This is a genomic window from Nitratireductor thuwali, from assembly GCF_036621415.1.
Taxonomy (GTDB): Bacteria; Pseudomonadota; Alphaproteobacteria; order Rhizobiales; family Rhizobiaceae; genus Chelativorans; species Chelativorans thuwali.
Genome location: NZ_CP030941.1, coordinates 3125235 through 4022885 on the forward strand (window position 1 = coordinate 3125235; position 897651 = coordinate 4022885).

General features: G+C 64.3%; 847 protein-coding genes, 20 tRNA genes and 9 pseudogenes (1 of these 876 cut by a window edge). 529 read left to right on the top strand and 347 right to left on the bottom strand.

The annotated features are described in order from the left end of the window. Together NTH_RS15145 and NTH_RS15150 are read left to right on the top strand one after the other, a co-directional pair. Positions 1 to 2472 carry the 3' portion of a TRAP transporter permease gene (locus NTH_RS15145; RefSeq protein ID WP_338530789.1) on the top strand. It extends 210 nt beyond the left edge of the window, so 2472 of the gene's 2682 nt are visible here — the last part of the coding sequence; the start codon falls outside the window, past its left edge; it ends in the stop codon at positions 2470 to 2472. 11 nt (positions 2473 to 2483) lie between these two features. After that, the gene (locus NTH_RS15150; RefSeq protein ID WP_338530790.1) at positions 2484 to 2909 is read left to right on the top strand and encodes a universal stress protein; all 426 of its coding nucleotides are present in this window, start codon (positions 2484 to 2486) and stop codon (positions 2907 to 2909) included. Positions 2910 to 2941: 32 nt separating this feature from the next. Here the strand turns inward: NTH_RS15150 and NTH_RS15155 are convergent, their stop codons facing one another. Further along, positions 2942 to 3817 (bottom strand): MurR/RpiR family transcriptional regulator, encoded by an 876-nt coding sequence (locus tag NTH_RS15155; RefSeq protein WP_338530791.1) that lies wholly within the window; start codon positions 3815 to 3817, stop codon positions 2942 to 2944. A 164-nt stretch (positions 3818 to 3981) separates the two neighbouring features. Between NTH_RS15155 and NTH_RS15160 the strand changes: the two genes are divergently transcribed. The 7 genes from NTH_RS15160 to NTH_RS15190 all read left to right on the top strand — a co-directional run bounded on the left by NTH_RS15160 (position 3982) and on the right by NTH_RS15190 (position 11770). Further along, positions 3982 to 4773, top strand: coding sequence for an N-formylglutamate amidohydrolase (locus NTH_RS15160; RefSeq protein ID WP_338530792.1), 792 nt, complete (start codon positions 3982 to 3984; stop codon positions 4771 to 4773). Positions 4774 to 4812: 39 nt separating this feature from the next. Then, positions 4813 to 5319, top strand: coding sequence for a TRAP transporter small permease subunit (locus NTH_RS15165; protein WP_338530793.1), 507 nt, complete (start codon positions 4813 to 4815; stop codon positions 5317 to 5319). A gap of 2 nt (positions 5320 to 5321) precedes the next feature. Further along, complete coding sequence (locus NTH_RS15170; RefSeq protein WP_338530794.1) at positions 5322 to 6653, top strand: TRAP transporter large permease; 1332 nt, start codon at positions 5322 to 5324, stop codon at positions 6651 to 6653. Between the two features lie 41 nt (positions 6654 to 6694). Further along, positions 6695 to 7735 carry a TRAP transporter substrate-binding protein gene (locus tag NTH_RS15175; RefSeq protein WP_338530795.1) on the top strand — a complete coding sequence of 347 codons (1041 nt, stop codon included), beginning with the start codon at positions 6695 to 6697 and terminating at the stop codon, positions 7733 to 7735. 135 nt (positions 7736 to 7870) lie between these two features. After that, a complete protein-coding gene (locus NTH_RS15180; protein ID WP_338530796.1) occupies positions 7871 to 9238 on the top strand; it encodes a glutamine synthetase family protein in 1368 nt (455 codons plus the stop codon). Position 9239: 1 nt separating this feature from the next. Next, on the top strand, positions 9240 to 10628 hold the full coding sequence (locus NTH_RS15185; RefSeq protein ID WP_338530797.1) for an aldehyde dehydrogenase family protein: 1389 nt from the start codon (positions 9240 to 9242) through the stop codon (positions 10626 to 10628). Further along, on the top strand, positions 10625 to 11770 hold the full coding sequence (locus tag NTH_RS15190; RefSeq protein ID WP_338530798.1) for an iron-containing alcohol dehydrogenase: 1146 nt from the start codon (positions 10625 to 10627) through the stop codon (positions 11768 to 11770). Before NTH_RS15185 ends, NTH_RS15190 begins: the two co-directional genes overlap by 4 nt. A 75-nt stretch (positions 11771 to 11845) precedes the next feature. Here the strand turns inward: NTH_RS15190 and NTH_RS15195 are convergent, their stop codons facing one another. Continuing rightward, positions 11846 to 12874, bottom strand: coding sequence for a LacI family DNA-binding transcriptional regulator (locus tag NTH_RS15195; protein ID WP_338530799.1), 1029 nt, complete (start codon positions 12872 to 12874; stop codon positions 11846 to 11848). Between the two features lie 197 nt (positions 12875 to 13071). On the opposite strand from NTH_RS15195, the gene NTH_RS15200 reads away from it, so the two are divergent. The 11 genes from NTH_RS15200 (at position 13072) to NTH_RS15250 (ending at position 25711) form a co-directional block, all read left to right on the top strand. After that, positions 13072 to 14307 (top strand): ABC transporter substrate-binding protein, encoded by a 1236-nt coding sequence (locus NTH_RS15200; protein ID WP_338530800.1) that lies wholly within the window; start codon positions 13072 to 13074, stop codon positions 14305 to 14307. Between the two features lie 83 nt (positions 14308 to 14390). Beyond that, complete coding sequence (locus tag NTH_RS15205) at positions 14391 to 15287, top strand: carbohydrate ABC transporter permease (RefSeq protein ID WP_338530801.1); 897 nt, start codon at positions 14391 to 14393, stop codon at positions 15285 to 15287. Continuing rightward, complete coding sequence (locus tag NTH_RS15210; protein ID WP_338530802.1) at positions 15280 to 16221, top strand: carbohydrate ABC transporter permease; 942 nt, start codon at positions 15280 to 15282, stop codon at positions 16219 to 16221. The genes NTH_RS15205 and NTH_RS15210 overlap by 8 nt, the downstream gene beginning before the upstream one ends. A gap of 3 nt (positions 16222 to 16224) precedes the next feature. Beyond that, a complete protein-coding gene (locus tag NTH_RS15215) occupies positions 16225 to 17313 on the top strand; it encodes an ABC transporter ATP-binding protein (protein ID WP_338530803.1) in 1089 nt (362 codons plus the stop codon). A gap of 98 nt (positions 17314 to 17411) precedes the next feature. Then, complete coding sequence (locus tag NTH_RS15220) at positions 17412 to 18161, top strand: sugar phosphate isomerase/epimerase family protein (protein WP_338530804.1); 750 nt, start codon at positions 17412 to 17414, stop codon at positions 18159 to 18161. A gap of 225 nt (positions 18162 to 18386) precedes the next feature. Then, on the top strand, positions 18387 to 19541 hold the full coding sequence (locus NTH_RS15225; RefSeq protein ID WP_338530805.1) for a Gfo/Idh/MocA family protein: 1155 nt from the start codon (positions 18387 to 18389) through the stop codon (positions 19539 to 19541). Further along, a complete protein-coding gene (mgrA, locus tag NTH_RS15230) occupies positions 19538 to 20584 on the top strand; it encodes an L-glyceraldehyde 3-phosphate reductase (RefSeq protein WP_338530806.1) in 1047 nt (348 codons plus the stop codon). The genes NTH_RS15225 and mgrA overlap by 4 nt, the downstream gene beginning before the upstream one ends. Beyond that, a complete protein-coding gene (locus NTH_RS15235) occupies positions 20581 to 22203 on the top strand; it encodes a glycoside hydrolase family 43 protein (RefSeq protein ID WP_338530807.1) in 1623 nt (540 codons plus the stop codon). The genes mgrA and NTH_RS15235 overlap by 4 nt, the downstream gene beginning before the upstream one ends. A 67-nt stretch (positions 22204 to 22270) precedes the next feature. Next, positions 22271 to 23329: a sugar phosphate isomerase/epimerase family protein gene (locus tag NTH_RS15240; protein ID WP_338530808.1), complete on the top strand. Its 1059-nt coding sequence runs from the start codon at positions 22271 to 22273 to the stop codon at positions 23327 to 23329. A gap of 119 nt (positions 23330 to 23448) precedes the next feature. Next, positions 23449 to 24627, top strand: coding sequence for a Gfo/Idh/MocA family protein (locus tag NTH_RS15245; protein ID WP_338530809.1), 1179 nt, complete (start codon positions 23449 to 23451; stop codon positions 24625 to 24627). A 73-nt stretch (positions 24628 to 24700) separates the two neighbouring features. Continuing rightward, positions 24701 to 25711, top strand: a complete 1011-nt coding sequence (locus tag NTH_RS15250) for an aldose epimerase family protein (protein ID WP_338530810.1) — start codon at positions 24701 to 24703, stop codon at positions 25709 to 25711. Positions 25712 to 25764: 53 nt separating this feature from the next. On the opposite strand, the gene purU is transcribed toward NTH_RS15250, so the two are convergent. From purU to NTH_RS15275, 5 genes are read right to left on the bottom strand one after another with little or no spacing between them, the layout of a single operon-like run. Further along, the gene (gene purU / locus NTH_RS15255) at positions 25765 to 26625 is read right to left on the bottom strand and encodes a formyltetrahydrofolate deformylase (protein ID WP_338530811.1); all 861 of its coding nucleotides are present in this window, start codon (positions 26623 to 26625) and stop codon (positions 25765 to 25767) included. 59 nt (positions 26626 to 26684) lie between these two features. After that, on the bottom strand, positions 26685 to 27488 hold the full coding sequence (locus NTH_RS15260; protein ID WP_338530812.1) for a 3-methyl-2-oxobutanoate hydroxymethyltransferase: 804 nt from the start codon (positions 27486 to 27488) through the stop codon (positions 26685 to 26687). A 3-nt stretch (positions 27489 to 27491) separates the two neighbouring features. Further along, entirely contained in the window at positions 27492 to 28676 is a 1185-nt protein-coding gene (locus NTH_RS15265) for an NAD(P)/FAD-dependent oxidoreductase (protein ID WP_338530813.1), read from the bottom strand. 2 nt (positions 28677 to 28678) lie between these two features. Beyond that, positions 28679 to 28993 carry a MocE family 2Fe-2S type ferredoxin gene (locus NTH_RS15270; RefSeq protein ID WP_338530814.1) on the bottom strand — a complete coding sequence of 105 codons (315 nt, stop codon included), beginning with the start codon at positions 28991 to 28993 and terminating at the stop codon, positions 28679 to 28681. A 20-nt stretch (positions 28994 to 29013) separates the two neighbouring features. Beyond that, positions 29014 to 30102 carry a fatty acid desaturase family protein gene (locus NTH_RS15275; RefSeq protein ID WP_338530815.1) on the bottom strand — a complete coding sequence of 363 codons (1089 nt, stop codon included), beginning with the start codon at positions 30100 to 30102 and terminating at the stop codon, positions 29014 to 29016. Positions 30103 to 30253: 151 nt separating this feature from the next. Between NTH_RS15275 and NTH_RS15280 the strand changes: the two genes are divergently transcribed. From NTH_RS15280 to NTH_RS23150, 9 genes are all read left to right on the top strand, one after another. After that, on the top strand, positions 30254 to 31288 hold the full coding sequence (locus NTH_RS15280) for a LacI family DNA-binding transcriptional regulator (protein WP_338530816.1): 1035 nt from the start codon (positions 30254 to 30256) through the stop codon (positions 31286 to 31288). 140 nt (positions 31289 to 31428) lie between these two features. Further along, positions 31429 to 32265, top strand: coding sequence for a TIM barrel protein (locus tag NTH_RS15285; RefSeq protein ID WP_338530817.1), 837 nt, complete (start codon positions 31429 to 31431; stop codon positions 32263 to 32265). Positions 32266 to 32504: 239 nt separating this feature from the next. Beyond that, positions 32505 to 33449 (top strand): sugar ABC transporter substrate-binding protein, encoded by a 945-nt coding sequence (locus tag NTH_RS15290; protein ID WP_338530818.1) that lies wholly within the window; start codon positions 32505 to 32507, stop codon positions 33447 to 33449. A 270-nt stretch (positions 33450 to 33719) separates the two neighbouring features. Then, on the top strand, positions 33720 to 34748 hold the full coding sequence (locus NTH_RS15295) for an ABC transporter permease (protein ID WP_338530819.1): 1029 nt from the start codon (positions 33720 to 33722) through the stop codon (positions 34746 to 34748). Positions 34749 to 34778: 30 nt separating this feature from the next. After that, a complete protein-coding gene (locus NTH_RS15300) occupies positions 34779 to 35561 on the top strand; it encodes an ATP-binding cassette domain-containing protein (protein ID WP_338530820.1) in 783 nt (260 codons plus the stop codon). Positions 35562 to 35652: 91 nt separating this feature from the next. Next, a complete protein-coding gene (locus NTH_RS15305; protein ID WP_338530821.1) occupies positions 35653 to 36432 on the top strand; it encodes an SDR family oxidoreductase in 780 nt (259 codons plus the stop codon). Positions 36433 to 36484: 52 nt separating this feature from the next. Continuing rightward, on the top strand, positions 36485 to 37489 hold the full coding sequence (gene iolG / locus NTH_RS15310; protein WP_338530822.1) for an inositol 2-dehydrogenase: 1005 nt from the start codon (positions 36485 to 36487) through the stop codon (positions 37487 to 37489). Between the two features lie 77 nt (positions 37490 to 37566). Then, positions 37567 to 37767 carry a hypothetical protein gene (locus NTH_RS15315; RefSeq protein WP_338530823.1) on the top strand — a complete coding sequence of 67 codons (201 nt, stop codon included), beginning with the start codon at positions 37567 to 37569 and terminating at the stop codon, positions 37765 to 37767. A gap of 127 nt (positions 37768 to 37894) precedes the next feature. After that, positions 37895 to 38017, top strand: coding sequence for a hypothetical protein (locus tag NTH_RS23150; protein WP_422392441.1), 123 nt, complete (start codon positions 37895 to 37897; stop codon positions 38015 to 38017). Positions 38018 to 38023: 6 nt separating this feature from the next. Here NTH_RS23150 and NTH_RS15320 read toward each other — a convergent pair whose 3' ends face one another. Beyond that, entirely contained in the window at positions 38024 to 39142 is a 1119-nt protein-coding gene (locus NTH_RS15320; protein WP_338530824.1) for a Gfo/Idh/MocA family protein, read from the bottom strand. 103 nt (positions 39143 to 39245) lie between these two features. Here NTH_RS15320 and NTH_RS15325 point away from each other — a divergent pair, with 103 nt between their 5' ends. From NTH_RS15325 to NTH_RS15355, 7 genes are all read left to right on the top strand, one after another. After that, positions 39246 to 40061, top strand: coding sequence for a MurR/RpiR family transcriptional regulator (locus tag NTH_RS15325; protein WP_338530825.1), 816 nt, complete (start codon positions 39246 to 39248; stop codon positions 40059 to 40061). A gap of 188 nt (positions 40062 to 40249) precedes the next feature. Continuing rightward, positions 40250 to 42217, top strand: coding sequence for a bifunctional 5-dehydro-2-deoxygluconokinase/5-dehydro-2-deoxyphosphogluconate aldolase (locus tag NTH_RS15330; RefSeq protein WP_338530826.1), 1968 nt, complete (start codon positions 40250 to 40252; stop codon positions 42215 to 42217). 69 nt (positions 42218 to 42286) lie between these two features. After that, positions 42287 to 44113: a 3D-(3,5/4)-trihydroxycyclohexane-1,2-dione acylhydrolase (decyclizing) gene (gene iolD, locus NTH_RS15335; RefSeq protein ID WP_338530827.1), complete on the top strand. Its 1827-nt coding sequence runs from the start codon at positions 42287 to 42289 to the stop codon at positions 44111 to 44113. Beyond that, a complete protein-coding gene (gene iolE / locus NTH_RS15340) occupies positions 44114 to 45022 on the top strand; it encodes a myo-inosose-2 dehydratase (protein WP_338530828.1) in 909 nt (302 codons plus the stop codon). It abuts the gene before it with no gap. Continuing rightward, complete coding sequence (locus tag NTH_RS15345; RefSeq protein ID WP_338530829.1) at positions 45019 to 45219, top strand: DUF3329 domain-containing protein; 201 nt, start codon at positions 45019 to 45021, stop codon at positions 45217 to 45219. The genes iolE and NTH_RS15345 overlap by 4 nt, the downstream gene beginning before the upstream one ends. A 10-nt stretch (positions 45220 to 45229) precedes the next feature. Continuing rightward, entirely contained in the window at positions 45230 to 46039 is an 810-nt protein-coding gene (gene iolB, locus NTH_RS15350; RefSeq protein ID WP_338530830.1) for a 5-deoxy-glucuronate isomerase, read from the top strand. 175 nt (positions 46040 to 46214) lie between these two features. Continuing rightward, positions 46215 to 46847 carry a LysE family translocator gene (locus NTH_RS15355; RefSeq protein WP_338530831.1) on the top strand — a complete coding sequence of 211 codons (633 nt, stop codon included), beginning with the start codon at positions 46215 to 46217 and terminating at the stop codon, positions 46845 to 46847. A gap of 40 nt (positions 46848 to 46887) precedes the next feature. Here the strand turns inward: NTH_RS15355 and NTH_RS15360 are convergent, their stop codons facing one another. The 5 genes from NTH_RS15360 to NTH_RS15380 are packed head-to-tail and all read right to left on the bottom strand — an operon-like array spanning position 46888 to position 52202. After that, on the bottom strand, positions 46888 to 47799 hold the full coding sequence (locus NTH_RS15360; RefSeq protein WP_338530832.1) for an SMP-30/gluconolactonase/LRE family protein: 912 nt from the start codon (positions 47797 to 47799) through the stop codon (positions 46888 to 46890). Further along, positions 47796 to 48743, bottom strand: coding sequence for an ABC transporter permease (locus NTH_RS15365; protein ID WP_422392442.1), 948 nt, complete (start codon positions 48741 to 48743; stop codon positions 47796 to 47798). The genes NTH_RS15360 and NTH_RS15365 overlap by 4 nt, the downstream gene beginning before the upstream one ends. Positions 48744 to 48763: 20 nt before the next feature. Next, positions 48764 to 49693, bottom strand: coding sequence for an ABC transporter permease (locus NTH_RS15370; protein WP_338530834.1), 930 nt, complete (start codon positions 49691 to 49693; stop codon positions 48764 to 48766). Next, positions 49690 to 51168: a sugar ABC transporter ATP-binding protein gene (locus NTH_RS15375; protein ID WP_338530835.1), complete on the bottom strand. Its 1479-nt coding sequence runs from the start codon at positions 51166 to 51168 to the stop codon at positions 49690 to 49692. The genes NTH_RS15370 and NTH_RS15375 overlap by 4 nt, the downstream gene beginning before the upstream one ends. A gap of 14 nt (positions 51169 to 51182) precedes the next feature. Further along, on the bottom strand, positions 51183 to 52202 hold the full coding sequence (locus NTH_RS15380) for an ABC transporter substrate-binding protein (RefSeq protein ID WP_338530836.1): 1020 nt from the start codon (positions 52200 to 52202) through the stop codon (positions 51183 to 51185). 240 nt (positions 52203 to 52442) lie between these two features. Between NTH_RS15380 and NTH_RS15385 the strand changes: the two genes are divergently transcribed. Further along, the gene (locus NTH_RS15385; protein WP_338530837.1) at positions 52443 to 53687 is read left to right on the top strand and encodes a GAF domain-containing sensor histidine kinase; all 1245 of its coding nucleotides are present in this window, start codon (positions 52443 to 52445) and stop codon (positions 53685 to 53687) included. 4 nt (positions 53688 to 53691) lie between these two features. Next, on the top strand, positions 53692 to 54420 hold the full coding sequence (locus tag NTH_RS15390) for a response regulator transcription factor (RefSeq protein WP_338530838.1): 729 nt from the start codon (positions 53692 to 53694) through the stop codon (positions 54418 to 54420). A 22-nt stretch (positions 54421 to 54442) separates the two neighbouring features. Here NTH_RS15390 and NTH_RS15395 read toward each other — a convergent pair whose 3' ends face one another. The 3 genes from NTH_RS15395 to NTH_RS15405 all read right to left on the bottom strand — a co-directional run bounded on the left by NTH_RS15395 (position 54443) and on the right by NTH_RS15405 (position 57862). Next, positions 54443 to 55546, bottom strand: coding sequence for a M24 family metallopeptidase (locus NTH_RS15395; protein ID WP_338530839.1), 1104 nt, complete (start codon positions 55544 to 55546; stop codon positions 54443 to 54445). Positions 55547 to 55608: 62 nt separating this feature from the next. Next, complete coding sequence (locus tag NTH_RS15400; RefSeq protein ID WP_338530840.1) at positions 55609 to 57195, bottom strand: ABC transporter substrate-binding protein; 1587 nt, start codon at positions 57193 to 57195, stop codon at positions 55609 to 55611. A 19-nt stretch (positions 57196 to 57214) separates the two neighbouring features. Then, the gene (locus tag NTH_RS15405) at positions 57215 to 57862 is read right to left on the bottom strand and encodes a helix-turn-helix domain-containing protein (RefSeq protein WP_338530841.1); all 648 of its coding nucleotides are present in this window, start codon (positions 57860 to 57862) and stop codon (positions 57215 to 57217) included. A gap of 167 nt (positions 57863 to 58029) precedes the next feature. On the opposite strand from NTH_RS15405, the gene NTH_RS15410 reads away from it, so the two are divergent. The 11 genes from NTH_RS15410 to NTH_RS15460 all read left to right on the top strand — a co-directional run bounded on the left by NTH_RS15410 (position 58030) and on the right by NTH_RS15460 (position 69009). Next, a complete protein-coding gene (locus NTH_RS15410; RefSeq protein ID WP_422392402.1) occupies positions 58030 to 59070 on the top strand; it encodes an ABC transporter permease in 1041 nt (346 codons plus the stop codon). Continuing rightward, entirely contained in the window at positions 59070 to 59978 is a 909-nt protein-coding gene (locus tag NTH_RS15415; RefSeq protein ID WP_338530842.1) for an ABC transporter permease, read from the top strand. The genes NTH_RS15410 and NTH_RS15415 overlap by 1 nt, the downstream gene beginning before the upstream one ends. Next, positions 59975 to 60820: an ABC transporter ATP-binding protein gene (locus NTH_RS15420; RefSeq protein WP_338530843.1), complete on the top strand. Its 846-nt coding sequence runs from the start codon at positions 59975 to 59977 to the stop codon at positions 60818 to 60820. Before NTH_RS15415 ends, NTH_RS15420 begins: the two co-directional genes overlap by 4 nt. After that, complete coding sequence (locus tag NTH_RS15425; protein WP_338530844.1) at positions 60817 to 61566, top strand: ABC transporter ATP-binding protein; 750 nt, start codon at positions 60817 to 60819, stop codon at positions 61564 to 61566. Before NTH_RS15420 ends, NTH_RS15425 begins: the two co-directional genes overlap by 4 nt. A 20-nt stretch (positions 61567 to 61586) precedes the next feature. Beyond that, entirely contained in the window at positions 61587 to 62087 is a 501-nt protein-coding gene (locus NTH_RS15430; RefSeq protein WP_338530845.1) for a GAF domain-containing protein, read from the top strand. A gap of 151 nt (positions 62088 to 62238) precedes the next feature. Further along, on the top strand, positions 62239 to 63039 hold the full coding sequence (locus NTH_RS15435; RefSeq protein WP_338530846.1) for a DeoR/GlpR family DNA-binding transcription regulator: 801 nt from the start codon (positions 62239 to 62241) through the stop codon (positions 63037 to 63039). Then, positions 63036 to 64613, top strand: a complete 1578-nt coding sequence (locus NTH_RS15440) for a sugar ABC transporter ATP-binding protein (RefSeq protein WP_338530847.1) — start codon at positions 63036 to 63038, stop codon at positions 64611 to 64613. Before NTH_RS15435 ends, NTH_RS15440 begins: the two co-directional genes overlap by 4 nt. After that, on the top strand, positions 64610 to 65593 hold the full coding sequence (locus tag NTH_RS15445; RefSeq protein ID WP_422392403.1) for an ABC transporter permease subunit: 984 nt from the start codon (positions 64610 to 64612) through the stop codon (positions 65591 to 65593). Before NTH_RS15440 ends, NTH_RS15445 begins: the two co-directional genes overlap by 4 nt. A gap of 49 nt (positions 65594 to 65642) precedes the next feature. Continuing rightward, complete coding sequence (locus NTH_RS15450; protein ID WP_338530848.1) at positions 65643 to 66584, top strand: ABC transporter substrate-binding protein; 942 nt, start codon at positions 65643 to 65645, stop codon at positions 66582 to 66584. 73 nt (positions 66585 to 66657) lie between these two features. After that, positions 66658 to 67347 (top strand): L-ribulose-5-phosphate 4-epimerase AraD, encoded by a 690-nt coding sequence (gene araD / locus NTH_RS15455; RefSeq protein WP_338530849.1) that lies wholly within the window; start codon positions 66658 to 66660, stop codon positions 67345 to 67347. 81 nt (positions 67348 to 67428) lie between these two features. Then, positions 67429 to 69009 carry a ribulokinase gene (locus NTH_RS15460; RefSeq protein WP_338530850.1) on the top strand — a complete coding sequence of 527 codons (1581 nt, stop codon included), beginning with the start codon at positions 67429 to 67431 and terminating at the stop codon, positions 69007 to 69009. Between the two features lie 66 nt (positions 69010 to 69075). Here NTH_RS15460 and NTH_RS15465 read toward each other — a convergent pair whose 3' ends face one another. Further along, on the bottom strand, positions 69076 to 70143 hold the full coding sequence (locus NTH_RS15465) for a serine hydrolase domain-containing protein (RefSeq protein WP_338530851.1): 1068 nt from the start codon (positions 70141 to 70143) through the stop codon (positions 69076 to 69078). A 125-nt stretch (positions 70144 to 70268) separates the two neighbouring features. On the opposite strand from NTH_RS15465, the gene NTH_RS15470 reads away from it, so the two are divergent. After that, the gene (locus NTH_RS15470) at positions 70269 to 72485 is read left to right on the top strand and encodes a putative bifunctional diguanylate cyclase/phosphodiesterase (RefSeq protein ID WP_338530852.1); all 2217 of its coding nucleotides are present in this window, start codon (positions 70269 to 70271) and stop codon (positions 72483 to 72485) included. A 343-nt stretch (positions 72486 to 72828) separates the two neighbouring features. Here the strand turns inward: NTH_RS15470 and NTH_RS15475 are convergent, their stop codons facing one another. Then, entirely contained in the window at positions 72829 to 74727 is a 1899-nt protein-coding gene (locus NTH_RS15475) for a DNA/RNA non-specific endonuclease (protein ID WP_338530853.1), read from the bottom strand. Between the two features lie 365 nt (positions 74728 to 75092). On the opposite strand from NTH_RS15475, the gene NTH_RS15480 reads away from it, so the two are divergent. Further along, positions 75093 to 75323, top strand: coding sequence for a hypothetical protein (locus tag NTH_RS15480; protein WP_338530854.1), 231 nt, complete (start codon positions 75093 to 75095; stop codon positions 75321 to 75323). A 148-nt stretch (positions 75324 to 75471) separates the two neighbouring features. Here the strand turns inward: NTH_RS15480 and NTH_RS15485 are convergent, their stop codons facing one another. The 6 genes from NTH_RS15485 to NTH_RS15510 form a co-directional block, all read right to left on the bottom strand. After that, positions 75472 to 75594 carry a hypothetical protein gene (locus tag NTH_RS15485; protein WP_338530855.1) on the bottom strand — a complete coding sequence of 41 codons (123 nt, stop codon included), beginning with the start codon at positions 75592 to 75594 and terminating at the stop codon, positions 75472 to 75474. A 10-nt stretch (positions 75595 to 75604) separates the two neighbouring features. Beyond that, positions 75605 to 76045 carry a DUF411 domain-containing protein gene (locus NTH_RS15490; RefSeq protein ID WP_338530856.1) on the bottom strand — a complete coding sequence of 147 codons (441 nt, stop codon included), beginning with the start codon at positions 76043 to 76045 and terminating at the stop codon, positions 75605 to 75607. Between the two features lie 28 nt (positions 76046 to 76073). Beyond that, the gene (locus NTH_RS15495) at positions 76074 to 77546 is read right to left on the bottom strand and encodes a multicopper oxidase family protein (RefSeq protein ID WP_338530857.1); all 1473 of its coding nucleotides are present in this window, start codon (positions 77544 to 77546) and stop codon (positions 76074 to 76076) included. Positions 77547 to 77676: 130 nt separating this feature from the next. Next, positions 77677 to 78018, bottom strand: coding sequence for a hypothetical protein (locus NTH_RS15500; RefSeq protein WP_338530858.1), 342 nt, complete (start codon positions 78016 to 78018; stop codon positions 77677 to 77679). Positions 78019 to 78336: 318 nt separating this feature from the next. Then, positions 78337 to 79479 (bottom strand): aminotransferase class V-fold PLP-dependent enzyme, encoded by a 1143-nt coding sequence (locus NTH_RS15505; protein ID WP_338530859.1) that lies wholly within the window; start codon positions 79477 to 79479, stop codon positions 78337 to 78339. 16 nt (positions 79480 to 79495) lie between these two features. After that, on the bottom strand, positions 79496 to 80539 hold the full coding sequence (locus tag NTH_RS15510) for an NAD-dependent epimerase/dehydratase family protein (protein WP_338530860.1): 1044 nt from the start codon (positions 80537 to 80539) through the stop codon (positions 79496 to 79498). A gap of 253 nt (positions 80540 to 80792) precedes the next feature. Here NTH_RS15510 and NTH_RS15515 point away from each other — a divergent pair, with 253 nt between their 5' ends. Both NTH_RS15515 and NTH_RS15520 read left to right on the top strand, forming a co-directional pair. Then, a complete protein-coding gene (locus NTH_RS15515; RefSeq protein ID WP_338530861.1) occupies positions 80793 to 81170 on the top strand; it encodes a transposase in 378 nt (125 codons plus the stop codon). After that, positions 81091 to 81939, top strand: a complete 849-nt coding sequence (locus NTH_RS15520) for an IS3 family transposase (RefSeq protein ID WP_338531847.1) — start codon at positions 81091 to 81093, stop codon at positions 81937 to 81939. Before NTH_RS15515 ends, NTH_RS15520 begins: the two co-directional genes overlap by 80 nt. A gap of 222 nt (positions 81940 to 82161) precedes the next feature. Here NTH_RS15520 and NTH_RS15525 read toward each other — a convergent pair. Further along, positions 82162 to 82235 (bottom strand) — tRNA-Gln (locus tag NTH_RS15525). Positions 82236 to 82486: 251 nt separating this feature from the next. Here NTH_RS15525 and NTH_RS15530 point away from each other — a divergent pair. The 3 genes from NTH_RS15530 (at position 82487) to NTH_RS15540 (ending at position 85661) form a co-directional block, all read left to right on the top strand. Then, the gene (locus NTH_RS15530) at positions 82487 to 83839 is read left to right on the top strand and encodes a Ppx/GppA phosphatase family protein (RefSeq protein ID WP_422392404.1); all 1353 of its coding nucleotides are present in this window, start codon (positions 82487 to 82489) and stop codon (positions 83837 to 83839) included. Beyond that, on the top strand, positions 83836 to 84570 hold the full coding sequence (locus NTH_RS15535) for an RlmE family RNA methyltransferase (RefSeq protein WP_338530862.1): 735 nt from the start codon (positions 83836 to 83838) through the stop codon (positions 84568 to 84570). The genes NTH_RS15530 and NTH_RS15535 overlap by 4 nt, the downstream gene beginning before the upstream one ends. 116 nt (positions 84571 to 84686) lie before the next feature. Then, positions 84687 to 85661: a glycosyl transferase family 90 gene (locus tag NTH_RS15540; protein ID WP_338530863.1), complete on the top strand. Its 975-nt coding sequence runs from the start codon at positions 84687 to 84689 to the stop codon at positions 85659 to 85661. Positions 85662 to 85678: 17 nt separating this feature from the next. On the opposite strand, the gene NTH_RS15545 is transcribed toward NTH_RS15540, so the two are convergent. Then, complete coding sequence (locus NTH_RS15545) at positions 85679 to 87097, bottom strand: MFS transporter (RefSeq protein ID WP_338530864.1); 1419 nt, start codon at positions 87095 to 87097, stop codon at positions 85679 to 85681. 249 nt (positions 87098 to 87346) lie between these two features. On the opposite strand from NTH_RS15545, the gene guaB reads away from it, so the two are divergent. Both guaB and NTH_RS15555 read left to right on the top strand, forming a co-directional pair. Continuing rightward, a complete protein-coding gene (gene guaB, locus NTH_RS15550) occupies positions 87347 to 88849 on the top strand; it encodes an IMP dehydrogenase (protein WP_338530865.1) in 1503 nt (500 codons plus the stop codon). A gap of 160 nt (positions 88850 to 89009) precedes the next feature. After that, positions 89010 to 89420, top strand: a complete 411-nt coding sequence (locus NTH_RS15555; protein WP_338531933.1) for an MAPEG family protein — start codon at positions 89010 to 89012, stop codon at positions 89418 to 89420. Positions 89421 to 89434: 14 nt separating this feature from the next. On the opposite strand, the gene NTH_RS15560 is transcribed toward NTH_RS15555, so the two are convergent. After that, a complete protein-coding gene (locus NTH_RS15560) occupies positions 89435 to 90337 on the bottom strand; it encodes a hydrogen peroxide-inducible genes activator (protein WP_338530866.1) in 903 nt (300 codons plus the stop codon). A gap of 131 nt (positions 90338 to 90468) precedes the next feature. Between NTH_RS15560 and NTH_RS15565 the strand changes: the two genes are divergently transcribed. From NTH_RS15565 to NTH_RS15575, 3 genes are all read left to right on the top strand, one after another. Then, positions 90469 to 91755: an RsmB/NOP family class I SAM-dependent RNA methyltransferase gene (locus NTH_RS15565; protein WP_338530867.1), complete on the top strand. Its 1287-nt coding sequence runs from the start codon at positions 90469 to 90471 to the stop codon at positions 91753 to 91755. Between the two features lie 124 nt (positions 91756 to 91879). Then, complete coding sequence (locus tag NTH_RS15570) at positions 91880 to 92338, top strand: PaaI family thioesterase (RefSeq protein ID WP_265520006.1); 459 nt, start codon at positions 91880 to 91882, stop codon at positions 92336 to 92338. Beyond that, the gene (locus NTH_RS15575) at positions 92335 to 92973 is read left to right on the top strand and encodes a 5'-methylthioadenosine/S-adenosylhomocysteine nucleosidase (protein ID WP_338530868.1); all 639 of its coding nucleotides are present in this window, start codon (positions 92335 to 92337) and stop codon (positions 92971 to 92973) included. The genes NTH_RS15570 and NTH_RS15575 overlap by 4 nt, the downstream gene beginning before the upstream one ends. A gap of 12 nt (positions 92974 to 92985) precedes the next feature. On the opposite strand, the gene NTH_RS15580 is transcribed toward NTH_RS15575, so the two are convergent. Further along, positions 92986 to 93315, bottom strand: coding sequence for a hypothetical protein (locus tag NTH_RS15580; RefSeq protein ID WP_338530869.1), 330 nt, complete (start codon positions 93313 to 93315; stop codon positions 92986 to 92988). 71 nt (positions 93316 to 93386) lie between these two features. On the opposite strand from NTH_RS15580, the gene NTH_RS15585 reads away from it, so the two are divergent. Together NTH_RS15585 and guaA are read left to right on the top strand one after the other, a co-directional pair. Next, positions 93387 to 93857 (top strand): MarR family winged helix-turn-helix transcriptional regulator, encoded by a 471-nt coding sequence (locus NTH_RS15585; protein WP_338530870.1) that lies wholly within the window; start codon positions 93387 to 93389, stop codon positions 93855 to 93857. A gap of 39 nt (positions 93858 to 93896) precedes the next feature. Then, positions 93897 to 95471, top strand: coding sequence for a glutamine-hydrolyzing GMP synthase (guaA, locus tag NTH_RS15590; RefSeq protein WP_338530871.1), 1575 nt, complete (start codon positions 93897 to 93899; stop codon positions 95469 to 95471). A 362-nt stretch (positions 95472 to 95833) separates the two neighbouring features. Here guaA and NTH_RS15595 read toward each other — a convergent pair whose 3' ends face one another. The 24 genes from NTH_RS15595 to NTH_RS15710 all read right to left on the bottom strand — a co-directional run bounded on the left by NTH_RS15595 (position 95834) and on the right by NTH_RS15710 (position 123134). Further along, positions 95834 to 96838: an SIS domain-containing protein gene (locus NTH_RS15595; RefSeq protein WP_338530872.1), complete on the bottom strand. Its 1005-nt coding sequence runs from the start codon at positions 96836 to 96838 to the stop codon at positions 95834 to 95836. Positions 96839 to 96854: 16 nt separating this feature from the next. Continuing rightward, the gene (locus NTH_RS15600) at positions 96855 to 97808 is read right to left on the bottom strand and encodes an N-acetylglucosamine kinase (RefSeq protein ID WP_338530873.1); all 954 of its coding nucleotides are present in this window, start codon (positions 97806 to 97808) and stop codon (positions 96855 to 96857) included. Beyond that, entirely contained in the window at positions 97805 to 98923 is a 1119-nt protein-coding gene (locus tag NTH_RS15605) for an ABC transporter ATP-binding protein (RefSeq protein WP_338530874.1), read from the bottom strand. Before NTH_RS15605 ends, NTH_RS15600 begins: the two co-directional genes overlap by 4 nt. Positions 98924 to 98944: 21 nt before the next feature. Further along, entirely contained in the window at positions 98945 to 99826 is an 882-nt protein-coding gene (locus NTH_RS15610) for a carbohydrate ABC transporter permease (protein WP_338530875.1), read from the bottom strand. Beyond that, positions 99823 to 100710 (bottom strand): carbohydrate ABC transporter permease, encoded by an 888-nt coding sequence (locus tag NTH_RS15615; RefSeq protein WP_338530876.1) that lies wholly within the window; start codon positions 100708 to 100710, stop codon positions 99823 to 99825. Before NTH_RS15615 ends, NTH_RS15610 begins: the two co-directional genes overlap by 4 nt. A gap of 53 nt (positions 100711 to 100763) precedes the next feature. Continuing rightward, on the bottom strand, positions 100764 to 102032 hold the full coding sequence (locus tag NTH_RS15620) for an ABC transporter substrate-binding protein (protein ID WP_338530877.1): 1269 nt from the start codon (positions 102030 to 102032) through the stop codon (positions 100764 to 100766). A 111-nt stretch (positions 102033 to 102143) separates the two neighbouring features. Beyond that, entirely contained in the window at positions 102144 to 103310 is a 1167-nt protein-coding gene (locus NTH_RS15625; protein ID WP_338530878.1) for an ROK family transcriptional regulator, read from the bottom strand. Between the two features lie 277 nt (positions 103311 to 103587). After that, on the bottom strand, positions 103588 to 105387 hold the full coding sequence (locus NTH_RS15630; protein WP_338530879.1) for an ABC transporter ATP-binding protein: 1800 nt from the start codon (positions 105385 to 105387) through the stop codon (positions 103588 to 103590). Positions 105388 to 105415: 28 nt separating this feature from the next. Then, the gene (locus tag NTH_RS15635) at positions 105416 to 106360 is read right to left on the bottom strand and encodes an acetamidase/formamidase family protein (RefSeq protein WP_338530880.1); all 945 of its coding nucleotides are present in this window, start codon (positions 106358 to 106360) and stop codon (positions 105416 to 105418) included. Then, the gene (locus NTH_RS15640) at positions 106350 to 107978 is read right to left on the bottom strand and encodes an ABC transporter substrate-binding protein (RefSeq protein ID WP_338530881.1); all 1629 of its coding nucleotides are present in this window, start codon (positions 107976 to 107978) and stop codon (positions 106350 to 106352) included. Before NTH_RS15640 ends, NTH_RS15635 begins: the two co-directional genes overlap by 11 nt. A gap of 46 nt (positions 107979 to 108024) precedes the next feature. Then, positions 108025 to 108945: an ABC transporter permease gene (locus NTH_RS15645; protein ID WP_338530882.1), complete on the bottom strand. Its 921-nt coding sequence runs from the start codon at positions 108943 to 108945 to the stop codon at positions 108025 to 108027. Continuing rightward, positions 108945 to 109835 carry an ABC transporter permease gene (locus NTH_RS15650; RefSeq protein WP_422392405.1) on the bottom strand — a complete coding sequence of 297 codons (891 nt, stop codon included), beginning with the start codon at positions 109833 to 109835 and terminating at the stop codon, positions 108945 to 108947. Before NTH_RS15650 ends, NTH_RS15645 begins: the two co-directional genes overlap by 1 nt. Then, positions 109816 to 110433 carry an ANTAR domain-containing response regulator gene (locus NTH_RS15655; protein ID WP_338530883.1) on the bottom strand — a complete coding sequence of 206 codons (618 nt, stop codon included), beginning with the start codon at positions 110431 to 110433 and terminating at the stop codon, positions 109816 to 109818. Before NTH_RS15655 ends, NTH_RS15650 begins: the two co-directional genes overlap by 20 nt. Next, a complete protein-coding gene (locus NTH_RS15660; protein ID WP_338530884.1) occupies positions 110433 to 111587 on the bottom strand; it encodes a transporter substrate-binding domain-containing protein in 1155 nt (384 codons plus the stop codon). Before NTH_RS15660 ends, NTH_RS15655 begins: the two co-directional genes overlap by 1 nt. A 487-nt stretch (positions 111588 to 112074) precedes the next feature. Then, positions 112075 to 113268 (bottom strand): hypothetical protein, encoded by a 1194-nt coding sequence (locus tag NTH_RS15665; RefSeq protein WP_338530885.1) that lies wholly within the window; start codon positions 113266 to 113268, stop codon positions 112075 to 112077. Positions 113269 to 113324: 56 nt separating this feature from the next. Continuing rightward, entirely contained in the window at positions 113325 to 114920 is a 1596-nt protein-coding gene (locus tag NTH_RS15670; RefSeq protein ID WP_338530886.1) for an N-acyl-D-amino-acid deacylase family protein, read from the bottom strand. Between the two features lie 10 nt (positions 114921 to 114930). Continuing rightward, the gene (locus NTH_RS15675) at positions 114931 to 115944 is read right to left on the bottom strand and encodes a succinylglutamate desuccinylase/aspartoacylase domain-containing protein (protein WP_338530887.1); all 1014 of its coding nucleotides are present in this window, start codon (positions 115942 to 115944) and stop codon (positions 114931 to 114933) included. A gap of 53 nt (positions 115945 to 115997) precedes the next feature. Further along, positions 115998 to 116342, bottom strand: a complete 345-nt coding sequence (locus NTH_RS15680; RefSeq protein ID WP_338531935.1) for a RidA family protein — start codon at positions 116340 to 116342, stop codon at positions 115998 to 116000. A gap of 43 nt (positions 116343 to 116385) precedes the next feature. Beyond that, entirely contained in the window at positions 116386 to 117699 is a 1314-nt protein-coding gene (locus NTH_RS15685; RefSeq protein WP_338530888.1) for an alanine racemase, read from the bottom strand. Continuing rightward, positions 117692 to 118648, bottom strand: a complete 957-nt coding sequence (locus NTH_RS15690; RefSeq protein WP_338530889.1) for an amidohydrolase family protein — start codon at positions 118646 to 118648, stop codon at positions 117692 to 117694. Before NTH_RS15690 ends, NTH_RS15685 begins: the two co-directional genes overlap by 8 nt. Then, positions 118645 to 119586, bottom strand: a complete 942-nt coding sequence (locus tag NTH_RS15695) for an ABC transporter permease (protein WP_338530890.1) — start codon at positions 119584 to 119586, stop codon at positions 118645 to 118647. Before NTH_RS15695 ends, NTH_RS15690 begins: the two co-directional genes overlap by 4 nt. Further along, complete coding sequence (locus NTH_RS15700; RefSeq protein ID WP_338530891.1) at positions 119583 to 120548, bottom strand: ABC transporter permease; 966 nt, start codon at positions 120546 to 120548, stop codon at positions 119583 to 119585. Before NTH_RS15700 ends, NTH_RS15695 begins: the two co-directional genes overlap by 4 nt. Further along, entirely contained in the window at positions 120545 to 122053 is a 1509-nt protein-coding gene (locus NTH_RS15705; RefSeq protein WP_338530892.1) for a sugar ABC transporter ATP-binding protein, read from the bottom strand. Before NTH_RS15705 ends, NTH_RS15700 begins: the two co-directional genes overlap by 4 nt. 19 nt (positions 122054 to 122072) lie before the next feature. Further along, the gene (locus tag NTH_RS15710; RefSeq protein ID WP_338530893.1) at positions 122073 to 123134 is read right to left on the bottom strand and encodes an ABC transporter substrate-binding protein; all 1062 of its coding nucleotides are present in this window, start codon (positions 123132 to 123134) and stop codon (positions 122073 to 122075) included. 231 nt (positions 123135 to 123365) lie between these two features. On the opposite strand from NTH_RS15710, the gene NTH_RS15715 reads away from it, so the two are divergent. Both NTH_RS15715 and NTH_RS15720 read left to right on the top strand, forming a co-directional pair. Beyond that, positions 123366 to 124139 (top strand): IclR family transcriptional regulator, encoded by a 774-nt coding sequence (locus tag NTH_RS15715; RefSeq protein ID WP_338530894.1) that lies wholly within the window; start codon positions 123366 to 123368, stop codon positions 124137 to 124139. A gap of 363 nt (positions 124140 to 124502) precedes the next feature. Further along, positions 124503 to 125447: a LysR substrate-binding domain-containing protein gene (locus tag NTH_RS15720; RefSeq protein ID WP_338530895.1), complete on the top strand. Its 945-nt coding sequence runs from the start codon at positions 124503 to 124505 to the stop codon at positions 125445 to 125447. Between the two features lie 48 nt (positions 125448 to 125495). Here NTH_RS15720 and NTH_RS15725 read toward each other — a convergent pair whose 3' ends face one another. Both NTH_RS15725 and NTH_RS15730 read right to left on the bottom strand, forming a co-directional pair. Then, the gene (locus tag NTH_RS15725) at positions 125496 to 126698 is read right to left on the bottom strand and encodes an MFS transporter (RefSeq protein WP_338530896.1); all 1203 of its coding nucleotides are present in this window, start codon (positions 126696 to 126698) and stop codon (positions 125496 to 125498) included. Positions 126699 to 126826: 128 nt separating this feature from the next. Continuing rightward, positions 126827 to 127486 carry a hypothetical protein gene (locus tag NTH_RS15730; RefSeq protein WP_338530897.1) on the bottom strand — a complete coding sequence of 220 codons (660 nt, stop codon included), beginning with the start codon at positions 127484 to 127486 and terminating at the stop codon, positions 126827 to 126829. 373 nt (positions 127487 to 127859) lie between these two features. Here NTH_RS15730 and NTH_RS15735 point away from each other — a divergent pair, with 373 nt between their 5' ends. The 6 genes and pseudogenes from NTH_RS15735 (at position 127860) to hpaI (ending at position 133388) form a co-directional block, all read left to right on the top strand. Further along, entirely contained in the window at positions 127860 to 128243 is a 384-nt protein-coding gene (locus NTH_RS15735; protein WP_338530898.1) for a 5-carboxymethyl-2-hydroxymuconate isomerase, read from the top strand. Further along, complete coding sequence (hpaE, locus tag NTH_RS15740; protein WP_338530899.1) at positions 128244 to 129752, top strand: 5-carboxymethyl-2-hydroxymuconate semialdehyde dehydrogenase; 1509 nt, start codon at positions 128244 to 128246, stop codon at positions 129750 to 129752. A gap of 123 nt (positions 129753 to 129875) precedes the next feature. Beyond that, positions 129876 to 130859 (top strand): 3,4-dihydroxyphenylacetate 2,3-dioxygenase, encoded by a 984-nt coding sequence (gene hpaD, locus NTH_RS15745; protein ID WP_338530900.1) that lies wholly within the window; start codon positions 129876 to 129878, stop codon positions 130857 to 130859. Positions 130860 to 130937: 78 nt separating this feature from the next. Next, positions 130938 to 131792, top strand: coding sequence for a fumarylacetoacetate hydrolase family protein (locus NTH_RS15750; RefSeq protein WP_338530901.1), 855 nt, complete (start codon positions 130938 to 130940; stop codon positions 131790 to 131792). After that, on the top strand, positions 131789 to 132589 hold the full coding sequence (hpaH, locus tag NTH_RS15755; protein ID WP_338530902.1) for a 2-oxo-hept-4-ene-1,7-dioate hydratase: 801 nt from the start codon (positions 131789 to 131791) through the stop codon (positions 132587 to 132589). The genes NTH_RS15750 and hpaH overlap by 4 nt, the downstream gene beginning before the upstream one ends. A gap of 8 nt (positions 132590 to 132597) precedes the next feature. After that, positions 132598 to 133388 (top strand): annotated as a pseudogene (gene hpaI / locus NTH_RS15760) (4-hydroxy-2-oxoheptanedioate aldolase). A 3-nt stretch (positions 133389 to 133391) separates the two neighbouring features. Here the strand turns inward: hpaI and NTH_RS15765 are convergent. From NTH_RS15765 to NTH_RS15775, 3 genes are all read right to left on the bottom strand, one after another. Continuing rightward, entirely contained in the window at positions 133392 to 134069 is a 678-nt protein-coding gene (locus tag NTH_RS15765) for a VOC family protein (protein ID WP_338530903.1), read from the bottom strand. Between the two features lie 150 nt (positions 134070 to 134219). Beyond that, on the bottom strand, positions 134220 to 135473 hold the full coding sequence (locus NTH_RS15770; RefSeq protein ID WP_338530904.1) for a serine hydrolase domain-containing protein: 1254 nt from the start codon (positions 135471 to 135473) through the stop codon (positions 134220 to 134222). A gap of 37 nt (positions 135474 to 135510) precedes the next feature. Then, entirely contained in the window at positions 135511 to 136578 is a 1068-nt protein-coding gene (locus NTH_RS15775; protein ID WP_338530905.1) for a class I SAM-dependent methyltransferase, read from the bottom strand. 149 nt (positions 136579 to 136727) lie between these two features. Between NTH_RS15775 and NTH_RS15780 the strand changes: the two genes are divergently transcribed. Genes NTH_RS15780 through NTH_RS15790 form a run of 3 tightly spaced genes read left to right on the top strand, consistent with a single transcriptional unit; the run spans position 136728 to position 139130 of the window. Beyond that, complete coding sequence (locus NTH_RS15780) at positions 136728 to 137792, top strand: GlxA family transcriptional regulator (RefSeq protein ID WP_338530906.1); 1065 nt, start codon at positions 136728 to 136730, stop codon at positions 137790 to 137792. Between the two features lie 40 nt (positions 137793 to 137832). Beyond that, positions 137833 to 138813: a sodium-dependent bicarbonate transport family permease gene (locus tag NTH_RS15785; protein WP_338530907.1), complete on the top strand. Its 981-nt coding sequence runs from the start codon at positions 137833 to 137835 to the stop codon at positions 138811 to 138813. 5 nt (positions 138814 to 138818) lie between these two features. Beyond that, positions 138819 to 139130: a P-II family nitrogen regulator gene (locus NTH_RS15790; RefSeq protein ID WP_338530908.1), complete on the top strand. Its 312-nt coding sequence runs from the start codon at positions 138819 to 138821 to the stop codon at positions 139128 to 139130. A 30-nt stretch (positions 139131 to 139160) separates the two neighbouring features. On the opposite strand, the gene NTH_RS15795 is transcribed toward NTH_RS15790, so the two are convergent. The 3 genes from NTH_RS15795 to NTH_RS15805 form a co-directional block, all read right to left on the bottom strand. Continuing rightward, positions 139161 to 139451, bottom strand: a complete 291-nt coding sequence (locus NTH_RS15795) for a hypothetical protein (protein ID WP_338530909.1) — start codon at positions 139449 to 139451, stop codon at positions 139161 to 139163. Positions 139452 to 139454: 3 nt separating this feature from the next. Further along, on the bottom strand, positions 139455 to 140462 hold the full coding sequence (locus NTH_RS15800; RefSeq protein ID WP_338530910.1) for a TerC family protein: 1008 nt from the start codon (positions 140460 to 140462) through the stop codon (positions 139455 to 139457). 94 nt (positions 140463 to 140556) lie between these two features. Next, on the bottom strand, positions 140557 to 140820 hold the full coding sequence (locus tag NTH_RS15805; protein ID WP_338530911.1) for a zf-TFIIB domain-containing protein: 264 nt from the start codon (positions 140818 to 140820) through the stop codon (positions 140557 to 140559). A 376-nt stretch (positions 140821 to 141196) separates the two neighbouring features. Here NTH_RS15805 and NTH_RS15810 point away from each other — a divergent pair, with 376 nt between their 5' ends. From NTH_RS15810 to NTH_RS15825, 4 genes are read left to right on the top strand one after another with little or no spacing between them, the layout of a single operon-like run. Next, the gene (locus tag NTH_RS15810; protein ID WP_338530912.1) at positions 141197 to 141880 is read left to right on the top strand and encodes a TetR/AcrR family transcriptional regulator; all 684 of its coding nucleotides are present in this window, start codon (positions 141197 to 141199) and stop codon (positions 141878 to 141880) included. A gap of 18 nt (positions 141881 to 141898) precedes the next feature. Next, positions 141899 to 142831, top strand: coding sequence for a TAXI family TRAP transporter solute-binding subunit (locus NTH_RS15815; protein WP_338530913.1), 933 nt, complete (start codon positions 141899 to 141901; stop codon positions 142829 to 142831). 32 nt (positions 142832 to 142863) lie between these two features. Beyond that, positions 142864 to 144801 carry a TRAP transporter fused permease subunit gene (locus NTH_RS15820; protein WP_338530914.1) on the top strand — a complete coding sequence of 646 codons (1938 nt, stop codon included), beginning with the start codon at positions 142864 to 142866 and terminating at the stop codon, positions 144799 to 144801. Then, positions 144801 to 145685 carry an amidohydrolase family protein gene (locus tag NTH_RS15825; RefSeq protein ID WP_338530915.1) on the top strand — a complete coding sequence of 295 codons (885 nt, stop codon included), beginning with the start codon at positions 144801 to 144803 and terminating at the stop codon, positions 145683 to 145685. The genes NTH_RS15820 and NTH_RS15825 overlap by 1 nt, the downstream gene beginning before the upstream one ends. An 83-nt stretch (positions 145686 to 145768) precedes the next feature. On the opposite strand, the gene NTH_RS15830 is transcribed toward NTH_RS15825, so the two are convergent. Continuing rightward, a complete protein-coding gene (locus NTH_RS15830; RefSeq protein ID WP_338530916.1) occupies positions 145769 to 145993 on the bottom strand; it encodes a hypothetical protein in 225 nt (74 codons plus the stop codon). 323 nt (positions 145994 to 146316) lie between these two features. On the opposite strand from NTH_RS15830, the gene NTH_RS15835 reads away from it, so the two are divergent. Continuing rightward, on the top strand, positions 146317 to 146895 hold the full coding sequence (locus tag NTH_RS15835; RefSeq protein ID WP_338530917.1) for an HPF/RaiA family ribosome-associated protein: 579 nt from the start codon (positions 146317 to 146319) through the stop codon (positions 146893 to 146895). 77 nt (positions 146896 to 146972) lie between these two features. Continuing rightward, a complete protein-coding gene (locus tag NTH_RS15840; RefSeq protein WP_338530918.1) occupies positions 146973 to 147938 on the top strand; it encodes a CAP domain-containing protein in 966 nt (321 codons plus the stop codon). Between the two features lie 7 nt (positions 147939 to 147945). On the opposite strand, the gene NTH_RS15845 is transcribed toward NTH_RS15840, so the two are convergent. From NTH_RS15845 to NTH_RS15860, 4 genes are read right to left on the bottom strand one after another with little or no spacing between them, the layout of a single operon-like run. Beyond that, positions 147946 to 148419, bottom strand: a complete 474-nt coding sequence (locus tag NTH_RS15845; RefSeq protein ID WP_338530919.1) for a DUF2269 family protein — start codon at positions 148417 to 148419, stop codon at positions 147946 to 147948. Continuing rightward, positions 148419 to 149708: an SDR family oxidoreductase gene (locus NTH_RS15850; RefSeq protein WP_338530920.1), complete on the bottom strand. Its 1290-nt coding sequence runs from the start codon at positions 149706 to 149708 to the stop codon at positions 148419 to 148421. The genes NTH_RS15845 and NTH_RS15850 overlap by 1 nt, the downstream gene beginning before the upstream one ends. Next, entirely contained in the window at positions 149705 to 151231 is a 1527-nt protein-coding gene (locus NTH_RS15855; protein WP_338530921.1) for an FAD-dependent oxidoreductase, read from the bottom strand. Before NTH_RS15855 ends, NTH_RS15850 begins: the two co-directional genes overlap by 4 nt. Beyond that, positions 151224 to 151712, bottom strand: coding sequence for a hypothetical protein (locus NTH_RS15860; protein ID WP_338530922.1), 489 nt, complete (start codon positions 151710 to 151712; stop codon positions 151224 to 151226). Before NTH_RS15860 ends, NTH_RS15855 begins: the two co-directional genes overlap by 8 nt. 244 nt (positions 151713 to 151956) lie before the next feature. Between NTH_RS15860 and NTH_RS15865 the strand changes: the two genes are divergently transcribed. From NTH_RS15865 to NTH_RS15890, 6 genes are all read left to right on the top strand, one after another. Then, positions 151957 to 152886 (top strand): ArsR/SmtB family transcription factor, encoded by a 930-nt coding sequence (locus NTH_RS15865; protein WP_338530923.1) that lies wholly within the window; start codon positions 151957 to 151959, stop codon positions 152884 to 152886. Between the two features lie 273 nt (positions 152887 to 153159). After that, positions 153160 to 154671, top strand: coding sequence for an alpha-N-arabinofuranosidase (locus NTH_RS15870; RefSeq protein WP_338530924.1), 1512 nt, complete (start codon positions 153160 to 153162; stop codon positions 154669 to 154671). 2 nt (positions 154672 to 154673) lie between these two features. Beyond that, positions 154674 to 155753 carry an ABC transporter ATP-binding protein gene (locus NTH_RS15875; RefSeq protein ID WP_338530925.1) on the top strand — a complete coding sequence of 360 codons (1080 nt, stop codon included), beginning with the start codon at positions 154674 to 154676 and terminating at the stop codon, positions 155751 to 155753. Positions 155754 to 155828: 75 nt separating this feature from the next. Further along, positions 155829 to 157097, top strand: coding sequence for an extracellular solute-binding protein (locus NTH_RS15880; RefSeq protein ID WP_338530926.1), 1269 nt, complete (start codon positions 155829 to 155831; stop codon positions 157095 to 157097). A 74-nt stretch (positions 157098 to 157171) separates the two neighbouring features. Further along, positions 157172 to 158050 (top strand): carbohydrate ABC transporter permease, encoded by an 879-nt coding sequence (locus NTH_RS15885; protein WP_338531936.1) that lies wholly within the window; start codon positions 157172 to 157174, stop codon positions 158048 to 158050. Further along, the gene (locus NTH_RS15890) at positions 158047 to 158877 is read left to right on the top strand and encodes a carbohydrate ABC transporter permease (RefSeq protein ID WP_338530927.1); all 831 of its coding nucleotides are present in this window, start codon (positions 158047 to 158049) and stop codon (positions 158875 to 158877) included. Before NTH_RS15885 ends, NTH_RS15890 begins: the two co-directional genes overlap by 4 nt. A gap of 32 nt (positions 158878 to 158909) precedes the next feature. Here NTH_RS15890 and NTH_RS15895 read toward each other — a convergent pair whose 3' ends face one another. Then, positions 158910 to 159389, bottom strand: coding sequence for a hypothetical protein (locus NTH_RS15895; protein ID WP_338530928.1), 480 nt, complete (start codon positions 159387 to 159389; stop codon positions 158910 to 158912). Positions 159390 to 159685: 296 nt separating this feature from the next. Between NTH_RS15895 and NTH_RS15900 the strand changes: the two genes are divergently transcribed. Next, the gene (locus NTH_RS15900; RefSeq protein WP_338530929.1) at positions 159686 to 160999 is read left to right on the top strand and encodes an aminotransferase class V-fold PLP-dependent enzyme; all 1314 of its coding nucleotides are present in this window, start codon (positions 159686 to 159688) and stop codon (positions 160997 to 160999) included. A 135-nt stretch (positions 161000 to 161134) separates the two neighbouring features. On the opposite strand, the gene mtnA is transcribed toward NTH_RS15900, so the two are convergent. After that, complete coding sequence (gene mtnA, locus NTH_RS15905; RefSeq protein ID WP_338530930.1) at positions 161135 to 162241, bottom strand: S-methyl-5-thioribose-1-phosphate isomerase; 1107 nt, start codon at positions 162239 to 162241, stop codon at positions 161135 to 161137. Next, positions 162238 to 163527 (bottom strand): S-methyl-5-thioribose kinase, encoded by a 1290-nt coding sequence (gene mtnK, locus NTH_RS15910; RefSeq protein WP_338530931.1) that lies wholly within the window; start codon positions 163525 to 163527, stop codon positions 162238 to 162240. Before mtnK ends, mtnA begins: the two co-directional genes overlap by 4 nt. Before the next feature lie 126 nt (positions 163528 to 163653). On the opposite strand from mtnK, the gene NTH_RS15915 reads away from it, so the two are divergent. Genes NTH_RS15915 through NTH_RS15925 form a run of 3 tightly spaced genes read left to right on the top strand, consistent with a single transcriptional unit; the run spans position 163654 to position 167338 of the window. Further along, on the top strand, positions 163654 to 165171 hold the full coding sequence (locus tag NTH_RS15915) for a sugar ABC transporter ATP-binding protein (RefSeq protein ID WP_338530932.1): 1518 nt from the start codon (positions 163654 to 163656) through the stop codon (positions 165169 to 165171). Between the two features lie 17 nt (positions 165172 to 165188). Further along, positions 165189 to 166247, top strand: coding sequence for an ABC transporter permease (locus NTH_RS15920; protein WP_422392406.1), 1059 nt, complete (start codon positions 165189 to 165191; stop codon positions 166245 to 166247). A gap of 35 nt (positions 166248 to 166282) precedes the next feature. Next, positions 166283 to 167338, top strand: coding sequence for a substrate-binding domain-containing protein (locus NTH_RS15925; protein ID WP_338530933.1), 1056 nt, complete (start codon positions 166283 to 166285; stop codon positions 167336 to 167338). Positions 167339 to 167455: 117 nt separating this feature from the next. Here NTH_RS15925 and NTH_RS15930 read toward each other — a convergent pair whose 3' ends face one another. The 3 genes from NTH_RS15930 to NTH_RS15940 form a co-directional block, all read right to left on the bottom strand. Beyond that, positions 167456 to 169510, bottom strand: a complete 2055-nt coding sequence (locus NTH_RS15930) for a bifunctional aldolase/short-chain dehydrogenase (protein ID WP_338530934.1) — start codon at positions 169508 to 169510, stop codon at positions 167456 to 167458. 97 nt (positions 169511 to 169607) lie between these two features. Next, positions 169608 to 170591, bottom strand: coding sequence for a sugar-binding transcriptional regulator (locus NTH_RS15935; protein ID WP_338530935.1), 984 nt, complete (start codon positions 170589 to 170591; stop codon positions 169608 to 169610). 228 nt (positions 170592 to 170819) lie between these two features. Further along, positions 170820 to 171086 carry a YMGG-like glycine zipper-containing protein gene (locus NTH_RS15940; protein ID WP_338530936.1) on the bottom strand — a complete coding sequence of 89 codons (267 nt, stop codon included), beginning with the start codon at positions 171084 to 171086 and terminating at the stop codon, positions 170820 to 170822. A 352-nt stretch (positions 171087 to 171438) separates the two neighbouring features. Between NTH_RS15940 and NTH_RS15945 the strand changes: the two genes are divergently transcribed. Together NTH_RS15945 and sbmA are read left to right on the top strand one after the other, a co-directional pair. After that, positions 171439 to 173019: a BCCT family transporter gene (locus tag NTH_RS15945; protein WP_338530937.1), complete on the top strand. Its 1581-nt coding sequence runs from the start codon at positions 171439 to 171441 to the stop codon at positions 173017 to 173019. Positions 173020 to 173269: 250 nt separating this feature from the next. Continuing rightward, positions 173270 to 174583, top strand: coding sequence for a peptide antibiotic transporter SbmA (gene sbmA / locus NTH_RS15950; RefSeq protein ID WP_338530938.1), 1314 nt, complete (start codon positions 173270 to 173272; stop codon positions 174581 to 174583). Positions 174584 to 174621: 38 nt separating this feature from the next. On the opposite strand, the pseudogene NTH_RS15955 reads toward sbmA, so the two are convergent. Next, a pseudogene (locus NTH_RS15955) lies at positions 174622 to 175604 on the bottom strand (polysaccharide deacetylase). Between the two features lie 275 nt (positions 175605 to 175879). Here NTH_RS15955 and NTH_RS15960 point away from each other — a divergent pair. Both NTH_RS15960 and der read left to right on the top strand, forming a co-directional pair. Next, positions 175880 to 176548, top strand: a complete 669-nt coding sequence (locus tag NTH_RS15960) for a tetratricopeptide repeat protein (RefSeq protein ID WP_338530939.1) — start codon at positions 175880 to 175882, stop codon at positions 176546 to 176548. Between the two features lie 2 nt (positions 176549 to 176550). Next, entirely contained in the window at positions 176551 to 177978 is a 1428-nt protein-coding gene (gene der / locus NTH_RS15965) for a ribosome biogenesis GTPase Der (RefSeq protein WP_338530940.1), read from the top strand. A gap of 79 nt (positions 177979 to 178057) precedes the next feature. Here der and moaB read toward each other — a convergent pair whose 3' ends face one another. The 6 genes from moaB to NTH_RS15995 all read right to left on the bottom strand — a co-directional run bounded on the left by moaB (position 178058) and on the right by NTH_RS15995 (position 181706). After that, positions 178058 to 178594: a molybdenum cofactor biosynthesis protein B gene (gene moaB / locus NTH_RS15970; protein ID WP_338530941.1), complete on the bottom strand. Its 537-nt coding sequence runs from the start codon at positions 178592 to 178594 to the stop codon at positions 178058 to 178060. Beyond that, positions 178587 to 179465 carry a 4-(cytidine 5'-diphospho)-2-C-methyl-D-erythritol kinase gene (locus NTH_RS15975; RefSeq protein WP_338530942.1) on the bottom strand — a complete coding sequence of 293 codons (879 nt, stop codon included), beginning with the start codon at positions 179463 to 179465 and terminating at the stop codon, positions 178587 to 178589. Before NTH_RS15975 ends, moaB begins: the two co-directional genes overlap by 8 nt. 39 nt (positions 179466 to 179504) lie before the next feature. Continuing rightward, a complete protein-coding gene (locus tag NTH_RS15980; protein WP_338530943.1) occupies positions 179505 to 179690 on the bottom strand; it encodes a hypothetical protein in 186 nt (61 codons plus the stop codon). Between the two features lie 71 nt (positions 179691 to 179761). Further along, positions 179762 to 180622 (bottom strand): S49 family peptidase, encoded by an 861-nt coding sequence (locus NTH_RS15985; RefSeq protein ID WP_338530944.1) that lies wholly within the window; start codon positions 180620 to 180622, stop codon positions 179762 to 179764. A gap of 89 nt (positions 180623 to 180711) precedes the next feature. Further along, positions 180712 to 181485, bottom strand: coding sequence for a tRNA1(Val) (adenine(37)-N6)-methyltransferase (locus NTH_RS15990; RefSeq protein WP_338530945.1), 774 nt, complete (start codon positions 181483 to 181485; stop codon positions 180712 to 180714). A gap of 5 nt (positions 181486 to 181490) precedes the next feature. Next, complete coding sequence (locus tag NTH_RS15995; protein WP_338531938.1) at positions 181491 to 181706, bottom strand: DUF2007 domain-containing protein; 216 nt, start codon at positions 181704 to 181706, stop codon at positions 181491 to 181493. Positions 181707 to 181874: 168 nt separating this feature from the next. Between NTH_RS15995 and NTH_RS16000 the strand changes: the two genes are divergently transcribed. From NTH_RS16000 to NTH_RS16010, 3 genes are all read left to right on the top strand, one after another. After that, positions 181875 to 182891 (top strand): polyprenyl synthetase family protein, encoded by a 1017-nt coding sequence (locus NTH_RS16000; protein WP_338530946.1) that lies wholly within the window; start codon positions 181875 to 181877, stop codon positions 182889 to 182891. A gap of 136 nt (positions 182892 to 183027) precedes the next feature. Further along, a complete protein-coding gene (locus NTH_RS16005; RefSeq protein WP_338530947.1) occupies positions 183028 to 185070 on the top strand; it encodes a tetratricopeptide repeat protein in 2043 nt (680 codons plus the stop codon). A gap of 89 nt (positions 185071 to 185159) precedes the next feature. Then, on the top strand, positions 185160 to 186107 hold the full coding sequence (locus NTH_RS16010; RefSeq protein WP_338530948.1) for a glycine--tRNA ligase subunit alpha: 948 nt from the start codon (positions 185160 to 185162) through the stop codon (positions 186105 to 186107). A gap of 218 nt (positions 186108 to 186325) precedes the next feature. Here NTH_RS16010 and NTH_RS16015 read toward each other — a convergent pair whose 3' ends face one another. Then, entirely contained in the window at positions 186326 to 186526 is a 201-nt protein-coding gene (locus NTH_RS16015) for a hypothetical protein (RefSeq protein WP_338530949.1), read from the bottom strand. A gap of 350 nt (positions 186527 to 186876) precedes the next feature. On the opposite strand from NTH_RS16015, the gene glyS reads away from it, so the two are divergent. The 7 genes from glyS (at position 186877) to NTH_RS16050 (ending at position 193670) form a co-directional block, all read left to right on the top strand. Beyond that, the gene (glyS, locus tag NTH_RS16020) at positions 186877 to 189201 is read left to right on the top strand and encodes a glycine--tRNA ligase subunit beta (protein WP_338530950.1); all 2325 of its coding nucleotides are present in this window, start codon (positions 186877 to 186879) and stop codon (positions 189199 to 189201) included. A 389-nt stretch (positions 189202 to 189590) separates the two neighbouring features. Further along, positions 189591 to 190745: a cell wall hydrolase gene (locus tag NTH_RS16025; protein WP_338530951.1), complete on the top strand. Its 1155-nt coding sequence runs from the start codon at positions 189591 to 189593 to the stop codon at positions 190743 to 190745. 245 nt (positions 190746 to 190990) lie between these two features. After that, positions 190991 to 191347, top strand: coding sequence for an AtpZ/AtpI family protein (locus NTH_RS16030; protein ID WP_338530952.1), 357 nt, complete (start codon positions 190991 to 190993; stop codon positions 191345 to 191347). A 37-nt stretch (positions 191348 to 191384) separates the two neighbouring features. Then, positions 191385 to 192134, top strand: coding sequence for a F0F1 ATP synthase subunit A (locus NTH_RS16035; RefSeq protein WP_338530953.1), 750 nt, complete (start codon positions 191385 to 191387; stop codon positions 192132 to 192134). A gap of 84 nt (positions 192135 to 192218) precedes the next feature. Then, positions 192219 to 192443, top strand: a complete 225-nt coding sequence (locus NTH_RS16040) for a F0F1 ATP synthase subunit C (RefSeq protein WP_008595464.1) — start codon at positions 192219 to 192221, stop codon at positions 192441 to 192443. Between the two features lie 159 nt (positions 192444 to 192602). Further along, a complete protein-coding gene (locus NTH_RS16045; protein WP_338530954.1) occupies positions 192603 to 193181 on the top strand; it encodes a F0F1 ATP synthase subunit B in 579 nt (192 codons plus the stop codon). A 9-nt stretch (positions 193182 to 193190) separates the two neighbouring features. After that, positions 193191 to 193670 (top strand): F0F1 ATP synthase subunit B, encoded by a 480-nt coding sequence (locus tag NTH_RS16050; RefSeq protein WP_338530955.1) that lies wholly within the window; start codon positions 193191 to 193193, stop codon positions 193668 to 193670. A gap of 136 nt (positions 193671 to 193806) precedes the next feature. Here NTH_RS16050 and NTH_RS16055 read toward each other — a convergent pair whose 3' ends face one another. From NTH_RS16055 to NTH_RS16070, 4 genes are all read right to left on the bottom strand, one after another. Beyond that, positions 193807 to 194496 carry a ribonuclease HII gene (locus NTH_RS16055; protein ID WP_338530956.1) on the bottom strand — a complete coding sequence of 230 codons (690 nt, stop codon included), beginning with the start codon at positions 194494 to 194496 and terminating at the stop codon, positions 193807 to 193809. Between the two features lie 136 nt (positions 194497 to 194632). Then, positions 194633 to 195787: a PA0069 family radical SAM protein gene (locus tag NTH_RS16060; protein ID WP_338530957.1), complete on the bottom strand. Its 1155-nt coding sequence runs from the start codon at positions 195785 to 195787 to the stop codon at positions 194633 to 194635. A gap of 148 nt (positions 195788 to 195935) precedes the next feature. Beyond that, a complete protein-coding gene (locus tag NTH_RS16065; protein WP_338530958.1) occupies positions 195936 to 196349 on the bottom strand; it encodes a hypothetical protein in 414 nt (137 codons plus the stop codon). 62 nt (positions 196350 to 196411) lie between these two features. Then, on the bottom strand, positions 196412 to 196900 hold the full coding sequence (locus NTH_RS16070) for a hypothetical protein (protein WP_338530959.1): 489 nt from the start codon (positions 196898 to 196900) through the stop codon (positions 196412 to 196414). Between the two features lie 160 nt (positions 196901 to 197060). On the opposite strand from NTH_RS16070, the gene NTH_RS16075 reads away from it, so the two are divergent. The 4 genes from NTH_RS16075 (at position 197061) to NTH_RS16090 (ending at position 200992) form a co-directional block, all read left to right on the top strand. Beyond that, positions 197061 to 198035, top strand: coding sequence for an L-threonylcarbamoyladenylate synthase (locus NTH_RS16075; protein WP_338531939.1), 975 nt, complete (start codon positions 197061 to 197063; stop codon positions 198033 to 198035). Beyond that, on the top strand, positions 198032 to 199459 hold the full coding sequence (locus NTH_RS16080; RefSeq protein WP_338530960.1) for an FAD-binding oxidoreductase: 1428 nt from the start codon (positions 198032 to 198034) through the stop codon (positions 199457 to 199459). Before NTH_RS16075 ends, NTH_RS16080 begins: the two co-directional genes overlap by 4 nt. 9 nt (positions 199460 to 199468) lie before the next feature. Further along, on the top strand, positions 199469 to 200215 hold the full coding sequence (locus NTH_RS16085) for a maleate cis-trans isomerase family protein (RefSeq protein WP_338530961.1): 747 nt from the start codon (positions 199469 to 199471) through the stop codon (positions 200213 to 200215). 213 nt (positions 200216 to 200428) lie between these two features. After that, a complete protein-coding gene (locus tag NTH_RS16090; protein ID WP_338530962.1) occupies positions 200429 to 200992 on the top strand; it encodes a DUF6101 family protein in 564 nt (187 codons plus the stop codon). 21 nt (positions 200993 to 201013) lie between these two features. Here the strand turns inward: NTH_RS16090 and ubiA are convergent, their stop codons facing one another. Then, the gene (gene ubiA / locus NTH_RS16095) at positions 201014 to 201997 is read right to left on the bottom strand and encodes a 4-hydroxybenzoate octaprenyltransferase (RefSeq protein ID WP_338530963.1); all 984 of its coding nucleotides are present in this window, start codon (positions 201995 to 201997) and stop codon (positions 201014 to 201016) included. 126 nt (positions 201998 to 202123) lie between these two features. Between ubiA and NTH_RS16100 the strand changes: the two genes are divergently transcribed. The 7 genes from NTH_RS16100 to NTH_RS16130 all read left to right on the top strand — a co-directional run bounded on the left by NTH_RS16100 (position 202124) and on the right by NTH_RS16130 (position 208073). Further along, a complete protein-coding gene (locus tag NTH_RS16100; protein ID WP_338530964.1) occupies positions 202124 to 202438 on the top strand; it encodes an ArsR/SmtB family transcription factor in 315 nt (104 codons plus the stop codon). Between the two features lie 2 nt (positions 202439 to 202440). After that, positions 202441 to 202905: an SRPBCC family protein gene (locus NTH_RS16105; protein ID WP_338530965.1), complete on the top strand. Its 465-nt coding sequence runs from the start codon at positions 202441 to 202443 to the stop codon at positions 202903 to 202905. A 78-nt stretch (positions 202906 to 202983) separates the two neighbouring features. Then, the gene (locus NTH_RS16110; protein ID WP_338530966.1) at positions 202984 to 203424 is read left to right on the top strand and encodes an SRPBCC family protein; all 441 of its coding nucleotides are present in this window, start codon (positions 202984 to 202986) and stop codon (positions 203422 to 203424) included. A gap of 21 nt (positions 203425 to 203445) precedes the next feature. Next, complete coding sequence (locus NTH_RS16115; RefSeq protein ID WP_338530967.1) at positions 203446 to 203862, top strand: GFA family protein; 417 nt, start codon at positions 203446 to 203448, stop codon at positions 203860 to 203862. 155 nt (positions 203863 to 204017) lie between these two features. After that, complete coding sequence (gene purD / locus NTH_RS16120; RefSeq protein ID WP_338530968.1) at positions 204018 to 205304, top strand: phosphoribosylamine--glycine ligase; 1287 nt, start codon at positions 204018 to 204020, stop codon at positions 205302 to 205304. Between the two features lie 224 nt (positions 205305 to 205528). Further along, positions 205529 to 207313, top strand: coding sequence for an acyl-CoA dehydrogenase (locus NTH_RS16125; RefSeq protein ID WP_338530969.1), 1785 nt, complete (start codon positions 205529 to 205531; stop codon positions 207311 to 207313). Positions 207314 to 207317: 4 nt separating this feature from the next. After that, complete coding sequence (locus NTH_RS16130; RefSeq protein WP_338530970.1) at positions 207318 to 208073, top strand: crotonase/enoyl-CoA hydratase family protein; 756 nt, start codon at positions 207318 to 207320, stop codon at positions 208071 to 208073. A gap of 12 nt (positions 208074 to 208085) precedes the next feature. Here the strand turns inward: NTH_RS16130 and pdxH are convergent, their stop codons facing one another. After that, positions 208086 to 208700 carry a pyridoxamine 5'-phosphate oxidase gene (gene pdxH, locus NTH_RS16135; protein WP_338531940.1) on the bottom strand — a complete coding sequence of 205 codons (615 nt, stop codon included), beginning with the start codon at positions 208698 to 208700 and terminating at the stop codon, positions 208086 to 208088. A gap of 77 nt (positions 208701 to 208777) precedes the next feature. Here pdxH and NTH_RS16140 point away from each other — a divergent pair, with 77 nt between their 5' ends. The 4 genes from NTH_RS16140 to NTH_RS16155 all read left to right on the top strand — a co-directional run bounded on the left by NTH_RS16140 (position 208778) and on the right by NTH_RS16155 (position 211934). Next, complete coding sequence (locus NTH_RS16140) at positions 208778 to 209158, top strand: RT0821/Lpp0805 family surface protein (RefSeq protein WP_338530971.1); 381 nt, start codon at positions 208778 to 208780, stop codon at positions 209156 to 209158. Between the two features lie 165 nt (positions 209159 to 209323). Continuing rightward, positions 209324 to 210268 (top strand): DnaJ C-terminal domain-containing protein, encoded by a 945-nt coding sequence (locus NTH_RS16145; protein WP_338530972.1) that lies wholly within the window; start codon positions 209324 to 209326, stop codon positions 210266 to 210268. Positions 210269 to 210426: 158 nt separating this feature from the next. Next, on the top strand, positions 210427 to 211245 hold the full coding sequence (gene fabI, locus NTH_RS16150; RefSeq protein WP_338530973.1) for an enoyl-ACP reductase FabI: 819 nt from the start codon (positions 210427 to 210429) through the stop codon (positions 211243 to 211245). A gap of 101 nt (positions 211246 to 211346) precedes the next feature. Continuing rightward, positions 211347 to 211934 (top strand): histidine phosphatase family protein, encoded by a 588-nt coding sequence (locus tag NTH_RS16155; protein WP_338530974.1) that lies wholly within the window; start codon positions 211347 to 211349, stop codon positions 211932 to 211934. Positions 211935 to 212516: 582 nt separating this feature from the next. On the opposite strand, the gene NTH_RS16160 is transcribed toward NTH_RS16155, so the two are convergent. Then, positions 212517 to 212771 (bottom strand): DUF1344 domain-containing protein, encoded by a 255-nt coding sequence (locus tag NTH_RS16160; protein ID WP_338530975.1) that lies wholly within the window; start codon positions 212769 to 212771, stop codon positions 212517 to 212519. A 223-nt stretch (positions 212772 to 212994) separates the two neighbouring features. Between NTH_RS16160 and aroC the strand changes: the two genes are divergently transcribed. Both aroC and ribB read left to right on the top strand, forming a co-directional pair. After that, positions 212995 to 214095 carry a chorismate synthase gene (aroC, locus tag NTH_RS16165; protein WP_338530976.1) on the top strand — a complete coding sequence of 367 codons (1101 nt, stop codon included), beginning with the start codon at positions 212995 to 212997 and terminating at the stop codon, positions 214093 to 214095. Between the two features lie 117 nt (positions 214096 to 214212). Beyond that, a complete protein-coding gene (gene ribB, locus NTH_RS16170; RefSeq protein ID WP_338530977.1) occupies positions 214213 to 215313 on the top strand; it encodes a 3,4-dihydroxy-2-butanone-4-phosphate synthase in 1101 nt (366 codons plus the stop codon). A 73-nt stretch (positions 215314 to 215386) separates the two neighbouring features. Here the strand turns inward: ribB and NTH_RS16175 are convergent, their stop codons facing one another. Beyond that, positions 215387 to 216607 (bottom strand): MFS transporter, encoded by a 1221-nt coding sequence (locus tag NTH_RS16175; RefSeq protein WP_338530978.1) that lies wholly within the window; start codon positions 216605 to 216607, stop codon positions 215387 to 215389. A gap of 120 nt (positions 216608 to 216727) precedes the next feature. Between NTH_RS16175 and NTH_RS16180 the strand changes: the two genes are divergently transcribed. From NTH_RS16180 to NTH_RS16220, 9 genes are all read left to right on the top strand, one after another. Further along, positions 216728 to 217339, top strand: coding sequence for a TetR/AcrR family transcriptional regulator (locus NTH_RS16180; protein WP_338530979.1), 612 nt, complete (start codon positions 216728 to 216730; stop codon positions 217337 to 217339). 191 nt (positions 217340 to 217530) lie between these two features. After that, positions 217531 to 218457 (top strand): histone deacetylase family protein, encoded by a 927-nt coding sequence (locus NTH_RS16185; protein ID WP_338530980.1) that lies wholly within the window; start codon positions 217531 to 217533, stop codon positions 218455 to 218457. Positions 218458 to 218460: 3 nt separating this feature from the next. Then, positions 218461 to 218742 carry an exodeoxyribonuclease VII small subunit gene (locus NTH_RS16190; protein WP_338530981.1) on the top strand — a complete coding sequence of 94 codons (282 nt, stop codon included), beginning with the start codon at positions 218461 to 218463 and terminating at the stop codon, positions 218740 to 218742. A 93-nt stretch (positions 218743 to 218835) separates the two neighbouring features. Next, entirely contained in the window at positions 218836 to 220749 is a 1914-nt protein-coding gene (gene dxs, locus NTH_RS16195) for a 1-deoxy-D-xylulose-5-phosphate synthase (protein ID WP_338530982.1), read from the top strand. 302 nt (positions 220750 to 221051) lie between these two features. Then, positions 221052 to 221813: a TlyA family RNA methyltransferase gene (locus NTH_RS16200; RefSeq protein ID WP_338530983.1), complete on the top strand. Its 762-nt coding sequence runs from the start codon at positions 221052 to 221054 to the stop codon at positions 221811 to 221813. Next, on the top strand, positions 221810 to 223042 hold the full coding sequence (locus NTH_RS16205) for a class I SAM-dependent RNA methyltransferase (protein WP_338530984.1): 1233 nt from the start codon (positions 221810 to 221812) through the stop codon (positions 223040 to 223042). Before NTH_RS16200 ends, NTH_RS16205 begins: the two co-directional genes overlap by 4 nt. 79 nt (positions 223043 to 223121) lie before the next feature. Further along, positions 223122 to 223583, top strand: coding sequence for an NUDIX hydrolase (locus NTH_RS16210; RefSeq protein ID WP_338530985.1), 462 nt, complete (start codon positions 223122 to 223124; stop codon positions 223581 to 223583). 357 nt (positions 223584 to 223940) lie between these two features. After that, entirely contained in the window at positions 223941 to 224312 is a 372-nt protein-coding gene (locus NTH_RS16215) for an antitoxin Xre/MbcA/ParS toxin-binding domain-containing protein (protein WP_265515809.1), read from the top strand. Continuing rightward, positions 224305 to 224826, top strand: coding sequence for an RES family NAD+ phosphorylase (locus NTH_RS16220; protein ID WP_338530986.1), 522 nt, complete (start codon positions 224305 to 224307; stop codon positions 224824 to 224826). Before NTH_RS16215 ends, NTH_RS16220 begins: the two co-directional genes overlap by 8 nt. Positions 224827 to 224896: 70 nt before the next feature. Here the strand turns inward: NTH_RS16220 and tldD are convergent, their stop codons facing one another. Both tldD and NTH_RS16230 read right to left on the bottom strand, forming a co-directional pair. Continuing rightward, positions 224897 to 226312, bottom strand: a complete 1416-nt coding sequence (gene tldD, locus NTH_RS16225) for a metalloprotease TldD (protein WP_338530987.1) — start codon at positions 226310 to 226312, stop codon at positions 224897 to 224899. Between the two features lie 82 nt (positions 226313 to 226394). Further along, positions 226395 to 226853: an invasion associated locus B family protein gene (locus NTH_RS16230; protein WP_338531941.1), complete on the bottom strand. Its 459-nt coding sequence runs from the start codon at positions 226851 to 226853 to the stop codon at positions 226395 to 226397. Positions 226854 to 227434: 581 nt separating this feature from the next. Here NTH_RS16230 and coxB point away from each other — a divergent pair. From coxB to NTH_RS16290, 12 genes are all read left to right on the top strand, one after another. Then, complete coding sequence (gene coxB / locus NTH_RS16235; RefSeq protein WP_338530988.1) at positions 227435 to 228316, top strand: cytochrome c oxidase subunit II; 882 nt, start codon at positions 227435 to 227437, stop codon at positions 228314 to 228316. Between the two features lie 37 nt (positions 228317 to 228353). Next, complete coding sequence (gene ctaD / locus NTH_RS16240) at positions 228354 to 230006, top strand: cytochrome c oxidase subunit I (protein WP_338530989.1); 1653 nt, start codon at positions 228354 to 228356, stop codon at positions 230004 to 230006. Positions 230007 to 230065: 59 nt separating this feature from the next. After that, the gene (locus tag NTH_RS16245) at positions 230066 to 230998 is read left to right on the top strand and encodes a heme o synthase (protein WP_338530990.1); all 933 of its coding nucleotides are present in this window, start codon (positions 230066 to 230068) and stop codon (positions 230996 to 230998) included. Positions 230999 to 231001: 3 nt separating this feature from the next. Beyond that, entirely contained in the window at positions 231002 to 231163 is a 162-nt protein-coding gene (locus NTH_RS16250; protein WP_338530991.1) for a hypothetical protein, read from the top strand. Between the two features lies 1 nt (position 231164). Further along, positions 231165 to 231770: a cytochrome c oxidase assembly protein gene (locus NTH_RS16255; protein WP_338530992.1), complete on the top strand. Its 606-nt coding sequence runs from the start codon at positions 231165 to 231167 to the stop codon at positions 231768 to 231770. Between the two features lies 1 nt (position 231771). Next, the gene (locus NTH_RS16260) at positions 231772 to 232653 is read left to right on the top strand and encodes a cytochrome c oxidase subunit 3 (RefSeq protein ID WP_338530993.1); all 882 of its coding nucleotides are present in this window, start codon (positions 231772 to 231774) and stop codon (positions 232651 to 232653) included. Between the two features lie 118 nt (positions 232654 to 232771). Continuing rightward, positions 232772 to 233161: a DUF983 domain-containing protein gene (locus NTH_RS16265; RefSeq protein WP_338530994.1), complete on the top strand. Its 390-nt coding sequence runs from the start codon at positions 232772 to 232774 to the stop codon at positions 233159 to 233161. After that, a complete protein-coding gene (locus tag NTH_RS16270) occupies positions 233158 to 233907 on the top strand; it encodes an SURF1 family protein (protein WP_338530995.1) in 750 nt (249 codons plus the stop codon). Before NTH_RS16265 ends, NTH_RS16270 begins: the two co-directional genes overlap by 4 nt. Before the next feature lie 120 nt (positions 233908 to 234027). Further along, complete coding sequence (gene ispH / locus NTH_RS16275) at positions 234028 to 235035, top strand: 4-hydroxy-3-methylbut-2-enyl diphosphate reductase (protein ID WP_338530996.1); 1008 nt, start codon at positions 234028 to 234030, stop codon at positions 235033 to 235035. Position 235036: 1 nt separating this feature from the next. Continuing rightward, positions 235037 to 236005: a homoserine kinase gene (locus tag NTH_RS16280; RefSeq protein ID WP_338530997.1), complete on the top strand. Its 969-nt coding sequence runs from the start codon at positions 235037 to 235039 to the stop codon at positions 236003 to 236005. Beyond that, complete coding sequence (rnhA, locus tag NTH_RS16285; RefSeq protein WP_338530998.1) at positions 236002 to 236466, top strand: ribonuclease HI; 465 nt, start codon at positions 236002 to 236004, stop codon at positions 236464 to 236466. The genes NTH_RS16280 and rnhA overlap by 4 nt, the downstream gene beginning before the upstream one ends. A gap of 105 nt (positions 236467 to 236571) precedes the next feature. Beyond that, positions 236572 to 237786, top strand: coding sequence for a hypothetical protein (locus NTH_RS16290; RefSeq protein ID WP_338530999.1), 1215 nt, complete (start codon positions 236572 to 236574; stop codon positions 237784 to 237786). Between the two features lie 103 nt (positions 237787 to 237889). Here NTH_RS16290 and NTH_RS16295 read toward each other — a convergent pair whose 3' ends face one another. The 3 genes from NTH_RS16295 to NTH_RS16305 all read right to left on the bottom strand — a co-directional run bounded on the left by NTH_RS16295 (position 237890) and on the right by NTH_RS16305 (position 239936). Next, a complete protein-coding gene (locus NTH_RS16295; RefSeq protein WP_338531000.1) occupies positions 237890 to 238237 on the bottom strand; it encodes a YxeA family protein in 348 nt (115 codons plus the stop codon). Positions 238238 to 238470: 233 nt separating this feature from the next. Next, complete coding sequence (locus NTH_RS16300) at positions 238471 to 238956, bottom strand: peroxiredoxin (RefSeq protein WP_265515794.1); 486 nt, start codon at positions 238954 to 238956, stop codon at positions 238471 to 238473. A 119-nt stretch (positions 238957 to 239075) separates the two neighbouring features. Beyond that, entirely contained in the window at positions 239076 to 239936 is an 861-nt protein-coding gene (locus tag NTH_RS16305; protein ID WP_338531001.1) for a protein-disulfide reductase DsbD domain-containing protein, read from the bottom strand. Between the two features lie 216 nt (positions 239937 to 240152). Here NTH_RS16305 and NTH_RS16310 point away from each other — a divergent pair, with 216 nt between their 5' ends. Beyond that, positions 240153 to 240737, top strand: coding sequence for a YqgE/AlgH family protein (locus tag NTH_RS16310; RefSeq protein ID WP_338531002.1), 585 nt, complete (start codon positions 240153 to 240155; stop codon positions 240735 to 240737). Positions 240738 to 240970: 233 nt separating this feature from the next. Here the strand turns inward: NTH_RS16310 and NTH_RS16315 are convergent, their stop codons facing one another. After that, complete coding sequence (locus NTH_RS16315) at positions 240971 to 241420, bottom strand: hypothetical protein (RefSeq protein WP_338531003.1); 450 nt, start codon at positions 241418 to 241420, stop codon at positions 240971 to 240973. A 55-nt stretch (positions 241421 to 241475) separates the two neighbouring features. On the opposite strand from NTH_RS16315, the gene NTH_RS16320 reads away from it, so the two are divergent. After that, positions 241476 to 242665, top strand: a protein-coding gene (locus NTH_RS16320) for an IS3 family transposase (protein WP_338531004.1) whose coding sequence is annotated in 2 segments (ribosomal slippage) — positions 241476 to 241728 and positions 241728 to 242665 — 1191 coding nt in all. Because the reading frame shifts where the segments join, the coding sequence is not laid out codon by codon here. A 15-nt stretch (positions 242666 to 242680) separates the two neighbouring features. Here NTH_RS16320 and NTH_RS16325 read toward each other — a convergent pair. From NTH_RS16325 to thrC, 5 genes are all read right to left on the bottom strand, one after another. Then, complete coding sequence (locus tag NTH_RS16325) at positions 242681 to 244000, bottom strand: AIPR family protein (RefSeq protein WP_338531005.1); 1320 nt, start codon at positions 243998 to 244000, stop codon at positions 242681 to 242683. A gap of 285 nt (positions 244001 to 244285) precedes the next feature. After that, positions 244286 to 247126 carry an EAL domain-containing protein gene (locus NTH_RS16330; protein WP_338531006.1) on the bottom strand — a complete coding sequence of 947 codons (2841 nt, stop codon included), beginning with the start codon at positions 247124 to 247126 and terminating at the stop codon, positions 244286 to 244288. Between the two features lie 87 nt (positions 247127 to 247213). Further along, positions 247214 to 247786, bottom strand: a complete 573-nt coding sequence (locus tag NTH_RS16335) for a GNAT family N-acetyltransferase (RefSeq protein ID WP_338531007.1) — start codon at positions 247784 to 247786, stop codon at positions 247214 to 247216. Between the two features lie 13 nt (positions 247787 to 247799). Further along, positions 247800 to 249092 carry a M16 family metallopeptidase gene (locus tag NTH_RS16340; protein WP_338531008.1) on the bottom strand — a complete coding sequence of 431 codons (1293 nt, stop codon included), beginning with the start codon at positions 249090 to 249092 and terminating at the stop codon, positions 247800 to 247802. A 170-nt stretch (positions 249093 to 249262) separates the two neighbouring features. Then, complete coding sequence (thrC, locus tag NTH_RS16345; RefSeq protein WP_338531942.1) at positions 249263 to 250654, bottom strand: threonine synthase; 1392 nt, start codon at positions 250652 to 250654, stop codon at positions 249263 to 249265. 286 nt (positions 250655 to 250940) lie between these two features. On the opposite strand from thrC, the gene NTH_RS16350 reads away from it, so the two are divergent. Next, complete coding sequence (locus NTH_RS16350) at positions 250941 to 251516, top strand: hypothetical protein (RefSeq protein ID WP_338531009.1); 576 nt, start codon at positions 250941 to 250943, stop codon at positions 251514 to 251516. 62 nt (positions 251517 to 251578) lie between these two features. Here NTH_RS16350 and NTH_RS16355 read toward each other — a convergent pair whose 3' ends face one another. Further along, positions 251579 to 252268 carry an HAD family hydrolase gene (locus NTH_RS16355; RefSeq protein ID WP_338531010.1) on the bottom strand — a complete coding sequence of 230 codons (690 nt, stop codon included), beginning with the start codon at positions 252266 to 252268 and terminating at the stop codon, positions 251579 to 251581. 98 nt (positions 252269 to 252366) lie between these two features. After that, the gene (locus tag NTH_RS16360) at positions 252367 to 254004 is read right to left on the bottom strand and encodes a vWA domain-containing protein (RefSeq protein WP_338531011.1); all 1638 of its coding nucleotides are present in this window, start codon (positions 254002 to 254004) and stop codon (positions 252367 to 252369) included. A gap of 156 nt (positions 254005 to 254160) precedes the next feature. Here NTH_RS16360 and NTH_RS16365 point away from each other — a divergent pair, with 156 nt between their 5' ends. After that, positions 254161 to 255294, top strand: a complete 1134-nt coding sequence (locus tag NTH_RS16365) for a site-specific DNA-methyltransferase (protein WP_338531012.1) — start codon at positions 254161 to 254163, stop codon at positions 255292 to 255294. On the opposite strand, the gene NTH_RS16370 is transcribed toward NTH_RS16365, so the two are convergent. Together NTH_RS16370 and mutY are read right to left on the bottom strand one after the other, a co-directional pair. Further along, positions 255276 to 255902, bottom strand: coding sequence for an HAD family hydrolase (locus NTH_RS16370; RefSeq protein ID WP_338531013.1), 627 nt, complete (start codon positions 255900 to 255902; stop codon positions 255276 to 255278). The genes NTH_RS16365 and NTH_RS16370 overlap by 19 nt on opposite strands. A gap of 8 nt (positions 255903 to 255910) precedes the next feature. Further along, positions 255911 to 257041 (bottom strand): A/G-specific adenine glycosylase, encoded by a 1131-nt coding sequence (gene mutY / locus NTH_RS16375; protein WP_422392407.1) that lies wholly within the window; start codon positions 257039 to 257041, stop codon positions 255911 to 255913. Between the two features lie 68 nt (positions 257042 to 257109). On the opposite strand from mutY, the gene NTH_RS16380 reads away from it, so the two are divergent. The 3 genes from NTH_RS16380 (at position 257110) to smc (ending at position 261956) form a co-directional block, all read left to right on the top strand. Then, a complete protein-coding gene (locus tag NTH_RS16380; RefSeq protein ID WP_338531014.1) occupies positions 257110 to 257601 on the top strand; it encodes a DUF721 domain-containing protein in 492 nt (163 codons plus the stop codon). Between the two features lie 143 nt (positions 257602 to 257744). Next, on the top strand, positions 257745 to 258446 hold the full coding sequence (locus NTH_RS16385; protein ID WP_338531015.1) for a DsbA family protein: 702 nt from the start codon (positions 257745 to 257747) through the stop codon (positions 258444 to 258446). 51 nt (positions 258447 to 258497) lie between these two features. Continuing rightward, entirely contained in the window at positions 258498 to 261956 is a 3459-nt protein-coding gene (gene smc / locus NTH_RS16390; protein ID WP_338531016.1) for a chromosome segregation protein SMC, read from the top strand. Positions 261957 to 262269: 313 nt separating this feature from the next. Here smc and NTH_RS16395 read toward each other — a convergent pair whose 3' ends face one another. Then, on the bottom strand, positions 262270 to 262617 hold the full coding sequence (locus NTH_RS16395; protein ID WP_338531017.1) for a VOC family protein: 348 nt from the start codon (positions 262615 to 262617) through the stop codon (positions 262270 to 262272). Positions 262618 to 262893: 276 nt separating this feature from the next. Between NTH_RS16395 and ppdK the strand changes: the two genes are divergently transcribed. Further along, positions 262894 to 265557: a pyruvate, phosphate dikinase gene (gene ppdK, locus NTH_RS16400; protein ID WP_338531018.1), complete on the top strand. Its 2664-nt coding sequence runs from the start codon at positions 262894 to 262896 to the stop codon at positions 265555 to 265557. Positions 265558 to 265741: 184 nt separating this feature from the next. Here ppdK and NTH_RS16405 read toward each other — a convergent pair whose 3' ends face one another. Further along, positions 265742 to 266134 carry a DUF427 domain-containing protein gene (locus NTH_RS16405; RefSeq protein WP_338531019.1) on the bottom strand — a complete coding sequence of 131 codons (393 nt, stop codon included), beginning with the start codon at positions 266132 to 266134 and terminating at the stop codon, positions 265742 to 265744. A 101-nt stretch (positions 266135 to 266235) separates the two neighbouring features. Next, the gene (locus NTH_RS16410) at positions 266236 to 266601 is read right to left on the bottom strand and encodes a hypothetical protein (protein ID WP_338531020.1); all 366 of its coding nucleotides are present in this window, start codon (positions 266599 to 266601) and stop codon (positions 266236 to 266238) included. A gap of 270 nt (positions 266602 to 266871) precedes the next feature. On the opposite strand from NTH_RS16410, the gene NTH_RS16415 reads away from it, so the two are divergent. Next, positions 266872 to 268524, top strand: coding sequence for a long-chain-fatty-acid--CoA ligase (locus tag NTH_RS16415; protein WP_338531021.1), 1653 nt, complete (start codon positions 266872 to 266874; stop codon positions 268522 to 268524). 47 nt (positions 268525 to 268571) lie between these two features. Then, positions 268572 to 269357 (top strand): DUF1499 domain-containing protein, encoded by a 786-nt coding sequence (locus tag NTH_RS16420; protein ID WP_338531022.1) that lies wholly within the window; start codon positions 268572 to 268574, stop codon positions 269355 to 269357. An 83-nt stretch (positions 269358 to 269440) separates the two neighbouring features. Here NTH_RS16420 and NTH_RS16425 read toward each other — a convergent pair whose 3' ends face one another. Beyond that, a complete protein-coding gene (locus tag NTH_RS16425) occupies positions 269441 to 270340 on the bottom strand; it encodes an MBL fold metallo-hydrolase (protein ID WP_338531023.1) in 900 nt (299 codons plus the stop codon). 109 nt (positions 270341 to 270449) lie between these two features. Between NTH_RS16425 and NTH_RS16430 the strand changes: the two genes are divergently transcribed. Beyond that, positions 270450 to 271052 (top strand): biotin transporter BioY, encoded by a 603-nt coding sequence (locus tag NTH_RS16430; RefSeq protein ID WP_338531024.1) that lies wholly within the window; start codon positions 270450 to 270452, stop codon positions 271050 to 271052. 96 nt (positions 271053 to 271148) lie between these two features. Beyond that, the gene (gene galE, locus NTH_RS16435; RefSeq protein WP_338531025.1) at positions 271149 to 272138 is read left to right on the top strand and encodes a UDP-glucose 4-epimerase GalE; all 990 of its coding nucleotides are present in this window, start codon (positions 271149 to 271151) and stop codon (positions 272136 to 272138) included. A gap of 25 nt (positions 272139 to 272163) precedes the next feature. Here the strand turns inward: galE and NTH_RS16440 are convergent, their stop codons facing one another. Together NTH_RS16440 and NTH_RS16445 are read right to left on the bottom strand one after the other, a co-directional pair. Then, positions 272164 to 272763 (bottom strand): sugar transferase, encoded by a 600-nt coding sequence (locus NTH_RS16440; RefSeq protein WP_338531026.1) that lies wholly within the window; start codon positions 272761 to 272763, stop codon positions 272164 to 272166. An 18-nt stretch (positions 272764 to 272781) separates the two neighbouring features. After that, entirely contained in the window at positions 272782 to 274731 is a 1950-nt protein-coding gene (locus tag NTH_RS16445) for a nucleoside-diphosphate sugar epimerase/dehydratase (RefSeq protein WP_338531027.1), read from the bottom strand. 276 nt (positions 274732 to 275007) lie between these two features. Between NTH_RS16445 and NTH_RS16450 the strand changes: the two genes are divergently transcribed. The 3 genes from NTH_RS16450 to NTH_RS16460 all read left to right on the top strand — a co-directional run bounded on the left by NTH_RS16450 (position 275008) and on the right by NTH_RS16460 (position 276228). Beyond that, a tRNA-Gln gene (locus NTH_RS16450) sits at positions 275008 to 275082 on the top strand. A gap of 542 nt (positions 275083 to 275624) precedes the next feature. Further along, on the top strand, positions 275625 to 275894 hold the full coding sequence (locus NTH_RS16455; protein ID WP_338531028.1) for a type II toxin-antitoxin system ParD family antitoxin: 270 nt from the start codon (positions 275625 to 275627) through the stop codon (positions 275892 to 275894). Further along, positions 275884 to 276228, top strand: a complete 345-nt coding sequence (locus NTH_RS16460; protein ID WP_338531029.1) for a type II toxin-antitoxin system RelE/ParE family toxin — start codon at positions 275884 to 275886, stop codon at positions 276226 to 276228. Before NTH_RS16455 ends, NTH_RS16460 begins: the two co-directional genes overlap by 11 nt. A gap of 186 nt (positions 276229 to 276414) precedes the next feature. Here NTH_RS16460 and NTH_RS16465 read toward each other — a convergent pair whose 3' ends face one another. Beyond that, positions 276415 to 277773 carry a phosphomannomutase gene (locus tag NTH_RS16465; protein WP_338531030.1) on the bottom strand — a complete coding sequence of 453 codons (1359 nt, stop codon included), beginning with the start codon at positions 277771 to 277773 and terminating at the stop codon, positions 276415 to 276417. A gap of 241 nt (positions 277774 to 278014) precedes the next feature. Here NTH_RS16465 and NTH_RS16470 point away from each other — a divergent pair, with 241 nt between their 5' ends. From NTH_RS16470 to cysQ, 4 genes are all read left to right on the top strand, one after another. After that, positions 278015 to 279142, top strand: coding sequence for a DegT/DnrJ/EryC1/StrS family aminotransferase (locus NTH_RS16470; RefSeq protein ID WP_338531031.1), 1128 nt, complete (start codon positions 278015 to 278017; stop codon positions 279140 to 279142). A gap of 181 nt (positions 279143 to 279323) precedes the next feature. Further along, on the top strand, positions 279324 to 280229 hold the full coding sequence (gene cysD / locus NTH_RS16475) for a sulfate adenylyltransferase subunit CysD (RefSeq protein WP_422392408.1): 906 nt from the start codon (positions 279324 to 279326) through the stop codon (positions 280227 to 280229). A gap of 1 nt (position 280230) precedes the next feature. Next, complete coding sequence (cysN, locus tag NTH_RS16480; protein ID WP_338531033.1) at positions 280231 to 282144, top strand: sulfate adenylyltransferase subunit CysN; 1914 nt, start codon at positions 280231 to 280233, stop codon at positions 282142 to 282144. A gap of 2 nt (positions 282145 to 282146) precedes the next feature. Beyond that, positions 282147 to 282971 carry a 3'(2'),5'-bisphosphate nucleotidase CysQ gene (cysQ, locus tag NTH_RS16485; RefSeq protein WP_338531944.1) on the top strand — a complete coding sequence of 275 codons (825 nt, stop codon included), beginning with the start codon at positions 282147 to 282149 and terminating at the stop codon, positions 282969 to 282971. Between the two features lie 35 nt (positions 282972 to 283006). On the opposite strand, the gene NTH_RS16490 is transcribed toward cysQ, so the two are convergent. The 4 genes and pseudogenes from NTH_RS16490 to NTH_RS16505 all read right to left on the bottom strand — a co-directional run bounded on the left by NTH_RS16490 (position 283007) and on the right by NTH_RS16505 (position 285832). After that, entirely contained in the window at positions 283007 to 283366 is a 360-nt protein-coding gene (locus NTH_RS16490; protein WP_338531034.1) for a transcriptional regulator, read from the bottom strand. Continuing rightward, positions 283363 to 283645 (bottom strand): annotated as a pseudogene (locus NTH_RS16495) (toxin-antitoxin system TumE family protein). Before NTH_RS16495 ends, NTH_RS16490 begins: the two are co-directional and overlap by 4 nt. Positions 283646 to 283722: 77 nt before the next feature. Beyond that, positions 283723 to 284652: a carbohydrate kinase family protein gene (locus tag NTH_RS16500; RefSeq protein ID WP_338531035.1), complete on the bottom strand. Its 930-nt coding sequence runs from the start codon at positions 284650 to 284652 to the stop codon at positions 283723 to 283725. Positions 284653 to 284680: 28 nt separating this feature from the next. Continuing rightward, on the bottom strand, positions 284681 to 285832 hold the full coding sequence (locus NTH_RS16505; protein WP_338531036.1) for an ROK family transcriptional regulator: 1152 nt from the start codon (positions 285830 to 285832) through the stop codon (positions 284681 to 284683). Positions 285833 to 286234: 402 nt separating this feature from the next. Between NTH_RS16505 and NTH_RS16510 the strand changes: the two genes are divergently transcribed. The 3 genes from NTH_RS16510 (at position 286235) to NTH_RS16520 (ending at position 289361) form a co-directional block, all read left to right on the top strand. Then, positions 286235 to 287269, top strand: a complete 1035-nt coding sequence (locus NTH_RS16510; protein WP_422392443.1) for a sugar ABC transporter substrate-binding protein — start codon at positions 286235 to 286237, stop codon at positions 287267 to 287269. Between the two features lie 218 nt (positions 287270 to 287487). Further along, positions 287488 to 288567 carry an ABC transporter permease gene (locus NTH_RS16515; protein WP_338531037.1) on the top strand — a complete coding sequence of 360 codons (1080 nt, stop codon included), beginning with the start codon at positions 287488 to 287490 and terminating at the stop codon, positions 288565 to 288567. Next, complete coding sequence (locus NTH_RS16520; protein ID WP_338531038.1) at positions 288543 to 289361, top strand: ATP-binding cassette domain-containing protein; 819 nt, start codon at positions 288543 to 288545, stop codon at positions 289359 to 289361. The genes NTH_RS16515 and NTH_RS16520 overlap by 25 nt, the downstream gene beginning before the upstream one ends. Positions 289362 to 289408: 47 nt before the next feature. Here the strand turns inward: NTH_RS16520 and NTH_RS16525 are convergent, their stop codons facing one another. Further along, on the bottom strand, positions 289409 to 290353 hold the full coding sequence (locus tag NTH_RS16525; protein ID WP_338531039.1) for a LysR family transcriptional regulator: 945 nt from the start codon (positions 290351 to 290353) through the stop codon (positions 289409 to 289411). A gap of 165 nt (positions 290354 to 290518) precedes the next feature. Here NTH_RS16525 and chvE point away from each other — a divergent pair, with 165 nt between their 5' ends. From chvE to NTH_RS16570, 9 genes are all read left to right on the top strand, one after another. After that, positions 290519 to 291586 (top strand): multiple monosaccharide ABC transporter substrate-binding protein, encoded by a 1068-nt coding sequence (gene chvE / locus NTH_RS16530; RefSeq protein ID WP_338531040.1) that lies wholly within the window; start codon positions 290519 to 290521, stop codon positions 291584 to 291586. A gap of 213 nt (positions 291587 to 291799) precedes the next feature. Beyond that, positions 291800 to 293320 (top strand): multiple monosaccharide ABC transporter ATP-binding protein, encoded by a 1521-nt coding sequence (gene mmsA / locus NTH_RS16535; protein ID WP_338531041.1) that lies wholly within the window; start codon positions 291800 to 291802, stop codon positions 293318 to 293320. A gap of 166 nt (positions 293321 to 293486) precedes the next feature. Further along, positions 293487 to 294662: a multiple monosaccharide ABC transporter permease gene (gene mmsB / locus NTH_RS16540; RefSeq protein ID WP_338531042.1), complete on the top strand. Its 1176-nt coding sequence runs from the start codon at positions 293487 to 293489 to the stop codon at positions 294660 to 294662. Positions 294663 to 294673: 11 nt separating this feature from the next. After that, positions 294674 to 295639 carry an AraD1 family protein gene (araD1, locus tag NTH_RS16545; protein WP_338531043.1) on the top strand — a complete coding sequence of 322 codons (966 nt, stop codon included), beginning with the start codon at positions 294674 to 294676 and terminating at the stop codon, positions 295637 to 295639. A gap of 158 nt (positions 295640 to 295797) precedes the next feature. After that, positions 295798 to 297543, top strand: a complete 1746-nt coding sequence (gene araD, locus NTH_RS16550; protein WP_338531044.1) for an L-arabinonate dehydratase — start codon at positions 295798 to 295800, stop codon at positions 297541 to 297543. Between the two features lie 110 nt (positions 297544 to 297653). After that, on the top strand, positions 297654 to 298580 hold the full coding sequence (locus tag NTH_RS16555; RefSeq protein ID WP_338531045.1) for a Gfo/Idh/MocA family protein: 927 nt from the start codon (positions 297654 to 297656) through the stop codon (positions 298578 to 298580). A gap of 58 nt (positions 298581 to 298638) precedes the next feature. Then, the gene (locus NTH_RS16560; RefSeq protein ID WP_338531046.1) at positions 298639 to 300165 is read left to right on the top strand and encodes an aldehyde dehydrogenase (NADP(+)); all 1527 of its coding nucleotides are present in this window, start codon (positions 298639 to 298641) and stop codon (positions 300163 to 300165) included. Between the two features lie 5 nt (positions 300166 to 300170). Continuing rightward, entirely contained in the window at positions 300171 to 301100 is a 930-nt protein-coding gene (locus NTH_RS16565; RefSeq protein WP_338531047.1) for a 2-dehydro-3-deoxygalactonokinase, read from the top strand. Continuing rightward, the gene (locus NTH_RS16570; protein WP_338531048.1) at positions 301097 to 301735 is read left to right on the top strand and encodes a 2-dehydro-3-deoxy-6-phosphogalactonate aldolase; all 639 of its coding nucleotides are present in this window, start codon (positions 301097 to 301099) and stop codon (positions 301733 to 301735) included. The genes NTH_RS16565 and NTH_RS16570 overlap by 4 nt, the downstream gene beginning before the upstream one ends. A 33-nt stretch (positions 301736 to 301768) precedes the next feature. Here NTH_RS16570 and NTH_RS16575 read toward each other — a convergent pair whose 3' ends face one another. The 3 genes from NTH_RS16575 to NTH_RS16585 are packed head-to-tail and all read right to left on the bottom strand — an operon-like array spanning position 301769 to position 304712. After that, the gene (locus tag NTH_RS16575) at positions 301769 to 302182 is read right to left on the bottom strand and encodes a VOC family protein (protein ID WP_338531049.1); all 414 of its coding nucleotides are present in this window, start codon (positions 302180 to 302182) and stop codon (positions 301769 to 301771) included. A gap of 45 nt (positions 302183 to 302227) precedes the next feature. Then, positions 302228 to 304222, bottom strand: coding sequence for a putative bifunctional diguanylate cyclase/phosphodiesterase (locus NTH_RS16580; RefSeq protein WP_338531050.1), 1995 nt, complete (start codon positions 304220 to 304222; stop codon positions 302228 to 302230). Positions 304223 to 304229: 7 nt separating this feature from the next. After that, a complete protein-coding gene (locus NTH_RS16585) occupies positions 304230 to 304712 on the bottom strand; it encodes a molybdopterin-dependent oxidoreductase (RefSeq protein ID WP_338531051.1) in 483 nt (160 codons plus the stop codon). Positions 304713 to 304898: 186 nt separating this feature from the next. Between NTH_RS16585 and NTH_RS16590 the strand changes: the two genes are divergently transcribed. From NTH_RS16590 to NTH_RS16610, 5 genes are all read left to right on the top strand, one after another. After that, positions 304899 to 305228 (top strand): hypothetical protein, encoded by a 330-nt coding sequence (locus tag NTH_RS16590; RefSeq protein WP_338531052.1) that lies wholly within the window; start codon positions 304899 to 304901, stop codon positions 305226 to 305228. Positions 305229 to 305380: 152 nt separating this feature from the next. Further along, positions 305381 to 306388, top strand: a complete 1008-nt coding sequence (locus tag NTH_RS16595; protein ID WP_338531053.1) for an aminoglycoside phosphotransferase family protein — start codon at positions 305381 to 305383, stop codon at positions 306386 to 306388. A gap of 211 nt (positions 306389 to 306599) precedes the next feature. Further along, positions 306600 to 307073, top strand: coding sequence for a hypothetical protein (locus NTH_RS16600; RefSeq protein ID WP_338531054.1), 474 nt, complete (start codon positions 306600 to 306602; stop codon positions 307071 to 307073). Continuing rightward, complete coding sequence (locus NTH_RS16605; protein WP_338531055.1) at positions 307070 to 307471, top strand: phage holin family protein; 402 nt, start codon at positions 307070 to 307072, stop codon at positions 307469 to 307471. The genes NTH_RS16600 and NTH_RS16605 overlap by 4 nt, the downstream gene beginning before the upstream one ends. Beyond that, entirely contained in the window at positions 307461 to 308279 is an 819-nt protein-coding gene (locus NTH_RS16610) for a DUF3618 domain-containing protein (RefSeq protein WP_338531056.1), read from the top strand. Before NTH_RS16605 ends, NTH_RS16610 begins: the two co-directional genes overlap by 11 nt. Positions 308280 to 308538: 259 nt before the next feature. Here the strand turns inward: NTH_RS16610 and NTH_RS16615 are convergent, their stop codons facing one another. Both NTH_RS16615 and NTH_RS16620 read right to left on the bottom strand, forming a co-directional pair. After that, on the bottom strand, positions 308539 to 309624 hold the full coding sequence (locus NTH_RS16615; RefSeq protein ID WP_338531057.1) for an AI-2E family transporter: 1086 nt from the start codon (positions 309622 to 309624) through the stop codon (positions 308539 to 308541). A gap of 572 nt (positions 309625 to 310196) precedes the next feature. Continuing rightward, entirely contained in the window at positions 310197 to 310994 is a 798-nt protein-coding gene (locus tag NTH_RS16620; RefSeq protein ID WP_338531058.1) for an alpha/beta fold hydrolase, read from the bottom strand. Positions 310995 to 311224: 230 nt separating this feature from the next. On the opposite strand from NTH_RS16620, the pseudogene NTH_RS23155 reads away from it, so the two are divergent. Further along, positions 311225 to 311385 (top strand): annotated as a pseudogene (locus NTH_RS23155) (transposase); the annotation flags it as partial. A 38-nt stretch (positions 311386 to 311423) separates the two neighbouring features. Here NTH_RS23155 and NTH_RS16625 read toward each other — a convergent pair. The 4 genes from NTH_RS16625 to betI form a co-directional block, all read right to left on the bottom strand. Continuing rightward, a tRNA-Pro gene (locus tag NTH_RS16625) sits at positions 311424 to 311500 on the bottom strand. A gap of 59 nt (positions 311501 to 311559) precedes the next feature. After that, the gene (gene betB, locus NTH_RS16630; RefSeq protein WP_338531059.1) at positions 311560 to 313026 is read right to left on the bottom strand and encodes a betaine-aldehyde dehydrogenase; all 1467 of its coding nucleotides are present in this window, start codon (positions 313024 to 313026) and stop codon (positions 311560 to 311562) included. Positions 313027 to 313046: 20 nt separating this feature from the next. Continuing rightward, positions 313047 to 314750, bottom strand: a complete 1704-nt coding sequence (betA, locus tag NTH_RS16635; protein WP_338531946.1) for a choline dehydrogenase — start codon at positions 314748 to 314750, stop codon at positions 313047 to 313049. A gap of 2 nt (positions 314751 to 314752) precedes the next feature. Next, positions 314753 to 315340 carry a transcriptional regulator BetI gene (gene betI / locus NTH_RS16640; protein WP_338531060.1) on the bottom strand — a complete coding sequence of 196 codons (588 nt, stop codon included), beginning with the start codon at positions 315338 to 315340 and terminating at the stop codon, positions 314753 to 314755. Between the two features lie 296 nt (positions 315341 to 315636). Between betI and NTH_RS16645 the strand changes: the two genes are divergently transcribed. Further along, positions 315637 to 316803: an acetyl-CoA acetyltransferase gene (locus NTH_RS16645; protein ID WP_338531061.1), complete on the top strand. Its 1167-nt coding sequence runs from the start codon at positions 315637 to 315639 to the stop codon at positions 316801 to 316803. Between the two features lie 99 nt (positions 316804 to 316902). On the opposite strand, the gene NTH_RS16650 is transcribed toward NTH_RS16645, so the two are convergent. Further along, a complete protein-coding gene (locus tag NTH_RS16650) occupies positions 316903 to 317673 on the bottom strand; it encodes a DUF3750 domain-containing protein (RefSeq protein ID WP_338531062.1) in 771 nt (256 codons plus the stop codon). A gap of 65 nt (positions 317674 to 317738) precedes the next feature. Here NTH_RS16650 and NTH_RS16655 point away from each other — a divergent pair, with 65 nt between their 5' ends. Then, entirely contained in the window at positions 317739 to 318773 is a 1035-nt protein-coding gene (locus NTH_RS16655; RefSeq protein ID WP_338531063.1) for an asparaginase, read from the top strand. 27 nt (positions 318774 to 318800) lie between these two features. Here NTH_RS16655 and NTH_RS16660 read toward each other — a convergent pair whose 3' ends face one another. From NTH_RS16660 to NTH_RS16680, 5 genes are read right to left on the bottom strand one after another with little or no spacing between them, the layout of a single operon-like run. Then, entirely contained in the window at positions 318801 to 320180 is a 1380-nt protein-coding gene (locus tag NTH_RS16660; protein ID WP_422392409.1) for a TIGR03808 family TAT-translocated repetitive protein, read from the bottom strand. 60 nt (positions 320181 to 320240) lie between these two features. After that, positions 320241 to 320621, bottom strand: a complete 381-nt coding sequence (locus tag NTH_RS16665) for a type II toxin-antitoxin system death-on-curing family toxin (protein WP_338531065.1) — start codon at positions 320619 to 320621, stop codon at positions 320241 to 320243. Further along, the gene (locus NTH_RS16670; RefSeq protein WP_338531066.1) at positions 320618 to 320848 is read right to left on the bottom strand and encodes an AbrB/MazE/SpoVT family DNA-binding domain-containing protein; all 231 of its coding nucleotides are present in this window, start codon (positions 320846 to 320848) and stop codon (positions 320618 to 320620) included. Before NTH_RS16670 ends, NTH_RS16665 begins: the two co-directional genes overlap by 4 nt. Positions 320849 to 320908: 60 nt before the next feature. Then, positions 320909 to 323053 carry a methylmalonyl-CoA mutase gene (scpA, locus tag NTH_RS16675; RefSeq protein WP_338531067.1) on the bottom strand — a complete coding sequence of 715 codons (2145 nt, stop codon included), beginning with the start codon at positions 323051 to 323053 and terminating at the stop codon, positions 320909 to 320911. A 22-nt stretch (positions 323054 to 323075) separates the two neighbouring features. After that, positions 323076 to 324518 carry a methylmalonyl-CoA mutase family protein gene (locus NTH_RS16680; protein ID WP_338531068.1) on the bottom strand — a complete coding sequence of 481 codons (1443 nt, stop codon included), beginning with the start codon at positions 324516 to 324518 and terminating at the stop codon, positions 323076 to 323078. Between the two features lie 315 nt (positions 324519 to 324833). Between NTH_RS16680 and NTH_RS16685 the strand changes: the two genes are divergently transcribed. Further along, positions 324834 to 326381: a helicase HerA-like C-terminal domain-containing protein gene (locus NTH_RS16685; RefSeq protein ID WP_338531069.1), complete on the top strand. Its 1548-nt coding sequence runs from the start codon at positions 324834 to 324836 to the stop codon at positions 326379 to 326381. A gap of 42 nt (positions 326382 to 326423) precedes the next feature. Here the strand turns inward: NTH_RS16685 and NTH_RS16690 are convergent, their stop codons facing one another. Further along, entirely contained in the window at positions 326424 to 327170 is a 747-nt protein-coding gene (locus tag NTH_RS16690; RefSeq protein ID WP_338531070.1) for a L,D-transpeptidase, read from the bottom strand. Between the two features lie 213 nt (positions 327171 to 327383). Further along, the gene (locus NTH_RS16695; protein WP_338531071.1) at positions 327384 to 328046 is read right to left on the bottom strand and encodes a haloacid dehalogenase type II; all 663 of its coding nucleotides are present in this window, start codon (positions 328044 to 328046) and stop codon (positions 327384 to 327386) included. Positions 328047 to 328334: 288 nt separating this feature from the next. Between NTH_RS16695 and NTH_RS16700 the strand changes: the two genes are divergently transcribed. The 4 genes from NTH_RS16700 (at position 328335) to NTH_RS16715 (ending at position 331462) form a co-directional block, all read left to right on the top strand. Beyond that, positions 328335 to 329213 (top strand): branched-chain amino acid aminotransferase, encoded by an 879-nt coding sequence (locus NTH_RS16700; RefSeq protein ID WP_338531072.1) that lies wholly within the window; start codon positions 328335 to 328337, stop codon positions 329211 to 329213. 99 nt (positions 329214 to 329312) lie between these two features. After that, entirely contained in the window at positions 329313 to 329915 is a 603-nt protein-coding gene (locus tag NTH_RS16705) for a superoxide dismutase (protein WP_338531073.1), read from the top strand. 163 nt (positions 329916 to 330078) lie between these two features. Beyond that, positions 330079 to 330528, top strand: a complete 450-nt coding sequence (locus NTH_RS16710; RefSeq protein WP_338531074.1) for a c-type cytochrome — start codon at positions 330079 to 330081, stop codon at positions 330526 to 330528. Between the two features lie 4 nt (positions 330529 to 330532). Next, the gene (locus tag NTH_RS16715) at positions 330533 to 331462 is read left to right on the top strand and encodes a cytochrome c (protein ID WP_338531075.1); all 930 of its coding nucleotides are present in this window, start codon (positions 330533 to 330535) and stop codon (positions 331460 to 331462) included. Here NTH_RS16715 and NTH_RS16720 read toward each other — a convergent pair. Beyond that, complete coding sequence (locus NTH_RS16720; protein WP_338531076.1) at positions 331416 to 333563, bottom strand: S9 family peptidase; 2148 nt, start codon at positions 333561 to 333563, stop codon at positions 331416 to 331418. The two genes, NTH_RS16715 and NTH_RS16720, sit on opposite strands and share 47 nt — an antisense overlap. A 130-nt stretch (positions 333564 to 333693) precedes the next feature. On the opposite strand from NTH_RS16720, the gene NTH_RS16725 reads away from it, so the two are divergent. Further along, positions 333694 to 334050 carry an SH3 domain-containing protein gene (locus NTH_RS16725; RefSeq protein WP_338531077.1) on the top strand — a complete coding sequence of 119 codons (357 nt, stop codon included), beginning with the start codon at positions 333694 to 333696 and terminating at the stop codon, positions 334048 to 334050. 23 nt (positions 334051 to 334073) lie between these two features. Here the strand turns inward: NTH_RS16725 and msrB are convergent, their stop codons facing one another. Continuing rightward, on the bottom strand, positions 334074 to 334481 hold the full coding sequence (gene msrB, locus NTH_RS16730; RefSeq protein WP_338531078.1) for a peptide-methionine (R)-S-oxide reductase MsrB: 408 nt from the start codon (positions 334479 to 334481) through the stop codon (positions 334074 to 334076). A gap of 217 nt (positions 334482 to 334698) precedes the next feature. Here msrB and NTH_RS16735 point away from each other — a divergent pair, with 217 nt between their 5' ends. From NTH_RS16735 to NTH_RS16770, 8 genes are all read left to right on the top strand, one after another. Then, on the top strand, positions 334699 to 337044 hold the full coding sequence (locus NTH_RS16735; RefSeq protein WP_338531079.1) for a putative monovalent cation/H+ antiporter subunit A: 2346 nt from the start codon (positions 334699 to 334701) through the stop codon (positions 337042 to 337044). A gap of 1 nt (position 337045) precedes the next feature. Next, the gene (locus tag NTH_RS16740) at positions 337046 to 337465 is read left to right on the top strand and encodes a Na+/H+ antiporter subunit B (protein WP_338531080.1); all 420 of its coding nucleotides are present in this window, start codon (positions 337046 to 337048) and stop codon (positions 337463 to 337465) included. Next, positions 337465 to 337842, top strand: coding sequence for a Na+/H+ antiporter subunit C (locus NTH_RS16745; protein WP_338531081.1), 378 nt, complete (start codon positions 337465 to 337467; stop codon positions 337840 to 337842). The genes NTH_RS16740 and NTH_RS16745 overlap by 1 nt, the downstream gene beginning before the upstream one ends. Before the next feature lie 5 nt (positions 337843 to 337847). After that, positions 337848 to 339407, top strand: a complete 1560-nt coding sequence (locus tag NTH_RS16750) for a Na+/H+ antiporter subunit D (RefSeq protein ID WP_338531082.1) — start codon at positions 337848 to 337850, stop codon at positions 339405 to 339407. Beyond that, complete coding sequence (locus tag NTH_RS16755) at positions 339404 to 339877, top strand: Na+/H+ antiporter subunit E (protein ID WP_338531083.1); 474 nt, start codon at positions 339404 to 339406, stop codon at positions 339875 to 339877. The genes NTH_RS16750 and NTH_RS16755 overlap by 4 nt, the downstream gene beginning before the upstream one ends. After that, positions 339874 to 340215: a cation:proton antiporter gene (locus NTH_RS16760; RefSeq protein WP_338531084.1), complete on the top strand. Its 342-nt coding sequence runs from the start codon at positions 339874 to 339876 to the stop codon at positions 340213 to 340215. Before NTH_RS16755 ends, NTH_RS16760 begins: the two co-directional genes overlap by 4 nt. Continuing rightward, positions 340208 to 340561 carry a monovalent cation/H(+) antiporter subunit G gene (gene mnhG / locus NTH_RS16765; RefSeq protein WP_338531085.1) on the top strand — a complete coding sequence of 118 codons (354 nt, stop codon included), beginning with the start codon at positions 340208 to 340210 and terminating at the stop codon, positions 340559 to 340561. The genes NTH_RS16760 and mnhG overlap by 8 nt, the downstream gene beginning before the upstream one ends. Before the next feature lie 445 nt (positions 340562 to 341006). Beyond that, positions 341007 to 341426: a MucR family transcriptional regulator gene (locus NTH_RS16770; protein WP_422392444.1), complete on the top strand. Its 420-nt coding sequence runs from the start codon at positions 341007 to 341009 to the stop codon at positions 341424 to 341426. A 236-nt stretch (positions 341427 to 341662) separates the two neighbouring features. Here the strand turns inward: NTH_RS16770 and NTH_RS16775 are convergent. Continuing rightward, a pseudogene (locus NTH_RS16775) lies at positions 341663 to 341911 on the bottom strand (cytoplasmic protein); the annotation flags it as partial. A gap of 207 nt (positions 341912 to 342118) precedes the next feature. On the opposite strand from NTH_RS16775, the gene NTH_RS16780 reads away from it, so the two are divergent. Together NTH_RS16780 and NTH_RS16785 are read left to right on the top strand one after the other, a co-directional pair. After that, positions 342119 to 342538 (top strand): helix-turn-helix domain-containing protein, encoded by a 420-nt coding sequence (locus tag NTH_RS16780; protein WP_338531087.1) that lies wholly within the window; start codon positions 342119 to 342121, stop codon positions 342536 to 342538. A 1-nt stretch (position 342539) separates the two neighbouring features. Further along, positions 342540 to 343361, top strand: coding sequence for a DUF6456 domain-containing protein (locus tag NTH_RS16785; protein WP_338531088.1), 822 nt, complete (start codon positions 342540 to 342542; stop codon positions 343359 to 343361). A gap of 16 nt (positions 343362 to 343377) precedes the next feature. Here the strand turns inward: NTH_RS16785 and NTH_RS16790 are convergent, their stop codons facing one another. Both NTH_RS16790 and NTH_RS16795 read right to left on the bottom strand, forming a co-directional pair. Continuing rightward, a complete protein-coding gene (locus tag NTH_RS16790) occupies positions 343378 to 343803 on the bottom strand; it encodes a SufE family protein (RefSeq protein ID WP_338531089.1) in 426 nt (141 codons plus the stop codon). 31 nt (positions 343804 to 343834) lie between these two features. Next, positions 343835 to 344206, bottom strand: a complete 372-nt coding sequence (locus NTH_RS16795; RefSeq protein WP_338531090.1) for a DUF5330 domain-containing protein — start codon at positions 344204 to 344206, stop codon at positions 343835 to 343837. Between the two features lie 495 nt (positions 344207 to 344701). On the opposite strand from NTH_RS16795, the gene NTH_RS16800 reads away from it, so the two are divergent. From NTH_RS16800 to NTH_RS16810, 3 genes are read left to right on the top strand one after another with little or no spacing between them, the layout of a single operon-like run. Beyond that, entirely contained in the window at positions 344702 to 346447 is a 1746-nt protein-coding gene (locus NTH_RS16800) for a sensor histidine kinase (RefSeq protein WP_338531091.1), read from the top strand. Beyond that, positions 346422 to 347297: a peptidoglycan-binding domain-containing protein gene (locus NTH_RS16805; protein WP_338531092.1), complete on the top strand. Its 876-nt coding sequence runs from the start codon at positions 346422 to 346424 to the stop codon at positions 347295 to 347297. The genes NTH_RS16800 and NTH_RS16805 overlap by 26 nt, the downstream gene beginning before the upstream one ends. 35 nt (positions 347298 to 347332) lie before the next feature. Next, positions 347333 to 347677 (top strand): DUF1491 family protein, encoded by a 345-nt coding sequence (locus NTH_RS16810; protein ID WP_338531093.1) that lies wholly within the window; start codon positions 347333 to 347335, stop codon positions 347675 to 347677. Here NTH_RS16810 and NTH_RS16815 read toward each other — a convergent pair. The 4 genes from NTH_RS16815 to NTH_RS16830 form a co-directional block, all read right to left on the bottom strand. After that, positions 347653 to 348462, bottom strand: a complete 810-nt coding sequence (locus NTH_RS16815; protein ID WP_338531094.1) for a hypothetical protein — start codon at positions 348460 to 348462, stop codon at positions 347653 to 347655. The genes NTH_RS16810 and NTH_RS16815 overlap by 25 nt on opposite strands. Before the next feature lie 719 nt (positions 348463 to 349181). After that, positions 349182 to 349727: a DUF1254 domain-containing protein gene (locus NTH_RS16820; RefSeq protein ID WP_338531095.1), complete on the bottom strand. Its 546-nt coding sequence runs from the start codon at positions 349725 to 349727 to the stop codon at positions 349182 to 349184. Positions 349728 to 349921: 194 nt separating this feature from the next. Further along, positions 349922 to 350503 (bottom strand): DUF1214 domain-containing protein, encoded by a 582-nt coding sequence (locus tag NTH_RS16825; protein ID WP_338531096.1) that lies wholly within the window; start codon positions 350501 to 350503, stop codon positions 349922 to 349924. A gap of 13 nt (positions 350504 to 350516) precedes the next feature. Next, positions 350517 to 352664 carry a transglycosylase domain-containing protein gene (locus NTH_RS16830; protein WP_338531097.1) on the bottom strand — a complete coding sequence of 716 codons (2148 nt, stop codon included), beginning with the start codon at positions 352662 to 352664 and terminating at the stop codon, positions 350517 to 350519. A 450-nt stretch (positions 352665 to 353114) separates the two neighbouring features. Here NTH_RS16830 and NTH_RS16835 point away from each other — a divergent pair, with 450 nt between their 5' ends. The 6 genes from NTH_RS16835 to NTH_RS16860 all read left to right on the top strand — a co-directional run bounded on the left by NTH_RS16835 (position 353115) and on the right by NTH_RS16860 (position 357532). Further along, entirely contained in the window at positions 353115 to 353597 is a 483-nt protein-coding gene (locus NTH_RS16835) for a hypothetical protein (RefSeq protein WP_338531098.1), read from the top strand. A 10-nt stretch (positions 353598 to 353607) separates the two neighbouring features. Continuing rightward, positions 353608 to 354819, top strand: a complete 1212-nt coding sequence (locus tag NTH_RS16840) for a DNA-packaging protein (RefSeq protein ID WP_338531947.1) — start codon at positions 353608 to 353610, stop codon at positions 354817 to 354819. A gap of 78 nt (positions 354820 to 354897) precedes the next feature. After that, positions 354898 to 356067, top strand: a complete 1170-nt coding sequence (locus NTH_RS16845) for a phage portal protein (protein ID WP_422392445.1) — start codon at positions 354898 to 354900, stop codon at positions 356065 to 356067. A 21-nt stretch (positions 356068 to 356088) separates the two neighbouring features. Beyond that, entirely contained in the window at positions 356089 to 356715 is a 627-nt protein-coding gene (locus tag NTH_RS16850; protein ID WP_338531100.1) for an RNase A-like domain-containing protein, read from the top strand. Positions 356716 to 356741: 26 nt separating this feature from the next. Then, positions 356742 to 357023, top strand: a complete 282-nt coding sequence (locus NTH_RS16855; RefSeq protein ID WP_338531101.1) for a hypothetical protein — start codon at positions 356742 to 356744, stop codon at positions 357021 to 357023. Positions 357024 to 357235: 212 nt separating this feature from the next. Continuing rightward, positions 357236 to 357532 (top strand): hypothetical protein, encoded by a 297-nt coding sequence (locus tag NTH_RS16860; protein WP_338531102.1) that lies wholly within the window; start codon positions 357236 to 357238, stop codon positions 357530 to 357532. A 57-nt stretch (positions 357533 to 357589) separates the two neighbouring features. On the opposite strand, the gene NTH_RS16865 is transcribed toward NTH_RS16860, so the two are convergent. Then, positions 357590 to 357928, bottom strand: coding sequence for a hypothetical protein (locus NTH_RS16865; protein WP_338531103.1), 339 nt, complete (start codon positions 357926 to 357928; stop codon positions 357590 to 357592). Positions 357929 to 358060: 132 nt separating this feature from the next. Between NTH_RS16865 and NTH_RS16870 the strand changes: the two genes are divergently transcribed. The 29 genes from NTH_RS16870 to NTH_RS17010 all read left to right on the top strand — a co-directional run bounded on the left by NTH_RS16870 (position 358061) and on the right by NTH_RS17010 (position 385035). Beyond that, positions 358061 to 358429, top strand: a complete 369-nt coding sequence (locus NTH_RS16870) for a DUF6107 family protein (protein ID WP_338531104.1) — start codon at positions 358061 to 358063, stop codon at positions 358427 to 358429. After that, positions 358429 to 359112 (top strand): HK97 family phage prohead protease, encoded by a 684-nt coding sequence (locus NTH_RS16875; RefSeq protein WP_338531948.1) that lies wholly within the window; start codon positions 358429 to 358431, stop codon positions 359110 to 359112. Before NTH_RS16870 ends, NTH_RS16875 begins: the two co-directional genes overlap by 1 nt. Before the next feature lies 1 nt (position 359113). Beyond that, a complete protein-coding gene (locus NTH_RS16880) occupies positions 359114 to 360370 on the top strand; it encodes a phage major capsid protein (RefSeq protein ID WP_338531105.1) in 1257 nt (418 codons plus the stop codon). 87 nt (positions 360371 to 360457) lie between these two features. Then, positions 360458 to 361030, top strand: a complete 573-nt coding sequence (locus tag NTH_RS16885) for a head-tail connector protein (RefSeq protein WP_338531106.1) — start codon at positions 360458 to 360460, stop codon at positions 361028 to 361030. Next, positions 361027 to 361362: a phage head closure protein gene (locus NTH_RS16890; RefSeq protein ID WP_338531107.1), complete on the top strand. Its 336-nt coding sequence runs from the start codon at positions 361027 to 361029 to the stop codon at positions 361360 to 361362. The genes NTH_RS16885 and NTH_RS16890 overlap by 4 nt, the downstream gene beginning before the upstream one ends. Beyond that, a complete protein-coding gene (locus NTH_RS16895; RefSeq protein ID WP_338531108.1) occupies positions 361359 to 361541 on the top strand; it encodes a hypothetical protein in 183 nt (60 codons plus the stop codon). The genes NTH_RS16890 and NTH_RS16895 overlap by 4 nt, the downstream gene beginning before the upstream one ends. Continuing rightward, positions 361525 to 361932: a DUF3168 domain-containing protein gene (locus NTH_RS16900; RefSeq protein WP_338531109.1), complete on the top strand. Its 408-nt coding sequence runs from the start codon at positions 361525 to 361527 to the stop codon at positions 361930 to 361932. Before NTH_RS16895 ends, NTH_RS16900 begins: the two co-directional genes overlap by 17 nt. A gap of 39 nt (positions 361933 to 361971) precedes the next feature. Continuing rightward, positions 361972 to 362388 (top strand): phage major tail protein, TP901-1 family, encoded by a 417-nt coding sequence (locus NTH_RS16905; RefSeq protein ID WP_338531110.1) that lies wholly within the window; start codon positions 361972 to 361974, stop codon positions 362386 to 362388. Continuing rightward, positions 362385 to 362732, top strand: coding sequence for a gene transfer agent family protein (locus NTH_RS16910; protein ID WP_338531111.1), 348 nt, complete (start codon positions 362385 to 362387; stop codon positions 362730 to 362732). The genes NTH_RS16905 and NTH_RS16910 overlap by 4 nt, the downstream gene beginning before the upstream one ends. Next, positions 362729 to 362977 (top strand): rcc01693 family protein, encoded by a 249-nt coding sequence (locus NTH_RS16915; RefSeq protein ID WP_338531112.1) that lies wholly within the window; start codon positions 362729 to 362731, stop codon positions 362975 to 362977. The genes NTH_RS16910 and NTH_RS16915 overlap by 4 nt, the downstream gene beginning before the upstream one ends. A gap of 5 nt (positions 362978 to 362982) precedes the next feature. Next, the gene (locus NTH_RS16920) at positions 362983 to 363549 is read left to right on the top strand and encodes a phage tail tape measure protein (RefSeq protein WP_338531949.1); all 567 of its coding nucleotides are present in this window, start codon (positions 362983 to 362985) and stop codon (positions 363547 to 363549) included. A 9-nt stretch (positions 363550 to 363558) separates the two neighbouring features. Then, a complete protein-coding gene (locus tag NTH_RS16925) occupies positions 363559 to 364200 on the top strand; it encodes a DUF2460 domain-containing protein (RefSeq protein WP_338531113.1) in 642 nt (213 codons plus the stop codon). After that, positions 364197 to 365084 carry a DUF2163 domain-containing protein gene (locus NTH_RS16930; protein ID WP_338531114.1) on the top strand — a complete coding sequence of 296 codons (888 nt, stop codon included), beginning with the start codon at positions 364197 to 364199 and terminating at the stop codon, positions 365082 to 365084. The genes NTH_RS16925 and NTH_RS16930 overlap by 4 nt, the downstream gene beginning before the upstream one ends. Beyond that, positions 365081 to 365527, top strand: coding sequence for an NlpC/P60 family protein (locus NTH_RS16935; protein WP_338531115.1), 447 nt, complete (start codon positions 365081 to 365083; stop codon positions 365525 to 365527). Before NTH_RS16930 ends, NTH_RS16935 begins: the two co-directional genes overlap by 4 nt. 6 nt (positions 365528 to 365533) lie before the next feature. After that, a complete protein-coding gene (locus NTH_RS16940; RefSeq protein ID WP_338531116.1) occupies positions 365534 to 369418 on the top strand; it encodes a baseplate multidomain protein megatron in 3885 nt (1294 codons plus the stop codon). Between the two features lie 31 nt (positions 369419 to 369449). Beyond that, complete coding sequence (locus NTH_RS16945) at positions 369450 to 369656, top strand: hypothetical protein (protein WP_338531117.1); 207 nt, start codon at positions 369450 to 369452, stop codon at positions 369654 to 369656. 89 nt (positions 369657 to 369745) lie between these two features. After that, positions 369746 to 370030: a hypothetical protein gene (locus NTH_RS16950; protein ID WP_338531118.1), complete on the top strand. Its 285-nt coding sequence runs from the start codon at positions 369746 to 369748 to the stop codon at positions 370028 to 370030. A 37-nt stretch (positions 370031 to 370067) separates the two neighbouring features. Further along, complete coding sequence (locus NTH_RS16955) at positions 370068 to 370733, top strand: response regulator transcription factor (RefSeq protein WP_338531119.1); 666 nt, start codon at positions 370068 to 370070, stop codon at positions 370731 to 370733. Then, positions 370726 to 372153: an ATP-binding protein gene (locus NTH_RS16960; protein ID WP_422392410.1), complete on the top strand. Its 1428-nt coding sequence runs from the start codon at positions 370726 to 370728 to the stop codon at positions 372151 to 372153. The genes NTH_RS16955 and NTH_RS16960 overlap by 8 nt, the downstream gene beginning before the upstream one ends. Before the next feature lie 117 nt (positions 372154 to 372270). Then, positions 372271 to 372699: an RT0821/Lpp0805 family surface protein gene (locus NTH_RS16965; RefSeq protein ID WP_338531120.1), complete on the top strand. Its 429-nt coding sequence runs from the start codon at positions 372271 to 372273 to the stop codon at positions 372697 to 372699. A gap of 92 nt (positions 372700 to 372791) precedes the next feature. After that, on the top strand, positions 372792 to 373910 hold the full coding sequence (gene ccmI, locus NTH_RS16970; RefSeq protein WP_338531121.1) for a c-type cytochrome biogenesis protein CcmI: 1119 nt from the start codon (positions 372792 to 372794) through the stop codon (positions 373908 to 373910). Positions 373911 to 373917: 7 nt separating this feature from the next. Further along, positions 373918 to 374352: a cytochrome c maturation protein CcmE gene (gene ccmE / locus NTH_RS16975; protein WP_338531122.1), complete on the top strand. Its 435-nt coding sequence runs from the start codon at positions 373918 to 373920 to the stop codon at positions 374350 to 374352. A gap of 16 nt (positions 374353 to 374368) precedes the next feature. Next, a complete protein-coding gene (locus NTH_RS16980) occupies positions 374369 to 376357 on the top strand; it encodes a heme lyase CcmF/NrfE family subunit (protein WP_338531123.1) in 1989 nt (662 codons plus the stop codon). Continuing rightward, complete coding sequence (locus NTH_RS16985) at positions 376354 to 376827, top strand: cytochrome c-type biogenesis protein (protein WP_338531124.1); 474 nt, start codon at positions 376354 to 376356, stop codon at positions 376825 to 376827. The genes NTH_RS16980 and NTH_RS16985 overlap by 4 nt, the downstream gene beginning before the upstream one ends. 123 nt (positions 376828 to 376950) lie before the next feature. Beyond that, positions 376951 to 378186 carry a bifunctional alpha/beta hydrolase/OsmC family protein gene (locus NTH_RS16990; protein ID WP_338531125.1) on the top strand — a complete coding sequence of 412 codons (1236 nt, stop codon included), beginning with the start codon at positions 376951 to 376953 and terminating at the stop codon, positions 378184 to 378186. Positions 378187 to 378336: 150 nt separating this feature from the next. Beyond that, complete coding sequence (locus NTH_RS16995; protein ID WP_338531126.1) at positions 378337 to 379851, top strand: Do family serine endopeptidase; 1515 nt, start codon at positions 378337 to 378339, stop codon at positions 379849 to 379851. A gap of 133 nt (positions 379852 to 379984) precedes the next feature. Then, positions 379985 to 380659: a response regulator transcription factor gene (locus tag NTH_RS17000; RefSeq protein ID WP_338531127.1), complete on the top strand. Its 675-nt coding sequence runs from the start codon at positions 379985 to 379987 to the stop codon at positions 380657 to 380659. A gap of 8 nt (positions 380660 to 380667) precedes the next feature. After that, complete coding sequence (locus NTH_RS17005) at positions 380668 to 382077, top strand: HAMP domain-containing sensor histidine kinase (RefSeq protein WP_338531951.1); 1410 nt, start codon at positions 380668 to 380670, stop codon at positions 382075 to 382077. Then, positions 382078 to 385035, top strand: a complete 2958-nt coding sequence (locus tag NTH_RS17010) for a bifunctional [glutamine synthetase] adenylyltransferase/[glutamine synthetase]-adenylyl-L-tyrosine phosphorylase (RefSeq protein ID WP_338531128.1) — start codon at positions 382078 to 382080, stop codon at positions 385033 to 385035. 12 nt (positions 385036 to 385047) lie between these two features. On the opposite strand, the gene NTH_RS17015 is transcribed toward NTH_RS17010, so the two are convergent. The 4 genes from NTH_RS17015 to pepN all read right to left on the bottom strand — a co-directional run bounded on the left by NTH_RS17015 (position 385048) and on the right by pepN (position 391412). Continuing rightward, on the bottom strand, positions 385048 to 385299 hold the full coding sequence (locus NTH_RS17015; protein ID WP_338531129.1) for a hypothetical protein: 252 nt from the start codon (positions 385297 to 385299) through the stop codon (positions 385048 to 385050). Between the two features lie 27 nt (positions 385300 to 385326). Next, positions 385327 to 386220, bottom strand: coding sequence for a serine hydrolase (locus NTH_RS17020; RefSeq protein ID WP_338531130.1), 894 nt, complete (start codon positions 386218 to 386220; stop codon positions 385327 to 385329). 82 nt (positions 386221 to 386302) lie between these two features. After that, entirely contained in the window at positions 386303 to 388636 is a 2334-nt protein-coding gene (locus tag NTH_RS17025) for a PAS domain-containing sensor histidine kinase (RefSeq protein ID WP_338531131.1), read from the bottom strand. A 130-nt stretch (positions 388637 to 388766) separates the two neighbouring features. After that, complete coding sequence (gene pepN / locus NTH_RS17030; RefSeq protein ID WP_338531132.1) at positions 388767 to 391412, bottom strand: aminopeptidase N; 2646 nt, start codon at positions 391410 to 391412, stop codon at positions 388767 to 388769. A gap of 146 nt (positions 391413 to 391558) precedes the next feature. Between pepN and NTH_RS17035 the strand changes: the two genes are divergently transcribed. Together NTH_RS17035 and NTH_RS17040 are read left to right on the top strand one after the other, a co-directional pair. Next, complete coding sequence (locus tag NTH_RS17035) at positions 391559 to 393871, top strand: xanthine dehydrogenase family protein molybdopterin-binding subunit (protein WP_338531133.1); 2313 nt, start codon at positions 391559 to 391561, stop codon at positions 393869 to 393871. Between the two features lie 94 nt (positions 393872 to 393965). Continuing rightward, a complete protein-coding gene (locus NTH_RS17040) occupies positions 393966 to 394919 on the top strand; it encodes a DMT family transporter (RefSeq protein WP_338531134.1) in 954 nt (317 codons plus the stop codon). 22 nt (positions 394920 to 394941) lie between these two features. Here the strand turns inward: NTH_RS17040 and NTH_RS17045 are convergent, their stop codons facing one another. Together NTH_RS17045 and NTH_RS17050 are read right to left on the bottom strand one after the other, a co-directional pair. Beyond that, entirely contained in the window at positions 394942 to 395706 is a 765-nt protein-coding gene (locus tag NTH_RS17045; protein ID WP_338531135.1) for a hypothetical protein, read from the bottom strand. A gap of 281 nt (positions 395707 to 395987) precedes the next feature. After that, positions 395988 to 396788, bottom strand: coding sequence for a helix-turn-helix domain-containing protein (locus NTH_RS17050; RefSeq protein WP_338531136.1), 801 nt, complete (start codon positions 396786 to 396788; stop codon positions 395988 to 395990). Between the two features lie 139 nt (positions 396789 to 396927). Between NTH_RS17050 and NTH_RS17055 the strand changes: the two genes are divergently transcribed. Beyond that, positions 396928 to 397323: a hypothetical protein gene (locus NTH_RS17055; RefSeq protein ID WP_338531137.1), complete on the top strand. Its 396-nt coding sequence runs from the start codon at positions 396928 to 396930 to the stop codon at positions 397321 to 397323. On the opposite strand, the gene NTH_RS17060 is transcribed toward NTH_RS17055, so the two are convergent. Further along, a complete protein-coding gene (locus NTH_RS17060; RefSeq protein ID WP_338531138.1) occupies positions 397320 to 398186 on the bottom strand; it encodes a uracil-DNA glycosylase in 867 nt (288 codons plus the stop codon). The genes NTH_RS17055 and NTH_RS17060 overlap by 4 nt on opposite strands. Positions 398187 to 398223: 37 nt before the next feature. Next, positions 398224 to 398868 carry a hypothetical protein gene (locus NTH_RS17065; RefSeq protein WP_338531139.1) on the bottom strand — a complete coding sequence of 215 codons (645 nt, stop codon included), beginning with the start codon at positions 398866 to 398868 and terminating at the stop codon, positions 398224 to 398226. Between the two features lie 191 nt (positions 398869 to 399059). On the opposite strand from NTH_RS17065, the gene NTH_RS17070 reads away from it, so the two are divergent. Beyond that, positions 399060 to 400772: an electron transfer flavoprotein-ubiquinone oxidoreductase gene (locus NTH_RS17070; RefSeq protein ID WP_338531140.1), complete on the top strand. Its 1713-nt coding sequence runs from the start codon at positions 399060 to 399062 to the stop codon at positions 400770 to 400772. On the opposite strand, the gene NTH_RS17075 is transcribed toward NTH_RS17070, so the two are convergent. From NTH_RS17075 to NTH_RS17090, 4 genes are all read right to left on the bottom strand, one after another. Further along, positions 400757 to 401812, bottom strand: coding sequence for an endonuclease/exonuclease/phosphatase family protein (locus tag NTH_RS17075; protein ID WP_338531141.1), 1056 nt, complete (start codon positions 401810 to 401812; stop codon positions 400757 to 400759). The two genes, NTH_RS17070 and NTH_RS17075, sit on opposite strands and share 16 nt — an antisense overlap. 10 nt (positions 401813 to 401822) lie before the next feature. Further along, entirely contained in the window at positions 401823 to 403322 is a 1500-nt protein-coding gene (locus NTH_RS17080; RefSeq protein ID WP_338531142.1) for an AMP nucleosidase, read from the bottom strand. Between the two features lie 71 nt (positions 403323 to 403393). Next, a complete protein-coding gene (locus NTH_RS17085) occupies positions 403394 to 403588 on the bottom strand; it encodes a hypothetical protein (protein ID WP_338531143.1) in 195 nt (64 codons plus the stop codon). A 43-nt stretch (positions 403589 to 403631) separates the two neighbouring features. Beyond that, entirely contained in the window at positions 403632 to 403799 is a 168-nt protein-coding gene (locus tag NTH_RS17090; protein WP_338531144.1) for a hypothetical protein, read from the bottom strand. Positions 403800 to 404018: 219 nt separating this feature from the next. Between NTH_RS17090 and NTH_RS17095 the strand changes: the two genes are divergently transcribed. After that, positions 404019 to 404720, top strand: coding sequence for a glutathione S-transferase family protein (locus NTH_RS17095; protein WP_338531145.1), 702 nt, complete (start codon positions 404019 to 404021; stop codon positions 404718 to 404720). Between the two features lie 60 nt (positions 404721 to 404780). On the opposite strand, the gene NTH_RS17100 is transcribed toward NTH_RS17095, so the two are convergent. Beyond that, positions 404781 to 405122: a DUF2147 domain-containing protein gene (locus NTH_RS17100; RefSeq protein ID WP_338531146.1), complete on the bottom strand. Its 342-nt coding sequence runs from the start codon at positions 405120 to 405122 to the stop codon at positions 404781 to 404783. Positions 405123 to 405511: 389 nt separating this feature from the next. Here NTH_RS17100 and NTH_RS17105 point away from each other — a divergent pair, with 389 nt between their 5' ends. Next, entirely contained in the window at positions 405512 to 405778 is a 267-nt protein-coding gene (locus NTH_RS17105) for a sel1 repeat family protein (RefSeq protein WP_265515635.1), read from the top strand. Between the two features lie 156 nt (positions 405779 to 405934). Here NTH_RS17105 and NTH_RS17110 read toward each other — a convergent pair whose 3' ends face one another. Further along, the gene (locus tag NTH_RS17110; protein WP_338531147.1) at positions 405935 to 407896 is read right to left on the bottom strand and encodes an acetyl-CoA carboxylase biotin carboxylase subunit; all 1962 of its coding nucleotides are present in this window, start codon (positions 407894 to 407896) and stop codon (positions 405935 to 405937) included. A gap of 1063 nt (positions 407897 to 408959) precedes the next feature. Here NTH_RS17110 and NTH_RS17115 point away from each other — a divergent pair. Then, positions 408960 to 413120: a DUF7507 domain-containing protein gene (locus tag NTH_RS17115; protein ID WP_338531148.1), complete on the top strand. Its 4161-nt coding sequence runs from the start codon at positions 408960 to 408962 to the stop codon at positions 413118 to 413120. 59 nt (positions 413121 to 413179) lie between these two features. Next, a complete protein-coding gene (locus NTH_RS17120; protein WP_338531149.1) occupies positions 413180 to 417025 on the top strand; it encodes a TonB-dependent receptor in 3846 nt (1281 codons plus the stop codon). Between the two features lie 60 nt (positions 417026 to 417085). Here the strand turns inward: NTH_RS17120 and NTH_RS17125 are convergent, their stop codons facing one another. Then, the gene (locus NTH_RS17125; RefSeq protein ID WP_338531150.1) at positions 417086 to 417991 is read right to left on the bottom strand and encodes an ABC transporter substrate-binding protein; all 906 of its coding nucleotides are present in this window, start codon (positions 417989 to 417991) and stop codon (positions 417086 to 417088) included. A gap of 116 nt (positions 417992 to 418107) precedes the next feature. On the opposite strand from NTH_RS17125, the gene NTH_RS17130 reads away from it, so the two are divergent. The 7 genes from NTH_RS17130 to NTH_RS17160 all read left to right on the top strand — a co-directional run bounded on the left by NTH_RS17130 (position 418108) and on the right by NTH_RS17160 (position 424169). Next, entirely contained in the window at positions 418108 to 419094 is a 987-nt protein-coding gene (locus NTH_RS17130; RefSeq protein WP_338531151.1) for a FecCD family ABC transporter permease, read from the top strand. Further along, the gene (locus NTH_RS17135; RefSeq protein WP_338531152.1) at positions 419091 to 420143 is read left to right on the top strand and encodes a FecCD family ABC transporter permease; all 1053 of its coding nucleotides are present in this window, start codon (positions 419091 to 419093) and stop codon (positions 420141 to 420143) included. The genes NTH_RS17130 and NTH_RS17135 overlap by 4 nt, the downstream gene beginning before the upstream one ends. After that, positions 420136 to 420954, top strand: a complete 819-nt coding sequence (locus NTH_RS17140) for an ABC transporter ATP-binding protein (RefSeq protein ID WP_338531153.1) — start codon at positions 420136 to 420138, stop codon at positions 420952 to 420954. Before NTH_RS17135 ends, NTH_RS17140 begins: the two co-directional genes overlap by 8 nt. Before the next feature lie 125 nt (positions 420955 to 421079). After that, positions 421080 to 421850 carry an MBL fold metallo-hydrolase gene (locus NTH_RS17145; protein ID WP_338531154.1) on the top strand — a complete coding sequence of 257 codons (771 nt, stop codon included), beginning with the start codon at positions 421080 to 421082 and terminating at the stop codon, positions 421848 to 421850. Positions 421851 to 422529: 679 nt separating this feature from the next. After that, the gene (locus NTH_RS17150) at positions 422530 to 423123 is read left to right on the top strand and encodes a DUF922 domain-containing Zn-dependent protease (RefSeq protein ID WP_338531155.1); all 594 of its coding nucleotides are present in this window, start codon (positions 422530 to 422532) and stop codon (positions 423121 to 423123) included. 64 nt (positions 423124 to 423187) lie between these two features. Continuing rightward, positions 423188 to 423673 (top strand): DUF2314 domain-containing protein, encoded by a 486-nt coding sequence (locus NTH_RS17155; protein ID WP_338531156.1) that lies wholly within the window; start codon positions 423188 to 423190, stop codon positions 423671 to 423673. Between the two features lie 166 nt (positions 423674 to 423839). After that, positions 423840 to 424169 carry a helix-turn-helix transcriptional regulator gene (locus NTH_RS17160; RefSeq protein WP_338531157.1) on the top strand — a complete coding sequence of 110 codons (330 nt, stop codon included), beginning with the start codon at positions 423840 to 423842 and terminating at the stop codon, positions 424167 to 424169. A gap of 114 nt (positions 424170 to 424283) precedes the next feature. On the opposite strand, the gene NTH_RS17165 is transcribed toward NTH_RS17160, so the two are convergent. Beyond that, the gene (locus NTH_RS17165) at positions 424284 to 425735 is read right to left on the bottom strand and encodes an NCS1 family nucleobase:cation symporter-1 (protein WP_338531158.1); all 1452 of its coding nucleotides are present in this window, start codon (positions 425733 to 425735) and stop codon (positions 424284 to 424286) included. Positions 425736 to 425869: 134 nt separating this feature from the next. Between NTH_RS17165 and NTH_RS17170 the strand changes: the two genes are divergently transcribed. Continuing rightward, the gene (locus NTH_RS17170; protein ID WP_338531159.1) at positions 425870 to 426583 is read left to right on the top strand and encodes a GntR family transcriptional regulator; all 714 of its coding nucleotides are present in this window, start codon (positions 425870 to 425872) and stop codon (positions 426581 to 426583) included. A gap of 701 nt (positions 426584 to 427284) precedes the next feature. On the opposite strand, the gene NTH_RS17175 is transcribed toward NTH_RS17170, so the two are convergent. The 3 genes from NTH_RS17175 to NTH_RS17185 form a co-directional block, all read right to left on the bottom strand. Continuing rightward, positions 427285 to 428892, bottom strand: coding sequence for a carboxyl transferase domain-containing protein (locus tag NTH_RS17175; RefSeq protein ID WP_338531160.1), 1608 nt, complete (start codon positions 428890 to 428892; stop codon positions 427285 to 427287). An 84-nt stretch (positions 428893 to 428976) separates the two neighbouring features. Further along, positions 428977 to 430137, bottom strand: coding sequence for an isovaleryl-CoA dehydrogenase (locus NTH_RS17180; protein WP_338531161.1), 1161 nt, complete (start codon positions 430135 to 430137; stop codon positions 428977 to 428979). A gap of 48 nt (positions 430138 to 430185) precedes the next feature. Next, complete coding sequence (locus tag NTH_RS17185) at positions 430186 to 430779, bottom strand: TetR/AcrR family transcriptional regulator (RefSeq protein WP_338531162.1); 594 nt, start codon at positions 430777 to 430779, stop codon at positions 430186 to 430188. Between the two features lie 149 nt (positions 430780 to 430928). Here NTH_RS17185 and NTH_RS17190 point away from each other — a divergent pair, with 149 nt between their 5' ends. Next, positions 430929 to 431168 carry a hypothetical protein gene (locus tag NTH_RS17190; RefSeq protein WP_338531163.1) on the top strand — a complete coding sequence of 80 codons (240 nt, stop codon included), beginning with the start codon at positions 430929 to 430931 and terminating at the stop codon, positions 431166 to 431168. Between the two features lie 243 nt (positions 431169 to 431411). Here the strand turns inward: NTH_RS17190 and NTH_RS17195 are convergent, their stop codons facing one another. The 5 genes from NTH_RS17195 to NTH_RS17215 form a co-directional block, all read right to left on the bottom strand. Further along, positions 431412 to 432518 carry a pyridoxal phosphate-dependent aminotransferase gene (locus tag NTH_RS17195; protein WP_338531164.1) on the bottom strand — a complete coding sequence of 369 codons (1107 nt, stop codon included), beginning with the start codon at positions 432516 to 432518 and terminating at the stop codon, positions 431412 to 431414. Between the two features lie 97 nt (positions 432519 to 432615). Beyond that, positions 432616 to 433785, bottom strand: coding sequence for a serine hydrolase domain-containing protein (locus tag NTH_RS17200; RefSeq protein ID WP_338531165.1), 1170 nt, complete (start codon positions 433783 to 433785; stop codon positions 432616 to 432618). A 264-nt stretch (positions 433786 to 434049) separates the two neighbouring features. Then, positions 434050 to 434979, bottom strand: coding sequence for a tyrosine-type recombinase/integrase (locus tag NTH_RS17205; RefSeq protein WP_338531166.1), 930 nt, complete (start codon positions 434977 to 434979; stop codon positions 434050 to 434052). Between the two features lie 260 nt (positions 434980 to 435239). After that, positions 435240 to 436349, bottom strand: coding sequence for a porin (locus NTH_RS17210; RefSeq protein ID WP_338531167.1), 1110 nt, complete (start codon positions 436347 to 436349; stop codon positions 435240 to 435242). A gap of 112 nt (positions 436350 to 436461) precedes the next feature. Continuing rightward, positions 436462 to 436551 (bottom strand) — tRNA-Ser (locus NTH_RS17215). 566 nt (positions 436552 to 437117) lie between these two features. Here NTH_RS17215 and NTH_RS17220 point away from each other — a divergent pair. After that, the gene (locus NTH_RS17220; RefSeq protein ID WP_338531168.1) at positions 437118 to 438176 is read left to right on the top strand and encodes a porin; all 1059 of its coding nucleotides are present in this window, start codon (positions 437118 to 437120) and stop codon (positions 438174 to 438176) included. 6 nt (positions 438177 to 438182) lie between these two features. Here the strand turns inward: NTH_RS17220 and NTH_RS17225 are convergent, their stop codons facing one another. The 3 genes from NTH_RS17225 to NTH_RS17235 form a co-directional block, all read right to left on the bottom strand. Then, the gene (locus tag NTH_RS17225) at positions 438183 to 438380 is read right to left on the bottom strand and encodes a hypothetical protein (protein ID WP_338531169.1); all 198 of its coding nucleotides are present in this window, start codon (positions 438378 to 438380) and stop codon (positions 438183 to 438185) included. A gap of 16 nt (positions 438381 to 438396) precedes the next feature. Further along, positions 438397 to 439299: an alpha/beta fold hydrolase gene (locus NTH_RS17230; RefSeq protein ID WP_338531170.1), complete on the bottom strand. Its 903-nt coding sequence runs from the start codon at positions 439297 to 439299 to the stop codon at positions 438397 to 438399. A 156-nt stretch (positions 439300 to 439455) separates the two neighbouring features. Next, the gene (locus NTH_RS17235) at positions 439456 to 441537 is read right to left on the bottom strand and encodes a lytic transglycosylase domain-containing protein (RefSeq protein ID WP_338531171.1); all 2082 of its coding nucleotides are present in this window, start codon (positions 441535 to 441537) and stop codon (positions 439456 to 439458) included. A gap of 423 nt (positions 441538 to 441960) precedes the next feature. Between NTH_RS17235 and dapA the strand changes: the two genes are divergently transcribed. Then, positions 441961 to 442842 (top strand): 4-hydroxy-tetrahydrodipicolinate synthase, encoded by an 882-nt coding sequence (gene dapA / locus NTH_RS17240; RefSeq protein ID WP_338531172.1) that lies wholly within the window; start codon positions 441961 to 441963, stop codon positions 442840 to 442842. Between the two features lie 58 nt (positions 442843 to 442900). Further along, positions 442901 to 443374, top strand: coding sequence for an SsrA-binding protein SmpB (gene smpB, locus NTH_RS17245; protein WP_338531173.1), 474 nt, complete (start codon positions 442901 to 442903; stop codon positions 443372 to 443374). Positions 443375 to 443430: 56 nt separating this feature from the next. Here the strand turns inward: smpB and NTH_RS17250 are convergent, their stop codons facing one another. Then, complete coding sequence (locus NTH_RS17250; RefSeq protein WP_338531174.1) at positions 443431 to 444099, bottom strand: uracil-DNA glycosylase; 669 nt, start codon at positions 444097 to 444099, stop codon at positions 443431 to 443433. Next, positions 444096 to 444680 (bottom strand): NYN domain-containing protein, encoded by a 585-nt coding sequence (locus NTH_RS17255; protein ID WP_338531175.1) that lies wholly within the window; start codon positions 444678 to 444680, stop codon positions 444096 to 444098. Before NTH_RS17255 ends, NTH_RS17250 begins: the two co-directional genes overlap by 4 nt. Positions 444681 to 445011: 331 nt before the next feature. Between NTH_RS17255 and rpoZ the strand changes: the two genes are divergently transcribed. The 8 genes from rpoZ (at position 445012) to recO (ending at position 452266) form a co-directional block, all read left to right on the top strand. Further along, positions 445012 to 445410, top strand: a complete 399-nt coding sequence (rpoZ, locus tag NTH_RS17260) for a DNA-directed RNA polymerase subunit omega (protein WP_338531176.1) — start codon at positions 445012 to 445014, stop codon at positions 445408 to 445410. 117 nt (positions 445411 to 445527) lie between these two features. Beyond that, on the top strand, positions 445528 to 447774 hold the full coding sequence (locus NTH_RS17265) for a RelA/SpoT family protein (RefSeq protein ID WP_338531177.1): 2247 nt from the start codon (positions 445528 to 445530) through the stop codon (positions 447772 to 447774). Positions 447775 to 447980: 206 nt separating this feature from the next. Further along, complete coding sequence (locus NTH_RS17270) at positions 447981 to 448574, top strand: DUF2062 domain-containing protein (protein WP_422392446.1); 594 nt, start codon at positions 447981 to 447983, stop codon at positions 448572 to 448574. Further along, positions 448574 to 448975 (top strand): holo-ACP synthase, encoded by a 402-nt coding sequence (gene acpS / locus NTH_RS17275; protein ID WP_338531179.1) that lies wholly within the window; start codon positions 448574 to 448576, stop codon positions 448973 to 448975. Before NTH_RS17270 ends, acpS begins: the two co-directional genes overlap by 1 nt. A 137-nt stretch (positions 448976 to 449112) precedes the next feature. Next, positions 449113 to 449862 carry a signal peptidase I gene (lepB, locus tag NTH_RS17280; protein WP_338531180.1) on the top strand — a complete coding sequence of 250 codons (750 nt, stop codon included), beginning with the start codon at positions 449113 to 449115 and terminating at the stop codon, positions 449860 to 449862. After that, on the top strand, positions 449862 to 450581 hold the full coding sequence (gene rnc, locus NTH_RS17285; protein WP_338531181.1) for a ribonuclease III: 720 nt from the start codon (positions 449862 to 449864) through the stop codon (positions 450579 to 450581). The genes lepB and rnc overlap by 1 nt, the downstream gene beginning before the upstream one ends. Next, the gene (gene era / locus NTH_RS17290) at positions 450578 to 451501 is read left to right on the top strand and encodes a GTPase Era (RefSeq protein WP_338531182.1); all 924 of its coding nucleotides are present in this window, start codon (positions 450578 to 450580) and stop codon (positions 451499 to 451501) included. Before rnc ends, era begins: the two co-directional genes overlap by 4 nt. A gap of 18 nt (positions 451502 to 451519) precedes the next feature. Further along, positions 451520 to 452266, top strand: coding sequence for a DNA repair protein RecO (gene recO, locus NTH_RS17295; RefSeq protein WP_338531183.1), 747 nt, complete (start codon positions 451520 to 451522; stop codon positions 452264 to 452266). Between the two features lie 3 nt (positions 452267 to 452269). Here the strand turns inward: recO and NTH_RS17300 are convergent, their stop codons facing one another. From NTH_RS17300 to NTH_RS17310, 3 genes are all read right to left on the bottom strand, one after another. Beyond that, positions 452270 to 454237: a PhoX family protein gene (locus tag NTH_RS17300; protein ID WP_338531184.1), complete on the bottom strand. Its 1968-nt coding sequence runs from the start codon at positions 454235 to 454237 to the stop codon at positions 452270 to 452272. A 90-nt stretch (positions 454238 to 454327) separates the two neighbouring features. Then, entirely contained in the window at positions 454328 to 455569 is a 1242-nt protein-coding gene (locus NTH_RS17305; protein ID WP_338531185.1) for an MFS transporter, read from the bottom strand. Positions 455570 to 455818: 249 nt separating this feature from the next. After that, positions 455819 to 456700, bottom strand: a complete 882-nt coding sequence (locus tag NTH_RS17310) for a mechanosensitive ion channel family protein (RefSeq protein WP_338531186.1) — start codon at positions 456698 to 456700, stop codon at positions 455819 to 455821. 239 nt (positions 456701 to 456939) lie between these two features. On the opposite strand from NTH_RS17310, the gene NTH_RS17315 reads away from it, so the two are divergent. Next, complete coding sequence (locus NTH_RS17315; RefSeq protein WP_338531187.1) at positions 456940 to 458046, top strand: GNAT family N-acetyltransferase/peptidase C39 family protein; 1107 nt, start codon at positions 456940 to 456942, stop codon at positions 458044 to 458046. Continuing rightward, complete coding sequence (locus NTH_RS17320; protein ID WP_338531188.1) at positions 458043 to 459503, top strand: RimK family protein; 1461 nt, start codon at positions 458043 to 458045, stop codon at positions 459501 to 459503. Before NTH_RS17315 ends, NTH_RS17320 begins: the two co-directional genes overlap by 4 nt. A 15-nt stretch (positions 459504 to 459518) precedes the next feature. Here NTH_RS17320 and NTH_RS17325 read toward each other — a convergent pair whose 3' ends face one another. The 7 genes from NTH_RS17325 to NTH_RS17355 all read right to left on the bottom strand — a co-directional run bounded on the left by NTH_RS17325 (position 459519) and on the right by NTH_RS17355 (position 463629). Beyond that, positions 459519 to 460136, bottom strand: coding sequence for an HD family hydrolase (locus NTH_RS17325; RefSeq protein WP_338531189.1), 618 nt, complete (start codon positions 460134 to 460136; stop codon positions 459519 to 459521). Continuing rightward, the gene (locus NTH_RS17330) at positions 460136 to 460972 is read right to left on the bottom strand and encodes a YgfZ/GcvT domain-containing protein (RefSeq protein ID WP_338531190.1); all 837 of its coding nucleotides are present in this window, start codon (positions 460970 to 460972) and stop codon (positions 460136 to 460138) included. Before NTH_RS17330 ends, NTH_RS17325 begins: the two co-directional genes overlap by 1 nt. A gap of 44 nt (positions 460973 to 461016) precedes the next feature. Continuing rightward, on the bottom strand, positions 461017 to 461430 hold the full coding sequence (locus tag NTH_RS17335; protein WP_338531191.1) for a hypothetical protein: 414 nt from the start codon (positions 461428 to 461430) through the stop codon (positions 461017 to 461019). Positions 461431 to 461496: 66 nt separating this feature from the next. Beyond that, a complete protein-coding gene (locus NTH_RS17340; protein ID WP_338531192.1) occupies positions 461497 to 462060 on the bottom strand; it encodes a cytoplasmic protein in 564 nt (187 codons plus the stop codon). A 263-nt stretch (positions 462061 to 462323) separates the two neighbouring features. Continuing rightward, complete coding sequence (locus tag NTH_RS17345; RefSeq protein WP_338531193.1) at positions 462324 to 462575, bottom strand: hypothetical protein; 252 nt, start codon at positions 462573 to 462575, stop codon at positions 462324 to 462326. Between the two features lie 164 nt (positions 462576 to 462739). Further along, on the bottom strand, positions 462740 to 463120 hold the full coding sequence (locus NTH_RS17350) for a TIGR02301 family protein (protein ID WP_338531194.1): 381 nt from the start codon (positions 463118 to 463120) through the stop codon (positions 462740 to 462742). A 50-nt stretch (positions 463121 to 463170) separates the two neighbouring features. Continuing rightward, complete coding sequence (locus NTH_RS17355) at positions 463171 to 463629, bottom strand: NUDIX hydrolase (RefSeq protein ID WP_338531195.1); 459 nt, start codon at positions 463627 to 463629, stop codon at positions 463171 to 463173. 35 nt (positions 463630 to 463664) lie between these two features. Between NTH_RS17355 and NTH_RS17360 the strand changes: the two genes are divergently transcribed. Both NTH_RS17360 and NTH_RS17365 read left to right on the top strand, forming a co-directional pair. After that, on the top strand, positions 463665 to 464414 hold the full coding sequence (locus NTH_RS17360) for an SOS response-associated peptidase (protein WP_338531196.1): 750 nt from the start codon (positions 463665 to 463667) through the stop codon (positions 464412 to 464414). A gap of 66 nt (positions 464415 to 464480) precedes the next feature. Beyond that, positions 464481 to 465101: a LysE/ArgO family amino acid transporter gene (locus NTH_RS17365; protein ID WP_338531197.1), complete on the top strand. Its 621-nt coding sequence runs from the start codon at positions 464481 to 464483 to the stop codon at positions 465099 to 465101. Here NTH_RS17365 and NTH_RS17370 read toward each other — a convergent pair. After that, complete coding sequence (locus tag NTH_RS17370; RefSeq protein WP_338531198.1) at positions 465081 to 465239, bottom strand: hypothetical protein; 159 nt, start codon at positions 465237 to 465239, stop codon at positions 465081 to 465083. The genes NTH_RS17365 and NTH_RS17370 overlap by 21 nt on opposite strands. Positions 465240 to 465599: 360 nt before the next feature. Here NTH_RS17370 and cysS point away from each other — a divergent pair, with 360 nt between their 5' ends. From cysS to rarD, 6 genes are read left to right on the top strand one after another with little or no spacing between them, the layout of a single operon-like run. Beyond that, positions 465600 to 467114: a cysteine--tRNA ligase gene (cysS, locus tag NTH_RS17375; protein WP_338531199.1), complete on the top strand. Its 1515-nt coding sequence runs from the start codon at positions 465600 to 465602 to the stop codon at positions 467112 to 467114. Positions 467115 to 467154: 40 nt separating this feature from the next. Beyond that, on the top strand, positions 467155 to 467544 hold the full coding sequence (locus NTH_RS17380; protein WP_338531200.1) for a VOC family protein: 390 nt from the start codon (positions 467155 to 467157) through the stop codon (positions 467542 to 467544). Between the two features lie 2 nt (positions 467545 to 467546). After that, positions 467547 to 468050, top strand: a complete 504-nt coding sequence (locus NTH_RS17385; protein ID WP_338531201.1) for a GFA family protein — start codon at positions 467547 to 467549, stop codon at positions 468048 to 468050. Further along, positions 468047 to 468517: a GFA family protein gene (locus NTH_RS17390; protein WP_338531202.1), complete on the top strand. Its 471-nt coding sequence runs from the start codon at positions 468047 to 468049 to the stop codon at positions 468515 to 468517. The genes NTH_RS17385 and NTH_RS17390 overlap by 4 nt, the downstream gene beginning before the upstream one ends. Then, on the top strand, positions 468514 to 470127 hold the full coding sequence (gene cimA / locus NTH_RS17395; protein WP_338531203.1) for a citramalate synthase: 1614 nt from the start codon (positions 468514 to 468516) through the stop codon (positions 470125 to 470127). The genes NTH_RS17390 and cimA overlap by 4 nt, the downstream gene beginning before the upstream one ends. 3 nt (positions 470128 to 470130) lie before the next feature. After that, positions 470131 to 471072: an EamA family transporter RarD gene (rarD, locus tag NTH_RS17400; protein WP_338531204.1), complete on the top strand. Its 942-nt coding sequence runs from the start codon at positions 470131 to 470133 to the stop codon at positions 471070 to 471072. Between the two features lie 70 nt (positions 471073 to 471142). Here the strand turns inward: rarD and NTH_RS17405 are convergent, their stop codons facing one another. Together NTH_RS17405 and NTH_RS17410 are read right to left on the bottom strand one after the other, a co-directional pair. Next, complete coding sequence (locus NTH_RS17405) at positions 471143 to 472369, bottom strand: glycerophosphodiester phosphodiesterase family protein (RefSeq protein ID WP_338531205.1); 1227 nt, start codon at positions 472367 to 472369, stop codon at positions 471143 to 471145. A 212-nt stretch (positions 472370 to 472581) separates the two neighbouring features. Further along, positions 472582 to 473193, bottom strand: coding sequence for a TIGR00730 family Rossman fold protein (locus NTH_RS17410; protein ID WP_338531206.1), 612 nt, complete (start codon positions 473191 to 473193; stop codon positions 472582 to 472584). Positions 473194 to 473525: 332 nt separating this feature from the next. Between NTH_RS17410 and NTH_RS17415 the strand changes: the two genes are divergently transcribed. The 5 genes from NTH_RS17415 to pssA all read left to right on the top strand — a co-directional run bounded on the left by NTH_RS17415 (position 473526) and on the right by pssA (position 479405). After that, complete coding sequence (locus NTH_RS17415; protein ID WP_338531207.1) at positions 473526 to 475421, top strand: LysM peptidoglycan-binding domain-containing protein; 1896 nt, start codon at positions 473526 to 473528, stop codon at positions 475419 to 475421. A gap of 127 nt (positions 475422 to 475548) precedes the next feature. Continuing rightward, entirely contained in the window at positions 475549 to 475902 is a 354-nt protein-coding gene (locus tag NTH_RS17420; protein ID WP_338531208.1) for an ArsR/SmtB family transcription factor, read from the top strand. 15 nt (positions 475903 to 475917) lie between these two features. Beyond that, a complete protein-coding gene (locus NTH_RS17425; RefSeq protein ID WP_338531209.1) occupies positions 475918 to 477798 on the top strand; it encodes an ABCB family ABC transporter ATP-binding protein/permease in 1881 nt (626 codons plus the stop codon). An 81-nt stretch (positions 477799 to 477879) separates the two neighbouring features. Next, on the top strand, positions 477880 to 478578 hold the full coding sequence (locus NTH_RS17430; RefSeq protein ID WP_338531210.1) for a phosphatidylserine decarboxylase: 699 nt from the start codon (positions 477880 to 477882) through the stop codon (positions 478576 to 478578). 8 nt (positions 478579 to 478586) lie between these two features. Beyond that, the gene (gene pssA, locus NTH_RS17435; protein ID WP_338531211.1) at positions 478587 to 479405 is read left to right on the top strand and encodes a CDP-diacylglycerol--serine O-phosphatidyltransferase; all 819 of its coding nucleotides are present in this window, start codon (positions 478587 to 478589) and stop codon (positions 479403 to 479405) included. 35 nt (positions 479406 to 479440) lie between these two features. Here the strand turns inward: pssA and NTH_RS17440 are convergent, their stop codons facing one another. From NTH_RS17440 to NTH_RS17505, 14 genes are all read right to left on the bottom strand, one after another. After that, on the bottom strand, positions 479441 to 480163 hold the full coding sequence (locus NTH_RS17440) for a 2-acyl-glycerophospho-ethanolamine acyltransferase (RefSeq protein WP_338531212.1): 723 nt from the start codon (positions 480161 to 480163) through the stop codon (positions 479441 to 479443). A 161-nt stretch (positions 480164 to 480324) separates the two neighbouring features. Next, on the bottom strand, positions 480325 to 481071 hold the full coding sequence (locus NTH_RS17445) for an SDR family NAD(P)-dependent oxidoreductase (RefSeq protein ID WP_338531213.1): 747 nt from the start codon (positions 481069 to 481071) through the stop codon (positions 480325 to 480327). Between the two features lie 39 nt (positions 481072 to 481110). Then, the gene (gene purF, locus NTH_RS17450) at positions 481111 to 482583 is read right to left on the bottom strand and encodes an amidophosphoribosyltransferase (protein WP_338531214.1); all 1473 of its coding nucleotides are present in this window, start codon (positions 482581 to 482583) and stop codon (positions 481111 to 481113) included. A gap of 47 nt (positions 482584 to 482630) precedes the next feature. Beyond that, positions 482631 to 483170, bottom strand: coding sequence for a CvpA family protein (locus NTH_RS17455; protein WP_338531215.1), 540 nt, complete (start codon positions 483168 to 483170; stop codon positions 482631 to 482633). 60 nt (positions 483171 to 483230) lie between these two features. Then, positions 483231 to 484637, bottom strand: coding sequence for a DNA repair protein RadA (gene radA, locus NTH_RS17460; protein WP_338531216.1), 1407 nt, complete (start codon positions 484635 to 484637; stop codon positions 483231 to 483233). 46 nt (positions 484638 to 484683) lie between these two features. Beyond that, the gene (alr, locus tag NTH_RS17465) at positions 484684 to 485850 is read right to left on the bottom strand and encodes an alanine racemase (RefSeq protein ID WP_338531217.1); all 1167 of its coding nucleotides are present in this window, start codon (positions 485848 to 485850) and stop codon (positions 484684 to 484686) included. Positions 485851 to 485852: 2 nt separating this feature from the next. Then, complete coding sequence (locus tag NTH_RS17470) at positions 485853 to 487343, bottom strand: replicative DNA helicase (protein ID WP_338531218.1); 1491 nt, start codon at positions 487341 to 487343, stop codon at positions 485853 to 485855. Positions 487344 to 487556: 213 nt separating this feature from the next. Continuing rightward, entirely contained in the window at positions 487557 to 488810 is a 1254-nt protein-coding gene (locus NTH_RS17475; protein WP_338531219.1) for an SAM-dependent methyltransferase, read from the bottom strand. A 311-nt stretch (positions 488811 to 489121) separates the two neighbouring features. Further along, positions 489122 to 489748, bottom strand: coding sequence for a 50S ribosomal protein L9 (gene rplI, locus NTH_RS17480; protein WP_338531220.1), 627 nt, complete (start codon positions 489746 to 489748; stop codon positions 489122 to 489124). A gap of 272 nt (positions 489749 to 490020) precedes the next feature. After that, positions 490021 to 490269, bottom strand: a complete 249-nt coding sequence (rpsR, locus tag NTH_RS17485) for a 30S ribosomal protein S18 (protein ID WP_002963610.1) — start codon at positions 490267 to 490269, stop codon at positions 490021 to 490023. Continuing rightward, on the bottom strand, positions 490269 to 490739 hold the full coding sequence (rpsF, locus tag NTH_RS17490; RefSeq protein ID WP_338531221.1) for a 30S ribosomal protein S6: 471 nt from the start codon (positions 490737 to 490739) through the stop codon (positions 490269 to 490271). The genes rpsR and rpsF overlap by 1 nt, the downstream gene beginning before the upstream one ends. Before the next feature lie 297 nt (positions 490740 to 491036). Next, a complete protein-coding gene (locus NTH_RS17495; protein ID WP_338531222.1) occupies positions 491037 to 491798 on the bottom strand; it encodes an ABC transporter permease in 762 nt (253 codons plus the stop codon). Then, the gene (locus tag NTH_RS17500) at positions 491795 to 492721 is read right to left on the bottom strand and encodes an ABC transporter ATP-binding protein (protein WP_338531223.1); all 927 of its coding nucleotides are present in this window, start codon (positions 492719 to 492721) and stop codon (positions 491795 to 491797) included. Before NTH_RS17500 ends, NTH_RS17495 begins: the two co-directional genes overlap by 4 nt. 160 nt (positions 492722 to 492881) lie before the next feature. After that, positions 492882 to 493163, bottom strand: coding sequence for a hypothetical protein (locus NTH_RS17505; RefSeq protein ID WP_338531224.1), 282 nt, complete (start codon positions 493161 to 493163; stop codon positions 492882 to 492884). Between the two features lie 187 nt (positions 493164 to 493350). Here NTH_RS17505 and fabD point away from each other — a divergent pair, with 187 nt between their 5' ends. From fabD to gmk, 7 genes are all read left to right on the top strand, one after another. After that, positions 493351 to 494286 carry an ACP S-malonyltransferase gene (gene fabD, locus NTH_RS17510; protein WP_338531225.1) on the top strand — a complete coding sequence of 312 codons (936 nt, stop codon included), beginning with the start codon at positions 493351 to 493353 and terminating at the stop codon, positions 494284 to 494286. 36 nt (positions 494287 to 494322) lie between these two features. Next, entirely contained in the window at positions 494323 to 495060 is a 738-nt protein-coding gene (gene fabG, locus NTH_RS17515; protein WP_338531226.1) for a 3-oxoacyl-[acyl-carrier-protein] reductase, read from the top strand. Between the two features lie 293 nt (positions 495061 to 495353). Continuing rightward, positions 495354 to 495590 carry an acyl carrier protein gene (locus tag NTH_RS17520; RefSeq protein WP_338531227.1) on the top strand — a complete coding sequence of 79 codons (237 nt, stop codon included), beginning with the start codon at positions 495354 to 495356 and terminating at the stop codon, positions 495588 to 495590. A gap of 49 nt (positions 495591 to 495639) precedes the next feature. After that, on the top strand, positions 495640 to 496896 hold the full coding sequence (gene fabF, locus NTH_RS17525; protein WP_338531228.1) for a beta-ketoacyl-ACP synthase II: 1257 nt from the start codon (positions 495640 to 495642) through the stop codon (positions 496894 to 496896). A gap of 147 nt (positions 496897 to 497043) precedes the next feature. Next, positions 497044 to 498234, top strand: a complete 1191-nt coding sequence (mltG, locus tag NTH_RS17530) for an endolytic transglycosylase MltG (protein ID WP_338531229.1) — start codon at positions 497044 to 497046, stop codon at positions 498232 to 498234. A gap of 37 nt (positions 498235 to 498271) precedes the next feature. After that, entirely contained in the window at positions 498272 to 499159 is an 888-nt protein-coding gene (locus NTH_RS17535) for a YicC/YloC family endoribonuclease (protein WP_338531230.1), read from the top strand. Positions 499160 to 499162: 3 nt separating this feature from the next. Then, positions 499163 to 499819 carry a guanylate kinase gene (gene gmk / locus NTH_RS17540; protein WP_338531231.1) on the top strand — a complete coding sequence of 219 codons (657 nt, stop codon included), beginning with the start codon at positions 499163 to 499165 and terminating at the stop codon, positions 499817 to 499819. Between the two features lie 15 nt (positions 499820 to 499834). On the opposite strand, the gene rsmA is transcribed toward gmk, so the two are convergent. The 6 genes from rsmA to lptF all read right to left on the bottom strand — a co-directional run bounded on the left by rsmA (position 499835) and on the right by lptF (position 507374). After that, positions 499835 to 500662: a 16S rRNA (adenine(1518)-N(6)/adenine(1519)-N(6))-dimethyltransferase RsmA gene (gene rsmA, locus NTH_RS17545; protein WP_338531232.1), complete on the bottom strand. Its 828-nt coding sequence runs from the start codon at positions 500660 to 500662 to the stop codon at positions 499835 to 499837. Further along, positions 500659 to 501687: a 4-hydroxythreonine-4-phosphate dehydrogenase PdxA gene (pdxA, locus tag NTH_RS17550; protein WP_338531233.1), complete on the bottom strand. Its 1029-nt coding sequence runs from the start codon at positions 501685 to 501687 to the stop codon at positions 500659 to 500661. Before pdxA ends, rsmA begins: the two co-directional genes overlap by 4 nt. Positions 501688 to 501698: 11 nt before the next feature. Then, entirely contained in the window at positions 501699 to 502649 is a 951-nt protein-coding gene (locus tag NTH_RS17555) for a peptidylprolyl isomerase (protein ID WP_422392447.1), read from the bottom strand. A 77-nt stretch (positions 502650 to 502726) separates the two neighbouring features. After that, on the bottom strand, positions 502727 to 505090 hold the full coding sequence (locus NTH_RS17560) for an LPS-assembly protein LptD (protein ID WP_422392411.1): 2364 nt from the start codon (positions 505088 to 505090) through the stop codon (positions 502727 to 502729). Further along, on the bottom strand, positions 505090 to 506175 hold the full coding sequence (gene lptG, locus NTH_RS17565) for an LPS export ABC transporter permease LptG (RefSeq protein ID WP_338531235.1): 1086 nt from the start codon (positions 506173 to 506175) through the stop codon (positions 505090 to 505092). Before lptG ends, NTH_RS17560 begins: the two co-directional genes overlap by 1 nt. Then, entirely contained in the window at positions 506172 to 507374 is a 1203-nt protein-coding gene (gene lptF, locus NTH_RS17570; RefSeq protein ID WP_338531236.1) for an LPS export ABC transporter permease LptF, read from the bottom strand. Before lptF ends, lptG begins: the two co-directional genes overlap by 4 nt. Positions 507375 to 507656: 282 nt before the next feature. On the opposite strand from lptF, the gene NTH_RS17575 reads away from it, so the two are divergent. Then, a complete protein-coding gene (locus NTH_RS17575; RefSeq protein ID WP_338531237.1) occupies positions 507657 to 509147 on the top strand; it encodes a leucyl aminopeptidase in 1491 nt (496 codons plus the stop codon). Beyond that, complete coding sequence (locus NTH_RS17580; RefSeq protein ID WP_338531238.1) at positions 509098 to 509595, top strand: DNA polymerase III subunit chi; 498 nt, start codon at positions 509098 to 509100, stop codon at positions 509593 to 509595. Before NTH_RS17575 ends, NTH_RS17580 begins: the two co-directional genes overlap by 50 nt. 157 nt (positions 509596 to 509752) lie before the next feature. On the opposite strand, the gene NTH_RS17585 is transcribed toward NTH_RS17580, so the two are convergent. The 3 genes from NTH_RS17585 to NTH_RS17595 form a co-directional block, all read right to left on the bottom strand. Further along, positions 509753 to 511630, bottom strand: a complete 1878-nt coding sequence (locus NTH_RS17585; RefSeq protein ID WP_338531239.1) for an ABC-F family ATP-binding cassette domain-containing protein — start codon at positions 511628 to 511630, stop codon at positions 509753 to 509755. A 105-nt stretch (positions 511631 to 511735) separates the two neighbouring features. Further along, entirely contained in the window at positions 511736 to 512509 is a 774-nt protein-coding gene (locus NTH_RS17590; protein ID WP_338531240.1) for a hypothetical protein, read from the bottom strand. A 274-nt stretch (positions 512510 to 512783) separates the two neighbouring features. Beyond that, entirely contained in the window at positions 512784 to 513296 is a 513-nt protein-coding gene (locus NTH_RS17595) for a DinB family protein (protein ID WP_338531241.1), read from the bottom strand. A 167-nt stretch (positions 513297 to 513463) separates the two neighbouring features. On the opposite strand from NTH_RS17595, the gene NTH_RS17600 reads away from it, so the two are divergent. Together NTH_RS17600 and ndk are read left to right on the top strand one after the other, a co-directional pair. Next, positions 513464 to 514156, top strand: a complete 693-nt coding sequence (locus NTH_RS17600) for a glutathione S-transferase family protein (RefSeq protein WP_338531242.1) — start codon at positions 513464 to 513466, stop codon at positions 514154 to 514156. A 76-nt stretch (positions 514157 to 514232) separates the two neighbouring features. Next, positions 514233 to 514655, top strand: coding sequence for a nucleoside-diphosphate kinase (gene ndk / locus NTH_RS17605; protein WP_338531243.1), 423 nt, complete (start codon positions 514233 to 514235; stop codon positions 514653 to 514655). A gap of 84 nt (positions 514656 to 514739) precedes the next feature. On the opposite strand, the gene NTH_RS17610 is transcribed toward ndk, so the two are convergent. The 5 genes from NTH_RS17610 to NTH_RS17630 form a co-directional block, all read right to left on the bottom strand. Continuing rightward, positions 514740 to 515207, bottom strand: coding sequence for a molybdenum cofactor biosynthesis protein MoaE (locus NTH_RS17610; RefSeq protein WP_338531244.1), 468 nt, complete (start codon positions 515205 to 515207; stop codon positions 514740 to 514742). Position 515208: 1 nt separating this feature from the next. Beyond that, on the bottom strand, positions 515209 to 515460 hold the full coding sequence (gene moaD / locus NTH_RS17615) for a molybdopterin converting factor subunit 1 (RefSeq protein ID WP_338531245.1): 252 nt from the start codon (positions 515458 to 515460) through the stop codon (positions 515209 to 515211). A gap of 4 nt (positions 515461 to 515464) precedes the next feature. Then, positions 515465 to 516055: a CDP-diacylglycerol--glycerol-3-phosphate 3-phosphatidyltransferase gene (gene pgsA / locus NTH_RS17620; protein WP_338531246.1), complete on the bottom strand. Its 591-nt coding sequence runs from the start codon at positions 516053 to 516055 to the stop codon at positions 515465 to 515467. A gap of 107 nt (positions 516056 to 516162) precedes the next feature. Further along, positions 516163 to 518109, bottom strand: a complete 1947-nt coding sequence (uvrC, locus tag NTH_RS17625; RefSeq protein ID WP_338531953.1) for an excinuclease ABC subunit UvrC — start codon at positions 518107 to 518109, stop codon at positions 516163 to 516165. A 2-nt stretch (positions 518110 to 518111) separates the two neighbouring features. Continuing rightward, positions 518112 to 518876: an SDR family oxidoreductase gene (locus tag NTH_RS17630; RefSeq protein ID WP_338531247.1), complete on the bottom strand. Its 765-nt coding sequence runs from the start codon at positions 518874 to 518876 to the stop codon at positions 518112 to 518114. A 441-nt stretch (positions 518877 to 519317) separates the two neighbouring features. On the opposite strand from NTH_RS17630, the gene NTH_RS17635 reads away from it, so the two are divergent. Next, positions 519318 to 519986: an outer membrane protein gene (locus tag NTH_RS17635; RefSeq protein WP_338531248.1), complete on the top strand. Its 669-nt coding sequence runs from the start codon at positions 519318 to 519320 to the stop codon at positions 519984 to 519986. Between the two features lie 250 nt (positions 519987 to 520236). After that, positions 520237 to 520905: an outer membrane protein gene (locus NTH_RS17640; protein ID WP_338531249.1), complete on the top strand. Its 669-nt coding sequence runs from the start codon at positions 520237 to 520239 to the stop codon at positions 520903 to 520905. Between the two features lie 157 nt (positions 520906 to 521062). Here NTH_RS17640 and NTH_RS17645 read toward each other — a convergent pair whose 3' ends face one another. The 3 genes from NTH_RS17645 to NTH_RS17655 form a co-directional block, all read right to left on the bottom strand. After that, positions 521063 to 521776, bottom strand: a complete 714-nt coding sequence (locus NTH_RS17645) for a ribonuclease T2 (RefSeq protein ID WP_338531250.1) — start codon at positions 521774 to 521776, stop codon at positions 521063 to 521065. Further along, positions 521748 to 522182 carry a hypothetical protein gene (locus NTH_RS17650; protein WP_338531251.1) on the bottom strand — a complete coding sequence of 145 codons (435 nt, stop codon included), beginning with the start codon at positions 522180 to 522182 and terminating at the stop codon, positions 521748 to 521750. The genes NTH_RS17645 and NTH_RS17650 overlap by 29 nt, the downstream gene beginning before the upstream one ends. A 100-nt stretch (positions 522183 to 522282) precedes the next feature. Next, positions 522283 to 523137, bottom strand: coding sequence for a 23S rRNA (adenine(2030)-N(6))-methyltransferase RlmJ (locus NTH_RS17655; RefSeq protein ID WP_338531252.1), 855 nt, complete (start codon positions 523135 to 523137; stop codon positions 522283 to 522285). Between the two features lie 130 nt (positions 523138 to 523267). Here NTH_RS17655 and NTH_RS17660 point away from each other — a divergent pair, with 130 nt between their 5' ends. Continuing rightward, a complete protein-coding gene (locus NTH_RS17660; protein ID WP_338531253.1) occupies positions 523268 to 525370 on the top strand; it encodes a molybdopterin-containing oxidoreductase family protein in 2103 nt (700 codons plus the stop codon). Between the two features lie 3 nt (positions 525371 to 525373). On the opposite strand, the gene NTH_RS17665 is transcribed toward NTH_RS17660, so the two are convergent. From NTH_RS17665 to NTH_RS17690, 6 genes are all read right to left on the bottom strand, one after another. After that, positions 525374 to 525450: transfer RNA gene (locus NTH_RS17665), tRNA-Arg, on the bottom strand. A gap of 18 nt (positions 525451 to 525468) precedes the next feature. Further along, entirely contained in the window at positions 525469 to 525774 is a 306-nt protein-coding gene (locus tag NTH_RS17670; protein WP_338531254.1) for an ETC complex I subunit, read from the bottom strand. A gap of 178 nt (positions 525775 to 525952) precedes the next feature. Next, positions 525953 to 526029, bottom strand: a tRNA-Pro gene (locus NTH_RS17675). A gap of 109 nt (positions 526030 to 526138) precedes the next feature. Continuing rightward, the gene (gene hdaA, locus NTH_RS17680; RefSeq protein WP_338531255.1) at positions 526139 to 526831 is read right to left on the bottom strand and encodes a DnaA regulatory inactivator HdaA; all 693 of its coding nucleotides are present in this window, start codon (positions 526829 to 526831) and stop codon (positions 526139 to 526141) included. Then, the gene (locus tag NTH_RS17685; RefSeq protein WP_338531256.1) at positions 526828 to 527973 is read right to left on the bottom strand and encodes an AI-2E family transporter; all 1146 of its coding nucleotides are present in this window, start codon (positions 527971 to 527973) and stop codon (positions 526828 to 526830) included. The genes hdaA and NTH_RS17685 overlap by 4 nt, the downstream gene beginning before the upstream one ends. Then, positions 527954 to 528502: a CDP-alcohol phosphatidyltransferase family protein gene (locus NTH_RS17690; protein ID WP_338531257.1), complete on the bottom strand. Its 549-nt coding sequence runs from the start codon at positions 528500 to 528502 to the stop codon at positions 527954 to 527956. The genes NTH_RS17685 and NTH_RS17690 overlap by 20 nt, the downstream gene beginning before the upstream one ends. A 216-nt stretch (positions 528503 to 528718) precedes the next feature. On the opposite strand from NTH_RS17690, the gene purM reads away from it, so the two are divergent. The 3 genes from purM to NTH_RS17705 all read left to right on the top strand — a co-directional run bounded on the left by purM (position 528719) and on the right by NTH_RS17705 (position 530807). After that, positions 528719 to 529783, top strand: coding sequence for a phosphoribosylformylglycinamidine cyclo-ligase (gene purM, locus NTH_RS17695; protein WP_338531258.1), 1065 nt, complete (start codon positions 528719 to 528721; stop codon positions 529781 to 529783). Then, positions 529780 to 530487, top strand: coding sequence for a phosphoribosylglycinamide formyltransferase (gene purN, locus NTH_RS17700; RefSeq protein WP_338531259.1), 708 nt, complete (start codon positions 529780 to 529782; stop codon positions 530485 to 530487). Before purM ends, purN begins: the two co-directional genes overlap by 4 nt. A gap of 116 nt (positions 530488 to 530603) precedes the next feature. Next, entirely contained in the window at positions 530604 to 530807 is a 204-nt protein-coding gene (locus NTH_RS17705) for a dodecin family protein (protein ID WP_338531260.1), read from the top strand. A 217-nt stretch (positions 530808 to 531024) separates the two neighbouring features. Here NTH_RS17705 and xseA read toward each other — a convergent pair whose 3' ends face one another. Together xseA and NTH_RS17715 are read right to left on the bottom strand one after the other, a co-directional pair. Continuing rightward, on the bottom strand, positions 531025 to 532584 hold the full coding sequence (gene xseA / locus NTH_RS17710; RefSeq protein WP_338531261.1) for an exodeoxyribonuclease VII large subunit: 1560 nt from the start codon (positions 532582 to 532584) through the stop codon (positions 531025 to 531027). A gap of 51 nt (positions 532585 to 532635) precedes the next feature. After that, entirely contained in the window at positions 532636 to 533586 is a 951-nt protein-coding gene (locus NTH_RS17715) for a LysR substrate-binding domain-containing protein (RefSeq protein ID WP_338531262.1), read from the bottom strand. Positions 533587 to 533833: 247 nt separating this feature from the next. On the opposite strand from NTH_RS17715, the gene NTH_RS17720 reads away from it, so the two are divergent. Then, positions 533834 to 534121 carry a DUF1127 domain-containing protein gene (locus tag NTH_RS17720; protein ID WP_338531263.1) on the top strand — a complete coding sequence of 96 codons (288 nt, stop codon included), beginning with the start codon at positions 533834 to 533836 and terminating at the stop codon, positions 534119 to 534121. A 460-nt stretch (positions 534122 to 534581) separates the two neighbouring features. Here the strand turns inward: NTH_RS17720 and yacG are convergent, their stop codons facing one another. The 9 genes from yacG to NTH_RS17765 form a co-directional block, all read right to left on the bottom strand. After that, positions 534582 to 534776: a DNA gyrase inhibitor YacG gene (gene yacG, locus NTH_RS17725; RefSeq protein ID WP_338531264.1), complete on the bottom strand. Its 195-nt coding sequence runs from the start codon at positions 534774 to 534776 to the stop codon at positions 534582 to 534584. Between the two features lie 3 nt (positions 534777 to 534779). Next, positions 534780 to 535409 carry a Maf-like protein gene (locus NTH_RS17730; RefSeq protein WP_338531265.1) on the bottom strand — a complete coding sequence of 210 codons (630 nt, stop codon included), beginning with the start codon at positions 535407 to 535409 and terminating at the stop codon, positions 534780 to 534782. Between the two features lie 86 nt (positions 535410 to 535495). Further along, complete coding sequence (infA, locus tag NTH_RS17735; protein ID WP_338531266.1) at positions 535496 to 535714, bottom strand: translation initiation factor IF-1; 219 nt, start codon at positions 535712 to 535714, stop codon at positions 535496 to 535498. A 116-nt stretch (positions 535715 to 535830) separates the two neighbouring features. Further along, positions 535831 to 536292 (bottom strand): low molecular weight phosphatase family protein, encoded by a 462-nt coding sequence (locus NTH_RS17740; protein ID WP_338531267.1) that lies wholly within the window; start codon positions 536290 to 536292, stop codon positions 535831 to 535833. Positions 536293 to 536392: 100 nt separating this feature from the next. Beyond that, a complete protein-coding gene (locus tag NTH_RS17745; protein ID WP_338531268.1) occupies positions 536393 to 536878 on the bottom strand; it encodes a UPF0262 family protein in 486 nt (161 codons plus the stop codon). Between the two features lie 15 nt (positions 536879 to 536893). Further along, entirely contained in the window at positions 536894 to 538186 is a 1293-nt protein-coding gene (gene hisD / locus NTH_RS17750) for a histidinol dehydrogenase (protein WP_338531269.1), read from the bottom strand. Positions 538187 to 538196: 10 nt separating this feature from the next. Further along, complete coding sequence (locus tag NTH_RS17755) at positions 538197 to 538634, bottom strand: DUF2948 family protein (protein WP_338531270.1); 438 nt, start codon at positions 538632 to 538634, stop codon at positions 538197 to 538199. A gap of 88 nt (positions 538635 to 538722) precedes the next feature. Then, complete coding sequence (murA, locus tag NTH_RS17760) at positions 538723 to 540012, bottom strand: UDP-N-acetylglucosamine 1-carboxyvinyltransferase (protein WP_338531271.1); 1290 nt, start codon at positions 540010 to 540012, stop codon at positions 538723 to 538725. A 101-nt stretch (positions 540013 to 540113) separates the two neighbouring features. Further along, a complete protein-coding gene (locus NTH_RS17765) occupies positions 540114 to 540311 on the bottom strand; it encodes a hypothetical protein (protein ID WP_338531272.1) in 198 nt (65 codons plus the stop codon). A 161-nt stretch (positions 540312 to 540472) separates the two neighbouring features. Between NTH_RS17765 and NTH_RS17770 the strand changes: the two genes are divergently transcribed. Continuing rightward, positions 540473 to 540547: transfer RNA gene (locus tag NTH_RS17770), tRNA-Thr, on the top strand. 96 nt (positions 540548 to 540643) lie between these two features. Then, the gene (locus NTH_RS17775; RefSeq protein WP_338531273.1) at positions 540644 to 541630 is read left to right on the top strand and encodes a site-specific integrase; all 987 of its coding nucleotides are present in this window, start codon (positions 540644 to 540646) and stop codon (positions 541628 to 541630) included. A gap of 635 nt (positions 541631 to 542265) precedes the next feature. Here the strand turns inward: NTH_RS17775 and NTH_RS17780 are convergent. Beyond that, complete coding sequence (locus NTH_RS17780) at positions 542266 to 543243, bottom strand: hypothetical protein (protein WP_338531274.1); 978 nt, start codon at positions 543241 to 543243, stop codon at positions 542266 to 542268. A gap of 914 nt (positions 543244 to 544157) precedes the next feature. On the opposite strand from NTH_RS17780, the gene NTH_RS17785 reads away from it, so the two are divergent. Further along, positions 544158 to 545573: a serine protease gene (locus tag NTH_RS17785; protein ID WP_338531275.1), complete on the top strand. Its 1416-nt coding sequence runs from the start codon at positions 544158 to 544160 to the stop codon at positions 545571 to 545573. 173 nt (positions 545574 to 545746) lie between these two features. Here the strand turns inward: NTH_RS17785 and NTH_RS23160 are convergent. Further along, positions 545747 to 545824 (bottom strand): annotated as a pseudogene (locus NTH_RS23160) (transposase domain-containing protein); the annotation flags it as partial. After that, on the bottom strand, positions 545802 to 545972 hold the full coding sequence (locus NTH_RS23165; RefSeq protein WP_422392412.1) for a transposase: 171 nt from the start codon (positions 545970 to 545972) through the stop codon (positions 545802 to 545804). The gene NTH_RS23165 and the pseudogene NTH_RS23160, both read right to left, overlap by 23 nt. 446 nt (positions 545973 to 546418) lie before the next feature. Between NTH_RS23165 and NTH_RS17790 the strand changes: the two genes are divergently transcribed. From NTH_RS17790 to NTH_RS17815, 6 genes are all read left to right on the top strand, one after another. Beyond that, positions 546419 to 547006, top strand: coding sequence for a recombinase family protein (locus NTH_RS17790; protein WP_338531276.1), 588 nt, complete (start codon positions 546419 to 546421; stop codon positions 547004 to 547006). Positions 547007 to 547092: 86 nt separating this feature from the next. Next, positions 547093 to 547908: a DNA adenine methylase gene (locus NTH_RS17795; protein ID WP_338531277.1), complete on the top strand. Its 816-nt coding sequence runs from the start codon at positions 547093 to 547095 to the stop codon at positions 547906 to 547908. Then, complete coding sequence (locus NTH_RS17800) at positions 547908 to 549122, top strand: metallophosphoesterase family protein (protein WP_338531278.1); 1215 nt, start codon at positions 547908 to 547910, stop codon at positions 549120 to 549122. The genes NTH_RS17795 and NTH_RS17800 overlap by 1 nt, the downstream gene beginning before the upstream one ends. Beyond that, entirely contained in the window at positions 549106 to 551025 is a 1920-nt protein-coding gene (locus NTH_RS17805; RefSeq protein WP_338531279.1) for a hypothetical protein, read from the top strand. Before NTH_RS17800 ends, NTH_RS17805 begins: the two co-directional genes overlap by 17 nt. 55 nt (positions 551026 to 551080) lie before the next feature. After that, complete coding sequence (locus NTH_RS17810) at positions 551081 to 551992, top strand: hypothetical protein (protein ID WP_338531280.1); 912 nt, start codon at positions 551081 to 551083, stop codon at positions 551990 to 551992. A 747-nt stretch (positions 551993 to 552739) separates the two neighbouring features. Next, the gene (locus NTH_RS17815) at positions 552740 to 553729 is read left to right on the top strand and encodes a hypothetical protein (RefSeq protein WP_338531281.1); all 990 of its coding nucleotides are present in this window, start codon (positions 552740 to 552742) and stop codon (positions 553727 to 553729) included. A gap of 63 nt (positions 553730 to 553792) precedes the next feature. Here the strand turns inward: NTH_RS17815 and NTH_RS17820 are convergent, their stop codons facing one another. Continuing rightward, complete coding sequence (locus NTH_RS17820) at positions 553793 to 554002, bottom strand: hypothetical protein (protein WP_338531282.1); 210 nt, start codon at positions 554000 to 554002, stop codon at positions 553793 to 553795. Between the two features lie 516 nt (positions 554003 to 554518). On the opposite strand from NTH_RS17820, the gene NTH_RS17825 reads away from it, so the two are divergent. After that, positions 554519 to 555280, top strand: a complete 762-nt coding sequence (locus NTH_RS17825) for a GGDEF domain-containing protein (protein ID WP_338531283.1) — start codon at positions 554519 to 554521, stop codon at positions 555278 to 555280. 120 nt (positions 555281 to 555400) lie between these two features. Here NTH_RS17825 and NTH_RS17830 read toward each other — a convergent pair whose 3' ends face one another. Then, on the bottom strand, positions 555401 to 556567 hold the full coding sequence (locus tag NTH_RS17830; protein WP_338531284.1) for a cystathionine beta-lyase: 1167 nt from the start codon (positions 556565 to 556567) through the stop codon (positions 555401 to 555403). A gap of 288 nt (positions 556568 to 556855) precedes the next feature. On the opposite strand from NTH_RS17830, the gene NTH_RS17835 reads away from it, so the two are divergent. The 4 genes from NTH_RS17835 (at position 556856) to NTH_RS17850 (ending at position 561137) form a co-directional block, all read left to right on the top strand. Beyond that, positions 556856 to 557881, top strand: a complete 1026-nt coding sequence (locus NTH_RS17835; RefSeq protein WP_338531285.1) for an amino acid ABC transporter substrate-binding protein — start codon at positions 556856 to 556858, stop codon at positions 557879 to 557881. Positions 557882 to 557952: 71 nt separating this feature from the next. Further along, positions 557953 to 559146 (top strand): amino acid ABC transporter permease, encoded by a 1194-nt coding sequence (locus tag NTH_RS17840; protein ID WP_338531286.1) that lies wholly within the window; start codon positions 557953 to 557955, stop codon positions 559144 to 559146. Positions 559147 to 559155: 9 nt separating this feature from the next. Then, positions 559156 to 560313 carry an amino acid ABC transporter permease gene (locus NTH_RS17845; protein ID WP_338531287.1) on the top strand — a complete coding sequence of 386 codons (1158 nt, stop codon included), beginning with the start codon at positions 559156 to 559158 and terminating at the stop codon, positions 560311 to 560313. Between the two features lie 29 nt (positions 560314 to 560342). After that, the gene (locus tag NTH_RS17850; protein WP_338531288.1) at positions 560343 to 561137 is read left to right on the top strand and encodes an amino acid ABC transporter ATP-binding protein; all 795 of its coding nucleotides are present in this window, start codon (positions 560343 to 560345) and stop codon (positions 561135 to 561137) included. 12 nt (positions 561138 to 561149) lie between these two features. Here the strand turns inward: NTH_RS17850 and NTH_RS17855 are convergent, their stop codons facing one another. Both NTH_RS17855 and NTH_RS17860 read right to left on the bottom strand, forming a co-directional pair. Next, the gene (locus NTH_RS17855) at positions 561150 to 562343 is read right to left on the bottom strand and encodes an FAD-dependent monooxygenase (protein WP_338531289.1); all 1194 of its coding nucleotides are present in this window, start codon (positions 562341 to 562343) and stop codon (positions 561150 to 561152) included. An 18-nt stretch (positions 562344 to 562361) separates the two neighbouring features. Then, complete coding sequence (locus NTH_RS17860; protein WP_338531290.1) at positions 562362 to 562604, bottom strand: zinc-finger domain-containing protein; 243 nt, start codon at positions 562602 to 562604, stop codon at positions 562362 to 562364. Positions 562605 to 562824: 220 nt separating this feature from the next. Between NTH_RS17860 and NTH_RS17865 the strand changes: the two genes are divergently transcribed. Next, positions 562825 to 565023, top strand: coding sequence for an RNA degradosome polyphosphate kinase (locus tag NTH_RS17865; protein ID WP_338531291.1), 2199 nt, complete (start codon positions 562825 to 562827; stop codon positions 565021 to 565023). Positions 565024 to 565029: 6 nt separating this feature from the next. Then, positions 565030 to 566550: an exopolyphosphatase gene (gene ppx / locus NTH_RS17870; protein ID WP_338531292.1), complete on the top strand. Its 1521-nt coding sequence runs from the start codon at positions 565030 to 565032 to the stop codon at positions 566548 to 566550. Positions 566551 to 566585: 35 nt separating this feature from the next. Here ppx and rnd read toward each other — a convergent pair whose 3' ends face one another. Beyond that, positions 566586 to 567764, bottom strand: coding sequence for a ribonuclease D (gene rnd, locus NTH_RS17875; RefSeq protein ID WP_338531293.1), 1179 nt, complete (start codon positions 567762 to 567764; stop codon positions 566586 to 566588). A gap of 210 nt (positions 567765 to 567974) precedes the next feature. Between rnd and aspS the strand changes: the two genes are divergently transcribed. Both aspS and NTH_RS17885 read left to right on the top strand, forming a co-directional pair. Beyond that, a complete protein-coding gene (gene aspS / locus NTH_RS17880; RefSeq protein WP_338531294.1) occupies positions 567975 to 569762 on the top strand; it encodes an aspartate--tRNA ligase in 1788 nt (595 codons plus the stop codon). 4 nt (positions 569763 to 569766) lie between these two features. Continuing rightward, complete coding sequence (locus NTH_RS17885) at positions 569767 to 570429, top strand: pyroglutamyl-peptidase I (protein WP_338531295.1); 663 nt, start codon at positions 569767 to 569769, stop codon at positions 570427 to 570429. 77 nt (positions 570430 to 570506) lie between these two features. Here the strand turns inward: NTH_RS17885 and NTH_RS17890 are convergent, their stop codons facing one another. Next, positions 570507 to 571697: a hypothetical protein gene (locus NTH_RS17890; RefSeq protein ID WP_338531296.1), complete on the bottom strand. Its 1191-nt coding sequence runs from the start codon at positions 571695 to 571697 to the stop codon at positions 570507 to 570509. Between the two features lie 145 nt (positions 571698 to 571842). Here NTH_RS17890 and NTH_RS17895 point away from each other — a divergent pair, with 145 nt between their 5' ends. Together NTH_RS17895 and parC are read left to right on the top strand one after the other, a co-directional pair. Next, positions 571843 to 572724 carry an alpha/beta hydrolase gene (locus tag NTH_RS17895; protein WP_338531297.1) on the top strand — a complete coding sequence of 294 codons (882 nt, stop codon included), beginning with the start codon at positions 571843 to 571845 and terminating at the stop codon, positions 572722 to 572724. Between the two features lie 119 nt (positions 572725 to 572843). After that, on the top strand, positions 572844 to 575099 hold the full coding sequence (parC, locus tag NTH_RS17900) for a DNA topoisomerase IV subunit A (protein WP_338531298.1): 2256 nt from the start codon (positions 572844 to 572846) through the stop codon (positions 575097 to 575099). Positions 575100 to 575274: 175 nt separating this feature from the next. On the opposite strand, the gene NTH_RS17905 is transcribed toward parC, so the two are convergent. From NTH_RS17905 to hemB, 7 genes are all read right to left on the bottom strand, one after another. Further along, on the bottom strand, positions 575275 to 576471 hold the full coding sequence (locus NTH_RS17905; RefSeq protein WP_338531299.1) for a transporter substrate-binding domain-containing protein: 1197 nt from the start codon (positions 576469 to 576471) through the stop codon (positions 575275 to 575277). A 111-nt stretch (positions 576472 to 576582) separates the two neighbouring features. After that, the gene (locus NTH_RS17910; protein WP_338531300.1) at positions 576583 to 577593 is read right to left on the bottom strand and encodes an alpha/beta fold hydrolase; all 1011 of its coding nucleotides are present in this window, start codon (positions 577591 to 577593) and stop codon (positions 576583 to 576585) included. A gap of 161 nt (positions 577594 to 577754) precedes the next feature. Continuing rightward, entirely contained in the window at positions 577755 to 578669 is a 915-nt protein-coding gene (locus NTH_RS17915; protein WP_338531301.1) for a DMT family transporter, read from the bottom strand. Between the two features lie 88 nt (positions 578670 to 578757). Continuing rightward, positions 578758 to 579504: an arginyltransferase gene (locus NTH_RS17920; RefSeq protein ID WP_338531302.1), complete on the bottom strand. Its 747-nt coding sequence runs from the start codon at positions 579502 to 579504 to the stop codon at positions 578758 to 578760. Positions 579505 to 579567: 63 nt separating this feature from the next. After that, positions 579568 to 581370: an SLC13 family permease gene (locus tag NTH_RS17925; RefSeq protein WP_338531303.1), complete on the bottom strand. Its 1803-nt coding sequence runs from the start codon at positions 581368 to 581370 to the stop codon at positions 579568 to 579570. A gap of 203 nt (positions 581371 to 581573) precedes the next feature. Further along, entirely contained in the window at positions 581574 to 582041 is a 468-nt protein-coding gene (locus NTH_RS17930; protein WP_338531304.1) for an RDD family protein, read from the bottom strand. Positions 582042 to 582100: 59 nt separating this feature from the next. Further along, positions 582101 to 583141: a porphobilinogen synthase gene (hemB, locus tag NTH_RS17935; RefSeq protein ID WP_338531305.1), complete on the bottom strand. Its 1041-nt coding sequence runs from the start codon at positions 583139 to 583141 to the stop codon at positions 582101 to 582103. A gap of 177 nt (positions 583142 to 583318) precedes the next feature. On the opposite strand from hemB, the gene NTH_RS17940 reads away from it, so the two are divergent. The 12 genes from NTH_RS17940 (at position 583319) to NTH_RS17995 (ending at position 595315) form a co-directional block, all read left to right on the top strand. After that, positions 583319 to 584371, top strand: a complete 1053-nt coding sequence (locus tag NTH_RS17940) for an enoyl-CoA hydratase/isomerase family protein (protein ID WP_338531306.1) — start codon at positions 583319 to 583321, stop codon at positions 584369 to 584371. Further along, entirely contained in the window at positions 584368 to 584787 is a 420-nt protein-coding gene (locus tag NTH_RS17945) for a DUF6163 family protein (RefSeq protein ID WP_338531307.1), read from the top strand. Before NTH_RS17940 ends, NTH_RS17945 begins: the two co-directional genes overlap by 4 nt. Before the next feature lie 156 nt (positions 584788 to 584943). After that, entirely contained in the window at positions 584944 to 585459 is a 516-nt protein-coding gene (ldtR, locus tag NTH_RS17950; RefSeq protein ID WP_338531308.1) for a transcriptional regulator LdtR, read from the top strand. Between the two features lie 316 nt (positions 585460 to 585775). Next, entirely contained in the window at positions 585776 to 587032 is a 1257-nt protein-coding gene (locus NTH_RS17955) for a L,D-transpeptidase family protein (RefSeq protein ID WP_338531954.1), read from the top strand. Between the two features lie 184 nt (positions 587033 to 587216). Further along, positions 587217 to 588530 (top strand): serine hydroxymethyltransferase, encoded by a 1314-nt coding sequence (gene glyA, locus NTH_RS17960; protein WP_338531309.1) that lies wholly within the window; start codon positions 587217 to 587219, stop codon positions 588528 to 588530. A gap of 64 nt (positions 588531 to 588594) precedes the next feature. Beyond that, positions 588595 to 589059: a transcriptional regulator NrdR gene (gene nrdR / locus NTH_RS17965; protein WP_338531310.1), complete on the top strand. Its 465-nt coding sequence runs from the start codon at positions 588595 to 588597 to the stop codon at positions 589057 to 589059. Beyond that, positions 589059 to 590168, top strand: a complete 1110-nt coding sequence (gene ribD / locus NTH_RS17970; RefSeq protein WP_338531311.1) for a bifunctional diaminohydroxyphosphoribosylaminopyrimidine deaminase/5-amino-6-(5-phosphoribosylamino)uracil reductase RibD — start codon at positions 589059 to 589061, stop codon at positions 590166 to 590168. Before nrdR ends, ribD begins: the two co-directional genes overlap by 1 nt. After that, entirely contained in the window at positions 590168 to 590782 is a 615-nt protein-coding gene (locus NTH_RS17975) for a riboflavin synthase (protein ID WP_338531312.1), read from the top strand. The genes ribD and NTH_RS17975 overlap by 1 nt, the downstream gene beginning before the upstream one ends. A 77-nt stretch (positions 590783 to 590859) precedes the next feature. Beyond that, the gene (gene ribH / locus NTH_RS17980; RefSeq protein ID WP_338531313.1) at positions 590860 to 591330 is read left to right on the top strand and encodes a 6,7-dimethyl-8-ribityllumazine synthase; all 471 of its coding nucleotides are present in this window, start codon (positions 590860 to 590862) and stop codon (positions 591328 to 591330) included. Positions 591331 to 591337: 7 nt separating this feature from the next. Further along, on the top strand, positions 591338 to 591829 hold the full coding sequence (gene nusB / locus NTH_RS17985; RefSeq protein WP_338531314.1) for a transcription antitermination factor NusB: 492 nt from the start codon (positions 591338 to 591340) through the stop codon (positions 591827 to 591829). Further along, positions 591826 to 593031 (top strand): MFS transporter, encoded by a 1206-nt coding sequence (locus tag NTH_RS17990; protein ID WP_338531315.1) that lies wholly within the window; start codon positions 591826 to 591828, stop codon positions 593029 to 593031. Before nusB ends, NTH_RS17990 begins: the two co-directional genes overlap by 4 nt. Before the next feature lie 151 nt (positions 593032 to 593182). Next, complete coding sequence (locus tag NTH_RS17995) at positions 593183 to 595315, top strand: sodium-translocating pyrophosphatase (protein ID WP_338531316.1); 2133 nt, start codon at positions 593183 to 593185, stop codon at positions 595313 to 595315. Between the two features lie 73 nt (positions 595316 to 595388). Here the strand turns inward: NTH_RS17995 and NTH_RS18000 are convergent, their stop codons facing one another. Further along, a complete protein-coding gene (locus NTH_RS18000) occupies positions 595389 to 595901 on the bottom strand; it encodes an outer membrane protein assembly factor BamE (RefSeq protein ID WP_338531317.1) in 513 nt (170 codons plus the stop codon). A gap of 164 nt (positions 595902 to 596065) precedes the next feature. Between NTH_RS18000 and NTH_RS18005 the strand changes: the two genes are divergently transcribed. The 8 genes from NTH_RS18005 (at position 596066) to NTH_RS18040 (ending at position 601432) form a co-directional block, all read left to right on the top strand. Continuing rightward, entirely contained in the window at positions 596066 to 596620 is a 555-nt protein-coding gene (locus tag NTH_RS18005; RefSeq protein WP_338531318.1) for a ubiquinol-cytochrome C chaperone family protein, read from the top strand. Continuing rightward, positions 596607 to 597161 (top strand): DUF177 domain-containing protein, encoded by a 555-nt coding sequence (locus NTH_RS18010; protein ID WP_338531319.1) that lies wholly within the window; start codon positions 596607 to 596609, stop codon positions 597159 to 597161. The genes NTH_RS18005 and NTH_RS18010 overlap by 14 nt, the downstream gene beginning before the upstream one ends. 103 nt (positions 597162 to 597264) lie before the next feature. Continuing rightward, positions 597265 to 598320 (top strand): phosphate acyltransferase PlsX, encoded by a 1056-nt coding sequence (plsX, locus tag NTH_RS18015; protein WP_338531320.1) that lies wholly within the window; start codon positions 597265 to 597267, stop codon positions 598318 to 598320. Between the two features lie 9 nt (positions 598321 to 598329). Beyond that, positions 598330 to 599301 carry a beta-ketoacyl-ACP synthase III gene (locus tag NTH_RS18020; protein WP_338531321.1) on the top strand — a complete coding sequence of 324 codons (972 nt, stop codon included), beginning with the start codon at positions 598330 to 598332 and terminating at the stop codon, positions 599299 to 599301. A 121-nt stretch (positions 599302 to 599422) separates the two neighbouring features. After that, positions 599423 to 599749 carry an integration host factor subunit alpha gene (locus NTH_RS18025; protein ID WP_338531322.1) on the top strand — a complete coding sequence of 109 codons (327 nt, stop codon included), beginning with the start codon at positions 599423 to 599425 and terminating at the stop codon, positions 599747 to 599749. A gap of 91 nt (positions 599750 to 599840) precedes the next feature. Next, on the top strand, positions 599841 to 600371 hold the full coding sequence (locus tag NTH_RS18030) for a MerR family transcriptional regulator (protein WP_338531323.1): 531 nt from the start codon (positions 599841 to 599843) through the stop codon (positions 600369 to 600371). A gap of 95 nt (positions 600372 to 600466) precedes the next feature. Continuing rightward, a complete protein-coding gene (locus tag NTH_RS18035) occupies positions 600467 to 600838 on the top strand; it encodes a hypothetical protein (protein ID WP_338531324.1) in 372 nt (123 codons plus the stop codon). Between the two features lie 517 nt (positions 600839 to 601355). Next, positions 601356 to 601432: transfer RNA gene (locus NTH_RS18040), tRNA-Pro, on the top strand. On the opposite strand, the gene NTH_RS18045 is transcribed toward NTH_RS18040, so the two are convergent. From NTH_RS18045 to NTH_RS18060, 4 genes are all read right to left on the bottom strand, one after another. After that, positions 601395 to 602687 carry an O-antigen ligase family protein gene (locus NTH_RS18045; protein ID WP_338531325.1) on the bottom strand — a complete coding sequence of 431 codons (1293 nt, stop codon included), beginning with the start codon at positions 602685 to 602687 and terminating at the stop codon, positions 601395 to 601397. The genes NTH_RS18040 and NTH_RS18045 overlap by 38 nt on opposite strands. Further along, the gene (locus NTH_RS18050) at positions 602684 to 604225 is read right to left on the bottom strand and encodes an undecaprenyl-phosphate glucose phosphotransferase (RefSeq protein WP_338531326.1); all 1542 of its coding nucleotides are present in this window, start codon (positions 604223 to 604225) and stop codon (positions 602684 to 602686) included. Before NTH_RS18050 ends, NTH_RS18045 begins: the two co-directional genes overlap by 4 nt. 65 nt (positions 604226 to 604290) lie before the next feature. Continuing rightward, positions 604291 to 605472, bottom strand: coding sequence for a glycosyltransferase family 4 protein (locus NTH_RS18055; protein WP_338531327.1), 1182 nt, complete (start codon positions 605470 to 605472; stop codon positions 604291 to 604293). Further along, positions 605450 to 606013: a polysaccharide biosynthesis/export family protein gene (locus NTH_RS18060; RefSeq protein WP_422392448.1), complete on the bottom strand. Its 564-nt coding sequence runs from the start codon at positions 606011 to 606013 to the stop codon at positions 605450 to 605452. Before NTH_RS18060 ends, NTH_RS18055 begins: the two co-directional genes overlap by 23 nt. Positions 606014 to 606232: 219 nt before the next feature. Here NTH_RS18060 and NTH_RS18065 point away from each other — a divergent pair, with 219 nt between their 5' ends. Beyond that, a complete protein-coding gene (locus tag NTH_RS18065) occupies positions 606233 to 608395 on the top strand; it encodes a GumC family protein (protein ID WP_338531329.1) in 2163 nt (720 codons plus the stop codon). Positions 608396 to 608423: 28 nt separating this feature from the next. Here NTH_RS18065 and NTH_RS18070 read toward each other — a convergent pair whose 3' ends face one another. Both NTH_RS18070 and NTH_RS18075 read right to left on the bottom strand, forming a co-directional pair. After that, on the bottom strand, positions 608424 to 609536 hold the full coding sequence (locus tag NTH_RS18070) for a GNAT family N-acetyltransferase (RefSeq protein ID WP_338531330.1): 1113 nt from the start codon (positions 609534 to 609536) through the stop codon (positions 608424 to 608426). 142 nt (positions 609537 to 609678) lie between these two features. Then, positions 609679 to 609894 carry a DUF2842 domain-containing protein gene (locus tag NTH_RS18075; protein ID WP_338531331.1) on the bottom strand — a complete coding sequence of 72 codons (216 nt, stop codon included), beginning with the start codon at positions 609892 to 609894 and terminating at the stop codon, positions 609679 to 609681. Positions 609895 to 610130: 236 nt separating this feature from the next. On the opposite strand from NTH_RS18075, the gene NTH_RS18080 reads away from it, so the two are divergent. The 6 genes from NTH_RS18080 (at position 610131) to NTH_RS18105 (ending at position 616872) form a co-directional block, all read left to right on the top strand. Beyond that, positions 610131 to 611225: a COX15/CtaA family protein gene (locus tag NTH_RS18080; protein ID WP_338531332.1), complete on the top strand. Its 1095-nt coding sequence runs from the start codon at positions 610131 to 610133 to the stop codon at positions 611223 to 611225. A gap of 114 nt (positions 611226 to 611339) precedes the next feature. Beyond that, positions 611340 to 612302 (top strand): galactofuranose ABC transporter, galactofuranose-binding protein YtfQ, encoded by a 963-nt coding sequence (gene ytfQ / locus NTH_RS18085; protein ID WP_338531333.1) that lies wholly within the window; start codon positions 611340 to 611342, stop codon positions 612300 to 612302. 295 nt (positions 612303 to 612597) lie between these two features. After that, positions 612598 to 614115, top strand: a complete 1518-nt coding sequence (ytfR, locus tag NTH_RS18090; protein WP_338531334.1) for a galactofuranose ABC transporter, ATP-binding protein YtfR — start codon at positions 612598 to 612600, stop codon at positions 614113 to 614115. Continuing rightward, complete coding sequence (locus NTH_RS18095; RefSeq protein ID WP_338531335.1) at positions 614112 to 615137, top strand: ABC transporter permease; 1026 nt, start codon at positions 614112 to 614114, stop codon at positions 615135 to 615137. The genes ytfR and NTH_RS18095 overlap by 4 nt, the downstream gene beginning before the upstream one ends. Continuing rightward, entirely contained in the window at positions 615134 to 616120 is a 987-nt protein-coding gene (gene yjfF / locus NTH_RS18100) for a galactofuranose ABC transporter, permease protein YjfF (RefSeq protein WP_338531336.1), read from the top strand. Before NTH_RS18095 ends, yjfF begins: the two co-directional genes overlap by 4 nt. Further along, positions 616117 to 616872, top strand: a complete 756-nt coding sequence (locus tag NTH_RS18105) for a FadR/GntR family transcriptional regulator (protein ID WP_338531955.1) — start codon at positions 616117 to 616119, stop codon at positions 616870 to 616872. The genes yjfF and NTH_RS18105 overlap by 4 nt, the downstream gene beginning before the upstream one ends. Here NTH_RS18105 and argC read toward each other — a convergent pair. The 5 genes from argC to NTH_RS18130 form a co-directional block, all read right to left on the bottom strand. Beyond that, a complete protein-coding gene (gene argC / locus NTH_RS18110; RefSeq protein WP_338531337.1) occupies positions 616869 to 617804 on the bottom strand; it encodes an N-acetyl-gamma-glutamyl-phosphate reductase in 936 nt (311 codons plus the stop codon). The two genes, NTH_RS18105 and argC, sit on opposite strands and share 4 nt — an antisense overlap. 91 nt (positions 617805 to 617895) lie before the next feature. Next, a complete protein-coding gene (gene speB / locus NTH_RS18115; protein WP_338531338.1) occupies positions 617896 to 618840 on the bottom strand; it encodes an agmatinase in 945 nt (314 codons plus the stop codon). A gap of 199 nt (positions 618841 to 619039) precedes the next feature. Next, positions 619040 to 619522, bottom strand: a complete 483-nt coding sequence (gene rpsI, locus NTH_RS18120; protein ID WP_338531339.1) for a 30S ribosomal protein S9 — start codon at positions 619520 to 619522, stop codon at positions 619040 to 619042. Beyond that, a complete protein-coding gene (gene rplM, locus NTH_RS18125) occupies positions 619515 to 619988 on the bottom strand; it encodes a 50S ribosomal protein L13 (protein WP_338531340.1) in 474 nt (157 codons plus the stop codon). The genes rpsI and rplM overlap by 8 nt, the downstream gene beginning before the upstream one ends. Positions 619989 to 620202: 214 nt before the next feature. Continuing rightward, positions 620203 to 620673 carry a PaaI family thioesterase gene (locus NTH_RS18130; RefSeq protein ID WP_338531341.1) on the bottom strand — a complete coding sequence of 157 codons (471 nt, stop codon included), beginning with the start codon at positions 620671 to 620673 and terminating at the stop codon, positions 620203 to 620205. 127 nt (positions 620674 to 620800) lie between these two features. On the opposite strand from NTH_RS18130, the gene NTH_RS18135 reads away from it, so the two are divergent. The 4 genes from NTH_RS18135 to NTH_RS18150 all read left to right on the top strand — a co-directional run bounded on the left by NTH_RS18135 (position 620801) and on the right by NTH_RS18150 (position 624015). Continuing rightward, positions 620801 to 621628, top strand: a complete 828-nt coding sequence (locus tag NTH_RS18135; RefSeq protein ID WP_338531342.1) for an enoyl-CoA hydratase — start codon at positions 620801 to 620803, stop codon at positions 621626 to 621628. Then, on the top strand, positions 621625 to 622080 hold the full coding sequence (locus NTH_RS18140; RefSeq protein WP_338531343.1) for a VOC family protein: 456 nt from the start codon (positions 621625 to 621627) through the stop codon (positions 622078 to 622080). The genes NTH_RS18135 and NTH_RS18140 overlap by 4 nt, the downstream gene beginning before the upstream one ends. Then, positions 622077 to 622598: a CoA-binding protein gene (locus tag NTH_RS18145; RefSeq protein ID WP_338531344.1), complete on the top strand. Its 522-nt coding sequence runs from the start codon at positions 622077 to 622079 to the stop codon at positions 622596 to 622598. Before NTH_RS18140 ends, NTH_RS18145 begins: the two co-directional genes overlap by 4 nt. Before the next feature lie 130 nt (positions 622599 to 622728). Further along, positions 622729 to 624015, top strand: a complete 1287-nt coding sequence (locus tag NTH_RS18150) for an O-acetylhomoserine aminocarboxypropyltransferase (RefSeq protein ID WP_338531345.1) — start codon at positions 622729 to 622731, stop codon at positions 624013 to 624015. A gap of 19 nt (positions 624016 to 624034) precedes the next feature. On the opposite strand, the gene NTH_RS18155 is transcribed toward NTH_RS18150, so the two are convergent. Continuing rightward, positions 624035 to 624505, bottom strand: a complete 471-nt coding sequence (locus NTH_RS18155; protein ID WP_338531346.1) for an Lrp/AsnC family transcriptional regulator — start codon at positions 624503 to 624505, stop codon at positions 624035 to 624037. 124 nt (positions 624506 to 624629) lie between these two features. On the opposite strand from NTH_RS18155, the gene NTH_RS18160 reads away from it, so the two are divergent. From NTH_RS18160 to NTH_RS18190, 7 genes are all read left to right on the top strand, one after another. Further along, positions 624630 to 625250, top strand: coding sequence for a LysE family translocator (locus tag NTH_RS18160; protein ID WP_338531347.1), 621 nt, complete (start codon positions 624630 to 624632; stop codon positions 625248 to 625250). Between the two features lie 119 nt (positions 625251 to 625369). Beyond that, a complete protein-coding gene (locus NTH_RS18165) occupies positions 625370 to 626002 on the top strand; it encodes an ATP-dependent Clp protease proteolytic subunit (RefSeq protein ID WP_338531348.1) in 633 nt (210 codons plus the stop codon). Positions 626003 to 626299: 297 nt separating this feature from the next. Beyond that, the gene (gene clpX / locus NTH_RS18170; RefSeq protein WP_338531349.1) at positions 626300 to 627574 is read left to right on the top strand and encodes an ATP-dependent Clp protease ATP-binding subunit ClpX; all 1275 of its coding nucleotides are present in this window, start codon (positions 626300 to 626302) and stop codon (positions 627572 to 627574) included. Between the two features lie 261 nt (positions 627575 to 627835). Continuing rightward, positions 627836 to 630250, top strand: a complete 2415-nt coding sequence (lon, locus tag NTH_RS18175; protein ID WP_338531956.1) for an endopeptidase La — start codon at positions 627836 to 627838, stop codon at positions 630248 to 630250. A gap of 43 nt (positions 630251 to 630293) precedes the next feature. Then, positions 630294 to 630494, top strand: coding sequence for a hypothetical protein (locus NTH_RS18180; protein WP_338531350.1), 201 nt, complete (start codon positions 630294 to 630296; stop codon positions 630492 to 630494). Between the two features lie 18 nt (positions 630495 to 630512). Further along, complete coding sequence (hupB, locus tag NTH_RS18185; protein ID WP_338531351.1) at positions 630513 to 630785, top strand: DNA-binding protein HupB; 273 nt, start codon at positions 630513 to 630515, stop codon at positions 630783 to 630785. A gap of 167 nt (positions 630786 to 630952) precedes the next feature. Beyond that, positions 630953 to 631960 (top strand): sensor histidine kinase, encoded by a 1008-nt coding sequence (locus NTH_RS18190; RefSeq protein ID WP_338531352.1) that lies wholly within the window; start codon positions 630953 to 630955, stop codon positions 631958 to 631960. 86 nt (positions 631961 to 632046) lie between these two features. Here NTH_RS18190 and NTH_RS18195 read toward each other — a convergent pair. Beyond that, positions 632047 to 632122, bottom strand: a tRNA-Val gene (locus tag NTH_RS18195). Positions 632123 to 632337: 215 nt separating this feature from the next. Between NTH_RS18195 and NTH_RS18200 the strand changes: the two genes are divergently transcribed. Continuing rightward, positions 632338 to 632414: transfer RNA gene (locus NTH_RS18200), tRNA-Asp, on the top strand. Between the two features lie 409 nt (positions 632415 to 632823). Here NTH_RS18200 and NTH_RS18205 read toward each other — a convergent pair. The 3 genes from NTH_RS18205 to NTH_RS18215 form a co-directional block, all read right to left on the bottom strand. Next, positions 632824 to 632900, bottom strand: a tRNA-Asn gene (locus NTH_RS18205). A 188-nt stretch (positions 632901 to 633088) separates the two neighbouring features. Beyond that, entirely contained in the window at positions 633089 to 633739 is a 651-nt protein-coding gene (locus tag NTH_RS18210; RefSeq protein ID WP_338531353.1) for a hypothetical protein, read from the bottom strand. Between the two features lie 196 nt (positions 633740 to 633935). Beyond that, on the bottom strand, positions 633936 to 635144 hold the full coding sequence (locus tag NTH_RS18215; protein WP_338531354.1) for a winged helix-turn-helix domain-containing protein: 1209 nt from the start codon (positions 635142 to 635144) through the stop codon (positions 633936 to 633938). Positions 635145 to 635556: 412 nt separating this feature from the next. Between NTH_RS18215 and NTH_RS18220 the strand changes: the two genes are divergently transcribed. The 22 genes from NTH_RS18220 to NTH_RS18325 all read left to right on the top strand — a co-directional run bounded on the left by NTH_RS18220 (position 635557) and on the right by NTH_RS18325 (position 658238). Continuing rightward, positions 635557 to 635922, top strand: coding sequence for an NADH-quinone oxidoreductase subunit A (locus NTH_RS18220; protein ID WP_265519503.1), 366 nt, complete (start codon positions 635557 to 635559; stop codon positions 635920 to 635922). Beyond that, the gene (locus NTH_RS18225) at positions 635913 to 636488 is read left to right on the top strand and encodes a NuoB/complex I 20 kDa subunit family protein (RefSeq protein ID WP_338531355.1); all 576 of its coding nucleotides are present in this window, start codon (positions 635913 to 635915) and stop codon (positions 636486 to 636488) included. The genes NTH_RS18220 and NTH_RS18225 overlap by 10 nt, the downstream gene beginning before the upstream one ends. A gap of 9 nt (positions 636489 to 636497) precedes the next feature. Beyond that, entirely contained in the window at positions 636498 to 637100 is a 603-nt protein-coding gene (locus NTH_RS18230) for an NADH-quinone oxidoreductase subunit C (RefSeq protein ID WP_338531356.1), read from the top strand. Positions 637101 to 637117: 17 nt separating this feature from the next. Further along, positions 637118 to 638308: an NADH-quinone oxidoreductase subunit D gene (locus tag NTH_RS18235; protein ID WP_338531357.1), complete on the top strand. Its 1191-nt coding sequence runs from the start codon at positions 637118 to 637120 to the stop codon at positions 638306 to 638308. Continuing rightward, positions 638308 to 639585 carry an NADH-quinone oxidoreductase subunit E gene (locus NTH_RS18240; protein WP_338531358.1) on the top strand — a complete coding sequence of 426 codons (1278 nt, stop codon included), beginning with the start codon at positions 638308 to 638310 and terminating at the stop codon, positions 639583 to 639585. The genes NTH_RS18235 and NTH_RS18240 overlap by 1 nt, the downstream gene beginning before the upstream one ends. Before the next feature lie 10 nt (positions 639586 to 639595). Beyond that, on the top strand, positions 639596 to 640900 hold the full coding sequence (gene nuoF / locus NTH_RS18245; RefSeq protein ID WP_338531359.1) for an NADH-quinone oxidoreductase subunit NuoF: 1305 nt from the start codon (positions 639596 to 639598) through the stop codon (positions 640898 to 640900). 4 nt (positions 640901 to 640904) lie between these two features. After that, complete coding sequence (locus NTH_RS18250; protein WP_338531360.1) at positions 640905 to 641246, top strand: pentapeptide repeat-containing protein; 342 nt, start codon at positions 640905 to 640907, stop codon at positions 641244 to 641246. Continuing rightward, the gene (gene nuoG / locus NTH_RS18255; RefSeq protein WP_338531361.1) at positions 641239 to 643320 is read left to right on the top strand and encodes an NADH-quinone oxidoreductase subunit NuoG; all 2082 of its coding nucleotides are present in this window, start codon (positions 641239 to 641241) and stop codon (positions 643318 to 643320) included. The genes NTH_RS18250 and nuoG overlap by 8 nt, the downstream gene beginning before the upstream one ends. 10 nt (positions 643321 to 643330) lie before the next feature. Next, positions 643331 to 644374: an NADH-quinone oxidoreductase subunit NuoH gene (gene nuoH / locus NTH_RS18260; protein ID WP_338531362.1), complete on the top strand. Its 1044-nt coding sequence runs from the start codon at positions 643331 to 643333 to the stop codon at positions 644372 to 644374. Positions 644375 to 644414: 40 nt separating this feature from the next. Further along, positions 644415 to 644906 carry an NADH-quinone oxidoreductase subunit NuoI gene (gene nuoI, locus NTH_RS18265; protein ID WP_338531363.1) on the top strand — a complete coding sequence of 164 codons (492 nt, stop codon included), beginning with the start codon at positions 644415 to 644417 and terminating at the stop codon, positions 644904 to 644906. Positions 644907 to 645025: 119 nt separating this feature from the next. Next, positions 645026 to 645646, top strand: a complete 621-nt coding sequence (locus NTH_RS18270; RefSeq protein ID WP_338531364.1) for an NADH-quinone oxidoreductase subunit J — start codon at positions 645026 to 645028, stop codon at positions 645644 to 645646. Between the two features lie 2 nt (positions 645647 to 645648). Then, a complete protein-coding gene (gene nuoK, locus NTH_RS18275; protein ID WP_338531365.1) occupies positions 645649 to 645957 on the top strand; it encodes an NADH-quinone oxidoreductase subunit NuoK in 309 nt (102 codons plus the stop codon). Between the two features lie 11 nt (positions 645958 to 645968). Further along, positions 645969 to 647966: an NADH-quinone oxidoreductase subunit L gene (nuoL, locus tag NTH_RS18280; protein WP_338531366.1), complete on the top strand. Its 1998-nt coding sequence runs from the start codon at positions 645969 to 645971 to the stop codon at positions 647964 to 647966. Between the two features lie 3 nt (positions 647967 to 647969). After that, positions 647970 to 649475, top strand: a complete 1506-nt coding sequence (locus tag NTH_RS18285; RefSeq protein WP_338531367.1) for an NADH-quinone oxidoreductase subunit M — start codon at positions 647970 to 647972, stop codon at positions 649473 to 649475. 16 nt (positions 649476 to 649491) lie between these two features. Continuing rightward, positions 649492 to 650928 (top strand): NADH-quinone oxidoreductase subunit NuoN, encoded by a 1437-nt coding sequence (nuoN, locus tag NTH_RS18290; RefSeq protein WP_338531368.1) that lies wholly within the window; start codon positions 649492 to 649494, stop codon positions 650926 to 650928. Between the two features lie 5 nt (positions 650929 to 650933). Beyond that, positions 650934 to 651758 (top strand): biotin--[acetyl-CoA-carboxylase] ligase, encoded by an 825-nt coding sequence (locus NTH_RS18295; RefSeq protein ID WP_338531369.1) that lies wholly within the window; start codon positions 650934 to 650936, stop codon positions 651756 to 651758. Positions 651759 to 651938: 180 nt separating this feature from the next. Further along, the gene (locus NTH_RS18300; RefSeq protein WP_338531957.1) at positions 651939 to 653546 is read left to right on the top strand and encodes a ribonuclease J; all 1608 of its coding nucleotides are present in this window, start codon (positions 651939 to 651941) and stop codon (positions 653544 to 653546) included. Positions 653547 to 653557: 11 nt separating this feature from the next. Then, the gene (gene mce, locus NTH_RS18305; RefSeq protein WP_338531370.1) at positions 653558 to 653962 is read left to right on the top strand and encodes a methylmalonyl-CoA epimerase; all 405 of its coding nucleotides are present in this window, start codon (positions 653558 to 653560) and stop codon (positions 653960 to 653962) included. Positions 653963 to 654266: 304 nt separating this feature from the next. Beyond that, positions 654267 to 654536 (top strand): DUF1467 family protein, encoded by a 270-nt coding sequence (locus tag NTH_RS18310; RefSeq protein ID WP_338531371.1) that lies wholly within the window; start codon positions 654267 to 654269, stop codon positions 654534 to 654536. Positions 654537 to 654934: 398 nt separating this feature from the next. Continuing rightward, entirely contained in the window at positions 654935 to 656263 is a 1329-nt protein-coding gene (gene proS / locus NTH_RS18315) for a proline--tRNA ligase (RefSeq protein ID WP_338531372.1), read from the top strand. Continuing rightward, positions 656260 to 657555, top strand: coding sequence for a lipoprotein-releasing ABC transporter permease subunit (locus NTH_RS18320; protein ID WP_338531373.1), 1296 nt, complete (start codon positions 656260 to 656262; stop codon positions 657553 to 657555). Before proS ends, NTH_RS18320 begins: the two co-directional genes overlap by 4 nt. Beyond that, on the top strand, positions 657555 to 658238 hold the full coding sequence (locus NTH_RS18325) for an ABC transporter ATP-binding protein (protein WP_338531958.1): 684 nt from the start codon (positions 657555 to 657557) through the stop codon (positions 658236 to 658238). Before NTH_RS18320 ends, NTH_RS18325 begins: the two co-directional genes overlap by 1 nt. A gap of 454 nt (positions 658239 to 658692) precedes the next feature. On the opposite strand, the gene ggt is transcribed toward NTH_RS18325, so the two are convergent. Together ggt and lipB are read right to left on the bottom strand one after the other, a co-directional pair. Then, complete coding sequence (gene ggt, locus NTH_RS18330; RefSeq protein WP_338531374.1) at positions 658693 to 660465, bottom strand: gamma-glutamyltransferase; 1773 nt, start codon at positions 660463 to 660465, stop codon at positions 658693 to 658695. A 33-nt stretch (positions 660466 to 660498) separates the two neighbouring features. Next, complete coding sequence (gene lipB, locus NTH_RS18335; protein WP_338531375.1) at positions 660499 to 661242, bottom strand: lipoyl(octanoyl) transferase LipB; 744 nt, start codon at positions 661240 to 661242, stop codon at positions 660499 to 660501. A 185-nt stretch (positions 661243 to 661427) separates the two neighbouring features. Here lipB and NTH_RS18340 point away from each other — a divergent pair. Continuing rightward, positions 661428 to 661512, top strand: a tRNA-Leu gene (locus NTH_RS18340). Between the two features lie 262 nt (positions 661513 to 661774). Here NTH_RS18340 and NTH_RS18345 read toward each other — a convergent pair. From NTH_RS18345 to NTH_RS18365, 5 genes are all read right to left on the bottom strand, one after another. Beyond that, on the bottom strand, positions 661775 to 662821 hold the full coding sequence (locus tag NTH_RS18345) for an L-idonate 5-dehydrogenase (RefSeq protein WP_338531376.1): 1047 nt from the start codon (positions 662819 to 662821) through the stop codon (positions 661775 to 661777). 10 nt (positions 662822 to 662831) lie between these two features. Beyond that, entirely contained in the window at positions 662832 to 664109 is a 1278-nt protein-coding gene (locus NTH_RS18350) for a TRAP transporter large permease (RefSeq protein ID WP_265519381.1), read from the bottom strand. Continuing rightward, complete coding sequence (locus tag NTH_RS18355; protein WP_338531377.1) at positions 664106 to 664612, bottom strand: TRAP transporter small permease; 507 nt, start codon at positions 664610 to 664612, stop codon at positions 664106 to 664108. Before NTH_RS18355 ends, NTH_RS18350 begins: the two co-directional genes overlap by 4 nt. 80 nt (positions 664613 to 664692) lie before the next feature. Further along, on the bottom strand, positions 664693 to 665661 hold the full coding sequence (locus NTH_RS18360; RefSeq protein WP_338531378.1) for a TRAP transporter substrate-binding protein: 969 nt from the start codon (positions 665659 to 665661) through the stop codon (positions 664693 to 664695). A gap of 38 nt (positions 665662 to 665699) precedes the next feature. Beyond that, entirely contained in the window at positions 665700 to 666395 is a 696-nt protein-coding gene (locus NTH_RS18365; protein ID WP_338531379.1) for a GntR family transcriptional regulator, read from the bottom strand. Positions 666396 to 666575: 180 nt separating this feature from the next. Between NTH_RS18365 and uxuA the strand changes: the two genes are divergently transcribed. Together uxuA and mgtE are read left to right on the top strand one after the other, a co-directional pair. Continuing rightward, positions 666576 to 667790: a mannonate dehydratase gene (uxuA, locus tag NTH_RS18370; protein ID WP_338531380.1), complete on the top strand. Its 1215-nt coding sequence runs from the start codon at positions 666576 to 666578 to the stop codon at positions 667788 to 667790. Positions 667791 to 668144: 354 nt separating this feature from the next. Then, entirely contained in the window at positions 668145 to 669563 is a 1419-nt protein-coding gene (gene mgtE, locus NTH_RS18375; RefSeq protein ID WP_338531381.1) for a magnesium transporter, read from the top strand. Positions 669564 to 669567: 4 nt separating this feature from the next. Here mgtE and NTH_RS18380 read toward each other — a convergent pair whose 3' ends face one another. Continuing rightward, positions 669568 to 670812, bottom strand: a complete 1245-nt coding sequence (locus NTH_RS18380; RefSeq protein WP_338531382.1) for an MFS transporter — start codon at positions 670810 to 670812, stop codon at positions 669568 to 669570. A gap of 344 nt (positions 670813 to 671156) precedes the next feature. On the opposite strand from NTH_RS18380, the gene NTH_RS18385 reads away from it, so the two are divergent. Then, positions 671157 to 671543: a MerR family transcriptional regulator gene (locus NTH_RS18385; RefSeq protein ID WP_265519526.1), complete on the top strand. Its 387-nt coding sequence runs from the start codon at positions 671157 to 671159 to the stop codon at positions 671541 to 671543. A gap of 161 nt (positions 671544 to 671704) precedes the next feature. Here the strand turns inward: NTH_RS18385 and NTH_RS18390 are convergent, their stop codons facing one another. Both NTH_RS18390 and NTH_RS18395 read right to left on the bottom strand, forming a co-directional pair. After that, positions 671705 to 672184, bottom strand: coding sequence for a methyltransferase family protein (locus NTH_RS18390; protein ID WP_338531383.1), 480 nt, complete (start codon positions 672182 to 672184; stop codon positions 671705 to 671707). A 64-nt stretch (positions 672185 to 672248) separates the two neighbouring features. Then, positions 672249 to 673211: a heparan-alpha-glucosaminide N-acetyltransferase gene (locus NTH_RS18395; RefSeq protein ID WP_338531384.1), complete on the bottom strand. Its 963-nt coding sequence runs from the start codon at positions 673209 to 673211 to the stop codon at positions 672249 to 672251. Positions 673212 to 673329: 118 nt separating this feature from the next. Between NTH_RS18395 and NTH_RS18400 the strand changes: the two genes are divergently transcribed. The 3 genes from NTH_RS18400 to NTH_RS18410 all read left to right on the top strand — a co-directional run bounded on the left by NTH_RS18400 (position 673330) and on the right by NTH_RS18410 (position 676295). Then, positions 673330 to 674160, top strand: a complete 831-nt coding sequence (locus NTH_RS18400) for an aldo/keto reductase (RefSeq protein WP_338531385.1) — start codon at positions 673330 to 673332, stop codon at positions 674158 to 674160. Between the two features lie 203 nt (positions 674161 to 674363). Then, positions 674364 to 675437, top strand: a complete 1074-nt coding sequence (locus tag NTH_RS18405; RefSeq protein WP_338531386.1) for a GGDEF domain-containing protein — start codon at positions 674364 to 674366, stop codon at positions 675435 to 675437. Between the two features lie 195 nt (positions 675438 to 675632). Then, positions 675633 to 676295: an OmpA family protein gene (locus NTH_RS18410; protein WP_338531387.1), complete on the top strand. Its 663-nt coding sequence runs from the start codon at positions 675633 to 675635 to the stop codon at positions 676293 to 676295. A gap of 38 nt (positions 676296 to 676333) precedes the next feature. Here NTH_RS18410 and NTH_RS18415 read toward each other — a convergent pair whose 3' ends face one another. After that, positions 676334 to 677245, bottom strand: coding sequence for a pseudouridine-5'-phosphate glycosidase (locus NTH_RS18415; protein WP_338531388.1), 912 nt, complete (start codon positions 677243 to 677245; stop codon positions 676334 to 676336). A 17-nt stretch (positions 677246 to 677262) separates the two neighbouring features. Then, a complete protein-coding gene (locus NTH_RS18420) occupies positions 677263 to 678204 on the bottom strand; it encodes a PfkB family carbohydrate kinase (protein ID WP_338531389.1) in 942 nt (313 codons plus the stop codon). Positions 678205 to 678448: 244 nt separating this feature from the next. Between NTH_RS18420 and recA the strand changes: the two genes are divergently transcribed. Beyond that, positions 678449 to 679549 (top strand): recombinase RecA, encoded by a 1101-nt coding sequence (gene recA, locus NTH_RS18425; RefSeq protein WP_338531390.1) that lies wholly within the window; start codon positions 678449 to 678451, stop codon positions 679547 to 679549. A 209-nt stretch (positions 679550 to 679758) separates the two neighbouring features. Continuing rightward, positions 679759 to 682419 carry an alanine--tRNA ligase gene (alaS, locus tag NTH_RS18430; RefSeq protein ID WP_338531391.1) on the top strand — a complete coding sequence of 887 codons (2661 nt, stop codon included), beginning with the start codon at positions 679759 to 679761 and terminating at the stop codon, positions 682417 to 682419. 180 nt (positions 682420 to 682599) lie between these two features. On the opposite strand, the gene NTH_RS18435 is transcribed toward alaS, so the two are convergent. Together NTH_RS18435 and NTH_RS18440 are read right to left on the bottom strand one after the other, a co-directional pair. Then, the gene (locus NTH_RS18435; RefSeq protein ID WP_338531392.1) at positions 682600 to 683811 is read right to left on the bottom strand and encodes an NADP-dependent isocitrate dehydrogenase; all 1212 of its coding nucleotides are present in this window, start codon (positions 683809 to 683811) and stop codon (positions 682600 to 682602) included. 234 nt (positions 683812 to 684045) lie between these two features. Then, positions 684046 to 684609, bottom strand: coding sequence for a putative glycolipid-binding domain-containing protein (locus NTH_RS18440; protein WP_338531393.1), 564 nt, complete (start codon positions 684607 to 684609; stop codon positions 684046 to 684048). A 165-nt stretch (positions 684610 to 684774) separates the two neighbouring features. On the opposite strand from NTH_RS18440, the gene NTH_RS18445 reads away from it, so the two are divergent. Genes NTH_RS18445 through murI form a run of 3 tightly spaced genes read left to right on the top strand, consistent with a single transcriptional unit; the run spans position 684775 to position 688549 of the window. Then, positions 684775 to 686898 (top strand): DUF294 nucleotidyltransferase-like domain-containing protein, encoded by a 2124-nt coding sequence (locus NTH_RS18445; protein WP_338531394.1) that lies wholly within the window; start codon positions 684775 to 684777, stop codon positions 686896 to 686898. Positions 686899 to 686948: 50 nt separating this feature from the next. Then, on the top strand, positions 686949 to 687761 hold the full coding sequence (locus tag NTH_RS18450) for an RNA methyltransferase (RefSeq protein WP_338531395.1): 813 nt from the start codon (positions 686949 to 686951) through the stop codon (positions 687759 to 687761). Further along, positions 687758 to 688549 (top strand): glutamate racemase, encoded by a 792-nt coding sequence (murI, locus tag NTH_RS18455; RefSeq protein WP_338531396.1) that lies wholly within the window; start codon positions 687758 to 687760, stop codon positions 688547 to 688549. Before NTH_RS18450 ends, murI begins: the two co-directional genes overlap by 4 nt. A 12-nt stretch (positions 688550 to 688561) precedes the next feature. On the opposite strand, the gene NTH_RS18460 is transcribed toward murI, so the two are convergent. Both NTH_RS18460 and NTH_RS18465 read right to left on the bottom strand, forming a co-directional pair. After that, the gene (locus NTH_RS18460; protein ID WP_338531397.1) at positions 688562 to 689470 is read right to left on the bottom strand and encodes a LysR substrate-binding domain-containing protein; all 909 of its coding nucleotides are present in this window, start codon (positions 689468 to 689470) and stop codon (positions 688562 to 688564) included. Positions 689471 to 689816: 346 nt separating this feature from the next. Continuing rightward, complete coding sequence (locus NTH_RS18465; RefSeq protein ID WP_338531398.1) at positions 689817 to 690380, bottom strand: cysteine hydrolase family protein; 564 nt, start codon at positions 690378 to 690380, stop codon at positions 689817 to 689819. A gap of 279 nt (positions 690381 to 690659) precedes the next feature. Between NTH_RS18465 and rpsD the strand changes: the two genes are divergently transcribed. Continuing rightward, positions 690660 to 691277 carry a 30S ribosomal protein S4 gene (rpsD, locus tag NTH_RS18470; protein ID WP_338531399.1) on the top strand — a complete coding sequence of 206 codons (618 nt, stop codon included), beginning with the start codon at positions 690660 to 690662 and terminating at the stop codon, positions 691275 to 691277. A 136-nt stretch (positions 691278 to 691413) separates the two neighbouring features. After that, positions 691414 to 692283 (top strand): tRNA 2-thiocytidine(32) synthetase TtcA, encoded by an 870-nt coding sequence (ttcA, locus tag NTH_RS18475; RefSeq protein ID WP_338531400.1) that lies wholly within the window; start codon positions 691414 to 691416, stop codon positions 692281 to 692283. Here ttcA and NTH_RS18480 read toward each other — a convergent pair. Together NTH_RS18480 and grxD are read right to left on the bottom strand one after the other, a co-directional pair. Beyond that, positions 692267 to 693466 carry a multidrug effflux MFS transporter gene (locus NTH_RS18480; RefSeq protein WP_338531959.1) on the bottom strand — a complete coding sequence of 400 codons (1200 nt, stop codon included), beginning with the start codon at positions 693464 to 693466 and terminating at the stop codon, positions 692267 to 692269. The two genes, ttcA and NTH_RS18480, sit on opposite strands and share 17 nt — an antisense overlap. A 227-nt stretch (positions 693467 to 693693) precedes the next feature. Continuing rightward, positions 693694 to 694029 carry a Grx4 family monothiol glutaredoxin gene (gene grxD / locus NTH_RS18485; protein WP_338531401.1) on the bottom strand — a complete coding sequence of 112 codons (336 nt, stop codon included), beginning with the start codon at positions 694027 to 694029 and terminating at the stop codon, positions 693694 to 693696. Between the two features lie 137 nt (positions 694030 to 694166). On the opposite strand from grxD, the gene NTH_RS18490 reads away from it, so the two are divergent. Further along, the gene (locus NTH_RS18490) at positions 694167 to 695063 is read left to right on the top strand and encodes a protein-L-isoaspartate O-methyltransferase family protein (RefSeq protein ID WP_338531402.1); all 897 of its coding nucleotides are present in this window, start codon (positions 694167 to 694169) and stop codon (positions 695061 to 695063) included. Positions 695064 to 695105: 42 nt separating this feature from the next. On the opposite strand, the gene NTH_RS18495 is transcribed toward NTH_RS18490, so the two are convergent. From NTH_RS18495 to NTH_RS18505, 3 genes are read right to left on the bottom strand one after another with little or no spacing between them, the layout of a single operon-like run. Next, complete coding sequence (locus NTH_RS18495; RefSeq protein ID WP_338531403.1) at positions 695106 to 695387, bottom strand: alpha/beta hydrolase; 282 nt, start codon at positions 695385 to 695387, stop codon at positions 695106 to 695108. Beyond that, positions 695336 to 695977, bottom strand: a complete 642-nt coding sequence (locus NTH_RS18500) for an alpha/beta fold hydrolase (RefSeq protein WP_338531404.1) — start codon at positions 695975 to 695977, stop codon at positions 695336 to 695338. Before NTH_RS18500 ends, NTH_RS18495 begins: the two co-directional genes overlap by 52 nt. Next, the gene (locus tag NTH_RS18505) at positions 695974 to 696396 is read right to left on the bottom strand and encodes a helix-turn-helix domain-containing protein (RefSeq protein ID WP_338531405.1); all 423 of its coding nucleotides are present in this window, start codon (positions 696394 to 696396) and stop codon (positions 695974 to 695976) included. Before NTH_RS18505 ends, NTH_RS18500 begins: the two co-directional genes overlap by 4 nt. Positions 696397 to 696514: 118 nt before the next feature. Here NTH_RS18505 and NTH_RS18510 point away from each other — a divergent pair, with 118 nt between their 5' ends. Then, on the top strand, positions 696515 to 696850 hold the full coding sequence (locus NTH_RS18510; RefSeq protein WP_338531406.1) for a hypothetical protein: 336 nt from the start codon (positions 696515 to 696517) through the stop codon (positions 696848 to 696850). Between the two features lie 95 nt (positions 696851 to 696945). Here NTH_RS18510 and NTH_RS18515 read toward each other — a convergent pair whose 3' ends face one another. Then, on the bottom strand, positions 696946 to 697179 hold the full coding sequence (locus NTH_RS18515; protein WP_338531407.1) for a BolA family protein: 234 nt from the start codon (positions 697177 to 697179) through the stop codon (positions 696946 to 696948). Positions 697180 to 697296: 117 nt separating this feature from the next. After that, positions 697297 to 697896 (bottom strand): TetR/AcrR family transcriptional regulator, encoded by a 600-nt coding sequence (locus tag NTH_RS18520; RefSeq protein ID WP_338531408.1) that lies wholly within the window; start codon positions 697894 to 697896, stop codon positions 697297 to 697299. A gap of 88 nt (positions 697897 to 697984) precedes the next feature. On the opposite strand from NTH_RS18520, the gene NTH_RS18525 reads away from it, so the two are divergent. After that, on the top strand, positions 697985 to 698497 hold the full coding sequence (locus NTH_RS18525) for a DUF1772 domain-containing protein (protein ID WP_338531409.1): 513 nt from the start codon (positions 697985 to 697987) through the stop codon (positions 698495 to 698497). A gap of 40 nt (positions 698498 to 698537) precedes the next feature. Here NTH_RS18525 and purL read toward each other — a convergent pair whose 3' ends face one another. Continuing rightward, positions 698538 to 700742 carry a phosphoribosylformylglycinamidine synthase subunit PurL gene (gene purL / locus NTH_RS18530; RefSeq protein WP_338531410.1) on the bottom strand — a complete coding sequence of 735 codons (2205 nt, stop codon included), beginning with the start codon at positions 700740 to 700742 and terminating at the stop codon, positions 698538 to 698540. A 128-nt stretch (positions 700743 to 700870) separates the two neighbouring features. Continuing rightward, on the bottom strand, positions 700871 to 702292 hold the full coding sequence (locus NTH_RS18535) for a PLP-dependent aminotransferase family protein (protein ID WP_338531411.1): 1422 nt from the start codon (positions 702290 to 702292) through the stop codon (positions 700871 to 700873). Positions 702293 to 702392: 100 nt separating this feature from the next. Here NTH_RS18535 and NTH_RS18540 point away from each other — a divergent pair, with 100 nt between their 5' ends. After that, the gene (locus NTH_RS18540) at positions 702393 to 702605 is read left to right on the top strand and encodes a DUF1127 domain-containing protein (protein ID WP_338531960.1); all 213 of its coding nucleotides are present in this window, start codon (positions 702393 to 702395) and stop codon (positions 702603 to 702605) included. A 61-nt stretch (positions 702606 to 702666) separates the two neighbouring features. Here NTH_RS18540 and NTH_RS18545 read toward each other — a convergent pair whose 3' ends face one another. The 5 genes from NTH_RS18545 to purC all read right to left on the bottom strand — a co-directional run bounded on the left by NTH_RS18545 (position 702667) and on the right by purC (position 705543). Next, positions 702667 to 703305, bottom strand: coding sequence for a Pr6Pr family membrane protein (locus NTH_RS18545; RefSeq protein WP_422392413.1), 639 nt, complete (start codon positions 703303 to 703305; stop codon positions 702667 to 702669). Between the two features lies 1 nt (position 703306). Further along, positions 703307 to 703753 (bottom strand): hypothetical protein, encoded by a 447-nt coding sequence (locus NTH_RS18550; RefSeq protein WP_338531412.1) that lies wholly within the window; start codon positions 703751 to 703753, stop codon positions 703307 to 703309. Continuing rightward, positions 703750 to 704418, bottom strand: coding sequence for a phosphoribosylformylglycinamidine synthase subunit PurQ (gene purQ / locus NTH_RS18555; RefSeq protein WP_338531413.1), 669 nt, complete (start codon positions 704416 to 704418; stop codon positions 703750 to 703752). The genes NTH_RS18550 and purQ overlap by 4 nt, the downstream gene beginning before the upstream one ends. A gap of 61 nt (positions 704419 to 704479) precedes the next feature. Continuing rightward, positions 704480 to 704722: a phosphoribosylformylglycinamidine synthase subunit PurS gene (purS, locus tag NTH_RS18560; RefSeq protein ID WP_338531414.1), complete on the bottom strand. Its 243-nt coding sequence runs from the start codon at positions 704720 to 704722 to the stop codon at positions 704480 to 704482. Between the two features lie 29 nt (positions 704723 to 704751). Then, entirely contained in the window at positions 704752 to 705543 is a 792-nt protein-coding gene (gene purC, locus NTH_RS18565) for a phosphoribosylaminoimidazolesuccinocarboxamide synthase (protein ID WP_338531415.1), read from the bottom strand. 261 nt (positions 705544 to 705804) lie between these two features. On the opposite strand from purC, the gene NTH_RS18570 reads away from it, so the two are divergent. Continuing rightward, positions 705805 to 706125 (top strand): DUF1476 domain-containing protein, encoded by a 321-nt coding sequence (locus tag NTH_RS18570; RefSeq protein WP_338531416.1) that lies wholly within the window; start codon positions 705805 to 705807, stop codon positions 706123 to 706125. 35 nt (positions 706126 to 706160) lie between these two features. After that, positions 706161 to 706925, top strand: a complete 765-nt coding sequence (locus NTH_RS18575; protein WP_338531962.1) for an HpcH/HpaI aldolase family protein — start codon at positions 706161 to 706163, stop codon at positions 706923 to 706925. On the opposite strand, the gene NTH_RS18580 is transcribed toward NTH_RS18575, so the two are convergent. Then, positions 706922 to 707473 carry an RBBP9/YdeN family alpha/beta hydrolase gene (locus tag NTH_RS18580; protein ID WP_338531417.1) on the bottom strand — a complete coding sequence of 184 codons (552 nt, stop codon included), beginning with the start codon at positions 707471 to 707473 and terminating at the stop codon, positions 706922 to 706924. The genes NTH_RS18575 and NTH_RS18580 overlap by 4 nt on opposite strands. Before the next feature lie 240 nt (positions 707474 to 707713). Between NTH_RS18580 and NTH_RS18585 the strand changes: the two genes are divergently transcribed. After that, a complete protein-coding gene (locus tag NTH_RS18585; RefSeq protein ID WP_338531418.1) occupies positions 707714 to 708520 on the top strand; it encodes a VOC family protein in 807 nt (268 codons plus the stop codon). Positions 708521 to 708544: 24 nt separating this feature from the next. On the opposite strand, the gene purB is transcribed toward NTH_RS18585, so the two are convergent. The 5 genes from purB to NTH_RS18610 all read right to left on the bottom strand — a co-directional run bounded on the left by purB (position 708545) and on the right by NTH_RS18610 (position 713317). Beyond that, positions 708545 to 709846: an adenylosuccinate lyase gene (gene purB / locus NTH_RS18590; protein WP_338531419.1), complete on the bottom strand. Its 1302-nt coding sequence runs from the start codon at positions 709844 to 709846 to the stop codon at positions 708545 to 708547. Between the two features lie 106 nt (positions 709847 to 709952). Then, positions 709953 to 710462 carry a hypothetical protein gene (locus tag NTH_RS18595; RefSeq protein WP_338531420.1) on the bottom strand — a complete coding sequence of 170 codons (510 nt, stop codon included), beginning with the start codon at positions 710460 to 710462 and terminating at the stop codon, positions 709953 to 709955. A gap of 28 nt (positions 710463 to 710490) precedes the next feature. Beyond that, positions 710491 to 711219: a DUF2259 domain-containing protein gene (locus tag NTH_RS18600; protein ID WP_338531421.1), complete on the bottom strand. Its 729-nt coding sequence runs from the start codon at positions 711217 to 711219 to the stop codon at positions 710491 to 710493. A 2-nt stretch (positions 711220 to 711221) separates the two neighbouring features. Continuing rightward, the gene (locus NTH_RS18605) at positions 711222 to 712250 is read right to left on the bottom strand and encodes a P1 family peptidase (protein ID WP_338531422.1); all 1029 of its coding nucleotides are present in this window, start codon (positions 712248 to 712250) and stop codon (positions 711222 to 711224) included. Next, on the bottom strand, positions 712247 to 713317 hold the full coding sequence (locus NTH_RS18610) for a branched-chain amino acid ABC transporter substrate-binding protein (RefSeq protein ID WP_338531423.1): 1071 nt from the start codon (positions 713315 to 713317) through the stop codon (positions 712247 to 712249). The genes NTH_RS18605 and NTH_RS18610 overlap by 4 nt, the downstream gene beginning before the upstream one ends. Before the next feature lie 191 nt (positions 713318 to 713508). On the opposite strand from NTH_RS18610, the gene NTH_RS18615 reads away from it, so the two are divergent. The 7 genes from NTH_RS18615 (at position 713509) to NTH_RS18645 (ending at position 719897) form a co-directional block, all read left to right on the top strand. Further along, positions 713509 to 714003 (top strand): flavin reductase, encoded by a 495-nt coding sequence (locus NTH_RS18615; protein ID WP_338531424.1) that lies wholly within the window; start codon positions 713509 to 713511, stop codon positions 714001 to 714003. A gap of 22 nt (positions 714004 to 714025) precedes the next feature. Continuing rightward, the gene (locus NTH_RS18620) at positions 714026 to 714955 is read left to right on the top strand and encodes an AAA family ATPase (protein ID WP_338531425.1); all 930 of its coding nucleotides are present in this window, start codon (positions 714026 to 714028) and stop codon (positions 714953 to 714955) included. A gap of 128 nt (positions 714956 to 715083) precedes the next feature. Further along, positions 715084 to 716349 (top strand): VWA domain-containing protein, encoded by a 1266-nt coding sequence (locus tag NTH_RS18625; protein ID WP_338531426.1) that lies wholly within the window; start codon positions 715084 to 715086, stop codon positions 716347 to 716349. A gap of 22 nt (positions 716350 to 716371) precedes the next feature. Next, positions 716372 to 716698 (top strand): XdhC family protein, encoded by a 327-nt coding sequence (locus tag NTH_RS18630; protein ID WP_338531427.1) that lies wholly within the window; start codon positions 716372 to 716374, stop codon positions 716696 to 716698. 3 nt (positions 716699 to 716701) lie between these two features. After that, positions 716702 to 717409, top strand: a complete 708-nt coding sequence (locus NTH_RS18635; protein ID WP_338531428.1) for an XdhC family protein — start codon at positions 716702 to 716704, stop codon at positions 717407 to 717409. After that, positions 717406 to 719025: a molybdopterin-binding/glycosyltransferase family 2 protein gene (locus tag NTH_RS18640; protein ID WP_338531429.1), complete on the top strand. Its 1620-nt coding sequence runs from the start codon at positions 717406 to 717408 to the stop codon at positions 719023 to 719025. The genes NTH_RS18635 and NTH_RS18640 overlap by 4 nt, the downstream gene beginning before the upstream one ends. Beyond that, positions 719025 to 719897, top strand: coding sequence for an alpha/beta hydrolase (locus tag NTH_RS18645; protein WP_338531430.1), 873 nt, complete (start codon positions 719025 to 719027; stop codon positions 719895 to 719897). The genes NTH_RS18640 and NTH_RS18645 overlap by 1 nt, the downstream gene beginning before the upstream one ends. A gap of 6 nt (positions 719898 to 719903) precedes the next feature. On the opposite strand, the gene NTH_RS18650 is transcribed toward NTH_RS18645, so the two are convergent. Then, on the bottom strand, positions 719904 to 720935 hold the full coding sequence (locus NTH_RS18650; RefSeq protein WP_338531431.1) for a DUF1176 domain-containing protein: 1032 nt from the start codon (positions 720933 to 720935) through the stop codon (positions 719904 to 719906). A 286-nt stretch (positions 720936 to 721221) separates the two neighbouring features. Here NTH_RS18650 and NTH_RS18655 point away from each other — a divergent pair, with 286 nt between their 5' ends. Then, positions 721222 to 721665: a hypothetical protein gene (locus tag NTH_RS18655; protein ID WP_338531432.1), complete on the top strand. Its 444-nt coding sequence runs from the start codon at positions 721222 to 721224 to the stop codon at positions 721663 to 721665. Here NTH_RS18655 and NTH_RS18660 read toward each other — a convergent pair. After that, positions 721646 to 723043 (bottom strand): MATE family efflux transporter, encoded by a 1398-nt coding sequence (locus NTH_RS18660; protein WP_338531433.1) that lies wholly within the window; start codon positions 723041 to 723043, stop codon positions 721646 to 721648. The genes NTH_RS18655 and NTH_RS18660 overlap by 20 nt on opposite strands. 295 nt (positions 723044 to 723338) lie before the next feature. On the opposite strand from NTH_RS18660, the gene NTH_RS18665 reads away from it, so the two are divergent. Then, the gene (locus NTH_RS18665; protein ID WP_338531434.1) at positions 723339 to 724388 is read left to right on the top strand and encodes an aldo/keto reductase; all 1050 of its coding nucleotides are present in this window, start codon (positions 723339 to 723341) and stop codon (positions 724386 to 724388) included. A 102-nt stretch (positions 724389 to 724490) separates the two neighbouring features. Further along, positions 724491 to 725444 carry an alpha/beta fold hydrolase gene (locus tag NTH_RS18670; RefSeq protein ID WP_338531435.1) on the top strand — a complete coding sequence of 318 codons (954 nt, stop codon included), beginning with the start codon at positions 724491 to 724493 and terminating at the stop codon, positions 725442 to 725444. 12 nt (positions 725445 to 725456) lie between these two features. Here NTH_RS18670 and NTH_RS18675 read toward each other — a convergent pair whose 3' ends face one another. Continuing rightward, a complete protein-coding gene (locus NTH_RS18675; protein ID WP_338531436.1) occupies positions 725457 to 726587 on the bottom strand; it encodes a helix-turn-helix transcriptional regulator in 1131 nt (376 codons plus the stop codon). Between the two features lie 107 nt (positions 726588 to 726694). Further along, positions 726695 to 727255 (bottom strand): type 1 glutamine amidotransferase domain-containing protein, encoded by a 561-nt coding sequence (locus tag NTH_RS18680; RefSeq protein WP_338531437.1) that lies wholly within the window; start codon positions 727253 to 727255, stop codon positions 726695 to 726697. 236 nt (positions 727256 to 727491) lie between these two features. Here NTH_RS18680 and NTH_RS18685 point away from each other — a divergent pair, with 236 nt between their 5' ends. After that, entirely contained in the window at positions 727492 to 728487 is a 996-nt protein-coding gene (locus NTH_RS18685) for a GH25 family lysozyme (RefSeq protein WP_338531438.1), read from the top strand. A 595-nt stretch (positions 728488 to 729082) separates the two neighbouring features. Beyond that, positions 729083 to 729370 (top strand): GIY-YIG nuclease family protein, encoded by a 288-nt coding sequence (locus tag NTH_RS18690; RefSeq protein ID WP_338531439.1) that lies wholly within the window; start codon positions 729083 to 729085, stop codon positions 729368 to 729370. Positions 729371 to 730438: 1068 nt separating this feature from the next. On the opposite strand, the gene NTH_RS18695 is transcribed toward NTH_RS18690, so the two are convergent. The 6 genes from NTH_RS18695 to NTH_RS18720 form a co-directional block, all read right to left on the bottom strand. Then, entirely contained in the window at positions 730439 to 734212 is a 3774-nt protein-coding gene (locus NTH_RS18695; protein WP_338531440.1) for a vitamin B12-dependent ribonucleotide reductase, read from the bottom strand. A gap of 631 nt (positions 734213 to 734843) precedes the next feature. Continuing rightward, positions 734844 to 736412: an inorganic phosphate transporter gene (locus NTH_RS18700; RefSeq protein WP_338531441.1), complete on the bottom strand. Its 1569-nt coding sequence runs from the start codon at positions 736410 to 736412 to the stop codon at positions 734844 to 734846. 83 nt (positions 736413 to 736495) lie between these two features. Continuing rightward, on the bottom strand, positions 736496 to 736987 hold the full coding sequence (locus tag NTH_RS18705; protein ID WP_338531442.1) for an NUDIX hydrolase: 492 nt from the start codon (positions 736985 to 736987) through the stop codon (positions 736496 to 736498). A gap of 197 nt (positions 736988 to 737184) precedes the next feature. Next, the gene (gene gpt / locus NTH_RS18710; RefSeq protein WP_338531443.1) at positions 737185 to 737682 is read right to left on the bottom strand and encodes a xanthine phosphoribosyltransferase; all 498 of its coding nucleotides are present in this window, start codon (positions 737680 to 737682) and stop codon (positions 737185 to 737187) included. A 101-nt stretch (positions 737683 to 737783) separates the two neighbouring features. After that, positions 737784 to 738626: a universal stress protein gene (locus NTH_RS18715; protein WP_338531444.1), complete on the bottom strand. Its 843-nt coding sequence runs from the start codon at positions 738624 to 738626 to the stop codon at positions 737784 to 737786. 94 nt (positions 738627 to 738720) lie between these two features. Beyond that, entirely contained in the window at positions 738721 to 739449 is a 729-nt protein-coding gene (locus tag NTH_RS18720) for a competence/damage-inducible protein A (protein ID WP_338531445.1), read from the bottom strand. A 177-nt stretch (positions 739450 to 739626) separates the two neighbouring features. On the opposite strand from NTH_RS18720, the gene wrbA reads away from it, so the two are divergent. Beyond that, on the top strand, positions 739627 to 740226 hold the full coding sequence (gene wrbA, locus NTH_RS18725) for an NAD(P)H:quinone oxidoreductase (protein WP_338531446.1): 600 nt from the start codon (positions 739627 to 739629) through the stop codon (positions 740224 to 740226). 251 nt (positions 740227 to 740477) lie between these two features. Beyond that, positions 740478 to 740563: transfer RNA gene (locus NTH_RS18730), tRNA-Leu, on the top strand. Positions 740564 to 740631: 68 nt separating this feature from the next. Here the strand turns inward: NTH_RS18730 and recQ are convergent. Next, positions 740632 to 742449: a DNA helicase RecQ gene (recQ, locus tag NTH_RS18735; protein WP_338531447.1), complete on the bottom strand. Its 1818-nt coding sequence runs from the start codon at positions 742447 to 742449 to the stop codon at positions 740632 to 740634. A 222-nt stretch (positions 742450 to 742671) separates the two neighbouring features. Beyond that, positions 742672 to 743412: an SDR family NAD(P)-dependent oxidoreductase gene (locus tag NTH_RS18740; RefSeq protein ID WP_338531448.1), complete on the bottom strand. Its 741-nt coding sequence runs from the start codon at positions 743410 to 743412 to the stop codon at positions 742672 to 742674. A gap of 99 nt (positions 743413 to 743511) precedes the next feature. On the opposite strand from NTH_RS18740, the gene NTH_RS18745 reads away from it, so the two are divergent. Continuing rightward, positions 743512 to 744123, top strand: coding sequence for a TetR/AcrR family transcriptional regulator (locus NTH_RS18745; RefSeq protein WP_338531449.1), 612 nt, complete (start codon positions 743512 to 743514; stop codon positions 744121 to 744123). A 68-nt stretch (positions 744124 to 744191) separates the two neighbouring features. After that, on the top strand, positions 744192 to 746003 hold the full coding sequence (ade, locus tag NTH_RS18750; RefSeq protein WP_338531450.1) for an adenine deaminase: 1812 nt from the start codon (positions 744192 to 744194) through the stop codon (positions 746001 to 746003). Positions 746004 to 746018: 15 nt separating this feature from the next. Here the strand turns inward: ade and NTH_RS18755 are convergent, their stop codons facing one another. Together NTH_RS18755 and NTH_RS18760 are read right to left on the bottom strand one after the other, a co-directional pair. Continuing rightward, positions 746019 to 747188, bottom strand: a complete 1170-nt coding sequence (locus tag NTH_RS18755) for an alpha/beta hydrolase (protein ID WP_338531451.1) — start codon at positions 747186 to 747188, stop codon at positions 746019 to 746021. Between the two features lie 81 nt (positions 747189 to 747269). After that, positions 747270 to 748727, bottom strand: coding sequence for a TrkH family potassium uptake protein (locus NTH_RS18760; protein WP_338531452.1), 1458 nt, complete (start codon positions 748725 to 748727; stop codon positions 747270 to 747272). Between the two features lie 147 nt (positions 748728 to 748874). On the opposite strand from NTH_RS18760, the gene ilvA reads away from it, so the two are divergent. The 11 genes and pseudogenes from ilvA to NTH_RS18815 all read left to right on the top strand — a co-directional run bounded on the left by ilvA (position 748875) and on the right by NTH_RS18815 (position 759718). Beyond that, positions 748875 to 750131: a threonine ammonia-lyase IlvA gene (gene ilvA / locus NTH_RS18765; protein ID WP_338531453.1), complete on the top strand. Its 1257-nt coding sequence runs from the start codon at positions 748875 to 748877 to the stop codon at positions 750129 to 750131. After that, positions 750128 to 750670, top strand: a complete 543-nt coding sequence (locus NTH_RS18770; RefSeq protein ID WP_338531454.1) for a DUF1697 domain-containing protein — start codon at positions 750128 to 750130, stop codon at positions 750668 to 750670. The genes ilvA and NTH_RS18770 overlap by 4 nt, the downstream gene beginning before the upstream one ends. A gap of 327 nt (positions 750671 to 750997) precedes the next feature. Next, positions 750998 to 752344, top strand: a complete 1347-nt coding sequence (locus NTH_RS18775) for a DEAD/DEAH box helicase (RefSeq protein ID WP_338531455.1) — start codon at positions 750998 to 751000, stop codon at positions 752342 to 752344. Between the two features lie 493 nt (positions 752345 to 752837). Further along, positions 752838 to 754064, top strand: a complete 1227-nt coding sequence (locus NTH_RS18780; RefSeq protein ID WP_338531456.1) for an MFS transporter — start codon at positions 752838 to 752840, stop codon at positions 754062 to 754064. A gap of 301 nt (positions 754065 to 754365) precedes the next feature. Next, positions 754366 to 755400 (top strand): cysteine synthase A, encoded by a 1035-nt coding sequence (locus NTH_RS18785; protein ID WP_338531457.1) that lies wholly within the window; start codon positions 754366 to 754368, stop codon positions 755398 to 755400. Further along, positions 755400 to 756134, top strand: a complete 735-nt coding sequence (locus NTH_RS18790; RefSeq protein WP_338531458.1) for an alanyl-tRNA editing protein — start codon at positions 755400 to 755402, stop codon at positions 756132 to 756134. The genes NTH_RS18785 and NTH_RS18790 overlap by 1 nt, the downstream gene beginning before the upstream one ends. A 78-nt stretch (positions 756135 to 756212) precedes the next feature. Beyond that, entirely contained in the window at positions 756213 to 757064 is an 852-nt protein-coding gene (gene sseA / locus NTH_RS18795) for a 3-mercaptopyruvate sulfurtransferase (protein WP_338531459.1), read from the top strand. Next, on the top strand, positions 757061 to 757630 hold the full coding sequence (locus NTH_RS18800) for a GNAT family N-acetyltransferase (RefSeq protein ID WP_338531460.1): 570 nt from the start codon (positions 757061 to 757063) through the stop codon (positions 757628 to 757630). Before sseA ends, NTH_RS18800 begins: the two co-directional genes overlap by 4 nt. A 168-nt stretch (positions 757631 to 757798) precedes the next feature. Further along, complete coding sequence (locus NTH_RS18805) at positions 757799 to 758356, top strand: OmpA family protein (protein ID WP_338531461.1); 558 nt, start codon at positions 757799 to 757801, stop codon at positions 758354 to 758356. A 326-nt stretch (positions 758357 to 758682) separates the two neighbouring features. After that, a pseudogene (locus tag NTH_RS18810) lies at positions 758683 to 759279 on the top strand (PD-(D/E)XK nuclease superfamily protein); the annotation flags it as partial. Further along, the gene (locus NTH_RS18815) at positions 759245 to 759718 is read left to right on the top strand and encodes a DUF1203 domain-containing protein (RefSeq protein WP_338531462.1); all 474 of its coding nucleotides are present in this window, start codon (positions 759245 to 759247) and stop codon (positions 759716 to 759718) included. The pseudogene NTH_RS18810 and the gene NTH_RS18815, both read left to right, overlap by 35 nt. Positions 759719 to 759819: 101 nt before the next feature. Here the strand turns inward: NTH_RS18815 and ald are convergent, their stop codons facing one another. After that, positions 759820 to 760935, bottom strand: a complete 1116-nt coding sequence (gene ald, locus NTH_RS18820) for an alanine dehydrogenase (RefSeq protein ID WP_338531463.1) — start codon at positions 760933 to 760935, stop codon at positions 759820 to 759822. Between the two features lie 136 nt (positions 760936 to 761071). On the opposite strand from ald, the gene NTH_RS18825 reads away from it, so the two are divergent. The 3 genes from NTH_RS18825 to NTH_RS18835 all read left to right on the top strand — a co-directional run bounded on the left by NTH_RS18825 (position 761072) and on the right by NTH_RS18835 (position 764306). Next, on the top strand, positions 761072 to 761554 hold the full coding sequence (locus NTH_RS18825; RefSeq protein ID WP_338531464.1) for an Lrp/AsnC family transcriptional regulator: 483 nt from the start codon (positions 761072 to 761074) through the stop codon (positions 761552 to 761554). A gap of 289 nt (positions 761555 to 761843) precedes the next feature. Then, positions 761844 to 763820: a bifunctional 2',3'-cyclic-nucleotide 2'-phosphodiesterase/3'-nucleotidase gene (locus NTH_RS18830; RefSeq protein WP_338531465.1), complete on the top strand. Its 1977-nt coding sequence runs from the start codon at positions 761844 to 761846 to the stop codon at positions 763818 to 763820. 192 nt (positions 763821 to 764012) lie between these two features. After that, on the top strand, positions 764013 to 764306 hold the full coding sequence (locus tag NTH_RS18835) for a Dabb family protein (protein WP_338531466.1): 294 nt from the start codon (positions 764013 to 764015) through the stop codon (positions 764304 to 764306). Between the two features lie 18 nt (positions 764307 to 764324). On the opposite strand, the gene NTH_RS18840 is transcribed toward NTH_RS18835, so the two are convergent. Then, on the bottom strand, positions 764325 to 764588 hold the full coding sequence (locus tag NTH_RS18840) for a hypothetical protein (protein ID WP_338531467.1): 264 nt from the start codon (positions 764586 to 764588) through the stop codon (positions 764325 to 764327). 436 nt (positions 764589 to 765024) lie between these two features. Next, positions 765025 to 765099: transfer RNA gene (locus NTH_RS18845), tRNA-Asn, on the bottom strand. 174 nt (positions 765100 to 765273) lie between these two features. Here NTH_RS18845 and NTH_RS18850 point away from each other — a divergent pair. Beyond that, positions 765274 to 765570 carry a hypothetical protein gene (locus tag NTH_RS18850; RefSeq protein WP_338531468.1) on the top strand — a complete coding sequence of 99 codons (297 nt, stop codon included), beginning with the start codon at positions 765274 to 765276 and terminating at the stop codon, positions 765568 to 765570. Positions 765571 to 765708: 138 nt separating this feature from the next. After that, positions 765709 to 765782: transfer RNA gene (locus tag NTH_RS18855), tRNA-Cys, on the top strand. A 793-nt stretch (positions 765783 to 766575) separates the two neighbouring features. Here NTH_RS18855 and NTH_RS18860 read toward each other — a convergent pair. Next, the gene (locus NTH_RS18860; RefSeq protein ID WP_338531469.1) at positions 766576 to 766836 is read right to left on the bottom strand and encodes a hypothetical protein; all 261 of its coding nucleotides are present in this window, start codon (positions 766834 to 766836) and stop codon (positions 766576 to 766578) included. Between the two features lie 248 nt (positions 766837 to 767084). Next, entirely contained in the window at positions 767085 to 767417 is a 333-nt protein-coding gene (locus tag NTH_RS18865) for a hypothetical protein (RefSeq protein ID WP_338531470.1), read from the bottom strand. Positions 767418 to 767858: 441 nt separating this feature from the next. Here NTH_RS18865 and NTH_RS18870 point away from each other — a divergent pair, with 441 nt between their 5' ends. The 8 genes from NTH_RS18870 (at position 767859) to NTH_RS18905 (ending at position 779828) form a co-directional block, all read left to right on the top strand. Next, positions 767859 to 768533 carry a protein-L-isoaspartate O-methyltransferase family protein gene (locus NTH_RS18870; protein ID WP_338531471.1) on the top strand — a complete coding sequence of 225 codons (675 nt, stop codon included), beginning with the start codon at positions 767859 to 767861 and terminating at the stop codon, positions 768531 to 768533. 200 nt (positions 768534 to 768733) lie between these two features. Further along, the gene (locus tag NTH_RS18875) at positions 768734 to 770089 is read left to right on the top strand and encodes a TolC family outer membrane protein (RefSeq protein ID WP_338531472.1); all 1356 of its coding nucleotides are present in this window, start codon (positions 768734 to 768736) and stop codon (positions 770087 to 770089) included. Positions 770090 to 770444: 355 nt separating this feature from the next. Continuing rightward, the gene (locus NTH_RS18880) at positions 770445 to 771149 is read left to right on the top strand and encodes a PopZ family protein (RefSeq protein WP_338531473.1); all 705 of its coding nucleotides are present in this window, start codon (positions 770445 to 770447) and stop codon (positions 771147 to 771149) included. Positions 771150 to 771332: 183 nt separating this feature from the next. Continuing rightward, positions 771333 to 774182: a valine--tRNA ligase gene (locus tag NTH_RS18885; RefSeq protein ID WP_338531474.1), complete on the top strand. Its 2850-nt coding sequence runs from the start codon at positions 771333 to 771335 to the stop codon at positions 774180 to 774182. Between the two features lie 348 nt (positions 774183 to 774530). Further along, entirely contained in the window at positions 774531 to 775676 is a 1146-nt protein-coding gene (locus NTH_RS18890) for an OmpP1/FadL family transporter (RefSeq protein ID WP_338531475.1), read from the top strand. A gap of 258 nt (positions 775677 to 775934) precedes the next feature. Further along, positions 775935 to 776867 (top strand): TerC family protein, encoded by a 933-nt coding sequence (locus NTH_RS18895; RefSeq protein ID WP_338531476.1) that lies wholly within the window; start codon positions 775935 to 775937, stop codon positions 776865 to 776867. Between the two features lie 449 nt (positions 776868 to 777316). Further along, on the top strand, positions 777317 to 779041 hold the full coding sequence (ilvD, locus tag NTH_RS18900; protein WP_338531477.1) for a dihydroxy-acid dehydratase: 1725 nt from the start codon (positions 777317 to 777319) through the stop codon (positions 779039 to 779041). After that, positions 779028 to 779828 (top strand): tetratricopeptide repeat protein, encoded by an 801-nt coding sequence (locus NTH_RS18905; protein ID WP_422392415.1) that lies wholly within the window; start codon positions 779028 to 779030, stop codon positions 779826 to 779828. The genes ilvD and NTH_RS18905 overlap by 14 nt, the downstream gene beginning before the upstream one ends. A 34-nt stretch (positions 779829 to 779862) precedes the next feature. Here NTH_RS18905 and NTH_RS18910 read toward each other — a convergent pair whose 3' ends face one another. The 4 genes from NTH_RS18910 to erpA all read right to left on the bottom strand — a co-directional run bounded on the left by NTH_RS18910 (position 779863) and on the right by erpA (position 782750). Continuing rightward, on the bottom strand, positions 779863 to 780093 hold the full coding sequence (locus tag NTH_RS18910) for a hypothetical protein (RefSeq protein ID WP_338531478.1): 231 nt from the start codon (positions 780091 to 780093) through the stop codon (positions 779863 to 779865). Between the two features lie 100 nt (positions 780094 to 780193). Continuing rightward, a complete protein-coding gene (xth, locus tag NTH_RS18915; protein ID WP_338531479.1) occupies positions 780194 to 780985 on the bottom strand; it encodes an exodeoxyribonuclease III in 792 nt (263 codons plus the stop codon). Between the two features lie 209 nt (positions 780986 to 781194). Next, positions 781195 to 782256, bottom strand: coding sequence for a polysaccharide deacetylase family protein (locus NTH_RS18920; protein WP_338531480.1), 1062 nt, complete (start codon positions 782254 to 782256; stop codon positions 781195 to 781197). Positions 782257 to 782399: 143 nt separating this feature from the next. Next, positions 782400 to 782750 carry an iron-sulfur cluster insertion protein ErpA gene (gene erpA, locus NTH_RS18925; protein WP_338531481.1) on the bottom strand — a complete coding sequence of 117 codons (351 nt, stop codon included), beginning with the start codon at positions 782748 to 782750 and terminating at the stop codon, positions 782400 to 782402. A 214-nt stretch (positions 782751 to 782964) separates the two neighbouring features. Between erpA and NTH_RS18930 the strand changes: the two genes are divergently transcribed. The 15 genes and pseudogenes from NTH_RS18930 to NTH_RS19000 all read left to right on the top strand — a co-directional run bounded on the left by NTH_RS18930 (position 782965) and on the right by NTH_RS19000 (position 798919). Beyond that, positions 782965 to 784197: a deoxyguanosinetriphosphate triphosphohydrolase gene (locus NTH_RS18930; RefSeq protein ID WP_338531482.1), complete on the top strand. Its 1233-nt coding sequence runs from the start codon at positions 782965 to 782967 to the stop codon at positions 784195 to 784197. A gap of 70 nt (positions 784198 to 784267) precedes the next feature. Then, the gene (gene argS / locus NTH_RS18935) at positions 784268 to 786025 is read left to right on the top strand and encodes an arginine--tRNA ligase (protein ID WP_338531483.1); all 1758 of its coding nucleotides are present in this window, start codon (positions 784268 to 784270) and stop codon (positions 786023 to 786025) included. A gap of 98 nt (positions 786026 to 786123) precedes the next feature. Then, positions 786124 to 788676 carry an SPOR domain-containing protein gene (locus tag NTH_RS18940; RefSeq protein ID WP_338531484.1) on the top strand — a complete coding sequence of 851 codons (2553 nt, stop codon included), beginning with the start codon at positions 786124 to 786126 and terminating at the stop codon, positions 788674 to 788676. 89 nt (positions 788677 to 788765) lie between these two features. Further along, on the top strand, positions 788766 to 789782 hold the full coding sequence (nagZ, locus tag NTH_RS18945; RefSeq protein WP_338531485.1) for a beta-N-acetylhexosaminidase: 1017 nt from the start codon (positions 788766 to 788768) through the stop codon (positions 789780 to 789782). 136 nt (positions 789783 to 789918) lie between these two features. Beyond that, positions 789919 to 790716: a segregation and condensation protein A gene (locus tag NTH_RS18950; protein WP_265519057.1), complete on the top strand. Its 798-nt coding sequence runs from the start codon at positions 789919 to 789921 to the stop codon at positions 790714 to 790716. Further along, positions 790713 to 791444 (top strand): SMC-Scp complex subunit ScpB, encoded by a 732-nt coding sequence (gene scpB, locus NTH_RS18955; RefSeq protein WP_338531486.1) that lies wholly within the window; start codon positions 790713 to 790715, stop codon positions 791442 to 791444. Before NTH_RS18950 ends, scpB begins: the two co-directional genes overlap by 4 nt. Positions 791445 to 791531: 87 nt before the next feature. Beyond that, positions 791532 to 792635 (top strand): ABC transporter ATP-binding protein, encoded by a 1104-nt coding sequence (locus NTH_RS18960; RefSeq protein ID WP_338531964.1) that lies wholly within the window; start codon positions 791532 to 791534, stop codon positions 792633 to 792635. Positions 792636 to 792769: 134 nt separating this feature from the next. Beyond that, complete coding sequence (locus NTH_RS18965; RefSeq protein WP_338531487.1) at positions 792770 to 793003, top strand: twin-arginine translocase TatA/TatE family subunit; 234 nt, start codon at positions 792770 to 792772, stop codon at positions 793001 to 793003. Positions 793004 to 793045: 42 nt separating this feature from the next. Continuing rightward, on the top strand, positions 793046 to 793603 hold the full coding sequence (gene tatB / locus NTH_RS18970) for a Sec-independent protein translocase protein TatB (protein WP_338531488.1): 558 nt from the start codon (positions 793046 to 793048) through the stop codon (positions 793601 to 793603). Between the two features lie 50 nt (positions 793604 to 793653). Next, positions 793654 to 794451, top strand: coding sequence for a twin-arginine translocase subunit TatC (gene tatC, locus NTH_RS18975; protein WP_422392449.1), 798 nt, complete (start codon positions 793654 to 793656; stop codon positions 794449 to 794451). Positions 794452 to 794612: 161 nt separating this feature from the next. After that, positions 794613 to 795296 (top strand): annotated as a pseudogene (locus NTH_RS18980) (serine--tRNA ligase); the annotation flags it as partial. Positions 795297 to 795440: 144 nt separating this feature from the next. Beyond that, positions 795441 to 796052, top strand: a pseudogene (gene serS, locus NTH_RS18985) (serine--tRNA ligase); the annotation flags it as partial. A gap of 44 nt (positions 796053 to 796096) precedes the next feature. Further along, positions 796097 to 796855 carry a 5'/3'-nucleotidase SurE gene (surE, locus tag NTH_RS18990; protein ID WP_338531490.1) on the top strand — a complete coding sequence of 253 codons (759 nt, stop codon included), beginning with the start codon at positions 796097 to 796099 and terminating at the stop codon, positions 796853 to 796855. Then, on the top strand, positions 796852 to 797502 hold the full coding sequence (locus tag NTH_RS18995) for a protein-L-isoaspartate(D-aspartate) O-methyltransferase (protein ID WP_422392417.1): 651 nt from the start codon (positions 796852 to 796854) through the stop codon (positions 797500 to 797502). The genes surE and NTH_RS18995 overlap by 4 nt, the downstream gene beginning before the upstream one ends. 133 nt (positions 797503 to 797635) lie before the next feature. Beyond that, positions 797636 to 798919 (top strand): peptidoglycan DD-metalloendopeptidase family protein, encoded by a 1284-nt coding sequence (locus NTH_RS19000; protein ID WP_338531491.1) that lies wholly within the window; start codon positions 797636 to 797638, stop codon positions 798917 to 798919. Between the two features lie 173 nt (positions 798920 to 799092). Here NTH_RS19000 and NTH_RS19005 read toward each other — a convergent pair whose 3' ends face one another. Next, positions 799093 to 799971, bottom strand: a complete 879-nt coding sequence (locus NTH_RS19005) for an ATP-binding protein (protein WP_338531492.1) — start codon at positions 799969 to 799971, stop codon at positions 799093 to 799095. A 229-nt stretch (positions 799972 to 800200) separates the two neighbouring features. Between NTH_RS19005 and yajC the strand changes: the two genes are divergently transcribed. The 5 genes from yajC (at position 800201) to NTH_RS19030 (ending at position 806304) form a co-directional block, all read left to right on the top strand. Next, positions 800201 to 800539, top strand: a complete 339-nt coding sequence (gene yajC / locus NTH_RS19010; RefSeq protein WP_338531493.1) for a preprotein translocase subunit YajC — start codon at positions 800201 to 800203, stop codon at positions 800537 to 800539. 79 nt (positions 800540 to 800618) lie between these two features. Next, positions 800619 to 803177, top strand: coding sequence for a protein translocase subunit SecDF (gene secDF / locus NTH_RS19015; RefSeq protein ID WP_338531494.1), 2559 nt, complete (start codon positions 800619 to 800621; stop codon positions 803175 to 803177). Further along, positions 803174 to 803563: an Mth938-like domain-containing protein gene (locus NTH_RS19020; protein WP_338531495.1), complete on the top strand. Its 390-nt coding sequence runs from the start codon at positions 803174 to 803176 to the stop codon at positions 803561 to 803563. Before secDF ends, NTH_RS19020 begins: the two co-directional genes overlap by 4 nt. Before the next feature lies 1 nt (position 803564). Beyond that, positions 803565 to 804395: a phytoene/squalene synthase family protein gene (locus NTH_RS19025; protein WP_338531496.1), complete on the top strand. Its 831-nt coding sequence runs from the start codon at positions 803565 to 803567 to the stop codon at positions 804393 to 804395. Positions 804396 to 804540: 145 nt separating this feature from the next. After that, the gene (locus NTH_RS19030) at positions 804541 to 806304 is read left to right on the top strand and encodes a DUF4153 domain-containing protein (RefSeq protein ID WP_338531497.1); all 1764 of its coding nucleotides are present in this window, start codon (positions 804541 to 804543) and stop codon (positions 806302 to 806304) included. Positions 806305 to 806322: 18 nt separating this feature from the next. Here the strand turns inward: NTH_RS19030 and trmFO are convergent, their stop codons facing one another. Beyond that, a complete protein-coding gene (gene trmFO / locus NTH_RS19035) occupies positions 806323 to 807729 on the bottom strand; it encodes a methylenetetrahydrofolate--tRNA-(uracil(54)-C(5))-methyltransferase (FADH(2)-oxidizing) TrmFO (protein ID WP_338531498.1) in 1407 nt (468 codons plus the stop codon). 169 nt (positions 807730 to 807898) lie between these two features. Between trmFO and NTH_RS19040 the strand changes: the two genes are divergently transcribed. Beyond that, positions 807899 to 808408 (top strand): hypothetical protein, encoded by a 510-nt coding sequence (locus NTH_RS19040; protein WP_338531499.1) that lies wholly within the window; start codon positions 807899 to 807901, stop codon positions 808406 to 808408. 197 nt (positions 808409 to 808605) lie between these two features. On the opposite strand, the gene NTH_RS19045 is transcribed toward NTH_RS19040, so the two are convergent. Beyond that, positions 808606 to 808746, bottom strand: coding sequence for a DUF1127 domain-containing protein (locus tag NTH_RS19045; RefSeq protein WP_265519030.1), 141 nt, complete (start codon positions 808744 to 808746; stop codon positions 808606 to 808608). A 427-nt stretch (positions 808747 to 809173) separates the two neighbouring features. Between NTH_RS19045 and NTH_RS19050 the strand changes: the two genes are divergently transcribed. From NTH_RS19050 to NTH_RS19060, 3 genes are all read left to right on the top strand, one after another. After that, positions 809174 to 809258: transfer RNA gene (locus NTH_RS19050), tRNA-Leu, on the top strand. An 86-nt stretch (positions 809259 to 809344) separates the two neighbouring features. Further along, positions 809345 to 810781, top strand: coding sequence for a trigger factor (tig, locus tag NTH_RS19055; RefSeq protein WP_338531500.1), 1437 nt, complete (start codon positions 809345 to 809347; stop codon positions 810779 to 810781). Between the two features lie 200 nt (positions 810782 to 810981). After that, positions 810982 to 811671 carry an MOSC domain-containing protein gene (locus tag NTH_RS19060; RefSeq protein WP_338531501.1) on the top strand — a complete coding sequence of 230 codons (690 nt, stop codon included), beginning with the start codon at positions 810982 to 810984 and terminating at the stop codon, positions 811669 to 811671. Positions 811672 to 811731: 60 nt separating this feature from the next. Here the strand turns inward: NTH_RS19060 and NTH_RS19065 are convergent, their stop codons facing one another. Beyond that, positions 811732 to 812649, bottom strand: coding sequence for a helix-turn-helix domain-containing protein (locus NTH_RS19065; RefSeq protein ID WP_338531502.1), 918 nt, complete (start codon positions 812647 to 812649; stop codon positions 811732 to 811734). Positions 812650 to 812856: 207 nt separating this feature from the next. On the opposite strand from NTH_RS19065, the gene NTH_RS19070 reads away from it, so the two are divergent. The 7 genes from NTH_RS19070 to NTH_RS19100 all read left to right on the top strand — a co-directional run bounded on the left by NTH_RS19070 (position 812857) and on the right by NTH_RS19100 (position 819270). Then, entirely contained in the window at positions 812857 to 813879 is a 1023-nt protein-coding gene (locus NTH_RS19070) for a TRAP transporter substrate-binding protein (RefSeq protein ID WP_338531503.1), read from the top strand. 99 nt (positions 813880 to 813978) lie between these two features. After that, positions 813979 to 814479 (top strand): TRAP transporter small permease, encoded by a 501-nt coding sequence (locus tag NTH_RS19075; protein WP_338531504.1) that lies wholly within the window; start codon positions 813979 to 813981, stop codon positions 814477 to 814479. Further along, positions 814476 to 815762: a TRAP transporter large permease gene (locus NTH_RS19080; protein ID WP_338531505.1), complete on the top strand. Its 1287-nt coding sequence runs from the start codon at positions 814476 to 814478 to the stop codon at positions 815760 to 815762. Before NTH_RS19075 ends, NTH_RS19080 begins: the two co-directional genes overlap by 4 nt. 14 nt (positions 815763 to 815776) lie before the next feature. Further along, complete coding sequence (locus NTH_RS19085) at positions 815777 to 816610, top strand: dihydroorotate dehydrogenase electron transfer subunit (protein WP_338531506.1); 834 nt, start codon at positions 815777 to 815779, stop codon at positions 816608 to 816610. Beyond that, positions 816604 to 817548 (top strand): dihydroorotate dehydrogenase, encoded by a 945-nt coding sequence (locus NTH_RS19090; RefSeq protein ID WP_338531507.1) that lies wholly within the window; start codon positions 816604 to 816606, stop codon positions 817546 to 817548. The genes NTH_RS19085 and NTH_RS19090 overlap by 7 nt, the downstream gene beginning before the upstream one ends. Next, positions 817545 to 818822, top strand: a complete 1278-nt coding sequence (locus NTH_RS19095) for a Zn-dependent hydrolase (protein WP_338531508.1) — start codon at positions 817545 to 817547, stop codon at positions 818820 to 818822. The genes NTH_RS19090 and NTH_RS19095 overlap by 4 nt, the downstream gene beginning before the upstream one ends. Before the next feature lie 127 nt (positions 818823 to 818949). Further along, complete coding sequence (locus NTH_RS19100) at positions 818950 to 819270, top strand: hypothetical protein (protein WP_338531509.1); 321 nt, start codon at positions 818950 to 818952, stop codon at positions 819268 to 819270. Between the two features lie 46 nt (positions 819271 to 819316). On the opposite strand, the gene NTH_RS19105 is transcribed toward NTH_RS19100, so the two are convergent. Next, positions 819317 to 820594: a M23 family metallopeptidase gene (locus NTH_RS19105; RefSeq protein WP_338531510.1), complete on the bottom strand. Its 1278-nt coding sequence runs from the start codon at positions 820592 to 820594 to the stop codon at positions 819317 to 819319. A 114-nt stretch (positions 820595 to 820708) separates the two neighbouring features. Continuing rightward, positions 820709 to 821176, bottom strand: coding sequence for a peroxiredoxin (locus tag NTH_RS19110; RefSeq protein ID WP_338531511.1), 468 nt, complete (start codon positions 821174 to 821176; stop codon positions 820709 to 820711). Between the two features lie 184 nt (positions 821177 to 821360). On the opposite strand from NTH_RS19110, the gene NTH_RS19115 reads away from it, so the two are divergent. Beyond that, the gene (locus NTH_RS19115) at positions 821361 to 824714 is read left to right on the top strand and encodes a DUF3971 domain-containing protein (protein WP_338531512.1); all 3354 of its coding nucleotides are present in this window, start codon (positions 821361 to 821363) and stop codon (positions 824712 to 824714) included. A gap of 11 nt (positions 824715 to 824725) precedes the next feature. On the opposite strand, the gene tyrS is transcribed toward NTH_RS19115, so the two are convergent. The 3 genes from tyrS to NTH_RS19130 all read right to left on the bottom strand — a co-directional run bounded on the left by tyrS (position 824726) and on the right by NTH_RS19130 (position 827406). Next, positions 824726 to 825979: a tyrosine--tRNA ligase gene (gene tyrS, locus NTH_RS19120; RefSeq protein WP_338531513.1), complete on the bottom strand. Its 1254-nt coding sequence runs from the start codon at positions 825977 to 825979 to the stop codon at positions 824726 to 824728. Positions 825980 to 826077: 98 nt separating this feature from the next. Further along, positions 826078 to 826719 (bottom strand): FMN-binding negative transcriptional regulator, encoded by a 642-nt coding sequence (locus NTH_RS19125; protein WP_338531514.1) that lies wholly within the window; start codon positions 826717 to 826719, stop codon positions 826078 to 826080. A gap of 12 nt (positions 826720 to 826731) precedes the next feature. Next, the gene (locus NTH_RS19130) at positions 826732 to 827406 is read right to left on the bottom strand and encodes an alpha/beta hydrolase (RefSeq protein ID WP_338531515.1); all 675 of its coding nucleotides are present in this window, start codon (positions 827404 to 827406) and stop codon (positions 826732 to 826734) included. 231 nt (positions 827407 to 827637) lie between these two features. On the opposite strand from NTH_RS19130, the gene NTH_RS19135 reads away from it, so the two are divergent. From NTH_RS19135 to sufA, 7 genes are all read left to right on the top strand, one after another. Continuing rightward, the gene (locus NTH_RS19135) at positions 827638 to 828813 is read left to right on the top strand and encodes a cysteine desulfurase family protein (RefSeq protein WP_338531516.1); all 1176 of its coding nucleotides are present in this window, start codon (positions 827638 to 827640) and stop codon (positions 828811 to 828813) included. A gap of 185 nt (positions 828814 to 828998) precedes the next feature. Next, positions 828999 to 830531, top strand: a complete 1533-nt coding sequence (sufB, locus tag NTH_RS19140) for a Fe-S cluster assembly protein SufB (RefSeq protein ID WP_338531517.1) — start codon at positions 828999 to 829001, stop codon at positions 830529 to 830531. 29 nt (positions 830532 to 830560) lie between these two features. Next, on the top strand, positions 830561 to 831316 hold the full coding sequence (sufC, locus tag NTH_RS19145; protein WP_338531518.1) for a Fe-S cluster assembly ATPase SufC: 756 nt from the start codon (positions 830561 to 830563) through the stop codon (positions 831314 to 831316). Positions 831317 to 831326: 10 nt separating this feature from the next. Further along, positions 831327 to 832592 (top strand): Fe-S cluster assembly protein SufD, encoded by a 1266-nt coding sequence (gene sufD, locus NTH_RS19150; RefSeq protein WP_338531519.1) that lies wholly within the window; start codon positions 831327 to 831329, stop codon positions 832590 to 832592. A gap of 184 nt (positions 832593 to 832776) precedes the next feature. After that, positions 832777 to 834018: a cysteine desulfurase gene (locus NTH_RS19155; protein WP_338531520.1), complete on the top strand. Its 1242-nt coding sequence runs from the start codon at positions 832777 to 832779 to the stop codon at positions 834016 to 834018. A gap of 55 nt (positions 834019 to 834073) precedes the next feature. Continuing rightward, positions 834074 to 834457: an SUF system Fe-S cluster assembly protein gene (locus NTH_RS19160; RefSeq protein ID WP_338531521.1), complete on the top strand. Its 384-nt coding sequence runs from the start codon at positions 834074 to 834076 to the stop codon at positions 834455 to 834457. 134 nt (positions 834458 to 834591) lie between these two features. Next, a complete protein-coding gene (gene sufA / locus NTH_RS19165) occupies positions 834592 to 834981 on the top strand; it encodes a Fe-S cluster assembly scaffold SufA (RefSeq protein WP_338531522.1) in 390 nt (129 codons plus the stop codon). On the opposite strand, the gene NTH_RS19170 is transcribed toward sufA, so the two are convergent. The 4 genes from NTH_RS19170 to NTH_RS19185 all read right to left on the bottom strand — a co-directional run bounded on the left by NTH_RS19170 (position 834978) and on the right by NTH_RS19185 (position 839495). Then, positions 834978 to 835475, bottom strand: a complete 498-nt coding sequence (locus NTH_RS19170; RefSeq protein WP_338531523.1) for a GFA family protein — start codon at positions 835473 to 835475, stop codon at positions 834978 to 834980. The genes sufA and NTH_RS19170 overlap by 4 nt on opposite strands. Positions 835476 to 835725: 250 nt before the next feature. Further along, a complete protein-coding gene (locus tag NTH_RS19175; RefSeq protein WP_338531524.1) occupies positions 835726 to 837270 on the bottom strand; it encodes a DEAD/DEAH box helicase in 1545 nt (514 codons plus the stop codon). A gap of 288 nt (positions 837271 to 837558) precedes the next feature. Further along, positions 837559 to 838332: an NAD kinase gene (locus tag NTH_RS19180; protein WP_338531525.1), complete on the bottom strand. Its 774-nt coding sequence runs from the start codon at positions 838330 to 838332 to the stop codon at positions 837559 to 837561. A gap of 272 nt (positions 838333 to 838604) precedes the next feature. Then, positions 838605 to 839495 carry a LysR family transcriptional regulator gene (locus NTH_RS19185; protein ID WP_338531526.1) on the bottom strand — a complete coding sequence of 297 codons (891 nt, stop codon included), beginning with the start codon at positions 839493 to 839495 and terminating at the stop codon, positions 838605 to 838607. Between the two features lie 112 nt (positions 839496 to 839607). Between NTH_RS19185 and NTH_RS19190 the strand changes: the two genes are divergently transcribed. Then, entirely contained in the window at positions 839608 to 840666 is a 1059-nt protein-coding gene (locus NTH_RS19190; protein WP_338531527.1) for an SDR family oxidoreductase, read from the top strand. Positions 840667 to 840779: 113 nt separating this feature from the next. Here the strand turns inward: NTH_RS19190 and NTH_RS19195 are convergent, their stop codons facing one another. From NTH_RS19195 to NTH_RS19205, 3 genes are all read right to left on the bottom strand, one after another. Further along, positions 840780 to 841244, bottom strand: a complete 465-nt coding sequence (locus NTH_RS19195) for a putative immunity protein (protein ID WP_338531528.1) — start codon at positions 841242 to 841244, stop codon at positions 840780 to 840782. 233 nt (positions 841245 to 841477) lie between these two features. Then, positions 841478 to 841553 (bottom strand) — tRNA-Thr (locus tag NTH_RS19200). 132 nt (positions 841554 to 841685) lie between these two features. Next, positions 841686 to 842522 (bottom strand): RNA methyltransferase, encoded by an 837-nt coding sequence (locus tag NTH_RS19205; RefSeq protein ID WP_338531966.1) that lies wholly within the window; start codon positions 842520 to 842522, stop codon positions 841686 to 841688. Positions 842523 to 842720: 198 nt separating this feature from the next. Here NTH_RS19205 and NTH_RS19210 point away from each other — a divergent pair. Together NTH_RS19210 and NTH_RS19215 are read left to right on the top strand one after the other, a co-directional pair. Continuing rightward, a tRNA-Tyr gene (locus tag NTH_RS19210) sits at positions 842721 to 842805 on the top strand. Between the two features lie 23 nt (positions 842806 to 842828). Then, a tRNA-Gly gene (locus NTH_RS19215) sits at positions 842829 to 842902 on the top strand. A 192-nt stretch (positions 842903 to 843094) separates the two neighbouring features. On the opposite strand, the gene NTH_RS19220 is transcribed toward NTH_RS19215, so the two are convergent. Next, positions 843095 to 843799: a glutathione S-transferase family protein gene (locus tag NTH_RS19220; RefSeq protein ID WP_338531529.1), complete on the bottom strand. Its 705-nt coding sequence runs from the start codon at positions 843797 to 843799 to the stop codon at positions 843095 to 843097. 113 nt (positions 843800 to 843912) lie between these two features. Between NTH_RS19220 and NTH_RS19225 the strand changes: the two genes are divergently transcribed. From NTH_RS19225 to rpoC, 11 genes are all read left to right on the top strand, one after another. After that, positions 843913 to 844263, top strand: a complete 351-nt coding sequence (locus NTH_RS19225; RefSeq protein ID WP_338531530.1) for a helix-turn-helix domain-containing protein — start codon at positions 843913 to 843915, stop codon at positions 844261 to 844263. 221 nt (positions 844264 to 844484) lie between these two features. Beyond that, entirely contained in the window at positions 844485 to 845660 is a 1176-nt protein-coding gene (gene tuf / locus NTH_RS19230) for an elongation factor Tu (protein ID WP_338531531.1), read from the top strand. 104 nt (positions 845661 to 845764) lie between these two features. Continuing rightward, positions 845765 to 845840: transfer RNA gene (locus tag NTH_RS19235), tRNA-Trp, on the top strand. A 332-nt stretch (positions 845841 to 846172) separates the two neighbouring features. Then, on the top strand, positions 846173 to 846376 hold the full coding sequence (secE, locus tag NTH_RS19240) for a preprotein translocase subunit SecE (RefSeq protein ID WP_265519990.1): 204 nt from the start codon (positions 846173 to 846175) through the stop codon (positions 846374 to 846376). A 35-nt stretch (positions 846377 to 846411) separates the two neighbouring features. Then, positions 846412 to 846939: a transcription termination/antitermination protein NusG gene (gene nusG / locus NTH_RS19245; protein ID WP_338531532.1), complete on the top strand. Its 528-nt coding sequence runs from the start codon at positions 846412 to 846414 to the stop codon at positions 846937 to 846939. A gap of 159 nt (positions 846940 to 847098) precedes the next feature. Beyond that, positions 847099 to 847527, top strand: coding sequence for a 50S ribosomal protein L11 (gene rplK / locus NTH_RS19250; protein ID WP_265519988.1), 429 nt, complete (start codon positions 847099 to 847101; stop codon positions 847525 to 847527). A 4-nt stretch (positions 847528 to 847531) separates the two neighbouring features. Beyond that, positions 847532 to 848233, top strand: coding sequence for a 50S ribosomal protein L1 (rplA, locus tag NTH_RS19255; RefSeq protein WP_338531533.1), 702 nt, complete (start codon positions 847532 to 847534; stop codon positions 848231 to 848233). 353 nt (positions 848234 to 848586) lie between these two features. After that, entirely contained in the window at positions 848587 to 849105 is a 519-nt protein-coding gene (gene rplJ, locus NTH_RS19260; RefSeq protein WP_338531534.1) for a 50S ribosomal protein L10, read from the top strand. Between the two features lie 51 nt (positions 849106 to 849156). Next, a complete protein-coding gene (gene rplL / locus NTH_RS19265) occupies positions 849157 to 849531 on the top strand; it encodes a 50S ribosomal protein L7/L12 (RefSeq protein WP_338531535.1) in 375 nt (124 codons plus the stop codon). 182 nt (positions 849532 to 849713) lie between these two features. After that, on the top strand, positions 849714 to 853853 hold the full coding sequence (gene rpoB / locus NTH_RS19270) for a DNA-directed RNA polymerase subunit beta (RefSeq protein ID WP_338531536.1): 4140 nt from the start codon (positions 849714 to 849716) through the stop codon (positions 853851 to 853853). 149 nt (positions 853854 to 854002) lie between these two features. After that, on the top strand, positions 854003 to 858208 hold the full coding sequence (gene rpoC / locus NTH_RS19275) for a DNA-directed RNA polymerase subunit beta' (RefSeq protein WP_338531537.1): 4206 nt from the start codon (positions 854003 to 854005) through the stop codon (positions 858206 to 858208). Positions 858209 to 858310: 102 nt separating this feature from the next. Here the strand turns inward: rpoC and NTH_RS19280 are convergent, their stop codons facing one another. From NTH_RS19280 to NTH_RS19295, 4 genes are all read right to left on the bottom strand, one after another. After that, on the bottom strand, positions 858311 to 858598 hold the full coding sequence (locus NTH_RS19280) for a PTS sugar transporter subunit IIB (protein WP_338531538.1): 288 nt from the start codon (positions 858596 to 858598) through the stop codon (positions 858311 to 858313). Beyond that, on the bottom strand, positions 858595 to 859098 hold the full coding sequence (locus tag NTH_RS19285; RefSeq protein ID WP_338531539.1) for a PTS sugar transporter subunit IIA: 504 nt from the start codon (positions 859096 to 859098) through the stop codon (positions 858595 to 858597). Before NTH_RS19285 ends, NTH_RS19280 begins: the two co-directional genes overlap by 4 nt. Further along, positions 859095 to 860525: a PTS galactitol transporter subunit IIC gene (locus tag NTH_RS19290; protein WP_338531540.1), complete on the bottom strand. Its 1431-nt coding sequence runs from the start codon at positions 860523 to 860525 to the stop codon at positions 859095 to 859097. The genes NTH_RS19285 and NTH_RS19290 overlap by 4 nt, the downstream gene beginning before the upstream one ends. A 236-nt stretch (positions 860526 to 860761) precedes the next feature. After that, the gene (locus NTH_RS19295; protein ID WP_338531541.1) at positions 860762 to 861043 is read right to left on the bottom strand and encodes a transcriptional regulator; all 282 of its coding nucleotides are present in this window, start codon (positions 861041 to 861043) and stop codon (positions 860762 to 860764) included. A 937-nt stretch (positions 861044 to 861980) separates the two neighbouring features. Here NTH_RS19295 and NTH_RS19300 point away from each other — a divergent pair. The 38 genes from NTH_RS19300 to NTH_RS19485 all read left to right on the top strand — a co-directional run bounded on the left by NTH_RS19300 (position 861981) and on the right by NTH_RS19485 (position 894841). Next, entirely contained in the window at positions 861981 to 865292 is a 3312-nt protein-coding gene (locus NTH_RS19300; RefSeq protein ID WP_338531542.1) for a DUF7507 domain-containing protein, read from the top strand. A 278-nt stretch (positions 865293 to 865570) separates the two neighbouring features. After that, entirely contained in the window at positions 865571 to 870010 is a 4440-nt protein-coding gene (locus NTH_RS19305; protein ID WP_338531543.1) for a DUF7507 domain-containing protein, read from the top strand. A gap of 557 nt (positions 870011 to 870567) precedes the next feature. Further along, positions 870568 to 870939: a 30S ribosomal protein S12 gene (gene rpsL / locus NTH_RS19310; protein WP_036480279.1), complete on the top strand. Its 372-nt coding sequence runs from the start codon at positions 870568 to 870570 to the stop codon at positions 870937 to 870939. Positions 870940 to 870999: 60 nt separating this feature from the next. Next, the gene (rpsG, locus tag NTH_RS19315; RefSeq protein WP_338531544.1) at positions 871000 to 871470 is read left to right on the top strand and encodes a 30S ribosomal protein S7; all 471 of its coding nucleotides are present in this window, start codon (positions 871000 to 871002) and stop codon (positions 871468 to 871470) included. 30 nt (positions 871471 to 871500) lie between these two features. Continuing rightward, on the top strand, positions 871501 to 873591 hold the full coding sequence (gene fusA / locus NTH_RS19320; protein WP_338531545.1) for an elongation factor G: 2091 nt from the start codon (positions 871501 to 871503) through the stop codon (positions 873589 to 873591). Between the two features lie 84 nt (positions 873592 to 873675). After that, complete coding sequence (tuf, locus tag NTH_RS19325; protein ID WP_338531531.1) at positions 873676 to 874851, top strand: elongation factor Tu; 1176 nt, start codon at positions 873676 to 873678, stop codon at positions 874849 to 874851. Positions 874852 to 874912: 61 nt separating this feature from the next. Further along, positions 874913 to 875221, top strand: a complete 309-nt coding sequence (gene rpsJ, locus NTH_RS19330; protein WP_007066362.1) for a 30S ribosomal protein S10 — start codon at positions 874913 to 874915, stop codon at positions 875219 to 875221. A 76-nt stretch (positions 875222 to 875297) separates the two neighbouring features. After that, positions 875298 to 876026, top strand: coding sequence for a 50S ribosomal protein L3 (rplC, locus tag NTH_RS19335; protein WP_265519892.1), 729 nt, complete (start codon positions 875298 to 875300; stop codon positions 876024 to 876026). Then, a complete protein-coding gene (gene rplD, locus NTH_RS19340; RefSeq protein WP_338531546.1) occupies positions 876026 to 876646 on the top strand; it encodes a 50S ribosomal protein L4 in 621 nt (206 codons plus the stop codon). The genes rplC and rplD overlap by 1 nt, the downstream gene beginning before the upstream one ends. Next, complete coding sequence (locus NTH_RS19345) at positions 876643 to 876936, top strand: 50S ribosomal protein L23 (RefSeq protein WP_338531547.1); 294 nt, start codon at positions 876643 to 876645, stop codon at positions 876934 to 876936. The genes rplD and NTH_RS19345 overlap by 4 nt, the downstream gene beginning before the upstream one ends. Positions 876937 to 876956: 20 nt before the next feature. Beyond that, positions 876957 to 877793, top strand: a complete 837-nt coding sequence (gene rplB, locus NTH_RS19350; RefSeq protein ID WP_338531548.1) for a 50S ribosomal protein L2 — start codon at positions 876957 to 876959, stop codon at positions 877791 to 877793. A 16-nt stretch (positions 877794 to 877809) separates the two neighbouring features. Then, positions 877810 to 878088: a 30S ribosomal protein S19 gene (gene rpsS, locus NTH_RS19355; protein ID WP_265519888.1), complete on the top strand. Its 279-nt coding sequence runs from the start codon at positions 877810 to 877812 to the stop codon at positions 878086 to 878088. A gap of 2 nt (positions 878089 to 878090) precedes the next feature. Continuing rightward, entirely contained in the window at positions 878091 to 878480 is a 390-nt protein-coding gene (gene rplV / locus NTH_RS19360) for a 50S ribosomal protein L22 (protein WP_265519887.1), read from the top strand. After that, a complete protein-coding gene (gene rpsC / locus NTH_RS19365) occupies positions 878480 to 879181 on the top strand; it encodes a 30S ribosomal protein S3 (protein WP_338531549.1) in 702 nt (233 codons plus the stop codon). Before rplV ends, rpsC begins: the two co-directional genes overlap by 1 nt. A 24-nt stretch (positions 879182 to 879205) precedes the next feature. Further along, positions 879206 to 879619, top strand: a complete 414-nt coding sequence (rplP, locus tag NTH_RS19370; protein WP_265519885.1) for a 50S ribosomal protein L16 — start codon at positions 879206 to 879208, stop codon at positions 879617 to 879619. Between the two features lie 14 nt (positions 879620 to 879633). Next, positions 879634 to 879834: a 50S ribosomal protein L29 gene (rpmC, locus tag NTH_RS19375; RefSeq protein ID WP_159590046.1), complete on the top strand. Its 201-nt coding sequence runs from the start codon at positions 879634 to 879636 to the stop codon at positions 879832 to 879834. An 11-nt stretch (positions 879835 to 879845) separates the two neighbouring features. Then, entirely contained in the window at positions 879846 to 880100 is a 255-nt protein-coding gene (rpsQ, locus tag NTH_RS19380) for a 30S ribosomal protein S17 (protein WP_338531550.1), read from the top strand. A 66-nt stretch (positions 880101 to 880166) separates the two neighbouring features. Further along, entirely contained in the window at positions 880167 to 880535 is a 369-nt protein-coding gene (gene rplN / locus NTH_RS19385; RefSeq protein WP_036480309.1) for a 50S ribosomal protein L14, read from the top strand. Between the two features lie 12 nt (positions 880536 to 880547). Continuing rightward, complete coding sequence (gene rplX / locus NTH_RS19390; RefSeq protein WP_338531551.1) at positions 880548 to 880859, top strand: 50S ribosomal protein L24; 312 nt, start codon at positions 880548 to 880550, stop codon at positions 880857 to 880859. Next, positions 880852 to 881409 carry a 50S ribosomal protein L5 gene (gene rplE / locus NTH_RS19395; RefSeq protein ID WP_338531552.1) on the top strand — a complete coding sequence of 186 codons (558 nt, stop codon included), beginning with the start codon at positions 880852 to 880854 and terminating at the stop codon, positions 881407 to 881409. The genes rplX and rplE overlap by 8 nt, the downstream gene beginning before the upstream one ends. Before the next feature lie 27 nt (positions 881410 to 881436). Beyond that, on the top strand, positions 881437 to 881742 hold the full coding sequence (gene rpsN, locus NTH_RS19400) for a 30S ribosomal protein S14 (protein WP_338531553.1): 306 nt from the start codon (positions 881437 to 881439) through the stop codon (positions 881740 to 881742). A 12-nt stretch (positions 881743 to 881754) separates the two neighbouring features. Then, on the top strand, positions 881755 to 882153 hold the full coding sequence (gene rpsH / locus NTH_RS19405; RefSeq protein WP_338531554.1) for a 30S ribosomal protein S8: 399 nt from the start codon (positions 881755 to 881757) through the stop codon (positions 882151 to 882153). A gap of 39 nt (positions 882154 to 882192) precedes the next feature. After that, positions 882193 to 882726, top strand: coding sequence for a 50S ribosomal protein L6 (gene rplF, locus NTH_RS19410; RefSeq protein ID WP_265519878.1), 534 nt, complete (start codon positions 882193 to 882195; stop codon positions 882724 to 882726). Between the two features lie 12 nt (positions 882727 to 882738). Next, a complete protein-coding gene (rplR, locus tag NTH_RS19415; protein ID WP_338531555.1) occupies positions 882739 to 883098 on the top strand; it encodes a 50S ribosomal protein L18 in 360 nt (119 codons plus the stop codon). Positions 883099 to 883184: 86 nt separating this feature from the next. After that, positions 883185 to 883742, top strand: a complete 558-nt coding sequence (gene rpsE / locus NTH_RS19420) for a 30S ribosomal protein S5 (protein ID WP_338531556.1) — start codon at positions 883185 to 883187, stop codon at positions 883740 to 883742. 58 nt (positions 883743 to 883800) lie between these two features. Next, positions 883801 to 884001: a 50S ribosomal protein L30 gene (rpmD, locus tag NTH_RS19425; RefSeq protein WP_265519875.1), complete on the top strand. Its 201-nt coding sequence runs from the start codon at positions 883801 to 883803 to the stop codon at positions 883999 to 884001. A 20-nt stretch (positions 884002 to 884021) separates the two neighbouring features. Further along, positions 884022 to 884492, top strand: a complete 471-nt coding sequence (gene rplO, locus NTH_RS19430; RefSeq protein ID WP_338531557.1) for a 50S ribosomal protein L15 — start codon at positions 884022 to 884024, stop codon at positions 884490 to 884492. Positions 884493 to 884742: 250 nt separating this feature from the next. Then, a complete protein-coding gene (secY, locus tag NTH_RS19435) occupies positions 884743 to 886083 on the top strand; it encodes a preprotein translocase subunit SecY (protein WP_338531558.1) in 1341 nt (446 codons plus the stop codon). Further along, positions 886080 to 886664: an adenylate kinase gene (locus tag NTH_RS19440; RefSeq protein WP_338531559.1), complete on the top strand. Its 585-nt coding sequence runs from the start codon at positions 886080 to 886082 to the stop codon at positions 886662 to 886664. Before secY ends, NTH_RS19440 begins: the two co-directional genes overlap by 4 nt. Positions 886665 to 886860: 196 nt before the next feature. Next, complete coding sequence (gene rpsM / locus NTH_RS19445) at positions 886861 to 887229, top strand: 30S ribosomal protein S13 (protein ID WP_338531560.1); 369 nt, start codon at positions 886861 to 886863, stop codon at positions 887227 to 887229. Positions 887230 to 887376: 147 nt separating this feature from the next. Further along, positions 887377 to 887766: a 30S ribosomal protein S11 gene (gene rpsK / locus NTH_RS19450; RefSeq protein WP_265519870.1), complete on the top strand. Its 390-nt coding sequence runs from the start codon at positions 887377 to 887379 to the stop codon at positions 887764 to 887766. A 105-nt stretch (positions 887767 to 887871) separates the two neighbouring features. Further along, complete coding sequence (locus tag NTH_RS19455; RefSeq protein WP_338531561.1) at positions 887872 to 888882, top strand: DNA-directed RNA polymerase subunit alpha; 1011 nt, start codon at positions 887872 to 887874, stop codon at positions 888880 to 888882. A gap of 51 nt (positions 888883 to 888933) precedes the next feature. Continuing rightward, positions 888934 to 889365, top strand: a complete 432-nt coding sequence (gene rplQ, locus NTH_RS19460) for a 50S ribosomal protein L17 (RefSeq protein WP_338531562.1) — start codon at positions 888934 to 888936, stop codon at positions 889363 to 889365. Positions 889366 to 889578: 213 nt separating this feature from the next. Then, complete coding sequence (locus NTH_RS19465) at positions 889579 to 891057, top strand: DegQ family serine endoprotease (RefSeq protein WP_338531563.1); 1479 nt, start codon at positions 889579 to 889581, stop codon at positions 891055 to 891057. A gap of 3 nt (positions 891058 to 891060) precedes the next feature. Beyond that, positions 891061 to 892380 (top strand): replication-associated recombination protein A, encoded by a 1320-nt coding sequence (locus tag NTH_RS19470; RefSeq protein ID WP_338531564.1) that lies wholly within the window; start codon positions 891061 to 891063, stop codon positions 892378 to 892380. Between the two features lie 186 nt (positions 892381 to 892566). Further along, positions 892567 to 892944, top strand: coding sequence for a fluoride efflux transporter CrcB (gene crcB / locus NTH_RS19475; protein ID WP_338531565.1), 378 nt, complete (start codon positions 892567 to 892569; stop codon positions 892942 to 892944). A gap of 66 nt (positions 892945 to 893010) precedes the next feature. After that, positions 893011 to 893997 (top strand): RluA family pseudouridine synthase, encoded by a 987-nt coding sequence (locus NTH_RS19480; RefSeq protein WP_338531566.1) that lies wholly within the window; start codon positions 893011 to 893013, stop codon positions 893995 to 893997. Positions 893998 to 894049: 52 nt separating this feature from the next. Beyond that, positions 894050 to 894841 (top strand): ATP12 family chaperone protein, encoded by a 792-nt coding sequence (locus NTH_RS19485; protein WP_338531567.1) that lies wholly within the window; start codon positions 894050 to 894052, stop codon positions 894839 to 894841. Positions 894842 to 894863: 22 nt separating this feature from the next. On the opposite strand, the gene NTH_RS19490 is transcribed toward NTH_RS19485, so the two are convergent. The 3 genes from NTH_RS19490 to NTH_RS19500 form a co-directional block, all read right to left on the bottom strand. After that, positions 894864 to 895220, bottom strand: coding sequence for a YggT family protein (locus NTH_RS19490; RefSeq protein WP_338531568.1), 357 nt, complete (start codon positions 895218 to 895220; stop codon positions 894864 to 894866). Positions 895221 to 895444: 224 nt separating this feature from the next. Next, positions 895445 to 897256 (bottom strand): sodium:solute symporter family protein, encoded by a 1812-nt coding sequence (locus tag NTH_RS19495; RefSeq protein WP_338531569.1) that lies wholly within the window; start codon positions 897254 to 897256, stop codon positions 895445 to 895447. 12 nt (positions 897257 to 897268) lie between these two features. After that, the gene (locus NTH_RS19500) at positions 897269 to 897535 is read right to left on the bottom strand and encodes a DUF4212 domain-containing protein (RefSeq protein ID WP_338531570.1); all 267 of its coding nucleotides are present in this window, start codon (positions 897533 to 897535) and stop codon (positions 897269 to 897271) included. Positions 897536 to 897651: the final 116 nt, after the last annotated feature.

Sequence of the window (897651 nt, forward strand, 5' to 3'; positions counted from 1 at the left end):
CTGGTCCTCAACGATGCGCAGACGCGCGCCATTCACCTCGCCTTCGGCCTGTTCCTCGCCTACATGGCCTTTCCGGCGCTCTCCAGCTCGCCGCGCGACCGCATTCCGCTGCTCGACTGGGTTCTCGGGATCATGGCCGCGGCCTGCGCGCTCTACGTTTTCGTCTTCTACCGGGACCTTGCGCAGCGGCCGGGCCTGCCGATCACGCAGGACCTCGTGGTGGCCGGCCTTGGCATGGTGCTGCTGCTCGAAGGCACGCGCCGCGCGCTCGGGCCGCCGCTGGTGATCGTGGCGCTGGTCTTCCTGGCCTATGTCTTTTTCGGCTCCTCGCCCCTGGTGCCCGACATCATCCGCTGGGGCGGCGCGTCGTTCAGCCGCGCCATGGACCAGATGTGGCTGTCGCCCAATGGCGTGTTCGGCGTGGCGCTCGGCGTGTCCTCGGCCTTCGTCTTCCTGTTCGTGCTGTTCGGCTCGATGCTGGACCGCGCCGGCGCGGGGAATTTCTTCATCAAGCTGGCCTTCGCGCTGCTCGGCCATCTGCGCGGCGGCCCGGCGAAGGCCGCCGTGCTGGCCTCGATGATGACGGGGCTGATCTCCGGCTCCTCCATCGCCAATGTGGTGACCACCGGCACCTTCACGATCCCGCTCATGAAGCGCGTCGGCTTTACGCCCGAGCGCGCCGGATCGGTCGAGGTGGCAAGCTCCGTCAACGGCCAGATCATGCCGCCGGTCATGGGCGCGGCCGCCTTCCTGATGGTCGAATATGTCGGCATTTCCTATCTGCAGGTCATCAAGCATGCCTTCCTGCCGGCCGTGATCTCCTACATCGCGCTGCTTTACCTCGTGCATCTGGAAGCCGTGAAGAACGACATGCCGATCCTGGAAAAGCGCCAGACGCATCCGGCGACGATCGCGCTGCTGCGCATCGGCATCACCGTCGCCTCGATCGTCATCCTGGCGGGCGCCATCTATTACGGCATCACGCTCGTGCGCTATGTTCTTCCCGATGTCTCCGCGCCGGTCCTGATCATCGGCATGCTGGCGATCTATGTCGGTCTGGTATGGTTCGCCGCACGCGAACCCGATCTGGAGCTGGACGATCCCGAGGCGCCGGTGGTCCAGCTGCCCATAGCCACGGAAGTGCTGAGGACGGGGCTTCACTACCTTCTGCCGCTCGTGGTTCTCGTCTGGTTCCTGATGATCGAGCGGTCCTCGCCCGGCCTCTCGGCCTTCTATGCCGTGCTGCTGCTGATCTTCATCATCCTCACCCAGAAACCGCTCAAGGCGGTCTTTCGCGGCCTCCAGTCCGATGAACAGCGGGCCGCCGCGGTCGAGGGGTTCCAGGATCTGATCGCCGGCCTCATCGCCGGCGCCCGCAACATGATCGGCATCGCCTGCGCGACGGCGGCGGCCGGCATCATCGTGGGCACCGTCACGCTCACCGGCATCGGCCAGGTGATGGCGGAGTTCGTGGAGTTCCTTTCGGGCGGCAACATCTTCCTGATCCTGGTCTTCACGGCCGCGATCTCGCTGGTGCTGGGCATGGGCCTGCCGACGACGGCGAACTACATCGTCGTCTCCTCGCTGATGGCTCCCGTCATCGTGCAGCTCGGCGCGGCCAACGGCGTGCTGATCCCGCTGATCGCAGCCCACATGTTCGTCTTCTATTTCGGCATCATGGCCGATGTGACGCCACCGGTGGGGCTGGCGTCCTTTGCCGCCGCCGCCGTATCCGGCGGCGATCCGCTGAAGACGGGCTTCACCGCGTTCTTCTACTCGCTGCGCACGGTGCTCCTGCCGTTCATCTTCGTCTTCAACACGGACCTGTTGCTGATCGACGTGGGGTGGCTCGGCGCGATCTGGGTGTTTGCGCTGGCGACCGCCGCCATGCTGATATTCGCCGCCGCGACCCAGGGATTCTTCATGGTGAAATCGCGGCTTTGGGAATCGGCGGCGCTGCTGCTCGTGACCTTCATGCTGCTGCGTCCGGGCTTTTTCCTCGATCTCGTGCAAAGCCCCTATGACCAGGTGGAGCCCCAGTACATATTCGAGGCCGTGGAAGCCGAGCCGAGCGGCGCGGACGTGCGTCTGGTCATTACCGGCCCGAGCTTCGACAACCCCGACCAGACGCTTACGCGCACCATGGCCTTCGGTCTCGGAGAGGCCGGCGCGCCGGGCGAGGAGCGCTTCGAGCGCTCGATCGGCCTTCCGGTGCGCATCGAGAACGGGACGGTGATCCTGGACGAGCCTTTGGATATGAACTCGCTTGCGGCCAGAACCTTGTCGAACCTCGACTTCTACGCGGAGGAGCCCGTGCAGATCACCGCCGTGGAGGTGAGCGCGGAACGGATGCCGCGCGAGGTATTCTACATTCCGGCGGCTCTTCTTCTGGCGCTGGTCATGTTTCTCCAGCGTCTGCGCGGGGGCACGTTGGCGGGCAATCCACGGCCTCGCCGGGCTGCGGCCGCATAAGGGGAACCATCATGTACAAGGATATCCTCGTCTCCATCGACCTCGGCGACGCCGACAGCGAGAAGAAGACGCTCGAGACGGCCATCGATTACGCCCGCACCTTCGGCAGCCGCCTGCACATCATGACCGTGGTGCCGGACTACGGCATGTCGATCGTCGGCGGCTTCTTCCCCAAGGGGCACGAGCAGGAGGCGATCGACCACACCAACAAGGCGCTGCACGCGTTCACGAAGAAGCTCGTGCCGGCCGAGATCAAGCATCGCCACATCGTCGGCCACGGCTCGATCTACCGCGAGATCCTGCACTATGCCAACGTGACCAAGGCCGATCTGGTGGTGCTTTCGGCCAAGCGGCCGGGACCGGAGGACTATCTCATCGGGCCCAACGCCGCCCGCGTGGTGCGCCACGCCACCATTTCGGTGCTGGTGGTGCGGTAGCTTCGGCGAGCGCCATATACGCGGGTGTCTTGTTATACGAATTTGCGGAACAGCCGGGTCTTGTCGAACAGCTCTTCCAGCTCGTTCATGCGCGCGCGGGTCGTCTCCCAGGTGCGGGTCTCGATGGCCGCGATCAGCGCCTCGGAGATGAAGAGGATGACGGCGGTGGAATCCCAGGCCGACGGCACCTCTATCCGCGCATGGAAACGATGGGCCGCATGGCGGGCGGCGGGCGAGCCCCACTGGTCGGTGAACAGCACGACGGTCACGTCGCGCGCCCGCGCCATTTCCGTCAGGCGCAGGATGTCGTGCTCATAGCGGCGGATGTCGAAGGCCACCAGGACGTCGCCCGCGCGCATGTTCAGCACGTAATGCGGCCAGCTGTTCGAGTTGGAGGCGATCTGCGTCACTCCCGGCCGGATCACCTGCATATGGGTGAAGAAGTGGTCGGCCATCGACCGGGTGATGCGCCCGCCCACCACATGGACGTTCCGCTCCGGGTCGGAAAGCAGGCCGGCAACCGCATCGAATGCCGCCTTGTCGATCTGGTGAAGCGTCTGGCGGATATTCTCCGTCACCGCATCCGCGAAGCGGCTGAGCAGATGGCCTTCCAATGCGCTTGCAGCCCACTGGTCGTGCTTGGCGATGGGGTTCGAGATGGTGGCCTGGAGTTCCGCCCGCAGGCTGGCCTGCATCTCCGGAAACCCGCCGAAGCCGAGCTTCTTGGCCATGCGCACCACCGTTGGCGTGGACACGCCCGCCGATTCGGCGACGGCGGTTATGCTCTCCAGCCCCAGCATGGGGTAATTGTCGAGCAGCGCATTGGCCAGCTGCCGCTCGGCTCGCGTCAGATCGTCGAAGGTCTGGCGCGCCCGCTCGGCGACGGTCTTCTGCTCTGCAATGCCCATCGGCCCCGCCTCCCTCGGTTTGTGTTCTTGCCTAAGATGTAATCCATCTTCTCAAGCCTGTAAAAAAAATTTCAGAATTAATCTTGACCGAAATGACGGTTGTGAAAAGATCGTTTCCGAATGCGGCGGGATGATCGCATGGGGAACAGTTTCAGGGGGCCGGCGTGAAGCCATTCGTGAAGCAGGACGAAGCCGAGGCATCAGCGACCGTCGTCGAGACGATCAACGCCGAAGGTTCGGGCGGCTTCGTGCTGGCCTGCGAGCACGCTGCCCGCGCCATCCCGCCGGAATATGCCGATCTGGGCCTGGACGAAGAGGCGCTCTCCAGCCACATCGCCTGGGATCCGGGCGCGCGCGCGGTCGCGGTCGAGCTGGCACGCCTGCTGGATGCGCCGTTGGTGGCGCAGCGCGTGTCGCGGCTCGTCTATGACTGCAACCGGCCGATGGAAGCGCCCGACGCCATGCCGATGCGCAGCGAGCTCTATATCGTGCCGGGCAATGCGAGCCTGACCGAGGAGGAGCGGGCCGCCCGCATCGCCCGGTTCTACCGGCCTTTCGAGAAGGCGCTTGCGGCCAGCCTCGACAGCCGGAGCGCGGGCGGGCGGTTGCCGGCGCTCGCCACCATCCATTCCTTCACGCCCGTCTATGGCGGCGTTCGCAGGCAGGTGGAAATCGGCATCCTCCACGACCGCGACAGCCGCCTGGCCGATGCGCTGCTGGCTTCCCTGACGACGGAATCCGGCTTCAAGGTGCGCCGCAACGAGCCCTATGGCCCGGAGCACGGCGTCATGCACACGCTCGTCACCCACGCCCTGCCGCGCGGCCTCCACAACGTCATGATCGAAATCCGCAGCGACCTCATCGCGGACGAAGGGCAGCAGGCGCGGATGGCCGGGCTGCTCGCCGAGCATCTGGCTCGGGCGAGGGCGTCGGTCGAGCGGAGCGTGGGGGCGTGATGGGATATCGAGCCCGAACAGGAACCGCGGAGGCTTCGGATGCCTGAACTGCTCCTGCGCTATGTCCGCGTCGTCGACCGGGTGAACCGCGCCATCGGCCGCTTCGCCATGTATCTGATCGTGGTCCTCGCGGGCATCCTGATGTGGTCGTCCGTGTCCAAGCAGGCGGGCTACCCGTCGCTGTGGACGCTCGAAATGGCCCAGTTCGTCATGGTCGGCTACTACGTCCTGGGCGGACCTTATTCCATGCAGCTCGGAGATCACGTGCGGATGGATCTCATCTACGGCGCGCTCTCCGACAGGCGCAAGGCCGCGCTCGACGCGGTGACCGTCCTTGCCCTGATCTTCTTCCTCGGCGTGCTGTTCTACGGCGGCATCTCCAGCACCACCTATGCGATCGAATATGGCGAACGCGCGCATTCGGTGTGGCGGCCCTATATGTGGCCGGTCAAGCTCGTCGCCACCTTCGGAATTTTCCTGATGTTGCTGCAGTCCATCGCGGAATTGATCCGCGATGTCGCCCGGCTTCGCGGCGTCGAGGCGTAGAAATGGACTACACAACCATCGCCCTTTTGATGTTCGTCTCGATGATGCTGATGCTCATCACCGGGCAGCGCGTCTTCGGCGCCATCGGCGCCGTAGCGGTGGCGGCGGCCCTTCTCCTTTGGGGGACGGGCGGCGTGGAGATCGCCTTCGCGCAATCGATCAAGCTGATGAAATGGTATCCGCTGCTGACGCTGCCGATGTTCATCTACATGGGCTACATGCTGTCGGAAAGCCGCATCGCGGACGACCTCTACGAGATGTTCCACGTCTGGTTCGGTCCGGTCCGCGGCGGCCTGGCCATCGGCACGATCGTGCTGATGGTGATCGTCTCGGCGATGAACGGTCTTTCGGTGGCGGGCATGGCGATCGGCGCCACCATCGCGCTGCCCGAGCTTTTGCGGCGGGGCTACGACAAGATCATGGTCACCGGCGTCATCCAGGCGGGCTCGTCGCTGGGCATCCTCATTCCGCCTTCGGTGGTGCTCGTGCTTTACGGCATGATCGCTCGGCAGCCGGTGAGCCAGCTCTGGCTGGCCGGCGCGCTTCCCGGATTGATGATGGCGACGCTGTTCGTCGTCTACATCGCCGTGCGCTGCCGCCTGCAGCCGCATCTCGGCCCGGTCCTGCCCGAGGAGGAGCGCAACATTCCGCTCGCCGAGAAGCTGCGGCTGCTGCGCGCCGGCATCCTGCCGCTCGCCATCTTCTTCATGATGACCGGCCTGTTCCTGATGGGCATCACCAGCCTCGTGGAGAGCTCCGCCGTCGGCGCCATCTCGGCGACGGTCGCCGCCGCCATCAAGGGGCGCCTGACGGCGCAGGTATGGGAGAACACGCTGCGCAAGTCGCTGGGCATCACCTGCATGTTCATGTGGATCATCCTGGCGGCGCTCGCCTTCGGCGCGATCTTCGACGGGCTGGGCGCCGTGCGGGCCATCGAGGGCTTCTTCCTGGAGGATCTGGGTCTGGGCCCCTGGGAGGTGCTGATCCTGATGCAGCTCTCCTTCCTGCTGATGGGCACCTTCCTGGACGATACGGCGATGCTGGTCATCATAGCGCCGCTGTACATTCCGCTCGTGCGGGCGCTCGGTTTCGACCTGATCTGGTATGGCGTGCTCTACACGATCACCTGCCAGATCGCCTATATGACCCCGCCCTTCGGCTATAATCTGTTCCTGATGCGCGCCATGGCACCCCCCGAAATCCGCCTGCGCGACATCTACGCTTCCGTCTTCCCGTTCGTATTGGTGATGATTCTGGCGCTCGCGCTGGTGATGCTCTTCCCTCAGATCGCCCTGTGGCTGCCATCGCAGTTCCAGGGGAAGCTGCAGGGTTGACGAGGAAACAAGAAACCGAAAACACAGAGGAGAACGCAATCATGACATCGAGACGCAATTTCCTGAGGACCGCGGGAATGGCCGGCGCAGCCAGCCTCGCCGCTCCCGCCGTCGTGCGCGCGCAGGCGCCGATCCGCTGGCGCATGCAGACCTATGCCGGCTCGACGCTGGGCGAGTTCGTGACGAAGCCTTTCGTCGATGCCGTCAACGAGGCGGCCAATGGCGAGATGGAGATCGAGCTGTTCTACGCCGACCAGATCGTGCCGACCGGCGAGCTTTTCCGCGCCCTCCAGGCCGGCACCATCGACGCCGTGCATTCGGACGACGATTCCATGGCCGCGCCGGTGGAAGTCTCCGTCTTCGGCGGCTACTTCCCCTTCGCCACGCGCTCCATCCTGGACGTGCCGGTGCTGTTCCAGCAATACGGCCTCGCCGATATCTGGCGCGACCAATATGCCAAGGCCGGCGGTGTGGTGTGGCTTTCGGCGGCCGGACAGGACCCCTGTCACTTCAACACCAAGAAGCCGATCCGCAGCCTGTCCGATCTCCAGGGCCTGCGCCTCTACACTTTCCCGACCGCTGGCCGCTTCCTGGCCCAGTTCGGCGTCGTGCCCGTGTCGATCCCCTATGAGGACGCCGAGGTGGCGGTGCAGACGGGCGAACTCGACGGCATGGCGTGGTCGGGCATCACCGAGGACTACACCGTGGGGTGGGCGGACGTGACCGACTACTTCACCACCAACAATATCTCCGGTGCCTGGATCGGTTCGTGGTTCGCGAACGAACGGAAATGGGCGGACCTGCCGGACCATCTCAAGGCGCTCTACATGTCCTGCATGGAAGCAAGCCACACCTTCCGCAACCAGTGGTACTGGGGCGGCGAGGCAAAGCTGCGCGCTTCCGGCGAGAAGCTGGAGCTGACGACGGTGCCGGCGGCCGAGTGGAACGAGGTCGAAGAAGCGGCAAAGAAATTCTGGGACGAGATCGCCGCGGAAAGCGAGACCAAGGCGAAAGTGGTCCAGATATTCAAGGACTATAACGCCGTCATCAACAAGTCCGGCTTCCCCTACAGCGCGTCCTGAGCGCGCTCCGAGACAGGCGCTCCCGCTAGACCGGGGGCGCCTCATTCATGACAGCCCATTGTTTGTCGCGGGATCTTTGCGAATAAGAACAGTGTCCACTTCTTCGTATCCCGCTCCAAGAAAGTCGAGAACGCCATGCCCGGAAAGCTGACTTTGGAAGAACTGAGGGCCGCCGCGGCGGCCGGCGAGATCGACACCGTCCTGGTGGCGCTGGTCGACATGCAGGGGCGGCTCATGGGCAAGCGCTTCCACGTCGATTTCTTCCTCGAAAGCGCTTTCGAGGAAACCCATAGCTGCAACTACCTGCTGGCGACGGACCTTGAAATGTACACGGTCGAGGGTTACCGCGCGACGAGCTGGGAAGCCGGCTATGGCGACTACACGATGAAGCCGGACCTCACCACCATGCGGCGCATTCCATGGCTGGAAGGCTCGGCGCTGGTGCTGTGCGACGTGCTCGACCACCACACCCATGCCGAGGTTCCGCATTCCCCGCGCGCGATGCTGAAGACGCAGATCGAAAGGCTGAAGGCGCTGGGCATGAAGCCCATGATGGCCTCGGAGCTGGAGTTCTTCCTGTTCCGCGATTCCTACGAGGAGGCCCACGCCAAGGGCTATCGCGGGCTGGAGCGCATCAGCGCCTACAACGAGGACTACCACATCTTCCAGACCACCAAGGAAGAGGGCGTGATGCGAGCGATCCGCAACGGCCTGAACGGTGCCGACGTGCCCGTCGAGAACTCCAAGGGCGAGGCCGATGCCGGGCAGGAGGAAATCAACGTCCGCTACGCCGACGCGCTGACCATGGCCGACCGCCACGCCATCGTGAAAAACGGCTGCAAGGAGATCGCCTGGAAGAACGGCCGCGCCGTCAGCTTCATGGCCAAATGGGACAATGCGGCCGCCGGCAATTCCTCGCACGTTCACCAGTCGCTGTGGTCGCTCGACGGCAAGCCGCTTTTCTTCGCCCCCGGCAAGGAACACGGCATGTCGGACCTGATGAGGAACTATATGGCGGGCCTGCTGGCGCATGCCGGCGAGATCACCTATTTCCTGGCGCCCTATATCAATTCCTACAAGCGCTTTGCCGCCGGCACGTTCGCGCCGACCAAGGCGATCTGGTCGATGGACAACCGCACCGCCGGCTACCGCGTCTGCGGTGCCGGCAGCAAGGCCGTGCGGGTGGAGTGCCGGGTGGGCGGGGCCGATCTCAACCCTTATCTTGCATTCGCGGCGTTGCTGGCGGCGGGGCTGGACGGTATCGAGAACGAGCTGGCGCTGGAGCCCGCCTTCGTCGGCGACGCCTATCACGGCCGCGACGTCCGCGAGATTCCACAGACCCTGCGCGAGGCGACCGCCGCGCTCGACGCTTCCCGCTTTATGCGGACGGCTTTCGGCGACGAGGTGATCGACCACTATGTGCACGCCGCGCGCTGGGAGCAGACCGAATATGACCGCCGCGTCACCGACTGGGAAGTCCGCCGCGGATTTGAGAGAGCCTAAGATGACAGACACATTGAAATGCATTTCGCCGATCGACGGCTCCGTCTATGCGGAGCGCCCGGTCATGCCGCCCGCGGAGGCCGCCAAGCGGGTCGAGCGCGCGGCCAAGGCGCAGAAGACATGGGCCGCCCGCCCGCTGGACGAGCGCATCGCCCTGGTCAGCGCCGGCATCGCCCGCCTCAACCAGATGGCGGACGAGGTGGTGCCGGAGCTTGCCTGGCAGATGGGAAGGCCCGTCCGCTACGGCGGAGAGTTCGGCGGCATGAACGAGCGCGCCGACTATATGGCCAAGATCGCCGCGCGGGCCCTGGCGCCCATCGAAATCGAGGATTCGGCCGCCTTCTCGCGCTTCATCCGGCGCGAGCCGCATGGCGTCGTGATGGTCATCGCGCCCTGGAACTACCCCTACATGACGGCGATCAACACCATCGTTCCGGCGCTGATCGCCGGCAATGCGGTGGTGCTGAAGCATGCCACGCAGACCCTGCTCGTTGGCGAGCGGATCGCCCGCGCCTTTCACGAAGCAGGCGTGCCGGAGGAGGTGTTCGTCAATCTCTTCCTCGACCACAGGGGCACCGAGGCGCTGGTCTCGGCCGGCCTTTTCGGCTTCGTCAATTTCACCGGATCGGTCGGCGGCGGCAAGGCCATCGAGCGCGCCGCCGCCGGCACCTTCACCGGGCTTGGGCTGGAGCTGGGCGGGAAGGACCCCGCCTATGTGATGGAGGATGCCGATCTCGACTGGGCGGTCGACGTGCTGATGGACGGCGCCATGTACAATGCCGGCCAGTGCTGCTGCGGCATCGAGCGGCTTTACGTGGCCGAGCCGCTGTTCGACGCCTTCGTGGAAAAATCCGTCGCCTGGGTGGAAAAGCTCAAGCTCGGCAATCCGCTCGATCAGGAGACGACCATCGGGCCCATGGCCAACAAGCGCTTCGCGGCCGAAGTGCGCAGCCAGACGGCCGATGCCGTGGCGCAGGGCGCGCGTGCCCTGATCGACGCAAAGCTGTTCCCGCAGGACGATGGCGGCGCCTATCTGATGCCGCAGATTCTCGTCGACGTGAACCATCAGATGCGTGTCATGCGCGACGAGAGCTTCGGCCCCGTCGTCGGCATCATGAAGGTCGAGGACGACGACGAAGCGCTGGAGCTGATGAATGACAGCCCCTATGGCCTCACCGCCTCGCTGTGGACGGCCGATGCCGAGCGCGCGGAGCGTATCGGCGGGCTCGTCGAGACCGGAACCGTCTTCCAGAACCGGGCGGACTACCTCGATCCGGCCCTGTGCTGGACCGGCTGCAAGGACACCGGCCGCGGCGGCGCGCTGTCGGAGATCGGCTTCCACAACCTCACCCGCCCGAAATCCTTCCATCTCAGGAAAAGAAAATCATGAGCCAGACTGCCAATTGGTCCTACCCCACCAGCATCCGTTTCGGGGCAGGGCGCGTGAAGGAACTGGCCGAGGCCTGCAAGGCCGCCGGCATGAGCCGGCCGCTTCTCGTCACCGACAAGGGCCTGGCGCCGCTGCCCATCACCGGCCAGGCGCTTGCCGTCCTCGGCGACGCCGGGCTGGGCGCGGCCATGTTCAGCGACGTCGATCCGAATCCGGACGAGAACAATCTTGCCGCCGGCATCAAGGTCTTCAACGAGGGCGGCCATGACGGCGTCGTCGCGTTTGGCGGCGGTTCGGGATTGGACCTCGGTAAGCTCGTCGCCTTCATGGCCGGGCAGACGCGGCCCGTGTGGGATTTCGAGGACATCGGCGACTGGTGGACCCGCGCCGACGCGGCAAAGATCGCGCCCATCGTCGCCGTGCCGACGACGGCAGGCACCGGCTCTGAAGTCGGCCGCGCCGGCGTGCTGACCAACTCCGTGACCCACGTTAAGAAGATCATCTTCCACCCGAAGATGCTCCCCGCCGTCACCATCTGCGATCCCGAGCTGACCGTCGGCATGCCCGCAACGATCACGGTCGGCACCGGCATGGATGCCTTCGCCCATTGCCTGGAAGCCTATTCCTCGCCCTTCTACCATCCCATGAGCCAGGGCATCGCGCTCGAGGGAATGCGGCTGGTGAAGGAGAATCTTCCAAAGGTCGTGGCCGACCCCGGCAATCTGGAGGCGCGCGGGCACATGATGAGCGCCGCCGCCATGGGCGCCGTCGCCTTTCAGAAAGGTCTCGGCGCCATCCACGCGCTCTCCCATCCCGTGGGTGCGATCTACAACACCCATCATGGCATGACCAACGCGGTGGTGATGCCCGCCGTTCTAAGGCTCAACCGCCCCGCCATCGAGGACCGCATCGCGGCCGCTGCCGCCTATCTCGGCATTTCCGGCGGGTTCGACGGCTTCTACGACTTCGTCATCGGCCTGCGCGCCGAACTCGGCGTGCCGGACCGGCTGGGCGAGCTCGGCGTCGGGACCGATCGCATCGACGACCTGGTCCAGATGGCGCTGGAGGATCCAACGGCCGGCGGCAATCCCGTCCGCCTCGACCCGGAGAATGCCCGCAAGCTGTTCGAGGAAGCGATCTGAAAGGACGGCGCCGACCGCAAAACGCAACGGCAGAGCGCCGTGCGTCCATCCGGACGCACAAAGGATGCCCTGAACCTACGCCAGCGGCGCCGTGCTTTTCCTGACCACCAGCTCGACGCCCAGCACCTGATGCACCGCCGAGGCGGCTTCGGTTTCATCGCCGCTGATCTGCTCGATGAGCAGCCTGGCGGCGGCGTTGCCGATGGCGTTTCGGGGCTGGTGTATCGTGGTCAGGGGCGGGATGAAGCGCCGGGCGATGTCGATGTCGTCGAAACCGACGATGGAGACGTCGCCGGGCACCGACAGCCCTTCCTGGCTGAGCTCGGATATGAAGCCGCAGGCCATCTGGTCGCTGGCGCAGAACAGCGCCGTGGGGCGCTCCTCCATGGCAAGCCATTGCCGCGCGGCATCCGCGCCCGACTGCAGGCTGAAATCGCCGTCGATGAACCACTCGTCGCGGATGTCGAGCCCTAGGGAAGCCAGCGCCTTGCGCGTGCCGGCGAGCCGCGTTTCGGTGAGGACGTTGCCAGAAGGCCCCGTCACATGCCCGATGTTCCGGTGCCCCAGCTCATGGAGGTGGCGCACCGCCATGGCCGCCCCGGCCTCGTTGTCGATGGCCACGTTGGGAAAGGAGCTGTCGGCGATCCACTCGCAGGCGAAGACGATCGGCGGCATGGCGCTGGATGCCTGCCCGTCGCCGAGCAGGGCGCGGGGCAAGGAGCCGTCGAGCGCGATCAGCCCGTCCGCCCGGGTATTGTGCAGATAGCTGACGAGCTGGGCCTGGTCCGCGTCGGGATGCTTGGTGTCCACGATCAGCACGGAGAGCCCTTCGGCCGCCGCCGTCTGCTCGATGCCGGAAAGGATGCGCGAGAAGAACGGATTGCCGAGATTGGGCACCAGCACGACGATGGCGCCGGTGCGCTTGCGCCGCAGGTTACGGGCCATGAGATTGATGTGGTAGCCGGTCGTGCGGATGGCTTCGAACACGGCCTCGCGCGTCACCTCCGACACGATCTCGGGATTGCTGATGGCCCGGCTCACCGTGGCTGTGGACACGCCGGCGACCCGCGCAACATCCTGAATCTTGGTCGCTTTCCTGTCCAATCCCGTTCCTACCCGTGCCCTCAATCCGCTCTTCCGGCAAAGCGACCCCATAAAAGGCTTGACACTTTTGCCGCGGCAAATCAAGCTACATGTAATCGATTACAAGCGCTGGCATCATAGCATGTAATCGATTTCATCGGTAGGAGGCCGTTTTTTGTTTTTGGTCCGCGAGCGGGCCACCGAATGGGAGGAATGAGATGAACACTTTTAAAGCCGCACTGGCAGCGTCCACCATGATGGGCGCCGTAACGGCCGCGTCGGCGGTCGAACTGGAAGTGACGCATTGGTGGACCTCGGGCGGTGAAGCCGCCGCGGTCGCGGAATTTGCCAAGGCATTCGAGGAAAAGACCGACCACACATGGGTCGACGGCGCCATCGCCGGTGGCGGCAACACCGCCCGTCCCGTCATGATCAGCCGCATCACCGGCGGCGATCCTATGGGCGCCACGCAGTTCAACCATGGCCGGCAGACGGAGGAACTGGTCGAGGCGGGCCTGATGCGTCCGCTTACCGGCCTTGCCGAAGAGGAAGGGTGGAAGGACATCGTGAGGCCTGCGAGCCTGCTCGACAGCTGCACGGTCGACGGCGAAATCTACTGCGTGCCGGTCAACATCCATTCCTGGGAGTGGCTGTGGCTTTCCAACAAGGCTTTCGAAGAGGCCGGCGTGCCGGTGCCGAGCAATTGGGACGAGTTCGTCGCGGCTGCTCCCGCGCTTGAGGAAGCCGGCAAGATCCCGCTCGCCATTGGCGGCCAGCCCTGGCAGATCGGCGGCGCCTTCCGCGTCCTCGTCGCTTCGCTCGGCGGCCCTGAGCTCTATCAGCAGGTCTATGGCGACAAGAATGCCGAGGTGGCCGGCGGCCCGGAGATGGCCAAGATATTCAAGGCCGCCGACGATGCGCGCAAGATGGCTGCGAAATCGACGGTCCAGGACTGGAACCAGGCGACCAACCTCGTGATCACCGACGAGGCCGGCGGCCAGATCATGGGCGACTGGGCGCAAGGTGAATTCCAGGTGGCCGGCGAGACAGCCGGCGAAGACTACACCTGTCTGCCCGGGCTCGGCGTGCACCAGGTCCTGTCGACCGGCGGCGACGCCTTCTACTTCCCGAAGGTGGAGGACGAAGAGATCGCCAAGGCGCAGGAAGAGCTCGCCTCGGTGATGCTCGATCCCGAGGTCCAGGTCGCCTTCAATCTGAAGAAGGGATCGGTGCCGGTGCGCGGCGACGTCGACCTCGCTGCGGCCAATGACTGCATGAAGAAGGGTCTTGCGATCCTGGAGAACGGCACCCTCGTTCCTTCCGGCGAGCAGCTCATGTCGCAGGACGCCCTCAACCAGATCAATGATCTGATGGCGCAGTTCTTCAGCACGCCGTCGATGACGGCGGAAGATGCGCAGAAGCGTTTCGTCGACATCGTCGGCAGCGCCACCTGACCGCCTGAACACGGAGCCGCCGGCCGGTCGCGCCGGCCGGTGGCTCCAAACCCTCCACAGTTCGCCGGCCGGGAGATCATGCGATGACGCAGCAAAGCCGTCCGAACCAGCTTTTCCGGAATCTTCACGCAAAGATCGCGGCCATACCGATGATCTTGACGGCCGTGGTGATTTTCGCTGGCGGAACGCTCTGGACGATTTTCTATTCCTTCACCGACTCAGGGCTGCTCCCCCGTCTGCAGTTCGTGGGGCTGGCGCAGTACGACCGTCTGTGGTCGACGCCGCGCTGGCTCATATCGATCGAAAATCTCTTCATATACGGCCTCGGCATGCTGGTCTTCTCGCTGGTGATCGGCTTCGTCCTGGCCGCCTTGCTTGACCAGAAGATCCGCTTCGAGAACACGTTCCGCACGATCTTCCTCTACCCGTTCGCTCTTTCGTTCATCGTCACGGGCCTCGTCTGGCAGTGGATCCTCAATCCCGAATTCGGCATCCAGAGGGTGATCCGCTCGCTTGGATGGGAGAGCTTCACCTTCGACCCGCTCTACAATCCCGACATCGTCATCTACGGCATTCTGATCGCCGCGCTCTGGCAGAGCACCGGCCTGATCATGTGCCTGATGCTGGCCGGGCTGCGCGGGATCGACGAGGACATCTGGAAAGCCTCGCGCATCGACGGCATTCCGATGTGGAAGACATATCTCCTCATCATCGTCCCGATGATGAAGCCGGTTTTCATCACCGCCCTCGTCATCATCGCGACGGGCATCGTGCGCGTCTACGACCTCGTCGTCGCGCAGACCAGCGGCGGGCCCGGGATCGCCTCGGAGGTTCCGGCAAAATACGTCTACGACATGATGTTCTCCTCGCAGAATCTCGGCCAGGGCTTTGCCGCCTCCACCATGATGCTGCTCTCGGTGCTGATCGTCGTCATCCCGTGGGCCTATCTCGAATTCGGAGGGAAGAAACGTCATGGCTAACACAGGCGCCCTCAACAGAGCCGGAGTCGCGGCCGGCACCATCCCAGAGGAACTGGCCGGCCCCCGCGGCGCACGGCCGAGGCGCATCGTCTCGCGCGGCAACATCATCCTTTACGGCACGCTGTTCGTCATGGCGGTCTACTATCTCCTGCCGCTTTACGTGATGGTGGTGACATCGCTGAAGGGCATGCCCGAGGTGCGCCTCGGCAACGTCTTCTCGCCGCCCATGGAGATCACCTTCGAGCCCTGGGTGAAGGCATGGGCAACCGCTTGCACGGGGCTCAATTGCGACGGGCTCTCGCGCGGCTTCTGGAACTCGGTGAGGATCACGGTCCCCTCGGTCGTCCTGTCCATCGCCATTGCCTCGCTGAACGGCTATGCGCTGTCCAACTGGCGCTTCAAAGGCGCGAACCTGTTCTTCACGATCCTGATCATCGGCGCGTTCATCCCCTATCAGGTGATGCTCTATCCGATCGTCATCATCCTGCGGGAAATGGGGCTTTACGGCGGCCTTACCGGGCTGGTGCTGGTGCACACGGTCTTCGGCATGCCCATCCTGACCCTGCTCTTCCGCAACTATTTCTCGTCCGTGCCGGAGGAACTGTTCAAGGCCGCGCGCGTGGACGGAGCCGGCTTCTGGGGCATCTATTTCAAGATCATGCTGCCGATGAGCCTGCCGATCTTCGTCGTCGCGATGATCATCCAGATCACCGGCATCTGGAACGACTTCCTATTCGGCGTCGTCTACACCAAGCCGGACCTCTATCCGATGACCGTGCAGCTCAACAACATCGTCAACTCCGTGCAGGGCGTGAAGGAATACAACGTCAACATGGCGGCCACGATCATCACCGGCCTCGTGCCGCTCGTCGTCTATTTTGCATCCGGAAAGCTCTTCGTCCGCGGCATCGCCGCAGGCGCGGTGAAAGGGTAGGGCATGTCCAGCGTACTCATCAAAGATCTTTCGCTCAGCTTCGGCGATGTGAGGGTTCTCCAGAATCTCGACCTTCAAATCGGAAAGGGCGAGTTCCTCGTCCTTCTGGGCTCCTCCGGCTGCGGCAAGTCCACGCTGCTCAACTGCATCGCCGGGCTGCTCGACATCACCGACGGGCAGATCTTCATCAGCGGCCGCAACGTCACCTGGGAGCAGCCCAAGGACCGCGGCATCGGCATGGTGTTCCAGTCCTATGCGCTCTACCCGCAGATGACGGTGGAGGGAAACCTGGCATTCGGCCTGAAAAACGCGCGCGTGCCGAAAGCCGAGATCGCCAGGCGCATAGCCCGGGCAGCGGAGATCCTGCACATCGAGCCGCTGTTGAAACGCAAGCCGGCGCAGCTTTCCGGCGGCCAGCGCCAGCGCGTCGCCATCGGCCGGGCCCTGGTGCGCGACGTCGACGTGTTCCTGTTCGACGAGCCGCTGTCCAACCTGGACGCCAAGCTGCGCGCCGAACTGCGGGTGGAGATCAAGCGGCTGCACCAGCAGCTCGAGAACACCACGATGATCTATGTCACCCATGACCAGATCGAGGCCATGACGCTGGCCGACCGCATCGCCATCATGCGCGACGGCGCCGTTCAGCAGCTTGCCGATCCGGCAACGATCTACAATCGCCCGGTCAACAAATATGTCGCCGGCTTCATCGGATCGCCGATCATCAATTTCGTGGATGGGCAGCTCGTCATGAACAGCGATCCCTTTCTGAAGGCCGGCGATCTGAAAGTCCCGCTGGCGCGATACGAATTCAGCGGCAACGGAGCGCGCGAAGGCAATGTCGTCTTCGGCATGCGGCCCGAGCACATTTTCATGGACAAGGCGGCCGAGGACCTGCCCTTCAGGGCCGAAGCCGTGGTAGAGGTGATCGAGCCGATGGGTGCCGACACGCTCGTGTGGTCCCGCCTGGCCGGCCACGAGTTCCGCTTCCGGGTGGACGGCCAGACCGCCATCAGGAAGGGAGACCGCATCGCCGTCGGCTTCGACCCGGCCCGCGCCTCGATTTTCGATGCGGAGACGGAGATGCGCTTATGACGTTCCAACGACCGGCGCCGAATTAGCAGGACCACCAGAATATTGCCCAGTTCACTGCCGTTACGAGGCGGGCGGACCTTCCAATAGTGGAGAAAGACATGACCGCATTTTCCTACCAGCTTTATTCATCCCGGGAATTCCCGCCCCTGGACAAGACCCTTTCGATGCTCAAGTCGCTCGGCTACGCGCAGGTCGAAGGCTATGGCGGCGTCTATGGCGATCCGGCGGGCTTGAAGGCGGCGCTCGACGGGGCCGGCCTTTCGATGACCTCCGGACATTTCGGGATCGATGCGCTGGAAAATGAGGCCGACAAAGTGCTGGAGATCGCCAGCACCGTCGGCATGAAGGCGGCGTACTGCCCGTTCCTGGTGCCCGACCAGCGGCCTGCGGATGCGGCCGGCTACGCCCGTTTCGGCGAGCGCCTGCAAAAGGCGGGAGAGAAGCTCGTCAGCGCCGGCCTGACCTTCGGCTGGCACAATCACGATTTCGAGTTCCGCGCCCTGCCGGGCGGTTCGATCCCCCAGGAGGAGATATTCCGCGGCGGGCCCGATCTTTCGTGGGAGGCCGACATTGCATGGATCGTCCGCGGCGGCGGCAACCCGATCGAGTGGATCGAAAAATACGGCAGCCGCATCACCGCCGTTCACATCAAGGACACCGCGCCCGAGGGCGAGTGCGCCGATGAGGACGGCTGGGCCGATGTCGGCACCGGCACGATGGACTGGAAGTCGATCATGGATGCGGTGCGGGCGCATACCAGCACGCGCTTCTTCGTGATGGAGCACGACAAGCCGAACGACCATGAGCGCTTCGCGCGCCGGTCGATCGAAAACGCACGCAGCTACTAGAACGGAATCGTCGAATGTATTTGAACCGTATGGTGGGTTGAGATGGTCAGGCATGGATCCTCGGGTCAAGCCCGAGGATGACGAGTAAGGAAGGACGGCCGATGCCAATCGCCGACGTCTGCGATTAGCCGGGACACCTCAACCGTCGTCATCCTCGGGCTTGACCCGAGGATCCATGCCTGAGCGTTGCCACCACCGCCAGCGGCCAAGATAAGAGGTATAAGCATGACCAAGAAACTGGGCGTCGGCATCATCGGCTGCGGCAACATATCCGCCGCCTATATGCGCCTTGCCCCACTTTTCCGCGGCATCGAGATACGCGCCTGCGCGGATGTGAACGAAGCGGCGGCGAAGGCGCGCGCCGAAGAATTCGGCGTCAGGCAGGAGACCGTGGCGGGCCTGCTTGCCGCCGGCGATATCGACATCGTCGTCAATCTGACGATCCCCGCGGCCCACTACGATGTCTCGCGCAAGGCGATCGAGGCGGGCAAGCACGTTTATTCGGAAAAGCCGTTCGTCCTGTCCGTGGAAGAGGGCCTTGCCCTGGCAAGGCTGGCCGAGGACAAGGGCGTCCGCGTCGGCTCGGCCCCCGACACGTTCCTGGGCGGCGCACACCAGCTTGCCCGCCATGTGATCGACACCGGCGCCATCGGCAAGGTCGTCAGCGGAACGTGCCATGTCATGAGCCACGGCATGGAGCATTGGCATCCGAACCCGGATTTCTTTTTCCTGCCCGGCGCCGGTCCGGTGCTCGATGTCGGCCCGTACTACGTCACCAACCTGATCCAGCTCATCGGGCCGGTCAGGCGCGTCGGGGCGCTCGCATCGATCCCGGCCAAGGAGCGCACCATCCTTTCGGAGGCGCGCCGGGGCGAGAAGATCCCGGTCGAGACGCCCACCACGATCCATGCCGTGATGGAGTTCGCCAACGGCGCCATCGTCACCCTCGGCGCGAGCTGGGACGTGTGGCATCACAAGCATTCCAACATGGAGCTTTATGGCGACAAGGGTTCGCTCCACCTGCCGGACCCGAATTTCTTCGGCGGCGATCTGATCGTGACCAATGAGCAGCAGGTCGTGGACGTGCTGCCGGACTGGCCGCATCCCTTCGCCGTTGCCAACCAGGATCTGGAGAACGGCCCCGGCCGCGCCAACTATCGCGCCGTCGGCCTTGCCGACATGGCCATGGCGATCGTCGAGGGGCGTCCCCACCGCTGCTCGCTGGAGATGTCGTTGCACGCGATTGACGTAATGACATCGATCCTGGAATCGGGCGAGAAAGGCAGCTTCATCGAGCTCCAGACCACATGCGAGCGCCCGCCGGCGCTGGATGTGGCCGGAGCGCACGCTTTGCTGGCTGAAGAGAAGGAACACGCATGACCTGGCAACCCGCCGAAAACCGCTACGAGACCATGCAATACCGCCGCTGCGGCCGCTCCGGCCTCAAGCTGCCGGCGATCTCGCTTGGCCTGTGGCACAATTTCGGCGAGGATTCGCGCCATGACAACAAGCGCGCGATCTGCCGCAAGGCCTTCGATCTGGGCATCACCCATTTCGATCTGGCCAACAATTACGGCCCGCCGTCCGGGTCGGCCGAAACGGCCTTCGGCGAAATCCTGCGGACCGATTTCGCGGGCTATCGCGATGAACTCATCGTCTCGTCGAAGGCCGGATACGGCATGTGGCCCGGCCCCTATGGCGAATGGGGCAGCCGCAAATATCTGGTCGCCAGCTGCGACCACAGCCTGAAGCGCCTGGGCCTCGACTATGTCGACATCTTCTATTCCCACCGCTTCGACCCCGAGACGCCGCTGGAAGAGACGATGATGGCGCTCGACCACATCGTCCGTTCCGGCCGGGCGCTTTATGTCGGCATCTCCTCCTACAACGCCCAGCGCACCCGCGAGGCAGCCGCGATCCTGAAGGAGCTCGGCACGCCCTGCCTGATCCACCAGCCGAGCTACTCGCTCATCAACCGCTGGGTGGAGGATGACGGGCTGCTCGACGCGCTCGACGATCTCGGCATCGGCTCCATCGTCTTCTCGCCGCTGGCGCAGGGCATGCTCACCGACAAATATCTGGGCGGCATTCCCGAGGAAAGCCGTGCGGCCCAGGGCAAGTCGCTGCGCAGCGAATTCCTGACCGAGCGCAACCTTGCCAATATCCGCGGCCTGAACGAGATTGCCGGGCGCCGGGGACAGACGCTGGCCCAGATGGCGCTCGCCTGGGTGCTGCGCGGCGGGCGCGTGACGACCGCGCTGATCGGCGCCAGCAAGCCGAGCCAGGTGGAGGACTGCGTGCGCTCCCTGGACAAACCGGATTTCACCGACGAGGAACTGGCCGAGATCGATGTCTTCGCGCGCGATGCCGACATCAACATCTGGGCCGCTTCGGCAGAGCGCAAGGGACCGGCCCGCAAATGATCGTCAACCCCATCCTGCCGGGCTTCAACCCCGACCCTTCGATCTGCAGGGTGGGCGAGGACTATTATATCGCCACCTCGACATTCGAATGGTTCCCCGGGGTCCAGATCCATCATTCGCGCGATCTGGTGAACTGGCGCCTGGTGAGGCGCCCGCTCGACCGGGCGAGCCAGCTCGACATGCGCGGCAATCCCGATTCCTGCGGCATCTGGGCGCCGTGCCTTTCCCACGCGGACGGGCTGTTCTGGCTGGTCTATACGGACGTCAAGCGCCTCGACGGGAACTTCAAGGACGCCCACAACTACATCGTCACGGCGCCGGCCATCGAGGGGCCGTGGTCCGATCCCGTCTATGTCAATTCGTCGGGCTTCGACCCGTCGCTGTTCCACGACGATGACGGGCGCAAATATTTTCTCAACATGGTCTGGAACCACCGCACCGATTCGGTGGGCGGCAAGCCGAAGCATCCGGCCTTTGCCGGCATACTCCTGCAGGAATATGACGCGGCGGCCGGAAAGCTGATCGGCGAGGCGAAGAACGTCTTCGCCGGCAGCCCGCATGGTCTGGTGGAAGGCCCGCACCTCTTCAAGCGCGGGGGATGGTACTACATGACCGTCGCGGAGGGCGGCACCGGCTATGGGCATGCGGTCACCATGGCCCGCGCGCGCAGCATCGACGGGCCGTATGAACTGCACCCGAAAATCCACCTGTTCACCGCGAAGGACGATCCCGACGCGCCGCTCCAGCGCGCCGGCCACGGCCAGGTGGTGGAAACGCCCCAGGGCGAGGTCTATCACACACATCTGTGTTCCCGCCCGTTGCCGGGCATGAGGCGCTCTCCGCTCGGCCGCGAAACCGCAATCCAGAAATGCGTCTGGCGCGAGGACGGCTGGCTTTATCCCGAAAGCGGCAGCCCGGTGCCGGAGGTGAAGGTGGCCGCGCCGGCCGGGACGGGAGACGGGGCGGGAGAGCGCAAGGCGCCCGCTTCGGCGCGCCACCGCTTTACCGATACCAGGCTGCCCGACGACTTCCAGTGGCTGCGCACTCCCGAACCCGGCCGCATCTTCACCCTCACCGGCTCGGCCCTCCGCCTGCACGCGCGCGAGTCCATCGGGAGCTGGTTCGAGCAGGCGCTGGTCGCCCGCAGGCAGGAGCATTTCTCGTTCCGTGCAGAAACAGGCGTCGACTTCGCGCCCCGGAACTATCAGCAGGCGGCGGGGCTGACGCACTACTATAACCGCCACAAGTTCCATTTCCTCGCCGTCACCTTCCACGAGGAACTGGGCCGGGTGCTGACCATAATGAGCTGCCCCGGCGACTGGCCCGACGGCAAATTGTCGTTTCCTCTTGAGGCGCCGGTGGAACTGCCGGGAGAGGGCCCGGTCGGGCTCGCGGCCGAGATCGACCACGACAGGCTGCAGTTCTTCTACAGCCTTGACGGTGCGCAATGGCGCAAGGCCGGCCCGGTGCTGGACGCCAGCGTCATCTCCGACGAAGGCGGGCGGGGCGAGCATGGTTCCTTTACGGGCGCCTTCATCGGCATGGCCGCGTTCGACACCAGCGGCAGCGCCATTCACGCGGATTTTTCCCGCTTTTCCTACGAACCCCGAGGCGCGTGATGAAATGGCTCCACGCACGCCCCGATGAAGGGACAAGCCCAATGACAAGAAAAGAAGGAGAACGACAATGGCTTCGACCATGAAGGGCGCGGGTATCTTCCTGGCCCAGTTCGCCGGCGATGAGGCCCCCTTCAACAGCTTGCCTTCCATCGCCCGATGGGCGGCCGGACATGGCTATGAGGGCATTCAGATCCCGGCCTGGGATGGGCGCCTGTTCGACCTGGCGAAAGCCGCCGCCTCGAAGGATTACTGCGACGAGGTGAAGGGAATATGCGCCGAGGCCGGGGTCGAGATCACCGAGCTTTCCACCCATCTCCTCGGCCAGCTCGTCGCCGTGCACCCGGCCTATGACATCGCGTTCGACGGGTTCGCGCCGGCAAGGCTGCACAACAACCCGAAAGCGCGGCAGGCCTGGGCCGTCGAGCAAGTGCTGCTGGCGGCGAAGGCGTCGCGCAATCTGGGCCTCGACGTCTCGGTCTCCTTCACCGGAAGCCTTGCCTTTCCGTATCTTTATCCCTGGCCGCAGCGGCCGGCCGGGCTGGTGGAAGAGGCTTTCGGCGAGCTTGCCCGCCGCTGGAAGCCGATTCTGGACGCCTATGACGATGTCGGCGTGGATGTCGGCTTCGAGCTGCATCCGGGCGAGGACGTCTTCGACGGCGCGACTTTCGAGATGTTCCTCGACAGGCTTGGCGGCCACAAGCGCTGCACCATCAATTACGACCCGTCCCACTTCCTGCTGCAGCAGCTCGACTACCTGGCCTTCATCGACATCTATCACGAGCGCATCTCCGCCTTTCACGTGAAGGATGCCGAGTTCAACCCGGACGGGCGGCAGGGCGTCTATTCGGGCTATCAGGGCTGGATCAACCGGGCCGCCCGTTTCCGCTCGCTGGGCGATGGGCATGTCGATTTCACCGGCATCTTCTCCAAGCTCGCCCAGTACGACTACAACGGGTGGGCGGTGCTGGAATGGGAGTGCTGCCTGAAGCACCCTGAAGACGGCGCGGCCGAGGGCGCTCCGTTCATCAAGAACCACATCATCCGTGTTACCGAGAAGGCGTTTGACGACTTCGCCGGCGGCGCTCCGGACAAGGCGCAACTGCGCTCCATGCTCGGCATCGGATAGGTCAGTTCACCGTTTCGCGGAAACGGTGAACTGACTGATTGCTTGATTTTACGCAATTCCGGACGGAAAACCGGTTCCCACTTTTCCTGGAATTGCTCTGGAAGACGAAAGGGAAGCTCATGGTTTCGGCCGCATCGACGATCGCAAACAACCAACCGGTCCGCCTCGGCATGGTCGGCGGCGGGCAGGGGGCCTTCATCGGCGCGGTGCACCGCATGGCCGCGCGCCTTGACGGCCACTATACACTGGTGGCCGGAGCGCTGTCCTCGGACCCCGAGCGGGCTCGGGCTTCGGCCGAGGAGCTGGGCCTTGCGCCCGATCGCTCCTATGGCAGCTACGAGGAGATGGCCGCGAAGGAGGCCGCCCGCGAGGACGGCATCGAGGCCGTCAGCATCGTCACGCCGAACCACGTCCACTATCCGGCCGCAAAGGTCTTCCTCGAAGCGGGCGTCCACGTCATCTGCGACAAGCCGCTGACCTCCAGCCTGAAGGACGCGAGGCAGCTTGCCGAAACGGTCGACAAAAGCGGCAGGCTGTTCGTCCTCACCCACAATTATTCCGGCTATCCGATGATCCGGCACGCCCGCCAGATGGTGGCCGAGGGCGCGCTGGGCGACATCATCCTGGTCCAGGCCGAGTATCCCCAGGACTGGCTGGCCGAGCCCATCGAACAAACCGGCCAGAAGCAGGCCTCCTGGCGCACCGACCCGGCACGCTCGGGCGCCGGCGGGGCGATCGGCGATATCGGCACCCATGCCTATCAGCTCGCCTCCTTCGTGACCGGCCTCAAGGCCGAGAGCCTTGCCGCCGATCTCCACAGCTTCGTCGACGGCCGGCAACTCGACGACAACGCGCATATCATGCTGCGTTTTGCCGGCGGGCGCGCCAAGGGCACGATCTGGGTCAGCCAGGTGGCGCCGGGCAACGAGAACGGGCTGAAGCTCAGGGTCTACGGCACCAAGGGCGGCATCGAATGGGTGCAGGCCGATCCGAACTATCTGTGGTTCACGCCGCTGGGCGAGCCGCGCCGCCTCATCACGCGCGGGGGCGCGGGGGCGGGCGACGCGGCAGCCCGGGTGACCCGCATTCCCGGCGGCCACCCCGAAGGCTATCTGGAAGCCTTCGCGACGCTCTACACAGAGGCCGCCGCGATGATCCGCGCCAGGCGGGACGGCTCGGCGCTGCCCGACCTGCCTCTGCCCACCGTTCATGACGGCGTGGACGGCATGCGCTTCATCGCCGCCTGCGTCGCATCGTCCCGCGCCGACAGCGCCTGGACCCGGCTCGACGCGGTTTGAACCCGGACAAGCCATTGACTGTGGCCGGGCTCTCCCGCAATTGTCGCGCGACAATTGGCAAACGGGGGAGAATATGGCGGGCAAGGTGAGGAAGACTGCCGAATGGCAGGGCGGGGACGTCGTCGAAGCCGTGCTCGAGAGCGAAGCCGGCGTCCGCCTGAACGTCATGAATTACGGCGGCGTAATCCGCGATTGGCAGGTTCCGGTAGGCGGGCAGATGCGGTCGGTCGTGCTGGGCTTCGACCGTTTCGAGGACTATCCGGCCCACAGCCCTTATTTCGGCGCGCTGGCGGGGCGGGTGGCGAACCGCATCGGCGGCAGCCGGTTCACGCTCGACGGCAAGGAATACGAGCTGACGCCGAATGAGGGCCCCAACCATCTCCATGGCGGCCCCGGCGGCATCTCGCGCAAGCTCTGGAAACTGGAGCCGCTGGAGGCAAACGCCCTGCGGTTGTCCCTGTCCAGCCCCGACGGCGACATGGGGTATCCGGGCAGCCTGGACATGGAGGTGATCTACCGCCTCGACGGCTATCGCCTGCATATCGATTTCGCCGCCGTGGCAAGCGCGCCGACGCCGGTCAATCTCGTGCAGCACAATTACTTCAACCTGATGGGCGGCGGCGAGGTGTTCGACCATCGTCTCGAGGTCGCCGCAAGCGCCTATACGGTCACCGACGACGCGCTCATCCCGACCGGGGAGATCAAGCCGGTTGCCGGCACCCGGTTCGATTTCAGGCATGGCCATCCCATGCGCGATGAAAGCGGCGCGCCGATCATTCTCGACCAGAATCTGGTGCTCGACACCCGGCGCGACCCCGCCGACCCGGTGGCCTCCCTCGTCGCGCCGGACGGCTCCTTGCGCCTCGAGCTGTTCACCGATCAGCCGGGTCTGCAAGTCTATAATGGCGGCCAGATGGACATAAAGGCGGAAGGGCTCGGAGGCCGCCGGTACCCGCGCTTCGGAGGCATGTGCCTGGAGGACCAGCACTTCCCCGACGCGGTCAACAACCCCCACTTCCCGAACACGATCGTGGCGCCGGAAGCGCCCTACCGGCACCGTTGCGCCATCGAGATCCGCCCTTGATTTGAGCTTGATGAGTTCAGGACGGGGCAAACGGCCTATCACCCCTTGTCGCGTCACCCCTTGGCGAACACCACGGTCTTGTGCCCGTTGAGCATGACGCGGCTTTCAAGATGCAGCTTGACCGCGCGGGCCAGCACCCGGCTTTCGATGTCGCGCCCGGCGGCCACGAAATCCTCCGCGCTCATGGCATGGCTCACGCGCTCGGTTTCCTGCTCGATGATCGGCCCCTCGTCGAGGTCGGGCGTCACGTAATGCGCGGTGGCGCCGATCAGCTTGACGCCGCGCTCATGGGCCTGGTGATAGGGCTTGGCGCCCTTGAAGCTGGGCAGGAACGAGTGGTGGATGTTGATCGCCTTGCCGAACAGACGGTTCGACAATTCGTTGGAAAGCACCTGCATGTAGCGGGCAAGGACGACGAGATCCGCGCCCGTCTCCTTGACCAGCGCGAGCAGCTTCTGCTCCTGCTCCGCCTTGTTGTCCCTGGTCACCTTCCAGTGGTGGTAGGGTATGTTCCCGGCCTCGGCCGTGCGGCGCGAATCCTCGTGATTGGAGACGATGGCGACGACCTCCGCATCCAGCCATCCGACGCGGATCTGGTAGAGAAGATGCAGCAGCGCGTGGTCGAATTTCGAGACCATGATGACGATCTTCCGCCGCCGCCCGCGGTCGGCCAGCGCCGTCTTCATGTCGAAGCGCGCGATCGCCGGTTCCAGCGCGCGCGTTATCTCCTCGCGGCTCACGCCTTCCGCCACCGTGAACGAAATGCGCATGAAGAAGCGGTTGGTCCGCTGATCCCAGAACTGGTTGGATTCGGCGATATTGGCGCCAAGCCCGGCAAGCTCGGTCGTCACCGCGGCAACGATGCCCGGCCTGTCCTCGCAGGAAAGGGTGATGTCGAATGTCTTGTGCGTCATGGATAAGGTCCGGTTGTCGTGCGGGGCGCGGGCGCCGGCTGGTGGTGGGGCCGATGTCTCTATACGCCATCGAGCCAGGATTGGAACGCGCTCAGCACCTCGTCCCTGGCGGCAACCTTGTGGCCCGGTTGCGGATAGGCGCCGGACTGGACGTCGGAGGCGAACTCCCGATAGGCGGCGACGCGCTCTTCCTGAAGCCGCGCAAACTCGGCGGCGAAATTGCGGTAGACCCTGGCGTGACGGGGAACGTGGCCCGTATTGGCTCCCAACACATCGTCGGAAAACAGATATTGCGCATCGCAGCCGGCGCCGGCGCCCATGGAGATCATGAAAAGCGAGCTTCTGCGTGAAATCTCGGCGGCGATCGCCTCCGGCACGACTTCGATTTCGGCGGCGAAAGCGCCGGCCTCTTCCAGCGCCTTCACCTGGTTCCAGACGAGCTTGGCCGTCTCCAAAGTCTTGCCCACCGCCGCAAAACCGCCGGTCCAGGTGGCCTTGGATGGGATCAGGCCGACATGGCCGCAAACGGGAATGCCCTCGGCGGCAAGCCGTGCGATGGTCTGCGTGCCGGCCGAGCAATAGACCGCGTCCGCGCCCGCCTTGTAGAGCGCGAAAGCCCAGCGGATGAAGTCGTCCGTCGTGCCGATCTCGTAGAAGTTCTCGCCGGGCACGGCGAAGATCGACGGCGCGGCGTCGCGGAAGGCGGGGTCGAGCATCATGTCCGTCGGCACCGACGCCATGTCGATCCCGGCGCGCTCGGCCGCCTCCGCCTCTTCCAGCGTCGTGACCCGCAGCATGGATAGCTGCCTTTTGCCGCGCAGGTCCCGCAGATCCTGCACCGTCTTTCGCTGTGCGCGCGTCATCCTCTATCCCTTCAGCAATTGTTTCAGTCTAGTGCCCGGATCGCAAAGCACCTCGGGCGCGACGACGATGCCGCGCTCGATCAGCTTTTCGGCAATCGAGATGTCGCGGGCGACCGCGTTTCCGGTGCCCACGCCGCTGGCCGACAGCACCCGGCCCTGACCGTCGAGCTGGAACAGGACGAAGGCGCCGTCGCCCACCTCCCGCCGCAGGAACGGGCGGTCGGCCAGCGCAAGACCGGCCACCTGCAGGCCGAGATCGTACTGATCCGACCAGAACCAGGGCACGCGCACGAAACTGTCGCCGCAGCCCAGCATGGCGCGGGCGGCGTGGGCGCCCTGATCCTGCGCGCAACGCCAGCTTTCCAGCCGCACGGGGGCTCCGCGATAGGGAAAACTGCAGCAGTCGCCGGCGGCGAAAATGCTGGAATCGGCCGTTCGCAGGCATCCATCGACGACGATCCCGTTGTCGACGGCGAGCCCGGCATCGGCCGCAAGGCCCGTGATCGGCTCGGCGCCTATGCCGGCCACCACGATGTCCGCTTCGATCCGCGACCCGTCCGCCAACACCACGGCATGTTCCTCCAATGCCTCGACCTTGGCCCCGAGCCGCAGGCGGACGCCTTCCTGCCGGTGGCGGTCCTCGAACATGGCCGCGATCTCCGCCGGAACGGCCCGCGCCATCAACCGGTCCGCGGCTTCAAGGACGGTCACTTCCGCGCCCAGCCCGCGCGCCGTGGCCGCCAGCTCCAGCCCGATAAAGCCGCCGCCGATGATGACGAGCTTCGTGCCGGCACCGATGGCCGACAGGATGGCGTCCGCATCGCCGACGCTGCGCAGGGTGCGCGCCTTTTCCATGCCGGCAAAGCGGCGCGCCCGCGCGCCCGTCGCGATCAGCAGCCTGTCGTAGTCGAGCGTCCGGCCGTCCGCGAGAACGAGGCGCCTGTTCTCCCGGTCGATGCGCTGGCCCCGTGTGCCGCGCAAAAGATCGATGGACAGGTCCCGGTAGCGCGTCTCCTCCGCGATGAGCTTGACGGCCGGCGGCGCATTCTTGGAAAGCGGCGGCCGCTCGTAGGGAAGATGCGGCTCCTCGCCGACCAGCGTGACGGTGCCCTCGTAGCCTTCCTCGCGCAGGGTGAATGCGGCGCGCACGCCGCACTCGCCCGCGCCGACGATGACCATGCCGCCCATCGTCAGGACAGGTCGATCAGGACGCGGCCGGCCTCGACCTTGACCGGATACGTCCTGAGATTGACGCAGACCGGCGCGCCCTTGGCCTCGCCGGTGCGATAGTCGAACCGGCCATTGTGCTTGGGGCATTCGATGATGTGATCCATCACCAGCCCGTCCGCCAGGTGCACATGTTCATGGGTGCACAGGCCGTCTGTGGCGTAGAATTCGTCGTCGGGACTGCGATAGATCGCGAAGGTGCGGCCGTCGTGATCGAAGCGGATGAGGTCTTCCTCTTCGACATCGTCGACGGCACAGGCTTCCACCCACTGGCTCATGCGTACCTCCCTAGTGTCTGCTATTGCGCCGGCGCCAGGTCCGGCTCGACTTCGTGAAACTCGGCCCGGTAGGGCTTGGCCGTCGCCGGCAGCGCGCGCACCACGTAGTGGTCCTCGTAGCGAAGCTGGCGCAGGAACGCCGGCACCATCTCGCGGTAGCCGTCGAGGATCGAACGGTTGGGCGCGGGCAGGTCGTGCTTGATCAGCTCGTGCAGTTGCGGCAGCGCGTGATAGGGGACCATGGGGAACATGTGGTGCTCCACATGATAGTTCATGTTCCAGTAGATGAAGCGGCTGATCGGGTTCATGTAGACCGTCCGGCTGTTCAGCCGGTGGTCCGTCACGTCGTCTGCCAAGCCGCCATGCTGCAGGAGGCCGGTCATGACATGGTGCCAGGCGCCGTAGAGACGCGGGCCGCCGATCAGCAGGAACGGCAGGATCGAGCCCGTTGCAATCGCCGCAAGACCGGTGGCGGCGTAGATCGCCACCCAGATGCGTGCAATGCGTATGGCCCTGGGCTGCTCCTGCTCGGGAATGAAGGTCGCCTCCTCGGGGCTCAGTCGCCCGGAGGCATTGCGCGCGAGATCGACCGCCGCATGCCAGACATCGATGATGCCGAAGAAATTGAGTGCCAGCCGCGCAAGGTCGGGCGGGCGCATGACGGCGATCTCGGGATCGCGGCCGACGATGATCGTGTCCGTGTGGTGGCGCGCGTGGCTCCACCGCCAGGTGACCGGATTGCGCATCATCATGAAGGAGGCGATCTGGTAGACGGCGTCGTTCATCCAGCGCGTCTTGAAGGCGGTGCCGTGCCCGCATTCGTGCCAGCGCGAATCGGCGGCCGAGCCATAGAGAACGCCGTAGGCGAGGAAGAACGGGACCGACCAGGCCGAAGGGAACAGGTAGACGGCGATGCCGGCCAGGACGATCATCGACCCGAGCCATAGGACCGTGTCGCGGATCGCCGGCCCGTCGCTGCGCTTCATCAGCGCCTTCATCTCCTTGCGCGGCACGTCCGTATGGTACCATTCGGCCGAGGCGAGGCCGGTCTCCACCGCGCGCTTCGCGTTGGGGCCGACAAGACTGTAGTCGCGTTCTGCCGCTGCCATGGTTCAGTGTTCCTCCCTGACTATCCGCCAGTTGATGCGCAGAGACTACGGAACGTGCGGCGATGCCTCAAGCAGAATGAAAGTTTTTCTTTCATTTCCTATCATGATATGCGTAAAAGCATGATGTGAATTCCTCAGCGGGGAGAACGACATGGCCCGCCGCCCCACCATTGCCGATCTTGCCCGCAAGGCAGGCGTGAGCGTGGCCACCGTCGACCGCGTCCTGAACGGCCGCCATCGGGTGCGCGAGGAGACGGCCCGCCGCGTCTATGAGGCGGCGAGCGAGATCGGCTACCACGCCGCCGCCCTCATTCACCAGCGCATCACCGCCGATCTGCCGAGAATGGATTTCGGCTTCGTCCTGCAAAAGGAGACGCAGCCCTTCTATCAGGCAATGGCCCGTGCGCTGGAAGAGGCGGTCGCCGCGCGCCGCGACATCCAGGGCAGGGCCCATATCGCTTTCGTGCGCAACCAGACGCCGGCGGAAGTCTGCGAGGCGATGCGGGCGCTGGCCGGTCGCTGCGACGCCATCGCGGCCACCAGCCTCGACCATCATCTGGTGACGCAGACCGTCGAGGCGCTTCGGGCGGAAGGAACGCCGGTCTTTTCGCTTCTGTCGGATTTCGCCCAGGGCGTGCGCGAGAGCTATGTCGGGCTGAACAACATGAAAGTCGGGCGCACCGCGGCGTGGTTCATCGCCCGCACCGCGCCGAGACCGGGCAAGGTGGCGATCTTCGTGGGCAGCCACCGCTGGCATGGCCACGAGTTGCGCGAGACCGGCTTCCGCAGCTTCTTTCGCGAATACGCGCCGCAGTTCGAGATACTCGAAACGCTCGTCAACCTGGAGACCCGCCAGGTCACCTACGAGGCGACGCTGAGCCTGCTTTCGCGTCATCCCGACCTTGCCGGATTCTACGTGGCCGGCGGCGGCATGGAAGGCGCCATAACCGCATTGCGGGAAACGGCCGCGCAAGCCCCGCGTCCGTCGGTGGTGGTCAACGAGCTCACCGCCGATTCCACCCTGGCGCTGCAGGAGGGGCTTTTGATCGCGGCCCTTTCGACGCGGCCCTCGGCCATGGCCCGGGCCTTGATCAGCCTGATGATCGGAGCGGCCAAATCCGGTCCCGCGGATCCGCCGGGCCAGCTTTTCCTGCCGATGGCGATCCATGTGGCCGAGAGCCTTTGACGCAACGCCCGCAAGGGCGTCCGGTATGCGATGAGAATCTATCATGAATGACAGGTTTCATCGCACATCCGCGTTGACCGTCCTGCTGCCTCTCTTCATGCTTCCGGTCATCGACTATCGAAAGGGTCAGGGAGGCCTGCATGTCAGCATTTACGTCCCGGTTCGCGCTCAACCACATGTGCGCGCCGAGCAGGTCGGCAACGGAATTTTTCGATCTCGCATCTTCTGTCGGCGTCCGGGGCGTGGAAATCCGCAACGACCTCGCCGGCAATGCGATCGTGGATGGCGCCCCCGCCGCGCAGATCAAGCGGGCCGCCGGGGAACGCGGCCTGCGCATCCTGTCGATCAACGCCCTGCAGCGCTTCAACGCGTGGACGCCCGAACGCGAGCGCGAGGCGCGTGAGCTTGCCGCCTATGCCCGCGATTGCGGTGCGCAGGCGCTGGTCCTCGTCCCCGGCAACGACGGAACGGGCCGTGCGAACGGCGAGCGCCAGGCCAATCTGCGCATCGCGCTCAAGGCGCTGCGCCCCATATTGGAGGACGCCGGCATTCGCGGGCTGGTCGAGCCGCTGGGTTTCGAGGTCTGCTCGCTGCGGCTGAAATCGGAGGCGCTGGAGGCCATCCGCGCGCTCCAGGCCGAAAGCGTTTTCAGCCTCGTTCACGACACTTTCCATCACTTCCTGGCCGGAGAGGAGGCGCTGTTTCCGCTCGACACCGGCCTCGTTCATATTTCGGGCGTGGGAGATCCTTCGGTCGCGGTGCCGGACATGCGCGACGGCCACCGCATCCTGGTCGACGAGCACGACCGGCTGGGCAACGCGGCGCAGATCCGCGCCCTCCTGGCGGGCGGATATGACGGGTTCTTCTCGTTCGAGCCGTTTTCCGAACTGGTCCACCGGGAGGCAGAGCTGGAAACCGCGCTTGCCGCCAGCATCAGCCTTATCGAGCGGGATGCGCTTGCGCCGGCGCGGGTTTGACGCTTCCGGGGCACGGCCGTTCCGGAAAATAGAATAGCGCTTGACGGCGGCGTAGAAAATGGAATAAAAATTACATATTGAGCGATTTATGGTGGCTGTGTTCCATTTTCGTTGAGAGTCGCACGACGCGAAAGCAGGTGCGGGATGGGCAAGCCACTGTAAACGCTCTGGAAAATCCCCTGGGAGGGAATCCGGTCTGGTTCGGGTGATGCCGGGCACCCAATGTGGAGGAGAAATCAATGAAGAAACTTTTGCTTGGTGCAGCCCTTTCGGCGCTGATGACGAGCTCGGCCATGGCCGAGAAGATCGGCGTCTCGATGGCTTTGTTCGACGACAACTTCCTGACGGTTCTGCGCAACGGCATGCAGGATTACGCTGGAGAGCTGGATGGCGTCGACCTGCAGATCGAGGATGCGCAGAACGACGTCGGAAAGCAGCTCAACCAGATCCAGAACTTCATCGCTTCGGGTGTGGACGCGGTGATCGTCAACCCGGTCGACACCGACGCCACCGTGGCCATGACCAAGGCCGCCGCGGATGCGGGCGTGCCGCTGGTCTATGTCAATCGCGAGCCCGTCAATGTCGACGACCTGCCCGACAACCAGGCTTTCGTCGCATCCGATGAGCGCGAGTCCGGCACCCTGGAGACGCAGGAAATCTGCCGTCTTCTCAAGGAGCAGGGCAAGGGCGACGGCGCCAAGATCGTCGTCATGATGGGCGAGCTTTCCAACCAGGCCGCCCGCATGCGCACCCAGGACGTGCACGACGTGATCGCCACGGAAGAGTGCTCTTTCATGGAGATCGTCGAGGAGCAGACGGCCAACTGGAACCGCACGGAGGCGGCCGACCTGATGACCAACTGGCTTTCCGCCGGGCTGGAGTTCGACGCGGTCGTCTCCAACAATGACGAGATGGCTCTCGGAGCGATCCAGGCCATGAAGGCCGCCGGCATTTCCATGGACGAAATGCTTGTCGGCGGCGTCGATGCGACCCAGGACGCGCTGGCCGCGATGGCGGCGGGCGACCTCGACGTCACTGTCTTCCAGGACGCGGCAGGCCAGGGCAAAGGCGCGGTCGATGCGGCTTTGAAGCTGGCGAGTGGCGAGGAAGTGGACCAGAAGGTGTACATTCCTTTCCAACTGGTCACGCCCGAAAACATGGATCAGTTCGCCACCAAGAACTGATCGGGCCGGGGCGCCGCTTGCGGGACAAAAATAGGTCCCGGCAACGACCGGCGCGTGGAAGAACGGGTATTCGCAGCGCCGCCGATGTCCGACAGGACGCACGGCGCTGCGAACTGCAAGGCATCCGCCGGACGCGCATTGTCTCCGGCCGGAGCCTCGCAATCTCTCCAACGGTCTCCGCGTCTTACGGCGCGGGACGGCAGCCGGCACGCAAGTGCTTGACCTGCTCGATGCAGGAACGTGGCCGGCGCTTCAGGATGGACAAAAGCGATGGCAAACCAGGCACAGGCGATAACGCCCGGAAAACCGGATGAAACCCACAAGCGGCCGCGTTCCCATGAACTCAACGCGCTGCTCGGTCTGGTGGGCATCGCCCTGATCTTCGAGATTCTCGGCTGGATGCTGCAGGGGCAGAGCTTTCTTTTCAACCCGCAGCGCCTCTCGATCATGATCCTGCAAGTGGCCGTCATCGGCATCATCGCCATCGGCGTCACCCAGGTCATCATCACCGGCGGCATCGATCTGTCATCGGGCTCGGTGGCGGGCGCGACCGCCATGGTCGCCATGAGCTTTGCCCAGGTGAGCACCTACCCCCGCGCCGTCTATCCCGAATGGACCGATCTGCCGGTCATCATCCCCCTGCTCATAGGCCTGAGCTGCGGCCTTATCGCCGGCCTGATCAACGGCTTGCTGATCGCGTTCACCAGAATACCGCCGTTTATCGCCACACTCGGCATGATGGTGACGGCGCGCGGCGTGGCCAAGTGGTATACGAAGGGCCAGCCCGTCTCCTTCCCGACCGACAGCTTTGCCTCGCTCGGCCAGGGCATGACGCCCGTCATCATATTCCTGGCGGTCGCGGCGCTGTTCCACATCGCACTGAAATACACAGTCTATGGCAAGCATACCTATGCGATCGGCTCCAACGAGCAGGCCGCGCGCATGTCCGGCATCAATGTCGAGCGCCATCTCGTGCTCGTCTACGCCATCGCCGGTCTTCTGGCCGCGCTGGCCGGCATCGTCGTCGCCGCGCGCGGGCTGACCGCCCAGGCCGGCATGGGCATCATGTACGAGCTCGACGCCATCGCCATGGCGGTCATCGGCGGCGTGTCGCTTTCCGGCGGGCGCGGCTCCATCGTCGGCACGCTCATCGGCGCCGTCATTTTCGGCGTCATCATCTCCGGATTCACCTTCCTGAGGCTGGATGCCTACTACCAGGAGATGATCAAGGGCGCGATCATCGTCGCCGCCGTGGTCGCAGACGTCTACCGGCAGCGCATGCGCGCAGCCTCGCGCTGAGCCAGGCTCCGGCGCAAAGGGAGGAAACAGATGAACACGGACCGCAAGATCATCCTCAAGACCGAGGGTCTCACCAAGCATTATGGCGGCGTGCATGCGCTGGAGGACGCGGATTTCGAGCTCTACGAAGGCGAGCACGTGGCCATCGTGGGCGACAACGGGGCGGGAAAGTCGACCTTCGTCCGCCAGATCACCGGCGTCGAGCAGCCGACCAGAGGGCGCATCCTGTTCGAGGGCAAGGAGGTGGAGTTCCACAATCCGGTCGCCGCGCGCGAGGTCGGCATCGAGGCGGTGTTCCAGAACCTGGCGCTGGCCGACGACCTCGACGTGCCGTCCAACATCTTTCTCGGCCGCGAGGAGGTCTATTTCAACCTCGGCCCCTTCAGCTTCCTCAACCAGCGCAAGATGTACCAGCGCTCGCGCGAGGCGCTGGAGAAGACCGGCGTGAAGATCCCCAACCTGCACAATTCGATCGCCAACATGTCGGGCGGCCAGCGCCAGTGCGTGGCCATCAGCCGCGCCGCCAGCTTCGCCTCCAAGCTCATCCTCATGGACGAGCCCACGGCCGCGCTCGGCGTGCAGGAGACGACGCAGGTGGAGAACATCATCCGCAATCTGAAGGAGCGCGGCATCCCGCTGATCCTGGTCAGCCACAATCTGCGCCAGGTGTTCAATCTGGTCGACAAGATCTGGGTCTTCCGCCGGGGCCGCATCGCCGGAATGCTGGAGGCCGATAAGACCGACGGAAACGAGGTCGTCTCCCTCATCACCGGCGTGCAGTCGGGCGTGCACGAAAACGCAAGCTACATCTGATCCTCCCACGGCGGCGCCTCCGGGCGTCGCCGGCCTTCATTCCTTCCCGGCCTCGGCCGCTGACATCGGCAGGCGCAACAGAGAGCGCATCATGCGAAACGCACACACACGCGCAGTCATCGTCGGGGGCACCCAGGGACTGGGTTTTGCCATTGCGCGGCAGTTGGTGGAGGAAGGCTGCCGGGCCATCGTCCTTAGCGGGCGCGACCGGGCAAAAGGCGCCGAGGCGGCCGCTGCTTTGGCCGTACTTGGCTGCGATGCCCATTTCGTTGCCGCCGATCTTGGCAATCTCGACGACTGCCATGGCGTGATCGAACAGTCCGGCGCGCTCATCGGTCCGCTCAACGCGCTGGTCAACGCCGCCGCGGCATGCGACCGCGGATCCTTGCTCGATACCACGCCGGAGGTCTGGGCCAGGCTGATGGACGTCAATGCGCGCGGACCCTTCTTCACCATGCAGGCTTTCGTCTGGCAGGCGCGCCATCACGGGATCGAGGCGTCGATCGTCAACATCGTGTCCATGGTGATCCATTGCGGCCAGTCCTATCTTGCGCCTTATTCCGCCTCCAAGGCGGCTCTTGCGAACATCACCAGGAATACGGCGCAGGCGCATCGCCGCGACCGCATCCGCTGCAACGCCATCGCCTGCGGGTGGATGGACACGCCGGGCGAGGACGCGACCCAGAAACGCCATCATGACGCGCCGGACAACTGGCTGGAACTGGCCGAGGCCGAACAGCCCTTCGGCCAGCTGGTCAAACCGGATCAGGTCGCGCCGCTTGCCACGTTCCTCCTGTCGCCGCAGTCCGGCGTCATGACCGGCGCGATCATCGACTGCGACCAGAACGTTGCGGGAGCCTATCCCGAATAGCGGCCCGCAGAGCCTGTTTTCGACCCCTCAAAGACGTTATAAAGAGAACCCCATGACCGTAAAATTTGCTCTTCTCGGCGCCGGCCGCATCGGCAAGGTCCACGCCAAGGCGATTGCCGGGAATGCCGACGCCAAGCTCGTTGCCGTGGCCGATGCCTTTGCCGAGGCCGCGCAAGGCATCGCCGGAACCTATGGCTGCGCCGTCCGCTCCATCGACGAGATCGAGGCGGCGGCCGATGTCGACGCCGTGGTGATCTGCACCCCGACCAACACCCATGCTGACCTCATCGAGCGCTTCGCCCGCGCCGGCAAGGCGGTGTTCTGCGAAAAGCCCATCGACCTTGACCTCGCCCGCGTGAAGCGCTGCCTTTCTGTCGTGGAGGAAACGGGCGCGGTGCTGATGGTCGGCTTCAATCGCCGCTTCGATCCGCATTTTTCGGCCGTGCGCGCGGCCATCGACGAAGGCAGGATCGGCCCGGTCGAGATGGTGCAGATCACCTCGCGCGATCCGGCCCCGCCGCCGGCGGATTATATCAAATCCTCGGGCGGCATCCTGCGCGACATGACGATCCACGATTTCGACATGGCGCGCTTTCTCCTGGGCGAGGAGCCGGAGACGGTGTTCGCGACCGCATCCGTGCTGGTCGATCCGGAAATCGGCAAGCTCGGCGATCATGACAGCGTCTCCCTCATCCTGACCACGGCATCCGGCAAGCAGTGCGCCATCTCCAACTCGCGCCGCGCCACCTATGGCTATGATCAGCGCATCGAGGTGCTGGGCTCCAAAGGTGCGATCGCGGCGGAAAACCAGCGCCCTGTTTCCATCGAGATCGCCAACGAGACGGGCTTCACCCGCCCGCCGCTGCACGATTTCTTCATGACCCGCTACACCGAAGCCTATGCGGCCGAGATAGCCGCGTTCATCGCGGCGATCTCAAGCGGTGCCGCGATCTCGCCGTCGGGGCGCGACGGGCTGATCGCGCTGGCGCTTGCCGATGCCGCGCTGCGCTCGGTGAGGGAAGGGCGCGCGGTGAAGGTTTCGGAGGTGATGGGATAGAGCATCTCCCGGTGCTTCGGTTGGAGCAAGAGCGCCTGCGCTCTTGCTCCTTGCCCGCTCCATGCTATCTTCCACATATGATGAAGCTTGAACAGATTGAACGGTCCGTCGCTTCCCTTTCGGATGAGGAACTGAAATCCTTCGCCGAGTGGTTCGATGAACTGCGTTGGGAACGCTGGGACCATCAGATGGAGGGCGGCGTGAAGGCAGGTCGGCTTGACAGGCTGGTCGCGGATGCCCGTGCGGAGATCGCGGCCGGTAAGACAAAACCGCTGTGAACAACCGGGCGACGGCTAGCTTCTGGCAAGCCTATGGCGCCCTGCCGCAAGACGTTCGTAAACAAGCGGCAAAGCCTTCGTGCTATTGAGAACAAACCCGCGCCACCGCTCCCTCAGATTGAAGAAGGTGGGAGAGCTGTGGTCTGCGCGCGTCAGCCGTAATCACCGCGCCTTGGCGATCGAAGATGACGACGGGCTGGTCTGGATTTGGATCGGTAGCCATGCGGACTACGACAAGCTGATTGGCTGAGTATAGTCAGACAACCAGCCGCCGCCCCTGCCGTGCCGAGGTGGCGATGGCGTGGATGATTTTCTCGAACTCCAGCGCGTCGGCGAAGTCGGGCCCGGACTTTTCGCCGCCGCCGATCCACCGCAGGAAAGCGCCTGCTTCCAGGACCTTGAGGTCGTTGATGCCGAGCTGGTGGCCGGGCGCGGGGCAGAAATGGCCGTAGGGCGGGTGCGCCGGACCGGTGAGGATGGTCTTGAAGCCTTGCTCGCCGGCGGGGCCTTCGTTCCGGTATATCTGCAGTTCGTTCATGCGCTCCTGGTCGAAGACGATCATGCCCGTGGTGCCGTGCACCTCGAAGCCGAGCCTGTTCTTGCGGCCCCATGCCGAGCGCGACGTCGACAGCGAGCCATGGGCGCCGCCGCGAAACCGCACCAGCGCGGTGGCGGTGTCCTCGTTCTCGACCTTGCCGTGCCCGGCGCCGCCTTCCAGCGGGCGGGTCTCGTGGATCGTCTGCATGTCGGCGACGAGGCTTTCCACCGGCCCCATCAGCCCATGGGCCATGGAGACCAGATGGCAGCCGAGATCGCCGAGCGCCCCAAGCCCGGCCTCGTCCAACCGGGCCCGCCAGGTCCACGGCAGGTCGGGGTCGGCCTGGTAGTCCTCGTCGACCCAGCCGCGAAAATGGACGGGCCTGCCGATCGCGCCGTCCCGCACCAGGCGCTGGGCGTGGAGGAAGGCCGGGTTCTTGATGTAATTGTAGCCGACCATGGTCTTCACGCCCGCCCGCCTTGCGGCCTCGGCCATCTCCTCGGCCTCGGCCAGGGTCAGCCCCATGGGCTTTTCGCAATGAACGTGCTTTCCCGCCCCGATCGCCGCCAGCGCCATCTCGCGGTGCATCCGGTTCGGCGTGGTGATCGACACGAGATCGACCTTCGCATCCTCCACCAGGCTGCGCCAATCGTCCGTGCACCGTGCGAAGCCGAACTGCCCGGCCATCTGCCGGGCGCGCTCCGCCGGGGTGTCGCACAGGAGTTCCAGCCGGGCCTCGGGAACGTCGCCGAGCACGGCCTTGGCCGCGCGATAGGCCAGCGCATGCGCCTTGCCCATGAAGCCGGTGCCGATCAGGCCCACGCCGATATCTGCCATGACAACCTTCCTCATATCCTTGGGGTGGCGACGCTTGGAATTTTTATTCCAAACGCGTAAGATCGTGATGGACCATTTGTCAAGCTGAATGAAAGACCCTCCGATGGACGCCTCCCCTGCACCGGCGACGGTGGAAGAACTGATGGACCGGATGCTCGACATCTCCGGCGACCTGCCGAAACGGCTGCGCCAATGCGCCGACTTCGTCGCCGCCAATCCCGACCGCATCGCCGTTTCCACCGTGGCGGAAATGGCCGAGGGCGCGGGCGTCAAGCCTTCGGCCTTCATGCGCTTCTGCCAGGTTCTGGGCTTTTCGGGCTATTCCCAGATGCAGCGCCTTTTCCGGGAGAACTATTCGCAGAACTGGCCGGATTATTCGACCCGCCTGGAAAAGCTGCGCGAAAGCGGGGCGGGCAGCCCGTCCGCGCTGCTGGCCGAGTTCATCGAGGCCGGACGTCACTCGCTGGAAAACCTGGTCAAGACGATCGATCCGCGCACGCTCGATGCGGCCATCAAGATGCTCGCCGAGGCGCAGATGGTGCATATCGTCGGCATGCGCCGTGCCTTCTCCGTCGCCGCCTATCTCGCCTATGCCTTCGAGAAGATGGACGTGCCGACGATGCTCCACGACAGCGTCGGCAAGCTCGACAGCCGGCATGCCATCCGCAGGGGCGACGCCGTCATTGCCATCACCTTTGCGCCCTATACGCACGAGACGGTCGAACTGGCCGATGTCGCGCGCCGGGCCGGCGCAGGGGTCGTCGCCATCACCGATTCGCTTGCGAGCCCCCTGCGGCCGGTGACGCCGCTGCTTCTGACAATCTCCGAAGCCGACTTCGGCGACTTCCGCTCCCTCTCGGCGACGCTGTCGCTGGCGATGGCGCTGGTGGTCTCCGTGGGGACTATCAGGCGCGCCTAAAATGGAATTTGATGATTGATTTTTTCCTAGAAATGGAACATATCTTCCATTATTGGCGCCGGCTGAGTGTGTCTTCGCCGGTCGGATGGTCCCGGGGCTGGAGGAGAGCCGCCTGACGTCCTTTCGCAACAGCCTTTGGCGCGGAACAGACGTGCCGGGCGTCCGCGTCGACAACGGAGGAGAACAGGATGAAGCCGCTCGACCTCATCACCATAGGCCGTTCCTCGGTTGACCTTTATGGCGCGCAGGTCGGCGGGCGGCTGGAGGACATGGGCTCCTTCAACAAATATATCGGCGGCTCGCCCACCAACATCGCCGCCGGCACCGCGCGGCTGGGCCTGAAATCGGCGCTGATCAGCCGTGTCGGCGACGAGCATATGGGCCGTTTCATTCGCGAGGAGCTGGCGCGTGAGGGCGTGGATGTGCGGGGCCTCGTCACCGATCCCGAGAGGCTGACGGCGCTGGTGCTGCTCGGCATCCGCGACCAGGAGCAGTTCCCGCTGATCTTCTATCGCGAGAACTGCGCCGACATGGCGCTGGACGAGAGCGATATCGATCCCGACTTCATCGCCGAGGCGCGCTGTGTCTGCGCCACCGGCACCCATCTTTCCCATCCGCGCACCGAGGCGGCCGTCCTCAAGGCCCTGAGGCTGGCGCGCGAGACGGGCGGCAAGACCGCGCTCGACATCGACTACCGTCCCAATCTCTGGGGGCTTGCCGGCCATGGCGCCGGCGAAAGCCGCTTTATCGCCTCCGAGCGCGTGACGGCGAAGCTGCAGGGCACGCTCGGCCTTTTCGATCTCATCGTCGGCACCGAGGAGGAGTTCCACATCGCCGGCGGCTCCACGGACACCATCGAGGCGCTGCGCGCGGTGCGCCGGCTGACGCCGGCGGTGCTGGTGTGCAAGCGGGGACCGATGGGGGCCGCGGCCTTTGCCGGGGCCATTCCCGATACGCTTGACGAAGGCGAGGCGGGCGAGGGGTTTCCCATCGAGGTGTTCAACGTGTTGGGCGCCGGAGACGGGTTCATGTCGGGCCTGCTCAAGGGCTGGCTCACCGGCGAGGACTGGCCGACGGCGCTCAAATACGCCAATGCCTGCGGCGCCTTTGCCGTATCGCGCCACGGCTGCGCGCCGGCATATCCCTCATGGGAGGAGTTGCAGTATTTCTTCCGCGCCATCACGCGCGACAAGGGCGTCCGCAACCGCGCCCTGCGCAAGGATGCCGCACTCGAGCAGGTGCATTGGGCCACCAACCGCAAGGGCGACTGGTCGCAGATGCGGGTGTTCGCCTTCGACCACCGCATGCAGCTCGAGGAGATCGCCGGGGAGGCGGGAGCCGATCCGGCGCGCATCGGCGCGTTCAAGGCGCTGTGCCTTGAAGCCGTGCGCCGCGTGGCAGGCGGCAAGCCGGGCTATGGCATCCTGTGCGACGGGCGGCATGGCCGCGACGCGCTCTACAAGGCCGCCGGCACCGGCTTGTGGATCGGCCGGCCCGTCGAATGGCCGGGCTCGCGCCCGCTGACCCTGGAGCCGGAGATCGGACCGGACTATGGCGGTCTGGTCGAATGGCCGCTGGAGCATGTGGTCAAGGTGCTGTGCTTCTACCACCCCGGCGACGATGCAGCGACCAAGGCGCAGCAGGAGGACGTGGTCAAGCGGCTCTTCACGGCGGCGCGGCGCAATCGCCTGGAAATGCTGCTGGAGATCATACCCTCGAAAGTCGCCGCCTGCGACGACGAGACGGCCGCCGCCGTCATCGACCGGTTCTACGAGATCGGCGTCTATCCCGATTGGTGGAAGCTCGAACCGATGAAATCGCGCGAGGCCTGGCGCAAGGCCTGCGAGGCCATCCATCGCAACGACCCCCACACCCGTGGTATCGTCGTCCTCGGCCTCGATGCGCCGGCGGAGGAACTGGAGGACAGTTTCGCGGTGGCCGCCGGCTTCGACCTGGTCAAGGGCTTCGCGGTCGGCCGCACCATTTTCGCCGATGCCGCCAGGAAATGGTTTTCGGGGAACATCGGCGATCAGGAAGCGGTTTCCGACATGGCCGAAAGATACGCCGCGCTTTGCGCCGTCTGGGACAGGGCGCGTGCGCGCGCCACAGCATCGGCCCGAAAATCGGAATCGATTTTCGGAAAGCACGATGCTTAGATTTATTGCTTTACAGCGTCCTTTGTGCGTCCAAAAGGACGCACGGCGCTTAAAAAAAGGGGAGGCAGCATGAAGACCGTCCGACTGACCGCCGCTCAGGCCGCTACCCGCTACATCGCCGCGCAGATGAACGAGGAAGGCGAACCCTTCATCGCCGGCATGTGGGCGATCTTCGGGCACGGCAATGTCGCCGGTCTTGGCGAGGCGCTGTATGCGGCGCGCGACATATTGCCGACCTGGCGGGGCCATAACGAGCAGGGCATGGCGCATGCCGCGATTGCCTATGCCAAGCAGCTTGGCCGCCGCCGTGCGATGGCGGTCACCTCGTCGATCGGTCCCGGCGCCACCAACATGGTGACGGCGGCGGCGCTCGCCCACGTCAACCGGCTGCCGGTCCTGTTCATGCCGGGCGATGTCTTCGCCAATCGGGGGCCCGATCCCGTGCTGCAGCAGGTAGAGGATTTCGGCGACGGCACGGTGAGCGTCACTGATTGCTTCCGCCCGGTCTCGCGCTATTTCGACCGGATCAGCCGGCCGGAGCATCTGTTGACGGCGCTGCCGCGCGCATTTCGCGTCATGACGGACCCGGCCGAATGCGGGCCGGTGACGCTGGCCTTCTGCCAGGACGTGCAGGCCGAGGCCTATGACTGGCCGGAAAGCTTTTTCGAGGAAAGGATATGGCGGCGGCGCAGGCCTCATCCCGACGAGGTGGAGCTTGCGGCGGCGGTCGAGGCGATCCGCGCCTCCAGCCGTCCCGTCATCGTCGCCGGCGGCGGCGTGCATTATGCGGGCGCCTGCGAGACGCTGAAGGCCTTTGCCGAAAAGCACGCGATCCCCATCGTCGAGACCCAGGCCGGAAAATCGGCGCTGCCCTGGGACCATCCGCTCAATCTCGGCCCGGTGGGCGTGACGGGTGCGGCAAGCGCCAACGCGGTCTGCGCCGAAGCCGATCTCGTCTTCGGCGTCGGCACGCGCTTCCAGGACTTCACCACCGGCTCCTGGGCGCTGTTCAAGAACCCGTCGCGCAAGCTCCTGGCCCTCAATGTCCAGCCCTATGACGGCTACAAGCACGATGCCCAGCCGCTGGTTGCCGACGCGCGCGTGGGGCTCGATCTCCTGTCGAAGGGGCTGGGCGGCTGGACGGCACAAGCGCCGGACCCGGCGTTCAAGGCGAACTGGTTTGCCGCCGCCGACGCGGTGACGCAGGCCCCTTCGGGTGACGGCAACGCCCTGCCCAGCGACATGCAGGTGATCGGCGCGGTGCAGCGCGCCGCCCGCGAGGACACCGTGGTGATGTGCGCCGCGGGAACCATGCCGGGCGAACTGCACAAGCTGTGGAAGGCCGGGCGGCCCGGCAGCTACCACATGGAATACGGCTACTCCTGCATGGGCTACGAGATCGCCGGCGGGATGGGCATCAAGATGGCCGAGCCGGCGCGCGACGTGATCGTCATGGTCGGCGACGGCTCCTACATGATGATGAACTCGGAGCTGGCCACCGCCGTGATGATGGGGATCAAGATAACCGTCGTCATCACCGACAATCGCGGCTATGGCTGCATCAACCGGCTGCAGATGAGCACCGGCGGCGCCGAGTTCAACAATCTGCTCGATCACGCGCAGCATGCGAACCCGTCGCGGATCGACTTCGTGGGCCATGCCGCCTCGATGGGGGCGACGGCGCGCAAGGCGGGCTCCGTCGCCGAATTGGAAGGAGCGCTGGCCGAGGCGCGCGAGGCCGACGGTCCGTTCGTCGTGGTCATCGACACCGATCCCTATCCTTCCACCGAGGCGGGCGGCCATTGGTGGGACGTCGCGGTGCCTGAAACCTCTGACCGCGAGGAAGTAAGGGCGGCGCGCAAAAGATATGAAGCCATGTTGAAAGAAAGAAACTGAATGATCCGCTACGGCACCAACCCCATTGCCTGGTCCAATGACGACGATCAGAGCATCGGCGCGCACATCCCGCTCGAGCAGTGCCTGCGCGAGGCGGCGGAAATAGGCTTCGACGGCATCGAGAAGGGCCACAAGATGCCGGCCGACGGCGCCGAGTTGAAAGCCGCTCTGGCGGCCCATGGACTGGTTTTCGTGTCCGGCTGGCACTCGCTCAACCTGCTGGTCAACGACATCGAGACCGAGAAGAAGGCGATCCAGCCGCATCTCGACATGCTCAAGGCCAATGGGTGCAAGGTCTGCATCGTGTGCGAGACCTCGAACGCCGTTCACGGCAACGACGCGGTCGCGCTGCGCGACCGGCCCGTGCTGCCCGAGGCCTCATGGCCGCAATTCTGCGCCGGCGTCGAGGCGCTTGCGCGATACTGCGCCGAACAGGGCATCGACCTCGTGTACCATCACCACATGGGCACCATCGTCGAGAACCGCGAGGAGATCGGCAAGCTGATGGCGGGCACGGGGCCGGCGACAAAGCTTCTCCTCGATACGGGCCATGCCTGGTTCGGCGGCTCCGATCCCGTGGAGCTGGCGGAGGCCTATGCCGGGCGCATCGGCCATTTCCACGCCAAGAATGTACGCCCCGCCATCCGCGCGCAGGTGGAGACGGAGGGGCTTTCCTTCCTCGAAGGCGTCAGGCGCGGCGTGTTCACCGTGCCGGGCGATGCGGAAGGCGGCATCGAATTCACGCCGGTGCTGAAGGTGCTGGCGCGCGGCGGTTATGAAGGCTGGCTGGTGATCGAGGCCGAACAGGACCCGCTCAAGGCCGACCCCGTGGCTTATCAGTCCATGGGCCTGAAGGCGTTGAGGCAGGCAGCAACGGATGCAGGGCTGGATCGGGCCGACGCGGCATGAGCTTTCTCGACGCAAGCCATCCCTTTTTCCGCCCGCTGTGGCGGCGCGTCCTCGTGGTCGCCATCTGCATCGGCTGGGGACTGTTCGAGTTCGTCTCCGGCGCGCCCTTCTGGGGCATTTTGTTCACCGGCGCCGGCGCCTATGCTGCCTGGGTGCTTCTGATCGCCAAGACGCCGGACGACGTGAAAAAAGAGTAAGGAGACCGCCATGCCCGACCTTCTGGTCAAGCCCGCAGGAACGAGCGGCAAGGTCCATAATATCACGCCGCGGTCGGCCGGCTGGAGCTATGTCGGCTTCGGGCTCTACCGCCTCGCGCCCGGCGAGACCGCCATGGAGGAGACCGGCGACAGCGAGGTGATCCTCGTGCTGGTGGAGGGCAAGGCGGAAATCTCCGGGGCGGGCAAGGATTTCGGCGAGTTGGGCGAGCGCATGGACGTGTTCGAGCGCCTGCCGCCGCACGCCGTCTATATCCCCAACGGCGCCGGCTGGACCGCCACCGCCACCACGGCATGCACGCTGGCCGTCTGCAGCGCCCCCGGCAAGGGCGGCCACGACGCCCAGGTGATTGGCCCCGCCGGCATAAGCCTGGAGGAGCGCGGCAAGGGCGCCAATACGCGCTTCATCCACAACATCGCGATGGAAAACCGCGACGTCGCCGACAGCCTGCTCGTCACCGAGGTCTATACGCCGGCCGGCAACTGGTCCTCCTACCCGCCCCACCGGCACGACGAGGACAATTATCCCGAGATGACCTATCTCGAGGAGACCTATTACCATCGCCTGAACCCCGAACAGGGCTTCGGCTTTCAGCGCGTCTTCACCGAGGACGGCAGCCTGGACGAGACCATGGCGGTCGCCAGCCACGACGTCGCCCTGGTCCCGCGCGGCCACCACCCCTGCGGCGCGCCCTATGGCTACGAGATGTACTATCTCAACGTGATGGCCGGCCCCTTGCGCAAATGGCGTTTCAAGAACCACCCGGACCACGACTGGATTTTCCAGCGCGACAAGGGGTAGGGGGCTGGATGGGGCTGGCGGCGCGTCGATGCCGCCAGCGGCCGCTTGTTCGCCCTTGCGGCTTCATCTGTTTGGACCTACCGTCGCCGCAACGAGCGCCGGTTTATCTGCCGTCGTCGGCCTGCCGATCCCGTCGGGCAGACGTCGATAGCGCGCAAAGAGGCTGAGGTGCCTTATGCCGGGTCTGGAATATTGGTTGGCGTTTCTGGCTGCAGCGGTCGTTCTGTCCGTCACGCCAGGACCCGGAATGCTGTATATAGCCGCCCAAACGATCGGGCGGGGCGGAAAAGCGGGCTGGTTTTCAGCAATCGGAACCCACCTGGCCAGCTATGTCCATATTTTTGCAGCGGCATTTGGCTTGAGCCTGGTTCTGGAAGCCGTTCCTGTCGCCTACCTTGTCGTTAAAATAGTCGGTGCCGCTTACCTGTTCTGGCTGGGCATCAAGTTTCTGATGCCCGACAAAATCGACACGCGCCAACGCCTGGCAGAGCATCCGCATTCACACGTTCGAGCGCTCAAGGAGAGCCTGATCGTGGAGCTGACAAACCCAAAATCGGCTCTTTTTTTCATCGCATTCCTGCCCCAGTTCTCGGACCAGAACGCGGCGCTTCCAATCTGGGTTCAGATCGTCGTCTTCGGTGTTGTCGCGAACTTCATTTTCACCGTCGCGGAAGTAGGCTGCGTCGTCTTTGCAGATAGGGTTGCGCTCTTCTTCAGGACATCTCAATCCGCAGGTCGTTGGGTCAGGAGATTTGCCGGATCGATCTTGATGGCTTTGGGCTTCAAGCTGCTGGTGTCAGAGCGCTGAGTGACATGCACGAACAAGAGTGCTCCTGAGCCCCTGCCTTTCAAACCGCCGACCGCACATTGAGCGCGACCGAATAGATGGAGGTCGTCGCGGTGATGAAGAGGCGGTTGCCGCGGGGACCGCCGAAGCAGAGATTGGCGACCACTTCGGGAACCAGGATCTTGCCCAGGAGCGTGCCTTCCGGGGAAAAGCAGTGGATGCCGTCGGCGGCCGAGCTCCACAGATTGCCCTGCGAATCCACGCGCATGCCGTCCGGCAGCCCCTTATCGATGGTGGCGAATGTCCAGTCCTTCTCGATCCTCCCGTCCTCCGAAAGCGCGAAGGCGCGGATGATGGAGGGCACGCCGTCATCGTGGCTTGAGCCGGACTCGGCCACATAGAGCGTCCGCTCGTCGGGCGACAACGCCAGCCCGTTGGGTTGGACGAAATCGGTGATCATCGCCTCCACCTCGCCGCAGCCGGGGTCGATGCGGAAGACGTTGTGATGCGCCTGTTCGGGCTCCGCCTCGTAGCCCTCATAATCGCTCAGGATGCCGTAGGTCGGATCGGTGAACCAGATCGCCCCGTTGGACTGTACGATGACGTCGTTGGGCGAATTGAGCGGCCGCCCCTGGTAGCTGTCGGCAAGGACGGTGCGCGTTCCGTCGGGCTCGGTGCATGTCACCGAGCGCGTGCCGTGCTCGCAGGTGACGAGCCTGCCCTGCCGGTCGCGCGTATTGCCGTTGCTGTAGCCCGACGGCGCGCGGAACACGCCGACCTGTCCGTCCATCGTCAGCCGCATCATGCGGTCGCTCGGGATATCGGAGAAGAGCAGGAGCTGGTGGTCGGCGAACCAGACCGGCCCCTCCGTCCATTCGAAGCCGGTGGCAAGCTGGCGCAGATGGGCGTTGGGCTGGATCAGCGGCCGGAAGCGCGGGTCGACGATCTGGTAGATTGGTGTCGCGCAGCTCATGCCGAGCTCTCCTTTCCGGCCGCCGCGGCCACGATGGCGATGATGATTGTGCCGGTCATGATCAGCCGCACGCCCGCGCCCAGGCCGTAGGAATTGAGCATCGACACGATGAGGAACATGAGCAGCGCCCCGCCCCAAATGCCTGGAACGTTGGAATAGCCGCCGGCGATGGATGAGCCGCCGATGACGACGACGGCGATGGAGATCAGCAGATATTCGGTGCCCATGTTGAGCGCGGCACCGCCCGAGAAGCTTGCCAGCAGATAGCCGGTGAGCGAGGCGAGCACGGCCGAGCCGATGAATGTCGCCGCGAACATGAGCTGCACGGGCACCCCGCTCAGCCGCGCCGCCCGCGCGTTCTGCCCGACGGCGGAAAGCCATCTCCCGTAGATGGAGCGTTCGAGGATGATCCAGGCGAGGACCGCGATGAGCAGCCCGACGATCGCGACATTGGGGACGCCCAGCGTCGCCCCGGTGGTGAAGTCGGCCAATATCGCCGGCGGCTTGATGCGCAAGCCCCGGTTCGACCAGATGGCCAGCGACTGGTAGAGGAAGGAGGCCGACAGCGTGGCGATGATCGGCGGAATGCGCAGGAAGCGGATCAAAAGGTAATTGGCCGTGCCGGCGCCCAGCCCCACTGCCAGCGCGACGCCGAGACCCGGCAGGACGAGCGCGGCCTCGCCCCCCATGAATTTGAGCGACAGCGTGCCGGCCAGCGTCATCGTCGCCGGTATGGACAGGTCCACATTGCCCGGCCCCAGCGTGATGACGAACATCTGCCCGATCCCGACAATGGCCGAGAAGGCGGCGAAGGTCAGCGCCGCCGAAAGCAGCTCGCCGCCGCCGCGGCCCTCCGTCAGAAGCAGCGTTGCCCCGAAGGCGGCGGCGCTGGCCACGAACGCCCAGAACCAGGGCCTGCGGTGGGTCTGCGAAAGCGTGGAAATCACCGTGTCCGTCATCGTTGCTATCCTTCCACGCGCGCGCTGCGGCGCGAAAACACCAGGCGGACGGCCAGAACGAGGATCAGGATCGCGCCCTGCGCGCCGATCTGCCAGTCGGGCGAAAGCCGCATGAACGACAGGAAGCTGCCGGCCAGCGCCAGCGTCAGCGCTCCGATCACCGCACCCACCGGCGAGATCCTGCCGCCGGTGAACTCGCCGCCCCCGAGGATCACGCCGGCGATGGAAAGCAGGGTGTAGCGCAGCGCGATATTGGCGTCGGCCGAGGTGGTGAGGCCGACTAGGCTCATCCCCGACAGGACGCCGAAGAACCCGGCCAGCGCATAGGCGCCCGCCTTGAGCCGCGTCACCGACCAGCCGGCCCGAAGCACGGCCCGCGTGTTGCCGCCGACGCCGCGCAGCAGCGTTCCGGTCGAGGACCGCATGATCAGGAGATGGGTGAGGGCGGCAATACCCACGCTGGCGACGATGGCCATCGGCACCAGCGGTGGCTTGACCGTCATCAGCGTGCGGATCCAGGCCGGCGCCGCGCCGCCGGGGGAGGGAAGGATGAGAACGGCCAGCCCGCCCCAGACGAAGGACATGCCGAGCGTGACCACGATGGCCGGGAGCTGGCGCGCGTGGATCAGCGCGCCCAGCGCCGCATAGGTGAGGATGGAAGCGGCCAGTATCGCGGCGCCGATCAATGGCGCCTCGTTGAGGAAGGTGGCCGTCACGCATGCGACGAAGCTCACGAACGTGCCCACCGAAAGGTCGATGTCGTTGACCATGATGATCATCATCTGGGCGATCGTCGCCAGCGCGATGGGCACCGCCAGATTGAACAGAAGGTTGAGCCCGAAATAGCTCATGGCCCGTGGCTGGAGATAGAAGACGGCGGCCATCAGCACCGCCAGCGAAAGCACCGGCAGCAATATGCGGTAGTTGCCGTTCATGCGGCGCTCTCCTGCATTTCGAAGGACGCCGCGAGGATGTTCTCCTCGTTGATCTCGTCGCCGGTCAGTTCGGCGGAAATCCTGCCGTTGCGGAACACGAAAACCCGGTCGCACTGGCAGATTTCCTCGGTCTCGGTCGAATACCACAGGAATGTCCGGCCGGAAGCGGCCTCAACCCGGATCATGTCGTAGGCCTCGCGCTTGGTCCCCACGTCGACGCCGCGCATCGGGTCGTCCATCACCACGATGGGCGCGCTGGAGGCGAGCGAGCGAGCGAACAGCACCTTCTGCTGGTTGCCGCCCGACAGCGACAGGATCGGATTGAGGATATCGTCGGTGCGGATGCCGATCCGCTTCTTCCACTCGGCGCCGAGCGCCTTCTCGGCGGCGCGGTCGACGATGCCGCGTCGCGACAGCGCGGGCAGATGCGTCAGCGTCAGATTGCGCAGGATCGACCAGAGCGGCATCACGCCGTCGCGGGTGCGGTCGCCGGCCACGAATACGACCTGCGGATCGGATGAATGGCGCGGGCCGCTCGAACGCGCCATGAAGAAGCGGGCGAGGGCTTCGGCCTGTCCGTGGCCGGCCAGTCCCGCAAGCCCGACGATCTCGCCGCGCCGCGCGCTCAGTCCCTCATCGGTGCGCAGCACCTCAGCGCCGATGCGCGTGGCCGCGTCCTGCCGGATCGCGCTCGCCGCCTCGGCGCTGGCCACATGGCCCATCGCGTCGATCAGCCCCTGCTGCGTGAACGCCGCCACGGGCCGGGACTGGGTGATCTTGCCGTCCTTCATGACATCGATGCGGGTGGCCACCTCGAAAACCTCGCCCAGCATGTGCGAGATGAAGATGACGGCGCCTCCCCGGGCGCAGAAGCCGCGCACATAGTCGAGCAACTGGCGGGCGATCGACGCGTCGAGCGACGATGTGGGCTCGTCGAGGATGACCAGCCGCGCCGGGTGGGTGGCCTCGGCGAAGCCGGTGGCGATCTCCACCATCTGGCGCTCGGCCAGCGTCAACCCGCCGACGGTCATGCCGGGCCTGATCCTGTGGCCGGGGAAAACCTCGTCGAGCGCCCTGGCGATGCGCTTTCGCGCCGTGCGCCGCCAGCCGGGCCCGGAAAGGTCGTGCTGGGGAATGCGCAGGTTCTCCTCGACCGTGAGGTTCGGGCAAAGCGAAAGTTCCTGGAACACGCTGCGGATGCCCGCCGCACGGGCGGCAACCGTCCCCGTTGCCCGCGTCCCGTCGGGCAGCGTGTATTCCACGGCTCCGCCGGTCGGCGTGAGTCCGCCGTTGATGACATTCACGGCGGTGGATTTGCCGGCTCCGTTGTGCCCGATCAGCCCGAGGCACTCGCCCGGGCTAATGGTCAGGCTCACTCCGTCGAGCGCGCGCACGGCACCGAAATGCATGCGCGCGTCGATGAGGGAAACCAGCGGGTTCTCGGGAGCAGGACCACCGGTCAAGGGCGGCTGCATCGCGCGGTGCTCCCCTACTGCTTGGCCTCTGCGATCACGGCCTTGGCGTCTTCGAGGCTGTATTCGACATTGGCGACCGAACCTTCGGGCGTGGAGGCAAGAGCATCGTCCAGCGTGTCCTGCGTGACCTTGAGGAACGGCACCGTCAGGTCCTTCGGCACTTCCGCGCCGTCGAGCACCTGCTGGGCCACCCAGAAGGCAAGCGTCGCAACGCCCGGCGCGATCGACAGGGAAAGCGTCTCATAGCCGTTGGCGTCGCGGGCTTCCGCCCACCACTGCATCTCGTCCTGGCGGTTGCCCATGACGATGATCGGCATGTCGCGGCCGGCCGCCTCGATCGCCTGGGCAGCGCCATAGCCGTCGCCGCCCTGGGTGACGACGCCGACGATCTCCGGCAGGCTCGGCAGGACGCCGGCAACGGCCTTCTGCGCGACATCCTGCGCCCAGTCGCCATGGACCGAGCCGACGATCTCGAACTGATCGAACTCCTCGACGCCGGCCTGGATGCCCGCATGGATTTCATCGTCGACGAAAACGCCGGCCAGGCCGCGGATTTCGAGCAGGTTGCCGCCGTCGGGCAGGCGCGAGGCCAGGTATTCGACCTGCTGGCGCCCCATCTCCTTGAAGTCGACCGCGATGCGCCAGGCACAGGGCTCCGTCACGATGCCGTCGAAGGAGACGACGACGATGCCGGCGGAGCAGGCTTCGGCGATGGCGCCGTTGAGCGCGGTCGGCGAGGCGGCGTTGACGACGATCGCGTCATAGCCCTGCAGGATCATGTTCTGGATCTGCGCGGCCTGCTCGGTGGCCTGGTTCTCCGAGGTGGTGAAGGCATCGGCCGCGGCGACGACACCCTCTTCCACCGCCTGGCTGGCCACTTTCTCCCAGCTTTCCAGCATGGCCTGCCGCCAGGAATTTCCGGCATAATTGTTGGAAAGCGCGATGCGCTTGTCCGAAGTATCGGCATGGGCCAAGGCGGGCACGCATACCGCCATGAGCGCGACGGCGCCCAGCAGCTTGTTCTTCGAATACATATATTCCTCCCTGGCGCGAGCGCGCCCGTGGTTCCGATATTGGTTCCTGTCGGGCGCATCCTTCTCCCGGCGCCCGCCCAGACACTATGTATACGTTGCGGGACCGTAAAGCCGGACTCATGCAGCCCGGTTGCGGGTTCCCGCAATTGACATGCACCTCGCCCCATGCCGGCGCCCTTGCCGCCGCCGGGCAAGTGCCGCACAGTGGCTGGCGATAGGCGGGAGGAGCTTGTCCGTACGATGCGACAGGAAAACAGGGCGGTTCAACCGGCGGAAGAAAACCCGCTGCTTTCGTTGCTGCGCATCTCCAGCCATCTCGCCGGCCAGGTCGAGATTCGCGCCGCCCTGCGCTCGGTCAAGGCCGAGATCGAGAACCTCCTGCCGCTCGACCATCTGGACGTCTGCCTGATCGATGACGACGCCGTGTGGAACACCAGCTACGAGGTCGGCATCCGCACCCGCTGGAGCCTTTCGCGCACGCTGGTCTCCCTCTCGCCGGTGCGCAGCATCCTGTATGGCGAGACCGACCACATGCTGACCGGCAATGCGATGGAGGACCCGCGCTACACCTATCCGGGCGCGATTTCGCAGCCCATTTTCCGGCACCAGCTGCGCAGCCGGGTGAACGTGGCCATGAAGGTGCTGGGGCGCACCATCGGCGCGCTGAACTGTTCCTCCCGCCGTCCCGACCAGTATGACGAGGCGACCGTCGAACGGGTGCGCCATGTCGCCGACGTGCTGGCCCCGTATTTCTACTCCTTGCGGGCGACCGAAAAGGCCAAGCAGGCGGCCATCGTCCATGCGGAGGCGCAAGCCCGCGAGGAAGGGCTGCGCCAGGGCGCGCTGGAACTGACCCGCACACTGGAGCAGGAGCGCCAGCGGATCGGCATGGACCTGCACGACCAGACGCTCGCCGACCTGACCCGCATCATGCGCGACATGGAGCGCGCCGATGACGCGGCCGACCGCGCGCGCATCGTCAACCGTCTGCAGGATTGCATCCAGGATCTGCGGCGCATCATCGATACCGCCGTGCCGACGCTGCTCGACCTGTTCGGCTTCGTTCACGCGCTGCGCATCCATCTGGAGCGGGCGGTGGGCGACGGGGCCGACGTCTCGATCTCGGTCGTCGACGACACCAATGGCCGCATCGACGAGCTCGACGCCACCACGCGCATCGCCCTGTTCCGCATCGCCCAGGAGGCCATCAACAATGCCGCCCGCCACTCCGGCGGCGACCGCATCTGCGTTACCGTGAGCCCGCACGAGGGCGGGCTGAAGCTCGCCATCGCCGATACGGGGCAGGGCATTCCCGAACCCACCTACAATTCCTCGTCGCAGAAGGTCACCGGCGGCGTGGCGCATATGCGCACCCGCGCCCGGCTGATCGCGGCGGATTTCCGGGTGACGACGGGTGGCGGCACACGCATAGAGGTGATCCTACCGAAGACCAAGACGCCGCCGCGCGCGGCGCCACAGGACTGATCCCATGAAAATTCTCCTGGTAGAAGACGACCAGTTTCATCTCAGCTATCTGCGCGAGGCGGTGCGGCAGGCCGTTCCCGAGGCGGATGAGATCCTGCATGCGGTCAACGGGATCGAGGGCGAGGAAAAGGCCCGCCGGCACGACGTGCCGGCGGTGGTCATGGACCTTCAGATGAAGGAGCGCAACGGCATCGACGCCGCCCGCACCATCTGGGCCGAACGGCCGAAGACGCGCATCCTGTTCTGGTCCAATTATTCGGACGAAGCCTATTTGCGCGGCATCGCGCGCATCGTGCCCGCCGAATCGTCCTACGGCTATGTGCTGAAGACGGCCACGCAGGAACGGCTCCATCTGGCGCTCCGCGCGGTGCTGGTCGAGGCGCAGATCGTGGTGGACCGCGAGATACATTCGGTGCAGCAGCGCCAGACCCGCACCCACGATACGCTGACCGACAGCGAGTATGCGGTGCTGATCGACATGTCGCTCGGCCTTTCGGACAAATGGATCGCCAAGCGGCAGGGCATGTCGCTGCGCACGGTGCAGAACCGGCTCCTGTCGCTCTACGACAAGCTGGGCGTCGACAGCCTGGAAGGGGCTCCCGACGACCTGCCCATCAACAAGCGGACCCGCGCCTTCACGCGGGCGCTCAATCTGCGGGCCATCAATGCGGAGAGCCTGGAAAGCGCCGAGCGCGACCTGCGCAAATGGCTCCAGCGGCAGCAGCGGCCCTAGGACCGCGGTTGCAACCGGAATGCTAGGCGGCCCGCACAACGACGGAGCGCGGCATGGACGACAGGATTTCGGGGCCGTCCGCCCGCAGGATGACGATCTCCTCCAGCCTGACGCCGAATTTCCCCGGCAGGTAGATGCCAGGTTCGATGGAAAAGACCATGCCTTCGCCCAGCACCGCATCCGAGGTGGCGGTGATGTAGGGCGGCTCGTGGATGTCGATGCCGAGCCCGTGGCCGGTGCGGTGGATGAAGTTGTCGCCATATCCGGCCTTCGCGATGGTATCGCGCGCGGCCTTGTCGACGTCGCCGGCGCGAACGCCGGGTTTGGCCGCGGCCAGCGCGGCGGCCACCGCCGCATCCACGATGGCATGGATTTCGGCGAAAGCATCCGACGGCTGGCCGAAGAAGCCCGTCCGCGTCATGTCCGAGGGGTATCCCGAGAGCCTTCCGCCGGTGTCGATCAGAACCGCGTCGCCGGGCTTCAACCGTGTCTCGCCCGTATGGTGATGGGGAAAGGCGCCGTTGCCGGCGAAGCAGACGCTGGTGAACTCGGGAACGGCTCCGCTCGCCTTGTAGACGTCGCGGATGATCGCGGCGATCTCCCTCTCGGTGACGCCTTCCCTGAGTGCGTCGAACCCGGCCTGCATCGCCTTGTCGTTGAGCAGGGCGCTGGCCTTGAGCAGGCGGTACTCATCCTCGTCCTTGCGCGCCCGCAGATGTCCCACGGTCTCCTCGGTGAAGCGGCGGCGGCCGACGGGCAGCCGGTCGAGCAGCATCAGCGCGAAGTCGGCGCGCATGGTCTCGTCGAGCGAAAGGGCGATCCCGCCTTGCGGCAGGTCGAGCGCCTGGATCAATGCGCCCAGCGCCTCGGCGGGGCCCTCGTCGTCCGACCAGCAATGCAGCGGCAGGCCGGTATGCCGGCGGGCGCTGTCGGCGTTGAGCGCCGGCATCAGGAAGCCGGCATAGTGCGCGCCGACCAGAAGCATGACGGGCCGTTCGTCCCCGTGCGGATCGAGCCCGGCCAGCCACATCATGTGGCTCGACGGACCCACGGCGACCAGATCGGTGCCGGTGTCGCGCATGCGCTCGCGCAGCGCGTTCAAGCGCGTTTCAAAGGTGCTCGGCATGAAATGCTCCTGATCGGGATGGGAATTGAGCCCCGCCGGCAGGTCCGGCGGGGCGTAGCGGCTCAGTCCTTGGAGACAAGCCTGTAGTAGACGAAATCGGACGTCGCGCCGTTCACATAGCCGTTCACGTCCTTGTCCATCGCCACCTGGTAGGCGGCCTGGAACATGATGACGATGGGCGACTTTTCCTGCACCTGCTTCTGGAGGTCGACATAGATCTCGTTGCGCTTTTCGGGATCCGATTCCGAAAGCGCCTGCATGGTCTTCTCGTTCAGTTCCTGCGGCACTGCCCAGGCATTCCGCCAGGTGGTGGTCGCCTGGTAGTTGTCGTCGGAATTGTCGCTGTTATAGGCAAAGGCCTTGGCGTTTGAATGCGGGTCCATGAAATCGGGCCCCCAGTAGAGCAGCATCGCTTCGTGGCTGCGCTCGCGATACTTCGTGATCACCTGCGAGCCCGTGCCGGGAATGATCTCGAAATTGATGCCGGCCTCGGCAAAGCTTGCCTGCAGCGACTGCGCCATGTCGGTGAACGGCGTCGAGTTGATCACGTCCAGAGTCACGTTGATCGGCGTTTCCACGCCGGCATCGGCCAGTATCTGCTTGGCCTTCTCGGGGTCGTAGCTGTAGGGCGTCTCGTCATAGGAGCCGGGGAAGCCCTTGGGCCAGAAGGCCTGGTGGATTTCCATCTGGCCCTTGAGGAAGCTGTTCACCATCCCCTCGTAATTCACCAGATAGCGCGCCGCCTCCCAGACGGCCTCGGGCTGCAGGGCTTCGACCTTCTGGTTGAAGGAGAGGAAGTGGACGGCAGCCTGCGGGTAGGTCTCGACCTTGATGTCCTCGGCCGTGATGCCGGAAATCTGGTCCGGCGTCAGGTTGCGCGCCATGTCGACGTCGCCGGACTGCAGGAGAAGCTGCTGGGTCGCCGCTTCCGCCACATGCCGGATGACCACGCCCTCGACCTTCGGCGCTCCCTTGAAATAGTTCGGGTTGGCCGCAAGGCGCACCATCTCGCCGGGGCGGTAGGCTGCCAGTTCGAACGGACCGGAGCCCGCGGAATTGGCGTTCAGCCAGTTGTTGCCCATGTCGCCGTCGGCCTCGTTTGCCATGACGGTCTTCTCGTCGACGATGGAGGCCGGGCGGGCGGCCAGCACATTGAGCACGAAGGCCGGCGAGAACTCGCCCTCATACCTGACGGTGACCTTGTTGCCCTCTGCGGTGACCATGTCGTCGACATTCTCGGCCGTCCAGCCGAGCTGGGCCAGGATGAAGGCCGGCGTCAGGTTCAGCTTGATGACGCGGGCGAACGAGAACACGACATCTTCGGCCCGCACCGGATTGCCGGAATGGAAGGTGGCATCCTCGCGCATGGTGAAGGTGATCGTCCTGGCTTCCGCGTCGGCCTGCCATTCGGCAGCCAGGCCCGGCGCCAGGACGGTGGGGTCTTCGGCATCGTACTGCACGAGCCGGTCATAGACATTGGTCACCAGTTCGCCGGACGAGAACTCGTAGGCCTGGGCCGGATCGATGGCGACGATGTCGTCGATGTTCTGGGCGACCACGAGAAGATTGTCGGGCGTCGCGGCGAACGACGCCGGCGCCGCGGGCAGGGCGAGCGCCGCCGCCAGTAGGGCTGTCTTGATGAGTTTCATTGTTCCGCCTCCGTTGCGTTCACTGTTCTGGTTGCTTGCCGGCAGCGCCGGCCTTCAGGTCGGACGAGACGAGCTCGATCCGGTTTGCCGCGTTGAAGATCGTCAGCGTGCCGGTCCACAGGATGCGGGCCGGCATGTCGTGGGGGTTCTCCCATGCATGCGGGGTGTTGCCGCGATAATGCAGGCTGTCGCCGGCCGCCATCGCCATGGGCTGGCCGTCCAGATACTGGGTGATGGACCCTTCGAGAATGTAGATGATCTCCTCGCCCTCATGGCTCACCGTTTCCGATGCGTAGCCGGGCGGCACGGTGAGAATGAAGGAGGAAAGCTGGCTGCCGGGAAACTCCGTCGCCAGCCGCTCATAGACGATCGAGGAGCCGTCTATGGAAAAGCGCTTTCGCTCGGCCGAGCGGGTGAGGGCGTCTTCGGCGCGCGGCGCCGAGATGAAAAAGTCGAGCGCCACGCCGAGCGCGCGGGCGATCTGCGCCAGGGTGGCAAGCGTCGGCGTCGCATGGTCGCGCTCCACCTGGCTCAGATAGCCGACCGACAGGCTGGCCGCGTCGCCCAGCGCCTGAAGAGTAAGCCCCAGCCTGCGCCTTCTTGCCCGAATGAGCGCGCCCACTTTCGGATGGTTCTCGCCGGTCGCTCGTATTGCCGGTTTGCTCAAAAAATTCTCCCCCATAAAAATTTTTTTGATGAAAGCAGAATTTTTTGTATGCTCCAAGAACTTTTTTGGGGAAGGCGGCAGCCGCGTCGGTGCGGGCCTGTCCGCTCTCGCATCTTTTGGGGGACGATTTGGCCTTTGAACCATCGCCGGCGGAAACCGCGGCGCATATGCGCATCAGCGCCGCCACGGGCCGCATTCTGGGCCGGCTCGGCGGCGCGATGCGTTTTGCCGCGGTCGTTGCCTTCACCTTTCTGGGCCTGCTTGCGATCACCTTCTTCATCGGAAGGGTGGTGCCCATCGATCCGGTTCTGGCGGTGGTGGGCGACCGCGCCACGAAGGAGGTCTACGATGCGGCCCGCCAGGCCATGGGTCTCGACCGCCCGCTCGTCGTGCAGTTCTTCGCCTATGTGTGGGATGTGCTGACGGGCGATCTGGGCCAGTCGATCTCGACCGGGCGCCCGGTGGCCGAGGACCTGGCGCGCGTCTTCCCCGCAACGCTCGAGATGGCGACGATCGGCATTCTGATCGGCGTGCTCCTGGGCGTTCCGATGGGCGTGACGGCGGCGACCCGGCAGGGAAGCCTCTCCGACCAGATCATCCGGGTTCTCGGCCTGCTCGGCTATTCGATGCCGGCCTTCTGGCTGGGGCTCGTCGGCCTCGCCGTCTTCTATGCCGGGCTCGGCTGGGTGGCCGGTCCCGGCCGCATCGACTTCTTCTACGACGGCATGGTGGACCCGGTGACGGGGCTTTATCTCGTGGACAGCCTGATCGCCGGCCAGACAGAGATCTTCTGGAACGCGGTCAGCCATCTCCTGCTGCCGTCCTTCATCCTTGGCTTCTTCAGCCTTGCCTATATCGCGCGGATGACGCGCTCCTTCATGCTCGACCAGCTCAGCCAGGAATATGTGACGACGGCGCGCGTCAAAGGCGTGCCGGAGTGGAAAGTGGTCTGGCGCCACGCCTTCTTTCCCATCCGCATCCAGCTCATCACGGTGATCGGCCTTTCCTACGCCAGCCTTCTGGAAGGCTCGGTGATGATCGAGACCGTGTTCTCCTGGCCAGGGATAGGCAATTATCTCACCACCGCGCTGCTCAACGCCGACATGAACGCCGTGCTCGGCGCGACGCTCGTCATCGGGGCGGTTTTCATCTTCATCAACAAGATTTCGGATGTGCTTTACCGCATCCTCGACCCGAGGGCCCGCTAATGGCCGTGACATATCGCGACTGGCTTCTGGACGATTCGCCTTCCTCGCGCCTGCAGGCCGGCCTCGGCCGCTCCTATCGCGTTTCCATGGCGCTGGCGCGCAATCCGCTGGCCGTGGCCGGCGCCCTCATCATCCTGACCCTCGTGCTCATGGCCGCCTTCGCGCCGTGGATCGCGCCCTATTCGGCGACGGGGCAGGACCTGACCAACCGCCTGATGCCGCCTTCCGCGCAGCACTGGATGGGGACGGACGAGCTCGGCCGGGACATATTCTCCCGCATCGTCCATGGCTCGCGCATCACCTTGATGATCGTCACCATGGTGGCGCTGATCTCGGCGCCGGTCGGCCTGATCGTGGGCGCGGTGTCCGGCTATTTCGGGGGCTGGACCGACCGCGTCATGATGGGTCTTACCGACATCTTCCTGTCGATGCCCAAGCTCATCCTGGCGCTGGCTTTCGTCGCGGCGCTCGGCCCCGGCATCGAGAACGCCATCATCGCCATCGCCATCACCGCCTGGCCCGTTTATGCGCGGATCGCCCGCGCCGAGACGATGACGTTTCGCGATGCCGAGTTCATCGCCGCGGTGCAGCTGCAGGGCGCTTCCTCGACTCGGATCATCCTGCGGCACGTGCTGCCGCTATGCGCCTCCTCCACCATCGTGCGGGTGACCCTCGACATGGCCGGGATCATCCTCACCGCCGCCGGCCTCGGCTTTCTGGGGCTCGGCGCCCAGCCGCCGCTTCCCGAATGGGGCGCGATGATCTCGCGCGGGCGCAACTTCATCCTCGACCAGTGGTGGGTCGCCACCATGCCGGGCTTCGCCATCATTCTGGTCAGCCTCGGCTTCTGCTTCCTGGGCGACGGGCTGCGCGACGTGCTCGATCCCAAGCAGGGAGACAAGCAATGACGGCCCCGCTGCTGGAGATCGAGAACCTCAGCGTCACCTTCCCCACCGCGCAGGGGCCGATCGAGGTCGTGCGGAACGTCTCCTTCACGCTCGGCCGCGAGCGGCTCGGCATTGTGGGCGAAAGCGGTTCCGGAAAATCGATGACGGGCCGCTCGATCCTCAAGCTGATCCGCCCGCCCGGCCGCGTGACCGCAGACCGGATGGTTTTCGACGGTATCGACCTGGCCGCTCAGAGCGAGCGCCGGATGCGGCACCTTCGCGGCGCGCGCATTTCCATGATCATGCAGGACCCGAAATTCTCGCTCAATCCGGTGATGACGGTGGGCGAGCAGATCGGCGAGGCGCTGCAGACCCATCGCCCGATGGCGCGCAGCGAGTTGCAGGCCCGCGTGCTCGCCATGCTGGAAGCGGTGCGCATCGACGGTCCCGAGCGCGTCGCCGGCCTCTATCCGCACGAGATTTCCGGCGGCATGGGCCAGCGGGTGATGATCGCCATGATGCTCATTCCCGAGCCGGACCTGCTGATTGCCGACGAGCCGACTTCCGCGCTCGACGTGTCGGTGCAGGCGCAGGTCCTGGACATCATAGAGGAACTGGTTTCCGGCAAGGGCATGGGCCTCATCCTCATCAGCCACGATCTCAACCTCGTGGCGCGCTATTGCGACCGCATCCTGGTGATGAATTCCGGCGAGGTCGTCGAGGAATGCGCGGCCGGCGAACTGGCGAACGCGACGCACCCCTATACGCGCGGCCTGCTGGCTGCGATGCCGCGGATGAACGAGGACCGCGAGGAACTGCCCGTGCTCGACCGTTCGAGCTGGGCAACGGGAGCAGGCACATGAAGCAACCGGCAATCCTGCTCGACAATCTCGACATATCCTACGGGCCGACCCGGATCGTCCACGGCGTCCATCTGGCGATCGAGGAGGGTGAAAGCTTCGCCCTCGTCGGCGAGAGCGGTTCGGGCAAGACCACAATCCTGAAGGCGATCGCCGGCCTTGCCCCCGACTGGACCGGCGCGATCAGCGTGTTGGGCAGGCCGCGCGGCCACCGCCCCGACCGCGCCTTCGCGCGCGACTGCCAGATGGTGTTCCAGGATCCCTATGGTTCCCTACACCCGCGCAAGACGGTGGACGACTGCCTGTCGGAGCCGCTTCTGGTGCACGGGCTCAAGGAACGCGACCGGCGCGTCAAGGACGCGCTCGCCGCCGTCGGCCTTGATCAGCGCTTCCGGTTCCGCTACCCGCATCAGCTCTCCGGCGGACAAAGGCAGCGCGTGGCGATCGCCCGCGCCCTGATGCTGGCGCCGAAAGTGATGCTGCTCGACGAACCCACCTCGGCGCTCGACGTGTCGGTGCAGGCGGAGATCCTGAACCTCCTGAAGAAATTGCGGCGCGAGCAGGGGCTGACCTATCTGATGGTCACCCACAACCTTCCCGTCGTCTCCTTCCTGTGCGACCGCCTGGCCGTGATGCGCCACGGGCGCATCGTCGAGGTGGCGGACGTCTCGGATCTCAAATCGGGCGCGCTGAAGCATGCCTATTCCCGCGAGCTTTTCATCGCCAGCGGCGGTGAACCTGCCTCCTGACAACCTCTCAAGGACCCAAAATGACCGATCTTGACGGCGCGCTCGCCGAATTCGACCATGCGCTTTCCCTCGCCCGAGACGTCGACGCGCCCTTCACGGCGCTGCTGGCGCTCGCCCGGGCGAGCGTGGGCGCAAAGCTCTTCACCTTCATGACGGTGGATATGCGAGCCGGGCTCGCCAGCCGCTCCTACACCAGCCATCCGGCCGAATACCCGGTCTCCGGCACCAAGCCGATCCGCTACGACGACTGGTTCGATCAGGTGCACAAGCGCCGCCGGTGCTTCGTGGCCAACACGCTTGCCGACATCGACAAGGTCTTCCCCGACGCCGAGCTGATCGGCCGCCTCGGCTGCGGCTCGGTGGTCAACCTGCCGGTCGTCCTGGCGGATGCGCTGGTGGGCACCGTCAACATGCTGCACGAGGAGCACCATTACACGCCCGAACGCGTCGAGCGGGCGCGAAGCCTGCTTTCTCTGCCCGCCAAGGCGGCCTATCTGGCGAGCGAACGGCTGCGGGACTGACGCAAAGGTTGCATGGGGGAACCCAAAATGGTGGAAAATGGTCATGCAACTCCCCGGAATTGAGCGTAAAGATTCACGCTTGTGATTATTTAGTTGCATCCCTGTCTTCAGAGTGACATAAAAAGATCACGCTGACGGCTGGGAGGAGAAGTTGAGCGATTTGCATCGCCACCAGGTGGTCCTGGATCTGCTGCATGAGCGGCCCTTCGTCACCGTGAAGGAACTGCAGGAGATCGTCGGCGTCTCGGCGGCCACCGTTCGGCGGGACATCGAGAAGCTCCACGATGCCGGCATGGCCCGGAAAGTTCATGGCGGGATCGCGGCTTCCGATGGTTTCGGGCCTGCGCGCCGCTCGACGGCGCTGCCTTTCGTGGAGAACCGGGACATCGCCGTCGAGGCGAAGAAGGCCATCGCGCGGACCGCGAGCACGCTGGTGCGCGACGGCAGCCTGATCATCATCCATGGCGGCTCGACGTGTTTTCACTTCGGCTGCGAGATGGCGCAGCGCAATGTGCGCGTTTTCACCAATTCCATGCCGGTGGCCGCCTATATGAGCGAGCACGGCACCTGCCAGCTCACCGTCGGCGGCGGCGATCTCCATCGCGAGCCGGGCATCCTTTATGACGCCGCCCGCGGCGGCTACACTTTCTATGCCTCGCAATTCTTCGTGGGCGCGCTTGGCGTCAGCCGCGAAGGCCTGCTCGAGCAGCACCCGTTGCTCGTGCGCTTCATCAACGACATGTGCGGGCTGGCCAACGAGATCGTGGTTCTGGTCGACAGCCGGAAATTCTCCATGCGGCCGCCCACCGTGACCCTGCCGCTGTCCCGCATATCGAAGCTGGTGACCGATGACGGCCTTTCCGACAACGACGCCAAGATGCTGGAGGACATGGGCGTGGACTTCATGGTCGCGCCGACGGAGGAGGGCAGGGCCGGGGAGGGCAGGCGATGAGCACGCCTCCTCCGCTCCTGGAAATGCGCTCGATCAGCAAGACGTTCGGCCCGGTCAAGGCGCTTGCCGATGTGTCCCTGACCGTGCGGGCCGGCGAACTGCATGCGCTGATGGGCGAGAACGGCGCCGGCAAATCCACCCTGATGAAGGTCCTGTCGGGTGCCTACCAGGCCGATCCCGGCGGTTCCGTGCTCATGGATGGCAAGCCGATCCAGCTTGGCGACCCGAAACATTCGAGGGCGATGGGCATCGCCGTCATCTATCAGGAATTGTCGCTGACGCCGAACCTGACGGTCGCGCAGAACATCTTTCTCGGCCGCGAGCCTTCCAGCGCCGGCATCGTCGACCGGGGCGCCATGGACCGGGCGACGGCTCCCATCCTCGAACGCCTTGCCGTGCGTTTTTCGCCTGGCACCCTCGTCGGCGACCTGTCCCTCGGCGAACGGCAACTGGTCGAGATTGCGCGCGCCATGTCGACCAGGGCCCGCGTCATCGTCATGGACGAGCCGACGACCTCGCTGTCGACCCGCGAGGCCGAACAGCTCTTCAAGGTGATCTCCGCGCTGAAGGCCGAGGGCGTGGCGATCATCTATATCAGCCACCGGATGGAGGAGGTCTATCGCCTTTCCGATCGCTGCTCGGTGCTCCGCGACGGCGCCTATGTGGGAACGCTCGACCGCGACGAGCTTTCCGCGCCCAAGCTGGTCGCCATGATGGTCGGGCGCGACCTCAGCACCTTCTACAAAAAGGAGCACAAGCAGCGCGACGATGACAGCGACGTCGTTCTGAAGGTGGAAGGACTTGGCGACGGCAAGCTGGTCGAGGACTGCTCGCTGGAGGTCCATCGGAGGGAAGTGCTGGGCATCGCCGGTCTGGTGGGTTCCGGCCGCACCGAACTGGCCAGGCTGATCTTCGGCGCCGATCCGGCGGTCTCCGGCACGATCCGCATCCACGGCGAGCCGGTGCACAGCCGCAGCCCGCGCGAGGCCCTGTCCCACGGCATCGCCTATCTGACCGAGGACCGCAAGACGCTCGGCCTGTTTCTCGACATGTCGGTCTCGGAGAATGTGAACATGGGCGTGCTGGAGCGCGACGCCCGCCGTTTCGGCATCCGCAATTTCCGCACCGCCGCACGCCGGGCAAAGGGCGCGATCGCGTCGCTGGGCATCAAGACCCCGCACAGCCGCATCAATGTCGGTGCGCTGTCCGGCGGCAATCAGCAAAAGGTGCTGCTGGCGCGGCTGCTGGAAACCGAGCCCAGGGTGATCATCCTCGACGAGCCGACCCGCGGCGTCGATGTCGGCGCGAAGTCGGAAATCTACCGCCTTATCGACGAACTCGCCTCGCGCGGGCTGGGGATCATCATGATCTCCAGCGAACTGCCGGAGATCATCGGCGTCGCCGACCGCGTGCTGGTCATGCGCGAGGGACGGATCGCCGGCGAGGTGAGGGCGACTGCAAGCCAGCCGATCGACCAGGAGCGCATCATGGCGCTGTCCACCGGCGCGGCCAACGACAACGTAACAAACGCCACGCCCGACGGCGCGGCGGCACAGCAGGTTCAGCACCAATGACCGACATCGTACATGGCGACGCGGCGCGCAGGCGCCTTGAAATGAAGGGCATCATCAGGGCGCTCGGCATGCTGCCGGTCCTGCTTCTGCTGGCCATCGGCTTCGAGCTTCTGAGCGGCAAGTTCATGTCGATCAACAATCTGTCCATCGTCATGCAGCAGGCCTCCATCAACATCGTGCTGGCGGCGGGCATGACATTCGTCATCCTGACCGGCGGCATCGATCTTTCTGTCGGCTCCATACTCGCCGCCTCGGCGATGCTGGCGGTGATCGTCTCGCTGATCCCCGAATACGGCATGCTGGGAATACCGGCGGCGATGGCGCTCGGCTTGGCTTTCGGGCTCGCCAATGGCGGCCTTATCGCCTTTCTGAGATTGCCGCCCTTTATCGTCACGCTGGGGTCGCTCACCGCCGTGCGCGGCGTTGCCCGGCTGATGGGCGGCGATACGACCGTCTTCAATCCTGATCTGCCTTTCGACTTCATCGGCAACGGTACGTTGTTCGGCATTCCCTGGCTGGCGCTGATCGCCATCGGCGTGATCCTGGTGTCGTGGTTCATCCTGCGCCGCACGGTTCTGGGCACCTGGATCTATGCCGTCGGCGGCAATCAGGAGGCGGCGCGGCTGACCGGCATCAAGGTCTCGCTGGTTCTCCTCTTCGTGTACGGCATGTCGGGTCTTCTTTCGGGGCTTGGCGGCGCGATGTCGGCCGCCCGCCTCTATGCCGCCAACGGCCTGCAACTCGGCATGGCCTATGAGCTCGACGCCATCGCCGCCGTCATTCTGGGCGGCACCAGTTTCGTCGGCGGCGTCGGCTCCATATGGGGCACGCTCGTCGGCGCGCTCATCATCGCCGTCCTGTCCAACGGCCTCATCCTCGCCGGGGTCTCCGACATCTGGCAGTTCATCATCAAGGGGCTCGTGATCATCGTCGCCGTGGCGCTCGATCGATACCGGCTCCAGGGCGCGGCCCGCACCTGATCGCACCCGCGATAATCGACCACCAAACGCATAACCATGGAGGAGTAACATGCGTAAGCTGAAGACACTTTTATGCACCGCCGCGGCGGTCGCCGCCCTCACCGGCGCGTCCGTTGCCAAGGACCTGGAAAGCATCGGCATTTCGGTCGGCCTGCTCGGCAACCCGTTCTTCGTGGCCACCATCAAGGGCATCGAGGACCGGGCGAGGGAGATCAATCCCGAGGTCCAGGTGACGTCCGTCTCGGCCGATTACGACCTCAACAAGCAGGTCTCGCAGATCGAAAATTTCATCGCCGCGGGCGTTGACATCATCATGCTCAACGCCGTCGATGCCAGCGCCATCGCCCCGGCGGTCAAGCGCGCCAAGGACGCCGGCATCGTGGTCGCCGCCTTCGACGTTTCGGCGCCCGGCGCCCATGTCACCGTCATGACCGACAACGTCGCCGCCGGCGCCAAGGCCTGCCAGTACATCGTCGACAACCTGGAAGGCGGCGAGGGCAACGTCATCATCATCAACGGCCCGCAATCCTCGTCGATCATCGACCGGGTCAAGGGCTGCAAGGACGTACTGTCCAAGCATGAAGGCATCACCATCCTGTCCGACGACCAGAACGGCCAGGCCTCGCGCGACGGCGGGCTGGCGGTCATGGAGGGTCTTTTGACCCGCTATGACGACATCGACGCGGTCTTCGCCATCAACGACCCGACCGCCATCGGCGCCTCGCTCGCGGCCAAGCAGCTTGGCCGCGACGACTTCTTCATCACCGCGGTCGACGGCGCGCCCGACATCGAGCAGGCCCTGTCCTCCGGCAACTCCATGATCAAGGCGTCCGCATCCCAGGACCCCTATGTCATGGCCGGCATGGCGCTCAAGATGGGCTACGACGTCTTCATGGGCAACACGCCCGAGGAGGACACCGTTCTTCTGGAGCCGGAACTGATCACGGCGGAGAATGTGGACAGCTACAAGGGCTGGACGGCCAAGCGCTGATCCAGGCAAAACGGATGCGCCCGGCCTTGCGGGCGCATCCGACACCGTTGATTTCATTCGGGAATAGCAGGGAATGTCGCTCTCGCAGCTCAGGCAGTCGGTTCTGGAAGCCAATCTCGCGACGGTGCGTCACGGCCTGGTGCTGGCGACCTTCGGCAATGCCAGCGGGATCGACCGTGAAAGCGGCAGGGTCGTCATCAAGCCGAGCGGCGTGGCCTATGAGGCGATGACCGCGGACCATATGGTGGTGACCGACATCGACGGCCGGCCGCTGGACAACAGGTACAAGCCTTCCTCGGACCTCGATACCCACACGACCCTTTACCGGGCTTTCACGGAAATCGGCGCCGTCATCCACACCCATTCCACCTATGCCACGATCATGGCGCAAAGCCTGATGCCGATAGCTCCGCTCGGCACCACCCATGCCGACTATTTCCGCGGCGAGATCCCGGTGACGCGGCATCTGACGCCGGAGGAGATCGAGGGCGGCTATGTGGCGGCGACGGGCGAGGTCATCGTCGAGACCTTCAAGGGCCGCGACCCGCTGGAGGTGCCGGCCGTGCTGGTCGCAGGCCATGGACCTTTCGTCTGGGGCCGGACGACGGACGAGGCGGTGCTGAACGCGCTGATCCTGGAAGAGGTCGCCAAGATGGCGTGGCATTCGCACGCCCTGAAACCGGGCCTGAAGCCCATTCCCGACAGCCTGCTCGACTATCACTACCGCAGGAAGCACGGCTCCGACGCCACTTACGGCCAATAGAGCGCCGTGCGTCGATTCGGACGCACAAAGGACGCTCTATCTGACTGCAAAATGCTATAGAAGCCAGAACGAGGCAGACCTATGACGATCATCGCCGGCGCCGATTTTGGCACTTTGAGCGTCCGGGTCACCATCATGGACACCCGGACCGGCGCGACGCTGGCCTCGGCTTCGGCCGAATATCCGCTCGAACGCTCGCAGACGAACCCCCTCCTGGCGCGTCAGTCCCATGCCGACCATATGGAAGCGCTCACCCGCGCCATGCGGGCGGCTGTCGCCGAGGCCGGCATCGACGGAACGCAGATCGCCGCCTTTGCCGCCGATACCACCGGATCGAGCGTGATCGTCGTCGATGAGAACCTCGAGCCGCTCGACGACTATTATCTGTGGTGCGATCACCGCGCCCATGCGGAAGCTGCCGAAATCACCGAACATGCCCGCCGGGAAGGGCTGGAGGCGCTCGACTGGTGCGGCGGCGTCTATTCCCACGAATGGGGCTACGCCAAGCTCCTGCACTTCCTGCGGCACAATCCCGGCAAGCGCGACCGGGTCGCCGCCGCGCTCGAGCATTGCGACATGCTGGCGGCCACCCTGTGCGGCATCAAATCCGTCGCCGACCTGCCGCGCAGCGTCTGCGCCATGGGGCATAAATGGATGTGGGGCGCCCGGTGGGGCGGGCCGCCGCCGCAGGACTTCCTCTCGCGCGTCGATCCCCTGTTCGATGGCGTCAACGCCAAGCTCGACGGCCGCTACGGCACTTCGCTGGAACTGGCAGGACACCTCGGCCTTGAGTGGGCTGAAAGGCTGGGCCTTGCGGCGGGTATCCCCATCCCCATCGGCGCCTTCGACGCGCACTGGGATGCGGTCGGCAGCGGCTGCCGCGAAGGCGACGTCGTCAATGTGATCGGCACGTCGACCTGCATCATCGCGCTCGGCGACGACGAAACGAAACCCGTCGCCGGCATTTGCGGCGCGGTGCCCGGAAGCGTGATCCCGGGGTTGGTCGGCATCGAGGCGGGCCAATCGGCCACCGGCGACATTTTCGAGGCCATCGCGCGGCGGGCCGGCAGCGACGTCGCCAGCCTCTGCGGCAAGCTCGACGGCTACGGCCCCGGATCGACCGGCCTTATGCGGCTGACCTGGGACAATGGCGACCGCACCGTTCTCGTGCGCTCCGACCTTGGCGGCGTCACGCTCGGATGGGATCTGTCGCATACGGCCGCCGACGAAATGCACGCCGCGATCGAAGGCATGGCCATGCATACGAGGATCATCATCGATCGCATGGGCGAGGGCGGGCTTTCCTTCCGGCGCGTCGTCAATGCCGGCGGCATTCCCCAGAAAAACGCGATCCTCAACCAGATCTACGCCGATGTCCTCGGCTGCGAGGTCCACGTCCCCTCGCGCTCCCCTGTCGGCGTCGGCGCATGCATATTCGCATCGCTTGCCGCCGGCGTTTTCGGCAGCATAACCGAGGCGCAGGCAGCCCTGAGCCCGCCTTCGAGGGTCTACCGCCCGAGGGCGGAAACCGCTGGGGCCTATCAGGAGCTCTACGGCCTCTTCAGATCCCTCTATTTCGGCTTCGGCGAAGGCCGTCCCCTGGCCCTGCACGAGGTCCTGCCAAAGCTCAGAGCCTTCCGCCTCGGTTCATCCGTTCATTGAGAGGGGTGGCGGGCAGTGCCAAAATGGCGAACGGCTGAGACGATAGTTCCTCGGACTGCCGCTGTTTCAGTCATTCGCCGACAGGATGTCGTGCATCTTGTACATGTCGAGAGGATCATCGGCATGGGACGGATAGACAAATTTCAGATAGCCCAGACGTGAATTGCCCGTATCCTGCCGGTTGACCAGAACATAAGGGCCGTTCCGGTCGATATGAAGATATTGCCCGCCCCAACCATCGCCGGCGATGACGTCGCGCTCGGAGTTGAGCCACCAGAGATAGCCGTACCCGTCATAGGCCCGTGTAGGCGCTTCCGATACAGGGCTTGTGGACAGTTCGATCCAGCTGACCGGCACGATCTGCACGCCGCCCCACACACCCTTCCGCTGAATGAGAAGCCCGATCCGCGCGAGATCCCGCGCGCTCATGTGAATGCGGTAGGTGCGGTAGCTGGTGGCCGTGCTGTCCCGGTCATAGATGACATGGGACGGATGGAAATCGTCCATGCCGAGCGGCCGTGCAAGCCATTGGTCGAGCGCTTCGCCGATAGACAGGCCCGTTTCCTGCTCGAAGATGGCTCCGAGGACATTGAAATCCCAGTTGTTGTAGTAATAGTGTTCTCCGGGCGCAAACTGGCCTCGGCCGGGGCGCCCGTCCTTCATTGCCTGGTGCTCCGCACCTGAGGCCAGATAGACCCCCGAGCGCGCTTGAAGCAGCATTTCGACTGTTGCCGACTTTTCGGTTTCGGTCAGGGGCGTTGCAGGTTCATCTATACCAAGCTCCGCCAACGACGCGCCGAGGTCGACCAAGCCCTTTTCCTGTGCGATCCCGAACAAGACGCTGAGAACGCTTTTGCGGACGGAATGGAGGTTGGTGGGAACGTCTGTCGGGCCGTATTCGAACACGATCCGGCCGTCCTTGAGGGCGATGAATGCATCGGTTCCTGCGGCTTCGTTTTCGATGAATTCGGCCAAGCGATCCCGCACCGCTGCAGGCAGCGCGGCTTCCGTGGCGGGCAGGGGAGCCGGAGTGGCACCTTTTGCAGCGCGGTCCACGAATGGCTGGGACGCCCACAAAAGGGAGCCAGCCACGGCAACCAGGACTACGGCAAGCAGGAATCTGGAGATTGTCATCGATCGCATCTTCTCCATGCAGGTGGCGGTCTGGCGCCGGCGCGCGATGCTCCGTACCTTTACAAGTTATGCTTCCTTAACCTATCGCTGTCAGCGTCGGTTCTGAATTGTTGTGAACCGGACATATGCATAGCCTTTTCAGCGAACCCAGTCGCCGTCTGTTTCTCCTGAGGACCGTCGTTCCCATTTTCCTGCTCGCCATCGCCGTGACGGCGCTGGCCGCGTCGCTCCTGTATTGGGCCACGCGCGAGGCGGATCATGCCTCGATCGACCGCCAGCACCGGCTTGTCCAGTTCGTCGTCTCGCAGTTGCAGTCCCGGATCGCGCATGACCAGGAAAGCGTCACGGTGTGGGATGATGCCGTCGTCGCGGTTCGCGGGGGAAACACGCCCGAATGGATCGACCTCAACCTCGGCTCGTGGATGAACACCTATTTCGGACACGACGGCGCCTATGTCCTGGATCCCCGCGACAGGGCGATCTTCGCCTTTTCGGAGGGGGTCACGGCCGAAGGAACCTCGGCCTATGAGCTTTTGAGGCCGACGACGGCTCCCCTCGTCGACGCCTTGCGCGAGCGCATGCTTGCCGGCGGTGACGAGGGATTGACGGACAAGATACTGTCGCCCGGCGTCGCCGATCTGGCTATCGTGTCGGGCCGGCCGGCCGTGGTCAGCGTCAAGCCCATCGTCTCCGACAGCGGAGACATCGAGCAGCAGCCGGGCGAAGAATACGTGCATGTGGCGGTCCGGTACCTCGATGAGGATTTCATCACCGAGCTCAAGCGCGACTACCTCCTGGACGGGCTCAGATTCGCGTGGCAGGACGATGCCGCCGCGAACGAGGCATCGGCGCCGCTCATATCCTCCCTTGGCGACACGATCGGCTATTTCATCTGGCAGCCTTACCGGCCGGGTGCCGCCGTCCTGTCCAAGGTCGCCCCTGCGGTCCTTGCGCTGTTCCTGATCACCATGGCCGCGCTCGGCGGCTTTGTCTCCCTGCTGCGCAAGAGGTCGCTGAAGCTCAGCCAGAGCGAGGCCACCGTACGCCATCTTGCCCACCACGACATGCTCACCGGATTGCCCAACCGCGCGCAGTTCGACGGGCGTCTCAAGCGTGCGCTGCAACCGGTCCGCGGGCCTGGCGAGAGCGTCGCCGTTCTTTACCTCGACCTCGACCGGTTCAAGGAAGTCAACGACACGTTCGGCCACCCCGCCGGCGATGAACTCCTGAGGGAGTTCGCCGACCGCCTGCGCCGCCTCACCCGCGAGACGGACACCGTTGCGCGCATCGGCGGCGACGAGTTTCTCATTCTCCTTCCCGGCGTGTCCTCGCCGGACGGGGTGGAGGAGTTCTGCCAGCGGCTCATCGAGACGGCGCGGCATCCCTTCGATCTGTCCAGCACCCAGGTATTCGTCGGAGTGAGCGTCGGCGTCGCGCTCGCGCCGCAGGACGGGCTCGACCCGGTCGAACTGATGCGGCGGGCGGACGTCGCCATGTACCACGCCAAGCGGCTGGGCAGGAGCGAGTTCGCGATCTACGCCGACGAGATGGACAGCGACATCAATGCCCGGCGGGACATCGAGCGGGATCTGCGCAAGGCGCTCGAGACGCCGGGCCAGTTGTCCGTCCATTACCAGCCGCTCTTTGCCGCCGGCGATTTTCGCATTGCCGGCGTCGAGGCCCTTGTGCGATGGCGGCATCCCGAGCGCGGATGGATACCGCCCAGCGTTTTCATTCCCGTGGCCGAAGAGTCGGGCCTGATCGAGAAGCTCGGCGAATGGGTTTTGCATGAGGCCTGCACGACCGCGCGCGACTGGCCGGTCGATACGGTCGCCGTCAACGTGTCGGCCTTCGAGCTCTACAACCCGGCCTTTGCGGTTCGCGTCGCCAACACGCTGCTCTCGACGGGCATGAACCCGAAGAAGCTGGAGCTCGAGGTCACCGAAAGCGCGCTCTCGGACAGCCACGGCGCCTGCGAGCGCAACATTGCGGCCGTGCGGGACCTCGGCGTCCGGTTCTCCCTGGATGATTTCGGCACCGGGTTTTCCTCGCTCAGCAGGCTTCACGATTTCACGGTCGATCGGATCAAGATCGACCGGAGTTTCGTCGCCGGCTTCGGCAAGGCCAATGGCGACGAGGCCATCGTCCAGGCGATCGTGGATCTGGCACGCGCCATCGGGCTGAAAACCACGGCCGAGGGTGTCGAGACCGGCCCGCAGAGCGATTTCCTGAGGAGCATCGGCTGCGACGAGCTCCAGGGCTTCCTGCTGTCCATGCCGCTGCCGGCCGGCGAAGTCGAGCGGCTCTGGACGCAAACCGAGGCAAAGCGCGCCGCCACCTGAGCCGGCCCGCTGCGGGACCGGCCCGAAAATCCGAACCAGGGTTCAGTGGCAGATGCCGTAATTCTTGTTGCGGCGTGAAGGGAATGGCTGGTGAACCTGGGCGCGATCCAGGGCTGACGAAGTCAAGGCTCCGCAAACTGCCGCTGATTCTAAAGCGCTTTCCGCCCGAATTGGAAGAATAGGCGGTATGCAGTATCAGACAGTTACGGATGCTTTTCCGAGCATTTCGGACGATTCCAAGACGATGCGGAGAAGCCATTGTCGCAAGAACGGCGGTACCGGTCGAGGGCGCGGGCGGTCAATGCTGCCATCCATTCAGGCGCCAAGGCATCGGGCGGGAGGCTCAGAACCGCAGATCCGCCGGCGAAAGGATCTCGGCAATCCGCAGGCGCGGATCACGCAGGGCTTCGGTCTCCGCCGGGCTCGTCGCCATTTCCGGATGCGCCATGACATCGGCAGGTTCCAGCGCGGAGAAATCCAGCATCGTGCGCGTGGAAAGATCCGACAGCGTGACCTGGAAGATGCGGAACGGGTCGAGTTCGAGCCTTTCGAGATCGTGCAGGAGGTCGGCCTGGGAGAGCACGAAGGCGGAAACGCGTAAGGCGCCGTCGCTGCTCCTGTAGGCGATGAGTTTCCAGAAGCTGCGCGGAAGGAGCGCGTCGCGATATCTGGTGTCGTCGTCGGCGAAGATGGGTCCGCCGAAGACAGAGATCCGGATGTCCAGCGCGTCCGCCTGCTCGAGCGCCAGGTTTTCCAATTCGCCCCAAAGTCCCCTTCTGCTCGACTGGTTAAAGCGTTCGTGCTGGGGTGCGATGTTGGTGAAGAAAGACGAGTCGCGGTTGGCCTGGTCGGCCTCGGCCACCGGCCCCCAGCACAGATCGGCCCGCCGGGCGATGTGGCCGCGGTCGAGCCTGTTTCCGGCGTAAAGCTCCTCACCGAGTTGGTGCGCCGGCTCGATGCGCGGATCGAGCTTGAAGGCGCGGCGGGGCAGGATGACCCGGCGCGCGCCGTCCACGTTCCACGCCACGAAGCGCGCCATCCGCCGGCGCGCGCTCAGACAGACCGAGAAGTGGGTGTAGGGGATGGTCTGCGCGCGGCCGAAATTTACCGCATCCCGCTTGAGCGACAGCGACAGGCCGGGCATGGGCACACGGAGTCCCAGGAAGTCCGGGTCGTAGCCGGCGCGCGGCACCGCCGTCTCGATCCGGTCGTCCGGCAGAAGCTGCTCGGGCGGCGGCTCCAGAACGAAATCGAGCTTCTTCTGCACCGACAGGGCGTAGCAGGCGAGCGCGTGCTCGTCCGCGCTCGATTCCACTTCGCCGGCAAAATGCAGCCCGGCGAAAAGGTCGGTCGCCGCGCCATCCCGAGAAATGAGCCAGGCGGCACCTGAATCCCCGCCCATGCTGATTTCGCCATCTTCCCGCATGCGCTCGGGGTCCACGCCGATCTCGAAGCAGCCGATCACCCGCACGCCCGCGGGTGGGCCGTAATTGAGCCTGGCCATCACGTCGACGCGGCGAACGATGCCGTATGTAATGCCCGTCGTCCTGCCGGATTTCACCACCCGATCACCGAGCGCGACCCGCGCAAGCCTCTTCGGCACCACGTTGAGTTCGAGGACGCTGCGGTCGTAGCCGCGTGTGCGAATGCGGGCGAGCGCGCAATCGCCGGCCGCACCCAGGTGGCTGCGCAGAAGCTCGCCGCAGAAATTGCCTGCGAGATTGTTGTCGTCGAACGGGCCGGGCTGGACGATCGGGTCGCCGATCGCGCCGCGGTTTCCGTGCAGCACGTGCCAGTTGGAAAGGATGGAGGGCGCGCCCGTCGCCCGGTCGAAGACGATGAGGCCGATCGTGCCCGCCGTCTCCTCCACATGGGCGGCACTGATGCCGGGACGCATGGGGTCTGCACGCATGCGCCGCTCGCCCAGCGTCTCGGGCTCGACCACCTCGAAGGAAGGCCGGTAGTCGCGCTCGATCACGTCGGTCGGCACCTGCCGCCCCTCCACCTCGATCGTATCGGGAATGCGCCAGCTCCCCAGGCTCTCGATAGCGAACTCGCCCTTCTCGGCCACGGTGAACTGTAGGCAGACGGGGCCGGTGCCATTTTTCAAGCCGATGCCCACGGAGGTGATGTTTGCGTCCTTCAGATAGTCGGCGCCCTTGGTCCGAACATGCCGGCGCAACGCTTCCTCCAGGCCCTTGTCCCGTCGTCCCGCGCCTTTTCCTCTTCGCTTCTCCGCCACGGCCGCCTCCGCGTCTGACACCCAGATCACCCGCCTCCCATATCATTTTTGCGCCAGGACGGCGAGTTGTGGTGCCGGCCCGACAATCGCGGCCGGAAGCTTTGCAGGAAATCCCAAGTGGCTTGGCTTGCGGGCCCTGAGGCCGGCTTCATGGCAGGAGCGATGCGTACGATTAATGGCGCGTTTGGCGCTTGATCGCCAAGACGCCCGGGTAGCCGAAGCGTGCACGCCTCGCGTTGCAGGCTTTAGTGGAGGACAGTTGCGGGCTTGCACTTCATCAAAACAGGCCGCGCTCTTTCCGCGCGGTAGGTCCAACCGCCAATTTATGGTAGCCGGTCAATTTAATAGGCGAAGGAGTGCAAACCTTGAGCGAGCCGACCGTGACCGAAGCAATCGACAACATTTACGCATCGCTGCAATCGGACAATGCCGACATCGACGAACATATAGCGACCCTCAAGCGAGCACTGGCCCGGGAGGGCGCCAAAGAAGCCGTCTTCGATCCGACCAGGCTGGCACAAAACAACCGTTCGGGACGCAAGATGATGCAGGCCTATTTTCGGCAGCGCGGTGTGAGCGTGAAGTTCTCAACCTAGAGAACCACCCGCAGTGTTTGAGCGTTTGCTGCGGATGCGGGCAGACCACTTCACTGCGCCCGCCCGGCATGCGCGCCAAGGCCATGTCAATGCCAATCCCAGGCCAGCCGCGGCGACGCCGAAAATCGACAAGAGAACAGCCTCCTTCTCATCTGCCGCTGAAGAACAAATATTTGATCAATGCGGCAGCCGCGAGGATGAGCACGATGACGACAAGCAGCCACGCCAGGCCCATGCCGAACATCATCATTCCGTTCATGCCCTCCATCATCGGACCGTTCCTATTCCGTGGCGTAGACGCCGCCGACACCGCCGGATCTGTTAATTTCCAGCACCTCGAACGGGCCTTCCTTCGCACCGCCCATGCCGGGCGAACCCATGGGCATGCCGGGCAGCGTCACGCCCTTGATGTCGGGGCGTTCGGTCAGAAGCCTGTTGACCGTTCCCACAGGCACGTGGCCGCTCACGACGTAACCGTCGATGAAGGAGAGATGGCAGCCCTGGACGTCGTCGGGAAGGCCGGCCTCGCGGCTCATGGCGGAGAGCTCGTGCGTCGGCTTCACCTCAACCGCAAAGCCGTTTTCCCTGAGGTAATCGGCATAGCCTTCGCAGCATCCGCATTGCGGGTTCTTGTAGAGTGTGACGTCCCTATCGCCCGCCAGTGCCGGACCGGCGCTCGAGAGCAGGGCCGCCAGGACAAGGGTCTTCAAGATATTGCGCATTTGGGTTTTCCTTTCGGATTTCGGCTGTTCACGCGACGCGAATGATGCCCATCATGCCGCCCGCCTGGTGTTCGAGAACGTGGCAGTGGAACATCCAGTCGCCGGGATTGTCGGCGACAAAGGCGATCTCGACCTTCTCGCGTGGCGAAACCAGCACCGTGTCCTGACATTCGCGGTGCGGAGTGGGTTGGCCGTTGCGGGAAATCACCCGGAACGAGTGGCCGTGCAGATGCATCGGGTGATGCCACGCCGTCGCATTCGTCATGGCGATGACATGGCTCTTGTCCCGTGCGAGCGTCAGCATAGGCTTCATCACGTGACTGCCTGCATCGGCGGCGACGCCATTGATGAACCAGGCGCTGCTAGAGCTCATCATCGAATGCATGCCGCCCATCATGCCTCCCGGCGCGCCTGGCCCTATTTTCGCGCCCATCTCGGCGGCGATCATTTCGCCCATCATGCCGCCATTGAAGACGACCTCGTTGCGGGACGCGTTTTCGAGCTCCGGCTCCGGCAGCGGATTGTCTGGAAGAGTTATCGGCCAGTCGGGCGCGCGCTCCCGGAGCGGTGCATTGGCATAGGCGAGATCGACAAGCCGGTATTCCAGCCCCTCATAGAACCGGTCGACGACCGAAGCCCGGCTTCCCGGCTCACCCGTCATGTCGACGATCAGGTCGGCGCGCATGGCCGGCCCCAGCACCACCTGTCCGCCGTCCGGCGCGTGCGGCGTGACCGGCTGGCCGTCCAGCGCGACGACGATCGGCTTGTGGCCTGCAAAGTCGAGGCCAAAGATGCGGGCATTGGCGGCGTTGACGAGCCGCAGGCGGATGCGTTCGCCCTTGCTGACGGCAAAGCTGTCCGGCGTGCGGCCATTGATGGTGACCGTATTGCCGACGCGGCCATTGTGATGAACGTCGTGCATGTTGCCGAAATCGTCGCTGATCTGCGCCGACTTGGTCAGCCGCCAGTCGTCGAGCACCCAAATCACGTCCCGATCGACGCGCACCGGTTCATGCTCCTCGATGATCAGCGGCCCATAAAGCCCACGCCCGACCTGCTCAAAGCTGCGCTGGTGCGGGTGATACCAGAACGTGCCGGCGTCGACCGCGTCGAACTCATAGACGAAGCGCTCGCCCACTCCGATCGGCGCCTGGGTCAGATGCGGCACGCCGTCCATTGCGTTCGGCACGCGCACGCCATGCCAATGCACGGTCGTTTCTTCTGCAAGGCCGTTCTCCACCTCCACCCGCAGACGATCGCCCTGGCGGACGCGTATTTCCGGGCCGGGAACAGCCCCGTTGTAGCACCACGCCGGCGTTACGCCATATGGTTCCGGCACAAGCGGCACCCTACCGGGCGCAGCCCTCAGCCGGACCTCGCGCACCGCCGCGGCATTGGCCCCAGGCTGTTGGAGCAAAGGCAACATTACACTCGCCGCCCCTGCGGCCGCCGATGCGACAAAGGCTCGACGCGTCAGCGCCGGCATAGGAAATCTGGACATGGATCAATCATCCTGAAAGTCAGCCGATATTCGCATGCGATGTCGAGAAGACGCCTCATGCGGAACTGCGGTCGCTGGCGCAAGACCGCCAACGATCGTCGAGGTCGGCAGCGGGCGGGCCCGGCGGCCGTCAGCTAGAGCTGACGGTTCGAGGCGGGAAGGGATCTGGCGGGCCGGTGTGGCCGGCCATCTTTTTTAGTGGGGCAGTCGCTGTTTCGGCCGCCACGATCGGAAGCTCAACGCCAACCGCAACCGGAAGTGCTGCGAAAGGCACCAGGCAAGGCTGGCTGCACAACGGCACCTTGCCGTCGCCTCCCGGCGGACAGCCATCGCAGTTGCCCATATCTCCGCCGGCCATCGCATCATGCGGCATTGCCACCGACATGCTCGTCGCGCTTGCCCCATACACGATTGTGCCGGCCGCGAACACCGCGAGCAGGCCGATAGCGAGTATGCGTGCGAGCATGTCCATGAATCTTCATGCTAGCCCTTTTATGTTTCATGTCCAGACCCAAGCTGTTGCGGCTTTTGCCTGACCGGGGACCCCGTATTACTGCAAGGGATCAGATTGGGCGCACCGAACTGCGAGGGCGCTAACTGATTGGATGGAGATCGACGCGAAAGGTTCCCGGCGGCGAAGAGTCCACAGCGCATCCGTTCATAGACCCGCTCTTGGACCGTTGTTCGCGAAAGGGGCCGACAGCGGACCAACACCGGGCCGGTCCCCGACAAGCGGCCATTCAGCTGACGACCAGATTCTCGGAGGGCCATAGTTCGGTCGGTTCACCTATCACCGCAAGGCAGTGTTCCACATCCTCCTCCCGCATGCCCGTGTGAACCGGCAGCCGCAGGAGACGCCGCCAGGCTTGTTCGGCACCGGGTAGCGTGCGTGGACCATAGCCCATCTCCCGCGCGCGGGGGACAGGTGCAACGGCACGTAGTGCTGGCGGCAGTCGATGCCGTTGCTCTGCAAATGCGCCATCAGGCTTGCCGCGGTGGCTTCGTTCCGCGCCAGCGCGGCAATGAAATGGAAGTTGGACCTTGTCGCCGCATCGGTCCGTAGGATGGCGAAGGGCAGGGCCATTCGTTCGAGACGCTCGATCATCCATGTTGCGATACGCCTCCTGTGGGCGAGGTTTTCCTCCAGGGCTTCGAACTCGGCCATCAGGATCGCCGCCTCGAACTCCCCCGGTTGGAAGCTCGACCCTGGGCTTGTCCACTCGTAGAATGCCTTCTCGCCAGACCTGACACGCGCATGATCGGTGCCGCGCTCCACGATCATTGCGACCCGCTCCAGCAGTGCCGGATCGCCGGCATTGACGATCAGCGCGCCGCCCTGGCCGCAGGAGACCACCTTGGTCTCGTGGAATGAGAATGCGCCGAAGGTGCTGAACGTGCCTGGTGCCCGTCCGCCGCGTGTCGATCCGAACGCCTGCGCCGCATCTTCGATGACATGAACGCCGTGCCTTCGTGCGATGGCGCATATTGCTTCCATATCCGCCGATGCGCCGCCGTAATGGACCGCCACGATCGCCCTGGTCCGGCGGGTGATGCGGCGTTCGAGATCTTCGGGATCGATCATCATCGTGGCCGGATCGATGTCGCAGAAAACGATCCGCGCGCCGGCCCGCTCGAATGCGGTGGCGGTGGCGCAGAAGGTGAATGTGGGAACGATCACCTCGTCGCCGGGGCCGAGCCCGAGCGCCAGGGCGGCCATCTCCATGGCCCCCGTGCAGGAATGGGTGAGGATGGCCTGTTCGGCGCCGGTGTGTTGCACCAGCCACGCTTCAGCCTCGCGGGAAAAGGCCCCGCCGGGGCGCAAGCTGCCGGAAGACAGCACGTGGCCGACATAAGCGGCCTGCCGGCTGGAGCGATGTGGGACATGGAAAGGCAGTCGGCGGCTTGCCGGAACAGCTTTGACAATCGCATTCATGAACGGCTCCAGTCTTTCAGGCGACGCGGGCGGTCGGCCTCAGCTCATATGCGGGCGACAGAGGCGGCACGTGGCCGAGCCGGAACCGTGCCATGGCGTTGGCTGTCTCCCGCACGGATTGGCGAAAGCCCTTGCGCGGCTGAAAGCCGAGCCCGGCCAGGCGTGCACCATCGAGCATATAGGCAAGGTCATTGGCTGGTCGGTCGGCGACATGGGTCAGGCTGCAAGGACTGCCTATGACATCCGCCACGATCTGCGCCACCTGCCTCACATCAAAACTCTCCGCGCCGGCGACATTGTAGGTGCCGTTGCGCGCGCCCCTTTCCAGCACCAGTCCGACCGCTGCCACCAGATCGGAAACGGCAAGGAAGGTCCGCTGCTGGCGCCCGTCGCCCTCCACCGGGAATGGCGCTCCTGCCATCGCCTTGGCGATGAAGCATGGCAGCAGCTTCTCGCGATGCTGGCGCGGGCCTATCACATTGCTGGGGCGCAAAATGGTGACATCGAGCCCCTGCCGGCGCATGGCCTCCGCTTCCCCCTCTGCCGCAACCTTGGAACGGGCATAGGGGCTGGAGGGCGCAAAGGGCGCTGCCTCGTCTGCGGCTGACAGGCGGCTGCCATAGACTTCGTCGGTGCTGAAGTGAATGACCCGGTCGACGCCCGCATGCAACGCTGCATCGAGCACATTGCGCGTGCCCTGGCGGTTGACGCGGTCGAAGAGGCCCGGATCGCGGAAGGACCGAGGCACATGGCTTTCCGCCGCCAGGTGAAAGACGAGCGCGCCGGGCTTCATCAGCCGGCCGAGCAGGCTGCGGTCTTCGACAGAACCTCTGACGATGGTCAGCCTTCCCGTCGATCCAGCTTGCGCCAGATGGAGCGGATCGGCGGCATAGGTGAAGGCGTCCAGAACGGTGACCGTGGAGCGAGGATGCCGGGAGAGCAGCGCATCGACCAGATGCGAGCCGATGAACCCGGCGCCGCCCGTCACCAGGATTGCCGGTGGCTCATTCCGGGGCAGATCTGCGCCTGAAGAGCGGCCGCGTGTGTCATTGTCGGGCACGATTTTCCCTGCCGATGTGATCAGACCATCTCAAAGAGGCGTCGGGGCAAAATCCATGCCATATGGCGGTTTTGGGAGTGTGCTAAATCCTACGCCAGATGTGGAACTTCAACAGGTTGTCCTAGGTCGAAAGAGCGAGTCGACCGATTGGCGGTTCTGACTTCAGGTTGCCCATGTGTGGAGTGCGCCCCTGAGGGTGGACAGATCGGACTGAAGGATTGACCAGCCTGTCGGGTTTTCGGAGAGAAGACCCATGGCAAGGCACCGCAATCACAGCATCCAGTTCAAGCGCCAAATCGTGCAGGAGTATTTCTCCGGCGAGTCACTTCACGGCCTGGCGAGGCGTTACGACATCGCGCGCAACCTGATCCGCATCTGGATCCGCAAGCATGAGGAAGGCGCCTTTGACGAGGATGTTGAGGCCGTAGATCTGATTCAGGAATACGAGGCCCGGATCGCGGCCCTTGAACGGCTCGTCGGCAAGCAGGCTCTCGAGCTGGAGTTCCTAAAGGGGGCTCTGAAAACGCACAGCGGCCGAAAAACGCGACTACATCCGTCATCACCGGCCCGGTGGCCTCTCCGTCGCCGAAGGATGCCGGCTGATGGGGATTGCGCGCTCGACTTACTATGACCACCCCCAGAAACAGGCCGACGACACTGCGATCGTGGAGGCGATGTTCGCGATCTGCGACGAGTTCGAATTCTACGGCTACCGTCGTGTCGGCGCCGCCCTGCGGCAACAGGGCCTTGTCGTGAACCACAAGAAAATCCGGCGCCTGATGCGCGAGCATGATCTGCAGCCCAAGCTCCGGCGGCGCTTCGTTGTCACTACCGATAGCGATCACGACGGCCCAATCTTCCCCAACCTGGCAAAGGACTTTGTGTCGACCGGCCCAAACCAGCTTTGGGTCTCCGACATAACCTATGTGGCTGTGCCGGGCCGCTTCACTTACGTCGCCATCATTCTCGACGCCTGGTCGCGTTTGATCGTCGGCTACGCCATCGGCCGCTCGATCGACGCGCGCCTCACGATCACAGCCCTGACTGCAGCTATCCAGCGCCGAAAGCCGATGTCGGGCTTGATCCATCATTCCGACCGCGGTGGGCAATATGCGGCCGCTCTCTACCGTGAGACGCTGAGCCGCAATGGCCTGATCGGCTCAATGGGGCGCCGGGGCAATCCCTATGACAACGCCAAGGCCGAAAGCTTCATGAAGACGTTGAAGATCGAGGCGGTCTATCCCATGGCCTTCGAAAACTTCGAGGAGGTCGCAGAATACCTTCCCCACTTCATTGAGGAGGTCTACAACAAGCGCAGGCTCCATTCGGCGCTGGGATATCTCAGCCCGCAGCAGTTCGAGGATCAACACATCCGGCAGACTGGCAAAACAGCAGCCTGATCAGTGTCCACCCTCAGGGGCGCACTCCACTGAGAGGGGAGGAAATTCAAGTTCTCTCACGGAGATTTGAATCTACGCTTCATCAAAAGCCGTGCCCCGGTAAGGGGCAGGGGCTTGTGGAACTCCGGCCGTTACTGTTCCACTTCCATGCGCCGGAAAACTGTTCCGGTTGCAATTTCCGCGGATCGCTTAAGTTATTGTGATTAATATTGAAACAGACGATGGCTGGGGAACCTGGATTCGAACCAGGACTAACGGAGTCAGAGTCCGTGGGTCTACCGTTAACCTATTCCCCAGCAGATCCGCATGCCGCAGCGGGGCTGCGGCGCGGGATGGCTTGGTATTTATCGATGCAGGCAAAATAGTCAACCCCGCCTTTGGCTTCAACCCCGTCGCCTTGACATTGCTGTGCGGACGGGAATGGGCGGGTATTTCTGCTCGCCGCTCTTGGTCATCGGGCCCGTCGCTGCTAATCTCGTCATAACGAGCGAGATGAAGTGTCGGCAGGTGCGCCTTTGGCGGCGCCCGCGACACGGAAGGAAAAGCGGTGGACGACCACGAGGAATGTGACGCGCCACCGGTCGCGGAGCTTGTCAATGATGGTGCTCCGGCCCCGATCGGCGCAGCGCCTCCAGACGGCGCCCGGCGGGGTGGAGCGGCAGACAGGGCGACGGGCGCGGCGATCGAAACGGCCGGCGGAAGCGGGGCAGACGCTGCAGATGCGGCTCCCCCGCGCAAGCGCAAACGCCGCAGAAAGCGCGGGCGGCGGTTTTTCGTGCGCGACGCGGCGGCACGCGAAGCAGCGGTCCCCGATGCGCCTCCGGCGATCCGGCAGCAGGACGAGGCGAGCAGCCGTCGCCGGCAAAACTACGCCGCCCGCCTGTCCGCCGACCGGGATGGCGAGGCGCTCTACGCGGCGCTCGACCTTGGCACCAACAATTGCCGGCTGCTGGTTGCCACGCCGGGCCGGCCGGGGCGGTTTCGCGTCGTCGACGCGTTTTCGCGCATCGTGCGGCTGGGCGAGGGGCTTTCGGGCTCCGGCCGCTTGTCGGATGCCGCCATGGACAGGGCCGTGGAGGCGCTTGGCGTCTGCGCCTCCAAGCTGGAAGGCCGGCAGCTCGACGGCCTGCGGATGATCGCGACGGAAGCGTGCCGCGCGGCCGAGAACGGCGAGTTCTTCATCGAGCGGGTCCGCCGCGAAACGGGCCTCGAGCTCGAGATCATCGACCGGAAAACGGAAGCGCGGCTGGCCGTTTCGGGCTGCAGCTCGCTGGTCACGCGCGAAACCGACGGCCTCGTGCTGTTCGATATCGGCGGCGGCTCGTCGGAGATCGCGCTCATAGATCTGTCGCGTCATCGCACGCCCCGTCTGGCCGACCATATCGTTTCCTGGACGTCGCTTCCGGTCGGCGTGGTCTCGCTGGCCGAGCGCTTCGGCGGCCGCCATGTCACGCCCGACAGCTTCGAGGCGATGATCGTCGCGGTGACCGAAATGCTGGAGCGCTTCGACGGGCGCGGGCAGCTCGCGCATCTGGCCGCGGGAAAGCGTTTCCACCTCCTGGGCACGTCCGGCACGGTGACCACGCTCGCCGGCGTTCATCTGGGGCTGGCCCGCTACGACCGCCGCCGGGTGGACGGGCTGTGGATGGAGCGCGAGCATGTCGACAGCATGATCGCGACGCTGCTTTCCTGGGATTTCGATCAGCGCAGGGCCAATCCCTGCATTGGCGAGGAGCGTGCGGACCTGGTGCTTGCCGGCTGCGCGATCCTGGAGGCGATCCGTCGCCATTGGCCCTCCGAGCGCCTGCGCGTGGCCGACCGCGGCCTGCGTGAAGGCATGCTCAACGAGATGATGGCGCGCGACGGCGTGTGGCGCCGCGGCAAGCGGCAGCAGTCATGAAGAAGGACGCCAGGCCCGGCTCGGGCGCCCGCGCGCTGAAGACCCGCGTGAAGAAGAAGCGCGGCCTGAAGAACTCCTCCCGCCGCTGGCTGGAGCGGCATCTCAACGACCCCTATGTGCACCGGGCCCAGGCCGAAGGCATGCGGTCGCGGGCGGCCTACAAGCTGTCGGAGATCGACGACAAGCATCATCTGCTGGCGCCCGGCATGAAAGTGATCGATCTGGGCGCCGCGCCCGGCGGCTGGTGCCAGGTCGCCGCCGAGCGCGTGAAGTCCGACCCCGCCCGGCCGAGCGTTGTCGGCATCGACTATCTGGAGATGGATCCGGTGCCGGGGGCGGCGGTTCTCCAGATGGATTTCCTCGACGACGAGGCGCCCGCCCGCCTGTTGGAGGTGCTGGGAGGCCCGCCGGACGTGGTCTTGTCCGACATGGCCGCGCCGACCACCGGCCACCGCCGGACCGATCACATCCGCACCATGCATCTTTGCGAGACCGCTGCGGACTTTGCCATCTCGGTTCTGAAGCCCGGCGGGCATTTCCTGGCGAAAGCCTTCCAGGGCGGCGCCGAGACCGCGCTTCTCGATCAGCTCAAGCGCTGCTTCAAATCGGTGCATCACGTCAAGCCGCCGGCCTCGCGCGGCGAATCGGTCGAACTCTACCTTCTGGCGAAAGGATTCAAGGGCAGGTCCGGAGACGGTGCCTCCGGCACGGGCGATGGGGAAGAAGCATGATCCTGAAGAGCAAACACCGGTTTTCCGTCCGGAGTTGCGTAACATCGGATCTTGGATCAGCCTGGCGCTTGTTTGAAACGGTGAGCTGATCCGGTGCTTCAGCGGAGAGTATGACGATGTGGCAGCGCCTGCAAAGCCCGGCGCGGCGGGTGGCCTATTACGCGGGTGCCCTGGGCCGCGAGATGCTGCCCCGCGCCTACTGGAGGGCGAGGCGGCACAGCCGTTTTGCGGAGCTGGCAAGCGGCGGGGCCGATACCGGCATCATCGAGCGGGTCAACTACTACAATAAGCTTTCGGGGGCGGTCTCCATCGCGGATGCGCCCAGTCTCAGCCGGATCTCGCGCAGAAAAAGCTACTACTACTTCGATCTGAGGCAGTTCACCCTCGCCTTCGACCAAGCGCTGCGCCTGGCCTATGAGTTCGGCGACGTCACGACGGTGCCGCCCGTTCCCGCCGTCGTGAAGAGCAGGCCCATCGCGGCTCCCAACGAAAACGCCGTTCTGATGAAGCTGGACAGGTTGCGCCATTTTCGCTGGCCGCGCGACACGCTTGCGTTCGGGCAAAAGGCGCCCCGGGCCGTGTGGCGCGGCGCCCTCAACAACGACGCGCGAAGACGGCTGGTAAGGCTCTATGCGGCGGACGGCCGGTTCGACATCGGCCATGTCGGCGAGCGCTTCGAGGACATCGGGCCGAAACAGCACCTGACCATCGCGCAGCAGCTTGAAAGCCGCTATGTCGTTTCCCTTGAAGGTCACGACGTTGCGACGAACCTCAAATGGATACTGGCGTCGAACGCGCTGTGCCTCATGCCGCGCCCCCGCTACGAGACATGGTTCATGGAAGGCGCGCTGATTGCCGGCCGCCATTATGTCGAACTGCGCGAGGATCTGAGCGACCTTGCGGAGAAGGTCGACCATTTCGAGCGTCATCCGGGGGAAGCGTTGGAAATCATCGCCAATGCCAATGCCCATGTGGCGCTTTTCGCCGATGCCGAACGTGAGGAACTGATCTCGCTGCTGGTGCTGCAAAAGTATTTCGAGCGCACGGGACAGTGTGAGCCCAGTCCGGTCTCGGACGTGGTCTTTCGCTGATATCAAGCCATGCCTTGCTATTCGGCCGCCTGCGCCTTGCCGGCCGGCGCCGCCAGTCCTGCCCGGCGGTGGCCTGAGACCGCGTTGCCGGTGTCCGGCGGCAGCGAGAAATAGGGAACCGCGGCCAGCAGCGTGATCAGCCCCACGACCACGAAGGCGTTGACGAAGGCGTCGGTCCCGAGCGCATCCCCGGAAAGATAGCTGCTGACCTCCAGCACGCCGCCGCCCACGGCAACGCCCATCGCGATGCTGATCTGCTGCATGGCGGCGGAGATTGTCGCGGCCTGGCTGGCCTCCCGGTCGCCGATCTCGGCGAAGACGAGGGCATTGGCCGATGTGAAGAAGAGCGAGCGCAGGAAGCCGGCGGCAACGAGAACCGCAATGATGACCAGGTGCGGCGTATCGGGCCTGAAGAGCGCGTTGACCGCGATCAGGCCGCCGCCCATCAGCGCCGAGACGATCAGCACCAGCCTGAACCCCACCGCCCGCAAGGTGGTGCTGGCGATGAATTTCATGGCGATCGCGCCCAGCGCCGAGGCGAAGGTCAGCAGGCCGGACTGAAAAGGCGTGAGCCCGAAGATGAGCTGGAACATCAGCGGAAGCAGGAAGGGGACGGCGCCCACGCCCACCCGGAAAAGCGAGGCGCCCACGATTGCCGCGCGGAAGGCATGGTTCGCGAACAGGCTGAGGTCGAGGATCGGTCGCGGGCAGACGCGTGCGTGCCGATGGTAGAGCCACGCGGAGACCAGACCGACGATGACCGTCATAACGCCCACCGCCGGCGGCAGGGCGGGCAGGCTGATGACCGAAAGCCCGAACACGATGCCCGAAGCCGCCAGGCCCGAAAGGGCAAAGCCCGTCCAGTCGAGCCTGGCGCGCTCCTCGCCCTCGAACTCCGGCAGGACGCGGCCCGACAGGGCGATGCCGGCAAGGCCGATCGGCACGTTGATCAGGAATATCCAGTGCCAGGAGAAATAGGTGGTGATGAAGCCGCCCAGCGGCGGCCCGGCGATGGGACCGATGAGCGCCGGCACCGTCAGCCAGGCCATGGCCGAGACCAGCTTGTCCTTGGGCGTGGCCCGCACCAATACGAGGCGGGCGACGGGCGTCATCATCGCTCCGCCCATGCCCTGCAGGAAGCGGGCGAGCACGAAGGCCAGAAGCGAGTTGGAGACCGCACAGGCGATGGAGCCCAGCACGAAGACGCCGATGGCGATGCGGAACACGCGCTTGGCGCCGAACCGGTCCGCCATCCAGCCGCTGACCGGTATGAAGATGGCGAGCGCGACCAGATAGGTGGTCAGCGCAAGCTTCAGCGTGACGGGATTGGTGCCGATGTCCCTGGCTATCGCCGGCAGGGACGTGGCTATGACCGTCGAATCCATCTGCTCCATGAAAAGGGCGACGGCCAGTATCAGCGGAAGGGTCCGGTTCAATGTCTCGTATTCTTTCGGTGGCGTCCGACGAATGCGCCGCTTGCTATCACGGTTGGATATGTGCGGGCGAGTGGCAGAGGCAAGAGTTCTTTGGTGCTGGCCCCGCCATGGAGGAAAGGCGAGGCTTTTCATTGCCCCGCCGACGTGGTACCAGCCAGCGCCAATCCTGAAAGGGAATCATTGCGAAGCAGGCCCGTTCCGCACATAGGGAAGGGGATGCTGCCTTCCACCATTTTTCAAGGGTCGGCCATGGCGAAGATCATACAATCCGCAACCGGCGCAGAAGCGCTTACCTTCGACGACGTCCTGCTGCAGCCGGGCCATTCGGAAGTGATGCCGGGTCAGGCCGATGTGCGAACCCGGATCGCCGGCGACATCGATCTCAACATTCCCATATTGTCGGCCGCCATGGATACGGTCACCGAGGCCCGGCTGGCGATTGCCATGGCCCAGGCCGGCGGCATCGGCGTTATCCACCGCAATCTTTCGCCCGCCGAGCAGGCCGAGGAGGTGCGCCAGGTCAAGAAATTCGAGTCCGGCATGGTGGTCAATCCGGTCACCATCGGCCCGGAAGCCACGCTCGCCGATGCCCATGCGCTGATGGATGGCCACCGCATATCGGGCATCCCGGTTGTCGAGAACGGCGGATCGGGCGGCCACACGACCGGCCGGCTCGTCGGCATCCTCACCAACCGTGATGTGCGGTTCGCGTCCGATCCCTCCCAGCCGGTCAGGGAGTTGATGACGCATCAAAACCTGATCACGGTGAAGGAAGGGGTGAGCCAGGACGAGGCGAAGCGGCTGCTGCATCAGAACCGCATCGAGAAACTGCTTGTCGTCGACGACGCAGGCAACTGTGTCGGCCTCATCACCGTCAAGGACATCGAGAAGTCGCAGCTCAATCCGCACGCCGCCAAGGACGCTCAAGGCAGGCTGCGCGTCGCCGCCGCCACCAGCGTCGGCGACGACGGCTTCGAGCGGGCCGAGCGCCTGATCGAGGCCGGCGTGGACCTTCTGGTGATCGACACCGCGCACGGCCACTCCCAGCGCGTGCTGGACGCGGTCGCCCGCGCCAAGAAGCTCTCCAACGCAGTGCGCATCATTGCCGGCAATGTGGCGACGGGCGATGGAACGAAGGCGCTCATCGATGCGGGCGCGGACGGCGTCAAGATCGGCATCGGGCCGGGCTCGATCTGCACCACGCGCGTGGTGGCGGGCGTCGGCGTGCCGCAGCTTGCCGCGATCATGGCGGCGGCGGAAGCCGCGCACAAGGAGGGCATTTCCGTCATCGCCGACGGCGGCATCAAATATTCGGGCGATCTTGCCAAGGCGCTGGCCGCCGGCGCAACCGCGGCCATGGTGGGCTCGCTGCTCGCCGGCACCGACGAAAGCCCAGGTGAAGTCTATCTCTACCAGGGCCGCTCGTTCAAAGCCTATCGCGGCATGGGCTCAGTGGGCGCCATGGCGCGCGGCTCCGCCGACCGCTATTTCCAGGCCGAGGTCCGCGACACGCTGAAACTGGTGCCGGAAGGCATCGAAGGCCAGGTTCCCTACAAGGGGCCGGCCTCCGGCGTCCTCCATCAGCTCACCGGCGGCCTCAAGGCGGCGATGGGCTATGTCGGCGCGGCGAGCCTTCCCGAGTTCCAGGAGAAGGCGACCTTCGTGCGCATCTCCGGCGCCGGCCTTCGCGAAAGCCACCCGCACGACGTGACGATCACCCGCGAAAGCCCGAATTACCCCGGCGGCGCCTGACATGGGTTGGTCATGTGCCGGAAAGCCCTTTTCGGTGCCGGCGGGAAAGGCGTCAGTCCTTCTTCAAATGCCGCCTGGGCGACCCGTCGCCGCCGGCCCCTGCGCTCCCATGCCGGAAAGACCAAGACGATTGGTGTGAGATGAGAGGATGATGACGCATATGAATCCGAGCGCGATCTTTTGGCCGATGATCTTTCACGTCATCCTGGTCTTCGGCATCTACATCCTGATGTTCGTGCGTCGCAAGCGGGCGGTCGCCGCCGGCAACGCCAGGGTTTCGCAATTCCGGGAAAACCAGGTCGAGCCGTCCGAGAGCCTTTTCGTGCGGAACAATCTCAACAACCAATTCGAGCTGCCGACCTTGTTTCACATCGGCTGCCTCGGGCTGTTTGCTACCGGCAATGTCGGGTTCCTCACCCTCGGGCTGGCCTGGATTTTCATCCTTTCGCGCTACGTCCACAGCTATATCCATGTGACGTCGAACCGTATCCGCTACCGCCAGCCCGCCTTCGGTCTCGGCTTTCTGGCGCTGGGCCTGATGTGGCTCGTCCTGGCCTTCGGGCTTCTATAAGACGTAGACGCCGCTCATGTGATCGCCTGGTTGGCTTCCTTCACGATGCCGCAAAGGGCGGCCAGGTCCGCCTGCCGGGGATTGCTTCTGCGCCAGGCGAGACAGATGGTTCGTGAAGGGCCGGGCGCGGCGAAAGGCAGGATGCGCAGCCCCGGAAGAAGGGCGGCCGTCTTGCGCGCCATCTCCGGAATGAGCGTCACGCCCATTCCGTGCGACACCATCTGCAGCAGCGTCGTGAGGCTGGTAGCGCCGAAGCTTTCCATCGTCACCGGCTTGACCATCCCGCAGACCGCCAAGGCCTGGCCGCGCATGCAGTGACCGTCTTCCAGCAGCATCAGCCGTTCGAGCGCCATGCTTTCCTGCGCAACGGGAGGCGCGATGCGCTCCGCCTCGGCCTCGGGAACCGCCAGATGGAAGGCATCCTCGAAAAGGCTCTGATATGCCAGCCGGGGCTCCACGATAGGGTCGGCGGCTATCATGCCGTCGAGCCGTCCATTGTCGGTTTCCTCGATCAGCGTGCCGGTGACCGCCTCTCTGACTTCGAGCTGCAGGCCGGGAAAGCCCTGTTTCAGGCGAGGCAGCAATTCCGGCAGCAGGTAAGGGGCGATGGTGGGAATGATCCCCAGCCGAAAACGCCCTTCCAGGACCTTGCGCTCGCGCCGGGCAAAGGATTCCAGATCCTGCACTTCGGCCAGAATGCGCTCTATGCGCGGCTTCAGCGTCAGCGCTTCCTCGGTCAGGCGCACCCTGCCGGCTCCACGCTCGAAAAGCGGAAAGCCGAGCTGGGACTCCATCTCCGCGATCTGCGCCGAAAGCGCCGGCTGGGTGACGCCCATCGCCGCCGCCGCGCGCCCGAAATGAAGCGCCTGGGCGAGCCCTTCGAAATATTGCATCTGCCTGATCGTCAGTCTCAGCATAAGAAAATTCTATCAGCATGGATGCACAGCGCAATTGAAACTTATGGGTCTGCTCCATCGGCGCTTGCCACGGCGCGCCTGCCGGTCTAGCTACCCGACAGGACGGGCATCCGAACACGACAGGTATTCACATGCGCCTCGGCGGACGGCTGGCAGCAGCCATCGAAATCATTCAGGACATCGAAACCAGACACAGGCCCGCGGCGGACGCCATGCGGGACTGGGGGCTGTCGCATCGGTTCGCCGGCGCCGGCGACCGCGCGGCGATCGGCAATTTCGTCTACGACGCGCTGCGGCGGCGGCGGTCGGCTGCCTGGCTGTTCGACGAGGATACGCCGCGCGCCATCGTCTTGGGCGCCGCAATGCTGGAGAACGCGCTGACGCCGGAAGCGCTCAACGCCGCGCTCGAAGGCGACAATTTCGCGCCGCCGCTGCTGGATGCCGACGAGTTGGAGGTTTCCGCCACCCGCCTTTCGCAGCCGATGCCGGCCGACATAGCGGCCAACGTGCCCGAATGGTGCCTGCCGATGGTGGAGGCCGCCTTCGGCGAGGCCTGGGCCGGCGAGTGCGCCGCGCTCGCCGCGCGGCCGCCGCTGGACATGCGGGTAAACCGCCTGAAGGCGGAGCGCGCCAAGGTGCTCAACGCGCTGCGCCGTGCCGGGGCAGAGCCTTCGCCCATCGCGCCCGACGGCATGCGCGTGCCGCCGATTGCAGGCAATGGCCGCCACCCCAATGTGCAGACCGAGCCGGCCTTCCAGAAGGGCTGGTTCGAGGTGCAGGACGAAGGCTCGCAGATCGTCGCCGAACTGGCCGGGGCACGGCCCGGCATGCAGGTGCTGGATTTTTGCGCGGGCGCGGGCGGCAAGACGCTGGCAATGGCGGCCGCGATGGAAAATCGCGGCCAGATCCACGCCTTCGATGCCGACCGCAAGCGGCTCAGCCCCATTTTCGACCGCCTCAAGCGCGCGGCCTGCCGCAATGTCCAGGTGGTTGCCGAAGAAGCAGCGCTAACGCCGCTGGAGGGCCAGATGGATCTGGTTCTTGTCGATGCCCCCTGCACCGGCTCGGGCACCTGGCGGCGCAGGCCCGATGCCAAATGGCGGCTCACCCCGCAGCAACTGGAGGCGAGGCTGGCCGAGCAGGTGGCGATCCTCGACGCGGCCGCCAAATTCGTCAAGCCGGGCGGAAGGCTGACCTATGTGACATGTTCGATCTTCCTTGAGGAGAACAGCCAACAGGCCGACGCGTTTGTCCGGCGGATGCCGGGCTTCAGGCCCGTGGACCACGAGGCCGTCTGGCGCGACCGCTTTCCCGAACATGCCGACAAGGCGCTTATCGCTGCCGAAAAAGGTATTGCGCTGACGCCGGCCACTTCCGGTACGGACGGGTTCTATTTCGCGGCATTCCGCCGGGAGTGAAATCCGGCGGAACGCCCGCGACGGGGGTCCTTTGCCCTTGCGCGAAATTGCCTGATTGCCCGGCAATCTGCGATTTGCCATAAGCAGGCAACACCGCGCCACAACCCGCCACCGGTACGATAGCATGGCAGCAAGACCCATTGCCGAACCCGACTTCGAGGCCCGCGTGCGGGCGAGCTTCGCACGCCAGAAGGCGATGTCCGCCCTTGGCGCGACCCTGACCCAGGTCACGCCCGGCGTCGTCGAGATCGAGATGCCCTATAACGAGACCTTCACCCAGCAGCACGGTTTCCTCCATGCCGGAGCCATCTCCATGGCGCTGGACTCGGCCTGCGGCTACGCCGCCTATTCCCTCATGCCGGCCGACGCCGGGGTGCTGACGATCGAGTTCAAGGTCAATCTGCTGGCCCCGGGCAGGGGCGAGCGCTTCCTGTTCCGCGGCACGGTGACCAAGCCCGGCCGCACGATCATCGTCGCCGACGGCCAGGCCTATGCCTATGACGGGGAGGGCGAAGCCAAGATGATCGCCACAATGACCGGCACCATGATGACCGTGGTCGGCCGCCAGGGCATCGAAGGATGAGCGGGAGCGTGCCGATCACGCCGCTCGGCGGCCGGGACTTCCTGTTTGTGATGGCCGCCGAGGCCGAATATGGCCCGCATCTGAAGCAGCGCTTCACGCCGCTGATGACCGGCGTCGGGCCGGTCGAGGCCGCCGTCGCCGTGGCTGCGGCGCTCGCCCGGCTCGAAGGGGAGGGCCGCTTGCCCGGCCTCGTCGTCTCGCTGGGCTCCGCCGGCAGCCGCACGCTCGAGCAGACCGAGGTCTATCAGGCCGTTTCCGTCTCGTATCGCGACATGGACGCCTCGCCGCTCGGCTTCGAAAAAGGGGCGACGCCGTTTCTCGACCTGCCGGCGACCGTGCCGCTGCCGCTGCGCGTTCCCGGCGTTCCGGAGGCAAGCCTGTCCACCGGCGCGAACATCGTCAGCGGTGCCGCCTATGACGCCATCGCCGCCGACATGGTGGACATGGAGACCTTCGCCGTGCTGCGCGCCTGCCAGCGTTTCGGTGTCCCGCTCGTCGCGCTGCGCGGCATCTCCGACGGGGCGGCGGAACTGCGGCACGTGGACGACTGGACGGAATATCTCGAAGTCGTCGACGAAAAGCTGTCTACCGCGGTCGACAGGCTCGCGAAGGCGGCCGTTGAAGGTGTGATCTGAGGCGCTGGAAGCTCAGCCCGGCCGGCGGGGCAGGCTCTCCGCATTGCCGAAGACGATGCGCACAAGCTCAGCGCGCCGTTCGCCCTTTTCGTCGACATAGCCGATCCTGCCCGTCGCGTAATTGTCGAGGAACCAGCGTGCGCTGGGCCCATTCTCCCAGTCGACGGAATAGCCGCCATCCTCCAAACGCCATGCGCCGCTGCGCGCCGTCCCGTCAGGCAGTAGCATGTGCGCAATGGTGCTGGTCTCGTAGTAGATCGCCGCTTCCTTGTCACCGAGCCTCAGAATATGGGTCGTCCCGGCCATGATCTTCGCCAGAACAGCATTTTCGAGCGCTGCCATTTTCATATCCCTCCGATTTTCCATGTTAGGGTATTTGGACAATGCCCTTGACTATATCGGGAGCCGGTAAATTGGTCAAGAATCTTGACGAAAACGAAAATCCCCCATTGCCGGACCATCTTGGCTGGCGTCTGTGGTCTCTCAGCCGCCTGTGGCAGCAGGACTTCGTGGCGGAGATGCAGCGGGCAGGCCATTCGTGGTTCACCGATGCGCGCGCCACGGCCATGGGGCATATCCCCAGATCGGGCCTGCGCCAGACCGACCTCATCGACCGGATGGGAACGTCCAAGCAGGCCGTTCAGCAGCTTGTCGACGGGCTGGAGAACGCCGGCGTGGTGGTGCGCGAGGCGGACCCTCGAGACCGGCGGGGGCGCATCATTCGCTATACGGACAAGGGCAAGGCGGCGCTCGCCGATGCCGACCGGATAAAGTCCCTCATCGAGGGCCGCTATCGCGCCGCGATGGGATCGGGGCACTATGCGCGTCTCGTGGAACTGCTTGAAGAGCTGCGGGTGCAGATTAGCGGCGAAACTTCCCGCTAGCCCGTTGCGCCGACTCGTTTCTTTCTCTAAAGCCTCGCCATGACGACGATTACCCACCCCGACACCGTTTTGATCATCGATTTCGGCAGCCAGGTCACGCAGCTCATTGCGCGGCGTGTGCGCGAGGCCGGAGTCTATTCCGAGATCGCGCCTTTCCAACTGGCCGAAGAGGCATTCCACCGCCTCAAGCCCAAGGCGGTGATCCTGTCCGGCAGCCCCGCCTCGACGGTCGATGTCGGCAGCCCGCGCGCACCCCAGGTCATATTCGACAGCGGCCTCCCGGTGCTCGGCATATGCTATGGCGAACAGACCATGTGCGCCCAGCTCGGCGGCAAGGTGGAGGGCAGCGACCACCGCGAATTCGGCCGCGCCTTTCTCGAGATCGCCAAGGACTGCGCGCTGTTCGACGGCGTCTGGGCCACCGGCACCCGCCATCAGGTGTGGATGAGCCATGGCGACCGCGTGACCGCGCTGCCGCCCGGCTTTGAGGTCGTGGGCACCTCCTCCGGCGCACCCTTCGCGGCAATCGCCGACGAGAAGCGCAGATATTACGGCCTGCAGTTCCACCCCGAGGTGGTGCACACGCCCGACGGCGCAAAGCTGCTTTCCAATTTCGTGCACAAGATCGCCGGGCTCAAGGGCGACTGGACCATGGCCGCCTATCGCGAGCAGGCGATCGACGCGATCCGCAGCCAGGTGGGCGGCGGCAAGGTCATCTGCGCGCTCTCCGGCGGCGTCGATTCCTCCGTTGCGGCCCTTTTGACGCACGAAGCTGTCGGCGAGCAGCTGACATGCATTCTCGTCGACCACGGCCTCATGCGCAAGAACGAGGCGGCCGAAGTGGTGGAGATGTTCCGCCAGCATTACAACGTGCCGCTGATCGTGGTCGATGCCTCGGACAAGTTCATCGATGCCCTTGAGGGCGAGCCGGACCCTGAGAAGAAGCGCAAGACCATTGGCCGCCTGTTCATCGAAGTCTTCGAGGAGGAAGCCAGAAAGCTGGCCAGGGACGGAGAAACGGCCGATTTCCTGGTGCAGGGCACGCTCTATCCCGACGTGATCGAGAGCGTCTCGTTCACCGGCGGCCCTTCCGTCACCATCAAGTCGCACCACAATGTGGGTGGCCTGCCCGAGCGCATGAATATGAGCCTGGTCGAGCCGCTGCGCGAGCTTTTCAAGGACGAGGTGCGCGTGCTTGGCAAGGAGTTGGGCCTGCCCGACCATTTCATCGGCCGGCACCCTTTTCCGGGCCCCGGTCTCGCCATACGCTGCCCCGGCGGCGTCACCCGCGAGAAGCTCGACATCCTGCGCGCCGCCGACGCGATCTATCTGGACGAGATCCGCAAGGCCGGCCTTTACGACGCCATCTGGCAGGCCTTCGCCGTGCTCCTTCCGGTGCAGACCGTGGGCGTGATGGGCGACGGCCGCACCTACGAATTCGTCTGCGCCCTGCGCGCCGTGACCTCCGTCGACGGAATGACCGCGGATTTCTACCACTACGACATGGAATTCCTCGGCCGCGCCGCAACCCGCATCATCAACGAAGTCCGCGGCATCAACCGCGTCGTCTACGACGTGACCTCGAAGCCGCCGGGGACGATTGAGTGGGAATGATTGAGGCCGTGCCGGGCGCATCCGGCGGCACGCCGGAATGCAAGATAACTGTTTGAGATAAAAGAATGGATAGCCGGTGCTCATCGCCGGCTTTCGCCGCAACAGCGAGTGGTCTGACAGCAGGCGTGACGGTATGGCCCAACGTTACGTCGCGCGTGAATCTCTTGTACCGTCAGAGTGCTGGAGGCCTTGCGCCCCGCAACATGAGAGGCTGCTGGTGAGGTCCGGCAACGGCTTCCATTGAAAGTACCACAGAAGCCTTTTCCGAACTCCGCCTCGAATGCCGACGTCACGTCGAAGCGACGCAAGCGGTTCAAAGCGCTGTTCTGCCTTCATCGCTTATTGCGACGACATCTCCCGCGTCAGGCGTTCACGGCGCTGGGAACCTTCGTGTCTGTTTGCCTGTAGCGGAATTTGGTGTCGGTCAGGCCGGCTGCGTCGGACAGGGTGGCGGCCAGCAGCTGCGGCGCGATGATATCGGCGATGCCTTGAGCAATTCGGTTTCTGCATGTCGGAACCCGGATAACGGTCATGACTTCGCTGTCCTCGACCGACGCATCTGACGTCACGAGCAATGTCGGGCAGCCAATGGCGCTCAGTTGCCTTGCCAACTCAATTTCTCGTCCGTTTCCGAAAATCACCACGCCGGTACTCCCATCCATCGCCTCCATGGGACCGTGCAGATAGTGCCGGGTATCGAAGGCCGCCGCGGGGATTCGGGCCGCCTCGCGTATCAGCAAGCTGGCACCGTCGGCTGTGCCGAGCGAAGAGCCGGCCCCCACGCAATCTATCGCGCGGCGATCCGCGAACAGCCGGCCGAGCCGATCCATCTTGGCCGCGGCTCCGGAGAGAATGGTCTCGGCGATGGACGGAATGGGTAACCAGTCCGCCGCTTCTTGTTCCTGCAGCGCGTCCCAAACCAAACCCGCCGCCGCCAGAGTCGCCGTATATCCGGTGCTCGACGGCGTGGCGTCCGAACCGTTGTTCATTTGCACATGCAGTTGGGCGACCTGGGCAAGCGGACTCGCTGAATCGTTGGTAATGGCCAGTCGCACCGCCGAACTTGACGAGCGCAGGGCATTCACCGTCTCGACGCTGCGGCCACGATGAGAGAGCCCGATCACGATATCCGCCAAGGCGCCTATTCTGGTCACGTCGTCCGACCGCACGGCGAACGCACGCCGGCCGCAGCGCTGCAGTTCCCCGGCCACCACGACAGCCGCAGCGTAGCTAGCGCCAATTCCAGTCACGACCACAACGCCATCGGACAGCGGCGACAGGTCCACACCCCCCAGTTCGGCCCCTACCGAGGAAATTGTGTCGGCGAGCGATTGCGGCTGACGGGCGACGGTCGAACGGTAGCTCACGAGATTTCCTTTCCTGTCATATACGGGTCGCACTGGCCTCGTTCCTGCTCCTATCGCTGGACGCGGCCAGTGTGGCGGCAAGGCGGCACGCGCCTTCAACGGGATTGCCTCCAAAAAGGTGCGGCGAGATGTGGCGGGCGTCGTCGGCAAGCGCCTCGACGAAGGCATGCCACAGCAGGGGTTGGGCCACGATCACACCACCGCCCGCTACGACTTCGCTTGCGCCCGCTCCTCGTGCGTCAAGCCGTTGTACCAGTGCGGCTAGGGCTTGGCCGCCATCGCGGATCACCCCTTGAGCGACGTGAGAGCCAAGGGTGGCGGCCTCGAACACCAGATGGGCGTACCCGCCTACGGCGGTGGCGCTGCCCAGACAGCTGATTGCTGATCCGATCCGCGCAGGCCTTGGAATCTCCAACGCCTCGAACAGCAGCGCCGCCAGCGGTTCGTCTTTGGAACCGCCTGTATCCATGTATAACGCAACGGCGCGTGCCGCCTCGCGGACAATGCTCGCAGCGCTGCCTTCATCGCCGATTATCCACCCCCAGCCACCAGCGACCAGCATCCCTCCCGAAGCCGTCCGGCAAACGGCGATGGAGCCGGTTCCCGCTACAAGCCCGATCTGGCCGTGTAAGCCCATGGCCAACGGCATCAGTTCGGCATCGTTCACCACCGCCGTCCGAACCGGGCTCCGCGCCGCGAAGGCAGCTTGAAAAGCGTCGCATTCCGATGCGTCATCACACCCGTGAGCGCCAATACCTATCGCATCGATCTCGGCGCCCTGAACCAGTTCCGATGCCATTGCCAGCAGTCGCGACGCATCCGCGTCCCAATCGCGTTCGCGCCAAACCGCGGTGGATAGGATCCGGTCCTGCCGAATGCCGCGTCCCTCAGCCCGCAAGTGCGTCTTGGTGCCGCCGATGTCGATCCCCAGAATCAGCGGCATGGTTTCTTGATCTGCAGCTAAACTCATGCGTCGGGTATTCCCCGTTCGCGGATACGCTGGCCTTGACCGTCGAACAGCAGGAACCGAGAAGCTTCCATCTGCGCGCGGCATGTCGATCCGCCACGGTAGCGGGATGCCGTGCTTCGGATTACGAGGCGCTCATGGTCCGGAAGCTCGACATGAATATACGTTACATCGCCCAGTTCCTCGACGAGAGCGACACGACCAGCGACCTCACAAACGTTCACGGACGTGCATGGAGCTGATTCTGCGAGGCTGACATGCTCGGGTCGCAATCCGATTTCCACCGCGCGGCACTCGGGATCGAACCCGCGAAAGGGCAGCGTGACCGTTCCCTCACCGCCGATACCAGCCAGCGTCACCGAGTTTTCATCCGACCTTGCCACCGTGGCTGACAGGAAATTCATCTTCGGCGACCCGATGAAACCGGCGACGAACCGGTTGTCGGGATCGTCATAAAGGTCAAGCGGCTTTCCCGCCTGCTGTATTCGGCCGCCGTTCATCACCACCATCTTGTCCGCCAGCGTCATCGCCTCCACCTGATCGTGGGTCACGTAGATCATCGTCGCGTTCAGCCGGCGATGCAGGTCGACCAGCTCGGCTCGCATTTGCACTCGCAACTCGGCATCGAGATTGGAAAGCGGCTCATCGAACAGGAAAACCTGCGGCTCCCGCACAATGGCCCGCCCGATGGCTACGCGCTGCTTCTGCCCACCGGAAAGATGCCCCGGCCTGCGGCCGAGCAGCCTGTCGAGCTGCAATATTCCGGCTGCCTGTTCCACCTTCTTGCGTATGATGGGTTTTGCCAGGCGTGCCATGCGCAGGCTGAACGAGACGTTATCGAAGACATTCATGTGCGGGTAGAGCGCATAGGACTGAAACACCATCGCCGCGCCGCGCCGCGCCGGTTCGATATTATTGACGACGGTTCCGTCGATGCTGATGGTTCCCGAACTGATTTCCTCCAACCCGGAGATCATCCGAAGGAGCGTGGATTTTCCGCATCCGGAGGGACCTACGAACACGACGAATTCGCCGGATGCTATCTGAAGGTTCACGCCGTCCAGCACACGGACTGAGCCATAATTTTTTGAAGCAGATGAGATGTCGAGTTGTGCCATTGAGCATTCCAATTCTCGTTGTCAGCCCTTCGACCCCGACATCGCGATGCCTTCGACGATCTGACGCTGGAAGATCAGGAAGAAGATGAGCGGCGGTACGGCCGCCAGAAGATTGGCCGTCATGACCACGTCGACGGTCTGATGCGAATAGGGTGAGTTGAAGAGCCCGACGACTTGGCCGACCGTATACATTTCCGGACTGGGTGCCACGATGAGCGGCCACATGAAATTGCCCCATGTCTGCATGAATGTAAGGATGGCCAGTGTCACCAGCGCGTTGCGAGACAGGGGCAAGGCGACATGCCAGTAGATCTGGAAATGTCCGGCTCCGTCCAAGCGTGCGGCCTCGACCATCTCCTTTGGTATCGTACGCATGAACTGGATAAGTAGGAACAGGCCGAAAGCGGAGGCCAGTCCGGGAACCACGAGGCCCTGCATCGTGTTGAGCCAGCCAAGTTGCGCGGTCAGAAGATAAGTCGGGATAATGGTCACGGCCGTCGGGACCATCAATGACAGTATGACGATTCCGAACAGCATCCGCTTGCCAGGAAACTCGAACAGAGCAAACTCGAAGGCCGCCATCGAGCCGATCAGGATCACGCCTGCGATCGTCAGCAGCGCATAGCTCACCGATACCAGATAGGCGTGCAGATATTCGGTCTCCAGCAGGATGATGCGAACTTTTTCGAAGCCGTGAAAGAGCGATGTGGGATAGAGCCGAGGGTTGACGGAAACCGGCGTGCCGGGATCGGCGAATACCACGTTGATCATCCACCAGATCGGCAAGACGGCGATGATCGTTACACCGATCGCGATGAGCCATTTGAGGATCACCCATCCCGACAACGAGCGGACGGAAGGAATACGCCTCTGCACCAGATGGTCTTCGGCAATGACGCTCATAGACGGGTCCTCCAGGCGCGCAGCGCAAACATAGCCGACGTCAAAACCACGATGACGGCGGTAAGGATGAAGCCGTAGGCGGCCGCCTCGCCGAACGCCACCGAACCAAACCCACGGCCCATCATGTCCATCACCGGAAACAGGAGCCCGTTCCGCCGGCCGCCATAGCTGGTGAAGGATGATCCGGTGAGCAGCCAGGGAACGTCGAAAACCTGAAGGGCGGAGATGAAACCGTATGTAACGACGAAGAACAGCACGGGACCAAGCATCGGGATTGTGATGTGGATCACTTGCTGAAGGCGGTTGGCACCGTCTAGACGCGCAGCCTCATAGAGGTCCGACGGAATGTTCTTAAGCCCTGCCAGGATGATCACCATGTTGAAGCCGGCGGAGACCCAGATGTCCACCGCGATTAGCGAATAGAGCATGGTATCGGTGTCATTGAGGAAGTTGACCGACTCAAAGCCGAACCAGCCCAAGGTCATGTTCAGCAGTCCGAAGTTCGGGGTATAGATCCAGCGCCAGATGGTCGCGGCCAGGAAGGCGGGAAGAACCACCGGCAGGAAAAAGACGCTACGGAAGAAGCTGGACCAGAAGCCCGTGAAGCTGTCGACCAGGAGCGCGAGGCAAAAGGCGATGAAGATGCCAAGCGGTACCGTCAGAACGATGTAGGTCACGAGGTTCGTTGCGGCCCGCTCGAAATCGCGAGACGATAGGATCTTCTGGTAGTTTTCGACGCCGACAAATTGCGCTGGTTGCGCAGCATTCCAATCATGGAAACTGTAAAAGAACCCGCTGATGATTGGATACAGAAAGAATGCCGCGAAAAGCAGGATGAATGGGGCGATCATCGCATAATGCGGAAGATGGCGTCGGACGAGCATACCCAGTCCCTCCGTGAAGGCGCGGCCGGAGAACCCGGCCGCTCTCCTTCATGCTACTCTGCGAGGCAGTCGTTGAGCTCAGCCACCATCTCCTCGGCGCCTTCCGATGGGGATATGTCTCCATCGGCGGTAGCGGAGGCGTATTCAATCACGATCGAACTGTAGCAATTGGGAACGGCTCCCACGAAATAGGGCGGCATCGTATTGATTGCGTATTTCACAGATTCAACCGATTTGGCGATCAATGGCAGGTCGGCGACCTCGGGATCGGCCATTGCCGCGGCGTTGGCATTGTAGCGCGACAGCAGCTTGGCCCAGCGCAGCATCTGGTTTTTCTCGGCCACATAGGCCGCGAACTTCCACGCAATCTCTTCGTTGTCACCCGGCGCCACACCGAGAATTTCGTAGCTCTTGATGCCGCCGTGCTCACCTTCTTCAATACCGGGAAGCAGAACGTAGTCGTATTTCAGGCCGCTCTCTGCCGCCGCCTGTCTGTAGGTCGGGTCGACCCAGGGCCCGACAGCATGAAAGGCAAGCTCGTTGGAGATGAAAAGATCCTTGGTTGCCTGATCATTGCGGCTCGTGCCGCTGTTGAGTGGCACCATGTCGACGAAGAGCTGCAGCACTCTGGCCATGACCTTTGGATCGATCTTCGTGGTGCGCGTCTGGAAATCGATGCCCCATTGATCTGCGTCACCGACAATGGCGTAGGTGGCGGCTACCGAGTTGAACACCAAGGTCTGGTCGGGGATGGCATATCTGCCGGCTTCCTTGACCTTTTGCATCTGGCCGTACCACTCGTCCCAGGTCTTGGGTGCGACGCTTGTGTCGATACCGGCTTCCTCAAGCACGGTTAAATTGCGAAATAGCAACGATCCGAAACCCGTGTAGGGCAGGCAATACAGCTCCTCCGGTGCCGGCATGCAGCTGGCGATCGCGTCCTCATCGAATTGGTCTCGATATTCCTGCGGCATGGCCATCCATCGGCCATAGAGGTTGGCGAGCGCGCCAACCTCCACGAGCTGGGCGCCAACGCCCATGCCATTCATGAAGACGTCGGGCAGGTTTCCGCTAGCGGCTCCCGCGATCTGGCCAGCGGTCAGATCATCATCGCCCTTGCCCGTGATATTGATTTTTACTCCCGGATGCTCGGCCGTAAATTCAGCAATGAATTCCTGCTGAAGAGCCAGAGCCTCTCCCTGGGCGAAGTCGGAGTAGACCCAGTACTCAAGCGCGATTTCCGATTGTGCGGCAGTCGGACCAGCCGTCAGCAAGGCGCTGATGCCGACGAGTCCGGCGGCAACGGTCAAGGTGCGTTTCATGGTGCCTCCAGAGATCTAGCTATTTGGCCGAACTCGCCATCACGGCCGTCCGCGCTTCTTGTTAATTGTTAGGCATCTTAACAAATAAATTCAGGAGATCAAGGAGGATTCTTATCCAGCCTCTTCTGCCAGCAGCACCTCCATGACCTTGTCAACCGCAAGCTTCTCAATACCGAGCACGGTGGCGTCCGGTCCAAGTATGCTCGTCTTCACCTCGACCGGATAACTCAGGCGATTGGCGACCTCCCGGACTTGCGGCAGCAGCATTTCGGCCGAACCCAGGCCTCCGCCCAGTACGACAAGCCCCGGATCAACAATACTGACGCAGGACGCAACGAGCGCACCTATATCGTCGGCATGTTGCATGACGTGGCGCAGGGCAGCCTCTTCGCCGCTCTCGGCGCGCTGCAGAAGCTCGCTAGTGTCGGCTGGCGGCCGCCCTGACGAAGGGGGCCAATCTGCGAGAGTGCGACCCATCAGCGCCTCGGCCCCCATGTAGCGCTCGATTTCCCCTGATACCGGCATCCTCCCAGGCGCAAAGGGAAAGGCCATGTGGCCGATCTCGCCCGCCGCGCCGTTGCGGCCTCGCACGAGCTTCCCGTCCAGCATCAGCCCCATGCCGATCTTCAGCCCAATCTGAATGTACGCAAAGGTAGGCTGCTGCTTCGCCGCGCCATACAGATGTTCCGCAACGGCCGCGCAGTTGACGTTGTTCTCAAGCACCAGCTGAACGTCATTCGGCGGCACGAACCGGCTGAACACCTCATCTTGTCCGGTGGCCGGCGTATCGCCATTCGCGTTCACCACACGTGAGGGAAGCGCTATTCCCAAAGCCCGCAGGTTCCCCCATTCGGGCTTGCTCATAGCGATCGCCTTGCGCACCTCGTTGGCTACAGCCTGGCTGATCTGTTCATTCAGAACGAACTGGCTGACCGGCAGGTGGTGCACGCTGCTGTGAAGCAAGCGGCGGTCGACGCTGGATACACGCAGCCGCACGTGCGTCGAGCCGGCATCGACCGCAATGACGTGTCCGGCTCCCCGTCCAGCGCGATAAACTGCGGCCTTGCGACCCAATGCGCCCTGCGCCGATCCCACCACCTCGACATAGCCCAGTTGCTCAAGTTCGGCCATCGCCGCGGACATTGTGGGCCGCGACAGGCCCAAGGCCACGCCAAGCTGAGGGCGGGTTGCCGGCCCTTCGTGCGCCAGCTTGCGGAAGACAGACCGGGCACTGGCCGTAAGCGACTGACTGAGGTCGGGAAGACGAAGAGTTTGCACGACGGCCCCGTTTCTGCTGTTGCGCGGATCGGGTCTATATGCACCGGGGAGCGTTGAAGGGCAATTTCGGCCAGGCGGTTGGACAGAACGTGCCTCTTGAGAGCGAGCCGGGCATTTCCTCCGGGTGATGTTCGCAGATGCGGTGCTGGCGAGCTGGGCCCGTCAAGTAGATGTATGCGTTCTCGACCATTCTGCCGTGCTCCTGCCGTTGGGAGCTCGCGCAGAAGCGTGACATTGTGCCAAGCTAACATCGCGGCTCACCACAGCTTTTAGTGGTTCAGCCGGAGGCTGGGGCCCATACCAGATGGCCGCCGCCGATATCGCGCACGTTCTGCCGGGGCGGCACATAATCAAGCGTGTGCGTCGAGCTCGGTAGATCCTCCGCCTTTTCCACGAAGGCGCGGCGCGGCAGCGAGGGATCGGCCACCGGTACCGCCTCCATCAGCTTCCGCGTGTATCGATGCTGCGGGTTCTCGAAGATCTGCGTACGGCTGCCCATCTCCACGAAGCGGCCCATATACATCACCGCCACCCGGTGGCTGATCTGCTCCACGACGGCCATATCGTGCGAGATAAAGAGGTAGGAGATGGCGGTCTCGTCCTGGATATCCTGCAGAAGATCGAGCACCTGTGCCTGGATTGACACGTCGAGGGCGGCGACCGATTCATCGGCGACGATCAGCTTCGGTGAGAGCGAAAGTGCACGGGCGATACAGATGCGCTGGCGCTGGCCGCCGGAGAACTCGTGCGGATATCGGCACATCTGGTCGGGCGAGAGGCCGACGCGGCGGAACAGATAGGCCACACGGTCGGTCAGTTCGCTGCCCTCCGCCAGCCCGTGGATCACCAGGGGTTCGGCCACCAGGTCGCCGACGCGCATGCGCGGATCGAGCGAGGCGTAGGGATCCTGGAAGATCATCTGCACGTCGCGCAGGATCGGCCGCATGGCTCTGGCGCGAAGGCCTTTTGTGGGGCGGCCGGTCACGCGAATCTCCCCCTGCCAGGGGATGAGGTTCAAAAGCGCCTTGCCCGTAGTGGATTTGCCGCAGCCGGATTCACCCACGAGCGACAGCGTTTCGCCGGGCTGGATGGCAAAGGAGATGCCCTCGACCGCGTGAACGCGCCGGACAGGCCGCTGCAGAATGCCGCCTTTAATGTCGAAGCGGACCGTGAGATCATTGACCTCGACCAGCGGCCCGTTGCCCTGCCGCGCCGGCCGATCCAATCTTTGCCGTTCCAAAATGCGCTTCGGTTGGCTCGTCCCCTTCATCTCACCGAGCCGGGGAACGGCGGCCAGAAGCCGCTTGGTGTAGTCATCGCGCGGGGTGGAGAAGATCACGCCCACGGGGCTGTGCTCCACCATGCGCCCGTGCTGCATGACCAGCACGTCGTCGGCCATCTCCGCCACCACGCCCATATCGTGCGTGATCAGCAGGACAGAGATGCCGCGGTCAACCTGCAGCTTGCGGATCAGCGCCAGGATCTGCGCCTGCACCGTCACGTCGAGGGCGGTGCTCGGCTCGTCGGCGATCAGGATTTCCGGGTTCTGCGCCAGCGCCATGGCGATCACCACACGCTGACGCATACCACCCGAAAGCTCATGCGGATATTGGCGCAGGCGCCGCTCGGGCTCGGGAATCTGCACTTGGTCGAGCAGTTCCACCGCTCGCCGCCGGACTGTCTGGACCGAGATCGCGCCATGGGCCGAGACGGCGCCGCCCAGTTGCCTGCCGATAGAGAGAATCGGGTTGAGCGAGGTCATCGGTTCCTGAAAGATCATGCCGATGTGCCGGCCGCGCACCTGCCGCATCTCCGCCTCCGGCAAGGCAAGGATATCGCGGCCGGCCAGACGTGCCGAGCCGCCGGCGAGCCGCGCCATCGGCTTCGGCAGGAGCTGCATCAGCGACAAGGCCGTCATGGATTTGCCCGAGCCGCTCTCGCCGGCAATGCACAGCGTCTTTCCGCGATCGAGCCGGAAGGAGAGGCCAGCCACCACGGTGCGTGCGCCGACAGGCGTGGCCACCTGCACGGTGAGACCATCCACTTCCAGAAGGCGGGAAGAGCTCTGTTGCATCATGCCGCCCAGACAGCTCCTATGCGCAGGCTCACGAGAAGACCACGCGCGGGAAGTAGAACGAGACCACCCAGTTCGGCTGGTCCACGATCTCGCTGATGCGCAGGTCCCCACACACCGAGCACAGCATGTAGGCCTCCTCGGGCGAGAGCCCGCGCGTGGCGCACAGAAGCTCTATCATGCCCGAGACGGCGGCTCTCGCGCCTTCCGTCAGGTCGGAGCCGATGCCGGTCGTCACTTCATAGCCCTCCGCATCCAGATGACGCGTCACCGGGCCCGGGGTGGTGAAGCGCGGCATGGACAGATTGGCTCCCTTCACCACGTCCAACCGCACCGCCACGTCCATGGCGCTTTCGATGGCAGTTCCACACACCTCGCCGTCGCCCTGGGCGGCATGGGTGTCGCCGATGGAAAACAGCGCTCCCTCCACCTCCACCGGCAGATAAAGCGTGGTGCCGGCGGCAAGATCGCGGATGTCGAGATTGCCGCCCACGCGGCGCGGCGGCACCACCGAGTGCAGCCCCGGCTCGGCGGGCGCCGCGCCGATCGTGCCGGCGAAGGGCTTCAAGGGCACTTTCGCTTGCTTGCCGTAAAGTGCCGGCGCGAGCTGCCCCGCGTCATAGGTCCACAGCGCCAGCGCCGGCTCCTTGAACTGGTCGGCGAGGAGCCCGAAGCCGGGAATGTTCGCTGTCCAGCCGAAGCCGGACGGCTTGAAGGACAGGATCTCCACCTTCAGCGCGTCGCCGGGCTGGGCCCCATCCACATGGATGGGGCCGGTGACGGGGTTAACCTTGGAGAAGTCCAGCGTCGCCACGTCGGCCACCGTGCTTTCGCGCGTGAAATGGCCGTTGCCCGAATCGAGGCAGTTGAACTCCAGCGTCGAGCCGGGCGCCACCTTCTCGGCGGGCGGGAACGAACGATCCCACCCGAAATGATGGTGGCGTCCGTGGATCGTATAGTCGCAGTTACTGCACATCTTCGGCGTAGACCTCGTCGTAGTGGACGGGGATGTGCACCGGGTCGACGAACAGCTTGTCGTCGCCGCCGATGCGCTCGGAGCGGATTGTGAAGCGCTCCTCGTTGAAGATCGGCGCCCAGGGGGCATCCTCCATGATCTTCAGGTAGATGTCGCGCCACATGGCCTCGCGCTCGCCGGCCATGGCCGGATCGACTATGGAATCGGCCTCGGCTGCCGCCGCGTCGAGCTCCTCGTTGCAATACCAGGCCCAGTTCCAGCCGCCCGGCACGGCCCCGTCGCAGCCCAGGATCGGGCCGTAGAAGTTGGACGGATCGGGGAAGTCGGCGATCCAGGCCATGCCGCCCGACCAGATCATCGGCGCCTGGTCCTCCTCGCCGCCGGCGGCGATCACGTTGGCCTGCGCCAGCGACTTGATGGAGGCCTCGATGCCGATCGCCTTCAGGTCCTGCTGGATGGCCTGGGCGATGCGCGGCTGCGGGTCGGTATTCATGACGAAGAGCTCGGTCTCGAAGCCGTCGCCGAGCCCGGCTTCGGCGAGCAGCGCCTTGGCGCCCTCGGGATCGTAGGGGTAACCCTGATAGTCCTCCGCATAGCCCGGCATGGTGGGCGGCAGGGGCTGGTTGGCGACCACGGCGCGGCCATTGATGATGCGCAGGATGCGATCCTTGTTGATGGCCATGTTGACGGCCTTGCGCACCTCTATCCTGTCGAAGGGCGGGATCTTCACGTTCATTGTCACATAGCCGGTGTGCAACTGTCCGCCCTGGATGATGAGATCCTTGAACTTTGGATCGTTCATCACCTCGATGAACTTGGCCGGCGGGATACCGTCGCCGGGCACGTCCACCTCGCCGTTCTGCAGGCGCAGCAGCGCCACCACCGGCTCCTGGCCGACTTCGAACACGATCTGGTCGAGCTTGGGCAGCCCCTCGTTCCAATAGTCCTGGAAGCGCTCGAAGACGAGGCGCTGGCCGAGTGTCCACTCGGCGAGCCTGAAGGCACCGGAGCCGACCGGGTGCTTGCCGAAATCGGCGCCGTGCTTCTCCACTTCTTCCTTCGGCACAACATGCGCGAAGTTGAGCGCCAGGACGTGCAGGAAGGTCGCGTCCGGACGCGAAAGCTCGAACCGGATGGTATAGGGATCGACCACGGTGACGCCGGACAGCCCCTCTGCGTTTCCGGCGGACGCTTCCTCGAAGCCCTTGATGGAGCCGAAGAAGCCGGCGCCGGGGCTCTGCGTCTTGGGATTGACCGTGCGCTCGATGGAGTATTTCACATCCTCGGCGGTCAGCTCGCGGCCGTTGTGGAACTTCACACCCTGGCGCAGCTTGAAGGTGAAGACCGTGCCATCCTCGGAGATCTCGTAGGATTCGGCAAGCTCCGGGCGCAACTCCGTGGTGCCGGGCTCGTAGTCCATCAGCCCGTCGAAGAGCGACTTGATCATCGACCAGTTCTGCCAGTCGTAGCCGATCGCCGGATCGAGGGTGGAGACGTCGTCCTTGTAGGTGACGGTCATGGAGCCGCCCTGCTTGATGTCCTGCGCAAAGGCAGGCGACAAGGCGGGGGAGGCGCAAAGGGCAGCGGCGGCAACGCCGGCCAGAAGCAGTCTTCTCATCTCAAACGTTCCCTTCTCTGGTTGCTGCGTGTTTCTTCTGCCCGCGTCATCGCAGCCTGATGCGCGGGTCGATCAAAGGTGTGATGAGATCGGCGATGAGGTTGCCGAGCACGATGGCGCAGGCCGAGACCAGCGTGACACCCATGATGATGGGAATGTCGACGCGCTGGATCGCCTGCCAGGCGAGCTGGCCGATGCCTGGCCAGCCGAAGACGCTCTCCACCACGACGATGCCCGACATGAACAGTCCGATGTCGATGCCGATCATGGCGATGATCGGCAGGATGGCGTTGGGGAGTGCATGGCCGAGCAGCACCCTGGCGCGCGCGATGCCGGCGGCGCGTGCGGTGCGCACATAGTCCTGGCGCAGAACCTCGATCAGCGAGGAGCGCATCATGCGCGAGTACCAGCCCGCGCCCAGGAATCCCAGCGTAAGCGACGGCAGCACGAGATGCGCGAAAGTGCCGTAGCCGCCGATCGGGAACCAGCCGAGCTGCACGGCGAAGATGTAGAGGAGCAGGATACCGATCACGAACTGCGGCGCCGAGACGCCGACGAAGGAGGCGACCATCAGCGTCTCGTCGATGCGCGAGCCGCGGTTCAGCGCGGCGACCACGCCCATAGTGAGCCCGAAGAGCAGCTCGCAGAAGATCGCGCCCGCCATGAGAAGCAGGCTCGCCGGCAGGCGCGAGGCGATCAGCGTCGAGACCTCCGTCTTCTGCAGGTAGGAGCGGCCGAGATCGCCGTTCAGCAGCCCGCCCAGATAGCGCAGATACTGCTCGTGGAAGGGCAGGTTGAGGCCGAGCTGCTGGCGGATGTTCTCCACCGTGGCCGCGGTGGCGCTGCGGCCGGCGATCTGGCGCGCCGGGTCGGCGGGCACGAGGTAGAGAAGCACAAAGGTGACGAAGCTGATGCCGATGAGGATCAGCATGGTCTGGATCAGCCGGCGGGCGACATAGGCGACCATCAGTGGCGCCCCTGCTGCGTGGGATCTAGGATGTCGCGCAGCGCGTCGCCCACCAGGTTGAAGGCAAGTGCCAGCGCCAGGATGGCTGCCCCCGGGATGAAGACAAGCCAGGGTGCGGAGGTGAAATAGGTCTGGTTCTCGAAGATGATGTTGCCCCAGGAGGGGATGGGCGGCTGCACGCCGATGCCGAGGAAGGAGAGTGTCGCCTCCAGAAGCACGGTGGTGGCGATGCCGAGCGTGGCCCAGACGATGATGGTGGAAAGCAGGTGCGGCAGGATGTGGCGGAAAAGGATGCGCCCGGCAGCGGCGCCCATGGCACGTTCGGCGACCACGAAATCGCGTTCGGCGACGGAACGCGTCTCGGTGTAGGTCACGCGGGCGATCTGCACCCAATTCACCATGGCAATTACCAGCGCCACAATCCACAGGCTGGGGCGGAAGATGGCGGCAAGCACGATGGCGAGCAGCAGGGCGGGGAAGGCCATCATCAGATCGGTGAAGCGCATAAGCACCGTGTCCACCCAGCCGCGGAAATAGCCTGCCGTGATGCCCACGAGCGAGCCGATCGCGACGGCTATGCCGTTGGCGACCACACCGATCACCAGCGACGTCCGCGCGCCGTAGATGAGGCGGCTGAAGAGATCGCGGCCGACGAGATCGGTGCCGAACCAGAACTGGGTGCTGGGCGGCAGCGGGGCGCCTTCGATGGTCAACCCCTCGAAGAACTGCTCATAGGGGCTGTAGGGCGCAAGCCAGGGTGCGAAGGCGGCCGCCAGCACCACGGCGGCAATGATGACCAACCCCGTCAGCGCCAGCGGACGGCGCAACAGGCGCGCCATGACAGATGGTGCGTTCACTGATGCGCCCGTCTCAACGACCGTTTGTGACATTCCTCCGCCCGTCCGTGTCGAAACCTTCTACGATACCCGCCGCGGCGTCCTCTATCGTGCGGCGCTCGGCCATGGCCGTCATGCGCAGCGTGTCGAAAGCGGTTCCGGCATCGCAGTTGTGCTTGAGCATCAAGATGGCCGTAGCCTCCGCCACCACCTGCCGTTTCGACAGGCGTTGCTTCAGCAGCGCGATCTCCTCCGCCTGTGTGCGGCGACGCGCGAAGCCCTGGCTTGCCACCACAAGCGCGCTGTAGAGACCGGCGCTGCCAATGGGCTTCAGAAGCTGGGCATCGGCCCCCTGGCCGATGGTCCAGGCGATGCGCCCGGGTGCTTCCGAGCCGATCAGTGCGATGACCGGCATTGGCGCGAGCCCCGGCGGCCAGGGAAACTGGCCGTCATGGCCCATGTCGGCGTCAATGAGCAGCACGCTAAAGGCACGCATCGCATCCGGGTCGTCGAGCGCCGGCCATGCCTGCTGGCCACTGATGCCGATGCGCGCGCATTGCGCGAGCAGCGCATCCACATTCTGGTGGGGCCGGTGCAGAATGAGGGCGCGCCAGCCGACGAAATTGGGGGTGTAGTGCGTCGCCGGACCCATCACACCACCCTCAGCTTCCGCGCGCCGGCAGCACGGTCGTAAATCCGCTGGAGTGGCGTCGCCGTCAGGAACGGGTCGGGTGCGATGGTGCTTTCACATTGGCGGACGACGTCGAAATCGCCGTCAGGTCGCGCCCGGCCGATATGTGCGCCGAGGCTGACATGGTTCGTCGCCCGGTCGACTTTTACCGGGCCGAGCGGGGTGACGATCTCGTGCGTGCGCACATCCTCCAGCACCGCTTGCGCTTCATCTGTCCCGGCACGCCCGATCGCCTCAGCAATCATGATCACGGCCGCATACGCCTGCACGAAGAATGCGTCGGCAACACGCCCGGGATTCCCTGCCTTCATGCGCTCGGCGAACAGGCTGTTTTCTTTGCTGGCGAGCGAGCGGAAATAGCTGGAGACGGTGTAGTGGCCGGCGGCTACCTCGCCCAAAAGGATGGTCTCGTTCTCGCACAGATTGCAGCTCACGACTGGGCAGCTTTCCGGCCGGAAGGCCTCGTCCTCCTCCCCCAGTGCGCGGTAGGCGGCAAGAAAGGCGTAAGACGAAGGTCCAATCAGATTGTTGAGAACGAAGTCGGGTCGCTTCTCACGGATCTCCTCGATCAGGTGACAAATATCCTCATCGCCGATCGGCACATAGCGTTCGCCCAGAACACTGCCGCCCGACCGGTGCAGGATATCGCGGGCGATCCTGTTGGTCTCCCAGCCCCAGATATAGTTGGAGCCAATCAGAAATGCGCGGGCACCGAAGCGCGGCACGATGTAGTCGAGCAGAGGCACCAGATGCTGGTTCGCACAGGCCGCCACGTAGACCAGATTGTCGGAGACCTCGAAGCCTTCATAGACGCACGGATACCACAAAAGCGCGTCGAGCTTCTCGACAACCGGGATCACCTCCTTCCGGCTCCATGAGGTGGTGCAGCCGACCACATGCTGCGCGCCGGTGCTGCGGATCAGGTCGCGGCAGAGCGCGGCATAGCGGTCGGCATTTCCTTCGGGATCGACGTGATACGCCGCCAGTTCGAAAGGGTAGGACGTGTCGGCATTGACGTCGGCAATTGCCGCCGCCGCACCGAAATAGCCTTGTTCGGCCGGCCGACTGTAGCCGCCGCTCCGTGAGAACAGAATTCCGACCGGATACGTAGCCACTTTCGTCCCTCAAAACGCAAAAGGCCCCGGCAGGAACAACAGTAGTCCTGACGGGGCCCAAATGCCAAAATCTTAAGAAACAACCGTAGCCAGCGAAACGAGACTGTCAAGACGGATCGTAACTTTTCGTGCAGGCGAGACCTTCGATAAGGCGTCCGAGAACGCCTGAAAGTCCACATCTGGACGCCGGGCACGGAATAGGCCCAACCGGTTCATCTCAATCTCAACCATGGCGTTCGCAGATCAATCGTTGGCGGCCATCGGCTGTGGAAGTTCCGGCGGATGTACTTTCAGTGTGGGAAGTCGATCAAGCAGATTTGCCGGACATTGCGGGCTTCCAGCAACTGTATCGATGTCTGCCAAGCGGTGTGCCCGCCAGCAGTTGTCCGGACTGGGTGAGCCGACATGTATCCTTGTGCGCTTGTGCCGCGGCGCATGACGAACCCCGGCGCTGAGCAGATCTGACAGGGCGTCTGCACAGAGCGATTCAGGCCAACTGAGCGAGTCGGCCCGTAGCGGTCTTCACCCAATCGAGACGTTTTTCGGGAATGAGGCCGTAGTTGTAGAAGTTCACCCCGTTGGCGCCGGCGGAGATGGCCGCTCGCGTCCGTATGGCAAGGGCATCACCGTTTTCCATCTCCGGGTAGAAGACGCGGAGCCCGACGCCGAGAAACTTTTCAGGACCGATGATGCCGCGTGCGTTGCGGAATATCCCGCTCACGGCTTCCGGCTCCATGCAATAGCAGCACAGGATCGCGCCATCGCAGGCACCTGCCGCCTCCTTGAGGTCCACACCGCCCAACCACCCGTCAGCAAGGTCGATGAGGACGACCCTGGTCTCAGGATGTGCAGCCGCGCGGATTTCCGTGATGAGTGACGTTACCGGTTTGCTGCGCCAGGCGAGGAAGGCGCGCAGATCTTCATGGGCATTGAAAGCATCGAGACCGGCTTCCGGGAAATCGGGAAACTGTTTTTCGGGAACTTCGCGCTCGCACATTGCGGCGATGAAGCGGTGGGCGGTTTTGCGCGCGCCTTCGGCATTGATTCCGGCTTTCTGTGCGCGCGCCATGCAATGTGCGCAGAAGCAGAGTGACAGGAGGAAATCATCCTCCGCATTGAGCCCGACACCGTCCTTCTCATGATGGTATTCATGGGCAAAACCCATGAAGTTCGGGCTCTCCAGCTCGATCATGTCCGGCCGGTAGCGTGTGCTGACATCCTGAACGAGCGTCGTCACATAGGCGCGGGCTGCTGGGCTCGACGGGCAGAGATTGTAATAATTCGGATTGCCGAAGGCATTGCGGGTCACGTGGTCAGGATGGAGCATGCCCAGCCGGGTGTTGTGCAGGCAGACCGTCCAGCAGGAGACCTTCATGCCGGTTTGCGCACGCGCATCGGTCAAAACTTTCAGCATGTCGCCGCGCTCTGCAACGTTGCGTGCCATAAGAGGTTTGATTTCCCGGTCCGCCCAAAGGGCCTCGTCAGGCTGGAAATAGACGGTTCCATCCTCGGGGAAATAGGCCTTCTGGTGCGGGCTGCGCGGTTGGAGAAAGCGGCCTGCATGGTAGGAGGTGGCAAGGCTTACGGTGTTGAGCCCGGCACGATCCCGCAGCTCGGCAACGGTTCCGGCAAGCCCCTGATCCTGCACATCCCAAGGATAGGTCCACATTGACAGATGCATAACGGGCATTCCTTAAATCCAACTTCAGTAGACCCCAGACGGGGCGGCGGAACGGGCTAGAGAACGCGGCCGAGACGCGTAGCTGTCTCGTTGTGGTCTTCAATGACCATGCCGCCATTGACGAACAGATGGCTGACACCGGACGGCAATTGCGATGGCTCATCGAAGGTGGCGCGATCCGTGATACTGTGCTCGAAGAGCACGACATCGCCCGCCATGCCGGGGCGCAGAAGCCCCCGGTCTGCAAGCGAAAAGCGCTGCGCGGCCATGGATGTCATGCGACGCACGGCCTCTTCCAGCGAGAACCAGGTTTTGTCGCGAACAAGCGGTCCGGCGAGGCGCGGGAAGGTTCCGAAGGCCCGCGGATGCGGCTTTGAGCCCGGGCGTGGAAGTCCGTCAGAACCGGCCATAAAAAGCCTGTTGCAGCAGGCCGCATGGAGGTCTTCTTCGGAAAGTTGGAACAGGATGATACCAGTCTGGCCGTCATCCTCCTCGATCAAGCGCAGCATGAGATCGAAGGGCTCGATTTCAAGTCTTGCCGCGGCTGCTTTCATATCGAGCCCTTCCAGATGCTTCAGGGACTCGAGCCGCACAGCAGACAGGCGAACATTCTCCCAACCGATGAGCGATACCTTGCTCTGGCCCGGAAATTCCGGTCCGCCCTGATTCACCCAGCGGCGCAGGACCATCCGTTGCGCGGGATCGGCAAGACGGCGGCGCAGCCCGGACAGCCCTCCCTCCATGGAGGCTGCGGGCAGAAGCTGGAGAATCCATGTGCTGCCGGCGGGGTAGGGGTACATGTCGAAGCTCACATCAATACCATCCCGGCGCATGGATTCCAGAAGCGAGATGGCATCGGGGATGCGGCCCCAATTGGGATGGCCGGCGGATTGCAGATGTGACAGGAGGCCTGCCGCACCCGATGCCCCCAGCACGCGCCCGAATTCCTCCGTGGCATCGAGCAGCCCTGCCTCATAGGAACGGATATGAGCGGCGAGCACCCGGCCATTACGTCCCACCGTCCGCCCGAGCGCGACCAGTTCGGCCTCATCGGCAAAGGCGCTCGGCGGGTAGACGAGCCCAAGTGACAGACCAGCAGCACCCTGCAGAAGCTGGGTTTCCAGAAGGCTGCACATGGCCTCTCTTTCCTCCGGCGTTGCAGGGCGGTCGTCATGTCCGATTATGGCGAGCCGCAGTGCCGCATGTCCCACAAGGGAGACGAGATTCACCGCGATGCCAGCGCCATCGGCCTCACAAAGCGCGTGGCGATAGCCATTGAGATCAGCAAAGATTTCGCTGTCTTTCGTTTCGCCCAAAAGACCGGAAAAGTGCTGGCGCAGATCCTCGCGGGATGTTGGCGTGGCGGGGTAGAGCGAGAAGGAGCAATTGCCCACGACGACGCTGGTGACGCCCTGAAAGGCCTTTTCGGGACGCCCGCGCTCACGCAGGCAGATCAGATCGTCATGGCAGTGGGCATCGATAAAGCCGGGTGCGGCATAGCGTTCGTCGGCATCCACCACGCGCGCACCGGACACCGGCAGGTCACGCCCGATGCGGGTGATGCGACCGCCAGACAACAGAATGTCGCCGCGATACCAGGGCGCGCCGGTGCCGTCGATGATGCGTGCTGCGCGAATGAGGGTATCGGTCATTCTATTCCTCTCAGGCCTCAATTGGTTCGGCCACCTGCATCAGGCAGTCGCCTGCCTGGCTGTCGCAGTGAAGCCGGTGGGAGATGACAATGCCGCCTTCGGCAAAATGCAATGCTTTCTCGGGTGCACCGATGCGTTCAAGGTCGTGGTACCAGCCGGCCAGGTCACCCGCCGCAACATGGTCACCAAGGCGGACTGCAGGCTCGAACCAGCCCCGCCGGCCTGCATAGATGCCCTGAGAGTGGCGGGACAGGGAAAGGAGTTGGAGCGGTGGGAGATCTTCTTCCAGGCTGGTGGAAAGCACCGGGCCGGAAACGATGCCGAGCGCGAGAAGCAGACGGTCGATGGCTCCGGCGGTAAAGGCCATGCTGTCGGGTGTCACTGTCCCGCCGCCACCAAATTCGCCGGAAAGGCCGATAGCGCCGGCTCTTCCCGCCGCGCCCATAGAGGTTGGTGCTGCCGGGCCGTTATCGGCGACCAAAGCGTAGCGAGCACCCATCTTTCGCATGAGGTTGAGGGTTTGCTCGAAGCGTGCAGGCTCTGCCTGCCGCTCGATCAGCGTGCAGGGCAGGTGCGCCATGGAGGTTCCGCCCGAGTGGAGATCGAAGAACACATCGTGGCGCGGGAAAAGCTCCTTTTCGAGGAAATGGGCTATCCGTTCGGTGGGCGTTCCGACGGGATCGCCCGGAAATGCACGGTTGAGGTTTCCACTATCGAAGGGGGAACAGCGGCGGGCTGCCATGACAGCAGGTTGATTGACAATCGGCAGAACGGTCACGGTTCCTTTGATATCGAGCGTCATCAGGCGACGCATGAGCCGGGCGAGCTGAAGCTCGCCCTCGTACTCATCGCCATGATTGCCTGCCATCAGGAGTAGGCTTGCGCCTTCTCCCTTCCGAACGCGCAGATAGGGAATACGGATCTGGTAGTAGGGCGACCGGTCCACCGAATAAGGAATTGCGAGGAAGCCTGAGTGGACGCCCTCGGCCTCGAGATCGATGGAATGAACAATGCCTGTGTGCATGGCGGGCCTCGATCACCGGAAATGAGCCGGCGCGCCGGGGCGCCGGCGAGGTATTAGACTGCGGCAACAGCCGTCATTTCGACACGCAAGTTCGGGTCGGCAAGGCGTGCCTCGACGCAGGCGCGAGCCGGCGGGTTCTCCGGATCGATCCAGACGTCGTAGACGCTATTCATCGCATCGAAATCCATGATTGCCGGCAGGAAAATGTTGACGGCCAGAAGCTTTGAGCGGTTCGTGCCGGCTTCAGCCAGAAGAGCGTCGATCTTGCGCAGAACATCTGCCGTCTGCTCCTCAACGCCCGCTTTGCGGTCATCGGAGACCTGTCCGGCAATATGGACGAGACCGCCATAAACAACAGCCTGGCTCATCCGGGAGCCCTTCCGGTAGCGCATGATCATTCTGTACAATTCCTTTTCCTGAAGAGGTGGAGTTGGGAGAGAATCAGCCGAAGCTGGTCGGATAGGCCGCGACAACCTGGTGATCATTGTCGAGGCCGTAGAGAATTGCGTGTCGGTCCAGGCAGGTGCAGGGATGCGAGATGCCTAGTTCCAATACGTCGCCGACACGCAGATTCACGCCGTGGCCAAGGGAGACAAAGGCATGCTGATCATTGAGTGCGGTGACGCGAACTGTCTCGGGCAAAGCCTTTGCCTCGCCATCGCGGTAGAATGTCAGCGGGCGAGGCAAGCCCTGGTCGTTAGCTACGTCGCGCAACCCCATGCCGCAGATCGCAAGCCCCGACTCTGGGCGTGAAAGAACTTCGGCCCATACGCGAAGCGCGGGTCGAAAGCTATTCGCTGCGGAAACCGCTTTCCCGCCGATCACGAAACCGGAACGCTTGTCGAGGCCGGTCAGCCCGCGCTCATAAACACCATGATCGTGGAAAAAGATCGCACCGCTGCGCAGGATCAGGACCGCGTTCGGATCGCCAGAAATCGCTGCTGCAAGCCCGCGAACCACCATGTCAAAATAGACCGAGCCGCCGGCGGTAACAATCATTGGGCGTTCGGTTCCGAGCCGTTCACGCAGGATAGAGAAAAGCTGGCGCGTATGTTCGACCAAGGCGGAAATGCGCCGCGCTGTCTCGGCCGCGTCGGACGTTGCCGCGGCCCCTTCATAGGCTGCGACGCCGGCAAGCCGGAAGTTTGCCGTTTCGCGTTCGAGAACGGCCAGAGCGAGTTGAAGGGCGGTGCCACTGGACCGGACCCCGGCGCGAGCGGCACCCAACTCGACCAGAAGCCCGAGCGGCGGAAGATCAGCTGAAGACGACCAAGCAGCGGCAAGCGCATCCAGCATGTCATGTGAGTCGACGAAGACCGAGGCATCTGCGTCGGGATAGGCGGAAAACAGACGTGCGAGCCGCCGGGCGGCTGCGGGCCCGCCGATTTCGTTTGCAAGAATAAGGCGGCGGAAGCCTGCCCTGAGCATGACCGACGCCTGCCGGATATCGGCGACGGTGACACCCCATGCCCCCGCCTGCACAAGGCGCCCGGCAATGGCTGGTGACATCGGTGTCTTCGCATGCGGCGCAATCTTCACTCCCTGCTCACGAACGTAAGTCATCATCAGCGTGATATTGCTGGCGAAAGCGGCCTCATCGAGCGAGATCAACGGCAGTGACATGTTGCCGTCGAAGGGCTTCCATCCCCTGTCGGCGATGGCGCTGAGAGGCAGGGGCGGGTGGCCCGAGGGAAACCCACGAATACGGTCGTCAATGACGGGATCGCCTGCTGTGGTGAGCGTGGCGTCAGACATGGGAAGAATCCTGTGATCTTTGCGAAGACGGCAGGCCGAGACGATAGATACGGCTTGCCGTTGAGAAGAACAGGGCTTCCTGCTCATCGCGCGAGTAGCTGGTGGCGATGGTTCTGAACCCATCGTAAAGCGCATTGAAATCTGCATGAATGCCAGCAACGGGAAGATCGCTGGCGAACATCGCACGTTCCGGACCGAAGCAGCCGATGCAGTGATCGATCACCATGCGCAGGCTGTCGATCGTCCAGTCGGGATCGTACGCTACGGGATTGGAAATCTTGATCGCAATATTGGGAGCGCTGGACAGCTCTGCCAGACCCTTGCGCCAGAGCGCCATGCCGTCCGTGCTGCGGTCTGCCGGGCTGCCGCAATGGTTGAGCACGAATTGGGTGTCGGGAAAACCGGCAGCAAGGCTGAGCGCCTCCCCCATCTGCCAGGGATAAAGCATCAGATCGAAACTGAGGCCGAGCGCGGTCGCATTGGAAAGGCCCTCGCGCCAGCGCGGGTCACTCATCATGTCCTCGCGGGGTACAAAGCTTTTTGCCGGGTCGGGGTGCCAGCTGACGATGTCGCGAATGCCGACAACAGCGGAGTTCGCAGCCTCCAGTTCAAGCAGCCGCGGCGTGTTTTTGCTTGAAAGGGGCACCCGCGCCACATAACGTGCTGCGACACCGGAACGCTTGTCGAGGCTGTCGAGCCAGCGTGTCTCCTCCAGCGGGAAATCATCCGACCAGCCGGCTTCGACGTGAACAGTAGCGACGATGTTCTGCCGGGAAGTGTCCCGCAGATATTCGCTCACGCCATAGTCGCGCCGGATCGAAGCGATGCTGCCATGCACCATCTCGTCCTGACCGGCTACCGGTGACGCAAGCCACGGATGCCGACCAAGCGAAAGATCCCAGAGATGGTGGTGCGGGTCGATGACCGGGCCCGTATAGGCAGGATTCATCGCCGCGCCTCCCGACCCGAGATCAGGAGCAGTGCCAGAATGAGCGAGCCGAACATGATCGAGCGCCAACCGGGCGAGGCATTGACGACGGTGATCAGCGCCGTGGTGGTGACGAGCAGAATGGCGCCGGGGATCGTGCCTGCATAAGTGCCACGCCCACCGAGAATAGAGGTGCCGCCGAGAACCACGGCGGCGATTGATGTGAGCAGGTAGGGATCGCCGATTCCGACATAGCCCTGACGGTTCATGCCGAGGATCAGGATGCCCGCAAGACCGGCGAAGAAACCCGAGAGCGTGAACAGAAACAGCGTGTCGCGCCTGACGCTTATGCCTGACAAACGGGCGGCGAGGGGGTTCGCGCCAAGTGCCAGGAAACGCGCTCCGGCCGGCATGCGATGGATGATGACGAGCATTGCAATGGAAACGAAGAGCCACAGAAGAACGCCTGCCGGGACACCGAACGGACGTGCCTGCCCAAGCCAGACGACGGAGGCGTTGGTCACCGAGACGGCACTGCCGCCTGCAATGATGACCAGCATGCCCTGGAGGAAGGTTGCCATTGCCAGTGTCATGATTATGGGTGGCACCTTGAGATAGGCAGCGCCGACGCCATTCAAAAGGCCGATGCCGGAGGCGATGCCTAGCGTTAGCACGATGCCGGCGAGCCCGCTGGGGTCGGAGTCTGGTGAAATGAGAGGAAGAAGAATTGCCGTGACCGTGATAACCGCCCCGACGGAAAGGTCGATACCTCCCATGAGGATCACCAGCGTCTGCCCGGCGGCGGCGATGCCAATGACTGCCGAAAGCTCGAGAAGATAGCGCAGATGACCATAGGCCCCGAAACCGCGCAGCGTGAGGCTGGCAACGATCCAGACCAGTATCACCAGGATCAGCGTCAGAAGTGGCGGATTGCGGAAGACTGCTTTGACGGTGTTCAAGGCCTTGTCCTCCACTGGCTGGTCAATTGCGGGATCGCAACGGCGCCGACGATGATGAGGCCTTGCGCCACATACTGGGCGACCGGAGGGAAGCCCAGGAAGAACATGACGTTGATCATGACCGAGAGCAGCAGGCTCCCGCAGATGACGCCGCGCATCGTGCCCTTGCCACCAAGGAACGCGACACCGCCAAGCACTGCGCCGGCGATGGAGTTGAGCGTGAACGGCGTTCCTATGACGGGATCGCCCGATCCGGTTTGTGCGGCCACAAAAAGGCCGGCAAGCATGGCAAGCAGCCCCGACAGCGCGAAGGCGAACACCTTGACCCGCTCGACGGGAACGCCCGAACGAAACGCGCCGACTGGATTGTTGCCGGCCGCGTAAATGCCAACGCCGAGCGGTGTTGCAAGATAGAGTTTCCACCCGATCAGAAGCAGGACCAGAAGGCCGAAGGCGACCGGCGTGTGGCCGGCGAGCAGATCGGAAAACCATTCAGGGACGTACCCGCCCGGACGTGGCAGAAGGATAAGAGCGACGCCGGTGATGATGAACGAGCCAGCCAGCGTGACGATGATGGCCGGCAGGCGCAGATAGGCGACGATGCCGCCGGTCACCGCGCCGATGAAAAGACCGGTGGCCGAGACCGCAAGCAGCCCACCCAGGGCGCCAAGCGTCCCACCCATGGTGACGGCAGCGATGACCGCGCCCAAGCTGACCAATGGTCCAATGGCGAGCGAGATGCCGCCATTCAGCATCATCAGGGCCTGCGCCATGGTGACGAGCGCAAGCGGAAACCAGTTCTGGGTGAACTTGGAGAAACCGCCAACGCTGAGAAGGCCAGGAAACAGGACAGCGTAGACCACAAGAAATGCGGCCACGACCAGATAGAGGCCCGCCAGGCCGCGATTACGCCGCTTCTGGACCGCGGCATAGAGGTTAGCCGGAACGGTGGTGGCATTCATGCCGCTGCTCCTTTTGCCAAGACGCCCATGGCGGCGCCGACAATCGCTTCTTCGGAGATCTCAGGGTGTGGCAGCGTGGCCACGACCCGCCCCTCGCGGAACACGGCAACACGATCGCAAAGATGGACGAGCTCGGGCGTGTCGGAACTGAGGAGAATGACCAGCTTCCCTTCGCGGGCGAAGGATTGCAGCATGAGATAGATCTCGCGCTTGGTCTCGATATCGACGCCTCGGGTCGGGTCGTTGAGCAGGAGCACGGAAGGATTGAGCGGCAGCCATTTCGCCAAGGCCACCTTTTGCTGGTTGCCGCCGGAGAGAGCCTGAACTGGGCGGTCCACATCGCCTTTGATCGTGAGCCTTTTAGCGAGATCGGCGACCAAGTCGCGCTCGGCGGTACGGTCGCGCAGACCGTGCTTCACCAGTTTGCCTAGCGAGGGCAGAAGCAGGTTGGATGCGATGGTATGAGGGAGAACGAGCCCCTCATGCTTGCGGTCGGCGGGCACATAGGCAAGGCCAGCCTCGTTGGCTGCCTCTACGCTTTTGAACGGGCGGTTGCTTCCGGAAATCTCCGCCCTTTCGGCGGAAGCAGGTATGGCACCGTAAAGGCCGAGCAGAAAATCCTCCTGCCCTTGTCCCACGAGACCGCCAATACCGACAATCTCGCCGGCGGAAGCCTGGAAGTCGACATCGAGGGCAGTGCCTGCGGAAAATCTCTTCACATGGATGAGTTCGGCACCTGTCAGACTGTCCTGCCGGGCGGGGAAAAGATCGCCTGCATCCCGGCCAACCATCAGGCGCACGAGACCTTCATTATCGACGCCGGCCAACGGCTGATCGGCGGTGACAACGCCATCTTTCAGCACCGTCACATGCGAACACAGCGCCTGGACCTCGTTGAGGCGGTGGGAAATATAGAGGAGTGCGATACCTTCATCGCGCAGTTTGCGGATGAGGCCCGCCAAAATACCCGCCTCATGCGCCGACAGGGACGAAGTCGGCTCATCCAGAATGAGCACGCGGGGCCTGCGGAAAAGCGCTTTGGCGATTTCCACCATCTGCCGACGGCCAAGCGAAAGATCGCCGACGGGCATATCGAGCGGCTCGGTCAGGCCGACCCGCTTGCAGACTTCCGCAGCGGAAGCGCAAAGCGCGTTATAGTCTATGATCCCAAAGCGCCGCGGCAGAGCGCCAAGACCGATATTCTCGGCGATGGAAAGCTCGGCGGCAAGGCTCAGCTCCTGTTGAACGACGGCTATACCCGCCTTGCGCGCAGCAGCAGGGCTGAAACGCGAGACGGGTTGGCCGTCAACGACGATATCGCCCGTGTCAGGCTGTAGAGCGCCCGAGAGCAGATTGATCAGCGTCGATTTTCCAGCGCCGTTTTCGCCAAGAAGAGCGTGAACGCGTCCAGGCTCAAGGGCGATGCTTACGCCCTTGAGCACCGGATTGCCGAAAAACCCCTTGAACACCTGCCTGGCTTCAAGCAGGGGGTTGGCCTTCGTCATCAACAACGACCTTCTCGTCTTACTGCGCCAGCAGCTTGTCAAAGAGGGCGCGGTCGTAGTCAGAGTAGATATAGCCGTCAGCCGGGAACTGGTCGGCACGCGCGAGATAACCGTCAATATTCTCGTCATTGATGACGGGCAGAGGCACCTTTACGAAAGCCGGTACGTCCTTGCCTTCAAGAGCCTGAACGGCGGCATAAACGGACAGAGCCCCCAGCCAGTTCGGCTGCATGGTCGCCCAGCCTTTCAGTCCTTTTTCTTTCCAGAGCTCCAGGAACTGACGCGCATTCTCGCCGGTGGTCGGCACCTGCTGACGGCCCTGGCGGTCGAAAGCAAGAACGGAACCGGCTGAAAGGGCGCCGCCAAGCGAAAGAACGCCGTCAATTTCCGGATTGGCAAACAGCAGGCTGGTCATTGCCTCCTGTGCCGGGGCGACATTGTATTCGGTGTTGGTTTCGGTCAGGATTTCGATGCCGGGATTGGCGTCCAATACCGGCTGCGCACCCTTGCGGCGATCATCGCTCACGGAGATACCGGCGGGGCCATTCATGATGATGATCTTGCCTTCGCCGCCCAGCTGATCGGCCATCCACTGGGCAGCTGCCGCGCCCCATTCGTTTGAATCGGTGTTGATCTTCGCTGTGACCTTGTCAGTGTTTACAAGGCTGTCAAAGTTTACCACGGCGATGCCTTTGTCGCAGGCGTCCGAAATCACCCGATCAAGCGCGTTGGATGAGCCGGCAATGACGACGATAGCGTCGACATCCGCATCAATCATCGACTGGATGTGCTGGATCTGCGTCTGAGCATTGCCTTGGGCGTCGGTGATCATCAGATCATCAACCAGCCCTTCTTTCTTAAGCCGTTCCACTTCGGCAGCAATGGTGCCTTCGGTCTGCTTCATCCATGTCGGAACGGAATAGATATTGGCCCAACCGATCGTGTAAGGCGCTTGCCGCTCTCCCGTCATGCAATTGGCAGCGGCAAAGGCTGATCCAGCCCCGGCGAACACTATCGATATGGCAGCCGCGCCCAGAAGCAGGTGGCGGCGCGCCGCATCCTTCAGATGCAATAGTTTCATGGTTCTCTCCCTTGGTGACAAGCACAGCGCTTTGGACGTCGCTGCTTGATGTGTCCATTATATTGTGCATATGATCTATATAATGGAAGATCATACTACCGCCTTTTGTCTTCTCTGCAAGTGGCTGCCGCCGACTCTGGGGACATGCCTTTCAAAGGGCAGAGGTTGAGAATTGACACGGGGCGGGAGTTCAGAAGAAGAACGAGGCCCGAAGCGAAGGAGACCGGACCCTTGGACGTTGTAGAAACGACTGCCACCGCAAAGCGTGCCCGCGGCCTCGATCGTGCCTTTGAGATTCTCGATTTTCTGCGCAACCACAAAGCACCGATGCGCCCCAATGAGATCGCCGTTCAGATCGGTGCTCCACGATCGTCGGTCTATGAGCTGGTGAACCTGCTCCTGCGCAACGAGATCCTGGAATTTGTCGGGGCCGACGGTCGGGTCTTTCTGGGCCGGAAACTCTATTTTCTCGGGGCGGCTTACGAGGCGCAGTTCGACTTCACGCGAGAGTGCGAGGTGGCACTGGAGACTGTTGCCAGGAAGACTCGTGAAACCGCGCAATTCTGTATGCTTGACGGTAACAAATACACGGTCGTGCGAATGAAAGAGGGCGCACGACCATTTCGCATCTCATCTGATACTGGACAGTCCGTACCGATTCCGTGGACCGCATCAGGGCGCCTGCTGGTTGGGCATATGAGCGATCAGGAAATCCTCGATTTCATCCCTGCTGAGGATTTTCAATTGCCAGATGGAGGCTGGCTCGATCCGGCGGATTTCCTGCAGCAGGTAAGAGATGCTACGGCCAGGGGGGACTTTACCTTCAACAGCATTGTGGACAGCTTCACCCACTGTTTTGCCGTTCCTGTAACCGACGCGGAACGCAAATGTGTTGCTACGCTATGTCTTGTTGCACCACGTGAGGATGGCGTGGCTAACAAGCAGACTTATCTGCAATATCTCAAGGAAGCCGCCCGCGTCTTGAGCTTTCCTGCGCTCCGGTGATCAAGGACGGCAGTACAAGCACATTTGGCGCGGCCGATGCTGGCCGCTGTTTATTCTCCTAACTCAGATTCGGTAACGCGGGCGCATTCAAGAACAACGCCATAGCTTTTCTGACGGACAGAGCGAGGCTCTAGCTGATTTTAAAGACGATCGAGTGGGAATGATCCGGCGTCCTTCGCGGGCATGGGCGGTCTATCGCTGGCAAGGGAAACACGGCCTGTTCGTCGTCGATGCTTCGCGAGGCCCGGCGCGGCGCGCGCCACATGGGCTGTGGCATGGCAGCATCGCTGCGACCCTGGACGACGTATGCGAAAGCAAGTAGAAATGCGGCTTGTCGTCCATGGCCTGGGACGATGAGGCAGCATGCTGAACCTGAACGATCTTTATTATTTCGTCCAAGTCGTTGACCATGACGGTTTCGCGTCAGCGGCACGGGCTCTCAATGTTCCCAAATCCACGCTCAGCCGGCGCGTCATCCTTCTCGAAAGCCAGCTCGGCGCGCGTCTCATCCAGCGCACTTCGCGGCAGTTCACGGTTACCGACGCCGGTAGGGAATTCTACCGCCATGCGCTTGCCGCCGTCATTGAAGCGGAAGCAGGTGAGCACGCGATCCGCCGCCGCCATACGGAGCCCATGGGCAAAGTGCGGTTTTCCTGCTCGACCGCAATCGCACAGTTCGCCTTGGCGACCCTGTTGCCGCGGTTTCTCGTGCAATTCCCCAAGGTTCATCTCGTTGAGTACGCAACCAACAGGCATGTCGATCTCGTGAACGAGAATATCGATGTCGCCATCCGCGCCCATGCCGGCGATCTGCCCGACTCCGGCCTGATTCAGCGTCGCTTGCTGTTCTCGCCGCGCTGGCTTGTGGCAAGTCCGGCGTACCTTGAGAGTGCGCCGCCGCTGGCCGCACCTGAGGACTTGAGATCTCACGCCGGCCTTGCCTTTGGCAGTGGCGACGCCGAGCCCATGTGGCGCCTCACCGATGGTTCGGAGGGGATGTCCGCCGTCTCCTTCAAGCCGGTCCTGCACACCGATGACCTCATGACCCTCCTTTCGGCCGCAAAGGCCGGTCTCGGCATCGCTTCGCTCCCCGCCTTCATATGCCGGCGAGATCTCACCGCCGGCGCGCTTGAGCGCGTGCTGCCGAATTGGACAGAATGCGGAGTCAACATCACACTGCTCATGCCCTCGCGGCGCGACCTGCTGCCATCCGTCCGCGTCTTCGTGGATTTCCTCGCGGCCGAACTCCCCAGTGCAATGTCTGGCAAGCCTCCGCAGGGTGAGGAGGCCGCCTGGGCCCGGCACTGAGCATGGTCAGCGGCCGCACGCCGGCGCGCGCCGCCGGTCCCTTGCGCTTCATGAGCGGCGCTTGACGTGGCGATAGCCGCTGGCGAGGAAGGGCAGCATAGCCGCAGTGGCTGCCATCAAGGCGCCCATTGCGCAAAGTGCCGCAAAGCCACCGGCAAGGACGACCGGCCCGGCGAGAGCTGCACCCGTGCCAGCGGCCAGTCCCATGGCGACCTCGCCGATGCCCTCGGCGGACGGGCGGACCGAAGAGGGAACCGAGGTCACCAGAAGTGCGCTGCCGCCGACGATGCCGAGATTCCATCCCACTCCGAGCAGGAACAGCATGGCCGACATGGCAAGAACATCGTCCATGTCGAGCAGGATGCCCGTCACCATGGCGGCGGTGATGGAAAGGGCGCCCGCCCTGGCAACGGCCCATGCGCCGATGCGGTCGGCAAGCCAGCCCGACAGCGGCGAGGGGAGAAACATGCCGGCAACGTGGATGGCGACGACAAGACCGACGGTGTTCAGATCCGTGCCATGACGATCGAGCTGGATCGGCGCGATCGCCATGACGGCGACCATCACGAGGTTGACGATGGCGAGCAGGAGGAGGCAGGTCCATGCCGATCCCTGGCCGAGGCCGGAGACGATCTGCCTCGACGAGACGGCCTGCGCAGTACGCTGACCAAGGAGTGCAGCGCCGGCTTGCCCATGGGAGCGCGGTCGCAGGGAGGCCACGGCCAAGAGCAGCCCGGCAGCGGAAAAGCACAAGATCGCGACCAGATAAAGCCCGGTCAATGCCGGCAGGTTCAGGACCGTTGCGAGTTGGCTGCTGGGCCCCAGAAGGTTGGGGCTGGCGATGGCGCCAATGGAGGCGGCAAAAAGCACGGCTCCGATCGCCTTTCCCCGCACGGCCTCGCCGCCGATCTCGGCCGCCGCATAGCGCGCGAGGAAAACGGCGCTGTTGCCGCCGCCCAGGAGCAAGGAGCCGACGAGGAGAACAAAAAGGCTGCCCGTGACGGCTGCCAGGGCGACAATGGCTGCGCCGGCAATCCCCAGCAGATAGCCGATGGCCAGGCTCCGGCCGCGTCCGCTCCGGTGCGTCAAGACCGCCATGAGGATCGCGGAAAGCGCCTGGCCGATGATGAGGGCTCCGATCGGAAGTCCCGCCACGGCCTGTGTGCCCGTGATCTCGACGGCGAGAAGCCCGCCCGCCGTTCCTCCGGCCGCAAGGCCGGCGCTGCCGAAGGCGGTTGCGAGCGCCAGCACTGTGAGAGTCCGGCGCCGTTGGCCGCCCGCATGCGCGGCAGGTTCCGGCGGTGCCGAGGCGGTGGGATGCGGAGCTGTCATTCCGTCCGCCGGATCTTCAAACCCGAGCCTTCGTTGCATCGGCGCCCTTACGGTTCCGCTGGCCGAAGAAGCGCCAGCCCGCCCCAGAATCGGAACAGGATCGACAGAAGAATTCCCCCCATCGCGAACAATCCGGCAGCGGGCATCAGGAAGGTGCCGAAGGCGAGTGGGGTGAGGACGCTCATGGCGCCCGCAAGGATCGCGACGACGCCCAGTCCCGCCGGCAGCAGGCGGTGGGTCCATGAGCCGATGCCCGCAGCGATCATGGAAAGCCCCATGAAGAAAAGGCCGGCCCCCTGCGCGACATCCAGAAGCATCTTGAATCCCTTCCAGAGGACGGCGGCATCCGGTCTGCCTGCAAGGTCCTGAAACAAGGGCACGCCGCTATAAAAGCCGATGGGCACGATGGAATGGGCCGCGACGCCGACCAGGCCGAGATAGAGAACGGCGCCGCCCAGCGCTGGCGCCTTGCGGTCGAAGCGCTCCGCAAGGCCGGCGAAGAAGAGCGCCAGGAGCGCAAGGTTGAAGATGCCGAAGACGACGGCAAGGCGCAGGAAGTGGCCGCCTTCGCGCAGGATGCCGATGGCGCCGTCGAAGGAGGAAAACGCCTCGGCGGACCAGCCGCTGAGCATAAAAAATGCAGCCTCCCCAGCCAGTCCGATGCCCGAAAGAATGCCTGCCCATGCGCCAAGGCGTTCCCTGTCCATGTCCTGAACTCCCCATTCCAGTCGTATCGCCCGGCTATTCTAGTTTCAGGATCGCGGGCAGAATACGCGGCGCCATGAGACGCACCGTCCAGCGAGCGGGACGAGGATGCCCCTGCGATGGTCGTGGCGGGCTGGCGGCCGTGACGTGGGCAAAAGTACCCCGAACGGCCTGTTCACCAGTGCAGGAAGAATCGAGGCGGATAGCCGTCGGTGAACGGCGATCGCATGACAGAAGGCAGTCTCGCGTTCACCCATTTCGCCAGCGGCGACAGTCAATGCGGTTCCTTGCGATGTTAAATTTCTTGCTTGACGGCGCAAGCCGAATTTGATTAACATCGCAACTAAATCCTGTGCCTCCGAGTTTGGAAGCGGTATGCCGCATATACAGATCGAATACTCCGCCAATCTGGAGCAGACTGTCGATATCAGCGGCTTGTGCGAGGAAATCCGTGCCACGGCGGTGGCGATAGACATCTTTGTCATGGCGGGGGTCCGGGTTCGTGCGATGCGGGCGGACCATTGCGCAATCGCTGATGGCGACCCGAAGCATGGCTTCGTGGACATTTCGATCCGGCTGCGTGGCGGGCGCCCCGCGGTGCAAAGGCAGGATGCGACACAGCGGATATTCGACGCGGCGCGCGCCTTTCTGGAGCCCGCGATGGCGCGGCATTCCATCGCCCTGTCACTTGAAATGCGAGACATCGACCCGGAGCTGTCTCCCAAAGCCGGCACGATCCGCGATCACCTGGAGGCTTGAATGAGCGAACTTTCCGATAACCTGGAAAAACTGGATGGCTATCTGGCGCGCTTCAGGGAGACCGGGATCAAGAACCGGATCGCGGGCGAGGATCGCGGCGGCGCGAAGGGCGTGTTCCAGTCGATCTCGCCGGTGGACCGATCCGCCATCTGCGATGTGGCCCATGGCGCGGCGGATGACATCGACGCGGCGGCCAGGGCCGCCTCGGAGGCGTTCCCGGCCTGGCGCGACATGCCCGCGCTCGAGCGAAAGAAGATCCTGATCGACGTTGCCGAGGCAATCGAGGCGCGGGCGGAGGAAATCGCCCTGTGCGAGTGCTGGGATACCGGGCAGACCTTGCGTTTCATGTCCAAGGCGGCGCTGCGCGGGGCCGAGAATTTCCGCTTCTTCGCGGAAAAGGTGGTGCAGGCCCGCGATGGGCAGCATCTGAGGTCGCCCACCTTGATGAATGTCACGACCCGTGTTCCCATCGGCCCGGTCGGCGTCATCACGCCGTGGAACACGCCGTTCATGCTGTCCACCTGGAAGATCGCGCCGGCCCTGGCCGCGGGCTGCACCGTGGTGCACAAGCCGGCGGAGGATTCTCCGCTGAGCGCCCGTCTGCTGGTGGAGATCGCCGAAGAGGCGGGGCTGCCCAAAGGCGTGCTGAATACGGTCAACGGCTTTGGCCCGGATGCCGGCAAGGCGCTGTGCGAACATCCGCTGATCAAGGCAATCGCCTTTGTCGGGGAAAGCCGTACCGGCAGCATGATCGTCAAGCAGGGCGCCGATACCCATAAGCGCAATCACCTGGAACTGGGTGGCAAGAACCCCGTCATCGTCTTTGAAGACGCCGATCTCGACCGGGCGCTCGATGCGGTGATCTTCATGATCTATTCGATCAATGGCGAGCGCTGCACCTCGTCCTCGCGTCTGCTCGTGCAGGACACGATCCGCGAGGAATTCGAGGCGAAGCTCGTCGAGCGCGTGAACAACATCAAGGTCGGTCACCCGCTGGACCCGGCGACCGAGATCGGCCCGCTGGTGACCGAAGATCACTACAACAAGGTGACCTCCTATTTCGACATCGCCAGGGAAGACGGCGCAACCGTCGCGGCCGGCGGTGTGAAGGCCGGCGACGAAGGCTATTTCGTCCGCCCGACGCTGTTCACAAACGCCAATAACGACATGCGGATTGCCCGCGAGGAAATCTTCGGGCCGGTGCTGACTTCGATTCCCTTCTCGACCGAGGAGGAGGCGCTGAAGATCGCCAATGATACGCAATACGGCCTGACCGGCTATGTCTGGACCAACGATCTGACCCGCGCCCTGCGCTTCACCGATCGGCTGGAGGCTGGCATGATCTGGGTGAACTCGGAGAACGTGCGGCACCTGCCCACCCCCTTCGGCGGGGTCAAGGCCAGCGGCATCGGCCGCGACGGAGGCGATTGGTCCTTCGAGTTCTACATGGAGCAAAAAAACATCGGCTTCGCCACCGGCGCGCACAAGATCATGCGCCTGGGCGCCTGAAGCACGGAACCAAGTAGGCGCGCCCGAACCAAACGCACCGCCGAACACGACGTCGCGACCGCTTATCCGCCGAGTTCGGGAGCCGGTCGGAGACGTCCGTTTCGCCGCTTAGAGGAGGAATTCATGCCCGTCCCCGCTCCGAATCTCCATCCCGCTTTCAATACGATCCGTCTCAGTCATGTCTGTCTGAACGTGAGCGATCTGGCGGCTTCGAAAAAGTTCTATGCCGAGATCCTGGGCTTTCAGATTACCGACGAAAGCGATAGCCACGTCTATCTGCGGGCGATGGAGGAGCGCGGGCATCACTGCGTCATCCTGCAAAAATCCGAGCAGCCCGGCACCGTCGAGGTGATGGGCTTCAAGACCTTCGGCGAGGAGGATCTCGACCGGGCCGAAGCCTATTTCCAGTCCAAAGGCCGCCCGACCTCCTGGGTGGAACGCCCCTATCAGGGCCGCACGCTGCTGACCTCCGACAATATGGGCATTCCGCTGGAATTCTATCACAAGATGGACCGGCTGGAGCCGATACACCAGAAATACGCACTTTATCGCGGGGTCAAGCCCCTGCGCATCGACCACTTCAACTGCTTCAGCCACGATGTGGACGCCTCGGTAGCCTTTTACAGCGATTTCGGCTTCCGCGTGACGGAATATACCGAAGAGGCGGAAAGCAAGAAGATCTGGGCGGCCTGGATGCACCGCAAAGGCGGTGTGCACGACATGGCCTTCACCAATGGGACCGGCCCGCGCATGCACCATGTCGCGTTCTGGGTGCCGACGCCGCTCAATATCATCGACCTGCTCGATCTGATGGCGACAACCGGTTACGTGAAGAACGTCGAACGCGGCCCCGGTCGGCACGGCATTTCCAATGCCTTCTTCCTTTATATCCTCGATCCCGACGGCCACCGCATCGAGATCTATTGCTCGGATTATCAGACGGTCGATCCCGATCTGGAGCCGATCAAATGGGACCTGAAGGACCCGCAGCGCCAGACCCTCTGGGGCGCGCCTGCGCCGGAAAGCTGGTTCAAGCACGGAACGCAATTCGTCGGCGTGGACACCAAGGCGTCCACCATCCAGGCCAGCCCCATCATCGCGCCGTAGGAAACCCCGTGCTTGCGCTCCAGAACTCATAGCTGTGGCGTGAATACCGGCCTGATCTCGACAGCGAGGAGTGACGCGATGCGTTTTGCAACCTACACCGCCAATGGCGAAAGTTTCTACGGCGCGGTCGCCGATGCTGGCATGATCGCCCTCAACAGCGCGTTCCCGCAGTGGCCGACGCTGCTCGACGCGATCCGCGATGGCGGCCTTGCGGCGCTTGGCAGAGCCGCCGAGGGCAGGGACGTGACGCATCGGGAGTTCGCCTATCAGATCCCGCTGCCCAACGCCGTCCGGCTGCTCTGCGTCGGCGTGAACTTTCCCGACCGCAACGCGGAATACAAGGATGGCAGCGAGCAGCCGAAACATATGTCGCTGTTCCCGCGGTTCCTCAGCGGCTTTGCCGGCCACGAGCAGAACCTGGTGCGCCCGCCGGAAAGCCACACGCTGGACTACGAAGGCGAGGTGGCCGTCATTATCGGCAAGGCGGGCCGCCGCATCGCGCAGGACGACGCCTATGATCACATCGCCGCGCTGACCTTGTGCAACGAAGGCACCATCCGCGACTGGGTGCGCCATGCCAAGTTCAACGTCACCCAGGGCAAGAACTGGGACAAATCCGGCTCGCTCGGCCCCTGGCTCGTGCCGTTCACCGATGCGGCGCAGCTGGATGAGGCGCGGATCCTCACGCGGGTGAACGGCGAGGTGCGCCAGGACGACTATCTCAGCCGGATGCTGTTCCCGATCCGCCGCCAGATCGAATATATCTCGACCTTCATGACCTTGCTGCCGGGCGACATCATCGTCACCGGCACGCCCACCGGCGCCGGCGCGCGGTACGACCCGCCCAGATACCTCAAGCCCGGTGATGTGGTCGAGGTGGAAGTCGCGGGGATCGGAGTGTTGCGCAACGGCATCGAGGACGAAGTGCTATGACGCCGGAAGATCACGCCCGCGCCGCCGGCGATCTGCTGGCTGCCGAGAAGAGCCGCAGCCAGATCGGCCTTCTGTCGCTGCGCCATCCCGAGATGGGCATGGACGATGCCTATCGGGTGCAGAAGGCCATCTATCGCGCCAAACTGGCCGAAGGCCGCAGGGTGATTGGCTGGAAGATCGGACTGACGTCGAAGGCGATGCAGTCTGCACTGAAAATCGACGTCCCCGACAGCGGCATCCTGTTTGACGACATGGCGTTCGACGATGGCGCCACGGTGCCGCGGGGGCGGTTCATCCAGCCCCGGATCGAGGTGGAAATCGCCTTTGTGATGAAGGCCGCCGTGGGAGGCGAAACGGTCACCCGAAAAGAGGTGATTGCCGCTACCGGCCACGTGTCGCCCGCGATCGAGATCCTCGACACGCGCATCCAGCGGGCCGACCCCGAAACCGGAAAGCCGCGCACCGTATTCGATACGATCAGCGACAACGCGGCCAATGCCGGCATCGTGCTGGGCCCGCAGAAACATGCGGTCGATGCCTTCGATCTGCGCTGGGTGGGGGCGCTGGCATTGCGCAATGGCCAGATCGAGGAAACCGGCCTGGGCGCCGGGGTGCTGAACGATCCGGTGGAAAGCGTGGTCTGGCTGGCCCGGCGCATGGCCCAATACGGCCAAAGCATCGAACCCGGCCAGGTGATCCTGTCGGGCAGCTTCATCCGCCCGGTCGAATGCCCCTCGGGCACGAGGATCGACGCCGATTTCGGGCTGTTCGGCGCGGTTTCCGTCAGCTTTGCTTGAGGTTTTGAATGCCGGCTCCAAAAAACGCTTTCAAACAGGCCCTGCGTGAGGGCAGGCCGCAGATCGGCTGCTGGGTCGGCCTGGCCGACGCCAGTACCGCCGAGATCATGACCACCGCCGGCTTCGACTGGCTGCTGATCGACGGCGAACACGCGCCCAACGACATCCGCAGCCTTCGCGACCAGCTGCAGGTGGTGGGGCCGTCGGAAAGTCATCCGGTGGTGCGGCTGCCGATTGGCGAGGCCTGGCTCATCAAGCAGGTGCTAGACGTCGGCGCGCAGACCTTGCTGATCCCGATGATTGACACCGCCGATCAGGCGCGCGAGATGGTGCGAGCCTGCCGGTACCCGCCCGAAGGCCTGCGCGGGGTCGGCTCGGCTCTGGCGCGGGCGTCGCGCTTTGCCGCAATCCCGGATTATCTGCACACGGCAAATCACGAGATCTGCCTGCTTCTGCAGGTCGAGACCGTCGAGGCCCTGGCCAATCTGGACGCAATCCTGGCGGTGGACCATGTAGACGGCGTTTTCGTCGGACCGTCCGATCTGGCGGCCAGCATGGGTCATATGGGCAATCCGGGGCACCCGGAGGTGCAGGAGGCTGTTCAGGATGCACTGGTCCGGATCGCCGCCGCGGGCAAGGCTCCGGGCATCCTTACGACCTGGCGCTGGCCCGGCGCTATCTGGAGCTTGGCGCGCTCTTCGTCGCGACGGGAATTGACGTCACCCTGTTGGCACAGACGGCCCGCAACCTCGCGACGAAGAGCAAAGCGCTGATCGGGCCATCAGCGGGGCCGGCGTGAGCGTCATCGCGATCTGGAGCGCAGATCCCGCATCGCTCGCATAAGCGTGTCGTACACGTAATCGGTGGCTTCGCTGTCGAACGACTCCATCTCCTGCTCCACGCGCGCGCTCTCCGCGGCCTGATCGACTTCCTCGGCACGCTGATGGACCCACCACAGGTTTCCCCAGGGGTCGAAAAACCGGGCGATCTTCTCGCCGAACATGAAGTCCGACAACTCCGTCACAACCTCGGCACCGGCATTGCGGGCGCGCGTGAGCACGGATTCGGCATCCTCTACATAGACTTGCAGAAAGGACGGCGTTTGGGGCCAATCCTCCTTGGAATCGAATATCATGATGACGCTGTCGCCGATTCTCACCTCGGAATGAATCAGCAGGCCGTCACGATCGGGAATGCGTGCCTCTTTCGTCTCGACAGCCGAGAAGACATGCTCAAGGAACTTTATCAGACCTGACGCCCCTTTCGGGATGATCCATGGGTTCACGGAATGATAGCCCTCGGGTACGGGAGGAGGTGTCTGGCCGGCCATCGGAAGTCCTCTAACGTTGTGATCTTCAATGCGCATTGCGGCGTGACGCTGCGGCACGTCACCGCCGGCCATCATGGCCGGCGGATGAGGCGCGACGGTGTCGACGCAACACCGCATCCGGACAAAACTGCCACTTCCTGCCAACCGCATCAGACGGTCCGAACCGGTGGAGAGGGTACACGCAGGGCTGGTCCCGCCCCGCCTGTAATGGCCGCTGGACCGCGCCCCGGGGCCGTGCGCGGTCCAGCTATTTCGAAGCCAAGGACGGGCGGCGGGGCAGATGAAGCGCCGCCTGCACGATCAGCCGCCCTTGCGCACTGCGTAGATCGCATCCCGAAGCTCGGCAGGGAACTCGCCGATCACGCCGGCGACAGAGGTGTTGGTCAGCACCACCACCGTGAGCTTGTCCGCGGGATCCACAAACCAGTGGCTGCCATACACGCCGCCCCATTGCCAGGTTCCCGCATTTTGCGGTGTGCGCGCGGCTTGCGGGTCAAGCAGCACCGCGGCGGCCAGGCTGAAGCCCCAGCCTTCGCCCTCCGTCCAGGCGCGCAGGTCGCCGATTGCATGCTGTGCGAACAACGCGGCCGATTCATCTGCAAGGATCGGCGCGCCGCCGGTGCGGAGCGCCTCCAGAAAGCGCAAATAATCCTCCGCAGTGCCGCTCATGCCGCCGCCGCCCGATGGATAGGCTGCCGGGTCGAGCGCGCGACCGGGCGATGCTGGCACGCCGAGCGGGAGTTCATCCTCCTCCTCGTTCATGCGCACGGCCCTGGACTCGCCATCGCGGTAGGCCGCCGCCAGCCGGGCCTTGTCGGCGACCAGGAAGCTGGTGCTCCTCATGCCGAGCGGGCCGGTCACGTAATGCGCCACCGCCTCCGGCAGCGACATGCCCGCCGCCTTTTCGACCACGGCGCCCAGGACGTCGGTGGAAAGCGAATAGCGCCACTCCGTGCCGGGAACGTAGAAAAGCGGCACCGAAGCGAGCCGGCGCAGGCTTTCCTCGAGCGTCATCCTGGCGCCGTCCAGCCCCTGCGGGATCCGTTCGCGCCGGTAGGCATTGCCTTCCGGTTCGAGGAAGGCATAGCTGAGCCCGGAGGTGTGCGTCATCAACTGGCGGATGGTGATGTCGGGCCGGCTGCCGTCGGCGAGCCGGGGCGTGAAATAAGGCAGCCATTCTTCGACCGTGTCGTCGAGCGACAGCTTGCCCCTTTCGACCAGCGCCAGCGCGGCCGCCGAGACGATCGCCTTGGTATTGGACGCATGGCGGAAGATCGTGTCTTCTTTGGTGGCGATTCCGGCTTCGCGGTCGGCATAGCCGGCGGCGCGGCGGTAGACGATCTCTCCATCCCGCGCGATCATCGCCACCACGCCGACGATTTTCTCCGCGCTCACCCAGCGGTCGATCACCGCGTCCACGCGTTGCGCAAGGTCGTCGGCAAGCGCCGGGGCACCGGAAAGCGCGGCGGCGATCAGGCCCGCGGCGAGCGGCCTTGCGAGCCCCGCTCCCTTGGTCTTCGGTCGTTCTGCGGAATGCACGCTTGCTTGCTTCATGGCTGTTTTCCTTTCCCTGTCGGACAGATCGGCTCGCTTACACGCGGGCGACAAACCAGACATTCATCGGGTCGTGCGGCAGGACATGGCGCTCGACCGAGCGGAAGCCGGCCGCATCGAGTATCGACTGCGCCGTCTCCCATCCCCACATCGTGCCGAGCCCGAGGCCGCCCTGGCCGAGGGAAACGGGCATGCAGTGGCAGAGCGAGACGGCATAGAGAAAGGGCGCGAAGGGGAAATCGAGGTTGTTTTCCAGCCGCGCCGAGCCGCCGATATCCTGCATCAGGTAGACGCCGCCCCCTCTGAGCGCGCCTTTGAGCCCGCGGGCCAGCGCCTGCGGATCCTTCTGGTCGTGTACGGCGTCGAAGCTGGTGATCAGATCGAACCGCGCCTTCTCGTCATATCCCGTGAGATCGCGCTGCTCGAAGCGGATATTGTCGAGCCCGGCCTTGCGCGCGGCCTCTTTGGCAAAGGCAATTGCATCGCCGCAAAGGTCATAGCCGGTGAAGCGGCTGGCCGGATAGCGCCGCGCCATCTCGATCAGCGCCGCTCCGCGCCCGCAGCCCGCATCGAGCACCTCGATGCCCGTCGCCAGCCGTTCCGCAGTCCCTTCGGCAAGCGGCAGGATGGTATCGAAGAGCCGCGCCACGACGGTCTGGCCGCTATCTTCCGCCATCATCTGATGAAAGCAGGGATAATCGCCATAGGCGAGGCCTTCGCCGGTCTCCATGCAGGCGATGAGCCGCTCCTGCATTTGTCCCATCATGGCGACGGCTTGGGCGTAGACGGCAAGGTTGCCGAGCTGCGCGCCGCGCGTCAGGCAGGCAGCATGTTCGGACGGCAGGTGATAGGTCTTCGTCTGGGGATGGTAGGCGACGATCCGGCCCGTCACCATCACCGCCAGCCATTCGCGCACATAGCGCTCCGAAAGCGCCGCCCGCTGGGCGATCGCCTCGCTGGTCGACGGCGGCAACGCCGCCATCAGGTCGAACAGGCCCAGGCGGTGGCCGATTGACATCATGACCGCGACCGCGCCGGCCTCAAGCATGGCGCCGGCCTTCTCCGCGAAGGCCGCCGCAGCAGTCTCGTCCAGGGTCTGGGGCATTTGTGCCTCCGACATCGCATCTTCTCCTTTCCGGTTGTGGGTCGGCGGCGAGTAGACGCGTTGGCGGCGCCGCAAAAGTGCGGAAGTGGACAAGAAAGAGGCATTTGTGCCAAAGAGGCGCCATGGAAGCGCAAACGGGAACCGGATCCGTGGCACGGATCCAATTGCTGGCCCTGCCCGAGACGACGCCGGCAACGCTTTACGGGCTGCACGAAGTCTTCGCCTCCGTCGGCGTCGCCTGGCAGCAGTTGACGCACGAGGCGACCGCGGCCGCGCGCCTCGATGCACGGATCGTGGCCCGCGCAAAGGCACCCTATCCTTCGCCTTTCGGGCCGCCCATCGCCCCCGAAGAGAGCCTTGACGGGGCGGGGCGCGCCGACATCGTCATCGTCACCGATCTGATGCTGAGGCCGGAGGAAGACCCGCGCGGCCGCTGGCCCGAAGAGACGGCCTGGCTGCGGCGTCAATTCGACCGGGGAGCGATCGTCTGCTCGGTCTGCACCGGTTCCGTCTTCCTCGCCGAGGCCGGGCTGCTCGATGGCGTCGATGCAACGACTCATTGGGGCGTCGCCGGCATCTTCGCCAGGTGTTACCCGCTCGTGCACCTGCGGGCGGAGCGGATCCTGTGCCCCGCCGGGCCGGAGCATCGCATCATCACCTCAGGCGGTGCAGCATCCTGGACCGATCTTGCCCTGTATCTCGTCACGCGCTTCCGCGGCCCTGCGGAGGCTGTGCGGATCGCCAAGGTTTTCCTGATCGGCGATCACAGCGAGGGCCAGCTCCCCTTCGCCGCGTTGGGTCGGCCGACCGCCCATCACGACGCCACGATCGCGCGCTGCCAGCAATGGCTTGCCGAGCACTACGCCGAGCCCAACCCGGTCGCCCGCGTGACGCAGCTTTCCGGCTTGCCCGTCCGCACCTTCAAGCGCCGCTTCCGGTCGGCGACCGGCTACACGCCTATCGATTACATACAGGCGCTGCGTATCGAGGAGGCGAAGCAGATGCTGGAGACGACGGCCGAGGCCACCGATGCCGTCGCCCATGCCGTGGGCTACGATGACCCGGCCTTCTTCCGGCGGCTGTTCAAGCGCCTGACCGGCGTCACCCCGGCGCGCTACCGGCAGCGGTTTCGTTTCGCCGGCTTGGCCCTGCAGCCGTGCGGCGGCATCGCAGTCGATTGTTCACAGCAGGACTTTCTGACTTCTCGCCCCTGATACTCTCGACTATAAACCCGCTGGCATTGAAGGAGTGGGCATGGACAGTATCCTGGCGCTGGCGGGGGCCAATCTGGTTTCGCCGATCATTCTCAGCTTCGTGCTCGGGCTCGTGGCGGCTCTGGCCCGCTCCGATCTCAGCTTTCCCGAAGCGATCGCCAAGGGGCTGTCGCTCTATCTCCTGTTCGCCATCGGCTTCAAGGGCGGCGCAGGCGTGGCGGCCCACGGCGTCGATGCGCGGCTGGTGGCGGCGCTGCTTGCGGGCGTGGCGCTTTCGCTTCTCCTGCCTTTCATCGCCTTCGCCCTGCTGCGTTTTCTGACGCGGGTGTCGGTCACCGACGCGGCTGCGGTGGCCGGACACTATGGATCGATCTCGATCGTGACATTCGTTGCCGCCAGCTCTCTTCTGGCCGGGCGCGGTATTCCGGCCGAAAGCTACATGGTCGCGGTGGCGGCGGCGATGGAGGCTCCGGCGATTCTGTCGGCGCTGTGGCTTGTGGCCAGGCGCGGAGGCGGAACCGAGCGCGTGGGCGCCGAACTCTGGCGCGAGATCCTGCTCAACGGCTCCATCGTCCTCCTGCTCGGCGCCTTCGCCATCGGCTGGATCACGGGGGAGGAGGGCCTTGCGGAGATCAGCAGCTTCATCGTCGAACCGTTCAAGGGGGTGTTGTGCCTGTTCCTGCTCGACATGGGGCTGGTGGCGGGCCGCGGGTTGCGCGGCAGCCGCGGCGTGCTCACCCCCGGGGTGGTCGCCTTCGGCATCTTGATGCCGCTCGTCGGCGCCGCGCTTGGCCTGGCCGCCGGCCTGGGGCTGGGGGTTTCCCTCGGCGGCGTGGTGCTGTTCATGGTCCTGGGGGCGTCCGCCTCCTATATCGCCGTGCCCGCGGCCATGCGCGTGGCGCTGCCCGAGGCAAACCCGGCCCTGTCGCTGACGCTGTCGCTGGGCATCACCTTTCCGTTCAACCTGACGCTCGGCATCCCGCTCTATATGATGCTGGCCGGCGCCGTGATGGGGAACTGAAGACAATGAAGATGCATGAGGCCAAGCGCGTGGAAATCATCATCGAGGCGGTGATGGAACGGCAGCTCACCAACGCGCTCACCGAGGCTGGCGTGACTGGCTACACGGTCCTGCCCGTCAGTGGCGGGTCCGGGCGCTCGGGCCAGTGGAGCCGCGAAGGCCAGGTGGGGCGGGCTGGCGGCATGGTCGCCGTCATCTGCCTGATCCGCCCTGAGCGGCTGGACATGCTGCTCGAAGCCGCCTTCGCCGTTGTCGAACGGCACATCGGCGTCGTGAGCGTGTCCGACACCCAGGTGCTGAGGGCCGAGCGCTTCTGACGGAACGCGATCGGCCTGCCGTCGGGACGGTCAGACCACGACCATGATCCCCGCCCACAGCACGACGGCGACCTCCGCCAGCCGCGCCCATATCGGCGGGCCGGTGTAGCGGGCCGCGCTGCGATAGACGCCCACGACCGCGACCAGCAGATAGGGCAGCGCAAGAAAATGGACCGCCAGCGCGGCTGCCGCCGGCACCCCGGCGCCAAAGAGCGCGAGAGCTGACCCCGTGGCCAGCAGGCTGGCCAGCGTGCCGTAGATGAGCGCGTATTCCCAGAACGCGCGCCCCAACGGAAGCTGGCCAGCCCACAATGCGCGCATCGGCTACTCCGCGTCGGCGGGCTTCTCGGCCGGCATGGCCGGGCTGCCCGGCACCCAGCCCGTGGGCAGCACCTGCGGCTCGGCGGGTGGCGCGCCGCGCGTGCGGATGAGCGAGAGGGCGATCGATCCGCCGATCAGCACCACCGTGATCAGCAGCGCAAGCTCCGTCGGCACGAACTTGCCGCCGTAGAAGTAGTTGGCGATCATCTTGGAGCCGATCACCACCAGCACCAACGACAGCCCGTATTTCAGGTAGATGAAGCGCGGCACGATGCCGGCCAGCGCGAAGTAGAGCGCGCGCAGGCCGAGGATGGCAAAGACGTTGGAGGTGTAGACGATGAACGGATCCGTGGTGATGGCGATGATCGCGGGGATGGAATCGACGGCGAAGACGAGATCCGTGAACTCGATCATCACGAGCACGAGAAACAGCGGCGTGGCATAGAGCAGGCCGTTCTCACGGACGAAGAAGTGCTTGCCGCGATAGGTCTCGGTGAGCCTGAACCGCCGTCGCACGGCTTTCAGCACGATATTGTTTTCCATATCGGGCTTCTGATCCGCCACGATCAGCATCTTGACGCCGGTGACGATGAGGAACCCGCCGAACAGGAGCGCCATCCAGGCGAACTGGTGGATGAGCTGCACGCCGGCGAAGATGAGGACGCCGCGCATGAAAAGCGCGCCCAGGATGCCCCAGAAGAGCACCCGGTGCTGGTACTGCGCCGGCACGGAGAAATAGGTGAAGATCAGGACGATGACAAAGATGTTGTCGACGCTGAGCGACTTTTCGATGAAATAGCCGGTCAGGAAGTCGATCCCGTCCTGCGTGCCCCGCAGCCAGAAGAGGCCGGCGCCGAACAGAAGGGCGAGAACAATGTAGAAAAGGCTCAGCCACAGGGCTTCGCCGACCTTGATTTCGCGTTCCTTGCGGTGGAGGACGCCGAGGTCGAAGGCCAGCAGCGCCAAGACGAACAGGTTGAACCCGACCCAGAGCCAGATGCTCGATTCCATGAGTTTTCTTCCGCTGATCCTCCCGCACCGGGAGAAAATGAAAATGGACGAAGAAAGGCCGACCCATGGGGCCGGCCTTCATCGGATAGTTAGGTTAAAAGTCGAACAGTTCGCCGAGCAGCGACTTGCGCTTCTTGTAGCGCGGCTGGTCGTATCCGGACTCGCGGTATTGCGGCCGGGCCTCCTCCTGCCGGTAGGGCCTCTCCGCGCGCGGCGCCTCGGCAGGGGCGGCCCGCTCGATCAGCTTGTCGAGCTCCCCGCGGTCGAGCCACACGCCGCGGCATTTCGGGCAGTAGTCGATCTCGATCCCCTGCCGCTCGGTCATTACCAGTTCCGTCTCGTCGATCGGGCACTTCATTTTCTTCTCCACGCTCTGGCCATGCCGCGGCCAATCGGGCTGCGGCTTGAGACCTTACTTGGAGGACGACGGAAGTTCGAAAAGGGGTCGGCCAACAAGCAAGATGCGCAAGCCGCAACTAACTCGAAGTCCGACATCGCAATGCTACCGCATTGCCAGAGGGGCCCGGACCGCTGGGAATTTGGGGACCTGCGCGACCGTTTTCAAGCTCCTGCGGCAAGAATTTCGCGGCGGCCAGAACTCATGGAAACTTTGGTGGGAACGACGCGCCTGCCTGATGTGCCGCGACGTGCTTTTAGACAGTTGTCTAAAAGCACTGGACAATCGTACAGCAAAGCATTATCGGTGCCATGGCAGAGGGAGGCAGCCGGCAAACATGGCGAAGACGTCGACATCCAGGGAAATCAGGCCAGCGATCCTCGACGAGGCCGAAAAGCTGTTTGCCCAGCGCGGCTTCGGGGCGGTGGCCCTGCGTGAGATCGCGCGCGCGGCGGGTGTGAATGTCGGCAGCATCACCTATCACTTCGGCGACAAGCTCGGCCTGCTGGAGGCGATCTACGCCCGCCACACCCGGCCGATGAATGCGCGCCGGCTGGAGCTGATCGGCGAGGCGCAACGGGTCGAGGACCTCGATCAGCGCCTGACGGCGATCCTGCGCGGTTATCTTCTGCCGACCTTCACCTCGTCGGACGACCTTGCCGGCGGCGGCGCGCGCTTCACCAGACTGCGCGCCATGCTTTCGGCCGAGGGCAATCCGCAGGCGCGCGAGATCATCGCCAGGTCCTTCGATGCGACCACGCGCGTTTTCATCGACGCGATCGCGGGCTGCCTTCCCGGCGCCCGGCGCCAGGACATCGTCTGGCGCAGCCAGTTCCTGCTCGGATCGCTCTACTACACGCTCATCAACCCCGAGCGTGTCGAACGCCTGTCGGATGGCGCAATCGACGCTGCGGATCAGGACGCGGCCATCGCGCAGATCGTCGACGCAAGCTTCGCAAGTTTCCGGGCGCTTTCCAGGCCCGGGGCGCATTCGGCGCCCAAACTGGAAAACACCGAATAATCCAGGGAGGAATTGAGAATGATGTTTCGCAAGATGATGGCCGGCGCCGCCCTGGCGGCGGCGTTGATCGGCTCGCCCGCCATGGCGCAAGAGCGCATTTCCATCGGCACCGGCGGCACGGGCGGACTGTTCTACGTCATAGGCGCGGGTATGGCGGATGTGCTGAACAAGCATATGGAGGAAGCTACCGCGCGCGCCGAGGTCACCGGCGCTTCGGTCGAGAATATTCGGCGCGTTGCCGCCGGGCAGATGACATTCGGCTTCTCGTCGTCTTCGACGCTCTATGAAGCGAAGGCAGGCGAGGGACCGTTCGCCAGCGACCCGCAGCCGGTCGCTGCCATGGCCTATCTCTATCCGGCCGTATTGCAGATCGCGACGGTGGCCGACACCGGCATCACCACGATGGAAGGCCTCGCCGGAAAGCGTATCAATCTGGGACCTCCCGGCAGCAACGCGGCGGTGCTCGGGCGGCGGCTGCTGGAAGCCCACGGCGTTTTCGACGAGGACAACGTCCAGTTCATCTCCTACACCGAAGGCACGAACGCCCTGATGAACGGCACCATTGATGCGACGGTCGTCCTGGCCGGCGCCCCGACGGCAGCGCTGATCGATCTCGATGCGCAGCGCGACATGGTTCTCCTGCCGATCGACCCCGAAAAGACCGCCAGCCTGTTCGAGGAGTACCCGTTCTATCAGAAGTTCGACATCCCGGCCGGCACATATCCGGACCAGGAGGAGGCCGTCGCCGCGGTCAACGATCCGGCGACGCTGTTCGTGAAGCAGGATGCCGATGAAGCGCTGGTCGAGACCATCACCAGGACCATCTTCGAACATCTGGACGAACTCGGCGAGGTGCACCCGCAGGCCAAGGCCATCGCGGTCGACACCGCAACGCAGACGCCGATCGATCTGCATCCGGGCGCCAAGAGCTACTTCGACAGCGTGAAATAGCGCTGGGCGCGGTGAAGGACCGGATGACGGCCATGTTGGATAAGCTGCGGCTCGACCGCCTGACGAAACGCGCCAAGGGAGAAGCGGTCACCGTTTCGCTTCTCTTCACCCTGCTGGCGGTCGCGATCACTTTGCTCGTCCTTTATGGCGCCTATTTCGGGCTCATCACCGCGCTCATCCTGCGCTCGCAGTTCTTCTCGCTCGTCTCCTGCGCGGGGCTGCTTTATATCGGCCTCAATGCACGGTCTGGCTCGGTGCGGCTGCTGTGCTACGCGCTGGCTCCCGTGGCGCTGGTGCCCGGCTATCATCTGTGGGCCTCCTATCTCGACATCATCATGCGCGGCGCCATGGCGACGCCGCCGGACCTTTTCATCTTCGTCGGGCTGATGGCGGTGGTGCTGGTCCTGGCGCGCCTCGCGGTCGGCTGGGCACTGGTGGTGCTGGTCGTCCTCGCGCTGGCTTATGCATGGTTCGGCGACCTCATCCCCGGCCGGTACGGCCATGGCGGCTACGACTTGCGCAGGCTGGCCTCGACGCTGATGCTTTCGACCGAAGGCGTCTATGGCCTGCCGATGGGCGTGGCCGTGGAATACATCTTTCTCTTCGCCCTGCTCGGCACCTTGCTGATGAAGGTCGGCACCGGCGAAGTGTTCGTGGACATCGCCCGCGGCCTGACCGGGCGCATGCAGGGCGGGCCGGGGCTTTCGGCCGCGCTGTCGAGCGCCATGCTCGGCACGATCAACGGCAGCGCCGTCGCCAATGTCGTGACGACCGGCACCTTCACGATCCCGCTGATGAAGCGGGTGGGCTATTCCGCCAACCTTGCCGGCGCCATTGAGGCGGCGGCCTCTTCGGCCGGGCAGATCCTGCCGCCGGTGATGGGCGCCGCGGCGTTTCTCATGGCCGAGATCATCGGCGTTCCCTACGCGCAGATCGCTCTTGCGGCTCTCGTTCCGGGTCTCCTTTACGTGCTGGCGCTGATGGTTGCCGTACGGCTGGAGGCCGGCCGGCTCGGCCTCGAGCGCGACACCGAGGCCGGCTGGGCCTTGCTGCGGCAGACGCTGCTGCGGCGCGGCTACCTGCTTCTGCCCCTGATCGGCCTGATCGGCTTCCTCATTGCCGGCTACACGCCGACGCGGGCGGCCGTGATGTCCATCCTCATGGCGCTTCTGATTTCGCCGTGGTCGAGGCAAACCCGCGTCGGGCCGGTGGATCTTGCCATCGTGTGCCGCGACACGCTCCTCTCCACCATGCCCATCGTCGCGGCCGTCGCCGCCGCCGGCGCGGTCATCGGCGTGCTCAATCTCACCGGCATGGGTCTCATGCTCTCCGGCCTGATCGTGAATATCGGCGGGCAGAACATGTGGGCGATCCTGCTTCTGACGGCACTGGTTTCCTTCGTGCTCGGCATGGGGCTGCCGACCTCGGCGGCCTATCTGCTGCTCGCCGTCCTCGTCGCGCCCGCCCTGACCCGGCTCGGCGTTCCGCCGATCGTTGCGCACATGTTCATCTTTTACTACGGGCTTGCCTCGGCGATCACGCCGCCTGTCGCGCTGGCGGCCTATGCCGCCGCCAGCATTTCCGGCGGCGATGCTAACAGGACGGCGGTCGAGGCGGTAAGGCTGGGCTTCGTAAAGCTCCTCGTGCCGTTCCTGTTTGCCACCATGCCCGGCCTGCTGATGCTCGGCACCGGCCTTGAGATCGCGTTCTCCATCGTCTTGGCGACGATCGGGACCGTCGGTTTGACGATCGCTTTCGCAGGGTGGCTGGGTAGGCCCATGACCCGTACCGAGCGCGCGGCGGTGGCGGTTGCATCCCTCTTGGTCGTCTGGCCGCAGGCGGTGACCGCCGTCGATCCGGTCACCATCGTTGCGCGGGCGGCCGGCCTGGCCGGAATGGCTCTCCTCCTTTACCGCGTCATGCTGGGGCAAGGTCCAGCCGCCGCGCCCTATGACAGCAAGGCCTCCTGATGCTTTCCGAAAATCGTCCCTTCCATCCCGCGCCCAGCAAGCCGAAGATCACGCTGCCTTCGGGGGCCTGTGACGCGCATTGTCATGTGTTCGGACCGGCCCATGCCTTCCCGTTCGCGCCCGAACGGACCTACACGCCGGCCGACGCACCGAAGGAGATGCTGTTCGCCCTGCACGACATGCTAGGCATAGAGCGCTCGGTTCTCGTCCAGGCGAGCTGCCACGGCACCGACAACAGCGCCATGCTCGATGCGATTGCCGCGAGCCAGGGCCGGTGTCGGGGCGTCGCCATGGTCGACCGCACCGTTTCGGACGAAGAGCTCGAAAGGCTGCACGAAGGCGGCGTGCGCGGCGTCCGGTTCAACTTCGTTTCGCATCTGGGCAAGGACGCCGACATCGGCGCGCTGCGCCTCATTGCCGCAAGGATCGCGCCGCTCGGCTGGCACGCCGTGGTTCACTTCGATGCCAACAGGCTCAAGGCGCTCGCCCCGGTCCTGAAGAGCCTCGACCTGACCATGGTGATCGACCATATGGGGCGTGTCGACGCCAGCCAGGGCCTTGAGCAGGCGGCTTTCGGCATGTTGCTCGACCTGATGGAAGACGAGCGCTTCTGGGTCAAGGTTTGCGGCGCCGAGCGCATATCGCGGGCGGGACCGCCTTTCCACGACGCAGTCCCCTTTGCGCGGGCTCTGACGCGCCGCTTTCCCGGCCGCGTGCTGTGGGGCACGGACTGGCCGCATCCCAATATCGGCAAGAACATGCCCGACGACGGGATGCTCGTCGATCTCCTCGCCGAGATAGCGCCTGATCCACCGGTCCTTCGCATGCTGCTCGTCGACAATCCGACGCGGCTCTATTGGCCGGAAACCACGGCGCCGGCCTAAGAGCAATTCCAGGAAAAGTGGAAGCCGGTCTTGCGTCCGCGATTGCGCAGAATCCACCGGTTGGATTCAGTTCAGCGTTTGCGTCAAACGGTCAACTGATCCAGGACCGGCCGTCTTGCCGAATCGGCGGCGGCCGCCGCATGCCGTGGTGGCTCGTCGTCCTCGTCCGGGTTGGGCACGGGCGTCTCGTCCGGCAGGCGGTCGGGATCGGGCTCGCGCACCGGCTCGGGTTCGGGCAGTCCGTCGGGCGGCGGAACCGGTGGCGGCGTCGGTTCGGGAATAGGTGTCGGCCGCGGGGGCGTGGGCATTGCCTCCTCCATTCCTGTCGCTGCGCGGGGGCCGCAGCGGGCTCATCGTCGGCGACCCCCGCGGATGCCGAAAACGAAGGTCGCGAACAAGGACGCAGAACTCCCTTCGTGAACGCTTCCTTCAGTTGGCGCCTCGGCGTTCTGGGCAATACGCTACCCTCACGCAGGGGTCGCCGCTCCCCGAGCGTGCTCCCCTCGTCCCTAAACGCATGCCGCTTCGGCAAGTTCCGGTGACCGCACCGCGGGAACATGTCTTCCTTGCGGCCGTTGGACGGCTGATCGGCGGGCTTTGCCGCCTATAGCCATTACGTATGAGGACAAGCATGGAAATTCCCCTGCAGATCGCTTTCCACAAGGCCGAAAAATCCGATTGGGCGGAGGCGGAGATCCGCGCGCGGGTTGAAAAGCTGCAAGAATATTACGGCCGCATCATTGGTTGCCGGGTGACCGTGGACCAGCGGGCGCAGAACGTCGAGGGCACGATGCCTCCGGTCGTGCGTATCGAGATAAGCCTGCCGGGCGCGCCGCCGCTCGTCGTGGCTTATGAGCCCGACCGCCTGCAAAAGCGGTTTCAGAACCCCGACCTCGGCAACGCGATCAACGATGCCTTCGAGATCGCAGAACGTCAGCTCGCGCGGGTGAAGGAGGCGCGCGAGGACCGTGACAAGGGCGAGCCTCACGATTCGCAGAAGCAGTTCCTGGGGCAGGTGGCGCAGATTTACCCGAACGAAGACCACGGCTTCCTCATAACCAAGGAAGGCGGCACCCTCTATTTCCACCGGAACGCCATGCTGCAGGGCGACTTCGACAAGCTCAGGGTTGGCGACGAAGTTCATTATGTGGAGGAGATCGGCGATACCGGTCCGTTGGCCACCAAGGTGCGCGTGGCCTCCGCGCGATAGAGCCATTCCAGGCAAAGTGGATGCCGACGCCAGCCGCAGGCTGCGCTGCCGGCGTCCACCCGAGGAAGGAGTACGGCATGCGCTTTGAAAAGGCCTCGGCCGCCCTGTCCATCCTGCTCTTGCTGCTGCATCTGACCGGCAGCCGGACAGCCGCCGCCCAATCCGCGGATGTGGAGACGGGGCCGCTGGACGCACTGCGGGAGCAGGCGCTTTCGCTGGTGAACGATGCGCGCGATAAACGAGGCCTGGAGCTGCTCGAACTGGCGGAGCCGCTCAACGAGGCCGCCCAGGCTCATGCGGAAGACATGCTCGCGCGCGATTACTACAGCCACGTCTCGCCCGAAGGCGAGGACGTCCAGGACCGCTATATCGAACATGGCGGAAGCCGCTGGCGCTTCGTTGCCGAGAACATCGCGACCTGCGGCGGGTGCCCCGTGCCGCCGACCGCCTCGCGGGTGGACAGCTTCCATGAAGGCTGGATGGACAGCCCGGAGCACCGCCAGAATATCCTCGCCCCTGGTCTCGATACGTTCGGCTTCGGAATAGCCGCCAGCGGGGAGCGCGCCTACGCCGTCCAGACCTTTGCCGGCCCCGGCACGTCGCCCGGCGGCCAGGCCGCAGGGGAACCGACGCCGCTCTCGCCCGAGGCCCAGCTGCGCGAGGCCCTGGATGCCGTCAACGGCAGGCGCGAGGAGGAGGGCTTGCCGCCGCTGGAGCCGAGCGACGCGCTGACGACGGTGGCAAGCAGGGCACTTGCCGGCGGCTCAGGCGATCGGTTGATCGACCCTTCGGCCGATCTTTTCAGCTTCCTGCCAGGGGACCGGGCGGATTGGCGCATGCTCAACGCCATGGCGGGCGCCTGCGGCGGCTGCGGGACCAAGCCGACCGCCGCCGATGTGGGGCATTTCACCGGCAACTGGCTCTCGAATGCGCAATACCGCCGGACCCTTCTGTCCGGGGATGTGACACATCTGGGCTTTGCCATGAATGCGAGCGGCGAGGGCCGCAAGACCGCCGTGGCGGTGGTCGGGACACGCCGCTGAGCCATGGCTACCAGATCTCGGGCGGCCGCAGGATCATGAGCCAGAAGATGGCGAGCACCGCGGCAAAGGCTGGAAAGCCGAACAGAAACCAGGTCTTGAACAGACGGTGATAGCGCGCCGGCAGCGGCGCGCCTTCTTCCACCGCCGCGATTGCCAGATCGCGCATCTCCATCTGCATCCGCACCACCGGAAGCCAGAATGCTCCGGTGAGGACGTAGAGCAGGGTCGAAAGCACGATCCAGTGCTGCGACAACGGATAGCCGAGATACAAGGCGAGTGCGACGCCGGTGATCGGCTGCGCCACGACCGCGGTCGCCGTGAACAGGAAATCCGCTGTGACCACGATCCGCGCAACCCCCGCTATGACGACGGGATTGCCTGTTCGATGGGCCAGCAGCATGAAAAAGGCGATGCCCGCGCCGGTCCCCAGCAGAACCGAGCCGCCTATGATGTGCAGGTATTTGAGCGTGAAATAGAGCATCAGCGCTCATCCAGGATGGCGAGTGCCACGAAGTGCGTGGCAAGGATCGGCCAGATCTTCAGCAGCGGGCCGAGCGGTTCGTTCCAGAGCTCCGGCAGGAGCAGCGTGCCGGCGACGATGTAAAAGCACGAAAGGCCGATCGCCGACCACAGACCGTACCACGCGGTCGGGCGCCAGGCGATGGCAAGGCCGACGAGTATGTCGGCGACAGCGCCGGCGACCACGCCCGGCGCTGCGAGAATGCCGGTGCGCGCCTTTACCATCAGCTCTACCCCACTGGGAAACCCGGTGGTGAGCGAGATGATGCCGGTTGCCAGCCAGAACGTGACCAGGATTACGAAGATGACCGGCTTGAGGAAATACAGCTTGGCGAACCAGCGCTCCTGTACGGTCACCGGTCGCATGGCGAGCGTGGCGGCCAGGCTCTTCGGCTTGATTCCCGTTATCTTGGACCATTGTGTCGGGTCGCCGACCGCACCATGCACGATTTCCCGCCGCGCCGTGCTGCGCATCGGGGGCCGCCAGCCGAGACCGCCGATGAAATCGCCGAGCCGGTAAAGCGCGGCGGCCGCCCAGCGGGGCAGTTGCAGGCGGCGTGCCGGCTTCCAGCCGAGCCATGCCCGGTGCTGCGCCACGACGTCGCTCATCGACAGCCGCTCGGGTCCGGCGAGTTCGAGCGCCACGCGGGCGGGCGCGTCGGGCTCTATGAAGAACGCCACGGTATCGACCACATCTTCGAGCGCCACCACCTGCAGCGGGCCCGTATCGCTCATCTGCGGCATGATGGGCAGCGCCGCCAATCCGCGAAATAGCGCGCTGGCGCCAAAAACCGGCCGCCCCAACACCACCGAAGGGCGCAGGATCACCCAGTCGAGCGGAAGCGCCGTCAGTGCCTCGTCGCCCTGCAGCTTGGTCGCCGAGAAGGCGGACGCCTGATGCCGGTCGACGCCTATCGCGGAGAAATGCACGACGCGGCGCGCCCCCGCCTCCACGCAAGCCTGAAACAGCGCCGAGGCGCCAAGGGCGTGTGCCGCCGAAGTATTCTCGCGCGGATTGTCCTGCAGAACGCCGACGCAGTTTACCACCGCGTCCACGCCGTGGAGGTGCGGCAGCCATTCGGCGGGCCCCGTGGCCTCGGCGAAATCCACCCTTATCCATCGCGCGACCGCGCCCCCCGCTACGGCCTGCGGGCCGCGCGACGTGCCGATCACCTTGTGGCCGTCGGCGGCAAGCCGCGCACAGACGGCCGATCCGATGAGACCGGTCGCGCCCGTGACCAGCACATTCATGGCGCGCGTTCTCCCTTCGGCCCGACGCGCCTCGGCTCCAGCGGCGAGGCCGCCGGTCCGGCAAGAACCCTGCCGTTTTCGTCAAAGCGCGATCCATGGCAGGGGCAGTCCCATGTCCGGTCGACGGCGTTCCAGTCGACGATGCAGCCCATATGCGTGCATTTGGCTGACAAGCCATGCGGCTGCCCGTCGGCCGTGCGGCGGAATGCCACCTGCTTCCCGTCGATGGACACGATGCCCGCGCCGCCGGGCGCAATGTCCTCGGGTTTCCCGCTCTTGGCGCCCATCAGCCTGTCGGAAACCATATGCGCGCCGGCCCTGGCGTTCTCGCTGAGGAAGGTGGAGCCGCCGACCAGCGGCTTGACGCGCCTTGCCTCGAACAGCGCCGCCGCTTCATGCTCCTGGCCGAGGATCCTTGCGGCAAGGATCTCACCCGCAACCGCTCCCTGCGTGATGCCCCAGGCCGCAAAACCCGTCGCGACGAGGAGATTAGGCTTGGAGGACGTCGCCGGTCCGATGAAGGCGGCGCCGTCCATCGATCGGAAATCCTCGTTTGTCCAAAGGTGGGTGGGCTGCTCGATGCGGAAGTGCTCGCGCAGGAACCGCAACAGGTCTTCGATCACTCCGGCCTGTTCGTCCGGATGCGCCGGCTTGTACTCGCCGCCGGCAGCGACGAGATAGACCTGATCATCACGCTGCGCCGTCCGAAACGAATGAGACGGGCTGCCGGCACTGATGAAGACGCCGTCGACCGGGATGCCCTCCGGCAGGGGCGCGGCCGCAACCGGATGCGCGAATGGAAAGGCCTTCGCGAAGAACATGCCGTCATTGACGATGGGCATCTGCGTGGCGACCACCACATGGCCGGCGGTAATCGTGTGCCCGTTGGACGCAAGCCGGTAAGGCTCGCCATCCTCGATGGAAGTGACACGGCTTTGCTCGAACAGCTTGACGTCGGGCGAAAGCAGACCGGCAAGCCCGCCGAGATAGGCGGCCGGGTCGAACTGCGCCTGATTTTTGAACTTGAGGAGGCTCGTCACCTGAAGCGGCAGGCCTGCCGCATGTTCCATGCTGGCGGGCAGGCCGAGCGAAGCCGCGGCTTCGGCCTCCTCCTGAAGCCTGTCGGCTTCGTCGTCGTTGCATGCGTAGACGAAAGCGTCGCGCCGCTGAAAACCGGCACCGCCGTCCAGCTCCGCGCAAAGCCGGGCTATGTTCTCGATCGCCTTCTGGTTGGCATCGGCATAGACCCGGGCGTATTCGTCCCCGAAATCCCGCTTCAACTGGCCGTAACGCAAACCGTGCTGGGAAGTCACCTTGGCGGTCGACCGGCCGGTTGCCTGCCGCCCGAAACGCCGCGCTTCGAAGACCGCCACGCGAAGGCCGCTCGCCCGCAGATTCAGCGCGCAGTGCAGCCCGACGATGCCGCCGCCCACGATCGCCACATCGACCCTCATGTCCTCGCCGACGGCCGCGAATGCGGGCACCGCCGCACCGTCCAGCCAGAATGGGGTTGCTTCAACCATCTTTCGCCTCCTGTGGTTCGGCATCGAGGGATCTGCCGGGTCCAAATCCGCCTTCGGCCGCTTTGTTCAATTCGTCCAGCGCCACCGAAAGGACTGTGCCCCAGACCACGTGAACGAGCAGCATGAGGGCGTTGCGCCGGCCCGGGTGGTCATCCGCCGGGGCGAGAATGCGGCCCGCCGGCACCCAGCCCAGATAGCTGACTGCCCACACCGCCGGCCCGTAGACGAATCCGGCCGGGCGTGGGCGCGGGAGGCAGCCATAGACCGCCCCCGCCAGCGCTCCGAAGCCGAAATGGGCGAGGATGGCGGCGGTGGTGGCAGACCTGGCGTCAGGCGCCGGCAGCGTCCGTGACGTGATCTCCCGTGGGGGCAGGGGATATCGCTGGTCGGCCGGAAGCGCCCTGTGGAGGCGCCGCATGGCTGCGGTCATCGCCATCGTTGCGCAGGTGCCGGCAAGTGCGCCGAAAAGCGCCCTACGCATTCGCACCGCCCCGGCCGCTCCCGCTGTCGGCAGCCCCGCCTGCGCTGCAACGGCACCTGCGCAAGCGGCAAGACGCCGGAAACCCAGATCGCATGATGGTTCTCCCTGATACTCATGGCGCCGAACCGCCTCGGGCAGCCGTTGTTCCGCAGCCGCCTGCCGCCCCGGATTTTTCGCGGCAGGGCTGTCAACATCAGAAAAGCTGATATAAAGGTCGGGCGAAACGAGTCGCGCCGGAGCCGTCATGAGCCAGAATTTCCTCGTCCTCGACCCGCAGCAGGACTACGACGTCGTCAGAGGCCTGGCTTCCGCGGCGCGGGTGAGCATCCTCAAGCTGCTCACCGACCGGGGCGGCATGAATGTCAACGAGATCGCGAAGGTTCTGGAGCTTCCCCAGTCCTCCGTGTCGTCGAACATACAGATCCTGGAGGATGCCGGCCTCATCCGCAGCGAGACGCAGCGCGCCAAGAAGGGCAGCCAGAAGATATGCTTCGCGCGCTACGACGAAATCCTGCTCATCTTCAAGAAGGAGCAGAAGACGCTCAACGCCAACGACATACAGGTTTCCATGCCGCTGGGGCTCTACACCAATTGTTCGGTGACGGCGCCTTGCGGGATCTGCTCGCCCGAGGGGATTATCGGATATCTGGATGTGCCGGACACGTTTCTCGATCCGGATCGGATGAAGGCCGCGCTTCTCTGGTTTACCAGCGGCTTCGTGGAGTACCAGTTCCCCAACAATGCGAAGCTCAACGGCTCCGAGATTGAGAGCGTGGAGTTTTCGATGGAGCTGAGCTCGGAAGTGCCGGGCACGCATGCCGATTGGCCCTCCGACATTACCCTTTCCGTCAACGGAACCGAGCTCGGCAGTTGGACCTCGCCGGGCGATTTCGGCGACAAACGCGGCGTCTACACGCCGGCCTGGTGGAAGTTGGCCGGCTCGCAATACGGCATGCTCAAGAGCTGGACCGTCAGCAATGAGGGCACCTTCGTCGATGGCGTCAAGATATCCAACGTCAATCTGAGCCAGCTGGAGCTCGAAGCGCACCGGTCCATCCGGCTCAGGATCGAGGTCAAGCCCGATGCCCGGTATCCCGGCGGGGTCAACATCTTCGGCCGCGGCTTCGGCAATTACAATCAGGACATCGTTCTGCGCTTGCGCACCAAGCGGTGAGGGCGCGCCGGACCGTTTGGGTATGCCGTTTTGCTGCCAGGCGGGACCGTCTGATCCTCCGTTAGAGCATGATCGCGAAAAGCGGATGCCGGTTTCCGCAAAAGATCATGCTCCGGCAGGGGGACAGGTCGCGATGACGATTCAGGCAAGCGTCTTCGTGAACATAATGCGGGAAAGGACGCACTGGGGCGGTTGACGCATTCGTTGGATTCGGCCATTGATACCATGAATACGGATTTGTATCGTAAAACATGATTTCAAAAGGACTGCGGAATGAAGGCTCGTGCTTCGCTACATCGCGATTTCCTGATCGGCGAGATCGACGACCGGCTCTACTCGGCCTTCATCGAGCATATGGGGCGCGCGATCTACAGCGGCATCTACGAGCCGGGTCACCCGGAGGCCGATGAGAACGGGTTCCGCCGGGACGTGCTCGCGCTGGTGCGGGATCTGAAGATACCGGCCATCCGCTATCCCGGCGGCAATTTCGTCTCCGCCTACAACTGGGAGGACGGCGTCGGCCCGAAGGACCAGCGGCCGGTCAGGCTCGACCTGGCCTGGCGCTCCAAGGAGACGAATCATGTCGGCATCAACGAGTTCGGAACCTGGGCAAAGGATGCGGGCATCGAGATGATGCTGGCCGTCAATCTCGGCTCCCGCGGCCTCGAGTCCGCCCGCAATTTCGTCGAATATGTCAACCATCCCTCGGGCAGCTACTGGTCCGACCTGCGCCGCAGCCACGGCGTCGAACAGCCCTATGGCGTGAAGATGTGGTGCCTCGGCAACGAGATGGACGGCCCCTGGCAGATCGGCCACAAGGAGGCCAAGGAATATGGCCGCCTCGCCGACGAGACGGCCAAGGCCCTGCGCGGCCTCACGCCGGATGCCGAACTCGTCGTCTGCGGCTCATCCAACGACACGATGCCGACCTACCCGGAATGGGAGCGCGTCGTCCTCGAAGAGTGCTACGAGAATGTCGACTACATCTCGCTGCACAAATATTTCGGCAACAAGAGCAAGGACACGCTCAACTATTTCGGCAAGATCGAGGAGACCGGGCGCTATATCCAGGCGATTGCCGGCGTCATCGATTATGTGAAGGCCAAGAAGCGGGCAAAGAACGACGTCTACATCTGCTTTGACGAGTGGAATGTCTGGTATCACCGCCGGGAGGAAGACAGCAAGCGCGTCAAGTCCTGGGACTGGCCCGAGGCGCCGCAGCTCCTGGAGGAAGACTACAATATCGAGGACGCGCTTTTCGTCGGCGGGCTGCTCAACGAATTCATCCGCCGCAGCGACCGCGTGCGCATCGCCTGCATCGCGCAGCTCGTCAACGTGATTGCGCCGATCCGTGCCGAGCGCGGCGGTCCGGCCTGGAAGCAGACCATCTACTACCCATACCAGTTCGCCTCCCTTTACGGGCGCGGCCGGGCGCTCCGCGTGAGCGTCGACGGGCCGACCTACGACTGCCGGGTCGCGGACGACGTGAACTATCTCGACGTGGCGGCCGTCCACGATGCTGCGGCGGAAACCGTCACGCTGTTCATCCTGAACCGGCATCTCGACGAGGCGCTCGACCTCGACATCGCGCTGACCGGCTTCAAGGAAGCGCGCCTGATCGACCATCAGGTGATCGAGGGGCATGGCCGTCTGCAGGAAACCAATGGCCCCGACGCCCCCGAGCGGGTCGTGCCGCGGCAGGGGGCCGGTCTCGGCGTCGAGGAGGGGGCGCTGCGCGGCTCTGCCGCCCCGCTTTCCTACCATGTGGTCAGGCTGCAGGTGTGAACATGCCGGGCGTCACCCTTACCAATGTGCGAAAATCGTTCGGTTCCATCGAGGTGATCAACAACGTCTCCCTGGAAATCGGCAAGGGTGAGTTCGGCGTCTTCGTCGGCCCCTCGGGCTGCGGCAAGTCCACGCTTCTGCGCATGATCGCCGGCCTCGAGGAGACGACCAGCGGGACGGTGGCGATCGAAGGCCGGGATGTCACGCGGGTGGAGCCGGCGCAGCGCGGCGTCGCCATGGTCTTCCAGTCCTACGCCCTTTACCCGCATCTCAGTGTTTTCGAAAACATGGCCTTCAGCCTCCGCCTGGCGCGCGCCTCCAGGGAAAAGACGCAGACCATGGTGGACGAGGCCGCGCGCGTCCTGCAATTGCAGGACCACCTCCACAAGAAGCCGGCGCAGCTATCGGGCGGGCAGCGACAGCGCGTGGCGATCGGCCGAGCCATCGTGCGCCAGCCCAAGGTGTTCCTCTTCGACGAGCCGCTGTCGAACCTCGACGCGGAACTGCGCGTCCAGATGAGGCTGGAGCTTGCCCGCCTGCACAAGCAGATCGGCGCGACGATGATCTATGTCACGCATGATCAGGTCGAGGCGATGACGCTGGCCGACAAGATCTTCGTTCTCAGGGATGGCGTCATCCAGCAGTCAGGGCGCCCGATGGAACTCTACGACGATCCCGACAACCGCTTCGTCGCGGGGTTCATCGGCTCTCCCGCCATGAATTTTCTCAACGGCTGCGTTGTCCGGCGCAGCGGCGACCGGCTGGTCGTGGCGCTTCGCCAGGCGGCGGACCAGACGATCGAAGCGCGCATGACCGATGAAATGCCGGCCGAGGGAGCCGACGTCGTGATCGGCATCCGCCCGGAGCATCTGAGGCTCGAGGCGGACGGAGTGACGGTCGTCGTCGAAATGGCCGAGGATCTCGGCGGCGTCTCCTATCTTCACACGCGCACCGGCGACGGCACGGAGGTCGTGGTCGAGCGCCGCGGAGCCAGGGAGAACTTGAACGATCGTTCGGTCCGGCTTGGTGCCGATCCCGAGAACGTCCTGGTCTTCGACACGGGAGGTCGCAGACTGCGGTAGGCCCGGGAACCAATACGGAACCGTCGTAGGAAGCCGGCAGCATTCGCCGCCGGCATAGAGCAAAGGGAGGATAAGATGAGACTACTGAAGACGATACTCGCGGCCTCGGTCGCAAGCTTTGTCGCGCTGCCGGCTTTCGCCCAGCAGCAGGTGACATGGTGGGACTTTCTGGCCGGCGGTGACGGCGTGCGGATGAAGGCGCTCATCGAGCGGTTCAACGAGGAGCATCCCGACATCCAGATCAGCGGCACCACGCTCGAATGGGGCGTGCCCTATTATACCAAGGTGCGCACGTCGGTCGCCGTAGGGCAGGGGCCGGACGTCATGACCTACCACCTGTCCAGAATGCCGCTGGGTCTTTCGGAAGACGTGCTGTCGGAGATAACGGACGAGGATCTTAAGGTCGCCGGCCTCTCGCGCGACGATTTCTTCACGCGCGCATTGGAAGCGGCATCCGGCGAGGACGGCAAGCTCTACGCCATCCCCTTCGATATCCACTCGATCATTCTCTACTACAACAAGAGCTATTTCGAAGGATCGGAGTTCCTCGACGAGGAGGGCAACCTGACCGGCATAGACAGCCTCGAAGCCTTCGAGCGCGCGCTGGCACATGCCAAGGATGAAGGGTCCACGGCGCCCGTTTCCTATGCCACCGGCGACGATGGCGGCGTCTACCGCGTGTTCTTCACCCTGCTGAAACAGCAGGGCGGCGACCTTATCAAGGACGGCGAGGTGCTTCCCGGCGACAGCCTGGACAAAGCCGCCAAGGCCATCGAGATCATGACCCGGTGGACGGAGAATGGCTGGCAGCCGGAGCAGGCCGAATACGAGGCTTCGGTCGCGCTCTTCACCTCCGGCAAGGCCGCTTTCCACATGAACGGCGTCTGGGAAGTGCCGACCATGGTGGATATGGCTGACAAGGGCACGCTCGGCTTCGAGTGGGGCGCCGTTCAGATTCCGAAGCTGATGGAGCAGCAGGCGACCTGGGCCGACAGCCATGCCTTCGCCATTCCCGCCCAGGACATGGCGCCCGAAAAGCGCGAGGCCGTGCTGAAGGTGATCGGCTGGATGGAGAAGAACGGCATCGAGTGGGCCGGCGCCGGGCACATCCCGGCCTACAAGCCCGTGGCCGAAAGCCCCGAGTTTGCCGAGATGGAGCCCAACGCCACCTACTCAAAACTGGCCGAAACGGCGGCCTACGATCCGCGCTCGCAGATCGCCGGCGTCGCATCGCCGGTCTACGACGCTGCCATAAATGTCATCTCTCCGGCCATTCACGGCTATCTTGAGCCCATGCAGGCCGCCGAGCAGATCAAGACCGAGCTGCAATCGAAACTGCGCTAGCGGTTTCCTCCCCGGCCGCCGCTCCGCGCAAGCGGGCGGCGGTTGTGCTTTCGGAAAGGTGGTCGTCCGTGGCAATGCTTCACAACCGGCGCAAGCACGTCGCCATCGCCATCAGCCTGGTGGCGCCCTTCGTGCTGACATTCTCGCTGGTCTTCCTGTGGCCGGCGATCCGCGTGGTCGAACTGAGCTTCACCAGCGGACCGCTCATCGGCGCGGGAGAATGGGTCGGCCTGGAAAATTACCGGCGGCTGCTGAGCGACAATCTGTTTTACACATCGCTCAAGAACAACGGATATTTCATACTGCTCACCGTCGTGCCGACGACGGCCCTGGCGCTCGCCATCGCGCTGATGATCAATCGGCTCTCCGGCCGGCTTCAGGCCGCCATGCTGGCGCTCTTCTTCCTGCCCTATATCCTGCCCGTCTCGGTCGTGACCATGATCTGGACCTGGATGCTCGACTTCCAGTTCGGCATCCTGCAGCCCGTCTTTACCTTCTTCACCGGCAAGCCGGTGCCGGTGTTCAAAAATCCCTATTGGGTGATGCCGATGATCGCCGTCGTCACCATCTGGTGGACCAACGGCTTCAACGTGCTTCTCTTCATCGCCGGCCTGAGAAACATACCGCAGGAGCTCTATGAGGCGGCCGCGCTGGACGGAGCGACAGGGCGGCAGCAGTTCCTCCGCCTCACCTGGCCGCTCCTGTGGCCGGTAACGGCGCTCGTGCTGACGCTGCAGCTCATCCTGCAGCTCAAGATCTTCGACCAGGTCTATCTGATGAGCGGCGGTGGGCCGTTCAATTCGTCCTATGTGCTTCTGCTGATGGTCTATCGCGAAGCGTTCCAGCTGAACCATGGAGGCTATGCATCGGCGGTTGCCCTGGTGCTTTTCGTCATCATCATGGCGGTCTCCGTCCTCCAGTTCCAGATACTCAAGATCGGAGGGCGGCGATGATCAGCACGCGCCGGATCGAAAACGGCATCCTGACGGCCACCACGATCGTCGGGGCGCTGCTCTGGATCTTCCCGCTCTACTGGGCGTTCGTCACGTCGATTCGCAGCGAGGAGAGGGTGGTGAGCGAGGAGGCAGGCCTGCTGCCGGACGAGTTCAACCTGTCTTCCTATATCGACGTCATTCTCAACACCCAGCTTCTCAACTGGTACCTGAACTCCATCGTCACGTCCGTCATCATCACCCTCGTGGTCATCGTTTCGGGCATGATGTGCGCCTACGCGATCTCGCAGATGCGCTTTCCCGGGCGCCGGCTTCTATACGGCGTGGTGCTGGCGAGCTTCATGATCCCGTCCCAGGCGCTCGTGGTCACCCAGTTCATCCTCATGAACAGCCTCGGCTTCATCAACACCTGGGCGGGCATCATTTTGCCCCAACTGATCATCCCGGTCGTCATCATCGTCTACAAGCAGTTCTTCGATGCCGTGCCCAAGGAGATGCGGGAAGCGGTGGTGCTGGACGGCGGCGGCGAATACACGCTGCTCTTCCGCATCTATCTCCCGCTCAATTGGGGCATCACCACCGCGCTCGCCATCATCACCTTCATCATGGCCTGGAACCAGTTCCTCTGGCCGTTCCTGGTGGTCACGACCGAAGACATGATGACCATCCCCGTCGGCATCACCCAGGTCAACGATGCTTTCGGCGTCTTCTACGCCAGGCTGATGTCCGTCGCCCTGCTGGGCGCCATGCCCGTCGCACTGGCCTACCTGATCTTCCAGAAGAAGGTGACCGAGGCCGTCATGATCTCGTCGGGCGTGAAGGGCTGATCCATGGCGATACAGGGAAGCCTCATCTTGACCTAATCGTTCTTGTGCTCCACGCGGCTGGAAAGCCACTGATAGATGCCGAGGGCGACCAGCGCGATCATCGCCGAGGTGAACAGCGCCGCCGGATAGATGACTGCCGAAATCTGCTCTCGGCTGGTCTTGAAGATCATCACCAGCGCCTCCAGGCTGGCGGCAATCACGATGATGGTGATGAACTTGGTGATCGAGCGGCGCGACTCCTGGGTGGAGCGCAATTCCCGTTTGCGGAAAAGCTCTTCCTCGGCGATGAAGGTTCCTGCCTCGACGACGGCGAAGCCGATGATCATGAGGCCCACGCCGTCCAATGTCCGGCGGACACGGTCGACGCCCGATATCTCGGTAGACATCATGCCGGTGGCCACTTCCCACACGGCAAAGCCCACCAGAAGAAAAGCCGAAATCAGGAGTGTCACGGTGGCGACCAGAAAATAGGTAAATGCCGCCGTTTCGTACAGTTTCTTCAAAATGGGCATTCAAATCCTCGACGGCTGCCTAAAGCTGGATGCGGAACCTGCGAGGCGCGCTGCGCGGCCGTGGCTGCCCACGGATCGGCCTCGCGGCCCTCGCCCATGCAATCGTGGGGCGATCCCGGAAGGTGAACGTTTTCCGCCGGCTGGCGTTCCCCGCTGGGCGTTGAATGTCATCCGCACAAGTGATCGCCATGCCGTGCTTCGGCTGGAACAAGCGGCCAGACGAGGTGTTGGAAGAAAAACGCCATTGGCGTTCACCGTCGGGCGCCCCGGCAGCGCCGCACGGCAGGAAGGGAAGCATGAGCCTTTCGCGAAGAAGCATGCTCAAGGTCTCTGGCGCCGCGGCTGTCGCCGCCGCCGGGGGGCCGCGGGTTCAGGAGGCGGCTGCCCAGGAAGCCGTGCGCGGCGAGCCGGGAAGCTGGGGCTGGGTGCGGAACCTTTTCGACCTCACGCCCGACAGCGTCCACATGAGCGCCATGCTGATCGCCTCTCATCCGCGGCCGGTCCGCCAGGCGATCGAGGAGCACCGCCGCGGCCTGGACCTTGACCCGGTGCGCTACCTGGAGCGCAACAACAACAGGCTGACCGCCGCCGCCCGGCAGGCGGCGGGCGATTATCTCGGCGTCCATTCGTCCCACGTCGCCCTCACCGACAGCACCACGATGGGCGTCGGCCTCATCTATTCCGGGCTCAGGCTGCGGCCGGGCGACGAGGTGCTGACGACCTTTGAAGACTACTATGTCACCCACGAATCCCTGCGCCTTGCAGCCGAAAGGACCGGCGCCAGCCTGCGCAGGATAGCGCTGTTCGACAGTGTGGAAGAGGCGACCGAAGATGAAATCGTCAGCCGCATAACGTCCGCCATCGGCCCGTCGACGCGCCTCGTGGCGCTCACATGGGTGCATTCGAGCACCGGTCTCAAGATCCCCGTTTCCTCCATTGCCGCCGCCATCGGCGAGGTGAATGCCGGGCGCGACGAAGAGGATCAGATCCTTCTCGGCCTCGATGCCGTCCATGGCTTCGGCGTCGAGGAGGAGACCTTCTTCGATCTCGGCTGCGACTTCTTCATGGCGGGCTGCCACAAGTGGCTGTTCGGCCCGCGCGGCACGGGGATCGTCGCCATAAGCGAGCGCGGTCTGGCGGCGGTCCGCCCAAGCATTCCGAGCTTCACAGACGATGCCGTTTTCACCGCCTGGCTCAAGGGCGCCGACGCGCCGCCGGGCGGCAACAGCGGTCCGCGGATGACCCCCGGCGGCTTCAAGCCTTTCGAACACATCTGGGCCTTGCCGGAGGCCTTCGCCCTCCACGGGCAGATCGGCCGCGCCCGCGTGGCCGCACGCACCCACGACCTTGCCGGACTGTTGAAGGAGGCGCTGGGCGAACTTTCCGGCATCGCCGTGCGCACGCCGCGCGATCCGGACCTTTCTGCCGGCATCGTCTCCTTCGACGTGGAAGGCACGCATCCGGACGCCATCGTCTCGCGCCTCAGGAGACGTGGGATCGTCGCCTCTGTCGCGCCCTATGCCGTGCCGCATGTGCGCCTCACGCCCAGCATGCGCAACAGCCAGGACGAGATAGAACAGGTGGCCGCGGCGCTGCGGGAGATCGCCTGAACAGCCGATCTGGCGATAGAAACGGCAGGGGAAGCGGCAGGCGGTTCAGAGCAATTCCGGGAGAAGCGGAAGCCGGTTGTCGGTCCGGAACTGCATGGAATAGTTGGGTCAGTTGAGCGATTCTGCTGAACTGACCTAGGCTGCGCTCTTGGCATGCTCGGGGAAGAGTTTCGCCAGCCCCTTCTCGGAAGCCTCGGCCACGCCGCGTTCCGTGATCAGCCCGGTGATCAGCCGGGCGGGCGTCACGTCGAAGGCGGGGTTGCCGGCGGGCGTCGCCTCGGGCGAGATGCGCACCTGCCGCGTTCTGCCGTCCTCGTCGCGGCCCCAGACCAGCGACACCTCGTCGCCCGACCGCTCCTCGATCGGGATCTCCTTCACCCCGTCGCGCACGGTCCAGTCGATGGTGGGCGAGGGCAGGGCCACGTAGAAGGGCACGCCATTGTCCTTGGCGGCAAGCGCCTTGAGATAGGTGCCGATCTTGTTGCACACGTCGCCGATGGATGTGGTGCGGTCGGTGCCGACGATCACCATGTCGACCATGCCGTGCTGCATCAGGTGCCCGCCCGCATTGTCGACGATCAGCGTGTGCGGCACCCCATGGCCCGCCATTTCCCAGGCGGTCAGATGCGCCCCCTGGTTCCGGGGCCTCGTTTCGTCGACATACACATGAACCGGAACGCCTTCCTCGCTCGCCAGATAGATCGGCGAGGTCGCCGTGCCGTAGTCGACCGTGGCCAGCCAGCCGGCATTGCAATGGGTGAGGATGTTCACCGGCTCGCCCGCCTTCTTGGTCCTGGCGATCTCCCTGATGATCGCCAGCCCGTGCCGGCCGATGCCGCGGTTCAGCTCCACGTCCTCGTCGGCGATCTCCGCCGCCCGCTTGTAAGCCGCAGAAGCCCGGGCGTTCTCGGGCAGTCCCCGCAGGAGCCCGCGCATCTCGTTGAGCGCCCAGCGCAGATTGATGGCGGTGGGGCGGGTTTCGTGCAGTTCTTCCCACACCGCGTCGAGCGCGGCGTCGGATGGGTCCTCGCGCATGCGCAGCGCCACGCCATAGGCGGCGGTGACGCCGATCAGCGGCGCCCCGCGCACCCACATGTCGCGAATGGCGGCGGCGATGCCTTCCACGCTGGTCACGTTTTCCACCCGCAATTCATGAGGCAGCCAGCGCTGGTCGATCAGGTCGACCGACCAGCCGTCTTCATTGACCCAGATGGTGCGATAATGTGTGCCTGCGACTTTCACGAGACTTCTCCCTCGTCGAGCAGACGGGCGAGCGTGGCGAGCTCGTCCATGGCTTGGATATGGTTGCGGTTCACGGCGATGTGCCGGCCGAATTTCAGCGCCGGCGTCTCGCACCGCGCCCGCAACGCCTCGTCCTCGATGGTCTCGAAATCGGCATTGTGGGCAAGGCCCAATATGCGCCGGTGCATCTCCACGCCGGCGAAGCCCAGCATGTCGGCCCATATGCCGTGAACGACGTGGTTGAGCGCTTGTTCCGAGGCGAGCGCGTCACCCTGATCTTCGTAGAGGCTGCGATGGTGCAGCATGCCCGTGCGTTCCGTGCGCCAGAGATTGGCGAACTCGGCGCGGAACACGTTCCACGTCTCCTCGATGACGCCGAGGAGATAGTCGCGCATCGACGCCCGCGACCCATCAGCCTCATGCCCGCGCTGCGAGAAATAAGACATCCAGAAATTGGCCAGCAGCATGCCCACATCGAAGGCGATGGGGCCATAAAAGGCGAATTCCGGGTCGATGATCCGGGTTTGGCTGTCGGTCACCATCACCGAGCCCGAATGCAGATCGCCATGCACCAGCGTTTCGGCACGCGAGGCAAAGATGTGCTTCATGGTCTGGGCCGCAACCTTCAGGTCGCGGTCCGCGCGCAACGCCCTGACCATGCCGTCAAGCCCCGGCGTGTGCCGGTTCATCGGCGCTTCGAAATAGGGGTCGGTGAAGACGAGGTTCTCGGTGATGTCGCACAGTTCGGTATTGTCGGCGAACAGCGCCAGGTCCGCCTTGCGCTCCCGGTGCTCCATGGAAAAGTCCGAGCCGCGGAACAGGGTGCGCGCGGTGAAAAGACCCAGATCCCTCGCGACGTTCGGCAGTTCGCGCCCGTCGATCAGCGCGCGGCGCAGGATCACATGCGGCGACAGGAACTCCATGACGATGAGCGCCTGCTCCTCGTCGAAATAATGCACCGCCGGTACCGATCCCGGATCGCGCTTTTCCTGGCGGATGAGCGCGTGATACTCGAAGAAGGAGCGCTTTAGCGGCAGCGGCCAGCTGTCGCCGACAAGCCGGACATAGGGTAGCGCCTGCTTAACGACCGCCGCCCCCTTGGCGCCCTCGACGATGAAGACCAGGTTGAGATTGCCGTCGCCGACCTCGCGCACTTTCCAGCTTCCCGGCGAGTTTTCGGCGGGCCCGCCCACGAGGCTCGCCACCGCGTCCACGGAGCCCAGCCGCGCCGGCAGCGTCTCCACGCTCAGCGCCTTGAACTCCATTTCCGGGGCCGTCTTCTGCATGCGTTCCTCCCGTCGTTCTGCCTCCCGCATGATGGAGGCATCGATGCTAGGCTAGCAAGGCTCTGTCATTTGTCAATGATATTGACAAATGCTTGTTACCTGCTAGCGTCACGATGGGAGGAAGTCATGGGCAGTGCCACATTCCGCGCCACATTCCGCATTGCGGGCTTGAGGAAGTCGTTCGGCCCCAACGAGGTGCTGCGCGGCGTCTCGCTCGAACTGCGGGCTGGCGAGGTGACCGTGCTCATGGGCGCCAACGGCGCCGGCAAGTCCACGCTCGTCAAGATCATGAGCGGCATCTATCGCGCCGACCGTGGCGTCATGATGCTGGGCGAAACGCCCTTTGCGCCTTCGAGCCCCGCCGAGGCGATGCGCGCCGGCGTGGTGACCGTCCATCAGAACATCGACGATGGCGTGGTGGGCGCGCTGGACGTGGCCTCCAATCTGGTTCTCGACCGGCTCAACGGGCCGGGCAGGGGCATTTTCTTCAACCCGCGCCGCACACGCCGCGAGGCGCGCGAGGTGGCCCAGCGCATGGGGCTTTCCATCGACCTCAAGGCGGATGTCACCGACCTGCCGCTCGCCGACCGCCAGATGGTGGCCATTGCCCGCGCCATGGCGCACGAGCCGCAGGTGATGGTGCTCGACGAGCCCACCTCCTCGCTCTCCAGCCACGAGGCCAACCGGCTTTTCTCGCTGATCGACCGCCTGCGCGAGCGCGGCGTCGCCATTCTCTATATCTCCCACCGCATGTCGGACATCCGCCGCGTCGCCGACCGCATCGTCAGCCTGCGCGACGGCGCGATCTCCGGCCTGTTCGAGGATAAGCCGCTCGACTATGAAGGCGCGGTCGATGCGATGCTGGGCCAGTCCCTCGGCCGCAGCGGCATTGCCGCCCGCGCGGCGACAAAACCGGTTTTCGAAGCGCGCGACCTGCAATTGAAGCCCGGCGCCACGCCGTTTTCGCTGGCCGTCGGCGCGGGCGAGATCGTCGCCGTCACGGGGCTCGTCGGCGTCGGCAAGACCCTGCTTGCCGAAACCATATTCGGCCTTCAGGCGCCGCTGGCCGGCGAGATGCGTCTCGATGGCACCTCCTACGCTCCTGCCACGCCGGCGGCAGCCATCGCCCGCGGCGTTTTCCTGGTCGCCAAGGATCGCGCCAAGACCGGCATCGTGCCGGACTTCAACGTCTATGAGAACATGAGCCTGCCCTTCCTGCCGCGCCTTTCCCGGCTGGGCGTGACGAGGCGCGGCACCGAACGCGCCGCCGCGCGCGCCCAGATCGCCGATCTGAAGATCGTCTGCCGCTCCGAGCGCGACGATCTGGCGACGCTGTCAGGCGGCAATCAGCAAAAGGTCACGGTGGCGCGGTGGCTGGCGCAGCCCTCACGACTTCTCGTCCTCGACGAGCCCTTTCAGGGCGTCGACATCTCCGCCCGCCACGACATAGCCGCCAAGCTCCGCGGCAGCGCCGGCGACCGCGCGACGCTCATTTTCCTGACCGAGCTCGACGAGGCGCTGGAAACGGCCGACCGCATATTGGTCATGTCCGAACACACGCTGGTGGGCGAGCACCGCAACGAGAACGTGGATATGGAAAGGCTCCTGGCGGACGTCGCCGGGGGACGGGCCGGCGCGGCCTGATGACGGAGAAACTTGGAATGGACAGTCAGTTGGCGGAAAAGACGAATGCGGATCGGCCGAAGCCGGCTGCGGGCGCCATCTTGCCTGTGCGCCATCTGGCGATCCGTTACGGCTTTCTGGCGTTGCTTTTCGGCCTCATCGTCTTCTTTTCGCTGGCCACGCGCGGCTTCACCTCGCCGCAGGCGGCAGTCTTTATCCTCCAATCGGTTTCGATCACCGGCATTCTCGCGCTGGGCGTGACGGCGACGCTGGTCGTCGGCGGTTTCGACCTGTCCATCGGCTCCATCGCGACCAGCTCGATGATGGCCGCCGCCTATGTCATGGTGGTGTTGGAGCAGAATGCCCTGGTCGCCGTGCTCGCGTGCCTGGCCATCGGCGCCCTTGTCGGCCTCATCAACGGGCTGATCATCTGCTACATGCGCGTGCCCGACCTGCTCGCCACGCTCGGCATGATGTTCCTGCTGATCGGCCTCCAGCGCATCCCGACCGAAGGCCGCTCGATCGCCGCCGGCATGACCATGCCCGACGGATCGACCGCCGAAGGAACTTTCAGCCCGGCGTTTCTGGCGCTGGGTCGGCACCGCTTCGACTTCTTCATCGACAATCTGGTGCCGGCTTCCGTTGTCGTGCTTCTGGTTCTGGCGGTCCTCATCTGGTTCTTCCTCGAATACACCCGCTTCGGCCGCATGATGTATGCCGTGGGCTCCAACGCCCGCGCGGCCGAGTTCGCCGGCGCCCCGGTCAAGGCCTACAAGATCTGGGCCTATGTGATTTCCGGCGTCTTCGCCTCCATCGGCGGCATTCTCCTGGCCGCGCGTCTTGGCCGGGGCGACATCGCGTCGGGCAACAACCTGCTTCTGGACGCGGTCGCCGCCGCGCTCATCGGCTTTGCCGTCCTGGGCGCGGCCAAGCCGAACGCGTTCGGCACCGCCATCGGCGCGCTGTTCGTCGGCGTGCTCCTGCAGGGGCTGACCATGATGAACGTGCCCTACTACACCCAGGATTTCGTCAAGGGCGCGGTGCTCGTCATCGCGCTTGTGTTCACTTTCGCGCTGCTTGGCCGAACTGCCAGATAGCCGACGGACGGAAATAGCAACCAGTGGAGGAAAGAATGAAAATTACCCGCAGAACCGCCGCCAAGATGGCGGCCGGCCTTCTCGGCGTCAGCATGCTGATGCCGGTGGGGGCAGGCGCGCAGGACATGCCCGCGCCCTTCGACAATCCCGGCGACGTCGAGATCGCGCTGGTGCGCTATCTGTCGACCGGCGATTTCTTCCAGGCCTATCTGTCGGGCGTGGAGGCGCAGGCCAAGGCCCTGGGCGTGAACCTGCGCGTGCTCGACAGCCGCCAGGACGCCGCCCTCCAGGCCGACATGGTCGACCAGGCGATCGCGCTCGGCGTCGACGGCATCATCATCCAGCACGGCCTGACCGAATCGATGAAGGAAGCGGCCCAGCGCGCCGTGGATGCCGGCATCAAGGTCGTGGCCTTCGACGTCAATGTCGAGAACGAGGCCATCCCGCAGATCGAGCAGTCGGACCGCGACCTCGCGCGCCTGGCGCTGGAGCAGGCCATCAAGGACAATGGCGAGGAGTGGAAGGCCGGCTATGTCTATGTCGCCGGCATCGCCCCGCTCGACCGCCGCGATGAAACCTGGCGCGAGTTCAAGGAGAAATATCCGGGCATCGAGGAAGTGGCCCAGTTCGGCACGCTGGACAACCCGATCGCCAATTCGGTCGCGAACCAGGCCCGTTCTGTCGTCACGGCCAACCCGGACATCCAGGTCATGTTCGCTCCCTATGACGAGTTCGCCAAGGGCGTGAAGATTGCCGTCGACGAGGCGGGCCTGAGCGACAGCATCAAGATCTACTCCGCCGACGTGTCGACCGCCGACATCTCCGCCATGCGCGAGCCGGGCAGCGCCTGGGTCGCCACCGCCGCTACCAATCCCGCGGTGGTCGGCGAGGTCTCCGTGCGCGCGCTCGCCATGCTTCTGGCCGGCGAGGATCCGGGCCGCAGCGTGATCGTGCCGCCGACCCTGATCACGCAGGACGTCCTCAACGAAGGCGACATCAAGAACATGGACGAACTGGCCGCCAAACTGCCCCAGTTCGCCCACGCCGACGTCGCCGTGCCGGACTGGATGCCGCTGCCGCCGCGCGATTGAGGCGAAGGAAACTGAACGAGAAAGGGCGGCTCCCGGGCCGCCCTTTTTGTCGATCGGGTCGAGGTTTGGCGCACGGCCCCACGAGGGTGATGGCACACGCCAACGGTCGTGACGGCGCTACCGCAGCGCCGCCGCGATATTCCCGCCATCCACCGTTGTAACGTCAGCCGTCGTGCGTTCGGCCAGCGCCTGGTGCAGGAAGGCCTGCGCGACGTCTTCCGCCCGCACCTCCAGCCCGAGCAGGTTGCCGCCCATATAATCCTTCTCCGAGACGCCGCGCGCTGCCGAGCGGCTGGCAATCATCTCGTCGGTGAGAAGGCCTGAGCGGATGCGGTCGGCATTGACGGCGCTGGAGCGAATGCCATGGGCGCCGTAGTCGAGGGCATATTGGCGCGACAGGAACAGCGTCGCCGCCTTGGGCAGCCCATAAGCGCCGAAATTCTTGCCGGGATTGACCGCCTGCTTGGATGCATTGAACAAAAGCACGCCGCCCGTCCCCTGCTTCAGGAACAGCCGCACCGCGTTTTGCGCCACGCACTGATGGGCGAAGAAGTTGAGCTCGAAGCTCTTGCGCAGCGTCTCGTCGCTCAGTTCCCCTATACGCCCTTCCCAGGCCGCGCCGGCGTTGGAAACCACGATGTCGACGCCGCCGAACACCGCCACCGCCCGATCGAACGCCGCGCGCACGGAGGCGGCGTCCGTCACGTCGCAAGCGAGCCCGATGGAAGCGTTGCCGGCCTGCGTCGCGGCAGCTTCCGCCTTGTCGCCGTCGAGATCAGCCACCACCACATGCGCGCCCTGGGCGGCGAACAGCTTCGCCGTCGCCGCGCCGATGGCGCCGGCACCCCCCGTCACCAGCAGCACCTGGCCCGAAAGCGCCTTGGGCTTGTTGGCGGCGAGCTTGGCCTGCTCCAGCGACCAGTATTCGAGCTCGAAAAGGTCCGACAGCGCCAGCGGATGGAACGAGCCGATGGCCTCGGCGCCGGTGACCGCCTCGACCAGCATCTCGCCCACATCGGCGGCGATCTTGGCCTCCTTCATGCTGCGGCCATGGCCGAACAGGCCGAGACCGCGCACCAGTGTAAGCCTGGGCATGGGGTCGAGCATGGTGCGCTCGACATCGTCGTTTGCGTTGTTGGTCTCGAAATACGCCTTGTAGCGCGCCGAGAATTCTCCAACCTTTTCTCTGATTACCTTGCCATATTGGTCCAGCTTCCCGGCCTCCGGCGCGGGCAGCACCATCGGCCCCGTCTTGATGCGGATGGAAAGATCGGGGGTCGAGACCCCGCGCAGGGCGAGCTCCTCCGCCGTTTCCGCGTTCACATAGTCGAGGATCTTTTCCGAGGTGCGGAAGTCGCTGACCATGCGCCCATAGCGCCCTTCGCCTTCATCGATGGCGATGGCCCCGCGCAGATAGGGGCCGATCTCCTCCGGCGTCGCCAGCTTGGCGGGCAGGACGACCGGCTTGAACGGGTTCCTCCCGTTCTTCGCCACATGCCCTTCGGCCATGGTTACGAATTCGATCATCAGGTCGTAGGCTTCCTTCGCGCCCTCGGCGAAGGTGAAGATGCCGTGCTTGTCGAGGATAAGGCCCTCGACGGCTGGGTTCTGCTCATAGATTTCCGCCGCGGCCTTGGCGAGGTCGAAGCCGGGCTTGATATAGGGCACAAAGCCCAGCCGGTTGCCATAGACGGCGCGGCATACTTCCTCGCTGTTTTCCTGGTCGATCAGCGCCAGGACGGCGGTCGAATGGGTGTGATCGACGAACTTATGCGGCAGGAAGGCATGCAGCAGCGTCTCGATCGACGGGTTGGGCGAACCCGGATCGATGAGGTTGGCGCGCTGCATGGCGACCATGTCCTCGTCGGACAGGCTGTCCAGCCCACGCGCCGCCAGCAGCGCCTCCATCTTCACCGCCGGCAGGCCCTGCGGCTCGATTACCGCCATGTCCCAGCCGCTGCCCTTGACGCACAGCACGTCCCATTCCCGGCCCAGAATGTCGGTCGCCTTGGATTTCAGCGATGTGTTCCCGCCGCCGTGCAGCACCAGGCGCGGCTCGCCGCCCAGAAGCCTGGTCGTGTAAACCCTGAGCGCAAGGTCGCGGCCGATGCCTTTTTGGCCATAGGCGTTGACAAGCTCGTCGGCTTCGCGGTCGTTCCAGAGATTCTGCATGACTGTCCTGTTTCGCTTCTCGATGGGTCGTTATGGCTGGAACATGATCCGGAAAAGGGCCCCTCCCTTCCGAAACAGGCTCCAGCAAGAAGGTCGATCAGGCCGGCGCGCCGGCCTCCACATTCGGGCGGGAGGCCGTGCCGAACGTCTTCAGTAGCCGCCTGGCCATCGGCGCGGTGATGATGAGATGGGTGAAGAACCCGCCCTTGATCGCCGCCCGCAGCGGCTCGAACTTCTCGTCTTCCTGCACCACCATCAGGCGGCGCGGGATCGCCCGGAAGGCGTCGAAATCCGCCGAGATCATGCGCTTGTTGTAATCGCAGTCGATGAGCCGGCCGTCCGCATCGATGAGTTGGCCCGCGATCACGCCCGTGGCGCCCAGCGCCTTCAGTTCCGCCAGTTCCTCAAGGCTCAGCGCGCCACATTTGATGACATGGCTGTCGGCGTCCAGCGCTCCCACGGTGAACAGCGCCAAGTCGCACTGGCTGACGAGGTCAAGCTGCTCGCGGATCACCGGTTCCTCGCGGAGCGCGGCCGCCAGCTCCTTCGAGCCCAGCACCAAAGGCGCATAGAAATTGAGCCCCCGCGCGTTCAGCCTGCGGGCGATCTCCATCGTGCACTGGTCGGGCCGGTAGGAATAGGGCGATCCGAGATTGCCGCACAGCTCCACCACGCTCACGCCTTCGCGGTCTGCATAGTTCATCGCGTCGGCAATGGCGTAGACGGTGCGTCCCCAGGCAACGCCGACGCGGTCGCCATTGCGCACCATCTCCACGAACACATTGGCAGCAAGGGTGGGGATTTCGTCGGCGGGGCTGGCCGTCAGGCCTTCCTCGCCGGCAAGCCACACCGTTTCGAGCCCCAACAGATCCTCGACCTGCCGGGCCATCATGTCGTTTCGGAACAGATGCGTGGAGGTGGAGATGTTGACGATACCCGCCTCGCGCGCGCGGCGCAGGTAAAGCGCCACCGAGGCGCGCGAGATGTTCAGCCGCTGCGCGACTTCGTCCTGGCGCAAACCGTGCGTGTAGTAAAGCCACGCCGCCTTGTGCACGATCTGGTCAGCCGGTCGATAAGCCATCGATCTCCTCCGCTAGACATTATTCACGCACATTGACAAAAGTCAATCGCGCAAGGCTGCAAGCGGAAAGAGCCGCGCCAGGTATGGCTCAAAGCAGCAAGGGCCGGAGCGTTTGCGCTCCGGCCCTGCCGGTGTAGCTATGTCTCCTGCGTTGGTCCGAGAACCGAATCAAACCCCTGCGGAGCGCGATGCCTGTTCAAGAGACCGGCATAGGGTCAATTGACGACGTCAGTAGCCGCGCGGGCACGCTGCTGTATAGCGGCGGCCATATTCGTCGCGGTAGACGCACTGGTTGGCACCTTCCGACGCCCTGCCAATCAACGCACCTGCGATCGTGCCGACGGCGCCGCCGACAATGGCGCCTTCCACCTTGTCGCCGGCAGCCAGCGCGCCAATCGCCGCGCCGCCTGCGCCGCCGACCGCTGCGCCTTGCTGTGTGGGCGTGCATGCGCCGAGGGCGAGCACGAACGGCACCAGAAGAATAAGCTTTTTCATGGTTCTCTCCAAAAATACATTGCGCCCGGGACAATTCGCCACGGGTCGATTTTGTTCCAGACGTTGCGCCGCGATGCTGTTCCGATGCCGGGCGTCCGTCAAGCCTCTCCGCGAATCGTGGCAAAAATGTTCTGGAAACGACCGGATCGGACGCCGGATTTTGGCGAAAGATGGTTTAAATTGCGGCCGTTTTGCCGGACTTTGGTCTTAATCCGCATGTTTGTGGTCGCAATGCGACTATCTCTGCTGCTCGATTTGCGACAGGGTCCATGTGTTGCGGAGGAAATGTTCCGGCGCTGCGTTCGTGGGGGACGCTGAAATCTCCGCGCCGGACTGCAAAATGGAGAGAAAAATGTCCGACACTTCCGTCCAGGACGAGCACGGCCTCGAACCGGGACAGGACAACGTCCGTTTCCTGGGGCTCGACGTACACAACCCGGTTTTTTTCGTTTCAGCCGTTGTGATCGTGGCGTTCGTTATCCTGTCCCTCATTTTCCGTGAGGTGGCTGGCGAGGCGCTGAACGGCCTGCGGGTCTGGCTGACCTCGACATTCGACTGGTTGTTCATGATCGCGGCCAACCTGTTCGTGATCTTCTGCCTGGTCGTGGCGGTCTCGCCCTATGGGAAGGTGCGCCTTGGCGGCAAGGATGCGGTCGCCGAATACTCCTACGCCGGCTGGTTCGCCATGCTGTTCGCCGCCGGCATGGGCATCGGCCTGATGTTCTTCGGCGTGCTGGAGCCGATGTACCACTTCAACAATCCGCCGCTGGGCGTGGCCGCGCCGCTGGCCGATGGCGAACTGGTCGAGGGCGCCGTTGCCCAGGCCCGCGAAATGGGCATGGCCGCGACCATCTTTCACTGGGGCCTTCATCCCTGGGCGATCTACGCTTTGGTGGCGCTCGCCCTTTCGCTGGCGAGCTACAACAAGGGTCTTCCGCTCTCCATCCGTTCCGCCTTCTATCCCGTCTTCGGCGAAAGCATACGCGGATGGGTCGGGCATGTGATCGACATCATGGCCGTCTTCGCCACGCTTTTCGGCCTCGCGACGTCGCTTGGCTTCGGCGCATCGCAGGCGCTTGCCGGCCTCAACGAGCTTTACGGCGTGCCCGACACCGACACGATGAAGGTCCTGCTCATTCTGGGCATCACCGCCATCGCGCTCGTTTCGGTCGTGGCCGGGCTCGAAGCCGGCGTCAAGCGGCTGTCGGAGATCAACATGGTTCTGGCAATCCTGCTTCTGTTGTTCGTCATCATTCTGGGACCGACCCTGGCCATCGTCACTGGCTTCTTCTCCAACACCTGGGCCTATGTGAAGAACCTGCCGGCGCTGTCTAACTGGATCGGGCGTGAAGATCCCGGCTTCATGCACGGCTGGACGACCTTCTACTGGGCCTGGTGGATTTCCTGGTCGCCTTTCGTGGGCATGTTCATCGCCCGCGTCTCCAAGGGGCGCACGGTGCGCGAATTCATCACCTGCGTGCTCATCATCCCGACGCTGGTCTCCATCCTGTGGATGACCACCTTCGGCGGCACGGCGCTGAACCAGTTCCTGACGGAGGGCTACACCGGCGTTCAGGAGACGGTGGTCGCCTATGTGCCGGAACTGTCGCTCTTCGCGATGCTGGCCGACCTGCCGCTGGCCGGCATCACCTCGCTGATCGGCATTATCCTGGTGATCATCTTCTTCGTCACCTCGTCGGACTCCGGCTCGCTGGTCATCGACACCATCACCGCCGGCGGCAAGATAGACGCTCCGGTGGCGCAGCGCGTGTTCTGGGCCATCTTCGAGGGTCTGGTAGCCATTGTGCTGCTGCTGGGCGGAGGGCTCTCCGCCCTTCAGGCCGGCTCCATCGCGACCGGTTTCCCGTTCGCCATCCTGCTGATGCTGATGGTCTACGCCACCTGGAAGGCGCTGGCGACGGAAGAACGGTAGAGCACGGTCCGAAAGGCGCACGCCGGGCCTCGGAAAAGGTCATCCCGGTCCAGGCCGAACCGCCTATGCCGCTACCCGAACCCCGCCGGAAACGGCGGGGTTCTTTTTGGCGCACCAACGATCACGCAAGGGGCAGTTATACGAAATCATTGTTATGCCGAAATCCCCTACCTATAAGGTGCGCTGAAAAAGGGCTCGCTGCGGCCGGAGATGTCTTCCGGCGCATCGTACAGCCGCTATCGGGGCAACCATGTTCGTATCCTTCTTTCCACGGCCGCGCCTGTTCTTCGCGAGTTTCGTCGTCTGGTCCTTGTTCTGCATCTTCCTATGGTACGGCTTCGCCAACGACCTCGGCCGGACGCTCGGGCTCGGCCAGTTCTTCGGCTATGGCTTTCCCGAGCTGCTTCAAGGCGATGCCGGCGAGGCGGCGCAAGCCGCCAATGCCGATGTCGAAGCGAATGCGGTCGGCTTCTGGTTTTATCAATACTTCATCACCGCCATCCTTATCTTCGTCGGATTCTGGATGTGGTTTTCTCCGCATCCGTGGGCGCGATGGTCGGTCGGCGGCTCAGCCCTCATCCTTTTCGTCAACTGGTTCCTCGTCCAGCTCGACGTGATGATCAACAGCTGGTTCGGCGTCTTCTACGACATGATACAGAGCGCGCTCGGCACGCCCGGCTCCGTGGAAGCCGGCGACTTCTACTGGCAGTTCATCGTCTTCCTGCGCATCGCGCTGCTCTACGTCTTCTTCGGCACGTTGTTCCGGTTCTTCGTCAGCCACTTCATCTTCCGTTGGCGCACCGCGATGAACAGCTACTACATGGCGCAATGGCAGAAGCTGCGTCACATCGAGGGCGCGGCCCAGCGCGTGCAGGAAGACACGATGCGATTTGCCTCCATCGCCGAGGGATTGGGCATCAGCCTGGTCGACTCGCTGATGACGCTGATCGCCTTCCTTCCGCTTCTGTGGGCCCTTTCCGCGCATATCGAGGAACTTCCGATCATCGGCGAAGTGAGCCAGGGGCTCGTCTTCGTGGCCATCATCTGGTCGATCATAGGCACGGCGCTGGTGGCGGTGGCGGGCATCCGCCTTCCGGGTCTGGAGTTCCGCAACCAGCGCGTTGAGGCGGCATACCGCAAGGAACTCGTCTATGGCGAAGACAGAGCCGACCGCGCCGCCCCGCCCACGGTGCGCGAACTGTTCGAAAATGTGCGCAGGAACTATTTCCGCCTCTATCTCAACTATATGTATTTCAACCTGGTGCGCATCTTCTATCTGCAGCTTGGCGTTCTGGTTCCCTATTTCGCGCTCGCACCCTCGATCCTTACCGGCGTGATCACGCTCGGCGTCATGCAGCAGATCACCCGCGCCTTCGGGCGCGTCGAAAGCTCCTTCCAGTACCTCGTCAATTCGTGGACGACCATTGTCGAACTGATGTCGATCTATAAGCGTCTGAAGGCCTTCGAGGCGACGATCAGGGGCGAACCGTTGCCGGAGATCGATCTCGAGTACATGCAGCGCGAGCGGGCCGGCACGACGCCGGAGGACCAGCCCGCCGCGTGATGCAGTCTGGGATCCGCTGGCGGCGGGTAGGCCCAAACCTACCCGCCGACGCGCACCAGCGGCTCCAGGTCCGTCTCGTCCAGATATTCGCGATAGCTCACGCAGCGCACGTCGTCCCTGACGCAAACCTCTTCGGCGAAGCGCTCCAGCGCCTTCCAATAGGCACCGCCATTCATCAGCGTGAAATGGAAGCCCACCTGTAGCGGCACGCGGCCGCCGCCATATTCGCGCTCGAAGGCGGCCATGAACGCCTGATAGGCGCGGTCGGTGAAGGCGCCTGCCTGATCGGGCGCCTCCTTGCCGCCGGAGTGGCGGACATAAAGGTTGTAGTCCATGGCAATCAGCCGACGCGCCGACGGCCCTCGGGGATCAGCGGCAGTGCGAAACGGGTGATCCCGCCGTCTTTGGCCGGCTGGGCCGGTCCGCGCGAAACCGTGCTGGCATCATAGTCGAAGCCGCCCGCCGCCAGCGCGTCGTAGAGCCCGGGGCCGACGGAAAGATAAGGCGCGCGAAAGCCCCTTATCTCGCCCGTGGCAAAGGCATCCCACTTTGCGGGCGCGCCTTTCAGGCCGTTGATCCGCCAGGCGTCCTTGAGGATCGTGGTGAACTGGCCGAACTCGGCCATCCAGTCCTTCCTGCTCCACGCCTTGCCGTCGAAATGCCCGCAGCCATGGCTGGCGATCTCATGCCCTTCCGCACGCGCCGCCCATATCTGGCCGAGCCTTGCGCGCACGTCTTCCGGCGAGGCCGCAAAGCCGACATTCGACCGGCCGGCCTTCACGCCCGGCCCCTTGTATGCCTGGCGCGTGTCCCGTGTCAGCAGATAGGCGCAGGACAGGAAATAGGTGAAGCGCGCGCCGGTCCTCCGGCCGAGCGCCCGGCTGCGCTCCCATTGCTCGACGAACGAGGCCCCGTCGAAGGAGAGGATGACGTATTGGGGATTTGTCGAAGGCGGGGCGGCGAGGGCGGGAAGAGGCAGGAAGGACAAGGCGCAAAGACCGGTACGCACATAAGCAAGCATCAAAAATCCCCGAACACATGAAACCCGTTGGCGATAGAGGGCAAATATGGCCTGCTCTTGTCCGTTCGGGCGCGAACGCAGCCGTCGCCTTAATTCCGCCAAGGAGCATGCCGAGGCAGGCGCTAAGGCGGTTGCGGACCAGGAAATGCGAATGGCGGGCTTTGAATCCGCCGCGCCAGCGTGTAGCCCCTTCCATATGCGCGTTTTTTCGCTAAAACGCGGGCACAACGAAAAGGCCGGACCCCGATCCGGCATCATCTCACTGGCGAGGCCCGATGTCCGACGACAGTTTCATTCGCGAAGTCAACGAAGAGCTTCGCCAGGATCAGTTCAAGGCCCTGTGGAAGCGCTTCGGCACGATCGCGATCATCGTCGCGGCCGTGGTCATCGCCGGCACCGCGGCCTTTGTCGGCTACGAATACTGGACGACCGCGCGCGCCAACGAATCCGGCGATGCCTTTGCCCGCGCGCTGACCCTTGCCGACGAGGGCAACACGGCCGAGGCGCTGGTCGCGCTCGAGACGCTGGAGACCGAGGGCTACGGCTCCTACCCGCTGCTGGCCCGCATGCGCTCGGCGGCGATCCTTGCCGACGAGGGCAGGGCGGACGAAGCGGTGGCCAAGCTCGATGCCGTCGCCGCCGACAGTTCCGCCCCGCAGGCCCTGCGCGACATCGCCCGCCTGCGCGCCGCCTACATCCTCGTCGACGCGGGCTCCTATGCCGACGTCGCCGCGCGCGCCGAGCCGCTGACGGCGGAGGGCAACGCCATGCGCCACAGCGCGCGGGAGGCCCTGGGACTGGCCGCATGGAAGGAAGGCAACCGTGAGAACGCGCTGGCGCTCTTCGGTGAGATCATGGATGACCCGCAGGCGCCCTCCGGCGTGAGGGATCGCGCGCGGCTCATGTCCGAACTGATAGCCGGCGCCGGCACGGCGGCCAACTAGCCATGGCATTCAAGGTCGCCATCGTCGGACGGCCCAATGTCGGCAAGTCGACCTTGTTCAACCGGCTGGTCGGCCGTCGCATCGCGCTCGTCGACGATACGCCCGGCGTCACCCGCGACCGGCGGGTTCATCCCGCGCGGCTGCAGGACCTGCGGTTCGACGTTATCGACACCGCCGGTTTCGAGGACGCCGCCGCCGCCACCCTTGAAGGCCGCATGCGCGCGCAGACCGAAAGCGCGATCGCCGAAGCCGACCTCGTCCTGTTCATGATCGACGGCCGCGCCGGGCTGATGCCCGACGATCGTCGGTTTGCCGAAGTCGTGCGCCGCACCTCAAAGCCGGTCGTGCTGGTCGTCAACAAGGCCGACGTGCGCAGCGCCGCAAACGGCGTGCTCGAAGCCTGGAACCTTGGAATAGGGGAGCCCATCGGCATTTCCGCCGAGCACGGCACCGGCTTGCCCGATTTGCGCGACGCCATAGCCGCCATCATGGAAGGGCACGGCACGGGCGAGGAAGAACCCGCCGCGCCGGAGCTTCTGCCCGAAGCGGCCATGCCCGGCGACGACATAGATCCGGATGCCGAAGACATCGGCTACGACCCGACCAAGCCGATACGCGTGGCCGTGGTCGGCAGGCCGAACGCCGGCAAGTCGACCCTCATCAACACCCTATTGGGCGAAGAGCGCATGTTGACAGGGCCCGAAGCCGGCATCACCCGCGATTCCATCTCGGTCGATTGGTCCTGGCGCGGCCGCGACATCAAGTTGTTCGACACGGCCGGCATGCGCCGCAAGGCAAAGGTGCAGGAAAAGCTGGAAAGGCTGTCGGTCGCGGACACGCTGCGCGCGATCCGTTTCGCCGAGATCGTCATTGTCGTGTTCGACGCGACCATGCCTTTCGAGAAGCAGGATCTGCAGATCGCCGATCTGATCATTCGCGAAGGCCGCGCCCCGGTCATCGCCTTCAACAAATGGGACCTGATCGAAAATCGTCAGGAGACGCTGGCCGAACTGCGCGAGAAGACGGAGCGCCTTCTGCCCCAGGCGCGCGGCCTGAAGGCCGTGCCCGTCTCGGCGGAGACGGGCAAAGGGCTCGACCGGCTGATGGACGCGGCCCTTGAAACCCACGAGGTCTGGAACCGCCGCATTCCCACCGGACCGCTCAACCGTTGGCTGGAGCGGGCCTCGGCCCAGCACCCGCCGCCGGCGGTGGCAGGGCGCCGCCTGAAGGTCAAATACATCTCCCAGATCAAGACGCGTCCGCCCGGCTTCGTGGTTTCCTGCTCGCGCCCCGAATCCATGCCGCAATCCTACGTGCGCTACCTGACGAACGGCCTCCGGGAGGCCTTCGACATCCACGGCGTGCCGATCCGCCTGGCCCTGCGCGCCTCCGAGAACCCCTATGCCGGGCGGGCCAAGAAAAAGAAGTAGCGGTTCCCGCCACGCTCCCTCGCGCCCGCGTTCTGCACGCCGGAAAAAGGTGCAGCGGGCACGCGTGCGACAGTCGAACCTATCCCTTCTTGCGCCGCATGTGCTCGTCCAGCCGTGGCATGATCTCGACGAAGTTGCACGGCATGTGCCGGTAGTCGAACTGGTCCTTCAATATGTGGTCCCAGGCATCGCGGCATGCGCCGGGCGAGCCGGGCAGGGCGAAGACGAATTTGTGCTCGATCAGGCCCGCGATCGCGCGCGACTGTATCGTGGACGTGCCGATATTTTCGAAGGAAATCCGGTGGAAGACATGGGAAAAGCCCTCCATCCGCTTTTCGAACAGCGGCTCCAGCGCCTCGGGCGTCACGTCGCGCCCGGTGAAGCCGGTGCCGCCGGTCACGATGACGGCGTCGACGTCTGTGTTTGCGCACATGGATGTGACGGTGCGGCGGATGGCGTGGACGACGTCCGGAACGATCTTGCGGTCGGTCAGGACATGGCCCGACTGCTCGATCCGCTCGGCGAGCGTCGCCCCCGATTTGTCGTCCTCCATGGTCCTGGTGTCCGAAACCGTAAGCACGGCGAAGCGCACCGGAATGAATTGGCGTTCAGGCATCGGCCATTGCCTCCTTTTCAGCCAGTGTCGCGGTGGCCCGCACGAACCATTCCGGGTGAACCGCCGCTATCGCCTCGCCCGCTTCCCGGGCGGCCTCGATATGGTCGAAAAGGCCGAAGCAGGTGGCGCCCGATCCCGACATCCGCGCCACGGATGCTCCATGCCCGTCAATCGCGTCGAGCACGGTGTTGATCTGCGGCAGCAGTTCGCGGGCGGGGCGTTCGAGGTCGTTGCGGGTGGCTTCCAGCCAGGCGGCAAGGTCGCCCGGCCCGTCGCGGAAGACGAGCTCCGGCAACGGCGCGTTGTCGCGCCTGGCAAGGGCCGAGAAGACTTGCGGCGTTGGCAGGGGAAGGTTCGGGTTGACGAGCAGCATCGCCAGGCGGGGCAGCGCCTGCACGGGCTCCAGAATCTCTCCGATGCCCCGCGCCACAAGCGGCTGTCCGGCCAGGCACATGGGCACGTCGGCGCCCAGCGCCAGCGCGATCTCGTTGAGTTCCTGCCGGTCGGGATCGATCTCCCAGAACCTGCAAAGCAGGTCCAGCGCCGCCGCTGCATTGGCCGAACCCCCGCCGATGCCCGCCGCCACCGGCAATTGCTTGTCCAGATGAAGCGCGACCGGCTTGCCGGCCGCCGCGCCGAACCGCTCCCGCATCAGGTCGCGGGCCTTCACCACGAGGTTTTCGCCGCTGATGGGCACACGAGCCGCTTGCGGGCCGGTGATCGACAGGCTGTCCTGCTCCGCGGCATCGGCTTCGAGCAGATCGCAGAATTCGGTGAATACGACGAGGCTTTCAAGAAGGTGATAGCCGTCCGCGCGCCGTCCCGTCACATGGAGCGCCAGATTGACCTTAGCGGGGGCGCGGCACTGCATCTTCTCGCGGACTCCGATTGCGGAAATGGCGGCTGTCGCTCAGTCCCTGGCGGGGCGGTACTCGCCGGTTTCCGGATCCTTGACGAGGGTGCCCATGCTGCCGGTCTCGGCCTCCCGGCGGATGCGCCGCGCCCGCTGGGTCACGCGCTCGGCTTCGCGCATCAGCGATCTATAGCCGATATAGGCCGCCACGCCGACTGCGGCAAAGAATATCAATTGCGGCATGGTTGGTCACCTCCATCGCAACATCCGCCATAATAGGCCCTTCGGGCCGTAACGGCAAAAGCGGGAAATCGTTACAGCCCGAACCGCCGCCAGAGCGCCTGCTCCTCGGCCGCGCTGAGCAGCCCCGCCGCTGCCGAGGCTGCCATCTCGCTGGCCTGATCCGCGCCGAACAGCGTCATCCTGCGGCCGAACAGGCTGCGCGGCTGGCTGACGAGTTTCAGGCTCGTCTTGTCGCCGTAGCGCTGCCTCAGGAAGCCGCGCATGTCGCCGATATCATCCACCAGCCCCAGCGCCCGGCCGCGTTCACCGGCCCAGAACGCGCCCGTGAACAATTCATCGTCGTCGGCCAGCTTCGCGCCGCGCCGCTCTTTCACCAGTTGGATGAAGGTCTCGTGCACGTCGAGCTGTATCGATTTCAGGCGCTCGATATCCTCCTTCTTCTCCGGCTGGAAGGGGTCGAGGATCGCCTTGTTCTGGCCGGCCGTGTGGATGCGCCGCTCGACGCCGATCTTCTTGATCATCTCCTGGAAGCCGAAACCGGCTGAAACGACGCCGATCGAGCCCACGATCGAAGAGGGATCGGCAATGATTTCGTCGCCCGCCAGAGCTATCAGATATCCGCCCGAGGCGGCCACGTCCTCGACGAAGACGAAAACCCGCTTCTTCTTCTCTTCCGCCAGATCGCGGATGCGCTTGTAGATGAGGCGGGACTGGACCGGCGAGCCGCCTGGCGAATTGATCGCAATCGCCACCGCCGGCGACTTCCGGTAGGAAAAAGCCTTTTCGAGGAGCCCGGCGCTCGAAGCCAGCGAAAGATGCTGCCGCAGCGGACTGCCCCCCGACATGATCGCGCCCTGCAGGCGGACGACGGGGATGATCGTGCCATCGGCACGCAGCGATTTCGGCAGAATGCGGGAAAGGGCGGTGCTCAATTGGCTTCTCCAGAATGACGGTACTCGTCGGTGTTGCATGTAGGCATTTGGGCGTCGGGCGCAATGGCTGCCATGCCCCTGCGGCTTCATCAGTCCCCAAACAGCGACGCCTGCCCATTGATGACCGCCTCCGCCGGCGCACGATAACCCGAATCCCCATGCAGGATGAGCCCCGGCAGGATGCGCGGCCCGCCGCGCGATCCCTTGACGGCGCGGACGACGATGCGGATCGCGGCCTCGCCCTCGCGCGGATGGATGGGAAGGATGGCGATGCTTCCGAACCGTCCGCCAAGCGCCCGCAGGATTTCCTCCAGCGATCCGGCGCGCGCGATGATGGCAAGGCCGGCCGACGGCCGGGCAATGGCGGCGGCGGTCTTGATCCACCGCTCGAACATTCCGTCCTCCATCACATGCGCCTCCCGCTTCAGCGCATGGGGCGTTGTCCGGTCCCGCGCATCGTTGAAGGGCGGGTTCATGATGACGAAGTCGTAGGCGCGGTCGGCAAGCCCCGCCGCCACGCGCGCCTTGCCCGACAGCGCCACGTCGGCTTCGATCACGCTTATGCGTCCGGCATAGGCGCTGTTCTGGGGGAGCGCGACGCTCCGCCGGGCATAACCAGCCATTTCGGCCGCACGTTCGACAAGCGTCACCCGGGCGGCGGGGCAGCGCGAGGCGACGGCGAAACCCGCCGCGCCGGCGCCCGCCCCAAGATCCGCCAGATCGCCGGAAAAGCCGTCCGGCACGGCGGCCGCCAGGAGCATTGCGTCGATGCCCGAGCGGTGGCCCTTGGCCGCCGGCTGGACGAGGTGGAAGCGCCCCCGGTGGAACGCGTCGAGTGTCGCCGTGTCCGTCTGGCTGTCCATGGCAGTTACCGGCCGATGCTCACTCCGGCGTCGGCAAGCAGTTGACGCGCCTGGTCCAGCGCGCCGTCCTCCACCAGCACCCGCCGGGGCAGCACGCCCAGCGACCCTTCCATGATGCTCATGTTCTGGTCGGCCACGAGAAAGCCGATGCCGGCGTCGCGCAGCAGGCTTTCGACGAAGGAGATCGTTACGGGATCGTTGGTGCGCAGGATTTCTTGCATCGGCATCCACACATGTTTCTGGACCCGGACGTTGGCAGTTCGCGCCTGCCTTGTAAATCGCCGCTGGTTGTTCTATCGCCCGATCCGCGCTAATTCGCCGCTTGCAGGAGCCGTCCGCACGGTCATAAGGTTCGGCACATCCTGGATGGCAACGCAGAGGAGACGGTCGTGGGCGTCGTATTGAATCTTGAAGACGGCAAACGCGGCGCCGGATCCATCGAGCCGCTGGTCGCCCTCACGCAAGACGACATGGCGCGCGTCAACGAGCTGATCCTGGCCAAGGCCGGTTCCGATGTCGAACTGATCCCCGAGCTTGCCCAGCACCTCATCTCCTCCGGCGGCAAGCGCCTGCGGCCCATGGTGACGCTCGCGGCCGCCCAGATGTTCGGCTACGAAGGCGAAGGTCACGTGAAGCTCGCCATGGCGGTCGAGTTCATGCACACGGCCACACTGTTGCACGACGATGTGGTGGACGAGAGCGACCTGCGCCGGGGCCGCAAGACGGCGCGCATGATCTGGGGCAACCAGGCGAGCGTGCTGGTGGGCGACTACCTGCTCGGCCAGGCGTTCCGGGTGATGGTCGATGTCGGCTCGCTCGAGGCGCTCGACATCCTCTCCGCCGCCGCCTCGGTGATTGCCGAGGGCGAGGTGATGCAACTCGGCGTGGCAAAGAACCTCGAGACCACCGAGGACGAATATCTGGCCGTCATCAAGGCCAAGACGGCGGCGCTGTTTTCGGCCGCCGCGGAGGTCGGACCCGTCGTCGCTCAGGCAAGCCGCAACGACCGCGCGGCGCTGCGCTCCTTCGGCACCAATCTGGGGCTCGCCTTCCAGCTGGTGGACGATGCGCTGGACTACGGCGGCAAGAGCAGCGATCTCGGCAAGAATGTCGGCGACGATTTCCGCGAGGGCAAGGTCACGCTCCCCGTCATCCTCGCCTACCGGCGCGGCTCGGAGGACGAGCGGGCGTTCTGGAAGAGATCGATCGAGGAAAACGAGTGCGACGACGCGGCGCTGCAAAAGGCGCTGGGGCTGATGAACAAGCATGGCGCCATCGGCGATACGATCGGCCGCGCCCGCCATTTCGGCGAGATCGCCCGCGACGCCCTGGCGCCCTTGAAGAACACGCCGCAAAAGGCGGCGCTTTTCGACGTCATCGACTTTTGCATCAGCCGGGTGACGTGAACCGGCCGAAAATCGTCAGCGCGCATTGAAGCCTCTCCGCAAAAAGGCCATTCTCTGGCAATAAGCCCGAACAGGTTTGGGCCATACAGGTCAGGTAAAGGCGGCCGCGGGCCTGGCCGCCGACGGAAGGAAGATGATGCGGCGTTTCAAGGCTACTCTCACCACCACCGCTGCCTTGGCGGTGCTCTTGGCTCTCACATCGGGCAATGTTCAGGCCAAGGAGGGCGACGGCGCCGAGGCCGTTTCCACCCATTCCTTCTCCGGCGCATTCCTGGCCGGCCGCGCGGCCGAGGCCGACAATGATTTCGACAGCGCCATCTCGTACTACAAGCGGGCCATCGCCTTCGATCCGGGCAATGTGCCGCTGCAAAGCAGCCTCCTGCAGGCGCTGCTTGCCGAAGGCCGCATCGACGACGCCATTCCCTATGCCGAAAAGCTGAAAAGCGTGCCCGAGGTCGAGCGTTTCTCGCGCCTGGTCCTGGCTGTCGATGCCTTTCGCGAGGCAGAATACAAGGCGGCCGAAAGCTGGCTGGAGCTGGTTCTGGAAACCGATATCGACGCGCTCATCACCGGCGTCATGACGAGCTGGGCCAAGGCCGGCCAGGGCGACCTGGATGCGGCGATCGCCAATCTTGACGCCATGGACGGCCCCGACTGGTATCCGCTGTTCACCACCTATCAGCGCGCTCTGATGCTCGCTCAGGGCCAGCGCCATCAGGAGGCTGTCGCGGCCTTCGACAAGGTGCTCAACGACATCGCCCCGCGATCGGTCGCCTCCTATACGATGGGCCGCATCGCCGAGGTCTACGCCTCGTACCTGTCGGCGCGCGGCGAAAGCGAAAAGGCGCTCGAGGTTCTGGACAAGGCGGAAGCCGGCGGCGGCGGCGTCGCCATGATCACCGTTCTGCGCGAGAGGATCGAGGCGGGCGAAACGCTCGAGCCGCTGATTCGCACGCCCGAAGACGGCGCGTCCGAAATCCTGCTCAACCTGGCCACCGAGCTGGCGAATGCGGGCGGCGATTCCATCGTCCGGCTTTACCTTCAGCTCGCGCTCGCCATGCGCCCGCAGGGCGACGCCATTCTCGTCCAGCTTGCCCATGTGGCCGAACGCCAGCAGGAATCGGAGAAGGCGATCGCCTTCTACGAGCAGATCGACGGCGGCTCGCCCTGGGCGCGCTTCGCATCGTTCCAGATCGGGCTGAACCTTGCCGACATGGACCGCGAGGAAGAGGCGATCGGCCATTTGAGCAAGGTCCTGGAGGCCGATCCTTCCGACATGCGCGCCTATCTCGCGCTGGGCAGCGTCTATGCCAGCCAGAAGGACTTCGCCTCCGCCGCCGCGCTCTACGACCGGGCTGTCGAAGAGATCGGCGGACAGCCGGGGCCGCAGCACTGGAGCATCTTCTATCAGCGCGGCATCGCCTATGAGCGGCTGAAGGAATGGGAGAAAGCCGAGCCCAATTTCAAGAAGGCGCTCGAACTTTCGCCCGACCATCCGCAGGTGCTGAACTATCTGGGCTATTCCTGGGTCGACATGAACATGAACCTGGAGGAGGGGCTGGACCTCATTCGCCGCGCGGTCGAGCTTCGTCCAAGCGACGGCTACATCGTCGATTCCCTCGGCTGGGCCTATTACCGGCTAGGGCGCTACGAGGAAGCGGTGGAGGAGCTGGAGCGCGCCGTCTCCCTGCGTCCCGACGATGCCGTCCTTAACGACCATCTGGGCGATGCCTATTGGCGCGTCGGCCGCAAGCTGGAGGCGCGCTACCAGTGGTCGCGGGTGCTCGTGCTGGAGCCCGAGGACGACATCGAGACCGAGGTGCGGCGCAAGCTGGAAGAGGGCCTGCCGGAGGTCAACCAGAAGAAGGTGGCCGACGCGGCCGGGACCGCCCGCAACGTGGCGACCGACGGACCCGCCGAACCCGGCCAGCCCCGGGCGCCGGATACGGCCCCCAGGGCACCGGTGACGGCCCCCGCCGAAGCCGGCGAGCCGGAAGCCTCGGCCGAACCTGCGCTCTACACCGTCAAGCCCGGCCAGACCCTCTGGTCGATTGCCGCCGAGGAGCTTGGCGACGGCGAGCGTTTCCGCGAGATCCTGGGGCTCAACCCCGTGCTGGGCGGCAATCCCGACCGCATTGAGGTCGGGCAGGAGATCAAGCTGCCCGCCGGCGGCCAGTAGCCGGGGCCCCGCGGAAAGGCGTCCTTGACGCCCGACCGGGCGGCGAATAGGACGTTGCCACCCACCGCATCGGCCGCCGGAGACGCGACGTGAACGCCACGACACTGCCCAACACGCACCCGACCCGCTCCTTTCAGGGGCTGATCCTGGCGCTCCACAACTACTGGGCGGAAAAGGGCTGCGTGATCCTGCAGCCCTACGACATGGAAGTGGGCGCGGGAACGTTCCACCCCGCCACCACGCTGCGCTCGCTGGGCCCGAAACCGTGGAACGCGGCCTATGTCCAGCCCTCCCGCCGCCCCAAGGACGGCCGCTACGGCGAAAACCCCAACCGCCTGCAGCACTATTACCAGTATCAGGTGATCCTCAAGCCCAACCCGTCGAACCTGCAGGAGCTCTATCTGGGATCGCTGGAGGCCATCGGCCTCGACATGGCCACCCACGACATACGCTTCGTCGAGGACGATTGGGAAAGCCCCACGCTCGGCGCCTGGGGGCTCGGCTGGGAGTGCTGGTGCGACGGCATGGAGGTCTCGCAGTTCACCTATTTCCAGCAGGTCTGCGGTATCGAATGCGCCCCCGTCTCCGGCGAGCTCACCTATGGGCTGGAGCGGCTGGCCATGTATGTGCAGGGCGTCGACAATGTCTACGACCTGAACTTCAACGGTCTGGAAGGCGACGCCAAGGTCACCTATGGCGATGTGTTCCTGCAGGCCGAGCAGGAATATTCGCGCTTCAATTTCGAATATGCCGATACCGACATCCTGTTTCAGCACTTCAAGGATGCCGAGGCCGAGTGCCGCGCGCTCCTGGCTGCCGGCGCCCCCGACGAGGCAGGCCGCCTGCACAAATGCGTGCTGCCCGCCTACGACCAGTGCATCAAGGCCAGCCATGTCTTCAACCTCCTGGACGCGCGCGGCGTCATTTCCGTCACCGAGCGCCAGAGCTACATCCTCAAGGTGCGGGACCTGGCCAAGGCCTGCGGCGAGGCGTTTCTGCTGACCGAAGCCGGCGGGGCAGCGTTCGAAGCGGCCTGAGCGCAGCGCCCTGCATCACCCCCCTCTGCCCTGCCGGGCATCTCCCCCTCAAGGGGGGAGATCGTCTCTTCATCGTCGTCTCGCCCGATTCTTCGGCGGTCGGAGATTGGCGAAACCGGTCACGACAGCCAATCTCCCCCCTTGAGGGGGAGATGCCCGGCAGGGCAGAGGGGGGTGCGAAGGGGCGCGGCAGTAAATCACAACAGTAGAATTGGCGCCTAATTCGCCGCCCCCTGAAGCACGCAACATTGCCCCGCAGGCTCTGTCGGCAGTTGCGCCGCCAGCGCGGAAACCGGCCGATCCATCGTCTGCAACGCCCGCCGTATGCCGGCCTGCTCTTCGCCGATGGCGGGTATGGCCTGCGTGACGAGGCAGGCGCTGAGCGCACATATCTGCAGAAGGGTCGATACCGTTGTCATAGCCGTTTTCCGGACAAGAATTGCCTATCTGAAGCGTTTGTCGCTTCAGCGCGCCTTTCGGTTCATTGGAGATTTCGCTTCAAGGACGGGGAAGCTCCGGACAGCCCGACAATGGCGGCGAAAATTGTCCTGACGCTGGAGAATGCACTCTCGGGTGACGGGAAAGAGTGACAGCGAAGGGCTGCTTTGCTATTGCCGCTCGCAACACAGACCTCGCTTCAGAGACCCCCCATGCCCGACCTCCTTCTTGAACTTCGCCCCGAAAAGATTCCCGCCCGCCCGCGCGCCCGCAGCGCCGCAGGCGCGAGGACGGGCCATGGCGAGGACGGCATGCGGATGGAGGCGCACTGATGCCCGACCTTCTTCTCGAACTTCGCTCCGAGGAAATCCCCGCCCGCATGCAGCGCAAGGCGGCGGGCGATCTGAAGAAGCTCGTCACCGACGCGCTGGTGGACGCCGGGCTCACCTATGAAGGCGCGCAGGAATACTGGACGCCGCGCCGGCTGACGCTCGATCTTCGCGGCCTGACGGCCCGTTCGAAGGATGTGCGCGAGGAGCGCAAGGGCCCGCGCATCGACGCGCCGGAAAAGGCCGTCGAAGGCTTTCTGCGCGGCGCCGGGCTTTCCTCGGTGGACGAGGCGGAAATCCGCACCGACCCGAAAAAGGGCGATTTCTACGTCGCCGTGATCGAGAAGAAGGGCAGGGCGGCGGAGGAGATCATCGCCGAGATCATGCCCGCCATCATCCGCGATTTCCCGTGGCCGAAATCCATGCGCTGGGGTGCGGCCTCGCGCAAGCCGGGCAGCCTGCGCTGGGTGCGTCCGCTACAATCGATCCTCTGCACCTTCGGGCCGGAGACGGAGGAGCCGGTGGTGGTCAATTTCGAGGTCGACGGCATCTGCTCCTCGAACGTCACCTACGGCCACCGCTTCCACGCGCCCGAGGCCATAAAGGTGCGCCGCTTCGAGGACTATGCCGAGAAGCTGGGCGCGGCAAAGGTCGTGCTCGACGCCGAGCGCCGCAAGCGCATGATCCTGGACGATGCCCGCAACCTGGCCTTCGCCAACGGGCTGGAGTTGGTCGAGGACGAGGGGCTTCTCGAAGAAGTCTCCGGCCTCGTCGAATGGCCGGTCGTGCTGATGGGCACCTTTGAGGAGGAATATCTGGAAATCCCGCCGGAAGTGATCCGGCTCACCATCCGCGCCAACCAGAAATGCTTCGTCTGCCGGCCCCAGGGCGAGCCGGACAAGCTGTCGAACCGCTTCGTCATCACCGCCAATATCGAGGCGAAGGACGGCGGCAAGGAAATAGCCCACGGCAACGGCAAGGTCGTGCGCGCCCGGCTTTCCGACGCGCTCTATTTCTGGAAGACCGACCAGGCCAACCTGCCCGACCTCGACAAGCTCGCGGCATCGGCCGAAAAATTCGGCCTCGATTTGAAGAAGCCGCTGGACCAGCGCATGGCCCGGCTCGACCATCTGGGCGTCACCTTCCATGCCAAGCTCGGCACCCAAGGCGAGCGCGTAGAGCGCATCCGCCGGCTGGCCCGCGAACTCGCCCCCGTCGTCGGCGCCGACCCGGCGCTCGCCGAACGCGCCGCCGTCCTCGCCAAGGCGGACCTCCAGACGGAAGTCGTCGGCGAGTTCCCCGAACTCCAGGGCGCCATCGGCCGCAAATATGCTGACCTGCAAGGCGAACACCCCTCCGTCGCCGCCGCCATCGAGGAGCACTACAAGCCCCTAGGCCCCACCGACATCGTCCCCACCGATCCGGTATCGGTCGCCGTCGCGCTCGCCGACAAGCTCGACATGCTGGTGGGCTTCTGGGCCATCGACGAAAAGCCGACGGGGAGCAAGGATCCCTACGCGCTGCGAAGGGCGGCGCTGGGGGTAATTCGCATTGTGGTAGAGAATGGGGTGCGGCTGGAATTGATCGCATACGGCCTAGCCAGTCTTCTTGCATGGCGAGTAGGGCCGCGCGCCCATACCGTGAGTGGCCGGATTCGATTTTGGCTGACGACGTTGGAGGAAACGGACTTTCTTGGACCGAAATTCCTCCGTTGGCTGGACGAGCACACGCATGTGCCGGTTCCGAAAAGTGATGATGGCATTTGGCCGAAAGCTGCTGCTCAAGTTTTCGATCTCCTCGCCTTCTTCCACGACCGCCTGAAGGTCTATCTCCGCGACCAGGGCGCCCGCTACGATCTCATCGATGCGGTGTTGGCCAGCGAGAGTGGGGACGCTTCCGCAAACAACAACGACCTCCTCCTCATCGTCCGCCGCGTGGAGGCCCTGTCGGAGCTCCTCGCCACCCCTGACGGCGAGAACCTCCTTGCCGGCACCAAGCGCGCCGCCAACATTCTCACCGCCGAGGAAAAGAAGGGCACCCGCATCGCCGATGCGGTAGACCCCGCGCTCCTGGCCGAGGCTTCCGAAAAGGCTCTCTTCGCCGCCGTGGACGGCGCCGAGAAGAAAGCCGCCGAAGCGATTCAAAACCAGGACTTTTCCGCCGCGATGAAAGCGCTTGCCGCACTGCGCGAGCCCGTTGATTCATTCTTCGAGCATGTGCTCGTAAACGACGAGAATGATTCAATTCGTGCCAACCGCCTCGCACTCCTCGCACGCATCCGCCGGGCAACCGGCCAGGTCGCCGATTTCTCGAAAATCGCCGGATAGCGCTCCGCGTTTCGGGGCCGACACGTTCAGCACCCACGATACCTGACACTGCCGATGTATTTTCACGGTTCAGGCATGGATCCTCGGGTCGGGGCCCGAGGATGACGAAGGTTGAGGGGCTGTTGTCAATCACCAAGGTCGGCGGTTAGCGGCATCTCACCATACAGTTCGTCATCCTCGGGCCCCGACCCGAGGATCCATGCCTGAACGGCCAATGCTTACGCGATCACCCCAACCGCCCTCATATCACCCTCCGTGCCTCCAGAATGACACCTTCACCCACCATCGCTCCCCGCGTTAACGGCTGATCAAGGTTAATCGATTACCGTCAAATTCGGTTGGTTTTTGCGTAATGCGTGTGTGAGGGTCGGGTGTTTGGTTCGGGTGTAATGCGGGCTCGGAAACGGGCGGATCGCGAAACCTCTCTTCTTTCTCCCATCTGTCTTGGGCTGGGTATCTGGATCGGTTTTCCGACCGCCGCCGCCTATCAGGACATGGCGAGCATGATTTCGGGTCAGGACGGCAAGGCCCGCTGGACGGCGGTGGTCGAGCGTTCGGTCGCCGGCTCCGTGCACCAGGCGGAAATGCCCTTTGCCGACGAGAGCCTGCGCGACGCGCGGCTTTCGGGCGCGGGGCTGAATGCGCCGGGCATCGGCGAAGTGGCGCTGCGCACCAAGGCCGGCGCCGTCGAAACGCCGGACGAAGAGCGCGTGAACCGCGCCGGCAAGCAGGGCCGCATCGTCCACGTCGCCCCCGTCTCTCCGCCGAAATTCTTCAATGCCGGTTCGGTGCTGGAGCGCACGGGTGCGCTGCTTTCCCCCGAAACGGGCTCGGACATCGTGATGGCTTTCGCCAAACCCGGCATCAAGGGCAAGGAAGTCCAGATCGCCCAGGCATTCCACCTGCGGCAGGACAGGCCGGCGGCCTCCGGCATGCCCAGCATGATCGCCGAGCTGGTCAACAACGATCAGCCGGACATCCTCGCCACGGCCTACGCGCCGCCCGAACCCGATTATGCCAAGGCTTCCCCCTTCGCCAGCATCCTCAACGAGGAAAAGGCCGGCCGCTTCATCCCGCCGGGCGCCGACAGCGATCACCCGTGGATGCGCCGGCCCTTGCCGGCGTCGGTGTTTTCGGACCGGGAGCAGCAGTGCCTGGCCGCCGGCATCTATTTCGAGGCGCGCGGCGAGCTGGTGAAGGGGCAGGCGGCCGTCGCTCAGGTCATCCTCAACCGGGTGCGCAACCCCGCCTATCCGGACACGATCTGCGGCGTCGTCTACCAGAACAAGGACTGGCGCAACCGCTGCCAGTTCTCCTTCGCCTGCGACGGCATTCGCGAGCGGGTGCAGAGTCCCCGCCACTACAAGACCGCCGAGGAAGTGGGCATGGCCGTCACCGCCGGCAAGATCTGGCTGGAGGAGGTCGGTTCCTCGACCCACTACCACGCCACCTATGTGCAGCCGCGCTGGGCGTCGGCGATGGAGCGCATGAAGAAGATCGGCCAGCACATCTTTTACCGCACCTATGGCGGCGGCTGGAACTGAGCCGCAGGCCGGACCCGCCCGGCGGCGCCGCGCGATTTGACGGCGCCGATGGCCGCGATTCTTCGCAGCCGCGGCACGCGATCCCGCATGGCGCATTGTCGCACCGCGGTAAACAACTGTTTTTTCATGTAAAAATGCCCTGCAGGCAGAGGCGTCAGGCGGCTTGACTGGCGCGGGAGCGGTCACTATGTTGCGCGCGACTTTGAAGCGGACAGCCGCTTGCCGATAACCGGACGGAGGTTGCGGTGGCCGATCGGGAGAAGCCGGACGATCTGGACGGACGGCGGCGTGACCTTGCGGCCGCGCTGGCAGCCAGAAGGCCGTCCGCATCGGAGGGGGATAAGGCCGCCGGGGCCGGCAGCATGGGCGGGTATGGGAATGCTCTCAAGCTTTCCAGCGAGTTCATTGCGGGCATCCTGGTCGGCGCGGGGCTGGGCTGGTTCATCGACAGGATGGCCGGCACGTCGCCCTGGGGGTTGATCATTTTCCTGCTCGTCGGTTTCGGGGCAGGGGTTCTTAATGTCCTGCGTTCTGCAGGGAAAGTTGCCGAATTCGGGGCGCGGACGCCGGACAAGGGCCGTTCCGACCGAGAGGCGAAATAGGCGGCAGCGGCCGCGATTTGAAAGCGAGGGGATCCCAGTGGCAACCGATCCGATCCACCAGTTCCAGATCTCGAAACTGATCCCCATCGAGATTGGGGGGCTGGATTTTTCCTTCACCAACTCGTCCGCCTTCATGCTGGCGACGGTGCTCGGGGCCGGCGCCTTTCTCTTCCTGACGACGTCGAGCCGCGGCCTCGTGCCGGGCCGCCTCCAGTCGGTCTCCGAGATGGCCTACGAGTTCATCGCATCGATGCTGCGAGACGCCGCCGGCTCGCAGGGAATGCGCTTTTTCCCGCTCGTCTTTTCGCTCTTCATGTTCGTGCTGGTCGCCAATCTTTTCGGCATGGTGCCGTATTTCTTCACGGTCACCAGCCACATCATCGTCACTTTTGCCCTTGCCATGCTGGTGATCGGCACCGTTCTCATTTACGGTTTCTGGAAGCACGGCTTCAAGTTCCTCAACCTGTTCGTGCCGGACGGCGTTCCCGCCGCGCTTATCCCGCTGGTCGTGCTGATTGAGGTCGTTTCGTTCCTGTCCCGTCCCGTCAGCCTGTCCGTGCGCCTGTTCGCCAACATGCTGGCCGGGCACATCACGCTCAAGGTTTTCGCCGGTTTCGTCACCTCGCTCAGCGCGTTCGGCGCCGTCGGCGTCGCCGGCGCGGTGCTGCCGCTGGCCATGACGGTGGCGCTTACCGGCCTTGAATTTCTGGTGGCCTTCCTGCAGGCCTACGTCTTCGCGGTCCTCACCTGCATGTACCTCAACGACGCTCTGCACCCCAGTCATTGATGGAATAGGCCACCAATGGAATCGGCGGGCTGAACCCGCTGCAACACGCAATCTGAAAAGCTACGATCCACAAGGAGTTGTAAGATGGAAGTAGAAGCAGCAAAGGCAATCGGCGCGGGCATCGCCTGCCTCGGCATGGGCGGCGCCGGCATCGGCCTCGGCCACATTTTCGGCAACTATCTGGCGGGCGCGCTGCGCAATCCGTCGGCCGCCGATGGCCAGTTCGGCCGTCTCATCTTCGGCTTCGCCGTGACCGAAGCGCTGGGCATCTTCTCGCTGCTCGTCGCGCTGCTCCTCCTCTTCACCTAAGCAGCGGCTTTTCCGTGCCGGTTCCGGTCGCGCCATGCGCGGCCGGAAGGTTTGGAAGCGGGTTCGGTTTCCGCCGAAGCCGCTGGAAGACAGAGACAGTGAACGAGGCACGTGGTTGCGGCAGCGCTCACGTGCCAGGCAACGCCCAAGGGGAAAGCCATGTTCGTGGCGCCTGCATATGCACAAACGCCGGCAACCGACGCCGAAACGCTCACCGAGACGGGTGTGGCCGATCATGGCGCCGGCGAGCCTGCGTTTCCGCCGTTTGAAACGGAGACCTACCCGTCCCAGCTTCTGTGGCTGGCGATTACTTTCGGGCTGTTCTACCTGTTCCTGAAAAAGGTCGCCCTGCCGCGCATCGGCAGTATTCTCGAGGTGCGCCGCGACCGTATCGCGCAGGATCTCGATCAGGCGGCCCGCATGAAGGAAGAGGCCGACGAGGCCGTCGCCGCTTACGAGCAGGAACTGGCCGACGCCCGCAAGAAGGCGGGCGCCATCGCCCAGGAAGCGCGCGACAATGCCAAGGCGGAAGCCGACGCCGAGCGCCGAAAGGTCGAGCAGGCTCTCGAAGCCAAGCTGGAAAAGGCGGAAGCGCGCATCGCCGAGATCAAGAGCACCGCGCTGAAGGATGTCGGCACGATTGCCGAGGAAACGGCCGGCACCATCGTGCAGGAGCTGATCGGCGGGACCGTCGACAAGAAGAGCTTGGCGGCAGCCGTCAAGGCCGTCGGGCGATAGGAGAGAGCCATGGACGCGACATTCTGGGCGCTCATTTCGCTCATCATCTTTCTGGCGATTTTGGCCTATCTGAAGGTTCCGGGCATGATCGGCAGGTCGCTGGACGACCGTGCCGACCGCATCCGCAACGAGCTGGAGGAGGCGCGCAAGCTGCGCGAGGATGCCCAGCAGCTGCTGGCCGAGTATCAGCGCAAACGGCAGGAAGCCGAGCAGGAGGCGAAGGACCTCGTCGCCGCCGCCAAGCGTGAGTCGAAGCAGATCCTTGCCGAAGCCAAGCAGAAGACCGAGGAATATGTCGCCCGCCGCACGGAACTGGCCGAGCAGAAGATCGCCCAGGCCGAGCGCGACGCGGTGAGCGAAGTGCGTGCGCTGGCGGTCGACGTCGCCGTGGCCGCCGCCGGCCGCATCCTGGCCGACAAGGTCGACGACAAGACGGGCGGCGATCTGTTCAAGTCCTCCGTGGCCCAGGTCAAGTCCAAGCTGAACTGAGCCTCCGGCGCCCACACTTGCTTTGAAGCCACAAACGCCGCCGGCACCGCCGGCGGCGTTTTTTCATGGTTGACTTGAGCATGATCTTCCGGGCCGAAGACGGCTTCCACTTTTCCTGGATCTGCTTAGTGTCGGCTTATGCCGGAACATCCGCCGCGCAGGCCTCGACTTCATCCCGCACGCGTAGCGGGGCAAAGCTCATCCGGTGCAGGCGCAGCCAGGGGCCATGCTCGGCAATTGCCGAGCGATGACGGGGCGTGGCATAGCCGACATGGCTTTCGAACCCGTAATGCGGTCTCACCCCGCCGGTGCGGACCATCATCCGGTCGCGGGTGACCTTGGCGACGATCGAGGCGGCGGCGATGGATTGCGAGCGCTGGTCGCCCTTGACGACCGCGCGGCACGGGCAGCACAGCCCCGGCGGAATGTCGCGCCCGTCGGCGAACGCATAGCGCGGCGTCACGCACAGACCGTGCAACGCCCTGCGCATCGCTTCCAGGCTGGCCTTGCGAATGTCCGTGGCATCGATGGCGGCAGCCGGGACCGAGGCCACGGAAACGGCAATGGCCGCATCGAAGATGGCTTGGGCTATCGTCTCGCGCTCTTCCGCCGACAGCCGCTTGGAATCGTCCAGGCCGTCGGGAATGCGCTCCGGATCGAGTATGACGGCCGCCGCGACCACCGGCCCCGCCAGCGGCCCCCGCCCGACCTCGTCCAGGCCCGCGACCGGCACATGCCCGTCGCGCATGATTCCCGCTTCGAGCGTGAAGTCGGGACGCACGGGCAGGTCGAAGAGGAGCGGAGAATCGGATTGCGATGAAGCCATTGTGCGGCAATGCTCGCATCGCATCCGATTCTCCGCAAGCCTTTCCCGGTGGCAGGGGCGGCGAAAACCGGGAAGGCGCCGTCGGCCCCGGGGCAGGGCGTGCGACGGAAGTTCTGCAGGGCCCCCGCGAGCCCCGTCACAGGAGCACGAGCTGCTCCCCTGCGCCGGCGGGCGCCGTGAAAAGGTCGGTCCGCAGGCTCAGCTTCTCACGGTTGAGACCGATGCGCCTTGCGGCAATCTCGAAGCGGCGGCCGATCTGCCAGGCATAGGGACCGGTGCCCTTCATCCGCTTACCCCATTCGGCATCGTAATCCTTGCCGCCGCGCATGGAGCGTATCAGCGACATCACATGCCGGTAGCGGTCCGGATAGTGGCGCAGCAGCCAGTCCTTGAAGATCGGGCTGACCTCGAGCGGCAGGCGCAGGATGATATAGCCTGCCTCGCGCGCGCCGGCCGCATGGGCCGATTCCAGAATGCGCTCGATCTCGCTGTCGGTCATGCCGGGGATCACCGGGCCGATCATGACGGAAGTGGGTATGCCGGCGTCGCTCAGCTTGCGGATCGTCTCCAGCCGCAACGGCGGCGTCGCCGCCCTCGGCTCCATCGTCCTGGCAAGCTTCCGGTCCAGCGTCGTGACCGACAGCGCAACCTTGGCAAGACCTTGTTCGGCCATGCGCGCCAATATGTCGATGTCGCGCGTGACAAGGGCCGACTTGGTGACGATGCCGACAGGATGCCTGTGTGCCTCCAGCACTTCGAGCACCTCGCGCATGATCCGCCACTTCCGTTCCACCGGCTGGTAGGGATCGGTGTTGGTGCCTATGGCGATCGTCCGCGGCTGGTAGCCCGGCTTGGAGAGTTCTTTTTCCAGAAGCCGCGCCGCATCCGGCTTGGCGAAAAGCCGCGCTTCGAAATCCAGGCCCGCCGAGAGCCCCATATAGCTGTGGGTCGGCCGCGCGAAGCAGTAGACGCAGCCATGCTCGCAGCCGCGGTACGGATTTATCGACCGGTCGAAGGAAATGTCCGGCGACGAATTTTTGGTGATGATCGTGCGGGGCTTTTCCACCTGCACTTCGGTCTTGAAGGGCGGCAGGTCTTCCAGCGTCTCCCACCCGTCGTCGAAGACATGCCGGGTCAGCGGTTCAAAACGTCCGGTCGGGTTGACCCCCGCCGCGCGTCCCCGGCGCCTGGTATCGGCAATACGAACGCCCGCTTCCTCGATTATCGCATTGGCCATCGAAACGCCTCCGCCTTTGGAGGCTGCAATGTCCGCTCGGGTAATCTGTTCCATCGTGGTTGCCTCCGCAGCCTGCGCCAGCCGTGCTTGCGATTCGCTTCATGAATCTATTCCTATTCGCAGAATGAGAACAAATCAAGAACAATCTGCCGGCTGCGGAACAACGACCGCGATGGGTGGAGGCGAGATCCGTTGAGTGAAACTAGCCGAACACCAGAACGGCAAGCGCCACGGCAAGATAGGCCGCGACGCCCGAAAGCGGGCCGAGCCGGCGCAGCAGGGCGGGCGGCGGCGAGCCCGGCGTCGCCCTCTGCATGGCGACGAAGCCGAAGATGCCGACGCCAAGGATGAAAGCGGCGACCACCAGCTTGAGAATGAAAGCCGGGCCGAGCAGCGCGCCGTCGTACACGGAAAGCCACATCCACAGTCCGGTGACCCAAAGAAGCAGGATGCCGATGAAGCCGGCCATCCCGAAACGCCTTCGAAGCGCGGCGAGCGCAGGCGGCGGCGGCCCGTCCAGCCGTCTGGCTTGCATCGCCAGGAACATGCTTCCCATACCGCCGCCAGCCCCCAGCATGAGACCGAAGAGGTGCAGCATCTTCATGAGTGTCAGCATGGTTCCCCCAAGACAGGTGCGTTGGCTGGAAGGTGCGCCCGTTTGAAGGACGAATCAACCGCCTATTCAGGCTTGGCCAAGCCGGAGGGAGGCGTCGCAGGCATGGGCGGCGAGGGTTGGGACGGCGCGTCGCCGGCATTGCCGGCGGGGCTGCCGCCGGATGGGCGGGGCGACGGTGTCGCCGGCGCGCCTGCCTGCGCCCGCAGATAGGGAGCCCCGCTGATCCCGCCGCGGATGACCAGGGCCTGCCGGCCGCGCGGCTGCTCCGTACTTTGCCCCTGGTCGGCGGTTCTTTTAGGGGGCTGCGCCGGCACGCCATAGGCGATGATCGAGGGGCTGATGGTCGCCGCCTTTTCGACAGTCTTTTCCGGCGAGGCCTGATGCACGACCGCCGGTTCGGCGCTTCCAAGCACGATCATCGACGGGCTGACGGTGGTTTCCAGCGCTTCGAGCACGACAATGGACGACGCGCGAGCGGAGCCCACGGCCATAGGCACGAGCAAAGCGATCGACCACAGGATGCGCATCGGATTCGGTCTTGACCCTTCCATGCCTGGCGCCAATTTCCCGGCGGCAGTCGACGGGACTTGCCGCGACGGTACCATCGCAGACCTTAACAAAACGGTGACGCGGGGGGCGACGCTGCGCCGGGGCCTTGTGGTCGGCGGCCTTGCGCGATACGCAGCACAAAAGCTGCGGGAGTGGAAAGAATTGGCCAGGATCGTTGCCGAAGAGGATGCGTTGGAAGAGGCATGCAGGCGCCTTGCCGCCGGCGAGCCCGTCGCCATTCCGACCGAGACGGTCTACGGCCTGGCGGCCGACGCCACCGATGGCACCGCGGTGGCCCGCATTTTCGAGATCAAGGGGCGGCCGCGATTCAACCCGCTGATCGCTCATGTGGCTGACATGGCAATGGCCGGCTCCATCGCCGTCTTCACGCCGCTGGCGTCGAGACTGGCCGGCGCATTCTGGCCCGGCCCGCTTACGCTGGTGCTCCCGGTGCGGGAAGGTTCGGGCATTCATCCGCTGGTGACGGCCGGCCTCGACACGGTCGCGCTGCGCAACCCGCGAGGCTTCGGCGCCAGGGTGATCGCCCGTCTGGGGCGGCCGCTCGCCGCCCCTAGCGCCAACACCTCGGGCCGGATCAGCGGCACCAGCGCCGGCGCGGTGAACGCGGACCTTGGAGATCGTATCGGAATGATCGTCGATGGCGGCCCGACGCGCGTCGGGCTGGAATCCACCATCGTCAAGGTCGAGGGCGACCGTCTTTTGCTGCTGCGTCCAGGCGGCATTGCGGCTGAGGAGATCGAGGCCGTGGCCGGCGTGAGGCTGGAGCGCGGCGCGTCCGGCGTGCAGGCGCCCGGCATGCTGGCCTCTCACTATGCGCCGGATGCGCCGGTCCGGCTTAACGCAGATAGGGTGCGTCCGGGCGAGGCCCTGCTCGCTTTCGGCCCGCGCCGCATCGCCAATGCCGATGCGGCCGTCAAGGTGCTCAACCTTTCGCAGCGCGGCGACCTGAAGGAGGCGGCGGCCAATCTGTTTGCCCATCTCCTGGCGCTGGATGCGGTGGGCGCAAAGGCCATTGCGGTCGAGCCCATTCCGGCCGCGGGTCTTGGTGAAGCCATCAACGATCGCCTGGCGCGCGCCGCCGCTCCGCGCCAAGACAGCGGGGAAAAAGGATCATGAGCGAACCGGAAGGGCTGGATGCCGGCCTGATCGACCGTTTTGCCGAAATCGTCGGCGACAAGCACGCCCTGCGATCGCCGCAGGACGTTGCGCCCCATCTGGTGGAGCCGCGCGGCCTGTTTGCCGGCAGGACGAGCTTGGTCCTGCGGCCGGCTTCCACCGAACAGGTGAGCCGCATTCTCGCCCTGGCGACGCAGACCGGCACGCCCGTCGTGCCCCAGGGCGGCAATACCGGCCTCGTCGGCGGCCAGATGCCGAATCGGGGCGGCGGCGAGATCGTCGTTTCGCTGTCCCGCCTCGACACGATACGCGAGATCGACCTGGAATCGAACACGGCGACGGTCGAGGCCGGCGTCATTCTGCAGACCTTGCAGGAAGCGGCGGAGATCAACGACCGGCTGTTCCCGCTCTCGCTTGCCTCCCAGGGCTCGTGCCAGATCGGCGGCAACCTTTCCGCCAATGCCGGCGGCATCGGCGCGCTGGCCTATGGCGTGGCGCGCGATCTTTGCCTTGGCGTCGAGGTGGTTCTACCCACGGGCGAGGTGCTCGACGATCTGCGCAAGCTGAAAAAGGACAATACCGGCTACGACCTCAAAGACCTCTTCATTGGCGCGGAAGGCACGCTGGGCATCATCACGGCGGCCGTGGTGAAGCTGTTCCCCAGGCCCAAGGGCCGGGAACTGGCCTGGGCGGGGCTTGCCTCGCCCAAGGCCGCCCTCGATTTTTTCGGCATAGCCGCAGGCATGGCCGGCGGTGCGCTGACGGCGTTCGAACTCATGGCGGCAACGCCGCTCGATTTCGTGCTGGCGCATGTGCCCGGCGTCAGGCCGCCGCTTGAGGCGGCCCATCCCTGGCATGTCCTGCTGGAGGTCTCGTCCGGCCGCTCCGCCGACGATGCGCGCGCGTTGATGGAAGAGATCCTGGCCGCTGCCTTCGAGGAAGGCGCGGTCGCCGATGCGGTGATCGCCCAGAGCCAGCAGCAGGCGGAAGCCCTGCGCCACCTGCGCGAGGCGATGTCGGAAGCCCAGAAGCCGGAGGGCGGCTCGATCAAACACGATATCGCCGTGCCCGTCGCCGCCATCCCCGAATTCATCGCCCGCGCCGACGCCGCTGTCACAAAGGTGGTAAAGGGCTGCCGCCCGGTCTGCTTCGGCCATATGGGCGACGGCAATCTCCACTATAACGTTTCCCAGCCCGTCGGCATGGACAAGGCGGCCTATCTGGAACATTACCGCGCCATGAACGACGCCGTGCATTCCATCGTGCGTGAGCTCGGCGGCTCGTTCTCGGCCGAGCACGGCATAGGACGGCTGAAACGCGACGAACTCATTGCGACCCAACCGGCCGTCGCGACCGATCTCATGCGGCGAGTGAAGAAGGCATTCGACCCCGCCGGCATCATGAATCCCGGCAAGGTCATCTGAAAGGCGATCATGGATCAGAAATTTTTCGACGCCGGCAGGCCGGTGATCGGCACGATTCTCCTGGCGACCGATCTTGTCACCGAGAACGACATCCGCGCCATCATGCCGCCAAAGGTAACGGTGTGCGCCACCCGCGTTCCCTTCGAGAACCCGACCTCGCCGGAGCAACTGCGCCGCACGCTGCCGCATCTGGGCGAGGCGGCGCGCTGGGTGGTGCCGGGCGTACCGCTTTCCGCGCTCTATTTCTCCTGCACGTCGGCCACCGTCGTGCTGGGCGAGGAGAAGGTTGCCGCCGCCATTGCCGAAGGCCGGCCCGGCATCGCGCCGATAACGCCCATAATGGCCGCCAAGCGGGCGTTCCGCGCGCTCGGCGCCCGCCGCATCGCGGTGATGACGCCCTATATCGCGGACACGGCGACCGCCATCGTCAACCATCTCGAAGGCCACGGCTTCGAAGTCGTCAACGCCCATGGCCTCGACATGGAGGACGACCGCGACATGGCGCGGCTCGATCCGCGGCTGATAATCGAGGCCGCCGAGGATGCGATGGTGGCGGGCGCCGAAGCGCTGTTCATCTCCTGCACGGCGCTGCCGGCGGCGACGCTCGCGCCCGAGATAGAGCGCCGCATCGGCTGCCCGGTCGTCACCTCAAACCTGGCCGGCCTGTGGATGGCCATGCGCCGGGCCGGCGTCGACGACAGCCTGCCGGAAAAGGGCCGGCTGCTTACCTGCCCGCTTCCGCCGGCGCTGGCATGAGATGCGGGTTTGCCGTCCGGTGACATTCGTTACGCAACTCTTGCGGCAGGTGTGAAACCGCTAACCAACTGTAAGGTCAGCAAAATTTAACCGAGTTTCTAAGCCCGCGGGTAACAACCCCGCGCTACAGTCCTTCCCATAACGAGGCCGGAAGAAATCTGGCCCGGAGAGACCGGAAAACCGGCTCTCAGGAGTAACAGGAAGGCATAAAGTATGGCGAGTGGTCTCAAGCCCGTCTGGGCGGGCCGCGCAATGCGGCTCGACCCTTTCCGCCTGCCCCAGGCGGTCAGCTATGCATCGCACGATGCATTCGGTGAAGTGGCGTTCACCATCGACAAGCGGGGCGTGCGCATGCGCCGCCATCTGAACATGAGCCAGCTCTCCGTCACCTTCGCCTTGCCGCCCAATGCCTTCGAAGGCGTGGCCGCGCGGGCCATCGAGGACGGCGAGGGCGATGTGACGGTGACGCTGGAACTCCTGCATAAGGACCCGATGCTGTCGGTTCCGCTGCTGGTCGCCGGCGATTTCGACGATGTGGCGGCGGATTGGCGGGCTTGGTCGGAAGCCTACGGCCTGCCGATGATGCTGGTCGAGGCCGACGGCATCGCCCGCACGCTGGAGGACTCGTTGGGGCAGATCAAGGCGGATCCGCCCAAGCAGCGGCGTCGCGGACGCCCCGTGCGCCAGCGCCGGCCGCGCTTCCTCGCCCGCCGCAAGCAGGGCTCGCTGGGTCTGCGGCTGGTCGTCGGCGGCGAAGAGATCATCGCCCGCGACTGATCGTCGGGGGATACTGGGCGCTTAAAAATACGGGCTGAGCGTCGCCCAGGCGCCGCCGCCCAGCAATCCCAGAAAGATGAGCGCGCCAACCACCGTGTTCGACTTGAACAGGGCCAGGCACTGGTCCGGGTCGTCGATGTCCAGCGTGCGGATCTGGCGCGCCATGTGCGCCCCCGCCGCCACAAGGCCGGCAAGCGCCGGCATGGGCACCGCGGCAAGTCCGAAAGCGACGGCGAAAAACAAAAGCGCCCCGGCATAGAGCGCTATCAGCCAGTAGCTCGTGTTCTCGGCGAACAGCCGCGCCGTGGAGCGCACGCCCACGATCGCGTCGTCTTCCTTGTCCTGATGCGCATAGATCGTGTCGTAGCCGATCACCCACAGGATCGAGCCGAAATAAAGGAGCAGCGGCGCCAGCGTCAGATTGCCGAAGGTGGCCGCCCAGCCCATCAGCGCGCCCCATGAAAAGGCCAGCCCCAGGAAAAGCTGCGGCCAGTCCGTGAAGCGCTTGGCGAATGGATAGACGGCGACGACGGCCAGCGACGCCAGCCCGAGCAGGATGGTGAAGCTGTTGAACTGCATCAGCACGACCAGCCCTGCCAATGCCTGCGCGCCGAGGAACATCCAGGCCTGCCGCCGCGAAACCTGGCCCGAGGGCAGGGGGCGCGAGCGCGTGCGCTCCACCGCCTCGTCGATGCGCTGGTCCACGAGATCGTTATAGGTGCATCCGGCGCCGCGCATCGCAATGGCGCCGATCACGAACAGGAGGACATAAAACGGCGAAGGCATCACGCTCCACAGTGGCGCACCCGGTTTGGCCCCCGCGCTGGCCGCCATGGCCAGCGACCACAGGCAGGGCCACAGCAGCAACTGCCAGCCGATCGGCCTGTCCCAACGGGCGAGCTGGGCATAGGGCCATGCCGCGCGCGGCAGCAGGCGGTAGACCCAATGGCCCGACGGCGCATCGGCGACACGGCCGCGCTCGGCTCTGGACTGGATCTTTTCCATGCTTCTTCCCGAAAATGCCCTGGCTGGGATGACTGAGTGGCAAGGCAGGCCGCTTCCGTCAAGGAGGAACTCTCTTGACATGCAGGTATTTACCTGCATATTGGTCATCAAATACGAGCGGGACCGATGGACGCTGACAAGGTTTTCAAAGCTCTGGGCGACCCGACACGCAGAAGGCTGCTTGACCTTCTTTGTGAAAAGAACGGGCAGACGCTGGGCCAGCTCTGCGAAAATCTGGACATGGCTCGTCAGTCCGCCACGCAGCACCTCGGCATACTCGAGGAGGCCAATCTGGTGAGCACGGTCCGGCGCGGCAGGGAAAAGCTGCATTTCATCAACCCCGTGCCGCTCCACGAGGTCTACGAACGGTGGGTGCGGAAATTCGAGCGTCAGCGGCTCAGCCTGCTGCACGATCTGAAGAAGGAACTCGAAGGAGAGTAGCAATGACCAAAGAGACGACCAGCTTCGTTTACGTGACCTACATTCTCTCGACGCCGGAAAAGGTGTTCGATGCCATTACGAAACCGGACGTCGCAAGGCGCTATTGGGCCCACGAAAACGTCTCCGACTGGAAGCCCGGGTCGAAGTGGGAACACATCCGCGCCAATGACGAACGCACCGTCGAACTCGTCGGCAAGGTCGTTGAGGTCTCGCCGCCGACCCGTCTCGTCATCACCTGGGCAAACGCTTCGCAGGCGTCCGATCCGGAAGCCTACAGCCGGGTGACGTTTGAGATCGAGGAATACGAAGACATGGTCCGCCTGACCGTCACCCATGACGAGCTCGAAGCTGGCAGCGGAATGGCGAAAGGCATCAGCAAAGGTTGGCCCGTCATCCTCTCCAGCCTGAAATCCTTCCTGGAAACCGGCCGCGGGCTCGACGTCTTCGCCAAGCCCAAGGCGGCCTGACTCTCTGCAATACAACGTCCGAAGCCTGCCAGCCGACGGACAGCGATGACAATGGCCCCAAGGCAAGGAGGATCGAGGATGCGGGTCGACGTCGCCGATGACAGGATTTCGATCGCAGTCGTCCTCTCCGCGCCACAGGAGGATGCCTGGCGGCTCTTGACCGAGACGGGCCATATCCGTGCTTGGTGGGGCGACCATGTGAGCCTCGACGCCCGGCCTGGCGGTGCGCTGCGCGAGGTCTGGTCGAACGGCCGGCGCGAAGTAGTCACCGCGGGCCTGGTGACGCGGCTCGAGCCGCCGCGACTTCTCGCCATGAGTTGGGCGGACGACGACTGGCCGGGTGAGACGGAGGTCTCCTTTGCGCTCGAAGAAAAGGACGGCGGAACACAATTGCTGCTCGTTCACTCCGGCTGGGGCATCCATCCGCCGGAACGGAGGTCTGGTCTCATGGAGGCACATGCACAGGGCTGGGGCGGGCATATCGAGCGGCTGGCTCGCCGCGCACAAGGGATACGCTAACGGTAAGGAGAAAGCACAGTCATGAGGAAGACCTACAAGGGCGGATGCGCGTGCGGCGCAATCCGATATGAAACGAGCAGTGAACCGATCTTCGAGAACCACTGCCAATGCACGGATTGCCAGAAACGAAGCGGCACCGGGCACGGATCCTATCTGACCTTCCCACGGCGGGCCGACGTGACAATCGCCGGCGAAGCGAAAACCTGGCGGGTCGCGGCCGACAGTGGGAACGAGAAGATCCACGCCTTCTGTGCGAACTGCGGAGCGCCGGTCTACCTGACGTTCGCCGCAATGCCGGAACTGATAGCGATCGCCGCGACCAGCCTTGACGACCCGGGCCAGTTCAATCCGCAGGTGGTCACATACAGCATCCGCGGCCATGCGTGGGATACGATCGACCCCTCGTTGCAGGCATTCGAGCGGATGCCGCCCGGATAATCGCGGCGGCTCCCCGTCCGCAAGAACGAGTGGTGGAGCCGATCGCTGATGCGATAGCCCGGCTCTTTTCCTTTGCGCAACCGCACGCCTTGCTTGACGCGCGGGCGTTTCGGCCATAGCCCGATGCCAACCGAAAACGGCACGAGGTGGCGACCATGAATATTCTTCTCATCGGCTCGGGCGGCCGCGAGCACGCGCTGGCCTGGAAGATCGCCGCCTCGCCCCTTCTGGAGAAGTTCTACGCCGCCCCCGGCAATCCCGGCATCGCGCAGGAAGCCGAATGCGTGCCGCTGAATGTCGACGACCACGACGCGGTCTGCCGTTTCTGCATCGACAAGAAGGTTGACTTCGTCGTGGTGGGGCCGGAAGCCCCTCTGGTGGCCGGGCTGGCCGATGCGCTCAAGGCCGGCGGCATGGCGGTGTTCGGGCCGTCCGCGGCCGCCGCGCGCCTGGAGGGCTCCAAGGGTTTCACCAAGGATCTGTGTTCCCGCTACGCGATCCCGACCGCCGGCTATGGCCGCTTCACCGACGCCGCCCAGGCCAAGGCTTATGTGCGGCAGGTGGGCGCGCCCATCGTGGTCAAGGCCGACGGCCTTGCCGCCGGCAAGGGCGTGACCATTGCCGCGACCGAGGATGCAGCCTGCGCGGCCATCGACGACTGCTTCTCCGGCATGTTCGGCGGTGCCGGCGCGGAGGTCGTCGTCGAGGAGTTCCTGGAAGGCGAGGAAGCAAGCTTCTTCTGCCTCTGCGACGGCAAGACGGCACTGCCCTTCGGCACGGCGCAGGACCACAAGCGCCTCAGTGAGGGCGATACCGGTCCCAATACGGGCGGCATGGGGGCCTATTCCCCCGCGCCTGTGATGACCGACGCGATGATAGAGCGCACCATGCGCGAGATCATCGAGCCCACCCTGACGGGCATGGCCGAGATGGGAACTCCCTTTACGGGCGTGCTCTATGCCGGCCTGATGATCACCGCCGATGGCCCGAGCCTGATCGAATACAATGTCCGCTTCGGCGATCCGGAGTGCCAGGTCCTGATGCCGCGCCTGAAGGACGATCTGCTGCTGCTTCTCAAGGGGGCGGCGGATGGGCAGCTGGCCCACATGTCGGCGCGCTGGCGCGACGAGGCCGCGCTTACGGTGGTGATGGCCGCCAGGGGCTATCCCGGAACGCCGGAAAAAGGCACGAGGATCGATGGCGTCGACGATGCCGCCGACCCGACCCTCGGCGTCAACATCTTCCACGCGGGCACGGCCTTGAAGGACGGCCAGCTCGTCGCCAATGGCGGCCGCGTCCTCAACGTCACGGCGCTGGGCCATTCCGTCGCGGAGGCCGGCACCGCCGCCTACGCCGCCGTCGACCGCATCGACTGGCCCGGCGGCTTCTGCCGCCGCGACATCGGCTGGCGCGCGATAGAGCGCGAGAAGGCTGGCCGGTAGCGGCGAACGGCCGTCATCAACACCGTTCTGCCAGCGCGCCTCTGGTTCTTGCATGAGGACGACACGACCTTTCGCATGAGGGGGTCGTTTGGTCCCCCACCTGCGTCACGTCACAATTGACGTTTACGTAAAAAGAAAATATCACGAAGCCATATGCGAAGACTGGCCGCCTACGCCGTCGAAGGCTAGCTTTCGCAAAGCCCGTGATTTTGGAGGAGGACTGCATGTATCGCGCACCGGTCAACGAGATCGCCCATACATTGAACCACGTCGCCGGGATGAAGAAGGCGCTGGAAGACGGTCTTTACGGCGACCTCTCCGAAGACCTCGTCGGCGCGATCCTGGAGGAGGCGGGGCGCTTTGCGGGCGAGGAGGTTGCGCCGCTTGCGCGCATCGGCGACGAGAAGGGCGCGGTGCTGGAGGATGGCGCAGTGACCATGCCGCCCGGCTGGCGCGAACTTTACAGGAACTGGTGCGAAGGTGGCTGGAACGCGCTGGCGGCCCCGCCGCAATGGGGCGGGCAGGGCCTGCCGATGACCCTGGCGGCGGCTGCCATGGAAATGTGGAACTCCGGCTCCATGGCGTTCGCCATCGGCCCCACGCTGACCATGGGCGCCATCGAGGCGCTGGAAAAGCATGCCTCCGAAGACCTCAAGAAGACTTATCTGGAAAAGCTCGTCTCCGGCGAATGGGCCGGCACGATGAACCTGACCGAACCGCAGGCCGGTTCCGATCTCCATGCGCTCAAGACGCGCGCCGAGCGCGAGCCGGACGGCACCTACCGCATCTTCGGCCAGAAGATATTCATCACCTATGGCGAGCACGACCTGACCGACAACATCGTGCATCTGGTTCTGGCCCGCCTGCCGGACGCGCCCGCCGGCACCAGGGGGATTTCGCTGTTCCTGGTGCCGAAATACCTGGTGAACGAGGACGGTTCCCCGGGCCCCCGCAACGACGTCTTCTGCGCCTCCATCGAACACAAGCTCGGCATCCACGCCTCGCCGACCTGCACGATGATCTATGGCGACGGGAAACATGGACGCCAGCCCGGCGCGGTCGGCTGGCTCATCGGCCAGGAGAACCGGGGCCTGGCCTGCATGTTCACCATGATGAACAATGCCAGGCTCGCAGTCGGCATGCAGGGCGTGGCCGTCGCCGAAGCCGCCTACCAGAAGGCGCTGGCCTACGCGAAGGAGCGCCGTCAGGGCCGCGCGCCCAACGATAAGGGCGCCGGCAAGAACGGCGGCATGAGTCCCATCGTGGCGCATCCCGATGTGCAGCGCACTCTCCTGACGATGAAGGCGATGACCCAGGCCGCCCGCGCCATAGCCTATTCCTGCGCCCATGCCATGGACATGGCCCGCCTCGGCGGCAGCGAAACGGCGGCGCACTGGCAGGAGCGCGCCAACCTCCTGACGCCGCTCGCCAAGGCCTTTTCCACCGATATCGGGGTCGAGGCGGCATCGCTCGGCCTGCAGGTCCATGGCGGCATGGGCTATATCGAGGAGACAGGCGCGGCGGCGCTCTACCGCGATGCGCGCATCGCGCCGATCTACGAAGGAACCAACGGCATCCAGGCCATCGACCTCGTCATGCGCAAGCTGCCCCAGTCGGGCGGCGATCACGTGCGCGGCTACATTGCCGAATTGCGGGAGACGGCGGAGCGCGTTCGCGGCGCCAACATGCCGGAACTGGGCGAGACCGCTTCGCGTCTTGCCGCCGGGATCGACGATCTGGAGGAGGCCACCGACCACCTCTTGTCGCTGGTCGCCGACGGCAAGGCCGAAAGCGCCTTGTGCGGCGCAACGCCGTATCTGCGCCTGTTCTCGCTGGCGGCCGGCGCGACGATGGCGGCGGGCGGAGCGGTTGCCGGCTCCAATGGCGATGCCGCGCGCGTGACGCGTTTCCTGGCCGAAAACCTCCTGCCTGAAACGGCCGCGTTGAAGCGCCAGGTGATAGCCGGCCAGGACAGTCTCCTTGCCGCCGCCGGCCTGCTGGACGGGTGATCGGATGAGCGAGCACATCCTCGTCGAGCGCCGTGGCGCGGTGCAGATCGTCCGCCTCAACCGGCCGGAGAAGAAGAACGCCATCACGCTGGCCATGTACCGCGCGATGGCCGAAGCGCTGAAATCGGCCGACGACGACCCGCAGGTGCGCTGCAACGTCATGCTCGGCCAGCCCGGCGCGTTCTCGGCGGGCAACGACCTATCCGATTTCCTCGCCGCCGCCGGCGGTAATGATTTCGGCGCCGAGGTCTTCGATTTCCTGTTCGCGCTGGCGCAAAGCCGCAAGCCGAACGTCTCCGGCGTCGACGGCATCGCCGTCGGCATCGGGACCACGATCCACCTGCATTGCGACCTGACCTTCGCCACGCGAGAGACCGTGTTCCGGACGCCTTTCGTCGATCTGGGGCTGGTTCCCGAAGCCGGGTCGAGCCTGCTTGCGCCGGCGGTTATGGGTCACCAGCGCGCCTTCGCGCTTCTGGCCCTCGGCGAGGGGCTGAGCGCCGAAGAGGCCTTGCGGGCCGGGCTTATCCACAAGGTTGTCGACGCATCGGAGCTTGAGAACGGCACCCTTGCCGCGGCGGAAGCGCTCGCGGCCAAGCCGCCGGAAGCCCTGGCCATTTCACGCGGCCTGATCAGGGCGTCGCGCGGCGACCTGATCGCCCGCATCAAGGAGGAAGGCGAGCATTTCCGCGCGCGGCTGAAGTCGGACGAAGCCCGCGCCGCCTTCCTCGCCTTCATGAGCCGCAAGAAGTCGGGGTAAGTTGGCCCTCGTTCAGGGATAAAGGCGTTCCGTTTCCCACCCGCTGTCCGAGCGCGAGAAGACCAATCGGTCGTGAAGCCGGAACGGTTTGTCCTGCCAAAATTCGATGCTGACCGGCCGGATGCGGAAGCCCGACCAGTAGGGTGGGCGGGGGATCTCTCCCACGGCGTATTTCGCCGTGTATTCGGCGACGGCCTTCTCCAGCGCGAACCGGCTTTCCAGCGGGCGCGACTGTTTCGAGGCCCATGCCCCGATCCGGCTGCCGCGCGGGCGCGAAGCGAAATAGGCGTCTGCCTCGGCATCGCTGACTTTTTCGACCGGTCCGCGAACGCGCACCTGCCGGCGCAGGCTTTTCCAGTGGAAGCACATGGCCGCCTTCATCGTCGCCAGGATCTCGCCGCCCTTGGTGCTGTCGAGATTGGTGTAGAAGACGAAGCCGTCCTCGTCGAAGCCCTTGAGCAGGACCATGCGCACATTCGGCATGCCGTCGGGATCGACGGTGGCGAGCGCCGTCGCATTGGGGTCGTTCGGCTCCGATTTCTCGGCCTCCGCCAGCCACTCGGCGAAGAGCCTGTAGGGCTCCGTGCTCTCGGTGAAATCGGTCTTAATTAACCCGTTCGTAACCATCATCCTGCTCACTGTTGCCTGAGTTGAGAGAATGCCGATTGCCTTCCGTGATGCAAGAGGCACGCAGGGGTGTTCGTTTGGTTCTGCCGCGGCTTTTTGTGCTGATTGCCGTTCTTCAAGGCTGCGCCGGCCCGCCGACGGAAGCGCTGTCTCCCGATGCCCTTACCACCGGCTCCGTCCCCGAGGCGCAGCCTGTCGTGTCCGATCGCCTGCTGGCGCAGGACGCGCCTTCGATCGTGTCCGCGCTGGCGCCGGGAAGCAGCGGAAAAGCCTGGCAAAACCGGGAGACCGGAGCCCATGGCGAGATCGTTTCGGCATTCGCGGCGAACGAGGCCGGCCGATCCTGCATCGCCTTCACGACGACGCGCGAGAGCTTCGACGGCGTCGGCCTTTACGATGGCAAGGCGTGCGAGGATGCCGCCGGCGCCTTGCGGCTCCTCCGGCTGGACATGCGTTGAAAGCAGCCCGAAATTTTCGGCTGAAAGGGCCAAATCTGCGGAAGTTTCAGCCGAGATACTGGAATTTTGAGCTGAAAACACGCATATATGGGTCGAATATCTGTGTAAAATCACTGCTTTGACGGTCCGGTCGAAGATCCGGGCCGTTCTTTGGGTAAGGTCGGAATGAGGAACCCTTATGAGGTGCTGGGCGTGCAGAAGAGCGCGTCCGCCAAGGACATAAAGTCGGCCTATCGGCGGCTCGCCAAGAAGTATCATCCGGACCAGCAGCCGGATGATCCGCGGGCCAAGGAACGCTTTGCCGAAATCGGCCAGGCCTACGAAATCCTCGGCGACGAGGAAAAGCGCCGGGCCTTCGACAATGGCGAGATCGACGCCAGCGGCAAGCCCCGTTTCGCCGGCTTCGAGGGCGGAGCCCATGGCGACCCGTTCGCCGGCTTCCGGCGCGCCGGTGGCGGCGGACCCCGCGGCGCCCGTTTCGAGTTCCGCTCCGGCGGCCCCGATGGTGCGGGCTTCGGCGGCGAGGACATATTCAGCGAAATCTTCGGCCATGCCTTTTCGGGCGGCGGCGCCGGCGGCGGACCGGGGCGCGGGCAGCGCCGCCCCGAGGGCCTTGGCGACATCCGCGCGACCCTCGACGTCAGCGTCGAGGACATCGCCACCGAAGCCAAGGTCGCGGCCATTTTCCCGGACGGCCGCCGGCTTGCCGTCAAGCTGCCGCGCTATGTCGAGGACGGCCAGACCATCCGGCTGAAGGGGCAGGGCGCCGAGACGCCCTTCGGCGAGCGCGGCGACGCGCTGGTGACGCTGCGCCTGAAGCCCGACCCGCGCTACCGCGTGGAGGGCCGGGACCTGCATGCCGACATTCCCGTCAGCCTGCGCGATGCCGTCCTTGGCGCCAAGGTCACGGTCGCCACCCCCACCGGCAAGGTTGCGGTCAAGGTGCCGCCCTGGTCGAGTTCGGACCGGACGTTACGGCTCAAGGGGCGCGGCCTGCCCCTGAAGACCGGCGGCAATGGCGACTTCTACGGACATGTGCGCATCATGCTGCCGGAAGGCGGCGATCCGGCGCTGGAGGCGTTGTTCCGCAAGGAAGGGGTGAAGGAGTAGGACAGCGGGAAAGAAAGGCGGCGGCGAGCGCCATTCCCTTGCTGTCCCTATTCCCCTATTTCCTGCTGCCCTGACCCTAATCCCTCACTGCCTTATTGCCTTCCCCATGGCCCCTGTGCGATAGGGCGTCCTCCGCAGTGAAGTTCGGAGAATCGGCAATGACAGCTGGGAATGGCCTTATGGCCGGTAAGCGCGGGCTTATCTTGGGCGTGGCCAACAATCGCTCGATTGCCTGGGGCATTGCCAAGGCATGCGCGAGCGAAGGGGCCGAGCTTGCGCTCACCTATCAGGGCGACGCCTTCCGCAAGCGCGTCGAGCCGCTGGCCGAGGAACTGGGCGCCATCGTCGTCGGCCATTGCGACGTCACCGATGCCGGCAGCCTCGACGCCGTCTTCTCCGAAGTCGAAAAGCGCTGGGGCAAGATCGATTTCCTCGTCCACGCCATCGCCTTCTCGGACAAGTCGGAGCTCGACGGCCGCTATATCGAGACGTCGCGCGAGAACTTCCTGCGCACCATGGACATCTCGGTCTATTCGCTGACCACGGTGGCCAAGCGCGCCGAGCCTTTGATGACCGACGGCGGCTCGATCCTGACCCTCACCTATTACGGCGCCGAAAAGGTGATGCCGCACTACAATGTGATGGGCGTCGCCAAGGCGGCGCTGGAAGCCAGCGTGCGCTATCTGGCGGTCGATCTGGGCGGCAGCAATATCCGCGTGAACGCGATCTCCGCCGGCCCGATCAAGACCCTGGCCGCGTCCGGCATCGGCGATTTCCGCTATATCCTGCGCTGGAACGAATACAATTCGCCGCTCAAGCGGGTCGTCACCGTGGAGGAGGTCGGGGATTCGGCCCTCTACCTGCTCTCGCGCCTTGCGCGCGGCGTGACCGGCGAGGTGCTGCATGTGGATTCGGGCTATCATGTCGTCGGCATGAAGGCGGTCGACGCGCCGGACATATCGGTCGTTACCGAGTAGAACGGAAGGGTGGGCCAGGCCCGCGCGCCATCTCCTTTTCTTCCGCATCATGCGGATGTCGGGCGAGGCCGCCCGATTGCCAAATGCTATAGGGGCAGATCGTGCCGCCGCTGATCTATTTCGTGCGCCATGGCCAGACCGACTGGAACCTTCAGTCGCGCCTGCAGGGGCAGGCGGATACCGAGATGAACGAGACCGGCCGCGCCCAGGCCGACCGCAACGGGGCGCGGCTGGCGGCGCTGGTGGAAGACCCGTCGGCCTTCGATTATGTGGCGAGCCCGCTGCGGCGTACCTGCGAGACCATGGAACGGGTGCGCGCGGCCCTCGGCCTGCCCCGTGAGGGCTATCGCACCGACCTCAGGCTGCGCGAGGTCCATTTCGGCGCATGGCAGGGCTTCACCTATGCCGAGCTGGAGGCCAGGGATCCCGGCTGCACGCAAGCCCGGATGCTCAGGAAATGGCACTTCCTGCCGCCGGGGGAGGATGCCGAGACCTATGAAACGCTGGCTGTGCGTGTCCGGGCCTGGCTGGACGAGGTGAGGGGGCCCACGGTCTGCGTCACCCATGGCGGCGTCATCAGGGCCGTCTTCCACTGGCTGGCGGACATGCCCGGCGATGAAGCCGCAATGCTGGACATTCCGCAGGACAGCATCCTGCGCCACGAGAACGGCCGGCTGGAGTGGCTTTAGAGCGCCGTGCGTCCTTTCGGACGCACAAAGGACGCTCTAAGCCATTGAATCTACGCATCGTGCTTCCCGAAAATCGATTCCGATTTTCGGGCCGATGCTGTAGTTGCAAGCTGATTATCGCTGATCCCCTTCGCATCCCCTCTGTCCATTCGACAGGTTCAGGGCAGAGGGCAGGGGAATCGCATATGTCGGCGCCTTTCCCCCACTCCGTCCCGCTTCGCGGTCCACCTCTCCCCCGCAACGGGGGAGAGGAAGCACCGGCCGTGATGCAGGGCACCCTTCCTCTCCCCACGTTTTGTGGGGGAGAGGTGGATCGGCCGAAGGCTGAGACGGAGTGGGGGAGCAACGCCGCTTCCATATGCGATAGGCCTGGGGCAGGGGGTGCGAAGGGGCGCGGCGGCAAATCGCAACTGCAACTAGGCGAGGCCCTTCGACAAGCTCAGAGGGGCCGCGCTCCATGCTGTTCTTCCAATAGGTCCCGGATAAGCCTTCGGCTTTCCGGGATGACGATGTGGTGAACTCTTGCCCTTCCAAGTGCGTCGACTGCTTCATCAGAGTTGTTTATGAGAACGCAGCCGAGCTCTACTCGGGCAGGAACATGTCCGTGATCTGCTTCTCGCCGTTCTCCTTCTCCAGATAGGCGATGACGACGTTGACGTCGGTGCTGATGCCGGACAGGTTCATGTCCTGGGGCAGCTTGTAGGTCACGCCGTCGCTGAGCGTGATCGACATCGTTTCCTCGTCGATCTTGGTGATCGTGCCCTCCGCGTCGGCGGCGAGGGCAAGGCCCGGCGAGAGGAGAAGGGCGAGGGAAAAAGCGGCAGCGGCGATGCGCATGATTGAACCTCTGTTTTGAAGGCTGTCCGATCAGAGTCTGTTTTGAAAGCCGTGATGGCGACCGGCCCTGACGGCTTTCAAAACAAACTCCCAGGCGGACCGTACCGTTGATGCAGCGGAGTGCATACCAGAAATATGTCAAAAGTGGTTCGCGACGGGGTGTTTGACCGCGCTTTCAAAGGCCAATAGAAGCTACCTCGAACCTAGTTTCGATCGGGCGACCATGTCTCACAACACCTTTGGCCATCTCTTCCGTGTCACCACCTGGGGCGAAAGCCATGGGCCGGCCATCGGCTGCGTCGTCGACGGCTGCCCGCCCGGCATCCGCTTCACGCAGGCGGAGATACAGGCCGACCTCGACAAGCGCCGCCCCGGCCAGTCGCGCTTCGTCACCCAGAGGCGGGAGCCCGACCAGGTGAAGATCCTGTCCGGCGTGATGACCGACGAGGACGGCGAGACGCTGATCACCACCGGCACCCCCGTTTCCATGTTGATCGAGAATGTCGACCAGAGATCGAAGGATTACAGCGATATCGCCAAGCGGTTCCGCCCCGGCCACGCCGATTACACCTATCAGGCAAAATACGGCCTCAGGGACTACCGCGGCGGGGGCCGGTCATCGGCGCGGGAAACGGCCACGCGCGTCGCCGCCGGCGCGCTGGCCCGCAAGGTCGTGCCGGGCATGGTCGTGCGCGGGGCGCTGGTCGCGATGGGCGAAAAGGCCATCGACCGCGCCAACTGGGACTGGGACTATGTCGGACATGCCGACAACCCGTTTTTCACGCCCGATCCGGCCTCCGTGGCGGTCTTCGCGGACTATCTCGACGGCGTCCGCAAGAAGGGGTCTTCGGTGGGCGCGGTGATCGAAGTGGTGGCCGAGGGCGTGCCGGCCGGCCTCGGCGCGCCGGTCTACGCCAAGCTGGACCAGGATATCTGCGCCAATCTGATGTCGATCAATGCGGTCAAGGGCGTGGAGATCGGCAACGGGTTCGAGGCGGCCCGCATCACCGGCGAGGAAAACGCCGACGAGATGCGCATGGGCGCCGACGGGAAGCCCGTCTTCCTGTCCAACAATTCAGGCGGCGTGCTGGGCGGCATCTCCACCGGCGAGCCCATCGTCGCCCGTTTCGCGGTCAAGCCGACCTCCTCCATCCTCACGCCGCGCAAATCCGTGGACAAGGACGGTGCGGAGGTCGACGTCATGACCAAGGGACGGCACGACCCCTGCGTGGGCATCCGCGCGGTGCCGATCGCCGAGGCGATGCTCGCCTGCACCATCGCCGATCATTATCTGCGCCATCGGGGGCAGACGGGGAAACAGTGAATGGTCAAACAATGAATAGCGAATAGGGAATTGGATTGGCGTCGGTGCTCGTTGTTCTGGACAAGCCCGTCGCCGCAGGCGACGATTCACCATTCACCAATTGGAACAATGCAATAGATGCCGTACGATCAGAAAAAAGTCGTCGAGGCGCTGCGCGCTTTCGAAGCTGGTGAAATCGTCGTCGTCATGGACGATGACGGGCGCGAGAACGAGGGCGATCTGATCGTCGCGGCGGTGCACTGCACGCCGGAGAAGATGGCCTTCATCGTGCGCCACACCTCCGGCATCGTCTGCGCGCCCATGCCGCGCGAGGAGGCCAAGCGCCTCAGCCTGGCGCCCATGGTCGCCGACAACGACGCGCCGCACCAGACCGCCTTCACCGTCAGCGTGGATTTCAAGCACGGCACGACCACCGGCATATCGGCCGAGGACCGCACCCTGACGGTGCGCAACCTTGCCAACCCCAATGTCGGCGCATCCGACTTCGTTCGGCCGGGCCACATCTTTCCGCTCGTGGCCCGCGAAGGCGGCGTGCTGATGCGCTCGGGCCATACGGAGGCCGCCGTCGATCTGTGCAAGCTGGCCGGCCTGCCGCCGATCGGCGTCATCTGCGAACTGGTCAATGACGACGGCACGGTCAAGCGCGGGCCGGACGTGCAGGCCTTCGCCGTGGAGCACGGGCTGAAACAGGTCTCCGTGGCCGATCTCATCGCCTACCGGCAGCGCCAGGAAACGCTTGTGGAGCGCGTCGGCACCTTTCCCATCGCGACGCGTTCCGGCCCCGCCACCGCCCACGCCTATACGCTGCCCTGGGAAGCCATGCAGCATCTGGCCATCGTGTTCGGCGATATCCGGGACGGCTACGAAATTCCGGTGCGGCTGCACACGGAAGACGTGGCCGAGGACGTGTTCGGCGCCGAGCAGCGCCTGCAGAAGACCGTGGAGCACATGGCGGCGCAGGGGCGCGGCGTGCTGGTCTATCTGCGCGAGGGCTCCATCGGCGTCGCCCACCAGCAGCGCCGCGCCCACGGCACGGCCGACAGCGAAGCGCATGCGGAAGCGCTCGAGCGCGAGAGCGAATGGCGCGAGATCGGGCTCGGGGCGCAGATCCTGCGCGACCTCGGCATCTCGTCCATCCGCCTCATCGCATCGCGCGAGCGCCACTATGTCGGGCTGGAAGGCTTCGGCATCGAGATCGCCTCCACCGAGATCCTGTAGCAAAAAGGCCCCGCCAAGGCCCCGCCTCGAGCGGGGCCTTCTCTTTCGAGCGTCCACTTTTCCTGGAATTGCCCTATTCGGCGGGTTGCGGCAGGGGCGATGCGGTGGGCGCGCGCCCTCCGTCGGCCAGCACACGCTGCCCGAGAAGAACCGTCAGAAGGGCCGCCATTGCCGACACGACGGACACCCAGAAGCCGTTATACGGGCCGAAAGTGTCGACCACCCAGCCGGCCGTGAACGCGCCCGCGGCCATGCCGATGCCGATGCCGGTCATCACCCAGGTGATGCCCTCGGTCAGCGCCGTTTCCGGCACGCGGCGCTCTATCAGCCCGAATGCGGTGATGAAGGTCGGCGAGATGGCAAGTCCGCTGACGAACACGGCCAGCGCCAGGAGCGCCACCGTGTCGGCGAAGAGCAGCGGGACGGTCGTCACCGCGATCACCGTGACGGCGATGGCAAGCTGGCGGTGCAGCGGCGTGGCGAGGTTGAGCGCCCCCAGCACGAGCCCCACGACGAACGACCCGACCGCATAGACGCCGATCACAAGGCTGGCCGCGCCGGGCTGCCCAAGTTCCTTGGTGATCGCGACCGCGCTCACTTCGGCGGTGGCGAAGATCGCGCCGATGAACACCAGCGCCAGCGTGAGGATCTGCACCGGCCTCAGCCTGATCGCCGAAACGCTGGCGACGTCCATCGTGGGCCGGAGGGGAGGTTCGGTCGAGCGCTGGAGCAGGAAAGCAACCGTTCCCACCGCCAGGAACAGCGTGCTGACCAGCATGCCCGCTTCCGGGAACAGGGAGACGCCCAGGCCCACCGAGAGCGACGCGCCGGCGATATACATCAGCTCGTCGGCCGCCGATTCGAAGGCGAAGGCGGTGTTCAGCTCGGGCCTGTTGCGGAAGATCCCCGTCCAGCGCGCGCGTATCATCGCCGGCATGCTGGGCATGGCTGCGGCCAGGAACGCCGAGACGAACAACGTCCAGGCGGGCCAGTCCTGGTTCGCGGCGGCGATCAGCGCCATGAACGCGACGACGGAGATGGCGGTGGTGGGGCCCACCACGGCCGTCTGGCCGAGCCTGTCGACCAGACGCGAGATTTGCGGGGCAAGGAAGGCATTGGTCAGCGCGAAGGTGGCGGAAACGGCCCCCGCCAGCCAGTATTCGCCCTGGGTCTGGGACAGCATGGCGACGATGCCGATCGGCACCATGGCGATCGGCAGCCGGGCGAGAAAGCCGGCGGCGGCGAAGCCTTTCGCTCCCGGCGCCTTGAAGATCTCGCTATAAGGGTTAGGCATCGATGTGATCCTTGATGAAGGGTGCAAAGGGGTTTACATACGCTGCGTATGTTGATCAGATAAATACATACGAAGCGTATGTCAAATGATATACGCGACGTATGTGAAGACGAGGGACGGATGGCGCACAAGCCGCGCAGCGAAATGATCGCAGAAACCCGTGCCAGGCTGGTCGCCGCCGCCAGGAAGGCCTTCGGCACCGTCGGCTATGCGGACGCCTCGATGGACGATTTCACCGCCGAGGCGGGGCTGACGCGCGGCGCGCTCTACCACCATTTCGGCGGCAAGAAGGGCCTGCTGGAAGCCGTGATCGCGGAAATCGACGCGGAGATGAGCGAACGCCTGCGCGAGATCACGGCGGGCGCCGAAACGCCGTGGCGCGGCTTCGTGGAGGAGTGCATCGGCTATGTGAGAATGGCGCTCGATCCGGAAATCCAGCGCATCATGCTGCGCGACGGCCCCGCCGTACTCGGCGATCCCACCACATGGCCGAACCAGAGCGCCTGCATCGCCTCGCTTTCGACGAACCTGCGCGGGCTGCGCGACGCCGGCACGATCGTCGATCTCGACCCGGACGCCATGGCCCATCTCATCAACGGCGCCTCGCTGAACGCCTCGCTGTGGATCGCCAACGCGCCCGATCCGGAGGAGACCTCGCGCAGGGCGGTCGATGCCTTCAGGACGCTACTCGAGGGGCTTCTGGCGGACAATGCGAAGGCAAACGGATGCTGACCGGCCTGGCGGGACGGGAGGATCAATAGCCGCCTGACCGGAGGTTGGGCGAAAGGGGCGTGGCCAAAGGGCTCGTTCCCGCTCAGAGCCAGATTCTGGCAGAATCAAAATCTGGCTCTAAGCCTTTGTTTGGTCGCAAGTCTTTTCGGAAAACCGGTTCCCACTTTTCCGGACTTGCTCTATATCGGGGCATGACCACGAGATTGTACAGCCACCCCGCCTGCCTCGAACACGTCACGCCGCCCGGTCATCCGGAGCGACCGGACAGGCTGCGCGCCATCGAGCGCGTGCTGCAGCACGAGATCTTCGACCCGCTCGACCGGGCCGAGGCGCCGCTGGCCGACGAGGCGGCGATCCTTCTCGCCCATCCCGAGAGCTACCGCGCGCGGGTGCGCGGCACGGTTCCGGAAACGGGGATGGCGCGCATCGACGCGGACACGTCCGTCAGTCCCGGAAGCTACGAGGCGGCGCTGCGCGCCGTCGGCGGCGCGATGGCGGCGGTCGACGACGTCTTTACCGGCAGGGCGGACAACGCCTTCGTGGCGACCCGCCCGCCGGGCCATCACGCCGAGAAGAACACGGCGATGGGCTTTTGCCTCTTCAACAACGCCGCGATCGCCGCGCGCCATGCCCAGAGGGCGCATGGCGCCGAGCGCGTGGTCATCGTCGACTGGGACGTGCACCACGGCAACGGCACGCAGGACATATTCTGGGACGACCCGACCGTCATGTACTGCTCCACGCACGAGATGCCGCTCTATCCGGGCACCGGCGCGGCCAGCGAGACGGGAGCGGGCAACATCGTCAACGTGCCGCTGGCCGCCGGCGACGGCGGCGACGCCCTGCGCGACGCCTTCGACGCGGTGATCCTGCCGCGCCTCGTCGAATTCCGGCCCGACCTGATCATCATTTCGGCCGGTTTCGATGCCCATTATCGCGATCCGCTGGCCGATCTGAACTTTCGCGAGGAGGATTTCGCGTGGGCGACCTCGATGCTTATGGAAAAGGCCGACCGTTTGTGCGGGAGCCGCATTGTCAGCCTGCTTGAAGGCGGCTACGACCTCGAGGGGCTGGCGCTTTCGGTCGCCGCCCATGTCGGACGCTTGATGAAAGGGTGAGGGATGATCCCCGAGACCAATATTGGCGAAACCACCACCGCCGAAGCCAACAAGGACATCAAGGCGATGAGCTTCGAGCAGGCGCTGGAGGCGCTGGAGAACATCGTCAACGACCTGGAGCGCGGCGACGTGCCGCTGGAGCAGTCGATCCGCATCTATGAGCGCGGCGAAGCCCTGAAGGCCCATTGCGACAAGCTGCTGAAGGCGGCCGAGGACAAGGTGGAAAAGATCCGCCTTTCGCGCGAAGGCCAGGCCGTCGGCGTCGAGCCCCTGGATCCGCAATAGCAATTCCAGGAAAGGCGGAACCCCGTTTTCCGTCCGCAGTTGCGTGAAGCGAACCGAGATCGCGAACCGCCACACTTTCCGAAAGTGAAGCCCGTGAAGTCGCCGCCCCAGACACCCCTGCTCGACACGATCCGTATTCCGGCCGACATGAAGCGGCTGACGGAGGCGGATCTTCCGAAGCTGGCCGAGGAACTGCGCGCCGAGACGATCGACGCCGTGTCGCGGACCGGCGGGCATCTGGGCGCGGGGCTGGGCGTCGTCGAACTCACCGTGGCGCTGCACTACGTCTTCGACACGCCCGGCGACCGGCTGATCTGGGATGTCGGGCACCAGGCCTATCCGCACAAGATCCTGACCGGACGCCGCGACCGCATCCGCACCCTGCGCCAGGAAGGCGGGCTCTCCGGCTTCACTCGGCGCGCGGAAAGCGAATACGACGCCTTCGGCGCGGCCCATTCGTCCACGTCGATCTCGGCCGGTCTCGGCATGGCGGTGGCCCGCGACCTCAAAGGCCGGCGCAACAACGTCATCTCGGTCATCGGCGACGGGGCCATGTCCGCGGGCATGGCCTATGAGGCGATGAACAATGCCGGCGCGCTGGATGCGCGCCTGATCGTCATCCTCAACGACAACGACATGTCGATCGCCCCGCCCCAGGGCGCGATGAGCGCCTATCTGGCGCGCCTCGCCTCCGGCCGCACCTATCAGGGCTTTCGCGACTTCGGCAAGAAGCTGACCTCCTATCTCGGCAAGAATGTCGACCGCGCCATCACCCGCGCCGTGGAGCATGCGCGCGGCTACGTCACCGGCGGCACGCTGTTCGAGGAGATGGGTTTCTTCCATATCGGCCCGATCGACGGACACAATCTGGAACATCTCATCCCGGTCCTGAAGAATGTGCGCGACCACGGCCAGGGCCCGGTGCTGATCCATGTCGTGACCCAGAAGGGCAAGGGCTATGCGCCGGCCGAGGCCGCAGCCGACAAATATCACGGCGTGTCGAAGTTCGACGTCATCACGGGCGCGCAGGCCAAGGCCCCTTCCAACGCGCCGTCCTACACCAAGGTCTTCGCGCAGAGCCTCATCGAGGAAGCGCGCGAGGACGACCGCATCGTGGCCGTTACCGCGGCCATGCCGTCGGGCACCGGGCTCGATCTGTTCGGCAAGGAATTTCCCGACCGGACTTTCGATGTCGGCATCGCCGAACAGCATGGCGTGACCTTCGCCGCCGGCATGGCGACCGAGGGCTACCGGCCTTTCGCCGCGATCTATTCCACCTTCCTGCAGCGCGCCTACGACCAGGTGGTGCATGACGTGGCGATCCAGAACCTGCCGGTGCGCTTTGCCATAGACCGCGCCGGCTTCGTCGGCGCCGACGGGGCGACCCATTGCGGCGCTTTCGACATAGCCTATCTGGCCAGCCTGCCGAACTTCGTGGTGATGGCGGCGGGCGACGAGGCGGAGCTGAAGCACATGGTGCGCACGGCGGCCGTCCACGACAGCGGGCCCATCGCCTTCCGCTATCCGCGCGGCAATGGCGTCGGCGTCGACATGCCGGAGCGCGGCGAGGTGCTGGAGATCGGCAAGGGCCGGATCATGCGCGAGGGCTCCAAGGTCGCCATCCTTTCCTACGGCGCGCGGCTGGCCGACTGCCTCAAGGCGGCGGACGAGCTGGATTCGGCGGGCCTTTCCACCACCGTGGCCGACGCCCGCTTCGCCAAACCGCTGGACGAGGCGCTGATACGCGCCCTTGCCGAAAACCACGAGGTTCTGGTGACCGTCGAGGAAGGCTCCGTCGGCGGCTTCAGCGCGCATGTCATGCATTTCCTGGCGCATGAGGGGCTGCTGGAAAGCGGCCTGAAGCTGCGCCCGCTGGTGATGCCGGATATCTTCATGGACCACGCCAAGCCGGAAAAGATGGTGGCGGATGCCGGGCTCGACGCGGCGGGCATCGTGAGCACCGTGTTTGCGGCGCTGGGCCAGGAGGAGCATGTGGCACGGGCCTGACTGAGCCGCGCCTTGCGATCAATTCTGCGTTGCGCTCCGCGCTTCCGGGATGGCGAAATTGGCACCGAGCTCGTCATCAACTCTGTTTTGCGAATTCGCCCCCTGATTCTTGCGTTGAGGATGACGACGATCTTTCGCATGAGGGCGGAGTTGGTTTCACGGTTACAATTTACCGCCGCGCTCCTGCGCACCCCCCTCTGCCCTGCCGGGCAGAGGGGGGTGTGCAGGGTGCCGCCGTGAATCGCAATTGTGCTGTTAGGCACCCACTTGCCAACCGGGGCCGCATCCTTCACTGAACAGCCATGAACGCCCCGACCGTGCAATCTCGCATCCGTCTCGACCAGCTTCTGGTCGAGCGCGGTCTTTTCGCCACGCGGGCGCGGGCTCGCGACGCGATCCAGCGGGGCACGGTGCGGGTGGCGGGGGCGGTGGCCGCCAAGCCGGGGCAGATGGTTTCCGGCAATGCGGAGGTGGCGGTGGACGATCCCGCGCGACGCTATGTCTCGCGCGCCGCGCTCAAGCTCGTTCACGGGCTGGACCATTTCGGCCTCGACCCGGCCGGGGCGCGGGCGCTGGATATCGGGGCGTCCACGGGCGGGTTCACCCAGGTGCTTCTGGAGCGCGGCGCGACCCGCGTGACCGCCATCGACGTGGGCACCGGCCAGATGGATCCGGAGATCGCCCGCGATCCGCGCGTGACCGGCATCGAAGGGATCAATGCGCGCGCCCTGACGCTGGACGACATCGGCGGCGTACCTCCCGATTTCCTCGTCTGCGACGTCAGCTTCATCTCGCTCAGGCTGGCGCTGCCGCCGGCCCTGGACATGGCCGCGCGGGGCGCGCACGGACTGTTTCTCGTCAAGCCGCAATTCGAGGCCGGGCGCGAGGCGATCGGCAAGGGAGGCCTGTTGCGCGATCCCTCGCGGGCGGATGCGATAGCCGACGACATGGCAGGGTGGCTTGGCCGGCAGGACGGGTGGCGGACGGTCGGCCTGACGCAATCTCCCATAGAAGGCGGCGACGGCAATCGCGAATTCCTGCTCGCCGCGCGGAAGGAATTATGAGCCAGACATTGACCATCGCCACCCTGGGGGCGCAGGGGGACGGCATCGCCGAGACGCCGCAAGGGCCGGTTTTCGTGCCCTTCGCGCTGCCGGGCGAAACCGTGCGCGCCGAGGTCGGCAAGGGCAAGGCTGTGCTGGAAGAGGTTCTGACGCCGGCGCCGGAACGCGCCGTGCCCGCCTGCCGCCATTTCACCGATTGCGGCGGCTGCGCCGTCCAGCATCTCGGCGCCGCTTCCTATGCCGACTGGAAGCGCGAAAAGCTGGTCAGGGCGCTCACCATGCGCGGGATAGAAGCCGAAGTTGCGCCGCTGATCGGCTGCCCTCCAGCTTCCAGGCGGAGGGTTACTTTCACCGCGCGGAAGCTGAAGGACAAGGTTCTTCTCGGCTACAACGCCGCCCAGTCCCACCGCATCATCGACATCGAGGAATGCCCGATCGCCCTGCCGTCCATCGTTGCCGCGAAGGAAGACATCCGACAATTGGCCGGCCTGCTCGCCGCGACGCCGAAGCCTTTCCGCATCACCGTGACGGCGACGGCGACCGGGCTCGACGTTTCGGTAGACGGCGCGGGCAGGCTGGGCGAGAAGCAGCGGCGCAAGGCGGTCGATCTGGCGCTGGGCGCCGGCTTTGCCCGGGTTGTCGCCGGCGGCGAGGCGCTGGTGGAAAGCGCGCGGCCGAAGGTGATCTTCGGCGGCATCGCCGTCTCGCTGCCGCCGGGCGGCTTCCTGCAGGCCGTGGAGACGGCCGAGGAAGCGATGGCCGGGCTCGTTCGCGACCATTTGGCGGGCTCGAATTTCACGGCCGATCTTTTTGCCGGCTCCGGCACCTTCGCGCTGCGGCTGGCAAGGCAAGGCAGGGTGCACGCGGTCGAAGGAGATGCGGCGGCGCTGGCGGCGCTCGACGAGGCCGCGCGCCTGTCGCCGCAGCTCAAGCCGGTGACCTCGGAAAGGCGCGACCTTTACAACCGGCCTCTGCTGGCCCGCGAGCTCGACCGTTTCGACGGCCTCGTCTTCGACCCGCCCCGCGCCGGCGCGGAGGACCAGTGCCGGCAGATCGCCAAGTCGAAGATCAGGCGCATCGCCGCCGTCTCGTGCAATCCCGGAACGCTCGCCCGCGACCTGGCGACCCTTCTCGAAGGCGGCTATCGCATCACGCGGGTGACGCCCATCGACCAGTTCCTCTGGTCGCCGCATGTGGAGGCGGTGGCGCTCCTGGAGCGGGGAAGGTGATGCTGCTGCCCCCTTGTCAGACGACCGCATGGGGCTTCGAGCCCTTTGCGAGCGCGCCGAAAGCGGGTAGTGAGTCGCGATGACAAAATGGCGTCCGAGATCCAGCATCAGGGTGATCGCAATTGGCCTGCATTGGCGGGACGGGCGCCTGCTGGCCGCCGAAATTTACGACGATAAGGGGCAGGTGAAGGGTGTGCGCCCACTCGGTGGCGAGGTGGAATTCGGAGAGCTTTGGTCGACAGCAATCGTCAGAGAATTTAAGGAAGAGTTGGGGATCGACGTCTCCGTCAAAGGCGATCCACTTGTCATGGAGAACATCTTTACCCATGAGGGTGTGGCCGGCCATGAAGTCGTTTTCATCGGCGAGGTTTTGTTCCCCGATTGCGCGTTCGCTGGGCAGGACAGGATCGCCTTGCAGGAGGACAACGGAGTGCCTTGCCTGGCGCGCTGGTTCGACCTCAGCGATCTCGACCTTGATAGCGGGCCGAGGCTCTATCCTTCGGGCCTGAAAGACCTACTGCTGAATACAATCGACGCGTAACGGCCGAGGCTTGGTCAAACTCCAGTCCAATTCAATCCGCGGCGGCGGGATTCAAGTTTTTATCGAAGAACTTGAAACCAGACGCCCGTGATTCAACCAAACTCCAACCCGTCACCTGCCCGTCACGCCTGCGTGCCGCCCACCGTCATCCTGTCCCATCCTGAGATGCGGCGCCGACGGGGACAACTTGCCCGCCTTGCCGCACATGCCGATGCCGACTTCATGTTATTGCCGAAAACAGAGACGCGGTGGATGGCGTCTACTGCATCGCCTTTCTGACCAAGTGCTGCGCTTGAATTGAGCGCCTATTGAGCTTACATTGGGCGTGAGATCATAAAATCATGTAAGGATTCTGGTATGACCGCCGCGGTATTCGATGTTTCCGCGTCCCATTTCAGGGAGGACAGCGCGCCCTTTCTGTCGGCACGCCGCGTGGCCGAAAGGCTGGGGGTGACTCTCACTGAACTGGCCGGGCTGATCGGCGTGGCCCGCAATACTCTGACCGCCAAGGCCGGCGCCCGCAAGGTCGATGCGGCGTTGAGCCCCGTCGTCCGCATCCTGGCGATGGCCGGCGAGATGGCCGGCGGCGAGGATCGTGCCGCGATCTGGTTCAAGCATCAGCCGATTCCCGGCTGGGCGGGAAAGACCGCCTACGATCTCGTGCGCGAGAAAAAGGCCGACAAGGTTCTTGCCTATCTCGAGGCCGTTCGCTCGGGCGTCTATGCCTGAAGATGAACGGCGGCGGCTCGCTCTTTGGCGTGCCTTCGTGCCGCGATGGGCACATCTGCCGTTGTCCGGCGAAGGTGCCGCCCGCTTCGGCGGACGCTGGAATCCGCCGGGCCAGCGGACGATCTATGCCGCATGCGAACTTTCGACGGCCTGGGCGGAATACAATCAGGGCTTCGTCCAGCATCCCGCGCTCATTGCGCAACTCGAACTGACCGGTGCGCGATTGGCCGACCTGACCGCGGCGGATATCCTCGATTCGCTAGGTGTCAGCGCACAGATCCACCGATGCGAATGGCGCGCGATGCTCGACAACGGCGTCGAGCCGGAAACGCACCAGCTACAGCGGCGCCTTTTACGGGATGGTTTCGACGGTGTGTTCTACCCGTCCTTCATGTCGCCGGGCGGCACCTGCGTCGCCCTTTGGCGCTGGAACGAGGAGGGATCGCCCCGGCTCAAGGTTGTCGACCCGGAGCATAGACTGCCGCGAACGCCGGCGTCCTGGGTGGAGCCGTAATACCAGAGGCTTGGCGATCGACCATCCAAGGCCACTTTGATCGCCGGCGCTTGCGCGGCCATAGCGCCGTTCACGCCTGCGTGCCGCCCACCGTCATCCTGTCCATCCTGAGGTGCGGCTGGCCGACGCCGACGGGGACGCCCTGGCCGGCTTTGCCGCACATGCCGATGCCGGTGTCGAGCTTCATGTCGTTGCCGACCATGGAGACGCGGTGCATGGCGTCGGGGCCGTTGCCGATGAGCATGGCGCCCTTGATGGGGTGGGTGACCTTGCCGTCCTCGATCATATAGGCCTCGGTGCAGCCGAACACGAACTTGCCGGAGGTGATGTCGACCTGGCCGCCGCCGAAGGACACGGCGTAGACGCCCTTCTTCACCGAGGCGATGATCTCCTCGGGCGTCTTGTCGCCGGCCGTCATGTAGGTGTTGGTCATCCGCGGCATGGGCTCGTGCGCGTAGGATTCGCGGCGTCCGTTGCCGGTGGGCTTCATGCCCATGAGGCGGGCGTTCTGCCGGTCCTGCATGTAGCCGACCAGCTTGCCGTCCTCGATCAGGATATTGCGGGCCGAGGGCGTGCCCTCGTCGTCGATGGTCAGCGAGCCGCGGCGCTCTGCCATCGTGCCGTCGTCGACGACGGTCACGCCTTTTGCAGCAACCTGCTGGCCCATGAGCCCGGCAAAGGCGGAGGTCTTCTTGCGGTTGAAATCGCCCTCCAGCCCGTGGCCGACGGCCTCGTGCAGCATGACGCCCGGCCAGCCGCTGGCCAGAACGATGTCGAAGGTGCCGGCCGGCGCCGGCCTGGCGTCGAGATTGACGAGCGCCTGGCGCAACGCCTCGCCGGCCGCGAACTGCCAGGAATCCTCGGCAAGAAAATCGCCGAAGCTCTTGCGCCCGCCCATGCCGTAGGAGCCCGATTCCTGCCGGTCGCCATCGCCCACCACCACCGAGACGTTGAACCGCACCAGCGGACGGATGTCGCGGGCAAGGTGCCCGTCGGCGCGCAGGATCTCCACATGCTGCCACGAGGCGGTCAGCGACGCCGTCACCTGGCGCACGCGCGGGTCCCGCGCGCGCAGCCATGCGTCGATCTCCTGCAGCAGCCTTGCCTTCGCCTCGAAGCCGGGCGCGGCAATGGGATTGTCGTCGCCGTAAAGGCGCCGGTTGGTGCCTTGCGGCGCCGCGGCGAGCTTGCCCGAATAGCCGTGCTTGACGGCGGCGACGGCTTCGGATGCACGCTTGAGCGAGGCTTCCGACAGGTCGCTGGAATGGGCATAGCCGGTGGCCTCGCCCGCGACCGCGCGCAGGCCGAAACCCTGATCGGTGTTGAAACTGGCGGTCTTCAGGCGGCCGTCGTCGAGCACCAGCGCCTCGCCCTCCCGGTATTCCAGGAAGAGCTCGCCGTCGTCGGCACCGCCAAGGGCGTTGGCGACGACCTTTTTCAGCCGGTCTTCGGAACAATCGAAACTGTCGAGGAGGGAGCGGGCCATGCGGAATTCCTTGGTTGCGGGGCTTCACCCCATTTAAGGAAGTCCGCGCCCACATTCCAGTACGGGGGCGTGCGGCCGCGGTTCAGGGCAGCGCGTCGAAGCCCTCGCCGAAGCCGGTGAGGTCCACGGGGATGCCGATGCCTTCCTCCGGCGTCTGGAACACGATGAAGGTGGCCGATTCGCCCGTCTTCAGCGTTTCGAGCAGCGGTTCCTCGAGGATGACCTCGGCATAGCATCCATCCTGGAAGCAGCGCACGAAATAGGCGCGGCCGATGTCGTTGCCGTCGACATTGAGCCCAAGCCCGTTGGGCAGGAGCACGCCGAGCGGGGCCAGAACCCGCAATATCTCGGCCTTGTCGTCGGCGGTGCGAAGGACGACCACCGACAGGCCCACTTCCGGCCGGTCTTCCGCCACCACGTTCTGCATCATGGCGCACTGCTCGGTCGATGCGCCGGCCGGTGTGTCGCATATGATCGACCACGCCCCGTGCGTGGAGCGGACCGTGCCGCCCGGCTGCTGCTGCGCGTGCGCGGCAGCCATGGCAAGCAACAAGGCGGACGCCCCCACGAGGGCGCGTGAAACAGAACGCATGGCTGAACCTCTCTCCCAGCGAATCACGGCATCTATCGTTCGGCGAGCTTGCTCGAAAGTGGAACAGGATGCGAGCATAACCGCTTCCCGTGCAAGACCGCCGCGCAGGCCGCCGTGAAAAAGCGGCGGGAATTGCGGAAATGCCCGCCAGACCTGCGCCGTCACCGCTTTGGGACACCGCGAATGGGGACTGAATATGACGAAAACCGGCAATAGCGCAAAAATGCCGCATCCTGTCGCCTACGCCTTTCTTGCGGTTCAAAGGAGAGTATGGTTTGAGAGCCCTGAGAGTCCGTTTTGAAAGTCGTGACGGCGGCCTGCAAATGGCGTTTTCCTCCGCTCCGGTGCCCGCGTGCCTGATGTACGCCGGCTCCGGTGCTCGAAAAGCACCATTTTCGGCTCGCCCTGACGGCTTTCAAAACGGACTCTCGAACAAAGCCAGATTTCACGATGCGGTTTCTCGCCCTGGCTTGGCGCTGCCATATATGGCCGAGGGCGGAAGCACATCGATCGGGGAGACGACGAGGGTGATGAAGAAATTTGTTGCAGGCCTTGGGCTTTCCGCGCTGCCGTTCTGCGCCGCAGGGACGGCCTTCGCGGCCCAGCCAGAGGAATGGCAGTGGCGCTTCCAGCCCGCCGCGACGGCGATCATGGAAGAAATCCGCTGGTTCGAAGCCTACACGCTGTGGTTCATCGTGCCGATCACGCTCCTGGTCATGGCTCTTCTGGCCTGGTGCATCATCCGCTTTCGCGCCAGCGCCAACCCGGTCCCCTCGCGCACCAGCCATAACACCTTCATCGAGGTGTTGTGGACGGTCGGCCCGGTGGTGATCCTCCTGCTTCTGGCGGTCCCGTCCTTCCAGCTCCTCACCGCGCAGTATACGCCGGCCGAGGAGCCGCAGATGACTATCAAGGCAACCGGCGTGCAGTGGTACTGGGACTACGAGTACCAGGGCGAGGAGGATTCGCTGACATTCACCTCGCTCATGCTGCAGGACGGCGAGCGCGCCGAGGCCGGCAAGGAAGACAGGACGGTTTATCCGCGCCTGCTGGCAGTCGATAACGAGGTGGTCGTCCCGGTCGGCACCACCGTGCGCGTGCTGGTGACGGCGAGCGACGTCATCCACGCCTTCGCGATGCCGGCCTTCGGCATCAAGGTCGATGCCGTCCCCGGCCGCATCAACGAGACCTGGTTCAAGGCCGAGCGCGAGGGCCTTTATTACGGCCAGTGCTCCGAGCTCTGCGGCAAGGACCACGCTTTCATGCCGATCGCCATCCGGGTGGTCAGCCAGGAACAATATGCCGACTGGTACGCCGCCGCCCAGGAAGATCTGGGCGGGGCCTACCGCGCCCTGATGGCTGCGGTGGAAAGCGGCAAGGACGAGAAGACGGTCGCTTCCGTGGCCGAATAGGCCCGAGCGATCCCGAGGACAACTGGAGCGACAGGACATGGCAGGCGCTGCGACACAGGGTTATCACGACGAGCATAAGCCGAAGGGCTGGGTGCGCTGGGTCTATTCGACCAACCACAAGGACATCGGCACGCTCTACCTGATCTTCGCCATCATCGCCGGCGTGATCGGCGGCGCGCTCTCGGTCGTGATGCGGTGGGAGCTTGCCGAGCCCGGCATCCAGATATTCCACGGCCTGGCCAGCATGGTCTACGGCTATGAAGGCGCGGCGGCCATCGACGCGGGCAAGGAACTCTACAACGTCTTCACCACCGCGCATGCCCTCATCATGATCTTCTTCATGGTGATGCCGGCGCTGATCGGCGGCTTCGCCAACTGGATGGTGCCGATCATGATCGGCGCGCCGGACATGGCCTTCCCGCGCATGAACAACATCTCCTTCTGGCTGCTGCCGCCGGCCTTCATCCTGATGCTGCTTTCCATGTTCGTGCCGGGCGCGCCGGGCGGCTACGGGGCAGGCACCGGCTGGACGATCTATCCGCCGCTTTCGACAGCCGGCCAGCCCGGCCCGGCCGTGGACCTGGCGATCCTGTCGCTGCACATTGCCGGCGCATCGTCCATTCTCGGCGCCATCAACTTCATCACCACCATCTTCAACATGCGCGCGCCGGGCATGACCCTGCACAAGATGCCGCTGTTCGCCTGGTCGGTGCTGATCACCGCCTTCCTGCTGCTCCTGGCGCTGCCGGTTCTGGCCGGGGGCATCACCATGCTCCTGACCGACCGCAATTTCGGCACGGCCTTCTTCGCTCCGCAGGGCGGCGGCGACCCGATCCTGTTCCAGCATCTGTTCTGGTTCTTCGGCCACCCGGAGGTCTACATCCTGATCCTGCCGGGCTTCGGCATCATCAGTCACATCGTGGCGACCTTCTCGCGCAAGCCGATCTTCGGCTATCTCGGCATGGCCTATGCCATGGTGGCCATCGGCGTGGTCGGCTTCGTCGTGTGGGCGCACCACATGTACACGGTGGGCCTGTCGCTCGACACGCAGCGCTATTTCGTCTTCGCCACCATGGTGATCGCGGTGCCGACGGGCGTGAAGATCTTCTCGTGGATCGCCACCATGTGGGGCGGCTCGATCTCCTTCCGGGTGCCGATGCTGTGGGCGATCGCCTTCATCTTCCTGTTCACGGTGGGCGGCGTGACCGGCGTGCAGCTTGCCAATGCCGGCCTCGACCGGGCCATGCACGACACCTATTACGTGGTGGCGCACTTCCACTACGTGCTGTCGATGGGTGCGGTCTTTGCCATCTTCGCGGCCTGGTACTACTGGTTCCCGAAGATGACCGGCTACATGTACAATTCCTTCGTGGCCCGGCTGCACTTCTGGATCACCTTCATCGGCGTCAACATCATCTTCTTCCCGCAGCATTTCCTCGGGCTGGCCGGCATGCCGCGCCGCTACATCGACTATCCCGACGCCTTTGCCGGGTGGAACATGGTGTCGTCCTACGGCTCCTATCTGGCGGCCATCGGCGTGCTCGTCTTCCTCTACGGCGTCGCCGAAGCCTTCATGAAGAAGCGGGTCGCCGGCGCCAACCCCTGGGGCGAAGGTGCGACGACGCTGGAGTGGCAGCTTTCCTCGCCGCCGCCCTATCACCAGTGGGAAGAACTGCCGAGGGTCAAGTAGGCACTTAACGGCCGCGTCCGGACACATTCCCCGGACGCGGCATTCAGGACCGGACAATCATGGCGCTAGTCGAGCAGAAATATCTGGAAGCGTCGGACGCCCGCCTCTCCGAGGCGACGCCCGGCGACTTCATCCAGCTTCTGAAGCCGCGCGTCATGTCGCTGGTGGTCTTCACGGCTTTCGTCGGCATGGCCGTTGCGCCGGGCAGCCTGAACCCGCTCATCGCGCTGATCTCGATCCTGGCGATCGCCGTCGGCGCCGGCGCCTCCGGCGCTCTCAACATGTGGTATGACGCCGACATCGACGCGGTCATGTCGCGCACCGCGCGCCGGCCCGTGCCCTCCGGCAAGGTGATGCCCGGCGAGGCGCTGGCCTTCGGCATGATCCTGTCGGTCTTCGCGGTCCTGACGCTCGGCCTGATGGCCAACTGGCTCGCCGGCGGTCTCCTGGCCTTCACCATCTTCTTCTACGCCGTCGTCTATACGATGTGGCTGAAGCGCTCGACGCCGCAGAACATCGTCATCGGCGGCGCCGCCGGCGCGCTGCCGCCCGTCATCGGCTGGGCGGCGGTCACCGGAACCGTGACGCCGGAGAGCATCGTGCTCTTCCTGATCATCTTCCTGTGGACCCCGCCGCATTTCTGGGCGCTGGCGCTGTTCAAGACCGGCGACTACGGCCGGGCGGGCATTCCGATGCTGCCCAACGTTGCGGGCGAGGCGCATACCAGGAAGCAGATATTCGTCTATGCGGTGCTTGTCGCCGCCGCCGGCGTGGCCCCGGCCGTGATGGGTTTTGCAAGCCTGTCCTACGGCGCCATCGCGCTGACGCTGGGCGCCGGCTTCGTCTGGTATTCGTTCGGCGTTCTGCGCATGGATCCGTCCGACCGCCAGATGCGGCCGGCGAAGGCGCTGTTCGGCTATTCGCTGGTCTATCTCTTCGCCATTTTCGCCGCGCTGCTGTGCGATGCGCTGCTTGCCGGGCTCGGGAGCTAGGACATGGCGCAGGGACCGGAATATCTGAAACCGACCGAAAAGCAGCTCAAGGCGCGCCGCAAACGCAACGTCGCGATCGCTCTGGCGCTGGTCGCCTTCGTTGTTCTGGTCTATGTCGGCAGCCTTGCCAAGCTCGGCGCGCAACTGTTTGACAGGGCGCTCTAGGATGAGTGAAGAGATCAAAACCCCGAACGGCCCCGGCAGGCGGAACGCCGCCGTCGCGCTGGTATGTCTCAGCGTCTTCGTCGGCATGGTCGGCCTGTCCTACGCCGCCGTGCCGCTCTACCGGCTCTTCTGCCAGGTGACCGGCTATGGCGGCACCACGCAGCGCGCCGAACAGTTTTCCGACACCATTCTCGACAAGACGATCACCGTGCGTTTCGACGCGAACACCAACAGTCTTCCCTGGGACTTCGAGCCCATGCAGAGGCAGGTGACGCTGAAGATCGGCGAGACGGTGCAGATCGCCTATCTGGCCAAGAACCTGGCGCGCACGGCGACCAGCGGGACCGCGACCTTCAACGTCTCGCCGCCGCTGGCGGGCGCCTATTTCAACAAGGTGGAATGCTTCTGCTTCACCGAGCAGAAGCTGGAGCCCGGCCAGTCCTACGAGATGCCGGTGCTTTTCTTCGTCGACCCGGCAATCGTCGACGTTCCGGAGTTGAAGAACCTCACCGCGATCACCCTTTCCTATACATTTTATCCGCTGAATCAGAGCACGGCCGAAGCGCCGAAGAACGATGAAGCAAAAAACCAGAAGCTCGGGGGATAACATGGCCGACGCCCACGCCAAGAAGCACGACTACCACATCATCGATCCCAGCCCCTGGCCGTTCATCGCCTCGGTTGGCGCGCTCATCACCGCGCTCGGCGCGATCGCCTGGATGAGGGCGTCCGCAGGGTCCGAGTTCACGCTCTTCGGCGTCAACCTTGCGGGAGCCAATTTCTGGATCTTCGCCGTCGGCATGATCATCATCCTCTACACCATGTTCGCGTGGTGGTCGGACACGATCAAGGAGGCGCACGAGGGCCATCATACGAAGGTCGTCTCGCTGCATCTGCGCTACGGCATGATCATGTTCATCGCCTCCGAGCTCATGTTCTTCGTGGCATGGTTCTGGGCCTTCTTCGACGCCAGCCTGTTCCCAGGAGATCCGGCACAGGTTGCCCGGGCCGAATATACGGGCGGTGTCTGGCCGCCGGAGGGCATAGAGGTTCTCGATCCCTTCCACCTGCCGCTCTACAACACGATCATCCTGCTTCTGTCCGGCACCACGGTCACCTGGGCCCACCATGCCCTTCTGGAGAACGACCGGAAGGGGCTCGTGGCGGGCCTGGCGCTCACCGTTGCGCTCGGCATCCTGTTCAGCTTCGTCCAGGCCTATGAGTATCTGCACGCGCCATTTGCCTTCAGGGACTCCATCTACGGCGCGACCTTCTTCATGGCGACCGGCTTCCATGGCTTCCACGTCATCGTGGGCACGATCTTCCTGGCGGTCTGCCTGTTGCGCGCCATGGCCGGCGACTTCACGCCGAAGCAGCATTTCGGCTTCGAGGCGGCTGCATGGTACTGGCACTTCGTCGATGTGGTCTGGCTGTTCCTCTTCACCTTCATCTATGTCTGGGCGTCGGCGGGGGCGACGATCGCCCATTGACCTTGGCCTGACGAATGAAGGGGCGGCCTCGCTTTGGAGGCGGCCCCTTTTTTGCTTTTGATATGATGCCGTTCAGGACGAGCAACTGCTCGGGAACGACCGCGGGAGAAAGCCTGGAATGAGCGATGACAAGGCCATATGGCCGCCCGTCGACCCGGTCAGCGCCGGGCTGAAGGGGCGGTGCCCGCGCTGCGGCGAGGGGCGGCTGTTTTCCGGCTTCCTGACGGTGGCGGGGGGCTGCCGCAACTGCAAGCTGGACTACAGCTTTGCCGACGCGGGCGACGGGCCGGCGGTCTTCGTCATCCTCATCATCGGCTTCATCGTGGTCGGCCTGGCGCTTTGGCTCGAAGTGGCGACCGGCGCGCCGCTGTGGCTTCACTTCGTCCTGTGGCTGCCTTTGACGCTGGTCCTTTCGCTGACATCATTGCGTCTTATCAAGGGGCTCCTGATCGCACTGCAATTTCGCAACAAGGCGGCTGAAGGCCGGCTGGACAACGGGCACCCATGACGAGCGACGTGACAAAATCCCCTTCGCGGCGCAGCAGCTGGCTCCTGCTGGCCCTGAGCCTGCCGACCCTGATCCTGCTTCTCATCCTCGGCACCTGGCAGGTGCAGCGGCTGCAATGGAAGGAGGCGCTGCTGGACCGGATCAACGAGCGGGTGGCGGCCGAGCCCGTCCCGCTCGAGGAGATCGCCAGCGCCCATGCGGCCGGGGCCGACATCGAGTACCGGCCGGTAACGGTTTCGGGGCGGCTGATGAACGACCGCGAGCGGCACTATCTGGCGACCTGGCAGGGGCAGTCGGGCTTTTTCGTGCACACGCCCCTGGCGCTGGAAGACGGGCGCAGCATCTTCGTCAATCGCGGCTTCGTGCCCTATGACCGCAAGGACCCCGAAACCCGCCCGGCCGGTCAGATGGAGGACATCGTCCAGATCGGCGGTCTGGCGCGGACGGCGCCCGAGGAGAAGCCTTCCTTCATCGTGCCGGACAACACGCCCGACAAGAACGTCTTCTACTGGAAGGACCTGGACGCGATGGCCGCGTCCGCGCAACTGGCGCCGGAAGATGTCTATCCGTTCTATGTGGACGCCGACGGCACGCCCAATCCCGGCGGGCTTCCCGTCGGCGGCGTCACCCGGATCGACCTTCCCAACAGCCATCTGCAATATGCCGTGACCTGGTACGGACTGGCCTTTGCGCTTGTCATCGTGCTTGCGTTCTGGTTTCTGCGGCGCAACGACCACGACGCTTGACGCGGGCAGGGGACCGAACCATTTTCCTGCTGACCCCGCGAAGAGCCTTCTTGTTCTCCGCACTTGTGCGGACGTCAGGTGATTCCACCTGACTGCAAAATGCTATAGGAGCCACCGGCGATGAACGACGCGCAGAAAGAAAAGCTGACGGTGCGCCTTTGCGGCCCGCGCGGCTTTTGCGCAGGTGTCGACCGGGCCATTCAGATCGTCGTGCTGGCGCTGAAGAAATACGGCGCTCCCGTCTATGTGCGCCACGAGATCGTGCACAATCGCTATGTCGTGGAGGGCCTGCAGGAGCGCGGCGCCGTCTTCATCGAGGAACTGCACGAAATCCCGCCCGACCACCGCCATTGCCCGGTGGTCTTCTCCGCCCATGGCGTGCCCAAATCGGTGCCCGCGGACGCCGAGGCGCGCAACCTGTTCTATCTCGACGCCACCTGCCCGCTGGTCTCCAAGGTCCACAAGCAGGCGATGCGGCATGAGCGCCTGGGGCGCCACGTTCTCCTGATCGGCCATGCCGGCCATCCGGAGGTGATCGGCACCATGGGCCAGTTGCCCGACGGGGTGGTGACGCTGGTCGAGACCGTCGAGGACGCGGCCCGGCTAAAGCCGCCGGAGGGGGTGGAACTGGGCTTCGTCACGCAGACCACGCTTTCGGTGGAGGACACCGCCGGCATCATCCGCGCGCTGCAGGAGCGTTTTCCCGGCATGAAGGCGCCCGCCGCCGAATCCATCTGCTACGCCACCACCAACCGCCAGGAAGCGGTAAAGGCGGCGGCGCCTGGCTCGGACCTGTTCCTCGTCGTGGGGGCGCCCAACTCCTCCAATTCGCGCCGCCTGGTCGAGGTGGCGGAAAGGGCAGGGGCGAAAAAGGCGCTGCTGGTGCAGCGCGCCAGCGAGATACCCTGGGACGAGGTCGGAAACATTGGCGTTCTGGGCCTGTCGGCGGGCGCTTCGGCGCCGGAGATCATCGTCAACGAGATCATCGACGCCTTCGCCGAGCGCTACGACGTCACCGTGGACCTGGCGACCACCGCCGAGGAACTGGAGAACTTCCCCGTGATGCGCACGCTGCGCGACGTGGAACTGACCAGGGCGGACATGGCCTTTGTGAACGGAACGGTCTGAGGTGGCGGTCTATACGGACATCTCCGAAGAGGAGCTCGGCGCCTTCCTGCGCGGCTATGACGTGGGCGAACTTCTTTCCTACAAGGGCATCGCGGAGGGAACGGAGAACTCCAACTACCTGCTGCACACCAGCACCGCCTCCTTCATCCTCACGCTCTACGAGCGCCGGGTGGAGCGCGAGGATCTGCCCTTCTTCCTCGGCCTCATGGAGCATCTGGCGGGCAAGGGCGTCTCCTGCCCCTTGCCGGTGCACCGCCGGGACGGCGCGATGATCGGCGAACTGGCCGGCCGGCCGGCCGCGCTCATCACCTTTCTGGAAGGCATGTGGATGCGCCGGCCCACGGCACAGCACTGCCGCGAGGTGGGCAAGGCGCTGGCCGAACTGCACAACGCCGCCGCCGATTTCCCGCTCACACGAAGGAACGCGCTCGCGCCGCGCGACTGGGCGACCCTGTGGGAAGCCTGCCGGGACCGCGCCGACGAGGTGGAGCCGGGGCTTGCCCGCGAGGTCGAGGCCGGTCTTGAGGAAGTTCTTGCCGGCTGGCCCTCTCATCTTCCTTTCGGGGTGATCCACGCCGATCTTTTCCCTGACAACGTCTTTTTCCTCGGCGGCAAGGTGTCGGGGCTGATCGACTTTTATTTCGCCTGCAACGACCTGCTGGCCTATGACGTGGCGACCTGCCTCAATGCCTGGTGCTTCGAAAAGGACATCTCCTACAATCTGACCAAGGGGACGGCTCTGCTTGCCGGATATCAGAGCGTGCGGCCGCTCGACCCCGCCGAGATCGAGTTCCTGCCGCTGCTGGCCCGCGGCTCGGCGCTGCGCTTCATGCTGACGCGCCTGCACGACTGGCTGCTCATCCCCGACGGGCCGATGATCGAGAAGCGCGATCCGATGGAATATATAAGGCGCGTGCGTTTTCACCGGCAGATCGCAGCACCCACCGAATATGGGATCGAACCGGCTTGAAACGCATCGAAATCTTCACCGACGGAGCCTGTTCGGGCAATCCGGGACCCGGCGGCTGGGGCGCCGTGCTGCGCTACAACGACAAGGAGAAGGAACTTTCCGGCGGCGAGGCCGACACGACCAACAACCGCATGGAGCTGAAGGCGGCGACGGAGGCGCTGAACGCGCTCAGGGAACCCTGCGAGGTCGATCTTTACACGGACAGCAACTATGTCCGCGACGGCATCTCCGGCTGGATCGACGGCTGGAAACGCAATGGCTGGAAGACGGCTGCCAAGAAGCCCGTCAAGAACGCCGAGCTGTGGCAGGCGCTCGACGAGGCCCGCCGCCGCCACAAGGTGCACTGGCACTGGGTGAAGGGGCATGCGGGCCATCCGGAGAACGAACGGGCCGACGCGCTGGCGCGCGCCGGAATGGCGCCCTTCAAGAACAATGGCCGCCGGGCGCCCGCGCCGTCTTAACCTCGTTTGAAAGCCGGCATTTGCGCGCCTGCGGGCAAGTGCTATTGACCGTTCGGGACATGCGGCAGGTCGCATTGCGGCAGGTCGCACTGCGGTGGGGACGTCATGGCTTTATCTGCATGGATCGAGGCGACGATCGCCTGGCTGTACCGGACCTGGAACGCCCACGCCGGGCTTTTGGGCGCGCTCCTCATGGTCGGCTATTTTGCCGCCGTCGCCGCCGTCGCCTGGGCCTACCCGCTGGCCAATTGGGACATCGTGGCCTATGTCGCCGCCGCCCTGAACGACGGCGTGCGGAGCGCCGCGGAAGTCCACGGCCTTGCCTGGCGGGCGGTCGAGGAACGGGTGAGCGCGGGCGATTTTCTGGTCCTGACGGCGGATCGGCCCTACCGGATCCGCCAATATGCCGATCCGCAGGCCTTTGCGACCATGCTGGGCTTCTACGAGACCAAGATCGCCTATGTCGCGGTGATCGGGTGGCTTTCCCACTGGATGCAGGCCGTCGATGCGGTCCGTCTCATCTCGGCGGCCTCGGCGGTGGCCTTCGGGACGACCGTCCTCTTCTGGGCCCGGTCGCGGGGACTGCTGGGCCATGCGCCGCTGATACTGGCCTTCCTCGCCGCCGCCGGGTTTTCGGAGATGGCCCGGTCGGGCATACCCGATCTCTTCGCGGCGCTGTTCATTCTTCTTGCCGTGTGGAGCTACCTGCGGGGACAGGATGTGCTGACCGCCGCCGCCCTGGTTGCGGCCGTTGCCGTTCGCCCGGACCATGTCGCCTTCGTCGGCGTGTTCGCCTGCGCGGCGCTGCTGAAGCGCCAGGGCGCCGTCGCGGCGCTGGCGGCCCTTGCCGCGTCGGCGGCGGCCTATCTCCTCATCATGCGGGGCTCGGAGCATCCCGGCTGGTGGGTGCAGATGTGGTTCACCCACATCGAATATGTGCCGACGCTGGAGGGATTTTCGCCCGAATTCTCGCTGGCCGCCTATGGGCTGATCGTGGTCAGGGCACTCGTGCGCGCGCTCGTCGAGGAGAACTGGCTGCTTCTCCTGCTTCTGCTGGCCGCCGGCTACGGCCGGCTTCTGGCCCGCGATGCCTTCATGGAAGAGCGGGAGCGGGCGGTTCTATTGGCCGGCTTCGGCACGATCCTGGCAAAGTTCGCGGCGTTTCCGCTGTTTGAATCGCGCTTTCACCTGGCCTATCTGACCGTCATCGGAATGACGCTGCTGGCCGTCGCCGTGCGGAATGCGGCGACGGTCCATCAGGCGGCGGCCCCGGATCATCCCGCCATAGCAAGGAAACGGCAAAACAAGCTGGCCGTTTGATTTTCACGTAATCCGGCTCGGACGGGCCCGAGCAATTATGGGCCGCCTGACGGCAAGATGCCGTGGATTGCGATGGCGCTTGCCCGGACCCGTCGCCGGACCTTCACCGCAAGGCCGGCCGCACGCTCGGCGGCACGATATCCGGCCCCACTTCTTCCCAGGCCGTCACCTCACCGCCTTTGACGTAGAGCCGCAACAGGGCGCCATCCCTGAGCTCTTTCGGTGCCAGAAAGGCAAGCTGGGTCTGCGCGCCGTTCTCGCTGTAGCAGGAAAGCCGGTACTGGAACCGCCAGTCGCCAAACTCGGCACGGTCGAGTTCGGCGAATTCGGAGCCGACACGAACGTAGCACTGGTCGGCAAACCACCGATTGCTGTTCGCCGCAAACAATCCGAGGAACACGCCCACGGCGAGCAGAAGCAAGGCTACAATGACGATGATTATATACTTCATAATATTATCCTAAACATACAGTGTTAGAATGTATAAACGTAAACACTATATAAACGAACCTGCCGCGCCCGGCAAGCCAGGAGGAGCCGAGCGCAGGTCCGCCTTCGGCGAGGATCAAGGGGCGTGGCCGCCCGGCGTCCAGATCCGTTTCGCAGAAACGCCGAACTGATCCAACTGTTTGGATATGCGCAATTGCGGACGTCAAGGCGGCTTCCGCTTTTCCTGGAGTTTCTCTAGAGCTGGTCGAGTATGCGCGCGGCGCCGCTCGTCACGGCCTTGCCCGGCACTTCCTCCAGGTTGAGCTTCTTCACGACGCCGTCTTCGACGATCATCGAAAAACGCCTCGAACGCTGGCCGAGGCCCCGGTCCGAAAGGTCGGCGTCGAGCCCCAGCGCCCTGGCGAAGGTGCCGTTGCCGTCGGCCAGGAAAACCAGCCTGTCCTCCGCTCCGGTGAAACGGGCCCAGGCGCCCATGACATGGGCATCGTTGACCGAGACCACCGCAATGGCGTCGATGCCGCGCGCCGTTATGGCGTCGAAATTTTCGACGAAGCCCGGCAGATGATCGTTGCTGCAGGTCGGCGTGAACGCGCCCGGCACGCCGAACAGGACGATCCTGCGGCCGGCGAAGAAGTCGGCGACGCCGATTTCTTCCGCGCCGTTGGGGGACGCCTTCTTGAGCTTGACGTCTGGAAGGCGGTCTCCAACGGAAATCGGCATGCGGTGGTCTCCGGTCTGTCGCTTGGGTGGTCGGGCGGGTTCGGACGGCGGGTGCTGCGGTGAATGCGGCAGGATCCCAGGGGGATTTAGGACGCTTTTTGGCCGACTTCCAGAGACCGCTATCGTATTTCTTGCGGCACCTGTATTTCACCGGTCACGGCCTCCGCCGCCTGGACGAGGGTGTAGGAGATTTCCTGTTCACGGCCTCCGCCCTGCGGCGTCCCGCCCATGAGCGGAACGGAGAAACGTCCGCCGCCCATGTGCCGGGGCACGCCCAATTGCAGGTCGTCTGCGCCCGCCAGGAAAAGCTGCGCGGCATCCGGGTCGCCCGCGATGTCGGCGCTGAGGATGATCTCGCCCGGCCTGCGCTCTGCCTTCACGATCCGCAGGCCTTCCCGCGGCTGGCCCGGCAGTGCCATGAACGCCCGCTGGACGAGGAGGGCATCCTGCGGATTGTCGGGATCGGCGCCCGAATCGAACGAGAATGCCGCCTGGAAGGGAATGCAGATCGTCTCGCATATGCCGAGCAGCACTTCGCCCTCGATAATGCCGCCGCTGTTTGCCGCTTCCATCTTGAATGTCAGCGGCAGGGCGACGCTGTGCTTGTAGCCGGACCATGTGGAATATTCGTCGGTGACCCAGGCCGGCGCGGGGTAATGGATCTCCACCGCCTGCGCCGCCGACGATGGCGAAAGCTCTATCTGCGGCGGGATGCCGGCCTCGCCGGGCGCGCGCCAATAGGTTTTCCAGCCGGGCTTCAGCCGGATTTCCAGGGCGCCCCTCGCCACGCCGCGCGCGTCGGACAGCCCGGTTGAGACGATGCGGACGGCTCCCCCTTCGCTCTCCATCCATTGGCTGGAGGAGGCAAGGGCCGGGCTACCGGAAGCCACGAGAAGGGCGGAAGCAAGAAGCAGCGTTTTCATGACGGCGAAGATGTGCCGGCCGGGCCGGAAGCGCAATGACAGGGAGGCGAACCGCAATCATTTTCTCGTGAAACAGGGCTCATCAAAATCAAACCGGCGGTCCCTTTCATGCGAGGGGGAAAAGCGGTAGGCTTGCCTCAGAGCCTGTCTTGAAAGTCGTGATGGCGGACGGCGAACCGCGTTTATGCGCGCCGGTGCTCGAAAGGCGCCGTTCCCGGCTCGCCCTGACGGTTTTCAAGGCAGTCTCTTGGAACAGGCGAAGACGGTGCAATCATGGTCTCGACGGAAGGAAATCTCCAGAACCACTTCCTGATCGCCATGCCCGGCATGCGCGACGAACGGTTTCTGCGCTCCGTCATCTATCTTTGCGCCCATGGCGAGGACGGAGCCATGGGCCTGATGATCAATCAGGCCCAGCAGCTTGGTTTTGCCGACGTGCTGGTCGAACTGGGCATCCTGGAGCGCAGCCAGTCGATCCGCCTGCCGTACAATGCGCGCAAGATGTCGGTGCTCAATGGCGGCCCGGTGGACCGCAGCCGGGGCTTCGTTCTCCACAGCGGCGACTACATGGTGGATTCGTCCATGGCCGTTTCCGAGCAGATCTGCCTGACCGCCACGGTCGACATCCTGCGGGCGATCTCGGCGGGCAGCGGCCCGCGCCAGGCCATCATGGCGCTCGGCTATTCCGGCTGGGCCTCCGGGCAGCTGGAACACGAGATCGCCGAGAATGGCTGGCTGGCGATCCCGGCCACGCCGGAGCTGCTGTTCGGCAGCGACGTCGACACCGCCTATGACCGCATCCTTGCATCGATGGGCATAGATCCGACGCATCTCAGCCAGACCGCCGGCCACGCCTGAGACCCCGGCGGCGCCCCTGCCGGATTTGCGCATCCGATCAGCGCAACGGTGGCGGAAGTGGATTGTGAAGGCGCGCGCCGCTCCCTTGTCGAATTCAGAAGAGAATTGGCGTGATTTGCTCGGGTCAAGAGTGGAGGTGAAGGATCCCAGCGCCGGGTACTTCCGGTTCCGACCGCATTTCGGCCGTTGTCCTTCTTAGGATCGTTGCTTGAAAGCGGACATAGAGGGTCGGCCTAGCCAGCCTCTGGAATGGGTGTGGCGAGTGCTGCCAAGCGTCGCGCGGTGGCAATACGCTTTACTTCCTCAACGAGCGGCCGAGATTTAGCGCTGTCGCGGGCGACCGGTAATCCGGATGCTGCAAGTGCCTGACGAACTATCATGACGGCTTCATCGAAGGCTTGCTTGGCTTTGGACGTGTCGGCCAATTGATCTTTAAGGGCATTGCTATAGGTTGCGATCTTCTTGCCGCCTGCGCCAGGGAACTCTTCCTCTTCAAAACGTGACCGAAACGCATAGAGTAGGAAGTACTTGAACGGGCGGATATCGCGCTCTTCGTTGGTCAGTTTGCGAATAGCGATTTCGAAGCGATATGCCGCCAAGGCAGCGACGAAATACGATTCCGGCTTGTGGGAGGACTGAAAGACGCGATCTTTCACGGTCTTCAATAGTGTTTGACCTGCCACGGGTAATTTCCTCCAGTTTTGATTAGAGTCCGGCCCTCGTTTGAAGGACGGACGGATGAAGCGAAAGCGATTTACGGAAGAGCAGATCATCGCGGTTTTGCGCGAGCAGGAAGCCGGTGCGAAGGTGGCGGACGTGTGCCGCAAGCACGGCATTTCCGATGCGACCTTTTACAATTGGAAAGCCAAATATGGCGGCATGGACGTCTCCGATGCCAAGCGGCTGAAGGCTCTCGAGGAGGAGAACGCCAGGCTGAAGAAGCTGCTTGCCGAGCAGATGCTGGATGCGGCGGCGCTGCGCGAGCTTCTGACAAAAAAATGGTAGGGCCCGCTGCAAAACGCGACGCCGTCGCGCATCTGAGGTCCGCCATGGGCCTGTCGGAGCGGCGGGCCTGCACGATCATCGGTGCCGATCGCAAGATGATCCGCTACAGCTCCTGCCGTCGGCCGGAGACGGAGTTGCGCGGCAGGCTGCGCGAACTCGCCAACGAACGCCGGCGCTTCGGTTATCGGCGGCTGTTCATCCTGCTTCGCCGCGAGGGGGAGGCATCGGGGATCAACCGCATCTACCGGCTCTACCGCGAGGAAGGACTGGCTGTGCGCAAGCGCCGGTCACGTCGGCGGGCTGTCGGCACGCGGGCCCCGATCCTGGTCGAGGCGCGGCCGAACGCGCGCTGGTCATTGGATTTCGTCCATGACCAGTTCGCCTGCGGGCGCAGGTTTCGCGTGCTCAACATCGTCGACGACGTGACACGCGAATGCCTGGCGGCGGTGCCCGACACCTCGATCTCCGGCCGACGTGTCGCGCGTGAACTGACCGATCTGATCGGCCGCCGCGGCAAGCCGGGCATGATCGTCTCCGATCACGGGACCGAGTTCACCTCGAACGCGATCCTCGCCTGGTCGAAGGATCATCGGGTGGAATGGCACTACATCGCTCCCGGCAAGCCCATGCAAAACGGCTATATCGAGTCCTTCAACGGCCGCATGCGCGACGAGCTCTTGAACGAAAGCCTGTTCTTCGGCCTCGATCATGCCCGCAGCGCCATCGCTGACTGGGTGAAGGATTTCAACACAGCGAGGCCGCACTCCTCGCTCGGCTATCAGACCCCGGCAGCCTATGCCGAGGTCCTCGCCGCAACCGGCTCCAGCACTGCGCAAATTGAAGGCTCCGCGCCTCCGCCGGTTGCTCAACCCGCGCCGCAAGGCGTAACAGAAACGGTCGAGGCTCTAATCGCGGCTGGATGAAAGTTCCGTGGCAGGTCATGTTCCCTGATAACGACTGGCCTGATTAGGGGAATCTAGGAACATGGAGGCGTAGCACTTCAACTGGTTCCCAATGGTGACTATGCGACTTTTTTCGATCCTCCCATCGCTGGCATACTGCTTGGCCCGCCGTTCGTAGAATAGCTTCGTGTCGCCTGCCACCCCTCGATAAAAATCTTCCAGGTCGCGTTGAAACTGTGTGAGCGCCAAGAGGTCGTTTTCCTCGACGTTGGTCTGCTTGTTCGTCGATTTGATGATGCTCTGCGCAACATCCTCACTGACAGTATGGATGAGTTTGATAGGGACGAAGAGGTCCCCGGTTATCAGATGCTGGTTTGCAAAGAGGACGTGACTGGTCTGGCAGCCGTTCACGATCTGATAGTCCTCGAGCACGTATTTGCTTGACGTTACCCTGATGTCTCGAGCGACCACGGTTATTCCATTGTTTCGAAGTACGAACTGGTCGAAAAGGCCGTCTGTGATGGTCTTGGCTATGTCGGCGTTAACAGGATTTTCACCTTGGAAGTCTCGCACGTTGTCAACGAACACCGACTTGATGATGTCGCCATCATCATCAGCAAGCAGCTTGAGAAATTCCGTGACCGGAAGTACGCCGAGATAGGAGGCGCTCACTCCGTCAATTGTCGGTAGAGTGATGAGCTTTTCAAACTTCACCTCACGCGAAATGCTCGTCTTCGTGGCGCGGTAAAGTGCTTGAATCTGCCGAGCGCCCAATGCCTCGAAAATTACATCGGAGAACAAATTAGTATCAAGGAGGTCTTGCCTTTTACGCTTGATTGCCTCCACTAGATACGGATCGTCCGTCCAGTTTCCGGTACAAACGTAGTATACACGACAGACAGGATTGTCCTTCAAGCGGGATGCATTTTGGAGAACGCGCTCTTTTATTTCAACAAGCTTCCTCACCTCGTCATTTACCGGGAGCTTCTGATTGTCGGAGAAAACTTCGTTAACGAGGTTATCCCCCAACGCAATAATTGCTGCGCCATCGAAGCTGGAGGAGGATTTTGCCTGAACGATAATGAACTCAGCGTCCAAATACCCGTTCAGTGCCAATACGTCATTGATGTAGTCTGCGTCATCGGCAAGGCGACCATTCACTTTTACCGCGAAAGCGTCGACATTTAGGTCCTGGCCGTCACCTACAACCAAGTCGGACGTCTCGAACTCCTCAGTATAGTGGGAGCTGATGACACTATACGCCGCAAAATGCTCAAATTGCTTGTCAGGAGGCAATCCCGTCAGAGCGTGGCTTTCAACGAAATCTCTTACTAGAGCTTGGGTAACCGAATCCATCGAGCGTTCTCACTAGCTGTCGGCTGTAAGCTATCGAACAACGCATGGTGATCAAGGAAAACTTGCAAAGGTACTTCCCATGCTTGGGGTATCGACTATCGACCAGGTCTGCCTTCCCTGATTGAGCTCATAAAAGCCGCCGTGCCGCTCCCCACCCCTTCTGCGACTCTGCGCGTGCCGAGACTTGAGTTTTCACATTTTCGCCCCCTACTCAAAGCAGGGGAGAAGCAAATTCGGTCTTGATCTCAGGCCCGCTTCCGGGAGCGATGGGTGAATGTCGCGCCGTCACGCCTGGGCCAGGGGGTACTGCTCCTGCAGCAGTTTCAGGGTCGATTCGGCATCCGCCGGCACGCCGAAATGGAAGCTTTGCGCATACTCGCAGCCGGTCTGGCGCAGCAATTGGGCGTCGGCTTCCTCGCTCACGCCCTCGGCGACGACCGACAGGCCGAGATCGTGCGCCATCGACACCATGGAGCGCAGCAAAACGTCGCCCTTAGAGCTCGGGTCGTCGAGGAAGCTCTTGTCGATCTTGATCGTGTCGAAGGGGAAGCGGGTGAGATAGGCGAGCGAGGAGTAGCCCGTGCCGAAATCGTCGAGCGACAGGCCGATCCCGAGTTCCTTGAGCTTCGCCAGCACATGGGCGGATTGCTCGGGATTGTCCATGACGAGCGATTCAGTGAGTTCGAGCCGGAAGCATCGCGGCTTGATGTTCGACCGCGCGATCACCGAGCGCACGTCGCCCACCAGGTCGCGGCGGATGAGCTGGCGGCTGGAAAGATTGACCGACATGAACAGGGGCACGTCGCCGAGCTGCTTCTGCCAGGCGTGGAGATCCTCGGCCGCCTGCTGCATGGCGAAGAGGCCGAGCTGGACGATGAGGCCCGAGCTCTCGGCGATGGGGATGAAATCGGCCGGGGGGATGGTGCCGCGGCGCGGGTGCTCCCAGCGCAGAAGCGCCTCGAAGCCGGCCACCGAATGGTCCTCCAGCCGCACGATGGGCTGGTAGGCCAGCCGCAGCTCGCGCCGCTCGACCGCGCGCCGCAGATCCGATTCGATCTGCAGCCTGTCGGTGCCGATGGAGCGGAAGGCGGGGCGGAAGGGCTCTATGCGGTCGCCGCCGAAACGTTTTGCCTGATACATGGCAAGCTCGGCGTCCTTGAGCATTTCTTCGGCCGCGCTTTGCGCCGAGGTCCACGATACCAGGCCGATCGACGGCGTCAGGACGATCTCGCGGCGCGCGAAGGTGACGGGCGTGCCGATCGCCTGGCGCACGGCCTCGGCCACCGAGGCGATGCGCGCCGGATCCTGCTCCGACAGCAGCATCATGGCGAACTGGTCGCCGGCGATGCGCGAGAGCGAATCGCCGGGGTTCAGCAGGCGGTGCAGCCGCCGCGCGATGGTCAGCAGGATGGTGTCGCCGGCCGAAATGCCGAGCTCGTCATTGACCTGCTTGAAGCGGTCTATGTCGATGACGAGGACGGTGGGGCGAATGTTGCGCTCGCTGCTCGCCATGGCGATGGTGGCATCGAGGCGGTTCAGGAAGAGCTCGCGGTTGGGCAGGCCGGTCAGATTGTCGTGGACGGCGTCGTGCAGAAGGCGCTCCTCGGCCTTCTTCTGCTCGGTCACGTCGACCATGGTGCCGACGCAGCGGATCACCTCGCCGTCCGAGCCGATGACGGGGCGCGCGCGGAGCGAAAACCAGTGATAGTGCCCGTCGGCCCCGCGCACGCGGAAGCTCTGCGAAATGCGCCCGCGGCGGTGTTCGAGGATGACGTCGAGCGTGGTGCGGAACGTGTCGCGGTCGTCGGCATGGAGCAGCGGCAGCCACGAGCGCGCCGGCCCGTGCAGGGTGTTGGCGGGCAGCCCCATCTGACGGCTGATGTCCGGCCGGGTGATCACCCGGTCGCGCAGCACGTCCCAGTCCCACACGACGTCGCCCGAGCCGGTGATGGCCAGCGCCTGGCGCTCCATGTCGCTGAACAGCCCCTGGAAAAGCGCGCTGCCGGAAAAGGCGTGCTGCATGACGGTGAAGCCGATCAGGAGCACGATGAGGATCAGGCCGCCGCCGATGGCCGGCTGCACGATGTCGTTGTCCAGCCTGCCGGTGACCGCCATCCAGGCGCCGACCAGCCAGACCAGAACCATTATCCAGCTCGGAACGAGCATGATGGCGCGGTCGTAGCCCTGATAGCCCAGATAGAGGATGAGGCCGAACCCGACCACCGCCGTCGCGGCGAAGGAAAGGCGGGCGATGCCGGCGGCCATCGCCGGGTCGATTACCGCCACCCCGGCCAGAAGCACCAGGCCGAGGATCCACGCCAGCACGCCATAGCTGAAATGGTCGTGCCATCGATTGAGGTTCAGATAGGCGAACAGGAAGATGACGAAGGTCGCGGCCAGCGCCACCTCCGTGCCGGCCCGCCACAATTGCTCGGTCCCCGGCGAAATCTCGACGATGCGGTTGAGAAAGCCGAAATCGATGGAGATATAGGCCAGGATCGCCCAGGCGAGCGCCGCCGTCGCCGGGAACATGGACGTGCCCTTGACCACGAAGAGAATGGTCAGGAACAGCGCCAGCAGGCCGGCGATGCCGATCACGATGCCGCGGAACAGCGTGTAGGAGTTGACCGTGTCCTTGTAGGCGGACGGGGCCCACAGATAGACCTGCGGCAGGTTGCGCGAGGACAGTTCGGCAACGAAGGTGACGACCGTATTGGGATTGAGCGTGACCAGGAACTCGTCCGCGTCGCTGCTTTTCTGGCGGTCGAGGGCAAAGCCCTCGCTGGGCGTGATGGAGGCGATGCGCCGCGAGCCGAGATCCGGCCAGATCAGGCCCGATCCGACCAGGCGGAAATGCGGCGCGACGATGAGCCGGTCAAGCTGCTCGTCGGTGGTGTTGGCCAGCGCGAAGACGGCCCAGTCGCCGGTCGACCCGGCGTCCTGGGCCTCCACCTCGATGCGCCGCACGATACCGTCCGCGCCGGGCGCGGTCGACACCTGGAAATTCTCCCCCTGTCCCCGGTAAATCTCCACCGCATCGGAAAGGTCCAGCGCTACGTCGTCGGGCGAAATCTTGATGGGTTCGACCGCGGCTCCGATGGCCACGAAACCGGAGAGCATGAGCATGGCCGTCGCCAGGATCAGGAACAAGCGATGTGCGACTGGCGGGATACGCTGCAACGTCAGCCTCTTCGAATTACGGACAGATACATCTTATGCCCCAGCGACAATCGCGTATAAAAAATGGTCGTGCCATGAGCCATTGATCCGGAGGTAGGACCTGGCAAGTCCTTCGCGCTGAAATCCGGCTTTTTCAAGCAATCGTATTGAACGCTTGTTCTCGGGAATACAGGCGGCCTCCAGGCGGTGCAACCTCATGCGCTCGAATGCGAAGGGGATAACGACCCCGAGCGCGTCGAGCATGAGGCCCTGGCCGGCGAACCGCTCGCCCATCCAGTAGCCGACGCTGGCCGCCTGCGCGACACCGCGCCGCACATTGGACAGCGAGATGCCCCCGGCAAGCTGCCCGCTTTCCTTCTCGAAAACGAAAAAGGATATGCCGGCCCCCCGGTCGTATTCGGAGCGGTAGCGCTTCAGCCGAAGACGGAAGGAGCGGCGGGTCAACTCGTCCGGAGCCCAGCTCGGCTCCCAGGGTTCAAGGAAGGCGCGGCTTTCCCCGCGCAGCGCCGCCCAGGGCTCGTAGTCCTCCGGACGCGGTGCGCGCAGCCGCACCCTTGCGCCCTCGAGCGCCGGCATGTCTCGGCGGAAGAAGGGCGGCAAGAGCATGACCGCCGAAGTCTCAGACGGCCAGTCTGCGGGGCATCTGACGCCGCGTCATCAGCGTGTCGCTGATCGCCTCATACGGGGCGAGCGAGCCGACGGGACCGACCGCGGTCACCGTCGGCTTGGAGGTGAACAGCCGCGCGGAAAGGTCGGCAAGCCGCTCGACGGTCAGACCCGAAAGCCGGTCGATCAGCTCTTCCATCTCGATGGGGCGGCCATAGAGCAGTAACTGCCGGGCGATCTGCGAGGCGCGGCTGGCGGAGCTTTCGCGCGACATCATGAGCCCGGCGCGGTACTGGGCGCGCGCCCTTTCGAGCTCGGTTTGATCGATCCTCTCGCCCGCCCTTTGCAGCTCATGAAGGATGACCGGAACCAGCTCCTCGATATCGCTGCGCCCGGTCGCCGCATGAATGCCGAATATGCCGGTATCGGAAAAGCCCCAGTGAAAGGCGTAGACGGCATAGCAGAGCCCGCGCTTCTCGCGCACTTCCTGGAACAGCCTCGATGACATGCCGCCGCCGAGGATCATGGAAAGGACCTGCGAGGCGTAGAAGTCGCGCACATGATAGGCGCGTCCCTCGAAGCCAAGAACGATCTGCGCGTCCATCAGGTCGCGATCCTCGCGATAGTCGCCGCCCACATAGTGGGCGTATTGCGGCACGGCGGTCTCGGCCTTGGCGCGGAAGGTGCCGAGGCGCGATTCGACCTCGCGGACGAAGTCGTCGTGCTTCACGCCGCCGGCGGCCACGACGACCATGCGGTCGGCGCCATATTGCCGCTCCAGGAAACCGTGAAGCTGCGCGGAGGTGAAGGATTCCACTGTTTCCGGCGTGCCGAGAATGGAGCGCCCGACCGCCTGATGGCGGAACGCGGTTTCGGTGAAGCGGTCGAACACCACATCGTCCGGCGTGTCGTGGGCGGCGCCGATCTCCTGCAGGATGACGTGCTGCTCGCGCTCCAGCTCGGCCGGTTCGAACTTCGAATCCGTCAGGATATCGGCAAGGATGTCGATGGCGAGCGGCAGATTGTCCTGCAGGACGCGCGCGTAGAACGCGGTCGTCTCCACGCTCGTCGCCGCGTTGATCTCGCCGCCGACATCCTCGATGTCCGTGGCGATCTGCAGCGCGCTGCGCTTGCCGGTGCCCTTGAAAGCCATGTGCTCGAGCAGGTGGGCCATGCCGTGCTCGTCTTCCCGCTCATTGCGCGAACCCGATTTCACCCATATGCCCAGCGAAACGGATTCCATGTGCGGAAGGGTTTCGGTTGCGACCGTCAAGCCGTTCGACAGACGGCTTACCTCTACACCCATGCGGAACTCACTCCCTACCAGTATTAATCCGCCCTTGATCAGGCCCGGTGATTTTCAGGTTCGTGCGGGCTGCAAATGGCGCTTTTCCGCGCTGCCGGTGCTCAAGTACCTTATGTACGTGCCGAGCCGGCTCTCAAAAAGCGCCATTTTCGCCTTGCCAAACCTCAATCTCAACGGACCTTCCGGCGGTTGATATGATCTTCCACCATTTTCAGGTCCGATGGAAGGACCGTATACTTTTCTTCTCTTTCCATGAGGTCGCCCAGCCACTCCGGCAAGGAGGGCGTCACGCCGCATGCCGCCGCGACGGCGGCCGGGAACTTCGCGGGATGGGCGGTGGAAAGCACCACCATCGTCTCCCCCTCGCGCCGCCGCGTTTCGGCCACGCGAAGCGCGGTGGCCGTGTGGGGATCGGCCAGATAATCGTTGTTCTTCAAAAGATCCCGGATCGTCGCGGACGCCTCGTCCGCTCCCGCCCGCCCGGCCTCGAAGCGTTCGCGTATGCGGGCCAGCGTTTCGCCGGTGAGGGTGAACCCGCCGGACTGCTTGAGGCTTTCCATGTTGCCGCGAACCTCGGCCGCATCCCGCGAGGAAGCCTCGAAAAGCAGGCGCTCGAAATTGGACGAGACCTGAATGTCCATCGAGGGCGAGGTGGTCGCGACCACCGAGCGGGTGGTGTAGGCGCCGCTGTCGAGGGTGCGGGCCAGGATGTCGTTCTCGTTGGTGGCGATCACCAGGCGGCCGACGGGAAGGCCCATCTGTGCGGCGGCATAGCCGGCGAAAATATCGCCGAAATTGCCGGTCGGGACGGTGAAGGAGACGGTGCGGTCGGGCGCGCCGAGGGTGACGGCCGAGGTGAAGTAATAGACGATCTGCGCCATGATGCGCGACCAGTTGATCGAGTTGACGCCGGCCAGTCCCACACCGTCGCGGAAGGCGTGATCGTTGAACATCGCCTTCACCAGCGCCTGGCAATCGTCGAAATTGCCTTCGATGGCCAGCGCCTCGACATTGGCCGCGCCGGACGTCGTCATCTGGCGCTGCTGAACGGGGGAGACCTTGCCGTGGGGAAAGAGGATGAAGACGTCGGCCCGGCTCATGCCGGCGAAGGCATGGATGGCCGCGCCGCCCGTATCGCCCGAGGTCGCCCCGGCAATGGTCACGCGCTCGCCGCGCTCGGCCAGCACATGATCCATGAGGCGGGCCAGAAGCTGCATGGCCACGTCCTTGAAGGCCAAAGTGGGGCCGTGGAACAGTTCGAGTATGAAGTCGGACGGCCCGCTCTGGACCAGCGGGCAGACCGCCCTGTGGCGGAAGGTCGCATAGGTTTCGCCGATGATGGATTTGAGCTTCGCGTCCGCGATCTCCCCGCCCACGAACGGCTTGAGGACGCGGAAAGCCACCTCTTCATAGGGCAGGCCGCGCAGGGCGCGGATGTCGGCGGCGGAAAATTGCGGCCATGTCCGCGGCACGTAGAGGCCGCCGTCGCGCGCCAGGCCCTGCAACAGCACGTCGGCAAATCCAAGGACTGGCGCTTGGCCGCGCGTGCTCACATATTCCATCGTCATCATGTCTTCCGGTTGTCGGGGCGATCAGGAGTGAGAGCCTGACCGAAAGCTCTGCCGGTCCGGTCCGGCGGGTCTTTCGTCCCCGAGAAGAAGGCTGGACTTGCCAATATTCCCCGATATTGCCTGCGTCCATCCCTCATCTCAGGACCCAAAATCCCTCGCCGGCCCCAGCCGCCGAATTCTCGTTCAGGCTCTGAACCAAAAACCCGAAATCTACAGGTCGAATTTTCGTCGCGCGGTTGGTATAGAGCATCAACCTCACCATAGGAAAGTGCAGTTCATGGGGCTTTTCGTGCAAAGCATTTCAAAAAGGCGCATCGCCGCCGCCGCCTTTCTCGCATCTTCCGCCATTCTCGCCGGCTGCCAGCAGGGCAGCGGGCCCAATCTCGGCATCGGCGCCCAGAACGCCGAACCCGCGGCGGAGGCGATACGCGAGAGCGAATTGCGCGCCTATTGCCCGCCGGTTTCGCTGCGCGAAGGCACCGCCTATTTCCGCACCTATGAAAGGGGCGCCGAAGGAGACGACAGCAAGATCATCTACCAGGCGTCGATCGACGACGTCACCCGCGCCTGCAAATACCAGGGGACGCCCTCGATCACGGTGGCCGTGGCCGGCAGGATCGTGCCTGGCCCCAGCGGCCGGGTCGGCACCATCACCATGCCTATCCGCATCGCGGCCATGCGCGGCGACGAGGTGATCTATTCCCAGCTCTTCAAGCATCAGGTGTCGATCAGCGACACGGCGGGCGCCACGCAGTTCCTGTTCACCGACCCCGACATCGCCATTCCCGGCGGCATAGACCGGGGCGTGCAGCTTTTCGTCGGCTACGACGAGGGCCCTTACGACACGCCGTAGGACGCTGCGCCTCGAACTGACCTCCGCCAACCCGGTCGAAGACCGCAGGGAGAGCCGGGACCTCAGATATCGGCCGAAAATTCCGACAGGGCGGCGATGACGCCGCCGAGGTCGTGCATGCGGCTGACGGTCGTTTCCGCGCCCGCCTCCATCAGCATGTCGGCGTGGCGGGGATGGCTGTGGGAGGCGCCGGTGAAGCCGATGACCCGCATGCCGGCCGCCCGCGCGCCGGTGATGCCGTGGACCGAATCCTCGACCACGAAGCAGGCGCCGGGCCGCGCGCCCATGCGCTCGGCCGCGTGGAGGAACACGTCCGGCGCGGGCTTGGGAAGCTTGCTCGGCGTTTCGAGCGACGAAAAGATGACGCCCTCGAACAGCGGGGCGAGCCTCGTGCGCTTAAGCATGGCGTCGATGCGCTGCGAACTCGAGTTCGAGCAGATGCATTTCTTGAGCGACAGTCCGGCGACCGCCTCGGCGACGCCAGGGATCGCCTTGACCTCCTTGCGCAGCCTGTCGTCCACCTTCGCTTCGGCGTGATCGATCAGCGACGCCTGGAACAGCATCTGCGCCTCCTGCTCGATGGACAACAGGATATCCCGGAAGGTCAGGCCGGAATAGCGCTCCGCGAGCTCCTCGGCCGAAATCTCATAGCCCGCCTCGCGCAGCATCTGCGCTTCGACGCGCGCGGCGACGATCTCCGAATCGACCAGAACGCCGTCGCAGTCGAAGATGATGAGTTCGGGGGAGGGCATGGCATATCCATTATCGGGGAAGAAAAAACGCACCCGCCAAATAGGCCGTGGCGGGTGCGATATCAATCGCCGGAACAGCTATCGAATGGCGCAAGCGGCTATTCGATGGCGATTTCCGTGCGTTCCCCGGCGGTCACGGTCACCTTGCGGCGCTCCTCCGCCCGGTCGCCCTGATAGGTGACGAGCACCTCATATTCGCCCGGATGGAACGTATCCTGCGCTTCCTCGCCGTAAGTGCCGGTGATCTTCTCCTGCCGGCCCTGGATGTTCTTCGTGGCTTCGAGGAAATCGATGCGGTAGGCGCCCGGCGCCGAGACGGCAAGCACCCCGGCATTCAGGTTGATCACAGTCTCCGTGCGCTCGCCGGCCTTGACGCTTACCGGCTGGCTTGCCTGCGCCTGGCCGAGCCTGGCGACGAGCAGATAGTCGCCGGGCGGCACGTCCATGCCGCCGCCCGGGCCGTACTGGCCGGTGATCTTCTTGCGGTTGCCGTTGATGTCGGCCTTGGCCGCTTCGACGTCGAAGCGCACGCTGGAGCCTTCCACTTCGGGACCGCCTTGCGCATAGACGGCGGCGGGGACCACGACGCCCGATCCTATGACCATTTCGACGGCGATGTCGGCGCCGGCGGCAAGCTCCATGCTCTCCTCGGCTGTGGCCTTGCCGATCTTGCCGGTGATGGTGATGGGACCGGCCGCCGCATAGACCGAGGTCTTGCCGTAGCCGCCGTCCTGGCCGCCCTCGAAAGCGACATCGACCCGCGCGTTCTTGTCGGCCTCGACATCTTCGGCCGACCGCTTCGGCGTGACCGTCACGCGGCCGGCATCGAGCACGGCGACGATTTCCTGCATCGTATCGGCCGACAGGTCGACTTCCTGCTCTTTGGTGATGCGGCCAATCCTGGTGCGGACCAGATAGCGGCCTTCGGGCAGGCTGGCTTCGAACACGCCGCCATAGCCGCCGGCCTCGCTGCTGGCCGACGGCCCGTCGGCGAGGATGGGATGGAAGTCCCAGCGCACCTCGTTGCTGTTTTCGAGCGCCGGACCGTCATCGGACAGCTTGGCCGTGGCCTTGACGTTGAACTCCAGGGACGCCGGCTCAGGTTCAGGCTCGGGCGTGGCGGCGACGGTGCTTTGCAGCGCCTCGGCCAATTGTCCGGCATCGTCTGCCTTGAAATACCGGCCGCCGGTGCTTTCGGCCAGGCACGCCACCTGCCGGCCTTCGTCGTCGGAAAGTCCGAAGCCGACGACATGGGCGGTGAAGTCGATGCCGGCCGCTTCGAGCTCGGCGGCGAGCGCGCAGGGGTCCGCCTCGCAGGTCTCGAGCCCGTCCGTGACGAGGATCACGGTGGCCGCGTCCTCCTGGTATTTCAGCGTTTCGGCGCCCATGCGCACGGCGTCGGTCAGCGGCGTCTTGCCCTTGGGGTTGAGCCGGTCGGCGAACTGCGTGATCGCCGCGGCCGTGCCGGGCGCGGGGGGAACGGCAAGCTCTATGTCCGAGCAGGAGCCTTTCTCGCGGTGCCCGTAGGCGATGAGGCCAAGTTGGCTTTCCTGCGGGACCGAGGCCAGGACCTCGCGCAAGGCCTCACGCGCGATCTCGATCTTGGTGACACCGGAAATCTGGCCCCACATGGAGCCTGATGCATCGAGGACGATGATGGTTTTGCCGGTCTGGGAAAAGGCTGGAACCACCCAGAACAGGGCGGCTAGGAAGGCAAGCAGGCGAACTGGTCGCATGAAAGTTCTCCATTCAGGAACGCATCGCATCCTTTCCCCGAGGCAACATTACACAGTCCGCCGGCGCCGGCAATTCGGCAGCCTCCTTGACGGAAAATTTACCCTCCTCGGTAACCATAACGGCCAGAATTAACAGTGTCAGTTTGAGGTTTGCGTATGTCTGCTGTGCGTCGCCTGGAGGAGCTTTCCTCCGCTCCGGCCAAATCGGAATGGCTGGACACGATCGTGAAGGGCGACTGCGTGGCCGCGCTTTCGCGCCTGCCGGAAAAATCGGCGGACGTGATCTTCGCCGATCCTCCCTACAATCTGCAGCTCGACGGCGATCTTCACCGTCCGGACCAGTCCAAGGTCGACGCGGTCGACGATGCCTGGGACCAGTTCGAGAGCTTCGCCGCCTATGACGCCTTCACGCGCGCGTGGCTGCTGGCGGCGCGCCGCGTCCTGAAGCCGAGCGGCACGATCTGGGTGATCGGCTCCTATCACAACATCTTCCGGGTGGGCGCCATCATGCAGGATCTGGGCTTCTGGATCCTCAACGACGTGGTCTGGCGCAAGACCAACCCCATGCCGAACTTTCGCGGACGCCGGTTCCAGAACGCCCATGAGACCATGATCTGGGCCTCGCGCGACCAGAACGCCAAGAGCTACACCTTCAACTACGACGCCATGAAGGCGGCCAATGACGACGTGCAGATGCGCTCCGACTGGCTTTTTCCGATCTGCACGGGGGGCGAAAGGCTGAAGGACGAGGAAGGCCGGAAGCTGCATCCGACCCAGAAGCCGGAAGCGCTGCTGGCCCGCGTGCTCCTGTCTTCGACGAAGACGGGCGACGTGGTGCTCGACCCCTTCTTCGGCTCGGGGACGACGGGCGCGGTGGCCAAGCGCCTCGGCCGTCATTTCATCGGCATCGAGCGCGACCAGACCTATATCGACGCGGCCCGCAGGCGCATCGATTCGGTGGAAAGGCTCGACAGCGCCAGCCTGGAAGTGGTGAGCGGCAAGCGGGCGGAGCCGCGCGTGGCCTTCGTCAGCCTGATCGATTCGGGCCTGATGCAGCCCGGCGCGCAGCTCTACGACGCCAAGAAGCGCTGGACCGCCAGCGTGCGCGCCGACGGCACCATCGCGGTCGGCCAGGAGGCCGGCTCCATCCATCGCCTGGGCGCCCGCGTCCAGGGGCTCGACGCCTGCAATGGCTGGACCTTCTGGCACTATGAGCAGGACGGCGAGCTGAAACCCATCGACGCGCTGCGTCAGGTGGCCCGCCAGAGCCTTCAGGCGGTGGGCGCGTAAACCGCGATCCCCGCCGCCTCGAGGTCGGCCTTGAGCTGGCCGGCGCCGGTGAACTGCACCGCCTGCCAGCCGGCCGCCCGCGCGCCCTCGACATTCTTGAGGCTGTCGTCGATGAAAAGGGTTGCGGCAGGATCGAGCCCGAACGCCTTGGCGTGATGGTCGTAGATTTCGCGGTCGGGCTTGATGAGCCCGATCTCGCCGGAGACCGTGACGCCGCGCGGCTTGCTGAGGAAATCGAACATCTCGCGCGCCTCCCCAAAAGTGTCGGCGGCGAAGTTGGTCAGCATGGTCACGTCATGGCCGTCCTCGATCAGGGCTTCGAGAATGGCGACCGAATCCGCGTAGTGAGGCACCACCATCTCGTGCCAGTTCAGCCTGAACGCGCGGATGAGGTCGGCCCGGTCCGGATGATCGGCGATGAGCAGCGCTTCGGCCTCGTGCCACGGACGGCCGCGATCCTGCTCCAGGTTCCACTCGTGGGTGCACACATTGGCGAAGAACCAGCGGCGCTCGTCTTCGTCCGGGATGAGGCGGGCATAGGGGAGTTCGGGATCGTAGTGGATCAGGACTTTGCCGATGTCGAAGACGATGTGGCGAACGCTGCTCATGGATCTTTTTACCCTTGCTGCTGTTTCTTCGTGGCGCCTTCTATAGCCGCTTCTATTGCTTTTTTCATGACGGTGGGAAGGGCCTCGCCGGCAAGTTCGGCCGGCATCGACCACCAGTGGCCGGGCGGCGCTTCCTTCTCCGGTATTTCGGCGCGATAGACGCTCAACGTAAGCCGGAAATGGGTGAAAGTGTGGGTGATGGCGCCGCATTTCTTCCAGTCGGCCGCGAACGGGGCCGATTCCAGCCCGGTCGAGCCGTCGATCCGCGCATTCCAGGCGCTTCCGGGAACCTCGCTCATGCCGCCGAGCAGCCCCTCCGCGCGGCGCTGCCTGAGCAGCACGGCGCCGTCCGCGCGCACGGCGACGAAGGCCGCGCCCCGCCTTTGCGGCTTGTCGGCCTTGTCCGGCTTGACGGGGAAGGCTTCCTGCGTGCCGGCGGCCAGCGCCTTGCAGTCGGGAGCCAGCGGACAGAGGATGCAGGCGGGGCGGCGCGGGGTGCAGATGGTGGCGCCGAGATCCATCGTGGCCTGGGCGAAATCGCCCGGCCTGTCGCGCGAAAGCACCTCCTCGACAAACGCCCTTATCGCCGGCTTGGCCGCCGGCAGCGGCGTTGCGATGGCGGCAAGCCGCGCGACGACCCGCTCCACATTGCCGTCGACCACCGCCACCGGCCGGTCGTGGGCGATGGCGGCGATGGCGGCGGCGGTGTAGTCGCCGATGCCGGGCAGTTCCTTGAGGCGGGCGACCGTGTCGGGGAAGATGCCGGCGTGGCGGCCGGCGACCGTTTCGGCGCATTTCTTGAGATTGCGCGCCCGCGAATAATAGCCGAGCCCGGCCCATGCCTTCATGACGTCGTCGACATGCGCCGCCGCCAGCGCGCCGATGTCGGGCCAGCGCCGCAGGAAGGTCTCGTAATAGGATTTGACGCTGGCCACGGTGGTCTGCTGCAGCATGATCTCCGACAGCCAAACGCGGTAGGGATCGGGCACGATGCCGGCGCGGCGGTCGCCGGGGCTGACGCGCCACGGCAGGTGCCGGTGGCTGCGGTCGTACCAGGCAAGAAGCCTGTCGGCGAGCGGCAGATCGCCGGTTCCGCATCCGGCCATATGGGCTGCGCGCCTGTCGATTTGCTGTGTCATGGAATGGTCGATTAGTCTAATATCGGGCCAAAGGAAATCATTATGGCGCATCGACTGGCGGTATCGGCATGACGGGCAAATGGCGTGGCGGCCATGCCGTGCCGGTGAGCGATCTGGCGAGCGCGCTGCTCGATCCGGTGCTGCGCCGGCGCGCCGGGCTTTCCATTGACCTCGTCCAGAGCTGGGCCGAGATCGTCGGCGACCGCCTGGCCTCGCGGACGCGCCCGGAGAAGATCGCCTGGCCGCGCCGGATGCACGAGGACGACCCCTTTCAGCCCGCGACGCTGATCATCGCCTGCGAGGGCCCTGCCGCCCTGCATGTGCAGCACGAGACGATGGAGATCATCGACCGGGCCAACGCCTTCCTCGGCTTCAACGCGATCGGCCGGGTCAGGATCGTGCAGAAAAAGGTGGAAACGGCAACGAGCCGGAAGCCGCCGCCGCCGAAACCGCTATCGGCCGATCAGAAGGAAAAGCTCGGCCGCATCACGAGCAAGATCGACGATGACGGCCTGCGCGAAAGCCTGGAAAGGCTGGGCGCCAGCGTGCTCGGCCGCTAGGCCCCGCGGCAACCGCTCGCGATTTCGTGAGCGGGCTGTGGCAATATGCGTTTGGCTTGGACCCGGCTTTGCCCTATTTCACGCGAACTATCGCTTTCCGCCGAGGGGCGGGTAGCATTCTCACAGGAACAAGGGTGATTCGCATGACCGGAACGATTTCGCGCAGGCGCGTTCTTACAACCATCGCCGCACTTCCGGCAGTCTCGCTCCTGGCGGCTTGCAGCGACAGCGCCGAGGCGCAACAAGGCAGCACCCCGTCCTCCGAAACAACGGCTTCCGTGGACGCGCCGGAACCGACCGGAACCGTCGACATGGAAAAGCTGCTGCAGCCGGGGCCGCTCGAAGACAAGGCGCTGGGCGCCGAGGATGCGCCCGTGACCGTGGTCGAATATGCGTCGATGACCTGCGGCCATTGCGCCAGCTTCCACAACAACACCTATCCCGCGCTCAAGGAAAAATACATCGACACCGGCAAGGTGCGCTTCATCATGCGCGAGTTTCCCTTCGATCCGCGCGCGGAGGCCGCCTTCATGCTGGCGCGCTGTTCGGACGACAAATATTTCCCGATGGTCAATGTGCTGTTCAAGCAGCAGGACAACTGGGCGCGGGCGCAGGATGCCAGCGGCGCATTGCTGCAAATCGCCAAACTGGGCGGTTTTACACAAGAGTCGTTCCAGGCATGCTTGACGGACCAGAAACTTCTGGACGATGTGAGAGGCGTGCGAAACCGTGCGGCCGAGGAATTCGGCGTGGACGCGACGCCCACCTTCTTCATCAACGGGAAGAAGTATTCGGGAGCAATGTCGATTGAGGAGATGTCGGCGATCATCGACCCCCTTCTCTAAAGGGGCAGGCCGCGCCGGCAGCACCATGCGCGCACGCGGGAGCATGCGCGCATGAAATTCAGCAAGCTCCGCCTGCTTGGCTTCAAATCCTTCGTGGAGCCCGGAGAGTTCGTCATCGAGCGCGGGCTGACCGGCGTCGTCGGGCCGAACGGCTGCGGCAAGTCCAACCTCGTCGAGGCGCTGCGCTGGGTGATGGGCGAAAGCTCATACAAGAACATGCGCGCCTCCGGCATGGACGACGTGATCTTCTCCGGCTCCGGCACGCGGCCCGCCCGCAACACGGCCGAGGTCACGCTTTTCCTCGACAATTCGGACCGCACGGCCCCCGCCAGCTTCAACGATGCCGACGAACTGCAGGTTTCGCGCCGCATCGAGCGCGAGGCGGGCTCGGTCTACCGCATCAACGGCAAGGAGGCGCGCGCCCGCGACGTGCAGCTGCTCTTTGCCGATCAGTCGACCGGCGCCCGCTCGCCTTCGATGGTGGGGCAGGGGCGCATCGGCGAATTGATCCAGGCCAAGCCCCAGGCCCGCCGGGCGCTTTTGGAGGAAGCGGCGGGCATTTCCGGCCTGCATTCGCGCCGGCACGAGGCCGAATTGCGGCTGCGCGCGGCCGAGCAGAACCTGGAACGGCTCGACGATGTGGTGGGCGAACTCGAAAGCCAGATCGAGAGCCTGAAGCGGCAGGCGCGCCAGGCTTCGCGCTTCAAGAACCTTTCGGCTGAAATCCGCAAGGCCGAGGCGGCGCTGCTGCACCTGCGCTGGAGCCAGGCGAAGGAGCAGGAGGCCGAGGCCAAGTCGGCGCTTTCCGCCGCCACCAGCCAGGTCGCCGAACGGGCCAGCGCCCAGATGGAAGCCGCCAAGCAGCAGGCGATCGCGGCCAAGCGCCTGCCGGAACTGCGCGAGGCCGAGGCCTCCGCCGCCGCCGCCCTGCAACGGCTGACCATCGCCCGCACGCAGATGGAGCAGGAGGCCGCCCGCATTCGCAACCGCGCCGCCGAGCTTGAAAAGCGCGTCGAGCAGATGAATGCCGACATGGCCCGCGAAGAGCAGATGGTGCGGGACAATGCCGACATATTGAAGCGGCTGGCCGAGGAGGAAGCGGGCCTGCGCGAGGCGGAAGCCGGTGCCGGCGGCCGCGAGGAGGAGGCGCGCCAGGCGCTGGCCGAAATCAGCACGGACCATGCCGGCAAGGAGGACGCGCTTTCGCAGCTGACGGCGAAGAAGGCCGAAGCCAGCGCCGTGCGCAGCCAGGCCGAGCGGGCCATCCGCGACACGACCGAACGGCGCGACCGGCTGGCGCGCCAGCTTGCCGATGCGGACCGCCAGCTGCAGGAGATCGCCGCGCGCATCGGCGCGCTTCCCGACCCTGCCGAAAAGCAGCGCGAGCTGGAGGCGGCGCTGGCCGGCCAGGAGCAGGCGGAACGGGATGCGATCGAGGCCGAACAGGCGGTGTTCGCCGCGCGCGCGGCCGAGAACGAAGCGCGCCAGCCGCTTTCGGAGGCCAGGACGCGGCTGCAGAGCATAGAGACGGAAGCGCGCACGCTGGAGCGCGTCCTGAATGCCGGCGACGACGCCAGGTTTCCCGCCGTTCTGGAACAGGTGCAGGTGGCGCGCGGCTTCGAGACGGCGCTGGGCGCAGCGCTCGGCGAGGATCTCGACGTGCCGCTCGACCCGGCCGCGCCCGCCCATTGGGGCGGAGCCGGGGCCATGGAGGACGATCCGGTATTGCCGGCGCCGGCCCGCGCGCTGTCCGAACTGGTGCAGGCCCCGGCCCAGCTTGCGCGCAGGCTGGCGCAGATCGGCATTGTCGAGCCCGAAGACGGGGCGCGGCTGCAAGCCCTGCTGCGGCCCGGCCAGCGGCTGGTCAGCCGGGATGGCGCGCTGTGGCGGTGGGACGGCTATCGCGCGAGCGCCGATGCGCCGACGGCCGCGGCCCAGCGGCTGGCCCAGAAAAATCGCCTTGCCGAGCTGGAAAGGGAGGCAGGGCAGGCGGCCGAGGCCGTCGCCGGCGCCGAGACGGCGCTGGCCGAAAAGGAGCAGGCGCTCCGCCAGGCCGTGGCGAACGAGCAGGCGGTCCGCGAGCGGCTCCGCTCGGCCCAGCGCGCGGTGGGCGCGGCCCGCGAGGCGCTGGCGCAGGCGGAGAAGGCTTCGGGCGAACTGGCAAGCCGGCGCAGCGCGCTGACGGAATCGCGTAACCGGCTGGCCGAGGACCATGGTGAGGCGGTGGACGCCGTCGACAAGGCCGAGGCGGCGCTGGCCTCCGCCCCGGATCTTTCCGAGCTCCAGGCGCGGCTCGACAGCGCATCGTCGCAGGTGACCGAGGCGCGCGGCAAGGCGGCCGAGGCACGCGCGGCCCATGAGGGCCTGAAACGGGAGGCCGAAGCGCGCCGGCAGCGGCTGGAAGCGATCGCCCGCGAGCGCCAGAACTGGACCGCCCGCGCCGAAAACGCGAACAAGCAGATCGCCGCGCTCGGCGAGCGGCGCGCCGAGGCAGCAGGCGAACTGGCGAAGCTGGCCGATGCGCCCGACGAGATCGAGGCGCAGGGCCGCCAGCTCCTGTCGCAGATCTCGGAGGCCGAAGCGCTGCGCAGGCAGGCGGCGGACCGCCTGCAGGAGGCCGAGACCCGGCAGGCCGAGCTGGACAAGCGCGCCGCCGCCGCCATCCAGGACCTTTCCAGCGCGCGCGAGGGCAGGGCGCGGGCCGAGGAGCGGGAGGCCGCCGCCGAGGAACGGCGCAAGGAGGCCGAAGCGCGCATCCAGGAGGCGCTGGGCGTGGCGCCGCATCTGGTCATCAGGCAGGCCGAACTCGACCCTGCCGGTCCCATGCCGGACATGGCCGAGCTGGAGCGCCGGCTGGAGCGGCTGAAGATCGAGCGCGAGCGGCTGGGCGCGGTCAATCTGCGCGCCGAGGAAGAGCAGCGCGAATTGAGCGAGCGGCTGGAGCACATCGTCTCCGAGCGCGAGGACGTGATCGAGGCCATCCGCAAGCTGCGCTCGGCCATCCAGAGCCTCAACCGCGAGGGGCGCGAAAGGCTGCTGGCCGCGTTCGACGTCGTCAACGAGCAGTTCAAGCGGCTTTTCACCCATCTTTTCGGCGGCGGCACCGCCGAGCTGCAACTGATCGAATCCGACGATCCGCTGGAGGCGGGGCTGGAAATCCTCGCCCGCCCGCCGGGCAAGCGCCCGCAGACCATGACGCTGCTTTCGGGCGGCGAGCAGGCGCTGACGGCCATGGCGCTGATCTTCGCCGTCTTCCTGACCAATCCCGCGCCCATCTGCGTGCTCGACGAGGTGGACGCGCCGCTCGACGATCACAATGTCGAGCGCTTCTGCAACCTGATGGACGAGATGGCGAGCTCCACGGAGACCCGCTTCGTCATCATCACCCACAACCCGATCACCATGGCCCGCATGAACCGCCTGTTCGGCGTCACCATGGCCGAACAGGGGGTGAGCCAGCTCGTCTCCGTGGATTTGCAGACGGCCGAGCAGATGCGCGAGGCGAGCTGACCGAAGAGTCCTTGCCGATGTGAGGACCGATGTGGTTGACGATCCCGAAAATGCCGCGCCTCCGATTGCGGCACCACCTTTCCACTTCGTCATCCTCGGGCTGTTCGACCCGAGGATCCATGCCGTGCCAGTCGCAAAGGCCGCGCCGCCCCCGGCATAGGGTTCCGGGTGCCGGAAGCGTTGGGCGTGGTCACAGAAGGAACGGCATGGATCCCAGGGTCTCCGCCTTCGGCTCCGCCCTGGGATGACGAAGGTTGAGGGGTTGCAGCCAATCACCGAGGCCGGCGACTTGCGGCATCCCGTGCGGCGAACCCTATTCCTCGCTCCACACGGCCAGTTCGTTGCCCGCCGGATCGGCAAAATGGAAGCGCCGGCCGCCCGGGAAGGAGAAGATGGGCCGGACGATCCTGCCGCCGGCATCCTTTACCGCGGCCAGGGTGGCCTCGAGGTCGTGCGAGTAAAGAACCGGCAACGGCTTTGCCGCGCCCTCGGCCGGGTTGCCGTCGAAACCGCCGTCGAGCCCTTCGGAAAAGGCGGAATATCCGGGCCCGTAGTCGGTGAAGCTCCATGAGAACGCCATGGCATAGAATGCCTTGACGCTGTCCAGCGTGCCGCCGCCCGCCGGCATTTCGATGTAATCGAGCTTGCCTGTCTCGCGCATGATGTCCTCCTGAATGTTCTTGATATGTTCTAATCGTTTTCGCCGCTTCGCGCAAGACGGGAATCGCCGGGTTCGACCGTTCGACAAGCTCGGGGCTGGGGGCGTGAAGACCGACGCTGCCGTTGCAGCCGCAGCAGAAGGAGCCGCAAGCCCCTTCAATCGATATAGATGCGGATGCGGCCAATGGCAGGCTTGCCTCCCGACGTGCCGCCGCCTATCGCTGCCGTACCGGCTGTTTTGCGCCGGCTCCGGCAACGCACCAGGGGGACAAGCGGCATGACCAAGTGGGTCTACAGCTTCGGCGACGGCAAGGCGGAAGGGCGCGCGTCGGACCGCGACCTTCTGGGCGGCAAGGGCGCGAACCTTGCCGAGATGTGCAGCCTCGGGCTGCCGGTGCCGCCGGGCTTTACCATCTCCGCCGAGGCCTGCGCCCACTATTACGCCAATGGCCGGACCTATGCCGCCGACCTGGAGGGCCAGGTCGATGCGGCGCTCGAAGAAGTCGGCCGCATCGCCGGGCGAAGGTTTGGCGACCCGCAACGCCCGCTGCTCGTTTCCGTCCGCTCCGGCTCGCGGGCTTCGATGCCCGGCATGATGGATACGGTGCTCAATCTGGGCCTCAACGACGAGACGGTGGAGGCGCTCGCCGCCGAGTCCGGCGACGCGCGCTTTGCCTATGACAGCTACCGCCGCTTCATCCAGATGTATAGCGATGTGGTGATGGGCCTCGATCACGACGTCTTCGAGGAGATCCTTGCGGAGGAAAAGGCGCGCCGGGGCTACGATGTCGACACCGAGTTTTCGGGCGACGAGTGGCGCGAGATCGTCGGGCTCTACAAGGCGCGCATCCGGGAGGAGCTTGGCGAGCCCTTTCCGCAGGATCCGAACGCCCAGCTCTGGGGCGCCATAGGCGCGGTCTTCTCAAGCTGGATGAACGCGCGCGCCGTCACCTATCGCAGGCTGCACGACATTCCCGAAAGCTGGGGCACGGCGGTCAATGTGCAGGCCATGGTGTTCGGCAATATGGGCGAGGACTCGGCCACCGGCGTCGCCTTCACGCGTAACCCCTCGACGGGCGAGAAGCGTCTTTACGGCGAATTCCTCGTCAACGCCCAGGGCGAGGACGTGGTGGCCGGCATCCGCACGCCCCAGAGCCTGACCGAGGCGGCAAGGCTGGAGACGGGCTCCGACAAGCCGTCGCTGGAAAAGGTGCTGCCGGAAGCCTTCGCCGCCTTCGTGAAGATCGCGGAAAAGCTCGAGGCTCACTATCGCGACATGCAGGATCTGGAATTCACGATCGAGCGCGGCAAGTTGTGGATGCTGCAGACCCGCACGGGCAAGCGCACCACCAAGGCGGCGCTGCGGATCGCCGTCGACATGGCCGATGAAGGGCTGATCACGCGCGAGGAGGCGGTCTGCCGCATAGAGCCGGCCTCACTCGACCAGCTTTTGCATCCGACCATCGATCCGGACGCCAAGCGCGACGTCATCGGCATGGGATTGCCGGCCTCGCCGGGGGCCGCCACCGGCGAGGTCGTGTTCTCGTCCGAAGAGGCCGAGGAGATGAAGGCGCATGGCGCGAGCGTCATTCTCGTCCGCGTGGAGACGAGCCCGGAGGACATCCACGGCATGCACGCGGCCGAAGGCATATTGACCACGCGCGGCGGGATGACCAGCCACGCCGCGGTCGTCGCGCGCGGCATGGGCAAGCCCTGCGTCTCCGGTGCCGGCACGCTCCGGGTCGACTACCGCGCCGGCACGATGACCAGCATGGGCCGCACCTTCAAGAAGGGCGATGTGATCACCATCGACGGCTCCACGGGCCAGGTGTTGGCCGGCGCCGTGCCGATGCTGCAGCCGGCGCTGTCGGGCGCCTTCTCGACGCTGATGGAATGGGCCGACGCGGCGCGCCGGATGAAGGTGCGGGCCAATGCCGAAACGCCGGCCGACGCGCGTACCGCGCGGTCCTTCGGGGCCGAAGGGATAGGCCTGTGCCGGACCGAGCACATGTTCTTCGACGACGACCGCATCCTGGTCATGCGCGAAATGGTCCTTGCCGACACGCTCGAGCAGCGCCAGGCGGCGCTCGCCAAGCTTTTGCCCATGCAGCGCGCCGACTTCATCGAGCTTTTCGAGATCATGTCGGGCATGCCCGTCACCATCCGCCTGCTCGATCCGCCGCTGCACGAGTTCCTGCCCAAGACGGAAGCGGAAATCGCCGAGGTGGCCGCCGCCATGGGGGTGGATGCAAACCGGTTGCGCGAGCGCACGGAAGAGCTCCACGAGGTCAACCCGATGCTCGGCCATCGCGGCTGCAGGCTGGCCATCTCCTATCCCGAGATCGCCGAAATGCAGGCGCGCGCCATCTTCGAGGCGGCGGCGGAAGCCGCGCGCAAGACCGGCGCGCCGGTCGTGCCGGAAATCATGGTCCCGCTGGTCGGCATGGCGGCGGAGCTGGACTTCGTGAAGGCGCGCATTGACGCGGTCGCCACGGAGGTTCTTTCAGCCGGCGGCGCGGAGATCGACTACATGGTCGGCACCATGATCGAACTGCCGCGCGCGGCGCTGCATGCCGGCGAGATTGCCGGTTCGGCCGAATTCTTCTCCTTCGGCACCAACGACCTGACCCAGACCACCTTCGGCATCTCGCGCGACGACGCGCCCAGCTTCCTTGAAACCTACCGGAAGAAGGGCATCATCGAGAAAGACCCCTTCGTCTCGATCGACGTCGACGGAGTGGGCACGCTCATCCGGCTGGCCGTGGAGAAGGGCAGGGCCGCACGAAACGGCATCAAGCTGGGCATTTGCGGCGAGCATGGCGGCGATCCCGACTCCATCCTCTTCTGCGAGGAGGTCGGGCTCGACTATGTGTCGTGCTCGCCCTTCCGCGTGCCGATCGCCCGGCTGGCGGCAGCCCAGGCGGCGTGCAGGAAGGCGTAGCTTTACAGATGCGTTTCGCCGTAGCGCGCCTGCGATGCTCCCTCTGTCCTCAGCTTGGCGAGGGGCGCGGGCATCTTCCTCAAGGGGGAGATTGGCTGGCATGGCCCGTTTCGCCATCGTGACCAATCCCCTTGCTGGAGCATGATCCTTTGCGAATACGGGCCTCCAGATTCGGGATCGTTGTCTAATCCTTTTTCGTCTCGATGGTCACCCGGTCTTCGTAGAAGGCGCCGTGGTCCTTGATCTCGGCCATCTCGTCATAGGGCGCTTCATAGGCCCACATCAGGTCTTCGCCCGGCTCTCCGGGCATGGCCAGCCGCCAATAGCTCGCATCGCCCTTGTAGGGGCAGTGCGTCTTGGTATCGGTTGGCTCAAGGTTGGCAAAGCCGATATCTTCGAAGGGAATGTAGAGGACCGGCGGATAGCCGTCCTCCTTCAGCAGCTTGGCCCTTATGGTTTCGGCGACGGCCACATCTGCGACCCTGACGGTCACCGATCCCGCAAAAGGCTCGACCGTGATCTTCTTGTCGGGATTGCGGGCGAAGCCGGGGGAGGGCCTGTCCGTTCGTTTGATCATGGAACTGTGCCTCATGGCGTTTCAACGGCATGGGTAGAACGCATGATGCGCCGGACGCGTTCCGGATGGAAGCGGAACAGGGCGCGTGAACCAGTCGCGATCTAGCGATCGTCGCCGTCCAACTGCTGCATGAGGTCGGCATAGGCCCGGGCGATCCTGGCGACGGGCAGTTCGCTCGTTTCCGCATCCTCGACGCGCAGCGGACCGCCGCCGGGGGACTGGGCGACGATGGCCACCTTGCGACCTTCATCCGAATAAAGCGCGACGGCGGCGACCCAGTCGCAATCGGCCACGCCATCCATGCGCATGTGAAAGAGCAGCTTTCCGCCAATGCGGTCGAGCGCCTGGCGCACCGCGCCTTCAAGGCCCTTTTCGAGGAGGTCCTCGTGCCGCAGCGCAAGCTCCAGCTCTACGATTTCCAGCGGAAGAACGGTCGGCTGGTCCATTTCGGCAGTTAACGTTTCCATGACACCTCACACTCCCCCGGCCCCGCAAGACGCCGGAGGCAACGTTCAGCCCCGCAATAAGTTCCCGCTAATGAACAGGTTACCGGAAGATTCGGGCGCAATTGCGCTACTGGACATTTCGGTTGTTCCCCACACAATGCAAAGTAGGCGGGGGCAAAGTAGACGGGGGCAAAGTAGACGGGGGCAAAGTAGACGGGGGCAAACTGGACGGCGGGCAAGTCGACGGGGGCAAGGCCGACGAGGGCAGGAGAAAAGAGGGAGGAGACATCGATGCACGGGCTGATGCAGGAATGGCCGCTATTGTGCCACAAGATCATCGACCACGCCGCAAGGCAGCATGGCGGGCGGGAAATCGTGACCCGCAGCGTGGAAGGGCCGATAACCCGCACCACCTACGCCGGCCTGCGCGACCGCGCACTGCGGGTGGCGGCCCGGCTGGAAATGGAGGGATACCGCCCGGGCGACCGCATCGCGACCATGGCCTGGAACAGCGCCCGCCATCTCGAGGTCTGGTACGGCGCGATGGGCATGGGCGGCGTCTATCACACGCTCAACCCGAGGCTGTTCCCCGACCAGATCGCCTGGATCATGAACCACGCCAGCGACCGGTGCCTGTTCGTCGACCTGACCTTCCTGCCGATTGTCGAAAAGATCGCCAAGGACATTCCCTCGCTCGAAAGGATCGTCGTGCTCACCGATGGGGAGCACCTGCCCGAGACGGCGCCGCAGGGGGCGGTCGCCTATGAGGACTGGCTGGCGGAGGCGCCCGACGGGTTCCAGTGGCGCAGCTTCGACGAAAGCGCGGCCGCCGGCATGTGCTATACCTCCGGCACGACCGGCGAGCCCAAGGGCGTTCTCTACAGCCACCGTTCGAACGTGCTCCACGCCATGATGGCGGTGATGCCCGACGCGATGGGGCTTTCCGCGCGCGATGTGGTGCTGCCCGTCGTGCCGATGTTCCACGCCAATGCATGGGGGCTGGCGCAGAGCGCCCCGATGGTGGGCGCCAAGCTGGTGATGCCCGGACCGCGCCTGGACGGCGAGGGGATATACGAACTGCTGGAGGCGGAGAAGGTGACGTTCACCGCCGCCGTTCCGACCGTGTGGCTGATGCTGCTGCAATATCTGGAGAAGACGGGAAGGAAACTGCCCCATCTCCAGCGGGTCGTCATCGGCGGCTCGGCCTGTCCGCGTTCCATGACGCGCAAATTCCAGGATCACTACGATGTCGAGGTCATCCACGCCTGGGGCATGACGGAAATGTCGCCGCTGGGCTCGTTGTGCACCTTCAAGCCCGAATATCAGGCGCTTGCCGGCGAGGAAAGGCTCGACGTGCAGGACAAGCAGGGCTTCGCGCCCTTTGGCGTCGAAATGCGCATCGTCGACGACGAGCGGCGGGAGCTGCCCTGGGACGGCCGGACCTTCGGCCGGCTTGAGGTGCGCGGCCCGGCGGTGGCGAGCGCATACTATGGCGGCGCCGGAAGCGAGCAGTTCGACGCCGAAGGGTGGTTCGACACGGGCGACGTCGCGCATATCGACCGGTACGGCTATCTCAAGATCACCGACCGGGCGAAGGACGTGATCAAGTCCGGCGGCGAGTGGATTTCCACCATCGAGCTCGAAAACCTGGCCGTCGGCCATCCGGACGTGATGGAGGCCGCCGTCGTCGGCATCCATCATCCCAAATGGGGTGAGCGTCCCCTTCTCATCGTCGTTCCGCGCGATGGCGCATCGCCGACGAAGGAAGCGATGCTCGACTACCTCCGCGGCAAGGTCGCCAATTGGTGGCTTCCCGACGACGTGGTGGTGGTCGAGGAACTGCCGCACACGGCGACCGGCAAGATCCAGAAGACCGCTTTGCGCAGGCAATTCGGCGACTACCGCCTTCCCGGCAGCGAAAGCATGGCCTCACCATTGCTTTGACCCGGCACGGCCGACCGGATAGAAGGCGGGCGGGCGAAGGCTGCGGGATGTCGATGGCTGGAATCATGGAAGAGCGCCGTGCAAGAGCGGCCGACTGGTCTCGCTCGGTGTCGACGTTCGCGCTCGTGCTTTTCATCGTATCGGCGCTCGCCCACCGCTTTGCGCTGCTGGAGACCGTCCCGTTTCTGTGGATCCTGGGCATTGTCGGCGCGTTGGCGCTGGCCGGACTGCTGCTCGCCCTTTTGGCTCTCGTGCAGATGTGGGAGCACGGGCTTTTGGGCCTGGGCGCGGCGGCGGCCGGCCTCATCGTGGCGCTTCTGGTGCTGACGCCTTACGCCATATCCGCCTATCGGCTCGCAACGCACCCGCAACTGGTCGATATCTCCACAGATCCGGTAGATCCGCCCGCCTTGCGCCGGGCACGGGATCTGCGATCCCCGCCGATGAACCCGGTCCAACCGCCGACGGCACGGGAAAGGGCAAGGCAGGAAAAGGCATATCCGGAACTGACGGGGCGGCGCTACGAATATGCGCCCGAAACCGTTGCCGCCGTCATACAAGGCCTCCTTGCCGATCGCGGCTGGACGGTCGTGAGCGGCCCGGAACCGGTTGCGGAGGGCAACGCGCTCTCGATAGAGGCGGTGGCCTGGTCCTACTTCCTCGGGTTTGCCTCGGACGTGGCGATCCGCGTGGAGGATCGCGCCAACGCCACCTATGTCGAGATGCGGTCGGCCTCGCGCTATGGCCGGCATGATCTCGGCGACAACGCCAAGCGCATAGAGCGCTTCCTGAACGACCTCGACACCCGCATGGAATCGCTCGAGGCTCTCTGAGATTCCAGTGCGGGACGCTGAACCAGCTCTTTGAGTCTACGCAGTCCGGCCGCAAGGCCGGCTTCCGCTTTTTCTCGAATGCCCTATGCGGGATGATAGATCCCGTCGATGGACGGTTCGCCTTCGGCTCGCGCGCGGCCGCGGGAAACCAGGTCCTCGAGATGAGCCAGAACGGACAGGCCGGCGGCGCCGTGCAGCCGGGGGTCCGTGTCGCGGTAGATCGCGCGAACGATCTCGCGGATCGTCCGGTCGCCGGACGACAGCCGCTCCAGAATGGCGCGTTCGCGCATTTTGCGGTGCGTCTTCAGCCCCCGAAGGAACGATCTGGGTCTTGCCACGGCGCCGCCATGGCCGGGCAGAAGCAGCCGGTCGTCGCGCTCGAGCATGCGGTCGAGCGAGGCCATGAAGTCCGACATGGCGCCGTCCGGCGGGGCGACGATGGTCGTCGACCATGCCATCACATGGTCGGCGGAGAAGACGATGCCGGTGCCTTCCAGCGCGAAGGCGCAGTGGTTGGCGGTGTGGCCGGGCGTGTGGATGGCGCGGATCGACCAGCCGTCTCCTTCGACAGTCTGCTCGTCCGCCAGAAACATGTCGGGCTTGAAATCCGTATCGGCGCTGGCGTCGAGCGGGTTCAACTCGCCTGTCCGCAGCGGCCTTGCCGCGCGGTGCGGTCCCTCGGCGCAGACCGTCGCGCCGGTGAGCGCGGCGAGCCGGCCCGCCAGCGGCGAGTGGTCGCGGTGGGTGTGGCTGACGAAGATGTGGCTGACGGGACGGTTGCCGATGGCGCCGAGCAGGGCTCGCAAATGGGCCTCGTCCTCGGGGCCGGGATCGACCACGGCCAGCGAGGATGCGCCGACGATGTAGCTGTTGGTGCCGTGAAAGGTGAACGGGCTCGGATTGTTGACGGTGAGGCGCCGGACGCCAGGCGCGACCTCGACCGGCTGGCCGTAGCGAGGGTCGAACTTGGTATCGAATTCCATTGCAAGCTTCTCTCGTGGGCAAGGCCGCGCGGCATGTTGCCGCTTACCATGGAAGCGAATATAGAGAAACGCGGCAATGCGCCCGCAAGATAAATCCCATGGAGGCCTCATGTCCCAGGCTATCGCTTCAAGACCGCTCGTTTCACTCGCGCTGCCCGAAAAGGGCATGTCCCGCCTGTTCGCGCAGGGCCTGATCGCCCTGACGGGAACGCTGCTGCTTACCCTGGCGGCCAAGAGCAAGGTGGTGCTCGGCCCGGTCGATCTTTCGCTGCAGAACCTGGCGATCCTGCTGATCGCCGCTTCCTTCGGCTTCCGGCTCGGCGTGGCCACGCTGCTTCTTTATCTCGCCGAGGGCGCCATGGGCCTTCCCGTCTTCCAGAGCACGCCTGAAAAGGGCATCGGCCTTGCCTATATGGTCGGCCCGACCGGCGGCTATCTCGTCGGCTTCGTCGTCATGGCCGCGATGGTGGGCTGGGCCGCCGACCGCGGCTGGGACCGCAACGTGCTCAAGCTCGGCGGCGTCATGTTCGCCGCGCAGGCGGTATTGCTGTTCCTCGGCTTTGCCTGGCTGGCAACGCTGATCGGCGCCGACAAGGCGTGGCAGTTCGGCGTCGCGCCCTTCATCCTGCCGGATCTCGTCAAGGCCGCGCTCGCCGCCTGCCTGGTCTCGGCCGGCTGGAGCGTGCTGAAGGCCTTCGGCATCGGCCGCTAGCCGGCTCCGGCATGCGATGAATACGGAAAGGGCCATGACCGGCCGGTCGGTGGCCCTTTTCACGTCAAACGCCAATCCTCTTGAAGGAGAGCCATCGTGGCGGTTCTGGTGACGGGCGGCGCCGGCTATATCGGCAGCCATATGGTCTGGGAACTGCTCGACCATGGCGAGGACGTCGTCGTCCTCGACCGGCTGTCGACCGGGTTCGACTGGGCCGTGGCCGAGCCCGCGCGCCTGGTGGTCGGCGATATCGCCGACCAGAAGCTGGTCGAGGAAACCATCGAGCGCTGTTCGATCGACGCCATCATCCACTTCGCCGGCTCGATCATCGTGCCCGAATCCGTCGCCGATCCGCTCGGCTACTATCTGAACAACACGGTGAAATCGCGGGCGCTGATCGAAAGCGCGGTGCGCACGGGCGTGCGCCATTTCATCTTCTCCTCGACGGCTGCCGTCTACGGCACGCCGCAAGCCAATCCGGTTTCCGAGGAAGAGCCGCTGAAGCCCGAATCTCCCTACGGCACGTCGAAGCTGATGACCGAGCTGATGCTGCGCGATACCGCCGCGGCCCATGACTTCGCCTATACGGCGCTGCGCTATTTCAATGTCTGCGGCGCCGACCCGAAGCTGCGCACCGGCCAGTCCACCAAGGGGGCCACGCACCTGATCAAGGTCGCCTGCGAGACCGCGACGGGCAAGCGCCCGCAGATGGAGGTCTTCGGCGACGACTATCCGACGCGGGACGGCACCTGCGTGCGCGATTACATCCACGTCTCGGATCTGGTGAACGCGCATTACCTGGCGCTTGAGCGCCTGCGCGCCGGCGGCGGGAGCCTGATGGCCAATTGCGGCTATGGCCGCGGCTATTCGGTTCTCGACGTGATCGACACCGTCAAGCGCGTCAGCGGCACGGATTTCGCCGTGAAGCGGAGCGCCAGACGCCCCGGAGACGCGGTGTCCATCGTGGCCAGCGCGGAGCGCTGCGTCTCGAAGCTCGGATGGAAGCCGCAGCATGACGATCTGGAAGAGATCGTCAGCCATGCCTTGCGCTGGGAGGAGAAGCTGGCGCGCCGCAATCGGCTGTAAGCGGGCCGGCTATAAGCGGGGCCGGCTATAGGCGGGAACGGCCAAAGGCGGGGATGGCGGTGCGTATGATGATCGCGACGTCGCCGGCCAGCGTCCAGTTCGCCAGATATTCCGCATCCGTTTGTGCGCACAGGGCCGGCCGCGACATGTCGATGCCGCGCAACTGGGCAAGGCCCGTGATGCCCGGACGGCTCGAGAAGACCCCCAGCCGCTCGCGATGCGCGATCAGTTCGTCCTGGGTGGTGAGGCAGGGGCGGGGACCGACGAGCGACATGTCGCCCTTCGCCACGTTCCACAGTTGCGGCAGCTCATCGAGCTTGGTGCGGCGCAAGAAGCGGCCGACGCCCGTGATGGCGGTCTTTTGCGCTTCATGGGTGGGCACCGACGGCGTGTCGGCGCGCATGGTGCGCAGCTTGTAGCAGCGGAACGGCCTGCCGCCCCGGCCGACGCGCATCTGGCTGTATATGGCCGGGCCCTTCGAAGTGAGCCTGATGAGCAGGCCCATCGCCGCAATGACGGGCGCCGCCACGGCAAGGCCCGGCAGGGACAGCGCCAGGTCGAAAGCACGCTTGATCCTGTGGGCGCCGCTCCCGGAAGACAGTCCGGACATTTCACCCGCGCTCATGAAACGCCGCTTCCCCTGTCAAGCGGGCCGGCCGTACTGCGCCACCGGCGCCTCGTCTCCAGCGTCGGAGGCCGAGGAGGCGACGATGGCGACATCGCCTCCCTTTTCGAGATGCCCGAACAGGACCTGCCGCACCGCATCCTCGTCGCCGGTTTCAAGGGCTTCCCTCATCTGTGCGATCATGGCCGGAATACGCACCGCCTTCCCGTTCTGGGGATTGGCGCGAAGGATCTTGGGATGGCGCGTGGCGGTGACACCGGTCGGATCGTAAAAGAGCTCCTCGCTCAATTTCTCGCCATTGCGCATGCCGATCGTCTTGATCTCGATATCCCCGTCCGGATTGTCGTCGTCGCGGACGGTCAGGCCGGCGAGCATGATCATGTCCCTGGCCAGGTCGCGGATCCTGACCGGCTCGCCCATGTCGAGGAGGAGGATGTCGCCACTGTTCGACAGCGCGCCCGCCTGGACGATCAGCTCGGCCGCCTCGCGAACCGACATGAAATAGCGCGTCATCTTCTCATCCGTCAGGGTGACGGGACCGCCGGCCGCTATCTGCTCCTTGAACAAGGGCACCACAGAGCCGCTGGACCCGATGACATTGCCGAACCTGACCGAGGAGAAGACGCCCTGTTTTCCGCCCCTATCCGTCCTGTTGCCGTAGTGGCGGACGATCAGCTCGGCCCAGCGCTTGGTCGCGCCCATGACGCTTTTCGGCCGCACCGCCTTGTCCGAGGAGATCAGGACGAAGTTTTCGACATCGGCCGCGCAGGACTCCTTCACGAGATTCAGCGTGCCCAGAATATTGTTGCGCACGCCCTCGATCACATTCTGCTCGACGAGCGATACATGCTTATAGGCGGCGCAGTGATAGACCGTCTCGACGGAATGCTCGCGCAGGGTTCGCTTCACCAGCGCCTCGTCGGTGACCGAGCCGAGGACGGGAACGATGGCAAAGTCGCCGTAGCGCCGCAGCTCCCGCTCGATCTGGTAGAGGCCGAGCTCGTTCATCTCCAACAGCACGAGCTTGGCGGGCTTGGCCTGCGCGACGGTGCGGCAGACCGCCGAGCCGATGGACCCCGCCGCGCCGGAGATCAAGATGGTGCGCCCGGCAACGGTGGACCGCATCAGCTCCGGATCGGCCGGAACCGGAGAGCGGCCAAGCAGGTCGTCGATGTCGATGTCGCGGATATAGCTGACGATATACTTGCCCGAGGCCAGATCGGCGATCGGCGGGAGCACACGGATCTTGACCGGAAAACGGCCCAGGCTCGCCACCAGCTCGCGGCGCCGCCGCGAACTGGCCTGGTTGGTGGCGATGATGACCTCCGTCACGCCGAGATTGGGGATGAGTTCCTCGAGCCGATCCGTGGCGAAAACGCGAATGCCAAGAATGTCCATGCCCCGCAGCCCGGGGTCGTCGGACAGGAAGCCGACCACCCGGCGGTCCGGCGAGGCGTTCAGCGCCTCGACGAGATGCACGGCCGGATCGCCCGCCCCGTAAACGAGCACTTTCTGCTTGTCCGCCGCGCGCGGGACGCCGCTCCGCAGCAGCCATTTGACGGCGAAGCGGGTGCCGGCAACGGCGGCGATGCTGCCGACCCAGTAGAGCACAGCAATCGTCCGGGGAATGCCGGAGGCGCCGTAGGACAGCGTGAGAAACACGAGGCTGACCCAGATCAGCGTCGAGACGGTGACGGCCTGGACGATCGTCCAGATCGCCCGCTCACGCAGATAGCGCAGGACGGCGCGGTAAAGCCCCATATAGGCGAAGATCGGGATGGCGATCAGCGGCCCGGCGACGATGAACATCGCCTGTTCCATGTTCGGCACGAAAATGCGGTCGAACCGGATGCAGAACGAGACCCAGATGATGAACATCAGGCCAAGAAAATCAGCGGCAACCAGCATCAGGCGCTTCGTCCGCCGCGGACGGGCCTGAAGCCATTCACGGGCTCTGATCAACGTCATGGGCGGTCAGCAATCATCGGGCAGTCAACACTTGTTCTGCGTTCCGGAGGAGGCCGGCCGGTGCCGGCCGGATCCCCTCGACGGTTCCCGGCTCTATTAGCAGCAAACATTATTGAGGTCGAATAGCAAATGGTACCCTGCCGTAACAGGAGCGGAGGCAGGACGCAAAACCGGCATTTCGCCCTCCTGGACCGGCTCGACGCCGTTGCACTTCACCCGCAGAATCTCTATAGGGGCTTCGTCCGGCATCCGGCCTTCCGGACCGCCGGACGGAGTTGGGGCGTCGCCAAGCGGTAAGGCAGCGGCTTTTGGTGCCGCCATTCGCAGGTTCGAATCCTGCCGCCCCAGCCAGCCTTCGCTGGCAACCTCGACGAGCTTCGGTCGGATAAGCCAGCTACGGCGTTTTGGGAGCAAAGCAGGCGAAGGCCGTAACTCGAAGCGAGGAGGCGGATCAGATCGCAGTTGAATTCCTTCCGGGTTGACAAGCTGGATCATCTAAGCAGACGGAATCGGCCACGCGATTCCCATTTCACGAGGTCCGTGTCCTTCGGCGGCTCAAGTGTATAGTAGCTATATTCCGAAGCCTGCTCGAACCACTTATATTGCGCCCGTGTAAATCGCAGAAGCAGCAGGTTCTCGTAAATTTCGGTGTGAATCTGCTTTATGTTCGCGTTGCGAGCGAACGCGACCGACACAAATTCGACCATTCGGTAGCCAGCCCCAATCGTCCTTGCGCTGCCATCGGCCTCCCAAAGCTGCTGGCGCATGGCCGGGCCGTATGCGTCCCGAAGCGTTGGTGGGCAGCCCGACAAAGAAAGCAACCGCTGCGCGCTGCTGCTTGTCTTGACAAAAGTGCTACTTGGTAGCACTTTGCGTGGGAAAGGAGTGTGCTCATGACCGTCAAATCCTCTATCTCGCTGACCGACCGCCAAGACGCCTTCGTTCGCAGCCTTGTCGAAGAGGGACGGTATCCGAGCGTCAGTGCCGTGCTTCAGCAAGGTCTCGAATTGCTGCGTCTCAGGATGGAAGGCGAGGAGATCCAAGTTGAAGCGCTCAGAAATCTATTAGACGCACGTCGGGAGGGCTCGTTCGTTTCAGGCACAACGATGAAAGGCAGGATCGCAGCGATAGCCGACAAGAAGCGCCGCGCCCGTGACATATAAGGTCACGTTCTCGTCGGACGCGGAGCGTGATTTCGGACTCATCTTCGAATTTCTTCTTGAGAGCTACATCGATTTCGGCGAGGCGCTCGCATCGGCAATCGATCGCGCGGAAGAGCGTGTTCAGGCAATCCGCGCCGATATCGAGGACCTTGCCAAAGCGCCGCATCGCGGGTCACTGCATGAAGAAATCCTGCCCGGCCTTCGCCATCTAACCCTTGGCCGGGCCGTCGTCTGGTTCGATATCGTCGAAAAGAAAAACGATGTCCGGGTTCTCGCGGTCTTTTTCGGTGGCCAGGACCATCTACGGCACATGCTGGCCAGGCTTCTCGCATAGCGGTGGATTGCAGTGACTCGAGATCGAGAATCTCCCACCTGCCCGCATCGGAGCCGACAGATATTTGAGCCAGGTTAGATGGCCGTGCGTCCACTCGGACGCACGAAAGACGCTCTATCTCCTTGTTTTTCCGCATTTATGCGGACGCTAGGTGATTCCACCTGACTGCAAAATGCTATAGCCAGCTCAGCCGCCTTCGATCAGCCCTCTCAGCTCGTCCACCTTCTCCGTGAGCAAGGCCTTGTCGCCGCGGGTTTCCACGTTGAGCCTCAGGAGCGGTTCGGTGTTGGATGCGCGCAGGTTGAAGCGCCAGTTGTCGAAGGCCATGCCGAGGCCGTCGAGCGTCTCGAGCTCGGGGTTCAGCCGCTGGTAGTGCTCGGCCACCTTCTCGAGCACGCCCTTGGCGTCGTTGACGGTGAAGTTGATCTCGCCGGAGCACGGGAATTTGGCGATCCTTTCTTCCAGGACGTCGGCCAGCCTGGCGCCTGAGGCCGACAGTTCCGAGACGACGGCAAGCCACGCCAGCATGCCCGAATCGCAGTAGCTGAAATCCCGGAAATAGTGGTGCGCGCTCATCTCGCCGCCATAGATGGCGTTCTCCTCGCGCATCATCTGCTTGAAATAGGCGTGGCCCGTGCGGCACGGCTTGGCGACGCCGCCGGCCGCCTCGACCACGTCGATCGTGTTCCAGGTCAGTCGCGGATCGTAGAGGATGATGCCGCCCGGCGCCTTTTCCAGCATGTGCTTGGCGATCATGCCGACGAGGTAATAGCCCTCCACGAAGCGGCCGAGGTGATCATAGAGGAAGCAGCGGTCGAAATCGCCGTCCCAGGCGATGGCAAGGTCCGCGCCATGCTCGACGACGGCGCGGCTGGCTTTCTCGCGCTTTTCCGGAAGAAGAGGGTTCGGTATGCCGTTGGGCAGACGGGGATCGGGCTCATGATCGACCTTTATGAAGGTGAAGGGCAGGTGCCGTTCCAGAAGGTCGATCACCGGGCCGGCGCAGCCATTGCCGGCGTGGCAGACGATCTTCAGCGGCTTGAGGTCTTGTCCGGCCACTTCCGCCAGAAGCCGCTCGATATAGGCCTCGCGGTCGCATGTTTCGTGAAGCACGCCGCGCTCGGCGTAGCTGCTGGCGGTTTCGAAAAGCCTGTCCGAGCGCAACAGCTTCTCGATGGCGTTGAAGGCGTTGTCGGGCGTTGCGGCGGCCGCGCCCTTCAGCACCATCTTGATGCCGTTGTAGTCGATCGGATTGTGGCTCGCCGTCACCATCAGGCCGGCATCCGCGCCGGAGCGTGCGGTATGGAAATAGACCTCTTCGGTGCCGCACTGGCCGACCGGGAGCACGTCCACGCCGCTGTCGAGAAAGCCCTGGGCCAGCGCCTGCGCCAGCGCCGGGCTGTCGAGGCGCATGTCGTGCCCCAGAACGACCGATTTGGTGCCGAGCGAGGCCTTCGTCGCCTGGGCAAAACGATAGGCGAAGGGAACGTTGAGTTCCTGTGGAATTTGGCCGCGAACGTCATACGCCTTGAAAGGAGCGCCCATGCCTGTCCTTCTCCTGAGTTGGAAATGCGGCCGATCGCGGCCGCCGGATGCCCTGTACTATCCCTTCTGTTAGATGTGAAATCATGGCAAAGCAAATCACGGCGCTTCTTCGCCGATCACCGGCTGTGACAATGCGGCCGACAGATTGAACGTTCCCCCATGTTGCGAAAATTCCCCGGCCCGCCTATTCAGCGGTCTGTGTTCGAAGGCCCCGGCAACGCGCCGCAAGGTAGGAAGCCAAATGCAGTTCATCGATCTCGGCGCGCAGCGTGAGCGCATCCAGGGCAGGCTGGAGAAGCGTCTGGCCAAGGTGCTGGCCGAAGGCCGCTATATATTGGGACCGGAAGTCGCCGAATTGGAGCAGCAGCTGGCCGAGCATATCGGCGTCCGGCACGCGGTGGCCTGCGCCAACGGCACCGACGCGCTGCTGATCCCCTTGAGGGCCATGGGCATCGGCCCCGGCGATGCCGTCTTCTGCCCCAGCTTCACCTTCGCCGCGACGGCGGAAGTGGTTGCCCTTGCGGGCGCTTCGCCGGTCTTCGTCGACATCGACCCCGACACCTACAACATCGATACGGAAAGCCTGGAAGCGGCCATCCGCCATGTGCGCGAGGAGACGGCGCTTACGCCGAGGGCGATCATCCCGGTCGACCTGTTCGGCCTTGCCGCGGATTATCAGACGATCTCGCGCATTGCGGCGCGGGAGGAGCTTTTCGTCATCGAGGACGCCGCGCAGGCGACGGGCGGTTCCTCCGGCAATACGATGTGCGGCGCGTTCGGCGACGTGGCGGGCACCAGCTTCTATCCCGCCAAGCCGCTGGGCTGCTACGGCGACGGCGGCGCGATGTTCACCAATGACGACGATCTTGCCGAGAAGCTGCGGTCCATCGCCTTTCACGGCAAGGGCAAGAGCCAGTACGACAATGTGCGCATCGGCCTGAATTCACGCCTGGATACGATCCAGGCCGCCATCCTGATCGAGAAGCTGGGCCTGCTGGCCGAGGAAATGGACCTGCGCCAGGCCGTGGCCGACCGCTACGCCGAGGGGCTTGGGGACCTGGTCAAGGTGCCGCGCATCGCCGCGGGCAACCGTTCGGCATGGGCGCAATACGCCATCGAGACGCCGGAGCGGGACGCCGTGCGGGCGCACCTTTCCGAGAAGGGGATTCCCTCGGTGGTCTATTACGAGCGGCCGCTGCATGTGCAGGAAGCCTACAGCGCCTATCCGCGGACGCCGACGGGCCTGCCCGTTTCGGAGGGCCTGCCGGAGCGCATTCTCTGCCTGCCCATGCACCCCTATCTGACGCATTCGGACCAGGACCGGGTCATCGAAGCGGTGCGCGAGGGCGTCAGGCGGGCAGCGGAGTAGCGGCGGACGGTGGAGCGCGGCGAAACAACTTTCCGCCGCCGCTCCAAAAGACGCAAATAACGCTTACCCAGCGGCCCAACCTTGGTTTCGGTCTCCTTGAGGGTGGTACGCCCTGAATGTACTTTCGCTCCGTATCAAAGCGCGGATGCTGGCGTCAGCGCGCGCACAGGTGGAGTATGAGATGCCGGCGACCCTATCGCACCTTCAGCGGCTCGAAGCCGAGGCGATCCACATCATGCGGGAGGTGGCGGCGACCTTTTCCAAGCCGGTGATGCTTTATTCGATCGGCAAGGATTCCTCGGTGCTGCTTCATCTGGCGATGAAGGCCTTCTATCCGGCCAAGCCGCCCTTTCCCATCCTGCACGTGGACACGACCTGGAAGTTCCGCGAGATGATCGACTTCCGCGACCGCATGGCGCGCGAGCTCGGCTTCGATCTTCTGGTTCACATCAACGAGGACGGCGTGCGCGAGGGCATCGGCCCCTTCAGCCACGGCTCCAATGTCCACACCCATGTGATGAAGACGGTGGCGCTGCGCCAGGCGCTGGACAAGCACGGCTTCGACGCGGCCTTTGGCGGCGCCCGCCGGGACGAGGAGAAGTCGCGCGCCAAGGAGCGCATCTTCTCCTTCCGCACCAAGACGCATGGCTGGGATCCCAAGAACCAGCGCCCGGAGATGTGGAAGACCTACAACACGCGCGTCGCGCAAGGGGAATCGATCCGCGTGTTTCCGCTGTCCAACTGGACCGAGCTCGACATCTGGCAGTACATCCTGCAGGAGGACATTCCGATCGTCCCGCTCTATTTCGCCAAGAAGCGCCCCGTGGTGGAGCGCGGCGGCATGACCATCATGGTAGACGATGACCGGATGGAGCTCTTGCCGGGCGAGAGGATCGAAGAGCGCATGGTGCGCTTTCGCACGCTCGGCTGTTATCCGCTGACCGGCGCGATCGAATCGTCCGCCGATACGCTCGAGGCCATTGTCGCCGAGATGCTGACGGCGCGCACTTCGGAGCGCCAGGGCAGGGCCATCGACAAGGACGAGGCGGGCTCCATGGAGAAGAAGAAGCGCGAGGGGTATTTCTGAGGTGCTGGACGTAACCGAAACCATTCCCCTCGAGGCCGATGCCGGGGGCATCCGCGATTATCTGGCGCTGCAGGAGAACAAGACGCTCCTACGGTTCCTGACCTGCGGTTCCGTCGACGACGGCAAATCGACCCTGATCGGGCGGCTGCTTTACGACACGAAGCTGATCTTCGAGGACCAGCTTGCCGCGCTTGAGAAGGATTCGAAAAAGCACGGCACCACCGGCGAGGATATCGACCTGGCGCTTCTGGTCGACGGGCTGGAGGCCGAGCGCGAGCAGGGCATCACCATCGATGTCGCCTACCGCTTCTTCGCCACGCCCAAGCGCAAATTCATCGTCGCCGACACGCCCGGCCATGAGCAGTACACGCGCAACATGGCCACGGGCGCCTCCACCGCGGATGTCGCCGTCGTGCTGGTCGACGCGCGCCAGGGCATCCTGCCGCAGACGCGCCGGCACTCGATCATTGCCTCGCTGCTCGGCATCCGGCACGTCGTGCTGGCCGTCAACAAGATCGACCTGGTGGATTTCGACGAGGCGGTGTTCGCCGGCATCGTGGCCGACTACCGGGCTTTCGCGAAGGATCTGGGCTTCGCCACCATCCAGCCCATCCCGATGTCGGCCCGCTATGGCGACAATGTCACCCGGGCTTCCGCCAACACGCCTTGGTATACCGGCCAGTCGCTGATCGGCTATCTGGAAACGCTGGACGTGGAGAGCGACCTTCGCGACAAGCCGTTCCGCTTTCCCGTGCAGTATGTGAACCGGCCGAACCTGAACTTCCGGGGCTTTGCCGGCACGGTCGCCTCGGGCGAGATCGGGGTGGGCGATGCGGTCGTCGTGGCCAAGTCCGGCAAGCCGTCGCGGGTCAAGCGCATCGCCACCTATGACGGCGACCGCGAGCGGGCGGGCGAGGGCGAAGCCGTCACCCTGGTGCTCGAGGACGAGATCGAGGTCTCGCGCGGCAACATGCTGGTGGCGCCCGACGCGCGGCCCCATGTCGCCGACCAGCTGGCGGCCAATGTGGTGTGGTTCGACGAGCATCCGCTGATGCCGGGGCGCATGTATATTCTGCGCACTGAGACGGACGAGGTCAGCGCCACGGTCAGCCATCTCAAGCACCGGGTGAACATCCACAATTTCGCCCATGAGGCGGCCAAGTGCCTCGACCTGAACGAGGTCGGCGTGTGCAATTTCTCGCTGCAGGCACCGATCGCCTTCGACACCTTCGCGGAAAACCGCACCACCGGCTCCTTCGTGCTGATCGACCGCCTGACCAATGCCACGGTCGGCGCCGGCATGATCCTGCACCCCTTGCGCCGGGCGGCCAATATCCACTGGCAGGCGCTGGACGTGACCAAGGCGTCGCGGGCCGAGCAGAAGCACCAGAAGCCGGCGGTCCTGTGGTTCACCGGGCTTTCGGGCTCCGGCAAGTCGACCATCGCCAACCTTCTGGAAAAGAAGCTGCACGCGAGCGGCCGGCACACCTACATCCTCGACGGCGACAATGTGCGCCATGGGCTGAACCGCGATCTCGGCTTCACCGAGGAGGATCGGGTGGAAAATATCCGCCGCGTCTCCGAGGTCGCCAGGCTGATGGCGGATGCGGGGCTGATCGTCCTTGTCTCCTTCATCTCTCCGTTCCGGGCCGAACGGCGCATGGCCCGCGACATGATGCCGGAGGGCGAGTTCGTCGAGGTGTTCGTCGACACGCCTTTCGAGGAATGTGCAAAGCGCGATCCAAAGGGGCTCTATGCAAGAGCGCTCAAGGGCGAGATCAAGAACTTCACGGGCGTCGATTCCCCCTATGAGGAACCGGAGCGGGCGGATATCCATCTGCGCACCGTCGGCCGGGAACCGGAAGAGCTCGCCGACGAACTGGAAGCCTGGCTGCGGGAGAAGGGCTATTGCTGACCATGCCGAAGGCGGCTGCCCCGGGTGACGAGACCGCCCTGCTGAGCCTGTTCGAGGAACTCGCCGTTGAGGCCGGCGCGGCGATCATGCGCCACTACGAGGCCGGCGTCGCGGTCGAGGAAAAGGCCGACGCATCGCCGGTGACCGAAGCGGACCGCGAGGCCGAGGCGATCATCCTCGCCGGGCTGGCGCGGCTGCCGGTCGGCACCCCTTGCGTCTCGGAGGAGGCGGCATCGGGCGGCGTGATACCGGTATGCGGCGATGGCGGCTTCCTGCTGGTCGACCCGCTGGACGGCACGCGCGAATTCATCAACCGCCGGCCGGACTTCACGGTGAACATCGCGCTCGTGCGCGCTGGCGCGCCGGTGCTCGGCGTGGTCTACGCGCCCGCGCAGGGGTTGCTTTATGCCGGCCATCCGGGCGCCGCGTTCGAAGCCCGCTGCCGTGACGGCAAGACGCTGACGGACCGCCGGCCGATCCGCACTGAGACCATGCGACAGCCGCCCCGTATCGTCGCCAGCCGCTCGCACCTGACGCCGGAAACCGGGGCGTTCATCGCCCGCCATCCGGGCGCCGAGACCGTCTCGGTCGGCTCGTCGCTCAAATTCTGCATCATCGCCCGTGGCGACGCCGACCTTTATCCGCGCTTCGGCCCCACCATGCAGTGGGATACGGCCGCGGGCGACGCCATCCTGCGCGCCGCCGGCGGCCGAACGCTCAACCTCGACGGCAGCCCGCTCACCTACGGGCCGAAGGGCGCCGACGGCATCGAAGCCTTTGCGAGTTCGTTCTTTGTCGCCGAGGGGGCGGGAAGCCGGCCCGACTGAAAGGGCCATCGCTGGAATCTGGCCTTTTCAGGTGATCAGGCGGCCGCGCTCACATCGAACTCGAAATGGATGGTGTCATAGGGGAATTCGACTCCCCTTTGGGTGCGGTCGATAACGCCTGTATTGACGAGCAAAGTCACATCCCGGTGCACGGCCTGCACATCGCGCTTGACCCGGCGCGCGACTTCCCGGATCGACAAGGGCCCCTGCCCAGCCAGCGTCTTGACTATCGCGAGGCGGGAGGGTGCCAAGACCTTGTGCATGTCCTCATAGCTGGCAAAATTCAGCGTGGAGGTGACCTCGGCGGCCTTGCCCGCGAGGGCGCGTTCTCCAGCCTCGACAAAACGAGCTTTGACATCGGCCATGGTACTCAGGCGCACGGTCAGCGTGTTCATTGGAGTATCCTTTCCATGTCGGCGTGGAAGGCGTCAAATAGGGCCTCCAAGCGAGGTAAATTCGATAGGTTCCTCGCAATTCCCCAGGTGCCGGTGATCGCCCTTGCCGCGCTCGTTGTCGTAGCGCAGGACACATTCGTTGTTGATCACCAGCGCCAGCCTGTATTTGAACGGATGTTCGCTACCGGGGGCCGGGGCGGGCAGGAGCCACAAGACGACCTCGAAGAAGGCTGTGTCATTGATCACGGTCCGCGATTTCTCAATCAGCTCAGCCTTCATGCTGTTATTACTAACAACACTCAGTCGGCGTTGTCAATGATAACAACGCTTGCTGGCACCTTGAAAGAAACGGACGCTCAGCGCCCGCCGAGTTCGTCGCGGCGCGGCGGGTTGGCGCCGGCGCGCGATACGGTGACGGCGGCGACGCGGGTCGCGAAGGACAGCGCCTCGCGCACGGCCCGCCCGTCGAGCGCGGCAAGGTGATCCTTGGTCAGCCTGCCGGCCTCGTCGAGCCAGGCGAGGATGGCGGCATTGAAGGAATCGCCGGCGCCGACCGTATCCACCACATCGACCTTCAAGGCAGGCTCGAACACCGAGCCGCCGTTCCAGAAGCCGTGCGCGCCTTCGCCGCCCCTTGTGACGATCACCAGCTTTGCGCCATGGGACAGATATGCCCGCGCGGCTGCTTCCGCCCCGTCGAACCCGCCCAGCCAGGTCAGATCCTCCTCGGAAATCTTGACGATGTCCGCCAGGCCCATCATGCGCCGCATCCGGCTCCGGTGGGCTTCCCCGTCGGCGATGAAGGCGGGGCGGATATTGGGGTCGAGCATCGTGACGCGGCTGGTGGCCGCCCGCTCCATCATCGTCTCATAGGTGCTCCCGCAAGGCTCGCTCACCAGGCTGATGCCGCCGAAGAGCAGGGCCGGCACGTCGTCGCCCAGCGCCGGCAGGTCGGCGGGCGTGAGCATGCGCCCGGCGGAGTTCTCGTCGTAGAAATGATAGCTTGCCTGCCCGCCGGACAGGCTGACGAAGGCGAGCGTGGTGGGCCGGTCGCTGATCCGTGCGGGGGAAATGTCGACCCCGCTCTCCTCAAGGCTCCGGCAGAGCTGCCGGCCGAACAGATCGCGCGAAAGGCCAGAGAAGAAGCCGGTGGGAACGCCGAGCCGGGCAAGGGCGATGGCGGTGTTGAAGACCGAGCCGCCGGGATAGGGCACGAAGCCGGTTTCGCCGCCCTCCGTCTTTCGCGGCAACATGTCGATCAGCGCTTCTCCGCAACACAGGATCATGCGGCTTCCTTTCAAAACAAGAGCGGTGTCAGAGCGAATGTGCGGGACTTGACGGCGCCCCCACCAGGAAGCGCTCGGCCAGAGGCAGGCTGGCGCCGCCCAGCGCGCGCGCATGCTTGCCGACCGTTCCCTCCCGCACATCGGGAAGGCTGAGCCCCTCGGAGTCCTTGGTCTGCAGGAACCGCCTCGTGCGGCGGACGATCTCCGAGCGCACGGAAAGAGGCATCCAGCCCTCGATGATGGATTCTTCGAAGTCGATTACCGCGGCCGCCGCGATGATCGCGTCGGCCAGCCCTTCGGCAGCGCCCTCGATCCAGCGTTCCAGGTCCTCGCCGAGATCGCCCCAATCGTCGGGCGCGGTCCACAGATGCTGGGCTTCGCGTCCGCGGGCGACCAGCGCCTTCTCGAGCACGCTTATCGAAGCGACGTCGATGAGCTGCCGGGTCCTGCCGCCGGGGCCGGGCACCGGCATCGACCCCAGCGCGCCGGCATTGCCGGTGCGGCCGCCGAACAGGCGTCCCCCGAGCGCGATCCCGCCGCCGACGAACGCGCCGATGTAGAAATAGATGAAGTCGCATTGCTTGAGCGGCGTGCCGAACACCAGCTCGGCGCCGCATGCCGAGGTCGCGTCGTTCTGCAGATAGACGGGGAAGGGGCATCGGGCGGAGAGTTCACGGCGCATGTCGATCTCGCGCCAGCCGTCCATGGCGCCTGCCGGAGCGCCCGCCGCATCGGCCCAGTTCCACAATTCGAAGGGCATCGCGACGCCGAGGCCTCCGATGCGGTCCCACACGGCGCGGTCCTCGGCCTGGCGAAGCTGCGCGATGTCGTCCATCACGAAAGCGATGGTCTCTTCGGGCGTCGGCCAGGCATAGGAGTGCTGGCGCATCCGCCGGATCGTGCCGCGAAAATCGATCAGCACGAGCTCGGAACTGCGCCGGCCGATCTTGAGGCCGAAGAAATAGGCGCCGTCGGGGTTAAGGCTCATCGGGATCGACGGCTGGCCGACCTTGCCGCGCTGCGGGCTGCCGCGAATCAGCAGCGCGTCGGCCTCCAGGCCGCGCATGATCACCGACACCGTCTGCGCCGACAGGCCGGTCATGCGGGCGATCTCGGTCTTGGCCATGCTTCCGTGCTGACGCAGCAGGGACATCACCAGGCGCTCGTTGAAGTCGCGCATGCCGCTCTGGTTCGTCCCCAGATTCTGCCGCCCCGGATTCTGCCGGGGGGAACCTGGACTATCGCCGTTCCGTGTCGAGCCGCCTTCCACGCCCTCATCTCCTCCAGAGCCTTTCCGATTCTGATCGATCAAAATCGCGGCTCAACTCGTTTATGGTCGGGTTTCCGAACCGTATGGGTCTGCCGGCTTGTCCTGGAAGCCCTCCCGTGCCGCCTCCCGCATGAAGAATGCCCTTTGCAAAAGGGGCCTGTCAATAAATAAATAAGAGTGATTTATCTATTGACAGGCGTTCCCGCTTTTTGTTTTGTTGAATGACGCTGACGGGCTGGCCGTATGGCGTGTTGGTGCGCCTGCGGGCGTCATCGAGATTTTTCGGGAGGATTTACCGTGAACAAACATTCGTTGCTCAAGACCACCGCACTCAAGACAGCCGCACTGGCGATCGCCGGCGCAGGCTTTCTCGGGCTGGCGCAGCCGGCATCCGCGCAGGAGGTCGGCGCATGCCTCATCACCAAGACCGACATCAATCCCTTCTTCGTCAAGATGAAGGAGGGCGCGCGCGCCAAGGCTGAAGAACTCGGCGTCAACCTGTCCACCTATGCGGGCAAGGTCGACGGCGACCACGAGACCCAGGTGCAGGCCATCGAAACCTGCATCGCCTCCGGCGCCAAGGGCATTCTGATAACGGCTTCCGACACCAAGGCCATCGTTCCCGTCGTCAAGAAGGCGCGGGATGCGGGGCTGCTGGTCATCGCGCTCGACACGCCGCTCGAGCCCATCGATGCCGCCGACGCGACCTTCGCCACGGACAATTTCAAGGCCGGCGAGCTGATCGGCGAGTGGGCGGCCAAGACGCTCGGCGAGGAAGCGGCCAACGCCAAGATCGCCATGCTCGACCTGACGCCGAGCCAGCCGTCGGTCGACGTGCTGCGCGACCAGGGCTTCATGACCGGCTTCGGCATCGACACGAAGGATCCGAACGTGATCGGCGACGAGGACGATCCGCGCATCGTCGGCCACGACATCACCAACGGCAACGAGGAGGGCGGCCGCAAGGCGATGGAGAACCTTCTCCAGCGCGATCCCGACATCAACGTCGTCTACACGATCAACGAACCCGCCGCCGCCGGCGCCTATGAAGCGCTTTCTTCATTCGGCAAGACCGAAGGCGTTCTGGTTGTTTCGATCGACGGCGGCTGCCCCGGCGTGCAGAACGTGAAGGAAGGCGTCATCGGCGCGACGGCGCAGCAATATCCGCTGCTGATGGCGTCGCTTGGGGTCGAGGCCATCGCCAAGTTCGCGGAAACCGGCGAGGTGCCGGAGCCGAGCCCGGGTCTCGACTTCTTCAACACCGGCGTGACGCTGGTCACCGACCAGCCGGTGGAAGGGCTGGAGTCGATCGGCACCGACGAGGGCCTCGAGCGCTGCTGGGGCTGAGGCAGGCCGACCTGTCATCGAAACGCTCGCGGGACGGCACCTTGTCGTCCCGCGGCCTTGCTCCCTGGGACCTGCTCCCTTGGGATCGGCGGCAGGCAAAATAGATTCGATCTCCGGCGGGATTCACGCGTAGAATTCGTTGTGGCACCGGTGGCGGCTTCCCGCCGCCCGGCTGACCCACCGGCGCGAGCGCCGGCGGAATGACGGGAGGAATGATGATGAGCGATGCGGATGCGGCGCGCCGCAAGCAGGACTTCGAGGACGGCCTGGGCGGCAGCGACGCGCAAGTGGCCGCCTTCGAGGGCCATGAGAGGAACTTCGTCGACCGCCTGCAGCATTTCCTGCACGCCAACCCGACGATGGTGCCGGTCATCGTGCTGGTGCTGAGCGTCGCCGCCTTCGGCGTGATTGCCGGCGGCAATTTCTTCAGCGCGTTCAACCTGTCGCTGATCATGCAGCAGGTGTCGATCATCGGCATTCTTGCCGCGGCCCAGAGCCTCGTCATCCTGACCGCCGGCATCGACCTTTCGGTCGGCGCGAACATGGTGCTGGTCTCGGTCATCATGGGCAATCTCGCGGTCAATATGGGCGTGCCAGCGCCCTTGGCGATAGGCATCGGCTTTTGCTGCGGGGCGCTGGCCGGCATGCTCAACGGCTTCTTCGTCACGCGCGTGAAGCTGCCGCCATTCATCGTGACGCTCGGCACCTGGAACATCTTCTTCGCCCTCAATCTGTGGCTTTCCGGCGCCCAGTCGATCCGCAGCCAGGACATCGACGCCGCCGCGCCGCTGCTCAAATTCTTCGGCGAAAGCATCCGCATCGGCGGTGCGCAGTTCACGTTCGGCTCCATCTTGATGGTGATGATCTTCGCCGTGCTCTGGTACGTGCTCAACCGCACGGCCTGGGGCAGGCATGTCTACGCGGTGGGCGACGACAAGGAAGCGGCCGAGCTTGCCGGCATCCGCACCGACCGCACGCTCGTGCAGGTCTATGCGGTGGCCGGCCTCGTCTGCGCCATCGGCGCCTGGGCGGCCATCGGCCGCGTCGGCTCGGTCTCCCCGCAAAGCTTCCAGGAAGCGAACCTGCAGTCCATCACCGCCGTGGTGATCGGCGGCATATCGCTGTTCGGCGGGCGCGGCTCGATCATCGGGCCGCTGGTCGGCGCGCTGATCGTCGGCGTGTTCAATTCGGGACTGCGGCTCGCCGGCGTCGACGTGCTCTGGCAGGTCTTCGCCATTGGCTGGCTGACGATCATCGCCGTTGCGATGGATCAATGGATCAGAAAGGTGTCGGCATGACCAACCTTCAACCCGTGGCCCAACCCGTGCTCACCGGCCGCGGCCTGGTCAAACGCTATGGCCGGGTCGTCGCCCTCGACAATGCCAATTTCGATCTTTATCCCGGCGAAGTGCTGGCGGTGATCGGCGACAACGGCGCCGGCAAGACCACCCTCATCAAGGCGATTTCGGGCGCGATCCGTCCCGACGAGGGCGAAATCAGGCTGGACGGCAAGCCGGTCAGCTTCCGCTCGCCGCTGGAGGCCCGCGAACACGGCATCGAGACCGTCTACCAGACGCTCGCCCTTTCGCCGGCTCTGTCCATCGCCGACAACATGTTCCTGGGCCGCGAACTGCGCAAGCCCGGATTCATGGGGCGCTGGTTCCGGGCGCTGGACCGCGAGGCGATGGAACGGCAGGCGCGCGAGAAGCTCAGCGATCTCGGCCTCATGACCATCCAGAATATCGGCCAGGCGGTGGAAACGCTGTCGGGCGGCCAGCGGCAGGGCGTGGCGGTGGCCCGCGCCGCCGCCTTCGGCTCTAAGGTCATCGTCATGGACGAGCCGACCGCGGCGCTCGGCGTGAAGGAATCGCGCCGCGTGCTGGAACTGATCCAGGACGTGAAGGCGCGCGGCATGCCGATCGTGCTCATCTCGCACAACATGCCCCATGTGTTCGAGGTGGCCGACCGCATCCATGTCCACAGGCTCGGCCGCAGGCTCTGCGTGATCGACCCGAAGGACTACACGATGTCGGACGCGGTGGCCTTCATGACGGGAGCCAAGGAGCCGCCTGCCGAGGCCATGGCGGCGTAATTCTGCAGTCGCGGTTTTCAGTCCGGGATCATCTGGATGGCCGCTCGTCAACTCTCCGCGCCGCCGCGCGCCAGCTCCGTCGTGACCAGCGCGTGAAGCCGGGCGGCGAGCGGCGACAGCGCCCGGCTCTTCAGCGACAGAAGATGGTACGGCGTGACGACGATCGGCGTGTCCACGGGCAGGCGCGCCAGCCCGAGGCCGCCATTGTTGCCGCCGAGCAGTTCGGCGACCTCGCGGGAGAGCGGGGCGATGGCGTCGGAGGTCACCAGCAGCGCGATCATCGCCAGGAGCGAGGTGGTGTTGATGATGTTCTGCGGCAGCGGCGCCGCAGCTTCCATGAAGGCCGTTTCGACGGCTGCCCGCAGGGGCGTGCCGAGCGTCTGCATCACCCATTCATAGTGGCTCAACGCATGGAGGGACAAGGACGGGACGGCCGCCAGCGGGTGGTCTTTGCGCACGAGCAGTTCGACGACCTCGCCGCGTCCGCGCGCGATGGTGAAATGGCGGGGATCGTAGGGGCGGGGAATGCGGCCGAGGACGAAATCGAAATTGCCCGCTGACAATTCCCGTATCAGCGCATCGCTGGGGGCGACGTCGATATGCACGTCGGCATGGGGCGAGCCCGCCTTGAGCTTCTGGATGGCCGGCATCACATAGCCGACCGCCGCGCCGGTGACGGCGCCGACCCTCACCCGGCCGCCCTTGCCGAGCTTGAACTCGTCGATCTCCTGCATGGTGTCGCGCACCTGGCTCAAGAGCGTGTCGGCGTGGCGCGCGATGAGCTGGCCGAGATCGGTCAGCTCCATTCCCTTTGCGTGCCGCTCGAAGAGCTTGGCGCCGACGATCGCCTCGATCTGGGTCATCATCCGCGACGCCGCCGGCTGCGTCATGCCAAGCATGGAAGCGGCGATGCTAAGCTGGCCGTGTTCGGCGACCGCCGCGATGAGGCGGAAATGGGTGAGCTTGAGCCTGGCGGTGGCGTCGATGAGCATCCGGGCTGATTATACCAATATTGGCATGCAGTTAAGCGAAAAATGAATTTGATTGGTATGCACCACCTCCCTAGTCTCAATGACGGATCGGGGAGATCCGTTCACTCAAGAGACTTTGCCTGACCGCGGCCGAAGAACCGTGCTGGAGGGCTTGGGAGGAAAGCAATGCGAAAACTTACAGCGATTTTCACGTCGCTTGCGCTGGGTGCTGCCATGTTTGCAGGCACCGCGCAGGCACAGGACAAGGGTTATGTCGGCATCGCCATGCCCACGAAGTCCTCCGCGCGCTGGATCTCGGACGGTGAGTCCATGGTCAAGCAGTTCAATGAGGCCGGCTACGAGACCGATCTGCAATATGCCGAGGACGACATCCCGAACCAGCTCGCGCAGATCGAGAACATGATCACCAAGGGCGTCGACGTGCTCGTCATCGCCGCCATCGACGGCACGACGCTTTCCAATGCGCTCGAGAACGCCAATGCGGCGGACATCAAGGTCATCGCCTACGACCGGCTCATCCGCGACAGCCCCCATGTCGACTACTACGCCACCTTCGACAATTTCCAGGTCGGCGTGCAGCAGGCGAGCTCGCTCGTCGAGGGCCTGAAGGAGCGCTTCCCCGACCAGAAGCCGTGGAACGTGGAACTGTTCGGCGGCTCGCCCGACGACAACAATGCCTACTTCTTCTACGATGGCGGCATGTCCGTGCTCCAGCCGCTGATCGATTCCGGCGACATCGAGATCGTTTCCGGTCAGCAGGGCATGGACACGGTCGGCACGCTGCGCTGGGACGGCGCGGTCGCCCAGTCGCGCATGGACAACCTCCTGTCCGCCTACTACACGGACAAGCAGGTGCACGGCGTTCTGTCGCCTTATGACGGCCTGTCCATCGGCATCCTTTCCTCCCTCAAGGGCGTGGGCTACGGCTCGGGCGATCTCAAGATGCCCATCGTCACCGGCCAGGACGCCGAGATTCCTTCTGTCAAGTCCATCCTCGCGGGCGAGCAGTACTCGACCATCTTCAAGGACACCCGCGAGCTGGCCGGAGTCACCGTCGGCATGGTCGATGCCCTCTTGCAGGGCGGCGAGCCGGAGATCAACGACACCGAGACCTATGACAACGGCGTCAAGGTCGTTCCGTCCTACCTGCTCGAGCCTGTGCTGGTCGATGCCGACAATTGGGAAGAAGTCCTGATCGGCAGCGGCTACTACGAGATGGACCAGATCAAGTAGCAACGAGGCCGGCAGAAAGGTTCGCCCTTCGGGCGGACCGGGCCGGGGCGGCGCGCCCACGGGGGCGGGCGCGCCAGCTAACCCGGCGATCGGGGATGCTCCGCCCGTCCACACCGTTCAGGTGGGCCGATGCGTAGATTCAGCAATTGGCAGCGGCCTTTGCGCGCCCCAGGGGACGCGCGGCGCTGTATGTGAAAAAGCGGAACGCTTTCGATGGAACCCATTCTGGAGATGCGCGGCATCACCAAGGTCTTCCCCGGCGTGAAGGCCCTGGACGATGTGAATCTCAGGGTCGCACCCGGCGAAATCCACGCGCTGGTGGGCGAAAACGGCGCCGGCAAATCGACGCTGATGAAGGTCCTGAGCGGCGTCTACCCGCACGGCACCTATGAGGGCGACATCGAGTTCGACGGCAAGCCCGTCTCCTTTTCCGGCATCTCCGACAGCGAAGAGGTCGGCATCATCATCATTCACCAGGAACTGGCCCTGGTGCCGCTGCTGTCGATCGCCGAGAACATCTTTCTCGGCAACGAGGTCGCGACCGCCGGCGTCATCGACTGGCCGGAGACGAATTCCCGCACCGACGAACTGTTGAGGAAAGTCGGACTTCGGGAACGGTCTTCCACGCTGGTCGACAAGCTGGGCGTCGGCAAGCAGCAGCTCGTCGAGATCGCCAAGGCGCTGTCGAAGAAGGTCAAGCTGCTCATTCTGGACGAGCCCACCGCTTCGCTCCAGGAAAACGACAGCCAGAAGCTTCTCGATCTGCTGCTGGAGTTCAAGGCGCAGGGCATCGCCTCGATCCTCATCTCGCACAAGCTCAACGAGGTGAGCCGCGTGGCCGATTCCATCACCGTCCTGCGCGACGGGCAGACGGTTTCGACGCTCGACTGCCACGCCGAGAAGATCAGCGAAGAGCGCATCATCCGCGACATGGTGGGCCGCGACATGGCGCACCGCTATCCCGACCGGACGCCGAACATCGGCGAGACCTTGCTGGAGGTCTCGGACTGGAACGTCACCCATCCCGATCATTCCGACCGGCAGGTGATCCGGAACGTCTCCTTCAAGGTGGCGGCCGGCGAGGTGGTCGGCATCGCGGGGCTCATGGGGTCGGGCCGCACGGAGCTTGCCATGAGCATCTTCGGCCGCTCCTACGGCAACAGTATCAGAGGTTCGGTAAAGCTGCGCGGCAAGGAGGTCGACGTTTCCACGGTCGGCCGCGCCATCGACAGCGGCTTGGCCTATGTGACCGAGGACCGCAAGGCGCTCGGCCTGATCCTCGAAGAGGACATCCTGCGCAACACGACGCTGGCTAATCTGGCGCGCGTCTCGAGCAACGGCGTCATCAACGACGCCGAGGAGCGCAAGGTCGCCGAGAGCTACCGCAAGGCGCTTGGCATTCGCACGCCCAGCGTCTTCCAGAAGGTGATGAACCTTTCGGGCGGCAACCAGCAGAAGGTCGTGCTGTCGAAATGGCTTTTCGCCGAACCGGAAGTGCTGATCCTCGACGAGCCGACGCGGGGCATCGATGTCGGCGCCAAGTTCGAAATCTACACGATCATCAACGAGCTGGCAGCACAGGGCAAGGGCGTCGTGATGATCTCGTCGGAGATGCCCGAACTGCTCGGCATGTGCGACCGCATCTATGTGATGAACGAAGGGCGGCTGGTCGGCGAGCTCAACGGGCGCGAGGCGACCCAGGAAAAGATCATGTCGATGATCGTGAGGTCGTGAGGATGGCCACGGAAGAAGAACAAGACGGAACGTCCCTTGTGCGTCCGGATGGACGCACCGGGCTTAACAACAGGACAGAGCGTCCTTTGCGCGTCCGGATGGACGCACGGCGCTCTGGAGCCGCGGCAAGGCAGAAAAGGCGGGTTCGAACCCGGGGGAGAAAAGAATGGAAGGCGCTGCAACCTCTATCGGCGGCTATCTGAAAAACCATCTGCGCGACTACGGCATGCTGGTCGCGCTCGTGGTGATCATGGGCTTCTTTCAGGTCGTGACCGATGGAACGCTGATGCGGCCGGTCAACCTGACCAATCTGATCCTGCAGAACAGCTACATCGTCATCATGGCGCTGGGCATGCTGCTGGTCATCGTCGCCGGTCATATCGACCTGTCGGTGGGCTCGGTCGTCGGCTTCATCGGCGGGCTGGCCGCCGTCATGATGGTCAATTGGGACCTGCCGAGCTTCGTCGTCATTCCGGCCTGTCTTGCGACCGGCATCCTGATCGGCGCGGCACAGGGCTACTGGATCGCCTATTGGCGCATTCCGTCCTTCATCGTCACCCTGGCCGGCATGCTCGTTTTTCGCGGCCTGACGCTGTGGCTGCTCGAGGGGCAGTCGGTCGGCCCGTTCCCGCGCGAGTTCCAGCTTTTGAGCACCGGTTTCGTCGTCGATATATTCGGTACGGCAAAGCCGAACATCACCGCGCTTCTCCTGGGCGCGCTGACGGCCGGCAGCATCGTCTATCTGGCCGTGCGCAGCCGCCGCCGCAACACCGAGTACGGCATCGAGGACGAGCCTTTCCCTTTCTTCCTGGCCAAGAACGGGCTGGTCGCCTTCGCGATCCTCTACCTGTCCTATCTGCTGTCGACCTATCGCGGCTTCCCGAACGTGCTCATCACCATGGCGGTGCTGACGGCGGCCTATACGTTCCTGACCAACTCGACCACGCTTGGCCGGCGCATCTATGCGCTGGGCGGCAACGAGAAGGCGGCGAAGCTGTCCGGCATCAAGACCGAGAGGCTGACCTTCCTCACCTTCGCCAATATGGGCATGCTGGCCGCCCTTGCCGGGCTGATCTTCGCCGCGCGCCTCAATACGGCGACGCCCAAGGCGGGCGTGGCCTTCGAACTGGACGTGATCGCCGCCGTCTTCATCGGCGGTGCGTCGATGTCGGGCGGCGTCGGCAAGATCGTCGGCGCGGTGGTGGGCGCCTTCATCATGGGCGTGATGAACAACGGCATGTCGATCGTCGGCATCGGCATCGACTATCAGCAGGTCATCAAGGGGCTGGTGCTGCTCGCGGCCGTTATCTTCGACGTCTACAACAAGAACAAATCCAGCTGACGAGGCAGGACATGCATCTTTCGCAACTGAAAAAGGGCGGCGTCATCTTCCGCCGGGGCAATGACGCCCGCCTGGTGAACGGCGCCGAGAGCACCTATGCGCTGGCGGTGGAGGCCATCGACAGGGGCATGTCGCTGGCCGCCGCAATAGAAGCACGCGGGCTGGGCGATGCCGTGGACCTTGCGGCGCTCGCCGAAGAAGGCGCGCTCGACTGCCCCGTCCGCCATCCCGATCCGGCCCATATGTTCCTGACCGGAACCGGGCTCACCCATCTCGGCTCGGCCTCCACCCGCGACGCCATGCACGCCGACGAAAAGGGCATGAGCGACTCCATGAAGATGTTCAAGATGGGCATCGAGGGCGGCAAGCCGGAAAAGGGGAAGGAAGGCGTCCAGCCCGAATGGTTCTACAAGGGCACCGGCACATGCGCCGTCGCTCCCGGCGACCCGCTCCATTCGCCCGATTGCGCGCTGGACGGAGGCGAGGAGCCGGAGATCGCCGGCTTCTACGTCGTGGGCGCCGACGGCCAGCCGTACCGGCTGGGCTTCTCGCTCGCCAACGAGTTCTCCGACCACGTGACCGAGCGCATCAACTATCTGTTTCTCGCCCATTCCAAGCTGCGGCCGGCCTCCTTCGGCCCCGAGCTTCTGGTCGGCGACCTGCCGCGCGACATCAGGGGCACCTCGCGCATCCTGCGGGAGGGCAAGGTGGTCTGGGAAAAGCCGTTCCTTTCGGGCGAGGACAACATGTCCCACTCGATCGCCAATCTTGAATACCACCATTTCAAATACGGCCTGTTCCGCCAGCCGGGCGACCTGCACGTGCACATGTTCGGCACCGCCACGCTCTCCTTCGCCGACGGAGTATCGTGCGGCGAGGGCGATGTGTGGGAGATCTCCGCGCCGGATTTCGGCCTGCCGCTGAGGAACCCGCATGGGCGCGAGAAGAAGGGTTTTGCGGCGGTGAAGGCGCTTTAGGGCGGGAGCGGGAACATGCCCGGAGACGCCAGCGCTTCTTTACCCCCCCTCTGCCCTGCCGGGCAGAGGGGGGTGCGAAGGGGCGCTATCCATTCCGTCCGTTGCAACACATTCACATGGCATTCCGGCCATTGGTTCCGGAAAGGAAGCAGAAACGCATGAGCGCATTCAACCCCAAGCCCTGGCCGCGAAAGCTGCGCTCGCAAGAGTGGTTCGGCGGCACGTCGCGCGATCACATTTACCACCGCTCCTGGATGAAGAACCAGGGCCTGCCAGCCGATCTTTTCGACGGGCGGCCGGTGATCGGCATCTGCAACACATGGTCCCAGCTGACCCCCTGCAACGCGCATCTGCGCGACCTTGCCGAGCGGGTGAAGCACGGCATCTACGAGGCGGGCGGACTGCCGCTGGAGTTTCCGGTTTTCTCGACCGGCGAGAGCGCGCTCAGACCCACCGCCATGATGTACCGCAATCTGGCAGCCATGGATGTGGAGGAGGCGCTGCGCGCCAACCCGCTCGACGGCGTGGTGCTTCTGGCCGGCTGCGACAAGACCACGCCCGCGCTCTTGATGGGCGCCGCCAGCACCGATCTGCCGGCCATCGTCATCTCGGGCGGCCCGATGCTGAACGGCTGGTTCCGCGGCGAGCGCGTCGGCTCCGGCACGGCGCTGTGGCAGATGTCGGAGGCGATCAAGGCCGGCACCATGAGCCAGGAGGATTTCCTCGAGGCCGAGCAGGCGATGAGCCGCTCGCCCGGCTCCTGCAACACGATGGGAACCGCCTCGACCATGGCCTCGATGGCCGAGGCGCTGGGCATGGCCCTGTCCGGCAATGCCGCGATCCCCGCCGTCGACAGCCGCCGCCGGGTGATGGCGCATCTGTCGGGCAGGCGCATCGTCGACATGGTGAAGGACGACCTGAAGCCCTCCGACATCCTGACGCGTGAGGCGTTCGAGAACGCCATCCGCGTCAACGGGACCATCGGAGGCTCGACCAATGCCGTCGTCCATCTGCTGGCGCTCGCCGGCCGGGCGGGCGTCGACCTGACGCTGGACGACTGGGACCGGCTGGGCCGCGATCTGCCGACCATCGTCAACCTCATGCCCTCCGGCAAATATCTCATGGAGGAGTTCTTCTATGCCGGCGGCCTGCCGGTCGTCATGAAGGTGCTGGCCGAGGGCGGCAAGCTGCACCGGGACGCGCTGACGGTATCGGGCGGCCCGGTCTGGGACGAGATCAAGGACGTCCGCAACTGGAACGAGGACGTCATCCGCCCGCTCGACAAGGCGCTGACCCAGCAGGGCGGCATCGCCGTCTTGAAGGGCAACCTCGCGCCGCGCGGCGCCGTGCTGAAACCTTCGGCGGCTTCGCCGGAGCTGCTGCAGCACCGGGGCAGGGCGGTCGTCTTCGAGGACATCGACGACTACAAGGCCAAGATCGGCGACGACGCGCTGGATGTCGACGAGACATGCATCCTGGTTCTGAAGAACTGCGGGCCGAAGGGCTATCCGGGCATGTCGGAGGTCGGCAATATGGGGCTTCCGCCGAAGGTGCTGAGGAAGGGCGTCACCGACATGGTGCGCATCTCCGACGCCCGCATGTCGGGCACAGCCTACGGCACCGTGGTGCTGCATACCTCGCCGGAGGCGGCGGTGGGCGGCCCGCTGGCGGTGGTCCGCAATGGCGACATGATCGAAATCAACGTGCCGGCGCGCCGCCTGCATCTCGATGTATCTGACGAGGAACTGCAACGCCGGCTCGAGGCCTGGACGCCGCGGGTCGAGCGGCCCAATGGCGGCTACGCGCAGCTCTTCCACGACCATGTGGAGGGCGCCGATACCGGCGCCGATTTCGACTTTCTGAAAGGATGCCGGGGCAATGCCGTGCCGCGCGATTCGCACTAGAGCGCCGTGCGTCCATTTGGACGCACAAGGGCGCTCGAACCTTTTGAATCCACGCATCGTGCTTTCCGAAGACCGATCCGGATTTTTGGACCGATGCTGCAGGAGCGACCATGAGTGAACCGACGAAGATCGGTCTTGTCGGCATAGGCAAGATCGCCCGCGACCAGCATATCCCCTCCATCGAGCGTTCGCCGTCCTTCGCCCTGGCGGCCGGCGTCAGCCGCAATGCGAAGGTGGACGGCGTCGAGAACTTCACGGATCTGGAAGCCTTCCTTTCGGCGCGCCCGGACGTTCTGGCCGTCTCCTTGTGCACGCCGCCTTCATCGCGTTTCGAGATGGCGGTTTCGGCCATCAAGGCGGGGCGCGACGTGATGCTGGAAAAGCCGCCCGGAGCCACGCTCGGGGAGGTCGAGGCGCTGGTGGCGCTGGCCGAGCACCATCAGGTCAGCCTCTTTGCGACCTGGCATTCGCGCTTTGCGCCGGCCGTGGAGCCGGCCCGCAAATGGCTGAAGGGCAAGACGATCCGTTCGGTCGAGATCGTCTGGAAGGAGGACGTGCGGCGCTGGCACCCCGGCCAGGACTGGATATGGGAGGCGGGCGGTTTCGGCGTGTTCGATCCCGGCATCAACGCCCTGTCGATCCTGACGGCGCTCGTGCCCTCCGTGTTCGTGACCGGAGCGATACTCGAAACGCCGGAAAACCGGGCAATGCCCATTGCCGCGAAACTGTCGATGAGGAATCTCGACGGCGTGGCCGTCGAAGCCGTTTTCGACTGGCGCCAGGAAGGGCCGCAGACCTGGGGCATCGCCATCCGCACCGACCAGGGCGAGCTCAGGCTTTCCCGCGGCGGCGCCAGCATGAGCGTCGACGGCCGCATGCGCAAGGAGGAGCCGGAGGCCGAGTATGACGGTCTTTATGCCCGCTTCGCCGAGCTTGTCGCCAGCAAGCAGGTCGACGTCGACCTCAGCCCGCTGAAGATCGTCGCCGATGCATTTCTTTGCGGCCGCAAGGTCGACGTGGAGCCCTTTCATGAATAGATAGGGCAATGCCCAAGGCATCATTCACCCCAAATCTCCCAAACCCAAGGATCCTACGATGTCCCAAAGCTTCGAGCCCCGTGGAAAACATTTGATTGCCGGCGAGTGGGTCGCGGGGGACAAGAGATTTGCTTCCGATCCCGTTACCGGGCCCAAGCATGAGTTCTTCGTCGGAACGGCGGCGGATGTGGACCGGGCCGCCAAGGCGGCCGAGGAAGCGTTCTGGACCTATGGCTATTCCAGCCGCACCGAGCGCGCCGCATTCCTGCGCGCCATCGCCGACGAGATCGAAGCGCGCGGCGCGGCCATTACCGAGATCGGCGTCCAGGAAACCGGCCTGCCGGAAGCCCGCCTCAACGGCGAGCGCGGACGCACCACCGGGCAGCTTCGGCTGTTCGCCGACCATATCGAGAAGGGCGACTATCTCGACCGCCGCCACGACCCGGCCAATCCCGACCGCCAGCCGCTGCCCAAGCCGGACCTGAAGCTGATGCAGCTTCCCATCGGGCCGGTGGGCGTTTTCGGCGCTTCGAACTTTCCGCTGGCCTTTTCCACCGCCGGCGGCGACACGGCGTCGGCGCTCGCGGCCGGCTGCCCGGTCATCGTGAAGGGCCATCCGGCGCATCCGGGCACCGGTGAGATCGTGGCCGAGGCCATTGCCGCGGCCATCGAGAAGACAGGACAGCACCCGGGCGTTTTCTCGCTGATCCAGAGCAACACCAACGAGGCAGGCGAGGCGATCGTCACGCATCCGCTGGTCAAGGCGATCGGGTTCACCGGGTCGCTGGGCGGTGGGCGTGCGCTGTTCAACCTCGCTCAGGGCCGCGACGAGCCCATCCCGTTTTTCGGCGAGCTCGGCTCCGTCAATCCGCAGTTCCTGCTGCCCGCCGCCCTCGGCGCGCGCGGCGGAAAGATCGCCGAAGGCTGGGCGGCGTCGCTGACCATGGGCGTGGGTCAGTTCTGCACCAACCCCGGCGTCGCCATCGCGCTAGCCGGAGACGATGTCGACGGCTTCGCGCAAACGGCCAAGGGCGTGCTGGAAAAGGTCCTTGCACAGCCCATGCTGACCAGCGGTATCGCCGATGCCTACCGGCGCGGGCGCGACAAGGTGGTGGGGCTCGGCTGCGCCAAGGCCACGCTCGCCTCCACCGGCGAGGGCCGCAACAGCGGCCCGGACCTGTTGGAGACGACGGGCGAGGACTGGCTTGCCAATCCCGACCTTCACAATGAGGTCTTCGGACCGCTGGGCCTTCTGGTGCGGGTCAAGGACGAAGAGGAGATGCGGGCGGTGGCGCACAGCCTGGAAGGTCAGCTGACCTGCACGCTGCACATGGACGACGCGGACCGGACGCTGGCCGCCTCGCTGATGCCCATCCTCCAGCGCAAGGCCGGACGTCTCATCGCCAACGGATTTCCGACCGGCGTGGAGGTCAGCGACGCGATGATGCATGGCGGCCCCTATCCGGCCAGCACCAATGTCTCGACCACTTCGGTCGGCACGCTGGCGATCCGCCGCTTCCTGCGCCCGATCGCCTTCCAGGACATGCCGCCGGCGCTGCTGCCGACCGATCTGGCGGAAGTCTGACGGAAGTGAGCGGGGCGGAGCCTCGGCCGTTCTGTGCCGCCATCGACTGGGGCACGACTAACATGCGGCTGTGGCTGCTGGGCCGCAAGGGCACCGTCATCGCCCGGCGCGCCAGCGGCGAGGGCATGCGCGCCTGCATGCCCGACCGCTTCGAGGCGGTGATGGAAGCGCATCTGACGGCTGCCGGCGCGCCGGACGACCTGCCGGTGATCGTGAGCGGCATGGCCGGCGCGCGCGGCGGCTGGGCGGAAGCGCCCTATCTCGATGCGCCCGCGGACCTGCGCGACCTCGGGCGGAACGCCTTGCGCGTTCCTTCGGCGCGGCGCGATGTGCGGATTCTGCCCGGCGTCTGCCAGCGCATGGCGGGGCGGGAGGACGTGATGCGCGGCGAGGAAACGCAGCTGGCAGGCGCAGTGGCTGCCGGCACGGTGGCTGGCCTTTTCTGCCTTCCCGGAACTCATTCGAAATGGGCGAGGCTGGAAGAGGGGCGGCTGACCGGCTTCACCACCTTCATGACCGGCGAGCTTTACGCGCTGATGCGCCAGCACTCGATCCTGCGGGACACGCTGGGCGAGGGCGATGCCGATCCGGGCCATCCGGCCTTCGGCAATGCCGTTGATGAGATGCTGTCAGAAGGCGCCGTCACGGCGGCGCTTTTCTCGCTGCGGGCGGCCGCTCTCTTGTCGGGGACCGGCGCCGAGGAACTGCGGGCGCGGCTTTCGGGCCTGCTGCTTGGAAGCGAGATCGCGGCGGCTGTTAGTCAGGAGAGGCCGGAAGAGGTTCAACTGGTTTCAGCCGGCGGCCAGGCCTGGCTTTACGAAACCGCCTTCGCCGCCGCCGGCATCGCCAGCCGGACGCTCGACGGCGCCGAACTGGTGCGCCGTGGATTGTTCGATGCGGCGTGTATTCTCTGGCCCGAAAGGATGGCCCCATGACCGGAACCCGTATCGCGTGGCCGAAGCTGCGCCGCGATCTCGTGGCGATCCTGCGCGGGCTGACGCCCGATGAAGCGCCCGGCGTCATCGATGCTCTCCTGGATGCGGGCTTCGAGGCGATCGAGGTGCCGCTGAATTCGCCGGACCCTTTCCGCACGATCGAGCAGGCCGCGCGCGCTGCGCCCGAGGGTGTGTTGATCGGCGCGGGCACCGTTCTGACTGTGGAGGACGTCAAGCGTCTTCATGATTCCGGCGGGCGGCTGATGGTCAGCCCCAATGTCGAGCCCGAGGTCATCCGTGCGGCGGCGTCCCATGGCATGGTGACGATGCCCGGCGTCTTCTCGCCCACCGAAGCGCTGGCTGGCGTCAAGGCCGGCGCATCCGGTCTGAAGTTCTTTCCGGCAAGCGTGCTGGGCCCGTCCGGCATCAAGGCCGTCAGCGCGATCCTGCCCGCCGATGTGCCGATCGGCGCGGTCGGCGGCGTCTCCGACGGGGATTTCGCCGCCTACAAGGCTGTCGGCATACGCACTTTCGGCCTGGGTTCGAGCCTCTACAAGCCCGGCGACGGCGCCATGGAGACGGCGCGGAAGGCGCGGGCGGCGGTGGCGGCTTACGACGCGGTGTTCGGCGGCTAGGGCAGCCCTGCCGCCACGTTCACGTGGCGTGTCTCAGCTTGCGTAGACAGTGCCGAGATCGGCAAAGCCCTTTATCTCGATGGGATTGCCGAAGGGATCGCGGAAGAACATCGTGTTCTGTTCGCCCGGCTCGCCCTTGAAGCGGGTGGTCGGGGCGATGATGAAGTCGACGCCGGCGTTCTCGAGGCGCGAGGCGAGCGCCTGCCAGTCGTCGCGCTGCAGGATGACGCCCAGATGCGGCATGGGCACCATGTGCTCGCCGACCTTGCCGGTCGCCGCCGTGGCGAAAGGCTCGCCCAGATGCAGCGATATCTGATGGCCGAAAAAGTCGAAGTCCACCCAGCTCGGCGCGCTGCGGCCCTCCTTGCATCCGAGCAGCCCGCCATAGAAGCGGCGCGCTTCGTCGAGGTCGGTCACGTTGTAGGCCAGGTGGAAGATGGATCGCATGCGGCGCACTCCTGAAAGGAATTGATACGGGCGCGGCGCTGGAGTTCAGCGCCGGTTGGCGACCTTTACATCGAAATCGGCCGGCGGAACATGCTCCAAGGATGCCGATGCATGGGCACGCAATATCGTCGCCGGCAGGTCTTCCGCCGAGACGGGCCGGCCGTACAGGAAGCCTTGGCCGATGTCGCAGTGCACGGCCTTCAGGATGCGCTCCTGCTCGACGGTTTCCACGCCCTCGACGATAACCTTCGCGCCGATTTCCTCGGCTAGCATGCGCACGGCGCGGATGATGATGAGGTCGAGCGGCTCGTCCAGAACCGAGCGCACGAAACTGCGGTCGATCTTCAATTCGTTCCACCGGAAATTGCGCAGATAGGCGAGCGACGAATATCCCGTGCCGAAATCGTCAAGGGCGATCGACACGCCGATGGATTGCAACTCCTGCAAAGCCACGACCACGCGCTCGGCATCGTGCATCAGGACCGATTCGGTGACTTCCAGCTTCAGACGACTGGCTGGCAGGCCTGTCTCGCCAAGGATCCTTGTCACCGTGCTGACGAGCTTGTCGTCCATCGTCTGCGCAATGGACAGGTTTACCGAAACGGGGATTTCATTCGGGAAAAGGAGAGCGTCGCGGCACGCCTGCCGCAGAATGGAATAGCCGAGTTCGACGATGTCGCCGGCGGACTCGGCGATCGGGATGAACTCCACGGGTGAGATATCGCCAAGGACGGGATGGCGCCAACGTGCCAGCGCTTCCGCTCCGCTGAGGCGGCCGGACGCAAGATCCACCTGGATCTGATAGTTGGCGAATATCTGGCCGTCCTTGATTGCCGTCGCCAGATCGCGCTCGATGTGGCGCTGCCGCTCGATTTCCTCGCGCAGCGCGCGATCGAAATGCACCACCCGCCCTTTGCCGCGCGACTTGGCGACGCTGAGAGCCAGGTCGGCGTCCAGTATGAGATTGCGGTCCGGATCGTCGGCAGCGTCGCTGACCGCGATGCCGACCGATGCCGCGACCGATGCCGGAACCTTTCCAAGTTGCACGGGCTCGCCGACCGCCTGGCGGATGCCTTCGGCGATCACCATGGGCGACGAGCCGTCGGGCAGGTTGACCAGGGCGACGAACTCGTCTCCGCCGAAACGCGAGACTATGTTGTTTTCGTCGAACATCCGCGCTGCCCGGACAAGGCGCTCCGCGATGACCTTCAGCAACTGGTCGCCGGCCGTGTGGCCGAGCGTATCGTTCACCATCTTGAACCCGTCCAGGTCGATGGCCAGGACGCCTATGCGGTCTTCCGGGCGCCGCGCCGCGCCGCGCATCTCCTTCAGCGCGCCGACGAAGGCGCGCCGGTTCGGCAGTTTCGTCAGAGCGTCGTGACGCGCCAGAAAGCCGTTGCGCTCGGCGATCGCGCGCGCGGTCTGGTGGGCGCGTTGCAGCGAGCGGTTCTGGAAGAATATCGCCGCCAGCAGCCCGCTGCCGACGGCAAGGACGAGGACGAAGATGAGGTTCTGGTTGCGCTGGTTGCGGCTGAGATCCTGATAGGCGCGCGAAGACTCGATGACGCCGGCGGTATGGGCATCGCCGCCGATGCCGTCGATGGCCTTGCGGGCCGCCTGGAGCTCCGCCAGAATATGCTGCTGGGCTGCAGGATTCTCCAGGTCGTCGAAATAGCCCGACAGTTCATCGAAGCGCTGCTTCAGTTGGACCAACTGGGCCTTCCTGTCCGGGCGGCTGTCCAGGAAATGCTTGAAGACGCCGCGATTCCACATGTCGAGCCGCCCCTGCAGAATCTGGTAGTAGAGGCGGGCAGCCTCGCGGTCTTCCGCCGCGCCATTGACCGCATAGCGGGCCACATGCTTTTCGAGCGTCGTCGCCTCCAGACGTCCGTGCATCCCGATCCAGGAAAGATCGAGCCGCAGCGAGCGCTCGGCCGCGTTCTTCGACACCGCCAGCGACCAGAAATGGCTTGCGGCGACAATGGTGAGGAAGATCAGCGTGCCGCCGGCAAGGTAGCGGAATCTCGTTATCCAGCCCATCACATGCTCAGGGCGTGACCGTGATCCGGCGCACCTGCCAGGCGGAACGGGCGTAGTGGAGCTCGGTCTTCAGCGACGGGCGATCGTCGAAGGGATAGATCACGAAGAGAGGGCCCTTGTCGGCGATGGGCATGTAGTCGCCGTTTCTCTTGAAGGCGAGTATCACGCCATAGTCGGTGAAATCGGCAAGCGGGATGTCGGTCCTGTAGTTGTTCAGCGCGACGACCCGCACCGCGGTTCCCTTGGCGCCGACAGCTTCCATGAGCGCCGCCATCGGCACGCCCTCGAACGATACGACGCCATCCTCCCACGGGGTGGAGGTGGCGATGGTCGCGGACGGCATCTGCTCGAGCTGTTCGATCGTATAGTCGATACTGCCGCCCTCGATCGCGCCGTCTATCGTCAGCACGACCGCGTCCTGTGCCGCAGCTTCCGGCGGTGCCGCCAAAACCAGGATCGAAACAAAGGCGGCGCAAAGCATCTTGATCATCGGAAATCTCCCCCAATGGCACGGATTGTACCCGCCAATCCTCTACAGCAGGTAAAGCCGCTTGCCGAACTGCCGCGCCGGTGACCGCGGCGCAAGCAGGCCCGTCAGCACGGCGCGGACGGGAACTCTCGGCGGTGTCGCGGATTGGGGCCCAAGAGACGGGCCACCTATGATCGAGAGACAACCATGGACGAATGGCAGGCGACATCCCCGGAAGAACTGCGCCGGCTGAGAAAGGAATCCGCCCGGACATTCGGCGACATGCTGGTTTGCGAGGCTGTCCGGGTGATCCTGGAGACCGGCGGCGAAGAGGCGATCGGCCAGTTGCGGCGGCGCCTGGAAGGCCGGATCACAGAGAGTCCCGACCATGCGCCCGGCGACGACCGCACGCATCGGCTCGCTTTCGAGGAACTCGAACGGGCTATCCAGATCGCCCGGCACGGCACGACGCAGCTTAGAGGCTGGACCGAGGACGCACCGCCGTCAATTGAGGAACGCAAGCCTGGCAGTTCCTAGCATTGCAATTGTGATTTGCCGCCGCGCCCCCCAGAACGGGCTACCGCCGGGCGCGGCGGCTACCGCCTTCGCGCCGCGCCTCGGGAAATCCAGCGGGTACGGTTGAACGGCGCTGCGATTTCGACCACCTTGGGCCCATGACGATCCACGCCATGACCAGTCAAGCGGTCGGTGAGATCATCGCCGCCCGCACGGGGACCCCGCCCGCGGACCTGCAACTTGAACGCAAGCGCTTCGGCGGGGCCGAAGCCACCGAAACGGCCGTCGTGACGGCGCGCTATCTGGATGGCCGCAACCGCCCCGCCATGCTGCGCGTGGTGGTCAAGCACCTTGAAGGCAGGCCGGCGCGCGAAGCGGCCGTCTATCGGAACCTGGTGGCCGAGCATGCCGCTGAAATGGCGCCGGAACTGCTCCATGTGAGGATGCTGGGCCCCGATTCGGCGCTCATGTTCCTGGAGGCGGTCCGCCGCATCAATGCGTGGCCGTGGCGCGACCCGGCCGCCGCCGACGGCATGCTCGCGCAGTTGGGCCGCTTCCACGCCGCCGTCGGGGAAAGCGACATCGCCCTTCCGGAGTGGAACTTCGAGAAGGAGATCGCCTCCATGGCCCATGGCGCGGAATGGATGCTCGACGAGCACCGGAAGAACCCCGAACTCGCCGAACTGACGCGTGACCTGCGCAAGGTCGGGCGGATCGCCGAGGCCATGCCGCGCCTGCGCCGGCAGCTTCTGGCCGAAAAGCCCTTCGGCTGCCGTCCGATCCATGGCGATGTTCATCCGGGCAACGCCCTGGTGCGCCGCAGGAGGGGCAGGCACGAGCCGGTCCTCATCGACTGGGGCCGCGCCCGCCTCGGCTCGCCTCTGGAGGATCTGAGCAACTGGCTGCAGTCGCTGCATTTCTGGGAGGCCGAGGCCCAGCGCCTGCACGATACCTATTTCAGCCGCTACCTGTCCGCCTTCGGCATGCCGCGCAGGCTGACGGCCGATATCCGCGCGGCCTACTGGATCGCCGGCGCTTCGAATGCCTTGGCCGGCGCCCTTCTGCATCACCTCGTCATCGTCGCGGACCCGCAACAAAGGAAGGCGGACCGCACGACCTCCTTTCAGGCGGCGCGGCACTGGCTGCGCGTCATCCGCCGCGCCAACGCCTGGACCATGTGACCGCCCGCCGGTTCGCCCGCGCGTTTCCCAGCCGACCATGGCTGCCATGCCCGCCCCGCACGCCCGCTGCGGCCGAGGGCGGAACATTTCAATTCCAGCACTGTTGGAGGTGAATCCAAGGAGGCAGCGATGTACAGCATCTTCTACATCATCGGCGTCGTGGTTGTGGTGCTCTTCGTTCTCAGTCTGCTCGGTTGAATGGGAGGAAACAATGACGAATTCCAAGAGCGATACGGCGGCCAGGGCCGCGGAAACCGTCAGGGAAACGGCTGCCGAGACCACGGAATCGGCCAAGGCGGAAGCGACGACGAGAGCCGAGGGAGCCAAGTCCTCCCTGGCGAACGAGGTGTCGAGCATCGCTTCGGCCCTGAAAGCAGCCTCGCGCGAGTTCAGCGACGGCTCCACCGAATCGAAGGCCTTCGACCAGGTCGCAGAAGGATTGTCGGGCGCGTCGGAGGCGATACAGAAGAAGAGCCTGAGCGAGATGGTGTCCGATCTGAATTCCTTCGCCCGCAGGAATCCGGCCGCCTTTCTCGGCGGGGCGGCGGTGCTCGGTTTCGCCGCGAGCCGGTTTGCCAAGGCTTCGGCAGAACCGGCGGCGAAGGAATCCCGCAGCGGGATGACGGCCGGCGGTGGTGTCCCGCAGGCGACCAGTGAACCTATCAGACCAGAGGCCAAGCCATGACCGATCAATCGACCAAAACCAGCTCGGGCACGCTGTTTTCCGACGTCCTCACGCATTTGAGCAATCTCGTGCGCGGCGAGGTGGACCTGGCCCGTGCAGAGGTCAGTGAGAGCGTCCAGAGCGCGGCAACGGCCATCGGCCTGCTCGTCGGGGGCGTGGTCATCGCGCTGACGGCGCTCAACGTGCTGGCGGCCGCCGTGGTTGCCGGGCTGACCGAAGCAGGCATTGCCGGCGGCTGGGCGGCGCTGATTGTGGGCGGCGTCCTTGCCGTAGTTGCCTTCGCCCTTTGCTACAAGGGCATGAACGACCTTCGGCCGGCGAGCCTGGCTCCGACCCGCACCGCAAGGAACCTGCGCCGAGATGCAGCCGTCGTCAGGGAGACCCGCCATGAGCACTGATGCCCGAACACCCGAAGAAATCGAGCGCGACATCCAGCAAGAGCGGGCGCAACTCGCCTCGTCGCTGGAAGCGCTGCAGGAGCGGTTCTCGATCGAGGGGATCACCCGGCAGGTCGCGGACCAGCTGAGGCGGCACGGCGGCGAATTCGGGCAGTCGGCCCTGGAGTCGGCAAAGAGCAACCCCGTAGCGCTGGCTCTCACCGGAATTGGACTGGCCTGGATGATGGCGAGCGACGCGCGAAGGAACGGAGGCGGCGACGGCGCAGCCTCGTTCGGCGGCACGGCGGCGGTCGCCAGGCGGCCCGACGGGTCGCAGCGCTGGGATCGCATGAGAGCCGAGGCGAGCCGGCAGGGCCATAAGGCGAGGGCCTCGGCGGAGGACCTGCGCAACCGGCTTCAGGAAGGCACGGAGAACTTGTCGGAGGCCGCAAGGAAGCGCGTGGTGGAAGCCCGCGAAGCCGCCTACCGGGCGCAGTCCCAGATCGAGCGCGCTGCCGGAGGCGGCAACAAGAAGCTCGCCGACTACTACAGCGAACAGCCGATTGTCGCGGGCGCCATGGCCTTTGCCGCCGGCGCAGCGCTTGGCGCGTTCCTCCCGCATACAAGGGCAGAGGACAGCGCGCTTGGCGAGAGCTCGGACGAAGTTTTCGAGGAAGCCGAGCGCATCTTCAGGGAAGAGACGGAAAAGGCGAAGGAGGCCGTGAAATCGGCGTCCTCCCAGCCGGCCGCAAAGGCCAGAAAAGCCCAGGCGCGCGCTAGTGGCGACGGGCCTGGCGGCCGTAAGAGCGGGCCAGCCCAACCAGGCTAGATCCGTTTCACGGAAGCGCCGAACTGATCCGACCGTTTGATTCTACGGAGTTCCGGACGGAAAACGGGCTTCCACTTTTCCTGGGATTGCTCTACGCGTGATCCCGAAACGGGAACGCCGGTGTTCGGAAAGGTCATGCCCCTGCAAGGGGATAGGTCACGGTGACGGTTCAAGGAAGCGTCATCGTGATCTGGAGGCCAGGCTGGAGGATGGCGTGGCAGCAGCCCGCGGAAGGCAGAGCGCGGGCTTGCGCGCTCGCTCACAGGTCCGATTCATTCTCCTTCGACGGCAGTTCCTCTCCGAGCGTGTCCTCGACGTAGAGGGTTCGGGTGAGAACGAACGCCACCACGGTGAGCGGGCCGGCCAGCACGACCCCGAGGACGCCGAAAAGCGCGCCCATGGCCACGACCGACAGCATGAACAAGGCCGGCGGCACTCTCACCGCCTCGCGCTGCACGATGGGCGTGATCAGGTTCGACTCGACCTGTTGGATGGCCAGATAGAGAAGCGCCGTCCACAGGAGCGTGCTCCAGCCTTCGCCGAGGGCGAGCAGCAGCCCCGGCACGGCTCCGACGAACGGACCGATCAGCGGAACGAATTCCGTCAGGAAGGCGAAAAGGGCCAGTGCGAGAGGTGAGGGCAGGCCGATGGCCCAGGCGCCCAGACCAACCAGCGCGCCCACCATCGTCATCGAAAGCAACTGGCCCACGAGCCAGAATTTGAGCGCCCTTCCGGTCCTGTCCAGGGCTTCCCCGGCGTGGCCGTGCTGCGCCGGCGGGAACAGGAGAAGGAAACCGTTCCGGTAGAGTCCCGGATTGACGGCAAGGAACGCGCCGGCGACGACGACGAGAATGAACCCGGTGATTGCCGTGGCCGCAGTCTGAACCATGCTTGCAAGGTCGCTGAGGATCCTGTTGAAGACACCGCCGGCGGCCTCGCCCGCCTGCTCCAGCGAGTTCGGCAGGGAAATGCCGGTGCGGCTTTCGATGCTGCGGGCCGCCTCGGGCAGTTGCTGAACGAGACCTGCGGTCTGGCTCTGGATGTTCGGCCATGCGAACCAGAGTATCGCGCCGATCGCCATGATGATGAGAAGAGCCGATACGGCCAGCGACCAGTGGTGACCCAACGGGGTACAGCGGCGCACCAGATCGCTCGCGGCCAGCAGAATGGTCGCCACCACGACTGCGGCGAAAGCCAGGATGATCGTGTGCCGCAGATGCCAGGCCAGAAAAAAGGCGGATACGATGATGCTGGCAATCAGCACCCGGCGTGCGAAATCAGGCAATTTCCCGGATTGGCCGCCGCTCCCGCCCGGCCCGGATGCGCCTCCGCTCTTGTGCGACATCTTTGCTTCCATCTGCTGAACGGCCGAGCCCAGCCTCGCGGCCGGCGGTCAGTTTTCGAGCCGGTCGAACTGGTCCGCTTGCGCTCCGTTTCCGTAGATCACCTTCAGCGGAACGGTGGGTTTGCGGCATTGTTCCATCGTGGAATGGTGGACCACCGGAACCGGAACCCTGCCGCTTGCCGCCGCGGCGGCTCCGACGGCGGTCCGCCGACGCTCATGACGCCAGGGCGTTCAGCCAGTTTCCGATGGTGTCCTGCGGCGCCTGCTCCTTGCCGACGGCGATGGTCTTGCCCCGTCTCATGTCCCTGATGTCGCTGGGCGCGCGGCCAATAGGCCGCGAAAGGCACGGCTGAAATGCGAGGCGCTGGCAAAGCCGGCGTCATAGGCAAGTTCGGAGACGGCCAGCCCTTCCGCGGCGTTTGCGCCGGTTTGGCATGATCCGACCCCGCACGGGGACACTCCAAGAACAACATTGAAGTCCGCCTGAGAGCCTGGAGCGCGCCCGTAACCTCATTCCTGCAGGCCCGCGAACAGGAGCCGCAGGACTGACGCTCGGTGTGGCATGTCAAGGCTTAGCCTGACGGCCAGTGCCTCTCGAGAAAATCGAGTAGAATACGGCTGGCGAAGCGTGGGTTGTCCTGATTCGAGCAGTGGCCGGCACGAGGAATGATCTCGAACCGCGCGTCCGGACATTGCCGGGCCCACTTCCGACTCAAGGAAAGCGTCGCTCCGACCTTGTCGTTGTCTCCTACGGCGATCATGAGCGGATGAGGGATTTTGTAGTCCGGCTCCCATCGGAGGCCTGTCTGGACCGCGTGCCAGATGTCGAGGATTGCACTCTTGGTCAGGTTGCCGCTGACCTCTCGGATATAGTCCCGAACCTCGGGGTCAAGGGCAGCGCGACGTGCAATGGCTTCCACCAGAAGCCGGTGCGGAAACGCCGCCATTGCCTTGCCTGAAGCGGCAAGCAGCAAACGCATCGCCGGCCCAAGCTTCGTATGGGTAAGCGAGGCTGCATCGAAGCAGACCAGAGCCGCGACCCTGTCGCGATGGGCATACGCTACTTGCTGGCTGATAAAGGCACCCATGGAAAGCCCGACAAGGGCCGCCCTTTCGATGCCGAGGTAATCCAAAAGCGCAATGAGATCAGCCGCGCCACGTTCGAAGGAGAAGCGTCCAGTCAACGGTTGCGAGAGCCCGTGTCCGCGCAGGTCCCAGGTTATCACACGGTACTTTTCCGCGAGCACGGCAACCTGTGGGTCCCAACTGCGATGATCGAGCGTCGCACCGTGGCTGAGGACGACAGGTTTCGACGATGGATCGCCGTGGCACCAAAAATGGAGCTTGGTTTCAGCTACTTCGATTTTCAAGGCCAACCTCCAACGTGCATCCCAGTGGAAGCGGTGTCCGCCGAAGTGCGGCCGATCACGCCTCCTTTAGGCGTTCTTCTCGAAGAATGGCGTCGACGAGGTTATGACTTTGACGGCAGCGGGCCGATCCATCCATGAGGGGCTGCCGGAGCTGGAAAACCCCCCAAGCAAAAATTCCTGTCCTCCGCATGCGAACGCATCCGCATCCGCATGAAGGCCATGTCTCATTCATGCTCGCAGGTCAAAGGCTCGGAATCAAGCAGGTGGGCGATGGCACTTGGCTGATCAGCTTCATGCACCATGATCTGGGATTATCGACCTGGAGCAGAGAACCTTGCAGACCATCGACAACCCGTTCGGCACGAGGTTGTCCACCATGTCTCCGGAATGAAATGTAACCCATGTGTCCGGGTCGTACATTTGAAGTCATGGTCGGAGTGGCAGGATTTGAACCTGCGACCCCCTCGTCCCGAACGAGGTGCGCTACCAGGCTGCGCTACACTCCGTGACCCGACGGCGGGCTTATAGCGGCGATGCCCTTTCTCCGCAAGCCGAAACCTGGCGGTCAGTAAGGGCTTTCGACATTTCCCGTCTCGACATAGACGGACTTGATCTGCGAATAATGGGCGAGCGCCGCCAGGGCGTTTTCGCGGCCTATGCCGGAGTTCTTCACGCCGCCGAACGGCAGTTCCAGCGGGGTCAGATTGTAGGTGTTGATCCAGCAGATGCCGGCCTGCAGGGCATCGGCCACGCGGTGGCCGCGCGCCAGATCGGCGGTGAAGACGCCGGCGGCCAGGCCGAACTCGGTGCCGTTGGCGCGGGCGACGGCTTCGTCCTCGTCGCGGAAGGTGAGGACGGACATCACGGGGCCGAAGATTTCCTCGCGGGCGATCCGCATGTGGTCCTCGACATTGGTGAAGATCGTCGGCTCCACGTAAAAGCCGTTCTCGAAGCCCTGCAGGCTTGGCGCTCCGCCGCCCAGATGGAGCGTCGCCCCTTCCTGTTTGCCGATCTCGATATAGTCGAGCACCCGCCGGCGCTGGTCCTGCGAGACGAGGGGACCGAGATGGGTGTCGGGATCGAGCGGGTCGCCGAGCCTGATCTTGCGCGTGCGTTCCGTCAGCTTCTCCATGAAGCGGTCGCGAATGCCTTCCTGCAGGAAGACGCGGGTTCCGTTGGAGCAGATCTGGCCGGTGGAATAGAAATTGCCGAGAATGGCGCCGCCGACGGCGTTTTCCACGTCGGCATCCTCGAAGACGACGATGGGCGACTTGCCGCCAAGCTCCATCGTGCCCTGCTTCATGTGGCTGCCGGCCAGCGCCATGACCTTCTTTCCGGTGGCAACCGACCCGGTGAGCGAGACCTTGGCGGTGGCCGGATGCGAGATCAGTGCTTCGCCCGCCTCGCGCGCGCCCTGAACCACGTTGAAGAGGCCGTCCGGCAAACCGGCCTCGGTGAGGATTTCGGCCAGCTTCAAGGCCGAGAGCGGTGTGTTCTCGGACGGCTTGAAGATCATGGCGTTGCCCATGGCGAGCGCCGGGGCGGCTTTCCAGGCGGATATCTGGATGGGATAGTTCCACGCGCCGATGCCCACGCAAACGCCGAGCGGCTCGCGCTTGGTATAGCCGAAGGCGCCGCCGCCGAGATCGACATGGTCGCCGCGCTCGGCGGCGATGACGCAGCCGTAGAATTCCAGCGCCTCGGCGGCCGAAGCGGCGTCGGCCACAAGCGTTTCCTGGAGCGCCTTGCCGGTGTCCAGCGTTTCCAGGCGCGAAAGCTCCTCATTGCGCTCGCGCAGGATCTGCGCCGCCCGCCGCAGCACCCGGCCGCGCTCGATCGGCTTCACCTTCGCCCAGGCGGCTTGCGCGGACCGCGCCGCCTCGACGGCCAGTTCGACGATATTGGGAGTGGCCAGGTGAAGGCGGGCAATCGTCTCGGCGGTCGCCGGATAAAGGACGTCGAGCGCCGGCCCCTGCGTGTCCTCCACATAGGCGCCGTTGATGTAGTGCGAGGCTGTCGGTTGGGCGCGCATGGCCGCTCCTGATGTTGACGTCAGTAGGTTACAGCGTCCTTCGAGCGTTCGATAGGACGCTCGGCGCCGTCGCGGTCCGAAACCCGCCAATGGGGATTGATCCACGGCTCCTGATTTGAAGGGGGAAGGGGCGTCTTGTCCAGGATGAGGTCCGCCGCCTTCTCGCCCACCATCATCGACGGCGCGTTGAGATTGCCGTTGGTGATGCGCGGGAAGATCGAGGAATCGGCCACCCGCAGGCCCTCGACGCCGATCACCCTCAAGGCGGTATCGACCACGCTCATCGGGTCGTCGGCGGCGCCCATACGGCAGGTGCCGCAGGGATGGTAGGCGCTCTCGACATGTTCGCGGATATGGTCGTCGAGGGCTTCGTCGGAAACGACGCCGTCGCCCGGCGAAAGCTCCCTGCCGGCATAGGGCTTGAAGGCTTCCTGCGAAAAGATTTCCCGGGTGAGGCGGATGCAGTGGCGGAAGTCGGCCCAGTCGTCCTCATGCGCCATGTAGTTGAAAAGGATCTTCGGGGCATCCTTCGGGTCGGGCGAGGCGAGGCTGACATGGCCGCGCGATTTCGAGCGCATCGGCCCGACATGGGCCTGGAAGCCGTGGGCCTTGGCCGCCGCCTTGCCATCGTACCGGATGGCGACCGGCAGGAAGTGGTACTGGATGTCGGGATATTCGACGCCGGCGCGCGAGCGCACGAAAGCCGCCGCCTCGAAATGGTTGGACGCGCCGTGGCCGTTCTTGAACAGGAGCCATTGCGCCCCGATGAGCGCCTTCGAGAACAGGTTCAGGCTCGAATAAAGGGTGATCGGCTGGCGGCATTCCTGCTGGACGTAGAGCTCCAGATGGTCCTGGAGGTTCTGGCCGACACCCGGCCTGTCGGCCACCACGTCAATGCCGAGACGCCGCAATTCGTCGGCCGGCCCGATGCCCGAATGCAGCAGAAGGGCGGGCGAGTTGATCGCGGAGGCGGCGACGATGACCTCGCGCTTTGCCTTAACAAGTTGAATCTTTTTGCCAGCTTCGATCTCGACGCCTGTCGCGCGTTGATTCTTTATGACAATCCTGCGGACGAAGCCCCTGACAAGATTCACGTTCCGCCGCTTCAGCGCCGGCTTCAGATAGGCGTTGGCGGCGGACCAGCGGCGGCCCTTGTGGATCGTCTGCTCCATGGCGCCGAAGCCTTCCTGACGGGAGCCATTATAGTCTTCCGTGGTCCCGAAACCGGCTTCGCGCCCGGCTTCGATGAAGGCCTTGTAGAGCGGATTGACGCGCCTGCCTTGCTGCACGTAAAGCGGTCCGTCGGTTCCCCGCCAGCCTTCCTCTCCGTGGCGCGCATTTTCCATGCGCTTGAAATAGGGCAGCACGTCGGCGAAGGACCAGCCATGCGCGCCGCTTGCCGCCCAATGGTCGAAGTCGCGTGCGTGGCCGCGCACATAGACCATGCCGTTGATCGAGGAAGAGCCGCCGACGACCTTGCCGCGCGGCGTGGCGAGACGGCGCCAGCCGAGATGCGGCTCGGGCTCGGTGCGGTAGCCCCAGTCGTAGCGGGCCATGTTCATGGGAAAGGAGAGGGCGGCCGGCATCTGGATGAAGGGACCGAAATCGCTGCCGCCGGCTTCGACGACGATCACCGAATGACGGCCGTCCTCCGACAGCCTGTAGGCGAGCGCGCAGCCGGCCGAGCCGGCCCCGACGATCACGTAATCGGCTTCGAGAGACATGTTCATGAGGACCTGTCCGCTCTTACCTGCAGTTCCAGATAATCCTGCACCAGGGCGCTCGCCGAGACCGCATCGGGAGGGCCGTCCTTGAGCGCGCGGCGGATGTAGAGCCCGTCGATCAGCGCGGCGATGCCCTCGGCGGCGCGCCGGGCCGCGGCATCCCTCATGATCGGCCGCAAAGCGTAAAGGAGGTTCGAGTGAAGCCGGCGCGCATAGATGCGAAGCAGCCGCCGCAGGGATGTGCTGTGCTGCGCCTCCACATAGAAGGCAAGCCAGGCCGAAACGATCTCCGGCTGAAACTGCTTGTGCGAGAAGTTGACGGCGATCACCGCCTCCACCCGCTCTATGCCTTGTTTGCCGGCCACGGCCCGGCGCAGGTCGCCGCCAAGCTCCGCCAGGATGTGACGCATGGCGGCGTGGAGCAGGTCTTCCTTGCCGCCGAAATAATGATGCGCAAGCGCAGTCGAGACGCCGGCGCGTCCGGCGATGTCCGACATGGTGACGTCGAGCGAACCGCGCTCGCCGATGGCGAGTATGGCGGCGTCGATGAGCGCGCGGCGGCGTATGGGTTCCATTCCGATCTTGGGCATCGGACGATCGTATCCTTGATTGACTGATCAATCAATGAAAAACATTTGGCGGCGATGTTGCATTGCGGTATAAAGTTCATGGTTGAACAATGCCTGCCGGGAGGCGTGATCCTGACGGATGGTGCTCCTGGTCGGGCAACCACCCCGCCGGATCACGAGAACAGGCGGCGTTTCATGCTGTCCGGCGGCCCGCGGTGCCTTGCGTTTCGGGCGCTGGACAGGGACGTTGTGGATATTGGATCTGCATCGTGCTGAATTGGGTTATCGCACCGATGCTGCGGCAGGAGGAGGAAGTCATGACGGCAAGCATAGTGGGCTGGGCGCACTCGAAGTTCGGAAAGCTGTCCGATGAGACGCTGGAAGGCCTGATCGTAAAGGTCGCCGCGGAGGCGATGGAGCATGCCGGCATCGGCCCCGAAGACGTCGACGAGATCGTGCTCGGCCATTTCAACGCCGGCTTTTCCGCCCAGGATTTCACCGCCAGCCTCGTGCTGCAGGCCGATGACCGGCTGCGCTTCAAGCCGGCGACGCGCGTCGAAAACGCCTGTGCCACCGGTTCGGCCGCTGTCCGCCAGGGGCTGCGGGCGATAGACGCCAACGCGGCGCGCATCGTGCTCGTGGTCGGCGCCGAACAGATGACGACCACGCCCGGCCCCGAGATCGGCCGCAACCTGCTCAAGGCGTCCTACCTGCCTGAGGAAGGGGACATTCCCGGCGGGTTCGCCGGTGTCTTCGGCCAGATCGCCGCCGCCTATTTCCAGCGCCATGGCGACCAGTCCGACGCCCTGGCGCGGATCGCCGCCAAGAACCACAAGAACGGCGCCAACAATCCGCTGGCCCAGATGCAGAAGGATCTGGGCTACGAGTTCTGCCGACACGAGAGCGAGCGCAATCCCTTTGTCGCCGGCCCCTTGAAACGCACGGACTGCTCGCTCGTGTCCGACGGCGCGGCGGCCATCGTTCTGGCCGATACGCAGACGTCTCTGTCCATGCGCCGGGCGATCGCCTTCCGCGCCAACGAGCATGTGCAGGACTTCCTGCCCATGTCGAAGCGCGACATACTGGCGTTCGAGGGCTGCGGTCAGGCCTGGAGCCGGGCGCTGAAGCGCGCCGGCATCACAATCGACGAGCTGTCCTTTGTCGAAACCCATGATTGCTTCACCATTGCCGAACTCATCGAATACGAGGCCATGGGGCTGGCCAGGCCCGGCGAAGGCGCGAAGGTGGCGCTCGAGGGCCAGACGGAGATGGGCGGGCGCCTGCCGGTGAACCCTTCCGGCGGCCTCAAGGCGAAGGGGCACCCCATCGGCGCGACCGGCGTTTCCATGCATGCGCTGAGCGCCATGCAGCTTGCCGGCGAGGCGGGCGGGATACAGGTGCCCGACGCCGCGCTGGCCGGCATCTTCAATATGGGCGGCGCGGCGGTGGCGAATTACGTGTCGATTTTGGAGCGGATCAAGTAGGCTGGTTTCCGGACGGGCGGCTGGGCCTGTCGCCCCGCCCGGCTCTACGGTTGTGACCTGCCGCCGCGACCCTGCGCCACCACCCCCCTCTGCCTTGCGCTAGCCTTTGTCCGGCGTGGCCGCCACGGCTGGCTGAGGCCAGAATGCGACGCGGCCGAAGCCGGGGAGAAGGAGGGCCGGGTCGTGAAAGTCGGCGCCCGCCACAAGGCCGAGCAGGTTGACCTCCACGCCCCATCGACTGGCCGCGAACCCCGCCAGGCCGCCCAGCGAAAAACGGATGCCGCCGCGCGCGCGGTCATAGGCGAAGAATGCCCAGCCGGGCTGATAATCGCGGCCGATGGCATTTGACGGCATGGTAACCCCCAGATCGGGCACGCTGCGCAGCACATGGGCGACGAAAGAGTTGGAGTTCGGTCCCGGCCAGATCGAGTAGTCGCCCCGCGCCGCGTAGGGATAGGCGGCGATGGCTTCCCGGACGAGCGGAATGAGCCTTTTCGCCTGGTCGCCCGAAATGGCTTTCACCACATAGGGCGGGTTGGAATACCAGCGGCCATCGGGCGGGTAGGCGTTGCGGCGGATCGGACTGCCCCAGCCGACCTTGTCGTAGCGCTCATAGGCGCCGCCTTCGTCCTTGAGCACGATCCACGTGTGGACCGAAAGCGCGCCCTTCAGGCCGCCGGTGCGGGCGGCAAGCACATAGATGACCGGACCGTCCGCCAATTCGGCCGGCGTAAGCAGGCCCGACGCGCTCCAATCGGCCGCGCGCCAGGAGGCGGGGCGCTCCTTCATGGTCCACCATGCGCCGAACAGCAGGACGGGCAGGATGAAGAGGCTGAAAATAATCGCGATCGTGAGCTTGATTTTCCGCACGGCGCCCGTTCTTTTCCACATCCGACAAGACGAAGCTGAACCCAGCGCAGCATAGTGGTGAGACAATGGCAAATTCTGTTCGGGCGGCAAATCCCGTTCTGGTGGAAGTGACGCGCGGTAAAATTGTCGAGAGCCGCCACTGCGGCGCCGTCGCCGTCTTCGACGCGGAAGGCAAGGCGGTGCTGGAGATAGGCGACACGCAGCGGCCGGTCTTTCCGCGCTCGGCGGTGAAGGCGATCCAGGCGCTGCCGTTCGTCGAAAGCGGTGCTGCCGATGCGTTCGGCTTCGGCGAACGCGAGATCGCGCTGGCCTGCGCCTCCCATTCGGGCGAGCCCGAACATGTCGCGCTGGCCCTTTCCATGCTCGAACGCGCCGGCCTCGGAGAGGAAGCCTATGAGTGCGGCGCGCACTGGCCGACGCGGCAGGAGGCAACGGTCAAGCTGGCGCAGGGCGGCGGGGCGCCCGGCGCGGCACATAATAATTGCTCGGGAAAACACGCCGGGTTTCTCTGCACCTGCCGGCACATGGGCATTGACCACAAGGGCTATGTCGCCCTTGGCCATCCGGTCCAGGAGGCGGTGCGGGAGGCGATGGAGGCGGTGACCGGCGCCGCCCATTCGACCGATCTATGCGGCACGGACGGCTGTTCCATCCCCACCTATGCGGTGCCGCTGCAAAGCCTGGCCAGGGGCTTTGCCCGGTTGGCCACCGGCAACGGGCTGGGCCGCGAACGCGCCCGCGCGGCCGGGCGGATCATCGCGGCCTGCATGGCGGAGCCGTTCTTCGTCGCCGGCACGAAGCGCGCCGACACCGTGATGATGCAGATGGGAAAGGGCCGGATCTTCACCAAGACCGGGGCAGAAGGCGTCTACTGCGCTGCCATTCCCGAACGCGGCCTGGGCATTGCGGTCAAATGCGATGACGGCGCCGGGCGCGGTGCGGAGGTCATGGTCGCGGCCGTGCTGGCCGGGCTGTTGGGCAAGGACGACCCGCTGGCCGCCGAACTGGACGGGCTGGCGCGCCCGACATTGAGGAACTGGCGCGGTATCGAAGTGGGCGGGATGCGCCCGGCGGTAGCGCTGACGGAGACCATGACGTAGGGTATCCGGGGCGTAGGACTCCGGGGCTTAGGATATCTGGTTGCCAGCCACCGTCAGATGCGCGAAGCCGCTGTCATTGCCGGTCGCCAACTCGCCCGTGGCGGCATCGGCCCAGCGGTAGCCGACGATGGCTCCGTGCTCGCTTTCCGAGATGACGTTATCGGAGATGACGGCCGAACCGGAGCCTTCGACGACGGATACGGCAATGCCGGTTCCCGATCTGCGGATGACGTTGCCGGTGGCCGCAACGTTGCGCAGGAAGGGTCCCCAGCCCAGGTGCATACCGTAGGTCGGCGCGTTCTCGACGACATTACCGGTGGCCGCGCAGTCGGCTTCCACCGCGATGCCAGTGCCGAAACCCGGCGCGCTGGCCTCGTACGGCCCCGACTTCGACAGGTTGCGGACGAGGTTTCCGGTGCAGGTGGCGAGCCGTCCGCCTTCGTTAAAGTTGACGATGGAGATGCCGTTCGCCGCGCCGTCGACGATGTTGTTGGCGATCACCGCGCCTTCGAAGGAGAATTCGCTGTAGATCGCGGTCTCGCCGGAATGCAGGCAGCGATTGCCGATCACCTGGAGATTGCTGCCGCCATTGGAGCGGATCGCCGAGAATGCGCAGGCGGATACGTGGTTTCCCGAAATCGAGACGTCGTTTGCGCGGTAGACATTTATGCCGTTGCCGAACTGGCCGGTGCCGCCCTGGTCGGCCCGAATGTGGGCGATGCGGTTGCCGGTGACGCGCGTGCCGTCGGCGCCATAAGCGCTGCGATGAACGAGAATGCCGCCATTGGCGCAGTGGCGCACGTCGTTTCCGGCGATGTCGAGGGCGCCGGCGTCGACGCTGAAGATGCCGATATCGGCGGCGTGCTCTATTCGTGTCCGCCGGATGCGGCCGGAGGCGCGTTCGAGCGCGATACCGCTCCTGCCGCTGTTGACGACGGCGCAGGAGGCGATGTCGAGCGCTGCTACGCCGCGCAGGTCGAGAAGCGCGTTGGCTCCGCCCGAAAACCAGCGATGCGCGCCGTCGAAGGTCAGTCCCGCCAGATGAAGGACGCCGATGTCATCGCCCCGGAAGATGGGGCCGTCGCCTGCGGGCACGAGCCGCGTGGCGCCCTCGATCCCCATGAGCCTCGTGCTGCGCGGCAGAAGGATGCCGGAAACCAGGTAGGTGCCGGGCGGCAGGAAGATGGGCTGGTCACTGGAGGAAGCCTGCTCCAGCATGGCGGAAAAGGCGCGGGACTGATCACCGGCTGCGTCCGGCCCGACGCCGAAGGTCGCGGCGCTTACGGCACCGGACATGGCCGCCGCGGCCGGGCTTTGGGCTGTGGCCCAGCCCGAGACACCGAATGCCGCACCGGCTGTAAGGAACCTGCGTCTGTTCAATTCCGGCACATCCTCTTGGCTGCGCATAAGGGTGATGCAAGGGCTGTGCCGGTGGTGAGGATTGTGCGCTCCTATGTGTTGCAGCCTTCAAACCGGGACGGTGAAGTCCCGAAAAAAGGCCGCGATACCTTCCTCATCGATCTCTCCCGAAGCGGTCATCAGTACGAGTTGTATGACTTCCTCCTGCTCCGCCTCCATGCTGAGCCCGTTGAAGAACAGGAAAAGATCGGCGGCCGCGAGCGCCGTCCGCTTGTTGCCGTCGACAAAGGGATGGTTCTTGGCAATGCCAAAGAGATAGGCTGCCGCTAGCGTACACAGGTCGGTGTCTTCATAGGCCTGCTTCTGCAAAGGGCGATGCAAGGCCGACTCCAGGGCACCCTCGTCGCGGATGCCGCTGGCGCCGCCGTGCAGACGCAGTTGTTCCAGATGAAGCGCCTCGACGAAATCGCGCGAGTGAAACTCGATCACTTGGCGAGAACGCGATAGGCTGTCTCGTATTTCTTCATGCGCTCGCGCGCTATCTTCATTTTGCGCTCGAGTTCCTGCGGGTCATCCGAGTGCGGCTTGAGCCGCAGTTCATGCCCATCCTCAAGCAAGTTCAGTGTATCACCGGCCCGCAGATTATGCCGCTCCAGCACCTCCTTGGGCAGGATGACGCCTTCGGAATTGCCGATCTTTCGGATGGTGACGTTCATGGCTGACTGCCTCGTTTCGGAGTATGTTATAACACAAGATATAACATGGAGGCGGATATTTCAAGACGCCGCGCGCTTTTCGCTGGCCAGCAACTCGCCGAGCAGGCGCTCCGCCGCCTCGGGGATGACCGTTCCGGGCGGGAAGATCTCCGTCGCGCCGGCCTTGCGGACGGCTCCATAATCGTCTGGCGGAATGACGCCGCCCGCTACGATCATGATGTCGCCCCGGCCGCGCCTGTCCAGCGCCTCCCGGAGCTCTGGGATAAGCGTCAGATGGCCCGCCGCGAGCGAGGACGCGCCGACGATGTGCACGTCCTTTTCGTCGGCAAGCGCGGCAACCTCGTCCGGCGTCTGGAACATGGCGCCGACGGTGACGTCGAATCCCAGGTCGCCGAAAGCGGTGGCGATAACCTTCTGCCCGCGGTCGTGACCGTCCTGGCCGATCTTTGCGATCAGGATGCGCGGCGGCGTGCCCGTCTTTCCCTTGAAGGTCTCGACGAGCCCCTGGACGCGGTCGACGGCGGCGTTCTCGCCGATCTCCTTGCGATAGACGCCGGAAATGGTGCGTATATCGGCGACATGCCGGCCGAACACCTTTTCGAGCGCCAGCGATATTTCGCCGACCGTGGCCTTGGCGCGGGCGGCGCGGATGGCGAATTCGAGGAGATTGCCGCCTTGCTCCGCCGCCTTGGCGAGCGCTGACAGCGCCGTCTCGACATCGCCGACATTGCGCGTGCCCTTGAGCTGCTGCAGCTTGGCAAGCTGGCGTGCGCGCACCTCGGCATTGTCGACCTTGAGCACGTCCACTTCCATATCCTGCGAGGGCCGGAACCGGTTGACCCCGACGACCACCTGCTGGCCCGAATCGATGCGCGCCTGGGAGCGCGCGGCGGCCTCCTCGATCCGCATCTTCGGCACGCCCTTTTCGATCGCCGCAGCCATGCCGCCTAGGCTTTCGATCTCCTCGATGTGAGCCAGCGCGCGGGCGGCGAGGTCGTGGGTCAGCCGCTCCACGAAAGCCGATCCGCCCCAGGGGTCGATGATCTGCATGGTGCCCGATTCGAGCTGGAGAACGAGCTGCGTGTTGCGGGCGATGCGGGCGGAATGGTCGGTCGGCAGCGCCAGCGCCTCGTCGAAGGAATTGGTGTGCAGCGACTGCGTGTGCCCCTGCGTCGCGGCCATGGCTTCAATCATGGTGCGCATGATGTTGTTGTGCGGATCCTGCGCCGTCAGCGACCAGCCGGATGTCTGGCAATGGGTGCGCAGGGACAGGGAGCGCTGGTCCCTTGGCGAAAAGTTCCGCTTGATGAGTGCCGCCCACAGCATGCGCGCCGCCCGCATCTTGGCCACTTCCATGAAGAAGTTCATGCCGATGCCCCAGAAGAAGGAAAGGCGCGGCGCGAAGCGGTCGATGTCGAGGCCGGCGGCAATGCCGGCGCGGGCATATTCGATGCCGTCGGCGATGGTGTAGGCGAGCTCCAGATCCGCCGTCGCGCCGGCTTCCTGCATGTGGTAGCCGGAAATCGAGATGGAATTGAATTTGGGCATGTGCTCCGCCGTGTAGGCGAAGATGTCCGAGATGATCCGCATCGACGGCTTGGGCGGGTAGATATAGGTGTTGCGGACCATGAACTCCTTCAGAATGTCGTTCTGAATGGTGCCCGCGAGTTGCTTCTGGTCGACGCCCTGTTCCTCCGCCGCGACGATGTAGAGCGCCATGATCGGCAACACGGCGCCGTTCATGGTCATCGACACCGTCATCTGGTCGAGCGGGATTCCGTTGAAGAGCTGGCGCATGTCGAGGATCGAATCGATGGCCACGCCGGCCATGCCGACGTCGCCGGCCACGCGCGGATGGTCGCTGTCATAGCCGCGATGGGTGGCAAGGTCGAAGGCGACGGAAAGACCTTTCTGGCCGGCGGCCAGATTGCGCCGGTAGAAGGCATTCGATTCCTCGGCCGTGGAGAAGCCCGCATATTGGCGGATCGTCCACGGATGGCGGACATACATGGTGGGGTAGGGGCCGCGGACGAAGGGGGCGAAGCCGGGAAAGCTGTTCAGGAACGGCAGGCCCTCAAGGTCGGCCTCGCCGTATCGACGCTGGACCGGGATGCCCTCCGGCGTCTCCCGGGTCTCGGAGGTCGCCGACTTCTCGGAAGCCGGCGAAGGCGGCGACCAATCGATCCGGGAAAAGTCGGGAATCATGCGGCCACCCCAGATATTTCCTCTAGTCGCCGGCCGGGACGAGCATTTCGTCTATCCTGATCGCCGATAGCTGCTCGCACGAAACCGCACCATCTTCGGGCATGGGTTGGCGGCCGGCCTTGAGGATGTTGATCGGGCGCTCGTTTTCGGCGCGATAGACCGTGGTGCCGACGATGGCGCGTGTCCCATCCGCGTATTTGGCGTGGCGCCGGATACGGGCTTCGGCGATGCGCTTCTGAATGCGGCCCGCTGCCAGGCTGCGCAGGACGCCGCCCTCGGCCTCGATGCGGCGGAACTCTTCCCAGGCCTTCTCGCACAGGCTGGCCGTGAGCGCTTCGATGGCACCGGATCCCGCGGCCGGATCGGCGACGAAATCGAGATGGCTTTCGCCCGAAAGCAGAAGCTGCGTGTTGCGGGCCAGCCTGCGGGCGAAGCCGTCCGGCAGGCCGTGGGCGATCGTATGCGGCAGGACGGCGATGGAATCGGCTCCCCCCGCGGCGGCAGCGAACGCGGCGATGGTCGAGCGCAGTATGTTCGTCTCCGGATCGAGACGCGCCATCATGCGATAGGACGTCTCGGCGTGGACGGTGACCGGAGAGGGGTCGATCGAACACGTCTCCAGCATGCGTGCCCAAAGCTTCCGCACGGCCCGTATCTTGGCCATGGACAGGAACTGGTTCTGGTCGACGCTGGTGGCAAAGCCGATATGCGGCGCCGCGTAAACGAGCGGCTGGCGGGCCTGCTCGAACATGCGCAGGTGCGAGACCGCCGAGGACAGCATGATACCCAGTTCCTGAGCCTCGGTCGCGCCGGCATTGTGAAAGACGCGGCCATCGGCCTCAAGCAGAACGCCCGGCAGGGCCATCGCGAAGAAACCTGCCAGCGACTGCGGCATGGAGGCTTCCAGCGCGTCTATCGACATGCGCAGCCTGCCGGTGCCGGCGAAAAGGGATGCCGGGTCCACGCCGAAGGAAAGCGAAAGCTTCTCTGGATCGGCGCGCCTTCCCTGGAGAAGCTGGGCCACCCAGTCGATGGAGGCGCGGCTTTGCGGATGGACGTCTATGCGCAGCCGCACATCGCGCAAGGCTATGTCGGCGAGCACCGCCTCAAGCGCCTGCGGCCCGGCTGGCAGGCCGTAGCCGAACGCATTGGGCGCGCCGGCGAAGATCAGCGACAGCCCCGTCGCGCCCTGCTCCAGGTCCTCGCGCGCCTGCGCGTTGGCCCGCGCCTCGTCGGGATCGTCGATGCGCTGGATGATCGTCCAGGGAACGGAAGGCCGGACGCGGGTGAGCGCCTGCGCGTCCTCCGCCCGGTCATAGAGCGGAGCCACGCTTATTCCGTCATCCGTCTCATGCGACAGCGCGGCCACGCCCGCCTCGCCGCCGAGGGATTTTGACACGAGCGAGAGCCATTGTTCCCTGTCGATCTCGGGAAAATCCGCCCTGGTCAGGACCGTGCGATCCATTCTGCCTCCTCAACACCCGACGGCGTGCTTTCAGAAAAGCACGATACGTGGCTTCATCAATTTACAGTGTCGTTTGCGCCTCCAAAAGGGCGCACGGCACCTTGATCAAGCCGCGAGTTTAGGATGCCCTTCCTCGCGCTGCAATGCACTAGCGGGAGACAATGTCTCAACGTGCTCAAGTGGTGAATCCGCGGCTACCTCAACCGGCGCATGCACGCGGACCGGGCGCAGGCAAGTATGGATTGTCGCAGCGGCCGGCACTGACTATAGGATTGGACCTTGCAGGAACGGGCGGGCAACAGGAGAGGCGAGGGCATGACGTCGGAAGACAGCATTTTTCTAGGAGCCAGCCGGCATAACGACGACACCTATCAGCGGGCGGAGCGCCTGCTGCTGAAATACGCCAACCGGCATGGGCTGGTGACGGGCGCGACCGGCACAGGCAAGACGGTGACGCTGCAGATATTGGCCGAAGGCTTCTCCAACGCCGGCGTCCCCGTTTTCTGCGCCGACGTCAAGGGCGACCTCTCCGGCATTGCTGCGATGGGCGAGGAAAAGGATGTCCTGGCCAAGCGGGCGGCAACGATCAAGCTGGACCCCTACGAGTTCCAGGAATTCCCCGTCATTTTCTGGGACCTTTTCGGCGAGAAGGGCCATCCCATCCGCACAACCGTTTCCGAGATGGGGCCGCTGCTTCTGTCGCGCCTGATGGACCTGTCGGAAGCGCAGGAAGGCGTGATGAACATCGCCTTCCGGATAGCCGACGAGGAAGGCCTGCTGCTGCTCGACATGAAGGACCTGCAGGCCCTTCTTTCGCACATGGCCGAGCGCTCCGACGAACTGAGCACCCGGTACGGGAACGTGTCGAAGCTCTCGGTCGGCGCGATCCAGCGTTCGCTTCTGGTACTGGAGCAGCAGGGCGGCACGCATTTCTTCGGCGAACCCGCTCTGAAGATCGCCGACATCATGCGCACCACGCGCGACGGGCGCGGCGCGATCAGCGTGCTCGCCGCCGACAAGCTGATGATGAACCCGCGTCTTTACGCGACATTTCTTCTCTGGCTGCTTTCCGAACTGTTCGAGGAACTGCCCGAGGTGGGCGACCCCGACAAGCCCCGGCTGGTGTTCTTCTTCGACGAGGCCCATCTCCTGTTCAGCGAAGCGCCCAAGATCCTCATCGACCGGGTCGAGCAGGTGGTGCGGCTGATCCGCTCCAAGGGCGTTGGCGTCTATTTCGTGACGCAGAACCCGCTGGACGTGCCGGAGACCGTGCTGTCGCAGCTCGGCAACCGCATCCAGCATGCATTGCGCGCCTATACGCCGCGCGAGCAGAAGGCCGTGAAAGTGGCCGCCGAGACTTTCCGCCCGAACCCCGATTTCGACTGTTTCGAGGCCATAACGCAACTGGGCGTCGGCGAGGCGCTGGTGTCGACGCTGGAGGCCAAGGGCGTGCCCTCCGTGGTCCAGCGCACCCTCATCCGCCCGCCATCTTCCCGGATGGGGCCGCTGAGCGAGGCGGAGCGGCAGAAGATCGTCCAGCAGAGCCCCGTTGCCGGACAGTATGACGAGGGCGTCGATCGGGAGTCGGCGTTCGAGATGCTGCAGGAGAAGGCGGCCGCAAAGGCCAAGGCCGAAGAGGAGATGCGCGAGCGCGAGGAGGCGGACGACCGCGAAGGCTCACGCTGGACGCTGCCGGATTTCAGCGGCGGCTCCTCCCGGGGCTCAAGCACGAGGCGCACAAGCTCCTACCGCAGGCAGACGGTAACCGAGGCGGCCGTCAAATCCGTGGTGCGATCCATCGGAACGACGCTCGGGCGTGAGCTTATCCGGGGCATCCTGGGGAGCTTGAAGCGGGGACGGTAGAGCGGTTCCGTGCGCCCGGATGGACGCACGGAAACATGGGGATCAGACCGTGCGAATGCCGCCGCCGGTCACCAGGATCGGCGATCCTTCGGGAACCCGGTCGTAAAGATCGATCACATCCTGGTTGATCATGCGCACGCAGCCGGACGAGACCGATTTGCCGATCGTCCACCATTCGGGCGATCCGTGGACGCGGTAGAGCGTGTCCTTGCCGTCCTGATAGATATAGAGGGCGCGCGCGCCGAGCGGGTTCTGGAGGCCGCCCTCCATGCCGCCGTTCCACGTTCCCGTTTTCTTGTCGAAGACGGCTGCATATTTTTCCAGCTCCGGCTGGCGCTCGATCATCTCGGCCGGCGGGAACCATTTGGGCCAATGCTGCTTGCGAGCGATCTCGGCGCGACCGGCCCACTCGAAGCCGGCACGGCCGAGGCCGACGCCGTAGCGCAGGGCACGCCCGCGCTCGCGCACGAGATAAAGGAAGTGCTGCGACGTGTCGACGACGATCGTGCCAGGCCGCTCGCCGGTCGGGTCGGCAACTTCCTGCCGGAGGTAGCGTGGGTCGATCTTGTCGATGGGGATGGCCGGGAGCTCAAAACCGCCGTCGACCATGGCGCCGTACATGGCCCGGTAATGCGCCGGTCCCGTAGGTTCGGGCCGTGCGGGGACGGGCGGTGCGTCCGAGGGAACGGTCACGCAGCCTGAAAGGGTCAGCGCAGCGGCCCCCGCGCCCGTGGCTGAAAGAAAGCGTCGGCGGGTGAGTGAAATGGATGACTTTTTATCGGATGGCATCGGGTCTCTTCGCTATTTCGGTCAAAAATATTCTCTATTCGTGAAATGCAAGACCGCCCGTCACAGTTGCGTTGCGGACCATCCCCATATCTCCGAGGAAAGCAAGCGGATATGTCCCCGTGATTCGGGCCAGACGGTGAAATTGCCGCCGCCGGCCGCAACTTCCCGAGGCATATTGCTTTTATGCAACGCTTCGGGCAATGCCGCGCTTCATCAACTCGTTGTGACAAGTCCTTCAAGAGAAGGCAAAATCAGCGCCGGGCTGAAGTTCTCGTACTCGTCCGGCTGCTGCGAGCGATTGACCCAGACGGTCCTGAAACCAAACTTGGTTGCGCCCGCGATGTCCCAGCGGTTGGAGGACTGGAACGAAACCGCGTCGGGATAAAGGCGCCATGCGGTGGTAACCATCTCATAGACGGAGGCATCCGTCTTGAAGCGCCGGACGGCGTCGGCCGACAGCACATCGTCGAGCACGGTGTCGAGGGCGGCCGAGCGGACCGCCGCGTCGAGCATTGCCGGCGAGCCGTTCGACAGGATCGCAAGCCGCGCCCCGCCGGCCTTGAGCTTTTTCAGGACGGAGGGCACCTCTGGATAGCAATCCAGATGCCAGTAAGCCTCCAGCAGCCTGTCCCGCAGCGACCGATCGGCGGAAGGGACCTTGCGGAAGGCGAAGTCGAGCGCCCGTTCGGTCAGCGCCCAAAAGTCGCTGTAGGACCCCATGAGCGTTTCGACCCAGGAATATTCGAGTTGCTTGGCGCGCCAGATTTCGGACAGGAGCTGGCCTTCCGGGCCGATTTCGCCCGCATGCCGGCGCACGGCCGCATGGACGTCGAACAAGGTGCCGTAGGCATCGAAAACAAAAGCGGTGTAGCGCATGGTCAAACCCTTGAAATATGCAGACAATTGAGCGCAAGGACGGCCTTGGGTCAAGAAGGCCGGTGTCCCGCCCAAGCGCCTTTCCCTCTTCCATCCCTCAACGCCGACCGCGCACATCCGCTCCCTCGGCTTGCGCGCGGACGGAAGGGCGCGGGAGACCGCCTCGGCCAAGGCCCGTTCTCCTCGCCCGAACGGCCTCTACCCCCCGGCCAGGCAAAGGGCGGTGTTTGACGCCGCGCGCGGACGCGCTATTGATCTGGCCGTGAAAGAATAAAGAGGAACTTCCCGATGAATGCCGTGCCCGCAGCGCAATCCACCACCTGGACATTTCTCGACGGCGACTGGCACGAGGGCAATGTCGCCATCGCCGGGCCGCGCACCCATGCCATGTGGCTGGGCTCCTCCGTATTCGACGGGGCGCGCTGGTTCGAGAACGTCGCCCCCGATCTCGACCGCCATGCCGCCCGCGTCAACGCCTCGGCCACGAATCTCGGGCTCTCGCCGACAAAATCCGTCGAGGAAATCGTGGGGCTGACCTGGGACGGGCTGAAGAAGTTCGACGGCCGGACCGCCGTCTATATCCGGCCGATGTACTGGGCCGAGCATGGCGGCTACATGAGCGTGCCCGCCGATCCGCAGTCCACCCGCTTTTGCCTTTGCCTCTACGAGGCGCCGATGATCGCGCCTTCCGGCTTTACCGTTGGCGTGTCGCGCTTCCGCCGGCCGACGATGGAAACGATGCCGACCAATGCCAAGGCCGGCTGCCTTTATCCGAACAACGGCCGGTCCATCCTTGATGCCAAGGCGCGCGGCTTCGACAATGCGCTGGTGCTCGACATGCTGGGCAATGTCGCCGAGACGGGCTCCTCCAACATCTTCATGGTCAAGGACGGCGAGGTCTTCACCCCGGCGCCGAACGGCACTTTCCTTTCCGGCATAACGCGTTTGCGCGTGATGACGCTGCTGGCCGGGGCAGGCTACAAGGTGACCGAAAAAACCCTGCGGGTTCAGGACTTTATGGAAGCCGACGAGATTTTCTCCAGCGGCAATCATTCGAAGGTCGTGCCGATTACAGGTATAGAAGATCGCAAATTGCAGCCCGGACCGGTGGCCAAACGCGCGCGCGAACTATATTGGGAATGGGCGCATGCCGACCTTGCCGCCTGAGTGAGATCGGGAGCGCTCGACCGGGGCAGGCGTTGTCAAAATGCCTTTCCGACCCCATTTGCCAGATGTAGATTTTCAACCATTACGAGGGAGACCGATATGGCCTTTGAACTGCCGGACCTGCCTTACGACTACGAGGCGCTTCAGCCCTACATGTCGAGGGAGACGCTGGAATATCATCACGACAAGCACCACAAGGCCTATGTCGACAACGGCAACAAGCTCGCTGCCGAGGCCGGAATGGACAATTTGTCCCTCGAAGAGGTGGTCAAGCAGTCCTTCGGCAAGAATCAGGGCCTCTTCAACAATGCCGGGCAGCACTACAACCACATCCATTTCTGGAAATGGATGAAGAAGGGCGGCGGCGGCAAAAGCCTTCCCGGCGCCCTCGAAAAGGCCATCCAGAGCGACCTTGGCGGCTACGACAAGTTCAAGGCCGACTTCACCAATGCCGGCGCCACGCAGTTCGGCTCGGGCTGGGCCTGGCTGGCCGTCAAGAACGGCAAGATCGAGGTCATGAAGACGCCGAACGGGGAGAACCCGCTGGTGCACGGCGCAACGCCCATCCTGGGCGTGGATGTGTGGGAGCATTCCTACTACATCGACTACCGCAATGCGCGGCCCAAATATCTCGAGGCTTTCGTCGATAACCTGATCAACTGGGACTATGTCCTGGAGTGCTACGAGAAGGCCACCGGCTGACACCGCGATCCGAGAATCCAGACTGACGAGAACCCGGCTCCGGCCGGGTTTTCCTTATCGGAGGATCACTCACGAAAGCGTGATCGAATATCGAGGATTGTTAAGTTTCTTCAGCGCGCCAGCCGCTAAGGTGCAGCCGGGTGAAAAAGACCGGAGAGCGCAAATGAAATCGATCCTCCTATCCATTTCGGCCTTGATGATCTCGGTTGCAGGCGTTGCCGCGGCTGACGATCCGGTTGCCGTCCGCAAGGCCTTGATGCAGGCCTCGGCAGCTTCCGCCGCCGCGTCCGGCGGCATGATGAAGGGCGAGATCGCCTACAACCCGGCTGTCGCCAAGGCGGCGATCGCGACGCTGAACGCGGTCTCGCATGCCTATGGCGATTTCTTTCCGGAAGGCACCGGCGGCGAGGATACGTCGGCGTCGCCGAAGATATGGGAAGACGGTGATGCCTGGCAGCAGGCGTTGAGCAAGTTCCAGACCGACACGCAGGCCGCCGTCGAGGCTGCAGGCAAGGACGGTCCTGCCGATCTGGCCGCTTTCCAGGCAGCAATCGGACCTGTTTTGTCCAACTGCAGGAGCTGCCACGAGACCTTCCGTCTGCAGACGAACTAGGCACATGCGGCGCAAGATGCTGGCGCTTCTTGCCGTATTGGCGGCAGCAGGTGCCGTTTTCTGGTTCCTGACCGGGGCGGACGGGCTCGATGCCCGTGCGCTGGCGGCCATCGAGCCTGGCGATGCGGCCCGCGGCGAGCGGGTTTTCTGGGCAGGCGGCTGCAGCTCGTGCCATGCCCGGCCCGATGCGCAGGGCGACGCCAAGCTGGAACTGGCCGGCGGCCTCGCCCTGGCCACCGGCTTCGGCACTTTCGTCGCCCCCAACATCTCGCCCGATCCGAACGACGGCATCGGTGCCTGGAGCGAGGAGGATTTCGCCAATGCCATGCTGCGCGGCGTCTCGCCCGAGGGCGCGCACTATTATCCGGCGTTTCCCTACACCTCCTACGCGCGCATGGCGCCGCAGGACGTCGCCGATCTCTTCGCCTTCATCAAGACGCTGCCGCCCGTTTCCGGCGAAGCGGGCGGACACCAGCTTTCTTTCCCGTTCAATGTCCGCCGGGGCCTGGGGCTTTGGAAGATGCTCTACCTCGACGATGAGCCGGTGCTGGCGATCGGCGAGGACGCACCGCAAGAGGTGCGGCGCGGGCAGTATCTGGTCGAAGGGCCGGGTCATTGCGGCGAGTGCCATACGCCGCGCTCGTTCACGGGCGCGCTGAAGAAGGCCGAGTGGCTGGCGGGCGCGCCCGCGGCGGAAGGCGACGGCATCGTGCCGAACATCACGCCGGGCGAAGGGGGAATCGGCTCCTGGTCGGCAAGCGATATCGCCTATTACCTGGAAAGCGGCTTCACGCCCGATTTCGATTCCGTCGGCGGGGCAATGGCCGCGGTCCAGGCCAACATGGCGAAGCTGCCGGCCGAAGACCGCGAGGCCATCGCCGCCTACCTCAAGTCGGTTCCGCCCCGGCCGAACGGCTATCCGGCTTCCCGGTGACCTTCATCATGCCCGTGACCTTGAGCATGAAAGCGTAGGCGAGCGCCACTTCCTCCAGCCGGGAAAAGCGGCCGGAGGCGCCGGCATGGCCGGCCTCCAGATTGGTGCGCAGGAGGATCGGCTGGTCGCCCGCATTGTGCTCCCGCAGCCTGGCCACCCATTTGGCCGGCTCCCAATAGGTCACCCGAGGGTCGGTCAGGCCGGCGAGGGCGAAGATCGCCGGATAAGCGCGCGGGGCGACGTTGTCATAGGGCGAGTAGCTGCGGATCAGCGCGAAATCCTCGGCGCTGGCCAGCGGATTGCCCCATTCGGGCCATTCCGGCGGGGTGAGCGGCAGGGTGTCGTCGAGCATCGTGTTGAGCACGTCGACGAACGGTACCTGCGCCACGATGGCGCGGAACGCCTCGGGCGCCATGTTGGCGACCGCTCCCATCAGCATGCCGCCGGCCGAGCCGCCCTCGGCCACCAGCCGGTCGTGGCTGGTGTAATTTTCGGCCACGAGATGGCGGGCGCAGGCGATGAAGTCGGTGAACGTGTTCATCTTGCTCGAGCGCTTGCCGTCCTCGTACCAGGAAAAGCCCTTGTCCTTGCCGCCGCGCACATGTGCGATCGCGTAGACGAACCCGCGGTCGACGAGCGACAGCGGCGTGGTGCGGAAGGAGGCGGGGATTGTGATGCCGTAGGAGCCGTAGCCGTAGAGGAGGCAGGGGGCCGAGCCGTCGAGCGCGGTGTCCTTGCGGTAGAGCAGCGAGATCGGCACCAGCGCGCCGTCCCCGGCGGGCGCCATGAGGCGGCGGGTCACATAGTCGGAGGGCTCGTGCCCGCTTGGCACTTCCTGCGTCTTGAGGAGCGTGCGCTCGCGCGTGCGCATATTGTAGTCGAACTCCTGCGCCGGAGTGGTCATCGAGGAATAGGTGAAGCGGATCGTCCCGGTATCGTATTCGGCGGCGCCAATGAGACCGAGCGAGTAGGCCTCCTCGTCGAAGGCGATGGCGTGTTCGGCGCCGCCCGCCCTTTCGCGGATGACGATGCGCGGGAGCCCGTCGACCCGCTCTATGCGCACAAGGTGATCCTTGAATGCCTCCATGCCGATGATGAGCCGGCCCGGCTGGTGCGGCACGACCTCGCTCCAGTTCGCGCGGGAAGGATCCGCAGCCGGCGCGCGCACGATCTTGAAATCCTTGGCGCCGTCGGCATTGGTGAGGATGAAGAACTCGTCCCCGGCCGCCGCGAGGTCGTATTGAACCCCGGTCTCGCGCGCGGCGACGAGTTTCGGTTCGGCATCCGGCGTGGCTGCGGACAGGATCCGGTATTCCGTCGTCTCGTGGTCGTGGATCGAGATCATGATCCAGTCATTGGCAAGGCTCGCCCCGACATTCATGAAGAAACCGGCGTCGGTCTCCTCATAGACGAGGCGATCGCTCGCCGCGTCCTGGCCGATGCGATGATAGAAGACCTTCGAGGGGCGGTGATTGTCGTCGACCAGCGTGTAGAAGAAGCCGGCCGACCCGGCGTCGAACGCGCCCGAGCCGGCTGTGTTTTCGATCCGGTCGGCAAGGTCGGAGCCCGTTTCGAGGTCGCGCAGATGCAGCGTGTAGAATTCGGAGCCCTTGTGATCGGCGCTCCATAGCAGGCGGCGATGGTCCGGCGCATGCTCGATCGAGCCGATGTTGAAATAAGCCTTGCCCTCGGCCTCGCGGTCGCCGTCCAGAAGGATTTCCTGCTCGCCGCCTTCGGCGGGCCTGCGGAAGAAGTACGGATGCTCGCCACCCTTGCGGAAGGCGCTGCCATAGGCATAGGGGCCGTCCTTCATCGGTATCGAGGAATCGTCCTCCTTGATCCGGCCCTTCATCTCCTCGAACAGGGCTTTGCGCAGATCCTCGGTATCGGCCAGCATCGCCTGCTGGTATGCGTTTTCCGCCTCCAGATGCGCCCTTATATCATCGGCAAGAAGGGAGGGATCCTTCAGCACCTCCTGCCAGTTGTCCGCCCTCAGCCATCCGTAGTCGTCGATCAGCTCGACGCCGTGCCGGATCTGGCTTCTGGGCCGCTTCTCGGCTTTTGGAGCCTCAAGAGCCGGAAAGACGGATTTTGTCGGCATGAAGTGAACCTTTCTGGAGGACATGGAGACCAAGGTCTGGAGGGCCGGGGGGAACCGGCCTTCAGCTCCCATTCAAGATGGGTTTGAGACGATCGGCCATCGGGATAGCCGATGGTGCAAGGAGGAAGCAATGCGCATTTTTCTATTGGCTGCCGCGCTCGGCCTGAGCATGATCGGCAGCGCCGCCGAGGCGACGGTCTTCGCCGCCTGGGAGGTGACGAACGTGCCCTGGGGCGACACGCTCAACGTGCGGAAATACCCCGCCAGCCATTCCCAAAAGCAGACGGCCTATCCCAACGGCACCGTGCTCCAGATGACCGGCCGCTGCACTGGCGGGCTCGATCTCCTGTCGATTGCCGGCGATCCGGAGTGGCACCAGAAACAGGCCGTGCGCTACCGCTGGTGCGAGGTCTGGCACGATCCCGCGCGCAATGGGGACTTCGTCACCGGCTGGGTTTACGGCAGATATATCCAGCCCGCCGATTGATGCGAGGGTGGCCGGAGCACCGGTCACTTCGGCTCGAAATCGAGGGCATGACCGTTCATGCAATAGCGCAGGCCGGTGGGCTGTGGACCGTCGGTGAAGACGTGGCCGAGATGAGCGTCGCAATCGGCGCAGCGGATTTCCGTACGGGTCGAAAACCACGACCTGTCCACATGCTCGGCGACGGCATTCTCCTCGACGGGCGCATAAAAACTCGGCCAGCCCGTGCCGGAATCAAACTTGGTCTCGGATGAGAACAGCGGCCTTCCGCAGCCTACACAGCGATAGAGGCCAGGCTCCTTGTTGTCCCAGTAGGGGCCGGTAAATGCGCGCTCCGTGCCTTGCTGGCGCGTGACGTTGTACTGCTCCGGCGTGAGTTGCTCGCGCCATTCCGCGTCCGTCTTCTGCACTTTGAGATGCGTGTTGTCCGACATGTTCGTGCTCCTGACAATCGTGGCCCCTATGTAGTGCCGGCAGACCGGAAATGTCAGTCCTTCACGGAAACTTCAATCGCGTAGCTGCCGTGTGAATAAAGGGGCCGATTGTCGCGCCCGCCTTGCCCCGGGGAAAATGAGCGTCTATGTCCATTCGGAGTTTAGAGGTGTTCTTTTTCACCCGGGCAGTCGATATTCTTTGGAGCGGGGGACCTTCATGGAGGCGGATGGGCATTGGCTGACATTTCTTGTTCTGATGCTGCCTTTCGCCGGCGCTGCCATCGCACCCGTTCTGGTCCGCTTCTCCGGCCATAACGCAGCCTGGCTGCTGGCCCTCATTCCCGCCTTCATGTTCTATCATTTCACCGGATTCCTCGGCCCTGTCGCCGACGGGGAGACGGTGGTCGCGGGATATTCCTGGATACCTTCGCTGGACGTCGATTTTTCGTGGTACATCGACGGGCTGTCCCTGACCTTCGCCCTGCTCATTTCCGGGATAGGCGCGCTGATCGTGCTTTACGCGGGCGGCTATCTGAAGGGGCATGCGCATCTGGGGCGCTTCTTCTCGTTCATCCTGATGTTCATGGGCGCCATGCAGGGGCTGGTGCTCGCCGATGGCTTTCTGACGCTGTTCGTCTTCTGGGAACTGACGTCGATCACCTCGTTCCTGCTGATCGGCTTCGATCATGCCCGCGAAGCCTCCCGGCGGGCCGCGCTCCAGGCGCTGATCGTGACCGGGCTGGGCGGCCTGTCGCTGCTGGCCGGGCTGCTGCTCATCTGGAACATGACCGGCCTCGGCTCCATGTCGGCGCTGCTGGAGGCCGAAAGCGCGCTGCGCGAGGCGCCGCTTTACCTTGCCGCCCTGCTGCTGGTTCTCGGCGGCGCCTTCACCAAGTCGGCGCAGTTTCCGTTCCATTTCTGGCTGCCCAACGCGATGGAAGCGCCGACGCCGGTCTCCGCCTATCTGCATTCGGCCACGATGGTGAAGGCCGGCGTCTATCTGGTGATGCGCCTCAACCCGGTGATGGGCGACACCGTCGCCTGGGAAACGATCCTGCCGATCTTCGGCGGCACGACCCTGATCGTCGGCACGCTGCTGGCCGTGCGGCAGACCGACCTCAAGCTTATGCTGGCCTATACGACGGTCGCCTCGCTGGGGCTTCTGGTCATGCTGACGGGCTTCGGCTCGGAGAAGGCCGCCGAAGCGGCGGTGCTCTATCTGGTCGCCCATTCCATGTTCAAAGGCGCGCTGTTCATGGTCGCCGGCGGCATCGACCACGAGGCCGGCACCCGCGACATCACAAGGCTGGGCGGCATAGGCCGCGCCATGCCGATCACCTTTGCCGCCGCTGTCCTGGCCGCGATCTCCATGGGCGGGCTGCCGCCCTTCTTCGGCTTTCTGGCCAAGGAGGAAATCTATGCCGGTCTCTGGCAGGGCGGCGGCTGGAGCGGGCTGATGACGCTGGTGGCCATCGTCGGCAATGCGCTGATGTTCGCGATCGGTTTCGCCGTTGCGCTGAAGCCCTTCACCGGCCCCGAGGTCGAAACGCCGAAGCACGCCCATGAGGGCCCGGTGCTGTTGTGGCTCGGGCCGCTGGTGCTCGGCGTCGCCGGCCTGCTGACGGCGCTCGCTTCGACCCTGAGCCACCGCTTCATCACCAATCCGATGGCGAGCGCGGTGGTGGGCGAGCCGGTCGAGGTCTACATCTCCGTCGTGCCGCATGTCGGGCTGCCGCTGGCCCTGTCGGTGATCACCATCGTGCTCGGCGTGCTGGCCTATCTGATGCTGGCGCGCGGGCGAGAGGCCATGGCGGCGACGCTGAAGGCGATAGGGTGGGGGCCGGACCAGGGCTTCGATCAGGCCGTCAGAGGGTCCGTCCGGTTCTCCTCGGTCGTGACCGGCATCGTCCAGAACGGGCGCCTCGACTATTACATGACGGCGACCTTCGTCGCACTGGCACTGGCGCTGTTCGTTCCGATGATCCTGTTCGGCGAACTGCCCGCGGTGCCCGCTTTCCCCGACCTTCGGTTCTATGAATGGATCGTTCTGGCCATCGCCTTCATCGGCCTCGGCGCCGTCCTTTATGCGCGCGACCGGTTGACCGCCATCGTCTCGCTGGGCATTCAGGGCTTCGCCGTGGCGCTGCTGTTCATGCTTCTTGGGGCGCCGGATCTTTCGTTCACCCAGTTCATGGTGGAGACGCTGTCGGTTGTCATTCTGGCGCTTGTGATGACACGCCTGAGGCTTTCGCAGGCGGACCACCGGCCGACAGGCGAGAAGGCCGTGGACATAACCATCGCCGCAGCCTGCGGTGCGGCGCTCGGCCTGATGCTCCTGCGCGTGACGCAAGTGCCTTTCGACGACACGCTGAGCGTTTTCTTCGCGGAATACTCGCGGGCGATCGCCCATGGCCGCAACATCGTCAACGTGATCATCGTCGACTTCCGCGGGCTGGACACGCTGGGTGAGATCGCCGTGGTGATGATCGCCGGCCTCGCCATCCTCGCGCTGGTGCGCATCCGCGCCGGCAAACCGATCGCTGCCCCGAAGGGAGAAGGGTGAGATGCGAACGCTGATCTTCCGCACAATCGCGCCGTATCTGACCAGCCTGATGGTGCTGTTCTCGATCTTCGTCCTGCTGCGCGGCCACAACGAGCCCGGCGGCGGGTTTATCGGGGGGCTGATCGCGGCTTCGGCCTTCGCCATATATGGCATCGCCTGCGGTGTCTCGCCGGTCCGCCGCTCGCTCTATTTCCATCCCATGGCCATCTCGGGATGCGGGTTGCTGGTGGCCGCGGTATCGGGCCTTGTCTCCATATTCATGGAAATGCCGTTCCTGACCGGCCAGTGGGGCGTCATCAACCTGCTCGGCATGCCGGTGGATATTTCGACGGTGCTCTTTTTCGACATCGGCGTCTATCTCGTCGTCGTCGGCTCGATCACCTCGATTGCGCTGGCGCTGGAAGAAAGGGAGCGCGCCTGATGGAGACCGCACTCCCCGTAACCGTCAGCATCTTCTTCGCCGTCGCGATCTATCTGATGCTGTCGAAGCACATTATCCGCATTCTCCTGGGCGTTGCCATTTTCGGCAACGCGGTGAACCTGTCCATTTTCACCGCCGGTCGCGTGACGCGCGAGGTTCCGCCGATCATTCCTGTGGAACTGATGACGCCCGATTTGCCGACGGCCAATCCGCTGCCCCAGGCGCTCATTCTCACGGCGATCGTGATTTCCTTCTCCTTCTTCGCTTTCCTGCTGGTCCTCGCCTTCCGCTCCTACCAGGAGCTGGGAAGCGACGATACGGACTCCATGCGGGTCGCCGAACCCGAGGGCGAAGACCTACCCCCGCTTGGATATTGAACGGCATGGCAGTTGATCCCGGAAAGACAGTGGACATGGCGCGCGCGATGGTGATGGAGCCGGTCGCCGCCGCCGATTGGCTGGTGGTGGCACCCGTCGTCATCCCGCTCGTCTTCGGTGCCGTGATCCTGATGCTGCGCCACGAGACCAAGCTGCATGCGTGGACTGCCATCGCCGCGCTCGCCGCCACCCTGGCGGCCAATATCGGGCTCCTGGCGCGTGTCGTCGAAAACGGCCCGCTGGTAATGACGATGGGGCGCTGGCTGCCGCCTTTCGGCATCTCGTTCGCGGCAGACGCGCTGGGCGCGTCGCTGGCGCTGGTGGCAACGCTGGTGGCGCTGGTCTGCGCGGTCTATTCGATCTCCGACATCGGCGCGATCGGACGGCGATACGGGTTCTATCCCTTCATGCTCCTGATGATGGCCGGCGTCGGCGGGGCGTTCCTCACGGGCGACGTCTTCAATCTCTACGTCTGGTTCGAGGTCTTCCTGATCTCGTCCTTCGGGCTGCTGGTGCTGGGGTCCGAGCACCGCCAACTGGACGGCGCGACGAAATACGCCATCCTGAACCTCGTCGCCACGACGCTCTTCCTGACGGCGACGGCCTTTTTGTACGGCATCTTCGGTACGCTGAACATGGCCGACATTGCCCGCAAGGTCGACGGTTTGCGCGATACCGCGCCGCTGATGACGCTCGGCGTGATGTATCTCCTGGCCTTCGGCATGAAGGCGGCCGCGTTTCCCGTCAATTTCTGGCTGCCGGCTTCCTACCACACGCCGCGTATCGTGACCGCTGCGCTGTTCGGCGGCATTCTGACCAAGGTCGGCGTATACGCGCTGCTGCGCACGCTGGTCATGCTTTTCCCGCCCGAGCTCGAATTGCTGTCGGGCCTGATTGCCTGGGTGGCGGGGCTGACGATGGTGATCGGCATCATGGGCGCGCTGGCGCAGACGGATCTGCGCCGTGCCCTCGGCTTCGTCGTCATATCGGGCGTGGGCGTGATGATGGCCGGCCTGGCACTCGGGACGGGCGAGGGGCTTTCCGGCACGATCTTCTACGCTTTCCACTCGATGATCGTCATGGCTGCGCTTTATCTCCTGGCCGGGGTGATGAACGGTGTCGGCGGAAGCTACTCGATGCGCACGCTGTCCGGCCTCTATAGCGCCCATCCCATGCTGGCCGCCTTTGCGCTGCTCCTGATGCTGGCCGCCGCCGGGCTGCCGCCGGCCTCCGGCCTGTGGCCGAAGGTGATGCTGGTCCGCGCTTCGCTCGATGCGGGCTATCCGTGGCTGGCTTTTGCGATCCTGGCGACAGGGCTGCTGACGACGCTGGCACTGGGGCGGATCTTCATCCTCACGATCTGGCGCCCGCGGGCGCAGGAGAGCCTGGCCGCCCCGGTTTCGCCGAGGCTCGGCTACGCGGTCCTTGGGGCGCTGTCGCTGCCGATCGTCCTCATGGGGCTTTATCCCGACCCCTTCATCCGCGTCGCCCAACTCGCCGCGGGCGGTCTTCTCGATGCAGCGCCCTATATCGGGGCCGTATATCCCGAGGGAGCCGGCCAATGACCCTCTACCTGATCAACATACTCCTGGCGCTTGCCTGGACGGCGGTGACGGGTTCGTTCTCGCTGGCCAATATCGTGCTCGGTTTCGTGCTTGGCGCGGGCGCGATCTACCTTATCCGGGAACAGGTGGGCTCGCTCGGCTATTTCGCCCGGCTCGTCCGGCTGACCGGGCTGGCGGCGCTTTTTCTCTACGAGCTGGTGCTGTCGGCATGGCGGGTGGCGGTGCTCGTGCTGACGCCGAACATGGACCTGAAGCCGGGCATCTTCGCCTACCCGCTGAAGGCCGACCGCGATTTCGAGATAACGCTCCTGGCCAATCTCATCACCCTGACGCCGGGAACGCTCGCCGTCGACGTCTCCGAAGACCGCAAGTATCTCTATGTGCACGCGATCGATTGCTCCGATGTGGAAGCGCTGAAGCGGGACATAGCGGAGGGCTTCGAGCGCAAGATAATGGAGGCGTTCCGATGACCGATGGCAGCTACTTCCGGGACCTGGCGGAGCTCATCGCGCTCGCCGTGCTGAGCGCCTCCTTCCTGGTCGCCGTGGTGCGCGTCGTGCTTGGCCCGAGCCTGCCGGACCGGGTGCTGAGCCTGGACATGCTGGTCTTCGTCGCAATCGGCTTTATCGTCGTTTTGAGCATCCGGACCGGATATACGCTCTACCTCGACATAGCGATCGCACTGGGCCTGGTCGGTTTCCTGGCAACGATCGCCTTCGCGCGCTTCATCCTCAGCAGGCGCTATGAGGAAGAGCCCACCGCCAAGGACGAGCCCGGCGGCGCATATGGGGAGAGCAACAATGATTGACCTGCTGCAGAACCTGCTGGTCGGAACGCTTCTCATGATCGGCGCGGCTTTTACGCTGGTCGCCACCATCGGGCTGCTCCGCCTGCCTGACGTCTATACGCGCATGCACGCGGCGTCGAAGGCCGGTACGCTCGGCGCCGGACTGGCGCTCGTGGCGCTTGCCATCTTTGCCGAAGACCATGCGACGGTGACACGCGCGCTGGCGGCGGTCGTTTTCCTCATGCTGACCGCGCCCATATCCGCGCATCTGCTGGCCAAGGCCTCCTATGAGGCCGGCTACCGCCTCTGGGACGGTTCGGTTCACGACGACATGGCCGACGCCGACAAAGCCAAGCCATCCGACTGAGCTTCCGGTCCTTTCGCGCGTCGAAATGCCTGCGTCCGCCGGCACGCCGTGTCCTTTGTCCTCCGCGGTCGTCATCCGCTTAGATGCGACCGCAGCACGGCTGGCCCGGCGGCAGGCATTTCGACGCGCGAAAGGACGCGGTAATTGTTTTGGCCGGGCGCCGACTTCTCCGCATCTTCAAATCCGACATTCGAGCCTATGCGGCAGTATTGCCGGCAGTATCGCTTTCGAAATGTTGCGCAAGAATTGAAATTAAGTATAACAGACATATATCATTTTGAGCCGTGAAGGAAATTGTGAGTTGACCGCATTCAACAAACCATGAATACGTGTTTATGTTTGCGGATGGGGACTCTCAAACGAAGCTTCTCAGAGAGATGAAAAATGAAACGTTTGGGTGGCGGCAAGCGTTCAAACGAAATGATGTTGGGGCAAGGTAATGGAAATGACAGAACAACAAACAACCAATGACGAAATGCTCATTGAGCTGACGGCAGACGTCGTCGCTGCTTATGTGAGCAACAACCCGGTCCCGGCTTCCGAGCTGCCGAACCTGATTGCCGACGTGCACAGCGCCCTGGGCCGGGTCAACCGCACCTCCGAGCAGCCGCCGGCCGAAAAGCAGAAGCCCGCGGTCAATCCGAAGCGCTCCGTTCACGACGACTTCATCATCTGTCTCGAGGACGGCAAGAAGTTCAAGTCGCTCAAGCGCCACCTGATGACCCATTACGGCCTGACGCCCGAGCAGTACCGCGAGAAATGGGGCCTTGACGCCAACTATCCCATGGTCGCTCCCAGCTATGCGGTGGCCCGTTCTCAGCTTGCGAAGAAAATGGGCTTGGGACGCAAGCGCAAGGCCCGTTAAGCCGAGGGCTGAATAATCCTTCATTGCTGCCACCGGCCCGGAAATCCCTAAGGTTTCCGGGCCGGCGCGTTTCTGGAGCCGGCGGTTCAAGCTGGCGGCCTGCCATCGCCCGCGGCCGGCGGGCGCCGGCGGCGCTGCCGTCTGATCGTGACCGCATCGAGCGATGAACGCCGGCGCTTCAAGATCGCCGCATCGCCCGCTTCCGTTCGGCTGCTCTCCATGCATAAGCGGGCGAAAGCGTTCTTCAGGGCGATGTGCCGGTTGAGATCATAGCTCCAGTGACCGCGAAGGCCCTTCAGCCTTTCGCGCTCGAGCAGGCGTGAGACGCGCCGCTGGACTGCCGTGCGGGCCTCGCCTGCCGAGCGCAGCGCTTCCTGCAAGTCGACCCCCGTCATGATGAAGAATGCCGCGTTCTGCCGCGCTTCCGCGACACGCTGCTGTCTGGCGCTGCGAAACGCCGCCATATCCGCCTTAAGAGAATGCATGCCTGACCTCCGTGTTCGCCGACCATTCTGCAGCAGGGCGGACAAGCGGGGATAAATCGGCGGCATATTTGGCGGGGTGGAAGATTAAAAGGCAATCGAAACAGTTAGTTATCGATTCTCCCTGTTGGTTTTTGTTCTTTATTTGTTCACGGTTACCGCGATAGGGGATATAAGGAATATATTCCTTTTAACCCTGGGGGAAATTCAGTGCCGACGATTCCAATACACGACCTTACCGCCCAGGCGAGCAATCAAGCGATGGCCGAGCCTTCCATCGGGCACTGGCGCCGGCTGAGCGCGGTGAACGATGAGCGGATCACCGATATCTGCGAAGGCATCATGGACCTGACCGCAGCGCTTTTCGATGTAAGCGGCAGGGAGCTGCGCAGCCCTGGCCGCAGTTCCACGAGCGTGGCGCGCGTTCGGCAGATCGGGATGTATGTCGCTCATGTGGTGCTGCGGCTGAACATGACCGAGATCGGGCGCGGCTTCGGCCGGGACAGGACCACGGTCATGCACGCCTGCCACATGATCGAGGATATGAGGGAGGATCCAGACTTCGACCAGATCATCATAACGGCGGAGCGGGTGACGGCCGCCGCCTTCCGGTACATGGAGGCGCGCTGACATGAAACGAGGCGATGCAGATACCACGCGCGCAGGGTGCGAGCGCACGCGGCTGATCCGATTTCTGGCAAAGGGGCCGGGCCGTCTGGAAAATGCGGCGCGCGCGGATCGCGTACTGGTGGACGGCGGCGACAGGGGAACGGTTTCGGCAAGCCCGGACGTGGTCGCGGAACTGACCCGGGCAGGCATCATCGAGCGCCGGGCCGACCGGATCGAACTCACCTCCGATGGCGTGGCGAGCAGCCGGCGGGCCGATGCGGCGGGCGATGCCTTCGCAACCCAGCACCGATCCCTCGACACGGTGCGCACCGAGATAGGCGGCCAGTGGACGGATATGACGATCAATCTCCGCGAATCGCCGCTCGCCCGGCTGGCAAGGCAGCGCGGACGGCACAAAGCAGCCTTTCTCGGCGAGCGGGAATTTCGCGCCGGAGAGCGCCTGCGCGCCGACTATACGCGTGGCCAGATCATGCCGCGTCTCGGCGCGAACTGGAGTGAAGCGGTGGCGAGCGGGCGGCGCGGGAGCCACGAAAACGGCATCGGCGAACTGACCGATGCGGCGCTTTCGGCACGCCAGCGCGTTGAGAAAGCCCTCGACGCGGTCGGCCCCGAGCTTTCGGGCGTTCTCGTCGACATATGCTGTTTTCTAAAGGGGCTGGAGCAGGTGGAGGCCGAGCGCGGCTGGCCGGTGCGCTCTGCCAAGATCGTGCTGAAGACGGCGCTCGGCGCACTCGCCCGGCACTATGAGCCGCGGCACGCGCGGCAGCGGCGGTCGGTCCTGCATTGGGGAGCGGCGGATTTTCGTCCCAGCATCAAACGGTGAGCGGCAGGTCGGGGGACTAAGCGGCGGCGACGGCGGCGTTTGCCTCGTCCTTGATGCGCTGGACCATGGCGCGCAGCCCGTTCGCGCGCTGTGGGGTGAGGTGTTCGTCGAGGCCCAGCTCGCGCATCGTCCCTTCGGCATCGATGGCGGTGATCTCGCTGGCGCGGCGGCCGGAAAAAAGCGCCATCATGATGGCAACGAGGCCGCGCACGATATGCGCATCCGAATCGCCTTTGAAATGGATGACCGGATCGGCGCCTTCGCCGGTTTCGGTGACGAGCCAGACCTGGCTGACGCAGCCGCGCACCTTGTGGCGGTCGTCCCGCGCCTCGTCGGGGAAGGGGCCAAGCTCGTTGCCGAGTTCGATGATGTAGCGGTAGCGCTCCTCCCAGTCGTCCAGGAAGGCGAAATCGTCTCGAATGGCGTCAATAGTGATGGTCATGCGCTGCATATAGTGGCTGCGCGGGCCGACGTCACGGTTTTTCGGCGTTCTTTTCGGAGGCTTCTATGCTGCCGGTGGTCAGGGCGGGGCCGTCGGGCCGAGGCGTTTGGACGGCCGTTTCAACGACTGCTTCGCCCGTTGGCTCCGTGTCCATCAGGCCGGAAGCGATGGAGACGGCCTGCCTGGCGCGGGCCGCGATCGTCGCCAGGGCGGCGCGGCCGGTTTCGCAGACCTCCGGTTTGCGCTCGCAGATGCCGACCATGTCGACAACCGCCTCCCGGGCGGCGAAGAACGCCTGGATGGGACCGACGGCGTCCGGGCCTTCGCCCTTGGAGCCGGTGTCGAGCGGGATGACGAGCAGCACCAGTGAAAGCCAGAAGGCGGATCGTATGATAAATCCCATTTGACAGTCCCCAGAATGCCGCCCCGGTTTCCGGGGCTTTCCTTCGAACAATCTCGCACAGGCAGGCCAAGGACAAATTGAGAAATTGGCTAAAATTGGAGGCAATTGAAATTCAAAGCGGCGAAGGATGGCTGTTGAATCGATCTTTCGACGAAGGCGCAAGTGCCGCTTAATCTTCCGTTTACCAGCGAAGCTTCTGAAAAGGCACGAAAAGCGCCGGCAGCGGCGGCTTTCGGCGTCTGCGCCCGAGGGTTTTTCAACGGGCGCAACCGGCCACGCTTTGTTAACCATGCCGGCATTCGGGCGCGCCGTGGGAGCGAAAAAGTGGTGGATATGGGCATTGAACGGGCTCCTGGCGCGCGCACTTATCCATTCCTTAAAAGGTGGGTGCGAGTTTCGCTTTCAGAACGAGAATTCGTCCAGATGCAGACCTGGCGGACACGAGTAGAGCGCGTCGAGTTGAGTACACGAGCCTCCATAGCAGCAGAATGGCCCATGGGCGCCGCACAAGCGTGCGCGCGGCTGTTGCATCCTTCCGTCGTGGAGGATGCGGAGCGTGCGCGGCAGAAGAGGCTTCTGGGCGTGCTGCTCGCCGGCCCCGTGCTGGCCGCAGCCGGCCTTCTGCTGGTGCTGCCCGGCCACATGGATGGTGCCGCTTCGGCGGCCTGGGCGGCGATGATGCTCGGCCTTGGCTTGCTGCTTCCCTTTGTGCTGATCGCCACGGCTCTGCGCCAGCTGGTGGAGCCGGCCGCCCTCGTCGCAGGCGTTGCTGCCGCCGGATCGCTGACCGCCCTTGCGGGCGGAGCGGCGGCGCCGATGGCCGGCCTCTGCGCTGCGCTTGCAATCGAGGCGGCATGGGTAGGGCGCTCGCGCCCGGCCGCGGCGGCGGGCATGGGTGCGGCAGGCATTGCCATGATAGCGGGCGCCCTGTTTCCATGGGAAGCGGCGGGCACCCTGTCGCCGGCCTGGGGCTGGCTCGTCATCAGTGTTTATGGCGCCACGCTGGCCGCCCGGATTCCGTTTTCCAAGGGGCAGGCCGCAACGGAAGAGGGTGGCGACGGGCCGCTGGAGATCGAGGAACTGACGGGCGCGGCCGTGTTCCAGATGACGCCGACCGGCGACATCGTGCAGGCATCGGACCGGACACGCCAATTGCTGGGCGTCGCGCCCGAAATAATGCTTGGCAGCGGTCTCTTCGACCGTCTGCTCGTCGCCGACCGGGTGGTCTATCTTTCGGCGCTGGCCGATCTGCGCGACGGCTGCGACCGGAAATCCCTGCGCGTGCGGCTTCGCCGGGCCGTTGGAGAAGCGGGCGAGGGCGCGTACCGGCCCTTCTTCCTTGAACTCGTGAGGCGCGGGGACGCAGAAGCGATCGCCGGCGTTCTATGCGAGGACCGGCTCGCCGCCGAGCTCGAGCAGGCCTTTGCCGAGGCGCGCGAGAACGCGCAGGCCGCGGCGCTGTCGAAGACGCAGTTCCTGGCGTCGGTGAGCCACGAATTGCGCACGCCGCTGAACGCCATCGTGGGCTTCTCCGACGTGCTGGCGAACGAGATGTTCGGACCGTTCGCCAACGAGAAGCAGCGCGAATATGTGGGCCATATCCGCGAAGCGGGCGATCACCTGCTTTCCGTCGTGAACGCGATCCTCGACGTTTCCAAGCTCCAGTCCGGCACCTATGCGCTCGGCTCGGAACCCTTCGAGTTCGATCAGGCGGTCCAGATGGCGATGCGCATGAACGCGCAGAAGGCGCAGGAGAAGGGCATATCCCTCGACGCAGACATCGCCGACGACGTGGGCGTGGTGGATTGCGACCGCCGGGCGGTGCAGCAGATCCTGATCAACCTCCTGTCCAACGCCGTCAAGTTCACGCCCGCCGGGCAGGTGGAGGTTTCCGCGCACCGTCTGGGCGACAGGCTCGACTTCACCGTGAGCGATACCGGCATCGGCATAGCGGCCGACGACCTGGAACGGCTGGGCACGCCGTTCATGCAGGTGCACAGCGACTATACGCGCCATGTCGAGGGGACAGGCCTCGGCCTGACCCTGGTGAAGGGCTTGGTCGGTCTTCTCAACGGGGGCATGAGCATCGACAGTACGCCCGGGAAGGGTACGAGCGTGACGGTGTCGCTGCCGGTGGGCCATCGGCACCGTGCGGAGGAAGACAGCGAGGAGCATGGCCCGACCTGCCGGGAAGTCTGGAATAGCGAGTGGAAAGATGACGCATTACGCAAGACAGCCTGAAGAGCGTGCCGGCCCGGCCGGGTGGATCGCCGCAGGTTTTGCGGGATTGGGCAGTGCCATGGCGCGCAACCCGATGGCCGTCGGTGGAACGACGGCATTCCTCATTTCGCTGGCCTTCGTCTCGGCCAACGCCATCTGGTACCAGCCGCAGCCGCATCCGAGCGCCTTCATACCGACGCGCGCTCCGGTGCGAACCTTTGCGCCGGCCCCCGATATCGTGTCCGACGTGCCGGCACCGCGCACCGCGCCGCGCGACGTGCTCGCTTCGAACCAACCGGCTGGCCGACCGGCTGACCAGCCGACCGAACCGGCCGCGTCCGATCAGATGAACGCCAACGGCGATCCCACCGTCGGCTCCGTGCAACGGGTGCTGAGCGATCTCGGCCTCTACCGGGGGCCCGTCGACGGCATGAACGGCCCGCAGACCCGCGCGGCGGTCGAGAATTATCGCCGCATCGTCGGCCTGAGCGGCGGCGGCGAGATCGACGACCCGCTGCTTCGCCAACTCGGCCTTGGCCAGGACGTGGCCGATCTTGCGCCGGTTCCTGCGCCCAAGCCGGCGCCTCGCCCGCAAGCCGCGAACCCGGCCGGAAACGCCCCCGGAAGCACCGCCGGAAACGCCAATGACGGCATGCACACCGCCTCGGTGGAACAGCCCGACGAGACCGTAAGGCGGGTGCAGGCGGGATTGAAGGCGTTCGGCAATGACGGCATCGAGATCGACGGAATGATGGGCGCGCGCACGCGCGAGGCCATCCGCGAGTTCCAATCGCTTTTCGGCCTGCCGGTGACGGGCGAGCCCGACGAGGCGCTGCAGGCGAAGATGCGCGAGATCGGCCTGACCAACTGAGGTCTGCCGAATTGACGCTTGGGCAAGGTGGCTTCATGCGTATCACCAGCGACCTTTGGGTTTCAGCTCTCGTCCGACGGGTGTTCGCCGATGGCGGGTTCGCAGCCATACGCAGGCGCGGCGCGCGCGAGGCGGGCGCCGTCATGGTGCTTTTCCGCAAGCCCTTTGGCGAGGTCGATCTGTTCACGCCCGCGCCGCAGACGAGCTATGACGCCGCACGCCCCCACGAGCGGCAGTTCATCGCCGCCAAGACGGCGTTGCAGGATGCGGACATAGACCAGATCATCGAGCGCGAGCTGCGCTTCGACAGCGACATCTGGGTGGTGGAGCTGGAGACGGGACGCGCGGCGGAGGACTATATAACGCTTGTCGAGCCTTGAACGGCATATCGGGCGAGGGCACCGGTCTCCTCGGCCGAACGCTTGCGCCACAGCGCCAGCTTTTCGCGCGCGGTCTCGGCGTCGAGCGCACGGTAGCGCTCCAGGAAAAGGCGGATGCCGGCCGGAAAGGCGACCTGCGAGGGATAGACGGCGGCGGTGATCAGGAATGCCTTTTCGGTGTCCAGCCCGAGAGCCCGCAGCGCCGGCATAAGCGCGGAATAGGTAACGCCGTCGCAGAGCCGGGCGGCGACAGCGGGGGAGATGGCAAGGAGCCGGGAAAGGGTTTCCGGCAATTTCGCCGGCCCTACGGCCAAAGCCGCCTCGCGCAGCGCGTCATAGGCTTCCCGGGTATCGGGCAGCGCCGGTTCCGCCGCCTCGGTGGCGGCTGTTCCGGCCGCCTCGCTCATGAGGCCGCGCAACTGTTCGCGCATCTCCTCGACCGCGGTTGCAGCCGAACGGGGCTCGGGTCCCGATGACGCTTTCTCGACGCGGGACAGGAGCGCGCGGACGAGCGCGGCGACCATGGGATGGAGATTTTCGCGGCGGGCGATGACGCGCGCATGGGCAAGGCCGTGACGCGCGATGAGGGCGATGAGATCGACATCGGTGAGTGCGGTCGAACGCACGAGAAGGGGCGCAGCGGTCTCGACCGGTTCGTCGCACAGGCGCTTTACCAGGCCGCCGGGCGCGGGATCGCATTCGCTGAGAGCGGCGGCGGCAAAGCGGCGGGCTTCCGTGGAAACGCGGTCGAAAAGGCCGAGCGCCAGATCGTCGAGCTGGACCACCTCCTCCCGGGTAGGCCGCGAAAGAGAGCAATAGGCTGTCACCGCGGCGCGGAACAAACGCTCGCAATTGCCCGGGCCCCCTCCAAACGCAATATGTCTGAAGTCCGCAGATGACACGCAGAAAACGCCTACCAACAGATACAACAATGGCCCGCCGCAACGCTATCCGGCGCGGCGGACCGGTACATTGGTCAAACTAGACGGAATGGATTAGCGATCCATTAACCCAGCCATTAAGGATTGCGTTCACCATTTGCCCAGCACACGGTTTCACAGAAGCGCCGCGACTCTCACTGTTTGGTTGAAAGCAATCCCGGAAACGAAAACCGGCCTCCGCTTTTTCCGGACAGATCGAGCAGGCAGCGATCCGGCGGGTAACCAATCGTTAACCATAAACGGCGCAGGTTCGCGTCAGGAGGCGTTGTGTAGCTGCTCCAACCCATAAGGGAACGCGAGACATGGCGACAATCCTGCCATTCAGGCGCCAGACCGCCGCGAGACCCGCCCGCCAGGCGGCCCCGCGCGATGCGCAAATCATCATCTTTCCAGGCGTTCGGTATGAGCGGCGCACGAGCGTCGATGCGGCCGCGAACAAGCGGCAGCCTGCCGGCCGCCCGCGCGCCAAACGGCGCGGAAAGGGCTGACGGCCGCCGCTGCTAGAGCATCGGCCCGAAAATCGGAATCGATTTGCGGGAAGCACGATGCGTAGATTCAATAGTTTAGAGCGGCTCGCAGCGCATATTCTCAAGGAAAGCGCCGGCGACCCCGGACCAGGTCTCGTCGGGCACGAACAGGCGAACCAGCGCCACGCCCTGCTCGACTTGCGATTCCACGAATACCGACTGGGCAAACGCGGCCGGCACCTCGCGACGCAGCGCCAGCATTTGCGCGGGGCTGGCAACGACCACGTCCAGATCCTCACCTGCCGCCGCACGGTCGCTGATGGACAACACATTGAGACCGTGGTCGTCATAGATGGCCATCGACCAGAAGGGCACGCGGCCGGTGGCGCGGATGTGGAGCAGACCTTCCGACAGGTCGAACCGGCAGGCGGCGGCTCTCAGGAAGGGGTTGCGCGGGGTCGGCACGCGCCCCTCGGCAACCGTTGGCGACAGGACCACCGTCTCATAGGCCTGCGCCGTCGTCGACAGGCGCGTCCACACATCGCGCACCGAATAGGCCGGCAGCATGAAAAGAATGACGACATGGACAATGCCGGCGCCGACCAGCCCCAGGACGAGTGCATAAAACAACCTAGCCCACATTTCTCACCCTCCCTGCGCCCTGCGTCGCTCTTGCGCCCGTAGGCGGCTCGCCGCAAGCGCGTCCCCGGCCGGTTGAGACAGGTGACAGCGTGCCTCGAACGGCTTGCCCGATGGTCCACATCGCGCCGCGCCGTTCTCTTACCCCGTCCCCTGTTCGAACGGGCGCAGGGCACGGGGAGTGTGGAAAATGCGGGCTAAGCACCGCAGCCGGTCCGCAGGATGCCGGGCATCGATATCTGCTCGATGCCGGCGCTGGTGGAGACCGGCGTGTCGAACAGGGTCAGCACCAATTGCATCGACCCCTCTCCGGAAAGAGCGAGCCAGTTGCCGGGGGCCGGATAGGGCGACGCGGTGATCTCGATCCCCTCGGGCGCCTGCAGGATCCTTTGCGAATGGAGCGCGGGCGCCCGGCGCCCGGTGGGGGGCAAGGGGACTCCCGTGGGGTCGGCTGCGTAGAGCGTCCAGAAGCGCGAGACGGGGAGTTCTCCCGACAGACGGTAGGCGCATTCGCGGCGGAGCGCCCGGCCGTCGGTGTCATGCGTGGCGGTGAAGGCGATGCCTTCCGCCTTGCCGAGCGGAATGCCGCCCTCGCGAACGAAGCGGGCGCGCGAATAGGGGTCGGCCTGCGGCGTGCCGGCGTTTGGAAAGGCGGTCCATGGGCCGACGCGCAGGGCGTCGATGGCCGGCGCTTCCTCGATCATCATCCAGACGCTGCCGGCCCCTGCGCCCAGCGCCACGGCGACCGCGACCAGCAATGGAAGAACCGTTTTCACCATGATGGAAAGGTGCTCAAAGCGCAGAAAGGGTTTCGGAGGGGGTTTTCGGCTTGAGCGGAACCGCGCGCCGGAACCGCTCGGCGATCTCCTTCAGCGCGTCTGTCGTGGCCGGCGGCATGGCGCGGGCCGGACGCAGGCCGCTGCCTTCCTCGCCATTGCCGCCATTTGCCGCGGCCACCGCCGCCGGATCGGGCTCGGGCAACGGATTTTCGATGCCGGGAATGGGCTTCAGCTCGATGTTCTGGTGGGCGTAGGCCATGAAACGCTGCCACACCATCGCCGGCAGCGAGCCGCCGGTCATGCGGCGGGTGGGGCGGTAATCGTCGTTGCCCAGCCAAACGGCGGCCGTGTAATTGCCGGTGTAGCCGACATACCAGCCGTCGCGATAGGACTGGGTGGTGCCGGTCTTGCCGGCCGAGCGCACCATGGGAAGGGCCGCGCGGCGGCCCGTGCCCCATTCGGGAACCTGGACGAGAATGCTGTTCATAGACGACACGGCCTGCTGCGAAAGGACCCGGCGGGGCGGCGGCGCATCGCGGGAAAAATCATAGATCACCTCGCCCGAATGGGTGAGCAATTGCAGGACGCCGTGACGCATGCCCGCATAGCCGCCATTGGCGAAAACGCTGTAGCCGGTGGCCTGGTCCATCACGGTCATGTCTGATGTGCCCAGCACCATGGTCTTGTGGCCGTTGAGCTCCGTCTCCACGCCCATGTCGCGGGTGAGTTCGACGATGCGGTCGATGCCCAGATGGTCGCGGGCAAGGCGCACGGGCACGGTGTTGTACGACTTTGCCAGCGCGGTCGTCAGGTCGACGCGGCCGGCATAGCCGCGCGTATAGTTCTGAGGCGTCCAGTTGCCCCAGGAGATCGGCGCGTCGGAAATGACGGAGCTGGGCGTGAAGCCGGCTTCCATGGCGGCGGCATAGACATAAGGCTTGAACGAGGAGCCGGGCTGGCGCTCCGCACGGGTGGCGCGGTTGAACTGGCTCTGGCCGTAATCGCGCCCGCCGACGATGGCCCTGACGGCGCCGTTCGTCTCCAGCACCACCACGGCGCCTTCCTCGACGTCGTAGTCCTTGCCGTGCTGGCGCAGATGAAACTCCAGCGACTCCTCCACGGCATGCTGCAAGTCGGGGTCGATGGTCGTGCGCGCGATGAGCGAATGGGTGGCGCCGCGGGGAACGATGCGCTTGACCTCTTCAAATGCCCAGTCGAGGAAATAGTCGGGGCTATCGCGGTGCCCGCGGTCGACCGGCGTGGCCGGGTTGCGGCGGGCGGTCAGCACCTGGCCCTCGGTCATGAATCCCGCCTGGACGAGATTGGTGAGGACCTCGTTGGCGCGGGCGCGGGCGGCGGGCAGGTTGATATGGGGCGCATAACGCGCCGGCGCCTTGAACAGGCCGGCGATCATCGCCGCCTCGGCGACCGTGAGGTCCTTTATCTGCTTGTCGAAATAAAAGTCCGCCGCCGCCGCGATGCCGAAGGTGCCGCCGCCCAGATAGGCGCGGTCGAGATAGAACTGGAGGATCTCCTTCTTGGTCAGGTTGGCCTCCAGCCAGATCGCCAGGAAGGCTTCCTTGACCTTGCGTTCGAGCGTTCGCTCATTGGTGAGGAACAGGTTCTTGGCAAGCTGCTGGGTGAGGGTGGAACCGCCTTGTACGATGTTGTTGGCGCGCACATTCTCGCTCACCGCGCGCAGAAGGCCGATGGCGTCTATGCCGAGATGCTCGAAGAACCGCCGGTCCTCGGTGGCTAGCACCGATTTGATGACGTGATCGGGCATCTCGTCGACGGGCACGGAATCGCGCTGGATGATGCCGCGCTGGCCGATCTCGTTGCCGTAACGATCGAGAAAGGTGACGGCGTAATCGTCCTGCGCGCGCCAGTCTCCGGCGGTCTCGTGGAAGGCCGGCATCGCCAGCGCCAGCATGACGACCGAGCCGACCGCCAGCAGCGTTAAGGTCTCGCTGAAGAACTCCGCCACGGCGCGGCGCGGACCGTAGAGGCGGAAGCGGCGGAAGAAGATGGTGAGGTTTTCCCACAGTTCAGACGCCTTGAAACCCGCCTCATAGAGCGTGGAATCGAGCCATGCATCGATCTCAAGCAGCCTCGTGGCCCGTGGAGCCTTGGCTTTATGGCGCTTGTGCTCTTCGTCCATGGTGGGCCGTCGGGCGCCTTCTTCCCTGTTGCCGAGCCCGGGCCGGTTCCCTCATGGGATCGCTCGGGCAAAGCCTGCATTTTTAAGCATATTTAGCACATTCTAACCCGTGGGAAGGGAAATTGTGCCGGTGCGGAGGGGGGTGACCTGGATTTACGGTAAATGCGGCGGGCGGGGGCAGACGGCGGCGCGGGGGACTTAACCAGTAAAGGAAAATATTCCTTGACTGCGTGACGGTCCGCTGATAGGGTTCAGGCATCGTCGGAAAAGTGGGTTCGAAGGTGGCCGGGGCGGCTGGTTGGTTGCGCCGGGGCTTGTCGCCATTTCAAAGTGTTACAGCGTCCTTTGCGCATCCAATTGGATGCGCGGCGCTGTGTCTTTTCCGGATTTGAGGTTTTGGAGCGCCGCGGTTTTGCCGGGGCGCTTTTTTATTGGCTGAAGGAGGTGGGTATGGCGACTGCGGCGGAGAGGCCGTTGCGGGCGGTGCGCGCGATCTTCGAGGGGGCGGAGCCCTCGCTGGAACTGCTGGCGGAGGCCACGCAGCGCTCGCTGGCATCGCTGCAGAGGCAGGCGGAGCGCGAGGGCTGGAACGGCGATGGCCCGGTGGATGCCGGGGCGCTGGAGGGGCGGCTCTTGCGGCTTTCCGACACGCTGGTGCGCGAGTTCGAGAAGTTGAGCCGCGCGGGAAAGGCGGCCGGCAGGTTCGACAAGGGGCGCATCGATGCGCTGAACTCGATGCTGAGGATGATCGAGAAGATCGGTGACATGACGCGCCTTCCCCAACGCGCGGCAGACAGGCAGATAAAAAGCGATGCAGAAATGGCCGCCGCCCTCAAAGCGATCGATCAGCGCATCCTCATGCTTGCCAGAGAGCTTGCCAGCTGTCTCGACGACGGCGAACTGGTCGCCGGAACTGACGGAAAAGATTCTTGACGAATGGGTGATGTCGGCGCGGCTGTCGCAATACCCGATACTGGGGCTCGCTCCCGTCTGGCTCGTGATGGGCGGGCGCGGGGCGGGCAAGACGCGGCTCGGCGCCGAATGGGTCAACGGGCTGGTGCGCGGTCTGACGGTGTTCGGCGGGGGGCGCTACGGCCGCATCGCATTGGTAGGCGAGACGCTGGGCGACGTGCGCGAGGTGATGATCGAGGGACCTTCCGGCATCCTCGCCGTCTCGCGCGGCGGCCTGCCCCGCTACGAGCCGAGCCGCCGGCGGCTGCTCTGGGACAATGGCGCGGTGGCGCAGGCCTTTTCGTCGGAAGACCCCGACAGCCTGCGCGGGCCGCAATTCGACGCGGCATGGTGCGATGAGCTGGCCAAGTGGAAGAACGCGGAGGCGTGCTACGACATGCTGCAGTTCGGGTTGCGGCTGGGCATGAGGCCGGTGCAGCTTGTGACGACGACGCCGCGGCCGGTGCCGCTGGTAAAGCGGCTGCTCGCGGGCAAGGACACGACGCTGACCGTCATGCGAACGGCGGAGAACGCGGACAACCTGGCGTCCGGTTTCCTCGCCGCCGTCGAGGACCGGTATGGCGGAACGCGGCTCGGACGGCAGGAACTCGACGGCGAACTGGTCGAGGATCGCGACGACGCCCTGTGGACGCGCCCGGCGCTGGAAGGAATGGCGGGCGCCATGCCCGCGGCCTTGCGCCGTATCGTCGTCGCCGTGGACCCGCCGGCCACCAGCCGCAAGACGTCCGATGCCTGCGGGCTGGTGGTGGCCGGGGTCGACGAGACGGGGACGGGCTGGGTGCTGCATGACGGAACGATGCGCGCCGCGCGCCCGGAAGCATGGGCCGGGCGTGCCGTGGCGCTCTACCGCCGCTTCGACGCCGATGCGATCGTCGCGGAGGTGAACCAGGGCGGCGAGATGGTGACCAGCGTGCTGCGCACGGTGGATGCCACCGTGCCGGTGAAGCCGGTGCGCGCGAGCCGGGGCAAGTGGACCCGCGCCGAGCCGGTGGCCGCGCTTTATGCGCAAGGGCGCGTGCGCCATGCCGCCCGCTTTCCCGAGCTCGAGGACGAGATGTGCGACTTCGGCATTGACGGCCTGTCGGACGGGCGGTCGCCGGACCGGGTGGACGCGCTCGTCTGGGCGCTGACGGAACTGATGCTGGGGCGGGAAGGACGGCCCCGCGTGCGGGGACTGGGCTGAGAGATCGCAACGGCTGCGAGGCGGCAGCCGCCGCATCCGCGACACCAACCAACTCATAATCGGGAAATCGACATGGCTTTGAATTGGCCCTGGACCTGGCGTCCGGGAGGGAACGGCGCGCCGGCGGAACGCAAGCAGGCCTCCATGGGAGGCTTCGTGGCGCTCCACCGGGAAGCCGAAGCGATATGGACGCGCAAGGATTACGCCTCGCTGGCGCGCGAAGGGTTCATGAAAAACCCCGCCGCCCATCGCGGCGTGCGCATGATCGCGGAAGCGGCCGCCGCCATTCCGTGGCTGGCCTATGAGGACGCGGCGGAACTGCGGTCGCATCCGCTTTTGGACCTGCTCGAGCGGCCCAACCAGCGGCAGGCGGGCGCGGGTTTCATGGAGACGCTCTACGGGCATCTGCTGCTTTCCGGCAACGCCTATGTGGAACTGGTGGAGGCGGGCGCGGGGGCGCGGGAGCTGCATCTTTTGAGGCCGGACCGGGTGACCGTGCTGGCCGATGCGGCCGGCTGGCCGGTGGCGCTGGAGCACCGGGCGGGGAATGCCAAGCGGCGGGTCTCGCTGGAGGAAGACGGCAACGGGCTGCACCTGGCGCTGTTCCATCCGCTCGACGACCATTACGGCTTCGCGCCGCTGGCCGCGGCGCTGATGGCGCTCGACATCCACAACGCGGCCGGCCGCTGGAACAAGGCGCTGCTCGACAATTCGGCCCGGCCTTCCGGCGCGCTCGTCTATGCGCCCAAGGAGGGCGGCAATCTTTCCGACGACCAGTTCGACCGGCTGAAGGTGGAACTGGAGCAGGGCTATTCCGGCGCGACCCGCGCCGGCCGGCCGCTGCTTCTGGAAGGCGGCCTCGACTGGAAGGCGATGAGCCTCAGCCCCAAGGACATGGACTTCATGCAGGCCAAGAACGGAGCCGCGCGCGACATCGCGCTGGCGCTCGGCGTGCCGCCCATGCTTCTGGGCATTCCCGGCGACAACACCTACGCCAACTACCAGGAGGCCAACCGGGCGTTCTACCGCCTGACCGTGCTGCCGCTGGTGGGTCGTATCGCCAAGGAACTGGGCGGGTTCCTGAGCCACCGTTTCGGCGAAGACCTGCGGCTGTGGTTCGACCTCGACCAGGTGGAGGGGCTGTCGGCCGAACGCGAGGCGCTGTGGAAGCGCGTGGGCGAGGCGGATTTCCTCACCGACGAGGAGAAGCGCGAGGCGGTGGGTTACGGCGTGCCGGGGCGGGGTTAGGTGATGGAAAGGCGGGGGTCGATGGCGATCGAGGCGCAGCTTGCCGAGCAGGTTGCCTGGTATCGCTTCCTCTTCGCCGCCCGGCGGCTGGAGCGGGCGCTCAAATACAATCCGAACTGGCAATCGCAGCCGCGCGTGCCGGCGGGTCGGCCGGATGGCGGGCGATGGACGGATGGGAGTGGCCGCGCGGAAAGCGGGACTGAGGGCGAGATTGTGCGACTCGTCCAAGCGGAGGCGGGTCAAGGCTACAGGATCGATCTTTTGGACGAGGAAGCGGCTGGCGGACACGCAATACGGAGCCATGTGGGCCGAAGCCCCGAATCGCTGCTTGCGCGTGTTCGCGGGGAGCACTACTTCGGGTTTATATTCGAGATACGCCGCAAGCGTGACGGGTCGTTCCCCACAGTGGCAGCAGCGAACAGGTTGGTCAACGCTACCCTCTCACGTAATCGCTCGGTAGTAGAGGCAGTTGCAGGTGGCGAACTTGGCAGAGCATTTGTCACGGCGGAATTCCGATCGAAGACCGGCATTGAAGCCTACGGATACGGGGAGCATGCTGCACCTCGCTTGCGCGATACCTATGGCGTCGGCGTGCTTATCGCTCACGATCCCAACACGCACCGCAGATTCCGCGTAGTTGCAGCCTAACCCGCGAAACGAATGAGGCAGTGACCATGAAAATTCCAAAGGAATTCCGGCACATGGCGCTCCTCATGCATCAGGATATTGATCTTGTTGCCCCAACCGAGGAGGAGCTTTTTCCTTATCTCGCAGGGGGCCTGACCGAGGATGAACGAGCAACCGTCATTCACTTTGTCGAAGAATTGCTCGCCGCAGACCTTAGCGGGAACCAACTGGCCGACATTTGGTCGGACGCTGGAGCCGATTGGATATTGCCAGATAAGCAGGCGCCTCTCTTTTTTTCGTATCTGCTGAGCGAGCTGCATAAACAATGACGATGTGATCAAGCACGACAGGTGGGCTTGACGGCGCGTTTGTCACCGCGGTTTTTCGCGCGAAAACGGGAATCGAGGCGGTTACAGACGGTTATGTGCAGCCCTATTTGCGCGATACTTTTGGCGTCGGCGTGTATGTCGTTCACGATCCGAGCCGGCGCCGAGGATTTCGGGTGCATACCGCTTATCCGAGAAACGAGTGAGAAGCACACATGAAGATTCCCGATGCGTTTCGCCGCATGGCTCGCCATATGCATGCCGACGTCGATCTCGTGGTCCGATCTGAAGACGAGTTGCCCGATTATCTTGCAGGAGCTTTGACGCCGCACGAACAAGCCATGGCGAGTCGTTTTGTTGAAGAACTGCTTGCTGCCGATCCGAGCGATGCTGAACTGGCAGAAATCTGGTCGAAGACCGGATCGGATTGCTACATTCATAACGGATATGCACGCCGTTTTTATACAGACCTGTTAGAAGCACTGCGCAGCCAACAGCGCAGTGGCGATTGAGGATGCTCCTGTCGCCGAAGCTTGGTGAAAGCCGGGGATGCCGCGGCGCGCCGCTGCCTAAAACTGCTCAACAGAGACGACTATCGAAAATGGGAGGATTAGATGCAGCTCCGCGGTCTCGATGATCTGCTTCTGTTCCTGAACTTTCTCAATAGTCGGAAAATCTGGTATCGCCTCGAGCACCTTCGCGATGATGCCGTCATGGTCTCGGTCCATATGGTTGGCACACGGCTCGAGGTAGAGTTCTTCAAGGACCGCATCGAGTACAGTAACTTCGAAGGCGATGAGAGCGTGTTCGACGATCAGGATCGGCTGTTTGCATTGATCGAAGATCGAGGAAGCTGCGTTCAGGGTTCTTGAAGAACGGGGGGTATCGCTGGTGGGATCGTGAGGCATGATCCTTCCGCGGCGTGATGCCTTTTCCTGCCAGAACAATGTTGAAGCCGCCTTCGGGGCGGCTTTTTTCTTTCCGCCGAATGGCGATGAGGCGCGCGGTGCGCCGCCGCTGCTGACAAGGGAAATTTCGACATGAACGGACTTTCGGAGGCGGCCGCGCTGTGGCTGGCCAAGGCCGTCGGCGCGGTCGCCGGCTCGGCGATTTCCATCGCCTATATCCTGCCCGACGGCAGGCGCGAGGCGGCGATACGCTTCGGCGTGGGTGTGGTCTGCGGCGTGGTGTTCGGCGGTGCGGCCGGGCTCAAGATCGCCGTCGAGCTGGGCATAGCCGACAGGCTGACGCCCGGCGAGGTGATGCTGATGGGTTCGGCCGCGGCCAGCCTGTGCGCCTGGGGCGGCATCGGCTTTGTCATGAGGCTCCTGTCCGGCGCGGCCGGGCGGCAGACGATCAATACTTCCGAACGACCCAGAACAGAGCAATCAAGGATAGAGCGGCGATGATGAACAAGGCTTCCGCAGGGCCCGGCGAGCGCAAGCTCGCCGGGCTGGACCTGGAGCATGTGAGGGCCGACGGCAGCTTTTCGGGCTATGCCAGCCTTTTCGGGCAGATGGATCTGGGGCGCGATATCGTGGAGCGGGGCGCTTTCGCCGCTTCCATTGCCAAACGCGGCGCGGCCGGCATCCGAATGCTGTTCCAGCACGACCCAAGCCAGCCCATCGGCACCTGGCGCGAGGTTCGCGAGGACGAGCGCGGACTGTTCGTGCGCGGCCAGCTCGCCACCGGCGTCGCCAAGGCGCGCGAGGTGCTGGAACTGATGCGAAGCGGCGGGCTGGACGGGCTGTCCATCGGCTTCAAGACCGTGAAGGCGGTGAACGACCAGAAGGGCAGGGTGCGCCGCATCCGGGAGGCCGATCTGTGGGAAATCTCCATCGTCACCTTTCCGATGCTCCCCGACGCCCGGGTCGAGCAGGTGAAGGGGCGGAGCGGGACAGGGCTGCCAAGCCCCCGGGAATTCGAGCGCTGGCTGACGCGGGATGCGGGGCTGACGCGAAGCGAAGCCAAGACGGTGATCGCCAAGGGCTTCGCACACCTGATGCGCGAGCGGGACGCCGCGCCGGGATCGCCAGAACGCCTGGTGGCGACCATCCGCCAGGCAACGAGACTCCTGACCGATAGGAACTGAAATGAACGCAATGAAGAACACCCACGGACTGGAAGTGAAATCGGCTGCCGACGACGACATGGCTGGCGCCTTCCAGGAATTCATGTCCACCTTCGAGATATTCAAGGAAAACAACGAGCGGCGCATCAAGGAGATCGAGACGCGCTCGGCGGCCGATCCGGTGACTTCGGAAAAGGTCGACCGCATCTCCCGTGCGCTCGACGAGCAGAAGCAGGTCATCGACAAGATCGCGCTGAAAAAGGCGCGGCCGGCGCTGGGGCGCGACGGCGTGAGCCTGGTCGCCCAGATGGAGCACAAGCAGGCCTTCGAAAGCTATGTGCGCTGTGGCGACGAGCGCGGCCTGCGCGCGCTGGAGGAAAAGTCCATGTCCTACGGCTCCGGCCAGGACGGCGGCTTTCTGGTGCCCGAGGAAACCGAGGCGGCGATCGGCAAGCGGCTGTCGAGCCTTTCGCCGATCCGCTCCATCGCCAGCGTGCGGCAGGTCTCGTCGGCCGTGCTGAAGAAGCCCTTCGCCATCGGCGGGCCGGCTGTCGGCTGGGTGGGTGAAACGGCGGCGCGGCCCGAAACCGCCTCTAGCACGCTGGACGAGCTGCAGTTTCCGACCGCCGAGCTCTATGCCATGCCGGCGGCGACGGCGGCGCTGCTGGAAGACAGCGTGGTCGACCTCGACGCCTGGATCGCAGGCGAGATCGAGACGGCCTTCGCCGAACAGGAAGGAGCTGCCTTCATCAACGGCGACGGGACCAACAAGCCGCGCGGCTTTCTCGACTATGCGCAGGTGGAGGACGGCTCGTGGAGCTGGGGCAATGTCGGATACCTGCCGACGGGCGTCGACGGCGCGCTGCCGGCTACGGGCGAATCCGACATCCTGATCGACACCGTCTATGCGCTGAAGGCCGGTTATCGCCAGAACGCCAATTGGGTGATGAACCGCCGGACCCAGGCCACGCTCCGCAAGCTGAAGGATGCCGACGGCAATTACATGTGGCAGCCGCCCGCCTCGCCGGGCAGCCGCGCCATGCTGATGGGTTTCCCCGTCGTGGAAGCCGAGGACATGCCGGATATCGCCAACGATGCCACCGCCATCGCGTTTGGCGATTTCGGCCGGGGTTATCTGGTGGTGGACCGCACCGGCGTGCGCGTGCTGCGCGACCCGTATTCGGCCAAGCCCTATGTGCTGTTCTACACCACCAAGCGCGTGGGCGGCGGCATCCAGGACTTCGAGGCGATCAAGCTTCTGAAGTTCGGCGAGAGCTGACCGCGAGCTGCACAATCCAAGCGGCTTCCATTGCGGCCCCGGCTATTCCCGCCGGGGCCGCTTCTTTTGATCACAGCGAGACTTGCCATGACCCTTTTTCGAACGGTCGCGCCGGCGGCCGAGCCGCTGACGCTTGCCGAGGCGAAGGCGCATATGCGCGTGGCCCATGCCGTCGAGGACGATCTTATCGCGGGGCTGATCCGGGCGGCGCGCGAAGAAGTGGAGCGCGCGACGGGGCTGGCCCTGATCAACCAGTCGTGGCGGCTGGTGCTGGACGGCTGGCCGAAGGGCGGGACGGTGCTTTTTCGGCGCGGACCGGTGCGCGAGGTGCTGTCGGTTACGGTATTCGGCGCCGATGGCGGCGCATCGCTGATCGCGGCGGAAACCTATCAGGCCGACACGATTTCCGACCCCGCCCGCCTGCATCTGGAGGACAGGCCGCCGCCCGGAACGGCCCTGAACGGGATCGAGATCGACTTCACCGCCGGCTATGGCGAGGCGGGAACGGACGTGCCGGATCTGTTGAAGCGGGCGCTCTTGATGCTCGTCGCCCATTGGTACGAGTTTCGCGGCATCTATGGCGCCGACAGCCAGCCCGTTTCGCTTCCCGAAAGCTATTTGCGGCTGATTGCCGCCCACAAGGGGCCGAGGCTGCGATGAGAGGCGCGTTCATCGACCCCGGTCGGCTGCGCCACGAGCTGTTGCTTCAGCAAGCGACGGTCGCGGATGACGGCGCGGGCGGACACAGCGAGACGTGGACGGAAGTCGCCCCGGTCTTCGCGCAGATAGAACCTTTCGGCGCGCGCAGCTTCTTCGGCGCCGGCCAGGACATGGAGGAAGCCACGCACCGGGTGATCATCCGCCATCGCGGCGATGTTCGCAGCGGCATGCGCTTCCTCAGAGCCGGACGTATCCTGCACATCGTCCGCATTCACGACATCGACGAGACGGGGCGCTATCTCGCCTGCCATGTGCGCGAGGAGGGACGATGAAGATCTGCATGCGGATGACCGCGGACGATCTGACGCGGACGTTGCGGGCGGTGATGCACGACGTGGCTGCGAGGGTGGAGGCGGGGGCGGCCGATGCGCGCGGCGGCGAATATCGGCGCGTCCGCAGGCGGGCCGAAAACGACGCCGAAGAAGGAGGCCGGAATGATCGCGAGCCTTGAATTGCAGAAGGCGGTCTATGCAGCGCTGAGCGCCGACCCCGATCTGCTGCAGGCGCTGGGGGCGGCGAAGCTGTTCGACATCACGCCGGCCAGCGTGGATTTTCCCTACATCACCTTCGGCCGCGCCAGCACCTATGACTGGAGCACGGGCACGGAGGAGGGCAGCGAGCACCTGTTCACGCTGAACATCTGGTCGAAACGGCGCGGCAGGAGCGAGGCACTGGAGCTGATGGAGCGGGTGCGCGCGCTGCTGCATGACGGCGCGCTGAATTTGACCGGCTATGCGCTGGTGAACCTCAGACTGGAGTTCTCCGACATGCGCTTCGACGAGGATCTGGCCGTCTATCACGGCCTGATGCGCTTCCGCGCGGTGCTGGAACCGGCGGCTTAGCCGTTCAACAACGAAATCTGTTCGCAATAGGAGGCCGGGATGGCTGCAAAGAAGGGCAAGGACCTGCTCCTCAAGCTCGACGAGGACGGGCTTGGCAATTTCATGACCGTGGCCGGGCTGAGAGCCAGGCGGCTGGCGTTCAACAGCGAGACGGTGGACGTGACCGACGCCGATTCCGTCGGGCGCTGGCGCGAGCTTCTGGCCGGCAGCGGCGTGCAGCGCGCCTCGATCAGCGGTTCGGGCATTTTCAAGGACGCGCAGTCGGACGCGGCGATCCGGGCGCGGTTCTTCGCCGGCGAAATCGTGGGCTGGCAGCTTAGCATTCCCGACTTCGGCACCGTGTCCGGCGATTTTCAGATCACCGCGCTCGAATACTCGGGCAATCACGATGGCGAGGTGACCTTCGAGATTGCGCTGGAATCGGCCGGCCCGGTCAGCTTCGCGGTGACCCCATGAGCGTGAACCGGCGGCGGGGCGAGGTGGCGGCAAGGCTCGACGGCCGCGAATACAGGCTGTGCCTGACGCTGGGCGCGCTGGCCGAGCTCGAGGCGGCCTTCGCTGTAGCCGACCTGAACGCGCTGGTTGCGCGGCTGGGAGAGGGTCGGATGGCGGCGGCCGACATCGTCGCGATCATTGGCGCGGGCCTGCGCGGCGGCGGTCATGAGTTGAGCGACGCGGACGTGCGCACCATGCGTTGCGAGGACGGTGCTGCGGGGTTTGCAAGGCTTGCCGGAGAGCTGTTGGCGGTGACGTTCGGAGCGTCGGAAGGGGCGCAGCAGGCCGACACGCCAAACCCTTGAACGCCGCAGCGGGCGTCGTTCGCCCGTTTCCCTGGCGGCAAGCCATGGAGGCGGGGTTCGGCCTGTTGCGGCTATCACCGGCGCATTTCTGGTCCATGACGCCGCGCGAACTGGCCGCGGCCTTGGCCGGGCTAGGGGCCGGGCTGGGACTTGGGGCGGGCCAGGCGCCGGGGCGCGGCGACCTCGACAAGCTCATGCAGGCATTTCCCGACAACCGCCAGACTTTTCCCGATAACAGACTGTGAGGGCCATCATGGCTGAACCCGTCGAAATCCCCATCACTGCCGATACGGAACCGTTCGAGACTTCCCTGAAGAATCTCGAAAAACTGTCCGGGAGCTTCGGGTCCCAGCTTACGGGCGCGCTGAAGAGCGCGGCGGTGAGCGGGAAATCACTCGATGACATCCTGCGCAAGATCGGGCTGAACCTGGCGGGCATGGCCCTCGACCGGGGGCTTCAGCCGCTGCAGAGGCTGGGCGGCTCGCTGTTCAGCAGCTTGCTCGGCGGGCTCGGCGCCGCGTTGCCCTTCGCCAAGGGAGGGGTGGTTCCCTTCGCCGACGGGGGCGTGGTTTCGAGCCCCACATATTTTCCGGCCGGCGGGCGGATGGGGTTGATGGGCGAGGCGGGGCCGGAGGCGATCCTGCCGCTGGCGCGCGGCGCCGATGGCCGGCTGGGCGTGGCCACGGGCGGCGGAGGCGGCAGCGTCAATGTCGTGTTCAACGTGTCGACGCCCGACGCCGCCTCCTTCCGCAAATCGGAGGGGCAGGTATCGAGCATGCTGGTGCGCGCGGTCTCGCGCGGCGCCCGCCGGGCGTAGGAGCACGAGATGGAAAGCTTCCACGACGTGCTGTTTCCGCTCGGCGTCTCCTTCGGGGCCACGGGCGGGCCCGAGCGGCGCAACGAGATCGTTCAACTGACATCTGGCCGTGAAAAGCGGAACGCGCGCACGGCGCTGTCGCGCCGGCACTACGATGCCGGGACGGGCGTGCGCTCCGTCGACAATCTTTATGCGGTCATCGCCTTTTTCGAGGCGCGGCGCGGGTCGCTCCACGCCTTCCGCTTCCGTGACCCTTTCGACATGAAGTCGTGCGCGCCGCGCAACATACCCAGCCCCTTCGACCAGACAATAGGCACGGGCGATGGAAGCACGGACCGGTTTGCGCTGGTGAAGACATATGGCGAGGGCGCCGATGCCTATCAGCGCCCGATCCCGAAGCCGGTGGGCGAAAGCGTGCTGGTCGCGGTCGACGGCACCGTCCGACAGATCACGGCGGACTATTCCATCGCATCCGAAACCGGCGAAGTGGTTTTCGAGCCGCACGCGGTGCCGCAGGCCGGCGAGACGGTGCAGGCCGGCTTTGTCTTCGACGTGCCCGCCCGTTTCGACACGGACCGCCTTGTGGCGAGCGTGACGGCGTTCGAGGCCGGGCAAATCCCATCCATTCCGCTCGTGGAGGTGCTGCGATGACGGCGCTGAATCCGGACCTGGCCCTGCATCTGGAACAGGATGTCACGACCATCTGCCATTGCTGGCGGCTGGTCCGCCGCGACGGAACGACGATGGGATTCACCGATCATGACCGGGCGCTGACCTGCGACGGCACCGCGTTCGCGCCCGATACGGGGCTGACGGCCAGCGAAGCGCGCAGCTCTCTTGGGCTCGGCATCGATACCGTCGATGTGGAAGGGGCGCTATCGGCATTCGACATCGACGAGGCCGACATCGTGGGGGGCAAGTTCGACGGGGCGCGGGTGGAGACCCTGCTGGTCAACTGGCGGAATCCGCTCCAGTTCACGGCGCTGCGCAGCGCCGTGATCGGCAAGATCACCCGCAGCGACGGCCGGTTCGTCGCCGAACTAGAAAGCCCGCAGGCCGCGCTCGACCAGATCAACGGGCGCACCTTGCGCCGGTTCTGCGATGCGGAACTGGGCGATGCCCGCTGCGGCTTCGACCTGACGACGCCCGGTTTTCGCGCCGAGGCGCAGCTTGTGTCGGTGGAGGGCAATAGGCTCCATGTGAGCGGGCTCGACGGGTATGAGCAGGGCTGGTTCGACGGGGGCGTGGTCACATGGGTTGCCGGACCGGAGGCCGGCCGGCGCGACCGCGTGGCCGCTCACAGGGCCGGCCAACAGGGCGCGAGCCTCACCCTGTGGCGCGAGACGGCGCCGGAGACAGTGGCGGGAACGGCAATCGTGGTGACCGCCGGTTGCGACAAGCGCTTTTCGACCTGCAAGGCCAAGTTTTCGAACAGCGTGAACTTTCAAGGTTTCCCTCATCTGCCGGGGGACGACGCGGCCTATGGCTACGTGACCGAAAGCCAGGTGCATGACGGCGGGCCGCTGGTCGAATGAAGCCGGCGCGAGGGAATATCGCCGAGGCGGTGGCGCGCGAAGCCGCAGGCTGGCTCGGTACGCCTTATAGGCACCAGGCGAGCCGCAAGGGCGTCGGGTGCGATTGCCTGGGGCTCGTGCGCGGCGTCTGGCGGGCGCTGTACGGGGAAGAGCCGGAGGCCCCGGGTCCGTACAGCATGGACTGGGCCGAGGCAGGTGGCAGCGACCGACTGCTCGAGGCGGCGTCGAGGCACTTCATTCCCGCGCGCATGCCGGGGCCGGGGCGGCTGATCCTGTTTCGGTGGCGCCCGCATCTGCCCGCAAAGCACGCCGCGATCTGCATCGGGGCCGAGCGGTTCATCCATGCCTATGAAGGGCACGGCGTCGTGGAAAGCGCGCTGGTGCCGCAATGGCGCAAGCGTATCGCCGGCGTCTTCGATTTCCCGGAAAACCCAGAGGACTAGAGATATATGGCCACGATCGTTCTCCAGGCCGCGGGCGCGTTTCTCGGTGGCGTGCTCGGGCCGGTCGGGTCGGCTATCGGCTCGGCCGCCGGCGCATTGGCAGGCTACGCCATCGACCGGGCCCTGATCGAGGGCACCAAGCGCTATGAAGGTCCACGGCTCGGAGCGGCGCGTCCCTTTTCGGCCGAAGACGGCGCGCCCCTTCCGCGCGTTTATGGAACGATGCGTATCGGGGGCACGCTGATCTGGGCAACCCGCTTCGAGGAAGCCAGCACGACCACCAGGCAGGGCGGCAAGGGCGGACCGAAGGTTACCACCTATAGCTATTTCGCCAATGCCGCCTTCGCGCTGTGCCAAGGCGAGATCGCGGGAGTGCGCCGAATCTGGGCAGACGGGCGCGAGATCGACCAGACGAAGGTGGAGATTCGCGTCTATCGGGGCGGGAGGAACCAGCCCGTCGATCCGCTGATCGAGGCCAAGCAGGGCGCCGGCAACGCGCCGGCCTATCGCGGGACGGCCTATGCGGTGATAGAGCGGCTGCCGATCGACGAATACGGCAATCGGCTTCCGCAGTTTCAGTTCGAGGTGGTCCGCACCGCCGGCCTTTTGAACGAGCGCGTGCGGTCGGTGGCGCTGATACCGGGCGCCACGGAATACGGCTTGTCGCCGACACTGGTGACGAAGGAGATCGCGCCGGGTGAGACCGAAGCCGTCAACCGCCATACGCTGGGCGGCGGTACCGATCTTGACGCCTCGCTCGACGAATTGCAGGCGCTGTGCCCCAATCTGAAGACGGTCTCGCTGGTGGTAACGTGGTTCGGCACCGACCTGCGGGCTGCGGCTTGCCGCATCGAGCCGATGGTGACGCAGGCCAGTCCCGGCGGCCTGTCGCAGTCCTGGTTCAGTTCGGGGATATCGCGGGCACAGGCGCGGGTCGTCTCCCAGGTGGACGGTCGCGCCGCGTTCGGCGGCACGCCCTCCGACCGTTCGGTGATGGATGCGATAAGCGCCATCAGGGGCCGCGGCCTAAAGGTGGCGCTCTACCCGTTCATCATGATGGATGTGCCGCCGGGAAACGGCCTGCCGGATCCCTACGGAGGCGCAGCGCAGGCCGTCTATCCCTGGCGGGGGCGCATCAGCTGCCATCCGGCGCCGGGGCAGCCGGGCACGGTCGACAAGACGCCGGCTGCGCGCGTGCAGATCGAGAACCTGGTGGGCAACGCCGAGCCGGGGCAGTTTTCCGCTGCTGGCGACACGATCCCGTTTGTCGGCAGTCCGGGTGAATGGAGCTATCGGCGCTTCATCCTGCATTACGCCCACCTTGCTGTCGCAGCCGGCGGTGTCGACGGCTTTCTCCTAGGCTCGGAACTGCGCGGGCTGACCGCGGTGCGGGAGAACCAGAACCGGTTTCCATTCGTCGAGGCGCTGGAGGCATTGGCCGGCGAGGTGCGCGCGCTGATCGGGGAAGGGCCGGTTCTCACCTATGGCGCCGACTGGACCGAATATTTCGGGCATCAGCCGGCGGACGGAAGCGGTGACGTGTTCTTCCATCTGGACAGCCTGTGGGCGCATCCGGCTATCAATTCGGTGGCCATCGACAATTACATGCCGCTGTCGGACTGGCGCGACGAGGATATCGGCGGCGGCAATCCGGACGGTTTCGCAAGCCCCTACGATATCGAAAGGATGCGGGCGGCGATCACATCCGGCGAGGGGTTCGACTGGTATTACGCCAGCGCTGCGGACCGCGCCGCGCGCCTGCGGACGCCCATTTCCGACGGGGCCTACGGTGAGCCATGGGTCTATCGGTACAAGGACTTGAAGAGCTGGTGGTCCAACCAGCATTTCAACCGGATCGGTGGCGTGCAGCAGCCATCGCCGACGGCGTGGCAGCCGAAATCCAAGCCCATCCACTTCACTGAACTCGGCTGCGCGGCGGTGGACAAGGGACCGAACCAGCCGAACGTCTTTCCCGATCCCAAATCGTCGGAGAACGCGCTGCCCTATTTTTCCTCGGGCGGGCGCTCGGACATGGCGCAGTATGCGCTGCTTTCGGCGCACTACGATCACTGGTTGGAGAGTGGCGAGGAAGCCAATCCTGTTTCTCCCGTCTATGGCGGGACGATGGTCGATACGGATGAAATCAGCATCTGGGCCTGGGATGCCCGGCCGTTCCCTTCCTTTCCCCTGTTCGCCGATACGTGGGGCGACGGCGCGAACTGGACGACCGGCCATTGGCTGAACGGACGGCTGAGCGGCGTCGCGCTTCGCGACCTCATCCAGGCTGTCCTGGCCGACCACGGGCTGCCGCCGGCAGATACGGACGGCGTGGACGGCATGGTGTCGGGCTATCTGGTTGCGCAGCCCGCGACGGCGCGCGCAGTTCTAGATCCCCTGGTCGGCCTCTTCCGGCTGTCCGTGCGGGAGACGGCCGAGGGGCTCGTGTTCGCGACCGAAGGCGCCAGTGCCGGCGAAGCCGCAATCGCGGGAGATCGGGTGCTTCCGGCGGATTCGGCGGTGGTGGAGCGGGTGCGCCGGCCCGACCACGAAATGCCGAAATACGTCCAGGTGGATTTTCGCGATGAGATGAACGAGCACCGCTCGGCCACGGCGGCGGCCGGGTATCTGGGGGCCGAGGGAAACGGCACGAGCTATGTAGGCTTCCCCGGCGTCCTGCCTCAGGAAGAGGCCGAGCGGCTGGCCGACGACTGGGTGCGGCGCCTGTGGGCGGGGCGGGAACAGGTGCGGTTCTCGCTGCCCCTCCAGCGGCAGGCGATCCATCCGGGAACGGTATTGAAGCTCGATGCCGAGGGGCCCGAATATGTGGTCGAGGAGGTGGAGGACGGTCTTGTACGCAGTGTGAGGGCGCGGCGGCTGGTGCGGATCGCGCCGTCGACGCCGGCCAAACCCTTGCCCGACCGGTCCCAGCCGCCTGTCTATGCCGACAGCCGGCCGCACGCCCTGATGCTCGACCTGCCGCTGCGCGGCGGCTCGGACAAGGTCGAGGACCAGCTTCGCATCGCCGCTCGCGCCAGGCCATGGAAAACGCAGGCTCTTCTGGCCTCGCCCGAGGATACGGGGTTCGAACTGCGCACGACGCTGCCGCAGCGCGCGACCATGGGGACGCTGGTCACAGCGTTGCCCATGGGCGCGGCCGCCGGACGGATCGACCGGTCGGCGGCCGTCGATGTGCGTCTCCTCGACGGCGAACTGGCGAGCGTTTCGCGCACGCAGTTGCTGAGCGGTGCGAACGCGGCGGCGATACGGTCGCATATCGGCATCTGGGAAATCGTCCAGTTCGAAGCTGCCGAGGAGGTATCCGCCGGGACATGGCATCTTACGGGCCTGTTGCGCGGGCAGCTCGGCACCGACGACGCCATGGCGGCGGGCGCGGAGGCCGGATCCCCGTTCGTGCTGCTTGACGATGCGGTGGCGCCCGCGGGGCTGCGGCCGAGCGAGATCGGCCTGGAGCTGAACTGGCGGGTGGGGCATGCCGGTGGCGACATCTCGGCGGACGCGTTCACGCAGGTGACAGCGGCTGGCGGCCTGCGCGCCTTGACGCCCCTGTCGCCGGTCCATCTCGCCGGCCGGGCCGGTCAGGACGGCCTTGCCGTCAACTGGATACGCCGTGGCCGCATCGACGGCGATAGCTGGCTGGGCGAGGACATTCCGCTTGGCGAGGCGCAGGAACTCTATCGGATCGACGTGGCGCCGCCGGGCGGCAGTCCTGTGCGCAGCGAGACGGTCGGGAACAGCCAATGGAACTACACGATCGAGATGGCGATCGACGATTTCGGCACGCTGCCGGAAACGGTCGAGATCACCGTCCGCCAGATCAGCGAGACAGTCGGCCCGGGCCTGCCGGCGCGCCGCGCCTTCGCCGTCGGCTGAGGTACTAAGAGAGCAAAAGGAGAAGGAAGAAATGACGATGACAAAACCCTGGTATCTGTCGAAGACGATCTGGGCCTCGCTGGTGACGATTGCCACCGCGCTCGCCGGCATGTTCGGGCTGCCAGTCGACGGGCTCGATGCGGCCGCGCTGTCGGAGACGCTGCTGCAGGCCATTGCCGCCATATCCGGACTGGTCGCCATACTGGGCCGTGTGGGCGCACGGAGCCTGATCGGCTGAAACCCTCCGCCCGCCCCGTGCGATGCGCGGGGCGGGCGCCTGGCGAGTTATTCATTCCCCATTCAGACAGATTGCGTTAAACGAGCGGTATGAAAAAGCACCACGCCGTCTCCGTAGTCACTGCCGCAATCGCATTTGTGGCCGCATGTGCAGGTGGCACATGGGCGCAGGAAGAAGCGCCGGAGCTGCTGGCCCAGAATGGGGCCGACTGCTATGCGATCGGCCAGCGCATCGCGGCGGAGAATCGCGGGGCACTGGCTAAAGCGACCGCTCAATCCCAGGGTGGCACCACGGTTTGCAGCATTGTGATACTGGTTCCCGGCAAGGACGGGGAACGCCCGAAGCGCGCCGAATTCACGGTGCCGGCCGGCTAGACCATAGATAGTTCGGTATATTCCTGAGAGGCATTTCATGCGAGTTCTCGTTGTCGAAGACGATCAGGATCTCAACCGGCAGATTTGTGACGCTCTCGGCGATGCGGGTTATGTAGTGGACCGAGCCTTCGATGGCGAGGAAGGCCACTTCCTCGGCGATACCGAACCCTATGATGCGGTGGTCCTCGACATCGGCCTTCCGCAGATGGACGGGATCAGCGTCCTGGAGCGCTGGCGGCAGGACGGCCGTGTCATGCCCGTACTCATCCTGACCGCGCGCGACCGCTGGAGCGACAAGGTTTCCGGGATCGACGCCGGTGCGGACGACTATGTGACGAAGCCGTTCCATATGGAAGAAGTGCTGGCGCGCCTGCGGGCGCTCATACGCCGGGCCGCCGGCCATGCGACATCGGAGCTGGTTTGCGGGCCGCTGCGCGTCGACACCAAATCCTCGCGGGCCGATATCGGCGGCGTCTCGCTGAAGCTTACCTCGCACGAATACAGGATGCTGGCCTATCTGATGCACCACAAGGGCTCCGTCGTCTCGCGCACGGAGCTTGTCGAGCATCTCTACGATCAGGACTTCGACCGTGATTCGAATACGATCGAGGTTTTCGTGGGCCGGCTCAGGAAGAAGCTCGGCGTCGACCTGATAGAAACGGTTCGGGGCATGGGATACCGCATGCGCGAGCCGGATGCCTAACGGCCGGCAGCCGAACGTCTTTTCGAATGGCACGCTTCGCGACCGGCTGAAGCGCGTGGTCGGCATGGTGACCTTTCGGGTGGTCGCGTTCTCCTCGGCATGGGCGATCATCGCGCTTGTCGTCATTGCAACCGTCAGTTCGGCACTCTTCCGGCAAGTCAGCCACCGCGGGTTCGACAGCGTGTTGTCGGCGCATCTTTTCAACCTGATCGCCTCGGTCAGCGCATCGGAAACCGGCCGCCTGTCAGGCACGCCCAATCTCGGCGATCTTCGCTTCTCCCAGCCACTTTCGGGCTGGTATTGGTCGGTCGAGCCCGCCTCGCAGGCTCTGCGCAACAGCCTGCATTCGCCTTCCCTTGCTGCGTCGGCCCCGCCGGACGTTCCGGACAACGTGCCGTTCGATGAAAATTTCCAGCGTGAATATGTGGTCACGGGCCCTGGCGGCGAACAGGTGGAGGTGCTGGAGGCCGAGGTCGTGCTCGGGGAGGACGAACGCATCGCCCGGTTCAGGGTCATGGGCAACCTGAGCGAGCTGGAAGAGGAAATCGCCGCCTTCGCCCGCAGGCTGTTCGGCTATCTGGCGATCTTCGGCCTGGGCATGATCCTGATCAATGTCGTGGCGATCCTTCTGGCTCTGCGACCGTTACGCGGCATCCGGCATGCGCTCGCGAACATCCGTGCCGGCAGCGCCGAGCGCCTTGCCGGCCCCTTCCCGACGGAGATCGCGCCCTTGGCCGAGGAAACCAACGCGCTGATCGAAAGCAATCGGCGGATCGTCGAGCGGTCGCGGAAGCAGGTGGGCAATCTGGCGCACTCGCTGAAGACGCCGCTCGCGGTGCTCATGAACGAGGGCGATGCGCTCGGCGGCGAGCGTGGCCGGCTGATCGCCGGGCAGGCCGCGGCAATGCAGACGCAGATCGACCATTACCTGCAGCGGGCCCGCGCGGCAGCCCAGCACGGCACGCTGTCGTTTCGCACGCCGGTGAACGCGACGCTGGAGCGCCTGGCGCGGGTGACGGCGAAGCTGAACAGCGACAGGCGGCTGGACCTGAAGCTGCCCGACGCGGAACTCGTCTTCGCGGGAGAGCGCGAGGATCTCGAGGAGATCGCCGGAAATCTGCTGGAAAATGCCATGAAGTGGTCTCGCTCCCGCGTCGTGCTGTCGCTGCATGCAGTTTCTGGCGAGGAAGGAAGCGAGGGCTGCTTCTCCATAGTGATCGAAGACGACGGGCCCGGAATCCCGCCGGAACAGGCCCGGCAGGCGCTGAAGCGCGGCCGGCGTCTCGATGAGAGCAAGCCTGGAACCGGCCTCGGCCTGGCGATCGTCGCCGACCTGGTGGAAGAATATAACGGCAAGCTTGCCTTGGAGCGTTCGCCTCTCGGCGGGCTGAAAGCGGTGGTAACGCTGCTGTGCGCCTGATACACGCCGGGGTTGGATGCCGGTGGACAAATTTCCGACAAACATGATCTATTAACCATGTTCTCGGTAGGCCCAGGGCGGCCGGCAAAAGGGTGGAATCGGGAATTGGCGAGCACCATGAAATCTGCGGCACTGGCTATGCTTTCCGCGATCGCGCTATCCGGCTGCGCCGCGGGCGTCCTCGGCGCCCCCCCGGAGCCCAATGCGCTGACGCAGCCCGACGCGGCCGGGCAGCAGCCCATCAGCGGCATCGTGGGGGCGGGACTGTTGATGAGCGGCCTCGGCGACGATCTCAGCCGAAGCGAAAAGATCGCCGCGCTCGCAGCGGAGTATAAGGCGCTGGAAACGGGCATGGCTGGCGAAGCGGTTACCTGGCGCGACGAGAAATCGGGGCGTGCGGGAACGGTCATCGCGGCGCAGCCTTACCGTGTCGGATCGCAGGATTGCCGGCCCTTCACGCATATGATCGAGGACAACGGGCAAAGCCGGTCCGTGCGTGGCACCGCCTGCCGTAACCAGGATGGCAGCTGGACGCTCTTAAACTGAGCCGGCTGCCGCTTGTCGCTTCCTTGAATGCCAAAAGGCCGCATCTACGTCAGGTTGGCACGGGGTCGAGCGACGGGGTATGGGTGGCTATGATGTTCTGGATCTTTGCCGCACTGCTCACATTTGCCGCTTCTCTGGCGGTGATGCGCCCCTTCCTGCGCAAGAATTCCGGGCCTGTGGAGGGCACCCAGCACGACATCGCCGTCTATCGCGACCAGCTTGCCGAGCTCGAGCGCGAACACGAGCGCGGACTGCTCGACCGACGCGAGGCCGAAGAGGCGCGGGCTGAAATCGGCCGGCGCATCCTGGCGCTCCAGAAGAGCGAGCCGTCTCGGCAACCGCCCGGCAGCTACCGGAGCATGCTCGTCAAGATCGTGGCGATCGCCGCCGTTCTTTCGGTGCCGGCGGTGAGCTGGGCAACGTATCAGCTCATCGGCCGGCCGGACATGCCGGCGCAGCCGCTCGCGGCGCGGCTCGAGAAGGATCCTGCCCAGGCTTCGCTGGAGGAACTGCTTAAACGCGCCGAAAACTATCTCGCCGAAAACCCGCAGGACGCGCGCGGCTGGGACACGCTGGGTCCCGTCTATCTCCGCCTAGGACGGTATCGGGACGCGGCCAACGCGTTTCAGAAGGCGATCGACACGGCCGGCAGCACCGCCGAACGCGAAGCCGCCCTTGGCGAAGCCCTCGTCGGCGTCGGGGAGGGCGTGGTGACCGGCGAGGCCGAGGCGGCGTTCACGCGGGCCCGCGAGCACGATCCGGAAAATCCCCGCGCCCGCTTCTATCTCGGCATGGCGGCTGCGCAGGAAGGCGACAATGCGCGCGCCGGCGAAATATGGCGCGCCATGGCGGAGGAACTCGACGATGCCTCCCCCTGGAGGGAAGCGGCCGCTTCCGCCCTTGCGAGCCTTCCGGGGGCCGAGACGCAGGCGGGCCCCTCCCGGAACGCCGCGGCGGCCGACGGCATGTCGGCGGTCGAGCGTCAGCGGATGATCGAGGGCATGGTGGCCAGCCTCGACGCGAAGCTCCGCGACAATCCGCGGGATGCGGAGGGTTGGCGCCGTCTGATAAGATCCTATGTCGTGCTCGACAGGCCATCGGACGCTGAAAACGCCCTTGAGCGCGCGCTGGCAGCTTTCGAAGCCGGCAGCGCGGAGGCGGATGCGCTGAGCGCCTTCGCGAAGGAACTGGGCGTTTCGTCAACGGAATAGGTAGATCGTGACCCGCAAGCAAAAACGTTTAGCCGTCATCGGCACGGGCATGGGCTTTCTGGCGCTTGCGGCGCTGCTCGTCTTCTATGCGCTGGGTCAGAAAACGTCCTACTTCTATATGCCCGCCGACCTGCTGACCCGGCCGGCCGCGGCCGGCGACCGCATCAGGCTTGGCGGTCTGGTGGAGGCCGGTTCCGTCGTGCGTGGCGAGGGGACGCAGGTGCGCTTTGCCATCAACGATGCCGACAACTCCGTGCAGGTCACCTATAACGGCATCCTGCCGGACCTCTTCCGGGAAGGGCAGGGCGTCGTGACGGAGGGCATGCTGGGCACCGACGGCGTCTTTGTCGCCGATACGGTGCTGGCCAAGCACGACGAGAACTATATGCCGCGAGAGATGGCGGAGAGCCTGAAGGAGCGGGGCGTTTGGCAGGAACAATGATCTTCCGGTGCCGCCGATGAGCGTCGAACTCGGCCATTTTGCGCTGATACTGGCTTTCGCCCTGTCTCTGGTGCAGGCCTCGGTGCCGCTGGTCGGCGCGCGCCTGGGCGATCGGCGCCTCATGCAGATCAGCGAGCCGGCAGCGATGACCGGCTTCGCCCTGATCTCCTTCGCCTTTGCGGCCCTGATGCTGGCTTACGTCCAGTCGGACTTCTCGGTGCTCAATGTGTGGGAAAACTCCCACTCGGCCAAGCCGCTCCTGTTCAAGCTGACCGGCACCTGGGGCAATCACGAAGGATCCATGCTTCTGTGGGTTCTCATCCTTGCACTATTCGGCGCGATGGTGGCCTTCTTCGGAAGCAATCTGCCGCCCTCGCTGCGTGCCAATGTGCTTGCGGTGCAGGGGATGATCGCATCGGCCTTCCTGCTGTTCATCCTTGCAACCTCCAATCCCTTCGCCCGGCTGCAGCCCGCGCCCATCGAGGGCCGCGACTTGAACCCGATCCTGCAGGATGTGGGGTTGGCTGTTCATCCGCCGCTGCTTTATCTCGGCTATGTCGGCTTTTCGATCTCCTTCTCCTTCGCCGTCGCGGCGCTGCTGGACGGGCGCATCGACGCCGCCTGGGCGCGCTGGGTGCGCCCCTGGACGCTCGCCGCATGGGCCTTCCTCACCGGCGGCATCGCCATGGGGTCCTACTGGGCCTATTACGAGCTCGGCTGGGGCGGTTTCTGGTTCTGGGACCCCGTCGAGAACGCATCCTTCCTGCCGTGGCTATCCGGAACGGCGCTGCTGCATTCGGCGCTCGTCATGGAAAAACGCGGCGCCCTCAAGATATGGACGGTCCTGCTTGCCATCCTGACATTCTCGCTCTCCCTGCTCGGCACCTTCCTGGTGCGCTCGGGCGTGCTTACTTCCGTCCACACATTCGCGAGCGATCCGGCCCGCGGCGTTTTCATCCTCGCGATCCTGATGCTTTTCATCGGCGGCGCACTGGCGCTGTTCGCCTGGCGCGCATCCGCGCTTGCTCCGGGCGGGCTGTTCCATCCGATATCGCGGGAAGGCGCGCTGGTTCTCAACAACCTGCTGCTCACCACGGCCGCCGCGACGGTGCTTGTCGGAACACTCTACCCGCTGCTCGTGGAGGCCGTGACGGGCGACAAGATCTCGGTCGGCGCCCCGTTCTTCAATCTTACCTTCGTGCCGCTCTTTCTTCCTCTGCTGCTGGCCATGCCTTTCGGTCCCGTGCTGGCCTGGAAGCGCGGCGACCTGGTTGCCGCGACGCAGCGCCTCCACCTTGCATTCGCGGTGGCGGCCATCGCCGGCTTCATGGTCTATTTCCTCGTCGACCGGGCGACGGCCTTCGCAGCCATTGGCGTTGGCATCGGTCTCTGGCTGGTCTGCGGGGCCATAGCCGATCTGGCCGTCAAGGCGGGGGCCGGCAAGGTCGGGCTGGGCGTCGGGCTGCGCCGCCTGTGGGGCCTGCCGCGCGCCATGAAGGGCACCGCGCTGGCCCATGCCGGCATGGGCCTGACGGTGCTCGGCATCGTCTGCGTGACCACGCTGGAAGCCGAGCGCATCGTAACGATGCAGCCCGGCGACAGGGTCGAGATCAGCGATTTCTCGTTGCGCTTCGAAGGCATGCGTCCTTTCACCGGCCCGAATTATTCGGAGGAGCAGGCCTTCTTCACGCTGTTCTCCAGCGGCGGTCGGGAGATCGGCGAAATCGTCTCGTCCAAGCGCTTCTACACGGCGCGCGGCATGCCCACGACCGAGGCCGGCATCGAGACGCTCCTCCTCAGCCAGCTCTATGTTTCTATCGGCGACGCGACGTCGGCCGGCGGCCTGGTGGTCAGGGTATGGTGGAAGCCGATGGTGACGCTCATCTGGCTCGGCGCCCTGGTGATGATGATCGGCGGCACCGTTTCGCTTCTCGACCGGCGGCTTCGCATCGGAGCGCCCAAGGCAAGCCCCAAGCGCCTCGCAACCGCGGGAGAAGGCAGATGACCATTCGGCGCTTCGTGCTGATCGCCATCGCCGCGCTGCTGCTGGCAGCAGGGGGGCGAGGGGCGGGCGCGGTACAGCCCGACGAGATACTTTCCGATCCGGTGCTGGAACAGCGGGCACGGGACCTGTCGGCCGGACTGCGCTGCATGGTCTGCCAGAACCAGTCCATCGACGATTCCGACGCCGAGCTGGCGCGGGATCTGCGCGTTCTGGTGCGCGAACGCCTTGCGGCGGGCGACAGCGATGCCGAGGTAATCGACTATGTCGTCTCGCGCTATGGCGAGTTCGTTCTGCTGCAGCCGCGCGTCAGCCCGCGCAATGCGCTGCTCTGGGCCACGCCCGCCTTGATCCTGCTTGCCGGCGGCCTCGTGCTTGCCGTTGGCGTGTTGCGGCGCAGGAAGAAGACCCCGGCGCCTCTGACGCCCGAGGAAGTGGCGGCACTAAAAGGCATCCTCAACGAGCGGGACTGAATTCTCGCGCTTGTGTTCGCCGGCGGCTCGTCAAGCCCATGCTATGCCCTTAAGCTCCCTCTGCGATGGGTGCCGTCCTTCCGATAACCGGTCTCGGCGGTGCCGCAGCTTTGAGGAGGCGACATGACTTCCAGCGTTCAAAGGCTTGAATTTTCAGGCCACTCCGGTGCGAAGTTGGCCGCGAGACTGGATCTTCCCAATGGGCCGGTTCGCGCCTATGCGGTCCTTGCCCACTGCTTTACCTGCTCCAAGGATCTGAGGCCGCTGCGCCGCATCGCCGCCGACCTGGCGCGCGAAGGCATAGCGGTCCTGCGCTTCGACTTTACCGGGTTGGGCTCCAGCGGTGGAGAATTCGCTTCCACCGACTTTTCCTCCAATGTCGCCGATCTGCGCGCTGCCGTGGATTATCTGCGCGAACACCATGAAGCGCCTGCCGTGCTCCTGGGGCATTCGCTTGGCGGAGCGGCGGTGCTGGCACTGGCCAAGGATGTGCCCGAGGCGCGCGCCGTGGTCACGATCGGTGCCCCGGCCGATGCTTCGCATGTGCTTGCCAGCTTCGGCGCAAGCCTGGAGGAGATCGAGCGGCAAGGCGAGGCAAACGTGACGCTGGAGGGCCGACGGTTCACCATCACGAAGGATTTCGTGGCCGACGTACGCGACCAGGCCATGGCCGAAGCCATCGGCGCCATGCGCAAGCCGCTGCTCGTTCTTCATGCGCCGCATGACGAGGTCGTCGGGATCGAGAACGCCGAGCGCATATTCACTGCCGCCAAGCATCCCAAAAGCTATGTCTCCCTCGACGACGCCGACCACCTTCTGAGCGATCCCGAAGATGCGGCCTATGCGGCGTCCGTCATCTCCGGCTGGCTCTCCCGCTATGTACCTGGAGACATGCCCCAGGGCGAGGAACCTGTCGAACATGTGCGGGTGCGCGAGACGGGAGGCGGACGCTTCCAAAATGCCGTGCAGGCGGGACGGCACCGCCTGTTCGCCGACGAGCCGGAGAAGGTGGGCGGCATGGATAGCGGGCCATCCCCCTATGACTACCTCTCCATTGCATTGGGGGCCTGCACGTCGATGACGCTGCGCCTTTATGCCGAGCACAAGAAGCTGGCGCTGGGGCGTATCAATGTCGAGGTCTCGCACAGCAAGATGCATATCGAGGACTGCGAAGAAGATGTGGAAGACGGCAAGGGCGGCCGCATCGACCGGTTCGAACGGATCATCTCGGTCGAGGGCGAGGTTCCGGCCGAACTGAAGGACAAGCTGGTGGAAATCGCCGGCAAGTGCCCGGTCCATCGCACGCTGGAGGGAGATGTGCGCGTCGTCACCTCGGTCAGGGAAGGCGTCCGGACCTAGGCAGGTCCAGAATGCAGGAACATTACCAAAGTTTCATACCGCGGAAATAGCGCGGTAAGGTGCCGTAACCTATCTGAAGGACAACGGAGCGGCGCTCCTGCCGCTCGGTCCCGTTAATTTCAGCATAATGGCAAAGGAGCCTCTATCGATATGAGTGCAAACAACTCGACTATATCGAAGACGCGCAAGAGACTGGTGGCAACCGCCGCCTCCGTGGCGATCGCCGGTGCGGTCGGTCTTGGCGCCGTCACCACGGGCGCGGTCCCCGTACTGGCCGAGCCGGTGAAGCTGGATGCGCCCGTACAGGCGCCGAGTTTTGCCGACGTCGTGGAGCTGGTTTCACCGGCGGTGGTCTCCGTCAGGGTCAATGGCAGCGTTCAGGAGGCGAGCGGTCCCGCGGCTCCCTTCTTCGATATGCCCGGTTTCGAGGATCTTCCCGACGACCATCCGATGAAGCGCTTCTTCGACCAGTTCAGGGAGCCGCCGCGCGGTGAGCGGCGTGATCGCGGGCCGCGTCCGCCCCGGCCTGTCTCGCAGGGCTCCGGCTTCTTCATCTCCGAGGATGGCTACCTGGTCACCAACAACCACGTGATCCAGGGTGGCGACCAGTACACCGTCGTCATGGATGACGGCACCGAGATCGATGCAGCCCTGGTGGGAACCGACCCCCGCACGGACCTGGCCGTCCTCAAGGTGGAGGAGAAGCGCAAGTTCACCTATGTCGATTTTGCCGATGACGACCGCGTCAGGGTCGGCGATTGGGTCGTGGCCGTGGGCAATCCCTTCGGTCTCGGCGGTACCGTGACGGCCGGCATCGTTTCGGCTCGCGGACGCGAGATCAGCGCCAATCCCTATGACGACTACATCCAGATCGACGCGGCCGTGAACCGCGGCAATTCGGGCGGTCCGGCCTTCAACCTGTCGGGCGAGGTCATCGGCGTGAACACGGCGATATTCTCGCCTTCCGGCGGCAATGTCGGCATCGCTTTCGCCATTCCGGCCTCGCTCGCCAAGAGCGTCACGCAGCAGCTCATCGAGAAAGGCGAGATCGAGCGTGGTTGGCTGGGCGTCGAAATCCGCCCCGTCACGGCCGAATTCGCCGAATCGCTTGGTCTCGATGAAGAAAAGGGCGCCTTCATCCAGGGCACGCAGGAAGGCCAGCCCGCCGCCAAGGCCGGTATTCGCGCCGGCGACGTCATTCTCGCCGTTAAGGGCGAGAGCATTGACTCTCCCCGCGAACTGGCCCGCAAGGTGGCCGAATTGCCGCCGGGTGAGAAGGTAGAGGTCTCCGTCTGGCGCAATGGCAAAGCCATAACGCTCGAGGTGGAACTGGGTGAAATGCCCACGGACCAGCAGGTTGCTTCCGCACCCTCGGAAGAGCCTGCACCGGAAGCCGATGCGGCTGCGGCCGGCTTCGGCCTCACGGTCACGCCGTCCGAGGATGGCGTTGGCCTGGTCGTCACCGACGTGGAGCCCGGCAGCGTCGCCGACGAAAACGGCATTCAGCCCGGCGACGTGCTTCGTTCGGTCAACACCCAGGATGTCAGTTCCGTCGAGGATCTGAAGGCTGCCGTCGAGGCGGCCGAGCAGGCAGGCCGCCAGGCGATCCTGCTGCAGGTGGTGCGCGACAGCGCCAACCGCTTCGTCACGCTGCCCGTCGGCTAAAGGGCGGCAGGAACCCACCGGCTTTCCCCCAAAAAAGGCCGGTGTCAGAGCGTGACCCGCTCGGGGCGCGGCGGTGGGTTTTCCCGCCGCCGCGTCTTTTCGATTGAAAGCCCGAAGGTGCTATAAGGCCAAGATGAAGATTCTGGTGATCGAAGACGACGGCGAAGCTGCCAGCTTTGTGAAGAAGGCCTTCGCCGAGGCCGGCCACACCGCCGATGTCGCGCCCGACGGGGAGACAGGTTTCTCGCTGGCGCAGACCGGCAGCTATGACGTGCTGGTGGTGGACCGCATGCTCCCGCGCCGGGACGGCCTTTCCGTCATTTCCGAATTGCGCGCCAGCGGCGACACCACGCCGGCGCTCGTTCTTTCCGCGCTTGGGGAGGTCGACGACCGGGTAACGGGACTGCGGGCAGGCGGCGACGATTACCTCACCAAGCCTTACGCCTTCTCAGAGCTGCTCGCCCGGGTGGAGGTGTTGAAACGCCGCGGGGGCGCCAAGGAGATCGAGACGGTCTACAGGGTCGGCGATCTGGAGCTCGACCGCCTTTCGCACTCGGTCAGGCGCGGAGGGCAGGATATCACGCTGCAGCCCCGCGAGTTCCGCCTGCTGGAATATCTCATGCGCCATGCGGGCCAGGTCGTGACGCGCACGATGCTGCTCGAGAACGTATGGGACTACCATTTCGATCCGCAGACCAACGTGATCGACGTTCATATTTCCCGCCTGCGCGGCAAGATCGAGCGCGGCTTCGAGACGCCTGTGCTCCACACGGTGCGCGGCGCCGGCTATATGCTGAAGGCCGGCTAGTGGCTTCCATGCCGGCGATCATGCGAACGACGGCGGCGCGGCTTTCCGCGCTGTACCTGATACTGTTCGCGATCTGCGCGGTCTTTCTCGTCATTTACATGACGTCGTTGTCGGTCCGCATGCTTACGGCCCAGACCCGCGAGGCCATCCATGAGGAAGTCGCCAGTCTGGACCAGGCATATCGCCGCGGCGGCCTGCCGCGGCTGGTGCGGGTGATGGAGATGCGGGCGCGTCAGCCCGGCGCCAATCTCTATCTCATTGCCGATGCCACCGGCTCGATCCTGGGCGGCAATGTCGAAAGTCTGGAACCGGGCGTGCTGGATACGACCGGCTGGACCGCCCGGCCATTCGCCTATCTGCGCTACGGCGAGACACGTTCGCAGCGTGACGGCACGGGCCCTTCGGGGTACCACAACGCCGTGGCCCAGATATTGCGCCTGCCGAACGGGATGATCTTGCTGGTGGGACGTGATCTCGGCGAGCCCGAGAAGTTCCGCAAGGTGGTGCGCCGCTCCCTCATGGCGGCTCTCGGCATGATGGGTTTCGGCGCGCTCCTTATCTGGTTCTTCGTCGGCCGCCGGGCGTTGAAGCGCATCGACAGCGTGTCCGAGGCAAGCAACGAGATCATGGGCGGCGATCTTACCCGCCGGCTGCCGGTGACGGGCACCGGCGACGAGTTCGATCGCCTGTCGGAAAACCTCAATTCCATGCTGGACCGCATCGCGGCCCTGAACGAGGGGCTGAAGCAGGTCTCCGACAACATCGCTCACGACCTGAAGACGCCGCTGACACGCCTGCGCAACAGGGCCGACGCGGCTTTGCGCAGCGGCGCCGACAGTGCCGCCTGCCGCGAGGCGTTGGAACAGACGATCGCCGAATCGGACCAGCTCATCCGCACCTTCAACGCCATTCTCATGATCTCCAGGCTGGAGGCCGGCTATTCGGCCGAAACCACCCAGCCGGTAGAACTCGACGCCATCCTTGCCGATGTGGTGGAGCTCTATGAGCCGCTTGCCGAGGAGCAGGGCGTAGCCCTCGTGGGCACCGTGGAGGAGAGCGTGCGAATTGACGGCAACCGCGAGCTGATAGGCCAGGCGCTCTCCAACATCGTCGACAATGCCATCAAATATTCGGCCGGCGCCGCCGAGGCGCCGCACGTCGCGGTATCGCTCGAGCGGTCGAAGCGCGAGGCGCGGCTTCTGGTCACCGACAACGGCCCGGGCATACCGGCCGGCGACAGGGAGCGTGCAACGGAGCGTTTCGTCCGTCTGGAAGCGAGCCGCAGTCAGCCCGGTTCGGGCCTCGGCCTCAGCCTTGCCAAGGCCGTCATGAAGTTCCACGGCGGCCGGCTGGAACTTTCAGGGGGCGAGCGGGGGCTTGCGGTTGCGATGGTCTTCCCGTTGGGCAAGACTGAGTGAATGGAAGGGACACGAAAAAGGCAAGCGCGACCAAGCGGCTGGTTCTCCACGCCGCCGCGGCCGCTGACCGCGCTCGATGAAGAGCACGCCCGCGAGGAAGCCAGAACGCTTGCCGAAAATGCCGGGGAGGAGGGTTGCCCCCGCCTTGCGCGACTGCTCGCGGAAGAGGGGCCGTCCGCCCGTTTCCTCGGCGCCGTCTTCGATCTTTCGCCCTATCTGCGCGACTGCGCGCGAAGGGACCCGCAGGCGCTGGAACATCTATTCGATCAGACCCTTGAACAACGGCTTTCGGCGCTGACGGCTGCGATCGACGCCGCGCCCTTCGCCGAGGAAAATTCCGAGAGCGCCATGATGGCGCTGCTGCGGCGCCTGAAACGCGAGGCGCATTTCCTCATCGGGCTGGGCGCCATGTCGGGCGAGGCCGGTGCGCAAAAGACCGTTGAGCGGCTGAGCGCGCTCGCCTGCGCCTGCGTTCGCGCCGCCGTCGACTTTCTGCTTCTCGACGCCCACCGCCAGGGAAAGCTGGCGCTGCCCGACCCCGCGCGCCCTTCGCGGGGCTGCGGATGGATCGTGCTGGCCATGGGCAAGCTCGGCGCCGGCGAACTCAACTTTTCGTCCGACATAGACCTGATCGTTCTGATCAATCCCAACGCTCCCGCCGTGACCGATCCGATCGATGCGCCGGAAATTTTCGTCCGCCTGACCCGCCGGCTGGTGCGCCTTCTGCAGGACCGCACCGAGGACGGCTATGTCTTCCGGACAGACCTGCGCCTGCGCCCGGACCCCGGCTCCACCCCGCTGGCCATTCCCGTCGAGGCGGCGCTCCACTACTACGAAAGCCGCGGCCAAAACTGGGAGCGGGCCGCGATGATCAAGGCGCGTGCCATCGCCGGCGACATCGCGGCGGGAGAGAACTTCCTGCGGGAGCTCCAGCCCTATGTCTGGCGCAAATATCTGGACTATGCGGCGATTGCCGACGTTCATTCCATCAAGCGCCAGATCCACGCCCACAAGGGTCATGGCGAAGTGACGGTGCGCGGTCACAACGTGAAGCTCGGGCGCGGCGGCATCCGCGAGATCGAATTCTTCGTGCAGACCCAGCAGCTTATCGCCGGCGGCCGCTTTCCCGAACTGCGCGGGCGCGGAACCGTGGAGATGCTCGGACAATTGTCGGAGCACGGCTGGATCGACGAGGAAGCGGCCGAAGGCCTCGCCGAGCAATACTGGTTCCTGCGCGATGTCGAACACGCCATCCAGATGGTGGACGACGAGCAGAGCCACATCCTGCCCGAGGACGACGAAGGCCTCGACCGCATCGGTCGCATGCTCGGGATGGCCGACGGCAAGGCTTTCGCCGAGGCTTTCAGGAAGGCGCTGCATCTGGTCGAAAGGCACTATGCTGCTCTGTTCGAAACCGCTCCGCAGCTCTCGCGCGGCCTCGGCAACCTCGTTTTCACCGGCGACGGCGACGATCCGGGAACTCTGGAAACCCTTTCCGGGCTCGGCTTCGAACGTCCGAGCGACATCGGGCGCATCATTCGCGGCTGGCATTTCGGCCGCTATCGCGCCACCCAGTCCGCCGAAGCCCGCGAAAGGCTGACCGAGCTCACGCCGGCGCTGCTGGAGGCCTTCGGCAGGACCCGGCGGGCCGACGAGGCGCTGCTGCGTTTCGACGAGTTTCTCTCAGGGCTGCCTGCTGGCATCCAGCTCTTTTCGCTGCTTCAGTCGAACCCGCGCCTTCTGGAACTGCTTGCCACCATCATGGGCGCGGCGCCGCGCCTTGCCGCCATCATCACGCGCCGCCCCCACGTCTTCGACGGGCTGCTCGACCCGCATCTTCTTTCCGAACTGCCGAACAAGGCATATCTTGCGGAACGGCTGGAGACCTTTCTGGCCGGTGGCCGTGCCTTCGAGGAAGTGCTCGACCGGCTGCGGATATTCGCCGCAGAGCAGAAGTTCCTCATCGGCATGCGCCTTCTCACCGGCGGCATCGATGCCGATCGCGCCGGAAAGGCGTTCTCCGACCTTGCGGATCTCACCATTGCCGCGGCCTTCGATGCCGTCCACGAGCAGTTCGCCCTCACGCACGGCAAGGTGCCGGGCGGGCGGGCGGCGATCCTCGGCATGGGCAAACTGGGCAGCCGCGAACTGACCGCCGGTTCGGACGTGGACCTCATCCTGCTCTACGATCACGCTGCCGACATCGACGAATCGGACGGCGCGAAGCCGCTGGCGCCCTCGCAATATTACGCACGGCTGACCCAGCGCCTCATCGCCGCCGTATCGGCGCCGACCGCCGAGGGCGTGCTTTACGAACTCGATCTGCGCCTGCGCCCGTCGGGCAATAAGGGGCCGGTCGCCACCCATATCGAGGCCTTCCGCAAATATCAGCGCTCCGACGCCTGGACATGGGAGCACATGGCGCTCACCCGCGCCCGCCCGATCGGCGGCGACGAAAGCCTGTGCGCGGAAGTGCGCGAAGAGGTCGAGCAGGTCGTCGGACTGCCACGCGACACGCGCACCATTCGCACGGATGCGGTAAAGATGCGGCGTCTGATCGAGGAAGAAAAGCCGCCGCGCGACATATGGGACCTCAAGCTCATACCGGGCGGCATCATCGATCTCGAATTCATCGCCCAAAGCGCCGTCTTGTCCGGAAAATGCACCGCGGAGCCCCGTCCGACCCGCACCGATGCGGTCCTGGCCAATCTTGCCCCCGATTTCGCCGATGCGCAGACGAGCGACGATCTCGTCGCCGCCCATCGCCTCTATATGTCGCTGACGCAGATCGTACGGCTTTGTCTCACCGGCCCGCTCGATCCCGACGACGTGCCGCCGGGGCTTGCCGACCTCATCCTGCGCACCGCCGATCTCCCCGAACTTTCAGTCCTGGAAGCCCATGTGAAGGAGACCGCGGCGAAGGTCCGGGCGCATTTCGAGCGGCTGCTGCGCCCGTAGCCGCCTGCCGGCTCAGTTATCCTCGCGCAGCGATCGCAGTATGGCGCGGTAGCTGCCCGCCAGCTTCTGTTCATCGAGCGCTGCCTCGTTATTCCAGGTGGCGACGACGCAATGGGTGTCTCCGTCGGCACCCTCGACCCAGGTGGTGAAGTTCAGCACGCCGGCCTCCGAGCCGCCCTTGTAGGCGACGCGCTGCCAGCGCTCGGGCTCGGCCAGGCCAGGATTGATGTGCAGCGGCGGCAGCGACGCCACGGCTTCCATCAAGTCGCAAAGCTCGCGGGCCGAGAAGAATCATTCTATGTCGACCGTGGGCTCCGTGGCCAGCTCTTCCGGCAAGGGCGATGACGCGATCTGTTCCAGAATGTCGCGCCGGCCCTCGGCGCTTGCCTCCGCCCAGGCATCCCGCAGTTCGGCGTTGCCGGCGCCCTTGAGGATGAAGAGCTCCCGCGTCGTGAGGAAGGGCACATTCCGCGCCGCCTCGGCCTCGACCGCCTGCCGGCCCACGAGCCGAATGAGCGCGTCGGTCGCCGTATTGTCGCTGATCGAGATCATCAGTTTGGCGAGCGTGGCGACAGTGAGCGGCGACCCGTCCGGCCAGTCCTGAAGGATGCCGGAGGGCAGCGACTTCCACTCTGGGTCGAGCGATACGACCGTTTGCGGGCCGAGCGAACCCTCCTCATAGGCCCCGGCGAGCGCCTTCAGGATGGCGAGCTTGGCGGCCGACCCCACTGCAAGCGGTTCGCCGGCATTGTGAGCAGCCCGCTCAGCGCCGTTGCTGACGACGAGCACCGCTGTTTGCCCCGGCAGATCGGCAATCGCTTCGACCTGCTCCGAAATCGTCCCCGCCGCCACCGGCTGGAACAGCAGGCCGGCGATGCGGCCCTCCGCGTCGAGCACGATCCGGGTGGGCACCTCTGCCCGTTCGAGCGTCACCGTATAGTTCTGCCCCTGGCCCTCCACCGACTGAAACGGCCCGTGCTGCTCCCGCAGCGCAGATACGATCTCGCTCACACGCTCCGCTGGCACCTGCGCCAGAAAATCCTGCGCGAACCATTCGGGCTCCGCTTCGCCCGTCTTGAACATGCGCTCCAGTAGCGACCGGGCGCTCGTGGCCTCGTCTGCCAAGGCCGACGGCGGGAACAGGATGATTGCCAGGGCGACGGCCACGCCGAAGATGAAGCGCATACGCTGTTCTCCTGCTTATTAGGGTACCGCAAGCATGCAGCAGAATGTGGCGATGTTTGCGCGCTGCCGGAGCATTGCTTTGCTACGCGGCCCTTGCCTGCTCGGCCACCGGTATCCTGACCGAAACGACCGTGCCGACCCCTTGGGTCGAGCGGATCTTGAGCGCGCCGCCATGCAACTCCGTCAGCGAGCGCGAGATCGCAAGGCCGAGGCCGGAGCCCGTGTGGTTCTTTGAGAACTGGTTCTGCACCTGCTCGAACGGGCGGCCCAGTTTCCTGAGCGCCTCGCGCGGAATGCCGCAGCCCGAATCCTCGATGGTCAGGACCACCGCCTTCGAGGTCCGCCGCGCCCGCAGCGTTATGTGCCCGCCTTCGCCGGTGAATTTGACTGCATTGGAAAGGAGGTTGATGACCACCTGCTTGATGGCGCGGCGATCGGCATAAAGCGAAATGGAATCGGGAATCCTCGTGCGGACCTCGATCTGCTTCTTGTCGGCCTGCAGCGCCACCACCCGCACGGTCTCGCGGATGAGCGGGCAAAGGTCGATGCGTTCCCTGTCGACGGAAAACTGGCCTGCTTCGATCTTCGACATGTCGAGGATGTCGTTGATGACGCCCAGCAGATAAGTGCCGCTCGAATAGATGTCGCCGACATATTCGTCGTAGCGATCCGAGCCCAGCGGGCCGAAAAGGCCCTGCTGCATCAGTTCCGAAAAGCCGATGATCGCGTTGAGCGGGGTGCGCAGCTCGTGGGACATGTTGGCGAGGAACTCGGACTTCGCCCTGTTCGCCGCCTCGGCGCGCTCGGTCTCGCGCATATATTTCCGGTTGAGTTCGACCAATTCGCGCGACCGCTCCTGCTCGGCCCGCCGCGCCACGCTCAGATCGTGGATCGTCGCCATCAGGCGCCGCTCGCTGTCGACCAGCTTTTCCTGGTGCTGCTTCAACTGGCTGATGTCCGTGCCGACGGACACCGTGCCGCCATCGCGGGTTTTCAGTTCCGTCACCTGCAGCCAGCGCCCGTTCGCAAGCTGGCGCTCGAAGGTCACGCCCGCGCGCGGATCGGCCGACCCGGCCAAGCGGCGCTCGGAGCGGATCGAGTTCATGCGCGCCTCGATGTCGGCGCGTCGCACGCCCGGCACGATCTCGGCCGGATCGAGCCCGGTATATTGCTGATACTTCGTGTTGCACATGACGAGCCGCTCAGCCGAATCCCAAAGCACGAAGGATTCGGTGATGTTCTCGATCGCAGTGCGCAGCCGCTGGTCCGCAGCTTCCGATTGCTGGACCAGCGTGCGCTGCTCCGTCACGTCGACGGCGATGCCGATGAGGTGGATTTCCTGCGAGTCGGGATCGACGACCTGTGCGCGGGCGCGCATCCACACCCAGTTTCCGCTGGCGTGCCGCATGCGGAAGACCTGGTCGATCTGGTCGGTCTCCCGCGCCACGATGCGGTTGGCCAGTTCGAAAAGATCGCCATCGTCGGGATGGATGATCGCCGCGACGTCGCCGAAGGACAGCATGACGTCCGCCGCCTCATAGCCCAGCATCTCGTACATGGATCGCGACCAGTACATCTTGCCGCGGCCCATGTCCCAGTCCCACAGGCCGCATTTGCCGCGCACCAGCGCCAGATCGATGCGCTGGTGCGCCTCCAGATATATGCGGTCCGCCGCCTGCGCCCGCGCGGCCTGGCTGAAATAGGCGTAGAGGATCGCCATCAGCACGCTGGCCGTCAGAACGAACAGGGTCGCGTTGAGCGACACCGATTTGCGCCACTTGCCGAAGACCGCATCGCGCGAGGCAAGCGCCACTGCCGCGCCGCCGCCTTCCATGACATTGATGGCAGCCAGCCAGTCGGCGCTGCCTATCCGCACGTCCAGCACGCCGGCGCGTTCGCCGAACATGAAGAGCGGCTGCCCTCCGGAGAAAACCGTCTCCAGGTTCCTTCCGTTCAGATCATGCCCGCGCTGCGAGGAGGCGATGACCTTGAACCGGTCGTCGGTCACCGCCAGCACCCAGCCACCGCCTGCCGCCAGGTGCCGGTTTGCGGCATCGATCAGCCGCACGGCCTCGCGCGGCTCCAGGGGGTCGGCGCCCGCGCTCTGCGTGAGCGACATGGACTGCGCCAGGTTCGCAGCGGTGATGGCCAACACGGTCTTGACGTCGCGCTCGATGTCGTCGCGCCAGCTCATCAGCGAGAAGGCCCGCGCCGCCGCGATGATCAGCAGAAAAATGACGATGAGTATGGGGATCGCGCGGCGCAGATAGGGCTCGATGGCAAGAAGCTGTTCGTAGGCCGGCGCGGCGATGATCTTGGCATTGCCGGCGACACCGATGCCGCCTCCCTGCCGCCTGCGCCAGCGCGCAAATATGCCCCCCGTGGGCATGGCCGCCCACGGCTCCGCCTTCGCCATCCGAAGGGCTCCCTCGTGTTGTTTCCCCGATGATTCGCCAAACCGCACCTGCGAATCATCCATAAGGAATCAGAGGTGATTCGCCTTGTCCAGAGCCCAGCGGAAAAGTTGATAAATACTTACCGGCAGGTCAGGCGAGCGTGCGTTCCACGATGTCGCGCAGATCGCGTGAAAGCTCCTTTGCCTGGGAGATGGTGGCGAGGGCCTCGCGCGCGTGCTCCTGGCGCTTTTTCTCCAGCGACCTCCACGACCTGAAGGCGATGGCCAGCCGCGCGGCCAGCTGGGGATTGTCCTTCTCGATCGCCAGCACCGTCTCGGCCAGGAACCGGTATCCCTCGCCGTCGGCGCGGTGGAAGCCGGTCTGGTTGGCGCTGGCGAAGGTGCCTATCAGCGCCCGCACACGATTGGGGTTGGCGAGCGAGAAGGCCTCGTGCGCCATCAGCCCGCGAACCCGCTCCACCGCGTCCGGGCCGGGCGTGGTGGCCTGCACCATGAACCATTTGTCGAGCACAAGCGGATTGCCGCGGTAGCGTTCCTCGAACTGCGCAAGGGCCTGCGCGGTCTGCGGGCTGTGCGGAAACTGGTGCGCGAGAACGGCGAGGGCGGCGGCCATCGCCGTCATGTTGTCGGCCGTCTCGAATTGCCGCGTGGCATGTTCAGGCGTGCCGGTGCCGGCGCTCAGATAGTCGAGAAGCACGTTGCGCAGCGCCCGCCGGCCGGCGCTCGCGGCATCGGGCGTGAACGTTTCGCCGCTGTCGAGCGCTTCATGGAGTTCTCCGAAAGTGCCGGCGCACTGACTGCCGATGGCCTCTCGCAGCCCGGAAATGGCGGCATGGATGGCGTCGGGATCGATACTGCTGCCGATCTCGCGCGCAATGTCGGCCTCCGCCGGCAGCGTCAGGGCCTGGGCGCGGTAGGCGGCCCCCAGCGTTTCGTCGGATGCGATCTCGGCCGGATAGGCAAGCAGCTCATCGGGAAATGCGGCCTCCTTGCCGCCTCTGATGCGCTGTGTCGCCTCGATCAACGCTTCCGTGAAGAGCGTGTTCAGCGCCTGCCAGCGCGAGAACAGGTCATTGTCGTGGCGGGCCAGGAACATGCGGTCCTCGGCGGAGGCTTCGAGCGAAAGCGTCACGGGCGCGGAAAACCCGCGATTGAGCGAGACGACCGGCCGCGCGCCGATGCCTTTGAAACGGATCACATGCTTGCGCTTGCGCACATGGATCACGCCGTCCTCGACAGTGGCGCCGTCGGCGCCGTCGAACGTCATATCCTCGCCGTTCGACCCGACCAGGCCGAAGGCCAGCGGGATGTGCATCAGGCGCTTGCGCGCCTCCGATGGGGTAGGGGGCACGCTCTGCTCGATCTCCAGCGTGAATTCCCGCGCGCGCCCGTTATAGCGGCCGCTGGCGGTTATGTTCGGGGTGCCGGCCTGGTGGTACCAGAGAGCGAACTGGGCGAGGTCGGCGCCGGAGACCTCCTCGAAACAGCGCACGAAGTCCTCGATCGTGACCGCCTGGCCGTCATGGCGCTCGAAGTAAAGGTCCATGCCCGCCCGGAACTTGTCCGCGCCCAGCAGCGTGCGGATCATGCGCACGACCTCGGAGCCTTTTTCGTAGACGGTGGCGGTGTAGAAATTGTTGATCTCGCGGTAGCGGCGGGGCCTTACCGGGTGGGCAAGCGGGCCTTGGTCTTCCGGGAACTGATGCGCCCGCAGCGTCCTGACCTCGGCAATGCGCTTGACTGCCCGCGAACGTTGGTCGGCGGAGAATTCGTGGTCGCGATAGACCGTCAGCCCTTCCTTCAGGCAGAGCTGGAACCAGTCGCGGCAAGTGATTCTGTTTCCAGTCCAATTATGGAAATATTCGTGGGCGATGATGGCTTCGATATTGGCGAAATCCATGTCCGTGGCCGTCTCCGGGTCGGCCAGCACGTATTTGTCGTTGAAGATGTTGAGGCCCTTGTTCTCCATCGCGCCCATGTTGAAATCGGAGACGGCGACGATGTTGAAGACATCAAGATCGTATTCCCTGCCGAAGCGCTCCTCGTCCCAGCGCATGGAGCGTTTGAGCGCGTCCATCGCATAGGTCGCGCGCGCCTCCTTGCCGTGCTCCACATAGATGGCAAGCGTCACATCGCGCCCGGATGCGGTGGTGAAGGTGTCATGCACCGCGCCGAGGTCGCCGGCCACCAATGCGAAGAGATAGGACGGCTTGGGGTGCGGGTCGTGCCAGACCGCGAAATGACGGCCGTGCTCGAGTTCTCCGCTGTCGGTCGGATTGCCGTTGGAAAGCAGCAGCGGTGCCGTTTTCCTGTCGGCCTCCAGACAAACCCGGTAGACGCTCAGGACGTCCGGCCGGTCAAGGAAATAGGTGATGCGGCGAAAGCCCTCGGCCTCGCATTGGGTGCAGAAAACGCCGTTCGAGACGTAGAGCCCCATCAGCGCCTTGTTGGCCGAAGGGTCGGTGCGCGTCACCAGCGTCAGCTCGAACCTTTTTGCCGGCGGCGTGCTGCGCAGGACGAGCCTGTCCGCTGTCGCCTCGTAGTCCGATTCGGCGACCGGCGCGCCATTGACCAGCAGGCTTTCGAGCGTCAGCCCGTCGCCGTCCAGAATCAGCGGCCTGTCGGCAGCCACGCCGTCCCGCCTTTCCACCGTAAGCCGCGCCTCGACCCTGGTATCGGCGGAATCGAGCTGGAACGTCAGGTCGGTCTCGGGGATGAGGTAGTCGCTCGGGCCGTAGTCCTCGAGACGGAACACCTGGCCGGTATCGGTGCGCATTCAACATACTCCGGAAGGGTCCAGGCTCGCCGCGATGCTGGACCAACAAAATCGACTGTGGCTCTTTACACGATGGAGCGGGTCGACAAAACTGGCATCATCTCTATGTCTTCATTGGTTTCCATTTCACGGGCAAGGAACTCGGTATGACGGTTCTCACACCGAAATTCGGCATGGGCGCATCCGTGCTGCGCAAGGAAGACCGGAACTTCCTCACCGGCAAGGGGCGCTACACGGACGACATCACACCGGCCGGCACGCTGCATGCCCATGTGTTGCGTTCGCCCATGGCGAAGGCCAGGTTCACCATCGGCTCCCTGGACGAGGCAAGGGCCGCGCCCGGCGTGCACCTGGTACTCACCGGCGCCGACACGGCCCATCTGGGGAACCTGAAATCCGGCGCGATGCAGAAGCAGCCCGACGGCACGTTTGCGCCCACCAAGGACATTCCGATCCTGTGCCGTGAACGCGTGCAATATGTGGGCGACGCCATCGCCTTCATCGTGGCCGACAGCCGCAGCCAGGCGCAGGACGCCGCCGAGCTGATAGAGATCGACTTCGAGGACGAGGACCCAATCGTCGATACGGCGGCCGCGCTGGACGATGGCGCACCGCTGGTCTGGCCGGACCTCGGGAGCAACCGGGCCTTTCGCTACCATGTCGGCGACAAGGCGAAGTCGGAAGCCGCGTTCGCCAAGGCCGACCGCGTGGTCGAGACCTCCTTCAAGAACAACCGCCTCGTTTCCAACTACATGGAGCCGCGCGCGGCGCTGGCCGAATGGGACGCGGCGAGCGAGCATTTCACGCTCACCACCGGCTCGCAGGGCGTGCACTCCATGCAGGAGATATTGGCGAAGCAGGTCTTCGGAATCGGCAAGGACAAGCTGCGGGTGATCACGCCGGACGTGGGCGGCGGCTTCGGTCCCAAGACCTTCGTCTATCGCGAATACGCTCTGGTGATGGAGGCGGCCAGGCGCCTCGGCAGGCCCGTCAAATGGACCGGCGACCGCACCGAGCATTTCATGACCGACGCGCAGGGCCGCGACAACGTGGTCAAGGCCCAGATGGCGCTCGATAAGGACGGCCGCTTCCTTGCGCTCCGCGTCAATCTCATCGCCAATATGGGCGCCTATATCTCGCAATACGGTCCCTTCATTCCCTTCGTCGGCGTGTCCATGTCGACGGGCGTCTACGACATCCGGGCGCTCGACGTGACCATCGACGGCGTCTACACCAACACCTGTCCGGTCGACGCCTATCGCGGGGCCGGGCGGCCGGAAGCGGCCTTTCTCCTCGAAAAGCTGGTCGATGAATGCGCCCGCCAGACGGGCCTTGGCCGCGACGAGATCCGGCGCCGCAATTTCATCCGGCCCGAGCAATTCCCCTACACCACGCAGACCGGCCGCAAATATGATGTGGGTGAGTTCGAGGGGCACATGAACTTGTGCATGGAGCGCGCCGGCTGGGCCGACTTCGACAAACGGGCGGAAGCGGCGGCCCGGCGCGGCAGGATCCGCGGCATCGGCATGGCGACCTATATCGAGGCATGCGCCTTCGCCGGCTCGGAGCCCGCCCACGTCACGCTCAACGGGGACGGCACGGTGACGCTGGCCATCGGCACCCAGTCGAACGGCCAGGGTCACGCCACGGCCTACGCGCAATTTGTCGCCGAAAAGCTCAATCTCGACATCGACAGGATCACCGTCCACCAGGGTGACACGAGCGTGCTGGCCAAGGGCGGCGGCACCGGCGGCTCGCGGTCCATTCCGCTGGGGGGCGTCTCGGCCTCCCGCGCCGGCGAGGACCTTGCCGAAAAGATCAGGAAGATCGCCGCCGACGAGCTGGAGGCCTCCGCCGCCGACATCGAGCTGGTGGACGGCACCGCCCGCATCGTGGGCACCGACCGCAGCCTTGATTTCTCGGCCATCGCCAAGGCCGCCAGGCAGCCGGACGACCTCAAGGGCTTCGGCGAATTCGTGCAGGACGAGGCGACCTATCCCAACGGCACCCATATCTGCGAGGTGGAGATCGATCCGGCCACCGGCGATACGCTTCTCGTCGGCTACTGGATCGTCGACGATTTCGGCGCGACGGTGAACCCGGTTCTCCTGGCCGGGCAGGTTCATGGCGGCGTTGCCCAGGGTGCCGGCCAGGCGCTGACCGAGGACACGGTCTATTCCGAAGACGGCCAGCTCGTCACCGCCACCTTCATGGATTACGGCATGCCGCGCGCGGACCTTCTTCCCGACATCCATTTCGAAACCCGCAACGTGCCCTCGACCACCAATGCCATGGGTATCAAGGGCGCGGGCGAAGCAGGCACCATCGGCGCGACGCCCGCCGTCCATAACGCGGTCGTCGATGCCCTGTGGCGTGCATACGGCATCAACCACATCGAGATGCCGTCAACGCCGTCGCGCCTGTGGAGCGCCATCCGGGAGGCTTCGGGAAAAGGGTGAACCCGGATTTGCCTAGCCCTGCATGGCGGAAAGCGGGGGCGCGCGCGCCGCTTTCCGCTCGTGCCGTCCCTTATGCTCCACGCGGGGCGCGCGCATGCCGGCCATAACCGATTTGGGCTCTTCGAGCCGACCGCTGATAGGCATTGCGCTGAAGGTCGTATCGGTGACGATCTTCGTCTGCATGTCCTCTCTGATCAAATATTCGGGCGACGTGCCGCCAGGGCAGATCGTCTTCTTCCGATCCTTCTTCGCCATCTTCCCGATCTTCGCCATGCTCGCCTGGCAGCGCGAGTTGGCTACCGCCTTCCACACCTCCAGGCCGTTCGGGCATATTGCGCGCGGACTTGTCGGCGTCGTGGCCATGGCCTTGGGCTTCTACGGCCTGACGAAGCTGCCGCTGCCCGACGCGATCACGCTGAACTATGCCCAGCCGCTCATCGTCGTCGTTTTCTCCGCCCTGTTCGCGGGCGAAACCGTGCGCATGTATCGCTGGAGCGCGGTCGTCGTGGGCTTTGTCGGCGTGGTGATCGTCGCCTGGCCCAAGCTGACCCTGTTGAGCGGCGAGGGGGGCATGGCGGCGGAGCAGGGGCTCGGCGTCATTGCCGTCCTGGCCGCCGCGGCCTGTTCGGCCGTCGCCATGCTGCTTGTGCGAAAGCTGGTGCAGACCGAAAGGACGGCGACCATCGTCCTGTGGTTTTCGGTCACCGCCACCGTCATGTCGCTCGTGTCGCTCCCCTTCGGCTGGATTGCGCTATCCAACGGCCAGATGCTGGCGCTCGTGGGTGCGGGCCTTTGCGGCGGCGTCGCGCAAATCCTGATGACGCAATGCTATCGCTATGCCGAACTGTCGACGATCGCGCCCTTCGAATACACGTCGATGGTCCTTGCCATCGTTATCGGCTATTTCGTCTTCAAGGACGTGCCGACGCTCTACACGCTCGTCGGCGGCCTCATCATCGTGGGCGCCGGCCTTTTCATCATCTGGCGCGAGCATCGCATCGGCCTCCAAAGAAGCGCGGCCCGGCGTTTCGTGCCGCCGGGCTCGTAGATGCCTGTGCTTTTGAAGGCGCCTACCACAAAGGTCCGTGGCGCTCCTCTTCCTTCAGGCTGCCGGAGCCGAAGTGAAAGCGCGCACCGGCCATAAGCGTGCCGGTCCTGACCTTGTCGGAGGTCGCATGGGTCTTCACCTTTGCGGTCTCATGGCGATATCCGGCAAAGACGCTGAAGGGGCGCTCGTCGAAACGGTAGTTGGCGAGCGCGGACAGTGATGTCACGTCATAGCGCGCCTCGTCCGACGAAAGGCGGTCTATCCCGCCTTCGAGGTCGAAGCGGATATTGTCGTTGTAGTAGTAGCGTATGCCGGCCTCCGCCAGGAGATGGTCCGCGTCCAGACCGGCAAGGGAGCTCTTGCCGAAACCGACTTTTCCGATGAGCGTCATGTTGTCCAGGAAGTAGGCGCCTTCCAGCCCGCCGACGGTGTCGGTAAGTTTTTGCTCCGCGCTCGGGGGAGCCAGGAGGGACGACAAACGAGCCTTCGCCTTGGAGCCCTGGAGAAAGGCCCCCAGCGCGTACCGGTCCGGGTGGCGCTGATAGGCGTGCAGCGTGCCCGAAAAGCTCGTTAGGCGCAGATCGTCGATCTTGCCCTCGTGGTAGGCGCCGTCCAGCTGGATATTCCATCCATCGGGAAGGCCGGTATGAACCGTGCCCCGCAAGGCCCATCCGGCTCCCTTGAGTTCGCCATTCTCGAGCTTGCTCTCGGACTTGTGCAGATGGCCCTCGACATAGCCGGTCGTTCCGCCGCCTATCGCGGCAAGGCCGGACTCCAGCTTGGCCAATCCTTCATGCTTGGACGCGCATCTGCATGGAGGCTGCGGAGACAGATCCGCAGCGTCCGCCATCGATCCCATGCTTCCTAGAAACAGCGCGCAGGCGATTGTAAGCCCCCCGAAAGACTCTTGAGCGGTCATGCCGGCCTCCGGGTTTAGTGACACGACAAGAATGAAAAATTCTAGTTAAGGTTGAGTTAATCGAAGAAAGTGTCTTAAAAATTGCATATGCAGGTCCGCCCGGTTCCTGCAGGGCGACGAACTTCTCGCCGTCCGCGCGCTCCCGGCGCCTATTTGCCGGGCCGCCCCTCGCGCTGCCGCAGAAAGCGCGCCGTGGCATCGTCGGCGGGAAAGAACGTCTCCAGCGCCAGCTCCGACAGGGTGACGTCGAGCGGCGTTCCGAACACAGTGGTGGTGGTGATGAAGGAGAGTTCTTCCTGCCCCGCCCGCAGGCGCAGCGGAACCGCGATCGTCTCGGCCTCCGCCGGACGTTTGCCCCTCTGCGCGGCTCCCGCCGGATAGGCCGCAAGTTCCTTTTCGAGCGCATAGAGCTGCGGATCGGCAAACTGCCCGTTAAGCTGCTTCAGCCGCTCCAGCACATGGTTTCGCCATTGCGCCAGATTGACGATGCGCGGCGCAATTCCCTTCGGATGCAGGCTGAGCCGCAGCACGTTCACCGGCGGCGAAAGCAGCGCCGTCTCTTCGACGCCCTCCAGAAAGGGCGCGATCGCCTCGTTGGAGGCAACCATGTTCCAGTGCCGGTCGATGGCGATGGCCGGGTTGGGGGCATGGCCGTCGAGGATCCGCTGCACCGCGTCCATCGCGGGCTTCAATGCCGGATCGTCCAGGCTGCGCTCGGGAAAGGAAGGCGCGAAGCCGGCGGCCAGCAGCATGCGGTTCTGTTCGCGCAGGGGCAGCGAAAGGCTGTGCGCCAGAAGCAGCACCATGTCCCGCGAAGGCCTGGCACGTCCGCTCTCCACGAAGCTCAGATGGCGCTGCGAGATGCCTGCCTCCAGCGCCAGGTCGAGCTGGCTCAGCCGCCTCCGCTTGCGCCAGTCCCGCAGCAGGTCGCCGGGGCTGTCATTTTCCATGCTTCTCGTGTCCATGGCCGCAAGCTACCTCGCCTGAAGCATCGATACCATTACCTCCCGCGTAATCGCCTTGAGCGCCGGAAACGGTCAATCTTTCGGCGTGAACCGGCGAGCGCCGGCCCAATCGAGGAGAAAGATCATGAGCCAACCCATCACCCCATATCTCCGCAAGGTCCTCCTGCTGGACGCGGCCGTCAGCGGCGCTGCGGGCGTTCTGATGATCGGCGGCGCCGGCGTCCTGTCCGGCCTGCTGGCGTTGCCATCCACGTTGCTGTTCTGGTCCGGCCTCGTGCTCGTGCCGTTCGTCGCGGTGCTGGTCGCCGTCGCCCGCCGGTCCAGCGCACCGCGCATCGTGCTCATCGACATTGTGGGCGTAAACGTGCTGTGGGTGATCGCCAGCTTTGCGATCATGGCCATTGGTATCGTCCAGCCGAACCTTCTGGGTGTGCTCTTCATCACCGCGCAGGCTCTGGCGGTGGCCCTGTTCGCCGCCCTTCAAGCGGCGGGGCTACGCGCGGCCGTGGTGCCCGGCTAAGGTTCCAGCCGCGCTTTCACCGCGAGGAAATCCCGCCATGCCAGCTTCTTGTGCGCCGGATTGCGCAGCAGATAGGCGGGGTGCAGCGAGGGCAGGGTGGCGATTTTCTCGCCGCCCGCCGTTTCGTGCTCGGCCCATTTGCCGCGCATCCGCATGATGCCGGTCGTGGTCCGCAGCAGCAGCTTGGTCGACGGATTGCCCAGTGTCACCAGCACTTTCGGTCTCACCAGTTCGATATGCCGCTCGATGAAGGGACGGCATATCTCGGTCTCGATGGGCGAGGGGTCGCGGTTGCCGGGCGGCCGCCAGGGGATGACGTTGGAGATGTAGGCGGATGTGCGGTCGCGTCCGATCGCCGCCAACATGCGGTCCAGCAGCTGCCCCGAGCGCCCGACGAAAGGCAGGCCCTGCAAATCCTCGTCGCGGCCCGGCGCCTCGCCCACCAGCATCAGGTCGGCTTGCGGATTGCCGTCCGCGAAGACGAGGTTCTTGGCGGTCAGCTTGAGATTGCAGCCGTCGAACCCTTCCAGAATCGACCGCAACTCGTCGAGCGTTGCCGCCTGCCGCGCCAGTTCGCGGGCCCTCGCCGCCTGAGCCTCGTCGGGTACGCTGGCCGCCGGCGCAATGGCAGGCGCGGCCGCGCGCTCGGATCGGGCGGCGGGGGCCGGGGCGGGCGCCGGAGGAGGGGACGGCGCGCCACGTGCGGCACTGCCGTGCGGCCCGGCCGGTCTCTCCCGTGCCGCAGGTCCCTCCGAAAAGCGGTCGACAGCCTCCTCGCACAATGCCTCCTCGACGCCGGCGTCGGCATAGAAGGCAAGCAATTCCCGCAGGCCGAAACTCGTGTCGGAGGCTTCTGTTTTCATGGCGCCAATCTTGTCTCTCGCGCGCCCCAATGCAAGCTCACGAAAGAGGAATGCGGGGGTCCTGCACCAGATAAAACGGCGAAACGGGTGTCAGGTCGGTGATCAGGATGGAGAAACTGGCTGTTTCATCCGGGTCGACCTTGCCCTCGCGGAAAAGCAGCCGGTCATGCGGCTCGAAATTGCGATCATGAAGCTCGAAACTGTCGGATCCCATTCCGCGCGGCTCGAACCGCCGCTGGTCGAACGACAGTCCGTCGCCATAGGTGCTGGGCTGGCCCGGTTCCTCCTGCAGTTCGAACTGAAACTCGATCCAGCCGAGCCCGCTCGCGTTGCGTGTGCGCAATGTCAGATAGAGCGCGGTGCCGGGCGACCCCGGTATGGTGCGCGGGCCGGCGTCCGGCCCGTATCCACGGATGACGAGCACGACCGGGCTCGCCGAGTAGAACTCCTGGGTCAGCACAACCGGATCCCGCCGCGTCCCCTCGCCATGGGCCTCCACGATGCGGAAGCCGCCCATCTCGTCGGAAAACCGATAGCCGCCAACCGGCCATTGCCCGTCGTCCGCAGGCCCTGCCGCGGGAGTGATGAAGGCGGCCGAAACGGCCACCAGAATTTGCGAGAGGCTCCACATGTCCTCACCTTCGGCCGGCGCGTGTTCGGCCATCGCGTGCCGCTGGCCCATTGTAGCGCATGCACGGCCCCCGGGGGAGAGGGGATCGGAGAGGCCTTGAATTACCTTTACGTAAAAGTATAAATTGCAGACGCGTTCCGGCCCGCGCCGGCCCTGTTCGGGCGAGCGAACATGCGCTATAGGCCGGGACGACGATAAGAGGCAGCCGGCGCATCGTTGGCGTGGCAACCGGGGAGACAGGAATGAGCGAGACCGAGCGCGAAAGCATGGAATTCGACGTCGTCATCGTCGGCGCGGGGCCCGCAGGGCTGGCCGCTTCCATCAAGCTGAAGCAGCTCAATCCGGAGCTTTCCGTGGTCGTTCTGGAAAAGGGCGGCGAGGTCGGCGCGCATATCCTTTCCGGCGCGGTTGTCGATCCCATCGGCATCGATCGCCTGCTGCCGGACTGGCGGGAGGACGAGAGCCACCCCTTCAAGACGCCGGTCGCGGACGACCGGTTTCTGGTCCTCGGTCCGGCAGGGTCGCTGCGCCTGCCCAATTTCATGATGCCGCCGCTGATGAACAATCACGGCAACTACATCGTTTCGCTCGGCAATGTGTGCCGCTGGCTGGCCGAGAGGGCGGAGGCGCTGGGGGTCGAGATATATCCGGGCTTCGCCGCCACCGAGGTGATCTACAACGACGAAGGGGCCGTCATCGGCGTGGCCACCGGCGACATGGGCGTGCTGCGCGACGGCAGCCGCGGCCCCGCCTATGCGCCCGGCATGGCGCTGATGGGAAAATACGTGCTGATCGGCGAAGGCGCCCGCGGTTCGCTCGCCAAGCAGCTGATCGCCAGGTTCAAGCTCGACGACGGCCGCCAGCCGCCCAAATTCGGCATCGGCCTCAAGGAGCTGTGGGAGGTGAAGCCGGAGAACCATCGGCCGGGCCTTGTGCAGCATTCCTTCGGCTGGCCGCTGGACATGAAGACCGGCGGCGGCTCCTTCCTCTATCATCTGGAGGATAACAAGGTTGCGGTCGGCTTCGTGCTACACCTCAACTACAAGAATCCCTATATCGCGCCCTTCGAGGAGTTCCAGCGTTTCAAGACGCATCCGGCGATCGCCCCGACTTTCGAGGGCGGCAAGCGCATCTCCTACGGCGCGCGGGCCATCACCGAGGGCGGCTTGCAGTCCGTGCCCAAGATGTCCTTTCCCGGCGGGCTGCTCATCGGCTGCTCGGCCGGTCTCGTAAACGTGCCGCGCATCAAGGGGTCGCACAATGCCGTGCTGTCCGGCATCATGGCCGCCGAACACGTCGCGGAGGCTCTTGCCGAAGGCCGGGAGAACGCCGACCTGACCGCTTTCGAGGAAGCCTGGCGCGCGTCCGACATCGGCAAGGATTTGAAGCGCGTCCGCAACGTCAAGCCGCTGTGGTCGCGCTTCGGCACGCTGGCGGGCGTCGCCCTGGGCGGCATCGACATGTGGACAAACCAACTCCTCGGCTTCTCCTTCTTCGGCACGCTGAAGCACGGAAAGTCCGATGCCGAGGCGCTGGAGCCGGCCGAAAAGCACAAGCCTATCGACTATCCCAAGCCGGACGGCGTGCTCACCTTCGACCGCCTGTCCTCGGTCTTCCTGTCCAACACCAACCACGAAGAGGACCAGCCGGTCCACCTGAAGGTCAAGGACATGGAACTCCAGAAGCGTTCGGAATTCGCCGTCTTCGCCGGCCCCTCGACCCGCTATTGCCCGGCAGGCGTCTACGAATGGGTCGATGCCGACGGCAACGCGCTGGCCGGCGGCCCGGGAGCCTCCAAGAAGGGTGGCGAGGCCAGGACCAGCCGCGAGGCCCGCTTCGTCATCAACGCGCAGAACTGCGTCCATTGCAAGACCTGCGACATTAAGGACCCCAACCAGAACATCGATTGGGTGCCTCCCCAGGGCGGCGAGGGGCCGGTCTATTCGGGGATGTAGCTCTGCTTCACAGAGGTCCTGGCCTGCATGATCGGCTGTTCCTCGCTGCCCGGCTCGATCTCGAACGACATCAGCACCGGCAGGTGGTCTGATCCCACGTCTTCCAGCCGCTCGATCGACAGCGTCCGCACGCGGCCCTTGGTCAGAATGTGGTCGATCGGCAGGCCGGCATAGCGGCGCAGGAAGTCCGGCAAGGGCCGCTTGAGCCATGTCGGTCCCACCCATCGAGGCGCCGTCAATCCGCCCGCGGCCTCGACCATCCGCGTCGTCACGCTCCACGGCGATGCGTTGAAGTCGCCGGCCAGAATGGCGGTGGGGCCGAGCGATGCCAGCGCCGGACGCACCCGGTTCACATGTTCATGCTGGTCGAATGGCCAGGGCCAGCCCAGATGCAGCGCCGCGACGGTGATGGTGTTGCCGCCCAGACTGATGCTGGCCGTCGCCATCGATCCGCGATCGAGACAGGCAGTTGCTGCCGGATGCCGGAAGGGTCGGCGCGACAGGATGGCGACGCCCCCGATATGGGCCCGAGCCCTGCAGACGATGCGATGGGGATAGGCCCCTTCGATGAAGGCGAGCTCGGCCCGCCACATGTCGGAAACCTCGGTGAGAACCACCACATCCGCGTTCGAGTGGCCGATCAGGGACAGTACCGCCTTGGGCGTTGCGTTGTCGTAACGCAGGTTGAGATGCAGGAGCCGGTAGCGCGCCGAAGGCTCTTGCGATACGGCCGCTACCGCCAGTCCGCCGCCACCATAGGTCAGCGTCGACCCGACAGCACCTGCGCTCAACACCAGCGCCATCAGTGCGATCTGGCGCCAGCCGCGGAAAAACAGAAGCGGCAGGGCCAGAAGAGCCACCAGCGCGGCCAGGTGAAAGCGGAAATGTACCAGCGCGTCGAACGCCGGATGCAGCGCGCCCCAGTAGCCGGCGACCAGCGGCAATGTGGCAGCCATGGCGGCGATGGCGAGCAACGGGCAGGCCCAACGGCGGTGGCCCCGCAATTCCGACGCGCCTCCTGCTTCCGCCGTCTCCGCCATCGTGCGCCTGCTACTGGAAGGCCGTTTCGGAGAAGCTTCTGAGCTTGCGCGAATGCAGCCTTTCCGGCGGCATCGCCGCCAGCTTTTCGACCGCACGTATGCCGATCTGCAAATGCTGGGCGACCTGCCGCTTGTAGAAATCGGTGGCCATGCCCGGCAGCTTCAGCTCGCCATGCAGCGGCTTGTCGGAAACGCACAGAAGCGTGCCGTAAGGCACGCGGAAGCGGAACCCGTTGGCGGCTATCGTGGCCGATTCCATGTCGAGCGCGATCGCCCGCGACTGCGAAAGCCGCTGCACCGGCCCCCGCTGGTCGCGCAGTTCCCAATTGCGGTTGTCGATGGTTGCCACCGTGCCTGTGCGCATGATCCGCTTGAGATCGTAGCCGGAAAGCCCGGTGATCTCCGCGACCGCTTCCTGCAACGCCACCTGCACCTCCGCCAGGGCCGGCAGCGGCACCCAGACCGGCAGGTCGTCGTCCAGCACATGGTCTTCGCGCACATAGGCATGGGCCAGGACGTAGTCGCCCAGCGCCTGCGTGTGGCGCAGGCCGGCACAATGGCCCAGCATCAGCCATGCATGCGGCCGCAGCACTGCGATGTGATCGGTGATCGTTTTCGCGTTGGACGGGCCGACGCCGATATTGACCATGGTGATTCCGCAATGGTCGGGACGGGTCAGGTGGTAGGCCGGCATTTGCGGCATGCGCTGCAGCGCCGTTTCCGGCGGCGTGGTTTCTCCGGCCTGCGTCACGATGTTGCCGGGCTCGACGAAGGTCTCGTAGCCTTCGCCTCCCCGCGCCATCGCCCCGCGCGCATAGGCGCAGAACTCGTCGATATAGAACTGGTAGTTGGTGAATAGCACGAAGTTCTGGAAATGGTCCGGTGCCGTCGCCGTATAGTGCGAAAGCCTGTGCAGCGAATAGTCGATGCGCTGCGCCGTGAACGGCGCCAGCGGCATCGGGTCGCCCGGCGACGGCTCGTGGGTGCCGTTGACGATGTGGTCGTCGGTGGAGTTCAGATTGGGCACGTCGAAAAGATCGCGCAGAGGCCGCTTGAGCCGGTCCGCGACCGAGCCTTCCACATAGGTGTCCCTCAGGAAGGCGAAGTGCAGCGGTATCGGCGTGTCCGATTCGCGGACGATGATCGGCACCCCGTGATTGCGGATGAGAAGCCCGAGTTGCTCGGTCAGATAGGGGTCGAAAAGATCCGGCCGGGTGATCGTGGTGCGGTAGGTGCCAGGCTCGGGCACATGCCCATAGGCGAGCCGCGTATCGATCTGCGCAAAGGATGAGGTCGCGAGGCTGACTTCCGGGTAGTAGGCGCGATATCGGCGCTCGCTCTCGCCCGTCTTGGCCACGTGGACGAAGGCATCCCGCAGGAACGCCGTGTTCCGGTCGTAGATGGCTTTCAGCGCATCGACCGCCGCGCGCGGATCGGAAAAAGCCTGCCGCGCGCTGGGCTCGGGGCTGGAGATGGTTTCAATCGGCTGAGGATAGATTCGCTTGTCCATGTCCCATTATAGGCACTCACGGTGACAGTTTCGAGGCCTTGTTGCTCACCGGCGGCAATGTGCGAAAAAGTCTACTGTGCCCGCTGCAGGCTCACCATGAGCACGAAGCCGGCCCCGCTGGACTTCTGGTAGGTGCCCTCGATGATATTTTCATTGCCCGCCCGCACCGTGCCGACAGCTGCCAGAGGAATGCTGACCATGCAGGCAAGGGCGATAAGCCCCGGGAGCATGCGCATGCCGTTCGTCATGAAATTTCTTGCCTTCATTTCTCACCTGCCCGCCCGCCCCGGGGCGACTTGCGAGCCGTGCTCAGATAGCGCACAGGCTCTTGACACTATGATCGAGGCAGGAGTCCACCGTCAGGTTGCCGCGCCAATAGCCGCCCGAACGACTGGCCTCGGCAACCATGACCGCGGCCACCATGCCGGCGATCGCCATCAGCACACAGATCGCCGTAAAGCCACGCGTTGCCAGCATGAGGTGTCTCCTTCATCGTTCCGGCAATATGCCCGGACGTGCCTGAACGGCGACTGAGAAGGCTGTTCATCGGCCGTTCAACTTCGTAAATGCGAATAAACTATCCGTTCCAGATATCGTAAACGGCCCCATATGTCGAGCGTTCCTCCCGGTCTTTTTGCCGTCATTGCGATGTGGCGGAAACGTGCCTATGTCTTGGAGGAAACAGGAGAGAGGCGAATGAGCGAGCAGCATCAACCGATAGAACTTCACTATTGGCCGACGCCCAATGGCTGGAAAGTCTCCATCATGCTGGAGGAACTGGGCGTTCCCTACGAAGTTCACTACGTGAACATCGGCAAGGGCGAGCAATTCCGGCCCGAGTTCCTGAAGATCGCGCCCAACAACCGCATGCCGGCCATCGTCGATCCGGAGGGTCCGGGCGGCGAACCCATCTCCATCTTCGAATCGGGAGCCATCCTCCAGTATCTGGGCCGCAAGTTCGGCAAGTTCTATCCGCAGGACGAGCGCCAGCGCGTGGAAGTGGAGCAATGGCTGTTCTGGCAGATGGGTGGTCTCGGCCCGATGGCGGGGCAGGCGCATCACTTCCGTCAATACGCCCCGGAAAAAGTTCCCTATGCGATCGAGCGCTACACCAACGAGGTCAACCGCCTCTACGGTGTGATGAACAAGCGCCTCGCCGACCGCGATTTCCTGGCCGGCGACTATTCCATCGCCGACATCGCGTCGGTCGGCTGGGTCAAGCCGCATGAACGCCAGGGCCAGGACCTGAACGACTTTCCCAATCTCAAACGCTGGTTCGAGACGATCATGGCCCGCCCGGCGGTCCAGCGCGGCCTTGCGGTCGGTAAGGAAAAGCGCGGCAACATCGCCGAGGACAAGGAAGCGCAGAAGGTTCTGTTCGGCCAGCGCGCGAGCTGACCTTCGACGCGCTGCAAAAGGGCCGTGCGTTTCGCGCGGCCCTTCTCTTTGCGCGGCGCGTTACATGCGCGACCAGGTTTCGTTGCGGCAGATCAGCCCGCCAAGCACGCAACCGCCCATCTTGAACGAGTTGCCGCTGAGGCTGCCTTTGCCGGAATAGGTCTTGTCGTTGGCCGGGTCCGTCACGGTTCCCGTATACTGCCCGTTGCTTTCCGGCTTGAACTTGCCGATCTGCTTGCCGGCGTGCTCGCCCGTCTTCAGCGTGATGCAGTACTGGCCGCCGCACGGCACGATCTCAGCCGTGTTGCCCGATTTCGTCTTCCAGCGGCCCTCGATGGGATCGGCGAGCGCCGCTCCGCCCGCCATCAGCAACGCGATACCCGTCAATAGCACTCTGCGCATGGTCCCGTTCCTCCCTGTTCGACCGCTCAATTGGCTTACGCAGACGTAAGAGTAATACAACGGCGCGGCAAGCGAAAGAGGATTTCACCTGCTTCCGCCAGCCGGTCCCCAGCCGCTCCCATGCGTGCCGAAACCCGTTTCGTGGTTAGGAAAGCGTTGCCCCCTCTCGTCCTCATTTTAACGAAGCAGCGTGCGAAAGCCCGGCAATCCCGACTTCCTATCCTTAACGGATCCTACCTGTTTACCGAATGTTTGAACTTTGTTTTCGCCTGATTAATCAAGCTGTTTAACGCCGATTTCAATCCTCTCCGCCATTCTTCGATCCATCGCAGCACCGCTCCAGGGGACAAGGAGGGCGGGCCGCTCTCAGGAAGACAGGGGACTTGAAAATGGCACGTTTTGACTTTCAGGAAGCAGGTTCAGGCGCCATCGGGGCAGGTGCGCAGGCCGATGTGATCTTTCAGCTCGGCATGATGTATGCGACCGGCCGCGATTGCGACGTCGACCTGGTCGCGGCGCATAAATGGTTCAACATCGCGGCCATCAAGGGTTCGGCCCGCGCTGCCGAGCTGCGCACCGAACTGGCGGCCAATATGTCCAAGATCGAGATCGCCCGCGCCCTGCGCGAGGCGCGCGAATGGATGACCATGCATTGAGCTTTACGGCATCGGCGGAAAAATGGAGGCCGATCAAGGGTAGTGCGGGGGCACCGGCTTACGAGCCGAAGAGCGCCGCGCCAGGCTGAAGAAGCCGGCGCGGCGCTGTTGTTTTGCCGGGTCCGGTTCTGCAAGTTGTGATTTACCGCCGCGCTCTCAGCCCGCCTCGTCGAACTGCACCAGCACCATCCCGTCGGTGACCTGCGTCCCCTCACTGGCAATCTCGGCGACGACACCGTCGTGAGGCGCGGTGATCGTGTGCTCCATCTTCATGGCTTCCAGCACAAGCAGGGCCTGCCCCTTGGCCACGGTATCGTTGGCCGCCACCCGCACCAGTTTCACCAGCCCCGGCATCGGCGCGCGCAGGCTGCCGCCGCCCGCTGCGGCTTCCTCGGCCAGGCTGAACGGATCGAAGCTCTGGAAGACATGGCATTCCGGCCCGTCGAATACCGCGACATGCCCCGGCCATTGCACGACCCGCGTTGCCTCGTCCGGGCCTAGCGTGACGGTCTCCTCGGCACCCTCGCTGTCGCGCAGCGTGATCGAGAACCGCCCGCCGCCGAGGGCTTCCAGGGCATAGGTCCACTCTCCCTGGGCTCCCGCCAGCCGCCCGCGATGTCCAAGCCGGCTGAAGTGCCCATAGCCTTCAAAGGCGTCGAAGGGGTCGTCACCGGCCGGTGTGCGCTTAGCACCGGAAGCTGCCAGCGCCGCCAGCGCAACGGCATGCGTTCCGGCGGTCCGGCCCTGCCGCAGCGTATCCATATGACGGCCTATCAGGCCTGTATCGATATCGCCTGACGCAAATTCCCCGTTGCGGGCGAGCCGCGCCAGGAACGGCACATTGGCCGTGCATCCGGCGATTTCCGTCTCGTCCAGCGCCTTGCCGAGCGCCTCCAGCGCCTTCGCCCGGTCGTCGGCACGCACGATCACCTTGGCGATCATCGGGTCGTAGAAGGGTGAGATTTCATCGCCCTGCCGCACCCCGGCATCCACGCGTACCGATCCGCCATCGAGCGCTTCGGGGAACTTCAGATGATGCAGCCGGCCCGTCGCCGGCAGGAAGTCGCGCGCCGGGTCTTCCGCATAGATGCGCGCCTCGACCGCGTGGCCGGAAAGCCTGATCTCCTCCTGCCGCAGCGGCAGCCTCTCGCCGGCCGCCACCCGCAGCTGCCATTCCACGAGGTCGACCCCCGTCACCATCTCCGTGACGGGGTGCTCCACCTGCAGCCGGGTGTTCATCTCCATGAACCAGAAGCGATCCGGCCGCAGCCCGCCCGACGCGTCGACGATGAACTCGATCGTGCCGGCGCCGCTGTAGCCTATCGCTTTGGCGGCGGTGACCGCCGCCTCGGTCATGGCGGTGCGCATGGCTTTAGTCATGCCGGGAGCAGGGGCCTCCTCGATCACCTTCTGGTGCCGCCGTTGGGCCGAGCAATCGCGCTCGTAAAGATGCACGGCACCGCCGTGATTGTCGCCGAACACCTGCACCTCGATATGGCGCGGCTTGTCGATCAGCTTTTCCACCAGCACCTGGGCATCGCCGAAGGCAGCCTTGGATTCGCGTTTGGCGGACGCCAGTGCTTCCGCGAAATCCTCCGGGCGGTCGACCCGGCGCATGCCCTTGCCGCCGCCGCCGGCCCGCGCCTTGATCAGCACCGGGTAGCCGATCTCGTTGGCCTTGGTGGCCAGCACCACATGTTCCTGCGCCTCGCCGTGATAGCCCGGCACCACGGGCACGCCGGCCTTTTCCATCAACCGTTTGGCCGCATCCTTCAGCCCCATAGCGCGGATAGCCTTGACTGACGGGCCGATGAAGGTGAGCCCCGCGGCCTCGACCGCCTCCACAAAGCCGGGGTTCTCCGACAGGAACCCATAGCCCGGATGAATGGCCTCGGCCCCCGTCTCGCGCGCGGCGGCGATGATTTTCGCGCCGTCAAGATAGCTTTCCGCTGCTGCGGCCGGGCCGATGGGCACCGCGCGGTCGGCCAGGGAAACGTGGAGGGCGTTGCGGTCGGCATCGGAATAAACCGCCACCGTCTTCACCCCCATGCGCTTTGCCGTGCGGATGACCCGGCAGGCGATCTCGCCCCGGTTGGCGATCAGGATCGTGCGAAACATTGAACCTCCCGAAAAAAGACGGACCACGATGGCGGCTTCACTCAGGTGAGATCACCCGACACCCGCACAAAGGCGGAAAAGTAAAAGACAGCCGATCTTATAGACCGTGGAACGGGTCCCCGGCCAGCACGCCGCGCGCCCTGGCCGCACATTCCCCTTTACGGTGGAGCGGGGCGTTCCCGCGGAACGGCGTCGATGACCGAGGCGGGCGCTTAGGGGCCCCACGTTAACCGTAACCATACCCTTTGGACACTGATCGGCATGCCCGCTGCCGCCTAATGGTGCTCACGAATCTGTATCCGGCCGTGAGTCGGTCCGTGGCTGTCCCCCTGCTAGCAGGCCTCCGCCACACCCGCGTCCTTCGACAGTACCCGCGTTGCCCGGCACCGGGCCTTCACCGTGACACCGCTCGCGCAATGGGGTTTCCATGTCCAATCTGCTTCAAGTCCTGCTTTCTTGTTTCGCCGCTCCTCACGGGAAGATGCATCCCGGTGCCATCGTCCGGCGTCATTCGCTGGTGTTCTCACTCTGCGGGCTCACGGCCCGCGCCGGACTTCTCGCGCTGTTCCTGGCCGGAATCCTCCTGACATCCGCGCCGCAGACGGCAAGCGCGCAGAACATTCCGCCGACGGCCCCATGTTTACCCACTGCGGGAGGAGTCACGCCGGCGGGATGGACAAATGCTGCCGGCTCCCCCGACTGCTCGACGCTGCAAATATGGGGATGGAACAGCGCGCCATGGATCAATGCTCCACTTCCGACGCCTCCAACAGGCGATACGACCTTTGCGAGTATGGTTCATGGCGAGGCCATTAGCACCCAGATGACGGGCCTCATAGCGGGGCGCGATTATCGAGTGACCTTCTTTGGCCTGGCGAGGGGAAATAATTCCGCCTACACCGAGCCATGTGCAGGAATGATCATTTCCACGACGGGTCATTCGGAATTCATCCCATTTCCTGACACCAGCAACTGGACTCAGCAGGTCTTTGAGTTCACGGCGACCGCCGCAACCCAACCGCTGACAGTTGCGGCGGACAGTGCAGGTGGCCCCACCGCCTGCTTGATCAGTTTTGTCCTCGGTGCCGACCTGATCGAGGTCGTCAAGACGGCTTCGAGCGGTGCGTCGATGGCGGGCGATACGGTTACCTTCACCATGGAGGTAGAGAACACGAGCGCCGAGCCGCTGACGGGCGTGGCGATCAGCGAGGATGTCTTGGAGCGCGCCGATGGCACGCCGCTTTCGCTGACCACCGGCCCGGACTTCGTCTCGAGCAGCGGCGGTTCGCCTGAAGGTACGCTTGCGGTGGGCGAGACCGCTACCTATGAAGCCACTTACACGCTGGTCCAGGAAGACATCGACGCGGGCGGGATTTCCAACCAGGCGACCGGCGTCGGAACCGCAAGCACGGGCGAATTCAGCGCCGTTTCACGCTCCTCCGCGGGTGGAAGCCAGCAGGCAACCGTCGTGACCATCGCGGCGTCTCCCTCCTACGATTTCATCAAGGAATCTGCCCACGACGACGCCGACGGCAATGGGCGTGTCGATGCCGGTGAGACGATCAACTACACCTTCACCATCGAGAATACCGGCAATGTGACCTTGACCGATGTGGTGGTTACGGATTCGCGCGCGGTCCTCTCGGGTAGCCCGATAGCCGGGCCGCTGGCGCCGGGGGCGGTGGATGCGACCAGCGTGACCGGCACATACACGGTGACGCAAGCCGATATCGAAGCCGGTGACCTCGACAATCTGGCCTCGGCCACGGCCAAGGACCCGGGCGGCAATGACGTGACGGTAACCTCGCGTCCACCCGGCGGGACGCCGGGCGATCCTACCGGCGTTCCGGGTTTCGCGCAGGTCGCCGATTACGATTTCATCAAGGAAGCGGCCCATGACGACGCCAACGGGAACGGACTGATCGATGCCGGCGAGGAACTTTCCTACACCTTCACGGTCGAGAACACCGGCAATGTATCGCTGACGAATGTGGCCGTCACCGACAGCCGCGCCACCGTCTCCGGCAGCCCGATTGCCGGGCCGCTGGCGCCGGGCGCGGTGGATACGACCAGCGTGACCGGCACCTATACGGTCACCCAGGCCGATATCGACGCGGGCAATCTCGACAATGTGGCCGACGCAACGGCCAAGGATCCGGGCGGCAACGACGTGAACAAGCAGTCGCGGCCGCCTTCGGGCAATCCGGGCGACCCGACCAGCCCTCCCGGTGGGGTCAACAAGGTCGCCGACTACGATTTCGTCAAGGACGTGACCCATGTCGACGCCGACGGCAACGGCCTGATCGACGCGGGCGAGCGGCTTGATTACACCTTCACGGTCGAGAACACCGGCAACGTGACGCTGACCGATGTGGCGGTGACGGACAGCCGGGCGACGGTGTCGGGCAGCCCGATCGCCACGCTGGCGCCGGGCGCGGTGGATGCCACCTCGGTCACCGGCACCTATACGGTCACCCAGGCCGACATCGATGCCGGCAATCTCGATAATCTGGCCGATGCGGTGGCCAAGGATCCGGACGGCAACGACGTGATCAGGCAGTCGCGGCCGCCTTCGGGCAATCCGGGCGACCCGACACGGCCGCCCGGCGGCGTCACCCAGGTCGCCGATTACGACTTCGTCAAGGAGGTGACCCACGACGACGCCGACGGCAATGGCCGGATCGATGTCGGAGAGAAGCTCGTTTACATCTTCACGGTCGCCAATACCGGCAATGTGACGCTGACGAATGTCACCGTCACCGACAGCCGGGCGACGGTGTCGGGCAGCCCGATCCCGTCGCTGGCGCCGGGGCAGGTGGATTCCACCTCGGTCACCGGCGTCTACTTCGTCACCCAGGACGACATCGACGCCGGCACCATCGCCAATGTGGCCGATGCCAATGCCAAGGACCCGAACGGCGGCGATGTGCCGAAGCGCTCGCGCCCTCCCGGCGGCAGTCCGGGCGACAGCACCGACCTGCCTGTCGATGCCGACGCCTCCGTCGACTTCGTCAAGGAAGCGACGCTGGAGGATGCGGATGGCGACGGGTTTGCGGATGCGGGGGAGCGGGTGGTCTATGCCTTCACGGTCACCAACACCGGCAATGTGACGGTGCATGACGTGACGGTGGAGGACGACCGGGCGGAGGTGACCGGCGGTCCGATCAGCCTTGCGCCCGGGCAGGTGGATGCGACGAGCTTCACCGGCCATTACGTGATCACGCAGGCCGACATCGATTCAGGCTCCTTCGCCAATGTCGCCACCGTGAACGGCAAGGCGCCGAATGGCGACGACGTGACGGCGGTGTCACGGCCGCCTGAGGGGGTGCCGGGGGATCAGACGGTGATCCCGTTCGCGCCCAACCCGGCCATCGAACTGGAGCTGACCGGTTCTGTGGTCGACGCCGACGGCGACGGTTTCCCCGATGCCGGCGAGGCCGTGGCCTACCGCTTCACGGTGAGGAACACCGGCAATGTGACGCTGTCGAACATCACCATTCCTTCGTTCGACGTGGAGCTCAAGGACGCCGCGCCCGCCTCGGCGGCGGCGATCCGGCCGCTGGCCCTGGTGCCGGTGGGCGGCACGCTGGCCAGCCTGGCGCCGGGGGCGGAGGATGCCGTCACCTTCGCCTCGTCCTATCCGCTGGCCCAGGCCGACATCGACGCCGGGCGCCTCGATGCGGTGGCGGTCGTTTCGGGGTCCGCCCCCAATGGCGATGCGGTGACGGACATGTCCGACGATCCGGCCGAGGCCGCCAATGCCGATCCCGAGGGCGACGGCGAACCGGACGATCCGACGGTGCTGCTTTTGCCGCAGAACGCGGTGCTGGCGCTGGAAAAGTCCGGCATCATCGACGATGCCGACGGCAACGGCTTCGCCGATCCGGGCGAGGGGATCCTTTATAGCTTCACCGTGGAGAACACCGGCAATGTGACCGTCGACGACGTCACCCCGTCCGATCCCGGCCCGCGCTTTGACGGCCATGCGCCGGCCGGCAGCCTGTCTTCCTTCGATCCGGGGCCGGTGCGCCTTGCGCCGGGGCAAGCCCAGGTCTTCACCGCGACCTACAGCCTGGCCGAGGCCGACCTCGACCATGTGCTGGGCGTCGAGGAAGGCGTGGTCAACGAGGCCGCCGCCACCGGCCGCGCGGCCCGCGACGGGGGTGAGGTAGTCTCGCCGCCGGCCTCGGCGGTTCTGACCCTGCCGGGCTTTGCCATCACCAAGACGGCACGGCAGAAACAGGTCATGCGCGGCGGGCGCGTGCCCTACACCATCACCGTGCGCTCGCTCACCGACGGGGCGGCGACCGGCACGGTGGTCGACCAGATGCCGTCCGGCTTCGCCTTCCTTGAAGGCTCGGCCAGCGTCGACGGGGTTGCCTTCGCGCCTGAGGTCGAGGGCCAGTTCCTCACCTTCAAGGACCTGACCATCGCCGCCGATGCGGACACGGTGATCGAACTGTCGCTGGTCGCGAGCGCCTCGGCCAAGCCCGGCAAATATGTCAACCGGGCGCGGGTGCTGGCCCCCAATGGCCGCCCGCTCACCCGCGACGCCACGGCGACCGTCGAGGTGGTGGTCGAGCCGGTGTTCGACTGCGGCGACGTCATCGGCAAGGTGTTCGACGATGCCAACCGCAACGGCTATCAGGACGACGGCGAGCGCGGCCTGCCGGGCGTCCGGGTGGCCACGGTCAGCGGGCTGCTGATCACCACCGACAGGCACGGCCGCTTCCACGTGGCCTGCGCCGACCTGCCCGACCAGCGCATCGGTTCGACCTTCATCATGAAGCTCGACCCGCGCACCCTGCCGACCGGCTACCGGATGGTGAGCGAGAACCCGCGCACGGTGCGGCTGACCGCCGGCAAGGCCTCGCGCCTCAACTTCGCGGCCGCCATCGGCCGCCTGGTGCGGCTCGACCTGACGGCCGAGGCCTTCGAGCCCGGCTCGACCGCGCTCAGGCCCGAATGGGAGCAGGGCCTCGGCCAGCTCATCGCGCTGCTGTCGGCCGAGCCCTCGACCCTGCGCCTTGCCTATATCGACCAGGGCACCGACCGCAGAACCGCCGCCAAACGCACCAAAGCCGTCCGCAAGCTCATCCAGCACCGCTGGAAGCAGTCCGCCCCCAAATACACCCTCCACATCGAAACCCGCGTCCAGACCGGCCAGTCACGCGCCAAAGGGGCCATCAAAGCACCGGTCTACCAACAGGAGAAAACAAGATGAGCCCCTCAACGAACGCGAGCCGAGCCGACATCATGAACAAGCAACTACGGTATCAGAACATGAGACATGCACGAGATGGATTGCTCTTCGCGACGAGCGCCTTGGTATCAGTCTTCCTCGCCACCTCGCCGGTTCGGGCTGCCGATCCAGCCTGGTTGTCGGTCGACGGCGCCAACGCAAGCGAGCTTGCCGACGGCATGACGCCGCCGCCCGCGCGCGCCGCCGGTGTCGCCGGCTGGCTGGTCGACAGCCCCGACGCCAGCCAGCTTACCGAAGGCATGGAGACGCAATGCGTCGGCCCGGCCTGCCACTCCTTCATCCGCGGCAAGATGATCGACAATGCCGGTACCCGCAGCCAACGCGTCGGCAGCAATGTCGAACAGGACACGATCTACGACCAGCCGGGCATACCCTTCATGATCTCCGTCGACGGGCAGATCGTGGATGAGTCCGGCAACATCACCGACAGCGGGGTCTTCGGCTCCGACCCCGGTGCGCGTAACGTCGACCGCCAGCGCAAGGCCGATGTCGATCTCAGCGCCGTGGACATCCAGGTCAAGTTCGACGGCCTCGACCAGACGCCCCTGCTCAACGTCTCGACCGTGCCCGTGCGCCGGACCTATGCTGCCGGGGAGCCGGTCAGCTTCCTGGCGACCACCAACTATCCGGCATTCATCGAGCGCGCGGAAATCCGCATCTTCCGGGAAGGAGACAATCCCTCGCGGCGCCCGGTCGATATCGTCCCGGCCATGCTGAACGGGGAGACGGGCTGGATCATGCCCGCCGGATATGGAAGCGACTATTCCTATACGCTGCGCGTCTATGACAGCAAGGGACGGTTCGACGAGACCATTCCGCTGTCGCTGGCGCGAACCGGGCAGGAGATCGCGGCGGAATCGCGAGGCGCGGTGGCGCCGGGCATGGCCGAGGATCGGACCGCGATCCGCAATATTCCCGTCCATGGCGGCGCCGTCACCGTATACGGGCGAAACGTCCCGGAAGGCTACAGCATCGCGGCCTTCAACGAGTTCATGCCGATCGATCCCAATGGCGCATTCGTCGCCCAGCGCATCCTGCCGCCCGGCGATCACGTCGTCGACGTCGCCATCGACGGCCCCATGAAGGCCGGCGCGCTCTATTTCTCGCGCGACATCAACATTCCCGCCAATGAGTGGTTCTATGTGGGCCTGGCCGACTACACCGTCGGCAAACGCACCGGTGACGAAGGCATAGAAGGGGTGCGCCCCGGCGAATATGACGAAGTCTACCAGAAGGGCCGGCTGGCCTTCTATCTGAGAGGCAAGATCAAGGGCCGGTTCCTTCTCACCGCCGCCGCCGACACCGGTGAGGACGACATCAAGAACCTGTTCCGCAACCTCGATGAGAAAGACGCCAAGAAGCTTCTGCGCAAGATCGACCCGGACAAATACTACCCCGTCTATGGCGATGATTCGACCTCGGTCGAGGATGCGCCAACGAAGGGCAAGTTCTACGTCCGGCTGGAGCGCGGCGACAGCCACGTCATGTGGGGCAACTACAAGACCCACGTCACGGGCACCCGGTTCCTGGCATCGAGCCGCGGCCTCTACGGCGCCAACGCCGTGCTGCGGTCGCAGAATACGACGTCCTTCGGCGAGCGCAAGGGCGAGGTGACGGCCTATGCCGCCTTGCCCGACACGCTGCCCCAGCGCGACGAGTTCCTGGCGACCGGAGGGTCGGCGTATTTCCTCAAGCGGCAGGACATCACCATCGGGTCCGAAACCGTCACCATCGAGACGCGCGACCATGTAACCGGCCGGCTGGTCGAGCGCCGTGCGCTCGTCCATGGCGAGGACTATACGATCGACTACCTGCAGGGCGTGATCATCCTGAAGCGTCCGCTTTCCTCCACCAGCGCGGGCATGGGACCGGTCCGCGACGGCGCGCTTGGCGAGAACAAGGTCTATCTCGTCACCCAATACGAATATGTGCCCGATGCCGGCGACATGGACGGCTATATCTATGGCGGCCGTGCGCAGCGCTGGATCGGCGACCGCGTGCGGGTCGGCGTGACGGGAATGAGCGAGGAGACGGGCGACGCCGACCAGCAGGCCCTGGGCGCCGACATCGTCGTGCGGCGGTCGGAGACGACCTATTTCGAGGCCGAGGTGGCCCGCTCCTCCGGCTCGGGCTTCGGAACCTCGCGCTCGGTCGATGGCGGCCTCACCATTACCGACGATCCCAAGGCCGGGATGGCGGACCGGTCGGCGATGGCCTGGATGGTGGGTGCCCAGATGGACCTGGCCGACTTCCAGCGTGTCGGCATTCCCGGCGTGATCGGCGGCTATTTCGAGCGCAAGGAGGCGGGCTTCACCTCCATCACCGAGCAGGTCCGCACCGACCAGCGGTCCTGGGGCCTGCACATGGACGTGCCGATGACCGGCGCGGTCGATCTGGAGGTTTCCTATGACGACTTCAAGGACGGCGACGGCAAAAAGAAGCGCGACGGCGAAGTGGCGCTGAGCTGGCAGTACGACGCCTACTGGAAAGTCGCCTTCGGCGTGTCCTATTCCGACCTTTATTCGCCCGGCGCCGTGAGCTCGGGCAAGAAGGGCTATAACGGCCGGCGCATGGATGCCGGCGTTCGGGTCGACTACCGCCAGGACGAGGATTACCTTTATTACGGCTTCGCCCAGACGACCTTCGACCGGAAAGGCGATATCGAGAAAAACGACAGGGTTGGCGTCGGCGCGGAGGTCCTGCTGACGGAAAAGGTCGGCGCCAAGGGCGAAGTGTCCTACGGCACCAGGGGGCTGGGTGGTCTTGCCGCCATCACCTATGACCCGACGGTGGAGGATCACTATTATATCGGCTACCGGCTGGACCCCGACCGCGCCTTCGATATCAGCCGCTCCGACGCGCTCTACGGTGTCGATCGGGGTGCCATCGTCGGGGGCCTCCGCCGCCGCCTCAACGAGGTGACCTCGGCCTATTCGGAGACCAATTACGACCTGTTCGGACGCAAGCGTTCGCTCGCCCAGACCTACGGCGTCGTCTATACGCCCGATCCGCTCTGGACCGTGGATGCGGGCTTCGAGGCCGGCCAGGTCAAGGACGATAGCATCGACAGCCTCACCGGCCTGGAAAGGACCGACTTCGATCGGTATTCCGGCTCGCTGGCGGTCGCCTACAAGGATGACGATCTGGGCCTCAGCGCCCGGATTCGCGGCGAAGCCCGCTTCGAGCGCTCCGAGGACGACAGCCGCAACCGCAATACCTATGTGCTTGCCACCGGCGGCACCTGGAGCCATGACGAAAGCGGCCGGGTGCTGGCCAATGTCGACGCCGTCCTTTCCGAATCGGACGAGGGAATCGTCAATGACGGCGACTATGTGGAAGCCTCCATGGGTTATGCCTACCGGCCGGCCTATCACGACCGCCTGAACGCGCTGCTGCGCTACACGTTCCTCTACGACCTGCCGGGCAACGACCAGATCAGCTCGATGACCGGGAGTTCCGGCGGGCCGCTGCAGCGCAGCCACATCGTTTCGGCCGACCTGACCTACGACCTCCTGCCGTGGCTTTCCGTCGGCGGCAAGTACGGCGCCCGTTTCGGCGAGGTGCGGTATCGCATGTCGGGCTCTGGAGGCGGTTTCGGCGAATGGGAGGATTCGGCGGCCCATCTGGGCATCGTGCGCGCCGACCTTCATATCGTGAAGAACTGGGATGCCCTCGTCGAAGGCAGGGCGTTCTACACGCCCACCATCAAGTCGGCGGACTACGGCTTCCTGGCCGCGCTCTACCGCCATGTCGGCAACAACTTCAAAGTCGGCGCGGGCTATAATTTCGGCCGGTTCTCCGATGACCTGCGCGACCTGACGCTGGACGACAAGGGACCGTTCCTCAACGTCGTCGGAAAGTTCTGACCTGCCGGAAGCTGCCTCCCCGCGCCGACGGCGCGGGGAGGCCCCAGACGATCTTCCCGACTACTCGGCGACGCCATAGATGCGGGCAATGTCCTTCAGCATCAGCCGCGCCGCCAGAATGCCGCCGCCCGTGTTCCATATGACGTCGTCGACCGCATGCACCTTGCCGGCCTTGACCACATCGAGGCTTTGCCAAAGCGGATCGTTCAGCACTTCCTCCGTGGCTTTCTCGCCTTCGCCGTCGCCCGTGTCATAGGTGAAGTAGATGAGGCGGTCGCCTTCCATGTCCGGAATGCTCTCCTTGCCCACCCGCAGCGCGAACTCATTGACATCCTGGTTCGGTGGACGATTGAAGCCGATCTGGTCGAGGATGAAGCCCGAGAAGCTGTCCTTCTGGTAGATACGTATCTGACCCGCCAGGATGCGGACTATGGAGACGCGCTCGTCGGTGCGCGCGCCGAGCTTTTCGCGCAATGCGGCAATCTCGGCATCGAACGCTGCCAGGATATCCTCTCCCTGCTTCGCCTGACCGACGGCCTCCGCGTAGAGCTTGAAATTGACCCGCCAGTCGCCGCGCAGCCGCTCTGAAAAGACCGTTGGCGCGATGGCCGAAAGCTGCGGATAGATGGCTTCCTGGCGCGTCTTGTTGCCCAGGATCAGGTCCGGCTGGAGCGCCGCGACGAGCTCCAGATTGACCGCGCTCTCCTTGCCGACCGGCGTGACCTCGGCCATCTGTTCGGCGATGTGCGGATACCAGGGGTCGCCCGTCCAGGAGTTGACCGCGCCGACCGGCGTGATCCCCAGCGCCAGCAGCGCCTCCGTGCCCTCATTGGTCAGGACGACGATCCTTTTCGGCGCGTCCGGCACGGTGGTAACCCCCATCGCATGGGCTATTTCGCCGGCGTGCGCCGAAAAGGCGCAAAGCGTAAACAGCGCTGCCGCCGCCAGTTTCGATAACAGTTTCATCGGGGTGCTCCTTTCAGGCGTTGAGGTGTCGACATGCCGAAATGTGATCGTCGGCGTCAAGTTGTAAGTTGACTTCCATGGTCATATTCAGCAAACGGCCCGGATTGGAGAAGGCCATGAAAGCCCTGACCGCCGTTCTGATTGCCATCCTTGTCCTGTTGGCCGCCGCCAGCCTGCATCTGGGCGTGCGCTTCACGCCGCCGGCCGAGGTCTGGCGCGCATTGACGGCGGGCGGCGGAGACCAGACGGCCCTGATCGTCAATACGCTGCGCCTGCCGCGCGCGATGATCGCCATGATCGTGGGCGCCGCGCTCGCCATTGCCGGCGTTCTCATGCAGACGGTGACGCGCAATCCGTTGGCCGAGCCCGGCCTGCTGGGCGTCAATGCCGGGGCGGCCTTCGCGGCGGTGCTGGTCGTCACGCTGACCGGGGAGGAAGCCCTGGCGCCCCTTATGGCGGCCGCATGCGCGGGCGCGCTGCTGACGGCCGCCGTCGTCTACGGCGTCGCGCTGAGCGGGGGAGGGCGCGCCGCGCCGCTGCATCTGCTTCTGGCCGGCATCGTGGTCGCCGCGCTGCTGGCCTCGCTGACGCAGATCCTGCTGATTTCGAACGAGCGTACCATGGAGGAGCTGCTCTTCTGGCTTTCCGGCTCTTTTGCCGACCGCAACCCGCTCTTCGTCCTGCCCGCCGCCGGCCTCGTCCTTGCCATCGGCGTCGGCTGCCTGGCTGCGGCGCCGCAGCTCGACATTCTGTCGGCCGACGAGACGACCGCTTCGGCGCTCGGCCTGTCGGTCGTCCGCATGCGTTTTGCCGCCATTGCGGGCGCCGCGCTTCTGTCGGGGTTCTCGGTGGCGCTTGCCGGTCCGGTGCCGTTCGTCGGGCTTGCCGCCCCGCATCTGGTGCGCCGGCTTGGCGTGCGGGGACACGCCCGGCTGCTGCCACTGGCAGCCATTGCCGGGGCGGCGCTGGCGATGGCCGCCGATATCGTCTCCCGGTTCATCATTTATCCCTCGCAGGCCCCGGTCGGCGCCGTCATGGCGATGCTCGGCGTTCCTGTACTCCTGATGCTGCTTCACCGGCGGGCGGCGGGGGTCGGCCTATGAGCGCCATCGTGCAGGGCGCAGCGGACCGGCCTGCAATGCCGCGACATGCCCCGGCTCCCATGCTGGGGCTGGTGGCAGCGGCGCTGCTGGCGGCAATGCTTGCCGGATTGAGCATGGGCAGCTCGCCCATGCCGCTCGACCGCCTGCTGCCGGCGCTGATCGGGCAGGGCTCGGCGACCGACATGCTGATCCTGTGGACCCTGCGGGCGCCGCGCGTGCTGCTGGCCGGTGTCGCCGGCGCCTCGCTGGGCCTGGCCGGCCTCGTCCTGCAGCGTGCCACCCGCAACGCACTTGCCGCGCCCTCCGTCCTGGGCGTTACCGACGGCGCGGCGCTGGGCGCGGTCGCGTTCCTTTTCCTGTTCACCGATCCGGCCAACATGCTGACCGTCAGCATCTATTGGCAGCCGGTCGCCACGGCCCTGGGGGCGGCTTTTTTCGCCATGCTCGTGGCGCTTTTGGCCGGGCGCGGCAATGTCGGGCCGGTAAGCCTGATATTGCATGGCTTCGCGCTCGGCGCGCTCGCCCGCGCCGGCGTGACGCTGTTTATCGTGGCAGGGCCCGTCTACCGCGCCAGCCAGGCCGCGATATGGCTGGCGGGCTCCGTGCACGAGGCGCGCTGGAGCGATGTCGCGGCCACCGGGCTGGTGCTGTCGATCTGCCTTCCGGCCGTGGTGCTGATGGCGCGGCGGATGGACCAGCTTCTGCTCGACGACACCAGCGCTATGGCGACAGGCGTCGCCGTGCGGCGCAGCCAGTTCATGCTGATGGGGCTGTCGGTGGTTCTGACGGCGGGCGCCGTCTCCTTCGTCGGCGCGATCGGCTTCGTCGGGCTGGTGGCGCCGCACGCGGCCCGCCTTCTCCTGGGCCTGCGCGCCCTGCCGCTCATCGCCGGCAGCGCCATGCTGGGCGCGCTCGCCGTCATCGCGGCCGACATCGTGGTGCGCTACGGCTTCGCCCCGCTCGAAGTGCCGACGGGCGCCGCGACCGCGCTTCTGGGGGCGCCGTACTTCCTTTTCATCCTGTTCCGCGCGAGGCAGAACCATGCTTGAACGAACCCTGACCGGCTTGCGGAACGGCCTCGAATTGCGCGGGGCCGCCGCCGGCTACGGTTCGCGGCTGGTATTCGAAGGGCTGGACCTTGCCATCGCCAGCGGCCGGGTGACGGCGCTTTGCGGCCCCAATGGCTGCGGCAAATCCACGATGCTGCGCGCCATGCGGGCGATGCTGCCTTTGAGCGCCGGCGCGGCGCTGGTCGACGGCGGCCCCGTCGACGCCCTTCCCGTGCGCGAGCGCGCGCGGCGCATTGCGATGCTCAGCCAGAACCCTTCGGCCCCCGACGAGATGACGGTCGAGGATCTGGTGCGGCTCGGCCGCTATGCGCACCGCAAGCGCTTCGCCCCCGCCGGCCCCGACGACCGGCAAGCCGCCGATGCCGCCATGGCCGCGGCCGGCGTGGCCGACATCGCCGCCCGGCCCATCGGACAGCTTTCGGGCGGGCAACTGCAGCGGGCCTGGATCGCCATGGTCATCGCCCAGGCAGCGCCCGTGATCCTGCTCGACGAGCCGACCAACCATCTCGACATCGCCCATGCGCTGGAAACGCTGGATCTGGTCGCGCGCCTGTGCCACCGCGAGGCCCGCACCGTGGCCGTGGTGCTGCACGACCTCAACCTGGCCGCCCGCCACGCCGACGACATCGTCTTTCTCAGACAGGGCCGCATCGTGGCGCAGGGGCCGGTGGCGCAGACCTTCACGCGCGACGTGATCTCCAGCGTTTTCGGCATCGAATGCCGGGTGCTGAGCGACGAGGAAACGGGGCGGCCCTTCTGCATCCCCGTCCGCGCCACCGGGCACGGCTGACGCTTCAATTTTGCGCGAGACCTCCATCGCCGGGCTCGTCAACGCGGGCGCGTGACCTATAATCGCGTGTCGGGCCGCTGCATTTCCAACGGGGCCGGCCTGCCCCCCAACTGGAGAACCCGACGATGATGACACGACGCGATGCGCTGAAGCTGGGTGCCGCCGGAGCGGCGGTGCTGGGCGCCACCACCGTTATGCCTTTCGTTGCACGAGCCCAGGAAGGCGGCGACACCTACGAGACCGAGACCGGTGAGATCACCATTCATCCGATCGATCATGCGTCCTTCGTCATGACCGTACCCGGCATGGTGATCTATGCCGATCCCGTGGGCGGGGCCGCGGCCTATGAGGGCCACCCCGAGCCCGATCTCATCCTGATCACCCACGAGCACGGAGACCACTACGACGCCGAGACGCTTGCCGCCCTTGCCGGCGAGGACACGCGGCTGATCACCAATCCCGCCGTCCACGACATGCTGCCCGAAGAGCTGAAGGCCAAGGCCACGGCGATGGCCAATGGCGAGACGATGACGGTCGGCGATATCGAGATCGAGGCCATCCCGGCCTACAACACCACCGAGGATCGCCTGCAATACCACCCGCAGGGCCGCGACAACGGCTATGTGCTGACCATCGACGGCCGCCGTGTCTATATCGCCGGCGATACCGAGGACATCCCCGAGATGCGCGCGCTCGAGGACATCTACATCGCCTTCGTGCCCATGAACCTGCCTTACACGATGGACATCGAGCAGGCGGCCTCGGCCGTGGCCGAATTCGCCCCCACCTATGTCTATCCCTACCACTATCGCGGCCAGGACCCGGAAGCTTTCGCCGCCAGGGTGGCGGAAGCGGACGTGGACACCGAGGTCGTGCAAGGTCCCTGGTACGACTGACCGGCCCCGGACGGAGGGCGCGCGGATATGGTCCCGCGCGCCCTTGCGCCGGGTTTCAAAGAACGTGGGAAGCGGGGCGCGTTGTCCGTGCCTCTCTGTGTAGTTTATGTGGCGCGATCAACGCGCCCCGCCGGCCGCTGTCCTGCATGACCGGTCAAGGAAGGTTCCCATTGCCCTTTTGGGGCGCCCAGGCTCGTCACTGAGACGCCTGGACCGAACCTCCCGCGGCTTCTCCGCGCCCTGCGTCCTTCGACACGCTCAGGACACAGGACTCCGGCCTGCTGCAGGCCCTCACATGCCTCCGGTACCGACCCGGAGGGGGAGGCTGCCGCCGCCCTCCCTGATCCCCGGTCCGGACCCGGTTCCCGTGAGGGCGATGGGGAGCATGATAAGGCAGGCCGGGCGGGTGGGGATAAACCAGCGGGAAGAAAATTGGAAAGGCGTGGCGGGACAAAGGCTTGGCCGGAACGGGGGGCGTTTTCCGTCCACGGGGCGGCGGGTTCACGGGGCCGCCGGTGGCCGCCGCTGCCGTTCAGGCATGGGTCCTCGGGTCAAGCCCGAGGATGACGAATGGCAGGAGGGATGGCGGCGAAAGGCTGGCGCCGTGCGGCTTGACACGCGGCGGATGGGGAGAAACATGCCGGGACCGATCCACGGGTCGACGGACGAAAGGTGCGTGATGCGGATTTTCATAATGCTGGCGATCCTGCCGATCCTGGCGATGGCCGGGACAGCGGCGGCGGGCGAGTGGCAGCCCGTCGAGAAGGTGGAGCCTTATCAGGTCTCCGGCGCGACGGGCATCGCGCTGTACGAATCCATCGGCGCGCGTGGGCCGAAGGTAGGCATCGGCCGGGCGATCGCCTACACGGATTTCAAGCTGACATGGACCCGCGACTACCAGCAGCAGGGCGGCGGCTGCGTGCTCGCCTCGGCAAAGCCCAAGCTGATCATCACCTACCGCCTGCCGCAGGCTTCCGGCCCGCTTCCCGCCGAGACGAAACGGCTCTGGGACCGCTTCATAGCCGGCGTTGAGGCGCATGAGCGCGTGCATGGCGAGATCATCGTCGACATGGTGAAAAAGATCGAGGCTGCCTCGATCGGCCTTGCCAGGCAAGCCGACCCCGACTGCAACAAGGTCCGCGCCGAACTCCAGAACCGCCTCCGCGCGCTCTCGCTGGAGCAAAGGCGGCGAAGCCGCGAGTTCGACCGCGTGGAGATGAGCAATGGCGGCAATGTGCACCAGTTGGTGCTGGCGCTGGTGAATGGGCAATAAAACCGCTTGTTCATGATGTTCTTCGCATAGCATGTCTGAAACGGCTCTGTGGGGGACCCGCCCGATGTCCAGGCTCATCAAGATCGTTCTCGCCATACTTGGCAGCTTCGCGGCAGGAGGGGGCGCGCATGCGGAAGGAGGAGCCCGTCCCTCCGGCGACAATCGGATGGAGTATCCGACCGGCGATGCCAGGCTCGCCGAGGCGATGCGCAAGGCGCGCGAGACCCTGCCGCGCTTCTTGCAACTCGCCGATACCGGCTTGCGCGGCGCCTATCTCCTCAAGATGCGTCTTGCCGGCGGCGGCAGGGCCGAGCACATCTGGGTGGAGGTGACCGGCATGCGGAACGGTGTCTTTCAGGGCCGGCTCGCGAACGATCCCGTCACTCCCGGCTACCGGGCCGGCGATCCGGTCGAACTTTCCTCCGACGAGATCGAGGACTGGATGATCAACACCGGCGAGGCGCGCTTCGGCGGCTACACGGTCCGGGCGATGCTGGGCGACATGCCCGCCGCGCAAGCGGAGGAACTGCGGCGGCAGTTCCGCGATTGAGAAGCTACGGCTGGGGGAGATGGCGTGCAAAATCGCATTCCGGTGCTGGCGCGGTGAACGGGGGAGGGGCGGTTGGCGACTGGCGTGTCATCATGCATGACGGCGAGGTTCTGGACATTCTGCACATCGGGCCGCGCGGCGGTGCCTACGACTGATGGAGAAGAGCATGGCCGATACGATCACGATCGCCCGCGAGGAATATGCAAGGCTGTGCGCGGCCGCCGAGGAACTGGCGGACATCGAAGCCTATGACCGCGCCATGGCCGACCCCGGCGAAGCGATCCCCGCCGAATATGTGCGCCGCATGGTGGACGGCGAAAGCCCGCTGCGCGTCTTCCGTGACCTGCGCGGTCTGACCCAGGCGGCGCTGGCCGAACGCTCCGGCGTCAACCGGGTGCAGATCGCCGATATCGAGGCCGGGAGGAAGACGGGATCGGTGCAGACGCTGCGGAAGCTGGCTGGGGCGCTTGGTGTGGCGGTTGACGATCTGGTGTGATTGGTATCCGCCGAAGGACGGCAGGGCAGCCGCGACTTCGGCGGTTCGTGGTGGCCTCGCGCAAGAAAAAAGGCCGGCGGGTGCCGGCCAATTCGCAGATCCATCTGCGGGGTGTCAGGCCGTCTTGGGGCTTGGCACCTTGTTGTTCATAAGGCCGGTATGCAGCGCCCCGCCGAGGATCGCGCCGATCACCCAGCCATAGCCGGACAGTTGCGACAGGGCCGGGACCCAGACCGTGGCCACCGAGAAGACGGCGGCAAGGACGAAGGCGATCAGCGCCTTCTGGTTCCAGCCATTGCCGTAGAAATAGGCCCCCTCCGGATCGGACGAGAACATGTCGTCGACCGACACTGCGCCGCGGCGGACGAAGTAGTAGTCGGCAACCAGAATGCCGTAGAGCGGTGCCAGGAAGGCGCCGAGCGTGTCGACGAAACCGGTGATGCCGATGTTGGAGATCACCGGCATCCAGAGCGCGCCGATGAAGAAGGCGATGACGGCGGTGATGACGCCGCCCATCCTGGCGGAAATCTTTTCCGGGTTGAGGTTGGCGATGTCGTAGGCCGGTGGAATGAAGTTGGCGACGAGGTTGATCCCGACGGTCGCGGCGAAGAAGGTGACGGCCGCGATCAGCGTGAGCAGCACATTGTCGACGCGCTCGACGATATCGGCCGGATTGACCAGCTTCTCGCCGAACAGCACCACGGTGCCGGCCGTCACGAAGAGGGCGATGAAGGAGAAGAAGGCCATCGAGACCGGCAGGCCCCAGAAATTGCCCGTCTTCATGGCCTTCTCGCTTTTCACGAAACGCGAAAAGTCGCCGAAATTGATGACCACGGCGGCGAAATAGGCGATCATCGTTCCCACGATCGCGAAGAATGCGGCGACGGATCCGCGCGGGTCGGTCGCTTCACTGCCTTCGAAGATGGTGCCCAGCGCGCTGAAGATGCCGTTTCCGGCCTTCCACCAGATGACGATGCACAACGCGATCATGACGACATAGACGAGGGGGCCCGCCCAGTTGAGGAACTTGCCCACCCAGTCGATGCCGCGCATGAAGAGGGCCACCTGGAAGACGCAGACGATGAGATAGGACAGCCAGCCGACGGCGGTCATGCCGAGGAATTCGCCCCCGCCCGTTATGCCGAAGGTGGTGTTCAGCAAGAGCGCCACCGCGGTCGAGGCGAAATAGGTCTGCACGCCGTACCAGAAGATCGCGACGATGCCGCGGACGAGAGCGGGAAAGCGCGCGCCGTAGACGCCCATGCTGACCCTGGCCATGACCGGATAGGGAACGCCGTGCTTGACCGACGGCTTGCCGGTGAGGTTGACCAGGAACATGACGAAGAAGCCGGCGACGACGATCGCCGCGAACACGGCCCAGCCGTTCAGCCCGTAGGTGATGAAGAGCGAGGCCGCCAGCGAATAGCCGAACAGGCTCTGGATATCGTTGTTCCACACGTTGAAAATTTCGAAGGCGCCCCATTTGCGCTTCTCCGCCGGGAGCGGAGCCAAATCGGCATTGTAAAGCGCGCCGTCATTGGCGTGCTTGCTGGGTGAGTTCGCCATATCGTTCTCCCATTGTTGGGCCTTCAGGAGGCCGTCAAAAAAACGCTTAGGTAAAAGCCGTTCCCCGGCATTTCTTGTGACATGTTTTGTAAAAGGTTACAGAGTATCTTTCAGCGGAAGTACGTGCCAAACCCATGAAACACCTTATCGAGAAACGCGAAAATGAAGGCCGTACCGGAAAGGCCGCCGCGCGCGGCGGGCAGGCGCCGGCCCTGCTGGCCCGGGGCGCCTATGACGCGCTCGTCGACATGCTGCGCGACGGCTCGCTTTCCAGCGGATCCTTCGCCACGGTGCCCGATCTCGTGGAGATGCTGGACTTTCCGCTTGCCGCCGTGCGCGAGGCTGTGAAGCGGGCCGACGCATGCGGCTTCCTGAACGTCATTCCCAAGCGCGGCGTCATGATCATGGATGCGGGGCCCGAGACCACGCGCGCCTGCCTCAGCCTGCGCGCGATGTTCGACGTGGAAGGCGCCAGGCGGCTCGTCAAAAAGGGCGCGGACATGCCGCTCGAGGCCCTGCGGGCGGCGCATGAGGACATGCTCGAAAGAGCACAGCGGGAGATGACGCCCGATCTGCCGCGCCAGGCGATCCGCACCGACCTGTCATTGCACGATGCCCTGTCGGCCGGGCTGGATACCCGGCTCGAAGCCCTGCTCTACGACGAGAACCGCACCCGCATCGCGATCATCCAGAACACGCGGGCCTTCGTGCCGAACCGCGTCGTCTCGGCAATGGAAGAGCATCTGGCCGTCATAAGCGCGCTGGAGACCCGCGACGCGGACGCGGCCGCCGACGCCATCCGCCTCCACCTCCAGAACACGCTTCAATGGTGGGGCGTTCCCGATTGACGGCGCCGGGGCGGCAGAGTGCCGTCTTCGTTGAGCGCCGAAATGCAGCAGAGTGGCGCCGCGCACCCTGCGTCATCGTCACGGCATGGATCCTTGGGTCAAGCCCAAGGATGACGAAGCGGCGGGGGTGGCGCGAACGACGAAGCGGGGGGGTGGGCGCGAACGCGCTTGCATCGTCGAGGGTGGGTGTTGGCGGCTCCTGCTGGCGGCTCCCGGTGGGCGCCGAGCGCTCGCGGTTCCATCATGCAAGCAGCGTCCCTTCCCCTTCGTCATCCCAGGGCGAAGGCGGGGACCTTGGATCCATGCCGTTGCTTCTGCGACCACGCCCGACGCTACCGGCACCGGGCGCCCCATGCCGGAAACGCCGCCCGCTTCACCGCCGGCACGGCATGGATCCTTGGGTCAAGCCCAAGGATGACGAAGCGGCGGGGGTGGCGCGAACGACGAAGCGGAGCGGTGGGCGCGAACGCGCTTGCATCGTCGAGGGTGGGCGTTGGCGGCTCCTGCTGGCGGCTCCCGGTGGGCGCCGAGCGCTCGCGGTTCCATCATGCAAGCAGCGTCCCTTCCCCTTCGTCATCCCAGGGCGAAGGCGGGGACCTTGGGGCCGTTCCCTTCCCGCCCGCGCCCAACGCTTCCGGCACCGCGCTCCTGCGGTCGATGATCAAAGCATGTAGGCTCGAAATCGTCGGGCGCTGCGGCCCTCACATCCTGAACACGCCGAACCGCGTCTCCTCGATGGGCGCGTTGAGCGCGGCGGAGAGGGACAGGCCCAGCACCTCGCGCGTCTTCGCCGGGTCGATGATGCCGTCGTCCCATAGGCGAGCGCTGGAATAGAGCGGGTGGCCCTCGCGTTCGTATTTCTCCAGGATCGGCTTCCTGAAGGCGGCTTCCTCCTCCTCGCTCCAGGTGCCGCCCTTGCGCTCTATGCCCTCGCGCTTGACGATGGAAAGCACGGTGGCGGCCTGTTCGCCGCCCATGACGGAGATGCGGGCATTGGGCCACATCCACAGGAAGCGGGGGGAGTAGGCTCTGCCGCACATGCCGTAATTGCCGGCGCCGAAGGAGCCGCCGATGATGATCGTGAACTTCGGCACGCGCGCCGTCGCCACCGCCGTCACCAGCTTGGCGCCGTCGCGGGCGATGCCGCCGGCTTCGTATTTGCGGCCGACCATGAAGCCGGTGATGTTCTGCAGGAAGACGAGCGGGATCTTGCGCTGACAGCACAGCTCGATGAAATGGGCGCCCTTGAGCGCGCTTTCGGAGAACAGAACGCCATTGTTGGCGATGACGCCCACCGGCATGCCGTGGAGATGGGCAAAGCCGGTGACGAGCGTGGTGCCGTAATTGGCCTTGAACTCGTCGAGCTCGGAGCCGTCGACGATGCGGGCGATCACCTCGCGCACGTCATAGGGCTGGCGCACGTCGGCGGGGATGATGCCGTAGATCTCATGAGGATCGTGAAGCGGCGGAATCGGTTTGCGAACCGCGAGCGTCAAGCCCTTCTTTCGATTGAGGTTCTTGACGATGCGGCGGACGATGGCCAGCGCGTGCTCGTCGTTGAGCGCGTAGTGATCGGCCACGCCCGATTCGCGCGTGTGCACCTCCGCGCCTCCAAGCTCCTCCGCCGTCACCACCTCGCCGGTGGCCGCCTTCACGAGGGGCGGGCCGCCGAGGAAGATGGTGGCGTTGCCCTTCACCATCACGGTCTCGTCGCTCATCGCCGGCACATAGGCCCCGCCCGCCGTGCACGAGCCCATGACGCAGGCGATCTGAGGAATGCCGCGCGCCGACATGTTGGCCTGGTTGTAGAAGATGCGGCCGAAATGATCGCGGTCGGGAAAGACCTCGTCCTGATTGGGCAGATTGGCGCCGCCCGAATCGACCAGGTAGATGCAGGGCAGGTTGTTTTCCAGCGCGATCTCCTGCGCGCGCAGGTGCTTCTTCACGGTGAGGGGATAGTAGGTGCCGCCCTTCACGGTGGCGTCGTTGACGACGATCATCACCTCCATGCCCTCGACGCGGCCCACCCCGGCGATCAGCCCCGCCGAGGCGATGTCGCCGCCATAGAGCCCGGAGGCGGCGAACTGGCCGATCTCCAGAAAGGGCGCGCCGGGGTCGAGCAGCTGCGCCAGCCGGTCGCGCGGCAGGAGCTTGCCGCGGCTGGTGTGGCGCTGGCGGGCCTCTTCGGTGCCGCCCTTCCCGATCACGGCCGCCTTTTCGGCCATTTCCGCCACCAGCGCCTCCATGCGCGCCCGGTTGGCCTTGAAGGTTTCGGAGGCGGGCGAGAGCTGCGAGGAAATGACGGTCATGCGCGGTGGGTCTCCTCAATGGCTTTCAGGGGCTTTGTGGAACGTGCGCGGAGATTAGGCCTGTGGCGAAGGCATGCAAGCCCCTCAGGCCTCTCCGGCGATTTCGCGGCCGATCAGCCAGCGGCGGATTTCGCTCGTGCCGGCGCCGATCTCGTAGAGCTTGGCATCGCGCAGCAGGCGACCGGTCGGGTACTCGTTGACATAGCCGTTGCCGCCCAGAAGCTGGATCGCGTCGAGCGCGGCCTGGGTCGCCTTTTCGGCCGCGTAGAGGATGCAGCCGGCCGCATCCTTGCGCGTCGTCTCGCCCCGGTCGCAGGCCGCCGCCACCGCATAGACATAGGCGCGGCAGGCGTTCATCGTCGTATACATGTCGGCCAGCTTGCCCTGTACGAGCTGGAAGGCGCCGATGGGCTGGCCGAACTGCTTGCGCTCGTTCACATAGGGCACCGCTACATCCATGCAGGCGGCCATGATGCCGAGCGGCCCGCCGGCCAGCACGACCCGCTCATAATCGAGCCCCGACATGAGGATGTTGACGCCCTGGCCTTCCTCGCCCAGCACATTGTCGAAGGGCACCTCGACGTCCTCGAACACGAGTTCGCCCGTGTTGGAGCCGCGCATGCCGAGCTTGTCCAGCTTCTGTGCGACCGAGAAACCCTTCATGTCGCGTTCGATGATGAAGGCGGTGATGCCGCGCGGGCCGGCCTGCGAATCGGTCTTGGCATAGACCACCAGCGTGCCGGCCTCCGGGCCGTTGGTGATCCACATCTTGGAGCCGTTGAGCACATAGCGGTCGTTGTGCTTTTCGGCCTTCAGCTTCATGGAAACGACGTCCGAGCCTGCGCCCGTCTCCGACATGGCGAGCGCGCCGACGGTCTCGCCCGAGCACAGGGCCGGGAGGTATTTGCGCTTCTGCGCCTCGCTGCCCCAGCGCCGGATCTGGTTGACGCAGAGATTGGAATGGGCGCCGTAGGAAAGCCCGACGGAGGCCGAGGCGCGGCTGATCTCCTCCATCGCCACCACATGGGCAAGATAGCCGAGGCCGGAACCGCCCAGTTCCGGCTCCACCGTCATGCCAAGCAGGCCGAGTTCGCCCATTTTCGGCCAGAGCTGGGCGGGAAAATCGTTTTCCCGGTCGATCTCGGCGGCCAGCGGCGCAATCTGCTCCTGCGCGAAGCGGTGCACCATCTCGCGCAGCGCCTCGATCTCCTCGCCGTGCCCGAAGCGCATGGTCTGGTCGAACATGGTCGTTCTCCTCCTACTATACCAAGGCCATTGTCCCTGGTCCCGGTATCAACCGGCGCCGACGAGGCGCATGGTCATGATGTGATAATTATGGGCCACCTCGCGCACGGAAAGGCGCTCGTCGGGCCGGAACCAGGCGATGACGCCGGTGATCATCTGGATGATGGCCATGGCGGTGAGCGTGACGTCCTCGATGCGGAAGCGGCCCTCTTCGGCGCCGTCGCGCAATATCTGGCGCAGCTCCTTCTCGTAGGCCGCGCGAAGCCGAAGGATATGGGTCAGCTTGTCCGGCGACAGGCTGCGCAGCTCCATGTTGTTGACATGGGTGGAGAGCCGGCGCTCGACGTGGAAATGAATGTGGTTGCGCACGAACGCGGCGAGCCGTTCGGAAGGGTCGGCGCTCTGCGGCTTCGCATCCTCCCACGATGCCAGGAGCCCGGTCATGTGCTCCTCCATCAGCGAGAAAAGCAGCGCTTCCTTGTTGGGGAAGTAGCGGTAGAGCGCGGCCGGCTGCACGCCGACCCGCTCGCCGAGCTGGCGCATGGACATGGCCTCGAAACCGTGGCGGGCAATGAGCGACAGCGCCGACTGGCGTATCGCCGCCAATGTTCTTTCGCCGTCCGAACCGGCCGTGCGCGCCATGGCTGCCTCCTGGAATCCCGGAATTAATAGAACGTACGTTTAATTAATTCAAGGGCCGCCTCTTTCCGCTGCAGGCAGAGGACTGGAACCCGGCCGGCCCCGTAACCATTTTAGAGGGCGAGATCGTCCGACAGCCAAGGGAGAACGGGATGGCGACACTGACCAGGCAAGCCGTCGAGGATATTCTGGGGCCCGTCGACAATACCCTTGTCGCCGAGATCGCCGCCACCGGCGCCACGCCTGCGGAACTGCAGGAGGCGCATGCATGGGTGATGAGCGACGATGCGCTGGTGAACGATTTCCGGCCCATGCCGAAGGGCAGGGTGGCCGAGCTCGTGGAGATACTCTACCGGCAGGAAGGCCCGGCCGGGGAAGAGGACATGGTGTGAGCGAGGCCGGCTGTTTCGCCCGAAAAAGCTGGGGCAGGATCGATGCGGGGCGGGCCGAACCCACCTGGCGTCATGGGTCATCGTCCGCGGGGTTCCCGATCCGGCGTTGCGTATGACGATGTGAGCGTCCACCTCGTCATCACCTCTGAGGGGTTCCCAGCCCGCGTCGGTGGCGGCGTGCACCCGGATTCCTCGTCGAAGCCTGCCCAAGGCCTTGCGGGATTACGGCGAATGCGTCCCGCGCTACCGCGCCGCCTTGAGCGCTTCGGGCAATTCGGCTTCGAACACGTCGATTTCCTCGGCCGGCCCCACGCTGACCCGGATGCAGCGGTCGAGCCCGGGGGCCATGGGCTTGCGCACGAAGACGTCGCGCTTGCCCAGTTCCTGAAGCACCTTCATGGCGTGTTGGCCGTCGCCGCCGCAATCCATGGTGACGAAATTGGTGGCGGAGAGGAGCGGCGTCAGTCCGTTTTTTCTTGCGATGCGGTAGAGGCGCTGCCGGCAGGCCTCCACCTCGCCGCACACCCATTGCAGATGCGCCTGATCCTCAAGGGCGGAAAGGGCCGCCTCCTGCGCCATCCGGGTCATGCCGAAATGGTTCCGCACCTTTTCGAAATTGCGGATCGTCTCCGCCTCGCCGACGGCATAGCCGCAACGCAGGCCCGCAAGGCCATAGACCTTGGAAAAGGTGCGCATGCGCAGCACGTTGGGCCGCGACACGTCGAGCGCGGGCAGGGCGCCAGGCGGTGCCGTCTCGCCATAGGCCTCGTCGAGCACGAACATCGTTGTCGGCGGCAGCGCCTCGACGAAATCCTCGACGGCATCGGCTTCCCACCAGGTGCCCATCGGATTGTCCGGGTTGGACAGATAGACCAGCGGCGCGTTCTGGAGCTTCACGGCGTTCAGAAGACCGTCGAGGTCCTCGCGGTCGTCGCGGTAAGGCACCGTCACCAGCCGACCGCCGAAGCCGGCGACATGGTAATTGAAGGTGGGATAGGCCCCGAGCGAGGTGACCACCGGCGCGCCCTGTTCCACATATTGCCGCACCACAAGGCCGAGCAGCCCATCGATGCCTTCGCCGATGACGATGTTTTCGGCGCCGACGCCAAGATGCCGCGCCAGCGCGTTGCGCAGATCGTGATTCTGGGCATCGCCATATTTCCACATCTGCGGCGCGGCCCCGGCCATCGCCCTGGCGACGGAGGGCGCGGGGCCGAAGCCGTTCTCATTGGCGCCCAGCCGCGCGCGAAACGGGCGGCCGCGCTCTCGCTCCTGCGTTTCCGGCCCGACAAAGGGCACCGTTGCAGGCAGGGAACGGACAAGTGCTGTTGGAGAAGGTCTTTCGGTCATGGCTCCGACGGCTGGCTGGTTGGCGTTGCCCGTTGGTAGAGCAATTCCACGAAAAGTGAAAACCGCTTTCCTGCCGGAGCGGCCCGGAATCAAGGCGTCAGAACATCCCGGCGATCTGTCTCAGCACCGAAATCTCAAGCTGCACCGCCGCATCCTCGCTGGGCTGGGGCCGCGATGACGTCTTGGCGACGACGATGCCGGTCAGCGGATCTGCCCAGACATACTGGCCGTGAATGCCTATCCCGCAGAACGAACCGTGGTCGTCGCGCGCCTGATACCAGCAGGAGCGGTAGGTCCCTTCCGGGAAGGTCTCGAAGAAATTGCCCTGCTCCCAGGCCTTGCGGTCGCCGGCCTCGCGCATGTCCGCGATCCAGTCGGCGGGGATAAGCTGCTCGCCTCCGCGGCTTCTTCCTCCGTCGAGGACGAGCTGGCCGAACAGCGCCAGATCGCGCGGCGACACGCAGATGCCGCCCGCCGCCCGCGCCGTGCCCTGGCGGTCCACGGTGACGATGGCCGCGTCCTTCGCGCCCATCGGCTTCCAGATGCGCTCGCCGAGATAGTGGTGGAGCCGCAGGCCGCTCGCCCGCTCGATCACCAGGCCCAGCATGTCGGTATTGGGCGAGGCGTAGTAGAAGCGCTCGCCATGCCGGCCGGCGCGGGTGCCGAGCCCGGCGAGAAACGCTTCCATCGTCTCGGGGTGGGTGTCTTCCCGTTCCGGGTTCCACAGCATGGCCCTGCGGTAGCGGTCGAAGGCGCCGCCATCGTCCAGATATTCCTCGTCGAAATCGAGGTCCACGGTCATATCGAGAAGATCGCGCACGCGCGCGCCCGCATAGGCGCTGCCTCCGGGAGTATCGACATAGGCTGCGACCGGCGCTTGCGGGTCGAGGACGCCGTCGCCCACGGCGACGCCGGCCAGCATTCCCGTCAGCGATTTCGAAACGGAGAAAATCACATGGGGGAGGGCTGGATCGGCATGCGCGGCATGCCATTCGCCGACCACAGCGCCCTCGCGCATGACCACCATGCTGTCGCCATGCGAGCGGGCCAGATGGTCGAAAAGGCCGACGCGGCCGCCACCGGGATAGTGCAGCATGAAATCCGGCAGGGCAGGACCTGCCGCATAGGCCCCGCCCGACGGGCCGCCGATGACCGCCGACGGCACGATCTCGCCCACATGCTGAAAACTCCATCGCGAGTAGGGCGCGGTGCGCCAGTTGCCGAGAGTCACCTCCCGTCTGTCCTGCCAATGAGCCTCGATGTTCATCACCCCTCCGCGTTCCTTGTTGCGGCGGTATATTCCGCCGCGCCATGGCTAACCCCTCTGCCCTGCCGGGCATCTCCCCCGCAAGGGGGAAACCGGCTGGCATAAGGGATTTCGCCAATCCCGAAGTACAAGCGAAACAGCCTTGATGAGGCAAGCTCGCTCCTTGCGGGGGCAGATGCCGGCAGGGCAGGAATATGCAGGGCGCGGCGGAGAAATGCCGTCGTGGTATTGAAACGGCGGGAATAGGCTTGCCTCGCCACTGCCTCAGCCCCGGGCGCCGCCGCGCTCCAGAACCACGACGCAGGAATCGAGGTCGCTTGTGGCCAGATGCGCATAGCGCATGGTCATCTGCAGGGTCTGATGGCCGAGCCACATCTGGACGCGGCGCATGTCTATGCCGCCCTGCACGAGGCGCGAGGCGCAGGTGTGGCGCAGCACGTGCGGCACCACCTGCTTGTCCGTCCCCAGGCCCACTTCCGCCTTGGCATCGTTCCAGATGGCGCGGAAGGGAGCCGGCCTCACCATCGCGAACGGCCCCTTGTGTCCCTGGCGCGGGATGCGCACCGCAGCTTGCGCCCTCTCCGTGAGCGGCACGGTGCGGCTGCGCGCGGACTTGGTTATCCAGAAGCTGGCGCGCCCGCCCCGCACGTCGTTCCAGTTGAGGCCGAGCGCTTCGCCGAGGCGGCAGCCCGTATCGACCAGGAAGACGCACAGCCGATAGGCGTCCTGGTCCCTGGTGGCGATCGCGGCGAAAAGCCGGCGCTCCTCTTCTTCATCGAGAAAGCGGATTCGCCCCGCCCGTTCCTTCTGGCGCCGAAACTCCGGTAGACTTAGTATGTCACCCATCTTATGGGCCTTCCGCAGGAGCTTGCTCAGTGCCGCCATCTTTCTGTTGATGGTGGCGTTGCCGTTTCCGCGGGCGCGCAGTTTGCCGATCAGATCATCGACCAAATCCTGACCGAAAGCGCTGAAGCGCCTTCCCAGGAGAATCTCGTCCAACTCGCCTATGAAGAAGGTGACATTATATTTGTGGCGTCCCGGTTCCCATAAAATGTCGCCATATTTGGCGAAGAGCTCCGAGAGAGAAAATTCCTCTACCAGCCTGATGTCGGAGTTGCTGTATTCTATCCTGTAGGGCGGCCATTCCTGGGAACGGACTGCACTACCATCAGAACGATAACGGCCCTGCGTCATCAAGAGGCTTTCACGGTCAATAAAACAAAATGCCAGCCTTCGGACCTGCCGACGGTGGCAAAACAACACGCAATCATTTGATGTGCGAGATAACCAAATTCAACTACGGGAATAGGCCCGGCGGCGAATCTTCCTCCTCCAGCTGACAAAACGATTGGGCCAGCAGCCCTGACGACCGCGGCGTTTTCAACCCGTATTTTCATGAGCGCCTGCGATGGTGACGGGCCCGGCAACCGGCCGGGCCCGCCGCTTTCATGGTCCTAGAAGTCGCGCTGCAGGCGGAGGAAACCACTCCACTGGTGCGGGTCCTCGATGCCGTCGACGATTCCGTCAAACTTGGTGTAGTTGACCGCCAGCTTGGCGTTGAAGTTCTGGACGATGGCATAATCGATCGTCGTGCCCACCTTCCAGGCGTCGACGTCGCTCAACACGACACCGTGGCCGACTTCGCTATAGTAGGAGCCGCCCAGCGAGGCCTTCAGCTTCGGCGTGAACTTGTAGCCGAGTTCAGCCGCGGCAGACCACTCAGCACCGGTGTGGAAGGACAGGCCGGTGGAGCCGATGTCGTCGAATGGATTGACCGAGTAGTAGCCGATGCCGCTTTCGTACTGGCCCAGCACGCCCAGCCACATGCGATCGGACAGGTTCGCCTTCACGATGCCCTTGACGGCGTATTCCTCACCCGTGGCGTCGTAGGCAGCATAGAGATCCGCGCTGCCCCAGCCCTGGGCTACGCCCACGCGGCCAACCACGTTCGGCGTGTAGTCGTAGTCGTCGTCGGCTTCTTCGAGAGAGACCGCGAACGATACGCCATTGGCGGCGTCGAAGGTGTAGTTGACGAAGTGGACCCGATCGTACGGGAAGAAGCCCACGTCCTGCTCGCCGGAAAGGCCGGTATCCCAGATCGAATCGGAGATGCCCAGGGAGAGCCCGCCCAGCGAGATGATCGCCTGCTGCAGGCGGAAGTAGCCGTCCACGCCCTGCGAGTGGGCGCCGCCTTCGTTGAGGCCCGGTGCGATGAGCGTGTCTTCACGGGTGGTGTGGCCGCGCAGCTTGATGAACGCGCCCAGCGTGCCGTACTCGGTTTCCGAACGGGCATCGATGTTGACTTCGGCGCGGGCGTATTTGCGCCAGCCGTCAGAGTCACCGAAGTCGCCGTTCGAAAAACCCATCTGGTAACGGACCATGCCGCCGATCTTCAGGCAGGTCTCGGTACCCGGGATGTAAAAGAAGCCAGCGCCGTAGACGTCACAGACGCGGACATATTCCATGGGCTCCGGCTCGGGAACCACAACCATGTCGGCTGCCTGAGCGGCGGATACGCCACCCATGATCGCCGCGGAGCCAATGAGAAGGCTCTTGATCTTCATTTTCTGACCTCCAGTCAGAATCGGAAGCCGGCAAGCGATCATCGCGGCCTGGAAAGCCGGTCACACGGGCGGTGAATGCAAGGAAGGGAAGGTCCGGCGCGATCGCGCAAAGTGGCGGAGAGGAAGGGATTCGAACCCTCGAGACGGTTGCCCGTCTACTCCCTTAGCAGGGGAGCGCCTTCGACCACTCGGCCACCTCTCCGTCCGCAAGGGTGGATAAAGAAAAGCGCGGGCACAATCAACACGCCTTTGCGGCGATTTCCAATTATTGGCGCATAACGGCACCGCCCGGCATCATGCCCGCCAGCCGGATCCCGCCGGCATGGGAATCGCGCGTCGCCGCTCCGGCGGCTGCCGCAGACGGTGATGTCAGGAGGAAGGTCGTTCGGCGACGGCGGAAGCAGCAGACGGGAGGCAAGGGGAAAGCCGGGCCTGTGCCGTCGATTCGCCGCGAAGAAGGAGATTCGCGGCGGCAGCGGCGCCTTTTCAAGAGGTGGGAGCGCCGATCCGGCCCCTGACGGTTAACAACTTCTTTCCGTGGCGGCCATTTCCGTGGCATTTGTGCAACAGGCAGTTCTGATAGCGATGATGATGCGGCATCAATGCGGCAATGCCTGTTGAACGCCGCCCAGCCATGAGTAATGTCGCTTTCGAAGGAGACGCGCCGGGGGCGTGCCTTTTTCGCGCATTGGGGATGGGGCAGGGAACGCTGTCCTTCAGCAAGAATACCCAGACCCTTATTTAAGAACTTTGACTGGAGGTCAGAAAATGAAGATCAAGAGCCTTCTCATTGGCTCCGCGGCGATCATGGGTGGCGTATCCGCCGCTCAGGCAGCCGACATGGTTGTGGTTCCCGAGCCGGAGCCCATGGAATATGTCCGCGTCTGTGACGTCTACGGCGCTGGCTTCTTTTACATCCCGGGTACCGAAACCTGCCTGAAGATCGGCGGCTATGTCCGTTACCAGATCGACTGGTCGGAAGACGACGACGGCTGGCGCAAGCTTGCTCGCGGCACGCTGACCATCGACGCCCGTTCGGAGACCGAATACGGCACGCTCGGCGGCTTCATCGAGTTCCGTGCGAATTCGTCTTCCAGCGCCCCGACTGCCGTGGGTGCCATCAATGAAGGCGGCTTCCTGTCCCATGGCGCCGGTGGCAGCGTTGGCCTTCAGCAGGCGATCCTGTCGCTCGGCGGTCTCTCGATGGGTCTGTCCGACACGCTGTACGATGCCGGCCTTTCCGGTGAGTTCGACTCCGGCGGCGGCGCGCGCGTCCACTTCATCCGCTACACCTTCGATGCCGCCAACGGCGTCTTCGTGTCGGTTGCGCTTGAAGAGGCTGACACCAACTACGACTACACGCCGAATGTCGTCGGTAACGTCGGTGTCGCTCAGGCTTGGGGCAGCCTGAACGTTTGGGGTGCCTACGACGCAACGGCTGAAGAGTGGGCCGCCAAGGCAATCGCCAAGATCAAGGCGACCCAGGCTCTCACGCTCGAGCTGCTCGCGACCTACGAGTCCGACCAGAGCTTCTACTCGGTCAACAACAACGTGCCGCTCCTCGCCACTGGCTTCAATGCCGGCTACGAGTGGTCTGCCGGTGGTTACCTGAAGTTTGCTGCTACGCCGAAGCTTTCGGTCGGCGTCGGCGGTCAGTACTTCAGCGAAGCTCACGACATTGGTGGCGACGACTACGCCATCGGCGGCGTGGTCGACTACGCGCTGGTTGAGAACTTCAACACCAAGCTGGCTGTCAACTACCGTGATGGCGACAACTACGCAGACGGCGTGTTCAGCGGCTTCGTTCGCTTCGACCGCAACTTCTAATCTCGGTTAGAAGAACGTCTTAGGAGACCCGGCGGGCTTGCCCGCCGGGTTTTCTTTTACGTCCGTGAAATTTGCATGGACGGCGTGGACGGCTGACGGGCAGAACGGCACGGGCGCCTGCAGCATCGGCCCGAGATCGGATCGATCTTCGGAAAGCGCGATGCGCAGGTTCAGGATGTTGGAGCGTTCCTGTGCAGCGTCCATCCGGACGCCCGGCGCTCTAGCGTCTTCCGGCGCGCTCGGCCTTCGTCAGGAAGGCGCCGATCCGGCGCGGCAGATCGCCGGTCTCCAGCAGCGGCGCATGGCCCTGCCCATCGACCGTCAACGCTTCAAGCGCAGGATGACGCCGCTCCATCTCGTCGAGCGTTTCCCGCGACAGGAGTTTCGAGTTCTCGCCGCGCAGCGCCAGCACAGGCACCGAACGCAGCCCTTCGAATTGCGGCCACAGGGCCGGCAGGGGATTGCTCAGGTCGACAAGCTTGAGCGTTTTCAGAAGCCTTGGGTCGAAATCGGCAATCGGCCGGCCGTTTGCGCCGATCGTGTAGAGCGCCCGCGTATGACGCTCCCAATCCTCCTGCGTCAGCGCGGAAAAGGCACCGCCGTGCACCGCGCGCTGCAGCCGCACCGCCTCTTCCATGCTCGCGGGCCTGGGCGCGTTCTCCAGATAGCTGCGGATATGGGCGAGCCCCGCGCCTTCGATCACCGGGCCGATGTCGTTCAGCACCGCCGCCTTGATGAGCGCCGGGCGGATCGCGGCAAGGGCCATCACGATGAGCCCGCCGCGCGAGGTGCCGATGAAACCGGCATGCTCGACATCGAGCGCCGTCAGCCCGGCGGCCACATCGTCGGCCTCCACCGGCACGGCGTAATTTTCCCAGTTCGGATCGCGACTGGACTGCCCGCGGCCGCGATAGTCGAAGGCGATCACCTGCCGCGGCCTCTTCTCGTCCGTCGAAAGGATGCGCGCCAGCGCCTCGAAATCCCGCGCATTGCGCGTCAGCCCCGGCAGGCAGACCGCCGGCCAGGTGCCGGGCGAGGGCGTGCCGTAGACGCGGGCATGCAGTTTCAGCCCATCCCTGGCGGTGTAGAAGAAGTCGTGTTGCCCCCGCGATGCAGCGCTCATGATGCCCCCGTTTTTGCCCGGCCGGATCTCAGACCCGGCCACGACAAGACTATGCCGCCGTCCTTGCGGCGATCAATGACAGTTGTTCAGGCGTGGATCCGGATCAAGGCCGGGGACGAGGAAGGTGGAGGCGGCGGGCCTGCGCTCGATCCGGTTTCATCTCCGCCCCTTCACCAGATCCTTCTCGGCGGCGAACCGTCCCGTCAGGCGCATCTTGTAGACCTGATAGTTCTCCATGACACGCTGAACATAGTTGCGCGTCTCGGTATAGGGAATGCGCTCGATCCAGTCGACCACCGCATCGACCGGCTTTCCGCGCGGGTCGCCATAGCGCTCCGCCCATTCCGATGCCCGGCTCGGGCCGGCATTGTAGCCGGCGAAAGTCAGCACGTAGGAGCCGTCGAACCGGCCAAGTTGCTCCGACAGGTAGGCCGCGCCGAGCGTGGCGTTGTAGCCGGCGTCGCTGGTCAGCTTGGAGGTGGAAAAGGGCAGGCCGTTCTTGCTGGCCACCGCCTTGGCCGTGGAAGGCAAGAGTTGCAGCAGGCCGCGCGCGCCGGCGCTGGAAACCGCGCCCGCGTTAAACTCGCTTTCCTGGCGCGCAATGGCATAGGCCAGGGCCTTGCCGGCGCCGGAGACCGAGGCGGTGGCCGGTATGGCGCCAATCGGATGGGCGAGCGTGCCGATGTCGAGACCGCGCGCTGCCGCGATCTTGCCGATGCGCAGCGCCAGATAGTGGTCACCCTGCCGCTCCGCCGCCGCCGCAAGCAGGGCCAGTTCGCCGGTGCTGTCCAGTTCCTGCGCCAGATCGCGATAAAGGATCTGGGCGCGCTGCGGGTGGCCGGCTCTCTCGAGCCGTTCGATCGCGCGCACGGCCTCGCGCGCCGAAAAGTTCCTGCGATCGGCCGTCGTGGTTTGCGGATAGGTTGCTTGAAGCGTGGCGCGGCCAAGCTTGGCTGCGGCGAGCTGCCCGTAGAATGCGGTGCCATAGGCAGCCGCCTTGCCATAGAAGCTCGGCGCATCGCCGCCGCCGCCGGCTTCGGCAGCGCGGCCGAGCCAATAAAAGGCCCGCGCGCGGGAGATCGGCCCGTCCGCCACCTCCGCGATGCGGGAGAAGTGGCCGGCCGCAAGCTGCGCGTCGTCAAGGAAGCGCAGTGCGTACCAGCCGGCGTGGAATTCCGCGTCGGCGATCGTGGCGGCACTGCCGCCGGCCTGCGCGTCGGCGATGCGGTAGGCGGTCCGGGGATCGCCGATATCCAGCAGTTCCCGCGACAGGGCGCGCCGCTCGAACCACCATTCGTCGGGGTCGATCGCCCGCGTTGCCTCGCGATCCACCGAAAGCACCACCTTCGCGGCATCCTTGAAGCGGCCGGTCCGCCGCAGATGGCGCGCCTTGGCGAAATGGTATCCGACAGTGCGCTGGTCCGCCGGCACCGCGTCCAACAGCTTGCCGGCGCTCTTTTCGTTGCGGATGACGGCCGCCCAGGCCTTTGTCAGGGCTTCGCCGCCCGCGCGCCCGGCCACGCGCTCGGCCGAGCGCACCCGGTCGTCATAGAGCATCCGCTCCATGCGGTAGCGGTGGTCGGATGCCGGAATGAGCTCGCCGAACGCGCGCAGGATGGCCGCTTCCTCCTTCGCGCCGAGCTTTTCGACCCGCCAGAAGGGCGAGAGCACGGCGCGCGCGGCGGCCTTGTCATCCAGCGCCACATGCGCCCGCGCGAGCGCGACCGTACCTTCATATGTGGTCGGCTGCGTGCCGGCGAAGGCCGCGACGACTTCCCGCGCTGGCGGGTTCTCGCGATAGAGCGCCCGTTCGCTGCTGGCGCGCAGCCGGCTCATGCCGGGCCAGCCGGCCAGTTCCCGCGACGTTTCAGCAATGTCGAGGCTGCCTACGCCTGCGCCGGCCGACAACGCGACGGCCCAGGCAAGGATCTTGCGGTCGAGCGAACCCGGGCTCATCCCGTCGCGGATGGTCCGCGCCGCGGCCGCATCGCCCTTCGACAACGCGTCGAGCCCCTGCTCGAGCATCGTCACGTCGTCCTGCTTCAGCAGGCCGGAAGTCACGAAGGGGATGGTCGCGGTCACCGCGGCGCGATCGAGCGGCGCATAGGGGCGTGGCTCGGGCACCGGGGCGTTCTGCGGCAGCTCGAAAGCCCCGGCGCCGCCCGCCAGCGACAGGAGGAGGGCGAATGCGCCGACCTTGGAGCGCAAAGGACGCTCCAGCTTCTTGAATCTAAGCATCGTGCTTTCCAAAAATGGCTTCCGTTTTCGGGCCGATGTTGCGGAAGACCGGTACTGCAAGCGTGTCATCCTCGAAACCATGGTGCTGCCGAACGAATTACGGTCCAGTTCGACGGGCTGCAAATGGCGCTTTTCCCTGCTTCCGGTCTCGCCTCGCCCGAACCCGAACATCGACGGGACCTCGATTTGCTTCGGCGGCGGTTTCCCCGACCCCAGGTCGGCTCCACTCTAGATCGGCCAGGGTGAAGAGCCGGTGAACGAAAGGTTAGCGCGGGCTGCCATCTTGTGCCAATAAGCACCCGCCTCGTTGTTCTTGCCGGCATTCGATGGCGAGACTATGGTGCCGCGCTTCGCAATGGGCTAGAAGCCCGGCAATATCGCGGCCGATGGGCCGTATCAGAGGAAGCCAAGGAGTTTCGGTCAATGTTCAGGGGGTCCATCACAGCGCTCGTGACGCCGTTCAAGCAAGACGGCAGCCTGGACAAAGACGCCTTCCGTTCTTTCGTCGAGTGGCAGATCGAGGAGGGCTCGGCCGGGCTCGTGCCGGTCGGCACGACGGGCGAGTCGCCGACGCTGACCCATGACGAGCACCGGGAGGTGGTCAAGCTGTGCGTGGAAACCGCCGCCGGGCGCGTTCCGGTGATCGCCGGCGCTGGATCGAACTCGACGCGCGAGGCGATCGGTTTCGTGGAGCATGCCGAGACAGTGGGCGCGGACGCCGTTCTGGTGGTCACGCCCTATTACAACAAGCCCAACCAGCGCGGCCTGTACGAGCATTTCGCGGCGGTGGCGCGCTCCACCAGCCTGCCGATCATCATCTACAACATACCGCCGCGCTCGGTCATCGACATGCTGCCGGAGACGATGGGCCGCCTTGCCGCCGACTTCTCCAACATCGTCGGCGTGAAGGATGCGACGGCCAAGGTCGAGCGGGTATCGGAGCAGCGGCTCGCCTGCGGCAAGGATTTCATTCAGCTCTCTGGCGAGGATGCCTCGGCGCTGGGCTTCAACGCGCATGGCGGCGTGGGAGCCATCTCGGTGACGGCCAATGTGGCGCCGCGCCTTTGCGCCGAGTTCCAGGAAGCCACGCTCAATGGCGACAAGGAGAAGGCGATCGACCTGCAGGACCGCCTGATGCCGCTGCACAAGGCGCTTTTCATCGAGCCTGGGCTTTGCGGCGCAAAATACGCGCTGTCGCGCCTCGGCAAGGTAGAGAACACCGTTCGCCTGCCGCTCGTGCCCGTGGAGGCTTCGACGGCGGAGCGCATCGACGCGGCGATGAAGCACGCCGGGTTGATGAACTAGAGCGATTCCAGGAAAAGCGGGGTGCTGAACGAACGCGCCCCGCGCGCATTGGGAATTCATGGCCAAGGAAAAGAACCCGAACATCAAGACGGTCGCGGAAAACCGCAAGGCGCGTTTCTCCTACGAGGTGGCCGACACGCTGGAGGCCGGCCTGGTGCTGACCGGCACCGAGGTGAAATCGCTGCGCGAGGGACACGCCAACATCCAGGAATCCTACGCCTCGGTCGAAGGCGGAGAGGTTTGGCTGATCAACGCGCATATCCCGGAATATTTCGCCGGCAACCGCTTCAATCACGAGCCGCGCCGCAAGCGAAAGCTGCTGGTCTCGAGAAAGGAGATCGCGCGGCTTTCCCAGGCCGTGGACCGTGACGGCATGACCATGGTGCCGCTGAAGATGTATTTCAACGAACGCGGCATCGCCAAGCTCCAGCTGGCGGTCGCCCGAGGCAAGAAGCTTCACGACAAGCGCGAGACCGCGAAGCAGCGCGACTGGAACAGGGAGAAGGCGCGGCTGTTGAAGGAGAAGGGGTGAATGGTATTGGTGCCGGCGATGTTCATCCGGGCAAGTCGAACCCAGAGGGGGACCATTCACCATTCACCCAAAAACTCCCTCACCCTCCCGAACACCTCCACGAACATCTCTTCCGTCAGCCGGCCCGTATTCGTGTTGTAGCGTGAGCAGTGGTAGGAGGCGAACAGGCGCAGCCGGCCGCAATCGTGCTCGCAGCCATGGCTGAAGGGATGGTCCTTCACGGCGAGCCCGAGCGCGCGGACCGTGGACTGATGCGCGATGGTTCCGAGCGAAACGATGGCTTCGATGTTGGGAAAGCGCTCGATCGTCGGCACGAAGAAGTGCTGCCGGCAGGTGCGGATCTCGCTGCCGACGGGCTTGTTCTCCGGCGGCACGCAGCGCACGGCGTTGGTGATGGCGGCGTCGACCAGTTCCAGCCCGTCGTCCGGCCGTGCCTCGAAGCGTCCGCGGGCAAAGCCGAACCGCTCCAGCGTGCCATAAAGCAGCGTTCCGGCGTAATCGCCGGTGAAGGGCCTGCCGGTGCGGTTGGCCCCGCGCAGGCCCGGCGCGAGCCCGACGATCAGAAGCCGCGCCTTTTCGTCGCCTTCGGCGGGCGCGAAAGTGGGCACCGGCGCATTGTGCCATCCGGGCTCGCGCGTGCGCCATTCGGCGATGAAGTCATGCAGGCGTGGACAAAGGGGGCAGTCTCTCGGCGGCTCGCTGCCGTCTTCGGACGAAATGCTCATTCAATATCATTGTTCTCGTAGTCATCGGCCTCGGGGCGACGCAGCGGCCGTTCCGCCGGATCGCGCCCGATTTCCGCCTGAAGCGATGCAAGGTCGATATAGTTGTCGGCCTGCCGGCGCAATTCGTCCGAGATCATCGGCGGCTGCGACTTTATGGTCGATACGATGCTGACCTTGCGGCCCTTGCGCTGCAGCGCTTCAACCAGCGTCCGGAAATCGCCGTCGCCGGAAAAGAGGACATAGTGATCGACGACATCGCAGAGCTCGAGCGCATCGATGGCCAGTTCAATGTCCATATTGCCCTTGATCTTGCGGCGGCCGGTGGAATCGGTGAATTCCTTGGCCGGCTTGGTCACCACCTTGTAGCCATTATAGTCGAGCCAATCGATCAGCGGCCGGATCGACGAGTATTCCTGATCCTCCACAAGGGCGGTGTAATAGTAGGCCCGCAGAAGATAGGCCTTCTGCTGGAAGCTGGAGAGAAGCTTCCGGTAGTCGATATCAAAGCCGAGCGATCTCGATGTGGCGTAAAGATTAGCCCCGTCGATGAACAGAGCGATCTTTTCGCGTGGGTCAAACATGTTCAAATATCCTTCGTGGCAATGGGCTGCGCAGACAAAACCGGCATGCTCCAAACTGCTGTCGGCGCATGTACCATCCATCATATCTGCTGACATAGTGCGGACTTGTTTTCATTCCAATGCCAATTAAATTGTAAACGTCAATCATGGTTGACGCGAATCTTGATCCTTACGGCAAAAAAACCGCGCGCGGCCATGATTGGTTCCATGGCCGGGCAAAGGCGAAAGCCGTCTTTGTCGGCGCTCAGGGCGAAATTCCTTGAATCGCGCGCGCCAAAAAGCTATGGGACCGCAAGATTTCCGGAAATTCGAAGCATGAAAGGGGCAAGCCATGGCCCGTGTTACCGTTGAGGACTGCATCGACAAGGTCGAAAACCGTTTCGACCTCGTTCTGCTTGCAAGCCACAGGGCGCGCCAGATATCCCAGGGCGAGGCGATCATGGTGGATCGCGACAACGACAAGAATCCTGTCGTTGCCCTGCGCGAGATCGCCGAGGAGACGCTGTCGCCGGGCGATCTGAAGGAAGCGCTGATCCACTCGCTGCAGAAGCATGTCGAGGTCGACGAGCCCGAGGCGGACCTGCCGGCGATCGGCGACCAGGCCGAGACCGTGACCGCCGAGGCCGACCGGCCCGAGGAGGAGCCCGTCTCCTTCGACCGCATGAGCGAGGAAGATCTGCTGGCCGGCATCGAGGGGCTTGTGCCGCCGGAAAAAAGCGACGACTTTTAGTCCGTCGGAGCGCCGCTCTTTCGTGGCGGCGTTTTCATGCCTATTTTCAGAAGATGCGCCGCGCGGCCGACGTGGCGCATTTTTTGCGTTTGAGGATCAAGCCGGGAGTCGTTGCCCATGATGCGTCAGTATGAGCTTGTCGAGCGCGTGCAGCGCTACAAGCCGGACGTGAATGAGGCGCTTCTCAACAAGGCCTACGTCTATGCCATGCAGAAGCATGGTCATCAGACGCGGGCCTCGGGCGATCCCTATTTCTCGCATCCGCTCGAAGTCGCGGCCATCCTCACCGACATGCACCTCGACGAGGCGACCATCGCGGTGGCGCTTCTGCACGACACGATCGAGGACACCAGCGCCACGCGCTCGGAGATCGACGAGCTTTTCGGCGACGATATCGGCAGCCTGGTCGAGGGCCTGACCAAGCTCAGGAAGCTCGACCTCGTCTCCAAGAAGGCGGCCCAGGCGGAAAACCTGCGCAAGCTCCTGCTGGCGATCTCGCAGGATGTGCGGGTGCTTCTGGTCAAGCTCGCCGACCGTCTCCACAATATGCGCACGCTCGACCATGTGCCGGTGCACAAGCGGCTGCGCATCGCCGAGGAGACGATGGAGATCTATGCGCCGCTGGCCGGCCGCATGGGCATGCAGGACATGCGCGAGGAACTGGAGGAACTGGCCTTCCGCTACATCAACCCGGAAGCCTTCCGTACCGTCACTGAACGGCTCGCCGATCTTTTCGAGCGCAATCGCGGCGTCATCGGCGAGATCGAGAGCTCCCTTGCCGAGCTGTTCGAGAAGAACGCGATCAAGGCAACCGTCAAGAGCCGCCAGAAGAAGCCCTGGTCCGTCTTCAAGAAGATGGAAACCAAGGCGCTCTCCTTCGAGCAGCTTTCGGACATCTTCGGCTTTCGCGTCGTCGTGGACACGGTCGAGGACTGCTACCGCGCGCTGGGGGCCATCCATTCCACCTGGTCGATGGTGCCCGGCCGCTTCAAGGACTACATCTCCACGCCCAAGCAGAACGACTACCGCTCCATCCACACGACGATCGTCGGGCCGTCCCGCCAGCGCGTGGAACTGCAGATACGCACCCACGAGATGGAAACGGTGGCCGAGTACGGCGTGGCGGCCCACACGCTCTACAAGGATTTCGGCTCCAAGACGAAGGATGGCGGCCACAAGATATCCAAGGACACCAACGCCTATGCCTGGCTGCGCCGAACGATCGAGGCGCTTTCGGAAGGCGACAATCCGGAGGAGTTCCTCGAGAACACCAAGCTGGAGCTGTTCCAGGACCAGGTCTTCTGCTTCACGCCGAAAGGGCGGCTGATCGCGCTGCCGCGCGGGGCAACGCCCATCGATTTCGCCTATGCGGTCCACACGGATGTCGGCGATACCTGCGTCGGCGCGAAGGTCAACGGCCGCATCATGCCCCTGATGACGGAGCTGAAGAACGGCGACGAGGTCGACATCATCCGCTCGAAGGCGCAGGTGCCGCCGGCGGCCTGGGAATCCGTCGTCGTCACCGGCAAGGCACGCTCGGCCATCCGGCGCGCCACGCGCAACGCCGTGCGAAAGCAATATTCGGGCCTGGGCGCGCGCATTCTCGAACGCGCCTTCGAGCGCGCCGGCAAGCCGTGGAACAAGGAGTCCCTGAAACCCGTCCTGCATCGTCTGGCGCGCAAGGATGTCGACGATGTGCTTGCCGCCGTGGGCCGGGGCGAGCTGACCTCGCAGGATGTCGTCCACGCCGTCTTTCCCGACTACAAGGACGAGCGCGTCACCCAGAACCCCAAGGCGCGGGAGGAGGGATGGTTCAACCTGCGCAACGCCGCCGGCATGCTGTTTCAGATACCGGGCCGTTCCTCGCGCAGGAAATCCCGTCAGAGCAAGGAGACGGTGCCAGCCGGCGAGAACGGGGCGCTGCCCATCCGTGGCGTCAGCGGCGATCTGCCGGTGCGCTTTGCCCCGGAAGGCGCGGTGCCGGGCGACCGCATCGTGGGCATATTGCAGCCGGGCTCCGGCATAACGATCTATCCCATCCAGTCGCCATCGCTGACCGCCTTCGACGATCAGCCCGAGCGCTGGATCGATGTGCGCTGGGACATCGACGAGCACATGAAGGAGCGCTTTCCCGCGCGCCTTTCGGTGACCGCGATCAACGAGCCGGGCTCGCTTGCCGAAATCGCCCAGATGATCGCCTCCAACGACGCCAACATCCACATGCTGTCCATGGCGCGCACCGCGCCCGATTTCACCGAAATGATCTTCGACCTGGAGGTCTGGGACCTGAAGCATCTGAACCGGCTGATCTCGCAGCTGAAGGAGGCGCCCTGCGTGTCCGAGGTGCGCCGCGTCAATGGCTGAGCGGCGTCACCTGGAACAATGGGCGCCGCATTCTCCTTGCGTGTAAAAGACGCACTGCGTCCTAATGTCATCGATCCGCCTTGCTCATGCGGCATGGCCGTCTCTATATCGAGGGGGGCTCTTGGCATTGCCACGGGAACGCAGTGTTAACGGCCAGGATTTACAGTATCGGGGCGGGGCGCTCCGGTGGGTGGTATATGACGGCAATGTTGTTTCGACGCAGGAAAAGCGCTGATTTTTGGGAACGTTTGAGGACGATGGTCTGGCCGCGCCGGTCGTTCCTTCGGTCCGCGCAATATTTCACCAAACGCGCGCTTCGCCTGCGCGCCACGCCTCATGCCATTGCCGCGGGCATCGCCGCCGGCGTCTTCGCCTCGTTCACGCCTTTTCTCGGCTTTCATTTCCTCCTGGCCGCTGCGCTGGCCTGGGTGCTGGGCGGCAATGTCGTGGCCTCGGCGATCGGCACCGCGGTCGGCAATCCGCTGACCTTTCCGTTCATCTGGGGTGCGACGCTGCAACTGGGCAAAGCGATACTTCACGGCGCCCATCCCGGTCCGCACATGCCGGTGGACCTTGGCCGCGCGCTGCGGCACCTGGAATTCTCCCAGCTATGGGAGCCCTTGATAAAACCCATGGCCGTCGGCGCCTTGCCGCTCGGACTGGCCGTCGGGCTGATCTTCTATTTCCTGACGCGATGGACGGTCATCGCCTTCCGCGAGCAGCGGCGCAAGCGGCTGGCCGAAAGAGCCCGGAGGCGCGCTGAAATGCAATCGCGAACCGCAACGGCGACGGCAGGCTGATGATTATCGGGCTGGGAAGCGATCTGATCGATATCAGGCGCGTGGCCAAGACGCTGGAGCGCCACGAGCACCGCTTCACCCGGCGGGTTTTCACCGATATCGAGCGCGCGAAATCCGACCGCAGGCGGGAGAGGGCGGCATCCTACGCCAAGCGCTTCGCCGCCAAGGAGGCCTGCTCGAAGGCGCTCGGCACGGGGATTTCGCGCGGCGTCTACTGGCGCGACATGGGCGTGGTCAACCTGCCGGGCGGCAAGCCGACCATGATGCTCACCGGCGGCGCGGCCGAACGCCTGCGTGAGATGATGCCCGACAGGCACCATCCGCTTGTCCATCTGACCATCACGGACGATTATCCGCTGGCCCAGGCCTTCGTCATAATCGAGGCGGTGCCCGATTATTGACACACCGCCATGCTGCGGCCTGTCCCCAGGCCCCAACGGGCGCCTTCCCACATTGCCCCGCCTGGCGTCAGCCGGTAAGAGGGACACCAGACAGAGGCCGCGAGCACGCGATTCCGTGGCCGGAAACCGAGGACGACATGAGCGTGGCTGAAAAATCCAAGAAGAAGGCCGGTGGACTGGGCGAGACCGTCAGCGTGATTGTGCAGGCGCTGCTCCTGGCGCTGGTTATCCGCACATTCCTGTTTCAGCCTTTTTCCATTCCTTCCGGCTCCATGCGCCCGACGCTCCTGGAGGGGGACTATCTGTTCGTGACGAAGTGGGCCTATGGCTATTCGCGCCATTCGCTGCCCTTTTCGCCGCCCATCTTCTCAGGCCGCATCTTCGGTTCGGCGCCGGAACGCGGCGACGTGGCCGTGTTCAAGCTGCCGACGAACACCTCCATCGACTACATCAAGCGGGTCATCGGCCTGCCGGGTGACCGCATCCAGATGCGCGAGGGCGTTCTGCACATCAATGGCGAGCCGGTGGAGCGGGAAAAGCTCGGCGTTATCGACGATCCCGACATCACCGAAATGACGCGCCCGGTGGACGTTTACCGCGAAACGCTGCCGAACGGCGTTTCCTACGAAACGCTCGATCTTTCGCCCAATTCCATCGGCGACGATACGCGCGAATTCGTCGTGCCCGAAGGCCATTATTTCATGATGGGCGACAACCGCGACAACTCCACCGACAGCCGCTTCTCGGTCGGCTTCGTGCCGGCGGAGAACCTGGTTGGCCGCGCCAATGTCATCTTCTTCTCCATCGCCGGCGGCGCAAGCCCGCTCGAGCTTTGGAAATGGCCCACGGAGATGCGGCCCGGGCGCATTCTCAACTGGGTAGACTGATGACCGGCAAGCGCCTCACCGGCGAGGAACTCGCCGAGGCCGTCGAAAGGCGCACCGGCATTGCCTTTCACCAGAAGGGGCTTTTGCTGGAAGCGCTGACGCATGCCAGCGCGCGCGGCGCCAAGGGCTCGGACTATCAGCGTCTCGAATTTCTGGGCGACCGGGTTCTCGGCCTCGTGGTCGCCGAAATGCTCTATCACGCGTTCCCCGACGCGCCGGAAGGCGAGCTGTCGGTGCGGCTCAACGCGCTGGTCAACGCCGAGACGCTGGCCGAGGTCACCGACGACCTGGGCCTCGACGAACTCATCCATATCGGCAGCGACCTGAAGGCCCTGGCAGCGCGCAAGCAGGTGAACCTGCGCTCGGACGTGATGGAAGCCTTGATCGCGGTGATCTATCTGCAGGACGGGCTTGAGGCCGCGCGGCGCTTTATCCACGCCAACTGGGAAAATCGCTCACGCAGGCCGCTGGCGGCGCGACAGGACCCCAAGACCGCGCTCCAGGAATGGGCCCATCAGGTATCGGGCGCGGCGCCCGAATATGTGGTTGAAAGCCGCGAAGGACCGGATCATGATCCCGTGTTCACCGTTGCCGTGAACATCAAGGGCTACGGGGGCGGGCGCGGCAGGGGCCGGTCCAAGCGCGAGGCCGAGCAGGTGGCGGCGACCGAAATCCTCATACGCGAAGGCGTCTGGCAGAAGGCGGAAGGCGCGTCATGACCGACGAGAAGCCCGTCGAGACCCCGGCGGACACGCGCTCCGGCTTCGTCGCGCTGATCGGCGCGACCAATGCCGGCAAGTCGACGCTGCTCAACCAGCTGGTCGGCGCCAAGGTCTCCATCGTCACCCACAAGGTGCAGACGACGCGCGCACTGGTGCGCGGCATCGCCACAAGGGACAGGACGCAGATCGTTTTCATCGACACGCCCGGTATTTTCCGGCCGCGCCGCCGGCTGGACAAGGCGATGGTCAACACCGCCTGGGGCGGCGCGCGCGATGCCGACATCATCGCGCTTCTGGTCGATGCCGAACGCGGCATCCGCGGCGATGCGGACGCGATCCTCGACAGCCTGGCCGAGGTGCGCCAGCCGAAGATCCTGATCCTCAACAAGATCGACCGCGTCAAGCGCGAGGCGCTTCTGGCACTGGCGGCGAAGGCCAATGAACGCGTCGCCTTCGACCGCACCTTCATGGTTTCGGCACTGACGGGATCGGGCTGCGGCGACCTTCTCGACTATTTCGCCGAGAGCCTGCCGCAGGGCCCGTGGTACTATCCGGAAGACCAGATCTCGGACCTGCCGATGCGGCAGCTCGCCGCCGAGATCACGCGGGAGAAGCTGTTCCTGCGCCTCCACCAGGAACTTCCCTACGCCACCCATGTGGAAACGGAAAAGTGGGAGGAGCGGAAGGACGGCTCCGTGCGCATCGAGCAGGTGATCTATGTCGAGCGCGACAGCCAGAAGAAGATCGTCCTCGGACACAAGGGCACAGCCATCCGCGCCATCGGCCAGGCCGCGCGCGAGGAGATCGCCGAGATCCTCGAGCAGAAGGTGCACCTGTTCCTGTTCGTCAAGGTGCGCGAGAACTGGAGCAATGATCCCGAGCGCTATCGCGAAATGGGGCTTGAATTCCCGCATTGAGGGGCTGATACCGGGACCATGGAATGGCGTGACGACGGCATGATACTCGGGTGCCGCAGGCACGGCGAGACCAGCACGATCCTGGAGGTGATGACGGCCGCCCATGGCCGGCACCTGGGGCTGGTGCGCGGCGGCCGCTCGCGAAGGATGCAGCCCCTGCTGCAGCCTGGAAACCGGGTCGAGCTGGTCTGGCGCGCCCGGCTGGACGAGCATCTGGGCCTGTTCCAGGTCGAGCCGCTGGAGCTTCATGCCGCCCGTCTGATGGCCTCGGCCGCCGCCGTCCACGGCATCCAGCTGTTGGCCGCGCATCTGCGGCTTCTGCCCGAGCGCGACCCGCATCCCGCCCTTTATGAAACGATGTGCGTGGTGACGCGCCATCTGGACGAGCCGCGCATCGCGGGGTCGCTGATGGCCAGGTTCGAACTTGCGGTGCTGGAAGAACTCGGCTTCGGCCTGGACCTTTCCCGTTGCGCCCTGACCGGCGCGCGCGAGGGGCTGGCATTCGTGTCGCCGAAGACGGGCAGGGCGGTGACGAGGGAGGCAGGCCAGCCATGGGCCGACAAGCTGCTGCCGTTGCCTGAACTCCTCGGTTCCGGGTCTCGGGCCGAAGGCGATGCCGGCGGGCTCGCCGACGCCTTCGGCCTGACCGGGCATTTTCTCAATCGCAACGTCTACGAGCCGCGCGGGATCGAAGCGCCCGATTCCCGCGCGGGCTTCCTGTCCGCCCTGGCCCGCGCTCTGGCCAAGGGCGAGAACGCGGCCTGAGCGTCAGGCGATCTTACCGCCGCCCTGCTTGGTGACGACGAGCAAGGACGGGCGCACCGGCAGCTTCTCGTCGAAATCCGGCCAGCGGGTCGCCGGGTTCTCGAAAGTGGCTAACCCCTCGTCGCCCGGATGCTGCACGGCGAGGAACAGCGTCTCGCCGCTCGGCGTGAAGTAGGGACCGCACATTTCCGCGCCCACGGGAACGCGGAAGAAGAGCTTGGACGTGCCCCGCGCCTCGCCGTCCGTGTCGACGGCCCACAACCCGTCGGCACGTCCGGTTTTGCTCTGGCTGTTGCCGTCGGTGGAGACCCACAGCCTGCCGTCCGCGTCGATGGCGCAGTTGTCGGGCATGCCGAACCAGCCGTTCTCGCTGGTGGCAGGGGAGAATGTCGCGCCCACCTCGGCAATGGACGGATCGCCGCATTTGAGCAGGATTTCCCATGTCGACCTGGTCGAAGCGAAATCGCCGTCCGTTTCGGTGATCTCGATGATATGGCCGAAGGCATTGTCCGGGCGCGGGTTGGCCGCGTTGACTTCGTCGGCCTTGCGCCGCGTGTTGTTGGTCAGCATGCAGTAGACCTTGCCGGTCGCGGCGTTCGGCTGCACGTCTTCCGGGCGGTCCATCTTGGTGGCGCCCAGAAGGTCGGCCGCCCGCCGCGTCTCGATCAGAACGTCCGCCTGGCTTTCGAACCCGTTCTGCGCCGTCAGCGGGCCCTCGCCATGGACCAGCGGCAGCCACTCCATCGTGCCGTCCTCGTCGAAGCGCGCGACATAGAGCGTGCCTTCGTCGAGAAGGTCGAGATTGGCGCTGCGGTCGTCCGGGTTGAAGGTGCCGGCCGTGACGAACTTATAGACATAGTCGAAACGCTCGTCGTCGCCCGAATAGCAGACCACGCGGCCATCGCCATTGACGACGGTTTCGCAGCCTTCGTGCTTGAAACGGCCGAGCGCGGTGCGCTTTTTCGGCGTCGAATTGGGGTCCATGACGTCCACCTCGACGATCCAGCCGAAACGGTTCGGCTCGTTCGGTTCCTTCGACACGTCGAAGCGGTCGTGGAAGGAGGCCCAATTGTACCAGCCGCCCGGCGCGCCGACGCGCTTGTAGTTCTCCTCTTCCCGGTGGCCGGCCGGCAGTTCGCCGCCGAAATAGCCGTGGAAGTTTTCCTCCGCCATCAGGTAGGTGCCCCAGGGGGTGACGCCGCCGGCGCAATTGTTCAGCGTGCCGAAGACCTTCGTGCCGGACGGGTCGGCATTCGTCTTCACCCGGTCATGGCCGGCTACCGGGCCTGAAAGCGCCATTTCCGTGTTGACGGTGATGCGGCGGTTGTGGGGGCTGTCGAGCACCGGCTGCCATTTGCCGTTTTCGCCCTTGCGGATCTCGATGACCGTGCCGCCATGGGCGGCCATCTCGATATCGACCAGCTCCCTGGTGTAGTCGCCCATCTCCACCTTGTCGTCGACCACTTTGGCAAGGCCGGGGAACATCAATTCGCCATTGGTGTATTCGTGGTTGACCGCAAGGATGCCGCGATCCTCCGCCCCGTCGAGCGGGATGAAGCCGACATAGTCGTTGTTGTAGCCGAACTGCTTGGCCTGGGCGTCGGCGCTCTGGTTCATCGGATCGAAATCAGGGGCGTCAGGCAGTACCTTGTCGCCCCAGCGCAGCAGAATGTCGGCGTCGTAGCCATCGGCGATATGGTGCGTTTCATCGACGCCGGCGGTCGCCTCGGTGAAGTCGAATGCCGAGGCGGCGGCGGCTTGCGCCTTGCCGGCGAGCAGCGCCATCGGGCTGACGGTCGCGCCGATGGCGGCCACGGCAAGCGAGCCGCCGAGGAAACCGCGGCGCGAATAGCGGCGGTTGATGATATCGCCCATTGTCGGGTTGGACGTGTCGTTGCGGCCGATATCCTCGGACTCCTCGCGGATGTCGGTCGGCGTCTTGATTTCGGTTGGGTCGACGTGCTCGTTCATGTCTGCCTCTCCTCGATGGGGAATATCCACGGAGACGCAATAGGGCGCGTCTATTGCAGCCGCATGACAGCCATGCGGTCCGTGAACAGCCTATTCCGCCGGTGCCAGAACGGGCCTGTCCACAGGCTGCTCCTTGATCGGCCAGTGGACGGCCGCGGCGAACAGGCCCAGCGCCACGCCGAGCCACCAGACGGGATCATAGGAGCCGAACTTATCGTAAAGATAGCCGCCCAGCCAGACCCCCAGGAACGAGCCGATCTGGTGGGAGAAGAACACCAGCCCGCCCAGCATGCCGAGATAGCGCGTGCCGAACATGACCGCGACCAGCGCATTGGTCGGCGGCACGGTGGAGAGCCACAAAAGCCCCATCACGATGGCGAAGATGACGACGGTGGTCGGCGTCTGCGGGAACAAGAGGAACGCGGTGACGGCGACGGAGCGCGCGATATAGATCCAGGCCAGGAAAATGGGCTTGGAATAGCGCTGGCCGATGAAGCCGGAGGCGAGCGAACCGATGATGTTGAAGAAGCCGATCAGCGCCAGCGCGATCACCGCATAGCGCGCATCGATGCCGAGATCGCCGATATAGGCGGGAAAATGGGCGGTGATGAAGGCGACCTGGAAACCGCAGACGAAAAAACCCGAGACCAGGAGAACGAAGCTGCGATGCGCAAAGGCCTCACGCAGGGCGGCGCCGAAGGTCTGCTCCATCTCGACGGCCCTGGGCACGCGCCCGCTGGACGAATTGCCGACCAGTGGAATGGCAAGCAGCGGCACCACCAGCATCGCGATGCCCATATAGACCAGCGTGTCGGACCAGCCGAAAGTGTCGATCAGCGCCTGGCTGATCGGCGCGAAGATGAACATGCCGGCGGAGCCGGCTGCGGTGCCGATGCCGAACACCAGGCTGCGGTTCTCGGCCGTCACGTTGCGGGCAAAGGCGGCAAGCACGATGCTGAAGGAGCCCGACGCGATGCCGAGCCCCACCAGCACGCCGCCGCTGATATGCAGCATCGTCTCGCTCGTCGCCGTGGCCATGAGGATGAGGCCGGCGGCATACAGAAGGCCTGACATGGCCATCACCCGCCAAGTGCCGAACCGATCGGCTATCGCGCCGAAAATGGGCTGCCCCACACCCCAGAGGAGGTTCTGTATGGCCATCGCCAGCCCGAAAGTCGTGCGGTCCCATCCGCGATCCTCCAGCATGGGAAGCTGGAAAAAGCCCATCGCCGAGCGCGGCCCGAAAGTCATCGCGGCGATGATGCAGCCGCAGATCACGATGAGCCACGGAAAGCCGACGGCGGCGGGGCGGGCGGTTGCAGCTTGCGACATGAAGAAGTTCCTCACCTACGGCGCGGCCTTGCGACCGCTGGATGGCGGCACGACCGGATTCATCTCCGACGCCGGCGCAGACGTGCCGCCCCCGAAGCGTCGACAGACGCTATACTAGCCGGGCCGAAAATCCACACAATTGAAATGAATGACGCTCTGGGTTCAACGAAATTGATGCATGGCTTCAACGTTTCGGACCCTTGCCGGATGCGCCATGCACAGGCCGCAAGCGCATCCGGAGGAGCGCTTTCAGCTTTTTCGTGCTGAGATGCGCTTGGGTTGGGGGGCTTCCGCCGGCACGAAGTGCACGTCGCGCTGCGGGAAGGGGATGGTGATGCCCTTGGCGTCGAAGGCTTCCTTCGCGGCCTTGGTGAGATCGAACTGGACCGGCCAGAAATTGCTCGCCGCCGTCCAGTAACGCAGCGTCACCACCACGGCGCTGTCGCCGAGATCCTTGACAAGCACCTCCGGCTCGGGGACCCCCATCACGCGATCATCGCTGCGCGCAAGCTCCATCAGCGTGTCGTGCGCGAGATTGATGTCGTCGCTGTAGCTTATGCCGATATCGAGATCGAAGCGGCGTGTGGGGTTGCGCGAATAGTTGGTGACGGCCTTGTTCCACAGCTCGCTGTTGGGGGCGAGCACATAGAGCCCGTCGAACGTCGTCAGCTCGGTTGCGAACAGGCCGATCTCCTCGATGGTGCCCGCTATGCCGCTGGCATCGACATATTCGCCGACCCGGAACGGCCGCAGGACAAGGAGCATGATGCCGGCGGCGACATTCTGCAGGGTACCCTGGAGAGCAAGCCCGATCGCAAGACCGGCCGCGCCGAGCGCGGCGAGTATGCTGGCGGTCTGGACGCCGAACTGCGCCAGAACCGTGACGCCGACCATGATGAGAACAGCGTATCGAACGACCTTCGAGAGAAAGCGGCAAAGGGTCTGGTCGAAGGTGTGCATCCGCGAAAGCGCACGACCGACCGCGCGCTCCAGATAGCCGGCGACGATGAAGCCGGCGAAGATAAGAATGATGGCGCCTATGACCGAGAAGGCATATTCGACTGCGAATGCGCTGGCTTGTGCCAGCGCGGCTTCGCCCGCGGTCAGCATGGCGGCGGTATCGATTTCCATGTACAAGTCTCCGTTCAACCTTATGGGTTAGGCCAGTCGTTGTCCGCCCGCCTGAGGCCGCAGCCGTTCCCGCGTCATTTCCGCTTCGACGCCGGACTGCTGCAATTCGGCCCTGATGGCGTTTTACGCCAAAGTGGCAAATAAAGCATTGCCACGACGCCCGTCCGACAAATTCTCTGTTCTCCGCCGGCGGCGGCAATGCTAAGAGGGGGCAAATCTATGGGGCCAACCGCCAGCAAATGAGTGCCGACATTCGTCCGGCCCGCGCGTCCGACATCGACGCGCTCGTCACCATCGAGAACACCGTTTTCGATACGGATCGCATTTCGCGGCGTTCCTTCCGTCAGCATGTCGAGAGCGATTCGGCCACACTTCTGGTGGCCGAGGAGGATGCCTCGCTGGCCGGCTATTGCCTGGTGCTCTATCGCAAGGGCAGCGGTGTCGCCCGGCTTTATTCCATCGCCGTTTCCCCGCAAAGCGCCGGCTCGGGCGTCGGGCGCCTGCTGCTCGAGGCTGCCGAACATGCGGCCTATGCGCATGAGCGCCTGGTCCTGCGGCTGGAGGTGCGTGAGGACAACAGCCGCGCCATAGGCCTTTACGAGAAGGCCGGCTACCGCCGCATAGGCAGGGAAGAGGACTATTACGAGGACGGCGCGGCGGCGCTGCGCTACGAAAAGCTACTGCGCGGCCAGGTATCGCCCCATGCCGGCGTGCCCTATTACGAGCAGACGGCGGATTTTACCTGCGGCCCGGCCTGCCTGATGATGGCCAAGGCCCGGTTCGACCCCGCGTTCAAGCCGAGCCCCATCCTCGAGGTAAGGCTGTGGCGGCAGGCCACCACCGTTTTCATGATGTCGGGGCCGGGCGGCTGCGAGCCCTTCGGCCTTGCCGTGGCGGCGGTCGATCTCGGCCTTGCCGCCCGCATCATGGTATCGCGCAAGGGGCCCTTGTTCCTGGATTCGGTGCGCGACGAGGAAAAGCGCCGGGTAATGCGGCTGGCGCAACTCGACTTCCGCAACCGGGCCCGTGCGCTCGCCATACCGGTTTCGGACCGCGCGTTCACGCTGGACGACATCCGCGATGCGCTGCAGCGTGGCGCGCTCGTGGCCGTCCTGATCAGCGGCTATCTGATGTTCGGCAAGAAAGTGCCGCACTGGGTCCTGGCGATCGGCGACGACGGCGGCCATATATTCGTGCATGATCCCTGGGTGGAGGACGAGCGTGGCGAGACCGCCGCCGACGCCGCGAACATTCCGATCCCCCACGCTTCTTTCATGCGCATGGCGCAGTTCGGACGGCGCGGCCTGCGTGCGGCCGTCGTATTGGGAGACATGAAGACACGATGACCTGGGTCATACTTACCGGCCGTCCCGGCGACCTCGACCAGGTGGCCACGCCCCACAAGATCATCACCACCAGGGACTATCTGGCCCACCCGTCGCTGTTTCGCGGCCAGCGCCCGAAAGTCATCAATCTTTCCAACAGCTATGCCTATCAGAGCCGCGGCTACTACGCCTCGCTGCTGGCCAGCTCGCGCGGACACAAGATCATTCCTTCCGTGGAGACGCTGATCGACCTGTCGGCGCGCAAGCTCTACGAGAATTCGTTGCCGGAGCTGGAACAGGCGCTCAACAGGTGCCGGCGCGATGTTGGCGGGACATTTCCTTCATCTGTCTCGATCTTCTTCGGCATCGGCCCCTCGCGCGCCTGGGACCGGTTTGCCCGGCTTCTGTTCGACTGGTTCCGGGCTCCGGCGCTGGAGGTGGCCATCGAGGACGGCGAGTGGGCGACCATCCGCAAGATCGGCTTTCTGCCGCTGGCGCGCATGAAGGCCGATGAAAAGGCGCGCTTCCTTTCCAATCTGGAGACCTATACCAGCCGGCAGTGGCGCGATACGAGGACCCGGACGCCGGCGCGGTACAGCTTTGCCACGCTGATCGACCCTCAGGAGGCCCTGCCGCCTTCCTCGGTCAATTCGCTCAAATACTGGTCGCGCATCGCCGGCAAGATGGGGGTCGAGGTGGAGCCGATCACCCGCAAGGATCTGCCGCGGCTCGCCAATTACGACGCGCTGTTCATCCGCGAGACCACGTCGATCTCCAACCACACCTATCGCTTTGCCCGCCGGGCCCAGCAGGAAGGCATGCCAGTCATCGACGATCCGATGTCGATGATCCGCTGCACGAACAAGGTCTACCTGAACGAGTTGATGACCACGCACCGGGTCCCGGTGCCGCCGACCATGATGATTTCCGGTCCCGCCGACCTGCAGGCGGCAGCCGACACGCTGGGTTTCCCCATCGTCCTGAAGATCCCGGACGGGGCGTTTTCGCGGGGCGTGAAGAAGGCTGCGAACATGGAGGAGCTGAAGCGCCTTGCGGCCACATGGCTCGAGGACTCCGATCTTCTGATCGCCCAGAAGTTCCTTCCGACCGAGTTCGACTGGCGCATCGGCGTTCTTGGCGGCGAGCCGCTGTTTTCGGTCCAGTACCTGATGGCCAAGAAGCATTGGCAGATCGTCAATCACGAAAGGCGCGGCAAGCCGGACGAGGGCGGCTTCCGCAGCTTCACCATCAAGGAAACGCCGCCCGAGGTGATCGACATAGCAGTGCGCGCCGCCCGCTGCATCGGCAACGGCCTTTATGGCGTCGACCTGAAGGAAACGAGCGAAGGCGTTTATGTCATCGAGGTCAATGACAATCCGAATCTCGACCATGGCTGCGAGGATGCGGGCGAGAAGGATGCGGTCTGGGTCAAGCTGACCCAATGGTTCATCGACCGTCTGGATCGACAGGCGCGATAATGAGCGCGCGCTTGCCTATCGTGGCTTGTTCCGCAATTTCTCTATCAGCATGAACCGCGCGAGAAACGCCTTCTGCGCGCGCCGCGCCGGCTGCGGCTTCAGCTCGAGCCTGTCGGCGGAAAAGCCGCGCGGGCGGCCGAAGAAGCGGGCGGCCTCCGCTTCGGCGAATTCGGCCAGGCGCGTTGCCTCGAAGAAGGCGGCGATGCGGTCGGCGCGCTTGATTTCCTGGGCCAACTTGGCCGGCATGTCGGGCGGCAGCGCGAAGCGGAGGTGGATGGCGCGCTGGAGCCGTTTCTCCACCGACTTGTAGTCTTCGCCCAATGTCGCCTTGAACGGCGATATCATGTCGCCGATCACATATTCCGGTGCGTCGTGCAGCAGCGCAGCCAACGCCCAATCGGCCGAGGCGGCCGGGTTGTTGATGCGGAAGATCTCTTCCACCAGCAGCGAATGCTGGGCGACGGAAAAGGCGTGGTCGCCCTTCGTCTGCCCGTTCCAGCGGGCCACCCGGGCCAGGCCATGGGCGATGTCGGCGACTTCGATGTCGAGCGGCGAGGGGTCGAGCAGGTCCAGCCGCCGGCCGGAGAGCATGCGCTGCCAGGCGCGCGGCTTTCCGCTCACCCGTTGCGCCATCAGGCGGTCTCGCCGTTCAAGGAGAAGCCGGCATAGGCCGGCACGCTGAGCGAAACGGGTACATCCCCGGCGGTGATGGGCGCCGCCCGCGCATTGGCTTCGGCCACCCGGTCGACGCGCACGATGGCAAGCCCATCCTGCCCCTCGACGGTTCCCAGCGACCCGGCGGCACGCCCATCGGCCGAAACCGCGGTGCCGGGCGGGGGCAGGGGGCTATCGGCACGCACGATCACCAGCCGGCGCCTTGCCGTGCCCCGGTGCTGCATGCGCGAGACGACTTCCTGGCCGACATAGCAGCCCTTCTTCAGGCCGACGCCGGCATTCTGGTCGAACAGGACGTCGTGAGGAAATGCGTCGCCCAACGCATAGTCCGTGCCGCTTTCGGCCACGCCGTGGACGATCCGCAAACGCTCCCAAAGGCTTCGCTCGTCGCTTGCGGCAGGCGGCGGACCGTAGAGACGGCGGACATTCAGGCTCTGCGGGAAACGTTCGTCGGCGACCCCGTCGCCTGCTGAATCATTTTCCCAGGAAACGGTCACGTGTTCCTGATCCTCAACGGAAATCTGCGCCTTGGCCCTCAGCCGGTAGAGCATAAGGCGCTTGACCAGGTCGTCCGTCACGTCCTTGCGGAAATCGATCCGGAAGCTGTCTTCCCCCGCGCGTGAAACGATGAAGTCGAAGAGGATCTTGCCCTGCGGCGTCAGCAGCGCGCCGGGGCGCGCCTTGCCGGGCGCCAGCGACGACAGGTCGGTGGTGATGATGTTCTGCAGGAAGCTTTCGGCTTCCGGCCCCGCCACGGAAATGACGGCGCGATCTGAAAGATGAATCGTCGGCATGGGGATTTTTTCTCAATCTTGCGGGCAAACTGCAAGGGGGGCGGTCAGCGGCCGCGGCGGGCCCGCAGTTGCGCGGCGATCGCCGCCAGCCTTTCTGCCCCCTTGGCGCTGATTCCGCCGGCCGCATAGTCGCGTCGGACCGCTTCCTCGATGTCTCCGGCGACCCGGTCCAGCGTGCCGGCTTCCTCGTCATGCGTGTCGAAAAGGTTGATCCACCGATCGGTGTCGCGGCCGAATCCCATCAGCCGGTCGAAGGCGTGTTCGGGATCGCGGGAGGAGAATATGCCGATGGCACCGGCCGCGATCGAAAGCGGGCTCATCACGACATCGCGGAAACCGTCGGCCAGAAGCTTCACCTGGAAGAGGACGATGCGGCGTATCAGCCGGATGCGGCCGCCGCGGCGGCTGCGCGAGGGCGCCAGATCGGCGGTCTGCGAAAGGCTCGGCGAATGAGGCATGATGGTCCCCTTCCTCAAGGATATGGGCGCTCGGGCGGCCGATGCAAGGCCGGGGCCTGGCGGATCTCAGTCTCCGGCGATGAAGAACTGCCACTGCCCGTCGGGGGTGATGGCGGAGCGGTAGAAGATATAGGCGCCGAAGCTCTTCATGTCTTCATAGTCGCCAGCCGTCACCAGCGTGAAAAGCTCGACCCGCTGCCTGTCCGTCAGCTCATCGAGCGGAATGGCAAAGAAGTAGGGCCAGACATAGAGCTCATGATCCGTGCCGGGATCGAGATGGACGAAACCGGCCTCCATGACCTCCAGCAGAATGGCCAGGATCTCGTGGCCAAGCTCGTCTCCCGAAACGTCGCGCAGATAGGCCACCGGGTCCTCGACCGGACCGCCGAAGGAAAGCTGGGTGGCCTGGGCTCCCGAGCCCAGCAAGGGGCGCAGCTTCTCGATATCGCCGCTGCGGCAGGCCTCGATGATCAGCCGGCGCATGCGGCGCACCGGCTCCGGCAGCCGCTCGACATCGTAGATGATTTCGGGAAGCTCCTTGCCGAGGCTGGTGTCGGGCCGCGTAAGGTTGCCGGGAGGCTCGTCCCCCTCGGCCGGCGCCGCACCCTCGGGGTTGCCGGGGATGCTCATGGCATCCGGCAGGGGAATGCGGGGGACGGCGGGCTCTTCCTGCGGGCCGGCTTCATATCGCGGAAGCGCATCGCTCAGGGCTGAGGCCGGGGCCGCGCAGCCGCACAGCAGGATCGCTGCCAGGGCGCCGCGCAGGCTCAACCGCCGCCAGGGGGCCGGCCGATGAAAACCTCCGGTGGATGGAGCACGAAACCCTTTGCGCATCGCCGCCGCCCTTCGCGCTGGTGAACCGTCCCCCGTGATACCCAAACCGGGCGGCGATCTCAATGGCAGGTTCGGTCGGTGTAGAAATCGCCCTTGAGCACCCGGTCGCGCATGTGCTCCAGCAACAGAACCAGATTGTCCTCGCCGCCGTTGCGCGCAAGCTCGCTGAGGGCGGTCTGCATGGCGGCTTCGGCGATTATCTCCGGCTCGATGCCCGCCCACAGGCCCTCGGCCCACGCGGCGCTGTGGCTGGCGGCGCAGGTCGTGCGCTTTTCTTCCTCGATCTTGGCTTCGATGTCTTGAATCGTCATATGCATAGGCACTCCACCCGTGGCCCTGGCGCGGCAATGTCCCGTTGCCGCCGGGGCGTCCCAAATGTCCCCCTGCAAAAAGAGATAACATGGCTGGCAGGCAGACGCGGCGATACGCGCCGGACGTGGTAAACGCCGGGTAAATTTCGATGTGCCGGTTCGATTCAATTGCCGTAATGCAGCACGATGTCGCTGGCCAGCTCTTCGCCTTCGGCCATGTAGCGCTCGATGGCGGCAACGGCGTGCTCGGTGCACTGGGTATAGATGTTGGCGAAGGAACGGTAGCCGTGATTGAAGCTGGCGACGAGCTGGGCCCGCCGCTCGTCCGTCGGCGCTTCCGCTTCCAGCAGCGCCTCCATCTGCCCGCGCCAGGCTTCGCCTTCTTCGCCGCAAAGGCGGCGCAGGAAGTGCACCGAGCCCAGAATCTCCGCCAGGCGCATCAACTGCTTGTCGTAGGGCGCTTGTGTCGCGCCGGCCGTAGGCGGCGCAAGCGACAGGAGTGAGGCCGTGCAACAGACAGCGATGGCTCGGGCAAGACGGTTCATGACCGGCATAATTGCCGCTAAGCCGTTCGGGCGCAACATTGTCGAGGCCCTTACGGAAGAGATTCAGTGCTTCCGCCCGAAAGCAGATCCTCGGCGAGCATCAGGGTGGTCCGGGTGATGGGCAGCCGCCGCATGTCCTCGACGACGTACCAGCCGGCGTCCGCCGCATCGTCGCCGGGCCTGGGCTCGCCGCCGCGATATTCGGCGCTGTGGGCGTGCAGGATGAAACGCGGCCCGTCGCCCTCGGGCTCTATCACGAACTCCCGCAGGTGGCGGATTTCGCCTGCCTCCAGCCCTGTTTCCTCCAGCAATTCGCGGCGGACCGCCTCCTCCATCGTCTCGCCTTCCTTCACGCGACCGCCGGGAAAGGCAAGCAGCCCCTTGGCGGGCGCGCGCCCGCGCAGGACCAGGAGGAAGCGACCTTCCTTGCGCATGACCGCCGAAACGGCGTGAATGTCGTGAATGACCATGCTCAGCGTCTTGCCCGCGCCGCCTCCAGCCGTCAACATCGCCGCGACAAACAGTGCATGGAGCCTCAGCGAATATGTGCGGACGATTTCAGCTCGCCGCCACACGGGCGCAGGTGGAGGACGCGATCAAGGTGTTCGACCTCGACGATTTCCCGTTCCGCTACAACATCGCGCCGACCCAGCCCGTTCAGATGGTCGTCGCCGCCGGGCCGCGCGCGCCGGGATCGAATCTTCCCGACCGGCGAGGAATGCTTGTGCGGTGGGGCTTCATTCCCGGCTGGGCGAAAGACGTCAAGGACTTCCCGCTGCTCATCAACGCCCGATCGGAGACCGCTGCCGAGAAGAGCACCTTCCGTGCCGCCATGCGCCACCGCCGGACCCTGGTGCCGGCCACCGGGTTCTATGAATGGAGGCGGGACGGCGCCAAGCGTCCGCAAGCTTTCTGGCTGCGCCCCCGCAATGGCGGCATCGTCGCCTTCGCGGGCCTGATGGAGACCTATAGCGAGCCCGGCGGCAGCGAGATCGACACCGGCGCCATCCTCACAACCGCCGCCAGCGGCGACCTGGAGCACATCCACCACCGCATGCCCGTCGTCGTCAGGCCGGAGCACTTCACGCGGTGGCTCGATTGCGTCGGCAACGAGCCGCGCGATGTGGGCGACCTGTTGCGGCCCGCGGAGCCCGGCTTCTTCGAGGCCGTTCCCATTTCCGACAAGGTCAACAAGGTCGCCAATACCGGTCCCGATATTCTGGAGCGCGTCGAGGAGAGGCCTTCGCACGAGGCGGTCCCGCGCGAGCCGGACGCCCAGCTCACACTTTTCTGAACTGGCCCAGCGGCTTTGGCGTACTGCCGGTTGCAAAACCGCGGACGCTCGGCCAATGACGGCAGCATGAACCCATCCCTTCTTTCCCCCTTCATCTCCGGTCTGCTTCTTGGAGGATCGCTCATCATAGCGATCGGCGCGCAGAATGCCTTCATTCTGCGTCAGGGACTGCTGCGCCGGCACGTCTTCCTGCTCTGCCTGATCTGTGCGCTGTCCGACGCGCTGCTGATTGCGGCGGGGGTGGCGGGACTGGGCACGCTCGTTGCCCGCTCGCCCGTGCTGATCACGGGAGTAACGATCGGCGGCGCGGCTTTTCTGTTCGGCTACGCAGCGCTGGCGTTTCGCCGCGCGATGCACCCGGATGCGCTGAAGGCCGCGCGCCAGGGGGAGACAAGCCTCAGGGCGGCGGTGGCCACCTGCCTCGCCTTCACCTTCCTCAACCCGCATGTCTATCTCGACACCGTGGTCCTGGTCGGCTCGCTCTCCGGCGCCTATGAAGGCAGCGCGCGCACGAGCTTTGCCGCCGGCGCGATAGCGGCGTCCTTCCTGTGGTTCTACGCGCTTGGTTATGGCGCCAGGCTGCTTCAGCCGCTGTTCGCGAAGCCGCAGGCCTGGCGGGTGCTCGACATCCTGATCGGCATCGTGATGTCGGCGCTGGCGCTCAGCCTATTGACGCGGCTTGTCTGACCGCGCCTTCTGCGGCTTGGCCTTCGAGCAGCACTGGAGCGCCGCATTGATGGCTGCCGGTCCGACCTTGCGGTACTCATCGACCAGGTGAGCCTGATCGGCGCGCTTGTCTTCGGATTTGGTCGCTTGCTGTGCCATTTTTCATTGCCTGGCGTTCGCGTTTCACTGACCGCGCAGATGCTGCGCGATTCCGACGAAATCATGTCTTAAACGCCCAGCGCCGACGTAGGTTCATAGAATTGCGCCAATAAGCTTAACAGTATCTTCACGCTGCGTGGCCGCCCGGCAACAGGCGCCGGGAAGAACGAGGCCAATCCGCGCTTGACGCCGGGCGGCGCGAAGGCGATAAGTCGGGCTATGAAAACGCGGTTGGCCATTATCGGCATTTGCATTATCGGCTAGCGCCGCTCGCTGGTCCGGTCGTTTTCGCTCAATTTCCCCGCACGAAAAACGCCCAGCCAGCGGCCGGCGCATGATTTCGATTGGGATTGGGAATTGATGAGCGAAGCATTCAAGGGACTGCGCATCACCAACACGCTGACGCGGGAGAAGGAGGATTTCATCCCCCTCGATCCGCTGAATGTGCGCATGTATGTGTGCGGACCGACGGTCTACGACTACGCCCATATCGGCAATGCGCGGCCGGCGATCGTGTTCGACGTGCTGTTCCGTCTCCTCCGCCATCTTTATGGCGGGGAGCATGTGACCTATGTGCGCAACATCACCGATGTGGACGACAAGATAAACGCCCGGGCGCTGCGCGACTATCCCGGCCTGCCGCTCAACGAGGCCATCCGCAAGGTGACCGAAAAGACGGCGAACCAGTATCACGAGGACGTCGCCGCGCTCGGCTGCCTGACGCCGACCTACGAGCCCCGCGCGACCGAGTTCGTGCTGCCGCGCCCGGACGGCAAGGCCGACATGGCCAGCCTGATTCAAACTCTCATCGACCGCGGCCATGCCTATGCGGCAAAAGGCGAAATCCTTTTCGACACGAGGTCTATGCCGGACTATGGCGGGCTTTCCAAGCGCAGGCTGGAAGACCAGCAGGCGGGCGCGCGCGTGGCGGTCGAGGATCACAAGAAGAACCCCGCCGATTTCGTCCTGTGGAAGCAGTCCTCGCCCGAGGAGCCCGGCTGGGAGGCGCACTTCACCGTCGACGGCAAGCCGCTCGTCATCCGCGGCCGGCCCGGCTGGCACATCGAATGCTCGGCCATGTCGGCCGCCTATCTGGGCGAGGTCTTCGATATCCATGGCGGCGGCCTCGACCTCATATTCCCCCACCATGAAAACGAGATCGCCCAGTCGCGCTGCGCCCATGGCACCGAAACCATGGCGCGCTACTGGATGCACAACGGCTTCCTGCAGGTCGAAGGCCGCAAGATGTCGAAGTCGGAGGGCAATTTCGTCACCATCAGCGATCTCCTGCACACGGAGGCTTTCGGCGGGCGCAAATGGCCGGGCGAGGTGCTGCGGCTGGCGATGCTGATGACCCATTACCGCGAGCCTATCGACTTTTCGGTGCGCAAGCTGGAGGAGGCGGAAGCCGTGCTCGACGGCTGGTGTGAGTACATGTTCTCCCAACACCTCTCATGGCAAGAAGGCAATCGTCAGTACTATGAGAACGAACTCGCACCTTCTGCCGAGTTTATCGATTGCCTATGGAACGACCTGAGCACACCTGCTGCTTTTGCGGTGATACATAAAATGGTGAAGCAGAAGGATATGGCTTCTGCGCATTTGATGTTCGCATCGCTGCAACTCGTGGGCGTCGTTTCGTTTGACAAGATGCAAAGTTGGGAACGCTACCAAGAAGCGACGGCGGTTCATGAGAAGCTGAACGTAGGTGAGCTAAAGAAGCTGGTCGATCAACGCCTCGCCCTCCTGCGCGAGAAGAACTTCGCCGAGGCCGACAGGATCCGCGACGATCTCTCCGCACAAGGGGTCCAGCTCATGGACTACAAGGACCCGGAAAGCGGCGAGCGGCGGACGAAGTGGGAAGTGAGGCGGTGACCGCGCATCCTGTTGTCGTGAAAACAAAGGAGGTCCAAGCATGATTGATCACATCGGTATCCGCACGGCGGATTTCGAAGTCGCCAAGGCCTTTTACGACAAGGCGTTGGCGCCGCTGGGCGCTTCGCTGCTCATGATCGTGCCGCCGGAATACACCGATGGCGTCAAGGTCGGCGGCTATGGGCGTGACCGGCCCGTCTACTGGCTGAGCGAAGGCAAGCCCGCGAGCGAGCCGAAGCACGTGGCCTTCACCGCTCATAGCCGCGCCGAGGTCGACGCGTTTCACGCGGCGGCACTGGCCGCCGGCGGCAAGGACAACGGCGCGCCCGGCCTGCGGCCGCACTACCACCCGGACTATTACGGCGCATTCGTCATCGATCCCGACGGCAACAATGTCGAAGCCGTGTGCCACAGACCGGAGGAGGCGTAGCTATGACCCTCGACAATCAACCGGTGTTCACGGGCGGCTGCCAGTGCGGCGCGGTGCGCTTTCGCATCGAGGGCGCCCTGGGGGATCCGTCCATCTGTCACTGCCGCATGTGCCAGAAGGCCTTTGGAAATTTCTACGCGCCGCTCGTTTCCGTCCGCGATGCCAAGCTCACCTGGACGCGCGGCGAGCCGAAGCGCTATCGATCGTCGAACCACGTCAAGCGCGGCTTTTGCGATGCGTGCGGAACGCCGCTGACATTCGAAGCGCCCAGTGAGAGCCATGACGGGGTCGCTCTGGCCATCGGCGCCTTCGACCATCCCGAAGAACTCGCGCCGCAGATACAGTGGGGCATCGAGGGCAAGCTGCCCTATGTGGACACGCTTCACACGCTGCCCGGCCAGGAGACGATGGAGGATGCGCAACTGGCGAGCTATCTCGACGACCTCGTCTCCTACCAGCACCCCGACCACGACACGGATCAATGGCCTCCGGAGGACGGACGGTGAGCGCGGAGCCGTTCACGGGCGGTTGCCAGTGCGGTGCGGTCCGCTTTCGCGCCGCACGGCTCGGCCGCCCGTCCATCTGCCACTGCCGCATGTGCCAGAAGCAGTTCGGCAGCTTTTTCGGCGCTTTCGTCACCGCCTTCGAAGACGAACTTGCCTGGACGCGCGGCACGCCGGCCTTTTTCCGGTCCTCCCAGACGGTCGAGCGCGGTTTTTGCGCCCGCTGCGGCACTCCGCTCGCCTACAGGCATGACGGGGGTATCGAGCTTTCCATCGGTTCTTTCGATCATCCGGAAGCGCTGGAACCCAAGGTCCAGGTGAATTTCAGCCGGCGCCTGCCGTGGATCGAGCGTCTGTTCGAAAGGCCGCTCCACGAAAGCGAAGCGATGACGGAGCTGCACGCGTCCGTCATATCCTGGCAGCACCCCGACCACGACACCGATCAATGGCCGCCGGAGCGCCAAACATGAACCGCGAACGCGTCTATCTCTTCGACACCACCCTGCGCGACGGCCAGCAGACGCCCGGCATCGATTTTTCCGTCGAGGACAAGATCGCCATTGCCGGCCTGCTGGACGATTTCGGCATCGACTATGTCGAAGGCGGCTATCCCGGCGCCAATCCCACCGATACGGACTTCTTCGCCAAGAAGCGCACCCGCAGCGCCTCGTTCGTCGCATTCGGCATGACCAGGCGGGCCGGCGTTTCCACGTCCAACGATCCGGGACTGGCCGCGCTCATCCAGTCTTCCGCCGATGCCATCTGTTTCGTAGCCAAGAGCTGGGACTACCATGTGCGCGTTGCCCTCGGCTGCACGAACGAGGAGAATATCGAGTCCATCGCGGCTTCGGTAGGGGCCGCGCTCGCGGCCGGCCGGGAGCCGATGGTGGATTGCGAGCACTTCTTCGACGGCTACAAGGCCAATCCCGCCTATGCGCTCGCCTGCGCCAGGGCGGCCTTTGAGGCCGGTGCGCGCTGGGTGGTGCTGTGCGACACCAATGGCGGGACGCAGCCGGCCGAAATCCGCAAGATCGTCGCCGCCGTAGTCGCCGCCGGCATCCCCGGCGAGCGGCTGGGCATCCACGCCCATGACGACACAGGCCAGGCCGTGGCCAATTCGCTCGCCGCCATCGATGCCGGCGTGCGCCAGGTGCAGGGCACGCTCAACGGCATCGGCGAACGCTGCGGCAATGCCAATCTCATCTCCATCATCCCGACATTGATGCTGAAGCCGGTCTATGCCGACCGGTTCCAGACAGGCATTTCGGCGGAAAATCTTGCCGGCATCTCCCGCCTTTCCCGCGCGTTCGACGAGCTGCTGAACCGCGCGCCGGAACCGCAGGCGCCCTATGTCGGAGCCTCGGCCTTCGCGACGAAGGCCGGCATCCATGCCTCGGCCCTCCTGAAGGAGCCGCAGACCTACGAGCATGTCCCGCCCGAAAGCGTGGGCAACAGCCGCCGGGTCATGATTTCGGATCAGGGCGGCAAGTCCAATTTCGTCGCCGAACTCACGCGCCGCGGCATCGCGGTCGACAAATCCGACCCGCGGCTCGACACGCTGATCGCCATCGTCAAGGAGCGCGAGGCGCAAGGCTATGCCTATGAGGGCGCGGATGCGAGCTTCAACATTCTGGCCCGCCGCACGCTGGGCCGCGTGCCCGACTTCTTCACTGTCGACAGTTTCCGCTGTATGGTCGAGCGCCGTTTCGACGCCAACGGGCAGCTGAAGACTGTGTCGGAGGCGGTGGTCCGGGTGACCGTCGACGGCGAGACGCTGATGTCGGTCGCCGAAGGCCACGGCCCCGTCAACGCGCTCGATATCGCGCTGCGCAAGGATCTGGGCAAGTATCAGGCGGAGATCGCCGATCTGACGCTGGCCGACTACAAGGTGCGCATCCTCAACGGCGGCACCGAGGCGGTCACCCGCGTGCTGATAGAATCCCAGGATGGCGCGGGAAACAGGTGGTGGACGGTCGGCGTTTCCGACAACATCATAGATGCCTCATTCCAGGCGCTGATGGATTCGATTATCTACAAGCTCGTCACCAACCGCGAAAAGGCCGGCCTTGCGGCCGAATGATCCATGGCAGATGTCCTTACGAGCGATCCCGCTGCGCGCAGGAGCGATGCGCTTCGCGGCTTCGGGTTCGCCTTTTCCGCCTATTTCCTGTGGGGGCTGCTGCCCTTTTTCATGAAGGCGGTGGCGCATATCCCGGCGGTGGAGGTCGTGGCGCACCGGATCGTCTGGTCGGTGCCGCTGGCGGGGCTGGTGCTGCTGGCGCTGGGGCGCACGGGCGATGTGAAGGCGGCCTTCCGCTCGCCCCGGACACTTTTGATGGCGGCGCTGACGGCCTCCGTCATCACCGTCAACTGGGGCGTTTATGTGTGGGCCATTTCCGTCGACCGCACGGTGGAAACGGCGCTGGGCTACTACATCAATCCGCTGCTGAGCATCGCCCTTGCGGCTGTTTTCCTGGGCGAGAAGCTGACCAGGACGCAACTGGCGGCGGTCGGTCTGGCCGCCATCGCGGTGACCATCCTGACGGTAGACGCCGGCGGGCTGCCCTGGGTCTCGCTGGTTCTCGCCCTGGCCTTCGCCATTTACGGCTTCCTGCGCAAGACATTGCCGATCGGCCCCAGCCAGGGCTTCTTCCTTGAAGTGCTCATGCTCGCGGTGCCGGCGCTGTTCTACATATTGTGGCTGGAATCGACGGGGCAGGGGCATTTCCGCCCGTCCGAGCCGTGGGACATCGCGCTGCTTCTGGCCTGCGGGCCCATCACGGCGGTGCCGTTGCTGCTCTACAGCTTCGGCGCCAAGCTGTTGCGCTATTCCACCATCGGCATCATGCAATATATCGCGCCGACCATGATCTTCATCATCGCCGTCTTCGTTTTCGCCGAACCGTTCGACACTGTGCGCGCCCTGGCCTTCGTGCTGATCTGGACGGGCCTGGCGCTCTACACCTGGTCCATGTTCCGTGAAAGCCGGCGCGAGAGGGTCGAGGCGACGAACGCCCTGCGCTGACACGCAACTTGCCTCGCCATGGATACCGGCCGCTCCTTCGGTCGACGGAGCGGCCGCGTTTTCCGTGCGGTTACTTCAGGCCGAAGCAGTTGGCGTAGTAGGTCGTGGTGGCCGGCCAGTCGGAGAACAGGCCGACAATGCCCACATCCTCGTGCAGCACGTTCATGAGCTTGTAGACGTCGCCGTCATTGTCGATGACCTGGCTGACCGACTGGTAGTACCACCCGCCGCCGTCCTTGAGCAGGCCGGAACGCTCGGCCGTCCAGGTGATGATCTGGAGGCCGGCCGCCCGTGCTTCCTTGGCATAGGCGGAGGGAACGATTTCGCCATTCTCCACCGTCACGAGATACCACATCGGCGGCGCGATGTAGTTGACGCCCATCTCCTTGATCTCCTCCATGCCGTGGGCCCAGGTCGAGGCATCCATCGGATCGAAACCGTCGACGGTATCGCTGCTGTCGTCGAGATAGACGGCCTGCCTGCCGAACTCGGGCTCGTTCTCGATCCAGTAGAGCACGTCTTCCAGGTTGAACGACTGCGGGAACACGTCGGCCGGGTCTACGCCGGCTTCCTTGTAGTCGTCGATCATCTGCTGAGCGTAGGCGGCCTGCGTGTAGTCGCCCTCGAAGGGCATCTCCACCGACGGCGCCTTGAGCTCCGGCGTGAACTTGAGGCCGAGTTCCTTGAACAGCTCGATGGACTCCTTATGGGTCACAACGGTGCCCTTGGTGGCGTAGAGGTCCGTGCGCCAGCCGGCCGTCGCGTCCATGAATTCCGCGACATTGGCCGCCTTCGGGTTGCTGGCGTCCATCTTGCCGTTGAGCTGCCGGAACTCGGCCAGCGCGATATCGGATGTGCGGCACTCGGCTGCCGCGTTCTCGTCGCCGGAAGCCGGCCTGAAAGGCGTGGTGCATTTCGAGCCGAGTTCGGTCGCCAGGATGTCGGTCGTGGTCGCAAGATCGTTTTGCGCGTGGCGGCAGACCAATTCGCGGTCCTTCGTGAAGGTCACGTCGCATTCCATCACGCCGGCGCCCATGCGTGCGGCGGCGGCGTAGGATTCCCTGGTATGTTCGGGGAACTGCATCGGCGCGCCGCGATGGCCGATGGACCAGGTGGACGCTGAGAAGGGCCCGTTCTGACAGGACAGGAGTTTTTCCTTCAACGCGCCCTCATCCATGTTTTGGACGAGATAGAAGGGGCGGGGGCCGAGCTGGACCCTGGCGTTGTCCGTCATCTCGGCCCATGACAGGCTTGTCGAACTGGCAAGCACGAGTGCGGCGGCGGCGAGGCGAAGCATAGTCTTTCTCCATGATGCTGAAACGCTCCGGGAGAAAATCAGCATCATGTAACAGAACGGCCTCAAACGGCTGACGCATTTGTGACAACCGTCCCTGTCAACAGATCGTTGAGGCAGGCCGGTGGTTCGATGCGAAGCGAAAGCAGGCGTGAGAGGGCGGAGGCGAAAATCACGCTGCGCTGACCTCCTCGACGGGGGCAGGCCTGACGGGATCAGAGCCTGTCGATCACGCTCCTGTCGACCGCCTCGCCGTCGGCGAGCCGAGCCGCCGTTTCCCGGATCGCCGGGACGACATCGGCCACCCGGTCGACGATCAGCGGTTTCAGCCGGTGCTGCGAATGCACGAAGCCTTCCGCCTTCATATGGTCGATGAGCTGCAGCATCGGGTCCCAGAAACCGTCGATGTTGGCGAAGACGATGGGCTTGCGATGGCGGCCGAGCTGCGCCCAGGTCATGATCTCGACGATCTCCTCCAGCGTGCCGATGCCGCCCGGCAGGGCGACGAAGGCGTCCGAACGATCGAACATGAGATGCTTGCGCTGGTGCATGTCCTCGGTGACGATCAGATCGTCCAGGCTTTGGAGCTCCTGCGCCGTTGCCTCGCGGTTCATGAGGAAGCGGGGGATGATGCCGGTGACGGAGCCGCCGTTCTCCAGGCAACCGGCGGCCACCGCGCCCATAATGCCCTTGGTGCCTCCGCCATAGACGAGGCGAAGGCCGGCGGCTGCGAGCGCCTGGCCGAGCTCGTATCCGGCCCCCATGAAGGAGCCGTTGCTCCCGCTGGAGGAGCCGCAGTAAACGCAAACGGATTTAACTATGGTCATGGCCTATAGGTGGGCTGATTGGGGGGCGGGATCGAGTCTGGCTCAACCTACAGCATTTATTGCGGCAAGGTGGAACCCGCAAGACCGGCACCGGGACCGAAAAGATGAGGCCGAGGCCCCTTGGGCATCCGATCCCGAGCTTTGACGGACGCGCATGTGGCCACTATCTGATGCTGCAAGCGGGCCCGCTGCCATGGCGCATGCCGCAACATCCGTGGGAGATGCTCCCGCGCGGCCGATATGACAGGTAAAACAAGCGCAAAGCCGGGCTATTTCTTGTCCCCGTCAGCAAAAAGGGCTAGACCGCTGTCAGGGGCTTAGGAACCGTGACGATGGCGACGATACCAATCAAAGTGCTGCTCTTCATATTCGGCGCCGCGGCGGCCGGGTTGGGCACGGCATATTTTGCCGGCGCACTCGACCCGTGGCTCGGAAAGGAGCAGCCGGTGCACATTGCCGAGCAGGCCGCCGTCGAACCCCCGCCCGCCGAAACGGGCAAGTCGGACCGGCCCGAGGCTGGCCTGACAGCGGGCGAGGAGGGCGCTGGCGACGCGGTGGCGGAAGGCGGTGACGAGGAAGTCGTCGTGCCCGTTTTCGACATCGTTCGCGCCGAGCCCGACGGATCTCTCGTGGTGGCCGGAAAGGCCGCGCCGAACGCGGAAGTGGATATCCTCAGCGGATCGTCGGTGCTTGCCACCACACAGGCCGGCCCGTCCGGCGATTTTGCCACCGTGCTGGATCGCGCGCTGGAGCCGGGCGACCATAATATCGTGCTGCGCTCGACGACAGGCGACGATATCGCCGCCACCTCGCAGCAGACGGCGATCGTGTCGGTGCCGAGCGAGCAGAGCGGCGACGTCGTGGCGCTGGTCCAGCAGCCCGGCGAGCCGAGCCGGCTCATATCCGTACCCGAAGCGCGAACCAACGCCGAAGCCCCGGCGCAGGACGCCAGCGGGCCGGCAACCGAACAGCAGCAGACGGCGGAAGAGGCGCCGCCGGAGGAGAAGCCCTCCGAGGCAACCGCGCAAGATGAGCCCGAACCTGCCGCGCCGGAAACGGACCCGGAAAAGGACATTGCCGCCGCGCCGGCGGTGGACAGCCCATCCGCAGAGACCGGCGGCCAGACACCGGCGGAGCGCAGCGAACAGGCATCGCCGGAGCGTAGCGACGAGGCACTGGCCGACAGCAGCGACCGGGCATCGGCGGAGGATGCGACAGCGCCCGCCGACGGCGACATGCCGGCAAGCGGCGACGCTCCACAAGTGGCCGAAGCAGAACAGACGATCCGAAAAGAAGCAGAACAGCCAGCCGAGAAAGCGGAAGCCGAGCCCGCCGGGGCTGGGGCGGAAGCCGGAGATGCTGCGGCGGAGCCGATCGCCGAAGCGCCGCCGGCCGATAGCGCCCCCGCCGCGCCGGCGGCCGACGGGACGCCGTTCATCGAGGCGGTCGAGATCGACGGCCGTCAGATTTTCGTCGCCGGACGCGCAGAACCGGGCCGCACGGTGCGCATCTATGTCAACGACATGCTGCTGGGGCAGACGGAAGCCACGCCGACGGGCCGGTTCCTCGTCGAGACGGAGCGGGATCTGCCGGTGGGCGACTATATCGTGCGCGCCGACGTCCTGGCGGAAGACGGTACGGTGATCGCCCGGGCGGCGGTTCCCTTCCAGCGCGAATCCGGCGACAAGATCGCCGCCGTTGCGCCGCCGGCGGCCGGCGCGCCGTCGGCCACAGGGTCGGACGCTTCCGGGCAGGCCTCGCAGGAGACGCGGCAGGCGACCGCCGCCGACACCGCGCAGACCGGCGCGCCCGCCGATTCGGGCGAGGCCAGCGCCGTTGCGAAATCCGACGCGGAGCCATCCGGCGATGCTGCCGGGGCCGCGCCGCGCGATACCCGGAGCGCTTCGGCGCAAACCGGCGAAGACGCGCAGGGCGACGCCGGTGGCGGCAACGTGGTCGTGGCGCAGAAGCTGGAACCGGTCGACGGCTCTGTCATCATTCGGCGCGGCGACACGCTGTGGCATATTTCGCGGCGCGTCTACGGCCAAGGCATACGCTACACCACCATCTATCTCGCCAATCAGGATCAGATCCGCGACCCCGACCTGATCTGGCCTGGCCAGGTCTTTGCCCTTCCCGAGGAGACGGACGAGGGCGAAAAGGCCGATCTGACGGCCATAGGCGACCGGGCCGCCGAGCCGGCAAGCGGCGATACAGTCACCAGATAGCCGCGCCGGCACCCGCGGGCCCCGCCTCCGGCCGGTTGGATCGGAACCGAACCCAGCGCCGCAACGGCTTGGCAGGACCGGGTTGCCCATTGCGCGGTCGACATTCATCGTATATCGTCGATTTACGATGAATAATCGAAGCACCCGAATCGGCGACGGAATCTGCTGTGGCGACGACGCGCTCTCGCGGCGGTTCTCGGCGCTCGCCCATCCCGCGCGCATCGCTATCCTTCGTCATCTTTCGGGGGTGGAGGCCTGTTGCTGCAAGGATGTGGTCGGCCGGCTGCACCTTGCCCAGTCCACGGTTTCCCAGCACCTCAAGGTACTGCTCGATGCCGGCCTCGTCCGTGTCCGACATGTGGGGCAGAGCTCGCACTACATGGTCGACCGCGAAGCGTTGCGCCAAACGCGGCTAGCCGCCGCTGACATGCTGGATGCCTGCGCCGGCGGCATCGGCGGCCGGAAAATGACAACCAACTGACCCAAGGCGCGAACATTGGCCGACAAGACAGTCTCCGCCGATACCGGCAGCACATTCCGCACACTGAAGAACCTGTGGCCCTATATGTGGCCGTCGGACCGGCCCGACCTGAAGATGCGCGTCGCCATCGCGACGCTGTTCCTTGTCCTGGCCAAGATCGTGCTCGTGCTCGTGCCCTATTTCTACAAATGGGCGACGGACGTACTGGCGGGCGAGGGCAGCCTGCCGGAGTATCTTCCGGCCATTCTGGCGGGACCCATAATGCTGGTGGTCGCCTACAACCTCGTGCGCATCCTTCAGCTGGGTTTCAATCAGCTTCGCGACGCGCTGTTTGCCAGCGTGGGCCAGCACGCCGTGCGCCAGCTTGCCTACAAGACCTTCGTGCACATGCACGAACTGTCCCTGCGCTTTCATCTGGAGCGGCGCACCGGCGGGCTTTCGCGCATCATCGAGCGTGGCACCAAGGGCATCGACACGATCGTGCGCTTCACGATCCTCAACACATTGCCGACCCTGCTGGAGTTCGCGCTCGCCGCAGGCATTTTCGCCTACGCCTATGGCTGGGCCTATGTGGCCATCATAGCCGTCACCGTGGGGCTCTACATCGTCTTCACCATAAAGGCGAGCGATTGGCGCATCGGGATTCGCCGCCAGATGAACGATTCCGATACGGACGCCAACACCAAGGCGATCGATTCCCTGCTCAACTTCGAGACCGTGAAGTATTTCAACAATGAACGGATGGAGGCCAGACGCTTCGACCGCTCGATGGCCCGCTACGAGGACGCAGCCACCAGGATATGGACGTCGCTCGGCTGGCTGAACTTCGGCCAGGGCGTCATTTTCGGTCTGGGCATGATGGCGGCCATGGGGCTCTCCGCGTGGGAGGTCACCCGGGGAACGCAGACGGTGGGCGACTTCGTCTTCATCAACGCCATGCTGATGCAGCTTTCCATTCCGCTCAACTTCATCGGCTTCGTCTATAGGGAAATCCGCCAGGGCCTGACGGATATCGAGCAGATGTTCGATCTGCTGGACGTGCCGGCCGAGGTGAAAGACAAGCCGGGCGCACGGCCTCTCCAGGTTACCCAAGGCAATGTCCGCTTCGACGACGTGGTCTTCGCCTACGATCCGGACCGTCCTATCCTCAAGGGGATCAGCTTCGAGATCCCGGCCGGCAGGACGGTTGCCATTGTCGGTCCTTCCGGGGCTGGCAAGTCCACCATCTCGCGCCTGCTTTTCCGCTTCTACGACATCCAGCGGGGCGCCGTCACGATCGACGGCCAGGACGTGCGCGCCGTGACGCAGGAGAGCCTGCGCGCGGCCATCGGCATGGTGCCGCAGGACACGGTGCTCTTCAACGACACCATCGCCTACAATATCCGCTACGGCCGGCCTGACGCCAGCGAGCAGGAAGTGCGCCGCGCCGCCGAGCTTGCCCAGATCGGACCGTTCATCGAGAGCCTGCCCGAAGGGTACAAGACGATGGTCGGCGAGCGCGGGCTGAAGCTGTCGGGCGGGGAAAAGCAGCGCGTGGCCATTGCCCGCACCATCCTGAAGGCGCCGCCCATCCTCATCCTGGACGAGGCGACCTCGGCGCTCGACACCCACACCGAGCAGGAGATCCAGGCCGCGCTGGATCTCGTCAGCAAGGGACGCACGACGCTGGTGATCGCCCATCGGCTTTCGACCGTCATCGGCGCCGACGAGATCATCGTCCTGAAGGACGGCGCGATCACCGAGCGGGGAACGCACCGTGCGCTGCTGGACAGGGGCGGGCTCTACGCAGAAATGTGGAGCCGCCAGCTCGAGGCCAGCGAGGCGGAGGAGCGCCTGCGGCGGGCGCGCGAGACCGACGAGATGGGCGTCATCGTGCGTCGTCCTCCGGTTTATTGACCGGCGGCGGCGCCACGCGTTGCGGCGGGAGGTGGATTTCGATAGGAAGGCGGCAACGTTTATCCATGAGGCAGCGCCGCGATGAGCCTGGTCGACACCATCAAGAATACCTTCGTTCCGATCCATCGCGAGGGCTATCCCTTCATCGCGGGCTTCGCCGTCGCGACCCTCGTGCTCGGGCTCATCTGGGGGCCGCTGTTCTGGATAGGCCTGATCCTGACCGCCTGGTGCACCTATTTTTTCCGTGATCCGCCGCGCGTCACTCCCGTCGACGACCGTTTCGTGATCGCGCCGGCCGACGGCATCGTTTCGGCGGTGGGCCCCGCCGTGCCGCCGCCGGAGCTCGACATGGGCGCGAGCGAGATGACGCGCATTTCGGTCTTCATGAACGTGTTCTCCTGCCACATCAACCGCGCGCCGGTGCGCGGCCGCATATCGCTCATCGAGCATCGGCCCGGACGTTTTCTCAATGCTGATCTCGACAAGGCGAGCGTGGAGAACGAGCGCAACAGCCTGGTCATCGAGAGCCCGCACGGCCCCGTGCCGGTGGTGCAGATCGCCGGACTTGTCGCCCGCCGCATCGTCTGCTGGGCCGAGGCGCCGGGCGAGATCGGCATGGGCGAACGGTTCGGCCTGATTCGCTTCGGCTCGCGCGTCGACGTCTATCTGCCGGCCGACGCCCGCCCGCGCGTCGCCGTCGGGCAGGCGGCCATCGGCGGGGAAACGGTGATCGCCGAGTTCGGCTCGCAGATGCCGCCGCCGCTCGTGCGCGTTTCCTGAGCCGGGCAATGAGCGGTCCTTTCCCACCCTTCGAGCCCCATGGCGACGGCCGGCGCATCCGCGAGATACCGTTGCGGATGATCGTCCCCAACCTGATCACGGTCCTGGCCATCTGCGCGGGCCTTTCCGGCATCCGCCTGGCCTTCGAGAACAGGGTGGAACTGGCCGTCATGATGGTGCTGCTGGCCGCCTTCCTCGACGCGGTCGACGGCCGCGTCGCGCGCATGCTCAAGGCATCGTCGAAATTCGGCGCGCAGATGGATTCCCTTGCCGATATCGTCAATTTCGGCGTCGCGCCCGCGCTCGTCCTTTACGCCTACCTGCTGGACCAGGCAGGCGCCATCGGCTGGATTTCCGCGCTGCTCTTCGCCATCGCCTGTGCGCTGCGGCTCGCGCGCTTCAACGTCATGCTGGAGGATCCCGACCAGCCTGCCTGGCAGGGAGACTTTTTCGTCGGCGTGCCCGCCCCGGCTGGCGCTGCCCTTGTGATGCTCCCGGTCTATCTGGGCTTTCTCGGCCTTGGGCCCGATCCCACGGTGGCGTTGGCCGCCTGCGCCTATACGGTGGCAGTCGGCGTGCTCATGGTCAGCCGCCTTCCGGTCTATTCGGGCAAGGCTTCCGGGAGCCGCGTGCGCCGCGAGCTCGTCATGCCGCTGATGCTCGTCGTCGTCTTCTACGCGCTGCTTCTGGCAAGCTACACCTGGCAGACGATGGCCGCCTCGGCCATCGCCTATCTCGGCTTCCTCGTCTTCTCCCAGCGGGCTTACGCTCGCCGCGCGGCGCGAGAGGCGGAGAAGGAGGCGGCCGGCTCTTCCTCCGACGCCTGAACCCGCATTCTGTGTAACGGCCTGCGGCGGCAGAACTACGCCGCCTGCGTGCCGGCATCTTCATCGGGTTCGGGAGGCCGATTGCGGACCGCGATCATGCGTTGGAAGAAGGCCTGCGCGGCAAGCGGCTTCTCGTCGCCAGCAAGCGCGATCATTTCGGCAATCGTCAGCGGAGGCAGTGCGATGAGCCTGAGCTTCGGCGCAAGGCGCCGCCTGGCTCCGGGCGCCAGCGAGAACAGCGTCTCGCGCGCCCCATCGACATAGACCGGCACGACGCGCGCATCCGCCCTGGCGGCGATCCGCGAAATGGCGCGGAAAAGCCGGAACGACTTCGCCTCCGGGGATTCCTCGTCCGGCAGGTATACCGCCAACCGCCCATTGCCTTTGAGGCGCCGCACCAGCCGCCGGCTGACGAAGACATGATGCGCCCGGAACGCGATGCAGCGCGCAAGCGCACGCCATGGGTCGAGCCATATCGATTGCGACGAGGCCTCGTCGAGGATGTGCAGCGTGTCGTCGGGAAGCAGGGAAAGCATCAGGGCCGGCTCGAGATGCGATTGATGCCAGACCGCGTAGATCACCGGCGGGTCCGCATTACGGGCCGTCCTTATGGCGCCGTCGTTGATCCGGAACAAAAGCTTGAGCGGGGCATAGAGCAGCGCCTGATGGAGGTTCAGCTCCAGTCTTGCCACCAGGAAGGTGGCGAGACCGACCAGCACCGCGAGGAATGCGCCGAAAAGCGCGATAGCCGCCACCATGTCGGGCCTCCCGTTCCAGCGCCGCGCGGATGATGCCCGCGCAATGAGTTAGAGCAAAATCACCGAATGCCTACAGCGCCGGACGCATGCATGGCTGCGCGCTCGACATCAGCCGCAGGGTATCCGATGGGGGAGCCGCGTCAATAGTCCCGCATTCAGGGCTATTCCGGCATGCGGTACCGCGTGAACCGGTTCTTCGGCACGTCGAAGATGAGGCCCGTTTCCGTCAGTTCGGGGCTTGCAAGGGGAACGATCTTCGCCGCGACTTCAGAGGGATGCGGCAGCGTATCGGGATCCTCGCCCGGCATTGCCTGGGCCCGCATGGCTGTGCGGGTGGCGCCGGGATTCACGGAATTGACCCGCAGCGGCATGTTCTTGGTCTCGTCCGCCCAGGAGCGCGCCAGTGCCTCGACCGCGGCCTTGGAGGCTGCGTAGGGGCCCCAGAACGCCTTGGCCGAATGCGCCGCGCCGGACGACATGATGACGGCGCGTCCGGCGTCCGAGGCGCGCAGCAGCGGATCGAGCGAGCGGATCAGCCGCCAGGTGGCAGTGACGTTGATTTCCATGACCTTTTCGAACGTCTTGGCCTCGACATGCCCGATCGGCGAGATAACGCCGAGAATGCCGGCATTGGCGATCATGATGTCGAGCTTGCCCCAGCGTTCGTGAATCGCGCCGCCTATGCGGTCGATGCCGGCCATGTCCTTGAGATCGAGCGGCACCAGGGTGGTCTCGCCACCGGCCGCCTTGATCTCGTCGTCGAGCTCTTCAAGCCCGCCCACCGTACGCGCGACGGCGATCACATGGGCCCCGGCCGCCGCCAATTCCTTGGCGATGAAGTAGCCGATGCCGCGCGAAGCGCCCGTAACGAGCGCAATACGGCCGGAAAGATCGGGCTTTTCCGTCATGTCAAACTTCCTGGATTATGGATTATGCCGACCGCGGCATCACTGGCCGCCCGCCGCCAGCAGCGAGAGCTGGCGCACATTGTCCGCTCCGTGATGGTCGGTGAGCTGCGTGGGATACTCGGTGGTGAAGCAGGCGTCGCAATATTGTGGTTGCTCGTTGTTGCGGTTCACCTCGCCAACCGCCCGGTAAAGCCCGTCGATGGACAGGAAGCCGAGCGAATCGACCCGGATGAACGCCGCCATTTCCTCAATCGACATGCGCGAGGCGAGCAGCTTGCCCGTCGAGGGCGTGTCGACGCCGTAAAAGCAGGAGGCGCGCGTCGGCGGCGAGGCGACTCGCATATGCACCTCCTTCGCGCCCGCATCGCGCACCATCTGCACGATCTTCTGGCTCGTCGTGCCGCGGACGATGGAATCGTCCACCAGCACCACGCGCTTGCCCTCGATCGATCTGCGGTTGGCATTGTGCTTCAGCTTCACGCCCATGTGGCGGATGGAATCGGTCGGCTGAATGAAGGTCCGGCCCACATAATGGTTGCGGATGATGCCGAGCTCGAAGGGGAGGTTCGCCTCCTGGGCGAAGCCGATGGCCGCGGGCGTGCCGGAATCGGGCACCGGCACCACGATGTCGGCCTCGATCGGGTTCTCGCGGGCCAGCTCCGCGCCGATGCGCTTGCGCACCTCGTACACGTTGCGCCCCTCCACCGAGGAATCGGGCCGGGCGAAATAGACATATTCGAAGATGCAGAAACGCTGCTTGGCCGGTTCGAACGGAAAATGGCTTTCAAGGCCGCTATCGGTCACCACCACCATCTCGCCCGGCTTGATGTCACGAACGAAACGGGCGCCGATGATGTCCAGCGCGCAGCTTTCCGACGCCAGGATATAGGCGCCGTCGAGGTCGCCCAGGACCAAGGGACGAATGCCGAGCGGGTCGCGGCAGCCGATCATCTTCTTGGACGTCAACGCGACAAGCGAGAACGCGCCTTCGAGCTGGCGCACCGCATCGATGAACCGCGCATTTGTGTCGCGCCCCTTGCTGGTGGCCACCAGGTGCATGATGGTCTCGGTGTCGGACGTCGACGAGAAGATCGAGCCTTCCTTCTGCAGCCGGCGCTGCACCGTCATGGCGTTGGTGATATTGCCGTTGTGGGCGACGGCAAGGCCGCCATCGGCAAGTTCCGCGAAAAAGGGCTGTACATTGCGCAGACCGGAGCCGCCGGTGGTGGCGTAACGGGTGTGGCCGATGGCGCGGCCGCCCTGCAGCCGGTCCATGACGGACTGCTTGGTGAAAGTATCGCCGATCAGGCCGATATGGCGCTCGACATGGAACTGCGTGCCATCGAAGGAGACAATGCCGGCTGCTTCCTGGCCGCGATGCTGGAGAGCGTGAAGGCCGAGCGTGGTGATCGCAGCGGCATCCTGCCGACCGAAAATGCCGAACACGCCGCATTCATCATGGAAATGATCATCGGCCTCGCCCGCGAAGGACAGTTCGTAGTCTTGTGCCATTCCTGGCCGCCCTCGTTTTTCACTGTGTGTCCTGGCGGCCTTGGCCGTCAGTTGTTCGTTTCCGGTTCGCCGTCCGTGTTCGGCGACAAGCGGTCGAGTATAGACGCATCGGGATCATCCGGCAGCAAATCTTGCAGCCACGCACCCACGCTGTCCAGCAGCGGGCGGGACTTCGCCTCGCTGATCCACGCCGGCGGGTTGGCACCCAACAGCCAGTTCAGGAACAAAAGCGCCACGGCCACTACCAGCACGCCTCTCGCCGCTCCGTATAGGAAACCAAGGGTGCGGTCCAGTGCGCCAACCCTCGAATCGACGATGAAGTCGGCGAGCTTCATGGTGATGATCGTCACGATGATCAGCGCCACAAAGAACACGACCGCCGCCGCTATGGCCAGCGCCAGCATGCTGTTATCTATATAGGGCGTCACATAGGGCAGCACAAAGGGGTAGAGAAAATAGGCCGCGACGGCGGCTGCCGCCCACGAGGCGATGGACAACACTTCCCGGGAAAAGCCGCGCACCATGGCGAGCATCGCCGATACCAGCGTGAAGCCGACGAGTATACCGTCAAGCAGCGTGATTGGCATTGTCACCCCTACTCCAGTTCAAGGCAGGATGCCCCTTCAAGGCAGGATGCCCCCGCACATCTATTCTTCGTCCCCATCCGCCTGGCCGGCACGAGAGCCCGCAATCCGCGCGACGAGATCCGCCAGCCCCTCCGGACGGAAACCGCGCGCGGCGATCGCGCCAGCGGGCTCCTCGTTCCCGGGAGGCAGCACCGCCTGGACAAAGCCAAGCTTCTCCGCTTCCTTGAGCCGGCTGGTCGCGTGGGCGACGGGCCGCACGGCGCCCGAAAGGCTGATTTCGCCGAAATAGACGCAATCGGCGGGCAGGGCAAGCCCGGTAAGCGAGGAGACGAGCGCCGCCGCCACCGCAAGGTCTGCCGCCGGTTCGGTGATCCGATAGCCGCCGGCAACATTGAGATAGACGTCGTTCTGCGCGAACCGCACCCCGCAATGGGCCTCCAGCACCGCCAGCACCATCGACAGGCGGGACGAGTCCCACCCCACCACGGCCCGCCGGGGCGTGCCGAGCGGCGAGGGGGCGACAAGCGCCTGAATCTCCACCAGAACGGGCCTCGTGCCTTCCATTCCCGCGAATACGGCGGCGCCGGGAGCCTTGGTGCTGCGCTCCCCCAGAAACAGCTCGGACGGGTTGGCGACTTCGCGCAGGCCCTTGTCGCCCATCTCGAAGACGCCGATTTCATCGGTCGGGCCGAAACGGTTCTTCACGGTGCGCAGGATGCGGTAGTGATGGCCGCCTTCGCCTTCGAAATAAAGCACGGCGTCGACCATGTGCTCGACCACGCGCGGGCCGGCGATCTGGCCTTCCTTGGTGACATGGCCGACCAGCACGATCGCCGCCCCGGTCGATTTGGCATAGCGGATCATTGCCTGCGCGGCGGCGCGCACCTGCGTCACCGTTCCGGGCGCCGAATCGGCGAGGTCGGTCCACAGCGTCTGGATGGAATCGAGGATCACGAGGTCCGGCCGCCTGCCTTCGGCGATGGTGGCCAGGATGTCCTCGACATTGGTTTCGGCGGCCAGCTCGACCGGCGTCTGTGCGACGCCCAGCCGCTGCGCCCTCAGCCTGATCTGCGCCACCGCCTCCTCGCCAGACACATAGACGATGCGGTGTCCCTGCGCGGCAAGGGCCGCGGCCGCCTGGGTGAGCAGCGTCGATTTTCCGATGCCCGGATCGCCGCCGACCAGCAGCGCCGAGCCACGCACGAAGCCGCCGCCGGTGGCGCGGTCGAGCTCGCCGATGCCGGTCACGATGCGCGGCGCGTCCTCGATCTCTCCGTCCAGCGTCGTCAGCGCCACGGCCCGGCCGGTGCGTGCCTTGCGCAGGGATTGCGGTCCCGCGCCGATGCCGCCCGCCGTGCCTTCCTCGATCAGGGTGTTCCACTCGCCGCAGCCATCGCACTTGCCCGCCCAGCGCGCATGCACGGTGCCGCAGTTCTGGCAGATGAACTGGCTGCGCGATTTGGCCATCAGGGGATGATCCTGCAACCGACGGCGCCGGGCCTTGGCAAGCGGCTCACGCCCCGTCTCCCACATATTCGCGGTGGTAACGCCGGCCGAGCGTGGTCAGCAGCTCATAGGCGATCGTGCCGGCCGCCTCGGCTACCCGGTCGATGGGCATGTTCGGCCCGAACAGCTCGACATGGTCGCCGACGGCGACCGCGTCCTCGCCGAGCGCAGTCACGTCGAACAGGGTGAGGTCCATCGTCACCCTGCCGAGCACCGGAGCTTCTTGGCCGTGGATGAAACCGCTGGCGCCGGCGCGCGTGGCACGCAGGGGCACGGCGGCGCCCGACGCCGCGCGGTGATAGCCATCGGCATAGCCCGTGGAGGCGACGGCGATGATGGTGTCGCGGGCAAGCGGCGTTGCCGCATAGCTGACGCTCTCGCCAGCCCGCGCCCTGCGCACCTGGGCAATGCGGGCTTCGGCCAGAACCACGGGGCGCATGGGATTGGCGATGCCGCCGACCGCGCCGCCGCCGTACAGCGCGATGCCGGGCCGGGTGACGTCGCACAGGAAATCGCCGCCAAGGAAGATGCCGGCCGAATTGCACAGGCTTGATTCTGTTTCCGGGAAAAGCGTCTTAACCGCTTGAAAGGATTCCAGTTGCCGGCGGTTCATAGGATGGCCGGGTTCGTCCGCGCAGGCCAGATGGCTCATGACCAGTATTGGGGTGAGGGCCCGCGTCAGCGCGTTTTCGCTGGCCAGCGCCCGCGCGCGCTCGAAGGTGAGGCCAAGGCGGTTCATGCCCGTGTCGACGTGCACGGCGCAGGGGCGGGGATTCTCGCCGTCCCACCCGTAGGCCTCCCACACGGAAAGATCGCTCTGCGAATTGACGACCGGCATCAGGCGGTGCTCGCGATAGGCGGCCGCGGCCTCCTGGCCGAACAGCCCGTTGAGCACGAAGATTTCGGCATCCGGCAGCACCCGCCTCAGCGCCACGCCCTCATGCGGCAGGGCAACGAAAAAGCGGCGGCAGCCCGCGCCTGCCAGAGCCCTGGCGACAGGCTCCAGGCCGAGCCCGTAGCCATCCGCCTTCACGACGGCGGCTGCCTGGGCCGGGGCGGAGCGCGCGGCAAGGTCGCGGTAATTGGCAACCAGCGCGTCGAGGTCGATGGTCAGCCGCCCGCCCGCCAGATATGCATCCGGGCCCGTGCCTTTGATGGTGTAGCCGCCAGCCACTTCTACTCGAACCGCTCCGGCAGGTGGCTTTCCTCCGCCAGATCGGAAAAGCGCGTGAACTCGCCCTGGAAGCCGAGGCTGACCATGCCGGTGGGGCCGTGGCGCTGCTTGGCGATGATGACTTCGGCCTTGCCGCGCATCTCGTTCATCTCCGCCTCCCACTTGATATATTCGTCCGTTCCCGGCTTGGGCTCCTTGTTCTTAAGATAATATTCCTCGCGGTAGACGAACAGTACCACGTCAGCGTCCTGCTCAATGGAGCCGGATTCGCGCAGGTCGGAGAGCTGCGGACGCTTGTCGTCGCGGCTTTCCACCTGTCGCGAAAGCTGCGACAGCGCGATGATCGGGGTGGAAAGCTCCTTGGCCAGCGCCTTCAGCCCGGTTGTGATTTCGGTGATCTCCTGCACGCGGTTCTGCTGCGACTTGGCCGAAGAGCCCTGCATGAGCTGCACATAGTCGATGACGATGACGTCGAGGCCGCGCTGGCGCTTGAGCCGCCGGGCCCTGGCCGCGAGCTGCGCGATGGAGATGCCGCCGGTCGGGTCGATGAAGAGCGGGATCTTCTGCATCATCTGCGCGCAGCCCACCAGCTTCTCGAAGTCCGTCTCGGTGATGTCGCCGCGGCGGATCTTGGACGAAGGGATCTCCGTCTGCTCGGAGATGATGCGCGTGGCAAGCTGTTCCGCCGACATTTCCAGCGAGAAGAAGCCGACCACGCCGCCATTGGCGGCGGTGAAGGAGCCGTCCGCCTGCTGCGCCGGCTCGTAGGCGTTGGCGATGTTGAAGGCGATGTTGGTGGCAAGCGAGGTCTTGCCCATGCCGGGACGGCCGGCCAGGATGATGAGATCGGAAGGCTGCAGGCCGCCCATGCGGTGGTCGAGGTCGCGCAGGCCGGTGGCGATGCCCGACAGATGGCCGTCGCGCATGAAGGCGGCATTGGCCATGTCGATGGCGGTCTTGGTGGCGTCGCCGAAGCTCTCGAACCCGCCATCGTAACGGCCCGTCTCCGCGAGCTCGAAAAGCCGCCGCTCGGCATCCTCGATCTGGCTCTGCGGAGCCATGTCGACGGGAGCGTCATAGGCGACATTGACCATGTCCTCGCCGACCGCGATGAGCGCGCGCCGTATCGCCAGGTCATAGATGGCGCGGCCATAGTCCGACGCGTTGATGACGGTGACGGCCTCCGCCGCCAGCCGCGCCAGATATTGCGCGACCGTCATCTCGCCGACCTTGTCGTTGGCCGGCAGGAAGGTCTTGATGGTAACCGGATTGGCCATCTTGCCCATCCGGATGAGCTCGCTGGAAACCTCGAATATCTTGCGGTGCAGCGGTTCGTAGAAATGAGTGGGCTTCAGGAAGTCCGAAACCCTGTAGAAGGCGTCGTTGTTGACGAGGATGGCGCCGAGCAGGGCCTGCTCGGCCTCGATGTTGTTCGGCGCTTCGCGATAGAGCGCCGATTCGGCTGTTTCCAGCTTGCGGACTGCGTCAGCCATTCCGGATCCTGTTCAATCTCTCGCGCCCGGATCAACTGATGACGTAATGTCCCGGCACCCCCAGCGGAGAGTTCTACCGTTTGTGTGGACCGCTGTCGTGCAAAAGACGAACAATCACCGATATCCACACCGGTTATCGAGCGCGCACGCACAAAGCCGTTCCGTCACCGCTTTCGCTTGACAGCGAATCAATCCGCTTTTCAGATTATATTCCTATTCGGCCGCGTGTTTGTAGTGCTTGCCCTTATACGCCCCCGCCAGCCGCTTCTCCGTCTCGCCGATATAATCGCGCGTGAGCGGCAGCGTTTCCCGCTTCTTGGCGAGCTGTATCTGGAACACGACCATATCCTGCCAGCGGAAGGAGGCTTCGGAGCCGGCCAGGTAGAACTCCCACATGCGGGCGAAGCGCTCGTCATATATTTCGACGGCCTTTTCGCGATTGGCCATGAAGCGCTCGCGCCAGTGACGCAGCGTCTCGGCGTAATGCAGCCGCAGGATTTCGACATCGGTGACGATGAGTCCCGATTTCTCGATTGCCGGCGTGACCTCCGAGAGCGAGGGGATATAGCCGCCGGGAAAGATATGCTTGCGGATGAAGGGGTTCGTGATCGACGGGCCGGAGGTGCGGCCGATCGTGTGCAGCAGCATCACGCCGTCGTCGCGCAACAGCCTGGCGCACTTGTCGAAGAACGTCCGGTAGTGGTTGATGCCCACATGCTCGAACATGCCGACCGAGACGATGCGGTCGAACGGGCCCGTCAGCGACCGGTAGTCGGCGATCTCGAATCGTGCCTTGCCGGAGAGCCGGGCCACCCTGGCGCGCTCGTTTGCGACCGAGTGCTGTTCTTCCGACAGCGTGACGCCCAGCACCTCGGCGTCGAACGTTTCGGCCACGTAGAGACCCAGGCCGCCCCAGCCCGAGCCGATGTCCAGCACCTTCTGGCCGGGCTCCAGCGCGAGCTTGGCGGCAATGTGGCGCTTCTTGGCCAGTTGCGCTTCTTCCAGGCTCATGTCGGGGTCTGCGAAATAGGCGCAGGAATACTGCATGTCCTGATCGAGAAAGAGCCGGTAGAGCTCGCCCGACAGATCGTAGTGGCGCTGGACGTTGCGCTTGGAGCGGCTGGCCGGATTGAACTGGTGAAACCTGCGCAGAAGAAACCGCGCGGCCTGGCCCAGCCGCATCATCATCGCCTCGGTGCCTTCGCGGTCCATGTTCTGATAGGCGATCTGGAGCAGTCCCAGCACATCGCCTTCGACGATGTCCAGTTCGCCCTCCATATAGCATTCCGGAACAGCCAGCATGGGATCGAGCGCAATCGCCCGTTCGCTGCGCCTTGAATGGATGACGAGGTGCACCGGCGCTCCCGTCCCGTCGCCATATTCGTGCACCGCCCCATCGGCATCCGTGATCTTCATCGATCCGGTTTTGATGAGACGCCCGGCAAAATTCGCAAGCAATCGGTTCATCATTAGCCCCCGTGACCATGGGTGGCTCAATATGTAGCAAATCAAAGGCAGTTGAAAAGGCTTGGCCGCGAACTTGCCGGCAGGCACGATGCGGATCCTGACACATTGGTGCCAAGAAGTCGCCGGATTCTCCCGCATTCCAAGTTGCGCCTGCTCGAAATCAATTCGGCTGAACATCGGGCAACAATTGTTGAGCCGCGCTCCTGCGCGCGGTGGAGCAAACGAAAAGGCCGGGCGCTTGGCCCGGCCTGTCACGTTCTGAACGATATTCTGAGGGTGACGGCAGCGTTGGCCGCCGCCGGCATATCCGATCAGGACTTGTCTTCGTCCTCGCCGCCTTCGGCCGCTTCGCCGGCCTGCTCGCCCTCGGCCTCCTCGAACTCGGCTTCCGGATCGAAGAAGGCGTCCGGGCGGGAGCTCTCGTTGATGTCCTCGCCATAGATCGCCTCGGCCGAATCCAGCGTCTCGCCGCGAAGCTGGCGCTCGGCCTCGTCGGAGGAGCGGGCGACGTTCATCGTCACCGTGACCTCGACTTCCGGATGCAGCGCAATCGCCACATTGGTCAGGCCGATGGTCTTGATCGGCTGATTGAGCTCGACCTGGTTGCGGCCGATCTTGAAGCCGTCCGCGTCCAGCGCCTCGACGATGTCGCGGGTGGAGACCGAACCGTAGAGCTGGCCGGTTTCGGCGGCCGAGCGGATGACCGTGAAGATCTTGCCGTCCAGCTTCTCGGCGACGGCCTCGGCTTCCTTCTTGCGCTCGAGATTGCGCGCCTCCAGATCGGTGCGCTGGGTCTCGAACTTCTTGCGGTTGGCCTCGTTGGCACGCAGCGCCTTGCCCTGCGGCAGCAGGAAGTTGCGCGCGAAGCCGTCCTTCACATTCACGACATCGCCCATCTGGCCAAGCCGTGCAACACGTTCCAGGAGAATGATCTGCATCGTTTCCGTCCTTTTGCGCGGCGGTTGCCGCGGTCCATCTTCTTGTTTTCGCATTCATGCGGACGTCAAGCGTTCCACTTGACTGCAAAATGCTCTGGCAGGGTCAGGAAACGGAAAGCCGCGCGGTTTCGCTGGCTCGGGTTCGCTGTCCTGCCGGTTGGCAGTTAGGGAAGGGCGGGGCGCCGCGTCCCAACTCGGGCTTTTGTTCTTCCTTTCCACGCCCGCCGCGGAAAGGAGCCGGGCGCGCCGCATGGGCGCGCCCGGTCTTGTTTCTACTTCACCACGTAGGGCAGAAGGCCGAGGAAACGCGCGCGCTTGATCGCCTTGGCGAGCTCGCGCTGCTTCTTTTGGCTGACGGCGGTGATGCGCGAGGGCACGATCTTGCCGCGTTCGGAGATGTAGCGCTGAAGCAGCTTCACGTCCTTGTAGTCGATCTTCGGCGCGTTGGCGCCGGAGAACGGGCAGGTCTTGCGGCGGCGGTGGAAGGGACGCCGCGTCGGGATTTGATTGATGTCGACCATTACTGGGCTGCTCCCTCATTGCTGTCGCGGTCACGGCGCGGACCACGGTCGTCACGATCACGGCGCGGGCCGCGATCATCGCGATCGCCGCGCGGTCCACGATCGTCACGCGGGCCGCCGCGGTCGTCACGGCGCGGGCCGCGGTCGTCGCGGCGCTGCATCATCGCCGACGGGCCTTCCTCGTGGGCTTCCACGCGCACCGTCATGAAGCGCAGCACGTCTTCGGAAATGCCCATCTGACGTTCCATCTCCTTGACGGCGTCCGCCGGCGCGTCGATGTCCATCAGCGTGAAATAAGCCTTGCGGTTCTTGTTGATCCGGTAGGCGAGGGATTTCACACCCCAGTTTTCCACCCGGCCCACGCTGCCGCCCGCACCTTCGATAACGCCCTTGTACTGATCAACGAGCGCTTCGACCTGCTGCTGCGAGAGGTCCTGCCGGGCAAGGAACACATGTTCGTAAAGAGCCATTGTCTTGCCTTTCTTCAGTTTCCGTCTGTCCGGGTCCCGGCGGCAAAAGCCTCAGCGACCAATCTTTCCCGTGACGGGCGAAGAAAGGCGCATAGACGGTCGAGAGCGGAGACACGGGAGGCGGAAGAACTTGGTCTTCACAACGCGCGCTTTCGCGCACGGCCCTCCGTTCAGCCCCCAGCCAAGACCGGCAGACGTGCGGCTTATACAGCGTTTTGGCGCGGATGCAAGCATGTGGGGCGCCGGAAACGGAATGAAAGCACGCCGACCAAGTTCGTCCTGGGCGGGCGGCCGCGATCAAGCCTTCAACCGATATCCCGTCTTGAATATCCACCACACGAGAACGAGGCACAGCGCCAGGAAGAAGGCGATCATGGCGATGCTGACGCTCACGCTCACATCCGCCGTCTCGTAGAAGCTCCAGCGGAACCCGCTGATGAGATAGAGCACCGGGTTGGCCAGCGTCACCTTCTGCCAGAACTCCGGCAGCATGTCGATCGAGTAGAAGGAGCCGCCGAGGAAGACCAGCGGCGTGACCACCAGCAGGGGAATGAGCTGCAGCTTTTCGAAATTGTCGGCCCATATGCCGATGATGAAGCCGAACAGGCTGAAGGTCACGGCGGTCAGAACGAGGAAGAAGATCATCCAGAAGGGATGCTTGATCTCTATAGGGACGAACAGATGCGCGGTGGCCAGGATGATGAGCCCGAGAATGAGCGACTTGGTCGCCGCGGCCCCCACATAGCCCAAAACGATCTCGAGAAACGACAGCGGCGCCGACAGGACCTCGTAGATCGTTCCCGTGAACTTCGGGAAGTAAATGCCGAAGGAGGCGTTGGAGATGGAGTTCTGCAGCAGCGTCAGCATCATCAGGCCCGGAACGATGAAAGCGCCATACTGGATGCCGTCGATCTCCTCGATGCGCGAGCCGATGGCCGCCCCGAACACGATGAAATAGAGTGAGGTGGAAAGCACCGGCGAGACGACGCTTTGCAGGATCGTGCGCTTCATGCGCGCCATCTCGAAGAAATAGATGGCTTTGACAGCTTCGAAATTCACCGGGATTCCTCCACCAGCCGCACGAAAATTTCCTCGAGCGAGCTTTGCTCCGTATTGAGATCCTTGACCGTCACGCCGGCGCGGTTGAGATCGGCCAGCAGAGAGGCGATGCCGGTACGCTCGGCTTGCGTGTCGTAACGGTAGACGAGCCGCCGGCCGCCGTCCTCGAGGTCGAGCTCGTAGCGGGCCAGCGCGTCCGGCAGCCCGTCGAGCGCCTCGTTGAGATCGAGCGTCAGCTCCTTCTTGCCGAGCTTGCGCATGAGCTCGTTCTTGTCGTCGATCAGGAGGAGCTCGCCCTTGTTGATGACGCCGACGCGGTCGGCGATCTCCTCGGCCTCCTCGATATAGTGGGTGGTCAGGATGATCGTGACGCCGTTTTCGCGCAGCCCGCGGACCAACTGCCACATGTCCTTGCGCAACTCGACGTCGACGCCGGCGGTCGGCTCGTCGAGGAACAGGATCTTGGGTTCGTGGGCCAGCGCCTTGGCGATCATGACGCGCCGTTTCATCCCGCCCGACAGGGAGAGGATCTGGCTGTCCTTCTTGTCGTACAGCGAAAGGTCCTTCAGCACCTTCTCGACCAGCGCCGGGTCGGACTTCTTGCCGAACAGGCCACGGCTGTAGCTGACCGTCGCCCACACCGATTCGAACGCATCGGTGTGCAGTTCCTGCGGCACGAGGCCGATCAGTTCGCGCGCCGCGCGAAAGTCCTTGATGATGTCGTGGCCTTCGACGGTGACCGTGCCCGATGTCGGATTGACGATGCCGCATATGACCGAGATGAGCGTGGTCTTGCCGGCACCATTGGGGCCGAGCAGCGCCAGAATCTCGCCGCGTCGGATGTCGAGGTCGATCTCTTTGAGGGCCTTGAAGCCCGTGTCATATTCCTTGGAAAGCCGGGAAATGGAAATCGCGTTCTGCATGGAGCCCGTGCGAATGTGAGGAACGGTTGGGCGCACGCGGAAGAAAAGCAATGACCGCGAGGCCGGAAGACAAAGCCGGCCTCATATAGGTCAAACGGCCGCACCGTGCCATAGCGGCGCGCGGCGCGGCTGACATCTCCTGACACATCCGTGCCGGAGATCAGTCGTTGGCCGGATCCATCTCCGCCTTGAACGCCAGGCAGGCGCAAAGCCAGATGGCGTAGAGGGCGGGCAGCCCCAGAATGGCGCCGACTACCAGGGCACCCAGATCGCCGAGGCCGAGAAGCCCGGTAAGCGCCCAGATGCCCGCGCCCGCGGCGGCGATGATTTCGGTGGCGACGAAAAGGGTGACCGATACCACGCCGACGATGCGCATGAGGGTAAAGGCGGGGCGGCCGGGCAGGGCCGGCACACCGGGCGGTAAAACCGTATTCTCAGTCATGGATGCTGTCCACAAACGCCACCATAGCCGGGGCGGAGCGCAAAAGCATCACGCCCCAATTGTGGAAAATTCAAGGCGGCTTTCTTCCGGCCGAGCCGGGCGCAGGGGGCGCCAAAAGGCTTGACGGCCATAGCCAGTTGCGCCACGGAGTGGCCGCGAGAGACACATTGGGGGAGTAACCGCCGCGATGACCATCGCATTCACCTTTCCCGGCCAGGGCAGCCAGTCCGTCGGCATGGGCCGTGACCTTGCCGAAGCCTTTTCCGAAGCGCGCGACGTTTTCGCCGAAGTCGACGACGCGCTCGGGCAGAGATTGTCGAAGATCATGTGGGAAGGGCCGGAGGAAGAGCTGACCCTGACAGCCAACGCCCAGCCGGCCCTTATGGCCGTGTCGATGGCGGCCATGCGCGCCATGGCCGGGCTCTCGCTGAAGGACAAGGTCGCCTATCTTGCCGGCCATTCGCTGGGCGAATATTCCGCTCTGTGCGCGGCCGGCACCTTCACGCTCGCCGACACCGCCCGCCTGCTGCGTATCCGCGGCAACGCCATGCAGGCGGCGGTTCCCGTCGGCGAAGGCGCGATGGCGGCGATTATCGGCCTGGAAGCCGGTGATGTGGAGGAAATCTGCGAGGCCGTCAGCCGTGGCACCATATGCCAGGTGGCCAATGACAATGGCGGCGGCCAGATCGTCATTTCCGGCGCCAAGCCCGCCGTCGAGAAGGCTGCCGGGCTCGCCACCGACAAGGGCGCCAAGCGGGCGATCATGCTGCCGGTTTCAGCGCCCTTCCATTCCGCGCTCATGCAGCCGGCGGCCGACGCCATGCGCGAGGCGCTGGCCGAGGTCGCCATGCGACCCGCGTCCGTCCCCGTCGTGGCCAATGTCACCGTGACGCCGCTGACCGACCCGGAGGAGATCGCCCAACGCCTGGTGGAACAGGTCACCGGCCGCGTACGCTGGCGCGAAACGGTCGAATGGTTTAGCGGTAACGGCGTCGAGACGCTCTACGAGATCGGCGCGGGCAAGGTGTTGTCGGGTCTGGCGCGGCGCATCGACCGCAACCTGAATGCCGTGGCCGTCAACACGCCGGCCGACATCGAGACCGTGATGAAGGCGCTCGGGTGAGCGGAGTTTCTTCAAAGACGCATAAGGAATCCAGCGATGTTTGATCTTACCGGACGCAAGGCGCTCGTCACCGGCGCATCGGGCGGTATCGGAGAAGCGGTCGCCCGCACGCTCCATGCCCAGGGCGCCACCGTCGGCCTTCACGGCACGCGTGTGGAAAAGCTGGAGGCGCTGGCGGCCGACCTCGGCGACCGCGTGAAAATCTTCCCGGCGAACCTGTCGGACCGCAACGACGTCAAGGAGTTGGCGGCGAAAGCCGAATCAGAGCTCGAAGGGGTCGAGATACTGGTAAACAATGCAGGCATCACCAGGGACGGCCTTTTCGTCCGCATGAGCGACGACGATTGGGATGCGGTGCTCGAAGTCAACCTGACAGCCGTATTCCGCCTGACGCGCGAACTGACGCACCCGATGATGCGCCGCCGCTTCGGCCGCATCATCAACATCTCCTCCGTGGTCGGCGTCACGGGAAATCCGGGGCAGGCCAATTATTGCGCCTCCAAGGCCGGCCTTATCGGCTTTTCCAAATCGCTCGCCCATGAGATCGCGACCCGAAACATAACCGTCAACGCGGTCGCCCCCGGCTTCATCGAATCGGCCATGACCGGCAAGCTGAACGACAAGCAGCGCGACGCCATCATGGGCGCCATTCCGATGAAGCGCATGGGGACGGGCGACGAGGTCGCCTCGGCGGTCGCCTATCTGGCTTCCAACGAAGCCGCCTATGTGACCGGCCAGACAATCCATGTGAACGGCGGCATGGCGATGATCTAGAAGGCCTCGCCGTGCGGCAGAGCCCGTTGCCGCCAGATGGACGATCCGGCGTTCGCACGAAGGCGGAAAGGCAAGAGTGGAGCGCCGGCTTGGCGAGGCCGTGACTTTCGTGATATGCGCGCACCCGAACCGCAGCGGTTTCGGCGTTTTCGGACCCGGTGGAACAACTGCGCAGGAAAAAGTTCAACGACCGGCCGGAAAGAAAGCCGTTCACACGGTGATCTTTTCAGCTTGATTAGCGGCAAGCCTGCCGCTAACCAAGACCGGAAATTCATAGAGTCGAGGGTTCTCAAATGAGCGATACTGCAGAACGCGTCAAGAAAATCGTGGTCGAACACCTGGGTGTCGATGCCGACAAGGTCACCGAGGGTGCCAGCTTCATCGACGATCTTGGCGCGGACAGCCTCGACACCGTCGAGCTGGTAATGGCGTTCGAGGAAGAGTTTGGCGTTGAAATTCCGGACGACGCGGCCGAGACGATCCTTACCGTCGGCGACGCCGTCAAGTACATCGACAAGGCCACGGCCTGAACACGGGCTTGGCCGCTGAAGGCCAATCACAGGCGAGATCATCCGTGATATGAGACGTGTCGTCGTCACCGGTATGGGATTGCTTTCGCCATTCGGCCTTGGGGTCGAACATGGCTGGCAGCAATTGTTGAGCGGCCGCAGCGCGGCCAGGCGCATCGACCAATTCGAGGTCGATGACCTGCCATGCAAGATCGCCAACATCATCCCGCGCGAAGGCGACGGCGCGTTCAACGCGGATGATTTTCTGGAGCCGCGCGAGCAGCGCAAGGTCGGCGATTTCATCACCTACGGGATTGCCGCTGCGGACCAGGCGCTGGCCGATTCGGGCTGGGAGCCGAAGACCGAGGACGAGAAATACGCCACCGGCGTCTTGATCGGCTCGGGCATCGGCGGCATCGAGGGTATCGCGGAGAACGCGCTCATCCTTCATGAGCGTGGCCCGCGCCGCATCAGCCCGTTCTTCATTCCAGGCAACATCATCAATCTGGTTTCGGGCCAGGTGTCGATCCGCCATGGATTGAAGGGGCCGAACCATGCGGTGGTCACTGCCTGCTCGACCGGTGCGCACGCCATCGGCGATGCCGCGCGCCTCATCATGCTAGCCGATGCCGATGTGATGCTGGCAGGCGGCGCCGAATCGCCCGTCACGCGTCTTTCCATGGCCGGCTTCTCGGCGTGCAAGGCGCTCTCCACCAGCTACAACGACACACCGGAAAAGGCCTCGCGCCCCTATGACCGCGACCGCGACGGCTTTGTCATGGGCGAGGGAGCGGGCGTCGTCGTCCTCGAGGAGCTTGAGCACGCCAAGGCGCGGGGTGCCAGGATCTATGCCGAGGTCATCGGCTACGGCCTGACCGGCGATGCCTATCACATCACGGCGCCGGCCGAAGACGGCGACGGCGCCTATCGCTGCATGAAGGCGGCCATCAAACGTGCGGGCGTGGAGCCTGCCGATGTCGACTACATTAATGCCCACGGCACCTCCACGATGGCCGATACGATCGAGTTGAAGGCCGTCGAGCGGCTCATGGGCGATGCGTCGAGCAAGGTGTCGATGTCGTCCACCAAATCGTCGATAGGCCATCTTCTTGGCGCCGCAGGCGCCGCCGAGGCGATCTTCTCGATCCTCGCCATTCGCGACAATACCGCGCCGCCGACGATCAATCTCGACAATCCGCAGGCTGAAACGCCGATAGATCTCGTGCCCAATGCGCCACGTAAACGGCAGATCGATGTTGCGCTGTCCAATTCCTTTGGCTTCGGCGGCACCAACGCATCGCTGGTCTTCCGCCGGTACGACGCCTGAACCGCAGCCGCCGGCTTCGCTTTTCATCCAGGTGACAAAGGCCTGTAGAGTGCCGCGCGGATGGCTTTGCCGCCGGAAATTTGACGCTATTGTGCTGCATCCAGGGGTGATTCCGCGCGAAGATCGGAACAAGCGAGCAAGAGCACGATGACGGGTAATTCACAAGAAGGCAGCGGTTTCGGCCGGCAACCGAACAAGCCGCCCAGGGCTGTGGTGGCCAAATCCGCGCGCGAGGCACTGCGTCCCGAAGCCGGGACCCCACCGCCCAAGCGTTCGCGCCAGTCGCGCAACCAGTTCGTGGTTTTCCTGAATTTCGTCCTTTCCTCGATCGTGTTCCTGGTGATCGCGGCGGGCATCGTCTTCTACTTCGGCAAGCGCGAATTTGAAGGACCGGGCCCGTCCGAGGCGGCGGAGACCATCCTGGTCCGCCCCAATATGAGCGTGCGCGACATCGCCGACGCGCTGGAGCGCGAAGGGCTGATCAGCGACCAGCGCATCTTCCTGCTCGGCCTGCGCGCCCATGGCGCCGACAGCAAGCTCAAAGCCGGCGAGTACGAGATCAAGGCGCGTGCCTCCATGAAGGAAATCATGGAGCTTATGGAAAGCGGCAAATCGGTTCTTTATTCGCTGACCATTCCCGAAGGCCTGACCGTCAGGCAGGTTTTCGACCGCATTGCGGCGACCGAGGAGCTTTCGGGTGAACTGCCCGAGGAGCTTCCGCCCGAAGGCAGCCTTGCCGCCGACACCTTGCGCTTCACCCGCGGCCTTGAGCGGAAGGCGGTCGTGGAAAAGCTGATGGCCGACCAGCAGGAGATGGTGGATGCGATCTGGGAGCGCCGCGCCGACGATCTGCCCATTAAGACGAAGGAGGAGTTCGTCACGCTGGCCTCGATAGTGGAGAAGGAGACGGGGCGCGCCGACGAGCGTTCGCGCGTGGCCGCGGTGTTCCTGAACCGGCTGGAAAGGGGCATGCGCCTGCAGTCGGACCCGACCATCATCTACGGGCTCTTCGGCGGCGCCGGCAAACCTTCCGACCGGCCGATCTACCGCTCGGACATCGAGAAGGAAACGCCCTACAACACCTACCTGATCGACGGCCTGCCGCCGACGCCCATCGCCAATCCGGGGCGCGCCGCCCTAGAGGCGGTCGCCAATCCGTCGCGTACGGACGATCTCTATTTCGTCGCCGACGGCACCGGGGGGCACGCCTTCGCCACGACGCTGAACGAGCACAATGAGAATGTCGCGCGCTGGCGCAGGATAGAGCGCGAGCAGAAAAGCAAGGCGGAAGAGGCGGCAAAGGACGCAGCCGCGACCGAAGGGGCGGGCGGCGACTGAACCGCCGCATGATCTGAAAGAGGGGCCGGGGGAGACGATGACGCTGCAAAGCATGACGGGCTTCGCCCGTGCGGCGCGCGAGGATGAACAGGCCTCCGTGTCCTGGGAACTGCGCTCGGTGAATGGCCGGGGGCTGGAGGCGCGCCTGCGTCTTCCGCCGGGATTCGAGCGGCTTGAACAGCCCGCGAAAGCCCTGATCCAGAAGCGCTTCACGCGCGGCAACATCCAAGCAAGCCTGACGATTGCGCGTGGCGCGATGCTCCGCCGCCCGGTCATCGACGAGGAGTTCCTGATCGAGCTGACCAAGCTCGCCAAGCGTCTGGAGGAGCAATACGGCGCCGCGCCGGCCACCGCCGACGGCCTGCTTGCCCTGCGTGGCGTGATGGACATTCCGGACACGGGCGCGGACGAGGAGGTGCGGGAGCATCTTGACGCGATTGCCCTGGCCGCGCTCGACGGCGCGCTGGACGAACTGGAACAGGCACGGATAGACGAGGGAGCCTCGCTGGCCGCTTTGCTGACCGCCCAGATCATGACCATCGAAACGCTGACACACCGCGTCGAAAACGACGCTTCGCGGGAACCGGCCAGTATCCGCGCGCGCCTTGAGGAGCAGGTTCGGCTTCTGCTCGAAGCAGCGCCGTCGCTGGACGAGGGCCGCCTGCTGCAGGAGGCCGCCTATCTGGCCACCAAAGCCGACATACGCGAAGAGATCGACCGGCTGAAGACCCATGTCGCCACCGCCCGCACGCTGATGGAAAAGGGCGGCCCTATCGGGCGCAAGCTCGACTTCCTGGCGCAGGAGTTCAATCGCGAATCGAACACGTTATGCTCCAAGTCCAACGCCGCCACGGTCACCGCGATCGGCCTGGAGCTCAAGGCCGTCGTGGACCAGTTCCGCGAGCAGGTTCAGAACCTGGAGTAGCTCATGGACGGGAAAGCCCCATCCGCCGACATACGCCGCCGGGGCGTCATGCTGGTATTGTCGTCGCCCTCCGGCGCCGGCAAGTCCACCATTGCCCGCAGCCTGCTGGAAAACGACCACAGTTTCGAGATCTCCGTCAGCGTCACGACGCGTCCGCGCCGGGCGAGCGAAATCCAGGGCGTGCACTACCATTTCAAGACCCAGCGCGAATTCGAGCTGCTGCGCGACAACGACGATCTCCTCGAATGGGCCGAGGTCCACGGCAACTACTATGGAACGCCGCGCCGGCCGGTCGAGGAAGCGATTGCCGAGGGGCGGGACATGCTGTTCGACATCGACTGGCAAGGCGCCGAGCAGTTGCGCGAAAGGATGCGCGGCGACATCGTCTCCATCTTCATCCTGCCGCCCAGCATGAAGGAGCTGCTGTCGCGGCTGACCCGGCGGGCGGAGGACACGGTGGAGACCATCCAGACCCGGCTGCAGAACGCCCGCTTCGAGATCGAGAAATGGCGCGACTACGACTATGTCGTGATCAACGAGGATCTCGACCGGGCCTTCGAATCGGTGCGCGCCATCGTCCAGGCCGAGCGCCTGCGCCGTGACCGCCGGCCCGGCCTTTTCGACTTCGTCGCCGACCTTCTGGCAGAAAAGCCGGCCTGAACGGACCGGCCCGGCTCAGATTGCGTTCGCCAGCGCGGCGAATTCTTCCACGGACAGCGTTTCGGCCCGCCGTGTCGGGTCGATGCCCACGCCTTCCAAGAGTCTTTCGCCGCCAAGGCTCTTGAGGCTCTGCCGCAGCATCTTGCGGCGCTGGCCGAAGGCCGCCTCGGTGACCTGCGCCAGCTTCTTCACGTCCACCGCGACCGGCTTCCGGCGGGGCTCGATGTGGACGACCGAAGAGACCACCTTCGGCGGCGGCGTGAACGCCTGCGGCGGCACGTCGAACGCGATTCGCGCTTCCGTGCGCCACCCGGCCAGCACGCCGAGGCGGCCATAGTGCCCGTCGCCGGGCCGCGCCACGATCCTTTCGGCCACCTCGCGCTGGAACATCAGCGTCATCGACCGGTAGTAGGGCGGCCAGTCCTTCACGGTCAGCCAGCGGACGAGCAGTTCCGTCCCGATATTGTACGGCAGGTTGGCGACGATCTTGACGGCGGGGTTCTCTCCCGCCAGTTCGGCGAAATCGGTTTTCATGGCGTCGCCGGCGATGATCTCCAGCCGTCCGGGATAATGGGCCGCGATCTCCGCCATTGCCGCCAGGCAGCGCTCGTCCCGCTCTATGGCGACGACCTTTGCCGCACCTTCGGCCAGAAGCGCCCGTGTCAGGCCGCCGGGCCCCGGCCCGACCTCGATCACCGTAACGCCCTCCAGCGTGCCTGCCGCCCGCGCCACCTTGCCGGTGAGGTTGAGGTCGAGCAGGAAATTCTGCCCCAGCGACTTGCGGGCCGACAGCCCATGGCGCTGGATCACGTCGCGCAGGGGCGGCAGCCCGTCGAGGCTCATGACGAGCGGACCCTCAGCGCCAGCGCATGGGCAAGCCTGATCGCCGCTATCAGGCTATCGGGACGGGCGATGCCCTTTCCGGCGATGTCGAAGGCCGTGCCGTGGTCGGGGGATGTCCGGATGAAGGGCAGGCCCAGCGTGACGTTCACCGTATCGTCGAAGGCGAGCGTCTTTACCGGGATCAGCGCCTGATCGTGATACATGCACAGCGCCGCATCGTAGTTTCCCCGCGCGGCCGTATGGAACATCGTGTCGGCGGGCAGCGGGCCAAAGGCATCAATGCCCTGATCGCGCAGGGCGGCGATCGCCGGGGCGATGACGTCGATATCCTCGCGGCCCATCGCGCCGCCTTCGCCGGCATGCGGGTTGAGGCCGGCAACGGCGATGCGCGGTGCGGCGATGCCGAAGCGGGTTTCAAGATCGCGGGCAAGGATGGCGCCGACCTTCACGATCAGCTCTTTGTCCAGCGCCGCCGGTACGCCGGCGAGCGCCTGGTGCACGGTCACCGGAACCGTTCGCAGGTCCGGGCCGGCAAGCATCATCACGGGAAAGGCGTCACCACCCGTCGCTTCTTCGGCCAGCGCGCCGAGATATTCCGTATGACCGGGGAAGGAGAAGCCGGCGTCATAGAGCGGTTTCTTGGCGATAGGGCAGGTGACCAGCGCGGCGGCAAGGCCGGCCATGGCGTCCTCGGCGCCTCGCCGGATCGCCTCGATGGTGCCGGCGGCATTGGCCGCTGACGGCAGGCCAGGCGTGTCTTCGAGGCGGTTTTCCAGCGGAACGACGGGCAGCGCATCGGGAAAATGCCGCGTGGCGTCATCTGGCGAGGTCTCGGCGATCGGTAACCGGAGGCCCAGCCTTTCGGCCCGCGCCGACAGCAGCGCCGGATCGCCGAGAACATAGAGGGACGGCAGCGAAAGGCGCGCGCGCGACAGCCATGCGGCAATCACAATTTCCGGGCCGATGCCGGCCGGCTCGCCAATGCTGACGGCGAGCGGGGGAACAGTGTGGCGGCCGGATGCCAACGCTGCGGCGCTCAGCGCTTGACGATGCGCGCTTTCTCGCGCAACTCCGCCGTCAGTTCCTCGGAAATCTTCTCCATTGGCTTGTCTTCCGCCTGCTCGTTCTGGAAGAGCAGCTTGGCGACGTGATCGTCGGAGACCTCGCGCGCGCTGCACACGCCGATGAACTCGACGCCGCGATCCGTCTCGCGCACGGGGGTTGCCTGGCCCGGCTGGAGCTTCACGACATGGTCCTTCCAGTCGGCCGGAAGCTCCGGCGCCAACGTGCGGCCAAGGTCACGCACCGTCACGTCGATCAGGCCCTTGGCGAACTCGACCGTGTTCTCACAGCCATTGAAGCGGTCCCGCATGGCCTGCGCCTCGCGCTTGCGCTTGCCAAGCAGTTGCGAACGTTCGCTGGCCGGAACGACGAAGATGACCTGCTGCAGCATGTATTCCGTCGCGCTCGGCTTCTGGCCGCCTTGCTCCAGCATTTTCTGCACCACGTCCTGCTGGCTGAGCTGAACCGTCGAGCGGCCGCGGGCCTGCAGCACCCGTCCCCAACCCATCTGGGTGCGGATGAACTCCTTGAAGTGATCTTTTGTGACGCCGGACTGGCCGAGAATCTGGTCGAGCTGAGCGGTGCTCATATTGTTGCTCGACGCGAAGTTGGCATAGGATTCGTTGACCATCTCATTGGTGATGGTCACCCTGTTGCGGGCCATTTCCTGCTGGCGCAGGACCTGGTTGATCATTTCCTCCGTCGCAACCTCCTGCAGATTGCCGCTCCGGCGCATAAGCTTCAGGAGCGCTGCCCGCCGGGCGACATCATAGCTGGTCACCGGCGTATCGTTCACGACGTACAGGATCTCAGTCGCCGCGGCCTGCTGCACCGGGGCCATCACCATGAAGGGCAGGGCGGCCGCCATGGCGATGGCCATCATGCGCGAGCGGCCTTTGCGGCCGGTTTTCGTCAGTTTCGTCATCATCATGGGACCATTACTACTCGGTTTAAGCGTGGCATGCACGCATCATGGGGCAAAACCGTGACGCAGCAAGCCTTCTATTCGCTGAATGCGCTGCCGAGCTCGCCCGAACTGGAGCCGAAATCGCCGAGTGTGCGCAGCGATATGTTGAAACCGAAGGTCTGGCTGGTTTCGTTCGTCTCGGCCGTGCGCGTCTGTGAGAACGTCATCGAGTAGATAAAGCATTCGTCGTCATAGGCGAAGCCGAAGGAGTTCTTGACGAGCGTCTTGCTCTCCAGATCGTAGGTTGCCGAAGCAAACCCGCTCCAATTCTCCGCAAAGCGCACGCGCGAGCGCCCGGTGACTTCTCTCCGGTCGTCTGCGAAGCCATAAAGCGGCTGTGCGTCTATGAAGGCATATTCGACGGACCCCGTGATCGGGCCGGCGGTCGCCCCGGCTTTGAGGTCGGCGCGGCGCATTTCGAATGTCTTTTCATCGAAACGGCCGGCCGCCGAGAAGGCGATGCCGCTCGGCCCGGCAACTCCGACCATGCCCACGAAATCGGAAACATCTGTCTCCAGGCCGGAGGCAGCCCCCACATTGACGAGGTCGGGCGATGCGTAGGAATTGACGCCGGCAATGTGATAGGACTGGCCGAACAGGCCCTGCGTGGTCCAACCGTTCACGAAGGTGCCCGAATAGCGGATGCCGAGATTGGCGCGGGTGCCGCCCTCGATGCGGTCGTAGCCGGAGAACTTGTCGCGCTCGAAAAGGGTGCTGGCGTCGAACACCAGCGACTGCGCGTCCTCGTTGGGGATGCCCAGCCGATCGTGATAGGGCTCGTCGGGCCGCACGAAGATCTGGCCGATGGGCTCGACGATATGGGTCGAGCTGGCGCTGGCGAACAGGATCGGCCAGCGCGCCTCGAGGCCGGCGGTGGCCATCGTGCGGTAATAGGAGGAGCGCACGTCGCTCGGCCCGAACACGTTGACGGCAGCGATGGAGCTCGCCGCATAATCCGTGCCGATCGCGTCGGCGCGGCCGTGCAGCATCGGCGTCAGCATCAGGCCGCCCGGGGCGATGAAGCTGCGTTTCCACTCCGCTTCGGCCGTAAGCCGCGCGGAACCGCCCTCCAGCCCTTGCAGCTTGGTCGAGCCGATATCGCCCATGGCCTCTTCACGGATGAGCCCCTGGGCATTCACGTCGATGTTGAGCTCGCCGCCCGCGATGGATTGGTCGGGTGTATAGGAATAGTCGAAGCTCGGCAGCACCCACGGCTGCTTGTCGTTGCGGGCGCTGGGGCTGCCGTCCAATGCGCTTTCCTGCACCTCGAACTTCATTGCCCGCAGGTCGAAATAATTGCGGCCGTCGAGCCCGGTCAGATAGACCTCCGAGCGATGGACGGACTGGCTGAAGCCGTCGATGCCATAGGTGCGGGAAAAATTCTTGTCGGTCTGGGCGAGAATGTCCCAGCCGAAGCTCCAGCGGGGATTGATCTTAAAGGCGCCCTTGGAGCCGACCATTGCGCGGTTGGTGACCGTCGAATCGACCTCGCCGGCACCCCATGCTTCCGGCTTGTTCTGGCGGATGCCGGCAATCTTGAGATTGTAGAAGCCGTTGTTGAACTGCTGCCGCCACTCGGCCTCGCCGAGAAATCCCTGCTTCGTGTATCCCGTTGCCGACACTGTCAGGTCATAGGTGGGCGACAGGGCGAAGTAATAGGGAACCTTGAGTCCGTAGCCGAGCTGGCTTCCGGTCCTTATGCTGGGAATAAGGAAGCCGGACTTGCGCTTGACGGTGGGATCGGCGACCTCGAAGAACGGCAGATAGGCGATCGGCATGCCGAAAAATTCGAAGCGCGCGCGCTCGAAGCGGACCGTTTTGGCTTCACCGTTCCAGATGATCTTTTGCGCCTTGATCTGCCAGATCGGCGGCTTGTCCGGTTTTTCCTCGCATGGCTCGCATGCCGTGTAGACGCCCTTGTTGAAGGTGGTCAGGTTGCCGCCCGAGCGCTGCGCGCTCTCGGCGGCGAAATAGGTCTTGTCCACCGTTTCAAGACGCAGCGCCTGGACGAAGCCTTCGCTGAAATCGTCGGTGACGTCGATCTCCTGCGCGTAGATCCTGTTGCCGTCTTCCTCGACGATCTCGACATTGCCGCTGGCGACGACGCGCGACGTTTGCCTGTTATAGGTGACGCGCTGGGCGACGAGGCGGTTGCCGGCATACTCGATCTGCACGCCGCCGACCGCGCTGATCGTGTTGCGGTCATTGTCGTAGACAAGCGTATCGGCGGTCAGAAGCATCTGCGCGCCCTGCGGCAGGTCTCTTCTGTCGAAGCCGGCGACCTGCGCGAGGAGAATGCCGGTGGAGGCGGCAAGGGCAATAAGGGCCACCCCCGCTTTCGCGCGCAATCGACGCGCCAAGCGGGTGGTTCCACGGCCCCTCTTCACCGCTACCCCCACTACCCGTCCTCCTTGTACAATAGAAACGTCACGCCAAAAAACATCGCGACCATTACCGGTGTCCACGCCGCAACAACGGGCGGCACGAATCCGGCGGTGCCGAATGCCTTCACCAAAACCGACACGACATAAAGCAGAAAGCCGGCGAGGACGCCACCCAGAATCACCGTGGCCGACTGCCCCATTCGGGCAAAACGCATTGAAACCGTTGCCGCAATCAGCGTCATGGCAACCAGCAATGGCGGCAGCGTCACGAGCGAATGGAAATGCATGGCGAAGGCATTGGCCTGCAGCCCGAAAGAGCGTGCGGCCTCGATCTTTGCCGGCAAGCGGAAGATCGAGACCGATTCGGGTTGGGCGAGCTGCTCTCCGACGAACTCCGGCTGCAGGTTGGTGGGCACGTCGGCGGCATTCAAGCGCTCCGGCGCATTGGTTCCCCGCCGCCGCACCACTTCCGTAAGGACCCAACGCCCTTCCTGCAACTCAGCCCGCGCAGCGTCCAGCCGCTCGACGATGCGGCCGTCCTCGCTCAGACGCAGGAATACCGGGCGGACCAGGACCGTTCCACCCTCCAGCGCCGCATCCGCGCCGATGATCGTCTCGCCTTCGTCCGTGCGCTGCTTGATCCAACGCTCGCTTTCGGGATTGGCGCTGGTACTGGCGCCCCGCACCTCCGCTTCCATCGCTTGCGCGGTCGAAAACCCCGCCGCCGCTATCGGATTGAGAATGGTTACGGATGCGAGCCCGAAGGCGAAAGCCCCCACCGCGATCGGGGTCAGGAACTGCCAGGCCGAAATGCCGGCCGCCCGGGCGACCACCAGCTCGTATTTGCGGTTAAGGCTGATAAGCGTCGCAATGGCCGAGATCAGGCCGACAAAGGGGACCGCCTGCTGCATGATCATGGGAAGCTGAAGCGCCGCCAAGCCCAGGGCCCAGCCTGCCGAATAGCCGGCAAGCCCGCTCGACCGGCCGGAGATCTCGGTGAATGTGACGATGAAAACCAGCGCGGCGATGCCGACGAAGTTCCATAGCGTAATCACCGCATACCGGCGGAAGAAGTAGCCGCCAAGCGTTGGCCCGATCATGCATGGCCCCCTTTCGGCCGCACCATCCGCCGCAGGCGAAGCCCCAGCCGGGCCATTGCTTCGCGGTCGCGCCTCATGCGGGCGAACCACTTCTCCGTCCAGCTCGCCGGCAGTTCCATCACCCTGTTCGTGGCGATGAAGCCGGCGGCGACCAGACCCATCCCAATGGGAATGGCGTAAAGCATGAAGGAGAAGAAGGGTGTCGTCTCAGCCTCGTTTCCGGCGTAGAAGCCGCCCCACCGCACCAGCAGACCGATGGCCATGGTGGTGACCATCGGATGCAGCCGCGCCTCGCGGAAGGAGCGGGCATCGCCGGCCACCGCGATGCCGATCAGGGCAAAGACGATCGGATAAAGCCACTCCGAAAGCCGCATGTGCAGCTCTGCCCGGAACGACTGCGGATTGCTGGCGTAGAACTTGTCCTCGGGATCGGGGTTGAGCAGATAGGTCAGGTACCGGTCCTTGGGATACAGCGTCGGCTTGCCGCCGGCCGACATGAACTGGGAAAGGTCGAAGGGATAGGAATCGAAGCGAATGATCGAAACATCGCCGTTTTTCGACTGCCGCTGCACCTCTCCGTCCTGCATCACGAGCACGCTGCCGCCTTCTCGTTCCACCGCGGCACCACGCCGCGCGTGATAGACGAGCTTCATGTCCTCATCTCGCGAATCGGCCACGAAGATGCCGCTCAGCTCGCCATTGGGAAGGCGTTCGGAAATCTGGACGAACAGTCCCTCATCGACCTTCCGGAAGGCCCCTTCCTGCAGAAAGGTGGTGATGAGGTCCGCGTTCGCGTTGGCGAGAAGCTGCCGCAGTTTCTGGCGGGCATAAGGTTCGAGCGAATTGTTGATGGCGAAGGCGGCAATGCTGGCGGTGACGGCGACGATGAGGATCGGCCGGATGATGGTGGTGCGCGGGCTGCCGGCCGCGCTGACCACCACGAGTTCGGAATCCGCGTTCATCGTGGCCAGTGTCTGCGCAACAGCGATGCCGATGGCGAACGGCATGATGATCGGTATGACGGCTGGCAGGGCAAGGGCCGCTACCGCGAAGAAGGTGGACGCCGCCTGGCCGCTGCTGGTCACCAGGTCGAGCCTGTTGAGCACCTGCGTCGTCCACACGATGACGAGCACCCACGCAAGCGCCGCGGCGAAGATCGCCACGGTGCGCCGCAATATATAGAGCTCGATAACTTTCATCGTCGGCAGCTATTCCGCTGTTCATGGCAGGCGCAAGGCGAGGCCGGCGAAACGAACGCTTCGCACGAACCGTGGTACACCACTGTCTGCCGGCTTAGAAGGCGTCTCCATCAATGTCCCCGCGCCAGTCTGTCGCGGGGAGGGCTAATGAAGCGGAAACGAACAGGGTTAACGAATCGATGCCGTCCGCGCTTGAAGGCATTTGGCCGGGCTACCCCTTGTCAATTTTCCGAAAAACGCCAAGATCGCCCCAGTTCGCTACCTCAACCTACAGGAAAATCCATGACCGAGAGACCGTCCGTTGCCTTTGCGAAGTTCTCCACTCCCAAGAAAGGCACCGTGATCGTGCTGGTGCCCGAGGGCACAAAGCTCGGCTCCCATGCGGCGGAGGTCGATCCGGCGGGCGTGCTCGCGCGTGCTTTCTCGGCCGCCGAATTCACCGGCAAGCTCGCCTCCACGGTTGAAGTGCTTGCACCGCATGGCACCGAATATGACCGGCTGACGGCCGTCGGCGTCGGAAAGCTGGAGGATATGAACGAGGAGGCCTGGCTGAAGATCGGCGGGGCGGCCGCCGCCGCCTCCAAGAAGGCGACCGACGTCGCCATCATCGTCGACATCGCCGGCCATGAGGCCACGCCGAAGGAGGCCGCCTCCATCGGCCTGGGCGTGATGCTGCGCTCCTACGTCTTCGACAAATACAAGACGCGCAAGGATGAGGACAACGGCAAGGCGGCCAAGCCCGCCAGCTTCACCATCCAATGCGCCGACGTGTCCGCCGCGCGCAAGGCCTGGGCGTCGGCCGAGGCGATAGGCGAGGGCGTGCTGTCGGCCCGCGATCTGGTCAACGAACCTGCCAATATTCTGGGGCCCATCGAGTTCGCCGAGAAGGCCAAGGAATTGGAGAAACTCGGCGTGAAGGTGGAGATCCTTGGCGAAAAGGAGATGAAGAAGCTCGGCATGGGCGCGCTTCTCGGCGTGGCCCAGGGTTCCGTTCGTCCGCCGCGCATCGCCGTGATGCAGTGGAGCGGCGGAAAGTCCAAGGACAGGCCCGTCGCCTTTGTCGGCAAGGGCGTGGTCTTCGATACGGGCGGCATCTCCATCAAGCCGGCGGGCGGCATGGAGGACATGAAGGGCGACATGGGAGGCGCGGCAGCGGTCGTCGGCGTCATGCACGCACTGGCTGCCCGCAAGGCCAAGACGAACGCGCTGGGCGTCATCGGGCTGGTCGAAAACATGCCCGACGGAAACGCCCAGCGTCCCGGCGATATCGTCACGTCCATGTCGGGACAGACCATCGAGGTCATCAACACCGATGCCGAGGGCCGGCTCGTGCTGGCCGATCTGCTCTGGTACTGCAACGACAAGTACAAGCCGCAGTTCATGATCAATCTCGCCACGCTCACCGGCGCCGTCATCATCGCGCTCGGCCATCACCACGCCGGTCTGTTTTCCAACAATGACGATCTGGCCGAAAGGCTGTCGGCATCGGGCAAGGCAACCGGCGAAAAGGTCTGGCGCCTGCCGCTCGGCAAGGAATACGACAAGCTGATCGACACCAAGAACGCCGACATGAAGAACACCGGCGGACGCACCGCCGGCTCCATCACCGCCGCGCAGTTCCTGCAGCGCTTCGTCAAGGATACGCCCTGGGCGCACCTGGATGTCGCCGGCACGGCGATGGCCTCGCCCGCGACGGAGATCAGCCAGGGGTGGGCTTCCGGCTATGGGGTGCGCCTGCTCGATCGGCTGGTGGCCGACCACTACGAGGGGTGAGGTGGACGTTCTCTTTTACCACCTGACCGAATCGACGCTGGAAGACGCGCTTCCTCCGCTCCTGGAAAAGAGCCTGGAGCGGGGGTGGAAGGTGGCGGTGCAGACGGCGAGCCCGGAGCGCCGCGATGCGCTCGATGCACATCTGTGGACCTTCCGCGACGACAGTTTCCTGGCCCATGGCACAGATCTGGAGCCGGAACCGGCGGCACAGCCCATTTTGCTGACCACCAGGGCGGACAACCCCAACGAGGCTTCGATCCGCTTTCTGGTAGAGGGCGCTGAACCCGGGGCGCTCGAGGGATACGAACGCGCCGTCTTCCTGTTCGACGGCCACGACACGATGCAGCTCGAGGCGGCGCGCGGCCAATGGAAGGCGATGAAAGCCGCCGGCCACGCCGTGACCTATTGGCAGCAGGGCCCAGACAGGCGCTGGCAGAAGAAGGCGTGAGGCGCGCCGCAGGTTGGGGGCGGCTCTACACCAGCATAGGCCGTCATCAACTCTATTTTCAGAGTTGATGACGGTCACGCAGCCTTGCCCCCAAAAGGGTTACCGAACATCCTCAGATATGATGACGTACTGAAAATGGCGGCGGTGACATGACACCCTATCCGGCCATTTCTTCCTCATATTCGGCGGAAAGCGTCAGCCACTTGTCCTCGTGCCTTGCGACGGTGGCGGCCAGCTCGGCCCGCTCCTTGGCCAGTCGCGTGGCCTTCGCCGGATCGCGCTCATAGAGCGCCGGATCGGCCATCTCTGCCTCCACAGCGGCGATGCGCTTGCGGGTACGCTCGATCAGGCCTTCCGTCGTCTTGATCTCCTTGGCCAGCGGCTCCAGCGCCGCCCGCCGCTTTGCCGCCTCGCGCCGCTTGTCGGCCTTCGAGGCCTTGTCCGCTTCCTTGCGCTCCCGGCGCTGGCTGCCGCCCCCGGTGGTCAGCGCGCGGTAGTCCTCCATGTCGCCGTCATAGGGCTTCACCGTCCCCTGATCGACCAGCCACAGCCGGTCGGCGCATGCCTCGATCAGGTGCCGGTCGTGGCTGATGAGGATGACCGCGCCGTCGAATTCGTTAAGCGCCTCGACCAGCGCTTCGCGGCTGTCGATGTCCAAATGGTTGGTCGGCTCGTCGAGGATGAACAGATGCGGCGCCTCGAACGAGGCGAGCCCCATGAGAAGCCTTGCCTTCTCGCCGCCCGAAAGGTCGCGCGCCGGCGTTTCCATCTTCTCGGTGGAAAGCCCGAACTGCGCCACCCGCGCCCGCACCCTTGCTTCCGGCGCACCGGGCATCAGCCGGCGCACATGCTGATGGGCGTTTTCGTCCGGGCGCAGATCCTCGAGCTGGTGCTGCGCGAAAATCGACACCTTGAGGCCGGGCGCCAGCGTCAGCTTGCCGGCCTGGAGACCGAGCCTGCCGGCGATCAGCTTGGCGAAGGTGGACTTGCCGTTGCCGTTGGCGCCCAGCAGCGCGATGCGGTCGTCATTGTCGATGCGCAGGGACAGGTTTTTGAGGATGGGCTTCCCGTCCTGATAGCCCACAGCGCCGTTCTCGATGGCGACGATGGGCGAGGCCACGGCCTTTTCAGGGCTTGGAAAGCGGAAGGGCGTGACGTTCTGGTTCACGGTCGCCGCGACGACCTGCATCTTCTCCAGCGCTTTCAGCCGCGATTGCGCCTGGCGCGCCTTGGACGCCTTGTAACGGAAGCGGTCGACGAAGGACTGCATGTGCTTGCGCTGGGCATCCTGCTTGACCCGCATCTTTTCCTGCAGTTCGGCCTTCTCCGCATATTGCCGGGCGAACTGGTCGTAGCCGCCGGACCAGAAGGTCAGCTTGCGGTTTTCCAGATGCACGATCGAGTTGACCGCCTTGTTGAGAAGGTCCCGATCATGGCTGATGAGAAGGACCGTGTGCGGATAGCGCGAGAGGTAGCCCTCCAGCCACATCGTGCCTTCCAGGTCGAGATAGTTGGTTGGCTCGTCGAGCAACAAAAGGTCCGGTTCGGCGAACAGCACCGCGGCCAGCGCCACCCGCATGCGCCAGCCTCCGGAGAAGGACGAGGCCGGGCGTTTCTGGGCTTCGGCGTCGAATCCCAGGCCGGCCAGAATCGAGGCGGCGCGCGCCTCGGCCGAATGGGCCTCGATATCGGCCAGCCGGGTCTGGATCTCCGCGATGCGGTGGGCATCGCCCGCCGTCTCCGCCTCCGCCATCAGCCGCGCCCGCTCGGCATCCGCCTTCAGGACGATGTCGATCAGCGGCTCTTCTGTGCCGGGCGCTTCCTGTGCCACCTGGCCGATGCGCGTGGCTTTCGGCAGGTTTACGCTGCCCGTCTCCGGCGACAACTCGCCCGTGATGGCGCGAAACAGCGTGGTCTTGCCGGTGCCGTTGCGGCCGACAAGGCCGGCTTTGGCGCCGGCAGGCAGGCTGACCGAGGCATGCTCGATGAGCAGCCGGCCGGCGACGCGCAGCGAAAGATCGTTGATGGCAAGCATGGCAGCGCGGTTGTGGCGGAGGTGACTGCCTCTGGCAAGCCCTTTTCTCGCCAGAAATGAGTACGGCCCGCGCAAAGCGGGCCGTACTCCGACATTTCTGCCTCGTCAGTTGACGGCGGAAAGCGCCTTGCAGAGTCGCACCAGGCCATAGTCGTAGGCGTTGGGATCCAAAAGGATCGCGCCGCAGAGCTTCTTGTTCTTGAGAAGCTCGGCGTTCGACATGCGCATGACGGCGTCGTCGTAACGGTCGCGGCTGCTCCAGAAGCCGCCTCCACCGCCGCCTCCACCGCCACCGCCAATGCCGCCGCCTCCGCCACCATTGCCGCCGCCGTTACCGCCGCCACCATTGCCGCCGCCGTTACCGCCGCCGCCGTTACCGCCGCCGCCATTACCGCCGCCGCCATTACCGCCGCCGCCATTGCCGCCGCCGCCATTGCCGCCGCCGCCTCCGCCGCCGGAACTGCCGCCTAGGCCGAGACCGAGGCTGGCGCCAAGGCCGCCGCTTCCGCCGATATCGGCACTCACGCCGGCATTGAGCCCGCCGCTGCCGCCGATCGAAGCGTCCGTCGACGTGGAGGCAAGGCTGCCGCCGCCAACCGTTGTGCTGTTGTTGGCATTGATGCCGCTGCTGCCGCCGATCGAGGCAGAGGTGTTGGAATCGACGAGGCTGCCGCCGCCGACCGTATTGCTGCTGCTGACATTGACGCCGTCGCTCCCGCCCAATGAAGCGTTCACATCGGCATTCAGGCCGCCGTCGTCGCCGGAAATGCCGACACTGGCTACGCCGAGGTCGATCTCCAGCGCGGAGGCGGGCAGGGCCAGCCCCAGCACAAGCGTGCTTGCTGCGGCGGCCCGGAAAGCTTTCTTCGACAGGTTCATAGCTTCTCTCCCTGGTTGCAGGCGGGAGGAAGCTGTCTTGAAGCTTGTAAGGAATCCTTACCTGAATTCAGGTGTTTCTAGATGAAATTGAATCAACTCTGCGATTAGATAATGATGAAGGTGACTTGCAATGTCGCATAATCTTCATGATTGTGCGCTAAGTTTCAGAAATTGCGTTAGAAATCGGGATATAACCGACAGATTAACGATTTGCTTAGTACACGAAATGCAACTCAGGGGTGATTTTTTGTGAAACCCTGGCGAGTCGTTGCCATCACGCATGCACTCTCCCGGTTGTGCTTCGGTGAAAGTAAACGAGGTCGAGAGAAGGCGGCGCCTTGCCGAGGACGGAAAGGATCATATGCGCCTGCCCGCGATGGTGCGTCTGGTGGTTGAAGAAGTGGGCGAGCGCGGGGGAAAGCCGCTGCGTGACGGTCGCCGGCTGGACGATCGTCCTGTAGGAGAAGGTCCGGTCGAATGCCGCCTCGTCCAGCCCGCCGACATAATGCTCGATCCGCGCGTCCTCGGCCTCCCGGGCCGCCTTCAGGTCGGCCAGGCGGTCATGAAGGACGGTATCCAGCTTTGCCGGCGCATCGCCTTCGCCGGTGAAGCGCTTCATCCAGATGCGGTCGGCGACGAGTATGTGGTTGAGCGTGCCGAGCATCGACCCGAAAAAGGCGCCCACGTTCCGCCCAAGCTCGTCGTCCGACAGCGCCTCGGCCGCTTCGTACACCCGCTCGTTGGCCCACCGATTATAGGCAGCCATCATCACAAAATGCCGTTTCATGACGAACCCCGTCTCCCGTTTGCCTCGAAGGTAGGTATTATGAAGCAGATGAGCCCTGCTGAAGCATCAATTTCCTTCATGAAGCCATTGATGAAACTGCATGGAAAAACCGCCTGCCGCGTATAGATTTCGACGACCGACATGGATCAGGAAAGAGGCCGCGCGTCATGACCATTCTCCTCTACGACCTGGTGGGGACCGACGCCTCGCGTCCATTCAGTCCGCACTGCTGGAAGGCCGCCTTCGCGCTCGCGCATAAGGGTCTGAAGTTCCGTTCGGTACCGACCCGTTTCCTGGATATCCCGGCGGTTGAAGATGGCGCCACCAAGACGGTGCCGCTCATCCGCGACGGCGATAAGCTCGTGGGCGGCTCCTTCGATATCGCCGTCTATCTCGACGAGGCCTATCCCGACCGGCCGACGCTGTTCGGCGGGGAAGGGGGCCGCGCGGCGACCCGGTTCATAGAGCGCTGGTCCCACCTCACGCTCCACGCCTTCATCGGCCAGGCCGCGCTGATGGACATCCACGATATGCTCGGGCCGCAGGACCGCGCCTATTTCCGCAAGAGCCGGGAGGAGCGCTTCGGCAAGGCGCTTGAGGAGGTGCCGGCGGACCGCGATGAGAAGGTTGCCGCCTTCCGCGAGGCGCTGGAACCGCTGAGGACGCTGTTTTGGAAACAGCCATTCGTAGGCGGCGAAGGGCCGCTCTTCGGCGACTACATCATCGCCGGCGCGCTGCAATGGGCGCGCGTATCGTCGCCTTTCGCGCTGCTGCAAGACGATGATCCCGTCGCCCAATGGTTCGAGCGGTGTCTCGATCTGCATGGAGGCCTCGCCCGCCGCGTGCCTGCAGCGGCCTGAACACCCTTCACAGACGCCTCTGCCCCGGCTATAGACCCGCCATCTCAAATATTCTCCCAGAATCGAAGGATTTGAAATGGCGATCGAACGCACCTTTTCCATGATCAAGCCGGATGCGACCAAGCGCAACCTGACGGGCGCCATCGTCAAGATGTTCGAGGATGCAGGCCTCAGGGTCGTCGCCTCCAAGCGCGTGTGGATGAGCCGCCGCCAGGCCGAGGGCTTCTACGCGGTTCACAAGGACCGGCCGTTCTTCGGCGAACTCGTCGACTTCATGTCGTCGGGGCCGACGGTGGTGCAGGTGCTGGAGGGCGAGAACGCCATCGCCAAGAACCGCGAGATCATGGGCGCCACCAACCCGGCCGAGGCAGCGGAAGGCACCATCCGCAAGACCTTCTCGAAGTCCATCGGCGAGAACTCCGTCCACGGCTCGGATGCGCCCGAGACGGCGGCCGAGGAAATTCGCTACTGGTTCGCGGAAACCGAAATCGTCGGCTGAATCGATCTTCCAGCCGCAAGCCGCAGACTGTTGAAAAGACTCTGAAAAGCCGGTGGCGGTGCCGCCGGCTTTTTCTGTGCCTGGCTATTTCTTCCAGCGTCCGGCCGCTGCCGCATCGCTTTCCCTGGCTTCCACCCAGCCGCCTTCGCCGCCATCGGCAAGATGTTCTTTCTTCCAGAACGGCGCGCGCGATTTCAGGTAGTCCATCAGGAAGTCCGCTGCCTCGAACGCCGCCTTGCGGTGCGCGGACGCCGCCACGATGAGGACGATGTTCTCCCCCGGCTTCATCACTCCGTGGCGGTGAATGACGGTGAGCCCTGTGACCGGCCAGCGCCCGACGGCCTCCTGCGCGACCCGCTCAAGCTCGGCTTCGGCCATGCCGGGGTAATGTTCCAGTTCGAGCGCGGCCAGCCGGCCGCCTTCGTCGCGGCACAGGCCGGTGAAGGTGACGACGGCGCCGACGTCGCGGCGGTTTTCCGCCAGCGCCCTTATTTCTGCCGCGGCGTCGAAATCGCCGGGCTGGACCCTGATCGTGGGCCGGCAAGGCGCCATCTCAGCCACCCGTCATGGGCGGGAAAAGCGCGACCTCGCCCTTTTCCGGCAAGGGCGTGTCGTGATCCACATGCTCGTGATTGATGGCCACGCGGATGACCTCGGGATATTCCAGCGCCGCACCATAGTTTTCGCCGCGTTCCTTGAGCCATTCCAGGAGGTCCGACACGCGCACCACATCCGCCGGAAGGTCGACGTCTTCTTCGCCCTTGCCGATGCGCTCGCGTACCCAGGCGAAATAGATGAGCTTCATGGCGCTACTCCTCGACGATGTGCTTCAATCCGGCCCGGAAATAATCATAGCCGGTATAGAGCGTGACCAAAGCCGAAAACCACAGGAGCGCTATGCCTGCCTGCGTGGTGTATGGGACGATCTTGTCGCCGGCGGGTCCGGCCAGCAAGAATCCGACAGCGACCATCTGTATCGCCGTCTTCCACTTGGCGAGCTGCGTGACGGGGACGCTGACCTTGAGCGCGGCGAGGTATTCTCGCAGGCCCGAGACGAGGATTTCCCGGCACAGTATGATGATGGCCGCCCACAGGGTCCATCCGGCGATGGTTCTGTCGGTGTCTGCGGCCAAAAGCAGCAGGCAGGTCGCCACCAGGAGCTTGTCGGCGATCGGATCGAGCATCTTGCCGATATTTGACGTCTGTTTCCACGTTCGCGCGAGATAACCGTCAAAATAGTCGGTAATGCTTGCGGCCAGAAAGATGCCCAGCGCCGACCAGCGCGCGAAATCGCTCGACTGCAGCCGTCCCTCCAAAAAAAAGCACAACACAATCAAGGGCACGGCCATGATGCGTGCGTAGGTCAAGAGGTTGGGAAGGTTAAGTGCGTGTTTGGACATCAAGGACCGCCGAAATTCCGGTACACCCTCAAATCAGATGCCGGTGGCAAAGGTCAAGCGCCACCCCGCGCGCCGGCCGCCGAAACGGCGCGCCCCGCGCGAATGTCTCACCCCCCGTCGCGGAAATGGTCGTAGATCGATTTGGCCATCGATTCGGAGATTCCCTCCACTGCCATCAGGTCTTCGAGCCCGGCGCGGCTGACTGCCTTCGCGGTTCCGAAATGGTGCAGCAAGGCCCGCTTGCGGCTCGGGCCGATGCCGCCGATCTCGTCGAGCGGGTTCCTGACCATCTCCTTCTTGCGGCGCGCACGATGGGAGCCGATGGCGAAGCGGTGCGCCTCGTCGCGCAGCCGCTGCACGAAGTAGAGCACCGGATCGCGCGGCGGCAGCGCAAAGGAAGACCGTCCCTCCATGAAGAAGCGCTCGCGCCCCGCCTCACGATCCGGCCCCTTGGCAATGCCGATGGCCGTCACCTGATCGGCGATGCCCATCTCGTCGAGTATGGCGCGCACGGCGGACATCTGGCCCTGGCCGCCATCGACCAGGATCACATCCGGCCAGGCGGGAAAGGCGTCGGGGTCCTTGCCGACATACTCTGCGTTTTCGCGCAGACCTTCCTCTTTGAGGAGGCGGGCGAAGCGCCGCTGCATGACCTCTCGCATCATCCCGAAATCATCACCTGGCGTGATGTCGGTCGAGCGAATGTTGAACTTTCGGTACTGGTTCTTCACGAAGCCTTCGGCACCGGCCACGATCATCGCGCCGACGGCGTTGGTGCCCATGATGTGCGAGTTGTCGTAGACTTCGATGCGGCGCGGCGTGCTGTCGAGCCCGAAGGTCTCGGCGAATCCCTCCAGGAGGCGTGTCTGGGACGACGTCTCGGCCAGCCTGCGCCCCAGCGCCTCGCGGGCGTTCTGCAGGGCGTGGTCGGTCAGGTCCTTCTTCTCGCCGCGCCGCGGCGCCGAAACCGTCACCTTGCGTCCGGCCCGCGTCGAAAGCGCCGCCGCCAGCAGTTCCTGCTCGTCGACGGGTTGCGACAGGAGGACCAGGCGGGGGCAGGGCTTGTCGTCGTAGAACTGGGAAAGGAAGGCTCCCAGCACCTCGCCGGCCTCCATCGCGGAATCGGCCTTGGGGAAATAGGCGCGGTTGCCCCAGTTCTGTCCCGTGCGGAAGAAAAACACCTGGATGCAGTTCTGCCCGCCCTCCTGGTGGATGGCGAACACGTCGGCCTCTTCTATGCCCTGCGGATTGATGCCCTGGTGCGCCTGTACATGGCTGAGCGCCGACAGGCGGTCGCGGTAGACGGCGGCGCGTTCGAAATCGAGTTCTTCGGCCGCTTGCTGCATGGCGGTGGCGATCTCGGCCTTGACCTTGCTGGAGCGGCCCGAAAGGAAGGCCTTGGCCTCACCGACCAGCTCAGCATAGTCGCTCGCGTCGATTTCGCCCGTGCAGGGGCCTGAACACCGCTTGATCTGGTAGAGAAGGCAGGGCCGGGTGCGGCTTTCGAAGACCGAATCCGTGCAGGTCCTCAACAGGAAGGCCCTTTGCAGCGAATTGATCGTGCGGCCGACGGCTCCGGCGGAGGCGAAGGGGCCGAAATAGTCGCCCTTGCGCGAGCGGGCGCCGCGATGCTTGAAAATGCCGGGGGCAGGATGGTCGCCGGTCAGAAGGATATAGGGAAACGACTTGTCGTCGCGCAGGAGCACGTTGAAACGCGGCCGCAGCCGCTTGATCAGGTTGGCCTCCAGCAGCAGCGCTTCCGTCTCGGTCCGCGTGACGACGAATTCCATCGACGCGGTTTCGCGAATCATCCGGGTGATGCGGTTGGTATGGCCGCGCCCCTGGGCATAGTTCGTGACGCGCTTCTTGAGGCTGCGCGCCTTGCCGACATAAAGGACGTCGCCGGCCGCGTTCATCATACGGTAGACGCCGGGCTGGTTGGGCAGGCGCTTGACCGCTGCCTGGATGATCTCCGCTCCAGCCAGGCCATGGTCGGTGGCCGGCGTGTCCCACGAGATGGCATCGGCGGCGGGCACGGCAGTATCGGCGGGCATCGTCATTCGTTCACCCCCGCGACATCCGGCGTTTCCCAGGCGAGATGCTGGCCGCCGTCGAGCGCGATCATCTGCCCTGTCACCGAGCGTGCTTCCCACAGAAAACGCACCGCCGCCCCGAACTCGTCCAACGAAGGGCCGCGCCCGAGCAGCAGCGCCTCGGTCTGGCGATCGAAATCCGCCTGCTCCTGCCGCCGGTTGGGCAGGGTAGGGCCGGGCCCGATGGCGTTGACGCGGATGCGTGGCGCAAGCGCCTGCGCCATGGTGCGCGTCGCCGTCCACAGCGCGGATTTGGAGAGCGTATAGCTGAAGAAACGGGGCGTGAGCTGCCAGACCCGCTGATCGATCATATTGACGATGAGCGCTTCCCGGTCCGCCGGCAACGAGGCCGCGAGCGCGCGCGCCAGGAGGGCCGGCGCCTTCACATGCACGTCGAAGTGCCGGTTCCAGACTTCGTCGTCGAAGTCGGTCACCGCGTCCTCTTCGAAAACCGATGCGTTGTTGACGATGATATCCGGCAGGCCGAGCGCCTTTTCCGTTTGGCCGACAAGCGCATTTGCCGCGCGAGCGTCTGCAAGATCAGCCTGCAGGACCACGGCGCGGCCTCCGCTTTCCTCCAACTCCCGTGCCAACTCGACGGCTTCGCCGCGCGAACGGCCGCAATGGATCGCGACCGCGAATCCGTGGACGGCCAAATCTCGCGCTATCGCTGCGCCGATTCGCTTAGCCCCGCCGGTGATGAGGGCGATTTTGCCGGATTTTGTCATCAGAGCCCAATTTAGAAGCGGCGGCGGCTTGTTACCAGTGCCTGCCGATACCCCCCACCATGTAGGCCGAATGGGCTGCGCCTCCAAGCCCGTCTACAGGCTTTGCGTCGCCTTCCTGACACGATTGGCGCCTGCCCACCACGCTCTGGCGCCGTCCTCCCGGCGTGCAACTTGCGCACAGCACCTGGTTCGTCACGGCGTTTACAATAGGTTTTCCGACAAACGGAGGCGCCGTTTGGCTGCGCCACAGCTACCATACGGGCGCCTGCCTAATGCAGTTTGTTCGCTTTTCCGCCATAATTCGCTGACAAGAAGCGCCAACCTGCTCCTTTGGCCTTCCAGAGCTCTCGGTGCAGTCGTCCGGTGCGGCGTTATTCTGTCCGCCTAGGATGATTAGGAATAGGTATCGTTTACATATATAACTGTTCAAGGATTTTTGAGATGAAAACCAGCAGGGTGACTATTTTTTCCGCAATGATGACCGTTGCGGCCGCGGCGCTTCCGGCACAGGCGGCCGATTTCGTCAAGCCGCAGCCGCCGGCGCCAATGGCGCCAATGGCGCCGGTCAACGTGTCCACGCCTGCCCTGGATTGGGAAGGCGGTTATGCCGGCATTGCTCTCGGCTACGGCTTCGCCGGCAAGAACGAGGTCACGCAGCAGACCGTTCGTCTGAAAACCAAAGGCTTCGTAGGCAGCGGTTTTGCCGGCTGGAACTTCCAGTCGGGCGGCTTCGTCTACGGTGTTGAAGGCGATGTCGGCTACAACGGATTGAAGGGCTCGAATGCGGGCGTGGACTTCAAGGCTGGCGTCGACGGATCGCTGCGCGCTCGCCTTGGCTATGCCGTCACCGAGAATATCCTTGCTTACGGTACCGCAGGTGGTGCGGCCCAGCGCCTGAAGATCAGCGAAGGCGGTGTGTCCGACACCAATACCATGCTTGGCTGGACGGCCGGCGTGGGTCTCGATACGAACCTTACGAGCAACATTTTTGCTCGGGCGGAATATCGCTATACCCAATACAGCCGGAAGAACTTCGATCTCGGCAGCGGCCAACTGCAGGCCAAGGACGGCAGCAACAAGATCGTCTTCGGCCTCGGCATGAAATTCTGACAGTCCCGACAGGGGCCGGGAGTACATCCCGGCCCTTGTGTCCTTTATGCAACACGGCGTGTTGCGTCTGAATGATGACGCTTTGTAACCATTATCCGGACATTTTTTTCTGGCTCTTACGCATCTCGGGCGGGAACCGCGCAGGTGCATAATCATTATGTACCGGGCGGAAATTGGGGCTCCGCGGGGTGCATGTCGACCTCCCTGACATGGCGTCCTGCTAGTTTGATGTGGCTAAGGAGTTCAGAGAATGAAGGCCAGTAAGAATCTCAAGCTGTCGGCTGCGGCCGCAGCCATTGTCGCCATTGCCGGCGTTTCCACCGTCCATGCCGCCGATGCTGTTCTGGAGCAGCCGCCCGCACCGCCTGCTGCGCCGATGGAAGTTGCGCCTGTTGCAACCTGGGCCGGTCCCTATGCGGGTATCGCGCTCGGCTACGGCTTTGCGGGCAGTGCCGATGTTGAAGGCACCACGGACATCGAAACCGACGGCTTCGTCGGCAACGTGTTCGCTGGCTACAACTGGCAGCAGGACTCGTTCGTCTACGGTATCGAGGGCGATATCGGCTACAATGGCATGAAGGGCGACAGCGCCGGATTTGAGTCCGAGGGTGGCGTCGACGGTTCGCTGCGTGCCCGTCTCGGCATTGCGGCGACCGAGAACGTGCTGCTCTACGGCACGGCCGGTGGCGCTGCGGGCCGTCAGGAACTGACCGGTCCCACCGGTGCTTCCGACACGAACACCCATCTTGGCTGGACCGCCGGTGCCGGTGTCGACGTCAAGCTGACGCCGCAGTCGTTCGCGCGTCTCGAGTACCGCTATACCGATCTCGGCAGCGAAACCTACACGCTGGGCGGCACGAACTACGAAGCCGACGCGTCGAGCAACAAGGTCATGCTCGGCTTCGGCATGAGCTTCTAGAGCATTTTGCAGTCAGGTGGAATCACCTGACGTCGCAAAAATGCGGCAAAAACAAGTAGATAGAGCAGATCAGCGTTTCAGTGAAACGATGATCTGCTCTAAGCTTCACAGCTTGGATCCCAGAAAAAGCCCGGCCGTCGCGCCGGGCTTTTTTTGTTCAGCGTGCCGCCGGCATCAGCGCCCGGTCTGCGCGGCAGGCCTTGCGGTCCACCTCGGGGCAGGCGCGGAACTCCAGGTCCCGCGTCAGGCAGATGCGAACCTCTCGCAGAAGGCGCCCCTTGCAGGTGACAGCGATGCCGCCGGCGTCCAGCCCTTCATTGACACTCATGAACGCCGCCTCCACGCCGCCCGGCGAGGCCAAGAGGGGCGAGGCGAGCGTCCTGAATGGCTCAGGGATCGAAACGCGTTCGCGCGCCTTCCGTACCAGGCTGAAATAGTCTTCCTGTCCGAGCCCGGAGCAGCTTCCATGCTTGCGCCATTGATGGCCGATCAGGCCGGCCGAAGGCATTATATCGATGACCTTGCCGACCAGCTGGTCTGGAACCCGGTCCGGCAGGCGGCTGCGGCAGAACTCGGGATATCCCCTGTCATACTGCGGCCAGAGCCCGTGCACGACGAACGCGAATGGCCGCCCGCTGCCGCACTGCTGAGGATTGGCCCGATCGCCTTCCGCGACGCAATAGCTGGGCGACCAGGAGAGCGCGAGGACATAATAGTCGAACGAACCAGGCTCTGCCCCGCGCTCGCCCGCGGCGGCGGCGCCAGACAGTGCAGCGGCGACAAGAGCCGCGATTGCCGTACCGAGCGAAAAGCGTCTTACTGTCCGCTCCAGCGTCGAGAGCTCAACGAAGGACGCGGCACGAGCCGTCATAGATGTTCCAGCGGTCGAAACCCAGCAGGCAGAATTCGACATTGTCGCCGATCGAGGCGAACCCCTGGCCATATTCGATGACATACCAGATGCTGCGGTCGCGCCCGTCCGAAAGCCGGGCCGTCGCCTGGCAATAGCGCCGCGCGATGGGGCTGGTCGCGGTCGCCGGGTGGTAGCGCGTCAGGCTGGGGCCGAAGAAATCGACAATGGCGACGTCCGGCAGGTTCGGCACATGCGTGACCTGATAGCGGAATCGCTTCTGGATAGTGGCGCGCACGTTCTCATGGCCGCAGATGGGATCCGGCGCTCCATACACGCCAGCCAAATCCGCCGCTTGAGCGGTGGGAGCGGTTCCCGTCAGGGCCGCAATGAGTGCGGCCGCCGCAAGGCCTGTCCAGCGTAGCATCGCAATATCTCCAATTCAGGCGCCGTTTGACGGCTTGATGATGCCCAGTTTGACGTTGCGGCACTTTTTACCAGGTGCGGTGAAGGGTCAAGCCGGAAGTTCACCCCTTTTCTCCCGCCAGCCGCACGGTGGAGATTTCGCCGCCGCCGGCTTCGGTCAGGATCGGGGCGAGGGCCGACAAAATCCGCCGCGCTTCCTCCTCCAGCACATAGGGCGGATTGACGACGATCATGCCCGTTCCATCCAGCCTCGGCTCCGTCGATGGCGGGCGTTTCTCAAACACGATGTCGATCATGTCGCCGATACCGCTTTCGGCCAGCGCCCGGCGGAAGCCGGCCACCGCCTGCCGATCCTTGATCGGATACCACAGCGCATAGATGCCGCCGGGCCAGCGGCGGTGCGCCGTCTTCAGCCGCTCCACCATGCGGCTGAACTCGCCCTCCTGCTCGAAAGGCGGATCGACCAGCACGAGCCCGCGCTTTTCCTTCGGCGGCAGGTGGGCGCCCAGCGCCAGCCAGCCGTCAAGATGAATGGTCCGCACCTGGAAGTCGCCGGCAAAACGGGCTGCCAGTTGCGCGGCGTCCGCCTCGTGCAGTTCGATCGCCGTCAGCCGGTCCTGCCGGCGCAGCAGATGGCGCACGATCGTCGGCGAGCCCGGATAGAAGGTCAGCGCGCCCGGCTGATTCACCGCACGAACGGTCTTCAGCAAGGGACTGAGGAGATTGGCACTTTCCGCGCCGAGCGTGCTCGCCATCAGCCGGCCGATGCCATCGCGCCACTCGCCGGTGCGTTGCGCTTCCTCCGAGGAGAGATTGTAGATGCCGGTGCCTGCATGCGTGTCGATGACGCGGAAGGCCTTGTCCTTGCGTTTCAGATATTCCACGATTCGCGCCAGCACCGCATGCTTCACCACATCGACAAAATTTCCGGCATGATAGGCGTGGCGGTAGTTCATCGGCCCCGGCTCTTCGGTGGTTTGCGCATCGGATTTGGGTCAATCCATCACTGTCCGTGATGGATGTCGATGCACTATTTGATGAAACTGGCTCTACGCTCCCAGCGAAAAAATCGCTAGTCTCCGGCCCATGAACACGCGCAGCAATATCCATATCGGTCATTCCGCCTGTCCGCACGACTGCCCGTCCACTTGCGCACTCGATGTCGAGGTCGTCGAGGGCAGGCTGGGGCGCGTGCACGGGTCGAAGGACAACAGCTACACCGCCGGCGTGATCTGCGCCAAGGTCGCCCGCTATGCCGAACGTGTGCATCACCCCGACCGCCTGCTGAAACCGCTGGTGCGGGCGGGCGCGAAGGGCGAGGGGGCCTGGAAGGAGGCAAGCTGGGAAGCCGCGCTGGATCTCATCGCGGAGCGATTCGCGAGAGCCGAGGAACGGCACGGCAGCGAGACCGTCTGGCCATACCAATATGCCGGCACGATGGGTCTGGTGCAGCGCGACTCGATCCACCGCCTGCGCCATGCCAGGCGCTATTCCAATCAGTTCGACACGATTTGCACCAATCCCGCCTGGACCGGCTGGATGATGGGCGCAGGCGCGCTGCGCGGTCCCGATCCACGCGAAATGGCCAAATCCGATTGCGTGGTGATCTGGGGCACCAACGCGGTTGCCACGCAGGTCAACGTCATGACCCATGCGATCAAGGCGCGAAAGGAGCGCGGCGCCAGGATCGTGGTCGTCGACGTCTACGACAACGCCACGATGAAGCAGGCCGACATGGCGCTGGTCGTAAAGCCCGGCACCGACGGGGCGCTTGCCTGCGCGGTGATGCACGTTCTCTTCCGCGACGGACTGGCCGACCGTGATTTTATGGCTAAGTACGCCGACGATCCCGCCGGCCTCGAAGCGCACCTTGCAACCCGCACACCCGAGTGGGCGGCCGAAATCACCGGCCTGCCGGCTGCCGAGATCGAGGCCTTCGCAAAACTCGTCGGCGAAACCAAACGGACATTCTTCCGCCTCGGCTACGGCTTCACCCGAAACCGCAACGGCGCGGTGAACATGCACGCGGCGCTTTCCATCGCCACGGTGACGGGCGCCTGGCAATATGAGGGCGGCGGCGCGTTCCACTCCAATTCGTCGATCTTCGGGCTCGACAAGACGCTGGTGGAGGGCCTGGCCTACAAGGATCCGCATATCCGCTCGCTCGACCAGTCGCAGATCGGCCGCGTGCTGACGGGCGATGCGCAGGCCCTCCACGGCGGCCCGCCGGTGACGGCCATGCTGATCCAGAACACCAACCCCGCCAATGTCGCGCCCGAGCAGCGGCTGGTGAAGCGCGGCTTTGAGCGCGACGATCTCTTCGTCGCCGTGCACGAGCAATTCATGACCGATACGGCGAAGCTCGCCGATGTGGTGCTGCCGGCCACCATGTTCGTGGAGCATGACGACATCTATCGCGGGGGCGGGCACCAGCACATCCTGCTGGGGCCGAAGCTGATCGACCCGCCCGGCGAGGCCCGCGAAAACCTGTTCGTGATCGAGGAACTGGCGAAACGCCTTGGCGTCGATCATTTCGACGGTTTCGGCATGAGCGCGCGGCAGCACCTGGACTGGATGCTTGGCAAGCGCGGGCTCGGCAGCTTCGACAGTTTCCGCAAGGAGCGCTGGGCCGATGTCCAGCCCGATTTCGAGACGGCCCATTTCGTCAAGGGTTTCGGCCATGCGGACGGCAAGTTCCGCTTCCGACCGGACTGGACCGGCACCGCCGCGCCCAACCGCCCGCCCGAATCGATCGGCATCCAGGGACCGCACGAGCGCCTGCCGGAATTTCCCGACCATGTGGATTTCATCGAGGCGGCCGATGCCGAGCATCCGTTCCGGCTCGCCACCTCGCCGGCGCGCACTTTCCTCAATTCGAGCTTTGCCGAGACGCCCGGCTCCATCAAGCGGGAAGGGCGGCCCGAACTGATGCTGCACCCCGAAGACGCCGCCATGCTCGGGCTCGCCGCCGGCGACCGCGTCGAGATCGGCAATCCGCGCGGTGAGGTCGTCCTGCATGCGAAAATATTCGAAGGCCTGCACCGTGGCGTCGTCGTGGCCGAGGGCATCTGGCCCAACAGCACCCATGAACGCGGCGAGGGCATCAACGTCCTCACCGGCGCGGACGCCATCGCACCCTACGGCGGTGCTGCATTCCACGACACGAAGGTGTGGGTGAGGGCAGTCTGACAGTGGCGATCCCGGCAGGATTCGAACCTGCGACCATCGGCTTAGAAGGCCGGTGCTCTATCCAGCTGAGCTACGGGACCGGCGCGCGGACGGCGTAATCAGTGCGTCCACGGGACCTTGCGGTCATAGCGGAAATTTTCCGCGTAGGAAACCTGACGACGCTTCGGCGCCTTTGCCTCTTCCAGACGGAAGGCGATGCCGTTCTTCTGGGCGTAGGCGACGGCCTCTTCCTTCGTAGCGAAGGTAAGGCGAACCTGGCTCTTCATGTCGGATGACGAGGTGTAGCCCATCAGCGGATCGATCTTGCGGGGCGCCTCGGGCTCGAACTCGAGTACCCAATGGCCTGATTTGGCGGTACCGGATTGCATGGCCGTCCTTGCTGGGCTGTAGATGCGCGCGGACACGTTCGACCCTCTTGCTTGCTACTGCTTCTGGAACGCCTTGCGTCCGTCGGACGCGCAAAGGAGCTCCATCTTCTTGCTTTCCGCATCGATGCGGATGTCAGGCAATTCCGCCTGACGGATAATGCTGCCGCGGCCGAAAGAGACAGGCGAAAAGCCCCTCGACGGCCAGGGATGTCGATGGTCGGAGCGGCAGGATTCGAACCTGCGACCCTCTGGTCCCAAACCAGATGCGCTACCAGGCTGCGCTACGCTCCGGATCGTGGTCTCATTAGGGGCTCGCGCAGCAGGGCGCAAGGGGCAATGCGAACAATCGCAGCATTGCCCCGCGGCCTATGCGGAAGGCAGCGCCGGCCGCAGGCCACGATCAATGCTGGCCGGTTTCGAAGCGGGCGACGACTTCGGCCGCAAGCGGGCGGGTGATGCGCGTTTTTCGCTCGAGCGCTGCACGGTCGAGCTCTTCGACCACCCGCTGTACGGTGGACAGCGAGCGCTCGATGCGGCGGGTGACGAACTGCACGACATGCGGTTCGACCGAAACCTGCCTGTCGGCGAACAGCTTTACCAGGACGCCGGCGAGCAGCATGTCGTCTGGCTCGTCTATCTCGACGGTCGCCGCCGCCTGCAGGCGGGAGCGCAGGTCCGGCAGTTCGACGCCCCAGCCAAGCGGAAAGCGCCGTGCGGTCAGAAGCAGGTGGCTGTCGGAGCCGCGCACGGCATTGATGAGGTGGAACAGGCCCTTTTCATCAAGGCCCGGGCGATCCGCATCCTCGATGAGGAGCGGCCGGGTTTCGGCGAGCGCCAGAAAGGCGGGATCGATTGCGCTGGCCGGAGCGATTGCTGCCCCCGTCGCCTCCGCCCATATGGCGGCCAGGTGCGTTTTGCCGGAGCCGGCGGGGCCTGCCAGCACCGTGACGGGCGACGGCCAGCCCGGCCAGGCTTCGATCAGTGCAACCGCGCGCTCGTTGGAGGGCGTGACGACAAGATCGTCGCGCGAATGCGCCGGACCGTGGGCAAGATCGAGCGGCAATTGCCGGGGCGCGTGGCGGTCGCGCGTCATCGGGCTTCGCGATTGTTGATTCCGCCGGTTTCGCTTTGGCCATAATAAAGGGGCGATTCCAGATAGCGGGCAATCGCGAAGCGGATCAGAACCGCGATCGCCGCGGCTGTGGGAACGGCGATGAGCAGGCCGACGAAGCCGAACAGAAAGCTGAACGCGAAGAGCGAGAACATGAGCCACACGGGATGCAGGCCGACGCTGCGGCCGATCAGCTTGGGCTGGAGGATATTGCCCTCGACGAACTGGCCGGAGAAAAAGATCGCCGCAACGGCTGCCACCCAATACCATTCGGGCCAGAACTGGACGAAGGCCACGCCAAGGGCAAGCGCCAGCCCGACCAGCGAGCCGACATAGGGGACGAAGCTGATGAGGCCGGCGGCCAGCCCGATCAGCAGGCCGAAATTGAGGCCCACCAGGGTGAGCCCGACGGCATAGTAGACGCCGAGGATGAGGCACAGCGTGCCCTGTCCGCGCACGAAGCCGGCGGTTGCCGTGTTGATGTCGCGCGCGATCTGACGCACGGTTTCCACATGATCGCGCGGAATCCAGCTATCGACGCGGGCGATCATGCGGTCCCAGTCCAGCAGCATGTAGAAGGCGACCACCGGGGTGACGACGAACAGGCTGGCAAGGTTGACCAGTGCGACGCCGGAACTCCAAACCGATCCGAACAAGGCGGCGACGAAGCCGGTCCCCTGGGCCAACAGCGTGGACAGGCCATCACGCAAAGCTGCCGATTCGACGCCCAGCGTCTGCTCGAACCAGTTCGGATCGAGCGTGGTGACCATCTCCTGCAGGCGCGAGAGATAGTCCGGAAGCCGGCCGAGAAAGCCCAGTAGCTGATTGCCGAGCACCGGCACGATGATCATGAGCGCCAGCGCCAGCGCGATCACGAACGCGATCAGGATCAGCGCCGTCGCCAGCGTGCGCGACAGACCGAGGCGCTCGAGGCGGTCGGCGACCGGATCGAGGAAATAGGCCACCACCATGCCGGCCAGGAAAGGCAGCAGGATGGAGCTGAAGACGTAGAGAAACAGGATGAGAATCGCCGCGGCCGCGGTCCAGAAGGCAAACTGACGCTTCAGCCGCCACCCCTGCGGCTGTCCGCCGGCTTCTTCCATTTCAGGGGGCGATGTCGACATAGCCGCTCATATGTTTGATCCAGTGCACGAGATAGGCCGCGCCGGAAGCCACGGTCAAGAGCCCGCACAGGTAGATAAGCCCGTCGTGGAATGGTCCGAAGGAATATTCCAGCGAAAGCTCGGCGAGGATCATCGCGGCGACCATTATCTGCGCAAGCGTATTGGCCTTGGAGACGAACAACGGCTTCATCTCGACCGGATTGCCCATAATGGTGGCAAGAAGGACGCCGCCGACGATCAGCGCATCGCGCGAGACTGCGGCTATGACGAGCCAGAGCGGCAGATGTCCCGTATAGCCCAGCACCAGGAAGACGCTGACGAGCAGCAATTTGTCGGCGATGGGGTCGAGATAGGCGCCGAGTTCGGTACGCTGATTGAACTGACGCGCGATGAAGCCGTCCACGCCGTCGGAGATCCCGGCCAGCAGAAAGCCGGCGAACGCCCAGCCGACATTGTCGGTCAGGAGCGCGAAGACCACCGCGGGGACGAGCACGAAGCGCATTAGCGTGATAATGTTGGGGATGGTCAATCCGGTCTCTCCCTCGCCCGACCTTTCCTGATGGCTGCGGCGTCGTGCATAGATGACGCCCGCGCCCGGTCCCTTCAAGGGGAAAGATTGGTCCACGCGGGCAGAGGGAATTGGCCTGTGCGCGATCGCCGCGCAGCCTTGCAGGCCGCGCCCGCGCATGCCAATAGCCGGGGAGAAGCCGCCAGGCCATGGGCCTGAAGGAAACAGAGGCGGGTCATGAGCGAAAAGAAAAACGGTCTCTCCTATGCGAAGGCCGGCGTCGATATCGACGCCGGCAATGCGATGGTGGAAAAGATAAAGCCGCTGGTGCGCTCCACGCGCAGGCCGGGCGCCGATGGCGAAATCGGCGGCTTCGGCGGACTCTTCGACCTCAAGGCCGCCGGCTTCACCGATCCGATCCTGATCGCTGCCAATGACGGTGTCGGGACCAAGCTGAAGATCGCCATCGAGGCCGGCAGGCACGACACGGTCGGCATCGACCTCGTCGCCATGTGCGTCAACGATCTGGTGGTGCAGGGGGCCGAACCGCTGTTCTTCCTCGACTATTTCGCCACCGGCAAGCTCGACCCCGAGCACGGTGCCGCCATCGTGTCGGGCATCGCCGAGGGCTGCCGCCAAGCCGGCTGCGCGCTGATCGGCGGCGAGACGGCGGAAATGCCCGGCATGTATCAAGGCGAAGATTACGACCTGGCAGGTTTTGCCGTGGGGGCGGCCGAGCGCGGCAGGCTGCTGCCCACCAACGACGTCGTCGAAGGCGACGTGATCCTCGGCCTGGCCTCCTCCGGCGTTCACTCCAACGGGTTTTCGCTCGTGCGCAAGATCGTCGAGTTGAGCGGACTCGGCTGGCGCGACGAAGCGCCCTTCGCCGGCGGCAAGTCCCTCGGCGAAGCCCTGCTGGAGCCGACCCGCATCTACGTGAAGCCGCTCCTCTCCGCGATTTCCGGCACCCATGGCATCAAGGCGCTGGCCCATATTACCGGCGGCGGCTTTCCCGAGAATATCCCGCGCGTCCTGTCGGCCGAATACGCCGCCGAGATCGATCTCGATGCCATCGAAGCGCCGCCGGTCTTCTCGTGGCTTGCCGAAACGGGCGGGGTGGAAGCCAGCGAAATGCTGCGCACCTTCAATTGCGGTATCGGCATGATCGCCGTCGTGGCGGCGGGGCAGGCCGCCCAGGTGGCTGCCGTCCTGCAGAAGGAGGGCGAGCATGTCACCACGCTCGGCCGCATATGCCCGCGCCGCGAGCACGGCGTGATCTACAACGGAGCGCTCCAGCTATGACCGCAAGGAAAACGGCAATCCTGATTTCCGGCCGAGGCTCCAATATGAGCTCGCTCATCCGCGCCGCGGCGGAGGCCGATTATCCGGCCGAAATCTGCGGCGTCATCTCCGACAATGCAGACGCGCCGGGGCTGGCGGCGGCCGAGGCGGCCGGCATTCCGGCGCTTGCCGTTACGCGCGGGGCGTTTCCGGATCGGCAGGCTTACGAGGCGGCCCTTGACGAGGCGCTTGCCGGTCTCGGCGCGGAAATCGTCTGCCTGGCCGGCTTCATGCGCATCCTGAGCCCCGATTTCGTGGGCCGCTTCCAAGGGCGGATGATCAACATCCATCCGTCCCTGCTGCCGCTGTTCAAGGGATTGGAGACGCATAAGCGGGTGCTTGAAGCCGGCATGCGCATCCACGGCTGCACCGTCCACTTCGTCACCGCGGAGATGGACGACGGTCCTATCATCGCGCAGGCCGCCATCCCTGTTCTGCCGCAGGACGACGAGGAAAAGCTCGCCGCCCGGATCCTGAAGATGGAGCACAGGATATATCCGCTCGCCCTGGCGCTGGTCGCCTCGGGCAAGGCGCGGATGGAGGGTGGGCGCACGGTTTTCGACCGGAATGCCAATATCGGCTGGGGCGAAACGGCCGCCCTGACAGTGCCGTCCTCAATCGAGGACGTATTCGACCTGGAAGACCTCGCCCGGCTGACGCCCTGAGGCTCGATCGGCCGGCAGGCGCCGGGACCCGATAGGCACACGCAACCTTCGCGAGCGGTGGAACATTCGCCGGGGACGGAGGTTCCGCGAGGGAGTCCAAGCCACAGGAGGGAAGGATGACCATCGCCCGCGTTACCGAAATATCCGCGACATCGCCCGACAGCTTCGACGACGCCGTCAAGCAAGGGATCGGCCGGGCCTCGAAGACGCTACGCAACATAACCAGTGCCTGGGTGAAGGACCAGAATGTCGAGATCGACGGCGACAAGGTTGCCGCCTACCGCGTCAACCTGGCCGTCACGTTCATCTTGGACGACTGACGGCTCTCGGCGCCTGGGCACCAATCGGGAAAACGAAGCTGCGGCAGGATGATAGACTGCCGCGGTGATTCAATTTGTCATCCCTGCCACGGGCATGGCGGCCGAGAGCTTCGTGCACGAGCAGCTAGATCAGTTCACCGTTTCAGAGCGCTGGACTGATCTAGCGGTTTGGTTTTACGCCGGACCGAGACCGGTTTCCACTTTTCCTTGGATCGCTCTAAAACAGGCTGCCCTGCTTGCCCGGATCCTTGGCCCCGGTATCTTTTCTGGGGCCCGCGACGGGTTTCCCCGCGATCACGGCACCTGCGATCTCGTCATAGAACTGAATGTGGACTTCCTGCCCGGCCGAAAGCTCCGCCGCACGCTTGACCGGCCGGTCGGATGCGTCCCTTACCAGCGCAAAACCGCGCTCCAGCACACCCTGGTAGGAGAGCGTCCTGGCCAATCGCTCGGTCTGATCGAGCCGTCCGCGTGCGCCATCGAGCCGCTGCCTGACCACCCGGTCGAGCCGCCCCGTGGCCGCGTCCAGCTTTTGCCGGTTGAGCGCAATGCGTTCGGACGTTACCCGCGGCGTGATCCGGCCGCCGTCGCGTTCGAGCCGTACCCGCTTGTTGCGCAGGAGGCCGGAAAAGACCACCGGCAGGCGCGCGCCGCATTGCGCTGCGCGGCGGCGCGCCTCGACGAGCCTGCGTTCGAGCGAGCCAATGGAAAGCCGCAGCCCTTCATGCTTGAGCCGCTTGCGCTGGGCGGAGGCGTGCAATGCGCGCACGATGCGCCCGGCCGCTTCGTCGAAACGCCGCCGCGGCAAAGCAAAAAGCTGATCAGGCGAGGGCAGGGCGCGCGCCACCGCGCGCAGGCCTTGGCTCCGCCGGTCAAGGTCGCGCGAGATCGCGCCCTTGAGCCGTGCCGAAAGACGCGCGAGTCCGGCTTCGAGTTCGGCCTTCACCGGCACCGCCATCTCTGCGGCGCCCGTGGGCGTCGGTGCGCGCCGGTCGGCGGCCAGGTCGATCAGCGTCCAGTCGGTCTCATGCCCGACGGCCGATATGATCGGTATCTGCGAAGCGGCCACCGCGCGCACGACGGCTTCGTCGTTGAAGCCCCATAAATCCTCCAGGCTACCGCCGCCCCGCGCCACGATCAAAAGGTCTGGGCGTGGCAGTGGCCCGCCGGGGTCGAATGTGTTGAAGCCCGCGATCGCGCGTGAGACCTCCGCCCCCGCCGTCTCGCCCTGCACCCTTACGGGCCAGACCAGCACATGCACCGGGAAACGGTCGGCGATGCGGTGGATGATATCGCGTATGACGGCGCCGGTGGGCGAGGTGACGACGCCGATCGTGCGCGGCATGAAGGGAAGGGGCCTCTTGCGCTCTTCGGCGAACAGCCCCTCCGCCCCGAGCTTGCGCTTGCGCTCCTCCAGAAGCGCCATCAGCGCGCCGGCACCGGCCGGCTCGATGCTTTCTATGACAATCTGGTATTTCGACGAGCCGGGATAGGTGGTCAGCTTGCCCGTCGCGATGACCTCGAGGCCCTCCTGCGGCAGGAATTTGAGCCTCGAGAATACGCCCTTCCAGATAACCGCTTCCAGCCGTGATCGCTCGTCCTTGAGCGAGAAATAGCAATGCCCCGAGGCGTGCGGGCCGCGGTAGCCCGAGATCTCGCCGCGCACGCGCACGTGGCCGAAGATGTCTTCGACCGTGCGCTTCAGGGCGATCGATATCTCGCTGACCGAGAATTCGGCAACATTGCTCAGCGAATCGGTGTTTTTCATATCAGACATGCGGCCGATTGAGCGGTCTGGCGGCGGTCGGGTCAACCCCGGCGTCATCCATCACCAGCCCGGCAGCACCTGGCTCGGCCGCAGCCGCTTGCCGCGCCGGTGGGTGAGGGATACGAAGTCGAAACCTTCGGCTTCGTCCGGCGTCAGCGGCACCGAGATATTGTCGAGGCTCTCGGTGACATGCCGTGCAAGCGCGTCCACCACCTCCATGTGGCTCGTTCGCCCCCGCATCAGGCCGATGCAGCAATCGGGCAGCGGCGGAAAGCCATCGTTCTCGCCGAGCACGCGCATCCCCGGCCGCAGCGCGCATTCGGGCAGGACCGATATGGCCGCGCCTGAGAGCACGGCCGCGCTGATGACCGTGGCAGAGAAGCTGGTGAACAGGGTCCGGTAGTCCCGCCCCATCTCGTTGAGCGCGTCGCAGGCGTGCCGCCGCCAGGTGCAGGTCGGGCGGCCGAACGCCATCGGCAGGATCTCACGCTCATGGGCCGCATGGCTCACGGACGACACCCACAGAAGCGGCTCGCGCCGCACGATCTCGGAGGCGCCGTCGTCGGTGAGAAGCGCAAGGTCCAGATGACCTTGCCGGACGTGATGGACGAGATTGGGCGTCGGCTCGCACAGGATCGACAACTCCACGCGCGGATTGGACCGCGAAAAGCGGGCCATGATTTCCGGCAGGAAGCGCTCCGCATAGTCGTCGGGCATGCCGATACGCACACTGCCTTCCAGCGTCTTGTCATCGAAGGCGGCAAGCGTTTCGCGATTGAGGCGCAGCATCCGCCGCGCGTAAAGAAGCAGCCGCTCCCCCTCCTCGGTCAGCCGGTTGGAGCGCCCATCCTTTTCGAAGAGCGGCTTGCCGACCCGCTCCTCCAGCCGCCGCATCTGCATGGATACGGCCGATTGGGTGCGGTGCACCTCGTCCGCCGCGCGCGTGAAACTGCCGGTATCGGCAATGGCGACGAAAGTGTTGAGCTGATCGAGATCGAGAGGGGCTACCATGGTGGCCATCCGTATCATCAGTGGTATTGATGCAAAACATTAGAAACATTCGTTCGACTAATCAATCTCGCCGTGAGAAAACGTGACCGTTCCGGCAAGGGCAATGACGCCGCCGGAAAAGAGTTTGCCCGCGGGCATTTCGCAGCCGACATCGCGCAACGCAGCGCCGCAGAATGTGTTCTGCGCGCGGCCTTGTTGTCGGCGGACCCGCAAGGCGGACGCGCCATTTATGTGAAGGAGAAGTCCGATGACTGCCGCTCACCACAGTGCAACGCCGATCACCGCTGCCGCCCGGCCGGGATTTGCCGCGCGCGTGGCTCGTGCGGCCGCCGGGCTCCTCGCGATCTGGAATTCACGCCGGGCCATGCGGCAACTCAGCGATCTCTCGGATTGGGAGCTGGCCGATCTCGGCCTTGTCCGCGAGGATATCGCGCGCGCCTACGAAGTCCCGCTTCTCGACGATCCCACGCTGCGGTTGCAGCAGATTGTCAGGAAGCGAGCCCGATCGGAAATGATCAGGCGTCGCCGTTCCTGAGTTCAAGGTTCTCCCATGCAGGCGTTCACTCCCATCACGCCGGTTCCCCCCGGCGGCCTGCATCTTTGCCCGGTTCCCTGTGAACCGGGCTTTTTTATTGCGCGATCTCGCCTGTTTGCAGAGAAACGTGCTCGCCGCTTTCCGACCTAGTCGACGGTTGAGCGTCTGCGCGAGGCGTGCTGTCCACGGCTTCGGGAGGCTTGAAAACGGTGGCTCTCGTGTCCTGGCAGGCGCCGGCGAAAAGCATGGCGAGTGCGCAGGCTAAGGCAATCGGCAGTCGATGCATCGAAACGACTCTCTCTTCATCGCGCTTGGCCGGTGCCAAGTCGGCTGCGGGCGCGCCCACGCTTTGGCTGAAAAGAGGGATAGCCGATCGGATGGAAATTACAACTATAAGTAGATAACAAAACAGAAAGCAATTACAGCGCGAGATTTCGGCACCGCTGTGGACAAGGAAATGTCAGTTTTCCTCGCCTTTGCCCTCATCGTCGAGAGGTGGTCCCGGAATGGCATAGGAGCCGGACAGCCAGCGGTTGAGGTCCACGTCCTTACACCGCTTCGAGCAGAAGGGATAGAATTCGCGCTCGGAAGGCTTGCCGCATTCCGGGCACGGTCTTCTGGGCCGCAGCGGGGTCACTTTCTCCGTATCAGGCAATCGTCAGTTTCCAGGTCCTGCAAGCCAGTTGAAATGTACTTTGTAGCCATCGGCCGTCAACAGATTGACGGTCTCGAACAGCGGCAGCCCCACCACATTGGTGTAGGAGCCGACGAGCTTGACCACGAAGGTGCCCGCCAGCCCCTGAATGCCATAGCCGCCCGCCTTGCCGCGCCATTCTCCCGATGCCAGGTAGCTCTCGAGCTCCTCGCGCGACAGCCGCTTGAAGCGGACACGCGTCTCCACCAGCCGGTGGCGCAGCTTGCCCTGCGGCGTGAAGAGGCAAACGCCCGTATAGACACGGTGCGAACGGCCGGAAAGCAGGCGCAGGCAGTTGGACGCCTCGTCCACCATCTCCGTCTTTGGCAGGATTCGACGGCCGACGGCGACCACCGTATCGGCCGCCAGCACGAAACAGTCCGTTGCCTCGCCGTCCTGATTCAGCCGCTCCAGCGCTTTTTCCGCCTTGCCGCGCGACAGCCTCTTGGCCAGCGAGCGGGGATGCTCGGCCTTGAGCGGCGTCTCGTCTATATTGGCCGGGACAAGGCGGTCGGGCTGTATGCCCGCCTGCTGCAGAAGTTCGACACGCCGCGGCGAGGCGGAGGCAAGCACGAGTTTCTTGAATTCGCTCATGGAAGGGGCACCGCCGCTAGAGAAATTCCAAGAGAAGCGGAAACCGGTTCTCCGTCTGGAACCGCGGCAAGACCAACATGCCCGCGCTACTTGAAGCGGTAGGTGATACGACCCTTGGACAGGTCGTATGGCGTCATTTCGACCAGCACCTTGTCGCCGGTGAGGACGCGGATGCGGTTCTTGCGCATGCGGCCGGCTGTATGGGCAATGATTTCGTGCTCGTTTTCCAGTTTTACGCGGAACATTGCGTTCGGCAGAAGCTCCGTCACGACTCCTGGAAACTCGAGAATGTCTTCTTTCGGCATCCGGTACCTTCTTGTTGGATCAACCTTCGGCCGGCGATGGAGCGCTGTTGCGGGACATGCCCGGCCAAAATCGCGCGGAACCTAGCCCATTCGTCATCATTTGTGAACAAGCTTGTTCAAGACTTGTTCCCTCCGGAAGGAACGCGGAAGCGGCTGGCGATGCGGTGGCTCAGCTTTTCGCGCACATCCCGGTAGGCAGCAAGGATCTGGTCGCGCGTGCCCTCGATGACGGAGGGATCGAGCGTCGGCCAATATTCGACATCCACCGACATGGAGCGCGTCAATTCGAGGGCCGCGTGGTGGGCTTCGGGGGCCAGCGTCACGATCAGGTCGAAATACGCGTCCTCCAGCTCATCAAGCGTGCGGGGCCGCCAGTCGCCAAGCTGCAGGCCGTCTTCCGCCAGCACGGCGTCGACGAAAGGATCACGCGCGCCGGCGCGCACGCCCGCGGAGGCGACGAAGGTGGTGCGCGGCAGCATCCTGCGCGCCAGCGCTTCGGCCATGGGCGAGCGGATAGCGTTCATGCCGCATAGAAAAAGCACCGAGTCGGGAATCGCCGCTCCCGGTTTTTCGTCCATGGGTTGGTCGCGTTGCGATACCGCAGACATCGGTTATGCCGGAAGACGGGAGTTGCGACCGCCTCGTCTTGTCAGATTGGTCAAAACGGCCCCCTCGGCGCTATCCACGCCAATGCAGCACGCAAACGAGCGTGAAAAGCCGCCGCGCCGTATCGAAATCGAGATCGATCTTGCCCCGCAAGCGGTCCATCAGCGTCTGCGAACCCTCATCGTGCAGCCCTCGGCGCCCCATGTCGATCGCTTCGATCTGGCTCGGCGTGGAGGTGCGGATCGCCTGATAATAGCTCTCGCAGATCAGAAAATAATCCTTCACGATGCGCCGGAAAGGTGTCAGCGACAGGATGTGGGTGACGACGGCCTCGCCGTCTTCCCGGGATATCTCGAAGACCAGGCGGGAATCGGCCAGCGATATCTTCAGCTTGTAGGGCCCATCCTTCTCGTCCCCCACCGGGCGGAAGCTGTTTTCCTCGACGAGGTCGAAGATCGCCACGGCGCGCTCATGCTCGACGTCCGGCGTGGCGCGCCCGACGGACTCATCCAGCTCGACATCGATGAGGCGCGCCGTGCCGGATTTCCTGTCGGTCATTGCCCTGCCTTGGTACTACATGTTCAGCCGGATCGAGACCGACCGGCCGTGTGCTTCCAGCCCCTCGGCGGCCGCCAGCGCGATCGCCGCAGGTCCCAATGCGCGGAGCTGTTCGGGCCCCAGCCGCAGCGTCGACATGCGCTTGACGAAGTCAAGCACCGAAAGCCCGGACGAAAAGCGCGCCGAGCGTGCCGTCGGCAGGACATGATTGGAGCCGCCGACATAATCGCCGATCGCTTCGGGTGTATGGCGACCGAGGAAAACCGCACCGGCATTGCGGATTTTCGGCAATAGATCGTCGGCCCGCACGGTCGCCAGCTCCAGATGCTCCGGCGCTATGCGGTCGATCAGGGAAGGGGCCTCGTCCAGCGAGCCGACGAGAATGACCGCGCCGAAGTCGCGCCAGCTCGCAGAAGCGATGTCGGCGCGAGAGAGCTGCCGCAACTGGCGCTCCACCGCCTCTACAACCGCATGGGCGAAATCCGCGTCCTCGGTCATCAGGATGGATTGTGCCGCCGTGTCGTGCTCCGCCTGCGCCAACAGGTCGGCCGCGATCCAGCCGGGATCGTTGTCGCGGTCGGCCACGACCAGCACTTCCGAAGGCCCGGCGATCATGTCGATGCCCACCCTGCCGAAGACCTGGCGCTTGGCAGCGGCCACATAGGCATTGCCCGGACCGACGATCTTGTCGACGGCGGGCACGGTTTCGGTACCATAGGCCAGCGCCGCCACGGCCTGTGCCCCGCCGATGCGGAAAATTTCGTCGACGCCCGCGATATCGGCGGCGACAAGCACCAGCGGGTTGAGCCTGCCGTCGGGCGCCGGCACCACCATGACGACGCGCTCCACGCCCGCCACCTTGGCCGGCACCGCATTCATCAGCACCGAGCTCGGATAGCTCGCCATGCCGCCGGGCACGTAAAGCCCGACCGTGGAGACGGCGGTCCAGCGCCAGCCCAGCTCCACGCCGATCGGGTCGGTATACTGCGCGTCCTGCGGCAACTGCCTGGCGTGATGGGTTCTGATGCGTTCGTGAGCCAGCCGCAGCGCGTCGAGCGTTTCCGGGCTACAGGCCCCATAGGCCGCCTCAATCTCGGCCCGCGTCACGCGCATGCCCGCCGCCGTCACGTCGAACCGGTCGAAGCGCTGCGTGTAGCCGGCGAGGGCGGCGTCGCCCTCGCGGCGCACCCGCGCGATGATCTCGCGCACAATATCGTCGACTTCCTGGCTTGCCTCGCGCTTGGTCTCCAGGAAGGCGGCGAAAGCGGCCTCGAAACCTTCGTCGGCGGTGGAAAGAGTGGCTGCCATAGGGGCTCCGTCAGGCTCTGTGGCGAGGGCGGATGGGCGTATCCCAGGCCGCACCCGTGTCGGCCAGCCGGGCCTCGATGCATTCGACGTCTAGCTGGATCGCCGCATCGCCCGAAAACAGCAGCTCGATCGTGCCGGATGGCGGCTCGCCGGGCACGAAGCGGACGGCAAGCAGCGACAGCACCTCGTCGGGTTTGTCCATCCTGATGCCGGCGGAGCGCGCAGCCAGGACGCGCTCGAAATGCAGCACGCTGTAGTGCCGCTCATGCTTGCGCCGGAAGAGGGCTCGCTTCTCCCGCTCCCAGGCGAAACGGTTCATGGCCAGCGCGAAGCGCTTCTCCTGCTGCAGGAAGGTGAGGTCGCGCACTTTCAGCACGGCGTCCTGCACATGGGCCGATATGATGGCCAGATCCTCTTCATCCAGGGCGACGAGCTTCAACAGATCCATTCACACTCTCCGGCCGCTACGCAATCATTCATGCCGATGTCCCGTGGGTGGCACGACCGTACCGCCTTTCGGCGACATCCAGCGGATTTCAGCCTGAAATCCGTTCGATCTCCGCGCCGCAGCCCGACAGCTTTTCCTCGAGCCGTTCGAAGCCGCGGTCGAGGTGATAGACGCGATTGACCAGCGTGTCGCCCTCCGCCGCCAATCCCGCGATGACGAGCGAGACCGAGGCTCGCAGGTCCGTCGCCATGACGGGAGCGCCATTGAGCTGGCCCACCCCTTCCACGATGGCGGTCTGCCCCGACAGCGAGATCTTCGCGCCGAGCCTGGCAAGCTCCTGCACATGCATGAAACGGTTCTCGAAGATGGTTTCGGTGATGTGCGAGGTGCCCTTCGCCATCGTCATCAGCGCCATGAACTGCGCCTGCAGGTCTGTCGGAAAGCCGGGGAAAGGATCCGTCGACACGTCGACGGCCGTGATTCCGGCTCCGTTGCGCCGCACGCGGATGCCCGTATTGGCCCGGGTGATCTCGGCGCCCGTCTGTTCGATTACGCCAAGCGCCGATTCCAGCAGGTCGGGCCGCGCCCCCTCGAGGAAGACGTCGCCGCCCGTCATCGCAACCGCCATCGCATAGGTGCCTGTCTCGATGCGGTCGGGGATGATGCGGTGGCGCGCGCCCGAGAGCGACGATACGCCCTCGATCACGATCGTCGACGTGCCCGCGCCCGAAATCTTCGCGCCCATGGCGTTCAGGCATTCGGCCAGGTTCACCACTTCGGGTTCGCGCGCGGCGTTTTCCAGCACCGTCTCGCCCCTGGCCAGCGCCGCTGCCATCATCAGCACATGCGTTGCGCCGACGGAAACCTTGGGAAACACATAGCGTGTTCCCACGAGCCCGTTCCTGGTTCGGGCATTGGCGTAACCGCCCTCGATATCGATCTCCGCGCCGAGCGCCCGCAGACCGTCGATGAACAGGTCGACAGGCCGTGTGCCGATGGCGCAGCCGCCGGGCAGCGAAACCCGCGCCTCGCCGACCCGGGCCAAAAGCGGGCCGATCACCCAGAAGCTCGCCCGCATTTTGGAAACCAGCTCATAGGGCGCGGTCGTATCGACGATGCTGCGCGCGGTGAAGTGGATGGTGCGCGAGTAGCCCTTGTCCTGGTTCTCGCGGCGGCCGTTCACGGAATAATCGACGCCGTGATTGCCGAGGATCCGGATGAGCTGCTCGACATCGGCCAGATGAGGGACGTTCTCCAGCGTCAGCGTATCGTCGGTCAGAAGCGACGCGATCATCAGGGGAAGCGCTGCGTTCTTTGCTCCGGAGACAGGAATCGTGCCGTTGAGCGCGCTGCCTCCCCGAATGCGAATGCGGTCCATGAACGTCTCTTTCCCGGGGAGTTGCCCCAGCTTGTCTAGAGTTGGTTGCCCGGTCTAGAGCAAGCTGCCGCACTGTTCAAGAAAATGCGCTGCCTGCACCCTCACGACCGGCTGTCGTCATTGCCAGGCTTGGCCGAGGGAATTCCTTCCTCGCGGCCGTCCGCCTCGCCGGCGCGCCGTGATCTTGCCTGCGCCTTTCGACGGGCCAGGTTGGCCCGCAGTTCAGCCGCCAGCCGCTCCGCGCGCCCGCCGTCCTTGCTGCTCGCCCTTTCGGGCTTTTCTTGGTCCTTGGCAGACAATCTCCTGCTCCTTCCCGTGATGGCCGATCTGCAACGCGCCTGCGGCCAAAATACCCGTTCTTCGACATCGAGCTAGTGCTTGCGCTTGTTCATACGATATGGCAGAACGCCGCCGACTTACAGCGCACGCGTCGTTTCGAACGCGCATTGCGCGTTCGTATGCTGCCGTAGCTCAGGGGTAGAGCACTCCCTTGGTAAGGGAGAGGCCGAGAGTTCAAATCTCTCCGGCAGCACCATTTAGTTCCCTGTTTTCCTTCGCTTTTCAGAACTCGCTCTAGTTCGGAGAGCCTTGTCATCAGCTGCTGTCACAATGAGGTCACAGTGGGTGAATCATGGCGAGCATTCGCAAGCGAAATGGGAAGTGGCAGGTCCAGATTCGCAGGACCGGACAAAAAGCAGCTTGTAAGACCTTCCTGATGAGGGGCGACGCCCTTCAATGGGGACGAGAGCAGGAGGTTCAAGCTGATAGGACAGCACTGGCCGTCAACCCGTCGTTACTGCGGAGGACCACTTTGGCAAAGTTGGTCGAAAGGTATGTGAGGGAAATCACCCCTCGAAAGAAATCGGCTTTGGCTGAGGCCTACGTCCTGCAGGCTTTCAAAAGGCACCGCATTTGCAAACTGTCACTCAGCGACCTGACCTCATCTCACTTCTGCGAATACCGTGATGAGCGGCTAACCGTCTTAAGCCCTGCCGGCCTGAGGCGAGAGTTTGCCGTAATCAGAAACGTTCTTTCCGTAGCGCAGAGCGAATGGGGAATACCGCTCAAGGAAAATCCAGCCAAGAATGTGCAGCTCAAGGTCGGCGACAAGCGTCGAGATAGGCGCCTTCGGGGCGATGAACTCCAACGCCTCATCAAAGCATCGAAGGAAACTCGAAATCCCTATTTGCTTTCCGTTTTTTTATTCGCCTTAGAAACCGGTATGCGCAGAGGCGAAATTCTTGGGATGGTCTGGAGGAACATCGACCTCCAACGCAGGTTCGTGAAGATCCTAGAGACGAAGAACGGGCATCCTCGCATCATTCCTTTGACTGCGGCAGCAATTTCACTTCTCGCAAGGCACACGCGGGAGAGCGACAGAGTTTTTCCGACCACCGGCAATGCGTTGCGCTTAGCTTGGGAGAGATTGACCAAGCGGGCAGGGATAGAGGATCTTCATTTTCACGACTTGCGTCACGAGGCGATCAGCCGATTCTTCGAAAGAGGACTGACTGTCCCCGAAGTCGCTTCGATAAGCGGTCACCGTGACCCGCGTATGCTTTTGCGATACGCTCACGCTGATCAGCAACGGTTGTTGGAAAAACTCGATAAGAATTAGGGGAGGTCAATGCGTTATCGCAACGCTTGTTCCTGCGGCTATCAGCTCACTCTTGTCGGGTTGTGCGATCAACCGTGACGGGTTCGTGACGCCGGGGGTGGTCGGGAGCCCCGCTTGGAACACGTTCGGCCTGAAGCGGACATTGAAATATATTGCGACCCGACGGCCACGTTCGAGCTCTGCCTGAAATGGGACAGAGCAGTAGACAAGCCCGCAACCGAGAAAGTTCGGAGCGCAATTGGCAAAGCCCTCATTCGCCGAGGGGAAAGTCCCTTTACCTGCCACAGCCCGACCGCTGACGCGATCCGTTCAACCAGATCAGCCGTGCAGGTGGACAGCCCATTGACCACCCACGGGTCAGGCGAAATAAGGCCCCGTACTCCGCTCACCAGCCGCCAGAAAACCGTTATCTGTGTTGGGCGCGAAAGGGGCGGATTTGGCACGAGTGTAAGGTGACTTGCCGCTAACCGACCTAGCATTGAATTTAACCCAACGGGCCCCAACTGAACGATGTTCCCGTAATGGCTCATAATCGGCCTGCTGGGAGCAGTTTATCGTTTTCGGCTGCCCAATGCCTGAAACTACCAAATGCCTCTCAGTGGTCGCGTATGGTGCCTTTACGGGCATTCGGAACCTCATCTCAGGAATTGATGGCGCCAGCCCCAATCTTCTCCTTGGATTCGGATGAAATCCAGCCTCCTTTGGCGATAGGCCTCGTATGCGGGTTGCATTTCCAAGTTCGTTATGTGGTCTTCGTAGTCGAGAGCTCCTGCGTTCTGAGCGGCGTCTGCATATCGCTCAAAATTGTCAAAGCCAAGCGCCCTCACCAATCCTTGATCGTGGGGAAGCTGAGGGAACAGTGTCTCGTCTGCGGCAATCTCGATGTTTGCTCCCATGATGTCTCTGTAGGCACCTGACATGGCCTCCCGTAACGCATCTTGTTGCCCATCCATCACGATGAAGCTGTCATGCACTGGAAGAGCGAGATTTCCGTCCGCCCTCATTCGGATCATCACCCGTTCAGCAATGTCCGAGTCGAGCCGTTGCAGTTGTATGCCAATTCCGCTGCGAAAATACGCTGCTATAGGTTGGTGTCGCTGTTCGAGTGCTTCGAGAAGTGTCCGCCAATCCCATCCTGGAGGACGAGAGGCTACCAGTGGTGCTCGGATATGTCCTCGGGCATTGATAATCTTGAACAGGGTCTTTTTCAGGAGGCCCCTATATTCCTGGGGAACCCCTTCAACGGCGTAGGCATCACCCTCCAGCTGGCGACCCTCCCTTGCATAAAGCATGGCGATTTGCATGTTGGAGTAATCCAACTCGGCAGTGGTGTAGCCGTTGATGGTGAGGAACTTGCGGTAGCGACCGGGGATACCTTGCCACCAGCCCCCATAGAAGCGACCTCCGTTCTCGAATGTCCCGTTGTTGAACACGCGATAGAGTTTTCTTCGAAAGAAAAGGTCGATCTCACGGCGGTGTGGCTTTGGATCGTTGAACTCGTCCCGCGCTTCGTCGGGGGTTCCTGTAAGCTGCCGGAAGTCATCGTCGGGAATGAGAAGATCAATCCAGTGATCATTTAGAAAGCCGTTGATGCGCTCAAGGCGCTCCTCCATCGCTCTGGTTTCGGCCGTGGGTGGAAAGTCAATGAACGGTCGTGGCCCTCCCTCGCCCTGTCGTTCAGCTCGAAGTCGAACGGAAGGGGCCTCATGCTCTTCAAAGAGAAGGGAAGCCCAAGGAGAATGGGGGTTATTCTCCAAAGTGTTCATAGTAAGACGTGGTGGTTCATTGTTAATGTGGGCCTCAGGTTGGGCATCAAGTGCCACCGTCTCTAGCTCCCGGATCAGTCGTTCCGTTGGTCTGAACCTTGTTGGGTGGCCAATATTTGCTAAGTGATCAAAATTCCCTCCTCTATGTTCAATGTACGAAGGTTCTTGCTGATGTAAGAAGCGCACAACACTTCTTACGTTTCTTAAGTCTAACCTTTGTGGATTGTAAGGGCCCGAGCGGTAGGGGTTACTATTGAGCGGAATTATTACGTAACGATTGAAATCAACGAGGTGCGTTTGAAAGAGGTTGGCTAGAACCACATTTAGGGTGTTCCTAATTTTTGTGACCGTATCTCTCCTGGGTCGCCTGCCTTCAGCTCGCAGAATGTCCCCTGTCATTGTTTCCAGGTATTCACGGAATCCTTCTCGAAGTACGAACCCTTGCCTGAGCCATCTTGCATGGCTGAAGTTGTCAACGTTTGGGGCGCGGTAGGGCATGCGAGGATCACAAAACTCCCGATCAGGCGGTTATTGAACCCCATTTTCGATGCATGACAAGCCGGTTGGAAATCAAAGCGTGCGCACTTTTGGACTCCGAAACGTTCGAGTTGTCGTGGCCCTGAAGCTGCTTAGTGCGCCGTTGTGGGATGACTGTACTGTCCAACAACCCCGCTTCAGTCACTTTTCGAACGGCATCCATTTGCTTTTCCAAGCGCCCTAAGCTGTAATCTGGCCCAGCGTTAGAAACGCGGGCGGGCAAAATGCGTATGAAATTAAACTCTGTGGTCCAGTGCATGGTCATGCTCTTTGTCAGCACTGCCGGGGCGAGTGCCAACTTCGCCAGATCCCAACAATGGTTCGATGCTCAGCCATACTCGATCAAGGAACAGCTACAATATGATCTTGTGGTAACAGGGCACTACCGTGGCTTCGTCGATGCGGAGTTCGGGATGCAAACATATAAGGCCCTGATTGCCTTCGAAGAACTCTCTGGCCTCAATCCCGATGGGGTACTCACACAATCTGAGTACAGTCGACTGCGCAGGCGAGCTCAAGAGCTGGTTCGTGCTTACGGATTTGCTGTTCAACGGGATCCCAAGACCGGCTTTGAAGGCCCGGTTCCTGTCGGACTACTCAGCAACCGTGAAGATCTAGAAGCAGGAACACGGTGGTTCACTTCGAACGACGGCATTGTGATCGAGACAGTTATTTTCCCTGAATGGAGCACACCATATTATCATCTTTATGGCGCACTTCCTTCTGCGAAGGGCCTTGGTGAACCAACCTACAAGAAATTTGAGCATGATTGGTTCGTAATCTCGGGAGAGGGTAGCGGCACCAGCTACTATGCCTTGGTGCGGCGAAATGGCCCGTTCAACTCCGGCTTCATTCTTCGGTGGCGTGACGAAATGGAGGATCGAGCGGTGCCGCTGACCGCCTACTTAGCTTCAAGCGTCAAATTCTTTCGGCCGGTTCTCCCAAACAAGCCGGAGGAAACCGAACAGTCCGTCAAAGGTGAGCCGTCGGAAGCTTCTGATGAACTTCCAAAGGGGTCTTTTTCCGGCAGCGGATTTTTTGTCTCGACCACTGGGCTGATCTTGACCAACTACCATGTTGTTGAAGATTGCACGGCGATCAGCGTGACCAACAAGGGCAGTGCGGAAGTCCTTCGGGTGAATGAAGAGGCTGATCTTGCTGCGATTCTGGTCAAGGAGCCCGGAAAGGTCCAAACCGCGATTTTCGCAGAAGAACCGCCACCGCTCGGTGGTTCGGTCATTGCAGGCGGATACCCGCTGTCTGATCTAGTAGCTGATGATTTCACCGTATCGTTCGGTAAGGTGACCGGCAGACGAGGCATCTTGGGGGATGAGACAAAGTTTTCAATGTCGCTTCCCGTCCAGCCTGGGAACTCAGGGGGGCCAGTGGTCGGCTCTGACGGCCGAATTGTGGGTGTTATGGTGGGCAAGTTGAACGAGAGAATGATGCTTGATCTTGTTGGCAGCACAGGAGCCAATTTCAGCTTCGCAATCGATGGAGCTCTGGCCAAGGATTTTCTCTCTCCGTTTAGGATAATGACGAATAATCCAGCAGTGCGGAGCGCGACGCAGTTCTCCGATGTGGAGGTCGTGTCTAATTTGGAACCGTACACGGTTCAGGTGGTCTGTACCCGCGAATAGGGACCTTCCAGCGGACACGTCCGTTATAGCGACGCGTCAGCCAACTCCTCACGTCAGACCAACAGCGCCTCTCACTGTGTCATTGCGCATTCCCGGCAAGACTTCTGCGCCTCGGTGATTGTGGCCTGTTATCGCCAACTGCTTGTCTATGGTGAGCGACAAGCTGAAGCCGTTCAGGTCGTGTAGTTCCACGGCATGAGTGCATCGATTTCGCTGCTCGGCCAGCCGTTAGCAATGCGCTCGAGCGTTTGGGCGAATGCCAACCCGATGGGCGACGGCCGAGACGTTTGCGCCAGGCTCCAGTGCCTCTGCGACAAGCTGCGCCTTGAACGCATCCGACCAACGCGGACGAAGTTGCCGTGGGACACCCTCGAGGCGATCAGCAACCGCTACGATCATGTGAAATGTTCTAGCTTCAGAACCAGGCGCAGACACAGAAGCTCACAGCAGCTCATCGTGTCCGCCCATGATATCGACCGCTCGCCCTCTTCGCCAGACGGGTCTCCATGCCGCTTACTGTCTATAACCCGATGCAGGTATAGAGTTAAAAGTTAACAGGTTCAGAAATTCAAAACCGGTGGGGGGCGTGTATGCGGGCTGGGCACCCCTCCCCACGGCGCTTGCCTGCCCCATGGCCGTTGGTCCGAGGCCAGGGAGGCGCTTCAAAAGCGTCCCGGATCCTGTTGTTACGGAATAGCCCGAGAAGGGTTGCAGCCGCCCTTCTTGTGCATGGTGTTCAAAAAACCCTGTGAACATCTGATACGCAAGGCCGTTGATTTTTCAGCTCTTGCCAAGCCGATTCTGCTTGTTCATAAAACAGATGTTTTTCGAACATGGAGGATATCATGAAACGAGCCGCTCTATATCTGAGAGTGAGCACCAAAGAGCAGACGACACAGAACCAGCGAATAGAGCTTGAACGTGTAGCTGAAGCCAAAGGCTGGCGCATTGTGTCTGTGTTCGAAGACGACGGCATCAGCGGCGCGAAAGGCAGAGACAAGCGGCCATCATTCGACCATGCGCTGAAGGATGCAGTCAGAGCCAAGCTCGACGTGCTGATGGCATGGGATGTATCTAGGCTTGGAAGAAGCCTTGCCGGATTAGTGCAAACCCTGGACGATCTTCATGCCAATGGAGTGGACCTCTACCTCCACCAGCAGGCAATCGACACTACCACGCCTTCTGGGAAGGCAATGTTCCAGATGTGTGGTGTCTTTGCGGAATTCGAGCGTTCCATGATAAGTGAACGCGTACGAGCGGGGTTATCTAGGGCAGCGAGCAATGGAACGAAACTAGGAAGACCGATAGCTGTTGCGAATTTGAAGGAAATTCAGCGAGAGCGTGAAGAAGGCAAGAGCATTAGGAGGATCGCCGCAAATCACGCCTTATCAGTGGGTACCGTTCATCGGCTATTGAAGACTATCTCGGGATAGCCCGATGGTGATGGAGGGTGCTGTGACCATTGCACGGCACGAAGCCATGACCTATCGTGCCCACAAGTGGAGACCGAGGGGGCTAGATGAGCAAAAGGCCATTGCTGCGATGGGCGGGCAGCAAGAGGAGTAGCATCGAAAGTTTGCTTTCTTGGATGCCAAGCCAAATTCAGACCTATATAGAGCCGTTCTGCGGATCTGCCGCTATTTCCTTTCATGTAAATGCGAAGATTTGTGTCCTTTCCGACATAAACGAAAGGCTTATTAATTTTTATGAGCAATGCAGGGATTCTAGTTCAGAGCTATACGCAGAATATCGATCCTTGGAGACGAATAAAGAAGCCTATTACACCATTCGAGATAAGTTCAACAACGAGAAGGATGATTTCGTTTCGGCCGTTTATTTCTATTATCTAAACAGAAATTGCTTTAACGGGCTATATAGGACCAACAAGAACGGAGAGTTCAATGTTCCGTATTCGGATTCTCGCATAGGTAGTCCCCTTAGCCGAGAGGAATTCGTTTCGTTGTGCGCAAGGTTGAAGCGATTTATCCTCAGAAAAGGAGATTTCGAGGCGACAGTGAATGATTTTCTTGGGCCGGAAAGCTTCTTTTTTATCGACCCTCCTTATGCTGTCTCCCGTCGCGCGCCTTTCACCGAATATGATGCCAAAGACTTCAATGCCGCGGATTTAAATCGCTTGCTGAAATGTTTGGAAGCTATCGACGACAGCGGCGGCAAGTTCCTTTTTACCTACGATGGCGCCTCGGAGGCGAAACTATTGCAACGCCCGTCGTGGTCAATAGCAAGCGTGAGGGTCCGTCGGAACATTTCTGGCTTCGCTGGAGGCCGACGTAGCGCTTCTGAGATAGTCATTTCCAATTATCGGCTCGACAGCTAATGAAGATCCTAGTCCTCAGCGATCTCCACGCCTTTACACCTAACGACGCTGTTGGTGGGAGAGCTCCATCAATTCTGGTCAATTCCAAGAGTGGTGACCGCGGCGTCGTGAATCCCATCTCCTTAATCCCGGAAGTTCTGAGAGACGAAGGTCTTGAGGTGGACTGGATCTTATGTCCCGGCGACATAGCTGACAGAGCTGATCCTGATGCACAGGAGTTCGCCTGGAGGGCACTGACTGGTCTCAAGCAAGAAGTCGGTGCTCGACTACTCCTCGCCACCGCCGGAAACCACGATCTAGACTCACGCTTGAAGCACAGCCAGTACGATCCCAAGGGAGCACTACAAGCTCTGGTGCCTCCCTTTCCAGGATTGGATAATGAGACGTGCGATAAGTATTGGTCACGTAATTTCCATATCCATATAGAAAATGGTATTCGTCTTGTAAATCTTAATAGCGCAGCATTCCATGGGTATTCGTCTGAAGATGAGGTTAAAAATCCGGAATTTATGCATGGAAGGGTGAGTGAGAGAACAATTTCGAACATTGAGGAAGCATTGCGGGGGGAGGATTGCGAACTAAATATACTTTTTACGCACCACCATATATATAAGGACGACAGGATTTACGACGAAGACTACAGTGAGATGAAGTATGGTAGCCGTCTAGTAGATCGTCTTACAGAGCTTACATTGTCCAGCTGGCTTGTTATTCACGGGCATCAGCACTACCCAGAGATACGATACGGCCCTGGGAAAGCTCATCTTCCCGTGCTTTTTTCATCGGGAAGCGTTTCTGCGGTTATCGATGCCCCATATTCCTCGGAGGCTCCGAACCAGTTCTATCATGTGACACTCTTCCCCGATCGGGATGACACCAACAATTGGACTCCGTGCGGCGTGGTGCGTGCATGGCATTGGGAACTCCGCAAACATTGGCAGCGGACACCACGCAACTTCAACATTCCATATGGCTACGGATTTGGGTGTAGGACAGGAGCTCTTGAGCTCGCTCAAAGGGTTAAGAAAACGATGGAGGAGCAGTCACAACCGCTACTGGAGGGGAAAGATGTCTTTGCTCACATACCTGAAATGAAGTTCCTTCTCAAAGAAGGTTTTGATGAAGTGATAAAGCATTTGGCAGGCCTTGGGGTAAAATATTCCCAAGGCGAGATACCTAACGAGAGTGTGTTCCGCCTTGCCCAAACCCCATAGCTCCGCCCTATTTGAGACGTATAATGCTCGCTTTGTTGATCCGCAGACCGTAGCAGATACATTTGTATTGCGGGACAAGGAGTTTCGGCTTCTATGCCAGCAGAATAATTCTATTATTATAGGACCAAGGGGAAGTGGCAAGACAACTTTGCTAAAGATGCTCAAGGTCGGGGCGCAAATTCGCTGGAAAACCATGAAGCAGGCGAAGACGCTTCGGCGTTTCAGTTTTACGCCCATCTACGTGGGAGCCGATCGACAATTTGATTTGCTTGTCGGAAGCCTTCGAGATTTCAAGCAAATTACAGAATTGGTAGAAATACTGGGGAAAGCGCTCCTTTCTGTGCGAGTAAAATTCGCCTGCTTAGATACTGTTAAAGAGATTGTTGACGATCGGCTGGAGGATATAGAAAACCTATCGCATCAATATGTAAGGCTTAATAAGGAAAAGGAGGTAAGGATTTGCAATACCCTGTCGTTGTCATGGGGATTATCTGAAAGGGCGCATTCCTTTCTGGAAGTCAGGTCGCTCTTGCACAAGCATATTTCGAAAATTAACACTATAATCGAAAGGGTAAGGTATAATTATATTAAAAACATAGAACAAGTGGTTTCTAGTGAAGAGTTCATAACGCATGACCCGATATACTCATGCGCAGCATTTATAGATGCGTTCAACAGCATTGCTGGGACAGACAGCAAGGTTTGGGCGCTCTGCATAGATGAGCTGGAGATAATGCCAGATCCTTTGCAGAAGTATCTGTTTGCATGCCTGCGCTCGATTGATCAGCGGATTGTTCTGAAACTGGCGACCAGTCCTTTCTCTGCCATAACATGGGAGCGAGCTTCTGTTGATCGTCCGATGCCTGGGCACGATTTCACGGTCATTAATCTCGCTTATGGAAATAAGCGGGAGGCGAAGCGCTTCACTGCCCGACTACTAGACGCCCTGCTCCTTGCGGAGGGGACCCGTTTTCAAGCCAAACGACCCACCGAACGCGGTGAGGCGGTTTTGGGTGAGTCGCCCATTCGTGAGGGCGCGACGCTCCCGGCGGGAGGAGGGCCGTATGCTCCACCGGATGGGGCTCACTACCGACGATTCGTCTCCCTCAGGGAAAAGGATGTTGGTTTCAGACAATTTTTGGAGGACAGGGCAATTGTTCTCGAAAAACTCCACAAAGAGCCGGAGTCTCGTAGGGCGGGACAGGCGCGAAAATACATATGGCAAGTCGCCATACGAAACGAGTTCGGACCAACCAACGTTTTCACCCGCCCGGATCAGACAGAGGCAAGGCGGCCCCCGAGCAAAAAACGGATACCGGACGTCTATTTAGGTTACGACTCGCTTCTTACCATCTGCGAGGGAAATCCGAGAACAACAATTGGGCTCCTTCGGCCAATAGTCAAACATTTCACCGGTGTCGGCGGAGTTGTAAAGAAGGAGGTACAGGCAGCATACCTCCAAGCGGCGATCGCAAAGTACATCTCGCTTTTGTCTACCATACCGGTAAATGACGACGGAGGCAGATCGGCAATAGACTTGTTAGATCAGATAGGAGAGTTTTTATCTCATGAGGTGAATGGTCAGATTTTTAAGCCCGAGCCTAGCTTATCATTAAAGATTGATAACAATGTACCTTTGCCTGTGCGTGAAGCGTTGGGTAGTGCAATGAATCAAGGAGCGCTGGTGATGTTATCAGACGATATCGACGCCTTTGATTACGGAGCAATATCTGGAGCTCGGCTCCGTCTTTCGTACCTCTTGTGCCCGCGATATCATCTTCCACTCACGTTTGGTCAGCCGCTGCGTCTGTCCACCATCCTTGGACGCGAGCGAGGCGGACGAATTAGAAGGCATCTTTCAATGCGTGATCTATTCGAGATGGATGAGGATGATAAGTCGTAGGTACAGAGCCCACCGCAGGCTATGGCGTGAAGGCGAAGATGTTAATGTTACTTCATTGCTCTACGCAATCGGATACGAGACGCGCTCAAGATTTATAGCTGATCATAGCATCGCGCCTTCGGAAGACTCGCTCGCGATCGAGTACTCGTCGAATCGAACACTGTCCTTTCAAGTCAACAAGGAGCAGGCCGAGCGGAAGAAACATCTCATAGTATCGGACGAAGGTTCGGCGCTCGATACTACAGTGTCGGCGTTTCTAGACCGGCAATTGGATATGGGCCGCCCAATTGTCTTGGGTGTTGATGTCTCCGCCATGAATCGGTCGATAATGGCAACAGTGCTCCTAGCAGCATGCGAGAGATTGCGGTCGGGAGATCGTTTAGTGATCCTTTATTCTCCAGCGAAGTTTCGCAAGCCGTCGCTCGATCTACTGCCTTTGAGGACATTTGGACCCGTGCATCCAGATCTCACTGGAGCGCTTGGAGATCCTAGCCGAAACCGATCAATTGTAATCGGGCTTGGGTATGAGTACGGCGTCTCGCTGAATGTTTTAGACAGCCATGAGCCCGATATGAGCTTCGTTTTTCGGCCTGTTGGCTTTGATCCCCGTTTTTTGGAGTCGATGGAAGAAGCAAATTTTGGGTTCGACTTCGGAGAGAGAAATTACGAGGTTATTGACTATAATCTCGATGACATACCACGGTTGGTCGGGACATTAGATGGATTGTTTCTCTCGGCAAAACACAGTACCAACATAACCTGTGTGCCATTCGGCCCCAAGATATTCAGTGCTGCTTGCATTTTTACTGCGGCGTTGCATCGACCGGACGTTTCTGTTCTGAGGTATTCCCTCAGTGACCTCGTCGATCCGAACGACGTTGAAGCTGATGGTTCGATAGTGGGTTGTGAAATTGAGTTTCTGAACCAGAAGCCGCGTCTGCCACAGCATGATCACAGCGACCAGTAGGCGGAAGGTTATTCACTAGTCGCTTGCGGAGCTCATGGAAAGATCGTAGACTGCTTTAAGCAGCTGAACTTGTTCAGTCTTTCCGAGAGGAGCCGAAGGCGACGAGGGGTAGAGCACTCCCTTGGTAAGGGAGAGGCCGAGAGTTCAAATCTCTCCGGCAGCACCAGTTTCCAGCGACTTCACAAGTCGCTTGCCTTCCTCCGTGCACAAGCCGCTCAGAATTCGCTCCGCCCTTCGGCGGCCGATCTTATTTGTTCATAATGGGCTGTCGGGCTGACCTCGAACCATGAGCGAATCAGCGCAGCAAGGCAGCGGGCCCCTCGAGCGTGCAGGCAGCAAGCCGGTGCCGCGTTGCATGGGCGTGACCGTCCGCTCCGCCCCAGGCGCTGTGGTTTTGGCATGAAGTCCCGCCTGTTTGCCAGGGGCGGGTTTGATCCGTTTCCGGGCGTTCCCTTCACGGGACCCGTCGAGAGATGGTCGCGGTGGCTAGCCGACGAGAGGTCCATAAGCACCCACGAATTGTGGTGCCTGCTGACCAAGATCGACCGCTCCTGCCGGGAGGAGGGAGAGCGGAACGGCGCCGTCCCGATCCGCCTGATCCATGCCCGGCGACTGGTCCGTATCGCGTTGAAACTGCGTAAAGCCACTTTCGAAGACAGGCGATCGTGACTGGCCGCAGGCCCGGACGATGCCCCCGGCGGTCTCTCCTCCAGGAGATGCGCCACATACCGAGGCCATTGAAGAGCGATGCGCAACGCCACCAACGCGAAACCGGCTGGGCAGGTCGAGCCGGCAGATGAAGGATCGGCGGCCGGACCCGTGGCCTCGCTGGCCGACCGGGCGGCCAACACGAGCAAACCGCAGCGGGATTACCGCCTCTTGGCCCTGGATGGCTTGCTGGCAAATCCGGCCTTCAAAGCCTCCGAGCGCAACAAGCGGTTCCTCAGATTCATCGTCGAGGAAACGGTGGCAGGCCGAGCCGACCGCATCAAGGCCTTTACCGTGGCCGTCGATGTTTTCGGCCGGGATGCCAGCTTCGACGCTTCGACCGATCCCATCGTCCGTATCGCGGCCGGCCAGCTGCGCCGGTCGCTGCACGCCTATTACAGGGATGAAGGCCGCACCGATCTCGTGCGCATCGATATCCCGCTCGGCGGCTATGTCCCGGTCTTCAAGCGAACGCCGTCTTGGCGGCCCTTCCGCTCGTGGACCGGGCTCACCGCCGCCAGGTACCGCGGCCGCATGGGCCTTGCGGTTGCCGGTTGCGCCATCCTGGCCGGCGTCCTGGGCGCCTATCTGCACATGGGGTCGCTCGGGAGCCCTGCGGCGGACGCGCGGCCGGTCGTCGTGGTCGACAGCACGCGCGCGGTCGATGCGTCGGCCTCCACATTGTCGATCAGCAGAAAGCTGACCCAGGCACTGTGGCGCCAGCTCGGCGACGGCCGTTCGCGCGTGGTGGCCGTGCCGGAGCCCGAACACTACCTTCAGGTGGTGGAGGCCGCCGCGCGCTCGGCCGACGGGGCGCCGGTGATCAAGGTGCTGTCGGAGGTGCATGGCCGGGGCGAGGGCCTGACGATCTTCTGGAACGTGCTCGACGGCCGCACCAACGAAGCCTACGGTTCGGGCACACTCAGCACTCGGAGCAAGCTTGCCGCCGACGCGGAAGCGCTCGTCGAGGCAGGGGCCTCAGAGATATCGGGCCTGGTTCGAAGGATTCTTGAAGAACGGCCAGGATAGCCGGGGTGATGCTGCGGCCGATTCGCCGGACCTGCGGAATGTGGATTGGCCGGACCTGCGGAATCAGGGGCGCTTGCCGGTCCCGTGATCGGGGCAACCGGCGCCGAGGATTGTCCTGATCGACGTATGTGCTGATCCGTTGAATCCGGGATGCATCCCCTTGCATTCCTCGAGCAGATCCAGATCCACGGGGCCGTGCCGTACGAGCAGGATGTCCAGCTCCTCTTCCTGGAGACCCAGCGCGATGGACTCGTCCAGGAGTTTCAGGATCATCATTCTGTCCACAAGCGGTTTCGCAGGCACGTAGCGCGTCCATCGGCTGGCTTTGCGGGTATCTCGCGGTCACGCTTACTGCTACCTGGAAGGGTCCCAAAGCCCCGCCTGACGGTACCCGGGGGCGCGGCAGACGAGGCTTTGGGCAAGCCGGTCCGGGGGGCGGGAGGACCGGCTATTCGGAGCGCATGCGGCGATCCTTCACCTCCTTCGGAGGCTTGGTCGCGCCCGGAAAACTCGCCGACGACCGCACCCTCGTGTTCTGCCTTCCTGCGGCAGGAACAACCGGAGGAGGTGTGAGTGCGGTTGGGGAGCCCTCTGGATGCGTTCGATCATGCATCCTTTGTGAGGCAGCGGGACGGTTATGCGCAAATAGCGGCGGGATAAAAAGCGACGAAAGCGACGACGAACCCGCCGCGCGCCACCGCATCCGCCAAAATCGCTGAAACCTGCATGTGCCGATAACCGGATGCTTACCTGCCCAGCCTATCATGCAGCCAGCCGAAGGAGGTGTGGGTGAGCGGAATCGACGGGCTGTACGGCTATATGAAGGAATGGCCGATCTGGCGGCAGGGCCTTATGATCACGGCGATAGCCACCGTCGCGGCGGAGGCGCTGACGCTGTTCTTCTACAGCATCTTCTTCGCCGATCGGCTGCTTCTCGACCTCTTTCTGACCGCGGTCATCACGATCGCAATCGCTTTTCCCATCGCCTGCATGTTCCTGCGCCAGACGGCCAAGGTCTTCAGGCTGGCCGAAGAGCTCGATCACGCCGCAAGGACCGACTACCTCACCGGCCTCAAGAACCGGCGCGAGTTCATGATCCTGGCCGAAAAGACGCTGTCGGAGGCGCGCAATGCCTCGGCCGGCGCGCTTCTTTATATCGACATCGATCACTTCAAACGCATCAACGACCACCACGGCCACGCCACCGGCGACCGCGTCATCCAGTTCATGGGCGAGGCGATCCGCGCGGCCTCACGCGAGGTCGATATCGCCGCACGGCTGGGCGGAGAGGAGTTCGTCGTGCTCTTGCCGGACGTGAACCTGGAGCAGGCTCGCAGGGTCTGTGACCGCATTCACCGCGCCTGCCGCGAGGCCGGCCGCACCGCCGGCGTCGAGGGGCTGCAAACCTCGGTCAGCATAGGCCTGTCGATGCACCGAGCCGGTCAGTCCGTCGACGAGGTGCTCAGCGAGGCCGATGCCTTCCTGTATGAAGCCAAGAGGGCCGGGCGCGACCAAATCATGCAGTCTGTGCCCATTGAGATCGTTGCCTGACGCCGGGGTCCCGGCGGCAGACCGGCGCGCCGGTCATGATCTCTCCGCTGGACCGACCGCGAAAATGCCGAAAAACCAAGATGGGGCGTCCTTCGTGCGTCCGAATGGACGTCCGGCGCGCTAGCGGGCCGCGGCAGCAAGCCCTTTCTCGATGTCGGCTTGAAGGTCGTCGACGTCTTCGAGGCCGATCTGCAGACGGATGACCGGGCCGGCCTCGGGCCCCTTCGCGACAGTCCGGTCGTCGAGTTGCACATGCACCGCAAGGCTCTCGAATCCGCCCCAGGAATAGCCGAGCCCGAAAATCTCCAGCGCGTCGAGAAAGGCATGGGCCTGCGCCTGGCCACCGCCATCCAGGACGATGGAGAAGATGCCGCTGGCGCCTGAAAAATCGCGTTTCCAGATGGCGTGGCCCGGATGGGAGGGGAGGGCGGGATGCAGCACCTGCGCCACCCCGGCGCGGCCTTCCAGCCAGCGGGCAAGGTGCAGCGCGCTCTGCTGATGGCGCTCAAGCCGTACGCCCATGGTACGCAGCCCGCGCAGCACCTGGTAGACATCATCCGGCCCGGCGCACACGCCCATCGTCAGATAGGCGTCATAAAGCCTTTCCCAGCAGGCTTCGTTGGCCGACACCGTGCCGAGCAGAATGTCGGAATGGCCGGCCGGATATTTGGTGGCAGCGTGGATGGAGATGTCGACGCCGAAATCGAGCGGCCGGAAATAAAGGGGCGTGGCCCATGTATTGTCCATCATCACGACGGCGCCCGCCGCATGAGCCGCGGCGCTGATGGCGGGAATGTCCTGCATTTCAAACGTGTTGGAGCCGGGCGATTCGGTGAAGACGACTTTCGTGTTGTCTCGGATCAGCCCTGCGATGTCGGCACCGACTGCCGGATCGTAATATTCCACCTCCACGCCAAGCCGCTCGAGCATGGTGTCGGCGAAGCGACGGGTGGGATGGTAGACCGAATCGACGATCAGCACATGGTCGCCCGCCGAAAGGAAGCCCAGCAGGGGAACGCAGACGGCGGCCAGGCCCGACGGCACGGCAATCGTGCCGGCCGAGCCCTCCAGCGCGTCGACCGCTGCCCCCAGGGCGTCGGTGGTCGGCGTGCCGCGTGTGCCATAGGTGTATTTCTGGCTCCGCGCAGCCATCGCCGCCGCATCGGGGAACAGCACCGTCGAGGCGTGGACGACAGGAGGATTTACAAAGCCGTGGAAGTCGCGCGGGTCGTTGCCGGCATGCGCGAGCCGCGTATTCACGCCACGCATCTGGTGATTTTTGCCCATTGTGCCGCCTTTGCTTTCGACAGGCCGCTCGCGCGGCGATCATCCCCGATTAATTTCTTCGCGCCCGCAGCACAACCCTGCGCCGCCCTGGTACCGGCAGGCCGGAGCCAATTGACATCATTGTCCCTTTCGCACTTGACCCGCGCTGCAATATGGCATTCGATGGGCTCTGTGCATGGGAGAGGAAGCGTGTAACCGATACAGTGTTCATCTGAATGGATACGCCGGCTTCCGCACAAGTAGCTTAGAGGATGAACCCTGTACGTTAAAAATAAAGGGTCAATGAACATGAAGAAACTTATCACGGCACTGCTCGGCTCGGCCGTTGCCATCGCGGCAGCTCCGGCCTCTGCAGCTACCCTCGACGACGTGAAATCGAAGGGTTATGTGCAGTGCGGCGTTTCCACCGGTCTTGCCGGTTTCAGCGCGCCGGACGACACCGGCGACTGGACGGGCCTGGACGTCGACTACTGCCGCGCCGTCGCTGCTGCGATCTTCGACGATCCGGAAGCCGTCCGCTTCACGGCACTGACCGCCAAGGAACGCTTCACCGCGCTCCAGTCGGGCGAGATCGACATCCTTTCGCGAAACACCACCTGGACCATCAGCCGCGATACCGCACTTGGCCTCAACTTTGCCGGCGTCACCTACTATGACGGCCAGGGCTTCATGATCAACGCGCAGAAGCTCCAGGGCATCAACTCCGCCCTTCAGCTTTCCGGCGCCGCCGTCTGCGTGCAGTCCGGCACCACGACGGAGCTCAACCTGGCCGACTACTTCAAGGCCAACAACATGGAGTACAATCCTGTTGTCTTCGAGAAGCTCGAAGAGGTGAACGCGGCTTACGATTCGGGCCGTTGCGACGTCTACACCACCGACCAGTCGGGCCTCTACGCGATCCGCCTCACGCTGGCCAATCCGGACGACCATGTGGTGCTTCCCGAGATCATCTCGAAGGAGCCTCTCGGCCCGGTCGTGCGCCATGGCGATGACCAGTGGTTCGATATCGCGAAGTGGGTTTATTTTGCGATGCTGAATGCCGAGGAATACGGCATCACCCAGGACAATCTCGACGAGATGCTGAAGTCCGACAATCCCAACATCTCGCGCATGCTCGGCACCGAGGAAGGGTCCAAGCTGGCCGCTGATCTGGGGCTTGACGAAGATTGGGTTGTTCGCATCGTCAGGCATGTCGGCAACTACGGCGAGGTCTTCGAGCGCAATGTAGGCGCCGAGAGCCCGCTCAAGATCAGCCGCGGCATCAACGCGCTGTGGACCAAGGGCGGCATCCAGTACGGCCCGCCGATCCGCTGATCGAGGAAATTTAGCCTTCATGACGGGCGAAAGGCGCCTGCCGCCTTTCGCCCCCCTCATCGGGGATCGATATGGCAACCCAGGACTCAATCGCGGAGGGCCGTGAGGCTCCCCGGGTACCGTTGCTTTATGATCCAAAGCTTCGCTCGATCGCGTATCAGGTCCTCGTCTTTGTCGGCCTTTTCGCCTTCGTCTATTGGATCATCGGCAATACCGTAGACAATCTGCAGCGCGCCAACATCGCGTCCGGTTTCGATTTTATGCAGAGCCGCGCCGGCTTCGACATCGGCCAGAGCATGATCGAGTACACCTCGGACTCGACCTATGGCCGCGCTTTGCTGGTCGGCTTGCTGAACACGCTTCTGGTGGCTGTGCTGGGCATCGCCACGGCCACGATAATCGGCTTTGTCGTCGGCGTCGGGCGGCTGTCCACCAACTGGCTGATCAACCGCATCTGCCTCGTCTATGTCGAGGTCTTCCGCAACGTCCCGCCGCTGCTCGTCATTTTCTTCTGGTATTTCGGTGTCCTGTCGGTCCTGCCGGGTCCCCGCGACAGTATCGAGCTCCCCTTCGGCTCATACCTGAACGGGCGCGGCTTCTATTTTCCGAAGTTCATCTGGGGGGAGGGAGCCTGGCTGATCGCGCTGGCTTTCCTGCTGGCGCTGATCTTCGTCTTCTTCGTGCGGCGTTGGGCCTATAAGCGCCAGGCGGCCACCGGAGAGCAGTTCCCGGTCTTCCTGACGGGGCTGGGTCTCATCGTGGGCCTGCCGCTTCTTGCCTTCTTCCTGACCGGCATGCCGCTCGAATTCTCCTATCCGGAGCTTTCCACGTTCAACCTGCGCGGCGGCGTGCAGGTCAAACCGGAGTTCCTGTCGCTCTATCTCGCGCTGTCCTTCTACACCGCCGCCTTCATCGCCGAGATCGTGCGGGCGGGCGTGCTGGGGGTCAGCCGGGGGCAGACGGAAGCATCGCTCGCGCTCGGCCTGAGCGCAAACCAGACCTTGCGGCTCGTCATCGTACCCCAGGCCCTGCGCATCATCATCCCGCCGCTCACGAGCCAGTATCTTAACCTGACCAAGAACTCTTCGCTTGCCATAGCCATCGGTTATCCGGATCTGGTCGCGACAGGCGGCACGGCCCTCAATCAGACGGGGCAGGCGATCGAGATCGTGGCGATCTGGCTGGTCGTCTATCTGGGCCTCAGCCTGACAACTTCGGCTTTCATGAACTGGTTCAACGCGCGCATGGCGCTGGTCGAGAGATAGGGGGCAGCCATGCAGGAGCACGATCTCTCCTTCGTCCGCGCGCAAATGATCGCCGAGCAGGCGCCGCCGCTTCGCGAGCGTGGCCTGGTGCGGTGGCTGCGCAAGAATCTGTTCGCCAATATCACCGACACCATCTTCACGCTGATCGGGCTGTTCATCATCTTCTCGATCGTCCCGCCGGTGCTGAACTGGGCATTCTTCGACGCACAATGGTTCGGCACCGACCGCACGTTCTGCGCCACGGTGGTGCAGGGCGGGATGCAGCCGGAAGGCTGGTCCGGCGCCTGCTGGGCCTTCGTCCGCGCCAAGTTCCTCCAGTTCATGGTGGGACGGTATCCGGTGGACGAACGCTGGCGGGTCTATCTGACCGGCATCATCTTCGTGGCGCTGCTGGTACCCATGCTCATGCCCAAGGTGCCGCGCAAGGGGCTCAACGCCATCCTTTTGTTCCTGGCCTTTCCCATCGTCGGCTTCTTTCTGCTGTCGGGCGGCTATTTCGGCCTGCAACCGGTGCCGACGCCGCTGTGGGGCGGGCTGATGGTGACCCTGGTTCTGGCCTATGTCGGTATCACCGTATCGCTGCCCTTCGGCATCGTGCTGGCGCTGGGAAGGCGTTCGCAGATGCCGGTTGTCAAGCTCGTCTGCATCATCTTCATCGAGACGATGCGCGGCGTGCCGCTGATCACCATTCTGTTCATGGCCAGCGTCATGCTGCCGCTCTTCCTGCCGCCCGGCACCACCTTCGACAAGCTCCTGCGGGCGCTGATCGGCGTCGCGCTGTTCGCCTCCGCCTATATGGCCGAGGTCATCCGCGGCGGCTTGCAGGCAATCCCCAAGGGGCAGTACGAGGGTGCGGATGCGCTGGGGCTGAGCTATTGGCAGAAAACCAATCTGATCGTGCTGCCGCAGGCGATCAAGCTCGTCATCCCCGGGATCGTGAACACCTTCATCGGCCTCTTCAAGGACACGAGCCTGGTCTACATCATCGGCATGTTCGATCTTCTGGGCGCCGTCCGGCTGAATTTCGCGGACGCCAACTGGGCCTCGGCGCAGACACCGATCACCGGCCTCGTCTTCGCGGGCTTCATCTTCTGGCTGTTCTGCTTCGGCATGTCGCGCTACTCGATATTCATGGAACGCCGGCTCGACACCGGCCATAAACGATAGCCGGCCGCAGGCTCGGCAAGGGGAAGACAATGGCAAGTCAGGCAGAGAAAAAGGAAGCGCCCGGGAAGGGCGAAATGCAGATCGCCGGTACAGACGTCGCCATCGAAATCATCGGCATGCATAAATGGTTCGGTGAGTTCCATGTCCTGAAGGACATCAATCTGAAGGTCATGGGCGGCGAGCGCATTGTCGTCTGCGGTCCGTCGGGCTCCGGCAAGTCCACCATGATCCGCTGCATCAACCGGCTGGAAGAACACCAGAAGGGCAAGATCATCGTCGACGGCATCGAACTCACCAACGACCTGAAGAAGATCGACGAGGTGCGCCGCGAGGTCGGCATGGTGTTCCAGCACTTCAACCTTTTCCCGCATCTGACGATCCTGGAGAACTGCACGCTCGCCCCTATTTGGGTGCGCAAGATGCCCCGGCGCGAGGCCGAGGCCATCGCGATGCGCTATCTGGAGCGGGTCAAGATTCCCGAGCAGGCGAATAAATATCCCGGCCAGCTCTCCGGCGGTCAGCAGCAACGCGTGGCCATTGCCCGGGCGCTCTGCATGAATCCGCGCATCATGCTCTTCGACGAGCCGACCTCCGCGCTCGACCCGGAGATGATCAAGGAGGTGCTGGATACAATGGTCGACCTCGCCGAGGAAGGCATGACCATGATCTGCGTCACCCACGAAATGGGTTTTGCGCGCCAGGTGGCGAACCGGGTGATCTTCATGGACCAGGGCCAGATCGTCGAGCAGAACGAGCCGGCGGAGTTCTTCGACAACCCGCAGCACGAACGCACCAAGCTGTTCCTGTCGCAGATACTGCACTGAGCGCCCGCGCCATCACGCGCCGGGCGCGGCCTCCACGTCATAGCCGTAGAGCCAGTCGAGGTCGGCCAGCAGCCGTTCCTCGCTTCTGAAATGCAGCGCCAGGTTTCGCGCACGCGCCACCAAGCCGCCTGCGTGCCAGGCGAAGCGGTTGAAGCGGCCGCGGGCTGCAACGCGTTTCAGTCGAGGCTTGCGCAGGGTCTCGAAGCGTTGAAGCATTGCGGCGCGCTCTCTGCCCCGCGCGTGGAGAACGGCCAGCAGGGCCGCGTCCTCGATCGCCATTGCCGCTCCCTGCGCTGCATAGGGCGTCAAGGCATGGGCGGCATCGCCGATCAGCGCCATGCCGCCCGGATGGTGCCAGCGCCGCAGGCTGCCGACGGTATGCAGCGGCCACGTCCTCCAGGGCGCGGCCACTGAGACGAGCATGCGCAAGCGAGGGGAGGCGCCAGCCATGGCTGAGACCAGCGCGGTCATGTCGGCCTCGCTTGTCCAGCGTCGACCGAGGTCGCGCCCCCGTGTGACGGCGACGAGATTGACCTGGCTGCCGCCTTGCACAGGATAGGCCACCAGATGGAAACCGGGGGCAAGCAGCGCGCAGACACTGTCATTTTCCGAACTCAGGATGCCTTCCGGCACATCGCCGGCACGCACCACGGCGCGATGGGCGACATGGCCGCTGAACCTGCTTTGGCCGTCGCTCGCCAGCCTTCGCAACCGTGACCACACGCCATCGGCCGCCACAAGCAATCCGCAGCCGATCTGAGCCCCGGAGGAAAGGCGGACAGCGACTGCCTCGCCCTGGAAAGCCGCGTCGTCGACGCTCTCGCCCATCACCAGGCGTATGGAGGGTGTCTCGCCGACAACCTCCGCAAGCGCCCCCTGAAGGTCGGCGCGGTGCACCACCAGATAGGCCGCTCCCCAGCGCGCCTCGGCCTTTCGCCCGAGCGGAACCCGCCCAAGCGGCCTCAGGCTCGCCGCGTCCTTGAGGAGGATCGCCTGCGGAGCGACGGCCTTGCCGTCCAACCGGGCGGTGACGCCGAGGCGGTCGAGAATGCGCGTCGCATTCGGGGAAAGCTGCAGGCCCGCGCCCGCTTCCTCAAGCGTGTCGGCACGTTCGTATACGGAAACGTTAAATCCTTGCGCGGCGAAGGCAAGCGCTGCCGTCAGGCCCGCAATTCCGGCCCCCGCGACGACAACATGCCTTTTCACGGCGACTGGGTCCTGATCCTAAGCAGCTTCCGTGTAGCGGCAGTCTTCAGGCCTGGTCTCGGATGCCTTCAGTTCGGGATTGTAGCGGTAGAGCGTCGAGCAATAGGGGCAGACGCGCTCCACATCGTCGCCCATGTCCAGAAACACATGGGGATGGTCATCGGGAGCGGCCGCGCCGACGCACATGAATTCCTTCACGCCGATCTCGATCGAACGATGTCCAGCCGTGTTGTGAAAATGCGGTATCGTATCGCCAGCCATATCATTCTCCCGCGAACTGCATCCAGGGCCCGCCATCGCTCCGCTGTTTCCCCAGGCGGATGTGACCGGCCGATGGGCTGCGTTTGTAGCATAAACGGCTTCTTTGCAAGCCTGTGATATGAAACTGTCGCAAAACCATGCCACTGCATAATATAGGGTGGTACGACGTGGTGCGCCGCCGGGCATTCGGCCGGGCATCCGGTAAGACAGCGGGCAGATGATGAACGAGTTGAAACCAGTCAAGAATGAGTTTCCGGACCAGCAGGGCGCCGCCGATGCGATCGCCGGTCCCGATCGGTTCGTCAATCGCGAGTTCTCCTGGCTTCAGTTCAACAGGCGCGTTCTGGATGAATCGCAGAACCCCAGCCATCCGCTGCTGGAGCGGGTGCGCTTCCTTTCCATCTCGGCCGACAATCTCGACGAGTTCTTCATGGTCCGCGTTGCCGGTCTCGCCGGCCAGGTGCGCGAGAATATCGCGACACGCAGCGCCGACGGGCGCACGCCGGAAGAGCAGCTCGACCAGGTTCTCCGCGAGGTGAGCCGTCTGCAGATCGATCAGCATGCAAGCCTCTCCCGCCTTCTGGAACTGCTCAGAAAGGAGGAAATCGAACTGATCCGGCCGGCGGCGCTGACGGCGGACGACAAGAAGTGGGTCGAGGCGCATTTCCTCGACGATATCTATCCAGTGCTGACGCCGCTCTCCATCGACCCGGCGCATCCATTTCCCTTCATTCCGAATCTCGGCTTCTCTATCGCGCTCGATCTCCAGAACCTGACGGACGGCGAGGCGATGACGGCTCTGCTGCGCCTGCCGGTTGCCCTGCAGCGCTTCATAGAGCTGCCCCGGCGCGGCAGTGCCTGCCGCCTCGTCACGCTCGAGGATGTGGTGGAGCTTTTTATCGGAAAGCTCTTTCCTGGCTACCGCGTCAACGGGTCCGGCACCTTCCGCATCATCCGCGACAGCGATATCGAGGTGGAGGAAGAGGCCGAGGATCTGGTCCGCCTGTTCGAAAGCGCGCTGAAACGCCGCCGCCGCGGGTCGGTGATCCGCATCGAGTTCGAACGCTCGATGCCGGAGTCCCTGCGCGCCTTCGTGGCGACGGAGCTCGGCGTGCCGCCGACCCGCATCAGCGTCCTGGAAGGGCCGCTGGCGATCAACCAGATATCGGAGATCGTCAAGATCCCGCGCGAGGAGCTGAAGTTCGCGCCCTATAATCCGCGCTTTCCCGAGCGCATCCGCGAGCATAGTGGCGACTGCTTCGCCGCGATACGCGAGAAGGACCTGGTGGTCCATCACCCGTACGAATCCTTCGATGTCGTGGTGCAGTTTCTGCGCCAGGCCTCCCAGGATCCCGATGTCGTGGCGATCAAGCAGACCCTTTACCGTACCTCCAACGACAGCCCCATCGTGCGCGCGCTGATCGAGGCTTCGGAGGCCGGCAAGTCGGTGACGGCCCTCGTGGAGCTCAAGGCCCGCTTCGACGAGGAAGCCAATATCCGCTGGGCACGAGACCTTGAGCGGGCGGGCGTGCAGGTCGTGTTCGGCTTCATCGAATTGAAGACCCACGCCAAGATGTCGCTGGTCGTGCGCCGCGAGGAGGGGAGGCTGCGCACCTACTGCCACCTGGGTACCGGCAACTACCATCCGATCACCGCCCGCATCTATACCGATCTGTCCTATTTCACCGACGATCCGATCATCGCCCACGACGTGGCCAAGGTCTTCAATTTCATCACCGGCTATGCCGAGCCGGACGTGGATATGAAGCTCGCCGTGTCTCCCTTCACGCTGCGTGACCGCATCCTGAGGCACATCGCGGCGGAGGTGGAACATGCCAAGGGCGGTCGTCCCGGGCAAATATGGATGAAGATGAATTCGCTCGTCGACCCCGCAATTATCGATGCTTTGTACGAAGCAGGTCGCGCCGGCGTTGAGATAGATCTGGTCGTGCGCGGCATTTGCTGCCTGCGGCCGCAAGTGCCCGGCCTGTCGGAGAACATAAGGGTCAAGTCCATCGTCGGCCGCTTCCTTGAGCACAGCCGCATCTATTGTTTCGGCAATGGTCACGGGCTGCCCTCCGACGAGGCCGTCGTCTACATCTCGTCCGCCGACCTGATGCCCCGCAATCTCGACCGGCGTGTCGAGGCCATGGTGCCGATCACCAATCCGACTGTGCATGAACAGGTGCTGGGCCAGATCATGCTGGGCAACATCATGGACAACCAGCAAAGTTTCGAAGTATTGCCAGACGGTACCTCGAGGCGCATTGTGCCCGAGGATGGAGAAGAAACCTTCAACGCCCAGGAATACTTCATGACCAATCCCAGCCTTTCGGGCCGAGGCGATGCACTTAAATCCCATGCGCCGAAGCGGATTGCGGCCTTCAAGCGCCGCAAGAAGGCCCAAGCTGGCGGCTGACGGCGCGTGGGCATAAAGGCATCGCAAGGCCGGTTGCAGGATCGCCGGCCGATCTCGATCATCGACATCGGATCCAACTCGATCCGTCTGGTGATCTATGAAGGCATCGCACGGTCTCCGACCGTGCTTTTCAATGAGAAGATGCTTGCAGGGTTGGGCAAGTCGCTCGTCACGACGGGCGAACTCGATCCCGACGGCGTGAGCCGGGCCGTCGAAGAGTTCCGGCGCTTTCGGGCGCTATCGGAGCAGGCCGGCGCCCAGTCGCTCCATGTGCTGGCGACGGCTGCCGCACGGGAGGCGACGAACGGTCCCGATTTCATAGCGAGGGCCGAAGAGATACTGGGAACGAGAATCCGCGTCCTTTCCGGTCGCGAGGAGGCGCAGTATTCGGCCTTCGGCATCATGTCCGGCTTTCATAAGCCTGACGGCATTGTCGGCGATCTAGGCGGCGGCAGCCTCGAATTGGTCGATGTCCGGGATCGCGACATGGGCGAGGGCATAACGCTGCCCTTGGGCGGCTTGCGCCTGCGTGAGATGTCGGAGAGTTCCGTCGCGGCTGCGACCCGGATTGCCCGAAGCGAGATCGCCCGCGCGAACTGGCTGGGCCAGGGCGCAGGCAGGGCGTTCTATTGCGTCGGCGGCACTTGGCGCAACCTGGCGCGGCTCCACATGAACGTGACCGGCTATCCGCTTGAGGTCATGCACTATTACGAGATGGACCCTGTCCGGCACGCGGCCTTCCTCAAGCGTGTGGCCAGCGGCAGCATCGACAAGATGAAGGGGATAGACCGGATATCGAAGAACCGCCGCGCCCTGCTGCCCTATGGCGCTGCGGTCCTGTTGGAGGTCATCCGCGCCGCCAAGCCCTCCAAAATCGTGATCTCCGCCAATGGCGTACGCGAGGGTTATCTTTATTCGCTGCTTGAAGAGCCGGTGCGTGAAACGGATCCGCTGATTTCGGCGGCTGAAGAACTGGCCCTTTTAAGATCGCGTTCGGTCACCCATGCCCGCGAGCTGGCAGACTGGTCGACCGAGGCTTTTCAGGCGCTGGGCATCCAAGAGACGGAGAACGAGGCGCGCTATCGCCGGGCCGCCTGTCTCATGGCCGACATCGGCTGGCGCGCCCATCCCGAATACCGCGGCACCCAGTCGCTCAACATCATTGCCCATGGCTCCTTCAGTGGCATCGACCATCCCGGCCGCGCCTTCATCGCGCTCACCAACCTGTTCCGCCATGAGGGCCTGTTCAATGACGGCTTGTCGCCGGAGATGCGCCGGCTCGCGACTCCCGTCTATGTCGAGCGCGCCCGGCTTCTTGGTGGCCTGATGCGCGTCGTCTACCTGTTGTCCGCGTCGATGCCCGGCATCATCCCGCAACTGAAATGGGTAAAGCGCGAAAACGGGACGCTGGCCCTTCTGGTACCGCGCTCGCACGCCGCGCTGATGGGCGAGCGTCCGCATGGCCGGATGGCGCATCTTGCGAAGGTCACCGGGCTCGACCTGACGCTCGGTGTCGCCGAAGCTTGAACCCGAAGGAACGGCGCACGGAATGCCGCAATGCTCTATTCGGCGGCGCTGACCAGCCCCGTATCGGGTGAAAAGGTCTCGATGCGGCGGTTGTTGAAGCGCAGCGCCGTCTCGCCGCGCATCAGCTTCAGGGCCTCTCCGCCGAAGACCTCGCGCCTCCAGCCGGATAGCGCTGGAACATCGGCCTTCTCGCCTTCCGCCGCGATCCGCTCGATATCGTCGCTGGAGGCGAGCATCTTGGGGGCGACCCCCTCCCGCTCGGCGACGAGCTTCAACAGGACTTTGATGAGCTCCGCCGCGGCCGCCGCGCCTTCAGGCGCATGGACAGGCTTCGGCAGCTTCGGCAGCTCTTCCCTCGGCAAGGCAAGGGCGGCGTTCACGGCCTCCAGAAGTCCTGCCGCCGCGCCCGAGCGCTCCCAACCCCTGGGGATCGAGCGCAGCCTTCCCAGAGCCTGCACATCCTTGGGCTGCTGCTGGGCGACCTCATAGATGGCGTCGTCCTTGATGACGCGGCCGCGCGGCACGTTGCGCTCGCGCGCTTCCATCTCGCGCCACGTTGCGACACGTTGCATGACCGCCAGCTCGATCGGCTTGCGCACCCGCAGCTTCAACCGCTTCCAGGCGTCTTCGGGATGCGGATCATAGGTCTCGCGCGCCGTCAGAACATCCATTTCCTCCTTCAGCCAGTGCGCCCGGTTCTCCCGGTCGAGCTGCTGCTTGAGATGCAGGTAGACGGGGATGAGATGGGTCACGTCCGCCAGCGCATAGTCGAGCTGCTTGTCGGAGAGCGGCCTGTGCCGCCAATCGGTGAAGCGCGAGGTCTTGTCGATCCGGTCGCCCGTGATGCGTCCCACGAGCTGGTCGTAGGAGATGCTGTCGCCGAAACCGCAGACCATGGCCGCCACCTGGGTGTCGAAGATGGGATGCGGAATGAGCCCTCCGAGATTGAAGATGATCTCGATGTCCTGCCGCGCGGCGTGAAACACCTTCGTCACCGCCTCGTTCGCCATCAGGTCGAAAAACGGCTTCAGGTCCATGTCCGGCGCGAGCGGGTCGACCAGCGCGGTCACGCCCGGCGCCGCCATCTGGATGAGGCACAATTCGGGCCAGAACGTCGTCTCACGAATGAATTCGGTATCGATCGTGACGAAATCGGATTTTTCGAGCTCGGAGACGGCCTGCTCGAGCTCATGTCTTGTTTTGATCAGTTCCATGAAACCTGTTTATGCGCAGATGGCAGAAATGTGAAGATTTCTATTCATATCCTATCGCCCGATCCGTAGAGGGGGCGCAGGCCGTTTCTGCCGTCCGCGCGGTCCCCGCATGCCTTGACAAATCGCACCTCTCATGCGCTTTTCGCGCCGACTTCGAAGGGTCGACCCTCGACGGCCCAGCGCATATTCCAACACACGGACGACACGACCATGCACCGCTATCGCAGCCATTCCTGCGCCGAACTCAGAAAATCCGACGTCGGCAAGGCCGTCCGTCTCTCCGGCTGGGTCCACCGCGTGCGCGACCATGGCGGGCTGCTTTTCATCGATCTGCGCGACCATTACGGCCTGACGCAGATCGTCGCGGACCCCGATTCCCCATCCTTCGGCACGGCCGAACGCGTGCGCGGCGAATGGGTCATCCGGGTCGACGGCGAGGTGAAGGCGCGCACGGAAGAGACCGTCAACCCGAACCTGCCTACCGGCGGCATCGAGGTTTTCGCGCGCGAGATCGAGGTCCTCAGCCAGGCGAAGGAACTGCCGCTTCCCGTGTTCGGCGAGCCGGAATATCCCGAGGACATCCGCCTCAAATACCGCTTCCTCGACCTGCGCCGCGAAACGCTGCACAGGAACATCGTCGCACGAACGAAGATCATCGCCGAGATGCGTCAGCAGATGGCCGGCGCCGGCTTCACCGAATATTCCACGCCGATCCTGACGGCCTCTTCGCCCGAGGGCGCGCGCGACTTCCTGGTGCCCTCGCGGCTGCACGAGGGCAAGTTCTACGCGCTGCCGCAGGCGCCGCAGATCTACAAGCAGCTCATCATGGTCTCGGGCTTCGACCGCTATTTCCAGATCGCGCCCTGTTTCCGCGACGAGGACCCGCGCGCCGACCGCCTGCCGGGCGAGTTCTACCAGCTCGACCTGGAAATGAGCTTTGTCGAGCAGGAAGACGTGTTCCAGACCATGGAGCCGGTCATCCGCGACATCTTCAAGGCTTTTGCCGGCGACAAGCCCGTCACCGAAACCTTCCGCCGCATCTCCTATGACGAGGCCATGCGCAAATACGGCTCCGACAAGCCCGACCTGCGCAACCCCATCGAGATGCAGGACGTGTCGGATCATTTTCGTGGTTCGGGCTTCAAGGTGTTCGCCAACATCCTCGCCAACGATCCCAAGGCCGAAGTCTGGGCGATTCCGGCCAGGACCGGCGGCTCCCGCGCTTTCTGCGACCGCATGAACTCGTGGGCGCAGGGCGAAGGCCAGCCGGGGCTGGGCTATATTTTCTGGCGCAAGGAAGGCGAGGGTCTGGAAGGCGCCGGCCCGCTCGCCAAGAACATCGGGCCCGAACGCACCGAGGCGATCCGCACCCAGCTCGGCCTGGAAGATGGCGATGCCTGCTTCTTCGTTGCCGGCGATCCGAAGAAATTCGTTGCCTTCGCCGGCGCCGCCCGCACACGCGCGGGCGAAGAACTGAACCTCGTCGACCGCGACCGCTTCGAGCTTTGCTGGATCGTCGACTTCCCCTTCTTCGAGTGGAACGAGGACGAGAAGCGGATCGATTTCGGGCACAACCCCTTCACCATGCCCCAGGGCGGACTGGAGGCGCTGGAAAACGAGGAGCCGCTTTCGATCAAGGCGTTCCAGTACGACATGGTCTGCAACGGCTTCGAGATTGCCTCGGGCGGCATTCGCAACCATCTGCCGGAAGTCATGGTCAAGGCGTTCGGGATCGCCGGCTTCGACCAGGCGACGGTGGAAGAGCGCTTCGGCGGGCTCTACCGGGCCTTCCAGTATGGCGCGCCGCCCCATGGCGGCATGGCCGCCGGCATCGACCGCATCGTCATGCTTCTGGTCGGCGCCAAGAATCTGCGGGAGGTCACGATGTTCCCGATGAACCAGCAGGCTCAGGACCTGCTCATGGGCGCCCCCTCGGAGGCCACCCCACAGCAGCTTCGCGACCTGCACCTGCGACTGGCTCCGGTCAAGAAGGACTGACGCGGTGGCGGCCGGCGCGCAACCATGCGAGCCGGTCCGTCCGCGCGTACTGGTTACAGGCTTTGGCCCGTTTCCCGGCGCACCGGTCAACCCGACCGAATGGCTCGTGGAGGCCTTGGGCGGGCAACCATGGTCCGATGCCGAACTGCGCGCCGCAGTGCTTGCGGTGGAATATGCCACGGTCGCCCAAAACGCCGAGAAGCTGGGCGAGAGTCACTCCCCCGACATCGCAATCCATTTCGGCCTGAGCGCCATGGCGCAGGGCTTTACGCTGGAACGCATCGCCCGCAATGAGATCAGGCGGGGCAGGGCCGACAGTGCCGGCGAGCTCGCCGCCAGCGACCGCATCTGCGATGGCGAGGCCGTGCTGCCCTCGACCCTGCCGCTCGCCCACATCGAGGCGGCGCTGAAGGCGCATGGCCTGCCGGTCTCGTGGTCCGACGACGCCGGCGGCTATCTGTGCAACTATCTCTTCTACCTGTCGCGCAGTCCGCAATGGCCGCGATTCGCGCCGGCCATGTCCGGCTTCATTCATGTGCCGCCGTTGCGCTCCGAAGGCGAGGGGCCAGCCAATGGCCTTTGCCGCCGGGATATGTTGCAGGGCGCGGGCCTGATCGTAGCGGCCTGCATCGAGGTGTGGCTGAGGGAACGAAGGCCGCAGGCCTAGGGTCCTGACCCTAGATCACCTCGCCGTTTCGCCGGAACGGGAGGTGACCAAGCTTTTATGTTCCAGGGGCAGAAGGCCTACTGGTTCGCCTTCACCGTGAGGCCGATCTGCTTGGCCAGCATTTCCGGCGCGCCCATTGCCGCCCCCATGAGCATGGCGAATGGCACGGGCGTGGACGGCTGGGCGCTGATTTCGATGTTGTCGGGCGCCTTGAGGAACGTCGTCACCGCCTGCGCCACCTCATTGGCAAGTTCGGTCCCCAGAAAGGGCGAAAGCTGCATCGGGATGATCGCCCCGGCCTGCGCAATCACATCTTCCCGCTTCCCGCCCTGCTTCGAGGCGACCAGATCGACCACCTTCTCGCTGAGCGAATCGTCGTCGAACCGCACCGAGAGGCCGTGGAAGGAGATCTGCTGCATCATGCCCAGCATGGCCATGCCCTGGCTGGACCCTTCCGACGCCTTCATGTTCTCGGTCATTTCGCTCACCGACCTGATGAAGGTGGGCGTATAGCCCGAGATTTCGCCGGTGAGGACGAGCGTGCCGCCGTCGTCAAGGGTCAGGGCGTAGCGGTCGAGACGGACCTGTCCGTCCGACGGCCGCCAGCGGCCGGAAAATTCGAGCGAACCCGTCAGTTCCTCATAGCCCAGTTCCTCAATGGTCTTGCGCGGGTTCTCGCCTTTGGACAGCGACGCCGTATTTACGGTGAACCGTGCCGGGTGACCCTCGATCTCCATGGCCTGGTCCTCGCCTGAGATCGACATGTCCGCGCGCAGGTCTTCGATGGAACCGAGCAGGACATCGTCCTCGTCGCGCGCCTCCACATGGTCGACCTCGAACCGCTCATAACGCAGCGCGCCGCCATAAGGGTCGGCGGCAGCGTCCTTCGTCAGCACGAGGCCGCTGATGGAAAGGCCGCTCAGCGAGACCTTCACATCGTCTGCCTCATGCGAAAGCGACGCAATGTCCAGGTTTTCGACACGGTAGCCGGTGTCGGTTTCGCTGACATCCTCAAGGCGGATTTCGCCGAGCGGGAGCGCTCCCTCGATCTCGGCATCCGTGCTTGCGGCGGTTGCACCATCAAGCACAACCGTGCTTCCCTCCTGCCGCACCGCTTCCCATTCCAGTTCCACCTGTTGACGGTCGAGCTGGGCCTTGAGGGCGGATGCAACATCTTCAGCTTCGAAGGCGAAGGCCGCCTGGGACATCGCGCCAAGAAAAAGGCTGACGCCCACAAGGCGCTTCGTCAGGAGAGAAGGTCTGGCCATCGGGTGTGCTCCACGCGTAACTGTTACGGTTAATCTTGCTGAACTGGCAATATTATCGGTCGGCAAGATGACGGGCGCATATGGCTGTGTCAATTTAACTGCGCAATTCATGATGAACGGAACGATCAAACCTATGCATTTCGCCGTGTCCGCGAGACCATACCGCCTCTTCACGCTATGCCTGCTGACGCTGCTGACGGCGGCCGTGGCGATGACGGGTGGACCGGCCAGGGCCGGTGCATTGCACGACGGCTTGAGCTACGGCGGCGGGCTGGCGCTGGATATCCATCAGCCCGGCGAAGGGGTGACGCGCGCCTCGGCCGGCCTCAACCTCTTCGCCTTCGTCGGCAGCAGGCCGAAGCCGGTCGTCATCTACGCCCATGGAGGAGGCTGGGTGAAGGGCAGCCGCAAGAAGGTCTACTCGCTGCCCGAATGGCTGAACAGCAAAGGCTATCTCCTTGTTTCCATAGATTATCGCAAGGTGCCGGCCACCACGATAGACGGGCAGGCGAATGATCTTGCCCGGGCCGTTGCCTGGGTGCGCACCAATATCCGGAACTATGGCGGCGATCCTTCGCGGATCGTGCTCATGGGGCACTCGGCCGGTGCGCATCTGGTGGCGCTGGCGGCGGCGCGCGGCATGGTGGGCAATGTGCGCGGTGTCATTCCCAATGACGTGCAGGCCTACGACATGGTGGCCTATGCCGGCATGCGCGGCTCGCTCGGCTACCCCTATATCAACGCCTTCGGCTCCAATCCCGACGACTGGGTGCGCTGGTCGCCGGTCACCTATGCCCGGCGCGGCAGCGGCTTTCCGCCTCATCTCTTCCTGCATTCAGGCTCGAACGGCGAGCGCCGCCGCGCGCTCACCAACGGCTACGCAAATCTCCTGCGTGCCCGTGGCGCGCGGGTCGCCGTCTTCGACGGCAGGCGCTACACCCACGGCTCCATCGCCAGAAAGCTCGGCCAGCCGGGGGATCCCGCGACTTTGGCCATCGAGCGCTTTCTGGAGCAGGTGACGCGATGAGGGCCAGCAGGCAGCAAGGCGTGGTGAAAAATTTCCCTACGGCCTTGCTGCCCTGTTCCCCTGCTACTCCCTTGCCTCCGGCCCTTGCCGCGAATCACTCACTGGTCTAACCGAAAGCCATGGGAAAAGATCTGCTTCCAACCGGCGGTGACGGCCGTGCATCGGCCGAGCCGATCGACCTGAAGAAGGCGCTCGAGGAGCGCTACCTGGCCTATGCGCTGTCGACCATCATGCACCGGGCGCTGCCCGATGTGCGCGATGGGATGAAACCTGTCCACCGCCGCATCGTCCATGCCATGCGCCTGGCCCGCCTGGAGCCGGGGCAGCGTTTCGCCAAATGCGCGAGCATCGTCGGCGACGTGATGGGCAAATTCCATCCCCACGGCGACCAGTCGATCTACGACGCGCTCGTGCGCCTTGCCCAGTCTTTCGCCATGCGCTACCCGCTGGTCGACGGTCAGGGAAATTTCGGCAATATCGACGGCGATAACGCGGCTGCCATGCGCTACACCGAGGCGCGCATGACGGAGGCCGCCACGTCGCTTTTGGAGGGCATTACGGAAGACGCGGTCGACTTCCGCAAGACCTATAACGAGGAGGACGAGGAGCCCACGGTCCTTCCCGGCGCATTCCCCAATCTCCTCGCCAATGGGTCGAGCGGCATCGCCGTCGGCATGGCGACCTCGATCCCGCCCCACAACGCCGCCGAAATCTGCGACGCAGCCCTTGCCATCATCGACGATCCGGCTGTTGCCGACGAACGCCTGCTCGACTTCGTGAAAGGGCCGGACTTTCCGACCGGCGGCCTCATCGTCGAGGACCAGGCTTCGATCCGCGAGGCCTACAGGACCGGCCGCGGTGGCTTCCGGCTGCGCGCGCGCTGGGAAAAGGAGGACCAGGGCCGCGGCATGTGGACCGCCGTGGTCACCGAAATCCCCTACGGCATCCAGAAGTCGCGGCTGATCGAGAAGATCGCCGAGCTCATCATTTCCCGCCGTCTGCCCCTCCTGGAAGACGTCCGCGACGAGAGCGCGGAGGACATTCGCGTCGTGCTGGTGCCCAGGAGCCGGACGGTGACGCCGGAATTGCTGATGGAATCGGTATTCAAGCTTACCGACCTGGAAACCCGCTTCCCGCTCAACATGAACGTCCTGTCGCGCGGCAAGGTGCCGGGCGTGCTGTCGCTGAAGCAGGTATTGCGCGAATGGCTCGACCATCGCCGCGAGGTGCTTCTGCGCCGCTCGCGCCATCGCCTTTCAGAGATCGAGAAGCGGCTGGAGATCCTGGCCGGCTACCTTGTCGCCTATCTCAATATCGACGAGGTCATCCGGATCATTCGCGAGGAGGATGAACCGAAGAAGGAGATGATCGCCCGCTTCGAGCTGACCGACAACCAGGCCGAAGCCATCCTCAACATGCGGCTGCGCGCCCTGCGCAAGCTGGAAGAGTTCGAAATCCGCAAGGAGTTCGACAAGCTGTCCGAGGAAAAAACACAGATCGAGGGGCTGCTCGCCTCCGAGGCCAAGCAGTGGAAGACGGTGCGCTGGGAAGTTTCCAAGGTCCGCCAGACTTACGACCCGGAAAAGAACCCGGAGCTCGGGGCGCGCCGCACCACCTTCGCGGACGCGCCCGATCACGATCTGGAGGATGTTCATGAGGCGCTGATCGAGCGCGAGCCGATAACCGTGGTGCTCTCCGAAAAGGGCTGGCTGCGCGCCATGAAAGGGCACCTGTCCGACTACTCCACGCTGACTTTCAAGGAAGGCGACAGCCTCAAGCTCGCCTTCCATGCCCAGACGACCGACAAGATCCTGCTGCTCACCACGGGCGGCAAGGTCTACACGATCGGCGCCGACCGCCTGCCCGGCGGGCGCGGCCACGGAGAGCCGGTGCGCATCATGGTCGATATGGAGAACGACCAGGCGATCGTCACGGCCTTTGCGCATGACCCGGAGCGCAGGCTTCTTCTGGCTTCCCACGCCGGCAACGGCTTCGTTGTCGCCGAAAAGGACATCATCGCCAACACCCGCAAGGGCAAGCAGGTGATGAATGTGAAGGCGCCGGACGAGACGAAGATGTGCGTCACGGTCTCCGGCGATCACGTTGCCATCATCGGCGAGAACCGCAAGCTGCTCGTCTTCCCGCTTTCCGAGGTGCCGGAGATGGCGCGCGGCAAGGGCGTGCGCCTGCAACGCTACAAGGATGGCGGCATCTCCGACCTCAAGACATTCGCGATCGCCGAGGGGCTCAGCTGGCGCGATTCGGCCGACCGCTCCTTCGTGAAATCGCGCGAGGAACTGGCCGAATGGATGGGCAACCGCGCCGCCGCCGGCCGCATGGCGCCCAAGGGCTTTCCGCGCACGGGCAAATTCTAGAGCATTTTGCAGTCAGGTGGAATCACCTGACGTCGCATAAATGTGGTAAAAACAAACAGATAGCGCAGATCATCGTTTCTCAACGATGATCTGCGCTAGCGCCGCGCGCCTCGAAAGACGCACGGCGCACGAGGCGGCCCGATGGCATCTGCCCGATCAAGGCTGAGTGTGGCCGCTACCGGACATAGGCGGTACACTCGATCTCGATCTTGCCGCCCGCGACCAGGTTCGATGCTTCGAACGTGGTGCGCGCAGGGAAGCGGCCTTCAGGGAAATAGCCGGCATAGACACGATTCATTTCCTGGAAATCCGCGATGTCGGCGAGGATTACATTACAGCGCACGACCTCATCGAGCGACGAGCCGTTCCGTTCGAGCGTTGCGCCGATATTGTCCATGATCGCAGCGGTCTGGCCGGCAGTGGTCTCGGGGAAGACACCGTTGGCGTCATCGCCGAGAACGCCGGAGAGATACAGCATGTTGCCAACGCGCACCGCTTGCGAGAAGGGCAGGTTGCCGCCGTTGCCGATATATTCCAGCGATGCCCGGTCCGACCCTGCCTCTCCGGCAGGCGAAGGATCCGAGGTCAGGTAGCGGGAAACGATCGCCTCGTGTTTGCCGTTTGCTTTGATGGCGGCCAGCGCCCGGTTCAGCATCGCCTTGAGTTCCGGCTCGTCTTGCCGGATCGCCATTGCGATGCCGCTTCCAAGCGCCGGATCGGCCACGACTTCACCGGTGAAGTCGAAGTCGCTTCCCTCGGGCTTGTCGAGCAAAGCTCCCGATATCTCGATCGTGTCCTGCAACGTCGCGTCGATGTCCCCGGCAAGCAGGCTCTCGATCAACTCGGCGTTCAGGCCAAAGCTTACGATCTCGACGCCTTCGCTTTCCCACTTGGCCTTGGCGAAGGCCGCACGGCTGGTCCCGCTGAGCACGCCAATACGTTTTCCCTTGAGAGACGCTGCGGTGGGCGAAAGGTTAGATCCTTTACGTGCCACAAGGCGGCTCGACAGTTCGTACATGACGTCGGTGAAGTCTATGATCTGCCTGCGGGCATCCGTCGGCGTCATGGGCATGATGACATCGAAACGGCCTTCCTGGAGCGCTGCGATGTTGGTTGCGTAAGGCTGGTCGACCCAGGTGCAGCGGACCCGCATCTCTTCGCAGAGCGCGTTGCCGAGCTCAATATTCAGCCCCACAAGCTCTCCATCCGCATTACGGCTTTCAAAAGGGGGAACCTCCGCTTCCACTCCGAAGCGTATTTCGTCCCTGCTTTGCGCCAGAGCGGAGGTATTGTTTAAGACCGAAAGCGTGGAAAATAGAGCGACAAACGCAAGATACGGGTATGAAATATTGGTATTCATCGAGTTTTTCATGTGAAAAATCCCATAATGTTATTAAAGTGAATGCAAAATTATTTATATAACAGCGTTTTTAGTAATATATCTGATGTACGAAAAAATGAAACGGGATTCTTATGTAAACAATCAATTCAATCTTGCGATACCCTTCAAAAGGGCATCGTGAAATTTTTCTGGTTCCTCCATCTGTGGCGAGTGCCCGAGATCCGGAAATTCTACCAGCGTAGCGTTGGGGATGCGCTCGGCGGCTTGGCGCGCCAGAACGGGATAATTTCCGAGGCGTGCCGCAACGTCCGGTGCGGATCGGTTTGCGCCCAGTGCGGTGCGGTCGAGACCGCCGATCAGCAAAAGTGTCGGGGCCGATATGCGGGGAAACTCGTAAAGCACGGGCTGCCCCAAAAGCATTTCCGAGGTCTGCGCCTGTATATAGGCGACTTTCTCTCCGCCGGGCCCGGCATAGAGGCCCGCGAGCATGGAAACCGGCCGATCATACGCTTCTTTCCATTCGCCGGAATAGAAGAAGCGCTGCTGATACGCCTTGATGGAATCCGCGTTGGTCGTCAGTTCTGCCTGGTAAAGCCCGTCGATCGTCGCATAGGGAACGCCCTCGGCTTGCCAGTCCTCAAGCCCGATGGGATTGACCAGCACCAGCTGCTCGACAGAGTCCGGATATTGTATAGCAAAGCGCATGGCCAGCATGCCGCCCATCGAATGACCGCCTAGCGTGACGCGCTCGATCCCAAGCGAATCGAGAAGCGACTTCGTGTTTGCAGCGAGCTGGGCGAGGCTGAACTGATAGCCGTCCGGTTTGGTCGATGCGCAGAAACCCACCTGATCCGGCGCTATCACCCGGTAGCCCGCATCCGACAAGGTGGAGATCGTCTCTTCCCAGGTCGCGCTGCAGAAGTTCTTGCCGTGGAGCAAGGCCACCGTCCGGCCGTTTCCTGTGCCCTTTGGCGCGACATCCATATAAGCCATCTCGTGCTCAGCGCCTTGAGATGTGAAACTGTAGGTCTGGATTGCGTAGGGATAGTCAAAACCTTCCAGCCTCGGCCCGTAAACACCCTCCTGTGCGGAGGCCAAATGTACCGAGATCATAAGTCCTGCAGCGACTATCGTTGCTGTTCCTGTTCGCATGCCAACTCCTTACTGGTATGGGTTAAACGAAGAGAATATAGTGTAAACGATTAGTGTCCTAATCGTGGCATGGCTGTCGCCAGCCGATTATCGATCTGCCGATCGAGAAACATTAAGGGCAGGGGCGTGAGTACGCGCGACTGTCCTGGCCTCGCTGTTCCCTACATTGGATGCCGCATCAAAGCGGCGGCGCGCCGTCTTCGCCCGGCATGGATCTGCCATAGGGAATGCGCGATCAGTGTTGCCACCAGGATGGAGCCGCCGATCAAGCTCTGCATGGTGGGCGCTTCCGAAAAGATCAGCCACACCCACACAGGCGCGAGGACGGTTTCCAGCAGGTAGAACATCGCCACTTCAGGCCCCGACAGGAATTTGGGTCCGTTGGCGAGGCAGAAGAAGGCCAGCGGCATGACGACCGCGCCATTGAGCACGATCCACAACGGTTCCTCGATCCGATAGCCGGTTCTGGCCGTCATGACGGCCGCCAGAACAAAGGGCAGCGCAACGGCCATCAGGGCGGCAAAACCCATGTCCCGCTTGCTGGCGCGGCTCACGGTGATCGCCGAGGCGATCAGGAAGGCCGATGCCAGAGCCATCAGATCGCCGGCGAGATTGCCCGTGCCGACGCTGTCGCCGACGATGATCAGCACGCCGGCCATCATGACGAACATGGCGATGATCGTTGCCGGCCGCGGCCTTTCCCGGAGAAAGATCCAGGACAGAAGGGCCGCGAACATCGAGTTGAAGGCGAGAATGAACACCAGATTGGCGGTCGACGTGTTGTAGACGGCGCCGATGAACGTGATGTTGGCGAGTGCATAGAGCCCAGCGACCGCCAGGCCGTGCCTGCCCGGAACCAGGGCGGGGACGTCGCGCGAGAACATGCGCCATACCGACCAGATCACCAGAGCGGCGAGCACGGTCAGTCCGCTGCGCACCATCAGGATAGGCCAGTGATCGCCGTCGGCCAGCCGAATAAGCGGAATGTCGATGGTAAGGGTCATGCCGCCAAGGGCGGTCAGCGCCAATCCCTTTAGATGTGTGTTGGAGGCTTCAGGCAAGGCCGGTGCTTTCATGGGGTTTGCGGTCACTCCGTCCCGGCGACGGTGCGAATGCGCCAGGGCGGGAAGACAGACCCGGCGCACAACTTACGCAGCTTTAGAGCTATTCGACGCGGCTCCAGCCATTGGGGCCGAGGTGCTCCTGCGGCTTGAAACGCACCTTATAAGCCATCTTGCGCGAGCCATTGACCCAGTACCCGAGATAGACGTGGGGCAGGCCTGCCGCCGCGGCGCGCCTTATGTGGTCGAGGATCATGAAAGTGCCCAGCGACCGCTCCTCATGGGCCGGATCGTAGAACGAATAGACCATGGACAGCCCGTCGGCCATCCGATCGGTCAGCGCCACGGCGATCAGTTCGCCCTCGCCGCGCCCGGTGACGAAGGAATCGGCTCCGCGCCGGCGGTACTCGATGACCTGCGTGTCGACATGGGTGTCCTCGACCATCATCGCGTAGTCGAGAACCGTCATATCGGACATGCCGCCTTTCCTGTGCCGCGCGTCCAGATAGGTTCGGAAAAGCGAATACTGCTCCGTCGAAGGCTCCGCCTCATGGGCCGAGCCGATCATGTCGCTATTGCGCTTGAGGATGCGCTTCATGTTGCGGGTCGGCTGGAATTCCTGCGCGAGAATGCGCACGGAAACGCAGGCCCGGCATGTCTCGCAGGCGGGCCGGTAGGCGATGTTCTGGGATCGGCGGAAGCCACCTTGCGTCAGCAGGTCGTTGAGTTCAGGGGCCCTGTCGCCGACCAGATGCGTGAACACTTTCCGCTCGAACTGCCCTTCCAGATAGGGACAAGGCGAGGGCGCCGTCAGGAAGAATTGCGGAGATTGGCTCGGCTGCTGCGTCATTGTTGGCGGGCGTCACTCCCTAGGATGGTACGCTTGGACGATGCGGAGCGCGCATGCGCCCCTTCAAAGCCCATAATACCATGGACCGACGAAGGAAAAGGTCAACCAAATTATAATCACAAGCGGCACGCCGGCCTTCATGAAGTCGCGGAATGAATAGTGCCCCGGCCCCATGACCAGAAGATTGGTCTGGTAGCCGATCGGCGTTGCAAAGGAGGCATTGGCGGCGAAGATGGTGGCCACCACGAAGACCTCTGGCCGTGCGCCGATCGCTTCCGCTATGCCGATGCCGATCGGAGTGAAGAGCACCGCGGTGGCGTTGTTCGACAAAAGGTTGGTCAGCACTGCGACCACCGCGAAGTAGCCCGACAGCATCACCACGGCGCTGTGGTCCTTCAACAGTTCCACGGCCGTATCCGCGATGAGCATTGCCCCGCCGGTCTGCTCCAGCGCAGTCGCCGCCGCGATCGACGAGCCGACCAGAAGGAATATCTGCCGATCGAAGGCGCGGCCGGCCTGCGCCAGCGAAAGGCAGCCGGTGGCGATCATGGCGAATGCGCCGGTGATGGCGGTGGCAACAATGGGCGCCAGCTCGAGCGCCGCGATGATGACGATTGCCGCAAAAATGGCGAAGGCGATGCCTGCCTTTCGCCGCTGCGGCACGGGCTCGGCCGACCATTCCAGAACCAGCAGATCGTGGCTTTCGCGCAGATCCTCGAAAGCCCTGTCGGACCCGCCGATGAGGATGGTGTCGCCCGGTTCCAGGCGAATGTCGGCAACGGGCGTGCGGCCCATGCGGCTCTTGCGCTGCACACCCAGCATGTACACGCCATGCTCGGTTTCGATGCCTGCATTGCGGATCGTGCGCCCTGCATGACGGGAGCCGGGCGGGATGACGGCTTCGGCAATGTGATAGTCGGGGCCCGGAGGGGTAGCCGGGTCGTCCGCCGCCTGCTGGTGACTGGCCGCGCCGCGCGACAGCGCCTGTGTGAAGGCCCGCCGGGTCGCCGTCACGATCAATCGGTCGCCCTGCGAGATCACGACATTCTCGAACGGCGGGTGAAAGATCATGCCCCGCCGCACGATCAGCCGGGGCGTCAGGTCGCCCAGGCCCGGAAACATTCCGGCCCGCGATTCGATGCCCGTGAATGGATGTCCCGGCCCGATGTGGATTTCGCCGATGAACTGGGTGCCCGACTGGACCTGCTTGAAGGTCGTCTCGCTGCTCGAATCCCGCAGAATGCGCGGCATGATGACAAGCACGTAAAAGCCGCCGGCCGCCGCCAGGATCACGCCGGGAACCGTTATGTCGAAAAATCCGATCGCTATTCCCGATTCGGCGGCGACGCCGGCGACCAGCAGGTTCGTCGAAGAACCGATCAGCGTGGTCATGCCGCCCAGGATGGACATGAACGACAGCGGCATCAGCGCCTTGGAGACGGCAAAGCTGCGTTGCGCCGCGAAGACGATAAGGACGGGGATGAAGATCACCACCACAGGGGTGTTGTTGAGCACGGCGCTCAGCGCCGCTGCGGTCATCAGCGTGATGACGATGGTGCGGGCGCTCGACCCGCCGGCGGACTTTGCCAAAAGGCGCGCCGGGCGGTCCAGCGCGTCGGTGGCGAACAGCCCCTGACCGACGATCAGTAGTGCAAGAACCGTGGCCAGCGCCGGATTGGAGAAGCCGGCCAGGAGTGCCTCCGGCGCCAGCCCTTCGCCATTTTCATAAGGAACGAAGGCAAAAAGGGCCAGAAACGCCACGAGGCTGGCCAGAGCCACCAGCTCGAGCGTGAAGCGTTCGCTGACATAGGCTGCGATGGTGCAGACGATGATTGCATAGGTCGCCCACAGATGGAAATCGGCCATTCAGTCCCTGTCGCTTGAAACGCCTCGGCAACGGCCAGAGCATAAGCAGGACGGTCTGCGCCGCAAGCACGGATTTGCCCCCGATCGGGCTTGTACGCAACAGGGCATCTGCGCGCCCACCATTCGGCAGCAAGGATTTCCAAGCATCCATGGAGGGCTTGAAGAGAGCGGGGTCGAAGGCGGAGCCGCGCCGGCGGCCGAGATTAGTCGGTGCGCGTGACCACGGTGCCCAAGAGCAGGTCGTGCAGGGTGCGCTTGCGGTCGAGAACGAGCGTGGCGAGCAGGACGAGCGGGGTCAGGATCGCGTTGGCAGCCCAGAAAAGAACCGTGTGCACCACCGCCAGGACCGGGTCCACCCGGAGGCCGTCCAGCCGCTCGAGCCGGATCCCCATCAATCGCATGCCGAGCGTGGCCTGCCCGCGTCCGCCCAGCGTTGCGGCAACGTAAAGGAGCGCCGTCAAGGGAAAGAGGATGCCGAACAGCAGCCAACCGATCCCCAAGGTCAGCACACCCAGCAGCGCGACGACGACGGCAAGCGGCACCATCAGAAGCAGGATCAACGCATAGTCTACGAGGAATGCGAAAACGCGGCGCGTGCGCACGCCGGCCAGGAGCCGCCGGTCATCGAGGCGATCGACCATGATTTCACCATCCAGGGTTTGCGTTGCCATTGCCGCTCTTTCTCTTCCAGGTTGAGATCAGGCGATAGATGGGTGCTCGATGAGGCTTTTCAAGTACGCGATCCGTGCAGGCGCTGGGCTACCTCCGGCGCAAAGTAGGTGAGGATACCGTCGCAGCCAGCGCGCTTGAAGGCCAGCAGGCTTTCCATCATCGCCAACTCGCCGTCGATCCAGCCATTGGCAGCGGCGGCCTTGATCATCGCATACTCGCCCGACACCTGATAGGCGTAGGTGGGTACGCCGAACGCCTCCTTGATCCGGTAGACAATGTCGAGATAGGGCAGGCCGGGCTTGACCATCAGCATGTCCGCGCCTTCCGCCAGATCCTGTTCGGCCTCGCGCAGGGCCTCGTCGGAATTGGCCGGGTCTATGTAATAGGTCTTCTTGTCGCCCTTCAGCAGCCCGTCCGTGCCGATGGCCTCGCGATAGGGACCGTAAAAGGCGGAAGCGAATTTGGTCGCGTAGGACATGATCGCCACATCCTGAAAGCCGGCGGCATCGAGCGCATCTCGGATAGCGCCGATGCGACCGTCCATCATGTCCGATGGCGCTATGATGTCGGCGCCCGCCGCCGCCTGCAGCACCGCCGCCTGCGCAATCTGCTCCACGGTCTCGTCGTTGACGACGATGCCGTCCTTCAGGATGCCGTCATGGCCGTGGCTGGTGAAGGGGTCCAGCGCCCCGTCGGTGATGATGCCGAGGTCCGGCACCGCTTCCTTGATCGCCCGGCTTGCCCGGTTGATCAGATTGTCGGCGTCGAGGATGGCGCTGCCACGGGCATCGCGGCGCGAGAGCGGGATATTGGGAAAAGTGGCGATCGCCGGTATGCCAAGGCGCGCGGCGCGCTCTGCCTGCTTCACGGCAAGGTCGACCGAATAGCGGCTGACGCCCGGCATGGCGGCGACGCCTTCCTGGCGGTTCTCACCCTCGATCAGGAAGATCGGCCAGATCAGGTCCTCGACGCGCAAATGGTTTTCCTGCACGAGACGGCGCGACCAGCCGGCCTTGCGCATGCGCCGAAGCCGCCGTCCGCCGGTGATCTCATCCACGGTACGGCTCGTCTGCGGCTGTTGGCGTGTGATCCTGTTCACCTGGGCTCTCCCGTTTGCTCGCCTGCCATGCGGTAATCCCGACTTCCCGCCCCGCGCAAGGGGCGGATTGACGCGCCGTCCACCGCCATTGTCGCCACCGGGCGCCAACGGCATTGACGACGCGGCGCGCGGCACATAATCACCGATTACAGGGTTGAATGCGAGGGGAGGAATCGGGTGGAGCGCGATTTCGGAGCAGGCGACGACATTCGCTTCACGCGGATGGGCAAGGCCGGCATCATCACGCTCACCCGGGCGCAGGCGCTGAACGCCGTCAACCATCGCATGATACGTGCCATTGCGAAGGCGCTGGAGGAATGGCGTGATGACGACGCCGTCGAGCTCGTCATCATCAAGGGCGAGGGCAGGGCCTTTTCGGCCGGCGGCGATCTTCAGGAAATCTACCATTCAGGCAGGGCGGGCAAGCCCGATACCGGATTCTTCGCCGACGAATACCGCCTCAACGCCGCGATTGCGAATTACCCCAAGCCCTATGTGGCGCTGATCGACGGCATCGTCATGGGCGGCGGCGTCGGCCTGTCGTGCCACGGCTCCCACCGCGTCATGACGGAGAAGACCGTCTTTGCCATGCCCGAAGTGGGCATAGGGTTCTTCCCCGACGTCGGCGGAAGCCACATCCTGTCCCGGCTCGTCGACAGCTATGGGCAATATCTGGCGCTCACCGGCAACAGGATCGGCCAGGGCGACGCCATATGGTGCGGCCTTGGAACCCACGCCGTCGCCTCCCAGGACCTGGAGGCGCTGACCGATGAATTGTCGGAGACCGGAAAGGTGGAGGCGGCGCTGTCGCGGCGCTGCCGCAAGGTTCCGCGCGATATCGACGATGCCACGATACATGTCCTGTCCGAGCATTTCTCGCTCGGAACGCTCAAGGACGTGGTAGCCAGCCTGAAGGAAGCGGCCGACAAGGGTGACGAATTCGCCGGCACTACGCTGGCCACCATGGAAACGCGCTCGCCCACCAGTCTTCACGTGACCTTCCGGGAGATCGACCTGGGTGCCATGCTTTCCATCGAGGAGTCCATGCGGATGGAGTTCCGCATTCTCAACCGCATGCTGGAAAGCCACGATTTCTACGAAGGCATTCGCGCCGCCATCATCGAGAAGACCAAGGACCCGAAATGGCAGCCGGCGCGGTTGGAGGACGTCACCAAGGAAATGGTCGATGCCTATTTCGACCCGCTCGGGGAAGGGGAGCTGGAGCTGTGACCCACGAGGAGGCGGCGGGCCCGGCCGCGCGCCCGAGCTCGCTTGACTTCGGCTACGAACTTCTTCTCCGCATGGTGGCCATATCGTGCCTGGTCTTCGGAGTCGGCTATTGGGTGCGGCTTCTCGGCTTCTTCGAGGGTCCCCACTGGCGCTTCGATCTGATGCCCATGTATTGGCAGGCGACCGCCGTGCCGTTGGCGGTTCTGTTTCCCTTCGCCGCCATCGGCCTTTGGGCGCTCGCTTCCTGGGGCCCCGTCGTGTGGGTCCTGTGCGCGTCGATGGAAGCGGTCATGTATGCGGGCTTTCCTCATCTTTACGGCGACAGGCCCTGGCTCGTCCTTTTCCACGCGCTGGTCGCCGTCCTCTACATCGCCCTGCGTGCGGCCTTTGCGCTGCGCAGCCGCAAGGCGCATTAACCCAGGTTAACGCCTTTTTAGCCGTAATCGCAGGAGAGCCATCCGTAAGGCCTTGTTAAGCCTAGCGTTTAAGTCGAATTTTAGGTGCATTCGATAGGGTCGCGACCAAGGTGAAAAAAACAAAACTCACCGGCGTCAAAACGAAAGGCATCTACCATGATCAACTCGCGACCCGCGAAAGAACCGCTGTCTGGAAGTGAAGAACGTGAAGACGCGCTTCGTTCCCTCTACCTCGAATCGCTCCAACTCGTCGAGAAGCTGCACCGCCGCCTGCTCGACGTGATCAAGGACGAATTCGAGCGCCAGGGGCGCAGCGACATCAACGCCATTCAGGCCTTGCTTCTGTTCAACATCGGCAGCGCCGAGCTGACGGCAGGCGAGCTTCGCTCGCGCGGCTATTATCTCGGCTCCAACGTGTCGTACAACCTGAAGAAGCTCGTCGACATGGGCTTCATCCACCATCAGCGCTCGCGCGTCGACCGCCGGTCGGTTCGCGTCAGCCTGACACCCAAGGGGCAGGAAATCGCCAAGGTGGTTTCCAAGCTCTATGATCGTCACACCGGTTCGATCGAACAGGTCGGCGGCATCAATGCGGACGAGTTCCGCCAGATGAACCGCGCCCTCCAGCGGCTCGACCGCTTCTGGAACGACACGATCGCCTACCGCATGTGACCACTGCCATTTGACGGCCGGGGGCAACCTGGTCATAGCGGGGCCGCGATTTTGGCTCGGCCAGCGTCCGTTTCGGGCGCTGGCCGTTTTGCATTTTAGGCTAAGTTCAGTTTTGCGCGCATAACTGTCACGTTAAGAACATAATCCGGTGGAACTGAGAAGCGGTATTCCGCCGAAAACAAGCGTTCCAGGCTGGCTGGACGCCGATGGGCGATTTGCCTGGCGCGCTGGCTGTTGGGTGTTTGTTAACGCTGTTGCCGCAGGATTTCACATGCCCGACGGTTCGGCCGTCGAAGGATTTGAAGGTTCTCAGATGATGAAGACAAGCCGCCGTATGTTCATTCGCGGTGCGGGCGCGGCAGGTGCCTTGACGTTCGCCGGTTCTGCGAAGGCGCAGAACGCGCTCGACGCCATCTTCAATTCCCCGCGCCGCGGCGCCTGGAACGACCAGTTCGACGCTCAGTCCTCGGCGAGCGGCGGGTCCGTCAATTCCAACCAGCCGATTCTCAGCCCAGCGACCGTGGGCTATGTCGAGCGGGCCATTGGCGATTATTCCGCCATTGTCGCGGCGGGCGGCTGGCCGGTGGTCCCGGCGAACAAGAAGCTGCAACTCGGCGTCATCGATCCCGACGTTGAGGTTTTACGCCGCCGTCTGATGATCTCGGGCGACCTATCGCAGCGCGCCGGCATGTCGCCGGCCTTCGATTCCTATGTAGATTCCGCGCTCAAGCGCTTCCAGACACGCCACGGCCTGCCGGCCGACGGCGTGACCGGACGCTACACCTATTCGGCGCTCAACGTATCGGCGCCCATCCGCCTCGGCCAGCTCGAGACCAACCTGGTCCGCCTGCGGGCCATGATGGGCGATCTTGGGCAGCGTTTCGTCACCGTAAACATTCCCGCGGCCGAGATCGAAGCGGTCGAGAACGGCCGCGTCGTGCTGCGTCATACCGCCGTCGTGGGCAAGATCGACCGGCAGACGCCGGTTCTCAACTCGCGCATCCACGAGATCATTCTCAATCCCTATTGGAACGCGCCCGTCTCGATCGTCCGCAAGGACATCATCCCCTATGTGCGCGAGAATCCGAATTACCTTGCCGAGAACAATATCCGCATCATCGGCCCCGATGGCACCGAGATCGACCCGCTGATGGTCGACTGGTCGACCGACGAGGCCGCGAACTATCGTTTCAGGCAGGATCCCGGCAAGATCAACGCCATGGCCTCGGTGAAGATCAACTTCCCGAACCCCCATGCGGTCTACATGCACGACACGCCGCAGCAGCAGCTCTTCCGCGATCAGGAGCGTTTCCATTCTTCCGGCTGCGTGCGCGTGCAGAATGTGCGCGACCTCGTCACCTGGCTCCTGCGCGACACGCCGGGCTGGGACCGGCGCACCATCGAGACCTCGATCAAGACCGAGGAAGACAAGCGCATTCCGGTGGCAGATCCGGTTCCGGTCTACTTCACCTATATCTCGGCCTGGTCGACGGGCGATGGCGTCGTGCACTTCCGCGACGACATCTACGGCCGCGACGGCGTCGAAGAGCTTCAGATTTCGACCGCCCTTTAGAGACCGCGGACGACAGCTGATACGGGGCCGCCTTTCGGGGCGGCTTCTTTTATCGGCGCGCAAGGCTCGATCCAATTGCCGCAGCCCCGGAAAAAGTATGTTCCGGTGATGGTGAGGCGTGGCGAAAAGTGCTAATGGCGCGCGGGTTCCGCACATCTTCTGAGCCAGTAGGGGTGACACTGCCATGGCACAAGCGTCCGCAGCATCGGTAGAAACCGAAGCCTTTTTCTCAAGGCCGCTCGAGGAAGCCGACATCGATATCTTCAACGCGATTCGCAGCGAGCTCGGGCGCCAGCGCCACGAGATCGAACTGATCGCCTCGGAGAATATCGTTTCCCGTGCCGTCCTCGAAGCTCAAGGCACGGTGCTGACGAACAAATATGCCGAAGGCTATCCCGGCAAACGCTACTATGGCGGCTGCGAATTCGTGGACATCGTCGAGGAATTGGCCATCGGGCGTGCCAAGCAGCTCTTCGGCTGCCAGTTCGCCAATGTGCAGCCGAATTCCGGGAGCCAAATGAACCAGGCCGTGTTCCTGGCGCTTTTGCAGCCGGGCGACACCTTCATGGGCCTCGACCTGAACTCCGGCGGGCACCTGACCCATGGCTCGCCCGTCAACATGTCCGGCAAGTGGTTCAACGTCGTCTCCTACGGGGTGCGCGAGGACGACCATCTCATCGACATGGACGAGGTGGAGCGGCTTGCGCATGAGAAGAAGCCGAAACTGATCCTGGCCGGCGGCACGGCCTATTCGCGCATCTGGGACTGGAAGCGTTTCCGCGAGATCGCCGACGCCGTCGGCGCTTATCTGATGGTCGATATGGCCCATATCGCGGGCCTCGTTGCCGGCGGCGCGCATCCCTCGCCGCTGCCGCACGCCCACGTCGTCACCACCACCACGCACAAATCCCTGCGCGGCCCGCGCGGCGGCATGATCCTCACCAATGACGAGGCGATGGCCAAGAAGATGAATTCGGCTGTCTTCCCCGGTCTCCAGGGCGGACCGCTGATGCACGTCATCGCCGCCAAGGCCGTTGCGCTCGGCGAGGCGCTGCAGCCCGATTTCAAGGAGTACGCCCATCAGGTGGTCGCCAATGCGCGGGCTCTGGCGGCAAGCCTCAAGGAAACCGGACTGAACATCGTTTCGGATGGCACCGACAATCACCTCATGCTGGTGGACCTGCGGCCCAAGAACGCAACCGGAAAACGCGCCGAGGCGGCCCTTGGGCGCGCCAACATCACCTGCAACAAGAACGGCATTCCCTTCGACCCGGAAAAACCCTTCGTGACCTCCGGTATCCGGCTGGGCACGCCGGCCGGCACGACGCGCGGTTTCGGCGTGGCCGAATTCGGACAGATCGGCCAGCTGATCGCCGAAGTGCTGGACGGTCTCAAGGCCGCGAATTCCGACGAGGGAAACCTGTCGGTCGAAGCCGCGGTCAAGGAGAAGGTGATCGCGCTGACGGACCGGTTCCCACTCTACCCCTATCTGGGATAGGCAGGTGGCGAACCGGCGGCGCACCCGGGCGCAAGCAGATTCGTACCACGAGTGAAAGGCTGAGATGCGCTGTCCCTATTGCCAGTCCGAAGATACGCAGGTGAAGGATTCGCGCCCCGCCGAAGATGGCGTCGCCATCCGCCGCCGGCGCGCCTGTCCCGATTGCGGCGGCCGCTTCACAACCTTCGAGCGGGTGCAACTGCGTGATCTCGTGGTGGTAAAGCGTTCCGGGCGGAAGGTTCCCTTCGACCGGGACAAACTCGCCCGTTCCTTCGACATCGCCCTACGCAAACGCAATGTCGAGCCCGAGCGCATAGAGCGCGCCGTCTCCGGCATCGTGCGCCAGCTGGAGAATTCCGGCGAGAGCGAGGTTGCTTCCGACGAGGTGGGCCTTCTGGTCATGGAAGCGCTGAAGTCGCTCGATGATGTGGCCTATGTGCGCTACGCCTCGGTGTATCGCAACTTCCGCGAGGCCAAGGACTTCCAAGACGTGCTTGGCGAACTGACGGTCGAGCCGGACGCGGAATGATGCCGGGGCGCACTGATGAGGCCGACCGCCGCTTCATGGCAGCCGCCATCCGCTATTCGCGGCGTCATCTGGGCCTGACCGGCACCAATCCCTCCGTTGCGACCTTGATCGTCGCCGACGATGGCGGCGGCCCGGCGGTCGTCGGGCGTGGCATTACCAGCCTTGGCGGAAGGCCCCATGCAGAGCCCCAGGCCATCGCCGAGGCCGGCGAACGGGCGCGTGGCGCAACCGCCTATGTCACGCTCGAGCCCTGCGCCCACCATGGCCGCACGCCGCCTTGCGCCGAGGCCCTGGTGACCGCGGGCATAGCGCGTGTCGTCGGCGCGGCGGCCGACCCGGACCACCGGGTAAGCGGCCGCGGCTACGCCATTCTGCGGAAGGCCGGCATCGAGGTCGTGGAAGGCGTGCTTGCCGACGCTGCCGCAGATCTCATGCGCGGCTACCTCACGCGTTCGGTAAAGAAGCGGCCGCAAGTGATTCTCAAACTGGCCCTTTCAGCCGATGCTAAGATTGGTCTGGAAGGGGCGGGGCAGGTTCCCATCACCGCTGCCATCGCGCGCAGTCAGGTCCATGCCATGCGCGCCGAGGCGGATGCGATACTGGTCGGGATAGGCACGGCCCTTGCGGACGACCCGTCGCTGACATGCAGGCTGCCGGGCCTGGAGGCTCGCTCGCCGGTACGCATCGTGATCGACCGGAAAATGCGGCTGCCGCTCGATTCCGCGCTCGTGCAGACCGCGAGGCAAGTGCCGGTCCTGGTCACCGCCGCGGGCGATATGCAGGAGCGCAGAGGGCCGCTCACCGCCGCCGGCGTCGGTTTCATCGCGGCCGAAGTGCACGAGGATCACATCGCTCTGCCGGAACTGCTGGAGGATCTGGCCGAGCGCGGTTATGCCACGCTCCTCGTCGAGGGCGGCGCCTTCACCGCGGAGGCCTTTCTGGCCGAGGAGCTGGTAGACCGCATCGTGCTCTTCACGGGACCGGAGAAAATCGGCCCCCGGGGCATTGCCGCGCCGGTCGATCCGGACCATATCCCGGCGGGATTCTCGCTCCACCGGCAGGCGGTTTTCGGCGCGGACGGCTACTTCGAATATGTGAGGAACGGCTGATGTTCACCGGCATCGTCACGGATGTGGGAAAGGTCGCCTCGTTGCGCCCCCTGGACCAGGGCGTGCGTCTGCGCATCGAGACGGCCTATGACCCTCTGACCATCGATATCGGAGCTTCGATCGCCTGCGCCGGGGTCTGCCTGACCGTGGTGGCGCTGCCGGGCCAGGGTTCCAACGAGCGCTGGTTCGAGGTTGAGGCCTGGGAAGAAGCGCTTCGGCTGACGACAGCCTCCCAGTGGAACGAAGGGACGCGGCTCAATCTGGAGCGCGCGCTGAAGGTCGGCGACGAGCTGGGAGGTCACATCGTCTCCGGCCACGTCGACGGCACCGCACAAATCATCGAACGCAGGCAGGAGGGCGATGCCGTGCGCTTCCGGCTGCGCGCCCCGCACGAGCTTTCCCGGTTCATCGCGCCGAAGGGCTCGGTCGCTCTTGACGGAACGTCGCTGACGGTAAATCAGGTGTCCGGTGATGAATTCGACGTTCTGCTCATCCAGCATTCCCTTTCGGTGACGACGTGGGGCGAGCGCGATGCCGGTGACCGCGTCAATCTCGAAATCGACACCATGGCGCGTTATGCCGCGCGGCTTGCCGAAGCCGCCAAAGAAGCATAATGCAGCCCTTCCTTGCAGTGTCGTGCGTCCGGCGGGACGTACAATCATGATGTGCTAGCGGCGGGCCGAGGTTACGAATGGCGAAAGATGCAGGACTGCGCCTCCTTATTGTCGAGGCGCGCTTTTACGACCACTTGTCCGATGGTCTTCTGGAAGGCGCAAAGGCCGGGCTCGAGCAGGCCGGCGCTGCGTACGACGTGATAACCGTTCCCGGCGCGCTGGAGATCCCTGGCGTGGTCGCCATGGCGGAGCAGGCCGCCGCCAGGGGCGCAAGCCGTTATGACGGCTATGTGGCGCTCGGCTGCGTGATTCGCGGCGAGACCTACCATTTCGATATCGTCGCCAACGAATCGAGCCGTGGCCTGACCGATCTGGCCGTGCGCCACGGTCTTGCCATCGGAAACGGCATCCTCACCGTCGAGAACGAGGCCCAGGCGCTCGCCCGCATCGAAAGCAGCGAAGGCTCGGGCGAGGGGGCCGGCAAAGGTCGGTTCGCCGCCGAGGCCGCGCTACGCATGATAGAAATCAGAGAAAAACTTGGAGCCTGACCGGGCAATGCCAGCTGACCCCAACCAGCCTGCCGGATTCAAGCCCGCCAACAAGCGCGGTGCAGCACGCCTGGCAGCCGTGCAGGCGCTCTACCAGATGGATATCGGTGGCACCGGTCTGCTCGAGACGACTGCCGAGTACGAATCCTTCCGCCTCGGCAAGGAGATCGACGGTGCGACCTATCGCGAGGCCGATGCGCAATGGTTCCGTGCCATCCTGTCCGGCGTGGTGGAAGCCCAGAAGACCATCGATCCGGTCATCCGCCAGTCGCTGACGGAGGATTGGCCGCTGTCGCGTCTCGATTCGACGCTGCGTGCGATCCTGCGCGCCGGCGTGTACGAATTGATGAAGCGGCTTGACGTGCCTGTCGCCGTCATCGTTTCCGAATATGTGGACATCGCCAAGGCGTTCTATTCGGAGGATGAGCCCAGGCTGGTCAATGCCGTGTTGGATCGTGTGGCCCGCAGGAGCCGCAACGAGGGGCGCGGAACGTCATGACGACGAGCCTCCACCGTGAAGCGCGCCGCACGGCTTTCATCCTGGCCTGCGCGCAAGCGATCGTGGGGGCGGGCACGCCGATCACCATTTCCATGGGCGGGCTGGCCGGATCCTACCTGCTTGCCGCCGACAAGTCGCTCGCCACGGCCCCGATCACCGGTTTCAACATAGGCGTCGCCCTGGCCGCGCTGCCAGCCGCTGCGCTCATGCGCGCCGTCGGCCGCCGCAACGGCCTGATGGCAGGCGCGCTTGCCACGTCGCTTGGAGGCGGCCTCGCCGCCTTCGCACTGTTTCAAGCCGATTTCTGGCTGTTCGCTCTCGGCCTCCTGCTGATCGGCAGCGGCAACGCTTTCCTGCAGCAGTACCGCTTTGCCGCCGTCGACAACGCGCCGGCCGACTTCAAGCCCAAGGCCATTTCCTGGGTCCTGGGCGGCGGCGTGTTCGCAGCCATCATCGGCCCGCAGCTTGCCATCTTCACCCGGGAAATGTTCGATCCGGTCATGTTTGCCGGCGCTTTCATGTCGGTGATCGGCCTCGGCATCGCCGGTGCGTTCATCCTTTCCTTCCTGCGGCTTCCCAAGGACGCACCGTCCGCGTCCCTCGACGATCATCTGCCTGCCCGTCCGCTCGGCCAAATCCTGCGCCAGCCACGCTTCGTGGTCGCGCTGTTGTGCGGTGTCGGCACTTTCGCGCTGATGAGTTTCGTCATGACCGGCGCGCCGCTCGCCATGGTGGGCTGCGGCTTCTCGCCCGACGAGGCCACGCTGGGCATCTCGTGGCACGTCGTCGCCATGTTCGCGCCCAGCTTCGTCACGGGCAGCCTGATCGCCCGCTTCGGCAAGGAACGCATCATCGCCGCCGGCCTGCTGCTGCTGGTCGGCTGTGCCGTCGTCGCGCTGTCGGGCATCGCCCTTTGGCAGTTCTGGTTTGCCCTGATCCTTCTGGGCGTCGGCTGGAACTTCGGCTTCATCGGCGCAACGGCGATGGTCGCCGACTGCTACCGCAGTTCGGAGCGCAACAAGGTGCAGGGCGTGCACGATTTCCTGCTCTTCTCCTCCGTTGCCTTCTCCTCCCTCATGTCGGGCCGCGTCTACAACGCATTCGGCTGGGAGATGCTCAATTGGGTCGTCTTCCCTGTCGTGGCCGTATGCCTCGTCGCGCTGACGCTGCTTGCCCTGCGCGGCCGGCTGAGAACCGCCTGAGCGAAAGCGGGGCAAAACGCCGCAGCAAACCTTGACGATCTGCAGCGACTTGGCAAAAGTCCCGGTCGGGGCGCGGCTTCTTCTTCATCGCGCACTGTTCTCAAGGCCCGGGGGGAGGTCCAGCGGGCCGAAAATCAAGGGATATTTGGCAATGACCATGCTTTACGTCGTCATCGCCTGCGGCCTGCTTTCTGTGCTCTACGCCGTTTGGGCGACACAATCGGTCCTTGCGGCCGATCAGGGCAGTGAGCGGATGCGGGAGATCGCGGGCGCCATTCGGGAAGGCGCGCAAGCCTATCTGACACGCCAATACACTACTGTTGCCTTTGTTGGCGCCATCGTCTTCGTGATCGCCTGGTGGCTTTTGACCGCGGCCGCGGCCGTAGGCTTTCTTGTCGGCGCGGTACTGTCGGCAGCGGCCGGCTTCATCGGCATGCATGTTTCGGTCCGCGCCAATGTGCGGACCGCGCAGGCCGCCTCGAACAGCCTGGCGGCCGGCCTCGATATCGCCTTCAAGTCCGGCGCCATCACCGGCCTGCTCGTGGCTGGGCTAGCGCTTCTGGGCGTGTCGGTCTATTTCGCGATCCTCACAGGCCCCATGGGCCTCGACCCGACCGAACGCACAGTGATCGACGCGCTGGTGGCGCTCGGCTTCGGCGCATCGCTGATTTCGATCTTCGCCCGTCTGGGCGGCGGCATCTTCACCAAGGGCGCGGATGTCGGCGGCGATCTGGTCGGCAAGGTCGAAGCAGGTATTCCCGAGGACGACCCGCGCAATCCGGCGACCATTGCCGACAATGTCGGCGACAATGTCGGCGACTGCGCGGGCATGGCGGCGGATCTGTTCGAGACCTACGTCGTCACCGTGGTCGCGACCATGGTGCTCGCATCCATCTTCTTCACCGGCGCCACGGCGGTCACGCTCATGCTTTTCCCGCTGGTGATCGGCGGCGCCTGCGTGGTGACCTCGATCATCGGCACCTTCTTCGTCAAGCTCGGCTCCAACAATTCCATCATGGGCGCTCTCTACAAGGGCTTCGTGGCCACGGCGCTTCTGTCGGTGGTTGCGCTGGCGCTCATTGTCTGGCTCTGGCTCGGCGGCTCGTCCGAGTTCACCGCCAGCAACGGAGGGACCTTCACCGGCCTTGATCTGTTCTATTGCGGCCTCGTCGGCCTTGCGGTCACCGGGCTCATCATCTGGATCACGGAATACTACACGGGCGTCGGCTTCCGCCCGGTCCGGTCGATCAGCCAGGCATCCGTTTCCGGACACGGGACGAATGTCATCCAGGGGCTGGCCATCTCGCTGGAGGCGACGGCGTTGCCGGCCATCGTCATCATTGCCGGCATCATCGTCAGCTTCAACCTCGCAGGCCTGTTCGGCATCGCCATCGCGGTGACCACCATGCTGGCGCTGGCGGGCATGGTCGTGGCGCTCGATGCCTTCGGCCCGGTCACCGACAATGCCGGCGGTATCGCAGAGATGGCGGACCTGCCGGCCGAAGTGCGCCAGACCACGGACGCGCTCGACGCGGTGGGCAATACCACGAAAGCCGTGACCAAGGGCTATGCCATCGGCTCGGCCGGGCTGGGCGCTCTGGTGCTCTTCGCCGCTTATACGGAGGACCTGAGGTATTTCGCGGCCAACGCGGCGCCCGGCTCCTTCTTCGAAGGTGTCAGCGTCGATTTCTCGCTATCCAATCCTTACGTGGTCGTCGGCCTGCTGTTCGGCGGTCTGCTGCCGTTCCTGTTCGGCGGGCTCTCCATGACCGCCGTCGGCCGTGCCGCCGGCGCCATCGTGGCGGAGGTGCGCCGTCAGTTCCGCGAAAAGCCGGGGATCATGGAAGGCACTGAGAAGCCCGACTACGGCCGGGCGGTGGATCTGCTGACCAAGGCGGCCATCAAGGAAATGATCGTGCCTTCGCTGCTTCCGGTGCTCTCGCCGCTGGCGGTTTTCGGGCTCATGTACGCGATCGCTGGCAAGAATGAGGCCTTCGCGTCGCTCGGCGCCATGCTGCTCGGGGTGATCGTCACCGGCCTCTTCGTCGCCATTTCGATGACAGCGGGCGGCGGCGCCTGGGACAACGCCAAGAAGTCTTTCGAAGACGGCTTTGTCGACAAGGACGGCACGAAGCATGAAAAGGGCTCTGAAGCGCACAAGGCCTCGGTGACCGGCGATACGGTCGGCGATCCCTACAAGGATACGGCCGGCCCCGCCGTGAACCCGATGATCAAGATCACCAACATCATGGCGCTCTTGCTCCTGGCCGTGCTCGCACATTGATGGGTCAAGGCTAAAAAAATGGGCCCGCGGGATACGCTCCCGCGGGCCTTTCGATTCTGGCTGGTTAAAAAACTCAGTTCGCGCCGAGCGGGTTGGAAGGTGGTCCACCCCTTGCGACACCGGCGATGAGTTGGCCGAGGAAGTTCTGGTCCTTGCCGCCGGTCGGCGTGGTGCGCGAGATGAAGTCGAACAGCCTGCCGTCCTTGGTGCCGTAGTCGGCGATCTGTGTCACCCGGCCGTCGTCGCCGAAATAGACCGCCAGCACCCGCTGGTCGACAAGCTTCGGCTTCATGAAAGCCGCGTTGCGCACGCGCTTTTGTGAAATGTAGTAGAAGACTTCGTTGTCGAAGGTCGCCGTGGTCGACGGCGTGCCGAGCGCCAGCAGCACCTGCTCGCGGCTAGATCCCACCGGCACCAGTTCCAGTGCCTCCGGATCGACGACATAGCCTTGCGTGAACGTTTCCCTGGCGTCGAGAGTGGCGCCGATATTATTGCAACCGGCAAGGGTGAGTGCCGCGCCTCCAAGCGCGAGAGCCGCAATGAGCCGGCGGCTCCTGGTGTTGAATCTGTGCACCTGCAACAACATCTCCTCTCGGTAGGGCTTCCGGCCGGGCCGTCATGCCACCTTGCACGCATCGGCAAAACCGGTAAACCAGCTTTCATTCCGATGCAACTGGACCAGCATGAAGCCAGCGTGTCGGCCGGGGTGCCAAAAGCGCCGAACAAACAGCCTGAAGGAGGGTCTTCCTCATGTTCCAGTGGCTCGCGGGCGCGCGCCGGCGCAATCGCCGTTCCGTCGTGGATGCCCTTTATGCACAAATCGTGGCGGCCGCGCGGCGACCCAGGTTTTATTCCGACTGGCAGGCGCCGGATACGCCGCTTGGCCGGTTCGAGATGCTGTCGGTGCACATGTTTCTGTTTCTGCATCGGCTGCGCGGCGCCGAGGGGGCGGCCCGCGCCGTCGCCCAGGACGTCACCGATCAGTTTTTCCACGATGTCGACCATTCGCTGCGCGAAATGGGCATCGGTGATCTGGGCGTGCCAAAGCGGATCAAGAAGCTGGCGCGCATGTTCTACGGTCGGTTGGCGGCCTATGGCGAAGCTGTCGACGCCCGCGACGAAGCTGCCCTTGCCGAGGCGCTTCGGCGCAATATCCGCCCCGAGACGGCAGAATGGAACGAAGCCGCCGACCTGGCCCATTATATCCTCAAAGCGCACGATGCGTTGAACGGGTTGGATGAAGAGGCGTTGTTGACAGGCAGGCTGTCATTTGCCCCTGTGGAAGGTGATGATGAATCCGACTGACGCCAAAAGCCCTGTTTCCTACCCGTTTCGGGTCAGCCGGCTGGCGCGCAAGGGCACCGACCTGACGATCACGGCCGATGCCGATCAGCGCGCCGGCCTGGCGAAGGCGCACGGGCTTCTGTCCGTCGAGCGCTTCGATGCCGAGATCGCCGTCCGTCCCTGGAAGGCTGACGGCGTCCGGGTAAAGGGCGAGGTCTTCGCCGATATCGTGCAGGAATGCGTCGTCACGCTCGATCCGCTCCCCGCGCGAATCGCCCAGGATTTCGAAGCCCTCTTCATTCCCGAGGACTCGCGCCTTGCGCGGCAGGAATGGCGCGATGGCGAAATCGTTATCGAGGCTGAAGGCGCCGATCTGCCGGAACCTTTTTCTGGTGACACGATCGATCTTGGCGCCGTGGCCGAGGAATTCTTCGCGCTCGCGATCGACCCTTATCCGCGCAAGAAGGGAACGGAGATCGCCTCGAAAGCGGAATCCGCCACCGACGAAAAAAAGGTCGGCCCCCTCTATGAAGGGCTCAAGAAGCTGCGCGGAGAAGGTTGAAACGGGGGAAGCAGGCTGAAACGCGGTTGTGCGCGCGCCCAAAACCGCTATTTTCGCCGGACTTTTCAGGCGGCAGCCGGAAGCAGAATGAGGCAGTGAACGCGTGATACGCATTTCGATTGACGCAATGGGCGGAGACCACGGTCCCGAGGCTACGCTCCCCGGCCTGGTGCGGGTGGTGGAGCGCCGGCCGGACGCGCGCTTCGTGTTGTTCGGCCGCGAGGAGATCGTTCGTCCCGTCCTGGACAAGCTGCCGCGACTGAAGGAGGTCAGCGAGTTCATCCACTGCGACGTCGCGGTGCGCATGGACGACAAGCCCAGCCAGGCGCTGCGCGTGGGACGTTGGAAGTCGTCCATGTGGCGGGCGATCGAGGCGGTCAAGGCAGGCGAGGCCGATGCATGCATCTCCGCCGGCAACACCGGTGCGCTGATGGCGATGTCGAAGTTCTGCCTGCGTACGATGGCCGACATCGAGCGGCCTGCCATTGCCGCCATCTGGCCCACAATCAGGGGCGAGAGCATTGTCCTCGACGTTGGCGCGACCATCGGTGCCGACGCGCAGCAGCTCGTGGACTTCGCCATCCTTGGCGCGGCCATGGCCAATGCGCTCTTCGACATCGACCAGCCCACGGTCGGGCTGCTGAATGTCGGCGTGGAGGAGATCAAGGGCCAGGAGGAAGTCAAGGAAGCCGGCCGGATGCTGCGCGAAGCCGCCCTTGAGACCATGCGCTACCAGGGCTTTGTCGAAGGCGACGATATCGGCAAGGGAACCGTGGACGTGGTCGTGACCGAAGGGTTCGCCGGAAACATCGCGCTGAAGTCGGCCGAGGGCACGGCCCGCCAGATCGGCGAATATCTGCGCGAGGCGATGGGCCGGACGCTGATGGCGCGTATCGGCTATGTTTTCGCCCGCGGCGCGTTCGCGCGCCTGCGGGAGAAGATGGACGTGCGAAAGAGCAATGGCGGGGTGTTTCTCGGCCTCAAAGGCATCGTCGTCAAGAGCCATGGCGGAGCGGACGAGGAAGGTTTTGCCGCTGCGGTTGAACTGGGCTACGAAATGGTAAAGAGCGGCCTATATGAGAAAACGCGCTCCACGCTCGATCTGTACCACGCGCGCAAGCCGGCCGTGCCGGCCGTCGATGCGGCTTCAAGGGTTTGAGGAAATAGTATGATCAGGTCAGCCGTGCGCGGCATAGGCTCGGCATTGCCGCGCCGCGTCATGAAGAATGTCGAATTCGAAAGCCTCGTCGACACCACCGACGAGTGGATCGTGCAGCGTACCGGCATCCGCCAGCGGCACATCGCTTCCGATGACGAGACCACCGCGTCCCTGGGCGAGGCGGCGGCGCGCAAAGCGCTCGACGATGCCGGACTGACATCCGCCGATATCGATCTGATCGTGCTGGCGACCTCGACGCCCAACAACACCTTCCCCGCGACCGCCGTCGAGATACAGGATCGGCTGGGCATGACGCATGGCTTTGCCTTCGACATGCAGGCGGTCTGTTCGGGTTTCGTCTACGCGGTCAATACGGCCGACCTTCACATCCGCGCCGGCCAGGCCAAGCGCGTCCTGGTGATCGGCTCGGAGACCTTCTCGCGCATCCTCGACTGGGAGGACCGCACGACCTGCGTGCTGTTCGGAGACGGCGCCGGCGCCGTCGTCATGGAGGGCGTCGAGGGGGAGGGCAGCCTGGCCGACCGTGGCGTCATTGCCTCCAGCCTGCGTTCCGACGGCGCCCAAAAGGACAAGCTGTTCGTCGATGGCGGCCCATCGACGACGGGCACCGTCGGCCATTTGCGCATGCAGGGCAGGGAGGTCTTCAAGCACGCCGTGGGCATGATCACCGATGTGATCGAAGATGTCTTCGGCCGCGCGGGGATCACCGCTGAAGACATCGGCTGGTTCGTGCCGCACCAAGCCAACAAGCGCATCATCGACGCCTCCGCCAAAAAGCTGGGAATTGCGGAGGAAAAGGTGATCATCACCGTGGACCTTCACGGCAACACGTCGGCAGCCTCCGTGCCGCTGGCGCTGGCCCACGCGGTGGACGAGGGCAAGATCAAGCGTGGCGACCTCGTTCTACTGGAGGCCATGGGCGGCGGATTCACTTGGGGCGCGGTTCTCCTGCGCTGGTAATTTCTCAACAACAGCAATAATTTGCACGTTGGTGCAGGGCGCTTGACCTTACCCGCCCAAGTTTTGTAACGTCGCCGCCGTCGCTTGAATTTTCAATAGTTTCGATTGGTTGGGTGGTCGGATGGGGGGAAAGACGGTTACACGAGCCGACCTCGCCGAGGCGGTTTACCGCAAGGTAGGCCTGTCTCGCACGGAATCGGCGCAGATTGTCGAAATGGTGCTCGAGGAAGTGTGCGATGCGGTGGTCCGCGGAGAGACCGTGAAGCTGTCCTCCTTCGCTACTTTCCAGGTCCGCGACAAGAATGAGCGTATCGGCCGCAATCCCAAGACGGGCGAGGAGGTTCCGATCCTGCCGCGTCGTGTGATGACGTTCAAGGCGTCGAACGTGCTGAAACAGAAGATCCTGGAGGCTCACCAGGCGCGCAAGCGCGGCAAGGCCGCAAGCTGAGCCACCTCTGTTGCCGGACACCGAAAGCTGCTGAAGTGCAAGTGATTCGGGAATGCCTCCCGAAATGGTCGCCAGCCGTGTGAGAAGCCCGATGGACAAGAGCCCGGATGCCTTTCGTACCATCAGCGAGGTCGCTGAGGACTTGGATCTGCCGCAGCATGTGCTGCGCTTTTGGGAGACGCGTTTCACCCAGATCAAGCCGATGAAGCGCGGCGGCGGCCGACGCTACTACCGGCCCCAGGATGTCGAGCTGATCAAGGGCATCCGCTATATGCTCTATGACCAGGGCTATACGATCAAAGGCGTCCAGAAGCTTTTGCGCGAGAACGGAAACCAGTTCATCATCGCGATCGGCCGCGGCGACATGGCCGCTGTCGAGGCCATTGCCCAGCAGAAAGCGACCGAAGCCGAGGCCAAGGCCGACAGGGCGGGAGACGAGGAAATGCTCGTCGGAGCGCCGAAAGCCAAACCAAGCCGCCGCTTCTTCGGCATGGCCCGCGGCGAGGAAGACGGCCCTGTTGCCCCCGATGGCGGACGTCTTTCGCGCGACAACCGCGCGCTCCTGCAGGAAACGCTGTTCGACCTTCTGGAGTGCAAAAGGCTGCTGGACCAGGTGCGCTGACCGCTGCCTCTGCTGGTGCTGCTTGCGGCAGGGAACCTCGATCCCCTTCGGGCGTTGGCCAAAAACGGGCCGTTCCGATACAGGGAGAGCAGGCGATGACCGATGTCTTGAGCAGAATTCACAGCGGAATGCGTATCATCGATTCTTCCGGTGAAGAGATCGGTACCGTCGAAACAGTCCACATGCCGGAAGGCGATCTGTCGAACCCGGAACCCGAGACTCTGACGGCAGGCCCCAATCCCGGGCAATATGGATCGACGCTGACAGCCTCCCTTGCCCGCGTCTTCACAACCGACCGTGTTCCCGAAGTCCTCCAGAAGCGTCTTCTGAGAGAAGGCTTCGTCCGGGTTGACGTAAGCGGGCTGCTGGCCGCGGACCGCTATGTCCTGCCAGAGCAGATCGAGACCGTTGACGGGGATGCCGTCCACCTGAAGGCTTCCCGCGAAGAACTCATCCGGCGCAGCTGAACACCGGGTGCGGCCGAGGCGGCAGGATCAAGCGCCACGCTGATGCAGGCCCAGCTAGGCGGCAAGCGGACCGGACGCCGTGCCGGAGAGTTTCCTCATGCCGTGCGGCAACACAGCTTTTGCCTCGCCAGCGACCCTTCCGTGCGACCCTATCCGGTAGCTTTGCCGCTGAGGCTTGTATTCCTGGCGGGCAGCGGCCATATGCGGCAGATCGGTCGCTTGGCCGGCGTGGAGGTCCTGCAGGATATGCGGTGAGGTCCCCGGAAAGCGATCGCATTTGAACTGAAAGACCATGGGCGACCACGAAGGTACTGGCGCCCATTGAAGGTTCAGGAACGAAGGGAAGCGGGCTCAGGCCCGCTTTTTTGTTTTCCGGGGCAGGTCGAGCCGGATCGCATTTCGTTTCCGGCATGCAAGGGAAAACGCCGATGGGTTCCACGGTCAACCGCTTTTCGCGCCGGCGGCGTGATTTTGGCCTTGCGCCGCAATCATCGAAAATATAAGCCTTCACGCGGCTCGGAGCGTAGCGCAGCCCGGTAGCGCACTTGACTGGGGGTCAAGGGGTCGTGGGTTCGAATCCCGCCGCTCCGACCATTTTCTTCTTGACCCATATCTCTTGCTGGCGCGCCTGGTGGCGCTGTTCCAGCGCGATGCATCCCCAGATCAGGCCGAGGATCAGATAGAAGTGCCGCCAGTGGTCGGTGTCGATCACCGTGCCGACTGCGATATGGCCGATGAGCACCACATAGGCGCACAAGAGATAGGGCTGCCACGGACGGTCGCGGAAGAGGATCCCGAATGCGCCCGCGACGGTCCAGATAATCAGCGTGAGATAAGCGGCAAAGCCGAGCCACGAATAATCGAGCAGCGCCTTCAGCCAGATATTATGCGTATCCTCGCCCAGCATCTGGCCGAACTCGAGCGGGCCGATGCCCATGGGATGCTCGACCGCCATCATGAATCCGATGCCGAAGCGTGCGAAGCGTCCCAGTCGGGCACTGTCATAATCCTGTGCAAGCTTGGCCCGTTCAAAGAACAATTCGGCCACTTCCGGAATCTGCAGCGCGACCAGAAGCGCCATTGAGGCGATGGCGAAGGCGGCGATGCTCATGGCGATGATCCGCAGCCGCACGATGCCCCGCCGATTATGGATGAACAGCGCCAGGGTCAGCATCAGCGCGCAGCCGAGGTAAAGGCCCCAGGCGCCGCGCGAGAACGAGAAGAAGACGCCGAGCGTTATGATGATGAAGGGCACCGTGGCAATGAGCGCGTGGCGCAGGCTGCCGGTCATCATCCGGTGCAGGAGATAGATGCCGGGAACGGTCAGGAACGGGCCGAACACGTTCGGATCCTCGAAGACGCCCGCCGCGCGTCCATAGCGGGTGAATATTTCAGCGCCCGGAAACGCATTGAAATAGCCTAGAATGCCTGCGAGCGACGTGATGCAGGCCGCCGCCAGCCACGCTCGGAAGATGAGCGGCAGCACGCCCGGCTGCGTTTCCACGACCGCGGCGAAGAAGACAGCCGTGAACGCAAGGAACAGCGAGACGGCGATATAAAGCGGTATGTCGCCGAGATCGGCAAGCTGGCTCATCGATATGAGGCCGCCGATATTGAAAACCACCAGAAGCACCAGAAGGGGTGCGATGGAGCGCGAGATCCTCAGGCCGAACAGCGCCCAGACCCCGATCAGCCCCGCCATGTAGAGTTCGTAGGGCGCCGGCTCGCGGATGACGAAGCCGGACAGGAAGACGCCGATCGTGATCGCCCCGGCGCGGATGATCTCGATCAGCCGCCGGTTGACCGCCCCGCCCGGCAGCGCCGCAGTGCTATGGCCGGCGCCGCTCAATAGGCGTTTTCCGTGTCGAGCAGGCGGATAGGGGTAAGGAACAGGATCTTGAGGTCGAACCACAGGGACCAGTTCTCGATGTAATAGAGGTCGTACTCCGTGCGCTTGCGGATTTTCTCTTCGGTGTCGAGCTCGCCGCGCCAGCCGTTTATCTGAGCCCAGCCGGTGACCCCCGGCTTGACCCGATGCCGGGCGAAATAGCCGTCCACAACCTCGTCGAAGAGCCGGTTGTGCGCCTCGGCCGCAATGGCATGAGGGCGCGGCCCGATGAGGGAGAGGCTTCCGAAGAGCGCGTTGAAGAATTGCGGCAACTCGTCAATGGACGTCTTGCGGATGAACCGTCCGACACGGGTGACGCGCGGATCGTCCTTCACCACCGCGTTCCTCGCCGTCGGGTCGCATTGCTCCGTATACATGGACCGGAATTTCAGGACCTCGATCTCTTCGTTGTTGAAGCCGTGCCGGCGCTGCTTGAAGAGAACCGGCCCTTTGCTGTCCAGCTTGATCGCAATGGCCGTCGCCAGCATGACGGGCGAGAAGACGGCAATGCCGAGCAGGCTGAAGAAGATGTCGAACGCCCTTTTGGCCACGGAGTCCCAGTCGTTGATCGGGCGGTCGAAGATGTCCAGCATCGGCACCGAGCCGATATAGGAATAGGCGCGCGGTCGGAACCGCAGATGGCTCGAATGGGCCGAAAGGCGGATGTCGATCGGCAGCACCCACAGCTTGCGCAGCATGGCCAGGACGCGTGCCTCGGCATTGAACGGCAGCGAAACGATCAGCATGTCGATGCGCGCGATGCGGGCGAACTCTATCAGTTCCTCGACATTGCCCAGCTTCGGATAGCCGGCCACCACGGGTGGCGAACGCTTGTCGTCGCGATCGTCGAAGATGCCGCAGATGCGGATATCGTTATAGGGCTCGCGCTCGATCGAGCGGATCAGCACCTCGGCGTTCTTGCCGCCCCCTACAATGACCGCGCGACGTTCGATCCGCCCGTTGCGCGCCCAACGCTTGAAGAGCTGCGCCGTGGCCAGACGCAGCACGAAGATCAGCCCGAGGCCGGTCGCATACCAGGCGCCGAGCCAATAGCGAGAGAACTCGGCCGATATCTTCAGGAAGAACAGCGCCACCGTGGCCAGAGCGAAAGTGGCCGACCAGATGAGCAGGATGCGCCCGATCTGGCCGATCGGATTGCGCAGCGCCGGCATTTGGTAGCAGTCGGAGAACTCCATCAGAATCACCGTCACCAGCGATATGCCGAGGATGATCAATGGGTACTGCCAGTAAAGATGGGTGCCCAGTCCCACATAGCCGGCATAGAGCGCCGCGCCGGAGACGAACAGCAGCCCGAACTCGACGATCCGCATGACGCCGCTGACCATCACAGGGGACATGGTGTCCCGCCGGTATTGCAGCGCGACCTGATTGGCCACCTGGCCTAGCTTCGGCCTGGCCTTGCGCGGCCCGTTCTCCAACTCGGCCGACCTCCGGACAGCTTCCTTCGAGAAACGCGACGTGGGATCATATTTGTTCATTGCATATAACCGCCAGTTTATCCGGCGATAGCATCAAGGCACTAAGATTCCCTTGATGCCCGGCCTCATCGCGACATCGCCTGGCAGTAGACATCCTCGATCCGCGAAGCCATTGCGTCGGCTCCGAAGCGCTCGCGCAGCGTGTCCCTTGCCGGCATCGAGCGGGCAAACTCGCCGGGACTTTCGAGCGCGAGCCTCATGCGCTCGGCAAGCGAGACGGGTTCTGGCCGGCAAAGGGCGGGCGAGCTGCCGCCGAAGATTTCGGGAATGCCGCCCACCGCCGTCGCGATCAGAGCGCGGCCGGCCGCCAGCGCTTCCAGGACGATATATGGCATCGCCTCTGCCCGCGAGGGAACAACCATCACACGGCCCCTGGCAAACGCCTGGCGTGCCGGCATGGCGGGAAAGAACCGCACCCTGTCGCCGAACCCCAACTCCCTGGCCTGCGCCTTGTATTTCTCGAGATCGTCTCCATCGCCGACCATCACCGCTGTCAGCGGTCGGTGCGCGCCCTCCTCGACCAGCTTCAGCGCATCCAGGAAAAGGTCGGGCCCCTTCAGATCCCGCATCATGCCCACATAGAGGAAGTCCGCCGCATCCGGCGCCTCCGCCACATCCGCAAATTCTTCCGAACGCACGCCATTGTAGACGAGGCTGTAGGGCGGACGTGGCTCGCCCACTTTCGCCTTATAGGTGCGCAGCTCGTATTCGGAAACGAACAGGATGTGGTCGGTGAAGCGGCCCATCAGGGCTTCGAGCGAAAAGAAGAAGCGCCCGGCCGTGGTATCGGCATCGTAATGCAGACTGCCGCCGTGGGGCGAGTAAAGGCGCAGGACGCGGCTCCCGCCCATGCGCAGCGCGGTTCCGAAAAGGCGGGCATAGGCGCCGCCCTTGGCGCCATGCCCGTGGAGAATGTCGGGCTGCATGGCGCGGATGATCCTGAGCGTCCGCCAGGCGGCGGCTACGTCGCCCGGACCGACATGGCGCTGTATCGGCGTGCGTGTCACCCCGAGGGGGAGGCCGTCGGCGATCTGACGGAAATACCGGTCCTCATATTCGCCGCCAGTGGTGGAATCGCAGACGATGCCGACTTCGTGCCCTGCCGCCGCCTGCGCATCGCACAGGTCGCGGACGTGGCGGAATATGCCGCCCACCGGAGACCGGAACAAGTGGACGATGCGCAACCTGCTCACCCTGAAAAGATGGAAGCGCCCATGAGCGCCATCAGAAGAGCCGCTCCCGGACATAGATCGTGTCGCCGGGCAGCAGCGGATCAGAGGTGAGAACGCGTCCGGTCATCACCTTGCCGTTGATCTCGCGGGTCACGTCGACATTGGCCTGGTTGGCGCGCGGCGAAAAACCGCCCGCCGCAGCTATCGCCTTTTGCACGGTCATGCCTGGAACGTAGGAATATTGCCCCGGCCCGCCGACCTCGCCCATGATGAAGATCGGCCGGTAGCGGTCGATCTCGACCGTCACGTCGGGATCACGCAGATAGCCGTTGCGCAGCATCCGGGCGAGTTCCTGTTCGAGCTGCTTCGGAGTGCGGCCGCGCGCCGGAACCGATCCGACCAGCGGAAAGGAGACATAGCCCGCCTGATCGACGCTGTAGACGTTCGTCAGGTTTTCCTGGTCAAAGACGGTGATGCGCAGCCGGTCGCCGGCGTCCATCACATAGGGCTGGTAGAGCGCTTCGTGGAAAGCCGGCGGGGGAGGGCGATAGCCGCCGCAGCCGGCAAGCAGGACCGCCGCCGAAAGGCCGATTGCGATATGGGTACGGTTTTTCATGACCGGATACGCGTATCTCTTGTTGGGCAGCGGAACGCTCATCAATGCTCCGTATGTTTATCCGGCGATTACGGTTAATGCCGGGTTAAGCGGCCGCATATGGCTGCATGCCCCACCGCTGCGCGCCGTGGATGAAGGCTATTTGCGGTTAACCCCGTGGTTACCACGTCCATTTACCTTGATCGCGACAGATATTGGGCGGCCACTGGGGTGGGATGCATGAAGAGCGGTGAAACAATGGCCAGCGACGTCGATGTCGATCTCGGCCGGCTGTTCGAAAGCCTGCGGCGCGACTGGCTGCGGATCGCGCTGTTCGCGATTGGCATCACCAGTATCGTTTTTCTGTTGGCCGCGCTCGCCACGCCTCGATACAGGGCAGAGACGCGCGTGCTGATCGAAGCGGGCGAATCCGTCTATACCCGCCCATCGACCGCCGACGATCAGGGCCGGGCCTTGCTCGACGCGGAAGGGGTGACCAGCCAGGTGCAGGTCATCTCCTCTGCCGAGATACTGGCCCAGGTGGCGCGGCAGCTCGATCTTGCCAGCCGCGACGAATTCGATGCCGCTCGCATATCGCTGCTCGATCGCCTCTTCATCATGACCGGCCTCAAGAACAGCCCGGCGGCCATTCCGCCGGAAGAGCGCGTTCTACAAGCTTTCCGGGAAAAGCTGACGGTATATCGCGTGGAGAATTCCCGCGTCATCGTCATCGAGTTCTCGTCCGAGGATCCCGTTCTGGCCGCCCGCGTGCCCAACGCCGTCGCCGACGCTTATGTGGCGTCGCAACGGGCGGCAAAGCAGCGGTCGAACACCGAGGCCACCGATTGGCTGGAGCCTGAGATCGCCGATCTCAGGGAGCGCGTGAAGGAAGCCGAGGGCAAGGTGGCCGATTTCCGCTCCCAGTCGGATCTTCTGATGGGGCAGAACAACACGGTTCTGGCAACCCAGCAGCTTGCCGAGCTTTCGAGCGAGCTCTCCCGCGTTCGCGCCGCCCGCTCGGCGGCCGAAGCGAAGATCGAAACCATCCGGTCGGCGGCGGGCCGCGGTGCGTCGCTGGAGAATTTGCCGGACGTTCTGGCTTCGGGACTGATCCAGCGCTTGCGCGAGCGGCAGGTCGAGCTCAAGGCACGGATCGCGGACCTGTCGACATCGCTCCTCGACAATCACCCGCGCATCAGGGCCCTGCAGTCGCAACTCGCCGATCTGGACGGACAGATACGCGCCGAAGTCGACAAGGTGATCGAGGGGCTGGAGACCGAAGCGGAAACGGCGCGCCTGCGCGAACGCGAACTGGTTGATCAGCTGAACCAGTTGAAGGCCGAGTCCGGCCGGGCCGGCCAGGAGGAGGTGGAACTGCGTGCGCTGGAGCGCGAAGCTGCCGCTCAGCGCGAATTGCTGGAATCCTACCTCACCCGCTATCGCGAGGCCGTCGCCCGCGGCGACCGCAACTATCTGCCGGTGGATGCGCGCATCTTCTCGCGGGCGACCGTTCCGGCCGAGCCCTACTTCCCGAAGGTCATCCCCGTCACCATCGCCGCCTTCGCCGCCGCGTTGCTGGTCATGGCCATCGTCACATTGCTGCGGGAATTGTTCAGCGGCCGCGCCATGCGCCCCGCTGCCGGCGAGATGCAACCCGTCGAGCAGGTCGAGATGCCGGCCGACCGCGAGCGCGGCAAGCCGGCATTCCCGGCCGTCTCCGTTCACCACGCCGGCGATCTGGAAGAAGAGCCGGAAACGGCCGTTGAAGAGAAACCGGCGCCGGCCTTCGTTCCTTCCTCCTCGCCGCTGGGCGAGGTCCATGTGGAGGCGGCGGCCGAGGCGCTGATTGCCACCGGCATCGGGCGAGCCGTTTTCGTGTCGCCCGAAGGCGACGATGCGGCCGCGACGGCCGTCCTGGTTGCGCGCGAGGTCTCCGACGCCGGCCTTCGCGTTCTCCTGGTCGACTTGACAGCCTCGGGAGCCGCCTCAATGCCGATGCTGGAGACCATTTCCTATACCGGCATCACCAATTTGCTCGCGGCCGAGGCCCAGTTCGCCGACATCATACACAGCGATCTCTATTCGGAATGCCATGTAATTCCCATCGGCACCGCCGATCCTGACCGCGCCATGCGGGGGCTCGACCGGCTGCCGATCATCATGAACTCGCTTTCCACCGCCTATGATCTGGTCGTCGTCGAGTGCGGACCGGCCGAGGCGGAGGCTCTTGCAAGGCTCATGGACGATGACACGCAGATCCTCGTCAGCGTGCTGGATCCCGCCGACAGCGCCATAAAGGCGGCGCGAGATGAGCTCAGGCAGGAAGGATACGACACACCGCTGCTCGTGACGCCTGTCGGCCATTTCCCGCCGCCGGCCCCGCCCGGAAGGGATGTCGCGTGAACCGGACATCCTCCGCGACTGTCCAATGTCACTCTGTCGGCGCGATCCGACGCAGGTAGCGCACCATCTGCATCAGATATCGGCTCGTCTTCACGAACCGCTTTGCCCGGCTGCGTGCACGCAAAGTGGCGGCGACGGCCCGTCCGCGCGGTGAAAGCCCAACGATCACGTCCACATGATGGGTCTCCACGTCGCACCAGACGCGCTTGTAGACTTCATCGCCGACGCTGAAGTCGTAGACCGCGAAACCATCCTCGACCGCGGCAGCAATGTTCTCGTAGAACAGAAAATCGCCGGGGCTGGCATGGGCAAGCTCATCCTCGGCGAAGGTGCTGAACTCGCAGATCAGCGCATCGCCGCTCTGGCTCGACCCGGTTATAGCCCGCAGCACGCCGCCGGCTTCCAGCGCATGCAGGACAAAGGGTGGCGGCGACAGGTTCAAAGCATCGCAAAACAGCGTCCGGAAGCTTGCCTGCACGGCGGGGTCGTCGAAAACGTCCCGGATTCCCATCTTGGCGAAACGGTGATGCTTCATTCGGAAAAATGCGTCCAGCAGAAGCTCGACCTCTTCTGCCGTCCGCGCCATGTAGCGGCGATAGCCGCCGGCGGCCTCCAGCTTGCGTATCTGCGCGCGGTGCTTCTTGCGCCGGCGCCGGCCGCTGCTTCCGTGGAGGATCTGTTCCATACCGCCGGTCAGGTCCACCGCCAGCGAAACATTGGGGCTGGGCGTATGGGGCAGCGTCATCAATGGATTTCGACGGTCTCGAAACATTGTCCGCTGACGTTCCAGGGCAATGATGTCGATATCGGGCCGTTCTTGCCGCAGCAAGGTCACGAGCGCGCCGGCTAGCTGCTCGGGCTTGGCGTACCGTGCCGGGAAAAGGGCGGGAAAATTGCCATTGGCATGGGTTCCCCCGACAAAGCGCGCCGCCCGCAACGGCCCCCGCCGCACGATCTCCATCGGCAGTGCCAGCGCCGGGCGCCCGTCCACATGAAGCATCGCCACGACCAGATCGTGATGGTGCGAAGCCCAGGCGGCCAGCCAATCGGGCGATTGCGGTGGGGGGTAGATGGCTGCCTGGCAGAAGCGCTGATAGGCGGCGACGCCGTGCTCATCGGCGGCGGCGAGCTCGGCGGTCATCTTCACCGCTCCCGTTCCTCCTTGCGGCGAAGCGTGTGCCGTATTCTCCAGTGCCGATGCAGCCCCCGACATCCAATTCCTCAATCGTTCCGCATTCGGCGGAAGCTATAGAAAAAGTGTGAAGGAATGCTCGACGGCCGGACTACTTGTCGGCCTTTGGCCGCCCCTCCATCCATTTCACGATCAGCATGGCCGGCAATATCCAGGCGAGCCCCGAACCGACATAGAAGGCAAGATGGACGAGAGGGCCCTTGTCGGCAAGTTGCGCGACCGCGAAGGCGGTGGATACTATGGCGTACACCACCACGAGCGCCACAAGGCCGATCATGCCTATGAATTTCCGCAGTCGAACCGGCATCGTCGCGTCCTTGTCCAGCGTTTCCCGAAAGGTGGCGCTGCCCGGTCCGGAGTGGGCGAGGCCGGCCTCTCGTACAACCGCCCGAACGAATGTTCAACTGCAACCGCGACCGCATGTCGCCGCCAGGAAGCTTGCCAGGGGCGGAAGGTTGCGGCACGACATCCTTCGAGATGGAAGGCCGGGAACATCGGGCGGTATCCGCCCGTGCAGGCCGCTTCCGATTGTCCGGTGAAAATATGACTGCAATAGCTGAAACGTCGCCTCCCAGTGCCGTACCGGCCGTCGATAGCACAAATCGGCTATGCGTCCGGCTATGGCTCTACGCGGTCCTCGTCACACTGTTCGCGCTGGTGATCGTGGGCGGGGCGACGCGGCTTACCGATTCCGGCCTGTCGATCACCGAATGGAAACCGATACATGGCGTCATTCCGCCGCTGAGCGAAGCCGAATGGCAGGAGGAACTGGAAAAATATCGCCAGATCCCCGAGTATCAGCAGGTCAACAAGGGAATGAGCCTCGACGCCTTCAAGACCATCTATTGGTGGGAGTGGGGGCATCGGCTGCTGGCCCGCGGCGTCGGCTTCGTCTTCGCCTTGCCGCTGGCCTTCTTCTGGCTGACCGGACGGCTCGAACGACGCCTCAAGCCGAAGCTCTTGGGCATTTTGGGGCTGGGCGCGCTGCAGGGCGCGATCGGCTGGTGGATGGTCGCTTCCGGCCTCGTCGACCGGGTGGACGTCAGCCAGTACCGCCTCGCCACCCATCTCACCATCGCCTGCGTGATATTCGCCGCCGTCATGGTGGTGGCGCGCGGCCTTGCGCCCCACAGCGGCGGGCGCGCCGTTCCTCGCGTTCAGAGCTTTGCCGGCTGGCTGGTCTTCGCGGTTCTGGTCCAGATCTACCTCGGCGGCCTGGTGGCCGGCCTCGATGCCGGCATGACCTACAACACCTGGCCGCTGATGGACGGCGCTATCATCCCCCAGGGCCTGTTCGCCCAGTCGCCGGCCTGGCTGAATCTATTCGAAAATCCCAAGACCGTGCAGTTCGTCCATCGGCTGGGTGCCTACGCCCTGCTTCTGCTCGCCGTGTGGCACTGCGTCGAGACATGGCGCGGCGCGCCAGGTTCGACCCATGCAAGACGCGCAGTGGTGCTCCTCCTCCTGATCTGCATACAGGCCGCCATCGGCATCGCAACGCTGCTCATGGTCGTGCCGCTGGGCTGGGCGCTTGCGCACCAGGCCATGGCGCTCGTGGTGCTGGGCTTCGCCGCCGCCCACTGGCGCGCCGCCAAGGGAGCCTATCCGCCCGAAACGCGGGTGGAACTGCGCTCCTGAGCGCTGCCGCTCACGTCCCTGCCAGCGCAGGCGGCACGACGTTGCTTTACAAAAGTAATATAGTATGATTTTTTCCCTGTGCTGCTCTGCAGCTGAGCAATTCGGGAGGAAATCATGCTCTTTAAGTCAGCTCTTGCTGGCGCGACCATGCTCGCGTCGGCCGTCCTTGGCACGTCGGTGGCTTCGGCAACGACCGTTGGATTTTCACAAATCGGTTCGGAGTCGGGCTGGCGCGCGGCCGAGACCACCGTCACCAAGAAGGAAGCCGAAAAGCGCGGCATTGACCTGAAATTTGCCGACGCCCAGCAGAAACAGGAAAACCAGATCAAGGCGATCCGCTCCTTCATCGCGCAGGGCGTCGATGCGATCCTGGTGGCACCCGTCGTTGAAACCGGCTGGGACTCGGTCCTGGAAGAAGCGAAGGACGCGGAAATCCCGGTCATCCTTCTCGATCGCACCATCAAGGCATCCGACGATCTCTACCTGACGGCGGTAACCTCGGATCAGGTGCATGAGGGCAAGGTCGCAGGCAATTGGCTGGTCGAGGCCGTCGGCGACAGGGACTGCAACATCGTTGAACTGCAGGGCACCACCGGCTCGTCCCCGGCCATCGCCCGCAAGAAGGGCTTCGAGGAGGCCATCGCCGGCAGCGACAACCTTGAGATCATCCGCAGCCAGACGGGCGATTTCACGCGCACCAAGGGCAAGGAAGTGATGGAAAGCTTCCTCAAGTCGGAGGACGGCGGCAAGAACATCTGCGCCCTTTACGCCCACAACGACGATATGGCCCTTGGCGCTATCCAGGCCATCAAGGAAGCCGGATTGAAGCCCGGCGAGGACATCCTTGTCGTCTCCATCGACGCGGTGCCCGACATTTTCAAGGCACTTGCCGCCGGCGAAGCCAACGCCACCGTCGAACTGACGCCGAACATGGCCGGGCCGGCCTTCGACGTTCTGGAAGCCTATCTTGCAGACGGCACCGAGCCGGAGAAGTGGATCCAGACCGAATCGAAGCTCTACACCCAGGCTGACGACCCGATGAAGGTCTACGAAGAAAAGAAGGATCTCGGCTACTGAGCCGGGAAGGCGGGCCGCATGCCCGGCCCGCCGCTTTTCGTAGTCCGCAGCGCCAGTTCCTTTGGCTTTCGCCGGAGCTGGAGCATAATCCCGAAAAGTGGATGCCGGTTTTCGAGAAGATCATGCTCCAGCAAGGAGATGGATCGAGGGGGCGTTTCGATGAAAGATCATCCTGATCTAGATCGGATCATCTGTTCACAGAGACGCCGAACTGCTCTAACCATTTGATTTTACGCAATTCCAGCCGGAAGCCGGTTTCCACTTTTCCTGGGATTGCTCTAGGACAGGACGGGTCATGTCGAGTGAACCGATGCTCCGCGTCGAAAATCTCACCAAGCGCTTCCCTGGCGCACTGGCGCTCGATGCGGTCGATTTCAGCCTCAAGGCGGGCGAGGTGCACGCGCTTCTGGGCGAAAACGGCGCCGGCAAATCGACGCTGATCAAGTGCCTTACCGGCGCTTATCGCCGCGACAGCGGCGAGATCGTATTGGACGGGCGGCCGGTCGATCCCCGCGATACGTTCGACGCGCAAGAGCTGGGGATCGGCACCGTCTATCAGGAGGTCAACCTCCTGCCCAATCTCACCGTTGCAGAAAACCTCTTCATGGGCCGTCAACCGCTACGCTTCGGCATGGTCGACACGCGTTCCATGAACCGCGACGCCCGGCGGATGCTGGCCCAATACGGGCTGGAAATCGATGTCGCCCGCGAACTCTCCGCCTATTCCGTAGCCGTCCAGCAGATCGTCGCCATCGCCCGCGCCGTCGACCTTTCAGGCAAGGTGCTGATCCTCGACGAGCCGACCGCCAGCCTCGATGCGCATGAAGTGCGGATGGTCTTCGACATCGTGCGCTCGCTGCGCGAAAAGGGGCTGGGAATCATCTTCATCACCCACTTCCTCGACCAGGTGTTCGAGATATCCGACCGCCTCACCGTGCTGCGCAACGGCCGCCTCGTCGGCACCCGCGCGATCGCCGAGACGGAAAGGCTCGATCTGGTCACGATGATGCTGGGCCATGAGCTTTCCCAGGAAACGCGGGAACACGCGGCCGAGCGCGGCGGCGAACCGGAGACGCGCTTTCGCTTCCGTGGGTTCGGCAGGGCAGGGAGCATCGCACCCTTCGACCTGGACATCGGGCGAGGCGAGGTGGTCGGCATGGCCGGGCTTCTGGGGTCGGGACGGACCGAGACGGCCGAGGTCATTTTTGGCGTTCGCCCCCACGACAGCGGCGATGCCGAGATGGACGGCAAGCCCCTCAGCCTGACCTCGCCGCGCAAGGCCATAGCCGCAGGCCTCGGCTTTTGTCCCGAGGACCGCAAGACTGATGGCATCGTCGGCGATCTTTCGGTGCGCGAGAACATCGTCCTGGCGCTCCAGGCCCGACGCGGCTGGGCACGGCCGCTTTCGGCGCGCGAGCAGAACGCTCTGGCCGACCGCTTCATCAAGGCGCTCGACATCCGCACTTCGGACCGCGAAAAGCCGATCAGGTTGCTGTCGGGCGGCAATCAGCAGAAGGCGATCCTGGCGCGCTGGCTCGCCACGGAACCGCAACTGCTCATCCTCGACGAGCCGACCCGTGGGATCGACGTTGGCGCTCATGCCGAGATCATAAGGCTGATCGAGGATTTGTGCGCCGAGGGCATGTCCCTCCTTGTGATCTCGTCCGAGCTCGAGGAACTCGTCGCCTATGCACGCCGCATCGTCGTGCTGCGTGACCGGGAGCACGTGGCAGAACTTGCCGGCGCCGAGATCAACACGGACAGCATCGTTCGCGCGATCGCCGCGGACGCAACTGCGGAGGTCGGGGCATGAATGCAGAGACATTTGGCTCTGTTCGCCGTTTTCTGCCGCAGATCGTGGCGCTGGTCGCCATTCTGGCGATCAACACCGCCATGTTTCCCGGCTTCCTCGACATCACAGTGCAGAACGACCGGCTTTATGGAAGCCTGATCGACATCCTGAACCGCGGTGCCCCTGTGGCCCTGCTCGCCATCGGCATGACGCTGGTCATCGCGACCAAGGGCATTGACCTGTCGGTCGGTGCGGTCATGGCCATATGCGGCGCGGTTGCCGCATCGGAGGTCGCCAGCGGCGGCAGCGTCGCGGCGGCCGTCTCCGCGGCGCTCGTCGTCGGCGTGGCCTGCGGGGCCTGGAACGGCATGCTGGTCGCGGTGCTGGGCATCCAGCCGATCGTCGCGACGCTCATCCTGATGGTCGCCGGGCGCGGCATAGCGCAGCTGATCACCGAAGGCGTCATCCTGACCTTCAACAATGAGGGTCTCGCCTTCTTCGGCAGCGGTTCGATTTTCGCGCTGCCCGTACCGGTGCTGCTGTGGATCGGCATGGGCCTGCTCGTCGCTTTCGTCGTCCGCCGCACCGCGCTGGGGCTCCTGATCGAAGCCATCGGCGTCAATCGCCGCGCAGCCACGCTGAGCGGCGTCAACAGCCGCGTGCTGTTGATAACAGTCTATATGGTGTCCGGCCTGTGCGCGGCGATTGCCGGCATCATCGCCGCCGCCGACATTCGCGGCGCCGATGCCAACAATGCCGGCCTGTGGCTTGAGCTGGACGCCATCCTGGCCGTGGTGCTGGGGGGCACCTCGCTGCTGGGCGGCCGTTTCACGCTCCTGGGTTCCCTCATCGGCGCCATGATCATCCAGTCGATCAATACCGGCATTCTCAGTTCCGGCTTCCCGCCCGAGTTCAACCTCATCATCAAGGCCGTCATCATTCTCCTCATCCTGGTCATCCAGTCGCCCGCGCTTCGCACGTTCCTGGTGTTTTGGCGGGCCCCGAAGGAGGAAGTCTTCGACAAGGAGCAATCGGCGCCATGAATTCCCGCTACCTGCCGCTGGCGGCCACCACCGCGATCTTCGTGATTGCCTATGCGCTCTGTTACGCCCAGTTCCCCGCCATGCTGTCGACGCGGGTGATCGGCAATCTGCTGACCGACAACGCCTTTCTGGGCATCGCCGCCGTCGGTATGACATTCGTGATCCTGTCGGGCGGAATCGATCTTTCGATTGGCTCCGTCATTGCCTTCACCACGGTGTTCATCGCCGTTGTTCTGGCTAACAGCTCGATGCATCCGCTGACCGTCTTCGCGCTCGCGCTTGTCATCACGACCTTGTTCGGCGCGACCATGGGGGCGATCATCCATTATCTGGAGATGCCGCCCTTCATCGTCACGCTGGCGGGCATGTTCCTGGCGCGCGGCATGGCCTTTGTTCTTTCGACCGACTCGATCCCTATCGCCCATGAGTTCTACGGCGTCCTGCAGTCGCTCTACTGGCGGATGCCGGGCGGCGGCCGCCTGACGCTGATCGGCGGCCTCATGCTGCTGGTGTTCATCGCGGGAATGGTGCTGGCCCATCGCACCCGCTTCGGCGCGAACGTCTACGCACTGGGAGGCGGCATCGCCACGGCGCGGCTGATGGGCGTTTCGGTGGGCAACACGACGATCGCCATCTATGCGCTCTCGGGCCTTCTTGCGGGGCTCTCGGGCATCGTCTTCTCGCTCTACACGACAGCAGGCTATTCCCTTGCCGCCGTCGGCGTCGAGCTTGACGCCATAGCCGCCGTCGTCATCGGAGGAACGCTTCTGACCGGCGGCAGCGGCTTTGTCGCAGGCACTCTGCTTGGCATTCTCATCATGGGTCTGATACAGACCTACATCATCTTCGACGGCACGCTGTCCAGCTGGTGGACGAAGATCGTGATCGGGGTCTTGTTGTTCGTGTTCATCTTCCTGCAGAAAGGGATACTCTGGGCGACGGCGCGCAAAGCCGCGGTGCCGGAGAATGCACATGGACGCTGATGGGGCTCTTTGACACGGCACTTTCGCGGCCGCTGCGCCGCACCAGCCATTCGCATGTGGTGAACGAACTCGGGCGGGAGATCGTCTCCGGCGCAATCCCCATCGGCTCAATACTCCCGGGCGACAACGAACTCGCCGATCGCTTCAAGGTCTCAAGGACGGTCCTGAGGGAGGCGATGAAGACATTATCGGCCAAGGGCCTGATCGTGCCGCGCGCGCGCATCGGCACCAGGGTAACCGAGCGCAAGCAGTGGAACCTTTTCGACGCGGACGTCCTGTCCTGGCATCTGGAGCGCGGCTTCGACCGACTCTTCCTAATCCATTTGAGTGAGATGCGGCTTTCCTTTGAGCCAAGCGCGGCCGAGCTGGCGGCAAAGCGGGCCACGCCTGAAAATGTCCGCGCGCTGTTGCGCATAGCCGACGAGATGTCGTCGGCCGGAACGCCCGAGGATCTCATTCGCGCCGATCTGCAATTTCATCTGACGGTTCTGCAGGCCTGCGAGAATCCGTTCATGTACAATGTCGGCTCGCTTATCGAAGCAGCGCTCGTCGGTGCTTTCGGCTTGAGTTCTCCCGACCGGCCGTCGCGTGAATTCCAGGAGATCGGCCACTCGCACCACCTGATCGCCGAAGCCATCTCACGGCGCGACCCACCAGCCGCCGCCGAGGCCATGCGTCAGGTCATCCTCATCGGCCGTGACCACGCCCTGGGGCGCGTTGATGGTGGGAAAGCTCCGCCTGAGGCCGACTAAACGCCCATGCCGCGCAGCATGAGGTTCATGTTCTGGACAGCCGCGCCGGACGCGCCCTTGCCGAGATTGTCGTAGACGGCGACCAGAAGGGCCTGCGCTCGTGCCTCGTTGACGAAAAGATGGAGGCGCATGGCATCGGTGCCGTTGAGCGCCTGCGGCTCCAGTGTCGGCGAACGTTCCATCGCCTCCAGCGGCGCGACCTCCACGACGCTTTCCTTCAGCCCGGCATAATGGTCGGCGATGGCCGCATGAAGCTCGGCGCCCGTCGGAACCTTGTCGAGAAGGGCCAATTGCAGGGGCACGACGGTGATCATGCCCTGGGCGAAGTCGCCCACCGCCGGCTGCATCAGCGCATCGCGCGAGAGCCCGGCATAGGCCTTGAGCTCCGGCAGGTGCTTGTGGTTCAGGGTCAGGCCATAGGGCAGGAATTCCGGCGCGTTCTCGCCCTGGCTCTCGTAATCCTCGATCATCGTGCGGCCGCCACCCGAATAGCCGGTAACGCCGTTGACCGTTACCGGGAAATCCGCCGGCAGCAGGCCGGCCTTCACCAGCGGGCGAAGCACGGCTATCGGTCCCTGCGGCCAGCAGCCGGGGTTGGCGACCCGTTTGGCATTGGCGATGGCATCCGCCTGCGCGGCCTCGATCTCGGCGAAACCATAGGTCCATCCGTCGGTCACCCGATGGGCGGTGGAGGCGTCGATCACGCGGGTCGTGTCGTTCTCGATCAGCGCAACGCTTTCACGCGCGGCATCGTCGGGCAGGCACAGGATTGCGATATCGGCCCGGTTGAGACAGTCCGCGCGCGCCGCGCGGTCCTTCCGCTGCTCGACCGGCACGGAGATGATCTCGATGTCCCTGCGTTCGACGAGCCGCGTTCTGATCTGCAGTCCCGTGGTGCCGTGTTCGCCGTCGATGAAGATTTTTGCCGTCATTGTCCTGGTCCGAAAAAGAGTCCGGTTTCAAATGGTTGAAACGTCGCGCTGAATCAATGCGAAAAGCGCGTGAATCGCCGCGTGAGGTCGGTTATCGCCGCTTTTCCGCCAGCAGGCCCAGATAATGCATGGCAACCGATGCGCCGGCGATGGCCGTGATGTCGGCATGGTCATAGGCGGGCGACACCTCGACGATGTCGGCGCCGACCACGTTAACCCCGCCAAGCTGGCGCAGCACGGACAGCATCTTGGCTGTCGAAGGCCCGCCTGCGACCGGCGTTCCGGTTCCGGGTGCGAAGGCGGGGTCAAGGCAGTCTATGTCGAAGGTGACATAGGTCGGCCGTTCGCCCACGCGCTGCCTTATCGCCTCGGCAATCTCGCCGGCCCGCATCTCCTCGATCTCATGGCCCTGCAGCATCTGGATGCCGCAATCTTCAGGAGCGTGTGTGCGTATGCCGATCTGGATGGAGTGGGCCGCGTCGATGGTGCCGTCGCGCGCCGCGCGCCCGACGAAGGAGCCATGGTCGATGCGCTTGCCGTCGTCCGGCCATGTGTCCTGATGTGCGTCGAACTGGACGAGGGCGAGGGGGCCGTGCCTGGCTTCATGCGCCTTGAGCAGCGGCCAGGTCACGAAGTGATCTCCCCCGAGCGTCACCAGAAAGGCGCCTTCCGCGATGATGCCCGCCGCCTCCCGCTCGATCGTGGCCGGCGTCTCCTGATGATTGCCGTAATCGAGCAGGCAATCGCCATAATCGATCACCGCGAGCTTGTCGAACAGGTCGAGATGGAACGGGTATTGCGGATCGTTGTCGAAGATCGCCGAGGCCCGCCGGATGGCTTGCGGACCGAAACGCGCGCCCGGCCGGTTCGATACAGCCGCGTCGAACGGCACGCCCCAGACCACGGCATCGGCGCCCCTGACGTCCTTCGAATATTTGCGGCGCATGAAGGACAGCGCCCCGGCATAGGTGGGATCCTGCGCCGCGCCCACGGCGTGGCGTGCGGTGAAGGCATAATCGATGGATTTCGGCGGCATCCGGGCTCCTCGCTGCGGTCGGTTCGCGATGGCATGTGGCTTGCTGCGGTGCCCTTCTGTCAAGGCTGAGTTGCGTGTGGCGCCCGAATTTGTGCCGGACCGGCACCGCTGAGCGGTGGGGCGGCAGCTGCTGCTCCGATATCCGCCAACAAAAAAGCGGGCCCGAAGACCCGCTTTTCCGCATCGATGATGATGAAGCTTAGCGCTTCGAGAACTGGAAGGAGCGGCGAGCCTTGGCCCGGCCGTACTTCTTGCGCTCCACCACGCGGCTGTCGCGGGTCAGGAAACCGCCCTTCTTGAGCACGGCGCGAAGCTCCGGCTCGTAGTGGGTGAGCGCCTTGGAGATGCCGTGGCGCACCGCGCCCGCCTGGCCCGACAGTCCGCCGCCGACAACCGTGGCGACGACATCGTACTGGCCGTTGCGGTTGGCCGCGATGATCGGCTGCTGCAGGATCATCTGCAGAACCGGCCGTGCGAAATAGGCGGCGAATTCCTTGCCGTTGACCGAGATCTTGCCCGTGCCCGGTTTCACCCAGACGCGCGCGATGGCGTTCTTGCGCTTGCCGGTGGCATAGGCGCGGCCCTGGGCGTCCAGCTTCTGGACATGAACCGGGGCTTCCGGCTGCACGGCGGTCGCCTGCGTTGCCTCGCCCAGTTCCTGGAGAGAGTTGATTTCAGCCATATGCCTTGACCCTTACGTTCTTCTTGCTCATCGCCGCAACGTCGAGCGTCTCGGGCTGCTGGGCGGTATGAGGATGATCGGCGCCTGCGTAGACGCGCAGATTCTTCATCTGGCGGCGGCCGAGCGGTCCACGGGGGATCATGCGCTCAATGGCCTTTTCGACCACGCGCTCGGGAAAACGGCCTTCAAGGATGTCGCGCGCGGTGCGCTCCTTGATGCCGCCCGGGTGGCCGGTGTGCCAGTAATACTTCTTGTCCTGGTGCTTGTTGCCGGTGAACACCACCTTGCCCGCATTGATGATGATGACATTGTCGCCATCGTCCACATGCGGGGTGAAGGTGGGCTTGTGCTTGCCGCGCAGGCGGTTTGCTACGATGGTGGCGAGGCGCCCGACGACCAGCCCTTCGGCGTCGATCAGGATCCACTTCTTCTCCACCTCCGCAGGCTTCTGCGAAAAGGTTTTCATGCGTTTATCCACTTCAAAAACCGGGCCGCGAGGCCGGGCGTTTCTTGTTGCTTGAACCGATGATCCTGGCGGACCCTCGAAACATCGAGGCCGTAGCCGCAATCTGCGGGCTTATAGAAGGCGTGCCGGATCAAGTCAAGCGCTAGAAAGGCGCTCATGGATTGGAAAAGTTAATGAAAACAACGTCTTGTATAAAAGGTATTATAGTACCACACTATTTCCGGGCTGGTGGGATGGAATAGGTGCCCGTGGCGTGGGCCACCATCTCCTGGGCCTCGCCGGCCACGATGGCGACGTCGAACACCATGAGCGCCTTGCCGAGCTTCAGTATCCGGCACACGCCGTCGATGTCGCCGGCCTGGGCCTTGCGCATGAAATTGATGTTGAGATTGGTTGTCACCGCCAGCGCCTTCCGCCCGATATGTGAAAGGGCGCAGACATAGCCGCCGATGTCGGCAAGCGTGAACAGGGCAGGGCCGGACACCGTGCCGCCCGGCCGCAAATGCCGTTCTCCGGCCGTAAGCCGCACCCGGCAGCCGCCCGGCCAGACCTCGACCGCACGGTACTCCGTATAGTCCGTATTGAGCTGCGGATAGACCTCCATCAGATAGGCATTCACCTCGTCGGCGCCCATGACCGGGGTCAAGGCCGGGGTCAGTGGCGGCTTTGCGGCCCTTACGTCCATACGGTATCCTCCCTTTGTCTCCTATTTCGCACTGCTGCCTCCCAAAGAAAAGACGCGCGCCGTACAATGGCACTGTAGTCGCCGCGTCCCCTATGTTAGGTGATTTGGCCAAACAGGAGGAACGGATATGGCGCAAACGGCACAGGCGCGTCCGGACACGCAAGCTCCGCCGGCCCTGGTGCGGGCCGCATGCAGCGGCGGCGTGCTGACGCTTGCCCTCTCCAACCCGCCCGCGAACGCGCTTTCCATCGCCATGATGAAGGCCCTCAAGGGTGCGCTCGACCGGGCCCGCGGGGATGATGATGTCAAGGTCGTCGTGCTGGCCCATGAGGGCAAGGTGTTCTGTGCCGGTCACGACCTGAAGGAGATGACCGCCCATCGCGCCGACCCCGACTGGGGGCGGGCCTTTTTCACCGAGACCATGGCACTGTGCTCGGAAGTCATGCAGACAATCGTCCGCCATCCCAAGCCGGTAATCGCGGCGGTGGGCGGGGTGGCGACCGCCGCCGGCTGCCAGCTCGTCGCCTCCTGCGATCTGGCGGTGGCCGCCCATGGCGCGCGGTTCGCCACGCCGGGCGTCAATATCGGCCTGTTCTGCTCCACGCCCATGGTGGCTCTGTCGCGCAATGTCAGCCGCAAGCACGCGATGGAAATGCTTCTGACCGGCGAGATGATCGATGCCGAAACGGCGTTGAGCTTCGGGCTCGTCAACCGCGCCGTCCCGCCCGAAGCATTGAATCGAACCGTCAGCGAACTGGCGCAAACCATTGCATCCAAATCGCCTTTGACGCTCAAGACGGGCAAGGAAGCTTTCTATGCACAGGCCGAAATGGGGCTGGCGGAAGCCTATGACTATGCCGCCCGCGTGATGGTGGAGAACATGATGGCGCGCGACGCGGAAGAAGGAATCGACGCCTTCATCGAAAAGCGCAAACCGGAGTGGAAAGGCGAATGAAACTCGAACCGCGCATCTCGGTCATAACCCTCGGCGTGGACGATCTCGACCGGGCCATCCGCTTCTATGAGGCGATGGGCCTGGAAAGGAGCAAGCGGATCACCGAAGGCGTGGCCTTTTTCCAGATGGGCGGCATGATCCTGGCGCTGTGGCCGCGCGAGCAATTGGCCGCCGACATCGCCAACGACAATTTCCGTCCGGCCAGGGGAGCGAACGGCAAGCCTGGATTCTCCGGGGTGGCGCTTGCCTACAACACCCGCACGGAGGCCGAGGTGAACCTCATTCTCAACCAGGTCGACAAGGTGGGAGGCCGCGTTCTGAAATCCGCGCAACGGGCATTCTGGGGCGGCGTCCAGGGGTATTTTGCCGATACGGAAGGCAATCTGTGGGAGGTCGCCCATAATCCCGACTTTCCAATCGATGCCGAAGGCCGTATATCACTGCCCGAATGAATCACGACAGCTACGACAACGCCTATATCTCGGGCATCCTCAACAGCGTGAGGAGCATCGCCGTCGTCGGCGCATCGGCAAATGACGTGCGCCCCAGCTTCTTTGTCACCAAATACCTCCTCGACAAGGGCTACGAGGTCTTCCCGGTCAATCCGGGGCAGGCGGGTAAGGAGATCGCCGGTGCCGTGGCCTATGCCTCGCTGGCCGATCTGCCGAAGCCCGTCGACATGGTCGACATTTTCCGCGCCTCCAGCGCCGTCCCAGGCATTACCGACGAGATCCTCGCCATGGACCCGCTGCCCAAGGTGGTCTGGATGCAACTGGCGATCCGCGACGACGCCTCCGCCGCCCGGCTGGAAGAAAAGCGCATCCAGGTCGTCATGAACCGCTGCCCGAAGATCGAGTATGCGCGGCTTTCGGGCGAAATCGGCTGGAACGGCGTCAACAGCCGCACGATCTCGTCCAAAAAGCCGGTGATGAGGCAGGGCTTCCAGAGTTTCGGCATCCGGCAACGCTGAAAGCGCTCCGGGCCGCCGGGCTTGCCGAAATGATTCCCTTCAGTGGCCGGAAATTGGGCAAATCTTCTTTGCCTCCTTCGCCGGCGCCTGTATTGATGGCCCCGATCTACTTGCCATAGCGGAGGACCTCATGAGCGAGCGCACACCCGGTTTTGAAACGCTGGCCGTCCATGCGGGCGCGGCACCCGACCCCGCGACGGGCGCGCGCGCCACGCCCATTTATCAGACGACTTCCTATGTGTTCGACGACGTCGATCACGCCGCCTCGCTCTTCGGCCTCAAGGCGTTCGGCAATATCTATACGCGGATCATGAACCCGACCCAGGCCGTGCTCGAGGAGCGGGTGGCCGCGCTCGAAGGCGGAACTGCGGCGCTGGCGACGGCCTCCGGCCACGGGGCGCAACTGCTCGTCTTCCACAACATGATGCGCCCCGGCGACAATTTCATCGCGGCCAGGCGCCTTTACGGCGGATCGATCAATCAGTTCGGCCATGCCTTCAAGAATTTCGACTGGCAGGTGCGCTGGGCCGACCCATTCGACCTGGACAGCTTCGAAAGCCAGATAGACGAGCGCACCCGCGCCATCTTCATCGAGAGCCTGGCCAATCCTGGCGGCACCTTTGTCGACATGGCCGCAATCGCCGAAATCGCCCGCCGGCACGGTCTGCCGCTGGTGGTCGACAACACGATGGCCTCGCCCTATCTCGTGCGGCCGATCGAGCACGGGGCGGATATCGTCGTGCACTCGCTCACGAAATTCATGGGCGGCCACGGCAACTCGATGGGCGGCATTCTAGTCGACGGCGGCACGTTCGACTGGTCGAAATCCGGCAACTACCCGATGCTGTCCGAGCCCCGGCCGGAATATGGCGGCATGGTGCTGCACGAGACCTTCGGCAATTTCGCCTTCGCCATCGCCGCCCGTGTGCTGGGCCTGCGCGATTTCGGTCCTGCGATCTCGCCGTTCAACGCCTTCATGCTCCTGACCGGCATCGAAACCCTGCCGCTCAGGATGCAGCGCCATTGCGACAATGCCCTCGAGGTGGCGACGTGGCTGAGGGATCATCCGGCGGTGGCGTGGGTTTCCTATCCGGGGCTGCCGGAGGACACGAACCACGCGCTGATGCAGAAATATTCGCCCAAGGGCGCCGGCGCCGTCTTCACCTTCGGCCTCAAGGGCGGCTTCGATGCCGGCGTCAAGGTGGTCGAAGGCGTCGAGCTCTTCTCGCATCTGGCCAATATCGGCGACACCAAGTCTCTCATCATCCACCCGGCCTCCACCACCCATCGCCAGCTCACGGATGAGCAGAAGCAGGCTGCCGGCGCCGGCAACGACGTTATTCGCCTTTCCATCGGCATTGAGGATGCGGCCGACATCATCGCGGACCTGGAGCAGGCGCTGGCGAAGGCTGGCTGACCCTGCGTGGGGTTGAGGATCACGGCCGTACTGGCAACGGGCCGTCAGTCTTCACCGGTCGCAGGGAAAAGTTGGACCTGATGTCCTCGACCATGGGCAGGTTGAGCAGCACATCGCTGAGCAGGCGCTCATAGGCGGCAAGATCGGGCACGACGATCTCGGCTATGAAGTCGGGTGCGCCCGAGACCATATGGCAGGAGACGATTTCGGGAACGTCTTCCAGTGCCTGCTGAAGCGCGTCAGCGTTCTTCCTCGTGTGGCGTCCGACCTTGATCTCCGTCAGCACTGTGAGGCCGAGGCCGGTGGTGGCCCTGTCGATGATGGCCCGGTAGCCCCGAATGATCCCTTCGGCCTCCAGCCGTTTGACCCGGCGCAGGCAGGGCGAGGGCGAAAGGCCCACCTTGTCGGCCAGTTCGACATTGGTCAGCCTGCCGTCCTGCTGCAGGGCGCGGAGAATATTGCGATCTATCGAATCCAACCGACTTGGCATCCTGGATCACTTCACTGCTGTTTATTGGCATATTATGCCATAACCCCCGTAGTTGCAGACACAAAAAGCAAGGACACGCTCCGCCATGCCGGCGCATTATGCGCTCTCAGCATGGAGCGTCGTGATGTCGATCGAACTTTGGGCGACTTTCATAGTCGCGTCCCTGCCGGTGCACTTCGCGCCCGGGCCGAACAATGTGCTTGCGTTTACGCTGGCTGCCACGCGGGGATATCGCATCGCTCACATGGCCTCATTCGGCCGCTACCCTGCCTATCTGATGATCTTCGTTGCGGCGGGCCTTGGGCTGGGAGTGCTTCTCGGTCAGTCGCCGGTCGCCTTCAACGCGATCAGGATCGGCGGCGCCGTCTATCTTGCGTGGATCGGCCTGCGCATGGTCCGGCAGGCCGGAACCGCCGGCGAGGCAGCCGAGGCTGGCGCCAGCGATGCTTCGCTGCGGATTGCGATAAGGCGCGAGTTTGCCGTGGCGATGCTCAATCCGAAGGCCGTGATGTTCGCAACGGCCTTCTACGCGCAGTTCCTCATTCCGGGTGCGCCAGGCTATGCTGCGCAGTTCGCCTCCATGGTTGCCGTCTCGCTGGCGCTGGAAGGCACCGCCGCCGGCTTCTACGCGCTGCTCGGCAGCTCGCTGCGAGGCCGGGCTGGTGGCCGCGCCGGCCTGGTGGTGCTGACCCGCATATTGGGAGCGATCATGATCGGCTTTGCCGGGCTCCTGGCAGCGGGCTGAGAAATCGCGGGTGCTCCGCCCTTGCGCAGAGGGAAGGGGACATCCTATCTATCGCGATTGAACCGAACGATTCTGCCGTTTTGCGCCGTGCCGGCGCACCCTGCCCGAAAGGTGTATCCATGCCCAATCCATTCGAGACCGCGATGAACCTTGTGCCGATGGTCGTCGAGCAGACCAATCGGGGCGAGCGCGCCTATGACATCTTCTCGCGCCTGCTCAAGGAGCGCATCATCTTCATCACCGGGCCCATCGAGGACGGCATGGCTTCGCTTGTCTGTGCCCAGCTTCTGTTCCTGGAGGCCGACAATCCCAAGAAGGAAATCGCCCTCTACATCAATTCGCCGGGCGGCATCGTGACCTCCGGTATGGCCATCTACGATACGATGCAGTTCATCCAGCCGCCGGTCTCCACCCTGTGCGTCGGGCAAGCCGCCTCCATGGGCTCCTTGCTCCTGTGCGCCGGCGCCAAGGATATGCGCTTCGCCACGCCCAACGCACGCATCATGGTGCATCAGCCCTCCGGCGGCTTCCAGGGCCAGGCCTCCGACATCGAGCGCCACGCCCAGGACATCATCAAGCTGAAGCGGCGGCTGAACGAGGTCTATGTCAAGCATACCGGCCAGGACTATGAGACCATTGAAAGGACGCTCGACCGGGACCATTTCATGACCTCGGACGAGGCAAAGGAATTCGGCCTGATCGACAAGGTGATTTCGCAGCGTGAAGCAATCCAGGGCGAGGCGTCGACCTGAGGCCGGCGATTCGGCTCGGAAGGCGGTTCCCGGCGCAAAGATTTGCTCCTGGCTGCGTCAATTCCGTCACAATTTGCTGTTCCGTAGGGGCTGGCAACGCCTTACGTTAAGCCTATGTTGAGTTTCAACACCCTAGTCTCGACGAGGGATAATGAGTCGTTGCCGCGCTTTCCGATTTGTGTTTCGTTCGGAAACCGAGAATTGGGCGTTCCGCGCGGGAGCTTGTGCGCGTTCCGCGGATCGCTCGTCCGGCGCTGTCAATCCCATCGGGCGCCGGTGTACTGAAAGGACTGTAAAATGAGCAAGATCAGCAACAGCGGTGGTGATTCCAAGAACACCCTGTACTGCTCGTTCTGCGGCAAGAGCCAGCACGAGGTGCGCAAGCTGATTGCGGGACCTACCGTATTCATCTGCGATGAATGCGTCGAATTGTGCATGGACATCATCCGCGAGGAAAACAAATCCTCGATGGTGAAGTCGCGCGAAGGCGTGCCGACGCCGCAGGACATCATCAAGGTTCTCGACGACTATGTCATCGGCCAGAGCCACGCCAAGCGCGTGTTGTCGGTCGCTGTCCACAACCACTACAAGCGGTTGGCGCACGCGGGCAAGAATCCGGAAGTCGAACTGGCAAAGTCCAACATCCTCCTGATCGGTCCCACGGGCTGCGGCAAGACGCTGCTGGCCCAGACGCTGGCCCGCATCATCGACGTGCCGTTCACCATGGCCGATGCGACCACGCTTACCGAAGCCGGCTATGTCGGCGAGGATGTCGAGAACATCATCCTGAAGCTGTTGCAATCGGCCGACTACAATGTCGAGCGGGCCCAGCGCGGCATCGTCTATATCGACGAGATCGACAAGATTTCGCGCAAGTCGGACAATCCTTCCATCACCCGCGACGTGTCGGGCGAGGGCGTCCAGCAGGCGCTCTTGAAGATCATGGAAGGTACGGTCGCCTCCGTTCCGCCGCAGGGCGGACGCAAGCATCCGCAGCAGGAATTCCTGCAGGTCGACACCTCCTCGATCCTGTTCATCTGCGGCGGTGCTTTCGCGGGCCTCGAGAAGATCATCTCCGACCGCGGCCGCAAGACCTCGATCGGCTTTGGCGCCAACGTCTCCTCGATCGAGGACCGCCGCCAGGGCGAGCTTCTGCGCCAGGTGGAGCCCGAGGACCTTCTGAAATTCGGCCTCATTCCCGAATTCGTGGGTCGTCTGCCCGTTCTGGCCACATTGGAGGACCTCGACGAGGCGGCTCTGGTGGAAATCCTTTCCGAGCCGAAGAACGCGCTCGTCAAGCAGTATCAGCGTCTGTTCGAGATGGAGAACGTCGAGTTGTCGTTCCATGAGAACGCGCTGAAAGCGATTGCCCAGAAAGCGATCCAGCGCAAGACCGGCGCCCGTGGGCTGCGTTCCATCATGGAAGCCATCCTGCTCGACACCATGTTCGAGCTGCCGGCGCTGGAAGGCGTGCAGGAGGTCGTGATCTCCGACGAGGTCGTGGCCGGAAATGCCCGTCCGCTCTACATCTATGCAGAGCGTGAGAAGGAAAAGGGCAGCGTCAGCGCGTGACGTCCGGCACGCGGCGACGCGGTCCGGCCGGAGCGGCGGGCTTCCCGCCCCGGCCTCCATGCGTGACGCGGCTGTGAGTGTCTTGCATGCCGCCCTTGATCTCGCGGCCGTGCACCTCCAAGTAATGGTGGAACGGCGGCGGGTTTGGTTCCTGGTTGTGGTGTTGCAGTTGCAAGCCCGACATGGGCGGACCGGCTTCCCTTTTTAAACAAGATGCCGCAAGCTGGCTATTGAGTGGCTGCGGCGCAAGAAGGCTGAATGATGACTGAAACCCCGAAAAAATCAGGCGATACCCTTTTCCCGGTGCTGCCTTTGCGCGACATCGTGGTGTTTCCGCACATGATCGTGCCGCTCTTCGTGGGGCGCGAGAAGTCGATCAAGGCACTGGAAGAGGTGATGGGTGCGGAGAAGCAGGTGCTTCTGGCCACCCAGATGAATGCGGCCGATGACGATCCGGACGCTTCCGGGATCTATGATATCGGCACGCTTGCCAATGTGCTGCAGCTTCTGAAGCTGCCGGACGGTACCGTGAAGGTGCTGGTTGAAGGCACATCGCGCGCCCGTATAACCGATTTCACCGACCGCGACGCCTTTCACGAGGCCCGCGCCGAGGTGCTGAGCGATCCCGAAGAGGACGAGGTGGAAATCGAGGCGCTGGCCCGTTCGGTGGTCGGCGATTTCGAAAACTACGTCAAGCTCAACAAGAAGATCTCGCCCGAGGTCGTAGGCGCGGCAAGCCAGATCGAGGACTACTCGAAGCTGGCCGACACCGTGGCTTCGCATCTGGCCATCAAGATTCCCGAGAAGCAGGAGATGCTCGCCACGCTTTCCGTGCGTGAGCGGCTGGAAAAAGCCATGGGCTTCATGGAAGCCGAAATCTCCGTGCTGCAGGTGGAAAAGCGCATCCGCTCGCGCGTCAAGCGCCAGATGGAGAAGACGCAGCGCGAGTACTACCTCAATGAGCAGATGAAGGCGATCCAGAAGGAGCTCGGCGAGGGCGAGGACGGCCGCAACGAGGCCGCCGAACTGGAAGAGCGCATCAAGAAGACCAGGCTTTCCAAGGAGGCCCGCGAAAAGGCGGAGGCCGAATTGAAGAAGCTGGCCACCATGTCGCCCATGTCGGCGGAGGCCACGGTGGTGCGCAATTATCTGGATTGGCTCCTGTCCATTCCGTGGAAGAAGAACTCCAAGGTCAGTCACGATCTGACGCGCGCCGAGGAAGTGCTCGAGAACGATCATTTCGGCCTGGAGAAGGTCAAGGAACGCATCGTTGAATACCTCGCCGTGCAGTCCCGCCAGAAGAAGCTGAAAGGTCCGATCCTGTGCCTCGTCGGCCCTCCCGGCGTCGGCAAGACCTCGCTCGCCAAATCGATCGCCAAGGCGACCGGCCGCGAATATGTTCGCATGGCGCTCGGCGGCGTGCGTGACGAGGCCGAGATCCGCGGCCACCGCCGCACCTATATCGGCTCGATGCCCGGCAAGGTCATCCAGTCGATGAAGAAGGCGAAGAAATCCAATCCGCTCTTCCTGCTGGACGAGATCGACAAGATGGGCATGGATTTCCGCGGCGACCCGTCGTCGGCTCTGCTGGAGGTCCTGGACCCCGAGCAGAACATGACCTTCATGGATCACTACCTCGAGGTAGAGTACGACCTTTCGAGCGTAATGTTCGTGACGACCGCCAACACGCTGAACATCCCGCCGGCCCTGATGGACCGCATGGAGATCATCCGTATCGCCGGTTACACCGAGGATGAGAAGGTCGAGATCGCCAAGCGACATCTCCTGCCCAAGGCGGTGCGCGAGCACGGCCTGAAAGAGAAGGAGTTCTCCGTCTCCGACGCTGCGCTTCAGGCGATCATCCGCACCTACACCCGCGAGGCGGGTGTGCGTAACCTTGAGCGCGAGCTGATGAAGCTGGCGCGTAAGGCGGTGACCGAGATCCTGAAGTCCGGCAAGGAGACGGTCGAGGTCACGGACAAGAACCTGTCCGATTATCTTGGCGTGCCGCGCTTCCGCTTCGGCGAGGCCGAGGGCGAGGACCAGGTGGGTGTCGTCACGGGGCTCGCCTGGACCGAGGTCGGGGGTGAGCTGCTCACTATCGAGGGTGTCATGATGCCCGGCAAGGGCAAGATGACGGTCACCGGCAACCTGCGCGACGTGATGAAGGAATCGATCTCCGCCGCCGCCTCCTATGTACGGTCGCGCGCGGTCGATTTCGGCATCGAGCCGCCGGTCTTCGACAAGAAGGACATCCACGTGCACGTGCCGGAAGGCGCGACGCCCAAGGATGGCCCGTCGGCTGGCGTGGCCATGGTGACGGCGATCGTCTCGATCATGACCGGAATTCCGGTGCGCAAGGACATCGCCATGACGGGCGAGATCACCCTGCGCGGTCGGGTGCTGCCCATCGGCGGCCTCAAGGAGAAGCTCCTGGCGGCCCTGCGCGGCGGCCTCAAGAAGGTGCTGATCCCCGAGGAGAACGCCAAGGATCTGGCCGACATTCCCGAGAACGTGAAGAGCGGCCTCGAGATCGTTCCGGTCAGCCGGGTCGGCGAGGTGCTGGAGCATGCGCTGGTGCGCAAGCCCGAGCCCATCGAATGGGTCGAGCCGGTGGCCGATCCGGCCAAGGTCGACGTCGCCGACAAGGCGGGATCGCAGACGGTGGCGCACTGACGCATCGCTCCGAAACCGGAACCGGTTTTGGAAAGCCCAATGTGTGGGCCCGATAACCTACCGCTTCGGGCGTGCGATTGTGCATTGCAACCAGAAAAAAGCCGGCTTCATTGCCGGCTTTTTTGTAGAAACCGCAGAAAACCGGGATTTTTGGGGCTTCGCGCTCATTTCTCGCTTGGTTAGCCCCTTGCTTCTTCATATTCTGCGCTCCTCGCCGGTTGAGTCGCTCTCCGGCCGAAATTAAGGAAGGGGTTTATAGTTTATGAACAAGAACGAACTGGTATCTGCCGTTGCCGACAAGGCTGGCCTGTCCAAGGGCGACGCACAGTCGGCTGTCGACGCGGTCTTCGCCGTTGTCACCGATGAGCTCAAGAAGGGCGGAGACGTTCGGCTTGTGGGCTTTGGCAACTTCAGCGTTTCGCGGCGCGAGGCCTCCAAGGGTCGCAACCCGCAGACCGGCGCGGAAGTCGATATCCCGGCCCGCAACGTTCCGAAGTTCTCTGCAGGCAAGGGCCTGAAGGACGCGATCAACTGATCTCGCCCGAGGCATCAGCTTCAGAAAGGCCGGGCCCTCAGCCCGGCTTTTTTGTTTTGGCAGTTGCGAAGGCCCGAGCCGATGCCCGATCAATCATCTAATGGAATGTCCGTCAGTTTGACGTGAACATAAGCGGCGGCGCTGCGTTGACCAGTATGGATTGGTTATTGAACGAGCCGCTTCCCACCCGCAGTTGGCCCATCTGGGTTCGCTACGTCTCCACCTTATTGCTCGTATCGGCCGTTATCGCCCTGGATTTGTGGATCTGGCCCAGGGCCAATGCCTATCCCTTCCTCTTCTGCATGTTTGCGGTCGTGGCGGCGGCTCTGCTGTTCGACCGCGGAAGCGGGTTTGTCGCCCTTGGGCTGTGCATCATCGCCCTCGCTTTTCTGTCTCTTGAGCCGTTCAACGATCTGGCGATCGCGCAGGAAAGGGATGTGCTGGCTCTGTTTCTGTTCTCGGTGATAGGGGTTCTGACCGCCTCCGCTACCGAAATCATGCACCTGGCCGTCCACCGGCTTCACGTCGGAAACAAACTGCTTGCCAAGTCCGAGCGCGAGAAAGACATCCTTCTGCGGGACTGCAACCACAGAACCCGCAACCATCTCGCCGTGCTGGCCTCTCTTGCCAGGCTTCAGGAGCACGAGGCAAAGGAGCCGGCGGCGCGGGCTGCTCTGGCCTCGATTGGGGCTCGCGTGCAGGTCATGGTGCGGGTTCACGAGCGGCTCATGCAAGTTGGCGGCAAGGCCGTTGTCGATACCCATTCCTTCATCGTGGACCTGTGTGATGATCTGAGGGATTCCCTGATGGGCATGCGGCCGATCGGGCTGACGGTCGAAGCGGAGAGCCACGAAATCCCGCAGACCTCGGCCGTTTCAATAGGATTGTGCATCAACGAGCTTTTGACCAATGCGCTGAAATATGCCTTCCCGGACGACAAGCCCGGCACGGTGGGCGTCGTGTTTGCCAGGGAAGGGGACGAGTATCGGCTCACGGTTACCGATGACGGGGTGGGGCTGATCGAAGACGGTGAAGCAAAGTCCGGTGGCCTTGGCCGGCGGCTGGTCCGTTCGCTGGCGGCTCAGCACCACGGATCGTTCGAAATAGGCCGTCGCAAGGACGGTCCCGGCACGAGCGCCAGCGTGCGCGTTCCTGTGGAAAGGGTGCCAAGGTAGGCGGCAGCCTCCCATGGGTGCTGAGGCCGGGCTGGCGATGCGATGCCTGGGACACGTCTATGTCGAGCAATTTCCAAGGCTTGGAATGGTGGGCGATGAGAGACTCGAACTCCCGACATCTTCGGTGTAAACGAAGCGCTCTACCAACTGAGCTAATCGCCCTTTGAGGTCGCCGCCGTGGCAGGCTGCCCTTCAAGCTCGTCCGTTTAGGCGTTTCGCCCCGCAACCGCAAGATCAAATTGCCGCTTTGCGGCGTGTTTTCATCCCGCCTTGAAAATCATCCGGCAAAGCGCGACGGATGCGCTTGACAGGTCCGGCAATACCCCCTAATTCACCGCCCACGACGCCGAACGAAGCCTCGTTTGCGCGTTGCCCATGCGGGTGTAGCTCAGTTGGTTAGAGTGCCGGCCTGTCACGCCGGAGGTCGCGGGTTCGAGCCCCGTCACTCGCGCCACTTCTCGATGTTTGTGAGGAGTGGCGCTCGCAGAAGTGCCGGATGCCGAAGGCATCGGCACGGTTGCCATCTCCAGACAAGCAAATACATCAGCCGACAGCCGATCAGATGGCCGGCTATCAAGCGTTCTTCTCCGCCTCGTTGGGAGAAGCTCGACGATGCTGGGATTTCCACCTTTGAACGCGCCGGCAGGCAGGAAACAATCGGGTCCTTTTCGCGTTCTGACGAAAGAGGAGATCTGACCATGTCCACACCACCCCGACCGATACCACAGCCGGGCCCAGGACCACTACCGGGACCAGGGCCGAGACCGGTACCGCCACAGCCAATGCCGCCGGACGAAGGGCCTCCGCTGCCGGATCGACCGATACCGACGCGCTAGATGGTGGAACATCGGGATGATGGAGAATGGTTGCCGGGACGGGATTCGAACCCGTGCACAGGAGTTGAACCGCCCCCAGGCCCTTACCGCTAGGCGACCCGGCAGTCTGTCGTTCTGAAACCACGCCGTCATCTGCGTGATCTGTGCCCTTCGCGGCAATCCTACCACAAATCTGAGGATTGGTAACGAGGAACGATCGGGCATGATTTCGAAAGGTGGACAGCGGTTTTTCGGAAAAGATCATGCTCCAGCAAAGGGATAGGTCACGATGACGATTCAGCGTCGTCGTGATCTAGAAGCGATAACGGAAGCCGATGATGTTTGCGTTCGAGCCTTCGCCGAAATCGCCGAACGTGCCGTTCCCGCCCGACCTGTGGTGAAGCTGGAAGACGACTTCCATGTTCGGAGCCTGCCGGAACCTGAGGGCAACTTCCGGCCCGACAAAGCCTAGAAGGGTTGCGTCGCCTCCATACCGGTCTTCGCGTCTACGCTCGATTTCAGTCGGTCCGGAAACGACGCTGAAGCCGGCCGCGAGCCCCGGTGCGATTGCCATATCGCCGATGACCAGGCCGTGATGGCGGACCCTGAGACCGGCCCAAAGTTCTCCGCTCGCATCCTCGTCATCGCCAAAGCGAATTGCGGCGCCTGCCACGCCGCCGAGGACGAAACCCAATCCCAGTTCATGAAAGTCGCGGCCGAAGGTGCCGCCGACCATGTAACCATTCACGTATTCGGCATCCCAGAACCGGACGACGGTGCCGAAGGAGCCTTCGGCAAAGACGCCGCCAAAAAACTGCACGTCATTCTTTGTGACCGGAGTGCCGGGGCTGACGAAAGGATCGTCGGTCGCGAAATAGAGGAACCGATCATCGTCGCCAGCGTGCCCCACACCGACCGACGCCGCCAGCAGGACTGCCGCAAAAGTGAATCTGACCTTGTTCATGTGTGGCCCCCGAATCACCGGTCAGTAAAAAGCAGAGGCCGAATTGGTAGCTGCGGACAGCCTCTCAAGAAAGGTCTTTCCAAGAACTCTCCACCGCACCGCTTCGGTTTCGTCCTGGCAGAGACCATGGACACTCCTCCTCAACATCAAGCTTAGGGCGCGCGCACCCATGGGCAAGCGGCCGCCAAATGCGGCCTTAGACGAAGGCCGCTACCTTGAGCTGAGGCGCAAGATTGCCCCTGTCGCGGATTTCGGTTCTATCAAGACCGAGCCAGCCAGCCATCAGCGCCAATTCCCTGTAAAGCTCGGCCGCCGTCTCCGGCGGGGCGTTGTCCTCGGCGAAAGCGCTCTGCACCTGCAGCGCGCCGCCCTGGCGATCCGCCTTGAGGTCGACTCGGGCGACGATTCGCTCTCCCAGGACGAAAGGGAAGACGTAATAGCCGTACACCCGCTTCTCTGCCGGCGTGTAGATCTCGATCCGATAACGGAAATCGAATAGCCGCTCGGCACGCGAGCGTTCCCAGATCAGCGGGTCGAACGGGGCCAGCAGCGCCCTTGCATCGACCTTGCGCGGCAGGCGGGCGTCCCGGTGAAGATAGGCCTGTTTCGCCCAGCCCTTAACCGTAACCGGTATGAGCACGCCTTCCTCCACGAGTTCGTCGACCCGGGGATGCGCGTCATCGGGAGCAAGGCGGAAATAGTCCCGCAGGTCGCTCGCCGTCGCCACGCCATGAGCCTTCGCCGCGATCTCCATCAGCTTGCGCTGCGCGTCGGCGGGGGAAGGCGTTGGGCGCGCCATGATGTGCGGCGGCAGCACCCGTTCGGGCAGGTCGTAGAGCCGCTCGAAATTGGCCCCGCGCGAATGCGTCGTCACCAGTCCGGCCCAGAACAGCCATTCGAGCGCGCGCTTGGGCTCACTCCATTCCCACCAGCCGCTGGCGCCCCTGTGCCCGTCGATGTCGGCGGCTGTGAGCGGGCCGTTGCGAGCCACCTCCCGCAGTACCGCGTCGATGGCGGCGCGGCGTTCGCGGCCGAATGTCGCCAGGCCGCTATAGATGCCGCGGCCCTCCCGCGCCCGCTCCATTCGCCAGCGCAGCAGCGGCTCCATCTCCACCGGCAGCAGCGACGCTTCATGCGCCCAATATTCGAACAGGGCGCGGGGCCGCCGCGACTGGGCGCGGTCGAGAACGGCGGTATCGTAGGCGCCGAGGCGTGAGAAGGCGGGCATATATTGGGCCCGCTGGGCGACATTGACGGAATCGATCTGGAACAGCCCGATCTGGCCGGCAAGCCGCAGCAGATGTCGGCGCTCGACCCGACCGGCAGGCCTCCTCGCGGCAAATCCCTGGGCGGCCAGCGCGATACGCCGCGCACGCAACTGCGTCAATTTTTCCTGCCCCGCCATCAGTGATCCTTTCCAGCCGAAAGTCGGGAGGCTAGCGCCGCAAAGCTCTGCGAACCACCTGTTTTGCGGTTCCCGGCAAATTCTGCTGACATGTCGGAAAGGAGGCGGCGGAGGGCTTCACGTGGGCGCTTCGCGTGCCTAGATAAGCGGTTGTCGGCGCCCGCCACCCATGGGCGCCATCATCGGACGCAGGGGCCGTTGGCCGGGCCGGTACCGGCAGGCGATCGAGCGCGGCGGGGCGAAACTTATGCCCCAATCTTGCCAAGGTTTGACTTGCGTCGCCAGACTGCCTGCGCTAACCCTCGCCGCGTTGCAACATGGGCTGTGCCGGCCGCGCTTCTAGCCATCGCGGGACCGTGCGACGCGCCCCAGTACGGAGCCTCGCATCAGGCGGGCAACGGAAAGTCGGACAATGAACGATCTCTTGAGTTCATATCTACCTATCATCATCTTCATGGGCGTGGCGCTGGGAATCTGCCTTGTGCTGATCGCCGCGCCTTTCGTGGTGGCCTACAAGAATCCGGATCCGGAGAAGCTGTCGGCCTACGAATGCGGCTTCAACGCCTTCGACGATGCCCGCATGAAGTTCGATGTGCGCTTCTATCTGGTTGCCATCCTGTTCATCATTTTCGATCTCGAGGTGGCGTTCCTGTTTCCGTGGGCGGTCTCGTTCGGCGCGGTGGGTTGGCTGGGGTTCTGGTCGATGATGGTGTTCCTCGGCGTGCTGACCATCGGCTTCATCTATGAGTGGAAAAAGGGAGCGCTGGAATGGGATTGAAGGACAACACCCTCGTCGCACCCGCGCCCAAGGGCATTATAGATCCCAATACCGGAAATCCGGTGGGGCAGAACGATCCATTCTACACGGACATCAACTCGGAACTGTCCGACAAGGGCTTTCTCGTGACCTCGTCGGAGGCGCTGATCACCTGGGCGCGCACCGGCTCGCTGATGTGGATGACCTTCGGGCTCGCCTGCTGCGCCGTCGAGATGATGCACGTCTCCATGCCGCGCTACGATGCCGAGCGTTTCGGTATCGCCCCGCGCGCCTCTCCGCGCCAGTCCGACGTGATGATCGTTGCCGGCACCCTGACCAACAAGATGGCCCCGGCGCTGCGCAAGGTCTACGACCAGATGCCGGAGCCGCGCTACGTCATCTCCATGGGCTCGTGCGCCAATGGCGGCGGCTATTACCACTATTCCTATTCCGTGGTGCGCGGCTGCGACCGCATCGTGCCGGTCGACATCTACGTGCCGGGCTGCCCGCCTACGGCTGAAGCGCTGCTCTACGGCATTCTTCTTTTGCAGAAGAAAATCCGCCGCACCGGCACCATCGAGCGCTAGGAGACTTGCATGAGCGAAGCGCTTAAGGACCTTGCAGCCTACATCACCGAAAAGCTAGACGCCCAGATCCAGGACGCGCTCATCGCCAGCGGCGAGCTTACGCTTCTGGTGGAGGCCGGCGACATTATCGACGTGCTCAATTTCCTGAAGACCGACGTCCAGTGCCAGTTCATCTCCTTCATAGACATCTCGGGCGTCGACTACCCGTCGCGCGACAAGCGCTTCGAGGTCGTCTACCATCTCCTGTCGCCCCGGCAGAACCAGCGCATCCGCGTGAAGATATCCACCGACGAGGAGACGCCGGTGCCTTCGGCCGTCGACGTTTTTCCGGGAGCCGATTGGTTCGAGCGCGAGGTCTATGACCTTTATGGTGTGCTCTTCACCGGCCATCCGGACCTGCGCCGGCTGCTCACCGATTACGGCTTCGAGGGCCACCCCCTGCGCAAGGATTTTCCGCTGACGGGCTTTGTCGAAGTCCATTACGACGGCGATGCCAAGCGCGTGGTTTACGAGCCTGTCGAGCTTCGCCAGGAGTTCCGCAATTTCGATTTCCTCTCGCCCTGGGAAGGGACGGAATACGTGCTTCCGGGCGATGAGAAGGCGAAGCAGTGAATGGTGGTTGCCCCTAAATGACCGAACATTCCGTCCGAAATTTCAACATCAATTTCGGTCCGCAGCATCCGGCGGCGCACGGCGTTCTGCGCCTTGTGCTCGAGCTCGACGGTGAAGTGGTCGAACGTGTCGATCCGCATATCGGCCTGCTGCATCGCGGCACCGAAAAGCTGATCGAGCACAAGACCTATCTGCAGGCCGTGCCCTATTTCGACCGGCTCGACTACGTCGCGCCGATGAACCAGGAGCATGCCTTCGCGCTCGCCGTCGAGCGTCTCCTGGAGATCGAGGTGCCGATCCGCGGCCAGGTCATCCGCGTGCTCTATTCCGAGATCAGCCGCATCCTGTCGCACCTCCTGAACATCACCACCCAGGCGATGGACGTGGGTGCGCTGACGCCGCCGCTCTGGGGCTTCGAAGAGCGCGAGAAGCTGATGGTGTTCTACGAGCGCGCCTCGGGATCGCGCATGCATGCCGCCTATTTCCGCCCCGGCGGCGTGCATCAGGACATTCCGGACAAGCTCGTCGAAGACATCGGCAAGTGGATCGACCCGTTCCTCACGACGGTCGACAATCTGGACGAACTCCTGACGGGCAACCGCATCTTCAAGCAGCGCAACGTGGATATCGGCGTCGTTACATTGGAGGATGCCTGGGCCTGGGGCTTTTCCGGGGTCATGGTGCGCGGCTCGGGGGCCGCATGGGATCTGCGCAAGAGCCAGCCCTACGAATGCTATCCGGAGATGGAATTCGATATTCCCATCGGCAAGAACGGCGACTGCTATGACCGCTATCTGATCCGCATGGAAGAGATGCGCCAGTCGGCGAAGATCATGCGGCAGTGCGTCGACCGGCTTCTGGGCAAGAACCGCACCGGCCCCGTCTCCAACACCGACGGCAAGATCGTTCCGCCAAAGCGTCCGGCGATGAAGCGGTCGATGGAAGCGCTGATCCATCACTTCAAGCTCTATACCGAGGGCTATCACGTGCCCGCCGGCGAGGTTTATGCCTGCGTGGAGGCGCCCAAGGGCGAATTCGGCGTCTATCTCGTCGCCGACGGCACCAACAAGCCTTACCGCTGCAAGCTGCGCGCGCCGGGCTTCGCCCATCTTCAGGCCATGGACTTCATGTGCCGGGGCCATCTCCTGGCCGACGTTTCCGCCGTGCTCGGCTCCCTCGATATCGTGTTTGGTGAGGTAGACAGATAATGTCAGTCCGCCGTCTCGCAGACGAATCCGTCCAGCCCGCCTCCTTTGCCTTTTCCCGCAATATGAGCGCGGAGGCGAAGCGCTGGATCAAGAAGTACCCGAAGGGCCGCGAGCACTCGGCGGTGATCCCGCTTCTCATGCTCGCGCAGGAGCAGGAAGGCTGGGTCACCCGTCCTGCGGTCGAGCACGTGGCCGAAATGCTGGACATGCCGCTCATCCGCGTTCTGGAAGTGGCGACCTTCTACACCCAGTTCCAGCTCGCCCCCGTCGGCACCCGCGCTCACATCCAGGTTTGCGGAACCACGCCCTGCATGCTGCGCGGGGCGGGCGAACTCATCGATCTTTGCAGATCCAGGATCCATCCCGAGCCTCTGCACACCAACGAAGCCGGCACGCTTTCCTGGGAAGAAGTGGAGTGCCAGGGAGCCTGCGTGAACGCTCCGATGGTCATGATCTTCAAGGACACCTACGAAGATCTGACGTTGGAACGGCTCGAGGAGATAATCGACGCCTTTGAGGCCGGCAAGGGAGATACCATTACGCCGGGACCGCAGATCGACCGCTTCTATTCGGCTCCTGCTTCCGGCCTGACAAGCCTGACCGATGAGAAGGCCGTGACCCGAATGGCGGCAGACGGCCGCAAGCCGGCCTCCAAGGCGCGAGGGACGGCGGTACCGCCGGCGCGCGCCGCCAAGCCCGAGACGGAGGCGCTGGAGACGGACGCGGCGATAAAATCGCCGTCGCCGGTGAAGGTTCGCAGCAACGGCGAGAAGAAGGCCAGCGTCAAGCCGCCGAAGGAAGACGCAACACAGGCCGATCGCGTTGCCGAAGAAGCCGAGAAGACGGTGCGCACGCGCCGTCATTCAGGCAAACCCAAGCCGCCGGAGCCCCAATTGCGGGCACCCGAACTTAAGAAGGCCAAGGCCGCGAGCGAGATGGAAAAAGGGCCTGAATCGCCGTCCAGGTCCCGCGACGACGGACCGAAGCCGTCGCTGGAAGATGCGAACCGCCCCAAGGCCGAGCGCCGTCCCGCGCAGCCCGACGACCTGAAGATGATTTCCGGCGTGGGTCCGAAGATCGAGGCAATCCTCAACGATCTCGGCACCTATACCTATGCGCAGATCGCTTCATGGAACAAGGCCGAGCGCGAATGGGTGGACGGCTATCTGCGCTTCAAGGGCCGGATCGAGCGCGAGGACTGGGTGAAGCAGGCCAAGGCGCTCGCCAAGGGCGGTGCCGCCGAGTATGAGCGCGTCTTCGGCAAGAAGCCGCGTTGAGGAGAGTGTGATGCTAGCCGACCAAGACCGCATCTTCACCAATATCTACGGCCAGTTCGACAAATCGTTGAAGGGCGCCATGGCGCGCGGCCATTGGGATGGCACCCGCGGCATCATCGACAAGGGCCGTGACTGGATCATCGGCGAGATGAAGGCTTCCGGGCTGCGCGGGCGCGGCGGCGCGGGCTTTCCGACCGGCCTCAAATGGTCGTTCATGCCCAAGGAGCCCGGCGAGCGGCCGCATTATCTTGTCGTCAATGCCGACGAATCCGAGCCGGGAACCTGCAAGGACCGCGATATCATGCGCCACGACCCGCACACGCTGGTCGAAGGCTGCCTGATCGCCGGCTTCGCCATGGGCGCGCATACGGCCTATATCTATGTTCGCGGCGAGTTCATCCGCGAGCGCGAGGCGCTGCAGCGCGCCATCGACGAATGCTATGATGCAGGCCTTCTGGGCAAGAACAACAAGAACGGCTGGGATATGGACGTGTTCGTCCATCACGGCGCCGGCGCCTATATCTGCGGCGAGGAGACCGCGCTGCTCGAAAGCCTGGAAGGCAAGAAGGGCCAGCCGCGCCTCAAGCCGCCTTTCCCTGCCAATGTCGGGCTCTATGGCTGCCCGACCACGGTCAACAACGTCGAATCCATCGCTGTCGCGCCGACCATTCTGCGCCGCGGAGCATCCTGGTTCTCCTCCTTCGGCCGCGAGAACAACAAGGGCACCAAGCTCTTCTGCATCTCCGGCCATGTGGAGAACCCGTGCACGGTGGAAGAGGAGATGTCGATCCCCTTCCGCGAGTTGATCGAGCGCCACTGCGGCGGCGTTCGCGGCGGCTGGGACAATCTTCTGGCCGTCATTCCCGGCGGCTCCTCGGTGCCGCTGGTGCCGGCCGACCAGATCATCGACGCTCCGATGGATTTCGACTCGCTTCGCGACCTGAAGTCGGGCCTGGGCACGGCGGCGGTGATCGTCATGGACAAGTCCACCGATATCGTGAAGGCGATCGCCCGGCTCTCCTACTTCTACAAGCATGAGAGCTGCGGCCAGTGCACGCCGTGCCGCGAGGGCACAGGCTGGATGTGGCGCGTGATGGAGCGGCTGGTGCGCGGCGAGGCGCACAAGCACGAGATCGACATGCTGCTCGACGTGACGAAGCAGGTGGAAGGCCACACGATCTGTGCTCTTGGAGATGCCGCTGCATGGCCGATCCAGGGCCTCATTCGGCATTTCCGCCCGGAGATCGAGCGGCGCATCGACGAATTCACCCGCAACGCCCACCGCGCCGAGCCGGCGCTGGTGGCGGCGGAGTAGGGCGATGAAGATCGAAGGGGAAAAGCACCGGATGACGGTGAGGAAAAGCGACCTCTCGGGGTCGGTTTTCGATGACGTCAATCTGTCAGGGTGCAGCTTTGAGAACGTCAACATGTCGGGCGGCAAGTATCACGACATCAATTTGTCGGGCTGCGCGTTCGACGATCTGAATATGTCGGGCTGGATGGTGAAAAACGTCAATTTTTCCGGCTTGCGAATCGAGGATGCCAATCTTGCAGGCGCATCGATCTCTAACTGCCGGCTGCAGGGCATGACGATCGATGGCATCGAGGTTGGTGATCTGATCGCCGCATGGAAAGAACGCGAGGCGCGCGACAATGGCTAGACTGAAAGTGGACGGCACGGAGATCGAGGTTCCCGATCACTACACGCTGCTGCAGGCCGCCGAGGAGGCGGGCGCGGAGGTGCCGCGCTTCTGTTTCCACGAGCGTTTGTCCGTCGCCGGCAATTGCCGCATGTGCCTGGTCGAGGTGAAGGGCGGGCCGCCCAAGCCTGCCGCCTCCTGCGCCATGGGCGTGCGTGATCTGCGCCCCGGTCCCAATGGCGAGGTGCCGGAAATCTTCACCAAGACTCCGATGGTCAAGAAGGCCCGCGAGGGCGTGATGGAGTTCCTGCTCATCAACCATCCGCTCGACTGCCCGATCTGCGATCAGGGCGGCGAGTGCGACCTGCAGGATCAGGCGATGGCCTATGGCGTGGATTCTTCGCGCTTTCACGAAAACAAGCGCGCCGTCGAGGACAAATATATCGGCCCGCTGGTCAAGACCATCATGACGCGCTGCATCCATTGCACGCGCTGCATCCGCTTCTCGACCGAAGTGGCCGGCGTGTCCGAGCTCGGCGCCACGGGCCGCGGCGAGGACATGGAGATCACCACCTATCTGGAGCAGGCGATGACGTCGGAGCTCCAGGGCAATGTGATCGACCTGTGCCCGGTCGGCGCGCTCACCTCCAAGCCCTACGCTTTTCAGGCACGCCCATGGGAGCTGACAAAGACGCAATCCATCGACGTGATGGACGCCGCGGGCTCCGCTATCCGCGTCGACACGCGCGGCCGCGAGGTGATGCGCATCCTGCCGGTCGTCAACGAGGCGATCAATGAAGAGTGGATCTCCGACAAGACCCGCTTTGTCTGGGACGGGCTGCGCACCCAGCGCCTCGACCGGCCTTACGTGCGCAAGGGCCAGCGCCTGCAGCCGGCGACCTGGCGCGAGGCCTTCGAGGCCGTCGCCGGCGCGGTCGCCAAGACCGCGCCTGAAAAGATCGGCGCTATCGCCGGCGACTTGGCCGGCGTCGAGGAAATGTTCGCCCTCAAAAGGCTGATGCAGTCGCTGGGCTCGCCCAATTACGACTGCCGACAGGACGGCGCGGCTCTCGATCCCTCGCTCGGGCGGGCAAGCTACATCTTCAATCCTACCATCGAAGGCATCGAGGACGCTGATGCGCTGCTGATCATCGGGGCCAATCCTCGTCTCGAGGCTTCCGTCATCAATGCCCGTATCCGCAAGCGCTGGCGCATGGGCGATTTTCCGATCGGCGTCATCGGCGAGGCCTCGGATCTGCGCTACGACTACGAGGCGCTGGGCGCCGGTACGGACACGCTGAAGGATCTGGCTGGCGGTAGCGGCAAGTTCTTCAACACGCTCAAGAAGGCCAAGCGTCCGATGATCCTCGTCGGCCAGGGCGCTCTTGCGCGGCCGGACGGCAGGGCCGTCCTCGGCCATGCGGCCAAGCTCGCCACGGCCGTGAAAGCGGTGACGGAGGACTGGAACGGTTTTGCGGTGCTGCATACGGCCGCCGCGCGCGTGGGCGGCCTCGATATCGGATTCGTGCCTGAAGACGGCGGTGCCGATGTCGCCGGCATGATGGGCAAGATGGACGTCGTATTCCTGCTGGGCGCCGATGAGATCGACATGGACAAGCTGGGCGGCGCTTTCACCGTCTATATCGGCACCCATGGCGATGCCGGTGCGCACCGCGCCGACGTCATCCTGCCTGCCTCGACCTATACGGAAAAGACGGCGACCTATGTGAACACCGAAGGCCGGGTCCAGTTGACCAACCGCGCCGGCTTCGCACCGGGCGAGGCGAAGGAGGATTGGGCGATCCTGCGGGCGTTGTCCGAGGTGCTGGGCCATAAGCTGCCCTTCGATTCGCTCAACGCGCTGCGCGCTGCGCTATACGAGGTCCATCCCCATATGGCCGCGGTTGATGCGATCGAGCCGGGCGACGCGACGGCGATCGCTGAAATGGCCGATATTGGCGGGGCTTTGTCCCCGGCGGCTTTCACCTCGCCGGTGAGGGATTTCTACCTCACCAACCCCATCGCACGCGCATCCGCGATCATGGCCGAGTGCTCGGCCCTTGCCCGCGGCGAACTGAAACAGGCGGCCGAGTAGAGACCAGACCATGGAAACATTCTTCACCCTCTACGTGCTTCCTGGGCTGATCATGCTCCTGAAATCGGTCGTTCTGATTTCGGTTCTGCTGATCTTCGTGGCCTATATTCTTTATGCCGACCGCAAGATCTGGGCGGCGGTGCAACTGCGCCGCGGCCCGAACGTGGTGGGCCCGTGGGGGCTGCTGCAGGCTTTCGCCGATCTTCTGAAATTCGTTTTCAAGGAGCCGGTGATCCCGTCCGGCGCCAACAAGGTGGTGTTCCTTCTGGCGCCGGTCGTGGGGGCCGTGCTGGCGCTTGCCACCTGGGCGGTCATCCCGGTGGCCGAGGGCTGGGCCATCGCCGACATCAATGTCGGCATCCTCTACATCTTCGCGATAGCCTCGCTGGAAGTCTACGGCGTCATCATGGGCGGCTGGGCGTCCAACTCGAAATATCCGTTCCTGGGCGCGCTGCGCTCAGCAGCGCAGATGGTCTCCTACGAGGTCTCCATCGGTTTCGTCATCGTCACCGTGCTCCTGACGGTCGGCTCGCTCAACCTGACCGACATCGTCCTGTCGCAGGGCGACGGCCTCGGCACGATGCTGGGCCTGCCCAACACGTTCCTGGACTGGAACTGGCTCGCCCTGTTCCCGATGTTCATCATCTTCTTCATATCGGCGCTCGCCGAGACCAACCGCCCGCCTTTCGATCTGGTCGAGGCCGAGTCGGAACTGGTCGCCGGCCACATGATCGAATACTCCTCGACGCCGTTCCTCTTGTTCTTCCTCGGCGAATATGTCGCCATCGTGCTGATGTGCGCGCTTACCACCATTCTGTTCCTTGGCGGATGGCTGCCGCCCTTCGATTTCGCGCCCTTCACCTGGGTGCCGGGCGTCTTCTGGTTCGTTTTCAAGGTGTGCATGGTCTTCTTCATGTTCGCGCTGGTGAAGTCTTTCGTACCGCGCTACCGCTACGACCAGCTCATGCGCCTTGGCTGGAAGGTCTTCCTGCCGATCTCGCTCTTCATGGTGGTGGCGACCGCGGCCTTCCTCAAATTCACGGGCATGGCGTAATGGCGCGCCGCTTCCAGCCCACTCAAGCCGGAGAATGACGATGTCAGCTCTTGCCCAGGCGGCCAAATCACTACTCCTGATGGAGTTCGTCGGCGCGGTCGTCCTTTCCATGAAGCAGTTCTTCGCGCCCAAGGCGACGTTGAACTATCCCCATGAGAAGGGGCCGATCTCCCCGCGTTTCCGCGGCGAGCACGCGCTGCGCCGTTATCCGAACGGCGAGGAGCGCTGCATCGCCTGCAAGCTGTGCGAGGCCATCTGCCCGGCGCAAGCCATCACCATCGAGGCCGGCCCCCGCCGCAACGACGGCACGCGCCGAACCGTGCGCTACGACCTCGACATGGTGAAGTGCATCTACTGCGGCTTCTGCCAGGAAGCCTGCCCGGTTGACGCCATCGTCGAGGGGCCGAATTTCGAGTTCGCGACCGAGACGCGCGAAGAGCTTTACTACAACAAGGAAAAACTGCTCGCCAATGGCGACCGGTGGGAGCGGGAGCTTGCCCGCAATATTGCATTGGACGCGCCCTACCGGTGAGGGGACAGGAGTGGACGAAGGCTGGGGCCTCGTCTAAAGACACGACAAATTTCACGCCCCGGGCGGGGCGGACGGATGAGCCGGCGCAAGGCCGGCTCGGCTAGGTACCGAGGGAACCCATGCTGACAGGACTCGCGGCGATATTCTTTTACCTGTTCGCCTTCATTGGAGTGGCGGCGGCCTTTATGGTGATCTCCGCGCGCAATCCGGTGCACTCGGTGCTCTATCTGATCGTCACCTTCTTCAATGCGGCGGCGCTTTTCCTTCTCACCGGCGCCGAGTTCCTGGCGATGATCATGCTGGTCGTCTATGTCGGCGCCGTGGCGGTGCTGTTCCTCTTCGTCGTCATGATGCTGGACGTCGATTTCGCCGAGCTGAAGCAGGGTGCGCTGCAATATGCGCCGATCGGGGCTATCGTCGGCATCGTCCTGGCCGCCGAACTGGTGATCGTGTTGGGCGGCTACGCGTTTTCGCCGGAACTGGCGGGTGAGATTTCAAGGCCAACGCCGGATATCACGGTCCGCCACAACACGGCGGCGCTGGGCGATATCCTTTATACGGACTACATCTATTTCTTCCAGATCGCCGGCCTCGTGCTTCTCGTCGCCATGATCGGCGCCATCGTGCTCACGCTGCGCCACAAGGAAGGCGTTCGTCGACAGTCCGTCCCGCAGCAGGTCGCACGCACGCCGGAAACGGCAATCGAAATCCGCAAGGTCGAATCGGGCGAGGGCATCTGAACATGGAAGTCGGCATCGCACATTTTCTCACGGTCTCCGCCATCCTGTTCACGCTGGGCGTGTTCGGCATTTTCCTGAACCGCAAGAACGTCATCATCATCTTGATGTCGGTCGAGCTGATCCTTCTGGCCGTCAACATCAATTTCGTGGCCTTTTCGGCGGTGCTGGGCGATCTGGTCGGTCAGGTCTTTGCGCTGTTTGTCCTGACTGTGGCTGCCGCCGAGGCGGCGATCGGCCTCGCCATTCTCGTCGTCTTCTTCCGTAATCGCGGCACCATCGCCGTCGAAGACATCAATATGATGAAGGGCTGAGGCCGCCGTCCATGTATCACGCGATCGTTTTTCTCCCCCTCATCGGCTTCCTGATTGCCGGCCTTTTCGGCCGGTCGATCGGCGCCAAGGCGTCGGAATACATCACCTCGGGCTTTCTGGTGGTTGCCGCCGTGCTTTCCTGGATCGCCTTTTTCCAGGTGGCCATCGGCGCGGGCGAGGCGTTCACCGTGCCGATCATGCAGTTCATCGCCTCCGGTGCGCTCGAGGTGGACTGGGCGCTGAGGATCGACACCCTCACCGTGGTGATGCTGGTGGTCGTCAACACGGTTTCGGCGCTCGTGCACGTCTACTCCATCGGCTACATGCATCACGACCCGCACCGGCCGCGCTTCTTCGCCTATTTGTCGCTCTTCACCTTCGCCATGCTGATGCTGGTGACGTCCGACAATCTGGTGCAGATGTTCTTCGGCTGGGAAGGGGTGGGCCTGGCTTCCTATCTGCTGATAGGCTTCTGGTACAAGAAGCCGTCGGCCAGCGCCGCGGCCATGAAGGCCTTCATCGTCAACCGCATCGGCGACTTCGGCTTTATCCTTGGCATCTTCGGGGTTTTCGTGCTGTTCGGCTCGATCAATCTCGACACCATCTTCGCCGCAGCCGCCGGCTATCTTCCGGCGGAAGGCGCAGGCGAGGGGGCGGCCGCTGCCGAGCCGGTTCTGACCTTCCTCGGCTATTCGCTCGACAGGGCCGGCGCGCTGACCGCAGTCTGTCTGCTCCTGTTCCTGGGCGCCATGGGCAAGTCGGCGCAAGTGCCGCTTCACACCTGGCTTCCGGATGCGATGGAAGGCCCGACCCCTGTTTCGGCCCTTATCCATGCCGCCACCATGGTCACCGCGGGCGTCTTCATGGTGGCGCGGCTGTCGCCGATCTTCGAACTTTCCGCCGATGCCCTGACCGTCGTCACCGCCGTTGGCGCCTTCACCGCCTTCTTCGCCGCGACCGTCGGCCTTGTCCAGAACGACATCAAGCGCGTCATCGCCTATTCTACCTGCTCGCAGCTCGGCTACATGTTCGTGGCGCTCGGCACGGGCTTCTATAGCGCCGCCATCTTCCACCTGTTCACCCACGCCTTCTTCAAGGCGCTGCTGTTTCTGGGCGCCGGGTCGGTCATCCATGCCGTGTCGGACGAGCAGGACATGCGCAGGATGGGCGGCTTACGGAAGCTCATTCCGCAGACCTACTGGATGATGATCATCGGCACCCTCGCGCTGACCGGCGTCGGCATCCCCGGCACGATCATCGGCACCGCCGGCTTCTTCTCCAAGGATGCGATCATCGAAGGCGCGTTCGTCGGCCACAACGCTGTCGCTCCTATCGCCTTCGTCCTGCTCACCGTGGCCGCCGCCTTTACCAGCTTTTATTCCTGGCGGCTCATCTTCATGACCTTCCATGGCAAGCCGCGCGCATCCGCGGACGTGATGCACCATGTGCATGAATCTCCATACGTCATGCTGGTGCCGCTCTTCCTGCTGGCCATCGGCGCCATTTTCGCAGGGGTTGTTTTCCACGATTATTTCGTCGGCTATGATTACGACCACTTCTGGAAGGGCGCGCTGTTCACGCTTCCGGGCAACGAGATCCTGGAAGAGTTCCACCATGTGCCCCTATGGGTGAAGCTGGCTCCATTGGTTGCCATGCTGCTCGGTCTGGCCTTCGCCTGGCTGTTCTACATTCGCGATCCCGAGCGTCCGAAGGCGTTGGCCAGGCAGCACCGCGGCCTCTATGCATTCCTGCTCAACAAGTGGTATTTCGACGAACTCTACGACTTCCTGTTCGTGCGGCCGGCCAAGCGTCTCGGCACCTTCCTCTGGAAGGAGGGGGACGGCAGGGTGATCGACGGGCTCGGGCCGGACGGCATTTCCGCGCGCGTCGTCGATGTCACCAACCGCGTCGTCAAGCTGCAGAGCGGCTACCTCTACCACTACGCCTTCGCGATGCTCATCGGTGTCGCGGCCCTTGTGACCTGGATGATGCTTGGGAGCTCGTTTTAGAACATGACCGATTGGCCCATACTCTCCACGGTCACCTTCCTGCCGCTCGTCGGCGCTTTCCTCATCCTCTTGATCCGGGATGACGGGGCGGGCGCACGCAGGAACATCCGCAACGTTGCTCTGCTGACCACCGTTTTCACCTTCATCCTGTCGCTGTTCGTCTGGATCGGCTTCGACAATGCCGTGCCCGGTTTTCAGATGGTGGAAAAGAGCGAATGGCTCTCTTCCGGCATCAGCTATCATATGGGAGTGGACGGCATTTCCATGCTGTTCGTCATCCTGACGACCTTCCTCATGCCGTTCTGCATCCTGGCGAGCTGGGAAGCGGTGGACAAGCGCGTCAAGGAGTACATGATAGCGTTCCTGATCCTGGAAACGCTCATGATCGGCATGTTCTGCGCGCTCGACATCGTTCTCTTCTATGTGTTCTTCGAAGCCGGTCTCATCCCGATGTTCATCATCATCGGCGTGTGGGGTGGCAAGCGCCGCGTCTATGCCAGCTTCAAATTCTTCCTCTACACGCTGCTGGGCTCGGTGCTGATGCTGCTCGCCATGATGGCGATGTATCTGCAGGCCGGCACCACGGCCATTCCGGAACTGCTGACCTATGTCTTCCCGACCGGCATGCAGTACTGGCTATGGCTCGCATTCTTCGCCTCCTTCGCGGTCAAGATGCCGATGTGGCCGGTGCACACCTGGCTGCCGGATGCGCATGTGGAGGCGCCCACGGCGGGCTCCGTCATCCTGGCCGGCATCCTGTTGAAGATGGGTGGATACGGGTTCCTGCGCTTCTCCGTCCCCATGTTCCCGGTCGCCTCGATCGACCTGGCGTCCCTGGTCTTCGTCCTTTCGGTCATCGCCATCATTTATACCTCGCTGGTGGCGATGATGCAGGAGGACATCAAGAAGCTGATCGCCTATTCCTCCGTCGCCCATATGGGCTTCGTGACGATGGGCATATTCGCGCTCAACGAGCAGGGCATCCAGGGCGCCATCTTCCAGATGCTTTCGCACGGGCTGGTTTCGGGTGCGCTGTTCCTCTGCGTGGGCGTGATATACGACCGCATGCACACCCGCCAGATTGCCGCCTATGGCGGGCTGGTCAACAACATGCCGAAATATGCGGTCGCCTTCATGGTGTTCACCATGGCCAATGTCGGCCTGCCCGGCACCAGCGGCTTCGTCGGCGAATTCCTGACGCTGCTCGCCGTTTTCCAGGTGAACACGTGGGTGGCGTTCTTCGCCGCGACGGGCGTTATCCTGTCGGCCGCCTACGCGCTCTGGCTCTACCGCCGGGTCATTTTCGGCGCGCTGACCAAAGAGAGCCTGAAAGGGCTTTCGGACCTGTCGCTGCGCGAGAAGACGATTCTCTATCCTCTTGTGGCGCTTGTGATTTTCTTCGGCGTCTATCCGGCGCCGCTGCTGGACGCGACGGCGGCTTCCGTGGAGGCCCTCGTCAATCAGGTCGGCCTGTCGGTCGAACTGGCTGAAGCCGCCGCGGCAAACTGAACGGGAACGCATTGACATGACGTTTGATCTGACATCGAGCCTGATCCTCGCCGTTCCCGAACTGGCGCTGGCCGTTGGCGCCATGGCGCTGTTGATGATCGGCGTGTTCTCGGGAGACCGCGCCGATACCACCGTGACCGGCCTTGCCGTTGCGCTGTTCCTGGCGGTGATTGCCTGGATCATAGTCTTTCCGGCCGATGGACCTGCTTTCGACAACGCCTTCATTTCCGACGCCTTCTCGCGCGTGATGAAGCTTCTGACGCTGGTCGGCGCCGCCGTCACGTTGATCATGTCGGTCGGCTTCGCCAAAGCCGAGAAGTTCGACAAGTTCGAATACCCGGTGCTCATCATGCTTTCCACGCTGGGCATGATGCTGATGATCTCGGCGAACGACATGATCGCTCTTTATCTCGGCCTGGAACTGCAGTCGCTGGCCCTTTATGTCGTCGCCGCCATCAATCGCGACAGCGCGCGGGCGACGGAAGCAGGCCTCAAATACTTCGTGCTGGGCGCGCTTTCCTCTGGCATGCTCCTCTACGGCGTCTCGCTGGTCTACGGCTTCACCGGAAACACGGGCTTTGAGGCGATCGCGGCGGCGCTGTCGGATGGGGAGCGCCAGCTCGGGCTCGTCTTCGGTCTCGTCTTCGTGCTGGCCGGCCTTGCCTTCAAGATATCCGCCGTGCCGTTCCACATGTGGACGCCCGACGTCTATGAAGGCGCTCCGACACCGGTAACGGCGTTCTTCGCGGCCGCCCCCAAGATGGCGGCCATGGCGCTGCTCGTGCGGGTGACGATGGGGGCGTTCGAGCCCATCGCGCTGGACTGGCAGCAGATCATCGTCTTTATCTCCATCGCCTCGATGCTGCTCGGCGCCTTTGCCGCGATCGGCCAGCGCAACATCAAGCGCCTGATGGCCTATTCCTCAATCGCGCATATGGGCTTTGCCCTGGTGGGCCTTGCGGCAAACTCGGAAGCGGGCGTGCGCGGCGTGGTCATCTACATGCTTATTTATCTCGCCATGACGCTGGGCGCCTTTGCATTCATCCTCGCGATGCGGCGCAACGACAACAATCTCGAGCAGATCGACGACCTGGCGGGCCTTTCGTCGACCAATCCTGTTATGGCCACGATCATGACCATCCTCATGTTCTCGCTGGCCGGCATCCCGCCGCTGGCCGGCTTCTGGGCCAAGTGGTATGTGTTCCTTGCCGCCATCGAGGCCCAGCTTTACTGGCTCGCGGTGATCGGCGTTGTTGCTTCGGTGGTGGGCGCCTTCTACTACATCCGCATCATCAAGGTGATGTGGTTCGACGAATCGGCTGGCGGCTTCCAGCCCATGGCCGGCGAGTTGCGCTTCGTCCTGCTCCTGTCGGGTGCCTTCGTATTGTTCTACATGCTGGTGGGCGCTCCCGTGGAGCTGATTGCAGGCGCGGCCGCGGGCTCCTTCTTCTGACCGCGATGTTCACCCTCGCCCCTTCGGCTGAGGCGGCCGGGTACCGGCTGGAAGCGCATGACAGTGTCGGCTCCACCAATGCCCTCGCGCTGGAGCGGGCGGGGCAGGGCGATCCGGGCAGGCTGTGGATCACGGCGCTGCAGCAGACGAGCGGCCGTGGAAGGCGCGGCCGCGACTGGGCGACGCCCCATGGCAATCTGGCGGCGACGCTGCTTCTGTCGGAAGGCATGTCCGTCAACGACGCGGCGATGCTTGGCTTTGTAGCCGGTCTTTCCCTGTCCGACGCTCTGTCGGCAGTGGTTCCGCGATCGGCCCTCAAGGTCGGGATCGATAGCGGCGACATGGCGCAGGGATCGGGCCGCTTCGCATTGAAATGGCCGAACGACATCCTTGCGGATGGCGCAAAGCTCGCCGGCATCCTGCTTGAATCTTCGCTCCTCGGCCCGGACCGGCTGGCGTTGGCGATCGGCATCGGCGTCAATGTGGTGGCTCATCCCGAGGGGCTTCCCTATCCGGCGACCTCGCTGAAGGCGCTCGGCGCGGGCGAGGACGCGACACGGCTGTTCCTGGCGCTTAGCGACGCCTGGGTGGAGAACTATGCCCGCTGGCGCGGCCCGGGCGGCAAGGCCGCAATCCGCGACCGCTGGCTGGGGCAGGCGGCGGGCCTTGGCTCGGAAGTTTCGGTCCAGGCGGAGGGCCGCGTGGTAAGAGGCATATTTGAAACGATTGACGAGGCGTGCCGTTTCGTCATTCGCGAGGAAGACGGCTCGCGGTTCTACATAGCCGCCGGCGACGTGCATTTCGGCGCCGTGGCGTCGGTGCGCGCTTGAAAATCACGGAGCGCCGTGCGTCCATTCGGGCGCTGGATGGCAACGCTCTACCTTCTTGTTTTCCGCATCCGTGCGGACGTCAGGTGATATCGCCTGGCTACAGATTCTATAGGAGACGACGTGGCAGGCGATAAAGCTGAGCTGGTGTTCTGCCCCTTGGGTGGGGTTGGCGAGATTGGAATGAATCTGGGCCTTTACGGCTATGGCCCGCCGCGCAAGCGCCAGTGGATCGTTGTCGATTGCGGCGTTACGTTTCCGGGGCCGGATCTGCCCGGCGTCGATCTGGTCCTGCCCGATATCAGCTTTCTGGAAGAGCAGATCGACAATCTCAAGGGCATCGTCATCACCCATGCCCATGAAGACCATTATGGCGCCCTCCTGGACCTTTGGCCACGCCTCAAGGTCGATGTGTGGATGACGCCTTTCTCGGCCGGTCTCCTGGAATCCAAGCGCCAGGGGGAGCACAACGCCCCCGACATTCCGGTGACGATCTTCAAGCCCGGCGACACTTTCAATGTCGGGCCTTTCTCCATAGAGGCGATCGCCGTCACCCACTCGATTCCCGAGCCCGTGTCGCTGGCCATCACCTCGCCATTGGGGACGGTCGTGCACACCGGCGACTGGAAGATCGATCCTGCCCCGTCCCTCGGTCCGATCACCGACGAGACCCGCTTCCGCGCCGTGGGCGATGCGGGGGTGCTGGCTCTGGTCTGCGACTCCACCAACGCCATGCGGGAGGGAGAATCGCCCTCCGAAGAGGCGGTGGGCGAGGGGCTGAGAGGCGTCATCGAAAAGGCCAGCGGCCGCGTCGCCGTCACGACGTTTTCCTCCAATGTCGGGCGCATCCGCTCCGTCGCCGAGGCCGCCCGCGACGCCGGCCGGCAGGTGGTGGTGCTTGGCCGCTCCCTCAAGCGCGTCATCGACGTGGCGACCGAGCTCGGCTATCTGGAAGGCCTGCCGCCTTTCCTTCCTGAGGACGATTTCGGTTATATCCCGCGCGAGAATGCTGTGATCCTGTGCACCGGCAGCCAGGGCGAGCCGCGTGCCGCACTCGCCAAGCTCGCCCGCGACGAGATGCGCAACGTAGCCCTGTCGCCGGGCGACACGGTCGTCTATTCCTCGCGCGTCATTCCCGGCAACGAGAAAGCCATCCTGGAGACCAGGAACCTGCTCATCGAGCAGGGCATCGAGATCATCGAAGATACGGACGCGCTGGTTCATGTCTCCGGTCATCCGCGCCGCAGCGAACTCAAGAAGATGTATGAGTGGGTGCGCCCGCTGGTGCTGGTTCCCGTCCATGGCGAGGCGGCGCACCTCGTCGCCCACGGCTCGTTGGGGGCAATGGCCGGCATCCCGGACGTGGCTCAGATCCGCAACGGCGACATGCTGCGTCTGGCTCCCGGCGTGCCGGAGATCGTCGACCAGGTGGCCTTCGGCCGCATTTTCCGCGACGGCAAGATCGTCGGCGACGACAAGGAAATCGGCGTGGTCGAACGTCGCAAGCTTTCCTTCGCCGGTCACGTCGCGGTGAACGTCGTGCTCGACGACCGGAACGATCTTGAGGGCGATCCGGACCTGATCGCACTCGGCGTGCCCGAGTTCGACGCGCGGGGCAGTTTGATGGAGGATATCATGATCGCCGCGGCGGTGGAGGCCTTCCGCAGCATCCCGCGCCAGCGCCGCAAGGACCTCGATCTGGTTGCCGAAGCCGTGCGCCGCGCCGTACGCGCCGCCGCCAACAGCGCCTGGGGCAAGAAGCCCGTCGTCACCGTCTTCGTGACCCAGTAGGGGAAACACCAATGCTTGGCAGGCTCAACCATGTCGCAATCGCCGTCCCGGACCTGGCGGCCGCCACGGCGATCTATCGCGACACGCTGGGCGCTGCGGTCTCGCAGCCGCAGGCCCTGCCCGAGCATGGTGTCACCGTCGTCTTCGTTGAGCTTCCAAATGCCAAGGTGGAACTGCTGGAGCCGCTCGGCGAGGCATCGCCCATCGCGGCATTTCTCGAAAAGAGCCCTTCCGGCGGCATTCACCACATATGCTATGAGGTGAACGATATTCTGGCCGCGCGCGACCGGCTGAAGGCGGCGGGCGCCCGGGTTGTGGGCGACGGAGAACCGAAGATCGGCGCGCACGGCAAGCCGGTGCTTTTCCTGCACCCAAAGGATTTTGCCGGAACGCTGGTCGAGCTCGAGCAGGTGTGACCTCACGCCGCGCGGGCAGGGGCCTGAAATCTGCCGCCATTCGGCCTATAAGGCGTCCTAGAGTTCCGTGCATCCATTTAGACTTGGACGCACAAGGGACGCTCTAGCACTTTGTGAATCTACGCATCGTGCTTTCCGAACATCGATTCCGATTTTCGGGCCGCTGCTGTAGAGCAATACCTGGGAAGCCGGTTCTCCGTCCGGATTGCCTAGAATGAAGCGGTTAGATCAGGTCGGTGAAACGGCGAACCGATCCGGGAGATCGGCGGCACGCGCCGCCGAAATGCAGGGCTGGGAAGGCGCAATGAACTGGATATCGCTGGCGGCCGTTTTCATCGTCATCTGGTGGGTCATGCTGTTCGTGTCGCTGCCGGTCGGCCTGCGCACGCAGGATGAAGATGGCAAGGTCGTGCCGGGCACCCCCGAGAGTGCGCCGCGCGGCTCTCATATGCTGAAAGCCCTCATCCGCACCACCATTCTCACGCTGATGGTTTTCGCGGCATTCTACATTCTGACGCGCGTTCTCGGCTACGGCTTTGATGACATCCCGCGTTTCGCGCCGGAGTTCTACTGAGCCCGCTCATTGATGTTTCATCCAAAAAAAATGCAAGGCACCAGGCCTTGCAACTAAACGCGTCCGATCCGTTTCCGTACGTTTTACGGCGGCGGCGAGTGCCCGCGCCAGGACCGTATCCTCCCAAGACTTTTGACCGCGTAATGAGAACGAATTGAACTTCGCCCTCTTGTTTTGTGATGGGCACATTAGACTAAACTTCATCGGGATGTCACGAAAAATTTTGCGTCAAATCAAATATGTTACCGAAAGCGCCCGGTTCGTGAGCGGCGGCGGGGAGGGCGGCCGGAGGCCGGCCTTAGCGCCGGGTTTTCATTCGGTCACGAAATGGCTAAGAAGCCCGATCATATGCATGAGTGGTGCTGATTCCACTTTCCTTTTCTCTCACGGATATGTTCATGCGACTGTCGCGCTACTTTCTGCCGATCTTGAAGGAAAATCCTCGTGAGGCCGAGATCGTCTCTCACCGGCTGATGCTGAGGGCCGGCATGATCCGGCAGCAGGCGGCGGGCAGCTTTTCCTGGCTGCCGCTTGGCAAGCGCGTGCTCGACAAGGTCAACCGAATCGTCCGCGAGGAGCAGAACCGGGCCGGCGCGCACGAGATCCTCATGCCCACCATCCAGTCGGCCGATCTGTGGATGGAAAGCGGACGCTACGACGATTACGGCAAGGAGATGCTGCGCATCACCGACCGCCACGAGCGCGCCATGCTTTACGGCCCGACCAATGAGGAGATGGTGACGGACATCTTCCGCGCCTATGTCAAATCCTACAAGGACCTGCCGCTCAACCTCTATCACATCCAGTGGAAGTTCCGCGACGAGGTGCGCCCGCGCTTCGGCGTGATGCGTTCGCGCGAATTTCTGATGAAGGATGCCTATTCCTTCGACCTCGATTTCGAGGGAGCCAAGGCGGCCTACAACCGCATGTTCGTCGCCTATCTGCGCACCTTTTCCCGCATGGGCCTGCAAGCGATCCCCATGCGCGCCGACACCGGCCCCATCGGCGGCGATCTCAGCCATGAGTTCATCATCCTGGCCTCGACCGGGGAAAGCGAAGTCTTCTGTCATCGCGACTTCCTCCAGCTTCAGGTGCCGGGCGCCGACGTCGATTTCGGCAATGACGAGGAGATCGCCGGCATCGTGAAGACCTGGACGACGCCCTATGCAGCGACGGACGAGATGCATGACGAGGCAGCATGGGGCGCCGTCGCCGACGATGAGAAGGTCTCGGCCCGCGGCATCGAGGTCGGCCATATTTTCCACTTCGGCACCAAATATTCCAAGCCGATGAATGCCAGCGTCACCGGGCCCGACGGCAAGGAGCACCTTGTTTCCATGGGGTCCTACGGCATCGGCCCCAGCCGGCTGTTGGCGGCCATCATCGAGGCGAGCCACGATGAGCACGGCATCATCTGGCCCGAATCGGTGGCGCCTTTCGACATCGCGCTTATCAACATGAAGGCTGGCGACGGTGAATGCGATCGGGTTTGTGAAGAGCTTTACACGGCGCTGACGGCGGCGGGCCGCGACGTGCTTTACGACGACACCGACCAGCGCGCCGGCGGCAAGTTCGCGACGGCCGATCTCATCGGCCTGCCCTGGCAGGTGATCGTGGGGCCGCGCGGCGTCGCTGCCGGCGAGGTTGAGGTAAAGAACCGTGCGACCGGCGAGCGGGAGACCATGCCGATCGCAGCGCTCGTCCAGCGTTTCGGCGGCCGCCCATGAGCGCGTCCAGCGACGTGGTGCCCGCGCGGCCCGAAGGGGCGGGGCCGTTCTCCCATTTCGAGCGGCTGGTCGCCTGGCGTTATCTGCGTTCACGGCGAAAAGAGGCCGTCGTGTCCGTCATCGCATCGATCTCCTTCGTCGGGATCATGCTGGGCGTGGCCACGCTGATCGTGGTGATGGCGGTGATGAACGGTTTCCGCGCCGAGCTTCTTACCCGTATTCTAGGTGTCAACGGCCATCTGGTGGTGCAGCCGATCGACATGCCGCTGAGCGACTATGACGCGATCGCCGAGCGGCTCGCCAATGTGGAGGGCGTGACGCTGGCCGCTCCGCTCATTCAGGCGCAGGTGCTGGCTTCCGGCCGCAGCGGCAGTGGCACCGGCGCGCTCGTGCGCGGCATGCGCCCTGAAGACCTGACCCGGATGGACCTCGTCTCCGCAAACGTCCGCCACGGCTCTCTCGTGGGCTTTGCCGCAGGCGAAGGCGTGGCGGTGGGATCGCGGCTGGCGCAAAATCTCGGGCTGACGATCGGCGACAACATCACCCTCGTCTCGCCGGAAGGCGACGTTACGCCCTTCGGAACGACGCCAAGGGTCAAGGCCTACCCGGTGTCGGCCATCTTCGAGGTGGGCATGTCGGAATACGATTCGTCGATCGTCTTCATGCCGCTTGAGGAAGCCCAGCTCTACACGAATACCGAGGGCATCGTTCAGTATATCGAGCTCTTCGTGAGCGACCCCGATGCCGTAGGCGCGTTGCGCCCGCTCATCGAGGAGGCGGCGCAGCGACCGGTGCAGATCACCGACTGGCGCCAGCGCAACCAGACCTTCTTTTCGGCCTTGGAGGTCGAGCGCAACGTGATGTTCATGATCCTGACCATGATCGTTCTGGTGGCCGCGCTCAATATCATCTCGGGCATGATCATGCTGGTGAAGGACAAGGGCCACGATATCGCCATCCTGCGCACGATGGGCGCGACCAGCGGCGGCATCATGCGCATCTTTCTGATGGCGGGCGCCACCATCGGCGTGGCCGGAACGCTTGCCGGCTTCGTTCTCGGCACGCTGCTCTGCCTGAACGTGGAATCCATCCGCCAGTTCTTCACCTGGCTGTCAGGCACCGTCATCTTCGATCCGGAGGTCTATTTCCTGTCGACGCTGCCCGCCGACATGGACAGCGGCGAGACCGTCTCGGTGGTGCTCATGGCGCTGGTTCTCTCCTTCCTGGCGACGCTCTTTCCCGCCTGGCGCGCCTCGCGCCTCGATCCCGTCGAAGCCCTGAGATACGAATGATGGCCGCCAACGTTCTTGAACTGAAAGCGGTCGAGCGGCGCTTCATCCAGGGCACCAAGACGCTGACCATTCTCGACGGCGCCGATTTTGCGCTGCAATCGGGCGAGATGGTCGCGCTGGTGGCGCCGTCGGGCACCGGCAAATCGACGCTGCTGCATATTGCAGGCCTCCTCGAGCACCCTGACGCGGGCGACGTCATCGTCAATGGCCGGCCCTGCAACGGCCTCTCCGACGACAGCCGCACGGCCATCCGCCGCGGCGAGATCGGTTTCGTCTACCAATTCCACCATCTCCTGCCGGAATTTACGGCGCTGGAAAACGTGATGATGCCGCAGCTCATCTCCGGTCTCGACCGCAAGGAGGCGCGAGACCGCGCGGCGCAACTGCTCGACTATATGAAGATTGGCGAGAGGGTGCATCACCGGCCGGCCGAGCTTTCCGGCGGCGAGCAGCAGCGCGTGGCGATCGCTCGTGCCGTGGCCAACGCGCCGCTCGTGCTCCTGGCAGACGAGCCTACCGGCAATCTCGATCCGGTCACCGCCAGCTATGTGTTCGAGGCGCTGGAAGCGCTGGTGCGCCAGTCCGGCCTCGCCGCCCTCATCGCCACCCACAATGAAAGCCTCGCCGCCCGCATGGACCGGCGTGTGACGCTGGAAGGTGGCAAGGTCGTGGCAATGGCCTGAACCCGCCGCGTCGCTTGCCCCCGCGTCTCGCTGCGGTCGCTACAACTCCGGTTGAAGATCGGAATAGCTCTCGGAAAGCACGACGCGCCGGAGCCAAGTAATTCTCCCGGCCATAAAACGCTATAGCTGTCTGCCACGATGCCGATCGCTGCATCCCCGGCTTCTCCGGAAACCCAGTTCCGCCAATATACCTTCCATTAACCGAAAATGTCAGGAGACACCGTCTGTCTCAAATGCGGCGATTGACGCGAACAAAAATAGAACATAAAAGGATCATATCAAGATTTAATGCTGCTTATGCACAGGAGAGTGGATATGGCCGATCTGGTTCAGGACGTTGTTTCGCTGGTTGCTGTGAGCTCCTTCATCGTCGTTGCCGCTACCTGGATCGGCGCGCTCTGAAGTAATAAGGGCCGCGCGAGGCGGCCCTTTGCACATATCGGAGGCGGGTGCATCAGTCGCCGACGGCAACGCCTTCCCGGCGCGGGTCCGCGCCGCCTTCTAGGCCTTCCGGCATGAAGGCCACCCCGTGAATGCCGGAGGTGAGGTCTGTGATGTTGACGTTGAAGCCCAGGGCTGAAAGGTCCTCCGCCAGCGTTTCCGCACCGGTGCCGGCCTCCAAATCGTAGCGACCGAACCTGTTGGTAAGGTTGGGCAAGGATATGGCTTCCTGGATGTCCATCTCCCAGTCGACCAGCGCAATGACCGTCTTGGCGACATAGGGAATGATGTTGCTGCCGCCCGGCGAGCCTAGCGCATAGGCCGGCTTGCCATCCTTTAGGATTATGGTCGGCGACATGGACGAGCGCGGGCGCTTGCCCGGCTCTACGCGATTTGCGACGGCCTGGCCGTCGCTTGTCGGCCGGAAGGAGAAATCGGTAAGCTGGTTGTTCAGCAGGAAGCCTGCTGCCATCTGCCGTGAACCGAAAGCGTTCTCGATGGACGTCGTCATCGATGCGACATTGCCGTCGGCATCGACGATCACGAAGTGCGAGGTCGATGGCTGCTCCAACTCGATGCCCGGAAGCCGCAGTTCGGCTTCATCCCAGGGCGGCGTCCCCGGCTTCACCTCGTCCTCGCCAAGCGCGGTGTCGCGCCGGATGAGAGCCGCGCGTTCGGCGAGATAGGCCTCGTTGAGGAGCCCTTTCGGCATGTCGACGAAATCGCTGTCGGCCATGTAGAGGCCGCGGTCGGCGAAGGCGAGGCGGGTCGCATCGCCGATGATGCGCCAGGATTGCGGGTCGTCCGGCCCGAGCGCGCCCCCAGATGCGCCAAGGTCGAAATGCGAGACCATGCCAAGTATCTGGCCGACCGTCAGCGCTCCCGAGGAGGGCGGCCCCATGCCGCACACCTCGTAGCCGCGATAGGGCTGGCACACGGCCGGACGCTCCTTCGCTTCATAGGCCGCCAGGTCGTTCATATCGAGAAGTCCCGGATTTTCTTCATGGGCCTTTACGGCCTCGACGATGGCCTCGGCGATCGCGCCCTCGTAGAAGGCATCTGCGCCCTCATCGGCGAGCATCGTCAGCGTCTTTGCGTATTCCGGGTTCTTCAAAAGCGTTCCGACCGGCAGCGGCTCGCCTTCCGCGTTGTAGAAATAGGCCCGCGCGGCGGCTTCCTCGTTCAGCTTGCCCCGATCCTCGGCCAGAAGGGCGTTGAGCCGCGGCGAAACTTCAAAGCCCTGTTTTGCCAGGCCGATGGCCGGCTGCAGGGTTTGCGCCCAGTTGAGTTTTCCATGGGCCTTCTGCACCTTCTCCATGAGCCGGACGACCCCCGGCGTACCGACCGAACGGCCGCCGATCACGGCGTCGAAGAAGGCGAGGGGCTCGCCCTTTTCGTCGAGGAAGAGTTCCGGCGTGGCCGCCATGGGCGCGGTTTCGCGCCCGTCGAACGTGGTGACCTCGCCACTTTCGGCGTCGTACCAGACCAGGAACGCGCCGCCGCCGATGCCCGAGGATTGCGGCTCGACGAGGCCGAGCACCGTCTGCACGGCGACAAGCGCATCGGCAGCGCTCCCCCCGGCCCGCAGCATTTCCAGGCCGGCCTCGGCCGCCAGCGGATTGGCCGCTGCGACCATCTGGCGCCCGGCCTTCACCACCACCCTGGCTTCGACGCCGCTGGCGATTTCGGGCGCGACGGCGTCGGCCGCCTGCTGCGCCGTCGCGGGCGCGGCCCAGACAAGCGCCGCCGCCAAAGCCCAGATGCCCAATCCCTTCAAGACTGTCATATCCCACTCCTCGATGCGCCCCCGCCCGAAAAGTCACTCGGCGGCGATGGACATCTGACCCGGCAACCTTTCGGCCGGCCCGAATATATCCTCGAACGCCCTTTGCAGCGCCAGGTCGAAGTCCGCCATCGTTACAGGCAGGCCAAGATCGACCAGGCTGGTCACGCCGTAGCCGGCAATGCCGCAGGGCACGATGCCGGAGAAATGCGAAAGATCCGGCTCCACATTCACGGCGATGCCATGGAAGCTCACCCAGCGGCGCAGCCTGATGCCGATGGCGGCGATCTTGTCCTCCATCGGGCTGCCGTCGGGCAGGGGCGGCTTGTCGGGCCGTGCCACCCACACGCCCACCCGGTCCGCCCGCCGCTCGGCGGTGACGTTGAAATGGGCCAGGCTGCGGATGATCCATTCCTCCAGCGCGGCCACGAAGGCGCGCACGTCCTCCCGCCGCCGCTTCAGGTCCAGCATCACATAGGCCACGCGCTGGCCCGGTCCGTGATAGGTGTATTCGCCGCCGCGGCCCACATGGTGCACGGGAAAGCGCTGGGCGTCGATGATGCCGTCCGCCTTCGCGCTGGTGCCTGCCGTATAGAGCGGCTCATGCTCGACCAGCCAGATCAACTCGCCGGCTTCGCCGGCACGGATGGCCTCCGCCCGCTCTTCCATGAACCGGACGGCCTTGTCATAGGGCGTGAGGCCGGGCTCAATGCGCCATTCCACGGCGGGGCCTGGCTCTGCCGGAAAAAAGGCTCCGGCCTTGGCTATGCGTTCGCTCATCAAGCGCTCCTGCTCCGACGATACATCTTATGACTCCACAAGCCCCGCAACGTCCAGCCACCTGTTTCTCCAACCGGGCCGCAAGCCGCCAAAGATTCGCGCATTTCGGTGCTTCACAGGCTTGTTTCACCGAGGGCTATTTGCTACATGCGCCGTGGCCGGTGCGAACCGGCCTTTCGTTGCGTGCGGTCGTGGCGGAATTGGTAGACGCGCAGCGTTGAGGTCGCTGTGGGGCAACCCGTGGAAGTTCGAGTCTTCTCGACCGCACCAATCGCTCTTCAAGACATTAGGATCATTGATCGTTTCCGGATTTTCGACGACCGAAGGTGCGGGCTGAGCGCTTGCGATCCTTTCCGGGACGGCCCTTGTCGCCAGCCGGCGCATCCAATCGGTGCCGCCGGCCCAGCCGAACAGCGCCCCCAGCCTCCGCATCATCACTACTTGCAGCACAAGATGCCGGGACTGTCATCGCAGCCTGAGGGCGATGATGGCATACAGCAGCGGCGCGCGCGATATGGACCCGTCCGGAGGTTCAGGATTCGGAGAAGGTAAGCTGTATCTTCACAGCCTGGCTGCGGTCGCCGGCGCGCTCGAATGCATCCTCGGCCTCTTCGAGGGGATAGCTGCCTGTGATGATCGGGCGGACGTCGACCGCGCGGCGGTCGATGAGACGCACGGCCTCCGCAAATTCCGCGTCGAACCGGTGCGAGCCGACGAGATTGATCTCCTTGCCGACCAGCATGTTGAGCGGGATCGGCAATTCGCCGGTCACGCCGAGCTGCACAATGGTGCCCTGCGGGCGCACGGCCTGGATCGCCGATTTGAGGGCCGGGGCGGCGGCGGAGCATTCGAAGGCAAGGTCGAAGGTCCCCTTGGCCTCGCAATAGGGATCGAGCGCCTGCGGCTCGGTTGCCGCGTTCACCGTGCTCGTTGCGCCCATGGCGCGCGCCACGGCCAGCGCCGCGTCCTGCAGATCGGTGACAACGATTTCATCCGCGCCCGCAAGGGCGCAGGCCGCCGTCGTCAGCGCGCCGATGGGGCCGGCGCCTGTCACCAGAACACGCTTTCCCTTGACCTCGCCAGCCCGGTTCAGCGCATGCAGGCACACCGCCAGTGGCTCCGCGGCGGCGGCCTCCGCCAGACTCGTTCCGTGGCCGACCTTTTCGCACTGAAAGGCATCCGCCACGATCAGGTCGCGAAAGCCGCCTTGCTCGTGGGGAAAGCGCAGTGCGGAGCCGTAGAAGCGCATGTTCAGGCAATGCTGGCGCAGGCCCTGCCGGCAATAGCGGCATTCGTTGCACGGTCGGCTCGGATTGAGCGCCACGCGATCACCCGCCAAGAGGCCGTCGACGCCTTCGCCCACGGCCTCGATGGTGCCGGCCACTTCGTGACCCAGAATGATCGGTTCGCGCACGCGGATCGGCCCGAACCCGCCATCGTGATAGTAGTGGAGATCCGAGCCGCAGATGCCGCCGGCGCCGACGCGCACCAGCACTTCGCCCGCGCGGGGCTCCGCCACGGGCTGGCGCTCGATGCGGATGTCATGCGGGCCATAGAGGCGGCAGACGCGCGTTTCCATCGCAGTAACCTCAGTCGAACAGAAGGGAGGGAAGCCAGGTCGCCAGCGGCGGGTAATAGGAGACCAGCAGCAGAACCAGGACGTTGGTCAGCAGAAACGGCGTGATCGCTCGCACCACCGGCGCCAGCGGCAGCCGGGCAATGCCCGCGCATACGAACAGGCACACGCCGACGGGTGGCGTGGTGAGACCGATCATCAGGTTCAGCACCGCGAAGGTGGCGAAGTGCAAGGGGTCTATCCCGACGCTCTGGGCAAGGGCCAACAGGGGCACGAAAAGCACGATGAGCGCGGCGATCGTCTCCATGAACATGCCGATGAAGAGCAGGAAGAGGTTGATGAGCAGGATGACGAGGAACTTGTTGTCGGTCACCGAGAGCACGGCCGCCGCCACCGTCTGCGGAATGCGCTCGGAGACCAGAATCCAGCCGAACACATTGGCAAAGCCCACCAGCGCCAGGATTGCGGCGGAGGAGACGGCGCTGTCGACCAGCACCTTCGGCACCGCCTTGAGGGACAGCTCGCGGTAGATGAAGGCGCCCACGATGAAGGCGTAGACGCTCGCCACCACAGCCGTCTCCGTCGGCGTCATCATGCCCGAAAGCAGCCCACCGACGATCAGCGCCGTCATGGCGAGCGCCCAGAAGGCGCCCATGAAGGACCGGCCGAGTTCGCCCACACCCTGCCAGGGCTGGCGCGGAAAGTTGCGGCGCGTGGCGATGATGTAGGTCGTGACCATCATGGCCAGGCCGAGGAGAATGCCCGGCACGGCGCCGGCGATGAACATGCGGCCGACCGAGATGCCCGACAGCGAGCCGACGATGATCATCGGCACGCTGGGCGGGATCATGGGACCGACCGTGGAGGAGGCGGCGGTGACGGCGGCTGAGAAGTCGGCCGGGTAGCCGGCCTTCTTCATGCCCGGAATCATCACGCCGCCGATCGATGCGGCGTCGGCCACCGCCGTGCCGGAGATGCCGCCGAACAGCATGGAGCCGGCCACGTTGGAAAGACCGAGCCCGCCGCGCATCCAACCCACCAGCGCATTGGCGAAGCGGATGATGCGTTCGGTGATGCCACCATGGTTCATCAGATTGCCGGCGAGGATGAAGCCGGGGATCGACAGCAGCACGAACACATCGATGCCGGCATACATCTTTTGCGGCATGACCACGAGCGGTATGCCGGCAGCCAGGAGGTAGCACATCGAGGCAAGCCCGAGGGTGACTGCGACGGGAATGCCGGCGGCAAGCCCGCCGACGAAGACGCCGATCAGGATGGCAAGGTTCATTGCGGCAAATCCGGGTTGAAGACTGGGCGCCCGTCGCTGCGGCCCGACAGCATCGCAAGGCCCCGAATGAGCGCGAAGAGCAGGAGGGACGCGATGAGCACCAGCACGCTGGCGTGGATAAAGGTCATTTTCCAGCCCAGCGCAGGCGAGGTCTGCAGGCTGCCGATCATCGTGAAGCGCCAGGAGGGGAGGATGAGCGCCGCGCACAGCCCAACGGTGGCCAATGCCGAAATCAGCCGCAGGATGAACGGCAGGCGGCCCGGCAGCGTTTCGCTGATGATATCGACATTGACGAGATCGCCGGTGCGATAGGAAAGGCCGACGCCGAAAGCTGTGAGGTATAGAAGCGCAAAGCGCGTCAGTTCCTCCGTCCAGACGGGGGAGCTGTTGAAAACGGAGCGCCCAAGAACCTGAACCAGAACCGCGAAGATCAGCACCGCGAAGGCCAGCCCCACTGCAACCTGGAAAAGCGCGATCAGACCGCTATAGAGCTGCTTCCACATGGCTGGCTCCGCTTTGAAAAAGGGTGTTGTGGCCCGGGGCGGCGCGGGGGTCGACCCGCGCCGCCCCAGGGCTCTTTGGATCAGTCGGCGAAGAGCCGCTCGACGATCGGGCGGATTTCGTCATTGACGTTTGCCAGCACGGCGTCCTTCGCCTTCGATGCAAAGGCGTCGGTATCCACCTCGACGAAGGTCATGCCCTTTTCCTTGAGCACATTGGCCAGGCGCTGCTCGTCTTCCAGGAACAGCTCGCGCTCATATTCCTGCGCACGGCTGGCCGCTTCCATCACGGCTTCCTTGTCCTCGTCGGAAAGCTTGTTCCAGGTCATCTCGGAGATGGTGAGATAGATCCAGGACCGTACGTGCTCCGTCAGGTTCACATGGCTCTGCACCTCGTAGAAATTGGCCGAGTAGATGAGCGCCAGCGGGTTTTCCTGGCCGTCGATGGTGCCGTTCTGCAGCGAGGTGAAGACTTCGGAAAAGGCCATCGGCGTCGGTTGGGCGCCGAGGGCGCCCCAAACGTCGACGAAGAGCGGCACGTTAGGCACCCGCAGCTTGAGCCCATTGAGCTCGTCCGGCGAGGTGATCGGCCGGTTGGAGGTCAGGTTGCGCGGTCCGCGGGCGAAATAGGCGATCGGGCGGATCTGCGCCTTCTCGATGATCTGCGCCTCGATCTGATCGCCGATTTCCCCGCTAGCGACCTCGTCCATGTGTTCAAGGCTCTTATAGGCGTAGGGAACGGCCAGCAGCGCCGCCATGGGTGCCCAGTTCTGCAGGCTTTCCCCGGTAATGGTCATGTCGGCTGTTCCGAGCTGCATGCCGTTGATGAGATCCATTTCCTTGCCGAGCGACTCGTTGGGGTAGACCTCGACGGCGATGCGGCCGTCCGTCAGCGCCGAAAGCTCCTCGCCGAATTTCACGGCGGCCTTGTGCCATGTGTTTTCCTCATTGGCGAGATGGCCGAGCTTCAGCGTCATCTCCTGCGCCAAGGCTGTGCCGGTAACCAGCACGCCGGCGAGGCCGGCGATCAGCGTTCTTGCAATGGCTTTCATCTGTTTTCCTCCGTTTTGGTTGCTTTGGGTCGTTGCGCTCAGTCCGCCGTCTCGAAGAGATCGGGGCGGGTGCCGGCGATGGCTGGCAGATCGGTCAGGATCTTTCGCAGATGCGCGCGCATGGCACGGGCGGCGCCCTCGGCATCGCGCGCGCCGATGGCCGTCACGATCTCGCGGTGCTGAAGGACGAGCTCGCGCTTGGGGAAGTGAAGCGCGCTCAGATAGCGCACGCGGTCCATCTGCGCTTTCACTTCCTCGATCACCTTCCAGGCATAGGATTTGCCCGCCGCGTCGGCGAGCGTGCGGTGAAAGCGCTCGTCGAGCTCGATGAACTGGTGCGCATGGCTGTCCGGAAGCTTCTCCTGGCGCATCAACTGGTCGTGCAGTTCCGCCATCAACGCCTCGTCCACGCGCTCGGCGACCAGCTTGACGATGTCCGCCTCGATCGCCTCGCGCACGAAACGCGCGTCCATCACGGCGGCCGGGGATATTTTTCGCACCAGCGTGCCGCGTTGCGGGCGGATTTCCACCAGGCCGTCTTCGGCAAGCTTGATGAAGGCTTCGCGCACCGGCTGCCTGCTCAGCGCATAGCCCTTGGCGATCTCGGATTCGGATATCAGGCTGCCGGGGGCCAGATCGGCGCTGATGATGCGCTCGCGCAGGATGCGATAGAGCTGCGGCCCAATGGGCACGCCATGCTCCAGGGTCCATTCCGCACGCAGCTGCAGGTCCATAGCCTTTTGGCTCCTTTCGCCTGTCTTATCTCCATACTTGCATACTAGTCAACAGCCAGTCTTCTTGCTATCAGTCCGCTCCGCGGGGCCCGTGCGGAGGGCCCTGTAGCGGTTAGCGGTTGCCAATACGCGCGCGATAGGGCAGGCCGCTTGGCGGGTGTAAGCACGGAAAGGGAAACCATGAGGCAGACGTGGCGCTGGTTCGGACCTAAGGATCTCGTCTCGGTGGATGAGATGCGGCAGGCGGGCGTGGAGGGCGTCGTTTCGGCGCTGCATCATGTGCCGACCGGTGCTGTCTGGCTCCCAGACGAGATTTCGCGGCGCCAGCGCGAGATCGGCCTCATGTCGGACGGCCGGCCTTCGGAACTGGCTTGGGAAGTGGTGGAGAGCCTGCCCGTCTCCGAAGATATCAAGAGGCAGAAGGGCGACTGGCGCGCGCATATCGAAAACTACGGCAAGAGCCTGCGCAACCTTGCCGCGGCAGGCATCGAAGTCGTGTGCTACAATTTCATGCCGGTGCTGGACTGGACGCGAACGGATCTTGCGTGGCGGCTGCCCCATGGCGGGACATGCATGCGCTTCGATTTCGTCGACTTCGCCGCTTTCGATATCTACATTCTGCAGCGCAGCGGCGCACGGCAGGACTTTCCTGACGGGGTTGCGGATGAGGCAGCCCGTCGCTTCGCAGGCATGGACGCCGAACGGAAGCAGGCGCTTGCGCGCAACATCGCCTTCGGTCTTCCCGGCGCTGCCGAACATCTGACATTGGAAGGACTTCGGGCGCATCTTGCCGAATACGGCGGCATCTCCCCCGCCCAGCTTCGGAGCCACTTCATCGCCTTCCTGGAGCAGGTGGTGCCGGTGGCCGAAGAAGTCGGCATCCGCCTGTGCTGCCATCCCGACGATCCGCCTTTCCCTTTGCTCGGCCTGCCGCGCATCATGTCAACCGAGGCAGACTACGCCGCCGTCCTGCAGGCGGTCGATCTGCCGGCAAACGGCATAACCTTATGTTCCGGTTCCCTTGGCGCGCGGCCAGACAACGATCTGCCGGGCATGATGCGCCGGCTGGGCGATCGCGTGCATTTCCTGCATCTGCGTAACGTCACGCGCGAGACGGATGCTCTGGTTGGTTCCTTTCATGAAGCGGAGCATCTGGGCGGCGGCACCGATATGGTGGCGCTCGTCGGCGAGGCGCTGAAGGAGGAAGCAAGGCGCCGGATCGCCGGCAGGGCCGATCATTCCATTCCGTTCCGGCCGGATCACGGACAGGATATCCTCGACGATTTGAAGCGCCGGGCGCAGCCGGGCTACCCGGCGATCGGCCGTCTCAAGGGGCTCGCGGAACTGCGAGGCATCGTCACGGCTCTTTCACACGCGCAATACGGGCTGGCGTAGCGGCGCCAGACCAGGAAAACCGTCTGAAGAAGCGGCCTATGCGCAGCGGCCTTCCAGGCCGTGCCGCATTGTTTTCGCTGACCTATATCTCTACCGGATCACAAGAGCCCCGTGCGTCCATTTGGACGCACGAACGGCGCTTTGACGCCTTTGAATCGACGCATCGTGCCTTCCGATAAATCGATTCCGATTTTCGGGCCGATGCTGTAGGCGGCCCGTGGCGGTGAAACATGTTGTGATTGTGTGCAGGCCGGCTTTGTCATTGGAGGACGGTCGCGCTACAGCTTCGCAGGGCCGGTTGCGCGCAGCGTCGGCGCCGGCGAACGTGTCGGCGGAAATGAAGGAAGCTTGCCGTTGAACGAAACCGAGCACCACGACGAGGAACATGGCAAGGCGGAGGCATCGGACAATGGCGTCTACGGCGATGCCGGCGTTGTTTCTTCGGCATTCCTCGCCCATATCGGCGCCGCCATAGCGGACCGCGATACGCTCACCCTGAAAAGCGATGTGGGCAGGCTGCACCAGTCGGAAATCGGCGACCTGCTCCACGCCCTGATGCCCGAACAGCGCCGCTCGCTGGTCGAGCTCATGGGGGACGAGTTCGACTTCACCGCCCTTACCGAAGTCGACGAGGCGATCAGGCTCGATATCGTGGGCAGCCTGCCGAACGCCCAGATCGCGCAGGCGGTCCAGCAACTCGATTCGGACGATGCCGTTTACATCCTCGAGGATCTCGACCCGGCCGACCAGGACGAGATCCTGTCGGAACTGCCCTTCACCGAGCGGATCCGGCTGCGCCGGTCGCTGGGCTACCCCGAAGAGACGGCCGGCCGGCGCATGCAGACGGAGTTCGTCGCCGTGCCGCCGTTCTGGACCGTGGGCCAGACCATCGACTACATGCGCGAGGACAAGAACCTGCCGGACAGCTTCTCCCAGGTCTTCGTCGTCGATCCCACCTTCCGCCTCGTCGGCACGGTCGATCTCGACCGGATCCTGCGCAGCAAGCGCAACGTGAAGGTCGAGGACGTGATGCGCGAGACGCGTCACGCCATCCCCGCCACGATGGACCAGGAAGAGGCGGCGCAGATCTTCGAGCAGTACGATCTCCTGTCGGCTGCCGTGGTCGACGAGAACGAGCGGCTGGTCGGCGTCCTGACCATCGACGACGTGGTCGACGTCATTCAGCAGGAGGCGGAGGAGGATTTGCTGCGCATGGGCGGCGTCGGCGACGAGGAACTGTCCGACACCGTCATGATCGCCGCCAGGTCGCGTGTGCCCTGGCTACTGGTCAACCTGGTCACTGCTTTTCTCGCGGCCTCCGTCATCGGCCTCTTCGACGCGACGATCGAGCAGATCGTGGCGCTCGCCGTGCTGATGCCGATCGTCGCCGGCATGGGCGGCAATGCCGGATCGCAGACCATGACGGTTACCGTGCGCGCGCTCGCCACCCGCGACCTCGACATCTACAATGCCGGCCGCATCATCCGCCGTGAAATGGGCGTCGGGCTGCTCAACGGCGCCATTTTCGCCACGCTGATCGGCCTGGTCGCCGGCTTCTGGTTCCAGGATCCCAATCTCGGCGGCATTATCGCTGCGGCGATGGTCATCAACATGTTCGTTGCCGCCGCCGGCGGCATCCTCATTCCATTGCTGCTCGACAAGGTGGGCGCCGACCCGGCCGTCGCTTCGGCCGTCTTTGTGACGGCGGTGACCGACGTCGTCGGCTTCTTCGCCTTTCTCGGCCTGGCCACCTGGTGGTTCGGGCTCCTTTGAACGCTCAGGCGGTCGCTTCGCGAACCCGCCTGCCGCGCAAAAGGATCAGCACCATTACCGAGATGTTCAGGAGGTTCCAGCCGATGCCGTTGAGGAACGCGGCACCGTAGGAGCCGGTCATGTCATAGATCCACCCCGACATCCAACCGCCCAATGCCATGCCGACGATGGTCGCCATGATGACGATGCCGACCCGTTGTCCTGCCTCCCGCGCCGGCAGATACTCGCGCACGATGATCGCATAGGAAGGCACGATGCCGCCCTGAGACAGGCCGAAGACCAGCGACACGATATAGAGCGAGGCGAGCCCGTCGAAGGGAATATAAAGAACAAGCGCCAGGCACTGCATCACCGAGCCGATGATGAGGGTCCGCACGCCGCCGATATGGTCCGCGAGAAAGCCCGAGGCGAGACGGCTGACGATGCCGCCGGCCAGCATCAGCGACAGCATCTCGGCCCCTCGCGCGATGCCGTAGCCAAGGTCCACGCAATAAGCCACGATGTGAACCTGCGGCATGGACATGGCCACACAACAGCCGAGCCCCGCGACGATCAGCAGCGCCTGCAATGCGTTGGGCGAAAATGGTTGGGTGCGGCGCGGCGCGCCGGACAGAGTTGCGGCAGGTGGGGCAGGATCGACGCCGCTGGGCGGCCGCGTTCTCAAAAGCAGCGACAGCGGCACCAGTGAGAGGATGCAGAAAATGCCGATCCACAGGAAGGTCAGCCGCCATCCTGTTCCCGCCAGGAGGAGCTTGATAACGGTCGGCCAGACCACTCCGGCCACGTAGTTGCCGCTCGCGACCGCCGCCACGGCGATGCCGCGCCGCTTCTTGAACCAGTGCGAGATGTCGGCAATCAGTGGCCCGAAGGTGGCCGAGGCGCCGACGCCCACCAGAAGGCCCTGGGCGAGCGCGAACTGCCATATGGTCTGGGAAAACGAGGAAAGGATATAGCCGAGCCCCAGCATCGTGCCGGCAATCGCCACCGGCAGGGCGACGCCGATGCGATCCGCATAGCGGCCGATCACGACGTTGCCCAAGGCGAACCCCATCATCACGGTCGTGTAGGGTAGGGAGGCCGCCGCCCGGTCGACGCCGAAGTCGGCCTGCACGCGCGGCAGCACGACGATATAGGCCCACAGCGCGACACTGCCGATGGTCCCCAGCAGAATGCAGAGCGCCAGCCGCACCCAGGATTGAGTGCTGTCGAGGCGCTCTGAATCGGGCAGGGCTGCGCCGCCACTATGCATTCCAGGCTCTCCTCCCGCGCGGGGTGGAATATCACGCCGATGCGTCTTCGATCACTGAGGGGTAGCTTGACCACGCATGGGTGGCGTAGGGCCAGCCGGATTGTTTTATTGGCCGGTCCTGACCCTGGTTCAGGTTCGCAGTGTCAGGCGTGTCGGCGCGCTAATCCTGGAGCCGCGAATCGGGCACGGGCCATTTCCAATTTCACCAGGAATGCTGTAGCCGTTGCCGCTCGGGGCCCTGCCTATGCGCCGAGAGCGGGGATTATGCGCCAACGTGGCGGGTGAATTGACTTTTACGTAAATCAGGTGACACAGTCGCCGAAAATATAACGAGAGCGGGGCCTATGCGGGAATATTATACGATTACGGAACTGACCCGTGAATTCGGCATTTCCACGCGCACCTTGCGGTTCTATGAGGATGAGGGGCTGATCCATCCCATACGCAAGGGCCGGACCCGCCTCTACCGTCCCTCGGACCGGCATCTCGTGCGCCAGATATTGCGGGGCCGCCGGATCGGCTTTTCCATTTCCGAGATCCGCGAGATCATCAGCGTCTACAAGGCCCCGCCCGGCGAGGTCGGTCAATTGCAGCTCATGATAGCCCGCATCGAGGAAAAGCGCTCCAGTCTGCGCCAGAAGCGCCGCGACCTGGAAGACACGCTTGCCGAACTTGATCAGGCTGAAGAAGCCTGCGTCGAGCGCCTGGCCGAACTCGGCGTGAAAACCTGAATTCCCGACAACCTTTGAGCCTGATCCGAAAAGTGCCCGAGCAGGATCTGTAGGCCCCGGCCCTACAGCATCGGCCCGAAAATCGGAACCGATTTTCGGAAAGCACGATGCGTAGATTCAAACTGTTAGAGCGCCGTGCGCCCGAAAGGACGCACGGCGCTCTAGAACCAGCGCCGGACCTTTTTCTGGTAATCCCGATAATGCTTGCCAAAGCGCAGAGCCAGATGCCGCTCTTCCGGCTCTATGGCCAGCTTGCGCGTCGCGAAGGCGGCCGCGAAGCCGAACGGGATGAACCACGCATTGCCCGTGATCAGGCCAATGGCGAATGTGATCATCGTGTTGCTGAGGTAAAGCGGGTTGCGGCTGAAGGCGAATGGCCCCCGCGTCACCAGATGCTCCGATGCCCGGTTTGGCATCACGGTGGTCCCGGCCCTGCGCATCGCGCGGATGGCGGCGATGTCGATGGCTATCCCCGCCGCCACCATGAGCCATCCCGTCGCGAACAGAATGTCGGAAAAGGGACGAGCGAACCAGGGCAGGGGAATGAGGAAACCGGCGATGACCGCGAGAAAGATGGCCGTCAGGTAGATGATGGGCGGCCAGGGCAGGCGGCTGGGCGGTGCGTCGGGCGTGTCGGCCATGGCTTCCTCCACAATGCGGTCCACTACCTGCGATGATTGCGCGCGCCGCAGCCGCTTCGCAAGCCTATTCGCTGTCATTTCCGGCGCAGAACGAGATGGTGTCCTGCACCCACTGCGTTGCCTCATCGTCCTCGGCTCCGCGCGCCAGCACCTGTGTCCGTCCGCTTGCCCGGGCTTCCTCGACGATGCATCCGCAATAGGACGCGCACAGCGCCTGTTCGCGGCTTTGCGCGCACTGGTTCGTGCACATGCGCATGAAGCCCGCCTCGATGCCGGCTGTATCCACTGACGGCGGATAGAGCTGTGCGATGATCCAGACGCAGGAAATCAGCACCGGCTGATGAAGAAGGTAGAAGGCGAGACTGTGCCGCCCGGCCCATCCGAGCACCGGTATGCGCGATGCCGGCCGCCATGCGGCCATGCGCGCGGTGAGCCCCGTTGATCGGGCCACCTTGGCCGCGGCCATCCCGGATAGGACGGCCCCGAACCAGGGAAAAATCGGAATGTAGTCGTTGGAGGCCGGCACATTCTGCGACAGTCCGGTCCACCACAGGGCTGGGTGGTCGAGAAACGGCCAGCTTATGAGATGCGGGGCTGCGACCACGAGCACGGCCAGCGCCGCCAGGAGCATGGCGGGAAGGCGAAGGAGCAGGAGCCCGAGCACGCTGGCCACCGCGATGTGATGCAATATGCCGAAAAAGATGAACTGTTCCGGCATCAGCCACCATGTCACCAGTGTGATGGCCGCCGCCGCCGCCACGATTGCGGCAAGGCGTTTGGCGAAGGGGCCCGCCCTGAACGAGCGGGCATGTGCCAGGACGAGGCTCACCCCCACCAGGAAGAGGAAGGAACTGGCTATGCAGCGCGCGAAAATCTTCCATCCGCCCGTCACCGAGGTGAAGGGTTCCAGGTAACCGAAGAATTCGAGGTCCCAGGTGAAGTGATAGACGGCCATTGCCACCAGGGCGAGGCCGCGCACGGCGTCGATCAGTTCAATACGCCTGTGCTGCTCGCCTGCGTTTTGCAATCCTTGGCCCCCGGGTCTGCACCAGATTCATCGTCGCCGGCGGCATTGACGGTCACGCCGCGCCGACAACATGGTTCAACTGTTATTCGCCATAGCGTTCAAGGACAAGGAAGACGTCATGAAGTTCATCGAGGCAAACGGCGCCCGCATACCGGCCCTTGGTCTTGGCACCTGGACCTTGACCGGCGCCCAATGCATGGACCTGGTGCGTCGCGCGATCGACATCGGCTATACGCACATCGACACCGCTGCCATGTATGACAACGAGCGGGAGGTTGGCCGTGCCATTGGGCTTTCCGGGGCAGGACGCGCCGATCTCTTCGTCACCACAAAGGTCTGGTGGACCGATCTTGCTCTCGAGGATCTGCTGCGGTCGGCCCGCCACAGCCTCGAAAGGCTGAACCTGGACTATGTGGACCTGCTGTTGATCCACTGGCCCAATCCCGCCATTCCCCTGCCGCACAGCATCGACGCTCTCAATGAGGCGCGCCGATCGGGATTGACCCGCCATATCGGTGTTTCCAATTTCCCGACCGGCCTGCTTGGCCAGGCCGCCGCCTTTTCCGCCGCGCCCCTGGTCGCCGACCAGGTCGAGTATCATCCGTATCTCAGCCAGGAAAAGGTGCTCCACGCCTGCCGCAGCCACGGCATGGCCATGATCTCCTACTGCCCGCTCGCGCGTGGAGGGAGCCTCTTTGGCGAACCGGCGATCGTGGAGGCTGCCAGGGCACACGCCAGATCGCCGGCCCAGATCGTGCTGCGCTGGCACGTTCAGCAGGAGGCGGTCGGGGTCATTCCACGCACCGCCAGGGCCGAGCGCCTGGCTGAAAACGCTGCGATATTCGACTTCGCCCTGAGCGACGATGAAATGGCGGCCATAGGTGCGCTGACCCGGGCGAACCGCCGGATTTGCGACTATGGTTTCTCGCCCCGTTGGGACGCGCCGTAGACGGGTGGAAACAAACCTGCCGTCGCGCCCGGCCAGGGCGTCCCGGTACGGTATCGGTGTAGTTAACCCTGCGTTAGCTTGCCTACACTATTGTTTCCTTTCGAACGATCGGATAAGGGCTGCCGAGGGGACCGGCGGCCGCTTCGATGCATGATATCGCGCCACGGCAACGTTGGCAGTTCGAGCGGAGGGTGATGGGGCGCATGTTGCAGACCGCGAGCGTGCAGGAGGGCAAGCCGGACATCGCAGCCTCTATTGCGGCGTCGATGCGCAAGATGGGAGTGGTTGGACTTCCGCGCAATTACGAGTTGTTCTATGAGGTGATGACCGGCTCGAACCGCGAATTGTGCGATGAGTTCGCCACCCTCGGCGCCCGCCCCGCACAAGCGGCGCTCGACGCGGTTTCACAAAAGTATTTCGCCCAAAGCAGCCGTCACGCAATCGTCGAGAATGCGCAGGAACAGATCACCGTCCGGGCGGAGGAAATCCTCGCGCTCCTGGGCCGCGAGCGCAATTCTCTCGAGAAGTTCGAGCTCATTCTCGGCCAGACCTCGGGTGGGCTGGACAGCCGCCAGACCCTATCGCGCGATCTGCTGCAGAGGGTCATCGGCATCATGGCGACCGCTACTCAGACCACGCTGGATCAGAGCCGGCAGATCAGCAAGGCGATGGCCGAAAAATCCGACGAGCTGGAAAAGGTAAAGTCCAAGCTCGAGCAGTACAAGAAGCTGGCCGACACAGATCCGCTGACCCGGATCTGGAACCGGCGTGCCTTTGACCGCAAGCTGGCGGAAATTTTTTCCGATGAACGCTCGGTGATGTTCCATTCGCTGGTCCTTGCCGACATAGACGGCTTCAAGGCCTTCAACGACCGGTACGGCCATCCGGTCGGCGACCGGATATTGCAGATGGTGGCGCAGATCATCCAGGCCAAGAGTGGCTCCAACGGTTTCTGCGCCCGCACGGGCGGCGAGGAGTTTGCCATCGTCTTCGACGGCCTGTCGGAGGATGTGACCTTCAATACCGCCGACGCCGTTCGCACGGCCATCGCCGAGGCGGAGTTCGTGATCGGTCCGTCCTCGAACAATTTCGGCCCCATCAGCATTTCGATGGGCATGTGCATGGCCTCTGACGCGGCCGACGGCGACGATCTGTATGCCAAGGCCGACCGGGCCCTCTACGCCTCCAAGGTCGGCGGCCGGGACCGTCTCACCCGCTTCTCCAAGATTTCACAGGGAAAGCTGACGAAGAACTGGCTGCTTTACCGCGGCGAGTAAGGCCTGCCTTTTTTCGCCGCAATTGTATCGGAACGCTGCGCGCCTTGGCTATCGCATGGTACTGTAAGCCTTTGAATTCATGTACGCTGTTTTCCGATATCGATTCCGATTCTTGGGTTGATGCTATAGAAGGCTCGCAGGGGCGATGAAGAACACGCTGCCGGATCGCCGGCTTTCAGGAGAGGATAGGATTTCATGTTGAAGAAGATTGTTGCGGTCACCGTCATTGCCGGATTTGCTGCCGGCTGTGTCACCTCGACCGATCCCTATACGGGGCAGCAGAAAATCTCGAATACGGCCGGCGGCGCGGCGCTGGGGGCGCTCGCGGGGGCCGGCGTCGGCCTCCTGGCCGGCGGCGACGACCGCCGCAACGCCTTGATCGGCGCCGGCATCGGGGCACTGGCCGGCGGCTCCATCGGTGCTTATATGGATCAGCAGGAAGCCCAGCTGCGCGGCCAGCTCCAGGGCACCGGCGTCAGCGTGACGCGACAGGGCGACTACATCATCCTGAACATGCCGTCGAACATCACCTTCACCACCGATTCGGCCTCCATTCAGCCGGCCTTCTATCCGACGCTCAATTCTGTCGCGCTGGTTTTGAAGGAGTACAACCGGACCCTCGTCGACGTGTACGGACATACCGATTCGACCGGCTCCGACCAGTACAATCTGGATCTGTCCAGACGCCGGGCAGCCTCGGTTGCCGACTATCTGGTCGCCCAGGGCACATCGGGTGAGCGCTTTGCCGTCATCGGCGTCGGCGAGGCCCAGCCCATTGCCTCCAACGCGACACCCGAAGGCCGAGCGCAGAACCGTCGCGTCGAAATCCGCCTGTCGCCGCTGCGCGCGCCGAACTGATCTTTGTTGAGGGGCGGCGGCGGAAGCCGCCGCTGCGGTCAAAGCGAAACTGCAATGCGCGCCGCCAGGCGCGCATTGTTCTTGACCAGCGCTATATTGGTCTGGAGGCTCCTGCCGCCCGACAGTTCGAGGATGCGGCCAAGCAGATAGGGCGTCACCGCCTTGCCTGCCACGCCGGCTCGTTGTGCATCCGTCTGCGCCTGCACAATGAACCCCTCCATGACATCGGCGGCGATCTCGTCCGCCTCAGGCACCGGATTGGCGATCAGCATGCCGCCGTCGATGCCCAGCCCGTCGCGCATGCGCTGGAAATCGGCGATGCCTGCCGGCGTGTCGAGACGCAGCGGCGCCGGGGCGCTCGAGCGGCGCGACCAGAAGGCGGGCACGACGTCGCTGCCATAGGCGACGACAGGCACGCCGCGCGTCTCCAGCACTTCCAGCGTCTTGGGAATGTCCAGGATCGCCTTCGGGCCGGCCGAAACCACGATAACCGGCGTGCGCGCCAGTTCGTCCAGGTCGGCCGATATGTCGAAGCTCTTCTCCGCGCCCTTGTGGACGCCGCCGATGCCGCCCGTGGCGAATACGCGGATGCCGGCCATCTGCGCGCCGATCATGGTGGCGGCGACGGTCGTGCCGCCGGTCAGACCCTGCGCCATCGCAAAGGCAAGGTCCGCGCGCGACAGTTTGAGTGCGTCCCTCGTTTTTGCCAGCTTCATCCGCTCCTCCGCGGCAAGGCCGATCTTCAGCCGCCCGTCGACGACGGCGATCGTGGCCGGCACCGCGCCTTCCGCCTCTATGATGGCTTCGACCTCCGCCGCCATGGCGTCGTTCTGGGGGAAGGGCATTCCATGGGTGATGATGGTGCTTTCCAGCGCCACCACCGGGCGCCCTGTTGCAAGGGCCTTCGCAACGGGCGCATGAACATCCATCAGATCTTCGGGAACGGGCATGGGAACTCCGACTGGTTTCAGCGTAATTGCGCCGCCGCGGGCACGCGGGCAAGCGCCTGTTCGAAAAGGTCTTCCCGCAGGACCGGTGCGGCCTGTGGTGCTTCAAGGGCAAGGGCGGCCGCCGCGAAGCCTTCGCGAACGGCCTGCGGAAAACCCTTGTGGTTCATCAGCGCCGCCGCAGCCGCGCCCGCCAGCGCATCGCCGGCCCCGGTGACGTCCGCAATATGGGCAAGTGGCGGTGCTTTAAACAGCCATCTCCGGCCGGCGTGGAAGCCGATCGCCGGCTTGGAGCCACATGTGATGACGCCACCGTTCAAGCCCAGTGCCGGCAGAGCCTGCGCCAACTCTTCCAGTCCCGCCGCCTCCGCAAGTCCCGCAAGGCACAGGGCCTCTTTCCGGTTCATGAACAGGCAGGAAATCTGTTCCAGCACCGGCGCAAAACGCACTACCTTGGCGGGCGAAACGGCGATGGCGAAAAGCGGCTTGCCCGCGCTGACCGCACAAAGGCGCAGGATCGCCTCCTCGGGCAGGTTGGCATCGCACAGGATGGCGCCGGCGCCGGCCGCGGCGTCTCTTATCTTGCGCCGTCGCATCTGCTTGGCGAAGGCGGTCTCGTAGAGTTCCATGTCCGCCAGCCCGGTGATGAGGTCGCCCTGGGCGGTCAGGATGGCCGTGTAGCTGGGGGTGGTCCTGTCCATATAGGTCGCCGACAGGTCCTCGATGCCGGCCGCTGCCACCGCGTCTTCCACTTTCTGCCCGGCAAGGTCGCCGCCCCGCAGTGAAAACAGCGCGCCGCGGACGCCGCGCTGGACGGCCATGCGCAAGGCGTTGAAGGCGCCGCCGCCGACATCCTCGCGCATCGTGCCTGGATTGGAGGTCTCGGCCATATGGTCCCCGCGCACGCGGCCGCGGCGGTCGGGATGGGCACCGCCTATGGCGAGGAGCAACGGGTTCGGCATCGTCACATTTCCGGTCTGTTCGAATCGCCTTTGCGTCTCAAAGGGGCGCCCGACCCCCAGATCCGAAAAAACGGACAGCGGGCCGATCCCTCTTAGGAATTACGGAATGAATCGGGAACATAATTGGATTTCCGTTTAAAATCAGCACATTAATTCCTGTTGCAAAAAGAGAACAAAGCGTGTACATAAAAATAACGATTATTGGCCGCCGAGGCCTCCATTGACGACGAAGGGGTGTTGTATCATGGCTCAGAATTCATTGCGGCTGGTAGAGGAAAAATCGGTGGATAAAACCAAGGCATTGGACGCGGCGCTTTCACAGATCGAGCGTGCTTTCGGCAAGGGTTCGATCATGAGACTCGGCGCCAACGACAAGGTCGTCGAGATCGAGACCATCCCCACCGGTTCTCTGGGCCTCGATATCGCTTTGGGCGTCGGCGGGCTTCCGCGCGGCCGCATCATCGAGATCTATGGGCCCGAGAGTTCGGGCAAGACCACACTGGCTCTTCACACCGTCGCCGAGGCGCAGAAAAAGGGCGGCATCTGCGGCTTCGTCGATGCCGAGCATGCGCTGGATCCGATCTATGCGCGCAAGCTGGGCGTCGATCTCGAGAACCTGCTGATTTCCCAGCCCGATACCGGCGAGCAGGCGTTGGAGATTTGCGACACGCTGGTGCGCTCGGGCGCGCTCGACGTCATTGTCATCGATTCGGTCGCCGCACTGACGCCGCGCGCCGAGATCGAGGGCGAGATGGGCGATTCGCTGCCGGGCATGCAGGCGAGGCTGATGAGCCAGGCCCTACGCAAGCTGACGGCCTCGATCTCGCGCTCCAACACGATGGTCATCTTCATCAACCAGATCCGCATGAAGATCGGCGTCATGTTCGGTTCGCCGGAGACGACGACGGGCGGTAACGCGCTGAAATTCTACGCGTCGGTTCGCCTCGACATACGCCGGATCGGTTCGGTCAAGGATCGCGACGAGGTGGTCGGAAACCAGACGCGGGTGAAAGTGGTCAAGAACAAACTGGCGCCGCCCTTCAAGCAGGTCGAGTTCGACATCATGTATGGCGAAGGCGTGTCCAAGCTCGGTGAGTTGGTCGATCTCGGCGTCAAGGCCGGCGTGGTGGAGAAATCCGGCGCTTGGTTCTCCTATAATTCGCAGCGCCTCGGCCAGGGCCGTGAAAACGCCAAGCAGTTCCTGCGCGACAATCCCGAGACGGCAGCCGAGATAGAATTGTCGTTGCGGCAGAATGCCGGCCTCATCGCCGAACGTTTCCTCGACGATGCCGGTCCTGGCGACCAGGATGACGCGCCGCCCGAGAGCAATGCCGCGGAAGGCTGAGGCCTGGCGGTCCGCCTGACCTGACACGAAGACGCCGCCGGCCGATCTGATCGCCGGCGGCGTTTTCCTTCGCCCGGTTCCCGCCGGGCTGGCTGCCCTTTGGCGGCGCCGTGCCGGCCCGCGCTGATTTCTGGACAGGCAGGGGCGTGGACGCTAAAAGGCAGCTTCCATTTCCCGCCCTTCGGCGGGCTTCTCGCAAGGGCAAATGCATGAGTGGCGTCAACGACATCCGGTCGACATTCCTCGACTATTTCCAGAAGAACGGGCACGAGATCGTGGCGTCCGGCCCGCTCGTTCCGCGCAACGACCCCACGCTCATGTTCACCAATGCCGGCATGGTGCCGTTCAAGAACGTCTTCACCGGCATCGAGAAGCGTGACTATGTGCGCGCCACCACGGCTCAAAAATGCGTGCGCGCTGGCGGCAAGCACAACGATCTCGACAATGTCGGCTACACCGCGCGCCACCACACCTTCTTCGAGATGATGGGCAATTTCTCCTTCGGCGATTATTTCAAGGACGTCGCCATCGAGCTTGCCTGGAACCTGGTGACGAAGGAGTTCGGCCTCGACCCCGAGCGCCTGCTGGTCACCGTGTATCACACCGACGACGAGGCTGCCGGCCATTGGAAGAAGATCGCCGGGCTCCCCGATCACAAGATCATCCGCATCCCCACCAGCGACAATTTCTGGGCCATGGGCGATACGGGTCCCTGCGGCCCGTGTTCGGAGATATTTTACGACCATGGCGAGGCCATTCCCGGCGGCCCTCCCGGAAGCCCGGATGAGGATGGCGACCGCTTCATCGAGATATGGAACCTCGTCTTCATGCAGTTCGAGCAGGTCTCGGCCGACCGGCGCATCGAGCTTCCGCGCCCTTCCATCGATACCGGCATGGGGCTGGAGCGCGTCGCAGCGGTGCTTCAGGGGGTGCACGACAATTACGAGATCGACCTTTTCCGCGCGCTGATCCGCGCCTCCGAGGAGGCCACAGGCGTCAAGGCGGAGGGCGCGAACCATGCCAGCCACAAGGTCATTGCCGATCATCTGCGCGCCGTCAGTTTCCTCATAGCCGATGGCGTCCTGCCGTCCAACGAGGGGCGCGGCTATGTGCTGCGGCGCATCATGCGGCGCGCCATGCGCCATGCTCAGCTTCTGGGCGCCGCCGATCCGCTGATGTGGCGCCTGGTGCCGGCGCTGGTGCGGGAGATGGGGCAGGCCTATCCCGAGCTTGTGCGTGGCCAGGGGCTGATCACCGAAACGCTGAAGCTCGAGGAAACCCGCTTCCGCAAGACGCTGGCGCGCGGCCTCAATCTCTTGTCGGACGCGACCGAGGGTATGGAAGAAGGCGCGCGGCTGGATGGCGAGACGGCCTTCAAACTCTACGATACTTACGGTTTCCCGCTCGATCTCACCCAGGATGCCCTGCGCCAGCGCGGCATCGCCGTCGATCTGGAAGGGTTCAAGGCCGCCATGGAGCGCCAGAAAGCCGAGGCGCGGGCCAATTGGGCCGGCTCCGGCGAGGCTGCCACGGAAGCGGTCTGGTTCCAGGTCAAGGACAAGGTCGGGGCATCCGATTTCCTGGGCTACGAGACCGAAGAAGCCGAAGGGGTCGTTACCGCCATCGTCAGGGACGGCGCCGTGGTCGACCGTGCCGAAAAGGGCGAGACGGTGGCGGTGGTCACCAACCAGACGCCGTTCTACGGCGAGTCCGGCGGTCAGGTCGGCGATACCGGGCTGATCGAGGGTGAGGGCTTCCGGCTCGCCGTCTCCGACACGCAGAAGAAGGGCGAGGGCCTGCTGGTGCACTACTGCACCGTGGAAGAAGGCACCGCAGTGGCGGGTGAGGAAGTCGCGTTGCGCGTTGACCATGCCCGCCGGGCGCGGATCCGCGCGAACCATTCCGCCACCCATCTCGTGCATGAGGCGCTGCGCGAGGTTCTGGGCACTCATGTCGCGCAGAAGGGTTCGCTGGTGGCGCCGGAAAGGCTGCGCTTCGATTTTTCCCACCCGAAGCCGATCACCGAGGAAGAGCTTCAGCGCGTCGCAGACATCACCAACGAGATCGTGCTGCAGAACGCCCCGGTCAACACGCGCCTGATGAGCGTCGATGACGCCATCGCCGAAGGCGCAATGGCCCTGTTCGGCGAGAAATACGGCGACGAGGTGCGCGTGGTTTCCATGGGAACCGGGATTGAGGGTGAAAAGGCGGGCAGGACGTACTCGCTGGAGCTTTGCGGCGGTACCCATGTGAAGGCGACCGGAGATATCGGCCTCGTATGCATCGTCTCCGAGGGGGCGGTCGCCGCCGGCGTGCGCCGCGTCGAAGCGCTGACGGGAACGGCCGCCAGGCGGCATCTGGAAGAGCAGGAAAAGCGCCTCAAGAACGCGGCCGCTATTCTCAAGGTCTCCCCCGCCGATGTCGTGCCGCGGCTGGAGGCGCTGGTCGAGGAGCGTCGCAGGATGGAACGCGAGCTCTCGGATGCCCGCCGCAAGCTGGCGCTGGGCGGCGGCGGCAAACAGGCCGAAGGCGGTGCCGAGAAGATCGCCGGCGTCAATTTCCTCGGCCGTGTCGTAAACGACATTTCACCGAAAGACCTCAAGCCGCTCGCCGATGAGGGCAAGCAGTCGCTCGGCTCTGGCATTGTCGCTTTTGTCGGCACCTCGGAGGAGGGCAAGGCGAGCGTCGTGGTCGGCGTCACGCAGGACCTGACCGACCGCTTCAGCGCGGTGGATCTCGTTCGCGCGGCCTCCGCCGCCATCGGCGGCAAGGGTGGCGGCGGCCGCCCCGATATGGCCCAGGCCGGCGGCCCGGACGGCGACAAGGCCGCTGCCGCGATCGAAGCGGTTCGAACGGCGCTGGCAGGATAGGTATTTGGCGGCTAGGGTAATTCCAGGGAAAATGGAAGCCGGTTTCGCGTCCGGAATTGCGTGAAATCAAGATAGTTACATTAGTTCGGCGTTTCTGCGAGGCGGTGAACTGATCAGGGCAATCATAAAAAAGGCCGCGGAGCGATCCGCGGCCTCTCGCCTTCATCGGTCGTGGCGGACCTACGCCATGGCCTTCTGCAGGTTCTCGTCGATCTTGTCGAGGAAGCCGGTAGTGGAGAGCCAGGGCTGGTCGGGGCCGATGAGCAGCGCCAGATCCTTGGTCATGTGGCCCGATTCCACCGTGTCGACGCAGACCTTCTCCAGCGTGGCAGCGAATTTCGCGAGCTCCGCGTTGTCGTCCAGCTTGGCACGGTGAGCAAGACCCCGCGTCCAGGCGAAAATGGAGGCGATGGAGTTGGTCGAGGTCTCCTCGCCCTTCTGGTGCTGGCGGTAATGGCGGGTGACGGTGCCGTGGGCGGCCTCGGCCTCCACCGTCTTGCCGTCCGGCGTCATCAGCACCGAGGTCATGAGGCCCAGCGAGCCGAAGCCCTGCGCCACCGTATCGGACTGCACGTCGCCATCATAGTTCTTGCAGGCCCACACATAGCCGCCCGACCATTTGAGCGCGGAGGCGACCATGTCGTCGATCAGCCGGTGCTCGTAGGTGATCCTGGCTTCCTTGAAGCTGGCTTCGAACTCGGTCTCGTAGATCTCCTGGAAGATGTCCTTGAAGCGTCCGTCATAGGCCTTGAGGATGGTGTTCTTGGTCGACAGGTAGCACGGCACCGTGCGCATCAGCGCGTAATTCATCGAGGCGCGCGCGAAATCGCGGATGGAATCGTCGAGATTGTACATGGCCATGGCGACGCCGGAGGAGGGGGCGTCGAACACTTCATGCTCGATCTCCTTGCCGTCTTCGCCGACGAATTTGATCGTCAGCTTGCCCTTGCCGGGAAATTTGAAATCGGTGGCGCGGTACTGGTCGCCGAAGGCGTGGCGGCCGACGATGATGGGCTGCGTCCAGCCGGGTACAAGGCGGGGCACATTCTTCATGATGATGGGCTCGCGGAATATCACGCCGCCCAGGATGTTGCGGATCGTGCCGTTGGGCGAGCGATACATGCGCTTGAGGCCGAATTCCTCGACGCGCGCCTCGTCCGGCGTGATGGTCGCGCATTTCACGCCCACGCCATGTTCCTTGATCGCATTGGCCGCATCGACGGTGATCTGGTCGTCGGTCGCGTCGCGCGCCTCTATGCCCAGGTCGTAATATTTGAGGTCGATGTCGAGATAGGGGTGGATCAGCTTCTCTTTGATGAACTGCCAGATAATCCGCGTCATCTCGTCGCCGTCGAGCTCGACGACCGGATTGTCCACCTTGATTTTGCCCATGAAAATGCTCCGCGATCAATTGTAGAGGGATTGCCTGAAAGCCCCAGGCAGGAGGTTGGCGCCCCTATAGCACCGGTGCGCGAAAGCGCAAAGCGGCGAGCGCCGAAAGATCGGGCGCCGGGTCTGCCTGGAGAAAGACCTTCGGCATGAATTCGGTTCGGCCATTCATGCCTGAAATGCCGGCAATGAAGCTTGCATCTAGCGCATGATCCCGAAAGGAGGCGTCATCGTGATCTAGACGGGCGGCGAAATGCGCCGGAAGAGGTGTTCGTAGCTGAGCACCAGCCCCTCGGCATCCACCACGAGATCGGCTTCGAACCCGCTCGAAAGTCCCAAATCCACATAGCGCAGCCTGCGCGCGCCCTGCCGGACGTACCGCTGACGCGAACGGGCCACCGTCAGCGCGGGCCCATCGATAAAGGCCACGTCAAGCGCGAGGCTTTCCCCCGCTCCCTGAGGCGTCCGGCGGATAGGCGGCGTGTTGCAGAACGGCGTAACCGAAAGATCCGGCTCCTCAGCACCATCGAGATCCGGCCTGTGCTTCCCATTCACCTGCCAACCGGCCCCGGCACGCTCCATATGCAGCAGACCGTGGCCCTGCGCATTCCAGCGTTCGACGGTAAGGATCTGCGCCCGCCATTCGGGGTCGAGCTGCCATCGATGGTCCAGCCGAAAACCGCCCGCCTCAAGGCAGATGACCGTTGAGTTGACCTGAACGCCGCCGTCGTCGCGTGAGAGTTCGAGGCGCTCCAGCCCGTCCATGTCGGTTCGACGCCAGAAAAATATGGATTTTGTCATGTCTTGTACCACTCCAGAAGCATACCGACGACGAACAGTGCCTACAATGGTCGGGAAGCCGCGCACCAACCGAAGCACCAGCGAAAATCCAACCATTTGCCGATGGCGCACCGGGTGCCTTTCGGTGCAGGTTGCACAGCGGGGTAGCGGGAGGATGGTCCGAAATTGAACAGGGTCGACGATGCCACGCCGCTCATCGCGGTCAGCGCCGTGGCGCTGGACCTTGAAACGACGGGTCTCGACGTCGCCGAGGCGCGCGTCGTCCAGATCGGCGGCGTCGGCTTGGAGCGTGGCCGGTGCCGCCGCGACGATCTGTTCGAGACCTTGGTCGATCCCGGTGTGCCGGTGCCCGCCCGGTCCACGGCCATTCACGGCATCACCAATCACATGCTGCGCACCGCGCCGGCATTTCCCGAAGCATGGCGGCGATTCGAGCAGTTCCGGCGCAAGCGACTGGTCATCGGTTATGCGCTGGGCTTCGATTATGCCGTTCTCGCCCGCGAGATGGCGCTTGCCGGGCTTTTATGGCAGCCGCCGCGCCGGCTCTGCGTTCGGTTGTTGGCCCAGCTGGCCAATCCCGATCTGCCGGAACTGTCGCTCGACGCCATTGCCGCCTGGCTCGGCGTGGAGACGAAAGCGCGGCACAGTGCCGCCGGCGATGCGGTCATCGCTGCCGAAATCTACAGCGCGCTCGTTCCGCTGCTCATCGGCCGCAACATCCGCACCGTGGCCGAGGCAGAACGCGCCTCCGCACGCATCAGCCAGGCCGTGCGCCGGCACGCCGCCGCCGGCTGGAGCGAGCCGGAACAGCCGGAGGAAAGAAGTCCGGCAAGAGCCCTGGCCGCCATCGATCCCTACGCCTTCCACCACAGGGTGGCGGAGGCTCTCGGTGGCCCGCCCGCCATCGCCAAGGAAGACATCCCGTTGCTGGAGGCCGTGCGCTTGATGAGCACCCGGCGCATCAGCTCGCTATTGCTCGAACCCGAAGGCCGTCCCGGCCTGCCCATCGCCCATTACGCGATCCTCACCGAGCGCGACGTCACGCGAGCCATCGCCGCAGATGGGGCCGCGGCGCTGGAGGGGCCGGCCATCGCAATTGCCGCAAGGCCGGTCGTCTCTGTCGCGTCCAGCGCGTTTTTCCACCAGGCACTCGGCCTTCTGGACCGCCACCGCATCCGACATCTTGCCGTGGCCGACGATTCAGGCCGGCTGGTGGGCGTCGTCTCGGCAAGGGATTTTCTGCGGTTCCGCGCCTCCGCCGCCGTCGATCTTCATGCCACCATCGCCGAAGCGGACAGCCCGGCCGACCTTGCCGCGGCCTGGTCGCGGCTTCCGGTCGTTGCCGCCTCGCTGCTGCGCGAGGATATCGATGCCGGCATCATCACCCAAATCGTCTCGGATATTCTGGCCGCCATCACCAGCCGCGCGGCCGACCTCGCGCTCGGCGAAATGCGCGAGGCCGGGAAGGGCGGTCCCCCCTGCCGGTTCGCTGTGATGGTGCTGGGCTCTGCCGGTCGCAGCGAGAGCCTGCTCGCCGCCGACCAGGACAATGCGCTCGTGTTCGAGGAAGGCGAGCCGGATGGGCAGGCCGATCGCTGGTTCGCCCGCTTCGGCGAGCTCTTCACCGGCCATCTGCACGAGGCCGGCATCCCACTGTGCAGGGGCGGCGTGATGGCGCGCAATGGGGCCTGGCGCGGCTCGGTCGCCACATGGCGGGACCGCATTGACACATGGGTGACGAGGCCGCGGCCCCAGGATATGCTCAATGTGGACATTTTCTTCGATCTCCGCCCGGCCCATGGGGCGTTCGATATGGCGCAGGCACTGCGCACCCATGCCTGGGATCTCGGGTCGGAACATGTAGCCTTCGCCAAGCTCATGGGTGAAAGCGTTCGCGACGTCGCCGATCCCTTCACCCTGTTCGGCCGCCTGAGGACCGAAGGGGGCAGGCTCGATCTCAAGCGCCATGGCCTTTTCCCCATCGCCGCGTTTGCCCGGGCCCTTGCGATCCGCCATCACCTTCCGCGCGCCTCCACCGGCGACCGCCTCCGCGCGCTGGCCGAGCGCGAGGGTCTGCCCTCGCGCGATCTGCACGCGCTGGCCGAAGCCCACGCCTTTCTTCTCTCGGTGGTGCTCGATCAGCAGGCGGCCGATACCGCTGCCGGCATCGTTCTTTCCAATCGGGTCGACCTCGGCCGCCTGAGCCGCCGCCGGCTGACAACGCTGAAGGACGCGCTGAAGACCGTGCGCATCGTTCGCGACCTCGTCCGCACGATCATGTTCGCGTGAGATGCTGCCGGCGCTTTACCGGCGCGCGGGAAGCGGCTAACAGCCTCTTCATGGCAGGAACGGACAGGAAGCGCGAGATGCTCGCCGAAGGCCCCGCAATCATTCTCGTCGAGCCCCAGCTTGGCGAGAACATCGGCATGGTCGCGCGCGCCATGGCCAATTTCGGCCTCGGCGAGTTGCGGCTGGTGAACCCGCGCGACGGCTGGCCCAACGAAAAGGCCCGCGCCGCCGCCAGCCGCGCCGACCACATAATCGACGGCGTCGCGGTCTTTGAAAATCTGGGCGGTGCCGTCGCCGATCTCAACTTCGTCTATGCCACGACGGCCCGTCCGCGCGACAATTTCAAGCCGGTGCGCGGCCCGCAGGAGGCTGCCGGCGAACTTCACCGCCGTTTCGCGGCGGGCCAGAAGACCGGCATTCTCTTCGGTCGCGAACGCTGGGGCCTCACAAACGAGGAAGTGGCGATGGCCGACGAGATCGTCACCTTTCCCGTCAACCCGGCTTTTGCTTCGCTGAACATCGCTCAGGCCGTGCTCCTGATGTCCTACGAGTGGATGCAGCAGGCGGGCGCGGGCAGGGCGGTCGCGCCCGAGGGGCCGGACCTGACGCCGGCCAGCCGCGAACACATCAACAGCCTGATGGATTATCTGGACCGGGTGCTGGGCGAACGCGGCTATTTCCGCCCCGCCGACAAGAAGCCGAAGATGATGGACAATCTGCGCGCAGTCTTCACCCGGCCGGGTTTCACCGTGGCGGAACTGGCGGTCCTGCGCGGCGTGCTCACCTCGCTGGAGAAGTTCTCGCCGAAAAACCCGCGCGGGGCCGGCGCGCCGGAAGCCCGCGACGGGGAGCAGGCGAAATGAGCGCGCGCGGCGGTATCCTCTTCTTCGATTCGGGTATAGGCGGCCTTTCGGTGGTGAAGGAGGCTCGCATTCTTCTTCCCGATCACGATTACATCTATGTCGCCGACGATGCGGCGTTCCCCTACGGTGCATGGGAGGAGGATGCCCTGCGCGCCCGCCTGGTCCGCCTTTTCGGCGACCTTCTGGCCCGCTACGCTCCATCTCTGGTGGTGATCGCCTGCAACACCGCCTCGACGCTGGCCATAACGGACCTGCGCAAGGCCTTTCCCGGCCAGCCCTTCGTCGGCACGGTTCCCGCCATCAAGCCGGCGGCCGAGCGCACCTGCTCGGGCCTGGTTTCGGTGCTGGCGACGCCCGGCACCGTCAGGCGGCAATATACGCGTGATCTTATCCGCGACTACGCCGGCAAGTGCCATGTGCGCCTGGTCGGGAGTGAAAATCTGGCGCGGCTGGCCGAGCAATATATGCGGGAGGGCCATGTGGACGAGACTGCCATCCGGGCCGAGATCGAGCCCTGCTTCGTCGAGCAGGATGGCCGGCGCACCGACATCGTGGTTCTCGCCTGCACTCATTACCCGTTCCTGGTCAATCGCATGCGCAAGACCGCGCCGTGGCCGGTCGACTGGATCGACACTTCCGAAGCCATAGCCCGCCGCGCCCTGGCCCTTGCGGTGGAATTGCCACCGCAAGGGCGGGCCTCCGGCCGCGACTTCGCGCATTTCACGTCCGGCGCCCCATCGCAGGCGCTGCGTCGGTTCGTCCGGGGTTTCGGGTTCGACGCCGGTTAGAGCAATTCCGATCTACCCGCTCACCGACCGCACGTCTTCGGCGACGGCCTTCAGAATCCAGTCCCTGAAAGCCTTGACCTTGGGCGCGTTGGCGCGGCCTTCGGGATAGACCAGCCAATATCCCGAACCGTCCGAGCACAGGCGCGGGAACGGCTGTATCAAGAGTCCGTTCTCGAGTTCGACCCGGTAAAGCGCAGGCGTCAGGATTGCCACGCCGCGACCGGCGATCGCCGCCCGCGCCACCATCGATTGCGCTCCCAACTCGGCGCTCGGCTCGTGCTTTCGGGCATCGAATGCGACGCCATGCGCCTCCAACCAGATACTCCACCAGTTGTCACCGGGCTCGAGGATCGTGAGGCGCAGCAGGTCTTCCGGGCTGTTGGGCATTCCCGCCGATTCGGCCAGTCGGGGGCTCAGCATGGGTGAGAAATCGGCCATCATCAGCAGGTGGCGTGCCAGGCCGGGCCATGGTCCGACGCCGCCGCGAATGGCCACGTCGACGCCTTCCTCCTCGAACGCCGCCAGCCGCTGGGTCGACTCCATCCGCACACTCAGGGCCGGATACAGCGCCTGGAACTTGTCGAGATTCTCCACCAGCCAGTTGGCCGCGAATGTCTGCGCGGTGCTGATGTTGAGGCTGCCTTCCATCGTGCCGCGCGCATCGGCATAGGCGGCCGCGAGGCGCTCGAACGCGTCGCTCACCGCCGGCGCCAGCCGCTGCCCCGTCTCCGTCAGCGTCACCTGCCGGGGACGGCGGACGAACAGCGGCGTGCCCACCCGGTCCTCCAGCACCTTGATCTGATAGCTGACGGCGGCCTGCGTCATGCCGAGTTCTTCCCCCGCTTTGGTGAAGTTGCCATGGCGCGCCGCCGCCTCGAACGCTCTCACGGCCGTCAGCGGGGGCAGGGGTAGGGTCGACATGGATAAAGCCTCCTTATGCCGGCCCATCCATAATCGATTGGAATTCCGCCGGCAAGCGAGCGACCATGCCGAAGAACAGTCGACACGTCCCCTTGATGGAGTGGATCCGATGAACGAGTGCATATCCCGGCGCGAAAGCGACACTTCCCGCCTTTGGCACTTCCTGCGCCTCCTGAAGATGCCAAGGCTCAGGCGTCGAAAGACACGCATACTGGACCCCCGCGACCTCCCGCCCCACCTGCTGCGCGACATAGGCCTTTGTGATGCGAAGCCCTCGAAGTCGATTAAGTGGTATCGGTGACGACGGGTCTGGCGTGTCTCATCTCGGCTCTAGGTTTGCTCTGAGCTAGCTGGCACTGAGGGTCCTGCTGATCTGAGAAACAGTGGCAACCTTTGCGATTTTCCCGTTCATGTAGTCCAGGGAGACGCGCTCATGCTCCTCGTCATAGGAGCCGATGCATTCCGCCGCCAAGATGACCCGCAAGTCCCGCTGATAGGCGTCGATCGCGGTCGTGCGGATGCAGGCATGCGTGTTGACGCCGCACAGAACCAGTTCACCGACACCAAATTCCATGAGCATCTGGTCAAGCTCCGTCTTGAAGAAGGCGCTGTAGCGCTTCTTGACAATCGTTGGATCCACCGAACGCCAATCAAGCCCAGAGTGAAGCTTGGCACCTGGCGTGCCCTCAATCGCGATTGCGATGCGCTTATCACGCATCTCAAGAAATGCGTCGCTGAGATCACGGCGGAATTCCTGCCGCACCCAGATTACCGGAAGATGTAATCTTCTGAAGGCGCTGATTAAGCTATTGGTATTTTGGACCAGTCGGCGCACTTGGTCCGCATCCCGGGCGTCGAGATAGTCGTTGAGCAGGTCAATGATGATGAGACAGCATGTGGTCATCACCATGCTATACAGAATACTGAACGCGGCTTTGTGACACTGGGCGAACCAAAGACCTACACAGTGCGAACCCGCCGCCCGCGTTGACTTTCCCCCGTTCATCCACTAAGAGCCCATTCATGCGCGCTGGCTTTGCGGTCGGCGCGCATTTTGACGTGTCCCGTGGATATTGCCTCCAGCGTGCGGCGATATCCTGTCAGGCTTCGAAAAAGGAAGCCAGAGGAGGGCGCGTTTCCTTCACCTGAAACATGAGGTTTCGGGTGTATTTGTTTGAAAGGGAATGCGATGAGCAAACGCCACTCAGCGAAGTACAAGCTCGACCGCCGCCTTGGCGAAAACATCTGGGGCCGTCCGAAATCCCCGGTCAACCGCCGTGAATACGGTCCGGGCCAGCATGGCCAGCGCCGCAAGGGCAAGCTGTCGGACTTCGGTCAGCAGCTCCGCGCCAAGCAGAAGCTCAAGGGGCACTACGGCGACATTTCGGAAAAGCAGTTCCGCAAGACCTATGACGAGGCCAACCGCCGCAAGGGCGACACCAACGAAAACCTGATCGGTCTCCTGGAGTCGCGTCTGGATGCGCTGGTCTACCGCGCCAAGTTCGTTCCGACGATCTTTGCCGCGCGCCAGTTCGTCAACCATGGCCACATCCAGGTCAATGGCCGCCGCGTCAACATCCCGTCCTTCCGCTGCAAGCCAGGCGACGTGATCGAGATTCGCGAAAAGTCACGCCAGCTCGCCATCGTTCTGGAATCGGTTCAGCTCGCAGAGCGCGACGTGCCCGAATATCTCGAGGCCGACCACAACAAGATGACCGCGCGCTATGTCCGCGTGCCGGGCCTGTCGGACGTGCCCTACGCCGTCCACATGGAACCGAACCTGGTCGTCGAGTTCTATTCGCGCTAATCGCCGCGAAGCTACTCAGTTTCAAAAGGCCGCGTTTGCGCGGCCTTTTTCGTTGCCGACATATGGCGCGGCAAATTCCACCTCTTGCACGATGCCGAACCGTTTTCAATTCGCCTGTGACGGGTTAATCAGGGGCATGACCATCGCCGAACCGCAGACCTTGCCTCCCGATGCCGAAGCCGCTCCCGGCGCCCATCCGCTCTTTGCGGATGCCCCGTCATCGGTCGAGTTCAACAAGCTGCGCAAGCGCCTGCTGCGGCTCACCCGTCAGGCGATCGAGGACTTCGCCATGGCGCGGGCTGGCGAGCGCTGGCTGGTGGCGCTCTCGGGCGGCAAGGATTCCTACGGCCTCCTCACTATCCTGCTCGACCTGAAATGGCGGGGCCTCCTGCCGGTCGAGCTGCTGGCCTGTAATCTGGACCAGGGCCAGCCCAATTTCCCCAAGCATGTCCTGCCGCAATATCTGGCGAAGCTCGGCGTGGCCCATCGCATCGAGTATCAGGACACCTATTCGGTGGTGACGGACAAGATCGCCGAAAACCGCACCTATTGCTCCTTGTGCTCGCGGCTTCGGCGCGGCCATCTCTACCGCATCGCGCGGGAGGAGAGGTGCTCCTCGCTCGTGCTCGGGCACCATCGCGACGATATTCTCGAAACCTTCTTCATGAACCTGTTCCATGGCGGCCGGCTCGCCGCCATGCCGCCGAAGCTCCTCAATGACGAGGGCGATGTCATGGTGCTGCGGCCGCTCAGCTTCTGCGCCGAGGAAGATCTGGCGAAATTCGCCGACGCCATGCGCTTTCCGATCATTCCCTGCGACCTGTGTGGCAGCCAGGACGGCCTTCAGCGCAACGCCATGAAGGCAATGCTGGCGGACATCGAAAAGCGGATGCCCGGCCGCAAGGAGACGATGGCCCGCGCGCTGGCCAATGCGCGGCCCTCGCACCTGCTGGACCGCAACCTGTTCGATTTTGCCGGTCTCGCCCCGACTACACCTGTGGATTGACGGTCCGGAAGAGCTTGCCCCGCTCGGCGATCAGCACCAGCGCCAATCCCACCGCCGAAACGGTAAAGTAGCCGGCCGCCAGCGGCGTCAGCGTACCGTCGAAGGCCTGCCCGATCATCGCGCCCAGAAGTCCGCCGCCGAGCGTCGTCGTGAAGCCGAGGACCGAGGCCGCGGTGCCCGCGACATGGCCGAGCGGCTCCATGGCGATGGAATTGAAGTTCGGCCCGATCCAGCCGAACATGAACATCGAGGCCGAAAAAAGCACGAAGAACAGCGGGAACGGAACCGGCCCGATCAGCGAGACCGTCAGCCACAATGCGTTGGTCGCCAGGAACGTCAGCAAGGCCCCATGCGAAAGCCGGCGCATGCCGAAACGGCCGACGAAACGCGAGTTTGTGAAGGACGACAGGGCCATCAGCCCGGCGCCGATCGCGAACAGGATCGGAAACCACGCACCGAGGCCGTAGATGTCGACATAGATCTGCTGCGCGGAGTTGATGAACCCGAAAAGCGCGCCGAAAATCGCCGTCGTGGCGAGCGTGTAGCAAAGTGCGATGCGGTTGGTCACCACGAAGCGGAAGCCTTCCATGATGATCTTGAGGGAAAAGGCGCGGCGGTGGCTGGGATCCAGCGTCTCCGGCAGCCGCAATCCCGACCAGAGCGCGACGATCAGCGCCAGGCCCGCCATGAGTACGAAAATCTCGTGCCAGTCACCGAAGATCATGATGAGCTGCCCGAGGCTGGGCGCTATCACGGGAATGGCCATGAACACCATCATGACCATGGAAAGCACTTCGGCCATCCGGCGTCCGCCGAAGACGTCGCGAATGGCTGACACCGCTATCACGCGCGTGGCGGCCGCCCCGACGCCCTGCAGGACGCGCAGTGCCAGAAGCAGCTCGAAGGTTGGCGCGAAGGCTGCCGCGACTGCCGCGCCGATATAGATGGCAAGCCCGATCAGCAGCGGCCCGCGCCGCCCGAAGCTGTCGGTGATCGGTCCGTAGAATAGCTGCGCTCCACCGAAGCCGACTAGATAGGCGGTGATGACGAACTGCCGGGAATTCTCGTCCTCCACCCCCAGCGCCGCGCCGATCTGCTGCAGTGCCGGCAGCATCACGTCGATGGCGAGCGCGTTGAGCGCCATGAGCGCGGCGGCGAGCGCGATGAATTCGGCCCGGCCGATTTTCAGGCTGATTTGGTCAGAGGTGCGGGCAGCCGGCTGGTCCATCGAAAACGCTCCGTCGAACCGCGCTCTTTCGGGCGGCACGGCCAATCTAATCGGATGGCCCCAGTCTCGACCCTCACTTGCTGCCGGGGAAATGGGGCACGGACACTAAAACCGCCGGCCAGGAAACGGCGCGAAGTCAGGCAGCGGCCTCGGCTGCCTGACGCCGGCGCGGCAGCGGCATGTCAGGCCGCGCCGCGCGTGCTGACGCCCTTTTCCGACATGAATGTCTGCAGTTCGCCCGCCTGAAACATCTCGCGGATGATATCGCAGCCGCCCACGAACTCGCCCTTTACATAGAGCTGGGGGATCGTCGGCCAGTTGGAATATTCCTTGATGCCCTGCCGCAATTCGTCCGAGGTCAGCACGTTGACCCCATGATAGTCGACGCCCAGATAGTCTAGAATCTGCACGACCTGGCCCGAAAACCCGCACTGCGGAAAGCCGGGCGTGCCCTTCATGAAAAGCACGACCTCGTTGCTCTTTACCTCGTTGTCGATGAATTCGTTGATGCCGCTCATCGCCTGTCCTTTCGTTGCCGGGGTCAAGGCCCGGCATTTCGTAATGCTGGTTTACCGTTATCTATTGCACCATCCGGCGCGACGCAATGCGGCGGATGGATTATCCTGACGGCCATTTTACGCTACCGGGAGGAGTTATGACGGAAGCCGAGCTCGAAATCGTCCGATCCGCCTTCGCGCGCCAGATTCTGGCTGTCGCAGGCGTCGCAGGAAACGAGGCCCTCGAGCGCGCCTTTCGCACCGTCAGGCGCGAGGATTTTTTGGGCTCGAAGCCGTGGAGCATCATCGACTTCGCGAAGGGGCCGCGTCGGCTGCCCTCCAACGATCCGGTCTATGCCTGTCAGGACGTCGTTTTCGTCCTTGCGGGAGAACGCGGCGTCAACAATGGCAGCCCCGCGCTGCATGCCCGCATGCTGGACGCGCTGGCGCCGAAGCCGGGGGAGACGGTGGTGCATCTGGGCGCGGGCACGGGCTACTACTCCGCGATCCTTTCGCATCTGGTCGGCCCCGAGGGCAGGGTGATCGCCGTGGAAATCGATCCCAGGCTGGCCGCAAGGGCCGAAGAGGAGCTTCAGCGCTACGCCAATGTGGAGGTCCTCGTCGGGGACGCGGCGGAATGGCCGCAGCGGGAGGCCGACGGCGTCTATGTCAATTTCGCCGTCATGGCCCCCTCGGATCGCTGGATCGAGCGCCTCGCCCCCGACGGCCGGCTGGTGGTTCCCCTCGGCGTTCCGGCGCAGCCGCCACGCCCCGGCGCCCCCCGCTTCTCGCGCCACGGCGGCGCCTTTCTCTTCAGGCGGGACGCGGGTGGCGGGGAATACCACGCTTCCCGCCTCTGCAACGCCTTCTTCATTTTCGCGGAGGGAAGCACGGGAACGATCGACGAAGCGGAGGAGGCGAGCCTGCGGGACGCCTTCCGCGGCCCGGGCGCCGAGTTCGTGCGCAGCCTCGTCTGGAAGCGCCCCGCCGATCCGGCAAGGTGCTGGATTTCCACACCGCGCTGGAGCCTCTCCTATGATCCGGTGAAGCAGTAGCGCCTTCACCGGTGCCCGCGGCAGGGATGTGCCTCCACGGTCTCATCCCTCGGCGGGCTGAACGCTCCGCTCCAGGAATTCCATCACGCGCGGCGCCTGGCCGGGCAGGAAGTGGTAGCCGTCCTCGATAAAGCATATCTGCGCATGGGGGGCTGCGCACTCCAGCCTGGCCTGCGTGTCGCGGGAATCGAGCAGGACATCCCGCCCGCCGATGACCGCCAGGATCGGCATCTCGAGCCGGCGCAGCTGTTCATCCGTCAGTTGCGGGATCTTCACCACCCGCGGCTTGATCGCCCGGCCGACGGTCTCCATGAGGTCGGCCATGGGCTGCAGCTCGTCGGGCAGTTCCTTCGGCGCGGGGCCGAAAACCTGCTCCCGGATCTTGCGCTTCCCCAGGGGCCGAGAAGCAGGAGGGGCACCGCCTTCAAGAGGAAGTTCTTCTGCCGCCCGATGCCGGCCGGGCAGATCAAGGCGAGCGCGCGCACCGCGGAAGGTCTTCTATTCGCATAGTCGAGCGCCAGCCACCCGCCCAGGGACGTGCCGACGATGCCGGCGGTCTCTATTCCCAGGCCGCTGAAGACGTCGTCGAGCCACAAGGCATGCGCATCCCCGGCAAGCGCCGGTCTCACCCGCGCGCTCAGCCCGGCCTCGCCGATCATGTCGACCGCAAAGAGCCGGAACCTGGTCGACCACAGCGCGACGTCCGGCATCCATGCCGCGGAGTTGGCCTGCGAACCATGAAGCAAGACAACCGGCGGAGCGTCTTTCCGTCCGCATGCCACGACGAATGTCGAGCCTTGGCGCGTCGGGACGTACAGTTCCGTTTTCGGCACCGGCCACCGGTCCAGCACCTGGCGATACTGCGCCTCCACCTCGGCCGCCGCCTTGTCGCTTCGAAAGACCGCGTCGTTCATGCTTGCGCGCCCAGCTGCAATTGCAGCATCTCCAGCAGCTTCGCCGCATCGGACGGGCTGCAGATCACCACGATCTTCAGGCTTTCGGCGAGCGGGTCGAACGCCGTGCTGAGATGCAGCGGCGGCGTCTTGCCGCCACCTGCCATCGCGGCGGAGCTGAGGAAAGCCGCCATCCGCTCCGCACGCTCAGGCGTCATGCGCGGAATGTCGACGATGCACGTCGTGCGCACGCCCTCCGCCGCATCTGGCTGACCGCCCGCCACACCGGCAAATTCGTCGAGCCTCGTCCGGTCGATGCGATAGGATTTTCCGATCCGCGTTGCCGGCAACTGTCCGTTGCGGATGTAGCGCAGCACCGTCTTGGGGTGCAGCTTCAGCCGTTCGGCCGCCTGCTCGACGGTGAAGAGAGCGCTCGACATTGGCCTTATTGCTCCTTATCATCTCCCTTATAGGGTACGATACGGATTAAAATAGATCAATAAGCCAGTGCGCAATCCTGAAAAGTGCATGCAGATGACGGAAGATTGCGGAGCACAGATGAGGTCGCGCCTACGCGCCAATCTCGGTTTGGCGATGAAGCTTGCAAGGAAACGCGAAGCAGCCCTCATTCGGGAGCTGATCGCGGCGATCGACAATGCCGAAGCCGCGCCCGGCCTCAGCGAGCCGGCCTCTGTCGTGCGCCACGATTTCCGCGATCGATCCGCGGAAGCCGAAAGGCGCCTTCTGAGCAGGGAGGAGGTGCGCGCCCTAGTTTCAAGGGAGATCGAAAAGCGGGCCCATGCAGCAGCCGAATTCGACCGGCTGGGTAAGGCGGAAGAGGCCGCAGCCCTGCGCGCGGAAATCCAGATGGCAAGGCGCTACGTCGAGGAATAGGAGCTATGCCCAAGACGGGGCGGTCGATAATTCGCGATCTTCGAGATGCCGCTCTCGGCGCGAAGCACAATGTCCGCGGAGACCCCTTCGTTACGCTACTCCGGCACGCTCGTCTGCAGCGCGAGGGCATGCAGAACGCCGCCCATCCTGCCCTTCAGCGCGTCATAGACCATCTGGTGCTGCTGAACGCGCGACTTACCGCGAAAGCTCTCCGCCACCACTTCGGCCGCATAGTGATCGCCGTCGCCGGCAAGATCCCGGATCGTCACCTTGGCGTCGGGAATGCTTTCCTTGATCAAGCGTTCGATGTCGGCGGCGTTCATGGCCATGGGCTGCGCTGTCTCCAGGATTGCTCTTGAACGAGATATGGCGGTTCGGGCGGGCGAGGTCAATTGTGGTCGGCGACAAACCCCGCTTTCCAAGCCCGTTTTGGAGAGCGGGACCGGTCACGCGGAGCAGAGTTTTCTGAACGCCGCGACCGCGTCGGCGGCGCACGACTCCGCTTCCGATCCCGAAGGCGGGGGAATTGCTCCGATGGCGCGCCTGATCTGCCGGTCGCCGATCAAAAGGCTCAGGAACCATTCCGTGGCCGTGTGGGCCGAGGGGGCGGCCAGCATTCCGTCCGCAATGGCCCGTCCGATCAGTCTCTCGATCAACGGGAACACCCGGTCGCGGCCCGCGGCGGCGATGGTTTTGCCCAATTCTCCGCTTTCGTCGGCTGCTGCGGCCCGGTTCAGCGCTATGGCCTTCTCGCCCAGCAGCATCGAAAGCAGGATCGGGGCGATCTCCTCCAGCGCGCTCATAGGGTCGGCGCCGCTGCTCAATGCCGCCTCAAGCCTTGCTTGCGTTTCGCTGGCGTTGCGCTCGACCATCGTCTTGAACAGTCCGCGCTTGCCGCCGTACCAGCGGTATAGAGTCTCGTTGGAAGCATTGGCTTCCCTGGCAATTGCCAGCATGGATGTGGCGCCATAGCCGCGTTCCCGCACCAGCTTGTAGGCCACCTTCTCGATCTGACGGTGCCGTTCGGCCCTTGTCTCCTTGCGCATGAACATCTCCGAAGCATCTTGACCAAGGACGTACATGTTTGTACGGATAAGTAAATACGTACATGAGAGTACGGTTCCGGAGGCGGTCATGCCCAGATTGTTGCTCGCGCTATCGATCCTGTCTTTGATCTTTTGTGGTGCGATATTCGGATTCTTCTACGCTTGGGTCTGCTCCACCATGTGGGGCCTCGACCAGGCCGATCCGCGCGTCGCGATCGGAGCCATGCAGGCGATGAATGCCTCGGTCCGCAATGCTGCGTTCTTTCCAGCGTTCTTCCTGACGCCCGTGGTGTTGGCGCTAACGGCGGCGGTTTCGCACTATTTAGGCCAGAGGTCGGCCGCGCCATGGTTCCTGCTGGCCGCCGTCGTCTACCTGGTGTTCGGGCTCGCCCTCACCATGGCGGTGAACGTGCCGATGAACGAAGCGCTGGCCGCTAGGCCCGTTCCTGCGGACATGGAGATCGCGGGCGAAATCTGGCAGGACTATTCGGGGCGGTGGCAGTTCTGGAACCAGATGCGAACTGTGGCGTCAGGCATCGCCCTGGCGCTGGCGGGGTTTGCAGTCACGAGATTGCGGCCCGCCGTTTCGCGCCTCCGATAAGACGGGAAGGGCGGCTGCCGGCGCACCTGTCGCCGGACGTCTATCCGTCCATGAAAGCCGGAAACCAGCCTTCGTGGACTGCCTTCAACTCAGAGACCGGCACGGCGCGTGCATCGCCGAGCTTGAGGTCCGTTCCGCCCGTCACGCCAAGCATATGCGCGGAAACGCCGGCCTTCCGCGCTTCGGCGACCACCGCGTCGCGCATGTCCTCTGCCATCGCGACGACATAACGGCCCTGGTCCTCACCAAAGAACGTCTCTGCCGTATCTCCGCCGGGCGCATCGATCGCAGCGCCGATGCCTGATGCCATCGCCATCTCGGCGAGCGCGACGGCCAGGCCGCCGTCGGAGCAGTCATGCACGCTCGTGGTGCGCCCAGCCCGGATGAGCCCGCGCACGAAATCGCCGGTCCGCCGTTCCGCGTCGAGGTCGACCGGCGGCGGCGGGCCTTCGACACGGCCATGGATGTCGCGCAGATAGACGGACTGGCCCAGATGCGTGCCCCAGCCATCAGGCCCGCCCAGCAGCAGGACTGCCAGGCCCTCGCCCGCAAAGGCGATCTTGGCCATCCGGCTCCAGTCGGGAATAAGCCCGACCCCGCCGATCGTCGGCGTGGGCAGGATGCCCTGGCCGAGCGTCTCGTTGTAAAGCGAAACGTTGCCCGAAACGATGGGAAAGCCCAGCGTCTTGCAGGCTTCGCCCACTCCCTGCACCGCGCGCACGAACTGCCCCATGATCTCGGGGCGCTCGGGATTGCCGAAATTGAGGTTATCGGTGGCCGCCAGGGGTTCCGCACCCGTCGCCGTGAGATTGCGCCAGCATTCGGCAACCGCCTGCTTGCCGCCTTCGAAGGGGTCCGCCTCGCAATAGCGCGGCGTCACGTCGGACGAGAAGGCAAGCGCCTTGGTCGGATGGTCCTCGACGCGCACTACGCCGGCATCGCCGCCCGGTATCTGCAGCGAGTTGCCCTGGATCAGCGTGTCGTACTGTTCCCATACCCAGCGCCGCGATGAAAGGTCCGGCGAGCCGATGAGCTTCAACAGCGCATCGGCCGCGTTCGTCTGCGGCACCGCACCAAGGGGCGCGGGCGCCGCAGGCACGATCCAGGGCCGGTCGTATTCGGGAGCCTCGTCGCCGAGCTCCTTGATCGGCAGGTTCGCGACTTCTTCGCCCTGGTGCAGGATGCGGAAACGCAGATCGTCCGTCGTCTTGCCGACGACCGCGAAATCAAGCCCCCACTTTCGGAAGATGGCCTCCGCTTCGCCGCGCTTGTCCGGCCGCAGCACCATGAGCATGCGCTCCTGGCTTTCCGACAGCATCATCTCGTAGGCGCTCATGCGCTCCTCGCGCACCGGCACATGGTCAAGGTCGAGTTCGATGCCGAGGTCGCCCTTGGCGCCCATTTCGACCGCCGAGCAGGTGAGCCCCGCCGCGCCCATATCCTGGATCGCGATGACCGCGCCCGTCTTCATCAGTTCCAGGCATGCTTCCAGCAGGCATTTTTCGGTGAAGGGGTCGCCCACCTGCACGGTCGGGCGCTTCTCGTCGATGTCGGCGTCGAATTCGGCCGAGGCCATCGTCGCGCCGCCCACGCCGTCGCGGCCCGTCTTGGCGCCCAGATAGACGACCGGCAGGCCGACGCCTTCGGCCTTCGAGTAGAAGATGGCGTCCGTGTTTGCCAGTCCGGCGGCGAACGCGTTGACCAGGATATTGCCATTATAGCGGGCGTCGAAATTCACCTCGCCGCCGACGGTCGGCACGCCGAAGGAATTGCCGTAGCCGCCTATGCCGGCCACCACGCCCGCCACCAGATGCTTCGTCTTTGGATGATCCGGCGCGCCGAAGCGCAGCGCGTTCATGGCCGCGATCGGCCGCGCGCCCATGGTGAAGACATCGCGCAGGATGCCGCCCACGCCTGTCGCCGCGCCCTGATAGGGCTCGATATAGGACGGGTGGTTGTGGCTCTCCATCTTGAAGACGACGCACTGCCCGTCGCCGATATCAACGATCCCGGCGTTCTCGCCCGGCCCCTGGATCACGCGCGGCCCGGAGGTGGGCAGCGTGCGCAGCCATCTCTTGGAGCTCTTGTAGGAGCAATGCTCGTTCCACATTGCCGAGAAAATGCCGAGCTCGGTGAATGTCGGCTCGCGGCCGATCAGGTCGAGAATGCGCTGATATTCGTCCGGTTTCAGCCCATGGGCGGAAATCAGGTCGTCGGTGATGCGGATGGCATTTGGGATGGTCATCGGATGTCCGGCAAGCTGTCTCGATAAGAGGCATCCCTTACAGCATCGGCCCGAAAACCGAAATCGATTTTCGGAAATGAGACGACCGATATGGCGCCTGGATCGCAGAAACCGGGCAGCGCCGCTGCTCAGTCGTAGCTGGTATACCCGGCGCTGCCTTCCTCTAGCAGCCGGCGAATCGTGGCAAGGCCCTTCGACAAGTCCTCACGCCGTGGCGCCGCCGATATGCCGAGCCGCACATGATGGAATACCTGCTCCGAACGCCCCGCCTTGAACTCGTCCGCATCGTCTATCAGCACGCCGCGGTCGGAGGCCGCCTGTTTGAACGTGCTGGAAAGCCAGGGATCGGGAAGTTCGAGCCAAATGAAAGGGATGTTCGGTCGCCATTGCGCATTGAATCCTGCCAGCGCGTCGCGGGCCAGCGCCAGCCGCGCATTGATCTCGTCCTTGCAGCGCCGCTGGATTTCGGCCGCCTTGCCTGAAAGCACCAGCCTTGCGCTGGTCTCCGCCAGCAGAAAGGGCAAGCCGCCGGTCACCATGCGGTGGGAGATGCGCACGCGCCGCTCCAGATGGCTGGGGCAACTGATCCATCCGCCGCGCACCCCCGCCACCACCGATTTTGAAAGCCCGCCCACAAGAAATGTCCGCTCCGGCGCCAGTTCGGCCATGAGCGGATGATCGTCGTCGGCCATCGCGCCGTAAAGATTGTCCTCCACCAGCCACACATTGTGGCGCCGAGCAATCTCTGCGATCGCCTGGCGCCGTTCGGCCGGCATCGTATTGGTCGTTGGGTTGTGGGCCGACGGCATCAGGAATGCGAGCTTGGGGTGGCGCTGCGCGCAAAGCCGCTCGAAATCCTCCGGCACCACGCCAAGCGCGTCGGATTGGATCAGCGTCACCCGCCTGCCGATCAGCCCGGCGCTGCGCGCTACGTGGGAATAGGTCAAATGCTCGAAGGCGACGTGATCGCCGGGCGACGTCATCGCCGCGATGATGGCCACCACGCCGGCATGGGCGCCGAGCGTGGGGACGATCCGCTCCGCTGGCGGCTGGAACTTGCCCTTGGCGAGCCATTGGCTGCCTGCTTCAAACCAATGGTCGGGAAAGAGCCGGGCATAGCTCGCCACGTCGTGGGCGTGGCTGGACATGATTCCGGCGACGATCGTGCCGATGATTTCGCCTTGGCCGACCGAGGGGGCAGCGGTGCTGTCGAAGCGCAGCTTGCCGGCGGGCGCGTCCATTTCGCGGGTGCCCCCGAAATCTCCTGGAGGGCTTGCATAGCCGGGGTGGGCGAGGGCGCCTTGCGCGCGGTCCACCACATAGGTGCCGCGCCCCACTTCGCCGCTCACCAGTCCGCGCTCGCGCGCCACCGCATAGGCCCGGCTGACCGTGCCGATGGTCACGCCGATGTCGAAGGCGAGATTGCGCTGAGGCGGCAGTTTCGTGCCCGCAGGCAGCACGCGGCGCTCGATATCCTCCTCGATCTGGTCCGCCAGGCGAAGATAGAGCGGTCCGGTTCCCCGCGCGAGGTCAGGCATCCAATTTGTCATCGTGGCAATTATGTATCTTGCCAAAATGAAGGTGTCAATGCACTAAGAGGAGGGTGCAATTGACGGTGCAATCGGAGATAAAATGTGTACAATAGATACAATGTGGCCGGCATCCCGCGCAACGCCAGCCCGCCGCAGGCGCCGATTGCCTCTCGACCTTCGTCTGCTTGCGATCATCAGCAGGATCGAGTTGATGGCCCAAAGACGGCGCACCCGGATGGCCCTGCAGGAACTGAGCGACCATCAGTTGAAGGACATCGGCATCTCGCGGGCCGATGCCTTTCGGGAAGCCGCCAAACCGTTCTGGAAATGAGCAGTTCCAGGAAAACCGGGTCAATTCCAGATGCGATAGAGGCAGGTGCGGCCCCGGCCGGTCAGCGCGCCGTGCGGGCGCTCCTTCTGCGCACGCCCAGAAAATCGTCCACCAGTACGGCAAGGCTGCCCAGCACGAGGAAAAGCAGGGCGATTCCTCCAACGGTCAGCAGGATTTCGCCGAACCCCAGAACCCGCGTATCCAGAAACGGATAGGGCACCTCCCCGGCGATGGGCGCCCGTGCCAGCACGTAGAGAAGGTATCCCACAGGGTAGGCCAGCCAATAGGGAATATGGCGCCAGCGCAAGCTGCCGTCGGCGCCTGCCAGCAGCCACCATGCCAGGAACAGGGCCGGCGCCGCGTAATGCAGCAGCATGTCGCAGAGCAGAAACAGGCCCTGCGGGCGCCAAAGATCGGCGAGCAGCAGATAATAGACCAGGCCTACGGCAGCGATGGCCACCGCCACGCCCGCGCGAACCTCTGGGCGGCGGAAAAAGGCCGGGCGTCCGCCAAGCGCCGCCAGATGCGTCAGCACCACCAGGATGTTCGTGAGGATGGTGAAGAATGAGAAGTAGTAGATGATCGAACCGCCGAGACTGCGGCCGTTCTCCATTGAGGCTGGCACGGTTATGGCGAACTGCAGTGTCAGAGCGAACAGGCCGATGACAACGCCGGCCAGATTGAGCACGCGCACCATCATCTCAGCCCTTGCAGTCTGCGCTGCCTCCGGACCAGCGCATGATGTCCGCGTTCACCCGTCCGCCAGTCGACGTCGTGGCGAGCGGCCCGTAGGTCTCGATTTTCACCGGCGAGCCGGAAGCCTCGATGACGAGGACCGGCAAGCCCTGGGCCCTCTTCGAGTGAACCAGAAGAAGGCGCGGGCTGCCGGCCGTGTCCAGTTCCGGGACCAGTCGCAGACCGTCGAATGCCCGGTCCCGCGCGCGCATCCAGCACCGCGCGCCCGCCTCGTTGATGTGCTGCAGAGCAACGGTCGGGCTGTCGGCTTGCACCGTCAGGGCAAGGGGACCCCCCATCGGCTCAGGCGTGCAGCCCGTGGCCAGAATGGCCAGCGCCAGCGCGCCCGCCGCCGGCGTTGCGCCACGCCTCCACCGGCCGCGCGGCCGGGGATGGGCTGGAGGACGAATCACGCGGCTTTGCCCAGAACGCTTTCGAAAAGCGCCCGACCGTCATCGCCGCCATGGGCCGTTTCGATCAGGTTTTCGGGATGCGGCATCAGGCCGAGAACATTGCCGCTTTCGCTGACGATGCCGGCTATGTCGTTCATCGAGCCATTGGGATTGGTGCCCTCGGCGTAGCGGAAGAGCACCTGGCCTTCGCCCTCGATCCGCTTCAGCACCGCCTCGTCGGCGAAGTAGTTGCCGTCATGGTGGGCCACGGGACAGCGGATGATCTGCCCCGGCTGGTAAAAGCGGGTAAAGGCTGTGTTGGCGTTTTCCACGCGCAGCTTCACTTCCCGGCAGACGAATTTCAGCGATGCGTTGCGCATCAGCGCGCCGGGCAGCAGGCCGGCTTCGAGCAAGATCTGGAAGCCGTTGCACACGCCCATGACCATCACGCCCTGCGCCGCCTTCTCGGCGACGGCACGCATCACCGGCATGCGTGCCCCTATCGCCCCGCAGCGCAGATAGTCGCCATAGGAAAACCCGCCGGGAATGACGACCAGGTCGACATCGGGCAATGCCGTCTCCGTCTGCCAGACCAGATGCGGCGCATGGCCGGAGATCTTGGTCAGCGCGGCGATCATGTCACGGTCGCGATTAAGGCCGGGGAGCTGGATGATGGCTGATTTCATGAGGCCGGATCGTAAGGTTTCTGAGGGCGTTCTGTGAATGGTCACCGCTCGAGACGGCGTCTCAGGTGACGTTGATAATGTAGTCCTCGATCACCGTGTTCGCCAGAAGCTTCTCGCACATGGCTTTCAGCTGCGTCTCGGCTGCCGCCCTGTCTTCCGTGTCGAGCTGCAGGTCGAAGACCTTGCCCTGGCGCACATGGTCGACGCCTTCGAAGCCGAGGCCGCCGAGCGCGCCTTCGATGGCTTTTCCTTGCGGGTCGAGCACGCCGTTCTTCAAGGTGACGATCACACGGGCTTTCAGCACTTTATCGATTCTCCTGGCCGCGCTGCAGTTCAGTGGCGGGTTTCATCGTCCGGTTTGGAGGAGACGAGCACCGGTCCGGTCGGCTTTCCCGTATCGTTCTCATTCATGATGCCGAGCCTGCGCGCCACTTCCTGATAGGCTTCGACAAGCCCGCCCATATCCCGGCGAAACCGGTCCTTGTCGAGCTTTTCCCTGCTGGCCACATCCCAGAGCCGGCACGAATCGGGCGAAATCTCGTCGGCCACGACGATGCGCATCATGTCGCCCTCGAACAGCCGCCCGCATTCGATCTTGAAATCGACGAGCTGGATGCCGACGCCGAGGAACAGGCCGGAAAGGAAGTCGTTGACGCGGATGGCCAGCGCCATGATGTCGTCGATCTCCTGCGGGCTTGCCCAGCCGAAGGCCGTCACGTGCTCTTCCGATACCATCGGGTCGTCCAGCGCATCGGCCTTGTAGTAGAACTCGATGATCGAGCGCGGCAGCATGGTGCCTTCCTCGATGCCGAGCCGTTTGGCCAGCGATCCCGCCGCCACGTTGCGCACCACGATCTCAAGCGGAATGATCTCCACTTCTTTGATGAGCTGCTCGCGCATGTTCAGCCGGCGGATGAAATGGGTGGGAATGCCCATCCGGTTGAGGTGCTCGAAAATATACTCGGAAATGCGGTTGTTCAGCACGCCCTTGCCGTCGACGACCTCGTGCTTCTTCTTGTTGAAGGCGGTTGCGTCGTCCTTGAAAAACTGGATGAGCGTTCCGGGTTCCGGCCCTTCATAAAGAATTTTGGCCTTGCCCTCGTAGATGCGGCGGCGACGGTTCATGGCGTTCTCTGGTCTGTAGTGCCGCGTCTGGATCGGCAGGGCACAAACCGGCGCGGCAAAAGAAAGGGCCCAAGCTCCAGCGGTCTCTAGCGCAAAGCGCGGTGCACCTCAATCGCCATTTGTCGCAGCGGCTGCGAATTGCGCCGCCAATGCACGCCCGCATATTGACCCGGCACACGCCTTCTGGTTTGTCCTTGTCAACCATGTCGAACGGGATGGCGCCCTCGCGCCCGGCGGGCATTGATCCGGAGGATGAAAAGCATGAGCAGCATGAACGACCGCGAAAAGGCATTCGAGAACAGGTTTGTCCACGACGAGCAGTTGAAGTTCCGTGCGATCTCGCGCCGCAACAAGCTGCTTGGGCTGTGGGCCGCTGAAAAGATGGGCAAGACGGGCGACGAGGCCAGCCGGTACGCCATGGAAGTCGTCAAGGCCGACATGGAGGAAGCCGGCGAGGAGGATGTCTTCCGCAAGATACGCCGGGATTTCGATGCCGCCGGCATCGATCAGAGCGATCACCAGATCCGCCGCGAGATGGCCGACCTCCTTCTCGTCGCGATCGACCAGATCAAGGCCGAGTAGGCTTGATTGTGGCCGAGACGACGCTTGGCCAGCGCATGGCCGCGGGGGAAGCGCTGCTGACCGCATGGTCATCCATTCCCGAGCCGCTGACGACGGAGGCGGTCGCCCGTCTTGGTTTCGATGCGGTGACGCTCGACATGCAGCATGGCGGCCACAGCGAGGAAAGCGTCCTGCGGGCCGTCCCGGCGGTCCGGATGGGTGGCCCGCATCCGATCGTGCGCATTCCCGTCGGCCGTTTCGATATGGCCAGCCGCGCATTGGACTTCGGCGCCGAATGCGTCATCGCGCCGATGGTCAACACGATCGAGGATGCGCGCCGCTTCGCCGCCGCCATGAAGTACCCTCCGCTGGGCGAGCGCTCCTGGGGCGCGACCATAGCCATGCTGCGGTCGGGCGCTGCGGACGACGGCCAGGGCTGGCTTCAAACCCAGAACACGCGCACCCTGGCGCTGGCGATGATCGAGACGCGCGAGGCGCTGGCGATCGCCGACGACATACTGGCTGTCGACGGCATTGACGGCGTCTTCGTCGGCCCCTCCGATTTTTCCATCGCATGGACCAGGGGCGCCAGAATCGATCCATCGCTCGAAGACATGATGGAGGCCATCGCCCTGATCGCCGCAAAGGCGACCGCCGCCGGCAAGCATGCCGCCATCTATATGGTCGATCCGGCCCTGGTGGGGCGCTGCTACGCGATGGGATACCGCCTTTTCGCGCTCGGAAGCGAATATGGCTACCTTGCCCATGGCGCGCTCGGCTTCATCCAGAAGGCGCGCGACAGCCTGGAATCAAAAGCCTAATTCAGATGCGAGATGAATTTCGCGAAGGTCATCGAGCCCTCGGGCCATGGGCCGAAGCCTGATTCGGCATTGATATGTCCCGCCTCGCCGGCGTCCAGGAACAGCGATCCCCACGCGCCCGCAATGTCTTCCGCCACCTCGTAGCCGCAGAAATGGTCGTTGCGGCTGGCGATGACGATGGAGGGAAAAGGCAGCGGCTCGCGCGGATAGGGCCCGAAGGTCATCAGGTGCTTGGGCCGGATTTTCGCGTTGGCCACATCCGGCGGCGCGACGAAAAAGGCGCCCGCGATCCGGTTCCGGTATTCGGGAATGGCGTGAACGGCTGCCGCGACCCCCAGCGAATGAGCCACGAGCACCACCGGCCGCTCGGCCTCGTTCACCGCCTCCGTGACCTTCGCCACCCAGTCTTCGCGGACCGGTTTCGACCATTCGGCCTGCTCGACGCGCCGCGCGGTCGCCAGGCGCTTTTCCCAGCGCGTCTGCCAGTGCTCCGGCCCCGAATTGGTGTAGCCGGGTATGATGAGGATGTCGGCGTCCTTGGCTTTCATGCCGCGCCATTTAGCGACGGATGTGCCTGCGCGCAACCCGCCGCATCGGCCGGTTCGCCCGAGTTCCGCCGGTCCCCTGCGCTCCAAAGAGTGAACAGCGTGTCCGCAATCGCTTCCCTTGTGCCGCCCGCGCCTGATCGACACATTCCTCCCATCGATTTGGGCACAGGGCCCGGTTGACGACGACGCCTTGCGGACGAGCCTACCCCCCTTATCCGCCGTCCGTCGCAGGAGATGGAAATGACTGTACTTCCCTTTTCGGCCACCACCCCCGTCAGCATCGGCGAAGTCGGCCTCAAGGCCCGGGATGCCGACAAGCTGGCGGCCTTTTACACAGCCATCGTGGGGCTTGAGGTCATGAGCCGCGATGACGGCATGATTCGCCTCGGCGCGGCCGGCCGGCCGCTGCTGAGCATCGAGGAAGACCGGCAGGCCCGGCCCGACGATGCGCGCGAGGCCGGCCTGTTTCACACCGCCTTCCTTCTGCCCGACAGGGCAAGCCTGGCGCGCTGGGTGCGGTTCGCCGCCGCCGCCGGCCTCGCCCTGGAAGGCGCCTCGGACCATCTGGTCAGCGAGGCCGTCTATCTGAGCGACCCGGAGGGCAACGGCATTGAGATATACGCCGACCGCCCCCGCGCCGAGTGGCAATGGGACGGCGGCAACATCGCCATGAAGACCTTGCCGCTGGATCATCGGGCGCTGCTATCCGTTTTGGGCGACAACGATGCGGGCTGGCGTGGCGCGCCCGAAGGTACCGTGATCGGCCACATTCATCTGCGCGTCGGCGACGCGCGCGCGGCGGAGGCTTGGTGGAACGAAGTTCTGGGCCTTGAGACGATGGCCCGTTACGGCGCGGCCGCCGTGTTTCTGGCGTCCGGCGGCTATCACCATCACGTCGGCGCCAACGCCTGGCGCAGCGCCGGCGCCGGCCGGCGCGATCCCGGCCGCGCCGGGCTCGCATGGGTGAGGCTCATCGACACCCGCTCCGATAAGGAAAAAGTGCTGCATGACCCGTGGGGAACGGAAATACGCGTCGCAACCGGCTGAACAGTCAAGCCGTGTCCAAAACGATCAGCCGAACACCCGCGCAAAGATCGTGTCGACATGCTTCGTATGATAGCCAAGGTCGAACTTCTCCCGGATCTGCTGCTCCGACAGGGCCGCGCGAACATCCTTGTCGGCCAGCAGTTCCTCAAGGAAATCAGCGCCCTGTTCCCACACCCTCATGGCGTTGCGTTGGACGAGACGGTAGGCGTCTTCGCGGCTCACGCCGGCCTGCGTGAGCGCGAGCAGAACGCGCTGCGAGTGGACCAGGCCGCGGAACTTGTTGAGGTTCTTCTCCATCGTCTCGGGGTAGACGACGAGCTTTTCCATCATGCCCGTCAGCCGCTGCAGTGCGAAGTCGAGCGTCACGGTGGCATCCGGCCCGATCATCCGCTCGACCGAGGAATGCGAGATGTCGCGCTCATGCCACAGCGCCACGTTCTCCATCGCCGGCAGCGCATAGGCGCGCACCATGCGGGCAAGGCCGGTAAGATTTTCCGAAAGCACCGGGTTGCGCTTGTGCGGCATGGCCGACGAGCCCTTCTGGCCCGGTGAGAAATATTCCTCCGCCTCCAGCACTTCGGTGCGCTGCAGGTGCCGCACTTCCGTTGCCAGCCGCTCGATTGACGAGGCGATGACGGCAAGCGTGGCGAAATACATGGCATGGCGGTCGCGCGGCACTACCTGCGTGGAGACCGGCTCTGGCTTCAGCCCCAGCTTCTCCGCCACATGGGCCTCCACGCTCGGATCGATATTGGCGAAGGTGCCGACCGCGCCGGAAATCGCGCATGTGGCGATTTCCTCGCGTGCATTGACGAGCCGGGCCCGGCAGCGCTCGAACTCGGCATAGGCCTGCGCCAGCTTCACGCCGAAGGTGGTGGGTTCGGCGTGGATGCCGTGGCTGCGGCCGATCGTGACCGTATCCTTGTGCTCCAAGGCCCGGCGTTTGAGCGCGGCCAGCAGCGCGTCGAGATCCGCCAGCAACAGGTCGGTCGCCTTCACGAGCTGCACGTTGAAGCAGGTATCCAGCACGTCGGAAGACGTCATGCCCTGGTGGACGAAGCGCGCCTCGGGTCCCACGATCTCGGCCAGATGCGTCAGGAAGGCGATCACGTCATGCTTCGTCTCACGCTCGATCTCGTCGATGCGCTCGATATCGAATTCGACGTTTCCCGCTTTCTCCCAAATGGTCCTGGCGGCCTCCTTCGGCACGATGCCGAGCTCGGCCATCGCGTCGGCCGCATGCGCCTCTATCTCGAACCAGATGCGGAACTTCGATTGCGGGGACCAGATTTCCGCCATTTCCGGCCGCGAGTAACGAGGGATCATGCCGTGTTGCCTGCCTGTTTCGAGATTGTCCGCAGCCTCCTACCACCCGCATGGTTTCAGGAAAAGCCGATACCGGTCTCTCGTCCGAAATCGCACAGATTAAGGCTCAGCGCGCAGCCCGCGCAAACCACAGGCTGAAGAGGAATAGCGCCGCAAGTCCGATGGGAACGTAGAGCCGCATCCCTATGACGGCGAACTGATAGAGCGCGTTGGCCATCGTGAAGAAGAGCTGGAGGCCCCAGACATAGGAAAAGGTGTCCGCATGCCACTCCGCATAGTAGGTGCGGTATTCGAGCCCGAACAGAAGCGCGGTGATGCCTATCGTGGCAAGGGCAAGCGAAAGGAACATGGCGGCGAACCGGCCCGCCGCGTCGGTCCGCCTTCCGCTGACGATCCGAGCCACGAACAGCGCTGGCGCAAACGCCAATAACCCGCCCACGGCGAACAAGGCCGTTACCCCGGCCTGGTGGCCGGCGGTCTCCCAGTGCTGGATGTTGAGAAAGGCGCTGCCGCCGGCGAATGCGGCCCACAGAACGGAGCCCGCGAGGCCGACGCCCAGCGAGGGCAGGGCTGTCCAGCCATGCACCGCCGCTGCTCCCAGCCGCCGGCGCGTCATTTTCGGCATCGGCCCTGGCGTGCAGCCGTCACAGCTGCCCCGTGACCGCGATGAAGCGGTAGTCGGAGCCTTCGAACCCCACCGCCTCGATGGCGATCATTACCGCGAACACGGGCGCCCCGCCGGGCGGGTAGAAGGTTTGCACGCCTGCAATGGAGTAACCGAGCGGGCATCCGCGGCTCGAGGGAATTGCCGTATCCGCATGAATCATCTGCGCTTCCTGCCCCTCCGCAGTTCCGAGCCGCAGCAACTCGAACCCCTTCGTCTGGCCGAAATCGCTGCAAAACTCCTGTCCCTGCAGAGAAATCTCCTCCAGGCTGAAGGCAAGCGGGTCCTGCGCCGAGAGCGGCGACATGTTTGGCTGCGGCAGCACCGCAATCAGATGTGGATTGGCGGTGAGTTCGGTGACGGCGTTCCACCCCACGGTATGGCCGTTATTGGCGCTCAGCTCCTCCTCCGGCACGATCGCCTCGCCTTGCTGCCGGGCCTGCTGGCGGGCGGCTTGCAAGCCCGCCCCATCCTCCTCCAGCCTCACCCGCACGGGTGTGCCCGGCAGAAAGCGATCGGTCGCCGTGTCGATGTAGTAGCGGTTGGCATAGGGGAATCCGGAACCGTCCTGGACGCCGTATTCCTCGAAGGCGAAGACGCCGCCATCGGCGCTGAAGCCAAGTATCTCGACCGTGGCCATGTCGCCCGCCCGCGCGGTCAGCGGGACCAGGGCGAGGATGAAGGCTGCGATTCTCACGAATCCGGGCATTGTCAGGCTCCCTTCGTTCCGTCTTTCCATCGTTCCGACCAGGCCGGCATGATATCACCGGACGCGCTGACGGCGGCAAAGACGCCGCGCGCAATCGCCCGCGCCATGGTCGCCGCCGCCGCAGCGTAGAGCTCGATGCCCGCTTCCAGGCTCAGCGTATCTTGCCTGCGGCCCGTCGCAAGCCCGAAGACGAGATCGCCGTCGAGCGGCGTGTGCGCCGGCCAGACGGCGCGGGCAAAACCGTCATGGGCGGCGATTGCCAGCCGCTTGGCGGCGGCCTTCGTCAAGGTTGCATCCGTCGCGATGACGCCGATGGTGGTGTTCGCGCCGGCTTTGGCCAGCCCCAATTTGGTGACCACCTCGTTGGCCTCCGGCGGCAGGGGCAAAGGCAGGCCGTGCCCGCCGAACTCATCCCCGATCTCGAACGGCGCCGCCCAGAAATGGCGGCTGCCGCCGACCGTGACGGAGCCGACCGCGTTGACCGCCACCAGCGCTCCGACGGTGATGCCGTTCGGCAGAACCGTCGAAGCAGAACCGAGCCCGCCTTTCAGCCCGGCCGTCAAAGCGCCTGCCCCGGCGCCTTGGGAGCCGATTTCGAAGGTCTCGCCGGCATTTTCCGCCGCCGCGAAGCCCAGCTCGCGATACGGCGCATAGCGCCCCCAGTCCTTGTCGCCGCCATTGGCGAGGTCGAACAGGATCGCAGCCGGTATGATGGGAACGCGATGTCCCGCCACCTCGAAGCCGCGCCCCGCCTCGCGCATGGCGGCCTGCACGCCTGACGCAGAGTCGAGCCCGAAGGCCGAGCCGCCGGACAACGCAATCGCGTCGATGGCCTCGACGACATTGTGCGGGGCAAGCAGGTCCGTTTCCCGCGTTCCCGGCGCCCCGCCCAACACCTGCACGCTGGCCACCGCGGGCGTCTCGCACACGATCGCCGTCACGCCTGATTTCAGCCGCGCATCGTCGCTGTTGCCCACCTTGAGGCCGGCCACGTCGGTGATCAGGTTCCGTTTCCCTGGGCGGAAGCTCATTCGGCCTTCACGAATTCTTCTCCGTCGTAGCGGAAGAGATCATAGAGCGGGCGCGCAAGGTCGCCCTTTCGGTCGAAGCGCACAATACCGATGGCCGTGTCGAAGGCATAGGAATCGAGCGCGTCTGCAAGGCTGACTTCCGTCTCGGCGGCCCGTTTTGCCGCACCGGCGGCGACCTGCAGCGCGGCGAAACCGGGCAGCACATAGCCCTCGGCCTCGATGTTCCTGTCGGCCAGGAACTCCAGCGTCCGCTCAGGCGCGAATTCCCGCCACTCCGGCAGGCCGACCATCAGCACGCCCTCGGGCAGCTTCACGTTCCCGTCCTCTGCCCGCAGCGCCTCGCCGCCCGCGATCGTCAGGTCGTAGCCGAGACTTGCCGCGTCGCGCGCCATGATGGCGATATCGGCCCGGTCGCCGCCGACGAAGACATGGGTTGCGCCGGCCCGGCGCAGCCGGCCGACCAGCCCGATCTGGTTGTCCATCTGCGGGCGGAATGTGTCGAAGAAGACCGGCTCCAGCCCCGCAAGCTCGGCCTCGGCGCGCAAATGTTCGGCAAGCTCGCGGCCGTAGATCGTTCCGTCGTCGACGATGGCGAAGAGCTTCTCGCGCCAGCGTGCGGTGAGAATTTGCGCCACCGCATCCTGTTCGGCGTCGGCGCGCGGCGCCAGCCGATAGATCGGCCACCCCGTCCTCGCGCGCTGGTCGGTCAGGCTGTTGGTGCGCACTGGCGTTATCACCGGGATGCCGGCCTGGGCGAGTATCGGCATGGCTGCTTCGACGGCGGGTGTGCACAGGAAGCCGATCACGATCGAAACGTCGGCCTCCACCAAGCTGCGCCCCGCGCGTTCGCCACCTTCTTCCGAACAGGCATCGTCCACAATGTACAGGCTGATGTCGCTGCCCGGCAGCGTTTCCGCCGCCGCCTCGGCTCCCGCCACCCACTGCCTGCCCAGTCGCTCGAAATCTTCGGAAAGGGGAGCGGCGATGCCGACCGCCAGCCCGTCGGCACGGGCCGGCAGGCCGGCCCAGAGGCTGGCGAAGAGAATGAGGATTGCAGCAAAACGCATGGACTTGGACTGGATGCCTAACTCGATGTTACAGGATGTAGCACACAAGCCACTGGTAAATGGTGGCGCGGCGTGGCGCAACACGCTACAGCGTGCCGGCGCCGTATCCTGAGCGCCGTATCCTGAGCGTTGTGCGCTCCCATGGTTGCGAACGCCAATATTGCACCTATATCGACCGGGCGAGGACATCCGTGCTGAAGACCAATGAAATAGCCCCGCAGGACTACCGTGACGCCATGGCCCGCTTTGCCGGCGCCGTGCACATTGTCACGACCGACGGCGCGGCCGGTCTGCGCGGCGTCACCGCCATCGCGGCCTGCTCCGTTTCGGACAACCCGCCCATCGTTCTCGTCTGCCTCAACAGGCAAAATCCCAACAACGACCTTTTCCTCAAGAACGGCGTTTTCGCCCTCAACACGCTCTCCGCCGGCCAGGAAGAGCTGTCCAACGCCTTTTCGGGTCTTACCGGCCTGCCGCCGGAAGAACGTTTTGCGCTCGCCCAATGGGAGACCCTTTCCTCCGGCGCGCCCTGCCTGAAAGGCGCCATCGCCGTTTTCGACTGTCACGTGATGGACACCAAGGACCTTGCCACCCACCGCATCTATTTCGGCAAGGTGACAGGCCTGCGCGTGGGCGCTAACCTGAAACCGCTGCTTTATCACGATCGCGGCTATCGTACGCTCTGATCGCCGGCCTGCCGGAGGAAAAATGTCTGTAATCGCGCCGCGCGCCCTGCCGGCATCCATAGACGAAACGCTCGAAATGCTCGGGCGGGCCGATTACGTCGCGGACCGCTCGCTGGCGACCGTGCTGTTCCTCAGCCTCAGGATGAAGCGGCCTTTGTTTCTCGAAGGCGAGGCGGGCGTCGGCAAGACCGAGATCGCCAAGGTTCTGGCCGCTTCGCTGGGCCGCCGCCTCATCCGTTTGCAGTGCTACGAGGGTCTGGACGTTTCGTCCGCCGTCTATGAGTGGAACTACGCCGCCCAGATGATCGAGATCCGCATGGACGAGGCCACCGGCGCGGCGGATCGCGACATGATGGAGCGCAACGTCTTTTCCGAAAAGTACCTGATCCGCCGCCCGGTGCTCGAGGCGCTTGGCGGGGCGGCGGGCGCGGCCCCCGTCTTCCTGATCGACGAACTCGACCGCACGGACGAGGCTTTCGAGGCCTTCCTTCTTGAAATCCTTTCCGACTATCAGGTGACGGTCCCCGAACTCGGCACCATCCGCGCCGAAGAGCCGCCCATCGTCGTCATCACCACCAACCGCACCCGCGAAATCCACGACGCGCTCAAGCGGCGCTGCCTTTATCACTGGGTCGACTATCCGGACGCTGCCCGCGAGCTGGAAATCGTCGCCCGCAAGGTGCCGGACGCCAACAGGCGCCTTTCGCGCGAGATCGTTCATTTCGTGCAGCGCCTGCGTGAAATGGACCTGTTCAAGGTGCCGGGCGTCGCCGAATCGATCGACTGGGCCAGCGCCCTGACCGAACTCGACAAGATCGCGCTCGACCCCGAGACCGTGTCCGACACGCTCGGCGTGCTCCTGAAATACCAGGACGACATTGCGCGCCTCGGCGAAGGCGAGGGCGCCCGCATCCTGAAGGAAGTGAAGGCGGAGCTGGCGGAGGCGGAGTAGGAGCTGAGAGTCTGTTTTGAAAGTCATCAGGGCGAGTCGAAAATGGTGTTTTTCGAGCACCGGCGCGGAGCGTACATTAGGTACGTGAGCACCGGAGCGCAGAAAAACGCCATTTGCAGGCTGCCATCATGACTTTTAAAACAGGCTCTGACATGCAGACCGCCGACCCCGAAGGCCGCCTCGCCGACAATATCGTCTATTTCGCCCGCATCCTGCGCAAGGCGGGCCTGCGCGTCGGTCCGGCCTCCGTCACCGACGCCATCGAGGCGGTGCTGGCGGCCGGCATCGGCACGCGCGAGGACTTCTACTGGACGCTGCACGCCGTCCTGGTCAACCGGCACGAGGATCACGCCGTCTTCGACGAGGCGTTCCGCCTTTTCTGGCGGTCGCGCGACCTGGTCGAAAAGATGCTCGCCATGTTCTCGCCCGTCGCGCCCGACCCCCGCCAGAAGGAAAAGCCGCGCGCCGCCGAAAAGCGCGCCGGCGACGCCCTGTTGAACGGGCGGCACGATCCGCGCCCGCGCCGCGACGAGCCGGAGATCGAGATCGACGCCCGCTTTACCCTGTCTGCCAGCGAGGTACTGCGCCAGAAGGACTTCGCCCAGATGACGGCGGACGAGTTGGCCGGCGCAAGGCAGGCGATGTCGGCCCTGGTCATGCCCCACGATCTGGTCACGACCCGGCGTTTCCAGGCGGACCCGCACGGGCCCCGCGTCGATCCGCGCGCCATGATGCGCTCCAGCCTGCGCACCGGCGGCGATCTCATCCTGCCGCGTTTCCGCTCCCCGCGCCGCATTCACCCGCCGCTCGTGGCGCTGGCCGATATTTCCGGCTCGATGAGCCAGTACACCCGCATTTTCCTGCATTTCCTCCACGCGTTGACGGAAAAGCGCCGCCGCGTGCATTCCTTCGTGTTCGGCACCCGCCTCACCAATCTCACGCGTCAGCTTCGGCACCGCGATCCTGACGAGGCGCTGGCCGAATGTGCAGGCGCGGTCGCCGACTGGTCGGGCGGCACGCGCATCGGCGAAGCGCTGCACGAGTTCAACCGGCTCTGGTCGCGCCGGGTTCTGGGGCAGGGCGCGGTGGTGCTTCTGATCACCGACGGGCTCGAACGCGACAATATCGAAAGGCTGTCGCGCGAGATGGAGCGGCTTCACAAATCCTGCCGGCGGCTGATCTGGCTCAACCCGCTCCTGCGCTTCGACGGGTTCGAGCCGCGCGCCCGCGGCGTGCGGGCCATGCTGCCCCATGTCGACGAACTGCGCCCGGTCCACTCGCTCGATGCACTCGAGGATCTGTGCGAGGCGCTGTCCGGCACGCCTCGCAGGCCTCGCCTTCGCCATCTGCAGGCCGATACTCTTGGCAACGACGCCGGCAAGCGCCCATATTGAGGGCTTCGACGGAGGAAAAGTCATGACCCCCATCCAGACACGAGACCCGCTGCAGATCGCCGAAAGCTGGATGCGAGAGGGTAGGGACGTCGCCATCGCCACCGTCGTCGAGACCTGGGGTTCCGCCCCGCGCCCCGTAGGCAGCCATCTGGTCATCGATGCCGACGGCCATTTCGAAGGCTCCGTGTCGGGCGGCTGCGTGGAAGGCGCGGTCGTGGCCGAGGCGGCCGATGTGCTGGAAGACGGCAAACCGCGTATGCTGGAATTCGGCGTCGCCGACGAAACCGCCTGGGAGGTGGGCCTGTCCTGCGGCGGCCGCATCAAGGTCTATGTCGAGAGGCTGGGATAGGCTATGGATCCTTATTCTCTCAAGAAGCTGAATGCCTTGAGGAAGGAGCGCCGCGCCGCCATCCTGCTTACCGATCTGGGCGACGGGCGCGACCGCGTGATCGCCGAGGGCGATGCCGTCGCCGGCGCGCTGGGCGAGGCGGTGGCGAAAGCCTTCCGCTCCGGCAAGTCCGGAACGGTGGAGGCCGACGGCCGCAGCTTCTTCCTCAACGTGCACCTTCCCCCGCCCCGCCTGGTGATGATAGGAGCGGTGCATATCAGCCAGGTGCTGGCGCCCATGGCCCGGCTCGTCGGCTTCGACGTGCACATTGTCGATCCGCGCACCGCCTTCGCCTCGCCCGAGCGCTTTCCCGAGGTGAGGCTCGATGCCGAGTGGCCGGAGGATGCGCTGGCCCGGACGCCGCTCGATCCTTATTGCGCGCTGGCCGCGCTCACCCATGACCCGAAGATCGACGACCCTGCCATCCGCCGCGCCCTCGATGCTGGGTGCTTCTATATCGGGGCGCTCGGCAGCCGGAAGACCCACGCCAAGCGTATCGAACGCCTGACCGCTGCCGGTGTGCCGCAGCCGGCCCTCGACCTGATCCGCGCGCCCATCGGCCTTCCCATCGGCGCGGCCAGCCCGGCCGAGATCGCCGTCGCCATTCTTGCCGAGATCATTGACGCGCTGCGTTCGCGTGGGATCGAACCGCGGAAGGGAGAAGCGGCGTGAAGTTTGGGCCCGTAGCGCTCGGCGAGGCCGAAGGCGCCATCCTCGCCCATTCCTTGCAGGCCGGCGGCAGGCGCCTGCGCAAGGCCCACCGTCTTACCGCCGCCGATATCCGCGATCTGCGGGACGCCGGGGTTGAAGAGGTGATCGCCGCCGTCCTGGAACCCGGCGATCTCGACGAAGACGCCGCCGCCGCCCGCATCGCCGAAATTCTTGAGGCGCCGGGAGCCGAAATCCGCCCGCCCTCCACCGGACGGGTGAACATTCACGCTGCGGATGCGGGCCTGTTCACGGTCGACAAGCGCACCATCGACGCGATCAACGCCGTCGACCCCGCCGTCACCGTCGCCACGCTGGCGAATTTCGCCCCGGTGGAGGCCGGCCAGATGGTCGCCACGGTCAAGATCATCCCCTTTGCCGTAAGCGCGGCGATTATCGCGCGCATAGAGGCCGCGGTCGCCGCCGCCCGTCCTTTCGCCATCGAGCCTTTCAGGCCGCATCGCGTGGGTCTGATCCAGACCGTCCTGCCCAACGTCAAGGACAGCGTGCTCGACAAGACCGCCCGCATCACCGCTGACCGCCTGTCCCGCTCGGCCAGCCGGATCACTGAGGAAGACCGTCCTCCGCACGACACCGCCAAGCTCGTGGAGGCTATATCCGCTCAGGTCGCCCGCAACGATATGGTGCTGGTGTTCGGCGCATCGGCGGTCTGCGATTTCGACGACGTGATTCCCGCCGCCATCCGGCAGGCGGGCGGCGATGTCGTGCGCACCGGCATGCCGGTCGATCCGGGCAATCTGCTGGTACTCGGCTTCATCGACGGCAAGCCTGTCATCGGCGCGCCGGGATGCGCGCGCAGTCCAAAGCTCAACGGTTTCGACTGGGTTCTCGACCGGCTTCTGTCCGGGCTCGACATTTCCGGCGACGACATTGCCGGCATGGGCGTGGGAGGCCTGCTGATGGAGATTCCGACGCGTCCCCAGCCGCGCGAAAAGAGCGCAAAGCCCGCGCGGAAAAACCCGTGGATCGTGCTGCTCGCGGCTGGCCAGTCCCGGCGCATGGGACCGTCAAACAAGCTGCTGGCCGATTTCGCGGGCCAGCCCCTGGTGCGCCGCACCGCCGAACGTGCCGTTGCCAGCAAGGCCGACGGCCTCGTCGCCGTGCTCGGCCACGAGGCCGAAGCCGTCTCCGCCGCGCTCGATGGCCTCGCTATCAAGACAGCGGTCAACGCCGATTATGCCCATGGCCTTTCAACGTCGCTCAAAGCCGGCATCCGCGCGCTGCCGCCAACGGCGTCCGGCGCGCTGATCATGCTGGCCGATATGCCGGGCATTACCACCGGTGACCTGAACCGGCTGGTCGATGCCTTCGCCGCTTCCGGCGGCGCGGCCATCGTCCGCGCCACCCATGGCGGCAAGCGCGGCAATCCCGTCATCCTGCCCGGCGTGCTGTTTCCCGAGATCGAGCGCCTGGAAGGCGACACTGGCGCCCGCCATGTCGTGGAAAGCGCGCCCGTCGAGATAATCGACGTGGAACTGGGCGCCGCCGCCAGTCTCGATGTCGACACGCCCGCCGCGCTTGCTGCCGCCGGCGGCGCGCTGACGGGCGGCGAAGGCTGATGGCCGCCCGCCTGTTCCTCCTCCTCCTGTTGCTCCTCAGCCTGCCGGCAAGCGCCAGCGCGTTCGAACTGCCTCCTTTCAAGGACCGGCTGTTTGCCTATCCCGGCATCCTCGAGCAGAGGGACGATGGCGACTACCGGATTGTCGACTATCGGGAGATGCGCGATATCAATGGACGCGATGCGGTGCCGCAGCGCCGCGTCAAGGGGAACTATGTCGACACCGGCGTGCGCCGGGTGCAGCAGGATCTGGCGCTGAGAACCGACAGCGGCCCGATCCGCCATTTCACGGTCGGCAGAACCAAAAGCGCCCGCCTCATCGTCGTGTATCTCCACGGCCAGGGCGGCAGCCGCAGGCAGGGCGTCGACGACTTCACCTTCGGCGGCAATTTCAACCGCATCAAGAACCTGACGGCGCGGAGCGGCGGGCTCTACCTTGTGCCCGACTTTGCCGATTTCGGCCACAAGGGTGCTGCCGAGGTGGCGGCGCTTCTCTCGCACTACGCCTCGCTGTCTCCTGGCGCGCCCGTATTCCTCGCCTGCGGCTCGATGGGCGGCGCGCTGTGCTGGCGCCTGGCGCGGGACGAAAGGCTTCTTCCGCGCCTCGGCGGTCTGCTGCTGTTGGGCTCGATGTGGGATGCCGGCTTCATCGGCTCCATGCCATTCGAGCGGCGCCTGCCGATCTTCATCGGGCACGGCAGCAACGACACGGTTTTCCCGGTGGAGCAGCAGGAGGCCTTCTACGCATCCGTTCGCCGCGCTGCGCCCGGCTACCCCATGCGCATGGTCCGCTTCGAGACTGGCACCCACGGCACGCCCATCCGCATGACGGACTGGCGCGAGGCGCTCGACTGGATGCTTTCGCTTCCGTGATCCCGGTCACGGTCCGCTGAAAAAGTCCAGCAGCACCTCGGGATTGACCTCGCCGTCATAGCTGGCGTCCACGTCGTACTTCACGAGTTGGAACGTGCCTGAACGGAAGATCCATGTGCCGCTGGACGAAGCATCGCCGACGCCGCGCCATTTGGCATGGGAGGTGAGCGTCAGCGTTTCGGGATCGTAGCTGGAATTGACGAGGAGATCGCTGGCCGAATAGCCGATGATGCGAAGGTCCTCGACGGGGGCGCTTGTGTCGTCGTTCTCATAGCGGACGTCGAGTTCGGGCATTGCAAAACGCAGGGGCAGGACCTCGTTGTCCTCGCCGGCCAGGAAGTAGACGTGGGTCTCGTTGTAGGCGCCGCGGTCACAGAAGAACCGGAACAGCCGGGCCTCTCTCTTGGGTGCATCGGCCTCGTCATAGGCGTAGTTGAAGCGGATGGTGTAGCTCTCGGGCGCGCCGGGCTCGCTCTGGCCGGCAGGATCGCAGATGCCGCCATAAAGACTGGTGAATTGCCTGCTTGCCGCCTCCAGGAGCGCATCGCGTTCTGGAGGCGGGCTGTCGCCGCACTGGTCCGGAAGTGCTTCTTCCAGCGGCTCATCGGTCGGAGCCAGCTTCCCTTCCTCGATATGCAGTGGCGTGAAAGGCGTCGTCTGGACCAGCGGGTTCGCCAGGCGCAAAGCATAGCAGCCGGCGAAGACCTTTTCCGTGCCGTCCGTATTGCGCGCCCTTATGGCCACCGGCAAATTGTAGTAGATGCTGCCGGCTGCGCCTTCCTCGCTCGCCAGTCCCGTTTCCACATCCACGTTTTCCGTATTCGAATAGCCTTGCGCGTACGCATCTAGGGATTCTGCGGGAGGCGTGGCAAAATAGGCGTATGCCCGCGCGTATTCCTGGCGATTGATGGCATTGTAGAGCGAACGTATCAGCGCTTCCGGGCTGGAACGGTCGTCGATGTAAGCCGGCTCGGCCCGCGCACTCGATTGGGCTGCCAGAACGAAGGTGGCGACTGCCACGAGACCTGCGAATTTCATCGTTTCCGCCCTTTCCGGAGTTGTCTGGAGCGCCGTGTGCCATTTGGACGCTCCATCTATCTGTTCTCCGCATCTGTTCGGACCTCAGATGCGTCCGTCTGACCGCAGATGCACGAGCGCCGCCGATGCGGCGGCAGGACTGAACGGTACCGACAGCACAACATCTCGCCCATTCATGCAAGGCCCTTCGCTAAAACTGGAGCGACACGTTCAGACGTTTATTAAGAATGGGCGTATAGTATCGATGGATGCCGCTCGCCGAGGGCATGCGCAGATGGGGGCAGGAATGACCGCGGGCCAGAACCGTGACTTTGCAAGTTTTCTTGACGAGTTGCTGGCCGAGGCCGCGGAGCCGGAGCAGGGCGCCCCCCGTATCAATCTGGACTATCTGTCGGTCGTCGATGAGCTTCATTCGGGCCGCATCAATTTCACCGACGAAAAGGCGGCGGCCGAGTATCGGGCGAACGCCTCCGAAAAGGCGGTCGGATCGCCGGCAGCCGAGACCGCCGCCGCGCCTTCCGTCGATCCGGACGAGATCGCCCGCGAACTGGACCTGGCGCGCCGGGCGGCGAGCACTGATCTGGATCGGCTGCGCCGCGAATTTGCCTTCCGCAACCACCCGGACCGGGTGCCGGAGCATTTGCGCGCCCGCGCCATGATCCGCATGCAGGTCGCCAACACGTTGATCGACGAGGCCAAGCGCCGCCGCTTCAGGCCGAAAAAGACGTAAGCTTTCCGCGATTGAGCCAGCGCCCGATCAGCATCACGGATACGATTGCCAGTCCCGAGAACAGCCCCAGCCACACCCCCACGCCGGCGAGGCCGAAGGGAAATGCCAGCGCCACGCTGAGCGGCAGGCCGACGCCCCAATAGCCGAGCGCGGCATAGATCATCGGCACGGTCGTGTCGTGCAGCCCGCGCAGCATGCCGGCGGCCACGGCCTGCGCGCCGTCCACGATCTGGAAAAGCGCCGCGCAGGCGAGGAAGCTGACCGCCATCGCGATGACTGCCGCGTTTTTTGGGTCGTCGAGGTTTACGAACGCTCCGATGAGCAGATGCGGCGCAGCGAGCATTAGGAGCGCCATGCAGGCCATGAAGCTCACCCCCATGACGAAAGCCGTCCAGCCTGCGCGGGTCACCGCTTCCGCGTTCATCGCGCCGTAAGCCCGGCCGACGCGCACCGTCACCGCCTGGCTCAGCCCCATCGGGACCATGAAGCTGATCGACGCGATCTGGATGGCGATCGCATGGGCGGCCAGCGAAACCGCATCGATCAGGCCCATCAGGAAGGCTGCCGCGTTGAAGATCGACACTTCGAAGGTAAGGATCCCCGCGACCGGCAGCCCGAGCTTCAAGAGCCCGAAGAAACGCGGCCAGTCCGGCCGCCAGAAACGGCCGAAGAGCTGGTATCGGCGGAAATTGCGGTCGAGGGTCACCACCAGCACGAGCCCGCCGAACATCATCGCGCTCGCAAGCGTGGTGGCGATGCCGGAGCCGACGATGCCGAGCGCGGGAAAGCCCAGATGGCCGAACATCAGCGCCCAGTTCGCCAGCACGTTGAAGGCTACGCAGACAAAGGCGATGACCAGCGCCCAGCCCGGCCGCTCCAGCGCCGAGATGAACGAGCGCAGCACGATATAGCCGAAAAAGGGCAGGGCGGCCCATTGCAGCGCCCCGATATAGCCCGCCGCCATACGGCTGAGCTCGGGCTGCTGGCCCATCGCGTTCAAGATGGCCTCGCTGTGCCACAGCAACAACCAGATGGGCACGCACACGGCGATGGCGAGCCACAGCCCCTGGCGCACCGTGCGGCGCACGTCGCGCAGCGAGCGCTGCCGGCGACCCAGCGCGCTCGCCATCATGGGCGAGGTGGCGAGCATCAGCCCAAGCCCGAAAATGATCGGCAGGAAGTAAAGGTTGTGGCCGAGCGTGCCGGCTGCGAGCGCCTGGGGCGAAAGCCGCCCCATCATCATGACGTCCGTGGCGGTCATCGCGGTCTGGGCAAGGTTGGTCAATATCATCGGCCAGGCCAGCGCCAGCGTCGCGCGCGCTTCGGCAAACCAGGGATTGACGGGCGGCGCACCGGCGCCCGAGACCAGCGCAGTCATGTCTTCGGCTTTCGTGTTCGGCGCATCAGTCCGAAAGCCGGAACCGGTTTCGGAAAGCACGATGCACTGCAACCGGCGGAATCAGGCCGTCCGAAAGGACGCAAAGCGGTACGCCTGCCGCCAGCATCGGCTATTACCCGTGGTTGTGTCGGAAACAAGTCAAATTTGCTTCTGCAACCATCAAGGAAGTTGATTGACGACCGCTGCGCCTTGGCGGACATGCGATCCTTGTCCTATACTGCCGGCCTCAGCGGCGCATCCGCGCCAAAAAATCCCGATCGATGGAGAAAAAGCGATGGAAAAGCGCCGCCTGGGCCGCACCGACTTGTCCGTGTCCAAAATCTGCCTCGGCACCATGACCTGGGGTCAGCAGAACACCGAAGCCGAAGGTCATGAGCAGATGGACCGCGCGGTCGCAAGCGGCGTCAACTTCTTCGACACGGCCGAGCTCTATTCGATCCCCGGCAAGCCCGAGACCCAGGGTAGCACCGAAACCATCATCGGCACCTGGTTCAAGAAGCGCGGACGGCGCGACGATATCGTGCTTGCCACCAAAGTCGTGGGCCGCACGAACGATGAATGGTTCCGCGGCGGACGGCCTTCGAAGCTGGTGCGCGCCGACATCATGGATGCGGTCGAAAAGTCGCTGAAGCGGCTTCAGACGGACTATATCGATCTCTACCAGATCCATTGGCCCGAACGCGACATTCCCTTCGGATCCAACCCAACGCGCGTGTCCGAAATCTCGCCGCCGCTGCCCGACGAAACGCCCATCGCCGAAACGCTGGCGGTGTTCGACGAACTGGTGAAGGCGGGCAAGATCCGCCATTTCGGCCTGTCCAACGAGAGCACATGGGGCCTGATGCGCTATATAGCGGAGGCCGACGCGGGCAAGGGGCCGCGCGTCCAGTCGATCCAGAACGCCTATAATCTCGTCAACCGCACTTTCGAGGTCAATCTGGCCGAAGCCTGCACGCGCGAGGATGTCAGCCTGCTCGCCTATTCGCCGCTGGCGCAGGGCTATCTCAGCGGCAAATACGACAACGGAGCGCTGCCGGAAGGCTCGCGCAAGCAGCTTTTCGACCGCCTTCAGCGCTACGAGAAGCCGCATGCGCGCGAGGCGATCCAGGCCTATAACGAGCTCGCCCGGCAGTTCGGCCTGACGCCGGCCTCCTTCGCGCTCGCCTTCGTCAATTCACGTCCCTTCCTCACCTCCAACATCATCGGCGCGACCACGATGGCCCAGCTGGAAGAAGCGCTCGCCTCCGTCGATGTCGCCTGGACCGGCGAGATGCAGGAGGCGGTCGACGATCTTCACCAGAAAGTCGGCAATCCCTGTCCCTGACCGCTTTGCGCCGTGGATTATTGGAAAGGCCGTGTCGGAAGATGCGGCCTTTCTTCGTTCTTGAGGCAAGAGCCCAAAAGGGCGAACACCGGAGGACGAAACATGATCAGAACCACAATGCTTGCCATCGCCGCATCAGCGCTCGCGGCTTTCGCATTGCCCGCCAAGGCTGAAAACGGCGAGAAAACCGCCATGCAGGAAGAAGCCGCCGAACTGCAAGCTCCCTCGAAGAGCGGCCATGTCGAGGCCAATGGGCTCAACTACTATTACGAGATCCGCGGCGAGGGCGAACCGCTTCTGTTGCTGCACGGCGGGCTGGGGCAGATCGAGATGTTCGGCCCGGTTCTGGCAAGGCTGGCGACCGAGCGCCAGGTGATCGGCGTCGATCTGCACGGACACGGCCGCACGCGCCTCGGCGACCGGCCCATCGACCTGAAGGACATCGGCGACGACCTTGCCGTCATCCTCGATGCGCTCGGCCATGACCGGGTCGACGTGATGGGCTATTCGTTCGGCGCGGGCGCGGGTTTTCGCCTCGCGGTCCAGCACCCCGAAAAGGTGCGCCGTCTGGTGCTCGTGTCCGGCGGCTTTGCCCAGGACGGCTTCTATCCGGAAATGCTGCCCATGCAGGCTTCCGTTTCGGCTGAGATGGCGCCGATGATGAAGGACACGCCCATGTACCGGTCCTACGCAGCCGTAGCGCCCGACCCGGAGGAATTCCCCGCGCTGCTCGACGCCATGGGTGCGTTCATGCGCAAGCCGTACAACTGGGCCGAGGACGTCAAGACGCTGGAGATGCCGGTCATGCTGGTCTACGGCGACAGCGACATGTTCCGTCCGGAGCATATCGTGGAATTCTACCAGCTTCTGGGCGGAGGACTGAGGGATGCGGGCTGGGCGCGTGAACACATGTCGCAAAATCGCCTCGCCATCCTGCCGGATCTGACGCACTACGAAATCGGGATTGCCCCCGTGCTCGCTGACACAACGCTGCCGTTCCTGAATGGCGAAAGCCGGGTGAAGAGCTGGGCCGAGCACGTGGAAGGCGCGAAGTAGGGGCCATGCGGCCTATACCAGCCGCTGCAAGAGCGCGATCAATTCGCTCTGGCGGTGCGTGTCGGTCTTGTTGAAGATCACCTTGAGGCGCTGCCGGGCAGTGCCTTGGGTGATCTTCAGTCTTTCTGCCGCCTCCTTCAAAGAAGCGCCCTCCAGCAGATGCTGTGCCAGCGCCGCTTCCGCACGCGTAAGCTGGAACTGGTTTGTCAGAGGCGACAGGTCAGCCCCGACCGGCGTCGCCGTCAAGTTGCGGATGACGACCAGGAAAAGCTGTCCGCTGCAGGCTGCCGGCCCCAGAAGAGAGGCAGTCGGCGGCAACCGGCAGAGCGCGATACGGAACAGAACGCCGGCCGCGGCAAAATATTCGCGGCTTTCCTCCATCGGTATGCCCGCCGCAAGCTTGCAGACCATCTTCTGGAGCCATTGGTGGGTGGATCTGTCCACGACGGCAACATGGTCCTGGGTGCAGCGCAGCGGAAATGCCTTCTCGAAGGCGCTAAGGGCGGCACCGTTGGCGTCCCGAAGACGCATTGCGCTGTCAACGACAAGGGCGATCTCGCCTGTCCGATTGACGAGCGCCGTCGAAGCGACATGGCTCTCGATCCGCGGCGACAACTGGCTCGCGATGTCGATGGTGCGACGGAGGCTGCCGCGGATGCGCGAAAGCAGGAGTGCCGTGGCATCGTCATAGACCGAAGCAAGCGAAATCGGATAGTGGATGACGATGTGCAGCATGTTCTGGCCGACTATGTCGAGACGCATCCCGGTGGCCGCCACCCGATCCTGCGGAAGCAGCCAGTCGTTATAGAACTCGGTACTTGCGAAATTCGAGGCAGGGCTGTGCCTCGACGCGACCAATACTTTACCGGAGGGTGTGCTGCTCCATTCCGGCACCCAGGGGTTGATTGAGAAAAAATGGCTTTCATAGCTCGCCAGGAAGTCCGGATCTATGTCCGCTTGCACTCCGAAGTTCAGCCGGGCCTCACGGAGATCGATATTGTGGATTGCCGAGAACGAGCCGGGAAAATTGCTTGAGATGGCCTTTGCCGCCAATGCCCAGTTATCGGGCTCGAAGGCCACCGTATCGAGGATCCCGGCGACATCGGCCGCCATCCGTTCCGTGGCTTGCGCACCGTAGTCCATCCCCCGTCCCCCGATATCTCCCGTTTACCATAATAGCAGCTTTTGATCCCGGTTGAACATTTCAAGCCTGGGCCCCGCCCGGCCGGCGGCCGGGCGGGGCGGGTGCGTCATGCGGCGCGGCGCTCGTGGCGGCCTTCGCGGATCTCTTCCGAGAGCTTCTCGCAGAAGGGGTCGAGATCGCCGGGATGGCGGCTGGTGACGAGGCCCTGGTCGGTGACGACCTCGCTGTTCTCCCACCGGCCGCCGGCATTCATCACGTCGGTCTTGATCGAGTGGTAGGAGGTGATGCGGCGGTCCTTCACGATGCCGACCTCGATCAGCAGCCAGGGCGCGTGGCAGATGGCGCCGACGGGCTTGTTCGCCGTCCAGAAATCCTTGATGAAGGAGAGCGCCTTCGTCTCCACGCGCAGGAGATCGGGATTGATCTGGCCGCCCGGCAATACCAGGGCGTCGTAGTCGTCCGCGCTCGCCTCATCGAGCGTCTTGTCGACCGGGACGGGCCTGCCCCAGTCCTTCTTGTCCCAGCCCTTGATCTGGCCCGGCTCCAGCGAGACCACATGAACCTCGGCGCCGGCCTCGCGCAGCTTGTTCAACGGCACCTCCAGCTCGGACTGCTCGAAGCCGTGGGTGGCGAGGATGGCGACGCGTTTTCCTGTAATGTCGTGCATGATCTGTCTCCTTCTTGCGGCATACCGCCAGAACGGAGAGGGCGCGCATGTGTTCCTGCCGAATGGAGCACCCGGCGCCGGTCGGAGCGCAGCGATTCGCGCGGAGCGGGGCGCCTTCCAGAAGTTAACATTCTGATTCAAACTTTATTGTCGACTCTTCGCCTAACGTGACGACCTGTCCGGCGGAAAGGCGTGGCTGCGCCTTCGCGCCGTCCCGTCTTGCGTACAGGTCGTTCATGCGTTTGCCCGCTCTTGTCATTCTTCTTCCTTTCGCCCTCCTTGGCCTGGCCGGCTGTTCCGGCGGGTCTGCCGTCGATGCGCTGCAGATCGCCGAGCCCTCGCGCGAGACGACCGGCTCCATCCTTCGGCCCGACGTGGGTATCCCGGGCGCGGACGGCGGCGAGGTCATCACCTCCGTCACGGAAGCCGGCATGACCGCGCTCGCCGAGCCCGCAGACGTCAATACGCCGGCGCTCGAGCAGGTTGCGCTGCATGTGCCGAAGCCGCCGGTGCGGCCGGCCGGAAAGCCCTCGGGCGGCAAGGTCTACAGCCAGAAGTTCCGTGACGCCAAGCCGGTCAATTTCGGCAAGGTCACGCCGCAGCATCACGCCGTGCACGGCGTCGACGTCTCGCGCTGGCAGGGCGAGATCGACTGGGCGACGCTGCGCGGGCAGGGCGCCAATTTCGCCTATATCAAGGCCACCGACGGCGGCGACCATCTCGACCCGATGTTCCGCAAGAACTGGGATGCCGCGGCGCGCGCCGGCCTCAGGCGCGGCGCCTACCATTTCTTCTACTGGTGCCGCACGGCGGCCGAGCAGGCCGACTGGTTCATCCGCAACGTGCCGAAGGTGAAGGGCGCGCTGCCGCCGGTGATCGACGTGGAGTACAATCATCAATCCGACTGCAAGCGCCGCTGGCCGCGCGCCGACGTTCTGGAGAAGATGCAGGTCTTCATGGACCGGCTGGAGCGGCACTACGGCCAGCGCCCCATCATCTACACCGCCCCCGATTTCTACCGCGACAATCTGCAGGGCGCCTTCCCCAACCACCCCTTCTGGCTCCGCGCCGTGGCCGAGCACCCCTCCAAGGTCTATCCGGGCCGCGACTGGGTCTTCTGGCAATATTCGGGCTCCGGCCTCAGCCAGGGCGTGAACGGCAAGATCGACCTGAACGTGTTCCGCGGGGATGAGCGCGCCTGGTGGAACTGGGTGGGCCAGGTGGCGGGGTAGGGCCGGTTGCGGCAGATCTGCGGACACGGCTCCTCCTTCCCGCGCGGGCGGCCGCCGGGTTGTTCTTCAGGTTGGGAAGACGGGCGGCCAAAGCATCGCGCGTCTAACAAATAATATGCGACCCTCGGGCCGCCCGTCCGGCCGCTGTCCTGCATGACCGGTCAAGGAAGGTTCCCATTGCCCTTTTGGGGCGCCCAGGCTCGTCACTGAGACGCCTGGACCGAACCTCCCGCGGCTTCTCCGCGCCCTGCGTCCTTCGACAAGCTCAGGACACAGGACTCCGGCCTGCTGCAGGCCCTCACATGCCTCCGGGTACCGAACCCGGAGGGGGAGGCTGCCGCCGCCCTCCCTGATCCCCGGTCTAGATCCGGTTCCCGCAAGGGCGATGGGGAGCATGATAAGGCAGGTGGCGCGGGTGGGGATAAACCGGCGGGAAGAAAATTGGAAAAGCGTTGTGTATCAATTACTTGGCGGCGCGGAGGGTGGATATCGGTCCCCGCCAATGTCGAAGGGCACGCGTTGGTTTCTGCGAAGGGGATATACACCTTTGCTGCCACGATCTTGCCTCCGATAACCGTTCGGATAGGCTCTCTTCATGACCGGCTATGTCTACATGGTCGCCAGCCAAAAGCGCGGCACGATCTATATCGGCGTGACGAACGACCTCGGCCGCCGTATTCCTGAGCACAAGGAAGGCATGGGCTCGCGCTTTACCAGCCGCTACGGCGTGCAGCGGCTCGTCTGGTATGAAGAGCATTTCGACCTGCGGGATGCGATCCAGCGGGAGAAATCGCTCAAGCGCTGGCCGCGCCAGTGGAAGATCGACCTGATCGAGAAGACCAACCCGGAGTGGCAGGAACTGCTGCGCGGGTGGGGGTGGTGAGGTTCGATCCTCTCGCGGAGGGGCACGCTTCCACGTCTCAGGTTGAGCGTCCACCCCTCCGCTTTCGTCATCCTTGGGCTTGATCCAAGGATCCATGCCGTGACGATGACGCAGGGTGCGGCGTTTCCGGCATGGGCGCCTAGTGCCGGAAGCGTAGGGCGCGGTCGGAGAGGGAACGGCATGGATCCTAGGGTCTTCGCCTTCGGCTCCGCCCTAGGATGACGAAGGGGATGGGAGGCGGCTTACACCATGGAGACGTCAGCGCCATCGCCCACCAGCGCGCCCCTTCGCCGGCGCAAGCGTTCGCACCACCCCCTCCGCTTCGTCATCCTCGGGCTCTTGACCCGAGGATCCATGCCGTGCCGGCGATGAAGCGTGCTGCGTTCCCGGCATAGGGCGCCCGGTGCCGGAAGCGTAGGGCGCGGTCGGAGAGGGAACGGCATGGATCCCAGGGTCTTCGCCTTCGGCTTCGCCCTAGGATGACGAGGGGGGAGGTGGCTTTGTGTACCCGCCAACGCTGCGGCTGGCTTGATTGCCTGGCTCGTACCACCCTCCGCTTTGGCATGCTCTCGCGCCTAGCCTCCCGCGCGACGTCGGCGCCCACCAGCTGAAGCCACCAGCGCCCACTTTCGACGGTGCAAGCGTCCGCGCCGTCCCCCCTCCACTTCGTCATCCTCGGGCTTGACCCGAGGATCCATGCCGTGCCGGTGACGCAGGGTGCAGCGTTTCCGGCATAGGGAGGGTGCCCGGTGCTGGAAGCGTCGGGCGTGAGGGGAGAGGGAACGGCATGGATCCCAGGGTCTCCGCCTTCGGCTTCGCCCTGGGATGACGAAGGGGATGGGAGGCTGCTTTCATGACGGAGCTGCCCGCGCTCAGCGTCCACCGGCAGGAGCCACCAGTGCCCCAAGTGCCCCAGCAGGAGATATCAGCGCCCCTTCGCCCTAGGACAACGAAGGGAGCGGGGGCCGGCTTTTACTGTTGAGACGTCGGCACCCACTCTGGGCGGTGCGGGAGCAAAAAAAGCCGGCCGTTTAAACGGCCGGCTTCGATGTCTATTGCTGCCTATCCTCAGCTACACCCGCTCGTCGCCCCACAAGTATCGCACTTCTCACACGTCCCGTTCCGCACCATCGTGAAGTTCTGGCACTCCGAGCACATGTTGCCCGTATACCCCTGCGCGATGGCCTGTTGGCGGCGGTGGCTCTCGACCTTCTTGGCTTCGGCCGCTTCCGCTTCCGCCTCGTCGGTGAACAGCGCGTTGGCGTCTTCGCGTTCGGCCTGTTCCTTGGCGCGCTCCTCGTAATCCCTGCGGAAGGCGGTGGCTTCTTCCTGCAGGCCGGCGGCCATCGGCTTGAGCGCGGTGGCGCCGATGGCGCGCACGTTGGAACCGGGGGCGGTGCGGGAAGGGGCGTGGTCGCTGTTGGCGGCCTGGCCCTTGGGATCGGACGACTTGCCCGACACCAGCTTGAACGGCGTGGCGCCGCGCGTCAGCCCGCGGGAGAAGGGCGTTGCCTTGCCCTCGTTGATGCCGCGGCCGAGCGTGGTGTTGGAAAAGTCGGACGTGTCGACATGGGCAAGGTCGGTGCGGCCGAGATAGGAGACGGCGAGCTCGCGGAACACATAGTCGAGGATCGACGTGGCGTTCTTGATGGCGTCGTTGCCCTGCACCATGCCGGCCGGCTCGAACTTGGTGAAGGTGAAGGCGTCGACATATTCCTCCAGCGGCACGCCATATTGCAGGCCGATCGAGATGGCGATGGCGAAATTGTTCATCATCGCGCGGAAGGCGGCGCCTTCCTTGTGCATGTCGATGAAGATCTCGCCGATGCGGCCGTCGTCGAACTCGCCGGTGCGCAGATAGACCTTGTGCCCGCCGACCACGGCCTTCTGGGTATAGCCCTTGCGGCGGTTCGGCAGCTTCTCGCGGTCGCGCACCACTTTTTCGACGATGCGCTCGACGATCCTTTCGGAAACCTGCGCCGCCTGCGCCGCGGTGGGGGCGGCCACCAACTCTTCCACCAGATCGTCCGCCTCTTCCTCGTCGTCCGAAAGCAGCGAGGCGTTGAGCGGCTGCGACAGCTTGGAGCCGTCGCGGTAGAGCGCGTTGGCCTTCAGCGCCAGCTTCCAGGACAGCATGTAGGCGTTCTTGCAGTCCTCCACCGTGGCGTCGTTGGCCATGTTGATGGTCTTGGAGATGGCGCCCGAGATGAAGGGCTGCGCCGCCGCCATCATGCGGATATGGCTTTCCACCGAGAGATAGCGCTTGCCGACCTTGCCGCATGGATTGGCGCAGTCGAAGACGGGCAGGTGCTCGTCCTTCAGATGCGGCGCGCCTTCCAGCGTCATGGCGCCGCAGATGTGGATGTTCGCGGCCTCGATCTCCTTGCGGGAGAAGCCCAGCGCGGGCAGGAGCTCGAAGGAGAAGTCGTTGAGCTGCTCGTCGGTGAAGCCGAAGGTCTCCTTCAGCCAGTCGGCGCCCAGCGTCCACTGGTTGAAGACGAACTTGATGTCGAAGGCGGCCTTCAGCGCGCCGTTGAGCGCCTCGATCTTCTCGTCGGTGAAGCCCTTGGCCTTGAGCGTGCCCGGATTGACGCCCGGCGCCTGGTTCAGATTGCCATGGCCGACCGCATAGGCCTCGATCTCGGCGATCTGCGCCTCGGTGTAGCCGAGCGTGCGCAGCGCTTCGGGCACGGCGCGGTTGATGATCTTGAAATAGCCGCCGCCTGCGAGCTTCTTGAACTTCACCAGCGCGAAATCGGGCTCGATGCCGGTCGTGTCGCAGTCCATGACCAGGCCGATCGTGCCGGTGGGCGCGATGACGGTGGCCTGCGCGTTGCGGTAGCCGTGCTTCTGGCCAAGCTCCAGCGCCTTGTCCCAGGCCGCCTTGGCATGCTCGACCAGATCGGCATAGGGGCAGTCCTCGGCCTTGATCGGCACGGGGTTGACCGCGAGCTTCTCATAGCCTTCCGCCTCGCCATAGGCGGCGCGGCGATGATTGCGCATGACGCGCAGCATGCTGTCGGCGTTGCGCTCATAGTCTGGGAAGGGGCCGAGCTCGCCGGCCATCTCGGCCGAAGTGGCATAGGCGACGCCCGTCATGATGGCCGTCAGCGTGCCGCAGATGGCGCGGCCTTCCGGCGAATCGTAGGGAATGCCGGAGGTCATGAGCAGGCCGCCGATATTCGCGTAGCCGAGGCCGAGCGTGCGGTACTCGTAGGAAAGCTTCGCGATCTCCTTCGACGGGAACTGAGCCATCATCACGGAGATTTCCAGCACCATGGTCCACAGGCGCACCGTGTGCTCATAGGCCGCGATGTCGATGGAGCCGTCCTTGTTGCGGTATTGCAGGAGGTTCATCGAGGCCAGGTTACAGGCCGTGTCGTCCAGGAACATGTATTCCGAGCACGGGTTGGAGGCGCGGATGGGGCCGGCCGCCGGCGAGGTGTGCCAGTCGTTCATGGTGGTGTTGAAGTGCAGGCCCGGATCGGCCGAAGCCCAGGCGGCATAGCCGATCTTGTCCCACAGATCGCGCGCCTTGAGCGTCTTGGCCGGCTTGCCGTCGGTGCGGCGGATGAGGGTCCAGTCGCCGTCGGTCTCGACCGCGCGCAGGAAGTCGTCCTTCAGCGAGACGGAATTGTTGGAATTCTGGCCCGAGACGGTGAGATAGGCTTCCGAATCCCAGTCCGTGTCGTAGGTCTTGAACTCGATATCCGTATAGCCCTGGCGGGCGAACTGGATGACGCGCTTGACGTAGTTCTCGGGCACAGCATTGCGCTTGGCCGCCTTCACCTCGCGCTTCAGCGCCGGGTTCTTGGTCGGGTCGAAGCAGTCGTCGCGCGTCGATTCGGAGCCGGCCTCGCAGTTGACGCAGGCCTTCATGATTGCTTCGAGGTGTTTCTTGACGATCTTGGAGCCGGTGACGAGGGCGGCGACCTTCTGCTCCTCCTTCACCTTCCAGTCGATATAGGCCTCGATGTCGGGATGGTCGATGTCGACCACCACCATCTTGGCCGCCCGGCGCGTCGTGCCGCCGGACTTGATGGCGCCCGCCGCGCGGTCGCCGATCTTGAGGAAGGACATGAGGCCGGAGGACCTGCCGCCGCCCGAAAGCGTTTCGCCTTCGCCGCGCAGCATGGAAAAGTTTGAGCCGGTGCCGGAGCCGTATTTGAACAGGCGCGCCTCGCGCACCCACAGATCCATGATGCCGCCCTCATTGACGAGATCGTCGCCCACGGACTGGATGAAGCAGGCATGCGGCTGCGGATGCTCGTAGGAGGATTTGGACCTCGTCAGCTTGCCGGTGAAGGGGTCGACGTAATAATGGCCCTGGCCGGGGCCGTCGATGCCATAGGCCCAGTGCAGGCCGGTGTTGAACCATTGCGGGGAGTTCGGCGCCACGCGCTGGGTGGCGAGCATGTAGCAAAGCTCGTCCATGAAGGCCTGGGCGTCGGCCTCGCCGTCGAAATAGCCGCCCTTCCAGCCCCAATAGGTCCAGGTGCCGGCCAGCCGGTTGAAGACCTGCGCCGCGCTCGTCTCCGGGCCGTAGCGCTCGTCCTTGGGCAGCGCCGCCAGCGCCTCCTCGTCGGCGACGGAACGCCACAGGAAGGAGGGGACGGAATTTTCCTCTACCCTTTTCAGGCGCGCAGGCACGCCGGCCTTGCGGAAATATTTCTGCGCCAGGATATCGCTCGCGACCTGGCTGAACTGGGCCGGCACATCGATATTGTCGAGCCGGAAGACGACCGAGCCATCCGGATTCTTGATCTCGCTCACCGCCTTGCGGAACGGCACCTCCGCATAGGGAGACCGGCCTTCCTTGGTGAATCGCCTTTCGATGCGCATCTTCGTCCCTCTTCAATCTCTAAATATAGCGTCCGGCGCGGCAAATGCCTCATCACTTTCCGCGCAGCGGACGCCTGCCCGCCGACTGCCGCTTCCCCTGCGGAAAACGGCTCTCCAATACCTGGCCATGCACGCCGCTCCATGGCTTTCAGGCCAAGAGATCACCGCCGCCCGCTGGCCGGGCCGGTCCATGTCTTGACGCTTCCTGTGGTGCCTCTCCTCAAGGAGAGTTGTCACACTATTTGGTGTCGAACATGGCTGCAAACACTAAATATAGTATTAACAGCCTCTTTACGCCACCCCAGACACCGCGCCCCCGCCGCCGGAAAAACCACACAAAACCCCGTTCCGCCCACGACGGCGTCGGGCGGAGCTTGCTACTCAAACCAATCGGAAATGGACCGATCTCTAAAACCGTTTCGGTCGCGCCACCCGAACAGGGCGGCCACCGACCATAAAAGGCGACTCGGTTTGCCCCGTCAAGGAATCGTTTCACCTCAGTTTTGTGACCCCAACATCTTGTGTGTCACATATGTGGATAACGGGGATCGTCCAAAGCGGCCCTTGAGTCGCGGCCAAAAGAAGAGGCGGCCTTCCGGACAGCTCGGAAATTGGCGAAATCCGCTGCCGGTCACATGAATGTGTTGAGCAGGAGGAAGGCTCCGGCGGCAATCAGCGCGGCGGCCGGCACGGTGGTCACCCAGGCGGCGACGATGGTCGTGACATGCGCCCGGCGCACCAGCTTTCGGCGGGCAACCTCCTCGCGGGACACATCACTGGCCTCGTCCTCGGTTTCGTCGTCGCTGAAGAAGGTCGTGGACAACAGGCCGCCGTCGCCGTTGGCCGCGCGTTCCTCGCGGATCCTGACGCCCTTGCGTTCCAGATAGGCGCGCCGGCGCTTGGAGCGGGCCGTGTACCATTCGCGGAAGAAGCCGACGCCGAAGATGGCGCCCACCGCCGTGTGCGTGGAACTGATCGGCAGGCCGAGGCCGGATGCGATGATGACCGTGATCGCCGCCGACAGCGCCACGCAGAAGGCGCGCATCGGATTGAGCTTGGTGATCTGCTCGCCGACCATGCGGATGAGCTTCGGTCCGAACAGGACGAGGCCCAGCGAGATGCCGACGGCGCCGATGACCATGACCCACAGCGGAATGGCGACCTGCGACGTGACCGCGCCGGCCTGCGCGGTGAACACGATCGCCGCGAGCGGTCCCACGGCGTTGGCCACGTCGTTGGCGCCGTGGGCGAAGGACAGAAGCGCCGCCGAAATGACGAGCGGCAGGTTGAAGAGCTTGCGCAGCGACTGGTTTCTGTTCTCCATGCCTTCCGACTGGCGGCGCACATGGAAATGCGAGATTATCCAGACGAGGAGGAAGGCGCCGATCCCGATCGCGGCGACCATGGCGTTGTCCAGTCGGATGAGCTTCTTGAGGCCCTTCGTCGCCAGATAGGCGCTGAACGCTCCGGCCATGACGGCAATCAGCAGGGGCACCCAGCGCCGCGCCGCGCCGATCTTGTCGTCCTGGTAGATGATGGCGGTCTTGATGAAGGCCAGGAACAGCGCCGCCACGACGCCGCCCATGACCGGCGAGACGACCCAGCTGGCGGCGATCTGCGCCATCATCGGCCAGTTGACCGCCGAAAGCCCGGCGGCCGCGATGCCCGCGCCCATGACGCCGCCGACCACCGAATGGGTCGTGGAAACCGGCGCGCCGACCCATGTGGCCAGGTTGATCCACAGGGCCGAGGATATCAGCGCGGCCATCATGGCGTTGATGAAGATGCCGGGCGTGCTGACGGCTTCCGGCGAGATGATACCCTTGGATACCGTGCCGACCACATCGCCGCCGGCGATCAGCGCGCCGGCGCTTTCGAATATGGCGGCGATCAGCAATGCGCCGGTGAGGCTGAGGGCGCGCGCGCCGACCGCCGGACCCACATTGTTGGCGACGTCGTTGGCCCCGATATTGAGCGCCATATAGGCGCCGATGGCCGCGGCGGCGATGATGATGAAGGCGCGGGGCTCGCCGATGACGTAGATCGAGGCGAAAATGCCGGCAAGCGCCAGGAACAGAAGGCCGAGCCCGGGCCCCACGAGGCCGCGCGCGACGAGGGTCGTCGCTTCCTCGACATGGACCAGCTTGTCGAGGTCCTTGTCGAGCGTGCGCTTCCTGGGAGTGGTCGTCGTCTGGGTCATCGCCTGGCGCTCATTTGGTGGAAACCAGGACGGCCTAGGAAATGGTGAGCCGGCGCACAAGCGCTCTGCGCCGAATCGGCCATTCAGACCGCTATTTCCCGTGGATTACCCGCAAAGCCGGCAATAAGTTCCGCCAAATCGGGCTCCTGCACCATTTCCGCTGCCTTTCGCGGCGGCAGCCAGCGGCGTTCCCGTTCCTTCATCTCCGGCCATTTCTTGAGCTCCCTGGAGACCTCTACCGGGTAGACCTCAACCTGGCAGTGCCACTGCATCCCGCTGCTCAGCACCTTGCTGTAGTAGTAGTGGCCGAAGGCCTCCGCGCTGGCCTTGCCGTCGACGCCGGCTTCCTCGCGCGCTTCGCGAAGCGCCGATTCGGCGAGTGTTTCGCCGGCTTCGGGCCACCCCTTGGGCAGCACCCAGCGGCCGGAGCCGCGGCTGGTCACGAGCAGGACCTCGACGCCGTCAGCCGCCGGACGCCAGGGCAGGGCGGCCGCCTGCACCCGCGGCGGATTGCCGCCGAAGATGCGGCGGAGGCTCTCCGCAATGCCTATGCGTCTGATATGGCTGAACAGCATCCGCAAAATCTCCCTGGAATTGCCTGCATGGCCCGGCCCGCCTGGAGCCAGGCCGACCGGCCCCGTCTGGACCGGCCCCGTCTGGACCGGCCCAGTCTGGACCGGCGCAGTCTGGACCGGCATTGATGCGAACATATGTCGCCGGGGGAAATAGGCAAATAAACGGGCGCGCCAGCCGCGACCTCTAGGTTCTGACCCTAGCCGACTTCGCCTTCCGCTATGGGCTTCTGATAGGAAAAGCCCATGTCCCAGGGAAAGTAGATCCAGGTGTCCTGCGAGACCTCCGTGACGAACGTATCGACCAGCGGACGGCCCTTGGGCTTGGCGTAGATCGTTGCAAAATGGGCTTTCGGCATCATCGCGCGCACGATTGCCGCGGTCTTGCCCGTATCGGTCAGGTCGTCGACGATCAGGACGTCCTTGCCGTCGTCTTGCAGCAGCGACGGCGCGACCTCCTTGATGATCTTCAGCTCCCCCTGCTCGGCGTAGTCATGATAGGAGGCCACGCACACCGTCTCGATCAGCCTTATACCCAGTTCGCGGGCGATGACCGCCGCCGGAACCAGCCCGCCGCGGGTGATGCAGACGATGGACTTCCACTTGCCGTTCACCCCGGCCAGGCGCCAGGCGAGCGCCCGTGCGTCCCGGTGGAACTGGTCCCACGAGACCGGAAAGGCTTTGTCTGGATGATCCATGTCGCGCACTCCAAGGCGGCGCCCGGAATGGCGCTCGGAATGCGCGGGGAATTAGCCGGAAAGGGGCGGCGAAAGCAAGTCCTGCCGGCAGATGGCACAGCCTATCGCGACATGAGCGTGGGTACCGTCATGGTCTGCAGCATCGAGCGCGTCACGCCGCCGAACACGAATTCGGAAACGCGCGAGCGTCCGAAGGCGCCCATGACGAGGAGGTCGCAGCCCGAATCGGCCAGCCGGTTGGAGATGACGTCGCCTTGGGAAAGGCCGTCCGATTGCTCGGCGCGCAGCGTCACGTCTATTCCGTGCTTTGCCAGCGCCTCGACGATGGCTGCGCCGGCAACGCCGGCATCCTGGCTCATCGTATCCCTGGCGTCGACGGTCAGCACTTCGGCCGTCCCGGCCTCCCTCAGCAGCGGCAGCGCGTCGAATGCGGCGCGCGCGGCCTCCTTGCTGCCGTTCCAGGCCACGAGCGGCTTTTTGAACGGCTCCCGCCGGCCCTGGTAGGTATAGGGCACCAGCAGGACCGGGCGCCCCGTCTCGAAGATCAGCGCCTCGACGTCGGCGGCCATGCGCGCTTCCGCATCGGGGTCGTTCTGCTGGGCGATGGCGATGTCGGCCGTGCGGGCGCTCTCGATGCCCGAGATGGCGGAATCGCCCGACACGTTCTCATAGCCGCGCCACTCGTAGCGGACGTCCTCGGCGGCGCATTTGCGCTCGAAAACGGCCTTCAACTCGCCGTTGCGCCGTTCGGCCTCGGCGCTTAACTCCGTCGAGAAGTCGACCGCCGGGCCGCCCATCGGCGTCGCCATCGCGATCGGCAGCGATTCGGCATGCAGACCTATGAGATGAGCCTGGTTTCGCGCCGCGAAGGGCAATGCGAAGTCGAGGACGCGCGGCAGATCGGCCTCGCTCTGAAGAATGGCGACAATCGTTTTATAGGACATGGGAACCTCCGGTCAGAGCCAATGGACGCAATCTTGCCGCTCCAGCGGGCGGCTTGCATTGGCCTATGTCAAACGTCCGGAGGCCCGATCCGTTTCAAAGACTTTCCAGCATGGCCTCGACCGCGCCCGCCGCTTGCCGGAGCGCTTCCTCCGATCGCGCCCGCACGACCACCTCGGTCCAGAACTTGCCGTCGAGATATTTGGGATAGGAGCCGATGATGGTTTCGGGATGGGCCTTCTGGATCTCGCCCAGCGGGCCGCCGATGGCTCCTTCGGGATGGGGCGAGGCAATGGCGACGGAAAGAAGCTTTGTCCCCGTCCGCAGCGTCGGCACGACATTGTCCAGCATCGACTGGAAGATGGAGGGCACCCCGGCCATCACATACACATTGCCGATCTTGAAGCCGGGCGCGACGGAGATGGGATTGACGATATGGGTGGCGCCGCGCGGCATCCGCGCCATGCGCCGCCTTGCGTCGGTATATTCGATGCCGCGCCTGGCGAAATGCTCGCCCAGCATCCGGTCCGCCTCCGCATCGTGCTCGCAAGGCAGGCCGAAGGCACGCGATATGGCGTCCGCCGTTATGTCGTCATGGGTGGGGCCGATGCCGCCGGTGGTGAAGACGTAGTCGAAGCGGCTGCGCAGCGCATTCACCGCCTCGACGATGGCGTCCTCGTCGTCGGCGACAATCCGCACCTCCTTGAGGTCGATTCCGACCGCGGTCAGCATGTCCGCCAGATGGCCGATATTGCGGTCCTTCGTGCGGCCCGAGAGGATTTCGTCGCCGATCACGACCATTCCCGCTGTAACGATTGCGCTCATTCCGCATTGTTCCCGTTGGCCACCGTCCAATAGCTCGCGCCACCGCCGGCGGCAATGGTGGCCATGGTGTGAACGGTGTGTCTGCAACCGGGCGCATTCCCCGGCCCGCCAAAGCACCTAGATTCGGACCGACACCGCCGGGGAGCCCGGCCGGTATCTTCAAAGGAGACGGAAAGCATGGCGAAGATTCTCGTACTTTACTATTCGAGCTGGGGGCACATGGAAGCGATGGCGAAAGCCGCGGCCGAGGGCGCTCGCGCCGCCGGTGCCGACGTCACCATCAAGCGGGTGCCCGAACTGGTTCCCGAGGAAGTCGCAAAGAGCGCGCATTACAAGCTCGACCAGGAAGCCGAGATCGCCGACCCGATGGAACTGCCCGACTATGACGGCTTCATCTTCGGCGTGCCCACCCGCTACGGCCTGATGTCGTCGCAGATGAAGAACTTCCTCGACCAGACGGGATCGCTGTGGGCCGAGGGCAAGCTCATCAACAAGACGGCGACGGTGATGTCGTCCACCGCCACCCAGCACGGCGGCGCAGAAATGACGATCGTGACGACGCAGGTCCCGCTGCAGCATCACGGCATGATCATCGTGCCGCTTTCCTACGGCTATCAGGGCCAGTCGGGCAACGACACGGTGCGCGGCGGCTCGCCCTACGGCATGACCACCTCGACCAATAGCGACGGATCGCGCATGCCCTCCGAGCAGGAGCTCGAAGGCGCGAAATATCAGGGCAGGCGGCTTGCCGAGATCACGGCCAAGATCGCCGGATAGAGCGCCATGCGTCCGTTCGGACGCATAAGGGGCGCTCCATCTTCTTGTTTTCCGCATTTATGCGGACGTCAGGTGGTTCCACCTGACTGAAAAATGCTGTAGCCGGCAGGAGGCGAACGGGCGGCCGAGGGGCCGCCCGTCTTCCGTCCCCCGTCGTCAGGCGGGCCCGCAACCCCAGCCGGCAGGCGGGGCAGGCCGATCTGCAGAATGCCGGTTGACCTTTTCGCGCAAAGCCCTGAAAAGCAACGGGCGCGGACGTGGCGGAACTGGTAGACGCAAGGGACTTAAAATCCCTCGGGCAACGCCCGTGCGGGTTCGATCCCCGCCGTCCGCACCACTTTCAGAGCGCCGTGCATCCCTTCGCGCTGCAAGGGCGCTCCGGCACTTTGGATGGACGCCGCGCCCTCAAGCCTCGGCCCGGGCCTCATATCCTGTGATCACCTCGAGGAATGCCGTGCCGTAGCGTTCCAGCTTGGCGTCGCCTATGCCCGGTATGCCGGCCATCGCCGCGCGCGAGCGGGGGCGGACGGCTGCCATCTCGGCCAGTGTCCTGTCGTGGAAGATGACATAGGGCGGCACGTTCTGGGCGCGGGCGAGCTCGATCCGCTTTTCGCGCAGCGCCTCGAACAGGCCGCGGTGCTCCGCCGGCATGGCCGCGGCCGCCTCCTGGCGCGCGGCCTTGCGGCCCCGTTCCTTGCGGGCCGGGCGGGGCGCGCGCAGCATCAGGGCCGGCTTGTCCCGCAGGAAGGCCCTGCCGTCGTCCGAAATCGACAGGCCGCCATGGCCGGCCAGGTCGACATTGACCAGCCCGTGGGCGATGAGCTGGCGCAGGATGGCCCGCCATGTCGCCTGATCGTGCTCCGTGCCGATGCCAAAGGTGGAAATCCGGTCATGGCCGAAACGGGCGATGCGCTCGTCCTCGCGGCCCAGAAGCACCTCGACGATATAGGCCTGGCCGAAGCGCTCGCCGGTCCGGTAGATGCATGAAAGCGCCTTCTGGGCGGCGACCAGCCCGTCGAACAGCTCCGGCGGGGCGGCGCAGGTATCGCAGTTGCCGCACGGCTCGCACCCGTCGCCGAAATAGCCGAGCAGCACCTGGCGCCGGCATTGGGCGGTCTCGCAAAGCCCGAGCAGCGCGTCGAGCTTCTGCCGCTCCATGCGCCGGCGCTGCTCCGGCGCGTCCGATTCGTCGATGAAGCGGCGGCGCAGCGCGATGTCGTCGGCCCCGTACAGCATCAGCGTGTCGGCGGGCAGGCCGTCGCGGCCGGCCCTGCCGGTTTCCTGATAATAGGCCTCGATGCTGCCGGGCAGGTCCAGATGGGCGACGAAGCGCACATCCGGCTTGTCGATGCCCATGCCGAAGGCGATGGTGGCGACCATGACCACCGCTTCCTCGCGCTGGAAGCGGCGCTGGTTCTGCTCGCGGGCGGCCTTGTCCATCCCGCCGTGATACGCGAGCGCACGGAACCCCTGGCCCTCCAGCCACGAAGCCGTCTCCTCCGTCTTGCGCTTGGACAGGCAGTAGATGATGCCGCTTTCGCCCTTGTGCCGTTCGAGGAAGCCGAGGAGCTGCCGGCGCGGGCTGTCCTTCTCCTCGATGGCATAGCGGATATTGGGCCGGTCGAAACCGGCGATGAAGCAGTCCGCCTCGCCGATCCGCAGGAGCTCGACGATCTCCTGGCGCGTCGGCGCATCGGCCGTGGCCGTCAGCGCCATGCGCGGCGCATCGGGAAAATGATCGGGAAGAATGTCGAGCTGGCGGTAGGAGGGGCGGAAATCGTGCCCCCACTGGGACATGCAGTGCGCCTCGTCGATGGCGATCAGCGACAGCGGGATCTGCTTCAGGCCCGCCAGCGTATCCGGCCGCAGCAGCGTTTCCGGCGCGACATAAAGAAGGTCCAGCTCGCCGGCGCGCATGGCCTGCCAGAGCTCGTCGCGCGCGGCGGGCGCCAGATCGGAGTTGAGCGCCGCCGCCCTGACGCCGGCCTGAACCAGCGCCGCCACCTGGTCCGCCATCAGCGCGATCAGCGGCGAGATCACCAGCCCCATGCCCGGCCGGCAGAGCGCCGGGATCTGGTAGCAGAGCGATTTTCCGCCGCCCGTCGGCATCAGCACGAAGGCGTTGCCGCCGGCCACCATATGCTCGACGATCTCGCCCTGCCGTCCGCGGAAACCGTCATAGCCATAGACGGATCTGAGAATTTCGGTGGGACTGGAATACATGTGAAGCCTAAGAGTCCGGTTTAAAAGTCGTTCTGGCGTGGCGAAAATGGTGATTTTTGAGCACCGGAGCGGAGCGTACATTGGTACGTGAGCACCGGAGCGCAGGAAAACGCCATTTGCAGCCCGTCAGACCGGCTTTTAAATCGGGCTCTGACGGGAGAATCGAAGATACCCCCGTCATAACAGCTTCGCGCCGCCTATGCAGCGCATCGGCAGCAAGGTTCAGGCGTTTGCCCCGCCGTCCACGGCCAGCATGGCGCCGCTGATGAAGCGGCCGCCGTCGCCGGCCAGATGCGCGACCGTGGCGGCGATGTCCTCCGGACGGCCGAAACGCCCGAGCGGGGTGCGGCTGCGCTGATAATCCGCCATCTCGCCATTGGCGGGGTTCATGTCGGTGTCCGTGGAGCCGGGATCGACGACGTTGACCGTTATGCCGCGCCCGCCCACGTCCAGCGCCAGTCCCTTGGTGAAGCCGATCAGGGCGGATTTGCTCGCTGCATAGAGCGTCATGCCGGGGAACTGGGGCCGCTGGGCAAGGCTCGAGCCGATCGAGATGATCCGCCCGCCCTCGCTCATGTGGCGCAGGGCCGCCTGCGAGGCGACGAAGACGCCGCGCACATGAATGCCGAGCGTGCGGTCGATCTCTTCCACCGTCACCTCTTCCATCGGGCCGTTGGGAAAGATGCCCGCATTGTTGACGAGGATGTCGAGCCGCCCAAGCCGTTCGGCGGCCAGATCCACGGCGCCTCTCACGGCCTCCGCGTCGGCGCTGTCGGCCTGGATCGCCGTGGCTTTGCGGCCAAGGGCCTCTATCTCGCCGGCCACTTGCGCGGCCTTCTGCGCATTGGCGGCGTAGGTGATGGCGACATCGGCGCCGCGCGCGGCCAGCGTGCGGGCGATCGCCGCGCCTATTCCCCGGCTGCCGCCCGTGACGAGCGCTGCTTTTCCAACGAGATCCTGCATGGCTTTCTCCTTTTATGTACCGTTCGGTACAAATGGCTATTCCCCTTGCCGGACCGCGTCAAGAGCTTTATTTACTCTTCGGTATAAAAGGATGTGGAAATGGTGGAAAGAGGCAGGCCGAGGGCCTTCGACAGGGATGAAGCGCTGCATCGCGCCATGCGGCTTTTCTGGACGCGAGGCTATGACGGCACGTCCGTGAGCGATCTGGCCGAGGCGATGGGCATCAACAAGCCCAGCCTCTACGCGGCGTTTCAGTGCAAGGAGAAGCTGTTCTACGACGCCGTCGCGCTTTACGAGCGGGAAGAGGGCGGCAAGTTCCTGGAGGCGCTGCAGGCCGGCCCGACCGCGCGCGAGGCGGTGGGCGAGGCGCTGCGGACCAATGCCCGCATCTTCACCGACCAGCAGAAGCCGGGTGGCTGCATGATTGTCGTCTCGGCGTTGGCCACCGGCCCCGACCATGATGCGGTAAGCGGCTTCCTGGCCCGTAACAGGCGCGAGGCAGAGGCCGCGTATCGTGCGCGCATCGAGCGCGGCATGGCCGAGGGCGACGTGCCGCCGCAGGTCGATGCCGCAAGAGTCGCCGCCTTCTACACTGCCGTCCAGAACGGCATGTCGATCCAGGCCCGCGACGGCGTCAGCGAGCAGAGCCTGCTGGAAATCGTCGATAGCGCGATGGCCGCCTGGGATCACGTCATTATCCGTAGACCCTGAAACTGGATAGGTTCTGGATTTGCCTGCGGGGGACTGGCAGAGTGCATCTCCATAAAGGGAGAAGCTCGATGCCGAAATCAGCCATGTTCAAGAAGCCGCAGCCATGGACGGAGGTTGCGCCGCAGCTTGTGGATGTGGCGATGGGCCGGCGGCCCGCCGACCTGGTGGTGCGCAACGGCCGCTGGGTGAACGTGCATTCGGGCGAGGTGCTGCCGGGCACCGACGTCGCCATTGCGGCCGGCCGCTTCGCCTATTGCGGCCCTGACGCCAGCCACGCCATCGGCGAGAAGACCAAGGTCGTCGACGCCACCGGCCGCTATCTCGTGCCCGGCCTGTGCGATGCGCACATGCACGTGGAAAGCGGCATGGTGACGGTCACCGAGTTCTGCCGCGCCGTCATCCCGCACGGCACCACGTCGATGTTCATCGACCCGCACGAGATCGCCAATGTGCTGGGGCTGCCGGGCGTCCGGCTGATGCATGACGAGGCGCTGGCGCAGGCGATCAACGTGTTCGTGCAGATGCCCTCCTGCGTGCCGTCGGCGCCGGGGCTCGAAAATGCCGGCGCCACGCTCGATGCCGACGATGTGGCCGAGGCGATGGGCTGGGAGAACATCGTGGGCCTGGGCGAGGTGATGAACTTTCCCGGCGTGGCGGCAAACGACCCGGCCATGACCGGCGAGATCGCCGCCACGGTGCGGGCCGGCAAGACGGTCGGCGGGCATTTTGCCTCGCCGAACCTTGGCCGCGCCTTCCACGGCTATGTGGCCGGGGGGCCGGAGGACGACCACGAAGGCACCCGCATGGAGGACGCCATCGCCCGCGTGCGGCAGGGCATGAAGGCCATGCTTCGCCTCGGCTCGGCCTGGTACGACGTCGCCAGCCAGATCAAGGCGGTGACCGAGGCCGGCATCGACCCGCGCAATTTCATCCTGTGCACCGACGACAGCCATTCGGGAACATTGGTCAACGAGGGCCATATGGACAGGGTGGTGCGCCACGCAATCGCGCAGGGCCTGCCGCCGGTCACGGCGATCCAGATGGCGACCCTCAATACAGCCCAGCATTTCAAGATGGAGCGCGAACTGGGGTCCATCGCGCCGGGGCGCCTGGCCGATTTCCTGATCGTCTCCGACCTGGCCGAACTCGTGATCGACGAGGTCTATGGCCGCGGCGTGCGGTTGGCCAAGGGCGGCAAGCTGGAGGCCGACATTCCCGCCTACGACTATCCGGCCAAGGTCAAGAAGACCGTCAAGCTGGGCAAGCGCCTGGCCGCGCGCGACTTCGACATACCGGCGCCCTACGGCGTCCGCAGCGTGCGCGCCCGGGTGATCGGCGTGATCGAGAATCAGGCGCCGACGCGCGCGCTCACCGCCGATCTGGGCGTGGCCAAGGGAACCGTGTCCATGGACCGCCGCAACGACATCTGCCAGATCGCGCTGGTCGAGCGGCACCGGGGCACCGGGTCGGTGACCAACGGCTTCGTCTCAGGCTTCGGCTACACGCAGGACTGCGCCATGGCCTCGACCGTGGCCCATGATTCCCACCACATGATCGTCGTCGGCACCAACAAGGCGGATATGGCCGCCGCGGCCAACCGGCTCGGCGCGGTGGGCGGCGGCGTCGTGATGTTCTCGAAGGGCAGGGAACTGGCCATGGTGGAGTTGCCGATCGCCGGGCTGATGTCCGACGAACGCGCCGAAATCGTCGCCGCGAAAGCCGCCAGGCTCGCCGCCGCCATGCGCGACATGGGCTGCTCTCTCAACAACGCCTATATGCAGCATTCGCTTCTGGCGCTCGTCGTCATCCCGGAACTGCGCATATCGGACGCCGGCCTCATCGACGTGACCACCTTTTCCAAGGTCGATCTGTTCGTGTAGGGCGCGGCCCGGCTGCTACGGTCCTACATCGAGATCGAAGACTTCGAACGGGGTCGTGACGATGAGTTCGGCTGCCGAGCCGATCGTCTGTCCGATGCCGCTGGCCAGCCTGTCGAAACGGCGGCTTATCTCCTGCTCGTCTGTCGGCCCCTCGTCGGCGACGAGCGTTTCGCCGAGCAGCCGGATCAGCAGCGGGTTTTCCGCGAATTTGGTGTGATGGAGCCCGTCGCCCGCGGCAACGCCCGTGATGTCGATCACCGTCACTCCGGCGCTCGACAGGTTCTGGGCATTGATGACCGCCCCGACCCGAGGCTGATTGCCGGCAATGAGCTGCGACAGGGACAGCGCCCGGTCGTCCCGCGACGTCAGCACGTAGAAGCCGCCGACGGGTTCGCCATACCGGCGCATCTGCAGCTTGAACACGTCGGCGTCGATATCGGGCGAAGCCAGAACGACGTCGCCCAGCTTTCCATTCAGATCCTTGTTGCCCGAGATGGCGAGCTGGCGCAGCGTTTCCATCACCACCCAGCTTCCCATTGAATGGGCGATGATGTCGATCCGCTTGGCGCCGGACCGCGCGACCGTCAGCAGCGTGTCCTCCAGCGCATCGCGCGCCGCCGCGGCACTGTTGCTGTCATAGATATAGTCGATCGTCCGCCCAGCCGAGGCCCAGGTAAACAGCACCGGCGTACCGGTAAAGCCCGAATCGTGCACGATCTGCGTCATCCGGTAGACGGCCTCGTCAAAGCCCGTGTTGTAGCCATGGACGAACACCAGCGCCCGGCCGTCGCTTTCGGCCAGATCCTCGCGCAGGCTCTCGGAAAATCCCTCCTCGCTGGTGTAAAGGCCGATGCGGCGGGCGGCGAAATAGCGCGCCGGATCGGCGACCTTGCGCGTCGGGCTGCGCTCGATGCGGCCCGGCTCGTGGACGGCCGGCACGCTGATCTCGACGCGGCCGAACATCGGGTCGGGCGACCGGTCTCCCGCGAAGACGACGCCCGGCGCTTCATCCCGCGCGCGCGAGGTCGCGATGAACAACTCATGCGTGCTGGCGATCTGCCCGGCGCTCGCCGGGGCAATGGTCTGGGCAAGGATGCGATGGCGGCTTTCGCCGGCGCAGCCGCCAAGCAATATGGCAAGGGCCATGACGACCGGGGCGAACAGGCGCATGCGGCCATCTGCCATGATGTTGCTCCCAAATTTTGAGCGCTGCCACCCGCTACGCCTATTAGCGTCCATGGCTTGCCGAGTCTATCCGAAGGCACGCTACCGACCCCAGAATACGGGCGTAAAGATGACGAGGACGGTGAGAATTTCGAGCCGGCCCAGGAGCATGGCCAGCGCCATGATCCATTTGGCGGTGTCCGACAGGGGCGCAAAGCTGCCGGCCGGGCCGACGACGGGGCCGAGACCCGGGCCGACATTGGTCAAGGCCGACAGCGCGGCCGAAACGGCCGTGATCAGATCGAGCCCGGTGGCTGCCAGCATGAGGATGATGACCGCCCATATCACGAGGAAGGCGGACATGTAGAGCACCACTGCTCGTTGCAGGTCGTCGTCCACGGGGCGGTCGCCGTAGCGGACAGTCAGCACGGTGTTCGGATAGACGAAGCGGCGCAGGCCGTTGGCCAGGAGCTCGAACAGGATAAGAAAGCGGTAGGCCTTGATGCCGCCGGTCGTCGAGCCCGAGCACCCGCCCAGGAACATCGCCACGAAGGCCGCTGCCAGCGCGAACGGCCCCCACGCGCCATAGTCCTCGCTGGCATAGCCGGTGGTGGTGATGATGGAGACGAAATTGAAGGCCGAGTGGGTGAGCGCATCGAAGAAGGGCCTTTCGTCCACAACGCGCAGATAGATCGCCACGACGATCACGAACACCACCACATAGCCCGCGAACACCCTGATCTGCGGATCGCGCAGCGCATCGAGACGGCCGCGCAGGACGAACAGGATGAGAATCGAGAAGGGCAGGGCGCCCAAAAACATGAACAGGGTGCTCACCCACAGGATTGCGGCATTGTCGGCATAAAAGCCCATGGACGCGTCATGGGTGGAGAAACCCGCCGTGGCCGTCGTCGTGAGCGCATGGTTGAGCGCGTCGAACGTTGTCATGCCGGCCGCCGCATAGCTGATCGCGCAAGCCAGGGTCAGCACCGCATAGATGCCGAACAGGCTGTAGGCGAAGGTGGAGAAGCGGTCGAAGGGGCGGTCTTCGATGTCCGATGATTCGATCTTGAAATAGGAAACGCCGCCGACATTCAGGAACGGCAGGATGAACAGGCCGAGCGCGATGACGCCGAGCCCGCCGATCCATTGCAGGATCGAACGCCACAGAAGCAGGCCCGGCGGCAGGCCGTCGAGCCCGACGATGACCGTGGCGCCCGTGGCCGTGACGCCCGACACGGATTCGAACACCGCGTCGGCCAGCCCTAGCTCCACCGACGCGGCAAGCAACGGCACCGCGCCGACAAGGCAGGCGGTAAACCACAGCAGGTTGACCACGAGAAAGCCGAAGCGCGAGGAGATGGGCGGCTGGCGCCCCTGGGTGGCCATGGACACGGCGAGCGCCAGGCCGCCCGTGAAAAACGACGAGAAGGCGAAAACGCGCCAGTCGTCATTGCCGTAATAGGCGTCCACCGCCGCCGGGATGAGCATGGCCACCGAAAGGTAGAGCGCAAACGCCGAAGCAATATGGATAGCAGCGCGGATTGCCAGATATTGCACGAATTGGTCCCCGTCGACGGTGGTCTTTTGGCGTCGGCGCTTGACGTGTCCGCCCGCGATGCTGCGGGAGATTGGCGTTGCCGCTTTCGATATGCAATAGCCGATGCGGAACCGGATGACGAGCCGGGCCGGCGGAAGGAAGACGATATGAACCAGTTTGTCGAGCGGGTGGCCGGGGCCGAAAGCGCATTGCGCGCGCTCTTCCCCGAAACGCCGCTGCAGGAGAACGACTATCTGTCCAAGAAGACGGGCGCCCGCGTCTTCCTCAAGCGCGAGGACCTGACGCCGGTGCGTTCCTACAAGCTGCGCGGCGCCTTCAATTTCATGCGCAAGGCGCTGGCCGCCAAGCCTGACCTGCCGAGCTTCGTCTGCGCATCGGCCGGCAATCACGCCCAGGGCTTCGCCTTCGTCTGCCGGCACTTTTCCAAGAAGGGCGTCGTCTTCATGCCGGTGACTACCCCGCAGCAGAAGATCGACAAGACGCGCCTGTTCGGCGGCCCCTTCATCGAGGTGCGGCTGGTCGGCGATTTCTTCGACGAATGCTACCGCGCCGCCGCCGCCCATGCCGAGGCCGAGGGCACGCTGATGGTGCCGCCCTTCGACCACGCCGACATCATCGAGGGCCAGGCGACGGTCGCCCGGGAAATGGCCGACCAGATCGGCGGCGGGCTCGATCAGGCGCTGGTTGTCCTGCCGGTCGGCGGCGGTGGGCTCGCGGCCGGCGTCACAGGCTATCTCAATGCGGTCGGGACCGGCTGCGACTTCATCTTCGCCGAGCCGGCCGGCGCGCCCAGCCTGCGCAGGAGCCTTGAGACCGGCAAGCGGGCCAAGCTCGAAGCGGTCGACAATTTCGTGGATGGGGCGGCAGTCGCCGAAATCGGGCGCGAACCCTTCCGCCGCCTCAAGGGTTTTTCGGCCGATAAGGTGCATCTGGTGCCCGAAAACCGCCTCTGCGCCACGATGGTGGAAATGCTCAACATCGAGGGCGTGGTGCTGGAGCCCGCCGGGGCGCTGGCCATCGATACGCTGAAGGATTTCCCGCGCAAGGAGCTGAAGGGCCGCACGGTGATCGCCGTCGTGTCCGGCGGCAATTTCGATTTCGAGCGCCTTCCCGACGTGAAGGAGCGCGCCCTGCGCTTCGAGGGGCTGAAGAAATACTTCATCTTCCGCTTTCCCCAGCGCCCGGGCGCGCTGCGCGACTTTCTCGATCTTCTGGGGCCGGACGACGACATTACGCGCTTCGAATATCTGAAGAAGTCCGCCCGCAATTTCGGTTCGGTGCTGATCGGCCTCGAAACCAGGGACCGCAAGAACTTTCCAAGGCTCATGCGCCGGTTTGACGAAGCCGGCTGGGCCTATCAGGATATCACCGAGAACGACATCATCGCGAGCCTGCTGATATGAGCGAAGCCACCCGGTACATCGTCGTGTTCCGCGGCGTCGGCGGCAAGACGCAGCTGCCCGTCGCCAGGCTGCGCGCCGTGCTGGAGGCGGACGGTTTCCACGGCGTGAAGACCTACATCAACAGCGGCAACGCCGTCCTGACGTCGACCCTTGACGAGGCGGCGCTGGCGCGGCGCGTGGCCGAGCTGGTCCGCGCAAAGATGGGCTTTGATAAAAGCGTGCTGGTGCGCAGCCTTGCCGAATGGGATGCCATGATCGCGCAGAACCCGTTTCCCGAAGCGGTGGACGAGCCGACGAAGCTCCACGTCTTCACGCTCGAACAGGAGCCGGAGGCGGAGCGGGTCGAGGCGCTTCGGGAGAAAGCTACGGGAACCGACCGCTTCGCCGTGCGGGGAAGGGCGCTCTATCTCCATACGCCGGACGGGATGGGCAACTCGCGTTTCGCGCCGAAAATCGAGACCACGCTCAAGGTTCCCATGACGGCGCGCAACTGGCGCACCATGCTGGCGCTCCGGGACCTGGCGGCGGCGATCGCCTGAACCACATCTGCCGCGCTGCACAATTCATTTGCTATTTTCCGCCCGCTTCTCCATATGAGGGGCGTAAGGCGCATGGGCCGGTCACCCGGCTCTCTCGATAGTTGAGACTTTTTCCTAGAGATTGGTTGCGTCTGCCCTGCCTGGAACCGGAATTCACCGGAGGGCGGGACAAGCTTTTCGGGTATTGCCCGAAGGGCGCGACAGCGCAGCCGCGCGAGGCCTCACGGCCCGCCGCCTTGTCGTTCAAGATAGATATTGTCATGGCAGGTTGCGCCCTGCCGCGAATTGCTGCGGACCGTTGACGGCCGCCTGAGAAAGAAGAACGAATTGAACAACGATAACAATGCAAAGCCGATCAGCTTCGCCGATCTGGGCATCACGGGCCCCCTCCTGACAGCCGCCAATGCGGCCGGCATGGACGTTCCCAAGCCGATCCAGGAACAGGCCATTCCGCCATTCCTGGCAGGCAAGGATATTCTGGGCGTGGCGCAGACCGGCTCGGGCAAGACGGCCGCCTTCGCGCTGCCGATCCTGTCGCGCATCGCCGGCCTCGGCAACAAGCGCCGTCCGCGCACGGCGCGCGCGCTGATTCTGGCACCCACCCGCGAACTGGCGGTGCAGATCGAGACCGTGATCCGCGGACTTGCCAAGACCTCGCATATTTCGACCGCGCTGGTGCTGGGCGGCGTTTCGCGCCACAGCCAGGTCAAGAAGATCGCGCCGGGCGTCGACATACTGATCGCAACCCCGGGCCGGCTGACCGACCTGGTGCGCGAAGGCGACGTCATCCTGTCGGAGACGACCTGGCTCGTGCTCGACGAGGCCGACCGCATGCTGGACATGGGCTTCATCAACGATGTGCGCCGCATCGCCAAGGCCACGCATCCGGCGCGCCAGACGGCACTTTTCTCCGCCACCATGCCCGACGAGATCGCCAAGCTGGCAGCATCCCTGCTGCGCGAGCCGGTCCGCGTCGAGGTTGCCCGCCAAGGCACCACGGCGGCCGAAATCCGCCAGAGCGTGATCCTCGCCCGCACCAAGCAGAAGCGTAAATACCTGTCCGATATCCTGGCGGACGACGCCATGCGGCAGGTGATCGTGTTCGCCCGCACCAAGCACGGCGCCGACCGGGTGACGCGCGATCTGGAGCGCGACGGCTTCAACGCCGCCGTCATCCACGGCAATAAATCGCAGAACGCCCGCCAGCGCGCGCTGAACGGCTTCCGCGACGGCTCGGTGCGCATCCTCGTGGCAACGGACATCGCCGCGCGCGGCATCGACGTTCCCGGCATCACCCATGTCGTGAATTTCGACCTTCCCGACGAAGCCGAAAGCTATGTGCACCGCATCGGCCGCACCGGGCGCAACGGCGCCGATGGCGAGGCGATCACCCTGTGCGATCCGACCGAAGCTTCCAAGCTGCGCCAGGTCGAGCGCATCATCCGCATGCGCCTGCCGGTCGCCGCCGACATCACCGCCCAGCCCGACCCGGCCCGTCCGGCCGCCCAAGGCGCAAGGGACGACGACCGCCGGCCGGCAAACGATGAGGCCCCGAGGCCGAATCGCGGCAGGGCGCCGAACAGGGCACGGCCGCAAAGCGATGGCGGCAAGCCGCAGAACGGCAAGTACCGCCGCCGCGGCTCGTCCCAGGGCCAGCGCGGCCGGGCCGCTTAGGGCTGAATCCTACTAACCCCTCCCTGGAAAAAGGGGGGTAGGCCACGCTCGGTTCGATCCCCTGACAGGGGACTGGCTGTCGGGGCTGTGGATGTGGCGGAATTCCCCCTCATCGACCCGCTTCGCGGCCCACTTCTCCCCCGCAAAGCAGGGGAGAAGAAGCGCTGGCATCGGTGCAGGGCTCCCTTCCTCTCCCCCATGACCATGGGGGAGAGGTGGCCCGCGTAGCGGGTCGGTGAGGGGGAAACGGCGCCAACGCCGTTCACCGCTCCGACCTTTGTTCGGAAGAATGAGGGATGGAAGCAGAACGCACGAATTACATGTGCGATAGCCCTACACTGCAGAGAGGCCAGCCACACGCCGCCCCTTCACCCAACCGCAACTGGCCGTCCGGCCTCTACCACTTGGCTCAATTGCCCGTCGGGTCGTCATGCGATAGATGGTTCGCGCCGTCCGCTGGCGATCTGCCGGCACGGGCATGGGAGGACGTTTGATGGCAGGCATAGCGGCGCTGGCGGCCGCCTACATTCTTTCCCAGTTCTATCGTTCCTTTCTGGCCGTGCTGACCCCGGCGCTTACCGCCGAGCTCGGCGCGACGAAGGCCGAGCTTTCGGCGGCATCGGGCACCTGGTTCGCCGTCTTCGCCCTTGCGCAATTCGCCGTCGGCATATCGCTCGATCGCTACGGCCCGCGCCGGACGGCGGCTGTCCTGCTTGCCGGGTGCGGCGGGGGAGGCGCCATCCTTTTCGCGCTCGCGACGGCACCGTGGATGGTCATCGCCGCCATGGCCCTGATCGGGCTCGGCTGCGCGCCCGTGCTGATGGCCTCCGTCTTCATCTTCGCCAAGAGCTATTCCTCCGCCAGGCTGGCGATACTGACATCCTGGCTCGTCGGTTTCGGAACCTTGGGCAACGTGGTGGGCGCCGCCCCGCTTGCGGCGGCGGCCGAAGCCTTTGGCTGGCGCGAGGTCATGATGGGCCTTGCGGCCATCACCATCGCCGTGGCGCTGGCCATCTACACCCTCGTGCGCGATCCCGAGACCTCCGCCGAGGAAACGGCCGCGAATACCGGGCTGGCCGGCTATCTGGAGCTTTTCAAGCTGAGATTGCTGTGGCCCCTGCTGCCGCTGATCGCCCTCAACTACGCGGCGGCCGCCGGCATCCGCGGTCTGTGGGCGGGTCCTTATCTTGCCGATGTCTATGGCGCGGAGGCGCTGCTGATCGGCCAGGTTACGCTGTTCATGGCGCTGGCGATGGTCGCCGGCTCCTTCGTCTACGGCCCGATGGACCAGATATTCGGCACCCGCAAATGGGTCGCAGTGACCGGCAACACGCTCAGTCTCGCGGCGCTGTCGTGGCTGGCCTTCTTCCCCATCACCAGCATTGCCCAGACAACGGTGCTGTTCGTGCTGGTTGGCATTTGCGGCGGCAGCTATGGCCTGCTGATGGCGCATGGGCGGGCATTCGTGCCGGCTCATCTCACCGGGCGCGGCGTGACCCTGTTGAACTTCTTCTCGATCGGCGGCGCCGGCTTGATGCAGTTCGCAACCGGCGCGGTGGTCACCGTCAGCACCGTGGAGGGGGAGCCGGTGGCCGCCTATCGCAATCTGTTCATCTTCTATGCCGGCATGCTCGCCGTCAGCCTGCTTATCTATCTGTTTGCGCGGGATGCGCGTCCGACCGAATCGCGGCCGGCGGTGCGGCCCCTCCGGCAGGAGTAGCAGGGCGGGGTGCCGGCGCGCTCGCGCTGCCGCCAGCCGGCCGGCCGCACAGGAGCGCGAAACGCCATTCCTGCGGCAGGAGACCGGCCGCGCCGGATTGGCCGCCGCTGAACGGCAGATCCGGTATAGGCTGAAACCGTGCTTGTGCGGCAAGAACCGTTTTCCGGCTTGAAGCGCCCCGGCTGAACCATTTGTCCCCTTCGCCGCCGCTGGCGCAAAAACACGCCTTGCATGGCGATGCGCCGGTTTTTACGTTGCACCTTCTGCAATTGCGCTCGGCGCGACCCAGACGAGGAACATCATGCAGCCTTCGGTGATCGAAACCATCGGCAACACGCCGCTCATCCGCCTCCGCCGCGCCTCAGAGGAGACGGGCTGCGAGATCTATGGCAAGGCCGAGTTCATGAACCCGGGCCAGTCTGTGAAGGATCGCGCCGGCCTTTTCATCGTCCGCGACGCGGAGAAGAAGGGGCTGTTGCGGCCTGGCGGCGTGATCGTCGAGGGTACCGCCGGCAATACGGGAATCGGCCTGACCCTGGTCGCAAAGGCGCTTGGCTACCGCACGGTGATCGTGATTCCGGAGACCCAGAGCCAGGAAAAGAAGGATGCGCTCCGCATTCTCGGCGCCGAGCTCATCGAGGTTCCGGCCGTCCCCTACAAGAACCCCAACAATTACGTGAAACTGTCCGGTAGACTGGCCGAGCAACTGGCTGCAAGCGATCCCAACGGCGCGATCTGGGCGAACCAGTTCGACAATGTGGCCAACCGCAACGGGCATGTGGAAACCACCGCCGAGGAGATCTGGGCGCAGACCGGCGGCAAGGTCGACGGCTTCGTCTCCGCCGTCGGCACCGGCGGCACGCTGGCCGGCGTCGGAGAAGGCCTGAGGCGGCACAACGCCTCGGTCAAGATCGCGCTGGCCGACCCGCTGGGCGCGGCCCTTTACAGCTATTACACCACCGGCGAGCTGAAGTCGGAGGGAAGTTCCATCACCGAGGGCATCGGCCAGGGGCGCATTACCGCCAATCTGGACGGGTTCGAGCCGGATTTCGCCTTTCAGGTGCCCGACAGCGAGGCGCTGCCCATCATCTTCGACCTGATCCAGGAGGAGGGGCTCTGCCTCGGCGGCTCCACCGGCATCAACATTGCAGGCGCCAAGCGGCTGGCGCGCGAAATGGGGCCGGGGCACACCATCGTCACCATTCTGTGCGACTACGGAAACCGCTACCAGTCCAAGCTGTTCAATCCCGCCTTCCTGCGCGAGAAGGACCTGCCGGTTCCCGCCTGGATGGAGCGCGCGCCGGACGTTGCCGTGCCGTTCGAGGAGGTCGCCTGATGGCCACCCAGGCCCTCTTCCGCGACGACGCCTATATGCGGAGCGTGGAAGCCCGCGTGATCGGCGTCAACGAGCGCGGCGGCATCATTCTCGACCGCACGGTCTTCTACGGCACCTCGGGCGGGCAGCCGGGCGACACGGGAACGCTGACCCGCGCCGACGGGCGCGCGATTCCGATTGCCGCGACGGTGTGCGGCGAGACCAAGGACGACATCATCCATGTGCCCGCCGAGGGCGCGGAACGGCCGGAAACCGGCGAGAAGCTGACGCTCGCCCTCGACTGGGAGCGGCGCTACAAGCTGATGCGCATGCACACGGCCTGCCACCTGTTGAGCGTTGTGTGCCCTTACCCCATCACCGGCGCCTCGGTGAGCGAAGAGGATTCCCGCATCGATTTCGATCTTCCGGACGCCGGCTTCACCAAAGAGGAAGTGACCGAGAAGATGATGGAACTCGTGGAAGGAGACCACCCCGTCTTCACCCGCTGGATCAGCCAGGAGGACCTTGCCGCAAACCCGTCTCTCGTGAAGTCGAAGAATGTGCGTCCGCCTTCCGGCGCCGGGCGGATCAGGCTCGTCTGCATCGGCGAGGAGGCCGCCGTCGACAGCCAGCCCTGCGGGGGCACCCATGTGCTCAGGACAGGCGAGATAGGTGCCGTTCACATCGGCAAAATCGAGAAAAAAGGACGCGAAAACCGCCGATTCCGGCTGCGTTTCGGCGCGTTCTCAGCTTAAATCGCCTCGTTTTCAGCTCGTTTCGGCGGCATTTTTGTCTTTTGAGGTGAGATTTCTCACCCGGTTCGGGATCAAATCATGAGTGAACAAAGCCCGTTCATCGTATCGGCCGACTGGCTGGAGGAGCGGCTGCACCAACCCGGCCTCTCCATCGTCGACGGCTCGTGGTACCTGCCTGCCCAGGGCCGCGATGCGCGTGCCGAATACGAGGCCGGCCACATTCCGGGCGCGGTCTTCTTCGACCACGACGCGGTGGTGGACCCGGATTCTGATCTGCCGCACGCCATGCCCGACCCTTTGACCTTCGAGCGCTATGCAAGCTCGATGGGCATCTCCGAGGACGATACCATCGTCGTCTATGACGGTCCGGGCTTCTTCTCCGCCCCGCGCGCCTGGTGGCTTTTCCGGGTCATGGGGGCGGAGAAGGTCCATGTGCTCGACGGGGGCCTGGACGGCTGGCGCGCCGAGGGCCGCCCGCTAACCGACGAGCCGACGAAGATCGCACCAAGCGTCTTCAACCCGAACTTCGACGAGAGCAGGGTGGCCGGTCTGGAAGACATGCGAGGCTTCGTCCAGGAAGGCGGCATGCAGATCGCCGACGCGCGCTCGCCCGGCCGCTTCACGGGCGAAGAGCCGGAACCGCGCGAGGGCATGCGCTCCGGCCACATGCCGGGCGCGGTCAACGTGCCGGCCTCCGCGCTGTCGAAGGACGGGCATCTGCTGCCGCCCGAGGCCCTGCGCGAGCGGCTGGAGGCGGCGGGGCTGGACCTGACAAAGCCGGTCGTGACCTCGTGCGGCTCGGGGGTGACCGCGGCGGTGATAACGCTCGCTCTGGAGAGCCTCGGCCACAAGGACAACCGCCTTTATGACGGCTCGTGGAGCGAATGGGGCAGCCGCGACGACACGCCCGTCGCGACGGGAAAATCATGACCGGCGAGAAAAGCCAGGCGGCCGAAACCTTGTCGGCCACGGTGACCCGGCTCGAAATGACGCAGCCGCCTTCGGTCCATCCGCCGCCGCCGATGGGCGAGCCGCTGGCGGTGATGCGCTGCCGGTCCATGCCGCTGCATTATTATCGCTACCTCTACGACCGCGTCGGGCGGAAATGGCACTGGACCGCCGCCCTCCAGCTTTCGGACGCGGAACTGGAGGCGCGGCTGAAGGATGAAAAGACGGACATCCGGGTGCTGTATCTGGACGGCGCGCCGGCCGGCTATTTCGAAATCTGCCGTCCGGGGCCTCATGAGACCGTGCTGGTCCATTTCGGACTGATGGAGCACGCCATCGGCCGCGGGCTGGCACGCTGGTTCCTCGGCGAGGCGATCCGCGCCGGATGGGAAACCGGACCTTTGAAAATGTCCGTGGAGACATGCACCCTGGACCATCCCGCCGCGCTGGGCCTTTATCAGAAGATGGGCTTCGAGCCGGTGCGCCGCCGCCAAGACAGCGTCCGGAAGCTGTCGCCCGCCGCCAGGAAGGAGGCCCTTTACCGCTGACGGCGGGAACTGCGGCCATGGTAGAGAAGGCCAGCCGGCTTGGCCGCGGCGCCAGCACGCCGCCAGGCGCCGGCGCGGGGCCGTTCATCGTGGCTTCAGGTCCCATCCGCACAATGGCTCTCCCACGTGTTGATGTGTTGAATCACTTTCTCGATTTGGAGAGACAAGATGTTGAACAGACGCACTCTTCTGCTTTCGGCCGTGGCCGCCGCCATTTTCCCCGCGCATGCGCTTGCCCAGGCGGCGATGCCTTCCGGCCAACAGATCCAGCGCAGCCTGGAGGCCGCTCCGAGAATGCAGATCCAGCCTCGCAACCGCGTCACGGTCGAGCAGTTCAAGCGCCGGCCCGATCTGCGCCGCGCCGCGCCTTCCATCGACATCCAGGCGATCAACTTCGCCTTTGATTCGGCCGAGATACCGCCCTCCGAATACCGCAAGGTGGAGCAGATCGCCCGCGCCCTGCACGGCATCCTGCGGCGGCGCCCGGACACGCGCATATTGCTGGAAGGCCATACCGACGCCGTCGGCTCCTACGGCTATAATCAGCGGCTTTCCGAACGGCGCGCCCGCTCTTTGCGGAACGTCCTCGTGCGCCGCTTCGGCATTCCTGCCTATGCGCTGGAGACCGTGGGCTATGGCGAGGAATTTCTACTCGTTCCGACGCCCTACGAAGACTGGCGCAACAGGCGCGTGACGCTCCGCCGGATCGACGACTTCATCCGGTAAGACGGTTGCCGGGGCGGGAGCCAGCATAGCAACCGCCGCAGATGTCCCAGTTCCGGTCATTGTGGCGGTGCGTGTATTCCAGTTGTTTACCGTGTCGGACGAAACGCCACCCGCAAGGGTGGCTACAACCGCCGATAGGCGGTTTCAACTTGGGATTTTGTTGCGCAGTAGCATAACTTCCCGACCGTCAGGGCAGGTGGATCTCTTCTCCGGCGCTACGCAAGGGTTTTGCCGTGGCCTCTCGTTGAACGGTTTCACGTCCGGCAGGGCAGGGCGGGGAGGGGGTTGCGAAACCGGTCTCGGCGAGGGTCAACGCAGCACGATCAGGACAACGTCTCGAAACGGCGGTCGGCGAGACGTTCCGCTCCGCCGGCATTCCGGTTATTTCCGTTGTCCAGGCAGCCGATTCAGGCGTCGCCGCACGGCATCCCTTCGTCGTGCGCAACGCACCCTATCGATCCGTCTTCGGCCATAGAGCCCGTATCGAGTTCCTGCTGGTCCTGGGCGGCACGCGCTATCTGGTCGAGGCAAAGAACATGCGCGTTTCGGGGTCGATGGACGAGAAGCTGGCATTCGTTCTGCTCAATGCGCGACATAACCGGCCGGACCATGAGTTTGTGCTGGTGATGGACGGGAAGGGCTGGCGGCCCGAGGCGCGGCGCTGGATTGCCACGATGGCGCGCGACGAGGAAGGGTTTCACGTCGTCACCCCTACCGGCCTCAAGAGTTGGCTCTTGCTGAAACTCTGGCTCGACCGGGAACGGCAGGGCTCCATTCCGGCTTTGCCTGCCCATACGGCGCCGCGCTCCGACCGAATGCACGAATCGGGTGGATACGCCCCGCGTGGCGGGCGATCTTCTCCAGGTACCGCGAACTGGAGAACCAGAAATGGGCCTGATCAAATTTGTTGCCATGCCGACTGAGGAAGCACGCGCGTTTCGCAACGGTGCGCCGGACGCCTATGGCAATAGGCCGGAGACAAGGGTCTCGTCGGGCCCCGGCGTTCCATGCCGGCACTGCCTGCAAAACGTCGAGGCAGGCCGCAACTACCTCGTCCTGGCGTATCGGCCGTTTCCGACCTTGCAGCCTTATGCCGAGACCGGACCAGTATTCCTGTGCGCCGATGCGTGCGAGAGGGCGGAGGAGGGCGACGTCATGCCGATGCTGTTCCGCGCCGCGCCCGACTACATTCTGCGCGGCTACGGGCATGACGACCGCATCGTCTACGGCACCGGGGCCGTGACGCCGAAGAAGGACATCTGCACCTATGCGCACCAGCTTCTGCAGCGCGACGACATCGCCTATGTGCACATGCGGTCCTCGCGCAACAATTGCTATCAGGTGCGCATAGAGCGGGCGTGACCGTCCCGCGATTGCCGATGGCACGCTTGTTCCGCCGTTTCAGAACGGCTCGAAAAAAGGCCCGCCATAATGGCGGGCCCGAGGCGGGAGGTAAGTCGTGCCTAGGCGGCGACCGCCGCACGGGGCTCCGTCAGCTCGTAGCCCAGCGCTTCGGCGACCGCCGCATTGGTGATGCGCCCGCGATGGACATTGAGGCCGTTGCGCAGGTTCTGGTCGTCGGCAAGCGCCTTGATGCCCTTGTCGGCCAGTTGCAGCCCGTAGTGCAGCGTGGCGTTGTTGAGCGCATGGGCGGAGGTGACGGGCACCGCGCCCGGCATGTTCGCCACGCAGTAATGGATGATTCCGTCGACCTCGTAGGTCGGTTCGGAATGGGTGGTGGCATGCGAGGTCTCGAAGCAGCCGCCCTGGTCGATGGCCACGTCGACGAGCACCGCTCCCTTTTTCATGCCCGACAGCATTTCGCGGGTGACGAGCTTCGGCGCGGCAGCGCCGGGGATGAGAACCGCGCCGACCACGACATCGGCGGCGAAGCACTCTTCCTCGAGCGCTTCGACGGTGGAATAGCGGGTGTGGACCCGGCCGTTGAAGATGTCGTCGAGCTGGCGCAGCCGCGGGATCGAGCGGTCGAGGATCGTCACGTCCGCGCCGAGGCCGACGGCCATCTTGGCCGCGTTCAGCCCGACGACGCCGCCGCCGATGATCGCCACCTTGCCCGGCAGAACGCCCGGAACGCCGCCAAGCAGCAGACCGCGCCCGCCATTGGCCTTTTGCAGCGCCGTCGCGCCCGCCTGGATGGCCAGGCGTCCGGCCACTTCCGACATGGGGGCAAGCAGCGGCAGGCCGCCGCGCCCGTCGGTCACCGTCTCATAGGCGATGGCGGTGACGCCGGAATCGACCAGACCCTTGGTCTGGTCCGGATCAGGCGCCAGATGCAGATAGGTGTAGAGGATCTGGCCTTCGCGAAGCTGCACCCACTCGCCGGGCTGCGGCTCCTTGACCTTCACGATCATGTCCGACTTGGCGAACACGTCGGCGGCCGTCTTCGCGATGGTCGCGCCGGCAGAGCGGTAGGCGTTGTCGTCGGCACCGATGCCGGCGCCCGCGCCGGCTTCCACCAGCACCTCATGGCCATGCGCCACATATTCGCGCACGGAGCCGGGCGTCAGGCCAACGCGGTATTCGTGATTCTTGATTTCCTTGGGGCAGCCGACGCGCATTCCAGAACCTCCCGGGGATTTGCGGTGAACTTTCCCGATTCAACCACAAAACGTCCGGCACGTCCTTGCGAATAGGTTTGCCATCGCAGGGCCGGTTCGCTATTTCTTGCGCCCAAAGGCGGGAATGGAGAATATTTTGCGAACAGCCGCACTCGACAGGATTGATGTCGCCATTCTCGATGCGCTCCAGCAGGATGGACGGATCTCGAATGCGGCGCTGGCGGAGCGGGTCGGGCTGTCGCAATCGGCCTGCTCGCGCCGGCTCGACAATCTCGAAAAATCGGGCGTCATCAAGGGCTATCACGCCGAGCTTTCCAATGCGGCGCTGGGCCACCGCATGACGGCCATCGTGCACATATCGCTGACCGGGCAGTTCGAGAAGACGCTGAGCGAGTTCGAGGCGGCGGTGAAGCGCTGCCCGAACGTGCTTTCCTGCCACCTCATGTCCGGCGAATACGACTATATCCTGCGCATCGCCGCGCGCGACCTTGCCGACTATGAGCGGATCCACAAGGAATGGCTCACCGGCATGCCCCATGTCATCAAGATCAATTCGGCCTTTGCGCTGCGCGAGGTGATCGACCGCACGGCCACGGGGATACGGCCGGAGATGGCGTGAGATCGGCTCTGCGGCTGCGCTTCATCGCGTGCCCGTATGGCAAACCGAGGACGCAAGGGTGCGACGGTGGAGCGTTGCCGCAGGGGCGCCATGTCATCCGCGCGTCATGAGATTCTGCTGGAAGTCGCGGCCCGAAGGCGCGATCATCGCGTTTGTACGGGCAGACTTGCCGGCTGCGGCATCTGGCAGCCGGGTGGAAGCGCTGGCGCCCGCATGAGTGCGGAAAACAAGGAGATTGAGCGTCCTTTATGCGTCCATAGGGGCGCATGGCGCTCCAGGGAGACAGATCATGAGCAAGCTCGACAATACCATTTCACGCCGTTCCTTCCTTGCCGGCACAGCCGCCGCGGGCTCCCTTGTGATGCTGCACCCCTTCTCCGCGCGGGCGGCGGCCAACCAGGCGCATCTGCGCATCATGGAAACCACCGACCTGCACGTGCACGTCTTCCCCTACGACTACTACGGCGACAAGCCCAACGACACGATGGGGCTGGCGCGCACGGCCTCGATCATCGACGCGATCCGCGCCGAGGCGACCAATTCCATGCTGGTCGACAATGGCGATTTCCTGCAGGGCAACCCGATGGGCGACTACATCGCCTATGAGCGCGGCATGCGCGAAGGCGACGTCCACCCGATCATCAAGGCTATGAACACGCTCGGCTACGAGTGCTCGACCCTGGGCAATCACGAGTTCAACTACGGCCTGGATTTCATGTTCAAGGTGCTTTCGGGCGCCAACTTTCCTTTCGTGTGCGCCAATCTGACCCGGGGCGGGCTCGCCGCGAACGGGCGCGAGGACGATCTGTTCCTGAAGCCCTATGTGATCCTCGACAAGAAGGTGAAGGACGGCGCCGGCCAGGAGCACACCGTCAGGGTCGGTCTGATCGGCTTCGTGCCGCCGCAGATCATGAACTGGGACGCCAAGCACCTTGCCGGCAAGGCGATGACGCGCGACATCGTGCGCGCCGCCGAAGCCTGGGTGCCGCAGATGCGGGAGGAGGGCGCCGACATCGTGGTCGCCCTGTCGCATTCCGGCTTCGGCCCCCTGCAATATGAAGAGAACCTGGAAAACGCTTCCGCCCTTCTGGCGGGCATCGACGGCATCGACGCCATCGTGACCGGCCACAGCCACCTGGATTTCCCGGGGCCGAAATTCGAGGGCGTGGAAGGCGCCGACAACGCCAAGGGCCTGCTTAACGGCAAGCCCGCTGTCATGGGCGGCTTCTGGGGCTCGCATCTGGGCCTGATCGACCTGATGCTGGAGCGCGACGGCAATGCCTGGCGCGTGGCCGGCTCCACCAGTGAGGCGCGGCCGATCTTCGAGCGCGTCGAGCGCGAGACGAAGCCGCTCGTGGAAAGCAAGGCGGAGGTGGAGGAGGCCGCGCGCGAGGACCATGAGGCGACGCTGAAATATGTGCGGACCGCCGTCGGCAAGACATCCGCGCCGCTCCATTCCTATTTCGCGCTGGTTGCCGACGACCCGTCCGTGCAGATCGTCGCCCAGGCGCAGGTCTGGTACATCAAGGACATGCTGAAGGAGACGGCCTATAGCGACATACCCGTGCTCTCGGCGGCAGCTCCCTTCAAGGCGGGCGGACGTGGCGGCGCCGACTACTACACCGACGTGCCTGCCGGCGACGTTGCCATCAAGCACGTGGCCGACCTCTATCTTTATCCCAACACGGTCCAGGCCGTCCTGGTCACGGGCAGGAACGTGAAGGAATGGCTGGAAATGTCGGCGGGCATCTTCAATCAGGTCGAGCCGGGCAAGCCCGATCAGCCGCTGCTGAACGACGCCTTCCCCTCCTACAATTTCGACGTGATCGACGGCGTGACCTATGCGATCGACCTCAGCCAGCCGCCGAAATACGATCCGAAGGGCGAACTGATCAATCCCGGAGCCAACCGCATCGTCGACCTCAAATTCAACGGCGAGCCGATCGACGCGGAACAGAAGTTCATCGTCGCGACAAACAATTACCGCGCGGGCGGCGGCGGCAACTTCCCCGAGATCGGCCCCGACAAGCTGATCTTCGAAGCGCCCGACACCAATCGCGACGTGATCGTCCGCTACATCGTCGAGCAGGGCACCATCAATCCTTCGGCCGACGCCAATTGGGGCTTCAAGCCGCTCGACGGAGCCTCGGTTCTGTTCGAGACAGGGCCGAAGGGGGCCGAATTCGCCGGGGAAGTGAAGGGCGTCGACATCGCGCCCGCCGGCGACGGCGAGAACGGCTTCGCGCTCTACCGGATCACGCTTTAGAGCGCCGCGCTTGCGAATGGATGCTGCACAAAGCTCTAAGCATCGTGCTTTCCGAAAATCGATTCCGGTTTTCGGGCCGATACTGTAGAGCCAGCCTGAAACGGTGCCGGGGGCCGACGTGAACGGGTCCCCGGCGCTTGACACTCTGCGCCGTCATTCGGCTCCTGCAGCGGATCGAAACGGGAGCGTGCAATGATTCGCCATATCGTGTTCTTCAGCGCAACCAAGCCCGAGGATGTGGGGCGCATCGCCGAGGCCCTGTCGATGCTGGGGGACATACCGCACAGCGAGTTCTTCGAGATCGGCCTCAACCGCAAGGTCGACCAGCTCGGCGGCGAGGTGGACGTAGTCGTCTATGGCGAATTCCGCGACGAGGAAGCCCTTGCCGCCTACAAGGCGCATCCGATCTATGCCGAATGCATATCGCTGGTGCGGCCGCTGCGCGAAATGCGCATCGCCGCCGACTTCGTGTCGAAGAAGGCGTGAGATCGGCGGCAGCCCCCGTCAGTCGTCGTTCGAGGCGTTGAGCTCTTCAGGACGTTTTCCTTCTTCCGCGTGCAGTTCGTGGGGAAGGTAGCCGAGCGACTCCGCCCACTCCCGGAAGGCCAGGCGCAGCGCCTCGGGGCGCGACATCCTGCCTCCGCTGCGGTCGATGAACATATCGAGGGCGCGCAGCAGGTCGGGCTGAAGCCGCACCAGCACGGGCGTGCCCTTGCCGGTGGCCCTCGGCCCTCGTTTTCGATGTGGGTGTTCTTTATCGATATCCATTGAACCATGATATCATGGGCGCCGGCCGTCTGAACACCCGCCCGTGCGACAAGGCCGCCGGTGGGCAACAGGCCTGCGGCAACAGCGAGCCTGCCTCCGGTGAGCGGGCTGCTCGACGATCGTGAGCGAGCGGCCCGCAAGGGTGCGAACAAGGGCGGGGTAAAGAGGCCGGCGTCTCCACCCGGAGACATTGCCTGAGCTGCCGGCCCCTGCGGTTGCCCTTGACGGTCCGCCGCACTGCAGTGGTGATGGATTCGGCCGCCGAGCCCAACTCACATTATGCAACAGCGTGTCACGATCCGGCCGCCGAAGGGGGCGGAGTGGCGGCCTGCTGCGGGCCAGCCAGCGCCCCTGCGCAGCGACCCTGCGGCGACAGCGGGAACGCCCTGCCTTCAAGGCGGGTTTCTCGATGGAGATCGATTCTCTAGGAAAGAAATGGCTCCCCGGGCCGGATTCGAACCAGCGACCAACCGGTTAACAGCCGGTTGCTCTACCACTGAGCTACCGGGGAATGCCTGTGCTCACGTAAGTGAGCGTGCCTATAGCAAAGAGAAATCGCCTTTGCAAAGCGCCATTCGCTTTTTTTGACAGCAATCGAGGACGCGGGCTCGCAATCACCACTTTCTGTCCTCATATGCAGCGCCGTCGGCGATGTTCAAGCGCTGGCGGGCGAGTGAGGACGGGAATGGACGAAACGACGCAGCAAAGCGGGAAGACTGGCGGTGGCGCGGCGAAGGCCGGCGGGGAACGCCCCTATGTTTCCATCGCCGGAAGGAAGCTGCCGATCCCCCGGTCGCGGGCGGCAAGGCTTGCCAGCGGCGTCGCCCTGACCGTTCTCGGCGTGTTCGGCTTCCTGCCGGTCCTGGGGTTCTGGATGGTGCCGTTCGGCCTGCTCATCCTGTCTTACGATCTGCCGGCCATCCGCCGCATGCGGCGCAAGCTGGAACTGTGGTGGATGCGCCGCCGGCAAAGGAAGACCTGAGAAGGCGCGAGGCGCGGGGTCAGGAGGCCCGGCGGCCGGTTCCGCAATGGGCGGAGGAAAACATTTTCAACCGCGCTTACCCGCTTGACGCACCATTGGTCCCAACCTATTGAAACGCGTCGGTGCCCTCGGCATCATGGCCTCGTGGCGGAGTGGTTACGCAGAGGACTGCAAATCCTTGCACCCCGGTTCGATTCCGGGCGAGGCCTCCATCCTCCCTAATGGGAGTGACTAAGCGTTTGAATTGACTTGTTTATTCTCAGGGTGTGGCACAGGGGGACTGCCATCCCCTTTTGGGTGTGGCAGTTCTATTCCCTTTATGAGCCTCTCAGCGATCTCTGTAAGCACCTCGAGTCCTCAGCTATTGATCGCGAGGTTAAGCGCTAGAATCACCACGCGGCAGTTGTCTTTTGTGTAGCCGAGCGAGCTGTCGATCCGGTCAATGCTTGGTCGGAATGGCGATCTGCCATACTCTGGGTCGCTAAGCCGCGCCGAAGAGACCGCCGAGGGCGGCAAAGTCATTCATATCACGCGCTCGGTCAGCCCGGAAAAGCGTTCACAGGAGCTGCCCCTTGACTGTCATCTGCTCCGACTCTGATGGCACGGGAGGCGCGGTCACCAAGGTCAGCATGTCTTCCGGCAACGGCCGTTGCAGTGCAAAAACTGGAATCGGAATGCTCTCCTATCCAGACCACTTGCACTGGCATAACACTTGAGAACCGCTGTCTGGACTTTTTACGGATTTTCTCCATACGCCCTTAAGGCTTGGCGCTCAGATTGTTGGGTGATTTCAATCGCTGAGGTGAGCCAAAATGCTTAGCAGCGCCCGTACCCACACCGAAAAGTTGGCCGAAACAACGCCGGTTCCAAGGCGCCCTTGGCGTTCCTTTTTGGGGATGACTGTACTCATAGCCACTTTGGGATTTGGCTCTGGGTATGTCCACGCTTGGGTCTGCCTCTAAGGTTCATTGAACTGGACTGCGGAAGTTCTCCGAAGGACATTGCTTACTTTATGCCGCGCCGCAGGTTCTCCATGAACTGCGGGTCAACCTTGATGCCGACACGCTTGCCGCCGCACTTCGTGCACCTTAGCTTCGGCTCGAGAGCATCAGCCCCATAGCCATGACAAGGGCCGAGCTTCCAGGCAAGCTCCATCAGATCCAGCTTGCTCGAATGTTGACACTTCGGATCGAAGCAGTGCGCCGTCAGCGAGTGGTTAAGCTCGATGAGCTTCCCGATGGTATCCACGCGAAACGATCTGGCCATCTACTTCCTGCCTACCCCGGCGCGCACATAGCCCCAGCTGACCGACGCCTCCAGCGCCTGCACGCGGCTTTCCAGATAGTCGTTGGCGCCCAGCAGCGCCTTGACCGCCTCGCGCGCTGTGCAATAAACCGTGCCACATCGGGCGCCCGCGAAGCCAGTTTCCTCTCTTTATCGATAAGTGCGGCAAAGAGCGGTTGCTTGTGGTGTTGAGAGGCCGTCACACCAGCACATGCTGAACGACCCGGAAGCTACGCTCTTGCGCTGAGCGTGATCATGCCGATGGCGACAACCGCCAACACGATGCCAGCGGACTGGATTGGCGACAAGCGTTCGCCGAAGACCACAAGAGCGATGATGTTGACTGCAACCAGTTGGACCACGGCCGAGAGGCTCAGCGCGACTCCCATTCCGACTTCTCGAATGAGCCGAAGCATGATCAGGTTGCCGAGCGTGTAGAGGGCTAGGGTAAGCCCAAGCCACAGCCAGCTGTTCTGTGACAGTGCCCAGGCCTTCGCGGAACTGGCGGCAGCCAGAAAGGCCACAGTGGAGGCGCCAACGAGCGCGAGGTTGGCGGGGTTCATACGGCGACATCCTAATCTGACGCTTCACTGGAACTTCAGGTCCAGTCGTTGCCGGTTTCGATTTCATAGATCAACTGCGGCGAAGGGTCGAGTTCATTGTTCATGTGTTCCTCCCCCAAAATGAATGGTGCCTTGTTCGACTGCGACTATACTTATTCGGCATCCCCTCAGAACCCCGAAGGGTATGGGAAGATAATCCAGCAGTAGGGCCGCCGCTTTGTAGTGCCTCAAGGTGTGGCAGTGGACGGGCTAAGTGCCTGATTGACGGTCAGAGAATTATTTGCCACACCACCACGCAACGGCTTGATCCGGAATGCATAGAGCCTTCCGGGCGAGGCCTCCAATTTTCCGGGGCGCATCCGGCGGCTCGCTTCTCCGACGAGCCGATGCGCCGGGACCAGAGACAGCGCGCCGGGCGCGCAACAGACGGGAACGAGGGTGATGACCGCCGATTTCTCCGAGCAGCGCGACAAGATGGTCGAAGGCCAGTTGCGCACGCAAGATGTCACGCATGTTCCCCTGCTGGAGGCGATGCGGGAGATTCCCCGGGAAGCCTTCGTTCCAGGCCGCCGCAAGAGCCTTGCCTATATCGACGAGGACCTCGAGATCCTGCCCGCCGTTCAGGGCGCGCCGCCGCGCTTCCTCATGGAGCCCGCTCCGTTTGCCAAGCTGGTGCAGCTTGCCGGCGTCAAGTCCTCCGACCTGGTGCTCGACGTGGGCTGTGCCACCGGCTATTCCTCGGCCGTGCTTTCCAAGGTGGCGAGTTTCGTCGTGGCGCTGGAATGCGATCCCCAACTGGCTGAGACGGCCAGCGCCACGCTGGCCGATCTCGATTGCGTCAACGTGACGGTGGTGACCGGACCGCTCGAGAAGGGCTATCCCGACGAGGCGCCCTACGACCTCATCTTCATCGGCGGCGCGGTCGATTTCGTTCCCGACGAGCTGATTTCCCAATTGGGCGAAGGCGGAAGGCTGGTTGCCGTTGTCGGACACGGCAACGCGGCGCGGGCCGAACTGTTCGTGAAGGAGGACGGCGTCGTCTCCTCGCGCCGCGCTTTCAACACCGCCGTTCGGCCGCTGCCTGGATTTTCGCGCGAGCCGGGTTTTGTTTTTTGAGGTTGATGCTGTTGCCTACAGGCAACGGTTTTAGTCGTGACTATGTTGTAACGTTGCCGCAGACTCAGAGAGTGCGTGGCTGTTTTTGGGGTAAGCGTCGCTTCTGAGTCGTGCGAATGCGGCCCTGTGGCCGTCGATTTTGGAAATGCCGGGGCATGAAATGCGCCCGCACAGAGCTTGCGAGGTCGAACGTGTCAGTCATGCGAAGCCGTTTTCTGGCTGCCCTGACAGTTTCAGCGGCAATTATCTGCCCCATCGAGGCGCATGCGGAGACCATATTCGGGGCGCTGGCCAAAGCCTACAACAACAATTCCTCACTGAATTCGGAGCGTGCGGGGGTTCGTGTCACCGATGAGGGGGTCGCGATCGCCAAGTCGGGCATGCGCCCGCGCATCAACGGCTCGGCCTCGGCCACGCTGGCCAGCCGCGGTGGCGTCGAACAGCGCACTGGCGAACTGGGAATTTCCCTGCAGCAGCCCATATTCGACGGGTTTCAGACCCGTAACAACGTGCAGGCGGCCGAATCGGGCGTGCGCGCCGCCTTTTCCGCACTGCAGAACGAGGAAGTGAACACGCTGCTCAACGCGGCGAGCGCCTATGTCGACGTCATACGCGACCGGCAGATCGCCGCTCTGCGCGCCCAGAACCTCGATTTTCTCGAAGAGCAGGTGCGTTCGGCGCGCTCGCGCCTCGAAGTGGGCGAGGGAACCCGCACCGACCTTGCCCAGGCTCAGGCCAGCCGGCAGGCGGCGCTGGCGCAGCTCAGCCAGGCGAGGGCCAACGCCGCCGCCAGCGCCGCGCTCTACCAGCAGATCGTCGGCAGCGCGCCGGGCGATCTGAAAATGCCGGAGCCGCTGACCAAGCTTATGCCGTCCAGCCTGGACAGCGCGGTGGCCATCGCCCTGTCGGAGCACCCCGCCATCGCCGCGCGCCTGCACGCCGTCGACCAGACATCCTTTCAGGTGAAATCGGCCGAAGGCGCCTTGCTGCCTCAACTGAATGCGCAGGCCGGCATTTCGACCGGCTATACGGACTCCAACCCCGGTCTTGCCAATGACGGGACGAACAATGCGGCCTCGATAGGGCTCAACCTGACCGTTCCCATCTACCAGGGCGGTGCCAGTTCGGCGCGTGTGCGACAGGCCAAGGAGCAGCTGGGGCAGTCCCGCATCCTCGTCGACGTGACGCGCGATCAGGTGCGCGAGGCGGTGACGCGGGCCTGGACCGGCTATCAGGCGGCGCGCGAAAGCGTTGTTGCGAACCGTGAATTGGTGAGCGCGGCGCGCCTGGCCCTTGACGGGGTCATCGAGGAACGGGCCGTCGGCCAGCGCACCACCCTCGACGTGCTCAACGCGCAGGCGGACGTCATCAATGCGAGGATCGACCTGGTGACCGCCGAGCGCGCCGTGGTGGCGGCCAGCTATGGCATCGTCGCGGCGCTGGGGCGCCTCACCGCGCCAAGACTGGGGCTCCAGGTGACGGTCTACCAGCCGGAAGAGCACTACAACGCCGTCAAGGACAAGTGGTACGGGCTGCGCACGCCGGACGGCCGCTAGAGTCACAGGACACGCAATTCCAGGAAAAGTGGAAGCCGGTTTTCCGTCTGGAGTTGCGTCGGAACGAATAACTGGATCAGCTCGGCGTTTCTTGAAATGGTGAACCGATCCGGCCAGCCTCGTCTCCTTTCTGCGCCGATCTCCTGCACCCATGTGAAGGACCGGCTTTTCCACAATATATGGTGGAGGCGCTTGGCGTCCGCGCGCAATCTTGTGTGCAAGCCGATCAATCCCGTGGCGGGGGATTCTCACGCGGCGACACCTCCGGTAGGCTATTGGTGATTCGGGGTGCGGGTCGCCGGCAGGGCCGGCCGCAGGGTACTCGCATGTGAGACAAATGGCGGCGGAAACGGACATGGCACAAGCAAACAGCGCACAGCGTGAACCCTCGATGGAGGAGATCCTCGCATCGATCCGGCGCATCATCGAAGACAGCGAAACCGGCCAGAAGGCAGGCTCGGCCGCCGCACCGGCCGATGCGGCCGGTTCGCCCGCCGTGGATGTGGAGGCCTTCCGCGCCGAACTCAGGCCCGTGCCGGATGCCGTTTCACCCGATGACGGCGAGCCGGAGGCGAATGTGCGGCAGGAGACCGAGCGGGCCCCCTTCAGATGGCCCCACAATGACGGTGCCGACCTCGGCCGCGCGGCAGCGGAAGAACCCGAAGAAGCGGATCGGCGGAAGCCCGAGAGCGGGGGCCTGCAGAGTGTCTTGAAGCTGACGAACGCACCCGGCGCGAGCTCTGCGACGGAGAAGGAGCGCGTCGAGCCGGCCGCCGCCGAGGCGCGGCAGGCGCCGCGTCCGGCCGAGGTCGGGACGTCCGGCCATGACGACAACGCCCCCGCGCGCCCGGCGATGGTGTCGGCCGACACCGGCCGCAAAGTTGCCGCCGCCTTCGGCGAACTCAACGAGGTCTTCGAGGCGAAGCGGGCAAAGGGGCTGGATCAGGTTGCCGAGGAAATGCTGCGGCCGATGCTTCAGGAATGGCTGGACAACAATCTGCCGACGCTCGTGGAACGCCTTGTCCGCGAGGAAATCGAGCGGGTGGCGCGCGGCGGCTGAAGGCAAATCCCCATGAAGCCTGCCATCGGCCGCTAACCCACGGCCGAGGCTCCCACGGCTCTTGACGCTGCGCCGGGCGTTTGCGGAATTCGTTTTCGAGTTCCGGCGCCCCGCCATAGTTGACTCGCCCGAACCCTTCCGCTTTACACCGGCTTTCATTTCCCACTGCCAGGCGGATGTCCCATGCTCGATAAGAACTACGACGCGGCAAGCGTTGAGCCCAAGATCGCCGAACGCTGGGAGCGGGAAGGGACATTCCGCGCCGGCGCGGGCGCAGAACCGGGCGCCGAGACCTTCACCATCGTCATCCCCCCGCCCAATGTGACCGGCTCCCTGCACATGGGCCATGCGCTCAACAACACGCTGCAGGACATCATGGTCCGCTTCGAGCGCATGCGCGGCAAGGACGTGCTGTGGCAGCCGGGCATGGACCACGCCGGCATCGCCACGCAGATGGTGGTCGAGCGCCAGCTGATGGAGCGCCAGCAGCATCGCCGCGACATGGGCCGCGAGAAATTCGTCGATAAGGTCTGGGAGTGGAAGGAAGAATCGGGCGGCGCGATCATCAACCAGCTGAAGCGGCTGGGCGCCTCCTGCGACTGGTCGCGCGAGCGCTTCACCATGGACGAGGGGCTGTCCAGGGCCGTCATCGAAGTATTCGTGTCGCTCTATGAGCAGGGCCTGATCTACAAGGACAAGCGGCTGGTCAATTGGGACCCCAAGCTTTTGACCGCGATCTCCGATCTGGAGGTCGAGCAGATCGAGGTGAACGGCAATCTCTGGCATTTCCGCTATCCGCTGGAGCCCGGCGTCAGCTACGAGCATCCCTACAGGCTGGATGGCGAAGGCAACCGCGTCGACTGGCGCCCCTCCGACGGCGAGCCCGACGGATACGAGAACCGCGACTATCTGGTCGTTGCCACCACGCGGCCGGAGACGATGCTGGGCGATACGGGCGTTGCGGTCCATCCCGACGATCCGCGCTACAAGAGCCTCGTCGGCAGGCATGTGATGCTGCCGCTGGTCGGTCGGCGCATTCCGATCATCGCCGACGAATATCCCGATCCCGAGGCCGGCACCGGCGCGGTGAAGATGACCCCCGCCCACGACTTCAACGATTTCGAGGTCGGCAAGCGGCACGGCCTGCCCCAGATCAATGTGATGACGGTGGAAGGCGCCATCACGCTGAAGGACAATGAGGATTTCCTGGAAGGCCTAGAGCGGGATGCCCGGCTCACCGCCACCATCGCGCAGCTCGACGGTCTGGACCGCTTCGAGGCGCGCAAGGCGCTCGTCGCCATGATGGAAGATGCGGGGCTTCTGGAGAAGGTCGAGCCGCATCGCCACACCATCCCCCATGGCGACCGTGGCGGCGTGCCGATCGAGCCCTTCCTCACCGACCAGTGGTATGTCGACGCCAAGACGCTGGCAAAGCCCGCCATCGCCTCCGTGCGCGAGGGGCGCACGAAATTCGTGCCGAAGAACTGGGAAAAGACCTATTTCGAGTGGATGGAGAACATCCAGCCCTGGTGCATCTCCCGCCAGCTCTGGTGGGGGCATCAGATCCCCGCGTGGTACGGGCCGGACGGCCACGTCTTCGTCGCCCGCACCGAGAAGGAAGCGCTGGACGACGCGGTCGAATATTATCTGGCGCTCGAGGGGCCGTGGAAATCCTGGGTGGAAGACCAGCTCGAAAATTACGAGCCCGGCAAGATCCTCACGCGCGACGAGGATGTTCTCGACACCTGGTTCTCCTCCGCGCTCTGGCCGTTTTCCACGCTGGGCTGGCCGGACAAGACCACCGAGCTCGACCGCTATTACCCGACGTCGGTGCTCGTCACCGGCTTCGACATCATCTTCTTCTGGGTCGCCCGGATGATGATGATGGGCCTGCACTTCATGGAGGAGGAGCCCTTCCACACCGTCTATGTGCACGCGCTGGTGCGCGACAAGAACGGCGCCAAGATGTCGAAGTCCAAGGGCAATGTCATCGACCCGCTGGAACTGATCGACGAATACGGTGCCGACGCGCTGCGCTTTACCCTGGCGATCATGGCCGCGCAGGGGCGCGACGTGAAGCTCGATCCCTCGCGCGTGGCCGGCTATCGCAATTTCGGCACCAAGCTTTGGAACGCGACCCGCTTTGCCGAGATGAACGGCGTGAAGCGCGATCCCGATTTCCGGCCTGAAGACGCGCGGCTCGCCATCAACCGCTGGATATTGACCGAGCTGACGCGCACGGCCGAGGCCATCACCGCCGGCATCACGTCGTACAGGTTCAACGAGGCGGCGGGCGCGGCCTATCGCTTCGTGTGGAGCCAGTTCTGCGATTGGTATCTGGAGCTCTTGAAGCCGGTCTTCGCCGGCGACGACGAGGACGCCGGGGCGGAGGCCCGCGCCTGCGCGGCCTATGTGCTGGACGAGATCTACAAGCTGCTGCACCCGATGATGCCCTATATGACCGAGGAGCTGTGGGCGCATATGGGCGGCGAGGCCGGACGCGACGGAATGCTGGCATTGACGCGCTGGCCCTCGCCGGATTTCGAGGATGCGGAGGCGGCCGCCGACATCAACTGGCTCATCGACCTGGTCAGCGGCATTCGCTCCGTGCGCGCCGAGGTGAACGTGCCCGCCGCCGCCATGGCGCCGCTGGTGGCCGTCGGCGCCGACGAGACGACCCGCGCGCGCATTGCGCGGCATGATCCGGCCATCCGCCGTCTGGCGCGCGTGGAGGAGCTGGGCTTTGCCGCCGACGCGCCCAAGGGCAGCGCGCAATTCGTGCTGGGCGAGGCGACCTTCTGCCTGCCGCTGGGCGATCTCATCGATATCGGCGCCGAGACCCTCCGCCTGGAAAAGGAGCTCGGCAAGATCGATGCGGAGATTTCGCGCCTGGACAAGAAATTGTCGAACGAGAAGTTCGTCGCCAACGCGCCGGAAGACATCGTCCTTGCCGAGCGCGAAAAGCGCGCCGAGTTTGCCGAGGCGAGGGCAAAGATGCAGGCGGCGCTCGACCGGGTGAGGGAAGCCGGCTAGCGGCCATTGATTCGCGGGGCCGGCGCGGAATGAGGATCTTGCAGCCCGTCGGCGCCGGCCCTTCCCCCGCCATTCAAGGGTCAGAAGCAGCTTTCCTGCTCCCTGTCACATTTCCGCAACAGTTGCCGTAAAGCGGTGGGAATGCGGCGGGAAAGCGGCCGAAACGCCTCAAATCCGGCCTGTTCCATGCTGCGCCTTCGCATGCCGGCGTTGAACCTCGCTCAATTTCAGGGGTTTACGTTAAGGTAAGAAAACGCGCCGCCGCCCGGCCGGGCGGCATTGCGATTGCGCGATGCGAAACGCTTGCTATCCTTCCGTAGCGAAATCGGAGTCCAGGGAGGTTCTCGCATGCGTTTTAGTGGTTTTGGGGTTTCGGCACTGGGGCTGGCGCTTTTGGCCGGCAGTGCACATGCGGGCGGCTTTTCGCGCGGAACGGCCGACACGGATATTCTTTACGAGGAAGGGAATTTCAACCTGCGGGCGGGGGCTACGGTCGTAACGCCGTCACAGAAGTTCTCGCGCAACCCCGGCGGAACGACCAGCGGCGGCGTGGTCGGCACCGACTATCTGGATACCTACGTCATCCCGACAGCCGCCGTGAAGTTCAAGGTCACCGACAACCTGTCCTGCGCCGGTACGTTCACGACGCCTTACGGCGCCAATTCGAGCCATCCTTCGCCGTACGGTCCGAGCGGCAAGCTTTCGGAGGAGTTCACGGTCTCGGAGTTCGGCGGCACCTGTGCGGTTTTCTTCGACATGGGGCGCGGGCGCCTTTCGGTACTGGGCGGCGCGTTTGTCGAAAAGTTCGACTACGAGCTTTCTGCACTGCCGACGCTTCCCTCGCCTCCGGCGCCATTTCCGGGACCGGCACCTTTGGGCATTGAACTCGGCAGCAACGCCTATGGGTGGCGCGCCGGGCTCGGCTACGAAATCCCCGAGATCGCGCTCCGCGCCCAACTGATGTACCGGTCGGGGACCTCCCATGACGCGACGGGAAGCGCCACGCTCTATGGCATGCCGCTCGGGACGGCGACGGGCTCCGGCGAACTGCCCCAGAGCGTCGAGTTCAAGTTGCAGACGGGCGTCGCGCCTGGTTGGCTAGCCTTTGGATCCGTGAAGTGGACGGACTGGTCGGTGAACGAACGTCTGGTTGTCTCCGCCGGGCCGATAACGAGCGCCAACCTCTACCACTGGAAGGACGGCTGGACCGTCACCGGCGGCGTCGGCCATGCGTTCAACGAGCGCGTTTCCGGCCTGGTCAGCCTGCAATGGGACCAGGGCGTGTCCAACGGCTACGATTTCCGCAGCGACAAGTGGATGTTGGCCACAGGCGTCAGCCTCAAGGACGACCTGGGCGGGGAATTGCGGCTCGGCGGAGCCCTGGTCTACCTCACCTCGGATGAAATCACCGGCGCCGGCGCACCGGATTTCGGCGCTGCCGTCGACTCCGGCTGGGCCGGCATTCTGTCGGCCAACTACAAAGTTAGATGGTGATACCGCGGCAGATCATCTGATCTGTTATTTGACAGGCCCGGCTTCCATGCCGGGCCTTTTTTATGCCGATTGCGGCCGAAAGCTGTGCGTATCCCTGCCGAAGGCGCAACAATGCTGCGCAAGCACTTGAAACGGCGGCAAAACTGCCTCAGATAGTATGCGTCACCCAGCCCGGGCCCCTCTGGCAGGCAAGGCGTTGCCTGTGATGTCGGACTGAACGACAACGCGCTGACGCGGCGCATTGAATGCAAACGCTTCATGACATTGCACGATTGGCTGTGGCCCGGCTTCCTGGCGTTTGTCGCCATCATCCTGTTCGTCGATCTTTTCGTTCTCCATCGACGCGACCACGTCATCACCACGCGCGAGGCGTGCCGGACGGTCGGCGCCTATGTCTCGCTGGCGATGCTGTTTGCCGTCGGCGTCTTCTATTTCGCGGGCGCGGACAGGGGAGCCGAATTCCTCACGGGCTACCTGATCGAACAGGCGCTTTCGCTCGACAATATTTTCGTCATCGCCCTCATCTTCGCCTATTTCAAGGTGCCGGCGGAGGCCCAGTACCGGGTGCTGTTCTACGGCATCGTGGGCGCCATCGTGATGCGCCTTTCGCTCATCGTGCCGGGCGTGAAACTGGTCGAGCAGTTCCACGTGATCGCCATGGCGCTGGGCGCGCTGCTGATCTTCTCAGGCTTCAAGATGATGTTCGCCGGAGACGCCATGGTCGATCCCGGCGACAGCCGCGTCGTCAAGCTGTTGATGCGCACCGGCCGGGTGACGTCGGAATATGAAGGCGCGCGGTTCCTGACGCGCCGCAACGGCATCCTCTTCATGACGCCGCTCTTCGTCGTCCTGGTGACGGTCGAGATCACCGATCTGATCTTCGCGATCGATTCCATCCCCGCCGTCCTGGCGGTATCCAACGACGCCTTCATCGTCTTTTCCTCCAATGTCTTCGCCATTCTGGGCCTGCGCGCGCTGTTCTTCGTCCTGTCGGGCATGATGCGCACCTTCCGCTATCTCCAGACGGGGCTGTCGCTGGTGCTGATCTTCATCGGGTTCAAGATGCTGTTCGGCCAGTATATCCACATCCCCTCGGTGATCGCGCTGGCGGTGACGGCGCTCATCATCGGCGCTTCGGTCTTGGCCTCCATGCTGCACAACAGACGGGACGCCTCCGAAGCCAAGCGGTAGGCCGCTCCGTCCGCAATTGCGTAAAACCGCTAGAGCGCCGTGCGTCTCTCAAGACGAACAAAGGACGCTCTAGACCATTGAATCTACGCATCGTGCGTCCCGAAAATCGATTTCCGGTTTTCGGGCCGATGCTGTAGCCGGATCGGTTCGGCGTTCCGTGAAACGGTGAACCGATCCACGCCGCAGCGCCTCTGCCATGTTCCCTCATCTTCCCCTTGGAAGGGGAGGAGATTCGTCCTCCGGGCACCGCACCCTTGCCGGCCGCGCGCGAGGATGGCTGTCTGTGGCTGATTCGCAACACTTTAATAAGATGCATTGCGCTATGAAGGCGTGGGGGCAATACGCCAATTTCCCGCCATAAAACAGGCGCACCGAGTTAGCTTCTCGGACGCGCCGCACCGGATACCGCGTGTCAAAGAGAGAAGCCGCAAGAAGCGGCAAAGGTGATCATGGACGCTCGATCGATTTCGAAAGCAAATCTTCCCAGCCGCCACGTGACGGTGGGGCCGGCGCGCGCGCCGCACCGCTCCTATCTTTACGCCATGGGTCTGTCGCCGGAGGAAATCGCCCAGCCGCTCGTCGGCGTCGCGACCTGCTGGAACGAGGCCGCACCCTGCAATATCTCGCTGATGCGCCAGGCGCAGGTGGTCAAGAAGGGCGTGGCCTCGGCCCACGGCACGCCGCGCGAATTCACCACCATCACCGTCACCGACGGCATTGCCATGGGCCACCAGGGCATGAAGGCCTCGCTGGTGTCGCGCGACGTCATCGCCGATTCGGTCGAGCTGACCATGCGCGGCCATTGCTACGATGCGATCGTCGGCCTGGCCGGCTGCGACAAGTCGCTGCCCGGCATGATGATGGCGATGGTCCGCCTCAACGTGCCCGCCGTCTTCATCTATGGCGGCTCCATCCTGCCCGGCGCCTATCGCGGCCGCCAGATCACCGTTCAGGACGTGTTCGAGGCGGTGGGCCAGCATTCCGTCGGCTCCATCTCCGATGAGGATCTGATGGAGATCGAGCAGGCTGCCTGCCCGTCCGCCGGTTCCTGCGGCGCGCAGTTCACGGCCAACACGATGGCGACCGTCGCCGAGGCCATCGGCCTGGCGCTGCCTTATTCCTGCGGCGCGCCGGCGCCCTACGAGATGCGCGACCGCTTCAACTACGCCTCCGGCGAAAAGGTGATGGAGTTGATCGCCAAGCAGATCCGCCCGCGCGACATCGTCACGCTGAAGTCCTTGGAGAATGCGGCTGCCGTGGTCGCCGCCTCGGGCGGCTCGACCAACGCGGCCTTGCACCTGCCCGCCATCGCCCACGAGGCGGGTATCGAGTTCGATCTGTTCGACGTGGCGGAGATATTCAAGAAGACGCCCTATATCGCCGACCTCAAGCCGGGCGGCAAATATGTCGCCAAGGACATGTTCGAGGCCGGCGGCATTCCGCTGCTGATGAAAACGCTGCTGGACCACGGCTTCCTGCACGGCGATTGCATGACGGTTACCGGCCGCACCCTGGCGGAGAACATGGAGCGTGTTCCGTGGAACGACCAGCAGGACGTGGTGCGTCCCGCCAATAACCCGATCACCAGAACCGGCGGCGTGGTCGGCCTGCGCGGCAATCTCGCGCCCGACGGCGCCATCGTGAAGGTGGCGGGCATGAAGCATCTCAGCTTCTCCGGTCCGGCGCGCTGTTTCGATTCGGAGGAAGAGTGCTTCGCCGCCGTGAACGAGCGCAACTACAAGGAAGGCGAGGTTCTCGTCATCCGCTATGAGGGCCCCAAGGGCGGACCCGGCATGCGCGAAATGCTGGCCACCACGGCCGCCCTCTACGGCCAGGGCATGGGCGACCGGGTCGCGCTTATCACCGATGGGCGCTTTTCCGGCGCCACCCGCGGCTTCTGCATCGGCCATGTCGGCCCGGAGGCTGCCGTCGGCGGCCCGATCGGCCTTCTGAAGGATGGCGACGTCATCACCATCGACGCGGTGGAAGGGACCATCGACGTGGCCCTCAGCGACGAGGAGCTTGCCGAGCGCCTCAAGAACTGGGTGCCCCGCACGACGGATTACCAGTCGGGCGCGATCTGGAAATATGCACAGACGGTGGGACCGGCCGTGAACGGCGCCGTAACCCATCCGGGAGCCGGGAAAGAAACGCACTGCTATGCGGACATCTAGGTCCATAACGGTCCGGCTCGCCGCCGGCCTCATGCTTCTCGTCGGGAGCTTCGGTTCAGCCGAAGCGCTCGATCAGGACATGGTCGTCAAGAAGCCCGAGACCAACAGCCCATGGGCGATGTTCCGTTTCGGCTTCTCGGCCTATAAGCGCGGGCAGAAGCAGGAAGCCGTCGAGGCCTACCGCTATGCCGCCGAAAAAGGGCAGGTGGGCGCGCGCTGGAAACTTGCCCGCATGTATGCCGAAGGCGACGGCGTTCCGCGCAACGACTACGAGGCGTTCAAGTTCTTCTCTGCCGTGGTCCAGCAGGAGGTGCGGCCCGGCAGCAGCGACGAGGCCTATGTCTCCGATGCTCTGCTGGCGCTCGGCAACTACCTGCGCACCGGCATACCGGGCTCGCCGGTAGAGGCAAATCCGGCCGCGGCCCATGACTATTTCCTGCGCGCGGCCGCCACCTACCGCAATGCCGACGCCCAGTACGAGCTGGGCCGGATGTTCCTCAGCGGGGAGGGCGGCACGAGAAACGTCCAGCAGGCGGGCCGCTGGCTGCAGCTCGCCGCCGAAAAGGAGCATGCCGCCGCGCAGGCGACGCTGGGAAACCTGCTGTTCCAGAGCGGCAAGGTCGTGCGCGGGCTGGCCCTGATGACGGCGGCGCTGGAACGCGCCAAGCCGTCGGATGTCGGGTGGATACGCGCCATGCACGAGGAGGCGTTCGCGCTGGCGGGCGAGTCCGATCGCCGCACGGCCATCGCCCTGGCCGAAGGCTACCTGGTCGACGGACTCAAATAACGCTCTCGAATGATTGCCATGGCGGCGGGCGCTTTCAGCGCGCCGCCAGCACCGGCGGGTCGCTGTCCTGCATCGAGATCGCGCTGCAATCGCGGCCGAGCATCTTCCAGGAGCTGTTGTTCAGGACCTTCTCGCAGCGCGCGAGCCGCGGGCCGTCCGGCATCTTGAGGCAGGCCTGCTCGCCCTCGACATAGCGGGCGCCGTTCGCCACGCATCGGCAGTCCGCTGTCGCCGGCTGCGCCAGGATCAGGCTGGTCAGGACCATCCACGCCAAATGTCTCATAGCGGGGCATCTTACCGCATCGGCCCGGAATCCGGTAATGGATTTCCAAAAGCGTTCGGCGTGGCACCCGTTGGCTCTTCCTTCACGCCGCCTTGAGCGAAAGCTCCGCGATCACCGGCACGTGGTCGGAGGGCTTTTCCCAGGCTCGCGTATGCTTGGCGATGCTGACCGCCGACAGTCGGTCGGCAGCTTCGGGCGACAGCATCAGATGATCGATGCGGATGCCGTTGTTCTTCTGCCAGGCGCCGGCCTGGTAGTCCCAGAAGGTGTATGTGCCGCTCTCCTGCGTCGTGGCGCGCAGCGCATCGGTGAAGCCGAGATGCGAGAACCTGCGGAAGGCGGCGCGGGTCTCCGGCCGGAACAGTGCGTCGCCCAGCCATGCCTCCGGGTTCTTGGCGTCCGCCGGCTCGGGAATGACGTTGTAATCCCCGGCCAGCACCAGCGGCTCTTCCAGATCCAGCCTGCCGTGCGCCCATTGCTCCAGCCGCTGCATCCAGGTGAGCTTATAGGAAAACTTCTCCGTTTCCACCGGATTGCCGTTGGGCAGGTAGAGGGAAACCACGCGCAGCACGCCCTTGTCGGTCGAGAAGACCCCCTCCATGAAACGCGCCTGCGCATCGTCCCCATCGCCCGGCAGACCGCGATTGACCTCGTCGAAGCGCAGCTTCGACAGGATCGCGACGCCGTTGAATCCCTTCTGGCCGTGCGTCTCGACATGGTAGCCGAGGGCTTCGATGGGACCACGCGGGAAAAGGTCGTCGACCGACTTGATCTCCTGCAGGCAGACAATGTCCGGCTGCTCCTCCTCCAGCCAGTGGAGCAGGTTCTCGATGCGCGCCTTGACGCCGTTGATGTTCCAGGTGGCGATTTTCATCGGCGTGTATTTCCCAGTAGCGGCATGTGTTGCGATTCCCCCCAATGTGCCCTTGGCGTGCGTCGCAGTCCACCGCTCAGTCGCGGTATCTGCGCCAAATGCTGACATCGTGCCGGCCGCTGCCTGGCCGGCGGGAAAGGACCTACTGTTCGGCGCATCCCTGCCGGTCCGGACTGGGATGATTGGCCGCTACAGCCAAAGCGGGAAGATCAGGCTTTCCGCGTGTCCGGCAGCTTGAACGGGACGCCCGAGAGCAGAGCGCCCACATAGCGCCGCTTCTGATAGTTCCCGTTGAGCGAAACGCGTCGGAAGGCGGTGGGATCCTGGGCGCTTTCGGAGCGCAACACGCCCGGCAGATTGGTCACGGCGACCTTGAAGCCGGCCTGACGGGCGGCCTGGATCTCCCTGGGGCCGACGGCGGAGGCATAGCCATAGGGATAGGCGAAGGTCTCCGGGCGATAGCCGGCATAGCGCTCCACCGTATCGAGCGACCCCTCAATTTCGTGCTTCAGCCGGTCCGCATCCACGCGCCGCAGGTTCACATGGGTTAGCGAATGCCCGCCAAACCGGCAAAGCGCGTCCTCCGCGAGCTGGGCGATGTCGTGGACAGGCAGGATAAGCTGGTCGGTCAGCGCCAGCGGGTCGATTCCCACACTGCGCGCAAGGCGGTCGATTGCATCGACCGCCTCGTCCTCGGGTGTCAATGTAAGGTAATCCATGAACCTGTCGTAGACAAAGGTCTTTCGGATTTCAGAGCCAAGGGGGAGATGCTTCTCGCCGCTGCCGAAATCGAAGACGATTTCGCAATTGCACGCCAGGATCGCTTCCAGCGTCTCCCACCAGATCGAACGCGTCCGCTCCACGAAACCGGAGGTCAGGAAAATGGTGTAGGGCACGCCGTACTTGCGGAAAACGGGGGTCGCGAACTGGGCATTGTCGCGGTAGCCGTCATCCAGCGTGAAGCAGAAATAGGTGCGTTTGTCGCGCGGATCGGCGAGGCGCTCGGGCAGGTCTTGCAGCGGCAGCGGCATCATGTCCCGCTCCAGACAAGCCTGGATCGCCTCTTCCAGAAAGCTCGGCGTGATCGAAAGCAGCGCGTTCGCATAGGTGCGTGTCGAAGTCGCCGGGCGCACGTGATGCAGCGTGAAGATGATCCCGCGTCCCGCGGCCGCGCGCCACAGGTGTCCGGCCCGCGTGAGCGAGATGCCCTCCAGCCCCGTGCGTATGAGCGCATGCCGCACGAAGCGCCTGACGGTCGTCCCTGTTATCATCGCCCGCGTGGAGCCACCCGTTGATCTTCCTCGGATCCTTAATGGACAGCGGTTTACACGGCGTCAACAAACACGCGGCGACGGCCAATTACGGGGGGTGGGGGTGGAGGGGCGGCGGCGTGCTGCCGCCTCCCGAAGAAGGATCAGATGGAGAAGCTGGTGCCGCAACCGCAGGAAGCGACGGCATTGGGGTTCCGGATCTGGAAGGACTGGCCGATCAGGTCGTCGACGAAATCGACCACCGAGCCGCCCATATAGACCAGCGAAAGATCGTCTATGAGGATGGTCGCGCCGTCGCGCTCGATGACGTGGTCATCATCCTCGCGAGCATCGACCAGATCGAACTTGTAGGAAAAGCCCGAACAGCCGCCGCCTTCCACCGAGACGCGCAACGCGATCTTGCCCGGATCGTCGGCAAGGATCTTGGCGATGCGCCTGGCGGCGGCATCGGTCATGTCCACGCCCTTCATATCGGTCTTTGCGTCAACGCCCATATCGTCACCTTGCTTTCGCTGATGCACAATAGGTATGAACGGGTGTGCGGCGAGTCAATGAGAGCCTATTTTGAAAGTCGTGATGGCGGCCTGCAAACGGCGTCTTTCTGCGCTCCGGTGCTCACGTACTTAATGTACGCTCCGCTCCGGTGCTCGAAAAACACCATTTTCGACTCGCCCTGACGACCTTCAAAACAGACTCTAAGGGCAAAAAATGGCGGCCCCGGCAGATCTTGATGGCATCGGTTTCGGCTACCGGCCGCGCGCGGCCTATGCGTGCGACCCGGCGCAATCGCGCGGGCGCTATCACGACGAGCCGGAAAGCCCGACCCGGACGCCCTTCCAGCGCGACCGCGACCGCATCATCCACTCCACCGCCTTCCGCCGCCTTAAGCACAAGACGCAGGTCTTCATCGCCCACGAAGGCGACCACTACCGCACCCGGCTGACCCATTCCATCGAGGTCGCCCAGATCGCCCGCGCGCTTGCCCGCGCCCTGCGCTGCGACGAGGATCTGGCCGAGGCGGTGGCGCTGGTGCACGATTTCGGCCACACGCCCTTCGGCCATACGGGCGAGGAGGCGCTCGACGACAAGATGGCGCCGTGGGGCGGCTTCGACCACAATGCCCAGTCGCTGCGCGTGGTCACGCTCATGGAGCGCCGCTACGCGGAGTTCGACGGGCTGAACCTTTCCTGGGAGACCCTGGAAGGGCTGGTCAAGCACAACGGACCGTTGACCGATGCGGCCGGCAAGGGTCTGTCAGGCCCGGTGCCGCGCCCGATTTCGGACTATTGCGCACTCCACGATCTGGGGCTTCACCGCCACGCCGGCCTGGAGGCGCAATGCGCGGCCATTGCCGACGACATCGCCTATGACGCCCACGATCTGGACGACGGGCTGCGCTCCGGCCTGCTGACGCTGCCGATGCTTGCCGATGTGGGACTGCCGGGCCGTATTCTGGCCGCCGTCAACGAGCGCTATCCGGGCCTTGATGCCGTGCGGACGGGCCACGAGCTGATGCGCCGGCAGATAACCTTGATGGTCGAGGACGTGATCGTGACGAGCCGCGAAAGCCTGGGCGCGCTCGCCCCGCGCTCGGTGGACGATATCCGCGATGCCGGACGCACGATGGTGGTCTTTTCGGTCGGCATGGCGGCGCAGGAGAAGGAGCTGAAGCGTTTCCTTTACGCCAATCTCTACCGCCATCCCGAGGTGCTGCACGCGCGAAAGGAGGCCGACAGGACCGTACGCGACCTGTTCGACGCCTATTTCGCCGATCCGCGCGAGATGCCGGAGGGCTGGGGCGAGGGCCGGGGCCAGACCGATGACGCCCGGGCGCGCGACGTGGCCGACTTCCTGGCCGGCATGACCGACACCTATGCCATCAAGGAACACCGGCGCCTGTTCGGCTCGCGCATGTTTGACCGTTTGCCGGATATGCGCTAGGGGCTCGCGGATCGCCGCACCGACCGCCGGGCGGCCCAATGCGCTGATTTCTCGGATCCGGATCACTCCCATGAATATTTTCGCCGATTTCTCCAATCGGGTCGTCGAGGCCGTTGAAAGGCTGGGGCTCCAGGCCAGGGATGGCAGCCCGCTCGACCTTGCGCGAGTGACGATGGAGCCGCCGCGCGACCCGAGCCATGGCGACCTTGCGACCAATGCCGCGATGGTGCTCTCCAAGGCGGTCGGCGAGAACCCGCGCGCGCTTGGCGAAAGGCTGGCCGCGGCGATGGCCGAGGAGGCGGACGTGGCCGAGGTGAGCGTGGCCGGGCCCGGCTTCGTCAATCTGCGGCTGAGCGACGGATTCTGGCAGGCAAGGCTCGCCGAGATGCTTGACCTGAGCACGAATTACGGCCGCTCGGACGCCGGCGCCGGCCGCAAGGTCAATGTCGAGTATGTTTCGGCCAATCCCACCGGACCGATGCATGTCGGCCATTGCCGGGGTGCGGTGGTGGGCGACGCGCTGGCCAATATCCTCGCCTTCGCCGGATACGACGTCACCAAGGAATACTACATCAACGACGCCGGCGTGCAGATCGACGTTCTGGCCCGCTCGGTGATGCTGCGCTATCGCGAGGCGCTGGGCGAGGCGGTCGGCGCCATCCCGGACGGCCTTTATCCCGGCGACTACCTCGTCCCGGTGGGCAAGGCGCTGGCCGAGGAATTCGGCACGAAGCTTCTGGAAATGCCAGAGCCTGATGCGCTCGACATCGTCAAGGAGAGGGCCATCGACGCAATGATGGCGATGATCCGGGATGACCTTGCCGCGCTCAATGTGCGCCATGACGTGTTCTTTTCCGAGCGCACGCTGCATGCCGGCAATGGCGGCGCCATCCGTTCGGCGATCAACGACCTGACGCTCAAGGGTCATGTCTACAAGGGCAAGCTGCCGCCGCCCAAGGGCCAGTTGCCCGAGGATTGGGAAGACCGTGAGCAGACGCTCTTCCGCTCCACCGCGGTGGGCGACGACATCGACCGCCCGCTGATCAAGTCGGACGGGCAGTTTACCTATTTCGCCGCGGACGTGGCCTATATGAAGGACAAATACGCACGCGGCTTCGAGCACCTGATCTACGTGCTGGGCGCCGACCATGGCGGCTATGTCAAGCGCCTGGAGGCGCTGGCGCGTGCCATATCCGACGGCAAGCTGGAACTGACGGCGCTGCTTTGCCAGCTCGTGAAGCTCTACCGGAACGGCGAGCCGGTGCGCATGTCCAAAAGGTCGGGCGAGTTCGTCACCCTGCGCGAGGTCATCGACGAGGTGGGGCGCGATCCCGTCCGCTTCATGATGCTCTACCGCAAGAGCGATGCGCCGCTGGACTTCGACTTCGCCAAGGTGACCGAGCAGTCGAAGGACAATCCGGTCTTCTATGTGCAATACGCCTCCGCCCGCTGCCATTCGGTGTTCCGGCAGGCGCGCGAGCAACTGGGCGTGGAAAGCATAGACCGCGACACGCTGCGCCGTTCGCTGCATCTGCTGACCGACGAGGGGGAACTGGCGCTCATCCGCAAGCTTGCCGAGTATCCGCGCCTGATCGAGAGCGCCGCCCAGTCGCTGGAGCCGCACCGGCTGGCTTTCTACCTCTACGACCTTGCCAGCCAGCTTCATGCGCAGTGGAATCGCGGCAGCGATACTGATAGCTTACGGTTTGTTAAGGTTAACTCGCCAGAGTTGACCTATGCCAGGCTGGGTCTGGTGCAGGCGGTATTGGACGTCATCACGTCCGGCATGGCGCTGATCGGAGCAGAAGCACCCTCCGAAATGCGCTGATTTCCCTAGGGAAACCTGTCACCTTTTGCCCACAATGCGCTGGTAGGGGCCAACATAAGTGAGACGTCGCCGGCGTCCGACCAAGTGTGGGAAAAGGCATGGCTGACCGCAATTTTGCCAATACCGACGAACCCGTCCTGATGGCGGAGGACGATCCCTTTGCCGAGCTGACGAGGATAATGGGGCACGACCCCCGCCATCCGCAAGCGCGGCCGACGCCTCTGGATGAGGCGGTGGAAGACCTGGCGCTGGAGCTCGAGAACGAGCTTATGGGCGATGTGATCACGCTGGAAGTTGTGCCAGACGATGCCGGACAGGCCGGCGCGCAGGAGCCATCCGGCTATGTGACCTATGCCGGGCCGCAGGGCTTTGCGGAAGAAGCGGCCGACGAACCCGCCGCTCCGTCCGACCCCGGGCAGGACGATCCCTTCGTCGACCTTTTCGAGGCCGAGTTCGAGAGCCTTGACGTCGAGAGGGATGAGATCGCCGCGCCGGCGCCCGAAACGCTTCTGCAAGAGGCGCCGTCGCCTGAACCTGAAGACGAAACGCCCGCGCCTGAAATGGAGCGCGCCGACATGAACGCCGGCGAGCCTGTTGCCGGCGCACCCGAAGATTACAGTTTCGAGATCCGCGACGAGGATCTGGCGGCGCTGGATTCGGATTTCGCGCTTCCCGAAGCGCAGCAAGCCGCGCCCTTGCCCGATGCGGAGCCCGATGCCGGCGAAGCCGACAATGTCTTCGCGTTCGACTATGCCCGCGCGGCTAGCCAGCGGCCGGATTTCCTGCACGACATTTCGAGCGGCGAGACCGCCCCGGACGCGCCGATGCAGGACGCGCCGGCGCAGGGTGCGTGGCAGGACGACGAGCCATTGCTCGAAGACGCAGCGCAGTCCGAACCGGATGCGGCCTGGCAGCAGCCCGACGATGAACCTGAAAGCGCCCCCGAAGGCACCCCGGAAGGCGCCCTCGAAAGCTTCGACGAGTGGTCGCCGGACAAGGTCTTCGTCTCCAGCAGCGCCGAATATCAGGATTGGGCGCGGGCCGGCGACGAGCCGGAGCCTGAGGCAGGCGAATCCTCCGCCTACGGCAATCTCGACGACGATGCGCCCGAGATCGAGACGATCGAAGTGCCGGGCGAGCCGGTCGCGGTTGCCGACGCGCTCGACGTGCCGGAGGTTCCTTATCGCGAGACCGTAAAGTCGTCGGCCGAGTTCGACGAAATCGACGAGATGCTGTCGGGCGCCTTTGGCGCGATCGACGAGATGGCGATCGAGGAAGCCGAGGCTGCCGCTCCGCCCGCCGATACGGCGACGCCATGGAGCGGCGGCGAAGCGGCTCACGACGACAGCGCGCCGGCCGATGGCGATGCGGATTTCGAGTTCGACTTCGACGATCTGGCCCGTGACGGAACGCAGTTCTCGCAGGCATCGTATCAGCCGGCCGCGGCCGATCATGCCGAGCCCGTCTACTGGGCCGATGAGCGGGCGGCACCTTCGCTGACCCCGACGCCGGGCGCGGAGCCTCCTCCGGCCTCCGGCGGGAGCCGGTTTGGCTCGCGCGGCATCCTCGTTGCCGCTCTCCTGGGCGGCGTGGTGCTGGCAGGCGGTGTCGGCGTCTACGCCTTTGGCGGCGGCGACGGCGGTTCGGGCGAGCCGGTTCTGATCAAGGCCGACAACGCTCCCATCAAGGTGAAGCCCGAGAATCCCGGCGGCACGACCATCCCCAACCAGGACAACGCGGTCTACAAGCGCGTGTCCGGCGACAGCAGCGATATCGAGCCTGCGCAGAAGGCTCTGGTCACGACCACGGAAGAGCCGATGGACATAGCGCCCAAGGCTGCCGGCGTGTCCGACGCGGGCAGTCCGTCCCTTGTTGCCGCAACCGCAACGGCTGAGGACACCGACGCATCCGCCAAGAGCGACGACCGCCTAGTCGGCGATGAAACCGGCGCGGACCCCGCATCCGGAGCACAGGAAATCGTGGCGCTCGCGCCGCGCCGCGTGCGATCGCTGGTCGTCCGGCCCGACGGCACCATGGCGCCTCGCGAGATGCCGGAGCCAGTTCAGAATGCCGGCCAATCTGACGGCCAGTCTGCAAGTCGGTCTGCCGACCAGTCCGCGGGGATGAGCGGCGGGGCTGCCGACGAGCTGACGAGCGCCGCCGAAACCATCCGCTCGGCCGCGCAGGACAGCGCCGCGGCCGGCACCGCCGAAGCCGCTTCCGGCGAGGCGGCGGGCGAAACGCAGGTCGCCGCTGCCGCCGTGCCCAGGAGCGCGCCGATACCGCCCGCCAAGCCGGCAAACCCGGCGCCGGCAAGGGCACAGGCCGCCCAGCCGCAGCAGCCGGGACAGGAACAGGCGCCGGCGACGCAGGCTTCCGCACCGGCCGCCCCGGCGGCGACAGTAAGCGCCCCCTGGTCCGTCCAGATATCCTCGCAGCCCTCGGTGGAGGCGGCCCAGCAATCCTACCAGGACATGGCCCAGCGCTATGGCTCGATCCTGCAGGGCAAAGGCGTGAATATCGTCAAGGCCGATATCGCCGGCAAGGGCACCTATTTCAGGGTGCGCATCCCCTCATCGTCGAAAGACGCGGCGATCCAGCTTTGCTCCCAGCTGAAATCCGCCGGCGGAAACTGCTTCGTCTCCAAATAGCGCCTCTGGAACCGGTACTGCGAAAACCGCCGCCCATCGCGGCGGTTTTTGCTCGTGCTCGTGAGGGCGATCGCGGCTATCCTTTCGCCATGAGCGAATCAAAATCAATGATACTGGGCGCCTCCGGCACCCGGCTCACCGGAGACGAAAAGTCCTTCTACCGCGACGAACGGCCATGGGGCTTCATCCTCTTCGCGCGCAATGTCGAGGCGGAGAACCAGATCCGCGATCTGGCCGCGGAGATGCGCGAATGCGTCGGCAGGCAGGACGCGCCGGTCTTCATCGACCAGGAGGGCGGCCGCGTGCAGCGGCTGCGTCCGCCGCTTGCGCCGAACTATCCCGATGCCGCTGCAATCGGCGCGCTCTATGCCCGCGATCGGGAAGCCGGGCTGCGCGCGGCATGGCTCATGTCGCGCCTGCACGCCTTCGACCTGGCGCGCTACGGACTGACGGCGGACTGCCTGCCGGTGCTCGATGTGCCGGTAAAAGGCTCCCACGACGTCATCGGCAACCGTGCCTATGCCCATGAGCCGGAAGCCGTCGCCGCCTTGGGCAGGGCGGCCGCCGACGGCCTGATGTCCGGCGGCATCCTGCCGGTGATGAAGCACGTCCCCGGCCATGGCCGCGCCGAAGCCGACAGCCACAAGGCGCTGCCGCGGGTGCGCGCGGGCATCGAGGAATTGCGGGCGCGCGACTTCGTGCCGTTCAAGGCGCTCAAGGACCTGCCGATGGCGATGACGGCCCATATCGTCTATGAGGCACTCGACCCGGACAACCCGGCCACGACGTCGGCCAGGATCATCGAGACGATCATCCGCCGGGAGATCGGCTTCGAAGGGCTTTTGATGAGCGACGACGTGTCGATGAACGCACTTTCTGGGGATTACGGCGAGCGCACGCGGGCAATCCTTGAAGCGGGCTGCGATCTCGTCCTTCATTGCAACGGCCTGATGGACGAGATGCGTGCGGTCGCCGCAAGAGTGCCGGAATTGGCGGGCAAGGCCAGGACGCGTGCAGACAAGGCGCTCGCCGCGCTTTCCGCCGGCGACGAAACGCGGGAAGCACAGGCGCGCGCGGAGTTCGGGAGCATGTTCGCCATCGCCTGACGCGCCTCCCGCCTGAGAGTGGACAAGCAGGAGCTCGGGCAGACCGCCCGCACCACGCTCCAGCAAGGATCGGAACGAAGTGGCAGAGCCAAAGCGCGATAACAGCGGCGAAACGGGAACGGGCAAGCCCATTCCGATGGACAAGCTGTGGTCGGACGAGACGGAGGCGCGCGGGGTCAGCGAACCGGCGCTGACCGTCGATGTCGCCGGCTTCGAGGGGCCGCTCGACCTTCTCCTGCATCTGGCGCGCAACCAGAAGGTCGACATGGCGCGCATCTCCGTGCTGGCGCTGGCCGAGCAATATATCGCCTTCGTCGAGCGCGTCCGCAGCATGCGGCTGGAGCTTGCCGCCGATTATCTGGTGATGGCGGCGTGGCTTGCCTATCTCAAGTCGCGGCTTCTCATCCCCAGGAAGGCGGATGACGAGGAGCCCAGCGGCGAGGAGATGGCCGCGATCCTCCAGTTCCGCCTGAAGCGGCTGGAAGCCATGCGCGATGCCGCCTCGCGGCTCGTCAACCGCAACAGGCTCGGCCGCGAGGTCTTTGCGCGCGGCATGCCGGAGCCGGTGCTGGTGGAGAAGAAGAGCGCCTATTCGGCAACCCTTTACGACCTGCTCACCGCCTATGCCGGGCAGCGGCAGCGCCGCGCCATCACCAATGTGCGCATCGCCCAGCGCGGGGTCTGGTCGCTGAAGCAGGCGCGCGAGATATTGGCGCGCATGGTGGGTGATTTCGCCGACTGGACGGCACTCGACCAGTTCCTGATCCGCTACCTGACCGACCCGCGGGAGCGGGCGACGGCGCTGGCCAGCTCCTTCGCCGCGACGCTGGAGATGGTGCGCGAGGGCGCGCTGGAAATCCGGCAGCAGGAGCCGTTCGCGCCCCTATACATGCGCAAGAGCACCGGAGAATACGCAAGAGAAGAAGCGTCATGAGCGAAGCGACCAACGTGGTTTCCTTTTTCGGTGACGGAGGAGCGGCGGAGGACGGCGAGGCCGGACCCGGCGGCATCGCCTTTGCCGAGGCCAAGCGCATGGCCGAAGCGCTGGTGTTCGCGTCCGCAGAACCGGTTTCGGAGAAAGCCCTCGCCGATCGGCTGCCCGACGGGGTGCAAGTGAAGGCGGTCATGGAAGCACTGCAGGCCGATTATTCCCGCCGCGGCGTGAATCTGGTGCGGGCCGAGGAATGCTGGGCCTTCCGCACCGCCGGCGATCTGGCCTTCCTGATGAGCCGCAATGCGACGCAACAGAAGAAGCTGTCGCGCGCGGCCACCGAGATGCTGGCCGTGATCGCCTACCACCAGCCCGTGACCCGCGCCGAGATCGAGGAAATCCGGGGCGTGGAAACATCCAAGGGCACGCTCGACACGCTGCTGGAGACCGGCTGGGTCAGGATGCGCGGCCGCCGCCGCACGCCCGGGCGCCCGGTGACCTACGGTACGACCACCGATTTTCTCGACCATTTCGGCCTCGAGGAATTGCGCGACCTGCCGGGCCTTGACGAATTGAAGGGCGCCGGGCTGCTTTCGTCGCGCATGCCGTCGAACTTCTCCGTGCCGCAGCCGGCCGCCGATCCAGACGCGCTGACGGATGACGAGGACCCCTTGACCGACATCGATCTGGAGGAACTCGGCCTGTTGACACCGCGGGTCGACGATGATTGATCCGGCCTGACCCGTGTCCACGCCGCTGATCGGAAACCGATGGTCCTTGGTGCCAGCCATGCCGACGCCGACCGCCCTGCCTCACCGATGAGCGCGGCCGACGAAAAGCCTGCCCGCGTCACCGCCGGGGTCACCTTTGCCGCCCGGCTTGCCTTCGAGAACATCAGCCACCGCTTCGCACCCGGCGAACCGACGCTCGACGATGTGTCGCTCGCCGCCGAACCGGGCGAGGTGCTGTGCCTGCTGGGCCCCTCCGGCTCGGGCAAGACGACGCTGCTGCGGATCGCCGCCGGCATCGAGACGCAGAATTCGGGACGCATCCTGCTCAACGAGCGCGAGATTTCGGGGCCGGATGTCTATGTGCCGCCCGAGGAACGGTCGATCGGGCTGGTGTTCCAGGATTTCGCGCTGTTTCCGCATCTGACCATCCTCGACAATGTGCGCTTCGGCCTGACCGCGCTGTCGAACGAGGAAGCAAGGCGCGAGGCCATGATCGCGCTGTCGCGCGTCGGGCTCGAAGGCTATGCGGCGGCCTATCCGCACGTGCTTTCGGGCGGCGAGCAACAGCGCGTGGCGCTGGCCCGCGCCCTGGCGCCGCGCCCTGCCGTGCTTTTGATGGACGAGCCGTTCTCCGGGCTCGATTCGCGCCTCAAGGACAGCGTGCGCGCCGAGACGCTGGCCATCCTCCGGCAGAGCCGGGCGACGGCGATCGTCGTGACCCACGATGCGGAGGAGGCCATGCGCATGGGCGACCGCATCGCGCTTCTGAGGGAAGGGCGGCTGGTGCAGATCGGAACGGCCGAGGAACTCTACCTCAGGCCGGTCGACCTTTTCGTCGCTGGCTTCTTTTCGGAATTGAATATATTCGAGGGGCGGGTGAAGGCCGGTGTCGCCGATACGCCGGTCGGACCGGTGCCGGCGGCGGGGTTTGAGGATGGCCAATGGGTGACGGTGGCGGTCAGGCTGTCGGGTTTCGAGGTCAATGCCACGGCCGGCGTGGTCCAGGCGCGCGTTGTTTCGCGGCGTTTTCTGGGGGTCGTCGAGCTTTTGGAGCTTGCCGTGCCGGGCGTCGAGGAGCATGTACGGGCGCGGGTCAGGTGCGGCATGCTGCCGCCATCGATACGCGATATCTTTCTGGATGTTCGCCCCGCGGACGTTCTAGTGTTTGAAAGACGGCGCGAAAGCGCATAAATCAGACGGGGAGCGAATTCAGGAAAAGGGAAACCGGATTTCCGCCTGAAATCGCAGCAAAGAATTATTGGGGCGGAATCGGTATTCGAGGAATAGCGAGACCCCTCCAGGCAACAGGCGAAAGAGACTGGATTATGGGTTCCTTTTCAATCTGGCACTGGCTCATCGTGCTCGTGGTGGTTCTGCTCCTTTTCGGGCGCGGCAAGATTCCCGAGCTGATGGGCGACATGGCCAAGGGCATCAAGAGCTTCAAGAAGGGCATGTCCGAGGACGAAGCCTCGGACGATGACACCGCCAAGACGGTGGAGCACCGCACGGACGAGGAAGTCCGCAGCGCCAAGGCCAAGGAGAAGGCCTCCAAGTCCTGAGCGTCGTGCGTCGCTTCGTGAATCTCCACCGGAAACCGACCGATGTTTGACCTTGGCTGGCCTGAAATTCTCGTCATCGCGATCGTGCTGATCGTGGTGGTGGGGCCGAAGGACTTGCCGCGCGTTCTGCGCGGTTTCGGACGCACGACCTCGAAGATGCGGGAGATGGCGGGCGATTTCCGCAAGCAGTTCGACGAGGCGATGAAGGAAGCCGAGCTTGACGACGTCAAGAACCTGGTGGACGACGCGCGCAAACTCGATCCGCGAAACGAGATCAAGAAACATCTCAGCCCGCTAGAAAAAGCCGGCCGTGACGTGCGCGCCGGCCTCGACGACGCGACGAAGCCCAAGCCCGCCAAGCCCGCTGAAACGGCATCGACCGAAGCGCGGGCCGTGGAGCCGGCGAAGAAGGCCGCGACCCAGACCTCGGCCACGAAGCCAGCGGAAGCCAAGAAGCCGGCCGCCAAGACCGCTTCGGCGGGCAAGGCGAAAAGCGCGGCCGCTCCCAAGGCCAAGCCCGCTGCCGGGAAAGCCGCCGCCAAGCCTGCCGCGCGCAAGCCGGCGGCCGGGAAGACGACCAAGACGGGAACCGCCTCGTGACCGCCGGCAAACAAGAACACGAGGACATTGACCAGTCTTCGGCGCCGCTGATGGAGCATCTGATCGAGCTGCGCTCGCGCCTGATCTGGGCGATCGCCGGCTTCTTCGTCGCGTTCCTGGCATGCTTCTTCTTCGCCAAGCAGATATTCAACCTGCTGGTCATCCCGTTCCAGTGGGCGACCGAGTGGGCGGGGCTCGAGGGCGACAAGGTTGACCTGATCTACACCGCCCCGCAGGAATTCTTCTTCACGCAGATCAAGCTGGCGATGTTCGGCGGGCTGGTCATCGCCTTTCCGGTCATCGCCCTGCAAGTCTACAAGTTCGTGGCGCCGGGCCTCTACCGCAACGAGCGCCGCGCGTTCCTGCCTTTCCTCGTCGCCTCGCCGATCCTGTTTCTCATCGGCGGAGCGCTCGTCTATTTCTTCTTCACGCCCATGGTCATGTGGTTCTTCCTGTCCATGCAGCAGGTGGGACCGGGCGAGGAGATCCAGATTTCGCTGCTGCCAAAGGTTTCGGAATATCTCGGCCTGATCATGACCCTGATCCTGTCCTTCGGGCTGGTGTTCCAATTGCCTGTCGTCACCACGCTGATGGCGCGGGTCGGGCTGCTCACGTCGCAGGGGCTGATCGACAAGCGCAAATACGCGATTGTCGCCGCTTTCGTGGCCGCAGCCATCCTCACGCCGCCCGATCCGGTCAGTCAGATCGGTCTTGCGATTCCCACCATCCTTCTCTACGAGGTGGCGATCTGGAGCGCCCGTATGGTGGAGCGCAAGCGCAAGCGGGAAGCTGAAGCAGCCGAAGCGGCGGAAGCCGCAGCGGAGAGCCAGGACGAGCCCGCGGCCTGATACTTCGGGTGCGCCGTTCCGCGATGGCATTTCGCAGTCAGGTGGTTCCACCTGACTTCCGCATAAATGCGGAAAAACAACAAGATGGAGCGTCTTTCATGCGTCCGAACGGACCGACGGCGCCCCAGGCGGCAGTGTAAACGCATGGTGGAACAGGTCGCATGCTCGACATCAAATGGATACGCGAAAACCCGCAAGCCCTTGCCGCCGCGCTGGAAAAGCGCGGTCGGGACAAGGCGGACGCGCAATCCTCCGTCGAAGCGATCCTCGCTGCCGATGCGGCGCGCCGCCAGCATCTGACCGAGCTCCAGGAAAAGCAGGCCCGGCAGAAGGCCATCTCCAAGGAGATCGGCCAGGCGATGGGCAAGGGCGACCAGGCGCTCGCCGACAAGCTCAAGGCCGAAGTGGGCGCGCTGAAGACCTTCGTGCAGGAGGGCGAGGCCGAGGAACGCAAGCTCGACGAGCGCCTGCGCGACCTCCTGGCCGGCATCCCCAACGTGCCGCTCGACGACGTTCCGGAAGGCGCGGACGAGAGCGACAATGTCGAAATCCGCAAGGTCGGCGAAGCCAGGAGCCCGAATTGGGCGAAGGAGCATTTCGAGCTCGGCGAAGCGCTCGGAATGATGGATTTCGAACGCGCTGCGAAGCTCTCGGGCGCGCGCTTCACGGTGCTTTCCGGGCAACTCGCAAGGCTGGAACGCGCGCTCGGCCAGTTCATGCTCGACCTGCACACGACCGAGCACGGCTATACCGAAGTGCAGCCGCCGCTATTGGTGCGCGATGAGGCACTGTTCGGCACCGGCCAATTGCCGAAATTTGCAGAGGACCTGTTCAGCACAGGGCGGAATCCTTCGCTGAAGGAACGCCTGCTCGATGCTATGAAAGCTGGAGTATCCGCGGCAGTTGATCTTGAGAATGCGATCGGGTTCAAACTGGATGAGGAAACGTTCAGGCAGTTGCTCGATTTTGAGTTGGCCGAGCAACCCAACCGCCATGATCTCTGGCTCATCCCCACCGCAGAAGTCCCGCTCACCAACCTCGTTCGCGAGGAAATCCTCGATGCGGAAAAACTCCCCCTGCGCTTCACCGCGCTCACGCCCTGCTTCCGCTCGGAAGCCGGTTCGGCGGGGCGCGATACGCGCGGCATGTTGCGCCAGCACCAGTTCTACAAGGTGGAGCTCGTCTCGATCACCGATGCCGATTCCTCGCTCGAAGAGCACGAGCGCATGACGGAATGCGCCGAGACGGTGCTGAAGAAGCTTGAAATTCCCTTCCGCACGGTCGTCCTGTGCAGCGGCGACATGGGTTTCGGGGCGCGCAAGACCTACGACATCGAAGCCTGGCTGCCGGGCCAGAACGCCTATCGTGAAATCTCCTCCTGCTCGGTCTGCGGCGATTTCCAGGCGCGGCGCATGAACGCCCGCTATCGCAAGGCCGGCGACAAGCAGACCCATTTCGTCCACACATTGAATGGCTCCGGCGTCGCCGTCGGCCGCGCGCTGATCGCGGTGATGGAGAACTACCAGAACGAGGACGGCTCGATCGCCGTGCCGGAGGTGCTGCGGCCCTATATGGGCGGCCTGGAGAAGATTGGCGGGTAGGCCTGTTCCGGCCCCAACGAAAGCGGCAGAGAAGGAAAAGCGGCGTGCGCATACTTCTGACCAATGACGACGGCATTCATGCCGAGGGGCTGGCGGTGCTGGAGCGGATGGCCCGCACGCTTTCCGATGATGTGTGGGTCGTGGCGCCCGAGACGGACCAGTCTGGCTTTGCCCATTCGCTGTCGCTGTCGGAGCCGCTGCGCATGCGCAAGATCGACGACCGGCACTTCGCGCTGCGCGGCACGCCCACCGATTGTGTGATCATGGCCGTCAGCAAGGTCATGGACGCGCCGCCCGACCTCATCCTTTCCGGCGTCAACAACGGCACCAATATCGCCGACGACGTGACCTATTCGGGCACGGTGGCCGGCGCCATGGAAGGCACGCTGCTCGGCATCCGCTCGATCGCGCTCAGCCAGGCCTACGACTTCACCGACGATTCGCGCTACGTGCCCTGGGACGTGGTGGAAACCGTGGGCCCCGACCTGCTCCGCAAGCTGACGGAGACGGACCTGCCCCAGGGCGTGTTCCTCAACGTGAACTTCCCCAACTGCGCGCCTGAAAAGGTGAAGGGGACCCAGGTCACCGCCCAGGGAAAGCTGGTGCACGGTTTGTGGATCGACGAGCGCAAGGATGGGCGTGGCTTTCCGTATTACTGGCTGCGCTTCGGCCGCAAGGAATCCGAAATCCGCAAGGGCAGCGACCAGGCGGCGGTGCGCGACGGCTATGTGTCGGTCACGCCGCTGCATCTGGACCTGACCGCCCATGAGGTGCGCGACAGGCTGGCAAAGGCGATCGGGTGACGATGATAGAGGAGGAACAAGAGGGTTTCGCCGCCTTCATGCTGCGCATGCGCGCGGCAGGCATCGGCTCGAAGGAGCTGTTCGCCGCGATGGAGGCGACGCCGCGCACCGCCTTCGTGCCGGCCGACTGGCGCCGGGCCGTCTGGACGAACCGGACGGTGCCCATCGAATGCGGCGAGGCGCTGGAGGCCTGCGATCTCCAGGCCATGGCGCTGCATGCGCTCGACCTGCAGCCGGGCGCGCGCGTGCTGGAGGTCGGCACCGGCTCCGGCTATACGGCCGCCGTCATCGCGCGGCTCTGCGACAAGGTGCTGACGCTCGACAGGTACAAGACGCTTCTGGAGCAGGCCGGCCTTCGCCACGGGCATCTGGGGCTCGGCAATGTCGTAACGCGCCAGGCCGACGGCTCGGACGGCGCCGCCGACGGCCCGTTCGACCGCATCGTTGTATGGGCTGCCTTCGCGGAGATGCCGCGCCGCTTCGTCGACTGCCTGACGAGCGGCGGGATCATGGTCGCCCCGCTGGGGCCGGGCGACGGCGTGCAGACCATGGCGAAGTTTGTCAAGGTCGGCAGCCGCTTCGAACGCACTGATCTCGGGCCGGTCCGCCTGCAAGCCTTAGCCAGGGGTGTGGCGGAGGCGCTTTGAGCGCCGACGGGCGGCTCCGTACCGGTATTGGTCGGTATTGGAATAATTATTGAAGAAAATTCCGGAGCTTAACTGCCCGGTAACATTAACGCGCTTTAATCCTGGCAGTTGAGAGTAACGTGCAGGTAGCGTCATGCGTTTCGGCATCACAGGACAATTCCAACGCTCGCTGGCACGAGGCGCTGCGGTCCTCGTGGTCGGCGGAGTGGCTGCGGGCTGCAGCGGCGGCGCCACACAGCTGACCGACGGCCTCGTGACGAATTCGACTCCCACCGCGCAAAGCTCCGCGCCCGGCTACCAGGCCTATCCGGGCGACGTGGGCGCGCCGACCGCGCGCCGCACCGCCGATGCAGGTATGAAAGTGATCCGGCCTCAGGTCGACGTGGGCAGCGGTACCGGCACGGCCGGCAACGCACCCAGCCTGCCCGCGCCGGCTTCGACCCCGGTCTACACCGCCCCGGCCGCCAGCCGCTCCGAAATCGTGTCGCAACCTTTGCCGGCTCCCCAGCGGAACGCCGCATCGGCCCCGGCGTCCTCCGCGCCGCTGCCTTCGCCAGGCAGCGCATCCACGGCCGGGCAGCGGACCGCTGCCGCGCCCGCGGACCCGGCGCCGCAGCCCGTACAACCCTCGCAGAAGCAGGCAGCCGTCCTTACCCAGGCTCCCAGGCCGGAGGCGGAGAGCAAGAAGCAGGCCGGCGATCAGCCCGCCGCCAGCAATGGCGCCTATACGGTCGTCTCGGGCGACACCCTCTACGGCATTTCGCGCAAGACGGGCGTCAGCGTCGACCGGCTGAAGCAGGAGAACGGCCTTTCCGACGGCATGATCAGGATCGGCCAGACGCTGAAGATACCGTCAGGCACCGGTGGCACTGCCGGCGTCGACCAGGTCAGGACCGCATCGGCGCCCGCCTCCCATAGCGAGCCCAAGAAGGAAGAGACGAGCCAGGTTTCCACCTATACCGCTCCGAAGGCGGGCGATGAGAGCGAAAAAGAATCCGCTTCCGACGCGCAGATTGCCGCCGTCACGCCCGATGCGACCGGCGTGGATCGCCTGCGCTGGCCGGTGCGCGGGCGCGTCGTCACCGGTTTCGGCGCCAATGCCGGCGGCCGCACCAGCGACGGCATCGACATCGCAGTCCCGGAAGGCACGTCCGTACGCGCCGCCGAAAACGGTGTCGTCATCTATGCCGGCGACGGCCTGAAAGGCTTCGGCAACACGGTGCTCGTGCGCCATGAGGACGGGCTGGTCACCGTCTACGGCCATGCTTCCGACATCAAGGTCAAGCGCGGCGACAAGGTCACGCGCGGACAGGAAGTGGCGCTTTCGGGCATGACCGGCGATGCCGACCGGCCCAAGCTGCATTTCGAGGTTCGCAAGGGCACGAACCCCGTCGATCCAACGACCTATCTGGAATAGCCCCAGCGGCTCATTCGACCCAATCGCGCGCCGGAACCTTTCCGCCCGGCCGTGTTTGAAGCGGGCGGTCTGCTGACCCAATCGGCACGCCCGCTTCTTTTTCTTCTTCGCCTGCCAAACCGATTCAACGCAGCTCCGGACGGAAACCGGTACCCGGTTCTCCCGAGAACACATTATTCCTTGAGCTGCTTTCCGAGCCGGCCCGCCAGTTCCTGGATGAACTGCCAGGCGACGCGGCCGGAGCGGCTGCCGCGCGTGGTCGCCCATTCCAGCGCATCGGCACGCAGGTTCGCCGCATCGACCGGCAGCTCGTGATAGCTGGCATAGGACTGGATCATCGACAGATATTCGTCCTGCGAGCATTTGTGGAAGCCGAGCCAGAGCCCGAAACGGTCCGACAGCGACACCTTCTCCTCGACCGCCTCCGACGGATTGATGGCGGTGGAGCGTTCGTTCTCGATCATGTCGCGCGGCAGCAGATGCCGGCGGTTAGACGTGGCGTAGAGGACGACATTGGCGGGCCTGCCCTCGACGCCGCCCTCCAGCGCCGCCTTCAGCGACTTGTAGGACGTGTCGTCCTGGTCGAAGGACAGGTCGTCGCAAAACAGGATGAAGCGGTAGGGAGCCGCCTTCACCAGCGCCATCAGTTTCGGCAGTCCCTCGATGTCCTCGCGGTGGATCTCGATCAGCTTGAGGGCAGGGGCGCCGGCCGGTCTTTCACGGTTGATCTCGGCATGCACGGCCTTGACCAGCGACGACTTGCCCATGCCGCGCGCGCCCCACAAGAGCGCGTTGTTGGCCGGCAGCCCGGTGGCGAAGCGCCGGGTATTGTCGAGCAGGATGTCGCGCACCCGGTCGACGCCCTTGATCAGCGCCAAATCGACGCGGTTGACCCGCTCGACGGGCTGGAGCCGCGGACCCTCCGCCTGCCAGACGAAACAATCCGCCGCATCGAAATCCGGCGCCGGAGCGGGCGGGGGCATCAGGCGCGCCACGGTTTCGATCAGCCTTTCCAGCTTTTCGTTGAGTGATTCGAGTGCCTTGTCGCTCATGGTCACACCGTTGGCCCAGCAGGAACGTACCGTACGGTACGGTTCTTTCACGGTCGCGATGCGTTTTCAAGCCGCAATGGGGCCGCAACGGACCGCAATGGATCAGCCATGCACGTCAAAGCCCCCGAACACGGGCTCCTGACAGTTGCAAACAGGGCGTGAACATCTATATTCCGCGCGAGCTTCGACGGGCGGCATGGCCCATTTCACGCATTTCAGGAGTATTTCGATGTTTGTTACACCAGCATATGCCCAGGCGGGCGCAGGCGCACCGGACATGCTGGTCAGCATTTTGCCCTTCGTGCTGATCTTCGTCATCATGTATTTCCTCATCATCCGCCCGCAGCGTACCCAGGCGAAGAAGCGCCAGGAGATGCTTGCCGCCGTGCGCCGCGGCGACACCGTGGTTACCGGCGGCGGGCTCGTCGGCAAGGTGACCAAGGTGATCAACGACGCCGAGCTCGAGGTCGACCTGGGGGGCGGCACCAAGGTGACGGTCATGCGCGCCATGCTTGCCGATGTGCGCGTGAAGGGCGAGCCGGTGGAGAAGGCCGCGGCAAACAAATAGCTGCCTTAATGCGAGCGTAACCGGGGCCAACGCCTAAGGGTCCCGGCTTTGAGGCCGGGGCCGAACAAGAAGAGACACGATGTTACATTTTCCGCGCTGGCAGACGATCCTGATCTGGTTGGCCGTGGCGCTCGGCATTGCCTACGCTGCTCCGAATATCATTCCGGCGTCCTATTTTTCGTCGCTGCCTTCCTGGGCGCCGTCGCAACCGATGACGCTCGGCCTCGACCTTCAGGGCGGCTCCCACATCCTTCTGCAGCTCGATCGCGAGGAACTCGTCGAGGAGCGGTTGAAGAGCGCGCGCGACGATGTGCGCCGGCTGCTGCGCGAGGAACGAATCGGCTACACCGGCCTGTCCGTCTCGGGAAATGCGGTGCAGGTGCGTATCCGCGACGACAGCCAGGTCCCGGCGGCGCGCGAGGCGCTTGCCGAACTGACGGCGCCGGTGGCCTCGGGGCTGTTCGGATCGGGTTCGATTTCCGAAATGACGATCAGCGAGCCTCAGCCGGGCCTTCTGCGCCTCACGCTGACCGACGAAGGCATCGATTATCGGCTTGGCTCAGCCCTTTCCCAGTCGATCGAAGTGGTCAGCCGCCGCGTCAACGAGCTGGGCACGACGGAGCCGGTCATCCAGCGCCAGGGCGACGACCGCATACTGGTGCAGGTGCCGGGTCTTCAGGACCCGCAACGGCTGAAGGACATTCTCGGCCAGACGGCGAAGATGACCTTCCAGATGGTCGACCAGTCCGTCCCGGTGCAGGAAGCGATCGAAAGCCGCCCGCCGCCCGGCACGTCCATCATGTATTCCATGGACGATCCGCCGGTACCCTACGTCATCGAGGATCGCGTGATCGTGTCGGGCGAGAATCTCGTCGACGCCCAGGCGACCTTCGACCAGCGGACCAACGAGCCCGTGGTCTCGTTCCGCTTCGACACGAAGGGCGCAACCCGTTTCGGCCAGGCCACGCAGGAAAATGTCGGGCGCCTGTTCGCCATTATCCTCGACGGCCAGGTCATTTCCGCGCCGCAGATCCGCGAGCCCATCCTGGGCGGAAGCGGCCAGATCTCCGGCAACTTCACCGTCCAGTCGGCGAACGACCTGGCGGTGCTCCTGCGCGCCGGCGCATTGCCGGCCACGCTGACGGTCATCGAGGAACGCACGGTCGGCCCCGGCCTCGGCCAGGATTCCATCGACGCCGGCAAGGTGGCTTCGATGATCGGCGCGGTGCTGGTGGTCGCCTTCATGGTCGCCGTCTACGGCCTGCTGGGCATCTTCGCCGTGGTCGCGCTCGGCGCGAACATCGCGATGATCATCGCCATCCTGTCCGGCCTCGGGGCGACGCTCACCCTGCCGGGCATCGCCGGCATCGTGCTCACCATGGGCATGGCGGTCGATTCCAACGTCCTTGTCTTCGAGCGAATACGCGAGGAAAGGGCAGGCGGCAGGTCCATCATCCAGGCCATCGATGCAGGCTTCTCGAAAGCGCTCGCCACCATCGTCGACGCCAATGTGACGACGCTGATCGCGGCCGTCATCCTGTTTTATCTGGGCACCGGCCCCGTCCGGGGCTTCGCCGTCACTCTTGCCATCGGCATCGTGACGACGGTGTTCTCAGCCTACACGCTGACGCGCTGGATGGTGGCCGTCTGGGTCAAGACCCGCCGGCCGAAGGAACTGCCGGCATCGCCGCTCCACGTGATCCCGCCGGAAACGGCCGTCCGTTTCATGCGGCTGCGCCGCTTCACCTTCTCCCTTTCCGCACTGGCTTCCATCGCCGCGCTTGCCCTGTTCATGACCGTCAACATGAACTACGGCATCGACTTCAAGGGCGGCTCGTCCATCGAGGTCCAGGCGATCGAGGGCGAGGCAGACATTGCCGACATCCGCTCACGCCTTTCCGGGCTCAATCTCGGCGAGGTGCAGGTGCAGGAGTTCGGCGATCCGCGCGACGTGCTGATCCGCGTTCAGGCGCAGGACGGCGGCGAGAACGCCGAGCAGACCGTGATCACCAAGGTGCGCGACGCGTTGGAAGCCGATTACGACTTCCGCCGGGTGGAAGTCGTCGGACCGACCGTCTCGGGAGAACTGGCCCGGGCAGGGACGATAGCCGTTCTGGCCTCGTTGTTTGCGATCCTGATCTACATCTGGCTGCGCTTCGAGTGGCAGTTCGCCGTGGGCGCCATATTGGCGACCACCCACGACGTGATCATGACGATAGGCTTCTTCGTCGTCACCGGCATCGAGTTCAACCTGACGAGTATCGCGGCCATCCTCACCATCGTCGGTTACTCGTTGAACGATACGGTCGTCGTCTATGACCGCGTGCGCGAGAATCTGCGGCGCTACAAGAAGATGCCGCTGCCGCAACTGCTCGACCTGTCGATGAACCAGACCTTGTCGCGAACGGTCATGACCTCGGTGACCACACTGCTGGCGCTGGTTGCGCTGTATGTGTTCGGCGGAGAGGTGATACGCTCCTTCACGGCTGCGATGATCTTCGGTGTCTTGATCGGCACATATTCCTCCATCTTCGTCGCCTCACCGCTTCTCATCCTGTTCCGCATGCGCACCGGCGGGCAGGAAGCGGGTGAGGAGGCCGAAAAGCAGCCGGTCACCGGCGCTGCGGCGAAGGGATGAGCGGTGGGATCCAAATGCGCGCGGCCCATTTCCCCGGCCGCGCGCCCATCGACGCCTATGGCAATGGCGGCTTCCGCTTCGCGGAGATGTCGCACCGCGGCTCGATCCAGTGCCTTCCTTCCGGCATTCATGCCTGGGAACCGGCCGATACCGAGGCCCTGAGCCTGGAGGATTTCGCCGCGGCCCTGGCCGAGGCGGGCGATATCGAGATCCTGCTGATCGGCACGGGCAGGTCGCTGCGGCCGGTTCCCGCCGCGCTTCGCGCCCGGCTGCGCGAAGCGGGCATGGCTATCGAGACCATGGCGACAGGCGCGGCGGTGCGCACGTTCAACGTGCTGTTGGCCGAGGATCGGGCCGTCGCCGCCGTTCTCATCGCCGTCCCGTGAGATGGCGTCCGCCACCGATATCCTGGTGCAGACCGTTCGTGGCGGCGATCCCGACCGGTATCTGTCGACGCTTTATGCGCCGCGTGAGCACCGCGACGCGCTGACCGCGCTCTATGCCTTCAACATCGAGATCGCTTCCGTGCGCGACAAGATCGCCGAGGCCTTGCCAGGTGAGGTGCGGCTGCAATGGTGGCGCGACGCGCTGCGCAACCGCGAGGGCGGCGGCCATCCGGTGGCCTCGGCGCTGATCGACGCCATCGAGCGGCACGGGCTTCCCGCGCACACCTTCGACAGCATGATCGATGCCCGCATTTTCGACCTTTACGACGATCCCATGCCTGACCGGGTAAGCCTTGAAGGCTATTGCGGGGAGACCGCCTCCGCGCTGATCCAACTGGCCGGGCTCGTGCTCGACCCGGAGCGGGCCCCTGCATTCGCCGACGCCGCCGGTCACGCCGGCTGTGCGCAGGCGATAGCCGGGCTGTTGCGGTCGCTGCCCATCCACCGCCGGCGCGGCCAGTGCTACATCCCGCAGGACGTGCTGGCGGCAGCCGGCACCGACCGGGAAGCTTTCCTGGAAGGCGAGGACAAGGACGCCGCGGTGCGCGCCGTGATGGCCATGACCGCCCTTGGGCGGGACCATTACGGGCGGTTCCTCGATGCGGCCGAAGGCCTGCCCGCCAGCCTGCGGCCGGCCTATCTTCCCGCCCTTTTGAGCCGGGATTACCTCGCTCGCGTCGCGCGGCGCCCCGCCGATGCCCTGGACAAGGTCGTGGGGATCTCTCCGGTCAGGCGCCACTGGCGCATGTTCATGTCGGCCACGAGGGGCTAACCGGCCTCGCGGGCGGAGGCACGGATGGAGGACGGAATTTCGTGGTACGTTCCGTCGGAAAATCGCATGATCCCGGCGCCGTATTATCGGCGGTTTCGGCCTTTACCCGATTCTCCGTTCCTTTATTCATTTCCGGAGCTTTACGATGGCAGTCATTTCAAGCAGTGCCCGCCATGGCGGGGGGAACTGGCATGACGTGCTGATAGAGATGCTGCGTGGCATACGGGAGGCGGCGGTCCGGTTTCCGGTCGCCGTCCTGCTGCTCCTTGCGGCATCTGCCTGGGCCAACGTCCTGGTTGCCTATCCCCAAATCGCGGTAGGAGCCTGGGAAGCCTATGATGACATGCTGGTGCTGGGGCTTCTGACTGGAGCCGTCGCAGCGCTGGCCGTCACGCTCTTTTGCGAGCGGCGGGACGTGCCGTCGATGTGGTGCCAGGGGGCGGCGCTGCTGATCGGACTGGCCGTCACGACCCTCTTCGTCGTGCCGGATACGGTCGCCCTTAGCCCGCCCGCCTTGATGGCAGGCATTGCCGGCAGCGCGCTCGTCGCGCCTTTCCTGTGGCGCGGGGACAGCGCCTCGTTCTGGATGTTCGGCGCCAGGGCCGCTTTCGCGGCGCTGCTGGCAGTCCTGGCGCTGGTGCTTTTCGCCGGCGGCATATCGGCGATCCTGGCCAGCCTCACCCATCTGTTCGGCCTGGAAGTCCCCGACCGGCTCTACCACCACGTGTGGGTCTCCACCGGGCTCTTCGCCGCACCGCTGTTCGGCCTGGGACAGCTGCCCGAGCGCTTCGACGAGGGGCCGGCCCTCGTGCAGGCCGGCTTCATGGATCGCGGCATGCGCACGCTCGGCGACTTCGTGGCGGCGCCGCTGCTCATCGTCTACGCGGTCATCCTGCATCTTTACGCGCTGAAGATCGTGGTGACGGGCGAGGTGCCGGACGGGCAGATCGGCTGGCTCGTGCTAAGCTACGGCTTCTGCGTCTTTTTCGTTCTTATCCTGATCAGCCCCTTCTTCGACCGGGCCCGCGCGCCCAGCCGCCTGTTCCTGACATGGTGGCCGGCGCTCCTGCCGGTCCCGCTGGTGCTGCTTTTCTACGCCCTGGCGCTGCGCGTGAGCGGCTTTGGGCTAACGCCGGAACGGTATTTTCTCGGACTGTTCGCCCTGGTGATGCTGGCCGTCCTGCTTCTGCAGCTATTGCCGCGCTCAAGGGGCGACATCAGGATCATGGCAGCCTTGCCGGCGCTGGCGCTCGTCCTCGGCAGCTTCGGTCCGCAAGGCGCCGTTGCGACATCGATCGCCAGCCAGACCGCGCGCTTTCAGTCGCTTGTCGTCGGGCAGATGGCGGACGCGGCCCGTCAGAACGAAGCGCTGGGCGCGCTGCGGTTCCTCGACGGCCACGACGCCCTGCCGCCCCTGCCGGACGGCAGCCAGGCTGAAGCCGGACCCGACGGGCGCGCAAGCCGTTTCCGCGCCGTTGCAACAGCATGGGGCCTCGACCCCGACAGGCCCGCGGGCGGTTCCTTGGCTTATGTGCTGCGCGACGTGCCGGGACCCGTCGCGTTCGGCACGGCCGGCTATGATTTGGTCGTTCACAATGTGATGCTGAGCGCCGGTGACAAGACTCCCTTCGAGACGGCGTTGCCCGGCGGCGGCGCCCTGACCCTCGCGCTTGATGGCGATGCTCTGGTGATATCCGGCGCCGGCGAAAGCGCCCGCTTCCCGATCGCGCCGGATCAGCTGCGCCTCCTGGCGGACGCGGCGCCCGACAATCCGGGCGAGCTCGACCTGAAGGCCGGCGGCCGCGCGGTCAGGATCGTCCCGACATACTTTTATGCCGACACGACGGAAAACCCGCGATTGCAGTCCATGAACGCGACAATCCTGCTGAACGCCGCCGATTGGCAGTAGGGCGGGGCCGCCGTGCCATTATTCGGCGGCGGCCGAAAACCCGCCGCCGAGCCACTGCCGGCAGTCGGTGAGGGCCCGGGCGCTCAAGGCCCGCTTCCTGGCGACGGACTTTTCCTTGCCGCGCAGCCGCTTGCCCTCGGGCTTGTCCACCTCGACCGGCGGAAACAGGCCGTAATTGACGTTCATCGGCTGGAAAGAGCGTTTACCCGGCTCGTCCTCGGAAAGGATATGGCCGCCGGTGATATGGCCGAGAAGCGCGCCGAAGGCGGTGGTGGGCGGCGGCGGCAGGACGGGTTGCCCGAGCCGCTCGGCCGCGGCGAAACGCCCGGCCAGCAGGCCGATGGCCGCGCTCTCCACATAGCCCTCGCAGCCGGTTATCTGGCCGGCAAAGCGCAGGCCCGGCCGTGACTTGAGCTGCAGGGTCGGATCCAGCAGGGCCGGCGAATTGATGTAGGTGTTGCGGTGCAGGCCGCCCAGCCGCGCGAACTCGGCGTTCTCCAGCCCAGGGATCATCCGGAATATGCGTGCCTGCTCACCATATTTCAGCTTCGTCTGAAAGCCGACCATGTTGTAGAGCGTGCCCAGCGCGTTGTCCTGGCGGAGCTGAACGACGGCATAGGGCTTTTCGTCCGGCTTGTGCGCGTTGGTGAGCCCCATCGGCTTCATCGGTCCGTGGCGCAGCGTTTCCGGCCCCCGCTCGGCCATCACCTCGATGGGCAGGCAGCCGTCGAAATAGGGCGTTCCTTCCCATTCCTTGAACTCGGTCTTCTCGCCCTGGATGAGCGCCTGGATGAAGGCCTCGTACTGCGCCTTGTCCATCGGGCAGTTGATATAGTCCTTGCCGGTGCCGCCTGGCCCCACCTTGTCGTAGCGGGACTGGAACCAGCAGATATCCAGATCGATCGTGTCGAAATGGACGATGGGCGCGATTGCGTCGAAGAAGGCCAGCGCCTTCTCGTCGGTCTGGGCGGCGATCGCCTCGGCCAGGGCGGGGGCGGTGAGGGGCCCGGTCGCGATGATAGCCTGGTCCCAGCCTTCCGGCGGCAGGCCGGTGACTTCCTCTCGGGCAATCGTGATCAGCGGGTGATCCTCGATCGCCTTGGTCACGGCATCGGAAAAGCCGTCGCGGTCGACGGCCAGCGCCCCGCCGGCCGGCACCTGGTTGGCGTCGCCTGCGCGCATGATCAGCGAGCCGGCCAGCCGCATTTCCGCATGCAGCACGCCGACCGCGTTCGTCTCCGCGTCGTCGGAACGGAAGGAGTTGGAGCACACGAGCTCGGCAAGGCCGTCGGTCCTGTGCGCCTCGGTGCCGCGCACGGGCCGCATTTCATGGAGGATGACGGGCACGCCGGCCTGCGCAGCCTGCCAGGCCGCTTCCGAGCCGGCCAGTCCGCCGCCGATAATGTGAATGGGTTTTGCTGTCATAGGGCGGAGATAAGCCCATGAGAGCCCGAATGCAATCGATACGGGCCGCCGGGCAATTGCGGCGGACGGGCGGCACCTTTATCCTGTGCCCATGACGTTCAGATGCGCACGCGCCGTCGCAACCCTGGTTCTGGCCCTTGCCATTCAGGCGGGGAGGGCCTTGCCGGCCTTGGCCAATGAAGGCGTGCTGCATGTGTGCAGCGGCTACAGTTGCGCCTACAGGACGGCGTTGCCGCTGAGCCCCGGTTTCAGAAAAAAGCTGGCAGGCATCATGGCCCCCGGCGCGGCCTCCGCACAGGCCGAGCGAAAGGCCCTCGCGCGCGCCGTCGCATATTTCGAGCGCGCCGCGACCGCCCGCATCGGGGTGAAGGACGGGCCCAAGGGCGAGATCGGCCGCAGCCGCATCTATGGGCAGATGGACTGCATCGACGAGTCGAGCAACACGGGCGCGCTGCTGCGTTATCTCCAGGAGGAAAAGCTGATGCGCCATCACGAGAGCCGCCCGGCCGCGTCGCGGGGCGCTTTCATCGATGGGCGCTATCCGCACTCGACGGCGGTGCTGCGCGAAAAGAACGGGGAATTATGGGCGGTCGACAGCTGGTACGAGCCCGCGGGCGGTGCGCCCGACATCATGCCGCTCGCCGAATGGCGCAAGCGCGGCGTCGGTGGCGCGCGATAGGGCGCGGCCTGGGCAAACGAAACGATTGCAGGGAAGATCGGATCAGGCGGGAGGAAACCCGCAAAAAAACAACACCCGCCGGGGGAGGAGGTCCGGCGGGTGTCGTTTTGATCGACCGACGATCGGGAGGAGGTGAAAGTCGGCCGTATTCGACAGGATTGGGAGGAGGTAACCCTGCCGAAATCTCGTTGCTTTCGTTAGAGCGACTTGCGCGCCACGAAAGGAATGTCGCCGCGGGCGATACCGAGGTCGCTCAGCTCGCGAGTGGAAAGGCGGCTCAGCTCGGTAACCGTCTGCCGGTAGCGGCGCCAGTTACGGTAATTGCGAATGATGTTCATTGTCTTGCTCACTTCGTGTCGGAGAATTGTTCGTCCGTCTTGCGATGAACAGATAGGCCCGTTCGCCATGCGGCGGAAGAGATAATGTTGCATGGCAGCAATGCATATTGTGCAATGCACCATGATCGCGCCGCAATGCTCCCCCGGTCTCGCCACACATGCTAACGGGAAGCGGAAACCGCCTTTACCTGGGAACTGCGGGTGCCGCCGGAAAACCTTCGCGGCTGCGACCTTTTGCGATAAGGTGGCATCGCTTGACGACGGCTTCGATGCGGAGGAACGAATGGATGCAGCGCCCTTTGCGCATCCAAAAGGGCAAAGGGCGCCCAAAGGCGGAAAAAAGCCTGTTTTTCGGGCAATTTTCCTTTGATAGACCAAGGGCAGGTGATATAGAACCCCGCGCTTTCGGGAGCGCTCGGCTTTCGAAGCGGGTGTGGTGGAACTGGTAGACACGCCAGATTTAGGTTCTGGTGGCGCAAGCCGTGGGGGTTCAAGTCCCTCCACCCGCACCAGGCAGGCCACCCCCGAGACGGATTTTCGGCAGGCTCAACGGTGAAACGCCGCGCAAGCGGCGATGAGTGAACACAAAGGTTTAATAATGCAGGTAACCGAGACTCTAAACTCAGGTCTTAAGCGCGAGATCAAAGTCACCGTGCCGGCCCAGGACCTCGAATCCAGGCTGATGGAGCGTCTCGAGGACGCCAAGTCGAAGGTGCGGCTGAAGGGCTTCCGCCCCGGCAAGGTGCCGCTGCAGCATCTGCGCAATATCTACGGCAAGTCCTTCATGGCCGAAGTGGTCAACGAGATCCTGTCCGATTCCTCCAAGTCGATCATTTCCGAGCGCGGCGAAAAGCCGGCCATGCAGCCGGAAATCAACATGACCGAGGACGAGAAGGAAGCCGAGAAGGTTCTGGCGGGCAACGCCGATTTCGAGTTCTCGATGAGCTACGAAGTCATCCCGCCGATCGAGATCAAGGATTTCTCCGAGATCAAGGTCACGCGTCCCGTCTACGACGTGTCGGATGACGAGGTCGAGGAGCAGGTCAAGCGCATCGCCGACTCGGCCCGCACCTATAAGCCGAAATCCGGCAAGGCCAAGGAAGGCGACAAGGTCACCATCGACTATGCCGGCAAGATCGACGGCGAGTTGTTCGAGGGCGGCTCGGCCGAAGACTCCGACGTGGTGATCGGCCACAATCAGTTCATCCCCGGCTTCGAAGAACAGCTCGTGGGCCTCAAGGCGGGCGACAAGACGACCATCAAGGTCACCTTCCCCGAGGAATATGCGGCGGAGCATCTGGCCGGCAAGGAAGCCGAGTTCGACGTCACCGTGAAGCAGGTTTCCGAGGCGGACGAACTGGTCGTCGACGACGAACTGGCCAAGACGCTGGGGCTGGAATCGGCCGAAAAGCTGCGCGAGATCGTCCGCGGCCAGCTTGAGAACCAGTTCGGCCAGGTGACGCGCCAGAAAGCCAAGCGCCAGCTCCTCGACGCCCTCGACGACTTGTACAAGTTCGATGCGCCGTCCAAGCTCGTCGAAGCCGAGTTCGAGAACATCTGGAACCAGGTGACCCGCGATCTGGAAAGCGCCGGCCGTACCTTCGAGGACGAAGACACGACCGAGGAGGAGGCGCGCGCCGAGTACCAGCGTCTGGCCGAGCGCCGCGTGCGCCTCGGCCTCGTGCTGGCGCAGATCGGCGAGGAAGCCGGCGTCGAGGTGGGCGAGGACGAGATGCAGCGCGCGCTGATCGAATCGATCCGCCGCTATCCGCAGCATCAGCAGCAGGAAATCTACGACTTCTACCGGCAGAACCCGCAGGCGCTGGCCAATATCCGCGCCCCTCTGTTCGAGGAAAAGGTCGTCGACCACCTTTTGGCCAAGGCCGATGTGACCGACAAGAAGGTCGGCCGCGAGGAGCTTCTGGCCGATGACGAAGACGAGGCGGAGGCAAAGCCCGCCGCCGAAAAGAAGCCGGCCAAGAAGAAGGCCGCCCCGAAAAAGAAGGCCGCCAAGGCCGAAGGCGACGCGGAATAGAACCCGCCTGAGACGCGACCTGAAAAGCCCCGGTTTTCCGGGGCTTTTTGTTGGATCAAAGACATGTGCCGCGTGGTGCTTCGCGAAAGGGCCTGCCTGCGGGAGCAATTCCAGCAAAGGAAAAGCCGTTTCGCCGCCCGTGACCGGCGAAATGAGGTGAAACGGTTTCGGGCACGGGCAAGCCGGACATGGATGATGCAATGACGGAATGGACAATCGATGCGGTCTTTGTCGGCACGCTGAAGCCGCTTGGCCCGCGCGGCGTTCTTAGCGGCATATTCAAGCAGGAGGCGACGGCCCCGGTTGCCGTGGGAAAGACAGGACTGGCCGGCGATCATCAGGGCGACACGCGCGTTCATGGCGGGCCGGAGAAGGCGCTGCACCTTTATCCCGCCCGTCACTACCGGTCGTGGCGCGGCGAGTTTCCGGAGATGGCGGGATCGCTCGCCGCGGGAGCGTTCGGTGAAAACATCTCGGTACCCGCCATCGGCGAGGAGGACATCTGCATCGGCGACACGCTGCGGCTTGGCACCGCACTGGTGCAGTTTTCGCAAGGACGCCAGCCCTGCTGGAAGCTGAACGAGCGCTTCGGCCAGAAGACGATGGCGGCCCGTGTCCAGGAAACCGGCCGCACCGGCTGGTATTTCCGCGTGTTGGAGGAAGGGACCGTCGCCGCGGGCGACCGCCTGGTGCTGATGGAGCGCCCCCAGCCGGAATGGACGCTGGCCCGCGTCACCGACCTGCTTTACCGCGACAGGCTGAACTATGAGGCACTGGCCGAACTCGCCGACAACGCCCTGCTCGCCTGGAGCTGGCGAAAGCTCGCCCAGCGCCGGCTGGAGCGGCGCCAGGTGGAGGACTGGTCGAAGCGGCTGAAAGGCTCGTTTTGAAGCCATTTCCGGGCGGCTGCCGCCGTTTCTCGGCGGAAACGGCGGCAGAACCGCGCTCTATCAGGTGGAAATCCCGTATTTCCGCACCATCGCTTCCAGATAATCTGCTGCATCCGCGCCCTTCAGCGCCTCGTCCCAGAGACGGGCGGCGATGTCCTCGTGGAGTTGCATGGCCTCCGGCGCCGACGTGATCAGCGCGACCCCGACCCGGATATTGGGCTGCTCGCCGAGACGGAACGGGCTGATGGCCAGGACCGAGCGGTCGGCCTGCCGGAATATCTGGAAGCTCGTGGCCGGCACCGGCTCGCGCACGACGCCGATCTGCACGCCAATCGGCTGATCGCGCAGCGTCTTGATGATGTGTTCGGCCTCGCGGCGGGCCTTGACGCGGCGTTCGTCGATAAGGTTCTGCGGCAGGTCGTGACGGCCGATGAGGCCGTGCAGAAGGAAGCGCTCCAGATCCGCCGTCGCGATCAGGCTGACGATCAGCGGGCGCCGCTGCCGGAAGGCCGTCTTGCGGGCCTTGAGGATGTCGAGCAGCGCCTCGACGGTCTGCGAGGCTTCATGGCTGGCCGATGCGCCATCGGGAATCGATTCGGATAGCACCTCTTCCAGCACTGAATCATATTTATCCGAGGTCAGCAGGTAGGACACCGGGCTGAAAAGGCCGATGATCTGCTGGCACTCGGTCTCCAACTGCCTCATGCGCTCGAAGAATGCGGTTGCCGTGCTCACATATTCGACGCCCACGCCCATCAGGCTGGGCAGCGAAACGCCCAGCTCGTCGGCAATGCTGGTAAGCATCTCGATCTTGCGGATCTGCCCTTTTTCGGCCCGGTAGAGGGCAGCCCGCGAAATGCCGAGCCGCGAGGCAAGCGTCTCGGGCGCTATGCCCTGGCCGATGCGGTAGGCCCGCAGCCGCGCCCCTATGTCGCTGAAACGTATAGGCGCGTTGAGGGGAGATTTGTTGTCCGCCACGTCAAGTCCGCATCGCAGTTGCTGTCGGGGTCTTATCCGATTGCGGCGTCGAATTTGTCAACAGCCGGCTCACAAGGAGAGACAACAATCAATAAAGACATGTCTCTGCGCGAAATCTCAAAAATGAGATTTTCGTTGACAGTCCTGCGGGCTGTTCTTAGGCTATGTTCCTTCAGAAGTGCCGTCGGGCAACAGAGAGGTGGAACGATGAAGAACATTCTGGGCGCATTGGCGTCAACGGCAATCGCAGCGGCGATAGGCATGATGGCCGTCTCGGGCGCGGGGGCAGCCGAATTCGTGGCCAAGATCGGCCATCTGGAGTCCGATCAGCAGTCCCGCCATGTGCATCTGGAGAAGGTCGCCGAGCTCGTTGCCGAACGGACCGGCGGCGCGGTCGAATTCCAGATCTATCCGCAAGGCCAGCTTGGCCAGCAGCGTGAGATGACGGAAGGCGTGCAGCTCGGGACCCTCGAGGCCACCGTGGCGCCCGCCGCTTTTCTCGGCGGTTTCAATCCGGCCGTCTCCATCCTCGACATTCCCTATCTTCTGCCCGCCGACGACGAAGCGGCCCAGGCCATCCGCAGCGGAGCCTTTGGCGAGGCGCTGTGCGACAGCTTCGATACGCGCGGCGTCGAATGCATCACGCTATGGCCCAACGGCCGCAAGAATTTCACCTCCAACGAGCCGCTGGCCGATCTCGACGACTTCGCCGGGCAGAAGTTCCGCGTGATGGATTCCAACATCCTCATCGAGCAGTTCAACGCGCTCGGCGCGTCGGCGATCGCGCTGCCCTTCGGCGAGCTCTACACCGCGCTCCAGACAGGCGTCGTGGACGGCCAGGAAAATCCGCTCGACACCATCCAGCGCATGAAGTTCTACGAGGTCCAGGAGCACCTGGTCCTGTCGAACCACGGTGCGATGGAGGACGTCGTCCTTTTCAACCCCGCCTTCTGGCAGAGCCTGCCCGAGGAGCACCGCACCACCATCGTCGAGGCGTTCAACGAGGTGATCCCGGACCTCATCGAGCACAAGGCCGCCGCCGTGGATGCCGCGCTCGAGGAGATCAAGGCGGCGGGCATGAATGTCCGTGAACTCTCCGACGAGGAAAAGGCGGCGTTCCGCGAGAAGATGTATCCGGCCGCGCGCGCCGCCTATATCGAGCGCGCCGGCGAGGAGGGCGAGCAGCTCATCGCCATCTATGAGAAAGAATATGAGACCGCCGCCGAATAAGGCGTGAGGGCGGCGCCGTCGCATGACGAGGGCGCCCACTTGCCCGCCGGCACGGTCCGGCGGGCATCTTTTCTTCTTTCATATTGCCGGAGCCCTGGCATGAAGGCGCTGTCCCTTTTGCGTGCGGTGGAGCGGTTCACCGTAGTGACCATCTTTCTTCTGATGGTCGCGCTCTACTTCCTGAACGTCCTCGCGCGGCAGTTCGGCGGCACGCTCGCCTCGGATCTGGCCTGGGTCGAGGAAGCGGTGCGGCTGATGAGCCTGTTCCTGGTGTTCTTCGCCGTGGGGCTTGCGCTCGACGACGGGCGCCATGTGGGCGTCCACACATGGCGCGACCGCATTGCGGCCACGACGGGCCTGCCGCTGCGCAAGGTCATCGATGCGACCGGGCTCGTCTTCTGCATCTATCTGGCCTGGCTCGGCCTGCAGATGACGATCTTCGTGCACGGAATGGGCCAGCGCAGTCCCACGCTCAACCTGCCGGTCTTCTGGATGTATCTGGCGCCCACCATCGGCTTCGTGCTGATGGCGCTGCGCTACCTGCTCAGCCTGACCGGCAAGATCGACCGATTTGCCCGCCAAGAGGCCGAAAATATATGATCCTGCTGTTCCTGGTCATTGCCGCCGCCGCTCTTCTTCTCGTCCTGGGGTTCGAGATGTTCCTGGTGCTCGGCGTGCCGGCGCTGATGGTGAAGGAGTTCTTCTACGGCAATCTGCCCGACCCGGTGGTTGTCCAGAAGGTGCTGGGCGGCATCAATCATACGACTCTCCTGGCGATCCCCTTCTTCATCCTGGCCGCCGAACTGATGGGCCAGGGCCAGATCGCACGGCGGCTGACGGGCTTCGTCAAGGCGTTGGTCGGCCATACGCGCGGCGGCATGGGCTACACGACCATCGGCGGCTCGATGGCCTTCGGCTCAGTCTCCGGCTCGGCACCGGCCACGGTCGCGGCCATGGCCCGCATGGTCTATCCGGAGATGCGGGCGGCCGGTTTCCGCGAGCGCTTCTCGCTGGGGCTGATCGTGTCGAGCGCGGAGACCGCGCTTCTCATCCCGCCCTCCATCACCTTCATCATCTATGGCTGGATGACCGGAACCTCGGTTGCAAAGCTGTTCGTCGGCGGCCTGGCGGTCGGCCTGACGCTCGGCCTGGCATTCGCGATCATGGTGGCGGTCGAAGCGCGCATGTCCGGCATTGAGCGGGGAATGCCGCTTTCCTGGGGCGCGCGCCTTTCCGCGCTGCGCGAGGCCGGCTGGGCGCTGGGCATGCCCGTGATCATTCTGGGCGGCATCTACAGCGGCTATTTCACGCCGACGGAGGCGGCGGCGGTCAGCGTCGTGTACGCGATCTTCGTCGAGGCTTTCGTCTTCCGGGAATTGACGTTGGGCAAGCTCTTCGCCGTCACCGAGCGTGCGGCGGTATCGACGTCAATCATTTTCATCCTGCTGGCCATGGGCGGCCTGCTGTCCTACTTCATCACGCTGGCGCAGGTGCCCGGTTTCATTACCAGTTTCCTGGAATCGGTAAATGCCGGCCCGATCTTCTTTCTGGTGGTCGTCAATGTGACCTTCCTGATCGCCGGCATGTTCATCGACCCCAACTCGGCGCTGCTGATCCTGGTGCCGCCGCTCTATCCCGTCGCGGTGGCGCTGGGCATCGACCCGGTGCATTTCGGCATGATCGTCACCCTCAACATATCGATCGGCATGATCACGCCGCCCTTCGGGCTCGACCTTTTCGTGGCGTCTTCGACGCTGTCCAAGCCGGTGCTTTCCATCGTTTCCGGCGTCTGGTCCTTCATCGCGGCCAATATCGCGGTGCTGTTGATCATCACCTATGTCCCCGGCATCTCCACTTTCCTGCCGTGGCTGGTGTTCGGTTGATCGGAGTTAAACCGATGAGCAATATCCACCACCTAACACCGCCGCCCAGAACGGCCTACGAGCTGGAGCTGGAAGTACTGTCCAACGAGGCAGTCAACGGCGAGTACCGGCTTCTGGTTCTCAACGCTCCGCGCGGGCTCCTGGAAAGATGCCGCGCCGGCCAGTTTTTCCACCTGCTTTGCCCGCAGATGGGCGGACAGGCGCCCTATCTGCGCCGTCCGATGAGCATCTACGGCTTCTATCCCGAGCGCGAGGAACTGCATTTCCTCTACAAGGTCACGGGAGAGGGCACGCGCGCCCTGGCGATGCTGCGCAGGGGGCACGGCCTGAACGTCCTGGGTCCGCTGGGCAAGCCTTTCACCATCAAGCCGGAATGGGAGCAGTTGGTGCTTGCCGCGCGCGGTGTCGGCCTTGCCACGCTCGCGCCGCTGGCGCTGGAGGCGCGCCGCCTCGGCAAGGAGCTCACCGCCATCTGCAGCGCCCGCAGCGAGAGCGTGCTCATGTCGGTCGATCTGTTTCGCCACATGGGCGCCAACGTTATCACCCTGGTCGACGAGGACGGCTCCTCGTCGGTAGATAATGTGGAGGCCGTGCTCAACACGCTGATCGACGGGCCGGGGATCGACGCCTTCTACACCTGCGGCTCCAACCGCCTGCTCAAGCTTTTGCAGAAGGTCGGCACGCGTCACGGCATACCGGGCCAGATCGCGCTCGAACAGCAGATGGCCTGCGGCCTGGGCATGTGCCACTGCTGCGTGCGTCCCTTCCGCAAGGACGGAGGGATCGTCAATCTGCGGGTATGCAGGGAAGGGCCGGTCTTCGACATCCAGGAGGCGGTGGCATGGTGAGGCTCGACGTGGATATCGGCGCGCTGCGCCTGAAGAACCCGATCATGCCGGCCTCCGGCACCTTCTCCGAGGATCTGGCGGACGTCTTCGACCTCGATCTGCTGGGCGCCCACGTCACCAAGACGATCACCCGCGGCTTCCGCGACGGCAACCCCACGCCGCGCGTGTGCGAGGTCGGCGGCTCGATGCTCAACTCCATCGGCATTCCCAGCAAGGGCGTGGGCTATTTCCTGGAGAACGTCGTCCCCTTCTATCAGGGCTACAAGACGCCGCTGGTCGTCAGCATTTCCGGCAATACGGCCGACGAGTTCGCTCAGCTCTGCGCCGAGGTCAGCGTGCCCGGCGTGGATGCGATCGAGGTCAATATTTCCTGCCCCAATATTGAGGAAGACGGCAAGGCCTTCGCCATCCGGCCTTCCTCGACCTTCGAGGTGATGACCAAGCTGCGCCGGGCGACCTCGCTGCCGCTATGGGCCAAGCTGACGCCCAATACCGGCGAGACGAGCGAAGTGGCGCGCGCGGCCGAAGAGGCCGGCGCGGACGCGCTGGTGGTGGCCAACACGATCCTGTCGATGGCCATCGACATCCGCACGCGCAAGCCGAAGCTCGGCAATCTCATGGGCGGCCTTTCCGGTCCGTCGCTGAAGCCGATTGCCCTGCGCATGGCCTATCAGTGCGCCCGCGCCACGAAGATCCCGGTGATCGGCTGCGGCGGCATCTCCACGGTCGAGGATGCGGTCGAATTCCTGATCGCCGGCGCCAGCGCCGTCCAGGTGGGCACGGCGACATTCATCAACCCCACCGCCATGGTGACCATGATCGACGACCTGCGCCACTATCTGGAGGCCGAGGGCCTTTCCAGCGTGCGTGAGATCATCGGCACGGTCGAAGACGGGGAGCAGCGCGAAGGCATCGTCTTCATGGAGGCGGCCCCATGACGGCGCCGCTGCCGGTATCCGGCGACGACCGCGACGACGATCTGGCCTTCGCCGACCGCATCTTCACCGAAGTCGCCGCGCTTTCCCCCGACAAGCAGGGCGTCAGCCGGCCCGCCTTCTCCAAGGTCGAGACCAATACCTTGCGCTATCTGGAGGATGTCGCGCGGGCTGCCGGGCTGGACGTGTGGTACGATGCCGGCTGCAATGCCAATTTCGCGTTGCCCGAACACCGGAACGCGGAAGAATACCGCCTCGTCGGCTCCCACGTGGACAGCGTTCCCTTCGGCGGAAACTATGACGGGTTGGCCGGCGTCGTGGCCGGGCTGATCGCGCTGGTGCGCGCCCGGCGGCGCGGCGAGGCCTTCAGCCGGCCGGTGCACGTTCTTGCCTTGCGCGGCGAGGAGAGCGCCTGGTTCGGCCCCTGCTATATCGGATCGAAAGCGCTGCTCGGCGTCCTTGGCGCGGCGGAACTCGGCGCGCGCCACAAGGGCGACGGCCGCACGCTGGCCGAGCACATGGCCGATATCGGCCTTCCGATGGACAAGGTGAAGGCGGGGTCGCCGCTTGCCGACGCCTCGGCGATCATCGAATATCTGGAGCTTCACATCGAGCAGGGCCCGCTTCTGATCGGCAAGAACATACCGGCGGCCGCCGTTTCCGGAATCCGCGGCAATATCCGCCACCGCCAGGTGCGCTGCATCGGCGAGGCGGGCCACTCGGGCGCCGTGCCGCGCGCCTTCCGGCGCGATCCCGTGCTGGCCATGGCCGATCTGTTCGTCCGGCTGGACGAAAGCTGGCAGACCATCCTGAACAAGGGCGACGACCTGGTGCTGACGAGCGGCGTCGTCGGCACCGATCCGGCCAAGCACGCCATGACGCGCATTCCCGACGAAATCGGCTTCAGCCTCGATATCCGCAGCCAGGGCGCCGAGACGCTCGATCACATGCGGGCGCTGCTGCGCGAGGAGATGCGCCAGGTCGAGCGCGACCGGGGTGTGCGCTTCGTGCTCGACGACGAATTGCGGGTGGAGCCGGCGGTCTGCGACGCCGGCATGGTCGCGGGGTTGGAGGCCGCGATGGCGCGGGCAGGGCAGGAGCCCTTCGTCATGGCCAGCGGCGGCGGCCACGACGCGGCCGTCTTCGCCGGGGCGGGCGTGCCCTCGGCAATGGTTTTCGTGCGCAACCATAACGGCTCGCACAATCCCGACGAGACGATGGACCTGGAGGATTTCATCTCCGCCTGCGACATCGTCTACGAGTATCTCATGGGCTGACCGTGACCACGCGGCGCGCTTTCGGGTTTTCGTGGCGGCGGATTCGGTCTATCGAGGCGCTCCGGCGTGTATCCGTGCGGATATTGTATCGGCCATGGCGGCTGGCGAATGAAGGAAAAAGGGCAGAATGTTTCAGTCACTCATCGAAAGCCTGAACGAGCAGGGCGCCAGCGTGCGCGCCTACGAGGCCTGTGCACGCAAGGCCCGCGCGCGGATCGTCGACGAGCCGGAGAACGCGGCGGCGCTCTTTCTGATATCGGTCGCGGCCCAGCGTTTCGTCGACGCATATGACGATCAGCCGCTGACGGTCGATGCGGCAAACGAGGAGCTTGGCGCGTTCAAGTCCTATGTCGACGCGCTCGAGAAGGCTTTCTCGAACGGCAGCGGCGACGAAAAGGTCGCCGCGCTCAACCGCGTCGCGGCACAGCTCGGCTCGCCCAAGACGTAGATGTGAGCTTTCTGGAGGCTGTCCATTCGGACGCACCGGGGCCTGTTCAGAGAAACTTGTCGATGCGCTGGCCGGCGGTAAGGAAGTTCAGCGGGTTGATGGCCGTGCCGTTCTTGCGCACCTCGTAGTGCAGATGCGGTCCGGTCGAGCGGCCGCTGCTGCCGACCTTGCCGATGACTGCGCCCACCTCGATATGCGCGCCTTCCCGCACGAGAAGCTTGCTCATATGGGCGTAGCGGGTGGTCAGGCCGTTGCCGTGGTCGATCTCGATCATGCGGCCATACCCGCCGTTCCAGCCGGCCTTGACGACCTTTCCGGCCCCCGCGGCGCGGATGGGGGCTCCCGTGCCGCCGCGGAAGTCCATTCCCGAATGGTGCGCCGGACGGCGCAGAATGGGATCGCGGCGGACGCCGAACGTGCTGGTCACGGCCGCGCCCGGCAGCGGATTGGCAATGGGAACGCGCCGCGCCGTCTTTTTCAGATGCTCCAGCGTGCTCAGTGCCTCGTCCAGTTCCCGCACCTTGACCTCGAAGCCGGCATTGTCGGCCGCCGCGACCAGCGGCCCACCCACGGCTTCCTCGCCGAAGGCCACATCCGCCTTTATTCCCGCCGCCTGCAGGGCCTCGGCAATGGTTTCGGCCGTCTCATAGGCTTCGCCGGTCAGCATCTCGATGCGTTCGATCTGTTCCGTTTCGATGCTGCGCAGCGACTTGTTGATGGTCACGAAAAGCTGGTCGGCGCGGTCCGCCTCCGACAGGTCGAGGTCTTTCGCCGTCCGCAGCGGCCAGGGCGTGGCGGCCGGGGTCGCGTTCGCATAGGCGCTGGCCGTGACGAAATCGTCGACCGCCGCGCCGCCGCCGTCGAAGCCGGCGCGGATTTCCGGCCGCGGCGTGGGAAGCGGCGCCTGCTCGCGGCCACCTTCGATCCTGGAAGCTTTTTCCAGGACCGGGCCGAGGCGCCCGTGCCGCTGGGTGAGCTTTTCCTGGCGCTCGATGAGTTCGCCGACCTTTCGCTGCATCAATTGCTGATCGAGCAGTTGGCGGCTGGTGATGCGGTCCACCTGGGCGCGCAGCGCCGAGATCCGGTCCTCATAGGCCTGCTGCAGGCGCGCCTGCCGCGCCATCCCCGCGCCGATAAGGTCGTCGCGCAGGACGAGATAGGTGGTGGCCAGAAGATAGCCGATCGACAGGAGCGCGATCATCGATCCGGCGGCGGCCGCCATCCAGGGCCGCACCGTGAAATGGCGTATATGCTCGCCATGCGCGATGATGACGGTGTGGGGCTCGGAGCGCTTTCCGAAAACGGGCTTACGCTGACTTGGCATCACGGGACTGCACAACCGTTGCAATGATTTCCATTGCGCCGATTACACAGTGTTAGGGTTAACAAACGCTTTTGAACGGGGCCCGGAAGGCCGATTTCGGCGGAAACGGGGCCGTCAGAGCGCTTTTACGGCGGCGAGCACGGCGTCGACATGGCCGGGCACCTTTACCTTGCGCCAGATCTCGGCGATGCGGCCTTCGCCGTCGATCAGGAAGGTCGAGCGTTCCACGCCCATATATTTGCGGCCATACATGCTCTTTTCCACCCAGACGCCATAGGCCTGCAGCGCCTCCTTCTCCGGATCGGAGACGAGATCGATCGTCAGCCCGTGCTTGGCCTTGAACTTTTCATGGCTTTTCTGGCTGTCGGGCGACATGCCGATGATGGTGGCGTTCAGCGAATCGAATTCCGGCTTGCGGGCGGTGAAGTCGATGGCTTCGGCGGTGCAGCCGCTGGTGGCGTCCTTGGGGTAGAAATAAAGGATCACCGGATTGCCACGCAGGGAAGAAAGCCGCAGGGTGCCGCCGCCGTCCTTTGGAAGTTCGAAATCGGGAGCTTCGTTTCCTTTTTCGAGTCCGGCCATTTTCTTACCCTCGTTTGTGTCTACGCAAATGAAAAATCGATGGATATCGCCTTGAGCGTCCCGCCGGGCGGGATGCAGAGATATAATGGTCCTGGGGATTCGTCCAATCATACCTCTTGCCGCCGGCAAATCTCCTGCGCGGCAAGAGGCGGCAAGAGCCTTGGACCGTGTAACGGAAACGTTGGTGGAGCACAAAAAGGACGATCACGAGGAGGTTCTTTTCAAGCGCAGCGAGATTGCGCCGCTGGAAAGCTACCCGTCGGCCTGTCGAAAGACCGTGCGCTGCCTGCGGCCGAAGCTGCGGTGGCGGCTGCTGCGTTGGGCCGCGGCCACGCTGGTCGCCATTCCGCTATGCGTCGTGCTGGCCGTTGCCGGATTTTCGCTGATCGGCATCGACGCCATCGGCAATGAGCGGCTCCGTGCCCAGGCCGAGGCCGCTATCGAGCGGGTCGCCGGTTTCGATGTCGGTGTCAGCCTGGGCGAGTTGCGCCTGCGTCCGGGCCGGTTCAGCCTTCTGGCGCTCGAGATCGCCGATGCGCGCATCGTCAGAGCGGCCGACGGCGCCGAAATCGCCGAGGCGGGGACGCTGCGGGTCGGCGTGAAGGTGCTGCCGCTGTTCGGCGGGCGCCTCGAGCTGTCCGGCATCACCCTGGCCGATGCCGAGCTTTCGCCGGCGGAAGTGCCGCTGCTCCAACTCGGCGCCATGGGGGTCGGAACGGGTTCGGCCATAGCGCCGGCCGATGTGCAGCAGGCTGTCTTCGGCACCATCCGCCGCGCCTTCTCGCTGACCGAGGATTCGGGCGTCCGGCGCGTCATGCTTTCGAATGTAAGCCTGCGGACCGCAACCGGGCAGAAGGTACCGCATCTGGTCGTGGAGCGTCTCGAGCTTGTGCGCGACAGCGCCACTTCCATCGATTTTTCCGGGGAGGCCCTCTACCGCGGCCGGCCGCTGGGCTACCAGGGCAGCGCCGTGCGCGGGACGGGCGGCGCGATCGAGCGCCTGCAGGTGGCTTTCGAGGCGGACGGAAGGAGCAACACCGGCACGCCCGGCGTCGGCGTGGTGGAGTTCGTGCTTACCGGCCGTGAAATGGGGCCGGAGCAGCCGGGCTTGCTGTCCGCCGTGGCGCAGGCCAGGGACATTCTCCTGCGCATCGAGGACGAGGAACTCGCCGTCGAGGAAGCCTCGTTGAGCGTGGGGTTCGGCGATGGAGACGAGGCGTTCTCCGTCATCGGGGCGCGTATGCGGATGGCGCGAACGACGCTCAATCTCAAAGGCACGTTCGGCCCGTCCGAGCAGTCCGCAAATGGCGGACCGCTCTACGATTTCGATCTCGTCTCGCGGGACACAGTCGTGGCGCCGGAAGACTCCACCGAACCGCCCCTGCCGCTGGCGCTAAGGCTCTCCGGACAAGTCGATCCGGCCGCCTCCCGCGTGACCGCGCATGAAATCGACATTCGCACGTCCGGAGGAGAGGTCACGGCAAGCGCTTCCGTCACCGTGCCGCAAGGGCAGTCGCCGGGCCTGCGGCTTGCTGTTCATGTGGCCGACCTGCCGACCGCCCACGCCAAGCAGCTCTGGCCGTGGTTCGCCGCCTCCGGCGCGCGGCGCTGGACGCTGGCCAACCTCTTCGGCGGACGGGTCAAGAACAGCGATCTGCGGCTCAACGTACCGCCCGGCCGTCTGGGCAACGGCGTTCCGCTCGGCCGCGAGGAGGTGATCGGCCGGTTCACGCTGTCAGGCACGCGCTTCGACGTGGCGGGTGCCATTCCGCCGGTTCGCGACGGCGAGGGCTGGGTCGAATTCCGCGGCACGGATGTGGAAGTCGGATTGTCGGCGGGAACGATATTCATGCCCGGCGGACGAATGGTCGACGCCAGCAACGGCCGGCTTGTCATCGACAGCGCCCATGTGAAGCCGCGCATCGGCAAACTGGAAATCGACGTGGCCGGCGATGCGCCGGCGATGGTGGAACTCGCCTCCTATGAGCCGATCGCAGCGTCCCGGTTCCACTCCCTCGAACCCGACGAGGTAACGGGCAAGGTCAAGGGGCACATCTCCGCCGACATTCCCCTGCAGGACGGCATCGCGGCCCGCGACCTGGCCTGGAAGGTGGCGCTCGACTACGAGGATCTGGCCATCTCGCAGCCCTTCGAGGGGCAGAAGGTGGCCAATGCCAACGGATCCCTGCTCGTCGCCCCGGACCGCGCCGAGATCGAGGCGCAAGCAGACCTCAACGCCGTGCCCGCGCGGCTCAGCATCGTCCAGCCGCTCGGCGGCTCCGACGTGGAGCGCAAACGCCGGGTCGAACTCAGCATGGACGACGCGGCGCGCGAAAGAATGTTCCCGGGGCTGGGGGTCTTCGTGACCGGGCCGTTCAAGGTGACCTATGAAGAGCAGGGCGCCGATGCAGCGAAGAAGATCACGGCGGCGCTCGATACGGCCCGGCTTTCGGTACCCTGGATCGGCTGGCGCAAGGGGGCCGGCATACCGGCGACCGCCACCTTCACCATGAGCGAGAAGGACGGCGTGACCGAGCTTTCCGACTTCCAGCTTACCGGCGAAAGCTTCTCCGTCGCCGGCCTCGTGCGCCTCAAGGAAGGAAGGCTCGCCGAGGCGCGGTTCGACCGGGTGCGGCTCACGCGCAACGACGATTATCGGGCAAGCATCTCCAGCACCGGAAATGGCTATGCCGTGAACGTAAAGGGCGCTGCCTTCGATGCCCGTTCGCTGATCAAGGAAAGCCTGTCGGACGAGACATCCGGCGGCAAGGCGGCCGACAGCACCCCCATCGAACTCGTGGCCGACATGGATACGGCCATCGGCTTCAACGGCGAAACGCTGACCAATGTCGCCGTCCGCTACAGCGGCAACAGTTCCTCTGCCTCCCGGGCCTCCATCCGCGGAGCCACTGGCGGCTTCGGCTCGATCGCCTTCGAGAAGGAAACCGGCGGCAACGGCCATGTGCTGCGCATGTCGTCGGACAATGCGGGGGCGGTGCTGCGTTTCCTCGACATCTACCCGCATGTGGAGGGCGGCCGCATCGATGTGAACATGACCGGCAGCAACGCGCGGCAACTGGCGGGCCAGATCAATCTGCTCGATTTCTGGGTGGTCAACGAGCCGCGGCTGGGCTCGCTGGTCGCCGCCACCAAGGAGGCCGGGCGGGGAGGCGAGCAGGTGGACGTATCCCGCGTCCGCTTTGAGCGCGGCGCGGCGATCATCTCGCGGAACGGCGGTGCGCTGAGCCTGGAAGACGGCGTCCTGCGCGGCCCGCTGATCGGCTCGACCTTCCAGGGCACGCTCTATGACGCTGACGACAACATGGCCATCACGGGCACGTTCATGCCGCTCTACGGCATCAACCGCATATTTGGCGAGATACCGCTGTTCGGCCAGATCCTGGGCAATGGCCGCGACCGCGGGCTGATCGGCATCACCTATCGCCTCAGCGGCAAGCTCGAAGACCCGTCGCTGCAGATCAACCCGATATCAGCCATCGCCCCCGGCATCTTCCGGCAGATTTTCGAATACCGCTGAGTTCGGCGCGCCTATTCCGGCCGCACCAGCATGTGCTTCTTCTTGCCGAGGGACAGCTTGATGACGCCGTCGCCGGTCAGGTGCTGCGTCGACACGACCACGCGCTCGTCCGACACCGGCTCGTCGTTGATGCGCATCGCGCCGCCCTTCACATGCCGCCGCGCCTCGCCATTGGACGCGGCAAGGCCTGCTGTGACGAACAGCGAGAGGACGCCGATCCCCGCCTCCAACTGGCCGCGCGGAATGCCGACGGCGGGCAGGGATCCGGCAAGCGCTCCTTCCTCGAAGGTCTTGCGGGCCGTTTCGGCGGCCTCTTCCGCCGCTTCGCGCCCGTGCAGCATCGCCGTCACCTCGGTGGCGAGCACCTTCTTTGCCTCGTTGATCTCGGCGCCGCCCAGCGCCTCCAGACGGGCGACCTCGTCCATCGGCAGCGTCGTGTAGAGCTTCAGGAAGCGCCCCACGTCGGCATCTTCCGTGTTGCGCCAGAACTGCCAGAAATCATAGGCGCCCAGCAATTCCGGATTGAGCCACACGGCACCGTCGACGCTCTTGCCCATCTTGGCGCCCGACGCCGTTGTCAGCAGCGGCGACGTCAGCGCGTAGAGCTGCGGCGTGCCCATGCGGTGGCCGAGATCGATGCCGTTGACGATGTTGCCCCACTGGTCGGAGCCGCCCATCTGGAGCCGGCAGCCATAGCGCTTGCTGAGTTCGACGAAGTCGTAAGCCTGCAGGATCATGTAGTTGAATTCGAGGAAGGAAAGCGACTGCTCCCGGTCGAGCCGCGTTCTCACCGAATCGAACGACAGCATGCGGTTGACCGAGAAATGCCGGCCAACATCGCGCAGGAACGAGATGTAGTTGAGGTCGAGCAGCCAGTCCGCGTTATTGACCATCAGCGCATCGGTCTTGCCCTCGCCGAAGCTGAGGTAGTTGGCGAAGACTTGTCTGATGCCGGCTATGTTGCCGGCGATCGTCTCGGGCGTCATCAGCTTGCGGGCCTCGTCCTTGAAGGACGGATCGCCTACCATGCCGGTGCCGCCGCCCATCAGGGCGATGGGCTTGTGGCCGGTCTTCTGCATCCAGTGCAGCATCATGATCTGCATGAGGCCGCCCACATGCAGGCTGGGCGCGGTCGGGTCGAAGCCGATATAGCCCGTCACCGTCTCGCGCGAAAACAGCTCATCCAGCCCCTGATCGTCGGAGGTCTGCTGAATAAAGCCGCGCTCGGACAGGGTGCGCAGAAAATCGGACTTGAACTTCGGCATTTGCGATGTCCCGCTGGAGGGATGGGGGATTGGAGGCGAGTGCGTTTAGCACCCATTTCGGCCAGCGCACAAGCATTTGAGGAAGCGGCGGGCCAGGCTCAGCCCTCGATCCCGCCATAGTCCCGGACCAGCCCGGCCATGGCGTCGTTGCGCTCGTCGCGGTATCCCTTGGCCACGCCCGCGCGGTCTTCGACCGGCCTGTTCTGGCTGACCTTCCATTTGCCCTCGATCGCCTCGACCTTGATGCGCAGGCCGATGATGCCCTTCATCTGGGCCTCGATGAAGTTTTCCGGCGCATCGCCGACCTGCCAGGCGGCAGCGCGGCCGGATTCGTGCCGGCCGGTCAGCGCCTCGATCTGCGCGCGCAGCCAGTCGCGGTCGTCGATGATCTCGGCCGGGCCGCGCACCTGCACGATGGCATAGTTCCAGGTCGGCACCACCTTGCCGGTCTGCTTCTTCGTCTCGTACCAGGAAGGCGTTACATAGGCCTGCGGACCCTGGAAGACGACGAGGACCGGCGTATCCGGCTGCTCGCCCATCACCCGCCATGCCGGGTTGGCCTTCGACAAGTGGGCGCGCAGAACGGCGGGCTGCCCTTCGGGCGTGTCGAGAAGAAACGGAATGGGATTGGCGATCGGGCCTTGCGGACCGTTGCAGACCAGCAGCCCCAGCGGATGGGCGCGGATGAGCCCGTGCAGGATCTCGGGGCGCGTCTCCTTGAAGTGCGGCGGCTGGTACATGGGTCCCTGTCCTTATCTGATCCGTTTCGGCCTCGGCTCGGCCAGTTCGCCGGCCAGGCGCCGGTCGAGATATTCCGAGCATTCCTCGATCAGCTCATCCGCGCAGTTGGTGTAGAAGTGGTTGGCCTCGGGCATGATCTTCTGCGTGATCGTGATGCCCTTCTGGGACTGGAGCTTGTCGACCAGGGTCTGCACGTCCGCCGGCGGAGCCACCTTGTCCGCGCCGCCATGGATGATCAGGCCGGATGAGGGGCAGGGGGCCAGGAAGGAGAAATCGTATATGTTCGGCTGCGGCGAGATCGATATGAAGCCCTCGATCTCCGGCCGGCGCATCAGGAGCTGCATGCCGATCCAGGCGCCGAAGGAATAGCCCGCGACCCAGCAGCTTTTCGAATCGGGATGCAGCGACTGAACCCAGTCGAGCGCGGCGGCCGCGTCCGACAATTCGCCCGTACCATGATCGAAAACGCCCTGGCTGCGGCCGATGCCGCGGAAATTGAAGCGCAGCGTGGTGAAATTGCGCTGCTGGAACATGTAGAAGAGATCGTAGACAATCTTATTGTTCATCGTGCCGCCGAACTGGGGATGCGGATGCAGGATGAGCGCGATCGGCGCGTTTTTTTCCTTGGAGGGCTGATAACGGCCTTCCAGACGGCCGGCAGGACCGGTAAAAATGACCTCTGGCATACTTACTCCGCTTGGGCAGGGCGTTCCTGGTGCTCGGTTGGCGTGGCCGACCGGGGCCACTTGACGCCGGGCTTATGCCTCCATAGAAGCTACTTTAGAACAGTTCAAAACTGGGTGGCGTAGCCTCCCGTGGCAAGCCGCGTAAATAGGACGGCTGGCCTTGAAGATTCAAGGAAATAACGCCACCGCCGCCACAAATATGGCAAGAAGCGCCAAAGCATCGCGAAGGATATGATCACAAAGCGCATCTATCTCGACCATAATGCCAGCGCACCGCTCGTTCCTGCGGCGCGGGCGGCGATGCTGGATGCGCTGGAGATCGACGCCAACCCGTCATCGGTGCACGGCGAAGGACGGCAGGCGCGGCGCCTGGTCGAAGAGGCCCGCCGCGCCGTCGCGGCGCTGGTCAACGCCAAGGCCGAGCATGTGGTTTTCACCTCCGGCGCGACGGAGGCTGCGACAACGCTGCTGACGCCCGGCTGGACCATGGGCCGTTCGCCTTTGGCCTTCTCCCGGCTTTATGTGAGCGCGGCCGAACATCCCTGCCTGCTGTCGGGAGGGCGTTTCGCGCCGGATGCGATCACCATCCTGCCGGTTCTCGAAAGCGGCTTGCTCGATCTGGCGGCGCTGAGCGATGCGCTGAAGGCGCATGACCGGTCGAAGGGGCTGCCGCTTGTCGCCATCCATGCGGCCAATAACGAGACGGGGGTCATCCAGCCGGTTGACGCCATCGGTGCCCTCGCGCGCGCGGCGGGCGCGACGCTCATCGTCGATGCGGTTCAGGCAGCCGGGAGGATTGCTGTAGATATCTCAAGCGGTTACGGCGATTTTCTGATTCTTTCCTCGCACAAGATCGGCGGCCCGAAGGGGGCAGGCGCCATTGTCGGCGCCTCCGACCTCATGATGCCCGGCGCGCTGGTTCGCGGCGGCGGCCAGGAAAAGGGCCATCGCGCGGGAACAGAGAATGTCGCGGCGATTGCCGGCTTTGGCGCGGCGGCGCGCATCGTGCGCGAGGGGCTGGCGGCGATACACGATGTCGAAGCGCTGCGCGATGCGTTCGAGGAAGCCGTCCTGGAACTGATCCCGGATGCCGAAATACACGGACGCGGCGCGCCCCGGCTGCCCAATACGGTTTTCTTCACCATTCCGGGGCTGAAGGCGGAGACGGCGCAGATCGCCTTCGACCTGGCCGGCATCGCCCTTTCGGCGGGGTCGGCCTGCTCGTCCGGCAAGGTCGGGCCGAGCCATGTGTTGAAAGCGATGGGCAAGGGCGAGGACGCGGGCGCGCTGCGCGTGTCCATCGGCGCGCGGACCGGCCCCGACGATCTCGACGCCTTCAAGACGGCCCTTGGCAAAATCGCGCAAGACGGCCCTTGGCAAAATCGCGGCCAGACGGCGAAACAATGAGGCGGCGGCATGAATTTGCGCTCTATAGCCCAAACTTCACCTTGTCTGGCTCAATAAAGTGGAGAAGAAGACACATATTTTCGGGTGATGGCAGTGAAGTCCGCACCGGGACTTACTAAATAGGGCGTAAGGCGTCCGACATGGAAGCGGCCGAACCTTGAATTCGGCATGAAGGAGAAATGCTGATGCCTGCAGTGCAGGAAACGATCGATCAGGTCCGCAAGATTGATGTGGACCAGTACAAATACGGTTTCGAGACGCTCATCGAGAGCGATCTGGCTCCCAAGGGGCTGAATGAGGACATCATACGCTTCATTTCGGCCAAGAAGGGCGAGCCGGAATGGATGACCGAATGGCGTCTTTCGGCCTATCGGCGCTGGCTGACGCTGACCGAGCCGTCATGGGCGCGCGTTTCCTATCCGAAGATCGATTTCCAGGATCTGCATTACTACGCCGCGCCGAAGAACACGCCTGGGCCGACCTCGCTCGATGAGGTCGATCCGGAGCTTCTGCGCACTTATGAGAAGCTGGGCATCCCGCTGAAAGAGCAGGAGATTCTTGCCGGCGTCCGCAAGCCGGGCGAGACCAGCCCGACCGACGGTGAAGACGGCGAGGCCGACGGCAATGTCTATGGCTCCGGCCGCGTGGCCGTCGACGCCGTGTTCGATTCCGTTTCGGTGGTGACGACCTTTAAGAAGGAACTTGCCAAGGCGGGCGTCATTTTCTGCTCGATCTCCGAAGCCATTCGCGAATATCCCGAGCTGGTGCGGAAATATCTGGGCTCGGTCGTGCCGATCTCCGACAATTTCTACGCCACGCTCAATTCCGCGGTCTTTACCGACGGCTCCTTCGTCTATGTGCCGAAGGGCGTGCGCTGCCCGATGGAGCTTTCGACCTATTTCCGCATCAACGAGAAGAACACCGGCCAGTTCGAGCGCACGCTGATCATCGCCGAAGAGGGCGCCTACGTTTCCTATCTGGAAGGCTGCACGGCGCCGCAGCGCGACGAAAACCAGCTTCACGCCGCGGTGGTCGAACTGGTGGCGCTGGACGATGCCGAGATCAAATATTCTACGGTCCAGAACTGGTATCCGGGCGATGCGCAGGGCAAGGGCGGCATCTACAATTTCGTCACCAAGCGCGGCGATTGCCGGGGCAACAATTCCAAGATTTCCTGGACGCAGGTCGAGACCGGCTCGGCGATCACCTGGAAGTACCCGTCCTGCCTGCTGCGCGGCGACAATTCGCGCGGCGAGTTCTATTCGATCGCCGTCTCCAACGGCCATCAGCAGATCGATTCGGGCACCAAGATGATCCATCTCGGCAAGAACACGTCGAGCCGCATCATCTCGAAGGGCATTTCCGCCGGCCACTCGAACAACACCTATCGCGGCCAGGTCTCGGCCCACCGCAAGGCGACCAACGCGCGCAACTTCACCCAGTGCGACAGCCTGCTGATCGGCAACGACTGCGGGGCGCACACGGTGCCCTATATCGAGGCCAAGAACGCGACGGCCCAGTTCGAGCACGAGGCGACGACGTCGAAGATCTCCGAGGACCAGCTCTTCTACGTGATGCAGCGCGGCATCCCGGAGGAGGAGGCGATCGCGCTGATCGTCAACGGCTTCGTCAAGGACGTCATCCAGGAGCTGCCGATGGAGTTTGCCGTCGAGGCGCAGAAGCTCATCGGCATTTCGCTTGAAGGCTCGGTCGGCTGATCGGCACTGAATTTTGGGAAGATAAAGACATGCTTGAAATCAAGAACCTGCACGCCCGTATCGCCGAGGACGGCACTGAAATCCTGCGCGGCGTAAACCTGTCCGTGAAGGCGGGGGAGGTGGCCGCCATCATGGGGCCGAACGGCTCCGGCAAGTCGACGCTCTCCTATGTGCTGGCCGGGCGCGAGGACTACGAGGTCACCGAGGGCGACATTCTTTACAACGGGGAATCGATCCTCGAGATGGACCCGGCCGAGCGCGCCGCCGCCGGCCTGTTTCTGGCCTTCCAGTATCCGATGGAGATACCGGGCGTGGCGACCATGGAATTCCTGAAGGTTGCGGTGAATTCGCAGCGCAAGGCGCGCGGGGAGCCCGAGCTGAAGATTCCCGAAATGCTGAAGCGGGTCCGCCAGGCGGCCGACGAGCTGGACATGGACATGGCCATGCTCAAGCGGCCGCTCAATGTGGGTTTTTCCGGCGGTGAGAAGAAGCGCGCCGAAATCCTGCAGATGAAGCTGCTGGAGCCGAAGCTGTGCGTGCTGGACGAGACGGATTCGGGCCTCGACATCGACGCGCTCAAGATCGTGGCCGATGGCGTCAACGTGCTGCGCTCTCCCGATCGGGCGATTGTCGTGATCACCCATTACCAGCGCCTGCTCGACTACATCGTGCCCGACAGCGTTCACGTGCTCTACAAGGGGCAGGTGATCAAGTCCGGCCAGAAGGAGCTGGCGCAGGAGCTCGAGAAGAACGGCTATGCCGGCATCGTCAACGAAGCGGCCTGAGGTGCGTGACATGAACGTTATCACGCAGATGAAGCGGACGGCGGCCGAGGATGCGCTGATCGACAGCTATGACGTGCGCGCGGCGGATCTGCCGGGCGATGCCAAGGTGACGGTCAAGCGCGACGAGGCGGTTGAGCTGCTGAAAAGCGGCCTGCCGACGCGCAAGGTGGAAGCCTGGCACTACACGGATTTGCGCCGTCTTCTGGCCTCGGTGCCGGCGTTCGACCTGGAAGCCTATGCCGAGCCGGTGGAACCTCTGCTCGCCGGCGCTTCGGTGCTGCCGGTGCTGAACGGCGTGGCCGGGCGGGCGGCGGCGCCCGACGGCGCCAGGCTCGCAAGCTTTGCCGAGGGGCTGGCCTCCGGAGAGTTCGCCGCCCTTCTGGGCTCCTCCGGCCATGACGACCCCGTCTCGGCCATCAACTCGGCCCTCGTCGCCGACGGTTTCGTGCTGGATATTCCGGCCGGCGTGGAACTGGCCCAGCCGGCCGAACTGCAGAACGTCCATGGCGGCGGCCAAGCCCATTCGCGCTTTGTCGTTCGGGCGGGCGCCGGCGCAAAAGCCGCCATCATTGAACGCCAGACCGGCAAGGGCGCGGCACTCGTCTCCTCGATCAGCCATCTCGATGTCGGCGACGATGCCGAGATCAGCTATCTGATCATTCAGGAGCAGCCGCAGGATGTGAGCCATTTGGGCCAGATCAACATCCGCATCGGCAAGGGCTCCAGCCTCACGCTGTTCGTCATGAACACCGGCGGCAAGCTGGTGCGCCAGGAAGTGCGCGTGGTGGCCGCCGGCGAGGGCTCGCAGTTCAAGCTGCGCGGCGTCAACCTCCTGTCGGGAGACAGCCACACCGACGTGACCATGGTGCTGGACCATCTGGCGCCGCAGACCGTCTCGACCGAGACGTTCCGCAACGTCGTCACGGGCAAGGCGGAAGGCGTGTTCCAGGGGCAGATTCGGGTGGCCCGCGATGCCCAGAAGACAGACGCGAAGATGGCCTGCAACACGCTGCTGCTTTCGGATGAAGGTTCGTTCTCCTCCAAACCGGAACTCGAGATCTTCGCCGACGACGTGGCCTGCGGCCATGGCGCGACGGTGACCGAGATCGAGCAAGACCATCTGTTCTATCTCATGGCCCGCGGCATCAGCGAGAAGGTGGCCCGGGGGCTGCTGGTCAAGGCCTTTGTCGCCGAGGTGATCGAGGAACTGGAAGACGAGGCCGTCGTCGAAGCGCTGGAGGTAAAGCTCGACGCGTGGTTCGCCGAGCACGGGTAAGGCGCCTTCGCACCTCCTCGTCGCGAGAGCCTGGGTGCTATCGCAAAGGGGGCGAATGGTGCCCGGGTCGAGGCGAGGACCGGGCCGTGCGCGGCGATGTTCTTCCGATCGGTCCCGGATAGCCGTCCGGGCTTCCGGAATGACGCCACGGACATTCGGGACGGCAAACAGGAAGGTTGAGGCAGTGGACCAGAAGGTCGAAAACAAGAGCTACGACGTCGAGGCCGTCCGCCGCGACTTCCCGATCCTGGCGCGCGAGGTATACGGCAAGCCGCTGGTCTATCTCGACAACGCCGCCTCGGCACAGAAGCCGCAGGCCGTTATCGACGCCGTGACCGATGCCTATTCCAACCAATACGCCAATGTGCATCGCGGCCTCCATTTCCTTTCCAACGCGGCCACCGACGCCTACGAGAAGGCGCGCGAGACCGTGCGGCGCTATCTGAACGCGCCGAGCACGGATGAGATCGTCTTCACCAAATCGGCGACCGAGGCCATCAACACCGTGGCCCATGGCTATGCCATGCCGCGGATCGGCGAGGGCGACGAGGTGGTGCTGTCGATCATGGAGCACCACTCCAACATCGTGCCGTGGCATTTCCTGCGCGAAAGACAGGGCGCAAGGCTGGTCTGGGCACCGGTGGAAGAGGACGGCTCCTTCTCGCTGGAGAAGTTCGAAGCCTGCCTGAGCGATCGCACGAAGCTGGTGGCCATCACCCAGATGTCCAATGTGCTCGGCACCGTCACGCCGATCGCGGAGATCGTCCGCATTGCCCATGCGCGCGGCATTCCGGTGCTGGTCGACGGCAGCCAGGGCGCGGTGCACATGCCCGTCGACATGCAGGCGCTGGGCTGCGACTTTTATGTCTGCACCGGCCACAAGCTCTACGGCCCCTCGGGCATCGGCGTTCTTTATGGCCGCAAGGAGATGCTTGCGCAGATGCGGCCGTTTCAGGGCGGCGGCGAGATGATCGAGGACGTGACGGAAGACGATGTCACATATAACGATCCGCCGCACCGTTTCGAGGCGGGAACGCCGCCGATCGTGCAGGCGATCGGCCTTGGCGCGGCGTTGGAATATATCGAGCGGCTCGGCCGCGAGAACATCGCCGCCCACGAAGCCGACCTTGCAAAATACGCCCATGAACGGCTCGGCCAGATCAATTCGATGCGCATTTTCGGCACCGCGCCGGGCAAGGGCGCCATCCTGTCCTTCGAGCTGAAGGGCATCCACGCGCACGACGTTTCGATGGTGATCGACCGCTCGGGCGTGGCCGTCCGCGCCGGCACGCACTGCGCCCAGCCGCTTCTGAAACGACTGGGCGTGACCTCGACATGCCGTGCCTCATTCGCCATGTATAATACACGGGCCGAGGTGGACGCCCTGGCCGAAGCGCTCGACAAGGCACGCAAATTTTTCGGCTGAAAGCGCGATTTCCCGCGTTTTTCCGGGTGAAAACCCATGTTTTTGGGGTGAAACGATGAGCGAAACGACTGAGAACGAGCCGAACGGGGCCGTGGACGCCCAGAAGACGGCATCGGCCATACCCCAGGAGGAGCTGGCGCGCCTGACCGACGATATCGTCTCGGCGCTGAAGACGGTCTACGATCCCGAGATCCCGGCCGACATCTACGAGCTTGGCCTGATCTACAAGATCGACATCGAGGACGACCGCTCGATCAAGATCGACATGACGCTGACGGCGCCAGGCTGCCCGGTCGCCGGCGAGATGCCCGGCTGGGTGGAAAACGCGGTGAGCGCGGTGGAGGGCGTGGGCAATGTCGAGGTCAACATGGTCTTCGACCCGCCCTGGACCCCCGACCGCATGTCGGAAGAAGCGCAATACGCGGTGGGATGGTACTAGCCGGCACAATGGCCGGTTGCCCTCGATCCCGCTCGATCGCGGGTCTGCGGGTGCTTGCAACCTGCTTCGGACTTGACCATCTTAGGCATGAGAACCTTCCGCGAGTCTTGACCTCGCAGTGAATGGAGAAGTTTATGGGCCGGTTTCAGGTAATATCCATCACGGACGCAGCGGCTGCCCGCGTGCGTGAGATCGTCGACACGCGGGAAAGCGCCCATGGCGTGCGCGTCGGCATAAGGAAGGGCGGCTGCGCGGGCATGGAATATACGGTCGACCTCGTCACGGAGCCGGACCCCAAGGACGACCACATCGAGCATGAGGGGGCGCACATCTATGTGGCGCCGGAGGCCGCGCTGTTCCTTCTGGGAACCCAGATGGACTTCGAGACGACGAAGCTGCGCACCGGCTTCACCTTCAAGAACCCGAACCAGAGCTCGGCCTGCGGCTGCGGCGAATCCGTCGAGCTCAAGCCGGCCGATCTGAAGGCGCTGGCAGAAGCACGCGCGGAGGGTGCGGCCGGCTAATCGACCCACATGCCGTTTCGCCGGTGCCATGCGGCAATCGATTCTTCCGGGTAAAGATCGAAGATCACGTCACCATCGCGGACGTTCGGCTCGACCCAGCTGGCCTTGTATTTCAGCATGAGATGCACCCGGCTGGGCGCCGCGGGCAGCTCGGTGTCGATGGCCGATGCGAAGGGATGGACGAGGTCCGGCCAGGTCGGGTCGTAAAGCCACAGCGCCGCGCCGCATTCGCGGCAGAACCGGCGCTCGCCGGTCGATATCTCGCAACGGGGACGCTCGTCATCCTCGATGTCCGCCCGGTAAAGGCCAAGATGCTCGCCGCCTTCGACGACCAGCGTCGAGGCATTTGCTCCGAGATTGATTGCATACCCGCCGCCGCCCTGCTGCTTGCGGCATATGGTGCAGTAGCAGAGCTGGTAGGGGACGGGCGTGTGGCTTTCGACCGCGAACCTGACCGCGCCGCAGCGGCATGAGCCTTTCAGCATCATGGGCATGGCAACCTCCAACGGGATGGGCACAGGAGGAAGTCTAGAGCAGATCATCGCTTCACTGAAACGCTGATCTGCTCAATCTACTTGTTTTTACCGCATTTGTGCGACGTCAGGTGATTCCACCTGACTGCAAAATGCTCTAGACTTCCTGGCCGTCCCTGTCAGCCGCCGGGGACCGTCTCCTGACAATCCAGGGAGGGAAGATCCGCGACCTGTCCACGCCCGCGCGAAAACAGCGCGCGACAGGCAAAGATCAGACCTTGCCCGGCACTTTCATGAAATCGGGGATATCGTTGCCGAAGCCGATGGGCGCATCGCCCTCGTCGCGGTCTTCGCGGCGGCGCGGCGCGCGCTGGCGCTCGGTCGAGCCTGCGTTGGCGGACTTGATCTCGTCCCGGCGGCGCCGCTTGTCGGCCTGCTTCTCCGGAGCCGGCCGGCTGGCCCTGGCCGGCTCGCCGGCCTCGGCCGGTTCGGGAGCCTCGGCTGGCTCGGGCGCCTTGGCTGGCTCGGGCGCTGTGTCGCGGCGGCGGTTGCGCTCGCCGTCCTTCCTGCCGCGTCCCGATGGCTTCTCGCCGCGTTCGCTACGGCCGCCACGGCGCGGCCTCTCGTCGGCCTCTTCCTCGGCCGAGACGGTGCTGAGATCGCCATCGAACCACTCGATCTTCTGGCCGATCAGCTTCTCGATCGCATCGAGATACTTGACGTCCGACTTCGAAACGAGCGTGAAGGCCTTGCCCGAGCGCCCCGCGCGGCCGGTGCGGCCGATGCGATGCACATAGTCTTCCGCATGGGTCGGCACGTCGAAATTGAAGATGTGGCTGACGTCCGGGATATCGAGCCCGCGCGCGGCCACGTCGGAAGCCACGAGCAGCCTCAGCTTGCCGGCCCGGAAACCCTCCAGCATCGCCATGCGCGCCCGCTGGTCCATGTCGCCATGAAGCGCGCCTGCATCGAACTCGTGGCGCACGAGCGAACGGAACAGCGTCGCGACCTCGGTCTTGCGGTTGCAGAAGATGATGGCGTTCTTCAGCGCGTCGCCCTCGGCGGTGATGAGCTCGCGCAGGCGCTGGCGTTTGGCCCAGGGCTTCGATCCCGTCTTGACCAGGCGCTGGGTGATGTTGATCGCCGTCGATGCCGGCCTGGAAACCTCGATACGAACCGGGGCCTGCAGGAACTGCTGGGTGAGCTTGGTGATCTCCGGCGGCATGGTTGCCGAGAAGAACAGCGTCTGGCGGGTGAAGGGGATCAGCTTGCAGATGCGCTCGATGTCGGGGATGAAGCCCATGTCGAGCATGCGGTCCGCCTCGTCGATGACGAGAATTTCGACGCCTGTCAGAAGCAGCTTGCCGCGCTCGTGGTGGTCGAGAAGGCGGCCGGGGGTGGCGATCAGCACGTCGGCCCCGCGCTCCAGCTTCTTCTCCTGCTCGTCGAATGAGACGCCGCCGATCAGAAGCGCGATGTTGAGCCTGTGGTTCTTGCCGTATTTGACGAAATTTTCCTCGACCTGGGCCGCCAGCTCGCGCGTCGGCTCCAGGATCAGCGTGCGCGGCATGCGCGCCCTGGCGCGCCCGCGCTCCAGCCGCGTCAGCATGGGCAGCACGAAGGACGCCGTCTTGCCGGTGCCGGTCTGCGCGATTCCCAGCACATCCTTGCCCTGCAGCGCATGGGGAATGGCGCCGGCCTGGATCGGGGTGGGGATCGTGTAACCGGCGTCAGTGACGGCGGAGAGCACTTTCGGCGAAAGGCCGAGCTCTGCAAATGTCACGGCTTGCTGTGCGTTTTCTTCGGTGTCTGACACGTATTGGCTGTCTTTGCTTCTCAAGAATTGTGGCTATTGCCGGGTCGATTGTGGCTGCTGCCGGGTCTTTGCCGATCAGGCGCTCCCGATCCTGACGGGCCGCGGCGTCGGCTGCCAGGGGCGCCGAAGAACTTCCGCGTCCGCGCGGAACCGCGCATATAATCAGCGCGATATGCCCCGCAGCGATCAAATGAACGCGCGCGCGGCCAATGTCAACAGCGCTATTGCCTTCCGGCCTCGCCAAAAGGGCGATTCCGGCAGGGCGGGGGCATTTTCGCGCTAATCCGCTCAGTAGCGGAATTGTTCCGACAGGATGCGCTCATCCCATGAATGGCTCGCGTCGAAGAGGAGCGTCACCGTCCGGTCGTGCGCTTCGCGCACCCGCACATGCCGCACCGACTTGATCTCCGTATGGTCGGCGACGGCGTTGACCGGGCGCTTTTCGTGCTCGAGTATCGAGAAGTCGACGGTCGACTGGTTCGGCAGCAGCGCGCCGCGCCAGCGCCGCGGCCGGAACGGGCTTACCGGCGTCAGCGCCAGGAGCGGCGCATCGAGCGGCAGGATGGGGCCGTGGGCCGACAGGTTGTACGCCGTCGAGCCGGCGGGCGTGGCGACCATCACCCCGTCGCAGATCAGCTCCTCGAGCCGCACCTTGCCGTCTATGGAGATCCGTATCTTGGCCGCCTGGTAGGACTGGCGCAGCAGCGACACTTCGTTGATCGCCATCGCCGTCCTCGTGCCGCCATCGGCCTCGGTGACGGTCATCTCCAGCGGGCGGACGGTTTCGGGGATGGCCGCCGCGATCCGCTCGCGCAGGCCTTCCTCCCGGTATTCGTTCATCAGGAAGCCGATCGTGCCGCGGTTCATGCCATAGATCTTCTTGTCATGGCCCATCATGTCGCGCAGCGTCTGCAGCATGAAGCCATCGCCGCCAAGCGCGACGATCACCTCGGCATTTTCCGGCTTTTCCTGGCCGTAGAGGACCGAGAGCCTCGCCGCGGCGTCGCGCGCGTCTTCGGATTCGGTCGACACGAAGGCGAGGGAGAGGGCGGAGGACTTCATGGGAATGGCGGCTTCCGATCTGTTTCAACCATGTCCGCGCGGAACGGCCATCCCGGTTACCACGGGCGGCTGCCGCTGCAAAGCGCGGGCGCTGCCGCCACGGCAGATTGCCCCTGCGCACGGCGTCGAAGGGTAGTTTGCTGTCGGTCCGCTTTCGGCGTGCGGCCACGAAAAGCAGACGCCTATCAAAATTCTGAGGCATATGCAGGCTGCAGGCGCCGGAAGAACCTGGGCATTGGGGACAACCAAGCCCGGTCGTGCGAACGGACGTGTCAGATGATTTCCGATAAAGCGCTCTTAAGGTGATCCGTGAATGCCCTGACTTTTGCGGGGAGGAAATGCGACGTGGGAAAGACGGCATGCACGTCGAGCGACGCATACTGATAAGCCGGCATGACCTGCACCAACTTGCCGGTGGCAAGTTCCGCCCGTATCTGGGGTAGCTGTGCGCCGCCCAGGCCAAGGCCGGCCACGAGCGCCTTGGTGAGCACGAAAGTATTGTTGGCAAGGAAGCTGGTGTGCACCGCTACCGACAGCGGCCCTGCCGGACTGATCAACGGCATGGTGTCGTCGGTCGCAGCCCAACTGAACCGCACCTGCCGATGTGTCGACAACTCTTCCGGCGTCTCGGGCGTGCCATGTTGTGCAAGATAGGCAGGCGCGGCAACCAGAATACGATGGAGCGTGCCGAGCCGACGCGCGATGAGGCCAGAGGACCGCAGGGTACCGAAGCGAACGGCAAGGTCGACCGCCTGCTCGGTCAGGTCCACATATCGGTCGTCCAGCATCAATTCCGTGATCAGCCCAGGATGCATCAGCTGAAACGCGATTGCGATATCGGACAGATACATCTGGCCGAAACCGGTTGGCGCGTGAATGCGGAGGCGACCCGTCAACCGGCGTTCAGCGCCAGCGACCAGTTCGGTCGCTTCATCGACCGCGGCGAGCACTGGCTTGACCCGCGAATAATATGCCAGACCCGCTTCGGTGAGCGCCACTTGACGTGTGGTCCGGTTGACCAGCCGCACGCCCAGATGCCGCTCCAGCGCGCTGACTCTCTGGCTGATGGCAGGCTGGGACAGCTTCAGGTCCCGGCCTGCCGCAGACAGGCTACCCAATTCGGCCACCCGCACGAACACGCCCATTGCGGCCAGGACATCCATCAAAGCACCCCAAAGTTTTCTTTATAGCTGATAGCACATCAAGAGGCCTGCAGCGCCAGGAGTAAATAAATGATGCTGCGCCATCGCCCATCGGGGGCGCTTGGAGAACAGCATGTCCGAAACACGAAAAACCGCCCTGGTGGTTGGGGCCAATGGCGTAATTGGCGGCAATCTCATCGACCATCTGCTGACACTGGATGATTGGGATATCGTCGGGCTGTCACGCCGGGGTGGCGCCTCCAGGGGACGTGTCCGCTATATCGCTGTCGATCTGCTCGACCGCGAGGCCACCTGCCAAGCCCTCGCCAAACTATCTGAGGTCACGCATATCTTTTATGCTGCCTACCAGGATCGCCCCAGCTGGGCCGCGCTGGTGCCGCCAAATCTGGCGATGCTGGTCAATGTTGTCGATGCGATCGAGCCCGTCGCCAACGGGTTGCAGCACATCAGCCTCATGCAGGGCTACAAGGTCTATGGCGCCCATCTCGGCCCCTTCAAGACGCCGGCGCGAGAGAGTGACGCCAATCACATGCCGCCCGAATTTAATATCGACCAGCAGGTGTTTCTCGAACAGCGGCAGATCCGCCAGACTTGGACATGGTCCGCATTGCGCCCTTCCGTGGTCATCGGTTTCGGGTTGGGCAATCCGATGAACCTCGCCATGGTGATCGCCATTTACGCCAGCATGTCCAAGGAACTGGGACTGCCACTCCGCTTCCCGGGCAAGCCAGGCGCCTATGACAGCCTGCTGGAGATGACGGACGCCGGGCTGCTGGCGCGAGCCACGGTATGGGCAGCCACCACGCCGGGCTGTGCAAACCAAGCTCTCAATATCACCAACGGTGACCTGTTTCGCTGGAGCGAAATGTGGCCCAGGATCGCGGCTTATTTCGAACTGGACCTGGCGCCGCCCCTGCCAATGCACCTGTCGACTATCATGGCTGACAAGGAACCCCTATGGGCAGACATGATCGAACGTCACGGACTGGCAGATATCAGCTATTCGGAGGTGTCGTCCTGGCCTTTCGGTGATGCTGTCTTTAGCTGGAACTACGACTTTTTCGCCGACGGATCGAAGGCACGGCGCCTAGGCTTTCACGAACATGTCGACACGGCAACAATGTTCTTTTCAGTGTTCGATGATCTGCGTGCACGCAAGATCATTAGCTAGCGGTCCACTGCCGGGGCGGTGTTCGCCGCCGCCCCTCTCGCCCAGCTAGATGGCTGGTTTTCGATTTCGCCGGATCGTCGACAAGCGTTCGAGATGGGGTCGGTTGCTGCCGCTCAGGCGATGGAATTCTCTCTGGTTCCCCTGTTCTGAAGCACCAGATCACGAATGTCGGCGCCAAGCTGATCATCTTGCCATGCTCGTTCTAGTTCAGCGGAGACCTCACCTAGCTTTGCCGCCTTCAAGGCATAGAAAGCTGCTACTAAACAATGATCAGCGAAATGCGCCGTAGCTGCGGCTTGCGCGATAGAACGGGCAATCGCCACCGACACACCACTTCGGTACTCTCTCGCCGCGGCATGTGCAGCGACTGACGCTTTTTGAGCCACGCCCGTTTGAACCTCTCCCGCCTCCCACCTTCGCGAAACCGCGATTGCATCAATCAGCCTTTGGTCCAGTTCGTCGGGCATGAGGGGCAAAACATGCTTGGCACAGTTTCGCCCCCATGCCATGAGCGCGCGGTGCTGGCGTGTCTCAAGTGGGCCGCCGCGGTGGGCTGCGACAAATCGTTTGTCTCGCATAGATGTTCACCCGATTATATAATTCGCATGGGCGCCCTTCGCCATCTACGGCTGTTTTCGGTAAGGCTGCCATGATATCGAACTGCTGGAATGGGGTCGAATTTTGCCATTCCCGCGAGGCGCTAAACCTTCCCTATCGTTTCGGAACGGGTAAGCCGTCGCGGGAGATAGGTCGGCAGGTTGTCTCTAGGGCCCGTCCAAAAGGGCAAAACAACGCTCGAAAAACTGGAGAATGGTGCCCCCGGCAGGATTCGAACCCGCGACCCCCTGATTACAAATCAGGTGCTCTACCAACTGAGCTACAAGGGCATGGCGCCGCGCATAGCATAATCGCGGGCCGAGGGAAATGAAAACTGGTCTTCAAGGCCCGACAGGAAATATGGGGGCCGGGCAGCCCCGGCGCCACCCCCCGTCCTCAATGCTCTGCCGGCGGCGCATGCCCTATCCGGAAGCCGTCCTGCCCAGTTGACGCCTGGCGATATAGAGCGAGACGGCTGCCGCGTTCGACACGTTCAGCGAACGAATGGCGCCCGGCATGTCGAGGCGCGCGAGCTTCGTCACGGTTTCGCGCGTTTTGTGGCGCAGGCCCTTGCCTTCGGCGCCCAGGACCAGCGCGATCTTGCCGCCGTCGAGAGCTTGCTCGAGGACGAGCGGGCCGTCCGAATCCAGCCCCACCGTCTGGAAACCGGCGCCATGAAGCTCCGTCAGCGCATCGGCGAGATTGCGCACCTCGATATGGTCGAGATGTTCGAGCGCGCCCGAGGCCGATTTAGCCAGCACGCCGGATTCGGCCGGGCTGTGCCGCGCCGTCGTCACCAGCGCGTCGACGCCGAAGGCGACCGCGGAGCGCATGATGGCGCCGACATTGTGCGGGTCGGTGACCTGGTCGAGCACCAGCACCAGCCGGGCATCGCCGAGGCCGCCAAGGGTGCGCGTCTTGCGCGGCCGGGTCTCGATCAGCACGCCCTGGTGGACGGCATCGGGGCCGGTGAGCGCGTCGATCGCCCTCGGCTCGACCAGCTCGGCGGGAAAGGGCAGGGCGTCGAGGGGCCCGAGCTCCAGCCGCTGGGCCGCGTTGCGGGTAACCAGCATGCGCGCGATCTTGCGGCCGGGATTGTCGAGCGCGGCGCGCACGGTGTGCAGGCCGTAAAGCCGCACGAGGCCTTCCGGCGGCGCCGTCGGCGGCGGAGCCTCGCCGCCCTGCCGCTCCCGGTGAGCCCGGCGCAGGCGCGCATAGTGGCTGTCTTTCGGCGTTCTGCCGTTGTTTGCACTGTTCATCGCGCCCATATAGACGACGATCGGCCCGCCCGCCATCCGCCCGGGCGCGGCGCGCGACATTTTTCTGACGCCGATGGCCAAGGCGCTGTTGACAGGAACAAGCCCGGTGGCCATAAGGCGCATCGCGGATTTCGGACGTGGCCTGAGGGCGGCGGAAGAGCCGCGGCAGAACTCGTTGCATGGTTCCGGCGACAGCACGGAGGGGTGTCCGAGTGGTTAAAGGAGACGGACTGTAAATCCGTTGGCTATGCCTACGCTGGTTCGAATCCAGCCCCCTCCACCACTGTCGGCCAGGTGATCGTGAATGCGGGTATAGCTCAATGGTAGAGCAGCAGCCTTCCAAGCTGAATATGCGGGTTCGATTCCCGCTACCCGCTCCAGCGCGTCCGTGGTTTCTCATTCACGACTAGCGAGCCGGCCAGGTTTCACGGCCTGCCTGAAAGTGGGCGCCGCGGTGCTGCCCGACCCGGAAGCCATCTATCCATGCGATCGGCAAATCGGCTAGACAGTGCGAGAAAGCGCGCGGCTTCGCGGTTGTCTCTGTGACAACAGTTTGGAAGCCGCGCTGAGGATCATGCGCCGAAGCGTTCGATGACTTCGGCTAGCGTGACATGACCTTGGCACGCCCCCGACCCGCCCGGCATTTCACCGTTCTCCAGCGCCGTTGCATAGATGACAGCCGGGTCCGCCTCGATGCGCCGACGTATGGCGGCGAGGTTGGGCCAGCGTTCGGGATCGGCGACGTTATGAAAATCGAGCCACCGCGCAACGCCGACGAGGATGCCGTCCGCCAGTGTCGGATGTTCTCCGAGAAGGAACGGCCCGTCACCGATCATGGATTCCAGCTTGTCGTGACGCTCGATCACACTTTCGCTGCCCCACTTGCGGAGCACTGTCTGCATCTGCGGGTTTGGCGGCTCCATTTCCAGTGCAGCCCAGAGCGGGCTGAAAGCGCCGGTGAAGCCGGTGTTCACATAGGCCATCAGCTGGTGCATCCTGTCAGCTTCAGGCGATAGGGGTTCGAAGCTTATGCGACGCTCCGAGTCCCTTGCCTCCAGCCATGCCGCGATGGCCATCGTCTCGGTCAGAATGCGGCCCTCGTCAGTGATGAATGCCGGCGTTTCGTGCCTTGCATTGATCCGGGCATAGGAGGGATCGCGCATCTCGCCCAGCATATCCACCCGGCAGAGACGGTAGGGCTTGCCGAGCCACTCGAGGGCGGCGACGAGGCCCATGGAGCTTCCGGCGGGGAAGCCGTAGAGAAGAATCGGTTCCAATTTCTGTACTCCGTGATTTCTGTTGATCACGCTGCGCAGCGAAACTGGAAGTTACGCACATGCGTTCCCAAGTAAATTACGCATCTTTTTGTAACCACGATCAGAGCAGGGCCATGAAAGATCTCGTTTCCCGTTGTCCGATTGAGGAGGTCATGCAAGTGCTGAGCGGACGCTGGCCATCGCTCCTTCTCTACTACCTGAAGGACGGCACCAAGCGCTTCAGCGATCTGCAGCGGGACAATCCCACGGTCTCCCACCGGATGCTGACGCTCGAACTGCGTAAGCTCGAAGCCGCCGGTATCGTTCAGCGCACTACATTCGATGGTTACCCGCTGCGGGTCGAATATGATCTGACGCCTGCCGGGCTCAAGCTCGTACCTCTCATCGACGCCCTGGGTGACTGGTGGGATGAAACGGAGAATATGCGCATAAGGAGGGCGAGCATTCCAGCGGCCGACGTATAGGGCGCGCCTGCGGTGTCAGCCGCATCTGCGGATCCGCGAGATTCGTGATTTCTGCTTGCGCTCGAACCGCTATGGCTGGACGGGAAGACCTGGGCGCCAGCGGGGCGGCGTTGGAGCGCGCGGTTGGCCGGCGATGGCGAAAGGGCTTGTTTTTTCCGCACATAATCGCTAATCGCCCCGGCATCTGACAATTCCAACCATGCCGCCCAAGGGAAATTGAGATGGCCAAAGGTAAATTCGAGCGCAACAAGCCGCATGTGAACATCGGTACGATTGGTCACGTTGACCATGGCAAGACGTCGCTGACGGCTGCGATCACGAAGTATTTCGGCGAGTACCGGGCCTACGACACGATTGACGGTGCGCCAGAGGAGAAGGCGCGCGGCATCACGATTTCGACGGCGCATGTGGAATATGAGACGGAAGCCCGTCACTATGCGCATGTCGACTGCCCGGGCCATGCCGATTATGTGAAGAACATGATCACCGGCGCGGCGCAGATGGACGGCGCGATCCTGGTGGTCTCGGCGGCCGACGGCCCGATGCCGCAGACGCGCGAGCACATTCTCCTGGCCCGCCAGGTCGGCGTTCCGGCGGTTGTGGTGTTTTTGAACAAGGTCGACCAGGTCGACGATGCGGAGCTTCTGGAGCTGGTCGAGCTCGAGGTCCGCGAGCTTCTGTCGAGCTATGATTTTCCCGGCGACGACATTCCGATCGTCAAGGGCTCGGCGCTTGCGGCGCTGGAGGATTCCAACAAGGAGATCGGCGAGGACGCGATCCGCGCGCTGATGGCCGAGGTGGACAAGTACATCCCGACGCCGGAGCGTCCGATCGACCAGCCGTTCCTGATGCCGATCGAGGACGTGTTCTCGATCTCGGGCCGCGGCACGGTGGTGACGGGGCGCGTCGAGCGCGGCGTGATCAAGGTCGGCGAGGAAGTGGAGATCGTGGGCATCCGCGACACGACCAAGACGACGGTGACGGGCGTGGAGATGTTCCGCAAGCTTCTGGACCAGGGCCAGGCGGGCGACAATATCGGGGCGCTGATCCGCGGCATCGACCGCGAGGGCGTGGAGCGCGGCCAGGTTCTGTGCAAGCCCGGTTCGGTGAAGCCGCACAAGAAGTTCAAGGCCGAGGCCTACATCCTGACCAAGGAGGAGGGCGGGCGCCACACGCCGTTCTTCACCAACTACCGTCCGCAGTTCTACTTCCGCACGACGGACGTGACCGGCGTGGTCTCGCTTCCCGAAGGCACGGAAATGGTGATGCCGGGCGACAATGTGACGGTCGACGTCGAGCTGATCGTGCCGATCGCCATGGAGGAGAAGCTGCGCTTCGCCATCCGCGAAGGCGGCCGCACCGTCGGCGCCGGCATCGTCGCAAGCATCACCGAGTAAGGTCTCGACGGAAGGCTGGGGATTATCCCCGGCCTTCCGCTTTTTTCTTGATGCGCGGACCGTCTGCGCATAGATAGCGGCGTGCCGCGCTGAACGGCATGCACAGGGGTATAGCTCAGTTGGTAGAGCGGCGGTCTCCAAAACCGCAGGTCGCAGGTTCGAGCCCTGCTGCCCCTGCCATCCGCCTTCGGCAAGGCGCGGCTGGTTCCGTTTTCCGCGCAGGATGCGGCGGTTTGACAGGCAGCTTCCTTTGTGCGGCCGAATGGCCGCAGGGTGCTTTAAGGGCCTTGCGCATCGGCGAAATCGGAACTATGTAGGTGAAAGACAGGCGGTGCGTGGAGCCGGGAGCGGCTTTACGCGCCTTTGTTGCATGTGTGGAACTACTTGATTCGCCGGCCGGCGGATCGGCATGTTCCGCGGGGCGAAGGCGGCAGCGAGCCGTTCTCGCTGGAAAATCTCCGGGATGTTCCGACGGAATATCCTTGGGCGCTTCAAAAAATAAAGAGCGATAGATGGCGTCGAAGACCACGAACCCCTTTACGTTTCTTCAGCAGGTTCGATCCGAGACCGCGAAGGTCACCTGGCCTTCGCGGCGTGAAACCTTGATTTCGACCGTTATGGTCCTGGCATTCGCCACGCTGGCCGCGCTCTTTTTCTTTGCCGCTGACCAGCTGATGTCGCGGGCAATCGAGCTGATCCTCCAGATCGGCGTCTGAATTACACGTCTGCGGCCTAGGGAGACATTTTTGCGATGACTGCGCGGTGGTATATTGTCCACGCCTATTCCAATTTCGAGAAGAAGGTTGCCGAATCCATCGAGGAGCAGGCTCGCCAGAAAGGGCTGAGCCACGAGATCGATCAGGTTGTGGTGCCCACCGAGAAGGTCGTCGAGGTTCGCCGCGGCCGCAAGGTGGACGCCGAGCGCAAGTTTTTCCCGGGCTATGTGCTGGTCAAGGCCAACCTTACGGATGCCGTGTTCAGCCTGATCAAGAATACGCCGAAGGTGACCGGGTTCCTGGGCGATTCCAAGCCGGTGCCGATCACCGAGGCCGAGGCCGAGCGCATCCTGGTCCAGGTTCAGGAGGGCGTCGAGCATCCCAAGCCGTCGGTGACCTTCGAGGTCGGCGAGCAGGTGCGGGTTTCGGACGGCCCCTTCGCGTCCTTCAACGGCGTCGTTCAGGAAGTCGACGAGGAGCGTTCGCGGCTCAAGGTGGAAGTTTCGATCTTCGGGCGCGCGGTGCCCGTCGATCTCGAATTCGGTCAGGTCGAAAAGGGCTGACCGGCTGCGCCGGCTCTTCCCCGCAAGGTGATATGGCCGGCGCTGAAATGGTGGAAGGGCAGGGCGGCGTAGCCGGTCGCCTGCAGCCCGGACCACCGAACTGCAACCGCCGGCCCATGCCTTGCGAGGATGGCCGGCAGAACAACAAGGCAGACAGAGATGGCTAAGAAAGTTGCAGGCCAGCTCAAGCTTCAGGTTCCCGCCGGGTCGGCCACGCCGTCGCCCCCGATCGGTCCTGCGCTTGGTCAGCGTGGCATCAACATCATGGAATTCTGCAAGGCGTTCAACGCCCAGACGCAGGAAATGGAAAAAGGTTCGCCTATCCCGGTCGTGATCACCTACTACCAGGACAAGTCGTTCGCCTTCACCATGAAGACCCCGCCGGTGAGCTACTTCCTCAAGAAGGAAGCCAAGCTCAAGTCGGGCTCCAAGGAGCCGGGCAAGGTGGTCATCGGCCAGATCTCGCGCGACAAGGTGCGCCAGATCGCCGAGGCGAAGCTGAAGGACCTGAACGCAACGAACGTGGAAGCGGCCATGCGCATGGTCGAGGGCTCCGCCCGTTCCATGGGCCTTGAAGTGGTGGGCTGAAGACATGGCGACAAAACTTTCAAAGCGCGTGGCCAAGACCCGCGAAGGCATCGACCCCAACAAGCACTACTCGCTTGAGGAGGCCGTCAAGCTTCTGAAGGAACGTGCGATCGCCAAGTTCGACGAGACCGTCGAAGTGGCTATGAACCTGGGCGTCGACCCCCGCCATGCGGACCAGATGGTGCGCGGCGTCGTGAACCTGCCGAACGGCACGGGCCGCACCGTGCGCGTAGCCGTCTTCGCCAGGGGCGACAAGGCTGAGGAAGCCAAGGCCGCGGGCGCGGACATCGTCGGCGCCGAGGACCTGGTGGAGACCGTGCAGAAGGGCGAGATCGATTTCGACCGCTGCATCGCGACCCCCGACATGATGCCGCTGGTCGGCCGTCTCGGCAAGGTGCTGGGCCCGCGCGGCCTGATGCCGAACCCGAAGGTGGGCACGGTGACACCTGACGTGGCTGCCGCCGTCAAGGCATCCAAGGGCGGCGCCGTCGAGTTCCGCGTCGAGAAGGCCGGCATCGTGCATGCCGGCGTCGGCAAGGCCTCCTTCGACGACAACGCGATCGCGGAGAACATCCGCGCTTTCGCCGATGCCGTCATCAAGGCCAAGCCGGCCGGCGCCAAGGGCAACTATCTCAAGCGCGTGGCGCTGACGACGACGATGGGCCCGGGTCTGAAGATCGACCCGTCGACGCTCGCCGCATCGTAATTCTTCGCCAGGGGAGCCCGCTCCCCTGGCGAGACCGTTCCGGACCGGCAACGGTTCCGGGAGCCGAGGGGAAACCCCCGGCAAGTCCTGTCCGAGACTGCAGGCGGCTCGCCTTAATACGATAATGAGCCTGCATGAGACGGGTGCGGCCCGAAATTTTGCCTGTTCGATCAGGCGGATGGAAGGTTCGAACCGTGTATGCCTTTTGCCCGTTCTCCGGCCCTGCCGGGGTGGCGAAAGGGGGCAGGATCCTCGAACGTCGTTCGGGTGATCCAGGAAATGGATGGCCCGGCCGGCAAAAGGCAACCCGGCGGCATCGTGCATCAAGACGTGCCGTCTAATGGAGAAAGGCTGTGGACAGAGCGGAGAAACGCGAATTCGTCACGGGCCTGAACGCGGTGTTCAACAACACCGGTTCTGTGGTCGTGGCCCACTATGCCGGACTGACCGTCGCGCAGATGAACGACCTCAGGTCGAGGATGCGTGAGGCGGGCGGTACCGTCAAGGTCGCGAAGAACCGTCTCGCCAAAATCGCTCTTCAGGGAACGCCGTCCGAAAGCATTCAGGCCCTCTTCGAGGGACAGACCCTGATTGCCTATTCGGACGATCCGGTTACGGCCCCCAAGGTCGCCGCCGACTTCGCCAAGGGCAATGACAATCTTGTCATTCTCGGCGGAGCGATGGGGGCGACCGCGCTCGACGCGGACGGTGTGAAGGCGCTTGCCTCGCTGCCGTCGCTGGACGAGCTGAGGGCAAAGATCGTCGGCATGATTTCCACGCCGGCAACCCGGATCGCCCAGGTCGTCAACGCGCCGGCAGGAAACCTTGCCCGCGTATTTGGCGCCTATTCCCGGAAGGACGAGGCGGCATGAGGCCGTTCCAGACCATCAACACACGTTCGAACCTTGCAAAGGAAATGACAAATGGCTGATCTTGCCAAGATCGTTGACGATCTTTCCAACCTCACCGTCCTCGAGGCGGCTGAACTGTCGAAACTGCTCGAGGAGAAGTGGGGCGTGTCCGCCGCTGCTCCCGTGGCCGTGGCTGCCGGCGGCGCTGCCGCGCCTGCCGAAGCTGCCGAAGAGAAGACCGAATTTGACGTTGTGCTGGCCGATGCCGGCGCTCAGAAGATCAACGTCATCAAGGAAGTCCGCGCGATCACGGGCCTCGGCCTGAAGGAAGCCAAGGACCTGGTCGAAGCCGCTCCCAAGGCCGTCAAGGAAGGCGTGTCGAAGGACGAGGCCGAGAAGGTCAAGGCACAGCTCGAAGGCGCCGGCGCCAAGGTCGAGCTGAAGTAACAAGGCTTCCGGCCCGCCGGTTTTCCGGCGGGCCGGGCCAGGATGCAAGGCGAGAAAACCTATTTCCTGAGAGCCGGAACCGGCTTTTAGGAAACGGGTTTTTTGCCCGTTTGGATTGGTCGTCCACGTGACGGCCCTTAGATGTTGGCAGGCAAGCCAGGCAAGGCAGGCAAGGAGCGACGATGGCCCAGACCCAGACATTCAACGGTCGCAGGCGCGTACGCAAGTTTTTCGGGAAGATTCCGGAAGTTGCGGAGATGCCGAATCTCATCGAGGTTCAAAAAGCATCCTATGATCAGTTCCTCATGGTCGAGGAGCCCGAAGGCGGGCGCGGCGACGAGGGGCTTCAGGCGGTGTTCAAGTCGGTATTCCCGATATCCGACTTCGCCGGCTCGGCCATGCTCGAATTCGTTTCCTACGAGTTCGAGGCGCCGAAATTCGACGTGGAAGAATGCCGTCAGCGCGATCTCACCTACGCGGCGCCGCTGAAGGTGACGCTGCGCCTGATCGTGTTCGATATCGACGAGGACACGGGCGCCAAGTCGATCAAGGACATCAAGGAGCAGGACGTCTACATGGGCGACATGCCGCTCATGACGTCCAACGGCACCTTCATCATCAACGGCACCGAGCGCGTGATCGTCTCGCAGATGCACCGTTCGCCGGGCGTCTTCTTCGACCACGACAAGGGCAAGTCGCACTCCTCGGGCAAGCTCTTGTTCGCGGCGCGCGTGATCCCCTATCGCGGATCGTGGCTCGACATCGAGTTCGACGCCAAGGACGTGGTGCACGCCCGCATCGACCGCAGGCGCAAGATCCCGGTGACGTCGCTTCTGATGGCGCTCGGCATGGACAGCGAAGAGATCCTGTCGACCTTCTACGAGCAGATGACCTATGTCCGTGACGGCGAAGGCTGGCGCGTGCCTTACGCCGCGGACCGTTTCCGCGGCATGAAGGCCAGCGTCGACCTGATCGACGCCGACACCGGCGAGGTCGTCGTCGAGGCCGGCAAGAAGATCACCGCCCGCCAGGCGCGTCAGCTCGCCGAGAAGGGCCTGAAGGCGATCCGGGCCACCGAGGAAGATCTGCTCGGCAACTATCTTGCCGAGGACATCGTCAATCCGGAAACCGGCGAGATCTTCCTGGAAGCCGGCGACGAGATCGACGAGAAGACGCTGAAGGTGCTGCTCGAGACGGGCGCCACCGAGGTTCATTTTCTCGATATCGACCACGTCAATATCGGCGGCTACATCCGCAACACGCTGGTGGCCGACAAGAACGAGGGCCGCCAGGACGCTCTGTTCGACATCTACCGCGTCATGCGTCCGGGCGAGCCGCCCACGCTGGAGACGGCGGAGGCGATGTTCAACTCGCTGTTCTTCGACCCCGAGCGCTACGACCTGTCGGCCGTCGGCCGCGTGAAGATGAACATGCGGCTCGAGCTCGACTGCCCGGACACCGTCCGCGTCCTGCGCAAGGAGGACATCATCGCGGTGGTCAGGACGCTGGTCGAGCTGCGCGACGGCAAGGGCGAGATCGACGACATCGACAATCTCGGCAACCGCCGCGTGCGCTCGGTCGGCGAGCTCATGGAGAACCAGTACCGCGTTGGCCTCCTGCGCATGGAGCGCGCCATCAAGGAGCGCATGTCGTCGATCGAGATCGACACGGTCATGCCGCAGGACCTGATCAACGCCAAGCCGGCGGCCGCCGCCGTGCGCGAGTTCTTCGGCTCCTCGCAGCTCTCGCAGTTCATGGACCAGACGAACCCGCTGTCGGAGATCACCCACAAGCGCCGCCTGTCGGCGCTCGGCCCCGGCGGTCTGACGCGCGAGCGCGCCGGCTTCGAGGTGCGCGACGTGCACCCGACCCATTACGGCCGCATCTGCCCGATCGAGACGCCGGAAGGCCCGAATATCGGTCTGATCAACTCGCTCGCCACCTTCGCCCGGGTCAACAAGTACGGCTTCATCGAGAGCCCGTACCGCAAGATCATCGACGGCAAGGTCTCGCACGAGGTCGTGTATCTGTCGGCCATGGAAGAAGCCAAGCACTACGTCGCGCAGGCCAATGCCCAGCTCGACAAGGACGGCTCCTTCACCGACGAGTTCGTGATCTGCCGCCATGCGGGCGAAGTGCTGATGGCGCCGCGCGAGAACGTGGACCTGATGGACGTGTCGCCGAAGCAGCTCGTCTCCGTCGCCGCCGCGCTCATCCCGTTCCTGGAGAACGACGATGCCAACCGCGCTCTGATGGGCTCGAACATGCAGCGTCAGGCCGTGCCTCTGGTGCGCGCCGAGGCGCCGTTCGTCGGCACCGGCATGGAGCCGATCGTGGCCCGTGATTCAGGCGCCGCCATCGCCGCCCGCCGCACGGGCGTGGTCGATCAGGTGGATGCGACCCGTATCGTCATCCGCGCGACGGAAGACGTGGACGCCTCGCAATCGGGCGTCGACATCTACCGGCTGATGAAGTTCCAGCGCTCCAACCAGAACACCTGCATCAACCAGCGTCCGCTGGTGCGGGTGGGCGACCTGATCAACAAGGGCGACATCATCGCCGACGGTCCGTCGACCGACCTTGGCGATCTGGCGCTCGGCCGCAACGTGCTCGTCGCCTTCATGCCGTGGAACGGCTACAACTACGAGGACTCCATCCTCCTGTCCGAGCGCATCGTCCGCGATGACGTCTTCACCTCGATCCACATCGAGGAGTTCGAGGTCATGGCGCGCGACACCAAGCTCGGTCCGGAAGAGATCACGCGCGACATTCCGAACGTTTCGGAAGAAGCGCTGAAGAACCTCGACGAGGCCGGCATCACCTATATCGGCGCGGAAGTGCAGCCGGGCGACATTCTGGTCGGCAAGATCACGCCGAAGGGCGAGAGCCCGATGACGCCGGAAGAAAAGCTCCTGCGCGCCATCTTCGGCGAGAAGGCCTCCGACGTGCGCGACACCTCCATGCGCATGCCGCCCGGCACCTACGGCACGGTGGTCGAGGTGCGCGTCTTCAACCGCCACGGCGTGGAGAAGGACGAGCGCGCCATGGCGATCGAGCGAGAGGAGATCGAGCGGCTCGCCAAGGACCGTGACGACGAGCAGTCGATCCTCGACCGCAACGTCTATGCGCGTCTTTCCGACATGCTGATCGGCAAGGAGGCGATCGCCGGTCCGAAGGGCTTCAAGAAGGGCGGCAAGCTCGACGCCGAGGTCCTCGACGGCTATCCCCGTTCGCAGTGGTGGCAGTTCGCCCTCGAGGACGAGAAGCTGCAGAGCGAGCTCGAAGCGCTGCGCGCCCAGTACGACGAATCCAAGAAGGCGCTGGAGCAGCGCTTCATGGACAAGGTCGAGAAGGTCCAGCGCGGCGACGAGATGCCGCCCGGCGTCATGAAGATGGTCAAGGTCTTCGTCGCGGTGAAGCGCAAGATGCAGCCCGGCGACAAGATGGCCGGCCGCCACGGCAACAAGGGTGTCGTTTCGCGCATCATGCCGATCGAGGACATGCCGTTCCTCGAGGACGGCACCCATGTGGACATCGTGCTGAACCCGCTCGGCGTGCCGAGCCGCATGAATGTGGGGCAGATCCTGGAGACCCATCTGGGCTGGGCCTGCGCGGGCATGGGCAAGCAGATCGGCGACCTGATCGATTCCTACAACGAAAAGGGCGACATCAAGCCGCTGCGCACGACCATCGAGGGCCTGATCCCGGCCAACGAGCGCAACGAGCCGGTGCGCGACTATGACGATGACAGCGTCATCAAGCTGGCCGAGCAGATGCGGCGGGGCGTCTCGATCGCCACGCCGGTCTTCGACGGCGCGCATGAGGCGGACGTCAACGACATGCTCGAGGCAGCCGGCATGGAAACCAGCGGCCAGGTCACGCTCTACGACGGGCGTACGGGCGAGGCTTTCGACCGGCAGGTCACCGTGGGCTACATCTACATGCTCAAGCTGCACCATCTGGTCGACGACAAGATCCATGCCCGCTCCATCGGGCCGTACTCGCTCGTCACCCAGCAGCCGCTGGGCGGCAAGGCGCAGTTCGGCGGCCAGCGCTTCGGCGAGATGGAGGTCTGGGCCCTGGAAGCCTATGGCGCCGCCTATACGCTGCAGGAGATGCTGACGGTGAAGTCGGACGACGTGGCGGGCCGCACCAAGGTCTACGAGGCCATCGTGCGCGGCGACGACACGTTCGAGGCAGGCATTCCCGAGAGCTTCAACGTGCTGGTCAAGGAGATGCGCTCGCTGGGCCTCAATGTCGAGCTGGAGAACGCCGCCCCGGTCGACCAAGGGCTTCAGCAGCTGCCGGACGCAGCCGAATAACATGCGATTGCGCCGCGGCTTGAAGGCCGCGGCGCAGCGGACCCGCGTCGCGGACGCGGCGACCAGCAGACAAAGGCCATCGGCCCGCTGGGCGCCCGCCACGACGGCAGATTGATGAAGGGACGAGGAGTCCCGTAAAGGAGATCGGCATGAACCAAGAGGTCATGAACCTGTTCAACCCTCAGGCGCCGGCACAGACCTTCGATTCCATCCGGATTTCGCTGGCCAGTCCCGAAAAGATCCTGTCCTGGTCGTTCGGCGAGATCAAAAAGCCGGAGACGATCAACTACCGCACGTTCAAGCCCGAGCGTGACGGCCTGTTCTGCGCGCGCATTTTCGGTCCCATCAAGGACTATGAGTGCCTGTGCGGCAAATACAAGCGCATGAAGTACAAGGGCGTCATCTGCGAGAAGTGCGGCGTCGAGGTCACGCTGAGCCGCGTTCGCCGCGACCGTATGGGCCATATCGAACTGGCCGCGCCCGTCGCCCATATCTGGTTCCTGAAGTCGCTGCCCAGCCGCATCGGCACCCTGCTCGACATGACGCTCAAGGATATCGAGCGCGTTCTCTACTTCGAGAACTACATCGTGACCGAGCCCGGCCTGACGGCGCTCAAGGAAAACCAGCTCCTCTCCGAAGAGGAGTACATGATGGCCGTCGACGAGTATGGCGAGGATTCCTTCACCGCCATGATCGGCGCGGAGGCCATTCACCATCTGCTCGAGATCATGGACCTCGACAAGATCGCGGGCGACCTGCGCTCCGAGCTTGCCTCGACGACTTCCGAACTGAAGCAGAAGAAGCTCTTGAAGCGGCTGAAGGTGGTCGAGAACTTCATCGATTCGGGCAACCGCCCGGAATGGATGATCATGAAGATCGTCCCGGTCATCCCGCCGGACCTGCGCCCGCTCGTGCCGCTCGACGGCGGCCGCTTCGCGACGTCGGATTTGAACGACCTTTACCGCCGCGTGATCAACCGCAACAACCGCTTGAAGCGGCTGATCGAGCTGCGCGCGCCGGGCATCATCATCCGCAACGAGAAGCGCATGCTTCAGGAAGCAGTCGATGCGCTGTTCGACAACGGCCGCCGCGGCCGCGTCATCACCGGCGCCAACAAGCGCCCGCTGAAGTCGCTGTCCGACATGCTGAAGGGCAAGCAGGGCCGTTTCCGGCAGAACCTGCTCGGCAAGCGCGTCGACTATTCGGGCCGTTCCGTCATCGTGACGGGTCCCGAACTGAAGCTGCACCAGTGCGGCTTGCCCAAGAAGATGGCGCTCGAGCTCTTCAAGCCCTTCATCTATGCCCGCCTCGACGCCAAGGGTTACTCCTCGACCGTCAAGCAGGCCAAGAAGCTAGTCGAGAAGGAAAAGCCGGAGGTCTGGGATATCCTCGACGAGGTCATCCGCGAGCATCCGGTTCTTCTGAACCGCGCGCCGACGCTGCACCGCCTGGGCATCCAGGCTTTCGAGCCCGTGCTGATCGAAGGCAAGGCGATCCAGCTTCACCCGCTGGTCTGCACCGCCTTCAACGCCGATTTCGACGGCGACCAGATGGCCGTGCACGTGCCGCTGTCGATCGAGGCGCAGCTTGAAGCCCGCGTCCTGATGATGTCGACCAACAACATCCTGCACCCGGCTTCCGGCGCACCGATCATCGTGCCGTCGCAGGACATGGTCCTGGGTCTCTACTACCTGTCGATCATGAACCAGAACGAGCCGGGCGAGGGCATGGTTTTCGCGGACATGGGCGAGTTGCACCATGCGCTGGAAAACAAGGTCGTCACGCTGCACACGAAGATCAGGGGACGCTTCAAGACGGTCGATGCCGAGGGCAAGCCGGTCTCGCAGATCCACGAGACGACGCCTGGCCGCATGATCATCGGCGAACTGCTGCCGAAGAACGTGAATGTGCCGTTCGACATCTGCAATCAGGAGATGACCAAGAAGAACATCTCCAAGATGATCGACACCGTCTACCGCCATTGCGGTCAGAAGGAGACGGTCATTTTCTGCGACCGCGTCATGCAGCTCGGCTTCAGCCATGCCTGCCGGGCCGGCATCTCGTTCGGCAAGGACGACATGCTGATCCCCGACGCCAAGATCAAGCTGGTTGCCGAGACCGAGGCGCTCGCCAAGGAATACGAGCAGCAGTACAATGACGGCCTGATCACCCAGGGCGAAAAGTACAACAAGGTCGTCGACGCCTGGGCCAAGTGCTCCGAGAAGGTCGCCGACGAGATGATGAAGCGCATCAAGGCGATCGAATTCGACGAGAACGGCCGTCAGAAGCCGATGAACTCGGTCTACATGATGTCGCATTCGGGCGCGCGTGGTTCGCCCGCCCAGATGCGCCAGCTCTCCGGCATGCGCGGCCTGATGGCCCGCCCCGACGGCTCCATCATCGAGACGCCGATCATCTCGAACTTCAAGGAAGGCCTGACCGTGATGGAGTACTTCAACTCCACCCACGGCGCCCGCAAGGGACTGGCCGACACCGCCTTGAAGACCGCGAACTCGGGCTATCTTACGCGCCGTCTCGTCGACGTCGCGCAGGATTGCATCGTGGTCACGCCGGATTGCGGCACCGACAAGGGCCTGACGATGCAGCCCATCGTCGACGCCGGCCAGGTGGTCGCATCCATCGGCCAGCGCGTGCTGGGCCGCACGTCCCTGGACGACGTGGTCAACCCGGCCACCGACGAGGTCATCGTCAAGGCCGGCACGCTGATCGACGAGCGTGACGTGGAGGCTATCGAGAAGGCCGGCATCCAGACGGTGCGCATCCGTTCGGCGCTGACCTGCGAGATGCGCAGCGGCGTCTGCGCGGTCTGCTACGGCCGCGACCTGGCACGCGGCACGCCGGTCAATATCGGCGAGGCCGTGGGCGTCATCGCGGCCCAGTCGATCGGCGAGCCGGGCACCCAGCTCACCATGCGCACCTTCCACATGGGCGGTACGGCGCAGGTGGTCGACCAGTCGTTCCTGGAAGCCTCCTTCGAGGGCACGGTCAAGATCCGCAACCGCAACGTGGTGCGCAACTCGGACGGCCATCTGGTCGTCATGGGGCGCAACATGGCGGTGCTGATCCACGACGAGAGCGGCGCCGAGCGCGCTTCGCACCGCGTGGCCTATGGTTCGCGCATCTTCGTGGACGAGGGCGACAAGGTGAAGCGCGGCCAGCGCATCGCCGAGTGGGATCCGTATACCCGCCCGATGCTGACCGAGGTGGAAGGCACGGTCGCCTTCGAAGATCTGGTCGACGGCGTCTCCGTGCAGGAGACGACGGACGAATCCACCGGCATCACCAAGCGCGAAGTCATCGACTGGCGCTCGACGCCGCGCGGTTCGGACTTGAAGCCGGCGCTCACCATCCTCGATTCCAAGGGCAAGGTCGCAAAGCTCGCCCGCGGCGGCGATGCACGCTTCCTGCTTTCGGTGGAGACGGTTCTGTCGGTGGAGCCCGGCGCCAAGGTGGCGCCCGGCGACGTCGTGGCCCGTATCCCGACCGAGAGCGCGCGCACCAAGGACATCACCGGCGGTCTGCCGCGGGTGGCCGAACTCTTCGAGGCACGCCGTCCGAAGGACCACGCCATCATCGCCGAGATCGACGGCACGGTGCGCTTCGGCCGCGACTACAAGAACAAGCGCCGCATCATCATCGAGCCGCATGATGCGACGCTGGAGCCGGTCGAGTATCTCATCCCGAAGGGCAAGCCGTTCCATCTCCAGGACGGCGACGTCATCGAGAAGGGCGACTACATCCTGGACGGCAACCCGGCACCGCACGACATCCTGGCGATCAAGGGCGTGGAAGCGCTTGCTTCCTACCTCGTCAACGAGATCCAGGAGGTCTACCGGCTGCAGGGCGTGTTGATCAACGACAAGCACATCGAAGTGATCGTTCGCCAGATGCTGCAGAAGGTCGAGATCACCGCCCAGGGCGATTCGACCTATATCCCGGGCGATCACGTCGATCAGATCGAGTTCGACGAGATCAACGACCGCCTGGTGGAAGAGGGCAAGAAGCCGGCCGAAGGCCAGCCGGTGCTGCTCGGCATCACCAAGGCTTCGCTGCAGACGCCGTCCTTCATCTCCGCCGCCTCCTTCCAGGAGACGACGCGGGTGCTGACGGAGGCCGCCGTGGCGGGCAAGATCGACTCGCTCCAGGGTCTCAAGGAGAACGTCATCGTCGGCCGTCTGATCCCGGCCGGTACAGGTGGCGCGATGAGCCAGATCCGGCGCATCGCCCGCTCGCGCGACGACCTGATCCTCGACGAACGCCGCAAGGAGTCGGGCGCCCAGATGGCCGATCCGGTGCTGGCCGACATGTCGGAGACTTCGGGACCGGCCGAGTAACGCGCGGTCCTGCTGAACAGAAAAAGCCGCCGGGCTCTCCCGGCGGCTTTTTCATTGGCGAAACCTGTTGCCCACCTGCCCCGGGCGGGCTGGTGGAAACCCTCAGCGGCGCAGTTCGGTTTCGATCCTGTCCAGCGCTTCGGCCTTTCCCATGCCCGTCAGGAAGGCGAGGGTGGTGATGTGGGGCACGCCCAGATCGTCGGGAAGCTGCGTGGTGGAGACGACGAGGTCGATCCCGCTCAGCTCGGAGCGGACCTCCGTCGCCTTGCACTGGCGAGCATCGATCTCGATCCCGCGCTCTTTCATCGCTTCGACCACGGCGTTGGATACGACCGTCGAAGTGGCGATGCCCGTTCCGCAGGAAAACAGGACGCGCTTCCTGATGCTCATTGGCTTTCTCCCATTGTCTCGGACCGTGTGCCCGATCGCGTGCCGAGCAGACCGCGGATTTCGGCGACCGATCCCGCCGCAATCAGCCGCTCGACCGTTTCTGGGGCCTGGATGGCCGCCATGACGGCTTGCAGCATTTCGATCTGCCGATCCTTGTGATTGAGCGCCAGCATGAAGACGACGCCGACTGGCACGGCCTCTCCGGCATCCTCCATATTGGCGAAATCGACCGGCGCCGCAAGGGTCGCCAGCGCCACGCCCGGCTTGAGCACGTGCACCGGATCCGTGTGAGGCACGGCGACATTGACCTGCCGGCCGAGCGGCAGTCCGGTCGGCAGCTTCCGTTCCCGCTCGACCACCGCCTCGGCAAAGCTCGGCTTGACATAGCCGAGCCTTTCCAGCCTGCCGGCCAGGAGACGGATCACCTCCTCCCGGTCATTGGCCTCGACCCCGAGCAATATGGCCTCGGGGTCGAGCTCTTGGACGAGGCTCGCGCTCATGCGGGGGCCTTCGTGGCGGCGGGCACGGGAACCTCGCCGTCGCCGTCCTCGGCACCGGCCGCCCGTTCCCACGCCGCCATGTTGCGGCGGTAGAACCAGAAGCTGCCGGCGATCAGCAGGGCCAGCAGCGCCAGCCCGGCGGCGCCGAAGCTGCGGATGGCGGCGATGACGGCGTAGGAGATCCACAGGAAGCCGTCGACCACCGAGGTGATCTGGACCGCGTTTTCAGGCATCTCGAAGCCCGATGCGACCGCAGCGTCCGTGAAGAGGGGCGCCAGCGCGTTGGCGACATAGAAGCCAAGCACCAGCGTGACGGTGCCGACGATCACCATGCGGAAGACGTTGCCCCGCAGGAGCGGCGCCGTCATGGCGACGATGAAGGGAATCACCGCCAGATCGGCAAACAGGATGACCCGGTTGCCGGGCAGGATGATCGACAGGACGATGGCGATCGGAACCAGGATGAGCGACGACGATATTGCCGCCGGGTGCCCGATCAGGATGGCCGAATCGAGCCCGACAAGCAGTTCGCGGTCGCCCGTCCGCTTGCGCACAAATTCCTGGGCTGCCTCCGAAACGGGCAGCAGGCCCTCCATGAGGATCTTGACCATGCGCGGCAGAAGCAGCATCACGGCGGCCAGCGTCATGCCGGTCTGCAGCACCTTCGACAGGACCGTGCCGAAGTCGCCCGCATTGTAATATGCGATCGCGCCGAGCACGAGGCCGATGATCAGGCCGAGGACGACCGGCTCGCCGAAAACGCCGAAGCGGCGCTCGATGGTCTCGGTGCTGATCTCGACCTTGTTGAGGCCTGGGATGCGCTCGATCGCCCAATTGACCACGATGGCGATGGGCAGGATCTGCGCGGATGCCAGATGCGGGACGGAGACGCCCGGAATGCCGTAGAACTTCTGCACCGCGCGCGCCGACCAGTCGGCAAACAGCAGCGCCAGCGCCGCCATCAGCGCGGCGATCGCAAGCCCGTAGACCAGGCTGCCGGTAGCCGCCACGGCAAGCGAGCCGATGAAGGCAAAATGCCAGAAATTCCACACATCCACATTCAGCGTCCGGGTCAGCCGGGTCAGAAGCAGGACGATGTTGACGGCGATGCCGATGGGAATCACCCATAGCCCGACCGACGAGCCGAAGGCAATGGCCGCCGCCGACGGCCAGCCGACATCCACGATGTCGCGCTGAATCCCGGTATTGGTGACGATGGCCTGGGCCACATCGCCGATGGAGCCCAGCATCAGGCCCAGCACCAGATTGATGCCGATGAAGGCGACGCCGATGGTGACGGCGGCGCGGAACGCCTTGCCCACACGGGCGCCGAGAACGACGGCGATGACGAAAATGACGATGGGCAGCAAAACCGTGGCGCCCAAAGTGTCGACGGCCGCCTTGAGGCCGCTTAGAAACGCATCCATTTCTTCCTCCCCCGAAGGCCTGGGCCTCCGCTTGCGCCAGAGCGCCGTGCGTCCGTTCGGACGCTACACAGGGACGCTCCATCTTGTGTTTCCGCATCTGCGAACGTCGGGTAACCCCACCCGACCGCAAATGCGTCAGAACAATTGTTGCATGTTCTAAACATAAGTTATGCCTGCCGCGCCCGCCCTGTCAATCGGGCTGCCGGAGGAGGCCGCGCAGGCGGGGAGGGCGCGCCTCAGGCGGGCTCCTCGAAGGTGACGATGGCAATCTCGCCCTCGGTGGCGCCCTGCCAGGCCGACAGGTGCGGCTCCTCCTCGGGCGCGCCTTCCATGTCGCCGATCTGGTCGAGTTCGGCTTCGGCGTAGCCTTCCTGGGCGAGCGCCTCCAGCGCCATGCGCACAGCGGTGTCGTCATCGGGGGCGACGAGCATCACGTGCACCCCCTCGCTTTCGGCGCCGGCTTCGCGCCACACGCGCCCGGTTATGATGGTGACGGGGCGTTCTTCATCGTCATTCATGGGTTGATTCCTGATCCTGTGATTCTGCGTGGTCACGGCTCACCGCCCTCTCTTATAGATCGCCGACCCGGCGCCCGGCCAGCGGGCCACCCGTTTCCCTGTGCGCAAGAAGGGGTTTTCCCGACCCCTTGGAAGGGCGCGCTCGAACCCCGCTCTTACCGTAACGATACCGTTTGGGCACTGATAGGCGCGCGGAATGCTACCTATCGGTGCTCGCAAGTCTGTACCCGGCCTCGAGTCGGTTCGCGGCCGTCCCGCCTGCCAGCGGGCCACCGCCACGTTGCGTCCTTCGACAGTAACCGCGTTGCCCGGCATCGGGCCTTCACCGCGACACCAACGGCGCAATGGGGATTCCATGTCCAACCTGCTTCAAGTCTTGCTCGCTTCCTTCACGGCACCTCGTGAGAAGATGCGCGCCGGAGCCCTCGGCCGGCGGCGCCATTCGTCCGGTGGGCCCACGGTCCGCGCGACGCTTTTCAGATTGTTGCTGGCCGGGTTTTTTCTGGCGATCGCTCCGCAGGTGGCGCAGGCCCAGAGCATTGCGCCAACGGCGCCCTGCGTGCCCGGATGGAACACGACGCCGGCTGGATGGTACATCGTTCAGAACACTCCCGACTGCTCGGACGTCAACGGTTTAGCGGGCAGCCTGCCGTGGGATGACGCTCCAATCCCGGTTCTGCCGACGGGAGACGATACCTTCACCGATATGGTGTTTGTCGAGAACTTCTCCGGCCCTGGGGCCCATTGGATCGAGGAGATCGGCACGACGATAACCGGACTTGTCCCGGGGCGGGAATACAGGATTCCATTCTTTGTCGCGCCTTGGGGAGTACTTGAGGGAAGTCGCCAATATGACCCATGCGAAGGACTCGTTGCGACCGTCAATGGGCAGCCTCAGACATTCGTCACGCCTTATACTCAGCAATGGGCTCATCGTGTGTTGGTCTTTACGGCGAGCGGCACGCAGGAAACGCTGACAATCAAGCCGCAGCATACCTCCGGCAACTGTGCAACGAATTTCGCCCTTGGCGTCTCGCCGCTCGACATGATCAAGACGGCCACGCTAGACGGCACCTCGGCGGGCGAGCCGGTCACCTTCACGATGACCATCGAAAACACCGGCATCGAGACGCTGACCGATGTGAGGATCAGCGAGGACATCCTCGAGCGCGGCGACGGAACCCCTCTTTCCCTGACGACCGGACCAAGCTTCGTTTCCAATAGCGGCTCCTCTCCGCAGGGTATCTTGCAGCCCGGCGAGAAGGCGACCTTCACTGCCACCTACGCGCTGACGCAGGCGGATATCGAGGTGGGGCGGCTGACGAACCAGGCCGTGGGCGTTGGAACTTCCCCCACCATCGGCGAGATGAGCGCCTATTCCAGCGCGGCGGCCGATGCCGGCGAGGGTCCGACCGAGGTGACCATCCCCAAAACGCCGGCAATCCGTCTCGACAAGGCCGGCACGCCCGTCGACACGAACGGCAACGGCGTCACGGATGCGGGAGATGAGATACTCTACACGTTCACGGTGACGAATTCGGGCAATGTGGCGCTGACGGACATTACGGTGAACGATACGACGCCCGGGGTGACGGTGTCCGGCGGTCCGATCGCCAACCTGGCGCCGGGAGTGTCCGACAGCACGGCTTTCTCGGCGAGCTATACTCTGACGCAGGCGGATATCGACGGGGGCCGCGTGCAGAACACGGCGTCGGCGGCGGGCACTTCCGTGGGTGGCGTTCCCGTCGACGACGAGGCGAGCGTCACAGTCGTTCTGGAGAGGATTCTGAGGCTCTCGCTCCATAAGGAGGGCGAGATTTCCGATGACAATGGAAACGGGGCGCTGGATGCGGGGGAGACGCTCACCTACACCTTCGCCGTTACGAACACGGGCAATGTGACGCTGACGGACGTTACCCTGGACGACCCGGGCGTAACGGTATCGGGCGGTCCGATCGCCAGCCTGGCGCCAGGAGAGACGGACGACACGACCTACACGGCGACCTATGTGGTAACGCAGGCCGATGTCGACAACGGCGTCTATCTGAATACGGCGACGGTGTCGGGCAACGGTCCCGCCAGCACGTCCGTCATTGCCCGGGACAGCGCGACGGTGCCCGCGGAGGCCGCTGGAAAGCTGCGCCTGGAGAAGAACGGCGACTACGTCGATGCCAACGGCAACGGCATCATCGATGCGGGCGACCGCGTGGACTATACCTTCGTGGTGACGAATGCGGGCAATGTAACGCTGTCCAACGTCGTGGTGACAGATCCGGACGCCACCGTGTCGGGTGGTCCGATCGCCAGCTTGGCGCCGGGCGGCAGCGACGGCACGACCTTTACGGCGACGCTCGATCTCACGCAGGAGCATGTCGACGCGGGAAGGATCGAAAACACGGCGACGGCGACGGGGTTGACGCCCGGCGGCGATACCGTCACCGGCGAGGGGAGCAAATCCCTGGTTCTGGCTGCGAACGAAAGGATCGCTCTCGAGAAGATCGCCGCCCATGTCGACACGAACGGCAACGGCATCGCCGATGTGGGCGATCACATCGCCTACAGCTTCACCGTGACGAATACGGGCAATGTAACGCTGACGGGCGTAAGCCTTGACGATCCGGGCGTGACGGTGTCGGGCGGGCCGATCGCCAGCCTGAGGCCCGGAGAGGCCGACGGCGGCACCTTCACTGCCAGCTACCCGCTGACGCAGGCGGATGTGGATGCCGGCCGGGTGTCGAATACGGCTACCGTGACCGGCACGGCTCCCGACGGCCATTCCGTCGAAGATACGGCACAGGCGGTGATCATCATGGAAGGCAGCCCGGACCTTTCCCTCGTCAAGACGGGGGAATACCGGGACGCCAATGGCAATGGAGCCATCGATGCCGGAGACGAGATTGTCTATGAATTTGCGATCACCAATACCGGCACTGTGACGCTGGCGAGCGTGGCGCCGAAGGATGCCGGCCCGCTCTTCGACGGCAAAGCGGGAACGGGCAGCCTGTCGGACTTCACGCCGGCTTCTGCCGACCTGGCGCCAGGGGCAAGCCAGACCTTCGCGGCTGCCTACAGGATGAGCGGCGAGGACATCGCCAATGTACAGACGGTGGAGAACGGCATCCGCAACACGGCGACGGCCGAAGGCACGGATCCGATGGGCCAGCCCGTTGAATCGGCCGAGGCGTGGTCGGTTGTCGACATCTTCAGCGAGCCGGACTTCGAGATCGGCAAGACGGCGGCTTTCGTGCAGGTTCAGCGAGGCCAGCGGGTACCGTACACGATCCGGGTGCGGATGTCCGGCCTGCTTCGTGCCTCGGTGGTGAATGTCGTCGATGAGATTCCGGCCGGGTTCGCCTTCGTGCAGGGTTCCGCGACAATCGACGGGACGGTGGTTGCGCCACGGGTCGACGGGCGGCGGCTGACATTCGAGAATGTCCCTCTGTCGCCCAATGTCGAGGCCGGAGCGATCGAGGCCGAGATCGAAATCGGGCTGAGCCTCACGGTATCCGCCGCCGCGGGACCGGGAGAATACGTCAACCGCACATGGGTGGAGAGCCCAAGCGGAGAGCGGTTGACGCCGGTCGCCACGGCGACCGTCGAGGTGGTGGTGGAGCCGGTGTTCGACTGCGGCGACGTCATCGGCAAGGTGTTCGACGATGCCAACCGCAACGGCTATCAGGACGACGGCGAGCGCGGCCTGCCGGGCGTCCGGGTGGCCACGGTCAGCGGGCTGCTGATCACCACCGACAGGCACGGCCGCTTCCACGTGGCCTGCGCCGACCTGCCCGACCAGCGCATCGGCTCGACCTTCATCATGAAGCTCGACCCGCGCACCCTGCCGACCGGCTACCGGATGGTGAGCGAGAACCCGCGCACGGTCCGGCTGACGGCCGGCAAGGCGAGCCTCCTGAACTTCGCCGCCAGCCTCGGCCGCATCGTCCGCCTCGACCTCACCGAGGCCGCCTACGAGCCCGGCTCCGCCCGGCTGCGGCCCGAATGGCAGGCAGGCCTCGGTCGGCTCGTCACCCTGCTCGCCGCCGAGCCCTCCACCCTGCGCCTTGCCTATATCGACCAGGGCACCGACCGGCGCACCGCCAAGGCCAGAACCCGAACCCTCCGCGCCGCAATCGACAAGCTCTGGAAACAGGCCGGAAACAAATACCCCCTCGACATCGAGACAAGCATCGAGACGGGCAGGCCAGCGGGAAGGGGCCCGATCGGCGATCGCGGGGCCGTCGCCGGGCCTTGAGCATCGAGCCCGCCGGCAATGCCGCCAATGGGTTTACCGTAAGCGTACACGTCCTGCCCTGCGCCTGCACGACCGACCATGATAGCGATCGCATGGTGGTCGATTCATCTCCGATCGGAGTCGCATCTTCAAATCATCATGTCGCGGCATTCCGCAACCGCCACAGACAGATAGGGAAAATTTAAATGCCAACTCGGCCTCCACGTCCACGCGAATTCCTGAAGAGTCGGTTCGCCAGGAAACGACACTCTCCCTTTCGGGCGATCGCACTCGTCCTTATGGCGGTCGCCGCTTCGGATGCCGCAGCGCAAAGCACGCTGCCTGATTTCGGCACCTGCGACGACAGAATGTGGCTGACCCAGGGCTCGCCCACCTCGCTCTTGAGGATCAACAAATCGGTGAATCCCTTCACCTTCATCAATGAAGGAACGTCTTCCGCAGGCTACAATGCGAGCGCCTACAATCCTGCCGATAATTACGGGTACGGCATAGGCGCCGGCAGGCTTCATCGTATCGGCGCGAACGGGCAGACGGATGACCTTGGCGTCATATCGGGCCTATCTCCAGATCCGAATCTCATCGCCGGCGACATTGCCCCGGACGGAACCTATTACGGGACCGGCAACATCATCACCAACAGGCTGTATATCGTCGATATAGGCTCTGTTTCGGCAACGTCGATCCCTTTGAGCCGCTCCGTGGGGGTTGGCGACATCGCCTGGTCGGATGGCCTGCTCTATGGCGTCGAATCGAACGTCCTCATCTCCATCGATCCTGCGACAGGCACGGTCACGACAGTCGGGCCCACCCAGGCGCCCGCTGACGTCTACGGAGCCATGTTTGGCGCGCCCGGTGCCGTTTACGGTTCCGCCAACAGCGGCCATGGCTTCTTCAAGTTCAATCTGACATCGGGCAAGGCCACGCTACTGTCCAATTCTCCAGGCTCCGGCAATAATGACGGCTTCAAGTGCGTTACGTCGTCGTTGGCTTTTGAAGCCGACATTTCCATAACGAAATCGGATGGCCAGGAAGCCTACCTGGCCGGCGAGGACGTCGTCTACCAGATCACCGTGGTCAATAACGGCCCGTTTGGTGCCGAGAGCGCCCAGGTCGACGACCCGTTGCCGGCGGGGATCAGCGACGCAAGCTGGACCTGTGCCGGTGCGGGCGGAGGCGCCTGCCGGAATGCGAGCGGAACAGGCGGGATCGTCGGGGAGCTCGTCGACCTTCCTGCCGGGGCAAGCGTGACCTATACGCTGACGATGACCATCCCGGCGGACTTTTCCGGCGATCTGGTCAACACGGTCCAAATGACCGTGCCGGATGACACCATCGATCCGACGCCGGGTGACAGCACGGCTACGGACACGACGCGGCGGGCATCGCTGCAGACGACCAAGACCTCGTCTCTCAACGACGCCGATGGCAACGGCCATCCGGACTTGGGCGAAACCATCGAGTATGCATTCGTCGTGGAGAACACCGGCGACGTGGAACTGACGGACGTCACGATCGACGATCCGGCGGCAACGGTCTCGGGGGGGCCAATTGCCAGCCTCGCCCCTGGCGCGATCGACTCGACCACCTTCACCGCCACTCGGATATTGTCGCAAGCCGATCTCGATGCGGGCGAAGTCTCGAACGTGGCGACAACTTCCGCGCGCGACCCTGATGGCGATACGGTGAGCGTGCAGTCGGCCCCGCCCGGTGGTGCGCCAGGAGACGCGACGGTGACCGACCTGCCGGCCGCGGGCTCCATGGACGTCGTCAAGGAGGCCGAGCATATCGACGCCGACGGCAATGGCCGCATGGATGCGGGCGAGACCCTCGCCTATACGTTCACGGTCACCAACACCGGCAATGTCACGCTGACGGACGTGATGGTGACGGACGACAAGGTGACGATCCAGGGCGGGCCTATCGCAAGCCTCGGGTCGGGGGCCGTGGATAACTCCACCTTCTCGGCCACCTATACGGTGACGCAGCAGGACGTCGATGCCGGCGGCGTGGAGAACGTCGCCGAGGCCAATGCCAAGGACCCCGAGGGACACGACGTGACGGCCCGCTCACGTCCGCCTGGTGGCAATCCGGGCGACAGTTCCCGCTTCGACATTGCCGAGGATCCTTCGCTGGCGGTCGAGAAGGCGGGCTCGCTCGAGGATGCCAACGGCAATGGCAGTGCCGATGCCGGGGAGACCATACGCTACGCCTTCACGGTGACGAACACCGGCAACGTCACGCTCACCGATGTGACGGTGACCGACAGCCGGGCGACGGTGTCGGGCAGTCCGATCGCCACGCTTGCGCCGGGGCAGGTGGATGCGACCACCGTCACCGGCATCTACGTGGTCACCCAAGCTGATCTCGACGCGGGTGAGGTCGAAAATGTGGCGGAGGCTTCGGGTGTGTCGCCGAAAGGCGCGCGGGCCCAGGCATTGTCGCATCCGCCGGGCGGCAGCCCCGGCGACTCGACGGTGACGCCGCTGGAGCCGCGGGCGGAAACGGATCTCGTCAAGGAAGCGACGCTGGAGGATGCGGATGGCGACGGGTTTGCGGATGCGGGGGAGCGGGTGGTCTATGCCTTCACGGTCACCAACACCGGCAATGTGACGGTGCATGACGTGACGGTGGAGGACGACCGGGCGGAGGTGACCGGCGGTCCGATCAGCCTTGCGCCCGGGCAGGTGGATGCGACGAGCTTCACCGGCCATTACGTGATCACGCAGGCCGACATCGATTCAGGCTCCTTCGCCAATGTCGCCACCGTGAACGGCAAGGCGCCGAATGGCGACGACGTGACGGCGGTGTCACGGCCGCCTGAGGGGGTGCCGGGGGATCAGACGGTGATCCCGTTCGCGCCCAACCCGGCCATCGAACTGGAGCTGACCGGTTCTGTGGTCGACGCCGACGGCGACGGTTTCCCCGATGCCGGCGAGGCCGTGGCCTACCGCTTCACGGTGAGGAACACCGGCAATGTGACGCTGTCGAACATCACCATTCCTTCGTTCGACGTGGAGCTCAAGGACGCCGCGCCCGCCTCGGCGGCGGCGATCCGGCCGCTGGCCCTGGTGCCGGTGGGCGGCACGCTGGCCAGCCTGGCGCCGGGGGCGGAGGATGCCGTCACCTTCGCCTCGTCCTATCCGCTGGCCCAGGCCGACATCGACGCCGGGCGCCTCGATGCGGTGGCGGTCGTTTCGGGGTCCGCCCCCAATGGCGATGCGGTGACGGACATGTCCGACGATCCGGCCGAGGCCGCCAATGCCGATCCCGAGGGCGACGGCGAACCGGACGATCCGACGGTGCTGCTTTTGCCGCAGAACGCGGTGCTGGCGCTGGAAAAGTCCGGCATCATCGACGATGCCGACGGCAACGGCTTCGCCGATCCGGGCGAGGGGATCCTTTATAGCTTCACCGTGGAGAACACCGGCAATGTGACCGTCGACGACGTCACCCCGTCCGATCCCGGCCCGCGCTTTGACGGCCATGCGCCGGCCGGCAGCCTGTCTTCCTTCGATCCGGGGCCGGTGCGCCTTGCGCCGGGGCAAGCCCAGGTCTTCACCGCGACCTACAGCCTGGCCGAGGCCGACCTCGACCATGTGCTGGGCGTCGAGGAAGGCGTGGTCAACGAGGCCGCCGCCACCGGCCGCGCGGCCCGCGACGGGGGTGAGGTAGTCTCGCCGCCGGCCTCGGCGGTTCTGACCCTGCCGGGCTTTGCCATCACCAAGACGGCACGGCAGAAACAGGTCATGCGCGGCGGGCGCGTGCCCTACACCATCACCGTGCGCTCGCTCACCGACGGGGCGGCGACCGGCACGGTGGTCGACCAGATGCCGTCCGGCTTCGCCTTCCTTGAAGGCTCGGCCAGCGTCGACGGGGTTGCCTTCGCGCCTGAGGTCGAGGGCCAGTTCCTCACCTTCAAGGACCTGACCATCGCCGCCGATGCGGACACGGTGATCGAACTGTCGCTGGTCGCGAGCGCCTCGGCCAAGCCCGGCAAATATGTCAACCGGGCGCGGGTGCTGGCCCCCAATGGCCGCCCGCTCACCCGCGACGCCACGGCGACCGTCGAGGTGGTGGTCGAGCCGGTGTTCGACTGCGGCGACGTCATCGGCAAGGTGTTCGACGATGCCAACCGCAACGGCTACCAGGACGACGGCGAGCGCGGGCTGCCGGGCGTCCGGGTGGCGACGGTCAGCGGGCTGCTGATCACCACCGACAGGCACGGCCGCTTCCACGTGGCCTGCGCCGACCTGCCCGACCAGCGGATCGGTTCGACCTTCATCATGAAGCTCGACCCGCGCACCCTGCCGACCGGCTACCGGATGGTGAGCGAGAACCCGCGCACGGTGCGGCTGACCGCCGGCAAGGCCTCGCGCCTCAACTTCGCGGCCGCCATCGGCCGCCTGGTGCGGCTCGACCTGACGGCCGAGGCCTTCGAGCCCGGCTCGACCGCGCTCAGGCCCGAATGGGAGCAGGGCCTCGGCCAGCTCATCGCGCTGCTGTCGGCCGAGCCCTCGACCCTGCGCCTTGCCTATATCGACCAGGGCACCGACCGCAGAACCGCCGCCAAACGCACCAAAGCCGTCCGCAAGCTCATCCAGCACCGCTGGAAGCAGTCCGCCCCCAAATACACCCTCCACATCGAAACCCGCGTCCAGACCGCAAACCCGGACAGAACGCGAAACCGAAGGGGGCAGACGCCGGCGCTGTATAAGTGAGCCCACACCGCCTTCTCCCCGGCAGCGCCGGGGAGAAGGCCAACGTGACGCACGCTTCGGCAATGGAATCACGCCAACCGGCAGGGCGATTCGCCCGAAGAAGGGCGCGCCGCCGTAAGGCGCGCAATTTCTGCCAGGCCGGCCGCTGTGCCGGCCTGGTTCTTCCCGGCCGCGGCACCATATGCCACCGGCAGGGCCGCGTTGACGCTGCCGCGCCGCGGCGCGGGCGCCATCGCGCGGAAATTCCCGGAGCCCGGCGCAAGATAATTGCCCGACGGGGTTGACGGTTTCCGGCGTTGCGAGTAATACCCGCCTCGTCTGAGCCGATGTGAGGCTTTCCTTTCCGGAGCGACACGCTCTGGAGTTTGCCTCAAACAGGGTTCGTTTTAACGAGCGACAGACTATCCGGCGCATGAAGCGGCTTCCGCTTCCTCTGCTTTGTTCGGGCAAGACCGCCAGAAAAGCGGTTGATGCCCGAATTCGCGCATGGATCGTCTGTTTTCGTACGAACGGTCCCCGTTCGACTGAGACCATGATTTGTAACGAGGGAAGGTTTAATGCCGACCGTAAGCCAGTTGATCCGCAAGCCGCGCCAGGCGCCGGTGAAGCGTAACAAGGTTCCCGCCATGCAGGCCAACCCGCAGAAGCGGGGCGTTTGCACGCGCGTTTATACGACGTCGCCAAAGAAGCCGAACTCGGCCATGCGCAAGGTGGCGAAGATCCGGCTTGCAAACGGCTTCGAGGTGATCGGCTACATTCCGGGCGAAGGCCACAACCTTCAGGAGCACTCCGTGGTGATGATCCGCGGCGGCCGCGTGAAGGATCTTCCCGGCGTGCGCTATCATATCATCCGAGGCGTGCTCGACACGCAGGGTGTGAAAAGCCGCAAGCAGCGCCGCTCCAAATACGGCGCGAAGCGTCCGAAGTAGGGTTTTCCGGCTTCGGCGCTTTTGTTTTGCGCCGGGCCTTGAAGGTGAGAGACGAAGAAGATGTCCCGACGTCACCGTGCAGAAAAGCGCGAGATCAACCCGGACCCGAAATTCGGCGACGTGGTTGTGACCAAATTCATGAATGCCGTCATGTTCCACGGCAAGAAGTCCGCCGCCGAGCGGATCGTTTACGGCGCCCTGGACCAGGTTCAGGAAAAGGCCAAGCAGGAGCCCGTCACGGTCTTCCATCAGGCGCTCGACAACGTCGCGCCGCATCTGGAAGTGCGCTCCCGCCGTGTCGGTGGCGCCACTTATCAGGTGCCTGTCGATGTGCGCCCCGAGCGCCGCCAGGCGCTGGCCATCCGCTGGCTGATCACCGCCGCGCGCAACCGCAACGAGACCACCATGATCGAGCGCCTTTCCGGCGAGCTCATGGATGCGGCCAACAACCGCGGCACCGCTGTCAAGAAGCGCGAGGACACGCACAAGATGGCCGAGGCCAACCGCGCGTTCTCGCACTATCGCTGGTAGCGCCGGAACCGGATCGAAGAGGTACGTAAGATGTCCCGCGAATATAAGCTCGAAGATTACCGCAATTTCGGTATCATGGCGCATATCGACGCCGGCAAGACCACGACGACCGAGCGCATTCTGTTCTACACCGGCAAGTCCCACAAGATCGGCGAAGTCCATGACGGCGCCGCGACGATGGACTGGATGGAGCAGGAGCAGGAGCGTGGCATCACGATCACCTCCGCTGCCACCACCACCTTCTGGCAGGGCCGCGACGGCAAGAAGCGCCGCTTCAACATCATCGACACGCCCGGACACGTGGACTTCACCATCGAGGTCGAGCGTTCGCTGCGCGTGCTCGACGGCGCTATCGCGCTGCTCGACGCCAATGCCGGCGTGGAGCCGCAGACCGAGACGGTGTGGCGCCAGGCGGACAAGTATCACGTCCCGCGCATGATCTTCTGCAACAAGATGGACAAGATCGGCGCCGACTTCTACCGCTCGGCCGAGATGGTCAAGACGCGCCTCGGCGCGCAGGCCGTCATCATGCAGTTGCCAATTGGTGCGGAGAGCGAGTTCGAAGGCGTCATCGACCTGATCGAGATGAAGGCGCTCATCTGGCAGTCCGAGAATTTGGGCGCTGCCTGGGACGTTCTCGACATTCCCGCCGATATGCAGGCCAAGGCCGAAGAGTATCGCGAGAAGCTGATCGAGGCCGCCGTCGAGATGGACGAGGGCGCGATGGAGCGTTACCTCGAGGGCGAGATGCCGGGCAACGACGAGATCCGCAAGCTCATCCGCAAGGGCACGATCGACGTCAAGTTCTTCCCGATGTTCTGCGGTTCGGCCTTCAAGAACAAGGGCGTTCAGCCGCTTCTGGACGGCGTCGTGGACTTTCTGCCCTCGCCGCTGGAAGTTCCTCCGATCAAGGGCATCGACCCGAAGACCGAGAGCGAGGTGGTACGCCATTCGTCGGACGAAGAGCCGCTCTCCATGCTGGCCTTCAAGATCATGAACGATCCCTTCGTCGGCTCGCTCACCTTCTGCCGCATCTATTCCGGCCTGCTGAACAAGGGCGTCGGCCTGCAGAACACGGTCAAAGACAAGCGCGAGCGCATCGGCCGCATGCTGCAGATGCATTCCAACTCGCGCTCCGATCTTGAAGTGGCCTATGCCGGCGACATCGTCGCCCTGGCCGGCCTCAAGGAGACAACGACGGGCGACACGCTTTGCGATCCGCTGAAGCCGGTCATCCTGGAGCGCATGGAATTCCCCGATCCGGTCATCCAGATCGCGATCGAGCCCAAGACCAAGGGCGACCAGGAGAAGATGGGCCTGGCGCTCAACCGCCTTGCCGCCGAGGATCCGTCCTTCCGCGTCCGGTCGGACGAAGAGTCCGGTCAGACCATCATCGCCGGCATGGGCGAGCTTCATCTCGACATTCTGGTCGACCGCATGAAGCGTGAGTTCAAGGTCGAGGCCAATGTCGGCGCGCCGCAGGTTGCCTACCGCGAGACCATCACGCGGGAAGCCGAGATCGACTACACGCACAAGAAGCAGTCCGGCGGTTCGGGCCAGTTCGCCCGCGTGAAGATCGTTTTCGCGCCCAACCCGGAAGGCGAGGATTTCGTGTTCGAATCCAAGATCGTCGGCGGGTCGGTTCCGAAGGAATATATTCCCGGCGTGCAGAAGGGCATCGAGAGCGTTCTGTCGTCCGGTCCGATCGCGGGCTTCCCGATGCTGGGCGTCAAGGCGACTCTCATCGACGGCGCCTATCACGATGTCGACTCGTCGGTTCTGGCCTTCGAGATCGCCGCCCGCGCGGCGTTCCGCGAAGGTGCCCAGAAGGCCGGGGCCCAGCTTCTCGAGCCGATCATGAAGGTCGAGGTGGTCACGCCCGAAGATTATGTCGGCGACGTGATCGGCGATCTGAACTCGCGGCGCGGCCAGATCCAGGGCACGGAGGCCCGCGGCATCGCCACGGTGATCAACGCCATGGTGCCGCTCGCCAACATGTTCAAATACGTCGACAATCTGCGCTCGATGTCCCAGGGCAGGGCCCAGTACACGATGCAGTTCGACCATTATGAGCCGGTGCCGACCGCGGTGGCTCAGGAAATACAGAAGAAATACGCGTGATCCTGCCGGGTTCACGGCAATCGTAAATGCCCGTGAAGGGCAATCGTAAATGCCTGGACAGGCAAGAGACAATGGAGACCTCACATGGCCAAAGGTAAATTCGAGCGCAACAAGCCGCATGTGAACATCGGTACGATTGGTCACGTTGACCATGGCAAGACGTCGCTGACGGCTGCGATCACGAAGTATTTCGGCGAGTACCGGGCCTACGACACGATTGACGGTGCGCCGGAGGAGAAGGCGCGCGGCATCACGATTTCGACGGCGCATGTGGAATATGAGACGGAAGCCCGTCACTATGCGCATGTCGACTGCCCGGGCCATGCCGATTATGTGAAGAACATGATCACCGGCGCGGCGCAGATGGACGGCGCGATCCTGGTGGTTTCGGCGGCCGACGGCCCGATGCCGCAGACGCGCGAGCACATTCTCCTGGCCCGCCAGGTCGGCGTTCCGGCGGTTGTGGTGTTTTTGAACAAGGTCGACCAGGTCGACGATGCGGAGCTTCTGGAGCTGGTCGAGCTCGAGGTCCGCGAGCTTCTGTCGAGCTACGACTTCCCCGGCGACGACATTCCGATCGTCAAGGGCTCGGCGCTTGCGGCGCTGGAGGATTCCAACAAGGAGATCGGCGAGGACGCGATCCGCGCGCTGATGGCCGAGGTGGACAAGTACATCCCGACGCCGGAGCGTCCGATCGACCAGCCGTTCCTGATGCCGATCGAGGACGTGTTCTCGATCTCGGGCCGCGGCACGGTGGTGACGGGTCGCGTCGAGCGCGGCGTGATCAAGGTCGGCGAGGAAGTGGAGATCGTGGGCATCCGCGACACGACCAAGACGACGGTGACGGGCGTGGAGATGTTCCGCAAGCTTCTGGACCAGGGCCAGGCGGGCGACAATATCGGGGCGCTGATCCGCGGCATCGACCGCGAGGGCGTGGAGCGCGGCCAGGTTCTGTGCAAGCCCGGTTCGGTGAAGCCGCACAAGAAGTTCAAGGCCGAGGCCTACATCCTGACCAAGGAGGAGGGCGGGCGCCACACGCCGTTCTTCACCAACTACCGTCCGCAGTTCTACTTCCGCACGACGGACGTGACCGGCGTGGTCTCGCTTCCCGAAGGCACGGAAATGGTGATGCCGGGCGACAATGTGACGGTCGACGTCGAGCTGATCGTGCCGATCGCCATGGAGGAGAAGCTGCGCTTCGCCATCCGCGAAGGCGGCCGCACCGTCGGCGCCGGCATCGTCGCAAGCATCACTGAGTAATTGGGCAGCATCCGACGCGGCGCGGGCAGCCCGCGCCGCAGCGGAACAAGGAACTTGAAAAATGAACGGACAGAATATCCGTATCCGCCTCAAGGCGTTCGACCACCGGGTGCTTGATGCTTCGACGCGCGAGATCGTGTCCACGGCCAAGCGCACCGGCGCGAATGTCCGCGGGCCCATCCCGCTGCCGACGCGGATCGAGAAATTCACGGTGAACCGCTCGCCGCACATCGACAAGAAGTCGCGCGAGCAGTTTGAAATGCGGACCCACAAGCGTCTTCTGGACATCGTGGACCCGACGCCCCAGACGGTCGACGCTCTTATGAAGCTCGACCTTGCTGCCGGCGTCGACGTCGAGATCAAGCTGTAGGCGGAAGACAATAGGTTAGGAACCCGGGCGAAGCCGAAAGGCCGCGAGCCGGGAACCCTGAAAGGAAATCGAACCGATGCGTTCAGGTGTTATCGCACAGAAGATCGGGATGACGCGCGTCTACAACGAGGCGGGCGAGCATGTCCCTGTCACGGTTCTGCGCATGGAAAACTGCCAGGTCGTGGCCCAGCGCACCGAAGAGAAGAATGGCTACACGGCCGTTCAGCTCGGTGTCGGCCTTGCCAAGGTGAAGAACACGTCGAAGGCGTTGCGCGGTCATTTCGCTGCAGCCACGGTCGAGCCCAAGGCGAAGGTTGCCGAATTCCGGGTGTCGCCCGACAATCTTCTGGATGTCGGGGCCGAGATCACGGCGGATCATTTCGTCGCCGGCCAGAAGGTCGACGTGACGGGAACCTCCATCGGCAAGGGCTTCCAGGGCGTCATGAAGCGCCACAATTTCGGTGGCGGCCGTGCGACCCATGGTAACTCGGTGTCGCACCGCTCGCACGGCTCGACCGGCCAGCGCCAGGATCCCGGCAAGGTGTTCAAGGGCAAGAAGATGGCCGGCCACATGGGCAACCATCGCGTCACGACCCAGAACCTGGAGATCGTCTCCACCGATACCGAGCGCGGCCTGATCCTGGTCCGCGGCGCCGTTCCCGGCTCCAAGGGCGCCTGGATCATGGTGAGCGATGCCGTCAAGGCGCCGCTGCCCGAGGGCGCGCCGCTTCCGGCCGCCATCCGCGCCGCAAACAACGATGCCGCGAAGGCCGAAAACGCCGCCGCCAGCGAGGGGGCAGAATAATGGATTTTAAGGTAACCACCCTTGCGGGCAAGGATGCCGGCAAGCTGAAGGTCTCCGACGAGATTTTCGGACTTGATCCGCGCGAGGACATCCTGCACCGCGTCGTGCGCTGGCAGCTTGCCAAGCGTCAGCAGGGTTCGCACAAGACCAAGGGGCGCGCCGAGATCGCGCGCACCGGCGCCAAGATGTACCGTCAGAAGGGCACCGGCCGCGCCCGCCATCACTCGGCGCGCGCTCCGCAGTTCCGCGGCGGCGGCAAGGCCCATGGCCCGGTCGTGCGCAGCCACGCCCACGAGCTGCCGAAGAAGGTTCGCGCACTGGGTCTGAAGCACGCGCTTTCGGCCAAGGCCAAGTCGGAAAGCCTGATCATCATCGACGATCTGGCATTTGCCGACGGCAAGACGAAGGCGCTGGTGGACAGCTTCGCCAAGCTCGGTCTTACCAATGTGCTGATGATCGGCGGTGCCGAGCTCGACGCAGGTTTCAAGCGCGCGGCGCAGAACATTCCCAATGTGGATGTGCTGCCGGTGCAGGGCATCAACGTCTACGACATCCTCCGCCGCGGCACGCTGGTGCTGTCCAAGGCGGCTGTCGAGGCCCTCGAGGAGCGATTTAAATGACGGACCTTCGCCACTATGACGTGATCGTCAGCCCGGTGGTCACCGAGAAATCGACGATGGCCTCGGAGAACAACCAGGTCGTCTTTAACGTGGCGCCCAAGGCCACCAAGCCCGAGATCAAGGCTGCCGTCGAGGCGCTGTTCGGTGTGAAGGTGAAGGGCGTGAACACACTTGTTCGCAAAGGCAAGGTGAAGCGGTTCCGCGGCACCATCGGTAGGCAGAGCGACGCCAAGAAGGCGGTCGTGACGCTGGTCGAGGGGCACTCGATCGACATCGCTACTGGTCTTTGAGAGGCCGCGAGGATTAAGACATGGCACTCAAGAACTTCAAACCGGTAACCCCGGGCCAGCGCCAGCTGGTGATCGTTGACCGCTCCGGCCTCTACAAAGGCAAGCCGGTCAAGGGCCTTACCCAGGGACTGACGGGCAAGGGCGGCCGCAACAACACCGGCCGCATCACGGCCCGGTTCCAGGGCGGCGGTCACAAGCGGACCTATCGCCTGGTCGATTTCAAGCGTCGCAAGTTCGACGTTTCGGGCGTCATCGAGCGCATCGAGTACGACCCGAACCGGACCGGCTTCATCGCGCTGGTGCGTTATGAGGACGGCGAGCTGTCCTACATCCTGGCGCCGCAGCGCCTGGCCGCCGGCGACAAGGTCATCTCGTCGCTCAAGGCCGTCGACGTGAAGCCCGGCAACACCATGCCGCTCTCCGCAATGCCGATCGGCACGATCGTGCACAATGTGGAGATGAAGACGGGCAAGGGCGGCCAGATCGCCCGTTCGGCCGGCGCCTATTGCCAGTTGGTCGGTCGCGATCAGGGAATGGCGATCCTGCGGCTGAACTCGGGCGAGCAGCGCCTGGTATCGGGCGGTTGCCTCGCCACGGTCGGTGCGGTGTCAAACCCGGACCACTCGAATATCAGCCTCGGCAAGGCTGGTCGCAAGCGTTGGCTGGGCAAGCGCCCGCACAATCGCGGCGTCACAATGAACCCGGTCGATCACCCGCATGGCGGTGGTGAAGGCCGCACCTCCGGCGGCCGTCATCCGGTATCGCCGTGGGGCAAGCCCACCAAGGGCATGAAGACGCGGTCGAACAAGTCGACCGACAAGTTCATCATGCGCTCGCGCCATCAGCGCAAGAGCTAAGGAAAGGTAACGGCAAGTGTCCCGTTCAGTTTGGAAAGGCCCCTTTGTCGATGGCTTTCTTTTCAAGAAGGTCGAGAAAGTTCGCGAGAGCGGACGCAAAGAGGTGATCAAGATGTGGAGCCGTCGCTCCACCATTCTGCCGCAGTTCGTCGGCCTGACCTTCGGCGTCTACAACGGCCAGAAGCATATTCCGGTGCTCGTCTCGGAAGAGATGGTGGGCCACAAATTCGGTGAATTCGCTCCGACCCGCACCTATTACGGCCACGGGGCGGACAAGAAGGCTAAGAGGAAGTAACGATGGGCAAGGCCAAAGCGCCGCGCAGGCTTGCAGACAATGAGGCTCGTGCCGTACTGCGCACGATCCGCGTCAGCCCGCAGAAGCTGAACCTCGTTGCCGCGATGATCCGCGGGAAGAAGGTCGCGACAGCGCTCGCCGACCTTGAGTTCTCGCGCAAGCGAATCGCCGGCACCGTGAAGTCGACGCTGCAGTCGGCAATCGCCAATGCGGAGAACAACCACGACCTCGACGTGGATGCGCTGGTTGTCGCCGAGGCCTATGTCGGCAAGTCGATCGTCATGAAGCGTTTTCATGCGCGTGGCCGCGGCCGCGCCAACCGCATCGAGAAGCCGTTCTCGCATCTGACGATTGTCGTCCGCGAAGTCGAAGAGAAAGTGGAGGCCGCCTGATGGGCCACAAAGTTAATCCGATCGGCCTGCGTCTCGGCATCAACCGCACCTGGGATTCCCGCTGGTTCGCGGACAATGCCGAGTATGGCGAGCTTCTTCACGAGGATCTGAAGATCCGCGACTATATCGAGAAGGAGCTCAAGCAGGCCGCCATTTCGAAGGTGGTGATCGAGCGCCCGCACAAGAAGTGCCGCGTCACGATCCATGCCGCCCGCCCCGGCCTCATCATCGGCAAGAAGGGCGCGGACATCGAAAAGCTGCGCCGCAAGGTCTCGTCGATGACGAATGCGGAAACGCATCTCAACATCGTCGAGGTGCGCAAGCCCGAGATCGACGCGAAGCTGATCGCCCAGTCGATCGCCCAGCAGCTCGAGCGCCGCGTGGCCTTCCGCCGCGCCATGAAGCGTGCCGTTCAGTCGGCCATGCGTCTCGGCGCCGAGGGCATCCGCATCAACTGCTCGGGCCGTCTGGGTGGCGCGGAGATCGCGCGCATCGAATGGTATCGTGAAGGCCGGGTGCCGCTGCACACGCTTCGCGCCGACATCGACTACGGAACCGCCGAGGCGAAGACGGCCTACGGCATCTGTGGTGTGAAGGTCTGGGTATTCAAGGGCGAGATCCTCGAGCACGATCCGATGGCGTCCGAACGCCGCGTGGTCGAGGGTGAGCAGGGCGGCAGCCGCCGCCGTGAACACGCCTGAGCCGGAATTTTGGAGTAGATAGAGATGCTGCAACCAAAGCGCACGAAATTCCGCAAGCAGTTCAAGGGCCGCATCCATGGCATCGCCAAGGGCGGCACTGACCTGAACTTCGGTTCGTTCGGTATCAAGGCTCTTGAGCCGGAGCGGGTGACCGCGCGCCAGATCGAGGCCGCGCGCCGCGCCATCACGCGCTATATGAAGCGCCAGGGCCGCGTCTGGATCCGGATTTTCCCCGACGTTCCCGTCACCTCCAAGCCGACCGAGGTCCGCATGGGTAAGGGTAAGGGTTCGGTGGATTACTGGGCCGCGCGCGTGAAGCCCGGTCGCGTAATGTTCGAGATCGACGGTGTGGGCGTCGACGTTGCACGCGAGGCGCTTCGCCTTGGTGCCGCCAAGCTCCCGATCAAGACGCGCTTCGTCCAGCGCATCGCAGAGTAGGAGAGGCAGTCATCATGAAGGCCGTTGACGTAAGGGCGATGACGCCCGACCAGCTCGACGACGAGCTGGCCAAGCTGAAGAAAGAGCAGTTCAACCTTCGCTTCCAGAAGGCGACGGGGCAGCTCGAGAAAACCGCGCGTGTGAAGCAGATTCGCCGTGACATTGCGCGCATCAAGACAATCGCCGCCGAGAAATCGGCTGGCAGCAAGGCCTGAGGAAAGCGAACATGCCAAAGCGCGTTTTGCAGGGCACCGTGGTGAGCGACAAGAACGACAAGACGGTCGTCGTCCGCGTCGAGCGCCGTTTCGCTCACCCGCTGCTGAAGAAGACCGTGCGCCGTACCAAGCGGTACAAGGCTCATGATGAAACGAATGCGTTGAAGGTCGGCGACAAGGTGCTGATCCAGGAGACGCGTCCGATCTCGAAGGACAAGTGCTGGATCGTCATCAACGAGACGGCCGCACAAGCGCCCGCACAATAAGAACGTTTGGACAAGCCGGAAGCCGCGCGAGAGGCGCGCTTCCCATTAAGTAGAAGGCGGCCAGTCATGATTCAGATGCAAACAAACCTCGACGTGGCGGATAATTCCGGCGCACGTCGTGTCATGTGCATCAAGGTGCTCGGCGGCTCGAAGCGGAAATATGCCTCCGTCGGCGACATCATCGTCGTTTCGGTGAAGGAAGCTATCCCGCGCGGCCGTGTCAAGAAGGGCGACGTGATGAAGGCGGTTGTGGTCCGCACAGCCAAGGACATTCGCCGGGCCGACGGCAGCGTTATCCGTTTTGACAACAATGCGGCCGTCCTCGTCGACAACAAGAAAGAGCCCGTGGGCACACGCATCTTCGGACCGGTTCCGCGCGAACTTCGCGCCAAGAACCATATGAAGATCATCTCGCTCGCGCCGGAAGTGCTCTAAGGAGGCCGGAAAATGCAGAAGATCAAGAAAGGCGACAAAGTCGTCGTGCTCGCCGGCCGCGACAAGGGTCGTTCCGGTGAAGTCATCCAGGTGATGCCGAAGGAAGACAGGGCGCTGGTTCGCGGCGTCAACGTCGTTCGCCGGCATCAGAAGCAGTCCGCGCAGGATGCAGGCGGCATCATTGCCAAGGAAGCGCCGATCCACCTGTCCAACCTCGCTCTGGCCGACCCCAAGGACGGCAAGCCGACGCGCGTCGGCTTCAAGATCGACGGCGACAAGAAGGTGCGCGTCGCGAAGCGCTCGGGAGAAACGATCGATGGCTAACGCTAAGATTCAGCCTCGCTTGAAGAAGAAGTACGACGAGGTCATCCGCAAGGAGCTCATCGAAGCCTTCAAGTATGAGAACGAGATGCAGGTCCCGCGCATCGACAAGATCGTCATCAATATGGGCGTGGGCGAAGCGACGGGCGATTCCAAGAAGCCGTCCATCGCCGCGGAAGACCTGGCGCTCATCGCCGGCCAGAAACCCGTCATCACCAAGGCCCGCAAGTCGATTGCCGGCTTCAAGGTGCGCGAGGAGATGCCGATCGGCGCGAAGGTCACGCTGCGCAAGGAGCGCATGTACGAATTCCTGGACCGCCTGGTCAACGTCGCGCTTCCGCGCGTTCGCGACTTCCGCGGCCTGAACCCAAAGAGCTTCGACGGCCGCGGCAACTTCGCCATGGGCGTGAAGGAGCACATCGTGTTCCCCGAGATCAACTACGACAGGGTCGACCAGATCTGGGGAATGGACATCATCGTCTGTACGACTGCGAAGACCGATGACGAAGCGCGCGCGCTTCTGAAGGCTTTCAACTTCCCGTTCCAGCAGTAACGGCAGGCGAGCAAAAGGAACTTTTCTATGGCAAAAGTCAGCGCAGTCGAGAAGAACAAGAAGCGCCGTCAACTGGTGGACCGCTATGCCGCCAAGCGTGCATCGCTCAAGGCCATCATCAAGGATCAGGACAAGCCGATCGAAGAGCGCTTCAAGGCGCAGCTTCAGCTGTCCGCGCTTCCGCGCAATTCCTCCAAGACCCGCATCCGCAACCGTTGCGATGTGACGGGCCGTCCGCGGGCCTATTACCGCAAGTTGAAGATGTCGCGCATCGCATTGCGCGAACTTGGCAATAGCGGGCTCATTCCGGGCCTGGTCAAGTCGAGCTGGTAAGGGAGCAAGAGTATGTCTGTGAGCGATCCACTCGGCGATATGCTGACCCGCATCCGCAATGCCATCGGCCGCAAGAAGAACTCGGTCTCCACGCCGGCTTCCAAGCTGCGCGCCCGTGTGCTGGACGTGTTGAAGGCTGAAGGCTACATCCGCGACTACAGCCAGGTCGACTACGACAATGGCAAGTCGGAGCTCGAGATCGAGCTGAAATACTACGAGGGCACCCCGGTCATTCGCGAGATTGCACGGGTTTCCAAGCCGGGCCGCCGCGTCTATGTGTCGGTGAAATCGATCCCGCAGGTTGCGAACGGTCTCGGTGTGGCCATCCTTTCGACGCCCAAGGGCGTGATGGCCGACCATGAAGCCCGTGAGCAGAATGTCGGCGGAGAGGTGCTCTGCCAGATCTTCTGATCCGGCGGAACCCAACAACGGAACAACGAGGACAAGAACATGTCTCGTATTGGCAAAAAGCCGGTCCCGGTGCCGCAGGGCGTCACAGCCAGCGTCGAGGGACAAACCGTGACGGCCAAGGGCCCGAAGGGTGAACTGAAGTTCGTCGTCAACGACGAGGTTCTGGTCAAGATGGAAGACGGCGGCATCGCCGTCGATCCGCGCGACCAGTCCAAGGATGCGCGCTCCAAGTGGGGCATGTCCCGTACGCAGATCCAGAACATCGTTCAGGGCGTGTCGGGCGGCTTCGAAAAGCGCCTGGAGATCAACGGCGTCGGTTATCGCGCCGCGATGCAGGGCAAGCGGCTCCAGCTTTCGCTTGGCTACAGCCACGAGGTCCATTATGAGGCGCCCGAGGGCGTCACCATAACGGTGCCCAAGCCGACGGAAATCGTCGTCGCCGGCGTGGACAAGCAGGTGGTCGGCCAGGTCGCGGCGGAAATCCGCGAGTTTCGCTCTCCCGAGCCCTACAAGGGCAAGGGCGTAAAATACGCGGATGAGACGATCGTCCGCAAGGAAGGCAAGAAGAAGTAAGGAACGCAGGCCATGGTGTCGAAGGTATCCGTTAAGCGGCGCGCCGGGCGCGTTCGCCGGAAGTTGAAGGCGGTCGCCAACGGGCAGCCGCGGCTTTCGGTTCACCGCTCGTCCAAGAACATTTATGCCCAGGTCATCGACGACGTGAAGGGACACACCCTTGCCGCCGCCTCGACCCTGGAAGGGGACCTGAAGGGCAAGTTGAAGTCGGGCGCCGACACGACGGCCGCGATTGAGATCGGCAAGCTGATCGCCGAGCGGGCCAAGAAGGCCGGCGTGGAAAATGTCGTGTTCGACCGCGGCCCCTATCTCTACCACGGCCGCATCAAGGCGCTGGCCGACGCTGCCCGCGAGGGCGGCCTCAAGTTTTAACCGTCCGAGGCGCACCGTCCGCAGATGACGGGCGCCCGTGACATTTTTCCAACCCGTGCTTCCGGAAAAGAAAAAGGACAAGGATAATGGCACAAGGCCGCAGGGACGATCGCCGCGAGCGCGAAGAGCGCGACAGCGAATTCGTCGATAAACTCGTTCACATCAACCGCGTCGCCAAGGTGGTCAAGGGTGGCCGCCGCTTCGGTTTCGCCGCGCTCGTCGTCGTCGGCGACCAGAAGGGCCGTGTCGGCTTCGGTCACGGCAAGGCGCGCGAAGTGCCGGAAGCCATCCGCAAGGCGACCGAGAGCGCCAAGCGCGATCTGATTTTCGTCCCGCTCCGTTCGGGCCGCACGCTGCACCACGACGTCGACGGCCGCCATGGCGCCGGCCGCGTCCATCTGCGCGCCGCCAAGGCCGGTACCGGCATCATCGCCGGCGGCCCGATGCGCGCCGTCTTCGAGACGCTGGGCGTCCATGACGTGGTCGCCAAGTCGCTCGGGTCTTCCAACCCGTACAACATGGTGCGCGCGACCTTCGATGCGCTGAAGAGCCAGAAGCATCCCAAGGATGTGGCGGCCCAGCGCGGCATCAAGTATTCGACCCTCCAGGCGCGCCGCGGCACCGCCGCCGGCGGCGAGGAATAGGCAGGGCGCGGTCCGGCGCTTCGCATGAGGCGCTGGACCCAATCAAGGATTGACGGACATGGCTGAGAAGAAGAAGGGCAAGACGATCACCGTTGAGCAGATCGGCAGCCCCATTCGCCGCCCTAAGGAGCAGCGCGCCACGCTGGTCGGCCTGGGCTTGAACAAGATGCATCGCCGCTCGACGCTGGAGGATACTCCTTCCGTGCGCGGCATGGTCGCAACGGTGCAGCACCTCGTGCGCATCGTCGACGAAGCCTGAGAGATCGAGGAGCAGGATCGATGAAACTCAACGAACTCAGGGATAATGAAGGCGCCACCCATTCGCGCAAGCGTCTGGGACGGGGCATCGGCTCGGGCACCGGCAAGACCGGCGGCCGCGGCGTCAAGGGCCAGAAATCGCGCTCGGGCGTGGCCATCAAGGGCTTCGAGGGCGGCCAGATGCCGCTCTACCGCCGCCTGCCCAAGCGCGGCTTCAAGAACATCTTCAGCAAGAACTTCAACGAGGTTCCGGTCAGCCGCATCCAGGCCGCGATCGACGCCAAGAAGCTCGACGCCGGCCAGACGATCGACGGCGCGGCGCTGGCCAAGGCCGGCGTCATCCGCCGCGTCAAGGACGGCGTGCGGGTGCTCGGCAATGGCGACATCTCGGCCAAGGTCGTTCTCGACGTGGCCGGCGCCACCAAGTCGGCCATCGAGAAGATCGAAAAGGCCGGCGGTTCGGTGAAGGTTGCCGAAAAGGCGGCTGAATAAGCATTGAGCAAGCGGCGGATCCGATCCGCCGCTTGCAACCTCGTCCGCCCGGGCCTATCTCGGGTTGGCACAATGTGCTGCCGGTTCTAGCGGTGCGGCGCATGATCCGCCCCATTGATCCGCCAAGGGGGGTGGGCGGTTCGGTGTTTTGATTGTTTCCTGGCCTCGATCCACGGAATCGGTCGATAGGGGAACCGGCGTCCACATTCCTGTTCGCGCGGCTTGCGCGTGACCAAGCGGAGAACTTTTCATGGCATCGGCAGCCGAACAACTTGCCTCCAATCTGAATTTTTCGGCCTTCGCCAAAGCGGAAGACCTGAAGAAGCGCATCTGGTTCACGCTGGGGGCGCTTCTCGTCTACCGGCTGGGCACCTACATCCCGATGCCGGGCATCAATCCCGAGGCGTTCGCGCAGGCGTTCGAGCAGCAGTCCGGCGGCGTTCTCGGCGTCTTCAACATGTTTGCCGGCGGCGCGGTCGAGCGCATGGCGATCTTCGCCCTCGGCATCATGCCCTACATCTCCGCCTCGATCATCATGCAGCTGATGACCTCGGTCGTTCCCACTCTCGAGCAGCTCAAGAAGGAAGGCGAGCAGGGCCGCAAGGTCATCAACCAGTACACCCGCTACGGCACCGTGATCCTTGCCACCGTGCAGGCATACGGCATTGCCATAGGGCTGGAAAGCGGGGCGAACATCGTCACGGATCCGGGCTGGTTCTTCCGCATTTCCGCGGTCATCACCCTGGTGGGCGGAACCATGTTCCTGATGTGGCTGGGCGAGCAGATCACCGCGCGCGGCATCGGCAACGGCATTTCGCTGATCATTTTTTCGGGTATCGTCGCCGGCCTTCCGTCGGCAATCGGCGGCACGCTGGAACTGGGGCGCACGGGCGCCATGTCGACGGGCCTGATCCTTGCGATCATCGTGCTGGCCATCGTCGTCATCGGCATCATCGTGTTCTTCGAGCGCGCCCAGCGCAGGCTTTTGATCCAGTATCCCAAGCGCCAGGTCGGAAACCGCATGTTCCAGGGCGACACTTCGCACCTGCCGCTCAAGCTGAACACGGCCGGCGTCATTCCGCCGATCTTTGCTTCCTCGCTTCTGTTGCTGCCGACCACCGCCGCCGGCTTCTCCGATACGACGCAGCTTCCCGCCTGGGCCGGCACCGTGCTTGCAACGCTCGGCCACGGCCAGCCGCTCTACATGATCCTTTATGCCGTGCTGATCGCCTTCTTCGCGTTCTTCTATACGGCCATCGTCTTCAACCCGAAGGACACGGCAGAGCAGCTCAAGAAGCATTCCGGCTTCATTCCCGGCTATCGCCCCGGCGAGCGGACGGCCGAGTATATCGACTATGTTCTGACCCGCATTACGACGGTCGGCGCTCTCTACCTGGTTCTCGTCTGCCTTCTGCCGGAGTTCCTGATCGCCTCGACCGGCGTGCCCTTCTATCTGGGCGGCACGTCGCTGCTGATCGTCGTCAGCGTGACGCTCGACACGGTGGCGCAGGTGCAGGGACATCTGATCGCGCATCAGTACGAGGGACTGATCAAGAAATCCAAGCTGCGTGGGGGTAAAAGAGGACGATGAGGCTTATACTTCTTGGGCCGCCGGGGGCGGGTAAGGGGACCCAGGCGCAGCGATTGGTGGACAGGCTTGGCGTTCCGCAGCTTTCCACCGGGGATATGCTGCGCGCGGCGGTAAAGGCTGAAACAGACGTCGGCAAGCGGGCCAAGGCCGTCATGGACGCCGGCGAATTGGTGTCCGACGCGATCGTCAACGCCATCGTCGCGGAACGGATAGACCAGGAAGACTGCGCGGACGGCTTCATCCTCGACGGCTACCCGCGCACGCTTGCCCAGGCCGACGCGGTGGAGCAAATGCTCGCCGAGCGCGGATTGGCGCTCGATGCGGTGATCGAACTGGCTGTCGACGACAAGGCGCTGGTCGGCCGGATCGCCAAGCGTGCGGATCAGGCGAGGGCGAACGGCGAGGCGGTCCGCAAGGACGACAACGCCGAGGTGTTCGACGAGCGCCTGCGCGAATATTACAAGAAGACCGCGCCACTCATCGGCTACTACCACGCCAAGGGCAAGCTGCGCTCGGTCGACGGCATGGCCGACATCGAGGATGTGACGCGGCAGATCGAACAGGTTCTGCAGTCGGTCTGACTGCATTTCAAAATGTCGCCCGGGGAGTTGACTTTTCCCGGCGATTCCGTCAAAGACAGGCCCAATTCGCTTGAATGTCAAAAGCGGTCGGTGCCGGTCTGAGAAATTCAGGGCTGGGATCGGGCGCTTTCGTCTTGTCCGGCCGATAGTTGAAAAGACCCGCCGGACAGGCGGCAGGAAACCAAGGAGAGCCGACGTGGCCCGTATTGCTGGCGTCAACATTCCGACAAACAAGCGCGTGGTCATTGCGCTTCAGTATATTCACGGCATCGGGGAGAAGTTCGCCCAGAAGATCGTGGAGCAGGCCAACATTCCGGCCGAGCGGCGCGTAAGCGAGCTGACCGACGCCGAAGTGCTTCACATCCGCGAGGCGATCGACCGCGACTACCGGGTCGAAGGCGATCTGCGCCGTGAGGTCTCGATGAACATCAAGCGTCTGATGGATCTCGGCTGCTACCGCGGCCTGCGCCATCGCCGCTCCCTGCCGGTTCGCGGCCAGCGCACGCACACCAATGCGCGCACCCGCAAGGGCCCGGCCAAGCCGATCGCCGGCAAGAAGAAGTAATTTGGTGGATGGTGAAGTGGTGAATGGTGAATGGCCGCCGGCCGCTATTTGCGGCTCCTAGCCATTCGCCATTTTACCATTCACAGTTCACCGCAAGGTGGAGCCGCTGGCATTACGGCGGTGTAGAGATCGACTGAAAGGAACAACATGGCTAAGGAAGCCGCACGCGTTCGTCGCCGTGAGCGCAAGAACATCTCGTCGGGCGTTGCTCATGTGAGCTCGACGTTCAACAACACCATGATCACCATCACCGACGCGCAGGGCAATGCGATTGCCTGGTCGTCGGCCGGCTCGCAGGGCTTCAAGGGCTCGCGCAAGTCGACGCCGTTCGCCGCCCAGGTCGCGGCCGAGGATTGCGCCCGCAAGGCCGCCGAACATGGCATGCGGACGCTCGAGGTCGAGGTGTCGGGGCCGGGTTCGGGCCGCGAGTCGGCGCTTCGCGCTCTGCAGGCCGCCGGTTTCACGATCACGTCGATCCGCGACGTGACGCCGATCCCGCACAATGGCTGCCGCCCGCGCAAGAAGCGCCGCGTCTAGCATTATCACTTACCGCAAGAGCGGCGGATCGTCCGGCGCTCCTCTGCGGTTTTCCAGATCGCCCGCCACGAATGGATGGTGGCGGGGTAACGGAAGGAAAACGGAATGATCCAGAAAAACTGGCAAGAACTCATCAAGCCGAACAAGATCGAGTTCACGTCCAAAGGTAAGACCCAGACCACGCTCGTCGCCGAGCCGCTGGAGCGCGGCTTCGGCCTGACGCTCGGCAACGCGCTGCGCCGCGTGCTCCTGTCGTCGCTGCGCGGCGCCGCCGTGACCGCCGTGCAGATCGACGGCGTGCTGCACGAGTTCTCGTCGATCCCCGGCGTGCGTGAGGACGTGACCGACATCGTTCTCAACATCAAGGAAATCGCCATCGGCATGGAGGGCGACGGACCCAAGCGCATGGTCGTGCGCAAGCAGGGACCGGGCGCCGTGACCGCCGGCGACATCCAGACCGTCGGCGACGTCGAGATCCTGAACCCCGAGCATGTGATCTGCACCCTCGACGAGGGCGCCGAAATCCGCATGGAGTTCACCGTCGACACGGGCAAGGGCTATGTGCCGGCCGACCGCAACCGCGCCGAGGATGCGCCGATCGGCCTGATCCCGGTTGACAGCCTCTATTCGCCGGTCAAGAAGGTCTCCTACAAGGTCGAGAACACCCGCGAGGGCCAGGTTCTCGACTACGACAAGCTGACCATGACGCTGGAGACCGACGGTTCGGTGACCGGTGAGGACGCGGTGGCTTTCGCTGCCCGCATCCTGCAGGATCAGCTTGGCCTGTTCGTGAATTTCGAGGAGCCGCAGAAGGAGCAGCCTGCCGAGCAGGTGACGGAGCTCGCCTTCAACCCGGCGCTTCTGAAAAAGGTCGACGAGCTGGAGCTTTCGGTCCGCTCGGCCAACTGCCTGAAGAACGACAACATCGTCTATATCGGCGACCTTATCCAGAAGACGGAAGCCGAGATGCTGCGGACGCCGAATTTCGGCCGCAAGTCGCTCAACGAAATCAAGGAAGTGCTGGCATCGATGGGGCTGCACCTCGGCATGGAAGTGCCGGATTGGCCGCCTGACAACATCGAAGAACTCGCCAAGCGCTACGAAGATCAGTATTAGAAGCCCGGGCGCGCCCGACAGGGCCACGAAGGGTATTGAAGGAGAATAGCCATGCGCCACGGAAAATCCGGCCGCAAGCTGAACCGCACTGCCAGCCACCGCAAGGCGATGTTCGCCAACATGGCGGCTTCTCTCATCGAGCATGAGCAGATCGTCACCACATTGCCGAAGGCGAAGGAAATTCGCCCCATCGTCGAGAAGCTGGTGACGCTCGGCAAGCGGGGCGACCTGCATGCCCGCCGCCAGGCCATCGCCGCGATCCGCGATGAGAACCTCGTGCGCCGCCTGTTCGACACCGTGGCCCCGCGCTATGCCTCGCGCAATGGCGGCTACCTGCGCATCATGAAGGCCGGCTTCCGCCACGGCGACAATGCGCCGATGGCCGTCATCGAGTTCGTCGAACGCGATGTTGCAGCCAAGGGCGCCGCCGACCGCGCGCGGGTCGAGGCCGAGACGGGCAATGAAGAGACCGAAGCGGCATAAGATCGCCGTCAGCGACACCGTCGAGAAGGGGCCCCAGCGGCCCCTTTTTCTTTTGTGCCGCCCGGTTCGCAAAATCGGCTGGATTTGCGGTCTTTCAATGCGCACATTCTTTTGACACATGCACTCTTGAAACGTGACCTTTTGAAAGTGGCCTTTTGCAATATGGGGCATCTTGAACATGGTGGGCGGATTCGGAGCGAGGAGAGGCGATCGATGCGAACATCCATGAAATGGGTAGGGGCCGCGATCGCCCTTGCCGCCATCGCCGTGCTGCCGGCCGGAATGGCCGGTTCGCAGGAGGCCGAGCCGCAAGGCTTCATTTCAAAACTGCTTCGCGGCAGCCAGGGCAACGAGGCTCCCGTGGGGACCGCACTCGAACGCGTCCCGTTCTCGCAGGCCGAGGTGCAGCTTTCCTTCGCGCCGCTCGTCCGCGAAACCGCGCCGGCGGTGGTCAATGTGTATGCGTCCTCGCGCGTCGAGGTGCGCTCGCCCTTCATGGGCGATCCCTTCTTCGAGCGCTTCTTCGACCTGCCGCGGATGCCGCCGCGCGTGCAATCCTCCCTCGGTTCCGGCGTTTTGGTTGACCCGTCGGGCATCGTGGTGACGAATTATCACGTCATCCGCCAGGCGGACGAGGTGAAGATCGCCATGGCCGACGGGCGCGAGTTCGCAAGCGAGATTCTGCTCAAGGACGAGGGCCTGGATATTGCCGTCCTCAAGATCGAGAATGGCGGCGAATTCCCGTCGGTGAGACTGGGGGATTCGGAAGCGCTGGAAGTCGGCGACCTGGTTCTGGCCATCGGCAATCCCTTCGGCGTCGGCCAGACGACGACCAGCGGCATCGTTTCCGCGCTCGCCCGGACCCCGCGCGGCATCACCGACTTCGGCTTCTTCATCCAGACCGACGCCGCCATCAATCCCGGCAATTCCGGCGGTGCGCTGATCGACATGAAGGGCGAGGTGGTCGGCATCAACACGGCGATCTTCAGCCGCTCGGGCGGCTCCAACGGCATCGGCTTCGCCATCCCGGCCAATATCGTGCGCGCCGTCGTCAAGGCGGCCCAGAACGGGGCGGATTTTTTCGAAAGACCCTATGTCGGGGCCAGCTACGAACCCGTCACGCCCCGCATCGCAGAGGCGCTGGGAATGGAGCGGCCAGCCGGCGCGCTGGTGACCAATGTCGCCGATGGCAGCCCCGCCAAGCGGGCCGGCATGAAAAGCGGCGACGTGATCGTGGCCGTCAACGGCAAGCCGGTCGAGACCCCCGATGCGCTCGAATACCGCCTTGCCACGCTTGGCATCGGCGAGACGGCCGACATCGAGACCTTGCGCGGCGGCCGCAGGGTGACGCTGTCGCTTGCCATCGAGCGGCCGCCGCAGGATGCCGGAAGGCCCATCGAAATCGGCGGCGAGGGACCTTTCGCCGGCGCGTCGGTCGCTCTGTTGTCGCCGAGCCTGGCCCAGCGTCTGCGCCTGCCGGTCAACCTCAAGGGCGTCGTCGTCGTCGATGTCGCCCGCAATTCGCCCGCCGACAGGCTCGGCCTGCGCAGGGGCGATATTCTGCGTGAAATCAACGGCGAGGAGCCGCAGACCGCCGAGGAAGCCCGCGCGCTGGCCGAAAGCAACTCCCGCTGGTGGCGTTTCACCATCGAGCGGGACGGCCGCGTTCTGCGCCAGATGCTGAGATACTAGCCCGTGGCGGACGATCTCTTCGCAACAGGTCCAGAATCAGGCCGGCAGCCAGTCGGCCCGCTGCCTGACCGGCTTCGGCCGAAGCGCCTCGACGAGGTGGTCGGCCAGGAGCATCTGACGGGGCCGGAGGGCGCGCTGACGCGCATGATCCGCTCCGGTTCGCTGGGCTCGCTCGTCTTCTGGGGGCCGCCGGGCACCGGAAAGACCACCGTGGCACGGCTGCTGGCCGGGGAGACGGAGCTCGCATTCGAGCAGATATCGGCGATCTTTTCAGGCGTCGCCGACCTGAAGAAGGTGTTCGAAGGCGCGCGCCTGCGCCGTCAGCAGGGACGGCAGACACTGCTGTTCGTCGACGAGATACATCGCTTCAACCGCGCCCAGCAGGATTCTTTCCTGCCGGTGATGGAAGACGGCACCGTCATACTGGTCGGCGCGACGACCGAGAACCCGTCCTTTGAGCTCAATGCCGCGCTTTTGTCCCGCGCCCGCGTGCTTGTTTTCCACGCGCTGGAGAGCGAGAGCCTGGCCCGGCTTCTGGAGCGCGCCGAGACCATGGAAGGCCGGTCGCTGCCGCTGGACGGCGAGGCGAGGGCGGTCCTGCTGCGCATGGCCGATGGCGACGGCAGGGCGCTGCTGACGCTGGCCGAGGAAGTGTGGCGTGCGGCAGGCGACGGCGAGGTCTTCGATGCCGAAGCCTTGCAGAAGATCGTGCAGCGCCGCGCGCCGGTCTACGACAAGGGGCAGGACGGGCACTACAACCTGATCTCGGCGCTGCACAAATCGGTGCGCGGTTCCGATCCCGACGCGGCGCTCTATTATCTGTGCCGCATGTTCGACGCTGGCGAGGATCCGCTTTATATCGGCAGGCGGCTGGTCCGCATGGCGGTCGAGGATATCGGCTTGGCCGATCCACAGGCGCTCGCCGTCACCAACGCCGCCAAGGACGCCTATGACTATCTGGGCTCGCCGGAGGGCGAGCTCGCCCTGGCGCAGGCCTGCATCTATCTGGCGACCGCGCCGAAATCGAACGCTGCCTATACGGCCTTCAAGCAGGCGATGGCCGCAGCCAAGGAGAACGGCTCGCTGCTGCCGCCCAAGCACATTCTCAACGCGCCGACCAAGCTGATGAAGCAGACCGGCTATGGCAGCGGCTATCAATACGACCACGACATGCCCGACGCCTTTTCCGGCCAGGATTATTTTCCCGAGGCCATGGGCCGCCAGAAATTCTACGACCCGCCGGAGCGCGGCTTCGAGCGCGAGATCCGCAAGCGGCTGGATTACTGGGCAAAGCTGAGGCGGGAGCGGAGTGGGGAGGAGTAGCGCCCCGGCCAAAGCGCTCGCGGGTGCTGGTTGAGGGCCTCGCGATGCTCTACAGCATCGGCCCGAAAATCAGAATCGATTTTCGGAAAGCACGATGCGTAGATTCAAACTGTTAGAGCGTCCTTTGTGCGTCCGAAAGGACGCACGGCGCTCTAAAAGATTCCGACAAAGGTTCCGGGGATCGGCATGTATCATCTGCTTCTCGTCTGCATCGGCGGCGCACTGGGCGCGGGCCTGCGGCATCTGGGTGTCCAGTGGATCGGCCGTGCTCTCGGCATGTCCTTTCCCTGGGGCACGCTCGCGGTGAATGTCGCCGGCTCCTTCGCCATGGGCCTTTTCATCGAGTATCTGGTGCGCCGCACGGGCGCGCCGGCGGAAATCCGGCTGTTCGTGGCGACGGGCGTGCTCGGCGGATTCACCACATTCTCGGCCTTTTCGCTCGACGTTGCCGTGCTGTGGGAACGCGGCGCGGCTTTTCCCGCACTCGGCTATGTGCTTGCCAGCGTGATTTTCTCGATCCTCGCCCTGTTTGCAGGATTGTGGCTCGCAAGAAGCCTCTGGTGATGCTATCTGCGCCTGACACCGGGGACCATTGTCGATGGCCCCTGGTACTAATTGAAGTCGGGTGACATGGCAGGCGTAGAGCAGATCGAAGTGGACAGCGGCGAGGCGGGCATGCGCCTCGACCGGTGGTTCAAGACACACTATCCGGGCCTCGGCTTTGGCCAGTTGCAGAAGCTGCTGCGCACGGGCCAGGTGCGCGTGGATGGAGGCCGCGCCAAGGCCGACACGCGCGTCCAGCCCGGCCAGACGATCCGCGTTCCCCCGCTTGACGTCGACCGCAAGGGCGGCGGGCCGACGACCATGCGCACCATCCGCGACCAGGGCGACGCGGAAGTCCTGTCGCAGATGCTCATTCATGAGGACCCGAAGGTTTTCGTCTTCAACAAGCCGGCCGGGCTGGCCGTGCAGGGCGGCTCCGGCGTAAGCCGCCATGTCGACGGCATGCTGGAGGCCTGGCGCAACAAGAAGGGCGAGAAGCCGCGCCTGGTGCACCGGCTCGACCGCGACACCTCCGGCGTTCTGGTCGTGGCCCGCACGCGGCTGGCCGCGATGCGCCTGGCCGAATCCTTTCGCGCCCGCGAAACCAAGAAGATCTATTGGGCACTGGTAAAAGGCGTGCCGAAGAAGGCCGAGGACCGGATCTCCACCTGGCTGGTCAGGGAACCGACGCCCGACGGCGACCGCGTGCGGGTCGCCAAGCACGGGGAGCCCGACGCCGACCACGCGATTTCGCACTATCGGGTGGTCGAGCAGGCGGGCATGCAGCTTTCTTGGTTGCACATGGAACCCTTTACCGGCCGCACCCACCAGCTCCGCGTGCATGCCGCGCATATCAAATGTCCCATCATCGGCGATCCGAAATATTTCGAGGCTGACCAGAACTGGGAACTGCCCGGCGGCATGCAGAACCGCCTTCATCTGCACGCCCGCCGCATCATCATCCCGCATCCCGACGGAGGCAAGGTGGACGTGACCGCGCCGATGCCACCGCACATGCAGCAGAGCTGGAACCTTCTGGGCTTTGATGAAGCTCTCGGTGAAGCTGACTTGTAAATAGCCCGGGCCCGTCTGTGGCATCCGGCGCCAGGAAACCTATATCCGACCCATGCGCGATATTCTGAACGATCTCGAAACCGTCAAGCAGCTCTCCGATCCCGATCCGGTGAAGCGGGCGCAGAAACAGATGAAGACGCCGCTGCCGAAGCGCTTCTACAAAAGCGTCGAGGTCGCCGGCGAGGCAGGAACTTGGAAGGTTCTTCTGGACGGCCGCGCCGTGCGCACGCCGGCCGGCAATCATCTGGTGCTGCCCACGGTCAGCGCCGCCCGACTGGTCGCCGACGAATACGACGCGCAGGCGAGCGAGGTCGATCCCATGACCATGCCGGTCACGCGGCTGGTCAACACCGCCATCGACGGCGTGGCGAACGACACCCAGGCAGTGGCCGAGGACATATTGCGCTTTGCCTCCAACGACCTGCTTTGCTACCGTGCGGAAGGGCCGGAGCGGCTCGTTCAATGGGAGGCGGAGGCCTGGGATCCGGTGCTTGACTGGGCCCAAGGCCAGCTCGGCGCACGTTTCGTGCTGGCCGAAGGCGTCATGCATGTGGAGCAGCCCCGCCAGGTGATCGCCGCCTTGGGCGTTTATCTCAAGCCGCGCTGGGAGCCGTTCCGGCTGGCCTCGTTGCATGTGATGACGACACTGACGGGGTCGGCGCTGCTGGCGCTCGCCGTCGAGGCCGGCGCCATCGACGCGGAGGAGGCATGGGCGGCCGCCCATGTGGACGAGGACTGGAACATTTCGCAATGGGGCGAGGATGCGGAGGCCGCCGCGCGCCGCGCCGCCCGCGAGCGCGACATGAAGGGCGCCGCCGCCCTGCTTCAGGCCCTGGACGCCTGAGCGGGGCCCGACCGGACCCCTGCTATTTGCCGAACGCCTGATAGATCATCGCGGCGATCTCGCTTTCCAGCGGGAACGACAGCATGCCCATGACCGAATAGCCCAGAAGCCACGGTATCAGGTAAAAGCGGATCATGAAGAAGAACCAGGCGACGTAGACCGGCACCAGTATATCCACGAGGAAACCGGGCGTGATCGGGCGGAACAGCCGCAGGATCGGATTGGTCACGCGCACGAAGAAGCGCATGAAGAAGAAGTTCGAATCCTCGGGCAGGAAGATGCTCATGGCAGCCCGCCCGATAAGCGTCCACATGATGACGCCCAGAACGTAATCGATGATGATGACCCAGATGGGAAAGGCGGCCAGAGAGCCCTGCATTCACGAATATTCCTGTTCGAGACAGATCCGGGGCGGGAGTTGATCCCGCCCCAGTGCTTCCTATCGCATGTCTAGATCATGATGGCACTTCTTTGGATCGGCCTCATGATGATCTCCCTTGAGGACAGGGCGATCGGATATGGTTTCGTTGCCGGCTTCGCCGGCGACCCCCACCCTCAATCCCTCCCCAGAAAGGGGGAGGGAGGAAGGCGCAGCGCCGCCATCTAGTGCTTGGCGGCCAGGATGGGCGGCCCGACAGGAACGCGGGTATCGTCCACCATGCGCTGGATTTCCTCGTCCGGCGCAGGGGTCATCAGCGTGACCGCCACCATCGAGACCAGGCTTGCCGCCATGCCGACGATGCCGAAGCGCAGGTGATCGAGCCCGAACCACGGCGTGCCGCCCGTATAGACGTAGTAGAGATAGGCAGAACCGGCGAGGAAGCCGACGATCATGCCGGCAACCGCCCCTTGGCGGTTTGCCCGTTTCCACCAAACGCCGAGCACGAGCGGGAAGAACAGGCCCGAGCAGGCGAAGCAGAAGGCCCATGCCACCGCGCCGAGGATGCCGGTTAGCTGCAGCGAGGCGATCAGGGCGCCCGCCGCACCGATGCCAAGCAGCAACACGCGCGCCACGATCAGCCGGACCGAGGTGTCGGCCTTCGGGTCGATCATCTTGTAGTAGAGATCGTGGCTGAGCGCGTTGGCGATGGCCAGAAGCAGGCCGTCGGCGGTCGACATGGCCGCCGCCATGCCGCCAGCGGCAACGAGGCCGGAGATCACATAGGGAAGACCCGCGATCTCGGGCGTGGCCAGGACGACGATGTCCGGCCGCATGAAGAACTCGTTGAGCTGGAGAATGTTGTCGGCATTCTGGTCGACGATGGCAAGGAAGCCCACATTCGACCAGTTCTGGATCCATGCCAGCGAGGCGACCTGGTCGAACGGCTGCCCGATGATGGCCGTCGGCAGGCTGGGATCGAGAAGCTGCAGCTTCGTCAGCGTGGCAAGCGCCGGCGCTGTGAAGTAGAGCAGGAAGATGAAGAGCAGCGACCAGGCGACCGACCGGCGCGCCGAACGCACCGAAGGCGTGGTGAAGTAGCGCATCAGGATGTGCGGCAGCGAAGCCGTGCCCGCCATCATGCAGATCGCCAGCGTGACGAACTTCCACTCCGCGAGCGCGCCAACGGGGGCAATATGCGGCGTCGTCAGTACCGACAGGCCGGGCATTGCCTCGGCCGGCGGGTTGAGCCCGTACTGGGCCTCGAACTGCGTCACCGCCGTCGCAGCCTCGCCATAGGAGAAGTGCGGGATGATGCCGAAGCCCTGCACGTTGGACATCCAGATCACCGGCACCAGATAGGCGATGATGAGGACGATATACTGAGCGACCTGGGTCCAGGTGACGGCGCGCATGCCGCCCAGCATGGAGCAGAGAAGGATGCCGAGCAGCCCGAACCAGACGCCCACCGAGTAGGGGATGTGCAGCACGCGGGCGGCGATGGTGCCGGTTGCGTCGATCTGCGCCGTCACATAGGTGAAGGATGCCACCACCAGCACGATGACCGCGCAGAAGCGGGCGAGATTGCCGCCATAGCGGGTTCCGATGTAATCGGGCACCGTATAGCAGCCGAATTTGCGCAGATAAGGCGCCATCAGCGAGTTGACGAGCACATAGCCGCCCGTCCAGCCGATGATGAAGGCCATGTAGCCATAGCCGCCGAAATAGATGCCGCCTGCCAGCGCCACGAAGGATGCGCCCGACATCCAGTCGGCCGCGGTCGCCATGCCGTTATAGACCGCCGGCACCTGCCGCCCGGCCACGTAGTAGGCGTCGACCTCCATCGTCCGCGAGAGCCAGCCGATGAGCGCGTAGATGGCGATGGTGAACGCCACGAACAGGATGCCGATCGTGTCGGCGCCGACGCCAAGCTGCTCCAATATGGCCATCAGGATGATGAAGCCGAGGAAGCCGCCGGTGTAGATACTGTAAACCCGGCCGATATTGTCCAGGAACTTTCCTTGCATCAATGCCATGACGAGCCCCTCTCAGCTCTCTTCGCCAAAGCCGAATTCGTCGTCGATCGCGTCCTGGCGCCAGTTCTGGAACCAGATGATGACGACGAAAGCGATGAGCGAGCCTTGGGCGATCATGTAGAATCCAAGCGGAAAGCCCAGGAACGTCATGGAATTGAGCGATCCGACCAGCGCTGGGATGATCAGCGAGAAGAACACCCACAGGCCAAGGACGAGAATCGTGAGGTTCCGCGTCTTCTGCCAGTAGCGATCCCGCAGTTCAGTGTTGTCGATGGACATGGTGTCCTCCTCCCCTAGATGTCGTTAGCGACGAAAGTCTCTAACAGCGGCCATTGCGGGCAAGCCGAATCGGACCCACAATGACAGGTGGAGTGTTGGCGATCCGCCGAGCAAAG

What these genes read in the sequence shown, in the direction of transcription:
- NTH_RS15150 (WP_338530790.1), top strand. Translation starts at nt 2,484, where the DNA reads ATGTACAAGGATATCCTCGTCTCCATCGACCTCGGCGACGCCGACAGC.
- NTH_RS15155 (WP_338530791.1), bottom strand. Translation starts at nt 3,817, where the DNA reads ATGGGCATTGCAGAGCAGAAGACCGTCGCCGAGCGGGCGCGCCAGACC.
- NTH_RS15165 (WP_338530793.1), top strand. Translation starts at nt 4,813, where the DNA reads ATGCCTGAACTGCTCCTGCGCTATGTCCGCGTCGTCGACCGGGTGAAC.
- NTH_RS15170 (WP_338530794.1), top strand. Translation starts at nt 5,322, where the DNA reads ATGGACTACACAACCATCGCCCTTTTGATGTTCGTCTCGATGATGCTG.
- NTH_RS15175 (WP_338530795.1), top strand. Translation starts at nt 6,695, where the DNA reads ATGACATCGAGACGCAATTTCCTGAGGACCGCGGGAATGGCCGGCGCA.
- NTH_RS15180 (WP_338530796.1), top strand. Translation starts at nt 7,871, where the DNA reads ATGCCCGGAAAGCTGACTTTGGAAGAACTGAGGGCCGCCGCGGCGGCC.
- NTH_RS15185 (WP_338530797.1), top strand. Translation starts at nt 9,240, where the DNA reads ATGACAGACACATTGAAATGCATTTCGCCGATCGACGGCTCCGTCTAT.
- NTH_RS15190 (WP_338530798.1), top strand. Translation starts at nt 10,625, where the DNA reads ATGAGCCAGACTGCCAATTGGTCCTACCCCACCAGCATCCGTTTCGGG.
- NTH_RS15200 (WP_338530800.1), top strand. Translation starts at nt 13,072, where the DNA reads ATGAACACTTTTAAAGCCGCACTGGCAGCGTCCACCATGATGGGCGCC.
- NTH_RS15205 (WP_338530801.1), top strand. Translation starts at nt 14,391, where the DNA reads ATGACGCAGCAAAGCCGTCCGAACCAGCTTTTCCGGAATCTTCACGCA.
- NTH_RS15210 (WP_338530802.1), top strand. Translation starts at nt 15,280, where the DNA reads ATGGCTAACACAGGCGCCCTCAACAGAGCCGGAGTCGCGGCCGGCACC.
- NTH_RS15215 (WP_338530803.1), top strand. Translation starts at nt 16,225, where the DNA reads ATGTCCAGCGTACTCATCAAAGATCTTTCGCTCAGCTTCGGCGATGTG.
- NTH_RS15220 (WP_338530804.1), top strand. Translation starts at nt 17,412, where the DNA reads ATGACCGCATTTTCCTACCAGCTTTATTCATCCCGGGAATTCCCGCCC.
- NTH_RS15225 (WP_338530805.1), top strand. Translation starts at nt 18,387, where the DNA reads ATGACCAAGAAACTGGGCGTCGGCATCATCGGCTGCGGCAACATATCC.
- mgrA (WP_338530806.1), top strand. Translation starts at nt 19,538, where the DNA reads ATGACCTGGCAACCCGCCGAAAACCGCTACGAGACCATGCAATACCGC.
- NTH_RS15235 (WP_338530807.1), top strand. Translation starts at nt 20,581, where the DNA reads ATGATCGTCAACCCCATCCTGCCGGGCTTCAACCCCGACCCTTCGATC.
- NTH_RS15240 (WP_338530808.1), top strand. Translation starts at nt 22,271, where the DNA reads ATGGCTTCGACCATGAAGGGCGCGGGTATCTTCCTGGCCCAGTTCGCC.
- NTH_RS15245 (WP_338530809.1), top strand. Translation starts at nt 23,449, where the DNA reads ATGGTTTCGGCCGCATCGACGATCGCAAACAACCAACCGGTCCGCCTC.
- NTH_RS15250 (WP_338530810.1), top strand. Translation starts at nt 24,701, where the DNA reads ATGGCGGGCAAGGTGAGGAAGACTGCCGAATGGCAGGGCGGGGACGTC.
- purU (WP_338530811.1), bottom strand. Translation starts at nt 26,625, where the DNA reads ATGACGCACAAGACATTCGACATCACCCTTTCCTGCGAGGACAGGCCG.
- NTH_RS15260 (WP_338530812.1), bottom strand. Translation starts at nt 27,488, where the DNA reads ATGACGCGCGCACAGCGAAAGACGGTGCAGGATCTGCGGGACCTGCGC.
- NTH_RS15265 (WP_338530813.1), bottom strand. Translation starts at nt 28,676, where the DNA reads ATGGGCGGCATGGTCATCGTCGGCGCGGGCGAGTGCGGCGTGCGCGCC.
- NTH_RS15270 (WP_338530814.1), bottom strand. Translation starts at nt 28,993, where the DNA reads ATGAGCCAGTGGGTGGAAGCCTGTGCCGTCGACGATGTCGAAGAGGAA.
- NTH_RS15275 (WP_338530815.1), bottom strand. Translation starts at nt 30,102, where the DNA reads ATGGCAGCGGCAGAACGCGACTACAGTCTTGTCGGCCCCAACGCGAAG.
- NTH_RS15280 (WP_338530816.1), top strand. Translation starts at nt 30,254, where the DNA reads ATGGCCCGCCGCCCCACCATTGCCGATCTTGCCCGCAAGGCAGGCGTG.
- NTH_RS15285 (WP_338530817.1), top strand. Translation starts at nt 31,429, where the DNA reads ATGTCAGCATTTACGTCCCGGTTCGCGCTCAACCACATGTGCGCGCCG.
- NTH_RS15290 (WP_338530818.1), top strand. Translation starts at nt 32,505, where the DNA reads ATGAAGAAACTTTTGCTTGGTGCAGCCCTTTCGGCGCTGATGACGAGC.
- NTH_RS15295 (WP_338530819.1), top strand. Translation starts at nt 33,720, where the DNA reads ATGGCAAACCAGGCACAGGCGATAACGCCCGGAAAACCGGATGAAACC.
- NTH_RS15300 (WP_338530820.1), top strand. Translation starts at nt 34,779, where the DNA reads ATGAACACGGACCGCAAGATCATCCTCAAGACCGAGGGTCTCACCAAG.
- NTH_RS15305 (WP_338530821.1), top strand. Translation starts at nt 35,653, where the DNA reads ATGCGAAACGCACACACACGCGCAGTCATCGTCGGGGGCACCCAGGGA.
- iolG (WP_338530822.1), top strand. Translation starts at nt 36,485, where the DNA reads ATGACCGTAAAATTTGCTCTTCTCGGCGCCGGCCGCATCGGCAAGGTC.
- NTH_RS15315 (WP_338530823.1), top strand. Translation starts at nt 37,567, where the DNA reads ATGATGAAGCTTGAACAGATTGAACGGTCCGTCGCTTCCCTTTCGGAT.
- NTH_RS15320 (WP_338530824.1), bottom strand. Translation starts at nt 39,142, where the DNA reads ATGGCAGATATCGGCGTGGGCCTGATCGGCACCGGCTTCATGGGCAAG.
- NTH_RS15325 (WP_338530825.1), top strand. Translation starts at nt 39,246, where the DNA reads ATGGACGCCTCCCCTGCACCGGCGACGGTGGAAGAACTGATGGACCGG.
- NTH_RS15330 (WP_338530826.1), top strand. Translation starts at nt 40,250, where the DNA reads ATGAAGCCGCTCGACCTCATCACCATAGGCCGTTCCTCGGTTGACCTT.
- iolD (WP_338530827.1), top strand. Translation starts at nt 42,287, where the DNA reads ATGAAGACCGTCCGACTGACCGCCGCTCAGGCCGCTACCCGCTACATC.
- iolE (WP_338530828.1), top strand. Translation starts at nt 44,114, where the DNA reads ATGATCCGCTACGGCACCAACCCCATTGCCTGGTCCAATGACGACGAT.
- NTH_RS15345 (WP_338530829.1), top strand. Translation starts at nt 45,019, where the DNA reads ATGAGCTTTCTCGACGCAAGCCATCCCTTTTTCCGCCCGCTGTGGCGG.
- iolB (WP_338530830.1), top strand. Translation starts at nt 45,230, where the DNA reads ATGCCCGACCTTCTGGTCAAGCCCGCAGGAACGAGCGGCAAGGTCCAT.
- NTH_RS15355 (WP_338530831.1), top strand. Translation starts at nt 46,215, where the DNA reads ATGCCGGGTCTGGAATATTGGTTGGCGTTTCTGGCTGCAGCGGTCGTT.
- NTH_RS15360 (WP_338530832.1), bottom strand. Translation starts at nt 47,799, where the DNA reads ATGAGCTGCGCGACACCAATCTACCAGATCGTCGACCCGCGCTTCCGG.
- NTH_RS15370 (WP_338530834.1), bottom strand. Translation starts at nt 49,693, where the DNA reads ATGAACGGCAACTACCGCATATTGCTGCCGGTGCTTTCGCTGGCGGTG.
- NTH_RS15375 (WP_338530835.1), bottom strand. Translation starts at nt 51,168, where the DNA reads ATGCAGCCGCCCTTGACCGGTGGTCCTGCTCCCGAGAACCCGCTGGTT.
- NTH_RS15380 (WP_338530836.1), bottom strand. Translation starts at nt 52,202, where the DNA reads ATGTATTCGAAGAACAAGCTGCTGGGCGCCGTCGCGCTCATGGCGGTA.
- NTH_RS15385 (WP_338530837.1), top strand. Translation starts at nt 52,443, where the DNA reads ATGCGACAGGAAAACAGGGCGGTTCAACCGGCGGAAGAAAACCCGCTG.
- NTH_RS15390 (WP_338530838.1), top strand. Translation starts at nt 53,692, where the DNA reads ATGAAAATTCTCCTGGTAGAAGACGACCAGTTTCATCTCAGCTATCTG.
- NTH_RS15395 (WP_338530839.1), bottom strand. Translation starts at nt 55,546, where the DNA reads ATGCCGAGCACCTTTGAAACGCGCTTGAACGCGCTGCGCGAGCGCATG.
- NTH_RS15400 (WP_338530840.1), bottom strand. Translation starts at nt 57,195, where the DNA reads ATGAAACTCATCAAGACAGCCCTACTGGCGGCGGCGCTCGCCCTGCCC.
- NTH_RS15410 (WP_422392402.1), top strand. Translation starts at nt 58,030, where the DNA reads ATGCGCATCAGCGCCGCCACGGGCCGCATTCTGGGCCGGCTCGGCGGC.
- NTH_RS15415 (WP_338530842.1), top strand. Translation starts at nt 59,070, where the DNA reads ATGGCCGTGACATATCGCGACTGGCTTCTGGACGATTCGCCTTCCTCG.
- NTH_RS15420 (WP_338530843.1), top strand. Translation starts at nt 59,975, where the DNA reads ATGACGGCCCCGCTGCTGGAGATCGAGAACCTCAGCGTCACCTTCCCC.
- NTH_RS15425 (WP_338530844.1), top strand. Translation starts at nt 60,817, where the DNA reads ATGAAGCAACCGGCAATCCTGCTCGACAATCTCGACATATCCTACGGG.
- NTH_RS15430 (WP_338530845.1), top strand. Translation starts at nt 61,587, where the DNA reads ATGACCGATCTTGACGGCGCGCTCGCCGAATTCGACCATGCGCTTTCC.
- NTH_RS15440 (WP_338530847.1), top strand. Translation starts at nt 63,036, where the DNA reads ATGAGCACGCCTCCTCCGCTCCTGGAAATGCGCTCGATCAGCAAGACG.
- NTH_RS15445 (WP_422392403.1), top strand. Translation starts at nt 64,610, where the DNA reads ATGACCGACATCGTACATGGCGACGCGGCGCGCAGGCGCCTTGAAATG.
- NTH_RS15450 (WP_338530848.1), top strand. Translation starts at nt 65,643, where the DNA reads ATGCGTAAGCTGAAGACACTTTTATGCACCGCCGCGGCGGTCGCCGCC.
- araD (WP_338530849.1), top strand. Translation starts at nt 66,658, where the DNA reads ATGTCGCTCTCGCAGCTCAGGCAGTCGGTTCTGGAAGCCAATCTCGCG.
- NTH_RS15460 (WP_338530850.1), top strand. Translation starts at nt 67,429, where the DNA reads ATGACGATCATCGCCGGCGCCGATTTTGGCACTTTGAGCGTCCGGGTC.
- NTH_RS15465 (WP_338530851.1), bottom strand. Translation starts at nt 70,143, where the DNA reads ATGACAATCTCCAGATTCCTGCTTGCCGTAGTCCTGGTTGCCGTGGCT.
- NTH_RS15470 (WP_338530852.1), top strand. Translation starts at nt 70,269, where the DNA reads ATGCATAGCCTTTTCAGCGAACCCAGTCGCCGTCTGTTTCTCCTGAGG.
- NTH_RS15485 (WP_338530855.1), bottom strand. Translation starts at nt 75,594, where the DNA reads ATGATGGAGGGCATGAACGGAATGATGATGTTCGGCATGGGCCTGGCG.
- NTH_RS15490 (WP_338530856.1), bottom strand. Translation starts at nt 76,045, where the DNA reads ATGCGCAATATCTTGAAGACCCTTGTCCTGGCGGCCCTGCTCTCGAGC.
- NTH_RS15495 (WP_338530857.1), bottom strand. Translation starts at nt 77,546, where the DNA reads ATGTCCAGATTTCCTATGCCGGCGCTGACGCGTCGAGCCTTTGTCGCA.
- NTH_RS15500 (WP_338530858.1), bottom strand. Translation starts at nt 78,018, where the DNA reads ATGGACATGCTCGCACGCATACTCGCTATCGGCCTGCTCGCGGTGTTC.
- NTH_RS15505 (WP_338530859.1), bottom strand. Translation starts at nt 79,479, where the DNA reads ATGAATGCGATTGTCAAAGCTGTTCCGGCAAGCCGCCGACTGCCTTTC.
- NTH_RS15515 (WP_338530861.1), top strand. Translation starts at nt 80,793, where the DNA reads ATGGCAAGGCACCGCAATCACAGCATCCAGTTCAAGCGCCAAATCGTG.
- NTH_RS15535 (WP_338530862.1), top strand. Translation starts at nt 83,836, where the DNA reads ATGAAGAAGGACGCCAGGCCCGGCTCGGGCGCCCGCGCGCTGAAGACC.
- NTH_RS15540 (WP_338530863.1), top strand. Translation starts at nt 84,687, where the DNA reads ATGTGGCAGCGCCTGCAAAGCCCGGCGCGGCGGGTGGCCTATTACGCG.
- guaB (WP_338530865.1), top strand. Translation starts at nt 87,347, where the DNA reads ATGGCGAAGATCATACAATCCGCAACCGGCGCAGAAGCGCTTACCTTC.
- NTH_RS15555 (WP_338531933.1), top strand. Translation starts at nt 89,010, where the DNA reads ATGAATCCGAGCGCGATCTTTTGGCCGATGATCTTTCACGTCATCCTG.
- NTH_RS15560 (WP_338530866.1), bottom strand. Translation starts at nt 90,337, where the DNA reads ATGCTGAGACTGACGATCAGGCAGATGCAATATTTCGAAGGGCTCGCC.
- NTH_RS15565 (WP_338530867.1), top strand. Translation starts at nt 90,469, where the DNA reads ATGCGCCTCGGCGGACGGCTGGCAGCAGCCATCGAAATCATTCAGGAC.
- NTH_RS15570 (WP_265520006.1), top strand. Translation starts at nt 91,880, where the DNA reads ATGGCAGCAAGACCCATTGCCGAACCCGACTTCGAGGCCCGCGTGCGG.
- NTH_RS15575 (WP_338530868.1), top strand. Translation starts at nt 92,335, where the DNA reads ATGAGCGGGAGCGTGCCGATCACGCCGCTCGGCGGCCGGGACTTCCTG.
- NTH_RS15580 (WP_338530869.1), bottom strand. Translation starts at nt 93,315, where the DNA reads ATGGCAGCGCTCGAAAATGCTGTTCTGGCGAAGATCATGGCCGGGACG.
- guaA (WP_338530871.1), top strand. Translation starts at nt 93,897, where the DNA reads ATGACGACGATTACCCACCCCGACACCGTTTTGATCATCGATTTCGGC.
- NTH_RS15600 (WP_338530873.1), bottom strand. Translation starts at nt 97,808, where the DNA reads ATGAGTTTAGCTGCAGATCAAGAAACCATGCCGCTGATTCTGGGGATC.
- NTH_RS15605 (WP_338530874.1), bottom strand. Translation starts at nt 98,923, where the DNA reads ATGGCACAACTCGACATCTCATCTGCTTCAAAAAATTATGGCTCAGTC.
- NTH_RS15610 (WP_338530875.1), bottom strand. Translation starts at nt 99,826, where the DNA reads ATGAGCGTCATTGCCGAAGACCATCTGGTGCAGAGGCGTATTCCTTCC.
- NTH_RS15615 (WP_338530876.1), bottom strand. Translation starts at nt 100,710, where the DNA reads ATGCTCGTCCGACGCCATCTTCCGCATTATGCGATGATCGCCCCATTC.
- NTH_RS15620 (WP_338530877.1), bottom strand. Translation starts at nt 102,032, where the DNA reads ATGAAACGCACCTTGACCGTTGCCGCCGGACTCGTCGGCATCAGCGCC.
- NTH_RS15630 (WP_338530879.1), bottom strand. Translation starts at nt 105,387, where the DNA reads ATGATGCAACAGAGCTCTTCCCGCCTTCTGGAAGTGGATGGTCTCACC.
- NTH_RS15635 (WP_338530880.1), bottom strand. Translation starts at nt 106,360, where the DNA reads ATGTGCAGTAACTGCGACTATACGATCCACGGACGCCACCATCATTTC.
- NTH_RS15640 (WP_338530881.1), bottom strand. Translation starts at nt 107,978, where the DNA reads ATGAGAAGACTGCTTCTGGCCGGCGTTGCCGCCGCTGCCCTTTGCGCC.
- NTH_RS15645 (WP_338530882.1), bottom strand. Translation starts at nt 108,945, where the DNA reads ATGGTCGCCTATGTCGCCCGCCGGCTGATCCAGACCATGCTGATCCTC.
- NTH_RS15650 (WP_422392405.1), bottom strand. Translation starts at nt 109,835, where the DNA reads ATGTCACAAACGGTCGTTGAGACGGGCGCATCAGTGAACGCACCATCT.
- NTH_RS15655 (WP_338530883.1), bottom strand. Translation starts at nt 110,433, where the DNA reads ATGGGTCCGGCGACGCACTACACCCCCAATTTCGTCGGCTGGCGCGCC.
- NTH_RS15665 (WP_338530885.1), bottom strand. Translation starts at nt 113,268, where the DNA reads ATGCATCTGTCAATGTGGACCTATCCTTGGGATGTGCAGGATCAGGGG.
- NTH_RS15670 (WP_338530886.1), bottom strand. Translation starts at nt 114,920, where the DNA reads ATGACCGATACCCTCATTCGCGCAGCACGCATCATCGACGGCACCGGC.
- NTH_RS15675 (WP_338530887.1), bottom strand. Translation starts at nt 115,944, where the DNA reads ATGCACACAGGCATTGTTCATTCCATCGATCTCGAGGCCGAGGGCGTC.
- NTH_RS15680 (WP_338531935.1), bottom strand. Translation starts at nt 116,342, where the DNA reads ATGATCATGCGCTACCGGAAGGGCTCCCGGATGAGCCAGGCTGTTGTT.
- NTH_RS15685 (WP_338530888.1), bottom strand. Translation starts at nt 117,699, where the DNA reads ATGTCTGACGCCACGCTCACCACAGCAGGCGATCCCGTCATTGACGAC.
- NTH_RS15690 (WP_338530889.1), bottom strand. Translation starts at nt 118,648, where the DNA reads ATGAATCCTGCCTATACGGGCCCGGTCATCGACCCGCACCACCATCTC.
- NTH_RS15700 (WP_338530891.1), bottom strand. Translation starts at nt 120,548, where the DNA reads ATGAATGCCACCACCGTTCCGGCTAACCTCTATGCCGCGGTCCAGAAG.
- NTH_RS15705 (WP_338530892.1), bottom strand. Translation starts at nt 122,053, where the DNA reads ATGACGAAGGCCAACCCCCTGCTTGAAGCCAGGCAGGTGTTCAAGGGG.
- NTH_RS15710 (WP_338530893.1), bottom strand. Translation starts at nt 123,134, where the DNA reads ATGAAACTATTGCATCTGAAGGATGCGGCGCGCCGCCACCTGCTTCTG.
- NTH_RS15720 (WP_338530895.1), top strand. Translation starts at nt 124,503, where the DNA reads ATGCTGAACCTGAACGATCTTTATTATTTCGTCCAAGTCGTTGACCAT.
- NTH_RS15730 (WP_338530897.1), bottom strand. Translation starts at nt 127,486, where the DNA reads ATGGACAGGGAACGCCTTGGCGCATGGGCAGGCATTCTTTCGGGCATC.
- NTH_RS15735 (WP_338530898.1), top strand. Translation starts at nt 127,860, where the DNA reads ATGCCGCATATACAGATCGAATACTCCGCCAATCTGGAGCAGACTGTC.
- hpaE (WP_338530899.1), top strand. Translation starts at nt 128,244, where the DNA reads ATGAGCGAACTTTCCGATAACCTGGAAAAACTGGATGGCTATCTGGCG.
- hpaD (WP_338530900.1), top strand. Translation starts at nt 129,876, where the DNA reads ATGCCCGTCCCCGCTCCGAATCTCCATCCCGCTTTCAATACGATCCGT.
- NTH_RS15750 (WP_338530901.1), top strand. Translation starts at nt 130,938, where the DNA reads ATGCGTTTTGCAACCTACACCGCCAATGGCGAAAGTTTCTACGGCGCG.
- hpaH (WP_338530902.1), top strand. Translation starts at nt 131,789, where the DNA reads ATGACGCCGGAAGATCACGCCCGCGCCGCCGGCGATCTGCTGGCTGCC.
- NTH_RS15765 (WP_338530903.1), bottom strand. Translation starts at nt 134,069, where the DNA reads ATGCGGTTGGCAGGAAGTGGCAGTTTTGTCCGGATGCGGTGTTGCGTC.
- NTH_RS15770 (WP_338530904.1), bottom strand. Translation starts at nt 135,473, where the DNA reads ATGAAGCAAGCAAGCGTGCATTCCGCAGAACGACCGAAGACCAAGGGA.
- NTH_RS15775 (WP_338530905.1), bottom strand. Translation starts at nt 136,578, where the DNA reads ATGCCCCAGACCCTGGACGAGACTGCTGCGGCGGCCTTCGCGGAGAAG.
- NTH_RS15785 (WP_338530907.1), top strand. Translation starts at nt 137,833, where the DNA reads ATGGACAGTATCCTGGCGCTGGCGGGGGCCAATCTGGTTTCGCCGATC.
- NTH_RS15790 (WP_338530908.1), top strand. Translation starts at nt 138,819, where the DNA reads ATGAAGATGCATGAGGCCAAGCGCGTGGAAATCATCATCGAGGCGGTG.
- NTH_RS15795 (WP_338530909.1), bottom strand. Translation starts at nt 139,451, where the DNA reads ATGCGCGCATTGTGGGCTGGCCAGCTTCCGTTGGGGCGCGCGTTCTGG.
- NTH_RS15800 (WP_338530910.1), bottom strand. Translation starts at nt 140,462, where the DNA reads ATGGAATCGAGCATCTGGCTCTGGGTCGGGTTCAACCTGTTCGTCTTG.
- NTH_RS15805 (WP_338530911.1), bottom strand. Translation starts at nt 140,820, where the DNA reads ATGAAGTGCCCGATCGACGAGACGGAACTGGTAATGACCGAGCGGCAG.
- NTH_RS15810 (WP_338530912.1), top strand. Translation starts at nt 141,197, where the DNA reads ATGGCGAAGACGTCGACATCCAGGGAAATCAGGCCAGCGATCCTCGAC.
- NTH_RS15815 (WP_338530913.1), top strand. Translation starts at nt 141,899, where the DNA reads ATGATGTTTCGCAAGATGATGGCCGGCGCCGCCCTGGCGGCGGCGTTG.
- NTH_RS15820 (WP_338530914.1), top strand. Translation starts at nt 142,864, where the DNA reads ATGTTGGATAAGCTGCGGCTCGACCGCCTGACGAAACGCGCCAAGGGA.
- NTH_RS15825 (WP_338530915.1), top strand. Translation starts at nt 144,801, where the DNA reads ATGCTTTCCGAAAATCGTCCCTTCCATCCCGCGCCCAGCAAGCCGAAG.
- NTH_RS15830 (WP_338530916.1), bottom strand. Translation starts at nt 145,993, where the DNA reads ATGCCCACGCCCCCGCGGCCGACACCTATTCCCGAACCGACGCCGCCA.
- NTH_RS15835 (WP_338530917.1), top strand. Translation starts at nt 146,317, where the DNA reads ATGGAAATTCCCCTGCAGATCGCTTTCCACAAGGCCGAAAAATCCGAT.
- NTH_RS15840 (WP_338530918.1), top strand. Translation starts at nt 146,973, where the DNA reads ATGCGCTTTGAAAAGGCCTCGGCCGCCCTGTCCATCCTGCTCTTGCTG.
- NTH_RS15845 (WP_338530919.1), bottom strand. Translation starts at nt 148,419, where the DNA reads ATGCTCTATTTCACGCTCAAATACCTGCACATCATAGGCGGCTCGGTT.
- NTH_RS15850 (WP_338530920.1), bottom strand. Translation starts at nt 149,708, where the DNA reads ATGAATGTGCTGGTCACGGGCGCGACCGGTCTCATCGGATCGGCCGTC.
- NTH_RS15855 (WP_338530921.1), bottom strand. Translation starts at nt 151,231, where the DNA reads ATGGTTGAAGCAACCCCATTCTGGCTGGACGGTGCGGCGGTGCCCGCA.
- NTH_RS15860 (WP_338530922.1), bottom strand. Translation starts at nt 151,712, where the DNA reads ATGCGTAGGGCGCTTTTCGGCGCACTTGCCGGCACCTGCGCAACGATG.
- NTH_RS15865 (WP_338530923.1), top strand. Translation starts at nt 151,957, where the DNA reads ATGAGCCAGAATTTCCTCGTCCTCGACCCGCAGCAGGACTACGACGTC.
- NTH_RS15870 (WP_338530924.1), top strand. Translation starts at nt 153,160, where the DNA reads ATGAAGGCTCGTGCTTCGCTACATCGCGATTTCCTGATCGGCGAGATC.
- NTH_RS15875 (WP_338530925.1), top strand. Translation starts at nt 154,674, where the DNA reads ATGCCGGGCGTCACCCTTACCAATGTGCGAAAATCGTTCGGTTCCATC.
- NTH_RS15880 (WP_338530926.1), top strand. Translation starts at nt 155,829, where the DNA reads ATGAGACTACTGAAGACGATACTCGCGGCCTCGGTCGCAAGCTTTGTC.
- NTH_RS15885 (WP_338531936.1), top strand. Translation starts at nt 157,172, where the DNA reads ATGCTTCACAACCGGCGCAAGCACGTCGCCATCGCCATCAGCCTGGTG.
- NTH_RS15890 (WP_338530927.1), top strand. Translation starts at nt 158,047, where the DNA reads ATGATCAGCACGCGCCGGATCGAAAACGGCATCCTGACGGCCACCACG.
- NTH_RS15895 (WP_338530928.1), bottom strand. Translation starts at nt 159,389, where the DNA reads ATGCCCATTTTGAAGAAACTGTACGAAACGGCGGCATTTACCTATTTT.
- NTH_RS15900 (WP_338530929.1), top strand. Translation starts at nt 159,686, where the DNA reads ATGAGCCTTTCGCGAAGAAGCATGCTCAAGGTCTCTGGCGCCGCGGCT.
- mtnK (WP_338530931.1), bottom strand. Translation starts at nt 163,527, where the DNA reads ATGCAGAAGACGGCCCCGGAAATGGAGTTCAAGGCGCTGAGCGTGGAG.
- NTH_RS15915 (WP_338530932.1), top strand. Translation starts at nt 163,654, where the DNA reads ATGGGCAGTGCCACATTCCGCGCCACATTCCGCATTGCGGGCTTGAGG.
- NTH_RS15920 (WP_422392406.1), top strand. Translation starts at nt 165,189, where the DNA reads ATGGACAGTCAGTTGGCGGAAAAGACGAATGCGGATCGGCCGAAGCCG.
- NTH_RS15925 (WP_338530933.1), top strand. Translation starts at nt 166,283, where the DNA reads ATGAAAATTACCCGCAGAACCGCCGCCAAGATGGCGGCCGGCCTTCTC.
- NTH_RS15930 (WP_338530934.1), bottom strand. Translation starts at nt 169,510, where the DNA reads ATGCAGAATCTCTGGAACGACCGCGAAGCCGACGAGCTTGTCAACGCC.
- NTH_RS15935 (WP_338530935.1), bottom strand. Translation starts at nt 170,591, where the DNA reads ATGGCTTATCGACCGGCTGACCAGATCGTGCACAAGGCGGCGTGGCTT.
- NTH_RS15940 (WP_338530936.1), bottom strand. Translation starts at nt 171,086, where the DNA reads ATGAAAAAGCTTATTCTTCTGGTGCCGTTCGTGCTCGCCCTCGGCGCA.
- NTH_RS15945 (WP_338530937.1), top strand. Translation starts at nt 171,439, where the DNA reads ATGTCCGACACTTCCGTCCAGGACGAGCACGGCCTCGAACCGGGACAG.
- sbmA (WP_338530938.1), top strand. Translation starts at nt 173,270, where the DNA reads ATGTTCGTATCCTTCTTTCCACGGCCGCGCCTGTTCTTCGCGAGTTTC.
- NTH_RS15960 (WP_338530939.1), top strand. Translation starts at nt 175,880, where the DNA reads ATGTCCGACGACAGTTTCATTCGCGAAGTCAACGAAGAGCTTCGCCAG.
- der (WP_338530940.1), top strand. Translation starts at nt 176,551, where the DNA reads ATGGCATTCAAGGTCGCCATCGTCGGACGGCCCAATGTCGGCAAGTCG.
- moaB (WP_338530941.1), bottom strand. Translation starts at nt 178,594, where the DNA reads ATGCCTGAACGCCAATTCATTCCGGTGCGCTTCGCCGTGCTTACGGTT.
- NTH_RS15975 (WP_338530942.1), bottom strand. Translation starts at nt 179,465, where the DNA reads ATGCAGTGCCGCGCCCCCGCTAAGGTCAATCTGGCGCTCCATGTGACG.
- NTH_RS15980 (WP_338530943.1), bottom strand. Translation starts at nt 179,690, where the DNA reads ATGCCGCAATTGATATTCTTTGCCGCAGTCGGCGTGGCGGCCTATATC.
- NTH_RS15990 (WP_338530945.1), bottom strand. Translation starts at nt 181,485, where the DNA reads ATGGACAGCCAGACGGACACGGCGACACTCGACGCGTTCCACCGGGGG.
- NTH_RS15995 (WP_338531938.1), bottom strand. Translation starts at nt 181,706, where the DNA reads ATGCAAGAAATCCTGCGCACCAACGATCCCGTAACGATCTCCTTCGTC.
- NTH_RS16005 (WP_338530947.1), top strand. Translation starts at nt 183,028, where the DNA reads ATGCGGCGTTTCAAGGCTACTCTCACCACCACCGCTGCCTTGGCGGTG.
- NTH_RS16015 (WP_338530949.1), bottom strand. Translation starts at nt 186,526, where the DNA reads ATGACAACGGTATCGACCCTTCTGCAGATATGTGCGCTCAGCGCCTGC.
- glyS (WP_338530950.1), top strand. Translation starts at nt 186,877, where the DNA reads ATGCCCGACCTTCTTCTCGAACTTCGCTCCGAGGAAATCCCCGCCCGC.
- NTH_RS16025 (WP_338530951.1), top strand. Translation starts at nt 189,591, where the DNA reads ATGCGGGCTCGGAAACGGGCGGATCGCGAAACCTCTCTTCTTTCTCCC.
- NTH_RS16040 (WP_008595464.1), top strand. Translation starts at nt 192,219, where the DNA reads ATGGAAGTAGAAGCAGCAAAGGCAATCGGCGCGGGCATCGCCTGCCTC.
- NTH_RS16045 (WP_338530954.1), top strand. Translation starts at nt 192,603, where the DNA reads ATGTTCGTGGCGCCTGCATATGCACAAACGCCGGCAACCGACGCCGAA.
- NTH_RS16050 (WP_338530955.1), top strand. Translation starts at nt 193,191, where the DNA reads ATGGACGCGACATTCTGGGCGCTCATTTCGCTCATCATCTTTCTGGCG.
- NTH_RS16055 (WP_338530956.1), bottom strand. Translation starts at nt 194,496, where the DNA reads ATGGCTTCATCGCAATCCGATTCTCCGCTCCTCTTCGACCTGCCCGTG.
- NTH_RS16060 (WP_338530957.1), bottom strand. Translation starts at nt 195,787, where the DNA reads ATGGAACAGATTACCCGAGCGGACATTGCAGCCTCCAAAGGCGGAGGC.
- NTH_RS16065 (WP_338530958.1), bottom strand. Translation starts at nt 196,349, where the DNA reads ATGCTGACACTCATGAAGATGCTGCACCTCTTCGGTCTCATGCTGGGG.
- NTH_RS16070 (WP_338530959.1), bottom strand. Translation starts at nt 196,900, where the DNA reads ATGGAAGGGTCAAGACCGAATCCGATGCGCATCCTGTGGTCGATCGCT.
- NTH_RS16080 (WP_338530960.1), top strand. Translation starts at nt 198,032, where the DNA reads ATGAGCGAACCGGAAGGGCTGGATGCCGGCCTGATCGACCGTTTTGCC.
- NTH_RS16085 (WP_338530961.1), top strand. Translation starts at nt 199,469, where the DNA reads ATGGATCAGAAATTTTTCGACGCCGGCAGGCCGGTGATCGGCACGATT.
- NTH_RS16090 (WP_338530962.1), top strand. Translation starts at nt 200,429, where the DNA reads ATGGCGAGTGGTCTCAAGCCCGTCTGGGCGGGCCGCGCAATGCGGCTC.
- ubiA (WP_338530963.1), bottom strand. Translation starts at nt 201,997, where the DNA reads ATGGAAAAGATCCAGTCCAGAGCCGAGCGCGGCCGTGTCGCCGATGCG.
- NTH_RS16100 (WP_338530964.1), top strand. Translation starts at nt 202,124, where the DNA reads ATGGACGCTGACAAGGTTTTCAAAGCTCTGGGCGACCCGACACGCAGA.
- NTH_RS16105 (WP_338530965.1), top strand. Translation starts at nt 202,441, where the DNA reads ATGACCAAAGAGACGACCAGCTTCGTTTACGTGACCTACATTCTCTCG.
- NTH_RS16110 (WP_338530966.1), top strand. Translation starts at nt 202,984, where the DNA reads ATGCGGGTCGACGTCGCCGATGACAGGATTTCGATCGCAGTCGTCCTC.
- NTH_RS16115 (WP_338530967.1), top strand. Translation starts at nt 203,446, where the DNA reads ATGAGGAAGACCTACAAGGGCGGATGCGCGTGCGGCGCAATCCGATAT.
- purD (WP_338530968.1), top strand. Translation starts at nt 204,018, where the DNA reads ATGAATATTCTTCTCATCGGCTCGGGCGGCCGCGAGCACGCGCTGGCC.
- NTH_RS16125 (WP_338530969.1), top strand. Translation starts at nt 205,529, where the DNA reads ATGTATCGCGCACCGGTCAACGAGATCGCCCATACATTGAACCACGTC.
- NTH_RS16130 (WP_338530970.1), top strand. Translation starts at nt 207,318, where the DNA reads ATGAGCGAGCACATCCTCGTCGAGCGCCGTGGCGCGGTGCAGATCGTC.
- pdxH (WP_338531940.1), bottom strand. Translation starts at nt 208,700, where the DNA reads ATGGTTACGAACGGGTTAATTAAGACCGATTTCACCGAGAGCACGGAG.
- NTH_RS16145 (WP_338530972.1), top strand. Translation starts at nt 209,324, where the DNA reads ATGAGGAACCCTTATGAGGTGCTGGGCGTGCAGAAGAGCGCGTCCGCC.
- fabI (WP_338530973.1), top strand. Translation starts at nt 210,427, where the DNA reads ATGACAGCTGGGAATGGCCTTATGGCCGGTAAGCGCGGGCTTATCTTG.
- NTH_RS16160 (WP_338530975.1), bottom strand. Translation starts at nt 212,771, where the DNA reads ATGCGCATCGCCGCTGCCGCTTTTTCCCTCGCCCTTCTCCTCTCGCCG.
- aroC (WP_338530976.1), top strand. Translation starts at nt 212,995, where the DNA reads ATGTCTCACAACACCTTTGGCCATCTCTTCCGTGTCACCACCTGGGGC.
- ribB (WP_338530977.1), top strand. Translation starts at nt 214,213, where the DNA reads ATGCCGTACGATCAGAAAAAAGTCGTCGAGGCGCTGCGCGCTTTCGAA.
- NTH_RS16175 (WP_338530978.1), bottom strand. Translation starts at nt 216,607, where the DNA reads ATGCCTAACCCTTATAGCGAGATCTTCAAGGCGCCGGGAGCGAAAGGC.
- NTH_RS16180 (WP_338530979.1), top strand. Translation starts at nt 216,728, where the DNA reads ATGGCGCACAAGCCGCGCAGCGAAATGATCGCAGAAACCCGTGCCAGG.
- NTH_RS16185 (WP_338530980.1), top strand. Translation starts at nt 217,531, where the DNA reads ATGACCACGAGATTGTACAGCCACCCCGCCTGCCTCGAACACGTCACG.
- NTH_RS16190 (WP_338530981.1), top strand. Translation starts at nt 218,461, where the DNA reads ATGATCCCCGAGACCAATATTGGCGAAACCACCACCGCCGAAGCCAAC.
- NTH_RS16200 (WP_338530983.1), top strand. Translation starts at nt 221,052, where the DNA reads ATGAACGCCCCGACCGTGCAATCTCGCATCCGTCTCGACCAGCTTCTG.
- NTH_RS16205 (WP_338530984.1), top strand. Translation starts at nt 221,810, where the DNA reads ATGAGCCAGACATTGACCATCGCCACCCTGGGGGCGCAGGGGGACGGC.
- NTH_RS16210 (WP_338530985.1), top strand. Translation starts at nt 223,122, where the DNA reads ATGACAAAATGGCGTCCGAGATCCAGCATCAGGGTGATCGCAATTGGC.
- NTH_RS16215 (WP_265515809.1), top strand. Translation starts at nt 223,941, where the DNA reads ATGACCGCCGCGGTATTCGATGTTTCCGCGTCCCATTTCAGGGAGGAC.
- NTH_RS16220 (WP_338530986.1), top strand. Translation starts at nt 224,305, where the DNA reads ATGCCTGAAGATGAACGGCGGCGGCTCGCTCTTTGGCGTGCCTTCGTG.
- tldD (WP_338530987.1), bottom strand. Translation starts at nt 226,312, where the DNA reads ATGGCCCGCTCCCTCCTCGACAGTTTCGATTGTTCCGAAGACCGGCTG.
- NTH_RS16230 (WP_338531941.1), bottom strand. Translation starts at nt 226,853, where the DNA reads ATGGCTGCCGCGCACGCGCAGCAGCAGCCGGGCGGCACGGTCCGCTCC.
- coxB (WP_338530988.1), top strand. Translation starts at nt 227,435, where the DNA reads ATGAAGAAATTTGTTGCAGGCCTTGGGCTTTCCGCGCTGCCGTTCTGC.
- ctaD (WP_338530989.1), top strand. Translation starts at nt 228,354, where the DNA reads ATGGCAGGCGCTGCGACACAGGGTTATCACGACGAGCATAAGCCGAAG.
- NTH_RS16245 (WP_338530990.1), top strand. Translation starts at nt 230,066, where the DNA reads ATGGCGCTAGTCGAGCAGAAATATCTGGAAGCGTCGGACGCCCGCCTC.
- NTH_RS16250 (WP_338530991.1), top strand. Translation starts at nt 231,002, where the DNA reads ATGGCGCAGGGACCGGAATATCTGAAACCGACCGAAAAGCAGCTCAAG.
- NTH_RS16255 (WP_338530992.1), top strand. Translation starts at nt 231,165, where the DNA reads ATGAGTGAAGAGATCAAAACCCCGAACGGCCCCGGCAGGCGGAACGCC.
- NTH_RS16260 (WP_338530993.1), top strand. Translation starts at nt 231,772, where the DNA reads ATGGCCGACGCCCACGCCAAGAAGCACGACTACCACATCATCGATCCC.
- NTH_RS16265 (WP_338530994.1), top strand. Translation starts at nt 232,772, where the DNA reads ATGAGCGATGACAAGGCCATATGGCCGCCCGTCGACCCGGTCAGCGCC.
- NTH_RS16270 (WP_338530995.1), top strand. Translation starts at nt 233,158, where the DNA reads ATGACGAGCGACGTGACAAAATCCCCTTCGCGGCGCAGCAGCTGGCTC.
- ispH (WP_338530996.1), top strand. Translation starts at nt 234,028, where the DNA reads ATGAACGACGCGCAGAAAGAAAAGCTGACGGTGCGCCTTTGCGGCCCG.
- NTH_RS16290 (WP_338530999.1), top strand. Translation starts at nt 236,572, where the DNA reads ATGGCTTTATCTGCATGGATCGAGGCGACGATCGCCTGGCTGTACCGG.
- NTH_RS16295 (WP_338531000.1), bottom strand. Translation starts at nt 238,237, where the DNA reads ATGAAGTATATAATCATCGTCATTGTAGCCTTGCTTCTGCTCGCCGTG.
- NTH_RS16300 (WP_265515794.1), bottom strand. Translation starts at nt 238,956, where the DNA reads ATGCCGATTTCCGTTGGAGACCGCCTTCCAGACGTCAAGCTCAAGAAG.
- NTH_RS16310 (WP_338531002.1), top strand. Translation starts at nt 240,153, where the DNA reads ATGGTCTCGACGGAAGGAAATCTCCAGAACCACTTCCTGATCGCCATG.
- NTH_RS16325 (WP_338531005.1), bottom strand. Translation starts at nt 244,000, where the DNA reads ATGGATTCGGTTACCCAAGCTCTAGTAAGAGATTTCGTTGAAAGCCAC.
- NTH_RS16330 (WP_338531006.1), bottom strand. Translation starts at nt 247,126, where the DNA reads ATGCTCATGCTCTCCGGTTTCGTGGCCATCGGAGCCGCGGTCGAACCC.
- NTH_RS16335 (WP_338531007.1), bottom strand. Translation starts at nt 247,786, where the DNA reads ATGCTCTTGCCGCCCTTCTTCCGCCGAGACATGCCGGCGCTCGAGGGC.
- NTH_RS16340 (WP_338531008.1), bottom strand. Translation starts at nt 249,092, where the DNA reads ATGGGTGTAGAGGTAAGCCGTCTGTCGAACGGCTTGACGGTCGCAACC.
- thrC (WP_338531942.1), bottom strand. Translation starts at nt 250,654, where the DNA reads ATGGAATATGTGAGCACGCGCGGCCAAGCGCCAGTCCTTGGATTTGCC.
- NTH_RS16350 (WP_338531009.1), top strand. Translation starts at nt 250,941, where the DNA reads ATGGGGCTTTTCGTGCAAAGCATTTCAAAAAGGCGCATCGCCGCCGCC.
- NTH_RS16355 (WP_338531010.1), bottom strand. Translation starts at nt 252,268, where the DNA reads ATGCCCTCCCCCGAACTCATCATCTTCGACTGCGACGGCGTTCTGGTC.
- NTH_RS16360 (WP_338531011.1), bottom strand. Translation starts at nt 254,004, where the DNA reads ATGCGACCAGTTCGCCTGCTTGCCTTCCTAGCCGCCCTGTTCTGGGTG.
- NTH_RS16365 (WP_338531012.1), top strand. Translation starts at nt 254,161, where the DNA reads ATGTCTGCTGTGCGTCGCCTGGAGGAGCTTTCCTCCGCTCCGGCCAAA.
- NTH_RS16370 (WP_338531013.1), bottom strand. Translation starts at nt 255,902, where the DNA reads ATGAGCAGCGTTCGCCACATCGTCTTCGACATCGGCAAAGTCCTGATC.
- mutY (WP_422392407.1), bottom strand. Translation starts at nt 257,041, where the DNA reads ATGACACAGCAAATCGACAGGCGCGCAGCCCATATGGCCGGATGCGGA.
- NTH_RS16380 (WP_338531014.1), top strand. Translation starts at nt 257,110, where the DNA reads ATGACGGGCAAATGGCGTGGCGGCCATGCCGTGCCGGTGAGCGATCTG.
- NTH_RS16385 (WP_338531015.1), top strand. Translation starts at nt 257,745, where the DNA reads ATGACCGGAACGATTTCGCGCAGGCGCGTTCTTACAACCATCGCCGCA.
- smc (WP_338531016.1), top strand. Translation starts at nt 258,498, where the DNA reads ATGAAATTCAGCAAGCTCCGCCTGCTTGGCTTCAAATCCTTCGTGGAG.
- NTH_RS16395 (WP_338531017.1), bottom strand. Translation starts at nt 262,617, where the DNA reads ATGCGCGAGACAGGCAAGCTCGATTACATCGAAATGCCGGCGGGCGGC.
- ppdK (WP_338531018.1), top strand. Translation starts at nt 262,894, where the DNA reads ATGACCAAGTGGGTCTACAGCTTCGGCGACGGCAAGGCGGAAGGGCGC.
- NTH_RS16405 (WP_338531019.1), bottom strand. Translation starts at nt 266,134, where the DNA reads ATGATCAAACGAACGGACAGGCCCTCCCCCGGCTTCGCCCGCAATCCC.
- NTH_RS16410 (WP_338531020.1), bottom strand. Translation starts at nt 266,601, where the DNA reads ATGGAAACGTTAACTGCCGAAATGGACCAGCCGACCGTTCTTCCGCTG.
- NTH_RS16415 (WP_338531021.1), top strand. Translation starts at nt 266,872, where the DNA reads ATGCACGGGCTGATGCAGGAATGGCCGCTATTGTGCCACAAGATCATC.
- NTH_RS16420 (WP_338531022.1), top strand. Translation starts at nt 268,572, where the DNA reads ATGTCGATGGCTGGAATCATGGAAGAGCGCCGTGCAAGAGCGGCCGAC.
- NTH_RS16425 (WP_338531023.1), bottom strand. Translation starts at nt 270,340, where the DNA reads ATGGAATTCGATACCAAGTTCGACCCTCGCTACGGCCAGCCGGTCGAG.
- NTH_RS16430 (WP_338531024.1), top strand. Translation starts at nt 270,450, where the DNA reads ATGTCCCAGGCTATCGCTTCAAGACCGCTCGTTTCACTCGCGCTGCCC.
- NTH_RS16440 (WP_338531026.1), bottom strand. Translation starts at nt 272,763, where the DNA reads ATGAGCGCGGGTGAAATGTCCGGACTGTCTTCCGGGAGCGGCGCCCAC.
- NTH_RS16445 (WP_338531027.1), bottom strand. Translation starts at nt 274,731, where the DNA reads ATGACGTTGATCAGAGCCCGTGAATGGCTTCAGGCCCGTCCGCGGCGG.
- NTH_RS16455 (WP_338531028.1), top strand. Translation starts at nt 275,625, where the DNA reads ATGACCGTCAAATCCTCTATCTCGCTGACCGACCGCCAAGACGCCTTC.
- NTH_RS16465 (WP_338531030.1), bottom strand. Translation starts at nt 277,773, where the DNA reads ATGGGCGCTCCTTTCAAGGCGTATGACGTTCGCGGCCAAATTCCACAG.
- NTH_RS16470 (WP_338531031.1), top strand. Translation starts at nt 278,015, where the DNA reads ATGCAGTTCATCGATCTCGGCGCGCAGCGTGAGCGCATCCAGGGCAGG.
- cysD (WP_422392408.1), top strand. Translation starts at nt 279,324, where the DNA reads ATGCCGGCGACCCTATCGCACCTTCAGCGGCTCGAAGCCGAGGCGATC.
- cysQ (WP_338531944.1), top strand. Translation starts at nt 282,147, where the DNA reads ATGCCGAAGGCGGCTGCCCCGGGTGACGAGACCGCCCTGCTGAGCCTG.
- NTH_RS16490 (WP_338531034.1), bottom strand. Translation starts at nt 283,366, where the DNA reads ATGAACACGCTGACCGTGCGCCTGAGTACCATGGCCGATGTCAAAGCT.
- NTH_RS16500 (WP_338531035.1), bottom strand. Translation starts at nt 284,652, where the DNA reads ATGATCCTGTGTTGCGGAGAAGCGCTGATCGACATGTTGCCGCGAAAG.
- NTH_RS16505 (WP_338531036.1), bottom strand. Translation starts at nt 285,832, where the DNA reads ATGCGCGACTTCAACGAGCGCCTGGTGATGTCCCTGCTGCGTCAGCAC.
- NTH_RS16515 (WP_338531037.1), top strand. Translation starts at nt 287,488, where the DNA reads ATGAGCGATGCGGATGCGGCGCGCCGCAAGCAGGACTTCGAGGACGGC.
- NTH_RS16520 (WP_338531038.1), top strand. Translation starts at nt 288,543, where the DNA reads ATGGATCAGAAAGGTGTCGGCATGACCAACCTTCAACCCGTGGCCCAA.
- NTH_RS16525 (WP_338531039.1), bottom strand. Translation starts at nt 290,353, where the DNA reads ATGCTCATCGACGCCACCGCCAGGCTCAAGCTCACCCATTTCCGCCTC.
- chvE (WP_338531040.1), top strand. Translation starts at nt 290,519, where the DNA reads ATGCGAAAACTTACAGCGATTTTCACGTCGCTTGCGCTGGGTGCTGCC.
- mmsA (WP_338531041.1), top strand. Translation starts at nt 291,800, where the DNA reads ATGGAACCCATTCTGGAGATGCGCGGCATCACCAAGGTCTTCCCCGGC.
- mmsB (WP_338531042.1), top strand. Translation starts at nt 293,487, where the DNA reads ATGGAAGGCGCTGCAACCTCTATCGGCGGCTATCTGAAAAACCATCTG.
- araD1 (WP_338531043.1), top strand. Translation starts at nt 294,674, where the DNA reads ATGCATCTTTCGCAACTGAAAAAGGGCGGCGTCATCTTCCGCCGGGGC.
- araD (WP_338531044.1), top strand. Translation starts at nt 295,798, where the DNA reads ATGAGCGCATTCAACCCCAAGCCCTGGCCGCGAAAGCTGCGCTCGCAA.
- NTH_RS16555 (WP_338531045.1), top strand. Translation starts at nt 297,654, where the DNA reads ATGAGTGAACCGACGAAGATCGGTCTTGTCGGCATAGGCAAGATCGCC.
- NTH_RS16560 (WP_338531046.1), top strand. Translation starts at nt 298,639, where the DNA reads ATGTCCCAAAGCTTCGAGCCCCGTGGAAAACATTTGATTGCCGGCGAG.
- NTH_RS16570 (WP_338531048.1), top strand. Translation starts at nt 301,097, where the DNA reads ATGACCGGAACCCGTATCGCGTGGCCGAAGCTGCGCCGCGATCTCGTG.
- NTH_RS16575 (WP_338531049.1), bottom strand. Translation starts at nt 302,182, where the DNA reads ATGCGATCCATCTTCCACCTGGCCTACAACGTGACCGACCTCGACGAA.
- NTH_RS16580 (WP_338531050.1), bottom strand. Translation starts at nt 304,222, where the DNA reads ATGGGCTGGATAACGAGATTCCGCTACCTTGCCGGCGGCACGCTGATC.
- NTH_RS16585 (WP_338531051.1), bottom strand. Translation starts at nt 304,712, where the DNA reads ATGATCAAGATGCTTTGCGCCGCCTTTGTTTCGATCCTGGTTTTGGCG.
- NTH_RS16590 (WP_338531052.1), top strand. Translation starts at nt 304,899, where the DNA reads ATGGACGAATGGCAGGCGACATCCCCGGAAGAACTGCGCCGGCTGAGA.
- NTH_RS16595 (WP_338531053.1), top strand. Translation starts at nt 305,381, where the DNA reads ATGACCAGTCAAGCGGTCGGTGAGATCATCGCCGCCCGCACGGGGACC.
- NTH_RS16600 (WP_338531054.1), top strand. Translation starts at nt 306,600, where the DNA reads ATGACGAATTCCAAGAGCGATACGGCGGCCAGGGCCGCGGAAACCGTC.
- NTH_RS16605 (WP_338531055.1), top strand. Translation starts at nt 307,070, where the DNA reads ATGACCGATCAATCGACCAAAACCAGCTCGGGCACGCTGTTTTCCGAC.
- NTH_RS16610 (WP_338531056.1), top strand. Translation starts at nt 307,461, where the DNA reads ATGAGCACTGATGCCCGAACACCCGAAGAAATCGAGCGCGACATCCAG.
- NTH_RS16615 (WP_338531057.1), bottom strand. Translation starts at nt 309,624, where the DNA reads ATGTCGCACAAGAGCGGAGGCGCATCCGGGCCGGGCGGGAGCGGCGGC.
- betB (WP_338531059.1), bottom strand. Translation starts at nt 313,026, where the DNA reads ATGCGCGCCCAACCGACAGCCTCGCACTACATCAACGGCGCCTATGTG.
- betA (WP_338531946.1), bottom strand. Translation starts at nt 314,750, where the DNA reads ATGTCTCTCGAAGCCGATTACGTGATCGTCGGGGCCGGCTCGGCCGGC.
- betI (WP_338531060.1), bottom strand. Translation starts at nt 315,340, where the DNA reads ATGCCCAAGATCGGAATGGAACCCATACGCCGCCGCGCGCTCATCGAC.
- NTH_RS16645 (WP_338531061.1), top strand. Translation starts at nt 315,637, where the DNA reads ATGACGGCAAGCATAGTGGGCTGGGCGCACTCGAAGTTCGGAAAGCTG.
- NTH_RS16655 (WP_338531063.1), top strand. Translation starts at nt 317,739, where the DNA reads ATGGCAAATTCTGTTCGGGCGGCAAATCCCGTTCTGGTGGAAGTGACG.
- NTH_RS16660 (WP_422392409.1), bottom strand. Translation starts at nt 320,180, where the DNA reads ATGCGCAGCCAAGAGGATGTGCCGGAATTGAACAGACGCAGGTTCCTT.
- NTH_RS16670 (WP_338531066.1), bottom strand. Translation starts at nt 320,848, where the DNA reads ATGAACGTCACCATCCGAAAGATCGGCAATTCCGAAGGCGTCATCCTG.
- scpA (WP_338531067.1), bottom strand. Translation starts at nt 323,053, where the DNA reads ATGATTCCCGACTTTTCCCGGATCGATTGGTCGCCGCCTTCGCCGGCT.
- NTH_RS16680 (WP_338531068.1), bottom strand. Translation starts at nt 324,518, where the DNA reads ATGGATCGCACGGTCCTGACCAGGGCGGATTTTCCCGAGATCGACAGG.
- NTH_RS16685 (WP_338531069.1), top strand. Translation starts at nt 324,834, where the DNA reads ATGACGTCGGAAGACAGCATTTTTCTAGGAGCCAGCCGGCATAACGAC.
- NTH_RS16690 (WP_338531070.1), bottom strand. Translation starts at nt 327,170, where the DNA reads ATGCCATCCGATAAAAAGTCATCCATTTCACTCACCCGCCGACGCTTT.
- NTH_RS16695 (WP_338531071.1), bottom strand. Translation starts at nt 328,046, where the DNA reads ATGCGCTACACCGCTTTTGTTTTCGATGCCTACGGCACCTTGTTCGAC.
- NTH_RS16700 (WP_338531072.1), top strand. Translation starts at nt 328,335, where the DNA reads ATGAATGCCGTGCCCGCAGCGCAATCCACCACCTGGACATTTCTCGAC.
- NTH_RS16705 (WP_338531073.1), top strand. Translation starts at nt 329,313, where the DNA reads ATGGCCTTTGAACTGCCGGACCTGCCTTACGACTACGAGGCGCTTCAG.
- NTH_RS16710 (WP_338531074.1), top strand. Translation starts at nt 330,079, where the DNA reads ATGAAATCGATCCTCCTATCCATTTCGGCCTTGATGATCTCGGTTGCA.
- NTH_RS16715 (WP_338531075.1), top strand. Translation starts at nt 330,533, where the DNA reads ATGCGGCGCAAGATGCTGGCGCTTCTTGCCGTATTGGCGGCAGCAGGT.
- NTH_RS16720 (WP_338531076.1), bottom strand. Translation starts at nt 333,563, where the DNA reads ATGCCGACAAAATCCGTCTTTCCGGCTCTTGAGGCTCCAAAAGCCGAG.
- NTH_RS16725 (WP_338531077.1), top strand. Translation starts at nt 333,694, where the DNA reads ATGCGCATTTTTCTATTGGCTGCCGCGCTCGGCCTGAGCATGATCGGC.
- msrB (WP_338531078.1), bottom strand. Translation starts at nt 334,481, where the DNA reads ATGTCGGACAACACGCATCTCAAAGTGCAGAAGACGGACGCGGAATGG.
- NTH_RS16735 (WP_338531079.1), top strand. Translation starts at nt 334,699, where the DNA reads ATGGAGGCGGATGGGCATTGGCTGACATTTCTTGTTCTGATGCTGCCT.
- NTH_RS16740 (WP_338531080.1), top strand. Translation starts at nt 337,046, where the DNA reads ATGCGAACGCTGATCTTCCGCACAATCGCGCCGTATCTGACCAGCCTG.
- NTH_RS16745 (WP_338531081.1), top strand. Translation starts at nt 337,465, where the DNA reads ATGGAGACCGCACTCCCCGTAACCGTCAGCATCTTCTTCGCCGTCGCG.
- NTH_RS16750 (WP_338531082.1), top strand. Translation starts at nt 337,848, where the DNA reads ATGGCAGTTGATCCCGGAAAGACAGTGGACATGGCGCGCGCGATGGTG.
- NTH_RS16755 (WP_338531083.1), top strand. Translation starts at nt 339,404, where the DNA reads ATGACCCTCTACCTGATCAACATACTCCTGGCGCTTGCCTGGACGGCG.
- NTH_RS16760 (WP_338531084.1), top strand. Translation starts at nt 339,874, where the DNA reads ATGACCGATGGCAGCTACTTCCGGGACCTGGCGGAGCTCATCGCGCTC.
- mnhG (WP_338531085.1), top strand. Translation starts at nt 340,208, where the DNA reads ATGATTGACCTGCTGCAGAACCTGCTGGTCGGAACGCTTCTCATGATC.
- NTH_RS16770 (WP_422392444.1), top strand. Translation starts at nt 341,007, where the DNA reads ATGACAGAACAACAAACAACCAATGACGAAATGCTCATTGAGCTGACG.
- NTH_RS16785 (WP_338531088.1), top strand. Translation starts at nt 342,540, where the DNA reads ATGAAACGAGGCGATGCAGATACCACGCGCGCAGGGTGCGAGCGCACG.
- NTH_RS16790 (WP_338531089.1), bottom strand. Translation starts at nt 343,803, where the DNA reads ATGACCATCACTATTGACGCCATTCGAGACGATTTCGCCTTCCTGGAC.
- NTH_RS16795 (WP_338531090.1), bottom strand. Translation starts at nt 344,206, where the DNA reads ATGGGATTTATCATACGATCCGCCTTCTGGCTTTCACTGGTGCTGCTC.
- NTH_RS16800 (WP_338531091.1), top strand. Translation starts at nt 344,702, where the DNA reads ATGGGCGCCGCACAAGCGTGCGCGCGGCTGTTGCATCCTTCCGTCGTG.
- NTH_RS16805 (WP_338531092.1), top strand. Translation starts at nt 346,422, where the DNA reads ATGACGCATTACGCAAGACAGCCTGAAGAGCGTGCCGGCCCGGCCGGG.
- NTH_RS16810 (WP_338531093.1), top strand. Translation starts at nt 347,333, where the DNA reads ATGCGTATCACCAGCGACCTTTGGGTTTCAGCTCTCGTCCGACGGGTG.
- NTH_RS16820 (WP_338531095.1), bottom strand. Translation starts at nt 349,727, where the DNA reads ATGTGGGCTAGGTTGTTTTATGCACTCGTCCTGGGGCTGGTCGGCGCC.
- NTH_RS16825 (WP_338531096.1), bottom strand. Translation starts at nt 350,503, where the DNA reads ATGGTGAAAACGGTTCTTCCATTGCTGGTCGCGGTCGCCGTGGCGCTG.
- NTH_RS16830 (WP_338531097.1), bottom strand. Translation starts at nt 352,664, where the DNA reads ATGGACGAAGAGCACAAGCGCCATAAAGCCAAGGCTCCACGGGCCACG.
- NTH_RS16835 (WP_338531098.1), top strand. Translation starts at nt 353,115, where the DNA reads ATGGCGACTGCGGCGGAGAGGCCGTTGCGGGCGGTGCGCGCGATCTTC.
- NTH_RS16840 (WP_338531947.1), top strand. Translation starts at nt 353,608, where the DNA reads ATGTCGGCGCGGCTGTCGCAATACCCGATACTGGGGCTCGCTCCCGTC.
- NTH_RS16850 (WP_338531100.1), top strand. Translation starts at nt 356,089, where the DNA reads ATGGCGATCGAGGCGCAGCTTGCCGAGCAGGTTGCCTGGTATCGCTTC.
- NTH_RS16855 (WP_338531101.1), top strand. Translation starts at nt 356,742, where the DNA reads ATGAAAATTCCAAAGGAATTCCGGCACATGGCGCTCCTCATGCATCAG.
- NTH_RS16860 (WP_338531102.1), top strand. Translation starts at nt 357,236, where the DNA reads ATGAAGATTCCCGATGCGTTTCGCCGCATGGCTCGCCATATGCATGCC.
- NTH_RS16865 (WP_338531103.1), bottom strand. Translation starts at nt 357,928, where the DNA reads ATGCCTCACGATCCCACCAGCGATACCCCCCGTTCTTCAAGAACCCTG.
- NTH_RS16870 (WP_338531104.1), top strand. Translation starts at nt 358,061, where the DNA reads ATGAACGGACTTTCGGAGGCGGCCGCGCTGTGGCTGGCCAAGGCCGTC.
- NTH_RS16875 (WP_338531948.1), top strand. Translation starts at nt 358,429, where the DNA reads ATGAACAAGGCTTCCGCAGGGCCCGGCGAGCGCAAGCTCGCCGGGCTG.
- NTH_RS16880 (WP_338531105.1), top strand. Translation starts at nt 359,114, where the DNA reads ATGAACGCAATGAAGAACACCCACGGACTGGAAGTGAAATCGGCTGCC.
- NTH_RS16885 (WP_338531106.1), top strand. Translation starts at nt 360,458, where the DNA reads ATGACCCTTTTTCGAACGGTCGCGCCGGCGGCCGAGCCGCTGACGCTT.
- NTH_RS16890 (WP_338531107.1), top strand. Translation starts at nt 361,027, where the DNA reads ATGAGAGGCGCGTTCATCGACCCCGGTCGGCTGCGCCACGAGCTGTTG.
- NTH_RS16895 (WP_338531108.1), top strand. Translation starts at nt 361,359, where the DNA reads ATGAAGATCTGCATGCGGATGACCGCGGACGATCTGACGCGGACGTTG.
- NTH_RS16900 (WP_338531109.1), top strand. Translation starts at nt 361,525, where the DNA reads ATGATCGCGAGCCTTGAATTGCAGAAGGCGGTCTATGCAGCGCTGAGC.
- NTH_RS16905 (WP_338531110.1), top strand. Translation starts at nt 361,972, where the DNA reads ATGGCTGCAAAGAAGGGCAAGGACCTGCTCCTCAAGCTCGACGAGGAC.
- NTH_RS16910 (WP_338531111.1), top strand. Translation starts at nt 362,385, where the DNA reads ATGAGCGTGAACCGGCGGCGGGGCGAGGTGGCGGCAAGGCTCGACGGC.
- NTH_RS16925 (WP_338531113.1), top strand. Translation starts at nt 363,559, where the DNA reads ATGGAAAGCTTCCACGACGTGCTGTTTCCGCTCGGCGTCTCCTTCGGG.
- NTH_RS16930 (WP_338531114.1), top strand. Translation starts at nt 364,197, where the DNA reads ATGACGGCGCTGAATCCGGACCTGGCCCTGCATCTGGAACAGGATGTC.
- NTH_RS16935 (WP_338531115.1), top strand. Translation starts at nt 365,081, where the DNA reads ATGAAGCCGGCGCGAGGGAATATCGCCGAGGCGGTGGCGCGCGAAGCC.
- NTH_RS16940 (WP_338531116.1), top strand. Translation starts at nt 365,534, where the DNA reads ATGGCCACGATCGTTCTCCAGGCCGCGGGCGCGTTTCTCGGTGGCGTG.
- NTH_RS16945 (WP_338531117.1), top strand. Translation starts at nt 369,450, where the DNA reads ATGACGATGACAAAACCCTGGTATCTGTCGAAGACGATCTGGGCCTCG.
- NTH_RS16950 (WP_338531118.1), top strand. Translation starts at nt 369,746, where the DNA reads ATGAAAAAGCACCACGCCGTCTCCGTAGTCACTGCCGCAATCGCATTT.
- NTH_RS16955 (WP_338531119.1), top strand. Translation starts at nt 370,068, where the DNA reads ATGCGAGTTCTCGTTGTCGAAGACGATCAGGATCTCAACCGGCAGATT.
- NTH_RS16960 (WP_422392410.1), top strand. Translation starts at nt 370,726, where the DNA reads ATGCCTAACGGCCGGCAGCCGAACGTCTTTTCGAATGGCACGCTTCGC.
- NTH_RS16965 (WP_338531120.1), top strand. Translation starts at nt 372,271, where the DNA reads ATGAAATCTGCGGCACTGGCTATGCTTTCCGCGATCGCGCTATCCGGC.
- ccmI (WP_338531121.1), top strand. Translation starts at nt 372,792, where the DNA reads ATGTTCTGGATCTTTGCCGCACTGCTCACATTTGCCGCTTCTCTGGCG.
- NTH_RS16980 (WP_338531123.1), top strand. Translation starts at nt 374,369, where the DNA reads ATGAGCGTCGAACTCGGCCATTTTGCGCTGATACTGGCTTTCGCCCTG.
- NTH_RS16985 (WP_338531124.1), top strand. Translation starts at nt 376,354, where the DNA reads ATGACCATTCGGCGCTTCGTGCTGATCGCCATCGCCGCGCTGCTGCTG.
- NTH_RS16990 (WP_338531125.1), top strand. Translation starts at nt 376,951, where the DNA reads ATGACTTCCAGCGTTCAAAGGCTTGAATTTTCAGGCCACTCCGGTGCG.
- NTH_RS16995 (WP_338531126.1), top strand. Translation starts at nt 378,337, where the DNA reads ATGAGTGCAAACAACTCGACTATATCGAAGACGCGCAAGAGACTGGTG.
- NTH_RS17000 (WP_338531127.1), top strand. Translation starts at nt 379,985, where the DNA reads ATGAAGATTCTGGTGATCGAAGACGACGGCGAAGCTGCCAGCTTTGTG.
- NTH_RS17005 (WP_338531951.1), top strand. Translation starts at nt 380,668, where the DNA reads ATGCCGGCGATCATGCGAACGACGGCGGCGCGGCTTTCCGCGCTGTAC.
- NTH_RS17010 (WP_338531128.1), top strand. Translation starts at nt 382,078, where the DNA reads ATGGAAGGGACACGAAAAAGGCAAGCGCGACCAAGCGGCTGGTTCTCC.
- NTH_RS17020 (WP_338531130.1), bottom strand. Translation starts at nt 386,220, where the DNA reads ATGCGCTTCATCTTCGGCGTGGCCGTCGCCCTGGCAATCATCCTGTTC.
- NTH_RS17025 (WP_338531131.1), bottom strand. Translation starts at nt 388,636, where the DNA reads ATGGCGAAGGCGGAGCCGTGGGCGGCCATGCCCACGGGGGGCATATTT.
- pepN (WP_338531132.1), bottom strand. Translation starts at nt 391,412, where the DNA reads ATGCGCACCGATACCGGCCAGGTGTTCCGTCTCGAGGACTACGGCCCG.
- NTH_RS17035 (WP_338531133.1), top strand. Translation starts at nt 391,559, where the DNA reads ATGACGGTTCTCACACCGAAATTCGGCATGGGCGCATCCGTGCTGCGC.
- NTH_RS17040 (WP_338531134.1), top strand. Translation starts at nt 393,966, where the DNA reads ATGCCGGCCATAACCGATTTGGGCTCTTCGAGCCGACCGCTGATAGGC.
- NTH_RS17050 (WP_338531136.1), bottom strand. Translation starts at nt 396,788, where the DNA reads ATGGAAAATGACAGCCCCGGCGACCTGCTGCGGGACTGGCGCAAGCGG.
- NTH_RS17055 (WP_338531137.1), top strand. Translation starts at nt 396,928, where the DNA reads ATGAGCCAACCCATCACCCCATATCTCCGCAAGGTCCTCCTGCTGGAC.
- NTH_RS17060 (WP_338531138.1), bottom strand. Translation starts at nt 398,186, where the DNA reads ATGAAAACAGAAGCCTCCGACACGAGTTTCGGCCTGCGGGAATTGCTT.
- NTH_RS17065 (WP_338531139.1), bottom strand. Translation starts at nt 398,868, where the DNA reads ATGGGCCAGCGGCACGCGATGGCCGAACACGCGCCGGCCGAAGGTGAG.
- NTH_RS17070 (WP_338531140.1), top strand. Translation starts at nt 399,060, where the DNA reads ATGAGCGAGACCGAGCGCGAAAGCATGGAATTCGACGTCGTCATCGTC.
- NTH_RS17075 (WP_338531141.1), bottom strand. Translation starts at nt 401,812, where the DNA reads ATGGCGGAGACGGCGGAAGCAGGAGGCGCGTCGGAATTGCGGGGCCAC.
- NTH_RS17080 (WP_338531142.1), bottom strand. Translation starts at nt 403,322, where the DNA reads ATGGACAAGCGAATCTATCCTCAGCCGATTGAAACCATCTCCAGCCCC.
- NTH_RS17085 (WP_338531143.1), bottom strand. Translation starts at nt 403,588, where the DNA reads ATGAAGGCAAGAAATTTCATGACGAACGGCATGCGCATGCTCCCGGGG.
- NTH_RS17090 (WP_338531144.1), bottom strand. Translation starts at nt 403,799, where the DNA reads ATGCTGGCAACGCGTGGCTTTACGGCGATCTGTGTGCTGATGGCGATC.
- NTH_RS17095 (WP_338531145.1), top strand. Translation starts at nt 404,019, where the DNA reads ATGAGCGAGCAGCATCAACCGATAGAACTTCACTATTGGCCGACGCCC.
- NTH_RS17100 (WP_338531146.1), bottom strand. Translation starts at nt 405,122, where the DNA reads ATGCGCAGAGTGCTATTGACGGGTATCGCGTTGCTGATGGCGGGCGGA.
- NTH_RS17105 (WP_265515635.1), top strand. Translation starts at nt 405,512, where the DNA reads ATGGCACGTTTTGACTTTCAGGAAGCAGGTTCAGGCGCCATCGGGGCA.
- NTH_RS17110 (WP_338531147.1), bottom strand. Translation starts at nt 407,896, where the DNA reads ATGTTTCGCACGATCCTGATCGCCAACCGGGGCGAGATCGCCTGCCGG.
- NTH_RS17120 (WP_338531149.1), top strand. Translation starts at nt 413,180, where the DNA reads ATGAGACATGCACGAGATGGATTGCTCTTCGCGACGAGCGCCTTGGTA.
- NTH_RS17125 (WP_338531150.1), bottom strand. Translation starts at nt 417,991, where the DNA reads ATGAAACTGTTATCGAAACTGGCGGCGGCAGCGCTGTTTACGCTTTGC.
- NTH_RS17130 (WP_338531151.1), top strand. Translation starts at nt 418,108, where the DNA reads ATGAAAGCCCTGACCGCCGTTCTGATTGCCATCCTTGTCCTGTTGGCC.
- NTH_RS17135 (WP_338531152.1), top strand. Translation starts at nt 419,091, where the DNA reads ATGAGCGCCATCGTGCAGGGCGCAGCGGACCGGCCTGCAATGCCGCGA.
- NTH_RS17140 (WP_338531153.1), top strand. Translation starts at nt 420,136, where the DNA reads ATGCTTGAACGAACCCTGACCGGCTTGCGGAACGGCCTCGAATTGCGC.
- NTH_RS17145 (WP_338531154.1), top strand. Translation starts at nt 421,080, where the DNA reads ATGATGACACGACGCGATGCGCTGAAGCTGGGTGCCGCCGGAGCGGCG.
- NTH_RS17150 (WP_338531155.1), top strand. Translation starts at nt 422,530, where the DNA reads ATGCGGATTTTCATAATGCTGGCGATCCTGCCGATCCTGGCGATGGCC.
- NTH_RS17155 (WP_338531156.1), top strand. Translation starts at nt 423,188, where the DNA reads ATGTCCAGGCTCATCAAGATCGTTCTCGCCATACTTGGCAGCTTCGCG.
- NTH_RS17160 (WP_338531157.1), top strand. Translation starts at nt 423,840, where the DNA reads ATGGCCGATACGATCACGATCGCCCGCGAGGAATATGCAAGGCTGTGC.
- NTH_RS17165 (WP_338531158.1), bottom strand. Translation starts at nt 425,735, where the DNA reads ATGGCGAACTCACCCAGCAAGCACGCCAATGACGGCGCGCTTTACAAT.
- NTH_RS17170 (WP_338531159.1), top strand. Translation starts at nt 425,870, where the DNA reads ATGAAACACCTTATCGAGAAACGCGAAAATGAAGGCCGTACCGGAAAG.
- NTH_RS17175 (WP_338531160.1), bottom strand. Translation starts at nt 428,892, where the DNA reads ATGACCGTCATTTCCTCGCAGCTCTCGCCCGCCTCCGAAACCTTCAAG.
- NTH_RS17180 (WP_338531161.1), bottom strand. Translation starts at nt 430,137, where the DNA reads ATGTTCGACCAGACCATGCGCTTCGGGCACGGCGAGGAGATCGAGGCG.
- NTH_RS17185 (WP_338531162.1), bottom strand. Translation starts at nt 430,779, where the DNA reads ATGGCGCGCACGGCCGGTTCGGACGGCGAAAGAACATTGGCGGCGATA.
- NTH_RS17190 (WP_338531163.1), top strand. Translation starts at nt 430,929, where the DNA reads ATGGCGACACTGACCAGGCAAGCCGTCGAGGATATTCTGGGGCCCGTC.
- NTH_RS17195 (WP_338531164.1), bottom strand. Translation starts at nt 432,518, where the DNA reads ATGACCGAAAGACCTTCTCCAACAGCACTTGTCCGTTCCCTGCCTGCA.
- NTH_RS17200 (WP_338531165.1), bottom strand. Translation starts at nt 433,785, where the DNA reads ATGAACATCGAGGCTCATTGGCAGGACAGACGGGAGGTGACTCTCGGC.
- NTH_RS17205 (WP_338531166.1), bottom strand. Translation starts at nt 434,979, where the DNA reads ATGACGCAGGGCCGTTATCGTTCTGATGGTAGTGCAGTCCGTTCCCAG.
- NTH_RS17210 (WP_338531167.1), bottom strand. Translation starts at nt 436,349, where the DNA reads ATGAAGATCAAGAGCCTTCTCATTGGCTCCGCGGCGATCATGGGTGGC.
- NTH_RS17220 (WP_338531168.1), top strand. Translation starts at nt 437,118, where the DNA reads ATGAAGATCAAGAGCCTTCTCATTGGCTCCGCGGCGATCATGGGTGGC.
- NTH_RS17225 (WP_338531169.1), bottom strand. Translation starts at nt 438,380, where the DNA reads ATGGACGCTGCACAGGAACGCTCCAACATCCTGAACCTGCGCATCGCG.
- NTH_RS17230 (WP_338531170.1), bottom strand. Translation starts at nt 439,299, where the DNA reads ATGAGCGCTGCATCGCGGGGGCAACACGACTTCTTCTACACCGCCAGG.
- NTH_RS17235 (WP_338531171.1), bottom strand. Translation starts at nt 441,537, where the DNA reads ATGCTTAGATTCAAGAAGCTGGAGCGTCCTTTGCGCTCCAAGGTCGGC.
- dapA (WP_338531172.1), top strand. Translation starts at nt 441,961, where the DNA reads ATGTTCAGGGGGTCCATCACAGCGCTCGTGACGCCGTTCAAGCAAGAC.
- smpB (WP_338531173.1), top strand. Translation starts at nt 442,901, where the DNA reads ATGGCCAAGGAAAAGAACCCGAACATCAAGACGGTCGCGGAAAACCGC.
- NTH_RS17250 (WP_338531174.1), bottom strand. Translation starts at nt 444,099, where the DNA reads ATGAGCATTTCGTCCGAAGACGGCAGCGAGCCGCCGAGAGACTGCCCC.
- NTH_RS17255 (WP_338531175.1), bottom strand. Translation starts at nt 444,680, where the DNA reads ATGTTTGACCCACGCGAAAAGATCGCTCTGTTCATCGACGGGGCTAAT.
- rpoZ (WP_338531176.1), top strand. Translation starts at nt 445,012, where the DNA reads ATGGCCCGTGTTACCGTTGAGGACTGCATCGACAAGGTCGAAAACCGT.
- NTH_RS17265 (WP_338531177.1), top strand. Translation starts at nt 445,528, where the DNA reads ATGATGCGTCAGTATGAGCTTGTCGAGCGCGTGCAGCGCTACAAGCCG.
- NTH_RS17270 (WP_422392446.1), top strand. Translation starts at nt 447,981, where the DNA reads ATGTTGTTTCGACGCAGGAAAAGCGCTGATTTTTGGGAACGTTTGAGG.
- acpS (WP_338531179.1), top strand. Translation starts at nt 448,574, where the DNA reads ATGATTATCGGGCTGGGAAGCGATCTGATCGATATCAGGCGCGTGGCC.
- lepB (WP_338531180.1), top strand. Translation starts at nt 449,113, where the DNA reads ATGAGCGTGGCTGAAAAATCCAAGAAGAAGGCCGGTGGACTGGGCGAG.
- rnc (WP_338531181.1), top strand. Translation starts at nt 449,862, where the DNA reads ATGACCGGCAAGCGCCTCACCGGCGAGGAACTCGCCGAGGCCGTCGAA.
- era (WP_338531182.1), top strand. Translation starts at nt 450,578, where the DNA reads ATGACCGACGAGAAGCCCGTCGAGACCCCGGCGGACACGCGCTCCGGC.
- recO (WP_338531183.1), top strand. Translation starts at nt 451,520, where the DNA reads ATGGAATGGCGTGACGACGGCATGATACTCGGGTGCCGCAGGCACGGC.
- NTH_RS17300 (WP_338531184.1), bottom strand. Translation starts at nt 454,237, where the DNA reads ATGAACGAGCACGTCGACCCAACCGAAATCAAGACGCCGACCGACATC.
- NTH_RS17305 (WP_338531185.1), bottom strand. Translation starts at nt 455,569, where the DNA reads ATGTCGCAAGCTGCAACCGCCCGCCCCGCCGCCGTCGGCTTTCCGTGG.
- NTH_RS17310 (WP_338531186.1), bottom strand. Translation starts at nt 456,700, where the DNA reads ATGGAAATCGATACCGCCGCCATGCTGACCGCGGGCGAAGCCGCGCTG.
- NTH_RS17315 (WP_338531187.1), top strand. Translation starts at nt 456,940, where the DNA reads ATGAGTGCCGACATTCGTCCGGCCCGCGCGTCCGACATCGACGCGCTC.
- NTH_RS17320 (WP_338531188.1), top strand. Translation starts at nt 458,043, where the DNA reads ATGACCTGGGTCATACTTACCGGCCGTCCCGGCGACCTCGACCAGGTG.
- NTH_RS17325 (WP_338531189.1), bottom strand. Translation starts at nt 460,136, where the DNA reads ATGGCGCAACGGGTGAGCGGAAAGCCGCGCGCCTGGCAGCGCATGCTC.
- NTH_RS17330 (WP_338531190.1), bottom strand. Translation starts at nt 460,972, where the DNA reads ATGCCGACGATTCATCTTTCAGATCGCGCCGTCATTTCCGTGGCGGGG.
- NTH_RS17335 (WP_338531191.1), bottom strand. Translation starts at nt 461,430, where the DNA reads ATGCCTCATTCGCCGAGCCTTTCGCAGACCGCCGATCTGGCGCCCTCG.
- NTH_RS17340 (WP_338531192.1), bottom strand. Translation starts at nt 462,060, where the DNA reads ATGAGCATCCCCGGCAACCCCGAGGGTGCGGCGCCGGCCGAGGGGGAC.
- NTH_RS17345 (WP_338531193.1), bottom strand. Translation starts at nt 462,575, where the DNA reads ATGACGATTCAAGACATCGAAGCCAAGATCGAGGAAGAAAAGCGCACG.
- NTH_RS17350 (WP_338531194.1), bottom strand. Translation starts at nt 463,120, where the DNA reads ATGAACCGTCTTGCCCGAGCCATCGCTGTCTGTTGCACGGCCTCACTC.
- NTH_RS17355 (WP_338531195.1), bottom strand. Translation starts at nt 463,629, where the DNA reads ATGTTGACGGCTGGAGGCGGCGCGGGCAAGACGCTGAGCATGGTCATT.
- NTH_RS17360 (WP_338531196.1), top strand. Translation starts at nt 463,665, where the DNA reads ATGTGCGGACGATTTCAGCTCGCCGCCACACGGGCGCAGGTGGAGGAC.
- NTH_RS17365 (WP_338531197.1), top strand. Translation starts at nt 464,481, where the DNA reads ATGAACCCATCCCTTCTTTCCCCCTTCATCTCCGGTCTGCTTCTTGGA.
- NTH_RS17370 (WP_338531198.1), bottom strand. Translation starts at nt 465,239, where the DNA reads ATGGCACAGCAAGCGACCAAATCCGAAGACAAGCGCGCCGATCAGGCT.
- cysS (WP_338531199.1), top strand. Translation starts at nt 465,600, where the DNA reads ATGAGCGAAGCATTCAAGGGACTGCGCATCACCAACACGCTGACGCGG.
- NTH_RS17380 (WP_338531200.1), top strand. Translation starts at nt 467,155, where the DNA reads ATGATTGATCACATCGGTATCCGCACGGCGGATTTCGAAGTCGCCAAG.
- NTH_RS17385 (WP_338531201.1), top strand. Translation starts at nt 467,547, where the DNA reads ATGACCCTCGACAATCAACCGGTGTTCACGGGCGGCTGCCAGTGCGGC.
- cimA (WP_338531203.1), top strand. Translation starts at nt 468,514, where the DNA reads ATGAACCGCGAACGCGTCTATCTCTTCGACACCACCCTGCGCGACGGC.
- rarD (WP_338531204.1), top strand. Translation starts at nt 470,131, where the DNA reads ATGGCAGATGTCCTTACGAGCGATCCCGCTGCGCGCAGGAGCGATGCG.
- NTH_RS17405 (WP_338531205.1), bottom strand. Translation starts at nt 472,369, where the DNA reads ATGCTTCGCCTCGCCGCCGCCGCACTCGTGCTTGCCAGTTCGACAAGC.
- NTH_RS17410 (WP_338531206.1), bottom strand. Translation starts at nt 473,193, where the DNA reads ATGACCATAGTTAAATCCGTTTGCGTTTACTGCGGCTCCTCCAGCGGG.
- NTH_RS17415 (WP_338531207.1), top strand. Translation starts at nt 473,526, where the DNA reads ATGGCGACGATACCAATCAAAGTGCTGCTCTTCATATTCGGCGCCGCG.
- NTH_RS17420 (WP_338531208.1), top strand. Translation starts at nt 475,549, where the DNA reads ATGAATAATCGAAGCACCCGAATCGGCGACGGAATCTGCTGTGGCGAC.
- NTH_RS17430 (WP_338531210.1), top strand. Translation starts at nt 477,880, where the DNA reads ATGAGCCTGGTCGACACCATCAAGAATACCTTCGTTCCGATCCATCGC.
- pssA (WP_338531211.1), top strand. Translation starts at nt 478,587, where the DNA reads ATGAGCGGTCCTTTCCCACCCTTCGAGCCCCATGGCGACGGCCGGCGC.
- NTH_RS17440 (WP_338531212.1), bottom strand. Translation starts at nt 480,163, where the DNA reads ATGGTGGCGGCTATCGCGCTTTTCGGCGCATTCCTCGCGGTGCTGGTC.
- NTH_RS17445 (WP_338531213.1), bottom strand. Translation starts at nt 481,071, where the DNA reads ATGACGGAAAAGCCCGATCTTTCCGGCCGTATTGCGCTCGTTACGGGC.
- purF (WP_338531214.1), bottom strand. Translation starts at nt 482,583, where the DNA reads ATGGCACAAGACTACGAACTGTCCTTCGCGGGCGAGGCCGATGATCAT.
- NTH_RS17455 (WP_338531215.1), bottom strand. Translation starts at nt 483,170, where the DNA reads ATGCCAATCACGCTGCTTGACGGTATACTCGTCGGCTTCACGCTGGTA.
- radA (WP_338531216.1), bottom strand. Translation starts at nt 484,637, where the DNA reads ATGGCCAAATCGCGCAGCCAGTTCATCTGCCAGAACTGCGGCACCGTG.
- NTH_RS17470 (WP_338531218.1), bottom strand. Translation starts at nt 487,343, where the DNA reads ATGGCTGACGCAGTCCGCAAGCTGGAAACAGCCGAATCGGCGCTCTAT.
- NTH_RS17475 (WP_338531219.1), bottom strand. Translation starts at nt 488,810, where the DNA reads ATGAACCGATTGCTTGCGAATTTTGCCGGGCGTCTCATCAAAACCGGA.
- rplI (WP_338531220.1), bottom strand. Translation starts at nt 489,748, where the DNA reads ATGCAGATCATTCTCCTGGAACGTGTTGCACGGCTTGGCCAGATGGGC.
- rpsR (WP_002963610.1), bottom strand. Translation starts at nt 490,269, where the DNA reads ATGGTCGACATCAATCAAATCCCGACGCGGCGTCCCTTCCACCGCCGC.
- rpsF (WP_338531221.1), bottom strand. Translation starts at nt 490,739, where the DNA reads ATGGCTCTTTACGAACATGTGTTCCTTGCCCGGCAGGACCTCTCGCAG.
- NTH_RS17500 (WP_338531223.1), bottom strand. Translation starts at nt 492,721, where the DNA reads ATGCAGAACGCGATTTCCATTTCCCGGCTTTCCAAGGAATATGACACG.
- NTH_RS17505 (WP_338531224.1), bottom strand. Translation starts at nt 493,163, where the DNA reads ATGACTGAGAATACGGTTTTACCGCCCGGTGTGCCGGCCCTGCCCGGC.
- fabD (WP_338531225.1), top strand. Translation starts at nt 493,351, where the DNA reads ATGACCATCGCATTCACCTTTCCCGGCCAGGGCAGCCAGTCCGTCGGC.
- fabG (WP_338531226.1), top strand. Translation starts at nt 494,323, where the DNA reads ATGTTTGATCTTACCGGACGCAAGGCGCTCGTCACCGGCGCATCGGGC.
- NTH_RS17520 (WP_338531227.1), top strand. Translation starts at nt 495,354, where the DNA reads ATGAGCGATACTGCAGAACGCGTCAAGAAAATCGTGGTCGAACACCTG.
- fabF (WP_338531228.1), top strand. Translation starts at nt 495,640, where the DNA reads ATGAGACGTGTCGTCGTCACCGGTATGGGATTGCTTTCGCCATTCGGC.
- mltG (WP_338531229.1), top strand. Translation starts at nt 497,044, where the DNA reads ATGACGGGTAATTCACAAGAAGGCAGCGGTTTCGGCCGGCAACCGAAC.
- NTH_RS17535 (WP_338531230.1), top strand. Translation starts at nt 498,272, where the DNA reads ATGACGCTGCAAAGCATGACGGGCTTCGCCCGTGCGGCGCGCGAGGAT.
- gmk (WP_338531231.1), top strand. Translation starts at nt 499,163, where the DNA reads ATGGACGGGAAAGCCCCATCCGCCGACATACGCCGCCGGGGCGTCATG.
- rsmA (WP_338531232.1), bottom strand. Translation starts at nt 500,662, where the DNA reads ATGAGCCTCGACGGGCTGCCGCCCCTGCGCGACGTGATCCAGCGCCAT.
- NTH_RS17555 (WP_422392447.1), bottom strand. Translation starts at nt 502,649, where the DNA reads ATGACGAAACTGACGAAAACCGGCCGCAAAGGCCGCTCGCGCATGATG.
- lptG (WP_338531235.1), bottom strand. Translation starts at nt 506,175, where the DNA reads ATGATCGGGCCAACGCTTGGCGGCTACTTCTTCCGCCGGTATGCGGTG.
- lptF (WP_338531236.1), bottom strand. Translation starts at nt 507,374, where the DNA reads ATGAAAGTTATCGAGCTCTATATATTGCGGCGCACCGTGGCGATCTTC.
- NTH_RS17575 (WP_338531237.1), top strand. Translation starts at nt 507,657, where the DNA reads ATGACCGAGAGACCGTCCGTTGCCTTTGCGAAGTTCTCCACTCCCAAG.
- NTH_RS17580 (WP_338531238.1), top strand. Translation starts at nt 509,098, where the DNA reads ATGGGGTGCGCCTGCTCGATCGGCTGGTGGCCGACCACTACGAGGGGT.
- NTH_RS17585 (WP_338531239.1), bottom strand. Translation starts at nt 511,630, where the DNA reads ATGCTTGCCATCAACGATCTTTCGCTGCGCGTCGCCGGCCGGCTGCTC.
- NTH_RS17590 (WP_338531240.1), bottom strand. Translation starts at nt 512,509, where the DNA reads ATGAACCTGTCGAAGAAAGCTTTCCGGGCCGCCGCAGCAAGCACGCTT.
- NTH_RS17595 (WP_338531241.1), bottom strand. Translation starts at nt 513,296, where the DNA reads ATGAAACGGCATTTTGTGATGATGGCTGCCTATAATCGGTGGGCCAAC.
- NTH_RS17600 (WP_338531242.1), top strand. Translation starts at nt 513,464, where the DNA reads ATGACCATTCTCCTCTACGACCTGGTGGGGACCGACGCCTCGCGTCCA.
- ndk (WP_338531243.1), top strand. Translation starts at nt 514,233, where the DNA reads ATGGCGATCGAACGCACCTTTTCCATGATCAAGCCGGATGCGACCAAG.
- NTH_RS17610 (WP_338531244.1), bottom strand. Translation starts at nt 515,207, where the DNA reads ATGGCGCCTTGCCGGCCCACGATCAGGGTCCAGCCCGGCGATTTCGAC.
- moaD (WP_338531245.1), bottom strand. Translation starts at nt 515,460, where the DNA reads ATGAAGCTCATCTATTTCGCCTGGGTACGCGAGCGCATCGGCAAGGGC.
- pgsA (WP_338531246.1), bottom strand. Translation starts at nt 516,055, where the DNA reads ATGTCCAAACACGCACTTAACCTTCCCAACCTCTTGACCTACGCACGC.
- uvrC (WP_338531953.1), bottom strand. Translation starts at nt 518,109, where the DNA reads ATGCCCGCCGATACTGCCGTGCCCGCCGCCGATGCCATCTCGTGGGAC.
- NTH_RS17630 (WP_338531247.1), bottom strand. Translation starts at nt 518,876, where the DNA reads ATGACAAAATCCGGCAAAATCGCCCTCATCACCGGCGGGGCTAAGCGA.
- NTH_RS17635 (WP_338531248.1), top strand. Translation starts at nt 519,318, where the DNA reads ATGAAAACCAGCAGGGTGACTATTTTTTCCGCAATGATGACCGTTGCG.
- NTH_RS17640 (WP_338531249.1), top strand. Translation starts at nt 520,237, where the DNA reads ATGAAGGCCAGTAAGAATCTCAAGCTGTCGGCTGCGGCCGCAGCCATT.
- NTH_RS17645 (WP_338531250.1), bottom strand. Translation starts at nt 521,776, where the DNA reads ATGACGGCTCGTGCCGCGTCCTTCGTTGAGCTCTCGACGCTGGAGCGG.
- NTH_RS17650 (WP_338531251.1), bottom strand. Translation starts at nt 522,182, where the DNA reads ATGCTACGCTGGACAGGCCTTGCGGCGGCCGCACTCATTGCGGCCCTG.
- NTH_RS17655 (WP_338531252.1), bottom strand. Translation starts at nt 523,137, where the DNA reads ATGAACTACCGCCACGCCTATCATGCCGGAAATTTTGTCGATGTGGTG.
- NTH_RS17660 (WP_338531253.1), top strand. Translation starts at nt 523,268, where the DNA reads ATGAACACGCGCAGCAATATCCATATCGGTCATTCCGCCTGTCCGCAC.
- hdaA (WP_338531255.1), bottom strand. Translation starts at nt 526,831, where the DNA reads ATGACGCGCGACCGCCACGCGCCCCGGCAATTGCCGCTCGATCTTGCC.
- NTH_RS17685 (WP_338531256.1), bottom strand. Translation starts at nt 527,973, where the DNA reads ATGTCGACATCGCCCCCTGAAATGGAAGAAGCCGGCGGACAGCCGCAG.
- purM (WP_338531258.1), top strand. Translation starts at nt 528,719, where the DNA reads ATGAGCGAAAAGAAAAACGGTCTCTCCTATGCGAAGGCCGGCGTCGAT.
- purN (WP_338531259.1), top strand. Translation starts at nt 529,780, where the DNA reads ATGACCGCAAGGAAAACGGCAATCCTGATTTCCGGCCGAGGCTCCAAT.
- NTH_RS17705 (WP_338531260.1), top strand. Translation starts at nt 530,604, where the DNA reads ATGACCATCGCCCGCGTTACCGAAATATCCGCGACATCGCCCGACAGC.
- xseA (WP_338531261.1), bottom strand. Translation starts at nt 532,584, where the DNA reads ATGTCTGATATGAAAAACACCGATTCGCTGAGCAATGTTGCCGAATTC.
- NTH_RS17715 (WP_338531262.1), bottom strand. Translation starts at nt 533,586, where the DNA reads ATGGTAGCCCCTCTCGATCTCGATCAGCTCAACACTTTCGTCGCCATT.
- NTH_RS17720 (WP_338531263.1), top strand. Translation starts at nt 533,834, where the DNA reads ATGACTGCCGCTCACCACAGTGCAACGCCGATCACCGCTGCCGCCCGG.
- NTH_RS17730 (WP_338531265.1), bottom strand. Translation starts at nt 535,409, where the DNA reads ATGAGCGAATTCAAGAAACTCGTGCTTGCCTCCGCCTCGCCGCGGCGT.
- infA (WP_338531266.1), bottom strand. Translation starts at nt 535,714, where the DNA reads ATGCCGAAAGAAGACATTCTCGAGTTTCCAGGAGTCGTGACGGAGCTT.
- NTH_RS17740 (WP_338531267.1), bottom strand. Translation starts at nt 536,292, where the DNA reads ATGGACGAAAAACCGGGAGCGGCGATTCCCGACTCGGTGCTTTTTCTA.
- NTH_RS17745 (WP_338531268.1), bottom strand. Translation starts at nt 536,878, where the DNA reads ATGACCGACAGGAAATCCGGCACGGCGCGCCTCATCGATGTCGAGCTG.
- hisD (WP_338531269.1), bottom strand. Translation starts at nt 538,186, where the DNA reads ATGGCAGCCACTCTTTCCACCGCCGACGAAGGTTTCGAGGCCGCTTTC.
- NTH_RS17755 (WP_338531270.1), bottom strand. Translation starts at nt 538,634, where the DNA reads ATGGATCTGTTGAAGCTCGTCGCCCTGGATGAAGAGGATCTGGCCATC.
- murA (WP_338531271.1), bottom strand. Translation starts at nt 540,012, where the DNA reads ATGGACCGCATTCGCATTCGGGGAGGCAGCGCGCTCAACGGCACGATT.
- NTH_RS17775 (WP_338531273.1), top strand. Translation starts at nt 540,644, where the DNA reads ATGGCGAGCATTCGCAAGCGAAATGGGAAGTGGCAGGTCCAGATTCGC.
- NTH_RS17780 (WP_338531274.1), bottom strand. Translation starts at nt 543,243, where the DNA reads ATGGAGGAGCGCCTTGAGCGCATCAACGGCTTTCTAAATGATCACTGG.
- NTH_RS17785 (WP_338531275.1), top strand. Translation starts at nt 544,158, where the DNA reads ATGCGTATGAAATTAAACTCTGTGGTCCAGTGCATGGTCATGCTCTTT.
- NTH_RS23165 (WP_422392412.1), bottom strand. Translation starts at nt 545,972, where the DNA reads ATGATCGTAGCGGTTGCTGATCGCCTCGAGGGTGTCCCACGGCAACTT.
- NTH_RS17790 (WP_338531276.1), top strand. Translation starts at nt 546,419, where the DNA reads ATGAAACGAGCCGCTCTATATCTGAGAGTGAGCACCAAAGAGCAGACG.
- NTH_RS17795 (WP_338531277.1), top strand. Translation starts at nt 547,093, where the DNA reads ATGAGCAAAAGGCCATTGCTGCGATGGGCGGGCAGCAAGAGGAGTAGC.
- NTH_RS17800 (WP_338531278.1), top strand. Translation starts at nt 547,908, where the DNA reads ATGAAGATCCTAGTCCTCAGCGATCTCCACGCCTTTACACCTAACGAC.
- NTH_RS17815 (WP_338531281.1), top strand. Translation starts at nt 552,740, where the DNA reads ATGCGCAACGCCACCAACGCGAAACCGGCTGGGCAGGTCGAGCCGGCA.
- NTH_RS17820 (WP_338531282.1), bottom strand. Translation starts at nt 554,002, where the DNA reads ATGATCCTGAAACTCCTGGACGAGTCCATCGCGCTGGGTCTCCAGGAA.
- NTH_RS17830 (WP_338531284.1), bottom strand. Translation starts at nt 556,567, where the DNA reads ATGGGCAAAAATCACCAGATGCGTGGCGTGAATACGCGGCTCGCGCAT.
- NTH_RS17835 (WP_338531285.1), top strand. Translation starts at nt 556,856, where the DNA reads ATGAAGAAACTTATCACGGCACTGCTCGGCTCGGCCGTTGCCATCGCG.
- NTH_RS17840 (WP_338531286.1), top strand. Translation starts at nt 557,953, where the DNA reads ATGGCAACCCAGGACTCAATCGCGGAGGGCCGTGAGGCTCCCCGGGTA.
- NTH_RS17845 (WP_338531287.1), top strand. Translation starts at nt 559,156, where the DNA reads ATGCAGGAGCACGATCTCTCCTTCGTCCGCGCGCAAATGATCGCCGAG.
- NTH_RS17850 (WP_338531288.1), top strand. Translation starts at nt 560,343, where the DNA reads ATGGCAAGTCAGGCAGAGAAAAAGGAAGCGCCCGGGAAGGGCGAAATG.
- NTH_RS17860 (WP_338531290.1), bottom strand. Translation starts at nt 562,604, where the DNA reads ATGGCTGGCGATACGATACCGCATTTTCACAACACGGCTGGACATCGT.
- NTH_RS17865 (WP_338531291.1), top strand. Translation starts at nt 562,825, where the DNA reads ATGAACGAGTTGAAACCAGTCAAGAATGAGTTTCCGGACCAGCAGGGC.
- rnd (WP_338531293.1), bottom strand. Translation starts at nt 567,764, where the DNA reads ATGGAACTGATCAAAACAAGACATGAGCTCGAGCAGGCCGTCTCCGAG.
- aspS (WP_338531294.1), top strand. Translation starts at nt 567,975, where the DNA reads ATGCACCGCTATCGCAGCCATTCCTGCGCCGAACTCAGAAAATCCGAC.
- NTH_RS17890 (WP_338531296.1), bottom strand. Translation starts at nt 571,697, where the DNA reads ATGGCCAGACCTTCTCTCCTGACGAAGCGCCTTGTGGGCGTCAGCCTT.
- parC (WP_338531298.1), top strand. Translation starts at nt 572,844, where the DNA reads ATGGGAAAAGATCTGCTTCCAACCGGCGGTGACGGCCGTGCATCGGCC.
- NTH_RS17905 (WP_338531299.1), bottom strand. Translation starts at nt 576,471, where the DNA reads ATGAAAAACTCGATGAATACCAATATTTCATACCCGTATCTTGCGTTT.
- NTH_RS17910 (WP_338531300.1), bottom strand. Translation starts at nt 577,593, where the DNA reads ATGCGAACAGGAACAGCAACGATAGTCGCTGCAGGACTTATGATCTCG.
- NTH_RS17915 (WP_338531301.1), bottom strand. Translation starts at nt 578,669, where the DNA reads ATGAAAGCACCGGCCTTGCCTGAAGCCTCCAACACACATCTAAAGGGA.
- NTH_RS17920 (WP_338531302.1), bottom strand. Translation starts at nt 579,504, where the DNA reads ATGACGCAGCAGCCGAGCCAATCTCCGCAATTCTTCCTGACGGCGCCC.
- NTH_RS17925 (WP_338531303.1), bottom strand. Translation starts at nt 581,370, where the DNA reads ATGGCCGATTTCCATCTGTGGGCGACCTATGCAATCATCGTCTGCACC.
- NTH_RS17930 (WP_338531304.1), bottom strand. Translation starts at nt 582,041, where the DNA reads ATGGCAACGCAAACCCTGGATGGTGAAATCATGGTCGATCGCCTCGAT.
- ldtR (WP_338531308.1), top strand. Translation starts at nt 584,944, where the DNA reads ATGATCAACTCGCGACCCGCGAAAGAACCGCTGTCTGGAAGTGAAGAA.
- NTH_RS17955 (WP_338531954.1), top strand. Translation starts at nt 585,776, where the DNA reads ATGAAGACAAGCCGCCGTATGTTCATTCGCGGTGCGGGCGCGGCAGGT.
- glyA (WP_338531309.1), top strand. Translation starts at nt 587,217, where the DNA reads ATGGCACAAGCGTCCGCAGCATCGGTAGAAACCGAAGCCTTTTTCTCA.
- nrdR (WP_338531310.1), top strand. Translation starts at nt 588,595, where the DNA reads ATGCGCTGTCCCTATTGCCAGTCCGAAGATACGCAGGTGAAGGATTCG.
- ribD (WP_338531311.1), top strand. Translation starts at nt 589,059, where the DNA reads ATGCCGGGGCGCACTGATGAGGCCGACCGCCGCTTCATGGCAGCCGCC.
- NTH_RS17975 (WP_338531312.1), top strand. Translation starts at nt 590,168, where the DNA reads ATGTTCACCGGCATCGTCACGGATGTGGGAAAGGTCGCCTCGTTGCGC.
- ribH (WP_338531313.1), top strand. Translation starts at nt 590,860, where the DNA reads ATGGCGAAAGATGCAGGACTGCGCCTCCTTATTGTCGAGGCGCGCTTT.
- nusB (WP_338531314.1), top strand. Translation starts at nt 591,338, where the DNA reads ATGCCAGCTGACCCCAACCAGCCTGCCGGATTCAAGCCCGCCAACAAG.
- NTH_RS17990 (WP_338531315.1), top strand. Translation starts at nt 591,826, where the DNA reads ATGACGACGAGCCTCCACCGTGAAGCGCGCCGCACGGCTTTCATCCTG.
- NTH_RS17995 (WP_338531316.1), top strand. Translation starts at nt 593,183, where the DNA reads ATGACCATGCTTTACGTCGTCATCGCCTGCGGCCTGCTTTCTGTGCTC.
- NTH_RS18000 (WP_338531317.1), bottom strand. Translation starts at nt 595,901, where the DNA reads ATGTTGTTGCAGGTGCACAGATTCAACACCAGGAGCCGCCGGCTCATT.
- NTH_RS18005 (WP_338531318.1), top strand. Translation starts at nt 596,066, where the DNA reads ATGTTCCAGTGGCTCGCGGGCGCGCGCCGGCGCAATCGCCGTTCCGTC.
- NTH_RS18010 (WP_338531319.1), top strand. Translation starts at nt 596,607, where the DNA reads ATGAATCCGACTGACGCCAAAAGCCCTGTTTCCTACCCGTTTCGGGTC.
- NTH_RS18020 (WP_338531321.1), top strand. Translation starts at nt 598,330, where the DNA reads ATGATCAGGTCAGCCGTGCGCGGCATAGGCTCGGCATTGCCGCGCCGC.
- NTH_RS18025 (WP_338531322.1), top strand. Translation starts at nt 599,423, where the DNA reads ATGGGGGGAAAGACGGTTACACGAGCCGACCTCGCCGAGGCGGTTTAC.
- NTH_RS18030 (WP_338531323.1), top strand. Translation starts at nt 599,841, where the DNA reads ATGGACAAGAGCCCGGATGCCTTTCGTACCATCAGCGAGGTCGCTGAG.
- NTH_RS18035 (WP_338531324.1), top strand. Translation starts at nt 600,467, where the DNA reads ATGACCGATGTCTTGAGCAGAATTCACAGCGGAATGCGTATCATCGAT.
- NTH_RS18050 (WP_338531326.1), bottom strand. Translation starts at nt 604,225, where the DNA reads ATGAACAAATATGATCCCACGTCGCGTTTCTCGAAGGAAGCTGTCCGG.
- NTH_RS18055 (WP_338531327.1), bottom strand. Translation starts at nt 605,472, where the DNA reads ATGTCCGGGAGCGGCTCTTCTGATGGCGCTCATGGGCGCTTCCATCTT.
- NTH_RS18060 (WP_422392448.1), bottom strand. Translation starts at nt 606,013, where the DNA reads ATGAAAAACCGTACCCATATCGCAATCGGCCTTTCGGCGGCGGTCCTG.
- NTH_RS18065 (WP_338531329.1), top strand. Translation starts at nt 606,233, where the DNA reads ATGAAGAGCGGTGAAACAATGGCCAGCGACGTCGATGTCGATCTCGGC.
- NTH_RS18070 (WP_338531330.1), bottom strand. Translation starts at nt 609,536, where the DNA reads ATGACCGCCGAGCTCGCCGCCGCCGATGAGCACGGCGTCGCCGCCTAT.
- NTH_RS18075 (WP_338531331.1), bottom strand. Translation starts at nt 609,894, where the DNA reads ATGCCGGTTCGACTGCGGAAATTCATAGGCATGATCGGCCTTGTGGCG.
- NTH_RS18080 (WP_338531332.1), top strand. Translation starts at nt 610,131, where the DNA reads ATGACTGCAATAGCTGAAACGTCGCCTCCCAGTGCCGTACCGGCCGTC.
- ytfQ (WP_338531333.1), top strand. Translation starts at nt 611,340, where the DNA reads ATGCTCTTTAAGTCAGCTCTTGCTGGCGCGACCATGCTCGCGTCGGCC.
- ytfR (WP_338531334.1), top strand. Translation starts at nt 612,598, where the DNA reads ATGTCGAGTGAACCGATGCTCCGCGTCGAAAATCTCACCAAGCGCTTC.
- NTH_RS18095 (WP_338531335.1), top strand. Translation starts at nt 614,112, where the DNA reads ATGAATGCAGAGACATTTGGCTCTGTTCGCCGTTTTCTGCCGCAGATC.
- yjfF (WP_338531336.1), top strand. Translation starts at nt 615,134, where the DNA reads ATGAATTCCCGCTACCTGCCGCTGGCGGCCACCACCGCGATCTTCGTG.
- argC (WP_338531337.1), bottom strand. Translation starts at nt 617,804, where the DNA reads ATGACGGCAAAAATCTTCATCGACGGCGAACACGGCACCACGGGACTG.
- speB (WP_338531338.1), bottom strand. Translation starts at nt 618,840, where the DNA reads ATGCCGCCGAAATCCATCGATTATGCCTTCACCGCACGCCACGCCGTG.
- rpsI (WP_338531339.1), bottom strand. Translation starts at nt 619,522, where the DNA reads ATGGCTGAAATCAACTCTCTCCAGGAACTGGGCGAGGCAACGCAGGCG.
- rplM (WP_338531340.1), bottom strand. Translation starts at nt 619,988, where the DNA reads ATGAAAACCTTTTCGCAGAAGCCTGCGGAGGTGGAGAAGAAGTGGATC.
- NTH_RS18130 (WP_338531341.1), bottom strand. Translation starts at nt 620,673, where the DNA reads ATGGACGTAAGGGCCGCAAAGCCGCCACTGACCCCGGCCTTGACCCCG.
- NTH_RS18135 (WP_338531342.1), top strand. Translation starts at nt 620,801, where the DNA reads ATGGCGCAAACGGCACAGGCGCGTCCGGACACGCAAGCTCCGCCGGCC.
- NTH_RS18140 (WP_338531343.1), top strand. Translation starts at nt 621,625, where the DNA reads ATGAAACTCGAACCGCGCATCTCGGTCATAACCCTCGGCGTGGACGAT.
- NTH_RS18145 (WP_338531344.1), top strand. Translation starts at nt 622,077, where the DNA reads ATGAATCACGACAGCTACGACAACGCCTATATCTCGGGCATCCTCAAC.
- NTH_RS18150 (WP_338531345.1), top strand. Translation starts at nt 622,729, where the DNA reads ATGAGCGAGCGCACACCCGGTTTTGAAACGCTGGCCGTCCATGCGGGC.
- NTH_RS18155 (WP_338531346.1), bottom strand. Translation starts at nt 624,505, where the DNA reads ATGCCAAGTCGGTTGGATTCGATAGATCGCAATATTCTCCGCGCCCTG.
- NTH_RS18160 (WP_338531347.1), top strand. Translation starts at nt 624,630, where the DNA reads ATGTCGATCGAACTTTGGGCGACTTTCATAGTCGCGTCCCTGCCGGTG.
- NTH_RS18165 (WP_338531348.1), top strand. Translation starts at nt 625,370, where the DNA reads ATGCCCAATCCATTCGAGACCGCGATGAACCTTGTGCCGATGGTCGTC.
- clpX (WP_338531349.1), top strand. Translation starts at nt 626,300, where the DNA reads ATGAGCAAGATCAGCAACAGCGGTGGTGATTCCAAGAACACCCTGTAC.
- lon (WP_338531956.1), top strand. Translation starts at nt 627,836, where the DNA reads ATGACTGAAACCCCGAAAAAATCAGGCGATACCCTTTTCCCGGTGCTG.
- hupB (WP_338531351.1), top strand. Translation starts at nt 630,513, where the DNA reads ATGAACAAGAACGAACTGGTATCTGCCGTTGCCGACAAGGCTGGCCTG.
- NTH_RS18210 (WP_338531353.1), bottom strand. Translation starts at nt 633,739, where the DNA reads ATGAACAAGGTCAGATTCACTTTTGCGGCAGTCCTGCTGGCGGCGTCG.
- NTH_RS18215 (WP_338531354.1), bottom strand. Translation starts at nt 635,144, where the DNA reads ATGGCGGGGCAGGAAAAATTGACGCAGTTGCGTGCGCGGCGTATCGCG.
- NTH_RS18220 (WP_265519503.1), top strand. Translation starts at nt 635,557, where the DNA reads ATGAACGATCTCTTGAGTTCATATCTACCTATCATCATCTTCATGGGC.
- NTH_RS18225 (WP_338531355.1), top strand. Translation starts at nt 635,913, where the DNA reads ATGGGATTGAAGGACAACACCCTCGTCGCACCCGCGCCCAAGGGCATT.
- NTH_RS18230 (WP_338531356.1), top strand. Translation starts at nt 636,498, where the DNA reads ATGAGCGAAGCGCTTAAGGACCTTGCAGCCTACATCACCGAAAAGCTA.
- NTH_RS18235 (WP_338531357.1), top strand. Translation starts at nt 637,118, where the DNA reads ATGACCGAACATTCCGTCCGAAATTTCAACATCAATTTCGGTCCGCAG.
- NTH_RS18240 (WP_338531358.1), top strand. Translation starts at nt 638,308, where the DNA reads ATGTCAGTCCGCCGTCTCGCAGACGAATCCGTCCAGCCCGCCTCCTTT.
- nuoF (WP_338531359.1), top strand. Translation starts at nt 639,596, where the DNA reads ATGCTAGCCGACCAAGACCGCATCTTCACCAATATCTACGGCCAGTTC.
- NTH_RS18250 (WP_338531360.1), top strand. Translation starts at nt 640,905, where the DNA reads ATGAAGATCGAAGGGGAAAAGCACCGGATGACGGTGAGGAAAAGCGAC.
- nuoG (WP_338531361.1), top strand. Translation starts at nt 641,239, where the DNA reads ATGGCTAGACTGAAAGTGGACGGCACGGAGATCGAGGTTCCCGATCAC.
- nuoH (WP_338531362.1), top strand. Translation starts at nt 643,331, where the DNA reads ATGGAAACATTCTTCACCCTCTACGTGCTTCCTGGGCTGATCATGCTC.
- nuoI (WP_338531363.1), top strand. Translation starts at nt 644,415, where the DNA reads ATGTCAGCTCTTGCCCAGGCGGCCAAATCACTACTCCTGATGGAGTTC.
- NTH_RS18270 (WP_338531364.1), top strand. Translation starts at nt 645,026, where the DNA reads ATGCTGACAGGACTCGCGGCGATATTCTTTTACCTGTTCGCCTTCATT.
- nuoK (WP_338531365.1), top strand. Translation starts at nt 645,649, where the DNA reads ATGGAAGTCGGCATCGCACATTTTCTCACGGTCTCCGCCATCCTGTTC.
- nuoL (WP_338531366.1), top strand. Translation starts at nt 645,969, where the DNA reads ATGTATCACGCGATCGTTTTTCTCCCCCTCATCGGCTTCCTGATTGCC.
- NTH_RS18285 (WP_338531367.1), top strand. Translation starts at nt 647,970, where the DNA reads ATGACCGATTGGCCCATACTCTCCACGGTCACCTTCCTGCCGCTCGTC.
- nuoN (WP_338531368.1), top strand. Translation starts at nt 649,492, where the DNA reads ATGACGTTTGATCTGACATCGAGCCTGATCCTCGCCGTTCCCGAACTG.
- NTH_RS18295 (WP_338531369.1), top strand. Translation starts at nt 650,934, where the DNA reads ATGTTCACCCTCGCCCCTTCGGCTGAGGCGGCCGGGTACCGGCTGGAA.
- NTH_RS18300 (WP_338531957.1), top strand. Translation starts at nt 651,939, where the DNA reads ATGAATCTGGGCCTTTACGGCTATGGCCCGCCGCGCAAGCGCCAGTGG.
- mce (WP_338531370.1), top strand. Translation starts at nt 653,558, where the DNA reads ATGCTTGGCAGGCTCAACCATGTCGCAATCGCCGTCCCGGACCTGGCG.
- NTH_RS18310 (WP_338531371.1), top strand. Translation starts at nt 654,267, where the DNA reads ATGAACTGGATATCGCTGGCGGCCGTTTTCATCGTCATCTGGTGGGTC.
- proS (WP_338531372.1), top strand. Translation starts at nt 654,935, where the DNA reads ATGCGACTGTCGCGCTACTTTCTGCCGATCTTGAAGGAAAATCCTCGT.
- NTH_RS18320 (WP_338531373.1), top strand. Translation starts at nt 656,260, where the DNA reads ATGAGCGCGTCCAGCGACGTGGTGCCCGCGCGGCCCGAAGGGGCGGGG.
- NTH_RS18325 (WP_338531958.1), top strand. Translation starts at nt 657,555, where the DNA reads ATGGCCGCCAACGTTCTTGAACTGAAAGCGGTCGAGCGGCGCTTCATC.
- ggt (WP_338531374.1), bottom strand. Translation starts at nt 660,465, where the DNA reads ATGACAGTCTTGAAGGGATTGGGCATCTGGGCTTTGGCGGCGGCGCTT.
- lipB (WP_338531375.1), bottom strand. Translation starts at nt 661,242, where the DNA reads ATGAGCGAACGCATAGCCAAGGCCGGAGCCTTTTTTCCGGCAGAGCCA.
- NTH_RS18345 (WP_338531376.1), bottom strand. Translation starts at nt 662,821, where the DNA reads ATGGAAACGCGCGTCTGCCGCCTCTATGGCCCGCATGACATCCGCATC.
- NTH_RS18350 (WP_265519381.1), bottom strand. Translation starts at nt 664,109, where the DNA reads ATGAACCTTGCCATCCTGATCGGCGTCTTCGTCGGCGGGCTTGCCGCC.
- NTH_RS18355 (WP_338531377.1), bottom strand. Translation starts at nt 664,612, where the DNA reads ATGTGGAAGCAGCTCTATAGCGGTCTGATCGCGCTTTTCCAGGTTGCA.
- NTH_RS18360 (WP_338531378.1), bottom strand. Translation starts at nt 665,661, where the DNA reads ATGAAAGCCATTGCAAGAACGCTGATCGCCGGCCTCGCCGGCGTGCTG.
- NTH_RS18365 (WP_338531379.1), bottom strand. Translation starts at nt 666,395, where the DNA reads ATGGACCTGCAGCTGCGTGCGGAATGGACCCTGGAGCATGGCGTGCCC.
- uxuA (WP_338531380.1), top strand. Translation starts at nt 666,576, where the DNA reads ATGAGGCAGACGTGGCGCTGGTTCGGACCTAAGGATCTCGTCTCGGTG.
- NTH_RS18380 (WP_338531382.1), bottom strand. Translation starts at nt 670,812, where the DNA reads ATGCATAGTGGCGGCGCAGCCCTGCCCGATTCAGAGCGCCTCGACAGC.
- NTH_RS18385 (WP_265519526.1), top strand. Translation starts at nt 671,157, where the DNA reads ATGCGGGAATATTATACGATTACGGAACTGACCCGTGAATTCGGCATT.
- NTH_RS18390 (WP_338531383.1), bottom strand. Translation starts at nt 672,184, where the DNA reads ATGGCCGACACGCCCGACGCACCGCCCAGCCGCCTGCCCTGGCCGCCC.
- NTH_RS18400 (WP_338531385.1), top strand. Translation starts at nt 673,330, where the DNA reads ATGAAGTTCATCGAGGCAAACGGCGCCCGCATACCGGCCCTTGGTCTT.
- NTH_RS18405 (WP_338531386.1), top strand. Translation starts at nt 674,364, where the DNA reads ATGTTGCAGACCGCGAGCGTGCAGGAGGGCAAGCCGGACATCGCAGCC.
- NTH_RS18410 (WP_338531387.1), top strand. Translation starts at nt 675,633, where the DNA reads ATGTTGAAGAAGATTGTTGCGGTCACCGTCATTGCCGGATTTGCTGCC.
- NTH_RS18415 (WP_338531388.1), bottom strand. Translation starts at nt 677,245, where the DNA reads ATGCCCGTTCCCGAAGATCTGATGGATGTTCATGCGCCCGTTGCGAAG.
- NTH_RS18420 (WP_338531389.1), bottom strand. Translation starts at nt 678,204, where the DNA reads ATGCCGAACCCGTTGCTCCTCGCCATAGGCGGTGCCCATCCCGACCGC.
- recA (WP_338531390.1), top strand. Translation starts at nt 678,449, where the DNA reads ATGGCTCAGAATTCATTGCGGCTGGTAGAGGAAAAATCGGTGGATAAA.
- alaS (WP_338531391.1), top strand. Translation starts at nt 679,759, where the DNA reads ATGAGTGGCGTCAACGACATCCGGTCGACATTCCTCGACTATTTCCAG.
- NTH_RS18435 (WP_338531392.1), bottom strand. Translation starts at nt 683,811, where the DNA reads ATGGGCAAAATCAAGGTGGACAATCCGGTCGTCGAGCTCGACGGCGAC.
- NTH_RS18440 (WP_338531393.1), bottom strand. Translation starts at nt 684,609, where the DNA reads ATGACAAAATCCATATTTTTCTGGCGTCGAACCGACATGGACGGGCTG.
- NTH_RS18450 (WP_338531395.1), top strand. Translation starts at nt 686,949, where the DNA reads ATGGCAGGAACGGACAGGAAGCGCGAGATGCTCGCCGAAGGCCCCGCA.
- murI (WP_338531396.1), top strand. Translation starts at nt 687,758, where the DNA reads ATGAGCGCGCGCGGCGGTATCCTCTTCTTCGATTCGGGTATAGGCGGC.
- NTH_RS18460 (WP_338531397.1), bottom strand. Translation starts at nt 689,470, where the DNA reads ATGTCGACCCTACCCCTGCCCCCGCTGACGGCCGTGAGAGCGTTCGAG.
- NTH_RS18465 (WP_338531398.1), bottom strand. Translation starts at nt 690,380, where the DNA reads ATGGTGATGACCACATGCTGTCTCATCATCATTGACCTGCTCAACGAC.
- rpsD (WP_338531399.1), top strand. Translation starts at nt 690,660, where the DNA reads ATGAGCAAACGCCACTCAGCGAAGTACAAGCTCGACCGCCGCCTTGGC.
- ttcA (WP_338531400.1), top strand. Translation starts at nt 691,414, where the DNA reads ATGACCATCGCCGAACCGCAGACCTTGCCTCCCGATGCCGAAGCCGCT.
- grxD (WP_338531401.1), bottom strand. Translation starts at nt 694,029, where the DNA reads ATGAGCGGCATCAACGAATTCATCGACAACGAGGTAAAGAGCAACGAG.
- NTH_RS18490 (WP_338531402.1), top strand. Translation starts at nt 694,167, where the DNA reads ATGACGGAAGCCGAGCTCGAAATCGTCCGATCCGCCTTCGCGCGCCAG.
- NTH_RS18495 (WP_338531403.1), bottom strand. Translation starts at nt 695,387, where the DNA reads ATGGCCGACCTCATGGAGACCGTCGGCCGGGCGATCAAGCCGCGGGTG.
- NTH_RS18500 (WP_338531404.1), bottom strand. Translation starts at nt 695,977, where the DNA reads ATGAACGACGCGGTCTTTCGAAGCGACAAGGCGGCGGCCGAGGTGGAG.
- NTH_RS18505 (WP_338531405.1), bottom strand. Translation starts at nt 696,396, where the DNA reads ATGTCGAGCGCTCTCTTCACCGTCGAGCAGGCGGCCGAACGGCTGAAG.
- NTH_RS18510 (WP_338531406.1), top strand. Translation starts at nt 696,515, where the DNA reads ATGAGGTCGCGCCTACGCGCCAATCTCGGTTTGGCGATGAAGCTTGCA.
- NTH_RS18515 (WP_338531407.1), bottom strand. Translation starts at nt 697,179, where the DNA reads ATGGCCATGAACGCCGCCGACATCGAACGCTTGATCAAGGAAAGCATT.
- NTH_RS18520 (WP_338531408.1), bottom strand. Translation starts at nt 697,896, where the DNA reads ATGCGCAAGGAGACAAGGGCCGAACGGCACCGTCAGATCGAGAAGGTG.
- NTH_RS18525 (WP_338531409.1), top strand. Translation starts at nt 697,985, where the DNA reads ATGCCCAGATTGTTGCTCGCGCTATCGATCCTGTCTTTGATCTTTTGT.
- purL (WP_338531410.1), bottom strand. Translation starts at nt 700,742, where the DNA reads ATGACCATCCCAAATGCCATCCGCATCACCGACGACCTGATTTCCGCC.
- NTH_RS18535 (WP_338531411.1), bottom strand. Translation starts at nt 702,292, where the DNA reads ATGACAAATTGGATGCCTGACCTCGCGCGGGGAACCGGACCGCTCTAT.
- NTH_RS18540 (WP_338531960.1), top strand. Translation starts at nt 702,393, where the DNA reads ATGTGGCCGGCATCCCGCGCAACGCCAGCCCGCCGCAGGCGCCGATTG.
- NTH_RS18545 (WP_422392413.1), bottom strand. Translation starts at nt 703,305, where the DNA reads ATGATGGTGCGCGTGCTCAATCTGGCCGGCGTTGTCATCGGCCTGTTC.
- purQ (WP_338531413.1), bottom strand. Translation starts at nt 704,418, where the DNA reads ATGAAATCAGCCATCATCCAGCTCCCCGGCCTTAATCGCGACCGTGAC.
- purC (WP_338531415.1), bottom strand. Translation starts at nt 705,543, where the DNA reads ATGAACCGTCGCCGCCGCATCTACGAGGGCAAGGCCAAAATTCTTTAT.
- NTH_RS18570 (WP_338531416.1), top strand. Translation starts at nt 705,805, where the DNA reads ATGAGCAGCATGAACGACCGCGAAAAGGCATTCGAGAACAGGTTTGTC.
- NTH_RS18575 (WP_338531962.1), top strand. Translation starts at nt 706,161, where the DNA reads ATGGCCGCGGGGGAAGCGCTGCTGACCGCATGGTCATCCATTCCCGAG.
- NTH_RS18580 (WP_338531417.1), bottom strand. Translation starts at nt 707,473, where the DNA reads ATGAAAGCCAAGGACGCCGACATCCTCATCATACCCGGCTACACCAAT.
- NTH_RS18585 (WP_338531418.1), top strand. Translation starts at nt 707,714, where the DNA reads ATGACTGTACTTCCCTTTTCGGCCACCACCCCCGTCAGCATCGGCGAA.
- purB (WP_338531419.1), bottom strand. Translation starts at nt 709,846, where the DNA reads ATGATCCCTCGTTACTCGCGGCCGGAAATGGCGGAAATCTGGTCCCCG.
- NTH_RS18595 (WP_338531420.1), bottom strand. Translation starts at nt 710,462, where the DNA reads ATGACGCGCCGGCGGCTGGGAGCAGCGGCGGTGCATGGCTGGACAGCC.
- NTH_RS18600 (WP_338531421.1), bottom strand. Translation starts at nt 711,219, where the DNA reads ATGCCCGGATTCGTGAGAATCGCAGCCTTCATCCTCGCCCTGGTCCCG.
- NTH_RS18605 (WP_338531422.1), bottom strand. Translation starts at nt 712,250, where the DNA reads ATGAGCTTCCGCCCAGGGAAACGGAACCTGATCACCGACGTGGCCGGC.
- NTH_RS18610 (WP_338531423.1), bottom strand. Translation starts at nt 713,317, where the DNA reads ATGCGTTTTGCTGCAATCCTCATTCTCTTCGCCAGCCTCTGGGCCGGC.
- NTH_RS18620 (WP_338531425.1), top strand. Translation starts at nt 714,026, where the DNA reads ATGTCTGTAATCGCGCCGCGCGCCCTGCCGGCATCCATAGACGAAACG.
- NTH_RS18625 (WP_338531426.1), top strand. Translation starts at nt 715,084, where the DNA reads ATGACTTTTAAAACAGGCTCTGACATGCAGACCGCCGACCCCGAAGGC.
- NTH_RS18630 (WP_338531427.1), top strand. Translation starts at nt 716,372, where the DNA reads ATGACCCCCATCCAGACACGAGACCCGCTGCAGATCGCCGAAAGCTGG.
- NTH_RS18635 (WP_338531428.1), top strand. Translation starts at nt 716,702, where the DNA reads ATGGATCCTTATTCTCTCAAGAAGCTGAATGCCTTGAGGAAGGAGCGC.
- NTH_RS18645 (WP_338531430.1), top strand. Translation starts at nt 719,025, where the DNA reads ATGGCCGCCCGCCTGTTCCTCCTCCTCCTGTTGCTCCTCAGCCTGCCG.
- NTH_RS18650 (WP_338531431.1), bottom strand. Translation starts at nt 720,935, where the DNA reads ATGAAATTCGCAGGTCTCGTGGCAGTCGCCACCTTCGTTCTGGCAGCC.
- NTH_RS18655 (WP_338531432.1), top strand. Translation starts at nt 721,222, where the DNA reads ATGACCGCGGGCCAGAACCGTGACTTTGCAAGTTTTCTTGACGAGTTG.
- NTH_RS18660 (WP_338531433.1), bottom strand. Translation starts at nt 723,043, where the DNA reads ATGACTGCGCTGGTCTCGGGCGCCGGTGCGCCGCCCGTCAATCCCTGG.
- NTH_RS18665 (WP_338531434.1), top strand. Translation starts at nt 723,339, where the DNA reads ATGGAAAAGCGCCGCCTGGGCCGCACCGACTTGTCCGTGTCCAAAATC.
- NTH_RS18670 (WP_338531435.1), top strand. Translation starts at nt 724,491, where the DNA reads ATGATCAGAACCACAATGCTTGCCATCGCCGCATCAGCGCTCGCGGCT.
- NTH_RS18675 (WP_338531436.1), bottom strand. Translation starts at nt 726,587, where the DNA reads ATGGACTACGGTGCGCAAGCCACGGAACGGATGGCGGCCGATGTCGCC.
- NTH_RS18680 (WP_338531437.1), bottom strand. Translation starts at nt 727,255, where the DNA reads ATGCACGACATTACAGGAAAACGCGTCGCCATCCTCGCCACCCACGGC.
- NTH_RS18685 (WP_338531438.1), top strand. Translation starts at nt 727,492, where the DNA reads ATGCGTTTGCCCGCTCTTGTCATTCTTCTTCCTTTCGCCCTCCTTGGC.
- NTH_RS18690 (WP_338531439.1), top strand. Translation starts at nt 729,083, where the DNA reads ATGACCGGCTATGTCTACATGGTCGCCAGCCAAAAGCGCGGCACGATC.
- NTH_RS18695 (WP_338531440.1), bottom strand. Translation starts at nt 734,212, where the DNA reads ATGCGCATCGAAAGGCGATTCACCAAGGAAGGCCGGTCTCCCTATGCG.
- NTH_RS18700 (WP_338531441.1), bottom strand. Translation starts at nt 736,412, where the DNA reads ATGACCCAGACGACGACCACTCCCAGGAAGCGCACGCTCGACAAGGAC.
- NTH_RS18705 (WP_338531442.1), bottom strand. Translation starts at nt 736,987, where the DNA reads ATGCTGTTCAGCCATATCAGACGCATAGGCATTGCGGAGAGCCTCCGC.
- gpt (WP_338531443.1), bottom strand. Translation starts at nt 737,682, where the DNA reads ATGGATCATCCAGACAAAGCCTTTCCGGTCTCGTGGGACCAGTTCCAC.
- NTH_RS18715 (WP_338531444.1), bottom strand. Translation starts at nt 738,626, where the DNA reads ATGTCCTATAAAACGATTGTCGCCATTCTTCAGAGCGAGGCCGATCTG.
- NTH_RS18720 (WP_338531445.1), bottom strand. Translation starts at nt 739,449, where the DNA reads ATGAGCGCAATCGTTACAGCGGGAATGGTCGTGATCGGCGACGAAATC.
- wrbA (WP_338531446.1), top strand. Translation starts at nt 739,627, where the DNA reads ATGGCGAAGATTCTCGTACTTTACTATTCGAGCTGGGGGCACATGGAA.
- recQ (WP_338531447.1), bottom strand. Translation starts at nt 742,449, where the DNA reads ATGTATTCCAGTCCCACCGAAATTCTCAGATCCGTCTATGGCTATGAC.
- NTH_RS18740 (WP_338531448.1), bottom strand. Translation starts at nt 743,412, where the DNA reads ATGCAGGATCTCGTTGGAAAAGCAGCGCTCGTCACGGGCGGCAGCCGG.
- NTH_RS18745 (WP_338531449.1), top strand. Translation starts at nt 743,512, where the DNA reads ATGGTGGAAAGAGGCAGGCCGAGGGCCTTCGACAGGGATGAAGCGCTG.
- ade (WP_338531450.1), top strand. Translation starts at nt 744,192, where the DNA reads ATGCCGAAATCAGCCATGTTCAAGAAGCCGCAGCCATGGACGGAGGTT.
- NTH_RS18755 (WP_338531451.1), bottom strand. Translation starts at nt 747,188, where the DNA reads ATGGCAGATGGCCGCATGCGCCTGTTCGCCCCGGTCGTCATGGCCCTT.
- ilvA (WP_338531453.1), top strand. Translation starts at nt 748,875, where the DNA reads ATGAACCAGTTTGTCGAGCGGGTGGCCGGGGCCGAAAGCGCATTGCGC.
- NTH_RS18770 (WP_338531454.1), top strand. Translation starts at nt 750,128, where the DNA reads ATGAGCGAAGCCACCCGGTACATCGTCGTGTTCCGCGGCGTCGGCGGC.
- NTH_RS18780 (WP_338531456.1), top strand. Translation starts at nt 752,838, where the DNA reads ATGGCAGGCATAGCGGCGCTGGCGGCCGCCTACATTCTTTCCCAGTTC.
- NTH_RS18785 (WP_338531457.1), top strand. Translation starts at nt 754,366, where the DNA reads ATGCAGCCTTCGGTGATCGAAACCATCGGCAACACGCCGCTCATCCGC.
- NTH_RS18790 (WP_338531458.1), top strand. Translation starts at nt 755,400, where the DNA reads ATGGCCACCCAGGCCCTCTTCCGCGACGACGCCTATATGCGGAGCGTG.
- sseA (WP_338531459.1), top strand. Translation starts at nt 756,213, where the DNA reads ATGAGTGAACAAAGCCCGTTCATCGTATCGGCCGACTGGCTGGAGGAG.
- NTH_RS18800 (WP_338531460.1), top strand. Translation starts at nt 757,061, where the DNA reads ATGACCGGCGAGAAAAGCCAGGCGGCCGAAACCTTGTCGGCCACGGTG.
- NTH_RS18805 (WP_338531461.1), top strand. Translation starts at nt 757,799, where the DNA reads ATGTTGAACAGACGCACTCTTCTGCTTTCGGCCGTGGCCGCCGCCATT.
- NTH_RS18815 (WP_338531462.1), top strand. Translation starts at nt 759,245, where the DNA reads ATGGGCCTGATCAAATTTGTTGCCATGCCGACTGAGGAAGCACGCGCG.
- ald (WP_338531463.1), bottom strand. Translation starts at nt 760,935, where the DNA reads ATGCGCGTCGGCTGCCCCAAGGAAATCAAGAATCACGAATACCGCGTT.
- NTH_RS18830 (WP_338531465.1), top strand. Translation starts at nt 761,844, where the DNA reads ATGAGCAAGCTCGACAATACCATTTCACGCCGTTCCTTCCTTGCCGGC.
- NTH_RS18835 (WP_338531466.1), top strand. Translation starts at nt 764,013, where the DNA reads ATGATTCGCCATATCGTGTTCTTCAGCGCAACCAAGCCCGAGGATGTG.
- NTH_RS18840 (WP_338531467.1), bottom strand. Translation starts at nt 764,588, where the DNA reads ATGGATATCGATAAAGAACACCCACATCGAAAACGAGGGCCGAGGGCC.
- NTH_RS18850 (WP_338531468.1), top strand. Translation starts at nt 765,274, where the DNA reads ATGGACGAAACGACGCAGCAAAGCGGGAAGACTGGCGGTGGCGCGGCG.
- NTH_RS18860 (WP_338531469.1), bottom strand. Translation starts at nt 766,836, where the DNA reads ATGGCCAGATCGTTTCGCGTGGATACCATCGGGAAGCTCATCGAGCTT.
- NTH_RS18865 (WP_338531470.1), bottom strand. Translation starts at nt 767,417, where the DNA reads ATGAACCCCGCCAACCTCGCGCTCGTTGGCGCCTCCACTGTGGCCTTT.
- NTH_RS18870 (WP_338531471.1), top strand. Translation starts at nt 767,859, where the DNA reads ATGACCGCCGATTTCTCCGAGCAGCGCGACAAGATGGTCGAAGGCCAG.
- NTH_RS18875 (WP_338531472.1), top strand. Translation starts at nt 768,734, where the DNA reads ATGCGAAGCCGTTTTCTGGCTGCCCTGACAGTTTCAGCGGCAATTATC.
- NTH_RS18880 (WP_338531473.1), top strand. Translation starts at nt 770,445, where the DNA reads ATGGCACAAGCAAACAGCGCACAGCGTGAACCCTCGATGGAGGAGATC.
- NTH_RS18885 (WP_338531474.1), top strand. Translation starts at nt 771,333, where the DNA reads ATGCTCGATAAGAACTACGACGCGGCAAGCGTTGAGCCCAAGATCGCC.
- NTH_RS18890 (WP_338531475.1), top strand. Translation starts at nt 774,531, where the DNA reads ATGCGTTTTAGTGGTTTTGGGGTTTCGGCACTGGGGCTGGCGCTTTTG.
- NTH_RS18895 (WP_338531476.1), top strand. Translation starts at nt 775,935, where the DNA reads ATGACATTGCACGATTGGCTGTGGCCCGGCTTCCTGGCGTTTGTCGCC.
- ilvD (WP_338531477.1), top strand. Translation starts at nt 777,317, where the DNA reads ATGGACGCTCGATCGATTTCGAAAGCAAATCTTCCCAGCCGCCACGTG.
- NTH_RS18905 (WP_422392415.1), top strand. Translation starts at nt 779,028, where the DNA reads ATGCGGACATCTAGGTCCATAACGGTCCGGCTCGCCGCCGGCCTCATG.
- NTH_RS18910 (WP_338531478.1), bottom strand. Translation starts at nt 780,093, where the DNA reads ATGGTCCTGACCAGCCTGATCCTGGCGCAGCCGGCGACAGCGGACTGC.
- xth (WP_338531479.1), bottom strand. Translation starts at nt 780,985, where the DNA reads ATGAAAATCGCCACCTGGAACATCAACGGCGTCAAGGCGCGCATCGAG.
- NTH_RS18920 (WP_338531480.1), bottom strand. Translation starts at nt 782,256, where the DNA reads ATGATAACAGGGACGACCGTCAGGCGCTTCGTGCGGCATGCGCTCATA.
- erpA (WP_338531481.1), bottom strand. Translation starts at nt 782,750, where the DNA reads ATGGGCGTTGACGCAAAGACCGATATGAAGGGCGTGGACATGACCGAT.
- NTH_RS18930 (WP_338531482.1), top strand. Translation starts at nt 782,965, where the DNA reads ATGGCGGCCCCGGCAGATCTTGATGGCATCGGTTTCGGCTACCGGCCG.
- argS (WP_338531483.1), top strand. Translation starts at nt 784,268, where the DNA reads ATGAATATTTTCGCCGATTTCTCCAATCGGGTCGTCGAGGCCGTTGAA.
- NTH_RS18940 (WP_338531484.1), top strand. Translation starts at nt 786,124, where the DNA reads ATGGCTGACCGCAATTTTGCCAATACCGACGAACCCGTCCTGATGGCG.
- nagZ (WP_338531485.1), top strand. Translation starts at nt 788,766, where the DNA reads ATGAGCGAATCAAAATCAATGATACTGGGCGCCTCCGGCACCCGGCTC.
- NTH_RS18950 (WP_265519057.1), top strand. Translation starts at nt 789,919, where the DNA reads ATGGACAAGCTGTGGTCGGACGAGACGGAGGCGCGCGGGGTCAGCGAA.
- scpB (WP_338531486.1), top strand. Translation starts at nt 790,713, where the DNA reads ATGAGCGAAGCGACCAACGTGGTTTCCTTTTTCGGTGACGGAGGAGCG.
- NTH_RS18960 (WP_338531964.1), top strand. Translation starts at nt 791,532, where the DNA reads ATGAGCGCGGCCGACGAAAAGCCTGCCCGCGTCACCGCCGGGGTCACC.
- NTH_RS18965 (WP_338531487.1), top strand. Translation starts at nt 792,770, where the DNA reads ATGGGTTCCTTTTCAATCTGGCACTGGCTCATCGTGCTCGTGGTGGTT.
- tatB (WP_338531488.1), top strand. Translation starts at nt 793,046, where the DNA reads ATGTTTGACCTTGGCTGGCCTGAAATTCTCGTCATCGCGATCGTGCTG.
- tatC (WP_422392449.1), top strand. Translation starts at nt 793,654, where the DNA reads ATGGAGCATCTGATCGAGCTGCGCTCGCGCCTGATCTGGGCGATCGCC.
- NTH_RS19000 (WP_338531491.1), top strand. Translation starts at nt 797,636, where the DNA reads ATGCGTTTCGGCATCACAGGACAATTCCAACGCTCGCTGGCACGAGGC.
- NTH_RS19005 (WP_338531492.1), bottom strand. Translation starts at nt 799,971, where the DNA reads ATGAGCGACAAGGCACTCGAATCACTCAACGAAAAGCTGGAAAGGCTG.
- yajC (WP_338531493.1), top strand. Translation starts at nt 800,201, where the DNA reads ATGTTTGTTACACCAGCATATGCCCAGGCGGGCGCAGGCGCACCGGAC.
- secDF (WP_338531494.1), top strand. Translation starts at nt 800,619, where the DNA reads ATGTTACATTTTCCGCGCTGGCAGACGATCCTGATCTGGTTGGCCGTG.
- NTH_RS19020 (WP_338531495.1), top strand. Translation starts at nt 803,174, where the DNA reads ATGAGCGGTGGGATCCAAATGCGCGCGGCCCATTTCCCCGGCCGCGCG.
- NTH_RS19025 (WP_338531496.1), top strand. Translation starts at nt 803,565, where the DNA reads ATGGCGTCCGCCACCGATATCCTGGTGCAGACCGTTCGTGGCGGCGAT.
- NTH_RS19030 (WP_338531497.1), top strand. Translation starts at nt 804,541, where the DNA reads ATGGCAGTCATTTCAAGCAGTGCCCGCCATGGCGGGGGGAACTGGCAT.
- trmFO (WP_338531498.1), bottom strand. Translation starts at nt 807,729, where the DNA reads ATGACAGCAAAACCCATTCACATTATCGGCGGCGGACTGGCCGGCTCG.
- NTH_RS19045 (WP_265519030.1), bottom strand. Translation starts at nt 808,746, where the DNA reads ATGAACATCATTCGCAATTACCGTAACTGGCGCCGCTACCGGCAGACG.
- tig (WP_338531500.1), top strand. Translation starts at nt 809,345, where the DNA reads ATGCAGGTAACCGAGACTCTAAACTCAGGTCTTAAGCGCGAGATCAAA.
- NTH_RS19060 (WP_338531501.1), top strand. Translation starts at nt 810,982, where the DNA reads ATGACGGAATGGACAATCGATGCGGTCTTTGTCGGCACGCTGAAGCCG.
- NTH_RS19070 (WP_338531503.1), top strand. Translation starts at nt 812,857, where the DNA reads ATGAAGAACATTCTGGGCGCATTGGCGTCAACGGCAATCGCAGCGGCG.
- NTH_RS19075 (WP_338531504.1), top strand. Translation starts at nt 813,979, where the DNA reads ATGAAGGCGCTGTCCCTTTTGCGTGCGGTGGAGCGGTTCACCGTAGTG.
- NTH_RS19080 (WP_338531505.1), top strand. Translation starts at nt 814,476, where the DNA reads ATGATCCTGCTGTTCCTGGTCATTGCCGCCGCCGCTCTTCTTCTCGTC.
- NTH_RS19085 (WP_338531506.1), top strand. Translation starts at nt 815,777, where the DNA reads ATGAGCAATATCCACCACCTAACACCGCCGCCCAGAACGGCCTACGAG.
- NTH_RS19090 (WP_338531507.1), top strand. Translation starts at nt 816,604, where the DNA reads ATGGTGAGGCTCGACGTGGATATCGGCGCGCTGCGCCTGAAGAACCCG.
- NTH_RS19095 (WP_338531508.1), top strand. Translation starts at nt 817,545, where the DNA reads ATGACGGCGCCGCTGCCGGTATCCGGCGACGACCGCGACGACGATCTG.
- NTH_RS19100 (WP_338531509.1), top strand. Translation starts at nt 818,950, where the DNA reads ATGTTTCAGTCACTCATCGAAAGCCTGAACGAGCAGGGCGCCAGCGTG.
- NTH_RS19105 (WP_338531510.1), bottom strand. Translation starts at nt 820,594, where the DNA reads ATGCCAAGTCAGCGTAAGCCCGTTTTCGGAAAGCGCTCCGAGCCCCAC.
- NTH_RS19110 (WP_338531511.1), bottom strand. Translation starts at nt 821,176, where the DNA reads ATGGCCGGACTCGAAAAAGGAAACGAAGCTCCCGATTTCGAACTTCCA.
- tyrS (WP_338531513.1), bottom strand. Translation starts at nt 825,979, where the DNA reads ATGCCGAAGTTCAAGTCCGATTTTCTGCGCACCCTGTCCGAGCGCGGC.
- NTH_RS19125 (WP_338531514.1), bottom strand. Translation starts at nt 826,719, where the DNA reads ATGTACCAGCCGCCGCACTTCAAGGAGACGCGCCCCGAGATCCTGCAC.
- NTH_RS19130 (WP_338531515.1), bottom strand. Translation starts at nt 827,406, where the DNA reads ATGCCAGAGGTCATTTTTACCGGTCCTGCCGGCCGTCTGGAAGGCCGT.
- NTH_RS19135 (WP_338531516.1), top strand. Translation starts at nt 827,638, where the DNA reads ATGATCACAAAGCGCATCTATCTCGACCATAATGCCAGCGCACCGCTC.
- sufB (WP_338531517.1), top strand. Translation starts at nt 828,999, where the DNA reads ATGCCTGCAGTGCAGGAAACGATCGATCAGGTCCGCAAGATTGATGTG.
- sufC (WP_338531518.1), top strand. Translation starts at nt 830,561, where the DNA reads ATGCTTGAAATCAAGAACCTGCACGCCCGTATCGCCGAGGACGGCACT.
- sufD (WP_338531519.1), top strand. Translation starts at nt 831,327, where the DNA reads ATGAACGTTATCACGCAGATGAAGCGGACGGCGGCCGAGGATGCGCTG.
- NTH_RS19160 (WP_338531521.1), top strand. Translation starts at nt 834,074, where the DNA reads ATGAGCGAAACGACTGAGAACGAGCCGAACGGGGCCGTGGACGCCCAG.
- sufA (WP_338531522.1), top strand. Translation starts at nt 834,592, where the DNA reads ATGGGCCGGTTTCAGGTAATATCCATCACGGACGCAGCGGCTGCCCGC.
- NTH_RS19170 (WP_338531523.1), bottom strand. Translation starts at nt 835,475, where the DNA reads ATGCCCATGATGCTGAAAGGCTCATGCCGCTGCGGCGCGGTCAGGTTC.
- NTH_RS19180 (WP_338531525.1), bottom strand. Translation starts at nt 838,332, where the DNA reads ATGAAGTCCTCCGCCCTCTCCCTCGCCTTCGTGTCGACCGAATCCGAA.
- NTH_RS19185 (WP_338531526.1), bottom strand. Translation starts at nt 839,495, where the DNA reads ATGGATGTCCTGGCCGCAATGGGCGTGTTCGTGCGGGTGGCCGAATTG.
- NTH_RS19190 (WP_338531527.1), top strand. Translation starts at nt 839,608, where the DNA reads ATGTCCGAAACACGAAAAACCGCCCTGGTGGTTGGGGCCAATGGCGTA.
- NTH_RS19195 (WP_338531528.1), bottom strand. Translation starts at nt 841,244, where the DNA reads ATGCGAGACAAACGATTTGTCGCAGCCCACCGCGGCGGCCCACTTGAG.
- NTH_RS19205 (WP_338531966.1), bottom strand. Translation starts at nt 842,522, where the DNA reads ATGAACAGTGCAAACAACGGCAGAACGCCGAAAGACAGCCACTATGCG.
- NTH_RS19225 (WP_338531530.1), top strand. Translation starts at nt 843,913, where the DNA reads ATGAAAGATCTCGTTTCCCGTTGTCCGATTGAGGAGGTCATGCAAGTG.
- tuf (WP_338531531.1), top strand. Translation starts at nt 844,485, where the DNA reads ATGGCCAAAGGTAAATTCGAGCGCAACAAGCCGCATGTGAACATCGGT.
- secE (WP_265519990.1), top strand. Translation starts at nt 846,173, where the DNA reads ATGGCGTCGAAGACCACGAACCCCTTTACGTTTCTTCAGCAGGTTCGA.
- nusG (WP_338531532.1), top strand. Translation starts at nt 846,412, where the DNA reads ATGACTGCGCGGTGGTATATTGTCCACGCCTATTCCAATTTCGAGAAG.
- rplK (WP_265519988.1), top strand. Translation starts at nt 847,099, where the DNA reads ATGGCTAAGAAAGTTGCAGGCCAGCTCAAGCTTCAGGTTCCCGCCGGG.
- rplA (WP_338531533.1), top strand. Translation starts at nt 847,532, where the DNA reads ATGGCGACAAAACTTTCAAAGCGCGTGGCCAAGACCCGCGAAGGCATC.
- rplL (WP_338531535.1), top strand. Translation starts at nt 849,157, where the DNA reads ATGGCTGATCTTGCCAAGATCGTTGACGATCTTTCCAACCTCACCGTC.
- rpoB (WP_338531536.1), top strand. Translation starts at nt 849,714, where the DNA reads ATGGCCCAGACCCAGACATTCAACGGTCGCAGGCGCGTACGCAAGTTT.
- rpoC (WP_338531537.1), top strand. Translation starts at nt 854,003, where the DNA reads ATGAACCAAGAGGTCATGAACCTGTTCAACCCTCAGGCGCCGGCACAG.
- NTH_RS19280 (WP_338531538.1), bottom strand. Translation starts at nt 858,598, where the DNA reads ATGAGCATCAGGAAGCGCGTCCTGTTTTCCTGCGGAACGGGCATCGCC.
- NTH_RS19285 (WP_338531539.1), bottom strand. Translation starts at nt 859,098, where the DNA reads ATGAGCGCGAGCCTCGTCCAAGAGCTCGACCCCGAGGCCATATTGCTC.
- NTH_RS19290 (WP_338531540.1), bottom strand. Translation starts at nt 860,525, where the DNA reads ATGGATGCGTTTCTAAGCGGCCTCAAGGCGGCCGTCGACACTTTGGGC.
- NTH_RS19295 (WP_338531541.1), bottom strand. Translation starts at nt 861,043, where the DNA reads ATGAATGACGATGAAGAACGCCCCGTCACCATCATAACCGGGCGCGTG.
- NTH_RS19305 (WP_338531543.1), top strand. Translation starts at nt 865,571, where the DNA reads ATGGCGGTCGCCGCTTCGGATGCCGCAGCGCAAAGCACGCTGCCTGAT.
- rpsL (WP_036480279.1), top strand. Translation starts at nt 870,568, where the DNA reads ATGCCGACCGTAAGCCAGTTGATCCGCAAGCCGCGCCAGGCGCCGGTG.
- rpsG (WP_338531544.1), top strand. Translation starts at nt 871,000, where the DNA reads ATGTCCCGACGTCACCGTGCAGAAAAGCGCGAGATCAACCCGGACCCG.
- fusA (WP_338531545.1), top strand. Translation starts at nt 871,501, where the DNA reads ATGTCCCGCGAATATAAGCTCGAAGATTACCGCAATTTCGGTATCATG.
- tuf (WP_338531531.1), top strand. Translation starts at nt 873,676, where the DNA reads ATGGCCAAAGGTAAATTCGAGCGCAACAAGCCGCATGTGAACATCGGT.
- rpsJ (WP_007066362.1), top strand. Translation starts at nt 874,913, where the DNA reads ATGAACGGACAGAATATCCGTATCCGCCTCAAGGCGTTCGACCACCGG.
- rplC (WP_265519892.1), top strand. Translation starts at nt 875,298, where the DNA reads ATGCGTTCAGGTGTTATCGCACAGAAGATCGGGATGACGCGCGTCTAC.
- rplD (WP_338531546.1), top strand. Translation starts at nt 876,026, where the DNA reads ATGGATTTTAAGGTAACCACCCTTGCGGGCAAGGATGCCGGCAAGCTG.
- NTH_RS19345 (WP_338531547.1), top strand. Translation starts at nt 876,643, where the DNA reads ATGACGGACCTTCGCCACTATGACGTGATCGTCAGCCCGGTGGTCACC.
- rplB (WP_338531548.1), top strand. Translation starts at nt 876,957, where the DNA reads ATGGCACTCAAGAACTTCAAACCGGTAACCCCGGGCCAGCGCCAGCTG.
- rplV (WP_265519887.1), top strand. Translation starts at nt 878,091, where the DNA reads ATGGGCAAGGCCAAAGCGCCGCGCAGGCTTGCAGACAATGAGGCTCGT.
- rpsC (WP_338531549.1), top strand. Translation starts at nt 878,480, where the DNA reads ATGGGCCACAAAGTTAATCCGATCGGCCTGCGTCTCGGCATCAACCGC.
- rplP (WP_265519885.1), top strand. Translation starts at nt 879,206, where the DNA reads ATGCTGCAACCAAAGCGCACGAAATTCCGCAAGCAGTTCAAGGGCCGC.
- rpmC (WP_159590046.1), top strand. Translation starts at nt 879,634, where the DNA reads ATGAAGGCCGTTGACGTAAGGGCGATGACGCCCGACCAGCTCGACGAC.
- rpsQ (WP_338531550.1), top strand. Translation starts at nt 879,846, where the DNA reads ATGCCAAAGCGCGTTTTGCAGGGCACCGTGGTGAGCGACAAGAACGAC.
- rplN (WP_036480309.1), top strand. Translation starts at nt 880,167, where the DNA reads ATGATTCAGATGCAAACAAACCTCGACGTGGCGGATAATTCCGGCGCA.
- rplX (WP_338531551.1), top strand. Translation starts at nt 880,548, where the DNA reads ATGCAGAAGATCAAGAAAGGCGACAAAGTCGTCGTGCTCGCCGGCCGC.
- rplE (WP_338531552.1), top strand. Translation starts at nt 880,852, where the DNA reads ATGGCTAACGCTAAGATTCAGCCTCGCTTGAAGAAGAAGTACGACGAG.
- rpsN (WP_338531553.1), top strand. Translation starts at nt 881,437, where the DNA reads ATGGCAAAAGTCAGCGCAGTCGAGAAGAACAAGAAGCGCCGTCAACTG.
- rpsH (WP_338531554.1), top strand. Translation starts at nt 881,755, where the DNA reads ATGTCTGTGAGCGATCCACTCGGCGATATGCTGACCCGCATCCGCAAT.
- rplF (WP_265519878.1), top strand. Translation starts at nt 882,193, where the DNA reads ATGTCTCGTATTGGCAAAAAGCCGGTCCCGGTGCCGCAGGGCGTCACA.
- rplR (WP_338531555.1), top strand. Translation starts at nt 882,739, where the DNA reads ATGGTGTCGAAGGTATCCGTTAAGCGGCGCGCCGGGCGCGTTCGCCGG.
- rpsE (WP_338531556.1), top strand. Translation starts at nt 883,185, where the DNA reads ATGGCACAAGGCCGCAGGGACGATCGCCGCGAGCGCGAAGAGCGCGAC.
- rpmD (WP_265519875.1), top strand. Translation starts at nt 883,801, where the DNA reads ATGGCTGAGAAGAAGAAGGGCAAGACGATCACCGTTGAGCAGATCGGC.
- rplO (WP_338531557.1), top strand. Translation starts at nt 884,022, where the DNA reads ATGAAACTCAACGAACTCAGGGATAATGAAGGCGCCACCCATTCGCGC.
- secY (WP_338531558.1), top strand. Translation starts at nt 884,743, where the DNA reads ATGGCATCGGCAGCCGAACAACTTGCCTCCAATCTGAATTTTTCGGCC.
- NTH_RS19440 (WP_338531559.1), top strand. Translation starts at nt 886,080, where the DNA reads ATGAGGCTTATACTTCTTGGGCCGCCGGGGGCGGGTAAGGGGACCCAG.
- rpsK (WP_265519870.1), top strand. Translation starts at nt 887,377, where the DNA reads ATGGCTAAGGAAGCCGCACGCGTTCGTCGCCGTGAGCGCAAGAACATC.
- NTH_RS19455 (WP_338531561.1), top strand. Translation starts at nt 887,872, where the DNA reads ATGATCCAGAAAAACTGGCAAGAACTCATCAAGCCGAACAAGATCGAG.
- rplQ (WP_338531562.1), top strand. Translation starts at nt 888,934, where the DNA reads ATGCGCCACGGAAAATCCGGCCGCAAGCTGAACCGCACTGCCAGCCAC.
- NTH_RS19465 (WP_338531563.1), top strand. Translation starts at nt 889,579, where the DNA reads ATGCGAACATCCATGAAATGGGTAGGGGCCGCGATCGCCCTTGCCGCC.
- crcB (WP_338531565.1), top strand. Translation starts at nt 892,567, where the DNA reads ATGTATCATCTGCTTCTCGTCTGCATCGGCGGCGCACTGGGCGCGGGC.
- NTH_RS19480 (WP_338531566.1), top strand. Translation starts at nt 893,011, where the DNA reads ATGGCAGGCGTAGAGCAGATCGAAGTGGACAGCGGCGAGGCGGGCATG.
- NTH_RS19485 (WP_338531567.1), top strand. Translation starts at nt 894,050, where the DNA reads ATGCGCGATATTCTGAACGATCTCGAAACCGTCAAGCAGCTCTCCGAT.
- NTH_RS19490 (WP_338531568.1), bottom strand. Translation starts at nt 895,220, where the DNA reads ATGCAGGGCTCTCTGGCCGCCTTTCCCATCTGGGTCATCATCATCGAT.
- NTH_RS19495 (WP_338531569.1), bottom strand. Translation starts at nt 897,256, where the DNA reads ATGGCATTGATGCAAGGAAAGTTCCTGGACAATATCGGCCGGGTTTAC.
- NTH_RS19500 (WP_338531570.1), bottom strand. Translation starts at nt 897,535, where the DNA reads ATGTCCATCGACAACACTGAACTGCGGGATCGCTACTGGCAGAAGACG.